Annotated in this window: 800 protein-coding genes and 48 pseudogenes (2 of these 848 cut by a window edge); 418 read left to right on the top strand and 430 right to left on the bottom strand. The window is 58.9% G+C overall.

What is annotated here, in order from left to right:
* The 4 genes from ACSQ9D_RS26435 to ACSQ9D_RS26420 form a co-directional block, all read right to left on the bottom strand.
* A protein-coding gene (locus tag ACSQ9D_RS26435; RefSeq protein WP_436284803.1) for a tyramine oxidase crosses the window boundary here: on the bottom strand, positions 1-1,638 show its 5' portion. 342 nt of this gene lie to the left of the window's left edge; only the first 1,638 of its 1,980 coding nucleotides appear in the window; its start codon is at positions 1,636-1,638; its stop codon lies off the left edge, out of view.
* Positions 1,639-1,669: 31 nt separating this feature from the next.
* A complete protein-coding gene (locus ACSQ9D_RS26430; RefSeq protein ID WP_436284802.1) occupies positions 1,670-3,076 on the bottom strand; it encodes an aldehyde dehydrogenase family protein in 1,407 nt (468 codons plus the stop codon).
* 115 nt (positions 3,077-3,191) lie between these two features.
* Positions 3,192-4,118: a helix-turn-helix domain-containing protein gene (locus tag ACSQ9D_RS26425; protein WP_436284801.1), complete on the bottom strand. Its 927-nt coding sequence runs from the start codon at positions 4,116-4,118 to the stop codon at positions 3,192-3,194.
* Positions 4,119-4,285: 167 nt separating this feature from the next.
* Positions 4,286-4,504 carry a DUF1127 domain-containing protein gene (locus ACSQ9D_RS26420; RefSeq protein WP_436284800.1) on the bottom strand — a complete coding sequence of 73 codons (219 nt, stop codon included), beginning with the start codon at positions 4,502-4,504 and terminating at the stop codon, positions 4,286-4,288.
* A 117-nt stretch (positions 4,505-4,621) separates the two neighbouring features.
* Here ACSQ9D_RS26420 and ACSQ9D_RS26415 point away from each other — a divergent pair, with 117 nt between their 5' ends.
* The 13 genes from ACSQ9D_RS26415 (at position 4,622) to ACSQ9D_RS26355 (ending at position 20,379) form a co-directional block, all read left to right on the top strand.
* Positions 4,622-5,521, top strand: coding sequence for a LysR family transcriptional regulator (locus ACSQ9D_RS26415; RefSeq protein ID WP_436284799.1), 900 nt, complete (start codon positions 4,622-4,624; stop codon positions 5,519-5,521).
* A 290-nt stretch (positions 5,522-5,811) separates the two neighbouring features.
* A complete protein-coding gene (locus ACSQ9D_RS26410) occupies positions 5,812-7,554 on the top strand; it encodes a putative bifunctional diguanylate cyclase/phosphodiesterase (RefSeq protein ID WP_436284798.1) in 1,743 nt (580 codons plus the stop codon).
* A 14-nt stretch (positions 7,555-7,568) separates the two neighbouring features.
* Positions 7,569-8,066 carry a ubiquinone biosynthesis methyltransferase UbiE gene (locus ACSQ9D_RS26405; protein ID WP_436284797.1) on the top strand — a complete coding sequence of 166 codons (498 nt, stop codon included), beginning with the start codon at positions 7,569-7,571 and terminating at the stop codon, positions 8,064-8,066.
* Positions 8,063-9,241, top strand: coding sequence for a methyltransferase domain-containing protein (locus ACSQ9D_RS26400; protein ID WP_436284796.1), 1,179 nt, complete (start codon positions 8,063-8,065; stop codon positions 9,239-9,241). Before ACSQ9D_RS26405 ends, ACSQ9D_RS26400 begins: the two co-directional genes overlap by 4 nt.
* Complete coding sequence (locus tag ACSQ9D_RS26395) at positions 9,238-11,595, top strand: SpoIIE family protein phosphatase (RefSeq protein WP_436284795.1); 2,358 nt, start codon at positions 9,238-9,240, stop codon at positions 11,593-11,595. Before ACSQ9D_RS26400 ends, ACSQ9D_RS26395 begins: the two co-directional genes overlap by 4 nt.
* A 4-nt stretch (positions 11,596-11,599) precedes the next feature.
* Entirely contained in the window at positions 11,600-12,154 is a 555-nt protein-coding gene (locus ACSQ9D_RS26390) for a slr1658 superfamily regulator (protein ID WP_436284794.1), read from the top strand.
* Positions 12,155-12,172: 18 nt separating this feature from the next.
* Positions 12,173-12,511, top strand: a complete 339-nt coding sequence (locus tag ACSQ9D_RS26385; protein WP_072375865.1) for a slr1659 superfamily regulator — start codon at positions 12,173-12,175, stop codon at positions 12,509-12,511.
* A 46-nt stretch (positions 12,512-12,557) separates the two neighbouring features.
* Positions 12,558-13,739, top strand: coding sequence for a helix-turn-helix domain-containing protein (locus tag ACSQ9D_RS26380; RefSeq protein WP_436284793.1), 1,182 nt, complete (start codon positions 12,558-12,560; stop codon positions 13,737-13,739).
* A 568-nt stretch (positions 13,740-14,307) separates the two neighbouring features.
* Complete coding sequence (locus ACSQ9D_RS26375) at positions 14,308-16,059, top strand: adenylate/guanylate cyclase domain-containing protein (RefSeq protein WP_436284792.1); 1,752 nt, start codon at positions 14,308-14,310, stop codon at positions 16,057-16,059.
* Between the two features lie 467 nt (positions 16,060-16,526).
* Positions 16,527-16,748, top strand: a complete 222-nt coding sequence (locus ACSQ9D_RS26370; protein ID WP_024316773.1) for a hypothetical protein — start codon at positions 16,527-16,529, stop codon at positions 16,746-16,748.
* Between the two features lie 383 nt (positions 16,749-17,131).
* Positions 17,132-17,509, top strand: coding sequence for a VOC family protein (locus tag ACSQ9D_RS26365; RefSeq protein ID WP_037119007.1), 378 nt, complete (start codon positions 17,132-17,134; stop codon positions 17,507-17,509).
* Between the two features lie 50 nt (positions 17,510-17,559).
* Positions 17,560-19,104 carry a DHA2 family efflux MFS transporter permease subunit gene (locus tag ACSQ9D_RS26360; protein ID WP_436284791.1) on the top strand — a complete coding sequence of 515 codons (1,545 nt, stop codon included), beginning with the start codon at positions 17,560-17,562 and terminating at the stop codon, positions 19,102-19,104.
* A 252-nt stretch (positions 19,105-19,356) separates the two neighbouring features.
* A complete protein-coding gene (locus tag ACSQ9D_RS26355; protein WP_436284790.1) occupies positions 19,357-20,379 on the top strand; it encodes an LLM class flavin-dependent oxidoreductase in 1,023 nt (340 codons plus the stop codon).
* Between the two features lie 89 nt (positions 20,380-20,468).
* On the opposite strand, the gene ACSQ9D_RS26350 is transcribed toward ACSQ9D_RS26355, so the two are convergent.
* The 4 genes from ACSQ9D_RS26350 to ACSQ9D_RS26335 all read right to left on the bottom strand — a co-directional run bounded on the left by ACSQ9D_RS26350 (position 20,469) and on the right by ACSQ9D_RS26335 (position 22,806).
* On the bottom strand, positions 20,469-21,056 hold the full coding sequence (locus ACSQ9D_RS26350; protein ID WP_436285180.1) for an IMPACT family protein: 588 nt from the start codon (positions 21,054-21,056) through the stop codon (positions 20,469-20,471).
* A 115-nt stretch (positions 21,057-21,171) separates the two neighbouring features.
* The gene (locus ACSQ9D_RS26345) at positions 21,172-21,489 is read right to left on the bottom strand and encodes a cupredoxin domain-containing protein (protein WP_436284789.1); all 318 of its coding nucleotides are present in this window, start codon (positions 21,487-21,489) and stop codon (positions 21,172-21,174) included.
* An 11-nt stretch (positions 21,490-21,500) separates the two neighbouring features.
* The gene (locus ACSQ9D_RS26340) at positions 21,501-22,025 is read right to left on the bottom strand and encodes a DUF4142 domain-containing protein (protein ID WP_436284788.1); all 525 of its coding nucleotides are present in this window, start codon (positions 22,023-22,025) and stop codon (positions 21,501-21,503) included.
* Positions 22,026-22,113: 88 nt separating this feature from the next.
* Entirely contained in the window at positions 22,114-22,806 is a 693-nt protein-coding gene (locus ACSQ9D_RS26335; RefSeq protein ID WP_436284787.1) for an RNA polymerase sigma factor, read from the bottom strand.
* Between the two features lie 252 nt (positions 22,807-23,058).
* On the opposite strand from ACSQ9D_RS26335, the gene gabD reads away from it, so the two are divergent.
* From gabD to ACSQ9D_RS26315, 4 genes are all read left to right on the top strand, one after another.
* A complete protein-coding gene (gabD, locus tag ACSQ9D_RS26330) occupies positions 23,059-24,513 on the top strand; it encodes an NADP-dependent succinate-semialdehyde dehydrogenase (protein ID WP_436284786.1) in 1,455 nt (484 codons plus the stop codon).
* A 403-nt stretch (positions 24,514-24,916) separates the two neighbouring features.
* Positions 24,917-26,866: a PrkA family serine protein kinase gene (locus ACSQ9D_RS26325; protein ID WP_037119014.1), complete on the top strand. Its 1,950-nt coding sequence runs from the start codon at positions 24,917-24,919 to the stop codon at positions 26,864-26,866.
* Positions 26,867-26,891: 25 nt separating this feature from the next.
* On the top strand, positions 26,892-28,208 hold the full coding sequence (locus ACSQ9D_RS26320; RefSeq protein WP_436284785.1) for a YeaH/YhbH family protein: 1,317 nt from the start codon (positions 26,892-26,894) through the stop codon (positions 28,206-28,208).
* An 11-nt stretch (positions 28,209-28,219) separates the two neighbouring features.
* Complete coding sequence (locus ACSQ9D_RS26315; protein WP_436284784.1) at positions 28,220-29,761, top strand: SpoVR family protein; 1,542 nt, start codon at positions 28,220-28,222, stop codon at positions 29,759-29,761.
* A 70-nt stretch (positions 29,762-29,831) separates the two neighbouring features.
* Here the strand turns inward: ACSQ9D_RS26315 and ACSQ9D_RS26310 are convergent, their stop codons facing one another.
* The 5 genes from ACSQ9D_RS26310 to gcl all read right to left on the bottom strand — a co-directional run bounded on the left by ACSQ9D_RS26310 (position 29,832) and on the right by gcl (position 36,212).
* Entirely contained in the window at positions 29,832-31,109 is a 1,278-nt protein-coding gene (locus tag ACSQ9D_RS26310) for a DUF3422 family protein (protein WP_436284783.1), read from the bottom strand.
* Positions 31,110-31,409: 300 nt separating this feature from the next.
* Positions 31,410-32,681 (bottom strand): glycerate kinase type-2 family protein, encoded by a 1,272-nt coding sequence (locus tag ACSQ9D_RS26305; RefSeq protein ID WP_436284782.1) that lies wholly within the window; start codon positions 32,679-32,681, stop codon positions 31,410-31,412.
* A 17-nt stretch (positions 32,682-32,698) separates the two neighbouring features.
* Complete coding sequence (locus tag ACSQ9D_RS26300) at positions 32,699-33,583, bottom strand: 2-hydroxy-3-oxopropionate reductase (protein WP_436284781.1); 885 nt, start codon at positions 33,581-33,583, stop codon at positions 32,699-32,701.
* Positions 33,584-33,588: 5 nt separating this feature from the next.
* Positions 33,589-34,404: a hydroxypyruvate isomerase gene (hyi, locus tag ACSQ9D_RS26295; protein ID WP_436284780.1), complete on the bottom strand. Its 816-nt coding sequence runs from the start codon at positions 34,402-34,404 to the stop codon at positions 33,589-33,591.
* A 23-nt stretch (positions 34,405-34,427) separates the two neighbouring features.
* Positions 34,428-36,212 carry a glyoxylate carboligase gene (gene gcl / locus ACSQ9D_RS26290; RefSeq protein WP_436284779.1) on the bottom strand — a complete coding sequence of 595 codons (1,785 nt, stop codon included), beginning with the start codon at positions 36,210-36,212 and terminating at the stop codon, positions 34,428-34,430.
* A 222-nt stretch (positions 36,213-36,434) separates the two neighbouring features.
* Between gcl and ACSQ9D_RS26285 the strand changes: the two genes are divergently transcribed.
* The 3 genes from ACSQ9D_RS26285 to ACSQ9D_RS26275 all read left to right on the top strand — a co-directional run bounded on the left by ACSQ9D_RS26285 (position 36,435) and on the right by ACSQ9D_RS26275 (position 38,462).
* Positions 36,435-36,959 (top strand): AAA family ATPase, encoded by a 525-nt coding sequence (locus ACSQ9D_RS26285; RefSeq protein ID WP_436285179.1) that lies wholly within the window; start codon positions 36,435-36,437, stop codon positions 36,957-36,959.
* Positions 36,960-37,574: 615 nt separating this feature from the next.
* Positions 37,575-37,865 carry a hypothetical protein gene (locus ACSQ9D_RS26280; protein ID WP_436284778.1) on the top strand — a complete coding sequence of 97 codons (291 nt, stop codon included), beginning with the start codon at positions 37,575-37,577 and terminating at the stop codon, positions 37,863-37,865.
* A gap of 171 nt (positions 37,866-38,036) precedes the next feature.
* Positions 38,037-38,462, top strand: coding sequence for a hypothetical protein (locus tag ACSQ9D_RS26275; RefSeq protein ID WP_436284777.1), 426 nt, complete (start codon positions 38,037-38,039; stop codon positions 38,460-38,462).
* Between the two features lie 141 nt (positions 38,463-38,603).
* Here the strand turns inward: ACSQ9D_RS26275 and ACSQ9D_RS26270 are convergent, their stop codons facing one another.
* Together ACSQ9D_RS26270 and ACSQ9D_RS26265 are read right to left on the bottom strand one after the other, a co-directional pair.
* Positions 38,604-39,065, bottom strand: a complete 462-nt coding sequence (locus ACSQ9D_RS26270; RefSeq protein ID WP_436284776.1) for a MarR family winged helix-turn-helix transcriptional regulator — start codon at positions 39,063-39,065, stop codon at positions 38,604-38,606.
* A 282-nt stretch (positions 39,066-39,347) separates the two neighbouring features.
* A complete protein-coding gene (locus ACSQ9D_RS26265) occupies positions 39,348-40,229 on the bottom strand; it encodes an NmrA family NAD(P)-binding protein (protein ID WP_436284775.1) in 882 nt (293 codons plus the stop codon).
* A gap of 544 nt (positions 40,230-40,773) precedes the next feature.
* On the opposite strand from ACSQ9D_RS26265, the gene ACSQ9D_RS26260 reads away from it, so the two are divergent.
* Both ACSQ9D_RS26260 and ACSQ9D_RS26255 read left to right on the top strand, forming a co-directional pair.
* On the top strand, positions 40,774-41,943 hold the full coding sequence (locus ACSQ9D_RS26260) for an adenylate/guanylate cyclase domain-containing protein (RefSeq protein WP_436284774.1): 1,170 nt from the start codon (positions 40,774-40,776) through the stop codon (positions 41,941-41,943).
* A gap of 532 nt (positions 41,944-42,475) precedes the next feature.
* Positions 42,476-43,294, top strand: a complete 819-nt coding sequence (locus ACSQ9D_RS26255; protein ID WP_436284773.1) for an IclR family transcriptional regulator — start codon at positions 42,476-42,478, stop codon at positions 43,292-43,294.
* 42 nt (positions 43,295-43,336) lie between these two features.
* Here ACSQ9D_RS26255 and guaD read toward each other — a convergent pair whose 3' ends face one another.
* Complete coding sequence (guaD, locus tag ACSQ9D_RS26250; RefSeq protein ID WP_436284772.1) at positions 43,337-44,683, bottom strand: guanine deaminase; 1,347 nt, start codon at positions 44,681-44,683, stop codon at positions 43,337-43,339.
* On the bottom strand, positions 44,680-45,915 hold the full coding sequence (locus ACSQ9D_RS26245) for a urate hydroxylase PuuD (protein ID WP_436284771.1): 1,236 nt from the start codon (positions 45,913-45,915) through the stop codon (positions 44,680-44,682). Before ACSQ9D_RS26245 ends, guaD begins: the two co-directional genes overlap by 4 nt.
* Positions 45,916-46,050: 135 nt before the next feature.
* Here ACSQ9D_RS26245 and ACSQ9D_RS26240 point away from each other — a divergent pair, with 135 nt between their 5' ends.
* Both ACSQ9D_RS26240 and ACSQ9D_RS26235 read left to right on the top strand, forming a co-directional pair.
* Positions 46,051-46,965, top strand: coding sequence for a LysR family transcriptional regulator (locus tag ACSQ9D_RS26240; RefSeq protein ID WP_436284770.1), 915 nt, complete (start codon positions 46,051-46,053; stop codon positions 46,963-46,965).
* Positions 46,966-47,176: 211 nt separating this feature from the next.
* Positions 47,177-47,809 (top strand): hypothetical protein, encoded by a 633-nt coding sequence (locus ACSQ9D_RS26235; protein WP_436284769.1) that lies wholly within the window; start codon positions 47,177-47,179, stop codon positions 47,807-47,809.
* Positions 47,810-47,892: 83 nt separating this feature from the next.
* Here ACSQ9D_RS26235 and ACSQ9D_RS26230 read toward each other — a convergent pair whose 3' ends face one another.
* A complete protein-coding gene (locus ACSQ9D_RS26230) occupies positions 47,893-48,330 on the bottom strand; it encodes a hypothetical protein (protein ID WP_436284768.1) in 438 nt (145 codons plus the stop codon).
* 466 nt (positions 48,331-48,796) lie between these two features.
* Between ACSQ9D_RS26230 and ACSQ9D_RS26225 the strand changes: the two genes are divergently transcribed.
* The 5 genes from ACSQ9D_RS26225 to ACSQ9D_RS26205 all read left to right on the top strand — a co-directional run bounded on the left by ACSQ9D_RS26225 (position 48,797) and on the right by ACSQ9D_RS26205 (position 56,214).
* Positions 48,797-49,576 carry an ABC transporter ATP-binding protein gene (locus ACSQ9D_RS26225; RefSeq protein WP_436284767.1) on the top strand — a complete coding sequence of 260 codons (780 nt, stop codon included), beginning with the start codon at positions 48,797-48,799 and terminating at the stop codon, positions 49,574-49,576.
* Positions 49,577-50,901: 1,325 nt separating this feature from the next.
* Positions 50,902-51,726: an N-formylglutamate amidohydrolase gene (locus tag ACSQ9D_RS26220; protein ID WP_436285178.1), complete on the top strand. Its 825-nt coding sequence runs from the start codon at positions 50,902-50,904 to the stop codon at positions 51,724-51,726.
* The gene (locus ACSQ9D_RS26215) at positions 51,723-53,609 is read left to right on the top strand and encodes a flavohemoglobin expression-modulating QEGLA motif protein (protein ID WP_436284766.1); all 1,887 of its coding nucleotides are present in this window, start codon (positions 51,723-51,725) and stop codon (positions 53,607-53,609) included. The genes ACSQ9D_RS26220 and ACSQ9D_RS26215 overlap by 4 nt, the downstream gene beginning before the upstream one ends.
* A complete protein-coding gene (locus ACSQ9D_RS26210) occupies positions 53,610-54,653 on the top strand; it encodes a glutathione synthetase (RefSeq protein ID WP_436284765.1) in 1,044 nt (347 codons plus the stop codon). It begins immediately after the preceding gene.
* A 577-nt stretch (positions 54,654-55,230) separates the two neighbouring features.
* Complete coding sequence (locus tag ACSQ9D_RS26205; RefSeq protein ID WP_436284764.1) at positions 55,231-56,214, top strand: L,D-transpeptidase family protein; 984 nt, start codon at positions 55,231-55,233, stop codon at positions 56,212-56,214.
* Positions 56,215-56,240: 26 nt separating this feature from the next.
* Here the strand turns inward: ACSQ9D_RS26205 and ACSQ9D_RS26200 are convergent.
* Positions 56,241-56,588 (bottom strand): annotated as a pseudogene (locus ACSQ9D_RS26200) (zincin-like metallopeptidase domain-containing protein); the annotation flags it as partial.
* A 119-nt stretch (positions 56,589-56,707) separates the two neighbouring features.
* Between ACSQ9D_RS26200 and ACSQ9D_RS26195 the strand changes: the two are divergent.
* The 3 genes from ACSQ9D_RS26195 (at position 56,708) to ACSQ9D_RS26185 (ending at position 58,327) form a co-directional block, all read left to right on the top strand.
* Positions 56,708-57,142, top strand: coding sequence for an EF-hand domain-containing protein (locus tag ACSQ9D_RS26195; protein ID WP_436284763.1), 435 nt, complete (start codon positions 56,708-56,710; stop codon positions 57,140-57,142).
* Between the two features lie 373 nt (positions 57,143-57,515).
* Complete coding sequence (locus ACSQ9D_RS26190; RefSeq protein ID WP_037119044.1) at positions 57,516-57,827, top strand: ArsR/SmtB family transcription factor; 312 nt, start codon at positions 57,516-57,518, stop codon at positions 57,825-57,827.
* 95 nt (positions 57,828-57,922) lie between these two features.
* Entirely contained in the window at positions 57,923-58,327 is a 405-nt protein-coding gene (locus ACSQ9D_RS26185; protein ID WP_436284762.1) for a PAS domain-containing protein, read from the top strand.
* Positions 58,328-58,840: 513 nt separating this feature from the next.
* Here the strand turns inward: ACSQ9D_RS26185 and ACSQ9D_RS26180 are convergent.
* On the bottom strand, positions 58,841-59,716 hold the full coding sequence (locus ACSQ9D_RS26180; protein WP_436284761.1) for a Hint domain-containing protein: 876 nt from the start codon (positions 59,714-59,716) through the stop codon (positions 58,841-58,843).
* Positions 59,717-59,904: 188 nt separating this feature from the next.
* On the opposite strand from ACSQ9D_RS26180, the gene ACSQ9D_RS26175 reads away from it, so the two are divergent.
* The 10 genes and pseudogenes from ACSQ9D_RS26175 to ACSQ9D_RS26130 all read left to right on the top strand — a co-directional run bounded on the left by ACSQ9D_RS26175 (position 59,905) and on the right by ACSQ9D_RS26130 (position 67,364).
* The gene (locus ACSQ9D_RS26175; RefSeq protein WP_368515788.1) at positions 59,905-60,039 is read left to right on the top strand and encodes a hypothetical protein; all 135 of its coding nucleotides are present in this window, start codon (positions 59,905-59,907) and stop codon (positions 60,037-60,039) included.
* A 270-nt stretch (positions 60,040-60,309) separates the two neighbouring features.
* Positions 60,310-60,510, top strand: coding sequence for a hypothetical protein (locus ACSQ9D_RS26170; protein WP_436284760.1), 201 nt, complete (start codon positions 60,310-60,312; stop codon positions 60,508-60,510).
* 362 nt (positions 60,511-60,872) lie between these two features.
* Positions 60,873-61,067 (top strand): periplasmic nitrate reductase, NapE protein, encoded by a 195-nt coding sequence (locus ACSQ9D_RS26165; protein WP_436284759.1) that lies wholly within the window; start codon positions 60,873-60,875, stop codon positions 61,065-61,067.
* 8 nt (positions 61,068-61,075) lie between these two features.
* Positions 61,076-61,579 (top strand): annotated as a pseudogene (locus ACSQ9D_RS26160) (ferredoxin-type protein NapF).
* A complete protein-coding gene (locus tag ACSQ9D_RS26155) occupies positions 61,572-61,856 on the top strand; it encodes a chaperone NapD (RefSeq protein WP_436284758.1) in 285 nt (94 codons plus the stop codon). Before ACSQ9D_RS26160 ends, ACSQ9D_RS26155 begins: the two are co-directional and overlap by 8 nt.
* The gene (gene napA / locus ACSQ9D_RS26150; protein WP_436284757.1) at positions 61,831-64,338 is read left to right on the top strand and encodes a periplasmic nitrate reductase subunit alpha; all 2,508 of its coding nucleotides are present in this window, start codon (positions 61,831-61,833) and stop codon (positions 64,336-64,338) included. The genes ACSQ9D_RS26155 and napA overlap by 26 nt, the downstream gene beginning before the upstream one ends.
* 14 nt (positions 64,339-64,352) lie before the next feature.
* Complete coding sequence (locus tag ACSQ9D_RS26145; RefSeq protein WP_436284756.1) at positions 64,353-64,808, top strand: nitrate reductase cytochrome c-type subunit; 456 nt, start codon at positions 64,353-64,355, stop codon at positions 64,806-64,808.
* An 8-nt stretch (positions 64,809-64,816) separates the two neighbouring features.
* Entirely contained in the window at positions 64,817-65,524 is a 708-nt protein-coding gene (locus ACSQ9D_RS26140) for a NapC/NirT family cytochrome c (protein WP_436285177.1), read from the top strand.
* A gap of 432 nt (positions 65,525-65,956) precedes the next feature.
* The gene (locus tag ACSQ9D_RS26135; protein WP_436284755.1) at positions 65,957-66,643 is read left to right on the top strand and encodes a GntR family transcriptional regulator; all 687 of its coding nucleotides are present in this window, start codon (positions 65,957-65,959) and stop codon (positions 66,641-66,643) included.
* 46 nt (positions 66,644-66,689) lie between these two features.
* Positions 66,690-67,364, top strand: coding sequence for a GntR family transcriptional regulator (locus tag ACSQ9D_RS26130; RefSeq protein WP_436284754.1), 675 nt, complete (start codon positions 66,690-66,692; stop codon positions 67,362-67,364).
* A gap of 11 nt (positions 67,365-67,375) precedes the next feature.
* Here ACSQ9D_RS26130 and ACSQ9D_RS26125 read toward each other — a convergent pair whose 3' ends face one another.
* Positions 67,376-69,268, bottom strand: coding sequence for a bifunctional sugar phosphate isomerase/epimerase/4-hydroxyphenylpyruvate dioxygenase family protein (locus ACSQ9D_RS26125; protein WP_436284753.1), 1,893 nt, complete (start codon positions 69,266-69,268; stop codon positions 67,376-67,378).
* 249 nt (positions 69,269-69,517) lie between these two features.
* Here ACSQ9D_RS26125 and ACSQ9D_RS26120 point away from each other — a divergent pair, with 249 nt between their 5' ends.
* The 10 genes from ACSQ9D_RS26120 (at position 69,518) to ACSQ9D_RS26075 (ending at position 79,064) form a co-directional block, all read left to right on the top strand.
* A complete protein-coding gene (locus ACSQ9D_RS26120; protein ID WP_436284752.1) occupies positions 69,518-70,348 on the top strand; it encodes a transporter substrate-binding domain-containing protein in 831 nt (276 codons plus the stop codon).
* Positions 70,349-70,458: 110 nt separating this feature from the next.
* Positions 70,459-70,902 (top strand): type II 3-dehydroquinate dehydratase, encoded by a 444-nt coding sequence (gene aroQ / locus ACSQ9D_RS26115; RefSeq protein WP_436284751.1) that lies wholly within the window; start codon positions 70,459-70,461, stop codon positions 70,900-70,902.
* A 31-nt stretch (positions 70,903-70,933) separates the two neighbouring features.
* On the top strand, positions 70,934-71,602 hold the full coding sequence (locus tag ACSQ9D_RS26110) for an amino acid ABC transporter permease (protein ID WP_436284750.1): 669 nt from the start codon (positions 70,934-70,936) through the stop codon (positions 71,600-71,602).
* A 10-nt stretch (positions 71,603-71,612) separates the two neighbouring features.
* Positions 71,613-72,254 carry an amino acid ABC transporter permease gene (locus tag ACSQ9D_RS26105; RefSeq protein WP_436284749.1) on the top strand — a complete coding sequence of 214 codons (642 nt, stop codon included), beginning with the start codon at positions 71,613-71,615 and terminating at the stop codon, positions 72,252-72,254.
* Positions 72,255-72,297: 43 nt separating this feature from the next.
* Positions 72,298-73,059, top strand: coding sequence for an amino acid ABC transporter ATP-binding protein (locus tag ACSQ9D_RS26100; protein ID WP_436284748.1), 762 nt, complete (start codon positions 72,298-72,300; stop codon positions 73,057-73,059).
* Positions 73,060-73,077: 18 nt separating this feature from the next.
* Positions 73,078-74,148 carry a Gfo/Idh/MocA family protein gene (locus ACSQ9D_RS26095; protein ID WP_436284747.1) on the top strand — a complete coding sequence of 357 codons (1,071 nt, stop codon included), beginning with the start codon at positions 73,078-73,080 and terminating at the stop codon, positions 74,146-74,148.
* A 1-nt stretch (position 74,149) separates the two neighbouring features.
* On the top strand, positions 74,150-74,980 hold the full coding sequence (locus ACSQ9D_RS26090; RefSeq protein ID WP_436284746.1) for a shikimate dehydrogenase family protein: 831 nt from the start codon (positions 74,150-74,152) through the stop codon (positions 74,978-74,980).
* A gap of 529 nt (positions 74,981-75,509) precedes the next feature.
* A complete protein-coding gene (locus ACSQ9D_RS26085) occupies positions 75,510-76,178 on the top strand; it encodes a VOC family protein (RefSeq protein ID WP_436284745.1) in 669 nt (222 codons plus the stop codon).
* Between the two features lie 443 nt (positions 76,179-76,621).
* Complete coding sequence (locus ACSQ9D_RS26080) at positions 76,622-77,002, top strand: cupin domain-containing protein (protein WP_436285176.1); 381 nt, start codon at positions 76,622-76,624, stop codon at positions 77,000-77,002.
* 1,930 nt (positions 77,003-78,932) lie between these two features.
* Complete coding sequence (locus tag ACSQ9D_RS26075) at positions 78,933-79,064, top strand: hypothetical protein (protein ID WP_436284744.1); 132 nt, start codon at positions 78,933-78,935, stop codon at positions 79,062-79,064.
* 177 nt (positions 79,065-79,241) lie between these two features.
* Here the strand turns inward: ACSQ9D_RS26075 and ACSQ9D_RS26070 are convergent, their stop codons facing one another.
* Both ACSQ9D_RS26070 and ACSQ9D_RS26065 read right to left on the bottom strand, forming a co-directional pair.
* The gene (locus ACSQ9D_RS26070; protein ID WP_436284743.1) at positions 79,242-79,430 is read right to left on the bottom strand and encodes a glutathione S-transferase family protein; all 189 of its coding nucleotides are present in this window, start codon (positions 79,428-79,430) and stop codon (positions 79,242-79,244) included.
* Positions 79,431-79,442: 12 nt separating this feature from the next.
* Positions 79,443-80,330 (bottom strand): LysR substrate-binding domain-containing protein, encoded by an 888-nt coding sequence (locus ACSQ9D_RS26065; RefSeq protein WP_436284742.1) that lies wholly within the window; start codon positions 80,328-80,330, stop codon positions 79,443-79,445.
* Positions 80,331-80,432: 102 nt separating this feature from the next.
* Between ACSQ9D_RS26065 and ACSQ9D_RS26060 the strand changes: the two genes are divergently transcribed.
* From ACSQ9D_RS26060 to ACSQ9D_RS26050, 3 genes and pseudogenes are all read left to right on the top strand, one after another.
* Entirely contained in the window at positions 80,433-81,686 is a 1,254-nt protein-coding gene (locus ACSQ9D_RS26060; protein ID WP_436284741.1) for an aromatic ring-hydroxylating oxygenase subunit alpha, read from the top strand.
* Positions 81,676-82,764 (top strand): FAD-binding oxidoreductase, encoded by a 1,089-nt coding sequence (locus ACSQ9D_RS26055; RefSeq protein ID WP_436284740.1) that lies wholly within the window; start codon positions 81,676-81,678, stop codon positions 82,762-82,764. The genes ACSQ9D_RS26060 and ACSQ9D_RS26055 overlap by 11 nt, the downstream gene beginning before the upstream one ends.
* A 35-nt stretch (positions 82,765-82,799) precedes the next feature.
* Positions 82,800-83,000: pseudogene (locus tag ACSQ9D_RS26050) on the top strand (aminopeptidase P family protein); the annotation flags it as partial.
* A gap of 94 nt (positions 83,001-83,094) precedes the next feature.
* On the opposite strand, the gene ACSQ9D_RS26045 reads toward ACSQ9D_RS26050, so the two are convergent.
* Together ACSQ9D_RS26045 and ACSQ9D_RS26040 are read right to left on the bottom strand one after the other, a co-directional pair.
* A complete protein-coding gene (locus tag ACSQ9D_RS26045; protein WP_436284739.1) occupies positions 83,095-83,685 on the bottom strand; it encodes a dimethylsulfoniopropionate lyase in 591 nt (196 codons plus the stop codon).
* Positions 83,686-83,736: 51 nt separating this feature from the next.
* Positions 83,737-85,773, bottom strand: coding sequence for an FAD-dependent oxidoreductase (locus tag ACSQ9D_RS26040; RefSeq protein WP_436284738.1), 2,037 nt, complete (start codon positions 85,771-85,773; stop codon positions 83,737-83,739).
* A gap of 145 nt (positions 85,774-85,918) precedes the next feature.
* Here ACSQ9D_RS26040 and ACSQ9D_RS26035 point away from each other — a divergent pair, with 145 nt between their 5' ends.
* From ACSQ9D_RS26035 to ACSQ9D_RS26005, 7 genes are all read left to right on the top strand, one after another.
* A complete protein-coding gene (locus ACSQ9D_RS26035; RefSeq protein ID WP_436284737.1) occupies positions 85,919-86,548 on the top strand; it encodes a TetR/AcrR family transcriptional regulator in 630 nt (209 codons plus the stop codon).
* An 11-nt stretch (positions 86,549-86,559) separates the two neighbouring features.
* On the top strand, positions 86,560-87,354 hold the full coding sequence (locus ACSQ9D_RS26030) for a pyrroline-5-carboxylate reductase family protein (protein ID WP_436284736.1): 795 nt from the start codon (positions 86,560-86,562) through the stop codon (positions 87,352-87,354).
* Positions 87,355-87,424: 70 nt separating this feature from the next.
* Complete coding sequence (locus ACSQ9D_RS26025; RefSeq protein ID WP_436284735.1) at positions 87,425-88,426, top strand: ABC transporter substrate-binding protein; 1,002 nt, start codon at positions 87,425-87,427, stop codon at positions 88,424-88,426.
* A 95-nt stretch (positions 88,427-88,521) separates the two neighbouring features.
* Entirely contained in the window at positions 88,522-89,409 is an 888-nt protein-coding gene (locus ACSQ9D_RS26020) for an ABC transporter permease (protein WP_436284734.1), read from the top strand.
* A complete protein-coding gene (locus ACSQ9D_RS26015; protein ID WP_436284733.1) occupies positions 89,402-90,481 on the top strand; it encodes a quaternary amine ABC transporter ATP-binding protein in 1,080 nt (359 codons plus the stop codon). Before ACSQ9D_RS26020 ends, ACSQ9D_RS26015 begins: the two co-directional genes overlap by 8 nt.
* Before the next feature lie 196 nt (positions 90,482-90,677).
* Positions 90,678-92,663, top strand: a complete 1,986-nt coding sequence (locus tag ACSQ9D_RS26010) for an FAD-dependent oxidoreductase (protein ID WP_436284732.1) — start codon at positions 90,678-90,680, stop codon at positions 92,661-92,663.
* A gap of 11 nt (positions 92,664-92,674) precedes the next feature.
* Positions 92,675-93,667 carry an Ldh family oxidoreductase gene (locus tag ACSQ9D_RS26005; RefSeq protein WP_436284731.1) on the top strand — a complete coding sequence of 331 codons (993 nt, stop codon included), beginning with the start codon at positions 92,675-92,677 and terminating at the stop codon, positions 93,665-93,667.
* Between the two features lie 185 nt (positions 93,668-93,852).
* Here ACSQ9D_RS26005 and ACSQ9D_RS26000 read toward each other — a convergent pair whose 3' ends face one another.
* From ACSQ9D_RS26000 to ACSQ9D_RS25980, 5 genes are all read right to left on the bottom strand, one after another.
* Positions 93,853-94,833 carry an ABC transporter ATP-binding protein gene (locus tag ACSQ9D_RS26000; protein ID WP_047517966.1) on the bottom strand — a complete coding sequence of 327 codons (981 nt, stop codon included), beginning with the start codon at positions 94,831-94,833 and terminating at the stop codon, positions 93,853-93,855.
* 3 nt (positions 94,834-94,836) lie between these two features.
* Complete coding sequence (locus ACSQ9D_RS25995) at positions 94,837-95,688, bottom strand: carbohydrate ABC transporter permease (protein WP_436284730.1); 852 nt, start codon at positions 95,686-95,688, stop codon at positions 94,837-94,839.
* Entirely contained in the window at positions 95,658-96,521 is an 864-nt protein-coding gene (locus tag ACSQ9D_RS25990) for a carbohydrate ABC transporter permease (protein ID WP_037119076.1), read from the bottom strand. Before ACSQ9D_RS25990 ends, ACSQ9D_RS25995 begins: the two co-directional genes overlap by 31 nt.
* A 57-nt stretch (positions 96,522-96,578) precedes the next feature.
* Positions 96,579-97,853, bottom strand: a complete 1,275-nt coding sequence (locus tag ACSQ9D_RS25985) for an ABC transporter substrate-binding protein (protein WP_436284729.1) — start codon at positions 97,851-97,853, stop codon at positions 96,579-96,581.
* Positions 97,854-97,926: 73 nt separating this feature from the next.
* Entirely contained in the window at positions 97,927-100,248 is a 2,322-nt protein-coding gene (locus ACSQ9D_RS25980) for a family 78 glycoside hydrolase catalytic domain (RefSeq protein WP_436285175.1), read from the bottom strand.
* Positions 100,249-100,405: 157 nt separating this feature from the next.
* On the opposite strand from ACSQ9D_RS25980, the gene ACSQ9D_RS25975 reads away from it, so the two are divergent.
* Positions 100,406-101,425, top strand: a complete 1,020-nt coding sequence (locus ACSQ9D_RS25975; RefSeq protein ID WP_436285174.1) for a LacI family DNA-binding transcriptional regulator — start codon at positions 100,406-100,408, stop codon at positions 101,423-101,425.
* A 541-nt stretch (positions 101,426-101,966) separates the two neighbouring features.
* On the opposite strand, the gene ACSQ9D_RS25970 is transcribed toward ACSQ9D_RS25975, so the two are convergent.
* The 12 genes from ACSQ9D_RS25970 to ACSQ9D_RS25915 form a co-directional block, all read right to left on the bottom strand.
* Positions 101,967-102,185 (bottom strand): hypothetical protein, encoded by a 219-nt coding sequence (locus tag ACSQ9D_RS25970; RefSeq protein WP_436284728.1) that lies wholly within the window; start codon positions 102,183-102,185, stop codon positions 101,967-101,969.
* A gap of 437 nt (positions 102,186-102,622) precedes the next feature.
* Positions 102,623-103,012: a tautomerase family protein gene (locus ACSQ9D_RS25965; RefSeq protein ID WP_436284727.1), complete on the bottom strand. Its 390-nt coding sequence runs from the start codon at positions 103,010-103,012 to the stop codon at positions 102,623-102,625.
* 143 nt (positions 103,013-103,155) lie between these two features.
* Positions 103,156-103,965 carry a 5-deoxy-glucuronate isomerase gene (gene iolB, locus ACSQ9D_RS25960; protein WP_436284726.1) on the bottom strand — a complete coding sequence of 270 codons (810 nt, stop codon included), beginning with the start codon at positions 103,963-103,965 and terminating at the stop codon, positions 103,156-103,158.
* A 12-nt stretch (positions 103,966-103,977) separates the two neighbouring features.
* Entirely contained in the window at positions 103,978-105,816 is a 1,839-nt protein-coding gene (gene iolD, locus ACSQ9D_RS25955) for a 3D-(3,5/4)-trihydroxycyclohexane-1,2-dione acylhydrolase (decyclizing) (protein WP_436284725.1), read from the bottom strand.
* Positions 105,813-107,735, bottom strand: coding sequence for a bifunctional 5-dehydro-2-deoxygluconokinase/5-dehydro-2-deoxyphosphogluconate aldolase (locus ACSQ9D_RS25950; protein ID WP_436284724.1), 1,923 nt, complete (start codon positions 107,733-107,735; stop codon positions 105,813-105,815). The genes iolD and ACSQ9D_RS25950 overlap by 4 nt, the downstream gene beginning before the upstream one ends.
* Positions 107,736-107,751: 16 nt before the next feature.
* Positions 107,752-108,681: a TIM barrel protein gene (locus ACSQ9D_RS25945; protein ID WP_436284723.1), complete on the bottom strand. Its 930-nt coding sequence runs from the start codon at positions 108,679-108,681 to the stop codon at positions 107,752-107,754.
* A 47-nt stretch (positions 108,682-108,728) separates the two neighbouring features.
* On the bottom strand, positions 108,729-109,670 hold the full coding sequence (locus ACSQ9D_RS25940; protein ID WP_436284722.1) for a sugar phosphate isomerase/epimerase family protein: 942 nt from the start codon (positions 109,668-109,670) through the stop codon (positions 108,729-108,731).
* A gap of 82 nt (positions 109,671-109,752) precedes the next feature.
* Positions 109,753-110,925: a Gfo/Idh/MocA family protein gene (locus tag ACSQ9D_RS25935; RefSeq protein WP_436284721.1), complete on the bottom strand. Its 1,173-nt coding sequence runs from the start codon at positions 110,923-110,925 to the stop codon at positions 109,753-109,755.
* A 67-nt stretch (positions 110,926-110,992) separates the two neighbouring features.
* Complete coding sequence (locus tag ACSQ9D_RS25930; RefSeq protein ID WP_436284720.1) at positions 110,993-111,895, bottom strand: sugar phosphate isomerase/epimerase family protein; 903 nt, start codon at positions 111,893-111,895, stop codon at positions 110,993-110,995.
* A 94-nt stretch (positions 111,896-111,989) separates the two neighbouring features.
* A complete protein-coding gene (locus ACSQ9D_RS25925; RefSeq protein ID WP_436284719.1) occupies positions 111,990-112,802 on the bottom strand; it encodes an ATP-binding cassette domain-containing protein in 813 nt (270 codons plus the stop codon).
* A 9-nt stretch (positions 112,803-112,811) separates the two neighbouring features.
* Positions 112,812-113,807 carry an ABC transporter permease gene (locus tag ACSQ9D_RS25920; protein WP_436284718.1) on the bottom strand — a complete coding sequence of 332 codons (996 nt, stop codon included), beginning with the start codon at positions 113,805-113,807 and terminating at the stop codon, positions 112,812-112,814.
* Between the two features lie 88 nt (positions 113,808-113,895).
* Positions 113,896-114,873, bottom strand: a complete 978-nt coding sequence (locus tag ACSQ9D_RS25915; RefSeq protein WP_072377483.1) for a substrate-binding domain-containing protein — start codon at positions 114,871-114,873, stop codon at positions 113,896-113,898.
* A gap of 160 nt (positions 114,874-115,033) precedes the next feature.
* Between ACSQ9D_RS25915 and ACSQ9D_RS25910 the strand changes: the two genes are divergently transcribed.
* Entirely contained in the window at positions 115,034-116,068 is a 1,035-nt protein-coding gene (locus ACSQ9D_RS25910; RefSeq protein ID WP_436284717.1) for a LacI family DNA-binding transcriptional regulator, read from the top strand.
* Positions 116,069-116,104: 36 nt separating this feature from the next.
* Here the strand turns inward: ACSQ9D_RS25910 and ACSQ9D_RS25905 are convergent, their stop codons facing one another.
* From ACSQ9D_RS25905 to ACSQ9D_RS25860, 10 genes are all read right to left on the bottom strand, one after another.
* Complete coding sequence (locus tag ACSQ9D_RS25905) at positions 116,105-116,860, bottom strand: SDR family NAD(P)-dependent oxidoreductase (protein WP_436284716.1); 756 nt, start codon at positions 116,858-116,860, stop codon at positions 116,105-116,107.
* Between the two features lie 18 nt (positions 116,861-116,878).
* Positions 116,879-117,637, bottom strand: coding sequence for an SDR family NAD(P)-dependent oxidoreductase (locus ACSQ9D_RS25900; protein ID WP_436284715.1), 759 nt, complete (start codon positions 117,635-117,637; stop codon positions 116,879-116,881).
* 9 nt (positions 117,638-117,646) lie between these two features.
* Positions 117,647-118,681 (bottom strand): proline racemase family protein, encoded by a 1,035-nt coding sequence (locus tag ACSQ9D_RS25895; protein ID WP_436284714.1) that lies wholly within the window; start codon positions 118,679-118,681, stop codon positions 117,647-117,649.
* Between the two features lie 11 nt (positions 118,682-118,692).
* The gene (locus ACSQ9D_RS25890; protein ID WP_436284713.1) at positions 118,693-120,168 is read right to left on the bottom strand and encodes an aldehyde dehydrogenase family protein; all 1,476 of its coding nucleotides are present in this window, start codon (positions 120,166-120,168) and stop codon (positions 118,693-118,695) included.
* A 30-nt stretch (positions 120,169-120,198) separates the two neighbouring features.
* A complete protein-coding gene (locus ACSQ9D_RS25885; protein ID WP_436284712.1) occupies positions 120,199-121,437 on the bottom strand; it encodes an NAD(P)/FAD-dependent oxidoreductase in 1,239 nt (412 codons plus the stop codon).
* A 50-nt stretch (positions 121,438-121,487) separates the two neighbouring features.
* Complete coding sequence (dapA, locus tag ACSQ9D_RS25880; RefSeq protein ID WP_436284711.1) at positions 121,488-122,366, bottom strand: 4-hydroxy-tetrahydrodipicolinate synthase; 879 nt, start codon at positions 122,364-122,366, stop codon at positions 121,488-121,490.
* 25 nt (positions 122,367-122,391) lie between these two features.
* Positions 122,392-123,057, bottom strand: coding sequence for an amino acid ABC transporter permease (locus ACSQ9D_RS25875; RefSeq protein ID WP_436284710.1), 666 nt, complete (start codon positions 123,055-123,057; stop codon positions 122,392-122,394).
* Between the two features lie 9 nt (positions 123,058-123,066).
* Complete coding sequence (locus ACSQ9D_RS25870) at positions 123,067-123,729, bottom strand: amino acid ABC transporter permease (protein ID WP_436284709.1); 663 nt, start codon at positions 123,727-123,729, stop codon at positions 123,067-123,069.
* Positions 123,730-123,740: 11 nt separating this feature from the next.
* The gene (locus tag ACSQ9D_RS25865; RefSeq protein WP_436284708.1) at positions 123,741-124,523 is read right to left on the bottom strand and encodes an amino acid ABC transporter ATP-binding protein; all 783 of its coding nucleotides are present in this window, start codon (positions 124,521-124,523) and stop codon (positions 123,741-123,743) included.
* A gap of 63 nt (positions 124,524-124,586) precedes the next feature.
* Positions 124,587-125,417: a substrate-binding periplasmic protein gene (locus tag ACSQ9D_RS25860; RefSeq protein WP_436284707.1), complete on the bottom strand. Its 831-nt coding sequence runs from the start codon at positions 125,415-125,417 to the stop codon at positions 124,587-124,589.
* Between the two features lie 199 nt (positions 125,418-125,616).
* On the opposite strand from ACSQ9D_RS25860, the gene ACSQ9D_RS25855 reads away from it, so the two are divergent.
* A complete protein-coding gene (locus tag ACSQ9D_RS25855) occupies positions 125,617-126,336 on the top strand; it encodes a GntR family transcriptional regulator (RefSeq protein ID WP_436284706.1) in 720 nt (239 codons plus the stop codon).
* A gap of 145 nt (positions 126,337-126,481) precedes the next feature.
* Here the strand turns inward: ACSQ9D_RS25855 and ACSQ9D_RS25850 are convergent, their stop codons facing one another.
* Positions 126,482-126,982 carry an Lrp/AsnC family transcriptional regulator gene (locus ACSQ9D_RS25850; protein WP_436284705.1) on the bottom strand — a complete coding sequence of 167 codons (501 nt, stop codon included), beginning with the start codon at positions 126,980-126,982 and terminating at the stop codon, positions 126,482-126,484.
* 106 nt (positions 126,983-127,088) lie between these two features.
* Here ACSQ9D_RS25850 and ACSQ9D_RS25845 point away from each other — a divergent pair, with 106 nt between their 5' ends.
* The 4 genes from ACSQ9D_RS25845 to ACSQ9D_RS25830 are packed head-to-tail and all read left to right on the top strand — an operon-like array spanning position 127,089 to position 131,541.
* Positions 127,089-128,300, top strand: coding sequence for a diaminopropionate ammonia-lyase (locus ACSQ9D_RS25845; protein WP_436284704.1), 1,212 nt, complete (start codon positions 127,089-127,091; stop codon positions 128,298-128,300).
* On the top strand, positions 128,297-129,532 hold the full coding sequence (locus tag ACSQ9D_RS25840; protein ID WP_436284703.1) for a Zn-dependent hydrolase: 1,236 nt from the start codon (positions 128,297-128,299) through the stop codon (positions 129,530-129,532). The genes ACSQ9D_RS25845 and ACSQ9D_RS25840 overlap by 4 nt, the downstream gene beginning before the upstream one ends.
* Before the next feature lies 1 nt (position 129,533).
* Positions 129,534-130,694 (top strand): M20 aminoacylase family protein, encoded by a 1,161-nt coding sequence (locus tag ACSQ9D_RS25835; RefSeq protein WP_436284702.1) that lies wholly within the window; start codon positions 129,534-129,536, stop codon positions 130,692-130,694.
* Between the two features lie 52 nt (positions 130,695-130,746).
* Positions 130,747-131,541: an aldolase gene (locus tag ACSQ9D_RS25830; RefSeq protein ID WP_436284701.1), complete on the top strand. Its 795-nt coding sequence runs from the start codon at positions 130,747-130,749 to the stop codon at positions 131,539-131,541.
* Positions 131,542-131,856: 315 nt separating this feature from the next.
* On the opposite strand, the gene ACSQ9D_RS25825 is transcribed toward ACSQ9D_RS25830, so the two are convergent.
* The 15 genes and pseudogenes from ACSQ9D_RS25825 to ACSQ9D_RS25755 all read right to left on the bottom strand — a co-directional run.
* On the bottom strand, positions 131,857-132,081 hold the full coding sequence (locus ACSQ9D_RS25825) for a hypothetical protein (RefSeq protein WP_143147498.1): 225 nt from the start codon (positions 132,079-132,081) through the stop codon (positions 131,857-131,859).
* Positions 132,082-132,155: 74 nt separating this feature from the next.
* Positions 132,156-133,232, bottom strand: a complete 1,077-nt coding sequence (locus ACSQ9D_RS25820; protein WP_436284700.1) for an alginate lyase family protein — start codon at positions 133,230-133,232, stop codon at positions 132,156-132,158.
* A complete protein-coding gene (locus ACSQ9D_RS25815) occupies positions 133,233-135,965 on the bottom strand; it encodes a hypothetical protein (RefSeq protein WP_436284699.1) in 2,733 nt (910 codons plus the stop codon).
* A gap of 9 nt (positions 135,966-135,974) precedes the next feature.
* On the bottom strand, positions 135,975-136,610 hold the full coding sequence (locus ACSQ9D_RS25810; protein WP_436284698.1) for an alginate O-acetyltransferase AlgF: 636 nt from the start codon (positions 136,608-136,610) through the stop codon (positions 135,975-135,977).
* A gap of 5 nt (positions 136,611-136,615) precedes the next feature.
* Positions 136,616-137,959, bottom strand: coding sequence for an alginate O-acetyltransferase AlgX-related protein (locus ACSQ9D_RS25805; protein ID WP_436284697.1), 1,344 nt, complete (start codon positions 137,957-137,959; stop codon positions 136,616-136,618).
* On the bottom strand, positions 137,956-138,717 hold the full coding sequence (locus tag ACSQ9D_RS25800) for a hypothetical protein (protein ID WP_436284696.1): 762 nt from the start codon (positions 138,715-138,717) through the stop codon (positions 137,956-137,958). Before ACSQ9D_RS25800 ends, ACSQ9D_RS25805 begins: the two co-directional genes overlap by 4 nt.
* Before the next feature lie 4 nt (positions 138,718-138,721).
* Positions 138,722-139,825 carry an alginate O-acetyltransferase AlgX-related protein gene (locus ACSQ9D_RS25795; RefSeq protein WP_436284695.1) on the bottom strand — a complete coding sequence of 368 codons (1,104 nt, stop codon included), beginning with the start codon at positions 139,823-139,825 and terminating at the stop codon, positions 138,722-138,724.
* A 7-nt stretch (positions 139,826-139,832) separates the two neighbouring features.
* Positions 139,833-141,263, bottom strand: coding sequence for an MBOAT family O-acyltransferase (locus ACSQ9D_RS25790; RefSeq protein WP_436284694.1), 1,431 nt, complete (start codon positions 141,261-141,263; stop codon positions 139,833-139,835).
* 4 nt (positions 141,264-141,267) lie between these two features.
* Positions 141,268-142,788 carry a right-handed parallel beta-helix repeat-containing protein gene (locus tag ACSQ9D_RS25785; protein ID WP_436284693.1) on the bottom strand — a complete coding sequence of 507 codons (1,521 nt, stop codon included), beginning with the start codon at positions 142,786-142,788 and terminating at the stop codon, positions 141,268-141,270.
* The gene (locus tag ACSQ9D_RS25780; RefSeq protein WP_436284692.1) at positions 142,781-144,223 is read right to left on the bottom strand and encodes a mannose-1-phosphate guanylyltransferase; all 1,443 of its coding nucleotides are present in this window, start codon (positions 144,221-144,223) and stop codon (positions 142,781-142,783) included. The genes ACSQ9D_RS25785 and ACSQ9D_RS25780 overlap by 8 nt, the downstream gene beginning before the upstream one ends.
* Entirely contained in the window at positions 144,220-145,323 is a 1,104-nt protein-coding gene (locus ACSQ9D_RS25775; RefSeq protein ID WP_436284691.1) for a hypothetical protein, read from the bottom strand. Before ACSQ9D_RS25775 ends, ACSQ9D_RS25780 begins: the two co-directional genes overlap by 4 nt.
* 16 nt (positions 145,324-145,339) lie before the next feature.
* Positions 145,340-146,806: a glycosyltransferase gene (locus ACSQ9D_RS25770; RefSeq protein WP_436284690.1), complete on the bottom strand. Its 1,467-nt coding sequence runs from the start codon at positions 146,804-146,806 to the stop codon at positions 145,340-145,342.
* 9 nt (positions 146,807-146,815) lie between these two features.
* Positions 146,816-148,135 carry a nucleotide sugar dehydrogenase gene (locus ACSQ9D_RS25765; protein ID WP_436284689.1) on the bottom strand — a complete coding sequence of 440 codons (1,320 nt, stop codon included), beginning with the start codon at positions 148,133-148,135 and terminating at the stop codon, positions 146,816-146,818.
* 245 nt (positions 148,136-148,380) lie between these two features.
* A complete protein-coding gene (locus tag ACSQ9D_RS25760) occupies positions 148,381-149,079 on the bottom strand; it encodes a response regulator transcription factor (protein ID WP_436284688.1) in 699 nt (232 codons plus the stop codon).
* A 586-nt stretch (positions 149,080-149,665) separates the two neighbouring features.
* Positions 149,666-149,847 (bottom strand): annotated as a pseudogene (locus ACSQ9D_RS25755) (3'-5' exonuclease); the annotation flags it as partial.
* Between the two features lie 160 nt (positions 149,848-150,007).
* Here ACSQ9D_RS25755 and xth point away from each other — a divergent pair.
* Complete coding sequence (xth, locus tag ACSQ9D_RS25750) at positions 150,008-150,799, top strand: exodeoxyribonuclease III (protein WP_436284687.1); 792 nt, start codon at positions 150,008-150,010, stop codon at positions 150,797-150,799.
* A gap of 129 nt (positions 150,800-150,928) precedes the next feature.
* Here xth and ACSQ9D_RS25745 read toward each other — a convergent pair whose 3' ends face one another.
* Positions 150,929-151,810, bottom strand: a complete 882-nt coding sequence (locus ACSQ9D_RS25745; RefSeq protein ID WP_436284686.1) for a hypothetical protein — start codon at positions 151,808-151,810, stop codon at positions 150,929-150,931.
* Positions 151,811-152,857: 1,047 nt separating this feature from the next.
* On the opposite strand from ACSQ9D_RS25745, the gene ACSQ9D_RS25740 reads away from it, so the two are divergent.
* From ACSQ9D_RS25740 to ACSQ9D_RS25725, 4 genes are read left to right on the top strand one after another with little or no spacing between them, the layout of a single operon-like run.
* Complete coding sequence (locus ACSQ9D_RS25740; RefSeq protein WP_436284685.1) at positions 152,858-154,894, top strand: SPFH domain-containing protein; 2,037 nt, start codon at positions 152,858-152,860, stop codon at positions 154,892-154,894.
* A complete protein-coding gene (gene hflC / locus ACSQ9D_RS25735) occupies positions 154,891-155,892 on the top strand; it encodes a protease modulator HflC (protein ID WP_436284684.1) in 1,002 nt (333 codons plus the stop codon). Before ACSQ9D_RS25740 ends, hflC begins: the two co-directional genes overlap by 4 nt.
* A gap of 29 nt (positions 155,893-155,921) precedes the next feature.
* Positions 155,922-156,935 carry a protease modulator HflK gene (gene hflK / locus ACSQ9D_RS25730; protein ID WP_436284683.1) on the top strand — a complete coding sequence of 338 codons (1,014 nt, stop codon included), beginning with the start codon at positions 155,922-155,924 and terminating at the stop codon, positions 156,933-156,935.
* On the top strand, positions 156,932-158,878 hold the full coding sequence (locus ACSQ9D_RS25725) for a heavy metal translocating P-type ATPase (RefSeq protein WP_436284682.1): 1,947 nt from the start codon (positions 156,932-156,934) through the stop codon (positions 158,876-158,878). Before hflK ends, ACSQ9D_RS25725 begins: the two co-directional genes overlap by 4 nt.
* A 326-nt stretch (positions 158,879-159,204) precedes the next feature.
* On the opposite strand, the gene ACSQ9D_RS25720 is transcribed toward ACSQ9D_RS25725, so the two are convergent.
* From ACSQ9D_RS25720 to ACSQ9D_RS25700, 5 genes are read right to left on the bottom strand one after another with little or no spacing between them, the layout of a single operon-like run.
* Positions 159,205-160,719, bottom strand: a complete 1,515-nt coding sequence (locus ACSQ9D_RS25720) for an ABC transporter substrate-binding protein (RefSeq protein WP_436284681.1) — start codon at positions 160,717-160,719, stop codon at positions 159,205-159,207.
* 19 nt (positions 160,720-160,738) lie between these two features.
* The gene (locus tag ACSQ9D_RS25715) at positions 160,739-162,439 is read right to left on the bottom strand and encodes a dipeptide ABC transporter ATP-binding protein (RefSeq protein ID WP_436284680.1); all 1,701 of its coding nucleotides are present in this window, start codon (positions 162,437-162,439) and stop codon (positions 160,739-160,741) included.
* Entirely contained in the window at positions 162,436-163,287 is an 852-nt protein-coding gene (locus ACSQ9D_RS25710) for an ABC transporter permease (protein WP_436284679.1), read from the bottom strand. The genes ACSQ9D_RS25715 and ACSQ9D_RS25710 overlap by 4 nt, the downstream gene beginning before the upstream one ends.
* Positions 163,284-164,222 (bottom strand): ABC transporter permease, encoded by a 939-nt coding sequence (locus ACSQ9D_RS25705; RefSeq protein WP_024318333.1) that lies wholly within the window; start codon positions 164,220-164,222, stop codon positions 163,284-163,286. Before ACSQ9D_RS25705 ends, ACSQ9D_RS25710 begins: the two co-directional genes overlap by 4 nt.
* A gap of 51 nt (positions 164,223-164,273) precedes the next feature.
* Positions 164,274-165,164 (bottom strand): proline iminopeptidase-family hydrolase, encoded by an 891-nt coding sequence (locus tag ACSQ9D_RS25700; protein WP_436284678.1) that lies wholly within the window; start codon positions 165,162-165,164, stop codon positions 164,274-164,276.
* Between the two features lie 115 nt (positions 165,165-165,279).
* Between ACSQ9D_RS25700 and ACSQ9D_RS25695 the strand changes: the two genes are divergently transcribed.
* The 3 genes from ACSQ9D_RS25695 to ACSQ9D_RS25685 all read left to right on the top strand — a co-directional run bounded on the left by ACSQ9D_RS25695 (position 165,280) and on the right by ACSQ9D_RS25685 (position 167,956).
* Entirely contained in the window at positions 165,280-166,062 is a 783-nt protein-coding gene (locus tag ACSQ9D_RS25695) for a LuxR family transcriptional regulator (RefSeq protein WP_436284677.1), read from the top strand.
* A 53-nt stretch (positions 166,063-166,115) separates the two neighbouring features.
* Complete coding sequence (locus tag ACSQ9D_RS25690) at positions 166,116-167,030, top strand: proline iminopeptidase-family hydrolase (protein ID WP_436284676.1); 915 nt, start codon at positions 166,116-166,118, stop codon at positions 167,028-167,030.
* Between the two features lie 650 nt (positions 167,031-167,680).
* Entirely contained in the window at positions 167,681-167,956 is a 276-nt protein-coding gene (locus tag ACSQ9D_RS25685; RefSeq protein WP_436284675.1) for a hypothetical protein, read from the top strand.
* A gap of 672 nt (positions 167,957-168,628) precedes the next feature.
* Here the strand turns inward: ACSQ9D_RS25685 and ACSQ9D_RS25680 are convergent.
* On the bottom strand, positions 168,629-168,964 hold the full coding sequence (locus tag ACSQ9D_RS25680) for a hypothetical protein (protein WP_436284674.1): 336 nt from the start codon (positions 168,962-168,964) through the stop codon (positions 168,629-168,631).
* 433 nt (positions 168,965-169,397) lie between these two features.
* Between ACSQ9D_RS25680 and ACSQ9D_RS25675 the strand changes: the two genes are divergently transcribed.
* From ACSQ9D_RS25675 to ACSQ9D_RS25665, 3 genes are all read left to right on the top strand, one after another.
* The gene (locus tag ACSQ9D_RS25675; RefSeq protein ID WP_097527302.1) at positions 169,398-169,520 is read left to right on the top strand and encodes a hypothetical protein; all 123 of its coding nucleotides are present in this window, start codon (positions 169,398-169,400) and stop codon (positions 169,518-169,520) included.
* A gap of 158 nt (positions 169,521-169,678) precedes the next feature.
* Positions 169,679-169,885, top strand: a complete 207-nt coding sequence (locus ACSQ9D_RS25670; protein ID WP_436284673.1) for a hypothetical protein — start codon at positions 169,679-169,681, stop codon at positions 169,883-169,885.
* Positions 169,886-170,303: 418 nt separating this feature from the next.
* A complete protein-coding gene (locus ACSQ9D_RS25665; RefSeq protein WP_436284672.1) occupies positions 170,304-171,575 on the top strand; it encodes a mechanosensitive ion channel family protein in 1,272 nt (423 codons plus the stop codon).
* Here the strand turns inward: ACSQ9D_RS25665 and ACSQ9D_RS25660 are convergent.
* From ACSQ9D_RS25660 to tnpA (ACSQ9D_RS25645), 4 genes are all read right to left on the bottom strand, one after another.
* Complete coding sequence (locus ACSQ9D_RS25660) at positions 171,482-172,066, bottom strand: plasmid pRiA4b ORF-3 family protein (RefSeq protein ID WP_436285173.1); 585 nt, start codon at positions 172,064-172,066, stop codon at positions 171,482-171,484. The genes ACSQ9D_RS25665 and ACSQ9D_RS25660 overlap by 94 nt on opposite strands.
* Complete coding sequence (gene tnpC, locus ACSQ9D_RS25655; RefSeq protein WP_436284671.1) at positions 172,066-173,724, bottom strand: IS66 family transposase; 1,659 nt, start codon at positions 173,722-173,724, stop codon at positions 172,066-172,068. The genes ACSQ9D_RS25660 and tnpC (ACSQ9D_RS25655) overlap by 1 nt, the downstream gene beginning before the upstream one ends.
* Positions 173,725-173,803: 79 nt before the next feature.
* Positions 173,804-174,151, bottom strand: coding sequence for an IS66 family insertion sequence element accessory protein TnpB (tnpB, locus tag ACSQ9D_RS25650; RefSeq protein ID WP_040680928.1), 348 nt, complete (start codon positions 174,149-174,151; stop codon positions 173,804-173,806).
* A complete protein-coding gene (gene tnpA / locus ACSQ9D_RS25645; RefSeq protein ID WP_436284670.1) occupies positions 174,148-174,486 on the bottom strand; it encodes an IS66-like element accessory protein TnpA in 339 nt (112 codons plus the stop codon). The genes tnpB (ACSQ9D_RS25650) and tnpA (ACSQ9D_RS25645) overlap by 4 nt, the downstream gene beginning before the upstream one ends.
* A gap of 90 nt (positions 174,487-174,576) precedes the next feature.
* Between tnpA (ACSQ9D_RS25645) and ACSQ9D_RS25640 the strand changes: the two are divergent.
* A pseudogene (locus ACSQ9D_RS25640) lies at positions 174,577-174,756 on the top strand (mechanosensitive ion channel family protein); the annotation flags it as partial.
* Between the two features lie 183 nt (positions 174,757-174,939).
* On the opposite strand, the gene ACSQ9D_RS25635 reads toward ACSQ9D_RS25640, so the two are convergent.
* The 4 genes from ACSQ9D_RS25635 to ACSQ9D_RS25620 all read right to left on the bottom strand — a co-directional run bounded on the left by ACSQ9D_RS25635 (position 174,940) and on the right by ACSQ9D_RS25620 (position 180,157).
* Positions 174,940-175,773 (bottom strand): FkbM family methyltransferase, encoded by an 834-nt coding sequence (locus ACSQ9D_RS25635; RefSeq protein ID WP_436284669.1) that lies wholly within the window; start codon positions 175,771-175,773, stop codon positions 174,940-174,942.
* 504 nt (positions 175,774-176,277) lie between these two features.
* Positions 176,278-177,180, bottom strand: a complete 903-nt coding sequence (locus tag ACSQ9D_RS25630; RefSeq protein WP_436284668.1) for a hypothetical protein — start codon at positions 177,178-177,180, stop codon at positions 176,278-176,280.
* Positions 177,181-177,651: 471 nt separating this feature from the next.
* Positions 177,652-178,740, bottom strand: coding sequence for a glycosyltransferase family 4 protein (locus ACSQ9D_RS25625; RefSeq protein ID WP_436284667.1), 1,089 nt, complete (start codon positions 178,738-178,740; stop codon positions 177,652-177,654).
* A 73-nt stretch (positions 178,741-178,813) separates the two neighbouring features.
* Positions 178,814-180,157: an NAD(P)-binding protein gene (locus ACSQ9D_RS25620; RefSeq protein ID WP_436284666.1), complete on the bottom strand. Its 1,344-nt coding sequence runs from the start codon at positions 180,155-180,157 to the stop codon at positions 178,814-178,816.
* Positions 180,158-180,451: 294 nt separating this feature from the next.
* Here ACSQ9D_RS25620 and ACSQ9D_RS25615 point away from each other — a divergent pair, with 294 nt between their 5' ends.
* Positions 180,452-182,419 (top strand): hydrolase, encoded by a 1,968-nt coding sequence (locus ACSQ9D_RS25615; protein ID WP_436284665.1) that lies wholly within the window; start codon positions 180,452-180,454, stop codon positions 182,417-182,419.
* A 133-nt stretch (positions 182,420-182,552) separates the two neighbouring features.
* A complete protein-coding gene (locus tag ACSQ9D_RS25610; protein WP_436284664.1) occupies positions 182,553-183,992 on the top strand; it encodes an oligosaccharide flippase family protein in 1,440 nt (479 codons plus the stop codon).
* A gap of 17 nt (positions 183,993-184,009) precedes the next feature.
* Here the strand turns inward: ACSQ9D_RS25610 and ACSQ9D_RS25605 are convergent, their stop codons facing one another.
* From ACSQ9D_RS25605 to ACSQ9D_RS25590, 4 genes are all read right to left on the bottom strand, one after another.
* Positions 184,010-185,044, bottom strand: coding sequence for a glycosyltransferase family 2 protein (locus tag ACSQ9D_RS25605; protein WP_436284663.1), 1,035 nt, complete (start codon positions 185,042-185,044; stop codon positions 184,010-184,012).
* Positions 185,041-186,705 (bottom strand): Wzz/FepE/Etk N-terminal domain-containing protein, encoded by a 1,665-nt coding sequence (locus ACSQ9D_RS25600; protein ID WP_436284662.1) that lies wholly within the window; start codon positions 186,703-186,705, stop codon positions 185,041-185,043. The genes ACSQ9D_RS25605 and ACSQ9D_RS25600 overlap by 4 nt, the downstream gene beginning before the upstream one ends.
* 5 nt (positions 186,706-186,710) lie before the next feature.
* On the bottom strand, positions 186,711-188,729 hold the full coding sequence (locus tag ACSQ9D_RS25595; RefSeq protein ID WP_436285172.1) for a glycosyltransferase: 2,019 nt from the start codon (positions 188,727-188,729) through the stop codon (positions 186,711-186,713).
* 189 nt (positions 188,730-188,918) lie between these two features.
* The gene (locus ACSQ9D_RS25590) at positions 188,919-189,554 is read right to left on the bottom strand and encodes a sugar transferase (protein WP_436284661.1); all 636 of its coding nucleotides are present in this window, start codon (positions 189,552-189,554) and stop codon (positions 188,919-188,921) included.
* A gap of 380 nt (positions 189,555-189,934) precedes the next feature.
* On the opposite strand from ACSQ9D_RS25590, the gene ACSQ9D_RS25585 reads away from it, so the two are divergent.
* The 3 genes from ACSQ9D_RS25585 (at position 189,935) to ACSQ9D_RS25575 (ending at position 192,779) form a co-directional block, all read left to right on the top strand.
* Positions 189,935-191,005: a glycosyltransferase gene (locus tag ACSQ9D_RS25585; protein WP_436285171.1), complete on the top strand. Its 1,071-nt coding sequence runs from the start codon at positions 189,935-189,937 to the stop codon at positions 191,003-191,005.
* Positions 191,006-191,153: 148 nt separating this feature from the next.
* Positions 191,154-192,407, top strand: a complete 1,254-nt coding sequence (locus ACSQ9D_RS25580) for a polysaccharide biosynthesis/export family protein (RefSeq protein WP_436285170.1) — start codon at positions 191,154-191,156, stop codon at positions 192,405-192,407.
* A gap of 84 nt (positions 192,408-192,491) precedes the next feature.
* On the top strand, positions 192,492-192,779 hold the full coding sequence (locus ACSQ9D_RS25575) for a hypothetical protein (RefSeq protein WP_436284660.1): 288 nt from the start codon (positions 192,492-192,494) through the stop codon (positions 192,777-192,779).
* Here ACSQ9D_RS25575 and ACSQ9D_RS25570 read toward each other — a convergent pair.
* The gene (locus ACSQ9D_RS25570; protein WP_436284659.1) at positions 192,776-193,789 is read right to left on the bottom strand and encodes an NAD-dependent epimerase/dehydratase family protein; all 1,014 of its coding nucleotides are present in this window, start codon (positions 193,787-193,789) and stop codon (positions 192,776-192,778) included. The two genes, ACSQ9D_RS25575 and ACSQ9D_RS25570, sit on opposite strands and share 4 nt — an antisense overlap.
* A complete protein-coding gene (locus ACSQ9D_RS25565) occupies positions 193,779-195,320 on the bottom strand; it encodes a GMC oxidoreductase (RefSeq protein WP_436284658.1) in 1,542 nt (513 codons plus the stop codon). The genes ACSQ9D_RS25570 and ACSQ9D_RS25565 overlap by 11 nt, the downstream gene beginning before the upstream one ends.
* A gap of 288 nt (positions 195,321-195,608) precedes the next feature.
* On the opposite strand from ACSQ9D_RS25565, the gene ACSQ9D_RS25560 reads away from it, so the two are divergent.
* The 3 genes from ACSQ9D_RS25560 (at position 195,609) to ACSQ9D_RS25550 (ending at position 199,085) form a co-directional block, all read left to right on the top strand.
* Complete coding sequence (locus ACSQ9D_RS25560) at positions 195,609-196,754, top strand: glycosyltransferase (protein ID WP_436284657.1); 1,146 nt, start codon at positions 195,609-195,611, stop codon at positions 196,752-196,754.
* 99 nt (positions 196,755-196,853) lie between these two features.
* The gene (locus ACSQ9D_RS25555; RefSeq protein WP_436284656.1) at positions 196,854-197,717 is read left to right on the top strand and encodes a glycoside hydrolase family 16 protein; all 864 of its coding nucleotides are present in this window, start codon (positions 196,854-196,856) and stop codon (positions 197,715-197,717) included.
* Positions 197,718-197,768: 51 nt separating this feature from the next.
* Positions 197,769-199,085: a UDP-glucose dehydrogenase family protein gene (locus ACSQ9D_RS25550; RefSeq protein WP_436284655.1), complete on the top strand. Its 1,317-nt coding sequence runs from the start codon at positions 197,769-197,771 to the stop codon at positions 199,083-199,085.
* A 72-nt stretch (positions 199,086-199,157) separates the two neighbouring features.
* Here the strand turns inward: ACSQ9D_RS25550 and ACSQ9D_RS25545 are convergent, their stop codons facing one another.
* Complete coding sequence (locus tag ACSQ9D_RS25545; protein ID WP_436284654.1) at positions 199,158-200,669, bottom strand: hypothetical protein; 1,512 nt, start codon at positions 200,667-200,669, stop codon at positions 199,158-199,160.
* Positions 200,670-201,057: 388 nt separating this feature from the next.
* Here ACSQ9D_RS25545 and ACSQ9D_RS25540 point away from each other — a divergent pair, with 388 nt between their 5' ends.
* On the top strand, positions 201,058-201,366 hold the full coding sequence (locus tag ACSQ9D_RS25540) for a hypothetical protein (protein ID WP_436284653.1): 309 nt from the start codon (positions 201,058-201,060) through the stop codon (positions 201,364-201,366).
* 85 nt (positions 201,367-201,451) lie between these two features.
* Here ACSQ9D_RS25540 and ACSQ9D_RS25535 read toward each other — a convergent pair whose 3' ends face one another.
* From ACSQ9D_RS25535 to ACSQ9D_RS25520, 4 genes and pseudogenes are all read right to left on the bottom strand, one after another.
* Entirely contained in the window at positions 201,452-210,052 is an 8,601-nt protein-coding gene (locus tag ACSQ9D_RS25535; protein WP_436284652.1) for a M10 family metallopeptidase C-terminal domain-containing protein, read from the bottom strand.
* Between the two features lie 307 nt (positions 210,053-210,359).
* A complete protein-coding gene (locus ACSQ9D_RS25530; protein WP_436284651.1) occupies positions 210,360-211,814 on the bottom strand; it encodes an HlyD family type I secretion periplasmic adaptor subunit in 1,455 nt (484 codons plus the stop codon).
* Entirely contained in the window at positions 211,811-213,958 is a 2,148-nt protein-coding gene (locus ACSQ9D_RS25525; protein ID WP_436284650.1) for a type I secretion system permease/ATPase, read from the bottom strand. The genes ACSQ9D_RS25530 and ACSQ9D_RS25525 overlap by 4 nt, the downstream gene beginning before the upstream one ends.
* An 815-nt stretch (positions 213,959-214,773) precedes the next feature.
* Positions 214,774-215,665, bottom strand: a pseudogene (locus ACSQ9D_RS25520) (LysR family transcriptional regulator).
* Between the two features lie 109 nt (positions 215,666-215,774).
* On the opposite strand from ACSQ9D_RS25520, the gene ACSQ9D_RS25515 reads away from it, so the two are divergent.
* From ACSQ9D_RS25515 to ACSQ9D_RS25475, 9 genes are all read left to right on the top strand, one after another.
* Complete coding sequence (locus tag ACSQ9D_RS25515) at positions 215,775-216,038, top strand: helix-turn-helix domain-containing protein (RefSeq protein WP_436284649.1); 264 nt, start codon at positions 215,775-215,777, stop codon at positions 216,036-216,038.
* 430 nt (positions 216,039-216,468) lie between these two features.
* Entirely contained in the window at positions 216,469-218,010 is a 1,542-nt protein-coding gene (locus ACSQ9D_RS25510) for a UbiA family prenyltransferase (RefSeq protein WP_436284648.1), read from the top strand.
* A 62-nt stretch (positions 218,011-218,072) separates the two neighbouring features.
* Entirely contained in the window at positions 218,073-219,341 is a 1,269-nt protein-coding gene (locus tag ACSQ9D_RS25505; protein WP_436284647.1) for an FAD-binding oxidoreductase, read from the top strand.
* 22 nt (positions 219,342-219,363) lie between these two features.
* Entirely contained in the window at positions 219,364-220,095 is a 732-nt protein-coding gene (locus ACSQ9D_RS25500) for an SDR family NAD(P)-dependent oxidoreductase (RefSeq protein ID WP_436285169.1), read from the top strand.
* Entirely contained in the window at positions 220,095-221,027 is a 933-nt protein-coding gene (locus tag ACSQ9D_RS25495; protein ID WP_436284646.1) for an NAD-dependent epimerase/dehydratase family protein, read from the top strand. The genes ACSQ9D_RS25500 and ACSQ9D_RS25495 overlap by 1 nt, the downstream gene beginning before the upstream one ends.
* Positions 221,028-221,037: 10 nt before the next feature.
* Entirely contained in the window at positions 221,038-222,333 is a 1,296-nt protein-coding gene (locus tag ACSQ9D_RS25490; RefSeq protein ID WP_436284645.1) for an NAD(P)/FAD-dependent oxidoreductase, read from the top strand.
* A gap of 18 nt (positions 222,334-222,351) precedes the next feature.
* Complete coding sequence (locus tag ACSQ9D_RS25485; protein WP_436284644.1) at positions 222,352-223,005, top strand: class I SAM-dependent methyltransferase; 654 nt, start codon at positions 222,352-222,354, stop codon at positions 223,003-223,005.
* On the top strand, positions 223,005-223,421 hold the full coding sequence (locus ACSQ9D_RS25480; protein ID WP_436284643.1) for a GtrA family protein: 417 nt from the start codon (positions 223,005-223,007) through the stop codon (positions 223,419-223,421). The genes ACSQ9D_RS25485 and ACSQ9D_RS25480 overlap by 1 nt, the downstream gene beginning before the upstream one ends.
* A 281-nt stretch (positions 223,422-223,702) precedes the next feature.
* Entirely contained in the window at positions 223,703-224,953 is a 1,251-nt protein-coding gene (locus ACSQ9D_RS25475; protein WP_436284642.1) for a hypothetical protein, read from the top strand.
* A 564-nt stretch (positions 224,954-225,517) separates the two neighbouring features.
* On the opposite strand, the pseudogene ACSQ9D_RS25470 reads toward ACSQ9D_RS25475, so the two are convergent.
* Positions 225,518-225,634, bottom strand: a pseudogene (locus tag ACSQ9D_RS25470) (transposase domain-containing protein); the annotation flags it as partial.
* A 77-nt stretch (positions 225,635-225,711) separates the two neighbouring features.
* On the opposite strand from ACSQ9D_RS25470, the gene ACSQ9D_RS25465 reads away from it, so the two are divergent.
* Entirely contained in the window at positions 225,712-226,725 is a 1,014-nt protein-coding gene (locus ACSQ9D_RS25465; protein WP_436284641.1) for an IS110 family transposase, read from the top strand.
* 271 nt (positions 226,726-226,996) lie between these two features.
* Here ACSQ9D_RS25465 and ACSQ9D_RS25460 read toward each other — a convergent pair.
* The 15 genes and pseudogenes from ACSQ9D_RS25460 to ACSQ9D_RS25390 form a co-directional block, all read right to left on the bottom strand.
* A pseudogene (locus ACSQ9D_RS25460) lies at positions 226,997-227,209 on the bottom strand (IS66 family transposase); the annotation flags it as partial.
* Positions 227,210-227,360: 151 nt separating this feature from the next.
* Positions 227,361-228,332: an NAD-dependent epimerase/dehydratase family protein gene (locus tag ACSQ9D_RS25455; RefSeq protein WP_436284640.1), complete on the bottom strand. Its 972-nt coding sequence runs from the start codon at positions 228,330-228,332 to the stop codon at positions 227,361-227,363.
* Positions 228,333-228,352: 20 nt separating this feature from the next.
* On the bottom strand, positions 228,353-231,715 hold the full coding sequence (locus ACSQ9D_RS25450) for a glycosyltransferase (protein WP_436284639.1): 3,363 nt from the start codon (positions 231,713-231,715) through the stop codon (positions 228,353-228,355).
* Between the two features lie 27 nt (positions 231,716-231,742).
* A complete protein-coding gene (locus ACSQ9D_RS25445; protein ID WP_436284638.1) occupies positions 231,743-232,408 on the bottom strand; it encodes a class I SAM-dependent methyltransferase in 666 nt (221 codons plus the stop codon).
* A 3-nt stretch (positions 232,409-232,411) separates the two neighbouring features.
* Entirely contained in the window at positions 232,412-233,773 is a 1,362-nt protein-coding gene (locus tag ACSQ9D_RS25440) for an ABC transporter ATP-binding protein (RefSeq protein ID WP_436284637.1), read from the bottom strand.
* Complete coding sequence (locus tag ACSQ9D_RS25435) at positions 233,763-234,581, bottom strand: ABC transporter permease (RefSeq protein WP_436284636.1); 819 nt, start codon at positions 234,579-234,581, stop codon at positions 233,763-233,765. Before ACSQ9D_RS25435 ends, ACSQ9D_RS25440 begins: the two co-directional genes overlap by 11 nt.
* Positions 234,581-235,126: a dTDP-4-dehydrorhamnose 3,5-epimerase gene (gene rfbC / locus ACSQ9D_RS25430; RefSeq protein ID WP_224566254.1), complete on the bottom strand. Its 546-nt coding sequence runs from the start codon at positions 235,124-235,126 to the stop codon at positions 234,581-234,583. The genes ACSQ9D_RS25435 and rfbC overlap by 1 nt, the downstream gene beginning before the upstream one ends.
* Positions 235,126-236,013, bottom strand: a complete 888-nt coding sequence (rfbA, locus tag ACSQ9D_RS25425) for a glucose-1-phosphate thymidylyltransferase RfbA (RefSeq protein ID WP_436284635.1) — start codon at positions 236,011-236,013, stop codon at positions 235,126-235,128. The genes rfbC and rfbA overlap by 1 nt, the downstream gene beginning before the upstream one ends.
* Before the next feature lie 82 nt (positions 236,014-236,095).
* Entirely contained in the window at positions 236,096-236,974 is an 879-nt protein-coding gene (rfbD, locus tag ACSQ9D_RS25420; RefSeq protein ID WP_436284634.1) for a dTDP-4-dehydrorhamnose reductase, read from the bottom strand.
* 14 nt (positions 236,975-236,988) lie between these two features.
* Positions 236,989-238,050 carry a dTDP-glucose 4,6-dehydratase gene (gene rfbB, locus ACSQ9D_RS25415; protein ID WP_436284633.1) on the bottom strand — a complete coding sequence of 354 codons (1,062 nt, stop codon included), beginning with the start codon at positions 238,048-238,050 and terminating at the stop codon, positions 236,989-236,991.
* 16 nt (positions 238,051-238,066) lie between these two features.
* Complete coding sequence (locus ACSQ9D_RS25410) at positions 238,067-238,963, bottom strand: glycosyltransferase family 2 protein (protein ID WP_436285168.1); 897 nt, start codon at positions 238,961-238,963, stop codon at positions 238,067-238,069.
* A gap of 123 nt (positions 238,964-239,086) precedes the next feature.
* The gene (gene cysN / locus ACSQ9D_RS25405) at positions 239,087-241,003 is read right to left on the bottom strand and encodes a sulfate adenylyltransferase subunit CysN (RefSeq protein WP_436284632.1); all 1,917 of its coding nucleotides are present in this window, start codon (positions 241,001-241,003) and stop codon (positions 239,087-239,089) included.
* The gene (cysD, locus tag ACSQ9D_RS25400; RefSeq protein ID WP_436285167.1) at positions 241,003-241,908 is read right to left on the bottom strand and encodes a sulfate adenylyltransferase subunit CysD; all 906 of its coding nucleotides are present in this window, start codon (positions 241,906-241,908) and stop codon (positions 241,003-241,005) included. The genes cysN and cysD overlap by 1 nt, the downstream gene beginning before the upstream one ends.
* Before the next feature lie 1,197 nt (positions 241,909-243,105).
* The gene (locus ACSQ9D_RS25395; RefSeq protein ID WP_436284631.1) at positions 243,106-245,091 is read right to left on the bottom strand and encodes a CHASE2 domain-containing protein; all 1,986 of its coding nucleotides are present in this window, start codon (positions 245,089-245,091) and stop codon (positions 243,106-243,108) included.
* A complete protein-coding gene (locus ACSQ9D_RS25390; RefSeq protein ID WP_436284630.1) occupies positions 245,091-248,861 on the bottom strand; it encodes a FecR domain-containing protein in 3,771 nt (1,256 codons plus the stop codon). The genes ACSQ9D_RS25395 and ACSQ9D_RS25390 overlap by 1 nt, the downstream gene beginning before the upstream one ends.
* Positions 248,862-248,978: 117 nt before the next feature.
* On the opposite strand from ACSQ9D_RS25390, the gene ACSQ9D_RS25385 reads away from it, so the two are divergent.
* From ACSQ9D_RS25385 to ACSQ9D_RS25335, 11 genes and pseudogenes are all read left to right on the top strand, one after another.
* Complete coding sequence (locus ACSQ9D_RS25385) at positions 248,979-249,518, top strand: Pycsar system effector family protein (RefSeq protein ID WP_436284629.1); 540 nt, start codon at positions 248,979-248,981, stop codon at positions 249,516-249,518.
* Between the two features lie 348 nt (positions 249,519-249,866).
* On the top strand, positions 249,867-250,229 hold the full coding sequence (tnpA, locus tag ACSQ9D_RS25380) for an IS66-like element accessory protein TnpA (protein WP_436284628.1): 363 nt from the start codon (positions 249,867-249,869) through the stop codon (positions 250,227-250,229).
* Complete coding sequence (tnpB, locus tag ACSQ9D_RS25375; RefSeq protein ID WP_436284627.1) at positions 250,226-250,510, top strand: IS66 family insertion sequence element accessory protein TnpB; 285 nt, start codon at positions 250,226-250,228, stop codon at positions 250,508-250,510. The genes tnpA (ACSQ9D_RS25380) and tnpB (ACSQ9D_RS25375) overlap by 4 nt, the downstream gene beginning before the upstream one ends.
* 188 nt (positions 250,511-250,698) lie before the next feature.
* Positions 250,699-250,887, top strand: coding sequence for a hypothetical protein (locus ACSQ9D_RS25370; protein WP_436284626.1), 189 nt, complete (start codon positions 250,699-250,701; stop codon positions 250,885-250,887).
* The gene (locus tag ACSQ9D_RS25365; protein ID WP_436284625.1) at positions 250,865-251,179 is read left to right on the top strand and encodes a recombinase family protein; all 315 of its coding nucleotides are present in this window, start codon (positions 250,865-250,867) and stop codon (positions 251,177-251,179) included. Before ACSQ9D_RS25370 ends, ACSQ9D_RS25365 begins: the two co-directional genes overlap by 23 nt.
* Positions 251,125-251,283 (top strand): annotated as a pseudogene (locus tag ACSQ9D_RS25360) (recombinase family protein); the annotation flags it as partial. The gene ACSQ9D_RS25365 and the pseudogene ACSQ9D_RS25360, both read left to right, overlap by 55 nt.
* Positions 251,284-251,363: 80 nt before the next feature.
* Complete coding sequence (locus ACSQ9D_RS25355) at positions 251,364-251,804, top strand: recombinase family protein (RefSeq protein ID WP_436284624.1); 441 nt, start codon at positions 251,364-251,366, stop codon at positions 251,802-251,804.
* On the top strand, positions 251,801-251,992 hold the full coding sequence (locus tag ACSQ9D_RS25350; protein ID WP_436284623.1) for a zinc ribbon domain-containing protein: 192 nt from the start codon (positions 251,801-251,803) through the stop codon (positions 251,990-251,992). Before ACSQ9D_RS25355 ends, ACSQ9D_RS25350 begins: the two co-directional genes overlap by 4 nt.
* A 147-nt stretch (positions 251,993-252,139) precedes the next feature.
* Positions 252,140-252,442: a hypothetical protein gene (locus tag ACSQ9D_RS25345; RefSeq protein WP_436284622.1), complete on the top strand. Its 303-nt coding sequence runs from the start codon at positions 252,140-252,142 to the stop codon at positions 252,440-252,442.
* Positions 252,439-252,942, top strand: coding sequence for a hypothetical protein (locus ACSQ9D_RS25340; protein WP_436285195.1), 504 nt, complete (start codon positions 252,439-252,441; stop codon positions 252,940-252,942). Before ACSQ9D_RS25345 ends, ACSQ9D_RS25340 begins: the two co-directional genes overlap by 4 nt.
* Before the next feature lie 70 nt (positions 252,943-253,012).
* Positions 253,013-253,144 (top strand): annotated as a pseudogene (locus ACSQ9D_RS25335) (IS66 family transposase); the annotation flags it as partial.
* Here ACSQ9D_RS25335 and ACSQ9D_RS25330 read toward each other — a convergent pair.
* The 5 genes and pseudogenes from ACSQ9D_RS25330 to ACSQ9D_RS25310 form a co-directional block, all read right to left on the bottom strand.
* Positions 253,143-254,111 (bottom strand): annotated as a pseudogene (locus ACSQ9D_RS25330) (recombinase zinc beta ribbon domain-containing protein); the annotation flags it as partial. The pseudogenes ACSQ9D_RS25335 and ACSQ9D_RS25330 overlap by 2 nt on opposite strands.
* 736 nt (positions 254,112-254,847) lie before the next feature.
* Positions 254,848-255,872 (bottom strand): annotated as a pseudogene (locus ACSQ9D_RS25325) (IS110 family transposase).
* A 182-nt stretch (positions 255,873-256,054) separates the two neighbouring features.
* Positions 256,055-256,990 (bottom strand): HEPN domain-containing protein, encoded by a 936-nt coding sequence (locus ACSQ9D_RS25320; RefSeq protein ID WP_436284621.1) that lies wholly within the window; start codon positions 256,988-256,990, stop codon positions 256,055-256,057.
* Between the two features lie 1,866 nt (positions 256,991-258,856).
* Complete coding sequence (locus ACSQ9D_RS25315) at positions 258,857-259,228, bottom strand: hypothetical protein (protein WP_436284620.1); 372 nt, start codon at positions 259,226-259,228, stop codon at positions 258,857-258,859.
* 1,009 nt (positions 259,229-260,237) lie between these two features.
* Positions 260,238-260,570, bottom strand: a complete 333-nt coding sequence (locus ACSQ9D_RS25310; RefSeq protein WP_436284619.1) for a hypothetical protein — start codon at positions 260,568-260,570, stop codon at positions 260,238-260,240.
* A gap of 96 nt (positions 260,571-260,666) precedes the next feature.
* Here ACSQ9D_RS25310 and ACSQ9D_RS25305 point away from each other — a divergent pair, with 96 nt between their 5' ends.
* The 6 genes from ACSQ9D_RS25305 (at position 260,667) to ACSQ9D_RS25280 (ending at position 263,893) form a co-directional block, all read left to right on the top strand.
* On the top strand, positions 260,667-260,885 hold the full coding sequence (locus ACSQ9D_RS25305; protein ID WP_082003197.1) for a DUF982 domain-containing protein: 219 nt from the start codon (positions 260,667-260,669) through the stop codon (positions 260,883-260,885).
* A 495-nt stretch (positions 260,886-261,380) separates the two neighbouring features.
* On the top strand, positions 261,381-261,644 hold the full coding sequence (locus tag ACSQ9D_RS25300; RefSeq protein ID WP_436284618.1) for a DUF982 domain-containing protein: 264 nt from the start codon (positions 261,381-261,383) through the stop codon (positions 261,642-261,644).
* 100 nt (positions 261,645-261,744) lie between these two features.
* Positions 261,745-262,008, top strand: a complete 264-nt coding sequence (locus ACSQ9D_RS25295) for a DUF982 domain-containing protein (RefSeq protein ID WP_047521420.1) — start codon at positions 261,745-261,747, stop codon at positions 262,006-262,008.
* A 79-nt stretch (positions 262,009-262,087) separates the two neighbouring features.
* Positions 262,088-262,270 (top strand): hypothetical protein, encoded by a 183-nt coding sequence (locus ACSQ9D_RS25290; RefSeq protein ID WP_436284617.1) that lies wholly within the window; start codon positions 262,088-262,090, stop codon positions 262,268-262,270.
* Between the two features lie 106 nt (positions 262,271-262,376).
* Positions 262,377-263,114, top strand: coding sequence for a hypothetical protein (locus ACSQ9D_RS25285; protein ID WP_436284616.1), 738 nt, complete (start codon positions 262,377-262,379; stop codon positions 263,112-263,114).
* A gap of 617 nt (positions 263,115-263,731) precedes the next feature.
* Positions 263,732-263,893, top strand: coding sequence for a hypothetical protein (locus ACSQ9D_RS25280; protein WP_436284615.1), 162 nt, complete (start codon positions 263,732-263,734; stop codon positions 263,891-263,893).
* Between the two features lie 237 nt (positions 263,894-264,130).
* On the opposite strand, the gene ACSQ9D_RS25275 is transcribed toward ACSQ9D_RS25280, so the two are convergent.
* Positions 264,131-267,016, bottom strand: a complete 2,886-nt coding sequence (locus ACSQ9D_RS25275; RefSeq protein WP_436284614.1) for a DEAD/DEAH box helicase — start codon at positions 267,014-267,016, stop codon at positions 264,131-264,133.
* Positions 267,017-267,604: 588 nt separating this feature from the next.
* Positions 267,605-268,168: pseudogene (locus ACSQ9D_RS25270) on the bottom strand (cation:proton antiporter domain-containing protein); the annotation flags it as partial.
* Positions 268,169-268,425: 257 nt separating this feature from the next.
* Between ACSQ9D_RS25270 and ACSQ9D_RS25265 the strand changes: the two are divergent.
* Positions 268,426-269,781 carry an IS110 family transposase gene (locus ACSQ9D_RS25265; RefSeq protein ID WP_436281716.1) on the top strand — a complete coding sequence of 452 codons (1,356 nt, stop codon included), beginning with the start codon at positions 268,426-268,428 and terminating at the stop codon, positions 269,779-269,781.
* Positions 269,782-269,792: 11 nt separating this feature from the next.
* Here ACSQ9D_RS25265 and ACSQ9D_RS25260 read toward each other — a convergent pair.
* From ACSQ9D_RS25260 to ACSQ9D_RS25250, 3 genes and pseudogenes are all read right to left on the bottom strand, one after another.
* Positions 269,793-270,789: pseudogene (locus ACSQ9D_RS25260) on the bottom strand (cation:proton antiporter); the annotation flags it as partial.
* Between the two features lie 544 nt (positions 270,790-271,333).
* Positions 271,334-271,585 (bottom strand): hypothetical protein, encoded by a 252-nt coding sequence (locus ACSQ9D_RS25255; protein WP_436284613.1) that lies wholly within the window; start codon positions 271,583-271,585, stop codon positions 271,334-271,336.
* A gap of 54 nt (positions 271,586-271,639) precedes the next feature.
* Entirely contained in the window at positions 271,640-272,116 is a 477-nt protein-coding gene (locus ACSQ9D_RS25250) for an Hsp20 family protein (protein WP_436284612.1), read from the bottom strand.
* A gap of 614 nt (positions 272,117-272,730) precedes the next feature.
* On the opposite strand from ACSQ9D_RS25250, the gene ACSQ9D_RS25245 reads away from it, so the two are divergent.
* Positions 272,731-273,429 (top strand): glycosyltransferase, encoded by a 699-nt coding sequence (locus ACSQ9D_RS25245; protein WP_436284611.1) that lies wholly within the window; start codon positions 272,731-272,733, stop codon positions 273,427-273,429.
* A 3-nt stretch (positions 273,430-273,432) separates the two neighbouring features.
* The gene (locus tag ACSQ9D_RS25240) at positions 273,433-273,954 is read left to right on the top strand and encodes an acyltransferase (protein ID WP_436284610.1); all 522 of its coding nucleotides are present in this window, start codon (positions 273,433-273,435) and stop codon (positions 273,952-273,954) included.
* Here ACSQ9D_RS25240 and ACSQ9D_RS25235 read toward each other — a convergent pair.
* The 3 genes from ACSQ9D_RS25235 to ACSQ9D_RS25225 form a co-directional block, all read right to left on the bottom strand.
* On the bottom strand, positions 273,935-274,450 hold the full coding sequence (locus tag ACSQ9D_RS25235; RefSeq protein ID WP_436284609.1) for a membrane-anchored protein: 516 nt from the start codon (positions 274,448-274,450) through the stop codon (positions 273,935-273,937). The genes ACSQ9D_RS25240 and ACSQ9D_RS25235 overlap by 20 nt on opposite strands.
* A 1,075-nt stretch (positions 274,451-275,525) precedes the next feature.
* Positions 275,526-275,774 (bottom strand): hypothetical protein, encoded by a 249-nt coding sequence (locus tag ACSQ9D_RS25230; RefSeq protein ID WP_436284608.1) that lies wholly within the window; start codon positions 275,772-275,774, stop codon positions 275,526-275,528.
* A gap of 67 nt (positions 275,775-275,841) precedes the next feature.
* Entirely contained in the window at positions 275,842-276,252 is a 411-nt protein-coding gene (locus ACSQ9D_RS25225) for a hypothetical protein (protein ID WP_436284607.1), read from the bottom strand.
* Between the two features lie 274 nt (positions 276,253-276,526).
* Between ACSQ9D_RS25225 and ACSQ9D_RS25220 the strand changes: the two genes are divergently transcribed.
* A complete protein-coding gene (locus ACSQ9D_RS25220; RefSeq protein WP_436284606.1) occupies positions 276,527-276,754 on the top strand; it encodes a hypothetical protein in 228 nt (75 codons plus the stop codon).
* 1,160 nt (positions 276,755-277,914) lie between these two features.
* Here ACSQ9D_RS25220 and ACSQ9D_RS25215 read toward each other — a convergent pair.
* The gene (locus ACSQ9D_RS25215) at positions 277,915-278,469 is read right to left on the bottom strand and encodes a cytochrome c (RefSeq protein WP_436284605.1); all 555 of its coding nucleotides are present in this window, start codon (positions 278,467-278,469) and stop codon (positions 277,915-277,917) included.
* A gap of 25 nt (positions 278,470-278,494) precedes the next feature.
* Here ACSQ9D_RS25215 and ACSQ9D_RS25210 point away from each other — a divergent pair, with 25 nt between their 5' ends.
* Together ACSQ9D_RS25210 and ACSQ9D_RS25205 are read left to right on the top strand one after the other, a co-directional pair.
* Positions 278,495-278,677: a hypothetical protein gene (locus tag ACSQ9D_RS25210; protein WP_436284604.1), complete on the top strand. Its 183-nt coding sequence runs from the start codon at positions 278,495-278,497 to the stop codon at positions 278,675-278,677.
* Between the two features lie 53 nt (positions 278,678-278,730).
* The gene (locus tag ACSQ9D_RS25205) at positions 278,731-279,234 is read left to right on the top strand and encodes a cytochrome b (RefSeq protein WP_436284603.1); all 504 of its coding nucleotides are present in this window, start codon (positions 278,731-278,733) and stop codon (positions 279,232-279,234) included.
* Here the strand turns inward: ACSQ9D_RS25205 and ACSQ9D_RS25200 are convergent.
* Positions 279,217-279,657 (bottom strand): annotated as a pseudogene (locus tag ACSQ9D_RS25200) (YqaA family protein). The gene ACSQ9D_RS25205 and the pseudogene ACSQ9D_RS25200 overlap by 18 nt on opposite strands.
* Before the next feature lie 159 nt (positions 279,658-279,816).
* Here ACSQ9D_RS25200 and ACSQ9D_RS25195 point away from each other — a divergent pair.
* The 7 genes from ACSQ9D_RS25195 (at position 279,817) to ACSQ9D_RS25165 (ending at position 284,697) form a co-directional block, all read left to right on the top strand.
* Positions 279,817-280,215: a hypothetical protein gene (locus tag ACSQ9D_RS25195; protein ID WP_436284602.1), complete on the top strand. Its 399-nt coding sequence runs from the start codon at positions 279,817-279,819 to the stop codon at positions 280,213-280,215.
* Positions 280,216-280,304: 89 nt separating this feature from the next.
* Complete coding sequence (locus ACSQ9D_RS25190; RefSeq protein ID WP_436284601.1) at positions 280,305-280,532, top strand: hypothetical protein; 228 nt, start codon at positions 280,305-280,307, stop codon at positions 280,530-280,532.
* Complete coding sequence (locus tag ACSQ9D_RS25185; RefSeq protein WP_436284600.1) at positions 280,529-281,995, top strand: TolC family protein; 1,467 nt, start codon at positions 280,529-280,531, stop codon at positions 281,993-281,995. Before ACSQ9D_RS25190 ends, ACSQ9D_RS25185 begins: the two co-directional genes overlap by 4 nt.
* A gap of 14 nt (positions 281,996-282,009) precedes the next feature.
* Entirely contained in the window at positions 282,010-283,356 is a 1,347-nt protein-coding gene (locus ACSQ9D_RS25180; RefSeq protein WP_436284599.1) for a multicopper oxidase family protein, read from the top strand.
* Between the two features lie 34 nt (positions 283,357-283,390).
* Positions 283,391-283,870 carry a cupredoxin domain-containing protein gene (locus ACSQ9D_RS25175; protein ID WP_436284598.1) on the top strand — a complete coding sequence of 160 codons (480 nt, stop codon included), beginning with the start codon at positions 283,391-283,393 and terminating at the stop codon, positions 283,868-283,870.
* Between the two features lie 22 nt (positions 283,871-283,892).
* Positions 283,893-284,180, top strand: a complete 288-nt coding sequence (locus ACSQ9D_RS25170; RefSeq protein WP_436284597.1) for a copper-binding protein — start codon at positions 283,893-283,895, stop codon at positions 284,178-284,180.
* Between the two features lie 55 nt (positions 284,181-284,235).
* Positions 284,236-284,697 carry a DUF411 domain-containing protein gene (locus tag ACSQ9D_RS25165; protein WP_436284596.1) on the top strand — a complete coding sequence of 154 codons (462 nt, stop codon included), beginning with the start codon at positions 284,236-284,238 and terminating at the stop codon, positions 284,695-284,697.
* Between the two features lie 34 nt (positions 284,698-284,731).
* Here the strand turns inward: ACSQ9D_RS25165 and ACSQ9D_RS25160 are convergent, their stop codons facing one another.
* The 3 genes and pseudogenes from ACSQ9D_RS25160 to ACSQ9D_RS25150 form a co-directional block, all read right to left on the bottom strand.
* A complete protein-coding gene (locus tag ACSQ9D_RS25160; protein WP_436284595.1) occupies positions 284,732-285,100 on the bottom strand; it encodes a hypothetical protein in 369 nt (122 codons plus the stop codon).
* A gap of 94 nt (positions 285,101-285,194) precedes the next feature.
* On the bottom strand, positions 285,195-285,629 hold the full coding sequence (locus tag ACSQ9D_RS25155; RefSeq protein ID WP_436284594.1) for an EF-hand domain-containing protein: 435 nt from the start codon (positions 285,627-285,629) through the stop codon (positions 285,195-285,197).
* Positions 285,630-285,733: 104 nt separating this feature from the next.
* Positions 285,734-285,856, bottom strand: a pseudogene (locus tag ACSQ9D_RS25150) (cation transporter); the annotation flags it as partial.
* A 504-nt stretch (positions 285,857-286,360) separates the two neighbouring features.
* Between ACSQ9D_RS25150 and blh the strand changes: the two are divergent.
* The 7 genes from blh (at position 286,361) to ACSQ9D_RS25115 (ending at position 291,454) form a co-directional block, all read left to right on the top strand.
* On the top strand, positions 286,361-287,656 hold the full coding sequence (gene blh, locus ACSQ9D_RS25145) for a bifunctional sulfur transferase/dioxygenase Blh (RefSeq protein ID WP_436284593.1): 1,296 nt from the start codon (positions 286,361-286,363) through the stop codon (positions 287,654-287,656).
* A gap of 44 nt (positions 287,657-287,700) precedes the next feature.
* Positions 287,701-287,997, top strand: coding sequence for a sulfite-sensing transcriptional repressor BigR (gene bigR, locus ACSQ9D_RS25140; RefSeq protein WP_436285166.1), 297 nt, complete (start codon positions 287,701-287,703; stop codon positions 287,995-287,997).
* Positions 287,990-288,400, top strand: coding sequence for a YeeE/YedE family protein (locus ACSQ9D_RS25135; protein ID WP_436284592.1), 411 nt, complete (start codon positions 287,990-287,992; stop codon positions 288,398-288,400). The genes bigR and ACSQ9D_RS25135 overlap by 8 nt, the downstream gene beginning before the upstream one ends.
* The gene (locus ACSQ9D_RS25130; RefSeq protein WP_436284591.1) at positions 288,397-288,831 is read left to right on the top strand and encodes a DUF6691 family protein; all 435 of its coding nucleotides are present in this window, start codon (positions 288,397-288,399) and stop codon (positions 288,829-288,831) included. The genes ACSQ9D_RS25135 and ACSQ9D_RS25130 overlap by 4 nt, the downstream gene beginning before the upstream one ends.
* A complete protein-coding gene (locus tag ACSQ9D_RS25125; RefSeq protein ID WP_436284590.1) occupies positions 288,828-289,598 on the top strand; it encodes a sulfite exporter TauE/SafE family protein in 771 nt (256 codons plus the stop codon). The genes ACSQ9D_RS25130 and ACSQ9D_RS25125 overlap by 4 nt, the downstream gene beginning before the upstream one ends.
* A gap of 119 nt (positions 289,599-289,717) precedes the next feature.
* On the top strand, positions 289,718-289,999 hold the full coding sequence (locus ACSQ9D_RS25120; protein ID WP_436284589.1) for a hypothetical protein: 282 nt from the start codon (positions 289,718-289,720) through the stop codon (positions 289,997-289,999).
* Between the two features lie 75 nt (positions 290,000-290,074).
* Positions 290,075-291,454, top strand: a complete 1,380-nt coding sequence (locus tag ACSQ9D_RS25115) for a DUF882 domain-containing protein (protein ID WP_436284588.1) — start codon at positions 290,075-290,077, stop codon at positions 291,452-291,454.
* Positions 291,455-291,753: 299 nt separating this feature from the next.
* Here the strand turns inward: ACSQ9D_RS25115 and ACSQ9D_RS25110 are convergent, their stop codons facing one another.
* Positions 291,754-292,839 carry a YihY/virulence factor BrkB family protein gene (locus tag ACSQ9D_RS25110; RefSeq protein WP_436284587.1) on the bottom strand — a complete coding sequence of 362 codons (1,086 nt, stop codon included), beginning with the start codon at positions 292,837-292,839 and terminating at the stop codon, positions 291,754-291,756.
* A 635-nt stretch (positions 292,840-293,474) separates the two neighbouring features.
* On the opposite strand from ACSQ9D_RS25110, the gene ACSQ9D_RS25105 reads away from it, so the two are divergent.
* Positions 293,475-293,705, top strand: a complete 231-nt coding sequence (locus ACSQ9D_RS25105) for a hypothetical protein (protein ID WP_436284586.1) — start codon at positions 293,475-293,477, stop codon at positions 293,703-293,705.
* A 100-nt stretch (positions 293,706-293,805) separates the two neighbouring features.
* Here ACSQ9D_RS25105 and ACSQ9D_RS25100 read toward each other — a convergent pair whose 3' ends face one another.
* A complete protein-coding gene (locus ACSQ9D_RS25100; RefSeq protein ID WP_436284585.1) occupies positions 293,806-295,041 on the bottom strand; it encodes a DUF763 domain-containing protein in 1,236 nt (411 codons plus the stop codon).
* Between the two features lie 490 nt (positions 295,042-295,531).
* Between ACSQ9D_RS25100 and ACSQ9D_RS25095 the strand changes: the two genes are divergently transcribed.
* The gene (locus tag ACSQ9D_RS25095; protein WP_436284584.1) at positions 295,532-296,026 is read left to right on the top strand and encodes a ferritin-like domain-containing protein; all 495 of its coding nucleotides are present in this window, start codon (positions 295,532-295,534) and stop codon (positions 296,024-296,026) included.
* A gap of 199 nt (positions 296,027-296,225) precedes the next feature.
* Here ACSQ9D_RS25095 and ACSQ9D_RS25090 read toward each other — a convergent pair whose 3' ends face one another.
* The 4 genes from ACSQ9D_RS25090 to ACSQ9D_RS25075 all read right to left on the bottom strand — a co-directional run bounded on the left by ACSQ9D_RS25090 (position 296,226) and on the right by ACSQ9D_RS25075 (position 299,304).
* On the bottom strand, positions 296,226-296,387 hold the full coding sequence (locus ACSQ9D_RS25090; protein WP_436284583.1) for a DUF1328 domain-containing protein: 162 nt from the start codon (positions 296,385-296,387) through the stop codon (positions 296,226-296,228).
* Positions 296,388-296,502: 115 nt separating this feature from the next.
* Positions 296,503-297,789, bottom strand: coding sequence for a type II toxin-antitoxin system HipA family toxin (locus tag ACSQ9D_RS25085; protein ID WP_436284582.1), 1,287 nt, complete (start codon positions 297,787-297,789; stop codon positions 296,503-296,505).
* Positions 297,789-298,139 (bottom strand): helix-turn-helix domain-containing protein, encoded by a 351-nt coding sequence (locus tag ACSQ9D_RS25080; protein WP_436284581.1) that lies wholly within the window; start codon positions 298,137-298,139, stop codon positions 297,789-297,791. The genes ACSQ9D_RS25085 and ACSQ9D_RS25080 overlap by 1 nt, the downstream gene beginning before the upstream one ends.
* A gap of 634 nt (positions 298,140-298,773) precedes the next feature.
* A complete protein-coding gene (locus ACSQ9D_RS25075) occupies positions 298,774-299,304 on the bottom strand; it encodes a hypothetical protein (RefSeq protein WP_436284580.1) in 531 nt (176 codons plus the stop codon).
* A gap of 288 nt (positions 299,305-299,592) precedes the next feature.
* On the opposite strand from ACSQ9D_RS25075, the gene ACSQ9D_RS25070 reads away from it, so the two are divergent.
* Both ACSQ9D_RS25070 and glgX read left to right on the top strand, forming a co-directional pair.
* Positions 299,593-299,754 (top strand): hypothetical protein, encoded by a 162-nt coding sequence (locus ACSQ9D_RS25070; RefSeq protein WP_436284579.1) that lies wholly within the window; start codon positions 299,593-299,595, stop codon positions 299,752-299,754.
* Positions 299,755-299,981: 227 nt separating this feature from the next.
* Positions 299,982-302,054, top strand: coding sequence for a glycogen debranching protein GlgX (gene glgX, locus ACSQ9D_RS25065; protein WP_436284578.1), 2,073 nt, complete (start codon positions 299,982-299,984; stop codon positions 302,052-302,054).
* 243 nt (positions 302,055-302,297) lie between these two features.
* Here the strand turns inward: glgX and ACSQ9D_RS25060 are convergent, their stop codons facing one another.
* Both ACSQ9D_RS25060 and ACSQ9D_RS25055 read right to left on the bottom strand, forming a co-directional pair.
* A complete protein-coding gene (locus ACSQ9D_RS25060) occupies positions 302,298-302,831 on the bottom strand; it encodes a cytochrome b (protein ID WP_436284577.1) in 534 nt (177 codons plus the stop codon).
* Complete coding sequence (locus ACSQ9D_RS25055) at positions 302,812-303,288, bottom strand: MarR family winged helix-turn-helix transcriptional regulator (RefSeq protein WP_436284576.1); 477 nt, start codon at positions 303,286-303,288, stop codon at positions 302,812-302,814. The genes ACSQ9D_RS25060 and ACSQ9D_RS25055 overlap by 20 nt, the downstream gene beginning before the upstream one ends.
* Positions 303,289-303,384: 96 nt before the next feature.
* Between ACSQ9D_RS25055 and ACSQ9D_RS25050 the strand changes: the two genes are divergently transcribed.
* Together ACSQ9D_RS25050 and ACSQ9D_RS25045 are read left to right on the top strand one after the other, a co-directional pair.
* On the top strand, positions 303,385-303,753 hold the full coding sequence (locus ACSQ9D_RS25050; RefSeq protein WP_436284575.1) for an antibiotic biosynthesis monooxygenase family protein: 369 nt from the start codon (positions 303,385-303,387) through the stop codon (positions 303,751-303,753).
* A gap of 534 nt (positions 303,754-304,287) precedes the next feature.
* A complete protein-coding gene (locus ACSQ9D_RS25045) occupies positions 304,288-305,814 on the top strand; it encodes a phospholipase D-like domain-containing protein (protein WP_436284574.1) in 1,527 nt (508 codons plus the stop codon).
* On the opposite strand, the gene ACSQ9D_RS25040 is transcribed toward ACSQ9D_RS25045, so the two are convergent.
* On the bottom strand, positions 305,764-306,735 hold the full coding sequence (locus ACSQ9D_RS25040; protein WP_436284573.1) for a lysylphosphatidylglycerol synthase domain-containing protein: 972 nt from the start codon (positions 306,733-306,735) through the stop codon (positions 305,764-305,766). The genes ACSQ9D_RS25045 and ACSQ9D_RS25040 overlap by 51 nt on opposite strands.
* A 69-nt stretch (positions 306,736-306,804) precedes the next feature.
* On the opposite strand from ACSQ9D_RS25040, the gene ACSQ9D_RS25035 reads away from it, so the two are divergent.
* Positions 306,805-307,614, top strand: a complete 810-nt coding sequence (locus ACSQ9D_RS25035) for an endonuclease/exonuclease/phosphatase family protein (RefSeq protein ID WP_436284572.1) — start codon at positions 306,805-306,807, stop codon at positions 307,612-307,614.
* Between the two features lie 432 nt (positions 307,615-308,046).
* Here the strand turns inward: ACSQ9D_RS25035 and ACSQ9D_RS25030 are convergent, their stop codons facing one another.
* From ACSQ9D_RS25030 to ACSQ9D_RS25020, 3 genes are all read right to left on the bottom strand, one after another.
* Positions 308,047-308,409, bottom strand: a complete 363-nt coding sequence (locus ACSQ9D_RS25030) for a hypothetical protein (RefSeq protein WP_436284571.1) — start codon at positions 308,407-308,409, stop codon at positions 308,047-308,049.
* A gap of 206 nt (positions 308,410-308,615) precedes the next feature.
* Positions 308,616-309,026, bottom strand: a complete 411-nt coding sequence (locus tag ACSQ9D_RS25025; protein WP_436284570.1) for a DUF4174 domain-containing protein — start codon at positions 309,024-309,026, stop codon at positions 308,616-308,618.
* A 127-nt stretch (positions 309,027-309,153) separates the two neighbouring features.
* Positions 309,154-309,339 (bottom strand): DUF3008 family protein, encoded by a 186-nt coding sequence (locus ACSQ9D_RS25020; RefSeq protein ID WP_436284569.1) that lies wholly within the window; start codon positions 309,337-309,339, stop codon positions 309,154-309,156.
* A 463-nt stretch (positions 309,340-309,802) separates the two neighbouring features.
* On the opposite strand from ACSQ9D_RS25020, the gene ACSQ9D_RS25015 reads away from it, so the two are divergent.
* The 4 genes from ACSQ9D_RS25015 (at position 309,803) to treY (ending at position 314,310) form a co-directional block, all read left to right on the top strand.
* Positions 309,803-310,612, top strand: coding sequence for a mechanosensitive ion channel family protein (locus ACSQ9D_RS25015; protein ID WP_436284568.1), 810 nt, complete (start codon positions 309,803-309,805; stop codon positions 310,610-310,612).
* 383 nt (positions 310,613-310,995) lie between these two features.
* The gene (locus ACSQ9D_RS25010) at positions 310,996-311,253 is read left to right on the top strand and encodes a YMGG-like glycine zipper-containing protein (RefSeq protein WP_436284567.1); all 258 of its coding nucleotides are present in this window, start codon (positions 310,996-310,998) and stop codon (positions 311,251-311,253) included.
* A gap of 18 nt (positions 311,254-311,271) precedes the next feature.
* Positions 311,272-311,601, top strand: coding sequence for a hypothetical protein (locus ACSQ9D_RS25005; protein WP_436284566.1), 330 nt, complete (start codon positions 311,272-311,274; stop codon positions 311,599-311,601).
* A 207-nt stretch (positions 311,602-311,808) separates the two neighbouring features.
* Complete coding sequence (gene treY / locus ACSQ9D_RS25000) at positions 311,809-314,310, top strand: malto-oligosyltrehalose synthase (RefSeq protein ID WP_436284565.1); 2,502 nt, start codon at positions 311,809-311,811, stop codon at positions 314,308-314,310.
* Positions 314,311-314,325: 15 nt separating this feature from the next.
* Here the strand turns inward: treY and treZ are convergent, their stop codons facing one another.
* The 5 genes from treZ to ACSQ9D_RS24975 form a co-directional block, all read right to left on the bottom strand.
* Positions 314,326-316,128 carry a malto-oligosyltrehalose trehalohydrolase gene (gene treZ, locus ACSQ9D_RS24995; RefSeq protein ID WP_436284564.1) on the bottom strand — a complete coding sequence of 601 codons (1,803 nt, stop codon included), beginning with the start codon at positions 316,126-316,128 and terminating at the stop codon, positions 314,326-314,328.
* A gap of 287 nt (positions 316,129-316,415) precedes the next feature.
* Positions 316,416-317,372 carry an SDR family oxidoreductase gene (locus tag ACSQ9D_RS24990; protein WP_436284563.1) on the bottom strand — a complete coding sequence of 319 codons (957 nt, stop codon included), beginning with the start codon at positions 317,370-317,372 and terminating at the stop codon, positions 316,416-316,418.
* A gap of 402 nt (positions 317,373-317,774) precedes the next feature.
* On the bottom strand, positions 317,775-318,383 hold the full coding sequence (locus tag ACSQ9D_RS24985) for a cysteine hydrolase family protein (protein WP_436284562.1): 609 nt from the start codon (positions 318,381-318,383) through the stop codon (positions 317,775-317,777).
* Complete coding sequence (locus ACSQ9D_RS24980; RefSeq protein WP_436284561.1) at positions 318,383-319,462, bottom strand: DNA topoisomerase IB; 1,080 nt, start codon at positions 319,460-319,462, stop codon at positions 318,383-318,385. The genes ACSQ9D_RS24985 and ACSQ9D_RS24980 overlap by 1 nt, the downstream gene beginning before the upstream one ends.
* Positions 319,463-319,485: 23 nt before the next feature.
* Positions 319,486-319,944 carry a DUF6894 family protein gene (locus ACSQ9D_RS24975; protein ID WP_436284560.1) on the bottom strand — a complete coding sequence of 153 codons (459 nt, stop codon included), beginning with the start codon at positions 319,942-319,944 and terminating at the stop codon, positions 319,486-319,488.
* Positions 319,945-320,056: 112 nt separating this feature from the next.
* On the opposite strand from ACSQ9D_RS24975, the gene ACSQ9D_RS24970 reads away from it, so the two are divergent.
* Positions 320,057-320,788, top strand: coding sequence for a Crp/Fnr family transcriptional regulator (locus tag ACSQ9D_RS24970; protein WP_436284559.1), 732 nt, complete (start codon positions 320,057-320,059; stop codon positions 320,786-320,788).
* A gap of 283 nt (positions 320,789-321,071) precedes the next feature.
* Here the strand turns inward: ACSQ9D_RS24970 and ACSQ9D_RS24965 are convergent, their stop codons facing one another.
* A complete protein-coding gene (locus ACSQ9D_RS24965) occupies positions 321,072-322,457 on the bottom strand; it encodes a phenylacetate--CoA ligase family protein (RefSeq protein WP_436284558.1) in 1,386 nt (461 codons plus the stop codon).
* Between the two features lie 1,127 nt (positions 322,458-323,584).
* Between ACSQ9D_RS24965 and ACSQ9D_RS24960 the strand changes: the two genes are divergently transcribed.
* Entirely contained in the window at positions 323,585-323,806 is a 222-nt protein-coding gene (locus tag ACSQ9D_RS24960; RefSeq protein WP_436284557.1) for a hypothetical protein, read from the top strand.
* Between the two features lie 308 nt (positions 323,807-324,114).
* Here ACSQ9D_RS24960 and ACSQ9D_RS24955 read toward each other — a convergent pair whose 3' ends face one another.
* Complete coding sequence (locus tag ACSQ9D_RS24955) at positions 324,115-324,402, bottom strand: DUF982 domain-containing protein (protein WP_436284556.1); 288 nt, start codon at positions 324,400-324,402, stop codon at positions 324,115-324,117.
* A 229-nt stretch (positions 324,403-324,631) separates the two neighbouring features.
* Between ACSQ9D_RS24955 and ACSQ9D_RS24950 the strand changes: the two genes are divergently transcribed.
* Positions 324,632-324,892, top strand: a complete 261-nt coding sequence (locus tag ACSQ9D_RS24950) for a hypothetical protein (RefSeq protein ID WP_436284555.1) — start codon at positions 324,632-324,634, stop codon at positions 324,890-324,892.
* A gap of 2,012 nt (positions 324,893-326,904) precedes the next feature.
* Here the strand turns inward: ACSQ9D_RS24950 and ACSQ9D_RS24945 are convergent.
* Complete coding sequence (locus ACSQ9D_RS24945; RefSeq protein WP_436284554.1) at positions 326,905-327,654, bottom strand: SDR family oxidoreductase; 750 nt, start codon at positions 327,652-327,654, stop codon at positions 326,905-326,907.
* Positions 327,655-327,752: 98 nt separating this feature from the next.
* Between ACSQ9D_RS24945 and ACSQ9D_RS24940 the strand changes: the two genes are divergently transcribed.
* Positions 327,753-328,658, top strand: coding sequence for a cupin domain-containing protein (locus ACSQ9D_RS24940; protein WP_436284553.1), 906 nt, complete (start codon positions 327,753-327,755; stop codon positions 328,656-328,658).
* Positions 328,659-328,801: 143 nt separating this feature from the next.
* On the opposite strand, the gene ACSQ9D_RS24935 is transcribed toward ACSQ9D_RS24940, so the two are convergent.
* Entirely contained in the window at positions 328,802-329,395 is a 594-nt protein-coding gene (locus tag ACSQ9D_RS24935) for a TetR/AcrR family transcriptional regulator (RefSeq protein WP_436284552.1), read from the bottom strand.
* Between the two features lie 151 nt (positions 329,396-329,546).
* Here ACSQ9D_RS24935 and ACSQ9D_RS24930 point away from each other — a divergent pair, with 151 nt between their 5' ends.
* Positions 329,547-329,945, top strand: coding sequence for a RidA family protein (locus tag ACSQ9D_RS24930; protein ID WP_436284551.1), 399 nt, complete (start codon positions 329,547-329,549; stop codon positions 329,943-329,945).
* 972 nt (positions 329,946-330,917) lie between these two features.
* On the opposite strand, the gene ACSQ9D_RS24925 is transcribed toward ACSQ9D_RS24930, so the two are convergent.
* The 10 genes from ACSQ9D_RS24925 to ACSQ9D_RS24880 all read right to left on the bottom strand — a co-directional run bounded on the left by ACSQ9D_RS24925 (position 330,918) and on the right by ACSQ9D_RS24880 (position 343,385).
* Positions 330,918-331,559, bottom strand: a complete 642-nt coding sequence (locus tag ACSQ9D_RS24925; protein WP_436284550.1) for a TetR family transcriptional regulator — start codon at positions 331,557-331,559, stop codon at positions 330,918-330,920.
* Between the two features lie 129 nt (positions 331,560-331,688).
* Positions 331,689-332,978, bottom strand: a complete 1,290-nt coding sequence (locus ACSQ9D_RS24920; RefSeq protein ID WP_436284549.1) for an alpha/beta hydrolase — start codon at positions 332,976-332,978, stop codon at positions 331,689-331,691.
* 1 nt (position 332,979) lies between these two features.
* A complete protein-coding gene (locus tag ACSQ9D_RS24915) occupies positions 332,980-336,033 on the bottom strand; it encodes an efflux RND transporter permease subunit (RefSeq protein ID WP_436284548.1) in 3,054 nt (1,017 codons plus the stop codon).
* Positions 336,030-337,127, bottom strand: coding sequence for an efflux RND transporter periplasmic adaptor subunit (locus ACSQ9D_RS24910; RefSeq protein WP_436284547.1), 1,098 nt, complete (start codon positions 337,125-337,127; stop codon positions 336,030-336,032). The genes ACSQ9D_RS24915 and ACSQ9D_RS24910 overlap by 4 nt, the downstream gene beginning before the upstream one ends.
* A 1-nt stretch (position 337,128) precedes the next feature.
* Positions 337,129-338,193 (bottom strand): efflux RND transporter periplasmic adaptor subunit, encoded by a 1,065-nt coding sequence (locus tag ACSQ9D_RS24905; protein WP_436284546.1) that lies wholly within the window; start codon positions 338,191-338,193, stop codon positions 337,129-337,131.
* A 402-nt stretch (positions 338,194-338,595) separates the two neighbouring features.
* The gene (locus ACSQ9D_RS24900) at positions 338,596-339,618 is read right to left on the bottom strand and encodes a hypothetical protein (RefSeq protein ID WP_436284545.1); all 1,023 of its coding nucleotides are present in this window, start codon (positions 339,616-339,618) and stop codon (positions 338,596-338,598) included.
* Complete coding sequence (locus tag ACSQ9D_RS24895; protein WP_436284544.1) at positions 339,618-340,505, bottom strand: DUF2092 domain-containing protein; 888 nt, start codon at positions 340,503-340,505, stop codon at positions 339,618-339,620. The genes ACSQ9D_RS24900 and ACSQ9D_RS24895 overlap by 1 nt, the downstream gene beginning before the upstream one ends.
* 110 nt (positions 340,506-340,615) lie before the next feature.
* Positions 340,616-341,398 (bottom strand): 3-hydroxybutyrate dehydrogenase, encoded by a 783-nt coding sequence (locus tag ACSQ9D_RS24890; protein WP_436284543.1) that lies wholly within the window; start codon positions 341,396-341,398, stop codon positions 340,616-340,618.
* A gap of 24 nt (positions 341,399-341,422) precedes the next feature.
* Positions 341,423-342,181 carry an acetoacetate decarboxylase gene (locus ACSQ9D_RS24885; protein ID WP_436284542.1) on the bottom strand — a complete coding sequence of 253 codons (759 nt, stop codon included), beginning with the start codon at positions 342,179-342,181 and terminating at the stop codon, positions 341,423-341,425.
* A gap of 25 nt (positions 342,182-342,206) precedes the next feature.
* On the bottom strand, positions 342,207-343,385 hold the full coding sequence (locus ACSQ9D_RS24880; RefSeq protein WP_436284541.1) for a patatin-like phospholipase family protein: 1,179 nt from the start codon (positions 343,383-343,385) through the stop codon (positions 342,207-342,209).
* Between the two features lie 395 nt (positions 343,386-343,780).
* Between ACSQ9D_RS24880 and ACSQ9D_RS24875 the strand changes: the two genes are divergently transcribed.
* The 11 genes from ACSQ9D_RS24875 (at position 343,781) to ACSQ9D_RS24825 (ending at position 353,782) form a co-directional block, all read left to right on the top strand.
* On the top strand, positions 343,781-344,470 hold the full coding sequence (locus tag ACSQ9D_RS24875) for a TetR/AcrR family transcriptional regulator (protein ID WP_436285165.1): 690 nt from the start codon (positions 343,781-343,783) through the stop codon (positions 344,468-344,470).
* A gap of 74 nt (positions 344,471-344,544) precedes the next feature.
* Positions 344,545-344,994 (top strand): hypothetical protein, encoded by a 450-nt coding sequence (locus ACSQ9D_RS24870; RefSeq protein ID WP_436284540.1) that lies wholly within the window; start codon positions 344,545-344,547, stop codon positions 344,992-344,994.
* An 801-nt stretch (positions 344,995-345,795) separates the two neighbouring features.
* On the top strand, positions 345,796-346,170 hold the full coding sequence (locus ACSQ9D_RS24865; RefSeq protein ID WP_436284539.1) for a hypothetical protein: 375 nt from the start codon (positions 345,796-345,798) through the stop codon (positions 346,168-346,170).
* Positions 346,171-346,178: 8 nt separating this feature from the next.
* A complete protein-coding gene (locus ACSQ9D_RS24860; protein WP_436284538.1) occupies positions 346,179-347,324 on the top strand; it encodes an HlyD family secretion protein in 1,146 nt (381 codons plus the stop codon).
* Entirely contained in the window at positions 347,321-348,943 is a 1,623-nt protein-coding gene (locus ACSQ9D_RS24855) for an MFS transporter (RefSeq protein ID WP_436284537.1), read from the top strand. The genes ACSQ9D_RS24860 and ACSQ9D_RS24855 overlap by 4 nt, the downstream gene beginning before the upstream one ends.
* 178 nt (positions 348,944-349,121) lie before the next feature.
* Positions 349,122-349,838 carry a hypothetical protein gene (locus tag ACSQ9D_RS24850; RefSeq protein WP_436284536.1) on the top strand — a complete coding sequence of 239 codons (717 nt, stop codon included), beginning with the start codon at positions 349,122-349,124 and terminating at the stop codon, positions 349,836-349,838.
* Complete coding sequence (locus ACSQ9D_RS24845) at positions 349,790-350,704, top strand: sensor histidine kinase (protein ID WP_436284535.1); 915 nt, start codon at positions 349,790-349,792, stop codon at positions 350,702-350,704. The genes ACSQ9D_RS24850 and ACSQ9D_RS24845 overlap by 49 nt, the downstream gene beginning before the upstream one ends.
* Positions 350,697-351,353, top strand: a complete 657-nt coding sequence (locus tag ACSQ9D_RS24840; protein WP_436284534.1) for a response regulator transcription factor — start codon at positions 350,697-350,699, stop codon at positions 351,351-351,353. Before ACSQ9D_RS24845 ends, ACSQ9D_RS24840 begins: the two co-directional genes overlap by 8 nt.
* Before the next feature lie 68 nt (positions 351,354-351,421).
* Positions 351,422-351,790, top strand: coding sequence for a response regulator transcription factor (locus tag ACSQ9D_RS24835; RefSeq protein ID WP_436284533.1), 369 nt, complete (start codon positions 351,422-351,424; stop codon positions 351,788-351,790).
* Positions 351,791-352,014: 224 nt separating this feature from the next.
* The gene (locus tag ACSQ9D_RS24830) at positions 352,015-352,224 is read left to right on the top strand and encodes a hypothetical protein (protein WP_436284532.1); all 210 of its coding nucleotides are present in this window, start codon (positions 352,015-352,017) and stop codon (positions 352,222-352,224) included.
* A 226-nt stretch (positions 352,225-352,450) separates the two neighbouring features.
* A complete protein-coding gene (locus tag ACSQ9D_RS24825; protein WP_436284531.1) occupies positions 352,451-353,782 on the top strand; it encodes a hemolysin family protein in 1,332 nt (443 codons plus the stop codon).
* Positions 353,783-353,793: 11 nt separating this feature from the next.
* Here the strand turns inward: ACSQ9D_RS24825 and ACSQ9D_RS24820 are convergent, their stop codons facing one another.
* Together ACSQ9D_RS24820 and ACSQ9D_RS24815 are read right to left on the bottom strand one after the other, a co-directional pair.
* Positions 353,794-354,306, bottom strand: coding sequence for a response regulator transcription factor (locus ACSQ9D_RS24820; RefSeq protein ID WP_436284530.1), 513 nt, complete (start codon positions 354,304-354,306; stop codon positions 353,794-353,796).
* A gap of 433 nt (positions 354,307-354,739) precedes the next feature.
* A complete protein-coding gene (locus ACSQ9D_RS24815) occupies positions 354,740-355,603 on the bottom strand; it encodes a DMT family transporter (RefSeq protein ID WP_436285164.1) in 864 nt (287 codons plus the stop codon).
* An 87-nt stretch (positions 355,604-355,690) separates the two neighbouring features.
* On the opposite strand from ACSQ9D_RS24815, the gene ACSQ9D_RS24810 reads away from it, so the two are divergent.
* Complete coding sequence (locus ACSQ9D_RS24810) at positions 355,691-357,106, top strand: PLP-dependent aminotransferase family protein (protein ID WP_436284529.1); 1,416 nt, start codon at positions 355,691-355,693, stop codon at positions 357,104-357,106.
* A gap of 30 nt (positions 357,107-357,136) precedes the next feature.
* Here ACSQ9D_RS24810 and ACSQ9D_RS24805 read toward each other — a convergent pair whose 3' ends face one another.
* Positions 357,137-357,913, bottom strand: coding sequence for a DUF1194 domain-containing protein (locus tag ACSQ9D_RS24805; RefSeq protein ID WP_436284528.1), 777 nt, complete (start codon positions 357,911-357,913; stop codon positions 357,137-357,139).
* 266 nt (positions 357,914-358,179) lie between these two features.
* On the opposite strand from ACSQ9D_RS24805, the gene ACSQ9D_RS24800 reads away from it, so the two are divergent.
* A complete protein-coding gene (locus ACSQ9D_RS24800; protein ID WP_436284527.1) occupies positions 358,180-359,145 on the top strand; it encodes a S1C family serine protease in 966 nt (321 codons plus the stop codon).
* Positions 359,146-359,293: 148 nt separating this feature from the next.
* On the top strand, positions 359,294-361,180 hold the full coding sequence (locus ACSQ9D_RS24795; RefSeq protein WP_436285163.1) for a potassium transporter Kup: 1,887 nt from the start codon (positions 359,294-359,296) through the stop codon (positions 361,178-361,180).
* 213 nt (positions 361,181-361,393) lie between these two features.
* Here ACSQ9D_RS24795 and ACSQ9D_RS24790 read toward each other — a convergent pair whose 3' ends face one another.
* The 5 genes from ACSQ9D_RS24790 to ACSQ9D_RS24770 form a co-directional block, all read right to left on the bottom strand.
* On the bottom strand, positions 361,394-361,834 hold the full coding sequence (locus ACSQ9D_RS24790) for a hypothetical protein (protein ID WP_436284526.1): 441 nt from the start codon (positions 361,832-361,834) through the stop codon (positions 361,394-361,396).
* Between the two features lie 388 nt (positions 361,835-362,222).
* Entirely contained in the window at positions 362,223-363,302 is a 1,080-nt protein-coding gene (locus ACSQ9D_RS24785) for a nucleotidyltransferase family protein (protein ID WP_436284525.1), read from the bottom strand.
* Positions 363,303-363,829: 527 nt separating this feature from the next.
* On the bottom strand, positions 363,830-364,165 hold the full coding sequence (locus ACSQ9D_RS24780) for a helix-turn-helix domain-containing protein (RefSeq protein WP_436284524.1): 336 nt from the start codon (positions 364,163-364,165) through the stop codon (positions 363,830-363,832).
* Positions 364,166-364,244: 79 nt separating this feature from the next.
* Complete coding sequence (locus ACSQ9D_RS24775; RefSeq protein ID WP_436284523.1) at positions 364,245-364,430, bottom strand: hypothetical protein; 186 nt, start codon at positions 364,428-364,430, stop codon at positions 364,245-364,247.
* A gap of 1,102 nt (positions 364,431-365,532) precedes the next feature.
* Positions 365,533-366,312 carry an alpha/beta fold hydrolase gene (locus ACSQ9D_RS24770; RefSeq protein ID WP_436284522.1) on the bottom strand — a complete coding sequence of 260 codons (780 nt, stop codon included), beginning with the start codon at positions 366,310-366,312 and terminating at the stop codon, positions 365,533-365,535.
* 292 nt (positions 366,313-366,604) lie between these two features.
* Between ACSQ9D_RS24770 and ACSQ9D_RS24765 the strand changes: the two genes are divergently transcribed.
* From ACSQ9D_RS24765 to ACSQ9D_RS24725, 9 genes are all read left to right on the top strand, one after another.
* On the top strand, positions 366,605-367,168 hold the full coding sequence (locus ACSQ9D_RS24765; RefSeq protein WP_436284521.1) for a DUF1269 domain-containing protein: 564 nt from the start codon (positions 366,605-366,607) through the stop codon (positions 367,166-367,168).
* 297 nt (positions 367,169-367,465) lie between these two features.
* The gene (locus ACSQ9D_RS24760; RefSeq protein ID WP_436284520.1) at positions 367,466-367,606 is read left to right on the top strand and encodes a hypothetical protein; all 141 of its coding nucleotides are present in this window, start codon (positions 367,466-367,468) and stop codon (positions 367,604-367,606) included.
* Positions 367,603-368,760 (top strand): efflux RND transporter periplasmic adaptor subunit, encoded by a 1,158-nt coding sequence (locus ACSQ9D_RS24755; protein ID WP_436284519.1) that lies wholly within the window; start codon positions 367,603-367,605, stop codon positions 368,758-368,760. Before ACSQ9D_RS24760 ends, ACSQ9D_RS24755 begins: the two co-directional genes overlap by 4 nt.
* Positions 368,757-371,921 (top strand): efflux RND transporter permease subunit, encoded by a 3,165-nt coding sequence (locus ACSQ9D_RS24750; RefSeq protein ID WP_436284518.1) that lies wholly within the window; start codon positions 368,757-368,759, stop codon positions 371,919-371,921. Before ACSQ9D_RS24755 ends, ACSQ9D_RS24750 begins: the two co-directional genes overlap by 4 nt.
* 408 nt (positions 371,922-372,329) lie before the next feature.
* Positions 372,330-373,034: an esterase/lipase family protein gene (locus tag ACSQ9D_RS24745; protein ID WP_436284517.1), complete on the top strand. Its 705-nt coding sequence runs from the start codon at positions 372,330-372,332 to the stop codon at positions 373,032-373,034.
* A 313-nt stretch (positions 373,035-373,347) separates the two neighbouring features.
* Entirely contained in the window at positions 373,348-373,605 is a 258-nt protein-coding gene (locus ACSQ9D_RS24740; RefSeq protein ID WP_047522081.1) for a glycine zipper family protein, read from the top strand.
* Positions 373,606-374,020: 415 nt separating this feature from the next.
* Positions 374,021-375,568 carry an AbgT family transporter gene (locus tag ACSQ9D_RS24735; protein ID WP_436284516.1) on the top strand — a complete coding sequence of 516 codons (1,548 nt, stop codon included), beginning with the start codon at positions 374,021-374,023 and terminating at the stop codon, positions 375,566-375,568.
* Between the two features lie 54 nt (positions 375,569-375,622).
* Positions 375,623-376,825: a M20/M25/M40 family metallo-hydrolase gene (locus tag ACSQ9D_RS24730; protein WP_436284515.1), complete on the top strand. Its 1,203-nt coding sequence runs from the start codon at positions 375,623-375,625 to the stop codon at positions 376,823-376,825.
* Positions 376,826-377,019: 194 nt separating this feature from the next.
* The gene (locus ACSQ9D_RS24725; protein ID WP_436284514.1) at positions 377,020-378,855 is read left to right on the top strand and encodes an SLC13 family permease; all 1,836 of its coding nucleotides are present in this window, start codon (positions 377,020-377,022) and stop codon (positions 378,853-378,855) included.
* A gap of 132 nt (positions 378,856-378,987) precedes the next feature.
* Here the strand turns inward: ACSQ9D_RS24725 and ACSQ9D_RS24720 are convergent, their stop codons facing one another.
* Positions 378,988-380,709 (bottom strand): hypothetical protein, encoded by a 1,722-nt coding sequence (locus tag ACSQ9D_RS24720; protein WP_436284513.1) that lies wholly within the window; start codon positions 380,707-380,709, stop codon positions 378,988-378,990.
* A gap of 586 nt (positions 380,710-381,295) precedes the next feature.
* Between ACSQ9D_RS24720 and ACSQ9D_RS24715 the strand changes: the two genes are divergently transcribed.
* From ACSQ9D_RS24715 to ACSQ9D_RS24685, 7 genes are read left to right on the top strand one after another with little or no spacing between them, the layout of a single operon-like run.
* On the top strand, positions 381,296-381,826 hold the full coding sequence (locus tag ACSQ9D_RS24715; RefSeq protein WP_436284512.1) for a Na+/H+ antiporter subunit E: 531 nt from the start codon (positions 381,296-381,298) through the stop codon (positions 381,824-381,826).
* Entirely contained in the window at positions 381,819-382,079 is a 261-nt protein-coding gene (locus ACSQ9D_RS24710; RefSeq protein ID WP_024317365.1) for a monovalent cation/H+ antiporter complex subunit F, read from the top strand. Before ACSQ9D_RS24715 ends, ACSQ9D_RS24710 begins: the two co-directional genes overlap by 8 nt.
* Positions 382,080-382,092: 13 nt before the next feature.
* Entirely contained in the window at positions 382,093-382,335 is a 243-nt protein-coding gene (locus ACSQ9D_RS24705) for a hydrogenase subunit MbhD domain-containing protein (protein ID WP_436284511.1), read from the top strand.
* Complete coding sequence (mnhG, locus tag ACSQ9D_RS24700; protein WP_072377224.1) at positions 382,328-382,672, top strand: monovalent cation/H(+) antiporter subunit G; 345 nt, start codon at positions 382,328-382,330, stop codon at positions 382,670-382,672. The genes ACSQ9D_RS24705 and mnhG overlap by 8 nt, the downstream gene beginning before the upstream one ends.
* Positions 382,669-383,361, top strand: a complete 693-nt coding sequence (gene mbhE, locus ACSQ9D_RS24695) for a hydrogen gas-evolving membrane-bound hydrogenase subunit E (protein WP_436284510.1) — start codon at positions 382,669-382,671, stop codon at positions 383,359-383,361. Before mnhG ends, mbhE begins: the two co-directional genes overlap by 4 nt.
* Before the next feature lie 22 nt (positions 383,362-383,383).
* Entirely contained in the window at positions 383,384-383,752 is a 369-nt protein-coding gene (locus ACSQ9D_RS24690) for a sodium:proton antiporter (RefSeq protein ID WP_436284509.1), read from the top strand.
* Entirely contained in the window at positions 383,746-386,871 is a 3,126-nt protein-coding gene (locus ACSQ9D_RS24685) for a proton-conducting transporter transmembrane domain-containing protein (protein ID WP_436284508.1), read from the top strand. Before ACSQ9D_RS24690 ends, ACSQ9D_RS24685 begins: the two co-directional genes overlap by 7 nt.
* Positions 386,872-386,938: 67 nt before the next feature.
* On the opposite strand, the gene ACSQ9D_RS24680 is transcribed toward ACSQ9D_RS24685, so the two are convergent.
* Positions 386,939-388,090, bottom strand: coding sequence for an alpha/beta hydrolase (locus ACSQ9D_RS24680; protein WP_436284507.1), 1,152 nt, complete (start codon positions 388,088-388,090; stop codon positions 386,939-386,941).
* A gap of 644 nt (positions 388,091-388,734) precedes the next feature.
* On the opposite strand from ACSQ9D_RS24680, the gene ACSQ9D_RS24675 reads away from it, so the two are divergent.
* The 3 genes from ACSQ9D_RS24675 (at position 388,735) to ACSQ9D_RS24665 (ending at position 393,589) form a co-directional block, all read left to right on the top strand.
* Complete coding sequence (locus ACSQ9D_RS24675) at positions 388,735-389,841, top strand: efflux RND transporter periplasmic adaptor subunit (protein WP_436284506.1); 1,107 nt, start codon at positions 388,735-388,737, stop codon at positions 389,839-389,841.
* Positions 389,838-392,927: an efflux RND transporter permease subunit gene (locus ACSQ9D_RS24670; RefSeq protein ID WP_436284505.1), complete on the top strand. Its 3,090-nt coding sequence runs from the start codon at positions 389,838-389,840 to the stop codon at positions 392,925-392,927. The genes ACSQ9D_RS24675 and ACSQ9D_RS24670 overlap by 4 nt, the downstream gene beginning before the upstream one ends.
* A gap of 164 nt (positions 392,928-393,091) precedes the next feature.
* Positions 393,092-393,589, top strand: a complete 498-nt coding sequence (locus ACSQ9D_RS24665) for a DUF1269 domain-containing protein (protein WP_436284504.1) — start codon at positions 393,092-393,094, stop codon at positions 393,587-393,589.
* Positions 393,590-393,867: 278 nt separating this feature from the next.
* Here the strand turns inward: ACSQ9D_RS24665 and ACSQ9D_RS24660 are convergent.
* Positions 393,868-394,588, bottom strand: a pseudogene (locus ACSQ9D_RS24660) (nucleotidyltransferase); the annotation flags it as partial.
* Positions 394,589-394,838: 250 nt separating this feature from the next.
* On the opposite strand from ACSQ9D_RS24660, the gene ACSQ9D_RS24655 reads away from it, so the two are divergent.
* From ACSQ9D_RS24655 to ACSQ9D_RS24645, 3 genes are all read left to right on the top strand, one after another.
* Positions 394,839-395,711 carry an LssY C-terminal domain-containing protein gene (locus ACSQ9D_RS24655; RefSeq protein WP_436284503.1) on the top strand — a complete coding sequence of 291 codons (873 nt, stop codon included), beginning with the start codon at positions 394,839-394,841 and terminating at the stop codon, positions 395,709-395,711.
* Positions 395,712-396,046: 335 nt separating this feature from the next.
* Positions 396,047-396,496 carry a GNAT family N-acetyltransferase gene (locus ACSQ9D_RS24650; RefSeq protein ID WP_113324883.1) on the top strand — a complete coding sequence of 150 codons (450 nt, stop codon included), beginning with the start codon at positions 396,047-396,049 and terminating at the stop codon, positions 396,494-396,496.
* 537 nt (positions 396,497-397,033) lie between these two features.
* Positions 397,034-397,804: a phosphotransferase enzyme family protein gene (locus tag ACSQ9D_RS24645; RefSeq protein ID WP_436284502.1), complete on the top strand. Its 771-nt coding sequence runs from the start codon at positions 397,034-397,036 to the stop codon at positions 397,802-397,804.
* 35 nt (positions 397,805-397,839) lie between these two features.
* On the opposite strand, the gene ACSQ9D_RS24640 is transcribed toward ACSQ9D_RS24645, so the two are convergent.
* Together ACSQ9D_RS24640 and ACSQ9D_RS24635 are read right to left on the bottom strand one after the other, a co-directional pair.
* Positions 397,840-398,235 carry a hypothetical protein gene (locus tag ACSQ9D_RS24640; RefSeq protein WP_436284501.1) on the bottom strand — a complete coding sequence of 132 codons (396 nt, stop codon included), beginning with the start codon at positions 398,233-398,235 and terminating at the stop codon, positions 397,840-397,842.
* 115 nt (positions 398,236-398,350) lie between these two features.
* Positions 398,351-398,710 (bottom strand): hypothetical protein, encoded by a 360-nt coding sequence (locus tag ACSQ9D_RS24635; protein ID WP_436284500.1) that lies wholly within the window; start codon positions 398,708-398,710, stop codon positions 398,351-398,353.
* Positions 398,711-399,845: 1,135 nt separating this feature from the next.
* On the opposite strand from ACSQ9D_RS24635, the gene ACSQ9D_RS24630 reads away from it, so the two are divergent.
* Positions 399,846-400,985: a helix-turn-helix domain-containing protein gene (locus ACSQ9D_RS24630; protein WP_436284499.1), complete on the top strand. Its 1,140-nt coding sequence runs from the start codon at positions 399,846-399,848 to the stop codon at positions 400,983-400,985.
* Between the two features lie 344 nt (positions 400,986-401,329).
* Here the strand turns inward: ACSQ9D_RS24630 and ACSQ9D_RS24625 are convergent, their stop codons facing one another.
* The 5 genes from ACSQ9D_RS24625 to ACSQ9D_RS24605 form a co-directional block, all read right to left on the bottom strand.
* Positions 401,330-403,465 (bottom strand): beta-galactosidase, encoded by a 2,136-nt coding sequence (locus tag ACSQ9D_RS24625; RefSeq protein WP_436284498.1) that lies wholly within the window; start codon positions 403,463-403,465, stop codon positions 401,330-401,332.
* A gap of 17 nt (positions 403,466-403,482) precedes the next feature.
* Entirely contained in the window at positions 403,483-404,616 is a 1,134-nt protein-coding gene (locus ACSQ9D_RS24620) for an ABC transporter ATP-binding protein (protein WP_436284497.1), read from the bottom strand.
* Positions 404,617-404,640: 24 nt separating this feature from the next.
* On the bottom strand, positions 404,641-405,492 hold the full coding sequence (locus tag ACSQ9D_RS24615; protein WP_436284496.1) for a carbohydrate ABC transporter permease: 852 nt from the start codon (positions 405,490-405,492) through the stop codon (positions 404,641-404,643).
* The gene (locus tag ACSQ9D_RS24610) at positions 405,492-406,376 is read right to left on the bottom strand and encodes a carbohydrate ABC transporter permease (RefSeq protein WP_436284495.1); all 885 of its coding nucleotides are present in this window, start codon (positions 406,374-406,376) and stop codon (positions 405,492-405,494) included. Before ACSQ9D_RS24610 ends, ACSQ9D_RS24615 begins: the two co-directional genes overlap by 1 nt.
* Positions 406,377-406,516: 140 nt before the next feature.
* On the bottom strand, positions 406,517-407,797 hold the full coding sequence (locus ACSQ9D_RS24605; RefSeq protein WP_436284494.1) for an ABC transporter substrate-binding protein: 1,281 nt from the start codon (positions 407,795-407,797) through the stop codon (positions 406,517-406,519).
* Positions 407,798-408,007: 210 nt separating this feature from the next.
* On the opposite strand from ACSQ9D_RS24605, the gene ACSQ9D_RS24600 reads away from it, so the two are divergent.
* Positions 408,008-409,162, top strand: coding sequence for an ROK family protein (locus ACSQ9D_RS24600; protein WP_436284493.1), 1,155 nt, complete (start codon positions 408,008-408,010; stop codon positions 409,160-409,162).
* Between the two features lie 218 nt (positions 409,163-409,380).
* Here ACSQ9D_RS24600 and ACSQ9D_RS24595 read toward each other — a convergent pair whose 3' ends face one another.
* From ACSQ9D_RS24595 to ACSQ9D_RS24575, 5 genes are read right to left on the bottom strand one after another with little or no spacing between them, the layout of a single operon-like run.
* Positions 409,381-410,148: an ABC transporter ATP-binding protein gene (locus tag ACSQ9D_RS24595; RefSeq protein ID WP_436284492.1), complete on the bottom strand. Its 768-nt coding sequence runs from the start codon at positions 410,146-410,148 to the stop codon at positions 409,381-409,383.
* Position 410,149: 1 nt separating this feature from the next.
* Positions 410,150-410,998, bottom strand: a complete 849-nt coding sequence (locus ACSQ9D_RS24590) for an ABC transporter ATP-binding protein (protein WP_436284491.1) — start codon at positions 410,996-410,998, stop codon at positions 410,150-410,152.
* Positions 410,991-411,902, bottom strand: coding sequence for an ABC transporter permease (locus ACSQ9D_RS24585; protein WP_436284490.1), 912 nt, complete (start codon positions 411,900-411,902; stop codon positions 410,991-410,993). The genes ACSQ9D_RS24590 and ACSQ9D_RS24585 overlap by 8 nt, the downstream gene beginning before the upstream one ends.
* Before the next feature lie 4 nt (positions 411,903-411,906).
* Complete coding sequence (locus ACSQ9D_RS24580; protein WP_436284489.1) at positions 411,907-412,968, bottom strand: ABC transporter permease; 1,062 nt, start codon at positions 412,966-412,968, stop codon at positions 411,907-411,909.
* A gap of 23 nt (positions 412,969-412,991) precedes the next feature.
* Positions 412,992-414,593 (bottom strand): ABC transporter substrate-binding protein, encoded by a 1,602-nt coding sequence (locus ACSQ9D_RS24575; RefSeq protein WP_436284488.1) that lies wholly within the window; start codon positions 414,591-414,593, stop codon positions 412,992-412,994.
* A gap of 122 nt (positions 414,594-414,715) precedes the next feature.
* Here ACSQ9D_RS24575 and ACSQ9D_RS24570 point away from each other — a divergent pair, with 122 nt between their 5' ends.
* Genes ACSQ9D_RS24570 through ACSQ9D_RS24560 form a run of 3 tightly spaced genes read left to right on the top strand, consistent with a single transcriptional unit; the run spans position 414,716 to position 417,500 of the window.
* Positions 414,716-415,426 (top strand): GntR family transcriptional regulator, encoded by a 711-nt coding sequence (locus tag ACSQ9D_RS24570; protein ID WP_436285162.1) that lies wholly within the window; start codon positions 414,716-414,718, stop codon positions 415,424-415,426.
* Between the two features lie 13 nt (positions 415,427-415,439).
* A complete protein-coding gene (locus tag ACSQ9D_RS24565; protein WP_436285161.1) occupies positions 415,440-416,348 on the top strand; it encodes a dihydrodipicolinate synthase family protein in 909 nt (302 codons plus the stop codon).
* Positions 416,349-416,360: 12 nt separating this feature from the next.
* On the top strand, positions 416,361-417,500 hold the full coding sequence (locus tag ACSQ9D_RS24560; RefSeq protein WP_436284487.1) for a mandelate racemase/muconate lactonizing enzyme family protein: 1,140 nt from the start codon (positions 416,361-416,363) through the stop codon (positions 417,498-417,500).
* 200 nt (positions 417,501-417,700) lie between these two features.
* On the opposite strand, the gene ACSQ9D_RS24555 is transcribed toward ACSQ9D_RS24560, so the two are convergent.
* From ACSQ9D_RS24555 to ACSQ9D_RS24530, 6 genes are all read right to left on the bottom strand, one after another.
* Positions 417,701-418,927 (bottom strand): MFS transporter, encoded by a 1,227-nt coding sequence (locus tag ACSQ9D_RS24555; protein ID WP_436284486.1) that lies wholly within the window; start codon positions 418,925-418,927, stop codon positions 417,701-417,703.
* A 305-nt stretch (positions 418,928-419,232) separates the two neighbouring features.
* Positions 419,233-420,141 (bottom strand): homocysteine S-methyltransferase family protein, encoded by a 909-nt coding sequence (locus ACSQ9D_RS24550; protein ID WP_436284485.1) that lies wholly within the window; start codon positions 420,139-420,141, stop codon positions 419,233-419,235.
* A 124-nt stretch (positions 420,142-420,265) separates the two neighbouring features.
* Positions 420,266-420,955: an ABC transporter permease gene (locus tag ACSQ9D_RS24545; protein ID WP_436284484.1), complete on the bottom strand. Its 690-nt coding sequence runs from the start codon at positions 420,953-420,955 to the stop codon at positions 420,266-420,268.
* Positions 420,956-420,965: 10 nt separating this feature from the next.
* Entirely contained in the window at positions 420,966-421,691 is a 726-nt protein-coding gene (locus tag ACSQ9D_RS24540) for an ABC transporter permease (RefSeq protein ID WP_436284483.1), read from the bottom strand.
* Positions 421,692-421,703: 12 nt separating this feature from the next.
* Positions 421,704-422,477, bottom strand: a complete 774-nt coding sequence (locus ACSQ9D_RS24535; RefSeq protein WP_436284482.1) for a transporter substrate-binding domain-containing protein — start codon at positions 422,475-422,477, stop codon at positions 421,704-421,706.
* 49 nt (positions 422,478-422,526) lie between these two features.
* Positions 422,527-423,306 carry an ABC transporter ATP-binding protein gene (locus ACSQ9D_RS24530; protein WP_436284481.1) on the bottom strand — a complete coding sequence of 260 codons (780 nt, stop codon included), beginning with the start codon at positions 423,304-423,306 and terminating at the stop codon, positions 422,527-422,529.
* A gap of 163 nt (positions 423,307-423,469) precedes the next feature.
* On the opposite strand from ACSQ9D_RS24530, the gene ACSQ9D_RS24525 reads away from it, so the two are divergent.
* On the top strand, positions 423,470-423,961 hold the full coding sequence (locus ACSQ9D_RS24525) for an Lrp/AsnC family transcriptional regulator (protein WP_436285160.1): 492 nt from the start codon (positions 423,470-423,472) through the stop codon (positions 423,959-423,961).
* A 201-nt stretch (positions 423,962-424,162) separates the two neighbouring features.
* On the opposite strand, the gene ACSQ9D_RS24520 is transcribed toward ACSQ9D_RS24525, so the two are convergent.
* Both ACSQ9D_RS24520 and ACSQ9D_RS24515 read right to left on the bottom strand, forming a co-directional pair.
* Positions 424,163-425,281: an ABC transporter ATP-binding protein gene (locus ACSQ9D_RS24520; RefSeq protein WP_436284480.1), complete on the bottom strand. Its 1,119-nt coding sequence runs from the start codon at positions 425,279-425,281 to the stop codon at positions 424,163-424,165.
* Positions 425,282-425,509: 228 nt separating this feature from the next.
* Positions 425,510-426,712, bottom strand: coding sequence for an ROK family transcriptional regulator (locus ACSQ9D_RS24515; RefSeq protein WP_436284479.1), 1,203 nt, complete (start codon positions 426,710-426,712; stop codon positions 425,510-425,512).
* Between the two features lie 154 nt (positions 426,713-426,866).
* Here ACSQ9D_RS24515 and ACSQ9D_RS24510 point away from each other — a divergent pair, with 154 nt between their 5' ends.
* Together ACSQ9D_RS24510 and ACSQ9D_RS24505 are read left to right on the top strand one after the other, a co-directional pair.
* Positions 426,867-427,871, top strand: coding sequence for an ROK family protein (locus ACSQ9D_RS24510; RefSeq protein ID WP_436284478.1), 1,005 nt, complete (start codon positions 426,867-426,869; stop codon positions 427,869-427,871).
* Positions 427,868-429,610 carry a GH116 family glycosyl hydrolase gene (locus ACSQ9D_RS24505; protein WP_436284477.1) on the top strand — a complete coding sequence of 581 codons (1,743 nt, stop codon included), beginning with the start codon at positions 427,868-427,870 and terminating at the stop codon, positions 429,608-429,610. Before ACSQ9D_RS24510 ends, ACSQ9D_RS24505 begins: the two co-directional genes overlap by 4 nt.
* 112 nt (positions 429,611-429,722) lie before the next feature.
* On the opposite strand, the gene ACSQ9D_RS24500 is transcribed toward ACSQ9D_RS24505, so the two are convergent.
* The 3 genes from ACSQ9D_RS24500 to ACSQ9D_RS24490 form a co-directional block, all read right to left on the bottom strand.
* Positions 429,723-430,541, bottom strand: coding sequence for a carbohydrate ABC transporter permease (locus tag ACSQ9D_RS24500; RefSeq protein ID WP_037123952.1), 819 nt, complete (start codon positions 430,539-430,541; stop codon positions 429,723-429,725).
* Entirely contained in the window at positions 430,538-431,386 is an 849-nt protein-coding gene (locus ACSQ9D_RS24495; protein WP_436284476.1) for a carbohydrate ABC transporter permease, read from the bottom strand. The genes ACSQ9D_RS24500 and ACSQ9D_RS24495 overlap by 4 nt, the downstream gene beginning before the upstream one ends.
* 101 nt (positions 431,387-431,487) lie before the next feature.
* Entirely contained in the window at positions 431,488-432,729 is a 1,242-nt protein-coding gene (locus ACSQ9D_RS24490; RefSeq protein WP_436284475.1) for an ABC transporter substrate-binding protein, read from the bottom strand.
* Positions 432,730-432,943: 214 nt separating this feature from the next.
* On the opposite strand from ACSQ9D_RS24490, the gene pglB reads away from it, so the two are divergent.
* Positions 432,944-434,245 carry a polygalacturonase PglB gene (pglB, locus tag ACSQ9D_RS24485; RefSeq protein WP_436284474.1) on the top strand — a complete coding sequence of 434 codons (1,302 nt, stop codon included), beginning with the start codon at positions 432,944-432,946 and terminating at the stop codon, positions 434,243-434,245.
* Between the two features lie 347 nt (positions 434,246-434,592).
* Here the strand turns inward: pglB and ACSQ9D_RS24480 are convergent, their stop codons facing one another.
* The 4 genes from ACSQ9D_RS24480 to ACSQ9D_RS24465 form a co-directional block, all read right to left on the bottom strand.
* Entirely contained in the window at positions 434,593-435,204 is a 612-nt protein-coding gene (locus ACSQ9D_RS24480; RefSeq protein WP_436284473.1) for a hypothetical protein, read from the bottom strand.
* A 258-nt stretch (positions 435,205-435,462) separates the two neighbouring features.
* A complete protein-coding gene (locus ACSQ9D_RS24475) occupies positions 435,463-435,933 on the bottom strand; it encodes a transposase (RefSeq protein ID WP_436284472.1) in 471 nt (156 codons plus the stop codon).
* A gap of 198 nt (positions 435,934-436,131) precedes the next feature.
* Positions 436,132-436,740: a hypothetical protein gene (locus ACSQ9D_RS24470; protein WP_436284471.1), complete on the bottom strand. Its 609-nt coding sequence runs from the start codon at positions 436,738-436,740 to the stop codon at positions 436,132-436,134.
* A 167-nt stretch (positions 436,741-436,907) separates the two neighbouring features.
* A complete protein-coding gene (locus tag ACSQ9D_RS24465) occupies positions 436,908-437,357 on the bottom strand; it encodes a SyrB-like regulator (RefSeq protein WP_436284470.1) in 450 nt (149 codons plus the stop codon).
* Positions 437,358-437,888: 531 nt separating this feature from the next.
* Between ACSQ9D_RS24465 and ACSQ9D_RS24460 the strand changes: the two genes are divergently transcribed.
* Positions 437,889-438,098, top strand: coding sequence for a cold-shock protein (locus ACSQ9D_RS24460; protein WP_047520781.1), 210 nt, complete (start codon positions 437,889-437,891; stop codon positions 438,096-438,098).
* Between the two features lie 433 nt (positions 438,099-438,531).
* On the opposite strand, the gene ACSQ9D_RS24455 is transcribed toward ACSQ9D_RS24460, so the two are convergent.
* Entirely contained in the window at positions 438,532-439,272 is a 741-nt protein-coding gene (locus ACSQ9D_RS24455; RefSeq protein WP_436284469.1) for a DUF6118 family protein, read from the bottom strand.
* Between the two features lie 8 nt (positions 439,273-439,280).
* Complete coding sequence (gene traA / locus ACSQ9D_RS24450; RefSeq protein WP_436284468.1) at positions 439,281-442,814, bottom strand: Ti-type conjugative transfer relaxase TraA; 3,534 nt, start codon at positions 442,812-442,814, stop codon at positions 439,281-439,283.
* Positions 442,815-443,061: 247 nt separating this feature from the next.
* On the opposite strand from traA, the gene ACSQ9D_RS24445 reads away from it, so the two are divergent.
* Together ACSQ9D_RS24445 and ACSQ9D_RS24440 are read left to right on the top strand one after the other, a co-directional pair.
* Entirely contained in the window at positions 443,062-443,367 is a 306-nt protein-coding gene (locus ACSQ9D_RS24445) for a mobilization protein (RefSeq protein ID WP_436284467.1), read from the top strand.
* Positions 443,364-445,037, top strand: coding sequence for a type IV secretory system conjugative DNA transfer family protein (locus ACSQ9D_RS24440; protein WP_436284466.1), 1,674 nt, complete (start codon positions 443,364-443,366; stop codon positions 445,035-445,037). Before ACSQ9D_RS24445 ends, ACSQ9D_RS24440 begins: the two co-directional genes overlap by 4 nt.
* 528 nt (positions 445,038-445,565) lie before the next feature.
* Here ACSQ9D_RS24440 and ACSQ9D_RS24435 read toward each other — a convergent pair.
* Together ACSQ9D_RS24435 and ACSQ9D_RS24430 are read right to left on the bottom strand one after the other, a co-directional pair.
* The gene (locus ACSQ9D_RS24435) at positions 445,566-445,865 is read right to left on the bottom strand and encodes a DUF736 domain-containing protein (protein ID WP_436284465.1); all 300 of its coding nucleotides are present in this window, start codon (positions 445,863-445,865) and stop codon (positions 445,566-445,568) included.
* Positions 445,866-446,288: 423 nt separating this feature from the next.
* Complete coding sequence (locus ACSQ9D_RS24430) at positions 446,289-447,146, bottom strand: GNAT family N-acetyltransferase (protein ID WP_436284464.1); 858 nt, start codon at positions 447,144-447,146, stop codon at positions 446,289-446,291.
* 269 nt (positions 447,147-447,415) lie between these two features.
* Here ACSQ9D_RS24430 and ACSQ9D_RS24425 point away from each other — a divergent pair, with 269 nt between their 5' ends.
* The 11 genes from ACSQ9D_RS24425 (at position 447,416) to ACSQ9D_RS24375 (ending at position 460,833) form a co-directional block, all read left to right on the top strand.
* Positions 447,416-448,744: an NAD(P)/FAD-dependent oxidoreductase gene (locus ACSQ9D_RS24425; RefSeq protein ID WP_436284463.1), complete on the top strand. Its 1,329-nt coding sequence runs from the start codon at positions 447,416-447,418 to the stop codon at positions 448,742-448,744.
* An 11-nt stretch (positions 448,745-448,755) separates the two neighbouring features.
* On the top strand, positions 448,756-449,880 hold the full coding sequence (argE, locus tag ACSQ9D_RS24420) for an acetylornithine deacetylase (RefSeq protein WP_436284462.1): 1,125 nt from the start codon (positions 448,756-448,758) through the stop codon (positions 449,878-449,880).
* A 21-nt stretch (positions 449,881-449,901) separates the two neighbouring features.
* On the top strand, positions 449,902-450,825 hold the full coding sequence (locus ACSQ9D_RS24415; protein WP_436284461.1) for a 2-hydroxyacid dehydrogenase: 924 nt from the start codon (positions 449,902-449,904) through the stop codon (positions 450,823-450,825).
* Positions 450,826-450,852: 27 nt separating this feature from the next.
* Entirely contained in the window at positions 450,853-451,206 is a 354-nt protein-coding gene (locus tag ACSQ9D_RS24410; protein WP_436284460.1) for a cupin domain-containing protein, read from the top strand.
* A 5-nt stretch (positions 451,207-451,211) separates the two neighbouring features.
* A complete protein-coding gene (locus tag ACSQ9D_RS24405) occupies positions 451,212-451,682 on the top strand; it encodes a GNAT family N-acetyltransferase (protein ID WP_436284459.1) in 471 nt (156 codons plus the stop codon).
* Between the two features lie 87 nt (positions 451,683-451,769).
* Positions 451,770-453,812 carry a hydantoinase/oxoprolinase family protein gene (locus ACSQ9D_RS24400; RefSeq protein ID WP_436284458.1) on the top strand — a complete coding sequence of 681 codons (2,043 nt, stop codon included), beginning with the start codon at positions 451,770-451,772 and terminating at the stop codon, positions 453,810-453,812.
* Positions 453,813-453,814: 2 nt separating this feature from the next.
* On the top strand, positions 453,815-455,785 hold the full coding sequence (locus ACSQ9D_RS24395; RefSeq protein WP_436284457.1) for a hydantoinase B/oxoprolinase family protein: 1,971 nt from the start codon (positions 453,815-453,817) through the stop codon (positions 455,783-455,785).
* Between the two features lie 27 nt (positions 455,786-455,812).
* Positions 455,813-456,703: a LysR family transcriptional regulator gene (locus ACSQ9D_RS24390; protein ID WP_436284456.1), complete on the top strand. Its 891-nt coding sequence runs from the start codon at positions 455,813-455,815 to the stop codon at positions 456,701-456,703.
* A gap of 137 nt (positions 456,704-456,840) precedes the next feature.
* A complete protein-coding gene (locus ACSQ9D_RS24385) occupies positions 456,841-458,301 on the top strand; it encodes an aldehyde dehydrogenase family protein (RefSeq protein ID WP_436284455.1) in 1,461 nt (486 codons plus the stop codon).
* A gap of 13 nt (positions 458,302-458,314) precedes the next feature.
* On the top strand, positions 458,315-459,358 hold the full coding sequence (locus tag ACSQ9D_RS24380) for a tartrate dehydrogenase (RefSeq protein WP_436284454.1): 1,044 nt from the start codon (positions 458,315-458,317) through the stop codon (positions 459,356-459,358).
* 17 nt (positions 459,359-459,375) lie between these two features.
* Positions 459,376-460,833, top strand: a complete 1,458-nt coding sequence (locus ACSQ9D_RS24375) for an NAD-dependent succinate-semialdehyde dehydrogenase (protein WP_436284453.1) — start codon at positions 459,376-459,378, stop codon at positions 460,831-460,833.
* Between the two features lie 180 nt (positions 460,834-461,013).
* Here the strand turns inward: ACSQ9D_RS24375 and ACSQ9D_RS24370 are convergent, their stop codons facing one another.
* From ACSQ9D_RS24370 to ACSQ9D_RS24355, 4 genes are all read right to left on the bottom strand, one after another.
* On the bottom strand, positions 461,014-461,421 hold the full coding sequence (locus ACSQ9D_RS24370) for a type II toxin-antitoxin system VapC family toxin (RefSeq protein ID WP_436284452.1): 408 nt from the start codon (positions 461,419-461,421) through the stop codon (positions 461,014-461,016).
* Positions 461,421-461,675, bottom strand: coding sequence for a type II toxin-antitoxin system Phd/YefM family antitoxin (locus ACSQ9D_RS24365; protein ID WP_436284451.1), 255 nt, complete (start codon positions 461,673-461,675; stop codon positions 461,421-461,423). Before ACSQ9D_RS24365 ends, ACSQ9D_RS24370 begins: the two co-directional genes overlap by 1 nt.
* A gap of 224 nt (positions 461,676-461,899) precedes the next feature.
* Positions 461,900-463,174 carry an NAD(P)/FAD-dependent oxidoreductase gene (locus tag ACSQ9D_RS24360; protein WP_436284450.1) on the bottom strand — a complete coding sequence of 425 codons (1,275 nt, stop codon included), beginning with the start codon at positions 463,172-463,174 and terminating at the stop codon, positions 461,900-461,902.
* Positions 463,175-463,187: 13 nt separating this feature from the next.
* Positions 463,188-463,856 (bottom strand): haloacid dehalogenase type II, encoded by a 669-nt coding sequence (locus tag ACSQ9D_RS24355; RefSeq protein WP_436284449.1) that lies wholly within the window; start codon positions 463,854-463,856, stop codon positions 463,188-463,190.
* A 312-nt stretch (positions 463,857-464,168) separates the two neighbouring features.
* On the opposite strand from ACSQ9D_RS24355, the gene ACSQ9D_RS24350 reads away from it, so the two are divergent.
* From ACSQ9D_RS24350 to ACSQ9D_RS24320, 7 genes are all read left to right on the top strand, one after another.
* On the top strand, positions 464,169-465,005 hold the full coding sequence (locus ACSQ9D_RS24350; protein ID WP_436284448.1) for a GNAT family N-acetyltransferase: 837 nt from the start codon (positions 464,169-464,171) through the stop codon (positions 465,003-465,005).
* 13 nt (positions 465,006-465,018) lie between these two features.
* On the top strand, positions 465,019-466,398 hold the full coding sequence (locus tag ACSQ9D_RS24345) for an aspartate aminotransferase family protein (RefSeq protein ID WP_436284447.1): 1,380 nt from the start codon (positions 465,019-465,021) through the stop codon (positions 466,396-466,398).
* Positions 466,399-466,635: 237 nt separating this feature from the next.
* Positions 466,636-467,349 carry an HAD-IA family hydrolase gene (locus ACSQ9D_RS24340; RefSeq protein ID WP_436284446.1) on the top strand — a complete coding sequence of 238 codons (714 nt, stop codon included), beginning with the start codon at positions 466,636-466,638 and terminating at the stop codon, positions 467,347-467,349.
* Between the two features lie 78 nt (positions 467,350-467,427).
* Entirely contained in the window at positions 467,428-469,038 is a 1,611-nt protein-coding gene (locus ACSQ9D_RS24335; RefSeq protein ID WP_436284445.1) for an ABC transporter substrate-binding protein, read from the top strand.
* 94 nt (positions 469,039-469,132) lie between these two features.
* The gene (locus tag ACSQ9D_RS24330) at positions 469,133-470,083 is read left to right on the top strand and encodes an ABC transporter permease (protein ID WP_436284444.1); all 951 of its coding nucleotides are present in this window, start codon (positions 469,133-469,135) and stop codon (positions 470,081-470,083) included.
* Positions 470,080-470,946, top strand: coding sequence for an ABC transporter permease (locus ACSQ9D_RS24325; protein ID WP_436284443.1), 867 nt, complete (start codon positions 470,080-470,082; stop codon positions 470,944-470,946). Before ACSQ9D_RS24330 ends, ACSQ9D_RS24325 begins: the two co-directional genes overlap by 4 nt.
* Positions 470,946-472,601 carry an ABC transporter ATP-binding protein gene (locus tag ACSQ9D_RS24320; protein ID WP_436284442.1) on the top strand — a complete coding sequence of 552 codons (1,656 nt, stop codon included), beginning with the start codon at positions 470,946-470,948 and terminating at the stop codon, positions 472,599-472,601. Before ACSQ9D_RS24325 ends, ACSQ9D_RS24320 begins: the two co-directional genes overlap by 1 nt.
* A 34-nt stretch (positions 472,602-472,635) precedes the next feature.
* On the opposite strand, the gene ACSQ9D_RS24315 is transcribed toward ACSQ9D_RS24320, so the two are convergent.
* Positions 472,636-473,112, bottom strand: a complete 477-nt coding sequence (locus tag ACSQ9D_RS24315; RefSeq protein ID WP_024315500.1) for an Lrp/AsnC family transcriptional regulator — start codon at positions 473,110-473,112, stop codon at positions 472,636-472,638.
* Positions 473,113-473,348: 236 nt separating this feature from the next.
* Here ACSQ9D_RS24315 and ACSQ9D_RS24310 point away from each other — a divergent pair, with 236 nt between their 5' ends.
* Positions 473,349-474,674: an NAD(P)/FAD-dependent oxidoreductase gene (locus ACSQ9D_RS24310; RefSeq protein WP_436284441.1), complete on the top strand. Its 1,326-nt coding sequence runs from the start codon at positions 473,349-473,351 to the stop codon at positions 474,672-474,674.
* Between the two features lie 162 nt (positions 474,675-474,836).
* Entirely contained in the window at positions 474,837-476,264 is a 1,428-nt protein-coding gene (locus ACSQ9D_RS24305; RefSeq protein ID WP_436284440.1) for an aldehyde dehydrogenase family protein, read from the top strand.
* 626 nt (positions 476,265-476,890) lie between these two features.
* On the opposite strand, the pseudogene ACSQ9D_RS24300 reads toward ACSQ9D_RS24305, so the two are convergent.
* The 3 genes and pseudogenes from ACSQ9D_RS24300 to ACSQ9D_RS24290 all read right to left on the bottom strand — a co-directional run.
* Positions 476,891-476,995: pseudogene (locus tag ACSQ9D_RS24300) on the bottom strand (VapC toxin family PIN domain ribonuclease); the annotation flags it as partial.
* A 3-nt stretch (positions 476,996-476,998) separates the two neighbouring features.
* Positions 476,999-480,145, bottom strand: coding sequence for an efflux RND transporter permease subunit (locus tag ACSQ9D_RS24295; protein WP_436284439.1), 3,147 nt, complete (start codon positions 480,143-480,145; stop codon positions 476,999-477,001).
* Between the two features lie 9 nt (positions 480,146-480,154).
* On the bottom strand, positions 480,155-481,387 hold the full coding sequence (locus ACSQ9D_RS24290; protein WP_436284438.1) for an efflux RND transporter periplasmic adaptor subunit: 1,233 nt from the start codon (positions 481,385-481,387) through the stop codon (positions 480,155-480,157).
* A 438-nt stretch (positions 481,388-481,825) separates the two neighbouring features.
* Between ACSQ9D_RS24290 and nuoH the strand changes: the two genes are divergently transcribed.
* Genes nuoH through ACSQ9D_RS24275 form a run of 3 tightly spaced genes read left to right on the top strand, consistent with a single transcriptional unit; the run spans position 481,826 to position 483,895 of the window.
* Positions 481,826-482,812: an NADH-quinone oxidoreductase subunit NuoH gene (gene nuoH / locus ACSQ9D_RS24285; RefSeq protein ID WP_436284437.1), complete on the top strand. Its 987-nt coding sequence runs from the start codon at positions 481,826-481,828 to the stop codon at positions 482,810-482,812.
* 30 nt (positions 482,813-482,842) lie between these two features.
* Positions 482,843-483,409 carry an NADH-quinone oxidoreductase subunit I gene (locus ACSQ9D_RS24280; protein ID WP_436284436.1) on the top strand — a complete coding sequence of 189 codons (567 nt, stop codon included), beginning with the start codon at positions 482,843-482,845 and terminating at the stop codon, positions 483,407-483,409.
* Between the two features lie 45 nt (positions 483,410-483,454).
* Positions 483,455-483,895, top strand: a complete 441-nt coding sequence (locus tag ACSQ9D_RS24275; protein ID WP_037122571.1) for a CBS domain-containing protein — start codon at positions 483,455-483,457, stop codon at positions 483,893-483,895.
* 14 nt (positions 483,896-483,909) lie between these two features.
* On the opposite strand, the gene nuoG is transcribed toward ACSQ9D_RS24275, so the two are convergent.
* The 19 genes and pseudogenes from nuoG to ACSQ9D_RS24180 form a co-directional block, all read right to left on the bottom strand.
* Positions 483,910-486,525, bottom strand: coding sequence for an NADH-quinone oxidoreductase subunit NuoG (gene nuoG, locus ACSQ9D_RS24270; protein WP_436284435.1), 2,616 nt, complete (start codon positions 486,523-486,525; stop codon positions 483,910-483,912).
* 28 nt (positions 486,526-486,553) lie between these two features.
* Positions 486,554-487,819: an NADH-quinone oxidoreductase subunit NuoF gene (gene nuoF / locus ACSQ9D_RS24265; RefSeq protein WP_436284434.1), complete on the bottom strand. Its 1,266-nt coding sequence runs from the start codon at positions 487,817-487,819 to the stop codon at positions 486,554-486,556.
* A 4-nt stretch (positions 487,820-487,823) separates the two neighbouring features.
* Positions 487,824-488,339: an NADH-quinone oxidoreductase subunit NuoE gene (gene nuoE / locus ACSQ9D_RS24260; RefSeq protein ID WP_436284433.1), complete on the bottom strand. Its 516-nt coding sequence runs from the start codon at positions 488,337-488,339 to the stop codon at positions 487,824-487,826.
* Positions 488,340-488,356: 17 nt separating this feature from the next.
* Positions 488,357-489,571 (bottom strand): NADH dehydrogenase (quinone) subunit D, encoded by a 1,215-nt coding sequence (nuoD, locus tag ACSQ9D_RS24255; RefSeq protein ID WP_436284432.1) that lies wholly within the window; start codon positions 489,569-489,571, stop codon positions 488,357-488,359.
* A gap of 1 nt (position 489,572) precedes the next feature.
* Complete coding sequence (locus tag ACSQ9D_RS24250; protein ID WP_436284431.1) at positions 489,573-490,136, bottom strand: NADH-quinone oxidoreductase subunit C; 564 nt, start codon at positions 490,134-490,136, stop codon at positions 489,573-489,575.
* Complete coding sequence (locus ACSQ9D_RS24245) at positions 490,133-490,636, bottom strand: NuoB/complex I 20 kDa subunit family protein (protein ID WP_436284430.1); 504 nt, start codon at positions 490,634-490,636, stop codon at positions 490,133-490,135. Before ACSQ9D_RS24245 ends, ACSQ9D_RS24250 begins: the two co-directional genes overlap by 4 nt.
* Positions 490,624-490,989, bottom strand: a complete 366-nt coding sequence (locus tag ACSQ9D_RS24240) for an NADH-quinone oxidoreductase subunit A (protein WP_436285159.1) — start codon at positions 490,987-490,989, stop codon at positions 490,624-490,626. Before ACSQ9D_RS24240 ends, ACSQ9D_RS24245 begins: the two co-directional genes overlap by 13 nt.
* Positions 490,990-491,149: 160 nt before the next feature.
* Positions 491,150-492,589 (bottom strand): NADH-quinone oxidoreductase subunit N, encoded by a 1,440-nt coding sequence (locus ACSQ9D_RS24235; RefSeq protein WP_436284429.1) that lies wholly within the window; start codon positions 492,587-492,589, stop codon positions 491,150-491,152.
* The gene (locus ACSQ9D_RS24230) at positions 492,586-494,061 is read right to left on the bottom strand and encodes an NADH-quinone oxidoreductase subunit M (RefSeq protein ID WP_436284428.1); all 1,476 of its coding nucleotides are present in this window, start codon (positions 494,059-494,061) and stop codon (positions 492,586-492,588) included. Before ACSQ9D_RS24230 ends, ACSQ9D_RS24235 begins: the two co-directional genes overlap by 4 nt.
* A gap of 9 nt (positions 494,062-494,070) precedes the next feature.
* Positions 494,071-495,831 carry a Na(+)/H(+) antiporter subunit D gene (locus ACSQ9D_RS24225; RefSeq protein ID WP_436284427.1) on the bottom strand — a complete coding sequence of 587 codons (1,761 nt, stop codon included), beginning with the start codon at positions 495,829-495,831 and terminating at the stop codon, positions 494,071-494,073.
* Positions 495,824-496,078, bottom strand: coding sequence for a hypothetical protein (locus ACSQ9D_RS24220; protein WP_436284426.1), 255 nt, complete (start codon positions 496,076-496,078; stop codon positions 495,824-495,826). Before ACSQ9D_RS24220 ends, ACSQ9D_RS24225 begins: the two co-directional genes overlap by 8 nt.
* Positions 496,075-497,538: a monovalent cation/H+ antiporter subunit D family protein gene (locus tag ACSQ9D_RS24215; protein WP_436284425.1), complete on the bottom strand. Its 1,464-nt coding sequence runs from the start codon at positions 497,536-497,538 to the stop codon at positions 496,075-496,077. The genes ACSQ9D_RS24220 and ACSQ9D_RS24215 overlap by 4 nt, the downstream gene beginning before the upstream one ends.
* A 4-nt stretch (positions 497,539-497,542) precedes the next feature.
* Positions 497,543-497,845 (bottom strand): NADH-quinone oxidoreductase subunit NuoK, encoded by a 303-nt coding sequence (nuoK, locus tag ACSQ9D_RS24210; RefSeq protein WP_037122536.1) that lies wholly within the window; start codon positions 497,843-497,845, stop codon positions 497,543-497,545.
* A complete protein-coding gene (locus tag ACSQ9D_RS24205) occupies positions 497,845-498,345 on the bottom strand; it encodes an NADH-quinone oxidoreductase subunit J (protein ID WP_072377081.1) in 501 nt (166 codons plus the stop codon). The genes nuoK and ACSQ9D_RS24205 overlap by 1 nt, the downstream gene beginning before the upstream one ends.
* 826 nt (positions 498,346-499,171) lie before the next feature.
* On the bottom strand, positions 499,172-499,987 hold the full coding sequence (locus ACSQ9D_RS24200) for an oxidoreductase (protein WP_436284424.1): 816 nt from the start codon (positions 499,985-499,987) through the stop codon (positions 499,172-499,174).
* 93 nt (positions 499,988-500,080) lie between these two features.
* Entirely contained in the window at positions 500,081-501,358 is a 1,278-nt protein-coding gene (gene fabF / locus ACSQ9D_RS24195; RefSeq protein ID WP_436284423.1) for a beta-ketoacyl-ACP synthase II, read from the bottom strand.
* A gap of 46 nt (positions 501,359-501,404) precedes the next feature.
* Positions 501,405-501,983 carry a TetR/AcrR family transcriptional regulator gene (locus tag ACSQ9D_RS24190; protein WP_436284422.1) on the bottom strand — a complete coding sequence of 193 codons (579 nt, stop codon included), beginning with the start codon at positions 501,981-501,983 and terminating at the stop codon, positions 501,405-501,407.
* Between the two features lie 726 nt (positions 501,984-502,709).
* Positions 502,710-502,930, bottom strand: a pseudogene (locus tag ACSQ9D_RS24185) (helix-turn-helix domain-containing protein); the annotation flags it as partial.
* A 37-nt stretch (positions 502,931-502,967) separates the two neighbouring features.
* Positions 502,968-503,942, bottom strand: coding sequence for a GlxA family transcriptional regulator (locus ACSQ9D_RS24180; protein ID WP_436284421.1), 975 nt, complete (start codon positions 503,940-503,942; stop codon positions 502,968-502,970).
* A gap of 93 nt (positions 503,943-504,035) precedes the next feature.
* On the opposite strand from ACSQ9D_RS24180, the gene ACSQ9D_RS24175 reads away from it, so the two are divergent.
* From ACSQ9D_RS24175 to ACSQ9D_RS24115, 13 genes and pseudogenes are all read left to right on the top strand, one after another.
* Positions 504,036-505,286, top strand: coding sequence for a sarcosine oxidase subunit beta family protein (locus ACSQ9D_RS24175; RefSeq protein ID WP_436284420.1), 1,251 nt, complete (start codon positions 504,036-504,038; stop codon positions 505,284-505,286).
* Between the two features lie 23 nt (positions 505,287-505,309).
* Positions 505,310-505,588, top strand: a complete 279-nt coding sequence (locus ACSQ9D_RS24170) for a sarcosine oxidase subunit delta (protein WP_436284419.1) — start codon at positions 505,310-505,312, stop codon at positions 505,586-505,588.
* Entirely contained in the window at positions 505,585-508,548 is a 2,964-nt protein-coding gene (locus ACSQ9D_RS24165; protein ID WP_436284418.1) for a sarcosine oxidase subunit alpha, read from the top strand. Before ACSQ9D_RS24170 ends, ACSQ9D_RS24165 begins: the two co-directional genes overlap by 4 nt.
* The gene (locus ACSQ9D_RS24160) at positions 508,541-509,074 is read left to right on the top strand and encodes a sarcosine oxidase subunit gamma family protein (RefSeq protein WP_436284417.1); all 534 of its coding nucleotides are present in this window, start codon (positions 508,541-508,543) and stop codon (positions 509,072-509,074) included. The genes ACSQ9D_RS24165 and ACSQ9D_RS24160 overlap by 8 nt, the downstream gene beginning before the upstream one ends.
* Positions 509,075-509,274: 200 nt before the next feature.
* Positions 509,275-509,625: an MbcA/ParS/Xre antitoxin family protein gene (locus ACSQ9D_RS24155; protein WP_024315526.1), complete on the top strand. Its 351-nt coding sequence runs from the start codon at positions 509,275-509,277 to the stop codon at positions 509,623-509,625.
* Between the two features lie 9 nt (positions 509,626-509,634).
* Positions 509,635-510,131, top strand: a pseudogene (locus ACSQ9D_RS24150) (RES family NAD+ phosphorylase).
* Positions 510,132-510,407: 276 nt separating this feature from the next.
* Positions 510,408-510,848 carry a hypothetical protein gene (locus tag ACSQ9D_RS24145; protein ID WP_436284416.1) on the top strand — a complete coding sequence of 147 codons (441 nt, stop codon included), beginning with the start codon at positions 510,408-510,410 and terminating at the stop codon, positions 510,846-510,848.
* A gap of 219 nt (positions 510,849-511,067) precedes the next feature.
* Positions 511,068-511,193, top strand: a pseudogene (locus tag ACSQ9D_RS24140) (sarcosine oxidase subunit gamma family protein); the annotation flags it as partial.
* A 264-nt stretch (positions 511,194-511,457) separates the two neighbouring features.
* Positions 511,458-511,667 carry a cold-shock protein gene (locus ACSQ9D_RS24135; RefSeq protein WP_436284415.1) on the top strand — a complete coding sequence of 70 codons (210 nt, stop codon included), beginning with the start codon at positions 511,458-511,460 and terminating at the stop codon, positions 511,665-511,667.
* A 160-nt stretch (positions 511,668-511,827) separates the two neighbouring features.
* Entirely contained in the window at positions 511,828-512,208 is a 381-nt protein-coding gene (locus tag ACSQ9D_RS24130) for a DUF6481 family protein (RefSeq protein WP_436284414.1), read from the top strand.
* 113 nt (positions 512,209-512,321) lie between these two features.
* Positions 512,322-513,362: a fatty acid desaturase gene (locus tag ACSQ9D_RS24125; protein WP_436284413.1), complete on the top strand. Its 1,041-nt coding sequence runs from the start codon at positions 512,322-512,324 to the stop codon at positions 513,360-513,362.
* Between the two features lie 87 nt (positions 513,363-513,449).
* Positions 513,450-513,731, top strand: a complete 282-nt coding sequence (locus tag ACSQ9D_RS24120) for a hypothetical protein (RefSeq protein WP_436284412.1) — start codon at positions 513,450-513,452, stop codon at positions 513,729-513,731.
* 298 nt (positions 513,732-514,029) lie between these two features.
* Positions 514,030-514,620, top strand: a complete 591-nt coding sequence (locus ACSQ9D_RS24115; RefSeq protein ID WP_436284411.1) for an SOS response-associated peptidase family protein — start codon at positions 514,030-514,032, stop codon at positions 514,618-514,620.
* A gap of 1,337 nt (positions 514,621-515,957) precedes the next feature.
* Here ACSQ9D_RS24115 and ACSQ9D_RS24110 read toward each other — a convergent pair.
* From ACSQ9D_RS24110 to ACSQ9D_RS24100, 3 genes and pseudogenes are all read right to left on the bottom strand, one after another.
* Positions 515,958-516,128: pseudogene (locus tag ACSQ9D_RS24110) on the bottom strand (hypothetical protein); the annotation flags it as partial.
* 34 nt (positions 516,129-516,162) lie between these two features.
* On the bottom strand, positions 516,163-518,091 hold the full coding sequence (locus ACSQ9D_RS24105) for a methyl-accepting chemotaxis protein (RefSeq protein ID WP_436284410.1): 1,929 nt from the start codon (positions 518,089-518,091) through the stop codon (positions 516,163-516,165).
* A 906-nt stretch (positions 518,092-518,997) separates the two neighbouring features.
* On the bottom strand, positions 518,998-519,636 hold the full coding sequence (locus ACSQ9D_RS24100; RefSeq protein WP_436284409.1) for a glutathione S-transferase family protein: 639 nt from the start codon (positions 519,634-519,636) through the stop codon (positions 518,998-519,000).
* Positions 519,637-519,946: 310 nt separating this feature from the next.
* Between ACSQ9D_RS24100 and ACSQ9D_RS24095 the strand changes: the two genes are divergently transcribed.
* Entirely contained in the window at positions 519,947-520,075 is a 129-nt protein-coding gene (locus tag ACSQ9D_RS24095) for a hypothetical protein (RefSeq protein ID WP_368514964.1), read from the top strand.
* 183 nt (positions 520,076-520,258) lie between these two features.
* On the opposite strand, the pseudogene ACSQ9D_RS24090 reads toward ACSQ9D_RS24095, so the two are convergent.
* From ACSQ9D_RS24090 to ACSQ9D_RS24080, 3 genes and pseudogenes are all read right to left on the bottom strand, one after another.
* Positions 520,259-520,375: pseudogene (locus ACSQ9D_RS24090) on the bottom strand (tripartite tricarboxylate transporter substrate binding protein); the annotation flags it as partial.
* Between the two features lie 122 nt (positions 520,376-520,497).
* A complete protein-coding gene (locus ACSQ9D_RS24085; protein WP_037122462.1) occupies positions 520,498-520,776 on the bottom strand; it encodes a DUF982 domain-containing protein in 279 nt (92 codons plus the stop codon).
* A 334-nt stretch (positions 520,777-521,110) separates the two neighbouring features.
* Positions 521,111-521,254, bottom strand: a complete 144-nt coding sequence (locus tag ACSQ9D_RS24080) for a hypothetical protein (protein WP_156139959.1) — start codon at positions 521,252-521,254, stop codon at positions 521,111-521,113.
* Between the two features lie 716 nt (positions 521,255-521,970).
* Between ACSQ9D_RS24080 and ACSQ9D_RS24075 the strand changes: the two genes are divergently transcribed.
* Positions 521,971-523,119: an SbmA/BacA-like family transporter gene (locus ACSQ9D_RS24075; RefSeq protein ID WP_436284408.1), complete on the top strand. Its 1,149-nt coding sequence runs from the start codon at positions 521,971-521,973 to the stop codon at positions 523,117-523,119.
* Between the two features lie 273 nt (positions 523,120-523,392).
* Here ACSQ9D_RS24075 and ACSQ9D_RS24070 read toward each other — a convergent pair whose 3' ends face one another.
* The 9 genes from ACSQ9D_RS24070 to ACSQ9D_RS24030 all read right to left on the bottom strand — a co-directional run bounded on the left by ACSQ9D_RS24070 (position 523,393) and on the right by ACSQ9D_RS24030 (position 530,304).
* Positions 523,393-523,839 carry a pyridoxamine 5'-phosphate oxidase family protein gene (locus tag ACSQ9D_RS24070; protein WP_436284407.1) on the bottom strand — a complete coding sequence of 149 codons (447 nt, stop codon included), beginning with the start codon at positions 523,837-523,839 and terminating at the stop codon, positions 523,393-523,395.
* 13 nt (positions 523,840-523,852) lie between these two features.
* A complete protein-coding gene (locus ACSQ9D_RS24065; protein WP_436284406.1) occupies positions 523,853-524,215 on the bottom strand; it encodes a hypothetical protein in 363 nt (120 codons plus the stop codon).
* Positions 524,216-524,811: 596 nt separating this feature from the next.
* Positions 524,812-525,078 carry a hypothetical protein gene (locus ACSQ9D_RS24060; protein ID WP_436284405.1) on the bottom strand — a complete coding sequence of 89 codons (267 nt, stop codon included), beginning with the start codon at positions 525,076-525,078 and terminating at the stop codon, positions 524,812-524,814.
* Positions 525,079-525,182: 104 nt separating this feature from the next.
* Positions 525,183-525,533, bottom strand: coding sequence for a hypothetical protein (locus ACSQ9D_RS24055; protein WP_436284404.1), 351 nt, complete (start codon positions 525,531-525,533; stop codon positions 525,183-525,185).
* Positions 525,534-525,923: 390 nt separating this feature from the next.
* Positions 525,924-526,736 (bottom strand): transglutaminase-like domain-containing protein, encoded by an 813-nt coding sequence (locus tag ACSQ9D_RS24050; protein ID WP_047520684.1) that lies wholly within the window; start codon positions 526,734-526,736, stop codon positions 525,924-525,926.
* Between the two features lie 96 nt (positions 526,737-526,832).
* Positions 526,833-527,705 (bottom strand): transglutaminase family protein, encoded by an 873-nt coding sequence (locus ACSQ9D_RS24045; protein ID WP_436284403.1) that lies wholly within the window; start codon positions 527,703-527,705, stop codon positions 526,833-526,835.
* Between the two features lie 11 nt (positions 527,706-527,716).
* On the bottom strand, positions 527,717-528,028 hold the full coding sequence (locus tag ACSQ9D_RS24040; RefSeq protein ID WP_436284402.1) for a hypothetical protein: 312 nt from the start codon (positions 528,026-528,028) through the stop codon (positions 527,717-527,719).
* A gap of 244 nt (positions 528,029-528,272) precedes the next feature.
* On the bottom strand, positions 528,273-528,638 hold the full coding sequence (locus ACSQ9D_RS24035; RefSeq protein WP_436284401.1) for a hypothetical protein: 366 nt from the start codon (positions 528,636-528,638) through the stop codon (positions 528,273-528,275).
* Positions 528,639-529,770: 1,132 nt separating this feature from the next.
* On the bottom strand, positions 529,771-530,304 hold the full coding sequence (locus ACSQ9D_RS24030) for a group I truncated hemoglobin (protein WP_436284400.1): 534 nt from the start codon (positions 530,302-530,304) through the stop codon (positions 529,771-529,773).
* Between the two features lie 343 nt (positions 530,305-530,647).
* Here ACSQ9D_RS24030 and ACSQ9D_RS24025 point away from each other — a divergent pair, with 343 nt between their 5' ends.
* Positions 530,648-531,724 carry a sensor histidine kinase gene (locus tag ACSQ9D_RS24025; RefSeq protein ID WP_436284399.1) on the top strand — a complete coding sequence of 359 codons (1,077 nt, stop codon included), beginning with the start codon at positions 530,648-530,650 and terminating at the stop codon, positions 531,722-531,724.
* Positions 531,725-532,287: 563 nt separating this feature from the next.
* Here ACSQ9D_RS24025 and ACSQ9D_RS24020 read toward each other — a convergent pair.
* Positions 532,288-534,114, bottom strand: a complete 1,827-nt coding sequence (locus ACSQ9D_RS24020) for an ABC transporter ATP-binding protein/permease (protein ID WP_436285158.1) — start codon at positions 534,112-534,114, stop codon at positions 532,288-532,290.
* 297 nt (positions 534,115-534,411) lie between these two features.
* Here ACSQ9D_RS24020 and ACSQ9D_RS24015 point away from each other — a divergent pair, with 297 nt between their 5' ends.
* From ACSQ9D_RS24015 to ACSQ9D_RS23995, 5 genes and pseudogenes are all read left to right on the top strand, one after another.
* The gene (locus ACSQ9D_RS24015; RefSeq protein WP_436284398.1) at positions 534,412-534,510 is read left to right on the top strand and encodes a DUF1127 domain-containing protein; all 99 of its coding nucleotides are present in this window, start codon (positions 534,412-534,414) and stop codon (positions 534,508-534,510) included.
* Positions 534,511-534,766: 256 nt separating this feature from the next.
* Positions 534,767-535,033 (top strand): type II toxin-antitoxin system Phd/YefM family antitoxin, encoded by a 267-nt coding sequence (locus ACSQ9D_RS24010; RefSeq protein ID WP_436284397.1) that lies wholly within the window; start codon positions 534,767-534,769, stop codon positions 535,031-535,033.
* Positions 535,030-535,452, top strand: coding sequence for a type II toxin-antitoxin system VapC family toxin (locus ACSQ9D_RS24005; protein ID WP_436284396.1), 423 nt, complete (start codon positions 535,030-535,032; stop codon positions 535,450-535,452). Before ACSQ9D_RS24010 ends, ACSQ9D_RS24005 begins: the two co-directional genes overlap by 4 nt.
* A 56-nt stretch (positions 535,453-535,508) precedes the next feature.
* A complete protein-coding gene (locus tag ACSQ9D_RS24000; protein WP_436284395.1) occupies positions 535,509-536,189 on the top strand; it encodes a DUF6904 family protein in 681 nt (226 codons plus the stop codon).
* Between the two features lie 147 nt (positions 536,190-536,336).
* Positions 536,337-536,556: pseudogene (locus tag ACSQ9D_RS23995) on the top strand (WGR domain-containing protein); the annotation flags it as partial.
* On the opposite strand, the gene ACSQ9D_RS23990 reads toward ACSQ9D_RS23995, so the two are convergent.
* The 14 genes from ACSQ9D_RS23990 to ACSQ9D_RS23925 all read right to left on the bottom strand — a co-directional run bounded on the left by ACSQ9D_RS23990 (position 536,501) and on the right by ACSQ9D_RS23925 (position 548,809).
* Complete coding sequence (locus tag ACSQ9D_RS23990) at positions 536,501-537,424, bottom strand: ArdC family protein (RefSeq protein WP_436284394.1); 924 nt, start codon at positions 537,422-537,424, stop codon at positions 536,501-536,503. The pseudogene ACSQ9D_RS23995 and the gene ACSQ9D_RS23990 overlap by 56 nt on opposite strands.
* A gap of 355 nt (positions 537,425-537,779) precedes the next feature.
* On the bottom strand, positions 537,780-538,505 hold the full coding sequence (locus ACSQ9D_RS23985; RefSeq protein WP_436284393.1) for an amino acid ABC transporter ATP-binding protein: 726 nt from the start codon (positions 538,503-538,505) through the stop codon (positions 537,780-537,782).
* The gene (locus ACSQ9D_RS23980) at positions 538,483-539,142 is read right to left on the bottom strand and encodes an amino acid ABC transporter permease (protein WP_436284392.1); all 660 of its coding nucleotides are present in this window, start codon (positions 539,140-539,142) and stop codon (positions 538,483-538,485) included. The genes ACSQ9D_RS23985 and ACSQ9D_RS23980 overlap by 23 nt, the downstream gene beginning before the upstream one ends.
* Positions 539,139-539,810 carry an amino acid ABC transporter permease gene (locus tag ACSQ9D_RS23975; protein ID WP_436284391.1) on the bottom strand — a complete coding sequence of 224 codons (672 nt, stop codon included), beginning with the start codon at positions 539,808-539,810 and terminating at the stop codon, positions 539,139-539,141. Before ACSQ9D_RS23975 ends, ACSQ9D_RS23980 begins: the two co-directional genes overlap by 4 nt.
* A 72-nt stretch (positions 539,811-539,882) precedes the next feature.
* Positions 539,883-540,668 (bottom strand): transporter substrate-binding domain-containing protein, encoded by a 786-nt coding sequence (locus ACSQ9D_RS23970; protein WP_436284390.1) that lies wholly within the window; start codon positions 540,666-540,668, stop codon positions 539,883-539,885.
* A gap of 4 nt (positions 540,669-540,672) precedes the next feature.
* Positions 540,673-541,425, bottom strand: coding sequence for a GntR family transcriptional regulator (locus ACSQ9D_RS23965; protein ID WP_436284389.1), 753 nt, complete (start codon positions 541,423-541,425; stop codon positions 540,673-540,675).
* Between the two features lie 347 nt (positions 541,426-541,772).
* Entirely contained in the window at positions 541,773-542,294 is a 522-nt protein-coding gene (locus ACSQ9D_RS23960) for an ion channel (protein ID WP_436284388.1), read from the bottom strand.
* Between the two features lie 97 nt (positions 542,295-542,391).
* Positions 542,392-543,081: a hypothetical protein gene (locus ACSQ9D_RS23955; RefSeq protein ID WP_436284387.1), complete on the bottom strand. Its 690-nt coding sequence runs from the start codon at positions 543,079-543,081 to the stop codon at positions 542,392-542,394.
* Between the two features lie 30 nt (positions 543,082-543,111).
* Positions 543,112-543,681: an OmpA family protein gene (locus ACSQ9D_RS23950; protein WP_436285157.1), complete on the bottom strand. Its 570-nt coding sequence runs from the start codon at positions 543,679-543,681 to the stop codon at positions 543,112-543,114.
* A gap of 27 nt (positions 543,682-543,708) precedes the next feature.
* Complete coding sequence (locus tag ACSQ9D_RS23945) at positions 543,709-544,137, bottom strand: cysteine rich repeat-containing protein (protein ID WP_436284386.1); 429 nt, start codon at positions 544,135-544,137, stop codon at positions 543,709-543,711.
* A gap of 61 nt (positions 544,138-544,198) precedes the next feature.
* On the bottom strand, positions 544,199-544,468 hold the full coding sequence (locus ACSQ9D_RS23940; protein ID WP_436284385.1) for a hypothetical protein: 270 nt from the start codon (positions 544,466-544,468) through the stop codon (positions 544,199-544,201).
* Positions 544,469-544,583: 115 nt separating this feature from the next.
* On the bottom strand, positions 544,584-545,555 hold the full coding sequence (locus ACSQ9D_RS23935; protein ID WP_436285156.1) for a HupE/UreJ family protein: 972 nt from the start codon (positions 545,553-545,555) through the stop codon (positions 544,584-544,586).
* A gap of 50 nt (positions 545,556-545,605) precedes the next feature.
* The gene (locus tag ACSQ9D_RS23930) at positions 545,606-546,589 is read right to left on the bottom strand and encodes a peptidyl-prolyl cis-trans isomerase (RefSeq protein WP_436284384.1); all 984 of its coding nucleotides are present in this window, start codon (positions 546,587-546,589) and stop codon (positions 545,606-545,608) included.
* Between the two features lie 12 nt (positions 546,590-546,601).
* Positions 546,602-548,809, bottom strand: a complete 2,208-nt coding sequence (locus tag ACSQ9D_RS23925; RefSeq protein ID WP_436284383.1) for a DUF3604 domain-containing protein — start codon at positions 548,807-548,809, stop codon at positions 546,602-546,604.
* A gap of 304 nt (positions 548,810-549,113) precedes the next feature.
* Between ACSQ9D_RS23925 and ACSQ9D_RS23920 the strand changes: the two genes are divergently transcribed.
* Positions 549,114-550,913, top strand: coding sequence for an adenylate cyclase (locus ACSQ9D_RS23920; protein WP_436285155.1), 1,800 nt, complete (start codon positions 549,114-549,116; stop codon positions 550,911-550,913).
* A 154-nt stretch (positions 550,914-551,067) separates the two neighbouring features.
* Here ACSQ9D_RS23920 and ACSQ9D_RS23915 read toward each other — a convergent pair.
* The 4 genes and pseudogenes from ACSQ9D_RS23915 to ACSQ9D_RS23900 all read right to left on the bottom strand — a co-directional run bounded on the left by ACSQ9D_RS23915 (position 551,068) and on the right by ACSQ9D_RS23900 (position 552,708).
* Positions 551,068-551,477: pseudogene (locus tag ACSQ9D_RS23915) on the bottom strand (PIN domain-containing protein).
* Positions 551,474-551,722 (bottom strand): type II toxin-antitoxin system VapB family antitoxin, encoded by a 249-nt coding sequence (locus tag ACSQ9D_RS23910; protein WP_436284382.1) that lies wholly within the window; start codon positions 551,720-551,722, stop codon positions 551,474-551,476. Before ACSQ9D_RS23910 ends, ACSQ9D_RS23915 begins: the two are co-directional and overlap by 4 nt.
* A 225-nt stretch (positions 551,723-551,947) precedes the next feature.
* Positions 551,948-552,472, bottom strand: coding sequence for a GNAT family N-acetyltransferase (locus ACSQ9D_RS23905; RefSeq protein ID WP_436284381.1), 525 nt, complete (start codon positions 552,470-552,472; stop codon positions 551,948-551,950).
* Positions 552,469-552,708 carry a DUF1778 domain-containing protein gene (locus tag ACSQ9D_RS23900; protein ID WP_436284380.1) on the bottom strand — a complete coding sequence of 80 codons (240 nt, stop codon included), beginning with the start codon at positions 552,706-552,708 and terminating at the stop codon, positions 552,469-552,471. Before ACSQ9D_RS23900 ends, ACSQ9D_RS23905 begins: the two co-directional genes overlap by 4 nt.
* A gap of 77 nt (positions 552,709-552,785) precedes the next feature.
* On the opposite strand from ACSQ9D_RS23900, the gene ACSQ9D_RS23895 reads away from it, so the two are divergent.
* The 4 genes from ACSQ9D_RS23895 to ACSQ9D_RS23880 all read left to right on the top strand — a co-directional run bounded on the left by ACSQ9D_RS23895 (position 552,786) and on the right by ACSQ9D_RS23880 (position 556,047).
* On the top strand, positions 552,786-553,400 hold the full coding sequence (locus ACSQ9D_RS23895) for a pyridoxamine 5'-phosphate oxidase family protein (protein ID WP_436284379.1): 615 nt from the start codon (positions 552,786-552,788) through the stop codon (positions 553,398-553,400).
* A 108-nt stretch (positions 553,401-553,508) separates the two neighbouring features.
* A complete protein-coding gene (locus ACSQ9D_RS23890) occupies positions 553,509-553,970 on the top strand; it encodes a mobile mystery protein A (RefSeq protein WP_436284378.1) in 462 nt (153 codons plus the stop codon).
* Positions 553,967-554,563 (top strand): mobile mystery protein B, encoded by a 597-nt coding sequence (locus ACSQ9D_RS23885; RefSeq protein WP_436284377.1) that lies wholly within the window; start codon positions 553,967-553,969, stop codon positions 554,561-554,563. The genes ACSQ9D_RS23890 and ACSQ9D_RS23885 overlap by 4 nt, the downstream gene beginning before the upstream one ends.
* Positions 554,564-555,015: 452 nt before the next feature.
* Positions 555,016-556,047, top strand: a complete 1,032-nt coding sequence (locus tag ACSQ9D_RS23880; RefSeq protein ID WP_436284376.1) for an IS110 family transposase — start codon at positions 555,016-555,018, stop codon at positions 556,045-556,047.
* 374 nt (positions 556,048-556,421) lie between these two features.
* Here ACSQ9D_RS23880 and ACSQ9D_RS23875 read toward each other — a convergent pair whose 3' ends face one another.
* Entirely contained in the window at positions 556,422-557,453 is a 1,032-nt protein-coding gene (locus ACSQ9D_RS23875; RefSeq protein ID WP_436283258.1) for an IS110 family transposase, read from the bottom strand.
* 130 nt (positions 557,454-557,583) lie between these two features.
* Between ACSQ9D_RS23875 and ACSQ9D_RS23870 the strand changes: the two genes are divergently transcribed.
* The 4 genes and pseudogenes from ACSQ9D_RS23870 to ACSQ9D_RS23855 all read left to right on the top strand — a co-directional run bounded on the left by ACSQ9D_RS23870 (position 557,584) and on the right by ACSQ9D_RS23855 (position 560,539).
* A complete protein-coding gene (locus tag ACSQ9D_RS23870; RefSeq protein WP_436283259.1) occupies positions 557,584-557,754 on the top strand; it encodes a hypothetical protein in 171 nt (56 codons plus the stop codon).
* Positions 557,755-557,970: 216 nt separating this feature from the next.
* Positions 557,971-559,779: a hypothetical protein gene (locus tag ACSQ9D_RS23865; RefSeq protein WP_436284375.1), complete on the top strand. Its 1,809-nt coding sequence runs from the start codon at positions 557,971-557,973 to the stop codon at positions 559,777-559,779.
* Positions 559,780-559,959: 180 nt separating this feature from the next.
* On the top strand, positions 559,960-560,160 hold the full coding sequence (locus tag ACSQ9D_RS23860) for a type II toxin-antitoxin system VapB family antitoxin (protein WP_436284374.1): 201 nt from the start codon (positions 559,960-559,962) through the stop codon (positions 560,158-560,160).
* Positions 560,157-560,539: pseudogene (locus ACSQ9D_RS23855) on the top strand (type II toxin-antitoxin system VapC family toxin). Before ACSQ9D_RS23860 ends, ACSQ9D_RS23855 begins: the two are co-directional and overlap by 4 nt.
* Positions 560,540-560,761: 222 nt before the next feature.
* Here ACSQ9D_RS23855 and ACSQ9D_RS23850 read toward each other — a convergent pair.
* Positions 560,762-562,846 carry a carboxy terminal-processing peptidase gene (locus ACSQ9D_RS23850; RefSeq protein WP_436284373.1) on the bottom strand — a complete coding sequence of 695 codons (2,085 nt, stop codon included), beginning with the start codon at positions 562,844-562,846 and terminating at the stop codon, positions 560,762-560,764.
* A gap of 267 nt (positions 562,847-563,113) precedes the next feature.
* Between ACSQ9D_RS23850 and ACSQ9D_RS23845 the strand changes: the two are divergent.
* A pseudogene (locus tag ACSQ9D_RS23845) lies at positions 563,114-563,405 on the top strand (transposase); the annotation flags it as partial.
* Here the strand turns inward: ACSQ9D_RS23845 and ACSQ9D_RS23840 are convergent.
* Positions 563,402-563,931, bottom strand: a pseudogene (locus ACSQ9D_RS23840) (nucleoside kinase). The pseudogenes ACSQ9D_RS23845 and ACSQ9D_RS23840 sit on opposite strands and share 4 nt — an antisense overlap.
* Positions 563,932-564,343: 412 nt before the next feature.
* On the opposite strand from ACSQ9D_RS23840, the gene ACSQ9D_RS23835 reads away from it, so the two are divergent.
* Positions 564,344-566,113, top strand: coding sequence for an adenylate/guanylate cyclase domain-containing protein (locus ACSQ9D_RS23835; RefSeq protein WP_436285154.1), 1,770 nt, complete (start codon positions 564,344-564,346; stop codon positions 566,111-566,113).
* A 489-nt stretch (positions 566,114-566,602) separates the two neighbouring features.
* Here the strand turns inward: ACSQ9D_RS23835 and ACSQ9D_RS23830 are convergent, their stop codons facing one another.
* Positions 566,603-567,259, bottom strand: coding sequence for a DUF6766 family protein (locus ACSQ9D_RS23830; protein ID WP_436284372.1), 657 nt, complete (start codon positions 567,257-567,259; stop codon positions 566,603-566,605).
* A 733-nt stretch (positions 567,260-567,992) separates the two neighbouring features.
* On the opposite strand from ACSQ9D_RS23830, the gene ACSQ9D_RS23825 reads away from it, so the two are divergent.
* Complete coding sequence (locus tag ACSQ9D_RS23825; RefSeq protein ID WP_436284371.1) at positions 567,993-568,493, top strand: ferritin-like domain-containing protein; 501 nt, start codon at positions 567,993-567,995, stop codon at positions 568,491-568,493.
* Between the two features lie 87 nt (positions 568,494-568,580).
* On the top strand, positions 568,581-570,719 hold the full coding sequence (gene catE / locus ACSQ9D_RS23820) for a catalase C (protein ID WP_436284370.1): 2,139 nt from the start codon (positions 568,581-568,583) through the stop codon (positions 570,717-570,719).
* Between the two features lie 234 nt (positions 570,720-570,953).
* On the opposite strand, the gene ACSQ9D_RS23815 is transcribed toward catE, so the two are convergent.
* The 10 genes and pseudogenes from ACSQ9D_RS23815 to ACSQ9D_RS23770 all read right to left on the bottom strand — a co-directional run bounded on the left by ACSQ9D_RS23815 (position 570,954) and on the right by ACSQ9D_RS23770 (position 579,898).
* Positions 570,954-571,979: an ABC transporter permease gene (locus ACSQ9D_RS23815; RefSeq protein ID WP_436284369.1), complete on the bottom strand. Its 1,026-nt coding sequence runs from the start codon at positions 571,977-571,979 to the stop codon at positions 570,954-570,956.
* Positions 571,980-572,021: 42 nt separating this feature from the next.
* Positions 572,022-573,563: a sugar ABC transporter ATP-binding protein gene (locus ACSQ9D_RS23810; RefSeq protein ID WP_436284368.1), complete on the bottom strand. Its 1,542-nt coding sequence runs from the start codon at positions 573,561-573,563 to the stop codon at positions 572,022-572,024.
* A 76-nt stretch (positions 573,564-573,639) separates the two neighbouring features.
* The gene (locus ACSQ9D_RS23805) at positions 573,640-574,605 is read right to left on the bottom strand and encodes a sugar-binding protein (RefSeq protein WP_436284367.1); all 966 of its coding nucleotides are present in this window, start codon (positions 574,603-574,605) and stop codon (positions 573,640-573,642) included.
* Positions 574,606-575,011: 406 nt separating this feature from the next.
* Positions 575,012-575,713 (bottom strand): annotated as a pseudogene (locus ACSQ9D_RS23800) (IS6 family transposase).
* Positions 575,706-575,879: a hypothetical protein gene (locus tag ACSQ9D_RS23795; protein WP_436284366.1), complete on the bottom strand. Its 174-nt coding sequence runs from the start codon at positions 575,877-575,879 to the stop codon at positions 575,706-575,708. The pseudogene ACSQ9D_RS23800 and the gene ACSQ9D_RS23795 overlap by 8 nt, the downstream one beginning before the upstream one ends.
* A gap of 102 nt (positions 575,880-575,981) precedes the next feature.
* The gene (locus ACSQ9D_RS23790) at positions 575,982-576,758 is read right to left on the bottom strand and encodes a molybdopterin-binding protein (RefSeq protein ID WP_436284365.1); all 777 of its coding nucleotides are present in this window, start codon (positions 576,756-576,758) and stop codon (positions 575,982-575,984) included.
* A complete protein-coding gene (locus tag ACSQ9D_RS23785) occupies positions 576,755-577,609 on the bottom strand; it encodes a cytochrome b/b6 domain-containing protein (protein ID WP_436284364.1) in 855 nt (284 codons plus the stop codon). Before ACSQ9D_RS23785 ends, ACSQ9D_RS23790 begins: the two co-directional genes overlap by 4 nt.
* 106 nt (positions 577,610-577,715) lie before the next feature.
* Positions 577,716-578,345, bottom strand: a complete 630-nt coding sequence (locus tag ACSQ9D_RS23780) for a hypothetical protein (protein WP_436284363.1) — start codon at positions 578,343-578,345, stop codon at positions 577,716-577,718.
* A gap of 74 nt (positions 578,346-578,419) precedes the next feature.
* Positions 578,420-579,010: a TetR/AcrR family transcriptional regulator gene (locus ACSQ9D_RS23775; RefSeq protein ID WP_436284362.1), complete on the bottom strand. Its 591-nt coding sequence runs from the start codon at positions 579,008-579,010 to the stop codon at positions 578,420-578,422.
* A gap of 60 nt (positions 579,011-579,070) precedes the next feature.
* Positions 579,071-579,898, bottom strand: coding sequence for an oxidoreductase (locus ACSQ9D_RS23770; protein ID WP_436284361.1), 828 nt, complete (start codon positions 579,896-579,898; stop codon positions 579,071-579,073).
* Between the two features lie 83 nt (positions 579,899-579,981).
* Here ACSQ9D_RS23770 and ACSQ9D_RS23765 point away from each other — a divergent pair, with 83 nt between their 5' ends.
* Positions 579,982-580,908 carry an AraC family transcriptional regulator N-terminal domain-containing protein gene (locus ACSQ9D_RS23765; RefSeq protein ID WP_436284360.1) on the top strand — a complete coding sequence of 309 codons (927 nt, stop codon included), beginning with the start codon at positions 579,982-579,984 and terminating at the stop codon, positions 580,906-580,908.
* Between the two features lie 75 nt (positions 580,909-580,983).
* On the opposite strand, the gene ACSQ9D_RS23760 is transcribed toward ACSQ9D_RS23765, so the two are convergent.
* Positions 580,984-581,793, bottom strand: coding sequence for an SDR family NAD(P)-dependent oxidoreductase (locus ACSQ9D_RS23760; RefSeq protein WP_436284359.1), 810 nt, complete (start codon positions 581,791-581,793; stop codon positions 580,984-580,986).
* Positions 581,794-581,840: 47 nt separating this feature from the next.
* Here ACSQ9D_RS23760 and ACSQ9D_RS23755 point away from each other — a divergent pair, with 47 nt between their 5' ends.
* The gene (locus tag ACSQ9D_RS23755) at positions 581,841-582,221 is read left to right on the top strand and encodes a winged helix-turn-helix transcriptional regulator (protein WP_436284358.1); all 381 of its coding nucleotides are present in this window, start codon (positions 581,841-581,843) and stop codon (positions 582,219-582,221) included.
* 278 nt (positions 582,222-582,499) lie between these two features.
* On the opposite strand, the gene ACSQ9D_RS23750 is transcribed toward ACSQ9D_RS23755, so the two are convergent.
* The 3 genes and pseudogenes from ACSQ9D_RS23750 to ACSQ9D_RS23740 all read right to left on the bottom strand — a co-directional run.
* On the bottom strand, positions 582,500-583,528 hold the full coding sequence (locus ACSQ9D_RS23750) for an IS110 family transposase (protein ID WP_436282786.1): 1,029 nt from the start codon (positions 583,526-583,528) through the stop codon (positions 582,500-582,502).
* The gene (locus tag ACSQ9D_RS23745) at positions 583,473-583,787 is read right to left on the bottom strand and encodes a hypothetical protein (RefSeq protein ID WP_436284357.1); all 315 of its coding nucleotides are present in this window, start codon (positions 583,785-583,787) and stop codon (positions 583,473-583,475) included. The genes ACSQ9D_RS23750 and ACSQ9D_RS23745 overlap by 56 nt, the downstream gene beginning before the upstream one ends.
* 2 nt (positions 583,788-583,789) lie before the next feature.
* Positions 583,790-584,001 (bottom strand): annotated as a pseudogene (locus ACSQ9D_RS23740) (RHE_PE00001 family protein); the annotation flags it as partial.
* Positions 584,002-584,109: 108 nt separating this feature from the next.
* Between ACSQ9D_RS23740 and ACSQ9D_RS23735 the strand changes: the two are divergent.
* Together ACSQ9D_RS23735 and ACSQ9D_RS23730 are read left to right on the top strand one after the other, a co-directional pair.
* Positions 584,110-584,415: a hypothetical protein gene (locus ACSQ9D_RS23735; RefSeq protein WP_436285153.1), complete on the top strand. Its 306-nt coding sequence runs from the start codon at positions 584,110-584,112 to the stop codon at positions 584,413-584,415.
* Positions 584,416-584,544: 129 nt separating this feature from the next.
* Positions 584,545-584,673, top strand: coding sequence for a hypothetical protein (locus tag ACSQ9D_RS23730; protein WP_436284356.1), 129 nt, complete (start codon positions 584,545-584,547; stop codon positions 584,671-584,673).
* Between the two features lie 12 nt (positions 584,674-584,685).
* Here the strand turns inward: ACSQ9D_RS23730 and ACSQ9D_RS23725 are convergent, their stop codons facing one another.
* On the bottom strand, positions 584,686-585,939 hold the full coding sequence (locus tag ACSQ9D_RS23725) for an ATP-binding protein (protein WP_436284355.1): 1,254 nt from the start codon (positions 585,937-585,939) through the stop codon (positions 584,686-584,688).
* Positions 585,940-586,091: 152 nt separating this feature from the next.
* Here ACSQ9D_RS23725 and ACSQ9D_RS23720 point away from each other — a divergent pair, with 152 nt between their 5' ends.
* Positions 586,092-586,430, top strand: a complete 339-nt coding sequence (locus ACSQ9D_RS23720) for a group II intron maturase-specific domain-containing protein (RefSeq protein ID WP_436285152.1) — start codon at positions 586,092-586,094, stop codon at positions 586,428-586,430.
* A 299-nt stretch (positions 586,431-586,729) separates the two neighbouring features.
* Here ACSQ9D_RS23720 and ACSQ9D_RS23715 read toward each other — a convergent pair whose 3' ends face one another.
* The 8 genes and pseudogenes from ACSQ9D_RS23715 to ACSQ9D_RS23680 all read right to left on the bottom strand — a co-directional run.
* A complete protein-coding gene (locus tag ACSQ9D_RS23715; protein ID WP_436284354.1) occupies positions 586,730-588,253 on the bottom strand; it encodes an adenylate/guanylate cyclase domain-containing protein in 1,524 nt (507 codons plus the stop codon).
* 35 nt (positions 588,254-588,288) lie between these two features.
* A complete protein-coding gene (locus ACSQ9D_RS23710; RefSeq protein WP_436284353.1) occupies positions 588,289-588,654 on the bottom strand; it encodes a response regulator in 366 nt (121 codons plus the stop codon).
* Between the two features lie 14 nt (positions 588,655-588,668).
* Positions 588,669-591,383 carry a response regulator gene (locus ACSQ9D_RS23705; protein WP_436284352.1) on the bottom strand — a complete coding sequence of 905 codons (2,715 nt, stop codon included), beginning with the start codon at positions 591,381-591,383 and terminating at the stop codon, positions 588,669-588,671.
* Positions 591,380-592,126 (bottom strand): Tll0287-like domain-containing protein, encoded by a 747-nt coding sequence (locus ACSQ9D_RS23700; RefSeq protein WP_436284351.1) that lies wholly within the window; start codon positions 592,124-592,126, stop codon positions 591,380-591,382. The genes ACSQ9D_RS23705 and ACSQ9D_RS23700 overlap by 4 nt, the downstream gene beginning before the upstream one ends.
* Positions 592,127-592,352: 226 nt before the next feature.
* Positions 592,353-593,474, bottom strand: a pseudogene (locus tag ACSQ9D_RS23695) (type II toxin-antitoxin system HipA family toxin); the annotation flags it as partial.
* A 539-nt stretch (positions 593,475-594,013) separates the two neighbouring features.
* Entirely contained in the window at positions 594,014-594,436 is a 423-nt protein-coding gene (locus ACSQ9D_RS23690) for a type II toxin-antitoxin system VapC family toxin (RefSeq protein WP_436284350.1), read from the bottom strand.
* Positions 594,433-594,687, bottom strand: a complete 255-nt coding sequence (locus ACSQ9D_RS23685; RefSeq protein WP_436284349.1) for a type II toxin-antitoxin system prevent-host-death family antitoxin — start codon at positions 594,685-594,687, stop codon at positions 594,433-594,435. The genes ACSQ9D_RS23690 and ACSQ9D_RS23685 overlap by 4 nt, the downstream gene beginning before the upstream one ends.
* Before the next feature lie 560 nt (positions 594,688-595,247).
* Positions 595,248-595,474: pseudogene (locus ACSQ9D_RS23680) on the bottom strand (NUDIX hydrolase); the annotation flags it as partial.
* Between the two features lie 115 nt (positions 595,475-595,589).
* Between ACSQ9D_RS23680 and ACSQ9D_RS23675 the strand changes: the two are divergent.
* Positions 595,590-596,138, top strand: a complete 549-nt coding sequence (locus ACSQ9D_RS23675) for a sugar O-acetyltransferase (protein ID WP_436284348.1) — start codon at positions 595,590-595,592, stop codon at positions 596,136-596,138.
* A 393-nt stretch (positions 596,139-596,531) separates the two neighbouring features.
* On the opposite strand, the pseudogene ACSQ9D_RS23670 reads toward ACSQ9D_RS23675, so the two are convergent.
* The 6 genes and pseudogenes from ACSQ9D_RS23670 to ACSQ9D_RS23645 all read right to left on the bottom strand — a co-directional run.
* Positions 596,532-597,024 (bottom strand): annotated as a pseudogene (locus tag ACSQ9D_RS23670) (tripartite tricarboxylate transporter substrate-binding protein); the annotation flags it as partial.
* Positions 597,025-597,070: 46 nt separating this feature from the next.
* A complete protein-coding gene (locus ACSQ9D_RS23665) occupies positions 597,071-598,906 on the bottom strand; it encodes a dipeptide ABC transporter ATP-binding protein (RefSeq protein ID WP_436284347.1) in 1,836 nt (611 codons plus the stop codon).
* Positions 598,903-599,745 (bottom strand): ABC transporter permease, encoded by an 843-nt coding sequence (locus ACSQ9D_RS23660; protein ID WP_436284346.1) that lies wholly within the window; start codon positions 599,743-599,745, stop codon positions 598,903-598,905. The genes ACSQ9D_RS23665 and ACSQ9D_RS23660 overlap by 4 nt, the downstream gene beginning before the upstream one ends.
* Positions 599,742-600,707, bottom strand: a complete 966-nt coding sequence (locus ACSQ9D_RS23655) for an ABC transporter permease (RefSeq protein WP_436284345.1) — start codon at positions 600,705-600,707, stop codon at positions 599,742-599,744. The genes ACSQ9D_RS23660 and ACSQ9D_RS23655 overlap by 4 nt, the downstream gene beginning before the upstream one ends.
* On the bottom strand, positions 600,704-600,979 hold the full coding sequence (locus ACSQ9D_RS23650; protein WP_436284344.1) for a hypothetical protein: 276 nt from the start codon (positions 600,977-600,979) through the stop codon (positions 600,704-600,706). The genes ACSQ9D_RS23655 and ACSQ9D_RS23650 overlap by 4 nt, the downstream gene beginning before the upstream one ends.
* A 95-nt stretch (positions 600,980-601,074) precedes the next feature.
* Positions 601,075-602,676: an ABC transporter substrate-binding protein gene (locus ACSQ9D_RS23645; protein WP_436284343.1), complete on the bottom strand. Its 1,602-nt coding sequence runs from the start codon at positions 602,674-602,676 to the stop codon at positions 601,075-601,077.
* A gap of 469 nt (positions 602,677-603,145) precedes the next feature.
* Between ACSQ9D_RS23645 and ACSQ9D_RS23640 the strand changes: the two genes are divergently transcribed.
* Together ACSQ9D_RS23640 and ACSQ9D_RS23635 are read left to right on the top strand one after the other, a co-directional pair.
* The gene (locus ACSQ9D_RS23640; protein WP_436284342.1) at positions 603,146-606,277 is read left to right on the top strand and encodes an ATP-binding protein; all 3,132 of its coding nucleotides are present in this window, start codon (positions 603,146-603,148) and stop codon (positions 606,275-606,277) included.
* Positions 606,278-606,692: 415 nt separating this feature from the next.
* On the top strand, positions 606,693-608,537 hold the full coding sequence (locus tag ACSQ9D_RS23635; protein ID WP_436284341.1) for a peroxidase family protein: 1,845 nt from the start codon (positions 606,693-606,695) through the stop codon (positions 608,535-608,537).
* Between the two features lie 622 nt (positions 608,538-609,159).
* Here ACSQ9D_RS23635 and ACSQ9D_RS23630 read toward each other — a convergent pair.
* Together ACSQ9D_RS23630 and ACSQ9D_RS23625 are read right to left on the bottom strand one after the other, a co-directional pair.
* The gene (locus ACSQ9D_RS23630; RefSeq protein ID WP_436284340.1) at positions 609,160-609,330 is read right to left on the bottom strand and encodes a hypothetical protein; all 171 of its coding nucleotides are present in this window, start codon (positions 609,328-609,330) and stop codon (positions 609,160-609,162) included.
* 44 nt (positions 609,331-609,374) lie between these two features.
* Positions 609,375-609,731: a hypothetical protein gene (locus ACSQ9D_RS23625; RefSeq protein ID WP_436284339.1), complete on the bottom strand. Its 357-nt coding sequence runs from the start codon at positions 609,729-609,731 to the stop codon at positions 609,375-609,377.
* Between the two features lie 1,024 nt (positions 609,732-610,755).
* On the opposite strand from ACSQ9D_RS23625, the gene ACSQ9D_RS23620 reads away from it, so the two are divergent.
* The 3 genes and pseudogenes from ACSQ9D_RS23620 to ACSQ9D_RS23610 all read left to right on the top strand — a co-directional run.
* On the top strand, positions 610,756-610,980 hold the full coding sequence (locus tag ACSQ9D_RS23620) for a helix-turn-helix domain-containing protein (RefSeq protein WP_436284338.1): 225 nt from the start codon (positions 610,756-610,758) through the stop codon (positions 610,978-610,980).
* A 54-nt stretch (positions 610,981-611,034) separates the two neighbouring features.
* Entirely contained in the window at positions 611,035-611,247 is a 213-nt protein-coding gene (locus tag ACSQ9D_RS23615) for a hypothetical protein (RefSeq protein ID WP_436284337.1), read from the top strand.
* Between the two features lie 93 nt (positions 611,248-611,340).
* A pseudogene (locus ACSQ9D_RS23610) lies at positions 611,341-611,613 on the top strand (nucleotidyltransferase); the annotation flags it as partial.
* A gap of 490 nt (positions 611,614-612,103) precedes the next feature.
* On the opposite strand, the gene ACSQ9D_RS23605 reads toward ACSQ9D_RS23610, so the two are convergent.
* The 3 genes from ACSQ9D_RS23605 to ACSQ9D_RS23595 all read right to left on the bottom strand — a co-directional run bounded on the left by ACSQ9D_RS23605 (position 612,104) and on the right by ACSQ9D_RS23595 (position 614,304).
* Entirely contained in the window at positions 612,104-612,577 is a 474-nt protein-coding gene (locus ACSQ9D_RS23605) for a DUF1348 family protein (protein WP_436284336.1), read from the bottom strand.
* Entirely contained in the window at positions 612,574-613,197 is a 624-nt protein-coding gene (locus ACSQ9D_RS23600; protein ID WP_436284335.1) for a pyridoxamine 5'-phosphate oxidase family protein, read from the bottom strand. The genes ACSQ9D_RS23605 and ACSQ9D_RS23600 overlap by 4 nt, the downstream gene beginning before the upstream one ends.
* Positions 613,198-613,317: 120 nt before the next feature.
* A complete protein-coding gene (locus tag ACSQ9D_RS23595; RefSeq protein ID WP_436284334.1) occupies positions 613,318-614,304 on the bottom strand; it encodes an MBL fold metallo-hydrolase in 987 nt (328 codons plus the stop codon).
* A 134-nt stretch (positions 614,305-614,438) separates the two neighbouring features.
* Here ACSQ9D_RS23595 and ACSQ9D_RS23590 point away from each other — a divergent pair, with 134 nt between their 5' ends.
* Together ACSQ9D_RS23590 and ACSQ9D_RS23585 are read left to right on the top strand one after the other, a co-directional pair.
* Positions 614,439-615,335 (top strand): LysR family transcriptional regulator, encoded by an 897-nt coding sequence (locus tag ACSQ9D_RS23590; RefSeq protein ID WP_436284333.1) that lies wholly within the window; start codon positions 614,439-614,441, stop codon positions 615,333-615,335.
* A gap of 220 nt (positions 615,336-615,555) precedes the next feature.
* Positions 615,556-616,731: a flagellin gene (locus tag ACSQ9D_RS23585; RefSeq protein ID WP_436284332.1), complete on the top strand. Its 1,176-nt coding sequence runs from the start codon at positions 615,556-615,558 to the stop codon at positions 616,729-616,731.
* Between the two features lie 52 nt (positions 616,732-616,783).
* Here the strand turns inward: ACSQ9D_RS23585 and ACSQ9D_RS23580 are convergent, their stop codons facing one another.
* Positions 616,784-616,975, bottom strand: coding sequence for a hypothetical protein (locus ACSQ9D_RS23580; protein ID WP_436284331.1), 192 nt, complete (start codon positions 616,973-616,975; stop codon positions 616,784-616,786).
* 692 nt (positions 616,976-617,667) lie between these two features.
* Between ACSQ9D_RS23580 and ACSQ9D_RS23575 the strand changes: the two genes are divergently transcribed.
* Entirely contained in the window at positions 617,668-618,006 is a 339-nt protein-coding gene (locus tag ACSQ9D_RS23575) for a helix-turn-helix transcriptional regulator (RefSeq protein WP_436284330.1), read from the top strand.
* Between the two features lie 26 nt (positions 618,007-618,032).
* On the opposite strand, the gene ACSQ9D_RS23570 is transcribed toward ACSQ9D_RS23575, so the two are convergent.
* Positions 618,033-618,320, bottom strand: a complete 288-nt coding sequence (locus ACSQ9D_RS23570; RefSeq protein ID WP_436284329.1) for a hypothetical protein — start codon at positions 618,318-618,320, stop codon at positions 618,033-618,035.
* 53 nt (positions 618,321-618,373) lie between these two features.
* Complete coding sequence (locus ACSQ9D_RS23565; RefSeq protein WP_436284328.1) at positions 618,374-618,727, bottom strand: hypothetical protein; 354 nt, start codon at positions 618,725-618,727, stop codon at positions 618,374-618,376.
* A 304-nt stretch (positions 618,728-619,031) separates the two neighbouring features.
* Here ACSQ9D_RS23565 and ACSQ9D_RS23560 point away from each other — a divergent pair, with 304 nt between their 5' ends.
* The 3 genes and pseudogenes from ACSQ9D_RS23560 to ACSQ9D_RS23550 all read left to right on the top strand — a co-directional run.
* Positions 619,032-619,706 (top strand): protein-L-isoaspartate(D-aspartate) O-methyltransferase, encoded by a 675-nt coding sequence (locus tag ACSQ9D_RS23560; RefSeq protein WP_436284327.1) that lies wholly within the window; start codon positions 619,032-619,034, stop codon positions 619,704-619,706.
* A 6-nt stretch (positions 619,707-619,712) separates the two neighbouring features.
* Positions 619,713-619,991: pseudogene (locus ACSQ9D_RS23555) on the top strand (type IV toxin-antitoxin system AbiEi family antitoxin domain-containing protein); the annotation flags it as partial.
* A 49-nt stretch (positions 619,992-620,040) separates the two neighbouring features.
* Positions 620,041-620,770 (top strand): annotated as a pseudogene (locus ACSQ9D_RS23550) (MmgE/PrpD family protein); the annotation flags it as partial.
* Positions 620,771-620,919: 149 nt separating this feature from the next.
* On the opposite strand, the gene ACSQ9D_RS23545 reads toward ACSQ9D_RS23550, so the two are convergent.
* From ACSQ9D_RS23545 to ACSQ9D_RS23535, 3 genes are all read right to left on the bottom strand, one after another.
* Positions 620,920-621,816, bottom strand: a complete 897-nt coding sequence (locus ACSQ9D_RS23545) for an SMP-30/gluconolactonase/LRE family protein (protein WP_436285151.1) — start codon at positions 621,814-621,816, stop codon at positions 620,920-620,922.
* Between the two features lie 79 nt (positions 621,817-621,895).
* Positions 621,896-622,927, bottom strand: coding sequence for an L-idonate 5-dehydrogenase (locus ACSQ9D_RS23540; RefSeq protein ID WP_436284326.1), 1,032 nt, complete (start codon positions 622,925-622,927; stop codon positions 621,896-621,898).
* A 10-nt stretch (positions 622,928-622,937) separates the two neighbouring features.
* Positions 622,938-623,885, bottom strand: a complete 948-nt coding sequence (locus ACSQ9D_RS23535; RefSeq protein WP_436284325.1) for a 2-hydroxyacid dehydrogenase — start codon at positions 623,883-623,885, stop codon at positions 622,938-622,940.
* A gap of 88 nt (positions 623,886-623,973) precedes the next feature.
* Between ACSQ9D_RS23535 and ACSQ9D_RS23530 the strand changes: the two genes are divergently transcribed.
* From ACSQ9D_RS23530 to ACSQ9D_RS23510, 5 genes are all read left to right on the top strand, one after another.
* Positions 623,974-624,732 (top strand): SDR family oxidoreductase, encoded by a 759-nt coding sequence (locus tag ACSQ9D_RS23530; protein WP_436284324.1) that lies wholly within the window; start codon positions 623,974-623,976, stop codon positions 624,730-624,732.
* A 13-nt stretch (positions 624,733-624,745) separates the two neighbouring features.
* Positions 624,746-625,243 carry a gluconokinase gene (locus tag ACSQ9D_RS23525; RefSeq protein ID WP_436285150.1) on the top strand — a complete coding sequence of 166 codons (498 nt, stop codon included), beginning with the start codon at positions 624,746-624,748 and terminating at the stop codon, positions 625,241-625,243.
* A complete protein-coding gene (locus ACSQ9D_RS23520; protein WP_436284323.1) occupies positions 625,233-626,120 on the top strand; it encodes an NAD(P)-dependent oxidoreductase in 888 nt (295 codons plus the stop codon). The genes ACSQ9D_RS23525 and ACSQ9D_RS23520 overlap by 11 nt, the downstream gene beginning before the upstream one ends.
* The gene (locus tag ACSQ9D_RS23515) at positions 626,117-626,449 is read left to right on the top strand and encodes a hypothetical protein (protein WP_047522509.1); all 333 of its coding nucleotides are present in this window, start codon (positions 626,117-626,119) and stop codon (positions 626,447-626,449) included. The genes ACSQ9D_RS23520 and ACSQ9D_RS23515 overlap by 4 nt, the downstream gene beginning before the upstream one ends.
* 201 nt (positions 626,450-626,650) lie before the next feature.
* Complete coding sequence (locus tag ACSQ9D_RS23510; protein ID WP_436285149.1) at positions 626,651-627,670, top strand: LacI family DNA-binding transcriptional regulator; 1,020 nt, start codon at positions 626,651-626,653, stop codon at positions 627,668-627,670.
* Between the two features lie 71 nt (positions 627,671-627,741).
* On the opposite strand, the gene ACSQ9D_RS23505 is transcribed toward ACSQ9D_RS23510, so the two are convergent.
* The 4 genes from ACSQ9D_RS23505 to ACSQ9D_RS23490 all read right to left on the bottom strand — a co-directional run bounded on the left by ACSQ9D_RS23505 (position 627,742) and on the right by ACSQ9D_RS23490 (position 630,668).
* A complete protein-coding gene (locus ACSQ9D_RS23505; protein ID WP_436284322.1) occupies positions 627,742-628,473 on the bottom strand; it encodes an amino acid ABC transporter ATP-binding protein in 732 nt (243 codons plus the stop codon).
* Positions 628,454-629,113 carry an amino acid ABC transporter permease gene (locus tag ACSQ9D_RS23500; RefSeq protein ID WP_436284321.1) on the bottom strand — a complete coding sequence of 220 codons (660 nt, stop codon included), beginning with the start codon at positions 629,111-629,113 and terminating at the stop codon, positions 628,454-628,456. The genes ACSQ9D_RS23505 and ACSQ9D_RS23500 overlap by 20 nt, the downstream gene beginning before the upstream one ends.
* Positions 629,110-629,814, bottom strand: coding sequence for an amino acid ABC transporter permease (locus ACSQ9D_RS23495; protein ID WP_436284320.1), 705 nt, complete (start codon positions 629,812-629,814; stop codon positions 629,110-629,112). The genes ACSQ9D_RS23500 and ACSQ9D_RS23495 overlap by 4 nt, the downstream gene beginning before the upstream one ends.
* Positions 629,815-629,882: 68 nt before the next feature.
* Positions 629,883-630,668, bottom strand: coding sequence for a transporter substrate-binding domain-containing protein (locus tag ACSQ9D_RS23490; RefSeq protein ID WP_436285148.1), 786 nt, complete (start codon positions 630,666-630,668; stop codon positions 629,883-629,885).
* 206 nt (positions 630,669-630,874) lie between these two features.
* Between ACSQ9D_RS23490 and ACSQ9D_RS23485 the strand changes: the two genes are divergently transcribed.
* The gene (locus ACSQ9D_RS23485; protein ID WP_436284319.1) at positions 630,875-631,897 is read left to right on the top strand and encodes a LacI family DNA-binding transcriptional regulator; all 1,023 of its coding nucleotides are present in this window, start codon (positions 630,875-630,877) and stop codon (positions 631,895-631,897) included.
* 104 nt (positions 631,898-632,001) lie between these two features.
* Here ACSQ9D_RS23485 and ACSQ9D_RS23480 read toward each other — a convergent pair whose 3' ends face one another.
* From ACSQ9D_RS23480 to ACSQ9D_RS23445, 8 genes are all read right to left on the bottom strand, one after another.
* Positions 632,002-633,102 carry an ABC transporter substrate-binding protein gene (locus ACSQ9D_RS23480; RefSeq protein ID WP_436284318.1) on the bottom strand — a complete coding sequence of 367 codons (1,101 nt, stop codon included), beginning with the start codon at positions 633,100-633,102 and terminating at the stop codon, positions 632,002-632,004.
* 34 nt (positions 633,103-633,136) lie between these two features.
* A complete protein-coding gene (locus ACSQ9D_RS23475; RefSeq protein WP_436284317.1) occupies positions 633,137-634,201 on the bottom strand; it encodes an ABC transporter permease in 1,065 nt (354 codons plus the stop codon).
* 17 nt (positions 634,202-634,218) lie between these two features.
* Positions 634,219-635,715 carry a sugar ABC transporter ATP-binding protein gene (locus ACSQ9D_RS23470; protein WP_047522518.1) on the bottom strand — a complete coding sequence of 499 codons (1,497 nt, stop codon included), beginning with the start codon at positions 635,713-635,715 and terminating at the stop codon, positions 634,219-634,221.
* A 273-nt stretch (positions 635,716-635,988) separates the two neighbouring features.
* Positions 635,989-636,663 carry a hypothetical protein gene (locus ACSQ9D_RS23465; RefSeq protein WP_436284316.1) on the bottom strand — a complete coding sequence of 225 codons (675 nt, stop codon included), beginning with the start codon at positions 636,661-636,663 and terminating at the stop codon, positions 635,989-635,991.
* 437 nt (positions 636,664-637,100) lie between these two features.
* Positions 637,101-637,832, bottom strand: coding sequence for a transporter substrate-binding domain-containing protein (locus tag ACSQ9D_RS23460; protein WP_368515923.1), 732 nt, complete (start codon positions 637,830-637,832; stop codon positions 637,101-637,103).
* Between the two features lie 35 nt (positions 637,833-637,867).
* A complete protein-coding gene (gene hpaI / locus ACSQ9D_RS23455; RefSeq protein WP_037124784.1) occupies positions 637,868-638,635 on the bottom strand; it encodes a 4-hydroxy-2-oxoheptanedioate aldolase in 768 nt (255 codons plus the stop codon).
* An 8-nt stretch (positions 638,636-638,643) separates the two neighbouring features.
* Positions 638,644-639,426, bottom strand: coding sequence for a 2-oxo-hept-4-ene-1,7-dioate hydratase (gene hpaH / locus ACSQ9D_RS23450; RefSeq protein ID WP_037124782.1), 783 nt, complete (start codon positions 639,424-639,426; stop codon positions 638,644-638,646).
* 21 nt (positions 639,427-639,447) lie between these two features.
* Complete coding sequence (locus ACSQ9D_RS23445; RefSeq protein WP_037124780.1) at positions 639,448-640,341, bottom strand: dioxygenase; 894 nt, start codon at positions 640,339-640,341, stop codon at positions 639,448-639,450.
* A gap of 314 nt (positions 640,342-640,655) precedes the next feature.
* On the opposite strand from ACSQ9D_RS23445, the gene ACSQ9D_RS23440 reads away from it, so the two are divergent.
* From ACSQ9D_RS23440 to ACSQ9D_RS23395, 10 genes are all read left to right on the top strand, one after another.
* Positions 640,656-641,366: a GntR family transcriptional regulator gene (locus ACSQ9D_RS23440; RefSeq protein WP_037124778.1), complete on the top strand. Its 711-nt coding sequence runs from the start codon at positions 640,656-640,658 to the stop codon at positions 641,364-641,366.
* Entirely contained in the window at positions 641,367-642,197 is an 831-nt protein-coding gene (locus ACSQ9D_RS23435) for a sugar phosphate isomerase/epimerase family protein (RefSeq protein WP_072378929.1), read from the top strand. It begins immediately after the preceding gene.
* 76 nt (positions 642,198-642,273) lie between these two features.
* Complete coding sequence (locus ACSQ9D_RS23430; RefSeq protein WP_037124776.1) at positions 642,274-642,942, top strand: amino acid ABC transporter permease; 669 nt, start codon at positions 642,274-642,276, stop codon at positions 642,940-642,942.
* A gap of 11 nt (positions 642,943-642,953) precedes the next feature.
* Positions 642,954-643,604, top strand: coding sequence for an amino acid ABC transporter permease (locus tag ACSQ9D_RS23425; RefSeq protein WP_037124774.1), 651 nt, complete (start codon positions 642,954-642,956; stop codon positions 643,602-643,604).
* Positions 643,605-643,655: 51 nt separating this feature from the next.
* Positions 643,656-644,498: a transporter substrate-binding domain-containing protein gene (locus ACSQ9D_RS23420; RefSeq protein WP_037124772.1), complete on the top strand. Its 843-nt coding sequence runs from the start codon at positions 643,656-643,658 to the stop codon at positions 644,496-644,498.
* Between the two features lie 63 nt (positions 644,499-644,561).
* Positions 644,562-645,284, top strand: a complete 723-nt coding sequence (locus ACSQ9D_RS23415) for an amino acid ABC transporter ATP-binding protein (protein WP_037124771.1) — start codon at positions 644,562-644,564, stop codon at positions 645,282-645,284.
* 12 nt (positions 645,285-645,296) lie between these two features.
* On the top strand, positions 645,297-646,172 hold the full coding sequence (locus ACSQ9D_RS23410) for a shikimate dehydrogenase (protein ID WP_051970964.1): 876 nt from the start codon (positions 645,297-645,299) through the stop codon (positions 646,170-646,172).
* Between the two features lie 26 nt (positions 646,173-646,198).
* Positions 646,199-646,567 (top strand): 5-carboxymethyl-2-hydroxymuconate Delta-isomerase, encoded by a 369-nt coding sequence (locus tag ACSQ9D_RS23405; protein WP_037124769.1) that lies wholly within the window; start codon positions 646,199-646,201, stop codon positions 646,565-646,567.
* 28 nt (positions 646,568-646,595) lie between these two features.
* A complete protein-coding gene (gene aroQ / locus ACSQ9D_RS23400) occupies positions 646,596-647,045 on the top strand; it encodes a type II 3-dehydroquinate dehydratase (RefSeq protein ID WP_436284315.1) in 450 nt (149 codons plus the stop codon).
* A gap of 17 nt (positions 647,046-647,062) precedes the next feature.
* Positions 647,063-648,100 carry a Gfo/Idh/MocA family protein gene (locus ACSQ9D_RS23395; RefSeq protein ID WP_072378914.1) on the top strand — a complete coding sequence of 346 codons (1,038 nt, stop codon included), beginning with the start codon at positions 647,063-647,065 and terminating at the stop codon, positions 648,098-648,100.
* Positions 648,101-648,488: 388 nt separating this feature from the next.
* On the opposite strand, the gene ACSQ9D_RS23390 is transcribed toward ACSQ9D_RS23395, so the two are convergent.
* Positions 648,489-649,391, bottom strand: coding sequence for a LysR family transcriptional regulator (locus ACSQ9D_RS23390; RefSeq protein WP_037124763.1), 903 nt, complete (start codon positions 649,389-649,391; stop codon positions 648,489-648,491).
* A 109-nt stretch (positions 649,392-649,500) separates the two neighbouring features.
* Here ACSQ9D_RS23390 and ACSQ9D_RS23385 point away from each other — a divergent pair, with 109 nt between their 5' ends.
* Genes ACSQ9D_RS23385 through ACSQ9D_RS23370 form a run of 4 tightly spaced genes read left to right on the top strand, consistent with a single transcriptional unit; the run spans position 649,501 to position 653,238 of the window.
* Positions 649,501-650,583: a 4-oxalomesaconate tautomerase gene (locus tag ACSQ9D_RS23385; protein ID WP_037124761.1), complete on the top strand. Its 1,083-nt coding sequence runs from the start codon at positions 649,501-649,503 to the stop codon at positions 650,581-650,583.
* A 47-nt stretch (positions 650,584-650,630) separates the two neighbouring features.
* On the top strand, positions 650,631-651,632 hold the full coding sequence (locus ACSQ9D_RS23380; protein WP_037124759.1) for an ABC transporter substrate-binding protein: 1,002 nt from the start codon (positions 650,631-650,633) through the stop codon (positions 651,630-651,632).
* Between the two features lie 15 nt (positions 651,633-651,647).
* On the top strand, positions 651,648-652,478 hold the full coding sequence (locus ACSQ9D_RS23375; RefSeq protein WP_037124757.1) for an ABC transporter ATP-binding protein: 831 nt from the start codon (positions 651,648-651,650) through the stop codon (positions 652,476-652,478).
* Positions 652,462-653,238 carry an ABC transporter permease gene (locus tag ACSQ9D_RS23370; RefSeq protein WP_037124755.1) on the top strand — a complete coding sequence of 259 codons (777 nt, stop codon included), beginning with the start codon at positions 652,462-652,464 and terminating at the stop codon, positions 653,236-653,238. The genes ACSQ9D_RS23375 and ACSQ9D_RS23370 overlap by 17 nt, the downstream gene beginning before the upstream one ends.
* Positions 653,239-653,712: 474 nt before the next feature.
* On the opposite strand, the gene ACSQ9D_RS23365 is transcribed toward ACSQ9D_RS23370, so the two are convergent.
* From ACSQ9D_RS23365 to ACSQ9D_RS23350, 4 genes are all read right to left on the bottom strand, one after another.
* The gene (locus ACSQ9D_RS23365) at positions 653,713-654,345 is read right to left on the bottom strand and encodes a class I SAM-dependent methyltransferase (protein WP_436284314.1); all 633 of its coding nucleotides are present in this window, start codon (positions 654,343-654,345) and stop codon (positions 653,713-653,715) included.
* Between the two features lie 101 nt (positions 654,346-654,446).
* Positions 654,447-654,860, bottom strand: a complete 414-nt coding sequence (locus ACSQ9D_RS23360; RefSeq protein WP_436284313.1) for a nuclear transport factor 2 family protein — start codon at positions 654,858-654,860, stop codon at positions 654,447-654,449.
* An 80-nt stretch (positions 654,861-654,940) separates the two neighbouring features.
* Positions 654,941-655,540: an NADPH-dependent F420 reductase gene (locus ACSQ9D_RS23355; protein ID WP_436284312.1), complete on the bottom strand. Its 600-nt coding sequence runs from the start codon at positions 655,538-655,540 to the stop codon at positions 654,941-654,943.
* A 32-nt stretch (positions 655,541-655,572) separates the two neighbouring features.
* Positions 655,573-656,325 carry an SDR family NAD(P)-dependent oxidoreductase gene (locus ACSQ9D_RS23350; RefSeq protein ID WP_037124829.1) on the bottom strand — a complete coding sequence of 251 codons (753 nt, stop codon included), beginning with the start codon at positions 656,323-656,325 and terminating at the stop codon, positions 655,573-655,575.
* A 217-nt stretch (positions 656,326-656,542) separates the two neighbouring features.
* Here ACSQ9D_RS23350 and ACSQ9D_RS23345 point away from each other — a divergent pair, with 217 nt between their 5' ends.
* Positions 656,543-657,466 carry a LysR family transcriptional regulator gene (locus tag ACSQ9D_RS23345; RefSeq protein ID WP_436284311.1) on the top strand — a complete coding sequence of 308 codons (924 nt, stop codon included), beginning with the start codon at positions 656,543-656,545 and terminating at the stop codon, positions 657,464-657,466.
* A 197-nt stretch (positions 657,467-657,663) separates the two neighbouring features.
* Here the strand turns inward: ACSQ9D_RS23345 and ACSQ9D_RS23340 are convergent, their stop codons facing one another.
* The 4 genes and pseudogenes from ACSQ9D_RS23340 to ACSQ9D_RS23325 all read right to left on the bottom strand — a co-directional run.
* A complete protein-coding gene (locus ACSQ9D_RS23340) occupies positions 657,664-658,326 on the bottom strand; it encodes a hypothetical protein (RefSeq protein ID WP_037124749.1) in 663 nt (220 codons plus the stop codon).
* A 459-nt stretch (positions 658,327-658,785) separates the two neighbouring features.
* A complete protein-coding gene (locus ACSQ9D_RS23335; RefSeq protein WP_024319146.1) occupies positions 658,786-659,994 on the bottom strand; it encodes an MFS transporter in 1,209 nt (402 codons plus the stop codon).
* A gap of 59 nt (positions 659,995-660,053) precedes the next feature.
* Positions 660,054-661,034, bottom strand: coding sequence for an AraC family transcriptional regulator (locus tag ACSQ9D_RS23330; RefSeq protein ID WP_024319145.1), 981 nt, complete (start codon positions 661,032-661,034; stop codon positions 660,054-660,056).
* 309 nt (positions 661,035-661,343) lie between these two features.
* A pseudogene (locus tag ACSQ9D_RS23325) lies at positions 661,344-661,593 on the bottom strand (DDE-type integrase/transposase/recombinase); the annotation flags it as partial.
* A gap of 331 nt (positions 661,594-661,924) precedes the next feature.
* Here ACSQ9D_RS23325 and ACSQ9D_RS23320 point away from each other — a divergent pair.
* Complete coding sequence (locus ACSQ9D_RS23320) at positions 661,925-662,857, top strand: HEPN domain-containing protein (protein ID WP_368515831.1); 933 nt, start codon at positions 661,925-661,927, stop codon at positions 662,855-662,857.
* Positions 662,858-662,991: 134 nt separating this feature from the next.
* On the opposite strand, the gene ACSQ9D_RS23315 is transcribed toward ACSQ9D_RS23320, so the two are convergent.
* Positions 662,992-664,614, bottom strand: a complete 1,623-nt coding sequence (locus ACSQ9D_RS23315; protein WP_436284310.1) for a GMC family oxidoreductase — start codon at positions 664,612-664,614, stop codon at positions 662,992-662,994.
* Between the two features lie 185 nt (positions 664,615-664,799).
* Positions 664,800-665,594 (bottom strand): alpha/beta fold hydrolase, encoded by a 795-nt coding sequence (locus ACSQ9D_RS23310; RefSeq protein WP_436284309.1) that lies wholly within the window; start codon positions 665,592-665,594, stop codon positions 664,800-664,802.
* A gap of 142 nt (positions 665,595-665,736) precedes the next feature.
* Between ACSQ9D_RS23310 and ACSQ9D_RS23305 the strand changes: the two genes are divergently transcribed.
* Positions 665,737-666,204, top strand: a complete 468-nt coding sequence (locus tag ACSQ9D_RS23305; protein ID WP_436284308.1) for a MarR family winged helix-turn-helix transcriptional regulator — start codon at positions 665,737-665,739, stop codon at positions 666,202-666,204.
* Positions 666,205-666,219: 15 nt separating this feature from the next.
* Here the strand turns inward: ACSQ9D_RS23305 and ACSQ9D_RS23300 are convergent, their stop codons facing one another.
* Both ACSQ9D_RS23300 and ACSQ9D_RS23295 read right to left on the bottom strand, forming a co-directional pair.
* Complete coding sequence (locus tag ACSQ9D_RS23300; protein WP_436284307.1) at positions 666,220-666,999, bottom strand: SDR family oxidoreductase; 780 nt, start codon at positions 666,997-666,999, stop codon at positions 666,220-666,222.
* The gene (locus ACSQ9D_RS23295; RefSeq protein ID WP_037118909.1) at positions 666,999-667,319 is read right to left on the bottom strand and encodes a nuclear transport factor 2 family protein; all 321 of its coding nucleotides are present in this window, start codon (positions 667,317-667,319) and stop codon (positions 666,999-667,001) included. Before ACSQ9D_RS23295 ends, ACSQ9D_RS23300 begins: the two co-directional genes overlap by 1 nt.
* Before the next feature lie 48 nt (positions 667,320-667,367).
* Here ACSQ9D_RS23295 and ACSQ9D_RS23290 point away from each other — a divergent pair, with 48 nt between their 5' ends.
* A complete protein-coding gene (locus ACSQ9D_RS23290; RefSeq protein WP_436284306.1) occupies positions 667,368-668,321 on the top strand; it encodes a LysR family transcriptional regulator in 954 nt (317 codons plus the stop codon).
* A 163-nt stretch (positions 668,322-668,484) separates the two neighbouring features.
* Here ACSQ9D_RS23290 and ACSQ9D_RS23285 read toward each other — a convergent pair whose 3' ends face one another.
* The 3 genes from ACSQ9D_RS23285 to ACSQ9D_RS23275 form a co-directional block, all read right to left on the bottom strand.
* Positions 668,485-669,963, bottom strand: a complete 1,479-nt coding sequence (locus ACSQ9D_RS23285; RefSeq protein WP_436284305.1) for an alginate export family protein — start codon at positions 669,961-669,963, stop codon at positions 668,485-668,487.
* Between the two features lie 206 nt (positions 669,964-670,169).
* Positions 670,170-670,628, bottom strand: a complete 459-nt coding sequence (locus ACSQ9D_RS23280; RefSeq protein WP_436284304.1) for a VOC family protein — start codon at positions 670,626-670,628, stop codon at positions 670,170-670,172.
* 166 nt (positions 670,629-670,794) lie between these two features.
* Entirely contained in the window at positions 670,795-672,600 is a 1,806-nt protein-coding gene (locus tag ACSQ9D_RS23275; RefSeq protein ID WP_436284303.1) for an amidohydrolase, read from the bottom strand.
* A 250-nt stretch (positions 672,601-672,850) separates the two neighbouring features.
* On the opposite strand from ACSQ9D_RS23275, the gene ACSQ9D_RS23270 reads away from it, so the two are divergent.
* Entirely contained in the window at positions 672,851-673,777 is a 927-nt protein-coding gene (locus ACSQ9D_RS23270) for a LysR family transcriptional regulator (protein WP_436284302.1), read from the top strand.
* Between the two features lie 378 nt (positions 673,778-674,155).
* On the opposite strand, the gene ACSQ9D_RS23265 is transcribed toward ACSQ9D_RS23270, so the two are convergent.
* The 6 genes and pseudogenes from ACSQ9D_RS23265 to ACSQ9D_RS23240 form a co-directional block, all read right to left on the bottom strand.
* Entirely contained in the window at positions 674,156-674,497 is a 342-nt protein-coding gene (locus ACSQ9D_RS23265) for a hypothetical protein (protein ID WP_436284301.1), read from the bottom strand.
* 116 nt (positions 674,498-674,613) lie between these two features.
* Positions 674,614-674,900: pseudogene (locus ACSQ9D_RS23260) on the bottom strand (GNAT family N-acetyltransferase).
* Positions 674,901-674,988: 88 nt separating this feature from the next.
* Positions 674,989-675,924, bottom strand: a complete 936-nt coding sequence (locus ACSQ9D_RS23255) for a pirin family protein (protein WP_436284300.1) — start codon at positions 675,922-675,924, stop codon at positions 674,989-674,991.
* 165 nt (positions 675,925-676,089) lie between these two features.
* Positions 676,090-676,980, bottom strand: a complete 891-nt coding sequence (locus tag ACSQ9D_RS23250) for a LysR family transcriptional regulator (RefSeq protein WP_436284299.1) — start codon at positions 676,978-676,980, stop codon at positions 676,090-676,092.
* 37 nt (positions 676,981-677,017) lie between these two features.
* A complete protein-coding gene (locus ACSQ9D_RS23245) occupies positions 677,018-678,049 on the bottom strand; it encodes an Atu2307/SP_0267 family LLM class monooxygenase (protein WP_436284298.1) in 1,032 nt (343 codons plus the stop codon).
* 209 nt (positions 678,050-678,258) lie between these two features.
* On the bottom strand, positions 678,259-678,921 hold the full coding sequence (locus ACSQ9D_RS23240; RefSeq protein WP_436284297.1) for a hydrolase: 663 nt from the start codon (positions 678,919-678,921) through the stop codon (positions 678,259-678,261).
* A gap of 152 nt (positions 678,922-679,073) precedes the next feature.
* Between ACSQ9D_RS23240 and ACSQ9D_RS23235 the strand changes: the two genes are divergently transcribed.
* Positions 679,074-679,967 carry a LysR family transcriptional regulator gene (locus ACSQ9D_RS23235; RefSeq protein WP_436284296.1) on the top strand — a complete coding sequence of 298 codons (894 nt, stop codon included), beginning with the start codon at positions 679,074-679,076 and terminating at the stop codon, positions 679,965-679,967.
* 52 nt (positions 679,968-680,019) lie between these two features.
* Here the strand turns inward: ACSQ9D_RS23235 and ACSQ9D_RS23230 are convergent, their stop codons facing one another.
* The 7 genes from ACSQ9D_RS23230 to ACSQ9D_RS23200 form a co-directional block, all read right to left on the bottom strand.
* Positions 680,020-680,499, bottom strand: a complete 480-nt coding sequence (locus tag ACSQ9D_RS23230) for a hypothetical protein (protein WP_436284295.1) — start codon at positions 680,497-680,499, stop codon at positions 680,020-680,022.
* A complete protein-coding gene (locus ACSQ9D_RS23225; RefSeq protein WP_436284294.1) occupies positions 680,469-680,822 on the bottom strand; it encodes an alpha/beta hydrolase in 354 nt (117 codons plus the stop codon). Before ACSQ9D_RS23225 ends, ACSQ9D_RS23230 begins: the two co-directional genes overlap by 31 nt.
* Positions 680,823-680,933: 111 nt before the next feature.
* The gene (locus ACSQ9D_RS23220; RefSeq protein ID WP_436284293.1) at positions 680,934-681,890 is read right to left on the bottom strand and encodes a quinone oxidoreductase family protein; all 957 of its coding nucleotides are present in this window, start codon (positions 681,888-681,890) and stop codon (positions 680,934-680,936) included.
* Positions 681,871-682,554 (bottom strand): homoserine dehydrogenase, encoded by a 684-nt coding sequence (locus ACSQ9D_RS23215; protein WP_436284292.1) that lies wholly within the window; start codon positions 682,552-682,554, stop codon positions 681,871-681,873. The genes ACSQ9D_RS23220 and ACSQ9D_RS23215 overlap by 20 nt, the downstream gene beginning before the upstream one ends.
* Positions 682,548-682,952, bottom strand: a complete 405-nt coding sequence (locus tag ACSQ9D_RS23210; RefSeq protein ID WP_436284291.1) for a hypothetical protein — start codon at positions 682,950-682,952, stop codon at positions 682,548-682,550. The genes ACSQ9D_RS23215 and ACSQ9D_RS23210 overlap by 7 nt, the downstream gene beginning before the upstream one ends.
* A gap of 24 nt (positions 682,953-682,976) precedes the next feature.
* Positions 682,977-684,740: a monovalent cation:proton antiporter-2 (CPA2) family protein gene (locus ACSQ9D_RS23205; RefSeq protein WP_436284290.1), complete on the bottom strand. Its 1,764-nt coding sequence runs from the start codon at positions 684,738-684,740 to the stop codon at positions 682,977-682,979.
* Positions 684,741-684,968: 228 nt separating this feature from the next.
* Positions 684,969-685,709 carry an SDR family NAD(P)-dependent oxidoreductase gene (locus ACSQ9D_RS23200; protein ID WP_436284289.1) on the bottom strand — a complete coding sequence of 247 codons (741 nt, stop codon included), beginning with the start codon at positions 685,707-685,709 and terminating at the stop codon, positions 684,969-684,971.
* A 175-nt stretch (positions 685,710-685,884) separates the two neighbouring features.
* Here ACSQ9D_RS23200 and ACSQ9D_RS23195 point away from each other — a divergent pair, with 175 nt between their 5' ends.
* Entirely contained in the window at positions 685,885-686,766 is an 882-nt protein-coding gene (locus ACSQ9D_RS23195; RefSeq protein ID WP_436284288.1) for an AraC family transcriptional regulator, read from the top strand.
* A 571-nt stretch (positions 686,767-687,337) separates the two neighbouring features.
* Here the strand turns inward: ACSQ9D_RS23195 and ACSQ9D_RS23190 are convergent.
* Positions 687,338-688,557: pseudogene (locus ACSQ9D_RS23190) on the bottom strand (IS256 family transposase).
* A 599-nt stretch (positions 688,558-689,156) separates the two neighbouring features.
* Here ACSQ9D_RS23190 and ACSQ9D_RS23185 point away from each other — a divergent pair.
* From ACSQ9D_RS23185 to ACSQ9D_RS23170, 4 genes are all read left to right on the top strand, one after another.
* Positions 689,157-689,993 carry an alpha/beta fold hydrolase gene (locus ACSQ9D_RS23185; RefSeq protein ID WP_436284287.1) on the top strand — a complete coding sequence of 279 codons (837 nt, stop codon included), beginning with the start codon at positions 689,157-689,159 and terminating at the stop codon, positions 689,991-689,993.
* A 245-nt stretch (positions 689,994-690,238) separates the two neighbouring features.
* Entirely contained in the window at positions 690,239-690,607 is a 369-nt protein-coding gene (locus tag ACSQ9D_RS23180; RefSeq protein WP_436284286.1) for an ethanolamine utilization protein, read from the top strand.
* A 106-nt stretch (positions 690,608-690,713) separates the two neighbouring features.
* Complete coding sequence (locus ACSQ9D_RS23175) at positions 690,714-691,727, top strand: alpha/beta hydrolase (RefSeq protein WP_436284285.1); 1,014 nt, start codon at positions 690,714-690,716, stop codon at positions 691,725-691,727.
* A gap of 285 nt (positions 691,728-692,012) precedes the next feature.
* Positions 692,013-693,575: a methionine--tRNA ligase gene (locus ACSQ9D_RS23170; protein ID WP_436284284.1), complete on the top strand. Its 1,563-nt coding sequence runs from the start codon at positions 692,013-692,015 to the stop codon at positions 693,573-693,575.
* Positions 693,576-693,682: 107 nt separating this feature from the next.
* Here ACSQ9D_RS23170 and ACSQ9D_RS23165 read toward each other — a convergent pair whose 3' ends face one another.
* Complete coding sequence (locus ACSQ9D_RS23165) at positions 693,683-694,516, bottom strand: enoyl-CoA hydratase/isomerase family protein (protein ID WP_436284283.1); 834 nt, start codon at positions 694,514-694,516, stop codon at positions 693,683-693,685.
* Positions 694,517-694,639: 123 nt separating this feature from the next.
* Here ACSQ9D_RS23165 and ACSQ9D_RS23160 point away from each other — a divergent pair, with 123 nt between their 5' ends.
* The 4 genes from ACSQ9D_RS23160 to ACSQ9D_RS23145 all read left to right on the top strand — a co-directional run bounded on the left by ACSQ9D_RS23160 (position 694,640) and on the right by ACSQ9D_RS23145 (position 698,846).
* Positions 694,640-695,014, top strand: coding sequence for a winged helix-turn-helix transcriptional regulator (locus tag ACSQ9D_RS23160; RefSeq protein WP_436284282.1), 375 nt, complete (start codon positions 694,640-694,642; stop codon positions 695,012-695,014).
* A gap of 724 nt (positions 695,015-695,738) precedes the next feature.
* Positions 695,739-697,523, top strand: coding sequence for a type I secretion system permease/ATPase (locus ACSQ9D_RS23155; protein ID WP_436284281.1), 1,785 nt, complete (start codon positions 695,739-695,741; stop codon positions 697,521-697,523).
* A gap of 2 nt (positions 697,524-697,525) precedes the next feature.
* Positions 697,526-697,975: a hypothetical protein gene (locus ACSQ9D_RS23150; protein ID WP_436284280.1), complete on the top strand. Its 450-nt coding sequence runs from the start codon at positions 697,526-697,528 to the stop codon at positions 697,973-697,975.
* Positions 697,887-698,846 (top strand): HlyD family type I secretion periplasmic adaptor subunit, encoded by a 960-nt coding sequence (locus tag ACSQ9D_RS23145; protein WP_436284279.1) that lies wholly within the window; start codon positions 697,887-697,889, stop codon positions 698,844-698,846. Before ACSQ9D_RS23150 ends, ACSQ9D_RS23145 begins: the two co-directional genes overlap by 89 nt.
* A 219-nt stretch (positions 698,847-699,065) precedes the next feature.
* On the opposite strand, the gene ACSQ9D_RS23140 is transcribed toward ACSQ9D_RS23145, so the two are convergent.
* Positions 699,066-701,738, bottom strand: coding sequence for a calcium-binding protein (locus ACSQ9D_RS23140; RefSeq protein ID WP_436284278.1), 2,673 nt, complete (start codon positions 701,736-701,738; stop codon positions 699,066-699,068).
* Positions 701,739-702,068: 330 nt separating this feature from the next.
* Between ACSQ9D_RS23140 and ACSQ9D_RS23135 the strand changes: the two genes are divergently transcribed.
* The 3 genes from ACSQ9D_RS23135 (at position 702,069) to tnpC (ACSQ9D_RS23125) (ending at position 704,415) form a co-directional block, all read left to right on the top strand.
* The gene (locus tag ACSQ9D_RS23135) at positions 702,069-702,455 is read left to right on the top strand and encodes a transposase (protein ID WP_436282196.1); all 387 of its coding nucleotides are present in this window, start codon (positions 702,069-702,071) and stop codon (positions 702,453-702,455) included.
* Positions 702,452-702,805 (top strand): IS66 family insertion sequence element accessory protein TnpB, encoded by a 354-nt coding sequence (tnpB, locus tag ACSQ9D_RS23130; RefSeq protein ID WP_436282197.1) that lies wholly within the window; start codon positions 702,452-702,454, stop codon positions 702,803-702,805. Before ACSQ9D_RS23135 ends, tnpB (ACSQ9D_RS23130) begins: the two co-directional genes overlap by 4 nt.
* 68 nt (positions 702,806-702,873) lie before the next feature.
* Positions 702,874-704,415, top strand: coding sequence for an IS66 family transposase (gene tnpC / locus ACSQ9D_RS23125; RefSeq protein ID WP_436282198.1), 1,542 nt, complete (start codon positions 702,874-702,876; stop codon positions 704,413-704,415).
* Positions 704,416-704,417: 2 nt separating this feature from the next.
* On the opposite strand, the gene ACSQ9D_RS23120 is transcribed toward tnpC (ACSQ9D_RS23125), so the two are convergent.
* The 3 genes from ACSQ9D_RS23120 to ACSQ9D_RS23110 all read right to left on the bottom strand — a co-directional run bounded on the left by ACSQ9D_RS23120 (position 704,418) and on the right by ACSQ9D_RS23110 (position 706,872).
* Positions 704,418-704,861 carry a hypothetical protein gene (locus tag ACSQ9D_RS23120; RefSeq protein WP_436282199.1) on the bottom strand — a complete coding sequence of 148 codons (444 nt, stop codon included), beginning with the start codon at positions 704,859-704,861 and terminating at the stop codon, positions 704,418-704,420.
* Positions 704,862-705,301: 440 nt separating this feature from the next.
* Entirely contained in the window at positions 705,302-705,877 is a 576-nt protein-coding gene (locus ACSQ9D_RS23115) for a hypothetical protein (protein ID WP_436284277.1), read from the bottom strand.
* Positions 705,878-706,482: 605 nt separating this feature from the next.
* On the bottom strand, positions 706,483-706,872 hold the full coding sequence (locus tag ACSQ9D_RS23110) for a hypothetical protein (protein WP_436284276.1): 390 nt from the start codon (positions 706,870-706,872) through the stop codon (positions 706,483-706,485).
* A 383-nt stretch (positions 706,873-707,255) separates the two neighbouring features.
* Between ACSQ9D_RS23110 and ACSQ9D_RS23105 the strand changes: the two genes are divergently transcribed.
* Both ACSQ9D_RS23105 and ACSQ9D_RS23100 read left to right on the top strand, forming a co-directional pair.
* Positions 707,256-707,609 (top strand): hypothetical protein, encoded by a 354-nt coding sequence (locus ACSQ9D_RS23105; protein WP_436284275.1) that lies wholly within the window; start codon positions 707,256-707,258, stop codon positions 707,607-707,609.
* 3 nt (positions 707,610-707,612) lie between these two features.
* The gene (locus ACSQ9D_RS23100) at positions 707,613-710,228 is read left to right on the top strand and encodes a caspase family protein (protein WP_436284274.1); all 2,616 of its coding nucleotides are present in this window, start codon (positions 707,613-707,615) and stop codon (positions 710,226-710,228) included.
* Positions 710,229-710,809: 581 nt separating this feature from the next.
* On the opposite strand, the gene ACSQ9D_RS23095 is transcribed toward ACSQ9D_RS23100, so the two are convergent.
* Together ACSQ9D_RS23095 and ACSQ9D_RS23090 are read right to left on the bottom strand one after the other, a co-directional pair.
* Positions 710,810-711,925 carry a hypothetical protein gene (locus tag ACSQ9D_RS23095; protein WP_436284273.1) on the bottom strand — a complete coding sequence of 372 codons (1,116 nt, stop codon included), beginning with the start codon at positions 711,923-711,925 and terminating at the stop codon, positions 710,810-710,812.
* A 194-nt stretch (positions 711,926-712,119) separates the two neighbouring features.
* Complete coding sequence (locus tag ACSQ9D_RS23090) at positions 712,120-713,064, bottom strand: KAP family P-loop NTPase fold protein (protein ID WP_436284272.1); 945 nt, start codon at positions 713,062-713,064, stop codon at positions 712,120-712,122.
* A 279-nt stretch (positions 713,065-713,343) separates the two neighbouring features.
* Between ACSQ9D_RS23090 and ACSQ9D_RS23085 the strand changes: the two are divergent.
* The 3 genes and pseudogenes from ACSQ9D_RS23085 to ACSQ9D_RS23075 form a co-directional block, all read left to right on the top strand.
* Positions 713,344-714,408, top strand: a pseudogene (locus tag ACSQ9D_RS23085) (IS110 family transposase); the annotation flags it as partial.
* 336 nt (positions 714,409-714,744) lie between these two features.
* Positions 714,745-715,572, top strand: a complete 828-nt coding sequence (locus tag ACSQ9D_RS23080) for a hypothetical protein (protein WP_436284271.1) — start codon at positions 714,745-714,747, stop codon at positions 715,570-715,572.
* A gap of 875 nt (positions 715,573-716,447) precedes the next feature.
* On the top strand, positions 716,448-717,539 hold the full coding sequence (locus tag ACSQ9D_RS23075; protein ID WP_436284270.1) for a hypothetical protein: 1,092 nt from the start codon (positions 716,448-716,450) through the stop codon (positions 717,537-717,539).
* Here the strand turns inward: ACSQ9D_RS23075 and ACSQ9D_RS23070 are convergent.
* From ACSQ9D_RS23070 to ACSQ9D_RS23060, 3 genes and pseudogenes are all read right to left on the bottom strand, one after another.
* Positions 717,440-719,242 (bottom strand): annotated as a pseudogene (locus ACSQ9D_RS23070) (efflux RND transporter permease subunit); the annotation flags it as partial. The gene ACSQ9D_RS23075 and the pseudogene ACSQ9D_RS23070 sit on opposite strands and share 100 nt — an antisense overlap.
* Positions 719,243-719,248: 6 nt before the next feature.
* Positions 719,249-720,403 (bottom strand): efflux RND transporter periplasmic adaptor subunit, encoded by a 1,155-nt coding sequence (locus tag ACSQ9D_RS23065; RefSeq protein ID WP_436285147.1) that lies wholly within the window; start codon positions 720,401-720,403, stop codon positions 719,249-719,251.
* 70 nt (positions 720,404-720,473) lie between these two features.
* Positions 720,474-721,031: a TetR/AcrR family transcriptional regulator gene (locus tag ACSQ9D_RS23060; protein ID WP_436284269.1), complete on the bottom strand. Its 558-nt coding sequence runs from the start codon at positions 721,029-721,031 to the stop codon at positions 720,474-720,476.
* Positions 721,032-721,323: 292 nt separating this feature from the next.
* Between ACSQ9D_RS23060 and ACSQ9D_RS23055 the strand changes: the two genes are divergently transcribed.
* Together ACSQ9D_RS23055 and ACSQ9D_RS23050 are read left to right on the top strand one after the other, a co-directional pair.
* Complete coding sequence (locus ACSQ9D_RS23055; RefSeq protein ID WP_436284268.1) at positions 721,324-721,563, top strand: hypothetical protein; 240 nt, start codon at positions 721,324-721,326, stop codon at positions 721,561-721,563.
* 194 nt (positions 721,564-721,757) lie between these two features.
* Positions 721,758-722,102, top strand: coding sequence for a hypothetical protein (locus ACSQ9D_RS23050; protein ID WP_436284267.1), 345 nt, complete (start codon positions 721,758-721,760; stop codon positions 722,100-722,102).
* 13 nt (positions 722,103-722,115) lie between these two features.
* Here ACSQ9D_RS23050 and ACSQ9D_RS23045 read toward each other — a convergent pair whose 3' ends face one another.
* Positions 722,116-722,268, bottom strand: coding sequence for a hypothetical protein (locus tag ACSQ9D_RS23045; RefSeq protein ID WP_436284266.1), 153 nt, complete (start codon positions 722,266-722,268; stop codon positions 722,116-722,118).
* Positions 722,269-722,301: 33 nt separating this feature from the next.
* Between ACSQ9D_RS23045 and ACSQ9D_RS23040 the strand changes: the two genes are divergently transcribed.
* Positions 722,302-722,478, top strand: a complete 177-nt coding sequence (locus ACSQ9D_RS23040; protein ID WP_436284265.1) for a hypothetical protein — start codon at positions 722,302-722,304, stop codon at positions 722,476-722,478.
* 131 nt (positions 722,479-722,609) lie between these two features.
* Here the strand turns inward: ACSQ9D_RS23040 and ACSQ9D_RS23035 are convergent, their stop codons facing one another.
* On the bottom strand, positions 722,610-722,948 hold the full coding sequence (locus tag ACSQ9D_RS23035) for a gamma-glutamylcyclotransferase family protein (protein ID WP_436284264.1): 339 nt from the start codon (positions 722,946-722,948) through the stop codon (positions 722,610-722,612).
* A 147-nt stretch (positions 722,949-723,095) separates the two neighbouring features.
* Positions 723,096-723,548, bottom strand: coding sequence for an NUDIX hydrolase (locus ACSQ9D_RS23030; protein ID WP_436284263.1), 453 nt, complete (start codon positions 723,546-723,548; stop codon positions 723,096-723,098).
* Positions 723,549-723,695: 147 nt separating this feature from the next.
* On the opposite strand from ACSQ9D_RS23030, the gene ACSQ9D_RS23025 reads away from it, so the two are divergent.
* Positions 723,696-725,129: a CHAD domain-containing protein gene (locus ACSQ9D_RS23025; protein ID WP_436285146.1), complete on the top strand. Its 1,434-nt coding sequence runs from the start codon at positions 723,696-723,698 to the stop codon at positions 725,127-725,129.
* A gap of 602 nt (positions 725,130-725,731) precedes the next feature.
* Here the strand turns inward: ACSQ9D_RS23025 and ACSQ9D_RS23020 are convergent.
* Positions 725,732-726,082 (bottom strand): hypothetical protein, encoded by a 351-nt coding sequence (locus ACSQ9D_RS23020; RefSeq protein WP_436284262.1) that lies wholly within the window; start codon positions 726,080-726,082, stop codon positions 725,732-725,734.
* A gap of 772 nt (positions 726,083-726,854) precedes the next feature.
* Between ACSQ9D_RS23020 and ACSQ9D_RS23015 the strand changes: the two genes are divergently transcribed.
* Positions 726,855-728,315: a cyclic nucleotide-binding domain-containing protein gene (locus tag ACSQ9D_RS23015; protein WP_436284261.1), complete on the top strand. Its 1,461-nt coding sequence runs from the start codon at positions 726,855-726,857 to the stop codon at positions 728,313-728,315.
* A gap of 122 nt (positions 728,316-728,437) precedes the next feature.
* Here the strand turns inward: ACSQ9D_RS23015 and ACSQ9D_RS23010 are convergent, their stop codons facing one another.
* The gene (locus ACSQ9D_RS23010; protein ID WP_436284260.1) at positions 728,438-729,361 is read right to left on the bottom strand and encodes a LysR family transcriptional regulator; all 924 of its coding nucleotides are present in this window, start codon (positions 729,359-729,361) and stop codon (positions 728,438-728,440) included.
* A gap of 178 nt (positions 729,362-729,539) precedes the next feature.
* Between ACSQ9D_RS23010 and ACSQ9D_RS23005 the strand changes: the two genes are divergently transcribed.
* Positions 729,540-730,358, top strand: coding sequence for an alpha/beta fold hydrolase (locus ACSQ9D_RS23005; protein WP_283073181.1), 819 nt, complete (start codon positions 729,540-729,542; stop codon positions 730,356-730,358).
* 518 nt (positions 730,359-730,876) lie between these two features.
* Here ACSQ9D_RS23005 and ACSQ9D_RS23000 read toward each other — a convergent pair.
* The 6 genes from ACSQ9D_RS23000 to ACSQ9D_RS22975 all read right to left on the bottom strand — a co-directional run bounded on the left by ACSQ9D_RS23000 (position 730,877) and on the right by ACSQ9D_RS22975 (position 734,417).
* The gene (locus ACSQ9D_RS23000) at positions 730,877-731,191 is read right to left on the bottom strand and encodes a hypothetical protein (RefSeq protein WP_436284259.1); all 315 of its coding nucleotides are present in this window, start codon (positions 731,189-731,191) and stop codon (positions 730,877-730,879) included.
* A gap of 341 nt (positions 731,192-731,532) precedes the next feature.
* Complete coding sequence (locus ACSQ9D_RS22995; protein WP_436284258.1) at positions 731,533-731,862, bottom strand: amidohydrolase family protein; 330 nt, start codon at positions 731,860-731,862, stop codon at positions 731,533-731,535.
* A 94-nt stretch (positions 731,863-731,956) separates the two neighbouring features.
* Positions 731,957-732,145 carry a hypothetical protein gene (locus tag ACSQ9D_RS22990; protein WP_436284257.1) on the bottom strand — a complete coding sequence of 63 codons (189 nt, stop codon included), beginning with the start codon at positions 732,143-732,145 and terminating at the stop codon, positions 731,957-731,959.
* 746 nt (positions 732,146-732,891) lie between these two features.
* Positions 732,892-733,620 carry an ABC transporter permease gene (locus tag ACSQ9D_RS22985; RefSeq protein ID WP_436284256.1) on the bottom strand — a complete coding sequence of 243 codons (729 nt, stop codon included), beginning with the start codon at positions 733,618-733,620 and terminating at the stop codon, positions 732,892-732,894.
* Positions 733,599-733,898, bottom strand: a complete 300-nt coding sequence (locus tag ACSQ9D_RS22980) for a hypothetical protein (RefSeq protein WP_436284255.1) — start codon at positions 733,896-733,898, stop codon at positions 733,599-733,601. Before ACSQ9D_RS22980 ends, ACSQ9D_RS22985 begins: the two co-directional genes overlap by 22 nt.
* Before the next feature lie 159 nt (positions 733,899-734,057).
* Positions 734,058-734,417 carry a hypothetical protein gene (locus tag ACSQ9D_RS22975; RefSeq protein ID WP_436284254.1) on the bottom strand — a complete coding sequence of 120 codons (360 nt, stop codon included), beginning with the start codon at positions 734,415-734,417 and terminating at the stop codon, positions 734,058-734,060.
* Positions 734,418-734,728: 311 nt separating this feature from the next.
* Here ACSQ9D_RS22975 and ACSQ9D_RS22970 point away from each other — a divergent pair.
* Positions 734,729-735,156: pseudogene (locus ACSQ9D_RS22970) on the top strand (IS6 family transposase); the annotation flags it as partial.
* A gap of 188 nt (positions 735,157-735,344) precedes the next feature.
* On the opposite strand, the pseudogene ACSQ9D_RS22965 reads toward ACSQ9D_RS22970, so the two are convergent.
* Both ACSQ9D_RS22965 and ACSQ9D_RS22960 read right to left on the bottom strand, forming a co-directional pair.
* Positions 735,345-735,785: pseudogene (locus tag ACSQ9D_RS22965) on the bottom strand (transporter); the annotation flags it as partial.
* 549 nt (positions 735,786-736,334) lie between these two features.
* Complete coding sequence (locus tag ACSQ9D_RS22960) at positions 736,335-738,008, bottom strand: arylsulfatase (protein WP_436283831.1); 1,674 nt, start codon at positions 738,006-738,008, stop codon at positions 736,335-736,337.
* A 420-nt stretch (positions 738,009-738,428) separates the two neighbouring features.
* On the opposite strand from ACSQ9D_RS22960, the gene ACSQ9D_RS22955 reads away from it, so the two are divergent.
* Positions 738,429-739,382, top strand: coding sequence for a formylglycine-generating enzyme family protein (locus ACSQ9D_RS22955; RefSeq protein WP_436284253.1), 954 nt, complete (start codon positions 738,429-738,431; stop codon positions 739,380-739,382).
* Positions 739,383-739,874: 492 nt separating this feature from the next.
* Here ACSQ9D_RS22955 and ACSQ9D_RS22950 read toward each other — a convergent pair whose 3' ends face one another.
* The 6 genes from ACSQ9D_RS22950 to ACSQ9D_RS22925 all read right to left on the bottom strand — a co-directional run bounded on the left by ACSQ9D_RS22950 (position 739,875) and on the right by ACSQ9D_RS22925 (position 747,369).
* Positions 739,875-740,864 carry a Bug family tripartite tricarboxylate transporter substrate binding protein gene (locus ACSQ9D_RS22950; RefSeq protein WP_436284252.1) on the bottom strand — a complete coding sequence of 330 codons (990 nt, stop codon included), beginning with the start codon at positions 740,862-740,864 and terminating at the stop codon, positions 739,875-739,877.
* 47 nt (positions 740,865-740,911) lie between these two features.
* Positions 740,912-742,417, bottom strand: coding sequence for a tripartite tricarboxylate transporter permease (locus tag ACSQ9D_RS22945; protein ID WP_132593556.1), 1,506 nt, complete (start codon positions 742,415-742,417; stop codon positions 740,912-740,914).
* A gap of 9 nt (positions 742,418-742,426) precedes the next feature.
* The gene (locus ACSQ9D_RS22940) at positions 742,427-742,888 is read right to left on the bottom strand and encodes a tripartite tricarboxylate transporter TctB family protein (RefSeq protein ID WP_037118903.1); all 462 of its coding nucleotides are present in this window, start codon (positions 742,886-742,888) and stop codon (positions 742,427-742,429) included.
* A gap of 141 nt (positions 742,889-743,029) precedes the next feature.
* A complete protein-coding gene (locus ACSQ9D_RS22935) occupies positions 743,030-744,013 on the bottom strand; it encodes a tripartite tricarboxylate transporter substrate-binding protein (RefSeq protein ID WP_436284251.1) in 984 nt (327 codons plus the stop codon).
* A 183-nt stretch (positions 744,014-744,196) separates the two neighbouring features.
* Positions 744,197-745,543, bottom strand: a complete 1,347-nt coding sequence (locus tag ACSQ9D_RS22930) for a sigma-54-dependent transcriptional regulator (protein WP_436284250.1) — start codon at positions 745,541-745,543, stop codon at positions 744,197-744,199.
* On the bottom strand, positions 745,540-747,369 hold the full coding sequence (locus ACSQ9D_RS22925) for a sensor histidine kinase (protein WP_436284249.1): 1,830 nt from the start codon (positions 747,367-747,369) through the stop codon (positions 745,540-745,542). The genes ACSQ9D_RS22930 and ACSQ9D_RS22925 overlap by 4 nt, the downstream gene beginning before the upstream one ends.
* 409 nt (positions 747,370-747,778) lie before the next feature.
* Between ACSQ9D_RS22925 and ACSQ9D_RS22920 the strand changes: the two genes are divergently transcribed.
* Complete coding sequence (locus ACSQ9D_RS22920; RefSeq protein WP_436283783.1) at positions 747,779-748,846, top strand: IS110 family transposase; 1,068 nt, start codon at positions 747,779-747,781, stop codon at positions 748,844-748,846.
* Positions 748,847-749,115: 269 nt separating this feature from the next.
* Positions 749,116-749,328 (top strand): hypothetical protein, encoded by a 213-nt coding sequence (locus tag ACSQ9D_RS22915; protein WP_436284248.1) that lies wholly within the window; start codon positions 749,116-749,118, stop codon positions 749,326-749,328.
* Between the two features lie 55 nt (positions 749,329-749,383).
* On the opposite strand, the gene ACSQ9D_RS22910 is transcribed toward ACSQ9D_RS22915, so the two are convergent.
* Entirely contained in the window at positions 749,384-749,665 is a 282-nt protein-coding gene (locus ACSQ9D_RS22910) for a hypothetical protein (protein ID WP_307146680.1), read from the bottom strand.
* Positions 749,666-750,011: 346 nt separating this feature from the next.
* Between ACSQ9D_RS22910 and ACSQ9D_RS22905 the strand changes: the two genes are divergently transcribed.
* The 9 genes from ACSQ9D_RS22905 to ACSQ9D_RS22865 all read left to right on the top strand — a co-directional run bounded on the left by ACSQ9D_RS22905 (position 750,012) and on the right by ACSQ9D_RS22865 (position 758,621).
* Positions 750,012-750,281, top strand: coding sequence for an acylphosphatase (locus ACSQ9D_RS22905; protein ID WP_436284247.1), 270 nt, complete (start codon positions 750,012-750,014; stop codon positions 750,279-750,281).
* Positions 750,282-750,440: 159 nt separating this feature from the next.
* Positions 750,441-751,091, top strand: coding sequence for a Rieske 2Fe-2S domain-containing protein (locus ACSQ9D_RS22900; RefSeq protein ID WP_436284246.1), 651 nt, complete (start codon positions 750,441-750,443; stop codon positions 751,089-751,091).
* The gene (locus ACSQ9D_RS22895) at positions 751,091-751,930 is read left to right on the top strand and encodes an aromatic ring-hydroxylating dioxygenase subunit alpha (protein ID WP_436284245.1); all 840 of its coding nucleotides are present in this window, start codon (positions 751,091-751,093) and stop codon (positions 751,928-751,930) included. The genes ACSQ9D_RS22900 and ACSQ9D_RS22895 overlap by 1 nt, the downstream gene beginning before the upstream one ends.
* On the top strand, positions 751,927-752,586 hold the full coding sequence (locus ACSQ9D_RS22890; RefSeq protein ID WP_436284244.1) for a glutathione S-transferase family protein: 660 nt from the start codon (positions 751,927-751,929) through the stop codon (positions 752,584-752,586). The genes ACSQ9D_RS22895 and ACSQ9D_RS22890 overlap by 4 nt, the downstream gene beginning before the upstream one ends.
* 1 nt (position 752,587) lies before the next feature.
* Positions 752,588-753,967, top strand: coding sequence for an amidohydrolase (locus ACSQ9D_RS22885; RefSeq protein WP_436284243.1), 1,380 nt, complete (start codon positions 752,588-752,590; stop codon positions 753,965-753,967).
* A gap of 24 nt (positions 753,968-753,991) precedes the next feature.
* Positions 753,992-755,089, top strand: coding sequence for a BMP family ABC transporter substrate-binding protein (locus ACSQ9D_RS22880; protein ID WP_072373500.1), 1,098 nt, complete (start codon positions 753,992-753,994; stop codon positions 755,087-755,089).
* A 3-nt stretch (positions 755,090-755,092) separates the two neighbouring features.
* On the top strand, positions 755,093-756,616 hold the full coding sequence (locus ACSQ9D_RS22875; protein ID WP_436284242.1) for an ABC transporter ATP-binding protein: 1,524 nt from the start codon (positions 755,093-755,095) through the stop codon (positions 756,614-756,616).
* On the top strand, positions 756,613-757,713 hold the full coding sequence (locus ACSQ9D_RS22870) for an ABC transporter permease (RefSeq protein ID WP_436284241.1): 1,101 nt from the start codon (positions 756,613-756,615) through the stop codon (positions 757,711-757,713). The genes ACSQ9D_RS22875 and ACSQ9D_RS22870 overlap by 4 nt, the downstream gene beginning before the upstream one ends.
* Positions 757,710-758,621: an ABC transporter permease gene (locus ACSQ9D_RS22865; RefSeq protein ID WP_436284240.1), complete on the top strand. Its 912-nt coding sequence runs from the start codon at positions 757,710-757,712 to the stop codon at positions 758,619-758,621. The genes ACSQ9D_RS22870 and ACSQ9D_RS22865 overlap by 4 nt, the downstream gene beginning before the upstream one ends.
* 25 nt (positions 758,622-758,646) lie before the next feature.
* Here ACSQ9D_RS22865 and xdhC read toward each other — a convergent pair whose 3' ends face one another.
* From xdhC to uraH, 4 genes and pseudogenes are all read right to left on the bottom strand, one after another.
* Entirely contained in the window at positions 758,647-759,489 is an 843-nt protein-coding gene (gene xdhC / locus ACSQ9D_RS22860; protein ID WP_436285145.1) for a xanthine dehydrogenase accessory protein XdhC, read from the bottom strand.
* A gap of 24 nt (positions 759,490-759,513) precedes the next feature.
* Positions 759,514-761,832: pseudogene (gene xdhB / locus ACSQ9D_RS22855) on the bottom strand (xanthine dehydrogenase molybdopterin binding subunit); the annotation flags it as partial.
* 12 nt (positions 761,833-761,844) lie between these two features.
* The gene (gene xdhA / locus ACSQ9D_RS22850) at positions 761,845-763,326 is read right to left on the bottom strand and encodes a xanthine dehydrogenase small subunit (protein WP_436284239.1); all 1,482 of its coding nucleotides are present in this window, start codon (positions 763,324-763,326) and stop codon (positions 761,845-761,847) included.
* A gap of 3 nt (positions 763,327-763,329) precedes the next feature.
* A complete protein-coding gene (gene uraH / locus ACSQ9D_RS22845) occupies positions 763,330-763,692 on the bottom strand; it encodes a hydroxyisourate hydrolase (protein ID WP_436284238.1) in 363 nt (120 codons plus the stop codon).
* A 164-nt stretch (positions 763,693-763,856) separates the two neighbouring features.
* Between uraH and ACSQ9D_RS22840 the strand changes: the two are divergent.
* A pseudogene (locus ACSQ9D_RS22840) lies at positions 763,857-764,372 on the top strand (polysaccharide deacetylase family protein); the annotation flags it as partial.
* 11 nt (positions 764,373-764,383) lie between these two features.
* Positions 764,384-764,869, top strand: a complete 486-nt coding sequence (locus tag ACSQ9D_RS22835) for an ureidoglycolate lyase (protein ID WP_436284237.1) — start codon at positions 764,384-764,386, stop codon at positions 764,867-764,869.
* A gap of 229 nt (positions 764,870-765,098) precedes the next feature.
* On the opposite strand, the gene ACSQ9D_RS22830 is transcribed toward ACSQ9D_RS22835, so the two are convergent.
* Entirely contained in the window at positions 765,099-766,391 is a 1,293-nt protein-coding gene (locus ACSQ9D_RS22830) for an NCS2 family permease (RefSeq protein ID WP_436284236.1), read from the bottom strand.
* Between the two features lie 326 nt (positions 766,392-766,717).
* Positions 766,718-767,779: an AraC family transcriptional regulator gene (locus ACSQ9D_RS22825; protein ID WP_436284235.1), complete on the bottom strand. Its 1,062-nt coding sequence runs from the start codon at positions 767,777-767,779 to the stop codon at positions 766,718-766,720.
* 103 nt (positions 767,780-767,882) lie between these two features.
* Between ACSQ9D_RS22825 and ACSQ9D_RS22820 the strand changes: the two genes are divergently transcribed.
* From ACSQ9D_RS22820 to ACSQ9D_RS22785, 8 genes are all read left to right on the top strand, one after another.
* Positions 767,883-768,650: a 3-hydroxyacyl-CoA dehydrogenase gene (locus ACSQ9D_RS22820; protein WP_436284234.1), complete on the top strand. Its 768-nt coding sequence runs from the start codon at positions 767,883-767,885 to the stop codon at positions 768,648-768,650.
* 25 nt (positions 768,651-768,675) lie between these two features.
* Positions 768,676-769,863: an acetyl-CoA C-acyltransferase gene (locus tag ACSQ9D_RS22815; RefSeq protein ID WP_436284233.1), complete on the top strand. Its 1,188-nt coding sequence runs from the start codon at positions 768,676-768,678 to the stop codon at positions 769,861-769,863.
* Between the two features lie 22 nt (positions 769,864-769,885).
* Entirely contained in the window at positions 769,886-771,013 is a 1,128-nt protein-coding gene (locus tag ACSQ9D_RS22810; protein WP_436284232.1) for an acyl-CoA dehydrogenase family protein, read from the top strand.
* Positions 771,014-771,082: 69 nt separating this feature from the next.
* A complete protein-coding gene (locus ACSQ9D_RS22805; RefSeq protein WP_436284231.1) occupies positions 771,083-772,315 on the top strand; it encodes a 3-methyl-2-oxobutanoate dehydrogenase (2-methylpropanoyl-transferring) subunit alpha in 1,233 nt (410 codons plus the stop codon).
* Between the two features lies 1 nt (position 772,316).
* Positions 772,317-773,330, top strand: a complete 1,014-nt coding sequence (locus tag ACSQ9D_RS22800; RefSeq protein ID WP_436284230.1) for an alpha-ketoacid dehydrogenase subunit beta — start codon at positions 772,317-772,319, stop codon at positions 773,328-773,330.
* Positions 773,331-773,333: 3 nt separating this feature from the next.
* Positions 773,334-774,587 carry a dihydrolipoamide acetyltransferase family protein gene (locus tag ACSQ9D_RS22795; RefSeq protein ID WP_436284229.1) on the top strand — a complete coding sequence of 418 codons (1,254 nt, stop codon included), beginning with the start codon at positions 773,334-773,336 and terminating at the stop codon, positions 774,585-774,587.
* A 5-nt stretch (positions 774,588-774,592) separates the two neighbouring features.
* Positions 774,593-775,990: a dihydrolipoyl dehydrogenase gene (lpdA, locus tag ACSQ9D_RS22790; RefSeq protein WP_436284228.1), complete on the top strand. Its 1,398-nt coding sequence runs from the start codon at positions 774,593-774,595 to the stop codon at positions 775,988-775,990.
* A 102-nt stretch (positions 775,991-776,092) separates the two neighbouring features.
* The gene (locus ACSQ9D_RS22785; protein WP_436284227.1) at positions 776,093-776,620 is read left to right on the top strand and encodes a hypothetical protein; all 528 of its coding nucleotides are present in this window, start codon (positions 776,093-776,095) and stop codon (positions 776,618-776,620) included.
* A 396-nt stretch (positions 776,621-777,016) separates the two neighbouring features.
* On the opposite strand, the gene ACSQ9D_RS22780 is transcribed toward ACSQ9D_RS22785, so the two are convergent.
* From ACSQ9D_RS22780 to ACSQ9D_RS22770, 3 genes are all read right to left on the bottom strand, one after another.
* Positions 777,017-778,033, bottom strand: coding sequence for a LacI family DNA-binding transcriptional regulator (locus ACSQ9D_RS22780; protein WP_436284226.1), 1,017 nt, complete (start codon positions 778,031-778,033; stop codon positions 777,017-777,019).
* Between the two features lie 616 nt (positions 778,034-778,649).
* Complete coding sequence (locus ACSQ9D_RS22775; protein ID WP_436284225.1) at positions 778,650-779,360, bottom strand: hypothetical protein; 711 nt, start codon at positions 779,358-779,360, stop codon at positions 778,650-778,652.
* Positions 779,361-780,199: 839 nt separating this feature from the next.
* Positions 780,200-780,721, bottom strand: coding sequence for a hypothetical protein (locus tag ACSQ9D_RS22770; protein ID WP_436284224.1), 522 nt, complete (start codon positions 780,719-780,721; stop codon positions 780,200-780,202).
* Here ACSQ9D_RS22770 and ACSQ9D_RS22765 point away from each other — a divergent pair.
* The 15 genes from ACSQ9D_RS22765 (at position 780,720) to ACSQ9D_RS22695 (ending at position 800,362) form a co-directional block, all read left to right on the top strand.
* Positions 780,720-785,447 carry a DUF4082 domain-containing protein gene (locus ACSQ9D_RS22765; protein WP_436284223.1) on the top strand — a complete coding sequence of 1,576 codons (4,728 nt, stop codon included), beginning with the start codon at positions 780,720-780,722 and terminating at the stop codon, positions 785,445-785,447. The genes ACSQ9D_RS22770 and ACSQ9D_RS22765 overlap by 2 nt on opposite strands.
* A 20-nt stretch (positions 785,448-785,467) precedes the next feature.
* A complete protein-coding gene (locus ACSQ9D_RS22760) occupies positions 785,468-786,691 on the top strand; it encodes a GTP-binding protein (RefSeq protein ID WP_436284222.1) in 1,224 nt (407 codons plus the stop codon).
* Between the two features lie 26 nt (positions 786,692-786,717).
* Positions 786,718-787,026, top strand: a complete 309-nt coding sequence (locus ACSQ9D_RS22755) for a hypothetical protein (RefSeq protein WP_436284221.1) — start codon at positions 786,718-786,720, stop codon at positions 787,024-787,026.
* A gap of 38 nt (positions 787,027-787,064) precedes the next feature.
* Positions 787,065-789,209: a peptidase domain-containing ABC transporter gene (locus ACSQ9D_RS22750; protein ID WP_436284220.1), complete on the top strand. Its 2,145-nt coding sequence runs from the start codon at positions 787,065-787,067 to the stop codon at positions 789,207-789,209.
* The gene (locus ACSQ9D_RS22745; RefSeq protein WP_436284219.1) at positions 789,206-790,612 is read left to right on the top strand and encodes an HlyD family type I secretion periplasmic adaptor subunit; all 1,407 of its coding nucleotides are present in this window, start codon (positions 789,206-789,208) and stop codon (positions 790,610-790,612) included. Before ACSQ9D_RS22750 ends, ACSQ9D_RS22745 begins: the two co-directional genes overlap by 4 nt.
* Positions 790,613-790,758: 146 nt before the next feature.
* Positions 790,759-791,652 carry a phenylacetic acid degradation operon negative regulatory protein PaaX gene (gene paaX, locus ACSQ9D_RS22740; RefSeq protein WP_436284218.1) on the top strand — a complete coding sequence of 298 codons (894 nt, stop codon included), beginning with the start codon at positions 790,759-790,761 and terminating at the stop codon, positions 791,650-791,652.
* Between the two features lie 186 nt (positions 791,653-791,838).
* A complete protein-coding gene (pcaF, locus tag ACSQ9D_RS22735; protein ID WP_436284217.1) occupies positions 791,839-793,044 on the top strand; it encodes a 3-oxoadipyl-CoA thiolase in 1,206 nt (401 codons plus the stop codon).
* Between the two features lie 25 nt (positions 793,045-793,069).
* Positions 793,070-794,074, top strand: a complete 1,005-nt coding sequence (gene paaA / locus ACSQ9D_RS22730) for a 1,2-phenylacetyl-CoA epoxidase subunit PaaA (protein ID WP_436284216.1) — start codon at positions 793,070-793,072, stop codon at positions 794,072-794,074.
* A gap of 103 nt (positions 794,075-794,177) precedes the next feature.
* Positions 794,178-794,462 (top strand): 1,2-phenylacetyl-CoA epoxidase subunit PaaB, encoded by a 285-nt coding sequence (gene paaB / locus ACSQ9D_RS22725; RefSeq protein WP_037118848.1) that lies wholly within the window; start codon positions 794,178-794,180, stop codon positions 794,460-794,462.
* The gene (gene paaC, locus ACSQ9D_RS22720; protein WP_436284215.1) at positions 794,462-795,241 is read left to right on the top strand and encodes a 1,2-phenylacetyl-CoA epoxidase subunit PaaC; all 780 of its coding nucleotides are present in this window, start codon (positions 794,462-794,464) and stop codon (positions 795,239-795,241) included. Before paaB ends, paaC begins: the two co-directional genes overlap by 1 nt.
* A gap of 16 nt (positions 795,242-795,257) precedes the next feature.
* A complete protein-coding gene (gene paaD / locus ACSQ9D_RS22715) occupies positions 795,258-795,782 on the top strand; it encodes a 1,2-phenylacetyl-CoA epoxidase subunit PaaD (protein ID WP_436284214.1) in 525 nt (174 codons plus the stop codon).
* A gap of 25 nt (positions 795,783-795,807) precedes the next feature.
* A complete protein-coding gene (gene paaE / locus ACSQ9D_RS22710) occupies positions 795,808-796,884 on the top strand; it encodes a 1,2-phenylacetyl-CoA epoxidase subunit PaaE (RefSeq protein WP_436284213.1) in 1,077 nt (358 codons plus the stop codon).
* A 27-nt stretch (positions 796,885-796,911) separates the two neighbouring features.
* Positions 796,912-797,667, top strand: coding sequence for a Phenylacetic acid catabolic protein (locus ACSQ9D_RS22705; RefSeq protein WP_436284212.1), 756 nt, complete (start codon positions 796,912-796,914; stop codon positions 797,665-797,667).
* A 17-nt stretch (positions 797,668-797,684) separates the two neighbouring features.
* Positions 797,685-799,742 carry a phenylacetic acid degradation bifunctional protein PaaZ gene (gene paaZ, locus ACSQ9D_RS22700; RefSeq protein ID WP_436284211.1) on the top strand — a complete coding sequence of 686 codons (2,058 nt, stop codon included), beginning with the start codon at positions 797,685-797,687 and terminating at the stop codon, positions 799,740-799,742.
* Positions 799,743-799,747: 5 nt separating this feature from the next.
* Positions 799,748-800,362: a phenylacetic acid degradation protein PaaY gene (locus ACSQ9D_RS22695; protein WP_436284210.1), complete on the top strand. Its 615-nt coding sequence runs from the start codon at positions 799,748-799,750 to the stop codon at positions 800,360-800,362.
* 226 nt (positions 800,363-800,588) lie between these two features.
* Here the strand turns inward: ACSQ9D_RS22695 and ACSQ9D_RS22690 are convergent, their stop codons facing one another.
* From ACSQ9D_RS22690 to ACSQ9D_RS22665, 6 genes are all read right to left on the bottom strand, one after another.
* A complete protein-coding gene (locus ACSQ9D_RS22690; RefSeq protein ID WP_436284209.1) occupies positions 800,589-801,596 on the bottom strand; it encodes a ScyD/ScyE family protein in 1,008 nt (335 codons plus the stop codon).
* On the bottom strand, positions 801,575-802,315 hold the full coding sequence (locus ACSQ9D_RS22685) for a formylglycine-generating enzyme family protein (RefSeq protein ID WP_436285144.1): 741 nt from the start codon (positions 802,313-802,315) through the stop codon (positions 801,575-801,577). The genes ACSQ9D_RS22690 and ACSQ9D_RS22685 overlap by 22 nt, the downstream gene beginning before the upstream one ends.
* A gap of 16 nt (positions 802,316-802,331) precedes the next feature.
* Positions 802,332-803,393, bottom strand: coding sequence for an ABC transporter ATP-binding protein (locus ACSQ9D_RS22680; protein ID WP_436284208.1), 1,062 nt, complete (start codon positions 803,391-803,393; stop codon positions 802,332-802,334).
* 5 nt (positions 803,394-803,398) lie between these two features.
* Positions 803,399-804,274, bottom strand: a complete 876-nt coding sequence (locus tag ACSQ9D_RS22675) for a carbohydrate ABC transporter permease (protein WP_436284207.1) — start codon at positions 804,272-804,274, stop codon at positions 803,399-803,401.
* The gene (locus tag ACSQ9D_RS22670; protein ID WP_072373608.1) at positions 804,271-805,194 is read right to left on the bottom strand and encodes a carbohydrate ABC transporter permease; all 924 of its coding nucleotides are present in this window, start codon (positions 805,192-805,194) and stop codon (positions 804,271-804,273) included. The genes ACSQ9D_RS22675 and ACSQ9D_RS22670 overlap by 4 nt, the downstream gene beginning before the upstream one ends.
* Positions 805,195-805,314: 120 nt before the next feature.
* Complete coding sequence (locus ACSQ9D_RS22665; protein ID WP_307146716.1) at positions 805,315-806,574, bottom strand: ABC transporter substrate-binding protein; 1,260 nt, start codon at positions 806,572-806,574, stop codon at positions 805,315-805,317.
* Between the two features lie 448 nt (positions 806,575-807,022).
* Between ACSQ9D_RS22665 and ACSQ9D_RS22660 the strand changes: the two genes are divergently transcribed.
* Both ACSQ9D_RS22660 and ACSQ9D_RS22655 read left to right on the top strand, forming a co-directional pair.
* Positions 807,023-808,426 carry an NfeD family protein gene (locus tag ACSQ9D_RS22660; protein ID WP_436284206.1) on the top strand — a complete coding sequence of 468 codons (1,404 nt, stop codon included), beginning with the start codon at positions 807,023-807,025 and terminating at the stop codon, positions 808,424-808,426.
* A 29-nt stretch (positions 808,427-808,455) separates the two neighbouring features.
* Positions 808,456-809,217, top strand: a complete 762-nt coding sequence (locus ACSQ9D_RS22655; protein WP_436284205.1) for a slipin family protein — start codon at positions 808,456-808,458, stop codon at positions 809,215-809,217.
* 161 nt (positions 809,218-809,378) lie between these two features.
* Here ACSQ9D_RS22655 and ACSQ9D_RS22650 read toward each other — a convergent pair.
* Positions 809,379-809,655 (bottom strand): annotated as a pseudogene (locus ACSQ9D_RS22650) (transposase); the annotation flags it as partial.
* Between the two features lie 13 nt (positions 809,656-809,668).
* The gene (locus ACSQ9D_RS22645) at positions 809,669-811,024 is read right to left on the bottom strand and encodes an IS110 family transposase (protein ID WP_436281716.1); all 1,356 of its coding nucleotides are present in this window, start codon (positions 811,022-811,024) and stop codon (positions 809,669-809,671) included.
* A gap of 469 nt (positions 811,025-811,493) precedes the next feature.
* Here ACSQ9D_RS22645 and ACSQ9D_RS22640 point away from each other — a divergent pair, with 469 nt between their 5' ends.
* Positions 811,494-813,116 (top strand): DUF1254 domain-containing protein, encoded by a 1,623-nt coding sequence (locus tag ACSQ9D_RS22640; protein ID WP_436284204.1) that lies wholly within the window; start codon positions 811,494-811,496, stop codon positions 813,114-813,116.
* Between the two features lie 232 nt (positions 813,117-813,348).
* Here the strand turns inward: ACSQ9D_RS22640 and ACSQ9D_RS22635 are convergent, their stop codons facing one another.
* Positions 813,349-814,062, bottom strand: coding sequence for a cysteine hydrolase family protein (locus ACSQ9D_RS22635; RefSeq protein WP_436284203.1), 714 nt, complete (start codon positions 814,060-814,062; stop codon positions 813,349-813,351).
* Between the two features lie 565 nt (positions 814,063-814,627).
* Here ACSQ9D_RS22635 and ACSQ9D_RS22630 point away from each other — a divergent pair.
* Positions 814,628-816,625, top strand: a complete 1,998-nt coding sequence (locus ACSQ9D_RS22630) for an autotransporter outer membrane beta-barrel domain-containing protein (RefSeq protein WP_436285143.1) — start codon at positions 814,628-814,630, stop codon at positions 816,623-816,625.
* Between the two features lie 118 nt (positions 816,626-816,743).
* On the opposite strand, the gene ACSQ9D_RS22625 is transcribed toward ACSQ9D_RS22630, so the two are convergent.
* From ACSQ9D_RS22625 to paaG, 4 genes are all read right to left on the bottom strand, one after another.
* Positions 816,744-817,340, bottom strand: a complete 597-nt coding sequence (locus tag ACSQ9D_RS22625; protein ID WP_436284202.1) for a TetR/AcrR family transcriptional regulator — start codon at positions 817,338-817,340, stop codon at positions 816,744-816,746.
* Between the two features lie 106 nt (positions 817,341-817,446).
* Positions 817,447-818,757 carry a phenylacetate--CoA ligase PaaK gene (paaK, locus tag ACSQ9D_RS22620; RefSeq protein ID WP_436284201.1) on the bottom strand — a complete coding sequence of 437 codons (1,311 nt, stop codon included), beginning with the start codon at positions 818,755-818,757 and terminating at the stop codon, positions 817,447-817,449.
* 33 nt (positions 818,758-818,790) lie between these two features.
* Positions 818,791-819,240, bottom strand: coding sequence for a hydroxyphenylacetyl-CoA thioesterase PaaI (paaI, locus tag ACSQ9D_RS22615; RefSeq protein ID WP_436284200.1), 450 nt, complete (start codon positions 819,238-819,240; stop codon positions 818,791-818,793).
* The gene (paaG, locus tag ACSQ9D_RS22610; RefSeq protein WP_436284199.1) at positions 819,237-820,031 is read right to left on the bottom strand and encodes a 2-(1,2-epoxy-1,2-dihydrophenyl)acetyl-CoA isomerase PaaG; all 795 of its coding nucleotides are present in this window, start codon (positions 820,029-820,031) and stop codon (positions 819,237-819,239) included. Before paaG ends, paaI begins: the two co-directional genes overlap by 4 nt.
* A gap of 102 nt (positions 820,032-820,133) precedes the next feature.
* Here paaG and paaN point away from each other — a divergent pair, with 102 nt between their 5' ends.
* From paaN to ACSQ9D_RS22575, 7 genes are all read left to right on the top strand, one after another.
* Complete coding sequence (gene paaN, locus ACSQ9D_RS22605) at positions 820,134-821,792, top strand: phenylacetic acid degradation protein PaaN (RefSeq protein WP_436284198.1); 1,659 nt, start codon at positions 820,134-820,136, stop codon at positions 821,790-821,792.
* 42 nt (positions 821,793-821,834) lie between these two features.
* Positions 821,835-822,983, top strand: a complete 1,149-nt coding sequence (locus ACSQ9D_RS22600) for an ABC transporter substrate-binding protein (protein WP_436284197.1) — start codon at positions 821,835-821,837, stop codon at positions 822,981-822,983.
* A gap of 66 nt (positions 822,984-823,049) precedes the next feature.
* Positions 823,050-823,922 carry a branched-chain amino acid ABC transporter permease gene (locus ACSQ9D_RS22595; protein ID WP_436284196.1) on the top strand — a complete coding sequence of 291 codons (873 nt, stop codon included), beginning with the start codon at positions 823,050-823,052 and terminating at the stop codon, positions 823,920-823,922.
* Positions 823,923-823,924: 2 nt separating this feature from the next.
* Positions 823,925-824,881: a branched-chain amino acid ABC transporter permease gene (locus ACSQ9D_RS22590; protein WP_436285142.1), complete on the top strand. Its 957-nt coding sequence runs from the start codon at positions 823,925-823,927 to the stop codon at positions 824,879-824,881.
* Positions 824,878-825,663: an ABC transporter ATP-binding protein gene (locus ACSQ9D_RS22585; RefSeq protein WP_436284195.1), complete on the top strand. Its 786-nt coding sequence runs from the start codon at positions 824,878-824,880 to the stop codon at positions 825,661-825,663. Before ACSQ9D_RS22590 ends, ACSQ9D_RS22585 begins: the two co-directional genes overlap by 4 nt.
* Positions 825,650-826,351, top strand: coding sequence for an ABC transporter ATP-binding protein (locus ACSQ9D_RS22580; protein WP_436284194.1), 702 nt, complete (start codon positions 825,650-825,652; stop codon positions 826,349-826,351). The genes ACSQ9D_RS22585 and ACSQ9D_RS22580 overlap by 14 nt, the downstream gene beginning before the upstream one ends.
* A 4-nt stretch (positions 826,352-826,355) precedes the next feature.
* Positions 826,356-828,422, top strand: coding sequence for a 3-hydroxyacyl-CoA dehydrogenase NAD-binding domain-containing protein (locus ACSQ9D_RS22575; RefSeq protein ID WP_436284193.1), 2,067 nt, complete (start codon positions 826,356-826,358; stop codon positions 828,420-828,422).
* A gap of 35 nt (positions 828,423-828,457) precedes the next feature.
* Here the strand turns inward: ACSQ9D_RS22575 and ACSQ9D_RS22570 are convergent, their stop codons facing one another.
* Entirely contained in the window at positions 828,458-829,204 is a 747-nt protein-coding gene (locus ACSQ9D_RS22570) for a CpsD/CapB family tyrosine-protein kinase (RefSeq protein WP_436284192.1), read from the bottom strand.
* A gap of 136 nt (positions 829,205-829,340) precedes the next feature.
* Positions 829,341-830,786 (bottom strand): GumC family protein, encoded by a 1,446-nt coding sequence (locus ACSQ9D_RS22565; protein ID WP_436284191.1) that lies wholly within the window; start codon positions 830,784-830,786, stop codon positions 829,341-829,343.
* A 326-nt stretch (positions 830,787-831,112) separates the two neighbouring features.
* Here ACSQ9D_RS22565 and ACSQ9D_RS22560 point away from each other — a divergent pair, with 326 nt between their 5' ends.
* From ACSQ9D_RS22560 to ACSQ9D_RS22545, 4 genes are all read left to right on the top strand, one after another.
* On the top strand, positions 831,113-832,405 hold the full coding sequence (locus tag ACSQ9D_RS22560) for an exopolysaccharide biosynthesis protein (protein ID WP_436284190.1): 1,293 nt from the start codon (positions 831,113-831,115) through the stop codon (positions 832,403-832,405).
* Between the two features lie 62 nt (positions 832,406-832,467).
* The gene (locus tag ACSQ9D_RS22555) at positions 832,468-833,976 is read left to right on the top strand and encodes an O-antigen translocase (RefSeq protein WP_436284189.1); all 1,509 of its coding nucleotides are present in this window, start codon (positions 832,468-832,470) and stop codon (positions 833,974-833,976) included.
* A gap of 78 nt (positions 833,977-834,054) precedes the next feature.
* Positions 834,055-834,390 (top strand): transposase, encoded by a 336-nt coding sequence (locus ACSQ9D_RS22550; protein ID WP_436284188.1) that lies wholly within the window; start codon positions 834,055-834,057, stop codon positions 834,388-834,390.
* Positions 834,365-835,189 carry a nickel-binding protein gene (locus ACSQ9D_RS22545; RefSeq protein ID WP_436284187.1) on the top strand — a complete coding sequence of 275 codons (825 nt, stop codon included), beginning with the start codon at positions 834,365-834,367 and terminating at the stop codon, positions 835,187-835,189. The genes ACSQ9D_RS22550 and ACSQ9D_RS22545 overlap by 26 nt, the downstream gene beginning before the upstream one ends.
* A 48-nt stretch (positions 835,190-835,237) precedes the next feature.
* Here the strand turns inward: ACSQ9D_RS22545 and tnpC (ACSQ9D_RS22540) are convergent.
* The 8 genes and pseudogenes from tnpC (ACSQ9D_RS22540) to ACSQ9D_RS22505 form a co-directional block, all read right to left on the bottom strand.
* Positions 835,238-836,769, bottom strand: a pseudogene (tnpC, locus tag ACSQ9D_RS22540) (IS66 family transposase).
* The gene (gene tnpA / locus ACSQ9D_RS22535; RefSeq protein WP_436284186.1) at positions 836,766-837,095 is read right to left on the bottom strand and encodes an IS66-like element accessory protein TnpA; all 330 of its coding nucleotides are present in this window, start codon (positions 837,093-837,095) and stop codon (positions 836,766-836,768) included. Before tnpA (ACSQ9D_RS22535) ends, tnpC (ACSQ9D_RS22540) begins: the two are co-directional and overlap by 4 nt.
* 124 nt (positions 837,096-837,219) lie before the next feature.
* Entirely contained in the window at positions 837,220-838,413 is a 1,194-nt protein-coding gene (locus tag ACSQ9D_RS22530) for a DegT/DnrJ/EryC1/StrS family aminotransferase (RefSeq protein WP_436284185.1), read from the bottom strand.
* Positions 838,410-839,384, bottom strand: coding sequence for an NAD-dependent epimerase/dehydratase family protein (locus ACSQ9D_RS22525; protein WP_436284184.1), 975 nt, complete (start codon positions 839,382-839,384; stop codon positions 838,410-838,412). The genes ACSQ9D_RS22530 and ACSQ9D_RS22525 overlap by 4 nt, the downstream gene beginning before the upstream one ends.
* A gap of 3 nt (positions 839,385-839,387) precedes the next feature.
* Positions 839,388-840,098: an acyltransferase gene (locus ACSQ9D_RS22520; protein ID WP_436284183.1), complete on the bottom strand. Its 711-nt coding sequence runs from the start codon at positions 840,096-840,098 to the stop codon at positions 839,388-839,390.
* Positions 840,088-841,194 carry a DegT/DnrJ/EryC1/StrS family aminotransferase gene (locus ACSQ9D_RS22515; protein WP_436284182.1) on the bottom strand — a complete coding sequence of 369 codons (1,107 nt, stop codon included), beginning with the start codon at positions 841,192-841,194 and terminating at the stop codon, positions 840,088-840,090. The genes ACSQ9D_RS22520 and ACSQ9D_RS22515 overlap by 11 nt, the downstream gene beginning before the upstream one ends.
* Positions 841,191-842,228, bottom strand: a complete 1,038-nt coding sequence (locus tag ACSQ9D_RS22510) for a Gfo/Idh/MocA family protein (protein WP_436284181.1) — start codon at positions 842,226-842,228, stop codon at positions 841,191-841,193. Before ACSQ9D_RS22510 ends, ACSQ9D_RS22515 begins: the two co-directional genes overlap by 4 nt.
* Positions 842,225-842,731 carry an acyltransferase gene (locus ACSQ9D_RS22505; protein WP_436284180.1) on the bottom strand — a complete coding sequence of 169 codons (507 nt, stop codon included), beginning with the start codon at positions 842,729-842,731 and terminating at the stop codon, positions 842,225-842,227. Before ACSQ9D_RS22505 ends, ACSQ9D_RS22510 begins: the two co-directional genes overlap by 4 nt.
* A gap of 322 nt (positions 842,732-843,053) precedes the next feature.
* On the opposite strand from ACSQ9D_RS22505, the gene ACSQ9D_RS22500 reads away from it, so the two are divergent.
* The 3 genes from ACSQ9D_RS22500 (at position 843,054) to ACSQ9D_RS22490 (ending at position 847,096) form a co-directional block, all read left to right on the top strand.
* Positions 843,054-844,415: a rhamnosyltransferase WsaF family glycosyltransferase gene (locus ACSQ9D_RS22500; RefSeq protein WP_436284179.1), complete on the top strand. Its 1,362-nt coding sequence runs from the start codon at positions 843,054-843,056 to the stop codon at positions 844,413-844,415.
* Between the two features lie 2 nt (positions 844,416-844,417).
* On the top strand, positions 844,418-845,401 hold the full coding sequence (locus tag ACSQ9D_RS22495; RefSeq protein ID WP_436284178.1) for a glycosyltransferase family 2 protein: 984 nt from the start codon (positions 844,418-844,420) through the stop codon (positions 845,399-845,401).
* Positions 845,402-845,629: 228 nt separating this feature from the next.
* Complete coding sequence (locus ACSQ9D_RS22490) at positions 845,630-847,096, top strand: hypothetical protein (RefSeq protein ID WP_436284177.1); 1,467 nt, start codon at positions 845,630-845,632, stop codon at positions 847,094-847,096.
* Between the two features lie 84 nt (positions 847,097-847,180).
* Here ACSQ9D_RS22490 and ACSQ9D_RS22485 read toward each other — a convergent pair whose 3' ends face one another.
* The 8 genes from ACSQ9D_RS22485 to ACSQ9D_RS22450 all read right to left on the bottom strand — a co-directional run bounded on the left by ACSQ9D_RS22485 (position 847,181) and on the right by ACSQ9D_RS22450 (position 855,609).
* The gene (locus ACSQ9D_RS22485; RefSeq protein WP_436284176.1) at positions 847,181-848,449 is read right to left on the bottom strand and encodes an O-antigen ligase family protein; all 1,269 of its coding nucleotides are present in this window, start codon (positions 848,447-848,449) and stop codon (positions 847,181-847,183) included.
* A gap of 332 nt (positions 848,450-848,781) precedes the next feature.
* Entirely contained in the window at positions 848,782-849,999 is a 1,218-nt protein-coding gene (locus ACSQ9D_RS22480) for a glycosyltransferase family 4 protein (RefSeq protein WP_436284175.1), read from the bottom strand.
* Positions 850,000-850,063: 64 nt separating this feature from the next.
* The gene (locus ACSQ9D_RS22475; protein ID WP_436284174.1) at positions 850,064-850,738 is read right to left on the bottom strand and encodes a polysaccharide deacetylase family protein; all 675 of its coding nucleotides are present in this window, start codon (positions 850,736-850,738) and stop codon (positions 850,064-850,066) included.
* Position 850,739: 1 nt separating this feature from the next.
* Positions 850,740-851,696 carry a glycosyltransferase gene (locus tag ACSQ9D_RS22470; RefSeq protein WP_436284173.1) on the bottom strand — a complete coding sequence of 319 codons (957 nt, stop codon included), beginning with the start codon at positions 851,694-851,696 and terminating at the stop codon, positions 850,740-850,742.
* 97 nt (positions 851,697-851,793) lie between these two features.
* Positions 851,794-852,069, bottom strand: a complete 276-nt coding sequence (locus tag ACSQ9D_RS22465) for an acyl carrier protein (protein ID WP_436284172.1) — start codon at positions 852,067-852,069, stop codon at positions 851,794-851,796.
* A 38-nt stretch (positions 852,070-852,107) separates the two neighbouring features.
* On the bottom strand, positions 852,108-853,334 hold the full coding sequence (locus ACSQ9D_RS22460) for a pyridoxal-dependent decarboxylase, exosortase A system-associated (protein ID WP_436284171.1): 1,227 nt from the start codon (positions 853,332-853,334) through the stop codon (positions 852,108-852,110).
* The gene (locus ACSQ9D_RS22455) at positions 853,327-854,913 is read right to left on the bottom strand and encodes an acyl-CoA ligase (AMP-forming), exosortase A system-associated (RefSeq protein WP_436284170.1); all 1,587 of its coding nucleotides are present in this window, start codon (positions 854,911-854,913) and stop codon (positions 853,327-853,329) included. The genes ACSQ9D_RS22460 and ACSQ9D_RS22455 overlap by 8 nt, the downstream gene beginning before the upstream one ends.
* A gap of 18 nt (positions 854,914-854,931) precedes the next feature.
* Positions 854,932-855,609, bottom strand: coding sequence for a hypothetical protein (locus ACSQ9D_RS22450; protein ID WP_436284169.1), 678 nt, complete (start codon positions 855,607-855,609; stop codon positions 854,932-854,934).
* Between the two features lie 397 nt (positions 855,610-856,006).
* Here ACSQ9D_RS22450 and ACSQ9D_RS22445 point away from each other — a divergent pair, with 397 nt between their 5' ends.
* The 3 genes from ACSQ9D_RS22445 to ACSQ9D_RS22435 are packed head-to-tail and all read left to right on the top strand — an operon-like array spanning position 856,007 to position 859,129.
* Entirely contained in the window at positions 856,007-857,257 is a 1,251-nt protein-coding gene (locus tag ACSQ9D_RS22445) for a glycosyltransferase family 4 protein (protein WP_436284168.1), read from the top strand.
* Positions 857,229-858,230, top strand: a complete 1,002-nt coding sequence (locus ACSQ9D_RS22440) for a glycosyltransferase family 2 protein (RefSeq protein ID WP_436284167.1) — start codon at positions 857,229-857,231, stop codon at positions 858,228-858,230. Before ACSQ9D_RS22445 ends, ACSQ9D_RS22440 begins: the two co-directional genes overlap by 29 nt.
* A 23-nt stretch (positions 858,231-858,253) precedes the next feature.
* Complete coding sequence (locus tag ACSQ9D_RS22435) at positions 858,254-859,129, top strand: hypothetical protein (protein ID WP_436284166.1); 876 nt, start codon at positions 858,254-858,256, stop codon at positions 859,127-859,129.
* A gap of 38 nt (positions 859,130-859,167) precedes the next feature.
* Here the strand turns inward: ACSQ9D_RS22435 and ACSQ9D_RS22430 are convergent.
* Positions 859,168-859,488 (bottom strand): annotated as a pseudogene (locus ACSQ9D_RS22430) (hydantoinase B/oxoprolinase family protein); the annotation flags it as partial.
* A gap of 195 nt (positions 859,489-859,683) precedes the next feature.
* Between ACSQ9D_RS22430 and ACSQ9D_RS22425 the strand changes: the two are divergent.
* The 5 genes from ACSQ9D_RS22425 (at position 859,684) to ACSQ9D_RS22405 (ending at position 862,738) form a co-directional block, all read left to right on the top strand.
* Positions 859,684-860,046 (top strand): hypothetical protein, encoded by a 363-nt coding sequence (locus ACSQ9D_RS22425; RefSeq protein ID WP_436284165.1) that lies wholly within the window; start codon positions 859,684-859,686, stop codon positions 860,044-860,046.
* Between the two features lie 163 nt (positions 860,047-860,209).
* A complete protein-coding gene (locus ACSQ9D_RS22420; protein ID WP_436284164.1) occupies positions 860,210-860,722 on the top strand; it encodes a copper chaperone PCu(A)C in 513 nt (170 codons plus the stop codon).
* Positions 860,723-860,769: 47 nt separating this feature from the next.
* Positions 860,770-861,138, top strand: coding sequence for a copper homeostasis periplasmic binding protein CopC (gene copC, locus ACSQ9D_RS22415; RefSeq protein ID WP_436284163.1), 369 nt, complete (start codon positions 860,770-860,772; stop codon positions 861,136-861,138).
* Positions 861,135-862,013 (top strand): copper homeostasis membrane protein CopD, encoded by an 879-nt coding sequence (gene copD, locus ACSQ9D_RS22410; RefSeq protein WP_436284162.1) that lies wholly within the window; start codon positions 861,135-861,137, stop codon positions 862,011-862,013. Before copC ends, copD begins: the two co-directional genes overlap by 4 nt.
* 122 nt (positions 862,014-862,135) lie before the next feature.
* On the top strand, positions 862,136-862,738 hold the full coding sequence (locus ACSQ9D_RS22405) for a HupE/UreJ family protein (RefSeq protein WP_436284161.1): 603 nt from the start codon (positions 862,136-862,138) through the stop codon (positions 862,736-862,738).
* Positions 862,739-862,796: 58 nt separating this feature from the next.
* Here the strand turns inward: ACSQ9D_RS22405 and ACSQ9D_RS22400 are convergent, their stop codons facing one another.
* Positions 862,797-863,582 carry an SDR family NAD(P)-dependent oxidoreductase gene (locus tag ACSQ9D_RS22400; protein ID WP_436284160.1) on the bottom strand — a complete coding sequence of 262 codons (786 nt, stop codon included), beginning with the start codon at positions 863,580-863,582 and terminating at the stop codon, positions 862,797-862,799.
* Between the two features lie 25 nt (positions 863,583-863,607).
* Entirely contained in the window at positions 863,608-864,285 is a 678-nt protein-coding gene (locus ACSQ9D_RS22395) for a FadR/GntR family transcriptional regulator (protein WP_436284159.1), read from the bottom strand.
* Between the two features lie 126 nt (positions 864,286-864,411).
* On the opposite strand from ACSQ9D_RS22395, the gene uxuA reads away from it, so the two are divergent.
* The gene (uxuA, locus tag ACSQ9D_RS22390) at positions 864,412-865,599 is read left to right on the top strand and encodes a mannonate dehydratase (RefSeq protein WP_436284158.1); all 1,188 of its coding nucleotides are present in this window, start codon (positions 864,412-864,414) and stop codon (positions 865,597-865,599) included.
* Positions 865,600-865,665: 66 nt separating this feature from the next.
* On the opposite strand, the gene ACSQ9D_RS22385 is transcribed toward uxuA, so the two are convergent.
* Both ACSQ9D_RS22385 and msrA read right to left on the bottom strand, forming a co-directional pair.
* Positions 865,666-866,070, bottom strand: coding sequence for a response regulator (locus tag ACSQ9D_RS22385; protein ID WP_436284157.1), 405 nt, complete (start codon positions 866,068-866,070; stop codon positions 865,666-865,668).
* A gap of 197 nt (positions 866,071-866,267) precedes the next feature.
* The gene (msrA, locus tag ACSQ9D_RS22380) at positions 866,268-866,972 is read right to left on the bottom strand and encodes a peptide-methionine (S)-S-oxide reductase MsrA (RefSeq protein WP_436284156.1); all 705 of its coding nucleotides are present in this window, start codon (positions 866,970-866,972) and stop codon (positions 866,268-866,270) included.
* A gap of 199 nt (positions 866,973-867,171) precedes the next feature.
* Between msrA and ACSQ9D_RS22375 the strand changes: the two genes are divergently transcribed.
* Positions 867,172-872,646, top strand: a complete 5,475-nt coding sequence (locus ACSQ9D_RS22375; protein ID WP_436284155.1) for an MG2 domain-containing protein — start codon at positions 867,172-867,174, stop codon at positions 872,644-872,646.
* Positions 872,643-874,724, top strand: coding sequence for a penicillin-binding protein 1C (pbpC, locus tag ACSQ9D_RS22370; RefSeq protein WP_436284154.1), 2,082 nt, complete (start codon positions 872,643-872,645; stop codon positions 874,722-874,724). The genes ACSQ9D_RS22375 and pbpC overlap by 4 nt, the downstream gene beginning before the upstream one ends.
* A gap of 300 nt (positions 874,725-875,024) precedes the next feature.
* On the opposite strand, the gene ACSQ9D_RS22365 is transcribed toward pbpC, so the two are convergent.
* Positions 875,025-875,375, bottom strand: a complete 351-nt coding sequence (locus tag ACSQ9D_RS22365; RefSeq protein ID WP_436284153.1) for a VanZ family protein — start codon at positions 875,373-875,375, stop codon at positions 875,025-875,027.
* 1,609 nt (positions 875,376-876,984) lie between these two features.
* Between ACSQ9D_RS22365 and ACSQ9D_RS22360 the strand changes: the two genes are divergently transcribed.
* The 6 genes from ACSQ9D_RS22360 (at position 876,985) to ACSQ9D_RS22335 (ending at position 883,009) form a co-directional block, all read left to right on the top strand.
* On the top strand, positions 876,985-877,377 hold the full coding sequence (locus tag ACSQ9D_RS22360; RefSeq protein WP_436284152.1) for a hypothetical protein: 393 nt from the start codon (positions 876,985-876,987) through the stop codon (positions 877,375-877,377).
* Positions 877,378-877,933: 556 nt separating this feature from the next.
* Positions 877,934-880,435 carry a heavy metal translocating P-type ATPase gene (locus ACSQ9D_RS22355; protein ID WP_436284151.1) on the top strand — a complete coding sequence of 834 codons (2,502 nt, stop codon included), beginning with the start codon at positions 877,934-877,936 and terminating at the stop codon, positions 880,433-880,435.
* A gap of 8 nt (positions 880,436-880,443) precedes the next feature.
* Positions 880,444-880,839 carry a Cu(I)-responsive transcriptional regulator gene (cueR, locus tag ACSQ9D_RS22350; RefSeq protein ID WP_436284150.1) on the top strand — a complete coding sequence of 132 codons (396 nt, stop codon included), beginning with the start codon at positions 880,444-880,446 and terminating at the stop codon, positions 880,837-880,839.
* A 140-nt stretch (positions 880,840-880,979) separates the two neighbouring features.
* Entirely contained in the window at positions 880,980-881,519 is a 540-nt protein-coding gene (locus ACSQ9D_RS22345) for a sigma-70 family RNA polymerase sigma factor (protein ID WP_436284149.1), read from the top strand.
* Positions 881,506-882,273 carry an anti-sigma factor family protein gene (locus ACSQ9D_RS22340; protein WP_436284148.1) on the top strand — a complete coding sequence of 256 codons (768 nt, stop codon included), beginning with the start codon at positions 881,506-881,508 and terminating at the stop codon, positions 882,271-882,273. Before ACSQ9D_RS22345 ends, ACSQ9D_RS22340 begins: the two co-directional genes overlap by 14 nt.
* A 19-nt stretch (positions 882,274-882,292) precedes the next feature.
* Positions 882,293-883,009: a Bax inhibitor-1/YccA family protein gene (locus ACSQ9D_RS22335; RefSeq protein WP_037118759.1), complete on the top strand. Its 717-nt coding sequence runs from the start codon at positions 882,293-882,295 to the stop codon at positions 883,007-883,009.
* A 135-nt stretch (positions 883,010-883,144) separates the two neighbouring features.
* Here ACSQ9D_RS22335 and ACSQ9D_RS22330 read toward each other — a convergent pair whose 3' ends face one another.
* The 3 genes from ACSQ9D_RS22330 to repA all read right to left on the bottom strand — a co-directional run bounded on the left by ACSQ9D_RS22330 (position 883,145) and on the right by repA (position 886,615).
* Positions 883,145-884,275: an RHE_PE00001 family protein gene (locus tag ACSQ9D_RS22330; RefSeq protein WP_436284147.1), complete on the bottom strand. Its 1,131-nt coding sequence runs from the start codon at positions 884,273-884,275 to the stop codon at positions 883,145-883,147.
* Between the two features lie 163 nt (positions 884,276-884,438).
* On the bottom strand, positions 884,439-885,422 hold the full coding sequence (repB, locus tag ACSQ9D_RS22325) for a plasmid partitioning protein RepB (RefSeq protein ID WP_436284146.1): 984 nt from the start codon (positions 885,420-885,422) through the stop codon (positions 884,439-884,441).
* On the bottom strand, positions 885,419-886,615 hold the full coding sequence (gene repA, locus ACSQ9D_RS22320; protein ID WP_072373754.1) for a plasmid partitioning protein RepA: 1,197 nt from the start codon (positions 886,613-886,615) through the stop codon (positions 885,419-885,421). Before repA ends, repB begins: the two co-directional genes overlap by 4 nt.
* A 202-nt stretch (positions 886,616-886,817) precedes the next feature.
* On the opposite strand from repA, the gene cobF reads away from it, so the two are divergent.
* The 5 genes from cobF to ACSQ9D_RS22295 all read left to right on the top strand — a co-directional run bounded on the left by cobF (position 886,818) and on the right by ACSQ9D_RS22295 (position 891,140).
* Positions 886,818-887,585: a precorrin-6A synthase (deacetylating) gene (cobF, locus tag ACSQ9D_RS22315; RefSeq protein ID WP_436284145.1), complete on the top strand. Its 768-nt coding sequence runs from the start codon at positions 886,818-886,820 to the stop codon at positions 887,583-887,585.
* A gap of 66 nt (positions 887,586-887,651) precedes the next feature.
* Positions 887,652-889,016 carry a precorrin-3B synthase gene (gene cobG, locus ACSQ9D_RS22310; protein WP_436284144.1) on the top strand — a complete coding sequence of 455 codons (1,365 nt, stop codon included), beginning with the start codon at positions 887,652-887,654 and terminating at the stop codon, positions 889,014-889,016.
* Positions 889,017-889,018: 2 nt separating this feature from the next.
* The gene (locus ACSQ9D_RS22305) at positions 889,019-889,651 is read left to right on the top strand and encodes a precorrin-8X methylmutase (RefSeq protein ID WP_436284143.1); all 633 of its coding nucleotides are present in this window, start codon (positions 889,019-889,021) and stop codon (positions 889,649-889,651) included.
* Positions 889,648-890,379, top strand: a complete 732-nt coding sequence (locus ACSQ9D_RS22300; protein WP_436284142.1) for a precorrin-2 C(20)-methyltransferase — start codon at positions 889,648-889,650, stop codon at positions 890,377-890,379. The genes ACSQ9D_RS22305 and ACSQ9D_RS22300 overlap by 4 nt, the downstream gene beginning before the upstream one ends.
* A complete protein-coding gene (locus tag ACSQ9D_RS22295) occupies positions 890,376-891,140 on the top strand; it encodes a precorrin-3B C(17)-methyltransferase (protein WP_436284141.1) in 765 nt (254 codons plus the stop codon). Before ACSQ9D_RS22300 ends, ACSQ9D_RS22295 begins: the two co-directional genes overlap by 4 nt.
* On the opposite strand, the gene ACSQ9D_RS22290 is transcribed toward ACSQ9D_RS22295, so the two are convergent.
* Positions 891,104-891,874, bottom strand: a complete 771-nt coding sequence (locus tag ACSQ9D_RS22290) for a cobalt-precorrin-6A reductase (protein ID WP_436284140.1) — start codon at positions 891,872-891,874, stop codon at positions 891,104-891,106. The genes ACSQ9D_RS22295 and ACSQ9D_RS22290 overlap by 37 nt on opposite strands.
* Between ACSQ9D_RS22290 and cbiE the strand changes: the two genes are divergently transcribed.
* Both cbiE and cobM read left to right on the top strand, forming a co-directional pair.
* Positions 891,873-893,105 carry a precorrin-6y C5,15-methyltransferase (decarboxylating) subunit CbiE gene (gene cbiE, locus ACSQ9D_RS22285; protein WP_436284139.1) on the top strand — a complete coding sequence of 411 codons (1,233 nt, stop codon included), beginning with the start codon at positions 891,873-891,875 and terminating at the stop codon, positions 893,103-893,105. The genes ACSQ9D_RS22290 and cbiE overlap by 2 nt on opposite strands.
* A gap of 8 nt (positions 893,106-893,113) precedes the next feature.
* Positions 893,114-893,875 (top strand): precorrin-4 C(11)-methyltransferase, encoded by a 762-nt coding sequence (gene cobM, locus ACSQ9D_RS22280; RefSeq protein ID WP_436284138.1) that lies wholly within the window; start codon positions 893,114-893,116, stop codon positions 893,873-893,875.
* A gap of 18 nt (positions 893,876-893,893) precedes the next feature.
* Here cobM and ACSQ9D_RS22275 read toward each other — a convergent pair whose 3' ends face one another.
* Entirely contained in the window at positions 893,894-894,706 is an 813-nt protein-coding gene (locus ACSQ9D_RS22275; RefSeq protein ID WP_436284137.1) for a TIM barrel protein, read from the bottom strand.
* Positions 894,707-895,407: 701 nt separating this feature from the next.
* Here ACSQ9D_RS22275 and ACSQ9D_RS22270 point away from each other — a divergent pair.
* On the top strand, positions 895,408-896,214 hold the full coding sequence (locus ACSQ9D_RS22270; RefSeq protein WP_436284136.1) for a LuxR C-terminal-related transcriptional regulator: 807 nt from the start codon (positions 895,408-895,410) through the stop codon (positions 896,212-896,214).
* A 99-nt stretch (positions 896,215-896,313) separates the two neighbouring features.
* On the opposite strand, the gene ACSQ9D_RS22265 is transcribed toward ACSQ9D_RS22270, so the two are convergent.
* Entirely contained in the window at positions 896,314-897,303 is a 990-nt protein-coding gene (locus ACSQ9D_RS22265; protein ID WP_436284135.1) for a sterol desaturase family protein, read from the bottom strand.
* Positions 897,304-897,553: 250 nt separating this feature from the next.
* Here ACSQ9D_RS22265 and ACSQ9D_RS22260 point away from each other — a divergent pair, with 250 nt between their 5' ends.
* From ACSQ9D_RS22260 to ACSQ9D_RS22200, 13 genes are all read left to right on the top strand, one after another.
* Complete coding sequence (locus tag ACSQ9D_RS22260) at positions 897,554-898,456, top strand: DMT family transporter (RefSeq protein ID WP_436284134.1); 903 nt, start codon at positions 897,554-897,556, stop codon at positions 898,454-898,456.
* A 296-nt stretch (positions 898,457-898,752) separates the two neighbouring features.
* On the top strand, positions 898,753-899,502 hold the full coding sequence (locus ACSQ9D_RS22255; RefSeq protein ID WP_436284133.1) for a GntR family transcriptional regulator: 750 nt from the start codon (positions 898,753-898,755) through the stop codon (positions 899,500-899,502).
* 68 nt (positions 899,503-899,570) lie between these two features.
* Positions 899,571-901,097, top strand: coding sequence for a putative N-acetylmannosamine-6-phosphate 2-epimerase (locus tag ACSQ9D_RS22250; RefSeq protein WP_436284132.1), 1,527 nt, complete (start codon positions 899,571-899,573; stop codon positions 901,095-901,097).
* Between the two features lie 45 nt (positions 901,098-901,142).
* Positions 901,143-902,474 carry an extracellular solute-binding protein gene (locus ACSQ9D_RS22245; RefSeq protein WP_436284131.1) on the top strand — a complete coding sequence of 444 codons (1,332 nt, stop codon included), beginning with the start codon at positions 901,143-901,145 and terminating at the stop codon, positions 902,472-902,474.
* Positions 902,475-902,527: 53 nt separating this feature from the next.
* Positions 902,528-903,394: a carbohydrate ABC transporter permease gene (locus ACSQ9D_RS22240; RefSeq protein ID WP_436284130.1), complete on the top strand. Its 867-nt coding sequence runs from the start codon at positions 902,528-902,530 to the stop codon at positions 903,392-903,394.
* Between the two features lie 2 nt (positions 903,395-903,396).
* Positions 903,397-904,218, top strand: a complete 822-nt coding sequence (locus ACSQ9D_RS22235; RefSeq protein ID WP_436284129.1) for a carbohydrate ABC transporter permease — start codon at positions 903,397-903,399, stop codon at positions 904,216-904,218.
* Positions 904,219-904,748: 530 nt separating this feature from the next.
* Positions 904,749-906,140 (top strand): nucleotide sugar dehydrogenase, encoded by a 1,392-nt coding sequence (locus tag ACSQ9D_RS22230; RefSeq protein ID WP_436284128.1) that lies wholly within the window; start codon positions 904,749-904,751, stop codon positions 906,138-906,140.
* A 111-nt stretch (positions 906,141-906,251) separates the two neighbouring features.
* Positions 906,252-907,907, top strand: coding sequence for a glycosyltransferase (locus ACSQ9D_RS22225; RefSeq protein WP_436284127.1), 1,656 nt, complete (start codon positions 906,252-906,254; stop codon positions 907,905-907,907).
* A 10-nt stretch (positions 907,908-907,917) separates the two neighbouring features.
* On the top strand, positions 907,918-909,048 hold the full coding sequence (locus tag ACSQ9D_RS22220; RefSeq protein WP_436284126.1) for an HlyD family efflux transporter periplasmic adaptor subunit: 1,131 nt from the start codon (positions 907,918-907,920) through the stop codon (positions 909,046-909,048).
* 116 nt (positions 909,049-909,164) lie between these two features.
* Positions 909,165-912,881: a NosD domain-containing protein gene (locus tag ACSQ9D_RS22215; protein WP_436284125.1), complete on the top strand. Its 3,717-nt coding sequence runs from the start codon at positions 909,165-909,167 to the stop codon at positions 912,879-912,881.
* Complete coding sequence (locus ACSQ9D_RS22210; RefSeq protein ID WP_436284124.1) at positions 912,878-914,047, top strand: alginate lyase family protein; 1,170 nt, start codon at positions 912,878-912,880, stop codon at positions 914,045-914,047. Before ACSQ9D_RS22215 ends, ACSQ9D_RS22210 begins: the two co-directional genes overlap by 4 nt.
* Positions 914,044-916,992: an SEL1-like repeat protein gene (locus ACSQ9D_RS22205; RefSeq protein WP_436284123.1), complete on the top strand. Its 2,949-nt coding sequence runs from the start codon at positions 914,044-914,046 to the stop codon at positions 916,990-916,992. The genes ACSQ9D_RS22210 and ACSQ9D_RS22205 overlap by 4 nt, the downstream gene beginning before the upstream one ends.
* 274 nt (positions 916,993-917,266) lie before the next feature.
* Positions 917,267-919,048 carry the 5' portion of a tetratricopeptide repeat protein gene (locus ACSQ9D_RS22200; RefSeq protein WP_436284122.1) on the top strand. It continues 1,098 nt past the right edge of the window, so only the first 1,782 of its 2,880 coding nucleotides appear in the window; its start codon is at positions 917,267-917,269; its stop codon lies off the right edge, out of view.

Genomic DNA, 919,048 nt, shown 5'->3' with positions numbered 1-919,048 from the left:
GCCATGATGGATCATCCAGCCAGGCTCTTGCCCGAGATAACCTTCGCGCGACGGATCGGAAATCATGAAGTAGCGCGGCTTCATCGCCGACAGCTGATAGCGTGCCTCCATCTCGGTTTTCGGCATGGTGTGCTGGACAGTCCACATCGACCGGCGCGGGTTCTTCGCGTCGACCTTTGCCGGCACGATGTCCATCGTTCCGAAATGGTTGTCCGGCTGGTCGACGTCGAAGTCGATGCGGAAGTTGAAGTAATGGTCATGATTTGCCGCCACCAGGTTTGGCGCGATCAGCGTGCCGTGCGCGGTGTCTTGCGCAGCAGTCGGGTCGTTCATCGACGTCGATGCAACGCCCTTCACCGCATCAAGGCCGGTTGCCCCGATCATGATCCTGATCTGGCCATCCTGTTGCAGGCGATAGTCGATCAGATAGTCATAGTTTCCGACTTCGGAGGCGGTGCGTACAACGAGCTCGCTCGCTGGGCGGCCTTCCGCTGGGATCGGCTTTTCCGGTGTTTGTGCGAAGACCTCGAAGTGACGCCAGGCGGGGTCACCGATACTGCGCTCGAAGACGCAGATCGCGTTCGGAATGGTCAGCGGATTGCCCTTGTCGTCGGCAATCGTTGCCGGCAGGAAGGTCGCATAGTCCGGGCAATCGACGCCAGCGCGTAAGGGGCTCAGGAACAGGCCGAAGCCATACTCTCCGCTGTCCATGTAGGTCCGCCAGTACCAGCCTTCAGTCGGATCCATGTAGGGCACAAACACTTCCGACAGATGCGACTGATAGATCACCGAACGCCACGTATCCCCATCCTTCACGTCGAGGTTGGAGACGACAAGGCCGGGGCGCTTGTCGACGCGGAAATTCATCCGCCACATGTCCCATTCAAGATGGCTGCCGGTGATCTTGTAGTTCGGTCCGCCGGGCTGTGAGAGCGTCGCGGGGTTCGTCTGGGGGCGCAGCGGCTCGCGCTCGGCCACTTCCTTTTCCGTATAGCCCCAATTGTCTTTCGGCCCGTCGATCACACCGGTGTCGATGACGCGAAGGACTTTCTTCTTGCCGATATCGTAGACGGCGAACAGGCCCTCGATAGGTTTTGCGTAGAAGTTCGATCCTTCGGGCACCTTGTAGCAAGGTACCTTCATCAGACGCGAGTTCTCATATTCGTCGGTTAGGAAATTACCGGCGGTCAGCGGCAGGCAGAAAGCCTGTTCCGGCGTCAGACCGCGCTTTTTCAGCCCGGCGATCATGTCAGGATTGGCAAGCGCACCCTGAAGAGCATCCATGAATTCGGTGAACAGCACCATCGGCTGCCCTTTGATCAGCGTCGTGCTGTCGACGGTGCCCTTGGTGATGTTGACGACCGCCTCCTTGAAACCCTGCAGGCTCGTCAACTGCACCTTCGCCTCGCGGTCGAGCTGGTCGCCTTCCTTCCAGGAGAGAACCTGTTCCTTTGTAGGCTCCTTAAGCTCGATCAGGGGATAAAGCGTATTGTCGTCGACCACTTTCTGGTCGCGCAGGATCTTGTTGATCTTCTGATATTCTTCCGCGCTCAGCCCATCCAACGGATGAGCCATGGCAGTTGGCGCGCCAAGCGCCAAAAACAATCCGGCCGAAGCCAGATATCGCCCAATGTTCATTTGCATCCTCCCTAACGCATGCCTTCGACGATCAAGCAAATACCACCTGGATATCGGTGTATTCCTGCAGCCCTTCTTCGGCGAATTCGACGCCGAACCCCGACGCTTTCACGCCGCCGAACGGAGCGTTCGGCTGAATGGCACCATGCTTGTTGATCCAGACCGAACCGCATTGCATGCGGCTCGCGACCGCCTTCGCCACCGATATGTCGGCCGACCACACGGAGCCTCCAAGGCCATTGGCGCTGTCATTGGCAAGCGCAATCGCTTCATCGACGCTGCTGTATCTGATGATCGGAAGCGCGGGCCCGAACTGCTCCTCGTCGACGAGCGGATCGCCGTTCTTCAGGTCTGCGACGATGGTCGGCGGGAAGAAAAGCCCCTCGCCTTGCTCGCCGCCGAGCAGGACCTTCCCCCGCTCCTTGGCGTCGTTGACCAGGCGTGAGAGCTTTTCGAACTGCATGCGGTTCTGGACGGGACCGAGGACGCTGCTTTCCTGCATGCCGTCACCGACCGGAATAGTGCGCGCATAGGCGACGAGCGCATCGCAGACTGCATCGTGAATGGCTTCATGGACATAAAGGCGCTTCATCGCCGCGCAGGTCTGGCCGTTGTTGATGAAAGCGCCCCAGAACAAGCCTTCGGCAATCGCCTGCGGATCAGCGTCGGGCAACACGATGCCGGCGTCATTGCCGCCCAGTTCGAGGGTCAGGCGCTTCATCGTGTCGGCGGCGGAGCGCATGACCTTCTGGCCGGTTGCGCATGAACCGGTAAAGACGATCTTGCTGATATCTCGATGGGCAGACATTGCTGCACCGATATTGAACTCCCCGTCATCGCCAGTCACCACGTTCAGCACCCCGGGCGGCAGCACCTCGTTCATGATCTCGACCAGACGAAGTGTCGCAAGCGGTGTTAGTGGCGAGGGCTTGATGACGACGGTGTTACCGGTTCGCAGAGCCGGCATGATGTGCCAGATGGCGATCATGACCGGGAAGTTCCACGGGGTGATCGAGCCGACGACGCCGAGCGCCTTGCGATGAAGTTCGATACGCCCTTCGCTGTTGTCCTGCAGGACTTTCGGCGGCAGCGACAGCGCGGTCGTATAACCCGCCCAGGCAACAGTGCCACCCAGCTCCCAGCGCGAGCCGAGCCCGTTCAGCGGCTTGCCCTGCTCGAGTGTGATCAGCCGCGCGAGTTCCTCTGCGTGAGCCTTGATGCGGGCCGTGACGGCCGCACAGGCGGCCTGTAATTCCTGGTCGCTCTTGGCTGACCATGCGGGAAAAGCCGCCTTGGCTGCGGCAACTGCAGCGTTGAGCTCAGCCGCACCCATGTTGGGTGCACGGCCAACTTCTTCGCCATTGGCCGGATTGAGCACGCTGAAGCTTCGTTCGCCGGTCATCGGCTTTCCGTCGATCGTGGCGCTATGGATCGTCATTCTCACCTCCTCCGAATGAGGTCCCGGTCATGGACGGGACTGCCTGGCAGCGGAGACTAGGCGATAAGCGGCATCAGGACTTGGACTGGGCCGTCAGCATCTTTGGATAAATCCGTCAGTGGCGACGCGCGACAGCTCCCGGTGCGGAACCGTATTTCTTTCGGAACTCGCGATAGAAGTAGGACAGATCGTTGAAGCCGGCGTCATAGGCGATTGCGGCTATGCCTTCGGCGGGCCTGATGGTTTGCGGTTGCGTTAGCGCCGCATGCGCAAGTTCCAGGCGACGACTGAGCAGGCGATGGCTTGGCGTCTCGCCGAGCAGGCGGAAGTGACGCTGTAACATGCGCTCAGATACGTTGAGCCGCCTTGCCAGTTCCCCGGGCCCGAACGTCGGATCGGCACGGTGGCGGTCAATCATGGCAAGCGCCCTCGACAGCAGGGTTTCGCCAAACCTCAGGGGCTCGGCTGTCTTGATACCGTGAAGGTAGGCGCCCAGAAGCGACAGCATCGCCTCGCCGAGCTGCGCTGACGCGCCAGGTTCCGTGAGCATCTTGGTGATCACGGCCCGCATTGCCAACCAAAGGGGATCCTGCCGACTGATAGCGACGCCATCGGTGCAGGTCTTGCCGAAACGATGTAGCATCTCTGCGCGCGGCATATGCACTGATAACTGGCTGGAACGCTCGCCGTCATAGACGAACGATGACGGGCGGACGGAATCGACAAGGAACATATCGCCGGGGGCAAGCCTTGTTGAGCGCTCCCCTTGTTCCACGCGACAGTGCCCCTCGTCCTGGATCAGGAGGAACAGGTGCTCCCCAGGATCCTGCCGGATCGATTTCGCGCCCCGCTGCACATGGCGGGCGTCGAGCGCGACGATTGCAGTATCGAAAAGTCCCATGCGCCGCGTCGCAACATCGCCGGCCATCACATCGGTGTGGGCCATGGGCTCTACGTCGAACGCGCCGCAAACCTTGCGGATTTCCTCCTGCAGAAGCTCCACAGCCATCGGCTTGTGCACTGGCGCTACCAGCGACTGCATTCTCCCCTCCCCGGCTCCCGCAGACTTGACTAGGCGTCCCTGTCGTAACGCATCCTATTCCGAATTGATACAGGTCGTCCATCAGCACATTCTCACGTGCGTGTTGCAGGATCGTTGCGAGGCAAGCGCAGTTTGTCAGCAACGAACGTCGAGATGGGTTACCTGTTCTATCTGCTCCAGAACCACGACTTGCCCATCTCGGCAGAGGCCTCCTGCGGCGTAATCCCGATGTCCTTGAGTTGGTCCGCCGTCAGCTCCGCGAGAGCCTGACGGCCGCGCCGCTTCTGAAGGCGACAACCCAAAAACTCAACTGCGCGACGGATGAAACCGCGCGGCGAAGCGATATTGCTTTTCCAATCCAGTTCCTTTCCCAGGTCAGTCGACATTTCACACTCCGCATCATTCGCCGATCCGCCATGTCAGCGGGATAACCAACAGATAAGACTAGCGAACGCCCGGAAGGAAGATTATGATCCAAATACAAACCATAAGGATTTCTTATATTGCTCAATATCGACCAGCTCGCGGCCTTTGTCAGCGTCATCGATCTGGGAAGCTTCACTGCGGCGGCCGACAAGGTTGGCCTCACTCAGCCGGCCGTCAGCCTGCAGGTCAAGTTGCTCGAACAGCGGCTGGGGGTTCGGCTGATCGAGCGCGTCGGGCGACGCGCGCAACCATCGCCGGCCGGCGCGGATCTCCTCGTTCACGCAAGGCGCATCCTTGAAGACTGTGCGGCCGCAACTGATTCAATGACGCCATATCGGGAGGGCTCGGTCGGCCGGGTCCGGATCGGCAGCGGCGGAACGGCCTCGATCCACCTGCTTCCGCGCGCCATCGCGGCCGCCAAGAAGCAAATGCCGGGGCTTGAGATCACGGTCCGGATCGGCAACACCGATGAGGTTTTGCGCGACCTCGAAGCCAATGCGCTCGACCTCGCCGTCGTTACCCTCCCCGCCTCGGGCAGGTCGCTGGAAATCGAGCCTTTCTACGAGGACGAGTTGCTTGCAGTGGCCCCCAAGGGCAGTGAAATGCCGGAAGGCGGACCCGACGCCGACTTTCTCAAAGACAAGGTTCTCATGCTCTACGAGGGCGGCAACACACGCACCGTCACGGATGGCTGGTTCGCAAAGGCCGGCGTCCGGATACAACCCACCATGGAGTTCGGTAGTGTTGAAGCAATCAAGGAGCTGGTCGCCGCAGGATTGGGCTGGTCGCTGCTGCCAGCACTCGCGCTGAAGCAGGACCGCGCAGGGTTCCTCACGACCTCGCCTGTCAGGCCGCGCTTGGCCCGCCAGCTCGGCATCGTGTTGCGTCGGGACAAGCACCTCACCAAAGGACTGCGGGAGGTCATCAAGTGTCTGCGGGAATTTGGCGAACCGCCGCGGGCCTCTTTCCAGCGATAACCAAATCGCGGGTCTCTGATCAATTTCGCATTGCTTTTGGCAACGTGTATTAACGTGTCAACAGCAAGCGCGGATTGCGGTCCTTAGCCGTTCGGATGATCCGCGAGCGGGCCGTTTTGCATAGAGCGCACGTCCGCAGTCGCAGGAGTGTGTGTGCAATACTGCCCTATGGTAGCGTTTTTCATTGACTGCAACACTCCATGCGCTAGCTCTTATACAAACAGCTGATTCAATATTGGCAGGATACATCGAAGAACCTAGGCGCGGCGCGATGAGGAGATCCAACCCATATGCCGGAACGTCGTGCGAGTTGGCCCAAGCTGGTTCCACAGGGATCCGAATTCCTCCGCCGCGCCGACGCGGCTTTCTCGCTCTGGGATCTCGACCTCGTCCTTGTCGATTGGTCTGAGAAATTTAAGCGGCGCGAGGGTTTCAACGAGCAAGCGGCGACACGATTGTGGGACGTTTACCCTGCGCTGGCAAATCCTCCGTCCGCTGACATTGTCCGGCTCGTCGTTAACACGGGCACGCCGCAATCCATCCGGCTGGGCATATCGACCGGTGACCGCTACGATCTGCTGCTGCTGCCTGCCAGGGAGGGTCTGGCGGTCATCGAGATCAGCGGCGCCGATCTCAATGAAACCACACGTGCGCAGGAGCAGGAACGAGCCCTGCTTCTGCACCAAGCAACCCATGACGTGCTGACCGGACTGCCCAATCGCCGGCAGTTCAGCGGCGAATTGGGGCGGCTGCTTCCCACCGGCGGCAAGAGCGGTCTTGCCCTCATGCAGATCGATCTCGACGACTTCAAACCAGTGAACGACACGCTTGGGCACGGCGCTGGAGACATCGTTCTGAAGCTCGCCGCCAACCGGATTCGAAGCGTGCTTGGCACGGACGAGACAGCCTTTCGTCTGGCCGGTGACGAATTTGCTGTGATCCAGATTGCGCAAGAGCAGCCAGGCGAGGCTGAGCGACTGGCCGAGGCGCTGGTTGGCGAATTCAAGAAGCCATTTGTGGTGGATGGCATTACTGTCTTCGTGGGAGCCAGTGTCGGCATTGCGATTGCGCCACGCGACGGCGACGAGGGCGAGCAATTGATGAAAGCTGCCGATGTCGCCCTTTATGCGGCCAAAAAGGAAGGACGCCGCCGCGCACGGACCTTTGATCAAAGTATGTTGCTGGTGCTAGAGCAACGCGAATTGCTGCGGCGCAGCCTGAGGGTGGCGCTTCAGCATGGCGAATTTTTCCTCGAATACCAGCCGCTCGTTGACCACGCGCGCGCCGTCATTGGCTTTGAAGCCCTGTTGCGCTGGCGTCATCCGAGGCTCGGCGTGGTTCCGCCGATCGCCTTTATCCCGATGGCGGAAGCCGATGGTCTGATGAGCGAGATCGGCCAGTGGGTGCTTGAGGAAGCCTGTCGAGCAGCTTTGGACTGGCCGGCGCATTATACCGTCGCCGTCAATCTGTCCCCCGCAGAGTTCCTGACTGCAGGCTTCACGGACCGCGTTTCGCAAACGCTCGACCTGGTCGGCTTTCCCGCCGAGCGCTTGGAGCTTGAGATCACCGAAACCGTCCTTCTGGAGCGCACGATCAACAACCTCGATACGCTGAACACCCTCAGCGTACTCGGCATCCAGATCTCCCTTGATGATTTCGGAACCGATTATTCATCCTTGAGCTACCTGAAGAACTTTCCCTTCGACAACATCAAGATCGACAAATACTTCATCGACGACCTCCTCGACGACGAGAAGAGCCGGACGATCGTGCGCTCTGTCATTGCACTGTCGCACGGGCTCGGCATGCGCGTCACGGCGGAGGGCGTCGAGACGGCCGAACAAGCCGCGTGGCTGGAGGCTGAGGGATGCGATCGATTGCAAGGCCACTTCCTGAGCCCGCCCATGCATGTTGACCACATTGGTCAGTTCGTCGGCCACCGAAAAGGACGCCGGAGCAATGGCGCCGCGCCGGGCAACAAGGCCGGCCCTGAAGGCGTGCAAACGGCAGTTGGTCAGGGAGGTTCCGGTTGAAAAGGCAGGAAGCGATGACAAACACAGCTTTCGAGCAGCTGCTCAAACTGGAAATCGAAATGGCAACCTTCACGGCCGACTGGCTGCATTGCGACCAGTTGTCGAACTATATCGCCCGCATGGTCAGCCATGATCGCCGTGATCCGCTGCGCCACTCCAACCTGCTCTCTTCGGCTCTCAACGAACTGCTTGAGATGTCGTTTCGCTCCGACGCGCAAGAGGGCGAGCTGGTATGCGATCTCTATCGTCACGAGCAGACAGAGCGAATCGAGTTGAGCTTTCCCTGCCCGTCACAACAGCGACGCTTTTACTCTGAGCTCGTCCACGGTCTGAAAGACAGTGAAAAGCTGGCAAACTACGTAGAGGTCATCGCCGACGAAACTGCTCCCATCGAACAAGCGGTGCTGTTGGGATTGGCGGTCAACTATGACGCGGACATAGAACTACGCGCTTCGGCTGCCGACGCCCTCACCTTCGTTGTCGACCTCCCGCTCGAGAGGCTCCTCAATTGACCGCGAACAGTTCTTCACCCGTCTTCACGACGCAATTCGACGCCAGCAATCAGGAGTTTGTTGCCACTGGTGTTTTCCGACCGCGTTCGATCGCCGACATTGCCGATGAGCTCTTGCTGCTGCGAAACAAGATAGAAACGGTCCAAGGGGTTTTCTACGTCAACCTGAAACGCGTCACACACATGAACAGCACGGCGTTCCGTGCCCTGGCGCGCGTCCTCGTCGACGCCTCCCGCTCGAGGCCGGAGCTCAAGATCGTTGTTGTCGCATCGAGTGTTGTCACATGGGCGACGCAAATGTTTCGGCACCTGAGCGAACTCTCGCCCAATATCTCCATGGAGATCTACGATTCTGCCTTCTATCCAGGCCAGACATTTGTCGAGAACCAGAGCTTCATCCCTATCCTCCGGACGCAAACGAAAATGACCTGGCGTCACGAACGGGAAATCCTGCCGCGGCACGGACTTCGCAACGGCATGGCGATCGCCGACATTTGCTGCGGCATCGGTGATTTCGTGATGCTTGTCAGGAAGGAATTCAATCCAGCCAGAATCGTTGCCCTCGACCACTCCGCGGCAAGCCTCGACTATGCGCGCTCCGTTGCTGAGGAATTTTGTGTTCGGGATATCGAATACACGTATGGTGACGCATCCCAGACGCTGTTCGAAGGCGATCAGTTCGACTTCGTGACGTGCCGGCACTCCTTGCAGATCTTCGACCGGCCGGAACTTCTCCTCAGGGAACTCTACCGGATCTGCAAGCCGGGCGGCAGGGTCTACATCACCAACGAAAAGAACTCCCATTGCCTGGGCGAACCGCGCGCCGATAGCATCCAATGGACCTACAACGAGGTAGCCAAGCTCTTTCGTTATTTCGATATGGACGTCGAAATGGGACCAAAGGGTTCCCGCCTGCTGCTGGATACCGGCTTCGAGGATGTAAGGATCGAAAGTTTCATGGTCACCAACCTCGATGGCGATCCGCAGGAGTTCGCCGATGTCATTCAAGCATGGGAGGATGTCTACGCGGGGGAGATGTCCGTCAAACGAGGAGATTCTCCGGAGTTCATCGAACGGTTCAGGCAGGGGTTCAGGGATCATATCTTCGCTGCGCTTCATCCGCGAGGCTATGCCGGCTGGCCGATCTGGGCGGCGTCGGGGCAGAAACCGCTATGACCGTTTCTCCACCAAAGCCAAGCCTCGGATTGCGCTCGTTTCGGACGAAATTCATGATTGTCGTCGGCGGCGCCGTGCTTTTCGATCTTCTGGTCAGCGGCGGCCTCGCGCTTTGGAACGTGCAGCGGCTATCACGCGACGCAACCACGCAAGTTGGCCAAGGTCTTGAAAAGGCGAGCCAGGACTATATCCGCTCCTCCACCGATTCCACGGCCGCGCAGGTGGGCCTGCTTTTGGACCAGGTGCATTCCGACGTCAAAGCCTTAGCCGGCGTGCTCCAGGCCCAGATCGATCGACCAATCAGGAACGACGCGGTCGGCGCGGCCATGGCAAGGGCTGACCCCGGCGCAGTGACGGTGAGTTTCAACATGAGCGGCAATTGGGCGCAGAACCTTCCAGGTTCGCCGTCCGTCGTCAGCGTCTGGGGCTACCTGCTCGACAAGGATCATCATCCGCTGCCGCAAGTGCAGGCCGATATCGAAACCAGCGCCGTCCTTGATCTCGTTGCGCCGAACCTTCTGGGCACAGGCGCCTCCAAACTCCAGATGTACTACATCGGCCCGAAGGAGCGGCCGATCTTCAGAACAACCCCTTATACCGATCAGGCGCAGACATTCGACCGGCTCTATCCCGGCCATAATGACGCGAACTTCTGGGATTTCTTCTTTCCGGGCATTTATGAGTCATGGCAGCAATGGGCGCAAGATCCCGCTTCACGCCCCGTTCCCGAAAACATCACGCAGACCGCTCCTTATACCGACGCCATTACGGGAAAGCTGATCGTCAGCTTCTTCCACCCTCTTTGGACGGCCGATCGACGCGGCGTGGCGGGAATCGCCGGCACCGATATTACCCTTGATCAGCTTGCTGAAATTGTCGAACACGTGAAAGTCGCAGAAAGCGGTTTCGGCTTTCTGGCGATGTCGAACGGCAATGTCGTTGCGATCAACGCGGCCGGAGAGAAGGTCATCGGCCTGCGCGCGGCGAGCGATGCAACCAGCAAGGGGGTAACGGGACTTGATCGCTCGCTGCGCAACAGCGCGCAGAACGCCGTTGCATCCCTTCCGCTCGATACGGACGGCGTCGTCCAGCACATCGCGCTCAGCGAGAATGGCGAGGACGTGCCCTATCTGGTCGTCACCAAACAGCTCCGCCCTTCCAATCTGTGGGTCAACGGTCCGGTTCAGCGCGAAGTCATGTCGCTCGGCATTGTCGTCCCCGAGCGAGAGATTTACGCCTCTCTGATCGCTGCCAGGCAGCAGATAGCGCAGGCGACCAACCGTATCCTCATCTATCAGATTCTCGCGGTGCTCGTTTCGCTGCTCATCGTCACGGCCGCGGTATTTGCGGCGTCGAAACGCATTACCAGCGGGATCAGAGCTCTGGCAGGAGCGGCCAAGCGCATCGAGGCGAAGGACTATTCCGTTCGGGTCGACATCCGCAGCAAGGACGAAGTCGCGCAGGCCGGACTCGCCTTCAATCGCATGGCCGAGCAGATCAGCTTCCACACCGAAAACCTTGAAAAACTGGTCGCGGAGCGGACGGAGGAGATCGAGGAGGCGAAGGAAGAAATCTCGGCCTTGAACACGCAGCTGAAGAGCGAGAATCTGCGTCTTGGCGCCGAACTCGATGTGGCCCGACACATCCAGATGATGGTGTTGCCACGCGCAACCGAGCTCCGCGCGGTCGAGCATCTGGAGATTGCCGCCTATATGCGTCCCGCCGACGAGGTTGGCGGCGACTACTATGACGTCCTGCAAAATGGTAGAAGCCTGAAGATTGGCATCGGTGATGTTACCGGCCATGGCCTGGAGAGCGGCGTGCTGATGCTGATGGTGCAATCGGTCGCCCGCGCCCTGCTGGAGGCGGGAGAGACGGACCCGTCGAAGTTCCTAGCGCACCTGAACCGGGCGATCTTCAAGAACATCGAGCGCACGAGGACCGACAAGCATCTTACCTTGTCTTTTCTTGACTACGACGGGGAACGCCTCACCATTTCAGGGCAGCATGAAGACCTCATCGTCATTCGCCAGACAGGGGAGGTCGAGCGGATCGATACCGGTGACCTTGGACTGCCGGTCGGGCTTGAATCCGACATTTCGCGCTTTGTTGATACTCGCGAAATATCATTCCAGAAGGGCGACCTGATCGTGCTCCATACGGACGGCGTCACGGAAGCAGAAAACCCGCGCGGCGAACTGTTCGGTATCGATCGGCTTTGCCAGAGCGCACGGCGCCTGCACGGCCAAACGGCCGAAGCGGTAAAGGACGGCATTATCGAGGGCCTGATGGCCTATATCGGAACGCAGAAAATACATGATGACATCACATTAGTTGTGATGCGGCATAGGTGATGACATGACGGTCGTGCTCTTTGGGCAAGAACACCTCGCCTTCTCTGACACCGCTCACGCAGTCCGACTTCTATTGCTTGATGGTCCGCTTGATCTTGCCTGGAAGCACTCCGGAATGACGTCTGATTTCATCGCCGAGATGATGGCGCCGAGATTTCGTCCATCGAGGCGGCTCTATAATCAACTCAAGCAGGATATCGGCTATCTCGCAAACGAACTGATCGAGAACGCCATAAAGTTTCGTGCGCGTGGAGAAGTCGTGGTGGAGGCGCTCGCGCAGACGGATTGTATTCGGCTCCGGGTTTCCAATTTTATTGACAGCGAAACGGCTGCCAGATTCCAGCGGCTGCTGGTGAATGTGACGAGCGGCGATCCCGGCGACCTGCTTATCCGACAGATCGAGGCAAGTGCCACGGCCACGACCGGCGGCACTTCCGGACTGGGTTTGTTGACTCTGATGAGCGACTACGAGGTGCAGTTTGCCTGGCTCTTCGAGGAGGACGGCGTTCACGAACGAACAAGACTTGAAACCTATGCCGCGATGGCAATTCCGGCATAAAACGGCAAGAGGTGCGCCATGGAAATTAGAGAAGAAGCCTACCGCGTCTGGTCCGAAGGCAGCACCGTCTATTTCGATGGGACAATGCGGCTGGCAGGACCCGATGCCTACGCGCCTATCCATGCACTCGCCATGAAGGCGCTCGAAGGTGGGGGCGGCAAGACCACGTTGGACTTGACAGGCCTGGAGTTTCTCAACTCCTCCGGCATAAACCTGCTCGCCAAGCTGACGATCGAGGCGCGCAAGCGCCCGGACATTCATTTGACTGTGCTGGGGTCATCACAGATTTCCTGGCAGATGAAGTCGCTGCCCAACCTGAAAAAGCTGCACCCGGGCGTGGATCTAAGAATGACCTGACGGCGTAGGAACTGATGTGGAACGAAGCACGCTTGCCTGATGGATGATGGAGACCCAATTGCAAGACGACGAACGATCTCGCCCCTCCCCAGCCCAACCCGATGACGGCGCACGCGACGATGGCAAAGCTGCGCAGACCGAACGCCGCCGCTTTCCTCGCGAGATGAAACCGACGGACGAGCAACCGGCACCTCCGCCAGCATTGCAGCCGTTGCGGTTTTCCACGCGCGACCTCGATCCGACACAGCAATTTGCCGCCTGGCAGTCTTACGTCGCGCCGCTTGTCGACGTCCGGCGCCCGGATAATTCTCCCCTAGATGCGGGTTTTGGAGCCGATCACGCAGCCTGGAATCTCGGCGGCATGCTCATTATTCAACAAAGCACCCCCGCCCATAGCTATATGCGTTCGGAAGCGAAGGTCAGATCAAGCCCCATCGATCACTGGCATATCTCGGTCCTGCGCAACGGTCGAACATGGACGGAAGTCGGCGGGCACGTCTCCGAAGGCGAGCCTGGGAAGGTCGAATTGCGCACTTTGGGACATCCCTTTCGCGGTCGATCGACGGACGCCCAGACGCTATCCCTTTATCTTCCCCGCGAACTGCTTCATCCCGCCTCAACCGAGATCAGAAACAACATCGCCCTTTCCGGAACGCGTGCCAAACTGCTGATCGACTATCTGGACGGCGTAGAGGCAAAACTGGCGCAGCTGGCGGAGGCGGATCTTCCGCATGTGGTCCAGACCATCCGCGACATGATCCTGACCAGTGTTTCATCATCGCCAGCGTCCGCCGAGCCACACAACAGCTTGGCCCTTAAGGAACGCGTCTACCGCTTCGTCCAGCACAATTTGATGTCGCCCGACCTGACAACCGACCGTTTGTGCCGGGAATTGGGCGTCTCCCGCACGCGGCTCTATCAGGCTTTCGAGCCGGACGGCGGCGTGCATCACTACATTCAGCGCCGCCGGCTTCTGGCTGCACACGCCGCGTTGAGTGATACGGCCAACCGGCAACAAATCGTTGATATCGCCTTTGCAGCCGGCTTTTCCTCTGCCGCACATTTCAGCCGCGCCTTCAGCAAGGAATTCGGCTACAGCCCACGCGAGGCGAGGAACGTGGCCATGCCGTCTTATCTCGGGCACCCGGTCGAGCCGGCATCCGAGGCCGAGAGCGCTCAATCCTTCGACAAATGGCTAAGAACGCTCGGGCACACCCGCCGCGCCTGAGCGCTGCCAATCCCGTCGCGTCAAGGCGTTCCTCGGCGGGACGCCGAAGGGCGATCATCCCATCCCCGTCGGACACTCTGATCGCTTGCGTCACTCCCAGGACCCGTGTGCCAAGATCAATCACCCGCGCTGCGGTATCGCCGCTGATCTGTGATCGGCTATCCATGGATGAACGAAAGGAGTTTCTCCATGGAGGCTACTTTGGAGGTTCTCACGAACAACAGGGGCGCGGATTGTGTCGGAGAGTTTGCCGCCGAGCGTGACGGTGAACGAGGTGCGGAGCGTTATGGACTGAAGCCGAACCACCTGTCTTCGTGGCGAACGATGGCGCGGTGCGGCAAGTTGGTTCTTCCTGCGCCTGAGGATGCTGTGGAGTTCGCGGGGATGCATATCGCTTATCCAGAGAATGCGGCTTGCTCATGAGACACCTCCCGATGGAAGGGAATCACGAGACCGCGCAAAAACGATCCTTCAACGATTCACGTTTTCAGAGCGGCGCTTTCATGGACTTCTCGGGGTGGCAAGAATACCATTGGGGGAAACCATTATCGAAGCGATGTAACCGTAGATGGCTGAATTGCCCGTCCAACGCCGACTTGCCGCCATCGCTGTCGCCGATGTGGTCGGTTACTCGCGGCTGATGGGTGCCGACGAGTTTGGAACGCTGGCGGCGCTGAAGCAGCGGCGGACGGAGATTCTCAACCCCACGGTGCGCGATCATGGTGGGCGCATCGTCAAGGTGATGGGCGACGGGGTGCTCGTGGAGTTCGCCAGTGCGGTGAACGCCGTCACCGCGGCGATCGAACTGCAGAACAAGATGGCGGAGGCCAACGAGCCGCTGCCCGAGAACCGCCGCATCGTGCTGCGTATCGGCATCAATCTGGGCGACGTCATCGGTGAAGGCAGCGACATCTATGGCGACGGCGTCAACATCGCCGCGCGGCTGGAAGCACTGGCCGAGCCAGGCGGCGTTTGCATTTCAGGCAAGGTGTTCGACGACGTGCGGGACCGGGTGACCGAGCGGTTTCGCGACTTGGGTGAGAAGACGCTCAAGAACATCGCCCGGCCGGTGCGCGCCTATGCTCTGAACGCGGCGCCCGCGCCAGCCATCCCGCCCGTCGCGCATGCAATGTTTCCGTCACTCGCCGTCCTGCCGTTCGAAAACATGAGCGGTGAGCCCGAACAGGAATACTTCGTCGACGGCATCGTCGAGGACATCATCACGGCACTCAGCCGTTTCAAGTCGTTCGCGGTGATCGCCCGCAATTCGAGCTTCGTGTACAAGGGCCATGCCGTCGACGTGCGGCAGATCGCCAAGGAGCTGGGCGTGCGCTACGTGCTCGAAGGAAGCGGCCGGCGGGCCGGCAACCGGCTGCGCATCACCGCACAATTGGTTGACGCGCTTTCGGGGGCGCACATCTGGGCCGACAAGTTCGACGGCGCCTTCGAGGACGTGTTCGACGTACAGGACCGGATCACGGAAAGCGTGGTCGCCGTGGTCGAGCCGAAAATCCAGCGGGCCGAAATAGATCGCTCGCGCCGTGAGCGGCCCGAGAGCCTAGATGCATACGATCTCTATCTACAGGCCCTACCGGATGTGTTTGCCTCGCGGCCCGAGGCCAATGCGCGTGCGATCGCGCTGCTGGAACGCTCGGTTGCCCTTGATCCTGGATTCGCACCCGCCTTGGCCATGACCGGTCACGCCTATCTGCTGCGGGTGGCCATGCAGTTCCCCGGAGCGTCGAGCGCCGATGCGGAGCGAGCACTGGCGGCGGCGCGGGCGGCACTGGCGATTGCCGGCGACGACGCAATGGTGCTGAGCTACTGCGCCTTCGCGCTGATCCACATGGGCGCGGACTATCAAACCGGCATTGCCTTGCTGCGGCGGGCGATCGCCGAGAATCCCAACAACGCGACGGTCCTGCAACATGCGGGCATCGGAGAGCTGTTGGGCGGGGATCTCGGCCAGGCCGCCGACTATCTGCAACGGGCGCTGCGGGTCAATCCCAATGAACTCGGGACGCATTGGCAGTTGACCGGCATGGCGCATATCTGCATGGCCGAGGGGCGCTACGAGGAGGCGCTGGACTGGGCGATGCGCTCGCAAGCGGTCAATTCAGGGTACGACGCCAACCATTGGATGGTAATCGCCGCCAACGCTTACCTCGGACGCATGGATGAAGCGCGCAAGTACCTTGCCGCGCTCGAGACCATATCGCCTGGCGTCAACCTTGCACGCATCCGTCGCGGCCAGCACTCCATCGACCCGCACAGAATCGAGGTGCTGATCGAGGGCATGCGCATGGCCGGGATGCGCTAGCGCTAAGTTGAGTTCACCTCGACCGGGCGACAGGCGATGCCGCCGCGCAACCGCGCAGACCGACATCTCGCCACTATAACGTTCCGCAACAATCCGAGCCTTCTCCTCGTCGCTCCAATCGCGTCTATGCCCGAGCCTGTGAAGATCTCAAACCGCTGAACGGCTTCTTCAGCCTTGGCATTGTGGGTAGATCCTGTGATCGGCATATGTCGAAGCCCCTCCTTTGGGCGAACATCAACGATCGGATCGTTAACCCTTGATCTGGAAGGTGGGTCGAAACACCGCCGACGCTGGGGCACTACCAAAAGCCGCAGAAATGGACGCTGCTGCAAGTTTCTGGATGCGTAGCTAACGACAGGCGCCCCGTAAGCCCTTAATAAAGAAGCATAATCGCAGCGCAGTCAGCAAGACGGAACGCATCGTGAATGCGCTCCCTTTATAAATGAAGCAACTTTCAGGGGCATATCATGGAACCGACCAATCCTACGATCCAGATCAGCAATCCTCGATATCCTGCGAATGATCCATACCGCGTTGTCGAGCGCGAAGAAGTCCTTGCACAGGCCTTCAGAGCTTTCGTCCAGCGAGCCGTTGCTGCGGGTTGGAAGGAATCGGAGGTCGCTCTGACTTTGGCCGACATCGCCGACGACTATGTAATGGCTCTCGCTCGAAGGGTTAAGGCAAACTAGTACCGAGTACCGTCCGCGCGTCGCAGCTGGGGGCGAACGCGGAATTGCCAGCATCCCTTCAACCGGCCCGGGGCCCACCGCTTCGCAGATGACGCGAAGCGGTGGGCCTCGGTCGTTGAGCCGCGCAAAACCGACGGCCTGCTGAACTCGTCGGATGCCAGTCAAGGCGACGGCGACAAGAACTGGATATAGTCGTAAGCGATCGTGGTCTCTTCGTTCGTCCCCTCATCGTAGACTTTGGCTAGCGTCGCACGCAGATGAGGGAAAGTCGGTGCCAAGATCGACAATCGAGACGTGTCATTTGCTTTACGGATACGACGCTGTACAGTCCCGAGCAGCCCATTGGCCGCGGCTCCCAGCTACCGCCTTTAGAAGGAGGAACGATGTTTCATCATGTTTCTATCGGCGTGTCCGATCTTAAGCGTGCGCGCAAGTTCTACGACGCAGCACTTGAGCCCCTGGGCTATACGAGACTTTCCACGAGTGACAAGTGGCTGGGCTATGGCGCGGAACAACCACAGCTTTGGGTAAAGCTTGCCGAGCGTCCTGTCGTTCCCGACATGGAGTCGGGACTGCACTTCTGTTTTGTTGCCGGCAGCGAGGAGGGCGTCAGGGCCTTTCACGCAAACGCTACGACCAATGGCGGGACGGATAATGGCGAACCGGGAATACGTCCCGAGTACGGATCCTTCTATTACGCAGCTTTCGTCATCGATCCGGATGGCTACCGTCTGGAAGCCTTTTTCCATCGCCCTGAATGAAGGCCTGTGGCGCGGGCCGCCTTGAATTACACTGATCGCAAGGTAACCGCATGTCGCAACACCTTGAGCCCCCCTCCTCTCATGTCCGCTCGGCGGTGATTTGGGTGGGCTTCATTGCGATGTGCGTCGGCATGTTCATGGCAATCCTGGACGTGCAGGTCGTCGCGACATCTCTTCCGACCATCCAGCAAGCGATCAACATCGACCCCGACCAGATGAGCTGGATCCAGACCGTCTACCTCATCGCGGAGGTGGTCGCCATACCATTGACCGGCTTGCTGACCCGCGTCTTGACGATGCGGTGGCTCTTCGTCGCTTCAATAGGCTTGTTTGTCGTTGCTTCGGCTGGTTGTGCGGCGAGCAGTGACTTCAGCGAACTGATTGCTTGGCGCGTCGTCCAGGGCTTCTCCGGCGGAACGCTGATCCCCGCAGTGTTTTCAGCAGTCTTCATCCTCTTTCCAAATGAGCGGCAGGCGATCGCAACGACAATTGCGGGCGTGCTGGCTGTCTTGGCACCGACGGTTGGGCCGATCATCGGCGGCTGGTTGACGGCGACCTATTCCTGGCACTGGCTGTTCCTCATCAATATTGCTCCTGGCATCGTCTCGGCGCTCGTGGCATGGCGGTTTCTGCCGCGGCAGAAAGGCGATACTTCCGAACTCCGGCATCTCGATGGTGTTTCGCTCGTCATGATGGCGCTGGCGCTGACGTGCCTCGAGTTGGGACTGAAGGAGGCGCCCACGAGCGGCTGGATCTCGCCATATGTTCTCAGCCTGCTGGCAGTCAGCCTCGTATCGGGAGCCGCATTCGCATCCCGGTCGCTGCGCAGAATGCGCCCGATTGTCGAACTGCGTCATTTCCGCGATCGAAATTTCTTCGTCGGTTCAGGCCTCAGTTTCGTGCTCGGGATCGGCCTCTTCGGCTCCGTCTATCTCATGCCGGTTTTCCTTGCCTTCATCAGAGGACACAATGCGCTGGAAATCGGGACCACAATGCTGGTCACAGGTCTCACGCAGTTGATCACTGCACCGATCGCGGTTGCGCTGGAGAAGCGAACGGATCCGCGCCTGCTCTCGGCATTGGGATTTGCCCTGTTTGCGATCGGCCTGGCGATGAGCGCATTCCAGGATCCCCGATCTGACTTCGACGCCATGTTCTGGCCCCAGGTCGTGCGCGGTGCAGCGATCATGTTTTGCCTTCTCCCGCCCACGCGCTTGGCGCTCGGAACCCTGGCAGCGGCGCAGGTCCCTGATGCAAGCGGGCTCTTCAACCTGATGCGCAACCTTGGCGGAGCAATCGGTATCGCATTGATCGATACGATCATCTATACGAGGTCGGAGCCCCTCGCGCAGACACTGTGGGATCGGTTGCGTGCCGGCGACACAGCTGCCGCTGCGTTTGTGGGGGCTCCAGCCGGCACGATGACGGGCAATGCAGGTAGCTTCAGCCCCGACACAATTGCAGCGCTGGACCCGCTGGTACAAACGGCGGCAAGCGTCCAAGCGATCAACGAGGCGTGGCTCATCGTCGCCATACTGACAGGCTGCGCACTGCTCTTTCTGCCATTCGCAAGACCGGTCGCTCCACCGCAATAAGAGCGCAGAAGGCTTTTCCGGCCGCGTTCCTCACCGTTTGGGCGGTTCTCGACCATAGGACGACGTCGTCGGCCTTCTGCCGCCTGACGTCTCGATTTCCTGCGACCCCGATGATTGGCAGGTGTTCATCCGATATGCCGGCAGCAAAGTGTGAACAGAGCGTTCAATCGTCTTTTCATCGCAGATGCCGCTTCCCATGTTATGCCCATCACAATCCCACGGCAGATCCTTGATATCCAACGGGCAAAAATCATGAAAAAAATCGGCTTTCTCTCCTTCGGCCACTGGACGCCCTCTCCCCAATCGCAGACCCGCTCGGCGGGCGACGCGCTCATGCAATCCATCGACCTTGCCGTTGCGGCGGAAGAGCTCGGTGCGGACGGCGCTTATTTCCGCGTCCACCATTTTGCTCGCCAGCTTGCCTCCCCCTTTCCACTGCTGGCGGCAGTCGGCGCCAAGACGAAGACCATGGAAATCGGCACCGCGGTCATCGACATGCGCTATGAGAACCCTCTCTATATGGCTGAAGACGCTGGCGCCGCCGATCTCATCGCGGGTGGCCGCCTGCAGCTCGGCATCAGCCGCGGCTCCCCGGAGCAGGTCATCGATGGCTGGCGTTATTTCGGCTACCAGCCACAGGATGGCCTAAGCGATGCCGATATGGGCCGTGGCCATGCCGAAGTGTTCCTGGAAGCACTGAAAGGCGAAGGCTTTGCCCAACCCAACCCGCGTCCGATGTTTCCGAACCCGCCCGGCCTGCTGCGCCTTGAACCTTATTCGGAAGGATTGCGCGAGCGCATCTGGTGGGGTGCCGGATCCAACGCAACCGCCATCTGGGCAGCCAAGCTCGGCATGAACCTGCAGAGTTCGACGTTGAAGGATGACGAAACGGGCGAACCCTTCCACGTCCAGCAAGCCGCACAAATCCGCGCTTACCGAGATGCCTGGAGGCAAGCCGGTCATAGCCGCACGCCGCGCGTGTCGGTCAGCCGCAGCATTTTCGCGCTCGTCGACGATCGCGATCGCACCTATTTCGGTCAGGGCGGCAAGGAGCAGGATTCAATCGGCTATATCGATGAGAACACAAAGGCCATCTTTGGTCGGTCCTACGCGGCCGAACCGGACGTGCTGGTCAAACAGCTCGCCGAAGACGAAGCCATCGCCGAAGCCGATACCCTGCTGCTCACCGTCCCCAATCAGCTTGGCGTCGAATACAACGCCCATGTGATCGAGGCGATCCTGAAGCATGTGGCGCCGCCCCTTGGGTGGCGTTAACTGAGGAGTTAAACCATTACATCAACATCGCATCGCAAATTGGCCTGCCACTGGCACAAATTTCTCAAAGGCGGACGATCACGCGAGCGCTATCGCTTCAGTTCCAGCGCGCTTCGTCCGCTTGTGGTGTCGGCAATCAGCCGGGAAATCTCCTCAGATTTTGCTTGCGGAAAGCTCGCAGTGATTTCGGCACCGGCACCAGAGAATGTCTCGCTCAGGACGTGCACCCCCTCGAAGGCGGCCAGCCTTGCCTTGAGGATCGCAAGGTCGGAAAAGGCGGCGCGGATCGTTCCTTCCAAAGTTGGAACAAGCTCGATGAGCTCGCCAGCCCGCAGGCAGGCGGCGGCCGTTCCACCATAGGCGCGGATCAAACCGCCGGTGCCGAGAAGAACGCCACCAAACCAGCGTGTGACGATAACGATGACCTTATCGAGCGACTGACCGTCAATCGCCTGCAATATCGGTTTTCCTGCGGTTCCGCCGGGCTCGCCGTCATCGCTGAACCGGTAGGTCTGACCGATACGCCAGGCCCAACAATTATGGTTGGCGTCGCCATGGCAGTGCGCGGCAAGCGCCTCCTTGGCTTCGAGCTCACTGGCGACAGGTGCGGCGATCGCCAGAAACCGGCTTCTTTTCACGACTTGCTCGAGGGATATCGGACGTTCCAGCGAATACATGGCAGCGGTATAGGCCAGCGCGGCCGCCGAGCGAAGATGTCTGACAAAGATTTCATCCGGCAACGGACGGAATGAGGGTGGAAAGGCCTGCCAAGCGCGGCGATGCCGATCCGCACTATTGGGCTGGTATCGAAATCCGACCTCTCATGTTCGGATGGAACCGACAATAATAGTCGACGGGCGTGGTTGCCTTCAGCACCAGATGTCCCGATTTCCCTGGAGGAATGACCACCTCCCAGTCCCCCTTCACGGACGCCGTATGGGCAAGGATGTCCTTGTTGATCCATTCGATCGTATCGCCCGGCCTTGCGCTGATCTCGGCGGGCGAAAACGTCATCTTTTCGATTGTTACCGTGACTGTTTCCGCCCGCACCGGAACGACACCAATGGTCAACGCAGGTACCGCAACGATCCACAGATGCCGTCTCAGCATGTCGATATCTCCTATTTGAGCTCGGCAGCGACGTGCTCGGCGTGCTGCTGGTGGCCTTGGAAGACTTTCAGACCGGTTTCGAGCAGTTCCTTAAGCTCGGCATTGCTCGCCGACGGGATCAACAGCGTCTCGAGAGCGCCATTGACCTGCTTGTGGTAGGCCACCTCGTTGGCGACATAGGCCTTGTCGAAGCTCGCGCCGTTGAGCGCGGCCAGTTTGGCTCGCTCGTCGGTCGCAGCCTTGGTCAGCGTCTTGCTCGTGTCATTGTCCTCTGGCGTAACCTTGAGCTTCTTGACCAATGCGAGAGCCTGCGTATTCACGGCCTCATGATCTCGCACCATGTCCTGAGCGAAGGCGACAACCGCCTTGTTTTTGGATTTCGAGATCGCAAGTTCTGCTGCCTCTACGTCGATGACGCCGGCCGTATAGGCGATATGAGCGATCTGCGCGTCCGTCGGCTTGTCTGCAGCCCATGCCGACGGCACAATTCCAAGCAGGCAAAGCGCGGTCAGGGTGGCAATCTGTCGAGTATGCATAGGAACCTCCTTCGCCCGAACCGGCAAGGCCGGGCGTTATTGTCTGGAACGAAGATTGGATGCCGGTCCGACCGTTAGGTTCCCGCGGTTACTCGGGAAAACCAAGACGGCTCATCACCGCGCTCGTCAGACGCTCGCAACGGCGGCCGGCAAAGGGAAATGCGGAAAGGAGCACGGGACCGATCTGCTGGTCGAGGCGCTCGCGCACCAGACGCCTGGCACGATGCAGCCGGGTCTTGACGGTTTGCGCCCGTATGCCAAGCAGCGCCGCCGTCTCCTCGACACTCAGCCCCTCGATGACCCTGGCGACAAAGACCGTTCTGTAGATATCGGGAAGAGCGTCTGTTGCCTGCTCGACCAGTTGCAAGATTTGCCGTTGCGCCATGGTCCGCTCCGGATCGCCGGTGTTGTCGACAGGGAATTGGACGATCGTCGCTCCACCGCTCTGGTTGGCGGCGTTCGCAACGCCCGCGCTCCGCCGCTTTTTGCGCAGCCGCGCCAGGGCTTCGTTAATCACAATGCGCGATAGCCAGGTCGCAAGCGACGAGTCTCCCCGGAAGCGATTAAGATGTGCAAATCCCAGCACATAGGCTTCCTGAACAACGTCCTCCGCCTCGCTGTCGTTGCGAACGATGCTTCTTGCGAGGCGATAGAGCCTCTGATTGTGTGCCTTCATGATTGCGCGAAACGCATGGCGATCGCGGGCGACCGCGCGGCGTGCCAGCTCGACATCGGCCAGCGTATCGAGTGCTTCGGCCCTATCGGTTCGAATGTGCGACATCTTCATCTCCTTAGCATGGCTTTAGATGGAGCTCGATGGAGAAGGTTCCCGAAACTCATGCGCCCGTGCTGGGAGCGGCGAGACGCGTTGCCATGACACATGGCAGCCTGATCGATGTTGGCGCGTTGGCCGCGCCCGTTTTTCGGTGAACGCGTTTGACACAGCGCAAAAGGATGCCGACATTGCCTCAATGGCTTCACCGAAGCGGCCGCGGGAATGGACCCGATACGGTTTCTGGATGGGATGGACACTATGAATCTCAAGGACCCCACACTCTTTCGTCAGGCAGCCCTTATTGGCGACAGATGGATCGAGGCCGATCCGTCGAACGCGATCGAAGTCAACAATCCGGCGACTGGCGAAATCATCGGCCGCGTACCGAAGCTTGGCGCGGCGGAAACAAATGCCGCGATCGAGGCGGCACGCGTTGCCCAGAAGGGGTGGGCGGCACGCACCGCCAAGGAACGGTCTGCGGTGCTGCGCCGCTGGTTCGAACTGATGATCGAGAACAAGGAAGATCTCGGTCGCATCCTGACGCTGGAACAGGGCAAGCCGCTTTCCGAGGCGATCGGCGAGATCGTCTACGGCGCAAGCTTTATCGAATGGTTCGCCGAAGAGGCCCGCCGCATCTATGGCGACCTGGTGCCAGGCCACCAGCCCGACAAGCGCATCATGGTGATGAAGCAGCCAATCGGCGTGGTGGCCGCAATCACCCCCTGGAACTTCCCGAACGCCATGATCACCCGCAAGGCGGGGCCCGCCTTTGCTGCCGGTTGCGCCATGGTGCTAAAGCCGGCCAGCCAGACGCCGTTCTCGGCCATTGCAATTGCAGTGCTCGCCGAGCGGGCGGGGCTTCCTGCCGGATTGTTTTCTGTCATCACCGGTTCGGCACGTGAAATCGGCGCCGAGATGACCGCCAATCCGACTGTCCGCAAGTTGACCTTCACAGGTTCTACCGAGATCGGCGCCGAGCTCTACAAGCAGAGCGCTGCGACGATCAAGAAGCTCGGGCTGGAACTCGGCGGCAATGCACCCTTCATCGTTTTCGACGACGCTGATCTCGATGCCGCCGTCGAGGGCGCGCTGATCGCCAAGTTCCGCAACAACGGCCAGACCTGCGTGTGCGCCAACCGGCTATACGTGCAGGATGGCGTCTATGATGCTTTTGCACAGAAGCTTGCGGTGGCGGTCGGCAAGTTGAAGACTGGCAATGGCTTCGACGAGGGGGTCATTCTTGGGCCACTGATCGATCAGCCAGCACTGGAAAAGGTCGAGGAGCACGTTGCCGATGCGCTCGCCAAGGGCGCGAGCGTCATGCGGGGCGGCAAGCGCCATGCGCTCGGTGGCACCTTCTACGAGGCGACGGTGCTCGCCGACGTCACCAAGGAGATGGCGGTCGCCCGCGAGGAGACCTTCGGGCCGGTGGCGCCGCTCTTTCGCTTCAAGGACGAGGCCGACGTGATCGCCCAGGCAAACGACACCGAGTTCGGCCTGGCCTCGTACTTCTATGCCAAGGACCTTGCCCGCGTTTTCCGGGTGGCGGAGGCGCTGGAATACGGCATGGTTGGCGTCAACACCGGATTGATCTCGACGCCAGAAGCACCGTTCGGCGGCGTCAAGCTCTCCGGCCTTGGCCGCGAGGGTTCAAAATACGGGATCGAAGAATTTATCGAGATCAAATACGTCTGCCTCGGCGGTATCGGTTGAACGCCTGAGGCTGGCGCGAGGCGGCAATCCTTACGCTCTTTTGCTATGGACGACAGGGGGTTTGAGGCTGCTGTCCATCGCAACGCGCCAAACTGGAGTACGATTTTATTCGTCGACGTAGCACTGTACCGACCGAAATGAGGATGTTCATAGCGAGAGCGTGATTACCTTAGCCATGGTTATTGCACGTCTTTCGTGCCATATTAGTCATCAGCACTGTTCAACATTTGAGTCGCGATCTGGCGCGAAAATGGAGACGATGAGATGCTACATGGCCATCCCGAGCCAATTTCGAATTCCTGTAAGTCTTTGAAGGAACGAATATTAGGTTGTGCCGTTTTTTCAGTGAGCGCGCCGACAGGGCGGCAATCCCGTCTTAATCAACCGGCCGCGGGAGAACATCATGCAAAAGGGTGAAAGCGACGTCTTTGATCTTTTCTCGGAAATTTACACAAGCGCCGCGCAAGAAGAACTGAGCCTACAAGAATACCTACTAGCCTGCCGCGATGACAAAAGCCTTTATGCGACCGCGCAAGAGCGAATGGTCGAGGCGATCGGCGAGCCGACGCTGATTGATACGAGCGCCGATGAGCGGTTGGGCCGGATTTTCGCCAACCGCACAGTCAAGATTTATCCGTCCTTCGCTGATTTCTACGGCATGGAGGATACCATCGAGCGGATCGTCGGCTACTTCAGATACGCCGCGCAAGGGCTCGAGGAACGCAAGCAAATCCTCTATCTCCTTGGGCCTGTCGGGGGCGGCAAGTCGTCGCTTGCCGAGCGCCTCAAAAGGCTCATGGAGCAGCGCCCGATCTACACCCTGGCCGTCAATGGCAAAATCAGCCCCGTCTTCGAATCTCCTCTCGGCCTCTTCCATCCGGAACGGATGGCGGGTCTCTTGGAAGACAAGTACGGGATTGCGCGGCGCCGTCTCACGGGCCTGATTTCGCCTTGGGCAACGAAACGGCTCGACGAGATTGGCGGCGATATCTCGAAGTTCAGCGTCGTCAAGCTGACGCCCTCCCGTCTGCGACAGATTTCGATCGCCAAGACCGAGCCTGGCGACGAGAACAACCAGGATGTGTCTGCGCTCGTCGGCAAGGTGGACATCCGCCAGCTCGAACATTTCAGTCAGGCCGATCCGGATGCCTATTCCTACAGTGGCGGACTAAACAGGACGACACAAGGGCTCCTCGAGTTCGTCGAAATGTTCAAGGCGCCCATCAAGGTATTGCACCCGCTGCTGACCGCCACGCAGGAAGGCAGCTATAACGGCACCGAGAACTTTGGCGCCTTCCCGTTCCAGGGGATTGTCGTCGCTCACTCCAACGAGTCCGAGTGGCTGCAATTCAAGAACAACAAGAACAACGAGGCATTCCTGGACCGCATCCTCGTCGTCAAGGTGCCGTATTGCCTGCGGGTCACCGAGGAGCGGCAGATCTACGAGAAGCTGCTTCGAGAGAGCGAACTGGCAAAGAGCCCATGTGCCCCCGAAGTGCTCGAGAATCTCAGCCGCTTCACGGTTGCAACACGCCTCCACCTCCATGAGAACTCACCGCTCTACACGAAGATGCGCGTGTATGACGGCGAGAACCTGAAGGACACCGATCCCAAAGCCAAGTCGGTTCAGGAGTATCGCGATGCAGCCGGCGTTGATGAAGGCATGACCGGTATTAGCACCCGCTTCGCCTTCAAGGTTCTTTCAGAAACCTTCAACTACGATACCAAGGAGGTGGCCGCCGACCCAGTGCATCTGATGTACATCATGGAACAGGCAATCCGACGCGAACAGTTTGCCAAGGAAACCGAGGCGCGCTACCTCGATTTCATCAAATCGGAGCTTGCTGCGCGTTACGCAGAATTCATCGGCCATGAAATCCAGAAGGCCTACCTGGAATCCTATAGCGAGTATGGCCAAAACCTGTTCGACCGCTACATCGCGTACGCTGATGCATGGCTGGAAGATCAGGACTTCAAGGACTACGACACCGGCCAAATCCTCAACCGCGAAATTCTCGACAGCGAGTTGTCGCAGATCGAGAAGCCCGCCGGCATCGCCAATCCGAAGGACTTCCGCAACGAGGTCGTGAAGTTTACGCTTCGCGCCCGTGCTAGGAACCATGGGCGCAATCCCTCCTGGACGAGCTATGAAAAGCTTCGCGAAGTGATCGAGAAGCGCATGTTCGGCCAGGTCGAAGATCTCCTGCCGGTCATCAGCTTCGGCTCCAAGAAGGACAGCTCGACGGAAAAGCAGCATGCCGAATTTGTCCAGCGCATGACGCAGCGTGGCTACACGGTTCGCCAGGTCCGGCGGCTGGTCGATTGGTACATGAGGGTCAACAAGGCCGGTTGACGATGCCGAACCTGGGGATTGGCAGATGCCGAATTTCATCGACCGCCGGCTCAACCCGAAGGATAAGAGCCTCGGCAACCGGCAACGTTTCCTAAAGCGCGCCCGCGACGAGCTCAAGCGGGCAATCAAGGAACAGGTCAAGTCCGATAAGATTGCCGACGTGGATGCTGCCCATGGCGTCCCGATGCCGAAGCGTGGCGCAGGAGAGCCGACCTTTCAGCCTGCCTCCGGCAGCGGTGAGCGTGAGTATATTCTTCCGGGCAACAAGGAATATATGGCCGGAGACAAGCTGTCACGACCGCAAGGCAGTGGCGGCGGCGGAGGCCGCGGCGCCGGCCGCGGCGAGAGTGAGGATGATTTTCAGTTCATTCTATCCCGGGACGAGGTTCTCGACCTTTTCTTCGAGGACCTTGAGCTGCCCGATATGGTCAAGCTGAACCTGAAGGAAACGGTGACCTACAAGCCGCACCGCGTCGGCTTCAGCACGGCCGGTACGCCCACCAACATCAATGTCGGGCGCACCATGCGCAACAGCTACGGCCGCCGCATCGCCTTGCAGCGACCGAGCGAAGCGGCGGTGAAAGCGCTTGCGGACGAGATCGCCGCCCTGGAATCCGAGGAGAATCTGTCGGTGCCGAACCGGCGGCGCCTGCAGGCGCTGCGCGAGGAACTGGAGCAGTTGGAGCGCAGGCGTCGGCGCATTTCCTATGTCGATCCGGTCGACATTCGCTTCAACCGCTTCGAGCGGCAGCCGCTGCCCAATGCCAGCGCCGTGATGTTCTGCCTAATGGACGTTTCGGCATCGATGGGCGAGCGTGAAAAGGATCTTGCCAAACGCTTCTTCGTGCTGCTCCACCTGTTTTTGACCCGCCGCTACGAGCGGATCGATATCGTCTTCATCCGCCACACCGACGAGGCGCGCGAGGTCGACGAGGAGACGTTCTTCTACAGCAAGCAGAGCGGCGGCACGGTGGTTTCCACGGCCCTTGAGGAAATGCTTCGTGTGATCGAGGAGCGGTATCCGGCGCATTTGTGGAACATCTATGCCGCTCAGGCTTCGGACGGCGACAACATCAGCGGCGATTCTGAGCGTTGTGCGGCACTGCTGCGCGACCACCTGATGCGTCTTTGCCAATATTATGCTTATGTCGAGATCATCGACGAGCGCGAAACGGAGATCTTTGGAACAACCGACAACGGCACGTCGCTGTGGCGCGCCTATCGCACCGTCGATGGGGCGGTGCCGAATTTCCAGATGACGCGGATCTCCAGACCAGCAGATATCTATCCGGTTTTCCGCAAGCTCTTTAGCCGACAGCCTGCCATGCGCACGCGCAAGTAAGGGACGACCGAATGGCGAGACGCTCGAGTTCAGGCCTGCTGTTTGACGGTTCCGACTGGAATTTCGCGACCCTTTCGCGCGCATACGATGCCATCGAGACCATTGCGCTCGATGAGTTGGGATTGGACGTCTACCCCAACCAGCTGGAGATCATCTCCTCGGAGCAGATGCTGGACGCCTATTCCTCAGTCGGCATGCCGCTGATGTACCAGCACTGGTCCTTCGGCAAGCACTTCATCTTCGAGGATCACCTGTATCGTAAGGGACAGCGCGGTCTCGCCTATGAACTCGTCATCAATTCCAATCCCTGCATCACCTATCTCATGGAAGAAAACACCATGGCGATGCAGGCGCTCGTGACCGCGCATGCGGCGTTCGGCCACAATCATTTTTTCAAGAACAACTATCTGTTCCGCCAATGGACCGACGCCGGCGCCATTTTGAGCTACATGGACTTCGCCAAGAAATACATTGCCAAGTGCGAGGAACGGCATGGATTGAGCGCCGTTGAGGCGATCATCGATTCCGCCCACGCCTTGATGGACCAAGGCGTCTTTCGCTATCGTCGCCCGCCGCGCCTTTCCTCCGAAAAAGTCAGGGAACGCGCCCGCGAGCGACTGGAATATGAAGAGCAAACCTACAGCGATTTGTGGCGCACGCTACCACTGGCAGCGGAACATCGTAATCCGGAGGATGCCGAACGCGACGCATCGGAACGCAAGAAGGTTCTCAACCTTCCAGAGGAGAACCTGCTCTACTTTCTCGAAAAGCACAGCCTCATCCTCGATCCCTGGCAACGGGAAATTCTTCGGATCGTGCGCGTCATCGCGCAGTACTTCTATCCGCAGCGCCAAACCAAGGTGATGAACGAGGGCTGTGCGACCTTCGTGCACTACACGATCATCAACCGGCTCTTCGATCAAGGCAGGATCAGCGAAGGGGCGATGCTGGAACTGCTGAAGAGCCACTCCAATGTGGTGTTTCAGCCAGCCTTTGACGATCCCCGCTTTCCGGGCATAAACCCCTATGCCTTGGGTTTCGCGATGATGCAGGATATCGAGCGCATCTGCATGGAACCGACGGCGGAGGATCGCGACTGGTTTCCCTCGTTTGCCGGCAATGGCGATTGGCGCGGAACCTTGCTTGACGCCTGGGCGAACCACCGGGATGAGTCCTTCATGCTGCAATATCTAAGCCCGGCAATCATCCGCAAGTTCCGATTGTTTCTGCTCTCGGATCGCGCCACCGACAGCTATTGCGAAGTAGCCTCAATCCACAACGAACGTGGCTATTCCACGATCCGCTCCGCGCTTGCCCGCAGCTACGATGTCGGTGCCAGACAGCCTGATATCCAAGTGATCGACGTCGACCTACTTGGCGACCGACAGCTTCGTCTGCAACATAATGTCAAGAACGGCATCCTTCTGGAAGAAAGCACCCGTGATGCCACGCTGGGTCACATTCGCCACCTCTGGGGCTACGACGTCAGCCTGAGCGGCGTCGATGCTGCAACCGGCAGCGTTCTTTACGAGTGCTCGACAGACGAGACCTGACGCGCGACGTTGGTTGTGGCCGGCGCAGGTAGGCCTGACCGGATTGCCGCATCTTGCACGGCGCAAAACGTCAATGCTTGTCCTCTTCGGCATGTCTTCGCCGGATGCTTCGCACGACGAGCCACATGCCGGCAACGACGATCGGAACGGAAAAGCCGGTCAGCGTCTCGGGAGAGACCTCGAAGCCAACATTGTGTGCACCTTTTGCCACATAGCCGAAGAGCCCGACGACATAATAGGAGATTGCCGCCACCGAGAGGCCCTCCACCGTCTGCTGCAGACGTAACTGCAGCTGGGCCCGACGATCCATCGAATTTAGCACCGTCGTATTGATACGCTCGAGTTCGACGTCGATCCAGCTTCGCAACAAAGCTGTGGCCCGGGCCAGCTTGCGCGAAAGGTTGGCCTGACGCTCCTCGACCGACTGGCAGGTTCGCATGGCCGGAGCCAGTCGCCGCTCCAGGAAAGAGCCAAGCGTCTCGCTGCCGGGCATCGCGGTCTCTGCGAGCGCGCGAATGCGTTCCTGAACAATGTCATAATAGGCGCGGCTGGCTCCGAACCGATAAAGGCTGAGCGCCGCGTTCGCCTCCAGCTCGGCCGCCAGACGCGTTATCTCCGAGAGCATCTGATCCGCCTCCTCGCGAGCGTGCAGCTTCATTCGCTGCGTAATTGCGGTCAGGCCGGACTCGATCTGGCGGATTTCAGGCGAGAGCGACTGCGCAAGCGGCAGGCCCACCATTGCAAGCGTGCGATATGTCTCGATGTCGAGAAGGCGCTGGACCAGTGCACCGCGCGCGCTGTCCGACATACCGCGATCGATGACCAAAAATTTCGTCAATCCGTCGCCGTCCTGGCGGAAATCGGTAAGGATCGTCGCCTGGCCGTTTCTCAGTTCGCTCCGGCAAAGGCTGGTCGGATCGAAGACGGATATCTCCTGCGCGGTATCAGGCGTGTCAGGCCGGATTTCCAGACGAATCCCTGATATGAAGGGGCCTGGCGGCGAAAAACTGTCACCGAAGGGGTGAACGGCGATCGGCGCACCAAACCTTTCCGGAGCCGGGCAGTCCCAAAAGTAGGTTGAAAACTCAGTGTGGCGTTCCCAGCGCAGCGTACCCTGGCCCCAGCTTATCGCATGATGACTGGTTTCGCGGGCGGGCGGAGCAACGCCGCTGGAACGGGAAAGATCGGCAAGCATCTCGTGGTCGTTGTCGCCCGCGCTCTCCGTCAGAAAGGCCAACTGGAATATGACACGTGGCGCCTGAACGAGCGCATAGGGTCGCGCATGAATTTCCCCTAGGGCACGTAGTCGAAGATCCGCAGGCGGAAAGCCAAAGCTTCCTTGCGTCATGCGTGAATTCCTTTCGATGGCGGGTTTTCCGGTAATCGATACCGATGCTGCGAGCGAGCTGGGCTCGGGAGGAAACTGAACAAGCTGGATTGGTCGCCTCCTTTCGGCGGCAACGCATTCTAACACCCCTTGCCAACCCGCAAGGAGATTTCGGATATCCATGATGATGTCCCCACATCGGCCCCTCAGCCGACGGCATGCAAGCATCTCGTCATATGCCTGTCCAGCGCGATCCGTCCGCGCGACTGTTTGCCACAGGTCAGCCGAAGCAAGCCGCGGGCAATGCATCCGCAGTGAAATCTAGCGAACGAGGATCGCCCGGAAGTCGTTGACATTCGTGCCTGTCGGTCCGGGCTTGAAGATATCCGAAAGCGCATTGAAGGCCGTCCAGGCATCGTTTCGATGGAGGTGTTCTGCGCCATCCATCCGCAGCTGGCGCAGTCGCGCGATGGTCTGCCCATCTGCGAAGGCGCCGGCATTGTCTTCTGAACCATCGATTCCGTCGGTATCTGCCGCAAGGGCGCAGATACCTTGGACGCCGTCGATATCAAGGGCAAGAGACAGCAGGAACTCGCTATTGCGTCCGCCCCTGCCGTCGCCCCTGATGGTCACGGTCGTTTCGCCGCCGGACAGGATGACGACCGGCTTGGCGAAGGGGCGGCTCTTGGTCGCGACTTCACGGGCGATTGCCGCATGTACCCGCGCGACTTCACGGGCTTCCCCTTCGATCGCGTCGGAGAGGATCACGGCATGGATGCCGGCAGCGCGCGCCTGCGCGGCCGCCGCTTCCAAGGAAACGGACGCCGAGGCGATCAGCCGGACGTCATTTCGCGCAAAAGCGGGATCTTCCGGTCTGGGAGCCGCCGCGGCATCGCTTACGAGCCAGGCCATCACCCTCTCCGGCAACGACAGATTATACCGTTCGATGATCCTGAGTGCGTCAGCCTGGGTGCTTGCGTCGGCTATTGTCGGCCCCGAGGAGACGATGGCCGGATCATCACCGGGAACATCCGAGACGACCAGCGATACGACCCGGGCGGGATAGGCTGCGGCGGCAAGCCGCCCGCCCTTTATAGCAGACACATGCTTTCGAACGGTGTTCATGGCGCTTATCGGCGCACCGCAGGTAAGCAAGGCGCGATTGACGGCGGCCTCCTCCGCCAGCGTCAGATCACCGGGCGGCGCGGGCAGCAATGCGGAACCGCCGCCGCAAATCAGCGCCACGACCAGATCGTCAGCTGTCAGACCGCTGACGTCGCTGAGCAGTCGTTGCGATGCCTTCGCGCCATTGAGATCGGGGACCGGGTGGGCGGCCTCGAGAACATCGATGCGCTCGCATTGCACTCCGAAGCCGTATCGAGTGACGACGGCCCCGCTCAAGGGGCCGTTCCAATGCTTCTCGAAGGCATGCGCCATCTGCGCGGCGCCCTTCCCCGCCCCAACGACGACCGTTCGGCCGAAAGGCCTTGCGGGAAGGTTGGCTGCGATGGCAGCATCCGGATCAGCCGCCTTGACGGCCGCGCCGAAGAGTGATGCGAGAAACGTACGGTTATCATCCTCAAGCGCTGCCATCCTTGTTTCCCTGCCCATCAAGCCACGTTGTGGTTCGCCATGCGCTCCAGCGCACGCACCAGGCCGGAGTGATCGAGACCGCCGTCGCCATTGGCCGCACAGATATTAAAGAGTTCCTGCGTCGAAGCCGTATTCGGCAGCGAAATACCAAGCGACTTGGCGCCCTGTAGTGCCAGGTTGAGATCCTTCTGGTGCAGTGAGATACGGAAACCCGGATCGAAGGTGCGCTTGATCATCCGCTCACCATGCACTTCGAGGATACGCGAGGAGGCAAATCCGCCCATCAGGGCCTCACGCACACGGGCCGGATCGGCGCCCGCCTTGGATGCAAAGACAAGGGCTTCGCAGACCGCCTCGATGGTCAGCGCGACGATGATCTGGTTGGCGACCTTGGTGACCTGCCCATCGCCACAATCGCCGACCAGCGTAATGTTCTTCCCCATCAGCTTGAACAGCGGCAAAGCGCGGTCGAAGGATTCCTGAGTACCGCCGGCCATGATGCTGAGCGTCGCATTTAGCGCGCCAACCTCGCCGCCGGAAACCGGCGCATCGACGTATTCAGCGCCGGTCGTGCGGACCTTGTGGGCGAACGCCCTGGTCTCGATCGGCGAGATGGAGCTCATGTCGATCACCAGCTTGCCCTTGCCAAGGCCATTGACGACACCGTTTTCCCCGAAGAGCACATCCTTGACCTCCGGCGTGTCCGGCAGCATCAGGATAATTGTGTCGGTCGCTTGCGCCAGCGCCTCGGGCGTCTCGACGAACTCCAATCCGTTGCCGATGAGCTCCTGGCGTGGCGGAATGGAAAACTTCGAGGTGACGATCTTATGGCCGGCATCTTGAAGGTGGCGCGCCATTGGCGTGCCCATGATACCCAGTCCGATGAAACCGATTGTTGCCATCTGGCTTAGCTCCTGATCTTGCTGATGTCTGCCGATTGCGTCAGCCGGTGCTCGATGCCGAACCAACTCAACCCTTCTGCGGTCGTCGTACGCGGCTTGTATTCGCAACCGATCCAGCCGCCGTAGCCAGCTGCCTCCAGCGCATCGAAGACGACGGGATAGTTGATCTCGCCTGTGCCCGGTTCGTGCCGCCCTGGATTGTCGGCGAGCTGAATATGGCGGATCAGCGCCGCATGGCGCTGATAGGTGCCAATCAGTTCGCCCCTGGTGCGTTGCTGGTGATAAAGGTCATACTGGATAAAGAGATTGTCGCTGCCGACGTCCTCGATCAGGGATGCGGCCTGTTTAACGGTTTCGAGATAGAAGCCGGGAATATCGAAGCGATTGATCGGCTCGATCAACAGTCGAATGCCGTGCTTTCCCAATTCGCCTGCGGCGAAGGTGAGGTTGGCGATGAAGGTCGTGCGCAAAACGTCCTCGGAAAGTTCTGCCGGCGCAATGCCAGCGAGGCAGTTGACCTGCCGGCAGCCAAGCGCCGTTGCATAGTCGATTGCGCTAGCAACGCCTCTCCTGAACTCATCGATGCGGTCCGGCAGGACTGCGATCCCGCGCTCTCCACGCGACCAATCACCAGCCGGCAGATTGTGCAGGGCCTGTATCAGGTCGTTCTCGTCCAACGCTTGGCGTAGCTGCGCCTTGTCGAATTCATAGGGAAAGAGATACTCCACGCCTTCGAACCCGGCTTTGGCGGCCAGCGCGAAGCGGTCGAGGAACGACACTTCGTTGAAGAGCATGGTCAGGTTTGCGGCAAAACGCTGCATTCGGTTCCTCCTCGGCAATAGGCTCAATCCAGAAACAGGGTGATGGCGGTCGGAGCATCCTCACCGCGAGCGGCAAGCTCCTCGAATTCAACAACCGCGTTGATATCCGTGCCCATGGCGATATTGGTTACTCGTTCCAGGATGAATTCGATGACGACAGGAACCTGGAACTCCTCCATCAGCGCCTTTGCGCGACCGAAGGCATCGGCGAATTCGTCTGCGCTGCGAACCCGTATCGCCTTGCAGCCCAATCCTTCAGCGACAGCCACGTGGTCGACGCCGTAGCCCCTCTCGGCGTCGCCGGTTGCGTTGATGTTGTCGAAGGCGAGGCTCACTTCGAAATCCATGTCGAAGCCGCGCTGCGCCTGACGGATCAGGCCGAGATAGGAGTTGTTCACCACCACGTGCAGGTAAGGCAGCTTGTGCTGGGCGCCGACCGCCAACTCCTCGATCATGAACTGGAAGTCGTAGTCACCAGACAAAGCGACGATTGGACGCTTCGGATCGGCCGCACGGACGCCGAGAGCTGCCGGCAGCGTCCAGCCAAGCGGCCCCGCCTGCCCGCAGTTGATCCAATTGCGCGGCTTGTAGACGTGCAGGAACTGCGCGCCGGCGATTTGGCTGAGCCCGATTGTGGTGACATAACAGGTCTGCCGACCAAAGACCTTGTTCATCTCCTCGTAGACACGTTGCGGCTTCAGCGGGATTTGATCGAAATGCGTCTTACGCAGCATCGTGCGCTTGCGCTCACGGCATTGCTGTACCCAGGCCGACCAGTCGCGGAGCTTTCCGGCAGCCTTCCATTCTGTCGCGACATCGAGGAACAGTTTAAGGGCGGCGCCTGCGTCCGAGACGATCCCGAAATCGGGTGCGAAGACGCGACCGATCTGCGTCGGCTCGATATCGACATGAACGAACTTGCGTCCCTCGGTATAGGTCGAGACATTGCCAGTGTGGCGGTTTGCCCAGCGATTTCCGACGCCCAACACGAAGTCTGAGGCAAGCAGAGTGGCGTTACCATAACGGTGTGAGGTCTGCAGACCGCACATGCCGGCCATCAAAGGGTGGTCGTCGGGGATCGCGCCCCACCCCATCAATGTCGGAATGACGGGGACGCCGGTAATCTCCGCGAATTCGACCAGAAGGTCGGAAGCGTCGGCGTTGATGATGCCGCCGCCGGCGACAATCAATGGCCGCTCGGCCTCGTTCAGCATGGCAATGGCCTTCTCGGCCTGTGCCCGCGTCGCTTCGGGCCTGTACGGCCGTAGCGGCGAATAGGTTTCCGGATCGAAGTCGATCTCGGCCAGTTGGACGTCCAGCGGAAGGTCGATCAGGACGGGGCCTGGACGCCCGGAGCGCATGATATGAAAGGCCTTTTGAAAGACGAAGGGAACAAGCGCCGGTTCCATCACGGTGACGGCCCATTTCGTGACGGGTGCTGCGATCGAGGCAATGTCGACGGCCTGGAAATCCTCCTTGTCGAGACGTGCACGCGGCGCCTGACCGGTGATGCAAAGGATCGGAATGGAGTCGGCGGAAGCCGAGTAGAGGCCGGTGATCATATCCGTTCCCGCCGGGCCCGACGTGCCGATACAGATGCCGATATTGCCATGCTCGGCGCGGGTAAAGCCCTCGGCCATGTGAGACGCGCCCTCGACGTGGCGGGCAAGGATATGGCGGATCGATCCGCGCGCCTTCAGGGCCGAGTAGAATGGATTGATCGCTGCCCCCGGGACGCCGAAGGCGCAATCGACCCCCTCCTTCTCCAGCACGTGGACGGCAGCGTCGACAGCACGCATCTTGACCATGATCATTCCTCCCTGTTTCGATGAGACGATAATCCACAAGGAGAGATTGGCAATTATTTTTTGGGAATAATTCCCGCACTATGGAAATAAAGATCTTCAAGATTTTTGGCATAATCGGTTTCGAACTGAGTGTGCCTAAATGAAAGAGCGCGTCATTTCCAATTCGACCAGGAATTCTTCCCAATTTCCGATAAGGGGTTTCTCAGTCCGCTGGTCTAGGAAATCGATCCTATTTGCCCAAAGACTTGCGACTGCGCCGCCTCCCCAACATTTCTTTGGCGCACTTCCTCATCGAAACCGTCGAGATGCCGTGGTGGTGCTGGGAGCATTATCCGTATAAGCCGAGCACTGCGCGACAAGAGGCAGCCGATATCGCGGACGATCGAAGCCTTCCTCTTGCAAGCGTTGGAGACGTCAGAGTCCGACTACGCCGCTCATAAGGATGCGAAAGCCTGGACATTCTTCGATCGTGGCCTCGTAGATGCAGCAGTAGGCCTACAGCATCTTACCGGCAGTGACATGACGGCGGTTCTCAACAGCTATCGCTACCATCGAGTGGTCTTTCTGACACCGCCCTGGCGAGAGATCTACGAAGGTGATCCCGAGCGCCGACATAGCTTTGACGACGCCGTCGCAGAGCATGGCAGGCTCGAAGCAACCCTCCCCTTATTTGGCTATCAGGTCGTGGTGCTGCCAAAAATCGATGTCTTCAAACGCGCCGACCTAGTCCTTAGCATTTTGGCTTGACTGAGTTCCTTTGTGTCGAGACGAAACGCACGGTCCTGCCGCTGCCCCTGGAACAGTCCTGTTGCGTGTATTTTTCCTAATAGTGTGACTCATGAATTTTCGCCGTTTTGTTGCTCCGCCGTGCGCTCGTTCAATCCCCTTGTGCACAAGCGTTCGGCCTAGACGAAGCACCGCAAACACATCGGCCCGAACTGTAACGTCCTCCCGAACTCGAGCCACTGACTGAGCTATAGCTGCTTATGTATGGGGGATATCGTGTTATGCCGCGGCCGCAGATTGGCGTGAACCCGATCACAAGTCATCTGGCGCTTGTTGGGGGGTGCAGCACGCTCGCGGGCGGCGTGGCCTACTGAGCGATAGGGGGCGTTTTTCTACGCCGCGTCAAAAAGCGATCAAGAAGCCTATGCTCAAGAATCGCCCGCCGGAGGGTTACCAGTATGTGTATCGCCCCCCCTTAAGGCTCACTTCGCGCACTAAATTTCGCCAAGCGCATAAAACTGTCGATAACTCCGACCGCACCGTTTATTAGCAATGCCTAAATCTGATACGCTGCCTTCGTCTTGGCAGTTAACGGCTCTATCGAACGACACGGAGGCTGGTTTGCGGAAGATTGCAGTGAACGAGGACTACCTCGGCACGGGGCCTGCTGAGAACAGCGTGCTTCTGAGGGGAGCAGTGTTCGATAACGTTGGCACTCGACACTCCGCTCCTCCGCATCTCCTCGACTTCTTTTTCATCAAATATGCCCTCAAGACTCTCTGCCGCGAGAACGGGATCGTGCGGGATAGGAAGGCGACGGTTGAGGTCGCGGCACTGTTGATGGCTCTCGTCAAGGAGGGCGCGCGTTGCGAAGAGGAACTTGTAGACCGGGCGCGCCAGAGGTTGTCCGAGGCGAGTGTCCACTAAATCAGCGCCAGCAGTCCCGAGTTCGCCCTCGCGTCTTCAGAGCACAATTCAAAGCTAGTGCGAAGCGTGCTGCAGCACAATCAACAGTCGCAAATTGACTTGACAGTCGGTTCATTCAGGTGCCGAGTCTTTCTGGTGCATTTCGCGCACCGCACAACCAGGGAGGAAGCCATGGAAGACATGAGTCGTCGGTCTGCACTGGCACTTGGTCTCGCGGCCGCCGCCGCGACGCCTCTGTTGGGGCTGGTAACGCCCGCGAGAGCAAGGGACTATGGTCCAACTGAAGGGACGGAGATGGCTCCCGGCGTTCGAGTTGTAGACGTGGGCACCTGGAAGTCAGATGATATGACCGGGATCAAAAGCATCAGCGTAGTCGACGTAGTATTTCAGCCTGGGGCTAAAGACATCGAATCGGTCATGGAGCAGGATATGATTTGCCATATCACTGCGGGTGAGTTCACGATTAAGAAGGCCGACCGGGAATTTAACGTCAAAGAAGGCGAATACTACACATGCGGAAAGGGTAAGACGGACCACGCCACGAACATAAGCAATGTAGTGGGTGTTCATCGAGTCGCTATTCTAATGCCTGCGTAAGCGTACGGTTGTTCGTGCGTGCGGACTCAAATCAAGGGCCGCATTCCACCCTATTGCGGCCCTTCCGGATGGTGTCATTTGTGGCGGCTTCGGGCCCAGCCGATAGAGCGATGCACGAAAATCTGACGAATCGAAGGAAGTTCAGTCTTCGGAAGAGGTCGTCGCCATGCCGCCGACTGCGATTTCTCTCAGTCCCTGCCGCAGCGTTGCGACGTTTGCTGCGCCATTCAACTGCTCGAATTCTAGCTGCGCCTTCTCCCAGAGCGGCTGCGCGCTCTTATGCAGGCGACGACCTTCATCGGTGAGTTCAACAATACGAACCCGGCCGTCCGCGGGTGACGGCTTGATCGTGACGAACCCGTCGCGTTCCAGGAAGCCAACCATCTTTCCCATCGCAGTCCGCTCGATGTCGAGCCGTTCGGCAAGAGCGTTGACAGCGGCACCGTCAGCCTCGTCGAGAGCCGCCAGTGTCAGGAACTGCGTGATACGCAGCCCGACGGGCTCAAGATGGCCGTCGTAGAACCGCGTGATCTGTCGGCTCGCCTTTCTCATGGCGGAGCAGTTACATTGATCGATTCCAAGCGGTTGGTTCGCCGACAACATCTCGTTTTCCTTTCAAATCCTATTCATCGCCCCGTACCGCGAGGCGCGAAGTCCTGAGGTCTCCGCACCTCGTGGCCTGCTGCTGGTGGTGTCTCCGCCATCTTAGCGTTTAGAGCAACCCTGGCGGCGGTGATGTAGCCGGGCACCTCGGCTGCAAGCGTGCTCTTCAGCAGCGCGGTTCCCTCGTCGGCCATGATCTCGCTCTTGCCAGCGGCGAGCGCGTCATACGGGTGACGTTCACCTTGAGTATTCGCCGGTTCAGACTCCTTGCCTTGACCGTGCTCACGCGAAGGCGGCGCGATTGTTGGCGATGAATTGCTGGACCGAGAGTGCCGGCGTTCCGGTGATCTTCTCGACCGCATCGTTCGTGCCCGCGAAGATGCCATCACGATAGTTCTGGGCGACTTCGATCAGGTGCTGCACGAGGAAAGGCGGGAACTTGTAGAGATTTTCCATCTTGTCCTTGAACGCTTCGATCGAGGTTGGTGCATATTCGATCTTCGCGCCAAGGACCTCGCTGATGACGGCCGCGATCTCGGTGTGGTTCATCTCGACCGGGCCATGGAGCGGGTAGATTTTGCCTTCATGGCCGCGCGGATCAGCGAGAACATGGGCAATCACCCGACCTTGGTCATCGGTGGCGATGGGCGCATGACGACCGTTCTCAAACGGGAACTCGATCTTCTTCTTGCTCCAAATCTCCTTCGCAAAATGCGGATAGACGAGCCAATCGGCAAAGAAGGTCGGGCGGAGATGCGTCGTCGGGACACCTGACCAGTCGAAGACCCGCTCGGAGACCCAATGGTCCTGGGCCGCGTGGCTCGCCGACTCCCGACGCGCCGAAATCTGCGACATGTTGACGATTGCCGTGGTGCCCGCTTCCTTCGCGGCCTGTGCGAAATTGGACGCAGCACCAAGAATCCCCGGCGCGATCGGATGCAGGAAATAGGCAGATCGGATGCCTTCCATGGCGGCCCGGATGTCATCGATGTTGGTGAAGTCCCCGACGGCGATATCAACTCCCCGCTGCCTAAGGGCCGTCGCCCGCTCATCGTCCGAGCGCACGTAGGCCCGCACTCTTTTGCCCATCTTGAGCAATTCATCGATGGCGGCACCTCCCGTCCGTCCGGTCGCACCACTTACAAGTATCTCAGCTTGGCTCATAACCTTACTCCGTTCTCATATGAGAGCATATGCTCTTACTAATTCGCATGTAGGAGCATATACTCTTAATGTCAAGATACTTTCTATTTCGTCCTTTGCTCCCGGCCGAACAGCCGGCGGGGATAGGGATTCTTTGTCGGCGGGTTCCGGCTTCTCGGGTATCGGTGCGACATCTTTCGGACTCGTTGTTCGGGAGGGCATTCGTATCGTTCGTTCCCATGCCGAAGAGCAACTTGTAATCCTTGGGTGCGAGGGGTGGCTGGAAGCCGCGCTGACAAAACAGCGCCGGCGAAGATCGGCGGCGTTGCGAGAGGGTCCTAGAAACCGCTCTGGCTATGACTGCGCTTGCCGTGCAAAATCTACGCCTCACCATCTCGTTGGCATCGCCCCTCACAGGGCTCTGAAACCTCAAAAACTCATCCTGCGCGCGGACGAGGATCTGAGGCTTGCCTTCCGGCGCTAAGTTATCGCTGAGCGGTTTATGGCAAGACGGCCGACGTCTTTAGCACTATCCTCGATCTTAGGGTTCGCAAGGAATTCCCAAATGTGCGAGATGCAGAAACTGGTTGACTGGATCATCGGCAAAGGCCTGTCATCGGACAGTATCGACGAGATCTTGAAGGGTGTCGCGCAAGCTCTGCTCCGACTGGGATACCCCCTAATCCGAGCCTCAATCGCCATGCCATCTATCGATCCCCTACAGCGAGGTTTCTCGGTCACATGGTCGCGCTCAAGCATTTCGGTGGAGATTCAGGGGCATGGCGACGCAGGCGAGGAAATGTTTCGGCGATCGCCGATTTCACACCTCCTGTCGAATGATCTTCTATACGGTCGCTGGAAGCTACCTTCAGAAGCATCCCAACCCTTTCCGCTACTGCAAGAACTCGCTAACGATGGAGCGACCGACTATGTGATGAAGCTCATCGGCTTTCCTGAAGGAACCGCCCTCGGTGGTGTCGGATTCTCTTTGGCAGGTGACGGTCCTACCGGCTTCTCTGATGGACAAATCGCCGACCTGGACAGGTTTTTGCCCGCCCTTGCGCTTGCCTGCTACCGGATTGCAGCACTGCGTGTCGCCACGGATATGCTCGCCGTCTATACCGGTAGCCGTACGAGCGGCCGGATACTCAACGGACAGACGCAGCGTGGCGACGGAACGGCTATCTACTCCGCTATCCTGCTCGCCGACCTCAAGGATTTCACGTCGCTCAACGAACGCTATGCGCCTGATCGTATCGTGACATGGCTAAACCAGCATTTCGAGGTCATAGGACAGCCGGTGGAGCAGGCCGGCGGAGAGATTCTGAAGTTTATGGGCGACAGCCTTCTCGCCATTTTTCCGGCAGAGATTGATAATCCGACCGATGGATGCGAACGAGCACTTGCGGCAGCCAGGAAGGCGATGGACGCCAATGACACGCTCAACTGGAATCGGGTCGACGCTGGGGAGCCGGCGATCCCGATCGATATCGTCCTCCATGTCGGCGAGGTGTTTTACGGCAATATCGGTTGCACTCGCCGCTTGGATTTCACAGCGATCGGCAAGGCCGTCAACGAAGCAGCTCGCATGGAGAAGCTGTGCGACAATGTCGGTCGTAATCTATTGGCATCCGCGATGTTTGTATCGCGCGTTCAGGCTGATTTCGAAAAGGTCGGCAGCTTTGCGTTGAAAGGCGTAGCGAAGCCTGCCGAGGTCTATGGATTACCAAGGTGAATCCCGACTCGCTTCGCGAACACGCGCTTGCCGGTTTGCTCCTGATCGAGCGCGATACGTGTATCGCTCCCGAAGTGACATCTCCGGCCTTTTCGAGAATCGCCGTGCGGCTCCCCTTGGTATGCAAGGGCAACTTCGTAAAAACGAACAATGCGTTTTGGTGGTCCGGATCTGTCACGGGCGCCAAACCTCGGCTTCTTGCGTTCTCTACGACCAGAACGGTACAGACAACATCCGCGAAGTCACGTCCTCGCTCAGCCATGGGTTCTCCGAATTCACCAGGGCGGCGATCGAATCTCGAGTCGTCCCCGTAGCAATCTTTTCATCCGGTTTTCGCAAAGTCCGGCCTTTGCCGGGCTTTTCTTGTGCTCTACAACGCTTGGCCTGAAACCGAGCATTTCTCATCCGTATTTTTTCGCGAAACCTCGAAGTTCTTTCGATACGAGTGATTATATTTCAATGGCTTACGCGAAAGCAATGGAAGAATTTTATCGTGCTATAAGAGCATGGGCGATGCCGAATATGGGAGCTGATGATGGAGGTTAAAGCCAAGCGCGGACGAAAGGCGGGCGAGAATGCAGCCCCCGCTTCTGTTCAGGTTCTCGATCGCAGCCTTGTGCTGCTTTCGATCGTTGCCGAGGCCGATGGATCGACACTGACGGCGCTATCGGACAAGACCGGCATGGCGACCTCAACCGTGCACCGACTGCTGACATCGCTCTCAGCCCACGGCATGGTGATCAACGACAGTGACACGGGCCTGTGGACCATCGGCCTGCGTGCCTTCGAGATCGGCAATGCCTTCCTGCGCAATCGCAAGGTCGGCATCATCAGCAGGCCGTTTCTCAAGCGGCTCATGGAAGAGAGCGGCGAGACGGCAAATATCGGCATCGAGGACGACGGGAACGTCGTGTTCATTTCGCAGATGGAAAGCCACGCGCCGATGCGAGCGTTCTTTCGGCCCGGCCGACGCGGGCCGATCCACGCCTCGGGCATCGGCAAAGCTATTCTGTCGACGTGGTCGGACACGGAAATCGGACAGCTCTTGTCCGGCAGAACGCTCGAGAAGTTCACCGACAAGACGGGAGATACCCTCCCTGCCCTTCTTCGAGACATTCAGGAGATCCGCCGTCGCGGCTGGTCGCTCGATGATGAAGAACACACGGTCGGGATGCGCTGCGTGGCGGCTCCGATCTTCAACGAATACGGTGAAACGATTGCCGGAATCTCGATATCGGGCCCCTCGGTGCGCGTGACTGACGAGAGGGTAGCAGTGTTTGGGCCAATGGTACGCGACAGCGCCGATCGCCTGACCAGCGCCATGGGCGGCAAGCGGCCCGAGGAATTGTAACCGCCTTGGCCAAGCAAAAGTGCTGGCCGAGGCGCTAACGCATCACACCCTCAGCAATGGCTCGGGTCGCTTTTGCTGCTGCGGCCGCCGAACCGGGTGCTTGCGCGCTTTGCCCGCGACATAAACCTCGGCAACGCATCGATCGTCACCCATCGTCTGCATCACAAAAAGCTCCTCCACCAGGGACGATGCGATCTGCATGCGCAATTCCATCGAGGGCTTGGCGCAGCTGTCAAGGACGACAAGATCGGCATCGGCGCCGACATGAAGAGAACCGATCCGGTCATCAAGGCCAAGCGCACGCGCATTGCCGAGCGTCATCATGTAAAAGGAATTCAGCGGTGAAAGCCGCTGTCCCTGCAGGTGAAGCACCTTGTAGGCCTCGTCCATCGTCTCAAGCATGGAAAAACTCGTGCCCGCCCCGACATCCGTGGCAACCGAGTATCGCGCACCAGCCCTGTCGAACCGGTCGCGATCGAAAAGACCACTTCCGAGGAAGAGATTCGAGGTTGGACAGAACACCCCGACCGCGCCGGTCTCCGCCAGAACCGAGACCTCGCGCTCGCTGAGATAAATGCAATGCCCGAGAAGGGTCCTACGCCCCAGAAGCCCGTATTGGGCATAGATATCGGTATAGTCCTTCGCTTGCGGATAGAGCGAGGTGGCGAAGGCGATCTCGTCCCGATTTTCCGAAAGATGGGTCTGCACGTAACACTCCGGATGCTCTAAAACGAGTGTTCTACTCACCTCCATCTGCTCCGGCGTCGAGGTAATCGCGAAACGTGGACTGATCGCGTAATGCGCGCGGCCGCGGCCATGCCACTTGTCTATCAGCCGCTTTGTCTCGTCATAGCCCTGCTGCGGCGTGTCGCGAAGTTTCTCCGGCGCATTGCGGTCCATCATGACCTTGCCGCCGATCATCAGCATGCCGCGCTCCTGCGCTGCGGCAAAATAGGCATCGACGCTCTCTGGATGGACGGAGCAATAAGCAACGGCGGTCGTCGTGCCGTTCGATAGCAGTTCATCCATGAAGCGGCGGGCAATCAGCGACGCGTGTTCGGGCTCGGCGAACTTCTGTTCCTCAACGAAAATGTAGGTATTCAACCATTCCAGCAATTGCGCACCGTAGGAGGCGATCGCCTGGGTTTGCGGGAAGTGAAGGTGCGTGTCGATGAATCCGGGCACGATGAGATTGGGGCGGTGGTCGACGCTCGTTCCATCGCCCGACATGCTTTTGCTGACATCCGAATAGTGGCCAAAGCCTGCGACTTTGCCGTTGCGCACCAGGACGGCGCCGTCCTCGAAGTATCGCAACGCCGAAGTGTCGTCGACGTGCTGCGGCTCGTCGACAAATGTCAGCACCCGCCCGCGGATAAGGATCTCTGTCATTCTGCACTTCCTTGCTTCGTGGCCGCCTCGTACCAGGCAACGAGCAGGCGCCGCTCGTCATCGGAGATGGCTGTGACGTTGGCGGGCGGCATGGCATGGGAGCGGCCCGCTTCTAGGTAGATCTCGCGCGCATGCGCGGCGATCTGGTTATCCGTGTCGAGGATCACGCCCTTGGGGGGCACGAGGATGCCCTCCCAGCCCGGCTCCTTGGCATGGCACATCGAACAGCGGCCGAGCACTGTGTCGCGCACCTTCGGGAAGGCCTCGGCAGCCAGGAACGGCTTTTGCGCCTCTGACACCCGCTCAGGTTCACCCGTCAGAAGCTTTGGCACCGTCGACAGCCACATGATGGTGATGAAGATGAGGACAGTGACGAGCCATGTCCAGGTCGGGTTGCCAGCGTTTGCGTGTCGGGTGTTGAAGTAGTGCCGGATGGTCACGCCCATCAGGAAGACGAGGGAGGCGATGATCCAGTTGAATTGCGTGCCGAACGCCAGGGGATAATGGTTCGACAACATCAGAAAGAGAACAGGCAGCGTCAGGTAGTTGTTGTGCGTCGAGCGCTGCTTGGCCTGCTTGCCGAGTGCAGGGTCCGGAATGCGACCGGCAATCAGGTCGGCGACGACCTTCTTCTGGTTGGGAATGATGATGAAGAAGACGTTTGCCGACATGATCGTCGCGGTAAAGGCGCCGAGATGCAGGAAGGCAGCGCGCCCGGTGAAGAGTTGGGTATACCCCCATGCCATGCCCACCAGCATGAAATAGAGCAACACCATCAGCCGCGTGTTGTCGTTGCCGAGCGGCGACTTGCAGATCAGGTCATAGACAATCCAGCCAAGCGCAATCGATGCAAGGGAGATGCCGATCGCGACGGATTTGGAGACGTCGAGCACATGCGGATCGATCAGGTAGAGGTCCGCACCTGCATAATAGAGCAGGCAGAGCATGCCGAACCCTGAGAGCCAGGTGACGTAGGATTCCCATTTGAACCAGATGAGATGCTCCGGCATATTTGATGGCGCTACAAGATATTTCTGGATGTGATAGAAGCCGCCGCCGTGGACCTGCCACTCCTCGCCATAGGTACCCACCGGCAGATCCGGACGCTTGCGCAGCCCAAGGTCGAGGGCGACGAAGTAGAAGGATGAACCGATCCAGGCGATCCCAGTGATGACATGAAGCCAGCGGACGGCAAATGTCAGCCAGTCCCAGGCGATGGCGTATTCGTACATTGAACTCTCCCTGTTTGGGAGACTCTTGCCATCGCCGGACCGTCGCCGAAATGCCGGTTAATTCTCAACACTTTCAAAAAAATCTATAAGATCGCCTGTGCTAAGGTCCCATTTTGCAAGGCTGCAGGAAGACTTATGTCCTATCTCGATAATGTGCGCGTCTTCGTCCGGGTCGTGGAGCTCGGGACATTGTCGTCGGCCGGACGCGACCAGCGGGTCACGCCGGCAGTTGCCAGCAACCGTATCCGCGAATTGGAACGGCATCTCGGCGTGCGGCTTTTCAATCGCACGACGCGCAAACTCTCGCCAACCGAACACGGTCGGGTTTTCTATCAGGGCGCCCTGAAGATCCTCGACGCGATCAACGAAGCCGAAAGCGCGATCGCCGATCTGTCGCATAACCCGAAAGGATCGCTACGGATCACGGCGCCCCTTGGCATTGGTCGGCGGCTGATCGCAACGGGAATCCCGGAATTCCACGACCGCTATCCCGACATCGAAGTCCGGCTTCGCCTGTCCGACCACAACATCGATATTCTCGGCGAAGGCGTGGATGTCGCCTTCAAGCTTGGCGTCATCGAGGATTCCGAGTTGCGCATGCGCAATATCCTGAACTGCGCCCGCGTGATTTGCGCCGCCCCAATCTACCTGGAAAGACGTGGGGTCCCGGAGAGCAGCGAAGCACTGATCACTGACAAGCACGACTGTCTTTTGCTACGCTATCCCGGCTCCAAAGAGTACTACTGGACGCTGCAGACCGAAGAGGGCCTGCGCAAGCTCGAAATTGCCGGCCCCTACGATTCCGACGACGGCGACGTGCTGACGCAATGGGCTCTGGAGGGTCGCGGCATCATCAACAAGCCGCTCTTCGAAGTAAAACGCTACCTGAACGACGGAACGCTCGTCGAAATCCTGAAAGACACGCCCCCGGCCAATGTGCAACTGGCGGCGATTTATCCGCACAAGCGCTTCCAGGATCCCAAGGTCCGCCTGATGATCGATTTCATGACCGAGCGCTGTCAAAGGCTCATCGGCAAGATGCTCGAATAGCGCGCTCCGTCGGCAGGCTCACGATAATTGGTCGGCCGCAACGCAATCGTGATGGAACAATTCCCGATCGAATGGAATTGACACCTTCTGTGCAACTGCGCTGAAGCGAAAGGCTGTGGAAAGTCAACTTGCGACACCATGCCTTATGCGCAGATCGGGTTTCGGATGCCCGCCGCTGTGGTATTGCCCGATCTTACTCGGGAGAGATTCGATGGCCATAATCGATATTCTGACGTCCGTGGCTTTCGCTGCAACCGTGACCGCGTCCATTTCACCGTCCGAGACCAACGCCCCGATCTTCCGGCCGCTCGGCGTTTCGCAGGATGCCTTGCCGTCAGTGCTCGGCTGTAAACCGATCCATGGCGACCAGCCGGATGCGACAGGCCAATACTCGTGCAACAATCTGCCTGGCGGAAATGACCTCTTTGACCAATACGTGCTCGCCTATGTCCGCGGGATGGGAATCTGCAACGTCGTCGCGATCTCCCGCTACATCGACGACGATCAGCGCGGCACCACGACACGACAGGTCTACAAGGAAGCGACGTCTCTGCTCGCTTCACAGTTCGGGCCGGCGGACGAGAAGGTCGACCATGTCGCCACGACCAAGTTCGGAAAGGACGGGATGTTCAGGCAGGCGGTCATTGCACAAGAGCGGCAGGTGTTCGAGCAATGGGACAGCCTGAGCACAAAGTTCCAGAATGCCCAGTCGGCGAGCGTCACCATTTCCGGAAGTGAGGACTGGGGACTGGCGGTCTACAGCATTTTCCGCTTTGCCCACAACGATGTGTGCCTGAGCAATCTGGAGCACCAAACCGGATTGTCTGGCGAAGTCGGCGAGTGATCGCAGCTAGCTGACGATCGCAAGCAAGTGGCCGCCGTTCGCCCGAGCGGCGGCTGGAAGACGGGAGCAGCAATCAGCTCCAGTCAAGATGCAAACAGTGCCCGCAGGCGAGCGAATATACCTGGTCGTTCCATACCAAGAATACCGCGTACATAGTGGGCAGCTGTTGCGGCGCTGACCGTCGCGCCGAAATGGCAGTAGCAAAGAACGTTATGCAGTTCACCATCGGTGAGACCGAAGAACCTCTTGGCCTGGCCATAGGTATCACTCTCTAGCCCGGCGGCTCGTAGGATCGGATCCTCGAAGGCGACCGAGATCGGCGAGTTATCGCTACGCAGGAGCGATAGGACTGACGTCGGCTGATGTTCGGTCTGGTAGAGGGTTGCCAGTCGTCGATGCGGACTCATCTCGAGGAGCTCCACCCAGCGCTCGAGACGCTCGCTTCGCGACATGATGCGGTGCGGATATGCCTGGTCGATATCCGCAATATTTTGCAGTTGCTCCAATGTCTGATGTTTCATGGTGGGCTCCATTTGGCTGAAATCTGCGCAGCCCCATTTACGCGTACGCCCTGCATAAATGAGCTAGGGGACGACGAAGCCCAATCAAGATCGGTGCGAAAGGAATTATGCAGGCGAAAAGCAAGTTGAACGACAGCCTGCATTCGCATTGCCCTCGCTAGGTTGGCGCAAATGCGAGTTGCTCGCTCCCGCCGCTCACCTCGCAGATCTCATGACTGCGTCAGGTGTCCAAAACTAGACTGCCGTCAGCCTTGCGCAGCCTTGATCTTCAAACGTCGTTTGCCAAACGCGACGGAGTGCCAAGCCTCTTTCGGATATCGTGGAAGACGGCAATCGGTCCAAGGCAGCAAGTTCATTCCGAAATATTTCCGCGCTCGGAGGACATCTAAGTTGACAACGATGGTAAAGTTTCGCAGGAGCGTACAAAACCGCAATTGCTATCCGAATGGGAACAAAGAGACGGCGCATGTCGACACCCTTTCTGACAATGTCACAGATTGCCTTTCAAGCCGCAGGCAGGAGCATCCTTTCGGGAATCGACCTGACATTGAAGAGCGGACGCGTCTATGGCCTGGTTGGGCAGAACGGCAGCGGCAAGAGTACGCTTCTGAAAATCATGGCCCGACAGATCGCCCCGACCTCAGGCGCCGTCGATCTGAAAGGTGAGGCTCTTGCGCGCTGGGGCGGCAGAACCTTCGCCCGGCAGGTCGCCTACATGCCGCAATTTACACCTGCAACCGATAGTATGACGGTGCGCGAACTGGTGGCGCTCGGCCGCTTTCCCTGGCACGGCACGCTCGGCCGCTTCACCGGCGCCGACCAAGAACTGGTCGACGAAGCCATAGAGCGCACCGATCTCGATCGTTTTGCAGACAGCGCGGTCGCCAATATGTCCGGTGGCGAGCGGCAGCGCGCCTGGATTGCAATGATGCTGGCTCAGAACGCGCAATGCCTGCTTCTCGATGAGCCAACCTCGGCGCTCGACCTCCTGCACCAGGACGGCGTCCTGGCGCTGCTGCGCGAACTCAGCCATGAGCGCCGGCTGACGATCGTCGTCGTCCTGCATGATATCAATCTGGCCGCCCGCTATTGCGATGAGATCGTCGCTCTGAGGAATGGCCGTATCTTGGCACACGGCAGGCCGACCGAAATCGTAAGATCCGATGTGCTGAAATCGGTCTTCGATTTGGAGATGGGCGTCTTTCCACATCCGGTCAGCAGCCACCCCATCAGCTACATCCTTTAGGTAGAGGCATCCCCCTCATGACCGGGTGTCGGACTGAGGCCCGCAACCGTGACAAATGGCCTGTGGGGCAGAAGACGGGGGCGGGTTTGCCATCCTTGAGGTGAGCGGCAAAATCAGTATCATCAAGAAAAAATAACTCATCTGCTTCATGCCGTCCGGCTGGCCAAGGGAGCCAGACGAGTTCAAAACGATGCATGGGCGCATCCGACCGTAGGTAATTCGCCTTACCCACAGCCGGATGCCTGTTGATCCGGGAGAGGCTGGGGATCGGCTCCGAGATCAACCCCCGAAAACTGACGCATGTATGCACGCGTTGCTATCGCCGCTTTTGACGATGTTTCGTCCTTTGTTCCTACTGCATAACGTCGAGTGGTCCAAAGATCACGATATCGCTCAACCAAGGGGTGAAAATTGACGCCGGTCCGAGCTTGATCACGCAGCCCCGACCGGGTCGCCGATGGGCAGCAGTGCCGGATCACGAGGTGGAATTGGGATTTTTCGTATCGGAGGGATCCTCAGCCGGTCTCAGGGTGGCTTGTCTTTGGTTCGATCCGGAACGCCCGGCGCGGACGTCAGGACGCCTGGAGACACAATTTTGGGCTTCCCGAGGCTGTTTGAATTGGAGGGTAGGCTTCTTGGCCATCCCACCACGACCAGCCACGCCGATCTAGAATGGAAGGCTCCCGAAAGCAAACAGCCCGACACCTATCCAAAACAGCGAGCACACTTCCGCCGCAACCAGGTAGCCTATTACGCGATCACTCATCATTCCCCTCCTCCGCCGAACCGCTCACTCGGCTAAGACAGCCATGTCGCCAGGCGATATCGCGTTCATGCAGCGACGCGACGTACCGATTTCGGAGAAGTGGGAATCTCCGCGAGCCCACTCCTCCAGCCACCCTTCGAACTCCTCAGACGCAAAACTAAAAGCGTATTTCCTGGCCCGCCACCAACCATCGCGCGAGTTTGCCATCACAATGCCGATTTTTACTTAAGGCGTTGCTAAATTACAGCAGCCAGCCATCCTGCCTGAAGATGGCATTTTAATGGAGCGCTTCATGATCGACCTATGTCTTGATGGAGTTGAGTGCCGATCTAGTTTCTCATGGAGGAGGCGCACGTCGTCGCGACAGGGAGATCACCATGTGCGGACAAACCTGCAATGACCATCAGCCGATTGCCGCTCAAGCGCCGACGCCGATTGCGGTCGCCTCCCCACCAGAGGGAAGAAACGTCAGGCAGGCGAGGAGTGTCTTCGTGCCTTGCTGGCCGAGCAGCAGTCCCGGCAACTCTAGGCAAAGGCCAAATCCAGAAAGGCGCGATCACTGACGAACGACACCGAGGCTCCAAACGGCAAGGGCTCCGATTCCGGTCCCCTGTGGAGTGCCAAGAGAAGCCAGTCTCCTATTATTGGAACGGCGATCCATGATGGTCGCCATGTTCGACCGAGCTTGCGTTCGCTTTCCGCTCTCAGTGAAGCTGAGCGTCTGCGCGAGGAAGACCCATTCACAGCGTTTCTGATCGGTGACCTGCCAAATCAGATTGTCTTTCACCGTTCTCGGTTTGAGATCGATCTCAATCGAAGGCGCGACGAAGCCGTCTACCTTCGCGCGGAGCAGGCGTGGGGGCTAAAGCTCTGGAAGGACGATCTTCCGCAATCGGAACACGTCAAGTCTCTCATGATCCATGACGACTACTACGCGATGCTTCGCTGCTTCCTAGAAGGTATCGAGCGAAGCCACGGGGAATTCGTCCTCCTCGACGTTCATAGCTACAACCATCGTCGCGCAGATCCGGACACGTTGACCGATCCCGATCAGGCACCAGACGTCAACATCGGTACTTTCTCCATGGATCGAGGCCGATGGGCACACGTCGTTGATCCGTTAATGGACCACTTCCGTTCCTTCAAGGCTGGCAGCAAACCGTTGGATGTGCGTGAGAACATCGCCTTCCAAGGCAAGGGCGAGCAAACACGGTTCGTTCACGAACACTTTCCAGAAACAGGCTGTGCGATCGCCATCGAGTTCAAGAAGATCTTCATGGACGAGTGGACGGGGCAACCGGACAAGGCCGTGCTGAGTGAATTGCGTGAGGCCATATCCGCAGCCGTCCCGATTCTGGAGCGAAGTCTGAGGCACCATCCATGACGCGGCAGACCTCACTGGTGCAAGACGCTTGGCTGCGCGATGTCAAACAATGCCTGCGCGACGACAGGCCGATCCGAAAGGGGCTACCTGAAGGTGGCCGCCTTCATATTGATCGACAACTTCCCTTCCTTTTTGTGCACATCGATACGGGAAAATCGGAAGATGTGGCAAGAGCCATGGTCCAGGCCAACGCTTCCTATCTCCTCGCTACCGATCCCCAGCAGGTGGTGCCAATCGTCGAAGCCATCACCGCTGTCGCTGCCGAGCGATTTGGTTGCTTCCTGATTGTTCGAAGCGGTGAGCTTGAGCGCGACAGATTCCTGACCGACGACGCACCCTATCTGCCGCCATTTGAGGTTTCGGTTTGGTCATCTGAGCACGCGGCAGCGGCGGGCGCAGCCTTGTCGAAGGCGATCATGGAAAGTGAAGCCCGGTTCCGCACGCCGCGCGTGCAGGAGCGCGGTACGCCGCCCTCCATGATCGACGGTCAACTTGCCGCCTTATCCGGTTGCGAAGTCGTTTCTGTCGAGTTTGCCCCAATTTATAGAACACCGGAGTCAGGGGAGATGTACCCCGAGCTTCGCGATCAGCTGATATCGACGCTGTTTGACGCAGGACTGCGGGCGTGCGGTGCCTTCATGGCGGCGACCAAGCTCGTCGAGACAATACCCTATAGATCCTTGGGAAGACGTGCCTTCATCGATGCTGTCGGCCGCGTTGACCGGGGAGTAGATGAGATTGCATCGGCATTTGATGTTCTCCTCGCCGTCACGCCGATCAACGCACAGCAAGCGTTTCAGGAGTTCGAGTCGAACGGGTTAAAAGGCGCGCCCACGTTTCTGTACCGCCCATTGACGATCCAGATCGAGAATGCCAAGCAACGACTTTTCTCGGTCTCGTTTGACCAGATGGAAGACCCGGTGCTGTACGATCTCTATCGACAAAAGCAGCGCGAGGTTGACTTGCAGCTTTCGCTGATCGCTGCGCGCCAGAACACGCGTTTCATGGAGTTCGGCAGGGCCCTTTACGGTTCCGTCGAGCCATTACTTCTTGGCGAGGCCAAGGCCATCCTTGAGGAGCTTGTCGGTGAGGGTCCGGTGGGTCACGATCGGGCAAATTCAGACGTCCCCCATGCCGATGTCCACTATGTCGAGCGGCGTGCTGAGGCGATGGTCGCAACCTATCGACGCGCTTGGCCAGACTTCAAGGCGGCCATCGAGCTTCGGGACGACCTTCCCTCTGGCCTGATGGTGGCCGATCATCGCCTGCTGATATCGAAGTCAACGTCAATGGACCAGCGACGCGTGGAGCCGCTTCTTGCCCATGAAATCGGCGTTCATCTTCTCACCTACTTCAACGGCTCATCGCAAGGGTTGCGGCTTTTCCGTTCCGGGCTGTCAGGCTATGAAGGAATGCAGGAAGGTCTGGCAGTTTTCGCCGAATACCTGGCGGGCGGATTGACCGCTGAACGGCTGAAACTGATCGCTGCTCGGGTTGTCGCGTGTGCCGATATGCTCTCGGGCGCAAGTTTTGCTGAAACCTTCCATCGTCTCGTGATGGATTACGAGTTTACGCACTCCGGAGCATTCAACCTTGCTCTCAGGGTCTACCGCGGTGGAGGGCTGGCCAAGGATGCAATCTACCTGAGAGGCCTGCTGCAATTGCTTGATCACCTCAAGCGCGGCGGCGCACTTGAGCCATTCTGGATGGGGAAGATCGCATCTTTTCACTTCACCATCATGGAGGAGCTTGCATCGCGCGGCTTGCTCAAGCCGCCTTCCGTCCACCCGCTGTTTCTGGAAACCGCCGAGGGCCAAGAACGGCTCGACAGAGCGAAACAGGGAATGCGCCCCATCGACTTGGTTCAAGCAAAGGAAATCTAGATGCGAATTGCGTTTTTCGTGAACGCCATCGAAAGCGAGACCTCCGATTACACGACGACATCCCTTGCGATTGCAGCCCTCGCTCGTGGCCATGAGGTTTGCTACGTGACCCCGGGCGATTTTGTGCTTAGGCCCAACGACAGCCTTGCCGTCCGCGTCACTACTCCGGGCGCAGGCAAGCCGAAGAGTGCCGATGCGTTCATTGCAGACCTGAATGAGAAGGCCAGTCTTAAAACGATCGATGTCAGAGAGGTTGACGTGCTGTTCCTGCGCAACGACCCTTCACTGGATGCCGATGAACGCCCCTGGGCAGCCCATGTCGGAGCAATGTTCGGCCGGCTTGCAGTCGAACGCGGCGTGCTGACGGTCAACGATCCAGACGCCTTGGCGAAGGCGCAGAACAAGCTCTATTTTCAGGACTTCCCCGAGGTCATTCGACCGTCCACCCTCATTTCCAAGAGCCTCGACGAGATCAGAGCCTTCATCGACAGCCAGAAACGCGGTGTCATTCTCAAACCCCTGCAGGGATCGGGTGGGAGACACGTATTCAAGATCAAATCCAGCAAGGAATCCAACCTCAATCAGATCTTTGAAGCGGTCAGCGATGAAGGATACCTCATCGCTCAGGGATATCTACCGGACGCGGTCGAAGGTGACGTCCGGCTGTTTGTCATGAACGGACGGCCATTGGAGAAGGATGGCTCCTATGCGGCATTTCGCAGGGTTCCGGCGAAAGGCGACATTCGCTCGAATATCAGTGCCGCGGGAACGGCCGCAACAGTGAAGGTCACGCCCAAAATTCTTGAGGTCGCCGAGATCGTCAGGCCGAAGCTCGTGGCTGACGGCATGTTTCTGGTGGGCCTTGATATTGTTGGCGACAGGATTTTGGAGATCAACGTCTTCACGCCGGGAGGGCTTCAGAACCTCGAGAAGCTCAGCGGTGTGGACTTCTCATCCTCGGTCATCGAGTCGCTCGAAAACAAGGTCAAGATTCGCCAGATTTACGGCTCCCAATTGCCGAATGCCGTTCTGGCGACACTGTGATCGTAACATGGTATGCCCTCGCCTTCTCGGAAGGTCGAGAGCAGCCCCAACCAAATGGTGCCCTCAATAGGCCCGCCCGGCGTTCTCCCGCCGTGCCGACCTATCAGCAGCTTGACGCCGGACCCCAGTCCTATCGTCAACGCTTAGCATTGCCAGCCTCGAGGAGGCCGCAGCAGCCTATTGAGTGGATCGTGAAGTCGGTGCATTGATCAGCACTGCGGTCGGTCCCGGGTACCTGGCGATCAACAAAGTCGTCAACTCCTCCTGAGTGTTATGCCCTTGATTGAAAAGACTGATTGCCGCACTGCAAAGCATTTCGGATGCTCTCTCATTAGGGGTGGCCCGGTAGTGTTTGTACCAGGTTTGGACGGAGCGTGAGAGCATCGCCATATCGTTGTCTCGGATACGTCTAACAAGCATTGTCTACCTCGCCGATTTACCAGACAGGCCGCATCGTAACGTCGCTATATTAGACGTCAATGAATAACATGTGTACGATGGCGTACAGTCGACACGCTGCGTCTGGATCTGCTGACCTCCATCCATCGGTGGAACAAGTTCCGCCGCCGCAGATTTGATGCTCATGAAGATGATCTTTCTCGCAGCGTCGCTTACCCTATGCCTGCTCGGCACCGTCAGCGCCCAGGAACTTGGTGCGGAAGCCATCAACAATGCCGCGATCGAGGCCATTCCGCCGGACCGACCACCAGCCAATGCCTCGCCTCGACCAGATCCCGCTATCGTTCGTCTCCAAGTCCTTCTGGATCGCGTGGGGTCATCCCCCGGGGTGATAGACGGCCATTATGGTGATAACGTCAGCAAGGCGATCGCTGGGCTGGAAACCATGCGGGGCATCCCGACAGATGGAAAGCTGAACCCTGAAGTCATCCGCTTCCTTACAGACCGCGGACCGGTCATACAGCCCTATGTGATCTCCAAGGACGACGCGAGAGCGCTCGTCGACCACATTCCAAAAGACTACGCCAAGCAGGCCAAGATGAGGTACCTCGGCTACACAAGCGTTGCGGAGAGGCTATCGGAGCGGTTCCACATGGATATCGACCTTTTGAAGGCACTGAACGCTGGTTCGACATTTGCCGTCGGAGCAACAGTGCTTGTGGCGACGCCCGGCGACCCGAAAGAAGGTGCGGTTAAACGGATCGAAGTGCGAAGACGCATTGGGCAAGTTCTTGCGTTCGATAAAGGTGGTTTGCTGATTTCAGTTTATCCCGCCACGATCGGCAGCGAAGAAACGCCGTCGCCTTCGGGCACTCACAAGGTCAAAGGTGTCGCACGCATGCCCCCCTACACCTACAACCCGAAGGTCAACTTTCAGCAGGGCAAGAACACAAAGGTTCTCAAACTGCCAAGCGGTCCCAATGGGCCCGTCGGAACCGTCTGGATCGATCTGACAGAGCCGACTTATGGGATTCATGGCACGCCGGAACCCTCCCTCATCGACAAGACTGGATCACATGGATGCGTTCGCCTGACCAACTGGGACGTTGAGGAATTGGCAGCGATGGTCAAGCCTGGAGTGATCGTCGCGTTCGTCGACTAAACTGCCTCTGTTGGATATCGTCTCGCACGATTAAAATCGTCCCGCAGTCGATGCGGTGCCGTCGTCCAGTGGGTCAGTTCGTGACTGAGGATCGCAACATAGGAGGCAGCGCCACGGAAGGCTTCTAAGGCGGGCATCTGGATGATCGCAGGCGGCCAGAGTATGCCGTCGATCGGCGTGTTCGATACGGACAATCGGATCCTGAACCGCTGTGAGCGGATGGAAGCGCGCGTCCCGTCCGGCAATCTGTGCTCGGCACTGAAGACCGTGTAGGCCTTGAGAAATGGGATATCGTGCTCGACCGCTTCGCCGGTGTCGGTGGTTTCGGTGCGGATGAAGGAACTGGCGAAGACGATCGTCGTGCCGGTTTTCCCACCATATTGTTACAGTTGCAACACAGCGCCTCAATGCACGCCTGCCGCAAGTTTGAAGCAAGGCCTGCTCTTCAGCCTGCAATTGCTTAGCGCAGACCTAGAAAAGGATATTGATTTTCATGAAAGTAGGACCGGACAATGCAATTTATAGCCTCTTTGTCCCGAGAGCCCGCAAGGCCCTCTCGGTGGTGAATGAGAAGATTGGAACCGCGTTTTCGGAGCCGCCGAAGGCTCCACCGCTTCGAACTGACGCTCAACTCATCGACGACTTCTACGCAAGGCTGACCAAGCAGCAAGTTGACTGGGCAGACACAGACAAGGACGGAAAGGTCACGAAAGGCGAATATATGGACGGCCAATCGCGCCTGGCACAATTGGACGGCAGGCCATTCGACAGTGCAACCAGTGAAGGCCACTGGGCAAAGCTCGATGCGACCGGCAAAGGGTGGCTTAATGAGGACGAACTGCGCGAGGGCCTCGAAAGAATGCTGCCCGTTGGCGTCGGGCATTTGGACGCCGGTTACGCCGAACGCCTACGGACGAGACAAGCGTAAGATTGATCGCGTTGGCACCGCCTCGTCGGGCCACTTGCATGTGCGTTGGCAAGGGGCCCGCAGTGGCGATCGGAGCGTTCATCGTCGCAAAAGCGCAATCCTCGAACTTCTGCGACGGCCTTCATCGTAGGAATGGCCTGCTACACGACTTTGAAACTGTAGAGACGAGGTCACGAGCCTATCGATTTGCAGAAAGCGTCAAATGACGGCTGCGAGCTCAATCTTGACCGTTTCGCACGTCTGCACAGCTGAGTTACACAGGCTCGCGTATTCGCCGAAAGTCGATCAATCAATTTCGATCAATGTGCGATATCAATTTCGCCATCTTACGTGTAAGTAAGCACCAATTTTCAAAGTTAGGTGAATTCTTGAAATGCCCAAAGATACAAACTTCGATGATGAGGCAAGGCTGCTTGCGCTTCTGGCAAACGAAAAGAGGCTCCTGGTTGCCTGCCTGCTCCTCGATAATGAGCTGAACGTCGGCGAGTTGGCGAAAAGAGTTGGCCTTTCCCAATCGGCCCTTTCCCAGCATCTGGCAAGGCTGCGTGATGGCAAAGTTGTAACAACGCGGCGTGACGCGCAGACGATCTACTATTCGACGACCCACTACGGAGTCCGGAAAATCCTTGCGACCCTCGATGAAATTTATGATCAATCGACCGCGACGCTGAGGAATGCTAGCTAAACTTCTGGGGAGTGGTCGATTACTCTGAAGTGCCAACTTGCGGAAGAATGTGGGCTGCGCCATCTTCTCTGCAAAGCGGTCTTTGAGGAGCGGCTATGATACCTGGAGGCGATCGACTGTTTTCCACACAGATATCAGGCGAGCCGATGCCTGATGCTGGATTGTTTACATGGGACCTCAAGAGCAATCTCGTCTATGCAGACAGCGCTCTTGCCTCCTTGTTTGGCCTGGAACCTGACGAAACGGAACATGGTCTGCCGCTACAGACCTACATGGCGCGCATCCATCCTCAGGATGCGCCGACCTTGGCCAAGCAAATCAACGACGCTATCGTTGCCCAGCATCCCACGGTGCAGAACTATCGCGTCCTTAATGAGGATGGCACCTATATCACCGTATGTGCGTTCGGCCGGTGCTTTCGCGATCGCGACGACGTACCCGTTCACTATGCCGGTATTGTCGTGCCCGCCGAGACATTGCCAGACAACAGGTCTCATTAGCGCAGCGCAACGGGCGTAGCCTTCCATTGACCTGCAGTTTGTCGGGACCCGTAAGTGCCCTCCGAAGCGGCCGTGTCGGTCGGCGTCACATTGAAGCGTTCAGTCACCCTTCAGGGCGCGTGTTCCATGTCCTTTATCGGCGCCGTGAAGATGGCCTCTGCTCGTCTTGCCCTTCGGCCCGAAGGGTGACCCATGACGATTGACGCGGCCGCGAGCATTTGAGGCAACGTCTGCTCGCCGATCAGACGCTTCGCGCAAGGTCGAGGATCAGTGGACCGACGGCTCGAACACGAGGTCTCACGTGATGAAACAAAAGCGGCGCCAAGAAGTTGAAGTTTCGCCTTCGCCGGCAGAGGTCCAACGATAGACATTGCCTCCATCGGGTGACCATAACCCGATGGAGGCAGGTATCGTCCCTTCATCTGCAGCCGGGTTGTCGGCCGGCATCCCAGAACCCGAACGTCCGCATTCCGGTTTTTTGACCTCGCAAAGACGAGAGGGCTTGGTCGGCTATCAGATCAATAACCCTTTGGCCCGAGCGTCGATTTTCTTGCAGGCATCCTCGAACGGATCACGCATCGGCACCAAGGGCGAAGCGCCGAGCAGAAGAAGCGCCTGCAAATGTTTCCAGCCGCCTTCCTCGCCGAGCACCGGCGCATAGGAAGTCATCGCAGTGCGCTCCTCACCGGCATAAAGGCGTTCGTACTCCGCAAAATTGGAGAAGTTTTCGTGATCGCCGTCCGAGGGATGGAAAGTCTCGGCCGCAGCGCCCTCCGCAAGGACAACTTCATGGGTATCAAGCAGGACGGCATAGTACTCGATCGTCGTGTCGTCCGCGGGAACGATTGGCGCAATCGTCGTGCCGTTCACGAGATCCTTCACGCGGATCAGAACGCCGTTCAGGAACAGCGCATGCCCAGGCGATAGGTAGAGATCGGAATGTGGCGTATGCTCATTTAGCGCATGGCGCGAGACTCGGATCGGCACGACACCGTCATGCCAGCGCGCGCCACTCCTCTTGAACATTTGGCGACCGACCCACTTGATCCGCCGTGTATCCCCGTCCGGAAGTGCGACGCGATCGCCGATCCGAAGATCCTCGACACGCTTTTCACCGCAATCTGTCAAGATCGACGTCCCACGCAGGAAGCACCGCGCACCGCCGCCACCGTTCCCGTTTCCACCAGAGTTACCATTCCCGCCGCCACCAGAGTTGCCCTGCCCGCCTCCACCGGAGTTACCCCTTCCCAACGCACTTGTTGGCAACGAGGAAACTGCCATGGCGATGGCCGCAACACTCGCGAAACGAGCACCGGCGGCGGCAGCCACACCCAGAAAATGCCTGCGCGCGGTATTGCGTGGCAGCTTTGGATCTTCCGCGGATAACATGCTGGCTTCCTCCGCAAAGAATGACGCCAGTCGATCTTACATCAAGTTGGATTGCATTTAACTTCGGAGAATAGCGCTAACACCTACCGAAAAGGTGGTATGCAAAGTCGGTGGCGCATACGGCGCGATCGATCCCGAGAGAGACCTCGCGGCTGAGGACGGGAGGGAGCATAACGATATGAGAGGCAGTGGCCGTGGTCGATAACAATCATCCAAACAAGAACGGGCCGGTCATTAAGGGCGTGCTTATCATGGCGATGGCTTTGGCAGCAGTGGTCGCCATCGGTGGTTTCATCGCTGTGTTCAAGGCGACCTTCGTTTAGCATCCCAATCCTTTCTGCGGGCTGCACGCCGCCAGCATCATCCCACCGATGCTGATCGTTGGTTTCGAAACATCAAGAACGACAAACAATCCATAAGCGGGGCTCCTCCCCAGGTGAGTGAACCGTCATGAGCCTGCCCGGAACGGATCGCCTGCAAGCGCTGATACGCTAACGCCTGAGCCCTAATCGGATCTTTTGTCGACAATCACGCGCTTGACGGTCAGCAGTGCTGCCCTAATAATTTTTATAGAACTTGAGGGCAGGCAAGACATGATCCGGAGTTTGATTGCGGCGACCAAGGCACCGTTGCAGGACGATGACGTAGCGCTGTGCGAGCGCGTATTTCATAGGCTGACAGGGCAGCGGCCCATGTCCAATGGGGAGCGAGAGCAACTGGCGTCCGCCATCCTGCACTTTTATCAAGACGGCGTGCGGGACGAGCAAAGTCTTACCCGCCTGCTGATGGACTAGACTGAGCAATCGTTTCTACCGCCTTTGCTCGCGAATACTATCGCCCCGCTCGCGTCATGGAAGTCTCGCTAAAGATGCCGGAGATTTTCTGGAATACGGTCTGCGTCCTTCGGAAACGGGCATCGCACGTTCGTTGGTGTTTGCGCCGCTCTCGCGGCAGGGCACGCTCTTCCGATCGTCCCGGATTTCCCGCCTAGCTCACTTTGGTATGGTTATAGAGGCTCACTGACCGGCCGCCTTTCCCTTTGCGGCACCTGAATAGCGACCGAAATCAAAATTGTGCGGTCAGGTGGCGCGAGAATGCAAGCCACGCTACCCATGACAAGCAACCTATGTTATCCTCGGTTGCAAGGAGGCCGCGGATGCGTGAACTTGCGCAGAAAGCTCCAAGCAACGATGTCCCGCGTTCCCGGCGGCGGCTTGAGCTCCTTCTTTTTCTGATATTGGCGTTCGGAATCTGGCCGCTGGTGGCGATAGGCGTCGTCGGAGGATACGGGTTCCTGGTTTGGATGTTCCAAGTCCTCTACGGCCCTCCAGGGCCGCCAGCAGCGCACTGAGATCCCCCATGGCTCCGCAACAAGTCTCAAGACGGCAGTTCTTTTCAGGCAGTCGAGCGGCAGTTCATGTCAGGGTCTGCCCGCCAGGAACGTCTGTTGAAAAGCTCGTCGAGGCATGCTCCGGATGCGGTCTGTGCGAAGAGCGATGTCCGACCGGCATAATCCGTCTCGCCGACGGACTGCCGTTCGTCGATTTCACTCTGGGCGAGTGCACTTTCTGTGATGAGTGCAGGCAGGTATGCCCGGAACCGGTATTTTCGTCAGCACGCGTCGAGTAATTTCCGCACGTCGCCGTCATTGGCGCTGAGTGTCTGGCGAAGCGGAATATCGCTTGCCAGTCATGCGGGGAAGCGTGTCCAATACAGGCCATCCGCTTCCGCCCGCGCATTGGTGGCCCGTTCGTCCCTGAACTCGACGTCGATATCTGCAGCGGTTGCGGCGGATGCATAGGCATCTGTCCCGTCGGCGCGATCGCAATCGAGCCCCGGAGCATGGAAGAGACCTATGCCTGAGAACAGAACACACTATCACGTATCGAGTGCGGTTGTTGCGACCCTGCCCTTCGGTACTGAGGCTGTCCTTTCGGCACTCGCCGAAATGGAGAATGTCGAAGTTCATGGTCATGCCGGCGGCAAGATCGTCGTCGTGATCGAGGGAACGAGCACGGGCATGCTCGGCGAGTGCCTGACGCGCATATCGCTCCTGGAGGGCGTGATCGCGGCGAACATGGTTTTCGAGCATGTCGAGACAGAGGAGATGCGCGATGACAGGAACACTGACGCGACGTGACATCCTGAAGGCGCACGCCGCCGGAATTGCCGCCGCCGCGGCGGGTATAGCACTTCCCGCTGCCACCCAACCGGTGCCGGGCGGCGTCGAGGCGCTTCAGATCAAGTGGTCGAAGGCACCATGCCGTTTCTGCGGGACCGGATGCGGCGTCATGGTCGGCGTCAAGGAAGGGCAGGTCGTTGCTACGCACGGCGACATGCAGGCCGAGGTCAATCGCGGCCTGAATTGCATCAAGGGTTATTTCCTCTCGAAGATCATGTACGGCGAGGATCGGCTGACGAAGCCGCTCTTGCGCAAGCGCAACGGTGTTTACGCCAAGGATGGCGAGTTCGAACCGGTGACCTGGGACGAGGCCTTCGACGTGATGGCCGAACAGTGCAAGAAAGTGCTGAAGGACAAGGGTCCGACGGCCATCGGCATGTTCGGCTCCGGGCAATGGACGATCTTTGAAGGGTATGCGGCCACGAAGCTCATGCGGGCTGGCTTCCGTTCCAATAATCTGGATCCCAACGCCCGGCACTGCATGGCATCCGCGGCCTACGCCTTTATGCGCACCTTCGGCATGGACGAGCCTATGGGCGTCTATGACGATTTCGAGCATGCCGACGCCTTCGTGCTGTGGGGCTCGAACATGGCCGAGATGCACCCGATCCTGTGGACGCGCGTCGCCGACCGCAGGCTCGGGCATCCACATGTTCGCGTCGCGGTGCTTTCCACGTTCACTCACCGCAGCATGGATCTTGCGGACATTCCGATCATCTTCAAGCCGGGAACGGATCTGGCGATCCTCAACTATATCGCCAACCACATCATCCAGACCGGCCGGGTGAATCAGGACTTCGTGCAGCGGCACACGCGGTTCGCCATCGGCGTCACCGACATCGGCTACGGCCGGCGGCCGGACGATCCGATGGAGACGAACGCTGCCAATTCGGCCGATCCGACGAAGATGGAGCCGACGGATTTCGAGACCTTCAAGGCCTTCGTCTCCGAATATACGCTTGAAAAGACGGCCGAATTGTCCGGCGTCGATCCCGGATTTCTCAAGCAACTGGCGGAGCTCTACACGGATCCAGACCGCAAGGTCATGTCGCTCTGGACGATGGGCTTCAACCAGCATGTGCGCGGCGTCTGGGCCAATCAGATGGTCTACAACATTCACCTTCTGACCGGAAAGATATCGGAGCCCGGCAACAGTCCGTTCTCGCTGACAGGACAGCCCTCCGCCTGCGGCACGGCACGTGAGGTCGGCACTTTTGCCCATCGGCTTCCAGCCGACATGGTGGTGACCAATCCCGAGCATCGCGAGCGTGCGGAAGAAATCTGGCGCATCCCAAATGGCATCATCCCCGACAAGCCGGGGTATCACGCCGTCCAGCAGGACCGCATGCTGAAGGACGGAAAGCTGAATTTCTACTGGGTGCAGGTCAACAACAACATCCAGGCTGCTCCCAATACAAGCAACGAGACCTGGCAGGGCTATCGCAACGCGGACAACTTCATCGTCGTTTCCGATGCCTATCCGACGATTACGGCGATGAGTGCCGACCTGATCCTGCCAGCCGCCATGTGGGTGGAGAAGGAGGGCGGCTACGGCAATGCCGAACGCCGCACCCAGCTCTGGCGCCAGCTTGTCCAGGCGCCAGGCGAGGCCCGGTCGGACCTGTGGCAGATCGTCGAGTTCTCCAAGCGCTTCACGACCGACGAGGTCTGGCCCGCCGACATTCTCGCTGCCAGTCCCGAATATCGCGGCAAGACCTTGTATGACGTGATCTTCCGCAATGGCCAGGTCGACCGCTTCCTGCTCAGCGAGGTCAATCCGGACTACGACAACAACGAGGCCAAGGCCTTCGGTTTCTACATCCAGAAGGGCCTGTTCGAAGAATATGCCACGTTCGGGCGCGGCCACGGTCACGATCTCGCACCCTTCGACACCTACCACGAGGTCCGGGGGCTGCGTTGGCCGGTCGTCAACGGCAAGGAGACGCTCTGGCGCTATCGCGAGGGCTTCGATCCCTTCGTGAAACCGGGGGAAGGCGTGAACTTCTATGGCCAGCCGGACGGCAAGGCGGTCATCCTCGCGGTACCCTACGAGCCACCGGCCGAGTCCCCGGACGAGGAGTACGACTTCTGGCTGGTGACGGGCCGCGTACTGGAGCACTGGCATTCTGGGTCGATGACGATGCGGGTGCCGGAGCTCTTCAAGGCATTCCCCGGCGCACGTGTCTTCATGAATGCCGAGGACGCGCGCAAGCGGCGCATCAATCAGGGCGCTGAAGTCCGCATCGTGTCGCGGCGCGGCGAGATCCGTTCGCGCGTCGAAACCCGTGGTCGCAACCGTATGCCGCCCGGCGTCATTTTCGTCCCCTGGTTCGATGCCAGCCAGCTGATCAATAAGGTTACCCTCGACGCTACCGATCCCATCTCCAAACAGACGGATTACAAAAAATGCGCGGTCAAGATTGTTCCCGTCTTCGTTTGAGACGGCCCGAATGGATGGCGGTCGCGGCAGGTCTTCTGCTGTTCGTCGCGACGACCGCGATCGCCCAGGTGATAGCCACAACGGCGCCCCAGCTGGTTGGACGGACACCCTCGATGGCGACGGGCCCCGCGGGCCCGCTGCCGAAATGGATCGTCGATGACCAGCGCCGGATGCGGGCCTATCCCGACCAGCCACCGGTGATCCCGCATTCGATCGAAGGCTACGAGCTGTCGGTGAACGCCAACCGGTGCATGTCGTGCCATAAGCGCGAGTTCATCCAGGACTCCGGCGCCCCGATGATCAGCGTGACGCACTACATGACGCGCGACGGCCAGATGATCGCCGACGTTTCACCGCGGCGCTACTTCTGCACCGCCTGCCATGTGCCGCAGGCGGACGTCCGGCCGCTGGTGAACAACACCTTCCGGGACATGAGCGAGTTGGGATTCAAGCCGGCCGGGAGCGAGTGATGACGATAATGGCCTGGATCAAGAACGCGATTTTGTGGGCCTGGTCGATCCTCATAACACCGGCGGCGACAATCGGGCTAGGCGTCCTGACACTCGGAGGCTTCATTGGCGGCGTGATGTTCTGGGGCGCATTCAACACGGCGCTTGAGCTCACCAATTCCGAAAAGTTCTGCACGTCCTGCCACGAGATGCACGACAACGTATACCAGGAGCTTTCGCGCACCATCCATTTCTCCAACCGCTCGGGAGTGCGCGCCACCTGTCCCGACTGCCATGTGCCGCACCAATGGACCGACAAGATCGCTCGTAAGATGCAGGCTTCAAAAGAAGTCTGGGGAAAAATATTCGGCACGATAAACACCCGGCCGAAATTCCTGGAGAAACGACTGGAACTCGCCCAGCACGAATGGGCCAGGATGAAGGCCAATGATAGTCTGGAGTGTCGCAACTGCCACTCCTCGGTGGCGATGGACTTGCAGAAGCAGACGCAGCGCGCAGCGGAAATCCACACCCGATATCTTCTGTCGGGTCAGGCTACTTGCATCGATTGCCACAAGGGGATTGCCCACGAGTTGCCGAACATGGAAGGCATCGATCCTGGCTGGAAGGTGCCCAAAGAGCTCGAGGGCAACAAGATGGTGAACGCGACGCCGATCGACGACCTTCAGGACGCCATAGCCAAGGCGCACGCATCGTCGATTGATGTGCTGGAATAAACCCTTCGGGCTTTGCGCGAACCTTGCTGCACGGGGTTTGTGACTGTCATGGAGGCAGGTGTGGCCCGGAGACGAGGCCTGAGTGAGGACCTGACTACGGAGGCGCTTTGTCATCCTCTCGATCGGAGGTCGGACGCATCGATTGCGACAATGACCACCGCATTGGAAAATCGTGGCGACCCCACCATCGTGCAGCGCGTGGTTCCCTTTGAGATCATAACACCGGAAAGCATATAGGCCCCGCTGTGACAGATCATGCAGCGAACCGGGTCATCCTTTCCCACTGGGCGCAAGCTTGAGAACGGAGCTTGGTCTGGTGACCACGGCGAGCAACCTCACTCCTCATGATTCAGCCGACCATTTGCGCTGCTTATTGAATTTGACCGAGCTGTCCGTTTATATATGACGAAAAGAAAAATCTCGGAGAGAGTGATGCGGCAGGAAATTGCGGATGAAACTGTCGCTGAAAGCGGCTACCGGCAAATACGATCAGACATCATATTCGGTCGGCTTGCGCCGGGTCAGAAGCTCAAACTGGAGAATTTGAAGGGTACCTACGAGACGAGCGTCAGCACGCTCAGGGAGATTTTGAACCGCCTGACGTCCGAAGGGCTCGTCGTGGCGGAAGGCCAGAGGGGCTTTGAAGTCGCGCGAGTCTCTGTTGCTGACCTCAAAGAGATCGCGGCTCTGCGCCTGCTTCTCGAAGAGCATGCGCTTGAGCAGTCGTTCGAACAGGGCGATGTCGAATGGGAAGCGAGGCTGGTGTCAGCTCACTACAAGCTGGCGCGCATGGAAGAGGTGATGGCTTCGGGCGACACCAGCAGGGCGGAAGACTGGAAACGCTATGACTGGGAGTTTCACCAGGCCCTGATTTCCGCCTGCGGATCGCGTCTGCTTATGGAGACACACTCGGCGGTCTTCGACAAATATCTGCGATATCAAATGGTTGCGCTGTCCTATCGTGGTGGTGTTGCAGAACAGGAACATAGGCAGCTTCTGGAGGTCGCTCTGCAGCGCGACAGCAAGACGGCAAAGAAAATTCTTCAGCGTCACATACAAGGAGGCGTCGAACATGCCCTTGGAAAAGGGCTGCTATTGGCCGCTCCAGCAAAACCATGACAGCGTCCATTACACGTCTTGATGCTTGAGCGAAGCAGAGGATCTTATGCTAAAAATTGCTGGTGAACCCTCCGAGACGGTTAGCGATGTCGTCTTCCGGCAGATCCGTCGAGACATTATTTCTGGGGCCTTGGCACCTGGTGCGAAGATCAAACTCGAGCAAGCCAAGGAACGCTATTCGATCAGCGTATCGTCGCTGCGCGAAATATTAAGCCGCCTGACCACGGAGAACCTCGTGTTGGCGGAAGGGCAGCGCGGCTTCGAAGTGAGCCCCGCGTCGCGCAAGGAACTCGAGGAACTCGCCGATCTTCGCACCATCCTTGAAACCCATGCGATCGGCCTGTCGTTTGCGGCCGGAAATCTCGAATGGGAAGGACGCATCGTGGCCGCCCATCATAAGCTGGCGGCTGCGGAAAAAAAGCTGCTCGCCGGCGATGCCTCGCGGACCGTCGATTGGGTGCGCTACGACTGGGAGTTTCACCAGGCGATCGTATCGGCCTGTGATTCCGCGACGCTGATGGCCACACTTTCATCGGTGTTCGAAAGATTTTTGCGCTACCACATGTTGGCCCAGAGTTTCCGCGGTAAGGCGGTCGTCGATGACCACAAGCTTCTCTTCGAACTCGCCTTGAAACGTGATATCGAGGGGGCTCGGGTTGTGATCCGACGGCATATCCAAAGCGGCGTGGAACACGTGCTGAAAAGCGGGCGTATCTCCTGACCCGTGCCGGATCAACCGGCGTCCTTCGGAAGACCCTCCGGCCGCATCAGCTTCTTCAGCGCGGCAATCCGGAAAATCGCGTTTGGGGCCCCATAGCCGCGATAGCCGCGGCGCTCGACAATCTCGAAGAAGAAGCCCTCGCCATATGTGCCGCTATAGAGTTGCAGATATTCACCATGCTCGTCACGGTCATAGAGGATGTTTTCCGCCTTCAGCCGTTCGGTCAGATCAGGTTGCAAGCCGAAGCGGGCTTCGACATCGTCGTAGTAGTTTGGCGAGATATGCAGCGGCTTGAATCCTCTCTTTCGAAGCCGGCGCGCGGTGGCAAATATGTCATCGGTCGAAAATGCCAGATGCTGGATCCCCGAACCGAACTGTTCAGCGATGAAGTGACCGGCGAGCGTACGGCGATTTTCGGCGCCATTCATGGTGATGCGCAGCGTACCGGGCTCATTTTCGATGACCTGGCTGCGCACGACCCCGCTCGGATCGATGATATCCACCATCGGTGTCTTTCCGGTCTTGAAGATCGACGTGTAGAAAAGCAGCCAGGTCGGCATTTCCTCATAGGCAACGGTCTGCGCGATGTGATCGACCCGCAGCAGCCCGGCATCCTCAGCATCACCCCTTGTTGCAGAAACAGGCGTGAAGTCGATCTCCGAAAACCGGCCGAGCGGGCTTTTGTCGTCGATGAGATAGATCAGGCCGCCACCCACACCGCGAATGGCGGGGAACTCAAGCTCGTCATCGGCAACTGGCTGGCGAAAAGGTTCGGCATCGAGCGCCAGTGCACGGGCGTAGGCTTCGCCAGCATCATCGACGACGAGTGCCAACGCGTAGGCAGATGTACCATGGACTGCGTAGGCTGCACCTGCAAAGCCTGCGGCATCGACGTTGACGAGAATGCGGATATTGCCCTGTTCAAACAGGGTGACCTTTTTCGTGCGGTGAACGGCTGCCTTACGGAAGCCGAGAGCGTCGAGCAGAGCGATCAGTTCGCCGGCTTCGTCCTCATCGGTTGCGAACTCGACGAAGCCGACGCCTTTGACGGCAGCACGCTCCGGCATGGGAACGCCGATCGGCGTTTGGATGTTGCGGCGAACCTGATCGGCCAGATAGATCAGCGACCGGTGGCCGTCGGCCGCAATTGCCCGCGTGGAGCCGCCGCGGAACTGGTCATTGAAGATTTCGAGCGAAAAATAGCCGTCATAGCCTGTCGACGCCACAGCCTCGGCAAAAGCGGTGACCGGTAGATCGCCCTCGCCCGGCATGTTGCGAAAATGGCGGCTCCAATAGAGCAGATCCATGTCGATCATCGGCGCATCGGCCAATTGCACGATGAAGATCTTCTCCTTTGGGATCGAGCGGATCGAGTTGATGTCGATCTTTCGCGACAGCGAATGGAAGCTATCGAGGATCAGCCCGACATTTGGATGATCGGCGCGCCGTACGATCTCCCAGGCATCGCGGTGATCGTTGACATAACGACCCCAGGCAAGTGCTTCATAACCGACCTTGAGGCCGCGTTTGGCCGCTCGCTCGCCAAGCTCATGAAAGTCGGCGGCGGCGCGATCGATGCCACCAAGAGCCGCCTGCGAGACGTTCGAGCAGACAAGAACCATTCCGGTCCCGAGTTCCTGCATGACGTCGAACTTGCGTTCGGCCCGGTCGAACGTGCGGCTTCGAAGCGCGTCCGGCATTCCCTCGAAATCTCGGAAGGGCTGGAAAAGCGTTATCTCCAATCCGAGATCTCTCGCCATCTTGCCGACATCTCCAGGGCTTCCGTCAAAGGCCAGAAAGTCGTTCTCGAAAATCTCGACGCCATCGAAGCCCGCTTGTGCAATGGCTTCGAGTTTCTCCGGCAGTTCACCGCTCAGCGTTACCGTCGCAATCGAGGTCTTCATGATTCAAGGACCCTTTCCACCCGTGTCACGAGAGCCGGCCACGGCTGATCTGCCTGAGACCGCCAACTCCTCCTCATGGCATTATGGCAAATGTCGTGAGTATTGCAATTCAATTGGTCAAATACAAAGTCTCATATGATTTCTAAAAACTATGTTGATTTATCCCCGATCCTCTGGCAAATATCTCCCCATGCAGTCGGGAGAGGATGACTGTTGGGTCCAAGCGACCGCCAAAAGGAGGAGGAATCAATGTTCAAGTCGATGCTGACACGGCGCCATGCCATGGTGGCTGCCGCCACGCTCGTAGCTGCCATCGGGCTTACGAAGCCGGCGGCCGCCATCACACCCGAAGAAATCAAGGCAAAAGGAAAGCTCATCGTCGGCATCCAGGGCGATAACCCGCCATGGGGCTTCGTGACCAGCGGCGGCAAGCAGGACGGCCTCGATGCCGATATCGCCACGCTCTACGCCAAGGAATTGGGCGTATCCGTCGAATTCGTGCCGCTTGAAGTCAACAACCGCATTCCCGCGCTGACCACGGGCCGCGTCGACGTTCTCTTCGCGACGATGGCCATGCTGCCGGATCGCGCCAAGGCTGTTCAGTTCAGCAAGCCTTATGTTGCCAACGCGATTGTCCTGATTGCTCCGAAGTCGATGTCGATCAAGGCCAAGGACGATATGGCCAATCTCACGATTGGCGTCGCGAAAGGTGCAGCGCAGGATACGCAGGTCACCAAGAATGCGCCACAGAGCGCAACGATCCGCCGCTTCGACGGTGATGCCCCCAGCGTCCAGGCGCTGGTGTCCGGGCAGGTCCAGGCTCTCGGCGGCAACATCTTCTACATGGACCGGGTCGAAAAGGCGCGTCCGGGCGAATTCGAAAACAAGCTCGAATTCCAGAAGCTCTACAATGGCGCCTGCACGCGTCTTGGCGAGAAGGAAATCAACGCTTCTATCAATTCCTTCATCGACAAGATCAAGGACAACGGCGAGCTCAAGAAGATCTACGACAAGTGGATGAAGGTGCCGGTTCCGGAGTTCCCTGCGAGCCTCGACGGCATTCCGTTCACCGCCAACTAAGCCACGCGCTGCTTAGAGCCAAGGCAAAACGGCGGGCATTGTGGTGCCCGCCAACGATACCGCCATGCTTGGCGGCCCAGGGGCCCTTGCGCGTTTTGTGGAGCGCCATCATGAACAAGACGATCTTTGTGCTGAACGGACCGAACCTCAACCTGCTTGGCCAGCGGGAGCCGGCAATCTACGGCACCACGACGCTCGCCGACATTAAGGAAAAATGCCTCGCCAAGGCGAAGGGCCTCGGGTTCGCCATTGACTTTCGCCAGACCAATTTCGAGGGGGAACTGGTGGAAAGCGTGCACCAGGCGCGCAAGGACGCATGCGGTATCATCATCAATCCCGCCGGCTATACCTTCACGTCGATCGCACTGCTTGATGCGCTGAAAACATTCGATCCTCCGAAAATCGAGCTGCATATTTCCAATGTGCATGCGCGCGAAAGCATCTACCACAATTCGCTGATCTCGCGCGTTGCGACCGCAATCATCATCGGCTTTGGCGCGCGCGGTTACGAACTGGCGATCGAAGCCATGGCAGACATGGTCGGACAAAGCTGATGATCGAAGACGGTGGATCAGAGAGGCGGCCATGAACTATCAACTGGATTTCACCCCGGTCATCGACGGGCTGCCAAGCCTGCTTCTCGGCTGTCTCGGCACCTTCCTGCTGGCGATCTGCGGCATGCTGCTTGCCATTGTCATCGGCATAGGCGGCGTCGCCCTCAGGGACTCGCCTTTCAAACCGCTACGCTGGCTGGTGATCGGCTTTGTCGAGCTCATTCGCAACACGCCGTTCCTGGTTCAAATCTTCTTTCTGTACTTTGCCCTGCCCTTGGCCGGCATCCGACTTGACCCGACACCGACGGCAATCATCGCTCTTGGAATCAACGGCGGCGCCTACGCCATCGAGATCATTCGAGGCGGTGTCCAGTCGATCTCGAAAGGTCAGATGGAGGCAGGCCTTGCTCTTGGGCTGCACAAGGCGCAGGTCTTTCGGCTGATCATCCTCAAGCCGGCTCTCAGGGCGATCTATCCGTCGTTAACCAGCCAGTTCGTGCTTTTGACGCTGTCGACCAGCATCGCTTCGGCGATCTCGGCCTACGAACTGACGTCGGTGTCGCAACGCATCGAATCCGAAAGCTTTCGAAGCTTCGAGGTCTACTTCACGGTGACGATCTTCTACCTCGTCATCTCCTGGCTGATGATGCGCCTCTTTGCGCTGTTTTCGGCACGCTATTTCACTTATCCGATCAAGTAGGGTCCAAGCGATGGGCAGCGAAGAATTCATTTTCCTCCTGATCGGTTTGAAATGGACCGTGCTTCTCTCGGTCGTCGGCTTCATCTGCGGAGGGATTGCCGGGCTAGGCGTTGCGCTGGCGCGCAGCTGCGAGATCCCGATCCTGGAACGCATCATGGCCGGCTATATCGCGGTCTTCCAGGGCACTCCGCTGCTGATGCAGCTCTTCGTCGTCTATTATGGTCTGGCTCTCATCGGCCTTAAGCTCGATGCATGGGTGGCTGTCGCCGTCGGATTGACGCTGCATGCCAGCGCCTATCTGGGAGAGATCTGGCGAGGCTCGATCGATGCCGTGCCGCGCGGTCAGACGGAGGCGGCAAGAGCGCTCAGTCTCAAATATGTCTCGCGCATGAAGGATGTCATCCTGCCGCAGGCACTGCGCATCTCACTGCCGGCAACGATCGGCTTCCTCGTACAGCTCATCAAGGGCACCTCGCTTGCCTCGATCGTTGGCTTCACGGAGCTTACGCGGGCCGGCAACATCATATCCAACCAGATCTTCCAGCCACTAACGGTCTTCGGCATCGTGGGGGCACTGTATTTCCTGATGTGCTGCCCGCTGACGATCATCGGGGCGCGTCTCGAACGGCGCTTTGCCGCGTCCGCTCGCTGATGAAGAGCCAGCGAATTTACAAGAGATCGATGGAATTGAGACCATGACCAATGCTTCCGCACCGACCGCAGAGACCGTGATCACCATGAACCAGGTGGAGAAATGGTACGGCGCCTTTCAGGCCCTGCACGATATCAACATGTCGGTGCGCAAGGGCGAGCGGATCGTTCTGTGTGGACCTTCAGGCAGCGGAAAATCAACGCTCATCCGCTGTATCAACCATCTCGAAACCTACCAGAAGGGGGAGATCCGCGTTGGTGGCATTCTGCTTGGAAACCAGGCAAAGTCGATCGACGCGATCCGTCGCGACGTCGGCATGGTGTTCCAGCAGTTCAATCTCTTTCCGCATCTGACCGTACTGCAGAACTGCATGCTGGCGCCGATGCGGGCACTTGGCGTTGGAAGGGCGCAGGCCGAGGAGCGCGCACGCTCATTGCTTGGCCGGGTCAAGATCCTTGAACAGGCCGACAAATATCCGGTGCAGCTCTCCGGCGGTCAGCAGCAGCGTGTCGCGATTGCGCGGGCGCTTTGCATGCGGCCGAAGATCATGCTCTTCGATGAACCGACCTCCGCGCTCGATCCCGAGATGGTCAAGGAGGTGCTTGATACGATGATCAGTCTCGCCGAAGAGGGCATGACGATGATCTGCGTCACGCACGAGATGGGCTTTGCCCGCCAGGTCGCCGACCGGGTCGTCTTCATGGCGAGCGGCGCGATCGTCGAGGAAGCCCCCCCAGCCGAATTCTTCACCAACCCGCGCCACGAGCGCACACGCAAATTTCTGGGCGAAATCCTGCGCAACTAGAGCTTTGGGGAAATTCCAATGTCAGCACAATCGCAGACGCCCCCCTTGAAGATCGCGGTGACGGGCGCGGGCCTCATAGGCAGGCGCCACATCGAAGGCGTTTTGGCCGAGCCGCGCGCCACACTTTCCGCCGTCGTCGACCCGTCAGATGCCGGGCGCGACTTTGCGAAAAGCACGGGCGCCCGATGGTTCCCGACCCTTGCGAAGGCTGCCGCAAGCGAGCGCCCGGACGGGGTGATTGTTGCCACCCCGAACCAGCTTCATGTCGCCAACGCCCTCGAGGCCATCGCGGCTGGAATTCCGGTCTTGGTCGAGAAGCCGATCGCTGACAATGCCGAAACTGGCGCCGCCCTCGTCGATGCCGGCTTTCAGGCGAACGTTCCCATTCTGGTCGGCCACCATCGCCGCTACAATCCCATCATACAGGAGACAAAGCGCGTCTTAGACAGCGGTCGACTGGGCAAGCTTTTGACTGTCCAGGGGACATTCTGGGTTGCCAAGCCCGACGACTACTTCGACGTCGCCTGGCGCCGACAGGCAGGCGCCGGACCGACCTTCATCAACCTGATCCACGACGTCGATCTCTTCCGCTATCTTTTCGGCGAGGTGGACGCCGTCCATGCGATGGAGTCGAATTCGACCCGCAAGCACCCTGTCGAGGACACCACCGTTATCCTGCTCCGGTTCGCAAACGGCATCCTTGGAACCTTGAACGCATCCGACGCGGTCGCCTCCCCCTGGAGCTGGGAGATGACGGCGGGAGAGAACCCGGCGTTTCCGCGGCTGGATCAATTCTGCTACCAGATCGGCGGGACCGGTGGTTCGCTGGCCATCCATGCGCTTTGGACCAATGCGTCGAAGCCCAATTGGCTGGAAGCGCTTGTCTCAGAACGCGTAGCGTTCACACCGACCGACCCACTGACCGCACAACTTCACCATTTCTGCGATGTGATCCGTCGCCAAGCTGAGCCTCTTGTCAGCGGCACGGAAGGTCTTGCCACGCTGCGCGTCGTCGAAGCGATCAAGGCGTCGGCGCAATCAGGCAAGACGATCCACCTGGGTAAAACCGATAGGCGACAAGGTCATTGATATGATTACTGGCACCACAAGGCTTATCGCTCACCTCGGCTATCCGACGGAATCATTCAAAGCACCGCTGATCTACAATCCGTACTTCGAAAAAAGCGGCATCGATGCCGTCGTCGTACCGATGGGTTGCAAGCCTGAGGACTATCCCTCGTTCCTCAAGCTCGTCTTCAGGCTTTCGAATATTCATGGCGCCCTCGTCACCATGCCACACAAGGTCACGACGATGGGACTGCTCGACGACGTATCGACGAACGCCAAGGTCGCTGGCTCATGCAACGCTGTCAGGCTCGGGCCGGCCGGCAGGCTGATCGGCGATATGTTCGATGGTGAAGGCTTTGTCCGCGGCCTATTGCGCAAAGGGAAAAGGGTGGAGGGAGCTCAAGTGCTGATCGTCGGTGCAGGCGGTGTCGGCTCTGCGATCGCCGCTTCAATGGCAGGTGCCGGCGCGCGGCGGATTCTGCTCCACGATGACAACGCGACTACCTCGGCAGGGCTGAGCGACCGGCTGAAGAGATACTATCCAATGACCGAGGTGAGCATCGGTTCAACAGATCCTGCTGGTTTCGACATCGTCGTCAACGCGACACCCCTCGGGATGCGTAAGAACGACCCATTGCCCCTCGACGTTTCGCGCCTCTCACCTTCCACCTTTGTCGGCGAGGTCGTCATGAAGGAAGAAATCACGCCGTTTCTGGCGGCAGCACGCGCGCGTGGATGCGCATTCCAGGTCGGCACGGACATGTTGTTCGAGCAAATACCGGCCTATTTGGAGTTCTTCGGCTTCCCCACGGCAAGCGCAGAATACCTGCGATCGATTGCACGGCTGCAATGATCGCTTGCGCGCTGCGATCAGGTTAAGTCCACACGGGCGATCTCTAAAAAATTTCCTGGACTTGGCGTCCTCGAAGTGCGGGCCCTTGTCGTTCAAATTGCCAGGTGCGTTCCTCCTTTGCGCGGCTATCGCGCCTTCGGCATGCGAAAATACCAATCCCTGATCCGATGATCTGTGGGCACGGCGACCCGAGATTTGTGATAACATCGCCCCGCTACACGATGTGTGGCGGCGCGCCACCGGAAAGCGTCCCGCTTGCGAGCAGCAGGTACGACCACCCGTGCGCTACTTTGATGCAAGTGCGTTCGCGTCGCATGTCAATGCCCGAAGTTTCCCCGTGACGAGCGCGGTCTTTGCGTTGCGCATGTTGTTTTCGTTGTCGTTCAGGCTTGCTTGAGGTGATCCACGGCATCGAGCACATGGCTGGCATAGACCATGGCACTGGGAGCGAAGTTTATTGCGTCAACGGTGGGGCAGATGCCCCTGCCCTCCACGACCTCATCCAAGCCCAAGTCGAAGGAGAATTGTGATGACCACTGCAATCAAGACCAACAACGAGCGGGCCCTCGAGATGAAGCTCGAAGTCATCGTCATCCCGGTGTCGGACGTCGATCGTGCCAAACACTTTTACGGCAACCTGGGTTGGAGGCTCGATGCGGACTTCGCTGGCAGTGACGACTACCGCGTCATCCAGTTCACGCCCCCAGGCTCCGGCGCCTCGGTTATCTTCGGCAGGCACGTGACGGCGGCGGCCCCCGGCTCGGCACAAGGGCTATACCTTGTCGTTTCGGATATCGAGGCTGCGCGTCGCGATCTGCTCGCTCGCGGCGTGGAGATCAGCGAGGCGTTCCACCACGCCGGCGACGCCTATTCCGGTCCTGATGAACCCTATCTGTTTGGCAGGCGAAGGTTTCGCGGACCGGATCCCGAACGCAGCAGCTACAGCTCCTATGCCTCGTTCAGCGATCCGGACGGCAACGGTTGGCTGCTGCAGGAGGTGACAGCGCGCCTGCCTGGACGCGTGGCCGCGGACGCCACGACATTCACCTCCCTGACCGAGCTTGAGAGCGCACTTCGCCGTGCCGAGGCGGCTCACGGAGAGCATGAGCAACGGCTCGGCGAGCGCGACGCGGACTGGCCAAGTTGGTATGCCGAGTACATTATAAACGAGCAGGCCGGCAAACCGCTGCCAACGTAAGCATCCCTCGGCGACGCGTGGCTGCGCCGCCGTCCGCGCATGTGCAGCCACAAGCACCCACCTCGGCATGAAACCGTCGGTTCAAAGTTCACAGCTATCAACAGCGCACCGATTGGCAAGACCGCTAAAAGCCTGATGGAAGGCAGGAAGCCCGGACCCATCGCAATATCGGGTCTTCTGGTGACTGCGTCACTGGGGCCGATCTTTCACACCACCGGGCCGAGCTTCTTTGTTGACGAGCGTCGCACTCGGTTCAGGTCGTTGCAGCCGGCACGAGCCAGCACGATTGTGGCCATCATTGCGGCGGACACAATGCGTTACAATAAGCTATCCAGGCCGACACATCCGGCATTCATCCATGCGGGAAGATGCCATTGCGGCCTTGAAGGGCCGGGCATCAAACCCCTCGATGAAAGGACGACAAGATGAAGACCACCAGGATCATGACGCTCGCCATGTTGTTGCTGGCAAACACAATGGCGTTCTCGACCGCACGGGCAGAACAGCCGCTGCAGCGCACTGACCTGCTGAAGAACGACATCGATGTGGCCGGCCATGAGGCTGTCCAGGTGCGCGTCGATTTCGCGCCAGGCGTTCTTGCGCCCAAGCACTCCCATCCCGGCGAAGAACTCGCCTATGTTCTTAAGGGAACGCTTGAGTACCAGCTCGAAGGCAGGCCGCCTGTAACCCTCACGGCTGGCCAATCCCTGTTTATTCCGTCGGGCGTTACCCACTCGGCGAAGAACGTTGGCGGTGGCAAGGCGTCTGAACTGGCGACCTACATCGTCAAGAAAGGTGCGACGCTCGTCGTGCCTGCAAAGTGAGGCATTGCGATGCCTAAATCATCAAGCATGGGGCTGCGGCATTGACCGCATCCGGCCCGTCGCGGCGTGCTTTGCTTCGGGCTCGAGATTCGATCGCGATCGCTGGAGCTTTTCTTCCCGCGATCACGATCGCTGTCACTGCTCTGGCCTGGCGCTCCCCAGGCTTTTAGGCGAGAACGAGCGCCGGCCCGACGGCAAACTGGCTTTTGGGTGGGAACCATTGGCAGATGGATGGATTTTGACGTAAGTCCTCGCCCGCGATCGTCCGATCGCGCCACCACGATCCGACGGGGCCATTTTAAGACGAAGCTAAACTAAGGCTTGCCTTCCCCACAATTAGGGTACATCGTTCGACCTTCAGTAGTTTAACTTCAGGGCGCTACTGGTTGGGGGCCACTATACCCTCGCCCCAATAGAAGGAGGACGCGATGTCTTCCCATCCCCTATCAATCGTTACATCAGCGGACCTTGCAATGCTGCAAATCGTCTTGGACACCGCCGGGTACGATGCTGCCAGTAGTCTCGTCGATCCCAAACGCTACAACGTCGCAGCCAAACTAGTAATCAGACGCTTCCAAGAAGGGGTGACTTCCTCTTGCGCGCTGTCGCAGGAATTGGATCGGCATTTTGGCACTTCGTGATCAAAAGAGTTTTCAGTAAGCTTCTCGCGTACCCGCGCTTCCATCCAAGATCTGCGGGTGTCGTCCTCATAGACCAGCCTTGGCTCGTCAAATGAAAAGCCCCCGTCGATGTCGCGGGGCGCTTGCTAGTTCAATTCACGGGCACCCTCATGAAAACTGTCCCCACACCAAGTTACCAAGTTGATGACACGCGCCGGCAGGACGAATGCTCTCGTGCTTTTGATGCTGTTGCGCGGGCCATAATGATAAGCGCCGTAGCCGCAGGGTGGCGCGAGGGTGAGGCAGCCCTAGCACTGGCGGACGCCGCCGAGCGGTACGTTATCTATATAGCGACACCTGTTCGCGCAGTCCCGGCGCCCGCAAACACCAACACCAGATAGAGCATCGCCACACATTGAGTTTGTTTGGAGCGGTGTATAAACGACATGCGGTGGTGCAGCCGATCACCTCATCGACAGAGGCAGTGCGCCTCACGCAACCCGACGCTGCAATGCCCCCGGGACCTCCACCGCTTGACGCCATCCATCAAAGGTTGCAATCTCGACCGATCAACCCTTGGAGATGCAATGACATCGCGACTTACCTATGTGCTGACAGTGCTGGTCGTGGCTAGCGTGCTTCTATGGTGGGCCATGAATTGGTGATCGAACGGACCTCGTCGCCACCTTCGTTTATCCGGCCCGAGATGTACTTGTCGAGATGCAGGGGCTCACAACGCACTGATCCGCTCAAACGCGCCGGAGCCTTCCGCCGATCTCCAGATAGACTTGGACTTCGGTTGTGGGCCCGCCGCTTCTGGCGGCGGGTTGCTTTTGCGACCGAAAACTACTTCCGACCGCCGCTTGGGCGGGATTTGCCGCCGGCACCCCCTGCGGTCTTGGCGTCGGGGGCTTGCCCAAAATTGGTTCCCCCTAGGTGTCCCCCGCCACTTGTATTTGCGACCTGGCGTTCGGTCCTGCGCTGAATTTCAGCGGCATCGGTTTTGCTCATTCTAGGTTCCTTTTCGTTGCACAAGTGATCGCTGCCGGACGTGGCCCGGCAGATGAGATCGATTTTGAGAGAAAAGGTCTGCCTGACGCCAACGGCGCGAAGCGAAGCTCGACTGGCAAACTCGACGGGGCAACCTGATCCGCCATTGTGTTCAAAGCAAGTTCCAGGGTCGATCGAGCAGCCGACGAAAAGGGCCGGGGCGAAAGTGCACCTACTTTCCTCCCGTCGACGAGGGCTTATCTTGCACATTTCATTGCGCGATGATCGGCACAATCCCTCGTCTTAATCAGGCCAGGGAAATGACGCGCCGTGAGGATATCATCCATCTTCAAGCGGAACTCGACTGGCGTCTCTCCGGTATGCCCAACCGGATGGATGCGCGCAATGACGTCCCCTTTCTCAACAGAATCGCCAAGGCGCGCATAAAGTAAACTTCAGCAGTGTCGCGTCGCCATCTTCAGTTCGCTCCGGCTTTGATCACGTCCTTCACCCATTCCGGCATCAAAGGTTGCCGCACATCGAACGAAGACGTCTGCTTCAGCGAGGCGTCGTCGCTTCTGGCGATTGATCGTAAAGACTGGCAAGGTCGCTCCAATCGGCCAAGCGCGTCATCGGGAACGTCGCTGCGAACATCGACGCAGCGCCGGATCAGGCATTTCCCTCTCGAGGTAGGCCATGATGGCGATGGATTCGCGCACGACGAATTCGCCGTTTGTCAGCGTTTGCACCTTCCCGCGGGGATTGAGGGCAAGATATTCCGGCGTCTTGCTCTGACCCTTGGTCGGATCAAGGCGCATAGCCTCCCGACTTCAACGATGAAGGGCAGCAGTCAGCCATTTGGCGGCATGGTCCGCAGCGATGGTTCGACGCATCCTGAGAGGAAGAAGCACGTTGTAATGATCGTCTGCAGCAAGCTCTGATTCACCGAGCTCTACGAGCGTCCCATCATCGAGAAAGGTTTGGATAAGAAGACGCCACCCCAAAGCCACGCCCTGGCCCGCCCGAGCGGCTGCGATCGTTTCCGTGTAGTGGTTGAAACGCAGCGAAGGCTTGACGCTCAACGAACGTCCGGTCTTCTCGACCCACCTCGCCCAAGACAGCCAGGAACGATCCTGTGCATCCGTTTCGATAAACTCATCCAACTCGGAAAGTTCCGGCGAGCGCCGGGCGCGCATGTACTCTGGCGAGCAAACAGGAACGATGGCGTCGTTCTGTGAAGCGATGACGGTTCCGTCGCTGAAAGGCGGCATCCCATAGCGGATCGCTATATCGATGTCTCCCGCGCTCAAATCGATGCGAGTGTCCTGCGAGATGACACGAATCTGTATTCCAGCGTTTTCCCGTCGGAAATGCGCTAAACGTGGAAGAAGCCAGAAGGATGAAAACGCAACCGTTGCGCCAATTGTGACGACGTCCTTCTCAGACGAGCGGATGACCTCGATCGCATCAGCGATGTTCGCAAAACTCTGTGCGAGGGACGTCCCCAAGGAAAGGCAGGTTGCAGTTGGTTCGATCGCGCGGTGTTTGCGGACGAACATCAGCTGCCCGAGCTCCGCCTCCAGACCCGCAATCTGACGACTGACCGCGGCCTGAGTGACGCCTAGCTCGGCCGCGGCCAAAGTGAAACTCTTCCGACGGATGACGGCTTCCAGCGTCATGAGTGCCGTCAGTGATGGAATTCGCCTCCGGTAATCCATTCGCGCTCCATTACTTAAAGTCATGCGAAGTGAAAAATTAATGCCGTTGAAGCCCCATCCATGCAAGGGCAAACTAGAGTCGTCCAAGCATAAGAGGTCATCATGCTAAACAGGCTCCCTTCCTCCATCTCAGCCCTCCTTGAAGCTCGTTCCGATGGTCACTCCCTGCCGGCTGGACTCTATACTCGAGACGACGTCTTCGACGCCGACATCGATGTATTCTTCCACAAGCACTGGATCTGCGTGGGCCTGGACTGCGATGTTCCCGAACCTGGCGATGCGACCGTGATCGACATCGGCAAAACGAGCCTGATTCTGCTGCGTGATGACGACGGCGAGATCCGCGTGCTTCACAATGTCTGTCGCCATCGCGGCTCCCGTCTGCTCGATCCCGGAAAGACCATCGTGTCAAAGCTGGTCTGCCCATACCACACCTGGACATACGAGCTGACCGGCGAACTCAGCTACGCGCCGCACATGGGCAAGGACTTGGACAAGAACTGCCACAGCCTGAAGCCTGTAAACTTCAAGTCCATCGGCGGCCTGATCTATGTCTGCCTCTCCGACGATCCGCCGGAGGATATCGCAAACCTGGAGCAGACCATGATCGAGCGTCTTGCCCCCTACGACATCCGAAATGCGAAGATCGCCCATCAGACAGACGTCATAGAGGACGGCAACTGGAAGCTCACGATGGAGAACAATCGCGAGTGCTACCACTGCTCCGCCAACCATCCTGAGCTTTGTGTGTCGTTCGTCGATCTCGACTTCGGCTTCGACCCGGAGACCCTCGGCCCCGAGGATCGCGAGCAGGCCGAGGAGCATTTCCGGCTCTACGAAGAGAAGACGAAGGCCTGGGAGGCCGACGGCTTCCCTTCCGCGGCAGTGGAGCAACTCGTCGACTGCGCGACGAACTTCCGGACCCAGCGCCTGATCATCGCCGGCGCAGGCGAATCCCAGACCCCTGACGCCACGGCGGCGTCGTCAAAGCTGTTGGGCCACATGACCCGAAAGGACCTCGGCGACACGCATCTGTGGGGTCACAATAGCTGGAACCATTTCATGGGCGACCATGCAGTCGTCTCGATCGTGATCCCGCTCTTTGCCGGAAAGACCCTCGTCAGGACGAAGTGGCTTGTCCACAAGGACGCCGTCGAGGGCAAGGACTACGACCTCGACAAGCTCACCGACGTCTGGATCGCCACGACCGACCAGGACGCAGACCTCGTCGCGCGTTCGCATGCCGGCGCGCTCGATCCGGCTTACACGCCGGGGCCCTACTCCCGGTTCTCCGAGACGAACCTGGACAAGTTCGCGGGCTGGTACATCGATCGGATGCGGGCTCATGGGTATTGAGTTCACACAGATGCAACGCGGTCAGGTCACCCAACAAGCCTGGGACCCGGAGCACGACGAAAATCTGGTCTGCATCGACGTCCACCAGGAGACGCATGACGTGAAGAGCTTCACGTTTGCCTCGCCAGAAGGCAAGCGCTTCGACTTCGACCCTGGGCAGTACTTCCTCTTCGACTTCCTGGCCGGAGACGACGCCGAGGCGCGCTGCTATAGCATCTCGTCGTCTCCCCATCGCGGCAACGCCTTCACGGTCACGGTCAAGCGCGTCCCAGGCGGCAAGGTCTCGAACTGGCTTCACGACAACATGACCAACGGCACGACCGTGAAGGCTCAGGGTCCTCTTGGTCACTTCGTTCGGCCGAGATGCGCAGGCACCAAGCTGCTGCTGCTTTCGGGTGGCTCTGGCATAACGCCCGTGATGTCGATCGTTCGTGGACTGGCAGATGGCTGCGAACCGGCCGACGTGGTCTTCGTGCATGCTTCGAGGACGCCGCTCGACCTGATTTTCCGCACCGAGTTGTCCTGTCTGGCCTCGCGGATGAAAGGGTTGCGTCTCCATTTCCTTCCTGAAGGCGTAAATGGCGAGCCGGCCTGGCCTGGAATCACGGGGCGCATCACGCCGGAGTTTATGAAACTGGCCGTGCCGGACATCGCGGACCGAGTGGTGATGTGCTGCGGACCCGCTCCCTTCATGGCAGCCGCACGTTCCATCTCGGCGGACCTCGGCGTGCCTCCAGGCAACTACATCGAAGAGAGCTTCGACGCCGCCGTCATCGACGAACCCGGTCTCCTCGTGGAGGAAGTCGCCGCGAACAAGGTGTTTCAGGTCGAGTTCACCAAACAACGCCGCAAGATTGACGTATCGAGCGAGCAGACCGTGCTGTCCGCGGCGAAGAAGTCAGGCGCGCGGCTTCCGTCGTCCTGTACGAATGGCGTCTGTGGGACCTGCAAATCGAAGCTCGTTTCAGGCTCGGTTGAGATGAACCATAACGGCGGCATAAGGCAGCGCGAGATCGACGCCGGCATGTTCCTGCCCTGTTGCTCCAAGCCGCTCAGCGATCTGGTCGTCGATCGCTGAGCAACGCACCCTGCACTCATTTCGACATCTCAAGGATTCACTCACATGCTACGTGGCGCGACAACGCTTCGGAGCCCGGCAACTCGACCGTCTTTAGGGACGAGCAGGCACACCTCAACCCGGAAGGTACCGACCGTCCCCTTATCAGTCCGATCCCCGCAGCCACGCTCGACGCCGCCAGGAGATACCGCCTCGGCCGCTTGCGAGCGAAGATGAAGGATTGGGACTGTTCCGCATCCTCGGCAGCCCCTTGGAAAACACCGGAGAGCTTGGCTGCCTGTTCGGCCGCAGAACCCCTTTACGTATTTCCTGTTGCCTCGTTAACTGGTCCTAAGCGCATAACGCCCAGAACGCGAAGAGCGGCGTGTTTAAGGACCGCATGGCGTGTTTGATGTTCGGGAGATTGTAGAAGGTTCCCCCCTTTCCCGGCGCAAACCAGGCACTATCCCCCTGTCGAAACTCGCCGTCGGATAGAACGAGGTATGTTTCTTCCGGAGCGTGATCGTGGTCAGGATAGCGCACGCCCGGCGCCATCAGAGTGACGCCCAGCCACACGTCGTCGCGGTCCTCCAGCCCGCCGGGGCCGACGATCATTGCGTTGGCGTGGCCATCGACGAAGTTCTCACTCGCAGTGCCGTCGTATTTGCTGCGGCGCCTCCATTTAAGGCGCGGCTCCAAGGACTTGAAGCGTCCAAGCATCCGCTGTAGCAGAGGGTCGTCGACCTTCAGAGCCAATGCCTCGGGTAGCCATTCGCAGACAGGCAGCCGGCTGCCGGTCCCGTGCCTCTCGACGCCCTCGCGCTCCAATAGACCGAAGATCTCGAGGATCGAGCGGCGCCCGTCGGGGTCCTCGACCTGCCTGTCGAAGGCCGCGAAGGCCGCATCGATGAAAAGCTGAAGATCCGCGCTTCTTTCAATCATGTTGTGTCCTGCCTAAGGGGGACGGTCGGCCGGAGGGACCGGCCGATCAGATCAAAGATCCTTCGCGATTCTGAGCCCATCGTAGATCGCAGCATGGGTGTTGCGGGCTGCGACCGCGTCGCCGATCCGGAAGAGCTGGAACTGTCCGTCGGGATTGCGGACAACCGACTGCGGCTCGCCGGACAGCAGCTGGTCGTACGACGTCTCGCCAAGATTTTTCGAGAGAGGCTTGAGTTCGAAGTATAACTCGTCCAGCGGAATCGTGCCATGATTGACCACGATCTGGTCGACGACACGCTCCTTGGCAACGCCGCCGTAGTCGCTACCCACCTTGGCGACGATCTGGTTGCCGCTCTTTTGCGCCGATTCCAGGCGGAACGTGACAGTGAACGTCACGTCGAGCTTCTGCAGCGAACGCATGTAGGGTACCAGGTTCATCGCCATGACTTCAGGAGCGAACGATCGGTCTGGCGTCATGATCTCGACCTTCGCGCCCGCCTTGGCCAAGAATTCGGCCGCCTGAAGACCTGCGTGGTCGCCGGCGTCGTCGAAGACGAGGACGTTCGATCCGGGCTTAACATCGCCGGAGATGATGTCCCACGAGGAAACGACGAGTTCGTTACCCTTCGACAGCACGTCCGTGTGCGGGAGACCGCCTGTCGCGATGATGACGACGTCGGGATTTTCCGCGGTGATCGTGTCGCCCTCGGCCAAGGTGTTGAATTGGAAAGTGACGCCGAGTTTTTCGCACTGGCTCATGCGCCAATCGATGATGCTGATCATCTCCCTGCGACGCTCGCTTTGCGCGGTCAGCCTGATCTGTCCACCCGGATTGTTCGCGGCTTCGAAGACGACGACCTCGTGGCCGCGCTCGGCCGCCACGCGTGCAGCTTCAAGACCGGCCGGGCCCGCACCGACGATCACGACCTTCTTGCGGACCTCCGCCTTCTGGACAATATGGGGCATCGTCTGCTCGCGGCCGGTCGCCGCATTATGAATGCAGAACGCCATGCCGCCTTGGTAGATGCGGTCCAGGCAGTAGTTCGCCCCAACGCATGGTCGGATGTCCTCTTCGCGCTTCTCGATAATCTTGCGGACGATGTGCGGGTCCGTTATGTGGGCTCGCGTCATCCCCACCATGTCCACCTTCCCCGCCGCGATCGCATGACGGGCGGTAGCTACATCCGGGATCTTCGCCGCGTGGAACGTCGGGAAATTCGTCGCCGCGCGAATCTCTCCAGCGAAATCGAGATGCGGCGAGTTGGCCATGCCCTGGATGGGAATAACGTCTGTGAGGCCCGCATCGGTGTCGATATGACCGCGAATGACGTTAAGGTAGTCGATCAAGCCGCTGTCGCGCAGGCGCTTCGATATCTCGATGCCTTCCGCCTTTCCCGTGCCGCCGGGAAGACATTCATCAGCGGTATAGCGAACGCCCAGAATGAATTCGTCGCCGACCCTTTTCCGTATCGCCTTGAAGACGTCGAGACAGAAGCGCATGCGGTTCTCGATCGATCCGCCGTATGGAGCGTCGAGTTCGTTGGTGAGCGGAGACGTGAACTGATCGATCAGATGGCCGTAAGCCTCAAGTTCGACGCCGTCCATGCCCCCGGCCTTCATGCGTTCGGCCGCGTCAGCGAAGTCTTTTATGATGCGTTCGATATCCCAGTCTTCGATCTTCTTCGGAAACGCCCTGTGCGACGCTTCGCGATGGTGGGACGGAGCGACGACCGGCAACCAGTCGCCCTTGTCCCAGCGGGTACGCCGGCCGAGATGGGTGAGCTGGATCATGATGGCGGCGCCCTGCTCGTGCACGGCATCGGTCATTTCCCTGATCCACGGAACGATCTCGTCCTTGTAGGCGAGCAGGTTGTTGAAGACCGGCGGGCTGTCTCGGGAAACTGCGGCCGATCCTGCAGTCATCGTCAACGCCACGCCGCCTTTCGCCCTTTCGACCGTGTATGCGCGATATCGCTCCTTGGGCATGCCATCCTCGGGATAGGCGGGCTCATGAGAGGTGACGATGATGCGGTTGCGCAGTTTGAGGTGCTTGAGCTGATAAGGCTGGAGAAGAGGATCGTTCGACATGTGCCGGGCTCCGGATTAGGTACGCAGCGGGACGCTAAACATTAATGTACACATGTGTCAACCGGACAAAACACCGACGTCATTCCTTTTGACACCAATGTACATTTTTGTTGTGCGAGCTTTAGCGATTTGCTAGGAGACATCCATGGATCAGAGTGTGAACGACAGCGGTTGGCGCGGATCACAAGACGGGTGGCTGGAAGCCGCCTACGACTCTCTGTTGGAGTCTGGCGTCGATTCCGTGAAGATTCTGCCCCTTGCCAAGAAGCTCAACCTCTCCAGAACGAGCTTCTATTGGTTCTTCAAGGACCGGGAGGAACTGTTGAGCGCGCTCGTCTCACGTTGGCGTGACAAGAACACGGGCGGCATCGTCAAGCAGTCGGAAGCTTATGCGGAGAGCTTGGCGGAAGCGATGCTCAACGTCTTCGACTGCTGGCTGGACCAGGATCTTTTCGACAGCAAGTTCGAGTTCGCTGTTCGAAGCTGGGCCCTTCAGTCCGAAGAAATTCAGGAGGAGGTTCACAACGCCGACCGGACAAGAATGGAAGCAATCGCGACCATGCTCAGACGTTTCGGCCTTCCCGCAAATTCCGCCGACGTCCGGGCGCGTACAACGTACTTGGTTCAGATCGGATACATCTCGATGCAGTCCAAGGAATCCATCGCAGTTCGCATGAAACGGATTCCCGAATACATCGCCATCTACACCGGCGAAATACCCGCGCGACGAGAACTGGATCGCTTCTACGCGAGGCATGGATACAAGCCGGACTAGGAAGGTTTGAAATGAGCGGTTCACCGAGTATTGGTGTGATTGGCGGGGCCGGCTGGCTCGGCGGAGCCATTGCCGGTGCAGCCCTCGACGCCGGCATCGTCAAAGCGTCTGATCTCGCCCTATCCTACCGCCGCAAGAAGCCTGGAATCCTTCCGGATGCGTTCTGGACCGCCGACAATCAGGAACTGGCGGACCGATCCGACGTGATCATTGTCTCGGTGCGGCCAGAGGACTGGCGCTCTTTGAAGGTCGATGCATCTGGGAAGCTCGTCATATCGGTCATGGCGGGCATCAGGCTCTCTTCCCTTTGCAAAAGTCACCAGACTGAAAGAGCGGTCCGTACGCTTCCCAATGCGGCCGCAGAGGTCAGACTTTCCTACACGCCCTGGGTGGCGACTCAAGATGTTCGTGAAGACGATCGCACGATCGTCCGGGCCATCTTCGACGCATGCGGCGTCCAGGACGAAGTCGCCAGCGAATCGCAAATAGACTACCTGACGGGCCTCAGTGGCTCCGGACCGGCTTTCCCCGCTTTACTGGCCTCGGCGATGATCGAGCATGCTAAGGGCCAGGGGCTTTCCGCCGAAGTCGCCCATAGGGCCGTCGTGACCGTTCTTAAGGGTGCGGGCCGCCTCATGGAACGACGGGAGGAGTGTCCCAGCGACATTGTCCGAACGTTTGTCGACTATCGCGGGACGACCGCGGCAGCGATCGAGGAGATGCGCGCATCAGGCTTCAACGACGCAGTCTCAAGGGGACTGTCGGCGGCGTTTCAGAAATCGGTGAGTATGGGAGACGCTTCCTAACGGCCGTGGGGTGGGTTTTCGCGGCAGCCCGCTCGCCAAGTAAATGCCGCAAGAAAAAAAGGGAACGAGAATGAAAAAACTATTGGCATCTACCTGCATGATGTTCGGGCTGCTCGCAGTGGCCTCTTATGCGAACGCCGCCGACTGCGGCTCCCTGACGATCGCCAGCATGAACTGGCAGAGCGCCGAGGTTCTTTCCAATCTCGACAAGATCATCCTCAACGAAGGATATGGGTGCCAGGCTGAAATCACCGTCGGCGATACCGTTCCCACGATCACCTCGATGGCCGAGAAGGGTGAACCGGACATCGCTCCGGAAGCCTGGGTCGATCTTCTTCCGGATGTCGTGAAGAAGGGCACTGACGAAGGCCGCATCGTCAAGGTCGGGTCGCCTCTCCCCGATGGCGGGATCCAGGGTTGGTGGATCCCGAAATATCTTGCGGACGCACATCCGGACCTGAAGACAATCCCCGATATGCTCAAGCACCCTGAATTGTTCCCGGATGCGGAAGATTCGTCCAAGGGCGCAATTTACAACGGCCCGCAAGGCTGGGGCGGCACGATTGTCACCTCACAGCTTTACAAAGCCTTCGATGCAGAAAAAGCCGGCTTCAAGCTTGTCGATACGGGCTCGGCCGCCGGCCTCGACGGTTCGATTGCAAAGGCCTACGAGCGCAAGGAAGGTTGGGTTGGATACTATTGGGCACCGACCGCCTTGCTTGGAAAGTATGAGATGGTGAAGCTCGAGGCCGGCGTTCCGGCCGACGCCGCCGAATGGAAACGCTGCAACACGGTCGCTGATTGCGCAGATCCGAAGCCGAACGCCTGGCCGACCGACACGATCGTGACGCTCGTCGCAAAGCCCTTCTCCGATAAAGCTGGTCCTGACGTCATGGCTTACCTCGGGAAGCGCGCCTGGAGCAACGAAACCGTCAACAAACTGATGGCCTGGATGAGCGACAACCAGGCGAGCGGCGAAGACGGCGCGAAGCACTTCCTGAAGGAAAACAAGGACGTCTGGACCAAGTGGGTGTCCGAGGATGCGGCGAAGAAGATCGAAGCTTCGCTCTAGTTTCGTGCTGAGGCGGTGTGTGCCGTGCGCGCCGCCTCTTCGAGCTCAGAAAATTGAAAAGACGTGTGACGGCTCTTTCAGAGAAAGGGAACCGAATGGAATGGTTTTACAAATTCCCGCATATGAATGACGACAGCCTGCGTGATCTCAAGAAGGCGATCGACGACGGCTTTCGAACGTTCACGCGTGCCTACGGCGATGCGATCGAAGGCCTCTTCTCCCCTCTGCAGCACTTCCTGCTTGCCGTCGACCGGTTCATGACGCAGACGCCGTGGCCGATCATAACGGTGCTCATCCTCGTGATCGCGTGGATTGCGAGCCGCAGTCTGAAGATCGTGCTGGGCTGTCTGGTGACGCTCCTCTTGATCGGCTATTTCGATATGTGGGAAGACACGATGCGAACGGTCGCGATGATCTTCGTCTGCACTGTTTTGTCCATCGCGATTGGCCTTCCGATCGGCATCCTGATGGCCCGCTCCGACCGGTTCCAGCGGATCGTGAATCCCATTCTCGACGTCATGCAGACGATGCCGAGCTTCGTCTATCTCATCCCGGTCGTCATGCTGCTGGGGATCGGCCGCGTGCCGGGACTGATTGCCGTCGTCATCTATGCAATCCCGCCGATGATCCGCCTGACCGACCTCGGCATCCGACTCGTGGACAAGGACGTTCTCGAGGCCGCCGACGCCTTCGGGGTCTCCAATTCCCAACGGCTCTTCAAGGTCCAGCTGCCGCTGGCGCTCCCGACCATCATGGCCGGCATCAACCAGACCATCATGATGGCCCTGGCCATGGTGGTCATCGCGTCGATGATCGGTGTGCAGGGCCTCGGCCAGCCGGTGCTCAAGGCGATCGCCAACCAGTACTTCACACTCGGCGTCTTCAACGGCCTTGCCATCGTGGGCATCGCAATCATCTTCGACAGAGTCAGCCAGGCGTATGGCAAGCGGCTCCAGAAACACCGGGAGATCGTCCATGGCTGATCATCGTTTCGGCGGCATCAAGATCCGAAATCTGTACAAGGTCTTTGGACCGGAAGCTTCCAAGCACATCCATGCGGTGAAGCAAGGCATGACAAAGTCAGAGCTCAACCACGCGCATGGACACGTGCTGGGTTTGCGTGACATCAACATCGAGATTCCATCGGGCCGCATTCAGGTCATCATGGGTCTGTCCGGCTCGGGAAAATCGACGCTCATCCGTCACATCAATCGCCTGATCGATCCGACAGCCGGCGAGGTTCTGGTCGACGGCGTCGACGTCGTGACGATGAACGAGACCGAGCTCAGACACTTCCGCCGTCATCAGACGGCGATGGTGTTCCAGAAGTTCGCGCTCATGCCTCATCGCAACGTTCTCGACAACACGGTCTTCGGTCTCGAAGTGCAAGGAATCGATCGCGCCAAGGCAGTCGATGTCGCCATGAGATGGTTGGAACGCGTCGGCCTCAAGGGGTTCGAGCAGAAGTATCCGAACCAGCTCTCTGGTGGCATGCAGCAGCGCGTCGGCCTGGCCCGTGCACTGTCCAACGACGCCCCTGTGCTGCTGATGGACGAAGCCTACTCCGCGCTCGATCCGTTGATCAGAACGGACATGCAGAGTGTCCTCCTCGATATCCAGAAGGAGATCAAGAAGACGATCGTATTCATCACCCACGATCTCGACGAGGCTCTTCGACTGGGTGACCAGATCGCCATCCTCCGAGATGGCGAGGTCATCCAGCAAGGAACGAGCCAGGATATCGTGCTGCGACCAGCCGACGAATACGTGGCGAGCTTCGTCAAGGAGGTCAACAGGGGGCGTGTTGTGCAGGTCGAAGCGATCATGCAACCTTGGCCCATCGGCGCTTCGCCAGGCCGGACCACGGTGGCGGCCGGATCCACGGTCGAAGAGGCTGTTCGCAAGCTTGCCTCGGCCCCTGAAGGCGATGTGACCGTCGTATCGGCCTCCGGCCAGCCAGTCGGCGTCGTCACGTTCCGCCAGCTCGCCACCGCAATGGTGAATTCCCATGGCGAAGCCGAGGGGAGCTCCACCCCCCTCGTCGCGGCGCTCTAAACTCTAGGGAAAGTGGCCGCAGATGCCACGCCGATGCGAACATCGTCTGCGCGGGGAACTTCATAACGAGCTCCATGCGCGGCCATCCCTATACTTCGACGGCGATACCGACGTCTGACATGTGGCGGTAGTCGGCGAGAACGGTCCGCCGCCGATCCCGACATTGATTACGCCGCACGCATCTCGAGGATAGATGATGTCTAAGCTGTTTCCACGTCTGAATTCGCCCGTCGGACTTCGAGGACGCACGCTGCGAAACCGCATCGTGTTCGGGGCACATACGGCCAACATGGCCCGTGACGGGATGCCGACAGAACAGCACGTCGCCTACTATGCAGAGCGAGCGATCGGCGGCGCCGCGATGATCGTCGTCGAACCGATGCCCGTCCACCCGGCCGCGGTGTTGACTCGGGGCAACTTCCGCCCCGGCGACGACGCCGTCATTCCGCACTTCAAGCATGTGACCGCGGCGATCAAGGACAACGGCGCCGTCGCGATCCAGCAGATCTACCATGTCGGCGCGCACGGGGATTCCGATAACTCCTATCACGCCCATTGGTCACCATCCGGCCTACCCAGTTACCACGACAGCGATGGCTCACATCCGATGAGCGAGGCCGAAATCTGGGAGACAATACAAGGGTTCATCCAGGCAGCGCGCCGCTGTCGCGATGCGGGATTCGATGGTGTCGAAGTCTGGGCGGCTTATCTGGGGCTTGTCGACCAGTTCTGGACGCCATGGTCCAACCGGCGGGAGGACGAGTGGGGCGGCTCGCTTGAGAACCGTACGCGGTTCTCGCGGGAGATTATGCAGGGCATCAGAGCCGAATGCGGCCCCGAATTCATCATCGGGCTGGCCATCAGCGACGAACCCGATCATAGCGTCGCCCTATCCCGTGATGAACTAGCTGCGATCGTCGCGCTGCACGACGAGCTTGGTCTGGTGGACTACGTCACATGCGGCTCGGGAGGTTATCTCGACTTCCACAAGCTCATGCCGACCTTCGTCTATCCGGAAAAGCTCGGCGCCGACCTGGCAGCCACGATCAAGAGGTCGGTCAACAACGCCCTGGTCATCGCTGAGAGCCACATCAGGACCCCGGAGAATGCCGAGACCGTCCTTGGTCAAGGAGCGTGCGACCTCGTCTCCATCGTTCGCGGCCAGATCGCCGATCCCCATCTTGCGCGAAAGGCTGGAGACGATCATCCGGAGGACATCCGTGGCTGCATATCCTGCAATCAGATGTGCTGGGGACGTCGCTCGCGCGACTATTGGATAAGCTGTCTCATCAATCCATCGGCAGGCCGGGAGCATCTCTGGGGTGGCGACCGTTTCACGCCCACCAACGATCCAAAGAGCGTTTTGGTCGTCGGCGCCGGCCCGGCCGGCCTCGAGGCGGCACGAGCCTCGGCAGAGCGAGGTCACCATGTGATCCTGGCGGAGGCCTCCAGTCGGCTGGGCGGCAACTTCCTGCTCGCCGGCATGCAGCCGCGCCGTGCACAAATCCTTGATCTGATCGAATGGTACGATCGACAGCTCGCCAAGCTCCAGGTCGATGTACGATTGAACACTTACGTCGACGCCGCCGACATCGATGATCTGGGCGTCGACGTCGTGATCCTGGCGACGGGCTCCTATTCGCCTGAGACCGGATTTCAGAAGGCGCTGCCCGCCGTCGAAGCACTGCCGGGTATTGAGAAAGGAAATGTCTTCACAGTCGAGGCTGTCATGGCGAGACAGGCAAGACCGGGAAAGCGGGTCTTGCTTTTGGACGAAGGTGGAGGATGGCGCGGCGGCGGCACGGCATGGAAACTCGCCGAAGATGGTCACACCGTCACCATCCTGTCGCCGGATCCGTTGATCGGGAAGGAGTTGCTGCGGACCACGGCCGATGTTCCTCTTCGAAAGGCGCTGAGGAAGCTCGGCGTGACTTGGCACCTCGAAGTCAGCGTGACGGAATGGCACGGCAACGGTGTCACGTTGCTCGATCACAATACAGGAGAGACCCAGTTCGTCGAAGGCGACTGCCTTGTCCTGGCGACCACCAACCTCGCCGCGAACTGGCTCGCTGAAGAGGTTCGCCCCACTGGCCGGCAGATGATCGAGATCGGTGACTGCGCGGCGCCACGGCAGGCTCCGTATGCATTCTACGAAGGCAGGAAGGCGGCCCTCGCGCTATGATGCAGGACACCATGACAACGCTTTCGGCAGATGAAGCCGCACAGCTCGCGACTCGCGCCTGCATCGCATGCGGGGCCAGCCCTGCCATGGCGGCTTCGCTCGTCACCGCCACTCTTTCGGCGGCCCGTTTCGGGCACAAAGATCTCGGATTTCCTCACTTGATGGATTACCTGGCGGCCTTAAAGGCTGGCCGCATCAATGGAAACGCGCGACCGAGCATACGGCCGGTCCTCCCCGCGTTCGTTCACGCCGATGCAGACGGCGGCATCGCCCAGCTACCGTTCGACCTGGCCTACGACGACTTCCGTAAGAGGGTATCCACTTTCGGCGTGGCCTTGTACTCCCAGAAAAACAGCTACACTGCCGGCGAGCTCGGCTACTACGTCAGGCGATTTGCGCTCGATGGGATCGTGTCAATCGCCGTCGCCAACGGCCCCGCCCTCATGACGACCGCGGGATCAGGAAAGAGAGTCTACTGCACGAACCCGATCGCGTTTGGCGTGCCGACGGGCGCCGGGCAGGCCCCTGTTGTCATCGACCAGGCATCCAGCGCCACCGCGTTTGTCAGGGTGAAACGAGCGGCCGATCTGCATCAGGAGATTCCGGAAGGGTGGGCGGTCGATCGATCCGGCCAGCCGACGACCGATGCGCGCGAGGCAATCGAGGGTGCGCTTCTCCCCTTCGGCGGCTACAAGGGCGCAAACATCGCGCTGATCGTCGAACTTCTTGCCGCCGGCCTTTCTGGTTCCTCCTGGTCGATGGACGGTGCGGACTTCCTCACCGGAGACCGCTCGCCCGACACTGGGATGACGATCATCGCGATTGCGCCCACCGCCGCTGTCAAGGGTTTTTCAGAACGCGTCCGAACACATGTCGAGCGCCTGAAGGACTTCGGCGTCCACGTTCCAACGCAGAGCGTAGAAGCAGCCGCCGAGACATCGGACCTGGAAATTTCGGAGGGTCACTTGAGGGTTCTCAGAGAGATAGTGTTCGACGCATGCTAGTCGCACGCCCTTTTTCCCTTTGCGGGATTTCGCTCGAAGGGCCGTCCGGTGAGTAGCTCGTGGAAGTTCGGTTCGACGGCGTGGCGCGAGATTTAGGTCTCGTGAGGATCCACAAAGGTCGTGCTGCGACCGGTCGAAGGCGAACCGGGCCTCAGTTTGCAGGCTCAAGCCCGCTCGTCGCCATGTCAGGAAAACCTGTGCTCCTTGCCTTTCGAAGGTGACGCAAACAGCGTTTCTCCGATCGAAATAGGGCGATCGCCATCCGTGCGAACGACCAGCGATGGCAGGTCAGGTACGTCAAGATAGACGACGGTGTCTGCACCGAGCCTTTCGATGTGTCGCACGACACCACGCCACTTTCCCTCCATCGCAGAAAGCGAAATGTGCTCAGGGCGGACGCCATACGTCCGGCATCCTTCCCTTGCGGCCACCTCCCCCTCGAAAATATTCATTTTGGGCGAGCCGATAAAGCCGGCAACGAATGGGGTGGCCGGGTGGTTGTAGAGTGTCATCGGCGTTCCGATCTGCTCGATCCTTCCGCCGTCGAGAACGACGATCTTGTCGGCCATGGTCATCGCCTCGACCTGGTCGTGGGTGACGTAGATCATCGTCGCGCCGAGCTTGGCGTGGAGTTCGGTGAGTTCGATGCGCATCTGCGAGCGCAAAGAAGCGTCGAGGTTGGACAGCGGCTCATCGAACAGGAAGACTTTTGGATTTCGGATGATGGCCCGACCGATTGCGACGCGCTGGCGCTGCCCGCCAGACAGTGCCTTGGGCTTTCGATCCAGCAGATGGGAAAGCTGCAGAATGTCGGCGGTCTGCTTGACCTTCTCGGCGATCTCCGCCTTGGGACGTTTGGCAAGCGACAGGCCAAAGCCGATGTTTTCGCCAACCGTCAAATGCGGGTAGAGGGCATAGGATTGGAAGACCATGGCGATACCGCGCTTTGAAGGTTCGGCGTCGGTAACGTCCTTGCCGCCGATGAAAACCTTTCCCGAACTCGACGTTTCAAGTCCTGAAATGATCCTCAGCAAAGTCGACTTTCCGCAGCCTGAAGGACCGACGAAGACGCAGAACTCTCCCGCATCCACCGTCAGATCGACACCTTTCATCACATCCAGGCTGCCGAAGCTCTTGCGGACATTTTCAAGCACCACGCTTGTCATGGCTTATCCTTTCACTGCGCCTGCAGTCATGCCTGCCACGATCTGCCGGTTGAAGAACACGAAAACGATGAGGGGCGGAATGGTCACCAGCAGGATGTTCATGAACAACAGGTTGAACTGTGTCTGGAACTGTCCCTGGAAATTATAAAGTGTCAGCTGCACCGTTACGTTTTCCCGACCCGGCAGGTAGTAGAGTGGATTGGTGAAATCGTTGAAGATGGCGATCGACTGCACCACGATGACGGTCACCGTGACCGGTTTTAGCAGCGGAAGGACGACTCGGAAAAAGATCTGCAGCGGTTTGGCGCCGTCGATAATCGCCGCTTCATCGAGATCGCGCGGTATCGTCGCGATGAAGCTTCTAAACAGCAGCACCGTAAATGCCAGACCATAGGCGACCTGGATCAGGATCATGCCCGATATCGACTTGAATAGACCAAGCGACTGTAGCACCCAGATGGTGGGCACAACCGCGGGCGGGATCATCAGGCCCGCAAGAACGCAGCCATAGATCACCGCGTTCCAACGCGAAGGGCGGCGTTGCAAGACGTATCCCACCATCGCGCCAAATAGAACGAGAAGGGTGACAGCGACCACTGTGATGACGGTTGAATTGAAATAGGCCAGAAACAACATGTAGTTGCGCGCCTGAAGCACCTCGATGAAGTTTTCCCAAAGGCGCCATTCAACAGGCAAGCTAAACATCAGCGACGCAGCGTCCTGCTTTGTCTTGGCTGCCGTGATGAAGATGAACAGGAAGGGCAGCACGAAGAGGACGCCGCAGGCGAGAAGCGCTACGACGCCCGTGTAAAGTTGGCGACGCTTCAAAGATCCACCTCCTTGCGGTTGAACCATACCGTAAGAGGCAACACAATCAGTCCTATGAGGACGAATAGGATGACGTTTCCGGCCGTGGACAACCCATAAAAACCGGCTTGGTACTGCTTGTAGATGACGCTCGCCAGCACATCCGAGGAGAAACCTGGCCCACCACGCGTCATCGCCCAGATCAGGTCGAAGCTCCGCAGACCACCGATCAGCGACAGCGTAATGACCGTAACGGTTGCGGGCTTGACCAACGGAACGGTGACGCGGAAGAACATCTGGCGAGGGGTTGCGCCATCGATTCTGGCTGCTTCATAGTAATCTGGGCTGATTGAGGCGAGCCCTGCGATGAAGATGACCGTGGCAAGCCCGATGCCCTTCCAAAGATCGACGAAGACGATGGAATAGAGTGCTAGCGCCGGATCTGTCAGCCAACCCGGACCATGAATGCCTATGGCAGCAAGGGCCACGTTGATGAGGCCCCGGGTCGGGTGCATCAGAACCGAAAACGTGATGCCGACGCCGATGGTCGACACGAGAACCGGGAAGAAAATAACCGTCCGCAGGAACCCCTGCGCCCAAAGACCCGATGTCAGCAACACTGCCAGGAGCAAGCCCAGAACCGTTTTCGTGCCGGAGGTCAGCACGGCATAGATGACGGTGTTAATGAGGCCCTGAATCAGAAACGGCTCACGGAAGAATTGCCGGTAGTTCTCCAGACCGATGAACTGCGTGGTGAAGAGGTCCCACCGCGTGAGGCTGAACCAGAAAGAGGCGATCGTCGGTGCCAGAAAGAGAACGGTAAAAACCACCGCCGCTGGCAGGACGAACCAGTAGGGATAAGGCGATTTGCGCGTAACCATAAGGTCTCCTTGAACACCCCCACCCGGACGAGCACCGGGTGGGGATCGGCTGGGAGGTTACCAGTTGGGCAGGCCGAGCTGCTTGGCCTGCTTCTCAACGTCCTGGTCGTAGAGAGCTGCCGCGTCCTTGGCCGAACGAATTCCCGTTCCCACTTCAACCGTGATCTGCTCGAGTGCCGGTCCCTTTACAGGCGACAGGAACTCCAATGCGGGCGCAGCACGCCCCTCGGTTTCGAAATAGGGCAACATGTCGGAAACGACTGGCGGAACATCCTTCGGGAGTTCGCAACCCTTGACCAGATACGGGCCGGAAGGAACAGCCTTGGCCATGAGGTCGCACGCCTCCTTGGTGCCAACCCAGTCGAGAAATTTCTTGGCTTCCTCGACATGCTCCGACTTTGCCGAGACATAGAGCGCAGAAGGCATCCACACCGTCAGCCCATTCTTTGCGGCGTCCGTGCCGGGCTGAGCAAAGAAGCCCAGGTCTTTCAGATTGTCGGGAAAGTTCTGCTGAATGTTGCCGATGCCGAAAGTCAGGTTGGGATAGTGGGCCGCCTCACCGGTTGCCACCATTCGCATGCCGTCGTCAAACGTCGCGGCGCCGAAGTCAGGGTTAAGCAGACCGGCTTTTGCAACCTCTTCAAGGTGCTCGAAACCGCGTGTGGCGGCTGGCGTATTGGCATATTTGAGCTTGTTGGCGGTGTAGTCGGCGGCAAAATTTGGAACCTCTGCCTGGACGTTGTAGTAGTCGGCGAGGACGAAGAGCTGCGAGGTCCAGGTGGTGCCATAGGTCTGCGCGACGGCCACCTTTCCGGCTGCCTTGATCTTCTCATTGTTGGCCATGAACTCTGCCCATGTCTTGGGTGGGGTAAGGCCGAGCTCGGCATAGATCTTGCGATTGTAAAAGATGCCGCCACCCATGGCAGGACCAAACGGCGTTCCGCGCACGTGGCCATCTGGGCTGGTGACCACCTTCTTGAAGCTGTCGAGGATGCCGGCCTGCGATGGAAGGTCAGAAAGATCTGCCAGCGTATCTTGCGGCTTCAATGCCTGGAAAAGCGAACCGCCATTGTACTGGAAGATATCGGCCATTTCGCCGGTGGCGAGACGGGTCTTGATGATGTTGTCACCTTCCGAGCCGCCAGCACGCTGCTCTACGTCAAAACTCACATCAGGATGCTTTTCGATATAGGCCTTGGAGACGACGTCGAACGAGGCGATCGTTTCCGGGTTTGTGTCGATCAGGATGCTGAGCGTCACATCGGCGTGAGCGACGCCCGCAGCCAGTGATGTGATGGTTGCGGCAAGGATGCTGCACTTCGTCATTCTCATAGTCATTTCCTCCTCTTGAAGACCGGAATGATTTGGGCTGCTCGCTTGCGGGCAAGGACCGCAAGCTACCGTATCAGATGGAAAAGGTGATCGTATGCTCCCCCTTGCCGAGCCTGACTTCTTGACCGGGCGCGACCAGTCCGCCCTCCGCCGTCAGCGACTTGCGGCCCTCTGTGCCCTTCAGGCGCGCCGTCACGCCTTCCGGCAATGAAAGGCGGCAGGTGACGGTTTGCGCCTCCAGGCTCCATCCGGCCTCGATGCGTCCGAAGCGCGTGTCATGCCACGCCGAAACGGGGGAGAGAGCGGGAAGAATGGCGGGGTCGAATGCCACTTCCTCGAAGCCGGGCTTATCTTCCAGCGGTTTTATGCCAGCCACATCCTCGAAGAGCCATTGGCACACGGCGCCATAGGCATAGTGGTTGTAGCTGTTCATGTCGGGATCGTAGATCGTGCCATCCTCGGCGAGTGCATCCCACCGCTCCCAAATCGATGTCGCCCCGTGCTCCACCTGGTACAGCCAGCCGGGGACTTTGCGGTTCAGGAACATCTTTTCCGCAAGATCCAGCATTCCGAGACGCGTGAAAGCGGGCAGCAAAGCGGGGGTTCCAATGAAGCCGGTTCCAATCACGCCGTCGGTCTCCTCCGAGACACGGCGAAAATAGTCGCGACCGGCCGTCTCGTACTCCGGCGGAACAAGACCGTACAAGAACGCCAAGGCCCAGGAGGTCTGGTCGTTGTGCGCGATGCGACCCGATGGCGCAAAGAACTCATGCTTGAACGCCGCCCGGATTTCTTCTGCTCGGGCATCGAGCCTGACCGCTTCGGGGTCCTTCCCGAGGATGCGGGCGATCTTTGCGGCCAACTGCGTCGAAATAAAATGGTAAAGGGTCGCTGCACAATCGTCCGCAACCGTCGGACGCGGCTTGCGATTGTCGCCGACGGGCTGCAGCCAGTCGCCAAAGGTGAAACCACGGTCACCCCAAACTGCCGGCGGCCGGATGAGCGGGCCGTCGGAAATGCCCCAGAGATAGTCCAACCAACCCAGCATGGCCGGAAAACACTCGTTGAGAACCGAGGCGTCGCCGTAGTGCAAATAGAGCTGCCAGGGGATGATGACGATGGCGTCACCCCAGCCTGTCGATCCCGCCCAATCGCCACGTCCGTTGATCGGATGAAGTCGTGTCGGGTCTGGCGAAAAATGCGAGACCGCTCCATCAGCACGCTGGTCGTAGATCACATCGCGAAGATATTTTCTAAGGAAGGATTCACTATTCGCAAGCCAGCAGGCAGTGCCGGCAAAAACCTGGGCATCGCCGGTCCAACCCAGCCGCTCATCGCGCTGCGGGCAGTCGGTCGGGACCTCGATGAAATTCGAGCGCTGCGACCAGATCGTGTTCTCGACGAGCTTGTTGACCGCGGCAACGCCGCAGGTGAAACCGCCCGCGCTCACAGGCACCGAAGAGATCGGGACCATGGTGATGGCGACCAGTTCAGCCCGCCCCGTCAAGGTGACGCGCGCGTATCGGAACCCCATGAAGGTGAAGAGCGGCGCGTAGACCTCTTCGCCCTCGCCGCTCAGCGTGTAGACCAGTTCGGCCCGCGCGCTTCGATAATTGCGGTTGTCGAAAAACCGGTCGGGTCCGAGCACTTCCGAATGTTCAACCCGAACCTGCGCACCCGCCTCGCCCTTTACGTGAATGCGAATATAGGCGCCGGCGTTCTGGCCGAAATCATAGACGTTTCGGCCATCCGCCTCGGCCCAGCTTGCGATCGGCGAGCGCCCATCAAGCTCCTTCACCGCCATCGTCTCGTGAGGAACGAGCAACCCCTTATCGAAGGCCAGGACCTCGACGCCGTGCGTGTCTTTCGGTTCGATGCGCGCGTCGTAGTCCTCGCCGAAATAGATGCCGTTGCGGATAACCGGCGTGTAGCCGCTTTTCCAGGTCGCATCCGTCTTCAACAACGGTGCCCCGCCGGCGCTTAGCTCTGCAATCGCCGCCGTTTTCTCGCCCCAGCAGTTGATGATCGGGTTGGAGGCCCACATGAGCTGGCTGCGGTACCAGCCGTCGCCCAGCCAGATCTCGATGCGATTATCGCCTGAGCGCAGCAGGTCTGTGGCGTCATAGGTCTGATAGGCGATGCGGTCGTCGTAGCAGGTCCAACCAGGCGTGAGCAGATCGTCCCCGACGCGGTGTCCATTGATGAAAGCACGGTAAAGCCCAAGCGCGGAAATGCGCAGTGTCGCCTCTGCCGGCACCGCGCCCAGCCAAAACTCACGGGAAATGAACGTGCCCGCCGTTCCCTGGCCACCGTCGCAAGACGGTGCGACCATAGACGCTGAAAACTGGAACGCAGAACCAGCAAGGCCGCTGGCCGCGGCGGTGCCGTGGTCCATTACAATCTCCCTCATGCAAACCTCCTCAACCGCATCCCCGTTGGGGACCAGAACGCCTCGTGTATATCGTTCTATGTATATCATTCTACACAAACGATTGCCGCGCAAGAGTTTTGTGCCTATAATTTCACAAAACCCGGAGACAGAGACGTTTATGATGAAAAATCAGTCAGTTAACGCGTCACAGGACAGGATCACCATCCGCCATGTGGCAAAGGACGCCGGCGTTTCCATCGCGGCTGTCTCCAAGGTGCTGCGCAACGCCTACGGTGTCAGCGAGGTTTTGAGGAACAAGGTCGAAACCTCGATCGAGAAGTTGAACTACCGCCCGTCCGTAGCGGCACGAGGAATGCGCGGTCGCACCTACACGATTGGCGTTCTCGTGATAGAACTGTCCAACCCGTTCCTTGCTGGCGTGATCGAGAGCGCGAACGCCGCCTTGTCAGAGAGCAATTACAAATCGCTCATTGGAATTGGTCGCTCGGCCAGCTCGATCGAAGCCTCCATGATCGAATCGATGATCGACAACCGGATGGACGGGGTCCTGATTATTGCTCCGCGAATATCAGGCAAGGTTTTGGAACGCTACGCCCGTCAAATTCCGATCGTCGTGATCGCGCATCACGAGCCGCATGCGCAGACGTACGACACCATCAATTCCGACGATCGGACGGGTGCCCATCTGGCAGTCGAGGCTGCGCTGCGTCAAGGTTATCGGGACGTAGCAATGCTGAGCTATGATCTCCTGGATTCGCCTGCGTCGGTCGTCGCCGTTCAGCGCGAGATGGGCTACCTGGAGGGAATGAAGCAAGCCGGTCTGGAAGGCAAAATCATTCGGCTTCCGCCCGTCGCCGCGGATCGAAGGACCGCGATCAAGAACTTCCTTACGTCGCAACATCGACCCCGCGCAGTCTTCGTCTGGTCGGATCTTGACGCCGTGCCGTTGCTCAATGCGGCCAGAACCAGCGGCGTACGGGTTCCCGAAGACCTCGCCATCATTGGGTATGACAATTCTCCCCCTGCCGCCATCCCGCTTGTCGGCTTGACCAGCGTCGATCAAAACGCCGCCCAACTTGGCAGGACCGCCGGCGAGATCCTGCTCAGCCGGATCGACGGCCGCGAAAATGCCCAACACGTGCTGATCGAACCGCATGTGGAGATGCGCGGCAGCGTATGATGGATGCTATGGTGTCAGCGATTTGCCGTTCGAATAAGTCCGCCTACGTTCTTATCATGTTGAAAATAAACGGTTATCTTCCTTCACGGATTCGCGGAAATTCGCTGTTATGCGCCTGCAACCTGCATCGGAAGTGGGAACGGATTGTCACGAAGACCCAACAAACTGTGAGCTTCGTTCGTCTGGTCCGATAGGCTCGCTGCGGCCGACACAGCGATGGCCACGGCCTTTATCTCAATGGGACCAAGACCGGTGCCAAGTCCTGGCTCTCTATGTGGGCTATCTCGGGTACCCGAAAGACAGCGATCCGCGTCTGATGTCGCTCTTCTGATCGACGAGACTGCAGCGATGAAGTCCGCCTCATGGGGTCTGACGCAGATCTCGGCCGAGAACTTTCCGACGCCGGCTACGCAACGCCACAAGCGATGATCCTTGCGTTCATGCAGAGTGAAGCCGCTCACCTTGAGGCTTGGAGAGTACGTAGGGGCTGTAGCCGGCAGCCTGCTGTCGAGGCATTGGTTGCGATCTACTGAAGCCTCGCTCAGTGCTTTGAACTCCTGCCACGGTAAGTCGCTGGCGCTGGAAATGCTTCGTGTGCTTTCGCCAGTGTCTCCAACCACGCAGCAAGTTCGGCCGGAACTTCCTCGTTCCCGGCCTCCAGCGCTTCGATCCAAGAGAGCTCGCACTGCAGCGCCGACGCGATATTGATCGGGGTCCATCGGATATGGAGCAGACATTCGCTAAATCGATCCGGGGTCATGGTTTGCAATAAGCTCCTAGGTGGCATCTGAAGTGAACTAGCCTGTCATATAGGTCGGTGGCGTCAATCGGAGCAGGAGACTGCGCTGCTACCATTGTCTTACGCATGAACAGTATCGCCTAAAGGCGCCCACGGGAATGTTCGTATCCCGTCACGAGCTGGTAGAGATCGGCGTCCGGAACACTGAGCGTTGCGACCATCACCCGCTGCGTAGCGTCGAGAAGCTTCCCAACTTCTCGATCGTACGTCCCTTGTATAGGTGAAATTTCAACAGAGGCATGTCTTTTCTCCTATAACGCGCTCGACCGGTTACGGGACCGTCACCTCGTGTCACCGCCAAGCGACCCTTCGATGAAGTCGAAGGATCGACGGATGTCGTTGACGAGTGCCTTGCTGGTGTGAACGGCCTCGTTCTCCGCTCAATTTGACATGACTTGTTAGAGTTCGCCGGTCAAAAACTGCGCGCGGCCATATCCGAACGACCAGTCTTCATCGGAATTCTCGGTGAATGAAATCATCAGATCAGAGGCCGCCAGGCCGCATTTGTCTGCTAAGGCCAAGCACAAGTTGCGGTAAAATGCCACTTTCGTATCGCGGCCGCGGGGCCGCGATACGACTTCGATAAGCACGAATTTTTCGGTTCGCGGAATGCCTAGGCCCGTGTCTAAGGCTCGCATGTGCGTAGCCTCACGCTCCGAGACGACCTGATAGCGATCGTCCGCCGGCACCTTAAATGTGTCGACCATCACCTCGTGAGCGACATCGAGAAGCAGATCGAGTTCGCAAGATGTACGCCCTTTAAAGAGATGAAATTTCAGTAGAGGCATTGTGCATTCCCTTCAGGCGAAATTGCCGCACCTTCCAACCAGGGATGAAACGAGCGGGCGATGTAGTCGAGCTCCTTTGCCAAATGCAGAAAACGCCTCATTGGAGACGTTTAGCGCGGTTCTCTGGTTGAGGGCCTGTCTTGTCATCTCGCATCACGCTCGATGATCCACTCCACCTCGGGTGATGGGATGAAGCGCCACTTCCGCAGGGGGCCTGCCATGACGTTGAGATAATACATCTCAAAACCATAGGGCGCGCCACACGGGTGGTGCCCGCGCGGCACCAAAACAACATCGTGATCCTTCACCGCCATGGCTTCATCGAGGAGCCCATCATCGGTATAGACCCGCTGGATGCCGAAGCCCGAGGCCGGGTGGAGACGGTGGTAGTATGTCTCCTCCAGATAAGTGATACGCGGAAAATCGTCTTCGTCATGCCTGTGGCTCGGATAGGACGACCAATGCCCCGCCGGCGTGAACACCTCCGTCACGAGCAGGCTGTCGCAGTAGTCTTCGGCCTCCATGGCAATGTTGTTAATGTGGCGCGTGTTGGTCCCCTTACCGCGCGCCGTCAGCGAAATTCCCTCGGGACCGATCCGCCGCGCGGCATGGCCGCCCTTTCCGGGCGCCGAACAAACGGCAATCGTACACTCCGTGTCCGCGACCGCCCGCCAGTCGCTGGCGTTTGGCACATAAAGGCAATGGGGCGGCGTTTTTTCAAAGACGTTCATGCGATCGCCCAGCATGCCCCAGTCTTGGCCGGCGGCATGAATGGCCGCCTTGCCCTCGACCATTACGAGGATTACCTCGCGATCGCCAGTAGCCTCCTCGACTGCTTCACCCGGCCGCAATCGATAGACCGCAAAGCCGACATAGCGCCAACCGGCAGACTGAGGCGTGATCTCATGGATTTTACCGTGGGAGCCGAAGGGTTTACGCAAGAGTGGAGACATATTGCGAGCTCCTCAATCAAACACGCGTTGATAAGCGGCATTCTCATTGTAACGCGCACGTGCCTGCTCAAGCCGCTCCGGGCCGCCAACCTGTGGCACCGCAACATCCCACCAATGACCACCCGCCCCGGTTCCTGGAACGGGATCCGTGTCGATAACCAGAACAGTCGGAATGTTCCTTTGCCTTGCTGCGACGATGCGGGCCTCGAGTTCGCCGATAGAGCTTATCTTCTCCGCGTGAGCGCCCATCGCGGCGGCGTGCGCGACGAAATCGATTTCGGGCTGCACCTCGATATTGCAGTCCTTGTACATGTTGTTGAACTCGGCTCCACCGCACTCGATCTGCAGTCGATTGATGCAGCCGTAGCCTCGATTGTCAGTGAGTACGACCGTGAATGGCACCCGTCGGATAACGGCCGTGGCGAGTTCGGAGTTGGCCATCATGTAGGAGCCGTCACCCACGAAGCAGATGACCTCCTTGTCTGGGCGCGCGAGCTTGATGCCCATAGCACCCGCAACCTCATAGCCCATGCAAGAGAAACCATACTCCATATGATAGCCGCTCCTGGCAGACTGCCAGAGCACCTGCAGCGCGCCCGGCATCGTGCCTGCCGCGCACATGACAACCGATTTCTCAGTTGACACGCGCTGGACGGCGCCGATGACCTGCGCATCCGTGGGCAGGGCCCCGGAATTGTCGGCTTCCGGCGCCGCCGTCACGCGCTTAACCGCGGCGAGCCATTCGCTCCTGCTCCTCGCGTCGACTGCAGGCGCGCGATAATCCCCCAGCGCATCGGATAGACGCGCCAGCGTCACCTTGACATCCCCGACACACGGTAGTGCCGAATGCTTGGTCGCGTCATATCCTGCAAGATTGATTGACGCGACCTTACGCGACGGATTGCGAAAGAGAGCCCAGCTCCCCGTTGTGAAATCTTGGAAGCGCGTCCCAATTCCGATGATCAGATCCGCTTCAGCGCAAAGCTTATTGGCCGAAGCCGATCCGGTTACACCGGGGGAACCAAAGTTCATCGGCTGTTCCCAACTGTTGGCCCCCTTGCCTGCTTGCGTTTCGGCGAACGGGATATTGTGTTTGTCGGCGAACGCAGCGAGGTCGGCCTCCGCCTGCGAATAGATGACGCCGCCACCGGAAATGATGACGGGCCGGCGCGCGGTACGGATTGCATTGGCGAGATCCGCGACTTCCCGCGGATCTGGCTCGGGGCGGCGGATGCGCCATACCTTGGGCTCGAAGAATGCTTCCGGATAATCATAGTATTCCGCTTGCACGTCCTGACAGAAGGCGAGTGTAGCCGGCCCACAGTTTGCCGGGTCGGTCATCACGGCCAAAGCCCGAGGCAAGCAGGTGAGCAAATGCTCGGGCCGAGCGATCCGATCGAAGTAGGCCGAGATCGGCCGGAAGCAATCGTTGGCGCTGACGGTTCCATCGCCTATGTCCTCGATTTGCTGCAGGACAGGGTCAGGACGACGATTGGCGAAAATATCTCCCGGAATGAACAGCACCGGCAGACGATTGACATGGGCAAGGGCGCAGGCGGTCACCATGTTGAGGGCGCCGGGGCCAATCGACGACGTAACCGCTTGCGCACGTGTACGTTTCATCGTCTTGGCATATGCAATTGCCGCATGCGCCATGGTCTGCTCGTTTTGACCGCGCCAAGTTGGTAGCGCGTCGCCGATGCCATGCAGCGCTTCGCCAATTCCGGCAACATTGCCGTGACCGAAAATGGCCCATACACCTTCGATGAATCGATCGCCGTCTTCGGTCAACTGAGCAGAAAGCCATTTGACCATCGCCTGAGCGGCCGTGAGTTTGATCGTGTTTGTCATGCTGCTTTCTCCCGTGCCGCCGCTCTGGACTCGTCCCAAATGTTGCAGAGCCGCTGATAGCGCTTTGCCATCTCAGCGACGGCCGCGTCGTCTTCCACCTGACCTGACATCCACGCTCGCGCCACGTCGCCGAAGATGGTCCGGCCGACGGCAAAACCCTTCACCAGCTCGAATGCGGCGGCGATCTCGAAACTCGCGGCCAATTCCGCTTCGGGGGCGTCGAGACCTAAGACGACGATACCGCGCGTGTTGCGGTCGTTCTTCTCGATCGCCGCGATGGTATTCGCCCAGGCGTCAGCAGTTTTCATTGGCTCAAGCTTCCACCAGTCGGGGAATACGCCGATGTCATAAAATTGCTGGATCAGGAGCGCGGTCGTGTCATCGTTAACCTCATCCACTTTGGATGGGATGATCTCCAGCAGGAATTCTAGGTCATTGCGCCGCGACGCCTCGAAAAGCCGTTTTACTGTCGCTTCCTGATCCGCGCGGGTCTCGGCATCATCCTCGGGATGGCAGAAGCACAGTACTTTGACAACATTCTCGCGCGCCCACTCGACCAGGCCGCCGTAGTCAGAGCCAAGCTCGGGTTCCAGGGTCAACGGCCGCGAACCAGGCCATTCGCAAGGACGGCCGATCCACAGACCTGTGCCGGAGGCTGCATGGAGCGCCTTTTGTCCAATCCGGTTGTCGCACAAAATTCCATAGCCCGATCGACCGTTCTGAACATGCAGGGCAGCCTTCAGGCAAAGTCCCTTGAAGGCGCTGCCCTTTTCCAGAGTGTACCCCGCCATTTGCTCGAGTTGCATGCGATGATCAAAGGCGAAAATACGGTATTCCGGCAGGTCTTCGCCGTGATTGCGATGACGGTTGGTCGACCAATGGATTTGTTCTAGCTGCGTATCGTTGCGCAGGTCCGGGCGCGTGACACCACGCTCCAGGAAGAGTTCAAGCTCCATAAGTGAGGGATAGGCAGGCGTGCAGCCATGGCGCGAAACGGCAAAAGCTCCGCAGGCATTGGCGTATTTGAGAGAAGTCGGCCAATCCTTACCGTCAAGCCAGCCTTTCAGGAGGCCCGAGAAGAAACCGTCGCCAGCACCAAGAACATTGAAGGCGTCGATCGGGAAACCCTCCCCGGATTGGCCCTCTTCGAGGTTGTCGGGAATTGCTCCCTCAAACGCGACGGCGCCCTTAGCACCCCGCTTGCAGACAAGTGTCGCCGCGGAAACGGCGCGCACAGCCTTGAGCGCTGCGACAGTATCCGTTGTCCCGCCAGCAATATGGAACTCTTCCTCCGTACCGACGATCAAATCGAAGAGATGAAGGGTCGACTGGAGCTTGGCCGTCACCTGCCGGTCCGCCACATAGCGGCTTTCTCCGTCGCCGTGGCCAGCGACGCCCCACAGGTTTGGGCGATAGTCGATGTCGAGCGCGGTTCGGGCTTCAGACGTTCGGGCAAGCCCAAGGGCCTTGAGCACAGCGGCTTCAGTGCGCTGATTGGAAAGGTGCGTGCCCGTCACGACGACGGCGCGTGCCGAGGCAATATAGTCCGAGTGGATGTCATCTTCGCTGAGCGCCATGTCCGCGCAGTTCTCACGATAGAAGATCAGAGGAAAAGTATCCTCGTCGCGGATACCCAAGAGCACGAGCGCCGTCAGGCGCTCGGGATCCGTCCTAACCCCTCCCACGTCGACACCTTCGCGTTGAAGCTGTTCGCGGATGAAGCGACCCATGTGTTCGTCGCCGACTTTCGTGATCAGTCCAGACTTGAGGCCGAGCCGCGCAGCTCCACAGGCGATATTGGTTGGCGAGCCGCCAATATATTTGTTGAACGAGCCCATGTCTTCGAGCCGTCCGCCGACTTGAAGGCCGTAGAGGTCGACGGATGAGCGGCCAATTGTAATGACGTCGAGTGATTTCATCTGAATCTCCTAGCTTCTAGAAACCAACGCGCGCCAGGAACGACCGGCTGGCGGCCAGATCGTTCAGTATGCTGCTGGTGTTGAGCGGGTCGCGCTCTTGTTCGATGGTGATATAGCCGCTGTAGCCGAGTTCAGTCAGAAGCGTGCGGATTGCCGAGTAATCGATCGAGCCGCGTCCGATCGGGCACATGACGCCCTTGGCGCAAGCCTCGAAGAAGCGGATGCGTTCGCCCATCACCTCCTGGTAGATCTTGGCGTCGATGTCTTTGAAATGGATATAGTCGACCCGATTCCAGTAGTGGCGCAGGGTGGCAACCGGATCCATGCCGGAATAGGTCATGTGTCCGGTGTCGAGGCAGAGACCGGCCAGATCGGCGGGGATGTCGCCTGTGATACGCTCCAACTCGTCGGCGAACTCGATATAACCACCCGCATGCGGATGGATCGTCGCCCTTACACCGAACTTGTCGCGAGCAAGTGTGGCTACGGCGCGAATGTTTTCTACCATGCCGCTCCACGCGCCATCATCAAGCCGCGGCGCGCGATCGGAATGCCCGGCAGTGTAGTCCCTTTCGTCGTGCCCCCAATCCATCACCGTCAGATAAGGGGCACTGAAACGCTGCCCGAGATGAGTGTCCGGTCTCGGCAGTTGCGTTATGAGAGAGCAGATCTCATCGGTCTGACGAAGGAGATTTGCCCGGTTTGCGGGCGAAACCAGATCGTCAAAGATTGTGCCCGCCACGATACGCAGTCCGCGCTTGTTCAACGCTTCCGAAACAAGACCGAGGTCAAGCGGCAGGTATCCATAAGGCCCAAGCTCCAGCCCTCCGAAGCCGGCTATCTGCGCCTCGTCCAGAACCTTTTCCCAATTGGGAAGGTACGGGTTCTTTACGTCATCGACACCCCAGCAGCAGGGAGCAGTGGTAATGGTAATCGGAGTGCTCATCTCGTCCTCACAAAATGGCCGGGCCGCGTCAGCGGCCCGGGCCAAAGTCAGCGGCTGATCGTGGCCTGCAGCGCATCGATGGAGGACTGGATGCCGGCGTCGGTGGACATTGTGAAGTCTTCCATCTCGAGGCTGACCCAGCCGTTGTATCCGACCATGCGCACGACGGAGAAGAATTCCTTCCACCATTGCAGGTCGTGGCCAGCGCCGACGGCTACATAGTTCCATGTGCGGTTGGCGACATCCGTGACTTCCTTCAGTTCCAGCAGGCCGTTGACATCCGCCAGGCCGCGCTCGATGCGCGTATCCTTGCCGTGGCAATGATGTATCGCGGAGCCGAGAGCCCGTGCAGAAGCGATCGGGTCCGCTCCCATCCACATGAGATGCGATGGATCGAGATTCATCCCGACGGTTGGCCCGACCTCGTTGCGAAGACGGAACAGCGTCTCGGGGTTCCATACCAGCATCGCCGAGAAATTCTCGAGCGCATACTTTTCGACGCCGACTTCCTTTGCGAGCTTTACGAGGTCATGCCATAGCGGAAACGCGCAGTCCTCCCACTGGTACCGGTCGCGCTCCGGCATCTCGTCCGGCCAGCTCTTGGTGTAGACAAGCCAATTGGGGACCGTGTCACCAGGGGCAGCCTCGGGGAGCCCCGACATGGTGACGATCGTCTTCACGCCAATTTCACCGGCCAGACGGATGGTCTGCTCCATCTCCTTGCGATGGCGTTTACCCATGTCGCCGGGATCAAGCGGATTGGCCGAGCAATTCAGAGCGGCGATCTCAAGACCGCGGGCCTCGATCTCCTTAAGCTTGGACTTGAGCAGTCCCTTGTCCTCCAGCAGCTCGTCGGCGCGGAAATGAGGAGCGCGCGACCAGCCGCCGCCCGTCATTTCAATGCCTTCGACGCCGAGCTTAACGCACTTGTCGAGCATTTCAGTGAAAGGGAGATCGCCCATTACGTCGGTGCAGATCGATAGTTTCATGGCATGGTTTCCTGTTGGGTAAGTGTCGGGGACGCGCTCTTGGGAGTAGGTTGGAGGAAAACCGCGCGCCCCCAATTCCAGGTTATTTAAAGTCGACCCAGGCTGCGCCTTTGTCAGCCGAGCGGACGCAGTTTTCGAGCCAGCGGACACCCTCGGTGCCGGCGTTGATGTCGGGGTAGTGATGGGTCTTCAGGAAGGCCTCGTCACCGCGACGCTTCGCATCGATGGCCTGCGCGATCCAGAGATAGATGTTGGACCAGCTATCGCCCAATCCTTCGGTGTGAAGCGCGCCCATCCGGTCGACGGCGAGGCTCTCCTCTTCAAGGTATGGCATGCCATGGTGCAGGATGCGGTTCGGCTCACCCTGGACCTCGTAGATCAACTGGTCGGGATGGGCGTCGGACCATTCTATGGACGCCTTCGAACCGACAAAGCGATAGCGCTGCGAGCCCATGTTCCCGGCGTTGACCGAGGATACCCAGAGTCGGCCGCGGGCGCCGTTGTCGTAGTGCATCAGGACGGTCGCATGGTCTTCGAGCGGCGCGCGGGTCGGAATGAACGCCTTGCGGTCGCAAAGCAACTTCTCAATCTTCAGATGCGGGAGTACGATTTCGGAGAGGTAGTAGAGATGCGTTCCGATATCGCCGAGGACGAAGGTGGGACCGGCCGTCTTCGGGTTGGTGCGCCACTTCACAGCCTCGCCTGCCCCCACGTCGTCCCCTGAATTGAAGCCGTGCGTGTACTGAAGGTCGACGATCCGGATATCGCCGAGCATCCCCTTCTTCACCATCGCGGCCATCTGATGGACCAGCGGGTGGCCGGTGAAGCCGTAGGTGACGCCGACAATCAGACCTTTCCGTTCGGCGAGCTTGGCAACCTCGTCGCATTCCTCGACCGTGAAGAAGAGAGGCTTCTCGCAGATGACGTGCAGGCCGGCCTCAAGGCATGCCTTGGTGATCTCGTAGTGGGTGAAGTTCGGCGTCGCGATGGATACGACCTCGACGCCGTCCTCGCGACCGGCCTCCCTTGCGATCAGTTCCTTGTAGTCCGTATAGCACCGGTTGGCAGCAACGCCGATCTTCGTGCCGAAGTCGCGTCCGCGTTCGGCGTCGAGGTCGAATGCGCCGCAGACGAGGCGATAGGTACCGTCGCGTTGCGCGCCGGTCCTGTGCTTGTAGCCGACCTGGCCCGTCCGGCCGCCGCCAACCATGCCCCAACGCAGTGGGCGCTCTATCAGTCTTTCTCCGTTGATCATTTTTTGTCCTTCCAGGAATTAAAGTCTTGAGGCCGCGCGCCTTCCGCGCCGCCAAATAGCTGAGGCGTCACTTCGTTGCGTACTTGTCGACGTAGCGCTGCATTTCGGTGCACATGAACTTGCCGGATTGGTCAGCCTTCTCTTCCCAGGCGAAGACGCAGGACGTCATGATGCCGTCGAAGCCGATCTCGGCGAGCGTTCCGAAGAAGTCGTCCCAAGGCACCTCCCCCTGTCCGATGTTGAGATGCTGGTGCACGCGGGCGTTCGTTCCGGGCGGGTTCAGAATGTAGCGTAGCCCAGAGGATGCCTTGTGATTGAAGGTATCACCGACATGGACGTGGGCGAGGACGTCCTTCGCCTCGCGCAGCATCGCCTTGGTGTCGTCACCGAAGTAGAACGTATGCGGCGCGCAATAGAGGAACTTGACGTTCTTGGAGTTGACCGTCCGGATGACGTCGAGGGCCGGCTGCAGCGTCTCGCACCAGTCTTCCGGATGCGGCTCGACATGGAGGTTGATGCCTTCGCGTTCGAAGATCGGAACGAGTTCCTCCATCGACCGCCACCAGGCGTCCTCGCATGCCTCGATCATCGATCCCGTGTGGCAGCAGTAGCAGGAGCCCTTGTCGGGATGCGGTCCCCGACCGAATTCGGAGTTCATCGTGTCGACGCCGAGTTCAACGGCGATCTCGATGGCGCGTTTCCAGTGCCGAACCGCTGCCTGCCGCTCAGTCTCGTCATTGGACGCCCAACGATACATCGGCAGGAGCGACGCGATGCCGACGTTGGCGTCTGAGAGCGCCTTCTTGAAGGACTTTATCCTGGACGGGAACACCCGCGGGGCCTTGAACCATTCGAGGAAGTCGGCCCGAGGGCTGAGCTCGATCCACTCATAGCCGAGTTCGGCGACTTTCGAGGGGAGCTGCTCGAGCGAAAGGTGGCGATGCATAAAGGGGTCGAGCGCGATTTTCATGACTGTTCACCCGTGAAATGGTTGCACTTGCCAGCCCCACCCGCGAGGCGGGTGAGCCGATGTCGTTGTCTTGTTGTGTCCGTTCGGCGGCCGGTCAGACCGCTAGTGGTTGTCCGCTATTGGCGGACGAGTGAGCTTCGATCTCGGCTTCAAGTTCGGCCATCGCCTCGCCGCCGGCCATGAGGTCGGTGATCTCCTCTCGGGTCTTCTCGCCCTTGCGGAAATCGGCTGCCTTCTCGCCCTTGATCAGGACGGCGAAGTGGTCGCCGACGGTCATCGCATGGATGACGTTGTGGGTGATGAATATCACTGCCAGGCCGCGACGCCGCGCCTCGAGCACGATGCGCAGAACGTGCGCGGCCTCCTTGACGCCGAGCGCGGCCGTCGGCTCGTCGAGAATGAGCACCCTCGCCCCGAAATGGACAGCGCGTGCAATGGCCAGCGATTGTCGTTCACCGCCGGACAACCCGCCAATCAGGCGGTCTCCGTCGTCGATGCGCGTGATGCCGAACTCCCGGACGGCCTTCACCGCGATCTCGTTGGCCTTCTTGCGATCGTAGATCTTGAAGGGGCCGAAGCCCTTGGTCGGTTCCCGGCCAACGAAGAATGAACGGCCGATGCTCATAAGGGGGAAGGTACCGCCGAACTGGTGGACGGTCGCAATGCCCATATCGGCGGCTTCGCGCGGATTGTTGAAGGTCAGAGCCCTTCCTTCGAACTTCACCGTGCCGCTCGTCGGCTTGTAAACGCCGGCGAAGGTCTTGATGAGCGTGGACTTACCTGCACCGTTGTCGCCGAGCAGACACAGGACTTCGCCTGGATGAACCTTCAGCGTGATGTTGTGCAGGACGTCGATCGGACCGAAGGACTTGTTGACGTTCTCAAGCTCGAGAATTGGCGTTTTCATATCCTGTCCTCACTTCTTCTTCGGCGAGTAGGTCAGCGCCATGTGACGGAACGTGTTGTTCATGAGCACGGCAATCAGAAGCATCACGCCGATGATCAGGCTCGACCAGTTGCGGTCGAAGGTGGTGAAGTAGATGCCCTGGTTGACGACCGCGAAGGTGATCGTGCCGAAGAAGATCCCGATCACGGATCCAAAGCCTCCGGTCAGAAGCACACCACCGACGACGACCGAGATGATGGCGTTGAAGATGAACGTCATGCCTCCCGAGACCTGAGCCGAGTTGAACAGGATCGCCTGGCACATGCCTACGAACGACGCGCTCGTGGAGGAGAGAACGAACAGGATGATCGTGAGCCCGGCTGTCGGAATGCCGGCGTTACGGGCGCTGACCCTGTCTCCGCCCATCGCGAAGATCCAGTTCCCATAGGGAGACAGATGGATGAAGAAGACGAAGAGGGCGGTGATTGCAATCCACCAGATGATGATCACCTGGAAGGAGCCTAACAGGAAGTGACCGAAGAGGAACTTCGCCCAGGGATCCGCTGTTAGCGGCACGCTGGTGGTTCCTGTGACGAGAACCGATACCCCGAGCATCAGGCCCTGGACCGCAAACAGCGTCCCGAGCGTGACAATGAGTGAGGGAACCGCGGTTCTGACGACAAGATAGCCATTCACCAGGCCCACCATGAGCCCTATGCCGATGGAGCCGAGCATACCAACCCAGATCGGGAGACCATAGAAGCCGGAGATGATTGCGATGGTCATCGATCCCGCGGGGATCATGGCACCGATCGAAATGTCGAGGTCACCCGCGATCATCAACAGGCCGATCGGCAGGGCGACGATGCCGAGGTTGGCGGCGACGTTCAGCCAGCTCGCCGCTCCGGCCGGTTCGAGAAACTTGGTGCTTCCAAAGATGATGAAGAACGCAAGCACCCCGATGAGCCCGAGGAACGCGCCCGCCTCGGGGCGCCGCAAGAGGTTGCCTACTGACAGAGTGTTCATGTGCAAAATCCTAACATGGCTTCGAACCCGAAGTGCCGTTCGTCTTCGACCCGCAGCGGTCCTGCGGGTCGCGCTTGACGAGAACCGATTATCGGGCGCCGCTTTTGACGCCGGCCATGGTCGCATCGATGTTGGATGCGTCGACGATGCCTGGGCCGGTAAGGACGGGCGCGGTCGGAAGATTCGTTCCATAGTCGAGGTGCGACGCCAGCAGCGTCACACTGAGGATCGACTGCAGATACGGCTGCTGATCGATGGCGAAGGTCTGCGAGCCATCCTTGATGCGGGCCAAGCCTGAAGCGTTGAGATCGAAGGTACCGTGCGATACCTTGCCGACCTTTCCTGCCTGGTTGATCCCGCTTGCAGCTGCATCGGCATCTGTCGCGCTGACGTTGATGATACCGTCGATGCTGTCGTCCTGGAGAAGCGTGGCCTTCACCGCCTCCGCAATCGCGGTCTGATCCCCGAAGCTCGTCGCAGGAAGGGGAAGCTGCTTGCCCTGTCCGCCTTTCGCCGCAATACCGTCGATCACACCCTTGCAACGGGCTTCCTGATTGGCAGCGCCTGGAACCGTGTTGACACAAATGACATTTTTTGCGCCTTTCGATCCGAGATATTCGCCGCCTGCCTTGCCTGCCACATACTCATCGGAGCCAACATAGTTGATCGCGCCTAGCTCACGCGCCTTTTCGATGTTGCCGGCATTCATGAGAATGACTTTGATTCCCGCCTGGACCGCAGCCTTGATCGCCTCGTCCTCAGCTTCCGGAACCCAGTCCGGCACAACGATACCCGTCACGCCCTGGCTCATCGCGGTGCGGACGAGCTGGGCGGCGTCCGGACCAAGATTGTCATAGGTTTGAAGCTGAAGGTAGCTGACCGAGCCCCCATTCTTTTCGACAACCAGACGGGCATCATCCACGCCCTTCTTGATCCGGCTCCAGAACTCATCGTCGGTCTTTCCGCCGACGACTGCGATATTGGCTGCCAGCACGGTGGATGCGCCGAGCGCCACGACGGCTGCAAGGGACAGCGCCCCTTTCAGGACGGCTTTTGAAAACTGCATAGAACTTCCTCCCAAGTTGCACGCGGGATGACATCTCCCTGAGCGATCCCGGCAACGCGAGAGAAGAGTTAGCAAATAGAACGTTTGCTCGAAACAACTATTGCATTGGAATAGATATTTTGTATCTTCTATATCAAAGCAAAATGACGCGGAAAATCTCATGAAGACACGTCCGACGATCGCCGATCTCGCTCGCACTGCGAACGTCAGCGTTGCTACCGTCAATCGGATTTTGGCGGGCTCGGCTTCCGTGCGCCCGCGGACGATCGAGAAGGTCGAACGCGCGGCCGAGCAAATTGGCTTTTATGGTCTCGGCGTCATTGAGGATCGCTTGCGACGCGCCCTTCCAAGCTACAGATTCGGTTTTCTGCTCCAGCAGTCGAGCCGGGATCTTTATAAACTTTTCGGATCGAAGATCGTCGAAGCGGCATCGCGACGGGTCAATGAGAAGGTTGAACCCATAGTCGAGTTTGTCGACGTCCTCGAACCCCAGAATATTGCAAATCGGCTCGCTGCGCTCGGCGAGCGGTGTGATGCCGTTGCCATTATCGCCGGAGATCACCCCCTTATAGGACAGACCATCCACTCACTGCGCACCAGTGGCAAGCCGGTGGTGACCTACATCACGGATCAATCGGCGCCTGATCGGGCGGGCTACGTTGGAACGGACAATTGGAAATTGGGGAGGACTGCGGCATGGTTTTTGGCCCAGACGATCCCCGACGCCGGCCGGATAGCCGTCTTCATTGGGAACCATCGATACCAGTGCCAGGACATATGCGATGCGAGTTTCCGCTCCTACATGCGCGAGCACGCGCCGCATCTCCAAATCGACGACAGCCGACCGACACACGAGGAATCCCACCAAGCCTACCAGATGGTTCGCGAGCTGCTCGCAGATTCCGACGACTTGCGAGGGATATACATCGTCGGCGGCGGAATCTCTGGCGTTTTGAAGGCGCTACGCGAATCCGACGATGTAAAGCGCAGCCGGGTGCGCGTCATATGTCGCGACATCGGCCCCGAGACGCGCAAGGGGCTGACCGAGGGTCTGATAACGGCAGCCTTATGTCATCCGCTGGACAAGATTTCCGAGGAGTTGATCGCAACGATGGTCACCGCACTGGAAAACCGCGGAGACACTATACTGCAGCGCGTTGTGCCGTTCGAGATCATCACGCCCGAGAGCGTATAAGCAACCGCGCGCCAAACAGTCGATATCAATTCAACACTATGCCACAGCTTGCGCGCCTGTGATCTCGACCAACGAACCACACATGAACGCGGCCTCGTCCGACGCCAGGAAGGCAACGAGTGCTGCCACTTCCTCGGGCTTGCCGATACGGCCGAACGGCACGAGCTTGTCCAGATCGGCGATCGTCCGACCCGATCGCGTCACGCCCGCCTCAAGCATAGGCGTGTGGATTTCTCCTGGGCAGACCGCGTTGACGCGTACCCCGTTTGGAGCATAGTCGCGCGCCAAGTTCTGCGTAAACGCTGCGACAGCCGCCTTGGTCGTATTGTAGGCGATATGGTTTGGCGCGGGATACAATCCCCATTGCGACGCCGTGTTGACGATTGCGCCGCCTCCGGCCGAGATCATGTGGGGGAGAGCGGCGCGGCAAAGATGAAACATCGAGTCCAGGTTCACCGTGAAGCTGATGTCCCAGTCCTCGTCCGACAGCGCCAGGAGGTTGCCGCGGCGATTGATGCCTGCATTGTTGACAAGGACGTCAATGCGACCGCGCAGAAAAAAAGCCTGCTCGATGAGGGCGTAACAGGAAACCCTATTCGAGATATCCGCGGCGATCACAGTGGCGGCGCCGCCTTCGGCTTCGATGCCGCTCACAACCTGCGCCGCCGTCTCGGCATTTACGTCGGTCACGACGACTAGTGCGCCCTCAGCGGCCAGGCGACGGGCGATCGCCGAACCAATTCCGCCCCCGGCACCAGTGACGACAGCAACCTTTTCTTCAAATCGCTTCATGAGAACCATCCTGTGTCTTTATCGAATGTAGCTTCCGCCGTTGACGTCGAGGGTCGCCCCGTTCAGCGACGCCTGGCTTGGCCGTAGAACGAATGCGACGAGTTCCGCGACCTCGGTCGGCGCCGCCATCTCTCCGATCGGTATGTCGGCAACGGCGGCCGCCTTCCCGTGCGCCGCGATGAACTCTTGCGCCATCTCGGTCCGCACCCAGCCGGGGGCGATCGCAATCGCCGTCACCCCATCGGCACCAAAGCTTCGAGCAATGGACTTCGTGAGATTGACCAGCGCGGCCTTCGTCGCACCATAGGGCATGGCGTTTGCCGCATACCCACGCTGGCCGGCGCGGCTCGCCATGTTGACGATCCGACCGCCTCCATTCGCCTTGAAATGGCCGATCGCCTCCTTGGAGAGATCGGCGGCAGCAAAGAAGTTGACCTGGAACTCCTTTTGCCATGCGGATTTCCAGTCCTGCGCCGATGCGTCGATGGAGATCTCCGTACGAATGCCCGCGTTGTTTACCAGTGCATGCACGCGTCCAGCGACGTCCACCGACTTGCGCCAAAGTTCGAACGGCCCTTCAGACGTGGACAGGTCAGCCTGGGCGACCCACCCGCGCCCTGCGATACGGTCCAGCAGCGCCTCGGCCCCATCCTTGTCTCGGCCATAGTGAATGATCGCACGGGCGCCTTCGGCAGCGAGCCGTTCGACGATGGCCGCCCCAATTCCTCCCGACGATCCAGTGACCAGAATGCACTGGCCTTCCAGCGACGTTCTCATGGTTGCTCCTCATTTCAACAGGCCGACCTGCGGTCCCCAGGTGTCGGAAAGCGCAAAGCCCGCCACGAAAGGCTCGTCGTTGGAAACGCGTAGTTCTGTGCGACCATAGACATATCCCCGACCGGTGATGCGAGGAATGACCGCCTTGCGACCAGCAACCTCTGTCTCTCCGATCGCCTCGGCACGGAACTCTCCGCCAATGATGGAGCGCGACGTACGGACGTCGCCGACCGAGATGAGGCCGCGTGCGTAAAGGGAAGCCAGGTTGGCTGAACTCCCGGTACCGCAAGGCGAGCGGTCAACCCTGCCCGGCTGTAGTGTGGTGCACGTGCGAATGGCGCCATCGGGCTCCACATCGCGGAACATGACATAGGCGATCTCGTCGATGCCTGGCAGCGTGGGATGCTTCACCCCGACCTGCTCTGCGAGCAGGTGCGTGAGCTCGATACCCGCTTCGGCAAGCTCGCGCGCGCTATCGGGCTCGATGGTCAGACCGATCTGGTCGACGTCCACCAGGCCGTAGTAGACGCCACCGAATGCGACGTCGGCCTTGATCCGTCCCCACTTCGGCGTGTCGAGTTCATGGTCCAGCAACTCGGCGAAGCTCGGCACGTTGTCGAGACTGACGACCAGGCAACGGCCGTTCTCGCACGTCGCGTGCGCGACGATCAGACCCGCTGGCGTATCGAGACGGACAATGGTCTCCGGCTCCTGCATCCGTACGCGACCGCTCTCAAGAAGAGCCGTGACGACGCAGATACAGTTGCTTCCCGACATCGGATGCGCCCGGTCTGCTTGCAGCACGATAAAACCTGCGTCAGCGTCGTCCCGTGTCGGCGCGACGAGCAGGTTTACCGACATAGCGACGTTGGCGCGCGGCTCGAACGTGACAAACCGCCGTAGGCTGTCGTCGACAGTGTTGATGTGGTTCATCTTGTCGAGCATGGTCGCGCCGGGAACTTCCGGAGCGCCGTTGACGAGAAGATGACCGAGTTCGCCCTGGCAATGGACGAGCAGCAGTTCGAGAGTCTTGTCGAAATGCATCGGGCCGACCTCTACCTGATGTACCAGCCCCAGGGGTTGTCGGTGACGTACTTTGTGATCTGCTTGGTTTCGAGGTAGTTCTCCAGCCCCCAGCGCCCGAGTTCGCGGCCGATGCCTGACTCCTTGTAACCGCCCCAGGGTGCCTCGGTGAACGTCGGCTGCGAGCAGTTGATCCATACGATGCCTGCCCGGAAGGCGGACGCGACGCGCTCGGTGCGGACGTCGTCCTTCGACATGACGGCGGCGGCAAGACCGAAGCGGGAGTCGTTGGCGAGCTCGATGGCCTCCTCCTCGGTCTTGAACGCCTTGACGCAGACAACCGGGCCGAAAATCTCCTCGACCCAGGCGTCGCTGTCGAGGGGGACGTCGGTCAGTACGGTTGGGCGCAGATAATAGCCCTTGTCGAATCCTTCTGGCCTGGTCCCCCCGCACGCAACCGTAGCCCCAGCTTTGCGGGCGGCATCGATCGCGGCGGTGACCTGCTCATACTGGCGCTTCGAGACCAGTGGGCCGAGGAGGACGCCGTCCTCGAGACCGTTGCCAATCTTGATTTTGTTGGTCTCCTCGACAAGACGAGCGAGCAGCCGATCATAAATGGCTTCATGCACGAGGACGCGGGATGTCGCCGAGCAGACCTGCCCCTGGTTCCAGAAGATGCCGAACATTATCCATTCGACGGCTTCTTCAATGTCTGCATCGTCGAAGACGACGAACGGCGACTTACCGCCAAGCTCGAGACTGACCCGTTTGATGTCGCGCGCCGCTGCCGCCATGATCTTGGAGCCGACCGGCCCGGAACCTGTGAACGCTAGCTTGTCGACTTGCCTGTGATCGATGATGGCCTGTCCCGCCACCGATCCGGAACCCGTGACGATATTGAGGACGCCGGCAGGCAGTCCAGTTTCATCGGCGACGGCGGCCAGTTCAAGTGCTGTGAGCGACGTCAGCTCGGCTGGCTTGAGAATAACCGTGCACCCGGCCGCAAGAGCAGGAGCAACCTTCCAGGCTGCCATCAGCAGCGGATAGTTCCAAGGGATGATTGCACCTACGACGCCGATGGGCTCCTTCACCGCCTTGGATGTGAAACGGTCGTCCGGAAGCGAAATCGTTTCCTCCGGTTTGTTGTCGAGCTGTTCGGCAAGTCCGGCATAAAAGTCGAAGCAGCCGGCGGCGTCGGCGACATCCCAGTCGGCTTCCGGGAACGGCTTGCCGTTATCCAGCACTTCCAGCCGGGCGATGTCCGCCTGACGCACGCGGATGCCGGCTGCGATCGCTCTTAGATACTTTGCCCGCTGTGCACCGGAAAGCTTGGGCCAGCCGTCTTTGTCGAACGCACGCCGAGCAGCCTTGACCGCGACGTTGACGTCTTCGGCCGTCGCAGCGCTGATCGTTTGGATAGTCTCTTCGGTCGCAGGATTGGTTACGATGCAGGTTCCGCCCTTGATCGGCTTTACCCACTTTCCGTCGATATAGAGTTCGCTTCGCATCTGTATGTCCTTGCTGTCGAAAGCGACCGGTTAGAACCGGTCGACACGATATGGGTACATGTCCACGGGCGGCGCGACGCCCGTGATGAGATCGGCCATTATACGCCCAGTCGTGGCCGCGTAGGTCAGGCCGAGATGGCCGTGACCCGTCGCGTACCAGATGTTCTTCCGCTTCGCCGATGGTCCCATGACCGGAAGTGTGTCCGGCAATGCGGGTCGGTGCCCCATCCATTCTGTTGTCTCGCGAGCCTGCAGGTCCGGAAGAGCTTCCTTTGCCCGTTTGACCAACACCTTTGCCCTGCGATAATCCGGCGGCGCGTCGAGGCCTGCCATTTCGACGGTTCCGCCGACGCGAATGCCACCTGCCGTCGGTGTCACCATGAAAGCGCGGGCAGGCCAGATGATCGAGTGACGCATGGCGATGCCCGGATCCATGATCTGGGTGTGATAGCCGCGTTCGGTCTCGAGGGGGATGTGCTCACTCAGGAGTGCGGACAGACGTGCGGTGAAGGCTCCCGCCGCCAGCACGACCTCCTCTGTCGAAATCGTCCGCCCGTTGGCGAGCTCAAGAGCCGAGACAGACCCATCTCGCAGTTCGAATCCCTTTACCTCGCCCTGTTCGATCGATCCGCCCAGAAGGCGGAACTTGTCGGCGAGCGCCACGACGAGTTTGTAGGGATCGGATACGGATCGGTTGTCGGGAAACAACACCGCCTTGCCAATTCCTGTGGTCACGGCTGGCTCGAGATCCCGGATTGCGTTGCCGCCTAAAACCTCGTGCCGGAAGCCGAAGCGCTCCAGGATCTCGATGTGCTCCCTGTCCGCGCGGAACTCGGCTTCGTCCTTATAAAGGCTCAGGCACCCCTCTTCGCTGAGCATGTCCGTGAGGCCGGTGTTACGAAGCAGTGCGTCGAGGTCCTCGTGGACGCGAGCACACAGAACCGCGCCCGCAGCCTCCAGCTCCCGAAGTTTCGAAGGCCGACTTGCTGCCAGGAAGCGGAGGAACCATGGGACAAGCCTGGGGACGTATCCGGGCCGGACGCGGACCGGCCCTTCTGGATCCAGCATCCACTTCGGCATTTGCGCCCAGATGCCCGGCCGAGAGGCCGGCATGAATTCCGTGACAGCTATACTCGCCATGTTACCATAGGACGCGCCCTTTCCCGGCGCGTCCTTGTCCAGCAGCATGACGGAGCGACCACGGCGTTGTAGTTCGTAGGCGATGGCCACGCCGATGATGCCGGCTCCGACGACCACGGTTGATGTCACGACGACCTCGTCACGTTTGAGAGATTGCAGGCGACTTGACCGCCTCGGCTTTACCAGTTGAGAATCGGCTCCATAGCCTTCCTGAATTCAGCCTTTTCGTCGGCCGTCAGCTCGCCCAGCGGGGCGCGGCAGTTGCCAACCGACTGGCCCTGCAGTTCGCATCCGTACTTCACCTTCTGAACGAACTTGCCGCTCTCCAGGATGTTCATGGCCTTGTAAAGAACGATCATCTTCTCGCGAGCCTTTGCCAAATCGCCCGAACGGAAGGTTCGATCAAGGTCGACGCAGGCTTTCGCCATGCAGTTGGCGGGACCGCAGATCCAGGCGTCCGCGCCCCAGAACATGAAGTCGAGCGCAATGTCGTCCGATCCCGAGATGAGGTCGATGCGGCCGTGGTAACGGGCGTGGATGTCGATTGCGCGTTGGAGCGATCCCGAGCTTTCTTTGATACCGAGGACGCGCGGATCGTCTGCAAGCGCATCCAGGATGTCGAAGCCGATCTCAACGCCGTCCTTGTACGGATAGCTGTAAAGCACGAGGTTGACGTTGGTTTCGGCAAGCACCTTCTGAAAGTGAGCGAGAAGCTCATCCTGCGTCGGACGAGTGTAGAACGGCGTCGCGAGCAGAACGGTATCGTAGCCGATCTCCTTGGCGCGAAGAGTGTTTTCGATAACTTCGCGGGTTGCGGGCGCGTTCGTGCCGGCGATCAAAGCCTCGCCTTCGTTGGCGAAGTCCTTGACGAACTTTAAAACCTCGTCGCGCTCGGCGTTCGACAGGGCGGAATACTCGCCCGTCGATCCCATTGGCACCCATCCGGTCACTCCGGCAGCACGCAGGCCGGTCAGGTGCTTTTCGAAAGCCTTGAAGTCGACTTTCCCGTTCGCATCGAACGGGGTAATGAGCGCAGGCATGACGCCAGATAGTTTCATAAAAGTTCTCCAATGTTCGGAATGATCAAATCGCGAGCTTCTTGAGGACCCGCCCTTCGATGAGCGAGACACCGCGCGTCAACGGAAACGCGATGACGAAGTAGATCAGTGCAACGACCGTCAGCACCTCGACGGGCCGCGCAGTATTGCTGGAAATGTTCTGACCCACGAACATGAGGTCGGCCATCCCGACCGCCGAAACCAGCGCGCTTTCCTTGAACAGACTGACGCAGTTTGAAAGCAGTGTCGGGATCGCGCGCAGTACCGCCTGCGGCAGGACGACGTTGGTCACTTGCACATTGCGGGGAAGGCCGAGCGCCACGCAGGCATCCAACTGTTCCGGGCCGATCGATTTGAGGCTCGCACGGAATGTCTCGCTTGTGATCGCGCCCATATAGAGGGTCAGGGCAATCACGCCTGAGGTGAGGTTGGAGAGTTCGACGCCGAGGATCAGCGGCAGGCAGAAGAAGATCCAGAAGAGCTGGATGAGCACGGGCGTGCCACGGAAGAATTCTACGTAGACGCTGGAAACGGCCCGAAGCGCAACCGACCGGGATGTCCTGGCAAGGCCGACAAGGAAACCGAGCGAGCAGCCGAGCACGATGCAGATTGCCGTCAGCTTCAGCGTCGTCCAGAGGCCGAGCAGAAGCGCATGCTCGAAACGAAGAAGTATCGAAAAATCGAGCGCCATCTCGGCCTCCTAGCTGATGAGCTGTTGGCGGCGCCGCTCGAGCAGGCCGACCATCTGGGTTACCGGGAACGAAACTGCGAAGTAGATCAGAGCCACAACGGTGAACGTCTCGATGGGGCGGTAGGTTTCGGTCGCCAGGGACTTGCCCTGGTACATGAGGTCCTGGATCGCGACGATGGCGACGAGCGCGCTTTGCTGGAAGATCACGATACCATTGGTCAGAAGGACGGGGACGGAAGCGCGAAAAGCCGTCGGAAGGACGATGTAGAGAATCCGCTGCAAAGGATTCAACCCAAGGGCGATCCCCGCGTCGATCTGCTCGCGTGGCACCGCCTGAATCGACGCCCGGTAGGCCTCGGCATTGAAGGCCATGAGATTGAGGCCGAGCGCAAGTATCCCCATCGTGATCGGATCGAGAAACACGTCGAACAGCATCGGTACGCAATAGAAGATCCAGACGATCTGAACGATGGCCGGTGTGCAGCGAAAGAACTCAACGAAGAGCATGAACGGCAGCCGAACGGCCTTGATCGGGCTCATGATCAGCAGTGCCAAGCCGAAGCCCAGAACGACACCGATGAGATTCGCCGCTGCCGTAAGCTCCAGCGAGACCCACAGCCCCTTCAGGAGCGGAGCAAACGACACCGAATTGAAATCGAACGTGTAGTTCACGGGGCTCGCTCCTATTGCTTGATATGGAAGACGCGGTCGATGAATTCCTTGGTACGCTCTTCCTTCGGAGCGCCGAGCACCTGTTCCGGCGGGCCGTCCTCGACGACGATGCCGCCTGCACAGAAGATCACGCGGGAAGCGATGTTCTTGGCGAACCACATGTCGTGCGTGACGATCATCATCGGCATGTCTTGTGCGGCAAGCTGCAGGATGACCTGCTCGACCTCGCTGACCAGCTCTGGGTCGAGGGCTGACGTGACCTCGTCGAAGAGCATAAGCTTGGGATCGAGCATGAGCGCGCGGGCGATAGCAACACGCTGCTTCTGTCCGCCGGAGAGTTGCGCGGGATATGCCTTCGCCTTGGCGCCAAGACCGAACCGCTCCAGCAAAGTGTGTGCACGCGCCTCAGCCTTTGCCCTAGGCTCCCTGCGAACCTTGCAGGGCGCGAGAACAAGGTTTTGAATGACGTTGAGGTGGGGGAACAGCGTATAGTGCTGGAAGACCATGCCGATCGACCGGCGGACCTCGGTGTCGATCAACGTCTTCTTGTCGACCGCCTCAGAGGAGATGTAGGGCTTGCCATCGAAGCTGATCGATCCGCTGTCGATCTTCTCGAGCCCCATCATCACCCGAAGCAGCGTGCTCTTGCCCCCGCCGCTCGGGCCGATAACGACAACGCGCTCGCCAGGCTTCATTTCGATGTCGATGCCCTTGAGCACCTGAACGGCACCGTCGCCATAGCTTTTATGGAGCGCCTGCATTTTCATGAGGGGAAGGCTGAAAGACATGGTCATGGCCGATCTCTGTTTTCCAAGAGAGAAAAGAGGCGCCGGCGGCGAACGCCGGCGCCGGTGGCTTTACTTTGCTCCCTTGAGAACCTCGTCAACGGCCTTTTTGATCAGCTCGTCGACATGACCGGTCGCAACTTTTTCTTCGAGGAAGATGTTAACGACCTCGACGTCTGCTGTTGACAGATTGTGCGGCAGGCCGAAGGCGACGCCCTGCTTGGCGAGCGCCGGCGTCGGGTTCATTGCGATGGCCCAATCCGGATTAGACTGGGTGAAGAGCTGGTTGGTGTCGGAAGCGTCGACCAGGATGTCGGCCCGCTTCGACGTCACGGCAAGGCGCGTTTCATCGTTGCCGGGCAGACGCATGATGGTCGCGGTCTTGACCGCCGCCGAAATTGCCTTGTCCTGTGCCGTTCCCGACATGACGGCAAGTGTCACGCCCTCCTTGTCGATATCGGCAACCGTCGAGGCACCGGCAGGAATCTTCGTGTTGTTTTTGTTGTAGGCGAGCGAGATCTGATACTCCATCGCCGGGACAGAAAACTGAACGGCCATGGCGCGGGCGGGTGTGCGGTTCAGCGCAAGCGAAACGTCCCATTTACCGGCCTGCAGGCCAGCGACGATGTTGTCCCACGTGGTATCGACAAACTCCGGCTTCACTTTGAGAGCGTCGGCGAATTCCTTGCAAAGATCGGCGAAGAAGCCTGAGTACTCGCCGGTTGCGGGATCGCGCATGACGTAAGGAGGCGCGACGGCAGCTCCGCACTTCAGAACTCCAGCCTTCTGGACGCCCTGCCAGTATCCTTCGGCCGTCTGAGCCTCAGCGGCGGTCGTCAAAGCTCCCAACAAGGCGAGCGCAGGCATCGTCCGCAAGGCGGACGTTATCAACTTCGAGAGCATCGGCATTCCTCTTTTGCTGTGCGCAAAGCGCGCGGTTCCACTCGTCGGCTGTAGCCGTTTCTGTTGTTTTTCGTGTCGGCTGCGTGTCGACTGACGAATTAATGTCAACAGCGTGTCGACAAAGTCAAGCGGAAAAATTACATTGCCGTAGCCTTGGTTTTCTGGCCCAATGCCGCATCTGCGAATGAAAGGGACCTAAGTGTCTGACGAGTCTGAAGTGAAACGAATTCGGGGAACCGGCTGGAAAAGCGTGTACGAAACGCTTCGTAGCGAGATCCTCGCACTGGCCCTTCCCCCCGGCCAACTTCTCGACGAGACGACGCTGGCCGAGCGCTTCGACATGTCGCGATCCCCCGTCCGGGAGGCATTGATCCGGCTTGGGGCAGACGAACTGGTCGTCACCCTTTCCAATCGGAGCACCATCGTGGCCCCGATCGAAGTCGCGACGTTTCCCAAATACGTTGATGCGCTCGACATCGCCCAGCGTATGAACACGCGACTGGCGGCGGCGCTGCGGACCGACGCTGACCTCAAGGTGATCGCGAAGCGCGACAAGGCGTTCGCGGCGGCGGTTAAGACGGGCAATCATCTGGCGATGTCGGAGGCGAACAAGGAGTTTCATATGGCGATCGCCTACGCCGGCAAGAACCAGTATCTGGCCTCCTTCTACGAGAAGCTTCTGTCCCAGGGACAGCGGATGCTGCACCTGCACTTCGAATATCTCGAACGGACTCATGAAGGATATCTTTTGACCGACGAGCATAGTCAGATGCTGGAAGCGATCCGCGACAGGAACGTGGATCTCGCCGACGAACTCGCCCACGCGCACACACGGCAGTTCCAGGACAACTTCATCAACTTCATGCGCGAGAACTACACGACGGACGTCGCGCTCGGACCGCTGCGCGCTGCACAGTAAAGATTATGAGGGCGAAGAGCGTCAGGGTCGTCGCCACAGGCGCCATCACCAAGCCATGGACCTAGTCTGCTGCCGAACCCGGATGGGTCTGCGCCGCGCGGCCGAAGCGCGTGGCAGGGCTTGCCACCAAGTACGAACGCAAACCTTAAGCGGCTCCTGATCGACTGTTGATATCGATCGCCAAGCCGACCTTCACCCGATCCATGGCAACGAATGTGCGGAAACGCTTGACGTTGTTGTTGCCGAAGAAAAGCCGTCGCGTCAAAGCCTCGTAGTCGGTCATCGTGGGGACGACGATGACGAGGACGAAATCAGCCTCTCCGGTGACATAGTAGCACTGCTGGATCTCCGCAGAGGCTGCGAACTCCTTCTTCGCGTGCTCGATCTGCTGTGCGGTCTCGCTGATGACCTCGACTTCCACGAAGATCGTTATCGACTGCCCGACGGCGTCCGGATCAACGATTGCAACGTCGGCCCTGATAACCCCCTCTTCCCGCATTCGCTTGATCCGTCTCTGGACGGCGGGTGCCGACAGGCTGACCGCGTCGCCGATGGTCCTGAGCGGCGTCGTGTTGTCCCTTTGCAAGACAGTCAGGATCTTCCGATCGAACTCGTCCAGACGAGACGCCTGCAGTCGGTTGTTCACACAAGCTCTCCAATGAAACAAAATTGCAAAAACACCCCCGAATATCAGCGCTTTTTTCGTTGCACTTGCAATAGATTCGCGTCCGGTCCACCAGACAGGCAGGCAAATGTTTCTTTTGAACAAGACTGACCAGTATCGCCAGGCGCTCGATCAAAGGGATGTCGCGATGCTCGATTCAGCCGCCGCCCGGCAGGTGGAGCATCACCTCTCGTTCCGGGACAATCATTCCGAAACGCCGCTCTGGTCCCTCCCCGGCCTTGCCGCCGAACTTGGCGTCGCCTCCATACATGTCAAGGACGAGGGCCACCGCCTTGGCCTTGGAAGCTTCAAGGCGCTGGGCGGGGCATATGCCGTTATCCGCCTCGTTCTCGAGGAAGCCGAACGAAGGTTCGGTCGCGCGTTGGGCATGGCCGACTTTCAGTCCCCCGAGGTCCGGGCCGTTGCCGAGACGATGACGGTCGCATGCGCGACCGACGGCAACCATGGCCGCTCGGTTGCTCAAGGGGCTGAACTGGTCGGCGCCCGCGCTGCCATCTTCGTTCACTCGGGCGTCAGCGACGAACGCGTTGCCGCTATCTCCCGCTTCGGCGCCGAGATTATCCGTGTCCGGGCAACATACGACGATTCGGTGAAGGAGGCCGCCCGGGTGGCGGAGGCAAACGGCTGGACGATCGTGTCGGACACCTCATGGCCGGGCTATGAACGTATCCCCGGACTGGTCATGCAGGGTTACACCACCCTTGTCAGCGAGGCGCTCAGGCAAATGCCTGAGGTTCCAACACACGTCTTCATCCAGTCCGGCGTCGGTGGGATTGCTGCAACCGTCGCCGGCCATCTGGCGATCGAGTTCGGCAACGCGCGACCGATCTTTACGGTCGTCGATCCAGAACGTGCTGCGTGCCTTTTGGAGACGGCACGCGCCGGCACTCCCGTCGTGGTCGCCCACGGCATGCCGACCATCATGGCGATGCTTGAATGCTACGAGCCTTCGCTTGTCGCGTGGCGCATACTGTCGCGCGTTGCGGATGGCTTCATGACTGTGGACGAGGCAGACGCGGTCTACGTGATGAACCGTCTCGCCAATCCCGTCTGCGGCGACCCGGCGATCGTGGCGGGCGAAAGCGGTGGGGTCGGGCTTGCCGGTCTGCTGAAGGCAGTGGCCGATCCTTCCATCAAGGCCGCGCTGTCGCTTGATCGCCATTCCCGCATCTTCCTCGTCAACACCGAAGGCGCGACCGACCCTGGAAGGTACGAAGAAATCGTGAGCGTTGCTCCATCTGACGTCGCAGCCAAGAACGCAGCCGGAGATCATCCGTGAGCAGCCACTCGATAGATAGCGCGCGCCTGCTCGGGCGTATCAGAACACTCGGCGACATCGGACGGGATGCGGACGGCCGGCTCTTGCGGCTTGCAGCTTCCGACGCGGAGAAGCTCGGACGGGACCAGTTTGTCGCCTGGATCGCGGATGCGGGGCTCGACGTCGCGGTCGATCGCATCGGAAACATCTTTGGAATATGGAGGGCTTCCGGCATCAGCGACGGAAAGCCGCTGATGGTGGGTTCTCACATCGATACCGTCATCGATGCCGGCATCTATGACGGCTGCTACGGTGTGCTGTCTGCGCTTGAGGTGATTCAGACACTGAAGGAAGACGGCTTCGTTCCTTCCCGGCCGATCGTCGTCGCCGCCTTCACGAACGAGGAAGGCGTGCGCTATGCGCCCGATATGATGGGATCGCTGGTCTACGCCGGTGGCCTCGCCCTGGAGACCGCCCTCGCCACCGTTGGAATCGACGGGACGATCCTTGGAGAAGAGCTTGGCCGCATTGGATATCCAGGACCACATGAGCCAGGATTTCTGTCACCGCACGCTTATATCGAGCTTCATATCGAGCAAGGGCCAGTTCTGGAGCGTGAAGGCATTACGATCGGAGCTGTAGAGAGTGTGCAAGGCATCTCGTGGCAGCGGATGACGGTCGAGGGCGACGCCAACCATGCTGGAACAACGCCGATCTCCATGCGCCGGGATGCAGGTCATGCCGCAGCTAGGGTCATTACCTTTCTGCGCGACCGGGCGAAGAACTCGAATTCCCCGACGGTCGCGACTGTCGGCTGCATCAGTTTCGAACCGAACGCCATCAACGTCATTCCGTCTCGTGCAACGCTGACCGTGGATCTTCGCGACCCGGACGAGGAGCGGCTCAGACAGGCCGAAACGGCGCTTTCCGCGTTTCTCGATGCGATATCGCAAGAGGAGCACGTTGAAGTGTCTGTCGAGAGGCTGGCCCGGTTCGAGCCGGTCCGGTTCGATCAGCGCATCGTTGCGACGATCGAGAAGGCAGCCAAGGATCGCGGCCTGACCAGCAGGCGGATGACTTCCGGCGCTGGCCACGACGCCCAGATGATCGCAAGGATCGCGCCGGCGGCCATGATCTTCGTTCCCAGTATCTCTGGCATCAGCCATAACCCGAAGGAACGGACCAACGATGAACATCTGATCGCCGGCGCGAACGTTCTTCTCGACGTCGTCGGTGAACTCGCGCGGAGGTGACATGGTGATCGATCGGGATTTGCTCCATCGGGAAATGATGGCCTGGAGACGGGATTTCCATGCTCACCCTGAGTTCGGCTTCGAAGAGCAGCGAACGTCGAAGCTCGTCGCCAGCAAGCTTCGGGAATTCGGTCTTGATGACGTTGTCGAAGGCGTCGGTGGCACGGGCGTGGTCGCGACCCTGAAGCGCGGCAATGGCAACCGCGCGATCGCGCTTCGTGCCGATATGGACGCGCTGCGCATCAATGAACAGGCAAACCTGACCTATCGCTCTCAAAACCAGGGCATCATGCATGCGTGCGGCCATGACGGCCACACCGCGATGTTGCTCGGTGCGGCGAAGATCCTGGCTGAGGAAGGCGGGTTCGACGGCACCGTTCGGTTGATCTTTCAGCCGGCGGAGGAATGGGGAAAGGGAGCTCTGGCGATGATCGCTGACGGCCTCTTCGAGAGGTTTCCGTTCGACGAGATCTACGGCGTTCATAATATGCCTGGGCTGGAGGTCGGCACGTTGCATACGCGCCCGGAAGCGATGATGTCGGCCGAGGACAATTTCGTGATCACGCTCACGGGCGTTGGGGGTCATGCCGCGCGGCCGCATTGGGGCAACGAAGTGCTTGTCGCTGCCTGCGCGCTCGTGACCAACCTGCAGACCATCGTCTCACGCCGGCTGGACCCGGCCGACATCGGCGTCGTGTCCGTCACCGAACTGATCACCGACGGGACGAGAAATGCATTGCCAGGAGTGGCGCGGATCCTCGGCGATGCCCGCAGCTTCCGTACGGAGATCAGCGAGACGATCGAAAGGCAGATGCGCCTGATCGCCGAGGGCACGGCCTTTGCCTACAATGTCAAGGCCGAGGTCGTCTATACGCGCGAGTTCGTGCCGCTGATGAACGACCCGGCGCTGACGGAGGAGGCGCTGGCCGTAGCGCGCGATCTCTACGGCGCCGCAAATGTCGCCATTGCGGGCAATCCCATGACGGGGTCGGAGGACTTCGCGCAATTTCTCGCGCATGTGCCGGGTTGCTTCGTGTTCCTTGGCAACGGCAAGAATTCGCCGCCCCTGCACAATCCTACCTACGACTTCAACGATGCCGGTCTCCTTGCTGGGGCAGACTTCCACACAGGGATTATTCGCCGGCGGCTTCAGGCGAGTTGATGGGCCGCGGTGTGTGAACCCTTTCCATTGACTTCTACAAAAGGAATTTGCCATGGCGCATTCACTGATCGCTTCACAGAACACCCGCCCCGGAGGCCCGAACCAGCCGAACCTGGAGACCGACGAGATCTGGCAGGCACGCGTCGATCTAGCCGCCTGCTTCCGCATGGCTGCGACCTACGGTATGGAGGAAGGCATCTGCAACCACTTCTCGACCATCGTTCCTGGTTACGATGACCTTTTCATCGTCAACCCCTACGGCTTCGCCTTCAGCGAACTGACGGCCTCGATGCTGCTGGTCTGCGACTTCCATGGAAACGTGATCTCGGGATCCGGAACGCCGGAAGCGACCGCCTTTTATATCCATGCGCGCATCCACAAGAACATCCCTCGCGCGAAGGCCGCGTTCCACACACATATGCCTTATGCGACAGCGCTTTCGATGACGGAGGGTGATCCGCTCATTTTCGCGGGTCAGACGGCGTTGAAATTCTATGGCCGGACTGCGGTGGACCGCAATTACAACGGGCTTGCGCTCGACGAAGGCGAAGGCGACCGCATTGCGTCGGCGATCGGCAACGCCGACATCGTATTTATGAAGCACCACGGTGTGATGGTCTGCGGCCCGACCATTGCCGAAGCTTGGGACGATCTCTACTACCTCGAGCGAGCCTGCGAGGTACAGACGCTCGCGCTTTCGACTGGGCGCGCCGTCAATCCCGTCGCGCCGGAGATTGCGCAAGCAACATATCGGCAGATGCGCGCCGGCGATCCGGAATCGGCTCGTCTCCACCTTGAGGCGATCAAGCGTACGCTCGACCGGAAGCAACCGGACTTCAGGCTCTAAAGGCTCCCCAGTCCAAAATCCACGGAACGTATGCACCATCTAGACGGTCGGCGACGTGCAGGCGCCGCAGGCTGCCGGTCAAACATAGCAGGACCGACGTGGGCGGCGCCTCTTCGCTAGGGGCATGTTGCCTCGAGCTGTCTTCGTATCCCATGACTACCGAGCTCAGACAGTGCGACAATGTCAATATCGGCTAGACTTCGAAAGGCGCTGCTCATTTTTTTGGAATTGCTTGGTATGACTTGATTGCCGCGGCATTGAAGCCCGCTTACTGGAAGCGGGCTTTTCCGCCTGTCTCACCCCCGGCATTCCCACCTAAAAAATGCATCCGCGGGATGCAAGCTGCATCTTACGGCGAATGATAATGTTCATGCTCTTGCCGGAGTTCTTTGCTTTTGTCAGCAGTTTAGCGCAAGTTTTCGGGCTAAGCTTGCCGTCAGGATTTTTCGGAGTTGTTTGCTCGGAGATTGTCGGGCGCGCTGCCATGCCTTGGGCGGCGACATATGCCGGCATGAAAAAAAGGGGGGCAAGGCTGATCATCAGAACATATCTAACCTTAAACATTTGTGGGCTTTCTTATTCCTTGAGTGACGTGTGATTGAGGACGAACTATCTCAATCCCCAGAGTATTGCTCGGTCAGATTGCCCCCAAGATTCGAGTTCGATAGTGGCCTGTACTTCTTGGCAAGGCGCAGTGCCCTCTCATCTTTTTCATATGTCAGATAAGGCTCCAGCCATGCGAGCTGAAAGGGCTCCAACGTCTCGCTGCCCATGGAAAAGGACTGCTCAGTTCCGGCCTTAGCCGCTGCGAGTTCCGGTTTTTCGACCGCCGAAAGCGTGAAATCCACGATCTTGGCAAGCTTTCCATCACACACGGCAAAGCTATCGGCTGCGTGGCCTTTCAGGAGTACTGCATTGACGACCAGGGGCGCCACCGCGTGCAATTGATAATGCAAGGCTTTGTCCCCTCTCTTCATTTCGAAGGGAAGCGCTCCAGCCTCGTCGGCCGAACAGACGACCATCTCCGTTGACTTCGCACCCCAGGCAACCTGCTCATCGTCATTTGTCGCCAGACCGATTTGCGCGACCGCAAGTCCGGCCCAGGCGCGAAGGTTGTTCTGCGATGCCATCGGTGGCGCGTCATTGTCGAAGAAGGATTCCAGCTTGCGGCCAAGGGGCGCCAACCACGCCTCGATTTCCACTTTCTGCTTGCTCGGCGGTGGCGTTAGGGCCTTCGCTTCATTGTAGGCAATTGCGATCCCGGCCAGGCGCGGGGAAATGGCGAGCTTCGCATTCATTGTTCCGAGATCGGACAAGGCGCCGGCATTTGCCCATGTAGCCAGTGCGGTATAGAGACACCGGCGTTTCTCGATGTCGGAGGGCTTGGTGGCAGACGATCCGTGAGAGAGTGCGGCTACTGACCTGACAAAGAGATCTATGGGTCGTAGGGCCTTGTTGACAGCTGCGTTGCTTTCCTGGTCAAGCTCTGAGCGGGACGCGTCACCCTTTTCATAACGGCTGCCAAGCTCAAGGCTTGTAACCGGCGTGGGCACTCTCGGGCATTTCTGTTCGGCCTGTGCAGGATGGTCGCCGACGGCGAGCAACCCCAGTGCCAACGGCGAAACAAGAGCACCCTGACGAAGCTTGCCAAGCCCCTTAATCCATACCGGGCGGGAAACATACGTTCTCATCTAGTTCACCTTCATTGCCATGACCGCCAGCATTTCGTTTGCTTGCTTGTTGCCGAGACGCGCTGCCTTTTCCAGCCAGGCCTTCGCCTGAGGCAACGACGGCTGCGTGCCGATTCCGTAGGCGTAGTTCTGCGCCAGCAGCACCATTGACTCCGCATCGCCTTTGTCCGCCGCCTTCTGAAACAGATCCGTAGCGTTTGAGGCGGCCTCCGCACCGGCATTGGTCGCAAGCTTCAGCTTTGCGAATTCGCGCATCCCGATAGGGTCGCCCGTATCTGCCGATCGTTCGTAGATCGACGCAAGATCAACGCGTGCCAAAACAAGTTGGTAGATGCTCTTGTGCGATCGCGCCAAGCCGGTCAGGCGGCTAGCAACCCGTTCGGCCGGAGCATGTTCGATAACATCGACCATCAGTTCGGTTGCTTTCTCAGGCGAGAACTGTTGGTTCTGTTTGTCGGTGTAGGTTTTCAAGAGGTACTGCTCGGCCTTCGCATCGCCACCACGAGCCGCGATTTCGAACAGGCGCATGGCGCTGTGGCGTGCCTCTGCCGATGCAACTGCAGAATAGGCTTCGGCCAACAGTCGTGCTCTCCACGGCTTTCCTTCCGAGAAAGCTTCGCCAACATCCATCCAGGCGCGCGCTCTGTCTGGTTGACCCAGGTCCGAATAAGCGCGCGCCATCGACAGCGCCGAATCGAACGAGCAGTCCATGACGCTTTGCGCGCGCAGCAGGTAACTCTGTTTCAAATTGACATCGCTCACCTGCCGAGCCGCAAAAATCGATGCGTCAGCGTCACCGCGATCGGCGATGGACGGCAGGTATTGTTGGTAGACGCCAAGAGGCGCAGCAAACTTTTCGGCAAGCAGTTGCATGGCCCTTCCATTGCCGTTTGCAGCTTCCAAACGAAGGTTCTTTTCGGCTGAGGCCGCAAGGGTAGGGTCATCCCTGAACGAGGAAAGTATCAACTCGCCAGCCCCGACCCGCGCAGCCGGGCTGCCCCGATCGGCAGCAGCCAGAAGTCGATCGAGCGCGGCGCGCTTCTTGCTGGGATCATCGCCTGCTGCCTGCAGCATCAAGGCTGCAAATGCCGCCTCGGCGTCCGGACTCGTCGACAAGCGCTCGTCCCACTCTTTGATAGCGTGAGCGTCCGTTCCAATTGCCTTGAGATACCAGAGATAGGCAGCAATCAACTTTGGTTGGCCATTCAGTGCACCCGATTGAAGCAGGGCTGCCGCAGACGTGTTTGCTTGATGAGCGAGCTCCTCGATGTCTTCGACTGACCATGCGCCGCCCTGCGTTCCCTTGGCGGCGTTCGCCCAATAGGCCGCCTGCTCGAGGCGAGGTCCGTCGGGCGCGTGACACAAGTAGGCATCGCGCAAATCATTCATGGTGTCGGTCCGGCCGAAGTTGTCAAGAAGCCCCAATAGAAGGTTGATCCCCTCGTCGAAATTCCCCTCGCCAGTGCTGCCCATGCGAATGGCGGCCAGACTGTGCATGGACGTCATGTCACGACGCTCGGCTCCTTTTGCGAAGAGCTGGCTTGCCTGGTCGCGAGATTTCCAATAGCCGTCCGTCTCGATTGCAAGATTTGCCAGCCTGGCGAAAACCCAACCAGGCGCATCGTTTAGTGACGTGAGTTCGTTCAACGCTTGAACATACTTCTCCCGGGCGTCCGGCGCGTCGGAGTAAAGGTTTGCGAGCCTGATCAGGCTGCTGCGATGACCTGATGCCACAGCCTGGCGATAATAGTACTCGGATTTCTCAAGATCTTTTGGAATGATCGCCCCGATCTCGTAAACGTGGCCGAGCTCGGACTGAGCGGCAACCACACCATGATCGGCCGCGAACTTGAGGTAGCGCATCAGGACTGCGTTGTCCTTGCGGATATCGGAGCTTTCCATGTGATAACGAGCTACCTTCCAGGCAGCATTGCCGTCTCCGAGGTCGGCTGCAAAGCGCAACCACTCCTCCGAGATCGTGCGGTTCTGTTGAACCACTTCCCCCTTTTCATATTCTCTGGCAATGCGCGCGACCCGGTCGCAAATTCCACTGTCAAGTTTTCCGACCATCGCGCCGAAGGCCATTGTTATGGCGAGCGATGGGTCAACCGTCCAACCCTCGATGCTCTGTCCGTCGAGGTTTCGCTTGGCAAGCTGCAGGAGCGCATTTGGATTTCCGCCATAGGCGGCGTTGACAAGGTAGGATAGGGCCTTTGTCGTGTCTTTCTGATCGGTAACGCCGTTCAGGATCAGCTCCGCGGCCAGGTCCAGATCCTTCGGCGTACTGGTTTCCGCGTTTGCGACGAATGCCTCGATCGTTCCGGTGTCCTTCAGCTCATCGATCTTTCCCGCCCGAAGGTAGAGCGTGATCTTCTCCGCCTCCAAATCCTGCGGTTTCATGTTGTGGTCCAGGCCGGGCAGCAGTTCGATCATGCGTGCGATGACAGGAAAATAGAGTTCCGGATCGATGTCGCGAAGTCGTTGCGCCTCGCGCTGAACCAGCCACGGTGCCATCTTCGGAAGGGACTTGCGATCCCAGGAAAGCCATCGATCAATGACCTCCCCATCCGGCGCCCGTTGAATACATATCGGCTTCACCTCAACCTTGGGCGGCAGGAATTCGATGGCGACTGGACCTGCCCGCACCTGGCCGGCGGTCGCTGCGAGCCATAGGCACGCCGCAACGGTCCCGACAAGCGAAGAAGGAATGCGTCGAAAGGCATGAAACGACATCATTGTCCCCTATTGGCTCAAGTGGTTTTCAGCGGCGACGACGTGGTAGTCGCCCTTGCTGCCTGAGAGAACGATGGAAAACCCCGCCCGTCTCTTCAGGTTGATCTTTTCGGTTTCGGCGATCGTCTTGCCGTCCTGCTGGATAACGAAGCCGAGACTGAGCGGCGCTCTTAGAGATACGCTCTGAGCGGTTCCGGAGGCGACCGCCTTGAGTGCAGTTGCATTCGCAGCAGGCACGACCAGATCGACTGTTTGCAGGTCAGTGAGATTGTAAAGATAGACCTGAGCCTTCGACGGGTCATCCTTGACGCCATCGACGTAAAGTTTCCCTTGTCCATCTGACAGCTTGGCATAGGTGTAGTATTTGCCGGGGTCGGCGGTCACCTTCGTGCTCTCTGAGCCGATGGACATGTCGACGTCACCAGGTTTAACGGTGACGTAGGGTGACACCCCTTCGGTGAAATTTGCGACTTGAGCACCAGCGATGACGGCCGACGAGGCATTAATGTCGACAATGCGGATGAACGAGCCGTTCGAGTCAACGGGCTTGCCGTAAAGCCCAGCGTCTTGCGCCAATCCCGTTATGGGCGTGACCAAAGCCAGCATCGCGACGCAAAGAGCTGCACATGTGCGAGATATGATCATTTCCATCACCTTGCTTTAGGGCTGCAGACACTGACCGCCACGGCATCCGCAGAAAGGCGGTCAAATTCGAGATTGATGCGCTGCGGGGCCTCACGGGCAAAGTAGCGAACCGGAAAATAGAAGCGGCCGGTCGAGACCATTCGGTCCGCGCGCAGAATACTGCTCTCGAACTGGTGGCCGTCGCTCAGCTCAAAACGCAGCGTCGCTCGCCGACTATGCGCATCGCCTGAAAACGCATAAATCACCGCCGAGTCCGAGACTTCGCCCTCACCGATGGCAACGCTTATGACGTTGGCGCCGGGGTGTGAAATTTTCTCACCATCGATCGTCCGGCAGCTTTGACGCGCCGCGGCAGAAAGCTCGATCAAAGGCGCATCGCCGAATTTGCCGAGATTGTTGTAGATCGGGTTCTCCCAAATCAGAAATCGGGGCCGGTTCGTCTGGAAGGCTTCCGATGTGAGATAGGACGTGATCGACCCGAACTGGTTGCCCCCTGAAATCGAATAGTTGGTCACGGGGGTTGAGAGGGCCTGGGAGAGAAAGCCCGCGAAATTTGAGGCAGGAAGATCAGAATAGCTCGTGCCGACCAGGGCGACGGTACCGCCCGAAGCGTCGTTGCCAAAGATGTCGGTTGTGGTGTTTTCGCCACCCGTCTCAACGGTTTCGTACCCCTGTGTCTGCGGCAGGGGCAATGCATCCTTGCAGCCCGACTGCAGCAATCGACGCATCGTGGAAATGATCGACAGGCGCGTGGTCGGCTTTGTCTGAAAACTCGCCTTTTTGAGGTCGTCCGCACCTGGAAGAGCCCGGATCGCTGCAGCGATTTCCTCTGCGGACACGCGCGCACCCGACGATGTCCAGTGAAAATCAGCCTGGAAGAATGGCGCCTCATCACCGGCGTCTTTTCTTAACCTTTCCAGCAGATCAACCGTAGCGATGCCATGATCGCGCAATCGCTTGATGACATCGTCATAGGCGCTTTTTGCAACGCCGTAGTCAAAACCGTAGTCACTTTTTGCAGTGTCGGGCAGATATTGCGGCAGGACGAGGCTTTTGGTCGGTATCGGAACAAAGACAAGCGTCGTTCCCCCCGCCTCAAGCGCCTCTGCGAGCAATGCCACTTCGTCGGCGGTGTGCTCCGACAGTTGCTGCTCCATGCGCAGGTCCGCAATGACGCGATAGAAAAATCCCTTCTCTCCCTCGACAACGGCAAGTTGTCTGTTGGTCTCAAGGCCTGAGCATCCGAACGCGGAGGACGCGGCATGGCCGGTCCCTGCTGAGGCCAGCGCAATGGCGATTGCCGGCAAGATCCGGGAACACAAGGTCGATCGACTAATCCAGTGTATCATTGCGAAACCTCGAGAAGGTTCGTTGGTTCTTTCTCCAACCGGCGCAAAACGGCGGCGGCGATCGCGCTCGTGCTTGGTTCAGCACTGTCTTTTGCGATCGTCAGGAAGTGCCTCGCCTCTTCCTTTTCCTGATCGCCCGCCAGGCCCTGGGAGATCATGGAGATCGCCAAATTGAGCGCAGTCTTCGAATCACCCCCGACAGCCGCCTGCCGCTCAAGGCGCAAGACCTCGTCGGGCTTGGCTCCGAAAGGCCGGCCACTCTTGTAAAATTTGACGAGTTGTGCGGCTGCCACGGGATTTCCACGGGCCGCATGGTCGCGAAGCGTCTTTTCAGCCTGCGCAAGGCGGGGCTCACTGACTGTCTCTGAGGTTGCGCTGAGCAGTCGGGAAAGCGGAGCAACTGCTCCTGCGCGGCCGGTGCTACATGCAATGGTGTAATAATGGATCGCGTCGGCTGTCAGCTTCGGATTTTCTGCAAGGCGTTTGGCGACGTAGATCGCCGCCACACCGTCGCCCCGGTCGGCGAGCATCTGCAGCTCTTTGTAGGAAACACGCTGGCGGGCAATCATCCGCCGACGGATTGCCTGCAAGACGGGGTCCTTCAGTTGATCTGTTCTTGTAACGCCCTGATTGAAGCCTTGCCGATAGCGCTGAACCGCTGTCTTTGATTTCGGGTCGGCGCCCGCAGCCGCAAACGCAACACCGCATCCGTTATTGACGCCAATGCTCAGAGCGACCAGCAGTGTAAGGAAGCGCATGTGTCTACTCCTCAACAACGGGTGGAGGTGCATCCCAAAGAGCTGGCTCGGTCAAATAGCGAACCGGAAACTCCCAAAGCACTGTCGGTTGTCCTTGAATCTGCTGGCTGGTCTCCAGGAATTTACGCATGGGAACGACCGGCCCGCGGCCGATCTCGGCGACGTTCAAGACGTTGGCGCCAAGCGCAGCTTCGAGATAAGCGGAAAAGGACCAGGTATCATTGGCACTGTAGCTGGTGCCGACCAGAACGACGGGAAATGTTTCGTCCTGGCCCAGGATATCGATGATTGACCCTGCATCGCCCGGTGACGCAGTTTGCGGGGCGACGACTTCGTTCTTCAATCCAATCGACGGTGCCAATCTTGCACCGGTCACGAATTTGACGAGGTCGCCTTCCAGCGCCCGGTTTGGCTCGTCCTTGAGGACAAAATGCGTCTGTCCCACAATTCGCGAGGAAGCCGCGATCGCACCGGCGACGGCCTTCGCTCCCGCAGGCGTCCAATGCGTGTCAGTCTTGAGAAAGACGTTCTCCTGCGGTTTTGCACGCAGTAGCGCTTCCCTTGCATCAACGACGTCGATCTGTGCCGCAGACATTGCATCGATGAAATCGGCGTATCGACGCTCTGCGATCGAGGCATATCGCTGATCCGTCAGATATTCGCGGTAAACGTCGCTCTTGGCAGGCAGCGGTACGACAATCAGGCGCTGACCTCGGGACCGTAAAGCTTCGGCGACCTTCGAAATCTCGCGAACGCCCCTCGAAATCCCGCTATCAGCGTTCGCGTTCGCGGCGCCGCGAAACTCCTCCTCGGAAAACAACCATCCGTTTTTTCCAACGACCACTCCACGACGCCCTTCGCCAAAAAGGACGTAGCGAGCAGCGCCGACGAATTCGACCGCAAACTCGCGGTGTGGCAACTCGGTCTTGTAGACGGCCTCGAGCGTCGTTCCGATCAGCCCGTGGCTCAGTTGGCCGACGTTTGCGGGGAGCTGCGAAATAGCGCCGAGCAATTGGGGGCGAATGTCGACATTGGCAAAGACCCCATACCCGAACAACATCACCGGAAGCAGCAGTCTGGCAGTTGTTTGTTTAGCATTGATCTGCATTGGCGCCTCAAAACTGAAAATAGAGAAACGGCGAGTGGTTGGCCTCAGCAAGCTTCAGGATCGTTACTGTTGCAAGCAAGGTCAGCATCAACGGCGCTGTGATCGATTGACGAAGCGTCGCGGTTCCATCGGTACCTGGCACGGCAACACCTGTCCGATCGAAGGTCCGAAGATACGGCTCGCTTGCAACGACTGCGCATCCAATGGCAAGAGTGAGCAGCCCTTCGTGAGTGATGTCGAGGAGCAATTCCGGTCGCGCCCAAAACCCATTCAGCCCGAGCATGCCGGCATAAAGGTCTAATGCGACACCGACGCTCTCGGCCCGGAAGAGGACCCATCCCAACAAGACGATCAGCAGGGTGAGTGGCAGCGCTTTCCATTTAGAGGTCGCTATCTTATTCCAGCCTGTGGCGCGTTCGAGCGCCAGCCAGCCACCATGCCATCCGCCCCAGAGAACGAAGGTCCAGTTGGCGCCATGCCAAAGCCCACCGAGGAGCATGACCAGGATCAGGTTGAGATAGGTTCGAAGAGGACCGAGACGGCTTCCGCCGAGCGGAATGTAGAGATAATCTCTCAGCCAGTTTGACAGACTGATGTGCCATCTGCGCCAGAATTCGGTGATGCTCCGGCTGAGATAGGGCATGTCGAAGTTCGGTGCGAAGCGGAACCCGATCATCAGTCCAAGGCCTATCGCCATGTCGCTATAGCCGGAAAAATCGAAGTAAAGTTGCATCGTGTAGGCGATGGCGCCAAGCCACGCCTCAATCAGGGTCGGGTGACCGCTCGAAAAGATGCTGTCTGCGATCGGCGCAATCGGATCTGCAATCAGTACTTTCTTTGCAAGGCCGATGACGAACAGAGCCGTGCCGTCGCTAAACTTCTGGATCGTGTGATCGCGATGTTTGAATTGGTCGGCGAGATCCTTGAAACGCAGGATTGGGCCAGCAATGAGCTGCGGAAACAGAGCCTTATAGGCGGCAAGATCGATGAAGTTGCGCGTGGCGGGCGTTTCCCGGCGATAGACGTCGACAAGATAGCTGATCGACTGGAAGACGTAGAAGGAAATACCAATGGGAAGGATCAGGCGCCAGTGAATACCGAGCCCGTCCGCATCAGTCCCAACGAGCGCGGCGAAACTATCGATGAAAAAGTTCAGATATTTGAAAACTCCGAGCACCGTCAGGCAGCCCGCGATGCCAACGGCGAGCAGGATCTTCCCTGCGGGCCGGCCGAGATTGCGCTCGACTGCGATCGCAAAGACATAGACCCACACGGTTGTTGCAAACAGGAGTGCGAGGAAATCCATCCGCCACCACCCGTAAAAAATGTAGGACGCAATCAAAATGGTAAGGGAGCGCGCGGCAATCGGGGTCGCGTAGTAGGCCAGCAGGAATGTCGGAAGAAAGAGAAAAAGGAAGACCTCGGAGGAAAAAACCATGATTTCAGGTTCCCTTCTTGGCGATGCAAGCGGAAAAATCGACTGCGGAAAACTGGGAGAAGTCATCCGGAGCGGTTGGCACGGTTGCCTTGATCTTGAATTCACCAGGTTGGTCTGATGCAGCAAACTCCAGCAATCCACCGAGGTTCGTTGCGAAGTCTCCGTCGGCGACGCGCGGCAACTGTCGACTGAAGTCGTTTGCAAGAAGACTGACTTCCCCAACGGCCGAGCCACTCAATCCGAAGCGATTGTGCACAAAGTTGTTGTGGGAAACGCGAAGCGATGAATGCTCGAATTGACCTGAAATCGCCAGGCCGGCGGAAGCATTTCCGAGGAGATCATTTTTCTCCACGTTGCCGTTGAGGACGGAACGCATCGCAATGCCACGGGAAAGATTTGCAAGCACTACATTGCGTTCGATCGCAACGCACGCGGCACCATCCACGCTAATTCCGGTCAGCCTCGATCTGCCGACGAGATTGTCGGAAATCCTGACCGCGGTCGATCCGCCGTCAACAAAAATTCCGTTACCTGGACTGCCAATGATGATGTTGTGGGAAATGTCGAGATGGCTTGAACCATCGGTCACCTTGATGGCGTGCGCCCCGGATCGTTGCGACACGATGTTGTCGGCGATACGCACGTCGCGTGCCGCCTTGACCAGCACCGCCGTCTGAGGACCATCGACAAAGCGATTTCCGACGATGTCGAGCCCGCTCACGCCGGCAAGCGCGACACCAGCGCCATCCTTGAAGATGTTATCCTTGACTATGGAGCTCGTTACAGATGACGAAAACTGTTGATGTGTGAAGGCCACACCGCTTCCTTCCAGGAACCCGGGAAAGCCCAGTCCGGAAATTTCACTTCGGCTTACCAGTGTGGCGCCGCCGAAGGTTGTCAGCAGGAACGGCCGGAATCCGCTGTTCTTGGCGCCTGTCGCACCAAGGTGTGCGCCATCGATCTCCAAAACCCCGGTATTGACAACAAATGCGCCTTGGCTGCCGTCGACCGCCAACCTTTCGCCAGGGCCGATTTTCAATGCGCCGCCGGTCCAGATGAAGATGGGGCGATGGGCGACATACCCCTCTGGACCCTTCTCGAGATAGTCATCAAAGCCCTTCGTTTGCAGGACCTGTCTGACTTCTTCGAGGCTGAATGAGCCGCTTTCGATGACGATTGCGGCAGCCTGAGGGGCCGGCTGGGCCTTTAAACTCGCTTCCACGAAACCCTGGCTTGCCGGCAAGCCGATCCGGCGCAGGAGAATATCGACCGGCGAACGACTAATGCGTTTCTGGGTTTCTGGGAAAATAAGTGGGCCGGCCTGACCTGCGGCCCGCGACGGTTCGATACCAGCCAGTTCGTGGGCACGCCTGAATATCTCGCCCGAAGATACATCCAAGCGCTGCGTGTCTTGCTCGAGACGGTCCAGCCCTGGCCAGTATGGGCTCTTCTGACCCGCCGTCGCCCAGGGCGAGCCCGCGAGGCAGGCGACAAGTGTCGCGATCGCTGCAAAACGCCTAGGCATAATCAGCAGCCCTCACGTCGTAGGGGATGGTCGCAAAAGGCTGGCTCGGCAAGCCAAGGAGGCTGGCGTTGCCACAGCTGATTTCAATGACTTCGGAAACGGTATCGGAGGTATTGACCAAGACCGCCTGTCTGCCCGTCGCAACCATGGCGGAGAGGCCGGGGGTCAGCTCAGACTGCGTTTGGTCGCCGATAAGCCGCACCCCCCCGCGGATAACGGCCAGGATCCGAGACACGCCTTCCTCACCAACAAGCGTGACGGTCTTTCCGCCATCCACACTCAAGAGGTCCATGGCGAAACCCGGGCCGGCCTGCATCGACTTTATGGTGCCCCATTCGGTAACCTGGCTACGGTGGTTTTCCGCTTCGCGACGCTTGAGCGTTACGAGGTGCTCGACAATTCTCTTCACGTCCTGGGCGCTTGACTTGTTGGTGACGAGGAGTGCGTCATCGGTATCGACGACCACCACATCGTTCATGCCGACAACTGCGACCAGGCGCTCTCCGCCTCGTACCAACGAGCCGCGCGTATCGAACAGCACGACGTCGCCAGAGGTTACGTTCCCGCTTTCATTTTTCATTCCGATCGAATGGACAGACGTCCAGCCACCGACGTCGTCCCATTCGATTGCAGCGGGCGCCAAGGCAATGTCCTTGCAGCGTTCAAAGACCGCCTTTTCTGTCGGCTGGCTGTCGGCTGCGATAAAATGGCGTTCGTCGAGCAGCAGGCCAGCCTCGGTTTCAAGCGGTGAAGCGGACTGGAGAGCAGCACTGACGGCAGCAAATGTCGACGGATCGTGACGCCGGTATTCCTCAATCAGCTTGCTCGCCCGAAACATGCTGATGCCTGATGCCCAGTACGCAAAACCGGTGTCGATGAGCGACTGAGCAATTGCTGTACTGGGCTTCTCAATGAAGCTTTCGACGCGGTGCAGGCCGGGATAGAGATCGAATTGACCTCCATCCATGACGTAGCCATATCCCTTTTCGGCATAGGTCGGTTGGATGCCGAAGGTAACAATAAGCCCGTCCAATACTGCACGGTGCATTTGCGCAATGAGGCGATTGAGCTCGCCCTTGATGACATGGTCAGATGGCAGGACGACCAGCACCGCGTCAGGTTTGGCGCCAGCAAGATAGAGCGATGCAGCCAGCACCGCCGGGCCCGTATTCCGGGCCACCGGCTCCGTGATAATGTGCGCTTTGCTCTGGATTTCACGGAGTTGACGCGCAACCGTCTGCACATGGCGGGATCCCACGCAGACGATCGGATCAGAAAACATATCGGCGCGATGGCGTTGAACGGTACTCTGAAAGAACGTCAAGGAGCCTTCGCCGTTGACCGGCTGGAACTGCTTTGGCTGGTGGGCGCGCGAAAGTGGCCAGAGGCGAGTACCGGACCCGCCGCATAGGATCAGTGGATGAATGTCGCTCATTTCGTACCCCGGAAATAGGACAGGCTATTTGTCATGGCTCTCACCCATCCGGGCGAACCGTCCAATCGCACCACAACAGGCGTTCCAGGTGGCACGTCTGGCAGGGATTCAATGGGAACAAGCGTTACCGGGAGCAGCTCACCTGTGGGGGCGCCGGCGCGATCGACAAGAACGTTGGCATCGACCTTCCTGCCATCGCGCGTCTCGATCTGCGCCGTTGCGCCACCCGCCAATCGCCGCAACTCGGGCCCGGTCAGGCTCGATTGCACAACAAGTGGAGCCCCATGCTTGTTCACATTGAGGATCGGTTGACCCACGAGGACGGTCGCTCCTCGCTCGATGCCGGTCGTTTGAACCTCGCAGTCGCAAGGCATGCTGACCGTTACGGCAACACCCGAGGATGCCAGGATCGAATAGGCCGGTTTGCCGCTGGGAGCACTGGGATTGATGAAGTCAATCTGACCGCTCGCCGTTGCCTTCATCGTTAGACCCTGACGCTGGACCAGGGCCGGCGCATTTACTTCCGTCACATAAAGGCGGTTGTTCAAGGCAGTGGCCGTGAACAATATGAGGGCAATGGAGGCCAGGCCAACGCTGAGCGTTCCAACTATTCTAGCCAACGCGGCGCTGCCTGGCCGCCGGACTGCTTCGGAAGTGGAGGTGTTTTCTTTCTCCCGAACGCTCGGCAAGCCAATCAACCCATTGAGGCTCACGTGGTCCCCTGCAATCCAGCAGTTTAAGAGATAGCGTATCTGCGGCATGTGCTGGCCGGTCGGGTCCCGGAAGCGCAAGGCGATTGCTCCCGTTTCACTATCGCTTGATGCAACGACGACGTCGATTGGCAGTGACAGCGAAAATCCGTTGAAATTGAACCGAAAAAGAGCAAGTTTGCTGGCGCCCGCCCAATTTGCCGCAGCAATTCCGGCAATTCGCGCTCCCACCATTGAAAGAGTGACCCCTTCATAGGCGCGTCCATCGATCGCGACGGAGAACGGTATGCGTAGGCTTGGATGTTCACTCGCATCGGCAAAATCGGGCGTCTCACCTGCATCCTTGTCCACTGAAAGCACTTCCTTTTCGCGATGGTCGATTGTCGTCATCAGAGATCCTTCCAGGTCACATTTTTGCGGTGGAAATCATAAAGGCTGCGAACAAGAGCCAAGCGCTTGCCAGCATGTGAACGTAGGTCGAAGACAGGTTTCGCAGACGCTCCGACAGGGAGGTGGAGCGCCTCGCACGTCGTGCCGTGGACTGCCGGGTCCATTTTTGCCGATCGAGACGAAACAGAACGAAGGTTTTGACGAGGGCGCCGCCGATCTGGCTGAAATATAAAAGAAACGGGTAAGTGATCGGAAAGGCCGGCCGGAAGGTCGTCAACAGGCAGCAGTAGATGTACCTGGTGAACATAACCCATGCCAGGTAGAGGGGCAGGACGAGTGGGCTGATCAGCACGGCCGACATCACCACGGTTGCGGGGCCGAACAGTGTTGTCCACATCGATATTCGCTGATCGAGCACCGACCACCAGGTGAACCACCCGATGCGATGGGGGCCAAGCGCCAACGCCCTGCCGTTCGTTCGAAGCATGTTGCCGAACCACCGCAGCATCAAAGCGACGGCGGAATCGACGAACCCGGGCTTCGGCTGGCTTTCCATCGAGACGGAACGGACGTCAGGGAGATAGGCCATTTCATAGCCACGCTTAAGCAGCCAGAACCACGTCGACTTGTCGTCTCCAGTCAGGAATTTCACGGTCCCAAGCCGCCAATGCGCCAGCCAGTCATGCTGCACGTTGTCAATGAAGTCTGGGTCGCAGGCGAGCGATGCACGAAAGATCGAGAGCCGCCCCGTCAGCGTCAGCACACGACCGGAAAGTCCCATGGACGACATCATCATATGTCTCTGGGTAAAGCGAAGATTGAACCAGTCGCGAAACAGACGAGACTCTTCGATTTCGCAATCCTCATCCGTTGTCACGGCACCTATTTTGGGATCGACAAAAAATGGAGCGCACTTCTCGACAAGATCTTCCGGAGGGCAGCTGTCACCGTCGATGAGGACGACGATGTCGTCGGGCATCGGGCATTGCCTTGCAATGATGCGCAAGGATGTGGCCAGCGCATCACGCTTGCCAGTTGCCGGTATTCGATCAATGATCAGCCGAACATGAGCGGTCCGGGGCTTCATCAGTGAATAGATTCGTCGAATGAGCCTTTCATCAGCAGTATCGACGATTGAGGCAACAACCGTTGCACCTCCTCTTGACGCAGCAGCAGCATTGAACAGGGAGCGATAGACCCGAGCCGTGACAGCGGTGTCGACCTTGTAGGTCGTGACCAGGAAGAAGGAATGAGCCGGGCGCTGCCGTTCCAGATATCTGCTGGTCACGGCAGCGCGCCGGCGCGGATGCACGATGTGAATGAATATCGTTGCGCGGACAAAGTTGATCGCGCCCCAGCCATATCGCCACATCCCGAGCGTTCCGATCGTCAACACCAGGCTGGCGTTATCGGCAAGCCGATGAGCGGGAACCGCAACGGCCACGCTGGAAAATACAAGGATGTAAAGAATATGACCCAGCACGTTCAGCTCCTACCAGCAGATGCCTGCGTATAGGCCGCCCGAGCGCATCTTCGGATTGATGCGCGTAAGGTCGACAAGGCTCTTGGTAGACGCCGCCTCTGTCAGTGGCTCAACTGCTTCCTCGTAGCGGTTGCCGACGAGCAGGATGTCAGCGCCTGCGATCAATTCATCGATCTTGCTGACAAGGCGCTCCTTGAGATCGGGAACAATTCCGTTGCCGCGTCCCGAGCCGCCCATGTTGTGTGCGTATGCAACGCTGACACTCGGGTCGTAGACCCTAAGATCAAAGCCCTTGGAAATGAGCCGTGAGGCGAGCTCAGCGAGCGGGCTTTCACGCAAATCGTCGGTGCCGGCCTTGAAGCTGATCCCGACCATCCCAATCGACTTTCCCGGCGCATTCTCTACCATCGTCTCGGCGCGCTCGATCTGTCCGGCATTCGCGGTCAGAACCGAGTCGAGGAGCGGTGTGGATACTTCCCTTTCGCCCGCCAGATGCCGCAGGGCGCGAACGTCCTTGGGCAGGCAAGAACCACCGAAGGCGAACCCGGGTCGCATGAAATACGGCGACATGTTCACCTTGTCGTCGGAACACAACACCTTCAGGACCAATTGGCCGTCGATCCCGCAGGCCTTGGCGATGTTCCCTATCTCATTGGCGAAGGTCACCTTGACAGCTCGCCAGGAATTGCTCGTGTACTTAATCATCTCCGCTGTCGCCAGCGGCACGACATTGCAGGCGCACGGCAGACCGGCGTTGATGTCGCGCAGCAGCTGTTCCGTAATGGGATCAATGGCACCGAACACGATAAGGCCCGGATTGTAATTGTCGTCGATTGCTGTGCCTTCCCGGAGGAATTCGGGATAGTAGCCGACACCGAACCCGTCGCCGGCGGTCAGTCCCGACACCTGCTCGAGGGTAGGAATGCATTCGCTTTCCATGGTGCCGGGAACGATGGTCGAGCGCACCACAACGGAGTGAAACGTCGACTTTTGCCGTATCGCCGCTGCAACATCCTTGCAGGCCTGCTTAACGTAGTTCAAACCGACAGCGCCATCTGACGCGCTGGGCGTGCCGACGCAAATGAAGGTCAGGTCTGTTTCGGCAATGGCGGAACTGACGTCCGTAGTGGCGCTCAGGCGTCCACGTGCGACATTGCGCTCAAGCAGCGGCGTCAGTCCCGTTTCGACAATCGGTGCTTCGCCGGCATTGAGCTTGGCCACCTTGGCCGGGTCGACGTCCACAGCCACGACCGTGTGACCATCTTCCGCCAGGCAGGCGGCAGAAACCACGCCGACGTATCCGATACCAAGTATACTAATTCTTGCCATGACATGTCCCCACGATTGCATTTGCTCGAAGTTGGCTTGACGTCACGACAGCGCGGTTCTCTGGCGCACCGCTATTTCGTCAGGCACGTGGGAAGATTACGAGGGTTAATAAAGAATAAAAGTCAGGCAAATAAGAACAAATGTAGGGAAAATGAGAAGAAAAACCGGCGGAATATGTAAACACAAATAGCCGGCTAAAGTAGCCAGCTCATTTTATACTTATATTATGTGAAGATTACTCAGTTCTAATGCTGATATATGTTAAACCATCCCCTTAGGGCGCCGTATTTAACGATGGACGCGCGAGTGGAGAGGCTGAGCTTATCGGAGCCGCGTGATTTATACGTTTCAACCGTTTTTGTGCTGAGACGCATTTCGGCGGCAATCTCCTTAGTGCTGAACCCGTAGGCGATTAGTTTTAGCACGAGTTCTTCGCGCGCGCTTAGGCTGCCTTCGGGCAAACGCGATGGTGTGAGCGTGGCGCCGTTAAGAAGCGAGTAGAAGCTGCGAATATGCAGGTCTGGTAGGCATCTAAACACCGACGGGCTGATGTGGTGTTGTCCCGCTGCAACGCGCGAGATCGCGGTATAGATATCTTTGCCGTCGTCACTGGTAAAAATCATGCTTGATACACCGTCGACGTAGACGTCCTGGATCAGTTTCACGCTGGAGTGACTGACGGCGTAGATCAAATTGAATGGATACTCCGCCTCCGTACTGGCAACACGACGCAGGGCATTACCAATCCCGATGTCGGCGGAAGTGGCAATTTCGCATATGACGACGGCGGGCAATGTTCGGGCGACGAATTCGTGCAAAGACTCACTGGCGCGTTTCGCGTCCACGAAACACATGCCATGATCAACACAAACGCCTGAACGAATTTTTTCGGATAGTTCACCGGATGTGCAAACTACCGAAACACGAATCCTTTTCGTTCCCATGAAAGTTCCTCAATCAAGACGAAACCTCCTCCCGCGCATTACTGATAGGAACTTACTGCATCTCCAGTACACCATGATGTACTGCCTCCATTGACATGCAGAAAGCTAGAGAACGTACCGATAGTTTTAAAAATTACTTAATATGTCAAGAAGGATTTTCGATATTTACGGCTTGTCGTTGTATATTCTTCAACGCGCAGATATGTAACTGATCGTCTATTTGGAATTCCTTTGGAGGAAGTGGGGCTAGATGCGTAATCTACGCAGTCGAATTACGCGAGGATCTAGCTATAGCTAATCCTCACCACTTTTCGTGAGAAAGAAGTGAATTCATAGCAGGGAAGAGGCACTCAAGCTCACCGCGGGCTCCAGACGAGTGCAAACTATTCAGGAAGACAGCCGCGGGCTGCGCTCGTGCTGGAGTTGAGGCGCTCGCGGCGCACCGTCCAGCGACCATGGTCAACTGCCGATTGATGAAACTAATGGGGCCGGCCCAGTCCTAGCTCTGCCAACCGGTTGATTCACCGAGGCCTCCCGACGTCGGTAGTGATGTTGGTGCCCGAAACAACGGATAAACTGTCCGGCGTCACGACTTGAGGCGATCGAATGCGGTGAGCCGTTTGATCGGCGGATCTGCTTCATCCCATCGATAGATTTCTGAGCGCAGGAAGCGCAATTCTCGTCGATCATTTCCTCGGCAAGCTCAATCCACCAGGACTTCGGGCGGCCATTGCTGCTATCGGACCAACGGCACCCTCGCGCCTTCATGCTGTGGGCATTCAAGTCTCTTGTCGAGCATCGCAACAATTCGATCGAAATGATGCGGTTGGTTCGTGTTCGTTGCTTGCGCGATTTTTCCGGCCTGTCGCCGTGGTCAAGGAGAGAAAAGCGCCCTACCTGTCGCCTAGCCTCAGCCCTCGGAGATTGAGTGAAAATAGCCACTTATAACATCAACGGCATCAATGGCCGCCTTACAGTGCTGCTGAGGTGGCTGAAGGAAGACCGCCCCGACATTGTCTGCCTTCAGGAACTCAAGACGGTGGACGAGAGATTTCCGCGCAAAGAACTTCGGCGCGCCGGATATGAGGCTGTATGGCACGGCCAGAAGAGCTGGAACGGCGTTGCAATCCTGGCAAGGGGCACGCTGCCACTCTTGACGCGGCGCGGTCTTCCCGGCGATCCTGACGACACTCACAGTCGTTATATCGAGGCGGTGGTGGACGGCCTGTTGATCGGCTGCCTCTATCTTCCGAACGGCAACCCTGCTCCAGGCCCTATGTTCGACTACAAGCTTCGATGGTTTCAACGCCTGCAGGCCTATGCGGCCGAACTGCTTGAGCTCGACGTGCCCGTTCTGCTGGTCGGCGACTATAATGTCATGCCGACTGATCTCGACGTTTACGCTCCGGAGCGGTGGCGAGACGATGCCCTGTTCCGCCCCGAGGTCCGGGCAGCCTATGCCGAGCTCGTCGGGCAAGGGTGGGTGGATGCGGTACGGCACTTATACCCCAAGGAGCGAATATATACGTTCTGGAAGTATTGGCGGAATTCATTCGAGCGCGACGCGGGTCTTAGGATCGACCACGTTCTACTCAGTCCTGCTGTCGCTCCGTGCCTGCGCTCAGCAAGTGTCAGGCGGCGACCTCGTGGGTGGGAGCACACCAGCGACCATGCTCCGTTGATGGTCGAACTCGATCTGCCGAAGGCAGCCGGCCAATGAGGGACGGCAAGGCTGCGCTGAAAGGATCATCCGGCTACAGGCCGTACGCGACACAAAGACACGACCGAAAAAGGGCAAGACACCCGGGACTGACCGCTTGATGGGAAAGAGGAGCGCATAAACTCCGGTTCAGAGTGAAGCGCGAAGCGCCGCTCTCCGCTCCCGAAACCTCGCCCGCCGGCGGACCTCCCGCAATTCTTCGATCGTTGGTTGCCACCAACCACGACTATTTTCATACTCGCCCGGCTCCTTTTTCGCGGGCCAGGTATGTATCAGCTCTTCAAGAGAGGCAGAACGCCACACTGCCCACACGTGTTCATCGCTTAGATCGGGATAGAGATCGGCAACGGTAGTGGCTTCTACCAATTCGCCGGTCACTTCGCTAACCACGATAATGCCGTAACTCCTCGTGGCCACCGGCCTGTTGAGAGGCGGCAAGTCATTTGCCGGCACCGGGATGCGGTGACGCCTCCGCTCCGATGCGCGCCGCCGCGACCTTTTATCCTCATCCGTTCCTTTACGAGCTTCGGCACGCTTGCGACGTTCTTCGGGCTCGTTGCGCTTGGCGGCCTCTTCTATGCGCTTCCAGTGGCGCAGGAGGTCGTCGTAGGAGGCAAAGGGTATATGCCAGACCCTGAGGTCGACATCCCAGCGCGCAAAAGGGACCTGTCGGAGCTCATCGACAATGGTTCGCGAATACGGCGTGCGAACACGAAAGCCGTCCTCTACCACATCCAGATACGGACTGAGGATCGGTTCGAACTCAAAGGCGTCGCGGCCCTTCTCATCGGCGAAGGCATCAGCGCGAGATGCTTCGCGAGCGAGCCACCGGTCTATTCTGCGGCGCGCGGTCGTTCCAGGCACAAACCAGGCTTTGCGTTCGTCGCTCCATCGAGCGCGCGGGAAGGTTTCCCGAAAACGCTGGACAGACATTCGGTCAAACGGAAAGGCGACGGATTCACCCGGCCTGCCGCTATCTTCTTCGTGGTGCAACTCGGCGTCGTCACCCATGGCGTCCTCTCAGGCATCGGAATAAGAACTCAGATGAAGTGACCGGGTTTCAACAATAAATTCGGCATAGGTAGCCGCAATTATACTCGTCTCCAGGACTCCAGTCGGTGGAAATAGACTCCTTCAGATGACTTGGCACCGTCGCGATGTCCTTGCGTATAGCAGCGACAAAGGCCCAAACTCGGTCCCTTGCGCCCTTTGTTCTCGATCCGCGATCTCGTCAATCGCTGGCGGTTTCCAAAACAGCTCCCTATCGTCCAGATTGGATAGGTCCAGCGGACCTGAAGAGTGTTGCACATTCGGAAGTCCACCAAGGTGAGTGCATGAGAAAGCCGCTAGGGCATGGTATGGCGTTGTTCGGGTGGCTGAAGAGCTGAGACAGCGGAGCTGCACATGGAACATGTAAACGATGCCAAACCGGTCTCATGCAGCCACCCGATGAACACGGCAATACGACGACAGGCTTGTGCTGTCGCACGTACGGGTGAATTTGGATTGAGACCGGTGCTTACTTGGGCAAAGTCGACCTCTGGATGCCAAGCGCTTCAACCAAAGTGATAACGAAACCGCTTCGGCGATTGAAGTCTCTCAATGAATATCGATTCAATAGAAACCGCGCTGCGGCATCTCTGCAACTTTGCGGCGTTGGCACGTATACAGCACACGTCGTTCGGAGCGCGGATCTCATCCGAGTAAAATCCCAATGTCGTCCATCTGATCCGGCCTTGTCCGGTCCAAACGGCACAACCTCTACGACAGGCCGCTGCCAGAAGTCGTCGATCACGCCATAGACGCCTGTTGCAGAGTCGATCACGACAGGCCCGTCGCGCGAGAGGTCAGTGAACACAGCCGCATAAATCGTCGTGTAACTTCAGAGCCGTGGCAAGACGCCTGCCTGAATCAACGAACGTGAGACCTTGCGGGTAGAAGGATGATACGTAATAACGTATCTCTGGATTTCGAGCCAAACGCTTCGAACATGACAATTGAAGTCTCTTATGGGGCCAGCTGCCAACGGATCGCAGCGCTAGTGAGCAGATATAAAGCATGGCAACGCCAAAAACGAATTGCGACGAAACGCAGCGCTCCTCTGAGTTCAAAGACCGCGCAGACTTCCAACTTGCGGCGGCTCACGCGCATGATCTTGCAAGTCAGGGCTTCAGCATATCGATTTTCGCAGCCCTGCTTTTGTTCGGCGCCCTGATTGCGAACACATTCAGTCTGAACGCAATCTGGATCGCTTTCTTCTGCAATAACGCGGCTGCGCTTGTCCTGTTCGGTGCTGGACTACGATCCGCCTACGACGTGGTCCAATGGCGTCAAGAAAAAGCCGGGTTGCCCAGCCGCCCGCTCGGTAGGCCGATACGGTGGTTCGTCGCTTTCGTGAGCTCGCCGTGGTCCTTCCCGAACACGGAGGAGCCTGATCGCATTGAGCGCTGGACCGGGAGTGCATTGTCCGTGGGCCAGGCGCTCTTTTCGCGCATCGGCGCCCGCCCGCTCTGGGTCTTCGGCCTTTCGCTGTTGGCATGCCTCATCGTGTCTTCGGACTGGACTTTGAAGACGGACGACATAACGATCGGAACGCTGGCCTTCGTCATCGTCGCGGCCTGTCTGGTATTCGCCTTCTTTCTGCTGGTGACGGAGAGGAGGCTCGCCGCCATCGATGCCGAGGAATGGCCGGAGGCAAGCGCAATTTCACAATTGGCACGGGTGCCTATTTTCGTGCTCGTCATGTCTTGCTTTTGCCTCTTCCTGAGCGCCCGCGGATCGGGATTGTCCGTCAAGCTCTTGGCGGCGCTGGGTGGCTTCATTGCTCTTGTCGGGCTCGAGTTTCTACTCCGCGCAATCGTCTCGATGTTCCGCCCGCAAAACAACAACCGCGAGCCGTCGTTGATCACGAACAGTCTTGTCGCGAACATCCTTCAGTGGCCGCCTCAGCCCTGGATTGGCATCCAGACGGAATTACGCACCAAGCACGGTATCGATCTTCGCCAGATTTGGGCCTTTTCATTCATTCGCAAGGCCGCTCCCGCAATCGTTCTCGGAACGATCTTCCTGGGCTGGTTGTTGAGCGGCGTCCGCGAAATCCCCATGTCTGGCCGGGGCGTCTATGAACGGTTCGGCAAGGCCGAGGCCATCCTGCATTCCGGTCTTCACATCGGCCTTCCTTGGCCGTTTGGTCGCGTCATTCTCCTCGAGAATGGCAGCGTGCACGAACTGGCCACCTCCGTCAGCACGACGGATGGCAACGAGCCGCCGACGAATGCCGAGGGACCAGCGCCAGAAAGTGCCAACCGGCTGTGGGATGCCTCGCACATCAGCGAGAAATCGCAAGTCATCGCCAGCGGCACTGGTGGCAAGCAGAGTTTTCAGATCGTCAACATGGACGTGCGCTTCGTCTACCGCATTGGTCTTTCGGATCAGGCCGCGATGAAGGCGGCCTATCGGGTTGCCGATCAGCCAGGATTGATCGAGAGCGCCGCAAACCGTGTCCTCGTGCATGACTTTGCCAAAAGGACGCTCAACGACGTCTTGAGCGAAGGCCGGTTGTCGCTGGCGAATGATATTGCCTCGGCGGTCCAGAAAAATATGGATGAGCTGAACAGTGGCATCGAAATCCTGGCGGTCATCATCGAGGCCATCCATCCTCCCGCCGGCGCGGCCAACGCCTTTCACGCGGTCCAGGCGGCGCAGATCAGCGCGGATGCGCTGGTGGCGCGCGAGCGGGGAACGGCAGCCGAACAGACGAATGAGGCAAAATTGAATGCCAGTGTCCAACAGGACAACGCGGCAGCGGTTGCAAGAGAAAACATATCGGCTTCGGAAGTCGCAAAGCTGCGCTTTGAAGCTGATCAGTCGGCCTACCGTTTGGCGGGGCAAGCGTTCTTGACAGAGGAATACTTCAATCAGCTGACAATGGGGCTATCGCGCTCGAAGGCTCTCGTCCTCGATCACCGCATCGGCGGAAGCATCGCTCCGACGTTCGATCTTCGAAACATGATGTTGCCGGTCGATCCAGACACAAACCAAGACACACGTGCAAAGCCCAGCACCCCCTACCAAAGTGAAGAAACCAGCCCATGACCGACGCACACGCTCATCCGGACTCAGACCATCATGGTCACGATCACCATTCTCACGATCGCGACGAGACGATGCCGTTCCGATGGTCTCGTCTGGTCGTCGCAATCGTGATCGTGTCGATCATCCTGGTGGCCGCCTGCCTTGTGCAGGTCCAATCGGGGGCCGCTACCATCATCACCAGATTCGGCAATCCGGTGCGTGTTCTGACCGATCCTGGCCTGGCGTTCCGGTTTCCCATTCCCTTGGAGAACACCATCAATGTCGATCTACGCGCCAGATCGACGTCGAGCGGCCTTCAGGATGTCGGAACAAAGGATGGATTGCGGATCATCGCGCAGGCCTATGCGATCTGGCAGGTGCCGCAGGACCCGGATGCAATCAAGCGCTTCGTTCGCTCGGTCCAGAATCGACCTGATTTGGCAGCAGAGCAAATCCGCACGTTCCTTGGATCGTCGCTGGAAACTGCGGCCAGCAATTTCGACCTGTCGTCGCTGATCAACCCCGATCCCGACAAGCTCCGGATCGATGCGCTGGAAACGCAACTCAAAGCCCAGATCACACAGCAATTGCTCGACACTTACGGCTTGCAGGTTGTCGATATCGGCATCGAGCGCCTGACCTTGCCCGCAGTGACGTTGAATGCCACGGTCGACCGAATGCGGGCCGAGCGCGAGACGATCGCCACCGAGCGCGCGGCGGTCGGCAAACGCAAGGCAGCCGAGATCCGCTCCGCAGCCGAACGCGACGCGAGAGTTCTGCAGGCGGACGCGACCGTGAAAGCCGCCGACATAGAGGCCAAATCCCGTGTCGAAGCGGCACAGATCTACGGGGCTGCCTACAAAAGTGCCCCGGAGCTTTATGAACTGCTCCGCTCCCTCGATACGCTCGGGACGATCGTCAATTCCAACACACGCCTTGTCCTGCGCACGGATGCTGCACCTTTTCGGGCTTTGGTCGATGGACCGCCCAAGGTCTCGTCAACAGGCGAGGCGCATTAGAGATGCAAACGACCAGGGATAGGAATTCGATGGCGCAGTACCAAGCTGTTCATTTGGTATCTTTGCTGCTATCCGCAATCATGCTGCTCGCGGTCGCCGGCTGGGCGACATCCAATATCAGGGAGATCGCGCCACAAAACCGAGCTGTGGTCCTGCGCCTGGGCGCTTTGAACCGAGTTCAGGAATCCGGCCTGTTGTGGGCCCTGCCCGCGCCTTTCGAAAAGGTTTTGCTTCTTCCGGCGTCCGCCACAGTCTTGGAACACCCGATCAATGGATTGCTGCGCTCGCCCGCGGCTCAGATCGGCGATGCTGATGTCTCGACGCAGAGCGACGCCCTGGCGGGGTCAGGATATCTGCTTACGGCTGACGCCAGTGTCGTTCAGCTCGACGTCCGAGTCTTCTACAGGGTGACCGACCCGTTCGCCTACGCCCTACAGCAGGAGCACGTCCTTCCAGCGTTGGACCGCCTCGCCACCCGCAGTGCCGTTGTGATCTGCGCCTCAAGAGACCTCGACGGCATTCTAGTCGCGCGCCCGGAGCTGGTCGCCTCCGACAACGGCGTCGCCGAGCGGCGCGAACGTTTGCGGGCCGACCTGGTAAACAGCATCAACAGCAGCTTAAGCGCCCTGAAATCGAGGGGCATGGGCCTCGGGATCGAGATCGACCGAGCCGACGTGCAATCCGCACTTCCGGCAACCGCCGTCAGCGCGTTCGATCAGGTACTGACCGCAAGCCAGCAGGCAGAGCAGGCGATTGCGTCAGCACAAAACGATGCGGAGAAAGACAGGCAGGCCGCAGATCAGGAGGCCGACCGGATCGTGCAGGTGGCGCAGGCCCAATCCAGCGAACGGCTGGCAAAGGCACGTACCGATACGGCCACCGCCACCGGCTTTGCAAGCGCGCAGCGATCCGATAGCGATCCCGGTCTTCTCTGGCGCCTTTATCGAGATCGCGTTGCACAGATCCTGGCACAGGCAGGCTCGGTAATAACGGTCGACCCCAGGGACGACGCCCGCCTCATTCTGCAGGGAGCCGACAAATGAGTGTCGCGACCGATCATTCGCACGGCTCCCATGGCCACTCGCACCACCATCATGGCCAAGTGCTCAGCGCCGGCCTGCTGACGGCCAGCGAAAAGCAGGCAGCGGCCGTTCAACTTACCCTGGCAATGATGGCTTTGAGCCTGCTCGCTCTCGGGGTCGCATGGCGCTGGTTTGCACCGAACGAAGAGAGCGTCAGTCAGCTTCTGCTCGCGGCCGCCTCGCTCATCGTCGCGGTTCCCGTCATCCGGTCCGGTTGGCACAGCCTGCGCCATCCGAGCCTGCATGGCATCACCGATCAGCTGATCGCTTTGGCGATGCTGGCCGCCTGGGCGACAGGCGACCTTTTGACCGCCGCCCTTCTTCCGATCATCATGATTTTCGGACATGTGCTGGAGGAGCGCAGCGTCATCGGATCAAAAGAGGCGATGGAGGCGCTGGCCCGCCTGACCCGCAGCCATGCGCGATTGATCACATCGGACGGTGGGATGCGAGAGGTCGATAACATCGTCTTAAAGCCGGGCGATCTGGTGGAGGTCAGAGCGGGAGACCGCATTCCTGCCGACGGTCGTGTCCGGAAAGGACAGGCAAGCCTCGACACCGCTCCGATCACCGGCGAATCCGTGCCTCTCGAGGTCTCAACCGGGATGGACGTCTTCGGCGGTGCGATCAATCTGGACGGCCGCCTGGAAATCGAGGTGACCCGAACGGGCGAGCATTCCACGCTTGGGACGGTCATTGCACTGATGCAGCGCGCGGAGAACTCAAAGCCACCGATCACCCGGCTGCTGGAGCGTTATGCGCAGCAATATCTGGGTTTCGTCTTGACGATGGCGGCCATCGCCTGGTTCCTCACCTACAACGACCAGATCATGCTGGCGATCCTGGTGGCGGCCTGCCCGTGTGCCCTGGTCTTGTCTGCGCCGGCAACAGCGATTGCCGGTATCGCGGTCGCGGCGCGGCACGGCATCCTCATCCGCAGCTCGGCATTTCTCGAAGAACTGGCGGACCTAACCTCCCTGGTCATCGACAAGACCGGCACCCTCACCTTCGGCCGGCTTCGGCTGCAAGAGATCCGACTGACCGGGAATGTGGATCGGAACGCCGTTCTGGCTTTGGCCGCATCCTTGGGCGCTGCCAGCAGCCATCCGGTTAGCCGAGCCATGGCTTTGCTCATCAGCCATGACGCATATTATCCGTTAACAAATGTCAGGGAGATCCAAGGCCTGGGTGTGGTTGCCGTCGGAAGCGCAGGCGAAGTCGCTCTTGGCCGCCCCGAACTGTTTGAACACATCTCCGTCGGCGCTCCTTCTGTTCCTTTACACGACGGTCCGCTCGCCGGGATATCCATCGACGGAGACTTTGTCGCCTGGTTGCTCTTGTCGGACACCATCAAGCCGGAAGCCGCGGACGCGATGACGGAATTGCGGGCGCTCGGGCTCAACCGTCAGCTTCTGCTGACGGGCGACCGTCAGTCGATCGCGCAGGCCTTGGCGCGCGAGATTGGCATTGATGACGTCGTGGCTCAGGCGCTGCCCGCCGACAAGCTAAAACGTGTGTTGAGCGAGACGGAAAACGGCTTCAAACCTCTTGTCGTCGGCGACGGGATCAACGACTCGCTCGCCCTCAAGGCCGGTGCGGTCGGGATCGCGATGGGCGCCGGCGGAGCGGATATAGCGCTGGCCTCTTCGGACATCATCCTGATCGGCAGCGATTTGCGACGGCTCGGCACGTGCATCCGCCTCAGCAGACTATGCCGCCAGACATTGAAAACCAACGTCATTATCGGCCTTGGCTGGACCGTCGCGATCGTCGCATTGGCGGGATTTGGCTTTCTTGGAACGGCTGGAGCCGTCGTCGCGGCGATCCTGCACAATTTCAGCACGCTGCTGGTGCTCGCCAATGCCGGCCGGATGATGAGATATGACGAACCACTGACGGCATGAGGCAGGATCTCCTTACATCATCAGCTCACCGCTTCAATTGAAATCGGGAAAAAAAGGCCACATCCGCCCCAGGGTTCCGGGGCGGGATTTGAACTGCGGCCGCAACGAAAGCTGTTGAGCTGAAAAGGCGGTCAAAGAGATTGCCAAAGGCTCAACTATGGCCACACTCTCGATCAAATCGGAGAAGTCACAGCAGGCGTGAGCACCGCTAGCCGTCAGTTTTCATATCCCGGTCCCCTGGCCCAAACTCTTCCATATGGAAACCATCCGCCTGCCCCCCGCTGTCCAGGCCCAGCCAGACGCCGAGGCGCCTGGCTGCTGCTTCATCAGTTTTTCACGGTGTCTTCGAGGAAGAACCGGCCGAGCGGGTTCTGGTAGAAGTTCTCGATGTTCTTGCGCGAGACGTTGATGTAGGGGCTGTAGTAGAGGTCGATCCAGTGGACGTCGTCCTTGGCCGTCTTCTGGATTTCGACATACATGGCCTCGCGCTTCTTCGGATCGAGTTCCAGGCGGGCTGCGGCCACCAGATCCTTCACCTTGTCGCTCTTGTAGCGGGTCATGTAATTCATGTTGGTGTCGTGACCGAGCACGAAGGTCGTCTTCTGGTCCGGGTCCAGAATGTCGTTCGTCCAGTACATGACCGAAATGTCGTAGTCGCCGGCAACCAGCATGTCCCAGCTCTGGCTTGGGTCTACCTTCTGCAGGTTGACGGTGACACCGGCCTTGGAAAGCTGCTGCTGCAGAAGAACGGCGATCTGCTCGTCGACTTCGTTGCCGGCATTCACCACGTAGTTCAACGCCAGGTCGGACGCGCCGGCCTCGGCCAGCATCGCTTTGGCCTTTCCCGGATCGTAGGGATACTGGTAGTTGTCGTCGTAGTGATAGAGCGACCCCTTCGGGATATAGGAGTTGGCCACGGTTCCGATGCCGAAGGTGACTGTATCGACGATCGCCTTCTTGTCGATCGCCATGTCGAGTGCCTGACGCACCTCCTTCTTGGCGAGCGCGCCGTGCTCGTGGTTGATCAGCAGATGGTCCTCACGTGTCGACGTATCGATCAGTACGTTGAGATTGGCATCCTTCTTCAGCTCTTCGACCCGCGAGAAGGGCACGAAAATCGCCGTGTCGAGCTGCCCGGCCTGCACGTTCAGCATACGGGTATTGTCGTCTGGCACCGAGATCCACTCGACACCGTCGAGCTTCACGCGGTCCGCCTGCCAAAAGTTCGGGTTCTTTTCGAGAATGACGCGGTCGCCGCGCCGCCATTCCTTGACGGTGAATGCGCCCGACGACGCGGTCGGCAATTCAGCAAAGGCGTCCTCACCAGCCTCGACAGCCTTCTTCGACAGTACCGAAACGTTTGGAAGCGCCAGCGTTGACAGGAAAGGCGCGGACGGCGTCTTCAGCTTGACAGTGAGCGTCTTCGGATCGGTCGCCTCTGCGGTCTCGACGATCTTGTAGCTGTCGCTCCAAAGCGAAGCCTTGTTGTCGCGGATACGCAGAAGGCTGAAGGCTGCATCCTCGGCCGTGATCGGCGAACCGTCGGAGAATTTCGCGTCGCGGATCTTGAATGTGTAGGTCAGTCCGTCGCCGGAGACGGTCCAGCTCTCGGCCAGACCCGGCTCCAGCTTGGTGCCGGTCTTATCGACGCGGATGAGCACGTCGAAGACGTTGGAGAACACCCAGTTGTCGACGTTCTGGGCTGACTTGATCGGGTCGAACGTGGTCGAGTCCTCGCGACGGCCGATGCTCAACACGCCGGCAGCTTCGGCGAAGCTGGCGCTGAGACTGAGGGCAGCGGCAAAGGCCGCGAGCCCGATGGATTTCCACTTCCTGTTCATGATGTCGTTCCCTTCGTTTTTATGGAATGCGCTTGATGGATAGGATGTTGTCAGAGGCAGTTTGAATATCGCCAAGCAGCGGCCTGTCCGGGTTGATGTCGGGGATCGCCGCCACCAGTCGAGCGGTGTAAGCGTGTTTCGGACGCGCGAAGACCTCTTCCGACGGACCGTCCTCGACCACCTCGCCGCGATACATGACGATCGTGCGCGCACAGAGATTGCGCACGATGGCCAGGTCATGCGCGATGAACAGCAGCGTCAGGTTCATGCTTGCTGCCAGCTCGCGGAACAGGTCGATAATCTGCGCCTGAATCGTGACGTCGAGCGCGGCCACGCATTCGTCGGCGATGATCAGCTTCGGGTCGACGGCAAGTGCGCGGGCGATCCCGGCGCGCTGGCACTGGCCGCCGCTCATCGAGCGTGGCTTCCGTTTGGCGAACTCCCGCTCGAGCCCGACGAGATCCAGCAATTCTCCGATCCGCGCAGGGATGTCCGCCTTCGGGACCTGGCCACGCACCGCCAGCACCTCGCCGATGGTCTGGCCGATGGTCATCCGTGGGTTCAAGGCGTTGAACGGATCCTGGAAGACCATGGCCGCCTCGCGCCTGAGCTTCGCCAGGCTCGCGCTTTTTTGCAGGGCAAGATCGGCACCCTCGAAACTGATGTGCCCGGAGGAGATCGGCGTCAGACCCAGTATCGCGCGTGAGAGCGTGCTCTTGCCGCTGCCCGATTCCCCGACAATGCCGACCGTCTCGCCCGGCATGATCTGCAGGCTGATGCCGGAGACGGCACTGACGGTCTTTGCCGCAGTTCCCTTGAAAAGGCTGCCGCCGACCGGAAAGCGCACATGCAGGTCGTCGATCTCCAGTATCGGCTTCACCGCCGCCGTCGTCGGCAGTGCGGCGCTTCTTGCTTCAGGAGCGCCATCCGGCATCGACGGGTGGCTGTGAATGAGCTTGATCGTGTAGGGGTCCTGCGGGTGCGACAGGATCTGCCGCTTCGGGCCCTGCTCGAGAAGCCTGCCGTTGCGCATGACCGCGATCCGGTCGCAGGTTTGCGCTACGATGCCGAGATCGTGGGTGATGAGGATGATCGACAGGCCGCGCGTGTCGCGAAGTTCGATCAGCAACTGCAGGATCTGCGCCTGGATGGTCACGTCGAGCGCGGTCGTCGGCTCGTCGGCGATCAGGATTTTCGGATTGCAGGACAGCGCCACGCCGATCATGGCGCGCTGGCGCATGCCACCGGAGAACTCGTGCGGATAGCTGTCATACTGACGAGGCGGGTCTGGAAAACCGACCTGCGACAGGATCTCGATCGCGGCCGCACGGGCTGCCCTCCCGTCGAGGCCCTGATGATAACGGATGCCCTCGGCAATCTGATCGCCGATCCTCATCACCGGATCGAGATGGCTCGTCGGGTTCTGGAAGATCATGCCGATCTCGCTGCCGCGGATGTCGAGCATCTCGGCATCGCTGACGGCAGTCAGGTCGCGCCCTTCGAGAAGGATTGAGCCGTCTTCGATCCTCAATCGGGAGGATGGAAGCAAACGGATTAGCGAGCAGCAAAACAGGCTCTTGCCGGAACCGCTTTCGCCGACCAGCCCGAGTATCTCACCCTTTGCCAGATCGAGCGATACGGCATCGAGCAGAGTGCGCGTTTCATCGTCGAGATGCGCCTTGACCGTGAGACCGCGAACCGAAAGTACGGAGGCGCTCATTCATGCACTCCGAGCAACTCGCCGAGTGCATCACCGAGAATGCTGAAACCGAAGGCAAGAAAGACGATGGAAAGGCCGGGAAACAACGTGATCCACCAGGCTGTGGTGATGAAGCTCTGGCCTTCCGCGACCATGACGCCCCATTCGGCAACCGGCGGCTGGACGCCGAGCCCAAGATAGCTGACAGCGGCGCCGCTGAGCAGGACGAGCACGGCATCGGACATCGAAAACACGATCGATCCGGCAATGGCGTTCGGCAGCAGATGGCGGAACATGATCCGCATGCGGCCGAAGCCGAGGCTGACCGCTGCCACGGCGTAATCGCTGTTTTTCAGGACAAGGATCTGCGCTCGAATCAACCGTGCGTATGAGACCCAACCGACGAGAGCCATGGCGATGTAGAAGCTGCCGAGGCCCGGCCCGAGGATGGTGATGATCGACAGCATGAGCACCAGAAAGGGAAAGGCCATGATGATGTCGACGATCCGCATGAAGATCGCATCGACGATGCCGCCGAAGAAGCCGGCGACCGTGCCGACGACCGTGCCGATCAGGAACGGAAAGGCGACACCGATCACCGCGATCTGCAGGTCGATCCGTGCACCCCAGATGATGCGTGAAAGGATATCGCGACCGAAGTTGTCGGTACCGAGTGGATGCAGGAGAGACGGCAATTGCAGGCGCGCATTGCCGTCTTGAAGGATCGGATCGTACGGTGCGATCAGCGGCGCCGCGATTGCCACGAGAATGAAGAACAGCAAGATCGATGCACCGACGGTGAGCATGGTGCGCCTGCCCAGGAGCGTTCGCCAGCCCGCAGCGGAGGGTGAGACGGCCATCGGACTCATAGCTTCACCCGCGGATCGGCCGCGACGGTGGCAATGTCGGCGAGGAAATTGACGAGCACCGTTGCACAGGCAAAGACCATGGCGACGCCCTGCACCACCATGTAGTCGCGCGAGAAGATGGCGCGCACCAGCAACTGCCCCATGCCCGGCAGCGCAAAGACGCTCTCGATGACGACGGTTCCGCCGATCAGCCAGCCGGTGTTGACGGCGAGCAGGTTGATGGTCGGCACCAGCGAGTTCGGCACCACGTGACGCCAGAAGACGATGCGCTCAGGCATGCCGCGAGCGCGGGCTGCCGTCGCCACATCCGATTTCAGAGCCTCGATCATTGCCGTCCTGAGGCTGCGTGTCAGAACGGTCGACAGCGACAGCGCGATGGTGAGGCTCGGAAGAATGAGATGAGAGAGCTTGTCGGCGATCGTCGATCCGTAACCGGAGACCGGCAGCAGGTCGAGCTTGACGCTGAACAGGATGATCAGCATCAGGCCAAGCCAGAAGGGCGGGAATCCGATGCCGAACGTCGAAATGATGCGCACGGCATGATCCGGCGCCCGCCCCGCGTTGCGCGCCGCGATTGCCGCAAGCGGCACGGCGATCACGACGGACAGCACGATGCTCGAAATGACGAGTGCGATCGTCGGCTCGATACGCGTCGCGATGAGTTTGAGCACATCGATCTTGTAGAGGATCGACTTTCCCATCTCGCCGTTGGCGAGGTTTCTGAGGAAATAGAGATACTGCAGCCAGATCGGCTCATCGAGGCCATATTGGGCGCGGATGTTGGCGATCGCCGTCGGCGTGGCGCGTGTGCCGAGCAGCACGCGCGCCGGATCGCCGGGAATCAGCCTCACCAGCACGAAGGTGATGATGCTGATGCCGGCGATGACCGGCAGGAACTGGAGAGGCCTTCGGAAAACGAACCTATAGCGATGCATGGCGATGCCGGTGCCTCCGTCGTCTGATGCTGTCGTCTGCACGCTTATGCATCAGTTCGACCTGTTGCGTGCCAGGAAATCGAGAAGTGCCGGATAGTAGTCCGCCGGGTTTTCGTAGAAGGGCATGTGGCTTGCGTTGGCGAACACCTTCAGTTCGGCGTTCGGGATGGCGAGTTTCATCTTCAGCGCGCAGGCCGGCGTCAATTCGTCATGCTCACCGCAGGTGATCAATGTCGGGACCGTCATGGACGGCAGATCCGGAACGCGGTTCCAGTCCTTTAGGTTGCCGGTATAGAGGAATTCGTTCGGGCCCTGCATGGTGCCGTAGGGACCCATGTTCCAGTCGTCGAGCGATCGGCGAACAGGTGCGGGCCATTCCATCAGGCGGCACACGTGGCGATAATTGAGAATGGTGACGGCGGCGAGATATTCGGGGTGGTCGTACGTGCCCCGGGCTTCGTGCTTCTGCATCATCGCCACCGTTTCCGGCCCGAGTGCTGCACGCAACCGCTCTAGTTCCAGGATCAGATGCGGTATGTCCGCAACGGTATCCTCAAGGATCAGCGTCTGCAGGTTGCCAGGATAGGTGAGCGAATAATCGATCGCCAGCCACCCACCCCAGGAGTGACCGAGCATGTGCACCTTGCCGAGCCCAAGCGCCTTGCGCACGGTCTCGGTCTCTTCGACATAGCGGCCGATCGTCCAGAGTGATGGATCGGTCGGACGGTCCGACGCGCCGGTCCCGAGTTGATCAAAGGCGACGACGCGGTAGCGTTGATCGATCAGACAGGAATGCGCCTCGCGCAGATAGTCGCAGGGCAGTCCCGGCCCGCCATTGAGGCAGAAAACCGTCTCCGCTCCATCCCCGAAACTGTAGGCCACCACCTTGTGGCCATCGACTTCGATCTCAAGTCGAGCATCGGGCTCGATCTCACGCCACATTGACCACTCCGACGAAGAAAATGCTTGCTTAATATTTGGGCACCGCTAATTTTTACCTCAAATGATGTCGGGCGCCAGCTATAAGAAGTGATAGGATCGGCTCGAGGAGCCAGCGATGATTGACGAAATCGGCACGATCAGACGACAGTTCACGGATCATGAAACGCTGGACGGCCGGATCGACCAGGTCTTCGAAGCGATGAAGGCTATCGGTTTCGAGGCGCTGATCTACGATTATACGCCGGTGCCCTACGATCTCGACGGCGAAATCATGATTCCATCGCTGCTGAAACTACGCAACATTTCCGACGACATGCATGACTACTGGTTCAATCACGGTTATTTCCGCATCGATCCGGTCCAGCAGGTGGCGCTGCGCACGTCCACCCCCTTCTTCTGGAATTACGATGGCGAGGCAGACACGCTTATCCGCCGTTTCATGACCGAGGACACAGCCCCGGTCGCGCGTTATCTAAGCGAAAGGGACATGTCGACCGGCGTTACCGTGCCGGTCCATATGCCACGCGGCGACTATGCAACCGTCACCGGTGTGCGCTTCGGCGGCGACCGGGAATTCGAAAGGCACGCGCTGCGCTACATCGCCGACTTCAACCTCCTCGCACACGTTTTCCATGAGGCCGCCTATTCGCTCTTCGATACGAAGACGTTCAGCACCGGCAAGGCACGGCTGACGGAGCGCGAGCGCGAATGCCTGCGCTATTCCGCCGAGGGCCTTTCGGCCAAGGAAATCTCCCGCGCCATCGACCGCTCCGTTCCCACCGTCGTCATGCACCTCAACGCTGCGGCCAAGAAACTCGGCGCTAAGAACCGCACCCAGGCGGTCGTTCGCGCCACTCATTACCGGCTGCTCGAGGACCGCCCATCCTATAACTTGTGATAGCTGCCACGCCTCTTTCAGCCGCGTTATGCTTTTCCATCGATAGCCACGACATGGAGAAGCACGTGAACGCAATTGCGTCGAAGGAAGCCTTCCTGCCCTTTCGCGAATACCGAACCTGGTATCGCGTCACCGGGTCGCTCGACAGCTGCAAGTTGCCGCTTGTCGTCGCCCATGGCGGTCCCGGCTGCACGCACGACTACGTCGACAGCTTCAAGGGCATCACCGAGATCGACGGACGGCCGGTCATTCACTACGACCAGCTCGGCAATGGCAATTCCACCCGCCTGCCGGAAAATGGGCCGGACTTCTGGACCCCTGGTCTTTTCCTCGAAGAATTGGACGCGCTCCTGAACCACCTGGGCATTCAGGATCGCTACGCCTTCCTCGGCCAGTCCTGGGGCGGCATGCTCGGCGCCGAGCACGCCGTGCGACGGCCGAAGGGGCTGAAGGCGCTCGTCATCGCCAATTCGCCGGCCAACATGCACACCTGGGTTGCGGAAGCAAACCGTCTGCGCGAGGAACTGCCGCAGGATGTGCAGGACACGCTCTTGAAGCATGAGAAGGCCGGTACGATCACCGATCCTGAATACATCACCGCATCGCGGGTCTTCTACGACCGCCATGTCTGCCGCGTTTCGCCATGGCCTCCCGAAGTCGCGCGCACCTTCGCCATCATGGACGAGGACAATACCGTCTACCGCAACATGAATGGGCCGACCGAATTCCACGTCATCGGCACGATGAAGGACTGGACGATCGAAGACCGTCTGCATCTCATAGAAGCCCCTACCCTCCTGATTTCAGGCAAATACGACGAGGCCACACCGCTCGTTGTGAGGCCCTATGTCGACAAGATCAGGGGATGCGAGTGGGCGCTATTCGAAAACTCGAGTCACATGCCGCATGTCGAAGAAAAGGCGCTCTGCTTGGAAAAGGTATCTAGCTTCCTCTCGCGCTTCGATTGAAGCGCAGAAGTTTTTTGCCCCCCACGCAAAAAGCCCTCCGTGTGGCGTGGTTGTTTGCGTTGTGTGCGTTTTCGGCTGTTTTGATTGCGGGGGCAAGATTTCCCCTGCGGCCTTCAGGCACAAAGACAAAATATGCAAAAAATTACGTCACCTCGTTTCCATGTTGGTGATCCGCCCCGCGACGCAGAGTGTTGTCATGTATTTGATAAGATCGCCCGGACGATTGTGATCGCAGCGACAAATGCTGGATGGCGCGGGGGGAGGCAGCGCTGACGCTGGCGGATGCTGCCGAGCGCTATGTACTTTATCTGGTTTCCCCTGTTCGGCTGTACCTTTTAGCCGCAACCCTCGGGCGCAGACTGAGTAACTCTTTGTGCCAGAAGCCTCCTAGGAAGCGTGACACAACCTTCCTTGATACGCCGAGGTCGGCGGTCCTGAATCTCTGAAGCAGACACGCCCTCACCCGAGTGCAATGGTCCTTACATTGGTCAGTTCGGCCAATGGTGGTGGACCCTGCGGGTATTTCGCGCGCCTCTATTGTATCGCTCTTGAATCAACGCCACTTGTTAATATGGGTCTGCACCCGACGGACATAGGCATTTTTTCTGGATCCGATCGGACATCTCCCTGCTCAAGCTGGAGACAATACGATGGATGATCTGCGCAAAATTACCGAGATGAATGTAGACGAGCGCATTGCAGTTCTTCAACAACTCTCGTCGCAGCTGAGATCTAGGTCGAAGGAATCCGCCGCGGCTGACGACGATATGATGCGACAGAGATTGGACGAAATCGGGCGCATCGTGCAGGCCCATTGCCGTCATGTTGCTGGCAATAACGCGGTCGACTCCGCTCAGATCGTCCATCGAGCCATATCTGCCCTCGCTGCTTGTCAGTTCAGCAGCCAGCAAAGCCCGCGAAAATAAGCAAACTTAGCGTAGCGGCATATATCGGACCGTCGAAAAGGAGGCAAGATGCCTTACCGTCAAAGGAAATCCGGCCAAGCAAAGGAAGAGACAGCGTTTATCCAAAGCGTGCAAAATGAGGCTGGGTACGCCGGGCAGCTCACAGCCACGAACAGTCAACAGTCCGATGGCGCCGCGCGACTGTTGACGAAATTGTTCAGGGAAGGTGTCACAGATCGTGGTGCCGAGCTATTCAGGGTATTGTGACGACCAGAACAGCAAATGACACTCACGCAGGCCCTACGCTACAAAGCGCTGCGCCCTCCCAGGAACCCGTCTCTTCACAGAAGGATCGATTGCAGGCCGATTTGGCGCGAACGCGAAAATACCTGACAGATGATGCCATTAAAATTGCGGCCCAAGAGGCTCGGATTTCAGGCGCAGGGCTTCGAGGCGAACCCACATCACTGGCTCGGCAGGAGTTGGACAGCAATTTTGCCCGGCAACGCTATCACCGCTTCGAGTTGAGCTTGATCGAGGCACGGATCAGAGCTCAATAAAGCTCCGCTCGTTCCAATGAGCGCCAAGCTTATACGAACCTTCAATAGGTCATCTCACTGAATAAGTGGCGTGTCTGTCATCTGACAGCACTTGAGCTGCCATTCCTACCAAAGGGACGACTGAGCTGTGCTGCTATTGGGACCGCTGCAACGCCGGCCGCCTATAGAAGTAATATTGTACGAGACCTGCTAAGATCGATGTCGCCGCCATCGTGACGCCGATGTGCAACCATGGATGCCGCGCCTCTTGAACCAATTGAACAGTTTCGGTCTCGCCGTGGACCGAGGTAAGCCGTTCCCGCAGGTCGGAAACCTCCTTCCGCAACCAAGCGATTTCCCGTTGTGCCGGCTCAAGGCTGTCCGGTTCGCTCTCGTCGAAGACCTCGTCCACCGGCATCTGATCGTCCAGTTCCGCAAGTTGAGCGGCAAGCTCCCTGCTTTTGAACCCTCTGGCGCGTGTGTTTGTCATCTTGCCCTCGTGTTCGGATGTAGCATTCCACCGAGAGATAACGCGCCAGGTTTCCAAGGGTTCTTTCCGCACTTCGATTGAAGGCATCGCCGGCCGCCCCGCGAGCCAACGCGGAACCTATAGGGATACGACGAGTTGTCAGTCTACGGACGTGTGTTCACGATCCGGGAAACGAGGAACATTCAATGAAAAATATGATCTGGGTCGCTCGCCGCAGCGTCGGCGCTGACGGCGGCTGCGCAGACAAGCCCAGCACTTAAGGGCGACGACACCCATGCGAAGCGTGACGAACTCGTAGCAGCCATTATGGCCGATATCCAAGTTCCAGTGGACGTCCTCGCAAGGTCAGCACGAGTTGCAGTCGCTCGCTATCTGAAGCGCAGCGGACGCCGCGCTTTGGGCATCTCGACCAAACGAAACCTAGGAAATCGCTATGAAAAACCTCATTCCCGCTCGCTTCTATACCTACGATTTCACGCGCCTGTTCGTATCGCTTGCCTTTACTCTGGCGATTGCAGTGATTGTCTATTCCGTCCTGTTCGGGCGCATCCTGTAGTCGTCTGATCATGCGCGCATCCGCTCTACGAAGCGCGAATCTGGACGGACGTTCGGGGGCCGCGCCATTGAACGAAGCTGGTAAGTTATCCCGACATTAGCTCTCTCAGGTGAGTAAAATGGACTTGGCATTGGGAAGAGTGGGTCGGGACTTTTTCCATGACACAAGCTCAGGCTTTCGCCTTCGCCATTCTGATCGGCCTGATGGTCGCTTTCATCTGGGGACGACTTCGCTACGCAGTTCTCGCGCTGCTTGCCGCAATTTTCACCGGCATCGTACCGCACAAGGCAGCCTTCTCCGGCTTCGGGGACGACATTGTCGTCATTGTAGCCAGCGCGTTTGTCCTAAGCGCAGCGGTGTCATAGGGGCATTCCTCCATCGCGTCGCACCTAGCGTGACCTGCGTGCAGGGGCAGGTTGCTATTCTCGTGACGACCGTTTCGGTTCTCGCCGTCTTCATCAAGAGCCCGTCGTTCGGAGCGCGGATCTTATCCGATGAGATCCGCATCCCGTCCATCTGATCTGGCTGCAGGTAGTGCAGGGAGCTGATAGCGCGCTGGGCATGGCCGGCCGCGACAAGATCGCGGCTTATTGCCGGCGAAATTCTTGAGCCGGGAGTGAATGGCCACGGGTGGCGGTGCATCCTTCTTTGCCGTGGCATCCGAAGGCTTTAGTGATTGCTGAACAATGCCTGCTAGAGCCGCAGCGACGCAGATGCTACGATTCAGATCGGAAAATCAGCGGTACCCCGGAATCTGAGAGCAAGCACATAAGGGGAGTAGTGGTGGGTTTCGAAGAAATCTTCAGAGAAGCTGAGGTTTGGGTCCGGACGGTTCTTCTAAATGCATGGACACTCTACCAGTGCGGGTTGATTGTCCTGGGCTTCCTGTTTTCGACATTCGCCGCAAAACGCATAGAGCCCGTCTTCGAAGCGCGAGCGCGCAAGATCAAGGGAAACCCGGACCTACTACGCGTTATTGTTGCCTTCCTTAGACGCTTGCGTTGGCTCTTCCTGATCGTATGGTTGTGGCTCGTGGAAGGCGTGCTCTTGCGGTATGCGTGGCCCTCCCATCGATGGCTTATCACAACGGCGCTTGCACTCACGGCTGCATGGTTCGTCGTAGCGGTGCTGACGAGGATCATCCGCAATCAGACACTCGCACGCGTCGTTGCGATTGGAAGCTGGTGCTACATCGCCCTTTACACGGTTGGGCTCGATGGCCCGGTCCTTGCGGGTCTCGACAGCGCTGCGGTGAGCATCGGCACGGCACGACTTTCACTGCTCTTGATCATGGAAGCCATCGTTCTGGCGGTTACCCTGGTTTGGCTCGCCATACTGATTGGAAACGTTTCTTCTCATTGGGTTCAGCGGTCCACGGACCTTTCCCCCTCGTTCAAGGTCCTCATCAGCAAGCTTATCAAGATCGGCTTGATCATACTGGCAGGGGCGATCACGCTGTCGACCACGGGTATTGACCTTACGGCCCTGACCGTGTTTTCGGGTGCGGTGGGCGTCGGTGTCGGTTTCGGTCTACAAAAGGTCGTGTCGAATTTCATCTCCGGGGTCATTATCCTGCTCGACAAGTCGATCAAGCCAGGCGACACGATCTCACTCGGCGAAACGTTCGGCTCGATCAGGGATCTACGCTCCCGTTTCGTCTCGGTAATCACCAGAGACGGCAAAGAATATCTCATCCCGAATGAGGACTTTATCTCGCAACAGGTGGTGAACTGGTCGTTTTCCAGCGACTACGTCCGTATCGAAGTCGATTTTGGAACGTCCTACGACAGCGACCCGCATGATGTTGTGCGCATCGCAATAGAAACTGCAAAGAGCATTCCTCGCATCGCAAATACCTATTCTGCGCCGGTGTGCTGGATGACGGCCTTCGGATCCTCTTCGCTCGATTTCAAGCTGAGGTTCTGGATTTCTGATGTAAGCATTCGCCGAGGACCGCAGGTTCAGGCTTTCTTGCGTGCTTTGCGTTTCCACTTGGCGGCTAGCGCATCCACGTTTTTGCGAAGGTTGACGGCATCGACTGTGGTCGGATTGTAGTCCGCGCTGCCCCACCATTCGAGAAGCTCATCGTGGCGCTCGTGAGTTTTGTCGGCAAGCGCTTCGCGGAACTCCTCATATCCCCAAGGGCCGCCGACGTCCTCTGGAGGACACCGCCCGACAACATCCAGCAGGATAGGATCATCGAGGCCAGCGATAACCGGAAAGGTCTTTTCGATCTTGACGGTGTGCGTCCAGCCATCGCCGAAGTCATAGAGGTACTTGAACGATCTCGCGCCGATATCTTCGATGGCAGAAAGAAGTGTCGCTTTGCGAGCGTCGATGGGTTCGTCAAAACCACCGTCGGGAAGGCCGAAGCCGACGTCACGGATGCGGAATTCGTAGAGATGGCTGCTGGTCCACCCGAAAGCCGCCTGAAGAACCTCATGAAGCCGGTTAAACCGAATGCGGAACGGTACGACAATGCGCCGCATCACCAGAGGTTCAACGTCATCGAGCGTGACTTTCAAACGGACGAGAGAGGCAGCCATCAGGCCGCCTGCGGCAAAGGTGTCGTCACGGTATTTGTCCAATTCCAAGGAAGCAGTTCATCGATTCGGTTTGCCGGATGATCGGCGATCCGGGCAAGGACGTCGGCAAGCCAGGCCTGCGGATCAATACGGTTCATTTTCGCGGTGACGATCAAGCTGTACATGGCTGCCGCCCGTTGACCGCCGCGGTCGGAGCCGGCGAACAGCCAGGCTTTTCTTCCCAAAGCAACACCACGCAGTGAACGCTCCGCACAATTATTCGACAGGCAGATGCGGCCATCGTCGAGGAACCGGGTAAAGGATTCCCAGCGGTTCAGCATATAGTCGAACGCTTTCGCCAGATCGTGGTCGCGAGACAGCTTGGCACGTTGATCGCGTATCCAGATCTCCATTTCGTCGATCAGCGGCTTGCTACGCTGCCCACGGGTTGCCTTCCGCTCATCCGCAGTCTGGCCGTTGATCTGGCGTTCGATCGCAAACAGCGCATCGATCCGCTGGACCATCTTGAGAGCGACCGGCGAGATGACCGCAGGGCGTTTGCCTTGCGCTTTTCGACGTGCATTCGTCTCCAGATCGGCCAGCGCGAAGAACGGCCGCCTTGCATGTGCCCAGCACGCTGCCTCATAAATCGGACCCGGACTTCGATCAGGAAGATAGAGCTGGGTATAGCCGGTATAGGCATCGGCCTGAAGGATGCCGCTATAATTGGCCAGGTGGGCTTGAGGGTGTTCGCCGGCTCGATCCCGGGAATAATAGAACATGGCTGATGGCGGCGCAGATCCGCCGAACGGAGCATCGTCTCGCACATACGACCAAACGCGGCCCGTGGCAGTCTTGCCGGCGGCCAGAACCGGCACCGTCGTATCGTCGCCATGAACCCGTTCGGCCGCAAAGGTATGAGCTTCGATCCGCCTCAGCAGTGGCTCAAGAACATGGCAGCAGGAACCGATCGCGTCAGCCACGGTCGACAGGCTGATTGGCACACCTTCCAACGCAAAGCGTTCGACTTGACGATTGAGGGGAATGTGCTGGCCGAATTTGTCGCAAAGGATCATCGCCAACAGGCTCGGACCCGCCCACCCCCTCGGGATAACATGGAAAGGTGCAGGCGCCTGACTGATCGTCTCGCAGTCGCGGCACGAGAACTTTTCCCGCACCGTCTGGATAACCTTCCAGGAGCGCGGAACGCTCTCCATCGTCTCGGTGATGTCTTCGCCGAGCTTGCGCAACCGATCACTGCCACAGCAGTGACAGGCAACCGGACCAGGCACGACAACACGTTCACGCGGCAAGTGAGCGGGAAACGGCTTCTTGACGGGCCGTTTGCGGGTGAAGCCGACGACAGCGATTGGAGCCGCCGCGGCGACGGCCATTTCGGCAGCAAGCTCATCCTCAGTGGCGGCAGCCTCGGCGTCCTCCAGCATCAGCTCCATCTGCGCAATCAGCCGTGAGGTTCGTTCCGACTTCCGGCCACGCAACTGCCTTTGAAGCTTTTCGATATGGACTTTCTGCCGAAGAATGATGGCCTGATCATCGGCTTCCTTGGCCTTGGCGACGGCAAGTTCGGCCACCGCAGCGGATCGTTCCGCCCGTGCGACAATCAGCTCTGCCTCAAGGGCAGCGGCGTAATCGAGGTGCTGTTCCGAGCCGGTTTCCATGCTCGAAGTGGACCACAAAACCGCTGATTTGCATAGCTTTTCTTCGGATTCCCAGCCGCAAATCCCGGCAAAATATGCGCTATCCGGCGCTCGTCGGACGCCAGGTCTGCAGCGGGTTTCGCCAGTCGATCCCCTCAAGCAGATAGGACATCTGACCGGCAGAAAGAGCGATCGCGCCACCCTCGGTCGCGGGCCAAACGAAACGGCCCCGCTCCAGGCGCTTTGCATAAAGCGATAGCCCGATCCCATCGTGCCACAGGGCCTTTATCAGTCGTCCATTTCTCCCGCGGAAGACAAAAACGTCACCTTGGAAGGGGTCACGACCGAGACCTTCCTGCACCAGAAGTGCGAGCCCCTGCATCCCCTTGCGCATGTCGCAGTGACCGCTCGCGATCCACACCCGCACCCCGGAGCTGATCGGGATCATTTGAGTGCTCGCATGACCGCAGCCGCCAGTTCGGCAGGTGCGGTACAGTCAATTCTCACCTTCGCGCCATTCGGGAAGTCCACGAACATGGCCGTTTCGACCGCGCCGTTACCCGGAAGGCCAACGACCCTCGCTGGCACGAAGACAGGGCCGACTTCTGCAGCCAAAGCCTGCCGCCGCCAAGTATAAATCAAACCGGTCGAAACATCGAAGCGACGCGCAACTTCGGAAACAATCCCATCCGGCGCAAACGCCGCCGCCAGTATCTCTGCACGCTCATCTCGGGACCATCGCCGACGTCGCTCTCGCCCGGTCAATAAAATTGCCTGTGACATCAGTCCTCAATGCGCTCTTAAGTCCACTCTTAAGAGCGCAAACTCACAACATCAGAACAATTCCGCAAGGTGGCCCCCGCCGAAGGCGTACTTTCTGATCCAAGCAACGGGCTGACCAACATTCGCGGCGAGGTACTCATGGCTTTGTGGGACGCCTTCAAGCAAGCGGGGATTTCGGTTCCCTTCCCGCATCGCGAAATCATCATGAAGACGCCTGTCGAAATTGCTCGGCGCCCCTCTGAACCGGGATCGAGCACCCCACATCGATGACGTCCTTTGTTGCAGCCAGCAGTGCCAAGTGGCGCCTTTCGGGGAAGTGCTGGGAGCAAGAGACCACTCGCCCTGCCCGGGCGGTGTGCCGAGGCGGCCTGCCGCCAATGCTACAGGCCTCGAGGCGCCACCCGTCCAAACAAAGCCAGTTCCATTCACGCGCTTGCTCAGATCAGAACGCCGTTACGACGCCGGCGCGACGACTTCCTTTTTCCGTCCGTCGCGCAGCCTGGCAGATACGTACCAGCCATCCCACTGCGAGAATTGCTCGAAGACGCGGCGATATCCCTTGCTTTCCAACAATTTCTGTATCGCGGCTTCGGTCTTAGGATTGTTCTCCACCGATATCAGCTCGAACTTGCGGTCAAAGCTGAAGGCGGACAAAATATCGAGTTCACTGCCTTCCGTATCGATCGACAGATAATCCACCACAGGTGGCGCATGGTGAGTTTCCAGCAAATCGTCCAGCGAAATTGTCTCTACCTGTATTTGCCTTCCCTTCCTGCGCACCTCGGAGAAATGATCCCCTTGAGAAAAATCGGCAATTGAACTCAGCTCCGGGTCGACGTCGTCGGTCGCTATAAAGGTGACCGTGTTATGGGATTGAGACGAGACGCACCGATGGTCGATAGAGACATTTCTATTTGCGGCCAACTCCGGATGCCAAATGGGGTTGGGTTCAGCGAGGATACCGGACCAGCCAAACTTCTTCTCAAGCAACCAGGTGTTGCTATTTTTCAGGCCATTCGTTGAGCCGAACTCGACGAAAAAGCCATCTCGTTTTTCGGATAACTCGTAGCAAACCCACAGGTCCTGTAGAATCTGTGCTCTCGACCAATCCCGCCGTGACAAGCAATAACTGATAAAGCTGACGTCATCATCCAATATGATGTCCGCGACCTCTGGCCTGTTGAGGCGAATTGCATTGAATACTGCCTTCTGCAAATTCTTGTTTTGGTGCAATCTATTGAAGATCATCGCCATACTCGAAAGTGCAAACTTTCTTGCGTCCAGCATATTGCCTATCCGTTTTACGCGTTGAGCGACATTATCGTCGCATGGTCTTGGCACATCAATGACCGTTCTCGGGTGGTCGCAGGGGACAGAAAGGCATCTGTTGTCGGCCACGAAAGCAACCCTTCCCGTCCCGGTTTGTCGAGCGGTTGTATTGGAGCAGAATGCATGTTGCCCGCCCATCAACCCGTGCCCGCTCAGTGTTGGCCCAAACAGGCCCGAGCGAGCCGTTCGAAGTGAGCGCGAACGTCAGCTTCCGTTGCAATCCCGTACGACACACGCTTTGCCTCGATGAGGACGCTTCGCGCGCTTGACAGCTCCACGGATGTCGACCTCGCCGAGCTCAAAATACTCGCGGCGACGCCGACCATCTCATCCATGTTCATGCCAGCCTGCTGTTCAATCGCGTTCATTTGCTTCCCTCTTCTGGTCGAGCATGATGACGCCCGCAAAAATCCGACAGCTGTTCGCGACCGGAAGGGGCGAGACGGCGGCGCACCGTTGCCGTCAACTGTTCTGCGCGGGATGATAGTGACGCCAGGTCCTGCCGATGCTGGGTATCAACTGCCCCATGACCGCTTTGATGCCGAGCGCCTGTCCGGACAACCGCATGCGGTAATTTTCGGTCATGTGAACCATCACATTCTCCGGATAGACATCTCGAAAGAATGAAAGGCCTCCAGTCTCTTCGAGCTTCTGGTGGAAGAAACTGCCGGCCGGCGGTGCCATGTTCTTCCAGTATCCCATCTTGGAAAGGATGTTGTTGAACAGATGGATCGTCGCGGCGCCGCGGCACTTTTCCCTGCATTCGTCGGCAAACTCCCTGAGGAAGATCTTAAACAGGTCATAGTGTTCAATCGGGTAGAACACCGAGTGGCTGGTTGTCTCGATTTTCTCGCGAAGTTCGTTGACAACCTGCGTCAGCAGAATCGGCCCGGTCTGGCCCCAAACCAGGTTCCTGCCAGCAACAGCCATGGATTGTTCAATGAGCTTGTCCAAGGTCTGCTGTGATCTGATGTAGAGGACGGCGTTGTTCAGGCCGCCTTGCTCTTCTCGCACGACGATGTCATCGGGCAGTTCGTCCGGAAGCCTTTTGATCATAAGGACGTCGAGGTCGGTCCACACCAGACCGCAGTCCCTGATCATTTTGTAGCGAAACAGATTGGAAAACGGCGTCAGATGCGGTTTGCCGTTCAACAGGAAGCTTTTCGTCAACTCTTCTGGAAGAAGGTCCGCCGCGTTGCGCAACTCCACGCCATCCGGGGCATTTTCGATCGGTTTGTATGAAAAGAGTATAAGGCGGTAGCCATGCCTGATAAACGAATGAGCGCACGCCTGCTCAAGCGCATCAAGGCGCCCTCCGTACCAGAACGTTCCAAAGGTCCTTGGGTCAGATGGCTTGTCCAGCATATGGGTTCCCTCCGATCGAGCGAGATATCAAACCGGTGTTTCAAACAGAATGCGAAGTCGTACCTCGAAGGGCGCCGCAACCTTCGTTCACGACCGCTAAAGCCCATTGCAGGAGCCGCCACCCTAGGCACATCGCAAGGAATGGCCCGGGCGCGAACAACTCCGCATGAGCGGCGTTGTGGTGTTTCGCAGCCGCGTCTAGTTTGGCTGACAAGAGCGTGGCAATATTCCTGATTGCGATCTCAGTGTTGGCGATGACTTGCGATTTTCCTCCACATCCACGGTCGTTTCGTTTTTTCGCGGCGAATAGAAGTAATGGCAGCCCACAGAAGGCATTATGTTCCTAGTTTCGGAACGATCTCACGAAACTAACTACATTGCAGTGCAGCATACCGATTAATTATCCGCCAATCTACTGATTTATTGTGAAAAATATTTATCGCACTGCACGCCATGCTGGCGTCAAATAATCTATTTCTGTTCAGCAGCCGCCATCTTCGCCCGCCTTGGCGCCGCCGCCGCTAAGTATACCTGCATCGTCTCGCGGGCTACACGGTCGATCGTCAGATTCTCGATGCGCAGTTGGCTCTTGACCTTCCATGTTGCGATCTGTTCGGGCACCCGCAACAGGTCGGAGATCGCATTTGCAAGCGATGACGGGTCGCGCGGCGGCACAAGAATTCCCGCTTTGCCGTCCTCCAGCAGTTGCGGGATGCCATCCACTTCAGTGCCTATTATCGCGCAACCTGCCTCGCGTGCCTCCGACAGGACAAGCGGCGCGGGGTCGGCATGCGAGGGCAGGACGAAAATGTCGGCAGCCAGCATATACGGATAGGGGTCCCTCGCAGACCCAACAAAAGTGACAGCGGCTGCGCAGGCGAGAGACGAAACCGTTTCCTCGTAGGATTTTCGAAATGGACCGTCGCCGACGACATAGAGACGCGCTGCAGGAAAGCTCTCGTGGACAATATCGAACGCATGAAACAAATCCGGCAGGCCCTTGCGAGGGTGGAGCCCACCGACAAAAAGAATGCTTGGCGAGAGCAGCGCCGCCGGCTCCTCCATTCGCCCTTCCAGCCGGCTCGAACCAATTGTTCCATTGAGGACAACGTTCAACTTGGAAGCAGAAACACCTCTCCTTTGCATTGCAGCCCCGACAGCGTCGCTCACAGCAATCACACGTGTTCCCAGTCCCATTAACGTCGCGCTCTTCTCGAATTCGTTATGAACGGTTGTGATGAGAGGTATCCCGGCGATCTTGCAGATCGGGAATGCCAGGACCGCGCTGGTCATCATATGCGCATGGACGACCTCGGCTCCAAATTCGCGAATGTGACGGCGCAGGCTAAAAACGGCTTTGGCGAGGCTCGGGATACTTCTCTTATGATCGACGCGCACCGTCGAAACGCCCTTGCTGTGCAAGAGTGGGTCAAAGTCCCCTCCTCCGCTTGCGATGCAAACATCATGCCCGAGCGCGGCCTGAGCGCAGGCCAGATCGACTGCGGCATGAACATGCCCGTTCTGGCGCTGGGTATGGTTGAGGATATGCAGGATCCGCATCGTTCGTCATGTCCTTCGCGCTCTGGCAAGCCGAGCTCGCCTCTTCTTGCATTTCGGATGTCGGCAGTCCCTGTCAATTGCCGAGGTGGCCACCACTCACGCCGATTGCGGCCTCCACCTCAATCGTCGACACCCTCGCCGTCGGCTGGTAGTTGAACCCGCCCTGGCGCCCGATGGACTCGATCCCGAACATGCGCAGCTTTGAAATCGCGTTCGCGGCGTTCTGGGCGGCCCCCTTGCTGTAGATCGGATATGCATTCTCGAGGACTTGACTACCCTCGAGCTTGAGGTCGCCGGCAAACATGCCGTTGCCACATGCGTGTTGCCGAAAATCGCCCTCGGCCTCGTCAATAGTCCCGACGTGACCGGCAATCACCTCGACTGCAAAATACTCCCGCCCGTTCACGCGGCCGTAGAAATCCGAATAGACTGTCAGTCGCTTCCATGCCCCGGTGTGCGAAAAGTTGTAGATGATGGACTGGGTGAACCCGCGCTCGCCCGAGAAGCTAAAGTAGAGGGAAATGAGGGTGATGGTCTTGAGCACTGGCTGCGACGCCATCCCGCAAAGCCTTTCGGCAATGGCAATCGGCACGGTAGAGACAATGCGCTGAGCGGAAACGACGCCGTCCGCCAGTGAGAGTTCAAAACCGCTCGGCACCTTTTCGACGCCGCGCATTCCCGCCGACAGCCGGAAGACAACGCCATCACGCTCGAGACGACGGGCGGCCGGCTCGTAAAGGGTGGCAAACCCTTCTTTTGGCCGGGCCATCTGCCGATTTCCCGGGCCGGCTGCACGCCTCCTCTTGAAGGCGCGCCTCGTCAAATTGATGACCGATGCATATTCGCTTATCCATAGCATCCGCTTCCTGGCCAGATCGAGATCGATGTCTTCGGCGGCAAGACCATAGAAGCGTTTCATATAGGTCTCCAGGCCGGATCGGTGAAGCAGGTGGCTGCCGATCCAGTAACGCGCAAAATCTCGTGCGTTGGCCATGCGCCGCAAGAAGACCCGGGCGAAGAGCACCGACGCAAAGATCCGTACCAGCCCTGCCGGACCCGCTGCAAGAATGTCGTCACGGATGGAGATAGGATAGGTGGTTATCTTACCCTGGGGATTGAGACGCCCCCAGCTGGGATCAATCGGCACGTAATAAGACAGGAGTTCGGGGAAATGTCGAAGTAACGGTGAGTCGTCCTGGAAAATGAGACTTCCAACGTCGAAAGTATATCCCTCTGGCGATGTCCAATCCATGTGGTTGCCACCCGGATGGCCATAGTCATCGACGACGACCACCCGCTCGCCCCTGCTTGCAAGAATGGACGCTGCAACGAGCCCGGAGATCCCCGCGCCGAGAACGATCACATCGAAATGCTGGGCTGCGGACATCTGCATCGCCTGATGGCTCGCGTCATCCATCGATTTCGCTCCATATGCCCTCTTTGCTGCAATGCGACATTAATATCTATTTTCGCGCGAGTCGATGACGCAAAGCAACAAATCTGTAATTTATTCTAACTTTTGAATATTTTCAGCACGATAGACGTACTTATCAAGAACAATGATCTTTTCGTCTTGCTATAAATCAATCGATGTTGTTACATACCTTCGGCCCCTCACTCGCGGGTGCAGCATTTTGTCCTCACGAGCACGACGCTGTATGTGCCTGCACTTGCAGACGGGACCAGATTGATCGATGGCAAAGGGTATGCAGTGTTACGGCAAAACCTCGATCTTCTTTGCAGCCCGTTGAACGGGATTGGCCTGATTTCCACCGACGTGTTCGACACGTTGCTGCTGCGTCAACCGAAATCACAGCGTTCGCGTGTGATGGAGGGAGAGCGACGCTTCGCACGCCTGTTGAAGCAACGAGGTATCCATACCAGCGCCGAGGAACTGTTTCGGGTGAGGTTGCTCGCCGAGAAGTTCGCATATCGGGCGTTGAACGTCGGAGGCGGTGCGGGAGAAGTTCGCCTGTCGGACATTATCGCGCGGCAGCTGGCAATGCTCGGCCTGCCACCAGAGCTGTTGCACCGACGCATCGGCCTTGAGATGGACATCGAAAAGACGTCACTTTCGGCCAACGGCCCATTGGCGATGGCGTTGCGACAACAGCGCCAGGCTGGCGTTAGAGTCATCGCCGTCTCTGACACCGGCCTTCCCGCCGACCAGCTCTCCGAATTGATCGCTCACTTTCATGGCCCCGGTCTCATCGACAAGGTCTATTCGAGCGCCGACGCTGGCGCGAGCAAGCGCTCCGGACGACTGTTTTCAGCCATCCTTGCCGCCGAAAACATTTCCCCCTCGGGAATGCTGCACATCGGCGACGACCATATTGCCGATCACGCGGTGCCCCGGAGGATGGGTATCCATACCGTCCATATGCCCAAGAGCCGTATCCGGCGCTATGCCGCGCGCGCCGATGGCGCGCGTAGCGAGGCGCTCAGAGGCTTACGCCGTCAGCTAGCGCTTTCTGGTCCCGCATTTCGTGCCGTGAGTGATAGGAATTCGTTCGGTCATGAGGTTTTTGGACCGATCGTCGCGCAATTTTGCCTCTATATTTGGCTGTACGCAACACAGGCTCAGGCGCAGGGGGACTGCGCGCTGGCCTTCTGCGCGCGAGGGGGCATTGGTATTCGACAGGCATTTGAAGCACTCCTTGCAAGGTTGCAGCTGCCTCTCGACATCCGGCGCGAAAACATCCTCGTTTCGCGACTGGTTGCGGCACGCACAGCGCTGGAAACGCGCAACGGCGCCGTCCTCGACGAGCTTGGCCGGGAATTTGCAAAAAGCAGCTTTGCGGAGGTGGCGCATGCATTGGGGGGTGCCACATACGAATTGCCGCCCAGTTGGGATGCCACGTTTGTACCCGCGCACTTCTTCGACATGTTGAGTAGCTCTTCGGGCCTGCCCGTGCTTGAGGACGTTGCGCGACAAAACCAGCTGTTCAAACGTCATCTCGACATGGCCTGCGGCCCCGCGACACGTATCATCCTTTGCGACACCGGACTCTATGGAAGTACCCAGCGGCTGCTGGCTGCGGGGCTTCCAGAACGGCATTTCGAAACCATTCAGTTTGCCCGCTGCAATTACAAGGGGTTAAGCGAGGACCATTTTCCTGATGTGACGGGACTGGTGGTTGAGGCGAACCTCTACAATCCGCTCAGGATCGAGACGGTTGTGCTGCGCTACTGGCACATCATAGAGAGCCTCTTCGAGCCCGCCATTCCTTCGGTGCGCCACCTGACGGAGCGCGAAGATGGCACAGTGTCTGGCAACGCCGGTGCGATCGCTCACGATGTCATCGATGCGACAGCAGGCAACCCGCTGCTTTCAGGTGTTTTGGATTATATCGACCATGTCGAGAGCGGCGCCCAGGTGATGCGGCAAGCCGACGTGGCATGGCTGCGCCTGAAGCGCGCAATCACCAATCCCACTGCCTTTGACATGGTGGCTCTCGGTGTCGGACCGCGCTCGATCGATTTCGGCCGAGGCGAAAGCGTTCACGTGTTGGCGCAGACGGATCGGACAGGGCTTGCGAAGCAGCTGAAATCGACGAAATCGCAGCTATGGCGAGAAGGCGCCATTGCGCGCGACTTTCCTCGCATGAAGTCTGCCCTGCTTGCTGCACTGGAACTGGCGCATATCCTACGAGGAGTGTCGGCACATCTTTATCGATGAGCACCGTTGAGGAGCGGTTCTGGCTCATCGTGCCCGGCTTTCAAGGCAAGACAGACGTCATAAGGGAGGTTAGTCGGGCTTTAACGCGGAGCTGTCTGCTCGCCGCATCAGGGCCGAGGTGTTGGAGTGTGTAATGCTGGCATTTAGGGCTATACAAGGAGCCGGGTGGCTTGTCTTCTCGCGCTTCGTCGGGCGGATCATCGACTTCTTCACGCTGCTCGTTCTCGCGAGAATACTTTCTCCAGCGGATTTCGGCCTGGCGGCGCTTGCAACCTCTCTCGTCGTCATCGTCAATACGGTGCTGGAAATTCCAGTAACACAGGCGCTTGTACGCCTGCCAGCTATCGACAAGAGCCATCTGGATACTGCGTTCACGGTCGGACTTATCAGAAGCGGTCTCATTGCAGTCATCGTTTTCGCAGCCGCCTGGCCGTTTGCATTCTTTAATCACGAGGCAATGCTCCTGCCACTTGTTGCGGTTCTCGCGCTTGGTCCGATCTCCAGAGGGCTTGTAAGCCCCGCGATGGTTCAATTCGCACGCGAACTCGGCTTCCGGCAGACGTTCATCCTGGAGTTTTCCGGCAAGCTGATCGCGAGCATCATCGCCACGCTCATTGTCCTTTCGGGCGGTGCTTATTGGGCGATCGTTGCCAATTTCGTGATCGCTTCGGCCGCGTCCAGCATCGTCTCCTACGTGCTTGCCCCCTATCGACCCGCCCTGTCCTTGTCGCGGTTGACGGACTTTGCCGGATTTATCGGCTGGTTCAGTTCCGCGCAGCTGATCTCGGCACTCAACTGGCAATTTGATCGGTTTCTGATCGGATCGCTCGCAGACCGGTCAACGCTCGGACGCTATGCCGTTGCCAGCGACGTATCCGTCATTCCAACGCAAAGCATCATAGGGCCTGCCTTGCAGCCAGTGATGGCAGCATTTTCGCAGATCAGTCATGACCGCGTACGGACCAAGTTCGCCTTTCTCAAGGCTGCTCGGTTTGCCATGCTGATCTCAGTACCGGTCTGCATCGGCATGTCGTTGACTGCCGACCTTGCGACCGTCCTGCTGCTCGGACAAAAATGGAGCGAGGCGGCTCCAATCCTGAGCCTGCTTGCCCTTGCCGTGGTGCCGATACCCTATTTCCAGACGCTCTATTCCGTCAGTCTCGCGCTCGACCGGCCAAACATCATCTTCCGCCTCAACGCGGTCGACCTTGGCATCAGGCTGATACTGCTTCCGCTTGGATTCTACCTCGACTCGATAATGGGTGTGAGCGTTGCCAGGATTGTACTGTCGTCTTTGATGTTTGCGTTCTATCTGGGCGAGGCCCGAAGCCTTCTTGCCCTCGGCATCGGGGAACAATTGCGCAACCTTTGGAAAGTCGCATTTGCGTCAGCCGTGATGGCGGTTTCGGTGCTGTTTCTTCGCGAGGGCCTCGCCGCACAGCAATTACATCCCGTCGTCGAACTGGCGTTCGTGGCGACGATGGGCGCGGCAGCCTACACCGGGACATTGCTCCTTCTCGGCATCAGGTTGATTGCCGGACGCGGGCACCTTGAGCTCGTCGACAGGAGCTGAGCTCGCGCAATCGGACCTTAAAGCAGTGAGCGTAGCAGGCCGGTCATCGAACGCTGGTTGGTATTCAGCCGGTACGAAAGCCCCTGTCGGGCGCGTCGGTTCGGCAGGATCGCCGTCAGAATCAAGAAGGCTACAAGTGCTGCCCTCGTTTTCATGGATCCGCCGTTTTCCCAGACACGTTGGAGGAGGCGAGCCAGGTGTCCGATCCGAACGGGTCGACCCTCTGCGACAGCCAAGTAGAACGATCGCTCCAGATAGAAATGCGTATCTTCGGCCCGGGCAAGATTTTCCGCCTGTGCCAGGGGCTCCAGAATTCGCCGCAGGTGATCCATTCGGGCCATAAAACGCGTCAGCTCGCGCCGTAGCAATTTAGCGTCAAGGGGGCGGCCGAGGCCAGAATCGTTTCGGTCGTGAACCCTGTAGCGGCCGAGTGCTTCCGACAGGCTGACAACGTCGCCAAGGAAAGGCACGGCAAAGAGAATGACGCCATCAACGGCGTTCTCATAGTCGGCCTCCTCGAGGAAGCGGCAGGCGTCGCGGCGAAAGACATTTCCCGATGTTGGCGGGGAAGCGTAGGTACCTGTTTTCAAAACGCGCGCAGCCAGTGCACGACGGTCGCGAAAAGCGGTCAGTTTCGGAACCGGCTGTCCAATGACTGCGCCGTCGCGATCGATGCGCACCAGGGGAAATTGCAGCTTTGCGACCCTATCGTCGAGTTTTTCAAGGATGATGGCGAGAGAACCCGGCTGCAGTTCGTCGTCGGCGTCAAGAAACAGGACAAACGGTGCCCGCGTCTTGCTCAGGCCATAAAGACAGGCCGCCCGTTGACCACTGTTTTCGATCCTGTATGCGCGGACACCGTGTTCCTGAATCACGCTCCAGGAAGTGTCGGTCGATCCGTCGTCGACAACGATCAATTCACACTCGTTACAGCTCTGATCAAGGACGCTCCTGATTGCGAGCGAAACGTATTCTGCGTAGTTCCAGCAGGTGATTATGACGGCAAGCCGCGGCACCGCCATGGTGTCGTCCGTCATGTCGGGCTCGGTCATGAACGCGCCTTGTTGATGACAGTCCCCACCACATTGGCGCCTGCCCGGCGCAGGAGCCGAATGCAGTCTCCTACGTCATCGATCGTCGTCTCGCCGGCCAACGCCAAGACAATCACGGCGTCAGCAAAGCTTGCCAGAGCCAGAGCATCCATTGAATTGTCAAGGGGCGGCAGATCGAGGACCACGTCGCCCCTTTGCCGCGCAGCATCGATGATTTGCTGAACTCGGGCATCACGGAAATCGGCAAAAAGGTTGGCATTGGTGTCCTTCGAGTGGATCGGCAGGACCGAAACCAAACCGACTTGATCGAAGGAGAGCTGACTGAACAAGATATTGGCGAATGCCGCACCGGCCAGCGATGTCGTTGGCGGGACCGAACCGTCCAGTGCCACTGGAACGTCGCGCGTTGCCGCCGCCTGGAAGAGCGTGACACCCCGGCCACTCCGGCTCATCAACTGGGCAAGAGCGGTGGAAAGTGTGGTTACCCCGGTTCCCGGGGACCAAGACACAACCGCCACCGCGATGCTTCGATCGTTGCGAAGGCTTGTACAGGCAATTTCGATCGAGGTGCGAAGGTCGTGAATCGCGGCAACAAAGCGTTGTTGCCGCGGGGTGTCGACGCGCCACGGTATCGCATTCGCGCCCGGAACATCCGGCACCGAACCGAGGCAAAGTATGCCCGTATCACGCGAGAGATCTTTGGTATCGCGCACCTTCCGGTCAAGCGCCAGATTGACCGCGATGAGACCTAGGCCGCTCAGCAGTCCCAGCAGGCCGCCAAGCGCTACAATCAGGGATTTGCGCGGACCTGAAGGGCTTAACGGTGGAAGGGCTGCACCAATCACCCGGGCATCCGCGTCTGGTACGGGGATCGCCGGCAGGGCTCCTGCGCGCATACCCTCCCGAGCTGCGTCGACCTGCAAGGCAAGGGCATCCAGACGCCCCTGCAGTGCATCCGTCCCGGCCCGCGCCGTTTCCTCCTTGAAGGACACGGCCTGAAACAGGTAGCCTGACACCACTCCATTGGCGACACGCGCCGGCAGAGCCGGGTCCGAGGCAGAGTAGCCGATTTCAATGACAAAGGATTGGCCAACGCGTCGCACATCGAGGCGTTGCGCGAAATTCAAGAACGCGGCGCGTTCGGCGTCGTTTGCAAGATCTGCGGTTTCGCCCGACGCTCGCGACACCTTGCCAGTCTCCAGTCCATCGGCGGGGCGAAACAACATCCGAACAAACGACACTATCGGGTCGAATGGACCGGCCGGGCGCGGGCCAAGTTCCGGCGTGTCCTTCAAATTGAGGCTGTCGAACACCGCTGAAAGCAGCCGCTCTGATTTGATCGTTTGCAACACACTGTCTGCACGAGTGCTATCCAAGGTTTGCTGAGCCCCCCACTCCTGGCCGGAAGCTGCCGATTGGCGCGGCTCAAGCAGGAGGGATGCCATGGCATTGTATGTCGGCGGCAGCGAGCGAGCATAAAGACCAGCCAACAACACGCCGGCAAGCGTGCAGACCAAAAGGGGTATCTTGTAGCGATAGCCAAGGGCAATCAGATAGCGAAGCAGGGCGATTGGGCCATCTTCGGTACCCTCGGATTGAACCTCGTTGAGCCGCCAGAGCCGAGCTGCAGGATCCAGGGGCCGCGGGTTGTTGAACATCATTGGGCCTAATGCCTCCGTGCGCGCAGTCTGATTGATTTTCTTGGTGAGATAGCTGCCGCCCGTTCCGGCTCCAGTCGCCCCCGCAATATGTCCGCGATCGCCAGAAGATTGCCCTTTACGCGCCCCTTCCTGTCGATGAAGGGCTCCGGCCAGACGGCTCGGCCGAAGTTGCTGGCTGTGTTGCGCAAAATGTGGTCGGCGACATTGGCAAGGGTCATCGTGCCCTTGCGCATCATGTAGAGTGGATTGACGACCTGCGAGTAGCCAAGCCGCTCGCCGCTGACCCTGCCATTCTTGGCGCCCATATGGGCACCGTATGCAAGCGACCACTTGATGAGACGGCCGCCGCCCTTTGCAAGGGTCGCGGCGAAATCGCGATCTTCAAGCCAGCCGTAGAGAACGAGCCGCTCATCGAACCGTATCTCATTGATGGCTGAAACGCGGAATGCCATATTGCAGCCGTAAGGACTGTAAGGCTCTGTCCAGCGAGGCGTCTGCCTTCCGGCCGCCGCGACGAGACGGACCGCCTCGTCAAAATCAATCCCTGGTCCCTTGATGCCATCGGCAACGACGTGACCCGTGAACCCGACGACCTGGCTCTCATCGCGGAAAACCCGTGCCGCCGAAGCCAACCAGTTTGCGTCGGCGACGAAATCGTCGTCAAAGAACGTCACGATCTCAATCCCCGGCTCAAGGTTGGCCAGGCCGGTATTGCGCTGGGCTGCAAGTCCTGGCGGGCCGGTCACCACCGTGACGCCGGAAAGCGAGCCAAGATCCCCGGCGTCAGCGAGCTCAACGCATGACACAATGACAGCCGCGGGTTTCAGGCTCTGCGTCGCCACGAAATGACGGACTGTGGCCGAGACGATTTCAGGTCGGCCGCGTGTGGCAAATATAACGGCGACTTCAGGCATCGATGGCCGCGCCGGCGCGTAGGTAGCCAGATCTGCGCCGGGCGATCTCAGCAAGTCCAGATATCCGCTTGCGGTTTGCCTCCAAGAAAATCCTTTAACCTGTTCGAGGCCCCGCCCCACAAGATCGTCGCGAAGGTCTTTCGAGTGTGCAATCGCGTGAATCTGATGGACCCAGGCGTCGGGCTCAAACGGCGTTGCCAGGAGCGCGGCATCGCCGCAGACCTCCGGCATGCTTGCGCAATTGGATGATACGACGGGGCATCCTCGCGCCATCGCCTCAACGATCGGAAGGCCAAAGCCCTCCGTCAGTGAGGGAAACGCCAGACACAAGGCATTGTCGAGGAAAAAGGCAAGATCGTCGTCCGAGACTCTGCCGGCAAAGTATACATTGGGCCGGCCTTGCAGGGCTTCCGGCGCGAAGATGCCATCGCCACCGCCGGCAATGATGATATCGATGCCGAGCTCATCCAGCCGCGGGGCAACATTGATCAGCAAGGCAAGATTTTTGTGGCGGGCGCGCGATCCAAGAGCGAGTACGAAAGGGCGTTGCTGGTTGCGAGAGACGACCAGGGTCGCTGCCGCAGTCGAAAGAGACGGGTCCCAACGCAGCGCATGCTCATGGCCGTTGGGCAAGATGGCAATATCCTTGAGCGAAACCGGCAAATGGCGGGCGATCTGACGCGCCGCCGCATGCGATACGGTTGCGATGCGAGCCGAGCGGCGGGCCAGAATCGGCTGAAGATTATGATAAACGGCCCGAAATGTGGCGCTATAGCTGCCTGGTGTCGCAAAAATGTTGGCATCATGGATACAGACAATTTGGTCACGTATGATGGCCGGCGCTGTATTGCACAGGTTCAGCAGCCGTCGGCCCCTGACATAATAGGGCAGCTCAAACTGCTCCCAAGCGTGCCCCGTCCCGCGGCCAGCCCTGACAACGGCCAACCGCAAAAATTCCGGATCCTTTGCGCTCCTCGGCGCCAGGACGCTCGTTTCGCTGGACGCGCCAGACTCGTCGAGGGCATGGAGGACGTTGCGAGCGTAGCGCTGCACGCCGGTCATTGTCTGTGCAAGGAAGCGGCCGTTGGTCACTGTCGCGGCATCGCTCATCGCAACACGCCTGGCCATGGATGACGTCGATGAGGGTATGGCACCAGCTACTCCAACATTAGAACCTGTATCTGGGCAAAGCGCTGCCCAAGGAAGCACGGCGACAGCACACCATCGTGCTCGGGCTATCGAAGCACGTTGAAAGGAATGAAAGTAACAAGGGCACGGCTGCCGCCGCGCCTCGAGGCCTCAGTAACTGCCGCGCGAGCGCAAAACTGCCGGGATGGTCTTCATCATGATCGATAGATCACCGGCGATGGTTTTTTCCCGGACGTAACGGACATCAAGTTGCACCCGTTCACGGTAACTGGTGTCGCTGCGCCCGCTGACCTGCCACAACCCTGTCAGACCCGGGCGAACCCTGATGTAGTCGGCAAAGTGGACGCCATAGAGCTCAGCTTCGCTTGCGACGATCGGGCGAGGACCGACGAGGCTCATACGCCCCTGAACCACATTCAGCAGCTGGGGTATTTCGTCGATACTACTCTTGCGAAGCAAGGCACCAAAGGGCGTGATGCGCGGATCGTTCCTGAGCTTGCGAGTGGTGTTCCACTCTTCCTCAAGATGCGGATTGGCCGCGAGATGGCGCGCGAGCACTTCATCCGCATCCCTGACCATGGTCCGGAACTTCAGGCAAGGAAACATCACACCGTTCTTGCCGATCCGCCGATGCGCGATGAAAATCGGCCGGCCCTGCAACACGAGCAAGATGGCGATGATCATCAGGATCATTGGAGATAGTACAAGCAATCCAATAGCGGCTAAGCTGGCATCGATGGCATACTTGCATGCGGCGGAAGCACCATTCTTCACCGCATCGGTCATCCGCGAGCCCTCCCCGCGATTTGTCTTGCTGAGTCTGTCGAAACTTCGACCGAGATCAATTTGCCGCATCTGCGTACTCCCCATGTAAAGAACAGGTCTCGGACATGCAGAAATGCCGAATTGGCATGCATAAGGAAGTTAACAAGGATTAAACGAATTGACAATAAGTTTATTGCATTGCACTATAAAACTGTGAGACGGGGCTAAACGACAGCACTTCATACAAAAATACTGTCGCATTCCACAAATAAGACCCATTTAAGTTTGCATAAAAACACTTAGACGAACTGCCTCCGCTTTACGCCCTGCAATAATACCGATTGTGTCAAATCGTGGAGTGTGGCGTGCGAGTTGCAATCATACATTACTGGCTCGTGGGAATGCGTGGTGGCGAGAAGGTTCTCGAAGCGCTTTGCGACATCTTCCCAGATGCTGACATATATACACATGTGTGTGATCTCGCGGCCATTTCGGACAAGCTGAAGACCCATAAGATCCAGACCACCTTCATTGGCGCACTGCCCTATGCCAGAAAAATGTACAAGAAGTACTTGCCGCTGATGCCAATGGCGCTCGAGCAGATCGATCTTGGCGCCTACGACCTTGTGATCAGCAGCGAGTCGGGACCGGCAAAAGGCATCATCCCAACCTCCCCGGCCCTGCACGTCTGCTACTGCCATTCGCCGATGCGCTACATCTGGAACATGTACAACAGATACTATGACAGTTCCGGCCTCATGACGCGCCTGATGATGCCGCCTCTGGCGCACTATCTGAGGACCTGGGATGTCGCAACGGCCAATCGCGTCGATGATTTTGTCGCGAACTCGGCAACCGTTGCCCAACGCATCAGGCGCTATTATCGCCGTGATGCTTCGGTCATCCATCCACCGGTCGATACGACTGCCTTTGCCCCCGTTTCACGCTCCGAGGTCGGCGACTATTACCTGATGGTCGGCGAACTCGTGAGCTACAAGAGACCGGATTTGACCGTGGAGGCCTTCAACCGCCTGAAAGCCAAGCTCGTCGTCATCGGCGGTGGCGAAATGCTCGATCGGCTTCGGCGGATAGCAGGTCCGACCGTGACAATTCTGGGGTCGCAGCCGTTCGACGTTCTCAAGCATCACTATGCGCGTTGCAAAGCGCTGGTGTTTCCAGGTGAGGAAGATTTCGGGATTGTCCCGGTCGAAGCGATGGCCAGCGGCCGACCGGTTATTGCATTTGGGCGTGGAGGCGCGACCGAAACCGTCGTTGCCAACAAGACAGGCGTCTTCTTCGCAAATCAGACGGTGGAAGAACTGATTGATGCGGTTGAGCGGATCGAGCGATTGGATTTCAATCCCGCAGATGCCGTGTCGCGCGCTGCAGACTTTCGCCGCGATGTCTTCATCAGCCGCTTCCGCGCCTTCGTCGAGCGGGCCACCGGCACCGAGCTTGCGCTTCGCGCCTAACGGCCGGAACGCACGAGGATTAACTGCGTCACGGAGTAGAAGCATGCACGACCGATGCCCGAGATGGTTTGACGAATGTCTGAGGGTGCTCAGGGCATTTGTTCGTTGGGCGGCAGCGGCATGCCTGATCTTTTGCACGAGCGCGGCAATGGCTGAGGATTACATCCTCGGCCCTCAGGACGTATTGAAGATACGCGTTTTCGAATGGCGACCAAGCACTGGAACAGCGTTCGAATGGGTGCCGCTCACGGGTGATTTTTCTATCTCAGCGGCCGGGAATCTGTCGCTTCCGATCATCGGTACCATTCCGGCGGAGGGCAAGACGCTCGAACAGGTGTCTGCAATGATTGGCGAGAGGCTCCAAAATCAAGTTGGACTACAGAAGCGTCCTAACGCCGCAGTGGAAATCGCATCTTATCGGCCGTTTTTTGTCACAGGCATGGTCGCCACTCCCGGGAAATACAACTTCAGCCCGGGATTGACCGTCGTGCAGGCGCTAAGCATGGCCGGCGGCATCGGACCGGTCGATGCGAACGTGATTTCATTACAGCGCGACGCCTTGTCTGGACGCGGCGATCTGCGGGCGCTGGAGGCGGAGCGCCTTGAGCTTGTTGCGCGCCAGGCGCGCGTCGACGCAATTCTCGCGAATGCAACAGACGTCACCTTTCCTTCGGAACTGATGTCTGAGCAGGGGCAGCCCAGAATTGCCAAGATGATGAAAGAAGAGCGCGCGCTCTTCGACATGCGCGCCCGTTCGATGGACACCGAGATCGATGCGCTCAATCGGGCGAAATTGCTTGCGCTCAACCAGATCGATGCGTTGAAAGCAAAATCCGCCTCACTCGCAAAGCAGATTGAGCTCGCCAACAAGGATGTTGGATCCGTCAACAAGCTGATAACGCAAGGGCTGACCGTATCGGCTCGCCAACTGGGGGCCAATCAGAACCTCGCCGAACTCGAAAGCCGCAACCTCGATGTCTCGCTGGCCATTTTGAAGACGCAGCAGGACATGACCAAGGTCGACCAGGATATCGGCGATGTCCGCAACCGCTATCGGATCGATACCCTCACCGAAGCCGCCCAACTGCGTGACCGTTTTGCTTCCAATGCCGAAAAAATCGCGACCGAGCGTGATCTTTTGAGAAACCTGGAGGTGCGAGCCCCTGCCGCGATGGCTGCTCTGGAGGAAGACAAGGAAAGCTATGGCTTTGTAACGACGATCAACCGCGTCATCGACGGCAGCGTGGAAAGTCTTATTGTCAGCGACAACGACCCTGTATCACCCGGCGACGTCATACGCGTTGAACGTCGGGAGCAAACGCCCCCCGCCGCGAGCGTCAATAGTACCGAAGAGGCTGCCCCAGGAGCTGGTCGTCGTCGCGTCGCACGTGCCGGCGAATAAGGCGGCCTCAATTCAGACTTGCGTCCGCCTCGCATATATCAGATGATAGCTGCCGGGGTATGGGATGGAGGTCGGAGCAACCATATGGCGTGGGCGCTTCTTTTTTCTTTTGTGATCGGTGCGATCTGCGCGCTGCGCATGCCAATCCTCGTTTTCACCCTTGTCGTTGTTGCCGTGATGCTGACCTGTGCAATCGCCAGCTATTCCACCGGGAGCACTTTTCTGCACGCGATTGGATGGGGATTGATCTTTGCCGCTGTCCTTGAGGCTGGCTATCTCTTCACGCACGGTGTCCTTTATTTCCTCTATGCCCGGCGCTCGAACAATGAGCGTACCTCCCGCAAAGTTCAATCCAAGTATTCTGCCGATTAAGCAGGCTCTTCGCCAAACCCCTGCTGCGGCCGATGGTGCGCTTCGAGGCGCAACTGCCCGAGCGCAAGCTCTTCGGCCTTTGCCATTCCAAACCGAAAACGATAGCCCGCGGCCTTGAGCCTATCGTTCGAGAACCGCATTCGCCAGAGCGGGCTCCTCAATGGAAGCGTTCGAAAGCGCAGGAAGTCGTGCAGCCAATCCGCGATCCAGGGAAAGGCGACTGTGCGAAAGCGCTGATCGCCGGTGACAGCGAAGGCTTTTCGCATGAAGTCAACGTGGCGGGGTGCCGGATAATCGTCTTCCGCCAGATTGTAAACGCTGACGCTGCCGGGTTGTGACTGCCCCGCAATGCCGCGGCGCATGAACCAGATCAAAGCATCGGAGACGTCGCCTACATAGATGTGATGGGCATGGCGGTGAGCAGCAAGCATGCGTTTTATCGGATTCCAGTCACGCACACTGATCATTTGGGAAATATCGACCACGACGGCTGGACGAAGGATCACATAGCGAACCTTTTGAGCCACGTCGCGCAGCGCCAATTCGCCGGCAAGCTTGGTGCGTCCATACTCGCGCACATAGTCAAGTGCCCAATACTCGGACGGTACGTCGCGATCAGGTGTCAGAACCTCGGATTCCTCGTCTACCTCAACTGAGCGGCCACTACCGTAGACCGACACCGAACTTGCGTAGCAGAATACGGGAACATTCGCGCGCTCCGCAGCAGCGGCCAGGGCTCGTGTCGCCTCGACGTTGACCTGCTTCATACGGTCCTTCTTGCCGAGTTCAGCTGCAAGGTGAATGATGGCGTCGCAGCCAGCGACCAGGTCGTCGTAGTCGGGATTTCCGAGAAAGTCGACCTTTCGCCAGTCCACCCCTTCGCCCTCGGCACTGGCTCGTGGGCGCGACGTCGTCGCCCGTACGCGATAGCCGCGCTCGAGCAAATCGGCCGCCACAATCCGTCCTATGCGACCCGTGGCACCGGTCACGAGAACTGTGTTAGCCAGCATTGGCGGTCACCTCGGCTGGGACCGATCTTGCCATCCTGGCTTTCACATGGTCAGCCAGTCGAACGGCCATCGCGACAATCATTTGCGTCGGATTGCAGTGACCTGCTGTCGGGAAGACAGAACTGCCGGAAACGAACAGCCCCCTTACGCCATGAACCTCACAATTGGCGTCGACGACACCTTTGCCGGGATCAGACGACATGCGCGTCGTACCCGTTGGGTGGGCGACATCGACAAAGTTTTGAGGGATTTCGGCCCTCTCACGCACCCAAGCGGCCAGCGTTGGTTCAGGTAGCCCCAGCCTGGCCAATTCGGCTGCCACGAGTTCGGCCATCCGATGCATGGTGCGGGCCTCGTCGGGATGGCTGCGCCAATCAACCCTTGGCAGCCTCATGCCAAGGCGATCGCACCGATCAGACAGGGTGACGCGACTGTCTGCATCCGGGACCTGCTCGCACATGCAGTCCAGCGTCAGGTTCTCCAGCTTGCGCGGAACACCATTTCGAGCCCCGAAGTAGTCCCTCGCCCCGCGGATCATCAACCCGCTATTAAGGATCAGGCTGATGGCGTCCCGCGGCAATCGCGGTGAGCGGCCGGCAAAGCGTCTGAGGGCGTCCCACGGATCATCTGGCGCGATGGCCTCACCAAGCCATGCGGCACAGTTGAGGAGCGCTTCCCGTCTCTGGATGTCGGGGCTCAGCCTCAGGCCGGCACGGAAGAAACGACCCTTGACATTGTAACGACCAAAACGGCGCTGCACGGCTTCGGAGCCGGCCAGCTTGAAAAATGCCGTTGGTCCGCGCAAATGATCCATAAGATAGCGCCCGACCTGGTCGCGATCATTGCCGAGACCGGCACGAGCGCCTTTCTTCGAATTCAGGAGGATGCGGGCATTCTCGATACCACCGGCGCAAAGCGCGATCGCCGAGGCGGCCAGCATGTGCTTGCGGCCGTCAAGCGTCGAAAATTCGAGGCCGCGCACAGCCGACGCCGCTTCGTTCGCCACGATGCGCTGCACGGTCGCACCCGTCACGAGCGTAATGCTCGCGCCGAGACGTGCCGGTAGATGACGCCCGAAGCGCATATACTCGAATGGATAAGATTCGGCATCGTCCCGACTGAACTGCCAGAAAAATGGCAGCAGAAATTCCGGGTCGACGTCCGTTCCAGGTGGTTTTTTGTTTGCAATGTCCCAGAACCGCTGATCGCTGAAACCGCTTCCGACGGCGAGGCCAAGGTAGTCGGCACTGCGATCGAGATAGGGGATAATTTCCTTCATCCCGATCGGCCAGCCCGAGAAGGGCACCCACGCGCGCTCTTCGAAATCAATGGCGTCGAAGCCGGCGCATCGCCCGCCCCAAGTGTGCGAACTTCCACCGAGGATGCGGTTGCGAACCGACCACTGGTCTTTTGCGCGCGGCCGCCCGACATTCTCGATGTCATCAAGGGCGTCAATGTCGGACTGACGCTCCAGCCCGCCACTTTCCAGAAGGACGACCTTCAGGCCCGAATTGGAAAGCTCCTGTGCCATTGTGCTTCCTGCCGGACCAGACCCGACAATGCACAAATCGCATTTGAGAAAGGGAAGTACAGTTTCCCCGCCAGCCGACTGCAAATCAATAATAGCCATCGTGACTGCGCACCTTTATTGTTGCATTTTGCACTGCAATGAATAACTATTCCGGCAAGTCAACAATATTTCTTCGTTCCGACAGTCAAATGACAGCGGCTCGATTAAGGGCGTTTCCCAGGCATTTTCTGACATAACTTTTCTATACCATAACTACGCAAATCGATCGGTTCAAGAGGACGTAGAAAGATGGAAGTAGCAGCTGACGTGTTGAGACAGAGTGATGCCGTTCTGCCCGACACCCGCCGCAAGATTCTCTACATCCAGCCCGGCACGCATTCCTTTGCGGGAATTGAGCGCGTCGTGGATACGATCTGCAGCAATATCACTGAAAGATATGGCGACGATTTCGAGGTCGACGTGCTCTATACGACGAGCCACAAGAACCGACCGGCAACGCGCATGTACAATGTCATCGATCGACGTCCGCGCAGTCGACTGGAACTGATGCAAACATTCCGGGACGTCATCAGGAGCAAGGATTACAGCCTTGTCGTGGTGCCACAGATCGAGCCAGCCGTGATCGCGATGGCCTCATGTATTGGCCTGAGGCGTAATTTTGCCGTTCACCTGCATGGCAATCCGCACCGCGAACGCAGCCACATGAAAGCCCGCGTCCTGTTCTTTCTCATGAAGGCTTTTTTTCTCCGGCGCGCCTCTTGCGTATTCGGGACGTCGCCGCGACAGCTCGAATCGTTCAAGTCAATGTTTTCCGGCCCGACCCCGCTTTATTGGGTTCCAAATCCGGTTCGCAAATTCGAAGGCATCGACAACGACGTCGCTCGCGGGGAAGATGGTCATGTGACCTTTGTGAATGTCGGTCGGTTTTCTCACCAAAAGGGCCAGGACATCCTGCTCCAGGCCTTTGCCGAACTTTATAAGGTTCGCAAGAACGTCAGGCTCAAAATAGTCGGACATGGCGCAGACGAACCAGAATTGCGACGAACTATCCGACGTCTTGGTCTGGACGAGGTCGCGACCATTGAGCACCATCCTGACAACCCTCAACCAGCCCTGACGACAAGCGACATCTACGTGTCGACGTCACGCTGGGAAGGCTGGTCACTTGTCATTTGCGAGGCATTGCGTTTCGGCCTACCTGTTATTGCCACAGATTGCGAGTTCGGGCCTAGCGATATTCTGGTCGATGAGCGTCTTGGACGCTTGGTGGCAGCCGAGGGCGAAAAGGCGCTGGTCGATGCGATGGTCTATTATTGTGATCATCTCGACGCCGAAAGGGCAAGCGCACGATTCCGGCAAGCGTTTATCGACCGCTTCAGTATCGAAAACGTCGTGCAGATCCACGCCGATGCGCTGCGCGCTGCAGCTCGTTAGTGCCCAATGAACTCCCAAGCGATGAGGTTTCAGATGCAGGAATCGAGCTTGTCCCGACGACACTTCGTCAAGGCCTCCACTGTTCTCTTTGGCATCAGCATGGGCCTGCCGTATCGATCGGCGCGCGCGGCGACGACGGATCCGACGGTTGGCAAAAAACTCGTCTTCGACGACAATTTCAATACGATCGACTGGTCGATATGGAACGCAGGCCCGAAGGCAACAACCCACGACCCCGGTTTTTACGGACGTTCGGCATTTGCGCGGAAAACCGGCGAGGAAGGCTTTAACCCATACGCAATCGTCGATGATCCACAGGCGACGGACGGCAAGGCGCTGCAAATATCGGCCAAGTACATCGGCAAGAGCATGTCGGTTCCACATTACTACGGCAACCTGCTCAGCGAATTCCAATGGATATCGGGCAACCTTCAGACCGGCCGCAGGGACGGCGTCGTCAATAAGGGGTGGCGTACGGGCTACTTCGAGGCGAGGATGCTGTTTCCCAGGCATCCGCTGACCTGGCCGGCTTTCTGGCTAATGAACGGGCACAGTATTCTGGCGCCAAAGACCAGCATCGAACTGGATGTTGTGGAGCACAAGGGGTGGGAGCCCACTGTCTACGGCGCCTATTTGCACGAGTGGGGTGAACCCGGACAGCATCATGAGGGTACAGGCGTGACGACAGACGTCGATATGACGCAAGGCTATTGCCGGTATGGGATACTTGTCGACGAAACGAAGTGCGTGCCGTATTTCGAGAGAAAGCCCGTCATCGACACGCGGACGGGTTTGCCCGCCAATTGGCCCATTCACCGTTCAGCTGACCTCGACGTCGACGGCGATGTGTTCTGGCCGCTCCTCACGCTGGCTCTGCGCAGCGACGTTCGCTACCCACAAGACTTAAAGCCAGAGCAGTTGATTACCGAGATGCGGGTTGATTACTTCCAGGCCTATCAATAACGGCCGACACACCGCTGCATTGGCCCGATCACTGTCCCAGGGAATGAATCCATGCGTATTGTGATGATTGGCTCGGGCTATGTCGGCCTTGTCTCCGGTGCCTGCCTCGCCGATTTCGGCCACCATGTCACCTGTGTCGACAAGTCCGCCGCGAAGATCGACGCCCTCGAAGCCGGCAAAGTTCCGATTTTCGAACCCGGTCTTGATAACATCATCGACCATAACCGCACCGCCGGTCGCTTGGATTTTTCGAAGGAGCTGGCGGCATCCGTTGCGGCGGCTGAGGTCGTCTTCATCGCCGTCGGCACGCCGTCGCGGCGCGGCGATGGCCATGCCGACCTGAGTTACGTCTATGCGGCCGCCCGCGAGATCGCCGCTGCGGTCTCCGGCTTCACGGTCGTCGTCACCAAGTCAACGGTTCCCGTCGGCACCGGCGATGAGATCGAGCGCATCTTCCGCGAGGAATTCCCCGAGAAGGATATTTCGGTCGTTTCCAACCCGGAATTCCTGCGAGAAGGCGCCGCAATTACCGACTTCAAGCGCCCGGATCGCATCGTTCTTGGCACCGACGAGCCGCGCGCCGTGGACGTCATGCGTGAGGTCTATCGCCCGCTCTACCTCAATGAAGCACCGCTCTATTTCTGCGAACGCCGCACCTCCGAGCTGATCAAGTACGCGGCCAACGCCTTCCTGGCGATGAAGATCACCTTCATCAACGAGATCGCCGACCTTTGCGAACAGATCGGCGCCGACGTGCAGAAGGTGGCCAAGGGCATCGGCATGGACAAGCGCATCGGCGACAAGTTCCTGCATGCGGGCCCCGGCTACGGCGGTTCGTGCTTTCCCAAGGATACGCTGGCGCTGGTCAAGACCGCGCAGGATTATGACAGCCCGGTTCGCCTCATCGAGACGACGGTCGCCATCAACGACAACCGCAAGCGCGCCATGGGCCGCAAGGTCATCGCCGCCTGCGACGGCAATGTTCGCGGCAAGAAGATTGCAATCCTCGGCCTGACCTTCAAGCCGAACACCGACGACATGCGTGATGCGCCATCGATCACTATCATCCAGGCCCTGCTGGACGGCGGCGCCAACGTCCACGCCTACGATCCGGAAGGCATGGAGATGGCAAAAGAGGTCATCGACCCGATCACCTGTGGCAACGACCCCTACGAGACTGCCGAGGGCGCGGACGCGATCGTCATCGTCACCGAATGGGACGAATTCCGGGCGCTCGATCTCAAGCGGATGAAGTCGCTGGTGAAAACCCCGAGGATCGTCGACCTGCGCAACATCTATCCCGTCGCCGAGGTGACCAAGCACGGCTTTGCCTATTTCGCCATCGGAAAGCAGGCCGAGAAGAAATAGAGACACGCCGAAGGCTCCCGGAGCGCGACCTATCCGAAATTTTCATCCGCGACCTTTCGGGCGCCAGGCATGTCAGTGTCTTATTCGATCGGGTGTGGCGGCCGAAACGTGGTCGCTTGAGCTGCCTGACCGTGGACTGGCTGTCGGTGGCCGCGGCCCAAAAGCGTTTTCGAGGTCAGCCGGCTTACCGGATCCGCCTCGAAGAGACAGGAGGGGTGCGGGCAAACGAGCCTGCGCGGGATTGCAACTTGCTAGGCCGGCGAGAATGAAAAAATGCAAGCCAAGATCAACCGTGGGGCCGGCCACGCATGCTCCAACGAGAAGACACAGGCACCCGTTGCGCGAGGCCAGCCGCACGTCGGACTCAAACGTTCGCGCGGGGCCAGGCAACCGTACCAGGGCCGATAGCGTGAACAACAGGAAAAAGAACGCGCCCGGCACGCCAACATTGGACAATACGGCTATTGGGAAGCTCGAGGTTCGCGCCGTGCCCAGTCCGACGCCAAGTCCCGAAGAATCCCAAAAATTCTGCAATCCGTAGGTGTTCCAAGATCCTCGCTCTGCCGCCGAATTCGACGTCGCCTTATTCAGCACCAGCACGTCGACGTAGTCGCGAATGTCCTGGTAGAGGTCCCTATGAAGGATCACGAAGAGCGTGATCACGACCACGATCGCTGGAGCAACCAGCACGAAGGCGGTGGCGTGACGGCTTCCGCGCGCGACACCGCATCGGAAGAGTGCTGTCCAATAGAGGATCACCAAGCAGACCGGTGTTGCGACAAGCCCGGTGGAGGACGTCGACATAACGATCAGAGCAAGTGACGCGAAGGCAAGCGGGCCTGTCCAGGTGTTCTTTCTCGCACAAAGCCACAATGTCCCGGTAAAGCCAAGTGCACCCAGAGTCGTCCCCGCGAAAGCCGATGCCTCCGGGAACGAGCCAACGATGCGCTTCATGCCGTTGACGCTGTCATTTTCATGGAATGTGTACTGCGCATTGCGCATGAATTGGAGCAGTTCCTGCGTCCCCGTCGCACTCGTTGCCAAGTCGAGCAAAGCGAACAGCACGTTGAAGGCGGCATAGGCGACAAGCCCATTGACGAGTGCATTGAAGCCCGCTCGGGTTGACCCGACCGTGGCAATTAACAAGAAACATAAAAGGTCCGCGATCAGATAGATCGTCTGCGTGAAATTGCTGGATACGGGCCCGAGCGGAACGGCGCCGCGCGTCGACGGGTATTCAGATATGCCAAGCGGAATGATCCAGCTTTGTCCCGCAAGCAGTCTTGGCAAGAAATAGGCAGTCACTGCTCCGTAAACGACAAGGCACGCCAGCCAAAAACCCGCTTTGCCGAAGCCGAGCATTTTCACCGCGATCTCGGAGCGTCCGCGATTGGTAAGAGTTGCCACAGCAAGAAACAGCAGAAACAGGTGCGCAGGTGGAATACTTGCCGAGCCGGCGATGACCGCCGCGGCCGATCCGAATACGGTCAATACCACGAAAATCATGGCGGTCGACGCGTATCCGAGTGCGAGGCCGAAAAGGCCTAACGCCAGCGTGAATAGTCCTATCGGCTCAACGCTCATCCTCTCTCACCGGATATTGACGACGTTGCTATGTTGCGACGCACACTATGCGCGTTGCGCGAATTTGGAAAGGTATAAATTGCGTTGCCACAATTTATAGACGCAAAAAAATCGAGAGCAAGCCAAAATTGGATAAATCATTCCTTGTCGCGATCAATATTCAATCACCACAAAGCAACAATGATCAGAATTTTTCTGCGTTGACATCTTATTGATTTCGCATTTACATTTATAAACACGTCATTCGACAAGTATACAACGTCGATATTCGCCGTCGGATTGCTCTGCTTTATTGTTCTGACGGAAAGCGATCTGGTGGCAAACGACGACCACCGCTTTGCTAGGAACGGCCACCGTTCTTCAAACAGCAAAAATGATGCTCTGCACCATGAAGGACTTCGCGATGCCAAGCTCTGCGCCTCACATCCCAAAGAGCCTGAATAGAGGAATAGAACAAGGTTTTAAAAGCGATACGACCAAGCTGGCTCGCTTCACGGCCATGATGCGTGCTCCCGGCGTCTATGTCAGAATGCTGTTGGTCGTGGCAGCGTTCTGCCTGTTCTGCTACCTTCACTACGACAGTGTCACCACGGCACTTTACTACGGCCTCATTTGCCTCGTCCTGATGCAGGTAGGCTACGTCGGCGGCGTCTTATATCTCATTTGGCAAGAAAGCGCCCACCGTCGCAAGAAATAGAGCTTGGTCAGGGCAAACCGTCGATGACCGTGGATCCCATCGGAAAAAACATATCCGGTCCAGAAAGAGATGCGTCGGGCGAAGATCATGCAAATAGGAAATCCGCCGACTGCAGGCTCGACACGGCCACGTTCTTCAGCGTGATAGTGTTGTTCGCATCGGCTGTGATGATCGTGTCACTGCCAGAGTCGATTGATGCAGCAAGAAGTGCTGCCCAATCGGCAAAAACGGTAAGATCGATCCTAATCGTGTCATGCGCCGAACCAGTTGCCACGAAGTCCCTGATCGTGTCGTGACCCCAATTTGGCGAATAGACGAAGAAGTCTGCCGCGAATCCACCCTCGAGTATGTCATCGCCCGCGCCACCCGTCAGAGTGTTTGAACCGACTGAACTGCCCTTGATCAAATTATCGAGCGCATTGCCTGTCCCGGTAAAGGCTGCGAAGCCGTCGCCGACCGACCACAGGTTTTCGACGTTTTCTGCCAATGTGTAATTGGTGAGAGACGTCTGCACTCGGTCGATGCCCGCGTTGGCGTTTTCGATGACGGCAACGCCGGCGTCGTTAACGACGTAATAATCGTCCCCCAGACCGCCGATCAGGGTGTCGCCCCCCCAGTCACCGTTTAGCACATCGTTGCCGTTGCCGGCGGTGATCGTATTGGAGAGCGCGTTGCCGATGCCAGTGAAGTCAGCGGTGCCAGTGTAGACGAGGTTCTCGACATTGGCAGCAAGCGTCAGGCGCGCGAGCCCGGTCATCACCGTGTCGGTGCCTTCGTTTGCCGCCTCGGTGACGACGTCGCCAGTGTTGTCGACGATGTAGATGTCGTTGCCGACGCCACCGACCAGCGTGTCGGCGCCGGCGCCACCGTCCAGCGTGTCGTTGCCGGCACCGCCGGTGATCGTGTTGACGAGGTTATTGCCGGTCCCGGTGAAATCGCCGGTCCCGGTGAAGGTCAGGTTCTCGACGTTGGCAATGTCGGTCAGCGCATAGGCAGAAAGCGCCGTCTTGATCAGATCGGTGCCTTGATTGGTGGCTTCGGTGACGGCATCGGCCAAATCATCAACGATGTAAGTGTCATTGTCGGCACCACCAATCAGAATGTCTGCTCCTGCCTTTCCGTCCAGCGTATCGTCACCAACTCCCCCGTTCAGCTTGTCGTTGCCGACACCGCCGGTGATCACGTTCGCCCCGGCGTTGCCAGTGCCGGCAAAGTTGCCGGTGCCGGTATAGGACAGGTTCTCAATGTTGGCCAGGTCGGCGATCGAGTAGGTCGCAAGCGACGTCTTGATCTCGTCAGTGCCTGCGCTTGCCGCCTCGATGACAAAATCGCCTACGCTATCAACAATGTAGACGTCGTTGCCGGTGGCGCCGATGAGCATGTCATTGCCGGCGCCACCGTCCAGGGTGTCGTTGCCGGCACCTCCGATCATAAAGTTGGCAAGGCTGTTTCCTGTTCCGGCAAATTCTGCGGTACCTATGTAAGCCAAGTTCTCGACATTGGCAGCAAGCGTATATCTTGCCAGCGCCGTCCTGACCGAATCGGTGCCTTGATTGGCGGCTTCAATGACGACGGCGGCCAGATCATCAACAAAGTAAGTGTCGTTTCCGGCACCGCCAATCAGTATGTCTGCGCCGGCCTTTCCGTCGAGCATATCGGCACCTGCTGCACCTCTGATCGTGTTGTTGAGGTCGTTGCCCGTGCCGGTAAAAGCCACCGTGCCTGTGTAGGTCAAGTTCTCGACGTTGGCAGCAAGCGTATAGCTTGCCAGCGCCGACTGCACGGTGTCGGTACCTTCATAGGCATTTTCGGTGATAACGTCGGCGGCGTTGTCAACAACATAGGTGTCGTTGCCCATCCCGCCTATCAGCGTGTCGGCGCCAGCCCCGCCGTTCAGGATGTCGTTGCCGACACCGCCGGTGATCGCGTTCGCGAGCGCGTTGCCGTTGCCGGCAAAGTTGCCGGTGCCGGTATAGGTCAGGTTCTCGACGTTGGCCAGCGCCGCGATCGAATAGGTGGCAAGGGCCGTCCTGACCTCGTCAGTGCCTGCGCTTGCCGCCTCCGTGATTAGGTCGCCAGTGTTGTCGACGATGTAGATGTCGTTGCCATTGCCGCCGATCAATGTGTCGACGCCGGCGCCGCCGTCCAGCGTGTCGTTGCCTGCAGCCCCCGCGAGCCTGTCGGCAGCAACACCGCCCTTGATGACGTTGTCGAGCCCATTGCCGGTGCCGGTGAAGGCTGCCGCGCCCGTTGACGTCAGGTTCTCGACATTGGCAGCCAGCGTGTAGGCCGCCAGGTTCGTCTTAACGGTATCGATGCCCTCACCGGCATTCTCGACGACGATATCGCCGGTGCTGATGACATAGGTGTCGTCACCCGCGCCGCCCCTCAGCGTGTCGATCCCCGTCCCACCGGTCATGATGTTGTTCAGCGCATTGCCGTTGCCGGCAAAGGCGGCCGTGCCGGTGGAGGTGAGGTTCTCGACGTCGGCGCCGAGCGTATAGCTTGCAAGGTTCGTCTGAACCATGTCGATCCCCTCGTCGGCGCTTTCGGCGACCGTGTCGCCTGCATTGTCCACAATGTAGAGATCATTGCCGGTGCCCCCGGAAAGCACGTCCGCTCCGGCGCCACCATTCAGCCTGTCGTCGCCGGCGTCACCAGAGAGCGTGTCGTTGCCAGCCCCGCCAGTGATTGTGTTGTCGAGGCTGTTGCCTGCGCCGGTGAAACTGCCGCTGCCGGTGAAGGTCAGGTCTTCGACGTTGTCGATCGCCACCAGCGAATAGCTCCCAAGATCGGTCTTGATGCCATCGGTTCCGCCCCCGGACGCCTCGACCACGACGTCGTCCATTGCATCGACAATATAGGTATCGTTACCGGCGCCGCCGATCAGCGTATCGGCGCCTGCCTGGCCATCAAGCGTATCGACCCCTGTACCGCCAGTGATAACATTGGCTGCGGCATTGCCGGTGCCGATGAAGGCCGTCATGCCCGTATAGGTCAGGTTCTCAACGTTCGTGCCGAGTGTATAGCTCGCAAGCACCGTCCGGACGGTATCCGTCCCCTCGTCCATGTCCTCGATTGCGACGTCGGTCGCAACATCGACGACATAGGTGTCGTCGCCCACTCCACCCGACATCCTGTCCGATCCCGCACCGCCAATTAGCGTGTCATCGCCCGCGCCACCGTTCAAATTATCGGCGCCCGCCGCTCCTGTGAGGATATTGTTCAGCCCATTTCCGGTTCCCGTAAACGCTACCGTTCCCGTGTAGGTCAGGTTCTCGACGTCAACGAGCGCGGCCAGCGAGTAGCTGGCGAGCGCGGTCCTGACCGTATCGATCCCCTCATCGGCGTTTTCGGTGACGACGTCGCCGGCACCGTCGACGATGTAGGTGTCGTTGCCCGCCCCGCCGATCAAGGTGTCGGCGCCAGCCCCGCCGTTCAGCGTGTCGTTGCCGGCACCGCCGGTGATCGTGTTGGCAAGCGCATTGCCGGTGCCGATAAAGTTGCCGGTGCCGGTGTAGGTCAGGTTCTCAATGTTGGCCAGCGCCGCGATCGCGTAGGTGGCAAGCGACGTTTCGATCTCGTCGGTGCCCGCACTTGCAGCTTCAGTGATGACGTCGGCGGCGTTGTCAACGATGTAGATGTCATTACCTGCACCGCCGATCAGCGTGTCGGCGCCGGCACCCCCGTCCAGCGTGTCGTTGCCGGCACCGCCGGTGATGATGTTGACCAGGGCATTGCCGGTCCCGATAAAGTTGCCGGTGCCGGTGTAGGTCAGGTTCTCGACGTTGGCAATATCGGTCAGCGCATAGGAAGACAGCGCCGTCTTGACCAGATCGGTGCCTTGATTGGCGGCTTCGGTAACGACGTCGGCCAGGTCATCAACAAGGTAAGTGTCGTTGCCGGCACCGCCAATCAGTATGTCGGCTCCGGCCTTTCCGTCCAGCGTGTCGGCGCCTGCCGCGCCCCTGATCGTGTTGGCAAGCCCATTTCCGGTTCCCGTAAACGCTACCGTTCCCGTGTAGGTCAGGTTCTCGACGTCAACGAGCGCGGCCAGCGAGTAGCTGGCGAGCGCGGTCCTGACCGTATCGATCCCCTCGTCGGCGTTTTCGGCGACGACGTCGGAAGCGTTGTCGACGATATAGGTGTCGTTGCCCGTCCCACCGATCAGCGTATCGGCGCCAGCCTTGCCGTCGAGCGTATCGTCGCCACCACCGCCCGACAAGGTGTCGATGGCCGCGCCGCCGGTGATCGTGTTGTTGAGGTCGTTGCCGGTGCCGGCAAAAGCCGCCGTGCCGGTGTAGGTCAGGTTCTCGACATTGGCGGCCAGTGCATAGCTTGCCAGCGCCGTCTGCACCGTGTCGGTGCCTTCGCCGGCATTTTCGGTGACGACGTCGGAAGCATTGTCGACGATGTAGGTGTCGTTGCCCGTCACGCCGATCAAGGTGTCGGCGCCAGCCCCACCGTTCAGCGTGTCGTTGCCGGCACCGCCGGTGATCGCGTTGGCAAGCGCATTGCCGGTGCCGATAAAGTTGCCGGTGCCGGTGTAGGTCAGGTTCTCAATGTTGGCCAGCGCCGCGATCGCGTAGGTGGCAAGCGACGTTTCGATCTCGTCGGTGCCCGCACTTGCAGCTTCAGTGATGACGTCGGCGGCGTTGTCAACGATGTAGATGTCATTACCCGCACCGCCGATCAGCGTGTCGGCGCCGGCACCCCCGTCCAGCGTGTCGTTGCCGGCACCGCCGGTGATGATGTTGACCAGGGCATTGCCGGTCCCGATAAAGTTGCCGGTGCCGGTGTAGGTCAGGTTCTCGACGTTGGCAATATCGGTCAGCGCATAGGAAGACAGCGCCGTCTTGACCAGATCGGTGCCTTGATTGGCGGCTTCGGTAACGACGTCGGCCAGGTCATCAACAAGGTAAGTGTCGTTGCCGGCACCGCCAATCAGTATGTCGGCTCCGGCCTTTCCGTCCAGCGTGTCGGCGCCTGCCGCGCCCCTGATCGTGTTGGCAAGCCCATTTCCGGTTCCCGTAAACGCTACCGTTCCCGTGTAGGTCAGGTTCTCGACGTCAACGAGCGCGGCCAGCGAGTAGCTGGCGAGCGCGGTCCTGACCGTATCGATCCCCTCATCGGCGTTTTCGGTGACGACGTCGCCGGCACCGTCGACGATGTAGGTGTCGTTGCCCGCCCCGCCGATCAAGGTGTCGGCGCCAGCCCCGCCGTTCAGCGTGTCGTTGCCGGCACCGCCGGTGATCGTGTTGGCAAGCGCATTGCCGGTGCCGATAAAGTTGCCGGTGCCGGTGTAGGTCAGGTTCTCAATGTTGGCCAGCGCCGCGATCGCGTAGGTGGCAAGCGACGTTTCGATCTCGTCGGTGCCCGCACTTGCAGCTTCAGTGATGACGTCGGCGGCGTTGTCAACGATGTAGATGTCATTACCTGCACCGCCGATCAGCGTGTCGGCGCCGGCACCCCCGTCCAGCGTGTCGTTGCCGGCACCGCCGGTGATGATGTTGACCAGGGCATTGCCGGTCCCGATAAAGTTGCCGGTGCCGGTGTAGGTCAGGTTCTCGACGTTGGCAATATCGGTCAGCGCATAGGAAGACAGCGCCGTCTTGACCAGATCGGTGCCTTGATTGGCGGCTTCGGTAACGACGTCGGCCAGGTCATCAACAAGGTAAGTGTCGTTGCCGGCACCGCCAATCAGTATGTCGGCTCCGGCCTTTCCGTCCAGCGTGTCGGCGCCTGCCGCGCCCCTGATCGTGTTGGCAAGCCCATTTCCGGTTCCCGTAAACGCTACCGTTCCCGTGTAGGTCAGGTTCTCGACGTCAACGAGCGCGGCCAGCGAGTAGCTGGCGAGCGCGGTCCTGACCGTATCGATCCCCTCGTCGGCGTTTTCGGCGACGACGTCGGAAGCGTTGTCGACGATATAGGTGTCGTTGCCCGTCCCACCGATCAGCGTATCGGCGCCAGCCTTGCCGTCGAGCGTATCGTCGCCACCACCGCCCGACAAGGTGTCGATGGCCGCGCCGCCGGTGATCGTGTTGTTGAGGTCGTTGCCGGTGCCGGCAAAAGCCGCCGTGCCGGTGTAGGTCAGGTTCTCGACATTGGCGGCCAGTGCATAGCTTGCCAGCGCCGTCTGCACCGTGTCGGTGCCTTCGCCGGCATTTTCGGTGACGACGTCGGAAGCATTGTCGACGATGTAGGTGTCGTTGCCCGTCACGCCGATCAAGGTGTCGGCGCCAGCCCCACCGTTCAGCGTGTCGTTGCCGGCACCGCCGGTGATCGCGTTGGCAAGCACATTGCCGGTGCCGATGAAGGTGGCTGATCCGGTGTAGGTGAGGTTCTCGACGTTGGCCAGCGCCGCGATCGAGTAGGTCGCAAGCGACGTCCGGACCGTGTCCGTCCCCTCGTTCGTGTTCTCGATCACAATGTCCGTCGCAACATCGACCACGTAGATGTCGTCGCCCACCCCGCCCGACATCGTGTCGGAACTAGCGCCCCCGATCAATGTGTCGTTGCCCGCAGCCCCCATGAGCCTGTCGGCAGCAAGGCCGCCCTTGATGACGTTGTCGAGCGCATTGCCGGTGCCTGCAAAGGCTGCTGTGCCGGAGTAAGTAAGATTTTCGACATTGGCACCCAGTGTGTAGGCGGCCAGGCCCGTCTTGACGGTGTCGATTCCCTCGTCGGCATTTTCGACGACGATGTCACCGGTGCTGATGACATAGGTGTCGTCACCTGCCCCGCCCCTCAGCGTGTCAACCCCTGCCCCGCCGGTCATGATGTTGTTCAGCGCATTGCCGGTACCGGCGAAAGCCGTCGTGCCGGTGTTGGTGAGGTTCTCGACGTCGGCACCCAGTGTGAAGCTCGCGAGGTAGTACGACTGCACGTACACCGTATCGGTACCCTCGTCGGCATTTTCGGCGACTGTATCCCCGGCACTGTCAACGACATAAATGTCGTTGCCGGTGCCGCCGGAAAGCGAGTCCGCTCCGGTCCAACCATCCAGCCAATCGTCGCCGGCGTCACCAAAGAGTGTGTCTGCTCCGGCGCCACCACTCAGCCAATCGTTGCCGGCATCACCGGAGAGCGTGTCGTTGCCAGTCCCGCCAGTGATCATGTTGTCGAGGCTATTGCCTGCACCGGTGAAACTGCCGCTGCCGATGAAGGCCAGGTTCTCGACGTTGTCGATGGCCGCCAGGGAATAGCTTGCAAGAGCGGTCTTGATGTCATCGTTGCCGCCGGCGGACGCCTCGACCACGACGTCGCCGAGAGTATCGACGGTGTAGGTATCGCTACCCGCTCCACCGATCAGCGTGTCGGCGCCGGCGCCGCCATTCAGGGAATCGGACGCTGCCCCGCCAGTGATCACATTGGCCGCGGCATTGCCGGTGCCGAAAAAGTTGCTGGTGCCCGTATAGGTCAGGATCTCGACGTTGGTGCCGAGTGTATAACTCCAAAGTGTCGTCCTGACCGTGTCCGTCCCCTCGTCCGCGTTCTCGATCACGACGTCGTTCGCAACATCGACGACATAGGTGTCGTCGCCCACCCCGCCCGACATCCGGTCCGATCCGGCACCGCCGTTCAATGTGTCATCGCCGGCACCGCCGGTAAGCGAATCATTTCCGGCATTGCCCCACAGGGTGTTGTTCACCTCGTTGCCGATAATCGTATCGCTGCCGGAGCCTGCCTGAACATTCTCGATCAGCGATGCAAGGTTGTCGTGATAAAGAAGCGCATTGAAAATGTTACCGCGAGCATAGCCATTGTTCGGGCCGCCTCCCAGATCGGCCAGTTGGAGTTGGGAAAAGACCGAGTAGCTCCCTGGTCGCAGGTCGATTTTAAGACCAGTGGTATAGGCGCTCAGATCATAGGTGTCGACGCCGCCGCCGTCCCAGATTGTTGCGAAGATCCTGTTGGCATCGGGCGTGATGGCCGCGACCCCATTGACGTAGGTGATGCCCTCGTTCGGCTTCCACTTGTAGACGGTATTGCCACTGTTGGTCGTGTAATCTGCACCATACATTTCCTGTAGGGCGGCGATGTCGAGCATCATGAAGGTCTGTGGCGCACCATTCTGCTCGTATTTGTAGCCAGTCGCACTGTCTCCGACATATGTGCGGTAGGTCATGATCGTATATTCGACGGAATCGTAGGCGTCGGGCACGATCACCGAATTGTTTGTGTCCGCCTCATGACCATGTTTCAGACCGAGGGCGTGACCCAGTTCATGCGCCAATGTATGGCCTGCATAGTTGCCGAACTCCGGATAGCGATAATCATCGGCCGTCCAAGCATATGCCGTCCCGAACCAGATATCGCCGCTGCTGCTTCCAGTACCTGGTTCATAGGCCCATGCCGTATCAGGAAGCCACGACTCGGCAAACCGCACCGTTGCGGTGTCCGCGCCGCCCGCCACGAAATTGGCGTTCGTAAATCCCTCCACTGAGAAGCCGTCATTTGCCGTGTTTCCGTAGGATTGCTCCATAAGGAACAAGGCAAAAGAGCGCTGTTGCGAAGAAATCGAAGAAAAATCGTAATCTTTCTCGCCGCTATCGGAGTATGACGTCGGGCTCGTGGGAAACGCATAGGTTATCGTGCCGTCCCAGGCATAGCCGCTGATAACGCCATCAATTTTCTGATCCCCCGTCAGGTTGACGTTCTTTGTGGGAGTAATAATGTCCGTCATGAAATCACCGCTTGCTTATGCCACCTTACCGTGCGTTGGACCGGTTCACCTCCCCACGCGCACGACGCTCGGCTGAAAATTGAAATTAGGCCCGGCCACCGCACAGCGCCGCCGGCAGCGGGCCGCCGACAAACCTCATAATTGGCTGCCTGATCTGCGATAATACCCAAACCGCTTTACGAACATAATTTGCCGCAAACACGCCTTTTAACCCTTAAATCTAGGATAAATCGTCGATTTTAACTCATAAACCGAGAACGCTACCGCAGTTGCTAAGTATTTATAGCCATTATATTTCCACGATCCTTCATCGCTCATGGAGTGCCTCGTCAGTGACCTCAACCAATGGCGAAAACACATACTCTAATATTCTGCGCTGGCCAGTGCGCACCTCGGCAACAGCAGCCATACCTGGCGACAGTTTGACATCTGCACCGTCAGCTTGAACGTGATCGGCGTTAAGGCGCAGCGTAACAGGAAAGACTAGATTTTGTGTTCGCTCCGCACCACCAAAGGCTGTCCCTGACTGCCTGGCGCTGGGGTCTCCTTCACGACGGGTTGCGTCTGGCTCCGGGATGGCATCGGCCGCGACCTTCACGACGACGGCTGAAACCGTCCCGTAACGGGTGAACGGAAAGGCCTCAAGTTTCACGACGGCTTCCTGGCCCACTTTGATGAAGCCAATGTCCTTGTTGGGCATATAGACTTCAAGCTCCAGCGCGCTGTCTTCCGGTACGATCAGCATCAGGTCCTGGCCAACGGTGACCACCTGCCCGAGGCCGGTCACCGAGGAGGATTGCACCGTTCCATCGATCGGACTGCGCAACGTCATCTGCTCAAGGGAATTCTTGGCCTTTGCCAGGCGCTCCTCCAATTCGTCCGCGCGGCGCTCGGCATCGCCAAGCCGGTCAAGCTGATCGCTTAGAAAGGCGCGTTCTGTCTTTCGTTTCTCCTTGGCGAAGACATCGATTGTAGCCTCGGCGTCGGCAAGCTGACCCTGCCGTATCGCCAGCTGCGTCACCTGTTCCTTCATTGTCTCTGTTGCATCGATGACGCTTGCCATTGTACCCGCATCCTTCAAAGCAAGCGTACTGCGCATCGTCACACGCTCCTTGAGGGTCTCAACGAGGGATTCTTGCGCGGCGACTGTCACTTGGAGCCGATCACGCTCCACTTCCTTCTGATGCTGCTGTGCGTCGAGTGAGGCGATGGTCGCGTCATATTGCTCGATATCGCCTCGAAGAATGCCATCCTCGCGCTGCTGCAGCTCAAGGCCGGTACCCTTGTCCCAGTTGACTTCCGGAACCGATCCCGCCGCTGGTTGCGAACGCACGAACTGGATGGCAGCCCTGCGGCGGTGAACCTCAGCCTTCACGGATGCGAGGCCCTTTGAGGCGTCCCTTTCGTCTGCGAGAGCATCTGTCGGATCAAGTTCGAGTAGAATGTCGGCTTGGCGCACGTGGTCGCCGTTTTGTGGCGGCAGCGCCTTCACCTTGCCCGTCAGCAATGGCTGCACGACCTTGACGCGGCCAGTCGGCTGGATCTTGCCTTGCGCAGCAGCGATGATGTCGATGCGGCCAAGATACGACCAGACCAGCGCAACTGTAGTGAACAGGCAGATGATCAAGATCAGCGTCATGCGTATGGGTGATGGCGGCGTTTCCAAAACTTCAAGCGCTGGCGCCAGAAATTCGTGATCCGCGCGTGTTGCGGGCCGTCGCGTAAGAGGCGAATGGCGGGAGGCGTCAGCGACTGCGCTCATGCCGCTCCCCTGTCGTTCTGCAATGCCCAGAGACGCGAATAAAGGCCATCTGGCCTAGCCAGCAATTCGTCATGGCTGCCGACCTCGGCAATCCTCCCGTCGGAAATGCCGATGATCCGGTTGCATGGCCTGACGGCGGCAAGCCGGTGCGCGATGATGATCACCGTTCGGCCCTTGGCGATCTGGCGCATATTCGTCTGAACGACGCGCTCGCTTTCATAGTCAAGCGCACTGGTTGCCTCATCGAAAATCAATATCGGCGGATTGGTCGCAAGGGCCCGGGTAATGGCGATCCTCTGACGCTGGCCACCGGACAGGTTTGCGCCGCGCTCCTCAATCATCGTGTCGTAGCCCTGCGGTAGCCTTGTGATGAACTCATCGGCGCCGGCGAGCCTGGCAATAGCAATGACTTGCGCCCGCTGCATTGCCGGGTTTGAAAAAGCGATGTTGTCGTGAATCGTGCGGTTGAACAAAAGGTTCTCTTGGAGAACCACTCCTATGTGGCTTCGAAGCCAGGCGGGATCGAGTTGCGAAAGATCCGCCCCGTCGAGAAGGACCTGCCCCTCCTCCGGGATATAGAGGCGTTGGACGAGCTTGGTCAGCGTCGATTTTCCAGAACCTGAGGCGCCGACGATGCCGATCACCTCTCCAGGTCTGATCTCAAGCGATACGTTTTTCAGTACTTCCGGGGAGCCAGGCCGATAGCGGAAGGTGACATTTCGAAATTCGATATGCCCCCTTGGCGCCGGCAACGACAAACGAGCGCCAGGCTGACGCTCCATCGGCGTGTTCAGGATGTCACCGAGCCGATCGACGGATATCTGTACCTGCTGAAAATCTTGCCAGAGTTGGGAGAGCCGCAAAACTGGCTGGGTGACCTGGCCGGCAATCATGTTGAAGGCAACGAGCGAGCCAACCGATAGCTCGCCATCGATGACAGCCTTGGCGCCGAAGAGAAGAAGAGCTGCCGTCGAAAGCTTGCTGACATATTGAATGGCATTTTGTCCACCAGCGCTGAGAAGCGTCGTATCAAAAGCTGTCCGCACATAGGCTGCAAGCTTCTCCTCCCACTGTGCCTGCATCACCGGTTCCACCGCGGCGGATTTCACCGTGTGGACCCCGACGATCGCTTCGACGAGGAACTGCTGGCTCGCAGCACCTCGATTGAATTTCTCTTTGACGAACTCGCGAAGCGGTGGCCTGACCACCATGCCGATCAGGATGTAGATCGGGATCGCGGCAATGACGATCAGCGTCAAGCTCCAGGAATAAGCAAAAAGAACCGCGATGAAGACAAAAGTGAAAATAACATCAAGCGCCGAGAACAGTCCCTGCCCGGTCAGAAATGCGCGGATCGTTTCAAGCTCGCGCACCCTTGCAACCGTCTGACCTGCCGAGCGGGTCTCGAAGTAGCCGAGAGGCAGCCGCAGAAGATGATGAAACAGCCGTTGCCCAAGTTCGACGTCGATCCGGTTCGTCGTGTGCGCCAGCGCGTAGGTTCTGAGATATTGAAGAACGACGTCGAAGAGACCAATGATCGCAATGCCCGCGACCAGCACAAAGAGCGTCGAGTAGCCTTTGTGCGTCAGAACCTTGTCGACCACCACCTGAAAGAACAAGGGTGTGACCAGCGCAAATATCTGAACAAACAGCGAGGCAAGCAGAACATGGGCGAGTGGCTTGCGGTATCGCCAGATCGACGGCAAAAACCACTTGAGACCGAACTCCCTGGGATCAGATCCTTCGCCGCCGATCCGCCGGCCAACGAGGATCACGCGCGAACCGATTTCGTCCAGTATATCCGACGGGGCAATTTCCCGATCAACGCGCGTTATCGGATCGACGAGCCTGTACTTTCCTGACGGATTCAAACCGCCAAGCACGTGAAAGGAGCCGCTTTGCACTTTGACGATTGCCGGAACTGGCATCGATCGAAGGCGGGGCTCCGTGACCTTCTCCGCGACACGCGCCTTAAGGCCAATGATCTTGGCTGCTCGCTGGATGTCGATGGCTTCGGATGTCCGCCCCTTCAGCGCCAGATCGTGCTGAAGCTGGATTGGGTCAGCGGCAATTCGGTAGAACGCAGCGATACCGCAAAGCGCACGAAGACCGGAGTCGTGATGCTGCGGAGCGATGCCATCCATGCGCGAAATCATTTTCCTTAAGCTGCAGATTGGCGCGCTTGCGGCGGCAAACCGCATCGCTTCAGCCATTTACCCACGATTTAGCTCACTCAGAGTTACAACGCCATGGAGATATTAGCGCTCACAAGATTTCGGGATGGTTGTGGCCGAGAAATCACGAAACACCACTAACAGACAGTTTTTTGTACTCAGGGCGCTCGTCCGCAAGACTGTATGTCCGGTCCTTTGGCTACGGTGGCTTGCCCAATACTTGCGCGTGCGAGGGTTGCTCGCGCTGGCCGAGCCGATTTTCATGACAGGAGGACGAGCCGTGGTAGATTATAGAGAAGCTTTTGTTAGAATCGATGTTTCTAAGCTGGAGAATGCGATCGCTATTGCCGAATCGGGCCGGGGCGGAGAGATCCACTATTTCGGTGAGGCCGAAGCATCGGCTGTTAGCGTGCGCCGCACAACCCAGCGGATAGCCGCAATGCTTGTGATGGGGGGGCCGGAAACGTACAGGCTCGTCACTTCCCTTGGCAGCCGAGGCGCTGATTGCCGGATGGCAAGTTACGATGGCGAGGATGCCGTTGTGGCTGTTAGAGTCTGCCTGGGTACAATTCATGGAAATGCGTCTTCCCACGATGTTCGCGCTCTTCCACGCAGCCAAGGAGGCCGGAACTCAGGTGACTATGGTCGCGTACTGAGCTGTGACGGCATTTCCCCGGCGACCGGCACGGGCGTGACCACCACGAAGCACTTCCGACACCAAGCAGGTATACAAACATCGGCAGACGAGCGGCGGAACGGTGAGGGTTAGCCGAACACGACCGCCCTCACCGCCCTGCCCTTGCCAACGACCGGGCGATGTCAACGATATCGTCGTGCGCGGCTGTCGGGTCCTCTCGGTTCCAGGCAACCCCGAGCCCGATCCTAAAATCGATCCCCTTGACCTTCTTCAGCTCGAAAGGCGCGGTTCGGAAGCTCGAGCGTCCATTCCGGCGCAAAGCCGATGCCAAGCCCGGCCGAGACGAGCGACACCAGCGACCAGGTGTCATCACAGGTATAGGCGATGTTCTTGGTCAGGTCGTATGCCTCGAACTTCTCATTGAAGTAGCGCTCGGTAAACGACAGGTTCTGCCGGGAAAAGGCGATGATCTTCTGATCGCTGAGATCGTCGATGCTGATCTCGTCGCGCTCTGAAAGCGGATTGCAATGCCGAACCGCCAGATAGTAGCGCTCATGGGCAATCGAGAAGAAGCGCAACGAGCCGATGTTTTCCACCGGGCGGATGAAGCCGAGATTGATCTGGCCGCTCTCCAGGTTGCGGATGATATCGCCGGTGTTGCCCGAGGCGATGTGGATCTTCACATCGGGGAACTTGCGAGCAATCTTCGCCAGGAACGTCGGCAGCATGCCCATGGTGGCCGGATAGACGGTGCCGATCTTAATCTGACGGATGCGGCTGCCGCCGGCGGCGCGCGTCAGTTCGGTGGTCAGCTCGACTTCACTGAGGATGCGGACGCAGCGATCGTAAAACATCTCCCCTGCCCTGGTCAGTTCGACCCGCCGGGTGGAGCGGATGAACAGCGGGCAGCCAAGCTCCTTTTCCAGCGCCATGATATGATTGCTCAAGGCCGGTTGGGCAATCCGCACCTTCGCGGCCGCCCTGCCGAAGTGCAGTTCCTCGGCCACTGCTTTGAAATAGGAGAGCTGGCGTAGTTCCATCTCGATCACCGATCTCGGGCACCGATCGATAGGCGTGACCCGTCAGATCGATATAATATGTCGGATATATCCGATGGATTAATGCAATGCAAGATGGTGGCCATGAAACATGGACACTCGTGCTCGCATCGCTTGGAATCTTCGACAGTTGCGCTCGACGCTAGGCGTGACGCAGGAGAATCTTGCTGTCGATGCGAACGTTGATCGGACGGTCGTGAGCGACTTGGAGCGAGGCAGGCATAACGCTTCAATCGATCTGCTTGATCGTCTTGCCCTCGCGCTTTCGGTAGATGTCGCTGCTCTTCTTGCCGAACCGGATCCGACCGACCCAAAGCCAGCGCCGCTTCGACCGGGTCGGAAAGCCGCTAAATGAACGGGCAAAGGGCGGCTACCAGGTCGCCTTCCCCTAAAGGCTGCTTAAAAATAGTTCCATGATTTCCGATAGTTGCGATTCCTTCTGGTCTGCCAGGATTCGACGAAGTTCACGATAGCCGAGACTACCCCCGGCGGCATTACGCCTGTCGAGCGCGGTCGGCGGCTCTGGCCGATCAAGGAAGAGCTTGTTGCTGCCTGCGTGCGGGCGCATGTCCATTCCTGCGGCTTGTCCCTTTCCGGGTATTGCTTATCGTCGCAACTCTCTTGGCGATCGCTCTTGCGGCCAGCTTCGTGGCCCGAAAGAAATACCATATTCCTGAGATAACGTATCGATTTTGAGGGAATTAGATGATTTCCGCGTGAGGGCGCGCGCTTTTACCTCTGTGGGGCCGTCTCTCGCGGTCTATGCTTGAATTTTTGTCCCTCTCATGGGAAACAGCCTCACGATTGTTTTGCTGGGTTGCTGCCTCGACGAGGGCGAGATTGCGAGAATTGTGGGGGACATGGAAAAAATCCGTGAGGTCGCCGTAGCAACGGATAACGTCCAGACTTTGGAGCGGCCGATTGTGGTCGATCTCGACGATACGTTGATCGTGACAGATACACTATACGAGCAAATCGCGATGGGGCTATTCAAGCGCCCTTTTGGTGTCTTGCGGGCATTCTTCAGTCTCCCGAAAGGGCGAGCGGCGTTAAAGGCGCAGCTAGCACGTGAAATCGACCTCAAAGACACAACTCTCCCGATTCGCGAAGATTTGGTCCAATGGCTTCATCAGCAGGCTGACCACGGACGCGAGATTCATCTTTGCTCGGCCGCCGCCCAGCCTGTAGTTGAAATGGTGGCCGGGCGACTCGGCATTTTTGCGAGTGCAACAGGCTCGGCCGAAGCAAATTTGAAAGGAAAGGCCAAAGCGGCTTATTTGAAACAGCGCTTCCCGCAAGGTTTTACTTATGCAGGCGATAGCGCCGCAGACGTTGATGTCTGGAAAGCCGCAACCGGGATTGTGCTCGCTGGTGTCTCCTCATCAGTTGCCAACGCGGCACGAAATCTCGACAAACCCATCGAAGCCGAATTTAAAAACAAGCAACTGTCGTTTAAGGATCTGTTGAAGGCTCTCCGCGTTCATCATTGGTCTAAAAACATACTAATATTCCTGCCTTTAATTTTCGGTCACGCTTGGCACGACCCTTCTCTCATTATCCGTACTTTTCTTGCCTTCTTCTGCTTGCTGATGGTTACATCGGCGACTTATCTCCTGAACGACTTGGCCGACCTCAATGCGGACCGCCTGCATTGGTCGAAGCGTAACCGCGCGCTTGCGAGCGGACGCATGTCGATCCCGGTCGGCTTAACGCTTTCCGGCACATTGCTTTTCGTTGCGTTTGCATCGGCGTTAGCGCTTGCGCCAGCCTTCGCCGGTGCGCTCGTGAGCTACTTTGTCCTCACCGGATGCTATTCGCTCGGCCTGAAACGTGTGCCTCTGCTAGACACTTTGATCATTGGGGTGCTCTTTACAGTACGCATTATCATGGGGGTCGTTCTTTTCAGCCGGCCCAGCCCCGCGTGGCTTCTAACATTTTCCGTCTTTTTCTTCTTCTCCCTAGCGGTAACAAAACGGCATACGGAAATTATTCGTGCTGGGGTGACCGGGGAAACGCATAGCCTCACCAGTCGGGGCTATCGCGTTGAAGACGCACCTTTGACACTGACATTAGGTATTGCCTCGGCTATCGCTTCACTCGTCGTTCTCGTGCTTTTCATCATTGAGGAGATGTTACCGGCGAGCGTCTATAGCGATCCACAATTGCTGGCGGGCATGCCGCTCATTCTGTCAATTTGGCTCGGCCGCATTTGGTTGCTCGCCCACCGCGGCAACATGAACGATGATCCGGTGAGCTTCGCCCTACGGGATCGAATTAGCCTGACGCTCGGCGGCATAGTTTTCCTCCTCTTTCTGGCTGCCCTATGATCCGATTTTCGACCTCCGACGAGATCAGGTCATGGGGAGGCGTCATTAGAGCACCTCACAAAGTGGCCCGGCCGGCATGGCAGGACGACCTCCCAGAGGCTTTGGCTGCAGCAAGAAAAGCCTCGCTTCCCCTTCTCGCCACGGGTCTGCGACGATCCTACGGCGATACTTGCCTCAATCCGAACGGTGCGTTGCTGGAGATGACTTCCGTCGACCGAGCAATCTTTTTCGACCCGGACAGGCTGCTGCTGCGGGCCGAAGCAGGCATCTCGTTCGATGCCCTGTTGCAAATGCTGATAAGGCGGGGCTTCTTTTTGCCAGTTACGCCTGGTACGCGCTTTGTCACGTTGGGCGGGGCGATCGCCAACGACGTTCACGGCAAGAATCATCATACAGCGGGTACATTAGGGCGCTGGGTGAGACGCATTGGCTTGCTACGCTCGGATGGAACTCAGCTAGAATTGACACCACAGGATAATACTGGACAGTTTTCGGCAACGATCGGCGGCCTGGGGCTGACCGGCATTATCACCTGGGCCGAAATCGAGGTGATGCGGATCGAGAGCGCCATCATGGATGTCGAGAACGTTCCTTTTGCCAATCTCGACGAGTTCTTTCAGATCGCTCGAGAGAGCGAGGATATGTTCGACTACACCGTTTCCTGGATTGACTGCCTGGCCAAAGGCAAAGAACTTGGGCGCGGCCTGTTCACGCGAGGGAACCACGCGCAAAAGGGCGCGCGGCTACCATCCAAAGCCGATCCCAAACTGAACATGCCGCTGAATTTTCCCGGTTTCGTCCTTAACAGGATGTCGATCGGCGCCTTCAATCGTTTGTACTACTGGAATGGAAAGCGCAAGGCCGGTCGCGGTACCGTCCCCATCCACCCTTTCTTCTATCCCCTCGATGCGATCGGCCACTGGTACCGGATGTATGGTCGGCGAGGCATGTATCAGTATCAATCCGCCGTCCCGCCGGAGAACGAGAGGGATGCCACCAAGGCCATGCTGGAGACAATATCATCCGCTGGAGAAGGATCGTTTCTTGCCGTCCTCAAGACGTTTGGCAGCAAGCCATCACCAGGCATGTTGTCATTTCCGCGCCCTGGGACGACCTTGGCGCTTGATTTTCCAAACCGCGGGGCATCGACGTTACAGTTGATGGATCGGCTGGACGCCATTGTGCGCGAGGCAGGCGGGCGGCTCTACCCTGCCAAGGACGGCAGAATGACGGGGGATATGTTCCGCTCGGGCTATCCACAGTGGCAGGACTTCGCCAAATACGTGGACCCCAATTTCCAATCGCATTTTTGGAGAAGGGTCGTTCAATGAACAGGAGTGCAGCGCATTGCGAGTGATTGTGTTGGGCGCGACATCTGCGATTGCTGAGGCAACGGCGCGTCTCTACGCGGCAGAAGGTGCCGATCTGTTGCTTATCGGACGGCACATTGGCAAGTTGTCGTCCATTGCCTCGGACCTAAAGATCCGCGGCGCCTGCAGAGCGGAAACTGCGGTCCACGACCTGGCTCTGGTGCAGGGGGTGGAGGCCACGCTCGGCGATTTCATCCGGCAACTGGGCGGCGTCGATCATATCCTCGTTGCTTACGGTATTCTCGGCGACCAGGCCGACGCCGAACGTGATCAATCGGCGGCGGAAGACATTCTGAGGATCAATTTCAACTCAGCCACGGCTTGGTGTCTTGCTGCAGCTGCTGAGTTGGAGCGGCAGGGGCGTGGTTCGCTGGTCGTCATTGGGTCGGTGGCCGGAGATCGCGGCCGCCGCGCTAATTTCGTATACGGTGCGGCGAAAGCGGGCTTGGCGACGCTCGTGGAGGGTATCGCTCACCGGTTTGCCAATAGCGGTCCTCGTGCCGTCATCGTCAAGCCAGGTCCCACGATCACGCCGATGACGGAAGGCTTTGATCGCAAAGGCCTGCTGTGGGCAACTGCTCCTCAGGTCGCGGCCGTTGTTCGAGCGGCAGCCGATCGCGGTGGGCCCGTCGTCTATGCCCCATGGTTTTGGCGCTACATCATGCTGATCATTCGTAACCTGCCGAGCGCCATCTTCAACCGAATGGACATTTGATGAAGAAGATTGTCATCACCGGAGCCGCAGGGCTGGTCGGCCAGAATGTGATTGCCCGACTAAAGGGCACGCCGGGCCTGAAGATCGTCGGAATCGACAAGCATGCGAGCAATACGGCGCTGTTGCGAGAATTGCATCCCGAGATCGAGGTGATCAAAGCGGATCTCGCGACCGACGGCGCCTGGATGGACGCCTTTGCTGGCGCCGATGCGGTCCTATTGAACCAAGCCCAGATCGGTGGCCTGGACGAGCAGGAATTCATCCACAACAACGTAGTGGCGACCGAGAAAATCGTAGCCTCGATGCGCAGGCATGCCATCCCCTATTTCGTCCACATCTCCTCTTCCGTGGTCAATTCGAAGGCAGACGATTTCTATACCCGTTCCAAGACCACCCAAGAACAGTTCATCGATACCGTGACCGACATTCCGCACGTCATTCTGCGCCCGACGCTGATGTTCGGCTGGTTCGATCGTAAGCATCTAGGCTGGCTTCGCCGCTTCATGGACCGCGTGCCAGTCTTCCCGATCCCAGGCAACGGCAAGTTCGTCCGCCAGCCGCTCTATGTCGGGGATTTCGCCAACATCATCATCTCGTCGCTCACCAACCGGACGACAGGTACCTACGACATTTCCGGCCTGGAGCAGATCCAGTACGGCGATCTGATCCGCCTGATCCACTCAACGGTGAAGCCTAGGGCCCGCATCATCCATATCCCATATCATCTATTCTGGTGGCTGCTATTCGTTTACGGCAAGTTCAGCAACAAGCCGCCCTTCACCACCAGCCAGCTCGAAGCGCTGATCATTCCCGAGACCTTTGCGGTGATCGACTGGCCGGCAATCTTCGGCGCGCCTGCCACCCCGCTGCGCAACGCGATAGCGGAAACCTATCTCGATCCGCGTTATAGCGGCATCGTACTGGACTTCTAGGGAGAGGAAGATGAGCCGTATTGTGGTCATCGGCGCAGGCGCCATGGGCCTGGCCGCAGCGCACCGGGCGGTGCAGCTCGGGCATGAGGTTGATCTGATCGAGGCGGATTCGGTTGCCGGCGGCATGGCCGCGCATTTCGATTTCGGCGGCCTGTCGATCGAGCGCTTCTATCACTTCGTCTGCAAGTCAGACGAACCCACCTTCGCGCTCATGCGCGAACTCGGCATCGGCGACAAGATGCGCTGGCGCCCGACTTCTATGGGCTATTTCATCAAGGGTCGCATCCACCCGTGGGGTGACCCGATTTCGCTTCTGCGCTTCCCGCATCTGAGCCTCGTCGCCAAGATCCGCACCGGCCTGCAGATGTTCCTGACGACGAAAGCCAGCAATTTCGCCTCGATCGAACACAAGACGGCGCGGCAATGGCTGGAGGGCGGTTCCGGCAAGGAGGTCTACAACACGCTGTGGAAGCGTCTGATGGACCTGAAGTTCTATGAGCTTGCCGACGACATTTCAGCGTCGTGGATCGCCACCCGCGTGCGCCGCATCGGCAATTCACGCCGTTCGATCTTCCAGGAAGAGCTGGGTTATATTGAAGGCGGCAGCCAGACGCTCGTCGATGCGCTGGTTTCGGCTTACACCGTTAAGGGCGGCCGGCTGCACCTGTCGACGCCGGCCGAGAAGATTGAGACCGAGAACGGCAAGGTCATCGGCGTGACGGCCGGCGGCCGCTTCTTACCCGCCGACGCAGTCATTTCCACCGTTCCGACGCCGCTGGTCTCGACGCTGGCGCCCGATCTGCCGGCGGCTTCGAAGGCGCAATACGACGCAATCCGCAACATCGGCGTCGTCTGCCTGCTGTTCAAGCTCAAGAAATCAGTGAGCAAGAATTTCTGGGTCAACATCGTCGACGAGGGCATCGAGATCCCGGGGCTGATAGAATTCTCCAACCTTCGCCCGATCGACGGCACGATCGTCTACGTACCCTATTACATGCCGGTAACGCAACCGAAGTGGCAATGGAGTGACCAGCAGTTCATTGACGAGGCCTTCGGCTATATTCGCAAGGTCAATCCGAAAATCACGCGGGCCGATCTGGCCGACGCCAAGGTTGGGCGCCTGAAATATGCGCAGCCGGTCTGCCAACCCAACTTCCTGGAGAAGCTTCCGCCGATCAAGACGGCAGTCTTAGGTCTGCAGATTGCTGACACCTGCTTCTACTATCCTGAGGATAGAGGCATTGCGGAAAGCATTCGCTATGGTCGGATGATGGCGGAAGCCATAAATACGAATAAGCTGCTCTAAAAGCATTACGAGGTAGGAATGAGTGATCTTTCGAAAATATACAAAGAACGTTTTGAGCAAACAGGTCTGGCTCGACGTGACCGCGTCTGGAAAATTCTATGCAGGAACTTTTTTGATCACAAGATACCCGACAATGCGACGGTACTCGATCTCGCCTGCGGCTACGGCGAGTTCATAAACAACGTCAAGGCGGCCAAGAAGCTTGCCGTTGACTTCAATCCGGATGCGCCGAAGTATCTCAACAAAGATATCTCATTCTGGCATTCATTGGCGACGGATCTGTCGGTCGTCGGAAACGAGGTTGCCGACGTCGTTTTCACCTCGAATTTTCTTGAGCATCTGCGAGACAAGAAAGAATGCGACACGGTCCTCGCGGCTGTCCACAACGTGCTGAAGCCGGGCGGCCGCTTCATCATTATGGGCCCGAACATCCGCTATGCCTATAAGGAATATTGGGACTTCTACGATCACTATTTACCTCTGTCGCATCTTTCACTGGCGGAAGGCTTGCGGATTGCCGGTTTCAGGATCGAGGAGAACATCCCGCGCTTCCTGCCCTATACCATGAACAACAGCGCGCCGACCGCAGATTTCCTCGTGAAAGCCTATCTTGCAACTCCGATGGCGTGGCGCTTCATGGGTAAGCAATTCCTCGTTACCGCGGCAAAGTGATGGTCCAGAGTCCGATCGTCCGATTTGTTCTCGTCGGCGGATTGGCGGCGGTGATCAACGTAACAGCCCGCATCGTCTTTAACACCGTCACATCATATGAATTTGCGATCGTTCTCGCCTTTCCGGTGGCATTGACTGTTGCCTTTGCGCTGAACCGCCGCTTTGTGTTTCAAGGTGGCGAGGGAAATCGTACGCAGCAATATATACGTTTTACGATCGTGAACTTACTCGCGCTCGTCCAGGTTTGGTTGGTAAGTATCGTTTTGGATCGGTGGCTAATGAACACCCTGGGCTCCAATTGGCACAGGGAAACAATCGCCCATGCAGTCGGAGTCCTCAGTCCAGTGGCGACAAGCTATGCAGCGCATAAATATTTTACGTTTGCGAAGGACAACTTTCCGCTCAAACGTTCATAAAACTAGGTGATCCTCGCTTACGGAAAATATGTCGTATGACAATGAGACGTATACTATTCGCTATCGTATTATTTTCGTTCATTTATTCTGCGTACTTTCTACTAAAAAATATATCTGTCCCTACTTTGGATTACTACGCGTTTCGCCAAAGCCAGACCGCCATCTCGGCTTATTGGATCGCACGTGGAGGAAAATGGCTCGCGTATGAAACCCCCATGCTCGGAGCCCCATGGTCTATTCCATTCGAATTTCCGACGTACCAAATCTTAGTCGGATTGCTTATGAAGGCTCATATTCCCCTGGTCATCTCAGGTCGTTTGTTATCTTTCGGTTTTTACCTAGCCACGCTGGTACCCGCTCGGTACATTTTTCGCTACTTTCGGCTGCGTGAAGAGCATTTTCTTGTGTTCGCCGTACTGTATCTATCTTGTCCGCTCTATGTTTTTTGGTCCAGAGGTATCATGATAGAAACTGCGGCGCTGTTTTTCTCAGTCGCTTGGTTCGCATCACTTTTGGCGCTGCAGAAAACACCGACAATTTATACTCTTCTTCTAAGCATTGCTCTGGGATGCTTAGCGTCTCTGACTAAGTCGACCACGTTTCTGGGATTCGGCGTTCCTGTTTTCGCATTCGTTATCTACGAGATCGTAGATGGTTACAGGCAGAAGTCATTACACGAAAAAATTCGTCCTTTTTTGAGTTTGGCTGCAAGCGGCGTAATCGCTTTGGCTGTTGGATACTTGTGGGTTAAGTATTCCGATCTGATCAAAATACAAAACCCGAACTCAGCAATGTTCACGTCAGCAGCATTGCAGAGGTGGACCTTTGGAACGCTTCACTTGCGTGAAAGCCCAGAATTCTGGAAGATTGTATGGGGAAGGATGCCATTCGATGTATTTGGTTGCGCAGCGTTTCTTGCTCTCTTCTGCTTTGGAGCCAGCGCTAAAAGCACCAGGAGCCTGCTTCTGGTACTGCTGGGGTTGCTATCTTTTCTCGCGGCGATTCTTACATTTTCGAACCTACATTTCGTTCACACATATTATCAGACGTCTATCGCGATATTTCTCGTATTTTCTGCTGCCATCTCGCTTGCTGCATTCGCAGATGTTCGCCCGAAAACTGCAATCGTGATCCTTACTGCGATTTTTGCAGGCAATGTTTTCTACGTCGAAAGGTTCTACCAACCCTTGATATCGAACGACGCAATGGGTGATGAATTATTGAAAGTTGGCCAGGTAATCCAAAATAATACATCGGAAAAGCAGGCCATAGTTGTAGTGGGAAGTGACTGGTCTTCTGAAGTCCCTTTTTATGCCAATCGCAAAGGCTTCGCAGTGAAGAACCATACGCCTGACCCGATCGTCGTAAACGCGATCAATAACCCAGAATCGGTGTTCGGCGGCGCGAAACTCGGCGCAATCGTCGATTGCAGGTCGCTCTTCAATAACCTCAATTCATTCGCCGGCGTCGCGGAGATCCTCAAAACGAGACCTATCGTCTATACCGACGAGAAGTGCACTGTCTACAAATGACCGGTTGCCCGGCTCAGGGTACGCTCGATGACGTTGAACCTCTGGTGATGCGGCGCGTCGTCGTACCGTAAGCGGCGTTCCCATCACACCGCCGAGTACGTTCGTCCCTTGCAAGGATCGAACCGACCCTCCATAGTTGCGCTTGATGTGAGCGTTGTGATGCTTCGACAAACTTACGATCCGAACGTGACGCGAGAACTCGCAGTGATGAGGGTCGTGTTCCCATTGGTTGGATTGGTGATCTGCATCGCCATTCTTGGCCTTTATCTATGGAGACTGCATCATTTTGAGCGCTCCGTCGCGACGATAGAAGCCGTCTGGGAAGAGGAAGTTAATCGTCGTGGGGTGACGATCATAACGATGGCAGAACTGTCTTTCTCAAGGACTGCTCCCACTGGGGAGTCCCTCGCATGCAGATACAATTTTGAGATCGGCACGCCTCGTGATGGTTTTCAGGTCGGGGATAAGCTCGACATCGTGCCAGCGACCGGAACTTGCCAGCGGGCTGATATCATTGGGCGGAGCGAGCGAAGTCCTTAGCCTTTTCCGACATTTTATCTGGCGTCAGGGTTTTATCGCGTTCCACGGCAGCAGCTCATCGATGCTGCTCTGCCTGTGACCGTTCACGATAGCGGTGAGCGTAGCAGTCAGATAGGCGAACGGATCGACGGAGTTGGGCTTGATGAGGTGGATGGCTCCCTCTTCCGGCGCCATAGTAAAAAGCGGTCGCGATGATCGCTAAAAGGGAGATGTCATCCATGAAGGAAGTAACGACGGTCGGGCTCGATCTGGCAAAGCGGGTTTTTCAGGTTCATGGGGCGGATGCAAAAGGCCGCCCTGTTCTTCAGAAGAAGCTTCGCCGCGACGAGGTGCTCAGCTTTTTCGCCAAGTTGCCGCCTTGTGTTGTCGGCATGGAGGCGTGTGCCTCGTCGCATTACTGGGCACGCGAGATTCGCGCACTTGGCCATGATGCCCGAATGATCCCCGCCTCGTACGTGAAGCCCTACGTCGCGCGGCAAAAAAACGACGCAGCGGATGCTGCGGCCATCTGCGAAGCAGTGACGCGACCAGCGGTTCGCTCAGCTCCAATCAAGTCGCTGTCGCAACAGGCATCGCGCGTCCTGCATCGCACACATGAACTTCTTTCGCGCCAGCGTGTTTCGCTGATCAATGCGATCCGCAGTCATATGGCTGAGTTCGGTGTAATCGCGCCAGCAGGCCCTCAACATGTCGGTTCGCTGATCCAGCGAATATCCGATCCGAAGACGCCGATCCCAGATGCGGTCCGAGCGCCACTAAGTATCCTAGTCGACCAGCTCGTCGCCTTGAATGCGCGGATCAATGCTCTCGAGGCTCAGATGCGAAAGAATTGCCGCGAAGAGCCTGAATCCGCCAGATTGCTCAGCATCCCAGGCGTCGGCCCGATCACCGTCAGCGCCGTATTGGCCGGAGTGCCGAACATCCGCGATTTTCGATCAGGGCGCGACTTCGCTGCATGGCTTGGGCTTGTGCCACGTCAGAACTCCAGCGGTGGAAAAGAGCGGTTGGGCCGTATCACCAAGATGGGTGATCGCACCATCCGGCGTCTCCTGGTAATTGGGGCGATGTCCACGATACGCTGGTCGCGGAGTAAACAGAACTTCGCTCAAAGTTGGCTGGGGCGCATCATCGCTCGGAAGCCGATTAAACTCGCTGCCGTTGCCTTGGCAAACAAAATGGCAAGGATCATTTGGGCGGTGATGACGCGCGAGGAGACTTATCGACCGGCATAAGTATCGGCCGGCAGGATCAGCCGAGTCCTGGCGGTCGTGGTGCATAGGCGCTGAATGGGAAGATGACGCGACAGTTGATAGACGAGATCGGGACACCCAGTAGACCTGTAGGCGCTTCGAGCGCGTCAGTTTGTTATGGACCCGATCCGCGGATCTCATCTGGGCCGGCGGCCGAATATGCCGCCTTCTATGTTAGGCCGGACACATGCAAGCCGCCGACTTCGCGCATCGCTCAAATAAGCCTCTTGCATCACGGGAGCCATCCACACATGCAGGTCTCGATCAGCGAGGCAATGGTCGCCCAGTTCTCTGCTCCCGCGTCATGCCCGGCAAAAAGCGCGTTCTTGCGGTTTAGGGCAATCGGCCGAATTGTTCTCTCGACGCTGTTGTTGTCGATCTCGATGCGGCCGTCAGCCAGGAAGATGCAGAGGCCATCCCAGTATTTGTCGATATAGGCCAGAGCCTCACCGAGCGGCGACTTGCCAGCTCCCCACTTTTCAAGTGTCCCAAGTTCGAAACATAGCAGATACGGGATGGATCAACAGCTGTATTTGAAACTTTCATTGTCGCCTGGCGAGAATGCCCTGCGGACAAGCTAATCGCAGACGAATCTTGAATGGCGGATCGGCCTCGACTCACTCGTCATGTTGATTCTGCAACCAATCTGCAAACTTTCTGAGCCCGTCATCAAATGGCACCCGTGGTGACCAGCCTAAAAGCTGTTGCGCTCTCTCTATGCTCAGGACATTTTTGGGGACATCGAATGGCCGCCCCGGCAAGTAGCGACGATCTGCTGAGCGTCCTGTTAGAGTTTCTATTGAATCCAGCAACTCATTCAAGCTATGCCCGCGCCCTGAACCGATGTTAAAGACATGCTCGTTCGTTGCATGTTCAAGCGCGGACAATAGTGCATCCACTACATCAGCTATATATATGTAGTCACGCACAACGGATCCGTCGCCCCAAATCTCTACAGGCTCTCCTCGCATAACTTTGCTTAAGAAGACTGCGACAGCGCCCTGACTCGCATGCACGCGCTGCCCTTCGCCGAAAGGGTTTGCGAGACGCAAGACCGTATAATCTAGACCGTGCAGGCTATGGAACAGATGTAGGTATTTCTCGATCGAGAGTTTGGTTATTCCGTAGGAGCTTAATGGATCGGTTGAGTGTGTCTCAGGAATCGGTATCTGACTTGGAACGCCGTATACAGTACCTCCTGAAGAGACAAAAACGACCTTCTTCAGCCCGAGTTGGACTGCGTGATTAAGCAATCGAATGGTGCCGAGAACATTGCTCTCGATGTCAAACACCGGGTCTGCGTTCGACGACTTCGGCAAGGTGGTCGAAACTAAATGAAAACAGATGTCGCAACCTTCTAAAGCGCTGGCGACGTCGGTTTCACTAATAAAATCCCCCTCGTAACTCTCAAAATTAACGTGGCTCAGAGGAGAACCGCTGAGCGATGGCACATGCGGACGATCGAAGCAGCGTACGTGGTATCCATGGTTGAGCAGGGCATCAATCAGATGAGACCCTATGAATCCCCTCCCTCCCAAAACAAGGCATCGCTTTGGCATAGTTTGACTTGCATCTAGCGAAAACTGCAACTTGGCTCTCCGGTCACTTATCATTGTAATGTCCGAGGCACCGTTTCTGATGCGGTCAGGACATCGCGGTATACTTCCTCATATTTTTCAAGCATCGTGGATACTGCAAATTTTGCAGCAGCCAACGGAACCCGTTTTAGTAATTCCTCATAGAGCATTGGATCATTGGCGATAGCCACTATTAGATCGCCCAAAGCGGGAACATCTACTTCCCATTCGCTAAGGTCAAACAAGGCGCCGGCAACTCCCTCTGGGGTATCCAACATATCCCGGATCTCCCCAACGTTACTGGCTAGCACCGGTTTGCCGGAAAGCAAGCAGTCAATCAGCACTAGGGGTGCGCTTTCACCCTTGAACCGGGAAGGAAGGAAGCCGATATCCGATGCAGCGAAATAATCCCGGATATTCGGTTGAAACCCAAGAAAGTGCACAAACTCGTGTTTGCATTCGGACTTTAAACGATCGAATTCCGGCCCCTCACCGATCAGGAGCAGACGAATCCTGCAGTCCGATCGCTCATTGGCCCAGACCACGGCCCCGATGGCTTCCTCCCATCCCTTATCCGGAATGGCACGAGCCACAAGACATAGCACGAAGTCCTCAGCGGCAATTCTCAAATCAGCGCGCGACGCAGGATTTATGTCATTCACTGGCAAGGCATTGTCAATTTTCCTAAAGCCCTTTTTCCGAATCATCTCTGGTGGAAAAGCCTTCAAGTTCTTGTCAGCGGTGTAAACAAAGCGGTCAACGCGCCGCCAAAGGAGAGGCAGTAACCCATCCAATTGCCCCGGCTCCATCATTTCATACATCCCGTGCATACTGATAATCTGCTTGATCCCAGGACGGCTCAGCAGCAGCATCGCGAGCGATACATCCACCCAAGCGTGATGGGAGTGTACCAATTCAATTCCCATATCAGCGAACACAGCCGGTGCAAGCTCAAGTCGTTCCAATTCCAACAAAGGGATCGATTGCGACAACATTGTCCGAACACCCGGTTCAGTGGCCTCTTCCTGGCAATTTAGGAGCGTGACGGCATATCCCCGGCGCTCAAGAAGATTGGCCAGTAATATGGGGAATGTTTCGCCACCACCGGCCGCGAGAGCATAGACGGCCATAACCACATTGGGACGCCTGTCTGCCGCCCGCGGCCAAACCCTATCCAGATCGTAAAGCTGCTTAAATTCGCTACGTCGACTAGCGCCACGCTGGCTACACCAGTGAACGTAAAGATGCCGCTGCTGTTTGTCGAGATCCGAGCGATCAACGCGATACATTGTCGCGACATATCGGGCCACTACCTCGTGCTCCCGATAGTAGATATCCTCTTTCTGGGCACCAACAGAGGTATTGGAAGCGTGCTGGCGATAGTAATTGATAGCACGAGGGTTGTAAGCGACCAAACCGCCACGTACAATCGAAAGATAAAAGATCCAATCTCCGCAGAGACGCAAGCTTAACCACTGTGGATCTTCGAATAGCGGCAATTTTCCGGGATGCCGAAACACCGCTCCGCTCACGTTCGGCACAATGTTCTTGACCGCCCAGCCAAACTTGACCATCGAATGCGCCGACCTGATGAATGGACGACTCCAAGCGCCCTCGCCAAGGTCCTGCAGGTACTCCTTTGAGGTCCAGACCTTCTCAGGGGGATTGCCACGTACAAACTCCGTTTGGGCAAATGCCAGCTTCACCGCCTTATTCTGAAAGCATCGCACCAGTTCCTCGAGAAAATTGTCAGAACAATAATCATCACTTTCGGCGATCCAAACTAGCTCCCCCGTCGCCAGCTCCAGACCTTTCTTCCACTGATTAAAAACTCCCCCAGAATTAATCTCGTTAAAATGGCAAATGGTTTTGTCGGGATAGCGAGTCGCGTAGTCTTTCAAAATTGCCACGCTCTCATCATTGGAGCAGTCGTCGAGTAGAATCACCTCCAGATTGGAGTAGGTCTGGCTGTAGATCGACTCAAGGCGCTTCCGCAGATATCCGGCATGATTGAAATTAGGCACGATAATCGAAACGCGCGGAGTGAACTCCGACGAGAGGGGCCGCACCTCCCCATATAACGTCCCGGGGGAAGAAACGCCTTCATCTCCCGCGATCGACCTCCCAGTCAGAATATGGGCTCGGCGGATTACGCCGCCTATACCCTCCCGCCGGAATACTCCTGCGACACGACGTCCAGCTAAACGCCATGATCCTTGATAAAATTCGACTGCAGGCCTCACGGCATGAAACATAGACACGACATGCGTAATTCTTCGGCGCAATTGCCTGAGCGGCAGCACGAGGCGCGATGACTGGCTACGATGCACTACACGCGCGATTCCGCGCAGGGGCTTGGTGATGCGCCAAGATCTCGAACGCAACATCTGATCTCGCTCCTGGCGGAGAGCACCAAGTACCCGATCCTTCTCGTCCGCGACAGCTGCCAGCGCTCGATCTTTCTCTTTTACGATCTCCGCAACTCGAGCTTCCTGTCGGTTCACATCCCGGTTGAGGTTCGCGACCTGAACTGCTCGCTCACCCAGCCGTTGATGACGAGCACGAATGAGTTTGACGGCTTTCAGAGCCACATCCAACTGCTCATCCGAGAAACCTTCAGGAGTTGAGGGCGGATGCCTTTCATACCCAAAAGCATCAAAGTCTTCGGCGTACAATGCCCGGATAATTTCAACGCTTCGCTCCGTCACAAGAGCTGGCGAATATGGAATCAAGCTTTCGTTTGCTCGCCGAACGGAAAAAGGATCGGGCGCCTTCTCGCCAAGCCACTCCATCAACGCCTTACGCAGTTCCCCAGTTTCTTCGATCTTAGTCAGTTTGGTGTAGTCAATCAGATCCGGGCGAAGCAGAGTTGCCTGAGGTGCCCAGTGATGATCCAAATAGGAAGGGGCCTCGCTGCTCGCCAAGTGTTCCAGAAAGCCCTCGAACCCAGCGGCGATGTCCCGCGCAGACTCTATCGGCAGCTGGTAAAACGCGTATTTGGTATAGGGACCGATTTGAAGAGGCTCACGCAACAATAACTTCGATTGCCATGCCGAAAAAATCCGTTTGTAGGGATTGCGAACTACGGCAAATCGAAAATACCCGTCCGATGTCAGAGCTTCCGCCAACTGCCCAAACGCCAGGTTTGTGACCTGCGGCGCTACCTTGTGCGCTTCGTGGGCAACAAGATCGGGGTCAGTCTCTTCACTGTCGGTGATTGAGTACAGCGCTTCGGAATAGCCTTCAAGAGACGCAAACCACCATTTGAGTGAGGTACACGCGACCTTAGGAGTGCTAATATATAGCAGCTTATGGCGGCGCGAGAGGTAGCTATTCCAACGTAGGTGGTCCGACAATTTTTGTTTGTCGATAAGCGGCCAGTCTTGGATATTCAAGTCGAGTTCCTACCGTCAATTTTCAGTTCAGGGCAGCTTATTTAGCGAGATGTCGGTATAATCCCCGGTAACATCGAGAAACGAGAAGTTCGCCCCTCTTTCCTTTTTGATGAGGAACTGATTATGAGGCAATGCAATAATCGGCAGATCCATCGCTTCGGAAAAATAGACGCTATATGGGCATACGAGAGTAGGCTCGTAGCGAGTATCATGTTGCCAAGGCGTCGTGGTAAAATCATCTCCCCCAATAATCCCACCCTCCCTTATTTTAGGTAGAATTTTTATGAGATCAATCGTTATGCCTCTAAGTGTATGATCTCCGTCTATGTACGCAAAATCAAGACTTCCGTCAGGGATGTCATTGACAACATCTTTAGTCCTCCCTCGTAGGATCGTCCTTCTTTCAGAAGCAAAATCGGTCTTAGCAAGCATCTCCTGATAGATTTCATCAAACATTGCGGGCGCCACATTGAAGGGCTTATTCCAATCTGGCAAACTCGCCCAAGGATCTATCATATAGTATTGCTCTACTTGAGAGCATTCCCTGAGTATACGCTCAGCGAAATCGCCTTTCCAAACTCCGATCTCGGCCATATTTCTAGCCTTATGAAGATCCAGCAATCGGATCCATAAATCGAAGCGAGAATTACATTCAGACAGCAGTTTTGCTATCTTTTGGCTATCGAGATCCAATTGCTATCCCTCAACAAGTTTGACAGAAGGCTCGTCCGACATCAAATCCACATAGCCAAACGATTTTGGCCTTTCGATGTTAGAGACACGAAACATGATTGCATCAAGAACGCGATGCGGGCAGTCGACACCGTCTACGGACCAGATGCCACCGCCAACAAAGTAAACTCCGGCCAATAGGCCCATGCGAAAGGAGAAACTGATCCGAAAATCAGAGTCTGCCCTTATCTTTTCGAGATAGAGCCCTTCCTCCGGGTACCTTTGGCCGGTGATGACAGTTCCGGAGATATTCCTGATGTGGAGACCAAAGAAAATCCCGGAAAATTCCCTGAGCAAGTGGCCCGCCATCACGAATTGATAGGTTTTGTCCGCTTGTAAGACATTCACTGGCTGATCATTCTCATCCAGTATGGATATTGATGTAATTTCCGCCCCTTGTATTGGGTAGACCGTGGTTGTTTCTGGCACCAGCCCCGGATCAAATAAGACCGATGGAGCCGCCGGCGGTTGCGGAACTAGATTTGCTGTGTCAGTCAGCCCGATTGTTTCGGCAGATTGATCGGCAGCACGATACTCCCGAACAAGCTTTTGATACTCAGCTGAAGGAGCGTAGATCATCTTCTGATAGGCGCGTATTGCCTCCTGCGGCCGACTATACATGACCCGAATGCCGCTATCGAGCACTAGAGCCCTGTCGCATAATTCGATTATGCTGGCGGCTGAGTGAGAAACAAAGAGGATCGACGTTCCACTTTGCTTTAACTCATCCAACCGCGCGAAACACTTGCGCTGAAATTTCTCATCCCCCACGGCAAGAGCTTCGTCGACGACGAAAATATCCGGATCAATCATCGCTTGCACAGCAAACGCCAGTCGCACGCCCATACCGCTTGAGTAATTTTTCACAGGCTGATCGAGGAAGTGACCAATATCGGCGAACGCAGCAATTTGGTCGAAACGACTGTCGATTTCATCCTGGCTCAAGCCCAATACGGCAGCGTTCATATAAACGTTCTCGCGGCCCGTAAATTCCGGATTGAATCCAGAGCCAAGTTCCAACAGTGCCGAAATCCTTCCGCTCGCTTGAACGCTGCCACTCGTCGGGTTGAGTGTACCGCAAATCAATTGCAGTAAGGTCGACTTGCCGCTTCCGTTCCGGCCAATAATGCCTACCGTTTCGCCTCTTTTAACTTCCAGCGAGACATCCTTAAGAGCCCAGAATTCATTGAAGTACTGCCTTGCCTCGCGTCCAACCAACCGCTGCAAGCGCGGTGATATGAACTGCCTGAGCCGATCACGAGGATGATCGTAAATCTGATAGCACTTGCTAAGATTCTCCACCTTGATGGCGATATCAGAGGACATCAGCAAAACCTTTGCGCGTCTTCTGGAACCAGACAAAGCCCAGCCACGCGACCAATGAGGCAGCCAACAGGTAGATTCCTAACAACTTGAAATCCGGCTGCTTACCCCAGTAGAGCACGTCGCGTGAGAGCTCTATTACGGGCGTCAAGGGATTTAAGTAGAGTAAAGGCCGATAGCCTTCCGGCAGGGCACTCGCTGGATAGAATATCGGCGAGAGGAACATTAGCGCCGTGATGACGATTCCGATAAATTGTGAAACATCGCGCAAAAAGACGCCAAGGGACGCGAGAATCCAGCTCGCTCCCAAGATAAAAATCGAGAACGGCAACAACACTAGAGGAAAATAGAGTACGGTCGCATGTGGCACGCCATAAAATACGACATAAGCCAAGAGCCAGACGCAGAGACTAACACAGAAGTGAAAAAGCGCGGACCCAAGTACTACACAAGGTAAAATCTCTAACGGAAAGACGACCTTCTTAACATAATTAGGGTTATTAGTAATCAGAGTTGGAGCGCGATTAATACATTCTGCGAATAAATTAAACGACATCAGGCCCGCGAACAGAACGAGCGCAAATTCCACTTTCGAACTACTTCCAACGCTCCAGCGCGCCTTAAGCACCTCGCTGAATACAAAGGTGTAAACACCCAGCGTGAACAGCGGATTGAAAAATGACCATAGTATACCTAGGAAAGATCCCCGATAACGCCCAAAGACTTCGCGTTTTACGGATGCTCTAATAAGGGTGAAATTCCGGGAGAAGCTAGCAACCATTTCAATCGGATGGAGGGAATAGTCTTGCATCAGACAAACACCTCGGCCTCGCTCAAGGGAACGGCTGCGGCATCCTTTGGCGCAAGGTTGGGAACTCCTGAGAGCGGCCAATCGATACCTATTGCCGGATCGTTCCATAAGAGGCTGCGCTCAAACTCCGGCGCATAATAGTCGGTCGTTTTGTAGAGGAATTCAGCGGTTTGACTGAGGACGAGGAATCCGTGGGCGAACCCTTCTGGCACCCACAATTGTTTCTTGTTTTCGGCACTCAGATGGACCCCGACCCATTTCCCGAAAGTGGACGAGGCCTGACGCAGGTCGACAGCTACGTCGAACACTTCGCCCTCTACGACGCGCACCAATTTGCCCTGTGCGCGCTTGATCTGATAATGCAAACCACGCAGTACGTTCTTAAATGATCTAGAATGGTTATCCTGAACAAAATCGCGTTTGATCCCAACGGCGTGCTCGAAGGCTGCGGCGTTGAAGCTCTCGAAGAAAAACCCACGATCGTCACCAAAAACCTTCGGCTCAAGCACGACGACCTCGGGAATGGCAGTTGGCGTGGAGAACATCAAAAGACCTTTTCCTTAAGGAGGTTAAGCAGGTATTTTCCGTAGCCATTCTTCAGTAGTGGATGTGCTAGCGACTCCAATTTGCCGTCGTCAATCCACCCCGATCTATAGGCGACCTCTTCTGGACAGGCTACCTTCAGGCCCTGTCGCTTTTCAATTGTCGCGATGTAGTGTCCAGCTTCCAACAGTGAATCATGCGTCCCGGTGTCCAGCCAGGCGTAACCCCGGCCCATAATCTCGACGTCAAGTTGCCCTTGGACGAGATAGCGACTGTTGACATCCGTGATTTCAAGTTCGCCACGGGGTGACGGTTTGATGTCGGCCGCGATATCGCAGACCTGCGCATCGTAGAAATACAGTCCGGTCACCGCGTAGTTAGACTTCGGCTGCCTCGGCTTCTCTTCTATCGAGAGCGCCTTCCTGGCCTTGTCGAATTCCACGACGCCGTAACGTTCTGGATCGGTTACATGGTACGCAAATACAGAAGCACCACTTGCCTGACCAGCCGCTCGATTCAGCAGGCTCTGGAAGTCGTGTCCGTAGAAGATGTTGTCACCAAGCACCAAAGCGCTCGGATTGTTTCCAACAAAGCTTCGGCCAAGAATAAAAGCTTGCGCCAGTCCGTCGGGACTCGGCTGGACACAATAACTGACATTGAGCCCCCACTGGTGGCCATCGCCCAGCAGCGCCTCAAAGCGAGGCGTGTCATCAGGCGTCGAAATGACGAGAATGTCACGAATTCCCGCCAGCATGAGGGTGGTCAGCGGGTAGTAAATCATTGGCTTGTCGTAGATCGGCAGCAGCTGCTTACTGACCGCTAGCGTCGCCGGGTACAGGCGCGTCCCAGATCCACCAGCAAGAATAATTCCTTTACGTGCCCTAGCCATTTTAAAACCCTATTTCGGAATTCTCGTTCCGGCTGGTTGATTTTAGCATCACGATTTCAACGCGCCGACAAGTCGATCGCGCCTAGTTTGTCGCCGCAAGCAGGCCAATGACCTCTTCGACGCCGTCCTGCCACGGTGACAGTGGCAAGTCAAAGCAATCCATCAATTTGGCACAATTTAGCCGTGAGTTGAGCGGACGCTTTGCAGGCGTAGGATAATCGTTCGTCGAGATAGGTTCGATTTTGTCCGTCGGCAGCAATCCCCCAAAACCGCGCGCGGTCGCTCTATCAACGATGTAGCAGGCATAGTCGTACCAGGAAGTGCTGCCTTGGGCGGTGAGGTGATAAACTCCGGAGCCGGCGCTTTCCGTCAGAATTTTGTCGGCGATGCGCGCGGTCGTCTTGGCGATCAGAGCCGCCGATGTCGGCGCCCCCACCTGATCAGCAACAATTCGAAGCGTTTCGCGCTCCGAAGCCAATCGGAGAATCGTCTTTAAAAAATTGTGACCATGATGGCCGTAAACCCAGCTGGTGCGAAGAATAAGATGCTGCCCCCCTGCCGCGCGCACCGCCTCCTCGCCCTGCAGTTTGCTTTTCCCGTAAACGGACTGTGGGTTGGTGCTATCGGTTTCGACATAGGGAGAATCTTTTTCCCCATCAAAAACGTAGTCGGTCGAGTAATGGATCATCACGCAGTCATTATCCGCTGCCCAGCGCGCCATCACGCCCGGCGCAATTCCGTTGACGGCGCCCGCGCGCGCGGCCTCGCTTTCGGCGCGGTCAACCGCCGTATAGGCTGCCGCATTGAATATGATCGCTGGCCTCGTCGCTCTCAGCGCGACGCGGATATTCGCCTCGTTTTCCAGGTCACATTCGGCCCGGCCGTAAGCAACGACATCGCCACGTGATGCAAGTGCACGCCGCAGTTCGAAGCCGACCTGCCCATCGGCACCTGTGATCAACAAGGGACGCATTGTCAATTCTCGTACTGCTGGCTGAGCCAATCCCTGTAGGCGCCGGATGTCACATTGGCCACCCAGTCCTGATTGTTGAGATACCAGGAAATAGTCTTTTCTATGCCGCTCTCGAAGGTTTCGACGGGTTTCCAGCCCAGATCTCGCTCGATCTTGCGTGCGTCGATCGCATATCGCCGATCATGTCCCGGGCGATCTTTCACGAAGGTTATTTGATCGCGATATGATCCGGCGCCTTGCCGCGGCTTCAGCGCATCGAGCGTATCGCAGATCGTGTGCACCACCGCCAAATTGGGCTTCTCGTTCCAGCCGCCGACATTGTAGACCTCGCCGACGCGGCCATTGGCCAACACAGTTCGGATCGCGCTGCAATGATCCTTCACATAGAGCCAGTCACGTATCTGCTGGCCATCGCCGTAGATCGGCAGAGGCTTGCCGGCAAGCGCGTTCAATATCACCAGCGGAATCAGCTTCTCTGGGAAGTGATATGGCCCGTAGTTGTTGCTGCAATTGGTGGTGAGCACCGGGAGGCCATAAGTATGATGCCATGCTCTCACCAAGTGGTCCGACGCGGCCTTGCTTGCCGAATAAGGGCTGTTGGGCTCGTAACGATTGTTTTCACTGAAGGGAGCGTCTGTAGCGCCGAGGCTGCCATAGACTTCGTCCGTGGAGACATGCAGAAAGCGGAAGGCTGATTTTTCGTCGTCGTTCAACTCCTGCCAGAACGCGCGAGCTGCTTCGAGCAGGTTAAACGTGCCGACAACGTTCGTCTCAATGAACGCGGCAGGGCCGTGAATCGACCTGTCAACATGGCTCTCAGCGGCAAAATTTATGATCGCGCGCGGCTGGTGAGTCCGCAACAAGCTTTCAATAAACTCTCTATCGCCGATGTCACCATGCGCAAAGACATGCCTGTCATCTCCCCGCAGCGATTTCAGCGTGTCCAGGTTGCCGGCATAAGTCAGCTTGTCGACGTTTACAATCCGTTCGCCGGACTGAGCAATCCAATCGAGAACGAAATTGCCGCCAATGAACCCCGCCCCCCCCGACACGAGTACCGTCATTGCATACACCTATTGTCTAAATCTGTTTCAGGATTACAGCCACGAGCAAACCAAAGTTGCCTGCCAATGTTTGCCGATGCAGCCCCGACCTATAAAGTATCCGGAGTCGCATAGGAAGCGCGTCAGTTCTCATCCGACGAAAGTCTGCGAGGAGAGCTTGATTTCCTGGTGTCAGGAGATGCTCGACCCTTCGCAGCGCTTCGACGTGCTGGGAATTCCATTTCAAAAATCGGCTTTGCGTCAGCATATGCGCGCGTTTAAGCCGAGCTCGCCAACCGGAATTGGACCCGACGAGATTGCTCGCATGCTGCCGATAGTCGATGCGCGGCTCAGCATCATATCGGACGCGCCCTCCGGCGCCCGATACCAGAATGTAGGCCCACCAGTCGTGGCTTGGAATATCTGCTTCGGCGCCGCCCTCAATCAGGAGCGCTCGCGCCGCGCGGTTCATGACCATCGTATTGCCACCGCCGATGCTTTGTACCAGCGCGTTCGAGAAGGACGGGGGGCGCGTGAAAAGCGGAGAATTGCCCGTCGACACACCCGTTTCATCGACCGTATGCGTTCGCGAACAATAAAGGGCCGGAAGGCCGGATGGCTGCTCCTTCAACCAAGCGACTGCGCGTTCCAGCTTGTCGGGATGCCAGATGTCATCCTGATCAGAAAAGGCGTAATAGGCTGCGTCAATGGCCGGATTGCAGGCTAGCGTCAAGAAATTGCGGATGAAACCCCGACGAGGCCCGTTCACAACGTGAACGGGCGACCGCACACTTTTTTCAAACAACCGCACGAGATCGAGCGTTGTGTCGGTGGACCCGTCATCCGAAACCCATAGCGACCAGCTGCTGTAGGTTTGGCCGCGAATGGATTCCAACTGCTCGGGAAGATATCGCGCTCCCTGAAAAGTGCCCATCAAGATGGCAATGTCGTCTTTCATGCCCATGCGAAGCCGAATTTGTTAATCAACTCGTCGCCTTTACTGGATGGCGTTTTGAAACACAACATCATCAACATCTTGCATCGCATCCGCTTTGCTTCAATGGCGGTCGGAGTTGTCGAGGATTGCGAGGAGATACTTGACGGTATCGTCGATATCACCCGTGGAACCATCCACCTTCACTTCCGGTTGCTCGGGCGGCTCATATGGACTGTTGACGCCCGTCATGTTCGGAATCTGTCCGCACCGGGCCTTTCGATACAAGCCCTTGGGGTCTCGATCTTCGCAGACCTGCAGCGGAGTATCAACATAAACCTCGATGAAATTCTCTTCGCCTATCAATTCCTTCGCCATTTGGCGTTCACGTTTGAAAGGCGAGATAAACGCCGTCAGGACTAGGATTCCGGCGTCCATCATCAGCTTTGCCACTTCCGCGATCCGGCGTATGTTCTCGACGCGGTCGGCGTCGGTGAAGCCGAGATCCTTGTTCAATCCTTGCCTCACATTGTCGCCATCGAGAATATAGGTTCTCCGGCCGGACTTATGGAGTTCGCGCTCGAGTGCGTTGGCGATCGTCGACTTTCCCGATCCAGACAGGCCGGTAAACCAAATCACCTTGCCAGTATGACCGTTCAACCGCTCACGATCAGCCCTGGTGATGGATAAGGCCTGGCGATGGACGTTTTGAGCGCGCCTGAGATTGTGCCGAATCATCCCAGCGGCAACAGTCGCGTTGCTGAAACGATCGATCAGAATAAAACTTCCAAGCGCTTTCGACCGGGCATAGGTATCGAAAACGAGCGGGCGGCTGACCGAGACATTGCAAACCCCGATATCATTCAATGCAAGCTGCCGTGCAGCCTCGTGCCCGAGCGTATTGATGTCGACACGATATTTGATGCTGGAAATCGAAGCGGTTGCGGACTGAGTGGACAGCTTGATATCATAACTCCGTCCGACAAGGCCCGGATCCAGATCCATCCAGACAATCGTCGCTTCGAAATGGTCGGTCATCTCCAGCGGATTGTCGGCCAACGAAAGCACATCTCCTCGCGACACGTCGATATCGCGTTCGAGGCAAAGCGTAATGGCGCTTCCTTCAGCAGCCTCCGCTTGGCGTCCATCCATGGTGACTATCTCGGCGATTTCCGAGACTTCGCCAGACGCGGTGTTTCTTATTGTGCTACCTACGCGCGCCATGCCCTCCAAGAGCGTTCCACAAATGCCTCTGAAGCCGGCGTCGGGCCTATTTATCCACTGAACGGGGAAGATGAAACGCTCTGCGGGCGCCTGCTGCACGTGGACCGTCTCCAGATGCCCCAGCAGCGTTGGGCCGTCATACCATGCCATTTTCGATGATCGGTGCGTTATGTTCTCACCCCTTAAGGCACTGATCGGGACGGGCATAAATGTTTCGAAATTCAAAGTCGCTGCAAAGTCAGCCATGGCCTCCGACAGCTGCGATGAAATTTGGCGGTCGTATTCGACAGTGTCCATCTTGTTGATCGCCAGCACCAGATGACGAACACCGAGCAAGGATGCCAGGTAAGCGTGCCGTTTGGTTTGCGTAAGCAATCCTTTTCGGGCGTCCATCAGCAAAATCGCCAAATCCGCTGTCGAGGCGGCGGTCACCATGTTGCGCGTGTACTGCTCGTGACCAGGCGCATCCGCGACGATAAATTTCCGTCGTGATGTCGAGAAGAATCGGTACGCAACATCGATGGTGATACCTTGTTCGCGCTCGGCCGACAGGCCGTCGACAAGCAGTGCGAAGTCGATGTTTTCGCCTTGAGTTCCGTATCGCTTCGAATCCGCCTTCAACGCGTCAAGCTGATCGTCCGCCAATACCTGCGATTCCCAAAGCAGACGCCCGAGAAGCGTACTCTTGCCATCATCTACGCTACCACAGGTGATAAAGCGCAATAGATCCTGCGAACGCTGTTGAGAGTCGAAGGCTTCTAGTACTTCTTGGGTCGTTCTAGCCGGCGCGGCTGGATTGTGGATTGCGCGTCGCATCAAAAATATCCCTCGGCCTTCTTTTTTTCCATGCTCGAACTGGAGCTCGTATCAATCAGGCGTCCTTGTCTTTCGCTCGAGCGAGATTGCAACAACTCCGCTATTATCTCGGGAACAGTCGATGCGTCCGACTCGATCGCCCCGGTCAGCGGGTAGCAACCAAGCGTTCGAAAGCGCACTTTACGGGCGGAAATTTGTTCGTTGGGCAAGAGCTGCATGCGATCGTCGTCGACGACCAAAAGCATGCCGTTTCGGTTCACGACCGGTCGCTCTTTAGCGAAGTAGAGCGGCACGATGGGAATGGCCTGTTCATGGATGTATTGCCATATGTCGAGCTCGGTCCAGTTTGAAAGCGGGAACACGCGAATGCTTTCGTCCGGTCGCTTTCGGGTATTGTAGAGGTTCCAGACTTCCGGCCGCTGGTTCTTCGGATCCCAGGCGTGATTGCGAGCACGGAAGGAGAATACACGCTCCTTTGCCCTCGATTTCTCTTCGTCGCGGCGCGCGCCGCCGAAAACGATATCGAACCTATGAAGATCGAGGGCCTGCTTCAGCCCTTCGGTTTTCGTGATGGCTGTGTGGAGCTCCACCCCATGATCGAATGGATTAATATCTTTTTCGATCGCCTCGGGGTTGACATGGACGATAAGCTCTACGCCGCTTTTCGCCCGGAGACGATCCCTGAACTGGTACATTTCACGAAACTTCCACCGCGTGTCCACGTGCAGGAGTGGAAATGGAAGGGGCGCTGGAAAGAAAGCCTTGCGCACCAGATGAAGGAGTACCGAGCTGTCTTTTCCCAATGAGTATAGTAAGACGGGATTGCGCGCCTCAGCATAGGCTTCTCGGATGATGAAGATGCTCTCGGACTCAAGCCGTTTTAGGTGATCGGACATTGATGACACAGCGTGAATAGGCGCAGCGGCCGGTAGGGGCGACGAATAGCTCAGCAGTTGGACACCTATATCTTCGTTGGGAGGGATTTCGCGGCAGAACCTTGTTACAGCCGCATGCGGAAAGACGGCGATCGGCTTGCCGACATGCTTCCGCAGTTTTCCCAATGCAGTCTCAACTTCGGCTGAGCCAACCGGCGTTGCCATGGGCACCCAGATACGCGATCCTCGCGCGTCGTTGGCATGCAGGCACGCGGACTGCGCTCGCTCGAAAATCTGCACGAATAGAACAAGTGTTCGCTTGGAGCGCTGCCGTTCTAAATCGGAATTCAAAACACTCTGTATGGGTTTCTCTCCGAATTCATCCCGCAAATCCTCGGCTATCAGAGCTGCCGGCAGAATGCCCAACTCATGCAACCGTCGCTCGGCAGTGCGCTTTGTATCGGCCATGCCGACAGCCTTGAGGTATTGGAAGGCCAGCTCGGTATTCCAGACTCGATCGCCAATCAAATTGAGAACAGCTTCCTCATCATTTATTTGTCGCATTTTGCGCATTCCAAATTTATTTACGTTCTAAACTAGAGGCGCTTGAATACCACGAGGCAACTCAATTCACCAGATACATATTGCGACAATTGAAATGGAGCCTTCAGATTATAAAACATGCGTTCAACGTCTAGATTGAAGAACTGCCCCTCGTGTCACAACGAGGAGAAGGAGGACGAATGCGATTGCGGCGCATCGTGCATTACGCACAATCCAGAGCGAAGCTATGCTTCAGGCCGGCATGCAGGTCGCGGAAGCGAACGTTGTCACCGTGATAGGAATGGTTGACGTTGAATGGACCGTCGCTATCGAGCGCGCCGACGGCCTCACGGCGCTGAGATCCTCATCGTCTCGAAGGTTCCTCACTGCCAACTGACCTGTGCAATCGGGCCGTTGCATCGGAATCGTCACTAATGCTGACAATCCGCACATTACTCCGGCCTATCGCGTAGAGAAAAATTGGCGCTCGCACTCTGCTTCTGCCAAGAACCGGCGACTGTACAGACATCTGAACCGTCAACTACCGCGTATCGCACTTGTTGCGCCACAGCTAATTTAGCGAGGCATGCATCGAACAAGCTGCAGATCAACTTTCCAGCGAGTGACTACGCTATGCACACTACGTAACGATATTATTCTAGAGGCGGTCTCTTCGGGGTGATCTTATTCATCTGTTGAGCGAGAAAGTTCTGCCCGCACGACTGAATAATAAAGTCGGAGAGAAGGAATGGCTGTTTCCAATCTATCGAAAATATTATCCAGAGCGCCCAGAGTTTTATTGTATTTGCCCAAGAGAAAATCGGTGTGCACGTCGAGGTCCTCGGGCCGAGCATCTTCAACGATCGTATAGACAGGCGACGGTACCGTTCGGCCCTTTACGACAATACGGTCAAGCTCGACCACGGTGTAACGCCCGCTGACAAGCCGCGCGGTCTCCTCCCCGAGCAGAATAGCCACCCCGTAGTTCTTCGATGCTCCCTCAAGCCGTGAGGCGAGATTGACCGAGTCGCCGAGGCAGGAGTAGTCGAAGCGCCGGTTCGACCCCATGTTGCCGACGACGCATTCACCCGTGTTGATGCCGACGCCCATCTTCAGCACATGCAGAGGTGCGCCGCTTGCTTTGGCTTCCGCTTCAAGCTCCTTGTTAAGCTTTCCAATAGCGGTCTGCATTGCAAGCGATGCTTGAACAGCATGGAGCGCGTGCTTGGGGTCATCGAGCGGAGCGTTCCAAAACGCCATGATGCAGTCGCCCATGTATTTGTCGATCGTACCTCCGTGATCCATGACGATATCGGAGAGCGGCGTCAGCAGCCGGTTGATCAAGCCGGTCAGCCTTTCCGGATCGTCCTTCATCGTTTCGGCAATCGTCGTGAAGCCACGGACGTCGGAGAAGAGGACCGACAGCGTTCGTCTTTCTCCGCCGAGCTTCAGTTGCGACGGATCGTCAGAGAGCTTTTTGACGAGGTCGGGCGAAATGTACTGCGAAAATGCTCGCGTAATGCGTTGCTTATTCCTGCGCTCCTCCGCAAAGTCGAAAGCCGCCTCGCCAAAGGCAACGGACACAAAGGCGACGGTCGGCCCTAACGGTGATACGAAAAAATGGTCGAAGCGTAGTCCCGCATAGGAGAGCAGCGCGAATGCGCAGATCGCGACGACGGTTGCTAATAGAGTCAGCCAACCAGTGGATTTCCAAACAGTTGCTGCAGCGAACGCGGCCGCAAGCAGGACGAAGCCGACAAAAGGTACGCTGCCCGTGCGGGTGATAGACACCCGCTGGCGAAGATTATCATAGATCGTTGCCTGGATTTCGACGCCAGCGGTAAGCTTGCCCGTATGCATCGTGTACGGTGTGGCAAAGGCGTCCGCGCCTCCCTTATCGATCTCCGGCGCGTTCTGCAGGCTAAGGCCGACCAGGACAATGCGATCCTTGAAAGTGCCCTCAGGAAGGAAGTTCTTCGGGTCGAGGGCCTGATAGTAGGAGACGGTTGGATAGCTACGCGCCGGGCCGAATGACTGGATCATTGAGTTCGACGGGATCGTGTCAACATCATTGCCGGCAGCCCGCAGAAGCGTCACGGCAAAGCCGTCTTCGTAAGGGGGGATCGTCCGGAAGACGCCGTCCCCACCAAGCTCGATCGAGGCTATGCCCATGCGAGCACCGGCTGCCGTCAGTTGAGGCAGTGGGGTCGCTCTCACCAGCTGATCGGCTTGCGGCGTCTGGATGAGCGTCTCGTCGCCGGCAAGTATCACATCCGGGCCGACTGCAGCAGTGATCGCCGCATCGTTTTCGACTGACGAGGGCTCCGCCATGATGATATCGAGGCCGATCACCTTTGCGCCGGCTGCTCGTAGTTGTCGGATCAATTCTGCATGCAGGCTGCGCGGCCAAGGCCACTGCGCATTGATCGCCGCAAGGGAAGGCTCGTCGATTGCGACAATGACCGGCCCATCCTGCGGCGGCGGCAGGCCGTCGACCGTCGACAAATAGTCGAAGGACTTAAGCTCCAGCAGCGGCCAGGCCGGCAGGCGCGAAAGCAGGGAGATTCCGATGAGGGTCACCAGAATGAGGACAAGCAGTCGCAGGCTGCGGCTGCTGAACGGCCAGCCGAGAGATTCTCTAGATTGACCAGGGGTCGGGGCCTTGTTCATCAGAACCGAACTTTGAAAGTGCCCTTTACGGCACGACCCCAGCCGGGAACGCCCGGGGTTATTTCAAAATCCTCGTCAAGCAGATTGAACACTGCCACCTCAAGAGCAAAACGCTTGTCGAATGGCTCCCAAATCATGTTGGCATCAAGCGTCCAAAAGTCATCAAGCTCTGTCCCGATGTCGTCGCCGTCTCGTTTGCCGATATAATTGGCGGCGATTGTCGCTTTCACCTTTGCTTCATTGACCCAGGTGAGCGCCACTTGGCCTGAGTTGCGCGGGATGAACGGAAGTGCCCCGCCAAAGTTGGCGCTTGTTTCATCCTCGTTTTCCGATTCCATGCGGGCGTATGTTGCTGAAAGACCGAACCCATTCCCCAGCGCAAAATTTGCTGTGATGCTTGCCCGATCAATACTCCCTCTTTCCAAAGGCAGGCTATCAATCGCGGGCAGCGCCGTTAGCGGCAGCCCGATCGTCAGATCATGCAATTCCTGGTGCTGATAGCTCATGGAAGTGAAGATTTTATCGGTCCATTGCGAATCCCATTGCAAGGCAACGGTATCGATATAGCCATCGATCCCGACCGCAATCTGATTTGGCTGCAGTCCGACAATGCCGATTGGGGCGAGTGTCGGTACGCCTGTTTCGACACTCTGGCGCATGAACACAGCGCGCAGCCACTGATCCTCGACCGGAGCCCAAGCCACGCCCAATCGTGGCTCCAGGCGACTGACGTCAACACCATCTCCATCCAGTCTCGTTGCATGCAGGGCATATTCTGCCGTCAGGTTTGGCGTAATCTCGTGCAGCAGGTCTACGTAAGCACGGGCCAGATTTGTTCGACTGGACGCTTCGTTCGGGCCGTCCGTGATATCGGGCACAAACACCGGGACGAGCTCATAAAGCTCGTTGAAGGTGCTGCTGTGAGTATCAATCCATCCTGCCTCGATACCGTATCGCCAAGTCAGGCCGTCGTCAGTGCCCAGGCTGTGGCTGACGGCGGCAACGTAACTTTTGGAGGACAGGCTTTGTCGGGTTTGTCCGAACGGCAGCAGATCTGGAGTAGTGGCCCCGAATATCGGTGATTGATCGAATTCGAAGTCACTCGTGCTCTCCGTCTTCACCTCTGAATAGAGAAGCGCGGCGTTCACGATATTTCGGTAGCCGAAGGTGTGGCTCCAGCCTATGCCGCTGTTGAGGTTGTCGAGACTGTTGTGCTGACTGCGATAGAGCGGCAGTTCCGGGGGTGCTAGCGGCACCCCGAAGAGAGGAATGAAGAGCTCAGCGTTAAGCCGGATCGACGGCGATGGATCGAGCGTCAACGAATTCAGGTCAAAATCGCTGCGGCCCTGATTGACGAAGGCGACCACGCGATCCTCTGGGGTGAGAGTGGCCGTTAGATAGCCATTGGCGTTCAGCAGTTTGGTCTCGGTGGAAAAACTGCCGAAGTCCGCATAGCTTCCTTCAGCTGGTATTTCCTCCCACTCGAAATTACCGAAGAAGCTGATGGGTATCGTCTGGTTGGCAAAGCCTTGGATCTCGGCTTCACCGACCCGTCCAGTGTGACCCCCGACGCTATTTATGCCGCCGCCAATAGAGCCTTCAATGAACGGAGTGCGCAGCAACGTAGCCGATCTCGACCGGCCTGACAGCATGTGCGGGTCGAGCAGCAGTCCTTGAAACAGAGAAGAAAAGCTTGTTGCGTTGCTCGTGTTTTCGATCACGCTATCCCCGAAGGTGATCGCATTCTTGAACGGGTTGATACTGCCCTTGAGCGCCTGATCCGCAAAGCCGCTGCCTTCGAACGGATCAAAAACCGCATCGCCATAGTACCGGCCCCAAGCATCGAGGCCCTGCAAGCGAAAGGCGTTGTTGAGCGTGGAGCCGGCATCCTGGTTGGCTCCAAGTGCACTGAAATCTCCCCCGCGAGCGCGAGCGCGCCTTAAAAACTCTTGGGCGTTTGCGATCGCTCCATCAGCGTCGTAGTCATCAATGGCAACTGCGGTTCGAAACGCAGAGATGGCCGTGTCATTCTTATCCAGTCGATCGGCATTTTCGAGAGCCTGATTTGAAGGATCCCGCTCGCCTCTTTCGTAGTGGCCTGCCGCGAGCATTAGCTGCGCCTGCGAATAGCCCGGATTGGCCGTCGATGCCGCGAGAAGGTCCTCGATCGCCGTTTCTCGTTCACCTGACTGGAGATAGTAACGTCCGCGGGCAAGAAGTGTCACGTCGAAGGCTGGATCTGCCGCCAAAGCCAGGTCGATCTCCCGCTTGGCTTCCTTCATACGCGATTGATCGAGATAAAGGACTGCGAGATTGGCATGGCTGACCGGATCGTCCGGATCGAGTTCGATCGCCTTCTTGAACGCAGCCTCTGCTTCGCGGCTGGCGCCCCGGGCATCCTGCAAAAGGCCGAGATCATTCCAAACCATCGACGAGCCTGGAGCGACTCTCAGCGCGTTGTTCAGGTCTTCGAGCGCTGCCTCAAGATTCCCCTCGAAGTCGGCGCGCATGCGAGCGCGGGCCTGCAAACCATCAGGGTCCATGGGATCGATCGAAAGCGAACGCTCGATCGCCTCGCGCATCTGGACCTGATCGTTGATCAAGATAGCAAGCTGTGCGCGCAGAGCCGGCAGCCGCGAATCCGTCGGGTAACGCGCTTCCGCATCCTTCATGGTTTTGATGGCGGCGGGAATGTCTTCGAGGAAGCCGGCCGTATAGGCCTTCATCACCGCAGCATAGGGACCGGTGATCGTCGCTGGCGGCTTCTCCACATGATCGGGGTCGCGTAGCGAGCGCGAATAGTAGCCTCCGTAGGCAGCGATGCTGCGGCGCTGCGGATCGAGCGCCGGCTCAGCCCGCGAAAACAGTTTTGCCGCATCGTCGTAGCGTTTCTCTGCGCCCGCGATCAGGGCTTCGATCAAATCGGCGCGGGCGCGTTGGCTGGCTGAAAGTTTGAGTGCCCGAGCTCTCGCCAACGACTTGAGCGCCGGCTGACGCCCATCGAACGACATCTGTACTTCGGCAAGTGTCAGCCAGTCCTCTGACGTTCTTGCTTCCGGCGCATTGGCTTCGACGCGGCTGCGTTCGGATCGCATTTTTTGCATCGGCAGCGGCGAAGCGGGCATGAACGTAAAGCCGCTGCGCAGTGTCAGATAAAACAGCATCTGCTGGCGATCGTCAGGGGCAACGATGACCAGCTTGCGCGGTGCCTGCCCAATCGTCGCGACCGCCCCTTCCCCCTGTGCGACCTCGACACTGCCATGCTCGTTCTTGAGCTCGACCCGCCCCTCGAGCACAATCAACGAGGTCTGGTCGCCCTTGACCGTCAACGTCCAGTCGGTCCCGCGAATGGCGGCGGCGGCTGCCGGCGTCTCCACTGTCAGTCCCTGACCGCCGCGCTGCGCGCGTGCCCACATCGTGCCAGATTGCAGATTGAGAACCGTGTCGCCATCGGCAGCCATCTGCTTGACCTGCAGCGCGGAATTACGGCCCAGACGAACCTGCGTGTGGTCTGCAAACAAGATCGCCAGCTGACCATTGGCATTGGTGCGAAGCACGTCGCCGCCAAGCAGGTCTTGATGAAGGGCGACGTTCTGCCAGCTGGAAAGATCGATGAAGCGGACTTCTTCGCCCGTCTTGCGGTCAATGACCGAGCCGGCGGCCCGCGCCGTGCGCCGAAGAGGCTCCGCCATGGCCGGCGGCGTCAGGCACAACGCGGCCACCACGATCGCCGTGCCCCCGCACGCGTATCTCGCAAATCTACCCCTCATATTGCAAGGATTTGTCTACCTATACTTGAAAAGTCAAGTGGACATCAGAAGACGGACTTGCTTTGCATGACAGGTGTAATATCAAGGAAACACTTTGGCGCGGGGGGGGGGTGCGGCGTGAGTGATTTTGAGAATGCTTCAAATTATTTGGTCAGCGCACCTTCGACGGATGATGTGAGTTCGGAATATCTCGACCACATCAAGAAGATAAATGACATATTTTACGACCAGATCAAAATTTCTGATCAGAAGGCCGCCTATATATTTACTTTTATGCTCGCCTTTTTAGTAACGTCCAGCGAGGGACGTGAGGTCTTCACCTGGGGTCGCTATGCGCAGGGAACGCCGCAGGGCATGGTTTTCTCTGGCGCTTTGGCACTGGCGTCAATCGTTTCTATCCTCTCGGCGATTCTCGTGGTTCTGCCGCGTCACGTGAATTCCTCGACTTCCCTGTTCTGGGGATCTTGGCCCAAGCATCGTGGTCATTTTCGCGAGGCGGCAACGAAGCGCGATAAGGGCTATCTGTTCGAGCAGTACGTTGAGAATGCGGATATCCTATCAACCATAGCGCGTGGAAAATACCGCTGTGTGAGCTATGCCTTCCGGGCATTGATGGTCACTGTGGTCGCCTACATCCTTCTGCTAGTAGCCACGTAATCGCTGAAAGCAGTCGCTTAGCTCCACCTGGTAAAAGATCGGCGGGGGCATCGATAACGGGCTCCTATTGGGAATCAGCCGCGATGAGGGCGGCCTCTCCCTCGATCATCTTCAGTTCTGCTGCGAAGTAGTTGCTGAACATGAAGTCGTAAGCATCGAAATCGTGAAGTTTCAAAACACATGGGAGACCGACGGCGCACCCGCCTCCCCGAATGCATTACTTGACGTATTGCGCCCTCTTCTGTGAGCGTCCGGCGAGCGGATTTTCCTGATCGAACAAATCAGGCGATGTTCTGGCATTAGAACCAGCATTAATGCTGACATTAATACCAGATCGAAGAGGTTGGCATGGCTCGAATGGAGGTCATTTCCGGCATTGAGCGCAGGCGGCGATGGTCGGAAGAGGCTAAGCTGAGGATATTGGCGGAAGCGGATCAGCCTGGCGTTCGCATTGGTGATGTGGCTCGCCGCCATGATATCTATCCGGCTCAGATCCGTTTGTGGCGGCAGTCATTTAGCCGTATCAGCGTACCGGCAACTTTCCTTCCGGTCGAGCTCGTCGAGAAAGTGGACCTTGCGCAAGTGCGTGACACGCCGCCAGCGCCAACGGTCATCGAGATCTTGCTACGAAATGGCCGTTGCTTGAAGGTTCCGGCCGACCTTGAACTGGAGATGCTCGCGTCGTTGATCACCTGTGTGGAGGCGGCATGATCGGGCCTTCAGGGAATGTACGGGTCTATTTGGCCTGCGGCGTGACCGATATGCGGCATGGAATTGATGGTCTATCGACGCTGGCCGAGACGGTCATAAAGGAGGCGCCAGGGTCCGGCGCCATCTTCGGCTTCCGCGGCAAGCGCGGCCGATTACCGAAATTCTACATACGGTTTTCGTTTTTCGACGATCGCTTATCCTTGGCACCCGATGTTCGGGAGCAAGGTGCAGGTCTCGCCTTTCAGTCGCGGCAAGAGCTTGACATGCATCTACACGCATGAGCGGCCCGATCTCTCCCGCGAGTTGCCGAACTGGATGTTCGACCAGAGCTACTGCGCCAACATGGCGCTGGGGCTGCCTGAGATCAGCATCGACGGCCTCAACGAATTGGCTGCGGTACTGGCATCGTTCGGCGCGGCTCAGGCACCGGGCGCAAAATCCCGTCCTTCGAGGAAGAAGGAGAAGGGTGATGCGAAACAGGCGGTATCGAAATCGCGATCAGCCCGTCCTGGAGCTGGAGCGCTCAAATCGCCAGGGACCAGTGGTTCGGAACACGAAAGGGCTGGTGGAAGCCCTCGCGGATCTTCTGCTGGAGGCTCTGGAAGCAGGCGAGAAGACGAAGACGGGAGGCGTGGATGAACACCAGGATCACGCCTGACCATCTCGGCCGCGCAGCGGTGGTGTATGTCCGTCAATCGACCATGGCGCCGGTGACCGGCAATCTCGAAAGCCAGCGCCGGCAGTACGATCTGGCGGGAGCTGCCGAAACGACCGGCTTCGCATCTGTGACGGTGATCGACGACGACCTCGGTCGTTCGGGCTCAGGTAGCATGGAGCGCCCGGGATTTGAACGGCTTGTTGCGCTGGTCTGTTCCGGCAATGTGGGAGCGGTCTATTGCATCGAGGCGCGTCACGCCTGGCGCGCAACGGGCGGGACTGGCATCACCTAATCGACCTATGCGCGCTGGCCGGTACATTGGTCATCGATCCCGACGGCGCCTATGATCCACGGCTTGTCAACGATCGTCTGCTGCTGGGGTTGAAAGGAACGATGTCGGAATATGAACTGAGCTTGATGCGACAGCGCGGCATTGCCGCCCGCGACTCCAAGCGGGGCGCGGCGAGTTCCGATTTATGTTGCCCCCAGGCCTCTGCTGGGGCGAAGCAGGCAAGATCGAAATCGATCCGGACGAGCATGTGGTGGAGACGATCAGGCTTGTCTTTGCCAAATTCCGAGAACTGGGGAGCGCGCGCCAGGTCTTCCTGTGGCTACGATCGGCCGACATCAAGATGCCGGTCGTCTTGCATAATATCGAAGTCTGCAAACTCGCCTGGAATGCGCCCGCCTATCACAGCGTCATGCAAATCCTTCATAATCCACTCTATGCGGGAGCCTATGCCTTTGGCAGGCGAGCACACGGACGCGGATTGTTGCGGGCCGCGCTCGAACGGCTAACGGGCTACGTAAGCCGAGGAATGAATGGAGCGTACTGCTGCGTGACAATCATCCCGGTTATATCAGTTGGCAGGAGTATGAGGACAATCAAAAGCTTCTGCTTGAGAATGCGCACATGAAGAAGAACTGCGCGCGCAAATCGGCGCGCGGCGGTCGCGCCCTACTGACGGGGCTGATGCGCTGCGGACGTTGCGGCAGAATGATGCGTGTCTTCTATGGCAGTGCAAAAGCAACGCACACGGCTATCAGTGCCGCGGCGACGATACTCATGTGGGCGTCGGTCTATGCATCGGCATTGGTGGTGTGAGGATCGATCGCGCTACAGATTATCGAGGCGGTCTCTGATCGGGCCATCGAAGCGGCGATCTTCGCCTCGGATCAGGTCGAGCGGTCCAGGCAAGATATCATCGCGGCAGTTGGGCGGGACCTGGAAGGGGCAAGGTACGAGGCATCGTTGGCCGGCCGCAGGTATGAGCTTGTCGACCCAGCCAAACGGCACGTCGCGCGCGAGTTGGAAGCTCGATGGAACGATGCGCTGGAGCGCGTGAGTGTGCTGGAACGTAAGGTCGAGGAACTCACTGCGCTGTCAGCGGCACGACCAGCGATCGACCGTGGCCGGCTCTTCCAGCTTGCGCATGATTTGTCGGCGGCCTGGAATGCTCCGTCGACCGATACGCGGACGAAGCAACGGCTCATCCATATCCTGATTCAGGAGATTGTTTGCAACCTCGATGATCAGACCAACGAGGGCTCTTGATCCATTGGACCGGCGGTCGCCATACCGAGGTGCGCGTTGCGCGGGTCAAGACCGGCAGATATCCAAGCGATATGGCGCCATCTGCTGTCGAGGCGCTGCGACAGCTTGGCGGACGGTGGCCGGATCGGGAACTGGCCGTATCGCTCAATCGAATGCACTGCAAGACTGGCGATGGCGAAGCCTTGACGACCGAGCGGGTCCGTGACATGCGCGAACGCCTGGGAATTCCCGAATATGATCCTGCCAAAGCCGGTAGCCCGATGATCAGCCTGATGGAGGCAGCCGAACGACTCGGCATCTGTGTGGGATCGGCAAAGACCCTTGTGTTGAAAGGTATCATACCCGCAACGCAAATCCTCCCGGGCTCACCATGGATGGTCCCAGTCGAAGCGCTTAGCTCAGAGGCCGTCCGGATAGGGGTGCAGGGTGTAATCGATCGACGGCCAAAATATTATGAAGATTATCAATATGATAAGGTTATCTGCCTACCCGGACTCTGACAAAGGGATGTATTATGAAACACGCTGTGCGGATCGGATCAAGCTTTTATGGTGGGATGGCCAAGGGTTCATCCTGAGGGACCTGAAGGTCTGGATCGAGGATACGCTGCAGACGTTGCCGCAGAAACAAAAATTGGCGGAAGCGATGCGCTACGCCCTGTCGCGGTGGGCAGCATTGAGCGTTTACGTCGACGACGGTCGCTGCGCATGACCGCCAAGGCATCCTCTGTCGTTGCGCAGCCATGCTCGCCACTCTGAGGCTTCCGTACCCTGAGTTCGGAGTGCTGACCACCCTTCCAATGAATCGTCAGCACAACGTCGCGTACTGCATCGTCGACATCAACGACAATGTCGGCAATCAACGTACGGAGCAATTGCTGGCGCGCGCATGGTCACACTAGCAGCATCCCAGGCTGCCTGTAGATTATCCGCCAAATTGGCAAACGTGCCTGGGTCGACCGTGATGGTCGAAGGACTTTCGGCAGGCTTGCGCGCTTCCAGATCCCGCACGCGACGTAGCGCAGTCTCCCAATTCTTCTCCAGTTGGGCGGCAATCAAACGGTTGTCAGGATCACAAGCAGCGTAGCGGCGTTCGGCGAGGCTAGCTTCGTAGCGAGCCTGCTTCAATTCCAGATCGAGAATCTGGCGCTGATCTTCCTGTCGCTCCTGGTGCATCCGCTCCGCCTCGAAGGTGCCTCGATCGCCAAAGGTTCTACCGCGCGCAGCAGCTCGCGCGCAACCGCCGCGTCGATGCGGGAGCCGCCGAACGTCATGAACCGCGGCAAGCCTCTCATCAGGTTTGGCTTATCGCAGCGATAAACGGGCCGGCTTTGCGGATTGCCCGTATAGGAAACACTCAGTCGCCGTCCACACTGCCCGCAGGTCAGGACACCCGATAACAGCGCTTTGCCGCCACGGCCGGATTTGACCCCGTCGGCTCGGCTAAAATTGTTGAGAGCCAGTTGCTGTTGGTTGCGCTCGTACTCATCCCAAGTGATGTAACCTTCGTGATGGTCCTTGATCATGACTTCCCAGGTTCCAGCCGGCTTGCCATGCCCGTAACTCCGCCGCGGCCGTCCATCAACGATGGCAGTCCGCTTCTCGCTCGTTCCGCAGACGTAGACGCCGGCATAGAAGGGGTTTTTGAGGATGCCGATCATCTTAGAAAAGCAGTACGCCCTTTCGCCTGTCCCATCTGGCGAGTTATCATTGACAAAGATTTTCCCAGTCAAACTGGCCAAGAACTTCCCTTGCTCTTTCTATGAAAGGGACAATGTTTTCCGCTTCATTATAAGTTGGGGCAATAACAGAAAGACTTCTCAGCGACACTAGGAAACTCCAAGGCGAAAATCCAGTGTGCAGTAGCAAAGCCTCAATGGAACTACAAGCGTGAGATGCGTCGGCATTGACTGTCGCGCTTAACCGTTTTGGCTGCGCCCAAGTATCGGGGATCCCCACGTCCCGAACGGCGATGGCTTCCGAGAAGCCAGCAAGACCCAGGACAGGTGCGCTAAGTTCGTTCGCGCCTGTTTCACTTCCGTCCAATGAAACGGCCCGCAATCAACTGCTGTGACCCCGGACACTCACCATTGCGGCTGGAGACCGCTGGTTAGACCGAAGTTTGCGCCTTGAACTTGGCGAGAACGGTTTCTTCTGTAATGGGCCTTTGTTCGTCAAGTCCCTCTGAATGATTATCTCGTCGCTGAGGCCATGCTTCTGTCCGTGGTCAGCACAAAGACTGCCACACTATGCCATCAGATCAACAGGCCGACAGGTCAATCTCGGAAGCGTGCTTCGCCGAGGCGGTCACAGCACTACACACGACCTTGCCAAGCCTACGTCCCAGCGACGGGACCTCATCAGACGCAAGCCTTATACTTGCCCGCGTCAATCACGTAGCTCTCTTCATGCCGCCATAGGGTTTGCGCTCCAGCGAAAGTCCGTCGCATCCATCCACATGCGGTGAAGAACGACACCCAGTTTGCGTGCAAGGGCAACCTTCGCGCGCTTCATCCCGCGACGCCTAGCCACATCGAGCGCCCAGCGCTTTAGACTGGAAAAGCGCGTCGCCCGCGTCAGCATGATATGCGCGGACTCGAATGATGCGGTTCGCACCATCGCGTCGCCGACCTTACTGACGCCGCCATCGCGATCGGTTTCGCCGGATTGATATTTCTTCGGCGTGAGCCCGAAGTAGGCACCGACTGTGCTGGACTTTTCGAACCGGGCTGGATCATCGACCGCGGAACGGTAGGTCAGCGCAACCAAGGCACCGACACCCGGCGCACTCATCAGCCGTTGGCAAACTTTGTCGGCGCGGGCGATCCTGAGCATCTCGCGGTGGAGCTTCGTAAATTCGCTCCACAGCGCTGCTCGCGCCGTCAGCATCGCGTCAATCACCATCAACAATATCGCATGCCCTGCAGTCAGTTCGCGGATGCGCGCCTCGAAACGGCCTCGGCTGACTTCGCCGACCTTTAATCCATAGCCAGGATACCCCGGATGCTGAGCTCGACGTCGAGCAGCTTGGATTGCGGAAGCTTGCGGCCAACAAGGAGAGCTCGGGTGTCCTGGGCCGGCGACGATTTGGCGTGGACCGGACGATACCACCCCATGCGGAGCAGTTGGCGATCCCCCGTGCATCCTTGCGGTGGTCTTCACCGTCATCGCAGAAAGCGCCGCCTTCACATGCCGCGTTTCCAGCAAAACCACCTCATTACCCGCAGCAACGAGAGCCGCGTGTAGCCATTGGGACAACGGCCCCGCTTCAAGGCCGATGCGCTCTACCGGAAAGTCCAGTTGATCAAAATACCCGACCAGGCATTCAGGCTCGCTGCCTACCTTCACCTCGCGAACCAACTTGCCCGCCGCGCGACCACGCACACGCTGCTCTCTTTCAGCGAGACGTCGATTCCCGCATAATACTCCATGGCCGTTCCTCTCATGATGCTTGAGGCTGATCGCTCGGACCTCGTTTCCAAACATCATCATTCTGAGGGACAGCCACCCAACTGGCCACTTATGAGACGCCGGCCCATTACGGCATCTAGTCGTCGGCATGAGCATTGCGTTTCGAGTGTATGTATCCCTTCATGGTATCCATTCATAACGGTTAAATGGAAAGCCGTTCCCGGCAGACCGCCTCGACGACAGCCTGTAAGGCCTTCACGCGCTCAACCAACCAAGCGAGTTCCTCGTCGGCAATTTTGTATTTCGACGAATATCGTGCCTCGACATAAGCCCGTGATAGCAATTCGAAACACCGACGCGACAACCGGCTGTCGCGCGGCCACGCGGCGATCAGCCGATTGTCTATTCGCTCCGCTTGCGAACGAAGGACCTTCAAACGGTGAGATTTTGGACTATAAAGGGTCAGCGTAAGGAGTGCGCAATGATATAGCCGCTCGGTTGCCTGATGCAGATTGAAGGCGGCGAGTTTGAAACTGCTTCGTCCACGGCAATACTCCGCGATATTCTGGAATTCAACTGCATCAGGGAACCACTGATCAAAATAACGTTGCGCCTCCGCGCGCTCCTCCTCTTCCGTCAGCGGCTTCGGCTCTGCCAGGGGATGGCCAGGCTGCTCGTAGAGGACGATGCCATCTCTGGCGATGTCGACGAAGAAGGGCCGACCGCGGGCGAGCTGGTCGTTGACGTCCGCCAGCGTATGGACGATCGGCACGACCGGCGTTTCGATGCGATGGCCGATCTGCTCTTTCAAGAGCTGCTCGTCGATGCCTTGCCAGAGTTCATGCTCATCAGCAAAGGATTTGGTGTTGACGACGATCAACAGGTCGTAGTCCGAGCGGTAGCCGCTGAGGCGATCCTCCACCCAGTCACCCCGGCTGTAGGATCCGTAGAGGATGACCTTCAGGATCCTGCCAGCGCTTTTCTTCTCCGATAGCTTGCTTGCCTGAAACCCCTCGACCTCGGCAAACAGGATCTCGATGATGCGTGCCAGCTCGCGTCGCTTCCTGTCCGGGAGGTGCTCAATGTGATCGGTCAGCGTCAAAGCAGCGTCGAAGCCTTCAGTGTGAATCGCATCCATCGTAGCGGTTCCATTGTGATTGCGCACTCTAAAGCTTTTACGCGAAATTCATCATCACCACAATTACAAGATGGATCAGTCTCGGCGCGACACCTATACGTGATTACGTCTCCGCCGATGCCGCACTGTCGGTGATGGTTTCACCTTGACTTTTGCCCTATCCTGTCGCTGCAACACCGTTGCCGTCCTTATCACCCCGCCTCTCCGAGGGAGTCCATAGCCAGCGGAATGAATGAACAATCGAAACGGGTCCTACTTCATGATCGGCGCTTTGGTCGTGTTAGTCGTCGGCATGGTCATCTACATTCTCCGCGAAGGAGAGCAAACCCAAAGGCGTCGATATCTCGATCGGCGAAAAGCGCATTTCCATCGAAGAGCAGCAGGCTAGGTAGCCACCTTTCTGCTGTCGTAGTTGTTCGGATCGGTGGTGGTGGCCTCAACCTCAGTGTTGTCGGTCACGGCAATCCCGGTATCGATGCCGAGTCTTGTATTTCCGCTCGAATTCGGCGCCCATAAGGAAATACAGCAAAGACGTGGCATATTGCGTTGAGGCGGCTGGTTCTCCGCTGAACCTCCCCTCGATTTTCTTCTTACTTTTAGGGACTTTGGTCCGACTAGCGATCCCCGCAGATCGGCGTAATCTGTAATTGTTCTGTCTCTGGCGAGCAGGACAGAAGGGAAGCTTTCGCCCCATGCGACCACGTTGCAAGCTTAGCCCGCCGGAGGCTTCCCTTTCGGCCACCTTCCTGGAACGGCGGTTCATTCGTTCCGGGTACTGAAGGCCGGTTCCCGCTCGACATCGACGACGACCCCGCGACGGAGCGCTTCGTCCCTGGCTTCGTTCAGCGCCCGCTCGATGAGGAAGACGAGCATGTCGGCTTGAGGCTCTTCGCAGTCCGATCTCTCGGGCGACGCTCAGGGAAGATCAGCTGGGCGATCTTCGTTTCGGACATTCCGGCGCCTCTTAGCGGCAGAGGCCAATGGTCTATTCTCGCCAAGGCAATACCGCCATCGAAGCCGGCGCAACGACAAATCGGAGATTGTCAATCCCATCAGCCGAATGCCGAGGCCGAACAGCTTCATGGGCCTGGCAGGGCGAACTTCATCTCACTTGTGTTATGCCCGAGCCGACAGAAGAACAGATTTCATGCCTTTCATTGACAGGCTTGCGAGCGGCCGAGCTAAGCGCGTTCGTTCAAAGTCTCCGATCTGCGGTTTGGTTGACACATGGGCTTGAAATCACCGGTTACCGCTCTCTATGTCCGGCAAACTGCAGGGGATGGATTGACGTATGATTGGACAGGTGCGCGGAGCCGCAGAATCCGCCGCATCAAGATTCTGCTTTGCACAGCCGTTGCGGCTGCTGTCTCGGTATCGGTCTTGCTCAAGATCGTGGGAGTGGATATTAACTGACCGTTAGTACCATCACTGGAGTGAGGTGGCGCGCATGCGTTCGATTGGGCATCCTGATTACGACCGCATCACCCCTTATTGCGGCACGAGGACCCGGCAGGCGGACCACACGAGGCCAATTCGCCGGGTCTTCTTTTCAACTAACGATAGAAACACGTACCGCACCGGCGTCAGTGCCATCCATGCGTGGTTGTGCTTCAATAGGCGCGGCCCAGATACGGTCGGGTTCCTGTGATAGGGCTCCGAGATCCGCAAACACCCCTGCGGACCACACGCGTGCCACCCTCCCCATCAAACTGCTAAGCCCACCTATGCGAACGAAGGCGTCACGTTTTGGCTGCAGAAATTATATTCTAGTAGGGCTCGCAGAATTCCTCTGTGAGCAGGGCTGGCACAAGGCTCGTCGAATCCCCTTGGGCCGTGTCTGTCTCTGTCTACGGCCAGGCCGCTGCATCAGCGGCGGCCTCGGCTTACTCGTCGTCGCCCTTCAATCGCGGCCTTGGTGGCGGGACGCGCCGTCTTGATAGCGCCGCCAATGACCTGCCATTTCAAAAAGGGTTGAGCCGGCAACTGCGACTTCGCCGAGCTCACCGCGGTAACTCCCAATTCGGCTGGCAGCAGAGGGAAATCGGAAGCTTCAGGCACTCCGTCGATCTCGGTTAAAGCGATGTACTGCTTCGCCTCATCTGCCGTCTGCTGGTCGGTCATCGCCTGCCCAGCGCCGTCGGTGATGTCCGTCAGACGCTCATCCTCCGCCGCAACGTCTATTGCAGCCTTCACGAATGCGCGCGAGATGTGGCTCGGGAAGACAAGTATCGACGGCAAATTAAGTCGCTTTTAAGCCTGATTGTGCAGCACCGTTCTTGAACTCGTTATCTTAGCGGAATGCCTAAGCGTGCCGAGGGCGATGATCGCGGGCAGTTCCGGCTCTGCCGCTCACTGTTCAGATACCCCCTCGCAAGGCATGCGCGCCGTACGGCAACGTAGCTTTGTGGCGTTCGATTTCATGCTCGTGCGGCGGCGTTACAGCTGACCCATGACCTTTTCAGAGACCGCCCATAAAGCAGCGTGAGGCACTTGCCGACGATAGCGCCATGCTCTGAGACCATTGAAGAGCGCACGTCCCCGCATGACTGCAGGTCTCCTCCACTTCCGGATCTGGCTGGTGAATGACCGCGCCCGATAGGCGGACAACGGCACCGGAGCGGGCATAGACCGTTCGAAAGCGGTGCCTGCCGCATGACGTCATTCCCACAGTGAGGGAAACATCCCGCTGGCCGAAGACATCAATAAGCACCGGCTCGAACACAGCGGGTTAAGATTATCGAGCGCCCAGCAAGTGATGGCGAAGCGTCTACGCTGGAACTTTCTTGATGCAGCGTTGTTTGACTCACGGATGCCACCATCCGGCATTCGCTCCTGGTGAAGAGGTCCTGTGACGCCACCCCGCGCAGGGCCTCTTTTGCTTCGGTGGCTATCGTAGTGCTGTCGTCGCGATCGAAGAGCCTTCGCCCAAGGTGGCGCATGTAGCGCACCCCTGCAGATCGCCATAATCACGTGCCATCCGCCTATAGGGACCAGACGTTTCAACCGAGATCTTTATCTGGACGCTTGTGTTGGGAACGCTTGTCGGCAGCCCTGCAAGCGCCGGGTCAAAGTTCGCAAACGCGCGAAAGCCCGACAAGCAGTGCCGCAGCGCGCCGGCGAAACAGCCTCGTGATTACTGCACGCGATCTGCCTTAGCTTTTCGTGCTGGTCGCAGCACAGCTGGGCGTCCACTTCGCCACTCATTGCGACCGTCGTCTCGAGCCGACCAATATTGCCGGCCTGCTCATCAAGCGTCAATGGATGACCGCGCGGCTCTCATGTGCATGGGCTTTCTCGTCTCCGAAATCCTCTCGGAGATTTTCGTGCTTTCGAATGCCCGCAATGGATCTTCAACGCGTCCGAGAGGCGCGAATATCTCCGCCGCTGTCGCCATGCGGCTCACTTCCGGCATGTGGACTACCCGCAGATCTCTGTAGGCCGCTACCTGTTCGGCAAACCGGTTGATCGGGAACGTCATCGACCTGTCACCCTCTTCCATTATTGACTTCGGATGCCTGACAAAGCGCAGCATTGTCCAATGACCGCCGATGGCGGGGTTCGGCAAATCCAGCGAATTCATTCATCTCGCAGATCCAGTTTCTTTTCCTTTGAATGGAACGATGTGGCGCCAGCGTCGATTGGGTTTAATTGACACCTTCGCGATTGGAGCGCGGCCATGCTGGTACATCGATGGAAGAATCCTCTCGTTTTGGGAGATAGCCGCATCCGCATTGTTGTTGGTTCGCCTGAGGAGGCCATTAATTGGCTGATCCATGAGCCGGATCAGAGCACTGCCAAGTGGCGACGCGCATGGAAGGCGTGTCGAGCTGTCATTGAGGGTCGACTGAGTGCTGAAGACGCCAGGTCGGCCGTTCAGCTCGCGGCAGCACGCTAAGTCGCTTGTGAACCTGATCGTGCAGCACTGTTCTTGAACTCGCCTTCTTAGGGGTATGCCCAAGCGTGCCGAGGGCGATGATCGCGGGCAGTTCCGGCTCTGCGGCCTCGCTGTTCAGATACCCTCTCGTAACGCATGCGCGCCGCACGGCAACGTAGCTTTGTGGTGTTCGATTTCATGCTAGTTCGGCGGCGTTACAGGTGATCCATGACCGTTTCAGGGACCGCCCATAAAGCAGCGGGAGGCACTTGCCAACGATAGCGCCATGCTCTGAGACCATTGAAGAGCACACGTCCCCGCGTGACTGCAGATCTCCTCACTTCTCGCCACCCCGGTCACAGCACGGCATTTGCCGCAGTGCCACGAGGTCGACCATATCCAGCACAGTGGCCATGGCAGGCGAGCGTGAGGCAGCCGCAGGACTGACCGGCTCCCGGACAATGGCACGCTTTCTGCAGGGTTACGAATGTATTTAACCTGTGGAGACGGAGTGTAATGGATCGGGGCACACGTGGAGAGTTCGTCCCTCTGATGCTCGTGATGAGCGGCCCGGAAAAATACAGGCTGGTGAGATCGCTCGGAGACGCCGCCGACGCGCTCATTCGTGCCTGGCCAATTGACGATGGCGAGGACTACGTCGTTGCCGTCAGAGCTTGCCTGGACGCGCTTCATGGAAAGATATCCGAGCGTGACGCCAGAGAGGCGCTCATCCGCGCCGCAGATGAGGCGGGCATCTCGGTCATTACCGTCGTTCACTGAAGCACTCTACGGCAAGTAGTCCCTTAGGATGTTCGCGCATCAACTGGAACGGTTATTGCACGAACACTAATATTCAAAATGCAAAGGGGGACGAAGTGTCATGAGTTTGAACACGTCGCATCAGTTTCCTGCTGTTCGTCTCGTTATGGACGGCGCAGAACGATACAGGTTGATCAGAACGGTCGCCGACGTCGCCGAAGTCCTGGTGAAGGATTGGCCCTCCGACGACGGGGAAGAATACATCAACGCGCTCGTCGCCTGCCTGGACGCCTACAAAGAGACCATTCCTGCGGTTGCGGCGCGAGAAGCCTTGATCCGCGCAGCCGATGAAGTGCGCATACCGCATTTCACTCTTGTTTGCTGACCTCATCGCGATCTCCTTTCGACTTTAATCGGGAACAATCCCGGCCCGAACAGCTTGGGCTAGACGAAAGGAAAGCGTCATGACGATCATACCTACGGAGCCGAACCCGGCACCGATGCCAGGCCCGCTTCCCGGTCTGCCGCCGGATATTCCGCAGCCTCCGATCGAAGAGCCCGATCCGGACGTGTTGCCGGACGAGGTTCCAAATCCCAATCCAGACGAAAATGACGAGCCGCCGAAGCATATTCGCAACCGGGGGTAACAAGTTCGATCGCTGTTGCGCCACCATCTTCACAACCGTCTTGCCTTGGTAACAAACTGGTCATAACCTGAAGGTGAGCGCTGTTCTGTTCACGCCAGGAGCGAACATGATTGATGACGCTACAATCGACGCGCGGTTACCAGTCTTGTCGGACGGCGCAGTCCGGCAGATGTTCAATGAAATCAATACCAAGGGTTTCTGTTGCATTCCCGACTACATAAATGCAAACGACCTGCAGCGAATGCAGATTTTTGTATCCCGGGCGGTTGCGAATTCTCAAAACGAGTATGTTGTCTTCCGTGGAAGCGAGGCCGTCTCGGGCACCGGGATGGACGAACTGGCAACATCCGCCGAGTTCACGAGCATTTTCTCGCGGCTATATAGGCTTGCCTTGGGCAATGCGCCCCCGCAAGTGAGGTTTTACCAGATTCTGCGATGCCTTACAGGCAAGGGTGCGGCCCGTAACTCGCTGATATTTCACTATGATTCTTACCTTATTACGGCCCTCATTCCGGTGACGATACCAGGGACAGGCAAACGAGGCGATTTTCTCCTGTTTCCCAATACGAGGAACGTGAGAGCTTTTTATGCGAGAAACCTGCTCGACAAACTCTTACTAGACAATCGCATAACGCAGTTCCTGCTTCGAAAGCTGGCGCGGTCGCGAAATACATCGCTCGTCAGAGTTCAAATGGTTCCAGGCAGCCTTTATTTGTTCTGGGGCTACCGAAGCATCCACACAAACGAACCGTGCGATCCAGAATCGGTACGGGCTACCGCGCTCTTCCACTTTGCCGATCCTCATGCTGACAGTTCGCTAAAAGCGGGCTTACGGCACTCCTAAGCCTTCTCTGCGCAGCGTCTGGTGTCAATCTGCGTGCCAAATTCACTCCTTGTCGGCATCCAATTTTGGCTCTGACGCAATCTTGGTGCGGTTTTGATCATGTCTGACCGATCGGTCGGCTTGTCGAAGATCGCGTTCTTTACGGCCACGCATTCGGCGCTTCAAGATACAGCTTGGAAGCCTTGTCGCAGCAGGCGCGGTTTTGTGGGAAGGACCGGCTGCCGCCACCTGTTATATTCGCCGGGAGGCGGATATTGGCAACCGCGCGGACGGCAAGGGACGTTCCCCGATAAACCCCGAAGGTAGATACGATGTTCGACCACGCCTCGAGGGGCGTCGGTGACATAGATCGGCGCAACAACCGGAACAGGACGGAGGGTCCTGGATCCGGCAAGCGATCGAGGCCCAAGCAACTGTGCTCCGACCATAGACAATGAGGCTGACGAGTTCGAAACGAATGGTTATGAAGGGGAAAGGATGCTGCCTGCCGGAAATCTGATCTCGTCGAGACCAACTTCGGGTTCGGGGTCAATTGGTGTCTTCACTCACATTGGGCCGGAGCACCGGGCAAAGGCGATGGCCCGCGCATCAAGAACGCGCATTTTTGAAGGAAGAGCATGAACACCGCATTTCAGGTCAAGCTTCTGAAGGACCATCGCACCTTGGCACGACAGAAACTGACGACCCTTGGCCCGGACGATTCCAAGCGTCCGCTCTATGAGAAACGTATCGCCGAGCTCGACGAAAAGATCGCGGCTCTCGGCGGAGATCGGGACTAGCTCCGTTCGCCATCAAACCTGATGACCAGCGATTGCCACCCGTGTTCCTGACCAATGACAGGGCCGTCGCAGCAAAAGCACGGTCCTTGCCGCCTCAAAACGAAATCCGGTGGACCTAAATACCGGAACGCTGCGCAGGAACAGGACCGTCGACCACCGATACCACCCGCGTTTTCCCATTCGGGATCGAGCGGGAACTCTTCGCACTTGCCGTCAACGAAAAGTGCTTTTGGCAACTTAAACGACACGAAGGACAGGTTTGCGCGGCCGAGAACCGAACATCGCTCTCGCCGCATCCGCTTCGATAAGCCAACGATCGTTCGTGCCGAGCATCCATCGATCCCGCCGTTGGTCCTGGAGCCAGTTGGCACGGTTTCCGATTACGTAGAGTCGCCGACGCGCGCGCGTTACGGCGACATTCATGATGTTCGGTGTTTCCAAGGCCCACTGGATGCTGCTGAGACGCTTGGCTCCCAGAACAAGAAGCACCGTCTCAGCCTCTTTTCCTTGAAACGAGTGCACGGTACCGACCGATCTGTCGATCCATTCCTCCACCAAGGCCGGGGCAAGATCGCCGAACACCTCTGGCGCATCATCCAAGAGCCGCTGCTTGAGCCCGATGGCGACCTTTCGGAAGGGTGAGATGAGGAAGAGATCTGGCAGCTTCGGCTCACCGCGCTCTGAAACCTGAAATTTGATGTAAGAGGAAACGATCTGCCGGGCCAATGTTCCTTCTTCTGGAACGTAGAAGTCGTTTGGCGTCTCGGAGATACCCACGACATTGATCCAAGCACTCGGGCCGAACATCGGTCGCTGGATGGTGAGCCGCGCTTCCCTTTCCGTCGTCTCATGACCGAGTACCATGGACTTGTCGTAAGCCAGCCCATTTGCGATCGAAAACATCGGCTCCGCGCACCGTCGATGAACCCTCAAGGGAGCACCGATCCACTTTCCGTTTCGATTTGCTCCGAACGGGTTGATCCTGTCAGCCAAGGTTTGGAGAGACGTCGACTTGCACCGAAACTCCGGCGGGACGCCCAATTTCGCCGCAAGAGCATTGTCGACCGCGGGGCTAATCGTGCAGATCGGTTCGATCTGAAACGGGTCACCAACGACAATCGCACGCTTGGCTCGCGACACCGCATCGATCGCATGATGGCTGCACGCCTGCCCCGCCTCATCAACGATGAGCCACGGTATGGCCCCTCGGTCAAAACGTCCGAAGGTGCTGGCAAAAGAACAGAATGTCGATGAAACGACGGGAACGAGAAGGCTGAACGTGCTCCATAAATGTCCGGCGATCGACGCCAGCTGTCCGCTGCCTTTACCCGAATTGAGCTCGATCCAGGCTGAAAGGTTCGGCCCGATGCGCTCCCACGCATGATAGACAAAAGACTGGTGAAGCTTCATGGCTGCAATGAAGAGCTCGGCTCGTGCAGCCTCGAGAGCAGCCGATGTTCCAACGAGCATCTCGGCCTTGGCCTGTGGCTCCGCATTCAGAAACGCGCTTTGGGTGACGACAATACCGAGTTCGGCGACGACCTCGTCTATTTGCTCCGTGGCTCGCGCAAGCACGGCATCAGCGGCTTCCGTCCGATCAGGAAGTTCGCGAACAGCAAGAGCACCAGTATGGGTTGCCGACCTCAGCGTTGTAACAGTCGCTCCCGGCACTGTACCGATCCTGGCGTGGATCGAACGCAATTCGTCTGCTGCGCGCAATAGCTCGCTCAGCCGGAGATGCGCCGCTTTGATCTCCTCGACCTTTGCCCTTGCCGCGGCATACTCGTCCCGAGCGACCTGCCAATCATCGACATCGCAGTTCTCAAAAAGAGAGGCACCATTAAGTGCCTCGGCTATCGATGCCGCACAGCGATCCCTGTTTTGTCGATTGCCCAGGGGCACTGAAATCGCACCCCAGGCGTCGGACATCACGCGGTGCTGCGCCATCAGGTTCTGGGCAAGTCCGGAAAGGTAGCCCAGCCGGTCACCATACCTCTTCCCGATCTTTTCGCGCTTGGGCAATTCGAGGGTGAGGTTGGCGACAGCACCATTGTTGGAGCTCGCCACGGCGATGAGGAAGTCATGGAGAGCATGATCGATCATGAACTCAGCACCGCCCCCGCCGGCAGGCGTAAAGGCGGTCAGGGGATCGTCATAGCGTCGCAGCATCTCGGCACGCCGCGCAATAATCTCGGCGACAACATCCATCAGCAACGTTGTCTTACCGGTGCCGGGCGGCCCGTTTATCGAGAAGACTCCGCCATTTTCCAAGCGCGGAAACAGCTCGTTCACTGCGACTTGCTGCTGTGGCGAAAGGGAAAAGTCAGACGGCCAGCGAGCAGACGGATAGCGTTCGGTCTGTAAGGTCTCCAAGACGACAGCGTCCCCGGCGGCGTCGAAGTCGGAGGCAGCCGGCTGCATAGTCAAAAGGTCCCATGCTGCGCCGATGATCACGCCGTCTTCCACATCGGATTGGAGCCCGCGAAGAAGATCTGGATAGACGCTGCTGAAAAACCTCGAATCCCTGACCTTTCTCGTCGGCTTGTTCTGGACGATCGGCTTGGAGCGGGTAACGACAATACATTTCATCGCCGCGCGGATATGGGACGGGAGTTGCAGGACCAAGAAGGCACGGTCGGCAAGCGCTGCGGCGATAGCCAAGGGCTTGGAACGGGCTTTCAGTCTCGCTTTGAACTCCGTCTCCAATGCATCTGCATACTCGGAAAAAGTGATGTCTGTCGTTTCGAGTGCTGCAGCCAACTCATAGAGAAACCTGCTGACAACAAGGGAGCCCTTCTCCGCGCTTCCTTGGTCGGATACTGAAAAAACGCCCGCAAATGTATAGCGATCGCCCTCGGCATGGCTGTCTTCAGGATCCTTCGCCAGTCGCGACCAACGGCGAACCAGGATTTGGTCGCACGCATCGAGGTTGGTGATGCCAAAGCGGACAAAATGACGAAATGACCGGTTGCTGTCTGCGATCGAAGGCCATGGCACGTTCTTATCGACGATATGGGATACCGTCATATCGACACTTCGTTCGCCCTCATCTTCGGCGATCGGAGCGCTGTAGCGCTCAACGTGCTCCCAGTACTTCAGAACCCGCAGCGCTTGGTCACGCATCCGTCAGGACCAGGATTGATTTGGAAACAGGAGCAAGTGAGCCCTCCCATCCGAAGTAAAGGATATTGTTTTCCATCCAGGCACGGCCCCCTCGCGTTTGATTGCGGCAGGGCCTCTCAAAACGCGCTTTTTAGAATTTCTCAGGAAGCTGCCTCTCGATCGGTGGATTGTTCCGAATCGAAACACAGGCACTCCGCGAACTGCAGTCTCTTCGCAGGGCCTGACTAAATAGTTAGCGATGCTGAATTGACGGGATGAGAGGGTTCATCCTCCATAGAATTCAACCACGAGCGCGTTCGCAGCTACGGCTTCGAGGCACCGTGGATATTACGAAGTCGAAGGACTACCAGCGGCTTGCTGCTGACGACCGTTCCGATAGCGTAATCACTCCTTTTGAAAACGCTCGGCAGAACGTCGATTTCTGTCGTTATCGCGGTCGAGACGTCAAGCTTTTGCAACAGATCGACGGGGACGTCGCGGCCTAGGTGCACCAGCGCCCCTGCTTTAGCCCGCAGGTGGGCGCGTTCACCTATTGTCTCTCCGACAAGACGCAGCCCAGATCCCGTATTCTAGACGCGCGATAAACGCTTACGACTTGGCCGAAATCGCGCTTAGCTCCTCGAGATCGAGATCACGTTCCAGTTCCCGCAATGTCTCGTCATCGATCTCCCCGGCTCGATGGAGCCGGATGAGTTCCCGTCGTCCAGTCGCGACCGCTTCGAGAACCACGTCGAAGTGAGCATGGAGCGATGGAATATAATGTTCCGTACGCTCGGCATAATCGACGATTGCCGTGGCCCTACGCTGATATCGGTCCAAAAGCTGAGGGTGAATAAGATGTCCCTCGGCATCATAGGCTAGACTTTGAACGGTCAGCAGTTGCATCTGAGCCATTGCGGCTTCGGCTTGACTCATTGTGAGGCGGGCTCTTTCCGATTCCGGTTCCACCAGCCGAGCCCAAGCAATGACACGCCCGAGCGTCGTTCCCTGCACGAGCACGGTTCCGACAATGACGGCGAATGCCGTGACGAGAATAAAGTCGCGGCTGGGAAAGTCTTCCGGCAAGCTCAATGCCAGAGCGAGCGTCACCACGCCACGGACGCCTGCCCAGCTCAGGACGGTGGCGCCGCCGATGCCAAGCGGCGGCGATCGGCGAAGACCCATGTTATTACATAACCATTCGCGGGTCGGGGTCCCGCCTGCGGCGGATAGAAACGGTGTGCTAGAGTGGGCGCTGGAGAGGAGAGGCCGTCGGAATTTTGGTGGTGTCTAACCCCGATACATAACGTGGTCCATGGGCTGCTGCGCGCTTGAGAGTGGTGACGCCGTTTACGGCGATCCCGTTTAGGAATTTGATTCTTTGGCACAGCCCAGCCTCTCCATTCGACATGAGAATAGGAGAGCCTGCCATGGCTGGAACAAAGAAGTCTCGCAGCAAGCGGGATATTTCCCCTACTCACTTGAATGCTGCTGCAATCGACATCGGGGCGACGATGCACGTGGCCGCAGTGGGCCCCGACCAAGCTTCCGAGCCGGTGCGCAGTTTTGGAACCTTCACCGGCGATCTGCATCGGTTGGCGGACTGGCTCACGAAGTGTGGCGTGCGCACGGTCGCGATGGAGTCCACGGGGGTCTACTGGATTCCGGTCTTCGAGATACTCGATCAGCGTGGCTTTGAGGTCATAGTGGTCAACGCCCGTGATGCCAAGCACGTGCCAGGCCGCAAGACCGATATTAGCGACGCCCAATGGCTGCAGCGTTTGCATGAATATGGATTGCTCAGGGCCAGCTTCCGGCTGAAGGGCGAAGTTGCGGTCATGCGCGCCTATCTACGCCAGCGTGAACGTTTGCTGGATTACGCTGCCTCGCACATCCAGCACATGCAAAAAGCTCTGACGCAAATGAATCTGCAGCTCCACCACGTGGTGGCAGACATCACCGGTGTCACCGGCATGGCCATCATCCGTGCGATTGTGGCCGGTGAGCGCGACCCGATGGTTCTGGCGTCCTATCGCGACCCACGCTGCCATGCGTCTGCGGAGACGATCCGTCAAGCGCTCGTCGGCAATGATCGCGAAGAGCACATCTTTGCCCTGACCCAGGCGCTGGAGTTGTACGACGTCTACCAAGCCAAAGTGGCGCTCTGCGACGTGCGCATCGAGGCTGTGTTGAAACGGCTGCGGAAGGCCTCGTCCACCCCTGTAGGAAAACCGCCGACCGTGCGGACAACGCAGAAGCAATCCAATGACCCAGCCTTCGATGTTCGCGCCGCCCTGTACGGCTTGCTCGGCTGCGATGTCACTCAGATTCACGGGCTCGGGCCTTATCTGACGCTCAAATTGGTCGGAGAGTGCGGGACCAACCTCTCGGCCTGGCCGAATGCCAAGCACTTCACCTCCTGGCTGTGCCTCTCCCCAAGCAACAAAATCTCCGGCGGCAAAGTGTTGTCGTCACGGACCCGACGATCTGGTAGCCGGGCCGCGGCGCTACTGCGACTTGCCGCGGTTGCGGTTGGACGCACTCAGACCGCGTTGGGGGCATTCTATCGGCGTCTGTCGGCACGCGTCGGCAAGGCCAAGGCGGTCACTGCCACGGCCCGCAAAATCGCCGTCTTGTTCTACAATACCCTGCGGCACGGTATGGAATACAACGATCCGGGAGCCTCCCACTACGAGGAGAATTACCGTCGACGCGTCCTCACCAATCTCGAGCGAAGAGCAAAATCGTTCGGGTATACCCTACAGCCCGCGCCAACATCCGGCTGAATGTTTCTTAGGAATTTCATGACAGCATCGGAGGCGAACACCCAGGCAAACCGCGCGGCTACCAGCGTGACGAGGATCGCCAGTATCGGCAGGCCCATGGTCGCCACCACCGCGCCGAAGCCGCCACCGCGTTCAACAACGTCCCGCAGGGACAGCCCGATCAGTATGAAGACGGCAGCTTCCATCAGGAAGATCATCACGGTCCAGAAGGACGAACCTCGCATGCGTGTCGCCGCAGACAGAACGGTGTGCTGGTGCCAGGTCGCGATCAGGCCCGTGGTCACCGTGGCAATGACACCTGAAACATGCAGGAATTCTCCAAGAAGATAGGCAATCCAGGCTAGAAGCACTGTGGCGGCGATGATGAGATATTCGTCGCCCAGGCGCCGGACGAACCTGACCCACACGGTACCGATGGCAACACCAAAGAGCCCCGCCGCATGCCAGAAGCAAGAAATTGCCAACCGCCTCAACTGTGCTGAAGGCGCCGGTTGCGGCGGCGGAAACGGCGAAACGGAAAAGCACCAGACCGCTCGCGTCATTCAAAAGGCTCTCGCCTTCCAACAGAATTTGGAGCCGCCGGGGCAGTGTTACCCGCTCCAGTACCGCGCGCGCGGAGACCGCGTCAGGTGGCGATACGATCGCACCAAGTGCCGCACAGGCGGCCCAGGGAAGCGACGGAATGAGGAGATGGGTCACAACTGCCACGACGGCGCAGGTGAAGAACACCGCGCCGACGGCAAGCGAGGTAATGCCGATCACATGGCGTCGCAGCCTTGCGACGGCGATGGACCAGGCGCCGTCCAGCAGCAGCGGCGGCAAGAAGATGACGAGCACCAGCGCAGGATCGACAGTGATCGCCGGCAGTCCCGGCAGAAACGCAAGCAGCGCGCCACCTGCGAGCAACGCGACGGATGGTGGGAGTCCAAACTTTTGGGCGGCATAGTGGAGCGCGATGATTGCAAGATACATCGCGATCACCAGCTCGAATAAGTGAGTTCCATCCATGCTTGCTCCCCCACGGTCTGTATTGCGACCCAGTCCTATCAAAGGAAATGTGCAGTCAAAGTGCAACTCGGTTCGGGAGCATAAGCTAGGTGTCAAGGGCATATGAGAGGTGCAGCGCGAACACCAACGAGCGGCGGCCGCAGCGTGTCTGCCTTGAGGTGATGGCTGTGCGCGTTTGCCTCTCGCGGTTCGTGTGGCCCTGGAGCTTCCGCGCTTAGGTGTGTCCTGGGAGTTCTCGCGTCGGGGTGAACCGCTTGCATGTGGCCAGCACCGGAATCTGGAAATAAGCGTGGTACCGTGCTTGCCGGAAGCGGGAGACAGCGCCGCATCATCGACCAGAGGCAAACGCAAAAGGTTCAGGCCGACCGACACGCGCACCTGATCGCGCTAAGCGGATAAGAACTTCACACCTGTCTATAGGCAAAGGCTTCCGACGCAGCCCTATGCCTAACTTCGCCCTGAAGGGACGTCGCCTGCGATGGCAGCATCCCTTCAGAAAGCCACAAGGACACAGTCGCCCGATGATCGCGGGCAACCGGCGACACTATTTTGTTGGGGTCGCCATCGGCTTGTAGCTTCCGCACAGGCTTCGCGCATTCTCGACCATGACCTTGAGGCGCGAGGGATCACGCACGCCCTGCTGATAAAGATCAATCACGACTGCAGCGATGCGTCCGGCCTCTTCCGACTCCTTGGCCACCCCCATCTCCTTCAGCAGTTCGTCGAAAACGGACTGGCAGGCGGCGAGGTCCTGAGCATCGAAAAAAGCCGGTGTTTGAACGTTGATCGTCTTCATTTCGAGGTACCCTATTGAGCGATGCCGCCGTGGTCGGGCGGCGCGTCCAGTTGTTTAGGCGACCTGTTGTTCTTCAGCGTCGATCTGAAGCGGCGTTGTCTGGGGCTGACTGCCGTCGCCGATCGCGATCTTCCGCGGCTTCATTGCTTCGGGGATTTCGCGCTTCAGATCGATGCTCAGAAGACCATTCGTCAGCGAGGCAGTCTCGACCCTGACATGGTCGGCCAGCTCGAAGCGCCGTTCGAATGCGCGCCCGGAAATGCCGCGGTGCAGGTAGTCCACGTCTTTCTCCTCGGGCTTCTGTCCCGTCACGATGAGGACGTTGCGCTCCTGCGTGATGTCGAGGTCGGCGCCGGCAACACCGGCCACCCCCATCTGTATGCAGTAGGCGTCCTCGCTCGTCTTGACGATGTCGTAGGGCGGCCAGGCGTCGATGGCCTGCGGGCGCTGGGCATTGTTGAGGAGATTGAAGACACGGTCGAAGCCGATGCTGGACCGATACAGCGGTGCGAAGTCAAATTCGTTTCTCATAACCAAATCCTCCGTAAAGCGAGATGGAATGGAGACGCGTCGGAAACCTGCGTCCCCGGCTTTCCGGCCCCCTATTGGGCTGCCGGCAAACATCGATTTGGTTTGCGTTTTTTTCAGATTCAAGAGCGCCTTCAAAAAAGATTGTGATCTTTCCGGGCGGATGATCAGAACCCTCTTGAATCCTGAAAACGTTGAAACAATCTCTCATGCTGCCTGGCGTTTTCTTCAACTGTTGGAGGTTTTCAGGAGATCTGCCCATGACACATGTCCGACACCCCCTCGGTCACGTCCCACGACGGCATCGAGGCCATTTCGGCATGGCGTATCCTGCATCCCAGCGACAGTTTGCCCAACCCGCCGATGCGTTTGCAGCACCCGGCATGTCAACGCAGGAAAAGCGCGCGATCCTCGCCCCATGGGCATCGCGGCTGCCTTTCACTACGCTTCCTCCAATTCATAAACGGCCCCATTATCCTGCACTCGCGCATGCCCTTAAAGGGACGCGTGCCGCAGCTTGCCGTCCCGCGTCTTAGCGCGACGACCCGACCGGGGCCTTGACTTTGCAACCGTTCGTCGTCCACCTTCAGCGCGGCGAAGCTCAAGGGAGAAGGCTTGTGGCTGAACTTTCGGTCTACATCGGGTGGGATTCACGCGAAGATATCGCCTACGAAGTTGCGAAAGCATCGCTGCTCGAACATGCGTCGATCGATGTCGATGTCTTCCCAATCAAGTTGCAGGAGCTTGTTGAACAAGGTATCTACACGCGGCCTGTCGATCCGCTCGCGTCTACAGAATTTACCTATTCACGCTTTTTCACTCCATGGCTTGCCGACTATAGCGGCTGGGCACTTTTCTGCGATTGCGATTTTCTGTTCTTTGGGGACGTTGCCGACTTGCTGCAGTATCGCGATGAAGACCAAGCCGTTGCATGCGTTCATCATGACTACACGCCAAAAGAAGGCGTAAAAATGGACGGAAAGATCCAGACAAGTTATCCGCGGAAGAACTGGTCGTCATTCATGCTCTTCAATTGCGGCCATCCCTCCACCCGCAAATTGACCCCACAACTCATCAACGCGGAAACCGGTGCCTTCCTTCACCGTCTTCAATGGGCCGATGACCGCGAGATCGGAGAAATTCCGGAAGAGTGGAACTGGCTGGAGGGGTGGAGCTCAAAACCGTCCACGGGCTACCCGAAGGGTGTCCACTACACCAACGGAGGTCCATGGTTCAGCAATTGGCAGGATGTCGAGTATGCACAGCAGTGGCTGGATAAAGCGCTCACGATCGATCCGAACTTCGCCCCGGTGTAAGCAGTGAACCTTGGCGCGCTCGTCAAATTTTTCTCGGTTTTCTCCAGAGGGAGCCTCACGATTGGGGCCAGACCCAAAATGCTGTATTGGCCGCGTTTCAGGTGGCGGAAAGGAACAATTGCAATCGGCGATCGCGTATCGATGCGCTACGGCGTCGTGATCGACGCGCAAAGCGGACGCGTCGAGATCGGAAACAATGTTTCGCTCAACGACTTTGCGGTGCTGCTCGGCCACGGGGGCATCCGCATCGGCAACGGCGTACGGATCGCAGCGCAAACCGCAATTGTTTCCTTCGAGCATGGTTTTGATGATCCGACCGCCCCCATCAAAGAGCAGCCGTTACGCAAAGCGCAGGTCGTGATTGAGGACGATGTTTGGATCGGCGCCGGCGCAAAAATTTTGGCTGGAGCTCATATCAGTCGCGGTTGCGTCATTGGAGCCAATAGCGTGATCAAGGGAACGACGGTTCCGGGTGGCATCTACGTCGGCGCACCGGCTCGACTGGTCAGACTGCGTGGCCGTTGAATCCCCTCGAGTGCTTGAGAGGCCAAAGCGCCAGGTTCGTGGACTGAGCGACGTGCGGGTCGGCCGTAAAGACCGGCAACCTCTGCTCGCTGAATATCTGTAGCGCTAGCAGATCGGTTTCCCTGTGCATGCGAGAAAGATTCAGCGAATTGTATTTGTGACCTTTGGAGAGTGGATCGATCCCGGTGAGAATGACATTCGCCGCCCCGCTATTGATCGCCAGAGCTGCCCCGACGATGCCATTCGACCACTTGCCCTCTCCTTCCAACTCCAAATTCAATCTTCCTGTCATCCGATGCATCAAGGCTATGCGCTCATGACGGCTGATCAGCATCAATTCGTCGTAACGGTAGTCGAATGCGTCAAGTCCTCTCAGGAGCCGGTCGAGCTCGTGTCGCCAGTTGAGGACGCAAAGCAGACCAGTTTTCGTATGTTGAAGTACTCTGCGAACCTCGACAGCGGCGGGATTGGGTCCTTCAATTTGATTGAATTGCATCAATGTCACGTCGGGCGGCCTGGTCAACCAACCCTCAGCAGCCACCTGCGAGGCGTTTATCGTCAATACCCGAAATGAATCGTCCCAGCCGTGAGCCTTCGTGGAGAAGGGCGCGGAACCCACGACAACGACGTTTCTTCCGAAAAGAAGTCGCTTTAAATTGGGAACGCGCGGAGCCGCCAACCGATACCTTAGCCAGCGGTTCAAATAGCGCTTACCGCGCACCAGCTCTTCCAAATATGACATGTCGCCCTACAAAGTTTGTGGATTACATCGCACTCTTCATTTTAAGCTCGGCTATTCATGCAAATACATACGGCCACGCTTGCGAGCCGCACGGCGTAATCAGTCCCATCTAGCTAATTATTATGATGACTATGTAAGTCATCGCCATAATTGCAAGAAGTAATCCCGGTCGCAACACACCGCTCTCCTAGTGCACGAGCCGATCCGAATAACCCTTTGATATTGCCGGTTGCACGCCCTGCCTCAATGCGTGACGTGAGCAGCACCATTGCACAGACTATATCTCGTCGCGGGGATTTCGTATCGATAACTGACGGTGCAACCGGGCGCATGCGCCGATGTCATCTTCGATTGCAACGATGGCAACGGTCTTCCCGTACCGCGCCGAAAAATAGTCGCGCTCTATTTCTGCCTGTGCCAGGCTTCTAGCAATCATACAGATTTCAGACTCACGAACTACCGCATATTGCATAGTCGATGTCCCCCACTTCGATGGCTCGACACCTAGAATGGCTCAATGTGTCCGAAAAATCAACTTTACGGCGAGAGGGACGCTATCGGAACGATGCGGCGCCCTAGCCACGAGCGAGGACAGGCAGTAGATCTCCGCCTCCCCGGTTAAAGGAGAGGTAGTGGGTGACGATGCGGGTTTCAGCGATGTTTTCATCGATATACTCGTGGAATCAAAGCACGCCGCGACCTGACGTCGGGTAGACAAATCACTTCGGTATTGACTTGGATTTTGGGACTCTATTGGAGAGACACATGTCGTAGCAACGGATGCAGTCCGCTCTACCGATGCCGGTTTCGTCTCTGGGCGTCGCAGCCCCTACTGCAGGGTCGCGCAATCCGTATACCTATGAGCCATCTCAGGACGTAGCTCGAACATCCGGCGGAGCAGCCGCGCTGCATCGTCCATGATGAAGACGAGGTCCGTAAGGCGCTCGAGCTCCGTATGAATTCGATGTGCCTCGACGTCGTCGAGACTTCCAATTGCGATCAGCCTTTTCGCCTTTTCAATTAAGCGTTCCGTCCGGGCCACGATGTCCAGGCTGTTGCATATAATGACGTCGAGCATACGTCTCCCCTCGCTTGCGAGATGCAAGCGTGTCGGAGAATCGATCAACTCGCAATCCCTCGTCCAGTTAGAGACGGTCGCGGATACGGTCGTACAGATCGCGCATTTCGTCGAGCGCCCGGTCGTAACGCGAGCGAGGCGTGGATGAGCGGATCCCAGCGATCGCAAAGGCAAACGCCCCGGCGACGGCCGCGACCGCCAGGAGTGATGAAACAGGATAGAGCTTAACCGTTGCTTCGGTCTGCCGTGCGGCCTGCATTGCGCCACCCTTTACCGATCGCGCGGCGGCGGAGATCTCCAGCCGCAACGACTCCATCTGCTTGCGCAGGGCGCGGATTTCTTCGCGAGGATCATAGTCCGGCTGCGGTGGGATGCCAACCGAGGCGGTGTTCGTATCGACCGCCCTAGGGACCGGTTCGCCGATCTTGGCACCTTCGGAAACCGCGGGCGCGGTTGCGGTACGTTTACGAGGCGGCATGGCGGTCTCCGTGATGTAGTCTGTCTACGTTAATTGGAGCAGCCGGTACTGCCTTCAAGCGCGCGAGCCTGCAGGCCCGCTCCAGATCGTCTGAGACATAACCAGGGCGGCTGCGGCTCTCAGGGTCCTCGCCCTGTCCAAATCCTCCCCGCTTCCCCCTCGTCGGGGTTCTTCCGCCACGGAATTTTCGATGGAACCTTGCTTACAGGCATCGGGAACAATGACCCCCTGATCTCGTTTTGCCTCTTGGCTATCGCTAAACATCGAGGCAACCATGTGGGCCATCCTGATCGGAGCCGTTCTCGTGATCGGCGGGTTTCTTTACCTCTTCCGACAAGCACTCAGCAGGCGATTGAGTGAACCACACGAATTGGTGCATGGTAGCCAAACGCTCGAACCGCAGCATCAAGGACTCCGCTTTCTCGGGCTATCAAAGAACTGGCCGGGCATAGTGACCATCGCTCTCGGCGCGCTTCTATTGGCTTTCGGTGGATATTTATGATGCATCGACAGCGCTTTACCACGCTTGCCCGCCTCATCTAACTGCGGCTACCAACCTGCAACCGACGTCCTAGGACAGACACCGCCGAAAGAGACATCGAAAAGCCTGCGATATTCGTGCCAGTCGCAATGTCTTCAATGTGGTTGGTTCCAAATAAATCCAATTCTCAAAATCCGCTCTCGCCTACGCCCGCTGCAGCCGCTCGATCCTGAGAGCGGATGGCAGCGCGAGGACGTGCAGCGCGCATTCTCACGGCCAGAAATACTGTGCGTCCTGAGTGTTCCATCGACGATCCGCGGTCCAGTGCGCCATGGCGAGCAAGTGTTCGTGCAAGCGGGACATGGGACGACCAGAAAGCACCCGAGGAAGGCGTGGGTGGGTCGGGTCGCGTGGGCTTTCGGCGCGTGAACGGGCGGCTCTTCAGTGGAAAGGAGAGGCTTGGAAAGTCGAGGCCTGGCCATCAAAGATGATTCATCAGGAAGGCCTAAAAAAGACTTGAACGAGGAAGCAGCTGTCGCTACTCTTTGCGTGTTACCGAGTGGTAGCGCTCTATTGGACCTTCAATCGCCCCGCCAACCAGCGGGGTATTTTTTGGCTAGCTGACCTTCTCCATCTCGGTCATGTCGTCGGGAAGGACATGAGTCCGCCTCGTTGGCGACATTACAACCGGCAACCATGCGTCATTGTCTTCTGTTGGCTCAAACACTGCGGAACGCTGAACAAGCCGATACGCTATTGGATTGAGCCGACGATGGAGTTCCCATGTCAGCCGCCACGCTTCGCAGAATGCCAATCTCGGACGACCCAAAGGGCAGCCCGAGCCCACGCATTGACGAAAGCGAGTTCAAGCGCGGGTTCCTCAATCAGTTCCAGGATCCGGTATACGGGCCGCTCAAAGCGGAGCTTTCCAAAGTCGCCGTGGCCACGTGGCATGCCTACGCATCATTCCCGCAAAAGCCCAAAGACGCCCAAGGCAGGTCTTGAATTCGTCGACGCCGATTGTGAGCTCACCATAGACTGGCTGGCTGCGCGTGAGGCGATACGCGTTGCGCGGCCTCACAACACATCTCCGTGAACCCGGCTTCCAATCCCGGAAGCGCCTGTTAAAGGTTGCACTCGGAAGCACAAGGCGAGCAATTCCCGGTTCTGAATGGTCGCCCTCATTCCATCCTGAACCTGGCGTGGCAGGTCGTGCAGGTCTGCAGCATGAGATGGAACGCGTGTTCCGCCGGCATCGCCGACAGTTCGTGCTCGTTGCGGACGTGAGTGCCGAGCGGGCCGCCGCCCATGGCCTCTCCAGGCTTCATGCGCATGCTGGCGGGCATCGGTCCGGGGTTTTTCTGCGCGGCGGCGTCCAGCGCGGCAGCGTAGTCGCGCAGGTCGTTCGCGATGCGGTCGAACCGGTCGCGCTCCTCGAGAATGTTCGGCCTGGCCTTCGACTGCGGGCTGGCGGCCTCGGACGCGAAGTGTCCGGAGAGAACGACGCCCGACCTCTCGCGGATGGTGTCGGCGGCCCACCTGAACTCGGCGGCCTTGTAGCTTGCCGGATCCTCGAACATGCCGGACATCGTCTTCGCCGCCGCGGCCATGGCCTTCATGTCCGCCTGTCGAAAGGCTACGACATCCTCCGCGGCCGGCGAGGCGATTGCCGTCATCAGAGCGGCTCCCACGATGGAGAGCAGTCCGAATCTGTTCAGGTAAGTAGTCTGTCTCATAAACGCTGCGTTCCGAATCCGCCCCATGCCACTTGTTACGGATATTCGTTGCTTCACCGGATATCCGTTCTCATCTGGGCAGGAAGAGGGCGAACGCCCTCCCCGATCACGCCGCCATCTTGCGGCAGCTATCGGCGCAGCAGCGGCAGGCGTCGACGCGGCTCTGCATGTCGCCGATCCGCTCGTCGTCGTCGGCACGACTTGCTGATGAGGAAGCGTTAACCGCCGCCGGCTAGTCTGCGCCTCTCGCGGGGAGGATCGATGAAAGGCGGTTATTCGCTGGCCCAGATAGGACTTCACTGGCTGGTCGCCCTCCTGGTGCCGGTCCAGTATCTGACGGGCGGCAGCATCGAGAGAACCCACCACGCCGTCCACATGGGCATGACGCCGTCGTACTCGGACGTCGTCCAGCACCACCTCCACAACTACGCAGGAATGGCCATCGGCTTGCTGATGGGCATGCGGCTGGTTCTTCGCATACTTCAGCCGCCCCAGACCGGCTCGCCCGGCTCATGGACCGATCGGGCCGCCACGGCGCTGCATCACGCCTTCTACGCAGCGATCATCGGACAGGTCTGCATGGGATTCGCCGCAAGCTACTTCTGGTTCGGGATCGCGCCGTACCACGTCGCCGGGTCGAGGATCATCCTGGCGATGGTCGCGCTGCATCTCGCCGCGGCGTGCTGGCACACGCTGGTCGCCCGTAGCGAGACGGTCGACCGGATGGTGTTCCCGCGCCGAAAGCGGTCAGCCAACAATCTGTAACGTGGTCGGCGTCAGCACGATATAGCGGCCCGTCTTGGCGACGAACACGAGGATCGTGAAAGGAAGTAGTGGGCTCGCTGAGCACTCCGGCGACAACCGTGAGAGCGTCTCCAAACACCGGCATCCAGGAAAAAGCAGCGTCCACTTTCCATATTTCCGGTACCAGCGGGACGAACGTTCGAGCGCCTCCTCCCCGACTGGAAACCAGTGCCGGTCCCGAAACCTTTCAACGCCACGGCCGAGGAACCAATTGACGATGCTTCCAAGCGTGTTTCCGACGCTGGCGACGGCGAGCAGAACCGGAACGGAGAACTTGCCGGTGAGAAGAAGACCGACCAGCACGGGCTCCGACTGCATCGGCAATATCGTCGTTACACCGAGGGCGGCGGCGAAAAGGCCGAAGTAGGATGCGAGATCGATCATAGTCAGAAAAGAACAGCTCCTGTTGACCTTACTACCGTTGGAAGCTCTAGCTGTGCATAACGTGATGTCCGCGCCACATAAAGGACTCGAACATCGACGACACATGGGTCCTAATTGAAATCGGGCTGCTTTGCATGTAGCTCGTTGGGAATGGGCAAGATGTACCGAATCACAGTGAGCAGGCTGCTCGTGATGATACGGCTGGTGATCATCGTATCACTGGCGGGGTACTCGCTGTCGAACGCCAACGCCGCCATGCACGGCTCCTCGTTCCCCGATCTGAAAGCCGTCGTATCGGACGTGATGCCGTCCCACGAAGGCCACGACATGACGGAGGCGGCCCATCACGGCCACTCGCATGGCGACGTATCCCACGATGACGATGGTGCGTCGAAGCTCGTCAAGCAGGAATGCTGCAAGGACTTCTGCGGCGGTTTTGGCATCATTTGTGCAAGCCCCGACGTCGGCGGACCCGTCGTGACCTCGATCCGGCAGTTCGTCGACGACCGGACGACTGTTGGCGAACTGCCGACCCTCGACCGTCCCCCGAATATCTGAATAGAGACGCACCCGCTTGATCGGGTCCAGTCGGTCGCCTGCCTTTTAGGCGAGCGCCCGTAGGCTATCTCTTATTCGGAAATTTCATAATGAAACCCTCGCTTTTCGTGGTGGGGCTGCCGCTTGTTATCGGCGGCTGCGCATCCACGCTTCCTCCCGACGTGGTGGCCTCCACCGCCGCGGTCGAACAACCGTCCGCGCGCCCAGCCGCATACCGGTCGCCGATCTCAGGCTACGTCGCCAGGCAGCCAGTCGATCCCAAGCCATGGCGCAGACAGAACGATCTGCAGGCTCCAGCGAATGGAGACGCCTCGTGATCGACCTTAGAAAATTAACGACGGTGCTGACATTCCCGCTGGTGCTGAGCGGCTGCGTCACAGGCGCCGAGTACTCCAGCCAGGAGGCGGGCTTCACCTCCGTCTCGAACAAGACCGCCACTGTCACTGCGAAGCAGACCGTCTGGATCCAGAACCAGAACCAGGCCCGGTCGGCCGCCGCGCAGGTCAGAAGCCTGCTCGCTCGAAAGAAGACCCTCGACGTCGAGACGGCCGTCCAGATCGCCCTGCTCAACAACAGAGGCCTCCAGGCCGCCTATGCCGATCTTGGCGACAGCGCTGCCGACGCCTGGCAGTCGACGATGTTCATCAACCCGACCGTCTCCATCGGCACGACGGGCATGGGCACGCCGGAACTGGAGGCGTTCAAGACGATCGAGGGGATGATCACGACGAACCTCCTGGCGCTCGCGACGAAGAGCCGGGACGTGGCGATCGCCGACACCCGCTTCCGGCAGGCGCAGTTGACCGCGGCCGTGAAGACGCTTCAGGTCGCCGCCGACACGCGGCGTGCCTGGATCAGGGCGGTGGCGGCCTTCGAGAACGTCGGGCAGCTCCAGCGCGCCCAGGCGACGGCGGACGCCGCTTCCGAGCTAGCGGAGCAGCTCGGCGAGACCGGCGCGATGACCAAGGGCGCCCAGGCCCGCGAACATGTGTTCGTCGCCGAACTTGCCGGAGAGACCGCGAAGGCCCGCCTGGCGGCCCGTCTCGCCAAGGAGGAGCTGACGCGGCTCATGGGCCTCTGGGGTTCCAACCTGGACTATCAGGTTCAAAACAGCCTGCCGCCGCTACCTAAATCCGTCGTCAGGCGCGACACTATCGAGGCCGAAGCACTCCGAAACCGGATAGACCTCCAGGTCGCAAAGCTCGAACTCGAAGCCACTGCCAGGTCCTATGGTCTGACCGAAGCGACGCGATATGTCACCGACCTCGAAATCCTGACCGGTTTCGAAACGGAACGGGAAATCGAGGACGCCGAGAAGAAGACTAGGACGACTGCCCAGGTCGAACTGGAGTTCGCGATCCCGATCTTCGACACCGGCAAGGCCCGGATGCGCAAGGCCGAAGTGGCCTACATGCGTGCGGCGAACCTGATGGCGGAGAAGGCCGTCAACGTGCGCTCGGAAGCAAGGTCGGCGTACGAGGCCTACCGCTCGAACTACGACATCGCGCGGCACTACCGCAACGACGTCGTGCCGTTACGCACCAAGGTCGAGGAGGAATCCCTGCTGACCTACAACGGCATGATCTCGAACACCTTCGAGCTGCTGACCGACACCCGCGACAAGATCAACTCCATCCTGCTTTCCGTCAACGCGAAGCGCGACTTCTGGCTGGCCGAAGCCAACCTCGCGCCTGCGATCTACGGCGGCGGCGCGACCAACGCGTCGGCAGAGACCGAGGTCACCGCTGCTTCCGAAAGCAGCGGTGGCGGCGGCCATTGAGAAAGGACATCACCATGTTCAACAGACGACAACTGTTCGGTGCGAGCGCGGCCCTGCTTGCGGCGGGAGCCTGGACGAAGACGTCGGCGATGGGCCTGCCCGACGCCCCGACAATGGAATCGGCGGACATGCAGCCGCCGCTCCACCCGACCTCGGGTCCGGACTACCAGCCGGTCGTCACCCTCAACGGCTGGACCCTGCCCCACAGGATGAACAACGGCGTCAAGGAGTTTCATCTGGTCGCTGAACCAGTCGAGCGCGAGATGGCCGACGGCATGACAGCCTACTTATGGGGTTACAACGGCCAGTCTCCGGGTCCAACCATCGAGGCAGTCGAAGGCGACCGCGTCCGCATCTTCGTCACCAACAAGCTGCCGGAGCACACGACGATCCACTGGCACGGCATGCTCGTGCCGTCGGGCATGGACGGCGTCGGCGGGCTGACGCAGCCGCACATTCCAGTCGGCAAGACCTATGTCTACGAGTTCGACCTCGTGAAGTCCGGCACCTTCATGTACCACCCGCATTCCGACGAGATGGTGCAGATGGCCATGGGCATGATGGGCTTCTTCGTCGTCCATCCGAAGGATCCGAAGTTCATGCGCGTCGACCGCGACTTCGTCTTCCTGCTCAACGCCTACGACATCGATCCCGGCTCCTACGTGCCGCGGATCATGGAGATGACCGACTTCAACATGTGGTGCTGGAACAGCCGGGTGTTTCCGGACATCAGCCCCCTCGTCGTTTCCAAGAACGACAGGGTGCGGGTCCGCGTGGGCAACCTGACGATGACGAACCATCCCATCCACATGCATGGCTACGACTTCGAGGTGACATGCACGGACGGCGGCTGGGTACGGCCGCAGGCGCGCTGGCCGGAGGTCAGCATCGACATTCCGGTCGGCGCGATGCGCGCCTACGAGTTCGACGCCAAGTACCTCGGCGACTGGGCCATCCACTGCCACAAGTCGCACCACACGATGAACGCCATGGGCCACGACATCCCGACCTTCATCGGCGCGGACAAGTCGAAGGTCGCCGAGAAGATCAGGAAGCTGCAGCCGGAATACATGCCCATGGGCACCAAGGGCATGGCCGACATGGGCGAAATGGAAATGCCCATCCCCGAGAACACCGTCCCGATGATGACCGGCTGGGGGCCGCACGGCCCGATCGAGATGGGCGGCATGTTCTCGGTCGTGAAGGTCCGCGAGGGCATCTCGGCGGACGACTACTCCGATCCGGGCTGGTACGAAAACCCGCCCGGAACGCAGGCCTGGGAGTGGACCGGCGAACTGCCGGACGCGACCAAGGCCAAAGACGCGAAAACCCAAATCACGCCAAAGCCGACAAACGGCTGAGGCCCAATCCTCCAAGTCAAAAAAGGATTTACGCATGAAGAACTATGTAATGGCACTGGCTCTCGCAGCGCTCGCATCGCCCGCCTTCGCCTCTGGCAACCACGCCGGCGGCCATGGCGAGAAGATGGCCATCGGCGAGCCTGGCGACAAGGCGAAGGCGACGCAGACGATCCGCGTTACGATGAAGGAAACCGACGACGGCAAGATGATCTTCACCCCCGCCGTCTTCAACGTCCGCAAGGGGCAGACGGTCAAGATCGCGATCAAGAATGCCGGAACCGTCGACCACGAGTTCGTGCTCGATCAGGAAGACAAGATTCTCGAGCATAAGGCGGTCATGGAGAAGTTTCCCGAGATGGAGCATGACGATCCGAATTCGATCCGCCTACCGGCCGGCCAATCGGGCGAGATCGTCTGGAAGTTCACCACCGACGGCGAGTTCAAGTTCGCCTGCCTGATCCCCGGTCACTACGAGGCCGGTATGCACGGCGACGTCACCGTCGCTGGAAAGTAACCCGCAAAAAGGAGCCTCAAGCATGAAAACTGCAATGATCAAAATAGGCGTAGCCGCCCTGCTTTCGGCCAGCGCGGCCTTCGGTGCGTTCGCTGAGGAATTCACCAAGGGGGTCGTCAGCAAGGTCGACGCCAAGGCGAAGAAGGTCACCATCAAGCATGAAGACCTGAAGAACCTCGACATGCCTGCGATGACCATGGTCTTCCGCGTCGAGGACCCGGCTCTGCTCGGAAAGCTGAAGGAAGGTTCGAACATCGAGTTCGTTGCCGAACGCGTGAATGGCAAGCTGACCGTCACCGAAGTAAAATAGCGGCCCCCTGCCGCCCGGATGGATCCGGGCGGCAGGACATCGAGGAGTGGAGACGATGCACAGGAGAAGCTTCATCGCAATGGCGGCATCCGCCCTGGCGTTCCTTGGCGCAGGGGTCCGCGCCGCCGCCCCGGCGAAGATGACGGTCTACAAGGATCCGGACTGCGGCTGCTGTCACGAATGGTCGAAGGCGATGGCAGCGGCGGGATTTTCCGTCGACGCCCGCGACACCGACGACCTTGCCACGGTCAAGGCGCGGCTGGGCGTGCCTGCCGACTTGGAGGGATGCCACACCGCCGTCATCGAGGAATACTACCTCGAGGGACACGTGCCGCTCGAGGCTGTCCAGCGCCTGTTGCGGGAGCGGCCGCCGGTCCGGGGACTGGCCGTGCCGGGTATGCCGTCCGGCTCGTTGGGAATGGGTGACGACCCGCAGGCGTCCTATGACGTCTATGCGATCCCATCGGGGACCGGAGCGCCATACGTGTTCATGGAAGTCCGCCCGCGGAAGGGCTGACGTCGCGATCGATCAAGCCATGGCGTACGACCGCTCAGGAAGCTGGGGCGGTGCAGAGCGCTGCCCAGAGATCGTGCTTCCAGTCGGTTCCCGGCCGCGCCGAAACGTCGACCGCATAGTCGGCGGAATTGATCCGCACCATCGCTGGCGAGACGCAGCGCACGCTCGCCTCGTGCCTTCCTCCGTCTCGATAGAGCACTGTCCCGCCACCGTCGAATTCTGACAGCGTGATGACGACGTCGAAATCGAAGGCCGGATCGCGGGCGGGCCCGCCCTCTTCCAGACTGAGGCTGACCGACCGGCTGCTGCCGAACGAAGCGGTGTGGAAGACGGCAAGCCCGGAGGCCGCCGACATCGATGCGCACTGCGCGAAAAGGATCAGAGACAGAAGGGTTCGGTGCATTTACCCCTCCCGTGGTCAATGCATTCTGAACCTATCATATCCTCGGAGGCTCCGCGACTATTCGCAGAGCCCGAGGCTGGATCCCCTCGGTCCGCTACGGCCGCATGAACGCCTGCAGCTCGTCGGTCGTGACCTTGCCGTCCTTGTTCGCGTCCACGCTGTCGAATATCCGCTTGTGGATCGCCGTCACCTCCTCGAAGGACAGCGCTCCGTCTCCGTCGGCGTCGGCGACCGCGAACATGATCTTCATCATGTGCCCGCGCATCGCCATCATCGGCATGCTCCCCATCATGCCGGGCTGCTGCATCATGCCGCGTCCCATCATCCCGCCTTGCATCATCTCGGAGCCGGGCATGCGACCCTGACCTTGCCCAGTCATGCCGTCGGTGCCGGAGGGTGGGGTCTCCTGCGACGAGCCGGTGGGATGATGAGGGTCGGCGCCGTTCGCCTGTGCTAGGGCGAAACCTATTCCGCCGAGCGTAATCAGCGTGGCCAGCAAGGCCGCATGTGGCAATCTTCTCATAGTCATGTCGCTTCTCCTTTAATGTGGTTTCTTCCTCCGCCTGCCTCCTGGGATCCTGCAGAGGACCGGCATTTGGAATGTCGTGTTCCGGCGGACGTGCCGCCGGGCACCTAGTCCAACGATGAGCGGCGCAGCCGCAGGGAATTGCCGATGACGCTGACGGAGGACAGCGCCATGGCGGCGGCCGCGATGATCAGTGAAAGCAGCGGCTCCAGGGCCGGATAGAGCACGCCGACAGGCGGTCATCATACCTCGTCCGGATCTTTTCGCGCTTCGGCAATTCGAGGGTGAGGTTTGCGACAGCACCATTGTTGGAGCTCGCCACGGCGATGAGGAAATCATGGAGAGCATGATCGATCCTAAACTGAGCAACCGCCCCCGCCGGCAGGCGTAAAGGCAGTCAGGGGATCCTCATAGCGTCGCGGAAGGACATGTAAGTCCGCCTCGTAGGCGACATGACAACTGGCAACCATGCGTCGTTGTCTTCTGTTGGCTCAAACATGTGAATGGTCGAAGGCAACGCCATCGTGAATGTTTGCATACGTGTTCACCATTGGAAATTCGGGCGTCTCGACGCCGCGATCCACAGTAAACGATCTGTCATGGTCTGAAGGCGGAAATCGATGGGACCACAGCTAGATACCGAGAACTCGCGTACGAGCTGCTGCCAGGGAGTTGACACCACAATATTATACATTATCATATATTGTATAATGTTTATCTAGAGGAAACCATTTATGAGAACGATCCGCATCAGCGACGCCCTAATCATCGCGGATCAACCGACCGAAACAGATATCATAAACCTCCGCGACCAGGATTTTGACACACTCATAAATCTGCGACCTGACGACGAAGAAGCAGACCAACCCGGCAGTCGCGTTGAACGAGCCGCCGCAGAGCTTGCCGGCCTCCATTACTCTTTCATCCCGGTCTCCGTGGCGTCTATCACCGAAGCCGACGTTGAGGCGTTCGGCAAGGCGTTGGAGCAAACACATGGCGGCGTCCTTGCGCACTGCAAGACCGGGACGCGCGCAGCGATCCTCTATGTCTTGTCCAAGGCTCTGAAGGAAGAAATGACCGACAGGGAGATAACGGAATTCGGTCAGTCCATCGGCATGGATCTAAGTCCCGCTAGCAAATGGCTAGCTCGACAACACGACCGGAAACCGGTGGTGAAGGGATTCTTCGATCAAAGAACATGGAGCGTTCAGTATGTCGTCTCCGACCCACAGACGCGCAAATGTGTCATCATCGATCCTGTGCTCGATTTCAACGAGGAATCAGGAGCGACATCAACCGAACACGCCCTCGAAATTCTCTCGTATATCGAAGCCAATGGACTGTCGGTTCAATGGATTCTCGATACCCACCCACATGCTGACCATTTTTCCGCCGCTCACTACCTTGCAGGACGCACGGGCGCACCGACGGCAATCGGCGAGAAGGTTGTCGATGTTCAAAGACTATGGAAGGACATTTACAACGTTCCGGACTTTCCGGCCGATGGCTCGCAATGGAGCAAGCTGTTTGCCGATGGCGAGACATTCAGCGTTGGAAACATTCCCGGCAAGGTAATTTTCTCGCCAGGTCACACGTTGGCGTCCGTGACCTATGTCATCGGCGACGCTGCGTTTGTTCATGACACGATGTTCATGCCAGATAGCGGGACGGCACGAGCCGATTTTCCGGGGGGCGACGCCCATTTGCTGTGGCGCTCCATGCAAACAATCTTGGGATTGCCGGAACAGACCCGCGTCTTCACCGGCCACGATTACCAGCCGGACGGTCGTGCGCCCCGGTGGGAAAGCACAGTAGGCGAACAGAGGGCGCTCAACCCACACCTCGCCGGCATGACGGAAGAACGCTTCGCCGAGGTCCGCCAGAAGAGAGATCTTACTCTCCCGATGCCGAAGCTGATCTTGCCATCACTACAGGTCAACATTCGCGGCGGCAGATTGCCTGAGCCGGAAGCAAACGGCACTCGCTACCTGAAGATACCGCTAGATGTTCTGGAAGGAGCCGCGTGGTGATTTCTACCATTAATGAGACAACCGCCCGAGGGACGCTCGGAACAATGGAGAAGAAGGCGGCGGAAGTTGCGGCTCTTCTCAAAACCCTTGCACATCCCGCCCGTCTGATGCTCGTCTGCACCTTGGTTGAAGGCGAGTTCTCTGTCAGCGAATTGGAGGAGAAGCTGGATATCCATCAGCCGAACCTCTCCCAGCAACTGAATGTTTTGAGAGATGCGGAGATCGTCGAGACGCGGCGCGAAGGAAAGCAAATCTTCTATCGCCTTACCGCGCGAAAAGCCGCCCTTCTCGTCGGCTCGCTCTACACGATATTCTGTGCCGAGGAGGCGACGAATGGGTGAGTATCTCCTTTCTCTTGTGGGTGGCGCGTTGATCGGTCTGTCGTCGGCAATGCTTCTCATCCTGAACGGTCGCATCGCAGGTATAAGCGGCATCGTCGGGCGTCTGGCTCAAGGCGTGAACTGGCAAAGCAATGCTGCCTTCCTCGTTGGCCTTGCGCTCGGCCCAGTTGCTTACCTTACTGCCACGGGGAAGTGGCCCGAGATTTTCATCCGGGAGCCGTTGCCGGTGGTAATCGTCGCCGGGTTGCTGGTCGGGTTTGGGACGAGAATGGGATCGGGATGCACCAGCGGCCACGGGGTCGTAGGTCTGGCCCGCCTGTCGCCACGGTCATTGGCGGCAGTCGTCTGCTTTGTCACGGCAGGGATGCTGGCGATAACAATCCTTCGGAGCCTCGGCGTATGAAAAATAACGCAATTCACACGATTGTCGCTCTTCTCTGTGGAACCGTATTTGGCATCGGATTGTCGATGTCCGGAATGTTGAATCCCGAACGGGTGCAGAATTTCCTCGATATCACCGGCCATTGGGACCCAAGCCTGGCATTTGTTCTGGGCGGTGCTGTCACTGTGGCTTTCGCGGGTATGTCTATCGTGCGGCGGATGAGACGCCCAGTCTACGAAAAGGAGTTCTTTCTCCCCGCAAGCAGACAGATTGACGTGCGGTTGATCATCGGATCAACAATCTTTGGAATCGGCTGGGGCCTCGGCGGGTTCTGTCCCGGTCCGGCGATCGCTTCGCTTTCAGTCGGCCTGATGCCTAGCTTCGTATTCGTAAGCTTCATGGTTATTGGAATGGTTTTGCACGATCGCCTGTTTGCAGGAAAACGATCATGACAGGCCAGACATTGTCGGCGATCTTCTCCGGCGGCCTAGTCGGCTTCGCGCTCGGCCTAGTCGGCGGAGGGGGTTCGATACTCGCAACCCCCCTCCTCCTTTATGTGGTGGGCATCGCGCAGCCTCATGTTGCAATCGGCACGGGTGCTCTCGCCGTTTCGGCCAACGCCTTTGCAAACTTAACCAGCCATGCCCTCAAAGGACACGTGTGGTGGCGTTGCGCGGTGGTGTTCGCAATTGTGGGGGCAATCGGCGCGTTCGCCGGATCGAGCCTCGGCAAAGCCGTCGATGCAAACCATCTGCTCATCTTCTTCGGGGTGTTGATGGTGGCCGTCGGCGCTTTGATGCTTCGCCCGAAGCGGGTAGCGACAGATCGACCGAAGCCCGTTGATGCAAAAATGTGCCTGCTAACCGGAGCCGTCGCGACTGTCGCCGGTGCCGCGTCAGGCTTCTTCGGCATAGGTGGCGGTTTCCTGATTGTGCCCGCCCTCATCTTTGCAACAGGAATGCCGATGATCAATGCGATCGGTTCGTCCCTGCTTGCGGTCGGCGTTTTCGGGCTTGCGACCGCCCTCAACTACGCGGGGTCCGGTTTGGTCGACTGGGGAGTGGCGGTCGACTTCATCGGCGGAGGTGTTTTAGGGGGCATCGTTGGCATGCTCGCCGCAACCCGACTTTCGAAATACAAGACCGCTCTAACAAAGATGTTCGCCGGTCTGATATTCGCTGTTGCCTTCTATATTCTCTATCGCAGCGTCGGCGATTGACACTGATGCCCCGCCAGGCCCGGATCGTGTCGGAGAGTTTGCGGCCTGCGTGACGGTGAATGAGGTTGCTGTGCGTTACGGACTGAAGCCGAGCCACGATCGAAGGTCAGTGTGAACGAGTGAAGCGGCAGATCCGCGAATTCGTCAGAAATCGCCACAAGATCGGCCACGGTACCCTCGAGATCGAAACCGAAGATGACCGGTGCGACCTTGAAGAAATTGATCGGACACCGCGTGGAATGAGGCGGTCGCCGCACCACCAGGTCGATCTCTGCCTGTTCCGCCGTGACCTCACCGCCATTTGGAAGACGGTATTCGCGTTTGAAAAGCTGGCCGTCCTCGGATGGTCCTGCAGCCTCAATTGGCTGCGCGTAAGCATCCGGCTGTTAGGAGTTTGTTGACCATAACGTGGCTTTACTGAGCGTGATGGATGCGGACGTTCCCGCACGTCGTCGAGTGTTCTGTGTAGGACGGGATTGGTCGTGTCGAAGTATCCAGTGAAAGGTTTCTCGGGTGGAGCCTTTGGCAGCGGGGTTGCAGCACTCCTGTCGCGTGTAGAACGGCTCGTCGCGCAGACCGTTCTGCCGGCTCTGTTCGCGCTCCCTGCGCTTATCGGTTCTGCATCTTTTGCCTCTGCGGAAGATCGTACGCTGAAGCTGTTCTTTACCCATACGGGCGAGAGGGCCACGATTACCTATAAGCGCGACGGAAGGTTCGACCCAAAGGGCCTGTCACAGATAAATCGGTTTCTGCGCGACTGGCGAAGGAACGAACCGACCCGGATGGATCCCCGGCTGTTTGACCTGGTCTGGGAAGTGTACAGGCGCAGCGGCGCGAAGGACTACATCCACATCGTCTCCGCCTACCGTTCTCCGACCACCAATAACATGCTACGCAATCGTTCGCGCACTACGGGCGTCGCCGAAAAGAGCCAGCACATGCTTGGTAAGGCGATGGACTTCTACGTTCCCGGCGTGAAGCTCTCGACGCTGCGTGCCCTTGCAATGCAGATGCAGGTCGGCGGGGTCGGATATTATCCAGCCTCGGGATCGCCCTTCGTGCATCTCGACGTCGGCAACGTCCGGGCTTGGCCCCGCATGTCTCGGCAAGAACTCGTTCGAATATTCCCGAACGGGCAGACCATGCATCTTCCAGCGGACGGCCGGCCTCTGCCGGGATATGACCAGGCAGTTTCAAACTACAGGAAGCGCGTGGGTCCCTCCTCCATCCAGATCGCCAGCACCGCTGGAGAAGATGATGACGCAGGAGCGTCAGCTGCGGCGAGCCGCGACGCCACGGACAGGCCCCTCTTGACGGCGCTCCTGCCCACGCCTCGAAGCCGCGCATTGAATGCGCTGGCCCTGCAGAGCGACGCGGTCGGGCGGGATGACGAACGGTTCCCCGTGGATCTTTCATCTTTCCCGATTCCGATACCGGCGATGCGACCAGCCTCCCTGAAGGGCGACGCAGGTACCGACGCCAAGCTGGAGACTGCATCGATCGGCCCAATCGGCGCGCTTCCAGACAGACGGACATCTGCATTGCAGACCTATGCCGGCTTCGAACCTTTCGCTGCCGCACACCGGGTCTCCCAGAACGGCGCGAACGTGATCGCCTCCCTGCCGATGACTGCTTCCTGGGAAGAGGCAGGTTTGTTCGGGTCCATTTCAGGCGCGGCGCTGATGAAATGGGCGCTGCACTCTCCTGGCGGGATGATTGAAATGAGAGCGCCTCGCCTTTCCCGCCGCACGGTTCAGCATGACCCGGATGCCGCGGCATCCAGCGCGGACATCATTCCCGTCGCCGCGACAGACCAGTTCGATGCCAACCGGTTTGCGTCACCCCCGGAGGGCTGACCGCAATCATCGCGGCTGGTAGTCTTGCGGGTCCTTCTCCATCACCCTCGCTCTGGTAGCCCGCCTCCTCATATCGTGGCATTCGCCACACAACCGGCCCGCAACTTGATCGAGCGATCCTGAGGAAGCAACCGATGTAGGCATTCCCCGCCGAAGGCAATCGGCAAAGACAGGGTCGACCTCCCTCTAGTCGGTTCCCTGCTCTTTTTGCGCGCTTCTCGCCTCGAACTCGAGGACGACGACGCCTTTCAGTGAAATGCCATTTCGCGATGTGGTTCCATGGTCTTCTTCGCCGTTGTCTACTTCAGGCGATCGGCAGTGTCGCCCAGTGTATCGGCGACATACGCACCGCGCGATCCCATCGGCAGCTCGGGCCCGGTCGTGGTGTCTTTCGCGGTCTGGTGTTCCAACTCCGCATTCAGTTCGCCGCCGACGATCAGGATCACGATCGAAAGCCAGGTCCAGACGAGGAATGCGATAAGCGTGCCGAGGGTCCCGTAAGTGGCGCTGTAGTCGGCGAAGTGGTTCATGTAGAACGAGAAGCCGACCGACATGGCAAACCATGACAGCGTCACGAGCACAGCACCCCAGGTCATCCAGCGGAATTTTGCCGGCTCCCGGCTTGGGCCGAAGCGGTAGACTGCGGTCACGATTGCACCGACGATCAACAGAAGCACTGGCCACCTTAGCAACAAGGCCATGTGTTCCTTGAACTGATCGAGCCAGAGGTAGGAAAGTACCGCCGGCATCACAGCGACCAGCCCGATCATGATCGCCGCGCATAGCGTTGCACAGAGCGTAAAGCACAAAGCGATAGCATTCAGTTTGATAAAGCTGCGCTTCTCCTTCTCTTCGTAGGCGACATTCATCGCATCGAACACCGCCAGCGTGCCGCTGTGAGTGCTCCAAAGGGCAATGCTCAATCCGACGATGAAGGTCACGCTAAGCGTGCTGTTGCGAGTTTCGACCAGGTTCTTGATTTGATCGGCAATAAGGTCAAAGGCGCCCGGCGGGAGCAGGCCGGCAAGTTCACGCAGATGATCGGACATTGTGACGGGATCGGCCATCAGACCATAAAGTGCGACCAATGCCGCAAGCGCCGGGAAGAGGGCAAGCAACAGATAGAATGTCACCCCTCCAGCGATGAGCGTCACCCGGTCGTCGGACACCTCTTTGACCACGCGGAAGAAGACGTCACGCAAACCTTTGATCGGTATGGCTTCTGGAACCGCGGCATTTCTTCCCCGCCCTGGTTCCAAAGGATCGATCGTTCGAACATCAGCCGGATTGAGATGCGTTCTGCCGAGAAGGATTGCGCCGCTCACAGCCGCGATCAATAAGACCGTGGCGGTTGACACCCTCTGGGACGGTGGCAGTCTTGGCATCGAGCAATTCCCGTTTCTCGCCAAGATTAACGCAGCTGTTCCCGAAAGGATGCGTTTGATCATCCATACAATTGCTGCCCCCGCTGCTTTGAAGGGCGCTTGCCGGTGTCGGCGACAGATACTGTCCTGCCTACCGGCCGAGACGCGGCGGAATGGCGCGCGGGAGCCGATGGAGCGCGCCTGCGATTTGCCGCGCGCTGAGCTCGCTTGAAGAACCGTGAAGCGACAGCGTCGCTGCACGAAATTGCTTTCCTCTGCCTTGTGCGGTTCACTGTTTCTTGACCGATTGTCGGCATAAGGGACGTGCGATTATTGGGCCGCACTGACGGGTGTTTGATGGTTCCCTCCATGCTATTTAGAATCTGGTCCGCGGTTGCCGTGTTGACCGCTCTTGTTGCCATCAACCCTTTTGGTAGAGACGTCGCCGATCCGATCACAACCGGCACCATTGAGCAGCGATAGCGGTAGCTCGAGGCATCGAAAGCGCGTTTCTGCCGTTACCCGCGCGTAAAAAGTTGTTCGCGCGGGGCTCAAAACCCGGTGCGATGCTCATTTACCGTCTTGCTTAAAATACTGACCACAGATCCTTTCATCATCCAGCGATCGCGATATGTTTGTCGTGGGGGGATCGAAACTTGGACAGATACACCATTCAACAGCAGGAAGACGGCAACTGGGCGGTCCTGGATCAGCAGAGGGGCGCGCTGATCGTTGACCCGATGATGACACAGACCACAACGCGTCTGAGCGCCCAGGCTCTCGCCGATCTCAAGAACGGCCTTCAGCCCCGGCGACAGGAGAAGATCCGGACACGGCTTGGTGCGATTGCGGACCTCGTGAGAAGACTTCGGCCCCGGAGTGCCTAGCATTCCGGCCTGCCGCTCAGCCTGTGCCGCTTATCTTGCAGTGAGCTTGAACTTCCTTGCAGGCTTTGCGATGGCGGGGATAGCCCCAACGTCGGGCGCCCTAACGTCTCTCCCAGCCAAAGACACTGCGTCCGCCGAAATGCTCTGAATCGCGAAACTCGCCGGCAATGATCTCCTTGAGGTCGGGGCCGGTGACGTATTGCTCCATCTGTCGTGACTGGATATCCAGGCGTTTTAAAGCAGCCAGTTCCTCCTCACGTCCGAGCTTGCCTTTGGAGATCGCCGATTTCATCACCCGGATGGTTTCGTCATATACCTTCAGCGGCACCGGAAACGGATGACGATCCTTGCCGCCATGGGCAAGCGAAAACCTGGCTGGATCGGAGAAGCGGCAGGGTGCTCCGTGCACCACCTCCGCCACCATGGCCAGCGCCTTTACCGTGCGTGCCCCAACGCCTGGCACGAGCAGCAGATCCTGATAGTCTGTCGGGCCGCGATCGGCAGCAGCGGCCAGACTTCCGTGCAGGCGCTTCATGACGATGTCGCCAGCGCGCACGTCGTGATGAGCCGGCATGACGAGATGCGGCAAGATCAACTGTTCGGCCACGACGGCTTCCGGCTCGGCGCTTTGGGCGAGTGCGCTTGCCTCCCGGGCGATGCCGTCGGGTCCGAGTGTTGCAAGGATGTCAAGCTGACCAAGCCGCGATCGATCTGCCCGCCGATCAGCGAGATTGATGATATTGCCCTGCCCACGCCCCTCGATCGCACGGTGGGGTGAATCGAGGAAACTCTCCAGGCCCTCCGACAGCCAATGATATCGCCTGGCCTGGCGCCTTTCGTCATTCATCCCCTGCTGCACGACGACCCATTTGCCGTCATCGGCAACGATGAACCCGTGCAGGTAAAGATCAAATCCGTCCTGAACGGCAGCGCTGTCCACCTTGGCGACCAGACGGCTGACGCCAGCAAGGCGAGCACCATCGATCCCGACGCGATATCCGATATCGACCAACTCTTCCGGCGTCTTGCGGGATTGCGCGCCTCGACCGCCGCAGACATGCAGGCCCAATTCGCCCGACAGCGGTTTTAGGCCTCGCTTGAGTGCCCCGATCACGCTGGTGGTGATACCAGAGGAGTGCCAATCCATTCCCATCACCGAACCGAAGGACTGGAACCAGAATGGGTGCGACAGGCGGCACAGGAACTCGTCGCGGCCGTAGTGATGGACGATAGCTTCGGCGATAAGCGCGCCGAGCCGGGTCATCCGATCGCTGAGCCACGGAGGAACCCGTCCGCCATGAAGCGGTAAGTCAGCACTGCCTGATCGTTTTGACATCTATTCGGTTTGCTCGTCTCGGTTCAGCTCGCTGCCTTGAGGCAGAGGTCGGATCGCCAGGCCAGTTGATCTTTCTCTGGCTCGCGCCTCGAAGCATATCGAGCCGATTGGCGCTATCGACACCATATTGCGGATTTTCCCGAAGGCGCGCAAGCAGGTGGCGCTGAAAGCCTTCGATCCATGGCAGGAACGTCCTGCAAGGCAGTATGCAACGTCAGCACGAACTCACTGGGTTGCGTCCGCGGGCCCACCAGCTGGCCGACGATCGATATGGGACAACAGCCCAATGCCTGAAAATCAAGCCCCCCCGAAAGTCCGCATTGAAAACCGCTTCGCAAGCGGCATGGCTGGTCGCGCCAGCGGCCCCCACAGGAGCCTCGTCTGTCCTCAACATCTGCCCCTGAGAGATGAATGATGTTTCATTCTTAGTTTTGGAACATATGGCTTCCGGGAGAGTTCTCGCACGGCATAACCCCCAAAGGAGGACGATATGGCAACCCAAAAGACGCTGGACGATCTTTTCCTCGATACGCTCAAAGATATGTACTACGCCGAGAAGCAAATTCTTCGAGCTCTTCCAAAGATGGCGCGCGCCGCGCAATCGGAGGAAGGCAAGGCTGGCTTCCAGAAGCATCGCGATGAAACACAAGGCCAGGTCGAGCGTCTGGAGCAGGTGTTCGAAATGCTTGGCAAACCCGCCCGCGGCAAGACCTGCGAGGCTATTCAGGGCATAATCGCGGAAGGCGAGGAGATTATGGAAGAGTTCAAGGGCTCTCCGGCCCTCGACGCAGGCATCATCTCTTCCGCACAGGCCGTCGAACACTATGAGATCGCCCGCTATGGCACGCTGATTGCCTGGGCAAATCAACTCGGGCTCAAGAATGCGATTCCGCTCCTCAAGCAAAGCCTCGCCGAGGAGGAGGCGACCGACAAGAAGCTGACGCAGCTTGCCGTTGCGGTCGCCAATGCGAAGGCGGCGGCGTAGTTCGCGAATTGACAAGCAACGGCCGCCAGCCAGGCGGCCGAGCCTCCCTCAACCGTCGGACCGCGCCTTCACCGATGCATCGACCTGCAGCAAGCATCGACGCGACGAAGACGCGTCGCGACCGCAACGCGTCTTCGAATAAGCAGTAACATGACCGGATCGGATCTACGTCAATGCAATCGTTAAACCCGTCCAAGCGTCAGCGTCGAACCCCGCGCATGACAAGCGAAACAACAAAGAGGACGAGGAACACGAAAAACAGTATCTGGGCGATCGACGCGGATGCTCCTGCTATTCCGCCAAATCCCAGAACACCCGCAATCAGAGCTACGACCAGGAACACCAACGCATAGTAAAGCATTTTCACCTCCATCATTGCGTGGAATCACAACGATGGACTGGCAAATTGGTTCCAGATGCGTGCTGCAGCGAGGCCGCCACGGCGGGAAAGTCGCAACGCGACGCCAGCTATCACGTCAGCCTCGGACCTCGCCGACAAGCTTCAGCGTGTCGAGCCGGTCGATGATCTGCTTTGCTCGCTCCTCCCCGAGCAGTTCGGGCACCGCTGACGGCCATAATTCAAGTGCGCGTTTCACCACCGTCGTCACCTCGCGGGTGATCCATTTGGGGTCGAGCCGGAGAAAACTTGCAACGCGTTCGAAACGACGAAGGTTCACGTTTTCGAAGTTTTGTGTTTTGACGAACCTGAGAGCCATTGTGTCTGCCGGCATGTAGAAGATTGTCGGCACGATATCGTAGGCCGGCGAGAGCCGGATCTCATTTGGTCGCGGAAAGAAAAAAGACCAGTTCTTCAGATGGTTGTCGCCGTTTCCAAGCAGGACATCGGCAACGACACGGCGAACAGCCTCCATGATGTCGTCGCGATGATCGGAGCTGAAGCGTCGAACCATATTTATGACGGTTTCCGTGGTTGCCAGCGTGTACTTCCGGTCACCGATCGCGCCGAGGATCTGTCCCGCATCCTCGATGTGAATACGTCCGCGGCCATCCTCAGTGCGATCAAAGCGATCGACGACGAGTACATTCTTACCATGCGCCAAGAGTTCAGCCGGGACGCCTTCAATTGCCTCGCGAGGAACGAGACGGCAGTTGGCTGTCCTGACCCCGATCATTCCAGCCAGTTGCATAGCCGCATATTCGGCTTCGGGGAGGCCAGGGAACCTGTCGCTCCCCACTTTTATGATACAACGACCGGTATCGCCGCGACCAGGAACGGTCAGCCGCTCGCCCTCTGGGTTGGCCGAAAACTTCAGCTGAACGCCGGCAAGCGAGAATTTTATGGTCCCTTCTGGCAGAGCTGCCTTAAAGCCCTGGACATTCTGGAGCGTGAGTGGGCCCGCAGACGGCGGCACGCCGGTCTCCGGAACAACAAGGACGGCGCCCGGCAGATCAGCGCCCAACCGGGTCAGGACGTCGAACTCGTCGTGATCACCCGGCCCCATCTCGGTCAGGACCAGTTCTCGCAGAGCGCCTTCAGGCAACAATCCGGAAAACCATGGCGGCAAGGTACCATGCAGCCCGATTTTATCTGCTCTGCTTGCGAGGCGATCGCGCGTGCGTTCATCATCATTGGGGTCGTGCCAACCGAGGCTTAGAATCGGCCGTTTTGCGTGACGTAAATAGCTCTCCGCTACGACGAACGCGACGCCACCATCGGCATCGCGCGTCAAGGTCCCTGCCCTGATCGTACCGAGCGCGTGATCAAGAAGATAGACACCGAGTATTGCGGGAACCTTCGCCATCACCTCTCCTCTTCATCATCCTCATCAAGATCTACGAAAAGCTCATCGAATGCCGTTGGCACCTGTCTCGAGCGCCGGCCTTCCGAGGTCCCTTCGTCGATGAGCTGGCGCACTTCGCTCACGCGCGGCCTTGGCACCAGCACCGGCACGAGGTCGAGGGCATCGCAAATTTCGGCAAAAAGGGTCAGTCGATCGCGTCCTAAGCGATTGTTTGCTAGGTCACGTTCGAGCTCGGATACGCGAGCTCGATCGCGCCCGAGTCGTGTTCCGAGATCAGTCTGACTGAGGCCGCGTCGCTTCCGAACCGTACGAAGTTGCGCGCCGAGGGTCGTGAAAATTGTATGTATCATGCGGAATTCCGCTCATATGTAAGATTCGTGCGAAATATCGCACTTTGGCTTTATAGCTCGTCAGACGGAATTCCGCAACGGCAAGGGAATATGTGCGGAAAACCGCTTCTTTCGTCGGCCATCATGGACGAAGCGCGGTGCGAAAAAGCAAGTCTTTGGTGGGTCGGGTGCAAACGCGGTGGCAATTGGGGATCGCTAATCGGGTCAAAGTCCATGGGTTAAATGCTTCTGGGCAGCACATAGAGACAGATCGTCCTGCCGTCGTTACGTCCGTTGACGGAGCACCAGTCAACGTTCCCGTCTGGACTTTGATCCGTTTGTCGCCGTATGGCACCGTTTCGTGGCCGATCGAGGACTTCGCCATCGAGATCAACGGTATAACCATCGGTCGCGGTCACCGTGCGCGTACGACCGGTGTTGCTGTTCTTCAACAATCGGGAGAGCATGCGTCGTCGAACGGTTTGAGACGAATTGGTTTTGGGAAGATTGGAGTTTCCGGCTCAGTGTTCGGTTTGAATCACGCTGCCTTCGGGCGGTGCATCAAGCGTGCTATTTGATGGTGTCGCGTTTGACTTCGCGGCAGCCGGATATGACCTCGATTAAAACGGACGTGCTCTAGCCTCGGTACGCGCCTTTACGAGCCGAATTGCAACGAACGCTCTGATCTGAAGCTTGGCTCCCCATCGCTCGGCTGTGGAGGCTCGGCGGCCTGCAGATATGTGTTTGCTGGCGCTGTCAGGACGAACCAAAGGCTGGCGCCGAGGAGAAACGAGCTGCCCGCAGGGTCATTGGATCGGCTGAGAATTGGCAGGCAGGCGGAGATCAGCAGGATCATCAAGCGTAGTGCCCACTCGGTTTCGCGTTTTCTCAATGCCAGTGTGGCCAGCGCACGATAAGCACGTGCGTTGTAAAATTGGCTAGCGCGATTGGACATGAGTTTAAACGCCGAAGGCAGAGAGAGCATTACCAAAGTGGCAGCACCCAGCACGAGCCCGGTGCCAGAAAGAAATCGGACGCTCAGTGCCAGCAGCACAAACAGCACGGCAAGATTCCAGCTAGGACCAAGTCTCTCCGGGGATTGACCGGTGCGGACATGCCAAGCGCGCATCGCGCTCGACGCTCCGTCAAGCAACGGTCGATCAACGTAGCGATTGATGAATTCCATGCGGCGCCCCCGTGGTTCAGGAAAGAAGCCAACAGCAGTAAATTTCGGCACGAGCATGGCAGATATGGATAGAGACAAATCGTCAGCCTCTCAAAGGAGGCATTTTTCCAGCCTTGTCCGGGCGTCGCGATCACGACGCACACCTCCGGCATTCACGTACGATGCTGGCCTGGACGATCTGTCACGGCGCCACAATTGGCTGTATCCATTCCTTTGCTTTGAGGGCGTCTTCAAGCATGGAACCTTGGCGCTGCTTGTTGGTTTTTCATCGTGAGGGAGGACCGAACGATGACAACATTCATTCTGACTGCGCTGCTACTGATCGTCGCCGTCACCAGCGGCAAGAGGTGGCTTTACATTTGCGTCGGTTATCTCGACTACTGGCTGGAAACGCGACGTAACCTGGATATTTTAAGGAACGCTACAAAGCGGCGCCGAGATGGCCTCTAGGCAACGGACAGTGCGTTGCCGCCTGATGGATTGGCCCCAGCGCGGCTTGCCATTGAAAGAATTGCGCGACGCAAAGAGCACTGCTGCGGACCGTTTGGCATTCGTATGAAATCGCGCTCCTTTCATCGCTTTGGTACTCGGCCGTGCAGAACGCGCAATAGGAGTGCCTCTCGGAACAAACGCAGAAGATCCGTGTTCCTGTCCCGCCGATTAAATGCGGGGCTTTTATGGCACATAAACCTGTACACGACACCGAACCCGGTGACTTCACGATGCTCGGCGCAACGCCGACTGAAGGCGGGGTTAACTTTGCGTTGTTTTCCGCCCATGCCGAACGGGTGGAGCTTTGCCTCTTCGACGTTGAGGGTCGCAATGAAACCCGAATCTCCCTTCCCGAATACACCAATGAGATCTGGCATGGCCATATTCCCGGTCTGAAGCCGGGCGTGCTTTATGGCTACCGGGTCCACGGGCCCTACGAACCCGAAAGCGGCCATCGTTTCAATCCCAGCAAGCTGCTGCTCGATCCCTACGCGCGGGAGATCGTCGGCGAGGTGAATTGGGGTCAGACCACCTTCGCTTATGATCTCGAGAGCGAAGAGAAGGATCTTTCCTTCAACGACGCAGACAGCGCTCCGGACATGCCGAAATGTCGGGTCGTGGATCCGGCCGACTTCAGTGAAAAGGACGCGAGACCGGGAACGCCCTGGTCACGCACTATTTTCTACGAGGCCCATGTCAAAGGGATGACCAAGCTTCATCCGACCATTCCGAAGAATCTGCGTGGAACATTCGAGGGGCTCGCGGAACAGGATATCGTGCAGTATGTGAAGAGCCTTGGCGTGAGCTCGATCGAACTGCTGCCTGTCCACTATTTTCCGGACGACCCTCACCTCCTCGACAATGGTCTGAGAAATTACTGGGGCTACAACACTATTGGTTTCTTCGCTCCCGCATCGCGATACTATGGTCCACGCGGGCTTGCCGGATTTCGCGATATGGTCCGCGCCTTTCACGACGCCGGCATCGAAGTCATTCTCGACGTCGTCTACAATCACACTGCCGAGGGCAACGAACTTGGCCCGACCCTCTCCTTCAAGGGCATCGACAACTTCTCCTATTATCGGACTTTGGCCGGCGAGCCGCGCTACTACATCAATGACACCGGCACCGGCAATACGGTGAACACTTCGCATCCGCGCGTTCTGCAGATGATCACGGACTCCCTGCGCTATTGGGCAGAGGTGATGAATGTTGACGGCTTTCGTTTCGACCTCGGCACCATACTCGGGCGCGAACCGGAGGGATTTGATCAGCGTGGCGGCTTCTTTGATGCTGTTGGTCAAGATCCCGTCCTTTCCCGCCTCAAGCTCATAGGCGAGCCCTGGGATATCGGTCCGGGCGGCTATCAGGTTGGAGGCTTCCCACCCGGCTGGTCGGAATGGAACGATAAATATCGCGACACGATGCGCGACTATTGGAAGGACGAGGACGGCATGGCCCGCGATTTTGCCGCCCGAATTCTTGGCTCCGGCGACATTTATGACTTTCGTGGGCGCAGGCCGTGGGCGAGCGTCAACTTCGTGACCGCCCATGATGGTTTCACGCTGAATGATTTGGTTTCGTATAACGACAAGCACAATGAGGCGAACGGCGAGGACAACCAGGACGGCCATGACCACAATCGGAGTTTCAACTACGGCACCGAGGGACCAACCGATGACGCTGGCATAAATCTGGTCCGTGAGCGTCAGAAACGGAACTTTCTTGCCACGCTCTTTTTCTCCCATGGCGTGCCCATGCTGCTGGCCGGAGACGAGTTCGGCCGCAGCCAGATGGGCAACAACAACGGCTACTGCCAGGATAGCGAGGTCAGCTGGTTTCACTGGCAACACCTCCCAGACAGTGCAAACGAACTTCGGGAATTCACCGCAAGGCTGATCGCACTTCGCCAAAGCCAACCACTCCTGCGTCGAGAAAGCTGGCGTAATGGGATCGGCATTACCTGGCTGAACCCGACCGGCGGGGAACAGACCGACGAGCACTGGGACGACGAGGGAAGCACGACAATCGGACTGCGGCTGTCGTGTGACGAACATGGTGATGAGGAGGAATGGAATGACCTGCTATTCCTTTTCAACCCACACGATGGCCAGGTAATCTTTAATTTGCCGCCTGTTGGAACCGGTTGGGTTCTTGAGCTGACGACCGCCGATCCCAGCGTTGTTGCTGCCGACCTTTCTCAGGCAGAAGACTATCCGCTGGAGCCCCGCAGTCTCGTCCTCCTAAGGCCGAAGTGAGGGCTGGTCCGGCGCAGGTGAGTGATGCATGGTCGAGACCGTGGAGCGCGAATCCGGGCTGGCCGAAACCATTTACCGCTTCAATTTTGTGGCCGTCGTTCATGGTCATGCGTATGGCGGACGCTACAACGGGAAGACGCCGCGGGGCACGCCGGTCTATAACGCAGTGGCACATGTCGAACAGCCAAGGCAGCCGCTCGTGCTGGTGCGAGGCGTGAATTCGGGACATTCAAACGGATATAATCAACCGCCATACCACATCCGCCGGAGCAACCTGTCACGACGAACGAACTCGTGGTAGAGGCCTGCCCCAGCGTGGAATATCAACAGCCCGACGATCAAGAACGCGCCCAGGCCATGGGGTACCCGTGGCGGATACTCAGCGAAGTTTGGCAACACCGCACCAGACTCGCCGAAGACCGCAGGTGCTGCACCGCTCAGGACCATCAGCCCGATGCCGCTGGCGACCATGCCGAGAATGACAATGTAGAAGGAGGCGTGAACCGCGCGCGCGATGCGCTCCTGCCAGCGAGGTGACCCGTCCAAGGGTAGCGGCTTCTGATCGAAACGCCACCACCAGACAATGCGAAGAGCCGTCAGAATCAGGACGACGATCGCCACCGGAATGTGGAAACGCAGGAACCCTGCCTTGGCGGCGGCGTCCATGGCATAGGCTGCCCGGAAACCGGAGCCGAGGAGAGCGAGGATCAGAATGGCGCTCAGCCAGTGGGTCGAGACGGCTATTGCGCCGTAGCGATCAGGCCTGCTCTTCACCATCTCCATTGCCTTCCAGTTTGTTCCGCAGCGCCTTCATGACGGTGTGCGTCGTTTTAATGTCCTCGACCGAAAGCCCTTGCGAAAGCCCGTTGACCCAGGGGGCTTGCAAGCGCATGGCGGCGTCGAATGTCTGTCTTCCCTTGTCCGTCAATACGACGAGTTGCGCACGCCGGTGGTGCGGGTTGGAGTGGAACGCAACAAGCCCTTCCTTCTCCAGATCGTTGACGATGCGCTGGACGTTCTGGCGGTTGGCTCCCATATCGCGCGCAAGCCATGCAACTGGCTGCGGTCGATCCGCTGCGATTACGGTGCCCAAAACCTGCCAGCGGGCGCTAGTCAGGCCAAGGCCGTCAACGAGTTTGTCGCCCGCGTTGATCATTCGGTTGTTGAGTCTGAATAGGTCCAGAATAAGCTCGTTCAAGGCTGTTCCGGCCGGGGTTCTGTTGGGCTCGTGCATTTGTCACCGTATATCTTTATTGACATCATGGTGTCAACTAAAATATGTGTCCTTATTACCAGATTGACACCATACTGCCAACCCAAGGAGCAAGCCATGTCGCTTATGCGCCCAATGGACCCCGCCTTTCCGATCGAACGTCAGATCGCGCTCGATGCGTCCTCCATCGTCCTCATCAATCTCTTTACGCTCGACAATGCCGACGAGCAGACCTTCCTCGATGCATGGCAGGCCGATGCGGGCTTCATGAAACGGCAGCCGGGCTTCATCTCGACACAGCTTCACCGCGCGATCGGCGAAAGCCCGACCTACCTCAACTATGCCGTCTGGGAATCGACCGCTGACTTTCGGGCTGCGTTCACGCATCCAGAGTTCAGAGCCAAGCTCTCGGCCTATCCATCCTCGGCCGTCGCCTCCCCACATCTCTTCCAGAAGGTGGCTGTGCCCGGCATCTGCGTCGCTTAGGCAAAGTCCACGAGCGTCAGGATGAAAGGGCGGCTCGGCCCCGAACCCGAACAGCGACGATTACAAAGGGAGCAATCATATTTGAAAACGCGGGAAAGGGCTTCGCCGAGCCGATGTTCCCGACCTGACGGGAAAGTGTTTTATCGTCACGGGGGCAAATTCCGGCATTTGCCTCGAGGTATCGCGCGTTCTGGCGGCGGGTGGACGCGGGTGCTCCTCGCCTGCCATGACCAACGAAAGGCAAAAGCAGCTATGGCTCAAATCGGGCAGGTGACACCCAACGCCGCACTGGCATTCCTGCCGCCCGGTCAAGCCGATCTTGCGCGCGTAAGAGCCGCAGCCGAACGCGCGTTCGAGGAGCCGCGCATCAGTTTGCCACCGATCAGAAGTCCGCAAAGCGTGATAGCCGCATCTTAGGAGCGAACATTTCAAGTTCCGATTCTGTTGCACAACGCTTGTCATTTGTCCTTGGAACATGCGCGGCCCTTCGCGCGTTAGGCCGAGACACCCAAGGCACAGGAAAAACAAGGCAAAATGCTGGATTATCAATCCACGGGCGACGCCTCCAAAGCGGCTGATACGCTCCAAGTCGTCGCCTCCGTCTTCCGACGTTTGCCGAGGAGGACATCTTCACATCAGGTCATCCAACCCGGCCGCAATGCCTGGCGCGCCGGCGTCGCTGACAAGGCAGCATTTCTTGTCGACGGCGCGGCCTATTTTTCCGCACTTGATCAGGCGCTGAGACAGGCACGGCACGAGATCTGGATCGTTGGTTGGGATTTCAATCCCGATATCGCCCTAAAGCCACATGTGAGCTCGCAAAGGCTCGGCGAACTGCTCTTGTCCTTGGTGGAGGAACACCCGCAGCTGCAGGTCAGGATTTTGGTTTGGGGCATGGGTCCGATTTATTCCGGCAAGTCGCTGCGGCTTTTTCGCCGGAGCGCAGTTTCCATCCACCCGCGGATTTCGATGCGTTTCGACTTCCGGCATCCGCTCCGCGGGTGTCACCACCAGAAGCTCGTCTCGATAGACGGCAATCTCGCCTTCTTAGGCGGGATCGACCTTACGGCCAGGCGATGGGACGAGCCGGACCACCGCGCTGTAAATCCCCTGAGGTGTTCGCCGGACGGCACGCCTTACGGACCCGTCCACGATATCCAGTGCGCTGTTTCTGGTGAGGTGGCGCTCATGATCGGGGACGTTGCGCGCAGGCGCTGGAAAAAGGCGACCGGTGAAATAATCGCGCCGATGGCAGAACCGTGCGCCAGCTGGCCTGCTTTGGTTCCCGACATGGTGGCGACGCCTGCTGCGATCGCTTTGACGGAACCGGGCCTGATCGGCAAGCGTGGGCGCTACGAGGCCTTCCAGCTTACGCGCGACGCAATCGCTGCGGCGCGCAAACACATCTATATCGAAACCCAATACCTTGCATCCTCCGGTGTCGCCAGGGCAATCGCGAAGCGGTTGAAGGACCCAGACGGGCCTGAGATAGCCGTGGTGGTGACGAAGAGTTCGCACGGCTTCATCGAGAAGCTTGCGATGGGAAACACTCGCGACAGGCTGATCCGACGCTTGAAGCGCGTCGACCGCTATGATCGGCTGAGAGTGATGTACGCCGTTGTGCCCGACGCAGACGGCGGCGAGCAGGAACTTGTCGTTCATTCGAAGCTTGTCATCGTCGACGACCGCTTCGTGCGCATTGGATCGTCCAATCTCAACAACCGGTCGGAAGGCCTGGACACCGAATGTGATCTCGCCCTGGAGGCTGATTGTGAGGCTCATCAGCGCGCGATCAGCTGCCTGCGTCACCGGCTGATCGCGGAACATTTGGGCACCAGTCCAGCACTTGTAGGCGAGACTGAGCGGTCACGACAATCGATGCTTGCTGCGATCGCAACGCTCAACACCGACGCACGCGGCCTGAGACAGTTCGAGATTAACATCCATCGCCGCGATACATCCCCTTTCGTAGGAACCGCACTTGTCGATCCCCGGCGTCCGTATTGGCCATTACAAAAGCTGCGTCTGCGTTTGGGGCGACTTTTGAGCGCGCTTCTTTGAGCGAGCGGTGCTGCGCTTGCGAATGACCAATTCGCTTGCAGCAAAGACCGTCAGGCCGATCAAGAGCGGTAGCAGGAAGTAGATTACCCGGAACGCGACGAGCGCCCCGATCGAGGCTGAACCCGGCAGGACATGACTGACCGTGGCTTCCAGCACACCAAGGCCACCGGGCACATGGGTTGCGAGGACGGCGATATTCGCAAGCACGTAGGCCGTCGCCGTTTGAACGAAGCTTGAATCCACGCCGGCCGTCAACACCTGATGCAGGCAGGCGGCAACACAGATGAAATTGAGCGTGCCGATGATGATCTGTCCAATTGCAAGCTTGAGGTCCGGCATCTCAAAGCGCCACTTCCATACGCGCAGCGGAGCACGTAAAGTGCCGGCAAGGACGACGTAAACCACCGGAAACGCGAGACAAAGAAGGCCGAGCCAAACGAGAGCGTCAGCGCCGACGTGAAGCAAATTGCTTGCATTCCTGGGATTGCCCAGAAGCGCGATGCCGGCCAGGGTCGACAGCCCTACCCCGACCGTTACACCGCAAAACAGGATAACCTTGGCGACCTCTCCCGCATTCAATCCCCACCGCGCATAGTAGCGATAGCGCACTGCACCGCTGCTCAGAGCCGCAACACCGAGGTTATGCCCGATCGAAAGACTGGTAAACGAGGCAAGCGCTGCCTTCGGGTAGCTTAGCGGTTTGCCTGCGTAGCGCAAAGCCATCCAGTCGAAGCCGCTGAGGCACAGGTAGGAAAGAGCGCAAAAGCCGACAGCTAAAATCAATCGGGACGTGGAGATAGCCCCGAGCGACTGCATGATCTCACCAAGCGAATACCGGCTGAAGACTTTGTAGAGCAAGTAGGCGGCGAGCAGCAGGCCTAGAATGAGGGCTGTGTTGATGAAACCGCGCCTGACCGACATGAAAGTTCCGCTTAGTGTTGATCCCTTTGCTAGTGGGAACGAAATAAGCTCAGGCGGGTTCCCCGCTGCATGAGCACAATCGCATCTGCCCTCTCGCCGTCTGACCGGCGCGAGATCAAGGTTCTCACCTACAATGTTCACAGCTGCGTCGGCACGGATCGGCGGATTGATCCGCATCGGATCGCAGCGGTCATCGCACGATCAGAGGCCGACATCATCGCGCTCCAGGAGCTCGATGTTGGACGAAAGCGGACAGGCGGGATCGATCAGGCGGAGATGATCGCGACGCTGCTGAAGATGGAAGCCCATTTTCACCCGGCGCTGCATGTTGAAGAGGAACGCTATGGCGATGCGATCGTCACCGCGCTTCCCACGCGCCTGATGAGGGCTGCTCCCCTGCCGTCGATCGGCGAGACCCGCGGGGCAATCTGGGTGCAGGTTGACGTCCACGGATGGCCCCTTAATGTGCTCAACACACACCTTGGCCTCAGAAACCGGGACCGCAACCGGCAAGTGTCAGCGCTCCTCAGCGACGGCTGGATCGGAAACGCGCAATTCCAGGCCTTTCCGGCGGTCGTCTGTGGGGACTTGAACGCCATTCCATCCTCGCCAGCTTACAAAAGCTTGACGACGCATTTTCGCGACGCCCAGTTGTTGGCAGGAACCAAGCCGCGGCCGACATTTCCATCGCGATATCCGCTGCTGCGCATCGATCATGTTTTCGTATCAAAGGAACTGCATGTCGCTTCCGTGGCGATCACGGCTGACCCACTGACGCGGCGAGCGTCGGACCATTTGCCGCTTCTGGTGAGGCTGGAGTTGGGGCGGCATGTCTCGGACGACGCATCTATCGGGAACGTGGCAAGTTTTGAGCGTTAGCGTCCAGCTCATAGAAGGCGACGCTGCAGCCCTCGCCGTCACCTGCTGCGGAGGATGCTTGATGCAATTCATGCGCAACATCACTGCCGGTCTGGTTCTGCTTGTCACCACGAACGCCTTTGCTCAAAGCACGACAAGGCCGTCTCCAGGATACTGTCAGGCTCCGTCACAACAGCAATTGCAGGAAGGTTCACGTTCTCGCCGCGGCAGTGATGTCGATTTATCCCGTTGCAATGGCGTGCTCATACCGCCGGCATCGGGCGACGAGGGTCTGGAGCAACGAGCGCCTTCCACCGGTACCCTGCGCGTCATCCCTCCGAGCAAGGCTCCGGGTCAGCAGCATAATCTGCCTGAACCGCAGTAGGGTTCTGAACGCAACACCGAACAGGCGGTCAGAAGACAAATTGAGGCCAGACCTCGTTGGCCAACGTCTTATTGCCATCCCTGCGCGCGCCACTGCTCGGCGCGTTCATCGATATCAATGCTTCCCTTGTCAGCCAGGATCTTCAGGACCGCGTCATGTTGAGCTTGGTCCTTGACCTGCACGCTGACAAGAAACCCTCCGCGCCTAAGCGCTTCGGCGTAGACGTTTCGTTGCTCTTGGGTGAAGAAGAATTTTTCGACTGCGTCCAGAAAGCCTCCATGATCCTTCGGAAGCGTATCGGTGCCATGTCCGCGGGTGATGGTTACGGCATCGTTTGCAATTCCCGAGGCAATCACTTCGTTGGCGGCGTGCTCTGCATCCCGCTCGTGATCGAAAATCGCGCTGATTGTTTGTCCTGTTAGATCAACCATCGAGGTGCTCCTCTTGCGTAAAATCCTAACTGACGAGGCGATGATCTGTTCCCCTTCTGCTGGCCCGAATGGCCGCACCTATGCGGAAGCGACAACGCGTTTTCGCTGTCCCTTGGTCGATCAAGAGCCGTGTCAATCGCGCCCGCCAGCACCTACTGTCAGATCTTGGATTGCGCACCAGCCCTCACGCGCGTGCGACCGCGATGCTACTCGATGCTGAGAGGTAATCTGTCGATCAAGTCTATGACATGCTGAACGCTGACTGGTCGCCCCGAGCGAAACTTTATGGCACCGTCAGGGCTGACGAGTATGGCCTCGAATTCCTCAGGCGAAGGACCGTCAAGATCCGCGCGGATCTGGTCCGCGCTAATATCAGCGGAGGCTTCGAAACTGGAGAAAACGCCGCCGCCGGCGACACGCAAGAGTGCAATGTCCCGCGATGCCAGCGCTTCATGCTGGTTTGCAAGATATTCCTCCTGCAATTCGCAGCGGTCATCAGCCGAGCCCTCGAACAGGACAAGGACGTGGCACTTCTTGCGAAACGAGAGAAGACTTGGGCATGGATCGTAGAGTGCCGGAGAAGCCCCTATGATCTCTTTGATGAACGATTTGAGCATGGTTCTGCTCCTGCTTCCTGCCCATATGGTAAGACGGAAGCTCTCGCTGCTACCGGCCCGCGTGGAATTGTCGCGCATTGGGCGCGATCTCGATCGGCGAAAGCCAGCGCAGCACGGTTGCGTGGCGTTAGTGCGGGACGCGCTCTGGCTTTCCGCGCCGTTTTGTCGAAGCAAACTCCTCGAGTTGTTTTTCGCTCATGGAGTCCACCATTTCTTTGGATGCCCCCTTGAGCCTGCTCTTTGGTGTTTGACCCCGCTTTGCCGCAAGGGCTGCACCGGCTGCCTTCTGCTGCGCTTTGGATTTTGCGGGCATTTTTCTTCTCCTTTGTCTTAAGCGAAGTAACTGTCCGCGGCCGACAAAGTTCCTGCCTCATGTGCCAGGCCATCGTGAACGGGGACAGCGTCGGATAGGGTTTCCGTGGATCGCTGAAGGGCCGAGGCGCTCTGATCAATTTCCAGGCATCTTCACCCGTTACAGCTCCAGGCTATGCATTAAACGCGCAGCTTGCGACCAAACAAGAACGCCCGTGTCAATCGCGAAGCCCCGAGACCCACACCAAAGCATTGCGACGTGTATCGGGTTGGCCCGAGCGCTCCGTCTGTCGGTCGGAGCTTCGTGCGACGGCCTTTGGAGCTACCCTGGGAACCATCTTGAAACAACAACCGTTTCACTCACGCGACGCCGCCACACGAGCCACCAGCCGGCGGCCGCACTTGATCCACCTCCCGGCAGTTATGCCACTTGTAACGCTATTTCGACAGTCACGGGTAATCTCATGGAAAATCAGTCCGCAAATGTGGTCCTTGCCACGCAAACCGCCTTTGATCAGGCCACTGCCCTTGCGGTAACATACGGCTTCTCGATCCTGGGCGCGATTGTGCTTCTCGTCGGCGGTTGGATACTCTCAGGCGTGATCAGCCGCTCGGCCTTTCGCGTGATCTCGAGGATCCATGGAATCGATGAGACGCTGGCGCGCTTCTTCCAGAACCTTTTCCACTATGGACTGCTCATTTTGGTCTTCGTGACGGTGCTTGGGCAGTTTGGCGTTCAGACCGCCTCGATCATCGCTGCTCTGGGTGCCGCGGGTCTCGCCCTTGGCCTTGCACTGCAAGGCACGCTACAAAACATTGCGGCAGGTATTATGCTTCTCGTCTTGCGGCCCTTCCGCGTTGGAGAATATATCGAGACGGCAAACGTTAAAGGGTTCATCCGCGAGATAAGCCTCTTCGCCACCGAGATGAAGACGACCGATGGGTTATATCTCATGGCGCCCAATTCAACACTTTGGAACACCCCGATCGTCAATCACAGCCGCGAGGCAAATCGGCGCCAGGAACTGTCCATTGCCATCGCCAATGAAGCGGACCTTGGAGTGGCAAAACAGGCGGTTCTGGGGATCGTTTCATCTGACGAGAGAGTGAGGGCAGAACCTGCTCCGCGGGTTTTCGCTGACGATCTGACAGCCGATCAGACTGTCCTGAAGGTTGAGTACTGGGTAAGGACGCGCGAATGGACCGAGACACGCCACGATGTCATTGATCGACTGAAGTCGAGCCTCGTCGATGAAGGCATTGCGATCAAGTAGCCGATCGATTGCCAAACAATGCTGCCCGCGCGCCGGAGTTTCATCATGCGGTACCGACGAGGGCGCAGCATGTGGCCTGCTCGCGCACCGACTTCGGCCGTGCGCGCTTGGTCTTTCAAGAGCCAATGAGGCGTTGATATTGCCTCGATCCGGACGAGGCATTCGGTGCGTACCGCCCCGATCAAAGTGCCGGCCCGGTCGGCGCCTGACGAGAGCCGGAGATCAATTCTGGCGAGAGCCATCAGCCGCCGGTTCGCCCCGGCCGGCGACCGCCTCGTTCCCGCTGTGGTTCGGTCAGTGGCGCGATGCGTTGCTTTCTCCCTCCGGCCCCTATCTCCTTCTTTTGAGGCTGATGATATGCGAACGTCAGGAAGGAACATAGGATGAGGCAGATTGTGATTTCGCTTCTTGCTGCAGCGGCGGTTGTTGGATGCACTCCCACTGAACAGGGTGCTGGAATTGGCGCTGCGACGGGCGCTGTTGTTGGAGGTGTCGCGACCGGCAATGTACGAGGGGCCGCAATCGGTGCTGTCGTCGGTGGCGCGGCCGGTGCCGTTATCGGCAATGTCGCCGGTCGGCCTGGCCAGTGCTACTACCGCGACGCCTATGGCCGCAGATATGTCGCTGCCTGCCCGCGTTGATCCATCAAGGATGGTCTGATGGTGTCAAGCGAGCAGCTTAAAGCGGCAAGGGCTTTGCTGCGATGGGAGCCAAGCCAACTGGCCGAGGCGTCTGGCCTGTCTTTATCAGTCATCGACCGGCTGGAGAGCCAGCCGGGCGAACTGGTCAGCCCGTCCCCGGAAACCGAAGCGCTCGTTCGGGTCCTCACGACAGCGGGTGTCATGTTCTTCGACGAAGGACCGGTCGACGGCGGACCTGGTGTCCGATTGCTCATCAAGCCCTCCGCGGCCATCGACACCAACGAGGACGAAACCGTCCAATATAAGGAGCACCTTGAAAATGACGCTCCACCGGGCGCTGGCGGTTGAGAGACCGCCAAGCGCGGTTTGTCGCGTCGTGTCCCTGGAAGCGTCGATCGCGGATCTCTGAGCCCCAGCGCTGGCTGCGGCCGTCATGATCCTCGGAACAAAGAAGGTGCATGGCTGTTTCGCCTGGACCGCTTTGCTGCATTTGACCACAAGAGGCACGGCGCGCTTCACAGGACTGCACCCGTTTCGGGGTTACGCGAGGCCTCCATGCAGGTGCCAACATCAACGTATCGGCTGCAATTTCGGAATGGAATGACGTTCGCAGACGCCTGTTCGATCATCCCCTATCTCAAGAGGATCGGGGTCAGTCACCTATATGCGTCCCCTCTCTTCATGGCGACGGAAGGGTCGACCCACGGCTACGACATTGTGGACCCAAATCAAATTGATCCGGCGATCGGAGGACCCGGCGGTTTTGAACGCCTGGTAGCGGCACTCAAGGCAGCTGAAATGCAGCTTATCCTCGACATTGTACCCAATCACATGGCTGCCTCGCTTGAAAACCCTTGGTGGCGCAGCCTGCTCGAGCTCGGCCCCGATAGTCCTTACGCAACCTATTTCGATGTCGATTGGACCGGACCAATCACTCTCCCCGTTCTCGACGATCCATTTCCGCAAGCCCTGGCGTCCGGCTCCATCGGACTTTCTGGCCAGTCCGCGACTGGGAAGGCTGGCCTTACGCATGGCACGCTTTCCTACCCGTTGCGGCCGGAGAGCGCTGCGCGGATCATGGCTCTGGTAAGCTCTCGTCGTGCCTGCCTCGACGAACTTGCCGCCGATCACGCATTCATCGAAGCTCTGCACCGGGAGCAGCACTGGCACTTCATCCCGTGGAAGGACGCTCGAAGGTGCCTCAGTTACAGGCGGTTCTTTGAAGTCGCCGGCCTGGTCGGGCTTCGCATCGAAGATCAAGACGTTTTCAACGAGACGCATCGGCTGATCATTGAACTTGTCCACTCAGGGCAGGTCCAGGGCTTTCGCGTTGATCACGTGGACGGCCTTTCCGATCCGGCCGACTATCTTGCAAAACTTCTGAAGGCTGTTGGTCCGAGCGCATACATAATTGTCGAGAAGATTCTCGCGCAAAACGAGACGATGCCACCGGCTTGGCCCGTGGCCGGCACAACTGGATATGAAGTCATTGCAAGCTTCGCAGAGCTGTTCGTTGAGCGAGAAGGCCTTGAGTTGCTCGATAAGGCTTATCGAGCAGTGGCGCCGACACGCGCGGACTTTGACCTTGGCAGGAGAGAGGCCAAGCGCGCCATGGTGGAACGCAACTTTGCCGGTGAGCGCGCCAGGCTGACCGATCTTGCCATGACAGTGGCGCCTCAATTGCAGCGCGCCACCGCCGACGAGGCGATCGCCGGCATCCTGGTGGCGTTTCCAGTCTACCGAACCTACGGCGCGACAGGCTCGCTGGAGGGCCCCGACCGGGTCCTGTTCGAAAACGTGCTCGCCGATGCGGCTTGGAAGGCCGAAGAACCTGAAGCTGTTTGGGTGATCGGCCGCGCGATCCTCGACCCTGATGACAACGCCAATGCTCTCGAACTTCGCAGGCGTTTGCAGCAGCTGAGCGGCCCGGTGATGGCAAAGGCGATGGAGGACACGCTATTTTATCGCTACAATCGCTTGCTTGGGCTGAATGAAGTCGGCGGTGACCCGGCCACGCTCGGCAGTGAGCCGGACGATTTTCACAGGACGATGTGCGAACGTGCGATACTGCAGCAAGGGCTGTCGGCAACCTCGACACATGACACCAAGCGTGGCGAAGATGCGCGCGCGCGCCTCTATGCCCTGACCGAACATGCAGCGGAATGGTTGGCCGGTTTCGACCGATGGCAACAGCTCAATCGGGCTTTCATTGTCGATACTGCAGACGGACCATGGCCCGAACCCAATACACAATGGATGCTCTACCAGGCTCTGGCGGGCATCTGGCCTGAGGATATCGAAGACATCGATGGCGTGTTGAGCGACCGTTTCAAAAACTATGCGCAAAAAGCCATCCGGGAGGCCAAGACATATACTGACTGGGGCGAACCAAATGAGCGCTACGAGACCGCGGTCCTTGACTTTGCAGGCGCGCTATTGTGCGAGGAGAACCAAGCGTTTCGCAATGACTTCGATCGCGCGATAAGGCGCATCATTGCTGCTGGACAATTGAACAGCCTGGCCCAGACATTGCTCAAGCTAACGATCCCCGGCGTGCCTGACATCTACCAGGGATCGGAGGGACCGGAACTCAGCCTCGTTGATCCCGACAATCGTCGGCCTGTCGACTTCCGCCGCTTGGAGGTCATGTTATCGTCAAAAGCCGCGGACGGTGGAGATGTCTGGCAGAGAAAGCAGACATTGATCGCAACGGGCCTCAAGCTTCGTCACGCGCGGCCCGAACTCTATGATCGCGGCGACTACCTGCCCCTTAACGTGCGAGGGCAAAGGCACCGGCATATCGTCGCGTTCGCCCGTCACGACCAGCGGCAGTTTTCCATAACGATCGTTCCCCGACTGATTTCGCGGCACATCGATGCGATCACATTGCGCACGAAACCTGGCTATTGGAGTGATACCCGGATTGAGCTGCCCGCTCAGCTCAACACGCCGCGCCAAGATATCCTGGCTGACAGCGCGGTTGACAGCGGGCCGGCAATCGACATCGAGACAGCATTTCGAACACAGCCCTTCGCGCTCTTGATATCCGTGGACTGAAGATTGCGGCGACCGTCATTGCGCGACTGGCCGGTCGGGCGCCAATGGCTCGTCTTCGAGGGTCCAGCATACGTACCACGGCGGAAGGCGGTCGCCTGCCTGATGTGTTCTCCAGACTACCGAACCAGACTGTGGCAGATCCGTCGCGACGGGCTGGTGCGATAGATTGGCAATAAGGTGCAGCTTTCTCCCCTCCCCGAGATCCCAATGAACGTCGATCAGTTGCCTTGAGGAACCGATGTGTCCGCCCGAGCGCATCGTTTCCAACAGCGGGACGATGTGAGCCCGGCGCAGCGCGATGAGATGGCGATAGAGTTCGAGATACTCTCTATGTCCCGGTTGCTCCCGCCTGTTCCAATCGAGCTTGGCGGATAGAAATGTCATTTCATCCGTCGGATCAGGAAGTGTGTCGGCGCCTTCCTCATCAAAGCCAGGCAGGCGGTGCAGTTCCTCGCGCCGCCCCTTGCGCACCGTCGCATTCAGCTCCTCGCTGAAATCGCAGAAATAGGGAAAATCGGCCTCGCTTTTCCATTCCTCCCCCATGAAAATCATCGGCACCTGCGGGCAAAGCAGGTAGACGCTGGCGATCGCTTCAAGAGCCGGCTGCGGCGTGATTTTATGAAGGCGGTCGCCACGGGCGCGGTTGCCGACCTGGTCATGGTTCTGAATGAAAGCGACGAAGGCGGTCGGAGGCAGGTGATCGCTCGGCTGGCCACGGGCGGTCCCCTTGTAAGGCATCGTTTCGCCCTGGTAGATGAAGCCTTCAGCGATCGCCCGTGCGACGACAGACGGGGACGTTGAATAATCGGCGTAATATCCGAATGCCTCACCGCTCGCAGCGCGATGGAGCGCGTGATGAATGTCGTCGTTCCACTGGGCAGTGTAGAGAGGCGGCGCGCCATCCTCATCGCGTTCGAGCAGCGAAGCGGCATTGTCTTCATTTTCGACGATCAGATGGCAATGGCGTCCTCGCGTTGCCAGCCTGATCGTGCGGGCCATTTGGGCAAGCAAATGTTCGTCGCTTTCATCCCTGATCGCATGCACAGCATCAAACCGGAGCCCATCGGCTCGGAATTCCTCTAGCCAATAAAGGGCATTCTCGACGACGAACTTGCGGATCAGGTCGGAATGCTCATCGTCGTAGTTGATGGCTGGCCCCCATGGCGTCTTGTGGTGGCGGTTAAACAGGGGGACATAGGATGGCAGATAGTTTCCCTCCGGTCCGAAGTGGTTGTAGACGACGTCGAGAAAAACCGAGATCCGCCGCTGGTGAGCCGCATCGATAAAGGCCTTTAGATCCTCCGGGCGCCCGTAGCTGCTGTCAAGCGCGTAGGGAAGCACGCCGTCATAGCCCCAACCGCGGCGTCCGGGAAAGTCGTTGACTGGCATGAGTTGGATCGCCGTGACGCCAAGTCGCTCGAGATGATCAAGCCGCTTCGTCGCAGCCGCCAGCGTCCCGGCTTGCGTGAAAGTTCCGATATGCACCTCATAGAGGATCATTTCGCTCCATGGACGGCCACGCCAGGCACCATCCACCCAGCTGTAGCGGCTCCCATCGACGACTTCACTCGGCCCATGCACGTCATCAGGTTGATAGCGCGAGGCGGGATCGGGGATTTCCTGTCCATCTGCAAGGACGAATCGATAGCGCGCGCCATGCCTCGCCTTGTCGGATACGAACGTGAACCAGCCGCCAGGCTCAGCCACCATCTCGCAAGGTGGACGATCGCCGATAATGATCCCGACGGCAGTCTGCAGGGGAGCCCAGAGGCGGAAGCGCACACCTTCATCCAGCATCTGCGGGCCGAAGCTGAACATTGCGGACCCTCCAAAGGTTTCGGGTCTGGTCAAAACCTTCCTTTGTCCAACAAGTTCCCCGCGGCTACCATGCGGTTCCGGTTGAGTGCGCGCTCACTTTCGGTCAAGAACAGCGGCGAGAATGGACGAGTTCAGCTGCGCCTGTGAAAACGGCTTTGGAAGTCTGACAAGATCGCGGTCGGAAGCGTTGGGCAGATCCGGGTAGCCGGTTGCCAGAAATAACCGGCAAATGAGGATGGCTCTCCCGAAGAAGGGCTCCGCTCCGGTCATCTTGGGCGCAGTGGCCGTCAATATCCGCCGACGATTGGCAGGATCTCGCCGGTGATGTAGCTCGACATTTGCGGCGATGCGAGGAAGACGTATGCCGGGGCGATTTCTTCAGGCTGTGCGGCTCGCTTCATCGGCGTCTGAGATCCGAATGTTTCCACATCCTCCGCTTCCTTGTCCGAAGGATTGAGCGGCGTCCAGACGGGTCCTGGTGCGACGGCATTCACGCGGATCCCCTTGGGCACGAGCTGGCCGGCAAGTGCTCGCGTAAAGGCGTGTATGCCACCTTTTGTCATTGAGTAGTCGAGCAACTGCTTCGATCCCTCAAGACCGGTGACCGATCCCGTGTTGATGATCGCTGAGCCGTTCTTGAGATGCGGGATGGCAGCTTTCGCCATGTAGAAATACCCATACAAGTTCGTCTTCAGCGTCTCGTCGAAATGTTCATCGCTGAGGTCTTCGATGTTCTGCGTATGAACCTGGAAGGCAGCGTTGTTGACAAGGATGTCGAGATGTCCGAGCTGCATGACGGTCTTCTCTACGGCCGTCCGGCAAAAGCTAGCATTCTTGACGTCACCGCGAATGACGAAGCACTTCCGGCCTTCCTTCTCGACCGCCGCCTTGGTTTCTTCGGCATCTTTGGCTTCCTCGAGGTGGACGATGACGATGTCAGCGCCTTCGCGGGCGAAAAGCACCGCCACCGATCGTCCGATGCCGGAATCGCCGCCGGTGATCAGCGCGACTTTGTCCTTCAGCTTTTCCGATCCCTTGTAGAAGGGCGCGTCGTACATCGGAGCCAGTGGAAGATCGGCTTCCGAGCCTGGTTTGGCCTGATGAATTTTCGGAAATGGCGGCTCCGGATAGCGCCGGGCTCCGGCTTGCATGGCGCCGGACGGTTTTGATTTTCCCTTCTTGTCGGCCTGTTCAACTTCCTTCTGGATCTCTCGCTGTTTCTGGGCAGTGTGTTTCGCTGACATGTAATCCTCCAATGGTTAGGAAGGTAGAACTCTGCTCGGCCCGAAAAGTTTGCAGGGGTTTGCGCCTATCGAGCCGTACGCCCTCGAAGCGATGGCTTTCTTGGCGAGGCACCAAGTGTGGTGGCGTCCAATCGGCTCGAATGGATCAAAGATGGTCCTGTCTCTCGCGTTTGGATGTCGCTTTCGGCAATGAAGCAGACTTCGCTGCATGTCAGGGCCCGAAAGCAATCCACAAAAATTCCGATTCGCGCCAGGCGTCGCCTGGCAATAACGAGACATCGAGCAGTGAGGGCAACTGAGGAACCGGGTGGTCCTCACGAGCAGCACGAAAAGGTCGGTCAGCAAAGCCAAAAGAACAGCCATCAAAAAGCTCGCCGCCGAAAGCGGGCTTTTCTCGTACTATCAACGACGTCGGGAAGCGTATTCCGATTGACCTGCTTCGCTCAGCCATTTCTCCGTTTCCATGATCTGGACCTGCACCGAAAAGCGATCTCCGAGCAGTTCCAGAGAAGCGTCGTGCGTATCATCGGCACTGCTGCAGACGGCATCTTTCAGCAGGATGACACGATAGCCCAAATCGACGGCTCCGAGCGCGGCGGCTAGAACGCAAACATCGGTCTCTCCTCCGGAGATGACGACAGAACCGACGTTGTCGCCAGAAAGCGCCGCCTCAAGGCGCCCATCGATCCATGGTGAATACGTGCGTTTGTCAAAGACGCGGGCGGGTGGAATGAGCTTTCGCAGAGAAGGCACGATATCAACAAGTTCCGGGGGCAGATGCTTGCTCGTCATTACCTTCCATTTCTCGTAATAGGTCTTCCACATCCCCGGCATCGCATCTGCCGACGCAGGCGGGATGAACCTCGTAAAGATCGTGCGCTCGGGAAAGCGAGATGACAGCTCGGTGATCTGAGGCGACACTTCAGCCATCCAAGGTACATGCCACGGGGTGTTCTCCGCGAACATCCGCTGCATGTCGACGCAAAGGTGGATCCAATTTTCCACGTGCATCAGGCACCCCCGACAGGACGGGATTTGAGCCAGCGCAGTGTCCTGATCTCCTCGTCGTCCATCCAGTTTAACAGACGCTCGCTCGTGGTCCTCCTCATTTTGAGAATGTCGCCGAGACGGCCGGCCCGATAGTCATCGAAAACCGCCGGATGAATGTAGGAGGTTCTGCAGACAGATCTCGTGTTTACAAGTTTGGCCGCGACAGTATCGATCACTTCGTTGAGCTGGCGCGCGATGGCACGTTCTGACGTTGCAACGTCGAGCAGCGCGAGCGCCGATGCTGCCATGCAGGTGGCGCCCCATGTACGAAATTGGCATGAGCTGAAATCGTCGCCTGCAACTTCGCGAATGTAGGCGTTCACGTCTTGCGAGGAAATCTGCCGACAACCGCCGTCGTCGCAAATGTATTTGAAGAGCTGCTGGCCTGGCAGTTCCTGAAGCTTGCGCACGACGTTGGCGATACGCCTATCGGAATGCACGAGATTCCACTCTTTTCCGGATTTGCCCCTGAACCGAAACCTTACGCTGGGACCGTCGATCTTGACGTGGCGATTGCGGAGGGTCGTCAGGCCGTAGGAACCGTTGGTATCGGCGTAGTTGGCGTTGCCGATGCGGATGTACAAGTTGTCTAGCATCCAGACAATGGTCGCCAGCGCTTTATCCATTGTCAGCCCCCGCGCTCGCAGATCGGTGTCGACCCGCTCGCGAATATCGGGTAGCTGCGAGCCGAAGTCAGCGAGACGCTCAAACTTGGCGCGTCCGCGTTCGGCATGCCAGTCGGTATGATAACGGTATTGTTTGCGATCACGGGCATCGATGCCGACCGCCTGCAGATGCGACAGAGGATTGGTAGAGATCACCACGTCGCGATAGGCCGGCGGGATCGCAAGGGCGTTTAGACGTGCGACTTCATTCTTGTCCGTGATCCGCCGTCCATCCGGCATGTAGTAGAGGAAGCCCCGCTTGCCTTGCTTGCGGGTGATGCCGGGCTCCAGACACGGCACGTAGACCAGGCGGGCGCAGAGTTTCACGTCCTTTCGCGCTGCGTCGATGAGGCGTTTGTCGAGGGCCTTGTTCATCCGCGCAAAACACGGAAAAAGCTCTAAGGTTCCACGCAGGCAGGTGCCTCGCCTCTCCCGTGCGCCGGTCGGGCCAGTTCAACGGTTTTCACAGCTTCATATCTTCCGATCAAGTCGTACCGCGGAGTGAGGATCTCAGACACCGGCGCGGTCGAGCTGTGGCCGCTGGCCCGATGCTCGACGACGACTGTGCAGACTCCTTTCACCTTGCTAAAGTGAAAGGGTGGGGTTGCGGCTTTTCGGAGGCCTCGATGCTCGGCAGAATGTAGGCCGCAGCGACGGCCAGCAGGATAACCGCAACTGATGTACCGATCAGAGCTAACCTCATAAAAGCCTCCTCCTTCCCGCGCCGCGTCGGCGATTAGATGCCCGGCGTCGATGATCGCTTTCTGGGTCGCCGCATCCGCGCTCACCATTTCGCTTCCTTCGGGGTCGTCGATACCCTCGCCTCCAGCGCTAACATATCGGAAGAAGAAGCGCATCCCGACCCCCCTAGCATTGGACTAACCTCCGGATCGGTTAGCTGTTTCCTGGGGCGCGAAACCTTCCGGTTAAAGAAGCGTTACCTTTTGTCTCCTCTTGCGAGAACTCGCGATGTCAGTGATGCATGAAGGCTTTCAAAACCGTGTCCTGCGCTCTCTTCCGGAACGCGAGCTAAACATGCTCTCTCCGAACCTGATTTCTTGGAAGTGGAGTGACGGAGACGTCATATTCCGTGCAGGGCAAACAACCGACGTAGTGTTCCTGCCGGACAACGGCATTCTTGCTCTTTTTGCTCGCGCGGGCGTCAAGAGCCTCGCGGTTGGCGCCGTCGGCAAGGAGGGCATGCTCGACGCGGCCGCGGTCGTGCTGGACACAAGACCGCGTTTCGACGTCGTCGCACTGACGCCGGGAAGCGGCCACCAGATCGAAATGGGACCGTTCCGGGAGCTTACCGAGAGCAGCCAGGCTCTCCAGAAGTCCCTGCTTGCAATCGTTGCCACGATGCAGGCCGTGATTGCGTCTACCGCAGTCGCCAACGGTCATGGTTCCATCGAGCAGAGACTGGCTCGCTGGATCCTGATGTGCCAAGACCGCGTTGGCGACGTCTTCAGGATTTCCCACCGGGTTCTGGCGGAAGCTTTGGGCAGCCGGCGACCTGGAGTGACCGTGGCGCTTCACGCGCTGGAAGGAGATGGTCTAATCCGGTCCCGTCGGTTGGAGATCGAAGTTCGCGATCGGCGCGGACTCGAGATGGCGGCGGGCGCATTCTACGACGGCGCCGAGGCCGCGAGCGCGCATCCTAGGCAGGCTGGCGACGAGGTAACTTCGCACGTTCCATCATAAAGGGGAGCGACCTGGAGAAGCCGTCGCCTCAGACAGCCCGTCAACTGGCCCGGCAGACCTCTCGGGGGTTGGTGCTGGAGCAAATCGAGGACCGCACTCGGCCTTGATGCGGCTCCACGTTTCCAGGATATGTCGCCCCAGTTGACAGCCGTGTCGATGGTTCTCTTAAGGCCTAAGGGAAAGGCGACTCAGCTGTTTGCAAAGGGGTCCGCTTCGGGGACCAGGAGCTGTCACCATGTAGCTCCGCTACGTGTTGGACAGCAATGACGGGAAAGCTGTCACTTCACGTCGAGTTGACTGAAGTCGGCGCGACGACAAGCCTTTCCTTTGCGCCGGAACCAGAGCGCTCGATCGTATCCACCGCCCGAACCACAATCCGACTAGGCTGCGCGTCGACCATCGCCAACGTCGCTCGCACGGCAGTCTCAATCCTCTCACCGACGACATCGATGTCGAACCCGGAAAACAGGGAAATGGTGATCTCTAGACCATCGGGCAACTGCGCGAACTGGAACTGTCGTACTCCCTCGGTACCCGTCAGCGGCGACCGCAGCCGATGAGCGTGAACGTCGACAATACCGCCTCCCCGTTTCGCGAACCGCAGCATCTCTTCTCTGCGGCCCTCGATCGCCTCGATGCGCCAGAATGGCAGGCCGCAGCGGCACGGTTCGGTCGCCAGGGTGACGACGTCTGAGATTTCATAACGAACCAAAGGCAGCACGCGATTTGTCAACGTCGTAACAAGCAGCTTCGCGCCAGGGGTTCCGTTCGGTACCGGACGGTCATCCGCGTCCACGACCTCAAAGACGAAGGCGTCCTCCGCCAAGTGCAGGCCGTCGGCCAAGTTGCATTCGTGTCCCATGGCTCCGGCCTCAGTGCAGGTATAGCTGTTGGTGACTATTGCCCCCCATGCAGACGCGGCGGTGTCCCGCACGTCCTGCGTCAGAGTCTCGGCACTCGTTCGGATCAGCCTCGGCCTGATCCGCAGGCGACCCGCAAGCTGTTCGCCCGCGAGAACCCGCACGAATGACGGATAGGTCGAGACGACCTCTGGCTGATATATATTGAGTCCCTCAACGACATCCTCGATCGGCATCAGGACGTTGAGCCTCGGTGCGGCCGGGCGTATGGCACGCATCTCGGCCCCGATACGATAAGAAATGTGAATGGGCGATGACGCGAAGATGCCCATGCTCTGCGTTTTCTCATCGATTCCCACGATCTTCTGAAACCGCAGCGTATTCGAGACTGCCGCTAACCACGCGGCTTCGTCGAATACCGCCAGCCCCTTTTCGCCTGTCGTTCCTCCTGTTGCCGCCACTCGGTATTTGCCAGCCAGGAGCGCGCCCGGATTTTCGCTGTTGAGGTGACCCTCCACTCGCCTCCGGCTCAGCCGCGTATCGGTTACGATCCGGTCGAAGTTTTGCATTAGCGCGCGCTTCGACAGCACGGGAAACTCTTTGAGCGGAGCATTGCGCGCCACGAGTTCACTGATCGTGTCGCCGTAGTAGGGAGAACAACCGACGGCGTGCCGCAGCGTGGATTCCAGGCGTTGGCACTGAAAAGCCAGCAACTTCTCCCTCGGCCATACATTACGGCTCATGAGTTCGTCCGAATGCTGAATAAGAAGATCGGTGTCTAATGTAGCTAATGGATGCGATGGCGACATCGAAAAGACCCCTGAGTTGTTTGCAACGTTCGACTTCTGGAAAGCGGTTGAGAGATGGCGACATCGCTCACGACGCCAGCACCCGATCTCAACGTCTCACTGCAATCGGCCCGAATGGCGAGTTTGCGGATGTCGTCTCATTAATGATCCGCGCGGACATCTCTTCCGATACCCAACCAACAAAGGTTCCATACGACCTAATATGGCACACCATGAAATGGGTCGAGACCGCCGTCTAGAAAGCGGTCGAGGGACTTCGAGAGGAAATCTTGCATTGACCAATGAGCGCAAAGGCTTGCCTTAAAGGAAGCGCGCTACACAGCTCCTACAGGACCACAATCCCATAGATAGCATGGCCCCCGACGCCGGAGTACCGCAAGCGAGCAAAATGAACTTGCGCAATTATGAGGCAGAGCGCGGTTCGCCCGATCACTGTGCTTTTTTCTGGCTGTGCACGGATCAGCCGGAATATATCCCGCGACCCGATTTGCCCGTTAACGGCGGGCTGCCCTCATTCTGGCGGCGGAAGCATGCGCAGGGGCTGCGACGAGCGCCGTCGCCGAAGAAGGAGCACAATTCGGCTCTCTTGCGAGCCGCAATTGATGCGGAAGTCCCGTTCGACTCCCCGTCGGTCTGGGATTTCGCAAAGAGCTGCTTCATCCTCTCGGACAGACTTCTGCCTCGGCGCTGCGGGAAACCGCGCTAGGCCCGGAACACCAGAGCTTTTGGTTCGTTTTCCTTTTAGAGGAGAATTGAATGTCAACGCACAAAACTCGACCTAACGGACGCAAAAGGCGGCTGAATGAGCTAGGTATCGTTTTGCCCAAAAATGTCGACGTCCCTGCCCTCAATGAAGAACAGCAGACACTGATTGACGCATATCGATTGGGGAGAATCGACGAGAAGGAGTTTCAGCTTCACCTTTCAAAGGACCGGGCGTTGGCTAACTATGTCCAGCAGCTATGCCAAGCTCCATACGACACGCTGCAGAACGACCGCACTAGCTTAAAGGCCCACGTTCCGAACGGGAACTAAGGTGCCGACGTCCCCGGCGGCGACGGCGTCCGGCTATAATGGCGCCTCTGCGTACGATCCAGTAAACTCCCAATGAACGGGCAACAGTCATAGTGCGCATCGAAGCGCTGGATGATTGCCAACTCGAGATCGTCGTCCCATTCGCGCGCCTGAAAACCAAGTTCGGCACCGACGTGAATGCTAAACTCCTTCAGCCCGAACGAACGCTCGAAGTCTTCTCGCATCAACTCGACGAATGGGCTGGTGTATTCAAGGATCTGGTTATCAGGCGGCGCGGGCATTTTTCACTTCATACCCATCAATTCTGCGGCTGAGCCCCGCCGCCGACAGTGTGGTTATAAGACGCGGCGAGCGCATATCGCGTGTAATCGTCGTAGATATCGTAGTCAGCGGCATGCTTATCTTCGCCCGAAAGCGCGCAGTACCAACTAAATCTGTCCCTACAAAGACTGCGCCATTGGGGAAATCTGGGAACTGGTCGCCCGCGCCAGGCACGGCTCGACGCGATCCGGCATTGGGGCAAATGGAAGCCGTGGCAGGGAAGGCTCGCGCGGCTTTCGTGCGCGGGAACAGAGCGGCTTATCATTGGCCTGTAGAGGCTGAGAGCGCGGCACCTTGGCCATTAGCTGGCCTGCTTCATTTCGTCCGTGTCATCCGGAAGGACATGCATGCCCGCCTCGTGAGCGGCTTCGACGAACGCTTGGCGAGCCGTATCCGCATCGACATACCATTCGATGGCCTCCATCGACCTCCAGAGCGCGGCGTGGAGCTTCTTCCCTTTGCCCTTTGGCCATTTGCCGCCAAGCAGCATAGCCGCGAGATCCTGAACTGTCTCAGCGTGTCGATACTGGCCGACGCCATCGAACTCGACTTCCAAAGGCTTTATGAAAACGGGAAGATCCAAGTCCATTTTCGAAGCTCCTTGACAAGCGGCGAACCAGTTAAATCCGAAGTGATTCGTTTGTATAGGCGCGTCAAAATAAATCGGAGTCGGAGGTCTCGTACATATTAAGTCCCACGCTCTCCAGGGACATTTTTCTGCAACCTTGCGGAACAAATAGGCCGACAACGTTGTTGATATTCTCGTATCGCTTGCATTTATGACCGCGTTAGTCTCATTGTAGAACGGTTCTTGGAACATGGAACCCGCACGCTTCGACAGCTTTCGCTATGGATTGGCGGCTCTTCTCATGTGCCGTCCACATCTGCGTCCCTATGCCTATATTGCACACCGGTGGGCCGAATATATCGAGAACTATGGCGACGCAGTCAGGTGCCGTGAGAAGTTGCGTGCTGAGGGTGGCGATAAGATGCTCCTGGAGGAATCCGAAAGACGCTGCATTCAGCTTGAGGATGAGGTGCAGTCCTATTTTGACACTTCACGCGTCGGCGTGCGGTGACGGGCTCTCTACCCTAGCCGGTGCCATGAGCGTATGATGACTGTTATGCCAATGACACTCTTCTTGGCACTTGGAAGACTTCAGGTAAACCCTCATCGAAACCCGCCTGAAGTCTCACTGGTGTCCTGTCGCGAAGGGCAGGATGCGTTGAGGGGCCAGTTCTCGACAGCGATCCCCCTGCGCGTACACGCCTAGCTGGTGAACCTCCCCCTCGATTTCTTGCTCTTAGGCTTTGGTCCAACTGGCGATCCTGGAAGATCGACGTAATGTGTGATTGTCCTGACCAGGAACAGGGCAAGAAGGGAAGCCCTCGCCCCATGCGACCGCCGCGTTGAAGCAATACCCCGAGGGCTTCCCTTTCGATCACGCTCCTGGGACGGCAAAAACCCGCTCGTGGTGCGGAAGCACTATCCGCATAAGGATCGTGGGAAACGCAGCGGAGACTGACCCGCGGAGACTTCGACCATGAGCAACGTTGAAAAGCTGAAAGCGCCGCCTCGAGCTCCAGATCGACCGCGCCGAGAGGCATCGAAGGGGCGTTCGATGCGGATAACCTGATCATCACGTTCAGGCAGATGCCCGAGGAGCCGTCGGACATCTTGAACAGCTATATCGCGGTCCTGAAGGAGATAATCGAGGACGTCGACGACGAACTCGATGAGGTGGGCGAGCGCCTTTGACTACGATGCGGAGGACTGAATGTCGCCTCCGCTGGCGCCAGCTCCTGCCTCCAAAGAGGCCGAAAGATGCGGATATCACTGCCCCCTGCACGAGAGCCGAGATCGAGGTCGAAGGTCGATTTGCTTGTTGCTAGGGACTTTGGTCCCTCTAGTGATCCGTGCAGATTGGCGTAATCTGTCCTTGTTCTGACCGCTGGGAGCAGGACAAGAAGGGAAGCTTTCGCCCCATGCGACAGCCACGTTGCAGCAATAACCCGCCGAGGGCTTCCCTTTCGATCATTTTCATGGGCGGTACTAAGCAACTCAGATCATCGCGGGCCTGGGCTACAACCGCGCCTCTACGTCCGATCCAAGAAGTTCCCAGCGAAGTCCGAAGTCTCGCGGGCAAGGTCATAGTGCGCATCGAAGCGCTGGATAATTGCCAATTCTAGATCGTCGTCCCATTCGCGTGCCTCAAAACCAAGTTTTTCGCACCTGAATGCTAACCTCTTTCAGCCCGAGCGACCGCTCGACGTCGTTTCGCATCTCTTCAACGAATTGGCTGGCCTATTCAAGGATCTGATTATCAAGGAGGTCCGGGCATTCCACCCTATACCACCAATTCTGCGAAACGGGCCGATCCCACCCGCATGACTTTTGCAGAGATTGCAACGGCTTACCTGTAAAAGTACACCATCGCGGCTCTTGCGAGCCCTCGCATCTATCCGGCGTCGTCTTTCTTTCACGGGCTTAGCTCGACACCCTTGGCTCTCAACTCTCGGCCGTTCATAAGGTTGACCAAGTCTTTGGCCTCATGAGCCGTCAAACAGTCCAAGGGAACGCCTTCGACAATTTCAGGACAACCAGTGAAGGTATCTACGACGGACCATTTCCCGTCGTAGACCAGACTTTCCTCAACCTGGTACCTCAGGTGGGTTCGTTCGCAAGGCATCAAAACGTCGCCTCCCACGTCCGGGCTGGAGGCCCCAAGCGCCAACCACGGCACGCCTGGAAGTCTCCTGCCGGGGGAACTTCCGGCGGGTCTTGGCGTACAACGCAGCCCGCGTGGTCGAAAGTCTCCCTTTGGTCCCCTCGCTTTAAAGATTACGCTCTCCAAAGAGGATGGCTAGTCGGACCAAAGTCCGAGGTGCTGGCTGATCTTAAAAACAGCAGCATTGTCTTGCACCTCACGCAGCCCATTGTCGGAAGCTTCGCGTCGTGCGTCCAAGCGCGATACTCGATCTCAGCGATCAATGTCGGCTGCACCCAAACGAGGTTTTTGCACTGACCTCATACCGGACAGGGTGAAGAAATGGTCTTCGGCTGTGCGTCGGCAACAGAGGTGGCCCTGTACTAGCCCGCCAGTGCCACTGCATCAGCGCCCGCAGGAATGCGCAGCGGGCTGGACGGCTCGGTCGCGGCGCGCCATACGGCTTCGGCGACGTCCAAAGGCCGGGTGGTGGCGGACGATTGCTGCTGCTCCCATCCTGCAAAAACGCTCTGCACGAGGCCGGAATATGCTTCGGGGAAGCCGCCCCGGCCGTGGACACTCGACCGCGCTGTCTCGCTGAAGCGAGTCTCGGGAGCCCGTCCCGGTATCACAAGGTGCGCGCGTATATCGAAGGCGGCGAGTTCCAATGCAAGCACTTCGGTGAACGCGTTCACGGCCGCCTTGCTGGCGGTGTAAACGGAAAGCAGCGGAAGCGGCTTCAAGGTCACACTCGATGTCACGTTCACGATGATGCCGCCCTTGCGCTGCCGGAACTGGGGCAGTACCGCTTGCGTCATCGCCATCGTGCCGAGTGTGTTCGTCTCGAAGATGTGGCGCAGGGTATTCATTGACGTGCCTTCGAGGGCATTCAGCCAGCCGATCCCCGCATTGTTGACCAGCATATCGATTGGGCCGGCATCGTCGATGGCGCGGCGAATGCTTTCGGGTTCGGTAACGTCGAGAGCCAGTATGCTCAGGTTCTCGGAGGAAGGCAGGATGTCCTCGCGCGGCGTGCGCATGGTCGCGATAACCTTCCAACCGCGATCGAGAAAGTATCTGGCAATTTCCAGGCCGAATCCGGACGAGCAACCGGTGATGAGAACGGTCTTCATGGAGTGTCCTTTCTGTTTTTTGTCTCCCTGGAATCTAGACCGCGCCCGCCGCACTTTCTATAATTGAAAGTCCAGTTATCGTTTTCAAGAGTCCGGAAATGACCGATCCTCTCGCAGAAGTGGTGACACTGCTGCAGCCGAGCGCACCGCTGTCAAAGCTCGTCAGCGGCGCGGGTGCCTGGCACGTCCATCGGTTGGAATCGGGTCAGCCGTTCTACTGCGTGATCCTGGAAGGGTCTTCTTGTCTCACTATCGAGGGACAGGAGCCGATCGAGCTTCGCGAGAGCGATTTTGTCCTTATCCCGGCGGCCTATGGTTTCACCATGTCGAGCCTTGAACCGGAGACATCGGGGGGCATCGATCCATTCGGCGTTACGCAAATGGTCGGTGAAGTAAGGCATGGCAATCCCGACGGGCCGCCCAATGCCCGGTTATTGGTCGGCCATTTCGCATTCGGCTCGCCGGACGCAGCCTTGCTGGTATCGCTGCTTCCGCAGTTCATTCATGTTCATGGCGAGGCGAGGTTCGCCACCATCGTTCAGCTGGTGGGCGACGAAGCGCGTGCATCACGGCCCGCGCGGGATATGATCCTCGCACATTTGATGGAGGTCCTGCTCGTCGAGGCTCTCCGCTCGACGGCTGGCACCAAGGCCCCGCCCGGTCTCCTGCGCGGGCTGGCAGATGCTCGGCTAGCTGCTGCAATACGCCGGATGCATGAGAATCCGACGCGAGACTGGACCGTCGAGCAACTGGCTGAGGAGGCCGCGCTTTCTCGCTCGGCCTTTTTCGAACGATTTCGCCGCGCCATGGGTGTCGCCCCCATGGAGTACCTGCTTTCGTGGCGGATGGCGCTGGCCAAGAACCTTCTTCGGCGAAACGAGGGTGGCATGAAGGAAATCGCCGAGCGCGTCGGCTATGGTTCGGCCAGTGCCTTCAGCGTCGCGTTCACGCGTTTTGTCGGCGTGCCGCCGACGCGCTATGTGCAAGAGGTCGTACTTAGGTAAAGTCGACCTTGCTTGTGGAATGACGGCTTTGGGCCAAGGCGGAAGCTGCTGAAACCCCTCGTGGTCTTGAAGGGTATAGCCTCGATTGAGCGTTCCGCCGTACCAAGGTCGCGCCTGACAGCTCGATTTCAGCTATCGGCAGGTCACAATGGCTCTAAAAGCAGCCCCGTTGCAAGGGAACGGAAAGCCTCCACGGCCTTCGGCAGCACATCCTGCGCGTTTTCGCTTGCGGCGACCCAGAGAGCGGCATTGAGTGCCGCACCGCTGAGAAGCCGGGCAACGGCCTCCGCGTCAAGCGGCTTGAGGATGCCCTGTGCAATCAGGCCCTCCACCGCTCTCTTGGTGACCTGCAGGCAACTGTTCTGGCTAGGCCATTTCGAAGGATCACCCAACACCGCAGGTCCATCAAGCAGAACAATGCGTTGGACTTCGGGATCAAGCGCCATCTCGATATAGGCGGCGCCCTCGGCCAACAGTCCTAGCCAGTCGCTGCCCGTGCGAGCGCCGATCTGCTTTGCGCGCGACGCCATTTCCGAGTCGATTTGCTCGACGACCGCGGCAAGCAGCCCCCGCTTGTCACCGAAGTTGTGATAAAGCGCACCGCGCGTCAGACCGGCTTCGGCGGTCAACTCGTCCATGGACGCTGCGGAATATCCCTTTTCGGCGAAAGCCTTTCTTGCCGCCGCGATCAACTTGCCCCGGTTTTCTTGCATCGTTTCGCTGCGTCGTTTCGCCATTTCGTCTCCCATTTCACATACGCGGCGTATATTAAGTTGACATACGGATCGTATGTGGACACTTCACATACATACCGTATACAAAATGCGGCGCAGGCTTGTGAAGCATACACCGCGCCCATCGGTCCTCCATGCTAAGAAGGAAATCCGAATGACCCAGCGCGAAGCAATCTTTCCCGCAGACAGGCACGCACTTTATGAGGAGCATGGCTATTCCGCCGCCATTCGATCCGGTGATCTTCTGTTCGTGTCCGGGCAGGTCGGCAGCCGTACCGATGGAACGCCCGAACCCGATTTCGAGCGCCAGGTTCGCTTGGCATTCGAAAACCTCAAGTCGATACTGAGCGCGGCCGGCTGCACGATGGACGATATCGTGGACGTGACCACCTTCCATACTGATCCTGAAAACCAGTTCGGAACCATTATGGCTGTCAAGCAACAGATTTTCAGCAGGCCGCCCTACCCCAATTGGACTGCGCTCGGGGTAAACTGGCTCGCCGGGTTCGACTTCGAGATAAAGGTTGTCGCCCGTATTCCAGCAAATACCTGACGCCGCGACACGTCCGGCTTCGCGGGAAACGGCCGCTCAAGGTCGGTGGCAACAACGAAGATACGGTGTGTGGCCAACTGAGACACGAACAAATCCGTGCAATCGGAGCGCCAGCAATCAGGAGATAAACACGATCCGCGATCATCTCATGGCAGGGTTGTTCGCCCTCGCCATGCATACCCTCGCTGACGACGCCGCTCTTCAGGAGCTTGAGCACCACCTCCACCCTAGGGGCAAGTGCCGCAGACGGTTTCCCCTTCTTTTTGCTGGGTGCTCAAATTATTGGTTCCAAACATTTCTTGGTTGGCTAATATGCCGCCCATGGCAACCGAACGGTGCGACTTAACAGGGCGCAGCGGGGACCGAGCATCCTGTATGGGACGAAATCTCGAATGCCAGAGGGAGGGAAGCCTAGGGCTCTCTGGAGGCAACACCTAAGCTTCCCTTCCGCCGCCTTCAAGGAACTTGCCGACAATGGAGTTGGCATTTGCATGAAAGAGCGACATAGCCGCAATGCGAAACCAGGGGTGGGCGCCCCCCAGTTGGAATGCCATCAGTCTCGCCTCGGAGCTGAGCCAGGCGATTTCCTTGTTGGCGGCGTCCAACTCTCGGCTTGCCCGGTTGTCCGTGCTGCCCGTCCGACGACAATTTCCCGATCAAACGGTCTCATGGGAGTGACCCGCGGCCGGCGCTCTGGCAAAGTGAGGCTGTTCACTCCCATGGGATCTGACGCCCCATAATCCCGTAGTCCACGTCGTAGCCGAAGACCCGGCTCTACTTCTCGAAGAAGTCCTGCCACGGCCTCCACCCGTTCGTCGTAGGCACATAGCTCCCTGCACTTCCCCCAAAAATGACCCGATCAGTTCCTTCGATCACCGCGCGGACGAGCCGTCTTCGCTCGGGAGCGGGCCAGGGCCGACGAGCTTGACGCGCCGCTCTGGCCCGGCTCGGCCGCGACCTTCATTCCCGCGGCTATGCTCTCCTTGGTGTCCCGTCCCCGCCTGCGTTAACTTGGCGGAGAGCTGCAACTGCGAAGGAAGCGAGTTCATGAGCTGATAGCTCACAGTGGCTCGAAGGCAGTGCTCCAATAATCCTGGGGTCCCACAAGGAGATGAGTGAGGCGCAAAAGCAGGAAGCGGCAGCGTTGACATTCCTCGCAACGAACTCTTCGGTCTCAATGCCAGTGCGAATGAGCTCCCCCACATTGGTCTGAAGTCGCTTCAGATAGTCTCTGAACGACGGCCAACCGCCTTCAGCGGCGAGAACAACGAGGTCGAACATTTGGCAGTCGCCGTGACGTGCCTGCAGCATCAAGCGGTGTTGTCCGAGTGCGGTTTCCTTCAGACGGCCAGCCGCACTGACCACTTCGCCGTCGGCAGATGGGGTAAAGCAGAGCTCGCTTCCGAAGAAATTTCCCGCAATGGCATCCCATACCGCAGCCTTGGAGGGGAAGATTTTGTACACGCTTGCCGGGGACTTCCCGAGCAATCGGGCAATATCGGCGACGTTTGTTTTCGACGGCCCGTACAGCCGGCACGCCGCAGTGCCGGCTTCGACGATCCGGGACATGTAATCAGCTCGCGGCTGCTTTCTTGCACTCGTGCCAACGTCCATTTGTCAATCCTATCGAGTCCGTGCAGCGGTATCCGGTCGTTTCGACTTTCCCTTCCTGCGGGCAAAGCGCGGAACGAGCACGTGGGATGGGGCATCCTCAGACTGACGTCTGCTTGCAGCGGCTGCGGTTCAGTACGAAATCTGCCCGTCCTTGATCTTGCCCCCGTCCGAGGAGAGCTCCCGCTTCAGGACTTCTCGCGCCTCCGGGCTGATGACCGCGACTGGAGCCGTAACGGCAAGGCGCGCTGCCGAGTCGGCGAAATTTGCCGCAGTCACCCCGATCTGATCCGCAACGCTCGCCTTTCCGCCCTCCAGGCTTTGACCGGCCAGCCGCCGCCCGAGCAGGCGCACGATCTCAGGACTGTCGGCGAAGGCATTGTGGCCGAGCGGATCGTTGGTCGCGATGGCGCTCGTGTCGATGACGGAAACGCCGAGTTCGTCGAGAAGAGGCGCATAGGGTCTGAGATCGGACCCGCCGACGCGGTTGACGCCACCCGATAGCCAGCTCGACATCTCCAGCGCCTTGTCGCGTGTCGACGTCAGGATCACAAAGTGCGGCCGCTTCGGCCCCATCTCGGTGAACTGACGGCGAAACACGTCGATGTCGATGTCCGGCGATGCGAGAACGACGTTCTTGACCTTCGCCGGGATCGATTTCTCGCGCATGGCGACGCCACGCAGGGCCTCGGCCGCAAGCCAGCCGCCCATGGAGTGAGCGAGGATCGTCACATCTGAGACGTCGGGACTTTTCACCGCCTGGAGGATCAGATCCTCGAGAGCGCGGCGCGAGTAGTTGGCGCTCTCCTTGTCGTAGAGGTAGTCGAAGACACGCCCCCTTGATGGCCAGGTGAAAAGGATGGGTGCGGCATCGGTTCCTGAGTCATGGATGATCTGCGCGAAGCGAAAGACCGCGTCGGCGTAGGTATTGTTGAAGCCATGCACGAAAATGATGACCTGATGCTTCGTGTTTCGGTTCTTCCGGTACCAGTCGAAAGCCTGGCCTTCTGATTGCACCTTGGCAACCTGCGTGACAGCAAACTCCTTTTGCGGGTTGGGCGGCATGCGGGACGGCCACTGCACCTCTCCGATCTTGCGGCTCCGATCGGGCGGGATGGATACGTCGACGCTGTTAAGGGAAATCGCCGTCCCGCGGTCGCCAGAAAAGAGTTTGCCGGGATCCTCCGAAGGCTTACGTGTCGTGGCCACCAGCATGGTGACCCGGCTCGTGCCGGTGGGGGCGACGGCGAGAGGCTGAAGGACATCCTGCACCCGGTTGGCGCAACCCGATGTAACAAGTGATAGGGCCACAAGGACCGGGACGGCTCGGCCCATGCGGGCGGCGATCGCCTTGGCGAACCCAAAACCAAACCCGGTGAGACCCTGGGCAATGCGCCCAGGGAACGAGAGCGATGTGGCCATCTCAGTGCTGCTCGACTTCGCGAGGGATCCGGAACCAGGCGACGTAGAGCGCCGGCAGGAAGAGAAGTGTCAGTGCCGTGCCGACGACGATCCCACCCATCATGGCGTAGGCCATGGGACCCCAGAAAATCTCATGCGAGATCGGGATCAGGGCGAGCGTTGCGGCCGCGGCAGTGAGCATGATCGGCCGCATTCGATGTTCGGTCGCCTCTACCACCGCCTTCCATGCCGACATTCCCTCTGCACGCAGCTCCTCGATCTGGACGATCAGGATCACGGAGTTGCGGATGAGGATCCCGACCAGCGCGAGCACGCCCAGGAGTGCGACGAACCCCAATGGCGAGTTGCTGACAAGCAGCGCCACGACGACGCCGATGAGCGCCAGAGGCGCCACGGAAAAGACCAGAAACAGCCTGTGGAAGCTCTGAAGCTGGATCATCAGCAGCGTCGCCATGATGACGAACATGGCCGGCGCCACCTTCGCGATCGGACCCTGCGACTTGGCGCTCTCCTCGACCGCGCCGCCGACCTTGACGGAATACCCGGCCGGCAGCGTCTTTTCGAAGGCCGCGACCTTGTCGGAGAGCGCCTTCACGACGGTCGCCGGCTGCGTCGCATCGCCGATCCCGGCCTTGATCGTGATGGTGGGAACTCTGTCGCGCCGCCAGATCGTCGGCTGTTCGAGCTCATAGTGGAAGGTCGCGACCGATGACAGCGGGACAGATTGACCACTGCTGCTTTGCAGTTGCAGGTCAAGCAGGGTGTCGATCGAGCCGCGCTCCTTTTCCGCGGCACGGCCGATGACATTGACCAGATAGATGTCATCCCGGACCTGCGTTACGGCATTTCCTTGGACGACGGTGTTGAGCGCCATTGCGATGTCCTGCGACGAGACGCCGAGCTGTCTGGCCTTGTCCTGCAGCACGTCGATCTTCACGACGCGGGCCGGCTCGTTCCAATTGAAGGCAAGGTTCGTAAGGGAGGGATGGGTGCCGACGATCGAGCCCAGCTTCTGTGCCAGGTCGCGCACCGTCTGCAGATTTTCACCGGACACACGGTACTGGATCGGCTTGCCAACCGGCGGGCCGATGTCCAGTAGCTTCACGTAGGCGTCCGTTCCCGGAAACGTCTTCTGAAGGTAGGTTTCCATCTGCTGCTTCAGCTTGTCCCTGACGTCGAGCCCCTTGGTGACAATGATCGTCTGGCCGATGGACACGTCTGCCGGCTGCACGTCGAAGGAAAGAACGAAGCGCGGCGCACCCCTCCCAACGTATGTCGACCAATGTTCGACGCCAGGGTTGCCGGCCAGCATCTCATGCTCGAACTGGGCCATCTGGCGGCTCGTTTCGGCAATCGAACTGTTCTGCGGCAGGTTCCAGTCGACGATCAGTTCAGGTCGGTCGGAGCTCGGGAAGAACTGCTGCTGCACCATCGACAGACCGACGACCGATCCAGCGAAGAGTAGGACTGTTGCGACGATCGTCATCCAACGCCAGCGCAGGCAGAACTGCAGAAGGCTCGCAAACGCCTTCGCAAAGCGGCCCTTGTGCTCGGCGTGCTTCTTCATGGTCTTCGGTAGAATGGTCACCCCGATCAGCGGCGTGAACACGACGGCGACCACCCACGAAACGACGAGTGAAACCGCGATGACGACAAAAAGCGTGAAGGTGAACTCGCCCGCGCTGCTCTTGTTGAAAGCAACGGGGATGAAACCCGCGACCGTGACGAGCGTGCCCGTCAGCATCGGGAATGCCGTGGATGTATAGACGTAGGTGGCGGCTTTCGTGAGACTGTCACCTGCTTCCAGCCGCGCGACCATCATCTCGACGGCGATCATGGCGTCGTCGACGAGGAGGCCAAGCGCGATGATCAGCGCTCCGAGCGAGATGCGCTGCAGCGAGATGCCCGTGTAGAGCATCACCAGGAAGGTGATGGCGAGCACCAACGGGATCGCGATTGCCACCACCAGGCCGGCCCTCATCCCGAGGCTGATGAAGCTGATCGCGAGCACGATCGCGACCGCCTCGAACAGCGCCTTTGTGAAGCCCCCAACCGCCTCCTCGACCACCTTCGGCTGGTCGGAGACCTTTTCGACGGAGACGCCGACCGGAAGCTCCTGGATGATGTTACCCATCGTCTTTTCAAGCGTTTCCCCGAAGGCGAGCAGGTTGCCGCCCGTCTTCATGCCGATCGCGAGCCCGATGGCTGGCTTTCCGTTGAAGCGGAAGAGCGACGTCGGTGGATCGACGTAGCCGCGGGTGATGGTGGCGACGTCCGTCAGCGGGAAGAAGCGGTCGTTTACCCGAAGATTGATCCCACGCAAGGTGTCTTCGGAGATGAAGCGCCCGCCGACCCGCAAAGCGACGCGCTCGGGCCCGGTTTCCACAAAGCCGGACTGGGTGACGGCGTTTTGCGCCTGCAGCGTGGCAATGATCGCGGAGCGGTCGATGCCGAGGGCGGCGATCTTGCGGGTGGAGAATTCGAGATAGATCACCTCATCCTGCGCCCCGACGATGTCGACCTTGCCGACGTCGGGGATCTTGAGGATCTGCGTTCGGGCGTTCTCCGCGAAATCACGCAGTTCCCTCTGGTTAAGTCCGCTGTCGCCCGTAAAGGCAAAGATATTGCCATAGACGTCGCCGAACTGGTCGTCGAAGAAGGGACCGACCACGCCTTGAGGAAATTCGTGCTTAATGTCGTCGACCAGGTTGCGGACGCGCGACCAGGTGGGCTTTACGTCCCGCGCGTTCGTATCGGGCAGCAGGTCGACGAAGACGGTCGTCTGACCGGCGGTCGTGATGCTGCGCGTGTGTTCGAGGTTGTCGAGTTCCTGCAGCTTCTTTTCGATGCGGTCGGTAACCTGCTGTGTCACCTCCTCGGCAGAAGCGCCGGGCCACTGGGCCTGGATCACCATCGTCTTGATCGTGAACGATGGATCTTCTTCGCGGCCGAGTCCAAGATAGGCAAAGGCGCCCGCTACCGCAAACATGATCATGAAATACCAGACGAGAGAGCGATGCGCGAGCGCCCAGTCCGAAAGGTTGAATTTATTCACGGGCGTGGCTCCTGTCCGAGTTTCACTTTCTGTCCATCGACGAGTTCATCGATTCCGGCGATGACGACCTCTTCCCCTTCCCGCAGGCCCGATAGAACCCTAACGGAACGGGCGTTGGACGCCGGGCCATCCAGTTCAACCGCTCTCGGAACGACAGTGGCTGTCGAGCGATCCACCACCCAGACCTGGATGGCGCCGTCTTCGCTGCGGATAGCGGAGACCGGCAACGCGATCGCCTGCTTCCTTTCTTCGCCAAGCGGCGTCGCGGTGACCACGGCGCCAAGGCGGAAGATGTCGGGCGCTTGATCGATTGCGATCTTCAGCCGATAGGTGCGGGTATTCGGATCGGCTTGAGGCGCGATCTCGCGGACGACACCAATGGCTCGAATCCTGCTGTCAAGCTGAAGGGCGACATTAAAGCGGTCGTCCAGGCGAATATTGCTGAACTGCGCCTCCGGAACGTCGACGACCACGTCGCGCTGCTCGAGGCGTGCCAGCTTCAGGACAGGCTGGCCCGCCGAGACGGTCTGGCCCATTTCTACGAACGTGGCGGTGACGACGCCATCGAACTCGGCCCTCAGTTGGGAGTAGCCAAGTTGCTCATTCGCCTTGGCAAGGCTCGCCGTTGCTTTCGCAGCATTGGCGGTAGCCGACTTGAGCTGCTGTTCGGCAAGATCGTGATCGGCAATGCTGGCTGCATTGCTCTGGACAAGCCTTCGCTTGCGCGTTTCGGTCGTCGCGGCGTTCTCCAACTGCGCCTGGGCGTTGCGCAGATCGGCTTCCGCGCTCTTGACCGCAAGCTGCAGACTGAGAGGATCGATCTCCGCAAGGACATCGCCCTTGTGGACCAGGTCGCCAACATCGACCTTGCGAGACACCATCCTTCCGAGAGTCCGGAACGCCAGATCGGTCTCGATGCGGGCTCGCACCACGCCGGGCAAGCTTGGCACTTTGTCCTGTTCAGCCGCAGCCATGACGACTTTGACAGGACGGGGGGGCGCCTGCTCTCCTGCGACAGAGTTTCGATCACAGCCGACAAGCAGGGAAACTGATAGAACCATTGGAAGAGAGCTACATATGCGAACGAGTGTCATCTCACTTGCCTTCCCAAGCGACTGCCTGGCCTTCCTTGAGGAATTTGCCGCCTTCGGTGACGATCAGGTCATGCGGGGTGACGCCGCCGGTGACGACGAAATCGCTCTGGCGGTATCGGTCGACCGATATCTTGCGGAGCGAAACAGAATGGTTTTGGGTGTTGACCAGCCACACGGCGGGTTCGCCTTCGGCTGATGCGATCGCGGTGTAGGGCAGCACAATTCCGTCGCGCGGCGAGGCCCGCAGCTTGCCCACCACGGGCGTCCCGAGCGGCCATTGCGCGGCTTCCTGGAGCCCCACCTTGATCCGGATCGTGCCACCCTTCCCGTCTATGACGGGCGAGACCTCGCGTATGTTGGCATGGACGTCGCGGGAGAGATCCGATACCGGTGCGACCTCGACGTCCTTCAACGGCCGGCCATCCAGGAAGAACGCCTCGAAGACATCGAACACTGCATCTCTCGGACCGTCGTGGGCGAGCGTGAAGGCAGACTGCGCCGCTGATACCACCTGCCCCGCCTCAATGCCGCGCGATGTGATGATGCCGTCCGCGGCGGCCTTCAGCTCGGTGTAGGACAGCGCGTCCTCGGCCGTCGCGAGCGCGGCCTCCGCGGCCTCGAGGGAAGCCTGCGCGCTCAGCAGCTCCTTCTGCGCATCGTCAAAGATCGCCCGAGGAACCGCCTGCGACTGCAGGAGCGACCTCGACCGCTCGAACGCCAGCGTCTTCTGTGCAACGACGGCCTGCGCCGACTCCAGCGCGGCACGGGCGACACTCACATCCGCCTGTTGTTCCGTGTCGTTGAGCCTTGCAAGCACGTCGCCGGCGCGGACGTGCGATCCGACGTCGACCTTTCTCTCGAGAACCCGACCGCTGACGCGAAAGGAGAGTTCGGTCTGGACCCGTGCCTTCACCTCGCCGGTGATTTCCGCACCCGGTTGATACTGAGCCGCCGACGCCGCAACAACGCGGACCTGCTGCGGCGGCGGCGCCACTTCAGCTTTGTCCTCGCAGGCAGCCAGAAATGCGCAGGCGAGACCAACTCCCAGCAATCGAAAGGACTGCATTTTTTGCTCCGGTAGGTTTTGCGACCAAAAGAGAGCCGCGTTGTTCGTCGCATAACGGGTCATCACCCGATGTTGACAACGCCCACTTAAAGGCTAGAGTGGGCATTGTCAACATTGCACAGGGAAAAATGTTGACAAGCGCAACATCGACACGGAGCGGGCGACTAGGACCAAGCCACGTCCGCTGCAGATCAGCGCCTGCCACCATGGCGATGGAGGCCGCTGACCTCGCTGTGAACGGACTTCTGCCGCCTTCGGGACGGGTGGCCTGATCTGTAGGGGTGCGTCAAAGCGGAAGGAGCCCTGCCTCGCAAAGGCCGGATTCGTCGCGATTGTCCGGCCCACGATGCTGAACCTCTCCGCCACCTTGAGCTGATTCAAGTTCCCACCAGGCACGCGGTCCTAATCAGACGGCGGAGTCGCGCCCGTGACCAAGATGTTTCCCTGGATTTTATATGCGATCCGCAAATTTGCGGCGGCGGCCTGAAGCCAATCGACCGCACCTTCCGATGTCCATACCGTGCCATCCGGTGGCAGGCTCTCAAACAGACCCACAATCAGCGGATTCACCGACGGGGAGCTGCTGTTGCTGCCGCCCGTATTCGATCCGCCGTTTCCACCGCCAGCGGACGGATCGGAGCGGCTCTGATTGGAAGAGCCCGCAGATGACCGGCCAGAAGAGCCTGAAGACGTCGCGTGAGACGAACCCGAAGAGGTGCCGTGGAACGAACCCGAGGACGCTGCGCCAGAGGAACCCGTAGCGGATCCAGACTGGTATCCGTCGGAAGAATATGTCGTTCTGCCGGTGCTGGAGGCGGCCGCAGCACCGGCGACGACGCCTGCCGCATAGCCGCCCAGGACGTAGGCTCCGCGACGATAGTCTCCACGGCCATACTCTCCGTGACCATAGTCTCCAACGCCGTGGTCCCCACGACCATAGTATCCACGGCCAAAGTATCCGTTGCCGTTCCCAGAGACCTTGAGATCGCCGGAGTTGTTGACGGTGAGGTTGCCTGAGTCTTTTGCGACGATATTGCCCCCGGAGTTCATGAAGGCGCGGTCCCCGTTGAAGTTGCCGTCTGAGTTCAGCGTGTTGCGGACATTTCCGGACACGTTGCTCCCTCCACGGCCCGCCCCTTCCGCCAATCGCCCCTTTGCGCCAGCGACACTTGGCACACGAGTACGACGGTTCACCGGTGGACGGTTCTGCACGCTCATCGGCAGGCGGCCGTGGCTTGCCATCGGCGGGCGCGGTATGCCGCCCATCCGCGGACGTGGCGGCGCGCCCGACGGCAGATGTGGTGGGCCTCCAGACGGCAGGGGCGGTGGACCGCCGGGCGGCGGCGCAAACTGACCGAAGGCAACGTCCGATGTAATGGCCGTTAAAGCGAGAAAAGCAAAGCAGGTGCGCCTCAGATAGCTCATCACTTGCTTCCTTCCGTTCCCGACGCGACGGCTGGTGTCAGGTCGATCTTTTTCGCACCGACGGGAGGTTCAAAGGTGAATTCGGCGTCGGACAGAGGGGGCTGGGTCTTCCAACTCGTGAATTCTGCGATGAACCTGGGCCGGCCCTGCAGCAACGGGTAGGTGACGATCAGGCGACGGGGCGTCGCAGCGCTATTGTTCTCGACCCACAATTCCACATCGATGCCGGACTTCTGTGAGAAAAGCAGATGCCGACACTCAATGCCGTCGACGGTAGCCGTCCCCACCTGCCAGGCGGCCCCGGCATCGCCCAACAGAACTTTGTCCGGAGAACCTCCAAAGAGGACGCCGAGCGGGAAATCGAGGTCCAGCTTCTCTGTCACGTCGTCGATCGCGGACGGTATGTCACCCGATGCGGGGATCATCATGTACTTCTTGCTGTCGGGATAGAAGACCGAGGCCGCCTTGCCGTCGTAGAACAGATCGTGCTTGCCGTCATCGCCGGTGAATTCGACTGCGATCCGATCGGGACGGCGCACCGCGATTTTCATCGTATGGAAGATGTGAAGCGGCTGCCCAAATTCGTCCAGGTAAACACTGATCGTTCTTGCTGTAATCGACAGGTCCCTGGCAAGGAGCGTCTTGCCCATCTGCGAAACGGCGGTGGCGGCCTCGTCGCTGACGGCTGGCTTGAACGGAGGTGTCGGTTCATCGGCTCGGGCTGTCGGCAGTGCGGCGAATCCTACGCAGACGCCGAGCGCAGTAGTCTGGACGGCGCTCCGCAGTATCGCAGTCACTCCACGCACGCTGTCGACAGAGCGACTCCTGGCGACCGAAGGTCGCCAGGCCTTCGAGAGGGCCTGCCGCAAACCATTGCAGACTTCCATGTTCATTTCCTTTGATACTAAAGAACGAGATAGCGCGAACCTACTGCGGCTCGTCGCGAGGTAGAGTTGTTTCCGGGGTGCAAGGTGTCGTCCGTCTGTCCGCACCGATCCTACTGCATGAACCAGCCGTGGCTCACGACCAGCGACTGACCGGTCACGGCATTGGACCTGGCCGCCGCGAAATAGAGAACAGCGTCCGCCACGTCATCGGTGCTGGTGAACTCGCCGTCGACCGTATCCTTGAGCATCACCGTCTTGACCACCTGGTCCTCGCTGATGCCGAGCTCCCGCGCCTGCTCGGGGATCTGTTTGTCGACGAGCGGCGTGCGCACGAAGCCGGGGCAGACCACGTTGGCCGTGACGTTGTGCGCGGCTCCTTCCTTTGCCAGTACCTTAGCCAGTCCGATCAGTCCGTGCTTCGCCGTGACATAAGGCGCCTTCAGCTTCGACGCTTCCTTGGAGTGCACGGACCCCATGTAGATCACCCGGCCGTAATTGGCGGCATACATGTGCTTGAGGCAGGCACGGGTGGTCAGAAAGGCGCCGTCAAGATGGATCGAAAGCAACTTTCTCCAGTCCGCAAAGGGAAAATCGACCAGAGGCTTGACGATCTGGATGCCGGCATTGCTGACGAGCACGTCGACCTTGCCGAACCTGGCGACCACCTCGCCTACGGCCTTTTCCACCTGCTCCTCGTCGGCGACGTTCATCGCCACCGCGAAGGCGTCGCCGCCCTTGCCCTTGACCTCGGCCGCCGTTGCATTCGCGGCGTCGAGATTGAGGTCGGCGATCACGGGAATGCCACCTTCGGCTGCGAAGCGAAGCGCGATTTCCTTGCCGATGCCGCCCGCGGCTCCGGTGATAACAGCCACTCGTCCATCAAATCGAGACATGGATAGTTCCTTTCAGTTCCGGGTTCAGTCGTGCTTGAGATAGTCGAATACGACCTCGCCAAGGCCGAGCGTTAGGTCTGCGATGTAATGGCTGGCCGACGTGACCTCCCGCACGGGCAGCCGCGCGACATCGCACATCGCGTGTTCGAACAATTGCAGGGCTGCCGGCCCGGCCCATGCGCCCTTCAGCGTCACATCCTCAAGATGGCAGCGCACCAGTTCGCAAATCCGGGGCGAGCCGTCGACGTGCGGGATGATCTTCAACATGAAGGCAGGCTTCGCCATCGCTTTTGCCAGCGGCTCCAGGGGGAGCTCCCGATGCTTGTAACCCATGGTCGCCCTCACGCAGAGAACCGAGCCATAGTGCAGCGTTCCGACGAGCGTCTCCTGCTCGTGCGACAGCTTCGGGGTCGCCAGTTTCTTCGGAAAGCCCCAGATCTCGCGCCCGCCGGCGATCGGCGAGTTGTCGTCGAGGTACATGGCATGCACATAGCTGCCTTCCTGGACCTCGCCGGATGGCGTCGTGAAGCGCACCGGAATGACCTGCCCGGTCTCCGTATAGTCGCCGAAGCCGGTCGAATCCGGCATGCGGATGAATTCATAGGCTACGGCGTCGCCGATCACTTCCAGCGGCTCCGGCACGACGGCGCGCAGGGTCTCCGGATCGGTCCGATAGTTGATGACGACAAATTCGCGATTGTAGAACTTGTAGGGTGGCCTGGGATAGGCCGGATTGTTGAGCGGCATCGCGAAGGCATTTTCGCGGATTGCGGCGATCTTCATGGTTGTGCTCTTCTTTGGTGAAAATTCAATCGAAGTCGAAAATGGCCACGCCGTCGGGCGTGTCGGGCCGCTGCAACACCTCGGGGTGGCGCAGTGTTCGAAGGGCGTCGTTGTAGCCGGAGGTCCAGTGCTCCTCCATGGTCAGGCGGGAGAACTCGTAATCCTTGGAGCTGGCTTCGTAGTTCTTGGCGCGATATATGAGCTGGACGATGTTGTAGACCTTCTCGTCAGCCTGATCGACGAGAAGCTTGATCTCCCGATCGGCGCGCAGCAGCGCGTCCTGCGGGACGAGTTCGACCAGATGGCCGAGGGCGCGACGCAGCCGCTGCTGCGTCTTGAATTGGTCGGTCGCCACGCGGGTGCGGCTTGAGAAGCGGATATCCTTCTGCCGTAGTTCGATGCCGAGGAGGTCACGCGGGAACTCGCCACGCGCGCTCCAGAGGTCGACCTGAAAGGCCAGCGTGTCCTGGCGCGGCGAGTTGTCGAGGACCCATTGCAGCGGAGTGTTGGATATGAGGCCGCCATCCCAGTAGCACTCGCCGTCGATCCTCGTCGCCGGGAAGCCGGGCGGCAGGGAGCCGCTCGCCATGATATGTTCGGGGCGGATATCGTGGGTCGTGGTGTCGAAATACTCGAAGTTGCCGGTGCGTACGTTGACGGCGCCGACGCTGAAACGCATGGCTCCCGTGTTGATGCGGTCGAAGTCCACCAGCCGCTCCAGCGTCGCCTTGAGCGGCGCGACGTCGTAGAAGCTTTCCGCCTCGATACTGCCGGCGGACGAAAAGAAAGGTGGCACCGGACGGGGCGTGAAGAAGCCCGCTGCGCCGTCCGTGAGGGTGGCGAAGGCGTGTGCCTGATTGAGCAGGCCACGCGCGAAATCACCCTGGAACCCCATCGCCCCCAGCATGGCTGAAAACAGAGTGGGAATCCCGTGAGCCGGGGCCGTTACCGTCTCCCAGAAGCTCCGGAGCGCCTCCACTCGTCTGTCGGGCGGATTGCCGGCAATCAAGGCACTGTTGATGGCACCGATGGAGATGCCGGCGACCCAGTCCGGATGCAGACCGGCTTCGGCCAGAGCCTGGTAGACACCCGCCTGATACGAACCGAGCGCCCCTCCGCCTTGCAACAATAGCGCGATACGCTCGAACGGCGGACGCTCCGTGAGGTGGCGCGTCTTTTTTGTGACGGGATGTTGATCGGCCATGCAGTGTACCTCTTTTGTTGTAGTGTCCCGCGGGCGCGAATTGCATGGCTGCATTGCGCCGAAAAATGGGAGCTGTGGCTGAGATCAGGGAGTTGTCTGCAGGCGATTTCAGCCCAATGTTGCCTGCGGCAGTCGGCGTCGGGCTTCAGCGTCCACATGGCGGTGAACTCCTTGACCTCGTTCCTTCCACCCTTGCCCATGACAAGACCTTGGGTAACGCAGGTCCGACGCTTCTAAGCTGCGGTCCTCACGGTTCATTGGAGTCTCCAATCTGATGCGCGTAACGGGGCTTGCTCGATGTTGACAACGCCCACTTAGAGAGCAGAGTGGACAATGTCAACATCGCTCGAGCAAAAATGTTGACAGAAGCAACTTCAACACCTAAATGGACGGATATGACCCAAGACATTTCCACGACAGAGCTGCGTCCCTACCACCATGGTGATCTGCACAGGGCGATCGTAGGTGCCGCCCTCGATGTTCTCAGCGAATCCCAAAGCACGGAGTTTTCGCTTCGGGAGCTCGCCCGTCGCGCGGGCGTCAGCCATAACGCCCCGTACAAACACTTCGCCGACAAGCGTGAATTGCTGACGGCCGTCTCGGCGGTGGGATTCGAGCTCCTTGCAAAAAAGATGACCGACGCGACGAAGAAACTCGACAGTCCGCGCGAGCGGCTGGCAGCCATGGCGCGCGCGTATGTTTGCGGCGGCGTCAACAATCCTGCGCTCTACAGATTGATGTTCGGCGGCTATCTTACCGGTCAGGACAATGGGCGCCCTGCGATCGAAAGAACTGCGGCTAACAACATGAAAGCCCTCATTGTAGGCGCGATATGCGACGGCGCACTCGGGCGTCTCATTCCAAACACCGCGGCAAACACCCGTAAGATTGATGGGGCCATTCTAATATTCTGGTCGCAAATGCACGGACTCACTTTGCTGCTCGTAGACCGCCTCGTCGGTCCCAGCGGCAAGATCGAGGAGCTGACCGAGAACGTCTTGCAAGGCATGCTCGACGGATTGGCGAATTGTATCCCCACGGTACCAGAAGGCGTTTGGATAGGTCCTCCTCCGCCTGCCGAGTAGAACCTGGGGCTTATCGGTCACCCGCCCTGTCATTTATGTGGTGCGCGCCGTCTCGTTCCGAGAGGAGAATTCTCATGGACGCATACATCTCTGCTCTGATGGGTCTCGCCGGCATTGCGATTGGCAGCCTGACCTCGTTTGCCACCACGTGGATGACGCATCGATCACAGGTGAAGGAAAAACATCGCGAGCTCGAAGCTGCCAAGCGCGAAAAGCTGTTTTCGGATTTCATCGCCGAAGCCACGCGGCTTTACGGTGACGCAATCAGCCACCAGAAAGACGACGTCTCCGACCTCGTGCTGCTCTATGCATTGGTCGCCCAGATGCGTCTGATCGCATCCCGTCCGGTCGTGGATGGAGCCGAGCTGGCGATGGCAAGGATCGTCGAAACCTATCTGACACCCAATCGCTCGCTCTCTGAAATCCGGGATCTTGCCCGTTCCGGCGCGATGAACTTTCTCCTTGATTTTGGTGAGGCTTGCCGGGCGGAATTGGCGGCAGGGTACCTATCTACTCGGCGATAGGATTTTACCGAACTCGGTAGCAGAGCTACCATCAGCCACATTTCTCCCAGCAATTTACCTCCAGCCCATGGGCACGACACAGAGCACGGCCGCCCAAGGTTATTCTCACGCGCCCACCGGTCGAAAACGTTCATCGATAGACGAGCGCGCAGATGGACCGAGATTGCCTGGTGGTATAGGCGGGCCCATACCTAAGTGTAGTTACGCAATCTGCCCGTTCGGTCTACCTTTTCTCTATCGCCTCAACCCCTCGATGAGGCGGGTAGCATCCTCCCAGCTACCGGGCTTCGGTGTCCCTCCCCTCCGCCGAGGCCGCGGATCCTCCCAAGGTCCGCCTAGGCCGTCTCCATCCGCCCGGAGACGGCCTTCTTTTTATGAGAGCCGGAGGCTTTGGCCCCCCGCAAGAAACCGCGGCATCGTTAACAATCTTTTCCAAATATCGGGCATAACTCGCCCAGGCCGCAGGATTTTGGCGATCGGCATGCTCGCGAACTGACGATCGCGACAATCCGTTTGCCACCCGCGTCCATCTGAGGCAGTGGACTGCCAGATCGAGCGAGGGTGTCCATTTTTTCGTTGCCGCCGGAACCGGGTCATTCTTCTCCAGGCCTTGCGCCGGACGGGAGCACAAATGAGCTCGCGAGCTGCGCCCTCTTTCCTTGCTTGCAGTCGTCCCGCTTGCCAATCCCACACCACTCACCACCTACACCTACGTATGATTCACCGCAGCAGTCCGTTCGACTAGACTCCTTGCATCGACCAGCGAAGCGCTCGGTTCGATCAGGATGCGAGGATCTCGTCATGTACCAGGATTCCATCACCAACCTTTCCCGCCTGGGCGAACGCAAGGCACCCATGGTCCGCAGCCGGCTCTTCGCGGGCCTGGGAGCGGCGATGGCGGGCGCCTATATCGGCTTCGGCGACATTCTGACGTTTACCGCCGGTGCGCATGTCGATCCTGCCACCTTCTTCATGAGGCTGATTGGCGATCATCCCGCAAATACCCCTGTTGCCGGCGCTCTTCACAATCTGGTCTGGGTCACCCTCGGCAATCTGATCGGCGGGACGGCCTTCATGGCGCTCGGCTGGGCGCAGTTCCACCACAGCTGGCACGTTTCGGGCATGCCCGCTCGCATAGCCGTCCGGGCAAGGATTTGCGCCAACAGAAACGAGTGAGGCTCGTCATGGACGACCCACTCAATATCACAAACCTCAGCCCGCCGCCGGCCAGTCTCGCGCCGCCCGGCGAGGCTCTCGTTTCGAGCCCGCAGCCTTCGACGGCCACGGCGACAATCAGACGGCTCGCCATTCCGGCCCTGGCAATCGCGGTCGTCTGCGCCAGCGTGGCACTGGTCATGGCAGACTGGAACCGATGGGTGGCCGGTGCTGCCAAGCAATCGACGGACGACGCGGTCATCAATGCTGATGTCTCCACCCTCAGCGCGCAGGTCAGCGGCACGGTACGAAGCACGCCGGTTGGAGACTATCAGCGGGTCACGAAAGGCCAGTTGCTCGGTGAAATCGATCCCCGCGAGTATGACGCCGCCGTCGAGGTGGCCAAGGCGAACCTGGCATCCACCAACGCCTCGCTCGCAAACCTTGCGAACCAAATCGCATTGCAGAAGGCTGTCGTGCAGGCAGCCGAAGCGCAGAACGCATCCGCGCTTGCCCAGCAAACCCAGACTGAGCTTGAGTTCCACCGGCAGACAAATCTTGGCGATGCCACGTCGCAGCAGCTGCTGCAGCAGGCACAATCGGCCTATCTCCAGGCCCAGGCTGCCGTCAAATCGACCGCAGCCGCCATCGAGCAACAGAAGGCGCAGTTGAAGGTTCTTGATGGACAGGATCCGTTGTTGCGCGCTGAGGTTAGCGCTGCACAGGGAAATCTCGACACGGCGCTGATTCACCAGGGATACACCCGCATCTATGCACCCTTCGATGGTGTCGTTGGCCGCAAGCTCGTCCACGAAGGCGATTTTGTCGCCGCCGGCACCAGCGTCATTTCGGAGGTGCCCCTTCCAAGCGTCTACGTGACGGCAAACTTCAAGGAGACACAGCTTGCCCGTATGACCCCAGGCCGTCAGGCCAAGGTCACCATTGATACATTTCCCGGCCAGACGCTCGATGGAAAGGTCTCCCGGCTGTCGCCGGCAAGCGGCTCCATTTTCGCGCTTTTGCCGCCTGACAATGCCACCGGCAATTATACCAAGGTCGTGCAGCGCATTCCGGTCAGGATCGATCTCGATCCGGGCCAAACGCTTGCCAATCAGCTCAAGCCGGGAATGTCGGCTGTCGTCAGCGTCGATACGTCGGTGGACGCAAAGCCGTGAGCGCCGCAGCGAGCACTTATGGTCCGGTGACCAGTGGCACGACAGCCAGTCGCCCCTACCTCATCGTCGCCGCGCTGCTGCTGGCGTCCTTCGTGGTCGGTTTCGACACCAGGGTCTTTACCGTCGGCCTTCCAGACCTGCGCGGCGCCTATTCATTGGGGGCCGACGAGGCCTCCTGGCTGAACACCATTGCCAACGCACCGCAGATCCTCATCTCGTCGGCGGTGGCATGGCTTGCCACAGTGTTTGGCGTCCGCCGGGTGATGATCCCTTCGAGCCTTGTCTACGCCTGCATCTCGTTTGCGATCCCGCTGCTCCATGACGGGACTGCGCTCTATGCGCTTCATGCTGTGCGGGCGCTGCTGCTCGGCGTCTTCATCCCGGCAACGATCATGGTGATCTTCCGGAACCTCGACATGAGATACTGGCTGATCGGAATTGCGATTTACGCGCTTCGCCTTCCCTTGTCTCAAAATCTCGGTTTCGTGCTTGTCGGGGTCTATGGGGACTACCTCGGTTGGCAATGGCTCTATTGGCAGGACGTGATCGTCGCGCCACTCATTGCGCTCTTGCTGATCGTTGCTGCTCCAAAGGAGGAGATCAACGTCAGCTTGCTTGCGACTGCCGATTGGGGCGGAATGCTGCTGCTCGGTTCATCGATGACGATGATCTATATCGCTCTTGACCAGGGAAACCGGCTCGATTGGTTCCAGTCAGGCATCATCAATTCGCTTCTTGCCGGCGGCGCGATCCTTGCCATCGGATTTTTCATCAACGAAAGCGTGGTGAAACTCCCCTGGGCACATGCCAGCGTTATCCTGTCGCGCAACATCGGGCTCGGCTACGCCGTTATTGTCGCCTTCACATTCTCGAGCTCCGGCGGCTCGATCGTCATCCCGGCATTCCTGCAAAACGTCGTCGGGTTGCGACCCATTGCGATTGCAGAGCTCTATGTCGTTGGTGCCGTCATCCCGGTCTTTGTCTTCATCACGCTGGCCGTCTATCTGCAGCGTCGGGTGGATTCGAGATTGTGCATCCTCATCGGTCTGGTGGCGATGGCGCTCGGTTCTCTCTTTGGTTCCAGGCTGACGATTGAATGGTCTGCTTGGAACTTCCTGCCCGTCGTTCTCCTGTTTACCGCGGGCCAGTCGTTCACCTTCTTCTCAACGGTCGTCTACCTCTTGGCAAACACCGATCCAAAGCGGGCAACCGCGGCGTCTGCCTATATCCAGGTCATCCGGCTTGGAAGTGCTGAATTGGCTGTCAGCGTGCTGAACACCTGGCTGCGGCAGCGCGAGCAGTTTCACTCCAACATACTGAACGGCCCGATTACGGCCTCTTCACGAGATTTCCATGGCGTGATGGCCAGGCTGGAGACGCTGTTCGGTGCCTCGCCGCGGGGAAGCCTGGAAGCATTGTCGACGGTTGCGGCACACGTCCGAGCCCAGGCCTATGTGCTTGCCTATTCCGATGGCTTTATCCTGTCGTTTTGCTTCGCCGTCGTCGGTTTGGGGCTCGTCGCGTTGATGGGCGCGATGCCGTTCGGCCCACTCCACCCAGACTTTCATCATAAGAGGCCCGCAGCAGGGACCCCGGTTGCGCAGGGCAAGGCCGCTTGATCGACAAGCGCCCACCAGGCGTTGCCGGTCAGCGGCGATATCGCAGCAAAATAGCACGATCGCGTTCAACCCGAGGCTTATCTCTGGCTGGCAAAAAGCCAGTCCGACTCACACCTATGTATAGGTTAGACTGGGCCAGGAAGAAGGTATGGTTTCGGCAAGCTAGACTGGGGGAACAATGTCCATAGCGTCAACGATGTTTCGCTTTCGCGATGCAGGAGGATCAGGCCACAATCTGGCTTTCGGCCTGATTGCCGCCGCGCTTGGAGCCGCGGTCTTTTACGTTGATACTTATACGGACATCGAGGGCGCCATCGCGGTTCTCTATGTCGTCACCATGCTGCTTGCCGCCCAAGCAACCACGCGCACCGGCCTGCTTGTCATCGCAGCCGTTTGTGCCGCCCTCGCGCTTCTTTCCTACGCCACGACGCATAGGAACGATGCTGACCTTCAATCGACCATCCGCCTGATCGTGGCGCTTGCTGCGCTGTTCGTCACGACCATGCTGCTCCTGAAGACGGAGAGTGCCCGCCTCGCGCTGCTTTCGATCAATTCCGCGCTGAAGGAGAGCGAGGCCCGATACCGGTCGATTTTCGATCGCACCCGCGTTGCGCTGTGGGAGCGCGACTATTCGAAGCTGCGCAGCTATCTGATGGATCTCAGGGCGCAGGGCGTCACCGACATCAAGGCACATGCGCGCACCCATCCGGCCATCATCGATCACTGCGTCGGTCTTATCGAAGTGGTCGCGGCGAACGAAGCGGCACGCGAGCTGCTGGACCTCAGTCCTCCGCGGGCGGCGCCCTGCGGCGCTCCATCATTCCGAGGCAAGAGAGATTCCTTGACGTGCTGCAGGCGATCATGGATGGCGAAAGGGTCTTCGAAGACAAGGTAGAGGTACGGGCGGAGAATGGTGAGGATAAGCTCGTGCTGTTCAGCATCAGTTTCCCGGAAGATCCCGCCGCCTTCCACCGGGTCGTCGTCAGCATGGTCGACATCACCCAGCGCGAAATGGCTCTGAAGGCCTTGGCCGAAGCGCAGGCGGAACTGACAAAGGCATCGAAGGCCGCAACGGTCGGCGCGATGTCGGCCTCGCTTGCACACGAGCTCAACCAGCCGCTCGGCGCGATCGTCGTCAATTCGCAAACGCTGCTGCGCTGGCTTGATCGCGACCCGCCGGATCTCGCCGCCGTGCGCCGTTCGGCCGAAAGAATGATCCGCGACAGCCAGCGGGCGAGCGAGATCATCCAGAATACGCGCGGCCTGCTTTCGCCTTCGCGCAACAAGCTTGAGAACGTCAGCCTGGACAGGCTGATCGACGAGACGATGGCCCTGATGGAGCACGAGCTGCAGCGGAGTGGCACGACCGTGCTTGTCGACCGGATGCCTGACATTCCGCCTGTCTCGGCCGTGAAGATCGAGTTGCAGCAGGTGCTGATCAATCTCATGACCAACGCCATTCAGGCAATGGACGAGGCCGGCAGCCCGGAGCGGATCATTGGGATCGCAACGGAGCGGCCGGATATCGAGCATGTGAGTATTGCCGTGCGTGACTCCGGGCCCGGGATCACCGAAGATGCGAAGGACAAGCTGTTTGCCCCGTTCTTCACGACGAAGGCGACCGGCATGGGCATGGGCCTGTCTATTTGCCGCAGTACGCTGGAGGCCCGTGGTGGAAAGCTCGATGGAACCAATCATCCCGAAGGTGGCGCGATCTTCGAGATGCGCCTGCTGATAAAGCCGGAGGTGGAACATGCCTGACGGGCGCAAGTCACAAAAGGAAGAGCTCGGGTCCGTGGTCTTCATCGTCGATGACGACCTCTCGATGCGAGAAGCGCTCACGGACCTGTTCTGCTCGATGAAGTTCGACGTGCAGGCATTCGAGAGCGCGACGGCCTTCCTGGAGACGGCAAACGTCAATCGCCCCGGCTGCATTCTCCTCGATGTGCGCTTGCCCGGTGTCAGCGGTCTGGATTTCCAGACACAACTGGAGCGCATCGGCAGCCAGATGCCGATTGTCTTCATGACCGGGTTCGGGGACATTCCGATGAGCGTGCGGGCAATGAAGGCCGGCGCCGTCGACTTTCTGACCAAGCCCTTCAAGGATCAGGACATTCTCGACGCGGTGGCGACGGCGATCGAGCGCGATGCAGTGCGCCGGCGCCAGAATGCGCAGAGCCAAGCCGTTGCCTTGCTGGCGGGAAGCCTGACACCGCGCGAGCGCGAAGTCATGGAGGCGGTGGTCAGGGGGCTGATGAACAAGCAGATCGCCTATGAGCTCGGCATCAGCGAGGTCACGGTGAAACTGCACCGCGGCAATGTGATGCGGAAGATGGAAGTTCGCTCGGTGGCCGAGCTTGTGAGAAAGGCCGAAGTGCTGGGCGATGGCGTACGACCACCTGTATCTTAGTATGGTATCTTTGAAATGGGCATGAGCGCATAACAAGAATTAGAAAGCAGTCAGAAAAGGTCGTTTCATTGCCCCCAGTCCCTACCATAGCCGTCGTAGACGACGACGAGGCCATCCGTGAAGCCATGGATGATCTCGTCAAGTCCTGCGGTTACGAGTGCCAGCTGTTCGCCTCGGCGGAAGAGTTTCTCGCCTTCGAACCGCGATCCATAATCGATTGCATGCTCGTCGATGTGAAGATGCCCGGCCTCAGTGGGATCGAGCTGCAGGCTGAATTGAACAAGCATTCTGAGCGCCCCCCGATGATCTTTGTCACCTCCTACAAGGATGAACGGACGCGCAGTAGGGCGATGAACGCGGGTGCATTCGCATTTCTTGGAAAGCCAGTCGATATCGAAAAGCTGATCGGTTGCCTGGAGTCGGCGCTCGGGCACTGAGAGGTGAAAGACAATTGAAATTGCAGTGATTGCGCTCTGGAATACCAGAGCGCGCCACATCATCGTCAAGCAACACGGCCCACCAGGGCGAAGCGAACTGCAAGATCCGGAATTCGGCGTCTCGCCACTACATGATGTCCTGACCGACACCGTCTGGGCAAGCGACCCTCTGTGTCGCCTGCGACAGGCGTGTCCCGAAGCAACACGCGCAAGGAGACAAGACGATGTTCTCGTTCAAGAACACCCACCTGTCGGAGACAAACGGATTGCTGTCACTGAGTGTCAGCCTGGTCAATCACCTGTCGCGCCGATCATACACATTGCGATGCGAACTTCGGCGTGACGAGCCCGTGAAGACGATCGACGTGGCACGTTTCGACAAGCGGCTTCAGTCACTCCGCACGTCGATCGACAACTCCTTTTCCGGCAACTGACCGGCGGACGTCGCCGCGCAGCCGAATTTCGGTGCCATTCGGCGTGGTCACCCCGAAGGCGACGTGCCGCAGGCCCTGGTCAATGGAAGGAACTGACATGCGAGGACGACTGGCGAACGTCGAGGTCTTTGACAACGAGAGCGGGGAGTGCCGCACCTTCGCGATAGATGACTAACTCGCGGTCATGTTAAAGTTCCAGCTCTTTCGACAGCTGGAGCTTTTCCGCATGCCCGATCAGGATGGCAGTATTTTCGACTACATCGGAATTCTTGCCGTGGTTTTACTCGTTGCGGCAAACGGATTTTTCGTCGCCGCAGAGTTCGCTTTGGTCTCTGTCAGGCGCAGTCGCGTCGCCGAACTCGTAGCCGCCCGCAGGATGAACGCGTCGGCCCTGCAGCGCGCTGTCGATAACCTCGATGCAAACCTTGCTGCCACGCAACTTGGGATCACGATTTCCTCACTGGCGCTTGGATGGGTCGGGGAACCTGCGCTTGCTCATCTCATCGAGCCGCTGTTGGGCTGGTTGCCGGCAGGCTGGGCCGCCACAGGCTCACACACCATTGCCGTAGTGATTGCGTTTGTCATCATCACTTCTCTCCACATCGTCCTCGGCGAACTGGCACCAAAAAGCCTTGCCCTGCAAAGAAGCGAAGTGACATCCCTGGCCGTCGTCAGACCGCTTGGCCTATTCCTCGTGATCTTCAAGCCCGCCATCTTCACTCTCAACGGCATGGGCAACCTCGTGCTGCGTGCTGTGGGGCTTCATCCCGGCACTGGCGAAGCCTCCTTCCATTCGCCACACGAACTGAAACTACTTGTTGCCGAGAGCCAAGAGGCTGGCCTTCTCAACCAGGTCCAGCAGCAGTTGCTCGAACGCGTGTTCAACATAGGAGATCGACCAATCTCCGACATCATGACGCCGCGGCTTGATGTCGACTGGTTCGACGCCGATGGCAGTCAAGCGGAAATCCTCACCACGATCCGGAAGTGTAGACATGAGCAACTCCTCGTCGCACGGGGATCGATCGACGAACCGATTGGCATGGTCCTCAAGAAGGACCTGCTCGATCAGGTGCTGGACGGAGGCAAATTGCGTCCCATGGATGTGATAAAGCAACCATTGGTGCTGCACGAGAGAACGTCGGTCGTTCGGGTCCTCGACATCTTCAAGGCATCGCCCGTGAGGCTTGCGATTGTCATCGACGAGTATGGAACCCTTGAGGGTATCATTACCCAGACAGACCTGCTGGAGGCAATTGCGGGAGACCTTCCGGGTGCGGATCAGGAACCAGATATCGTCGTACGTGCGGACGGTTCATTGCTCGTCGATGCGATGATGCCGGCATTCGAAGCGTTTGACCGCCTTGGCATGCGGGACAAGCCCGAAGGAGATTTCCACACGCTCGCAGGTTTTGCCCTTCACCAGCTGCAGCGTATTCCAGAGGTTGGTGAAATATTCGACTTTGATGGCTGGCGGTTTGAGATCGTCGACATGGACGGGATGCGTATTGACAAGATATTGGCGACCCGCACCGCGACGAGTGATGCCGGCATCTAGGACCTTGCCCCTCACAACAGCGGGGTGCGCTTGAGGAGGCGCTGCAGCGTCCGTCGGTGCATGGACAATTGGCGTGCAGCGCGCGCCACATTGGCGCCGCACGACATGTAGACGTCCCTGATATGCTCCTGGCGGACACTACCGGGAGCCGGGAAGGACGACAGGAACGTCGGCTGTCGGAGATCCTTGTTCAGCAGAACGGCAATCAGAAAGTCGACATCGGTGGGCTTGGGAAGAACATCGCTGGCGCCCGACTTGATTGCCTGTACGGCGTTAGAAAGGTTGCAGAAGCGGCTATGCACCAGCGTGCGGCAGCGCGGATAGCTTGCTGTGATAGCCTCAACCAGGCCGATGCCATCGCCATCGTCGAAGACGAGTTCCACGATGGCGAAAGAGATGGTTCTTTCGCGCAGGTGCCGTCTCGCTGCATCGGCGGTATCGGCGAGGCACACATGAAGGCCATTGCCGATCAGGCTTTCGACAAGCGGCGAGGCCGTCCCCACTTCGGCATCAGCGATTAACACCGCATTTCGCCTGGCGGTAGCCCGATACCTGCTTGAATGAATGAGATCAGCCGAAGTCATCGTCATTCCCCCTTGGTTCATGTGCTTGAAGTGTAGGAGGATTGCAGGGCGCCAGACACTATACATACGGTTAGATCGGCTAGAACACTGGTACAAAGCGTTCCCGGCGAGGCCGTCACGCAAGAAAGGAAAGCCCGCGCGGTCGTTGGTGATGATAGCCACGCTTCGATTGCACTGGCGCGACAACGTGCGCCATTATCGTCGCAGTCAAAGCTGGATCTACGCTTCCAACGATCGTCGGGACCACCCCACACGCAAGCCAATCGCGTCGAGCTGCTGCAGATCGAAGTCGGCAGCGGCAGCGACGAGGCAACGAGCGACAGTCGGGGAGCGTGGCTGCCGCTTGGCCGGGAAGCAGCATTCGTGGCCGTTGCTACCGTGCGAACTTGCGGGCAGCCGCCACGCAGGCAATGACCGCGGCAGTCACTGCAAACATGGTCCAGGTCACCGTTTCATGCAGCAGGGTTGCGGCCAGGGTCAGACCGAGGAAGGGTTGAAGCAATTGCAATTGCCCAACACTGGCAATGCCGCCTTGCGCTAGGCCCCGATACCAGAAGACAAAGCCGATCAGCATGCTGAAGAGCGAGACGTAAACCAGGCCGCCTAGCGCAGGGGCGTCGATATCCGAGAAGCTTGCCGGCATGAACCAGATCGATGCCAGGATCATCAGCGGGAGAGACAAAACGAGCGCCCAGGAAATGACCTGCCATCCTCCCAATGTTCGCGAAAGTTTAGCGCCTTCGGCATAGCCGAGCCCGCAAACGATGATCGCCGCCATCATCAGAGCATCTCCGACTGGCGCAGCGCTGAGGCCCTGCGCCAAGGCGAAACTGCAGACCAATGCACTTCCCATCACTGCAAAGAGCCAGAAGGCCGGCTTCGGACGTTCTCCGCCGCGGATGACGCCGAAGACAGCGGTGGCGAGGGGCAACAGGCCGACGAAGACGACCGAGTGCGCCGACGTCATATGCTGCAGCGCGAGCGCAGTCAGCAATGGGAAACCCACCACCACGCCTGCGGCGACCACGACCAACGAAAACACATCACGTCTTGCTGGACGCTTCTCTGCGAAAAAAAGCAGCAGTAAAAGCGCCAGCGCACCGGCGATTGCCGCCCGCGCGACCGTCAAGAACACCGGATCAAACTGCATGACCGCCACACGTGTCGCGGGCAGCGAGCCGCTGAAGATCACCACGCCGATAAGGCCGTTAAGCCATCCAGATGCCGAGCGGTCCATGTACCTTGCCTTTCTCATGTGCCGTCCTTATCGGGCCGGAGGCATGGTCACGCCAGTGACAGTCTGATACAGTTTTATAAAACTGTTATGCGTGAGGTAGCAGTACAGATGGATGAAACTACGGAACCCAATATCAGCCGAGTGGCGATGGTCATGGCCACAATTCGACAACGGATTGCCGGCCGCAATCTGACGCCAGGTGCGAAACTGCCGTCGGTTCGGGCAATGGCCGCGACAGTGGGCGTGTCCACGTCGACGGTCGTTGATGCCTATGAACGCCTGGTTGCTGAAGGTCTGATCCTGTCCCGAAAAGGTTCCGGCTTCTACGTCGCAAACCTGGCCGCTCCATTTTCGCTTTCCGAGGTCGGCCCGAAGCTGGACCGTGCCGTCGATCCCTTCTGGGTGTCGCGCCAGTCGCTGGAGGCCGATGACAGCAATCTAAAGCCAGGCTGCGGGTGGCTCCCACCGTCGTGGCTTCCAGAAGACGGCATTCGCCGGGCCTTGCGGGCGCTGTCGCGCGCCGGCAGCACGGCGCTCGCCGACTACGGCTCCCCTCTCGGCCTACCGCCACTGCGCCAGCACATCGCGAGGCGCATGGCGGAGCGAGGGATGGCGGCATCGCCGGATCAGATCATGTTGACTGAGTCCGGGACCCAGGCCATCGATCTGCTTTGCAGGTTCCTCATTGAACCGGGCGACACGGTGCTCGTGGACGATCCCTGCTACTTCAATTTCCAGGCACTGCTGCGGGCGCACCGCGCCAAGATCGTCAGCGTTGCCTATACGCCTTCAGGTCCGAACGTCGAGCTCTTCGCTGAGACCGTGGAAGAGCATCGACCGCGCCTCTACATCACGAATTCGGCAATCCATAACCCGACGGGCGCCACGCTTTCCCCCGTCGTCGCCCACAGGATTTTGAAACTTGCCGATAAGTTCGACCTGACCATCATCGAAGACGACATCTTCGCCGATTTCGAGCATACGCCGGCTCCGCGCCTGGCGGCCTTCGACGGCTTGGACCGAGTAATCCATATCGGAAGCTTTTCGAAGACCTTGTCTGCCTCGGCCCGCTGCGGCTTCATTGCCGCAAAGCGGGAATGGATCGATGGGCTGATCGATCTCAAGATCGCGACCTCTTTCGGCGGCGGGCCGCTCTCTGCCGAGCTTGTTTACAAGGTGCTCAGCGATGGCAGCTATCGCAAGCACGTCGAGGTTTTGCGCAGCCGGCTCTCGAAAGCGATGTTCGACGTCTCGGCCAGACTGAAGAACCTCGGCATCGTCCCTTGGCTCGAGCCTTCCGCAGGAATGTTCCTTTGGTGCCGACTGCCCGAAGAGGCCGACGCAGCCGATGTCGCACGTGCTGCCCTGAAAAGGAAGATTGTCTTGGCGCCTGGAAATGCGTTCAGCCTTTCCCAATCGGCAAAGAACTTCATCCGTTTCAATGTTTCCCAGACACTTGATACGCGGGTCTTCGATGTGCTGCGCGAGACGCTGGGGGGCTGAGTATCCAAAGGCGAGGCGAGCCTCGTGGCATCATCGATCGAACATATCCTGCCACTGCCGCTCACCGACCATGCAGTCGGTCACCGGTTGGTCTGCAATCCTGTCCATCGTGGGCACGGGAGAAAGACCGCTGACTTCCAGGACAAGCTTGCGGCGCACTGCCACAGCGAAATCCTCAATCTTGTTGACTGGCAAGACGAAGGAACCGGGGCCGCCAATCACGCAATCGGCATAATACTTGTCGAGTCCGCCCGGTGCGCCAGAGGGGCGCAACATGAGCGCAAGTCCGTTGATGACCATGCCGGCCTCCACTGCCTTGTCGCGGGCTGGCGCAACCGGGTTTCCGGAATTGTTTGTGCCGTCGCCGGAGACGTCGATCACTTGTCTCATGCCTGAATAGGGGCTGGAGACGATCATTGCAGCCCCTTGGGCAATCGCGGTGGAGATCGACGTGCGGCGCTGCGTGGTGATTGGTCTCTGCTCAAGCATGCTGGCAAAGCCAATCGCATCCTGCTCCGTCTCGATCACATGCCAGTCGATGACGGAACCGGGCACCACATAGCCCGCCCATTCGAAGTAACTGATCGCAATGCGTCCGGTGAGCCCTCCCGTCACCGCCTCGATGAATTCTTTGTGCTTGAGCGCCTCGACATAGCCCTCCCGCTGGATGCGAACCTCCTCCTGGTCCATGGACCGGGACGTGTCGACAGCAAGGACGAGTTTCACATCAACCTCGCCTGCGTCCAGTTGCACGGTGACCGGGGCCGCACCGGAGAGGCTCATGAGCATCGCAAGCGTTGCAAACATCGGCGCTCCAATCACCGCATTGTCCATCCGTCAAAAATGTACCACAGCCTGATATGCAGGCGACGTCGCGATGCATGCTCTAGGTCAACTTTCGGTGATGCGTCACGTGACATGGGCGCGAAATGACGACCCGCTCGATCCCACTTGATTTGAGCAAGGTGCCATCTCATTTGATATCCCTATCTCAATCTGTCGAACCGACAGCCTCTCGCCTTTGCAGCCGCTGCCGTTCCTCAAATTGGACGCCTCGCGTCCGAGGAGTTTTCATGGGTTTCATTGATCGTGACCTCCAGCCGTCACATGACGCCAGCCTACTGGATGCCTATTCTCAGTCAGTATCGAACGCGGTCGATCTTGTAGGGCCTGCGGTCAATCGCATCGAAAGGGTGGGCGGTCGGGCCGGACATGGTTCCGGATTCGCGATTTCTCCCGATGGTCTGGTCATAACGAACAGCCACGTCGTCGACGATGCCAAATCCGTTCGGATCAAAACGCCAGATGGCGCTGTGATCGAGGGCAAGGTGCTGGGTCGCGATCCGGACAGCGATCTTGCGCTTATTCGTGCGAATGATTGGGCAGGCTCCTGGGCCCGGCTTGGAGACTCCAAGACGTTGAAGCGCGGGCACATTGCAATCGCAATCGGAAATCCGCTCGGTTTCGAGTGGACTGTGACGGCAGGTATCGTTTCGGCCCTCGGCCGATCGATGCGCGCCGCCAGCGGACGACTGATGGATGACATCATCCAGACGGATGCCGCGCTCAATCCCGGAAATTCCGGCGGGCCACTCGTTTCCTCAGCAGGCGAGGTCATCGGCGTCAATACGGCCGTGATCCAAGGCGCGCAAAGCATCGCTTTTTCTGTGGCATCCAACACTGCCAAACATGTTGTGTCAGAGCTCCTGCGGTTCGGCCACGTAAGGCGCGCCTATATCGGCATCGCAGCCGATACCGTAGAACTGCATCGGCGAGTGGCCTTGGAGGCTGGGCTTAGTCAGACAACGGCCGTTCGTCTGCGCCGGGTGGAGGAAGAAAGCCCGGCAGCGCGAGCAGGACTTCAGGCGGGAGACTATCTGCTTGCGATCGATGGCCACCCTACATCGGGCATCGACGACGTGGTCAGGCTTCTGGATGGCGACAAGATCGACATGGATGTCGAGGTGTTGATCTTTTCGGTGGCGGGTCGGATTGAACGAAACATCGTCCGGCCGGCGCACCGACCGAAATCGGAGTAGCTTCGCCAACGCGGTCTGTCAAACACTGCGCATTTGCTCGAGTTCGGCGGGTCGCGAAACGGTCTCTCGTCGGACATTGCAATGCGAGCGTCGCGGTGGCAACCTTCGCTTTGGTGCCAATCGGGATCCCAAATTGACCCACCCCCAGATGCGCCTCGATGATCCGGAACTGGAACACGAGACTAGGAGCGGAATGCCGTCGCTCGTGCTCGCGGCGCTCGGGGTCGTCTACGGTGATATCGGCACCAGTCCCCTGTACGCCTTCAGGGAGGCATTGCACGCCACGGCCGGATCGGGGGCGCATCATGCCAACGTGCTGGGCGTCCTTTCCCTTATCGTTTGGGCCCTTACCATCGTCGTCACCGTAAAGTACGTCTCCTTTGTCCTGAAGGCGGACAACCGAGGCGAAGGCGGCACGCTTTCGCTGATGACGCTGGCGCGCGAAGGCCTTACGGGCCGTCCGAAATGGGTTCTGATCCTTGGAGTGGCGGGCGCTTCGCTGTTTCTCGGTGACGCCATCATCACGCCGGCGATTTCGGTCCTGTCGGCTGTCGAAGGCATCGAGGTCGTCGCGCCCGCCTTGTCGCACTGGGTCGTACCGATCACGCTTACGATCATTGCCGTTCTGTTCTTTGTCCAGAGATTCGGAACAAGCGGAGTAGCGTCGGTGTTCGGGCCGATCACCGCCCTATGGTTCCTGGTGCTCGGCGTTGGCGGCGCGATCCATATCTTCGACGATCCTTCCGTCCTTGCCGCGATCAACCCCCTCCATGCCTTTCGCTACGTCGCCGACAATCTAGGATCGACCATCGCGGTGCTGGGCGCCGTTTTCCTTGCGGTCACCGGCGCCGAAGCGCTGTATGTCGATCTTGGGCACTTCGGCCGTCGCCCGATCGTCATCGCCTGGTTCGCGCTCGTCTTCCCAAGTTTGCTGCTCAACTACTTCGGCCAGGGCGCGTTCGTCCTCTCTCATCCCGAGATGGCCGCCCATCCATTCTTCGGCATGCATCCGGAATGGGCGAGGCTTCCGATCGTCTGCCTCGCAACCGCAGCCACCGTCATCGCCAGCCAAGCCGTGATCTCCGGCGCCTACTCTCTTGTGCGACAGGCGATGCACTTGAACCTGCTCCCTCGCCTTCAGATCCTGCACACGTCGGAAACGCATTCCGGGCAGATTTTTATGCCGCAGGTGAACAGCCTGCTCTTCATCTTCGTCGCCGCGCTGGTCCTTTTCTTCCAGAGCTCCAGCGGGTTGTCGGCCGCCTACGGTATAGCGGTGACGGCGGAGATGTTCATCACCTCGGTGCTGCTCTTTGTCGTCATGCGGCGGATCTGGAGCTGGACGCTGGCCGGCGCCGTCGCCGTGATCGTCCCGCTGGCCATGATCGACGCGGGCTTTCTTGCCGCGAACGTCGCCAAGTTCGCCGAAGGCGGCTGGGTTCCAGTGACGGTGGCGTCAGCCATGGCGCTTATCATGCAGACCTGGACGGCTGGACGCAGGCTTCTTGCCAGGCGGACAAGGGCCGATGAGATTCCGCTGTCCGTCATCATCAACAATCTCGACCGCAAGAAGCTCCCGACGGTGCCCGGAACCGCCGTCTTTCTGACAAGTGACGTCGAGGGCGCCCCGACAGCACTTCTTCACAGTCTCAAACACTATAAGGTGCTTCACGAGCAGAACGTCATTTTGAGCGTCACGACCGCCACGACCCCGTTTGTACCAGACGACGAGAAGATCTTTCTCGAGAGCTTCAACCCGCTCTTCAGCAGGATCGTGATCACCTTCGGGTATATGGAAACGCCCAACATTCCCCGCGCGCTCATCCTCGTGCGCAAGCTCGGCCTGAAGTTCGACATCATGTCGACCTCGTTCTTTCTGTCACGAAGGACCATCCTTCCTTCAAGGAAGGGAGGTATGCCCTTCTGGCAGGACAGGCTGTTCATCGCCCTTTCCAGGAACGCGAGCAATGCGACAGACTACTTCGGGCTGCCGAGCGGGCGAGTTGTCGAACTTGGCCTTCAGACAGTAATCTGAAACAGGCACATGAAAGTCTTAAGTGTCGCATTTCGCGCCGCGGCCCATTCGGGCAGTTCGCAGCGACGAATCCTAGAGGCAGCGATAGAGGATTTTCGCTGGTTCGGTCTTGCTGGCATTGGCACTACGGACCCCGCACGCGCCGACAGTTAGACGGCCAAGGACGACGCGCCTTACCGTTCGTTCTTCCGTCGAACAAAAGCGACCGAATAGCTAGGCGCGAATTGCAGTCGCTCTCTGCTGGGAGGAAAGCGCTGTCGACTGCCGAACTGCCCAGAGCGTTGCAAAGATGCCGAAGATCGCAGGCAGACTTACCGCCGGAAAGTCTCGCAGGATCACCGAGGAAGAGCATATACCTACTGCGACTTCCCAAAGGTGAAAGACAGCGTGGGCGATCAACCAAAGGGTTGCGGCCGCCCAAAGCTCAATTCGACGGCTGGGTTTCCATACACCTACCGCAAAAGCAAGCGCGATAAATCCCTGAATAATTCCGATGTCTCGAATGAAGTGCTGGTTATACATCCCGGTATCGGTAACGCCCGGGACAAAGAAATACCAACCTTCAGGATCGTACAGCATGTAGATGGAGAGCCAGCCTGCAAGCAGTGTGTTGAACCAGACCATGCCAAGGATGACGGATTTCGATATCTGCATTGCAACCTCCTGCCAAAACGATCATCAAATCTAGCATTGGGCGATGATGGCGACTTCCCAAACGAAGGTTTGGGAGCGTAGCCGCAGAACCTGACGCGGTTGACACACGGCGCGCTGATGCGCGGGTCGTTGGCAGATCGATCTGGCTGGCGCTGCATCAACCGCCTGCGTTAGTTGCGTTGAGCCGATGCTGCGGGATTGTGTGAATCCGCTTTGGATTTTGGGCTTGCCGAGATGGTTTTTACATAGCCACTGGTTGGGCCGGAATTCGCAAACACCTCATCAAAATCGACCGGATTGCGAGATCGCCAAATTCGGGATCTACATTCCCGACGGCGAGTTTTTCGATGCAAAGTATGCGCTTGTGCCGTTCGCAAGGTGGCGAGGGTCATTGGACTTCGTGATTGATACCGAGATCCCGGAACAGGGCGACGGTTGACGCCCTTTCCTTTCGAGGCATGTAGCCCATCGCCTCCTGAATGGCATTGCGCCATGCTTCTCCCCTCTCCCATGCCTCGTTTGCCACCTCGGCAAGGTCATCCAGACGGTTTGCAGCATCGAGCGCTTCGAACATCAGGACGGCTTGCCTCAGGTCCTTCTCTCGCTTAGCAGCTCCAATCGTGTCCACAATCCGGCGAGATGCCACGATCATCTTATGGACCGCATATCGGCACGGATCAGGCACGACGACCGAGATGCCGCTTTTGTGCAGCATGACGGCCCGAACGGGATCGCGGATCAGGAAATCAAGGAAACGCAACGGTTCGGCCGCGACACCCACGAGGGCCGGCATATCGGCCGGCTTGTCCATGTGATCATCCGACCCGCGGTTCGATGTCAGGAATTCGACCTTGTAGCCGTCGTTATTGATGAAGCCGGTCACGCGAGGCGATCCGGAGCGATCCATCAATGGATGGAACGTCGGATCGACGCCCTGCAGGAGTTCGAGCATCGGGGGAAGGATATCCCCTACGTCGGAGCTGATCGCGTAGTCCTGGGCGAAATCGGCGTCACCCGTCATCATCGACGAGGCGGGCAGGCGAATGCCAAGAAGAGCGCCGTAGGCCGAGAAGGCAACCGATCCAACCAGGCAGGCTCGAAGGCGGAAGATTCCGGCATTGGCGAGAGCTTCGACCACATTGCCTGAAAACCGATCCGGTTCCGGCAAGCCAGCTTCGCGAACGAGCGTGCTGACGTACTTCCGGCGGGCTTTGGCGTCGTCTTTGATTGCCTTGAAGTCTTCGACGCGCCTGTTGATTTCCGGGTCATCTGCAGGGCCGACATACTGGCGTTTCTGCCTATGCCCCTCGCCTTCGGTCGGCTGATCGAAATACCAGTATTTGCGACCCTTGTTGGTGACGCCTACGAAGCGACCCTCAACGGGGAAGTCAGCTGAGAAGCTGGCATCCAACAACCGTTGCCCGAGTTCAGCGGTCATGGTGCGATACATGAGATCGATCTGCTTCATGTCAGCCTCGTTGTACTAAATCATGATTTTTAGTACAACGATCTCAATCCTGCCTTTTTTGGCGTTGGAGATGGTCGAGGGGCCGCTTATACTAAATCCGCATTTTTAGTACAGCATCGACTCGAGTCTTTCAAGAGCAGTCATTCAAACCCACTGCATTTGTTGGCGTTTTTACCTTTGGTTGATTTTGAATCAATCGCACCTGATCGCCTTCAGCACTCGTTTGCCGACAATCTGATTAGTTGGATGCAGATCTCAACAGGATGTCGGGACCGAAAAATGGAGGGCTAGCGCACCGGCGCTAACCCTCCGCAAAAACCTGCCGTGGCACACCGCGTTGCCTTAAACGGCCGCCCGCAGATTCTCGTGTCCCCATGAGACGTGAAAAACTTATGCGACTCGACGAATGACGAAAAGCGCAACGAAGCCGACCTTTTGTCGCGCTTCTATCCCAGTGGTCAGGGAATGATCGTGCCCGGCCGTCGTGTGCCATCGAACTCACTGCCATGAACTGCCATGAAAAGCAGCTAACTTTTCGAAAGCTCGTGGATCTGCTGCAAGCGGTTCTCGGCATCATGCAGCTTCTCCAATAGTTGCAGGTCTTCAGATTGCATCTCCTCGGCCACGAAACCTCCGAGGATTTCCATTGGAGTCACTTTCAGGGCGTTGCAGAAGCCGACGAGAGTGGACGCGGCGATCCGGTTGAGCCCGCGCTCGTATTTCTGCATCTGCTGGAACGTCACATTCACGGCCTCGCCGAGCGTCGTCTGCGTCATCCCACGCATCTGCCGAAGCTGGCGAAGGCGCTCACCTATCGCCTTGTCGATATCCGAAATGCGTGCCTGACGAACACCTCTTCGCATTTGTCGTTTCTCTCTCAAATCAAAGGACGTTCGAGGAGTTGGATGACCAGCTCCAGAGCCGGTCTCTCAAGGACGTCGATTAGCGCGCAAGCGATAAAAGCCACTCTTTCCAGTTCGGCTTCCGAATGAAGACGACCGTACGATCTTCGCCCGCATACGCAGGGACAACGCGCGCTTCATAAATTCCATCGTCCCGCTTGATCGTCCCAAGCAGTCCGCCGATCGGCCGTCCAAGTCGCTTCTCTTCTTCGGCCAAGTAGTCCATCGGTTTTGCTCCGGCCTTATCCGCAAAAGCCCGTGAACGATCTGGACGCCGCAAACTCGTTCGTCCGGAGCTGACTGGCCTGCCATTTTTTTACAAGAAGTCGGTGCTTGACAAAAGAAACCCGACACGCCTTGTCCGATCGTATGCGGTCAATGCCCTCCAGAATGGCCTTGATATCGTTTGCTTCGTCAGCCTCCACCGAGACGAGGGGAACGCCGTCAAGTCGAACCGGCGTATGCCTGGCTTTGGCGATGATCGACCACCCGACATCTTTCATGCAGAGACGGAATCCGGCCATCGAGTAAGTTCCTTGTTAAAGCCAAGATTGAACAAAAACGACGACGGCGGCTATTTACCAAATTGGTCGGCCTCCCCCGATCAAAAGTTGTATGTTCTCGTTTCCAATTCCGGCTCTGGTTTCAAGGCACGGCGTCGTACAATGTTCGTTTGCAGGACATAACGCGCGCTACCGGCGCTGCATCCATAGATCGGCGTGCGAGCGCGTCGCTGGCCCTGTGATTTCCCAAAAGCTAATCCTCAGCTTTCCTTCCCTCGTCAGACGGACCAGACGACGAAAAAGAACGCGTGTAGATCAACTGCCTGAAAAATCTCCAAGGGGAACAAGGCCGCCCGCCAGATTTTTCCATGAAACGAGTGGCGAACTGCACATCGCCGAGGTCCAGACCGCAAACGAGACCGTCCTCGAGCCTCAGCACTCCGCCATCGCGCCACGGGAGCTGCGTGTCTTGGGAGGCGTTCTGCGGCAACATGGCGTGGGTCGTGAACGGCACTCGACTGAAGCGGGATCTTGCGACCCATAGCAAAGCCTTCTCGTAGGCTCGTTCTGCCGATACCAAGCTGGGCGCCTGAATCTGCCGCATCGGGCCCCTGGTCCGCCAGCCGCTGCCCGCCTTCCTCGACTTCGTCAACGAGGCGTTTCCTTAATCAGGAATATTTTCGTCGTGATGACCAACCTGGGCATCATTTCCACCCGACGTCTTCAACAGATCATCCATGACGCACCGTCGGCTCGCGGACCCTTCCATGAGAGGCTACCGTAGCCGTGATGGGCGGCGCGATATGTCGCCGCCCATTGCGAGACCTACTTGGCCGAAGCAGCCTCTTCGATGACCTGAACGACCTTATCGGGGTGTGAGACCATGACGACGTGGGAGGCTCCCTTGACCACGACAGTCCCCTTGGAATGGGCCCGTTCGGCCATCCATCCAAGTGCCTTGGCCGGAATGTTCTTGTCGGCGTCCCCGTAGATGAACCAGGACGGGATGTTTTTCCACGCCGCGTTTGGCGCTGGTTCGTTCAACGCACTTTCGGTGATCGGTCGCTGTGTCACTGCCATCAACTTGGCCGCTCTGGATGACACGTCGGCCGCAAACTGCTCGTGGAACTTCCCTTGCTGGATGTAGAGGTCCTTCTCGCCGCCATCGAGCACAACGGGTTCAGCCAGTGTGGGAGCCAGGGTGCTTCCGGGGAATTTGCTCGAAAGCTCGACCGCTGTTTCTCCCTTTTCCGGGGCGAACGCCGCCACATAGACGAGGGATTGGACGTTGTCTGCACGTGCGGCCGCATCGCTGATCACCGATCCCCCGTAGGAGTGCCCGACCAGCACAACCGGGTCTTTGATTCCGGCGAGGATGCGGCCGACGTAATCGCCGTCGCTCTTCACGCTGCGCAGCGGATTGGCAACCGCGACAACGGGGTAGCCGTCCTTTTCCAGCCGAGCGACAACGTCGTTCCAGCTGGATGCATCCGCGAACGCACCGTGGACGAGGACGACAGTGGGCTTTGCCTGAGCGGAGACCGCCGGGGCGGCCAGAGCAGCCAGGACACCAAAGGCCAGGAATGATCTCAACAACAATTTCATCTTGCTTCTCCTATTTTGTTTGTGCACAATTTATTATCGCGCAATTATAATTCGGTCAATTCATATTTGTTCAATCGTTTGTGACCGTCTGATGCAGCGGAAGGGCTCTGGTGGGCCAGGTCAACCTGCGCTCGAACCTCCCTGCGACAAATTGGTCAAAAAGAATGGACGACATTGGCTGACCGATGCCCGGCACATGAGCTCACATGACGGTCGAAAATCTAGACAGCTACCTCTGGACGAAGCTAGCCGCGGCGCTATCTGGACGTGAATTCGTACCAGGGAGGGAGCTATGTCTGAGTTCGTGGTGCTTGGCTTCGAGAAGGCCGATGAGGCGGACGCCATACTCAATCGCTTGTTGACGCTCGAAAAGGAATACCTGATCGACCTCGAGGACGCGGTTGTCGCAGTTCGCGACAGCGGGGGAAAGGTCCGGCTCAAGCAGAGCGTGAACCTCACGACAATGGGAGCCACGAGAGGCGGCTTGTCCGGCGCGCTTTGGGGATCTCTTGTAGGTCTTTTGTTTCTGAATCCTCTGGCCGGTATGGTCCTTGGCGGAGCGTTCGGAGCTGGTTCTGGAGCACTTGCCGGTTCAATCACAGATTTTGGCATCGACGACAATTTAATCAAGAAGTTGGCGGAGACCATTCCGGTCGACAGCTCGGCCCTCTTTCTGCTTGTCCGTAAAGTCCAGCCGGAAAAGGTCCTCGAGGAATTCAAAGGTGCGAACGCGCGTATCTTGCGAACTTCGCTCTCGCCGGAACAGGAAACGAGATTGCGCACGGCGCTTTCCCCTAAGGCATCCTCGGACGCGGGCACCAAAATCGAACCCGGCAATGCGAAGTCAACGGTCTAGCATTTTGTCCGTCGAACCATGGTAGTGATCACTCGCTGCACGCCAACACGACAAGGACCCGGCATTGTCGGCGACCGGAGCTCTGGTGAGGGCAGTGACAAGCAATCTTCGCGGCGTCTCCGTCGGCACCGCTAACGGCGGGCAAGCAGCGGTGACAGGCAACGTCGCAAGCCAGCCTGCACAGCGTTCCGGCCGCGATGGATACGGGCGATGGTCTGTGGCCAACTATCCCGCAACGGGTCGCAAATGTGGGCATGCGACCGCGATAGGATCTGTCGGTGCAGCGGACTGCTCGTCATGGGTTTCGCCCCCGTGAGTGGTATTTACCAGGGCTTGCGGATCGAAACGACCATCGGCAGCATTCGTGCATTGGCGCCCATCGACTTCGAATGCCTTGAGTTGAAAGACACCTCGGTTTTGTTGGAGATTGGTCGATGAAAGTGCCTCGTCGAGTCCCGCCGGCCTATCTGCTGGTAATACTGGCGGCTTTCGTACCTCAAAGCCCATTGGCGCAGACCGGTCCCACCGTCGGCGTTATGGCCGTTCCAGTCGGAGACGTGTCTCCAAAGCATGAGTTCGTGGGACGCGTCGAAGCGATGAACGCCGTTGACATCCGTTCCCGGATCGAGGGTTTCATCGAAAAACGCCTTTTCAACGAAGGCCAGGTCGTCAAGAGCGGGCAGGATCTGTTTCTTATTGACAGTCGCGCACTGGAGATTGCGCTGGCAGATGCCAAGGCATCACTTGCAAGTGCGCAGGCAACGCTTGCAGACGCACAGCGCCGTGTCGACCGAAATAAATCCTTGAGCAGCCAGACAGTATCACGCGCTACACTGGAGGAAAGCCAAACAGCGCTGGAAACTGGTCAAGCAAACCTTTTGGCGGCGCAAGCACGGGTCAGTCAAGCCGAACTCAATCTCAGCTATGCCAGGATAAGCTCACCAATCGCGGGCCGTATCGGTGCCGCGCAATTATCGGACGGCAGCTTTGTGAGTGGCAGTTCGATGACACTTGCTCGCGTCGTAGAGATGGAGCCCATTCGCGTCGTTTTCTCAGTAACCGACCGATCAATTCTCGAGCTTCGTGCGGCCGCTGGCGGCATCAGCAAGGATGAGCTCGCTGGAAAATTCGTACCCACCCTCCGGCTGTCGAACGGGCAGGAATACAAGCAGCCGGGCAAAATCGAGTTTTTTGGAAACGAGATCGATGAGGCAACGGGAACGCTGTCGATTCGAACGCTCTTTCCCAATCCGGACTTTCTGCTGGTTCCGGGCCAGTTCGTAACAGTGATCGTATCGGAGACGGAAAGGAAGATGCGCCCGATCGTACCATTGGGCGCTGTCCAACAGGACCGCGAGGGCAAGTTTGTCCTGCTCGTCAACGAGAAGAACGAGGTCGCGCTCCGGCGAATAAAAGTTTCTGAACAGGTGGGTGGAACCTTTGCCGTAGACGACGGGTTGAAAGGCGGCGAAAGCCTGATTGTGGAAGGAATACAGAATGTCGCCGAAGGATTGGCTGTCACTGTCACGCAAGTCTCGCCCGCCGACAACGCCGTAACGTCGATCGCGTCCCAGTCCGGTTCAGCGCAATGAATATATCCGCGCCCTTCGTTGCAAGACCCAGGTTCGCGATGGTCATTGCAATCGTCATGATCATCGCCGGTGCTGTCGCCCTTCTTCAAATACCTGTCGCCCAATTTCCTCAGATCACGCCACCGGAGGTGCAGGTTACCGCGAGTTATCCAGGTGCGAACGCCAGCGTCATGACTGACAGCGTCGGAGCGCCGATTGAGGACCAGGTGAACGGGGTTGAAGACATGCTCTACATGTCGTCTTCCAGTACCAATAATGGCGCTTACAGCCTGACGGTGACGTTTGCTGCGGGAACAGATCCTGCAATCGCCCAGGTAAATGTACAGAATCGCGTCGCAATGGCGACGCCGCGACTTCCTGCCGCCGTGACCCAAACCGGTGTTTCGGTGAGAAGTCGTTCGTCGAGCATGCTGCTCGGCTTCGCAATTTACTCCCCGAAGGGTACGAAAGACGACATCTTCCTCAGCAACTATGCAACGATCAATATTAGAGACGCAATCGCACGGCTACCGGGGGTCGGAGAGGCGAGCGTCTTTGGCCCTGCCTATAGTATGCGGGTATGGATGAACCCTGATCGCATGCAGGCCCTCGGGGTCACGGCCTCCGATCTGACTGCAGCCATCCAGGCGCAGAACGCGCAAGCCTCCGCCGGCCAACTGGGGTCTCCTCCCTCGACCCAAGGCCAGCAATTGCAACTGACCGTGATGGCAAGAGGACGACTGGCGAACGAGGCAGAGTTCGGCGACATAATCGTTCGCACGAACAGGGATGGAGCAATCGTGCGTCTTCGCGACGTTGCTCGGGTGGAACTCGGAGCACAGTCATACGATACAGCCTCGACGCTGAATGGACAGCCGAGCGCGACGGTTGTTGTCTATCAATCCTCAGATGCCAATGCGCTCGCGGTGTCCGCCGCTGTCCTCAGTGAATTGGAGACATTGTCAAAACAGTTTCCCGACGACATCGCCTATGCGGTGGTTTTCGACACGACCGCTTTTGTTCGACAAACCATCGAGGAGATTTTCATTACCCTGGCAATTACATTTATCCTCGTCGTCGCCGTTGTCTTCATTTTCCTGCAAGACTGGCGTGCAACAGTCATCCCATCCTTAACGATACCCGTTTCACTGGTGGGTGGCTTTGCCGTCCTTTACGTCATGGGGTATTCGGCCAACACCATCACGCTCTTTGCGATGATCCTGGCGATCAGCCTGGTTGTGGATGACGCAATCATCGTCGTGGAGAACGCTCAGCGCATCATGAGCGAAACCGGGATCGGCGTGCGCGAAGCGACGCTGCAAACAATGAGCCAGGTCACGGGTCCAATCGTCGCCACCACGCTTGTGTTGGCCGCGCTATTTGTGCCGGTGGCTTTTCTGGCTGGCATAACCGGCGAGCTCTACCGGCAGTTTGCGGTTACCATATTGGTCACCATTACGTTTTCCACGATCAATGCGCTAACTCTTAGCCCTGCCCTATGCGTCCTGATGCTTCGGCCTCCCGTGGAACAGAGCCAGTCCCGAATTTTCAGCAAGGTGAATGTGGGGTTGGATGCTTCACGCCGCTTTTATCTACATTTATTGGCGCTCTTCGCCCGAAGGCTTGGTCTTAGTGCCTTGCTGCTTGTGGCGATTGTATGTGGCATTTACGGCTTCTATCGTGTCCTGCCGACCGGCTTCATCCCCTCCGAAGACCAGGGCTATCTCTTCATGAACGTCCAGTTGCCCGATGCCGCGTCTCTCGAACGCACACAGCAGACAATTGCAACCGTCAGCTCGGTCCTTCAGCGTACGCCAGGCGTTGCAAACACGATCGGAATTGCCGGTGCAAGCATGGTGGGCGGTGGGGGCTCCAATTCCGGCATGATCATCGCAGCGTTGAAGCCGTGGAGTGAGCGTGGCGCGGATCAAAGCGTTTTTGCCCTTATGAACCGACTGCGTGCTGAGTTCGCGGCGATCACGACGGCATCGATTGTGCCTTTCAATCCACCTGCAATACCTGGCCTCGGCACAACGGGTGGCTTTGACTTCCGCCTTCAGGCGCGCGCTGGGCAAAGTCAGGAGGAGTTGGCCGAAGTCATGCGAAGCCTGATTGTCTCGGCAAACCAGACACGGGGACTGGCCAGCATATTCAGCACGTTTTCGGCTGACTCACCTCAGGTCTATCTCGACATTGACCGAAAGCGCGCAGAACTTTATGGCGTTTCACCGGCGACGATATTCGGCGCGCTACAATCTCACCTCGGATCGTCCTATGTGGATGATTTCAACATATTTTCGCGTGTATACCAGGTTCGTATTCAAGACGAGCCAAGTTTTCGAAGTCGCGTCGAGGACATTCAGCGACTGAGGGTGCGCAGCCAGTCTGGCAGTCTTATTCCGCTGCAGGGCCTTTTGTCGATATCGACCGTCTATGGTCCTAGCACGGTTAACCGCTACAACCTCTTCCCATCGGCCGCGATCAACGGACAAGCGGCGGCCGGATTTAGTACCGGCGATGCGTTGGGTGCCATGGCAACGCTGGCGTCGGAAAAACTCCCACCCGGCTTCGGGTATGAATGGACAGGATTGGCTCTTCAGGAGAAGCAGGCCGGTAACCAGACCGTGATCATTCTCATCATGGGGATTGTGTTCACCTACCTGTTTCTCGTCGCACAATATGAAAGCTGGAGCGTGCCTCTGGCAGTGATGTTGTCTGTGACCGTGGCCGTTGTCGGGGCGTTGGGGGGTCTTGTGGTTGGGGGCATCGATCTTAACATCTACGCGCAAATAGGCCTGCTATTGCTCATCGGGCTCGCTGCTAAAAATGCGATCCTCATCGTTGAGTTCGCCAAGGAGCGCAGGGAAGAAGGTCTAACCATCATGGAAGCCGCAACCGAGGGAACGTCACAGCGCTTTAGGCCCGTGCTGATGACCGCCATGGCGTCTGTGCTTGGCGTCATACCCTTGGTCGTAGCAACGGGGGCGGGAGCTGGCAGTCGGCAGGCGATCGGCACGACAGTGCTCGGAGGACTACTCGTCGGCACCGTATTTGGCATTCTGATCATTCCGCTTCTGTATATTGCCATCCAAACAGTCAGGGAGGCCGTCAAGCGTCGTCTTTTCGGAACCGACCACATGGCTCCAAGCAGCAAACCTCCTGCGATCGCGCCTTCGAAATAGTGGCGGCGCGCAGCACTGGTGCGTGCCCGTTCACTCACCAGGTAGCCTTTTTGGGATGCCAGAGCCGCTCGGGCACGACGTGTCGCCAAAGCTCGTATAATGTCCGATCGTCAGAGGATTGTCTCAGCGCGCGTCAATGAGGCCGATAGATGCGGTCACGTCATACGCCGCTGGCGGATGATCGAGGATGGCTCCAGAGCAACGCCTGTAAACTCCAGAGACAGAGAGCATCCGGCCAGCACATGAAGCACATAGAGGTCAAACAAATCCGCCATGCGCTTGAATTGGTTTCGACATAGTCATCGGATCTCCATGCTGGAAGGCGCACGCTCGCGTCACTGCGCTCTTCGATTTGTCTTCAATCTCTGCGTATCGCTTCCTGTGGCATGCTTGTCGCTGGAGCAACCAATGGCGATGGGCATCGAACGCCCCTCCTCAGAATGTGTTGTACTGATGCACGGGCTTGCCCGCGGCAGCGGATCGTTCTGGCTTGTCGAAAGGGTGCTGGCGCGGCGTGGATTCTTCGTCGTCAACGAAGAGTACCCTTCAACGACCGCATCGATCGCCGATCTCGCGCGCTACGTAGGAAAATCGGTCGAAGCGTGCGGGGCCAGGCGCGTCAACTTCGTAACCCACTCGCTTGGGGGAATTCTGGTCCGGTACTGGCTTGCTCACACACGGCCCCTGAGTTTGGGACGTGTCGTGATGCTTGCTCCACCCAACAATGGCTCCGAGATCGTGGATGTCTTTGGCGATATCGCACCGTTCCAGTGGATCAATGGACCTGCGGGGCTAGAACTCAGCACCAAAGCCAGTGCCACACCAAAAGTTCTACCGAATCCCGACTATCCGCTGGGGATCATCGCGGGTGACATTTCGCTAAACCCTATCTTCAATTCCATCATTGAAGGGCCGAACGATGGAAAGGTGTCGGTAGCCTCGACGAAGATCGAGGGAGCGAGCGACCATTTGGTGCTTCATACCACGCACACTTTTATGATGTTCAATCCAATCGTTGTTGTTGAAACCATGAACTTTCTTGAGACGGGGGCATTCGATCACAAGCTGACGCTTCAGGAAGCGAGTGGTGCGATCTTCGCAATATTTGAATAGAGGGCCGGCAGTTTCGCGGCTGCCGATCAACCTTACCTTTGTCGAAAGATGGTCAGTTGCCTTGACGCCCACCCCGGGCAGTGCCTGCGAGGCTGTTCGCGCGGCAGATATAAGATCGCTGCCAGCGCAGATTCGTGCTGTAAACCAGACTACTTAGCTTGGCGGCAGATCCAAGAGATTTGAACTCAGAGCTTGGTTTTGGGATTCTATGCCGATCACAGACAGTCTTCTGCGACACTATAGTTGCGATGATGGTGCATAGGGCTTTTGCCGCGATCTTCGGACTTAATTGAGCGTCACAGAGGATGGAGTGATGAAGAAGTTACTGATGTGTTCGATGGCGGGTCTGGCACTTGCAAGCTGCACGCCGACGCAACAGGGTGCCGGTATTGGTGCCGCAACGGGAGCGGTGGTCGGTGGTGCGGTAACGAATAATGTGCGTGGTGCGGCCGTTGGCGCTGCGATCGGTGGGGCTTCCGGCGCGGTGATCGGCAACGTGGCCGGTCGTCCGGGGCAGTGCGAGTTTCAAGATCGCAACGGTCGACGCTATATTGCAGCTTGCCCGCGCTAACGGGTGATGAACATGAAATCGCGGTCGGTGTCATTCGCGCCAGCAGGTAATGCGCCAGTAATTCGCAAGTGGGCTTCCGAAAGCAGGGGGCCCTTTTGCGATACCTATCCTTCCCTCTCCCGAATGATCGCTGCTGAGTTCTGGCCGATGCGCCTGCGGTCATACGAGATGGGCGGGCAACTACGTTAATATATTGAATTATATCGTGATTTTCGTGCATTCAGGGCAAAGGCGGTGCGGTCGGCCACCGTTGGCGGCAAGAGCGGTTGATACACAAGGCATGTACGCGCGACCAATCGCACGTTGAGATCCATGCCAATTCGCCGATCAACCGCTGTCACGGCAACGTGCCAACCCAAGCGCATTTGAAGCACCCTTTGGGTACGACATACCTCGGTTCAACTGGAGGCAAGACATGGCCACTGCCAATGCCGCGTCAAAGACCACGATGCAGAGATTTCTCGACGGCGTTGAGAAGGTGGGAAACATGGTTCCCCATCCCGTCATCATCTTCCTTATACTGATCGGCATCGTCATCATCTTGTCTGCCGTGCTCGGCGCTTTCGGAGCGGCGGTGAGCTACGAGCGCATCAATCCTGACACACACGAGATTGAGCAGGCGTCGACAGCCATCCGCAGCCTGGTGAATGTGGAGGGCATCCGCTTTCTATATTCATCGCTCATTCCCAACTTCATGAGCTTTACGGCTGTCGGGCTGATGATCGCTGCCATGATCGGCGCGGGCGTCGCAGAGGAATCCGGCCTGGTCACGGCGCTGATCCGCAAGCTCGTCATTGTCTCACCCCGCTGGGCGCTGACCTATATCCTGGCTTTCGTCGGCATCCTCGCAAGTATCGCGGCGGATGCCGGCTATCTCGTGCTGATACCGCTTGCGGGCGTTGCCTATCTGGCGGTCGGGCGACACCCTCTGGCGGGCCTTGCGCTTGGCTTTGCTGCCGTGGCCGGGGCCTTCACGGTCAATATGCTGATCAAGCCACTCGATGCCGTGCTCGTCGAATTCACGAATGATGCGGCGCATCTTGTCGATCCCGCGCGGTCGATCGGTCTGGCATCCAACGTCTGGTTTTCCATTGCCTCGGTCCTGTTCCTGACGGTGCTGATCGCGTTCATCACCGATCGCATGATCGCGCCGCGGCTGGGAGAGTATGATCCCGCAACCGCAGAGGGCGGCGTGCAGGCTCAGGGGGCGACTCTCTCCGAGCAGGAATCGCGCGGTTTGCGGTTCGCGCTATATGGTTTGATCGGTCTTCTCGTGGTTTTCCTGCTTTTGACGATCCCCGGCGGCGCGCCGTTGCGCAATCCCGATACCGGCGAGCTCATCGGCAATTCACCCTTCATGAACGGCCTGATAGCCCTGATCATGCTGATCTTCCTGGTGACGGGCTGGGCCTACGGCATCGGCGCCGGCACGCTGAAGACACTGGCCGAGGTCATCGCGGCGATCGAGAAGTCGATCAAGAACATGGGCGGAACCATCTTCCTGTTCTTCGTGCTTAGCCAGTTCGTTGCCTACTTCACCTACACGAATATCGGCACCGTCATGGCGCTTAGCCTTTCGGGCGCACTGCAGGCCGCCAATATCGGAGCGTTACCGCTGTTGATCGGCTTTATCGTCGTGGTTGCGATCATCGATCTGCTGCTGACGGGCGCCATTGCCAAGTGGGCGATCTTCGCTCCTGTCTTCGTTCCGCTTCTGATGAAGCTCGGCGTCGAGCCCGAGGCCGTGCTTGCCGCCTATCGCGTCGGCGATTCACCGATGAATGCGATCACGCCGCTCAATGCCTACTTCGCGCTCGTCGTCGGCTTTGCCCAGAAATACGACAAGTCCGCCGGTGTCGGCACGATCGTCTCTCTGATGCTTCCCTATGTCGTACTGATCTTCGTGCTGTGGACGGGTCTCTTTGCGGTCTGGAAGGCCCTCGGACTGCCGTGGGGCCTATGACGGTCGATGCGGCAACCCTGAACGAATAAACACTCGAATGAACGGATGGATATCATGAGCAACACCTCTATCCCTCTCGACGTCGCCGCTGCGGAAGACCATCTGATGCGCTTCTTATCGGTGGAGGGCGTCACCGGACAGGAAAAGAACATTGGCCTTGCCGTCTGCGACGTTCTGAGGAAGATCGGCGTCCCGGAGACGGCCATTCGCTTCGACGATGCCAACAAGCGCATCCCGTTGCCGACCGAGACAGGCAATCTGATCGTGGATATTCCAGGAACGCGGCCCGGTCCTCGGCTTCTTTTTTCCACGCACCTTGACACGGTGCCACTTTGCGCTGGCGCCAAGCCTCGGCGCGAGGGCGACCGCATCGTCTCCGACGGTACCACCGCGTTGGGCGGCGACGCCCGAACCGGTGTGGCGGTTCTCGTCGTGGTTGCCGAGACGCTGATCAAACACAAGTTGCCGCACCCGCCAATCACGTTGCTGTTTACGGTACGCGAGGAAAGTGGGCTGCACGGGGCACGTGAGCTCAACCCCGCTGATCTCAACGGCGCTGTGATGTGCATCAACGTCGATGGCCAAATGGCCTCGGACCTGATTGTCGGCGCCGTCGGCCAAGAAAACTGGGAAGTCGAGATCACAGGCCGTGCGTCGCACGCAGGTGTCGCGCCGGAGAAGGGTATTTCGGCAACCCTGGTCGGCGCCATGGCTTTGGCCGAAGCAAAGCACAGCGGCTGGTTCGGCAAGGTGGTCAAACCGGACGGTCGAGGCACCAGCAACGTCGGCATTTTTGGTGGCAAGGGCAATAAGCCTGCCGGCGATGCGACCAATGTCGTGACCGACTATGCGTTCATCAAGGGTGAGGCGCGCAGCCCTGAGGCGACGTTCGCGACGAAGATTGCAAACGGCTACAAGGAAGCCTTTGCCAAGGCTCAGAGCGAGGTGACGGACGATCAGGGCGACAGGGCCGAGGTGAAATTCAGCCATCAGGCATCCTATCCGCCCTTTGAATTGGGCAAAGACACGCCAATCGTGAAACGCGCGACGAGAGCGCTGCAGATGCTCGATATCGAGCCGGTGTATGTCTTTTCGAACGGGGGGTTGGATGCCAATTGGCTCGACAGGCACGGCGTTCCCACCATCACCATTGGGGCCGGACAAGCAGAAATTCACACCATCAAGGAATATGTGAACCTCAAGGAATACGAGAAGGGCTGCCGTCTGGGCGTGCTTATGGCGACGCTCGACGATTGATGGGTTCGCAGGGCCGTGTGCCTTGGACGGCTGCAGCAGGTCCGGCTGTCATGATGCACTTGGCTGCAGTCATCGCGCCTCAGCCAGCCTCGGTCGATCCAGGCCGAGGGTGACGGAAGCTTGGAGCTATCGATGGTTGCGCGATTGGGCGCGACTGCGCTGGACGGTTAGAGGCACAAACAGGAGCAAGGCGATTGAGTCCAATAGCATACACAGCGACTATCATCGCCGTTGCCGTCGTTCTGTTTGTTTGGAACAAGTTACCGGTCGTCTTTGTGGCCATGCTGACTTCGCTTGCCCTGTGGGCGAGCGGTGTCCTGACGATCGGCCAGGCTCTCGGCGGTTTCGGTGATCCGGCGGTCATCTTCATCGCGTCGCTTTTCGTTGTCAGCTCCGGACTTGAGGTCACCGGTGTGACCGCCTGGGCCGGACAACTGCTGATCCGTGGCGCCGGCGAGGAAAGCCGGACGCGCCTTCTCCTTCTGACGATGGCACTGGTGTCGGTGCTCACCGCACTGATCAGCGTCAACGGCGCAGTCGCGGCCCTCTTGCCGGTCGTGGTCGTCATCGCTGTTCGCCTGCGGCGAAACTCGTCGCAGCTGCTCATGCCGCTGGTCTTTTCCGCGCATGCAGGTTCAATGCTGGCGCTGACGGGAACGCCGGTAAACGTGCTGGTGTCGGAGGCAGGCTTCGACGCGGGCGCCGGTGGCTTCGGGTTCTTTGAATTTGCGCTCGTGGGTATTCCGCTTTTGGCGGGCACTATGGCGATCATCATACTGTTCGGAAAGCAGCTGCTTCCCGAACGCAACGGCGCGACCATGCCCGCCGATTTCAGCCATCATGCCAAGACACTTGTCGAGCAATACGGGCTTGCGAGCGGCATATACCAGATGCGCGTGCGCGCGAGCTCGCCTTTTGTCGGCCTCGCGCCCACCGGGGTCGATCTCTTGGCGCATCAGGGGTTGCAGCTTGTCGCCATTCAGGAGGGGGAGACCGCCGGCCCGCTCCGAAGACCTCATATCGCAGAGGGGGATCATCTTCTGCTACATGGCGAGCCTGACGTCGCAGCCGCATTCGCAGCCGCGATGCATCTCGCCTTTCGCGACGAGAAGGCGACCGGTCACGGCGAGGAAACCTTGTTCAATCGCAGTTCGGGTCTTGCCGAGGTCGTCATCCCGCCGCGCTCGGGGCTCATAGGCGAAACGGTTTTTCCTGGCATGGTCACCGACAGCGGCGATCTGATCATTCTGGCGATACAGCGCGCCGGCGCCGCGATCGCACCCGGCAGTTCCACCAAGGATGCAGGCGGCATCGCGTTGCAGGCAGGCGATACAATGCTACTGCAGGGAACCTGGAAGGCACTCGATGTTCACCTCAATGACCCGGACGTTCTGGTTGTCAATTCGCCTGAGCTTGTCCGCCGTCAGGCTGTCCCGATGGGGCCGGGCGCGCGCCAGGCAGTCATCATCCTGATCGCGATGGTTCTGCTGCTTGCCACCGGCATCGTGCCGCCGGCGGTCGCTGGTCTGCTTGCTGCTGGTGCAATCATCCTGTCAGGGATCATGAGTGTCGAGCAAGCCTATCGCGCTGTGGGCTGGACGACTGTCATCCTCGTTGGCGCGATGATGCCCCTTTCGACTGCCATGGTGCAAACAGGTGCAGCGAAACTGATGGCAGAGCATCTCGTAAACCTCGTTGGTGATGCAGGTCCAGTCGCCCTGCTCGCCGGGCTGTTTATCCTGACGGCGATCATGGGGCAGCTGATCAGCAACACTGCAACGGCACTGATCGTCATCCCGATCGGCGTGGCGGCGGCAACGGCCATGGGGATTTCTCCGCGTCCGGTGCTGATGAGCACAGCTGTTGCTGCAGCTGCTGCCTTCCTGACGCCGATCGCAACACCGACGAACCTGATGGTGATGGGCCCCGGCGGCTATGCCTTCAACGACTACTGGAAGCTTGGATTGCCCTTGTTGATCTGGTTCTTTGTCGTTTCAGTATTCATCGTGCCCTTGATCTGGCGCTTCTAAGGTTGCTGGCGTGACGATCCGGATCGCGGGACGCGCCTGCTCAGGTTTTTCAGGCGACACCGTTGGACACATAGCGGAACGGGAACGGTCTCAGGCCACCGTGGAAACGGCGGGAGATCCTCACGTTCTCGCCTATTGTGATTTCACCAGCCCCGAGAAACCGGCGACAGCCAGAAGGCTGAGGGCCCAGCCAATCACCGACTGGAAGAAATAGTATTTCAAGGTGAACGTGCCGTTTGGCTTCATCGAGTCCGGTCGCCAGTAGTCCTTTTGCCCGATCGACGCCACCGGCAGGAGAACATCCAACGAATACATGAGCGCACTGAACTCAGGGTAGCTGGCTGCTTCCGGTTGATTGCGGAAGCAGGTGAGCTGGTTCTCCCCAACCTCGGCACGTCCCGTCAAATCCTGCCCGCTTGATGGCATGAAGCGGCTTTCGGTTCGTTGGAGATCGCACATCGTCCATTCCGGGGAACGTAGGACGACAGGACTGTTTGGTTTCATTGCGCCGCTGCGATAGGCGATAGCAAAGACGCCGGTGCCGATCGCCCAAAAGAGCATGAGCCAGACCAGCGCCAGAAGGGGTTGCCGCCCGTAGCGTAGGGTCACGGCAAGGACGGCATCCACGACCCCCAGGAATGCGCGCAGCATGGGATTTTTGGCGCGCGCCCGACGTGCCCGCCGTTGCAGTCGCTCCTTGGTGATCAGGACGGCGCGGGCATCCTCGTCATGCCCCATTTCCCGCAATACCATCGACAACTGCTCGTAGGGCTGCGGCCAGAAGTCCGCCTTCCAACGGTCAGGCGTCTGGCGCGACAGCCAGTCGAGCCGGCTTTCCGCATCGGCCGGTCCGCCGATGAAGGCGTACTGGCAGCGATTGAGAAGCAGGTCGCCTGTCTTCGGCCAGCTCGTTTGTTCGTCGTCGATTGCACCGATCATTGCGGCCGTCAGGTCCAGCGTGCCCTCGATGGATGCGTTCTGTCGCAGAAAGAATGAGCCGTCGATGGTGGTACGATTGAGCCGCAGCGCAAAGCCCCCCGGCTGCGACAGTGACGCCGACGTGCAATCGATGTCGCCACCGAAGCGGGCACCGAGCAGGCGGGTCTCGCCGATAATGGTAGCCCCCCGCAAGGCGAGGTCACCTGCCGCTATGATCGCGTCACCGTTGAAAACGACTTCACCCGGGCGTTCAAACCGGGCACCGACCGCGTTGACGTCGCCGCCAAGGCGAACCGCAGAAAGATTGATGCCGCCACGCACATCGGCACCGCGTAACAGAACACCACCTCGGGTTTCCAGTCCATCAGCGTCGAGCGCGATCCCGCCGGGCGCAGCGATCGAAACGCCGTCCGCCTCTACGCTGCCGCCGATCCGCGCGCCGGGAAGGCGGATTTCGCCTGTTACGATCGCGCCGCGAAGCGAAAGGCAGCCGCGCGCTTCGAGCCTATCGGCCTGAAAGCCGGGTAAGGCCGAGCCGTCCAGGAAGAGATTGTCGATGATGGCGGAGCGCAACACTGGCGAGGCTTCGAAGTGGCAGTCCTTGAGACCGATGTCGCGAGGAATCCGGCATCCTTCAAGATCGAGAATACCAGTTATCCAGGCTCCGCTCAGCCTCAGCCCTTTTTCATGCAAACGGTAGCCATCGCTGCCGAGGATGAGATAGCGCAAAAGGTCCGCCCGCACCGTTCGCTCGGGGTCTTCCCGTTCCGGTCGTAGACCGTCGCCCAATCGGTCGAAGTCTCCTAGCTGCAGATGTGCAACCACCTTCGCTTCAGCCGCGCTGGGCGGGTGAAACTGAGCAAGGCCGGGTACGACGGGAACAGCAGATCCTGATTGCGGGGCCGTCTGATTCATGAAACCGGTATCCGTTTGGGTTCGGCTGCGGATATTGATCGAACACTGTTCTGCCAGAGAGGAAATCTGCCGGACTTGCACACCGGTCGATCGGCAAGAGAGGCGTGGCAATTCATACGATCGTTCTCCTCCATCATGGCATTCGCCGATCCTGGCCGATCAGCGTGTCTTACCACAACGCGATCGTGGCCAAGCCACCAATCAAACGGGTCGATTCCGCAAGACCGACGTTTCAACGACATCGGGTTCGGCGCTGCCTCGGCAATGCGATAGGGGCGGCATTTTTTCAGCCGCCTGATTGACCCGTCGCGTGATTGATTTCGCCGTTTTTGAGTGTTGGTCAAGAGGTGTCGCCGAAATGCGCGCTGATGGGGCGGCATATCGGACCAGAAGCATAGTTTCTGGATTCAGTGCCGATCACAGCCCGACATACGCGATGCTAAAGTGTCGCCAGGACGCATCACGGCCCATGCGATCGGTGAAAAGGCCGGATACAAATCGGGCCCTGCAGGGGCATGCATGAAGTAAGTTGGCCCGCGGGGACTGCGCGCTACTACTCCATCCTAACCCGTCGAAAGCCTGCGCGATGCCAGAAAACCACGCAACACCGCAGTCACGCGCATCGGGATTGCCACAGGGCCTGATCCTCCTCTGGAGCTTCCTGCTCGTCGTCTGGCTGGTGATCAATTCATCGGTGGAACCGCCGATCGTGGGCGTCGGCGCGCTGGTATCGTTGGTCGTGGCGGTGATTTTCATCCGTCGTGGCGATGTCTGGCGGATCAAAGTGACCCCGCGCAAGATCTTTCATTTCATTGCCTATACCGGCGTCTTCTTGGTCGAATTGGTGAAGGCGAACGTCAACATGCTTCGCTATGTCTACGCGCCACGCATCGACATTCGTCCCGGGATCGTCAAGATCAGGATGCCGCTCAAGTCGCCGATCGGACGGCTGGCGCTCGCAAATTCAATCGCGCTCACTCCGGGCTCGCTGGTGATGGATCTCAGAGGCGATGCACTCTTCATTCATTGGCTCGACGTCAAGACGACCGATCCGGAGGGCGCGACACGAATGATAATCGGGCCTTTCGAAAGGCACTTGGGGGTGGTCTTTGGCTGAGATCATCCTGCAGATCTCCGTCGTCTTGATCTTCTTCAGCATCGTCTTCGGCGTGCTGCGGCTGATAATTGGCCGGACAGCGATCGATCGGGTGGTGGCCATCGATATGCTGACGGTCGTCACGATCGCGCTGATCGCGCTTTATGCCCATATATCCGGGCGCTTCGTCTATATCGACGTTGCTCTTGTCTACGGTCTCCTGAGCTTTCTGGCGGTCCTTGCCATTGCCCGCTTTCTGGAAAAGGGGCCGTAGCGAGATGCTGGAGATGCTGATCCTATTGGTATGCGGCAGCATTCTGGTGAGCGCAGTGCTGGCCGTCGTGCTCAGCAATCTCATGGCGGCGATGGTCAGCGCCGGGCTGGCAAGCCTGTTTGCGGCGGCGTCTTATGTGCTGTTGGCTGCGCCTGACGTCGCCATGGCCGAGGCTGCCATCGGGTCGGGCCTTGCAACGCTGATCTTCCTTTATGCGATACGCAGGACCAGCGGCGGAGGACCTGTCGATGAGTGATCTGATTGGCAGTCTCGTGATCCTCGTTGGTGCGTTTTTCCTCTTCTCGGCGGGTGTCGGTCTGTTGCGCATGCCAGATGTCTTCACGCGCATCCAGGCGGGCACCAAGGCCTCGACGCTCGGCAACATCCTGGTCCTTGCCGGGCTCGGAATCTATCATCCGGACTGGTCGTTGAAGCTGCTGATCATCGCCTATTTCGTGCTCATGACCAATCCGCTGTCGTCACACGCGCTGTCGCGGGCCGCGCATGCAATCCGTACACCGATGGCGGCCACGACCATCGTCGACGCTCTGCGCGACGAGAACGACAGCGCAGCCGAAGAGGGCTCCGTATGAGGCGCGCGTTCAGCCTACTCGCCGTGCTGGCATTCGGCGTCATCTTTGCTGGGCTTGTCAGCCACTATGGCGAACGCCAGACGCTCTCTGCCTTGGCGGTGCATTATCTGACGCAGGTGCCGGCGGATCTTGGCGCCCCCAATGTTGTGACCGGAATTCTGATCACTTTTCGAGGCTTCGACACATTGGGAGAGGTTGCAGTGCTGTTCATGGTGGCCGCGAGCGTTGGCTTGCTCTTGGCAAGTGAAGCCGATGAGAAGTCATTTTCCAAGCCTGTTGGCGTGACACAGGGGCCGAGTGAACTGGTGCGCAACGGCGCAGAGGTGGTGCTTCCTCTGATCTTCCTGTTCGGTGCGTATGTTATCATGAACGGCCACTTGTCGGCCGGCGGTGGTTTCCAGGGTGGCGCGGTTGTTGCCTCCGGTGTGATGCTTTTGATGCTCGCCTATCCCTCAGGGCCGATCCATCATGCTTTCCTCAGCATCACGGAATCGCTCGCAGGCGTTTTCTATGTCTTGATCGGCATTGTCGGCATTGTCTTTGGCGGCGGTTTTCTCGACAGCCATATTCTGCCGCGCGGTAGTTTCGGGACGCTCTTCAGTGCCGGGGCCATTCCGCTGATATCGGCTCTGCTGGGTATCAAGGTCGGTGCCGAACTTAGCGTCATCATCGACCGGTTTCGCAGTTGAACGACGAGAGACGGGGAGCGCGATGGGGCTGCCGATATCACAGATACTTCTCACGACGGGATTTCTTCTCGTGCTCATCGGCTTCTGGGGCATGCTCAGGCATCGCAACATCCTGCGCATCATCATCGGCTTTTCACTGATCGATACCGGTATGCACATCGTTCTGGTGGCGACCGGCTATGTAAGCGGCGGGACGGCGCCGATCGTCGACGAGGCGCTCAGCGTTTCAGATGCGGCGGCGCACGCAGTCGATCCCATTCCTGCCGCGCTGGTCGTGACTGCTATCGTCATCGGCTTTTCGGTCACCGCGATCATGTTGTCGTTCGCGATCCGGCTGCATGCCGTCAGGAAAACTCTTTCGATCGACGTGCTGACGGAGTCTAAATGGTAGACAGCCTCCTCCAGCCACTGAACATCTTCCTGCTTGGCCTTGGCGGTGGATTTCTCATTCCCCTGCTCTACCGCATCGCCAAGCGGTTGCCGGCGGTGGGCTTTGTCGTAGCACTTCTGGGCATGACCAGTATTTCATGCGTCTGCCTGTGGGCTATCCACAATGGCCGGCCGACCTTCGAGATTTTAACCGCGGGCAGTGTGCCGCCATTCTCGATCAATCTGCGCTTTGGGCCGTGGGAGGGTTTTTTCTCGTTTTGCGTCAATGTCGTCGCGCTGCTCGGTGCCTGGCACCTTTGGGCGCAGTTGCGCTCAAGCTATCCGGCGCTCTTGCTCTACCTGATCCTGATCATGGGCATCAACGGCATGGTCATGACTCGCGATCTGTTCAACCAGTTCGTTTTCCTGGAGATCATGTCGATCGGGACCTATGGGCTTCTCGGGCTTGACCGAACGCCCGTAGCGCTTGCGGCCAGCTTCAAATACATCATGGCGACGGTGCTTGCCTCGTCCTTCTTCCTGTTGGGAGCCGGGCTTCTCTACCATGTGACCGGCACGCTCAACATCGACGACATGATCACCAACCGGGCGGCAATCACCGGCCCGATCGGCGTGACCGCGCTCATCTTCGTGCTGGCCTGCCTCGTGCTGGAACTGAAGCCGTTCCCGGCCAATGGGTGGGGGCTCGACGTCTACGAGACGGCGGCCAGCGGCATCGCGGCGCTTGTCTCTGTCGGGGTGTCGGCGGGTGTGTTCTTTACGCTTTTCAAGCTGCTGCCGCTTTTTGGCGATCACCTTGGCATCCTCGCCGTATCGGGTGGGATCACCTTCCTGTTTTCCAATCTCGTCGGGTTGACCCAGACGAGCGTGCAACGGATGCTCGGTTATTCCTCCATCGCGCAGATGGGGCTTCTGATGCTTGCGCTGGCGCTGCTGCATCAGCTTGGGGCCGAGCAGGCGCTGCCGCTGGTGGTCGGGGGCCTCTTCATCAACCATCTACTCGCGAAGGCCGGTCTGTTCTGGCTTGCCGGCCTTGTCGAGCGCCGTGAGATCGGCGGTTGGGCCGATGTCGCGGGCAATCGTCTTGTGCTCTCCATCCTTGCTGTGTTTCTGGTCGCGATTGCCGGCTTGCCGCCATTTCCGGGCTTCTGGGCGAAATGGGAGCTCGTGATGCAGGCGGCGGCGGGCGAGCGATATATCTGGATTGCCGTCATTCTGGTCGGGTCGCTGCTTGAGGCAGCCTATATGTTCCGCTGGTTCAAGCAGGCGACGCGGCCGGTGCCGAGCCAGTTAGATAGTGGTTTGTCGGCCGCCAACCTGACGCCCATCACCCTGCCGCTAACCAGGTTGGTTCCAGTGATGGCCAGCGCCGTTCTACTGCTTGTGAGTGGCTATGTGGCGGCGACCTTTTCTGGCGCGGCGTCGCTGTGGCTTGTCGGACCTCTTTGCGTTGGTGGCGTTCTGTACCTTTTCGACGGGCTTGCCGGCCGGATCAAGTGCGTGCTGATGCTAGCGGCGGTGCTGATTGTCGGTCTGTGGATCGCAGATGATATCGAAGGTTTGCGCCGACTGTTCGCCGTACTCCTCCTCGCAGGCGGCATGGTCATTGCTTTCGCCAGCCTCTATCGCTCCGATTCTCGCCGAGGCTTCTATCCGATGATGGCGATCCTGCTGCTGTCGATCGCCAGCCTGCTGCGCGCCGCCACCAGCCTTGAGTTCTTTTTCCATTGGGAGATCATCACCCTTTCTTCCTATTTCCTGATCGCGCAGCGGCCCGGCGCCCACCCTTATGTGCTGCAGTTCCTGCTGTTTTCTCTGGTGTCGGCGTTTTGCCTGCTCGCGGGCTTCGGCGTTGCCACCAGTGCCAACGGCAGCACGGCGCTTGCTGCGTTTGCCACGGCTGGCTCGGATGCCGCGCCAGCCTTCATGTTCCTCGCGATCGGCTTTCTGATCAAGGCCGGGGCGGTTGGCGTCCATGTCTGGCTGCCGGGCGCCTATGCCGAGGCCGATGATGATCTCTCGGCGATGCTCTCCGCCGTCATCAGCAAGGTGGCGGTCTTCGGCTTGTTTATGGTGACTTATCTCGCCATTCGCTCAAAGGTTGGGCTCGAGATGGCGCATGTGATGGGTTGGATCGGACTTCTGACGACCATCGCTGGTGCAGTGATGGCGTTTCAGCAGAACGACCTGAAGCGCATGCTCGGCTATTCCAGCATGAGCCAGATCGGCTACATCATCACGGCGATCGCGTTGATGAGCCATCTCGGCTGGGTCACGGCGTTCTACCTGGTCGCCAACCATCTGATGGTGAAGGGCATCCTTTTTCTTGCCGCAGCCGCCGTCATCCTGCGCACCGGCACGCGCTTGTTCGATGAGATCGGGGGCCTCGCCCGAAAGATGCCGCTCACCTTTGCTTCGGTGGTCATTGCTCTTATCTCGATGTCTGGTCTGCCGCCGCTCGCCGGCTTCGGCGGAAAATGGCTGCTGTTGAGTGCGATGGTGGACAGACGTTGGTACGGCCTTGCGATCGTTGCTGTGGTCGCGACCTTCATTGGTTTTCTCTACATGTTTCGCTTTGCCTATGCGATCTTCCTGGGGCAGCGAAAGCCAGCGCACGATGAAATCACGGAAGCGCCTTTGGCGCTGCTGGTGCCGCAGTTCGTCCTGGTTCTGGCAATTCTCCTGCTGTCCTTCTTCCCGAAGCTGGTGATGGATCCGGTGTCTTCCGCGATCGACCCATACTTCGCGTCGACGCTGGTCTGGCAAGGCATGTCGCTGGAGACCATCTATGGCTACTGGAACCCCTTCCCCGTCATGGCCGTCAGCGTGGTAATCGCAATGGTGCTGCTTGGGCTGTTCCTGTTGATCTATAGAACCCGGCGGGGCCGCTCCATTCCTGTCAGTACCGCGCATTTCTACGCCTTCTATCGATCAATGTTTGCGCCGCTCGTTACGCCACTGGCAAACGTCGTCTGGGATGGGCTTTGCGATCTGACTGTCGGTGCGGCGCAAGTGGTGCGTAGGGTCTACACCGGCAATGGCCAAACATACGCGCTGCACGTGCTCTACTATGTTATTGCCTTATATCTGTTGGGCACCTTGGGCTTTCTCGCAGCTTGATAAGCGGTTAGTGCGCGCCGCTGAACGGGTGAAGTCTTGGCGACGTCGGTCGACCTGCACACGTCCGCTACTGCCCAGCGGCCGCTTGCGCAAGCCCACCCAGAATGCGGCTTGGAAGAAAGATCACCAGGGACGCAGCACCCTCGAACACCGATGCTCCGTCTGCCAGCATGGTCTGGCCAACGGGGCCTTGGTCCTCTCGGAGCACGCTGCGCATCAGGGCATTGTTGTTGACGACGTCCATGAGCGTCGGTGAACTGGCAAAGACGTTGTGTCTACCGCCATCGATGTCGGAGACATCGATAACGGCGATGTCCCTTTTTTGAAGAATGGCGACATCCGAGCCGCTGCCGACGCGTGGGCGGCCGCCCGCCAATCGCCGGGAAATCCCGAGCGCTCGATCGCGCTGTGAAACGATGATTGCAAACGGTCGCGGGATGTCCCCGATATCGTCGAGCTGGCTCAGGAACACGTCGACGTCGATGTCCGGGGCCGCGAGCACCACTCCACCCAGGCGCTTCAGAGTGCTGGTGCGGCCTCTGAGGACCAGATCGCGTAAGGCTTCGGTGACCACATAGGCGCCCATTGAATGACCGACCAGGATCACTCTCTTCGCATTCGTCTCTGCAGCGATCTCGATCGTCTCGGCAAGTCCCCGCCGGCCGACGAGCGCGCTATCGCGGTCGAAGACGTAGAGGGGGACGGACGCTCCTGACGGCCAGGCATAGTGCAGCGAGACCGACTTGATATTGTAGTCGTAGGTGATCTGAGCATTACGGAAGACGCTGTCGGCGAAGTTGTTGTTGTATCCGTGGACGAAGATCAAGATCTCGCGATTTTCGGGCGCACGCTGCGAAAGCGCTGTATTCAGCCGCCTGATAAATTCTTGTCGCTCAGCAATCGGCTGGTAGGTTCGCGCCGAAAAGTGTCGACCGGGATCGGGCAGGCGCCCGCTTGTCTCGACGCGGCCAGGAACGTGGTTTCTTGGAATTCCAATGTCGAGCTTCGCAAAATTCAGCGTCTTCGACCGCTCAGCCGAATAAGGCAGGGAAAGGTTGTCGGACCGCGCCCGCGTGGTAGCAACGTAGATCGGAACGATTGCCCGTGGTTCTGCGCCTGATGACGATGCCACGGGAAGGCCGAGCACCGCGCGTGGTCCGCCACAGCCGACGAGAGCCAATAGCATGATCACAATGACCGACAATCGCATTGAGGACATGGCTCGGTCTTATTCCCTGGCGAGCTGTTCAAATCGTCGACAGCAAAGTGTCTCGTGGACAATCTCTCAACGTGAGCTACACGCATGAGGCGAAGCGTTTCGTAGTTCTAGGCTATCCGCGCCAGGTTCGGTAGAGGAATTCTGAGCGCGCTCGCAGTCTCGACGAATGAACGGTGTTTCAATCGTCCGCGAAAAGAGACCCCTTCCCCTATGGACTGCCAAAATCTGGACGGCAGGCCTGTTTGCGGGATTCTATGCTGATCACTTCGCTTCTTAAACCGCTCTATAGTTCTCAACGTAGAACTGCGCCTTCGGGTTCGGAGGCAAGCGCAAGCTGATCCGGGCGTTTAAGGGAGCACTATCACTTGAGTTCCTACTCAGGATTTCGACCAGTGGCCCTGATCACTCCGGCAGATGGATTGATGAATGACGGGCGCATTTTTTCGCCGCCCCGTTGTTTCGCCAAAGCCGTCGTGTCGGTCAGGTCGCTCTTTGTGTCTCCGATGAGCTTTGCGGCACGCGCGGTGCGACATGACGCGTCCAATCGCATGAGATGCATGTATCCTATTGATTGTCTTTCATTTCCGTCATTGTCCACGCGCGCCGGCGAGCTGTCGCGACGGTAAGCATTCGGGAGATCGCCGATGAGAATGTGCCTTGCTGCATCGAGATCCCGCGCAACGTTCCACTTGTCAGCCGCAGTGCTGGCTGCCCTTTTCCTGATCGGCTGCCAGCGCGAGGATGACACTGCGGAACGGCCGCCGAGGCCAGTCAGAACGATTGCCGTTTCATTCAATCCCGAGGATACGTACGGGTCGCTCGTCGGAGAGATTAGGCCGCGCATCGAGACCAGCTTCAGCTTCCGACAGGGCGGTGAGATCCGAGAGCGCGATGTCGAGGTGGGCGATCTTGTGGAGGTAGGAGCCGTTCTCGCTCGCCTTGACGCCGAAGATGCACAGGACGCCATGCGCAAGGCCGAAGCAAACCTGTTTGCGGCCCAGGCCCAGTCCCAGAACGCAGAGACCGAGCGGGCACGCCAGCAGCAGCTTTACCCGCGCACGTCCACCCGCCAGGCCTTCGAGGCCGCCATCGCTCAGGCGAGCCTGGCGCAAGCTGGTGTCGATGCCGCCCAAGCCGGTGTGCGGATCGCACAGACCAATCTCGATAACCGCGTACTGAAGGCAAACGCTGCCGGCGTCGTCACCGCGATCGGGGGCGAAGTTGGACAGGTTGTCGGCGGTGGTCAGATGGTGGTACGCGTTGCCCAGCTTGGGCCCCGCGATGCGGTCTTCCAAGTTCCCGAAGCGACGATCCAGACCACTGGCGGCGACGCGCGCGTCGACGTGCAGCTCCTAAGCAATCCCAACATCAAGGCGACGGGAACGGTTCGGGAGATTTCACCGACCGCTGATCCGATAACGCGCAACTTCACGGTGCGCATCGGCCTTGACACGGCGCCTGACGAATTCCGTTTCGGCAGCGCGGTACGCGGTACGATCCGGATCGCCGGAGAGCCGGCGGCGCGGCTGCCGATCACGGCGTTGTTCAATCAGGGCAACCAAAGTGCCGTCTGGATCGTCGATGCGGCTAGCAAAACAACCAAGCTTCTGCCGGTCGAAGTGCACCGTTTCGACACGAAGGATTTCCTCGTGACAAAAGGACTTTCAAGCGGAGACAACGTCGTCGTCGCCGGGGTCCAGCAGCTTCGTCCCGGCATGGCTGTCCGCTTGCTTGAAGGAAGCGCAGAATGAACGAGGGTTTTAACCTGTCGGGCTGGGCGATCCAGCGGCAGAGCCTTATCATCTTCCTTGTGCTCCTGAGTGCCATTGCGGGTGTTCTTGCCTACATCAATCTGGGTCGCGATGAAGACCCCGAGTTCACGTTCAAGACGATGATCGTCTCCGCCCGATGGCCGGGTGGGACGATTGAGCAGACCACCGATCAGATTACCGACCGTCTCGAGCGGACGCTCGAGGAGGTGCCGCATCTCGACAGCCTGCGCAGCCTGACGACGGCCGGACAATCGATTGTCTACGTCACGCTCGACGATTCGACACCGCCTGATCTGGTGGGCGAATCCTGGTATCAGGCCCGCAAGAAAGTCGGTGATATGGTGACGACGCTGCCCGCGGGCGTGCGCGGGCCATTCTTCAACGACGATTTCGGCGATACGTTTGGCATTATCTACGGTTTTACTTCCGACGGTTTCAGCGATCGCGAAGTGCGCGATTGGGCCTACGAGGCCCGCACCCGCCTGCTCAAACTCAACAACATCGGCAAAGTTCAGCTGATCGGCACGCAGGACGAGACGATCTACATCGAGTTCTCGACCGAACGGCTGGCAAGCCTTGGCCTCAGTGCTGCGACAGTGATTAGCACGATACAGGCGCAGAACGCGGTCCTGCCTGCAGGCCTCATCACCTCCGCGCAGGATCGGACCATTCTGCAGGTGTCCGGCAGCCTTTCCGACGAGGCCACCCTGCGACAGATAAACGTCCCGACCTCATCCGGTTTCGTGCGCCTCGGCGATATCGCCAGCGTCGTGCGGGGAACGGTGGATCCGCCCCAGCCACGCTTCCGCATCAGGGGCAAGCCGGCGATCGGTATCGCCATTTCCATGGCGTCGGGCGGTGACATCCTGCAACTCGGCCAAAACATCGATGCGACGATGCAGAGGCTGGAGGACGACCTGCCAATCGGCATCAACCTGACGCATGTGGCGAGCCAGCCGGCGGTGGTCAAGACTGCAATTCGCGGCTTCACCACGTCGCTGGGCCAAGCGGTCGTCATCGTTCTTGGTGTCAGTTTCCTCGCGCTCGGTGTGCGCGCCGGCATTGCGGTTGCCGTCTCCATTCCGCTTGTTCTCGCGTTGACCTTCCTGTTCATGGACATCACCGGCATCGCCCTGCAGCGTGTCTCGCTCGGCGCATTGATTATCGCGCTGACGCTGATGATCGATGACACAATGGTGACCGTCGAGACGATGATGGCGAAGCTCGAGCAGGGCTACGATCGCATCAAGGCGGCGTCGCATGCCTACGCGTCAACCGCATTTCCGATGCTCGCAGGCACGCTAGTGACGATTGCCGGCTTCATTCCGGTCGGCTTCGCAAGCAGCTCTTCGGGCGAATATGCGCGGTCCCTGTTCCTGGTGATCGGCTTCGCGCTTATCGTATCCTGGCTGGTGGCCGTGTTGCTGACCCCGATCGTCGGTCTTGCCGTCCTCAAATCAGGAACCGCAACGGGTGACAAGCAGGATGGTGCGTTGATCCGTGGCTTCAAGAATTTCCTCCGTGCCTGTATGCGGATGCGCCTCGTGGTGATCCTTGCCACCGTCGCAATGTTTGCGGCAGCGCTTATCGGATCGTCCGCCATGAAGCGGCAGTTCTTTCCGGCTTCCGACCGGCCGGAGCTTATCTTGCAGCTGACCCTGCCGCAGGGTGCATCGCAGGAAGCCACTGCTTCGGATGTGTCGAAGGCCGAAGAGGTTCTCGCCGCAGACGGGGATGTGGCTGACTGGAGCTTCTATATAGGCTCCGATCCGGTTCGCTTCTATCTGTCGATGGATCTTCAGGCTCCGGCGCCCTCGCGCGCCCAGGCCGTGGTGATCGCCAAGAGCGTCGGCGCACGCGACGCGCTGCAGGCACGCCTGCAGAAGGCGCTTGACGAAAAGCTTCCGGACATCATCGTGCGCGTCTCGCCGCTCGAAATGGGGCCGCCTGTCGGCTGGCCCGCCCAATACCGTGTGAGCGGGCCGGATATTCCAGGCGTCCGCAATGTCGCCTGGCAGGTGGCCGATGCGATCAGCAAGGTGCCTGGCGTCGTTCAACCTAATCTCGATTGGAATGAACCGATCCGAAAAATCATCATCAATGTCGATCAGGATCGAGCCCGGCTGGTGGGGCTGAATTCCTCCGTGATTGCCCAGACGCTGTTTGCCACGGCCTCCGGCCTTCCGATCACGCAGGTCAAGGACTCGATCTACCTCATCAACGTCGTCGCCAGGGCAACCGCTGAGGAGCGTGTCGATATTAGCACGATCCGCTCATTGCAGATCCCTGTCGGCCCCAATCATACGGTGCCGCTCTCCAGCATCGCCACGATCGACTACCAGACGACACAGCCCGTCATCTGGCGTCGTGATGGCTCAACCACCATCACCGTCCAGGCAGATACGGCTGAAGGTGTGACGGCTGCCAGTGCCGTTGAGGATGCGGCCAGCAAGATCGATGAGTTGCGCCAGGCCAACCCGATTTACCCGATCGAGGTCGGCGGGGCGGTCGAAGGCGCCGAAGATGGGCTCGCCGCGGTCGTCGAAATGCTTCCGGTGATGGGGGTCATCATTCTGATCGTGCTCATGTTCCAGCTGCAGAGCGTACAGCGGCTGCTGCTCGTCATCAGCGTTGTGCCTCTGGGGCTGATCGGCGTAGTGCTGATCATGCTGATCACCAATACGCCGGTGGGCTTCATTGCCGTGCTCGGGATGATCGCGCTGATCGGCATGATCACCCGAAACTCCGTTGTGCTGATCGACCAGATCGATCTTGCGATCGAAGAAAAGGGCCGGACCTGGCAGAGTGTAATTGACGTCACTGCCCGGCGTCTGCGGCCGGTTTTTCTGACGGCGGGCTCGACCGTCCTCGGAATGCTGCCGATCATCCGCGATCCCTTCTGGTCACCGCTCGCTTTTACCGTCATCGGCGGTCTGGTGGTGGCTGCGGGGCTGACACTGATCTTCCTGCCGGTGCTTTATGTGCTGTCGTTTCGCATTCCGGCCGAGACTGCACCCGACAATGTGGAGGTCTCAGCGCCGGAGCCGGCTGCGGCCGGGGGATGACAGCTTCCCGGCCGACGTCGCCCTCAAGCGCATGGCCAATGTCAATGTATAGCTGTGATGACAAAGGAACGAGAAGCAATGCAATTCTTGCGGAATTAATTCTATTTTTCAATACGTTATCGAATGTTATTTGACGTCACCACTCGGTCAAGGGAGGAGTAATCATGTCTACATTGATTGCAATTGTTTATCCTACGGAAGCCAAAGCCGAGGAGGTGCGTCAGCGCTTGTTCGAAATGCAGAAGGAATACCTGATCAAAGTCGGAGATGCTGTCATCGCGACGAAGACCGAAGGCGGCAAGATCAAACTGAATCAGCTGGTCAACACCACGGCTGCCGGTGCTGCATCGGGTAGTTTCTGGGGTCTGCTCATCGGCGTGCTGTTTCTCAATCCCCTTTTGGGCGTGGCGGTGGGTGCTGCATCCGGTGCCATCGGCGGCGCTTTAACGGACGTCGGTATCAACGATGCTTTCATGAAGGATCTCGCCGCGAATCTTGAGCCTGGCAATGGAGCGCTGTTCGTGTTGATCCAGGAGATGACAGCGGACAAGGTCCTCAAGGCGATATCGGCCTATGGCGGCGTCGTGCTCAAGACCTCTCTGGATGAAACGAAGGAGCAGGTTTTGCGTGACGCGCTGCAGAAAGCAACCGCGGCCAGCTAATTTAGCTTAATCGATCAAGCGTATCGTCCAGTCTGCGCGGGATCAGGCCCGCATGCTGGCTATTCCGGGCGACGGCAGAGACCGTCTCTACGTAGAACTTATGCGAGGCCAAGGTCCGAGTTCATAGGCGGAGCTTGGAAAATGGAGCACTATTCTAGGGCAAACACGCCGCTGTCGCATGATCGGTTCGGTAGCCTATGTTTGTGAAATTGGTTTCGCATTCTGGCTTGATGGTGTCGGCGAGGTATCCGAGATGGCGCCAAGCGCCCTCGACGGTACTATGCCTCGCTCTCAAGTCTCTCGAGTTGTTCGGAGCAGACGGCGTGAACGAGGCCGACCAGGATCGCGGTGCGGTCTCCCAGCCAGTTGAGGGCTTCATCGCTGATCTCGAAGTGCTTCGAATAGCGCGCCTTCACATAGGCTTCGTTCAGAGTGTTGAACCAGCTCGTTCCTTGTGCTGATCGCGCGGAAAGGCTTCAGCCACACGACGGTCCTGCTCCTCTGCGAGTGAGCGCAAAAACTTGATGTTGTGCGATGGTGGCCGTAGTTGGTGAGGGTGAGCAGAACGCAGGAATAGGCCTGCTCAAGTGATTGATGCAGGCTGAATGCGGACAGGTTTCCCCAAGCGTCACCGATCCTTTCCGACTTGCCGCGCTGGAACTCAGCTGTTCCAAGAAATGCGCTGGCTTCGGCAAACCTTTGCTCAAAATGCTCCTTCGCGAAACGCAGCCGATCCTCCTCCGAAAGCGGTTCGGGCTCTGGCAGGGGCTCATCGTCCAGCTCATAAAGAACGATGCCTTCCTTCCGGATATCGGAGAAGAAATACTGGCCTTCTCTGAGGTAGGTGTTCACCTCGCGTCGGGAATGGACGATGAGGCTCACCGGCGTTTCGATCGAGGTGTCGCGGATCAAGCGGTCAGCTGCTTTGTGCCAATATTCGGCGAAGTCGCAGAGCTTTCGGTTGTTGACGATGATCAGCAAATCGAAATCGGATCGGTAGCGAGTGCGGAATCACGAATTTGTATTCATAGAGCAAACTCTTTACAACGAAGAAGCATGCGGGCCGCGTCCGCATTCCGCTTTATCATTCTAAATCAAGCCATCCGGACTATGGTGGGGGCTCGCTCGATATGGCCCACAATGAGCGACGGCGGCGCTATCATTTGCATACTCTCGGGTGCTAAAATCCCGCTGACGAACAGCGAGGGCGACTGCCAACTCATCAGACGCCAGACGAGGAGACTGTGTCTTGAGATTGCTGACGCGCCTTTTCCAAAGGTTTCTGGTTTTCTGTCTGGGCGTACTTAGCGTTTGGCTGATCGTCTTCGTCGTTTTCGATACTGCGGACCACAGATTTCCATGGCTCGCTGCGGTGTGCCTCACATATGGCCTGGCTGCTTACGTCATTCTTCCGAATGTGGTCCGACTGTCCCTGAAGGTTCTTCATCGGGGGCTGATCCCCAGATACACGATCACCTCCGATGGCCTGCCCGGCGATCCTATAAATTTCGCCCTCATCGGCAATCTTCAACAGCTCCGCGAGGCCTTTGCAACGGCGGGCTGGTCCACGGCTGACCATTTGGGGATCGCAAGCTCGTTGCGAATGATACGCGCGTTCCTGATGAACTCTGCCTATCCCACCGCCCCTTTCAGCACCTTCTATCTCTTTGGACGACGGCAGGACATAGGATTCCAGGAGCCCATAGACGATAGCCCCCGCAAGCGCCATCACATCCGTTTCTGGGCCCTTAGTCTCGCCCATTCCGAGGACGACATGAGCGCGGCGAGCTTCTGGTTGAATACCGACAAGCCATCGCCCGGGGAGCGGGTCCTATGGGTTGGAGCGGGCACCAGAGATACCGGGCTGTCTCTGACCTGGCTGACATTCCAAGTCACACATAAGACCGATTCCGATACGAACGCCGAGCGCGACTACATAGTCAATGAACTGAGGGCAAAGCAAGTAATCGGGGAGGTCGCGCGGCACCAATCTGGCTCACGTTTGAACACCGGAAAGGTCAACCATTACATTACCGATGGTGAGATCGCGTTTGCCAGCTTGACTGTCAGTGCCACGGGTGCCGGTCACGCCGATGCAATTGTCGGGCCGGATGCACCCTGATCCGACAAACCAGACCGAATGAGTTCAAAGTGCCGAGCGCTCTTGATCAACAGAAAGACCAAGTTTCCGTCAGTCTAGGACCCTGACAGCCAGCGTGCAACGCGACGGAGTTAAATCGCTCCCGACGGTTTGTGGCGCTTACTCCATGATCCGCATTTTGCGCTATACACAGCAGCGGGGTGCACGTCTGCAATGGCCGACAGCGGTCATCGGCAGACGACGGCTTTGCGCGCCACAAGCGGACATTGCGGCTATCGCAGAACTCCGTACTATGCGCCGTCGCAAAAGTTAGGAAAACAAGTGTCGCTTTTATCGGGATTTTCGCGAGGGTGCTCATGCAGGTAACGATCCAGCTCGTCAGAGATCCGGGTTCACATGAACGGTCCGCCATTGCCGCGTCGCTGATTGAGTTCAACGCGTCTCGTATCGGGCGTCCGACCGAAGATAAACTGCTGGCCTTAACTGTCACTGAGCCCGAAACGGGAAATATCATTGGTGGGCTTTGGGGCAGCACGATTCATGACCACCTGCATGTCGATCTACTGGTAGTGCCGGAAGCGCTTCGCCATGGTGGTATTGGCCGTCGTCTCATGGCGCTCGCTGAGCAAGAGGCGATAGATCGCGGCTGCCGAGGCGCGTGGCTCACGACCCATAGCTTCCAGGCGCGCGGGTTTTACGAACGGCTTGGGTATGAGGCCTTCGGGATTATGGATGATTTTCCACCGGGACACAGCTTCATCTTTCTGCGGAAGCGATTTGAGACGCCCGGAGACGTAGCGTCATGAACCAGCTGCCGTCATCGCCGCGCAGCACGCCCCTGCGATTGTTGCCGCCGCTGGTGACCATGTCTCGTATCGCTTCTTCGAATTCTTCACCGCCAATATTCGCAATCCCAACACCCGCAGGGCCTATGGGCGTTGGCCCACACTGCCCGAGGCCTGCGGCATCGTCGCACTGATTGCCGACGCCGTCTCCGCGATCCATGTTTTTCACCGGCCGTCTCCGACATTGGGCAATGCCGTGTCGCAGGAATCCTAAGTTTTGCGGCAAAATCGCCGGGGCTGAATTTTCAGAAGAATTCCTGTCGCATAACTCAGTCGCGAAAGTCAGGGTTTCACGACCGAGTTTTGCGACTACCAATGGCCGCAACGGGCCGCAAGCGGAAGACGACGGCCGTGGCCGGCAAGCGCCAACAGCGGTCATTTCAAGAAGCACAATGCGTTCGCTCAACCTACTCACATACTCTAATGGGCTGTAGGTCAACTACGGGCCAATGCAGAGCGTCCGCCCATGCGTGAAGGGACCAAATTGGGAGCGAGTAAATGAAAGAGTTGGAGGGAGGGCGAGCCGGGCAGATCTGGCGGGACGGAGATACCGTCATAAGGCCGCCCGGTCCTTGGACACCGACGGTGCATCGGTTTCTATGCCATCTGAAAAACAACAGTTTTTCTGGCGCACCTTTTCCTCTTGAACTAACTCAACATCAGGAGATCGTGAGTTACGTCGAAGGGCGCGTGTGTGAGCATCTGTCCGATCAAATTGTAGGTTCAGAGCATATGCTGCGTTCTGCAGGTAAGCTCCTGCGCAAATTCCACTCAGCCTCACATGGATTTCTGGAGGCCGACCGCGAAGCCCAGACATGGATGCTAGAGCCACGAGAGCCGTGCGAGATTGTATGTCATGGTGACTTCGCACCTTACAATGTCGCGAGCGTCGGCGATGTAGCTGTCGGGATCATCGATTTCGACACCGCGCATCCAGCGCCAGCTATATGGGATCTGGCATATGCCGTCTACCGATGGGCACCATTGTCCGCTCCTTCCAATGAAGGAGTCGTATTCGGTGTTGACGAGCAGCTGAGGCGAGCCAAGATTTTCTGTGAGGCATATGACGCAACGCTGCAAGAAAAACTCCAACTTCCCGACCTAATCTGCAGGCGACTTCGGGCCTTAGTGGATTTTATGATCTCCAGGGCTGAAGCGGAAGACCCGACGTTCCTCGAAGACGTTGAGGCTGGCGAGTCCGCCGTTTACCTCAGAGACATAGACCATGTACGAAAACATCAAGATCAATTGCTATTGGCGTTGAGGTGACAGCGACACGGCCGGATTGCGCCAATTGCAGACGGTCACCGCTGCGCCACGGCTTCACCGCGCGCACAACGCAGCATTGCGAGCAACTGAAAGTAGCCCACGACGATGATAAGCAAGAGCGCCGATCCCAGTGTAAACCATAGCAATGATACTATTGTTGGATCAGTCCCAGATGTTGGCATGTTCCAAAGAACCCAAAGCGGTCGGACCACGTTGTAGACAATGTAAACTACAAAGACCTTGGACAAGTAGCTCCAGCATCGACGGTCGACTATTTCGATATCAAAACTGTACGTTATGACGGCGGCAACGCCCAATAGCTGCATTATGCCACTGACCAGCAACTCGATAGTGGGCTCATTGGTGTACAGAAGATAGATGCAATCAAGGAGGTAGAGAGAAAGAGCCCCTGCAAAGAGCTTCCACAACATGACGGGTTCCAGGATTTGCCGATAATTTCGAAAGAACTCAATGAGACGAGCAATTTATGCGAGCGTCCAATCGCAAATTCAAAAGTGTGGTAGATGAAAATCTCCGGGACACCAGTCATGTCGCCTCTGGGCCGACAGGCGTCAGTCGCCGACGCTTGATAGCGGTCAGAACCCCATTCGCCGACCGCCATACGACGATCGCCGCGGAGACTTTCTCGCTTGTTTCCCGACTGAGCACCCCAAGATTTCGAGACTTGAACAGCGACGTGCTCTCCTTTGCCGCAGGGGCGCTGTAGTGGATATCATAGGCAAGGCGCTCGAGATAAGGCCGCCCCTTTGCTGCGTACTCGGCACTTTCGTCATCGTTCAGGGCGATCAGAACGCCGTAATCGAAGCAGCTGTGGCTGCAAAAGGCATCGAGGTAGAGCGCACCGTTCTCTTCGAGCAGATAAAAGGCGCGCGGCTCATGATCCAAAAACGTGCATCGGTTCCGCTCACCTCACATCGTAAAAGCTAGCCCTTCCAGTGGAGGGCAAAGCGTTGCAATTTTCAAGCGCGCGCTTAAGGGCCGGAGTCCTTGCCGGAACGTGCCTGTTGGTACCGAACTTGGCCGCTTCGCTCCAATCGCGGACATGGTGGATCTCATTCCTCAAATCTATTCGCAACGACTAGACTACTTCTGATCACACTGATCGTCACCATGGTCGTCATTATCGCCATCGGGTCCTCGGTGGCATGAGGGGTTCGGCAAGCTTAACGCAATGGCTCTGCTTCAACGCGCACCGTTTCGAGACGATCTATGTAGACTGGAGAAATTGCCTGGTAGGGCACGGCCTCGCCGTCCATCGGCGTGCCTATCCTTGTTCATCGTTGATTGCGTGGAACGCCGTCGGGAAAGTGGTCGCGACGCTGCTGTCAGGCCGTTCAGAGCCTGAGGCGGCTCGTGGGGGATGAAGCAGAATCCGTGGCTTTGGTGATCGAACCGGCGCGAAGACAGCAACTTGAGGCCGTGTACTGCAATGCCACCAAGCGCACGTGCATCTGAGGGTTGAGAAGAGAAGTCGAAAAGGCTAGATTGCAGCTGGGAGGATCGACTGCCAGAGGGGCTCGTCGCGACACACGCAGAGAAATGCTGAAGAATTCGGCATGTGCCGTGCACGCACGAACGACCGCCTCGAAGCCTGCAGAAAACATCTCGCTTGCATCATTCAGACGTCACCCGGCCCTCACTTTTGGGCCTAAGAGGAGAGTACGAATGAACCGCACATTTCCTTCTGTTCTCTCAACCGGACTTTCCGCCGCGACAGACTTGGCGCAGACCTTCGTGCGCGAAAGGATCGTCACCGTTTCGGGCGGTTTCATTCGACGCAGACCCGCTACTCCAGCCGGCACTTCTTTTCACTGCTGGGAGAGCTTATTCACCTGCAGCGATCTTTTAGCCTGCAATGACGGCGGGGCATCAACCCTTGGTGCAGACGAACCCAACACCGCAGCGCGAAGGCGCATGGCAGCGTTTGCGTTCCGGGCTTCCACCCTTCTGCCCAGGCATGGTCCTTCTGACACCTGCAACCGGTCGGGCCTTGCCAAAGGCCAAGCTGGGAGGTGACACGATGATGACCGAAGATGTCACGATGCGTGCCAGGTTGCCCGACGCAGGGCTGGACCACGAAAGCCTTGTGAGCTCCAACTGCGAGGCAGATGAAGCGATGTCGTCAGACGAGGGAGCATCGTTCTTGCCTTCCTTCGAGTTTTCGACCGCAGGGTTGTCGCGACCGGATCAGTTTGCGGCATGGCACGACAGTTTCGAGCCTATGGTCGAACTGGCTGACATCGACCCTACGACCGCCGCCTTCAACGGCCGGCAGAAGCTTTGGGACCTTGGCAGTCTTGTACTTGCCCAAATCAGTACTGACAGCCTCGCATTTTCCAGCCTGCCGGGACATCTTAGGCGGGATCCCGTTGATCACTGGACAATGACGATCCTGCTGTCCGGAAAGACCCGGACCGATGCGGCAAGAAATGCGTTTACCGCCGGTCCCGGTGAAGTCCAGATTCATTCGCTTGGTCGCTCTTTCACCGGTATCGTCGACGAAAGCGAAATGCTCATACTGTTCGTGCCGCGTGATCTTTCGCTTGAGACGGCGGCCACGCTTAGCTCGGCGGAATTTTCGACACTTGGGACAGGTATGGGACGATTGTTCTCGGACTACCTGATTGACGTCGCCAATCGTCTGCCGATGCTCGCCCAGGCCGATCTGCCGGGGCTCGCGGCAGCCACACGTGCAATGATCCTTGCCTGTGTGTCGCCATCTGCAGACCATATCGAGGCGGCCGAAGGACCGATTGCCAATGTGCTTCTCGAAAGGGCACGGCAATTTGTGCACAATCGGTTGCTCGACCCGAAACTCGGAAGTGAGTTGGTGCGACGGGAGCTCGGGATCTCGCGCACGCGCCTTTACAACTTGTTCGAGCCCTTCGGCGGGGTGATGCATTACATTCAGCATCGTCGGTTGCTGAGTGCTTACGCCGCGTTGACCGACCCCAACGATCGGCGTCTGATATTCCAGATTGCCGAAGAGCGCGGTTTCAGCGACGGCGCCGAGTTTGGCCGCGCGTTCAAGCGAGCGTTCGGTTACAGCCCGAGCGAAGTGAGGAACCGTGGAGGGGGTGGCATGCCGGTTCGCCCAGATCTTGAGGATTGCCCATCCGAGGAGCGATTAGGCGTGCTTCTTCGAAGGTTGCAAGGGTAGCCCAAATGCGTGCCTTTCGGCCGTTGACAGGTATCCTCGATCGCGTGGATGCAAGGTTCGTCGGCGCGATCCCGGGCACCCCATCTGCCAGGTCATCACTCCGTGCTGGGCCGCCCTGCTCCCTGGTCGAGGGTCTTCCTCAAATCGCAGGTCATAGTGCGGCCCAACGTCCGGAAAATGAAGTCAGCGCCGTTGCTGCGGTCGCCTCAATCAACTGCAATGTGCGAAATGGCCTCGCCAGATAGTCGCCTTGAGAGAAATCGGACTTGCGAGTTCGCGCAAGTTCCTGAGCCAATCTTGCAAATTCAAGTTTCGAAAATATTTTGCCAGGATGTTGCTCTTCTTCATAATTGAATTACAGCGCATTCATACGGACCCAGCATCAAATTTCCTTCGACTAGCTGACCGGTGATGAGATCGATGCCTTGCGGAGGAGTTTTGATTTCCGTTGCTTCGGCGTCGCAATTTAGGACGAATAGCAACTTGCGGTCATCGGCCTCCCGCATTGTGACTTCCACATTCGGCGGCAAGTCCTGGAGAAGAGGCTGAACATGGCTTTCTCCGAACAATTGGACCGCCAAGGCTTCGACCAACGGCTCCGTTAGATACGTTCCGACGTATACCGCACGACCTTTACCAACTCTGCGGACTGTAACCACTGGTCGACCGCTGGCGAAGCGGTTTGTCCAACGTCCGATTACCTTCACATCATCGTCGAGCCCAAGAAGCTCGTACAAGTGCGCTGCGTCGTACTCCTGGTTGCCGAGACTGAAACTGTAACGTCTGGTCGCCGAACTCGCCGGCAGACGGTTCGCTGGATTGTGGAGGCCGTACTCGGTTCCGTGCAAGCCGAAGAGCCCATCGGCACCCGGCTCTGCGACGCGGCCGAACTCCTCGACGCGAATGCCGCATAGTCTGGATAGTCCCGGCCCCGGAGCGAGTTCGGTTGGAATATGGTTGTTCTCGTCTCTGGTGCCCGTCATCGCACCGACAATCAAGGTCCCGCCATCGTTGACGAACGCTTCCACATTCTCGTTCCATTCCGGTCTCCAGATTACCCAATGCGGCACGTAGAGGACCTTGATACGCGACAAGTCGTCTTCCGGATGGATGAAGCCACACGCTATACCCTTGGAATAGCAGTAGCGATGTAGAAGCAATCCGTCTTCCAAGGGGCTTGGCATGCCCATGGGATAAGTTTTATAGGCCTCCTGATTGTCGAAGTCCGCGCCGGCGACGGCGACGTCCATACGCACAGTCGTGCCAAGCAGGTGCGGCTTTATCTTGCTGATATCCCCGGCAAACTGAACGGCTTCCTGGTAGCGGCGGCGGGGCACGTCATCGTGGTCAATAATACCCATCCAGTAAATTTCCGCGCCGAAATGTGCTGGACGCCAGCGGAAGAACAGGAGGCCGTCGGCCCCGCGGGCTACAGAGCTCAGTGCCATCCGGCGCATCTCACCCGGCTCAGGAGTCATAGTCGAGAAACCAGGTTGACTACCGAAGCCTGAAGCCTGTTCGGGTACGATGAAATTGCCTGAATAGGCGCGGCAGATGTCGAGATGCAAGGCTTGAGTGGCGGGATGACCACCGCTCCGTCTCATCTCGTCGTAGAGCATCGGGTAAACGTCGAAGCCAAGGAAGTCGAGGTCCTGACCGAACTGACCACGGAAATCGATGTCTTCAAGACGGCCGAGATTGTGGAAGATGAACCAGTCGGAGTTCGCTCTACGGAGAATTTCCACCTGGTCATGCTGGAACACAGCCGTCGCATGCGCCAGGAACCGATGATAGTCCTGCATGTGCCCTGGAGCAGGAAAACCTGGATTGTCCTTTCGAGGCACAGCGATCTGGTCAAAGTTATCGTAGGCCAGCGCCCAGAAGTTCCCACCCCACGCGAAATTCAACGCCGCAATGGTTTCATAGCGATCGCGAAGATAGCGCCGGAACTCCCGTTCGGTTGCCTCGGAGTATGACGTCGACACCGTCGTGTTCAATTCATTGTCGGTTTGCCAGCCGATGACGTTAGGATTGCTCGCATAGTGCCGGGCCAAAGCCTCCGTGATGCGTCGGCTGTGGATACGGTAGACAGGGCTGTTCGTGTCAGCGTGTTGGCGTGAGCCGTGAGACGCAGTGCGGCCCCTCTCGTCCGTGCGCAGCACCTCAGGATAGGTTGATGTCAGCCAGCGCGGTGGCGTCGCAGTCGGCGTGCAGAAAATCGTCTTGATACCTTCGGAGGCCAAGACATCGATGGCCCGATCGAATAGCGAAAAGTCGAAATGCCCCTCCTGAGGTTCGATCAGGTGCCATGCAAACTCGCCGAGGCGGACGACGTTGAAACCGGCGGCCGCCATTCGCTGGGCATCGCGCAGCCAATAGCTCTCGTCAATGTGCTCCGGATAATGTGGAACGCCCAGGAGAAAGTCATCGAGATTGAGAGTGCGCCAAACCGAAAGCGGCGCAGGGGGGGTACGCTTCATGACTGCTTTTTCCTTGCTTAGATTGTCGCGACGGCCTTGGGAGGGGTGATGGTTTTGCCACCAGGCCCAAAAAGGTAGGCATCGGCTGAATCGAAGCCGACCGACACCAAGTGATCGTTTTGAAAGGGTTTGACGTCCGCGATCTGAACGGTGAAAACGGTCGTGCCGCTGTCCGATCCTGTCGTGGTCAGTGCTCCGGCATCGACGTAAACGATCGTTTCTCGTCCCAGATATTCCGTCAGGCGCACGTTTCCAGGAAAGCGGATTTCGGCCAGGTCGTCGAGCCGAAGCCGTTCCGGCCGAACACCGACCGTGACCTTATCACCCACCGAAACCTTGTCGGTGAGACGGTCAAATGCAAGCTCCAGTCCACCGGCGCCTATAATCCGCGCACCCGATCCACTCGTTTCAGCCACCCGCCCCGCGACGAAGTTCATGCGGGGCGCACCAAGGAAGCCAGCGACGAACAAGTTGTCGGGGTTATTGTAGAGACTGAGCGGAGCGCCGACTTGTTCGATTCTGCCCTGATTGAGCACAACGATCCGGCTCGCCATTGTCATCGCTTCAACCTGGTCATGGGTGACGTAGATCATCGTTGATGCGAGTCGGGAGTGGAGCGTCGACAGCTCGACCCGCATCTGGGTGCGCAAGGCGGCGTCGAGATTGGAGAGAGGCTCGTCGAACAGGAAGACGTCGGGCGAGCGTGTGATGGCACGGCCGATGGCGACACGTTGCCGCTGCCCGCCGGACAACTGCTTCGGCTTCTTCTCAAGTTGCTCTTCAAGTCGAAGAATTGTGGCGGCGCGGGCAACCGCGGCATCGATTTCGGTCTTCGGTCGCTTGGCCATTCTGAGGCCGAACCCCATGTTTTCGGCGACGGTCATGTGCGGGTAAAGCGCATAGGACTGGAACACCATGGCAATGCCTCTGTCGCCAGGCTCTAGTCTGGTCACATCGCGTCCCCTGATCAGGAGCTTTCCCGAACTGGTCGTCTCAAGGCCAGCGATCGTCTTCAGCAAGGTCGACTTGCCGCATCCCGACGGCCCGACCATGACGACGAACTCACCTTCCTCGATGACCAGGTTGATGTCCCTAAGGGCATGGTAGCCCCCATAATGTTTCTCGATGTTGATAAGTTCGACACTGACCATCTTATGTATTCCTTGAGTTTTGCCTCAGCCCTTGACCGCACCGACGGTCAGGCCAGCGATGAAGTGCCGCTGCATGAGGAAGAACATTACGACTGGAGGAATTGCGACCATGATCGTTGCCGCGGCTACGAGATTCCATGCAGACACCCACTCCCCTCGCAGGTTGCTAAGGCCGGCTGTCACGGGTTTTACCGCATCGCTCTGCGTCAGCACGATCGCCCAGAAATAATCGTTCCAGACAAAGGTGAATGTCAGGATCGCGAGTGCTGCCAACGCCGGTCGGATCAATGGGAGAACAACGTGCCAAAGTGTCTGCCACGGCGACGCGCCTTCTGCGCGGGCCGCTTGGAAAAGCTCGTCTGGAAGCGCGGCGATGAAGTTGCGCATGAAGAGGGTCGCGAAGCCCGTTTGGAAGGCCACGTGGAAGACAATGAGTGCGTAGTAGGTATCATAGAGTCCGATGGAGACCATCAAATCCCTGACCGGGATCATCATGATCTGGGCTGGAAGGAAGTTCCCCCCGACGAATAGCGCGAACATCACATTCGCCCCGCGAAATCGGTGGCGAGAAAGCACGAAGCCTGTCAGCGTGGAAAGAACGAGTACGCCGCCCACTGACGGCAATGTCACGATCAGGCTGTTGAGGAAGTATCGCGCCATGGCGGTCTGCGTGAACACAGCCGTGTAGTTCTCAATGAAATTGAAGCTCCTCGGCCAACCCCAATAGTTGCCCGCCATCACTTCCTCGAACGATCGAAGGGACGTCGCCATGACTGCCAGCAGCGGGACGAGCCAGAGAGCGAGGATCAAAGCGACCATCGCACCATACGCGAACCGCCGAACCGGCAAGTCTTCCGATATGGACCTTGGGTACATCAGAGGCCCTCCCTTTCCGGCCTGAGAAGAGTGCGTAAGTACCAGGTGATAAAGGCCGCCATGATCACGAAGAGTACCGTCGCGATCGCCGCGCCATAGCCGAAACGGTAGGAAAAGATGGACTGCTCGTACATCTGATATGCGAGGACGGTCGAGGAGCCGAACGGCCCTCCGGACGTCATCACGGCGACCATGTCGAATGACCGAAGCGCGCCGATGACCGTCACCGCCAAAGCGATGAAACTGACTTCGCGCAATTGGGGAAGAACGACATGAAACAGCATCGGCCAGCCCCGTGCACCGTCGACGCGCCCAGCCCCTATCAGGTCTTCGCTCAGATTGTTGAGGCCCGCCAGAAATAGTACGAGGCAGAAGGCCACCTGTGGCCACAAGGCCGCGACCACGACCGCGAAAGTCACGAAATGCTCGTCGGAAAGCAACGCGGGTGCGCTCGCCCCAAAGTATCTGAAGATAAGCGAAAGAAGTCCGAAGCTCGGGTCATAGACCCAAGTGAAAACAACGCCGACTGTAACAGATGCGAGCACCAGCGGCACAAAGAACAGGGATTTCATGATCCGCATGCCGCGGATAGGCTGGTTCAGGAGCAACGCAAGCGCTAATCCGAGCGGTGGCGCCAGCATGAACATCGCCAGCCAGATGAGGTTGTTCTTGAGCGATATGTAAAACTGCGGGTCATTCAGTAGCTGAACATAGTTGGCCAGACCGACCCATTGCTTTACGCCAACACCGTCCCATTCAAAGAACGACACCCAGATTGTCTCGATGGAGGCGACAATGATCACCACCCCAAACAAAAGGGCACCCGGCGCGATGAACAATGTCGGCGTTATCCAATGTCGATGGCGTCGCCAGAGAGTGGACATCCAGGACTACTCCAGGAAAAGTTGATCGGTCCAAGCCCCAGACGCCGGGTTGGCTGGGAGAAGGCAGGGCTGCCGCTAATCTGCAGCCCTGCCGTCGTGCGGTACAGCTCCGGGGAGAAACAGGCGACCGCGATAAAGGCTTACGTCTTGAAGATCCGCTTTCGCGTACCTTCGAGGCGTTCCAGAATTTGGTCGCGCCGATCCGGCTTGGCCATGAACTCCTGGAATCCCTTAAGACCTTCCTGTGCCATATCCGGGTCGGTATCCCGGTCGTAGTACTGCGCGGAGCCCTCGACGGTCTTGAGAGACTCGACCGCCGCGTTCACGAGCGGGTCTTTACTCGGCGGGCAGTCGCTTCGAGGGGGCACGGCACTTTCCGTCTCCAGGAAGGCTGAAAGGTTGTCGGGCTTGTAGAAGTAAGCAAGGAAGTCACGCGCGCTTTCCTTGTTCTTGGCATTCTTCGGGACGTGGATCGAATTCAGGGCAAAGTCCTCGTAGCGCGCCACGCCTTCCACGATCTGCGGAAACGGTGTGAATGCGATTTGATCCTGCTGACCCTCGGGGAAGCCGTATTTGATGAAGCCTGCGAGATCCATCATCGCCGCTTTCTTCTGCGCCAAGGCTGCAGACGCCTGTTCCCAGCCAAACGACGTGCTGTTGGCACTGAACATCCCCGCGTTGATGAGTTCTGCCCATTTATCGAAGACAGGCAGGATCGCAGGATCGGTATAAGACATCCTGCCGTCCATCAGAGCCATGTGTTTTTCTAGCCCGTTGATGCGCAGGTTCATATGGTCGAACCAGCCGGCCGCGGGCCACATCTCCTTGGTCCCCATGCTCACAGGTACCATTCCTGCGGACTTGGCTTGTTCGCCCAGCCCAAGCAGGTCGTTGATCGTTTTCGGGGGTGACCACCCCTTTTCAGCAAAGACGTCCTTGCGATAGAAGAGCCCCCAGAGCAGCCCGCCGAGGGGCAAGCCATACTGCTTTCCGTCGACAGTCACGGCATTCAACGTCTGGCCCAGCACCGCCTTGTAGTTCTCACGTTCAAAGAGATCGGAGATATCGTCGAAGAGCCCCCGCTTGACGAAGGCCTTCATGCGGTTACCCGAAAACCAGAAGCAAATGTCCGGCGCACCGACCACAAGATAGCTTCGGATCGCAGTCTTGTGAGCCTCGTGATCCATGTTGTTGATGGTCACCTTGACGCCACTCGCCTTCTCGTACTCGCTGGCTATGCGCTGCAGGACGTCGCGCTGCGAAGCGTTGCCGATATTGGAGATGATCGTCATTTCCTTGCTCTGGGCAAGTGCGGGAGCGCTCAGCGACATTCCCGCGAGTGCCGTCCCGGCTCCGATTAGGAATTGGCGTCGGGACGCAGGCGCCCCTGTAAGCAGAGTGGTTATGTCTTTCGGTGTCATTCAAAATCCTCCCAGGACAAAGCTTCGCCGAGCCCGAACGGACGAGCGGTCGGGCTTCTTGAACGTGAATTTGCTTGAGAACATGCGGGCCAGAAAAATCTCGCGCCGCGGTCTCCTCCTCATTGCCAACGCCGAAAAGCTAGCCTACCTTCTGAGCTAGCACAAGAGTTAATTTACGAAATAAACTAACTCAGATTGAGGAGGTAGAGTTTGAAAGGCAATGCAAGCACGTCACGCGCCTTGAACAGGCGGTTGATTTTGAACTTGCTGCGAAACCGGGGTCCCGTATCTCGGGCCGAGCTGGCATTGATCACTGGTCTCAGTCCGGCGGCCGTAACATTTGTCGTCTCCGAATTGATTGAAGACCGGCTTCTTGTAGAGCGGGAGGCCGTCACGAGCTCAAACGGTCGCCGTCCGATACCCGTAGACATTAACTACGAGGCTCACCTCGCCCTGGGCTTCAAGCTCAATCGAAGCAGCATCGACTGCGTGCTGACTGATCTTGCCACCATCCCACTAGCCACAATGGAAACAGCCGTCGCGAACACCTCCCCTGAGGGAATGATTGAGGCGATCAAGGATGCGATCCCGCGCCTGTTGGCGGAAGCAGGTCGTGAAGAGCAGGACATAATGGGTATAGGAGTGTCGATCCCGGGCGAAGTCGACCCAAAGAAAGGGGTGTGCCTGCAAAGTCCGCGCTTTGGTTGGTATGACCTTCCCTTCGCCGAACTCCTTGCCGGACGTGTGCATGTGCCCGTCTGGATAGACGATGACGTCAACGCTTTCGCTATCGCCCAAAAGCTATTTGGGGCGGGACGCAACCACCGGAATTTCGCGGCCCTGGCCATCGGCGCTGGCATTGGCTGTTCACTCGTCCTGAACGGGGAAATATACCATGGCAGCAACAGCGCGGCAGGCAAATTGGGCCATATTACAACGATACCGCAAGGTGATCTGTGCGAATGTGGACGCCGCGGATGTCTCATGGCCCATGCTGCGGAACCATATATGATCGCTGAATGGGGACGCAAACGGGGTGAACCCGCTACCCGGACCGAGTTCGTGGCCGCCGCCGAGGCGGGCGAGGAAACTGCCGTTGCAATTCTACACGAAGCTGGATCGCGTATCGGCAGACACTTGGCCGACTTGGTGAATCTATTCGATCCCGAGATTATTGTCGTGGGAGGCGAGGCTGTTCAATTCGGTGAAGCGTTATTGGGCCCCCTCAGGCGATCGATGAACGAATTCCTATTCTTCTCACGACCCGAACTTCAAACGGATTGGGTTCCGAGCTCCTGGGCAAGAGGAGCTGCAGCGTTGGCTACGCAAAGCATCTTCGACTTCGAGCGATCGCCGAGTGGATGATGACCGGTTCGAACCAGATCCAGTCATGATTTCGCCAGAGCAGACCAACAACAATCATGGAGGCTTGTCAGATGTACCATGGAAGCCGCTTAGGCTCTAGTCGGCGAACGCTTTTCTGGACATCCTACGAGATCGACAATGGAAAGGAACGTCCAACAGCCGTCGCAGAACTGGGTCGCTCATGAATTCGAACAGCGCTACGAGCGAGATGGTTGGACTTAATTCCTTGCACGGACGGGCACGTATCCGCGACTGCCGTCAAGCAATGTTCTTGTATACGAGTGCGCGACCTGCCCTCTGAGAAGCTGCTCACGGGTCGCAATCTCGACGAACACGCCGTCTTGCATGACCGCAACGCGGTTGCAGAGATGCGCTATGACGGCCATGTCGTGACTGACGAGAATATAGGTCAGCTGCTCTCTTTGACGCAGGTCTTTCAGCAGATTGAGGATCTCTGCCTGGATCGACACGTCGAGAGCCGACGTCGGTTCATCGAGAAGCAGGATGCGGGGCCTCAAGATCAATGCACGCGCGATCGCGACCCGCTGTCGCTGCCCGCCCGACAGCTGGTGCGGGAATCGATGGCGAAAGGAAGCCGGCAACCCAACGTCGCGTAGGACTGCCTCTACCCTTTCCTGGCGCTGGTCAAGACCGTGAATCTCCAACGGCTCGAGCAGGGTGCGGCCGATCGTGTGGCGTGGATGCAGTGAGCCAAACGGGTCCTGGAACACCATCTGTTGCTTTGCCAGCTGCTGAGGCGAGCGCTTTCGGGCGATAGACTCTCCATCGACACCGATAGTGCCGCTCCAGTCTTTGATTCTGCCGGCGAGCGCTCCAAGAACAGTCGACTTGCCACAGCCGCTTTCCCCCACAAGGCCGAATGTCTCGCCTGGATCGACATCAAAGGAAACATCCTTGACGACGTGCTTGCGCGCGTGACCGCTGTCGAACGAAACGGCAAGATTGCTAACGGAGATCATCGTCATCTCATACCTCCGCCCAGCTCGCTTCGCGTCGCAGGACCTGAAGCCTGTCCCTCGGGTGATCGAGGCTTGGCAGGGCTTCCAGAAGACCGCGGGTATAGGGGTGCGTTGCATGGTCGAGGCGGCAGGCTTCGAGCGTTTCCACGATGCGTCCCGCATACATGATGATCACGCGATCACAGAAGCTCTTTACCAGATTAAGATCGTGCGAGATGAAGATCAGGCCGATGTCGCGTTCGGCAATCAGGTCATCGAGGATAGAGAGCACCTGCTGGCGAACGGTAACGTCAAGAGCGGATGTCGGTTCATCGGCAATGATCAGAGATGGCGACGAAATCAGCATCATCGAGATCATGATGCGCTGGCCCATTCCGCCCGAAACCTCGTGCGGATAGAGATTGAAGACGCGCTCAGGGTCACGAATATTGACACGCTCGAGCATGGCGAGCGTGCGTTGACGTGCTTCACGCCGCCCGATGCGCTCGTGCAGAATGACGGTTTCGGCAATCTGTTCGCCAACCGTCATCACCGGGTTGAGCGAATATTTCGGGTCCTGAAGGATCATCGAAATGCGTCGGCCGCGGATCGCGCGCATGTCGGCCTCGCTGGCGCCAAGCAGATCCACCTCCTCGAAACGCATCTCCTCGGCCACGACGCGCGCGTTTGCCGGCTGGAGGCGCATGATGGCGCGCCCGGTGGTACTCTTGCCGGAACCGGATTCACCGATGATGCCGACCTTTTCCCGTCCGACGTCGAACGAGATATCCTTCACGGCCGTCACGGCGCCCGACAAGGTCGGAAACTGGACCGACATATTCTTTACCGAGAGGATCGGCTGAAAAAGGTCAGGCATTTCGGGGATCCATGATGTCGCGCAGTCCGTCGCCAAGCAGGTTGAAGGCGAGACTGACAAGGAGAATTGCAATCCCTGGAACCGTTGTAAGCCACCAGGCATCGAGGAGATATTGCCGACCGGATGCCGCCATGGCGCCCCATTCCGGCATCGGCGGTTGCGCGCCAAGCCCAAGGAATCCCAAGCCCGCCGCCGTCAGGATGACGCTCGACATGTTGAGCGTCAAACGGATGATGATGGACGGCGCGCAAAGCGGCACGATATGGCGAAAGAGGATACGGCCCATGCCTGCACCCTGCAATTCGGCAGCGACGACGAAATCGGCTGAGCGAAACGTTAGCGTCTCGGCCCGCGCCAAACGTGCGATCGGCGGCCACACCGTCAGGGCTATGGCAATGACGGCGTTCTCGATACCGGGCCCAAGGGCGGCGGAGAAGGCTAGCGCGAGCACCAGACTTGGAAAGGACAGGAAAATATCGGTGATGCGCATGAGAACGACATCGACCCAGCCGCCGAGGTAGCCGGCCGTTGCACCAATCGCAAAGCCGATCGGAGCGACGATGACCGTGACAAGGATGCTGATATAAAGAGTAGTGCGCGCGCCATAGACCAACCTCGAATAGACGTCGCGGCCAAACTCGTCTGTCCCAAACCAATGGAGCGCCGACGGCGGCCTCAGGGCCATGGTGAGATCCTGCAGAATTGGATCGTGATTTGCCAGCAGCGGCGCGAAGACTGCAATTGCGATCAATGCGGCGACGACCACAAATCCGGCGAAGGCAAGTGGATTGGCGATAAGGCTAAGCCACAGCACATAGACCTTGTGCAGACGAGCCTGACGCATCGAGGAAAAATCCTCGTTGATCAGCCAATTGTGTAGATCGTTGAAATAGCGTGTCGCCATGATGTCACCGGGTTCTCGGATCGAGGAAGCGATAGGTCAGGTCCGACAGAAGATTGATGGCAATCGAGATGATGCCAATCAGAAGCACGCTACCGAGGACGGCATTCATGTCCGCAAAGAACAATGCAGAGGTCAGATACTGACCAAGTCCTGGCCAGGCAAAGACGGTCTCGATGAGAACTGTGCCGTCGAGCAGACCGCAGTAGGCAAGGGCGACGATCGTCAAAAGCTGGACCCGGATGTTGCGGAATGCATGACGCCAGATGATGGCGCGTTGCCTGAGGCCCTTGGCCTTCGCGGTCAACACGTACTCCTGCCGCAACTGCTCGAGCATGAAACTGCGGCTCATGCGACTGAGATAAGCCATCGCGGCGTAGCCGAGGATGAGTGCAGGCGCAGCCACATGCAAAAGCGCGTCGCGGAAAACCTCCCATTCGCCGGCAAGCATCGCGTCGACCAGGATCGAGTTCGTCGGCCCTTCCACCAGACCCTCATTGTAGACATCGAGACGACCACTTCCTGGGATGAGGCCGAATTTCGCGTAAAAGACGAGGATGACGATCGTTCCCAACCAGAAGATCGGCGTCGAATGCCCAAGAAGTCCAACGATGCGCGCAACATGGTCGACCCAGGTGCCCTTCCTGACAGCAGAGATGATGCCGAGAGGAATGCCGAGGCTTGCACCGACGATGGTTGCCAGGGTCGCAAGCTCCAGCGTCGCCGGAAACACGCGGGCAAGGTCGCTGGCGACCGGATTCTTCGTAACATGCGACTGGCCGAAGTCGAGACGAGCGACGTTTGCGAGATAGTTCGCGAACTGCACATAGACGGGCTGGTCAAGGCCCATCTGTTTGTAGACGCGCTCATATGTTTCGTGATCGGCCTGATCGCCGATCACAGCAATGACCGGATCGGCGGGCACCATCCGCCCGACAACGAAGGTGATCACCAGGAGCCCTAAAAGCGTGGTCAGGATGACGGCGAAGGACGCCGCCACCTTTTGCAATGCCCCAAGCGCTGCCGTACCGGGGCTCGGCCCGGTTGCGGTTGTCTGTACGATCGTCACGTCATTCTCCTCGAGAGGTCAGGCTATTGACCCTTTGAGACCGTGTCCCAACGTGTCAGCCAGGTTGAATGGCCAACGTAGCCCTTGATGTCCTTGCGCACAGCCTTTGCGTCCGTGCGCTGGAACGAGGTGATGAGAGCCGGCGAAGCCTTGAGATAGGCCTGGTTGACCTTCGCATAGAGATCATCGCGCTTCTCCTGGTCCGTCTCGTGCGCTGCCGCCGTCACCAAATCCTGGATATCCTTCGGAACGTCCCAGGCGGTGCGCCAGGCGATCAGGCCGCTGAGCTTTGCATCGTCCGCATTGTTGGGATTGGTCGCATAGGACGCCAGAACGGCATGCGGATCGGGGAGACGTTCGCCGGTACGGGCAGAAAAGATTTCGAACTCGCGGTTACGAAACTTGCCGATATGGTCGCCCCCTTGCAGGTCAAGTTTGATGCCCGCTTTGGCGGCATTGGCCTGAAGGGATTGGGCCACTTCATATTCCGGCGTCACCGGTGTCGCATAGTAGACTTTTGAAAATCCATTCGGATAGCCGGCCTCGGCAAGCAGTTGTTTTGCCTTGTCGATATCGAGTTTGTAGGGAGCGGCATCGCTGGCACCCGGCAGGCCAGCCGGGACAATCGTCTCTTGCTTGATGCCGTAGTACTTCATGACCGTGTTTGCCAGCCCATCATAGTCAATGAGGTAGCGGAAGGCTTCGCGAACCTTCGGGTTGGCGAGAATCTCGTCCTTCTGGTTAAGCGCCAGATAGTAGAACCCGAAACCCGGTGTCTTCTGGATGTCGGCCTTCCCGCCTGACTCCACGGCAGCGAGATCTGTCGACGAGAGGCGTGTTGCAACATCGACATCACCCGCCTCTAGCTGCAGACGCTGGCCAGACGATTCCGGAATGTGGCGCAGTATGACGCGACGCATCTTGGGAGCGCCGGCCCAATAGCCCTTGAAAGCGTCGGCAATCAACAGATCATTGACACGCCACGTCCGCAGCGAATAGGGCCCGGAACCGGCATCAGCGGTTTGCAGGAATTCCCGACCCATATCGCCATTCTTTTCCTTTTCGGCGAGGAGCTTGCTGTCGAGGATGGAGGTGGAAAAACTCGCCAACGAATAGAAGATCAGGTTCGGGTTCCAAACTTCCGGCGTTTCCAAGACAACCGTGGTGTCATCGCTTGCCTTGATCAGGCTGTCGACATTCTTGTCAGTAAAGCCCCACTGGCGCAGGTCGACGGAAGGCGCAAGCCCGAGCTTGACCAGTCGACGCAATGACCACTCGACATCCTTGGCGGTCAGAGGATTTCCTGAATGAAAGCTCACGCCGGAGCGGATCTTGAAGGTGAAGGTCTTGCCATCGGGCGAAACGGTCCAGCTTTCGGCCAAGCCAGGCATCGGCTTGGTGATGTCGTCCGCGGGCAGAGCAATGAGACGCTCGTAGAGATTGGCCACGATCTCGGCCGCCTCGAGTTGATTCAGTTCATTCGGGTCCAATCCACGCATGGACGACATGTTCATGGCAACGACAAGCTGGTCCTTGGGCGTTGCCGCCTGTGCCGAGATCGGCACCGAAAGCGTTGCCGCGATGAAGGCCGAGGTAATTAGGAAGCTGCGTCTTTGAATGCCCATTCGTTCCTCCCTGGAGCACTGCAATCGCGCCAAGCGCGCATTTTTCATATCGACATCAATCTGAAATCTGGTATATCAGATCTCACAAAACGATTTTGTCGTCAACGGGGGATTTTCAGGTGATGCAGAAAGATGCGCTTCCGGCGCCGGGTGGGGACCGGATCGAGAAGCTCGACCCCCGCTTCCTGACGACACTGCGCGATCACGTGCATCGCACGTTGCGCTCGGCCATTCTTTCCGGACGCTTTGCGGCAAACGAGCGCGTCAACGAACGCCAGCTCGCAGACCAGCTGGGCGTCAGCACCACGCCGATCAAAGAGGCGCTACGCCAGCTCGAAACCGAAGGTCTTGTCGAAACCCTTCCCCGGCGCGGAGTGCTCATCCGGTTCAACTCGGGCTGGGCAGAGGAGATGATTCTTGCCCGCGCAGCTCTGGAGTCGATGATCGCGCATCTGGCCGCCAAGAGGATTTCCAAGAATGAGGCTGACACAATTGAAGCGATCGTCGCGCAGATGAAAACGGCGACCGCAGCGGGATCTCCAGACGAGTTGATTGCGCTCAACGAGACGTTTCACGACCAGATCCATGTATCGTCGAGGTGTAAGTATCTAGCGCGGATGATCGAACGGCAGCAGTTCTATGACGCAAGCATCCGGCGCGTCATTCACTCCGATCCGCAAGAGCGCGACAAGGCCCTGTCAGAACATGCCGCGATCGCTGCGGCCATCATTTCCGGCAACAGCGACAAGGCCGAGCGCGTGATGCGCGACCACGTCGTGCGCTCCGGTGAGACTTACCTCAAAATCGTATTCGAGAAGAACGAGGACATTTGACGTGACCGAGGCAATGAAGAAAATCCGCAAGGCTCTGACGGGCATTTCAGGCGTTCCCGTGACGCCCTATCAGAAGGATGGCAGCATTGACGGCACCAAGCTGTCGGCCCTCATCAGCCGCCTTGCTGGCGCCGGCGTTCACAATCTGATGGCCGCTGGCAATACCGGAGAATTCTTTACGCTGACGCTGGAAGAGATCCGTCATGTTCACACAACGACGATTACCGCAGCCGACGGGAAATCCCTTGTGAGCGCGGCCGTCGGTCGCTCGCTTAGCGATGCCAAGGCGCTGGCACGCGAGGCGATTGCCGATGGTGCAGATGCCATCATGGGCCATCACCCGATGGACCCATTTGCAGGTCCAAGCTCCCAGGCCAAGTATTTCCTGGAGCTTGCGGAAGCCTCGAGCGTTCCCGTCATTGCCTATGTTCGAAGCGATACATTCTCGGTGGCGGACTTCCGAAAGCTTGCCCTTCATCCGAACATTGCCGGCATCAAGTTCGCCTCCGGCAACCTCATGCTTCTGGCCGAGGTGATCCGTGCGACGAAGGATGCATCTGCGATCTGGGTCTGCGGTCTTGCAGAGGGATGGGCGCCTGCTTTCTATGCCATGGGCGCGCGGGGCTTTACCTCGGGCCTCGTCAACGTCTTCCCCGAGCGATCGCACGCAATCCATCAAGCGCTGGAAAGGGAGGACTATGCTGGCGCACGTGCGCTCATCGATGACATTGCCGGATTCGAGGCCATGCGCACGAAGTATCTGAACGGCGCCAACGTAACCGTGGTGAAGGAGGCGCTCGGTATGCTTGGCAACGACGTCGGACCAGTTCGCATTCCAGGCGTTGAAGCGCTGACGGAAGCAGAACGCGCCGAACTCAAGACTATCGTTGCACGCGTCAGCGAGCTTAGCCGCGCAGCCTGAGGATACAACGACATGCACATCACTGCCCTGAAGACCTATATGCAGAGGGTGGACGATCGCCCACGCCTGCTGGTCAAGATCGAAACGAGCGAAGGCATTTCCGGTTGGGGAGAAGCCTACAACCATGGACCTGACTGGTCCCTGCCTCCCCTACTCGACTATCTCTTTCACCAGATAGAGGGACAAGACCCGCGGCGCGTTGAGTTCCTGGTGCTCAAGCTCAACCAGCAATGCCGTTTTCCGCCAGGTGCCTTGGGTTTGGCCGCAATTTCGGCGATCGACCATGCATTGTGGGATATTGCAGGAAAGGCGGCCGGTCTTCCGGTGTACATGCTGCTCGGCGGAAATGTGCGCGACCGCGTGCGTGTCTATTGCGGCGTCTATACCGCACCCGACCCGGAAGCCGCACGCGACCAAACATTCAAGCTGAATGAGACCTATGGCTATACGGCTTTCAAGCTCAGCCCCTACCGGCGCGATCTGCATGCGGGCCGATGGGGTGAGCTGGTCAAAGAAACGGGCGACTGGTTCGGCAAGATCCGGGACCTCACGCCGTCGCATTTCGAATTCGCATTCGATGCCCATGCAAAGATCTATGAGCCCTACCAGGCCGCCCAGCTCGCTGCCGCGATCGCGCCATATGATCCGCTTTTTTACGAGGAGCCAATCCGCCCGGAACACATTCCCGCCTGGGCGGAGCTAAAATCGAAGGTGACGGTGCCGCTTGCAACGGGTGAATCACTTTACTCACGCTTCGAATTTCTGTCTCTGTTGAGCGCGCGTGGCGCCGACATTATCCAGCCTGACATCTGCGTGGTCGGCGGCATCACCGAAATGCGCCGCATCGCCGCCATTGCGGAGGCACACTATGTGACGATCGCCCCGCACAATCCGATGGGGCCGCTGGCCACAGCGGTCAATATTCATTTCTGTGCGGCGCAGCCGAACTTCAAGATTCTTGAGTTTAAGCCGCATGAATATGCCCCTTGGGCGACCGATCCATATATGCCCGTCGACGGGCATATGGAGCTGAGACCGGACCGACCAGGCTGGGGCATCGAAATTGACGAAAAGGCGCTCATCAAGGAAGACTACGTGCATTGGGAACGCAAGATCACCCGCAAGCCGGACGGCGCGACAGCCTACCCATAAGGGCTGCGCTGCGCCATCGGCTACGCACGCCAGTGTAAGCACCGCAGTCGCGCGTGTGTTCTCGTCGTCCGGTCGGCAACCAGCCCAAACGACGCCTTAGCCCGATCGGGCGGTGCGGATCAGCGAGATCGAAATTGATCGCCTTCGGGCAGCCGGGCGCTGCGGGATCATTTCAATTGGCCTTCAGCATCGTTGGTATCTCAGGCTCCCGACAGAGTTTTTACGCGTGCGAGATCCGGAAAGAGTCGGATCCAGAGCAGAACGACAACAATCGTACCGATGCCGCCGACGATCCCGGTCATCACCGGCCCGAGCAAGGCCGCGACCATGCCGGATTCGAATTCTCCAAGCTGGTTCGAGGTCCCGATGAATAGCGAATTGACGGCGTTGACGCGACCGCGCATCTCATCGGGCGTCAAGAGTTGCACCAGCGAACTGCGCACGACAACGCTAATGGTGTCGGACGCGCCGACGACAAAGAGAGCGCCGATCGAAAGGGCAATGTTCTGTGAGACCGCAAAGACCATGGTCGCAAGGCCAAAGATTGCCACAGCCCAGAGCATCTTGCGGCCGGCGTCGGTTTTCAACGGACAGCGTGCAAGATAGATCGACATCACGACGGCCCCAATTGCTGGGCTTGCCCGAAGCAGCCCGAGACCCCATGGCCCAGCATGCAAGATGTCACGGGCAAACATCGGCAGCAGCGCAGTGGCACCCCCAAGCAGCACAGCAAAGAGATCGAGTGAAATCGTACCAAGTATGACGGGTTTGCTGCGAATGAATGACACGCCGGCAAATACCGATGCAAGGGTCACTGGCTGGCGAACTGCGGTAGGTCGTGCCGTGCGGATCGAAATTACATTGATGCTTGCTATGAGAAACAGGACGAACGAGAGGACAAACGGCGCCACCTCATCGACACCATAGAGCAGCCCCCCGAACGATGGACCAATCACAAGGGCGGTCTGCATCATCGAAGTCGTGGTAGCGATCGACTTCTGCAGTAGGCTTGCGGGAACGACAGTGGGAAGCAGAGCTGCCATGGTCGGTCGCTCGAATGCCTGTGCCGCACCGAGAATGGCAACCGCGATGAGAATTCCGCTCGCGCTCAATATGCCTTGCCACGCAGCCAGTCCCAGCAATAGCGCGGTGACGCCCTCAACCAGTTGACATATGAGACCGATCCGCCTGCGGTCGAAATGATCCGCCACCTGCCCGACCACGAACGTGAGCATGACCATGGGAAGGAATTGGCAAAGACCAACAAGACCCAGGGCAAATGCGCTATGCGTTTGGTCATAGATCATCCAGCCCATCGCAACGGCGATCGATTGAAATGCTAGCGAGGACAAAACGCGGGATGCGGCGAAGTTGAGGTAGCCGGGATGTCGCAGGACGCTTTCCTGCCGGTATTGAACACTATCCATAATGACTTTCACTAGCCTGGTGATGGCCGCGTATGCAGGATATGGCCGGGTCTAGGGCAAATCTGCTCCCCAATAAATAGCCAACCGGGATTATCTCGAGCGGACGCGCGATCCGAGGCGCAGGTCAAGTAAACGCCAGAACGCAAGCCATCAATCCTTGCAGGCGCCGTGATTGACACTGCGACGAAGGCTCGCCCACTCAATAGACAGGCGAACCCCTTCAATGTCTTGTCTCGGTATCTCACCCTCGTGACAGCTTGACCTTGACAGCGCCTGACGAGGGTTCACCTTCGCCACATATAGGCTTAGCCCAGTAGGGTCTTCTTGAGCCGATGGATATGGCCAGTGCCGATGCCGCAGCAGCCGCCGATTATAGTCGCACCTGCTTCGGCCCATGAACAGGCAAAGCGCGAATAAGTATCATCGGTCAGGTCGTTGCGGGTGTCGTGCAGGCCTTCATTGGCGGCTGCTCCGCCTTGCTCCCCTTCAAAGGCATTGGCGTAGACGCCGATTTCGATGTGAGCGTCCATTTTCCGAAACACACGCGCTGTGGTCTCCACCGCCGCCTTCATGACCTCAGGCTTGCTGCAATTGAACAAGAGGGCCTCGGCGCCGGACGAAACCGCCCACAATGCCGCGTCCTCGACCCTTTCGTCGGAGCGAAGCTTCGGTTCGTCGCTCCTGATGTTTGCCTCGTCATCTGCCAATGTGAACGAAATCCAGAACGGCTTATCGGTGGTTGCCACGGCCTTGCGGACAGCCTCTCCCTCCGCGATCAGGCTCAACGTCTCGCCGAGCCATATATCGACGAAAGGACTGAGGTTTTCGACAAGCACCTTGAGATAGTCCTGCACGCGCGACGGCTGGAAGTTCTGTGGTTCGTAGGAGCCGAAGATCGGCGGCAGCGAACCGGCGACCAGCACCTTCCGATCGGTGACCGCATCGGCGGCTTCGCGCGCCAGGCGACCAGCGAGGCGTATCAACGCAGCACCCTCCTTGTGGAACCGGTCCTCGCCGATATGAAAGGGCACAAGCGCATAGCTGTTGGTGGTAATGACCTGCGATCCGGCGGCGATGAATTCCTGGTGTACCTTGCGCACGATATCGGGCGCCTCGATCAGCGCCAATGCCGACCATTCCGGCTGTTTCAGTTCGGCGCCAAGTCGCAGGAGCTCGCGGCTCATGCCGCCATCGAGAATTCGCATTGTGCTCATGAGGAGGTCTCCATTCAGGCGATCGCCGTCATCGGCGGCGAGCTTTTCATAACAAAGTGGGTGAGGTGTGCGTGGTTCGCGTCGGCGCGCGCAAGGGATCAGGGCCAGTGCCTTTTCGTGTGACCTAACGTCGAACCGGCACCTGCCCTTCGACAACTCGAAAGACGCGGGAGATCAATGCGGTCAGAGCGAGATAGAAGAGGGTGACGACCAGCAGCGGTTCGTAGACGAGCAGCGTGTCCTGTCGAACCTTGTTTGCTACGGCGTAGAGATCCATCACCGTAACCGTAAAAGCGAGCGGCGTCGCCTTGAGCTGCATGACGATCTCTCCCGCTATGGTTGGCAGGGCGATCCGCACAGCGCGCGGCAGCCAGATGCGGCGGGTGAGCGTCCAGGGCGACAGGCCAAAGGCTCGACCGGCTTCGAGTTCGCCTTTGGGAACGGCAAGCAGTGCACCGCGCAACACCTCCGCCTCATAGGCGGCATAGTTCAGCGTAAAACTTACGGCTGCGAAGAAGAAGCCCTCGCGCAAGATTGGCCAGAAAAGGCTTTGGCGGATGCCGGGGACCATGGGCAATAGCGAGCCGATCCCGTAGTAGAGGAGCCATAGCTGTATCAGCAACGGCGTGCCGCGGAAAAAGGTGCAGTAGCTGCGGGCGAAGAGCCGCGTAAATCTGCCGCCGCTGACCTGCGCGAAGGCGAGACCTATGGCGATGATGAACCCGAACACCACGGAGATCGCCAGCAACGAAACAGTCTGCCAGGCGCCCGTCAGAAGCAGCGGAAAGTAGGAAGAGATCCAGGTGAAACTCATAGCGCTTTCTTCAGGGAAGGCGTGGTTGTCCCCGCCGTACCCGCACCTCGACCAGCTTAAAGGCGACATTGGAAACGAGCGTGATGGCGAGGTAAAGAAGGGCTGAGGCAAGGAAAAAGACGAAGTAATGTTTGGTACTTGCCCCGGCAAGACGAGTGGCGAGCGCCAGTTCCTGATAACCGACGACCGCGACCAGCGCACTGTCCTTTGTGATTGACATCCACAAATTGGCAAGACCTGGCAGCGCGTTTGGCAAAAGCGCCGGCAGCAAGACGCGGCGAAACCTCAACACAGGTCCCATGCCGAAGGCCTTGGCAGCCTCGATCTGGCCAGCTGGAATGGCAAGGATCGCGCCGCGCAGCACTTCTGTCATGTACGCACCCTGCACGAAGCCCAGGACAGCGACGGCTGCGATGAAACCGTTCACAGTGATTGGCGGCAGGTTCAATGCAGCCAGGAGCCGATTAAGGCCATCCGTTCCCGCATAATATAGCCCGACGATCAGGATCAGCTCGGGAACAGCACGGATCACCGTGGTATAGAGATCGAGCAGCAGGCGGAACATGCGATTGCCCGAAAGCTTTCCAATCGCGCCGCCCGTGCCGAGCAGCAGGCCGACGGCGAAGGCGCACGCTGAGATGGCGACCGTGGAGGCGGCGCCTGCCAGGAGAACTCCACCCCATCCCGGAGGATAGGGAGATAGCAGGTCCAGAACACTTTGTTGCGTGGTCGCCATCTCTCAGATTGCTTACTTTGCGCCGTAGATGTCGAAATCGAAGTATTTCTTGGTGATGGCGTCATATTTGCCGCTGGCACGGACCGCGGCGATGGCCGCATTCAACCTGGCTTTCAGCTCCGTGTCGTCCTTGCGCAAACCACCTGCAACTCCAGCTCCGAGAACCTCCTTGTCGTCGGCGACGTCCCCCATCCTGGCGCAGCAATCCTTGCCACCGTCACTTTTAAGGAAAGCATCAAGCGCCAGGGAATCGCCAAAGACATAGTCGATGCGGCCGGACGCGAGGTCCTGAAAAGCCTCGTCGAGTGTTTGGTAGGTCTTCTCCTCCGCAACCTTGGCAAAATACTTCTTGTAGTATTCTGATTGGATGGTCGACACCTGAATGCCAATGGTCTTTCCCTGCACGTCATCGGCAGTCGCGCCCGGCTTCTGGTCTTTGGGACCGATCAGGCTGCTCGGCGTGTTGTAGTACTTGTCGGTGAAGTCGATCACCTTCGAGCGTTCCGCCGTGTTCGACATCGATGACCAGATCACGTCGAACTTCTTGCTCTCAAGAGCAGGAATGAGACCATCCCATGAAATGTCGACGATCGAGCATTTCTCCTTCATTGCTTCGCAGACAGCGTCCATAAGGTCGATTTCCCATCCCTGCCAATGGCCCGAGGCATCCTTGGCAAAGAAGGGCGGATAGGATTCATTCATGACGCCGAAGCGGACTTCTGCCTGCGCCGAGATGGCGGAAAGCGCAAGTGCTGCGCCGGCGAGAAGCGTGGGAAGCAGTTTCATTCGCAGGATTCTCCTGGTTTGTGTTATCGACGACAGCTCGGTTCGCGCATTAGTGGGCACGCAAGCCGGTGAACTCCCGACAGCGGGCGCTAACGGGTGCTCCAAATACTTGCTCCGGCGGGCCTTCCTCCTCGATCCGTCCCTGATGCAGAAAGAGAACACGGTTCGATACATCCCGCGCGAAGCGCATTTCATGCGTGACAATCAGCATGGTTCGGCCTTCTTCTGCGAGATCGCGGATGACTTTAAGGACTTCGCCAACGAGCTCCGGATCAAGTGCCGACGTCGGCTCGTCGAACAGCATGACAGCGGGATCTACGCATAGCGCCCTGGCAATCGCCGCGCGCTGCTGCTGACCGCCGGAGAGGAAAGCGGGGTAGGTGTCGCGCTTTTCAAAGAGCCCAACCTTGTCAAGCAGGGCCTCAGCCTTTTCGATCGCCTCGCGGCGCGAAATGCCCATGACGTGCACCGGCGCCTCGATGACATTTTCCAGGACCGTGCGATGGGCCCATAGATTGAAACTCTGAAAGACCATCCCAAGTCCAGTGCGCAGCCGTTCGATCTGCCGCCAGCTGCGTGGCTGCAGCCGGCCGCCCCGGCCCATCTTCAGCGCGATCTCCTCGCCGTTCACGGCAATACGGCCACGGTCTGGCGTTTCGAGAAAGTTGATACATCTGAGAAACGTGCTCTTGCCGGAGCCCGACGAGCCGATGATCGAAATCACATCCGACTTATGGGCCCGCGCCGAGACACCCTTGAGAACCTCTTGCGAGCCAAAGCTTTTATGAAGGTCATCGACACGAAGAGCGAGAAAGGGTTGATCTGACATGCGGGGTTCCGGCTGCATTGAGTTTGCGGAGGATAATGATAAAATTGCGCGGCTTTTTCGCGAATTTTTCACCTATTTTGCACAATTTGTGCAAAATAATCTTTCTCGCGCGTCAACTACGGCAGAATACGTGATGTCCCGGGCGAGAATTGGACTGGAAGCAATGGAACAATTGGATCGTTTCGACCGAGACATTCTTGATATCGTTCAGCGCGACTGTCAGCTTAAAGCCGAGACCATTGCCGAACAGGTCGGACTGTCTGTCTCGGCCGTGCAGAGACGATTGAAGCGCCTGCGCGAAGATGGAATCATCAGGGCGGAGGTCGCCGTGGTCGATCGGAAGGCGACGGGAACATCGATGGTGTTTATCGTCGGGATGGAGATCGAGCGGGACAATTACGATGCGCTGGCGAAGTTCCGTCTTTGGGCAGAGAAGCAGGATCATATTCAGCAGGTCTACTATGTGACCGGAGCCGTGGATTTGATCGCGATCATCACGGCCCGGGACGTCGAACACTACGACGACATCGCCGCCTTGATCATGAAGGAAAATCCCCAGATCCGCCGCATGCACACCAATGTAGTCTTGCGGGATGTTAAACTCGGATTGTTCGTGCCGCTGAACGCCGGCGATCGTTCCGACGGGAAGGCATGAGAGAAGGGCAATTCACGATCGGTCTTCGGCCAATGGCCATCACGCCTCAAACCTTGAGACAGCGCCCCACGTATCGCTGCGGGATCGTTGATATTCCGACCTCAAGTTCTGTTGATTTGAGCGCCCAAAACAGTGAAAGGCTACAATCGCCACGCTCCGTGCGGCTCCATGCACATGGTCCTGCGGAATCGCGGCGGAGCATCAAGCGCCAAAAGTCGTCCTGTTCAGATTGACGCTGCTTTCTGAATCAAAGAGATGAACCCGTTGAGGCTGGACAGCCAGTGCGAGGGACGAGTGATCTTCTATAGCGACGTGATCCGACAAATGGGCGATCGTCGCAGTCTCGCTCCCTTCGAGCTTGCCGTAGACATAGGTGTCGGTTCCAATACTCTCGGCGTAGTCGACGTTGAAACGGACCGCAAGCCCGTTTGCCGCCACGCCATCCTTGGCAAGTTCAAAATGGCTCGGCCGCACGCCGAGGATAACGGCTTGTCCAGGCACCGCATTTGCAGCTTCGACAGGCAGATTTACGACCTCGAAGCCCGGCACTTCCACGGCGACGCCACCCGGTCCCGAGCAAAGCAGCGTGCCCTCGAAAAAGTTCATCTGCGGCGAGCCGATGAAGCCCGCAACGAACTTGTTGGCCGGCGCCTCGAATAGTTCCAGTGGGGTGCCGATCTGTTCCACGCGACCGGCATTCAGGACGACGATGCGATCCGCCATTGTCATGGCTTCAATTTGGTCGTGCGTCACATAGACCATCGTCGCGCCCAGCCGCTTGTGCAGGCGGCTGATTTCGCCCCGTGTCTGCACGCGAAGCGCAGCATCTAGATTGGACAACGGTTCATCGAACAAGAACAGTTTAGGATTCCTGACGATCGCGCGGCCGATAGCCACCCGCTGCCGCTGACCACCCGAGAGCTGCTTAGGGCGTCGATCGAGGAGAGGCTCGATTGCCAGCATCCTTGCCGCTTCCATCACCCGCTGATCGATCTCTGCGCGACTCATCTTGAGGTTCTCGAGGCCGAAGGAAAGGTTCTTCGCTACCGTCATGTGCGGGTACAAGGCGTAGGATTGAAACACCATCGCAATTCCGCGATCGCCTGGGGGCGCCATCGTGACGTCGTCGTTTCCAATGATGATCTGACCGGAGCTGGCGCTTTCCAGGCCGGCGATAAGCCGAAGCAATGTCGACTTACCGCAACCGGAGGGGCCAACGAGCACAACGAACTCGCCCTCGCGTACATCGAGATCGATACCATGAAGGATTGCATGATGGCCGAAGCTCTTCTTGATGTCGTTCAATTGGAGACCGGTCATGAAACTCTTCCTTCAATGCAACCATCTGGAGGCAGGCACAGGCACGCCGAATTATCGGATGCCCTCCTTCAAATTTGACCGCAGTTTGCTTGGAACCAATTAGTTCGTCAAGATGACGAACGTACATTTCTCCGAAAGCTGGTCAGCGCGTTCTCTAAAAGCACAGGAATACTCTCGTGCAAAATATGCCCGATTGGCTCGCGCTCCAGGCGGAGATTGGCCTGAGGATTAAAGCGGCGGCGGCGGTAGGCGTCGCAGCTCCGGCAGGGTCTGAGGGGAGAAAAGCAGATTGTGAACGTGGTTTAGACCGATGGCAAGCGCGCCCAGGAGGGTCGCACGGCCGCCAAGAACACTGGCTTTGACATCGATGGTGCGACGACTGGCTTTTGCAATACCCCGCCGGACACGCTCGACGATCAGTGGATGGCGGCCAATGCTACCACCCAGAACGACGGCCTTCGGATCCACGATTGCATTGACGGACACAACAAGGAGTGCGGCGATGTCGGACGCTTTGCCAATGACGTCCATCGCAAGCGGATCGCCCTTGTCGGCAAGTGCCAGAATATCACGTACAGAGGTCTCCTTGGCACCGCCGGAACGAGCATAGAGGTCGCTGATCCCCCGAGCCGCGATCGCGCATTCCAGGGCGCCGCGTTCAAGGCTTTCCTCAGCATAGGGATCTGCGCCAAACGGCATATAGGAGATTTCACCAGCGGCTCCGCTTGCGCCGCGCATCAGCTTGCCATCCTGCAGCACGCCCAGTCCGATACCCGTCCCCAGCGATATGAAAGCGATGGTATCGATCGCGGTCGCGCATCCCTGCCAGGACTCGCCTATCACCGCCGCATTGACATCGTTTTCAAGCACGACGGGACAGCCAAGTCTTTCGCTCAGCGTCCTGCCGATATCGATGCCGCCGATATCGGCGAGGTTCGGCGCCATGGAGAGCGCACCCGTGACTGGATCAACGACACCGGGTGTCGCTATCGCCGTCACGAGCATAAGCTCCCGGGCGATGCCCATATCCGCAAGCAGTTTCGAGAGCATTGCCTCGGCCTGATCGATCAGGTGATAGCCGCCACGGCGGTCGGACGGAAAGTCGATTTCATGAACAACATTTCCGACAATATTGCCAAGAACGATGCGCGTTGTCGTCGCGCCCATGTCGACGCCGACGGCGTAGCCAGCGTCGCCATTGACCTCATAGGTAATGGCGGTACGGCCGATGCGGCCGCTGGTGACACCTTTTTCTCGAACCCAGCCACCCTCCTCCAGCGTCCGGATGACCTCGGACATCGTCTGCTTGGAAAGGCCGGTGATCTTGGAAAGTTCCGCGCGCGAAGTCGGGCCGGCGTGAAGCAGAACATCCATGACAGCGCGAACGGAGATCTGCCGCAATACGGGAGGCGCGTTTTCGGTTAATGCCATATTCGAGCTATCTCGCCAGATCCGTCTTCATCGTTGCACTGTTGCTTGCTTTTTCCATGAAAGCCCGCCGATTTCAAACTGCTTGTTGACAGTTCAGGGGCGCAGCAATAATAAATTCGTCAACCTGCCGAACAAATATCGCAAAGGACTAGGTTTGTCAAATATTTCAACCATTGCGTACGGCTTGCGACAGGCAGATCGCAGTCATCGGGCAGACGGGGCGAGTGCGGTTCAGGGTGTCGTTGCCGGCGTGGACTTGGGTGGCACGAAGGTCCTTGCGGGTCTTGCCGATCTTGAGGGGCGGATTCTGGCAACGGTCGAAGAGCCGACCGAGCACGGTGCCGATGCCCCGGTCCTCACGCAGATTCCGCGCATGGTTTTATCCCTGCTGCAGCGCCATCGCGATCAGGGCCCTTTGCGCAAGACAGTTGTCGGTATACCGAGCGCAGTCTCCCCGTCGACGGGGCTTGCTTCGCTTTCACCGCACCTGGCTATTCCCGCCGACCGCCCCCTCGCCGCACTTCTCGCGCGCAACCTGCACTGCCCTGTCGTGGTGGAGAACGACGTGAATCTTGCGGCTTTTGCGGAGGCCACTCTTGGCAAGGGGCGCAACCGCGATTCCCTCGCATTCATCGCTTTCGGAACCGGTGTCGGCATGGGGCTTGTCGTTGGTGGAGCGCTTTTCCGCGGTTGTCACGGGCGGGCGGGTGAACTTGGCTTGTTGCCGCTAGGCGCCGATCCGCATCAATCCGCGCCGCAGGCCCGCGCCGGTCTGTTTGAGGACCAGGTCGATTCGCCTGCGGTGCGCGGTTTGTATGGCGATGGGACCGTGCCAGTCAGTGAGATTTTCGCCCGCGCGGCGGTGGGAGAACCGGACGCTGCCGCTGTCATCGAGACGCTCGCAAAATCGGCTTCGCTTGGCATAGCCTCGGTGCAGGCTCTCTTTGATCCCGCCCTTATCGTACTGGGTGGCGGCATCGGCTCACGTACGGAATTTGTCGAGGCCGTGATACGGCATATGTCTGCATTGCTGCCGTTTGCCGCGCAGATAGAGGCCACCGGAATCGGACCGGAAGCCGGTATGCTCGGGGCTCTCATGCTCGGCCTGAGCAACCTTGCAAGTCTCGAGAATAGTGGACAACAGGAGGTCGCTCGATGACAGCACCGCAAGCGAAACCCCAAGTTCTGACACCCCTCACCGACGGGCAACTTCGTACCGTGGAGCCAGTCCTCGTGCCCTTCATGGCTCCGCGCCTGCAAGGCGATTGCCGACCTGAAGGCAAGATCGAGCTTTCTCTGTGGGGCTCTGGCAGGCTGGCAAATCTCACCTTTACCGGCTGGAACGCCCCCTTCACCTATGCTCCGAACCGCGTGGAAACGGACGGCGGAGGCCTCTATGTGGCGCAATCGGCGCCTGCGCTCTTCTTGAAAGGTGCAACGCTGCGGACCCTGATCCCTGCCCGGCGATGCGCCTGGTGGGGCAGCCTGGTAAAGCGAGAACGGGTCGAACGGCTGCGCGATCGCAGGATTGCCCGTACCGGGTGGGGCGTCGTGATCGCGGAACAAAGACCTGACGGGATATTCGTGACCGCCGGCGCGACACTCGATGAAGCTCAGAGGGCTTTTGATCTGGACCAGGCAACGCTGATCGCCGAGGCGAATGCCTATGTGACCCGTTGCGATGCGATGCCAGAGGCTGGCCCGCTGATGCGCAGCATGATCTCGCAGAGCCTGCATGCGGCCCTTTCCAGCATCCGGAAGGATGAGCACGGCAACTTTGCCGGCCTTGCGGCAGGTCAGGCCTATAGCGCCCCAGCACGAACCTATTATCGTGATGGTTATTGGACGCTTCAGACGCTGCTTGAGCGTGAACCAGAAGCAGTGCGGGCTCAGATCGATCTTCTCGCGCGTGGTATCCAGCCGAACGGAGAGGCTCCGAGCGGCGTCATTCTGACAGGGCCGGCCCAAGCCGAGGAATGGGAAAAGGTGCGGCAGTCGGATCCGCGGATCAAAGAGGAGCACCTGCGATCCGGCGACTGGTGGAGCGATCACTTCGATAGCCCGTTGTTCTTTATTCTGACGATCGGCGACTATATCCGCGCAACTGGCGACAGTTCTCCGCTGTCTCTTCACTGGAGCAAGGTGGTAACGATCTTCAACCGCTATTGCGGGTTCGACGAAACTGGAAACGGCTTGCCAGTAAAGCCGCGCCACGACCGGGACTGGGCCGACAACGTCTACCGCCATGGATACGTTGCCTATGATCTCGGCCTGTGGATTGGAGCGCTCGACGTCATCGCGCAGCATGGCGGCTTGGTTGACCCGTCGGTCGCCTTCGACGCGGCCGCCGTGGCGAAAAAAGCGCGCGCTTCGCTGGACGAGGCGCTGTTGCAACCGAGCGGCACCTACGCAGACTACGGAACGAAGACGGATTTCGTCGAAGATCACCTGACGCTGGATAGCCTTACGCTCCTTCGTTTCAATGCAGTATCGCCAGAGAGGGCGAAAGCCGTGCTCACCCGGGTGCAGGAGACCCTGGAAAGCCGCAACAACAGCAAGCAGCCCTATGGCGATTGGGGCGTGCTTTGCGCCTTCCCACCGTTCAAGCGCCCAAAGGACACGCGCGAAAAGTCCTATTTCGCCTACCGCTACCATAATGGTTCGGACTGGCCGTACCTCTCTGGCCTCTACGCGGAGCAGCGCCTCGCTTATGGGCTGGGCGACGCGGACTACGCGCTCTTGCGCTGGTGGAAGACCTGCCTCGAGAACGGCTGGATGGGAGCGGTTGAATACTTCTCGCCACCTTGGGGACGCGGTTCGCTGCTACAGGGTTGGAGCAGTATGCCCGCCGCCGCCGCTCTTGCCTATAAGGACAAGCTGCCGGCGACGATCCGCTGAGTTTTCCCCGACTGGCCGCCATCAGGCGGCCTCTTTTTTTGCCACCTGCAGAATCATCGACGAAAAAAAGCCGCCCCGGAGGCGGCCTCTTGAGTTCAACTCAGGCCCTGCCCTATTCCTTCGTCGCGCCCGCCATCAAACCGCTCATCAGCATGCGTTGCAGGGCGGTGAACATTACAAGGACGGGCAACACAGAAAGCACGGACATGGACAATAGCCGTGGCCAGTTGATGCCAAAACGCCCGACCGTATTTGCAAGCGCAACCTGGACGGTCCATTTGTCCTGATCGCTGATGATCAGGAATGGCCAGAGATAATCATTCCAGCGCCATACGAGATTGAAGGCGAGCAGCGTGCCGATCGCAGGTATGGCAAGCGGCACGATGATCCGCCAGAGAATGCGCCACTCCGGCGTCCCGTCGAGGCGTGCTGCCTCGAGAAGGCTGTCGGGAATGTTGGTGATGTACTGTCGCATCAGGAAGACCCCGGTGGGCGTCGCTGCCGGCGCGATGATGATACCTGCGAGTGTATCAAGAAGATTGAGATCGCGCAGTACCAGAAAGACGGGGATCATGACGATCTGCAGCGGCACCATCAGCGACGACATGATGAGCAGGAAGAAGAGCGTATCACCCTTGAACCTGAATTTCGCCAGTGCATAACCGGCCATGACGCTGATGGTGACGGAAAGGAGCGCCGAGAGCACGGATACGATGGCCGAGTTACGGAAGAAAATCAGGAACTTCGCGCGTGACACGGTATCAATGAAGTTCTGAAGCGTCGGCTGCGCCGGGAAAATGGTCGGCGGCCACTGGAAAATCTCCTGTTGCGACTTCAGCGACGAGAGGAAGAGCCAGACCGGCGGCATCAAAAAGACAAACAGAGTGAGCGCAACGAAGGCCAGTCGCCAGGGAGAGTAGATCCGCGTCATTTTTCACCCCGCGATACACGCAGCTGGAAGACGGTCAGAAGCAGGAGGATGATGAACAGAACCATCGATTGCGCGGCGGCGACGCCTGCCTGCATCGGCTTTTGAAAGGCGGTGTCATAAATCGTCTGAATGAGATAGACCGTCGCCTTGCCGGGGCCGCCTCCAGTCAGCGATACGACCAGCTCGTAGACTTTGAAGGCCTCGATCGAAGACAACACCAAAACGACTGCCAGCGTTGGCTTAAGAAGCGGAAGCGTAATGTGTGTGAACTGCCGCCACTTGCTGGTGCCATCGATTGACGCTGCCTCGTAATAGTCGCTGGAAATTGCGGTCAGGCCGGCGATAAAGATCATCATGTTGAAGCCGGCTTGCGCCCACACCCAGGCTATGACCATCGCCACTTGTGCCATCGTGTCCTGCTCCAGCCATGGGATCGGGGCGATGCCAACCAGTGAAAGCAGGTAGTTGACCAGGCCGTTGTTTAGACCGAAGAGCCACCGCCAGGCAACGCCGATGATCAGCAGACTGATCATGGAAGGAAAGAAGACGACCGTGCGGACGACGGCGAACAGCTTGGTCTGCGGTGCCAGAAGAAGTGCCAGCGAAAGCGAGACAACGATGTTCAGCGGAACGGCGATAACGACGAAGAGGACGGTCTTAAGCAGCGAATTCTGGAAATCGCCGTTGCTGAGGAGCCCGATGAAATTTTCAAGTCCCACATATTGCGGCAGGGTATTCGGCACCTGTGGAACGACCACCACGCCGCGCTTGAAAAAGGCCATGAGCAGGCCTTGGACCAACGGATAGAGCGTAAAAGTGATGAGGAGAACCATCGTCGGCAGCATGAGCAAATATGGCCAACCGAGGCTCCCCAGACCGACTCGACGGCCTTTCGGCACTGGGTGGGGACCCAATGCCGAACTGCCTTCTTCTATCATGACCGCAGTCACTTGCTGGCCTCAAGTGAGGCGTCGGCCGCCTTCTTGATCTGTGAAATGGCCTCTGCGGAGGAGATCTGTCCGGCGACGGCCTGAGTGACAGCCGTCTTTACGGTACCCCAGACGGCTTGCATCTGCGGCCAGGCCTGGTCGGTTGCCGCATAAGCCGGGCTGGCGTTCAGCTCGTTCTGCATCGCTTTGATCGCTTCGGTCGCTGCCGGATTATCATACTTGACAGCCGGCGCTTTCAGATTTGCCGGGATCGTGCCGAAGGTCTTGGCGTACTGCGCCTGGATTTCCGGTGAGGTGATCCACTTTATGAACTCGACGGCTTCCGGAAGATGCTGACTGGTATTGAAGGCGACGATATAGTCACCGCCATAGATCGACGACGCCACGGTGCCGCGCGGCGTCGGTCCGGCCTGCCATGCAAAATGTGCATTATCCGCCAAGCCGGCGATCTGCCAGCTTCCCGACATATAGGCTACAGCCTGACCGGCGGTGAAAAGTTCCTTCGGGTTGTCCGAGCTTGCACCGGACCACAGGCCGGGCGGCATGGCAGCCTTCGTGATGTCGACGAACTTGTCGAGCGTGGTCGTCCACGCTGCCTCGTCCATGACGACCTTCACAGGTTCTTTCTCGGTATAGATATGGTTGCCGTATTGATACTCGTGGACGATCCAGCGGCTTGCCGAAACGTCCCAGACCAGCGGATAGCGGGTGCCGGACTTTTCGGCGACTTCCTTGATCTTCGGAACAAATTCATCCCAGGTCCATCCGGTCGCCTGATCTGGGATCGCAACGCCGGCCTTCTTGAAAGCGTCGACGTTCAAGAAGACGCCGGTCGAGGTCACTCGGAGCGGTGCGGCGATGACCTTGTCGCCGAGTTTGGCACCATCGCCCCAACCCTTGACGAAGTCGTTGATCCATTCGGGCCCGATCTCTTTGTTGAGATCGACGAGGAAGGGACGAATGACCGGCTCCATGGAAGACGTGAGTGACAAATCCGGCATGATGCCGGAGGCCGCGTACTGCTGGAATTTTTGGATCATCCCATCATAAGGGGTGATCTCAAGGTCGAAGGTCGTGTCTGGGTGCAGTTTCGTATACTGATCGAGCAGGGCGCGCGTGTTCGCCTCTTCCTGATCGTTGTCGACGTACCAGACGATCTTTAGCTCGGATGCTGCTGCAAGCGAAATCGTCATCGCCATGGCAGTTGCTGCCATCATCAATGTCTTGAGCGGTTTCATAGGGTTCCCCTTTTTGGCTCCTCATTTTTAGAACTCTGCCAACTCGGCCTACCGTTTCGCTCCCTTCAAGCCGATTGTTTGTTCGTAACCATGACGAATTAAATACGAGTTTTCGATGGTGTCAACATAAACAACTCGACTGATGGCACTTAGTTCGTCCTGTTGACGAATAAACTGGTGCGCCTTAAATGTTGGCAAAGCGAAAGGGGACGAAATGGACATTTCCGTCGAAGCAAATGGCACTGATCTGCAGCAATTCATCGACAGGCTGGCTGCCGCCGGCGGCGGAACTCTTCTACTGCAGGCGGGACGGCACCTCATGGGGCCGATCCGGCTTGCAAGTGGCGTAACGCTGTCGATTCCCGAGGGGGCGATACTCGAATTCGTGCCTGACTATGAGCTTTATAGCGGAAATTCGGTGGGCGTGATCGCGGAAGGGTCCAACCGTGCTTATATCGTGGCTCATGGTGCGCGTGATATCGCGATCGTCGGCGAGGGAAAGATCGTTGCCTCAGGCCACGCTTTCAATACCGGCTTCGATGAAACGGTCGGCACCTTCACACCGAGCGAGAAGCGCCCGAGAGTCCTTGTATTCGAGGATTGCAACAATGTCAGGCTCGAGGGCTTTACGATCGAGGACTCTCCGATGTGGACGGTTCACCTCGTCCGCTGCCACGATGTGACCCTCAAGAACACGAAAGTCTTCAACAATCGCCAACTTCCGAACACGGACGGGATTGTCATCGACAGTTGCAGCAACGTTGCCGTGAACCATGTCGTCATTCGCACCGCCGACGACGGAATCTGCCTGAAGACGAGCCGAAGTGAAATGGGCATCGGACGCTGCGAGAAGATAGAAGTCGCAGATTGCATTGTTGAGAGTAAGAGTTGCGCATTGAAAATAGGTACCGAGAGTTTTGGCGATATCCGCGATGTTCGTTTTACGCGTTCGAAAATCCAGGAATCAAACCGCGGCCTCGGCATTTTCTCCCGTGATGGCGGCGTGATCGAAAATGTTGTCTTTTCGGATATAGAGGTCGACTGCCACGAGACTCCCGACGGCTTCTGGGGCTCAGGTGAGCCGTTGACGATCACCCAACTCGACCGTCGCCCGGAATTGCCAGCGGGGATCGTTCGAAACGTGCGGGTGGAGAACATCACCGGCCGCTGCCATGGCGCGATTAACCTCTTTGCCGAAAAAGCCGGAGGCATCCAAGGGGTCACGCTTCGAAATGTGCATCTGAAAATGGACGAAGGTCCGTTGGGAACGGCCAGACAATACGATCTTCGCCCGACCAACGCCGATCTGACACCTCCGGAGAATGTGGTGGGGCGCGGCAACGCGTGGCTGCGTGGCGCCGACGGAAAGATAGTCGGGCTTTTCGACTATCCCGGCGGGATGCCGACACTCTTTGCACACAAGGTCACAAAGCTAATGCTAGACGATATCGACATTCAGCGTCCTGCATCGTTGCCGACCGGGTGGAGTAAGTTGACGTCTGTCTTGGAGGATTGATGGCGGCGAACCCTCCGATGCCTTATCTCGGTGTCTCATCCGCGCGACATCTGAGCCTCGCAGGACGAGATGAAGATTATCCAAGCGAGATCGGCCGCGCTGGACGCCAGGGCCATGCCAGCGACATTGCGATGGCAGTGCGGGAGCCTCGGTCAGGTCAACCAGCACATTGCGAAGCTATGGTGGCCGAATATCGACGCGGTCGTGAAGCCTAAAGCCCAGCCTCTTCGGCGATACTCGCAACACGTGGTTCTCGGTTCCAGGCAGCGTAAGTCGAAAACAGCCCAGGACTCCGAGCGCAGGCTCAAACGTCGACCCTTACTTACGCTTGTTGTGACTGATGCGCTCTAAACGACACCAAATCGCTCAAGCATCTTCTTGAGTTGCAGGTTCTGCCGATGAAGATGCACTGCCCATAACCGCTTGAGCCGTCTGTTCTCAGCATCAAGGGCAATCACCTCATCAAGGGAGATCGAACTCTGAATGGTTTCGGATTTCTCACGCGAATCCGTCGTCTTGCCCGTCTTCATACGGCCAGTCTCACGAGCCGGCTTGCGTTTTAGGGATTTTCCATCGGCTTTCTTCGATGTTGGTTGTGGCTCCAATGCATCCCCGCTCGCGGGCATCTGTGCAACAACGACCTTGTTCGCATCGTCGGCCTTCTTTGACAGTGTCCCTTCAACGTTAATCCTTGCAGCTGAAGGCATACCTTCCGACCTGCCGTCAGCGTCCCTGACATGTCCAGAAACCGAATCTGTATGGAGCTGGGTAGGCCCGCTTTCCGCTGCGACCTGCGTGTGCGGCGCTTCAGCCGACGAAAACAGATGCGGTGCCCTGTCTTCCACCTCGCGGGTCAACGCTTTAAGGTCCGTGCTGCCCCAAATTGATGCCGCCTGCGCCTTCGGCAGTCGTCGTCCTCCCTTGATTTCTACCACGAACTGTCGTTGTCTTGTTTTCATATTGTCTGGTGTCCCGAGCATATCGCAAGATCGGCGCCGACTAGCGCCTTTTAAAGCCCTGCCTTCTGCCGAATACAGAACCAGGCAGGATGGTTCAAGAAGGGTGAGGCCACGCGAAAAGCCTTACGCCATGAAGGGCCTCGCACAGGCGATCATTGTGAGACCCCGCGAAGCGCAAATGTAGAGGCTGAAGACCGATCATTTCGGGCCGGGACGCTCCAGCAACCACAAAGAGCGCGGGATCGATCCAAACCAACCTCAGTCTAACCCGAGACGTTTGCGCAGTTCGGCGTTTTCCGTCCGCAACTTTTCAGCCAGAGCTTTGCGAAGCTTAAGGTTCTCCTCTTCGAGTTGAATGAGATCCTCGAACGCATCGACAGCGGCAACTGACTTCTGCTCGGCTTGCTGGACAGGCTTGGCGGCTCGTTTCCAAAGATAGTACGTCTGCTCCGAAATGCCGGCCTTTTTGATGGCGTCCTTGAGCGTACCGCTGCCCCCGGAGGCTTGCATCTCGATTAGCTTCAGCTTCTCGATTTTTTCCTTGTCGGTGTGCTTCCTTGGCTTGGCTGCTGGCGCCTTTGGAGCCGTGGCTTGGGTGGCTTCGTGAGGCGATTGCGCAGCTGTTTTCTGGCCGCGAGGCGATCGTTCTTTTTTGGGCGCCGGTATTTTCACCTCGCCAGCAGTATCCGCCATTACGGCAATAGGTCCGGTTTCACTCTCGTCAGCCATCAACAACTCCCTCGTTAAGACGTTTCTTTTCATCCCAGTGAACCAAAGAGTCAATGAAGCCACACCAAAGTTCGCCAGGGAAACCTTCAAGCCAATATGTGTTTGGTGTCGAGAAGCTCATCCAACAGCACCTGCACCTTGTGCCAATCCAAAAAAGCGCGGTGACGATTTGTCGATGTAGGAGATCGGAAGGCAGGCTCACGAAACATCAAACCGCTCAAGCATCTTCTTAAGCTGAAGATTCTGCAAATAGAGCTTTTGAGCCAATAACCTTTTCATCTGCTTGATTTCCTCGTCGAGGCCCGCCACTTCATCGAAGAGGCTAGGCTCCTTGAAAGTCAAGGATTGAGCGCTTTGATCTTCGTTTATGTCAACAGCGCTCTGCGTGGCCGCCCGGACGCGGGCTCGCTTCGGGCGTTCTGGACGCTTGTTCCGCGGTATTCGTGGAGACTGTGTGCGTGTCTCGCTCACCTGCACGAACGCATGCGCTCCAGCACCTGAATGATCGGCCTGATCACTGTTCGATATGCGAAGTTCCTCAACACTGGCTGATGGCAGCTCAGCTCGTGTGACATCGACATCGTCTTCAGGTTCATTTGAAGCCGTCGCCATTTGACCAACTGGGACGTCCGCATCGTGCTCAGGTTTGTCGGAGGCGTCCCTTGAATCCGAAGGCAGCGCCGACGGGTGTTCGACTTCGCTTTCGAAAGCTTCGGGGACCGGATCATCTCCAATCGAGCTCTCTTGTGCTTCTGCCTGCCGTCGCCCCGACCTGAAGCCAACAAGATATTTCCATGGTGATTTCATCGCGTTTCAACCTTGCAACCAGCACCGCGATGCTGCTGCAGCTTCCAATACAACGTCATGCGTCGTTCCGCCGCCGGCTCACGACGTGAACTCGGTGAATTTCCCTGCCGAAAATGCAGTGACCGAGGGGTCGTTCTCACGACCCGGCCACCTGCCCCACGCGCTGGTTAATCAAGTCCGAGCCGCTTGCGCAGTTCGGCATTTTCCTTGCGCAACTTTTCCGCCAGCGTTCTACGAAGCCTCTGGTTCTCCTCTTCGAGTTGAACAAGATCTGCCATCTCATCGATTGCCAGAACAGACGACTTTGCCGTTTGTTCAATTTGCTTCGCAGTCTTCTTCCTTCCGGCACTCTTGATGGTGGCGTTGAGCGTGCTCGCGCCTTCAGTGACTTTCGTCTCGATCGATTTGAGCTTGCCTGCTCTATCTTGTTCGCCACGCTTCCCGGGTTTTCCCGTCGGGGCCTTCGCACTCGTCGCCTTTGATGCAGCTCGAACCGGTGCGACAGCCGTCTTTTGACTCCGTGGTGCACGCTGCTTCTTGGACGATGCGGGTGTTTTTACGGGGGCATCATTCTCAACAACTTCAGCAATCAAGTCTGGATTATTCTCGTCAGCCATCAGCTATCTCCCTCTGTAGCCAAGCCACCTTTCGACCTAGTGAAAGACGGAGTCAAGACAAGTGCTACGGATCGCTGACTGCTCTCCTGCAAAGGCCAGATTTTGAAGATCATGGGAAAGGTCGAAAAACTGTCCCGCTGCTGGTCCTGAAAGGATATCAATCGGCAGCCCCGCAATTTACCCCCAGGCACACAGCCGCTCACGAGACGACATTTCTGTTTCGTTACGTTTGCAGAAAGCCTCTCAATCCGGGCCGCTTTGCTCCGGCGAAAGCATGGGGCTCAGCGGAGGGCCAAGACCATGACTAGGCGTAATAGTGCCGCGGGAAGTACTGTGGCGTTGGTGATGCGCAAGCAATTCACAAAGCCCGCGCAACTTCATAGCCGCCATCAAGATGACTGCAACACGCATTTCCATCGCATCGTCATTGACTCAACTCCTGGTGAAATAGCGCTCACCAGCTCACGCTATTGCAATACCCCCGATCCCCGCTATGGTCGGCGCGCTGGGGCTATAACCGAGGATACGAATTTGCCTAAAGGTACCGTGAAGTTTTTCAATCAGGACAAAGGGTTCGGCTTCATTCAGCCAGAGGACGGATCAGGAGACAGCTTTGTCCACATCTCTGCTGTTCAACGATCCGGCCTTGAAAGCCTTCGGGAAGGGCAAAAAGTCGGTTACGACGTTGTGCAGGATCGCCGATCCGGCAAGTCTGCAGCCGAAAATATCCAAGTGCTGTAGTCGGCGCTTTTGCGCCCTCTCCTCTGAAAACTCGCCGTATTGTCTCAGCTACCGACCAGGAGCGCGCTGAGCGCGAAAGCAGCTGGCCCTGACATGGTTTAGCCACACCAGGGACAGCTAAAGAATCTCGGCCTAGTCCCTTGGGCCACTCCAATGGAGCAAAAACAAACAACCAAAAGCTCGGCGATATGAACGCGCCAATATGGCCGTCATCCTTGTCGGACTGATCTCGAAGCCGGTCCCCAGCCCCTTTAGATCATGATGCGGCCGCCTGGCGCAAATTTTACCGACGGAATTGTTCAAGGAGGCGCATCAAGAGCCATGGCGCCTACGTCGTGCACGCGCTGCTGTCGATATGTGACGTGTTGGTCGGCGTCAATCGCGCCCCGCTGAATGGGATGCCGACCGGTCGAACGCGCCGCTGCGATCATCGCTATCTGTGCTGCGCCGGCGCCGAAACATTGATCGCGCAGCTCTGATCTTTCATCGCTCGGGCGGCGGTCTCCGCACAGACGGCCAATGCCTCCTGATTGGCCCGCACGAGGTTGCTCGCCGCAACAAGATTGCTCCAGTCTTTGGGGCTTCCAGACCGCATCAGCGAGATTCCGGCATTCCAGCGATCGGCATTCATGATGATTGCGGCGAGGCTGACATCGACCGACCCCGGCAGCATGCGCGGCGCCAACAGCACAAGGAGGCCACCGAGCAAAAGGCCGGCTGCGCCCGCGCCCAATATCCGCCAATTCTGCGAGCGCCGATCGCGGGCGCTCCTGATATAGTGGCCAAGCTCGGCCGAGATGCGCTCGAGATCGCGGCCTCTTGCGTCGAGCATTCGGCCGGCATTCGCCAGAACCCGATCAGCGACATTCTCAAGCACCCGCGCATGATGATCCACACCGTTTCTCAGCGCCGGCGACTTCTCGATGGCATCGAGGCGTTCCGCAACAATACCGAGCTGCTGGACGATGCGGCCGAGGTCGGGACCGTAGTCGGCAGGCTGCTGAAATCGCTCGAACTCCTCGAACGCCGTTTCCACGCCCTTTCGAATGATGGTCATTTCACTGCCAAGCTCACGCGCCAACGTCTCGACCGTCAGCTGCAGGGCGTCGAATGCCTGTGCCGGATCGCCGTCGTCCTGCTCTTGCCGCTCGGACTGCGGCGTTTCATGCGTCATGCGACCTCCTATCGTTCAAACTCCTCGCCGCGCCCGCGCGACCGGCTTTGCTCGATCTCGCGGGCAATGATCTGCTCGCGGCGGACATGACTGATGCCAAGTTCCCGGCTTCGGTTGCGAAGAATGAGTTCGACCTGCGGGTCCGCTTCGAGGCTCTTGGCCATGCCCAGCATCAAGGCTTCAACCTTGTCGCGCGTCGCCCCATGCTGCCAACCGTGACGTCCCCGGCGCTCCTGCCGCAGTTCCTGCCACCGCTGCACGAAGCGATCGGCGCGAATGTCCGGGTCGGCGAGCGCGGCACGTTCGCGCTCCATGCCGTCGATGAGCTGATCGGCGCGTTGCCGGCCGGAGAATTCAGTCATGGCCCGCACTGTTTCGGGGTCATGTTGGAGGGCCGACGCCATCAGCGCGGCCGCTCCCGGCCGAAGGCGGTCGAGTTCGCGGCCTGCGTGCTGCAGTTCCTGCTTCTGCGTTTCGAGCATCGGCAGACCTGCCAGCAGGTTTCGATCAGCTGCAGCGAAGGCCCGCGCATAGCGATCGACGGCCCGCTCGATATCGGATGGTGGTCGCAAGCGCTCGGATTGCCTCTCCTCGCCGACCCTCTGCTCCACGACAGGTGATCTTTCGCCACCCTCTCCTCTCTCTGCGCTCTGCCGGGCCGCTGCGCCCGGTCCGAGCGTCAAGCCATCGAACATCCCGCGGTGTCGCTTGCTGGCCTCTGTTGACCGCTGTCGACCAATGCGTTCATGGTCCAGCGAGAGAGAGCCGCTCCCCCGCGCCTGCTGAGGCGCCGATGCCAGATCGATTTCGCTGCGAACACCGAAATGCTCTGCAACGCCGCGCCGCTCCGCGAAGTCCTTCACATAGTCGATGACGCTCTCCTTGGCGCCGGACCGCGAGAGCCGTTCCGACAGTTGTCCATAGGCGAGCTCCTCCGCACTACGAACCTTCCAGATGTTCCGCTCTGCGGTCGTGCCGTCGGGCAGCCGCACCGTTTTTGAACCGGCATGCTCAAGGCCAATCCTGGCACCGATTTTGGGCGTGGGCGTCGCATCCTTCATCGCCCGTTCGAGATCCACACCCCAGATCGTGTGCTTGCGGCCGCGGTCGTTTTCCAGCGTCACGTAATAGCTGTCGCTGCTGTTCGGCTTGTGCTCGTAGGGCGCCTTGCCGTGCGCGATCAGGCGGCCGGCCCGCCGGTCGGTGAACTCGTCGCGGGAGGCATACAGGCTCACGTTATCCCTGTGGCGCGTCATCGCGACATAGGTGAGATGCCGGTTCATGGTCCTTGAGGCGAGCACGAAGGCGCGGTCGACCGTAGCGCCCTGGTTCTTGTGAATCGTCGTGGCGTAGCCATGATCAAAGGACTGGTAAGCATTGACCAGGACTGAGACGGAACGAGCTTCCATTCCCGGTTCAAGCACCTTGCCGTCGATTTTCACATGTATCGCGTTTGGCTCGACGTCCGAGACAGTTCCCAGCATCCCATTTTTCACGCCGAGATCGCGATCGTTCTGGAGGAACACGATCCGATCACCTGCCGCAAACGACCGCATGCCGTCCTTCGTCTGATAGCTGATCTCGCGCGCCGGTCCGTCGGCGCTGTTCTCCTCTTCGCCTTTCGCCAGCGCTCCGCGTTCCTGTAGAGTCGTCCTGATCGCCTCGTTGATCGCACGGACATCGGCGCGCCGGTGAGCCATTGCCACGCGGCTGTCGTCGGGATGCTGGTCGCGATCGGTAAGGTAATCACGCACAAGCGTTGCACGTGCCTCCTCGAGGCCGTCGCTGAAACGGATTGCGCCATGCCCATGGTAGTTGGCAAGCCCCTCCTTCGTCCGATGCGTAGCAAAGGCGATGGAGGCCTCCCGCTGCCAGTCTGAGCGCTGGCGGCGGATCTCCGATAGATCCGCATGACCGACCTGCTCGGCAATCGCCCGGAAGGGCGCGCCGGCCGAAATTGCCTGCAGCTGCTCGTGATCGCCGACAAGCACGATCTTCGACCCACGCGCCTCCGCCTCATCAACGAAACGCGAAAGCTGGCGGCTTCCGACCATGCCAGCCTCATCGATGACGATTACGTCGTTGCGGCGGAGCTGGTCGCGGCCCGCCTCCCCGCCAGGCGGATGCCAGCGCAGATCCCAGGAAGCCAGAGTGCGGCTCGTGATCCCGGAAGATTCCTCCAGACCTTCGGTCGCCTTGCCCGACAGGGCGGCGCCATGCACCTTGTAACCCTGCGCCTCCCACGCCTCGCGCGCAGCGGCAAGCATCGTGGATTTGCCCGCACCGGCGAAGCCGACGACCACCGAGATGCGCTCCGGGCCGGTGATATATTCGATCGCATGCCGCTGCTCGTCCGATAGCCGCGCCGCCTGGACCTGCCGCTGACGCTCGCCGACATCCATCTCGCCGCGCTCGACCTTGCCACCCGTATCACTGGCGACGCTCCTGCGAATGGCCATGTCCTGCCGTTCGATCGCCTGTTTCACATGATGACGATCGACCCGGTGGGTCTGCGTCTCCGCAAGCCCGACTGCGGTTCTGGCCAGCGCCACTTCAAGCTCGAAGAGCTCCCGCGTCGTGTAGCGGGCAAGCTCTGACACCTGCGAGCCATGCCGCTTTTGCGCCTGGAGCTCAACCAGTGCCGGCGACGCCATCACGGCCGCAAATGCGTTCTGGAATGCCTGCACATCATCGCTGATGAAGCGATGCAGGATCCGCGCGACATCATGGCGATCAAAGACGCTCTTCTCATGCGTCAGCAGAGTGAGGATCTGCTCCGGCTTCGCGCGGATGAGCTCGGCGTTCCGCCGCGCAGCCTCGCTGTCGATCCGCGCCCGCTCAACCTGCCCGCCGCGCCGCTGCACGTTCGTCGCCCTGACGCCCATATGCTCGGTTGGCTCAATCTCAAGCCCGCGCTCGGCATGCGACCGATGGTCGATACGGATATCGAGGCCGGCGATCGCCAGTTCGCGGTTCACCATATGCTCCCAGGAGCGCCGGATATCGACCAGCTGCATCTGCGTCGTCGGCAGACCGCGGGGCAGCAGCTCCTTGTTGGCAAGCTCCAGATAGGTTTTGCCGCCAAGCCCCTCCGCCATTACCTGCCGCGTCGTCATCATGACATGCGCATGATGATTGCGAACGTCGCCCATCGGATGCGGCGCATGGATGGCGAGATCCACCGCTGCGCCGTAACGATTGGCGAGATCCTGCGCGAAGTCTCGTGGCAGCTCAAGCCGCGCCTCCTCCGACAGCTCATGCGGAAGCGCCAGCACGAACTCGCGGGCCACGCGGCTATCTTTGCGGAATTCGCGCTTCTCGACCGTGTTCCACAGGGCCGATCGGTCGTACGCCCATTCCGCCTCGATTCCCTCCGGCAGCACGATCTCCGAATGCTCGACGCCTTGGCGGTTGCGGTAGTCATGCACGAGCCCGTCGCGCTCGTTCGTCAGCTTTTCTGCGGCACGATAAGCGGCGGCCGCAACCGAACTGCGACCGGACGAGCGGGAGATGGGCGACATCTGGCAATAGAATATAGCCAATGGTCTTGACCTCTTACGACCGCGTCAGCGGCGCAAGGGTTGTGCAACAACCCGTATTTGCGCCCTTTGGACCCGCAAAACCTACCGCTTATCCCTTCAATCGCACAAGTGGCACTAAACATTTTTTGCTCCTTTTACTTGCAAAAAGCTTCAATCTTCTAATAAATATTCAGCTCAAATGATCGCCCCAAATCACCGCGAGGCGTTTGCATCCACCAGAGAGGAAACGTCAGAAGGAGGAGCACCCGTGGCACGAAAGACGATTGAAGAGCGGCTCGCTCAACTCGAAGCGCAAAAGAGGGCGCTTCAAGCTCGGCTCGCCAAACAGGAACGAGCCGCTGACACTCGGCGCAAAGTCCTGCTTGGCGCCTTCATCCTGGATCGTCTGGCGAATGATGGTGACGAAGAGTTTTCCCGCCGCCTCTGCGAGTGCCTCCGCCGTGAGCTACCGCCCTTTCTGACCAGAGATGCAGACAAGGCGCTTTTTGCGGACATCCTTCAGCCGTCCTCTGCAGCCGTCAAGGACGCAAGCAATCGCAATGGTGCCCCATGAATCGCTTGGCGCCCGCTGGTGCTGCCTTTGCCAATATGTTGCGAGCGGCGATTCGAGACCCACTATGGGCTATGCTTGCGTTGGTCACCGCCCCAATTCGCCATGCCGAATATCTTGTGAAGACTGTCATCGGCTTTGTCGTCATCGTCCTCATAGCCGGCTTCGGCCTGCAATATCTCCTGCACGACCTCGCAGGTATTCAGAAAGGCGAATTCCTCTGGCACGTCGGCAACATCGCCTTCACACTGTTCGTCCTGCTGGTCCTCTTCCGCTTCATCAGCACGCCGCTGATTAATCATTTCGGACATTTGGAATCGGACACCCATGGGACGTCGCGCTTTGCTACCAAGTCGGAGGTCGCCGCTCTCACGCGGGCGCCGGCCGGCAAAGGCCTGCTGATTGGCCGCGATCCGAAATCCGGCAAGCTCATCCACTATGGCGGCCAGTCCCATTTGCTCACGATCGCTCCGACCCGCACCGGCAAAGGCGTCGGAACGATCATTCCCAATCTGCTGACCGCCGATCGATCGGTGATTTGCATCGACCCCAAGGGCGAGAACGCAAAAATCGCCCGCCGCACCCGCCGCGCTTTCGGTCCGGTGCATGTCCTCGATCCTTTTGGAGTGACCTCGGAACCGACAGCCGCATTCAATCCACTGGATGGCGTCGATTCCGAAAGTCTGGACGTCGCGGAGGATGCGAGCACACTGGCGGAGGCGCTCGTTTATGACGAACCGGGGATGGCCGGAGAGGCGCACTGGAACGAGGAAGCCAAGGCCCTGATCGCCGGCATCCTTCTGATGATCGTCATGCGGGAGACCGGTAGCCAGCGCAATCTGTCGACGCTGCGCGCGTATCTGACCCTGCCGCCGGAGGCCTTCGCGGCGCTCCTTCGGCGCATGCAGGAGATGAGCGAGGCCGAAGGCCTGATTGCTCGCGCCGCCAATCGCCACCTCGCCAAGTCCGACCGCGAGGCAGCGGGCGTTCTCTCGGTCGCCCAGCGCCATACCCATTTCCTCGACAGCCCTCGCATGACCAGGGTGCTCGGCCGCTCTGACTTCCGCTTCACCGATCTCAAGAAAGACAATGGGACGGTCTTTCTGGTCTTGCCACCGGATCGGCTTTCCACCCATTCGCGGTGGCTGCGTCTGCTCGTCACCCAAGGCCTCCTCGATATGGCCCGAACGATGGACAAGCCTGGCCTTCCGGTGCTGTATATACTCGACGAGTTTGCCTCCCTCGGCCATCTCCCCGCGGTCGAGCGCGCGATGGGGCTAATGGCCGGCTACGGCGTCCAGCTCTGGCCGATCCTTCAGGACATCCATCAGCTTCGCGCCACGTATGGGGAGCGCGCCGGCACCTTCCTGTCCAACGCTGGCGTCCTGCAGGTGTTCGGCGTCAACGACAACGACAGCGCCCGCCTCGTCTCAGACCTGCTCGGACAGGAGACCGTGGTCTTCCAGGCGGTGGGTCGCGCTCTTGATTCCGAAAAATCCGGACTTTCGTTCAGTGAGCAGCACGTTGCGCGACCGCTGCTGACCCCAGACGAGGTTCGCAATCTGCCGAGAGATGCAGTGCTGCTATTCCTGGCGGGCCAGCACCCGATCATCGGCCGCAAGTTGCGCTATTACCGTGATCATGAATTCAAGGGGAAGTTCGATCCAGAGTGACGGGCTTGACGATTGGTCTTCAGGCGCGAGACCGGAAGAGTGCCAGGAGGACTATAGTCTCACGAACTGGAGGGCGGCTGACGAAAACGACCTTCATGGCATAGGTGATGCGAGCAATGATCGATCTTTATCTGACGGCGGCACGCAGGGCGGGGAAAGATAGATCAAGGCTCGTGGAACACGACCGGTGGAGCCGGCGTGCGGAGGAACCGAATTTGTTCGAGCGCAGTGAAACGAAGCGGAAGCAAACTTGCAGGGGCCGCGCGGCCTTGAGCTGGCTTTGTCCGTCCGGCACGATCGGCCGATCTGAACAGACAGGTTTTCCTCGCGTGTGGCACCCATTTGTTCCGCATCGGCAATCACATCGGTCGCCGAGGCCATGAGACGTTTTGAGGGATTTTCGATGCGGGTGATGCGAGCCCTGACGCGGCACCACGTGAGGATCCAATCGTCAATTTGCGTTTGGCACGGCCGAATGGCTCGTCTTGACAGTTGGCGCCCCGCTGGATGCGGGGCGCCGCTGGCCGATCATCGCGACCAGATGAGCTTGTGTTCGCCCTTGTCGCCCTGGACCAGTGAGGCGTAGACCGGAGCCGTGAAGGACGGATCGTCGAGCTTGAGCGAAAGGTATTCAGCGCCGGTTTCCCGAGCTGTCCGGCTCCAACCTGCGCCGAGTTCGACGCCGCCTGCGGTGACACGGAAGTCGGGGGCCTTGTCGTTGTCGCGGTCGCAGGGCTTGATGCTGGCCTTGACGTTGAATGCGAGGGTTTTGATCGCACCGGTGTACGTGCCGTTTTCATCGCGGGTGAAAGTACCGATCTGAGCCATTGTCTTATCTCCTGACTGTTCGTCGAAGCCGCCCCATGCGGCCTCGATAGCGGTCGTTGGGCGACGGACCGGATGACTGCACCCCATGGGCCGTAGCGCAAGCGGAGGACGGCGGCAGCCGAGCTTGTTGGGCCGCGAGGAATGTGGCGAAGCCGCAGGGGAAGAAGGTCGGAGAAGCCGTTGCAGGCCAAGGACGGACAGGCGCCAGACCAGCCAAAAGAGAGGCCGTAGGGGCTTCAGCAGCACTGTCGAACGAGATTGACGCTGGCGATCGGCATTATCCGGTATGTGTTCGGCACAAGCGGCGCCCTCCGACCCCGCACTAAAGCGCGATAGCGGGCCCCAAGCCGCTGATGAATCACGAGTTCCCCGGCGGCGTCCGCATGGACGCTTTTCTTTCCCATGCGGGACAGACTGTGTGGATCAGCCGAGTGTTTGGCTGGCGAGCGCATAGGTTCTTGGTTGGCGTGGCGCGTCACCTTCACGTACTTTCAGCCAACGCCGCCCCAGCGACATGGTTGTCACGGTGTCGTAAACGGGGAGACCGCAGCGCGACAGAAAATCGGAAAACCTGCCGTCTTTCTCGCGGGTATCGAGCCGCAGGAAGGAGGCTGCATGTCGGGCCGCGTGCGGATGAACCACGGCGATTGCATCTTCGTCGTTGGTGGCGACTACCGGCCCGATTACGTGGCCACGCCCAAACCGCCGACAAAGCGAAAAGGCTTCCATCTTGCCGCCGCGTATCAGCCCGATGCCCTCAGAGCATGCCAGCAGTCCGACAAGCAATATCCTGCGATCTGCACCGAAGGCGGCCTTGTCCAATTCGACGATGGTATCCAGATCCCCAGGCTCCAACGGCCGCCGCACGCTGCCGGCGGGGGCATCAAGTTCCGGTGGAGCAACCGCTTCACCATTGCACTGATAGACAGTCGCCTCTCGGGTGAAGTTCAGGGAGAGGTACAGACGCCGCGCGGCTCGCGTGGCGTTGAGTCCAAGGTCCCGTCCGGCGACCCGATCCAACACATTGCCCATCAGCCATTGCCCCGCACCGTTGGATTGCAGGCGGGGAGAGGTAATCACCATACCGATCGTGGCAAAATGCTCATCATAGGGAAACCACATCGCAGAACCCATTATGCGGCCGATTTCGTCCATCGCAACGATGCCCTCGCCGACTTCCCGCAGGAACTGCCAGTCTTCGGCGCGGTGCGGCCATCCGACAGAAATCGATAGTGCATGCAGCTGGTCGAGATCTGTGGTGTTGAGATCGGCAATGCGCATATCGAAACTATCGACAACTCTCGATTCCCTTGGGACCACGTGCGTTCCTCCCGAACACCGATCTTCACGCCGAACGCGATATCTCGCATCGGCAGGTCGACTTAAAGGTATGCCCGAACAACCGATAGAAATTGCTTGTGAGGCTACTGCAAACACAACAATCGACCAAATCTACCGCGATTTCGGCATGTAACGCCTGGGTTGATGTCTAGACTCGACGAAACAGGCTCGAGCCGGCGACACCGCCGTGAGAAGTTAAGAGATTAGAGATGTCGCCTCCGGTTAGCTCCGTTTCCAGTTCCTCCAGCATTCCATCCCGTGCCGACGTCGTCGTCATTGGTGGCGGCATGGCCGGCGTGGCGGCCGGCTATGAACTGGCGCGCCGAGGAACGTCTGTCGCCATCATCGAGAAAGGCTTGGTATCGGGCGAGCAATCGAGCCGCAATTGGGGATGGTGTCGCCAGCAGAACCGCGATCCGCGCGAACTGCCGCTCGCCCAGCTCGCGATGCGTATCTGGGCGGGACTGAATGCTGAACTCGGCGAAGAAACCGGCTTTCGCCGCACGGGTCTCGTTTACGCTTCTGGCAACCCAGCAGATATCGCAAGTTGGGAGAAATGGGGCCAGATCGCTCGTGTTTTCGACGTAGATACGCGCCTGCTAACGAGTGCGGAGACGGCTGCCCTCTTGCCTGGAAACAGCCGCAACTGGCTCGGCGGCGTGCATTCCCCAACCGACGGCCGCGCCGAGCCGCAGCTTGCGGTTCCCGCTCTTGCCCGCGCCGCCCAGCGCGTCGGCGCCATCATCGTCCAGAACTGCGCCGTACGCGCATTCGAGACCGAGGCCGGCTGCATATCCGGCGTGGTGACGGAACAAGGCCCGATCCGCTGCGCAGCCGTCCTCGTCGCTGGAGGCGCCTGGAGCGGCATGTTGCTGCGCCACCAGGGCGTCCGCTTCCTGCAGGCCTCAGTGAAGTCCACATGCTTCTACACCGAACCGGCCGCAGCGGTGACCGAAGGCGGTATTTCGATGCAAAATGTCGCGCTGCGCCGTCGCCTCGACGGCGGCTACACGGTGGGCTTGAGCGGCCAGGGGGAGTTGCAGATCACCCCCTGGGGGCTGATGCAGGCGAGGGCCTTCTGGCCGACCTTCCAGGTGCGCCGCAAGGGACTGACTTTTGCCATCGGACGCCAGTTCTTCGAAGGGCCGGAGGCGCTTCGCCGCTGGAAGTCCGACAGCGTCTCGCCCTTCGAGCGCATCCGTGTGCTGGATCCGGCACCCGACCGGCACCTGATCGACAGGGGGCTCGAAAGATTGCAGGAAATCTATCCGCAGCTAGCCGGCCTCAAGGTCGCGCAGGCATGGGGCGGCATGGTCGATTCGACCCCGGATGCGATTCCGGTTATCGCCCCGGTCAAGGCGCAGCCCGGCCTTTTCATCGCCTCCGGCTTCAGCGGTCACGGCTTCGGCATCGGTCCCGCGGCCGGGCGCCTTGCAGCCGACCTCATTCGAGGCGACACGCCTTGCGTCGATCCGACACCCTATCGCTACGAACGCATGATCGACGGCACCGATCTCGGCAAGCCGGGTATGCTGTGAGGACCACGATAATGCCGGCAATGGAAATCCTTGAAACGCTTGTTGGCTTCCCCTCCGTCGTCGGTACGCCCAATGCAGGGATCGTTGCCTGGATCCGCGATTATCTGCAAAGCCACGGCATCGACGTCACCATCCTTCCCGGCCCGGAGGGTGACCGGTCGAACCTCTTCGCCACCATCGGCCCGAGGGAAGTGCCGGGCTATATCCTTTCGGGCCATATGGACGTGGTCCCGGCTGCCGAGAGTGGCTGGACGAGCGATCCCTTCCGGCTGCGCGCTGAAGCAGGCCGCCTATATGGTCGCGGCGCGACAGACATGAAGGGTTTTCTTGCCGCTTGTCTTGCTGCCGCTCCTAGCCTTGCGCAGGCACCGCTCCGGCGGCCGATCCACTACGCTTTTTCCTATGACGAAGAGGCGGGCTGCCGAGGCGTACCGCACATGATCGCGCGCCTGCCGGAGCTCTGTAAAACTCCGCTCGGCGCCGTCATCGGCGAGCCGAGTGGCATGCGCGCGATCCGCGCGCACAAGGGCAAGGCAGCCGGCCGGTTGACGGTCAAGGGTCGTTCCGGTCATTCCTCACGTCCCGACCAGGGGTTGAATGCCATTCATGCCGTCGCTGGCGTGCTCGCCCAGGCGGTGACGCAGGCCGAGCGGCTGGCACGGGGTCCCTTCGAGCCCGTGTTCGAGCCGCCCTACTCCTCTCTCCAGATTGGCACGCTGAGGGGTGGACAGGCGGTCAACATCATTCCGGATTGGTGCGAGGCCGAGTTCGAGGCACGCGCAATTTCCGGCGTTGATCCCGTCGCACTGCTCGCACCCATCCGGGCGACGGCCGATGTGCTGTCGGAACAGGGCTTCAAGGTCGAATGGCAGGAACTCAGCGCCTATCCGGCGCTTTCGCTTGCCGCCGATGCGCCCCTTGCAACGCTATTTGAGGAACTGACCGGGCGCAAGCCGCTCGCCGCCGTCAGCTATGGTACAGAAGCGGGGCTTTTCCAGCAGGCGGGCATCGATGCGATCATCTGTGGGCCTGGCGACATCGGACGCGCCCACAGGCCGGACGAATTCATCTGCGCAGACGAACTCTTCGCCTGCCAGGCGGTAATCGAGGCGCTCGGCGCCCGCTGCACCGCCTGACGATCAAGAAGGAGTTCCGCTATGACCTTCCTCTTCAACTCCGATGCCACGCGCGGAGCAATTTTCGCCGAAGCGTTCGCGCGCGAACTGCCCGACGTTCCCTTTTCACTGGACCCGGTGACAGTCGATCCGGAAGCGGTGCGGTACCTGATTACCTGGACGGTGCCGGAAAATCTCGCGCGCTATCGCAATCTCGAAATACTCTTTTCCATCGGTGCCGGCGTCGATCAGTTTCGCATCGATGCGGTTCCTGCGCATGTGAAAGTAGTACGGATGGTCGAGGACGGCATCGTCCGGATGATGCAGGAATACGTGGCACTTGCGGTGCTCTCGCTTCACCGTGACCTGCCCGCCTATCTGAACCAACAGCGACTGCGGTCCTGGCAGGCAATCGCACCGGTCCAGGCTTCAGAACGCCGCATCGGCGTGCTCGGCCTCGGCATGCTCGGCACGTCGGTGCTCGAACGATTGAAGCCCTTCGGTTTCCCGCTGTCCGGCTGGAGCCGCAGCCCGCGCGAGATCGGCGACGTCAGGTGCCTGAGCGGCCGGGACGGACTGGACACGCTACTGCGCTCAACCGACATCCTCGTCTGCCTACTGCCGCTGACGGATGAGACGCGGTGCCTCCTGAGCGCAACGCTCTTTGCGCAACTCCCGGCCCGTGCCGCGCTCGTCCATGTCGGCCGAGGTCCGCAGCTCGACCATCAAGCTCTCCTTGAGGCGCTTGACAGCGGCCATCTCAGCGGTGCGGTGATCGACGTCACCGATCCGGAGCCTCTGCCCCCGGACCATCCCTTCTGGATCCATTCGAAAATCCTGCTGACGCCGCATATCGCAAGCGTCACCCAACCTGAAAGCGCCGCTGCGGCGGTGATCGAAAACATCAAGCGCTTCCGCGCTGGCCTCGACCCGGTCGGGCTGGTCGATCGCCACCGCGGCTACTAAGTTGTCAACCCACCGGAAAGGAAACCCATGTCCCTCTTGAAGACGATCGATACCGATCCATCCTTCGCGCCGCGCGAGTCCGTCGCCCTCCCGGACCGCCTGATTTCCGGCGATCCGTCCTTCAAGACCTGGGCGCAGGACGTCGCCCGCGGGGAGATGATCCACACGGGCGTGTGGGAAGCGACCCCGGGCGAGACGCGCTCGATCAAAGGCGAGACTTTCGAATTCTGCCATATTCTTTCCGGTGTCGTCGAACTCAGCCCGGAAGGCGGCGCGCCGGTCGTCTACAAGGCCGGCGACAGCTTCGTCATGAAGCCGGGCTTTGTCGGGGTCTGGAAGACGATCGAGACTGTGCGCAAGATCTATGTGACCGTGATGTGACGCCGATGCGGCGCGACCCGATCATCTTCGAGGCCTACCGGAACGGCTACCTGCTCAGCACCGATCGCACTCGCCTCGATCCGGCAACGGTCCACCGCTTCCTGGCGGGCGATTCCTACTGGGCCCTCGGCATGACGCTCGAGCAGCTGCAGCGGGCCTTGGACCATTCACTCCCCATCGGCATCTACGCCGAAGACGGCACGCTCGCCGGCTTCGGCCGTTTGGTCACCGACTATGCCATCTTCGCCTATCTGCGCGATGTCTTCACGCTGCCGGCCCATCGCGGCCGGGGGCTTGCATCCTGGCTTGCCGACGAGATCCGCAATCATCCGGAACTCGTCGACGTCACCAGTTGGATGCTCGCGACGAGGGACGCGCACGCCGTCTACGAGAAGGCCGGCTACCGACGGGCTCCGCATCCCGAATACTATATGACCGTGCCAAAGCCTGACGAGGCGGAGGCGCGCGAGCCATAACCGGGGGTTATGGATTCCTCTCATGTCTTTCGTGGTTTCGACTGCTGCTTGCGCGCATCCTCTCATTGACCACACAGGAGACGCGCCATGACTTATCGCATTGGCGTCGACGTCGGCGGGTCCTTTACGGACTTTGCCGTGTTCGACACAGGCACCGGAAACCTCGCTACACTGAAGGTCTTCTCGCGGCCGGATGCGCCTGGCGAGGAGATTCTCTCTGCTCTCGACATGCTCTCCAAGCGCGACGGAATTGAGCCGAGCGAGGTCTCCTATTTCACGCATGGAACGACCGTCGGCGTAAATACCGTCATTGAGCGCAACGGCGACGACATTGCTCTTTTCACCACGAAAAATTTCGAAGACGTGCTGCAGGTCGCGCGTCTCAAGATCCCCGAGATCCACAATCTCTATTCCGTGCGTCCGGAACCGCTGATCAGCCGCGACCGGGTGTTCGGTATCGACGAGCGTATCCTGGCGAGCGGCGAGGTTCTAAAGACGCCCGATGAGAAGGACGTGGCCTGTGCCATCCAGGCGGCGATCGAAGCCGGTTGCAAGGGGATCGTACTCGCCTTTCTGCATTCCTACCGCAATGCTGCCAACGAGCATGCCGTCAAGTCGATGATCGAGCGGCTCGCACCGGGGCTGCCCGTCATATCCTCGGCTGCCACCTGGCCGATCATCCGCGAATATGAACGTACCATCACGGCCGTGATCAGCGGCTACGTCCAGCCGCGTGTCGCCAATTATCTCGACCGCTTCGAAAAGGTACTGCGCGAGCGCGGCGTCGCCTGCCCACTGCTGATCACCAAGACCAACGGCGGCGTCATGGGCATCGATCAGGCTCGCTCACAATGCGTCCAGATGATCCTGTCCGGCACTGCCTCGGGCGTCATCGGTGCCGGCTATCTGGCCAAGGCGAGCAGCTTCGAGCGTATCATGAGCCTCGACATCGGCGGCACCAGCGCCGACGTCGCCGTCATCATCGATGGCGAGGCGCAATACGGCACAGGCGAACTGATCGGTGATTTCCAGATCCATGTCCCGTCAGTATCGGTAAGCTCGGTCGGCCAGGGCGGCGGTTCGGTCGCCTGGATTGATCGGCTTGGGCTTCTCCATGTCGGGCCTCAGAGCGCCGGCTCAACTCCTGGTCCCGCCTGCTACGGCCGCGGCGGGACAAAGCCGACGATCACTGACGCGATGGCGGCCGCCAATCTCATCGGCCATATGCCGCTCGGCTATGGTGCCGTGAATGTCGATCACGCCGCATCGCGAGCGGCTCTTGCCCCGCTCGCCGAAAAGCTCGACACCAGCGTCGAGGAACTTGCCGGCAATATTGTCGATATCTCGGTGTCCGGCATGTATGCGGAGGTAAGCGCGCTCGTCTCGCGCTTTGCCATCGACCCGCGCGAGTTCCACCTTTTCGCCTTCGGTGGTGCCGGCGCGATGCTCGCCTGCTTTCTCGCCAGGGAGCTCGACATGCGGGGCGTCGTGGTGCCGCCGACCCCTGGTGTCGTGTCCGCCTACGGTGGGCTCATCGCCGATCTCAAGAACGACTTCGTCCGCACGGTCTATTGCGAGGTGACGGGCGAGGCGCTGGCCGATCTTTGCGCAACCCTCGAGGCGCTTGAAGTGGAGGCGCGCGCCTGGCTCGAGACACAGGGCTACAGCGGGCGCGGCAGCATTCGTCTCTCGGCGGACATGCGTTACCTCGGTCAATCCTTCGAGATCGAAACGCCGATCCAGCCTGCCTGGCTTTGCCACGGCGATGCCGCTGCGATACGAGCCGCGTTCCACCAGGAGCACGATCGGCTCTATGGCCACCGCGACGAGACCGCCGACGTCCAGATGGTCAGCCTGCGTCTCGTCATTGCCGGCGCCACGCCGAAGCCGCCGCTGAATCCCATTGCTGTCGCCGAAGCTCCAGCCGCGCCGCGCCTTCACGTCGAGGGCTGGTTTTCGGGCCGCAGTTGGGTGACTGGCGTCTATCACCGCGCCGACCTGGCCGCAGGCCATCGCTTCCGCGGCCCGGCGATCGTCGCCCAGGACGACACGACCACCATCGTGCCGCCGGCCTTCGAGGTCCTCGTCGACCGCTTCGGCAATCTTGTTATCACCAGGACGGAGCTCTGATTATGGCCATCGACCGCCGCAACCTGAAGGTGCTCGCAAACTTCTGCTCGGCAGCCGCCGACGCGATGGCCTTCACGCTGATGCGCACTGCCCATTCCGCCTTCGTCAAGGAGACGGAGGATTTCTCCTGCCAGATTGTCACGCGCGAGGGGCTCGCCTTCGCCAACCCGCGCCAGTTCGGCGCCCCTTGGTACAGCGGCATCGACTATGCCCCGCTGCTCGAGGCCTTTAACGACTATGAAGAGGGCGACATCTGCATAACGAATGATCCCTATTCAGGCTTCGTCGCCACCCATTCGCCCGACATCCACATCTGGAAGCCGGTTTTCTTCGAGGGGGAGATTGCCTGCTTCGTCGTCGGTCACATCCACAACACCGATGTCGGCGGCGCTGTACCTGCCTCGCTCTCCCGGTCCTTGAGCGAGATCGAGCAGGAGGGCCTGCGCCTCCCGCCGACGAAGCTTGTCTCGAAGGGCGAGATGAACCGCTTCGTCCTCGACGTGATCCGCGTCAATGTCCGTTTGCCGGAACAGAACCTCGGCGATCTTCATGCGCAAATCGCTTCTGTCAATGTCGGCGAGCGCAAGATCCGGGAGATCATAAGTCGCTTCGGATACCAGACCTTCCTTGAGGGTGTCGCGCAGATTCTCGACTATGCCGAGGCGCAATCGCGCAGTATTCTCGCGCGCGTGCCAGACGGCGATTATTTCTTCGCCGACTATGCTGACGAGGATTCCGTCGGCGGCAAGCCCTGCAGGATTGCGCTCACCCTCAAGATCCGCGGCGACGAGGTCGTACTCGACTATACCGGCTCGGACCCGCAGCTCGGCTCCTCACTCAACATGCCGACCGGCGGACGGGACCGCCATCCCCTGGTGATGGTCGGGCTGACCTATGTGCTTTATACGCTGGACACCAGCCTGCTCCTCAACGCCGGCACATTGAGGCCTGCGCGTGCCATCCTGCCCGAGGGCTCGGTCGTCAACTGCAGCCGGCCAGCAGCCGTTGGCATGCGCTCGCTCACCTGCGCCATGACCCAGATCGTCACCGTTGGTGCCTTCGTCCAGGCGCTGCCCAACCTGATGCCCGCCGCCTCCCCGGGCGGCAACGCCATCATGAACATCAAGACGACAAGTCGCGCCGGGCGCCCGGTCATGGCCTCGATCGGGCCGGTCGGCGGAGGCGGCGGAGGCACGCCTGCCGGTGACGGCAGCGACGGCGCAGGCGGCGCCACGGGTTTTCTGCGCAATACGCCGATCGAGATCAGCGAGGCAGAGGTGCCGATCCGCTTCCTGCGGTACGGCCTGGAGCGCGATACGGGCGCGCCCGGGCGGCATCGCGGCGGTCTGTCGGCCGTCATGGAGTTTGAGATCTCGGCGCCGGAAACCATCATTACTGCCCGCAACCGCAATCGCTCGATCATGCCGGCCTGGGGCGTGAACGGCGCACATGCCGGCAGCATTTCCCGGTTCCTTCGCAATCCGGGTCGGTCCGACGAGGTCTCGCTCGGCAATACTGATGTCGTCCACTGCGGTCCCGGCGACGTGATCCGCATCGTTGGCCCCGGCGCCGGTGGCTATGGCGACCCCCTGTCGCGGCCGACGGACAAGGTCTTGAAAGACGTACGTTGCGGCGCCGTCAGCGTTGCAAGCGCCAAGCGGGACTACGGAGTCGTCATTCGTGTCGGCAGGGTCGACGAGGAAGCGACCGCAGCCATCCGTTCAGGCCACGGGCCTGCAGTGCCGGAAGTCATCACCCATGGAGTTGAACGGCGGGCCTTCGAAGCGATCTGGAATCTGGAGCGCTACGATCTCCTGACCGCCTTCCTCGCTTCTCAGCCAGTCGGCTGGCGGTATTTCCTCAAGCATCGGATATTCGAGGCGGTCGAGACGGGCTCAGACGATCGCCCCCCTGTTGCAGAGGAGATGCGGATGCTGTTTGAGACGATGCGAATCCGCTACGCTCTCAGCTGAGAACGAAACTGCCGGAGGCGCCGTCTCATGAACATCCGCCAGCTCGAAGTCTTCCGGGCGATCATGCGCGACGGCACCATCACTGCCGCCGCCAATTCGCTCGGCGTCTCACAGCCGGCAGTGAGCAAGCTGCTCGCCTATCTCGAAGATCAGCTCGGCTATCCCCTGTTCGAAAGGATCGGCGGCCGGCTCGCGCCGACGACAGAGGCGCATATTCTTTATGGCGACGCCGACCGCGTCTTTCGGCAAATGGAGGCGCTTTCATCCCTTGCCCGTGACGTCGGCGCCAGCAAAATCGGCCTCATCCGCATCGGTGCCAGCCTGCCGCTTGCCTATTCGGTCCTACCGGTGGCACTCACCGCCTTCCGCAACCACCATCCCGAGGTGAAAATCCATCTTCATACGCTGCCGAAGCGTGAGATCGCCGAGGCACTGTCGCTCGGTGACGTTGACGTGGGCGTTACTCTGTCACCGATCCTAGCACCCACGGTGCGGGTGGAGACCCTCTATTCCGCCAAGATCGTGGCGATCCTGCCCGCGAATGATCCACTGACCGCGGAAGCGACGCTCACGCCGGCCGCGCTTGCTGGGCGGTCCATCATCTCCTACGGCTCCCACGCGGAATTCGGCGCAGCTCTCGACGACGTCTTCGCGGCGGCAGGACAAGTGCGCGAGGTCTCGATCCAGATCGCTTCCTCGGTTGGCGCCCTGCCCCTGGTCCGTCAGGGGCTTGGCATTGCCCTCGTCGATGGACTTGCGCTATGGAGCCCGGTCGAGGGGATTGTCTCCCGCCCTTTCCGCCCAGCGATCCCCACGCCAGTCTCGCTGACGATCAATGAGGCCCGGCCACAATCACGCTTCGTTGCACCGTTCTCCGAATGCCTCAGGCAAGCCTTCGCCGACGCTTCGCAAATGTAGCCTCTGCACGAGCGCCAAAGAATTGACTGTGGCGTCGCTGAAAACGTAATTTTCCGCCGTCCCGGCATCGCCCGTCGATGCATGCTGCTTCTGTGGCCGCGCTAACCTCGCCCTTAGGCCCACCCAGAGGACGCGCAATGACACTTAGCTTTGATCCGGACAGTCTCCCCCTGCCCGTCGGACACTTCATCGGCGACCGGCTGGTACCGGCTGACGGGGTCCTCGACATGCATCGCCCATCCGATGCCAAGGCCTATGGCGGCTGCCCGGTCGCTGACGAGAACATGGTTGATCGCGCCGTCCAGACCGCCAAACAGGCCTTGAAGGTGAGCAACTGGGGCGGCGTGCGCCCACGCGAGCGCACCGGCGCGCTGCAGCGCTGGGCGGACCTCATCGAGAGCGAGGCCGAAACGCTTGCGAAACTCGAAGCGCTTTCCTCAACACGCCCCGTCGGCCAGCTTGTCACTGGCGATATCGCCGTCACCGCAGAGCAGATCCGTTTCTTCGCCGAATTCGCCGATAAGGAGGGAAGCGATCTCGTTCCGACGGACGACAGCAATCTCGGCATGATCATGACAGAACCTTACGGCGTGGTTGGTGCCATCACGCCCTGGAATTTTCCTGTTTCCATGGCTGGCTGGAAGCTTGGTCCGGCGCTTGCCGCCGGCAATGCGGTGGTTCTAAAGCCGTCCGAACTGACACCCTTTTCAACCATCTATCTCGCCGAACTGGCAATCCGGGCCGGCCTGCCGGCGGGTCTGATCAACATTGTTCTTGGCGACGGCCAGGTTACGGGCAACGCCATTACCGGCCATCCGGAGATCGCCAAGGTCAGCTTCACCGGCTCGACCGCAGCCGGCTCTGCGATCATGGCCAATATCGCCCGCACGGGCGTCAAGCCGATGACACTGGAACTCGGCGGAAAGAGCCCGCAACTGGTCTTTGCAGACACCGATCTCGACAAGGCCGCCGTGGTGATTTCCCAAGGCATACTTTCCAATGCCGGCCAGGCGTGCATCGCCGGCTCCCGGCTGATCGTCGAGGAATCCATTGCGGCCCCTCTGGCCGAAGCGATCGTCGCGCGCATGAAGATGGTGAAGGCAGCGCCGACCTGGGACGAGACGACACAATATTCGCCGATCATCTCGAAGCGCCAGTTGAGCCGTATCCACGGCATTGTCGAGTCGGCTGTGTCGGCCGGCGGCGAATGTCTGTTCGGCGGCGCACCGATGGATGCACCGGGCTATTTTTATCAGCCGACATTGATCGCCGTTCGCGAGCCCTCGCCGGCGGTCACGGAGGAAATCTTCGGGCCTGTCCTTACGCTGCAGACATTTTTAGACGAGGAGGAGGCGCTCGCGCTCGCCGACCATCCGACCTACGGGCTTGCCGCCGGGCTCTTCACCCGCGATCTTTCCCGTGCGATCCGGCTCACCCGTCGTCTGCAGGCAGGCACCGTCTGGGTCAACCGCTACAGCCGCTCGCGCGACCATATCCTACCAACCGGAGGCTACAAGCAGTCGGGCATCGGGAAAGATCTCGGCCGCGAGGCTTACAACGCCAACCGCAAGAGCAAGAGCGTCTTGATCAGCCTTTGAGGACGATATCGTCATGACACATCACAGGATCGCACTTATTCCAGGCGACGGTATCGGGCGCGATGTCACAGCCGCCGCCTGGTCGGTTCTAGAGAAGGCCGCCGCGATCGGCAAATTTACGCTGGAAGGCACGGAATTCCCGTGGTCGTGCGCCTTCTATAAGCAGACCGGCGCCATGATGCCCGCTGATGGCATCCAGATACTGCGCGGCTTCGACGCTATCCTTCTTGGCGCCGTTGGCTGGCCGGCAGAAGTACCCGATTCCATATCTCTGCACGGCCTTCTGCTGCCGATCCGAAAGGCCTTCGTGCAATACGCCAATATCCGACCGCACCGGCTGCTGCCTGGCGTCCAAGGTCCCTTGAAGGCGGAGGCTTTTGACATCGTCTGCATTCGGGAAAATACCGAGGGCGAATACTCCGGCGCCGGCGGCCGTGTTCACCAGGGGACCGCCGACGAGGTCGCGGTGGAAACCTCGATCTTCACCCGCACCGGCGTCGAACGGGTCCTGCGTTTCGGATTCGAGCAGGCGCGCTTGCGTCGCGGCAAGCTCGCCTCGGTGACCAAATCGAACGCCCAGAAATATTCCATGGTGTTCTGGGACGAAATCACCAGGGAGCTCGCCGCCCAATACCCGGACGTTGAGGTCACGATGTATCACATCGATGCCATGGCCGCCCGGATGGTCATGGCACCGGAAAGCCTCGACGTTGTGGTTGCCTCGAACCTCTTTGGCGACATCCTGACTGATCTGGGCGCGGCCATTCAGGGCGGTCTGGGATTTGCTGCTTCCGCCAACATCAATCCGGATCGAAGCCGTCCCTCCATGTTCGAGCCGGTGCACGGATCGGCCCCCGATATCGCCCATCTCGGCATTGCCAACCCCATCGCCACCATCTGGTCTGGCGCAATGATGCTTGAGCATCTCAGCGAAACGGACGCCTCGCGAAGGATCATGGAGGCGCTGGAACGAACCACTGGCAGCGGCATAGGCACCGTCCCGGGCAAAGACAGAACGGAAACCATCACCGCGGCGGTTCTTGCCGCGCTCGACTGATCGTTTGGAGAATGAGCATGCAGATGTTGAACGACACGGAACTGTTCCGGCAATCTGGCCTGATAGGGGGGACGTGGACCGACGCGGCCTCGGGCGGGGTCGTGGAGGTGATCGACCCGGCGACCCAGACGATCCTCGGTACCGTTCCAGACATGGGGGCTGCCGAAACCCGCGCCGCGATCGAAGCAGCCGATGCGGCCTTCCCCGCGTGGAAGAAGAAGACCCATGCCGAACGCGCCGGTCTCCTCGAACGCTGGCATGCGTTAATGATCGAAAACCTTGAGGATCTGGCGCTCCTCCTTACGCTGGAACAGGGCAAACCGCTCGACGAAGCGCGTGGCGAGATCCGCTACGGCGCCGCCTTCGTCAAGTGGTTTGCGGAGGAAGCGAGACGCATCGGCGGCCATACGATTCCCTCTCCAACCCCCGACCGCCGTATCGTCGTGCTTAAAGAAGCAGTCGGCGTCTGTGCCATCGTCACGCCCTGGAATTTCCCGAATGCGATGATCACCCGCAAGGTCGCGCCAGCCTTGGCGACCGGATGCACCGTTGTGATCAAGCCTTCGGAGTTCACGCCGTTTTCCGCGCTAGCACTCGGTGTACTTGCCGAGCGGGCGGGCATCCCGGCCGGGGTCGTCAACATCGTCACTGGCATGCCCACGGCCATTGGTAACGAGATCATGGCCAATGTCACGGTGCGCAAGATTTCGTTTACTGGCTCGACACGCGTCGGCTCGCTGCTGATGCGCGGTGCAGCCGATAGCCTCAAACGGCTTTCGCTCGAACTCGGTGGCAACGCACCTTTTATCGTCTTCGATGATGCCGATCTCGATCTCGCGGTGGAAGGCGCGATCGCCTCCAAATTCCGCAACGGAGGTCAGACTTGCGTTTGCGCCAACCGCATCCTGGTCCAAGCTAGCGTGTACGACGCCTTCGCCGAAAAACTCGGCGCCCGAGTGAGGGCGATGAAGGTCGGGCCGGGAACGGAGCCAGGTGTGGCAATTGGCCCGATGATCAACGAGGCGGCGATCACCAAGATCAACTGCCATATCGACGATGCGCTTGCGAAAGGCGCTAAGATCGCGGCCAGCGGCAGATCGCTACCGGAGGGCCGGCAATACACGGCCCCCATAGTTCTAACCGGCGCCACAACAGAGATGCTGCTTGCGAAAGAAGAGACCTTTGGCCCTGTCGCGCCGCTGTTTCGCTTCGAAACCGAGGACGAAGCGATCAGGATTGCCAATGCCACGCCCTTCGGCCTGGCCGCCTATTTCTACACCGAGAGCCTCAAGCGCTCCTGGCATGTCGGCGAAGCGCTCGAGTTCGGCATGGTCGGGCTGAACACCGGGGCAATTTCGACCGAGGTTGCACCCTTCGGCGGCATGAAACAATCCGGCCTCGGCCGTGAGGGCGCCCAGTGCGGCATCGAGGAATATCTCGAAATGAAGAGCTTCCACATCGGCGGACTTGGCTGACCGATGCCCTCGAGTTTGACGGCATCCTCGATGGCGTTGAGCTCGTGACCGTCTTACATCTTCACGAGGATTATTTTGATGAGATTGTCAGCGAGCGGATGTGAAGCGCATTCCGATCCTATGACAACTGTGCAACGAAACGGAAATTTGCGAGGCAGGGTGTTCACCAACATCCCCCACTCACGCGTCGGGATCCCACGGGTTGGCAATGATGGCACCAGTGTCCTCGAAGTCCGCGACATTCCGCGTGACAACGATGAGATCGTGAACGATTGCCGTCGCCGCGATCAAACCGTCGATATCGCCACGTGGACGGATTGCGGCGATGCGACCCCATTCGACTGCAATTTGGTCTGATATGGGTAGAATGCGCTCAGCATGGTCGTGACGCAATTTGCGTAGCCACTCTGCGAGATGGGCAGCCGACTTCGGGTCGTTCTTCTGCTTATGGGCGATGCCTCGCATGATTTCGCCCAGCGTGAGCACGCTCAAATGGACCGTTAGAGGATCGACCGATCGCAGCCACGATTTGGCCTGAGGCGTGCCGCGGAGCGCCTCTGAGATGACGTTGAAATCGAGGAGATACATCAGAATGCGACTTCTCGGCTTGGTGTCCTAGAGCGATCGGTCACCGCATCTGAGAAGGCGTCATCCCAAGCAGGTCCCGACAGCAGATCGTCAACCAGGGTCGGCCGGCCGGCGCGCAAGGCGTCGTATTCGCGGGCCGACAGCACGACGGCCGCGCGTTGGCCGCGTACGGTTACCACTTGTGGCCCCTCGTCCCGAGCTTTCTGAACGACTTTTGAAAATTGGTTCTTAGCGTCCTGTAACTGCCATTCCATGATTCTTATCCAAGCTAGACTGTCTAGCTATCTAGCGCGTCCAGCTGTTGGGATCCATCTCGATATCGCCGGGCCAGCCAAAGCTCTTCTTCCTGCCGATCCCGAACGTTCCAGTATTTTGGTCGGTCGCGGGCGGAAGTCCGGCATTGCGCGAGCAACCGGCGTTTGCGCGAAGGGTTTGTCAGCAGACTTTGGGCGCCCCGTTCCGGATGGATGATTGGCCGTTATTGAAACCGGTCGAGCGTCTTGTAGTACAATCCGACGAACGGCAGGAACCAGGGCTTGCCGAAATGGCCAGGAACGGCCGGCCAGTCAAGGCCCTTGAGCGGGTTACGGTCGGCCTTGCCGAGAATGGCGTCGGCCATGATCATGCCGAGATGCGTGGACAGCTGCGCCCCATGGCCGGAATAGCCCATTGCGTACCAGACGCCATCGACATAGCCGGCGCGCGGATAGCGGTCCTTGGTCATGTCGACCAGCCCACCCCAGCAATAGTCGAGCTCTACCCCTGAAAGCTGCGGGAAGATTTCAAGCAGGCTCTTGCGGAGAATGTCGCCACTCTTTGCATCCGAGCGCTGATCGGACGTTGCGGAAAACCGCGCGCGGCCTCCGAATATAAGCCGGTTGTCTGGCGACAGCCGAAAGTAGTTGCCGATGTTCATCGAGGTGACGCAGGTGCGGTTGCCCGGCATCGTCACCGCAATTTCTGCATCCGTCAGTGGACGCGTTGCAATGAGAAAGCTGCCGACGGAAACAATCCGACGTCGGAAATAGCCGAACACTGGCGGCGTATAAGCGCCGGTTGCCACAAGAACATGGTCTGCGCTGACGGTGCCTCGTACGGTCGCGAGGCTATGGCGACCGTTGCCACTTTGGTGCGCGGTCACTGCCGCCTTCTCGAAGATGGTGGCGCCATGGCGCGCGGCAGCACTGGCAAGCCCGACGACATAGCGTCCCATATGCATCATGGCGCTTTTCTTCGACAGCATGGCGCCGTGGAAGGGCGAGCCGACCTCGCTTTTCAGATCATTTGCACTGAGAAGCGCCGTATCCGGGTCCACCTCTTCGTGAACTGCCTCGAAATTGCGGGCGATCGCATCGAAATGCTGCGGCTTGGACGCGAGCTTCAGCTTTCCCGCGCGACGGAAATTGCAGTCGATCCCCTCCTCGGCGACGATTGCCTCGATGGTATCGATCGAAGCGTCGAGTGCCTTGTAGAGCGTGATGGCACGCTCCTTGCCGAGTTCGGCCTTGGCGGCAATGAAGCTGTGGGCGAGGCCGTTGTTGAGATGGCCGCCATTGCGTCCGGAAGCACCCCAGCCGACCCGCTCTGCCTCCAGCACGACAACCCTTGCGCCGGCCGTGGCCAGTTGGCGCGCCGCGGCAAGGCCAGTGAAGCCGCCGCCGACAATGGCGACGTCGTAGTGTCCTTCGACAGGACCTTGCATACCGCCTTCAAAGGTTGGGGCCGTATCGTGCCAGTAGGATTGGAACTTCATCGCGATGCCTTTCTCAGAGCCCGACGACGCCCGGCAAACCGGAGATATCCGCGATCTCGACATAGCCGTAATAGGGGTTCGCCGGTTCGTGGCCGCGATTGACCCAGACCTTGTTCTTGATGCCGAGGTCATGCGCCGACATCAGATCATAACGGAAGGAGGAGGAGCAGTGGAGAATGTCTTCGGGGCCGCAGCCCAGCATATCAAGCATATATTCGAAGCCTTTGAAGCGCGGTTTGTAGGACTGCGCCTGCTCCGCCGTGTAGACTGCATGAAACGGTGCCCCGAGCTTCTCGACATTCGACATGATTTGCGAGTTCATCGCGTTGGACAGGATGACCAGCGGGATTTCCTCGGCAACCTTGGCAAGACCTGCCGGAACGTCCGGATGCGGCCCCCAGGTCGGGACGCGCTCGTAGACCGCCCGCGCAGCTTCGTCATGGAACGTTATGCCGTTGCGCTTGCAGGTCCGCTCAAGCGAATTGTGCACCACCTCATCATAAGGTTTCCAGTCGCCCAGTACCTCGTCGAGGCGATAGGCGGCAAAGTTTTTGATGAATTCGGCCATGCGCGGCTCGTCGAACTGATCACCGTAAAGATCGCGCGCCGCCTCCGCCATCTGGAAGTTGGTGAGCGTGCCATAGCAGTCGAAGGTGATGTATTTCGGCCGGAAGTGAGTCATGACCTGGTCCTAAGCTGTAGCGGTTTCATCTGTGGCCATCATAGGCCGAGGTTCACCCACCCGCTCGACTGAAATCCGAACGATCAAAGCAGATTGTTTCGTATCCAAAGGCGGCTTTGGCAGAAGGTTGTGCGTCCTGGTGCGGTTTACTCTCTTCCAGGACAGCGTTTCTCCGCGCACGCGTTCCTTGCCAGCATAAGATGCGGCGGCATGCGGCTGCAAAGCCATAAGATACCGTCCGGGCCGTGTCCTTCAGACAATCTTCCGGCCGATACTGCCTCACACTTGTGAGCAGAAATGAAGGACATTCCAATGCAAACAAGTCAGATCGATCTTGTGACGTTCGGTCCCGAACACCTGGGAGCTGCCATCGACCTCTCTCGGCAGGCGGGCTGGCCGCACCGGTCGGAAGACTGGCAGATGGCGCTGGCGCTCAGCGAAGGGGTCGTGGCGGTCGAGGACGGACAGGTCGTCGGCACCGTGCTCATGACGCCATACAAGACAGAATGTGCGACAATCAACATGGTTATCGTCGACGAGACGATGCGCGGTCTCGGTCTAGGTCGCAGGCTCATGGATGCCGCATTTCAGATCGCGGCAGACCGACCGCTGAGGCTCGTGGCGACGGCCGAAGGCCTTCCCCTCTACAAGAAGCTTGGCTTTTGCGAGATCGGCACGGTCTTACAGCACCAGGGGGTGGTCGGAGAGATCGCCGCGCCAACGGAAACCGAGGACGCAACCGTCGGCGATCTTCATGCACTCACCGAACTCGACCGGGTTGCTTTCGGCGCCGATCGCGAAGGGCTGATGGCCTATCTCGCCAAGGTCGGTGAGTTCGCCGTCACCCGCCGTGACGGCCGCATTTCAGGGTTTGCAGCCCTGCGCTCCTTCGGTCGAGGAGAAGTAATCGGCCCCGTCGTCGCCGCCGATCTCGCCGATGCCAAAGCACTCGTCAGACATTTCATTGCCAAGCGTCCCAGCCGATTCCTCAGGGTCGACACCACCGACGACAGCAATCTTTCGCCCTGGCTCGCCGAACAAGGCCTCGCGCACGTCGGCGGCGGCATTGCCATGGCCAAGCCGCAGATCCACCGCGCAGCAGATCGTGCTGCGGCCACCTTTGCCCTCGCCAGTCAGGCGCTCGGCTGATCCGGAGACCTTCATGTTTAGCAATTCCCTGATCGAACTCGACCGCGCGCATTTGATCCATCCGGTCGCTTCCTATCGCAGCCACGAAAATCTGGGCGTGCGGGTCCTGACATCGGCTAGCGGTGCAACAGTCACCGATGCGAACGGCAAACAATTGATCGATGGCTTTGCCGGCCTTTGGTGCGTCAATGCTGGCTACGGTCATGACAGCATCGTCGAGGCGGCGGCAAAGCAAATGCGGGAGCTTCCTTATGCAACCACCTATTTCGGCCTCGGCTCGGAGCCGGCAATCAGGTTGGCCTCGGAACTCGCCGATCGCGCGCCAGGAGACCTCAACCACGTTTATTTCACGCTCGGCGGCTCGGATGCCGTCGACAGCACGATCCGCTTCATCCGCTACTATTGGAATGCGCGCGGACGACCCGGGAAAGACCAGTTCATCTCCATCGAACAAGGCTATCACGGTTCCTCGACGGTTGGAGCCGGTCTTACTGCTCTACCCGCCTTCCACGCTGGCTTCGGCTTGCCTTTCGACTGGCAGCACAAGATTCCGTCCCACTATGCCTACCGCAACCCGGTCGGCACCGACCCCGAGGCCATCATCGCTGCTTCCATTGCCGCATTGAATGAGAAGATCGAAGAACTGGGCGGCGCCAAGCGGGTTGCGGCATTCTATGCCGAACCAATCCAGGGATCGGGCGGCGTGCTCGTGCCGCCCAAGGGCTGGATGAAGGCGATGCGCGCCGTTTGCCGCGAGCTCGATATCCTCTTTGTCGCCGACGAGGTCATCACCGGCTTCGGGCGCACAGGCCCTCTATTTGCCTGTTCGGAGGACGACATCGTGCCGGACCTCCTGACGGTCGCCAAAGGCCTCACCTCCGGCTACGTGCCGATGGGTGCCCTGTTCATGTCGGAGCACGTCTATCAGACGATCGCCGATGGCGCCGGCGCCTCCGCCGTCGGACATGGCTATACCTATTCGGCCCATCCCGTCAGCGCCGCCGTCGGTCTGGAGGTTCTACGACTCTACGAAGACGGACTGCTGGAAAACGGGCGCAGAGCCGGAGCACGGCTGATGGCCGGGCTCGAGGGCCTGAAGGACCATCCGCTCGTGGGCGACGTCCGCGGCCGCGGCATGTTGGCTGCCATCGAGCTCGTCGTCGACAAGGAACGCAAGACTCCCCTTCCAGCGGCTGCAGAACCGGCGCGCCGCATCTTCGACCGCGCCTGGAACAACGGTCTCGTCATCCGCGCCTTCGCCAATGGCGTGCTCGGCTACGCCCCACCGCTCTGTTGCACGGAGGCGGAAATCGACGCGATCGTGGAGCGTACACGCAGGACGCTGGACGAGACGCTCGCCGACAGTGATGTCCGGAGGGCCCTTGTGGCCTGAGAAACCCGAGCCGCAATATGTCGCGGAACCGTCATCTTCGGTATTTTGTGCCGCGCAACGGCCTCTTTTCGGAGACTCTGGTTTTGGACAGCTGCCAAACTCAGTTCAAGAAAAAGGGCCGGATCCCAGAAATCCCGGCTTTTCACCAAGAGCGGGAAAATCACCTCGCCAGGGAACAGAATATTCTTCTTCACGAAGCCGGCGTTCCCTCAGGAGGCCGAGAACTGGGGAATTGCAATGCGCAAGAGCCTTCATGACTTCAAGTATCTGACCTTCGATGTCGTCGGCACGCTGATCGACTTCGAGGGTGGTCTTACGGAGTGCCTCGCCGGCATCGCCGCTGAGGCGGGCGTCGTGATCGACGCCGAGGAGGCTCTGAGCCTTTACCGCGCGGCGCGCTACTCCAGGGATGCCGACCTCTTCCCGGATGATCTCATTCGCGTCTATCTGGCGATCGCGCCAAACCTCGGCCTGCCGGTTGAGCGCAAGTGTGGCGAGCGGCTGCGCGATTCCGCAAAACGCTGGAAGGCCTTTGACGACAGCGCCGAAGCGCTGGCCCGGCTTGCCAAAGATTACCGCCTGGTGGCGATGACCAATGCACGTCGTTGGGCATTCGATTACTTCGCGAAGGAACTGGGAAGCCCGTTCTACGCCGCCTTCACCGCCGACGAAACCGGCACAGAAAAGCCCGACCCCGTCTTCTTCGAGAAGGTTTTCGACTTCGTAGCCGCCGAAGGAAGTTCAAAGGACGAGATCCTGCATGTCGCCCAAAGCCAGTACCACGACATTGGGATTTCGCGGGAGCTAGGGATGAGCAATTGTTGGATTGAGCGCCGCCACGGACAGAAAGGCTATGGCGGCACCATCGAGCCGGCCAAATTCACCGAGCCCGACTATCACTTCACCTCCATGAAGGGCCTCGCCAATGCAGTGGCCGCCGCACGGGGCTGAATGAGAACCTTAAAGAACCTGGCCTGAACTTTGCGCCAAGACGAAGACGCGCCAACCAACCACGAAAAGGGGAATGCTATGAACGACAAGATTACCAACTGGACAACATCCGACGACACAAGGGTCGAAAATGCCATTCGCCGTGGCGCGACGCGTCGAGAATTACTCCACATGGTGCTGGCGGGCGGTGTGGCGATGTCGGCGGGCGGCCTCATCCTCTCTCGCGCCTCGCACGCGGTCGCCGCCACACCCGCTTCCGGCGGCGCGCTGAAGGCGGCGGGATGGTCGTCTTCGACGGCCGATACGCTCGACCCCGCCAAGGCATCGCTCTCGACTGACTATGTCCGTTGCTGCTCCTTTTACAATCGCCTCACATTCCTCGACCAGAACGGCGTCCCGCAAATGGAGCTTGCCGAAACAATCGAGTCCAAAGATGCGAAAACCTGGACCGTCAAGCTTAAGAAGGGCGTTACTTTCCACGATGGCAAGCCGCTGACGGCCGACGACGTCGTCTTTTCTCTGAAGCGCCATCTCGACCCGGCGGTCGGTTCGAAGGTCGCGAAGATCGCCGCCCAGATGACGGGCTTCAAGGCAGTCGACAAACAGACCGTCGAGATCACGCTCGCAAATCCGAACGCCGACCTACCGACCATTCTGTCGATGCACCACTTCATGGTCGTCGCCGACGGTACGACGGACTTCTCAAAGGCGAACGGCACGGGCGCCTTCGTCAAGGAGGTGTTCGAACCCGGCGTGCGGTCGGTCGGGATCAAGAACAAGAACTACTGGAAATCCGGCCCGAACGTCGATTCCTTCGAATACTTCGCCATCAGCGACGACAATGCCCGCGTCAACGCACTGCTTTCGGGCGACATTCATCTTGCCGCCTCTATCAATCCCCGCTCGATGCGTTTGGTCGAGACACAGGGAGACGCTTTCGTCCTGTCGAAGACGACGTCTGGCAACTACACCAATCTCAACATGCGACTCGACATGGAGCCCGGCAGCAAGCGAGACTTCATCGAAGGCATGAAGTATCTCGTCAACCGCGAGCAGATCGTCAAGTCGGCGCTTAGGGGCTTGGGTGAGGTCGGCAACGACCAGCCGGTTTCCCCCGCGAATTTCTATCGCAATGCAGATCTGAAGGCACGCGCATTCGATCCCGAAAAGGCCAAGTTCCATTTCGAAAAGGCCGGCGTTCTTGGTCAGTCGGTCCCGGTGATCGCCTCCGACGCGGCGACCTCCTCAATCGACATGGCGATGATCATCCAGGCCGCCGGTGCCGAAATCGGCATGAAGCTTGACGTCCAGCGCGTTCCATCCGACGGTTATTGGGACAATTATTGGCTGAAGGCACCCGTCCATTTCGGCAATATCAACCCGCGCCCGACACCGGACATCCTGTTCTCGCTGCTTTACGCTTCAGAAGCGCCTTGGAATGAGAGCCAGTACAAGTCGGAGAAGTTCGACAAGATGCTGATCGAAGCGCGCGGCTCGCTCGACCAGAACAAACGAAAGGCCATCTACAACGAAATGCAGGTCATGGTCGCCGAAGAAGCTGGCACTATCATTCCGGCCTATATTTCGAACGTCGATGCCACGACTGCCAAACTCAAGGGCCTGGAAGCGAACCCGCTTGGTGGCCAGATGGGCTATGCCTTTGCGGAATACGTCTGGCTGGAAGCCTGACGACGCGACCGGCCACGGGGCTGCAGCCGCACTGCTGTAGCCCCGGGCATTTTTGGATGCGGAAAACGATGTCGAACGTTGAAAGGGAACGCGCGTGAACAACCCGGTCCTATCCCTTGTCCTGGGGAGACTGCTCATCGCCGTGGTCACATTGTTGATCGTCTCCTTCACCGTCTTCTTCGCGACGACACTGCTGCCGGGAGACACGGCAACGATCCTTCTCGGCCAGGCTGCCACACCCGAGGCCGTCGCAGGTCTGCGCAACGCAATGCACCTCGACGAGCCGGCGCTCTTCCGTTTCCTGCGCTGGATTGTCGGCTTGTTGCACGGCGATCTCGGGACCTCCTATGCCAATGAGATGCCGGTTGCCGAGCTGATTGCCGGACGTTTCATCAACACCATGAAGCTTGCCGGCGTGACCGCCTTGTTCTCGGTCCCTATCGCCCTTTCTCTCGGGATCACGGCTGCCATGCTTCGCGGCTCGCTCTATGACCGGATTGTCACCATTTTGACAATCGGGGTGATCTCCGTCCCGGAATTCATGGTCGCGACCTCCGCCGTGCTGATCTTCGCCGTCTATCTAAAGTGGCTGCCGGCGCTGTCTTTCGCCAACGAGATCCATAGCTTGAGCGATATGCTACGAGTCTATGCAATGCCGGTGATCACGCTCACATTCGTCGTTTCCGCGCAGATGATCCGGATGACGCGCGCCGCAGTCATCGAGACGCTCAATACGCCTTACGTCGAGATGGCGCTACTCAAGGGCGCCTCCCGAGCGCGCATCGTCTTCCGTCACGCCTTGCCCAATGCACTCGGGCCGATCGTCAATGCCGTTGCGCTCTCGCTCTCCTATCTGCTGGGCGGCGTCATCATCGTTGAGACGATCTTCAACTATCCAGGGATTGCCAAGCTCATGGTCGATGCTGTTGCGACCCGCGACCTGCCGCTGATCCAAAGCTGCGCGATGATCTTCTGCCTCGGCTACCTGATCCTGATCACGGCTGCCGACATCATCGCCATTCTTTCCAATCCGAGGTTACGATGACAATGACGCCTTCAAGCACTTCGACACCCCTCCGGAAACCCGGAATCCGGCTTGGCTATCGCTTCAACATCGTGGGCATGATCGGCCTTGCGATCATCCTGTCCTGGGCGCTCGTTGCAATCTTTGCACCGCTTATGATCCCCTACCCGGTCGGTGAGATCGTTGATGTCGATTATTTCGGCCCGATGAGCCGTGATCTTTGGCTGGGCTCGGACTATCTCGGCCGCGACATGTTCTCGCGAATCCTGATGGGCGCACGCTATACCGTCGGTATCTCGCTCGCAGCCGTGACGATTGCCTGTTTCAGCGGCGTGGTTCTTGGCATGATCGCCGCCGTCACCGGCGGCTGGATTGATACGATCTTGAGCCGTGTCCTCGACGCGCTGAATTCGATCCCAAGCAAGCTGTTCGGCCTTGTGGTCGTCGCGGCCGTCGGCTCCTCGATCCCGGTGCTGATTTTGACGCTGTCGGTCATCTACATTCCCGGATCCTATCGCTTTGCTCGCGCACTTGCCGTAAACATTAACGCGATGGACTTCATCACTGTCGCGCGCATCCGCGGGGAGAACACCCTCTATCTCATTCGATCCGAGATCCTACCCAACATCGTTGGGCCGGTGCTCGCGGATCTGGGGCTTCGCTTCGTTTTCATCGTTCTCCTGCTCTCCGGGCTCTCGTTCCTCGGCCTCGGTGTTCAGCCGCCTTATGCCGATTGGGGCGCACTTGTGCGCGAGAACATCGGCGGTCTGCCTTTCGGAGCACCGGCCGTTATGTTCCCGTCGCTTGCGATCGCCAGCCTCACGATCAGCGTGAACCTCCTGATCGACAACCTGCCGCAGAAGATCCGCGATCGGAGCGAGTGATGACCAATCTTGTAGAAATCTGTGACCTGAAGGTCGAAGCAACCACCGATTCCGGTCGTCACGTCGAAATCATCAAGGGCGTTAGCCTGGCAGTCGCCGAGGGCGAGATAGTCGCCCTGATTGGGGAAAGCGGTTCGGGAAAGACGACGATCGCATTGACGTTGATGGGTCACGCCCGCCCAGGCTGCCGCATTTCCGGCGGCGTTGTATCGGTCGCCGGCAAGAACATGGTCGCACTTTCGGAAAAGCAGCGCGCCAAGGTACGCGGCACCGAGGTCGCTTACGTACCGCAATCGGCCGCCGCCGCCTTCAACCCGGCCGCCACCATCATGGACCAGGTCATCGAGGTCACCCGCATCCATGGGCTGATGTCGCCCGACGAGGCCCGCACTCGCGCCGTCGAGCTCTTCCGGGCGCTGTCCCTGCCCGAGCCGGATACGATCGGCAGCCGTTATCCGCATCAAGTCTCCGGCGGACAGTTGCAGCGGCTTGCGGCTGCCATGGCCCTGATCGGCGACCCCAAGCTCGTCGTCTTCGACGAACCGACCACGGCACTCGACGTTACCACGCAGATCGAGGTTCTGCGCGCCTTCAAGGCAGTCATGAAGAAGGGCGGGATCGCAGGCGTCTATGTCTCGCACGATCTTGCTGTCGTCGCCCAGATTGCCGACCGCATCGTCGTTTTGAAAGGTGGCGAGGCGAAGGAGACCGGCACCACCGAAGAGATCCTCAACGAAGCGAAGCATCCCTACACGCGCGAACTGCTCGCCGCCTTCGAGCCAAAGTCGCGCGGGCCTGTCGCCGCCGCACAGACTTCGCCTGCTCCGCTTCTGAAGATCGAAGACCTGGTCGCCGGTTATGGTCAGCGCCAGACCGACGGGCTGCCGCTCGTGCGGGCTGTGGAGCATGTGAGCCTCAAGGTGGAGAAAGGTCGCAACCTCGGCATCATCGGGGAATCCGGTTGCGGAAAGTCGACGCTCGCCCGCGCCATAGCCGGCATCTTGCCGGCCGCCGTCGGCAAGATCGTCTTCGACGGCAAGGAACTCGGTCGCAGCGCACGCGAGCGCTCACGCGACCAGCTTCGCCAGATGCAAATCGTCTTTCAATATGCTGACACGGCGCTCAATCCGGCAAAGTCGGTCGAGGATATCCTGGACCGGCCCCTTGTCTTCTACCATCGCATGGACAGAAAGGCGCGTAGCGCCCGCATCGACGAGTTGCTCGATATGGTGCGCCTACCGCGCAATCTGCGCCACCGGCGCCCGGGAGAGCTTTCCGGCGGCCAGAAGCAGCGCGTGAATTTTGCCCGCGCATTGGCCGCTGACCCTAAGTTGATCCTCTGCGACGAGATCACCTCGGCACTCGATACGGTTGTCGCCGCCGCCGTCATCGATCTCCTCAAGGACTTGCAACGCGACCTCGGACTCTCCTACATTTTTATCAGTCACGACTTGTCCGTGGTCGAGGCGATCTGCGACGAGATCGTTGTGATGTATGGCGGCAGAAAGGTCGAGGAAATCATGCCGGCCAAGGTCAAGACGCCGCAGCACCCCTATTCGCAATTGCTCTTCTCGTCGGTGCCGAAGCTCGACCCCACCTGGCTCGATGGTCTTCAACAGGATGCCGAGTTGGTTCGGGCCTATTGCCGGCGCTGAGGTGTTTGCGCCTCATGTTCAAAACGACACAGCCTTACATTGGAAACAGGCTGGTCAGTGGCATGTGGGCTTTTACGATCGGCGACTTTAGAACGACGAAGCTGAAATATTTATCGATGCCGACATCCATGTCGGTCAGGCGTTCCATGATGGTTTGGTATTCGCCAATACCGGCAGTCACGAATTTCAGCAGATAATCGTACCCGCCAGATACGAGGTGGCACTCGATCACATTGTCAACCTTCTCGATCGCGGCGAGAAACCGGGCAAAGTCTATCTGCCGGTGGTTTTTCAGTGTGATCTCCGTGAATACAGTTAGCGTCTGGCCCAGTTTGCCGACATTGATCTGCGCAGAATAGCCTCCGATGTAACCCTCCGACTGCAGCTTTTTCACCCGCATCAGGCAGGGACTCGGCGACAGAGCAACAAGCTCCGCAAGTTCGACGTTGGTGATGCGTCCGTTCTTTTGTAGTTCGTAGAGAATCTTGATGTCGATCCTGTCGAGCTTCATGCGGCACCTCTTCGGATTCTCTGTCTTGGCCAATCGCACAGCAGATTATGCTGCGAAACACATTGCGCCGAACCTAGCACAAAGGGCCGGTGTGTCGATTTCATTTTGCCTCTTGCGCCGAAGCACAAAGGCCCGAGCACATCCGGGAAGACAGAATTTTCTGCTGCCATCGGCGACAGTCCGGCAACGCTGCAGCGGAGAAACCGCTAGACTGAGTCCGAAACGGAGACCATGCCATGCCTGCACCGCTGAAATTTGTCGCTACGACTCCGGAGCTGCCCGCTGCTGCGGACGCGGTGATCATCGGTGGCGGCATCGTCGGCGTCTTTGCAGCGTACTATTTGGCGAGGCGCGGATTGAAGGTAGCGCTCGTTGAAAAAGGTCGGATCGGCGCAGAACAATCGAGCCGCAACTGGGGCTGGTGTCGCCAGCAGAACCGCGACGCTCGCGAACTTCCGATGGCAACAAAGAGCCTCGATCTATGGGAGAGCTTCGCCGCCGAAACGGGAGAAGATACGGGCTTTCGCCGCTGCGGGCTTTTCTATTTGAGCAACAGTGACGAGGAACTGGCCGGCTGGGCGCGGTGGCGCGACTTCGCCCGCACCGCCGGTGTCACCACCCATATGCTCGACAGTGTCGAAGCGACGGAGCGCGGCCGCGCGACTGGCAAGCCTTGGAAGGGTGGAGTCTTTTCGCCGACCGACGGCACCGCCGATCCGGCGTCCGCAGCACCGGCCGTCGCGGCCGCGACCCTGAAGCTCGGAGGAACAGTCCACCAATCCTGCGCCGCCCGCGGTATCGAGACCGAGGGCGGCCGCGTCTGCGGCGTTGTCACGGAACACGGCACCATTCGCACCAAAATCGCGGTGCTTGCCGGCGGTGCCTGGGCGTCCTCCTTCTGCCACCAGCTTGGCATCCGCTTTCCGCAGGCCTCTATCCGCTCTTCGATCCTTTCCGTCTCGCCCGGCGCCACGGGCCTGCCAGATGCGCTACATACGGCTGCCGTTTCTGTCACCCGTCGCGGCGACGGCGGCCATACGCTGGCAATCAGCGGCGGCGGGCGCGTCGATCTGACGCCGCAACAGCTCCGTTTCGCGCCCCATTTCCTGCCAATGTTCGTCCGGCGCTGGCGCAGCCTGGCGCCGGGTGGCTTGCAGGGAATTCGCTCAGGGCATGAGACACTGGCACGCTGGCGGCTGGACGCGCCCACGCCGATGGAGCGCATGCGCATCCTCGATCCGGCAATCGATAAGCGGACCATTCGCATCACCCATTTGCGTGCGCTGGAACTATTGCCGGCTTTAAAGAACACCAAGATCACTGCCGCCTGGGCAGGCTATGTCGACAGTACCCCCGATGGAGTGCCGGGGATCGGCGAAATAGCGACCGTTCCCGGCTTCGTCTTAGCCGCCGGCTTCAGTGGTCACGGTTTCGGCATCGGTCCCGGCGCAGGTCACCTGATTGCCGATATCGTGACCGGCGACGAGCCGATCGTCGACCCTCGGCCCTACCATCCAGACCGCTTCTTAACATCTGCCTGGGGGAAAGTAGCCGATTTCTGAGCGCTGACGCATCGGAGAAATCGGGGTCGGAGTTGAAGAACGAAACCATCCCGTGCGACCGCGTTCAATGTCAAACCAGCTCCCCCCAAGATCATGAATGCCGAGGGACGCATTCAGTCATCCGCCAGCAAAGCCAATTTCCACACATCCACGGAGAACCCCATGAAGAACGCTCACAGGTTCTACATAGACGGTGAATGGGTCGAGCCCGAGACACTAAGCAAGCACGACGTCATTGATCCATCGACCGAGCAGGTGATCGGGACGATTGCGATCGGCAGCGCAGCGGATGCCGAAAAAGCGATCAAAGCTGCGCGCAATGCCTTTGCCGGCTTTTCTAGGACGACGAAGGATGATCGGCTGGCGCTGCTGAAGCGGGTTCTTACAATCCTGAAGCGTCGCAAGGATGAGATCGGCGACATGATCTCGCGCGAGATGGGAGCGCCGCTCATCATGGCCCGGGCAGAACAGGCCGGCCTCGGCGCGGCCCATTTCGAGGAGACGATCCGCGCCTTCAAGACATTCGACTTTGAATACATGCAGGGCTCAACCCGAATCGTCCATGAACCGATTGGGGTCGTCGCAATGATCACACCCTGGAACTGGCCAATCAACCAGATCGTCTGCAAGGTCGCGCCCGCACTCGCGACCGGTTGTACAATGGTGCTCAAGCCGTCTGAGATCGCTCCCTTCAACGCTGTCATTTTGGCCGAGATCATGCAGGAGGCTGGCGTGCCAAAGGGGGTTTTCAACTTGGTTCAGGGTGACGGCCCGACGGTCGGCACGGTGTTGGCCAGCCATCCGGACGTCGACATGGTATCCTTCACTGGCTCAACGCGCGCCGGTATTGCCGTTGCGCTGGCAGCAGCGCCCACCGTTAAACGGGTACATCAGGAACTCGGCGGCAAATCACCGAATATCATATTGCGAAGCGCCGATCTTGCCGGCGCAGTCAGGGCCGGCGTTCGCCGGTGCTTTGCCAATTCTGGTCAGTCGTGCAACGCGCCGACGCGGATGCTCGTACCTGTAGAGCGTATGGACGAAGCAAGCGCTGTCGCGGCGCGAGAAGCAGCAGCGCTCGTCGTGGGTCCTCCATCCGATCCTCGTACCGACATCGGACCGGTCGCAAGCGCTACCCAGTTCGAAAAAATCCAGGCGCTGATCGAGAAGGGTATCGCGGAAGGAGCGGAGCTAGCTGCCGGCGGTCCCGGTCGGCCATCGCATCTCAGTTCGGGTTACTATGTGCGCCCGACCGTGTTTTCGCGGGTGACCAATTCGATGACGATCGCGCGCGAGGAGATCTTCGGTCCGGTGCTCTCCATCATCGGCTACGAAACCGAGGACGATGCGGTGGCGATTGCTAATGACACGCCTTATGGCCTCGCGTCCTTCATCCATGGCGCTCAGTCGGAAGCGCGGACGCTGGCACGCAGATTGCGCACCGGCAGTGTTCGCCTCAACGGCCCGGCATGGGATGGTGCCGCCCCCTTCGGCGGTTACAAGCGGTCAGGCAACGGCCGTGAATACGGTAAGTTCGGGCTACATGAGTTCACTGAGATCAAGGGCATCGTCGGATATGCGAGCGACTGAACGATTTGATCCCTGCCGCCGCACTACGCGTTTGGCTACCACCCCCGGGTCAAGTATCAGAAACAGCCAAATATTCGCAAATAAGTTCTGATGCGGACGCCGCATTGGCAGATTGAGCCGCTCAAGAAGCCTAGTCTCAGGTGACCGATGAACTCGATCGACAGTCTTGCATGAACATCGTTGCAGCGGGTCGGATGGCCGACGACGAGAGCGAAGCGACGTGGCAACGTATTCGCGCGGCATACCCGGCGCAGGAGCCGTTCTTGAACTTGAACAACGCGGCGGTCAGTCCCCCACTGATCATTGTTGAGGAGGCGATGATCGACGCCTATCGCTTCATCAGACGCAATCCCGACTACAACACGTGGCGTAAGCTCGACACCGCCCTGCCCGGAATTAAGCGCAGATTGGCGGGGATGATTGATTGCACATCCGATGAGATCGCGCTGAACCGGAACTCGTCCGAGGATCTTTCGACCGCGATTTTCGGGATACCGCTCGCCAAAGGCGATCAAGTGCTGATCTCGCCGGGGGATTATCCCAGTGTCCGATGGAATAGTCGGAAGACTCGGGGACACATGCTTCCGCTCAAAAGAATGGTCAGTTTCCCCGCAATCGCGTCGCGATCATGGTCCCGCTCGGTTCCGCAAGGGATTGATGAACTGGGCGCCGGCAAAATCCTTTTCGTTGTCCGTAACCACCACACCATCATTCGCGCCTGCAATGAGCGCCGGTTAGGCTTTGATCTCGACGGTTTCGGGTTTCGGGCGCTTGGATACGTCGGGAACATTGCCCTTGAAGACGCGCCTGACACTGACAAACAACAGCGGGATGAAAAATATCCCAATGACCGTTGCCGAGATCATACCGCCCATCACACCGATACCGATTGAGTTCTGGCTGCCGGATCCGGCTCCATTGGCAATGGCAAGTGGCAAAACCCCGAGAATAAAGGCCAAGGAGGTCATGAGGATCGGCCGCAGACGCTGGCGGGAGGCCTCAAGAGTGGCCGTGAAGAGATCCTTGCCGGTTTTTTGCTGGTCGATCGCAAATTCGACAATCAGGATCGCGTTCTTGGCTGCGAGGCCAATTGTCGTCAGCAATCCCACCTTGAAGTAGACGTCATTGGTCTGGCCGAACAAAATAGCGGCAAGCAAGGCCCCAAAGACACCGATAGGGACCGACAGCATGACGGCGACCGGGATCGACCAGCTCTCGTATAATGCCGCCAGCGCCAGGAACACCACGAGAATGGAGATAGCGTACAACTGGGTCGCCTGGTTTCCTGAGAGGCGCTCCTGCGCCGACAGGCCGGTCCATTCGTGGCCGAAGCCTTCCGGTAACTGAGCCACCAGATCATCAATCTCGTTCATGGCATCGCCGGATGATACACCTGTCGCTGCCGACCCTTGGATTTCGACCGCAGACGAACCGTTATAGCGTTCGAGGCGCGGCGACCCAAATTTCCAGTGTCCACTTGCGAAGGCTGAGAACGGCACCATCTCGTCGTCGGAGTTCTTGACGTACCAACGATCGAAGTCCTCAGGCTGCATTCGAAACTCCTTGTCAGCCTGTACATAGACCTTCTTGACGCGCCCCCGGTCGATGAAATCATTGACATAGTTGCCGCCCCAGGCCGTCGAGAGTGTCGCATCGATATCGGAGAGATCGAGGTTGAGTGCACTCGCCTTTTCCTGATCGATGTCGACAGAATATTGCGGCGAATCTTCCTGCCCGTTTGGGCGCGTGCCGCTCAATTTGCTGCTCTTGCCAGCTGCGGCGAGCAGTTGGTTTCTGACGTCGATCAATTGCTGATGACCCGTTGCATTCATGTCCTTGAGGTAAAAGTCGAAGCCAGCATTGTTGCCGAAGCCGGGGATGGCCGGAGGCGCCAAAGCGAACACGTTGCCGTCCCTGATCTTGGAAAAAGCCGCCATCGCGCGCCCCGCGACGGCTTGCGCCTTCGATTGGGGAGTCGTCCGCTCGGAAAAATCCTTCAGCTTTACGAAGGCGATACCGACGTTTTGCCCTTGGCCACCAAAGCCAAATCCAACCACTGCCATCACCCCTGTTACGTAGTCCTTTTCATCGTTGAGATAGTGGTCGGTAACCTGCTGCAACACCTTCTGCGTGCGATCCGCCGTGGCGCCGACCGGCAACTGAACGCTGGTGATGAGGATTCCTTGATCTTCCTCGGGCAGGAACGAACTGGGCAATCGTGTGAAGAGGTAACCGACGGAAGCAGCGATCAGGAGGAAAATGCAAAGAAAGACAGCGCTGCGCCGCAGCATGCCACCAACGCCGCGCTGGTATGCTGTTGTGCCGCGCTCGAAGTTGCGGTTGAAAAACCCGAACACGCCGCGCTGTTTGGCGCCGTGCCTGGGTTTCTTCAGGACGGTGGCGCATAGCGCCGGGGTGAGGACGAGTGCGACGATCACGGAAAGCAGCATCGCCGACACGATGGTCACCGAAAACTGGCGGTAGATGACGCCGACGGAGCCTGAAAAAAATGCCATCGGAATAAACACGGCAGACAGGACAGTGGCGATACCGATCAATGCGCCAGTGATCTCGTCCATTGACCTTATGGTTGCCTCCCTTGGCGAGAGATCCTCCTCCTCCATGACGCGCTCGACGTTTTCGACGACGACGATGGCGTCGTCGACGAGAAGCCCAATCGCGAGCACCATGCCGAACATCGTCAGCGTGTTGATCGAATAACCGAAGTAGGCAAGGACCCCGAATGTGCCGAGGAGCACGACTGGTACGGCAAGTGTCGGAATGATCGTCGCCCGCAGATTTTGCAGAAAGACAAACATAACGAGGAAGACCAGCACGATGGCTTCGATGAGGGTCTTGACGACGTCTTCGATCGACAGCTTTACGAACGGCGTCGTGTCGTATGGGTAAACAACCTCGACGTTGGGCGGCAAGGTCCCCCGTAGGCTGTCGACCGTCGACTGAACGGCCTCAGCCGTGTCAATCGCATTTGCGCCGGAGGCCAGGTTGATAGCAAGACCGGCTGAGGGTTTGCCGTTGTAGGTACTGAAGCTGGAGTAGCTATCCGCTCCTATTTCCACGGTCGCGACATCATTGAGACGAACGAGCGAGCCGTTGCTGTCGCTTTTGAGAATGATGTTCTGGAACTGCTCGGGCGTCTGGAGGCGGCTCTTGGCAGTAACCGTGGCGTTGAGTTGCTGGCCCTTGCGCTGCGGCAGTGCACCGATCTGACCTGCGGCAACCTGCGTGTTTTGCGCTTCGATAGCAGAGGTGACGTTGCTGACCATCAGCGAGTACTTCGCGAGCATGTCAGGATCCACCCAGATGCGCATGGCATATCCCGAGCCGAAAAGCTGCGTGTCGCCAACACCTGCAACCCGTTTCAGCGTGTCATTCAGCGAGCTGTTGACATAGTCGGCGAGATCAGTTGACGTCAGCTTCCCGTCGGTAGAGACAAAACCAATGACCATCAGGAAGTTGGATGTGGATTTGGTGACCGTCAGCCCAGTGTTTTGAACGCTTTGTGGCAGCTGTGCCTGGACAAGCTGCAGCTTGTTTTGCACCTGCATCTGGGCCACGTCAGGATTTGCCGCACTGGTGAAGGTGAGCGATATTGACGCCTGACCAGTCGACTGGGATGTCGATGCCATATAGTAGAGATTGTCGAGACCGGTCATACCCTGCTCGATGACCTTCGTTACCGAGTTTTCGACCGTTTGTGCGTCGGCGCCCGGATAATTTCCGGATATCCTTACCGTTGTTGGCGCGATCTGTGGATACTGAGAGATTGAAAGTGTTGTGATCGACAAAATGCCCGCGAGCATGATGACGATTGCGATGACCCAGGCAAACACCGGCCTGGCAATGAAGAACCGAGACACGTGATCACCTCACTTGGAAACAGGAGTGTTGGCCGCTTCCTTCACAGGAGCAGCGCTTGTGTCAGCCGCCTGATTGATCTGACCGGTTGCATCATCGACCACCACATCATCGACCTTGACATCTTGCCCGTCTCGCACACGCTGCAGACCTTCGACGATGACACGGTCGCCGTCAGTTATACCCTCTGCAACAAGCCAGCTGTTGCCGACGCTTCTTTGTACTGAAAGCGTCCGCCTCTGCACCTTTCCATCTGAAGACACAAACAAAGCGAGTGGCTGGCCCTTCGCATCACGTGTGACAGCTCGCTGAGGCACGAGAAAGCTATTGGGGGCAATCCCCTCTTCGATTGTTGCCCGGACATACATGCCGGGCAGAAGAAGTCGGTCGGGATTTGGGAAGGTGGCACGCGCGGTCACGGTGCCTAGTGTCTGCGAAACAGCGGCTGTCGAGAATTCGAAGGTTCCAGGCAGGGGGTACTTCGATCCATCTTCAAGCCTGAGGTTGACCGAGACGTTGTTGCCGACAATCTTTATCCTCCCCTCGGATATCGCTCGACGGACCGCCAGTAGGTTCGCGCTGGATTGGGTGGCGTCGACGTTGATCGGATCGAGCTGATTTATCGTGGCGAGCGCCGTCGTCTGCTCAGCCGTCACCAATGCGCCCACTGTCACTGATGATGCGTCGATGCGGCCCGAGATCGGCGCACGGATTCTTGTATAGTCGAGATTGATGCGGGCAGTCTCGAGCGCGGCCTTGGCCGAGGCGACATCGGCCTGCGCCTGCGCCAGTGTTGATAGCGCATCGTCGAGATCCTGCTTGCTGACGACTGACTGGGAGGTCAGGCCTTGATATCGGTCTACCTTGGCCTGGGCACTGGGAACAGCACCCTCGGCTCTCTGCAGTCCCGCGACTGCGCTGTCGAAGGCTGCCTGATAGGCGCTGGGATCGATCTCGTAGAGAACGTCTCCAGCGTTGACCTCGCTGCCTTCCCTGAAATTGCGGGCCCGGATAATGCCTCCGACCTGTGGGCGGACTTCGGCGATCAGCGATGCTGCTGTCCGGCCCGGGACCTCTGCCGTTATTGTCACAGATTGTGGATGCAGCGTGACCGCACTGACTTCCGGCTTTGCGTCGGCGGTCGCCTTTTGTTGGGCACCCTGCTCGTTACAGGCAACGAGCGCCAATCCAACGGCTGCGATCTGGGTGAACAGAATAAGGCGCGTTCTCTGTAACAAAAACATTGATTGCTCCTGAATGTGCCGCTGCTGCTGGCCAACGCACACGCTAAAGTTCTGGTGTAGTCGCGGGATGTTTCAAGAGGCCGATGTGTAACGACTACTCGCGATTCCTGTCTCCAGCGACATTTGATTTAAAGATCGATCCGTGCCTTGCCATTCGCCGTGCCGGGCGGCCTGCCCGGCCAAGTCATGCACGGGCCGCGCGGCGGTCCCCCTTAAAGGTTGTCCAATCGCGCGCCGAGGCGCTCGATTGCTGGGGCTGCCTGATCAAGCACAGCTGTGCGACCGACAGCATCCCTGTGGCGACATAAGTGTCGGCGCATTGTATGGGGTGCTTCGCCGTTGTATCCTGTGGTCTGACAAGGGCGCAAACTACGCAGTGCATAGCCGGAGCCAAAGTCCGGTCGCATGTTTCAACCCGTGAACAAATAGCCGCGGATCATGGAACTGATCGTCGTCATCGGATTGATCGTCGTCAAGGTCGCGTTGCTGATTGCGATGCTGCTGCTGCTGCCCTTGCCTCTAACCTGGCTGGAACGCAAGATCGCCGGACACATGCAGCAACGGATGGGGCCGATGCGCGTCGGGTGGCACGGGCTGCTGCAGCCGATTGCGGACGGAATCAAGCTCTTGACCAAAGAGGACCACATCCCGGCCGAGGCTGATCGCTTCCTGTTCAAAGTGGCTCCCATCCTGGCGCTCGCCCCGCCCTTTGTCGTATTCGTCACGATCCCCTTCGGCGAAACCGTCTCGGTCCTCGGCGCCGAGGTCACGCTCTACGTTTCCAACATGAATGTAGCGCTCCTTTTCGTCTTCGCGGTGATCGGGATCGAGGTGTATGGCGTTATCTTCGGCGGCTGGGCCGCTAACAGCAAATACGCTGTCCTGGGCAGCCTGAGGACCTGCGCGCAGATGATAAGCTACGAGATCCCAATGGGGTTTGCGGTGATCGGCGTGGTCATGTTGGCGCAATCCATGAGCCTGCTCGACATCGTGCGAGCGCAAGCCGATGTCTGGAACATCGTCTACCAACCGATCGGATTCTTCGTGTTCTTCGTCGCCGGACTGGCCGAAGCACAGCGCATTCCATTCGACCTGGCGGAAGCGGAAGGCGATCTCGGCGCCGGGTTCCATACCGAATACAGTGGTATCCGGTTTGCGTTCTTCATGGTCAGCGAATATGCCATCGTCTTGCTGGTGTCGGTCCTCGTGGTGATCCTGTTCTTCGGCGGTTGGAACGGCGTACTGATCCCTTTGCCACCTCTCCTCTGGTTTCTGCTCAAGGTCGCGTTCTTCGTCTACTTGTTCATATGGTTCCGCTTCACGTTCCCTCGCTACCGCTACGACCAACTGATGGCGATCGGATGGAAAGTCTTGCTTCCTTTGTCGATGGCGAACATAATCATAACTGGTCTTGTTTTCTTTTAGGGGCCGCAGCGGCTCCGGAGTGGGGCGCCGATGTCGCGCGCACGGGACAGCATTGGAACATGGATCGGCTGGACGTTCTTCGCCGACCTGGCGAGCGGCTTGGCTCTGACCTTCAGCTACATGTTCTCCAGATCCGTGACCATGCAATATCCGGACAAGGAAAAATGGCTGCCCTACTCGCGTTACCGCGGGCATCACTTTCTGACGCGCGACGAAGAGGGCGAGATCAAATGCGTTGCCTGCGAACTCTGCGCGCGAATTTGTCCCTGCGACTGCATCGAAGTCATCCCCTACGAGGACGAGAAGGGCAACCGTCACCCGGCAAAATTCGAGATCGACACGGCACGGTGTCTCTTCTGCGGCCTTTGCGAGGATGCCTGCCCGGCGGACGCGATCGCGCTTGGCCAGCAGTACGAATTCTCGAGTTTTTCCTCGCGTGACCTAGTGGTCGGACGTGACGATCTGCTCGGCAAGCCGGGCAAGGCTGCGACCGGCGGCGGCGTGATTGCCGCGCGCCTGAATACGAAGAAGGACGTGCTCGTCGAGACGAAAGAGACGCAGGGTTACAACTGGTGGCGGAATATCCGGCGAGCGTAAACGTGCACCAGCTGTCAAACCGAAGCGCGCAGACAGGAGGCTCAGATGTTTGTCGGCGAAATCGTGAAGAACAAGGGTGTCGGTGTCATCGCGGTCACTCGCGATCAGACGATGGTGGAAGTCCTGAGGCTGTTTCGCGACAACAATATCGGCTTCGTCGTCGTCAGCCAATCGAACGGCAAACGCCTGGGCACATTGTCGGAGCGGGACTGCTGCAATGCCGTGGCGGAATACGGGGCCGAGGCGGCGACGATGCGGGTCGTGGACGTCATGAACCGCAATGTGGCGACCTGTTCGACACGGGATTTGCTGCCCGTCGCGATGGAGATCATGACGCAGCGGCGTACGCGTCATGTGCTGGTCATGGATGGGGACGACGTTGTCGGCGTGGTCAGCATCGGTGATGTGGTCAAACATAGGCTCGACGAAGCGCAGCTCACCGAGCAGGAGCTGCAGGATTACATCTGCGGGGCCAGATATCACTGACGAGACCCGTCAGGTTAGGGTGAGCGACCGGCGGTGTCTTGGCCGAGGGTCTCGGCTCCCGCCCCGGTTCCGGCAACAGTGGTGATCTCGACTGCCGCGCGCGCCTTTTGAACGTCCACCGGACATGGATACTCGCCCCGCCGCATCAGGCTGTTGAGGCGAAGGGCTCTGTAGTTTTCGGGAATGAACACGAGCCCCCGAGGAAAGCGCCTGTCGACCTTGAGCTTCGCCGTCAGTTCGCGCTGGGCGGATCGCACGACCACCTGATCGCCATCCGAGAGGCCAAGTTGCGCGGCATCCCTCGCACCCATCGCGACATAGGGGTCATCGGCGACCGTGTTCAGTATTTCCGAGCGCTCGGAAAGATATCCATTGTGGAACAGGCAGTTGCCAGTGACCAGCATGAGCCGGTCGGTTGCAATGGGCACAGGCGGTGGGGCGAAGAACCTGCCAACCGGCGGCGCAAGAGCCGCCCTGGTGAATGCTCCGTCGGCGCCAAGCCCATCCTGCGTCAGGCCCTTGTAAGCGGGAACCAGCCGGGCGATCTCGTCGAAAATCTCGGTTTGAACCGATGGCCGCAGCGCGTGGCTTCGAAGTGCTGCGACAAAGTCGAAGATCGCCAGATTGCCTCGGGCCTCGGCGACGGGCTCACGGAACTTGCAGACCCTCTGGGTCCGGCCTTCGTTGTTGGTAAAAGTGCCCGATTCCTCGCCATAGCTCGCGGCGGGCAGCACCACGTCGGCCAGGCCTGCCGTATCCGTGAGGAACGCGTCCTGCACGATCAGGAGATCTGCGGCTCCAAGCGCGCGCTGGACGAACGCCCGGTCGGGATAGGACATCAGGGGGTCGCTTCCGGCTATATAGAGCGCGCCCATCTGCCCCTGGTCGCAGAGTTCCAGCATGGCGTCGAAATCCACGCCTGCTTCAGATGGGATCTCGGCGCTCCAGGCCCGCTCGAGAGTGGCGCGCGCCGCGCCATCGGTGACCGCGGCAAACCCCGGCAACGTCGCCGGCAGAACCCCCATATCCCAGGCGCCCATCTGGTTGGCACGGTCGAAGAGGAGCTGCATCTTCGGGTCCTTGCCGAGCAGGCTGAGCACCTGCAAAAGGTTGTTAAGCTGCTGCAGGGCCGCGCGCGCGTGTGGTGAGCGAAGGACTTCGACGCTCACAAGCACGCTGACGCGCCGGCCCCCCACAAGCGCGGTGGCCAGAGGGTCCTGTTCCTCACCATGGGTGGCCGCAGGTGGCCAGCCGGTTGTCGCGACGATGTCGGCAAGAACGTCGTCCGGCAGGTCCTGACCGGCCGCCGCCACGACAGAGGCCACCACTGCGGCAAGGCTCGCGGCCTCACCGCCCGGCAGAACGCGAACGACCGCCCGCGCATCGGCGTCCAGGCGGGACGGCCGCGCCGAGAGTATCAGCAATTCGGTCTGCCGCCGGCGTGCACCATCGCGCAGGAGGTACTCGGTGACCGGGTTCTCCTCGGTCACGTTGCCGCCGACGACGAGCACGCAGGCATCGCCGATCACCTCTTGAAGCGGGGCACGGGTGTAGAAGCCCGCCACCAGCGGACCCAACGTCTCGACGGGCGTTGACCAGCGCGACGAGCAGTCAATATTGTTTGTCCGCAACACCGTCCGCATCAGCTTCTGGAACTGATAAAGCACCTCGTTGGGAAGACGCGGCGAGGCAAGCCCGCCCGCAGCCTTTTTCTCGACGGCCGACAGTCGCCGACGCAGGTAGTTGCCCGCTTCGTCCCAAGAAACCGCAACGAGGGCGCCATCTCGGCGGACCATAGGCTGCTTGATCCGGTCCAGGCTCGCAACGAAATCGAGTCCGAAACGCCCCCGCACGCAGAGCGTCTCGCGGTTGAGCCCCTCGTCCCACTTCGAGCGGACCCGCATGAACTCGCCCTTGCGGGTGCCGACCGTGAGCTGGCAGCCAGTGCCGCAATGTGGGCAGACCGTGTCGGTCTCCTCGAGATCCCAGGGCCGTGCCTTGTAGCGATAGGGGAAGCTCATCAGCGCGCCGACTGGACAGACCTCGACGCAATTGCCGCATTGGTCGCAACTCGCAAGACTGCCCTCGAAACCGGTCACGGCGGTGTCCATGCCTTTTTCGACCGTGCCCAAGGCGACCGCGCCGACCACCTCCTCGCACATCCGCACGCAGCGTTGGCACTGGATACAGCGGTTGACGTTCATGATGATGACCGGGCTGAGACGGATGTCCTGGGAGTGGAACACACGTTTGGCATCGCGGAACTGGCTCTCGCGCGGCCCGTAAGCCATCACCTGGTTCTGAAGCTCGCACTCGCCGCCTTTATCGCATATCGGGCAGTCGAGCGGGTGGTTGGCGAGCAGCATGTCGAGCATGGACGAGCGCGTTTCCTCGACCAGAGGCGTATTTGTCCGCACCACCATGCCGTCCGTGGCCACCGTGGCACAGGACGGCTGCAACCGCCGCTGCCCTTCGATCTCCACCAGACACATGCGGCACGAGGCGAGCGCCGGCAGCCGCTTCATGTAACAGAACGTCGGGATGTCGATGCCCAAGCGCTCGGCGGCCTGCAGCACCGTAGAGCCAGCGTCCACTTCCAGCGTTTGTTCATCGATCGTGATGCGAACCATGGCCTCCTCGCGATCTTTCTCGCGCACCTCAATGAAACGGGCACCTCCGCTCTTCGATATGGGCGACGAATTCATCCTCGAAATGCTTCAGTGCCGCGCGCAGCCCCATAGCCGCGCCGTCGCCAAGAGCGCAGAACGTATTGCCGAAAATGCCCTTGCAGAGCGCCTGCAGCTGTTCCAGATCGCCCGGCGCGCCCTGCCCCGACTCGACCCGGCGCAGCACTTTCACGACCCAGTTCAGCCCTTCGCGGCAAGGCGTGCATTTGCCGCAGGACTCGTGGTGGAAGAACTCGATGATCCGGGTGGCAACCTTGACCATGCAGGTCGAGTCGTCGATCACGATCACCCCGGCCGAACCGAGCATTGAGCCGACGGCGGCAAGCGAATCGAAGTCCATCCCAACGTCCAGCCCGGACGCAGCGATGACCGGTGCCGAGACCCCGCCGGGGATCACGGCCTTGATCTTGCGCCCCGGCAGCGGCCCGCCGCCATGGTTTTCGACCAGTTCGCGCAGCGGTATACCCATCGGAAGCTCGTAAAGGCCGGGTTTGCGCACCTGCCCGCTGAGGCAGTAGAGCTTCGGACCAGGGCTCTTGCTCGGGCCGATGGCGCGAAACCAGTCCGCGCCCCGCATCACAATATGCGGCACGCAAGCGAGCGTCTCGACGTTGTTGATCACCGTCGGGCTGGCGTAGAGCCCTTCGACCGCCGGGAACGGCGGCTTCAGGCGCGGTTGCGCCCGTTTGCCTTCGAGCGATTCGAGCATTGCGGTCTCCTCGCCACAGATATAGGCACCGGCACCACAATGAATGTGTACGGCGAAATTGAAATCCGAGCCCAGAACGCCCGTTCCGAGAAAACCCCTTTCGCGAGCCTCGGCGATCGCCTGCTGTAGGCGACGAATCGCCATCACATATTCTCCGCGGATATAGAGATAGGCGGTTTCGGCCCCAATCGCGTAGGCGCTGACCGCCAGCCCTTCGATCAGCTGGTGCGGGTCGCGCTCCATGATGATCCGGTCCTTGAAGGTGCCCGGCTCGCCCTCATCGGCGTTGCAGCACAGATATTTCGGCCTGTCGGCCCGCTTCGGCACGAAACTCCATTTCATGCCCGTAGGAAATCCCGCACCGCCGCGACCGCGCAGGTTGGACTGTTTGACCAGATCGACGACCTCATCTGGTGTGTACTCGCGCAGCACCTTTTGCAGCGCCTGATAGCCGCCGCCGGCCTCATACGTCGACAGCAAATGGCCATCCGGCAGATCCACATTTTTGAGAAGAACCGGTTCGAACATGGCGCTATTCTCCCGGCGGTCGCGTCGAGGCGTCGTCGACAACGCTCCTGACCCGCCCCGCCGTCGCCCGGAGATCGTCCAGGAGTGCGTCTATCCGCGCGACATCAAGGTCGCCGTGGTAATCGTCGCCGACCTGCATCACCGGAGCCATCTCGCAGGCACCGAGGCACTCGACGGTCGAAAGCGTGAACAGCCCGTCCGGGGTGGTATCGCCCTTCTTGATCCGAAGCGCCGTTTCCAGATACTCCAGCAGATCCTCGCATCCGCACAGCATGCAGGAAACATTGTCACAGAGTTGCAGGTGGAATAGGCCCACCGGCTCTGTATGCAAGAGGGTGTAGAAGGTCGCCAGCTCGTAAACCCAGATCCGCTCAACGCCGAGAATGTCGGCGACCTCTTCCAGCACCGGGCCGGGCAGATAGCCATGCTCTTTCTGGGCAATCATGAGCGCGGGCATGATCGCCGAGCGCTGGTCCGGATAGCGCGCCGCCGCTTCTTCGATCTTTTGGCGCATAGTCATCGCATCCAATTCCCTTGTTACTTATCCACCTCCGCCATCACGGGGTCGAGGCTGCCGAGCACGGCGATCATGTCCGCAAGGTAGCGCGCGTTGGTGACCCCGAAGAGGCCCTGAAGGTTGACGAAAGACGGTGCTCGCACCTTCATGCGGAACGGTTTCGGCGATCCGTCGCTAATGATGTAGAATCCCAGCTCACCCTTTGGCGCCTCGATCGCCGAGTAGACCTCGCCCTTGGGTACCTTGAAGCCATAGGCCGACAGATCGAAATGCTGGATCAAGGCTTCCATCGAGCAATGCACACGCTCCTTGTCCACCGGGAACGCGATCGTCGGCATGTCGATCTGGAATGGTCCCTCGGGCATCTGGTCGATGCATTGTTCGATAATCGCGATGCTTTCACGCATCTCGTCGACACGGCAGCGCCAGCGCGCGTAGCAATCGCCCTCTTTGCGCGTGATGACATTGAAATCGAGCCGGTCGTAAATTTCGTAAGGTTCGTCGCGGCGGATATCCCAGTCGACCCCGGAGGCACGCAGGTTCGGGCCGCTGAGACCCAGATCGACAGCGTCTTCGCCTGAGATCACGCCGATCCCTTTCGTGCGGTTGAGGAACACCCTGTTATCTTCGAGCAATCGCTCATAGTCGCGGATCCGGTTCGGGAAGATGTCGCAGAACTCCCTGATTTTGGGAAGGAAACCGTCAGGCAGATCCTCGCGTACGCCACCAACCCTGCAGAAGGACGTGTGCATTCTTGCACCGCTGATCATCTCCAGCAGGTCCATGATCATTTCGCGCTCGCGCATGACGTAAAGCAGCGCGGTCATTGCACCCAGATCCATCGGCAGCGCGCCGGTGATCAGGAGATGACCGGAGATCCGCGCGAGCTCCGCCATCATCACGCGTATGTACTTGGCCCGAATCGGTGCTTCTATGCCGAGAAGCTTCTCGACCGCCAGCGCGAAGGCCAGGTTGTTCGACGGCGGGCAGAGATAGTCGAGCCGGTCGGTGAGCGGGAATATCTGGGTGTAGGTGAAACTCTCGGCTAGCTTTTCGGTGCCCCGGTGGAGGTAGCCGATATGCGGGTCGACGCGCTCGACGTACTCACCGTCCAGTTCGAGGACGAGCCGAAGAACCCCATGAGTGCTGGGGTGCTGCGGGCCGAGGTTGAGAAGCACTTCCCTGGTAGTGAGCGCTTCGCCGTCCGGCCTGCTGAGCTCTGTGACTTCGGTCATCTCAATTTTCCGGCGTAGAACGGCCTCCTTGCGGAATGTCCCTGGTGGCGAGGTCGGGCTGTGTTGGCGGCGGACCTTCGGCCCCGAAGGGGTTCAGCTTGTCCTTATAGCCCCTTAGGGGGAAATCCTTGCGCTGGGGAAAGCCCTCGAAGCCTTCCCACATGTAGATCCGGCGCAGATCGGGATGCCCGTCGAACCTGATGCCATACATGTCCCAGGCCTCGCGCTCATGCCAGTTGGCGGTGCGCCAGACCCCCGTCACCGAAGGGACATGCGGCGGATCACCAAGCCGGCACTTGATGCGAACCCGCCACTTGTTGGGTAGTGAATAGAGGTGATACACCGCCTCGAACCGCGGCGCGTCGGGATAATGATCAACCCCGCAGATGTCCGAAAGGAAGTTGAACTGCAGCGCCTCATGTTCTTTCAGAAACCGGCAGAACGCGACGATCTTCTCAGGTGGCACGGCAAAGACGTCAATGCCGTGCGCAGCGCCGAGATCCTCGATTGTTCCCTCGAAATGCTCCGTGATCAAAGCGCGATTGAGAGGCAACTCCACGCTCATGAGGCTGCAACCCGATCCAGAGGCGTCCCGGCCAGCGCGCGGGACCTCTTGATCTTCTCCTGAAGCAGCAGGAAGCCGTGCATCAGTGCCTCGGGCCGTGGCGGACAGCCGGGCACATGCACGTCGACGGGCACGAAGGTTTCTGACCCCTGCACTACGGCATAGGTATTGTAGACCCCACCCGAGATCGCACAGGTGCCCATCGCGATCACCCAGCGTGGCTCCGGCATCTGGTCATAGAGCCGGCGCACGACCGGGGCGAACTTCCGGGTCACGGTGCCGGCGATAATCATCACATCGGACTGGCGCGGCGAAGGCCGGAACACCACGCCGAACCGGTCGAGATCGTAGCGCGCGCATCCCGCTGCGATCATCTCGATGGCGCAGCAGGCAATGCCAAAGGTCTCGGGCCACAGCGCCGACCTCCGGCTCCAGCTGATGACACTGTCGGCCGTGGTAAACAGCACGCTGTCGCGGATCGTATTGTTTACGCCTCCCATTCCAGCGCTCCCTTCAGCCAGGCGTAGGCGAAGCCCACAATCAGCAGCAACATGAAGACGAACATCTCGACATAACCAACCAGCCCGATGTCTTTCAGGACGACAGCCCAGGGAAAGAGAAACATGGTCTCGACATCAAAGACCACCAACAGGATCGCGAGCATGAAGAACTGCACCCTGAAACGTCCCCCGGCGGCCTCGCCAGCCGGGTCCACGCCGCATTCATAGGGCATGTTCTTCGCGGGATAGGGATTGGACGGACGCAGCAGCGAGGAGACGAACAGCGTTGCCCCGGTCACCAGAACAATTCCGGCGACCATGAAAAGAACCGGCAGGAATTCCATTGCAGCCATAGTCATATCGCATTGCCCCGGTCACCCACCGAGAGCTTGTTCAGGCCGCCGCCGACCCCATTCGGAACCGGTAGTGCGGTCGCTCCGGGAAGCGACTTTGGCAATCCTTTCTTGCATTGTTAGTGTATTCCGTCGGGTGGATCATTGCAAATTCAATAGATCAGCCGCCAAACACCGCATGCTGAGCAAACCTCAGAAACCACGCCGGAAATAGGCCGATGCCAATAGTGCCGGCGGCGGTAAAGGCGAGCGTGGCGCGGACCAAGGGCGTCAGCGCGGGGTCGAACGCCCTGTTTGGCTCGCGCATGTAGATCACCATGGCGATGCGGATGTAGAAATAGGCGGCGACGACGCTCAGCAGCACTGCGATCACCGCCAGCATGACGAACCCCCGCTCGACGAGCGCCACAAGCACGTAGAACTTGGCGAAGAACCCGGCCGTCGGCGGAATGCCGGCCAGTGAGAACAGATAGAGCAGCATCAAAAGCGCCAGCCCGGGATGCGACTTTGCGAGACCCGCGTAGTCTTCGATGACCTCGCCCGAGAAATCGCCATTCCGCATCATGATGACAGTGCCGAAAATGCCGAGATTCATGAAAGAGTAGATCAGCAGGTAAAGCATCACGCTGGCGATCCCGTCCGCACCGCCGGCAACCACGCCGAAAAGGGCGAACCCGGCATGGGCAATGCTGGAATAAGCCAGGAGGCGCTTGAAATTATCCTGCACCAGCGCCACGAAACTGCCGAGCGCCATCGTCGCGACCGCAATCACCGCAACGATGATCCAGACATCCGAGGCTGCGACCAGCGGGTTGAGGAATACCCGCAGGATCACCGCGAACCCCGCCGCCTTGGGACCGACAGACATGAAGGCAGTGATGGTCGTCGGCGCGCCTTCATAGGCATCCGGCAGCCACATATGGAACGGCACCGCGCCGACCTTGAAGACCAGCCCCGCGACGATGAAGACCACCGCCAGCAACAATCCGGGATCGAGCGGATCACCGGCCACCGCCGCAGCCATCCCGTCTAATTGCGTCGTGCCGGTGAGCCCGTAGACCAGCGAAACGCCGTAAAGGAAAATCCCGGTCGAGACCGAGCCAAGGATCACGTATTTCAGCGCCGCTTCGTTCGACCGCCGCTTTTGCCGCAAGAAGCCGGTCAGCACATAGGTGCAAAGCACCGTCAGTTCGAGGCCCACATAGATCGACAGGAGGTCGGTCGCCGAGGCCATGATCATCATTCCCGAAAGCGCAAAGAGCAGCAGGACATAATATTCGCTGTGCCCGATCCCTTCGATGTCGGCGTATTTTTGCGAAAGGAGGAGCGTCAGAACTGTGGCCAGATAAAAAACGAACTTGAAGAAGACCGAGAAGCGGTCGGTGACGAACATGCCCGCGTAGGCTGGCCGCACCTCGCCCGACAGCATGATCGTCCCCAGGGCGGCAATCAGCACGACCGCGACGGACGCAAAGACAAGGAACGGTTCCTGCCCCTTCGCCACCAACTGTCCGAGGATCAGAAGGACGCAGGCCCCCGTGACCACGACGATCTCGGGCAGGCTCGCGAGTATGGACTGGAAAAGCGCGGCGGCGGTCATTGGCCGCTCCCCTTGCCGTGCACCTGCACCATGAGATGCTTCACCGAGGCGTCGATGATGCCAAGAAAGGGCTTCGGATAGAGTCCGACCCAAAGCACGAAGAGCGCCAGCGGCAGGATCGCAACCATTTCGCGGGCGTTGACGTCGCGTATTTTGAACCGGGCGTTGACGCTGGCCGGGCCGAGCGCGACTTTCCCATACATGCCAAGCAGATAGGCCGCGCCCAGTAATGCACCCAAGACGGCTGCCGCGCCGACCATCAGGTTGGCCGCAAACCCGCCCGAAAGCACGAGCAATTCCCCCACGAACGAGTTCGTTCCCGGCAGTGCCATCGATGACAGGGTGAACAGCGCAAGAAACGCGGTATAGACCGGCGCCGCCTTCATCAACCCGCCATAATCCGCCATGCTGCGCGTATGTGTCCGCTCGTAGATCAGGCCGACGAACAGGAACAAGGCGCCCGTCGTCACGCCGTGATTGAACATTTGCAGGATGCCGCCCTCGAGCCCGCGCAGGTTCAACGCGAAAATCCCCAGCGTCACGAAGCCCATGTGGCTGACGCTGGAATAAGCCACCAGCTTCTTCAGGTCGTCCTGCGCCAGCGCAAGTAGCCCGCCATAGACGATCGCAAGCGCCGAAAGCGCCAGCATCAGCGTTGAATAATACACCGACGCCTCCGGCAGCATTGGTAAGGAAAACCGCAAGAATCCGTAGGCACCCATCTTCAGGAGCACTCCGGCGAGGATGATGCTGCCCGCTGTCGGCGCCTGCACATGGGCGTCCGGCAGCCAGGTGTGGACCGGGACCATCGGCACCTTGACCGCGAAGGCGACCAGGAAGGAAAAGAACAGCCACGACTGGATCCGGAACGGCAAATCCTGCGCTGTCAGGGCGAGGATGTCGAAGGTCTCGCCGCCGTTGAAATAGAGCACGATGACACCGATCAGGAAAAGGACGCTGCCTGCCAGCGTGTAGAGAAAGAACTTAAACGCCGCATAGACCCGGCCCTCGCCACCCCAGACGCCGATGATCAGGTACATGGGGATCAGCATCGCCTCCCAAAAGACGTAGAACAAGAACAGGTCGAGCGCGCAGAATACTCCCAGCATCAGCGCCTGCATGACCAGCAGACTGACCATGAATTCCTTGACCTTGCGGTCGATCGCGACCCACGAGGCGAGCACGCAGATCGAGCCCAGCAGCGCGGTCAGGAACACGAAGAGCGCGCTGATTCCGTCAACGCCAAGCGCATAGGTGATCCCGAGCGCGGGCACCCACGGGCGCGTCTCGGTGAACTGCATCACGTGGGTCGTGGTGTCAAAGCTCGTCAGCATGGCGATGCAGAGAGCAAGGTCGAGGAGGGTGGCGCAAAGCGCTGTCCAGCGAACGGCATTGTCGCTGCGCAGAAACGTCAGAACCGCTGCCCCGACGGCGGGGGTGAATACGATGAGGCTGAGGAGCGGCAACCCCATGGACACCCCCTACCGCCACGCCACGGCGAAGACGACGGTGGCGGCGATCACACCGACGATCATCGCCAGCGCGTAATGGGTCACGACGCCGGTCTGTAGCCGCCGCAGCGCCCCACCGCCGCGCAGGATCGAGCGGGCGACGCCATTCACGATGGCGTCCACGCCAGTGAGATCGACCCGCAGTCCGGCCTGCGCTGCCCCATGCAGGAAGGGCAGCGCCACGGTCTCGGACACATTGCTCACGGCCTTCTCGTAGCGTGCCAGCGGCTTTTCGGCGATCCACATGAAGCAACGCGCACCCTTGCGGTAGAACCAGTCGGTATCGATGCTGATGGTGTTCTCGGGGTCGAGCGTCCTGAGGAACAGCACGAAGCCCAGTGCGGTAAACATCAGCAACCCGAGGCTCTCGGTGACATGGACGCCGGTGTAGGGTTCGAAGTCGACTGGATAAGGCAGAAGCGCGTAGAGCGGCTGGGGGAAAACCCCGATGGCAACGCAGAGCACCGCCGCCATGGCCATGGCAACCAGCATGTTGCGGGGTGGCTCACGCGCCTCCAGTTTCCGGTCCGTGCCGAAAAACATGTAATAGGGGAGTTTCAGGCCCGTGTGCAGGAACGTCCCCGACGACGCCATCGTCAGCGCCAGCACCACCAGCGCGCGATGATCCTGCCCGGCAGCAGCTATCACCATCGACTTGGTGACGAAGCCCGAGAAGAATGGAAATGCCGAAATCGCGAAGGCGCCGACCATATAGAGCGCCACTGTCAGCGGCATGGCCTTGTAGAGCCCACCAAGCTCGGTGAGCTTGCGCCGGCCGGTCACATGAATCACCGCCCCGGCCCCCATGAACAGGAGCGCCTTGTAGAGGATATGCGCGAAGGCGTGGCCCGCGGCCCCGTTCACTGCCATCTCGGTCCCGATACCGACGCCTGCCACCATATATCCCACCTGGCTGACGATGTGATAGGCCAGGAGCCGCCGGCAGTCGTTCTCCAGCACCGCGTAGATGACGCCATAGAGCGCCATCGCGGTACCGAACCAGACCAGAAGCTCGGTGCCCGGAAACGCTCGCGCCAGCACATAGACGGCGGTCTTGGTGGTGAAGGCGCTCATGAACACCGCCCCCGTGACGGTCGCCTCGGGATAGGCGTCGGTCAGCCAGGCGTTGAGCGGCGGCACCGCGGCGTTGAGCATGAACCCGGCAAGGATCAGGTAAGCACCGACACCCATTCCCCCCACGATCGGGCCGAACAGCACCGAGCCTGTCGTAAGCCCGTAGAGAATGACGCCGCCAAGCAGGACGACGCCGCCGGTGATATGGACCATGAGATACCGGAACCCGGCGCTGATCGCTTGCCGGCCGCCCTGGACGAAGACCAGGTAGGCAGAGGCAAACGCCATGCCTTCCCAGAACAGGTAGAGCGTCAGGTAGTCGCCGGCGAACACCACGCCAAGCGCGCTGCCGACATAGACGAACGCGGCGACATGCTGGCCGGGGCGAGGCAGGTGCAGCGCGTAGACCGTTCCAATCAGCGCCATGATGGTGAAGACAGTGGCGAAGACGATGCTCAGCTTGTCGACCTTGGCGATCAGGATCTGGTGTCCGATAAACGACGCCGCACCGTAGTTGCCCGGCTGCATCGCAACGACGGCGAGGATCGCCAGCACTGGAATCAGCAGCAGATAGAGCTTGCGGATCGATCCGGTCAGGAAAGGGATCGGCACAGCGCCAAGAATGAAGAGCAGGGCGGGATGGACGAAGTCAGTCATAGTAGTCCTCGCGCCGCATGAGCCCACCCTGATGGCCGAGGAACTTGGAAACGAAGATCAGTAGAATGCAGGATAAGAAGCCGTAGACGGCCGACCAGCCCGGCAGTTGGTCCCACAGGTATGCGCCGTGTTCGCGGGGAACCAGAAAGTCGGCGATGACGATTAGAACGAGCGCCAGATAGAACAGGCGGCGCCGCTGACTGGCATATACGTCGTCGCCAAAGAAATCGACCACGCGCTTTATCATCTGACAACTCCTTGTGCCAGGGCGAGGAAATAGTCTGGGAAGATGCCCATCGACACCGACAGGATGGCGGTCGCGATCAGCGGGATTGTTATCATCGGAATTTCACGGACCGTCGCCGGGCTTTCCTGCGCCTCCGTCCCGAAAAAGGCGACATAGCTGACCGGCAGAAAATAGGCGGCGTTCAGGACCGAGCTCGCCAGGAGCACGACCAGGAACGCGATTTGCCCGCCCTCCACCGAGCCCCAGGCCAGATACCATTTGCTGACGAAGCCCGCGGTCGGCGGCACACCGATCATGCTCAGAGAGGCGACAAAAAATGCACCCATCGTCCACGGCAGCCGGCGGCCGATACCGGCCATGTCGCTGACGTTGCGCTTGCCAGACGCGCAATAGATCGATCCGGCGCAGAAAAACAGCGTGATCTTGGAGAATGCATGCGCCGCGATGTGGATGATCCCGCCGACCATCGCGACTGGAGACAGTAGAACCACGCCGAGCACGATGTAGGAGAGCTGGCTGACTGTCGAATAGGCGAGCCTCGCCTTTAAGTCGTCCCGCGTCAGCGCGTAGACCGACGCCATCAGGATCGTGAACGAGACCAGATAGGCCGTGGCGATGCCGAGCCCCAGCCCGTCCACCAGCCTCGTGCCGAAAACATCGAACACCACCCGCAGCACGCAGAACACGCCCATCTTGACCACGGCCACCGCATGCAAGAGCGCGCTGACCGGCGTCGGCGCCACCATCGCGGCAGGCAGCCAAGCGTGCATCGGCATCACCGCGGCCTTGGCGAAGCCGAAGAGATAACAGAAATAGACGACCGTCAGCAGCGCCGCCGAGGCATTGACCCCGGCCAGCAGCCCACCCGCGACAAAGTCGAGCGATCCCGCAATATGGTAGGTCAGCGCCAGCGCGGCGAGAAGCGCGCTTTTCGAGGCGCCCATCAAATAGACGAGGTACCTGCGGCTGCCCGTCCATGCCTCTTCGTCCTCGTGGTGGTAAACGAGCGGATAGGTAACGAGGCTGAGCACCTCGTAGAAGACCACCAGCGTGAACAGATTGGCGGCGAAAGCGCCGCCGGCGGCCGCCGCAAGACTGCTGGCGAAGCAGGCGAAGAACCGGGTCTGCGCGTGCTCGTTCAAATGCCGCATGTAGCCGATGGAATAGATCGCCGCCACGATCCACAAAAGCGACGAGACGGTGGCAAACACCATGCCAAGCGCATCGACCCGGAAAGCGAAGTCAATCCCCGGCAGGATCTCGAACAGGCGCAAATCGATTGTCCCGCCCGCCAGCACGGTGGGTGCCATCGAGGCGACAATCGCGAACATGGCGATCGCCGCCATCGGCGAGACGACATCGCGGAGTTTCTCGCGGTTGTTCAGAAGGAGAATCGCCAGAGCCGCCAGACCTGGGACGGCAACGGCAAGCAGCGGCCGGATCGATATCACCGGGTCCAAACCGCTATCCTTTCATCATCGTCACATCGTCGACCTTGAGGGTGGATTTGTTCCTCACAAAGGCGACCAGGATGCCAAGGGCGACGGCAACCTCCGCCGCGGTGATTGCGATGACGAAGATCGCGAAGATCTGTCCACGGAAGTCGTCGTACTGACGCCCAAAAGCGATGAAGTTGATGTTGACCGAGTTGAGCAGCAGCTCCAGCGACATCAGCACGACCAGAATATTGCGCCTGAGCAGTACGCCCGCCGCTCCGATCACGAACAGGACCACTCCGAGCACGATGTACCACGAGAGCGGAACCATCACCCCTGCTCCTTTCGCGCCAGCACGATGGCGCCGACCAAGGCCGCCAGCAAGATGATGGAGGCGACTTCAAACGGCAGCAGGTAGTCAGCGAAAAGCGTCGTGCTGAGCTGCCTGATGCCATCGCCGCCGCGCATGGCGGCGGGCTCGGTTACCGAAAAGCGCTCGCTGCGGAGCACCAGTACGAGCATCTCGACCCCAAGCACGACGAGCAGCACCAGAGCTGGCAGGTTGCCGCCCGGCAAGAACCGCTGCAACACCGCTTCGCGCACATCGATCATCATGATCACGAACAGGAACAGGACCATGATCGCGCCGACATAGACGAAGATCTGGATGACGGCGAGCAACGGCGCTTCGAGCAGGATGAAGATTGCAGAAATCTGCAGGAAACACGCCATCAACGCCAATGCGCTGTGAACCGGATTGCGCGCCACGACCACAGTCAGGGCCGCAATCACGGACACCGTCGCGAACAGAAGAAAGAACCCCTGACCCATCGGCGCGACCCTCCCGCGCAAGCTGTCACCCAGCGCGAGACGGCCGGATTTGAGATAGTTGCGCACTACAGGTGCATTTATAAATTGTGCCCTAGTCTCGGATTTTTCACAAGATTATTGTCATTGGTGGAACAAGACCGGGCCGATCCGAATGTGGCGAAAGCCACTCGCGAGAGCCTGCTGGAGCGAGTGTGCAGCCTGATGGTCGATATGGTCCGGGAATATGTGCAGCCGGGCCGGCCTGGAGCCGGACAGGTTCTCCACCCATGGGTTGATCCGGCCATCTCACCGAGGCAGCCATGTGGTGCAGCTGCAGGAGGGTGCAGCCTCGCAGCACCAATCGTTCAATCAGGCCGCATCCTACGACAACACCCAGGATCGAAAGCGCGGCCGCGACTGAAGCATCCGAAGCGCGCCCGTATTCTTGAAACAGCAACGCATTCCTTCCTTACAAATTCGGGCCGCGGAAAATCAACAAAAACAATATGGTTAGGCTGCGGCTGGACACCAAAAAGTGCTACGCAATCATTATGCTTTTTCGAAAAGTGTCCAGCCCTCTTTGGCAGCTTTGCGCCAAAAACGGACGTCAGCTCATAAGCGACGTATGTCCGACTGGGGGCCGGAAGCGGACTGGCAGCTTCCGTCGTCCGAAAGGCGATGGCGGACGTTAACCTGGTGGAACCAAAGTCTCAGTCTGGCCCCTCATCGGGCCTTAACCGAGCCCTCTTGGGTGCCGGTTAGCAGACGTCCGGCTCAACGGCGGTTCTGACGTTATCGAGACCATAACTCCTGCCCCGTTGAGCAAAACAGGATGTCGATATCGACGTCAGACCGGCAGCCCGAGCTGCTTTCGCAGGCTTTTGTCGAATGCGGACGCGGGGACGAAACGGCGCAGGAGACTGACCTGGCGCGCCATTTTTCCCGCCGCATAGCGTTTCTTCGGAGCGGGATCGATCGCAGCGGCCAAAATGGTCTTGGCTACCACTTCGGGCGCATCGCCTTTTTCCATCGATTTCCGAACGGTCCTAGTCATGCCAGCGCGCGCAGAGTCATAGATATCAAGCAACTGATCGGGGGCGGCGAGATTGTCCTCGAATGACGTACGGGTATAGGCGGGCTCGACTAGCGAAACGCGAATGCCGAACGGGCGCAATTCGTGATCGAGCGATTCGGAATAACCCTCGACGGCGTGTTTGGTCGACGAGTAAAGCGCGAAATAGGGAGCCGGGATGAACCCCTGCACCGAACTCAAATTAACGATTCTGCCCTTCCCTTGGCGTCGCATTGCCGGCAGGACCGCGTTCGTCACGCGGAAAACACCGAAGACATTCACTTCGAACAACGCCTGAGCCTGTGCGATTGAGGACTCCTCCGCGCCGCCAAACAGACCCATACCGGCATTGTTGACAAGCAGGTCGATGCGTCCGGTCTTGGCCAGAACGTCATCGACCATTGTCGCAACGGACGCGTCGTCGGTCACGTCGCAGGTCAGCATGGTAACGCCCTCGGATTGTGTGGAGGCCATGCGACGGCTGGTTCCGAATACGTGAAAGCCGGCGTTCCGTAAGGTGTTGGCGGTTGCGCGCCCGATGCCGGAGGATGCCCCTGTGACGAGGGCGACGCCAGTATTGGTCTTGTTCATGGAAATCATTTCCTTCTTTGCGTTGGATCGGAGTGGAGAAGCATGAAAGGTCGGAGCAAAGAGCGTCTGTCCTGACTGCCCCTGGCGCTCGCGTCAGGCCACCGGGTGGTTCCAGCGCCTGAACAAGGCGCTGGCATTCACGCCGCCAAAGCCGAATCCATTGGAGATCGCGTACTCCATTTCCACTGGCCGGGGCTCGTTTGCGACGAAGTCGATTCCGTCGCCGGCCGCATCGGCCGCGCCCAGATTGAGGGTCGGCGGGGCGACCTGATCCCTGAGCGCCAGGATCGCGAAGATGGCACCAAGCCCGCCAGCCGCGCCCAGCAGGTGTCCGGTCGCCGATTTCGTTGCGCTGACAGCTATCGCGTAATCGCGCCCGAACACGCTCTTGATTGCCTCGATCTCACCTAGGTCGCCTACTGGCGTGGAGGTCGCATGCGCATTGAGATGACGAACCTCGCGCGCCGAAATCCCTGCTTGCGCAATTGCGATCTCCATGGCTCGGCGCGCACCGTCGCCATCCTCAGGACCAGAAGTGACGTGGTGAGCATCCGCGGTCGTCCCGTAGCCGACGAGCTCGGCGAGCGGTTTTGCGCCGCGCGCCAGCGCATGGCTCAATTCCTCGATGACCAGCATGCCGGCTCCTTCGCCCATGACGAAGCCGTCGCGCGACTTGTCGAAGGGTCGGGAGGCCTCATCAGGACGGTGATTAAAGGAGGTCGAAAGAGAGCGTGCCGCGGCAAACCCACCGAGGCTGACGATATTTATGCATGCTTCCGTCCCGCCGCACACGGCAATATCGGCTTCATTGGCGCGAATAAGACGAGCCGCATCGCCAATCGCCTGGATGCCGGCCGCGCACGCCGTCACCGGCGCGCCGAGTGGGCCTTTGAAGCCATGGCGGATCGAGATGTGGCCTGCAGCAAGATTCACCAGGAAGGATGGCACCGTAAAGGGCGACAGGCGGCGGACGCCACGCAGGTCGACAGTGCGCACCGCCTCGGTGATGGCGGGAAACCCGCCGATCCCTGAAGCGATGATCGTGGCCGTGCGCAGGCGATCCGTTTCCGAGCCCGGCTTCCATTTTGCCTGCACAAGCGCCTCTTCCGCCGCCGCCAGCGCAAAGAGAATGAACCGATCTACCTTGCGCTGATCCTTCGGCGGCAGGACGGCATCCGGATCGAAACCAGCATCCGGCTCTTCTTCTATGGAGGGCACCACCCCGCCGACCTTCGCGGGCAGGTCGCCCACCACATCGTCCGGAAGCCTCCGGATGCCCGAGCGGCCGGCCAGGAGACGCGACCAGGACGCTTCAACATCGGCAGCAAGGGGCGTGACCGCCCCCATGCCTGTAACCACAATCCGTCGCATCTATTCTCCTATCACTTGGGTGCGCCGACAGCGCTGCCCACGCCGTTCAAGCGGTGACTGCTTCGCGAACCTGATCGGTCGCCGCATCCAGAAAAGCCTGCGCGAGGCCCAGGTCGTTGACGACCCGCGAGAGCAGCACCGCGCCGACCATTGTCGAGAGAATGGCCATGGCCTTGCCGCCGGCCTCGTCGCCGTCGGCCTCGCCAACCCAACTGCCTAGCATCTCAAGGTACTCCTTGATCCCGGCTTCGAATGACGCCTTCACGTCGGCACCCTGTCTGGCAGCATCCGAGCCGAGTGCAACGACCGGGCAGCCGTCCATCTTTTCTTCGCGATGATCCATGCTGAGATAGAACGAGATCACTGCGTCGAGCGGATTCTCAGGGTTTGCTGCTGTTGCGGCCGACCACCGGTGGGTGGCGCTCTCCATCGCGCGCCTGGATGCCTGCACAGCCAAGTCGTCCTTTGACTCGAATTGCTTGTAAAAGGCGCCTTGGGTCAACCCGGCACCCTTCATCAGATCCTTAAGGCCGATGCCGTCAAAGCCTCGCTCCCGAAAAAGACGGCTTGCCACGTTGATCACGGTTTCGCGGTTTTCCGCGGCCTGATTGCGACTTACGCGCATCGTCGTGTCCCTTTTTAGATTTCATTCGTAATCTATACGCCGTATAGAGGGCGGACGCAATCTAAAAAAGGAGATACGAGATGATCCGCAAAACCCAGAGCGCAGGACGGAGGAACCGGAACCGCGCGCAGCAATGGCTGCCGAATAGGGCCTCGGTTGGCGGAGGAGACGGGTCAAGCTGTCGCCCGACCTGCCTGGCTTACCGCTAAAGGTTTATGCCGCTAACTTCGATGTAGCGGCCAATGCTCGACACGCCGCAGGGCTATCCGCGCGCCGGAAGCCAGAGCTTTCCCACGCCTGCAGTCGAGTCTCGTACCTTCGCGTTGTCCATCCGCGAAGATGTCGAGAATTGGCGCGAAGCGGCCATTCGCTCTGCGCAAGATATGGGTCGCCTTCGGCCGTCATGATGTCCGCTTTCAGGAAGCACCGAAGCTGATCTCAACGACCGACATGAGGGCGCAAAGCCGCGTTCGTCGATGCGACCTTCTATGTCCGCTTAGGGCGGCCGAGAGCGGTCATTAAGAGATAGTGGTATCCAGCCAAACAGGATCTCCGGACACTTAGCAAGATAAAACACAACAAAATCAATGGTGGTTTGGTGCCCGGAGCCGGAATGCAACTCCATAAATACAAGGATGACCGAGCGTAGAATTGAACGTGAACTGAACGATCTGATCGACTCTCAGCCTGCCGTCGCGCTCATCGGCCCGCGGCAAGTGGGTAAGACAATGTCGTCAGCGATGGCGATATATTGCCGTTCTCGATCTTCGACAGCATACCAACCGAAACGCCGGTAGCAGCCGCCAGATCAGTGACGGTGATACCGAGCTTCGACGCACTTCGTGGCCGATCGCCATTTCGAGATTGTTCACGCGTGGCTCGCGCACAGCATGCGGACCCTGCGACAATGTTGCGGCTGCTTTGGCCTTTGCGTTCTTCTCTGCCATTCTGCATCATCCGATCGAGCCCTCACAGGAATATTGTTTAATCCTGAGGAAACTTCAAACGAAAAGCACCGGGCGGTTTTCCAGTCATTTCCTTCAACGCCCTGGAGAAATGGCTGGCGCTGGAAAAGCCGGTGGCAAAGGCAATTTCGGAAATCGACAGGGGGCTCTGTTGCAAAAGCCGCTGCGCATGGCGCAGTCGTATCGCCCTGTAGGTCTGCAAAAGACCCGACTTCATGTGATCAGCAAAAAGCCTGTCGAGATGGCGCGGGCTGATACCGGCCAACTGCGCCAATGTCGCCCGGTCCAGCGGCTGCTCGATCGTCGCCTCCATCTTTTCAAGCACGGTCAAAAGAGCAGGATGATGGGTGCCGAACCGTTCTACCGCCGACCCTCGTTGCGGCGCTGAGGGTTCGCCAAGGTCCGTGTGCAGATACCAATCGCTAACCCGACGCGCAAAATGCGAACCCATTCTCTCCGAAATCATCGCATGCATCATGTCGAGCGGCGCAACGCCGCCGCCGCAGGTAATACGATTGCCGTCGATGACATAGCGCGCCTGGCGCGGATTGAGATGCGGAAAAGCCTCCTTGAGAACCGCCGCATGCTCCCAGTGAATGGTAAAGTCACGATTTTCCAGCAGCTGTGCAGCGGCAAGCACATAGGCGCCGCTGGAAATGCCGCCGATCCGAACACCCTGACGCGCAAGCTTGCGCAACGTCCCGTAAAGGCCACCATGGTCGATCCAGTCGCCCGGGCCTCCGCCTGCGCAGACGAAGATCGTGTGGCAGGCGCTTCCATCAACAGCCAGATCCCGGCACTCGACGGACAGCCCGGACGAGCTCCTGACCTGCCGGCCTTCGGGCGACAGCGCGATGACATCGTAAAGCAAAAGACCAGCAATCAGATTGGCCGCCCGCAACGGCTCGGTCGCCGACGCGTAGGACATCAACGCAAAATTCGGCATCAGCACAAAGCCCATGCGATGCCTCGTTTTTGTATCTGCTGACAGCATGTCCTAAACCTACATCATATTGTCCCATTGGTGCAATCAAATCCATGGACCTGGGTCTAGCGTCATCACGACATTCTCAAGCGATGGCCCACCATGCGATATTCGGCTCTCTCACTTCTTCTGAACGGTCTGCGCGGCAACAGGAGCTGGACATCGGCCTGGCGGCAGCCCGAGCCGAAACCGTATTATGACGTGATCCTCGTCGGTGGTGGCGGCCATGGTCTGGCGACGGCCTACTATCTCGCCAAGGAATTTGGCGTCACCAACGTCGCTGTTGTGGAAAAGGCCTATATCGGTTCCGGCAATGTCGGTCGCAACACCACGATCATCCGCTCCAACTACCTGCTGCCCGGCAACAACCCCTTCTACGAGCTTTCCATGAAACTTTGGGAAGGGCTGGAGCAGGATTTCAATTTCAACGCCATGGTTTCCCAACGCGGCGTCCTCAATCTCTTCCACTCCGACGCCCAGCGCGACGCCTATACACGCCGCGGCAATGCCATGCGCCTGCACGGCGTCGATGCCGACCTTCTCGATCGCGCCGCGGTGCGCAAGATGTTGCCCTTCCTCGACTATGACAATGCCCGCTTCCCGATTAGGGGCGGACTTTTGCAAAAGCGCGGCGGCACCGTGCGCCATGATGCGGTTGCTTGGGGGTATGCTCGCGGCGCTGACATGCGCGGCGTCGACATAATCCAGAATTGCGAGGTCACGGGCATTCGTCGCGACAATGGCCGGGTCACTGGCGTCGAAACGACGAAGGGCTTCATCGGCTGCGGCAAGCTCGGGCTTGCTGCTGCCGGCAACTCCTCGCGCGTCGCGGAAATGGCCGGGCTGAAACTTCCCATCGAAAGCCATGTCCTGCAGGCTTTCGTCTCCGAGGGTCTAAAGCCCTTCATCGATGGCGTCGTGACCTTCGGTGCCGGACATTTCTACGTATCCCAGTCTGACAAGGGAGGTCTTGTCTTTGGTGGCGATATCGACGGCTACAACAGCTACGCTCAGCGCGGCAATCTTGCCACGTTGGAACATGTCGCCGAAGCGGGCAAGGCGATGATACCGGCGCTCTCACGCGTACGCGTTCTTCGCTCCTGGGGCGGCATCATGGACATGTCGATGGACGGGTCGCCGATCATCGATCGCACCCATCTCGACAATCTCTATCTTAACGCCGGCTGGTGCTACGGCGGCTTCAAGGCAACGCCCGCCTCGGGCTTCTGCTTTGCCCATCTTCTTGCCCGAGATAGGCCCCAGGCAACGGCGACGGCGTTCCGTCTCGACCGCTTCGAGCGCGGCTACCTGATCGACGAGAAGGGCCAGGGCGCCCAACCCAACCTCCACTGACCCCGAACAAGGAAGAGCCGGACATGGCCAGCCTCGTCCCCTGCCCGCATTGCGGTGTAAGACCCAAGGAAGAATTCACCATCAAGGGTGCGGCAATCGCCCGCCCCGCCGCTGATGCAGATGCGGAAATTTGGATGGATTACGTCTATCTGCGCGACAATCCGCGTGGGGCTTACGAGGAATACTGGCACCATACGTCTGGATGTCGCCGCTGGCTGGTGGTGGCTCGCGATACCGCCACACATGAGATCGAAGCAAGCCGCGATGTCGTTATCGCACAGGCAACGGATATCCGCCGATGACATCCTATCGTTTGCAGACCGGCGGCCTGATCGACCGCCAGACGCCGCTCTCCTTCTCCTTCGACGGCAAGCGCCTTCTCGGTTTCGAAGGCGATAGTCTGGCGTCTGCACTGCTCGCCAACGGTCGTCAGTTGATCGGACGCAGCTTCAAGTATCATCGCCCACGCGGCATCCTGACGGCGGGCGCGGCCGAACCGAATGCGCTGATGACGATCGGACAGGGCGGTCGCACCGAAGCCAATACCCGCGCGATCATGCAGGAGCTTTACCAGGGGCTCGAGGCAAAAAGCCAAAGCCGCTGGCCATCGCTCGAATTCGATATCGGCGCACTCAACAGCCTGCTGTCGCCCTTCCTCGGCGCCGGCTTCTATTACAAGACCTTCATGTGGCCGGCCCCTCTTTGGGAGAAACTGTACGAACCCTTCATCCGCAAGGCTGCCGGTCTTGGCAAGGCCAGCTATGAGGCCGACCCCGACACCTATGAGAAATGCTGGGCGCACTGCGACCTGCTGGTGATCGGTTCCGGTCCGACCGGGCTCGCAGCCGCACTGACCGCCGGACGCGCCGGTGCTCGGGTCATCCTGGTCGACGAACATTCAGTCGCCGGCGGCTCCCTGCTGTGCGAGACGGCCTCGATCGGCACGGCCTCGGCTTCCGCGTTCCTGCGGCAGGCTATGGACGAACTGCAGTCCCTTTCCAACGTAGAGATCCTGACCCGGACGACCGCCTTTGGCTGGTACGACGGCAACGTCTTCGGTGCCGTCGAGCGGGTCCAGAAGCATGTCTATGCCCCGAACTCCGCATTGCCGGTGGAGCGGCTCTGGCGCATCGTCGCGAAGAAGGCACTGCTGGCGAGCGGCGCCGAAGAGCGGCCGCTCGTCTTCGGCGGCAACGATATCCCAGGCGTGATGATGGCAACCGCCATGCGCACCTATCTCAACCGATATGGCGTGGCGCCCGGCAGGCAGGTGGCGATCTTCACCACCAATGACAGCGGTTATGCGCTGGCGCAGGATCTGGAAGCGCGCGGCATCGTTCCCGTCGCCATCGTCGACACGCGGCCTTTAGCCGGCACGACATATGCGGGCAAGGCGCGTGTCATCAACGGCGCCTATGTCTGCGACGCTCATGGCGGCAAGGCGCTGTCCTCCATCACGATATTCAAGAACGGCGGCACGGATACGATCAAGGTCGATGCGCTGGCGATGGCCGGCGGCTATAGCCCGATCATCCACCTTGCCTGCCACCGCGGCGGCAAGCCTGTTTGGTCAGAGGAGCATTCGGCATTTCTGGCACCTTTAAACCTCAACGGCCTCGAACTTGCCGGCGCCGTCGCCACCACTGCCGGCATCGCCGCCTGCCTTGACGAAGGTTCGGCGCAGGCCGCCAGACTTGTCGAGGAACTCGGCTTCAGGGCGACACGCGCGTCATTCGGACCTGTCGAGGGCGAAATCGTCTCGCCTGCCGCAAAACCCGTCTGGAGCATTCCCGGCGTCAAAGGCAAGGCGTTCGTCGACTACCAGAACGACGTCAATTGCAAGGATCTTAGCCTTGCCGTGCAGGAAGGCTACGGCCATGTGGAGCTTGCCAAGCGCTATACCACCAATGGCATGGCCACAGACCAGGGTAAGCTTTCCAACGTCAACGCCATCGGGCTTCTGGCCGAAGCACGCGGCATTTCCCCTGCTGACGTCGGCACGACGACATTCAGGCCTTTCTACACGCCTGTCTCCTTTGGTGCCTTGACCGGCGCCTATCACGGCGACCATTTCCAACCGGTGCGCAAATCACCCCTTCATGGCTGGGCCAAAAACAATGGCGCGACCTTCGTCGAGACCGGGCTCTGGTATCGCTCGTCCTGGTTCCCGCGCGACGGTGAAACTGCCTGGCGGGAAAGCGTTGACCGCGAAGTGCTCAATGTCCGCAAAAATGCCGGGCTCTGCGATGTGTCGATGCTCGGCAAGATCGAGATCTGCGGCAAGGATGCAGCGCAATTTCTCAACCGTGTCTATTCGAACGCCTTCCTGAAACTGCCGGTGGGCAAGGCGCGCTACGGACTGATGCTGCGCGAGGACGGCATGATCTACGATGACGGCACGACCAGCCGGTTGTCGGAGGATCATTTCTTCATGACGACGACGACCGCTCTTGCGGCGGGCGTCATGGTTCACCTTGAATTCTGCGCCCAGGCGCTCTGGCCGGACCTTGATGTGCGGCTCGCTTCCTCCACCGACCAATGGGCGCAGATGGCGATCGCCGGACCAAAATCGCGGACCATCCTGCAGGCAATCGTCGACGAAGATATCTCGAACGAAGCCTTCCCTTTCCTCGCCGCGAGAAAGGTCTCGCTCTGCGCCGGTCAACTGCACGGTCGGCTGTTCCGGATCTCGTTTTCTGGCGAACTTGCCTTTGAGCTTGCCGTGCCGGCCGGCTATGGCGAAAGCATCGCCGACGCGCTCATGGAGGCCGGCCGCGAACACGGCATCCAACCCTATGGCGTCGAAGCACTCAGCGTGCTGCGCATCGAAAAGGGACATGTCACCCATAACGAAATCAATGGCACTGTCGTCCCGGCAGATCTCGGCCTCGGCAAGATGGTGTCGGCCGCCAAGCCGGATTTCATCGGCAAGACCATGGTCGACCGCGGGGGACTGACGTCCGTCAACCGGCCGCAGCTTGTCGGCGTTGTACCGCTCGATCCGACGACGTCCTTTCGCAGCGGCTCCCATATCCTTGAGAAAGGCGCCGCAGCGACGCTCGAAAACGACCAGGGCTATATTACCTCGGCGGCCTATTCGCCGCATGTGGGCTCCACGATCGGGCTTGCGCTCGTAAAGCGGGGTTCGCAACGACATGGCGAGGAAGTGCTGGTCTGGAACGGCCTGCGGGAAGAGTTCACAACCGGCCGCCTCTGCCATCCAGTTTTCGTCGACCCAGAAAACGAGAAGCTCCATGTCTGAATTTCGCCTCACCTTGCGTCGGGTGCTTGCAGCCATTCACCCCGTCGCTTCCGACCGGATTTCGCTTAAAGCCGTGCCGGAAGGCCATGTCGTCCAGGTGCTGGGAAGGCCCGGCGACGATAGCCTTGCCGATCGCCTCGCACAGCTGTCGGACGGCTCCGCGCATGCCGTTCGCGCCGCCGGCCCCGGCCAATGGTTGATCGTCGGAAACGACATGAAATCACATGCGGAATTGACATCGTTGTTCGACGCGCTGAAGCCCGACGCCTACGGTATCGACCAGAGCCATGGTCGTGTGAGGATCCTCGTGAGGGGCTCCTTGGTCGAACGGGTGCTTGCCAAAGGGACGGCCGTCGATCTTTCGCTTTCGGAATTTGCGGTCGGCGGCTCCACCGCCACGCTGATCGGCCACATCGCGGCGCACGTCACGCGGGTCGACGAAGACGCCTTCGAAATCATCGTACTGCGCGGCTTCGCCGAAAGCCTGTGGGACGACCTTGCCCGCATGTGCGCCGAATACGTGTGAAGTGGGAAGCTCTGCAAAGGACGAGGGGGACGAGATCACGGCAGGGCGCGGTTGAGCGCAGGCGTCGACTGTCCGGCCGATCTGTAACCAGCTTTTTCCCCTTCCTCCTTCCGCATTGGCCTCTTATCGGATTGAACACCGCTGTTTCTGACGCTATATATCGTCAGTGAGATTGGCATTCTGGAACGAAGGTAAGAGAAATGGGACTCGCTCAATATGCGGATAACGGGCTGTTTGCGCCGCGCAAAATCGCGGACGTTTTCCGCACGACCAGCGAAGAAATCGCCCGCACCGCCGGACTCGGCAAGGACGCGATCCAGCGCAAGGACCGTATCCGCTCCGGCAAGACCCAGCGTCGCTTGCGCGAGATGATCGAGGTCGTCAACAAGGTCGAGCCGCGCTTCGGCTCGGGACTGATGGCCTATGCGTGGTATCGCTCCGAGCCCCTGCCCGGCTTCTCGGGCCAGACGGCCATGCAACTGGTGCGCGACGGCCGTGCGGATGAGGTGCTCGACTATATTGACGCGGTCGACGCCGGTATCCACGCGTAGCCCCAGCTGATGCGATATGAAGGTAAGCTCTATCGGGCACTGAACCCGATATATGCTCGCCAGCCACTCTCGGGCCGGGGAGCCGAACTCTATGGCGGAAGGTTCAACCCAAAGGGGATGCCGGCGCTCTACACGTCGCTATCAGTGATGACTGCGTTGCGCGAGGCCAATCAGGTCGGCAACCTGCAGCCGACAACGCTCGTCTCCTATGACGCTGCTTTCGAGAGCGTCTACGACTGTCGCGACGAAGATGCGCTTCAGGCCAAAGGAATGGATGCCGCCGCGATTTCAGACCCGACATGGCGCGATCAGATGAAGGCAAGCGGCGAGGCCAGAACGCAGGACTTCGCCAGGCGGCTGGCCGCCGGCGGCTATCATGGTCTGCTCGTTCGAAGCTTCGCCCCGGGCGCGAGGATCTGAACCTGGTTCTTTGGGCATGGGCTGAGCGCGCGCCAGCACGACTGATCCTGATTGACGACGAGAACCGCCTGGGTCAAGCGGAATAGCCCGCCCGGCGATGTCATCTTGTCGTGGGCTTAATGGTTGGAAAGATAAGTGGTCGGCATGACCACGCCGACCGTCAGGGATGGAACCATCGTTTTCCACCGTCGTTGACAGCGCCGCGTCGCCAGGGAATTTGTGCCCCTCCTCTTCTTTCTCGCAGTCGGATTCAGTCCGCGTGCTTGGAACGAACGACGGACCAGACTGTTCAGCTATAACGTTGATCCGACGGTGACGTGCCCGGCCGGCTGGGTAAGTGGCGATTTTGAGGAGTTCTCATCATGACGATTTCGTCCAGATTTCGTTCAGTCGCGTTTGCCGTCATCGCCGGCGCGGGAGTGAGCCTTGCAAGCGCCGCGCATGCCGACAGCGGCACGATCCGCTTCGCCATCTACAAGGCGGCCTTCTTCGTCGGTGGCGCCGGAGGCGAGGGCACGTTGACCTTCCATGGCCGCCGCTATCCCATCTCGGTCGGCGGCATCTCGGGCGGTCTCGCCTTCGGCGCTTCTAAGACCTATTTCCAAGGTAGCGTTCGCCACATTCGCCGCGCCCGAGATGTGACGGGGATCTACGGGGCGGCGGGCGGTGGCGGGGCACTTGGAACAGGGGCCCAAGTGATCGTCATGACCAATGACAAGGGCGCCCAACTCGAACTCTCGGGCAAGCAGGTAGGCCTGCAAATCAACGCCGATCTCAGCGGTATGAGCATCACGGTGAAGTAAGGGCCGCCCTTCGTCATCCCGGTATCGGCCGGATTTGCGAGATATGGCGATTGGCACTTCCAGGCAAGCCACCTAGGCAGTGCCGCTCGACCGCAGAATCGAGCGCGTCCAGGCTTTCGCGGGCCGGGGATGAGTGGGATAGCAGTCGGTGCGGCTGTAAACTTAAGGGGTCTTCTTTATTCGGCGTGTTGAGGTCAAGCGCTGTCGCGCCAACGACGCTTGATCTGCCACATCGCGGCGCACATCATGCGGGTCGACGACGACGCCTTCGAAATCATCGTACTGCGCGGCTTCGCCGAAAGCCTGTGGGACCACCTTGCCCGCATGCGCGCCGAATACGTATGAAGCGGGAGTAAACCTATTACAGTCATCATCGACGGCAAGCAGATGGCCGCCGCGACCATCGATAAGGTAAAGTACGCTGGCGGCGGCTGGAGGAGGTTGACGCCGCTGGCTCCCCCATGTATCAGAACGCATCGATACTTTGTTTTGCCGATATTTGTTGTTGCTGCGCTTGGCGCTTCGTAACGAACTTCCCCTCTCAAAAGTCGAAAACTAGCCGCTGTGCATCGCCCAGCGGTGATCAACGTTGCTATGAAAGGGTTTGTGATGACCGCTGGCACAGTTAAATGGTTCAACGCCACGAAGGGCTTTGGCTTCATTCAGCCCGACGACGGCAGTGCGGATGTGTTCGTTCACATTTCTGCTGTTGAGCGGGCCGGAATGGGCTCGATCGTCGAAGGACAAAAGCTCGGCTACGAGGTCGAGCGCGACCAGAAGTCGGGCAGGATGTCCGCCGGCCAGCTCCAGGCCGCATGAGCTTAAGCGCCTGTCATGACCGCGGATGTACCGGCATGGCGGGCCACGAGTTGAGAAGGTCAGGCGCACGCCTGGCCTTTTTTTCGTCGTAAGGCCCGTTGAACCGCGACGAATGCCCTTCTCTGTTCCCGACCTTTGAAAATCCAACTAGGAAGACACGTTGAGACACAAAAGCGACAACGGCTTTGCCGAACGGCGGAATTCTGCGGCGGAAGCCAAAAAGCGGCTTCTGGCGAAGTTTGCGTCTGCCCCGAAATCGACCGATCCCGCGATGCGGGAACGACTTGCTGCACGCGAAGCGATCGCTGCCGCCAGACAAGCGCGTCGCGCCGACCGCGAAGCATCAAGGAAGGCGGAACACGAGCGTGTTCTGATGGAAGCGGCGGCACTGGCGGCGACTGCAGAAGCCGACGAACGGGCCGAGGCAGAAGCCCGGCAAGCCGTCATCAACGATCGAATTCATCGGGATGTCGCCGATGAGGCGGCTCGCAAGGCGGAACGTGACCGTCGATACGCGGCACGTAAGGCTCGTAGAGCCTGACATTTTTCAAGACAGGCCGAAGCCGGCAAATAACGCGAAGCTGCAGCGGCGCTGCGGCCTAGGGCCTGGGGCCTGGGGCGTGGGGCCTGGGGCCAGAAAGACGGATCGAGTTCATGGAAAGCAGTGTCTGCATGCCTGCCGAGTCTACTGAGGATAGTGTCCGAGCGTGGCTGAAGGTTCTTTCCAGATACCGCCAGCCTCGCATCGGGCGGAGCGGCTTTGAGCTTCTGGTTACGGTTGTCCCGTTCGCCGCCTTTTGGGCTTGCGCGTCCATATCCCTCTTCCAAGGTTTCTGGCTCGGACTGATATCGGTCGTTCCGGCGTCCGCGTTTCTATTGCGGCTTTTCATGATTCAACACGATTGCGGGCACGGCTCGTTCTTCGCCCGCCGGCGTCTCGACGACTGGACAGGGCGCGCCATTGGAGTTCTGACGCTGACCCCCTATGACTACTGGCGGCGCGCGCATGCCGCCCATCACGCATCAGCAGGAAATCTCGACGAGCGGGGCACAGGCGACATCACCACGCTGACGGTCGCCGAGTATCGATCTCTGCAGCCCTTAAAGCGGCTCGGCTATCGCCTTTACCGGCATCCGCTGGTGATGTTCGGCATCGGCCCCGCCTGGCTCTTCCTTTTCAAGCAGCGCTTGCCCTTCGGGATGATGGGCGATGGTCCGTTGCCGTGGATCTCCACCATGGCGACCAATCTCGCGATCGCAGCCCTGGCCCTCGCCATGATATGGGCCGTCGGAGTTGTTCCCTTTCTCGCGATCCACCTCCCGATCGTGACGTTGGCGGCAGCGGCGGGTGTGTGGCTCTTCTACGTTCAGCACCAGTTCGAGGAAACCCACTGGTCGAAAGGCAATGAGTGGCGGTTTGCCGAAGCTGCACTCCACGGCGCGTCCCACTACGATCTGCCGCCGGCGCTCCGATGGATCACCGGCAATATCGGCATCCACCACGTTCATCACCTGTCGAGCAGAATCCCCTACTACCGGCTTCCTGAAGTATTGCGCGACCACCCTCAACTGGCAGACATCGGTCGCATAACATTATGGGAGAGCCTGCAATGTGTCAGGCTCGTGCTCTGGGATGAAACGAGGGGGAAGCTGATATCCTTCCGCGAAGCATCCGAAGCAGCGCCGAACCCTTAATTCACGCAATCTGAGCAGACCGCTAGCGTAAATCGCGGCGCGTCAAACACATTCACACGTTTCAAGGACCGAACATTGGAGACGATCATGCTTACGCCGGCGCAAATCAGGGGTCTGAAACTCGCCAAAGATGGAGATCTGTTTCCAACGGATGCCAAGAAATGGACCCATCTGAACGCCACTGTCACCTATGCGAAGACAGACAGGTTTAAGGAACGGCCGCAAAAGGTCAAATTCTTGACCACGTCAACGTTGGAAGAGTTGAAAGAATACGGCTTTCTGCAAAGCCTCAATCCGGTCTCTGCAACGCAAGAAACCGCTCATGGCATAACGATGGCAGGTAAGATCTGGCTTCTGAAGAACATTTGACCGCAGCCAAGGCAGTCGCGGGCAATCACCTGACCGTCATCGTATGACGACTGATAGAAAGCTGCTAATCTCGCGGTATGCGCTGCAATGAGACTGAACATGGTTCTGCGGCACGTTCGGGATGGAGCCCATGTCTCGCACGACAAGCCACATTGACCGAAAAATTTGGCCGGTCTAGGCCGGCCGACGCAAAAAGCCGAAGAGCTGCTGGTTCTCCTGGAGTGCGTGCAGTCCGCGCGTGTGTTGCCTCAACCGCTTCGGTTTCGAGGTCACCGGTTTGTGGCGAAACGGAGGACTAATGTGCAATGATTACAGGCTGATGGTCGATGTCGCCTCGATCGTCGAGGACTTCGCCGAGCTGAAGATCAAGATCCGTTTCAGCGAAGGCACACCGAACCTCGATGCGCGCGAGGACGTCAAGATCACCGATATTGGCCCCATCGTCAGAACGATCGACGGCGTGCGCGACGAGGCCGAGCTCGTGCAGCGGCGATGGAGCTGGCCGGGTCAGAACAAGCGGCCGGTGTATAATTTCCAGTCAGAAGGCCGGGAGTTCAATTCCAATCGTTGCCTGATTATCGCCGACGGCTTTTACGAGTTCACGGAACCCAAGGATCCGAAGAAAAAGCGCAAGGACAAATGGCTGTTCACCAAAAAAGATGAACCGATTTTTTGCATAGCGGCCATCTGGCGAGAGACGCTGGAGGTGGGCCAAGCCTTCACGATGCTGACGATGGAGCCCGGTCCTGATATTGCCCCATACCACGATCGGCAGATCGTTATCCTCGAGCGCAGCGCCTGGGCCGACTGGCTCGATCCGACCATCTCCGCAACGTCTCTGATCAAGCCGCTTTCGGCAGGCACTCTGGCAGTAGAGCAGGTTGGCTGAGAGATATTTCCGAGTCGGGGGTGAGCAAGCAACTTCCCCGCGATAGCGGGTGGAGCTTTCATTGCGAGAACGTCCATTTCCTTTTTGAGGGCGACAGTTCTCATCACGTGCTCGGATGCTCGCTATTGCTGCAAAGGTTCGCCGACCTCCTATCCCCTTTAGCTTTCCGTGTCTCCTCGAGCGACGACTTGAAGTCTGTCAGCTTCTCCTGGATTGCGAAACGGCGCCGCATGAGGGCGATCAAACGCAGGTCGTTCTCCGCGGCATCGACATTCGCGTCTTCCGATGTGCGTCGCGTCACGACAGACCAGATGAGGCGCCCCCCTTCCCGGCAGTGCATAGAGGTGATCCCACTTGCTCCAAAAACGAAAAAGCCTGCCGCGGGAGGAGGTGCGGCAGGCTTTCGAAAAAAACCGAACAGCAGCTGGGAGGAGGAGTGCTGCCGTTCCCGCAGACGACCTTGGGAGGAGGATAAGAGCGCCTGCAATTCGAAGCGACACGGGAGGAGATGTATCGCTTCGATGCGTTTATATATAAGCCCATTCTGCCTAATGCATAGGCTTTTATTTGCAGGGCAGGCATGCGCTATGCGAAAAGCGGATGGCTCATTCAGGGTTGGCATTCACTCTGGGCGCGCAGATCGCAAAACAGAAGCGCCCGGTCGGTCGGATGAGGCCCCTTCTCTCATCAGATGCGTGATGGTCCTGCTGAGATAGGTTCAAACAGACCTAGCAACCGTCAAGCGCTTCAACAGCAAACCGATAGTCATCGTGCCGTAAGCGGCTGGGGCTGCTTGTCGGTCCATTCGGGTCTAGCACCGTAGTTGGCCGCCCTGCTACGACTTGGAAGACAGGCTGATACCCAAGCCGATGTTTCAGTCGACGTTTTGCCTCAGCCGTACAGGCACGTGAACAGACCAGTTTTCCATCGCAACATTCGCAATCGCGCTAGTGCATATCACCATCACGCTGCGTCGTGAGAGGCCCAAGCTCTTCGGCGTCCACTGTGCCTTGAGTGGGACCGCGCAGCGAGGAACGAATGTCTTCAGGTTTGGCTCCAATACGTCCCATTGCTGAAGCCCCTCGGCGTTCTCCTTCGAGATGAAGCGCCTGGCCTCTTCACGGATTTCAAAAAGGCCGTGCTTGTCTGACGTGGAGCGATCATTTTCGATGCTCCACGATGACATGGTCGGTGCGGGCGCGAACAACGCGATGATGAAGAGCAAGGATCGAAGCAATAGTGTGCGATTATCAGCCAAATCCGACCCTTCCGCGAAAAAAGCCGCCTCCTGATGCCATACAAGGGTTATGGATCATGGGATCACGTCCTTGCGGTGCCTCGTGCTCGCAGTCGACGTCGATACCCGGCGGCTCGTCGTGTTCCTGCCACACGAAACGCTCAAAAAGAAGATCTTTTGTGATCCCGAGGGTATAACAGACGGCCGCGCTCGCAGCCGAGCCCAACCCAATTCCGAACATCCGAACGGAAAAGTGCCGCAACAACGACGGTCGCGGCGCTTTGTATCGAGTTGGTCGTTTTGTTTTAGAGTTCGCGCCAATCTTCAGCAGCCGCACCGCCAGCAAAAGCTGTCGCGACCTTGCGTACCATTGCCGCTGGAGCGTTTCGCTGTGGCGCTCGCGGTGCGTAAGCAGATTGCGTCCCGGCAGAGCCCTGAAAGCGGAATTTTGACAGCTGGCTTGTCAGCGAACCCGCTTCGTCAGCCAGCTTATGGCTGGCTGCGGATGTCTCTTCGACCATCGCCGCATTCTTCTGCGTGGATTGATCAAGCGAATTCACCGCGGCATTGATTTCTTTCAGCGCCGTGGACTGTTCCTTCGCAGCCTCGACGATTGAGCTGACGTGGCGGTTGATCTCCTGCACTTCGCGGACGATCTCCGTCAGGGCCGTGCCGGTCTCGCCGACCAGGGTCACGCCGGAACGCACTTGATCGCCGGAATTGCTGATCAGTTGCTTGATTTCCTTGGCGGCATTGGCCGAGCGTTGAGCCAGTTCGCGAACTTCCTGGGCGACGACGGCAAAACCTTTGCCCGCCTCTCCGGCACGTGCAGCCTCGACGCCGGCGTTCAGTGCCAGCAGGTTGGTCTGGAATGCAATGTCATCGATGACGCTGATGATATTGTTGATCTCGTTCGAGGAACCTTCGATCTGGCTCATCGCGGCAACCGCACGCTTCACGACTTCGCCGGAACGCTCGGCATTCGTGCGTGTTCGTGCAACAAGGTTGCCGGCCTCTTCCGCGCGACGGGTCGAGTCATTGACCGTCGTCGAAATTTCATCGAGCGCTGCGGCAGTCTGTTCGATCGATGCCGCCTGCTGTTCGGTGCGCTTTGCCAGATCGTTGGAAGCTTCGCTGATCTCGCGGGCACCGGCATCGATCGACAAAGCGTTGTCGCCGATCGTCTTCAACGCAGATTGAAGCTTCTCTACGGAGTTGTTGAAGTTGACGCGCAGCGTATCGAGAGATACGGCAAACGGCTTGTCGAGACGGATATCAAGGTTGCCGGCGGCCATTTCCTCGAGCGCCTGGCCGAGCTGACAAACGGCATCGTTCGTCTGCGCCGATAGCGCCTCGCGTTCCGTCGCGGTTGCTTCAAGCCGCGCGTTCTCATCAGCAGTCCGGCGAGCGTCGGCTGCGGCGCGCGCCTCGGCCTGCGAGGTCACGGCTTGGCGCACGGCGCCAACGGCCTTCGCCAAATCGCCGACCTCGTCGCTGCGGGCCTCGATATCGCTGGTGCTTTCGTTGTTGCCCTCTGCCATCCGCCGCAGGGCGATCTGCAGCTTGGCCATCGGCAAGGTGATCGAGCGGGTCGCGAGGAATGCGGCGGCAATAGCCATAAGCACAGCGCCGCCCAACGAGCCCAGTGCCAGCGTCTGGAAGCCTGCGACGACGCCGCTGACGCCACTGCCGACAGACTTGTTCAAGTTTTCCTGATAGTCGATGAACTTGTTGATGGCCTTGAGCCAGTTGACGAAGAGAGGTGTTGCCTGCTCGATCAGCATCTTCTTGGCTTGCACCGGGTCGTTTGCCATCTGGCGCGCAATGATATCTGCGACAACTGGATTGGTTTTGGATTGAACGTCGGCGATTTCCGCAATGATCGCCTTCTCGGGCTCGCTCGCAGCGCCTGGGACAGAGATCATCGCATTCATCTTCTGCTCGTTTTCGGCATAGATCGCGGCAAGCTTTGCAATGAGATCGATCGCGGTCTGACGCGCGGCAGGCTCATCGCGCAAAACGACATCACGAATGGCGATCGCCCGATCATGAACGCTACCCCGGAAATTGATGGCGAAGCGCTGCTTGACGCTGTTGACCTCATTGATCTGCACGAGATCGTGGTCGACAAAGTTCATCTTTGAAATGGAAAAGAGGGTCAAGCCAATCATCAGCAGCAGCAGGAAACCAAAAGCTGCATAAAGGCGGGGGCCGATGCCAAATCGGAAAGTCATTTGCAATCCTCCAAGCGCAAATAGTCTCGCGCAAGCAACGAATTGCGCGATGCTGCAACAACGAGCGTTATCCGGGGACACCGGCCGAGCGCCGTTGAGCTCATGTCTCGCTTTGTCCGAAGAAAGCACTCGTGAATAAAGAGATAATGGAAGATGGTTAATAATTATAATATAAGTGAAATAGTTGTGCTCTGGCTAAGTAATCCTGTGCGTGAGTATTGCAGGTTGCAATTCCAAACCGTTCTGTTTCCTTGACACGACCCTCCAGGGATTGAATCACTCTGTTTGCAGCTGAACCAGTGCTTGCAGCGATGTCGCGGCAATATGGGTCTCTTCCAGGCACGATCGCTTCCTCGGCGATATGATGGGCACAGCTGTCTTAGAGGCGCCACAGGCCATGCTGTTCCGCTCACAGAAATGATCGTCGTTGAACACCCGGGCGATGAAGATCGCAACACATCGGGGCGCAGGGAAGCCATAGTGGGGCTGGCGCGCCGCTTAGGTGTCTGCTGCGCAGAATGTGGATGAATGACTGCGACGTCGGGTTCTCCCGCAAGGATATGGGCACCGCATAGCGGCTGCAGGACGATGTCACTCGAATGCATTGATATCGGGTCGATTGACTTAGTATTAGGGCAATCGGCTTGATACTAACGCAATGAGGTAGGACTGCCTTGAAGGGCTGGCAAAGACTGTGCCGCCCCATTCTCCTGATGCCAACACGAGTGGCCGAAGCGCCGATTTCGGAAAAAAGCAAGGGTTCGCGAGACATCCTCCCGGCGGAGAAGACAGGTTTGAAGGGCTTGATCAGTGAGGGCCGATTAGAGAAGTCCCTGTTTCCAACCGATCTATGAACGCAGAAGAGTGAATGATTTCGCAGCTGCCAGCTTTTGGTGCCGATGTCGCTCAATCCGCCGCAGCAAAATGTGCCATCTGGTCTGCGTGTGCCTTTACGAAGGAAGGACGGGCCGTGGCGCGCGCGACGTAGTCACGACATGCAGGATGTCCCGCCAGCCCGTCGAACCGATCGACCAGCCGCAGCACATCCGCCATGAGTATGTCGGCGACGGAAAAGGTCCAGGCCAGCCATTCGCGTCCTGCCAACACCGGTTCCATGTGCTTGAGCCGGGCCTTGAGGAACTCGTCCAGACTCTTCCGTCCCGGCGTGTAACTGGTATCACCGGAGAATATCAATATCGACCAGGGCAGGCTTGCCGCCTCGACCGAATTGAGCGCCGCGAACAGCCACTCCAAGACCTCGCAACGGCCGCGTGGATCGGCAGGCATGAGCGCGCCACTGCGATTGCCGAGATGAAGCAGGATCGCGCCGCTCTCGAAGATCGACAAGTCGCCATCGGTTAGCCACGGCACCTGGCCGAAGGGTTGGTGCAAGAAATGCTCGGCATTGCGATCGCGAAATGGCACACTCCTAACGCGATAGGGCAACCCGGCCTCTTCCAGTGCCCAGCGCACACGGATGTCTCGCACATAGCCCCGCGGAATTTCGGGAACCCAATCAAAGGTGTTGAGGACCAGTTCGCCCATCCGGTATCTCCATTTCCGGGCTCGCTTGCTGCAAGGACGGGCGAGCGGCTCGCGCGCCGACATCACCGGCAACTTTTTCCGTCGCCGATGTTTCATCGTTGCCGCATGCATGCCTGGTGCATCATGCTTTGATGCTTAGCGGCCTGAGGCCGACGGAGGGGCCGGGTCGTTGAGTTCGCTACCCGCAGCGCTGTTGAAAGCAGACCAATAGCGTCAGGAATACCCTCTATTAATGACGTTGACGAATTGTGACTCGACTTGTCCCTCACGCCAGTAGTTCAATTTCAAAACCGGGTGTGAGGGTAGGTCGATGAGATACGAATGGGATGATGCCCGCGGGCGTCGGGCTTACGTGATCAAGGTAGTCTCGGTATTGCTGACATCGGCCCTGACGGCCGGGGTTCCGACCTGGATTGTCGCCAGAGCCATGGGGTTTTGACAAACGGCAATACCGCACTTGAAGGCGGTTCCTGCGGCCGGATGTCGATCACCGCTGCGATTGGAAAGCAGCGGCGTCCAGGTTCAACCTGTCAAAGGCTCCACTGCTCGCGCTTGCCAACAGAGCGACGATCGGTCTCGCTCGCTCCATCCGCACAACAACCCGTCAGAGATTTGGCAGTGCCTATTCGAGTTCAATCTTGGCGTTGCGCACGACAGGGGTCCATTTGCCGATCTCCGCCTTTACATGTGCGCCGAGCTGCTCCGGGGTCGAACCCACGATAACGGCGCTGAAACCGGGCGCGCGACGCAGACGGCGAGGCTTTCATGATGAGCCTGATCCGAGGCAAATGCAGTTGCCCCATCCAGTAAATGTCGCAGCTTTGCATAGCCGGGCACCCAGAAGAGGTGTGCGATCCAGCGCTAAGCCTTGGCCTGTCCACCCTGAGATGACGCGGGCATGAAGTCGAAGGCAATATCCGCGTCAGACAGAGCGGCAATGAAGGCTTCCTGAGCCGCCGCGTTTTCGTTCCTGTCGGCTATCGACCGGCCACAGACATAAATGGCGGTCTGGTAGCTCTGGTTCAGCGTACAAGGCCAGCGCATCAGCAAGAAGTCTATGGCCGCTCGGCTATCGCCAATCGTGTACGCCACACCGCTTTCACTACCGGCAACGATGATAGGGATATCCCAGAGTTCCATGGCGCTTTTACCAGCGAATTTTTTTCACGCAAAAGTTATATCTCTACTATATACAACTTTACGCTCAGTGCAAAGCTGTTGCATGAGCACAACGACTGCGGGATAAGTCGAAACAATCGTTCGGTCGCGAACTGAGAGCAACAGCCATGAAAGCGTGGCGCCAAATCGCATGCCTTCACGTGCCTGATCCAAAGCTTCATCCAAGATTTTGACTTCGGAGCGTTAAGTTTACAGTGCCAGCCGGGCTTCGATTGATCCCGTGCTGATGTCCCGATGGCCGGAAACGAGATGCAATCTTTATGAATCTGTTGGCCGAATGGACTGACGCCTAGTGTCAGATTACACCGTACAACAAGATGGCTGCGGCGAATGCCAAGCCGAGCAACAGTGACGTCTCAACAGCGAAATTGCCGTAGTGAAATCGGCGAACTCCGCCCATGAAGTTTTCGATATGGCGGCGGGTTGTGATGGAAGACATTTTCGCGTCCTCCTTTCCTTGTTGGGCGAGGGGATGGAACCCTAAGCAGTAGCGCCCTTAGCATGAGCTGCTGCTACAAACATCATGCGCGCTTGCGCAATGATTGGCAAACGTCATCTGCATCAGATCGCCAGTTCGGCGGCCTGCCCTCGAAAATCGACGAGGCGTGGACCAACCGTGAGGTGGACAAACGTCGACATCCTGGGGCCGTCGTGTCCGTCGCACTGCGCCTGATGACAGCTGAATCGGGAATGCTCTTGGTGTCATCATGACGGCACGAAGATGGTGATCTGCCGTTTGGCTGTACGTGCGGTATTCAGCGGATATTCGCGCGCTAGCCGCATCGCGATTCTTCCCGTGAATGGAACCAAATTGGGCTCTGGCAGTTAATCTATGTTGGAGTGCAATCGTGGGCAACGCACTGCGCGGCAAAGCGCGACGGAGATGCTCACCCGGTACTCCAAGGAGATACACAATGGATATCACCACAATCCTCATTATCGTCCTGATCGTTCTTCTGTTAGGCGGCGGCTTTTACGGTCGCGGTCGCTGGTACTGAGAGCGCGCCCTACCTTTATCCTCTGGCACCTTAACTCGCGTTTCGTTCTCTGAACACGTGCCGGAGAAATGCCAGATGCGCAGGTCTCCGACACAATAAACTAAGGTTGGATGAGCCAAAATCGGCGAAGCACCAATAGCGCGATGGAACCTGTGTCTTGCAAAATCAAAGCGAGCATCCGTCGAAAGAAGTGAACGTATCGACGCGCCGCGAGACACGTTTGGTCACGGATATTCCGGCGCATGGGCAACGCTTTCTAGTGGCTCGCTTCTGGCGCGGCGCGGCGGGTTTTTGGCGACATCCTGGAGCCGCGAGAGCGTGGACTCCCACTTTGTTGCTCCTAGCAAGCGTGCTGTTTCAATTGATGATACAGTATCGACTAAGTTATTGGGGCAGAGACTTTTTTGATGCCTTTGGACGCCGCGATGGCGGCGTCCTTAAAGCACAGGCACTGCTCTTCTTGCCGCTCGCCGGAGCAAGCATCCTTGTGGCGGTTCTGGGCGTTTGGTCGTTGATGACGACGCAACGACGGTGGCGTGCGTGGCTCACTCAGTACTTAATTGATCGCTGGCTGGAAAATGACCTCTTCCGCAGCCTCCAATTTGCCGTGGGTGAGGACCAGAATCCCGAATATCGAATCGCTGAAGACGCGCGTATTGCTGTAGACTCGCCGCTCAGTATGGCGGTCGGATTGCTCAAGGCCGTGCTCAGCGCGGGAATATTTATCGGCATCCTTTGGAACGTCGGTGGTGATCTCGCGGTCGGCGTTTTTGGCTATGTACTGACAGTGCCCAAGTACTTGGTGATTGCCGTCGCGACTTATTCAGCGCTCCTGACGCTCGCAATGATATTCATCGGTCGTCGCCTGGTTAGCGTTATTGCTGGCAAGAACGCGGCGGAAGCTCAGTTCCGCTCTGTCGGGTCGCATCTGCGCGAACGCGATAAGTTTGCAACGAACCCTTTAGGAAAAATCGAGCAGCATAACTCTCTCAGCCATGCGCTTCAGGACGTGATAGATCGTTGGCGTGAACTGTGCGTGCAACTCATGCAGACCACCCTCGTTTCGCAAGGAAACGTGCTGCTAGCCCCCGTCATCGCCTGGGTTCTCTGCGCTCCGAAATACCTGGTCGGCACGATGTCACTTGGTGAAGTTGCGCAGGTGACTGCGGCTTTTGTCATCGTACAAGCGGCGCTCAACTGGCTAGTCGAAAACTATGCTGGTTTGGCAGATTGCCTTTCTTCGATAAACCGCGTCGCTTCTTTACTCTTGGCGCTGGACCAACTTAGTAGCCAAGGACAGAATTGACCCAAGTTGCGAGACAGACGCGATCCGGAAATGACCGAAGCTCGAGCCGGCATCGATAAAAAGCGACGACGACCTCTTACGGCCTTACGGCTTGACGTCAGAGCAATAAGTGCAGTTGTTGCCACCACCCCCTTATTCTCGATATTAGCTTTTGGCGCTTCGCGGACTTTGTAACCATTGTTGCCCTGTCGTGTTCGCCCCCGTGGAATAGCTCTCACAATTGGGCGTTTCAGCTAGATCGGGCACTGTTGCACGACAAGGACTTCGCTCATATCAAGGCGCAACCAGTTCCCTTCCGGATATCTGATCGATCGAAATGTTGAAGAAAATCGGCACTTCGGGTTCTCCCGAGCCGGTTCCTGGTTTGGAGGAGCCGGGCTCCCACCAAAACGAGCGCTTCTGTAGGAGAGACCAGGCATAGAGGCGTTCGTTATGGTACACGGTGGTGTCGGGAAGTTCGTGGTATATGCCCTGGGCGACGACGCTCTTCCAACGGTGGTTTTCGCCGCTTTCCTCCACCTGAAGGCATGCATTCGGATTGCTGCGCAGCCAATCTATCTTCTGCCCTGTCAGGGAAAAGACATAGAGCTTTTCCGCATCGAACGCATAGCTGACAGGTACCACGTAAGGTCGGTTGTCGTGCACACAGGCGAGATGCCCGACATGCCCGCGTGCAAGAAGCTCTCGGCTTTCGCGTTCCGTCATCTCTCTAACGGCCATTGATGCGGTCCTTCTAGCTGTGGAACACGGGAACAGATCGGCGCGTTCCCCCGCGCTTGGTCAAACGCGGTGCTATTACTTGGCCCGCGTCGCGGTCCATGTTCTCGAATGTTGCATCGAAAAGCTCCTGGGCATAGGCAATCGCAGAATCCGCGTCAGCGGACGAGAGCTTGATCTCCTCGCACTTCAAGCGCATCGCCCGGCGAATGGTTGAAAGTACCTGTTGGGCTGCATGCTTGTCACCGGCCTTTACCAGCAGGCTCAAGGCGGTCATTGCGACAACCTCCAGAACGGTTATGCGGCCCTCAATCTCGCCCATTGACGGAATCGCAAGGTTTGCGCCATTCCCGTAACCGTCGCGCTTGGCATTGTACATCACGCAATCCTCATGACACTCGACTGATCCTGTCGGTCGGCAGGTGTCTGCTGCACGTGGACGGGTCTTAGGCTGAATATCGATCCAGAGTGGTCGTAGGCTGTTAGGCAATTTGAGCGGCCGCGATTGCGTTTTGGAAGTTGTCGTTTCGGCTGACCGCAATGGAAAGGACCTCCAGTGCCGGTGGGCATCGATCCGAGCCAACGACTCCGGTCCTGCTGACCAGTATCATTGATATAGGGCGCGGCCGACGGAATCCGATGCAACGACGCTGATTTCGTCTCAGCTCCGCATCAACGGGGCTCGTGGCACCACGGGCCAATTGTGCCGAGCTCAGCCCAAAAATCCGGAAAACCATCCCGCAAGCAGCGCTAAGGCTGCTACCATCGCAATCAGTATCCAAACGCCGCGACCGTGCTTCAGCGGTCTCCCAGAATAGCGATCAGGGGTCAGCCATCGTGCTCGTCTCCAAAATACGCTTGGCTGCGCCGCCCTCCGCGCGGCAGCCTTAGGATCCCAAGCTGAATCGGGCGTTGAATTATCGCTTGTCGGCGTCCTTGGGGGCAACCTTCCTGTTATGACCATCCCGCGCCTGTTCAAGCGCCTTCATCGTGGGGAGCCTCTTCGAGAAGTGAGGTCTTGCTTTCCACCTCGAAGCCACCAAACTCTTCGGTCGGCAATTGAACCTCCGCAGCGAAATTCCCGAGTGTGTCGCCGTGTCCACTGCGCAGCATGGCGCGAGCGTCTGACGCCTGAACGATCAATTCCTCAGCCGATGGGCTCGCTATCGGGCGGTTTTCGTTAGCGCTACCATTCCTTGTTCTGCCGAACGAGGCCGGTTTGGTGATTTTATCCTTGAGCATCGGTCTTCCATCGATCTCTGTTTGACTGATCGCTACCGGATAGTTTTGCGCTCATGGCATGGCTCCTTCCATTCAGGCTCCGCGATCCTTCCAGGGCTATGAAATTAGCCCGCGCTTCCAAGCGCAATCTGGCATGCCTGCGCAAGGTCTGCATTTGGCTCGCTGCTGCCAAGCGGCGTTGCCCAGCCTGCCTTCTTGATAACGTCGCTACGCCCGTATGTGCCGGCAGCTTTGAGTGCGGCCATGATCTCTACCGAAGCCGGATCCGTTTTGGCCCGCTCGAGGCAATAGGGCGTCAGCGCAGCCGCGATGGCCGAGCTTCGCTCGATCCCAGCGGCTTTTTGAGCACTGCCATTGGTCACCCATCCGCCCCATGTGAAGCCGACGATCGCAAGTGCGGCCGCGCCGCATACCGCTCCCCATATGCCGGGGCGAAGCCAAGTCATGTCTCGCATGTCCATATCCAATCTGAGTGAAAACACGCAATGTTGCGCAACAGGATAATAACACAATAAGGAAATTGCGGATTGTATATTATTTATTATTTTATTTTATTTGGAAATCTTGAAATTAGTTTTTGATTATCTGCGACAGATTCCAAGTTTATATTTTCTTTCTGCCAGGTATTACTAGCCATGACTTAATTTTAACGTAGTGAATCCAGTCGTCGTTTGGCCATATAGCCCCTCGCGGTGTCATTCACCGCGCATCGCATCGACTTGGCACGGGCGCTTCGCTGGATCGCCGGCAAACTGCCCAGTCGAACCATTCGTCGCAGCGGCGAATCCCGTGACCACTCATCGGAAGTGTGATGTGCGTCTCCTACGTCTGCGCCGGCCAGCAGTTCAGCTTTGCTGCATTTCCTCGGTTATCACTTCGAAACGGGAAAGCGTTGCGGGCCCGAAAGCCGTCGACAGGGCAACATCCGTCGCGTCGCGACCGGTTGCCATCAGAATTCGCCCGATGCGCGGCGTATTATGCCGGGCGTCCACCGTATGCCAGTGACCGCCGAGATAGACCTGGAACCAGGCGCTGAAGTCCATCGGATTGGGATCGGCCGGCACGCCTATATCTCCGAGATAGCCTGTACAATATCGCGCCGGGATATTCATGCAACGGCACAGCGTAATGGCAAGATGCGCAAAATCCCGGCAAACGCCAGTCTTGTCGGTAAAACCGCCATATGCCGTTCGGAGCGGATCGGCCTTCAGGTAATTGAAGGTGATGTGATTGTGGACGAAGTCGCAGATGGCCTGCACGCGCTGCCATCCGAGCGGCGTCGACGAGAACCGTGCCCAGGCGAAATCGGCGAGCCTGTCGGTATCGCAATACCGGCTGCCGAGCAGGAAGACCAGCACCTCGTTCGGCAAGTCGTTGATCGCATGCTGAAAGGCGCCTTCCGGGACGATATCCGGCTGCCCGCTGTCATAAATCTCGAACTCCGTGGAAATCGTCGTCAGCCCCGGCGGCGCGACAATGCGGCTGCAGGCATTGCCGAACACATCGGTATAGTTCCAGGCCTCGATTTGCCTGTCGAAGGTCAGTATCTGATCGCTGAGAAGATCTACACGGCGGGAGGGATGAATGTTCAGCGCCATAAGCATCGGGGTCGGCTGTGTACACTCGTAGCCTATATGAAATCCGGCACGTATTTTCATCCTACATTCCTTATTGGAGAGATCGGTCATGCACGGAACGCAATTGTGAAACGTCGACGGCATTGAGGAGTTCCCGCAAGTCTGCCCCGTTTCAGTTCATTGGGTCGTCACGTTGACCTGCACCGTCATGCCATCGAAGTCGGCAAGGCTGCCATCATAGCTGCCGCTCAACGGAACCGCCTGGCGGGGGTCACGTGCGACGGCCACGCGAATAAGGTCGCGATTGCCGACGATGCCGTTGGTCGGATCGAACTCGGTCCAGCCGGCGCCGGGAAGATAGACCTGGCACCACGCATGCGTGGAGCCTCCTCCAAGCGTGGTGCTGCCATCGCGGTCGGCGACGTAGATGTAGCCGGTAACGAAGCGCGCGGCTAGCCCGAGCGAGCGGACCGCCTCCATCATCAGCAACGCAAAATCGCGACAGGATCCTGAACGCAGCGAGAGCGTCTGAACCGGCGTCTGTGTTCCGTGCTCCAGGCGGCGGCGATAGGAAAAGCTCTCGCTGATGGCATAGCAGAGTGTCATCAGCAGATGGCCGGTTTCCGTCGGCTGGCCGCAACGGACAAACTGACGGGCCCAACGTCCGATCTCGTCGTTGGAATCGGGGTAGTGACGCTGGATTGCCGGCGCGAGATCGGGAACCTCGTCCGCATCGTAGGAAAACGGGTAGGTCAAGGCGGCATTGTCGATCTGGAAATCGAGTGCGAGTTGAGGGGTATGATCGAGCGTGATCCGGGTTTCGAAACGAAGCTCGCGGGCCGAAGATGCAATGTCGACGAGCGCGACACAGTTGCCGAAAGCATCATGAATCCATCGCACACGATGGGGCTTTGGGTCGATCGTCAGGGATGCGTCGATCAGCCGTTGATCAAAGCTGTCGCGGGGCCGAAACATCACCCGGTGCTCGCCCAAAGCAACCTCGCGGAAATAGCGATAGGAGGTGACGTGGCGAACGGAGAAGATGGTCATGATGGCGCGCCCTATCCGCAAACGGGACGCTCACCCCAGATGTTGCGAGCCGCCTCCGCGCTCTCAGCCAGCAGCAGCGGATCCACGACCGCCCCGTAACGCCCTGCGTGTTTTGCAAGCGCCCACTGATAGGCTTCGAGAAAGCGCTCAATGTCGAATCGGGTTTCGCTGGCAATATGTACGGGCCAGTAAAGAATATCCCTCTCCTCAACAGATGTCAGTTCGGCAAGTCTGTGCGCTTCTATTTCGAACCTTCCGTCCCGCATTTCGGAATGCATTCCGAAATCGTCGACGATCCAGTGATCGTTTTCCATGGCGTCCATCGACCTCCAGCATACTTGGCGACACGGCGGCCTGCACCAGGTTGGCAACCGGCCCGGATAGCGACACGCTTTCAATGGGCAAACCAGCATCCAGATATGAGATCCGTCGGGCCGCTCGCGAGGTGGTTGGTGACCACATCGACCCAAAACGCTTCGAAGTTCGCAACGAGAGTGGTGAGATCGTCGCGACCAACGGTGCCCGCCCCCCACTTGTCGCGTTTCCGATGCGCGTTCGGTATTTTCGCTATGGGAACGCGACAGCGACCGGGTCGCCATGGCGAGCTGGTTTGCCTTTCAGCCGTAACCGTGTGTGCTTGTGAATTCTCACCGGAGCGCCGCCGTCGTCCTGCCACCGCGCCAGCGAACCGTCGTCCTGCGACAGAGGTCGCACAATCGGATTTGTTGTTGCGAGATACATTCTAAGCGCCGATTTCAGCGTCGCTTCATCAACGATGCCCATTTGGAAACATTGGGTGAGGAAGCTCGTCGCGCTGATTTCTTTGTCGTCGACAGCATAGATTTGCTCACCTCGAAAACCAGCTTTCGTCAAGATACGATTCAGCATCCTCAGCTTTGCGACGTCGAAGAATTGATTGGGTTCGGAAGACATTGGGTCCTCCTTTGTTGGGGCTAGGATTTGATGCCCAGATGGCTTTGCCCGTATCGCGCCAGCCAATGGCTAACCATGCGCTCTTTGTAAGCCCCTCGCAACCTCATTCGGGCATCAGGGATTGCTAACACGACCCAGAGCCCATTTGGAGGAGTAGCAGGAGGCTGCTCATGGACGTGCTTCCCGGCAAGAGCCGGAGGGGATATCAGCGTGCGACTGCAGGCACGCCCATTTTGCGGATCATCGCTCATCGATGCCATTGTCTCAAGAAGTGTCATATATCGCGCTCGTTGCACTGCCCATTTATCGTTCTGTTCGAGCAGTAATGCGCCGACGGGCGAGTGCCGTGCGGATCACGTCGCAAATGACGCCCTTGACAGTTGCGCCCACGACCGCAAGCAGCTCCCGGGCCCGGAGCCCGGCGAATCTTTCGCTGACCGCGCGCGTAGGCCGCCATCCGCCGGCCGTGAAGGAAGAAGAAAAAGGCGATGAATACGCTCAGTCCGAGTTCGAGGAGCCCGGCGCCGAGCACCGCCCCGCTGGCTACTGCTAAGTTTGTGGCGGGGCGGATCAGCTTCTTGGTTCAATGGTGAACGCGGCCGCATTGTGGGCCAAGCTCTCTCAATAGGCAGCCAGGTTCTCGCCGATTACCGGGAGTCCTGCGACCCAGTGCGGCGGCGTCGGAGGGCCTTGCTGGAGAATCTGGTTCACAGCCGTGAGCAAGTTGCCTGCGCTGTCCGTCAATGTCGGCACCATGAGCGACCAGAACGAGGGTGACCAGCAGGGTCATCCTGGCGGCGCCCAGACTTTTATTGCCACCAACTACCCCGCTCGCATCTCCTGTAGACCGACCATGTCGAGAAACAGATCACCGCCGCCTGGCTGAGAGGAAGGGCTGAAGCACGAGAGCGCAACCGAACGCAAGGAGAAGAAGGGCGCCCGCCCCCAGAATTTGTTCGATTGGCTTGCCGAGAGGTAGCATGCCCAATCTTTCGTGTTGCTTCCGGCTAGATTATCAGCGAACGACGCGATGTGCAGCCAGCGGCCTCATGCGACGCAGCTAACGGTCCGCCCATCTAAAGCTGGGCGGTCGGAAAGACAGGATGCTTCGGCCGCGCTTTGCGGCCGCAACCTAGCCGCCGGTGACCTCATCTTTGTGGGCGGCGAAGGCTGCCAGGACTTCGGACTTCTCGCGTTCCGGAACCTTGAAGAAGTCCAAGCTCCGTGCGAGTTCCGCTGCGACCTCATCAAATTCTACGGGGGAGATCCGCAGGTCCCGGTGGGCCTCCTCAAGGCCGAGCGGCGTCGTGCCAGGCTTGGTTGCCGTGAACTGGAAGGGCCCACCCGTAACGTCGCAGACCCACAGCGTCCGCATGAACTTGAGGCCGGGCAGCCTTCCCAGGTTCTTGGTGTGCCATTCCCGCAGCTGCGGGTTCTTGGACTCCCGGCCGACGACGGGGTTCTTCACGACGGCGTCGCTGAAGTGATCCACCACTGCCGCGATGGCGAAGACGCCGCCCAGCCGCTCGTACAGACTTTTCTCCGGCATGGTTTGGTTGGCCAGAGCGTTGTCCGTCCCTGCCAAAACAGCCACAGCCGCGGCGGTCAGCGTCATCCCTGCGACCACGCTTCGTCTTGTGATAGAAGTCGAAACAACCTGTGTCACGGCGACCTCCCTAGTAGTGGGGAAATGCTAGGTCCGATTGGAACATGTCGTCAATTCAAAATTGATCACTTTGTCCGGCAACGGACCAACTGAAATCGACTGGATTTGATTGGGGCGCAGGGATTAAATACGAACAGCCATCGCGCGCCTAACCCGATTGAACGTTCTCAACAAAATGTCGGCGCTTGCGACTCGATAGGACAAACTCGAAGCCACACTTCTGGCTACAATCTCGGAAGCGCCGGCCCAATATGGTATCTAGTCCAGCTTAGCTAGGCGGCGACAGGAGGAGTATACTATACGTGAAAATTGAACCTTCATTGCGAACAAGTGATCCGCGGCCATGATCGATTTTCAAAATATTGAAGACGCGCAGACGTTGGCGCAAGCAATTGTGAATACCATTCCAGAGCCCTTTATTGTCCTCGACGACCATTTTCGTGTGCTGGCTGCCAGCCGTTCTTTTTATGAGACGTTCAAGTTCGATCCCGAATACACAAGAGGGCGTCTGCTTTACGCGCTCGGTGACGGCCAATGGGACATTCCCGCCCTGCGCGTTCTTCTTGAGACGATCATTCCCGAACATGCCTCCATGGAGGGCTTTGAGGTTGCGCATGATTTTCCAGATCTCGGCCGCCGGATCATGCTGCTCAACGCCCGACAGGTTGCGTACGGGGATAGCTCCCGCTCGACGATCCTGCTGGCATTCACCGATGTCACGGATCGCCGCAAGATCGAGTGGGAAAAGGAAGAGCTCCTTAAGCAGACAGAACAGCTGCTACATCAGAAGGAAATCCTCCTGCAGGAAATGCAGCACCGCGTTGCCGATAGTCTGCAGATCATCGCCAGCATATTGCTGTTGAAAGCACGGGCGGTCACGTCTGAGGAAACACGGCGCGACTTGCGGGACGCCCACCAGCGCGTAATGTCGGTCGCAGAGGTGCAACGGCACCTCCACGTATCCGGCATCGACCAGATCGAGGTCGGATCCTACCTGACAAAGCTTTGCGACAGCCTGGCATCCTCGATGATCGGAGAAAGCCAGCCCATTGCGATCAATGTGATAGCGGACGAAGGAAGGATCGGGTCCGACAAGGCTGTCGGCCTGGGCCTGATCGTCACCGAGCTCGTGATCAACGCGATAAAATACGCCTTCCCTGTCGTCAAGGCGGACGCCGTGATCCTCGTTACCTATGAGATCAGGGGGCCGGATTGGAAGCTGATCGTTTCCGACAGTGGCATAGGAAAGCAAGCCGATGGTGCAGCCGAACCAAGTGGCGGACTAGGCACGGCGATTGTTCAGGCTCTTGCGAAACAGCTCGACGCGCGAGTGGACATGGTCAGCAATTCCACCGGCACGAGCGTGTCGGTGACCCGAGCGACCTTGCCCCAAAGGCATTCGATCGACGTTCAGAGCTGAGGACTTGCCGGTGCGCCTCGTCAAGTTCGGCGTTGGTCGGACGACTTCAAGGCGCAGGCCGTGGCCGACGTCACGGCCGGGCGCGAGCGTTTCGGCGATAGCGCCCACATGGGAGTGATCCGTCGCCGTTGTTCACGCAGCGGCGCGAAGCCCGGCTGAAAGCGGTGGCTCTCACCACGACGGCCAGCGAGCTTCTCCTGGCTGCGGAGGCGACCATCAAATATCCCACAGTCGACATCGTCTTGGCGATGCGTCGATCCGCGACGGAGCTGAGGTCGACGAGGCGCATCTTGTTCGGATAATCCGCGCGGTGCGAACCGCATGTCCCGTCGGATATGAATGTGTTTCTGACAAACCATCCCGTCGACTTCTGCAAAGGTCCGGATAGCCTTTTGTCGCTGGTGCGCGACGCTGGCAATGATCCGTTCAGTGGCTCGCTTTACGCCGCAAGGGCTTCCCAACCCATCTCGAGCGTATTCCGTGGTGATTGAGCCGGATGAGCTCCCCAAACATGCCGGCAAGCCGAAGATCCTGATTGGTGTCGAGAAGACCGGCCAACCACCTCACTTCCCCGTCAGACGCCATGCTGCGATGGCATTTTTTTTCGCCACGCCTTTTTCGATGGTGAGCACGCTGTCGAAGAAATCGACGCCGCTCGCTGATTGTATAGGCGAAACGTCATGCATGACGGCGATCACTGTCGCCTCTCGGCAATGATCCTTGATCGTGTGGAGGAACGCATGCACCCCTTGGGTATCGAGTGCACTCGTTGCCTCGTCAAGGAACAGGAGTCCTGGTCGCAGCAAAAGGATTCTAGCAAGGACGAGCTTCTGCTTCTGGCCTCCCGACAGAAGCTGATCCCAGCTCTGGCCATCGCGGCCATCCTTTGAGAGTTCTTCGATGAGCTCGCCGAGCCCCGCCTTATGCAACGCCGCTGCGACACACTTGTCGGGGTGCTCGTCGACCGAGTCCGGAAGGCAGACAAGATCTTTCAAAGACACCGTCTGGAGCTTGACATCCTGAGCGGCATAAAGGCTTCTCACATGCCTTGGCGCCACGATTGCGCCGCGGCCGTGCGCCCAAAGGCCATGTATCGCCTTGAGAAGCGAGGTCTTGCCGCTACCTGAATCGCCAATGACTAAAGTCCACTCGCCCGGCAGGAAGTGCAGCATGTCAGCGGCCAGAAAAGGAAGATCGACGCCCGCATGCAAGAGTTCGATATGCTGAACGGTGAGACCGAGCACAGGGTCTTGCTTGCCGTATCGGAATTCGGAAGGGCCGGTTTGCGCGTAAAACTCCTGAGGCCGCTGAACAGTTTCGATCGCTTCTGCGAGATCAGTCATTCGCCGAGCATTCGCCCTGAGCGTCGCGATGTCGGGCATGACGTGAATGAACCACGAGCACTCGGTGATGAGCGCATTCGCCAGTTCGGCACCGGTAACATAGGACTGCAGGCTGAGCTTGTTGTCCACGAAGGGGAATAGGCCGGGTGCGTAAGCGACAATCCGCGAGCCGATGAAATTGTGGACCAGCTCGAATCCCATGTAGACGGCAATAACCCGATTCAGGCTGGTCCAGGTTTGGTCTATGTCGAGATACCGACGCTTGTTGACGACTTTCTGGGCTCTTTCGCCATGGAGGACAGCAACATGGAAACTGCGGTGCAGGAGTGTGTTCAATTCGGTGCGGTAGCTGCCTTCCGCCCATTGCATACGCACCGATAGCCGCTGGAGGATCCCGCCCAGCTTCGTTGCGATGAAGGTGTTAAGCGGCACGTAAATCGCGATCGCCGCGAAAGCTACACACGCGCTGCCGTAACTGCCCAGGAACTCGAGCCCTCTGACGTCGCTCGACGTCTCTATGAGTTTGCTACCCACGAAGCCGAGCGACAGCACGACGCCCGCGATGCCCATCGCGAGACCGAGGGCGCCCCCGGTCATGCCTTTGATCGATTCTTGGATGCGCTGGTCGACGTTGTCCGGCGCGGGGATGGCGGATCCGGCCGCGTCGGATCCGATTTGCTGTAGATGGAAATGCGTATGGTTGGAATCGAGCAGTGCTTCGTTGAAGCATCGGTCGAGCCACTCACGCCACTTGCGGTGAAGCGTGGTCGAAAAGAAATGACGGACTGCTGTGAAACCTGCGTCCCTTAGGATCGCGATCGCGGCAAGGGTTGCCGCGGTGGTTAGCAGCGATGTGAGCGTGGTGGGCGTTGTTGGATGGTGGAAGTAGGCTATCCCGTTGACCAGTTCGCCCGAGGTTACGGCGAACCAAACGCTGGCCTTGGCGGATAATGCTGTGAGGACCAGAACGGCAAGTGTCAGTCCCCAAGCCTCGCGCCATCTTTCGGAAAGCCAATAGGCGCTCATCAGGCCCCAGAAGCCGCGCATCGATGAAACAGGGCTTGCGTGGCGCGGCGTTTCACGGCCGAGCATCCATTTGATCAATGCACCTTTTCGGTGAGCATCACTCCGCATCGCGACTTCAACTCTCCAACCCCATGCAAGCAGAATTGGGGGCAAGTATCGGGGTTGTCAAATTAGGATAGCCTCTGCAACACCGGCCAGCGCCGGGCAGGCCAAGCGCCGATCTAGATAGCAAGGGGGTCAAAATTGGCTCTGACTTGGAGTGCGCCCCTGAGGGTGGACAGATCGGCCTGATGAATTGACCAGACTCATCGTCGCGCCATGCGCGAGTTGGCTCGGCTGGATGACCATGCGTTGAGCGATCTCGGAATTTCACGCTCGCACATTCACTCCGCCGTCGTCGGCAGCTCCCGGTCATAAAACAGCATTTCGACCAATCACTTGCGATTGGAGCCTCGACGAGAAAAGCTAGAGCTGATTTTTACTTTTGACTTGGACAGTCGGAAAACCACCGGCAATCAGCGAGAAGCCGAGAATTGAAGTAGGCGATACGGCGCGCTGAATCTCACCAAAGCATCCGGGCTTTGAAGAGAGCCTCGCCTGCCGTCGAGATGCTTGTCACGCCCTCAATTGCGGCCTATATAGTCATTATAGTCACTATGGTCAGGAGATTATAATGCAGCCATTATCGCATGACGATGAAAGCTGGACTGTCGCCAGCGCTAAAGCGAAACTTTCCGAAGTCATCGAACGCGCACAATCCGCGCCCCAGACGATCACCCGAAACGGAAAACCGAGCGTCGTTGTTGTCTCGGCCGAGGAGTGGCACAGGAAGACTGCACGCAAGGGAACGCTTGCAGAGTTTCTGATGGAATCGCCGCTACGCGGCGCTGATCTGGACGTTGACCGTCAACGCGACGAGCCGCGTGATCTGCCGCTGTGAGACTGCTGCTCGACACCAATGTACTGTCCGAGGTGACAAAGCCGCGCCCTGAAGCCCGCGTTCTGCAATGGCTGGATGGGCTTGACGAGGACCGCGCCTTCATCAGTGTCGTGTCGATTGCAGAGATTCGCCGAGGCGTTGCCCTGATGAACAACGGGCGAAAACGCGATGCGTTGGCTGAATGGCTCTCCCGAGATCTCCCACAACGTTTTGAGCGCCGCGTCATTCCCGTAGATGAGCCGGTTGCTCTGGCCTGGGGTGACGTGATGGGGCTTGCGAAGCGAAGCGGTCGCGGGCTGGCCTCGATGGACGGCTTGATCGCTGCCACTGCGCTCGCGCACGATCTCACCCTCGCCACGCGCAATACGAAGGATTTTGAAGGACTGGGAATCGAAATCATCGATCCGTGGATCACCTGACGAGCCACCCAACTATAGACCTTGAAACGACCACAGCCGGAAAAGGATGAACCTGCATGCTGTCATATGGCCTGCTGAAAAACCACGCCGGCATTCTGCTGATCGGCGACTATACCTCCCTTCGTTGGCTGCATGAGGTCATTCACGATGTCAATGAGCGATCCCCGCTCGTGAAAGACAAAGAGGGCGTGTTTCTCGGTCTGGCATACGATGTTCGTAAGGCCTACGAGCAACAGCGCGAAGTTCTTCAGCCGCCTCAGCACTACGAGGAAGTAGGCGTCCGCTATGGCGTGAAGATCCTCTGGCCAGTCCTGTTGCTTCAAAACAGGATGCTGCGGCTATCTCTCGCCTTTCTCAACCACTCCGCCAAGACACAGGCTATCGCATACGCGCTGGAGGCGATCATTGAGGAAGCTCTTCGGGAGGATTTTGGTGCTGACGGAGAACGCGCGATAGCCCTTTGGCAACGTCTTGATCCTGCCCAACCGGAAGTCTTAGAATTGCTGAGGAGCCGCGGGGCGATTTTCTGCTCGTGGACCAAAACGCAAAGAAAAGCGAATTTCCTGCAGCTCCTGAAGAGTTTCGATCCCATGTACGAGAGCTATTGCGTGCTTCGCCTTCAGCGAGGCAAGGAGAACCTCTATCTCCGTGGGAACTGGCGCTTTGGGACAAAGTGGAACGGCCCGATCCGCGCTGGTAGCAACTACATAATTTCTCGTCGAGGCAGTTCCGGATAAGGCCCGAGGCCATCAAACCAGCGAGAACACGACGGTGCGACGTTTTCTGGCCGACCTTATCATACATAACTCCTGGATCGGCGTGCGCCTTGTTGGCCGCCAAGTTCAGACGAGCAACGACATCTGCCGGGGTGCCAGCGGGAAACGTGTCTGACGAGACGGTGGGGACGGATTGGCACACGGGGTCAGATCAAGGTCCAACATTTCCGAGCCGGAGCAGGCTGCGGTGCAATTGTTCCTCATCCTGTTCAGACAAAAGCGGGCGCGCGGATACAGGACACAATCGTGGTCGTCTGAAATCGGAAAGGCGGCTACGCCGCCTCCCCTTCGTCCATCTGATCCGGCTGCAGGTAGTGCAGGTAGCTGACGGCGCGCTGCGCATGGCCGGCGGCGACAAAGATCGCCCGCTTGTCGCCGGAGAGAACCTTGAGCCAGGTGGCGAGATAGCTTGCATGATCGGGCCGCGGCTCGAGTTCGGGAACGATGCCGAGATCGGCGCAGAGGAAGCAGCTACCGAGTTCGGCGATCAGTTCCTCGCGGGCGCGGTCGCTCTGGTCCTTGGCATAGCGGCTGAGATCGCGATCCAGTCGATGCGGTGCCGCCGTCCAGTGGGTCAGCTCGTGACTGAGGATCGCGACATAGGAGGCGGCGTCGCGGAAGGCTGCGAAGGCTGGCATCTGGATGTGATCGCGGGCTGGGGCATAGTATGCCGTCGATCCGCCGTGCCGGATCAGGGCGCCGGTGTTGGCAAAGAAGCGGTCGGCATGGCCGATACGGACAATCGGATCCTGAACCGCTGTGACCTGATTAAAGTGCGTATCCAGGCCGGCAATCTGCTCGGCATTGAAGACCGTGTAAGCCTTGAGAAACGGGATATCGTGCTCGACCGCTTCGCCGGTGTCGGTGGTTTCGGTGCGGATGAAGGAACTGGCAAAGACCACCGTGGTGCCGGTCTCGCCCTTGCGGACTGCCGCCCCCAGTTCGAGGGCCTGGCGAAACGTCATCCAGGTCGGCGAGGTGAAGCCGCGGGCGATCGCTTCGGACCATAGAAGCAGGACGTTGATGCCGGAATAGGGTTGGCCGTTGTGGCGCAAAGGCCGGGTGATCCGATCAGTCGCCTGGGCAGAGCTCCACGGTCTCATCCAGGGTCGCACGCCCTGTTCGAGCTCGGCGATGATCTTGTCGGTGACGCGGCTGTAGAGATCGGCTCGTTGGTGGGTTTGTTGCCTGCTCATGTCAAAACCTCCGTTTTGAGGTCGCGACCATCGCGACCTGCTACGGCGGTCCGAATGCCGGGCGTCAGGCGCAGGCCCGCACCCGATAGGGCCGGAACGGAGGTGGAGGACGGCAACGCCGTTGTGGGGCGGCGCGGGCCCGGCAGGACCTAAAGCCGGGGCAGGACGCAAGGCGCGGCAAGGCGGGGATTGTTCGCCGGCGTGGGCAGGCACGACGATCAGCAGCGGAGCCGGTGACGGGTTAGCCGAACACTGGCGCCCTCACCGCCTCGGTCTAGCGACCGTGCGATATTGACGATGTCATCGCGAGGCGGTTCGGCTGGGGATTTCCGTCGGCGCCGCCGACACGACGCTTTCAAAGCATGCCGAGGAACTGTCTGAGCTCCGGTGTTTTCGGGTTTGCGAAAACCTCCTCAGGTGGTCCGATCTCATGCACCTTACCCTGATGCATGAAGACGACGCGCGAGCAGACGTCGCGGGCGAACTTCATTTCGTGGGTCACCATCAGAAGTGTCATGCCTTCAGAGGCAAGTTCGCGCACGACGGCGAGCACTTCCGCGACTAGTTCAGGATCGAGCGCCGAGGTGATCTCGTCGCAAAGCAACGCGATTGGCTGCATGGCGAGCGCCCGGGCGATCGCCACTCGCTGCTGCTGGCCTCCGGAAAGCTCGTCGGGGTAGGCGTCAAACTTGTGTCCCAGGCCGACGCGGTCGAGCATCCGGCGCGCCATCTCTTCGGCCTGCGCCTTTGCAGTTTTCTTGACGACAGTCTGAGAAAGTACAACGTTGCCGCCGACCGTTAGATGTGGAAACAGGTTGAACTGCTGGAAGATCATCCCGACTTTCAGCCGAAGCGCCTTCAGGTGCACCTCGTCGTCGAGTAGTTGCGCTCCGGCGACTGAGATTGCCCCTTGCGTGGGGGTTTCGAGCCCGTTGATGCAACGAAGCAGCGTCGATTTTCCCGAGCCGCTCTTGCCGATGATGGCGATGACCTCGCCCGGCTCTACATCGAGATTGATACCTTTCAGAACCTCGTTGGTGCCGTAGCTTTTGCGGACCTCAGTGATTTCGATGAGCGACATTGAGCTTCCTTTCAAGCACTTGGCTGCTTTTGGACAGGGGCCAGCAGAGCGCGAAGTAGATAAGGGCGACGAGCCCGTAGACGGTGAATGGCTGGAAGGTGGCGTTGGTGACGACGGTTCCGGCCTTGGAGAGTTCAACGAAACCGATGATCGAGGTGAGTGCCGTGCCCTTGACGACCTGTACCGAGAAACCGACCGTCGGCGGCACCGCGATCTTCAGAGCCTGCGGAAGAATGACGTAGCGCATTTGCTGCAGCCGCCCCATGCCGAGGCTGGCGGATGCCTCCCACTGCCCCCGGTTGATGGATTCGACGCAACCGCGCCAGATTTCGGCGAGAAACGAAGCTGTCCACAGGATAAGCGCAACTCCGGCCGCCAGCCAGGCCGGCACGTCGATGCCAAACAGTCCAAGACCGAAGAAAGCGATGAAAAGCTGCATCAGGAGTGGCGTTCCCTGGAACAGCTCGATGTAATATTTAGCAAAAACCCTGGCCGCCTTGCGCATGCTGATGCGCAGGAAGAGGACAAGCAGGCCGACCGCTCCTCCGCCGGCAAAAGAGACAAGCGAAAGCAGAATGGTCCAGCGCGTCGCGAGCAGCAGATTACGCAGGATATCCCATGTGGAAAACTCGATCATCGCGCTGCCCTCCTTGGAAAGATGAGACCGCCCAGGACGGCGAGTACCTGGCGAAGCAGGATCGCGAGGCAGAGATATATGACGGTCGAGACAATATAGGCTTCAAAGGCGCGGAAGGTGCGCGACTGGATGAAGTTCGCGGCAAAGGTCAGGTCTTCAGCAGCGATCTGCGATACCACCGACGAGCCGAGCATCACGATGACCACCTGCGACGACAGGGCCGGCCAAATGCGCTGCAGCGAGGGCACGAGTACGACGTGCCGGAAGGTCTCGAAGCGAGTCATGGCAAGGCTGGCGCCCGCTTCGAACTGGCCCTTTGGGGTCGCCTGAATGCCGGCGCGGATAATCTCGCAGCTATAGGCTCCGAGATTGACGACCATCGCGATGTTGGCCGCGGTCAGTTCGTCAAGCTGCAGGCCGAGAGAGGGCAGGCCGAAGAAAATGAAGAAAAGCTGGATCAGGAACGGCGTGTTGCGGATCAGTTCGACATAGGTTGCCACGATCGGCTTTAGCCAGGCGGGACCGAGCGCCCGCACCCACGCGCAGAAAATGCCGAGCGAAATGCCGAGTACCGCGCCGACGGCGATCAATTCGAGTGTTATCAGAACGCCCTTGACGATCTGCGGATAATATTGGGCTAGCCAGCCGAATTCGAAAACATAGTTCAAGTTGTTCCCCTCTTGGCGCTCAGCAGCGGCTCCGCCATCCCGCAGGCAGTGGGATGGCGGCCATGGATACGATCAGAGGTCGGCCGGGAGATCGGCGCCGAGCCATTTCCGGGAGATGCCGTTGAGCGCACCGTCTGTCTTGGCAGCGGCAATGATGGCGTTCACCTTCTCAAGCAGCGCCGGCTCGTTCTTGTTGAGGCCGATGTAGCAGGGAGAGTTCTTGATCAAAAACTTCAGCTCCGGACGCTTTGGCGGGTTTCTGGCGAGGATGGCGGCTGCGACAACGTTGCCTGTTGCAACCACATCCACCTGCCCGGAGAGGAACGCGGAAATCGTGCCGTTGTTGTCCTCGTAACGTTTGATGACGGCGTCGGCAGGGGCAATCTTTGTCAGTTCCAGATCCTCGACGGCGCCGCGCGTGACGCCGATAGTCTTTGCGGAAAGTTCCTCGGCCTTCGTGACAGAAATGTCTGCGGGGGCGAAGACACCGTTGAAGAACGGGGCATAGGCGGTGGTGAAATCGATCACCGCTTCGCGCTCGGCGTTCTTGCCGAGGCTTGAGATTACCAAATCGACCTTATTGGTCTGGAGATAGGGGATGCGGTTAGCGCTGGTGACGGGAACGAGCTCTGTCTTCACCCCGAGCTTCGCCGCGATCAGGTTTGCCACGTCGATATCATATCCCTGCGGAGCCATGTCCGTCCCCACGCTGCCGAACGGCGGAAAGTCCTGCGGGACAGCGACGCGGATCGTGCCGCGGGTGGTGATGTTGGCAAGCGAGTCGGCCTGTGCGACGACCCCGAAGCTGGCGGTGACCGCGAGCGTCGCAACTGCAAAAAATACGCGTCTTGTAAGCATGTCTTTATATCTCCTTTGGAGCTACGGGTTGTTTCGCGCCGGATAAACGGGACGTCGAAGGCGCATTCTTGGGTGGTAGGGAAAGGGAAATACGCAGTTCGGACAGCGGATCGGGGCGCGCCGTCAGATCCAGGCCCGTTTCCACTTCGTCCAGATGCTCAATCGACAATTCTGCCGCCTTGATGAAATCGCCTTCGACCATGGCTTCGAAGATGCGGCAATGCCCCTGATGGGACTGGGCTGCATGGAACTCCGATTGGTAGAGCATCGAAATAAGAATGGTCCGGGCGGTCAGGTCGCGCAGCATCTCGATGAGTACGGCATTGCCGCACAACTCCGCGATCCGGATGTGAAAATCGCCCATCAGGCAAGTCAGGCGCTGGCGGTCGCCAGCGGCCATCGCGGCCTTTTCCTCGTCCAGATGCGCAACGAGCACCTGCCGCCCGTCTTCGGTCAGCGGCCGCATGCTCCGCAGCAATCCGGACTCGATGACCCGCCGTGCCTCGTAGACAGTCATCGCTTCGTCAGCCGACGGCTCTACAACGAACCATCCTCGCCGCGGGCTCACGTGAACGATGCCGCGGGTTTCGAGGCGCATCATCGCCTCGCGGACCCGCGTACGCGATACTCCGAAAAGTCCGGCGAGCTGATTTTCGCTGAGCCGAGTACCCGGATGGATTCGCGCGGAAAGAATGCCTGAAACGATGGCTTCTTCGATGTTTGTCTGCTGGGTCTTTTCAGTATGTAAGTCTTGCATACAAGAGAGAAAGCAAGGGCCGTACCAAATTCTAGTGCGACCTCGGAATCAACCCGTCACGGCGGATCTGCCTCGCGCTCTGTCGATATTCTAGGCATCGCCACTGTGCATCTGCCCCAAAAGGAACAAGGCGGACGTTTTTGGTCATCGGGAGCTAAAGCCACACCCTGCCCGCATGGTGGGCACAAATAAGGTCGTCAGAGTACGCGGGCAAATTAGGTTGCAGAAGGCTCAAGGATTGCCTTTTCGAGCGTGCGGCAGCGATTTCATTCGCTGGGCATAGGCTTGGAGCTTGAATCCAAAGCGCGTAGGCGTCTCCAGCAGTTGCGCACGGATCGTCGTCATCTTTAATAGGCAGCACTAACGCGGAGGTCGGCCTTCTGGCCCCCCTTGGCCTCCTCCACGCGCTCCCGCCTCGCCCGCAGTTTGTCGAATTTGTCGAAGTCCGTCATGATGCTGACCAGGACGCTCCCCGTCCAGCCGAAGGTGAACAAGCCGGACATTGCGATGATCGGGCCAAGGAGACGCCACGTATCTGGAAGGGTCACGTTGCCCTCCCCCAGCGTCGTATAGCTCTCGAGGACATAGTAGTAGCTGTCGCGCATCGAGGGGATGATCTCTCTGACATAGAGAGGAACCGCCCAAATTAGGGTTTCTGCGAAATGCAGGAGCGCCAGCGCGGCGATCGTCACCGCCAGCATCAGGTTCAATCGCCAGTGAGGTGTGACGCTGGTGACTTGTGCCCAGGATTTGCTGAACTGAAGGCTGATGCTGCGAATACCGACGCCGTGTACGAATATGACGACGATCAAAATAAGCGTACCGACGAAGATTTCGAAAAGCGGGTTCGGGTTCGATAGATGCTCCAATCGCTATGTCCTCGGTCTCGTCACCTCCGGTGGAAGGCCTTTTTGCAAGCCTCCCACCGGGCCTACACCAGCACGGGCATGTTGCTATACCCTGGCGCTAGTAGCAGGGAGGATAGGGATAATATCCGCATGCCGGCGGCGGGTAGTAAGGGCGTTCGGACGCCACCGCCGCTCCCACCGCCGCCCCCGCGACGACGCCTGCGCCGTAGTATGCGCCAGGATGTGCGTACCATCCCCCACGCCAGACCGCTGCACGACCAACACCCCCGACGGCGACGCCGCCATACCGACCACGTGCAGCAAACCAATCGATGAACAGTGATGCCGGACCATCTGCTCCGGTGAGATCACCTTCGAGAACCGCGACGTCGAAGATCAGGTTTCCGCCCTCGAGCTTCGGCGCCTTCAGGACGACGACTGCGTCGGCGACGCTGTCGCCCTTGCCGCTGAGGACCGAGATCGTCGCGTTCGGAGGATCCTTTGCGAAACTGTCTGGGCCCTCATCCCACTGCTTGATGAACTCGGAGGTGAGCACATGGCCCGCCGATCGCACCGGGCGGTCGGCGAAGACAATCGACGTCGCTGAGATGGCACTCATGGTGAGCTTGCCGTTCTCGAGCTTTGCCCCTCCGGAATTGAGGACGGCAAGCGACGGCACCATCTTTGACTTGGTTGCGCCAATGGTCTTCTGCGCGGGAGCCGAGATGGCATCCTGCGCGATGGTCGGGGATGTGGAAACGAGACCCGCCGCGAGCGCGACGATGCAGATATGCGAGATCCTACGCACTATTCGTCCTCCAGTTCGGCCACGAGGGCATTACTTCAAAAGTCCAAGATTGATCAATTGTACGCGCCTGTTGTCGGCCGACTCCGGGTGGCCGGGATCGATCGGCCATTCCTCGCCGGCACCGACCGAGAACAAGCGATCAGGCGAAACTGCAAACGTGGTCGACAGCGCTTCGTTGATTGCGTCGGCGCGTTTCTGGCTGAGTTCGAGATTGTGCTTGGCCGTTCCTGTCGCACTGGAATGCCCGACAATGAGGAATTTGTAGCGGAACAGATCCGGATGATGCAGTGCATCCGCGATCAGCCCCACGGTGCGGTAGGATTTCGGCTCGATGGCAGTCGAGTTGTTTTCGAAATCAATCTCGACGATCAACTGCGAGAGCTCCGACAGCTTGCTCCAGTTGGGCAACGCTGCGACGCCTTTGCCGGCGTTGGCGTTCGCTTCTTCCACCAGCAGAGCGACATCGACGGCAGGTGCGGCCTCCTTGACCTGTCCGAGCGTGCTCATGATCTGACTGTTGTTGAGCTGCTGGGCGGAAGTAATGCTCGGAGCCAGAAGCAGGCCGAGTGCCATTGAAATGCGAAGGCCGTGAGCGATCATGTTGTTTTCCTTCTTTCCGGTCATGGTTCACCGCCATCCGGCGTCGGTAATTGCTTGGTTGCATTCCCTGTTGTCGACGCGCTTCGTCTCGACGAGGCAGGAAAGGATGTTCCCGTCGCCCTTCACGCCGTTGCAGTACTGGGAGATGTCATGCTGGCAGACCTTGAACACCGAGGCCTGCGCTTCCTGACGCTGAGCGATCGACGACACGACGGTCGCGAGCGTAGATGTGCAGGTCGGCGAGACCTTTGCGGTGTTCTTCTCGAGGCAAGCCTGGATGCGGCCGTTGCCGAGGTTCTCGCCATTGCAGAATTTCTTGATGTCGGCGCCGCACTCCTTGGCAAGTGTCGTCACCGCATCGGCGTAGCTGATCGTATCTGCCATGCCGGCGGCCGTCATTGAGAGGAAGGCGGCGAGCGCTGCCCCTGCTAAGATACCAACTCTGTCTCTCATCATTGTTCCTATCCTTGAGCGATTGATCTGAAGTGGTCATTTCCGTCGTATGCGGGGTCGGCTTTCATCGCCATGGCGGCTTAAGCGGGGAGACGGCGGCTCGATTGACGGCCTGCACTATCTCTGTCCGAAGGTTGTCTATGAGCTCCTGATACTCGCCGATGCGCTCGTCCCGCTCCGGAGCGGACAATCGCTCCCATTGGAGTTTCTCGTCATGTGCAGTCAGGAAGTCGTCGCACATGTCGCGAAACCCCTCCTCGCGGGCGGCGAGTTCCTCGATGACTTTGGCGTGCTCCTTGTAGGAGTTCTTTACGAATTCAACACCGTTCCCCATCCGGTTTATCCGTTCGCGCAAGTCGCCTCACAACAGGCGATCTCATGATGATGCAAATCTCTCCTATTGGGCCGTAACTGACGGCAACAAACGCACGCAAGGCGTTGGGGCATGCTCAAAACGCCGCCACCCGCTCGACGAACCAGAATGCCGACATTGCTCCGATCGCGTAGGTCGCGGTGGCGAAGGCATGCCGACCTAGCCACGGCGGATACCTCACCTGCCTCGCCAGCGCGATCAACCCGATCACCGCACCAATGAATATCAACTGGCCGATCTCGACGCCCACATTGAAGAACAGCAGGGCGAGCGGAATGTCTCCGGCCGGAAGGGCCAACTCCGACAGCGCCCCGGCGAAGCCTAGTCCGTGCAGCAGTCCAAAGGCAAAGGCGACCACCCAGGGTCGTTGCGCCGTCAGGCTTGTCTGCGCGTTCTGGATACGGATGATCTCGCAGGCGAGCAGCAGAATGCTGAAGGCGATCGCCGCCTCTACGGGCGGTCCGGGCACATGCACGAACCCGAGGGTCGCCAGGGTCAGCGTGATGGAGTGCGCTGCAGTGAACGCCGTCACCGTCAACAACAGCGCCCGCCAGCTTCTTGCGATGAACATCAACGCGAGGACGAAGAGGAGGTGGTCGTAACCGAACACGATGTGTTCGATGCCATGCATGATGAACGTCTTGGCCACGTCGAGGCGTCCGGGTCGCGAGGCGACGTCGACCCACGGCTTCGAAGGATGGATCATCGTCGTCGTGACCGCACCATCCAGCATGTGAACCCGCACAAGCACGTCGGTGATCGTCGCCTGCAGACCGACGAATTCAACCCGCTTGCCAGCAAGGCTTCCGTCCGCTGTCTCGATGACGTGCGTCTCCACAAGCGAATCCGGAAGGTCGCGCTCGGCCGGGGCCGTTACATTCCGAACGCTGTCGGGAAACCGCAGGGCGACCGGAAGTCGCATGCCCGACAGCATGGGCGTCCGCCAGACGACCCTGTAGCGGTTTGCCGCCATCTCATCGATCTCAAGATAGGCGGGCCGTATCTCGTGGGCGCAGACCGCGCCGGCGAGCACAAGGAAGGCGACCATGACGCCGACGAGCAGCCGCCAGAACAACATGGGTAGTGTCAGCGGGCCCGTCATTGCGCGGACACCTCAAGCCCGAGGTTGAACCCAGGTGGCACCTGCAGGTCCTGAAAGTCGGCGGTCTCGATAGGTGGGACGATGACCGAGTAACGGGAGCGCATTTCCTCCAACGCCGTGGTCTTGATCTCGCGATACTTGTCGTCGATCCAGCCCGCCTTCACGTTGGGCATCACCTCGGCGTAGATCGGGATCCGTCCGGGTTCTATGGAGTCGATCCAGACCAAATGCCACCCGTAACCCGACTTGACGGGTCCGACCCACTTGCCCGGAGTGAGCTGGAAAAGCTCATTGGAGAACTCCGGTCCGAACTCCTTCGACATCTGATCGGGCGTGGCGTCGCCGTAGTGGTTCTGGAACATGAACGGATCGCCGATTGCGGCGACTTCGCTGGAGTCGGGAGACTTGCCCTCGACGAGAGGAAGAGCTGCCGCCGCGACCTCCTTGGTTTCTTTCCCGTGCCGGTCCGTCGAGAAATAGAGATGCCGGAAGGTTGCATGAGCTGGCAGCGCGAAGGTCGCCGAATTCTTGTCGAACCAAGCCTTCAGTTCGGCATCGGTCGGTTCCTGAAGCGACGCCACATCGGTGGCCAGAAAGTCCATTTTCTGCGCCAGCCTGCGCTTGACCACCTCGTCGTCGCGGTCGAGTCCGAGGGCCACTGCTTCCCGGAAGAGGATTTCCTGGTTCACCTTCTGATCGACGAGACCGCGTACCTGTTCCGTCGTCGGCGATGATCTCCCCTGCGCCAGCCAGCTAATGGCCAGTTGCCGAACGTCGTCCTTCGTGAGAACGATCTGGTTGGTATTCGCCTCACCCTCCCCCTGCGGAGGCGTCAGCAGGTGGTACACGCCGAACAGGAATCCACCGACGACGAGGAAGTGGAGCAGGGGTTCGCCGATGGCTCTCCGCCACCTGCTCTTCGTCGGCTCCTCCCCTGCACGGACACCGGGGGTCTCAGGGGCAATAGGAAACAGTTTCATGGGACTGCCTCCTTACTGAATGACAGCCTGGACTTCGTAGTTGGCGTAGCCGAATTCGTTGCTCCGCGCTGCCACGTACTTGTCGCCCGATGTGTAGACCGTCAGCTCGAACGGGCTTCCATCGATCGTCGTGACGATGTGACCGTCCTTGATTTCATAGTCCGCGGTCGATCCTGACGTGCTCGGATGCATGATCTGCAGGACATCGTCCGGGTTGGACGGGCCACCGTTCAGCTCCGTTATGACACGCTGTCCATGCTCGCCGAACAGGACATCGAAATTCTGGTTGGTGACCCTGTTGCGGACTTTGAACGTCTTGCCAACGACGAGTTCCTTCAGTTGATCGTTGGTGAGCGCGACGGCTCCTGCCTTGGTCAGATCTTCGACGGTCAGGCCGCGCTCCGCCTTGGCGACGGCCGCGGGCGTCGGCGTGTACCAGATTGGCGACGTCCATGCGCGCTCTTGAACCGTGGCGGCCACGCTGCTGGGTGGAAGAATGCCGAGCTTGACGGCGTCGTACGTGCTCCATCGCGGTGTCGGGATCTGCAGGACGCGCGAGTAGTAGAAGGCGTGCAGGCTCGGGTCGAACTCGGGGTCCGTCCAGACCGCCTTCAGTTCTACCGCGCCGATGTCGTTGGTGTAGGTCGCCTTGGTGATATCGACGGTGCTTCCAATCGGGGGCAGCTTGCCGGTGACCGGATCCGGCTGCCGGTTTCCTGCCCAGGCGACGTCGAAGATCTTTTCGAAGATCTGGCCTTGCTTGGTCCAACCCTTGACGATCTGGATCCGATCGAGATTACCGTCGTCGGGGTCCTTCACCGCCGATACGATGAAGGAGGGAACCTTGTCGTCGGCCGCAGGAAGATCGCCGCCCATCGGAACGCCGCCGGCATAGGCGGTCTTCGCCCAGTCCGCATTCGCCAGAAGTCCCCTGTCGTAGTCCCAGCCGCCGAACATCCGTGCCTGAATCCGCACGCCACTTGTGGCGTAGACCTCCTTGCGCTGCATCGCATTGAAGATGGAATCGCGGGAGTTCTGTTCCGCCCACACGACGGTCAGGCCGGAGGTTCCGGTCTCGAGGACGTTCATGCCGGATGCGACTTTGCCCGCCAGTCGTGAAGCGGGCGTCGCGTCGACGAGGCCATGATCGCCGAAAAAGTTCGATTGCGAATAAGCGGTGACGGTGTTGTGAGAGTCCCCGGCGCCGACCACCCCGAACTTGTAGGGGTTGTAACCGCGGGTCGCCTGCATCGCCAAGCCGTTCTCATAGGCTTCGCGGGCATAGCTCCCGTGAAGCTTGCCTGAACTGTTATCTATCCCGATCAGGTAGTTCATGATTTCGAAGTTGGCGAACTCGTCGTTCGGCGACAGGTCGGGATGGGTCTCGGAAGCCCCTTTCACCTGCTTGAGTTCCGTGAGCGGTTCGTTGGTCATGCGCTGCTGAGCCCAGACGGCATCGAGCGGGTTGCCCTTGCTGTCGACATCGGTCGGAAACATGATGCCGTTGGAGAGGTTGGCGTTGTGGGAGATGGCTAGCACCTCGTTCCCCGCCTTTCGTTGGCCGTCCATCCATGTCCAGAGATCTTCGGGATGGTCGGAGTCGAGGGCGGAGAACGGGGCCGCCGGAACCTTCGCACAATCCTTGAAGAAGACGTTGCGGTGCATGTTCTGGTTATTGGGCATCGACGTCCACTCGTACGAGCAGAAGGCGGTGAACTGGCCGGGCTTGTTGTACTTGTCGGCGATGGCGACGTTCTGTTTCCAAATGGAACCCGTGAGTTCCGGCTTTATCAGCTCGCTTAGCGGCTTGCCGCTGGCAATGCTTCCGGCCAGGAACTGGAAGATGTTCATCGCGCTGTTGTCTTTGGTCACCTTCAGCTTCGCGGCGATTGGGAGCTTGCTGATTGGAGACGTGGGATCATTGGCAAGGCGGACGACGCCGACATATTCCGAGTGATCGGTCACCCCCTGGAAATCGAGTGGCGTCTTGATCTTCACATCGAAGCCGGCCGGATGCTTGATGGTCTGCCCCATCGAGTACTGGTAGGCCTCTTCCGGTCCGGTCACCGTGTTTCCGATGATGTAGGCGTCAAGCGACCAGCTCGTGTGCTGGTGGGTCTGTCCGAAGTAGGCGTGGCGTTCCTGGGCAGATGCCCCGGTCGCAGCAACTGCGAGGATGGTTGAGGAAAGCAACGGTATGACCCGGTTCGACCTGCGCATGTCTTGCCCTCGATTAAGGTTTGGCCCTGGAGATGGAAGGTTCCCATCAACCTGTGAACAGCGAAGTCGAAAGCGCAAGGTATGTAACAGTAACATACGGTCCGGCGGGACGTAGTTTCGGTGGATCTGGTGCCGGCCATTTCGACAGGAGAACGTTGCTTTGGGCTCAGGAGAACTGGACGCAGCCTTTATCTTCATGGACGAAGACCAGTTTCAGCAGTAGGTTGCATTCGAAAGTGAATAATATAATCTGTGGTAAAGGTGTCCTTCAGTAGCGGCTGAGGAGCAAGCCGTGCAGAACGAATTGTCACCCGGGGACAAGGCTGCGTCTCCCCCATCTCGCCCTGCTCCGAGCCCGGATGACATCCGTGCTCAGCTCGACCGCATCATTACCAACCCCGAATTTCCGCATGTTGGTCGTAGTGGCGCATTCCTGACTTACGTCACGGAAGAAACGCTCGCGGGTCGTGCGGATCGGATCAAGGGCTACTCGATCGCGGTCGAAGTTTTCAAGCGGAGCGAAGGGTTCACGCAGGACGATCCCGTCGTCCGGATCGAGGCTGGACGCCTCCGTCGCCTGCTGGAGCGCTACTACTTCGTGGCGGGCCAGCATGATCCGATAAGGATCGACATCCCCAAAGGTGGATACGCGCCGTCTTTCGAGTGGAACGGCGCGTTTGAAGGTCGTTCTGCAAAGGACGCCAAGACACCTGCAGGGCGCGGCTTTCGCGTCCAGTTGGACCGTGTAATGGTAGTAGGGATCGGAGCTGGCGCAATGCTCGGCATTGGTATTGCCGCTTTCGCCTTGTCCACTCACCTGTTGCTCGGCCGGTCGAACGCGCTCCTCTCCGAGGGAGGTCCGACGCTGGTCGTGGCCCCGTTCGCCGATCTTGGCGATGCGCCACAAGCGGAGCTTTACTCGGCTGGCCTCACCGAGGAATTGCTGACGGTCCTGCCTCGCTTCAAGGAAATCCACGTGTTCGGGCGTGAGACGTCCAAATCGCTGTCGCCGGGCGTGCCCGCCTCCCAGGTGCGTGGCGAGCTTGGTGCGCGGTTCCTGCTCGCCGGGGGCGTGCGTGTTGCAGGCGAGCGGGTGCGCGTGACAGCACGTCTGGTTGATACCGAGACAGACAAGATTCTCTGGTCCGAGACCTACGACGACGACCTTCACAGCCGCGATCTGTTCAGTATTCAGTCCGACGTTGCGAACAAGGTTGCGACCACGGTCGCTCAGCCATATGGGATCATGGCCCAGGCGGATGCCGTCAACCCTCCCCCTGACGATGTTGGCGTATACACCTGCACGCTCCGTTTCTACGCCTATCGCGCGGAGTTGACGGTGAAGCAGCATGCGAACGTGCGGAGTTGCCTCGAGAACGCCGTCGAACGCTACCCAACCTTCGCCACGGGCTGGGCCATGCTCTCGCTCATCTATCTCGACGAGGAACGTTTTCGGTTCAACACAAGGTCCGGCACGCCGACGCCGGTCGAGCGCAGCCTAAGCGCCGCTCGGCGCGCAGTTCAACTGGATGCGGGCAACACCCGTGCGCTGCAGGCTTTAATGACTGCGCTGTTTTTCAACCAGCAGGTCCCGGAGGCGTTCAAAGTCGGCGAACAGGCCTTGGAGACCAACCCTAACGATACCGAGCTTCTGGGCGAGTTCGGCACTCGCGTTGCCCAAAGTGGGCAATGGGAGCGTGGGGCAGCTTTACTGGATCGCGCACTCGAGCTCAACCCCGGCGGCGGTGGCTTCTATCACGGGACGCGTGCACTCGCCGCCTATATGTTGCATGACAACCGAACTGCAGTGATCGAAATCCGCCAGGCGGATCTGCAGACGTTTCCGCTCTATCACGCGGTTGCAGCAGTAATTTACGTGAACGCGGACATGATGGACGACGCCCGACGGGAGGCCAAGCTATTCAACGAAATGCGCCCCGATTTCATTCCGAACATCGTGGCCGAACTAAAATCGCGCAACTTCCAGCCCGCGGATCGGGCGAGAATGATCGCCGACATCAGGAAGGCCGGGCTGCCAGCAGTGGACGAAGTTCAGGCGTCGATGCTGCGTTCGACGAAGGGGGCTCCGGTTTCTCGGCCCTAGGGGCTGATCCACTCAAAGACGGCCGTCACGACGGCGATTGGGCGATTCCGGCTCAGGCACATGAGGGAATACACGCGGGTTTTAGTGTTACGGGCCGTCGTCGCAGCGTTGCCCCTCCCTGCTTCATTCAAAGGATTAAAGCATCACAAAGGCATTAGAAGTCCCACGGAGATGTGAGATCGAGCCCTGCGGTCTCGAAATCCGTGAGATTGCGGGTTGCTAGGCGGCCATCGTTTACCCGGGCAATCGCGGCAATCAATCCATCGGGTGCCGACAGTCCGCGTCCCTTGCGAGCGGCATCGCCCATAATCTCCCCGTAGGCGAGTGCGGCTTCTTCGGTCAATCCGACCGATCAGCAAAACGACGACGCCACTCTTGCAACCCCTGTTCCAGCCGATCGGTGCGCTGATCCGGTCTTATCTTCTGGATCCCGAAGGCGATCTTGGCGATCGTCACGGTTGGCAGTGCTAATTCCGCATCGGATCGAACCAGCCAAGCAATCACTCCCTCGTTGGGTGCCTTCTTCAAGGTCTCAGAAACGACGTTGGTGTCGAGAAAGATCAAAGCTCGACGCCCTCATGCCGATGGCGATTTTCACGGACTACAGCTTCCAGATTGATGTCTGTGCCGGTTTGCGCCCCAAGACGCGAATAGAAGCTCGAAGCAGGCTCGCGCCCTGCCTCCCGGATCTCATAGGATTCGAGCGCACGTTCGACCACCTCGGCAATCGAACGATTTTCGCGGCGAGCAAGCCTGTGCGCCAAATCTCGCGCCTTGGAGCTTCGGACAGAAAGTTGTGATGCGGCCATATTAGTCTCCTTCGGTACCCAATATAAAATGATCTCTCTGCCGATTTTTCTGCCTGTCTATTTCGACTTGCACGAGGCGGGTCACAAGCAAACGCACATGATTGTAATTTCACCGTTGCGATCAATCGAGATCTTTGACGGGCTTGGATTGAATAAAGAGATTACTGTCGGGGAGCAGAAAAAGGTCGGCACTCATCAAACCGCTCCTGTGACATGCGCGGGGGATTATAAGGTATGGCCTGCCGCTCTCAACGCTTCCGCCATCGTTGCAAGTGGAATCACGAGCGCAAGGGGAGGTTCAACAAGCGGTAGTGCGCCGTATGTTTTATACCACGCGGCCACCCTGTCATTCTTGGCGTCGATGGCCATCACCGCGCCGCCGACTTCAGAGGCGGCACGCAGGCACCGCTTGCCAGCGGCGAGCAGGAGCTGTCCTCCCAGACCTTGACCCTGATGTTGCTTATCCACGGCCAAACGCGTCAGACGAAAGCCCGGCAATTCATGGCGAGCCCGTCCGCGCGTAACGCGTTCCGGGACTTTCGCTGGGTCGATCGATGTGGGCGCCAGGCCATAGAAGCCGTATATCGTGCTGCCGTTCGCGTCGTCTATTGCCAGAAAGGTCTTCGAGCCGCCCTGATCGTGACTTTGCCTAGCATAACGATGCAGGAAGTCATTGAGATTGTTATCGCCGCAATCGAAAGACTTTCGCTCGTGTTTCTTTCCAATCGGCTCTTCATGCCAAGCAGTCATATTGACTTCGGTAATGCGCGGGCTGCGGCGAGGAGCTCTTCGTTCGGTGCCGGCGGATTTTCCAGCAGTTCGAGAATGCGAAGGTAATCGCGCTCCGAAACTTTCAGAACTTCCGCCTGTTCAATCACCGCATCGGCTTCACGCAGTGCAGACTGCGTTACGAAATTAGTCAGATCCGTATTGCAAATTGAGGCTGCCCGCATCAGCGCCGCTGCATTCCACGTGGCGGCCCGCATCGCTGCATTTGCTGTCTTCCAACTTGCACAAAGAGAGCGGTCACGCCATTCTGGCTCGATTGAATTGGAGATCAGTCATGCCGTACCATTTTCTGGAAGTGGCGGTGACCCCAAGCGTGCGGGCGGCGCAAGCCGAAATGGGTGCCGATCAAATTTGGTTGGCCCCAAATAACCGGGAATCCGATCGTTTGACCGAGAACGAGGTCGCTTTTATCACGACGCGTGACAGCTTTTACATGGCGTCGGTGTCGGAGACAGGTTGGCCCTATGTGCAGCACCGTGGTGGGCCACCTAGCTTCCTCAAGATCGTTGATGAGAAGACATTGGCTTTTGCCGATTATCGTGGCAACCGCCGATATATCAGTACAGGCAACTTCGGCGTAAACGAACGAGCTTGTCTCTTTCTGATGGACTATCCGCGGCGGGTACGGCTCAAGGTTTACGTACATGTTGAGAGATTGGCGCTCGATGCGGATAAGGTGCTGACGGATATCGTTTCTGATGTCGGTTATAGGGCGAAAGCCGAGCGAATTTTCAGGCTGCGGCTCGAAGCCTTCGATTGGAACTGCCCACAACACATTGCCCCCCGCTATACCGAACGCGAGATCGAGCGGGCGGTTACCCCGCTGCGTGAACGCTTGGCTCAATTGGAATCGGAGAACGCAAGTCTGCGTGCGCGGCTTGTGGCCTGATATTTTGATCCAAGTGATCAAATTATGGGCTGATTCAATCATGTTGCAGTTCAGTCTATAGACTGATATGTATTTGATCGTGATCAGGTTACAGTCTGAGAGTGACAGATGAAGAGCGACAGTCGAACGAAGGGGCGCTTGCGGCTCGATGAAAGATTGCAGGCGCTCCAACCGATTGACCGGTTCAAGGCGCCGCCGAAAGGATGGGTACGGGCACTGCGCGACGCGCTCGGGATGACGGGTGCGCAGCTCGGCACGCGCATTGGCGTGCGGCCCCAAACCGTAGAAGCCATAGAGAAATCGGAAGCGGCAGGGACGATCCAACTTAACACCTTACGTCGCGCAGCTGAGGCGCTGGATTGCACACTCGTCTACGCACTTGTTCCCAACAGTTCGCTCGAGGCTGTCATCGAGGCGCGCGCAAGGAAAATCGCAACGCGCGAGCTTCACCGCGTCGCGCATACAATGCGGCTCGAAGCGCAGGGCACGGATGAAGTGGACTTCGAATCCCGCGTCCAGGCATACATTCGCGACAGGCTCTCCGAGCGCGACCTCTGGAACGAGACATGACGGACCTGTTTCAGGAGCCTGAGGACGCAACACCCCTTGAACCGCATGAGCGAGAGGGACTGCTTCAGACATGGATCACGCACCGCCGTGACCTCAACGAGGCGGAACAGGAAAACATTGTCGAGGGCACCGCATGGGCGCGCGGCCGCCGGCGTGTATCGCTTGAGCGGATGCTCAGCGATGACTTCGTGCGAACGCTGCACAAGCGGATGTTTGGCGACGTCTGGAAATGGGCCGGCACCTTCCGGACGACGGAGCGCAACATCGGTATGCAGGCTTACCGCATTGGTGTGGAGCTCGCCGGCCTGTTAAGCGACATCCGCTATTGGATCCAGTATAAGACATTTCCGCCGGATGAAATTGCGATCAGGTTTCACCATCGACTGGTCGCCATCCACCCGTTTCCAAACGGAAATGGCCGTCATGCCCGCCTGGCGGCCGATCTTCTGATTGAGCGCCTCGGCGCCGAGCGTTTCAGTTGGGGCGGCGGCAGTCTTGCCGATGTCGGCGAACTGCGCGCTCGTTACGTCGCGGCACTGCGTGCTGCCGACGATCATGATATTACGCCCCTGCAGGAATTCGCGCGCAGTTGATGCCAGCCTCTCGAGCGAATCTTTCCATAGGCATCCTGCTGACCGGCGCGCTCGGCGTCTTCACCGGTCCTCGGCTGCTCCGCTGGTAGACCCTTCTCAGCTTGGCGACTGTCCATCAGCACCGGAAGTGGAACGCTCACGATCAAAACCGCTCGCCTCCAATCGACCGAACCGGTAGAAGCCGCCGAATTGGCCACAGAGCCTGTTAACCCCGCCTTGAGAGGAGTCGAACCCGCGCCAATTCGGCGTGTTGACCAGACCTTAACGGCTACTCCACTCTAAAAAGCAGTTTTTGCGGTCGCTTCTACCCAACACCAAAAACATGGGGTAATCGCGGCGCGATCGTCCCAGGCCATTTTTAAAATGATGGCTGGCGAGGGTGGTTGCCCCCGATAAGATGGAAATACGGGCTCACGATTGGAACCGGGCCCAAACATCAAATGGAGGCAACCTTGGACCAATATATAGGGCTGGACATTTCATTAAAAGATACCACGATTTCGATCCGACAAGACGGGAAGCGGATATGGCGCGGGAAGTGCCCTTCTGACCCAAAGCTCTTGGCGCAGGTGATCCGCAAGCACGCCCCGCACGCCAAGCGCGTTGTGTTTGAGACGGGGCCATTGTCAACGTGGTTCTATCATGCACTGATGGCAGAAGGGGTTCCCGCGATCTGCATCGAAGCGCGGCACGCGCAAAAGGTCCTGAACGAGACGCTCAACAAGACCGACGCCAATGATGCGGATGGATTGGCCCAGTTGGCCGAAGCCGGGTTCTACAAGGCGGTCCGGGTAAAGGCGTTCGACAGCATGCTGACGCGCACGCTGGTGGCGGCTCGCAATCAGTTTCTGAGCATCTCGACCCAGCTCAGCAACCAGATTCGCGGCCTGACGAAGACGTTCGGTCTCATCATTCCCAAAGGAACAGGTCGGGTATTTGATGGCAATGTAAGGGAACTCTTGGATGGGAATGACGGCCTGGCAAGGATCATATTGCCTCTGCTCGATGCGTTGCGCGACATACGCAAGCGGGCGGCTGATCTCGATCGCCAATTGCTCGCAGCGGCGCGACGGAGCCAGGCGACGAAGCTTCTAATGACGATTCCGGGTATCGGCGCCGTCACGGCGGTATCCTACGTTGCAGCGATTGAAGATCCAGATAACTTCAAAACGTCGCGCTCGGTTGGCGCCTGGCTTGGGCTGACAACGCGGCGTTACCAGTCTGGCGAGGTCGACTATGACGGCCATATCTCGCGACGAGGCGACAACCATCTGCGGGGCCTGCTTTATGAAGCAGCAACGGTGATCCTCACGAGAACCAGAGCCAATAACGAAAGCCGCCTCAAGAGCTGGGGACTTAAGCTGCGTGAGCGCTTGGGCTTCAAGCGCGCCGCGGTGGCCGTCGCCCGAAAGCTCGCGGTCATTATGCACAGCATGCTCAAGACAGGAGAAGTATTCCATGCATCGGCTGGCGCCACAGCGTAAGCGACACGCCAGCCATCTCCCTCGGCGCGTCAAACCTGGTTGTATAATCGCACTCCCTTCGTCAAGGTGTTTGAGCGTTCGGCATCGTCGCCGTTCTGCGGTAGATGCAGAGCGACGTAAATCCATTGGTTGAGTCGGTCCTCAGCGGTGATATTTTTTGAGCTGTCCAGTGCTGGGAGCAGGGTTGTCTCCGCGGTCGACATAGTGACGCCGCACAATGGGTCTTCGCAGGTAGGACCTTCCTAATGTTTGAGGCGCAGTCTCGATGAGCTGCAGCCAGGTTAAGCGGAATGATCCGACCCACGTCCGCAGCAGGGACGCTCAGTGCCTCAAATCGGGTTTGACGCGCTGAGGGAGGAAGGCTGACACTTCGCTTATGCGGTGGCGCCAGCCAATGCGTTGAACATCTCTCCTGTTTTGAGCATGCTGTGCATGATGACGGCAAGCTTTCGGGCAACCGCCACCGCAGCGCGCTTGAAGCCCAACCGCTCACGCAGCTTGAGCCCCCATCTTTTGAGACTGCTCTCGTTCCTGGCACTGGTCCTCGTGAGGATCACCGTCGCCGCTTCATAAAGCAGTCCGCGCAAATGGTTGTCGCCTCTTCGCGAGATATGGCCATCATAATCGACCTCGCCTGACTGGTAGCGCCGCGTTGTCAGCCCGCACCAGGCGCCAACCGAGCGCGACGTTCTGAAGTTTTCTGGATCTTCAATCGCCGCGACATAGGAGACGGCTGTGATGGCGCCTATACCCGGAATCGTCATCAACAGCTTTGTCGCCTGGCTCTCCCGTGCAGCCGCAAGCAATTGGCGATCAAGATCGGCCGTGCGCTTGCGGATGTCGCGCCACGCCTCAAGCAGCGGCAATATAATCCTTGCCAAGCTGTCATTCCCATCTACGAGTTCCCTCACATTGCCATCAAACACCCGTCCTCTTCCTTTGGGTACGATAAGACCGAACGTCTTCATCAACCCGCGGATCTGGTTGCTGATCTGGATCGAAATGCTCAGGAGCTGATTGCGGGCGCCCACCAGCGTGCGCGTCAGCATGCTATCGAACGCCTTTACCCGGACCACCTTGTAGAAGCCGGCTTCGGCAAGTTGCGCCAAGCCATCCGCATCATTGGCATCGGTCTTGTTGAGCGTCTCGTTCAATACCTTTTGTGCGTGCCGCGCTTCAATGCAGATCGCCGGCATCCCCTCGGCCGTCAGGGCGTGATAGAACCACGTCGACAACGGCCCCGTCTCGAATACGACGCGCCTGGCGTGCGGGGCGTGCTTGCGGATCATCTGCGCCAGAAGTTTTGGGTCAGAAGGGCACTTCCCCCGCCATATCCGCTGCCCGTCCTGTCTGATCGAGATCGCAGTATCTTTCAACGAAACGTCGAGCCCTATATATTGGTCCATGGTTGCCTCCACTTGATGTTTGGGCCCGGTTCCAATCGTGAGCCCGTTTTTCCATCTTATCGGGGGCAACCACCCCCGCCAGCCATCATCTGAGAAAAGTGGCCTGGGACGATCGCGCCGCGATTACCCCATGTTTGAGGCACTGAGCGTCCCTGCTGCGGACGTGGGTTGGATCATTCCGTTCCGGCGGCTGCACCTCATCGAGCTGCGCCAAAAACATAGGAAGGTCCTACCTGCGAAGACCCACTATGCGGCGACACCTGTCGACCGCGAAGACAACCCTGCTCCCGGCACTGGATAGCTCTGACTGGTAAGACGGTCGCTGAGGGGACGACCAACCATTCAATTTTACACCGTGTTCGCTTTCTCCGACGCGGTGACGATGCCGAGTGCCAAAACCATCTTGACGAGTAGCGTGCGATTAGACAACCGCCGTCTATTGAATCTATTTTCAACTTATGAGATTACAACCACAAGGAACACGTATCAGTTTCTTCGACTTTAACGCAGAGTAGGTATGGCGATTTTCGGGTGGACCAACGCATCTCAACGTGAGGTGCCGAACGATACTTGGCCGTTTTGGCTGTACTTGTTGCTCGTCGTCTGCGTGATCGCGGTCTACATTACACTCGATCTTAGTGGCGATACGCTTCACAATGGCGATATCGACGATCAACTCCGCGGTCTTTTCCTTCGATTACTCCTGAGATCATCAGGTTGGTACGATCTCAGTTTGCCGACGGTCCGCGGTCCGGAAATATACATCTCACCATGGTCGCGCCTGATCGATGCACCTTATGCGTCCATCGCATTCGCCCTACAATATTTTTTCGGACAAGAGCGATCGATCGATATCGCGTTCAAGATGTGGCCGCCGATCTTGGGTGCCATCTATAGCATCTTGATCGTCAGTGTATTGAAGCGGCTTTGTCCCTCAAAAGCGGATCTTCCAGTCAAAACACTGCTGGGGCTGCTGATTGTCATGCCATATGCCTTTTGGGAGTTCAGTCCGGGTCGTATCGATCATCATAACCTGCAGATCGTCCTGCTGTTACTTGTCATATATGGCATAAGTCGCTTCGACATGGTCGGTGGAGCCACTGTGGGCGTGAGCGTGTCGGTTTCGACGGCTGTCGGTCTTGAGACGCTTCCGATTTCTGCCCTGATTTTTATAGCGCTCAGTTGCACTTGGGTGTTCAATGTTCGCGGCAGTCGGACAATGCTAGGTTCGACGGGGATCGCTTGCTTGGTCATGCCGCCAATTTTAATGCTCGTCCTAATCCCACCCGCTCACTACTGGACAATGTCTGCCGATGCCTTTTCGATGCCCTACATACAGGCACTGTCGGCATTTGGCTTAGTATCGGTTCTGGTCTCCATAGGTCTGGGAGAACGCTACAACCGGATGGTGCGCGCAATCATTCTCCTATTTCTCGGCGCAGCCGTTCTCACTTGTATCCTCTTGCAGTATCCACTGATGGCTTCTGGTCCGTTCTCCATGATAACCGGCCCAAGCCGTCTGTACTGGTTCGACCGGATCCAGCAGGAAATGACGTCTCTACAGTTCTTTCGCACCCAAGATCACATCGCCATTGCGCTGCTGGCGACCATGAGCTTGACGCTCGTCCTCGCAGCCCCCTCCGCGCGCCGGAGCATTAGCGAAGGACGGCCGCAACTACCAATTATCTACCTGCTCGCCTGTGCGCTGGTTATTTTAGTCTTTTTGTCGAACCGCTTTCTGAGAATTTCGGTCGGCGTCGTTCCCCTGCTCATGCCGCTCGCCATTCGAGAGTTGGCCGCTCGCTGGCGATCCCTATCCGAAAAAGATGCGAAGGTTTCGGCGGTCATCGGCTGCTTTGCAGCCCTGCCTCTCGCATTGCTTCTTCTCACTCCGAAGTCCCCGGACGCCCCCGAAAGCTATGACGCGTTCGACCATCTTTTGTGGAAATCCTGTGAACATCACGATCTCACTGCCATCAGTTTGCTCGGGCGGTCGAAAGTGATGACCCCGCCCGCCCTCGGTCTCCACATCATTCTGAACGGACCAGGAAATGTCAGCGTTTCGAGTATCCCGTTCCACCGCTCAGCACCTGCGATCAGTCGATTTCTAAGGACGTTCATGACTTCAGACGGTTCGGAGCGGTCCGCGCTTCTGGCAGACTTCGACTATCTCGCCTTATGCCGGATACCTAGAGGATTGCCGGGTGAGGGCCAGATGCCGCTACTACAGAGCTTATTGGCAGGCGAAGAGGTTGAAGGATTGGAACCGATGGTTCCGGCCCGTCCGACAGATCTGATGTTATTTCGAGTCAACCATTCCTATTGAAACCGAACCGAACCGGTTCAAGCTCGTAGGGTCAATCCTTACGCGCTCGTGTCATAGGCGGTCCAAGAAATTTCCCATGCTACTTCAGTGATCGCATTGCGCCGGAAATGCGACAGCGGAAATGGCGCAGATTTAGTCACCAAATGGTGCTATTTTTTATGCCAGTAAGGGAGCCAAATCATGCGATCGACTATTAACCTCGACGACGCGCTTATGGAAAAGGCCAGGTCCTTAACCGGCACCAAGGAAACCGCGGCGCTCATGCGCCAGGCGCTGGAAACGCTTGTCCGTCTGGAGTCCGGAAAGCGTCTCATCGCGCTCGGAGGAACCATGCCCGAAGCCGAGGCAGCCGCGCGCCGCCGGAGCGCAGCGGCCAAGTGATATTAGCGGACACCTCGATCTGGATTGATCATTTTCGCCGTGTCGATGCCGAACTGGGCAGGGTTATTGAAGGCGATGCCTACTTTGCCACCCGGCCGTGATCGGCGAGCTGGCGCTTGGCAGCCTTCGGGATCGCGGCAGCGTGATGGCTTTTCTGGCGGCGCAGCGCGGAGCGGTCGTCGCCACGCACGACGAAGTCATGACAATGATCGATCGCCACGGCATTTTCAGCATGGGTATTGCCTACACGGATGCCCACTTGCTGGCATCGGTCCTCCTTGACCAGCGAGCGGCATTATGGACCAGAGACAAGCGCTTGCGGGCAGCGGCCGAAAAGGCGGGCGCTTCACTGCACATACCGGTCAATCTGCCCAACTAAAAGCGGAAACAATACTGCACGAAATTCCGAACAGGCTTTGGATTGCTTGCACTTCAGCTCGCGCGCGCCACTTCCTACAGGTTCCTGGTCTCGATCCAGTCGACCATTCGTTTTCGCTCGGCAAACAGCCAGCCTCATCCTGCTTGACGAACCGATCGAGGTACCGGATCGACGCGACCATTAGCGTCCGGCTCGCCTGGAACGATGATGACTGCACGAAATTTACTGCGGAGAGGCGCCTTCCTGCAAAATCGCCTCATCGGCAAGAATGGCGGCGGCCTCCTCCAGCAAGACGTCCTTTGCCTTCTTGCGGGCATTTTCAATGGCAATATCAGCACTCAGGCTGCGCTCGTTTGCCTGTAGGCCGTCATCTCCACCAGGATCTTCGGCATCGCTTGCTTGCGCCCGAGACTTGAGTCGATCATCTCGAGCAGTAGCTTCTTTGCGACGTTCGGCTTCATTGAGGGAGACAACCCCTTTCTCGCGCTGCGCCTTCAGGTCGGCAATGTCCTCTAAAACGCGTTGGAAGTCCGGATCTCTCTGCACCCGAGCATCATGGCGGCTTTGCAAAGTCGGCAGCAACGTCATTATATTACCGGTGGGCGCATAGTTCGCAGGCTTGACCTGTGTCCACGGCAGGGCATTGTCATAACTCATCTCACCAAAGCTCGTCGGATCCGCAAATCCCGGCAAGCTGATATCAGGCGTCACGCCGCGCAGCTGTGTCGTACCGCCATTGACACGAAAGAACTGGGCAATCGTCACTTTCAGCTCACCGAATTCGGGTTTGCTGTTGCGAGCCATCTGGTCAAGACTGACGACAGTTTGAACGGTACCCTTACCGAAACTGGGTTCGCCGACGATCACGCCTCGACCGTAATCTTGGATAGCCGCGGCAAAAATCTCCGAAGCCGACGCCGACCCGCGATTGATCAGGACACCCACCGGGCCTGTCCAGACAGGCGCTGGAAAATCAGCGCTTTTTACCGCGACCTTACCGTCGCTACCGCGTTGCTGAACGACCGGGCCATTGCCGATGAAAAGACCGGTCAAATCAATCGCCTCGTTCAATGAACCGCCGCCATTGTTGCGCACGTCAATGAGAACGCTGTCGACCTTTTCTTGCTTCAGTTCGCCGAGAAGCTTGGCGACATCGCGGCTTGCGCTTCTGTAGTCCTTGTCTCCTTTGCGCCGGGCTTCAAAATCCTCATAGAATGCCGGCAGAGTAATCACCCCGATTTTGCGCGTGGCTTCGCCCACTTTCACGGACAGCACGGCCTTCCTGGCAGCCTGCTTTTCGAGGTTGATTTTATCGCGCACCAGGCTGACAACGCGATGGGTGCCATCTGCTCCGGCATCCGCCGGCAGGATGTCCAAGCGCACGACGGAGCCTTTTTTCCCTCGTATCATTTGCACGACTTCATCAAGGCGTGTGCCCACCACTTCCTTTATCGCCCCATCCCTGCCTTGGCCAACGCCGGTAATGCGGTCTCCGACCGAGAGCTTGCCGGACAACTGCGCCGGCCCGCCAGGCACGAGCTCACGGACCGTCGTGTAGTCGTCGCGTTCCTGCAGTACCGCACCGATACCGAACAGCGAAAGCTTCATCGAGATATTGAAGTCGGCCGCAGCGGTCGCGCCGAAATAGTCCGTGTGCGGGTCGATAGACCCTGTATAGGCGTCCATGAACGACTGGAAAACGTCGTCGCTTTTATACTTGTAAGCGCGCTCGAGAGCGTTTGCATAACGTTTGTCCAGCGTTTCGCGAACAGCCGCGTCGGTTTTGCCGCCCAGTTTCAACCGCAACCAGTCGCTTTTGGCGCGCTTGCGCCAAAGTTCATTGCTCTCGGCTTCCGACTGCGGCCAAGGCGCTTTATCGCGCAGGACGGAATAATCTTCCTGCGCACCGAAATCGAAGTCCTGCTTAAGCAAGTCTCGCGCGTAGTTCATGCGGTCGACCACGCGCCGTTCATACACGTTGAAGATCGCAAACGGGATCTTCAAGTCCTCCCGTTCTATGGCATCGTCGATCTCGCTGCGGTCAGACATGAACCTGTCGATGTCCGCTTGCAGGAAGAGCACGCGGTCCGGATCGAGCGATTTGATGAACCGGTTCATGATCCTGGCCGACAAGGCGTCATCGAGTGGAACGGGCTTGTAGCTAAAGCGCGCCAGAAATTTTGCACTCAACTGAGCGGCTTGTGCCTGTTGCTTTAGCGGTGCCAAAACAGGAGGTGATGCGACTTCAGCATTTGCGGACTGTACGATTGCAAGAAGTGCACCGAGGAAAACGTATGGTATGCGCATTCAGCGTTGATCCAATTCTTAATACCGGGCGTCGATGTGCGATCTAGGTGGAGCAATTATGGTTTTTTGGCAACCAGGTGCATCATCCGAGCCAATTCTTACGGCCGAAAAATCCGTTCAAACGACAGACTGGAAGCCCAAAAGAAGTCGCGTTGACAGCGCTTAAGCGCCACGCCTTGCGGGTAATCCTGGCATGCCGGCGATACTTCGAAAACAACAAGCCCACGACAGATGGCAGAACCGATGCTGCAGGACATGCGCGAAGCCGCGACCCTCCTTGCCGACCGCGCCTACGACACCAATGCCTTGCGAGACTTGGCCAAGGAAAAACGGGCTTGGGCCAACATTCCGGCAACCGGAACCGCAAGGGCCAGCTTTCCCTTCAGCGCATCGGTCTATCGCCAACGCAATCTGATCGAACGCTTCTTCAACAAACTCAAACAGTTCCGCGGCATCGCAACCAGATACGAACAAAGACCCGCGCAACTTTCTCGCCGCCATCAAGCTGGCATCTGGATCAGGTTGTAATGTCTATGCCCTAGACTGCGGCGCGCCTTAGTCGACCTCTCCGCATTTCGATAGAATATCGTCGACAACGGAGGCCAGCGGCGCAGTGGCGTCAATGGTCGTCGCGTTCTTGGGAATGTCTTCTTCCGTCGCATGCAGTCGCACAACCACTTCTCGTTCGGCTGGTTTTCCGCCAAACTCGTCTTCAGGTCTCCTTGCAAGCCGCCCCTTCAACGTGTCCAAATCGACATCGAGAACGAAAACCCCGTCAAACAGATCAATAAAGTGATGGAAATTCCTTGAGCCGCCGCAGAAGAAGGAGATCGGGTGGCTTTGATCGGCCACCAGGGATTTGACTTTGTCGACATTCCAAAGGGGTGCTCGTGCCCAAAGGCCACATCCAGAATGTTCTGCTTACGCGCAGAGCCATCCAGCGGTTTACCCGTCTGGGGATCGCCTTGATAAGACAACTCACGGTCACCGTGGATGGCGTGCTAACCGCGCTGCTGCAGTTCGGTGGCGACTGAGGACTTGCCAGTCCCGGAAACGCCTTCGATCAAGTAGTTCCTGACGCCCATTTCGCTCTCGTTCAATGAACCGCACGCTCTTGGCAATGGCCAAGACCCCTGTCGCCTTTGCGCGGTGCACAAGTCTGGGACGTTAAAGTCGGCCAAGCCAATCAAGGCAGCAAACAAGTTTAGTTTGTCATTGAATATGACTCACTCGGACATTCGATAATAATAAACTTAATGTCTTAGTTCCGATCGCGACGCTGAATTGGTCTCCCGCCATCGCAATATGTCACAACCCTTCCGAGGCTCCGAAAATCGAAGCGCGAAGCGACAGCGGCCACTACAGGCTATGATGCCGCTTTTCCCCGTGCGGCACCCAGCTTCCTTCGAAAGAAGGTGCTAACTTAAAGATAGGCGATTGCATTGGGGTGCGCTAGAATCGTTCCGGACGACTGATCTGGCAGTCCGGTGGCAACTTATGAAACAAAGACTCGCCGCAATCCTGGCGTCCGATATGGCAGGCTATAGTCGGCTGATGGAGGCCGACGAAGCAGGCACGATCGCCCGCCTCAAAACGCACCGAATCGAATTGATCGATCCCGCCATCGCAAAGAACGAGGGCCGGATCATCAAGACGACGGGCGACGGCATGCTGGTGGAATTCCAGAGCGTCACCGACGCGGTGAAATGCGCCGTAGAAATCCAGCAGCGCATGAGGCGGCGCAATTCGGATGTGCCTCAGGATCGGCGGATCGAATTTAGGATTGGCATCAATCTCGGCGATATCATTTTCGACGACGACGACATCTTTGGCGATGGCGTGAATATCGCCGCCCGGATCGAGCAACTGGCCGATGTGGGGGGCATCTGCGTGACGGCTGCGGTGGCGACGCAGATTGCTGACCGGCTCGATGTCCCCATCGAGGACCTGGGCGAGAAGACGCTGAAGAACATCAGCCGTCCCGTGCATCTTTATCGGTTGGGGCTGGAGGGCTCCGTCCTGCCGGCCTCGCCGGAGGAAAAGGACGCGAAGCGAACCGTCTCCAAGCCCTCGATAGTCGTGCTGCCGTTCGACAACATGAGCGGCGATCCCGAGCAGGAGTTTTTCGCGGACGGCTTGACCGAGGACATCATCACCGAGCTGTCGCGCCGCCACGAACTCTTCGTCATCTCGCGCAATTCCAGTTTCGTCTACAAGAATCAGCCCGTGAACGCGCGCGAAGTGGCCGAGAAGCTTGGGGCCCAGTATCTGGTGGAAGGCAGCGTCCGGAAGATCGGCGACAGGGTGCGGGTGACGGTCCAGCTCATCGACGCGGCCAACGATGCCCATGTCTGGGCCGATAGATACGACCGAAGACTGGACGACATTTTCGCCATTCAGGACGAGGTGACGGCGGCGATAGCGGCCACTCTGCCAGGGCGTCTCGAGGCCGCCCAACGAGACCACCTCGCCCGCACGAAGCCGGCGAACATGGCCGCCTACGAGTGTGCTCTCACAGCCAAGGTGCTGCACCACCGGGCCACCGTCGCTGACAATAAGCAGGCCCAGGCCCTAATAGACAGGGCACTCGCACTCGACCCCGGATATGCGCATGCCCATGCCTGGCGGGCTTGCATCCTCGGGCAGGCGTGGGTGCTCGGCTGGTGCGAGGACAAGGATGCGGTCTGGGCCGAGATCGTTGCCGAGCTGGAACGGGCGCTGGGGCTCGACGACAACGATGCCGACGTGCATCGCATCCTCGCCGCCGTGAACGTGAACAACAACGAGCTGACGACGGCCCGCTATCACCAGGAGCGCGCCCTTTCGCTCAATCCCAATTACGACCTGGTGGTGGTCCAGCAGGGCGAGCTGCTGACGTGGCTTGGTCGGCCGCAAGAAGGGGTCGAGTGGATTCGCAAGGCGATGCGGCTCAATCCCCATCACCCGGAACGATTCTGGAGTCATCTCGGGAAGGCGTATTTCGCCGCGCGGCAATACGGTGAAGCAATCGAGGCATTCATGCACCTTTCGGTGATGGATCATGTCCAGCACGCCTTCGTCGCCGCCTGCTACGGTTGGCTCGGCGACGACGTTGCTGGTTCTGCGCATTTGAAGAAGGTCAGAGCGATCGCCCCCGACTTCGGCCTCGAGTCCTTCCTCGCCACCCTGCACTACGCTCAAGAATCCGACACGCAGCACATCCGCGACGGGCTTGTCAAAGCGGGTGCGGACGACGGCTTGCCAGCGAACGACATCGGGGTGCAATAAAGCCTCCTGCTCCCGCCTTGCCCTCCGCCGGATGCACCGGATCGGGCGCCTCGAAGTTCGGCCCGATTGGGTTCGGAACATGCCCGTGCGATGTGTACTTCGTCAGCGCAAGCAACCAAAATGATAGACGTCCCTGAGCTCGGCCAGCCTATTCCTGTTGGTACCGTAACTTCCAAGCCTTGCAACGCGCCCCCACACCCCATTGGGGAATCAACGTCGCAACCCTTGCCGCCTGTGCCGGACACGCTCGCCGCGGAAAGCATCAGCCCCTGGAATTCTGGATGCTTGCGCCCTTCAAGCTCACAGTTGCAAGCACCGTCTTAGGGTTCCTTATCCGTTAGGGCGACCCGCCCTCCCCGCATTTCAGATTTCTCGCACCTCTTCCTGGCGCGTCGAGACAACCATGGGTCTCTCAGCGGAAGCGATCGTCCCGAGCCGCAGCAACCGCCACACGACAAATGACCACGCAAGGGCTCCCTAGGCGCTGAACTAACCACCCGTCTCATGGTGCGGCGCGTCAACCGGCTTCGATTCAGGAGAGCCTTTGAAGCGCAGAAAGATCGAAAGCACGACGACGACGGCGGTGGATAGAAACTCGGACTGCCAGTTCTGAAATGATTCAAACCAGAATTGGGAGCTACTCATGTGCTCCCGGATCGTTATCATGGGCTGACCATTCATCACCGCCTCCACGTTGTTTGCCTCGGCGCTATAAATCAAATGGAGCACAAACGTCAGAACAAACAGCACGCCCAGGGCCGTCCCGAGCGAATATGAGTAAGCTTGCCGTACCCATCCGCCGAAGCGGACGGGCCAAGGGGAATCCAGGGCTACTCTACCGGCAGGGTCTTCATCCGGGTCTGCGCGTTCGTCAGGGTCTTTCGACTCCGCCGATCCGCGCTGGAACAGAAATGCCGTCAGCATCACGTAAGCGGACATCTGAAGAAATTCCGACTCCCAGTTCTCGAAAAGAGAGGACAGAAAATGTCCGGAGATCCCATACGCCAGCAGATCGATCTGCGGCTTTCCGTGTTCGACAAGTTCGTTGTCGTAGACAACCCACCCACTGAACAGCATTCCGCCCATTGTGACTGCTGAAAGAAGGATGAGGACGATAGTGAGGCCGTTGTCTCGCAGTAGTTTCATAGCGCGCCTCCGCGGTTGTGCGTTCATAACTTCGACAAGCGCGGCATGTTCCTCATCTCTTGCAGCTCGGCATCGCGGCCGGCGTCCGCGAACGAGTAAATCACTGCGTCTGCCTTCAAAGCACCACAAGCCACCCAGCGGACACCGGCAGGATCTCGCTGCCAGTTGAGAGCCTCGTCAACGAAATGAACGAAATGAATGACTGCCTACCACCTGGCAGAGATAGGCGCGGCGACCAACTTCTTAGGCCCCGTCAAGACGATGGTGAGCGACGACATCTATTTCCTGCTCGGTGAGGACGATGTCCTCACCGCCGCCTCATTAACTAGGCGAGCACCGAGTATTAGTGGGGCTCGCGGAATAGGTGACAGATCAACGACTAGGACGATGTGCTGGCGCTGGAACTGTTGGTTCCGCACTTCGTTTTCGTCGGCGCCTTGAGCCGCCCTGCCGCATCCATTTTCGGCAGAGATAACTCTACCTAAAATCTTGTCGGAGCCGAAAAGCTGTCGAAAAGGCCGAAATCGATGGAACAACGGCGCTGGGTGGAAGTTGTGCCTGCGACCGGTCGACCCGTGCTCTCTGCATAGGACTGTCTGGCAGTAATGCCGACCGGCTTTCTCTCCTTTGTAGGTTGAGACGACGTCCCGGAAACGGACGTCCATCATTTCTTGCACGGGAACATCCACCATCACGCGGAGTTTGGTGCCCGCAAATGCCATAGGAGGACACCATGGCTACCGAAAAGACCCTCAACGACCTTTTCCTTGATACTCTCAAGGACATCTATTTCGCTGAAAAGCAGATCCTGAAGGCCCTTCCCAAGATGGCTCGGGCGGCACAGTCCGAAGAAGGCAAGGCAGGTTTCCTGCAGCATCGCGACGAAACACAGGGACAGATTGAGCGCCTCGAGCAGGTGTTCGAGTTAATCGGCAAGCCAGCTCGTGGCAAGACCTGCGAAGCGATCCAGGGCATCCTCGCCGAAGGCGAAGATATCATGGAGGAATACAAGGGCTCGATCGCGCTGGATGCCGGCTTGATTTCGGCTGCTCAGGCGGTCGAGCACTACGAGATTGCGCGCTATGGCACCCTGATCGCTTGGGCCAAACAGCTCGGCCTCAACGAAGCGGTCCGGCTTCTTCAGGCAACCCTTACCGAAGAGGAAGCCACCGACAAGAAGCTTACCCAACTCGCACAGGCGTCAGCGAGCCCCAAGGGCAAGAAGGCCGCCTGAACAGAGGCAAGCCGCCCAGGAAGGTCGCTCCTTCGGGCGGCCTTTTCCTATTTCGACCTCGTGCGACATCCCAAGGGGAAGCAAGATATGGCCAAGAAACTTAGAGCCACACAGTCCAACACCGTCACCATTCACGATCAAAAGCTCCACCGCGGCGAAGGCGGCGAGCTCCATCAGTTCGCGGAAGACGGACAGCCGACTCTCACAACCGCCCAAGGCGGGCCAGTTGCCGATGACCAGAACTCGCTTCGCATTGGTGCGCGCGGTCCCATCGTAGTCGACGACTTCCATTTCCGCGAGAAGATCTTCCACTTCGACCACGAAAGGATTCCCGAGCGGGTCGTCCATGCTCGGGGGTACGGCGCGCACGGATTCTTCGAAACGTATCAATCGCTCGCGGCGTACACCAAGGCGGATCTCTTCCAACGGCCAGGTGAGAGGACACCTGCCTTTGTCCGTTTCTCGACTGTCGCCGGCAACAAAGGATCTGCAGATCTCGCCCGAGACGTTAGGGGCTTCGCGGTGAAGCTGTACACCCAGGAGGGTAACTGGGATCTGGTGGGGAACAACATCCCGGTGTTCTTCATCCAGGATGCAATCAAGTTTCCCGATCTCATCCATGCTGCCAAGCAGGAGCCCGACAGAGCGTTCCCACAGGCACAGACCGCCCATGACAATTTCTGGGATTTCATCAGCCTGACGCCGGAGAGCATGAACATGATCATGTGGATCATGTCGGATCGCACCATCCCGCGCTCCTTCCGCTTCATGGAGGGCTTTGGCGTCCATACCTTCCGCCTGGTCAACGCCAAGGAAGAGTCGACCTTCGTCAAATTCCACTGGAAACCAAAGCTTGGCCTGCAGTCAGTCGCCTGGAACGAAGCCGTCAAGATCAATGGCGCCGATCCGGACTTCCATCGCCGGGATCTCTGGCAGTCGATACAGTCCGGCAACTTTCCGGAATGGGAACTGCAGGTCCAGCTCTTCGACCAGGACTTTGCCGATAGCTTCGACTTCGATGTGCTCGACCCGACAAAAATTATTCCGGAGGAAATCCTACCCCCGCAGCCGGTCGGTCGCCTGGTGCTCGATCGTATGCCTGACAACTTCTTTGCAGAGACCGAGCAGGTGGCATTCATGACCCAGAACGTCCCGCCGGGCATCGATTTCAGCAACGACCCGCTGCTGCAGGGCCGCAACTTCTCCTACCTAGATACACAGTTGAAGCGGCTTGGCGGGCCGAACTTCACGCACCTGCCGATCAATGCGCCGAAATGTCCTTTCGCACATTTCCAGCAGGACGGGCACATGGCGATGCGCAATCCGGTTGGCCGGGTCAACTATCAGCCGAACTCCTTCGGCGAGGGACCTCGGGAGTCGGCCGTCAAAGGGTATCGCCATTTCCCCGCTGAAGAGCAGGGTACGAAGGCGCGGCTGCGCCCGGAAAGCTTTGCCGATCATTACAGTCAGGCCCGGCAGTTCTACATCAGCCAGACATCAGCGGAACAGCGCCACATCGCGGCCGCGTTGACCTTTGAACTCGCCAAGGTCCAAACATCAGCCATCCGCGAACGGATGGTTTCGCATCTTCTGAACATAGATGAGACCCTTGCCTCCACCGTCGCCCACAAGCTCGGTTTCCAGTCGATGCCGGAGCCGGCTGATGCAGCGGTGCCAACTCGCCAGGACCTCCACCCATCGCCGGCCCTCAGCATCGTCGAGCGTGGGCCGAAACGCTTTGAAGGACGAAAACTCGGCATACTGGTGACCGATGGCGTGGACGCAAAGCTTCTGAATGGCCTTGCGGCAGCAATTACAAAGGAAAAGGCCGTCTTCGAGCTGATCGCGCCGAAGGTGGGTGGTGTTACGGCCTCTGACGGGACATGGGTAGAGGCCCACCATATGATCGATGGCGGGCCATCTGTCCTCTTTGACGCTGTGGCTCTTCTCACGTCGTCCGCTGCCATGGACGACCTCGTGAAGGAGGCAACCGCGCGTGACTTCGTCGCCGATGCCTTCCAGCACTGCAAGTTCATCGGCTATGACCAGTCGGCGCTGCCCCTCCTTGAAAAGGCTGGTATTGCGGACGCTCTCGACGAGGGCGTCTGGATGCTACCGGGAGACGAGGGCCTTGCTGCCTTCGTCGCCGAGCTTGGCAAGCTGCGCTTGTGGGGACGTGAGCCATCAGTGAAGCTGGGCAAGGCATCGGCGCAGATCAAAGCATGACTACCCCACCGCCCGTCGAATACAGATGTCGAGGCAAAGACCTCGTTTGGGTTCAATAAAATGGGTGACGCCACACCAGTCACTCGGGGTTAATACTCGGTGCAAGAAGATCAGAACGAGTCGGAACGGGCATGAGATCGATAAGCAGCAAGGCACGAACGTCCAGCATGCCAAGGCTGAAGAGGCTGCATGGTTCGCTAGCGGCAGCCTTATACGCTGGTCTCATCCACCGGCCTAGTCCTGATTGGCAACCACCGGCAATGTGCCTTCGTCCGGAACACGGGCTTCGGTCTGCCGGGCGGCAGAGACGAGGCGGCGCTGTGCGCGGATCGCGTTCCATTGTTGGTCGATCAGGACGCCAATGAGGATCACGCCACCCATGACGGCGAAATTCAGCGATGAGGGGATGCCAAGCAGATTCACGAGGTTCTGCAACTCCTGGAGCAGGACCGTTCCGAGCACGACGCCAACGATCGATCCCTCGCCGCCGCGGAGCGAAAAGCCGCCGAGTACGGCAGCGGCAATCGCATAGAGTTCATAGAACTGGCCATGGCTCGCCGGCGAGATCGAGCGTGTGTACATGGCGAAATAGATCGCCGAAAGCGCCGTAAGCAGTCCGCAGATGACATAGGCCGACATCACCATCCGGCCGGTGCGGATACCGGAATAGCGGGCCGCCTCCTCGTTCTTGCCGATCGCGTAAAGATAACGCCCAAAGACAGAGCGATGCAGCACCACCCACATGACCACGGAAATGATGACGAGCGCAATGAAGGTGTTGGGAACGCCGTAGAACCGTCCAGCGGTCAGAAATTCAAGGTCTGGGAAATTTTGGCCGAACGCAAAACCCGCCGTTCCGTCGGCCGTATAGAAGCGCGCCGCCCCGCGATAGATAAGGAGGCCGCAGAGGGTGACGACGAAGGGTTGCAGGTTCAGCCGGGTGATCAGCCAGCCGTGAATGGCACCTATGGCCGCGCCGAGCACTAGAATGAGTGGTAGCGCCAGCAGCCATGACATATCCTGGACCGCGACGAAATCGACAAACAGCACGCCAAGAAGTGCTACGAGCGAGCCCACGGAAAGTTCGATACCGCCTGTAATGATGACGTAGGCCTGGCCGATCGACAGGATGCCGAACAGGCCGATCAGGTTGGCGGTATTCGCCAGGTTGATTGGCAGCAGGAAGCGCGGATTGATGATGGCGACGACGATGCCGACGACGACGATCAACAGCAGCAGTCCAAGATCTTTTTTGATCATTCGAGATCCATTCCCCGATACCTAATTATATCGCCGCAGCGGCTATTTTACGCCTTTGCCGACAGCAAGCAAAAGGACGCTTTCTTGACTGAATTCGTCCTCATCGAGAATGCCGGCGATCTGGCCCTCATGCATGACGGCAATGCGGTCAGAAACGCCGATCACCTCTTCCATGTCGCTGGAGATCATCAGGATCGCGACACCGGCATCGGCAAGCGCTCGCATCAGGCCGTAGATCTCGTTCTTCGCGCCGATATCGATGCCGCGTGTCGGCTCGTCGAAGATCATCACCTTCGGGCTCATCGACAACCATTTGGCAAGCACCACCTTCTGCTGGTTGCCGCCGGACAGAGTGCCGGTTCGAGTCGAAACGGAGGGCGTCTTGATGCCGAGGCGAACGCGCTGCTTTTCGGCCGCCGCCGTCTCCCGCTCGGCGGAAAGCATGAAGCGGCTGGCGAGCATGGGGAGATCGGCAAGGGTTATGTTCTGGGCGATCGGGAAATCAAGAAGAATGCCGTTGCGCTTGCGATCCTCCGGCACCAGGAAAATGCCGCGAGCAACGGCGTCCCGCGCGCAACGGAGCACAATTTCCTGTCGGTCCTGCACAACGGCTCCGCCGTAACTCCGGTCGATGCCGAAGAGTACCCTTGCGAGCTCGGTGCGGCCCGACCCGACGAGGCCCGCAAGCCCCATGATTTCTCCATACCTGATTTCAAGATCAACGGGGCGGCTGGGATAGGCCGCGGTGCGCACGCCGCTTGCCTTCAGCGCAACTGAGCCGGGCAAGCGCTGCGGCTTTGCAGTACGGGCCGCAAGCACCCGGCCGATCATCAGCTTGACCATCTGGTCGTGGCCGATGTCCTTCTTGGCGAGCGTGCCCACAAGCGCGCCGTCGCGGAGTACTACGACCCGGTCGGCTACGCGCTCAACCTCGTGGAGGCGATGCGAGATGAAAATAACACTGATGCCATCCGCCTTCAGCAATTTGATGATGCTGAGCAGCCGCTCGGTTTCCGCCAGCGGAAGGCTGGAAGTGGGTTCGTCGAAGATGACGAGCCTCGCGTTGATGGACAGCGCCTTGGCGATTTCCACCATCTGCTGCTCGGCAAGCGAAAGCGACGCCACGGGTGTGTCGGCGGAAAAATGCGCGCCCACACGCTTCAAGAGCGGCTTTACCATGTCCCTTAGTCGATCGCGATCGACGAGCTTGAAAGGTCCCGCCTTCAGCGGTTCGCGCCCCAGGAAGATATTGGCGGCGACGTCGAGATTCTCAAAGAGGTTGAGTTCCTGATGCACGAAGGCGATGCCGGACGAGATACTCGATTCCACAGTGAGGAAACGAAGTTCTGCGCCGTCGAGCAGGATCTTGCCTCGGTCGGGTGCGATCACGCCGCCGAGAATCTTCATCAGCGTCGATTTTCCAGCCCCGTTCTCGCCGACAAGGCCGATGACCTCGCCTGGCACGATGTCCATTGAGAGGCCCTCGAGTGCAACGACGCCTGGATAGGTCTTGCCAACTCCGGAAAGCGAAAGGAACGGCGTTGAGGGCGCGTCCGATGACGGAATGTCGGAGCTGTGATTCATCGCCTGTCCATGACTGCTAATACTGTCGGCGTGATCGTTTCGCGGCAGCGGCGAGTGCCGCCGCCGCGAAGGCGGGTTATTTTCCAGTCATGGCCTTCAGGTTGGCGGCATACTTGTCAACGTCATCCTTGCCGATGATCACCGTGGGGATAATGATCAAGCCGTTGGCGGGAACGCCGGACTTGTCCCCCTTGAGGTAGGCGGCCATCAGTTTCATGCCCTGATAGGCCCATTCGAACGGCTGCTGTACGACGGTCGCGGCGATCGTGCCTTCCTTGACGCCGCCGAGCGTGATCGGGTCGTCATCAAAGCCGACGACGGTGATCTGGCCGAGTTTGCCTGCGTCGCGCAGCGCCTCATAGATGCGCGGCGTGTTGTAGGAGTAGAACCCGACCATGCAGGTCAGGTCGGGGCTGGCTACCAGCGCGTCCTCGACGTTTTTCTTGGCACGGGTCTGGTCGATGTCGTCACCGCGAACATCGACAAGCTCGATCTTGGTGCCCTTGAGCCCCTCCTTCATGCCTTCGATGCGTTCGCGGGCGTTATCGGCACCCAGCAGACCGACGAAGCCCATGCACTTGCCGCCGTCCGGCATCGCCTTCTTGGCGATTTCGGCGGCCTGCTTGCCGGCGTCGACGTTCGAAGAACCGATATAGGCGACGCGGTTGGTCTTCGGCGCGTCGCTGTCGGTGGTGAAGAGAGCCGTCTGCGAGCCGATCTTGTTGAGGCCGTCCGTCTGGGTCTTGGGATCGACGGCGGAAACCATGATCCCCTTGACGCCGGCGCTGACGAGATCTTCCATGAGACGCTGCTGAATGGCGACAGCCGCCTGCTCAGGATACTTCAGCTCCATGGTGTAGTCCGGCATTTCGCCCTGCGCCTTCTTCACCCCCGCCTCGGCGGCTTTCCAGAAGTCGGACGCCCCGTTGACGACGAATGCGAGCGTCGGCTTGTCGGCAGCGTGGGATGCAGCCATCGGTGCCGCACTCAGCATCAACCCGGCGAAGAACAGGGCTGCATTTTTGCGTTTCAGCTGTTTCATAATACACCTCCCGAGGGCCGCAGTGCGAGGGCCCGTTCGCGACTTACGGCCGGCCGGATGCGCGCCCCCTCCAAGGGCCCGTCGCGAAGTGACGTGTGGCATAGGTGCCGATCGCTCCCCGACGGTATACCAGAATCTTAATTAGTAAATAGTATTATGAATGTAGACCAATACATGTTGATGCTAGGTCAAATCCGCCCACGGCGGCACAAATGCAAAAGCTTCGCGTGCGGGAGGCTTTCAGTTGTATTTAGTTGCAGTGACCTGATCAAACATAGACTTTAGTTGCAAGCCTTAGACCGGAAAGAGAAAATTATTTCTGCTTTGCGCCGCCAGAAGCGGGCACAGGGCACCGTAAACTTAACGTCCGTCAGGCGGTAACCGGCCTTCGTTCTCGGCTGCCCGGTCATACCCGGGTGATTTCAGCCCACATGGTCATCGCCGCAGCGCGCAGTTCGCGATGACGGCTAGAGGGAATGTCGTGGCGCGGGATGTGAAACAGGTTGGCAATCGGATCGTGGATAGAGACAAAGCGTTGCAAATGTCGCTTTGACTTGAAGCGCTTCATGATCCGTTCTCGCCGCCGGACTGGCTGGTGAGAATTCTCTGCCCGATTGTTCAGGCCTTTGTGGGAGCGGTGCTCGACACCTGGCATGATCTCCTGCTTTGCAGCGTCGTAGGAGCGAAGCTTGTCGGTGATCAGCACCCGTTTCGCTCGACCTTGGCTCTTCACCAACTTGCGCATCAGACGTTTGGCTGCCTTGGCGTTGCGGCGACTTTGCACGAGAACGTCCAGGACGAAACCGTCCTGATCGACGGCGCGCCAAAGCCAATACTTCTTGCCGCCGAGCGAAACGACGGCTTCATCGAGATGCTATTTATCGCCGAGCCGGCCGGACGAACGCCGACGGATCTGGTTGGCGAAGGAGCGTCCGAATTTCTCTGCCCACATCCGGACCGTCTGATGCGAGACGATAATCCCTCTTGCTGCTAACATGTCCTCGACCATCCGCAAGCTCAACGGAAAGCGGAAGTAGAGCCAAACCGCGTGGGCGATAATCTCGGCGGGAAAGCGATGGCGACGGTAGAGCGGGTCACGATCAGTCATCGCCGAGTGTCGCACAGCGGAAGCCAATTTCCGTTAACTTGACGATGCCATCGCCGCCGACCAAAATACCTCTTTTCCGGCCTGACCAGTGGGCCTGCTGCGGTGGTGGCCATTCGGCGATCTCGTCGGCGCTGATCGGATGCTCGACGGCGCGGAACTCGTGCATGCATCAATGTTCTCCTTCTTGATCTGAGAGCGAGATTCTCACCAATGGCGAGCGCTGAAGTCGAACCCAAAGACGTTGCCAGGTCGGAAGAAGGCAACCGGTCTAGATGCCCGCGTACCACTCGTATCCTCGATCTTCCCAGTAACCGCCGTTACCGCCCCAGAAACTTGCAAAGCTCTCGACGAGCTCGATGCGCATAATGTATTTCGCCTGCTTGTATCCTAGCTGTCTCTCGACCCTCAGACGAAGAGGAGCACCGTGGCCTATGCTGAGGTCCTGACCGTTCATCTGATAGGCCAGGATGGTTTGCGGATGACACGCGTCGATCAGGTCGATGCTCTCATAGTAGCGTCCACTCCCATCGAGCGTCTTCTCCAGTTCGTCAGCACAATGGAAGACCGCGTATCGCGCCGTTGGCTTGAGGCTGACCGAACTCAAGAGAATGCCGAGTGGCACTCCGGTCCATTTTCCGATGGCGCTCCATCCCTCCACACAGTCGTGGCGGGTGATCTGGGTGCGGGCCGGAAGCTTCTTGAGATCTGCGAGCGACAACTCCTGGGGCCGGTCCACAAGGCCGTCGATCTTCAGCCGCCAGGTTGCGAATTTGCCGTCGGCGAACGCGGCGTACTCCTCGCTGTCCGGTGCGCTCGTGCCGTTGACCCTGAAGGACGGCGAAATATCCGACTCGGCAAATTCGCGGGCCAAGGCATCACGCCCCTGAAGCAGCCTTTGAGCTTTCATCGTCAGCGTTTCCGCCGAGCGGATGACAGCCGCCACATCGGTGTTTTGCTCCAGCAGGTCACATCCGGAAAGGGTCAGGGCACTGGCCCCAAGTGCGCTGCCAATCAGGAACCGGCGGCGGGTGAGAAGGTGGCTCATGATTTCAGGCCCTTGACCTGGATCGCGTAGCGGCCGGTGATCATCGAACGAATATTTTTCCAGCTCCCCGACAGCACGACCATCGCGATGTGAACGACGACGAAGAGCACCAGAAGCGATGCGGTGATGAAGTGGATGGTTCGAGCGGATTGGCGTCCCCCGAAGACATCCACCAGCCCGGGAAATGCAGCGTCGACGCCGGGTGACATTGTCAGACCTGTAAGGACCATGAGGGGCAGCAGAACAACAATGACGACAAGGTAGGTCAGCTTCTGAAGCGCGCTGTAACGCTTTGCCTCCTCCCCTTCCGGGAAGCGAAGACGCACGTGGTCAAGCACTTCGTGCCACAGATGACGTGGCGAAAGCTCTCGAGTTGTCGGTGCAAGGTCTCGCCAGAAGTGGCCGCTTAAGACACTGAAGCCGAGGTAGAGGATGCCGTTGATAAGAAACAGCCAGGCAAAGAAGAAATGCCAGCGGCGCCCAGCCGCGAGATCCTGAAACGACGGTATGGTAGCCCAAGCCGGGAATGCCCGCGGCGTCCGCTCACCTTCGTCGTCCGAAACTCCGAGGACGCCGGTCGTCGCAAACTGGACGCCTGCGACACGCACGAAACCGCGCGTTTCGCCTCCTTGTCCCTCGGCACCAATCGTCAAGACAGCAGGGTCGCCGTCTGCGCCGTAATGGCCCCAATAGAGCTCCGGATGGGCGTTGAAAATCTGCAGCCCGCTCAACAGGAGGAAGCTCAAGCAAAGCGCGTTCAGCCAATGAGTGAGCCGCGTGACGAGGGAGTGGCGGCGGATGAAGATCGTCCGAGGAAGTCGAACGTGGTCATTTGTGGCATTCTCGTTCATGCGACGTCCTCAGTCCATACTATTCATCGAATCAGCTCAGGCAGGATTTTTTGGTAGTCGCCGGCCGAACCGGTGGGGCGGCCGAGCCGACCGGCGACGACGTGGCTCACATAGGCGGAACCACGCCATTCTTTCCGACGAGGAGCTGGTGGGCGATGATACCGGTTGCAGCCTTCTCGGCAGGTACGAAGACGACGGCGCCGGCAACGAGATCATCCTTGGTTGCCGGGGCAAAGGTCACGACGGGCGTGCCGTCCGGAATAGAGATCTTCTTTTCCTTGCCATGATAGGAAACGGTGACCGTCCGGCCATCGACGCCTTTGACGGCATCCGCCACGGTAGCATTGGTCATGCTGCTGTTAGGCTTAAGGTCCCAGCCGTAGCTGCCCTCACCTGCTCCCTTCAGTGCCGGCGGGAAGATGAGCACCTCAAGCGCACCGTCACCACCGCCCTCTTTCGGCAGAGATGCGATGCCAACGAAGTCGCCAGGCTTGATGTCAGTGACCTTTGCGTTTGCCACGCTGGAAACCTTCCAGTCGTCAGCGAGGGCGACATCAACGATCTCTCCTTCGCGGGTCTTCACCTTGAGGGTCGATCCGCTGTAGTTGACGATGCTGCCCCGCACATGGACCTGCTCGGCCTTCTTTTCTTCGGCATGTATAGGCGCCGCTAGAATAACCGCCGATGCGATAGCGGACAGTCCCAGCACGAGGGCGTGGAAAAAATTCTTGATCATTGCTTCTTCCTACTAGTTGGTAGTTTGTTTGGGCGCAATTGTCGCTCCGGGCGGTCTAGTTCCGCCAGAAGCTTCTATTGAGCGACGGTCGGAGACAGCCGCTTCAGGGTGGGCGCCAGAATGGTGGCGAACACCTCCGGGGTCCCGTAAGCACGCGCTGAAAGCATGGCTCCATGAACGGAGGCCATGAACGCTTCAGCCTCAACGCGAGGTTCGCTTGACAGATTCAAAGCTCCCTCCTTCGAGCCTCGTTCCATGACTGAGGTCAGCCATGTCGAAGCAAAGCGGAAAAAAGCCTTCACCTCCCCCGCGACTTCCGGCGGCAGCGCCGGCAGTTCACTCGCCAGCAGAGCGCACACGCAAAAAGGCCGGCTTGCGTCCTCAATGCACTTAGCCCAGTGTCCCGCGTAGGTTTTGAGAAGCTCGAGGGGATCCTTTACGTTTTGCTCCAGACCCGCCACAGCCACCTCGGCATCTTCACGATATCGCGTTACAAGCACGCGGACCAAATCGACTTTGCTCGGAAAATGGTGATGGATGCTGGCCTTGCGGATCCCGACGACTTCAGCAATATCGGCATAGCTGAAGCCGTTATATCCTCCGGTCATGATCAGTGTTCGCGCCGAATCCAGGATTTCGTCGGACGTCGTCAAAAGGTTGCTCATGCGTCATTCCTACCTTCCAGTAGGAAGGCCGTCAAGCAGAAAGGCAGAGCTCCTGCGCCGTCACCCATCGGTCGAGACGGTGATCCACTTCCACGCCTCAATCTCCTGCTGGAGGCGCTCGATTCGAACCGACACAAACTTCAGGGCATCACTGCCAAGCAGAAGCTGCGGCGGAGGATCATCGGATTCAACCAAGGTCAAAACGGCCGCTGCCAGTTTGTCTGGGTCACCGAGTTGCTTGCCGCTTACGGCCTGTCGCGCCTCACGGATCGGATCAAAAAGGCTATCATAGTCCGCGATGGACCGCTCTGTGCGGACCATCGATCGTCCCGCCCAGTCTGTCCGGAAGGAGCCGGGGCATAGAGTAGTCACGTGGACACCGAACGGCGCCATTTCCGAGCGCATCACGTCCGATATGCCTTGAAGAGCAAACTTGCTGCCGCAATAGTACGCGATACCGGGCATGGTGATCATACCGCCCATCGAAGTGACGTTGACGATGAATCCACTGCGTCGCTCACGGAACCTGGGAAGAAATGCCTTGGCCACAGCGACGGCGCCGAAGACATTCACGTCGAACTGACGCCGCATTTCTTCAATCGGCGACTCCTCAAGCACGCCCTCGTGGCCGTAACCGGCATTGTTGATCAGCACGTCAACCGGTCCATGCTCGTCCTCCGCCTGCCGGACGACATCGGGTATACGGTCGAACTCCGTTACGTCGCAGAGGACCGGTCGGACTGAAGGGAGGGCTTTGGCGAGCGCTGTGCGTGACGCTTCCGAGCGAACGGTACCAATCACCGTGTGGCCCGTCTGGACAGCCGCAGAAGCAATGGCCAGCCCGAAGCCGGAATTTGCTCCAGTGATGAAGAAGGTCTTTCGTGACATGATCTGCAAACGTTCCTTGATTGAGGATTGTATTTGACAAATAGTATGAAGAAGCCTGTTCTTCGATTGCGGATTCTATGAATATGTTGCCAAATCCTATGCCTGGCGATCGGGACCTATCCAGGCGACGCGAGATGGTGGAGTTGGCCGGAGTTCTCGCCCCCCGTCACGGATACAATCCGACCGCGCTCGATTCCGTCCGCATATTGCGGACGGAGGCCGTGCTTCACGACATCCCGGTGCTCTATAAGCCAGGCGCGGTGTTCGTATTACAGGGAAGCAAGCAGGGCATCCTCGAAGAGGAAGTCTTCGTCTACGATGAGGAACACTATCTGGCGGTTTCGCTCCCCGTTCCATTCCGGATGACGTCGACGGCCAGTCCGGAGCGGCCGTTGCTTGCGGTCTATATTGAGTTCGATATGCAGATGGCAGCAGAGATCGCCATACAAGTGGAAAAGCACGCCGAACTGACAAGCGACAAGCCAAGAAGTCTCGTGTCGAGCAGGATGGCGACCGACATCGAGGATGTCCTGCTGCGCCTGCTGAGGGCACTTCGCAGCTCCGCTGACGTTGCTGTGCTTGGTGCCAGCATTCTGCGTGAACTGCATTACCGGGTCTTGGTTGGCCCGCAAGGCGGCGCGATGATCGCTGCCCTTCAGCAGAAAGGCACATCCGGAAAACTCATTCTGAGCCTGGCCTGGTTGCGGGAAAACTATGGCTGCGAAATCGCGGTAGCGGATCTCGCAAGAGAAGTGGGCATGAGCATTCCTTCCTACCATGTCCATTTCAAGGGGCTGACCGGCAGCAGTCCAATGCAGTACGTGAAAGCGATGCGGCTCCACGAAGCAAGATTGATGATCGCACGCCAGAGCAGAACGATCGCAGAGGTCGCAGCTTCGGTCGGCTACGCAAGCCAAGCTCAATTCAGCCGCGACTTCAAACGGCATTTCGGGCGCACGGCATCGGAAGAGATGAAGTGGGTCCAACGCCACCTCGGCGAACCTGGCTGACTATCACGCTCAGGTCGTCCGCTTTCGGCGCTTTTGAGCCATGACTGCTGTCGGCCCGAAGCGGCCAGGTGAAGGCTAAAGTCCAGGCCACATCCCGCCGTCCAGCCTCAGGTTCGCACCTGTTATGTAACTGGCTCGAGGACTGACGAGGAACGAGACAGCATCGGCAATCTCTTCAAGGGCTCCGACCCGTCCCATGGGGACCTGGGCAAACATCGGTAGCACCGTTCGCTCAATATCCTGCCACGGCGCATCGGCTGCAAGTCCCTGATTGACGGCAGCATTGCGGAAAACTTCGTCGAGGCTCACGCTATGGATTGTTCCGGGCGATAGGGTGTTCACCGTTATTCCATCCATGGCGACAGCCTTGGCCAGAGAGGCCGTCATTGCAATCATCGCCGCCTTGGCCGCCGCGTAATCCGGTCTTTTGTACGGAGGCATCAACGCGGCCATACTGGAAATGTTGACGACCCTCCCCCATTTCGCCTCCCGCATGCTCGGCAGGAGGCGGGTGGTGACCCTGACCGCCGCAAGAACGTTCCGGTCGTAACCGGTCGCCCACGTCTCGGGGCGCGTCGTGGCCCAATCCTGCGTCTCGCCGGACCCGCCCGCATTGTTGATCACGATGTCGATAGGCTTAACGAACGCCTGTCCCTCGTCAACAAGGCGTTGGACCTCGTCCTCCTTCGTAAGATCGCCGATGACTGCATAGGCACGACCGCCCTTGGCAACGATATCGTGAGCGACTTCCTCGGTTTTGGCCTTGTTTCGTCCGTGGACGACGACAATAGCTCCCTCATGCGCAAGGCCTCGGGCTACCGCTTCACCTATGCCTTTGCTGCTTCCGGTTACGAGTGCTACTTTTCCGTCGAGTTTCAAATCCATCTCGAATTTCCTGTGTGAACGTGATGGATCGATAAGAAAGCAGACTGATGAATGAGACAATTACGCACTTAAAAGTGCCCATGGAATACGAAGAGAGGTCGTTGTGCCTGGGGCCGGAAGGCTCCGTCGCTCACGTCACTCGCGTACTTCGCATGATCGGCGGAAGATGGAAGCTGCCGATCTTGTTTCGCCTATTCGCGGAACCGTCGATGCGGACGTCGCAGCTATTGCGAGATATGCCGGGTATCTCGCAAAAAATGCTTACGCAGCACCTCAGGGAACTGGAGAGCGACGGGCTTGTCGCGCGGCGTGACTTCGGAGAGCAGCCGCCGCGTGTCGAGTATTCCCTCACCAATGCGGGTCATGGCCTGATGCCGGTTCTGATGTCGGTAAGGGAGTTTTCACGGTATCATCCCGAACAAAGCTAACTAGATATCGCGTTGAGCGGATAACTGCTTCTCTAATCGGGCATTGGGGTCAAGCTCATTTCTGATCTTCGGTGGCCTGATCGTTCACGCGGGTCACGCTTCTCTTCGCAGTCTGTTGGCCCCTTGCGTTTGGAGCCGCTGCACGCATGCATGGGATCAGGGTCTGGAGAGCCTCGCTTTTGGACGCGCTCGAAGCGCAGCAGTCATTGACGGCTTCTTCCATCCCGTCGTCCGCATGGGACGATCCGGCCAGGATCATAGTCGAAGGCTATATCAGTTCATACTGAGGCCTCCGATCCGAATCGGAACTCTGTGCCGTCGATCCACATGCGGTGAAGCACGACGGCAATCTTGCGAGCAACAGCGACGATAGCTCTCCGCCGCCCCTTGGTCTTCATCAGCCGCACGCCCCAGGCCTTCAGGCCGTTCCAGGCGATTGACCGCATCAGCATCGCGTTAGCGGCAGCATAGAGGGTCGCCCGTACGTCAGCGTCGCCGGCATGTGAGATGCGGCCGGGATTGTCTTTCTCGCCGGACTGGAAACGCCGCGGCGTCAGCCCAAAGTGGGCTCCAACGGTGCGCGAGCTTTTGAAGCGGGTCGGATCGTCGACTGCGGCCTTGAAGCTTAAAGCCGTTATCTCGCCGACGCCTGGGATGCCCATGAACCGCATGCAGATAGCGTCTTCGCGGGCTGCCCTTCGGACACGCCGATCGAGTTCGAGAAAGGTTTCCAAGAGCATCTGCCTAGCCTGCAACATCGGCAGGAGGGCATGGCTTAGTGCCGGATCGCTTCCGATGGTGTCGCGGACCGCCGCGTCGAATGCACCGCGCGATAGACGCATCGGCAGCTTGACACCGAAGACCTTCAGCAGACCGCGGATTTCGTTCTCAAGATCGATGCATTTTCGCTGCATGACCTTGCGGCTGGTAAGCAGCGCTCGGATGTAATGGCTTTCGACGCTCTTCACGTGCACTCGACTATACCAACCCGAGCGCAGGATTTGGGCGATGCCGCGAGCGTCATGTTTGTCGGTTTTGTTGCGCATGGCTGAAAGAGCCGCATTGACCTGGCGAGCCTCCATACACACCACGTCGAACCCTGCTTCTTTTAGTCCGTAGGTCAGATGTTGGGTCAGCGTGCCAGCTTCCAGCCCTACCTGGTGGATCGGTTCGCCAAACTCGTGCAGGCAGTGAACTAAGTCCGGCACGTCAGACGGGACGGATCGCTCAAGTCGAACCTTTCCATCCTGGTCAATGATGCAGATCGCCACTGAGCGCAGTGACACGTCCAAAGCAGCATAAAACATCGTCGTCTCCCTTCATCTCGGCCAAGCCGAGATAGTAGTGGGAGCTCGCCCCAGGTGGGAACGCCCGATTACACATGCTAATGGCGCTTTCCAATGTCGGTAGGAAGGCTGCCGTCACGCGCAGTACGCCCAGAATATAGGTCTGCACAATCGCCTCGGCTTCAGAGGCATCCCATCCGTACACCGTCATGTCTTCAGTTCGCGAAATCCCGGCATTCGCGACCAGCACACTGAGGTTGATCTGCCACTGAACTTTCATCCGGCGGCAATTAGACCTCGGCGGTTTTGGATATGCCATTTGGCGCGGTGATCGACGGGGATGGATTTCAGGCCGAGGTTGAAGGCGGCTAGGTGCGTCGCGGACATGACGCCGGCCTGGCGGAGGATCGATGCAACCGGCCGAGCCAGGGCCCATGCTGCAGCACCGGTGGTAGATTTTCCGCCTGCCGCCGCACGGCACGCCATTCCTCGAGCGACCGGTTTCCAGCGGAATACACAGGGTGGGTTGTGCAAAGTTTGAGTTGACCGTTTTCGATGGCGAGGCGACACTTGCAACCTACAGCAAGGCAGGAGGAAAAATGATGGACGAGCCAGACCGCTGGCGCCACATGGCAAGCGCGCCGAAAGACGGCAGTCGCATCCTCGTCACGATCCGCCCGTCCGAACAGGGGCAGGCAGAAGTCGATCTCGCGTATTGGTCGAATGGCGACCAGTTCGGTGCCGAAGGCTGGCGCGCCTCTGATTCTTCGCCCGGCCGCATCGTCGAATACGCCGAGCCGGAATTGAAATGCTGGATGCCGATGCCCTCGGCCAATCTCAATCGCACCTCGATGCCCTCACCCTGGGAAGGCGACGACGCCCAAGAGCTCGACGGGTCAGGAATCTAAGAACTCGCGCCGCCATGTGCGAAGAGATCCGCAGCGAATGGCAAAATCCAGTTGAGCTATCCACAACCATCCTTCGCGATGAAAATACAAGCGCAATTGAGCGAGTTACATGCCGAGCTTGGAGTGGCAATGATCTACGTTACCCGCGATCACGTCGACGGAATGACCCGCCGTTTGCAGAGCCGGCTCAACCAGGATGGACATGACTGCGAGGCCGTTTCTGTCGAACGGTTTGACATCAGTGTGGGCGGCACCTGACGAGTTATGCTCTTACATCGACCAAAGAATGGACAGCGGAGCCGCGTGCAGTTTCTCTCCGAACGGAGTGACACGATCATGATTGTGAAGCACCAGACCTCGAACAAAACGATCTCCGACTGCCTCTTGCAACTGCCTCAATCCCTTGAAATCCTCTGATTTGACCGTCGCTGACGCCTTAACTTCAATTCCGATGATCCGGCCGCGACGGTCTTCGATGACAAGATCAACCTCATCCTGGTCCTTGGTGCGATAATGCGAGAAGGAAAAACGCCGCTCCGACCAAGAGGCGAGTTTCAAAAGCTCGGAAACAACGAAACTTTCCAGAAGTGCGCCAAACCTAGTTCTGTCACGTCTTAGCGTTTCACGATCATCTTCCCGTAAACTTGCGAGAAGGGCGGTATCGACGAAGTGAAGCTTTGGAGTCTTCACTAGTCGGCTTAGACGATTGTTTGACCACGGCGCGATCGTTCGCACGAGGAAAAGACGTTCAAGGATTGCCACATATTTCTGCGCGGTGACGCTCGACAATCCCAAGGCCGACCCAAAACTACTGTGGTTTACCAGTTGCCCGGCGTGTTCAGCTAGCACGTTCAGCAATCTCGGCAACCGATCGAGTTGGTCGATATTGGCGATATCTCGAACGTCCCGATCAAGGATAAGAGACACATAATCCTCAAGCCATGCCGTCCGGCGCGCCGGTGTGGACCGGCGCAGAACTTCAGGATACCCGCCCTTTAGGACGACATCTATTAGATCATCGCCGGACAGGGCCTCTTCCCCGATCGTCGGCTCGTCACCGGCAAACAGGCGGTCAAGCAACTGTCCAGAGGTCGAGCGGATTTCTGATTGAGCAAATGGAAGCAGCGAGACAACTGCCATACGCCCCGCCAGGGAGTCGGCGATGGACGGCACTGTCGCTAGGTTCGCGGACCCTGTCAGCAGGAACCTGCCAGGTCTCTCATCGCGGTCCACGCTTTCCTTTATCGCAAGCATCAGATCGGGAGCGCGTTGGATCTCGTCGATGACGGCGCGGTCGATACCGCGAATAAAGCCGGTTGGATCTGATTTCGCAGCGTCGAGCGTACCGGTGTCATCTAGTGTGATGTACGGCCGATCATTGTCGGCAACCTCTCGGGCGAGCGTCGTCTTTCCCGCCTGACGTGGACCAGATATGAGGACAACACGCGTGTCAGATAGTTCAGCTTCCACAATCGGTCGGGCTTTCCGAGCGACATAGAACTTAATGGCCGGGTCTTTCGTCATGCGGCCATTTTTAACTGAACATCCGTCTGATTTAAAGTGAAATGTCGTCTAATTTAAATTCAGCGCACTCGGTTGGAAAAAGGTTTGGCGATAATCCGCCAGAACAGACCATAGCCTCGATAGCGGTTGCACATTCCTCGCCTTGAAATCCCATCCTGCGCGGATGGGCGAATTACTACCGCTACTGCGCCCGAGCCGGGCGCGTATTTACCGATCTCGATTGGTATGTCGGCAAAAGGCTTTGGCACTGGTTGCGGTGGAAACGGCCCAAGGCGCATGGGCGCGGTATTCTGCAGGATCATCATCTCCGCAGTCTGCGTCGCCCGACACGGCGCCTCTGGCGAGATGGCAAAGCCGAGCAGCACCTGCTCGCTTGGACCCCACGCGCCGGTACCGCTACTGCTGGATGGAGACGCCTGACTTCGCCACGTCTTCTGGAGAGCTGGATGCATAACGAAAGATGCACGTCCGGTTCAGTGAAGGGCGACTAGAAACCAACTGCCGAGAGGCAGAACGGCGCTAGTCGCCTATTCTACGTGCGCGCACCGGCACATCCATCCGCTCGTGCAAAATGCTCATAACACCGAGATCGCCGCATCAGTGCCAAGAGGAACGGCAGAAATCGGACCTAAGAAGCCTGATACGCATTTCGTCCATAGCGTGGTGGGATGTGCGTCTCATCAACACGGCAGTTCGGCGTCTACACGGCTTGAAACAGCAACTACGAACCGTTCTGCACCAGCCGTCATCCTTTGCAACAGGGCCGCATGGAGCACGTCGACAGGAAGTGTTATTCCAAAAGGTAGGTTGTGCATCTCCCAAGGCCGCGGATATTCATGATTTCCCGGCGGGCGGGCAAACGTCCTTCGCCAAGTGCATCGAACGTCGTTTGCGATATCTGAATTTGACCTGGTACGCCGCAAGACTCCATACGACTTGCAACATTGACCGTATGTCCCCAAACATCATAGCCAAAGCGTTTCCGACCGATTAGGCCAGCGATGACCGGCCCGCTATGGATGCCAATCCGCAAGCTGAGCGCTGATCCATCATCGACGCTTCCAGACATTTCGGCCAGCAGTGCCTTGGCGAACGCAACGCCCGCGACGGCATGATCCACGCGAGCGTCCGGTAGTCCCGACGCCGCCATATAGGCATCACCGATCGTCTTGATCTTTTCGATGCCATATTGATCAGCAAGTTCATCGAAACGACTAAACAGCTCTCCCAGTCTCCGGACTAGTGCTGCAGCTGGTGTTCGCGCTGCAAATTCCGTGAAGTTGACGATGTCGGCGAAAATAATAGTCACCATATCGATGCGATCGGCGATCACTTCCTCTCCATCCGCAAGCCGCTTCACCACCTGCTTCGGAAGAATCGCATGAAGTAGGGCGTTTGCCCGCTCCTTCTCGAATTCTATCTGCGCCAGATATTGCTTTTCGCGTGTTCGCCAACGACGACGCTCGAGGCAGGCGGCAATACGCGCTTTAAGCAGGACGGGATTGATCGGCTTGCGGAGATAGTCCTCTGCCCCCGCCTCAATGCAACGGGCAACGGCGTCGTCATCCTTCAGGCCGGAAATCATCACGACCGGGATCTCGCGAAAGTGTCCGTCCGATTTAAGCTGGCCGAGAAGCTCTATACCATTCATGTCGGGCATCAAGACATCGGCCAATACGAGGTCGAATTCCTGCTGATTGAAGATACAAAGCGCCTCCTCGCCGGAGCTTGCCGCAACGACGGTGTGTCCATCGCGGCGGAGGCGTCTGGACAGGAGATCGCGATTTGACGCCGTGTCATCGACGACGAGGATACGTCCTGCGCGTTCCGTGATGGCCGAAGAACGGGTCGCCATTGTCCTAGCCAGATCGGCGGCGATCGTTCCATCGAATTTAGGCTGAAATTCCTGATCCGCATTGGGGGGCGATCCATCAAGTGTTTCGTCAATCTGCGCAAGCAAATTGCGGCTTTCACGGATGACCTTCGACACGTCCTCCAGCAGACGCGCCGGCAAGGTATCGGCGAAGTCCTCGATCAACATCTCGGAATAGCCGAGAATGGCATTCATGGGCGTTCTGAGATCATGCCGCAAAAGCCTATCGAGCGAGGGGGCATCCCCACTTTCCGGCGTTTCGATGTCGAGAAGCCGCTTGATCAATGAATTCAGCTCCCGCGCGGCGCTCAATATCCTCTCAAGGTCCGGCAAAGCATCACTGGGTCCCGCGTCCCGCACCTCTTCTGTAATCAGTTCCTGATAGCCCAGAATGGCCTGGGCCGGATCGACGATGTTTTGGGCGATTCTGGCGATATACATGCGATGCCCGATGTCCCGAGATGGAGTCACGATCGTTACCCTCCGGTCAGACGGGCGATCTTGTCGAGCAGACCCGGTAGTTCGATCGGTTTGGTGTCGTAATCGTCACAACCGGCCTCGATTGCCTTTTCACGATCGCCGGCCATGGCATGGGCGGTAAGTGCGATCACCGGTATGGTAGCAGTGATGGGATTTGCCTTGATCCGCTTCGTTGCTTCCCAGCCGTCGATGACAGGAAGGCTCATATCCATCAGAACCAAGTCCGGCTTCGTGGTCACCGCCGCTTCGACCCCGGCGAGCCCGTCCGTTGCGCTGACAACTTCGTAACCACGTCTCTCCAAGCGGCGCGAGAGCATATCGCGGTTCATCTCATTGTCCTCGACGAGAAGAATCTTGACCATTCGAACCTCTCTCCTCACGCCTCTTCCTTTTGCGGAAGATGTCGCTTTAAAGCTGCAATCAGATCGGAGCGACCTTTGGTTCCTTTTCTGACAACTTCAGTCGCACGAACGCCCAACCAATCCAGCTCTTCTCGCGTCAAATCTTTCGACGTGACGATAACGACTGGGATATCTGCCAAGTCGCGCCTGTCTTTGATCGTCTGAAGTAGCGTGAAACCGTCCATGTTCGGCATCATCAGGTCGAGAACCATAATCGTCGGCCGTGCGGCCTCGAGTTGATCAAGACCATGGCGACCGTCGGCCGCCTCCCGAACCCGCCAACCCTCGCGGACGAGCACCCTGCGGAAAAGATCGCGGGTTGCGGGGTCGTCGTCAACGATAAGCACATCATGACGTGCTTCGCCGGCGACTGCGTTTAGGGTATCGACGAGTTGCCGGGGGTCGATCGGCTTGATCAGATGGTCCACGGCACCGAAGGCCAGGCCCATCTCGCGATCGGCGACAACCGTCGCGAGGATGACGGGAATATCGCAGATTGCCTTGTCCGACTTGATTTCACGCAGGACGGACCAACCGTCTTGACCCGGCATGATCACGTCAAGGACGATTGCGTCCGGGTGCAATCTACGGATTTTTTCCAAGCCCTCCTCTCCACCCGCTGCCTCGATCACGGTGAAGCCTGCGCCGCGAACGGCGTCGGAGACGAAATTGCGAGCCCGCGCCTCATCATCAATCACGAGAACTGTTGGATGCGCGCTCGCACCTTCCAAGGTATCGCTTTGCGGCGCATTTTCCTGAACGATGTCTGTTCTGATGATCGCAGGGATTGTGAAGCGGAAGGTCGAGCCCTTTCCAAATTCGCTCTCGACGGCCATGGCACCACCCATCATCTTGACGAAATGTTGCGTGATGGTCAGACCGAGGCCGGTCCCGCCGTAATTCCGCGTCGTCGACGAGTCCACCTGTACGAATGCATGGAACAGCTTTTGCTGCTGTTCCTTCGTCATGCCAATTCCACTGTCACTGACGGCAAATTGGAGCCATTCGCCAACTCCGTCCTCGTAACGCCGCACCTCAAGCTTGATCTCGCCGTTCTCCGTAAATTTGGCAGCATTTGACAGAAGATTAAACAGATTTTGTCGCAACTTGGTCTTATCGGTCTCGATCTGGTCCTTCTCGACGGAGGCACTCACCATCAGACGGTTGCCCTTCTTGGCGATCAGCGGCGCTACGGTATTTTGAACGTCGGCAAGAAGCTGTCTTAGGCTGACGCGCTCGACGTAAAGCTCCATCTTGCCCGCCTCGATCTTGGAGAGATCGAGAACGTCGTTGATGAGCGCCAGGAGATGGCGTCCCGAGCCCATAATCTTATTGAGATCCGAAATGAACCCGGACTGTCCGAGATCGCTGGCATCCTCGATGAGCATTTCGCTATAACCGATGATCGCATTCAAAGGAGTGCGCAGCTCGTGGCTCATGGAGGCGAGGAAACGGCTCTTTTCTTCGCTGGCGACCTCTGCGCCACGCCTTGCCTCCTCCAGCTCCGCCTGTCGGTTCTTCAAATCCGATATATCCGTATAGACCGCCACGGTGCCGCCCTCCGGCGTCTTTCGCTTGGCGATGCGTAGCCATGTTCCATTGGCGAATTGCCGCTCGATCATGCCCTGCGGCTCGCGGTGACGCTGCATGGCCTCAGCGACCCAACTCTCTATGCCGCCGCTTCCGATATCGGTCGTGCCGCGTTCTACCTGCGCACGAATGATATCTTCAAAGGGCCTTCCAGGCGTCATCAGGTCCGCAATCTCCGGAAACAGTTGAAGATAACGTTGGTTGACCAAAACCAGCTGGTCGTTCGCGTCAAAAAACGCGAACCCATCGGGAATCGTTTCGATCGCTGTCATTACCGTATTACGCTGGCGCTCGGTAACCGCTTCAAGCTCTCGACGCTCAGCCTGGCTGTCACGCAGCAATCGCAACGTCTTTGAAAGTTTTCCGAATTCATCGCTGCCTTCCGGCGGCAGTTCGACATCGTCCTGCCCCCTCGTCAACTGCGTCATCGCCCTGTCGATCCGGCCGAGCGGCACGAGGATGGAGCGCAGCACCAGCCAGGTCATCAGAATGCAGGCCAGCGTCGTCACGCCGGCTGCGATCAGAGCTCGCATATAGGTATTGCGCGCCGTCGCATCCGCAGCGTCGCGCGCCAGATCGGCTTCGTTCTCGAGACGCTGTTCGAGCGACATAAGCACGGAATCGACTTGATCACTATAGCTTCTGGCAGCCGCCAGCCGGGAGTTGCCGATGACCCTGTTGTCATTGGTGTAGGCGTCAACGGCCTCCATCGCCTTTTCAAAGTAGGCGTTCGAACCCTGTAGGATCGTGTTCGCTTCATCGGGCGCGAAGACCTTGATGCGGGCCAGATCTTGTTCCAGCGTTTTGCGGGCTTCTTGCGCGCGCCGTTCCGAGAGGGTCAACAGGCTGACCGATAGATCCGTGAGCCAATAGCGGACCTCGCCAAAATGGCGATGCGCTTTGGCAGCATCGTCGAACATATGAAAGCGCGCATTCGCCTCCTCAACACGCCGCTGATTTTCACGCAGATCATGCGCCATGAAGGCGACGCTGAAGAGCAACGCGCCCAAAAGCGCGGCCGAAAGACAGATAAGGCGAAGCGGTATCTTTCGATCCGTCAAGCGGCCGATCCGCATCGGAATGGTGGCGAAGGTGCTCATTTGAACAGCGTAATGCTGATCGCACCGGCCAAATCGCCTTGAGCTTTACCCTCCTTCGGGTAGCCCGTTACATCGACCTCGCCTTTGGGTCCGCCGTGACACGTCAGGCAGGATGCCGAGTAATATTCAGGGATCAGCATGCGAAAAGACTGGCGGCCGCCCACCTCTACATCCTCGGTAAAGGATTTTCCCTTTGGCCAATCGGGAGACAGAAAATTGGTCTCTATGACGTGCTGCTCCCAATCATCCGGGCGCGCCTTGCGATTGCGGATCAGCTCCTCCGGCGCCGTCACCTTCATCTTCGCCTTATCGCCGACCTTTTCCTCGAAACGTTCATTGACCAATCGGGCGAAGGTCGAGGGAATGAACCCCTTGAAGCCCACACCCTTCATATCGATCATGCTTTGATGTTCGTCGACAACTTCCTTTATCGCGGCGACCTGCGCATCGAACAATTGCTTATCGAGAGGGCTGAAATTCTGATCCGATACGGAATCGCCCTTGCGCTGGGCAAAGATCTGCAACGCTTCGTTGACGACACGTTGACCCGTGAGATCCTTTTTTCCCAGGGATTCGTCGTTGATAAGCTTTTGATGACCCGAGATGACGGTGCGGCCGGCGCGCAACAATGCAGCGAGCCGTTCACCTGTGGTCATGTCATCTTCGTCGGCAACAACAAAACCCGCCAAAACACAGATCGCAGCCCATGCCAGGAAGACACCAAATATCAGGCCACGCCGCATGTTGTGCCTCGTAGTGTAGTACCCGCGCCGCGATAATATCAGTTTGTGCTAAAGTTCAAAAGAGTCCTCACGAGGTTCCTGAAACGGTGTGGGGAGAAGTTTGGTGTGCTGATCGGAGGCTCTTCATCACACTGGCTCATGTGCATCTTCCCTCCAAATGTGCCTTTGTCCATAAATTGGCCTCAAGGCCGCTGCATTGGGGTCCGTCTCACCGGTCCTCGCTATTTTACGCAAACTCGCGGTACAGCTCGACCGTCGGCGCATGCGCTTCGATCGCCTCGACGACTTTCGCCGCCATAGGCAGGTTGTTCTTCTCAGCCTCCCAGACCGCCTTGAAACGCTCAACCGTCTCGCGCGCCGTGTCGATCACCAGCTTTTCGGAAAGCTCCGCCTTAGCGGCCAGATGCGCCAACTCGTCCTTCGACAGCGCCGCCATCTTCTTCGTGCGGGAGAAATTCAGCGCCGCTGTATCCTCTCCCTCGATATAGGGGATCGTCGATAACAGGTCATATGCCGGCGAAAGCGCAGGGGTGCGGCGGTCGGGATAGATGAGCGACCAGTTCTTCAGGTGCATGTCACCATTGCCTATCAGTGTGCTGAAGACGAGCCGGCGGATGAACTCCGCCACGTCGGCCGTGCCGGTCTCGATCCCCAGAACACGACCGATCATCCGGTAATTGCCCTTGTCGTATTTATGGTCGGGGAAGACGCCGAAGACCTGCGCGAAATCTTCGATATGCACCGGTCCTTCGGGCGTGCGGTCAAAGCGCTTGATCGCCAGCGCCTGCCCACGCAGCTCGCCAACGCCTTGAGGCAGGCCATTCACGGCATCGAGATCGACCAGCTGCATGTCGGGCACGTCCATGCCCATCATGCGGGCGATGGTCATCATCGAGAACTCATTCTCGGACACGCCGCTATATTGCTGCGAGGGCAGCTTCACGATCCATGAGCCACCCGTGCCCTCGGCCGGAATGGTCAAGCCGCCGCCTTTGCCGTCGTTCTTGAAGGCCGAGAATTTCAGTTGCACGCCGGCCAGCGAGAAGCGCAGCGCATTCGGCCGTGCTTCGACTGCGGCCTGCTCGTCATCCGGAGGCGCGTCATCGCCCTCGGCAGGATGGACCGTTACCGCACCAGGCAGGTCGCGGCCTAGCATCCAGAGCAGAAAGAACTCCCGCGAAGGCTTCACGCCAGCGCGGTCGGCGAGGTATTTGCGCAGCGGTCCTTCCGGCAAGAGATTCGAGAAGGAGGGCGGGACCACCATGTTATACGGCCGGAACTTGGTGATGAGGGCACCGAACGGGTCCTTCAATGACAGGCTGAGCGTCGGCCGTTTCTCATTTTCGATATCCTCGGCTCGTCGTCCGGCAGGGCGGCGTGATTGGTACAATACAACAACCGAGCTCAAACCTGTGCTGAACCTCACTTCTGGGGGCTGATCATGATCAGACTGTTACCCACTCCTTTCGAAGACTAGCTGGAGCAACGACGCGGAACGGACCGACATCGTTCATTCGAGGAAACCGGTGAAGTGAGATGTTCTGGGGGCACAAAACTGTCTGATGGGATGGGTCAGTAGAGAAACCGTCGATAGGGTTGAATCGCTTCAGCATATGTTTCAGCTGAGCATTATTCGTCTTCGAAGACCTGGTCGGCAACCACATCGATGTCGGGCAAGTCAATTAAGCTCTGCCTCGGACCGGACGGCACTACATGTTTTGGGTCGACCACATCCTCCGCGAGGTCCGCATAAGCTTGGAGCAGATCAAATCGAAAAGATCCAAGCTCTTGAAAGGATATGAACCGCAGACCATACGATCCCAAAAAGGTTCTGGGGTGATCTGAGGAATCTAAAAGGACATCGCTAGCGAGTGCCCGCGCCCGATTTCAGTCTTGCCACGGGTCGACTACGATCACGCCGGTATCATCGAAATCCTGAAGATTACGCGTGACTACAGTTAAACCGTGAACCAGCGCGGTAGCGGCGATCAAAGCATCAGCCTCGTTGCGGCGGTCTGGAATATGTAAGTGGGCACAACGCGTCGCTACCGCGTCATCGATTGGCAGAACTCGCTCGGCGAATTCAGGGCGAACACGGCTATCCATCCATCCCCGCAAGCGAGAGCCCTGGGCAGTGTCGCGACGCTGGGTGGTTAATATCCCGCGCTCAATTTCCAGGATCGTAATTGCGGAAATGAACAAGTCATTGGAATCTTGCGCACCGACCCACTTCGTCACATTGGCATCTGCTTTACCGTCTCCAACTTTGCGCAACTCGGAGACGACGTTTGTATCCAGCAGGTACTTCAAGACAGATCGACCTCGCGAGGTGCAATTTCGGCTCTCGGTGGATCTAATTCGATCGTCGACAAACCAGGCATTGAAAGAGTATCGACGAGATTCCGTCGCTTGCCGGTCAGGCGGACGAATTCGCTGTACGTCATCAACACATGGGACGGCTTCCCGCGATCTGTAATAACTACAGGTCCTCTTTTGGCAGCCTTCTTTGCCTTACTGACGTCGTGGTTCAACTCCCGGCTAGACAAACTTGTGATGCTCATAGAATGCCTCCATGTAGGAACATACCTACATATTTGATATTATTTGACTAGCCGCCTTGAAAGGATCCGAACCGACGACGGTAGCGACGGAAAGAACCGTTCCTAGTCTTGCACAACACACGGAGATGGTGTCCAGCAACGGGGATGAGTGCGAATGACCAGGCCACCTTGACTAACCGGGTGCGATTGGACAACCACTCCCTGGGACGTCATCTCGACAGCATCGAGTGTCGGCGGCCGAGGCAATTCCTTTCACAATCCGTCCGGTCATACGAAGCGCGCCCGGGAATATGTGACATTCCCTTGCAACCTACGCAGCCACAGGCTGCAACACGCAGTAAAGTGGACGCGCGCTAGACTAGTGCCCGTCCCGTCCGCCTGCTCCTTGCCGACCGGGGATGCCGAACAAGGCCAGTCACCCGCAGGCGGCATTCGAGACGTTCGACACCATTGCGTTAGGGACGCTTCCAGCCGTGTCATTGGACGCGATCCTGCCGCTGCCTTTTGTGGTCCTCGGGCGCCGAGGTGGACGAGCCAGAGAATTATCGGTCGCTCCGGAAGCCATCCCTCAGGCGCTTTAGGTAGGTGTACCTGCCAACTGGCTTCGTTCTGACCTTGCCCGGACGCTTGTTTCTTCCCACGCTTCAATGGCTGCCGTCTCATGCGGCGCTTTGCGCTCCATGGGCCATCCCTTGGGAATGGACCAGCGTCCACTGTCGCGCGATGCGACGACCAGTATTTCAATCGAGGTTCCGTTATCCTTGTGGCAAAAGCACAAGGCGGCATACACCCTGACGCAAAATATCTGCCCAAGCCGAGCGGCGCGATTGCAACTCTTGCGGCGACGCTACACCTTCGTCCATCATCGTGCCAACGGTATGTGAACAACTGAGGAGGGTCTCGTGAGTGACAGTGAACGACAAAAGATGGCCGCTGGAGAATGGTATTGCTGCTTCGACCCGGAGCTCGACGCTCTGCGCGTGCTTGCGCGCAATGCAGTGCATCAGCACAACACACTGGATCCCGAAAACCGGGGCAACATTGCGCCAGCGCTAAGGGCGCTTTTTGCTGAGGCACCGGACAATGCTTTCATCGAGGCGCCGTTCCATTGCGCGTACGGCATGAACATTGCACTCGGCAACCGTGTCTATCTCAATGCCGGCTGCACCATCCTGGACACGGCGAGCGTGCGGATCGGCGAAGGGTCCATGCTGGGGCCTGGCGTCCACATCTACTGTGCCGACCATCATAGGGATCCGGCTCTTAGGCGCAGTGGACTGCAGATTGACCGGCCCGTGGCGATCGGTACCGACGTCTGGATCGGCGGGGGCGCTATCATCCTTGGCGGTGTGATGATCGGCGACGGCGCCATCGTCGGCGCCGGTTCAGTCGTCACCCGCGACATCGCGGAGGGCGCAACGGTGGTTGGAAACCCCGCGCGGGAGGTCTGACGGATAAAGCCGCCACTTCGATGGTGGGCTCGAAGCGAGTGCTACTGGCGCCGCTGACGGCGAAGGTCGCGTCAGATTGATCCTACCAATCAGCTACCCTCCGGCGAAGGGATGCAAGTCTTAGCCGCCTCCCCCTTCACCGCAGAACTGGTCTGGGTTCGGCCAGCATCCAGTTCCGTGACCGGCCAACCACCCAGCGCCCACCCGCTGCTTCGGTCGACCTTGCTCGGATATCCGCGAGCCGCTGCTGATGCGGCCGAGCTGCTCGGTCAGTTTTCACAATGACCGGCTTCAAGAGAATCGAACGAAGGTCCTAAAGACCTTCAGCAATGCCGTTCATACGCCCTTCTCACTCCATCCGCTCGACAACGCTCGCCTGAGATTGGGCAGCGCCTATTCGAGTTCAATCTTGGCGTCGCGCACGACCGGGGTCCACTTAGCAATCTCCGCCTTTACATGTGCGCCGAGCTGCTCCGGGGTCGAACCCACGACAACGGCACTGAATTCGGCCATTTTCTTGCTGACTCCTGGATCGGCGAGCGCCTTGTTGGCCGCCAGGTTCAGACGAGCAACGACATCTGTCGGGGTGCCGGCGGGAGCAAACAGCGCGTTCCAGGTATAGGTTTCGTAGCCCGGAACGGTCTCGGCAACCGTCGGCACATCTGGGAAGGACGGTGCGCGCTCCTTGGTGGTGACTGCAAGCGCACGCAGCGTGCCGCTCTTGATGTGGCCAGACGACGACGGCAGGTTGTCGAACATGATTGCCAAGAACATCGTTCAAGGCCGGGCCCGAGCCCCTATAGGGGATATGCTCCATGTCCACCCCGGCCATTGCCTTGAAGAGCTCCCCGGAAAGATGCAGCGGCGTGCCGTCGCCGGCGCGCGCAGGGAATGCATCGAATTCCATGCTGGCGAGTTGTGTCAGGTGCACGTTAGATGGCCGAGCGCGGGATCGATTCAACGAGGCGACGTGTATACGGGTGCTGCGGGTTACCGATCACACTCTCCGTCGGCCCCTCCTCGACGATCTCGCCAAGGTAGAGAACGTAAATGCGCTCGGTGATCTGGCGGACGACAGCGAGGTCGTGCGTGATGAAGAGATATGAGAGCTCGTGCTCAACTTGCAGGCGCCTGAATAGGTTGAGCACCTGCGCCTGCACCGAGACGTCGAGGGCGGATACTGGTTCGTCGCAAACGAGGATTGCCGGTTTGACGGCAAGCGCGCGTGCGATGGCGACTCGCTGGCGCTCGCCCCCCGAGAGCGACACCGGACGGCGTGTGGCGTACGCGGCAGACAAGCCGACTTCCGCCAGCAGCGACGCGATCCGTTCCGGCGTCGCTGGGCTAGTAGCGCCCGCTGACGCCCCGAGCGCCTCGCCCAGGGCCTGCCCGACGCTATGCCTAGGATTTAGTGTTGAATACGGATCCTGGAAGACCATCTGAATTGTCCGCCGAACGCGGGCGAGGTCCGCCTTCGGCATGGCGCCGAAATCCGCTGCCGCGATACCGTTGATAAGGATGTCGCCAGCAGTCGGGGTTTCGAGGCCGACGAGGCAGCGCCCAAGCGTGGTCTTGCCCGAGCCAGATTCGCCGACGAGGCCGACACTTTCCCCGGGCATGATCTGTAGCGATACGTCCTTTACCGCGCAGATCGGGCGGCCCCGCCTGCCCACGAATGTCTTGACGAGCGCGTCGACGCGAACGAGCGCCCCTGCGGTTCCTCCCCGGCGCGGCGTTATCGGCGCCGCCGAGAGCGTCGCCGTGCGCACAGCGTCGAGTTCGCCCTGAATCTCGTCCTGGCGGATGCATGCAGTGAACCGGCTCGCGTCGCGCGCGGCCAGCGGCGGCTTGCCCGCGCGGCAAATCTGCTTCGCCCAGTCGCAGCGGTCGGCGAAACCACAGCTGTCGACAACATCGGCCGCGCGCGGCACTGAGCCCGAGATCGCGACGAGCCGAGGCACGCGAATATCGACCGGCGGTTCCGATAGCAGGAGTCCCAAGGTGTAAGGATGGAACGGCTGACGCTCCACAGCTGCGGCGTCGCCGACTTCGAGCATTGAGCCGGCGTAGAGCACATAGATGCGCTGGCAGGTCGAGAACGCGAGCCGAAGGTTGTGGGTAATGAGAATGAGGCTCATTTGCCGCTCGCGCTGGACACGACGCAGGAGCTTGATGATCTCCGCCTGAGTCGTTACGTCGAGCGCCGTCGCGGGCTCATCGGCAATGAGCAGCTCCGGGTCGCGGGCGAGCGCGGCGGCAAGTGCGACGCGCTGGCACATGCCCCCCGACAGCTGGAATGGCATGCGGCGGGCGACATCCTCGTCGACTATGCCGACTTCTGCGAGGCGTCTTTTCACTTCCTCCGCTCTTGCTGCGCGTGAGGCGAATTCGGGCCGGTCGCGCAGCATCTCGTCAATGTGGTCGCCGCTTCGCATGAGCGGGTTCAGCATCGTGAATGGATCCTGCATAAGCATCGACACACGAAACCCGCGAATCTTCCGGAGTTCGCTCTCGGCAAGCTGCATCAGGGGAATGCCGTCGAGCGTGACGGTGCCAGTGGCATTGATGCCTGGCGGCAATATGCCGGCGATTGCCCGCGCCGTGAGCGATTTTCCGGACCCGGATTCGCCGACGATCGCAATGGTCTCGCCCCGCTCCACCACGATCCCCAAGGGCGTCGTAATGGGAACCGCGGCGTGTGAAATCGCTAGCCCCTCGACCTCGAGGAGCGGACCCTCCTGACCTGAGTGCGTCACGGCCGTGTTCATTTTGCGAACCGCTCGAACAACCAGTCGCCGATGAGGTTCATGCTGACCGCGGTAAGGATAATCATGCCTGCCGGCAGGAGCAGCGCAACCGGATTGGAGAAGAGGATATTGCGGTTCTCGAAGAGCATCCGACCCCAGTCAGGAGCACCGGGCTCAATGCCAAGGCCGAGGAACGACAGCCCGGCGAGATTGACCAAGGCGAAGGCAAAGTCGAGGACGACATAGGCGAGGATGATCGGGCCGACATTCGGGAGGATGTGCACGAACAGAATACGCGTCTTCGAGATGCCGAGAGTGCGCGCGGCTTCGATATAGGGAAGCGGTCGCTGCTCAAGGACCGCGCTCCGCACAATGCGCGTATCGGGGGCGGTGAAAAGGACGACCAGGACTAGGACGGCGGTCCAATATCCGCCTCCCACTACGCCGACGACGACGACCGCCACGAGCGGCCCCGGCAACGCGAGCATGAAATCCACCCAGCACATGATCGCCGAATCGACCAAACCGCCAAGATAGCCCGAAAGAAGGCCAAGCAGGGTCGCGATCGCGAAAGCTCCGGCGGCGACAACGATTGGGCCGACCAAGGCCGTTCTTGCACCGTAGATCACACGCGACAGCACATCGCGGCCGAGTAGATCCGTCCCGGCAATGTGGACTAACGAAGGCGGCGCATCGCCGACCTCGAGACGCTGGAGGAAGGGCGAATCGGGGGCGATCCTCTCCCCAAGGACGGCGCAGACCACCACCGTCGTGATAGTCAGCGCAGCAACCAGAATGACGATTGGAATGCGCAATGGCTGCTTCCTCCTTCGCGTCTCGCCGATGGCTGGGGCCTTCATGCCTCGACTCTACCGAAACGGATGCGCGGGTCGATCATCGTATAGATCACGTCGACCGCAAGGTTGACCAGCACGACGAAGGCGGAGAAAAGCAGGGTGGTCCCCTGGATTGTCGGAATGTCGCGCTTCTGGATCGCATCGACCGTCAAAGAGCCGAGACCTGGCAAAGAAAAGGTGACCTCGACGTAGATCGCGCCGGCCACGATGCCGACGACGATGAGCCCTGCGGCCGTGACCACGGGAATGAGGGAGTTCCTGAGCACGTAGGCAAACAAGATGCGACGCGAACTCAGTCCGCGCGCCCGCGCAAACGTGATGTAGTCTCGGGCCAGCTCCTCGATCATCGCCGCGCGAGTGATTTTGACGACGATCGCCATGACCGAGATCGCAAGCGCAAGCGCCGGAAGCGTCAGGTGCCAGGCACGGTCGAGGAATCCTCTTCCCGGACCGAAGATCGGGAACCAGTGCAGCAGAACGCCGAAGACATAGAGAAGGAAAATGCCGGTGACGAAGGCTGGAGAGCTGATGCCGAAAACACCGAACATGACGACCGCCCGGTCGAGCCGCGTGCCACGGCGCAAGGCGGCGATCGCACCGAGCAGGATGCCGAGGCCGAGAACAAGAATAGTGCTCATCAAGGTGAGGAAGATGGTGACGCCGAGCCGATCCGCAATGGTGCTCGTCACCGCCCGGTTGCCCTGGATGGAGACGCCGAGGTCGCCTTGGATCACCTGCGACAGCCACTTCCCATATTGGACGAGGAACGGATCGTCCAAGTGGTAACGCGCGCGGATGGCTGCCAGCGTTGCCGGGTCTGCCGCCCGTGCGCCAAGCAGGGAGCGCACCGGGTCGCCGGGCGCGATGTGGACCAGCGCGAAGACGCTGAAGGAGATTATAAGGAGCAGTAGGATCGCCACGGCGAGCCGTCGCGTGACGAAGACGACGAGGCTCGAGCCCGTCACCGGGGACACCCGAGATAGCGGTCGAACCAGCCGATCGTGCGGCGCCGCTCGCCGAGGTCGTCCTTGAGGAATAGCGACATTTTTCCTTGCAAAGCGCGATGGGAAACAATTGCCAGCGTGCCGTCGACGGGCGACAGGTGCGGCAGGCCGTCACCGCCTGGCCCGTTGGTCAGTTGCACCGCTTCGGCCCCATCCGGGGAAAAGCGCCAGACGCGGCTGTGCGGGGATCGCAGCTTGTGAAGTCGTCCGAAATTCGCTTCAAAAAGGTCCATCCTGCAGACACCTTCAATCCTCGGCCGGACGCACGGGCGCCGATCCATGCGGCAAAACAATGAAAATGGCCGTGCCCAAACAGCGCAGCGATCCCTTACTTTAGGCCGAAACCCCGGATCGCCCACGGAATACTGTACCAGAAGGCGGTGTAGCCGGTGAGCTTGTACTTATTGTTGATCGCCATCGCCGAGTCGGGCCAGAAGATCGGCACGACTGCGACGTCCTCGTGGGCGATCTCGAACACGCGCTTTAGCGCATGTTCGCGCGCCTTCGGGTCGGCGTTCTCGTTGGCGGTCTTCAGTTCCGCTTCGACTTCGTCGTTCTTGAAGTTCGACCCGTTCATGCGGCCCTTCTCAGCATTCCGCTTCGAAAAGAAGAGGTCGGGATAGTTGGCGGCGTCGGCGTAGTCCGGATAATACGCCATGATCTGCATGCCTAGTTCGTCGTGGTTGACGTAGTTCGTGAACCAAGTGTTGTTGTCGACGGGACGGATATGTGCGCGGATACCTATCTGCTTCAGGTTCTCCACCACCGACTGCATGATGTTGACCATATAAGGATCGTCGGTCGATGCGGGGATGGTAACGTCAAAGCCGTCCGCATGGCTGGATTGTGCCAGTTCGGCCCTCGCCTTGTCTAAGTCAAACCCATAGTGCGGCAGCAACGTAGCGTAGAATGCGCGAACCTCGTCAGCAGGCAGCACTCCCGACCACATTTCGGGCGGGTTCAATTCAGTCGCCGGCTCGCCGTTGCCCTTGAGGAGCGCCTTGACCAGGCCTTCCCGGTCCACGGCATGGGCTACGGCACGACGCACATGGATATCGTCGAACGGCGCCGCCGAATGGTCGAGAATAAGGGCAAACACACCAAGCGACGGCTTGGCGATGATGTCGACGTTGCCTAGCGCCTTCCACTGGTCGACGTCTGAGATGGCGAGATCGAAGGTACCGTCGATTTCGCCTTGCCGCATGGCGAGAAGCCGGGCCTGCCGGTCTGGAATCGCTCGGAGGGTAATCCGATTGACCACTGGCTTCGGCCCCCAGTAGTCGTCGCGCGCCTCGAGAATGACATGATCTGACGGAACGAATTCAACAATCTTGTACGGGCCGGTCCCCAGCGGCAGAACCTCGGGCGTGCCGATGTTCTTGTCTGCGAGCTGTTCTTTCTTGAAAACGAATCCCGCCATGTGAGCGGCGGTAAAGGCGAACTGCACGTTCGGTGCCTTCAATGTGACGGTCACGTCATCGGGGGCCGTCGCCTCAACGGTCTCCACCGAATTGTAGAAGGAGGCGAGTGGCGAACCGGACTCCGGGCTCATGTGATACTTGAAGGTCGCGACGACATCATCGGCCGTGAGCGGACTTCCGTCACCGAACTTGACGCCGCTCCGCAGATGATACTTGATGGTAATCGGATCGACCTGCTCCCACTTGTCGGCCGATGCGGGTTCGAGAGTGAGATCGTCGCCAAAGGTTAGCGGTCCTTCCTGGACAAGCGACATGATCGCGCCAGTATAGGTCATCCAGGCACCCGGAATGAAAAGCGTATTGGGGATGCTGGCCAAAGCCCAAGTGATCGAGTCAATCTGCTCCTCTGCCTTTGCCAAAGGCGCCCTCGCGAAGGTTCCCGCGATGGAGACGGCGGCATGCGTCACTCCCGCGACCAAAACGTGACGTCGTGTCAACCCGATTGCCATTTGCTCCTCCCTTTGTGAAAGCCTGTCGCACAGGCTGAGTGATTTTTACGCAATCGATGCCGCTTGTGAAGAAGGCAGCCGTTCGCTACCGCGACCACAGCCAAGGCTTGCATCGGGAAGAGCTAGGCCGCTACGATTTTGGCGACGGCGAACTGGGGGATTCTCGCGTTGTGCAACCTAGCATCGAGGTTGAGCTGCACGGTTATCAGGGTCCGTCTGACGAAGTCATTGGTCGCCTTCCCTGCTGGAAGTCGGGAGCAGGCTTCTGGTCTCTTGGACGAGGCGGGCGCTTCTCTTAGTCAAGCACGCCGCTGGAGCGCTAAACGAACAGGTGCTAGCATACCCCAAATCCCTGGAACAGATGGAAGGCTCACATGGAGTTCGACATCCGGAACCTAAACTTAAGATCCGGCCGAAGCCGAAGCGGTGCGAGTTGGAGGCATGGCAATGACCCGACGAGGGTATTGTGATGGCCGGGCCTGAGCCCAGCCGAAAGCCGGCCCAAGACGTTCGGAAGACGATAACAATTCTTATCGCCGACATCGTAGATTCGTCCCGTCTTAGCCTCACCCTCGATCCGGAGGCACTCCGGAACCTACTCGCCCGCTACTTTGATGAGATGATCTCTACTATCCAGCGGCATGGTGGAGTCGTGGAGCGATACCTCGGTGACGAGATCATGGCCGTGTTTGGCGTGCCGGTACTTCACGAGGATGACGCACTACGGGCAGTATCCGCCGCTGTCGAGATGCGCGACACACTTGCGACGCTCAACCATGAGCTTGAGACGGTTTGGGGCGTTCAGCTGGCTCATCGGATTGGCCTCAACACCGGGGAGGTTTTTACTGGCATCGACAGTCAGGGACATCGATTTCTCACTGGCGAGGCCGTGCGTGTTACCAAGCGTCTCCAGGAGGCCGCCGCACCCAACGAAATCCTGATTGGAGAAGCAACATACAAGCTGGTTCGCCACGCAGTTGTGGTAGAGTCCAGTAGCGCGCGTGCGGTCAAGCACGGCGAGAAGTTCCCTGCCATCATCGTGGTAAGCGTCATTGCCCGCGCCACCGGCTTTCAACGCCGGTTCGAGGCGCCGTTCGTCGGACGCGAGCGCCAGCGTGCGATGATGAGCGCCATCTTCGATGACTTGATTAACAATAGAACCTCCCACCTGTTGACCGTGCTGGGCGAGGCCGGGGTAGGAAAATCGCGGCTTGTTTCGGAAGTCACCGGAAGCCTCCCGAGCGAGATGATTGTCGCGCACGGCAGGTGCCTGGCCTACGGCGAGGGCATTACTTATTGGCCACTTGCAGACATTGTCCGGGAGATCACACGGGCCGGGGGCGGAGACCCCGGCAAGCAGTCCGTGGCGGCCATTGCAGAAATCCTCGCTGGAGTCGACAAGGCCAAACTCATCGCCGAGCGCATAGCTGAGTTGCTCGGGTTCGGCCAGGGAGACCCAAGCACCCGCGAGGAGACTTTCTGGGCCGTTCGGCGACTTTTCGAGGTGTTCGCACGAGAACGACCGCTGGTGATTGTGGTGGAAGACCTCCATTGGGCCGACCCAACGTTCCTGGACCTAATCGAGCATCTTGTCGATTTCTCACGCGGTTTCCCCATAGTGATTGTCGGGGCGGCACGACCGGAATTGCTCGATACGCGGCCCGATTGGGGACGCGGGAAGACAAATGCGACGACCGTCGCGCTTGAGCCGCTGAGCGAAGCGGAATCCCGCGACATGATATTGAATCTGCTCGACCGACTCCCGCTATCACCCGCGGTCGAGTCAAGGATCACACGCGCCGTCGGCGGTAACCCGCTGTTTGCGGAAGAGCTCGTGGCAATGCTCGTTGAGGAAGAGCTGCTCAGGCGCAGTGAGGACTGCTGGGTCGCTCGCTCGGATCTCTCGGAGCTGCCGGTGCCGTCGACAATTAACGCCCTTCTTGCTGCTCGACTCGAGGGCCTCCCCTCCCTTGAGCGCGCCATCCTGACGGCCGCAGCTGTCGAGGGCGCAGTATTCCATCGGAGCGCCGTCAACGAGCTCGCCGGCCCCGCGCTAGACGCACTGGAGGACGGCTTGCTCGCACTCGTCCGCCGGGATCTCATCCGCCCGGAGGCGCCGACGTTCGCCGGAGAGAAGGCCTATCGCTTCCGTCACGTCCTGATCCGCGACGCCGCTTATCGCTCCCTGCCGAAGAACGCTCGCGCCGACCTGCACGAGCGCTTCGCCGCCTGGCTCGAGCTAACGGCCGCGGACCGGCTGCGCGAGTTCGAGGAGATTGTCGGCTATCACCTCGAACAGGCCTTCCAGTACCGCGTCTCGCTCGGCCCGCGCGACGTGCACACGGCTTCGCTTGCCGCCCGGGCTTGCAAACGGCTCGAGGCAGCCGGGCGGCGGGCGCTTGTCCGCAGCGACCTTCCTGCGGCGATCGGCCTGCTTGAGCGGGTTTCCCGGCTACTTCCCACCAATGATCCACAGCGGATCGCGCTGCTCGCCGAGCTGAGCGGCGCGCTGATTGAAAGCGGCCGGCTAGAGTATGCCGGGCGCGTGCTGGTCGAGGCGGAGCGGCTGGCTGCCGCCGCCGACGACCAGCGCTTGATAGCGCGTGTGCTCGTCCAGCGGCAGTTCCTGCATCTCCTCCTCGGCGAGGAGGGCAGCCTGGAGAAGGCGGCACGCGCCGCGGCCGTCGTGATCCCAGTCTTTGAGCGCTTAGGGGACGACCTCGGTCTGTGCCGCGCTCGACGCCTCGAGGCGTGGCTTTATTTCAACGGGGCTCGCGGCGAGGCGGCGGCAGCGGCGTGGGAGCGCGCGGCTGCTCACGCGCGACGGGCAGGCGATCGGCATGAGCACTACGAGATTCTCACGTGGATTGCGTCCTCACTCTGGTTCGGGCCCACCCCCGCCGCCGAGGGCATCCACCGTTGCGAGGCAATGCGTGCGGAGGTGCGCGAAAGCCCCGAGTCCGAGGCTGCGATTCTCCGCCAGCTCGCATGCCTGAATGCAATTGTCGGCCGCTTTGCTATTGCCCGCGAGCTGATCGCGACGAGCAACGCCACCTACGCAGACCTCGGCCTAACGCTCTACGTGGCGTCCTCCGAGCACGAGGCAGTGGTCGAGCTGCTCGCCGGGAACCCAGCTGCGGCCGAGAGAAGCGCACGCGCGGCGTATCGCGCGCTCGAGGAGATGGGCGAGCGTGCGTTCCGCTCGACGATGGCCGCGTCGCTTGCCGTCGTCATCCTGGAACAAGGACGCGACGAGGAGGCCGAGGACTTTGCTAAGCTCAGTTCCGAGCTGGCTGCGAGCGGCGACCTGGTGACGCAGGTCCGTTGGCGCCGCGTGCGCGCACGCGTGCTCGCACGGCGGGCAGAGACCGGGGCGGCGGAGGCGCTCGCGCGCGAGGCATTGGCGATCGCCGAAGCGACCGACTTCGTCAACGACCACGCGGATGCATTGGTCGACCTCTCTCACGTGCTCGAAGCCTCCCGCCGACGCGACGACGCGGTCGCAGCTGCGTCCGAAGCGCTGCATCTATACGAGCTAAAAGGAAACGTGGTCGCCGCCGCAGCGACCCGCCTCCGGCTAGGCAAACTCGTCAAAATGTGACACCGTGGGAAAGCGGCAAGGGGTACTGCCGCATCTCCTTGTGAACCGAGCGGGATTGGAGGTTATGTTATGCCAGCCCGCTTCGAGGATGTCGTCGATCGACGAGCTTAAATGTGTCTCACCCGCTGGTCCTTTGGAGCTTGAACCGGGCGAGAAGGTGCTGAGGCTCGATGCTTGGTTCTTCCAGCCGGGGGCCCTGCATGGCCTTCGGTTGGTCCTTTCGTGGAGAGTGTCCGTTGACGCGCGTTTCGTCATCGCCCGCGAGCGAAAGCTGGAAGGTCGCTAACCTGACGCGTCGGCAATTTTCCTTTGCCTTTCTCATATCTAGCAGTGCCGATAATCCCGACTTGTTGAAGGCCCCTCTTTCCATCGGGTGAGGTGCCACTTCTTGAAATCATTTTCGAAGAGGTCAAGCATGGTCACGAAAAAGAAAGCCCCAGCGGAACAGACAGCTAGGCGGGCCGATACGACGAAGGCTACGAAGCGAAAAGCTGAGACAGTGAACCCAGCCGCAACTTCCGAAATTCCCGAGCCGGTCCGCAAATTTCTTAAGGAGACGTCAATTCCTAAGGGTTTCGTCAACCCAAGGCCGATCGTACTGTCGGAGCTGCAGAAGCGCGTGACGGAAATGAATCTGAGGCCCACCGTATCGCTGGAGCAACTGTTGGCCAGCGCGAATCGCATCAAGCCGGCGGAGCTTCCCGTGGGCGAGTTACCGCAAGATCTCAGAGAGTCTATCCCCGCACTAGAGCCGGGGATTCGACGTTTTCATGGCGCCAAAATTCCGCTCTACTGGTTCCCGTTTCCCGGGCTGACTTCTGCCTGTGCAGATCGTTTCGGATACATGTCGTCAGCGGCCACCCGCGTGGCAACGAAGTTGCCATTCAATGTCGCGACACAACTACTCCTCGGCCAACTCGGTGACATGATGGGAGACGCCGGCCGTGATCCCAATCCTGCGTCTCACAATCCGGCCGACGCGGGCGTGTCTTCGATCCCAGCGGGCTTCACTTATTTTGGTCAGTTTGTGGACCATGACATCACGTTCGACGTCTCGTCGACTCTCGACACCGATACCGATGCGAATACGATCAATAACATGCGAAGCCCGACTCTCGATCTCGATTCCGTTTACGGCCGCGGGCCTGGCTTAGATCCGTTTCTCTACCTCTTTCCTTCATCTGCTCCAGCGACCGCAATTAAGCTGCATAGGGGCACAAATACTCCAGCTCTCCCAGGCGGCCCCAGTAGCAACGGTAGTCAATCGGGCATGGTCCAGCAGACGAACTGGGATGTGCCCCGCATGCAGGGTACGAATACTGCCGCGATCGGCGATCCACGCAACGACGAAAATCTGATCATCGTGCAGTTCCACCACGCTATGCTACGTTTCCATAATGCTGTCGTTGATCTGCTGGTGGCAGTAGCGTTTGCGGGCGACATCTTCGCAGAAGCCAAACGAATCGTGACCCATCACTACCAATGGGCCGTCGTGCATGACTTTCTGGAAAGAATCTGCGGAGTGGTTGCCGTGAACAACGCGATGGCGAGCGTTCCCGCTGCTGTCGGTAGCTCGTTCCGAATGCCCGTCGAGTTCGCCGTGGCAGCTTACCGGTTCGGCCACAGTATGATCCGTGATACGTACTGGGTGAATTTCAATTTCCCGAACGCTGCACTCGGAAAGGTGTTTGAGTTCAATCGCAATCCAAAGCTGCCGGTCTTTTCCAACTGGGTCGTTGACTTCAACGCATTCTTTGACACCGGAGTACCAGTGCCGGTTCACAATAAGGCCCGAAAAATCGATAGCTTCATGGCTAACGGATTGGAATCGTTGCCCGGATTCTCAGGAATCATGGCGGTTCTGGCAACGCGAAACCTCCGGCGCGCGCTCGCTCTCGGTCTACCGAGCGGACAGGGCATGGCCAACTCATTCGGCATCGCGCCCATGACTGCGGCGCAGTTGACATCTGGGTTGCCGGCAGCCGAAGTGGCTGTGCTGAATTCCAGCGGCGGTTTGCTGCTGAACAAGACGCCTCTGTGGTACTACGTCCTTCGCGAGGCTGCGGTGCTCGAGGGCGGAAATCAGTTGGGTCCGGTCGGCGCCAGGATCGTGGCGGAGACGTTTGTCAGAATTTTGAAGCGCGATGCGTCATCCTATCTGAACGCCCCCGGCGGGTTCACACCTATTCTTCCTTCGTCCACGCCTGGAAATTTCACGGTGGCCGATCTGGTGGCCTTCGCCGGGGTAACCCAACCATAGAGTTCGCGTTGCGAACGCCGATGACCGGACCTTTATCTCGAACCGGTAAAGGCAGGTCCAGCACTCCGACAATGTCAGCGGCGGAAACCGGAAAAATCGAGGCAGCAGACGAGATTGCCAACGTTGTGAACTCAAGCCCCCTGCTGTCCAAAACGGCGGTGCTCGACGTTCTAAGCGGCGAACGTCGCGCAACGAACGAAGGGTCGAGATGCTCTTCGCACACCTGAAGACCACGCTCCAGTTCGACACACGAGGTTACGCAAGCTGAGCGGAGCCAGTGACGAGTTCCTCATGGCCGCCATCACGCAAAACCTGCAACGCCTGGTGCAACTCACCACACCTACGGCGCCGACATCAGCATAACGAGGCCAAGCCGCAGATCATTGGCCAAAGATGCACACGTGTATGTTTCACCGGACACCGTCCTGCCTACGAATAGGCCAAACGGGATCGCAATTGAGTTCTTTCACGGCATCGGTCGATTGCTTCTGTCCGATGAATAGCCGCTCTTTACCAGTTGGTCATTCCGAGCCCAATTGCGACCGTCCCGACGGAGCTGAAAAGCTGCCCTTTGGGGTCGCTGCTACCGAATCTTAGCCATCGCCGCCCTGATCCGTCGGACTTATTGCTTTGGCGGGACACGAAAAACCTCCTCTATAGGATCCCCGTCATTTATTCGCTTGAGGTTTTGGTAGGCTCTGTCGATTCCGTCTTGGGCCGCCTTCTTCAAGCTCTCAAGGTTGCGGATCTGCTCCTCGAAGTTCTTGATAAAATCATCTTTGTCGATGGCCATTTCATCCCTCCATCTATGCCTTGCTCAACAGTTGCCGAAAGCTGCTACTGAAGCATGACTACCTCAAACCACCACTCGTACTCATAAGTCCCTAAGGTGTTGTGGCGCAGCGCCAGGAGCGAGATCCCCATTGCCAACCCGGGCTGGAAGTTTCCGTTTTTCCACCCAGGTTCGGCCGCAGTCCAGGAGCCCGGTGCAAAACCTGACCAAGGACTCTGGGAGGTGCTCTGGCTGGGGCCCATCCAGATCTGCGTCGCGCTCAAGCCGCCCCCCTGCACAGCCCAGGCCTCGACCCACTTGGGTTCATAGCCCGGGTCGAGGCCTGTGATCGGACCCGCCGGCCACTCGATCCGGCCGTTGGTGGGGTTAAGATGCTGAGTTAAATACCAATTGGCTGGCATGACATATCTCCAATCGCTGCCGGGCGACTCGCCCGGAACCATGAACAAGAGATCAAACGGGACGTTAACGATGTCCCATTTCTTCGAATTCGCCTAGATTAAATCTTGCGTGTAAATAGTATCCAATGGCTCTTCTTGGCTAGGCGGCGCTAAGATAGCCCATATTCAAAGTAGATACAATTTAAACTACAATAGGTTTTGAATATTTATTCTCGTGATACTGAATGGACTTGTCAAAGAGGCGGTACGTTGCCACCCCGCTGAACTGGCACATGTCGATGCATGAACGAAATGCCTTGCCATCATGTCCAGTTCGAGATCGGATCGGACCATTTTACTTGCCGGCCTGGCGATCCTTGGACCGCCGCCATCACTGTAGGACAGAATGGGTCGACAACTTTGCAGCTTTGTCGATCGAGAAGCGGGGGAAGGTCTCAGATCCCGAGGTCTTCTCCGCTGATGTCGACAGCCTGGTGCGGCCCATCGCATGTTTCAGCATCGCCCCCATGCGGCACCGCCGCTGGAATGTCATACCGCCGCCAGAAAGTCCAGCGGCACGGCACCATGGGACCTTTTTGTTGCTTGCGATTACCCGATGTTGGGCAAATCGGAGCTATTGCTTCCGATATGCTCCCTATGTGATTTCAGCAACTTAGATGGTGAGTGTGGGGAATCAAACTAGAGGCCTGGACTCCATCATTTGTCATGTTCGGCGCTCGGTACCTTATCTGGCAGGTCCATTGTCACTAGCCGGGCGACTTGCCTCAGACGGCGAGACACTTCGAGCAGTCCGACGGCAATATTCCGCCGCCATTTCTTGGTTGCCGATTACTGTAATTAGCGCAAACATCGGCGCATTGTCGATCGGTAACAAAAGTAGGATTGTGCGTTGAATGCGAGATCGTCAAAGCCGAAAGGCGGCCGACGCAAAACGCAGGGATTGATCGATAGCGCTGGGCGGCGACCAGGCCCTATTGACAAGGACCTCGGAGATCGCCTTCGAGACTTACGCCAAGCTCGAGGGATGACCCAGCATGATCTTGCCTCTATCCTCGGGATCTCTTTTGCCCAAATTCAAAAATATGAATATGGCACCAACCGCCTGTCCGTGAGCATGTCCGTTAGCATCTGCAAGGCGTTCGGTGTGCACCCTATGTACTTTCTCGAGCGCCATTTCTGCGAAACTACCGCCGCCGACCATGACGCCTCCGATGCAAAATCCCGAACGGTGCACGGTCAGTTGTTTTGACCCAACGGAATGAGGTGAGCCTGCCTTTCCTTTAAAGGCTCGCTGGACGATCACGTGATCAAACATGATGAATATGTATCAGAATGCCAGAAGGTTGCGCTGGACTACCTCGAGAAAGGCGACCTCCAAAACGCCGTTGCATCAATGATGGGAAGCATGAAGCGCCTCCCTGGCGCAGTGAGCCCCATACGTCCCATTGATGCAATTATGGCGGTGTCACGGGGGGATGCGGCTATTGCCCGCGCTTATATCGAAGGTTTCCAGTAGTACAATTCAGTTCAGGATCTGCGTCAGCTATCTGTCCGTCGGATCTACATTAGCGGCGGGTCACTAAAGCTTCCATCAGAGCTACAAGCCGGATCCATCTACAGCCCCAAGTCCCATCGAATAAAAGTCCTGCGATCGCAGGCGGAAGGTATCGACAATCGGCTTATCGCGGCATGGCCACGAGAGAACCGCTTTTCTCGTCGATGTTTCGAGTTGCTTTCGCGCGCATATGTAGAGGCACGATATTCCGCGAAATACGCAATCACAAACGAGGAGTTGGCCTGGTTGGTTGAGCGGGTGAAGGCTTTACAAGATCTTGTGAAGGCGGTTTGCACAGAGCGGCTTTCATCTTCTCGGTCGCCTTGAAGGGATTGGAACCAACGACCCTGTTGTTACCAAAGCCCCCGCCTCAAATTCCCAGTAGCGGACATCGGCTCGGCCAATGACCGATTTGAGCCGGAGGCGGACCGTCGGTTGCCAAAACGGTCAATGCCAGAAGCAGACGTCCGGAACGTCGGTGCAGAGGTCTGGGATCGACCCAAGCTGCCGTCCACGGGAAGCACTCCGGCGTGCAGTTGCGCACAAAAGGCCGAATCATGCGGCCAAGATCTAGGCTCGAGATGCTACTCGTGAAATAGCGGTTCGGTATCATTGCATCCTCCGTTGATGGGAAGGCATTCGAATTGCTCCTCATCCCGGAGATGTTCGGGTGAGAGCCTGTGCAGATCCACGAAGGCCTTGGCCTCGATGGCGTCTTCCTTTTCTGGGAATGAGCGTTCTGAAAAGTTCGAATTCAAGATTGGCTCCTGAGCCGCCGCCTTTGAGTGCAAGATGAAAAGAGACAGGCTAGTCTCGACTAAAAACCGAGTTCGCTAAGTCCGGGATGATCATCAGGCCGTCGACCAAGCGGCCACTGAAAGCAGCGGTCGTCGGCGCGGATAGCCAGGTCGTTGATGCAGGCATAGCGCTTCCGCATCAGGCCGCTATCGTCAAACTCCCAATTCTCGTTCCCGAACGATCTGAACCAGTTCCCACTGTCGTCGTGCCACTCATAGGCAAACCTAACGGCGATACGATTGTCGCTAAGCGCCCAGAGCTCCTTGATCAAACGGTAGTCGAGCTCCCGCCGCCATTTTGCCGAAAGGAACGCGACGATCGCTTCCCTCCCGGTGACAAACTCGGCACGATTCCGCCACTGGCTGTCTACCGTATATGCCAGAGCGACCCTCGCCGGGTCGCGGCTGTTCCAGCCGTCTTCAGCAAGACGAACTTTCTCGACTGCGCTTTCAAACGTAAAAGGTGGAAGGGGTGGTCGTTGAGCTTCAGTCATCTTTCAGGGTTCTCCAACCGTGCGCGCAAAGTCGCGTTCTCCGTTTCCAATCGCTGCAGTTGTTCACGAAGAGGAGCGACAGCTTGTTCAACCTGCTGTTCGGTGTAGCGCGGGATGATGTGCTGTGGGCAATTCCAATCGAACGCCTCAAGCCGAAGCCTGAAGATCCGTTCCGCCCTTCCTTTGTAGGTCGGGTCGGACACCAGCTCCGTGAGTTCCTGGTCAGCATCAAGCGCCAGTCGCTCCACATACGCGAAAATTTTGAGCCGTGCCCGTCGCACATAATCCATCAAGAACAGGCAGGCCCGATCGTTAGCGGCAAAATTGCCGGCGCTGATGTACTGGCGATTACCCCGGTAGTCGGCAAAGGCCAATGTTCGCTGATCGACGACCTTAAGGAAGCCGGCTTTTCCTCCACGGTGTTGAACGTATGGCCAACCCGTTTCGGAGACCGATGCCATATAGAAGCTGTCACGTGAGGCGATGAAGGCGATCTCGTCTTCGGTGAGGGTGTCTGAAGGGCGGTTGTCAGCGCCCAGCCCTATCTGGTCCACCCCCATGTTCGCCTGAGCTGCTCTGACGCTTGGCGTTACAGCAACCTCAAGGAAATGATATGGCATGCCTATTCTCCTTGCCCAGGCAGGCTCGCATCGTTGTCTCACGGTGCGAGCCCGGATCTATCTTTGGTAGCCTAAATCAGTGCTTGGCATTTATACCCTTAAGATCACCGAGAGCAGACATCAGTCCTGCAAGGCCCAGTCTGCGACCTGCCAACGCATCTCCCCATGATCAGCAACGACACGACCGAGCCCAGGGAACGGCATGTGCGTGGCAGCGATGAGTGCGCCTTCCGACGCGGCACGCGGAAAGAAGCGATCACGCATGGCTTTCGCAGCGGCACGGTCCTGCTCAAACAGGAAGAACACATCGGTCGCGGCCGGATGCACGACCGGAAAAATCATATCCGAAACCATGATCATGCTCTTCCCGCCATCTTCGACCCGCACGCCGATATGGCCGGGTGTATGGCCGGTCAAGTCGACGATCGAAACGCCCCGCATGATCTCGCGCTCTCCGTCGATCGCTTGGAGCCTTGGATATAGCCGCACGACCTCCTCCGCCATCCTGAAGCTCGTCTGCAGGTAATCAGGCGCGCCGTTGCGTTTGGCCGGATCGGTCCAGTGAGTGATGTCGCGACGATCGATATAGAGCTCGGCTCCGGGGTAGTTGTTCTTACCTCCCAGAACCAGCCCACCCATGTGGTCTTGGTGCATATGCGTTACGATGACCGCGTCGATCTTGTCGGGCTTCAGACCGAGCGCGGCGAGTGCCTGTGGTAACTGTCCGGTCTGCCCGATCGAACCTGCCGCACCGGCATCGATCAGGATGCGGCGCTCACCATCCTCGACGAGATATTGGTTGAAGAGGAACCGAACCCCACTCGGCCGGGCGGTAAACTGTGCGCTTGCCGCCCTCTCGACCTCGGGCGCTGAGCGCCCCGGAAAGTAGTCATAGGGCATATCGGCATACCCGTCCGTCAGTGCCGTCACGGTGAACCGACCGATGCGGATCTGTGCGAACGGGTTCACCGCAACAGGCGCTTTGGCAGCTTCCTGCGTCGCCGCACGGGCGGTGGAGTCGCCGAGCAGGCCTCCACCGAGGAGGCTTCCCCCGATGAGGCCGAGAGGCAGGGCGCCAGCGAAGGCGCGACGTGAAAGTTGAGGCATGACATCTTACTCCGGATCAGTAGCACGATGGGAGCTACGTCGAGCCCCTTGACGACGCGAATGCTATGACATCCACAAACAACGGGGTATCTTGGCAATGTGGAAACATTCTTCTCATTTTATGGAAGGCTTCGATGGATCGTTTTGACGCGATGGCGGTGCTATTGGCGGTGGTCGACGCCGGCAGTCTTTCTGCCGGGGCACGGCGGCTGAATGCGCCGCTGGCCACGGTCAGCCGCAAAGTGGCCGATCTTGAAAAGCATCTTGGCGTTCGCTTGGTCGTGCGCACCCGCCGCGGCCTCGCCTTGACGGAGGAGGGGCGCGCCTTCGTCGCCGCGTCACGTCGTATTCTCGAGGAACTGGACGCGGCGGAGCGGCAGGCCAGCGGCGATTATGGAGCGCTGCGTGGCGGGCTGCACGTGACCGCGCCGATTGCCTTCGGCGAGCGCCATCTGCTGCCAATTGCGCTCGAATTCCTGAAGGAGCAACCCGATATCAACCTGCGGCTGACCCTGACTGATCGGCAGCTAAGTCTGACGGATGAGCACGTCGATGTAGCCCTACGGATCGGGCACCTGCCGGACAGCGCGATTATCGCAACACGGGTTGGTGCCGTCCGCCGGGTGATCTGCGCGAGCCCCGACTATCTCGCCCGCCGAGGAGTGCCGCGTCAGCCGGAAGACCTCGTCCCGCATGATGGCATAAGCTTCCAGGGCTTCGCGACCGCCCCGGAATGGCGATACCGCCGGGACGGCGCGGCCTTCGCCGTCGAGCCGCGCCTCAAACTCGCGGTCAACACGACAGAGGCTGCCATTCAGGCTGCGCTGGCCGGTATCGGCATTATTCGCGTGCTTTCTTACCAGATCAACGAACATTTGCGCTCTGGCGCTCTGCAGGAATTGTTGGCGGAGTTCGCACCGGAGCCGCTGCCAGTAAATGTTATTCACGGACCAGCCGATCCGCTGTCGCTGAAGGTGCGGTGCTTCCTTGACTGGATCGGCCCCCGCCTGCGCGCGCGGATGGCATCCTAGCGTTCCGCCTATCAGACGCGCCTCCGTTAATGGCGGTTAGGCTCACTGGTAGTCGATCGTCCTGCATTGACGACCGCTTGCCCTAGCGGATCGGAACGGACATCCGCCACCGGCGAGTTGATTTCCGCTTTGGCGCACAGGCGATGTAATGCCGCGGCCAGGCGGGGGTGGGATCCTTCAGCCCGATCCGCGCGATCTGGAATCGATTGGCGGTTTGCGATTGGGCTATACAGATGAATTGGGACTTGAGCAGTGGACCAATTACAATACAAGGTATGCTCTTCAAGGTCGGTTCTCTTTCGACTTCTCCGGGCCGATTGTTTTCGACGATCCCTCCGATCAGATTTCGTTCAACATAACGGTCGATGCCGACAATCCGGCTCATGGCCTCCCGGGAGCCCTCAATTCTGGAAAATCGACTTCAATCGTAATCGACCGCGCGACGGTGGATGCCGTGGGTGCCTCGTGGAACGGCGTCATTTCGAACTATCAGCAGTACATACAGGTGCTCGATTACGCCCTAGGCGCAGCGGGATCTGATGCAAGCGCAACATTGGCCACCGACAACTATGGCAAAATAATACCCAATCGTATCGTGATCATTACAGACCAGAACCGATCGAATGGGCTTGATGGGTCGTCTGTCCAAGTGACCCGATCTGCAAACACAACCAATTCTCGCGGTGGGCTTGTCGACAACAGCGGATGGGGTGCTAGAGGTTCTACTATGTCGTTGGGCTTCGACGCCTTCCAAGACTATTGGGACGGCAACGACGCAAATGGAGTACAAGTTAGCTTCGATTTCTCTATCAACGGCGCACCTTCCAAGTCGAATTCTTTTGATCGGACCTATGTGAACAACTTGCTAGGCAAGGACAGCGGAAAGATCGAAACCGCTGACGAGATGGTGACCTTGCTTCAGTCACTCCTCAGTGCTGACTGGCCGGACTTGATCATTGAATCAACTTCCCCCGGCAATGTCACACTAAGGTCGGATCCCAACGTCGACCGAAAGGCGGGAGCGGGCACGAGTATCGGATTCACGAACATCAACGTTAGCATCGAGCCAATCCCAAAACTGGCCTTCCTCGCTATCGACATCTCCAAATATCCGACCGCGATAAACACTTACATCAACTATATTGAGGCGGCGACGCACAGGGCGGTTGAAGGTGCATCGGGGCTTGGAGCGCTTCAATCTAGGATCGACATGCAGACTGAATTTTCAGAAAGGTTGATGTCGAGCCTCGCCACGGGTGTAGGTCGTCTGGTGGACGCGGACATGGAAGAGGCGTCATCGCGGCTTGCGGCGGCGCAAACCCAGCAGCAATTGGCAATTCAGTCTCTGCAGATCGCCAACTCAGCCCCAACCGCCATCCTGAGCCTATTTCAATAACGGCGTAGCTTACGCATGCTAGGAATGCCGGCTCTGCCTCACTCGGAACCGGCTACAGTTTGGCCTTGCGCCAGTACTCCTGACCTGGGACGTGATAGATCCGCTCACCAGTGTCGATACTAATGTTACCTTTGATGTTGCATCCGCTCGAGAAGGCCGCAAACGGCGTCGAGGACGCCAGTAGGTCCGTGCCGACGTAGCCAGCCAGTCCAGCCGCGATGGCCGCCATGTAGAATGTCTGCATCCCTCTTGTTGACTGAGGCCCAAAGCCAGGGCACAAAGGTGGCATCCACGGTCGCTCGCGGCAGGAAAATATAAGGAAATCAAAGGCAATTTCGCTAAGCCTTTGAAATTGCGTGAGAGTCCAAGATCACCAGGCCGGCACAATTTACGCCTGTAGCGCCTCATTCTCCTCTGACGATCCTCTCCAAAAATTCTGCAGGTTTTCCGAAGCGGTCATTTCACACGCTCGCTATTCATCGTTTCGGCGAGCACTGCGTGGCCGCGACCGCGAGGACGCGCCTGGTGCGTGTGCACCGAAAAGTCGCTTCTCTCCCGCGGCCGCAGCATCTGGGATCGTTGGTCGCACGGTCTTACGCCCATACTTATAACGGAATGCATTTTTGGCTTGATACAACCGTTTGGTAATATCCTTGCGATGTATTTGAAATAAATAGATACTTCATTGCAAAGTGAACTAATCATGAGCTTGTTTAATTCCATTTCTCACGAACTCATCGATGCATGGCTGCAGTCAGATGAGATGGACGGTCCCGAAAGCCTGTATTCCAGAGTGCTGGCCAGCCTGAGTATCAAGATGGCGATCGCAGTCGTTAGCACCGACGCCTGCGCGAGCTTGACCGGTCATTCGTCGATGACGCAATTATTCCGACTTACTCGCGCGTCGTGGAGTCGCGGCGGCCGACGATCGATCTTGTGAAGACCAAGCTGATCGGCGTTCGCGTCGGGTACGAACGCCTGATCTTGCCGCAGAAATGCAATGGTAAGCCGGGATGGTGCATCAGCCTGACGGAAGGCAGGTATTTTATCCCTCCGGTCCAGGAGATGAAGTTCGACATGACGGATGAGGGCATCATTCAACTACTCATCGAAGGCCAAACCGCGAAGGAAATTGCAGAATTTCTCAACCTATCACCGAGGACCATCGAGCACCGTATCGACAAACTGAAGTTGCAGCTCGAAGCCAAGAATCTGGTGCATCTAGTGGCGAAACTCGTTGCCACCCAACTGGATCGCCGAACGTCTGCCAAGTAGGCAATACGAACGCATAGGAGGGGAACCTATCTGGCAGTCTTCTTTGCCGCTGCTCTCTTCTGGAGGGCTTCGATCGACAATCCGGTGCTCGCCGACGCGATGCTGTAAAGTGCCTTGGTGACGTCCTTTGTCTTGAAAGCAACGCCATTTTCGCCGCGACCACGATCGAATCCAAGCGGATTGCCGAATCTGTCGACGAGGATATGCACGCCATAGAACATCTGGCCGAAATCGCGGCTAGCAGGCTTGTAGAAATTCGCGCCATCCGCTGTGTCCAGATCGCCATCGAAGTTGGCGATGAACATCTGCGTCACTGCATATTTGTCCTGACCGCGTTCTGTGACGATCTCACCGAACTTGCAGGTCCCTAAATATGGAATTCCGTGCAGGAGCGACGGACGCACCGTCCTGCGCATCTTGTGTCCGGCGGGAGTTTGGACGTGAACAGATCACTGGCATCGTCTCCGAGAATGGAGAGGTTTTCCTTGGTTGCGGCAGCCACCTCTGAAACTGCCATGTTTGCGGTGATCTTGCGGAATTTCCGGCTCGATGTCGCCATCGGCTCCGGTGTAGCGTCCTCACCATTGAACCAGCGTGAGTACTTTGCGCTGGCAACCTCAGCCTCGGACGAGGACGAGACGACAGAGAGCGATCCCCGCGCAATCTTGATCACCTCTTCACCGAAACGATCGCCGTACTGGAGTTTCGAAACTGCGGTCATTGATCCCTCACTGTTTTGCTTTCGCGGTGCGAACGAACCTACGAGAGAAATTCTTAACCCGCTGCCGGAGTCGGATTAGTAGATTTACCCTTTTTGGCGCAGCATCGAGCATCGCTATTTTGGATGCAGTCATTCTTCTTCAAACTGCAACCGCTAGATCTTTTGGCTGGGACCCTTGATCAGCACCCGCTTGCCGCCACTGAGGTTTGCTCGCGTTATCGCGCAAGTGGACTCCATTCCGGTCATTCCTGAGTTTGATCACAGAGCTTTCTGGGAATAAACTGGCTGAGGAAAGCCCGTGATCATGAAACCAATGAATGAAGAGCACCTCGCGGTCCTGCGCAGGCACATGGTCGAGTTGATTGCAATCCATGTCGAGCTTGCGAGCGAAGAGCTTGGCAGGGCATCGCTCGATGAGCGGGTCATGGCTGCGATGCAGCGGGTGCCGCGGCATCTCTTCGTGCCAGCCCCGCTTGCGCCGTATGCCTACCAGGACACGCCGCTGCCGATCGGCTTCGATAAAACCATCTCGCAGCCCTTCATCGTCGCTCTCATGACCGATCTCCTCGCGCCCCAACCGCGCGAGGCAGTGCTCGAGATCGGCACCGGCCTGGGCTACCAATCCGCAATCCTCGCCGAGCTCGCCGGGCAGGTCTGGAGCGCCGAAATCATCGAGGAATTCGCAAGCCGTGCCGAGACTCTGCTGCGGGGCCTGGGCTGTATTAATGTCGGCATTCGTGTCGGAGACGGGTCCCGCGGCTGGCCCGAGCACGCCCCGTTCGACAAGATACTGGTCACGGTGGCGGCCGAGCGGTTGCCGCCGGCATTACTTGAGCAGCTCAAGCCCGGCGGACGCCTGGTTATGCCGTTGGGATCTGAAAAAGGACAGCTCCTAACTGTCATTGACAAAGATGCGGCAGGGCAACTCAAGATTCGCAAACTTATCCCGGTTCAGTTTGGTCTGCTCGAAACGGCCTAGCGCGACGTGCGGACATCCGGCGAGTGGGTGGAGTTCGCTTTGCGAGTTCCCCAAGGGGTCATCGGCCTTCAAACGGCGGCTTTCTACCATGGAATGACAGAACAACGTCCGGCGCATCTCCAGGCATTTGTACCACGCTCAAGGGCGGGTCGCTTGAGGCTCGGTCATGGTTCCGAAGAAATCGTCGAAAGTGTCACCTCGCGCAACCCGCTCAATCTCACTGAGGGGATCGAAATTATCTGGAGGTCCAGGGTACTGGTCAGATTGACCGCAAAAGAGAAAACTCTTCTGGATCTTTTCCTGTTCAGTCCACTCCACCGCGGCAACGCAAACGGGCAAGCTTCACGCCGGCATTGCCGCGCGCAATGCCGTGGATGCGGCGCGCATGGCGCTTGCGGGCATGAGCGGGCGGCCGGATATCCTCGAACGGCCGCAAGGCTTCCTCGATCTTTTCGCGGGCGATGATGCCAAGGGCTGGGAAGACCTGACATTCGAGGAGGAACACATCATCGAAAGCCAGGGCGTGGTGACCAAGCGCCATCCCTGCTGCGCCTCGACCCATCGCGCGATCGACGCGCTTCTAGATCTGACGCAGGAGCATGGGCTTTTGGCGGGCGACATTGCCAGGATCGAAACGAAAGTCGGCATATCCGCTGGCCGCAACCTCGCTTATCCCGACCCCACTGACGAGATGCAGGCCCGCTTCTCGATGCAATATTGCCTGGCGACAGCTTTCCTCAAAGGCTCCCTTAGCCCTTCGGACTTTACACGGCAGGAGGTTTGGCGACCGGAAATCCGGGAATTCATGCCGCGCATCGAAATGCAGTCCTATTTCGGCCGAAGAGGAAAGAGGCGTGGAGCGCCTGCCGCACGCCGTCACGGTCACGACGCGTGGCGGGCGAATTCTTAACAAGTCTCGCTTGCATGCAAAGGGATCGCTCGTGGCGCCGATGAGTGTGCAGGAGCGCAAATTCAAGTTCATGGACTGCTTGCGCTGGGGAAATCGAGAGGTTTTCGACGGTTTTTATTATCGGCTTCTTGCGACAACGCGTTCTGGAACTTGATCACGGATGGCCCTCGTCCAGAAACAAATTGAGTGCCATCAGCCGGTAAGGTTGGATCGAGGGTTGCTACGCGGAAAAAGCTCTTTGGCCGCGAACAGGACGGAAACTCTGTTTGATCCCTTCGCCTTGATGAGATTCGAACTGAGACCTCAGGGAGTTTGAGCACCCCTTCGATTGAGGGTAATCCCATAAATACTCGTTGTCGCAGCGATGAAGAGCTGATGTTTTGCACGACCACCAAAACAAAGGTTCGACACAAGCTCCGGAACGAGGATCTTGCCCATCAGATGGCCGTCCGGGGCAATGCAATGCACTCCATCCGCTGCTGAAGACCATAGGTTACCTTCGCTATCCACGCGGAAGCCATCCGCGCATCCCGGGCTGATGGTGCAGAAAACTTCTCCACCGGAAAGCCTACCACCGAGGGCAACGTCGAAGACCCGTATATGTTGCGGATCTGATCCGAACATCCGTCCGGTATCGGCGACATAGAGGCGCGTCTCGTCCGGACTGAAGGCCAGACCATTCGGACCGGCAAAATCCGTCAGGACAGCTTTGATTTCTCCGGAAGGATCGACCCGGTATACATGACATGGCAATTCCTGCTCGGCGCGAAAGCCTTCGTAGTCTGTCATGATCCCGTAGTGAGGATCGGAGAACCAGATCGATCCGTCCGATTTCACGACCACATCATTGGGTGAATTCAGCCGCCTGCCCCCATATCCGTCGGCAATGACGGTGACGGAACCGTCGAGTTCGGTTCTCGTCACGCGCCGCGTCCCATGTTCGCATGTCAGCAGCCTGCCTTGCTTGTCCCGCGTGTTTCCATTGGCGAAGTTCGACGGTTCGCGGAATATCGAGATCCCGGCACTAGGGGACCACCGAAGGATGCGATTATTCGGGATGTCGGAGAAGAGGAGACATCCTGCATCGCCGAACCAGACCGGCCCCTCGACCCAGTCAAAACCGGTCGCGATCTGCTTGACCGGCGCATTTCCAAGTACGTAGGCGCCAAATAATGGATCGACCACTTCGAAGCACGACATTCGACTTTTCTCCAAAATTACTGGTACCGTGCGATGGCTGCCGATACGCACCTTGGACGGCGCTTGAGCCGAACCAGTTTCAGTCGAAGGCGATTTGCGTCTTCATCGCTTGGGCCCGATCACTCGCTATTTCGAAGGCCTTCAACGCATCCGACAGCGGAAGTGTCTGGGTGATGAGTGGCTTGACGTCGATTAGGCGCTTTTTCATCAGTCCGATACCGGTTGCGAATTCCTCATGGAAGCGGAAGGAACCGCGGAGCTCCAACTCCTTTGCGGTGATCGCCATCATGGGAAGGTTCATATCTCCGCCAAGTCCAAGCTGGATGATCACGCCGCGCGGCCGCAGGGCGGTGATTCCAGCCACCAAGGCGGGGGCGGCACCGGAGCATTCGTAAAGCACGTCGAACCAACCCTTGTCGGCGGCGTAAGGCGCAAGCGCGTCCGGCGCGCTGGCGATATTGATCGTTTTGTCCGCACCAGCCTTGCGTGCCAGCGAGAGCGTGAAATCGGACAGGTCAGTCGCGATGATTTCGGCAGCACCCGCACGGCGCGCAGCAAGGATCGACAGAACGCCGATCGGTCCACAACCGGTAACCAGAACCCGCTTGCCTAGCATCTCTCCCGCCCGCCGGGTCGCATGGAGCGTCACCGCCAGCGGCTCGGCCATTGCCGCCTCCCCTGGCGTCAGACCATCGGCCGGTACGCACTGAACCGCGTCCGCTACGAGCACTTCCCGGAAAGCCCCCTGAATATGCGGGAATGGCATCGCACTGCCGTAGAAACGCATATTGAAGCATTGGTTGCGCAGGCTCTCCTGGCAGTAGCGGCAGGTACGGCATGGACGGGACGGCGAGACGGCGACGAGCTGTCCGGGCTTGAGGCCGTCGACGCCTGGCCCGAGCGCCTCGACATAGGCGGAAACCTCGTGTCCGAGGATCATCGGCTCGCGCAAACGGATAGCGCCGAAGCCGCCGTGATTATAGTAATGGAGGTCGCTGCCGCAGATCCCGCCGGCAGCGAGGCGCAGGCGCACTTCTCCAGGACCCGGGGCATCAACCGGACGCTCCTCGATACGCAGATCTTTCGCGCCATGAACGATGATCGCCTTCATCGACGTCTCCTCAAAGAACCGGCGTCAGCAGAGGCTGACCAGAAAAGTGCGCCGTGAGATTGTCGCGCAGCAGCTGCCCCATGGCCTTGCGCGTCTCGATGGTTCCTGAGGCGTGGTGTGGCTGCAGAAGGACATTATCAAGACCCAGAAAGCGCGGGTTGAGCGCCGGCTCACCCTCGAAAACATCAAGGGCGGCAGAGCCAAGAAGCCCGCTTTCGAGTGCCTCGAGCAATGCTTCCTCGTCGATGTTGGAAGCACGCGAGATGTTGACCAGCATTCCCTCGCTGCCCAGTGCGGCAATCACGTCGCGACCAACGATATGACGCGTGGCGGCAGACGCCGCCAGTGTGACGAAGAGAAAATCTGATCGCGCTGCGAGCGTGACAGGGTCGCCAACAAACTCCCAACCGGACGCGAAATCCTTGGCTGCGACGTCGGAATAGGCGATCTGCATGTCGAAGCCCTGGAGGCGTTTTGCCACTTCGTAACCGATCCGACCAAGCCCGAGCACCCCGGCACGCCGGCCCCATACGCGCCGTTTCAGCGGATAGAGCCCCTTGGCGGCCCAGCTCCCATCCTTGACCCAACTCTCCGCACCGATCATGCCGCGTGACAGGCACAGCATCATCGCCACACCGAGATCGGCCACGTCCTTTGTCAAGACGTCCGGTGTGTTTGTAACGCGGATACCCCGCTCGCGGCAGGCGGCGAGATCGACGGCGTCGAAGCCGACCCCATAGACGGAGATAAGTTCGAGTTCTGGGCAAGCCTCGATCATCGTCCGGTCGGCACCAAGCTCACCTCTCGTAGCAATAGCCCTGACATTCGGGCCGACGGAGGCGAGGAAAGCCGTTTTGTCGGCTGCGTCGAAATATTGATGCACGGTGAAGGCCGCGTTCAATGGCCCTTGATCCCATTCTGGATAGGGGCCGACCTGGAGGATTTCAGGGTTGCTCATTTCGATGTCTCCGTCCCTTGACAATCAATGTTATCGATAACATAAAGACTGATATCTGGAATGTCGAGATGAAAAATGGAGGAGAAACATGAGGCGAGGCCTGTTTGATTTGACTGGCCGGCGCGCGCTCGTCACCGGGTCGTCACAAGGCATTGGGTTTGCGCTCGCACGCGGCCTGGCTGGGGCCGGCGCGGAGATCGTGCTCAATGGACGCAATGCCGAAACGCTCGCCGAAGCGGCCGAGGAGCTTGGCCCTAAAACGCATCAGTTGGTCTTCGATGCCACCGACCACGATACGGTACGCAGAGCCGTGGATGACTTCGAAACGGAGACCGGTGCCATTGACATCCTTGTGAACAATGCCGGCATGCAGCATCGTACGCCGCTGGAGGATTTTCCGGCCGATGCCTTCGAGCGGTTGCTGAAAACCAACATCTCCACGGTGTTCAATGTCGGCCAGGCGGTCGCCCGCCACATGATCAAACGCGGCGCCGGCAAGATCATCAATATTGCCAGCGTCCAGACCGCGCTTGCCCGCCCCGGCATCGCGCCCTATACGGCGACCAAGGGCGCCGTCGCCAACCTGACCAAGGGCATGGCGACCGACTGGGCAAAATATGGCCTGCAATGCAATGCGATTGCGCCCGGCTATTTCGACACGCCGCTGAACGCCGCTCTCGTGGCCGATCCGGCCTTCTCGGCCTGGTTGGAAAAGCGCACGCCGGCCGGCCGCTGGGGCAAGGTAGAGGAGCTGGTCGGCGCCTGCATTTTCCTCTCCTCCGACGCTTCCTCCTTCGTGAACGGACATGTGCTTTATGTCGATGGTGGTATCACTGCCTCTTTATGAGATCCCTTTGCGAATGGTCCTGATGGGTGTTGCAGGATGCGGCAAGTCCACGGTTGGCGTGACGCTTGCAGCCCGATTAGGGGCGGCGTATCTGGACGGCGACGACCTGCATCCGTCAGCAAACATCGAGAAGATGAGCCGCGGTGTGGCGCTAACCGATGAGGACCGCTGGCCATGGCTAACGCGCGTGGGACAGGTCCTTATCAAGCCTGAAGGGCCTCTCATCGTCGGCTGCTCGGCGCTCAAGCGAGCCTATCGTGACCATATCCTCGCAACGACGGGCGCACCGGTGACCTTCATCCATCTCGCAGGCACAGCCGACGTCATCAAAGCGCGAATGAATGACAGAAAAGGGCATTTCATGCCGGCCGCATTGCTGGCAAGCCAGTTTGCGGCTCTGGAACCGCCCGAAATGGATGAGAATGCGATCAAAGTAGACATCGATCGGCCTCTTGCCTCTATCGTTGATGCGATCGTTGCCCAATTGGGAGGAGTGGAAAATGACAAATAGAGTTGCATTGATTGGCGCCGGGGCGATGGGTGGTGCCATCGGCGCTCGGCTTGCGGAAACCGGGAACCATCTTGTCGTCTTCGATCTGGACAAGGACAAGGTGCGTGACTTGGTAGACAGAGGCGCCAGGTCAGCGTCGAGCGCTGCCGAAGCCGCAGCCAGTTCGGATTACGTCATCCTCAGCCTCAACTCAGCGAAAATCGTGCGGCACGCAGTCTTTGCCGCAGGCGGTGTCGCGGAGGGTGCCAAACCCGGAACGCTCATCATAGACATGTCCTCGATCGACCCGGAAGCCACGGAAGCGCTCGCATCCGACGCGGCGCAGAAGGGTTTGCGCTGGGTTGACAGCCCACTGTCAGGCGGAGCTCCCAAGGCGCTGATTGGGCAGCTCACGTTGATGGCAGGCGGCGAGGAACAGGATGTCGCAGACGCGTACCAGGTCTTGCGTGATGTCGCCTCGAATTACACGCATATGGGCCCGTCAGGAGCTGGCCAGACAACAAAACTCATCAACCAAGTTCTCTGCGGGCTGAACTTTCTGGCGGTTGCAGAGGCAACCCAATTGGCGCTCGACGCAGGCGTGGATGCCGCAAAGATTCCTCAGGCGCTGCGGGGCGGTCGAGCCGACAGTGCAATCCTCCAGGAGTACATGCCGCGCTTCGTCGCCAAGGACTACCGACGCACCGGCCGGATCGACAACATGGTCAAGGATCTGAACCGCGCCCAGGACCTTGCCCGCCGCACGAATACGGCGATGCCCCTGACGGCGATCTGCGCCGAAGTTCATCGCATGCTGACTGCCGCTGGTCTGGGCGGCGAGGATCAGGCCGCTCTGATGGAATTTTTCAAGGGACCACAGAAGGATATCGCACAATGATTACACGTTACGCCCTTTTCGAAGGCAAGGTGAAGGAAGGCCAGACGGAGGCGTTCCGGGCCGCCGTCCTTGAAAACATCCTGCCGAAATGGAAGGCCTTTCCGGGCGCGCTCGATGTGCGTGTTACCTTCGCGGATGCCCGCGATGAAGGCGCGCCGGAAATCCCCATGATCCTTGCCATCAACTATCCTGATATCGCGACCGTCGAAGCCGCACTTGCCAGTCCAGCTCGCACTGCGGCCAAGGCAGCAACAGAAGAAGTGTTGGCACGCTTTTTCGATGGCCGCATCCATCATCATGTGACGCAGGCAAACGAGTTTCCGCTCTGAACGAGCCTATGAGGCCGATCGGCAATGCCTCAAAGAGGCGTTGCCCACGTCGCATAAGGCTTCGAATAGGGACACAAGGTCGGCAAAAATGTCGGCAGGCATCAGGATGCGACACGAGAGCTGTGCGTTGAAGTCACAAGGTGCTTGCAATCGCGCTTCAAAATGGTTGTATTGCTCTTGGTAACGATAACATGGATGCAGATGGCCAACATTCGCAAGCCCCCAACCATGGCGGATGTCGCCCGCATGGCCGGCGTGTCGCCGATGACGGTTTCCCGCGCCTTCAAGCGCGACACCTCTGTCAGTCAAGAGACACGCGAGGCCGTGCTGCGCGCGTCCGAAGAACTCGGCTACGTCTTTGACAGTACGGCTTCCAATCTGCGATCGCAGCGCACCGACTTCGTGGCGGTGACGATCCCCTCGATCAACAATGCCAATTTCGCTGATACGGTACGGACGCTGTCTGATGGTTTGTCTGAAAGAGGCTTGCAGGTCCTCCTCGGCTACACGAACTATGACGTTCGTGAAGAGGAGCGGCTGATCGAGCAACTCTTGCGGCGGAAGCCGGAGGCAATCGTCGTGACCGGCGGAAAACATACGCCCCGTGCCCGCAAGCTCCTGTCGAATGCCGGAATCCCCGTCATTGAAACCTGGGATCTTCCAGAAGAGCCGATCGGGCACGTCGTCGGCTTTTCAAATGCCCTGGCGGTGCGCAAGATGATCGATCACTTCGTCACTGTTGGCTATCGAAAGATTGCCTTTATCGGCGGTGACGCCGACCGTGATACACGTGGTAGTGATCGGAGGGTCGGCTTCGTCGCGGCAATGAAGGATCATGGGTTGGATGCGACGCGTCTGATTGCCGCCGGGCCGCCGCCGATTTCAATGCGCGAAGGCGCAAACGCGATGGGCAAGTTGCTGGAACGTTTTCCAGATACCGAAGCGGTGATCTGCGTTTCCGATCTTTCCGCGTTCGGCGCACTGACTGAATGCCAGCGGCGCGGCATTGAGGTGCCGGAACAGATCGCCATCGGCGGCTTCGGTGACTACGAGATCGGTGCAATTTGCGTTCCTAGCCTGACGACCATCAATGCTTTTTCGGCAGAGATCGGGGCGAAAACGGCGCAGCTCATTCTCGACGTTCTGGACGGGACATTGACGGATGGAGCGGGACTGATAACGATCCGGCCGGATCTCATTCTACGACAAACGACCCGCTGACGGTGACAGCCGGGGCGGCCATCCCATGAGCCACCCCTTTGCGGTTGGGCACCGTTATTGCGCGTTGAAGGCTACTTCACATCTGATTTCACAAACTGCCGCAACTCCGGCGTCTGTGGATTGGCGAACAGCGCCTTGGATGCCCCCTGTTCCCAGATCGTGCCTTTGTGCATGAAGATGGTCTGCGTCGCCACACGCCGCGCAAAGCCCATCTCATGAGTGACGAGGATCATGGTCATGCCGTCATGCGCCAGCTTTTCCATGACCGTCAGCACTTCCTCCGTCAGTTCCGGATCCAGCGCAGACGTGACTTCGTCGAAGAGCATCACCTTCGGGCGCATCGCAAGCGAACGGGCAATCGCGACGCGCTGCTGCTGGCCGCCGGAAAGCTGATCCGGATAGGCATTGAATTTTTCCGACAGGCCAACGAGCTGCAGCACCTCGCGGGCAATTTCCCGTGTTTCCGTCTTCGAGACGTCCTTGACGACGCGCGGGGCCAGCATGATGTTCTCGCCGACCGTCAGATGCGGAAACAGATTGTAGCTTTGGAAGACAATACCGACGTCGGTGCGCAGGCTTCGCATCGCCTTGGCGTCTCCGCTGAGCGCGTGGCCGGCGATCTCGATGCGGCCGGAATTGATCTTCTCCAAGCCGTTCATGCAGCGAAGAAGCGTGCTCTTACCCGAGCCGGAGCGGCCGATCAGCGCAAATACTTCCCCTCGCCCGACACGGAGCGACACACCTTTGAGAACTTCCAACGCACCGAAGCTCTTATGAACATTTTCAACGATTACTTGCGGCATGAAGCCTCCTTTCCAGCCAACGAGAGAGCTGGGACAACGGGTAACAGACGGCGAAATAGAGAATTGCGACCGCGACGAACACACGGAAGGGCTGGAACGTCGTATTGTTAATGAGCTGCCCAGCACGGGCGAGTTCGACGAAGCCGATGATCGATGTGATCGACGTGTTCTTCACGACCTGCACCGCGAAGCCGACACTAGGGGGCAGAGATATTCGGATAGCCTGCGGCAGGATGACGTAGCGATACTGCTGCAGCCGGCTCATGGCGAGCGACTCCGACGCCTCCCATTGCTGCTTCGGCACCGCCTGAATACAGCCGCGCCAGATTTCTGCAAGATATCCGGAGGCATAGATCGTCATCGATGCACCCGCGGCAATCAGCGGCGGCAGCTCGAACCCGGCAAGGCTGAGGCCGTAATAGGACAAAAACAGGATCATCAGCACCGGAATGCCCTGAATGACCTGGATATAGGTGCCCGCTGTGGCGCGCAGGGCACGCATGCGAGAGGTGCGGGCAAGCGCGACGGCAAAGCCAAGAAGCCCGCCGCCGATCAGCGCGATGACCGTCAGAAGTACAGTCCATTGCAGGGCCTGCAGCAGGAAACCGAATTCATTGAAGCCGAACGTTCTGAGCGTCATGCCTGTGCCTCCCGCAGAGCGGTCATGGTGCGGCGGGCGACGCGCCGGCCGAAAAGCCACATACCGACGAGCGCCAAGCCCGCACGCAACGTCAGCGCAAGCGCGAGATAAATCAGCGTTACGACGATATAGACCTCGAAGGAGCGGTAGGTTTGTGATTCCACAAAAGCAGCCGATGCCGCTAGCTCGTGGGTCGAAATCGCCGAGCATATGCTTGATGCGAGCATCATCAGCACGAACTGGCTGCACAACGCCGGATAGACCTTCGCAACCGCCGGCACGATGATAACGTGGCGACAGATCTGAAATCGGGTGAAGCCCAGCGCCTCACCCGCCTCGATCTGGGATTTGTGCACGGCCTCGATACCGGCACGAATGATTTCCGTCGAATAGGCGGCGAGATTGATCGTCATTCCGATCAAGGCCGCGGTATCCGCACCGACGCGCAAGCCGAGGCCCGGCAATCCAAAATAGACGATGAAGAGCTGGATCAGGAAAGGCGTATTGCGGATCACCTCGACATAGGCGTCGACAAGGAAACGCACTGTGCCGCCTCGTATGGAGCGCACGGAAGCAAGGAAAACACCTGCCGCGGAACCAAGGATGATCGAAATTATCGAAAGTTTGATCGTCAGCCAGATGCCGTTCAGGATCTCATTTTGATACTGCGCCAGCACCCCAAATTGAAATGTATAAGACATAAGCAAGCTCCGTCGAAGTTTCGTGGCCTGCCAGCGCGATAGCTGGCAGGCACCTCACGCAGCCTTACTCAGAATGTCGGAAGCGTTGGCATAGGACGACCAGTCCATTTCGTCGCGATCTTGTCGAGATCGCCTGAGATCTTCATCAGGTAGATTGCCGTGTTTAACCACTGACGCAATTCGAGATCTTCCAACTTGGTCGCCATCGAGTTGCCTTGCTGGAAGAATGTGAAACCAACCTGCAGTCCAGCGTCAGGACGCTGCTTGATGATCGCCTCGCCAACTGTCGAAGGCAGGGCAACCGCATCGGCCTGGCCGGCAATTAGCGCCTGCGCACTGGTTGAATCGTCTTCGAAGACCACGATTTCCATGCCCGGCACCGCCGCCTTGCGCAGGGCGGTTTCCTGCGACGAGCCACGATTGACCGCGACCCGCTTGCCCTTCAGATCGGCAAGGCTCCCAAACTTCTGGTCGGGACCGGATATGATATCCATGTTGAAAGCACTATAGGGTTGGGTAAACATGACGGTCTTTGCCCGTTCGCCTGTCGGAGCCAACGTCGCAACAAGGAAATCGACTTTGCCGGTCTGAAGCGCCGGGATACGCGCCGGTGGCGTCAGCGGCACCAGTTCAACGGGCAGCGAGAGATAACCGGCAATCAGGTTTGCGACATCAACGTCGTAGCCGGTCGGATTGCCCTTTTCGTCTACCATTCCCATTGGCGGCGCACCGGTCAGGACGCCGATCCGGACGGTTCCGCGCGATATGATATCGTTGAGCGTTACGGCCTTGGCCTCGACAACCCACGTCAGACTTGCGACGCCCATTGCGATTACGGCTGCGGCCGCGCGCATAAAGTTTGAAATGGTCATGACTTTTCCTCCTCTTGATCGGTCGCGATCTCGCTGCACTACTCCAAGCAAACAAGTTGCCTTCATGAGAACGGCCCGTTCAGCGCCGGCTCTGGACAAATGCAAAGGTTATCGGTAACCTAAAAAGATGTTATCGATAACAAATGCGGGCGTCAAGCGCTTTATGCAGCTGATGAAGGGGGGATGCGGTGAGCCATAAACGGGAAAAAACAGCAACTCTGCGCGATGTGGCAGCGAAAGCGGGGGTGAGCAGGATGACCGTTTCGAAGGTGATGCGAGATGTCGGCAACATCTCTGATGAAACCCGCCAAAAGGTCAGGCAGGCAGCCGACGAACTTGGCTATTTACCCAACAGCCTTGCAGGATCTTTAAGCTCACGCAAGAATCTAATGGTGGCCGTGATCATTCCCTCGATCAGCGACATCGTTTTTTCCGAAGTTCTGAGCGGCGTGAACGCCGTGCTGAGGCCGAGGGGCTTTCACACATTCATCGGAGAATCCCACTTTGATCCCGCCGTGGAAGCTGATCTCATTCGGGCCATGCTATCGTTCCAGCCGGCAGGCCTCTTGCTGAATGGCGGCATGGCGCGCAGCGCGGATGCCCAGAGGCTGCTGGAAAAGCGCAACTGTCCAGCGATACAACTTTGGGATTGCGACGAGACGGATCTCGATTTCAGCGCCGGTCCATCACATGCGGAGGCAGGGCGTCTTGTCGCAGAGCATTTACTTTCACGCGGCCTGCGGCGGATTGCCTATATCGGGGCGGAACTGGACAAGGATATTTGCGCCCGCCGCCGATATCTCTCGCTGCGATCCTCGCTTGCCGCCAGTGGCGTCGATTTGATCAGCTTGGTTTGCGAGGCCAAGCCGAGACAGGCGGAAACCGGACGCACTTTGGCGCAGCAATTGATGCGCCTTCATCCCGACATCCAGGCGATCCATTTCCTGAACGACGCCATGGCGCTTGGTGGCCTGTCCCACCTGCACGAAGCGGGAATAGCGGTCCCAGATCAGGTGTCCGTCATCGGATTCAACGGTACGTCTCTTCCCAATACGGTGCGTACCAAGCTTACCACCGTTGACGTGCCGCGCGCGGCGATTGGCGAGATAGCGGCTGAGGCGCTCTTGAACATGCTCGCCAACGCACATGTGAACGGCTCATGGCGAGCTGCGATAAGGCTGGTTCAGGGCAATACCACTAGGAAACTATAGGTCAGGAACCATCCGCTGCGTCTTGATGCTCCGTTTGCACAAGCAAAACATCCAAACAGAAAAAAGGGCACCATTCGCGGTGCCCAGTCTCCGGGAAGATGTAGTTACATTTTGCCCCAAAGCTTTTTGTACTCGTCACGGTAGCCGTTGTCGGGATCAAAGGAGTTCTTGGGGCCGCCGTCGAACTCGACATTGTCAGCGGTAACAACATGAAGCGGCGAAAGATAGCCAGACCATTTTTCGCCAGCGAATGCACGATTCAGTTCATCGACAAGTTGCCAGCCTTGCAGGTTCAGCGGTTCGGCAACCGTTACCTTCTGGAACTGACCGGCGCGGATGCGCTGATAGGCCGATTCCGATCCGTCACCGGCGGCGACGTTGATCGGAGCATCCGTTCCGCCCTTGCCTGCTGCGGCCAACGACGGGCCCATGAAATCGAAATAGAGGTCGTTGATGGCGAGCGAATGGGTCCACTGGTCGCCATATTTCTGCAGAAGAGATGTCGTCAACTGCGGCATGCGCTGGGAGGTTTCGGCGATCGGCGTATCGACATATTCAAGGACTTTGCCGCCGAGCTTCTCGATCTCTTGCTTCATCCTGTCAGCCTTGGCAATCGCGATCGCGTAGGTCGAGTCGGTGAAGATGACGACACCCGGCTTGCCCTTCGCATCTGCGTAGGCCCAATAAGCCGCCGCCTTCGAGACCTCCATCGCGTCCGTGCTCACATTGGCGAAAAGGCCGGTCTTTTCGTCAGGCCCGATCACCGGACCGGCGTGCCAGGCAACCAGCGGAATGCCCGCAGCCTTTGCCTGCTCAAGTGCCGGCGCCTGTTCGACTGCATCAAAGCCATTGATAATGATGCCGGCGGGCTTTAGAGCCATCGCCTGGCCGAACGCTGCCGTGCGACCGCCGATCGAACCGGCACCGTCGAGAACCTTGACCTGCCAGCCGATGGCTGCTGCAGCTTCTTGGACGCCGGTGGTGACGCCGAGAATGCCGCCGTTCTTAAGGTCGCCAGCGAGCACGACGATCGTCTTACCCTCCTGCGCCTTCGGACTAGCCTTCGGTCCGTCCCAGGCGGTTACGCGGGTGGCGTACTTCTCGACCACCGTCTTTGCATCGGTCATGGCATCGGCCAGCACCGGTCCTGCCAAAATCAGTGCCAGCACGGCGACTGAACCCTGGATAAGCGTTCTGCGTTTCATGTACTTCCTCCCTTTGAAGATGGTGAAGGCGCGATTAGTTTTTCTTTGTCTTGACAGGTGCCGGACCTGGAATTGCGACCTTCCCGGCAGCCCCCCGTTTCCTCTGCGCATAGCCGGCGATGCCAATAGCCACGAGCAGCGTAATGCCGTTGAAGAGTGGTTCTACAAAGAACGAGCCACCGAATTGCTGGATGCCGGAAATGCCGACGGCAAGAATGATGACACCGGTCATAGTGCCCCACACATTCACGCGCCCTGGCTTGATGGTGGTGGAACCAAGGAAAGCGCCGACGAGCGCGGGAAGCAGATACTCGAGACCGACGCTTGCCTGACCGATGCGCAGCTTCGAAGCGAGAAGGATACCGGCAAGTGCTGCAAGCGTTCCGGACGAGACAAAGGCGCCAATCACGAAGCGGCGGACCGGAATACCGTTCAGCGCAGCCGCTTTCGGGTTAGCGCCGATCGCATAGATGTAACGGCCAATCGGTAGGTATTCGAGAATGAGCCAGAGCGCGACGGCAAACAGCAGCACATAGAAACCGGTGATCGGCAGGCCGAATACCATCGTACCATTCAACGAATAAAAGCCTTGGGGCAGGACGCCAACCACCTGTCGGCCGCCGGTGTGCCAGAGTGCCAGCGCGTAAAGGATCGTGCCGGTGCCGAGCGTTGCAATGAACGAGTCGATCCGCGCGACTTCGACCAGAAGACCATTGAGGAAGCCGGTGAAGGCGCCGAGAGAAAGCACGATCACCACCGCGATCGGCCATGGCATGCCGAACATGGTTTGCAGGCTGATCGCGAGAATGTGCCAGAGCACAATACCGTAACCGACCGTGAGATCGATGCGGCCAGCAGCCATCGGTATCATCGCAGCCAGTGACAGGATAGCGATGATCGCTTTGTCGGAAATGATCGAGCGAAGGTTGAGGATCGTCGGAAAGGTCTGTGGCAGCAGCAGCGAAAACAGCACGATCAGCAGCAATGTGAGGATGACAAGGCCATAGACTGGAAGAAACCGGAGCAATTTCTGCGTGAAGCTGAGACCTGCGAGTTCCCCCCTGGTTGGTTCAAGGGCGGTAGATTCGATCGACTGCATTGTCTTTCTCCCGGAACTCAAGCGGCCTCTGAGGCCGATGCGGCAGCGATCACCGCCGATGTGGTTAGGTCTGCGCCTTGCAACTCGCGGACAATTCGTCCGCGTGAAAAGACCAGCGCGCGATGGCAGATGTGGGCGATTTCCTCGAAATCCGTCGACACGACGACGACCGCGAGGCCCGCTTCAAGGGCACGGGCGATCAGCCGATAGATATCGGCTTTGGCGCCGACGTCGACGCCGGCGGTCGGATCTTCGGCGATCAGCAGCTTGCGGCCGGTGGCAAGCCAGCGGCCGACCACCACTTTCTGCTGATTGCCGCCAGACAACGCTTCGATCGGCAAGCTCTGGTCGTTGGGCCGCAACCCGACGCTCTCGCCGATCGTCTGCGCCAGCGCGGCTTCCTTGAACGGTGAAAGGAAAGAGAACAGTCCGCGGCCGGAGGCACTCGGATTGAGATAAGTGTTTTCGCGAAGCGACAGCGACATCGCAACGGACTCCTCCGTGCGGTCCCGCGCGATCAATCCTATACCGGATCTCATCGCCGCAACGGGACTCGACAGGTCCGGTTCACCTCCGTCGACCTTCACCGTACCAGAAAAGGGTTCACAGCCGAACAGAGCCCGGCCAATGAGTTCCTGACCTGCTCCGCGCAGACCGACAAGTCCGAGCAGTTCTCCCTTTACGATGTCGAAGGATACCGGTCCGGCACTGCGGCAGGCGAGGCCTCGCACTGTGACGATAGGCTCTCCGGGACGGCTCTCTGCCTTGGCGAAGAGCTGGTCCGCCTTTCGTCCGACGATCATTTCGATCAATTCGTCCGGCGTCGTCTGCGCGACCGGCTTCTGTCCGACCAGACGGCCGTCGCGCAAGACCGCCACGCGATCGGCTATGCGGAAAATCTCGTCTAGGCGATGCGACACATAGATCATCGCAACCCCCCGCTCTTTCAGAGGGCGGATCGCATTGAAGAGCCGCTCCACCTCATCTGCAGGAAGGCTTGCAGTCGGTTCGTCAAGAACGAGTACATCCGCTTCGACGGCGAGCGCACGGGCGATCGCGACGAGGGACTTTTCCGTCCGGGTCAGATCCTGGACCCGCGTCGAAGGATCGAAATCACAGCCGACAAGCTTCAGCGCCTCTCGTGCCCGCCCGTCAGTGCGCTTCCAATCGATCAGGCGCGAGCGCATGGAAAACCCTTGCGCCAATCCGACATTTTCGCCAACCGTCATCCATTCAATGAGGCCCAGGTCCTGATGGATGAAAGCGACGGGTTGGCGCTCGTTCGGCTTTGGCGGCCGATGGACGTAGGGCTCGCCGCGAAACTGAATATCGCCGCCATCTGGCTTGTAGATTCCGGCGAGCGTCTTGATGAGGGTCGACTTGCCGGCGCCGTTTTCTCCGAGAAGCGCAAGGATCTCTCCGGGACGCAGATCCAGCGATACCTGAGACAAGGCACGAGTGCCGCCGAACTCTTTGGTGATGGAGCGAAACTCCAGCAGTTTCTCGTTATTCATCGGCGCTCCTCCCAAAGCGAACTTGCGCTTCATGGTATGTTATCGATAACAATTCTGTCAACTGGGAATCGACTGCGCGCCATTCCCGACCACCTTCACGGAGCTCGGATTTGGCACCGCGCCGCTAGGAAACCTGTACCGAGCGATACCTTTGCAGTTGATGACGAGCGAACGTCGCCACTGCATTCAAGCGCGAGTGTGCCTCAGTTGTCTTTTCGACCTCGCGAGATGCGGCCGCCACCGGCGACGGTGAGTTCACCAGGATGACGTGCGTTAAAGAACCCCTAAATCTGCCCGCATATAATCCGCCACGCTGTAGCAATGGCTCGCCTGATAGGCGTTCCGCCCGCGGTTCATGTGCGTCAGGTTGAACGTGCGAATGGCGCGCACCACGCGGCGGCTCCCGAGGAGTTTGCGGATCGAGACAGAGCCGCGCACATTGATGCCGAAAATGTCCGCACCACGCGGGAAGAAATAACTGACGTCCTCTGGCATCGCAACGCTTTGCTCGGGAAAGGGTTCGTCCACCCGGCTCGGCGTTGCTGAACGATCTGTAGTGAAATCCGAAAGATGCACGATGAATCTGGCGCGGATATCGTCGCCTTGAGCATAGAGCGTGAAAAGCTCCATCCAGCTCGCATTGACGCGTACGAGCGGCTTGTCCGACGTGGATGGCAGACAGGAAACCGACCAGTAGTAGCGCTCGGTCTTGCGCAGCAAGGGAATGCAGTTTGGACCGTATAGCCCGAGAATCTCCAGCACTTCTCCCGCTTGCGGGCGACTAAGTAGCTTCTCAAATCGAGCGACATATTTGAAGCGCTGTTCCAGGGACTCTGAGCGGTCGCCCGCGTCCGGCAAGTCGATCTTGCCCGCTATCCAATCGCGCTGCTGCTCAAGATCAAGGAATTGCCGCACACCGGTGGTTCTGGGGCGAGAAGTCGTGCCCATGTCAGGCACTCTGCGAAATTCGTGTGCTCATCATCGGCCGACTCCTGTGTTGTCGCTTGGGCGGTTGCGATTCTAAGCATCGCGCCCAATGCGCCTCCGAATGATACGTCGCGGACGGAGAATTTGGAACGGCTGCGCGACCACGAGGAGAAAGTCGCCTCACCGTTCGCTGCCGTCGCAACGGCTTGACTTCAAGGCTGATGTTGCGGGCTCTGCAGAGCGGCCGCTTCTGGGATCAGAGTTCGATCTACACGATAGCCGCAATCGGCCGCAAAGCAGCCAAAGCGTTCACTGCTGAATGGACAGTCGCCCGAGGGCTCGACACGATTTATGAGCGCAAGGCTCTTGAACGGAATCGAACCGCCGGTCCTTAATTTTATTTGATTAAGCCTCTGATGCGTATGCCACCGCCGACATAAGACCCTATTATGGAACTGCTACTTCTCTGCCAAAGCAACGCCATTGCGTTGCGCATTGCAGATGATGTTTTCCGAGAAACCTCCTCGAAGAGCCTCTTCGACAAATTCGCGCACGAGGAGAGCCGCCGCTGGATGGGAACAACTGACCGCGATCGTTTGTCTGATAACGAGGAATGGTTCCGCTAGGACGCGAAAACCCTCACGCGCGCTGGCAAAGCGCTCAAGCGCTTGCCGCACACCCGCCGCGGCGTGATGCCTGCCTTCGACAAACATTTCAAGGGCTTCCCCCGGTGTGGACGAATGGACGACTTTAGCATGCGCGAGACGTCGGGACAAATGGAGGTCATAGGCCGCGTCTTTGGTGACGCAAATTTCCACGCCCTCCCCGTCGACGTCCTGAAGGGTGTGGTACGGTGTTGCCTCTCGAACCACAAGCGTGCCCTCGATCAACACGTAGGCGGGCGAAAACAGTAGCCTGTCTTCGCGCGCGGGGTCGGCGGCCAGGAAGGCAATGTCCCACTCGTCCCGATCGACCTGGTCCAGAATACTGGCTGCCGACGGGTATGCGATGAATTCGACGCGACAACCGAGGCGTTCTGCAAACTCTCTGGCGAGTTGTGGGCTGATGCCTTCAAGGGCTCCCGTATCTGGATCGAGGTGTATCAAAGTGGTATTGGCGAGGTTAACCGCCGCCCGAAGATAGCCTTTTGGGATAAGTGCGCTGAGCGAAGCTGTGATATCGCCGGTCATGTTTCGATCTCCTGCCGGACAACGCAATGTTGCGGTCACGATTGCCTGAATTTCGCTGCCAACGCCTCGGTTCCGCGTGCGAGAAGGCCGGCGTCGATACCGACTGCGGTAAAAGTCGTTCCGAGTTCAATGCAGCGGGCAGCAAAGGCGGTGTCCGGCGTCAGGACGCCGGCCGGCTTACCGAGAGCCGAAAGGCGGCAGATCGCATCCTCGACGGCAGCGACGACTTCGGGATGACCTGGCTCTCCTGGGTGACCAAGGCTGGCCGCAAGATCCGCCGGGCCGATGAAGACACCATCGACGCCATCAACGGCAGCAATAGCCTCAAGTTCACTCAGAGCCGCCTGAGTTTCCAGCTGCACCAGAAGACAAAGTTCTTCTTCTGCCCGCCTGGCATAGCTCGCGATACGCCCAAAACGTGTCGCCCGCGTCAGCCCCGACACGCCGCGGATGCCGGTTGGCGGATAGCGCATGGCAGAAACCGCAGCTTCCGCTTCCTCCCGGTTTTGCACGTAGGGAATGAGCAGCGTCTGCGCGCCGATATCGAGGTGCCGCTTGATCAATACCGCGTCATTGCTGGCAGGCCGCACGATCGCCGAGACGTCGTAGGCCGCGACCGCCTGCAATTGCGGCAAGACTGTCAGCACATCGCCCGGCGAGTGTTCGGTGTCGAACAGCAGCCAGTCGAAGCCCGAAGGCGCCACGATCTCCGCGGCATAGCTGCCCGGCAGGCTGCACCAGAGACCTATCTGCTGCTTGTTTTCATGGAGCGCGCGTTTGAAGCGGTTTTCCGGAAGATCCATGACACCACCTATAGGAATGATACGCCGAGGGCGCCGATGGGACCGTAATCCGCCTGGATGACATCGCCGGCGACGATATCGACGGGCCGCGTGAACGAGCCCGCCAGCACGATCTGCCCCTTCTCCAGCTTGCCGCCAACCGCATGGAGCTTGTTGACGAGCCAGGCGATGCCTGCCGCGGGATGTCCCATGACGGCCGCCGAAACGCCGGATTCCTCGATGATCCCGTTCTTGGAGAGCGTTGCGCCGATCCATCGGATATCGACATCCATCGGACGGATGACACGGCCACCGACTACGATGGCGCCGAAGGCGGCATTGTCGGCGATCGTATCGGTGATCGCGCGGGGAACCTCGGTCCGATAGTCGATGATCTCGAGCGCCGGCACAATGAATTCGGTGGCGCGCATGACGTCGTAGATGCGGGTGCTCGGCCCTTCCAGATCCTCGCCCATGATAAAGGCAAGTTCCACTTCGAGGCGCGGCTTGATGAAAAGGTCGGCCCTGATCTGGGCGCCGTCATTGAACAGAGCGTCGTCGAGGATGCGTCCATAGTCCGGCTCGGTCATCTTCGATGCCATCTGCATGGCGCGTGAGGTCAGGCCGATCTTGTGCCCCGCAACGCGCGCGCCCTTGGCAATCCTGCCTTCCGCCCAAAGATCCTGGATGCGATAGGCATCCTCGAGCTCAATCTGTGGATAGGTCTTGCTGAGCTGCGGGATCGGCACCCGGCTTTCCTCAGCGGTCAGCAAGGACTGTGCCGCAGCGCGATGCTCTTCATCCGTCAACATGGGTGTCGTTCTCCCGTTTACTTATTTGATTGGTGCGCGCGGCAAAACCGCGTCGCCCGGCTCCATCACGTATGTGTATTCCAGGGAAAACCAGGGAACGGTCACATGCGCATCGTCCGGATGCGGTTCGTCATGCTGCACGAAATCGCCCGTCAGCGCGGACGTCACCCCGAACTGCACGTCGGAATCGATATTCGGATCGCTGGGGTCGAAGACCTGCGAAATAAGCGTCTTGTACCCTTCCTTGAAGATCAGTGCGTGCAGATGCGCCGGGCGATAGGGGTGACGTCCCTGCACCTTCAAAAGCCGGCCGACGACACCGTCCACCGGGATCGGATAGCCCACCATCTTCACCGTGCTGAACCAGAAGCGACCATCAGCGTCCGTGGTGAATTTGCCCCGCAAGTTCATCTCGGCCTGATCGGGATCCTGGTTCTCGTAGAGACCGACGGGCGACGCGTGCCAGACATCCACTTCGGCGCCCGCAATGGGACTGCCATGCGCATCCACCACCTGCGCGTGAACGAACAGCGGAGAACCCGGCGTATCCGAGCGGACAATGGTGCCGCCATTTTCAACGCGCGGCGAGTTGAGGCGCCAGAAGGGGCCAAGCAACGACTGGGACGTTTCGGTCTGACCCTGATCGCCATTGTTGAGCAGGCAGACGAGCGTTGAAACACCAAGCGAACCCGACATCAGGACGAACTCGTTATGGCTGTCCGTCTGCAATTGGCCGATTTCGTTGAGGATAGCTGTTGCCTCGCGAAATTCCGGCTCCGTCAGGCGGGCGTCTCGGACGAAGGCATGCAGATGCTTCACAAGCGCCATCATGATCTCCCGAAGACGATCGTCTCTGGTCTGCTCCATGACCTTCAAAACCGCGGCCGTCACATCCTGTTGGGTCCGTATCACCATCTCGCACCTCCCTGCGCCCGCAGACGTTTTCTTGAATCATCGATTATTTGTCAAGCGGACAGCTGCTGCACCGTCAGCAATTTTTACAAAAACCGCTAACGGTGGGGCAAGATCACCATTCATATAATTGAGTTTGTTATATAAAAAACAAGAGAGAAGTTATCCATGATAAAGACGGAAGAATCTTTTGCCAAATCGTTGACATAAATAATCGTTTATTATATCGATCGTCGATAATGAAGCTCGCCATCGGAAACCGTGGCGGAACCCATCTGGGAGGATGTCAATTGCGATCAGGGCCTGGAAGCCTGATTTTGGATAGCGGTGCGGAGACGGTAACGCCCCCCTCGTTTTTGGATGACGGCAAGAACACGATCGCCAGCCAGTTGGTGTCGCGATTGCGCGAGGCGATCATTTCCGGCCAGCTCGAAGCAGGCAGCAAGATCAATCTCGATCGGGCAAAGCAGAGCTTTAACGTCAGCCTCAGTCCTTTGCGCGAGGCCTTGGCGCGTCTGATTTCGGACGGGCTCGTCGAGTTCGAAGACAATCGCGGCTACCGCGTGTCGCCCGTTTCGCTGTCGAACCTCGAAGAGATCACCAGCCTGCGCGAGGAATTCGAAACCTATGCGCTGCGGGAATCCATGCGCGTCGGCGATGTCGAATGGGAAGGCAATATCATGCGTGCGCTGCATCGCCTGAACCGCACGGAACGGGATGCCTCCAAACCCGAAACGCTCGAGCAGTGGGAGGCCGTTCATCGGGAATTTCATCTGACCCTGATTTCGGGCTGCCGGAAGCCGCTACTTCTCAGTTTCTGCAAGACCATGCTGAACCTGAACGACCGCTATCGGCGCACATTTCTGACCCGCACATCCGGCGACCGCAATGTCAGCGTTGAACATAGTGAAATCGCGCAAGGAACAGTGGCGCGGGATATGGACTATGCCTGCGACCGGCTGCGCGAGCACATCCATCGTACCGGCACAAATCTGCGACGGCATCTCGCCGAAAAGGGAATTGCCTGAATGGAGACCCGGGAGGAAACCACACCAGCCAAGACTTCTGCATTGTCGCTGGGGGTCGCGCATTTTTCAGCGATTGATGTCGAGCCGGCAAAATTTGTATCGATGGCGGCCGCAGCTGGCTTTTCCTCGATTGGCCTGCGCCTTCATCCGGCATTTCCCGGCGCTCCCTATTATGATCTGCCGGCGGGAAGCGATGCCGCTCGAGACGTTAAAGCCCGTCTGAATGGCGAAGGAATCTCGCTTTACGACATCGAATTCGTCGTCATCGGGCCGGACTTCAATCCTGCCGCTCTGACGTCAATGCTTGAAGCTGCAAGCGCGCTTGGCGCGCGACGTCTCAGCGTTTGCGGCGACGACCCGGATCGGGAACGCCTCGTCGCCAATTTCGCAGCGCTCTGCGACCTCGCGGCCACCTTCGGCATGGGCGTCGATCTTGAGAACATGGGCTGGCGCACCGTCGCCAGCTTTCATGACAGCCTGTCGATCGTGCAGGAATCGAACCGAGACAACGCCGGCGCACTGGTCGATGCACTGCACTTCTTCCGCAATGGCGGCCAAACCAAGGATGTCTCTGCTGCCCCTCAAGGGATGATCAAGAGCATTCAGCTCTGCGACGCCCGCGGACCCGCGCCGAGAACGGCGGATCAAATGGTCAGTGAGGCCAGAACAGGGCGTTTTGCGCCGGGACTGGGTGAGCTTCCCGTTGCGAGCCTGATGAGGGTGCTGCCGGCAGGCGCTGCCGTTTCGGTAGAAGTGCCGATCCATTCCAGGCAGGCGCCGGAGGAGCATTTGCGTCACCTTCATGATGCCGCCCGAGCTTTGACCGGCTAACCAGAAGCACAGCGCAAAACGGATACCACACACGAAGACAGGCAGAAGAGCCCGTCGGCGGGAGAGAGATGTTGTCATGAATTACGTGCTGGATTTCAGCGTTGTCTTCGAAAAGATGCCCGACCTTCTGATGGCGGCGTTGGCGACGATCGGCCTTGCACTGGCCGGCATGTCGTTGGCGCTGGTGATCGGCGTCATCGGGGTTGCGGCCCGGACATCGAATATCCGTCCCTTGCGCGCGGCCGTCATCGCCTTCGTCGAAGTGGTCCGCAATACCCCTTTCCTGGTACAGATCTTCTTTATCTTCTTCGCCCTGCCGATGATGGGCATTCGCCTCAACCCCACGGTCACGGCGATCATCGCGCTCGCCATCAATGGCGGCGCCTACGCGATCGAGATCATTCGCGGCGGCGTCGACAGCATCCACAAGGGTCAGGTCGAAGCCGGGCTCGCGCTTGGCCTGCACAAGGCGCAGGTGTTTCGCCTGATCGTCCTGAAGCCGGCGCTGAGGGCGATCTATCCCTCGCTGACTAGCCAGTTCATCATGCTGACGCTGACGACATCGGTCTGCACGTCGATCGCGGCCTACGAGCTGACCTCCGTCGCACAGATCATCGAGTCCGACACGTTCCGCAGCTTCGAGGTCTATTTCACCATCACGCTGATGTACCTCGCCATCTCCTGGATGATGATGGGACTGTTCGCGCTGATCTCCCGTCATTTCTTCAGCTATCCGGTACGGTGAGGAGCAGGACAATGGGTGTTATCGGCCAAAACGAGATGCTTTTCCTGCTGCAGGGCCTGAAGTGGACATTGCTTCTATCTGCGATCGGCTTCATCGGCGGCGGGGTATTCGGACTCCTCATCGCGCTTGCCCGAACGTCCGGACGATCCGCGCTCCGCAAGACCGCGGCCGGCTATATCTCCGTCTTTCAGGGCACGCCCCTGCTGATGCAGCTCTTCGTCGTCTATTACGGGATCGCCCTCCTTGGTGTCAGCGTTGAGGCATGGGCCGCCGTCGCAATCGCCTTTACGCTGCATGCCAGCGCATTCCTGGGCGAGATCTGGCGCGGCGGCATCCAGGCAATCCCCAAAGGACAAAGCGAGGCCGCCAATGCGCTCGGTCTCCACTATGTGTCGCGGATGAAGGACGTGATCCTTCCGCAGGCCTTCAAAGTCTCGCTGCCGGCAACCGTCGGTTTCCTCGTCCAACTCATCAAGGGCACGTCGCTCGCGGCGATCGTCGGCTTCATCGAACTCGCCCGCGCCGGACAGATCGTCTCGAACCAGACCTACAGGCCGCTGCTGATCTTCGGCATCGTCGGCGCGATCTACTTCATCATTTGCTGGCCCCTGTCTCTCTACGGGGCTCGGCTCGAAAATCGGATGGCAAAGGCTGTCCGGTGAGTTGGCAATCCAACGAACGCATAAGCTCTATCAACCAAGGAGGAGGAGATAATGATCAGCAGCTTTAAGACCGGCCTGAAGCGCCGTGGAATTCTGTTCGCAGCGGCAGCCCTGGTGATGGCCCCGTGGCTATCGCCGATGTCTGCCCAAGCCGCAACGGTCGAGGAGGTCAAGGCCAAGGGCAAGATCGTCGTCGGCATTCAAGGCGACAACGCGCCATGGGGCTTTGTCAATTCGAGCGGCGTTCAGGACGGCTTCGATGCCGACATCGCCAAGCTTTTCGCCAAGGAACTGGGCGTCGAGGTCGAATTCGCACCGCTCGCGGTCGCCAACCGCATCCCGGCGCTTGTTACTGGCAAGGTCGATATCCTGTTTGCCACCATGGCAATGACGGAGGAACGGGCCAAGTCGATCCAGTACAGCAAGCCGTATGCGGGCAATACAATTTCGCTTTATGGACCGAAGGACAAGAAGATGGTCGAAATCGCCGATCTCGCAGGCCTGGAGATCGGCGTTCCAAAGTCAAGCTCGCAGGATAAGGCGGTGACCACCGCTGTCGGCGATACGGCGACCGTCCGGCGTTTCGACGATGATGCCGCCTCCATCCAGGCGCTGCTTTCCGGCCAGGTGCAGGCGGTCGGCGGCAACCAGTTCTACCTCGACCGTCTGGAAGCAGCCAGTGCCGGCACATATGAACGCAAGATCGATTTCCTGACGACATTCAATGGCGTTGGAACACGACTTGGCGAGAAGGACTGGAACGAAACCGTCAATGCCTTCCTCGACAAGATCATGGCGAACGGCGAGCACGCCAAGGTCTATGCGAAGTGGATGAAAGTGGAGGTTCCGAAGTTCCCCGAATCCATTCCGAACATCCCCTTCACCATCAACTGATCACGCTCTGCGCAGGAGATCGCCGTGCTGCACGCCGCTGACACTCAAAGCCCTCTTCTCTCCATGGAAGCAGTGGATAAATGGTACGGCGCATTCCATGCGTTGAAGAACGTCAACCTTACGGTTCGCAAAGGCGAGAAGATCGTCCTTTGCGGACCGTCCGGATCCGGCAAGTCCACGCTGATCCGCTGCATCAATGCGCTCGAGAAAATCGAGAACGGCATGATCATGGTCGAGGGGACAAAGCTCGACGACAGCGGCAAGTCGATCGACGCCGTCCGGCGCGAAGTCGGCATGGTGTTCCAGAGCTTCAACCTGTTTCCGCACATGACGATCCTGGAGAACTGCACACTTGCGCCGATGCGCGTTCGCGGAACAAGCAAGTCGGATGCTGCGAAAATCGCCCGCAAATATCTTGAACGCGTCCGCATTCTCGACCAGGCCGACAAGTACCCTGCCCAACTTTCCGGCGGACAGCAGCAGCGCGTTGCCATTGCCCGTGCGCTCTGCATGGAACCGAAGGCCATGCTGTTCGATGAACCGACCAGCGCGCTCGACCCCGAAATGGTCAAGGAAGTCCTCGACACCATGATCGGTCTGGCGCGGGACGGCATGACGATGATCTGCGTCACCCATGAAATGGGCTTTGCCCGGCAGGTGGCCGACCGCGTGATCTTCATGGCCTCCGGCGAGATCGTCGAAGAGGCGCCACCGGAAATTTTCTTCCGCAATCCCACGCATCCGCGCACCCAGGCCTTCCTCGGCGAAATCCTGGCCCATCACTGAGGCGATCCGCATATGACTGTTTCAAACGAAACGATGAAGCGCCCCGTGTTGGTGGGACTGATCGGCGCGGATATCCAGATGTCGAAGTCCCCTGCCCTGCATCAGCGCGAGGGCGCGCTTCAGGGACTAGATTACCGCTACGAACTCCTCGACCTCGCCGAGCGCGGACTGCCTCCCACCGCCCTGCCCAATCTTCTGGCGGAGGAGGAGGCCCGCGGCTTTGCCGGCAGCAACATCACCCATCCCTGCAAGCAGACGGTGATTGAGTACCTCACGGATCTTTCCGACGACGCCCGTATGCTCGGCGCGGTCAACACTGTCGTATTCGAGAATGGAAGACGCACCGGCCACAACACGGACTGGTACGGTTTCTACGAAAACTTTCAGCGCGGCCTTCCTGACGTTCCGCGGCATCGGGCTGTCCTTCTGGGCGCCGGCGGCGCCGGTGTCGCGGTGGCACATGCCGCGATGAAACTCGGCATCGAGCGTCTCTCGATTTTCGATCAGGATGTTTCCCGTGCAGGCCGTCTGGCCGAAGATTTGAACAGCCGGTTTTCCGCCGAACGGGCTTTTTCGATCACCGATGTTGGTGAAGCGATGCGGACCGCCGACGGCCTCATCCATGCGACGCCGACGGGCATGAAAAACCATCCGGGCCTGCCGATCGAAGAGAGCTGGCTGGAACCCCGCCATTGGGTCGCCGACATCGTCTACATGCCGCTGGTAACTGAGCTTCTGGCGCTTGCAACCCGCTTTGGTTGCCGCACCCTGCCGGGTGGCGGAATGACGGTGTTTCAGGCGGCTGCGGCATTCAAGCTCTTCAGCGGTATAGAACCCGACGCCGAACGCATGAGCACCCATTTCACCGAACTGTGCAATGCCTCCTGATCTAGGCTGGCGAAGGAGGGATAGGGATGCCGCACATCGTGATCGAATACAGCGAGGGAGCCGGAAGTCGCATCGACATGCCGGCGCTGGTGAAGGCTGTTCATCGCAGCGTGCGTGACAGCGGGGCGGTCAAGCCGAATGCCGTGCGTACCATTGCACGCGAGGCCACACATTCGCTGGTCGCCGACGAGCATCCTGCCAATCAGTTCGTGCAGATCATCCTGCGCATCGCGCCCGGACGCACGGTCGCCGAAAAGCGGGCAATATTGCAGACGGTCTATGACGCAGCCGAAGGCGTCGCACGTCCGGCACTCGATGAGGGGCGCTGCGCCCTGCGAGCCGATCTCATCCAGTCGGATCCCGATTTTGCGATCCACGAGACCACGCTGCCGTGACCGTTCCGGCAATACGGAAGGAAGAAGAATGAGCCTGATCTACATTCTCAATGGCCCGAACCTCAATCTGCTTGGCAAGCGCCAGCCACACATCTACGGTCACGAGACGCTCGCTGATGTCGAGGCCGATTGCTGCCGGCTCGCCTCTGAACTCGGTCACGACATCCGCTTTCACCAGAGCAATCGTGAATACGAAATCATCAACTGGATCCACGAGGCGCGCGAGGATGGCGCCGGCATCGTCATCAATCCAGCCGCCTTCACCCATACCTCCGTTGCTATTCTCGATGCACTGAACACCTTCGAGCAGCCGGTGATCGAGGTGCATATTTCCAACGTCCACAAGCGCGAATCCTTCCGCCATCATTCCTTCGTCTCGCACCGCGCCGACGGCGTGATCGCTGGCCTTGGCACCGAAGGCTATCAGCTTGCGATCCGGCGGGTAGCAAGCCTGATCGAGGTGGCCGCGAAGAAGTGACGGGGACGGCTTTTGGCATGGATCGGAAAGTAAGACTGGCGGTGCTCGGCGCCGGCCTGATCGGCAAGCGACATATCCAGCACGTGCTTGCCGAGCCGCAGGCAGAACTTCTGGCTGTCATCGATCCGATGCCGCTCGGGCAGAAGATTGCGCAGGATTCCGGCGCTAAATGGTTTCCGAGTTTTGCGGCAATGATCGAGACGCATCGTCCCGACGGCGTCATCGTCGCGACGCCCAACCAGGCCCATGTCGCCAACGGTCTCGAAGCCGTTGCCGCCGGGGTACCGGCGCTGATCGAAAAGCCGATTGCCGACGATATCGCGGCCGGTGAAAAACTGATCGGCGCGGCGGAAGCCGCTGGTGTTCCGCTTCTGGTTGGCCACCACCGCCGACACAATCCGATGATCCAGAAGGCAAAAGAGATCATCGACAGGGGCGAGCTTGGGCGCGTCGTCGTGGCCAACGCTATGTTCTGGCTATTCAAGCCGGACGACTATTTCGACATCGACTGGCGGCGCCAGACCGGAGCCGGCCCTGTCTTCCTCAACCTGATCCACGACGTCGACAACCTGCGCTACCTTTTCGGTGACATCGTTGCCGTCCAGGCACGTGAATCCGGCGCCGTCCGCGGCAATGTCGTCGAGGAAACGTCGGTGATCCTGATGGAGTTCGCGAGCGGTCTTCTTGCCACTGCCTCCGTTTCGGATGCCGTCGTCGCACCCTGGAGCTGGGAGATGACGACGGGCGAAAATCCCGCCTATCCGAAGACGGAAGAGGCATGCTATCAGATTGGGGGGACGCACGGATCCCTAACGATCCCGTCGCTCGACGTGTGGAAAAACGGCATAAAACGGAGCTGGTGGGAGCCATTTGAAAAGCGCCGCATCGCCGTTCAGGACGAAGACCCGCTGGCGCTGCAGATCCGGCAGTTCTGCAAGGTGATTCGCGGTGAAGAACAGCCGCTGGCCAGTGGGCGCGAAGGGCTAAACACACTGAGGGTCATCACGGCCGTAAAGCAATCCGCAGCAAGCAGGGAACGCATCGTCTTGGGATAGAAATGAACCAGGCCCACGGTCCCGAACTTCATAACCAGGTACATTCTACGTGGTATCTTGAAATACGATTGTAAGTCGACAGTGGTACCGCGGGCGCTCAAAACGCATCTTGCGCTGGGAAGCAACCGCGCCTCCGCTGCCCTGTCGTAAAATTTTCGCAGCTATTTGGCACGCATTCGGGTCTGAATTCCTTCTTCAGCGCTGCAATGCGAAAGATGGTGTTGAGTGCGCCATAACCCTTGTATCCCGCCGCTCAACGATCTCGAAGAAGAACCCGAGCAGGTGGCGCTTCATGTCGAACGGTTTCTTCAAGGCGTTCTGGTCACGGAAAAAGAGAACATTTGGCTGGAAAGTAAACGGGATACCATCTCGGCGGCTCTTTGGTTGCTCAGTTTCCTTCGGCCCACGTCCCAATCAACATTGTCATGAACCGCTCGGCTGCCGGCGAAAGTGTGCCACCGCGACGGCGCACAATGCCGATCGTTCGCGAGATTTCAGGATTGCGGATCGGTCTCGTGACGAGGAATGGATGCTCCTCCGGAGGCGTGGCGAGTTTCGGCAGAACCGAAATCCCAAGCCCGGCTTCCACGAGACCAAGTGATGTCGAAAGATGCGTGACTTCATAGGACCAGCGCAGTTTCAGGTTCGATTTCGCCAATGCTGCATCCAGAAGCGTACGATTGCCGCTGGATCGGTGAACCGTGATCAGTTGATAGGGCGCCAGATCGTCCCATTCGAGTTCGCTCTTCGCTGCCAGCGGATGATCCTTGCGTGCCGCCAGCACGAATGGATCTTCGATGAGCCTCTCGAAGATGAGGTCGGGATCTGAAAAGCCCATGATATTGATGCCGAACTCGACTTCCCCGCGGGCGACTGCCTGTAGACCGTCGGTGGCCGGCAGATCGAGAATGCGAAACCGGATATTCGGGTACTCGGCGCTGAATTGCTTAATGACGGTCGGCAAAAAATAGAAGGCAGCCGTTGGCAGACATGCGATCGTCACAAGGCCGCTGCGCTGAGATCCGACGTCCCGCACCGCAAACAGCGACGTGTCGAACTCCTCAAGCATGCGTCGCACCAACGGGATTAGCTCCGCGCCAAGGGCGGTTGTCGAGACATGACGCGTCGTGCGCTCGAGCAAAGGCGCCCCGATTGCCAGCTCGAGCTTCTGAATTCGGCGGCTGAGTGCCGGCTGTGACAGATTAAGCGCTTCGGCAGAGCGGTGGAAGTTTTCCAGTTCGACGACCGATAGAAACGCGCGCAGATCCAGTATCTCGCAATTAATGCTCATGACGCATCATTCCCTCTGATCTTCGCATTTCACATATCAATCGTTTTACCGCTTACTGCAACAAAGAAGCTGATTGATATTTAAATCACATCAGTATGCGGACACAACCATGAACGACCTGATTTCCATTCCCTGCGTTCTGATGCGAGGTGGCACCTCCAAAGGACCGTTCTTTCTCGCATCCGATCTTCCATTGGATTCGCGTCAACGCGATCAGATTCTGCTTTCGGTTATGGGGTCTGGTCATCCTCTGCAGATTGACGGTATCGGCGGCGGAAACCCCGTCACCAGCAAGGTTGCCATCGTCGGCCCGGCAACCGTGTCCGATGCCGATGTGGATTATCTGTTCGCCCAGGTCCGCATCGATCAGCAGTTCGTGGATACCTCACCCAACTGTGGAAATATGCTGGCGGCCGTCGGGCCGTTCGCGATCGAGGCCGGCCTTGTCAAGGCGACGACCGGCGTCACCCGCGTGCGCATCCACAACGTCAATACCGGTAAACTGATCGAAGCCGAGGTTCCGACCCCTGATGGCAGCGTTGCCTATATGGGAGATGCCTCGATCGACGGCGTGCCCGGCAATGCTGCGCCGATCGCGCTGACCTTCATGGATGCTGCCGGGGCACGCACCGGCAAGCTTTTTCCCACCGGCAACCCGTGCGACAGGATCGATGGCATCGATGTGACCTGCATCGATTGCGCGATGCCGATGATGCTGCTCGAGGCCGCCGCCCTCGGTGTGACGGGCAATGAATCGGCTGCCGAGCTCAATGCCAACGGCGCATTGCTGCACCGTCTCGAAACGCTACGGCTTGAGGCTGGCCGGCGTATGGGCATGGGCGATGTCAGCAACCAGGTCACGCCCAAACCGGTGTTGATCTCCAGGCCCAACAAGGGCGGAGATCTCGGCGTGCGCTATTTCATGCCGCATCAGTGCCACCCGTCTCTCGCAACGACCGGCGCGGTTGGGATTGCCACGGCCTGCATCAGCGACGGAACCGTCGCTGCGCAACTGATCGGCGACCGCAAGCCACCGGTCGTCCTCGTTCTGGAACATCCAAGCGGTCGTTTGGAAGTAAAACTGGATACCCGCGACGGCAAGACAGTTGCCGGAATCCTGCGGACGGCCCGCCGCCTTTTCGAGGGCCGGGTCTTTGCAAAACCTATCGTGCAAATGGTTTGCGCGGCATAATCGAAAGTGGTTGCCGGGAGGGCGCCACGCATCAGGGAGGAATACACATGCGTAAACTCATACTCGCCCTTGCGGCAACGGTCGCTTTCGCCGGTTCGGCTTTTGCGGAACCCGTCCGCATCAGCGTCGGGTCCTACAACCTCAACAACCTGCCCTTCCCGGTCGCAGCTGGCCTCGGTCTTTACGAGAAGGAAGGTCTTGAGGTGACCGTCGAAAACTTCGCATCTGGCGGCTCCAAGACGCTGCAGGCGCTTGTCGCCGGCTCCACGGATATCGCTGTCGGCTTCTACGACCACACCATCCAGATGCAGTCGCAGAACAAGGCTGTTGTAGCCTTCGTGCAACTGGCCCGCAATTCCGGGCTCGTGCTTGCCGGTGGAAAGAACGCTGCGTTCGATCCTGCCAAACCTGAAACGATCAAGGGCGCGAAAATCGGTATCACAGCGCCGGGCTCGTCTTCAGACTTCTTCGTTCGCTATTATCTGCAGCGCCACAGCCTATCGGCTGATGACGTCTCGTTGATCGGGGTCGGCTCCGGTTCAGCTGCTGTTGCTGCGCTCGAGCAAGGGAAGGTTGATCTATTGGTCAACTACGATCCGGCGGCAACCTTTATCGAAGCCAAGGGTGTCGGCAAGATTTTGATCGACGCCCGTAGCGATGAGGGTGCCACGGAGATCTACGGTGGGATCTACCCGACCTCCGTCCTTTATGCGACGCAGGCCTATATCGATGAGAACCCGGAAACCATCCAGAAGGTCACGAACGCGACCGTCAAGGCACTGGCATGGATGAACACACATAGCGCTGAAGAGATCGTCGAAAAACTACCGAAAGAATTCATCTCCGGCGACCGGGACACGTATGTGAAGGCCGTCCAGAATGCCAAGCCGATTTTCTCGGTGGACGGCAAATTCAGCGAGACCGACACGCAGACGCCGTTGGCCGTTCTCAAGAGCTTCAACGAAAAGGTTGCTGCCGCAACAATCGATCTTTCCAAAACCTACACGAACGCTTTCGTGGACAAGGTAACGGATAAGACCACCAACTGATCCTAGGAGGAGGCCATGTCTTTGGCTGTCGTAAACCCCATGCCTATCCCGACGGGACAGCAAAACGCAAAGCCGATGGTATCGATCGACGCCGTGACAATGTCGTTTGGTTCCTATGTCGCGGTGCAGGACGTTAACCTCACGGTTGCCGATGGCGAGTTTCTCGCCATCGTCGGCCCGACCGGTTGCGGCAAGAGCACTATTTTGAACGCGATAGCAGGTCTTCTGAAACCCGCGAGCGGAACGGTGACGATCGACGGCACGCCGGTAAAGGGCGTGCAGAACGACATTGGCTATCTCTTCCAGCAGGACGCGCTGCTTCCGTGGAAGACATCCATCGAGAATGTCGAGCTCGGCCTGATGTTCAGGGGCGTTGGAGCCACTGAGCGCCGCGAACGTTCGATGAGCTGGCTTGCCAAGGTCGGGCTGAAGGGCTTCGAACACCGCTATCCGCACCAACTCTCCGGCGGCCAGCGTAAACGTGTCCAGATGGCGCAGGCCCTCATTGCCGGTCCGAAGGTGATCCTGATGGACGAGCCCTTCTCGGCGCTCGACATCCACACGCGGCATCTCATGCAGAATGAATTGCTGCGCCTTTGGCAGGAAGAACGTCGCGCCGTGGTCATGATCACGCACGACCTCGAAGAGGCGATCGCGCTTGGAGACCGCGTCGCCATTCTGGCCGCCGGCCCTCGTTCGCGGGTCATCGAAAGTTTCCCGGTCGATCTCGAGCGGCCACGGGATGTGGCAGAGATCAAACTCGATCCACGCTTTATGGATCTGTATCGCAATATCTGGGCTTCCCTGCGCGGCGAAGTGGAGAAAAGCTATGAACGTCGTGACTGAACGCATCATCCAGCTCGGAATGCTAATCTTTATCCTCGGCGGCTGGCAGCTTGGCGTGACCGCCGGCTTCATCGATGTCTTCTTCTTTCCAGCCCCGCTCGACATCTTCAACCAGATGATCAGCTGGATTGTTGACCCCAGCTTCTATCGTCATGTGTCAATCACACTGACGGAGACTGTGCTCGGCTACATCATCGGCACGGGCCTTGGCGTCGCAGCCGGTGTATGGCTCGGTCTTAGCCGCAGTGCGGCACGGATTTTGGACCCCTTCATCAAGGGCCTGAACGCCATTCCGCGCGTCGTGCTTGCCCCAATTTTCGTGCTTTGGCTTGGTCTCGGCCTATGGTCGAAGGTAGCGCTCGCAGTAACCCTTGTCTTCTTCATCACCTTCTTCAACGCCATGCAGGGCGTCCGCGAAGTCAATCCGGTCGTCCTCGCAAACGCAAGGATCCTCGGGGCCAGACGTTCCGATCTGTTGCGGCATGTCTATTTTCCGGCGGCGGCCAGCTGGATTTTGTCCTCCCTTCGCACGTCAGTCGGCTTCGCGGTGGTCGGCGCCATCATTGGCGAGTATCTCGGCTCCTCTGCGGGGCTCGGTTATCTGATCGCGCAGGCGGAAGGCAACTTCGACGCGGTTGGAGTGTTTGCCGGCATCATCATCCTGGCCGTGTTCGTGCTCATCATCGACCGAATTCTCGATGTTCTGGAAGGCCGGCTGATCAAGTGGAGACCGAACGCCGCAGAAGAAAGAGCGGCGTAACTAATCGGATCAGTTGCCATGTGAGTAGAGTTGGGGTGCCGCTATCGGCACCCCATTCTTTTTGGCCTTGTGTTCGAAAGTGCAACCAGCACCCGATTGATATGCTCAATCAAAGTTAAAATCGTGGGCATTTCTAAGGGCCATTGTTTTAATACCTCACTTGGATTGGCCGGCACCCCGGCCTCTACATCCAAAATCAATGATAGACGCCTTGAAGGGATTAGAACCGACGACCCTGTTGTTATAAAGCCATCCATCTCAATTCCCCAACAGCGGCCGAGGCCTCAGGGCAGCTCGCACCCGTCGCCAAGCTGATTGCCAAAGGACGTGTTTGGGGCCGACAGCGGACGATCCGGTTTCAACCAGCTTCTGCGGTAAGCTGTCGTTCCGAAACCAACCCACAATCGGTCATCGCACTTGTCAGAGCCGCCTTCCGTACGAGAGCCGACCTCATCGTTGGCGAATAGCTTAGTGTTAGATCTTCACGAACCGATAGGCGAAACGATCGGTCTGGCCCTTGATCGAGGGATCGAACACCTTGATCGAGTGCGGATCGTCGTTGTTCGCGAGCATTGTGCTTTTCGCATCCAGTACGAAGCCGGCCGCCTCCACCTCCTCGCGAACAAAGGCAGGGTCGATCCGATGCAGCGACTGGGCGTCGCCCGTGCCCGCCCCTGCAGCGGCGGCGTGGTCGACGATGACGTAGCACCCACCGGGCTTCAGCCGCTCGTAGACGGCTCGATTGAAGTCGGCCGCCGTCGCGCCCTTCTTCTGAATCAGCGCCGTGTGGAGATCGTGGTAGAACAGGTGCAGCCACAGCACATCCGCTGGTTGCGTGGCCTGCGGCATCTCGACGAGGTCCGCCGAGACGGCTTCGACGTTCTCTCGGCCCGGCTCCTTCGCGAGCGTCCGCATGCGGCCAACCGGATCGTTCTTGAAGTCGGCGACTTCGGCCGGCACGAAGCTGTAGACCCGCCCTTTAGGTCCCACGACGTCGGAGAACAGGCGCGTCCAATCACCGTCGCCTGGGTAGACGTCAATGACAGTGGAGCCCGCATCTACACATGCGAACCGGATCAACTCGGATAGTTTGGATTGGTCGTACATCGGAATCTCCTTTACGGTCGGGCATTAGACGAGCGCGCGGCGTACAATGGGGCGATTTTCGGCTGATCTATCGTCTACCCCGAACCGATGGCCGAACAATGCTATGCAGGCCCGGCCGCGCCCATCTGCGCGGCGCGCGCCAATGCTTGTGTGTCGACGTATTCCCGGATGTTGGTCAGTCTGCCGTCCCGGACGGTGATGGCGAAGATCCAGTCGTCCTCGAACGTCTTGTTCGTGGCTTTGATCCTTCCCCTCGCGAAGCCGAGCACAAGGACCCGGTCTCCTTGCGCCACGAACTCCCGGGGTTCCGTGGACGTTTCAATCGACTTGGATGCCGTCTCAAGCAAATCCCTTAGTCCCTCGTGTCCGCGGTGCGTTCCGGCCAGCGGCCAGTCTTTGCCGGGGATGGTCCACTCGATGTCTTCGGCGACCAGTGCCAGCAGGCCATCCCTGTCGCCGCGGCCGATCGCGGCGAAGAAGTCCTTCACGGTCTGGATGTTCTTCTCAATGCTCATGGGAATTTCTCCATTTGGCACGGATCGCATCGCGCTCGATCCAATCCGTGCATCGTGGCCCTGCCGGTTGGTCGTGTTCATCAGTCGAACTTGACCAGGTCCTTGAAGATCAATTGACCCCAGCTATTTCCGCGCGCCTGGACCAGCAGCCCACCTTCCGACAGCCCGCCAAGTTTGATCGGCGAGAAACCGAGATTTTCCGCGAGCACACCAATCTCCGCTGCGGCGTCGTCATCGTCGCTCGCCAGGAACACGACCCTCCTGCCACCATGCAGGGCCGGATCCTGATCAAGGACGGGAGCGACCAGATGGTTGAAGCCCTTGACTAGTTTTGCACCAGAGAATGCCTGTGCAACAAACTTGGAAGAAGGCTGTCCCCCCAGTTTTTCAGGAGGCACGCCGTAGGCGTTGGTCACATCGACGATGGTCTTCCTCTGCCAGCTGGCGAGCGCCTTCGCGACCTCTGGGTGCGACTCGAAACGGACAGCCAAAAAGATGATATCCGCCTTGAGGGCTTCTGCCAGTGTTTTGGGAATGATCGTGGGTCCGATCGCGGCCGCATCGGATGCAAAGCTTTCTGGGTCGCGTGTGGTTGCAACGGATACTTTGATGCCGTTGCGGGCAAACGCCTTGGCCAATGCGTGGCCGATATTGCCGAATCCTATAATTGAATAGCTCATAATGCTTCTCCGATCTTGTTTTAACGCCGGGGTCAGACCTGCGCCATGCCTCCGTCGACGGCGAGATCCACGCCAGTGATGAAAGAACTTTCATCGGAGGCGAGGAACGTGACGGCAGCCGCGATTTCCTCTGGTTTGCCCCTGCGACCCATTGGGATCTGTGACGCAAACTGGGCGGCCGCTTGCTCGGCTTGCTCGGGGGTAAGGCCTGCCGTTGTCTCTAAAGCGGGGGTCTCGATTGGCCCGGGGCTCATCGCGTTCACGCGGATTTTGCGGTCTTTCAGCTCCAGTGTCCAAGCGCGCGCAAAGTTGCGCACAGCAGCCTTACTCGCGGCGTAGGTGCTAAACCCGGGAACCCCCAACACGTTCGACACTGAAGAGTTCAGGATAATCGAACCGCCGTCTTTGAAGAGAGGAAGGGCCTTCTGCACCGTAAAGAACAGACCCTTCACGTTCACATCGAAGGTCTGGTCAAAATGGGCCTCAGTAGCGACCGCGAGCGGTGCGATTGTCCCTGCGCCCGCGTTCGCGAAGAGAATGTCGATGTGACCATGTTTCTCTTTCACGACGGCATAGAGGTGGTCCAGATCTTCCAAGCGTGACACGTCGCCGACGACCGTTGTAACGTTTCTCGTAATGAAGGCTGCGGCTTCCTTCAGCTCTTTCTCTCTTCGCCCGGTGATCACGACGTGCGCACCTTCTTCCACAAAGCGCTTGGCTGTCGCTAACCCGATCCCGCTGCTTCCGCCCGTGATGACTGCGATTTTACCTTCGAGTGCTTTCATAATCTTTTGTCTTTCGCTGATTGGCTGTACGGAGAGGTTTCATCGAGATCCTCAAGATGGGTTCGCCGAAGTCAGGCGGTGAGTGCGGAATCGCGCACATCGGTGGTGCGAAAACGATCCAGCCGGACGATTGAACGCCGCGACATCGCGCCCACAACAGATCAGTGTGTTAGATATGGGTTTTGGAAGGCGCACCGCCGCGGTGCGGGATTTCACCATGATCGACTGGGATGACGTTCGCTACTTTCTTGCCGTCGCGCGCGGAGGCTCAGTGCGGGCCGCCGCCAAGCGCCTCGGCGTGAACCACGCGACCGTGCTGCGACGCATCGCTCAGCTCGAGGAAAGCTTGGGGGCGCAGATGTTCGAAAAGCTGCCTTCGGGCTACCGCCTGACGGCTGCGGGCGAGGAGGTTCTCGATCTCGCACACCAGATGGAAGCGTCGTCGCATTTGCTGGAGACGCGCGTCTTCGGTCGCGACCAGAGCGCGCGCGGGCTTTTGCGGGTGACGCTTCCACCGTTCCTCGCCACACACTTGCTCATGCCGGATCTCGCCGACTTCGCGCGTTTGCATCCGGACATCGAGATCGAAATTTTGACTACCGGCGAGGTGGCAAATCTGACCAACCGAGAGGCCGACGTCGCGGTCCGCATTGTCGCCGACCGCAAGACCCTGCCTCTCAATCTTCACGGCCTGAAGGGACCGCAGTTGTTCAGCGGCGTCTACATGTCTCGCGATCGACTAGCCGCGTTGAGTGCGGGCAAGCCTGATCCCATCCGGTGGATCGTCATAGACAATCATGGAATTCCGGACTGGGCGCGCGAGGCAGAAGTTCATACCACGGGAGCTCCGTTCAGGACTCCGGACGCCGAGACGCAGATCATCGCGGCGCAGCAAGGGATCGGGATGACGAAACTCCCGTGCTTCGTCGGAGATACCGACCCCCTGCTGGTGAGGGTGCCGGGCACCAACCTGCCCATGCATGGGACACTCTGGCTTCTCACGCAGGGGGAGACACGCAAGACCATGCGCGTGCGGCTCTTCACGGAGTTCGTATCCCGCAGGCTCGCCGCGCACGCGCCGCTTCTCGCGGGGCTTTCCGTATCGCGCGAGGCGACGGTGCAGCCGTCGCCGGCCAGATGACCGATTGGCGGCTGTTAGGAGAAAAGAAACTTTGGCACGAATGACCGAAATGAGGCGCACACCGGCCGAGGGTGGTGCTCGCGTTCGGCCGAGCTGGTCAAGCGCGGAGTGTGCCTCAGTTGTCTTTTCGACCTCGCGAGATGCGGCCGCCACCGGCGACGGTGAGTTCACCAGGATGACGTGCGTTAAAGAACCCCTCAATCTGCCTGCATATAATCCGCCACGCTGTAGCAATGGCTCGCCTGATAGGCGTTCCGCCCGCGGTTCATGTGCGTCAGGTTGAACGTGCGAATGGCGCGCACCACGCGGCGGCTCCCGAGGAGTTTGCGGATCGAGACAGAGCCGCGCACATTGATGCCGAAAATGTCCGCACCACGCGGGAAGAAATAACTGACGTCCTCTGGCATCGCAACGCTTTGCTCGAGAAAGGGTTCGTCCACCCGGCTCGGCGTTGCTGAACGATCTGTAGTGAAATCCGAAAGATGCACGATGAATCTGGCGCGGATATCGTCGCCTTGAGCATAGAGCGTGAAAAGCTCCATCCAGCTCGCATTGACGCGTACGAGCGGCTTGTCCGAGGTCGACGGCAGACAGGAAACCGACCAGTAGTAGCGCTCGGTCTTGCGCAGCAAGGGAATGCAGTTTGGACCGTATAGCCCGAGAATCTCCAGCACTTCTCCCGCTTGCGGGCGACTAAGTAGCTTCTCAAATCGAGCGACATATTTGAAGCGCTGTTCCAGGGACTCTGAGCGGTCGCCCGCGTCCGGCAAGTCGATCTTGCCCGCTATCCAATCGCGCTGCTGCTCAAGATCAAGGAATTGCCGCACACCGGTGGTTCTGGGGCGAGAAGTCGTGCCCATGTCAGGCACTCTGCGAAATTCGTGTGCTCATCATCGGCCGACTCCTGTGTTGTCGCTTGGGCGGTTGCGATTCTAAGCATCGCGCCCAATGCGCCTCCGAATGATACGTCGCGGACGGAGAATTTGGAACGGCTGCGCGACCACGAGGAGAAAGTTGCCTCACCGTTCGCTGCCTTCGCAACGGCTTGACTTCAAGGCTGATGTTGCCGGCTCTGCAGAGCGGCCGCTTCTGGGATCAGAGTTCGATCTACACGATGGCCGCAATCGGCCGCACTAGTCGTGAGCGCCGATCTTCCACGCCGCTTAATCGAGATTGTTGTTGTCGCGGTCATCGGCGATCGGGCGGTGCTTCCTCGCCGGAACGAGAAAGCACCGCCATGTCACGGATTTAGCCTCACCCGGCACTCCGGCCACTTGAGACCTCGCCTCCTCTGCTCACCTTGGCCGGAGCTCCAAGAGTCAGCTGCGGGGCTGAAGCAACGCCAGAACGATAGTCGATGCCGCTAAGACGGCTGTAAATGTCAATGGCGCTGAGGCACCATAGTGATCGACCACATAGCCGCCGAACAGCGCACCTATGCTGATGGCGACCTGGAACGAAACGACCATCAGGCTGCCAGCAGCCTCCAAGGCGTCCGCTGCGCCCCGGGACAAGTTGGTAGGCAGTACCACCGGAGCCATCCCAAAAGCGAAACCCCAAAGTGTAACCAGGGCAAACGCGATGCCGCTATGTGCACCCCAGAGTACGAGAGCAAGCGCCGAAAACGCCATCAATACGCCGGTGACAGCGAGCGCCATGCGGATATTTGCGTCTGCCAGTCGGCCGCCGGCGACATTGCCGATCACAGCGGCGATGCCAAACCCGAGGAGCGCCAAGGCAATCGGCCCGGTGCCAAGGAGCGTCACTTGTTCGAGGAAGGGTCGCACGTAGACCGAGCCGGCAAAATGTCCCGTCATCAGCAAGAGGATGGCAAGCATTCCCAGTTGAACAGTGCGCCGTTTCGTCAGCCGGAAGACGTCGGAAAGACTATTACTTGTGCTTGCGGGTAGCGTCGGCAAGCTGAGTATCTGCAGCAGCATCGCAATCGCTGCGAGCCCTGCAGTCATGGCCGTGGCGGCACGCCAGCCGAGCCAATCGCTAATCAAAGCACCCATAGATGGTGCAGCTATGGTGGCAAGAGAGACGCCGAGGGTGACTATAGCCATACCCCGACCTGTCGCATTGGTGCCAACCAATCTCGCCACGACGGCAACTGAAAGCGCCCAGAAACCACTGAGCGCGATGCCCAGCCCGGCTCGGCCCAACAACAATAGCCAAAAATCCGTCGCGAGCGCGGCAACGAGATTGGAGCCGATAGCCAAGGCACTTAGGCCAACCAGGACAGTCTTCCGGTTCAGTTTGCCGATGAGAACATTGCTCAACAAGGCCGTCACCGCGCCAACAGACGCGGTGGCGGTGACAACCTGACCGGCGGTTCCCTCGCTGACGCCAAGGTCACGCGCCATTGGCGTCAACAGACCTGCCGGCAGGAATTCAGCTGACACCAGCGCAAAGCTTGTGGCTGCCATTGAAATAACGGCAAACCAGGTCGTGGGGCTCCATGTACTCGGGACGGTAGAATCGAGGCCAATCGCGGGGCCGTCAAGCTGTGATGTTGTGTCCGTCATTGAAGTACCTCCAAGGTTTGGAGGTCTTAATAGCGGAGTCTTCCAGGATGATATGTGTCCTAAAGTCCGAATTCTATGTCCGTTCGTCCGGAAATGGTGCGGCGCACAACGCCAGGTGAAACGCTGGTGATGCGCTTGAAGGCGCGAGCGAAAGAAGCTTCAGATTCATAGCCCAGTTGAGAAGCGACCTCGGCAACCGACATGTTTTGACCGAGCAACTCTCGTGCAAGCTGCATGCGCAGACGGGCGAGATACCGTGCCGCGCCTTCCCCTAAGATGGCGCTGAAGCGTTCCGCGAAGATCGAGCGCGATTGACCTGCCACGCCAGCAAGGGTCTCAAGCGTCCAGTCATGGCCGGGATCTCGGTGCATGGCTGCCAGCGCACGACCGATATGAGGATCACGGATCGCGGCGAGCCAGCCGCTGGTCGAGGCTCCGCTGCAATTGACCCAGCAGCGAATAAGCCGCGCGACGAGTACGTCCGCCATACGTGACAGGACCGTGGCGCTGCCTATCTGCGGCTGCGACGCCTCTGCCGTCATGGCGGCGAGGAGGGGGCCGACGATCGGATCATTGCCAGCAACATCACAACCCTTGATGATCGGTGGCATCAGAGCGATCAACGGGTTGAGGGCATTCGCACCCAAAGCCATGGAACCGCAGAACAAGGTGCTCGTCGCTCCTGTTCCTTCCTGCACCACTTCGCAGACATTGCCCCCCAACTTGGTGACCTGGCAGCTCTTAAGCGAGTCCCCGACAACATCAGGCTTACTGGCCAGTCGGTGTTCGACACCTTGTGGCAACAACACCAGATCGCCGTCTTGCAACTCCTGCCATCCTTGGGCTTCGGTATGGATCCAGCATGGCCCCTCACTGACGAAATGAAAGCGAAGCAGCTGTTGCTGCGGAAAGGCGATGCTCCATGGATGACGTAGCTCGCAGCGGCCGTAGTTGACTCCACTCAGGCGAAAGTCCTGTAGAACTTCGCTTAGTGCGTCCGTAGGAATTTGCGTCGGAGACTGGGATGAACGATCAAGCATTGGGATAATTTATATGCCGACCGTCCGGACTGCAAGTAAGGCATCGTGTCATGGCCGGCTCTGAGGTCATCAATGGGAATGGGAGCAACTGACCCTCTCGTTGTAGAATTCCAATGTCTCAGCCTAGCTGACCTGCGACCCGGCTCACCAATGGAACAAAAAGCCGACCCAGAGCTTCATCCAAAACGCCGTCTGGCGGACGCAGCTCCGCGTCGGCTTTGTCCGAATTGAAGTCGATGACCCGTATTGCCGCACGGGGCGATGTCACGTTATCTCGTCAATGACGAGAGAGGGTGTGGTTTTGTGAAATCAGGCCAGCGTGCCGATCACGGCCTTCCAGTGGGCCAGGGCGCGGACACGATGGATGTGGGTGGCAAGGGCTGAACGTTTCTGATGCGGTGGGACGAGAAAACGGATATGAAACGCGCTGCAATCCGCCGACTGATCGGAACCCTTGCATCTCCCGTTCGCGTTTTCGCAGTGGCAGATGAGAATTTTCTGCTCGATTGTTGAGGCCTTTGTGGGATCGGTGCTCGATCGCTGGCATGACCTGCCGCTTTGTGCCGATGAACAAGAAACGCTTCCTCGAATTCCGGCACTGACGCCGGAACCGGCAATCGAACCTTCCCCCACCCCTCCAGTGCCTCCCGACCAAAAAGTGACCTTATCCCGCGTGCTCTCCTCAAGCGGCGAGACGCACTCCGAGAGACGACGCTGCCGGTGCAGTCATTTCTGGCGAACGCGTAACAGCAGTCGCAACGGCATGAATGTTGTAGAGGCTGTGGGAGTTACAGAGCGGTGATGGCATGCTCTAATTTCTCTTTCAGATTGCACTTCGGACATGACTTCGCTAAAAGGTTTTGGTGATAATTATCGGGCGAGCCGTTACGATGGATACGATTCCCACCGAAGGCTTTGATGTGGCTTTGACACTGACCGACACCCTTGATCATCTGCCGGCCAACAAGCGGCGCGAACTTGCCCGCGTGCTGGAGATCATCTTTTTCGAGGTCGAGCAGTTTCGGTCAACCAAGCAGTCGGCAAAGAAAGCCAATGGCAAAATCCTCAAGGTCATCCTCTATGGTTCCTACGCCCGCGGCGACTGGGTGGAAGACAGGCTGAGTGGCTATCGCTCGGATTATGATCTGCTGATCGTCGTCAATTCGGAGAGCTTCGCTCAGGAACAGGAACTTTGGCTTTCGCTCGATGAACGATTCCTGCAGGAACAGATTGCCCACCGGATCGAAACGCCGGTCATTCCGATCGTCCATGGCCTGCATGACGTCAACGACCAACTTTCGCGCGGCCGGCCCTTTTTCGTCGATATAGCCAGGGACGGAAAGGTCCTCTACGAAGAGGAAGGTCATCCGCTTGCCAAGCCCAAGGCACTGGATAAGGAAGAAGCGAAAGCGGAAGCGAAGCTTTACTTCGAGCAATGGTTTTCAAGTGCAGCGCACCGCTTTGACCTCGCTCAGACAGGGGTAGAACGCGGATATGTTAACGATGCAGCTTTTGACCTACATCAAGCTACGGAGCGGCTCTATCATTGTCTCCTCCTGACGCTGACGTTCTACAGCCCGAAGTCGCACCGCATCAAGGTGCTGCGTTCGAAAGCGGAGGAGGTCGACAGGCGGTTGATCGAAGCATGGCCGCGAGACAATCGCATCGCTCGCCGGCGGTTCGAGCTCCTGTCGCGGGCTTACGTCGAAGCTCGGTATTCACCGAACTATGAGATCGGTATGGCAGAGCTTGGTTGGTTGGTTGAACGAGTGAAGGTTCTGCAGAAGTTGGTCGAGGTGAGCTGTCGCGAGCGCCTTACGTAAGCAGAAAGATCTTGCCTGTTTTTGAATTGATTCGCCTTGAACCATTACGATCCGTCGCCCCTTTAGTAACGCAAAAGCCGGCCGCCCTCTTATGCTGGCCGCCGAGCTTCACATGAATCTCTTCATCAGATGGACTAAGCGAGTCCTCCGCTCAAGTTCGGAAGGCTATGCGTCGTCCGAATGAGATCAGCCGCCCGCTCCCCAATGACAACGCAGGGTGCCATCGTATTTCCAGTTGTGATACGCGGCATGACCGAGGAGTCTGCGATGCGCAGGCCATCGATACCGTAGACCTTGAGTTCGTTGTCGACCACTGACATGCTGTCGCGTCCCATTTTGGCTGTGCAGGACTGATGCCAGTAGGTGACTGCCGAACGCCGGATAAAGTCGATCATCCCTGATCTGTCGCGCGCGCCCGGAGCCGCCTCGCCTGTCACCAGTGGCGTGAAGGCATCGCTGTTTCCGAGTTCGCGACACAATTCCACCGCAGCCAAGGCGGCCGCCATGTCTTCCGGCGCGCTGAGCGAATTCGGTTCGATCAGGATAGGGTCATTCGTATTGGGGCCGGAGAGCCGCAATCGACCACGGCTTTTTGGCTGGGCGAGACCGTTAAACATCGTCCAGCCATGTTCCGGCGTTTCGAGGCCCGTCTCGATCGGCGACGGCACGGCAAACTCCAACTGGCACTGAAGAATGTCCGGCTGCGCAAGACGCGAGTCGCTTTTCCAGTAGAGTTTTGCTTCGCAGCCGCTACCACCGACGGCTTCTGGTTTTCGATATGCCCAGGTGCAGCCGAATGCGAGATGATCCTGATGATTACGCCCAACGCCAGGTAAGTGTTGAACCACGGGAATGCCGTGGGCCTGCAGCTCATCTTCCGGACCTATGCCCGACTGCATCAACACTTTCGGAGTGTTGATCGCGCCTAGCGACAGTACCGTCTCGCAACGCGCCGTGAATTGACGTCGCTGATCATCGACGAGAACCTCGACCCCCGTCACGCGCTTGCCATCGAAGATGAGGCGCGTGACCAGTGCGTTGGTCAGCACAGTCAGGTTTGGGCGCGACATGAGCGGGCGGACATAGGATCCAAAGACAGACTCCCGCTTGCCATCCCGCATCCGCAGTTCAGCGATGGATGCGCCGCCCGGGCCCTCCATCATTTCACCGTTCGGGCTATCGTAGACCGGAATGCCGATAGTGGATGCCGCACGCAACAAGGCCTCTGCGATCGGTTGGGGGGCCTGCGGCTGCGCTACGTAGGCCGGTCCTCCCACGCCGCGACGCGTTGGGTCCGGAGCGCCCTGCCAATCTTCGATCCGGCGATAGTAGCTGAGGATAGACTGATAGCCCCACGCGTCATCGCCGGCTTCAGCGGCAAAGTGGTCCCAATCTCCCTTGTGTCCTCTGGCCCACACCATGACATTGATGCTCGAACCGCCACCGAGCCCTTTGCCCATGCTGAGAGGAAGACGTCGACCGTCCAGGCCAGGTGCCGGTTGTCCGACAAAACCCCAGTCCCGGATCGAGCCGAGATTGAGCGGCCACTGCGCAGGGTTTGTAACGGTCTCGGCCGCATCGTCCCCGCCTGCCTCCAGCAGCAGGACACTTGCGTTTCCATCCTCTGCCAGTCGTGCGGCAACAACGGAGCCGCTGGACCCGGCGCCGCAGACGATGAAGTCGAAAACAACACCGACCTCGCTCTGAGGAATGGGCGGATTTTCGGGTGCATTCTTGTCATGACTATTCAGCTTCACGTGGTTACCTCCGTGAATGGATTGAGGAAAATTGCAAAAGTGTTGGGGAATGCGGGCAATGGATCCTAGTCCGAGATCGTGCGGCCTTTTATGTGCTCGCTTTGGGCCGACCTCGCTCGGTTCGACAGCCCTTGCTCGTCGTCATCGGGACAGTGCGGGCTGTCCCGATGAAACTGCGTCTGTCATTACTTCTTCGCTGAGACAGCCTTGGCGGCCTGATCAATGGTATCCGCGACCACCGTCGGCTGCGTCATGAACAGGGCGTGGCTCGCTGACACCTTGGTGATCTTCGCCTTGATGCGTTCCGCCATGTGGATCAGCATGGCCTGATCGAATGCCTTATCCTCGGTAGCAATCACAGCCCAGCTGGGCTTGGTGTGCCAGGCAGCATGTTCGAGCTTCGTGCCGAACGCTGACATGTTGATCGGGACTTGCGCATCCCTCATGAACGCAACATCCGCATCGCTGACGTCATGAGCGAAACCAGCCTTGAACTTTTCCGGACTGACATATCCAAAGCCATCCTTCGTGGTCTCGATGACGAATTCCGATGCGGGAGCAAATCCTTCGTATTGTTGAGCCGTCGTCTCGCCTGCATCAGGAGAGAGAGCCGAGACGTAAACGAGGCCTGCAACCTTTGCATCAATGCCAGCTTCCGTGATGACCGTGCCGCCCCAGGAATGTCCAACGAGAATGACCGGACCATCCTGCCGTTCCAGCACACGTTTGGTAGCCGCGACATCGTCTTCGAGAGATGTCAGGGGGCTCTGAACAATGCTGACGCGATATCCGCGCTTCGTGAGAATGTCGTAAACACCCTTCCAGCCAGAGCCGTCGGCGAAGGCGCCGTGGACGAGCACAACGTTTTTCACGGACTGGTCTTGAGGAATGTTGTCCGCGGCGTTCGCCGGCAATGCGGCAGCGGACAGTGAGGCTGCAGCAGCAATTGCGGCTACGGTGGTCGTGGTCTTGCGTGTCATGGCTGTCTCCTCGTTAATTGCGATAACTGTTATCGCGATACACATAGGCTGTCAGACTTTAGATTGCGCGTCAAGATAATTCTTATCGCGATATTTATTTTTGCTATCGCATAGGTTATATGGAGATCCACAGGAGCTCAGAATGACCGAACGCCATAACGACCCACCCCCCCTGCACGACCAACTGTGCTACGCGATTTATACTGCCGGAATTGCAATCCAGCGCGCCTACAAACCTCTTCTCGACGAGTTGGGCCTGACGTACCCGCAGTACCTCGTGCTCAATGTGTTGTGGAGCGAAGATGGGCAGACGGTGGGTGCCATTGCCAACGCCCTTGCCCTGGAATCCAGCACGCTGACGCCGCTTCTAAAGCGCCTTGAGACATCCGGCCTGCTGCGCAGGACGAGAAACCTGAGCAACGAGCGCCAGGTGTTGATTGCGTTGACCGACGAAGGCCGGGCATTGCAGCACAAGGCTGGTTGTCTCAGCGACACCTTGCTTGCTGCCTCGACCCAGACACCGCAGGACTTGGCCGCTCTGAACCGCGACGTGCGTTATCTGCGCAACGCGATCTATTCCCAGATCGGCGGGTGGGACGTGCCAGCCTGATCTGCAGGTCTGCGCTTAGGCCGTGGGCACGGTACCTCCATCAATGGTGTATTCGGTACCGGTGATCGAAGCAGCCCAGTCGGAGGCGAGGAAGGCAATCAGGTTTGCGACCTCTTCCGGCTTTGCCGGACGCCCCAGCGGAATGCCGCCCAGCCCGTCCATGATGATCTTTTTGCCCCCCTCAAGGTCTGTTCCGGCCTGCTTCGCCAAGCGCTCTGCAAGGTGAACCGAAGCTTCCGTTTCGATCCAGCCTGGCGACACCCGAACGACCCGGACACCTTTGGGCGACACTTCCTTCGACATCGCCTTGCTGTAGGTGGAAAGTGCCGCCTTGGCCGCAGCATAGGCGGTCGTCGATTCCGGAAGCGGCAGGACTCTCTGGATGGATGTTACATGCACCACCACACCGTTTCCCCGGGCGACCATGTCCGGAACCAGTTGCCGATCCAGGCGAACGGCCGGAAAGAGGTTGAGCGACAGTTCCTTTTGCCATTCGTCGTCCGTAAGAGCGCAATATCCACCGCCAGCTGCTGAAGAGCCACCCAGCATATGGACGATGACGTCGACGCCGCCAAGGCGCCGCCGCGTGGCCTCTGCGACGATTGCACATCCCTCTTCGGTGGTCAGGTCCGCCTCGACGAACAGCTTTTCCGACAGGCTTTCCGGACGGGCCCGAGCTGTCGTCAGCACCTGCGCGCCTAGTTCCCGAAACAGTCTGACGGTCGCGGCGCCTGTACCTTTTGTTCCGGCCGTAATGAGGGCCCGTTTGCCTCTCAGGTTGAGAAAGTCGGCCATTATAAGATCTCCAGCCTGACGATCTTGTCGCCCTTGATAGTGAAGGCGTGGGTGAGAGTCACCGGACTACCGGGAAACTGGCCGCCCACCTTGGCGCGAACAACGGCCTTGTTGCCATCGACGGTGGATTCCACAGGTTCGGCAACGTAGTGAGTCGCCTCCTTCGCCGCCACCCACCATTCGCGGATTGAGACGGCGCCCTGATGGCGAGCTCCCTCGTCTTCGACGACCGCTTCAATCGCAAAGGTGTTCAACAGCGTATCCACGTCGCTGCGGCTGTCTGCGTCAAAGTAAATGTTCACAATATCGGGCATATCCATCCTGTTTCTCCTCATGATCTGACCCGATAGTTAGTGCTCGACCATTGCATGAATAAGTGGGATAAACCGGCATGCGATATTGAACGGATCGGGACAATGGAACAGGCCAGCCTGAAGGAACTCGAAGCGGCCGCCGCGATTGCCCGGCGCGGGACATTCCGCGCAGCTGCCATCGATCTCGGCATGTCCACGACCGCGCTGAGCCACACGATAGGCAGGCTTGAGGCGGGACTGGGTGTGCGATTGTTCAACCGCACCACGCGCAGCGTGTCGCTGACAGATGCCGGCAGGATCTTTGTGCAGCAGGTCGCGCCATCGCTCCAGGATCTCCATGCCGCTCTGGATCTGGTGCGCTCGCAACGCGAGACACCTTCAGGAACGATAAGGATCAACGCCGCCCCGTTTGCGGCGCGCGCCATCATCTCACCGCTCGTGCTTGAGTTCCTGCGCCGCTATCCCGACATGAATGTCGATATCGTCACCGAAGGAAAAATGGTCGATATCGTCAAGGACGGTTTCGATCTGGGCGTCAGGGTTGCAGGCCTCGTTCCCAGCGACATGATCGCCGTTTCGCTCGGCCGCCCTCAACGACACGCCGTGGTTGGTTCTCCCGAGTATTTCGAGCAGCATGGCAAGCCCGTGGTTCCTCCTGATCTCCTCAATCACAGATGCATTCGTGTTCGGTTGCCGGACGGCTCCTTGTTTAGATGGCGTTTTGAGAAGGACGGCGAGCAAGTGCAGATTGACGTGCGGGGACCGCTTGGGCTCGATGAAGCCAGCCTGACAAGGACTGCGGTGCTTGAAGGTGCCGGCGTCGGCTATATTTTTGAACAAGACATTCTTTCGGAGATCGAGGCGGGGCGCGTCATCCGTATTCTGGAAGATTGGACGCCCCCATATCCGGGGCTTTGCCTGTATTATCCCGGGCGCCGAAACCTCTCGGCCGGAGTCAGAGCGTTCTTGGAATTAGCTCGTGAACTCTCGCGACCGGCAGCCGGGTGAACCGCTCACGAAGCGCCCATTAAAACCAACTACCTCGCCTTGATCGGAATCGAACCGCCGTAAAACTTCAAACTTGCTAATCAGTGGTAATCATTACAATTTCCTACCGACAAAACAGTGTTGGTGATGTTCTTCATCGGCGAGCCCAACGGAATCAGCATTATCACCAGGCCAGCTTCAGCTCGGCCCTGAAATAATTGCTGTCGCGGCCGCCCACAGCTTCGAGCGCCGAGCCGACTTGGTAGTGAACAGCCTCTAGCGACCCCGTGAGATTGGGATTGAGGCGGTAGTCCGCCTTGACCTGCGCATAGGCGCCGGTCCATGCGGGCCCCTTCCCCGCCGTGCCAGCCACGGGAACGCTTGGCAGGGTGTAAACGGCGTCCTGTGTCGTCTGACGCCACAGCAGTCCGACCCCAGCCATAAGGGTCAGGTCTTCTGTCGGCTGAGCGGTGATCGACGGTTTGAGGTGAATGAGGTTGGAGTATCCTGTGTGACCGCCGAGCGCGAAATAGAAGCCGTTCGGAAATAGCGGATTGAAGGTGCCAAGCGTGCCATCACCTGCGTCACGGTCGCCCGACGCCACGTCGAACTGCAGACCGATCCGCGGCGACCAGGTGACATCCTCGAAGGTGTAACCGGTCCTCGCACCAACGGCCCAGGCCAGAATGTCGGCTGAGCCGACCTGGCCGACCTGTCCCATCGCTTCCGCATCCCAGTCGAAACCGCCATATTTGCCGGCCGACCGGATATCGAGCACATGCCTGTCCTCCTCACCCGACGCGGTGAGAAAAGTGGCGTCCTTGCGTTGGTAGAGGGCGTAATAGGCGGAGGCCTCGATCGCCGGCGAAAGCTGCCGCTCGATACGTGCACCGCTGAACAGCACATCGCCGCTTGATCGATCATCGAACGGGTAGTCATCCTGATACTGAACCGGCTGGCTGACAAGACCGTAGAAACGCCATGCATCCGTCTCCCACCCGGCCCAGACCGCATCGAATGACTGGCGGACATTCGGCCCATCGCGCACCGATACGAACCGCTCCAGGTCGAAAGCGAAATCTTGCCGACCGACCCTTGCCCTGAACGTTCCCGCGTCAGTCTCCTGCGTATAGCCGATAAATGCGAGCCGAAGGTCGAATCGGTTTGCGTCGTTAGGGCCGACCACCGTCTTGTCGAAGGCCCGCACATCCTCGAACTGTGTAAACAGTTGCCAGTTTTCATTCAGGTGAACGTCGATGTGGAACTGCGCGCGCTGTAACCAATAAGAATCTCTGGGGTTCGCCGGCACGGTTCCGAAAGCCGGCGCATCACTGACTTCGAAGATTTCGCGTAGATTGAGCCCTAACGAGATGTAGCTGTCGGGATTGGAGGGAAACAACGGAATGTATTTGAGACGATCCAGCGGCTCATTCCGCAGTTTCGGATCCGCGAGAAGCGACCAGTCCTCCTGCGACCGGTCGGCCTTTATCGAGGGCCTCTTCTGCTCCAAGGAAAAATCATCCGCCGCCAGGGCTGACCGGTAGTCCCATTGAGCAAATGCAAGGGCGAAAAGCGAAAGCAGGAGTGACCGCACCGTGGATACGAACCGAAGGCTGAGCGCCATTGAAAAAGGCGAGGTGAAACATGTCTTTTGGTCAATCATCTGCTCGCCTTTCAGCCTTCGGCACGTGGCACATCTCGCTTCAGTTTCTGGTGGGTGGTCGACGCCGTCCGCCATTGGCACGGCGAAGCATGGGGCGCACGGCCACCCCAGTTACGTATCGACCGGCTAAGGGTGGATTCCGTCACCCGGCGCGTTTATGGTGAAATCGTTTTGGGCTCGTCCGTGGGGCATGCGCGGCTGCGCTGCTAGATGACTTCGGCCAACTCAACCACGTTCCGGAAAGGATCGGCGAAGAAAGCGATCTTGCGGCTAATCTCGTTGACCTGAAACGGTTCGCTGAGGATCTTTACGTCGCGGCGGCGGAGCTCTTCCACAGTGGCTTCGATATCGGCGACGGTCAGGCAGAAATGGTGGTAACCGACATGCTTCAAGCTGTCGCCCAGATCCTTGTAAACCGGTACCGTATGCGGACCCAGGTCGCCACCGGCAAGCAGTTCGACCATGAAACGATCGTCATTTGGCGGCGCAAGATAGGCGAGTTGTTGATCTGCATGCGGCCATGTGTGGATGACGCGCCAGTCGAGCTTATCCCGATACCATCGTATGGCGGTGTCCCGGTCGGGCACACGGATCGCAACGTGATGTCCGCGCACATCTGCGAAAAGCGATGATGTGCTCCTCTCCGGCATGTCAAAGTCAGCCATTTTTATTCTCCTTGATGTAACGACAGCCCCCTTTGACGCCCGTCGTTTTCGACGGGGTATTGAACAACAATCGCTGTCAAAGCAGGCAATGGTTCGCTACGGCCGGGCAACGAAACCGCATTCCAGTGAGCGTCCGGGGAAGGCGGGGAGAGCCCGTCCGCTGGGCTCATTTTTCCCCATGATAGCTGCCGAAGGATTTTACGGGTGACCAAGCCGGAAGGATATCGGGCAGTTTTGGCGACAGAGCACTATAGTCCTGTGTGCCGTAGACTACCCTCCCGTCCATGATGGTCAGTACAGAAGAGATAGAGCTGATTTGATCTTCCGGCACGGCGAAGTAGTCTCTGTCGAGAACGGCGAAGTCTGCCAGATTTCCGGGGGCAATTACGCCTAGCTCGGCTTCTGCATTCATGAACCACGCTGGCCCGCTGGTGAACAGTTTCAGCGCCTCGGTGCGGGATAGGCGATTGTTCTCGGCAAGTATTGCGGATCCGGACACAGACTTGCCAGATACCATCCAACTTACAGCCACCCAAGGGTTGAACGTGGCTGCCCGGAAGGCGTCGGTGGTCATGGCCAGCGGCATCCCGCTGTCGACGAGCATACGCAGACGCGGCGTTTCCAACGCCTTCTCGCGACCATAGGTCTTGATGAAGCCATCGCCGTGCAGCGCCATCTTGGCGTCCAGGGCAATTCCGCCACCCAGCTTTTTCACCCGCGCGATGTTCTCCGGACTGATGGTCTCAGCGTGCTCGAGACTCCATTTCAGGCCATCGAGCGGGATCGTCTCGTTCACCTTCTCCAGCGCGTCGAGAAAGGGGGAGATGTTCTCGTTGTAGCTGACGTGCATTCGGAACGGGATGCGCCTCTGGACCAGCTTCATCACATCCTGCTCGACGAAGCGCCGCATCTTCTCGGGCTCGATGATGACCGCCGGACGGTCGAAGTTCTCATGATCGTGCACGTCCCCGCTCAGAACCTCCCCGGCACCTCGATATTCATGGCCATGTGCGAGGGTGGGGTGCAGGTTTTGTCCTGGACTTATCGGCGCCGTTTTCATGATCGCCTCGATTTCCAGATCCACCATGTTTACCGACCCACCGTCGCCGAGTTGCAAGTCCACAAAGGGCATCCGCACATTGAGTCGGTTGTCTCGTGCAAGCACGTCCACTCTCGCCTGGGCCTCCGGATATGGCCACCTGCCGCCGTTATCGATGATCGAAGTCACGCCAAAGCGGTTCAGGCCGTGAATGCTGTAGATCAACGAACTCACCTGTTCATCGAACGTGGGCTGCGGCACCATGGCCTCAAGGGCGAGAAACAACCAGGTATAACCGTGGACGATACCGGTGGGATTGCCGCGGCTGTCCTTTTCGAATTCGGTGTCCGGCACCTTCGGGAACCGGTCGGTACCCACGCCAAGCGCCTCCATCGCCTGCTTGTTCAAGAAAGCTTGGTTGTAGGCATATTGCACGATCGTGGGGCGATCGGGCACGGCGCTGCGCAATTCGTCCAGCGTGGGAAAGCGGTTCTCCTCAAATTGGTAGGGTGACCAGCCTCCGATCACCTTGACCCATTGGCCCTTCGGCGTGCGCGCGGACTGCTCGCTCAGCATCGTCAACGCCTCACGCAGCGTCGGGACGCCATCCCATCGAACATTGTAGCTATAGGCCAGATCGTTGAGAACATGGATATGGGCATCGATGATGCCGGGGATCAGTCTGCGGCTGCGCGCATCGATAATCTCGGTATTGGAATTCTTCAAACCGAGAATGTCCACATCAGAGCCGACGGAATAAATGCGGCCATTCTTGACCGCCAAAGCCGAAGCTTCGGGCTGAGCAGGGCTGCCGGTGAAGATCTTTGCATTGATAACGATCAGATCAGCGCCGGGCTGTTCCTGCGTCGTTTGTGCCTGAACTGCAGAAAAAGAAAAAGTTGTCACAAACGCGATGAGTATCTTTCTGATCATTTTACCCTCGTTCAACTGATCTTACGAAATGCGGTCATTCGGAGCCGGTGCCATGCGGATGCGCGCGATGGGCAAGAAGTGCGTCCAAGCCGTCGCCAAAGGTCATCACCTTTCCGCGTGCCGTCGTTGAAGGCCGACTTGCCGGAAGACAAAAACCCTTGTGAAAACGTCCAAGTGGACAGTGCCATTGCAATTTCGGCTACGGTAGGCCAACAAACTGGCACACCATGTCGCCGATAAGGAAACATCAATGGATATTGAGGAACTGCGCACCTTCGTGGAGGTTGCTGACGCCTCCGGTCTCACACAGGCAGCGCGTCGGCTTGGTGTTTCCAAATCGCTCGTCAGCCGAAGGCTTGCTCGGCTTGAGCAATTTCTGGGCGTTCAATTGCTTGCGCGAACGACGCGCGGCGCCTCCTTGACCGAAGCTGGCGCAACGTTTCGCGAGCACGCAGCAAAAATCTGCAGCGAGTTTGAAGTTGCGAGGGAGGCCACACTTCCCTCCGGAGATCTTCGCGGCCGGTTACGTGTCGCTGCGCCGCTTTCTTTTGGCCCGACACATTTTGCTCCCATCCTCTCTCAAATGGCGAGAAGGCATCCGCAACTACAAATCCTTTCTTCCTATACCGATCGCTTCGTCGATCTCGTCGGAGAGGGTTTTGACTGCGCCATTCGGCTTGGCCACCTTCAAGATTCAGTGCTAGTCGCGAAACGTGTCGGATCGATCTTCGGCATCCTCGTGGCGAGTCCTGAATACATAGACACTCACGGCGCTCCCGTAACACCCGATGACATCGTAAGTCATCAAGTCGTCATGCGAGACGACGAGAGGTGGCGATTCATGGACGGCGACAGGATTGTTACGGTGCGTCCCCAGGGACGCTTCATAGCTGATAGCGGAATATCGCTTGTGTCTGCCGCTCTGGACGGTATCGGGATCGGCTACCTGCCAGAACCGCTTGTTGCGGATCATATTCGTTCGGGCGCATTGGTGCCAATCATGACGCGTCATCCAATTCCGCCAGCCGGTATCTTTGTCGTGAGGCCGCCAGGCCAGCATCCCTCGCGAAAGGTGAGGATACTCACTGAAATGCTCATCGAACGTTTCGGAACCGCGTCCATCAAGGACGTCGCGGCGAGCCTTGGCAGGCAAGACGAACGATCAGCTTGTCTGTAACGTCAAGATTGCATGGTCGACCGGCTCGCTCCCACTCTGTGGCCTGGGACAAGAGATCACTGGACCCTGAAGTCAATCAAGTTCCCGGTCGAACCCAGCGGTCAGCGGACGGGTCGGTGCCTATTGGACAGGCGGTTGCAGGAAGGTGTCGGCCGGCGGGGTATATGTTACGGATAGGATGCTTTGGCAGGATTGCCGGGCGGATAGCAATTGCCGCGATTCCTTATTATGCAGAAACCGGACCAGGATCAACGATCGCGGCCAGCTCCTCCCAAACTTCGGAAAATGGGCCTTCTCTTATCGCCGAGTTCATCAGCAACTTAGGGTGCCGGCAACGCAATAACTACGCAGTACCGGATGTCGATGAATGATCCATCGCTATTTCGGTGGATAAGGCTCAATGTCCGCGGACCAATGGTGCTTGGCAGTATTCTGGGAGTTGCGGATGACGTGGTAGGCAATTTCAGGGTTTCCCCCTTCGAACGTATCCGGATCAGCGCCGCACATGAGACAATACATTCGCTGATGAACAACTGCCGCGAAATATTGCAATGCTGGTGCGGCGTCTTCTTGGCCGATCGCTTGCATTTCCCCGGCGGCCATCTTGGTGGCTTCCTCCAGAGCACGCGACACTGCGGCAGCCAGCTTACTGTCGGCGCGACTGATCACATCGACGATCTGGCGCTCTGCCAAAGTTAGATTAGGGGTGTTTTCGGCCATTGTTCACCTCACCAGCAGCAGCCTGAAGGGCCAGCTCCGCCTCTTGGAACAGAAAGGTGCTTTTCTGCATAGCATTCCCTTCTGCCGGCTCTATTTCGTTGTTCGGCAGAATTTACTCACTTGCGCAAGATATCCTGCCATTCGGCATGGCGTTCGATCTGCGCTTTCGCGAATGGGCAAAGCGGGATGATCCTGATGCCTTCCCGCCGCGCATCCTCGACAGCCTGGCGGACCATTGCTCGCCGATTTTCCGGCCGCGCAACGCGGCAGGAATATCTGTATGGTCGATGATGATCAGCTTTTGCCCCGCTCGACTATATGTCATCTCAGCTTCGTGCCCATCAACGACGATCCGGTAGCTCCCCTTGGACATGCCATCTTCCCGTTCAACCTCTTCGCTCATCGCATTTGCTCGGTCATCAACTCCGTGTTTAAGGCGCCGACCCGACCCATCCTCAGATTGTCTCCAAATCAAAGCCAATCAGCAGAAATCACTCGGGCAAGGGGATGTGCTCATCCCTGTCGTCAACCGGGAGATCGAAACGCCCCTTCCCCCAGTTCTCCGCACGCCATTCAGCCTTTGCCTCTTCGATGCGCTCCTTCGAGGAGGCGACGAAGTTCCACCAGATATAGCGAGGTCCTGAGAGCGTCGCGCCGCCAAGGGCCATCAGCCTTGCCCCTTGACCGCCGGCGGTCACCGTGATCCTGTCGCCGGGACGAAACACCATCATCTGCGGCGCTTCGAAGTCCTGGCCGGCGATCGAGATCGAACCCTCGAGGATATAGATCCCCCGATCCTCGTCATCGTCCGGCATGGGCAGGCGCGCACCCGCCTCCAGCGTGACATCGGCATAGAAGGTTTCGGAGAACATCCTCGCGGGAGCGACCTTGCCATAGGCATTTCCCAGGATAAGCCGAACCGTGACGCCGCGATCCTCGATCATAGGTAGCGCCTGTCTTCCATGATGTTCGAACATCGGCGCCATGTCTTCATGGCTGTCGGGAAGCGCGACCCAGGTTTGGATCCCCAGCAGGCTTTGCGGCCCGCTGCGGCCCTCTGGCGTAGTGCGCTCTGAATGCGAGACACCCCGGCCCGCGACCATCCAGTTCAGGGCTCCGGGGCGAATGATCTGGTCGGCACCTGTACTGTCGCGGTGATGGAATTCGCCGCGATACAGATAGGTGACGGTGCCAAGTCCGATATGGGGGTGCGGCCGCACATCGATACCCTGTCCAGTCAGAAGTTCCGCAGGCCCGACCTGATCGAAGAAGATGAACGGACCCACCATCTGGCGCTTCGGAGCAGGCAAGGCGCGCCGCACTTCGAAGCCACCGAGGTCTCGCGAACGAGGAATGATGAGAGTGTCGATCGCATCCAGGCCAATCTCGTCGGGACAGGCTGGTGCAATGGCGGGGTTCCAACTCATGCATGTTCTCCTCTTCGTTCTGCAAGATTGACGCGCTGGGCTGCCTCTTCGGTCTGCTACCCGGTCGGCCAAAGCTGCCACGGAAACTAGAAAGCACCAGGACCCGCGACTAGCTGCGGGGAACGCAACGCTGTGTCGCAGAAAGCGGAACAAGCTGTCGCGGCATCACGTCTCGGCGCCCCAAAGATGCGCGTCTTTCTCAAAGGATTCGATAAGGAACTCCGAGAGGATCCGCACCTTTCGGGATGGATGCGGGCTGGGAGGCCGTACGACATAGACCCCGCCGACCGGTAGCGGAAAACGTGTCATGATCGGAACGAGAGCACCTGAAGCGAGATAATCACGGGTGACGCAATCGGGGAGCCAGGCGATGCCAAGCCCTTCAGCGGCTGCGCTCGCAAGCGCCATGCCGTTGTCGGTCCTGAAGCGGCCTTGCGGCTGCACAGTGATGATCTTGTCGCCGTCGATGAACCGCCAGGTCTCCGCACCCACCAGAGCGTGATGTGATGCTATATCTTCCGGCGTCTCCGGCGAGCCATGCAATCTTATATAGTTCGGGCTTGCCACCAGCTTGCCGTAGATCTGGCCGACGCGTTTTGCGATCAGATTTGAATCGCGAAGAGCGCCGACACGGATTGCACAATCGAAGCCGTCGACAATCAGATCGGCGAACCGATCGCTGTAGTCGGCTTGTATCTGAAGCTGCGGGTGGAGACGCGCCATCTTGGCCAGAACCGGTGCAAAATGGACCGGACCCGATGTCAACGGAACCGCCACCCGGAACCGTCCACGAAGGTCCCCTTCGGGCAGGATCGCTTCGCGTGCAATGTCGATCTCGGCACAGACCCTTGCCGCATGATCGCGAAACAAAACCCCGGCTTCTGTCAGACCGGCTCCCCGTGTCGTTCGTGCTAGAAGCTGGGTCCCGAGCGCAGCCTCGATCCTGGTGAGCGCGCGGCTCACCATCGACTTGGAGACCCCTAGTCGGCGCGCAGCCGAGGTGATCCCCCCTGAATCGGCGACCTCCACGAATATCCGCAGATCTTCGATGTCCATCCGGCATGCCTCCGTTGCGACACGGTCGCTACCCGTCCTATCGCGTCGCCCTGATGATCGGCGCAACCTCGGCGCCCAGAAGCTCGATCGACTGCTTCATCGCTTCCGTCTCGAGCGACGCGGTACTCATCTGGAAAGTGATGCGCGAAAGGCCGCCAAGCGTTTCGCTCGCCTGCAGCATCTTGGCTGCAACAGATCTTGGATCGCCGACCAGGAATGCGCCGTCGGGACCCGCTATGATCTCGAACTGCTGTCGCGTCGGTGGCGACCAGCCGCGCTCACGACCGATCTTCGTCGTCAGATGCGCCCATCCAGGGAAGAAGGCATTCTTTGCGGCCATTTCGGTCTCGCCGACAAAACCCATTGCATGCATTCCGACCTTAAGCTTTTCCGGGCCGTGCCCGGCGCGTAGACCACTTTCGCGATAGAGATCGACAAGTGGCCGGAAGCGTTCGAAGCTGCCGCCGATGATCGCCACCATCAAAGGAAGGCCAAGTGCACCGGCGCGTGCGAAGGATTCTGGCGAACCGCCGACGCCAATCCAGACTGGAAGCCGCGATTGATGTGGACGCGGAAAGACACCTTGCCCTTTGAGCTGCGGCCTGAAGCGGCCTTCCCGTGTAATATCGGTCGCCTCACCGAGCTTGAGAAACAGATCGAGCTTTTCTGCGAAGAGATCGTCATAGTGGCGCGTATCCAGGCCAAACAGCGGATAGGCCTCGACAAAGGAGCCTCGACCGACCACGAGCTCGGCACGACCTTTGGAAATCAGGTCAAGCGTGGCGAATTCCTGGAAGACACGCACCGGATCGGCTGCGCTAAGAACCGTTACCGCGCTCGCCAACCGGATCCGATCCGTGCGGGCGGCGGCCGCGGCCAGAATGACGGCGGGTGCGGAGTCGAGAAACTCACTGCGGTGATGCTCTCCGATACCAAAGACATCGAGCCCGACGCGATCTGCGACCACGACCTCTTCGATAAGCTCAGCCATGCGATCCGTCGGCGATGGGAGCTTACCCGTTTTCGGATCAGGAAGGATGGCTGCAAAACTGTCGATACCGATTTCCATGCTTCGTCCTTCTAAGTTTCGCCGGGTTTGTTGCCGCGGCTACCAGGTCAGTTTCATCGCCGCCCTCAGATAGCCGCCGTCACGGTGGTCGCAGATCGCGTCGGTGCACGGCTGGACCAAGCGTGAACATGCTTGAGACGGGATGGCGAGGCTCGACTTGGGGCCTTTACGGCGCCATCAGTTCGAGATTTCGCCATCCCAGTCAGCTTTTAAAGACCGGCCTGGCTGGCCGCCTGCACGGGCGTATTGAGGAGCTGCTGTTCCCACAGATAGGCGATGCCGCTGCCACCGGCATGCTCGATGATGACGTCCGTCAGCGCAGCCGCAGTCTCCTCACGAGCCCAATCGCGCTGCCATTCGGCAGCGATCGCGAGCCAGGTCATCATGTTGATGCCGGCCCCGATCATTCGCTGGATAGCGACCTGGTGCGCTTCGACGGAGGTGCCACCCGATGCGTCGGTAATCACTGTCACGTTCCAGCCTTCGCCCGCGGCCTGGATTGCCGGCATTGCAACGCAGACTTCGGTCCACAGTCCAGCTATGATCAGCTGCTTGCGGCCGGTAGCCTTGACCACATCCACCACTTTCGGGTCCTGCCAGGTGTTGATAAATGTCCGGTCGATCACCTCTTGTCCGGGGAACACATCGGTGAGGTGCTTGAACAGCAGACCACCCCGGCCGGCGATCACACTTGTCAAGATTGTGGGGACATTGAAAACCTTTGCCGTTTTCGCAAGCGCCGTGGTGTTGTTCACGACCGCCTGCGGATCGTGGCTGTTCACGTTTGCCAGTTGATAAGGCTGATGGTCGATCATGACGAGGACGGAGTCTTCGGGACGAAGAAGTGAGTCAAGGCCGTTACGAAAGGTCATACTTACATCCTATGTTGGCGGTTGATTAAGACACACTGTCGGAGGGGAGAACGCCCTCCGAAGCGCCGTCTGCGAAAGGACCTTGTCATTCCCAATTTCGATGCGGTAGTCATCGTTTGTGCCGAACAGTGTCGCGGAACGGGGAACGCAGCATGGACATCGAAGATCTACGAACGTTTGTGGAGGTTGCGGATGCGGGCGGCGTCACCCCAGCTGCGCTTCGGCTGGGCGTTTCCAAATCAATGGTCAGCCGGCGGCTTGCGCGGCTTGAGGCAGAGCTTGGGGTCCAGTTGCTTGCAAGATCCACGCGCGGAGCTTCCTTGACGGAAGCAGGTGCCACTTTCCGGGATTATGCCGCCAGGGTCAGCGCCGAGATTGATGTCGCCAGAGACACGATCCTGCCGGCCGGTGAACTGAGCGGCCGCCTGAGAGTTGCCGCACCCCTTTCCTTCGGCCCCACCCACTTTGCATCTGTCCTTGCGGACATGGCATTGCGCCATCCGCAACTGCAGATCCAGACCAGCTATAGCGACCGTTTCGTGGACTTGATCGCGGAAGGGTTTGATTGCGCGATCCGGGTCGGTACGCTTCAAGATTCCAACCTGATTGCAAGACGCGTTGGTCCCCTCTACGGAAAATACGTCGCGAGCCCGGCCTATATCAAAGCCCATGGCTCCCCGGAAACACCGGAGGAACTCGTCACGCATCAGGCGCTTATGCAGGGGATGGAAACGTGGCAGGTGATGGACGGCGACAAGATCTTGACCATTCGCCCGCAGGGCCGTTTCAAGGCTGACAACGGGGCGGCTCTCGTCGTCGCTGCGGCGGCCGGTTTGGGTATCGCGGCCCTCCCCGATGGCCTCACCCAGGGCTATCTCAATTCCGGTGCGCTAGTGACGGTCATGAAAAATCACCCGCCGCCACCGGCCGGAATCTACGTCGTTCGACCGCCGGGACAGCACCCGTCCAGAAAAGTTCGCGTCCTGACCGAAATGCTGATTGAGTGTTTCGACGGCAGCGGCCGAGAAAACGAACATCCCGGCTGACGATATGGAACGGCTGACCGAGACGGGTCCAGACCAACTCTCGCACCAGCGACTATGTGATCAGATGCTTCGAATAGAATACTATTAGCCGGTCGATAGCCTGATTCACATATTCCGGCTTGTAGCACATGTCGTAATGGCCAGCGCCCTCGACCACGAAAAAGTCCTTCTCATCGGCCGGGGAAAGATCGAATAGTCGTTGGCCGGCCTCGTATTGGCCGGTAGCACCGTGGCGACCTCCGACGATGACCTGAAGAGGCTTAAACAACAGCTCGGGAACGAGGTTGAGGGCATCGAAGCCGAGCAGGTTCGCGTAGCTTACGAACAGCAGACGGTTGGTGGAGTTAGGGTGGCGATAGCCGTACTCCCTGTAGGGTGACGGCTTCAAGCGGATCCGGATCCGTAGCGCCACCGCCTCTGCCTCTTTCAGGCTGTCCGGAATCCAGGGATTCCTGCGGCGATTGCCGCCGCGGGCTTCTGCGGTCCGTTGCTTTCCGACATTCACCAAAGTTTGGCGGACGTCCGGAAGCATGCTGCGGTATGCCCGGCCAATGTCATGGCGACCCCTGTTGCGACTGCCTTGAAGCGGTATTCCGTCAGCGCGGCGTTGATCGCATAGCCACCGCCAGCGCAAATTCCGAGAAGCCCAATGCGCTCTTCCTCCACATAGGCAAGCGTTGTCAGGAAATCGACCGCGCAACGAATGTCTTCGATCCGGGGGGCCGGATCTTCGAGATCTCGCGGCTCGCCGCCGCTCTCGCCCTGGTAGGAAGGATCGAAGGTCAGCGCCAGAAAGCCTCGCTCAGCCAATCTCTCCGCATAGATCGCACCGATCTGCTCGAGGGGGGTCGACAAAACACCGGCAGATGGACATTCCCGGCAACATCAATATTTCTGTTCCCGAACGAAATGCGTTTCATGCCGACTGTTCTCCTCCTGCCAAACCATTCTTTCGATGCCTCAGCGTCAGGGTGTCATCACAACGCGGCCCAATGGTTTTGCCGTTTCTGCATATTCGTGTGCTTTTGACGCGTCTCGCAGCGGGAAGGCCTTATCGATGACGACGTCCAGCCGCCTTTCCGCCACGGCCTCCAGAAGTTCGTCAACTGTCTGATGCACGGCAGGTCGTTCGAACAGCGATCCCATGAAAACGCCGTGAAGGGTCTGATTTTTCTGCATGGGCGACCAGAGATCGACGTCGAGGCCGCCACCACCGGCATTTCCGACGAAGACGAGACGCCCCTCGACTGCCAGTGAGGAAAGAGAGCTTTGCAAGGTCGATCCAACCGAGTCGATCACGAGACCAGCCCCCTTGCCATCGGTCAACCGATGGACTTCCCCAACAACTTCCTGCTCAAATCGATCAATGACATGGGAGGCGCCAAACTCAGTCAGACGCGTTTGTCGTTCGCGACCGCCGGCAACCGCGATGACTTTCGCCCCGGCTTGGCACGCGAGCTGAGTGGCTGCCAGACCGACGCCGCCAGCGGCGGCCTGGATCAGAACCGTTTCGCCTTCATTTAGCCTGCCCTTGGTGATGACACAATGGCGGGCCGTCCCAAAGGAAATTGGCAGCGCCGCGGCTCGTACCATGTCGACATCGTTCGGGATCAACCATGTGCGTGAGGCAGGCACGGACCAGAGTTCTGCATGCGATCCCTGCATGTCGAAGGCTGTCACTTTTTGGCCAACTGTCCGATCCCTTACATTTTCACCGATCGCGACGATGGTCCCGGCAGCAGCATAACCGACGATCCACGAAGGGCGCTGCGGCGTCGAGCGCCGATTGACCAGGTCGCCACCTTCAATCGAAATCGCCTCGATGGCGATTAGAACATCTCCCGGTCCACAGACGGGATCCGGCACATCGGCATATCTTAAGACTGTCGGGGGACCGGGGTTGTCATAGATTGCAGCCTTCATGTGCTGTTCCTTTCCTGCCAGGGACGTCTTGCCTTTGATGACCAGGACGGCTGTACGCCGCCTCCCAGCCCGTCCGTGCCGCCAAGATATGTTCCAGATCCTTCAGCGCCGCAGCAGCCGTCGCCAGCGGCTCTTTGCCGGACCCGATCGCGAGCGTCGCGCCCATCGCGTCGGTCACGATGCGGATCGCCTTGTCCTTACCGCGGATATTGGCGAAAGGATCGGCAAGCGGATATGTCCTGATGCCGACCTCAGCCCTGATTGCGCCGTTCGCGCGCGAAAGGCGGCCAACGAGTTTCGGAACAAGCCCCTGCCCGCGCCAGGCATCGATCCGCTCGGCGGAGACCGATTGGATCCCTTCGACGGTCAGATCATCCATTGCCAGATCGGCGCCGAGGCCGAAATTGGCGAGGATCAGCAGCTTGCAAGCGGTGTCCCATCCTTCCGTGTCGTTGCGCGGATCGGCCTCGGCGAAGCCGCCAATCTGTGCCTCGCGCAACGCCTCGTCGAAGCCGATCCCGCGCGTCATCATGGCATCGAGCAGGTAATTGGTGGTAGCGTTCAAAATGCCCTCGACTTCGAGCACCTCGCAGCCTTTGAGACTATGCTCGACCAGATCAATCGTCGGCAGGGCGGCTGCGGCGGCACCGCTGAGTTTCAGCATGGCGCCTGTTTCGCGGGCAACCTACTGAGCTCTTTCCCGCTGTGAACCAAAGCGCCCTTCGATATGACCACTGCGTCACGACCAGCCGATAGGGCCGAACGGATGTAGACAAGTCCCGGCCCACCGGTGCGAAAATCGCTTGGTCCGGCCTCGATCAGTATATCAGCGCCGCTATCAGCAATGAAATCAGGCCCGGACAATCCATCTTCAAGCGCGTCCAGTTGCTCCTCCTCGAGGCCTTCCACATCTGCCAGACCAGATCGCGAGCCGCAGACGGCAACCAGCAGGACATCGGCTTGGTAAACCTCGCGATACCGTGTCCGCCGAGACAGAAGCAGGCCTGCGGTCGCTCGTCCTACGCCACCGAACCCTGCAATAGCGATCTTGTATGTCTTCATCTTCTCTCTTCTGCCTAGCACGCCCTATTTCGACGCTGCCACTGCGCTTAGCGGCTCGGGAACCGGCCGGACATGCAGGCGGTCTTGGCCGGACATGGCATCTCCCTGCACCTGCTCGGAGAGACGCTCTTCGTCCCGCCGACGCACGTCCTCGGCCGCCTCCTCCACGTCAAGCTCGGCATAGCCCAATACGCGCAGGCTTTCCGCGCCCATCATATAGGCGGATTCGACCGTTTCGCGGATCTGGTAGTCAACGCCGGCGCGGATCAGGTCAACGGCATGGCCGCGGTCATAGCTGCGCACCAGTATCTTCGCCTGCGGGAACTCATGCTGCGCCAGATCGACGATCTGCAGGGCGGCCTTGGGGTCGTTGATGCAGATCAACAATGCTTCGGCCGAACCGGCGCCGGAATGGTGCAGCGTGTCGAGCCGCGTGCCGTCGCCGAAAAACACCTTGAAGCCGAAGCGCCCCGCTTCACGGATACGGTCGGGGTTCATGTCGATGACGGAGAGGTTCACGCCCTTCGACAGAAGCAGTTGCGAGGCAATCTGGCCGAAACGGCCGAAGCCGATGATCAGCACCCTTGCGCTTAGATCACGTGCCGCCTCGACACCCTCCATCGATGCTTCGCTGCGCAGCAGGCGGTCCGCGGCGATCATCAGCAGCGGCGTCAGCGCCATGGAGAAGATGACAACGGTGGTGAACAGCGCATTTTCGCGCGCGTCAACAACCCCGCCGGCGGTCGCGGCGGCATAGAGCACAAAGGCGAACTCGCCGCCCTGCAAGAACATCGAAGTACGGTGCAGGGCTTGGTGAGTGGAGCCGCCGAACAGGCGGGCAACCGCATACACAACGGCGCCCTTGGCGATGGTGAAGGCGACCAGCATGGCCAGCAGAAGCCCCCATTCGGCTGCCACCACGGCAAGGTCCAGCGACATGCCAACGGCCATGAAGAACAGGCCCATCAGCAGGCCGCGAAACGGCTCGATATCACTTTCGATCTGGTGCCTGTAGCTCGAACTCGACAGCATCACGCCTGCGAGGAAGGCGCCCATGGCCATGGAAAGCCCGGCGCCGGCCATCAGCAAGGCTGCCCCCAGCACCACCAGCAGCGCGCCTGCCGTCATCACCTCGCGGGTCCTTGCCCGCGCCAGGAGGGCGAAGAACGGGTTTAGCCCCCATTTCGATACGCCGAGAAGAACGAGCACCGCGCCGAGCGCCAAGAGAACATCCATCCATCCCGACCGCCCCTGCGACAGCGGCGAAAGGAAGGCGACGACCGCCAGAAGCGGCACTATCATCAGGTCTTCGAAAAGCAGGATGGACACAGATTTCTGCCCTTGGGGGCTCGAAATCTCACCGCGATCCTGCAGCACCGACATGATGACGGCCGTCGAGGACAGGACGAAACCCGCGCCAGCGATGAAGCCAACCGGGGCAGGCAGGCCAAAGACCAGCATGCCCGTCAGTGAAAGCGCAGCAATCGCCGCCGCGACCTGCACGAACCCCAGCCCGAAGATCTGGCCGCGCATGGCCCATAGCTTGACGGGTCGCAGCTCCAGTCCGATGACGAACAGAAACATCACCACGCCAAGTTCCGAAAAATGCAGAATGGACATTGCGTCGGTGAACAGGCCGACAACCGACGGCCCGACAAGCACGCCGGCTGCGAAATATCCAAGAACCGAGCCAAGGCCAAGCCGTCGAAACAGGGGTACCGCGACCACGGCCGCCCCCATCAGGATGATCGCCGGCCCTATCGTCTGCCCCAAGCTCGCTTCAGCCATTCACTCACATCCCCGGCGTCTCGTTTTGAAGCGGCGAGCAACAGGCTTTGCCTGGCCGATCGACTTCTCACTGAGTTTGGTAGCGTTGCGGAGCGGGCTCGAATAGTCACCGCATCGGCAAAACTCTGTCGCGGAACCAGGAACGCGAGTCTCCGGCTGATACATACAATATTCACAAAGCGAAGGTTGCCTGACCTCCGCCGGGCAACCAACAGCCATCACCAACCCCTAAGCAAGAGCGCCGCCGTCTACCGTAAGGATGGTCCCGGTGATCTGCCGGGCGGCCGGTGTCGCCAGGAAAGCGACTGCTGCCGCGACATCCGCCGGCTGGTTGAAGCGGCCGAGTGCGCTGAGACTGCGCTGATAGTCGGCGAATTCCCCCGTCTCGGGGTTCGCGTCGGTGTTTGTCGATCCAGGCTGGACGAGATTAACCGTTATATCTCGGGCGCCCAGTTCGCGGGCGAGGCCACGGTTGAATGCCTGGAGCGCGCCTTTGGTCATATAGTAGACCGTGCCAGGCACGCCGGCTATGCGATCCGCGCCCGCTGATCCGATGGTAATGATGCGCCCGCCTTCCTTGAGGTGGGGAATGGCAGCCTTTGCAGCGAGAACCGGCCCACGTACGTTAACGGCAAGTAGTGCGTCGATATCCTCGACCGTGAAATCCGCAATATTGTTATATCGTGCGATCGCGGCATTGTTGACGAGAATGTCGAGACCGCCAAGCGCGCGGACGGTTTCGTCGACCGACTGCTGGATGGCCGCGGGATCTGCGCTGTCGGCCTTTATCGCGATGGCCTTGCCGCCGTTTTCTTCAATAGTCCGGACAAGTCGCTCCGCGCTGTCTGCGGATCGCTCGTAGGTTATCGCGACGTTTGCGCCTTTCTCGGACAGAGCAATCGCGATCGCCGCTCCGATTCCACGCGATCCACCGGTGACGAGCGCATTCTTTCCAGCGAGTTCCTTCATGGTCAAACCTTTCCTATTCCTGTCGCCTTGACGCCAGATGGAGGCCCATTCCTCAGTACTGGTCGCTCCGGCAGGCTTTTCGTTCAGCCTCAAAATAGGCAGTCGCGATACAGACAACATTCCCGATTTTTCCAGACACTTGCCTGATCCTACCAAATTGCTACATGCTGACGTGATGTTAGACCTTGTTAAGCCGACCACACTCCTGCTGAACGATGTCGCCCCATTTATCTCGGAGCAGGCGGGAACTGTCGGCCTTCCTACTCCTGTTCCACGCCTGACGCTTTGGACGAGTACAAGGGTCACGTCGCCTACTCCGACCGTGTTCGAACCCATGTTCTATGCGGTCTTGCGCGGAACCAAGGTCTTGATCATGGGCGCTAATCGGTTCGAGCTGACGACGGGGGCCTGCGCAGTCTCGTCCTTCGGCCTACCCTACAGCCACCAATTGATCGTCGCTAAGCCTAACCTCCCCTATGTCGGAGTAAGCCTTCATCTTGATGCCGGCATTTTGACCCGCGTCATGCTCGATATGCCCAAACGCGAGGATCGGTGGACATGCGCGGTCGCCGCAGGCGGTCTTGACGGACCCGTTGGCGACGCATTTGCTCGCCTCGTCGGGCTACTGAAAGCGCCCGAAGATATCGGCGCGCTGGGGCCACACTACGAGTTCGAGCTTTATTATCGCCTGCTTCAGAGCCCGATGGGCGACACGCTCCGACAGGTCAGCCAGAGAAACGGTCGCTTTCAACAACTCAAGTCGGCGGCCGATTGGCTTGCTTCCAATCATAGCGAGCGTGTCAATATTCCTGCGCTGGCGGCGTCTTCCCACATGAGCGTCACGAGCTTCCACAGGCATTTCAAGGAAGTCACCGGGTTCAGCCCACTTGCTTTTCAACGCCATATCCGCTTGCTTGAGGCGCGAAAGCTTCTTGCCGGCGGGAGCACCAATGTCTCGCGCGTGGCCTATGAGATGGGTTATAAAAGCCCGTCGCAGTTCAGCCGGGACTACAAGAGCATGTTCGGCAGCGCGCCGGTGGTTGACCTCGAACGGTGAATCGAACCGTTTTCCGGTGACGAAAGCAAGAAATCGATGGCTCCGTCGAGCGCTTGGCAAGACAGATTGCCGCTCTGCCGCCCGTGTGATCACGGCCATAAAATCGGACCTGCCGGCTGCGGATATCGGAGACGGTTTTGATCGTGAACACGCCGCCTGGGCCGGCCTGTTTGCGCAATCGGCCGCGGAATAGCTGATCACAGTGGTCTTTACGTTGGCGCGCATCCAGGGGCGGCGAACGGCATCTGGGATTCCTTCTTAGGCGTTTGGCCTATCGAGCGCGATAATCGACTATTATGGACGGGGCGGTGGGCTTGTCCTACCGTCCATCGCTGGGTCTTGGCGAGATACGCTTATCGTTGCAAGCCAGGATTTCGCACGCTGGCATTCCAGCGCCATATACGCTTGCTGGAAGCTCGAAAGCTTCTCACTGCTGTTCGCACCAATGTATCACGCATAGCGTACGAGAGGGCTACGAAAGTCCGTCGCAATTCAGTCGATGATGACGTCCCAGGGAGTGGTGTAGCTCGCGCCTGATGGCCGTGCTTTCCGGCAAGGGCCGGAGGGGATATCAGCGTGCGACTGCAGGCAGGCTGATTTGCGGATCATCGCTCATCGACGCCATAGTCTCAAGTGTCATATACCTGGCCCGCTGAACGGCCCACTCATCGTTCTGTTCGAGCAGTAATGCGCCGACGAGACGGACAATGGCTTCGTCGTTGGGAAAGATGCCGACGACCTCGGTGCGGCGCTTGATCTCGCCATTGAGGCGCTCGATTGGATTGGTCGAGTGCAGCTTTGCCCGGTGCTCTTTCGGGAAAGTCATGTAGGCGAGCACATCCTCTTCGGCATCATCCATAATGGCGGCGAGCTTCGGCACTTTTGGTCTTATCTGGTCGGCAACATTGCGCCACTGCGTGCTGGCAGATTCCGCCGTATCCTGGGCGAATGCCGTGGCGATGAAGGCGGAGACGACACGCCTGCCGCTCTTTCCGGCATGCGCCAGCACGTGAAGTGAACCCGGCATCGTTGCCAGGTGGCGCTGAGAACCTTGGTAACGGCAGCCTTGAGTCCCTCATGGGCGTCGGAGACGACGAGCTTCACGCCGCGCAAACCTCGGCGCGTAAGCCTGCGCAGGAACTCCGTCCAGATCGGCTCGGCTTCGGATGTGCCAACTTCCATGCCCAGAACCTCGCGCCGGCCATCGGTGTTGACGCCAACGGCGATGATGACGGCAACGGAAACGATGCGGCCACCGCGTCTGACTTTCAGGTAGGTGGCATCGATCCACAGATAAGGCCAATCGCCCTCGATCGGTCTTTCGAGGAACGCCTTCACCTTGACGTCGATCTCTTCGCACAGGCGGCTTACCTGGCTTTTGGAGATGCCGCTCATGCCCATCGCTTTGACCAGATCGTCGACAGAACGCGTCGAGATGCCCTGAATGTACGCTTCCACACGGCAAATGCTTCGCATTTGTCCGGAGATGACCGCTGTCAGAGCCTTCTCCGCCATCCGACGCGGTTCGAGGAAGCTTGGGAAATAGCTGCCCTTGCGCAGCTTCGGAATGCGAAGCTCGACCGTTCCGGCGCGTGTCTCCCAATCCCGGTCGCGGTAGCCGTTGCGTTGCGCCAACCGCATCGCATTCTTCTCGCCGTAGCCAGCACCGGTCGCACTGCCAACCTCCAGCTCCATCAGCCGCTCGGCCGCAAAGCCGATCATCTCACGCAACAAATCGGCGTCAGCACTCTTCTCAACAAGCGAGCGCACGTTCATCATATCGTCGGTCATCGGTGGTCTTTCCATCAGGTTGGTCTTGAACAACCCGACCCTACCGGAAAACACCGGTGACCACCGCTATCGAGGTACACCACTCCCTGGGACGTCATCCAGTCGATAGTACAGACAGGTGTTTGGTACGACGTTGAATCTTGGTTCGCAGTCCCACTCAATTGACGAGAGAACCAGATCCGGTTGGCGTTCCGCTTTCAGCGACACAGCTTTGCAAGAATGTGGCCTATCGACTCGCTTACCCAGATGCCATCAAGTCTTCAGACATCGCTTGGCAGCAAATCCGGCGCCAAGCATCTAGACTCGAATTCCAGCCGAAGGGGTGTTCATAACTCTCTGGCCGCACGTCCTGAGTAGTCTCCATAAAGGTCGCAACTGTTCTGCCAAAACCCGCCCCGAATCCGCAACCGACCTATTTTGATCAAGCCAGGGAATGTATCGATGCCTCGCATCTTAAGTTCGAACTTGCCGCTTAGCCGACGCGATGCCTTGACCTCAGCAGTGGCGGTTGCCGCAAGTTTCACACTTTGGCCAGGCACCGTGCGCGCCGGCGAATTTGTCAATCTGTCACAATCAAACGATTAGAAGGAGAGCTTTCCATGGGCTTCGTGACCACCGACGACGACGTACAGATTTTCTACAAGGACTGGGGTCCCAAGGAAGCGCAGCCAATCGTGTTTCACCATGGCTGGCCTTTGTCGTCTGACGACTGGGATGCGCAGATGCTGTTCTTCCTGTCGAAGGGATACCGCGTGGTTGCGCATGACCGGCGCGGGCACGGCCGTTCGGAGCAGGTTGCCGAAGGTCATGACATCGACCATTACGCGGCCGACGCTTTTGCCGTAGCCAAAGCTCTGGATCTGCGAAACGCGGTTCACGTTGGCCATTCCACCGGTGGGGGCGAAGTCGCACGATATGTGGCGCGGCACGGCGAGCCGGCCGGCCGTGTGACCAAGGCCGTCTTGGTCGCCGCCATTCCGCCCCTGATGTTGAAGACCGGCAGCAACCCCGAGGGTACACCGATCGAGGTCTTTGACAGCTTCCGTTCAGCGCTGGCCAGCAACCGTGCCCAATTCTTCCGAGACGTTCCCGCCGGTCCGTTCTATGGGTTCAATCGCGAGGGTTCGACGGTCCATGAAGGCGTGATCCAGAACTGGTGGCGACAGGGTATGATGGGTAGCGCCAAGGCACATTACGACGGCATCAAGGCGTTTTCGGAAACCGACCAGACAGAGGACCTGAAGGCCATCACCGTACCGACGCTGGTGGTACACGGCGAGGATGATCAAGTCGTTCCGATTGCAGCGTCGGCTTCGAAGGCGGTCAAACTGCTCAAGAATGGCGCGTTGAAGACTTATCCAGGTTACTCGCATGGCATGTTAACGGTCAACGCGGATGTTCTGAACGAAGACATCCTGGCTTTCATTGCCAAATAGCAGCCTCCATCAATTCGGAACACCACATCATCCAACCGTCGTGCGGTGGTCCAGCAGGTTGCTGTGTCACAACGAGTATCGCCTTTCGGGGAGAACCAGTGCACAGAGCCGGCGTGCCCCCCCCCCCCGCGACCGCGCGATAGCGAACAAATGACTGCTAAGTTCATTTCCACCCCTATGTGGAAAGCTCGAAGAATTCCTATCGACCCGTCCCGCGCTCGGTTCCAACCTTTAGGAGGCAGTCCATGACCGTTTACAAATTCGCCATTGCCGACGCGGTGTTTGAACGCTCGCCGGGACAGGAAGGTGACATCTTCACCGGCAACCTGCTCGACCAGCGCCACGGCGGGCCAGTCACCATTGGGTTCGGGCGCTACGGCCCAGACCAGGTTCTCGAGGAGACCATGGCCGTACACGACACGATGATTGTCCTGGAAGGAAGCATAACTGTCTGCGACAAGCATGGATCGCTGACGGCGGGGCCTGGCGAAATCATTGCAATGCAGAAAGGCGACAAGGTGACCATCCGTTCTCATGAGACGGGTGCCGTGACCGCCTATGTGACATATCCTCATTGGCAGCAGCCAGAACCCTCACCATCGGGCTCAACATGATGTGGCTGACCGATCCTGAAGACTTACCGTTGCGTCTGTCGGCGCGGGCCATCTGCGTTGGGTCGGGCAGCTGCTCGCCAGGCCAGTTGCGAACCGGAGTGCCAGTATGCAGAATAAACAGAATCTTTTCCCCATGGAGGGTGTGCGCGTCGGCGAACGCATCATTCCCGTTCCAGCTTCCATCAGTCCCGAAGCGCAGGCCATGCTAAGCACTGCCGTCCAAGATGACGGCACGCCACTCAACGCGCTTTATCCGATACCGGCACCAAACGATCGGGCAGCGTGGCGTCAGTTGCAGGCCGCAGCCGAGGCCCGTTACGCCGCTGCTCTCAGTGCAGCAACGAACGAGATAAGCACCGAGATCGAAACGCGACGCCTGGGCACAGCAACTGTCCATGTCGCGATACCAGAAAGTCCGCGGCTCAGAGATTGCGTCTTCATCGACCTGCATGGCGGCGCGCTTGTATTCGGTGGGGGTGATGCCTGTCGTGAGAGCACACGGCTACAGGCAGACAGGCTCGGGATCGTTTGCTACGGTGTCGACTACCGGATGCCCCCTGATCATCCTTATCCCGCAGCGCTCGACGACTGCATGGCGGTGTATCGGCACGTAGTCGATCAATATGGGGCCGGTTGCGTCGTGCTCGGCGGCCGCTCAGCCGGTGGCAATCTCGCCCTCTCCAGCATCCTGCGCGCACGCGACGAAGGCCTGCCGTTTCCGGCAGGCGTCGTATTGTTGTCTCCGGAATTGGATCTGACAGAATCGGGCGACAGCTTTCAAACCAACCGGATCGTCGATGTCGTGCTGCCCAATTCCCTGATGCCAAACAATCTGCTTTATGCGGGCGGTGCGGACCTGTCGCATCCCTATCTATCCCCGCTGTTCGGAGAGATGTCGGCCGATTTCCCGCCAATATTCCTGCAAAGCGGAACGCGCGACCTGTTTCTCTCCAACGCGGTGCGACTTCATCGCAAGCTGCGGCGCGTGGGAGCTCCGGTCGAACTTCACGTCTTCGAGGCAATGCCGCATGGGGGGTTCGCAGGTGCCCCCGAGGATCTCGAACTCCGGGCGGAAGTCGTCCGGTTTGTCACGGAGTGTCTGCCGACATCCGTTCGCTGACGATCGACACCTTGCGTCGCCGGATGGGATCGGTGGCCTGTTGCGAAACGAACCAGCCAGCGACATGATTGCGGAATCGCTTCTCAAGTGCGGCCTTGCTCTCGTCGCGACCAGGTGATAGCAGTGACGACATGAACAGAAGTTTCGCCAACTCCACGATGATGATGCTGCGCTCCTAGCGTGGCGGATTTTGTGCGCTTCTAATGCACCTGAGACCGCCCTTGAGGCGGTTTTTCATTGGTCGATCCGCCTTGAGGGACACTCAACCTTCATAAGGATATCCTGATGAACAGCACTACGACTTACATCACCACCTCGATTCCATACGTTAATGCCGCGCCGCATGTTGGTTTTGCGCTCGAACTCGTGCAGGCCGATGCTTATGCCCGCCATTCCCGACTTCTCGGCAGAGACGTCAGGTTTCAGTGCGGCACGGATGACAACAGTCTGAAAAACGTTCGCGCCGCGGAAGCAGCAGGACGTCCGGTGGCCGACTTCGTGGGAGAGAACGCAGACCGCTTCGAACAACTCGGTGGGCACCTTCACATCTCGAACGATGCTTTCGTTCGCACATCCACCGATTCAAGGCATAGCACCTGCGTTCATTCGCTATGGAACGCATGCTCCAAGAGTGGCGACCTCTATCGAAAGAGCTATGAGGGCTTCTATTGCGTCGGCTGCGAGCAGTTCTACGAACTGACGGATCTCGACGACGGCAAATGCCCGGAGCACGGTATCCCGCTTGAGATCGTGAAGGAGGAGAACTGGTTCTTCCGCCTCTCTCGATATGGCGACCGCCTTCGTAATTTGATCGAGACAGAAGAGCTTGAGGTCGGTCCAACGCACCGGCGAAACGAGATACTTGCCCTGCTTCGGCGGGGACTAGAGGACATCAGTGTGTCGCGTAGTGCTGAACGAGCACGCGGCTGGGGCGTGCCCGTGCCTGGGAGCGACGAAGTTATCTATGTCTGGTTCGATGCTCTGGCGAACTATCTCACGGGGCTCGGTTACGGTTCCGACGAAACCCTGTTCCGGCGATACTGGGCACAGCAAGGCGAGCGCGTCCACTTTGTCGGCAAGGGAATTTCCAAGTTTCACGCGATTTACTGGCCGGCGATACTCCTGTCTGCCGGAGTGCCGCTACCGTCATCGATCTTCGTTCATGGCTACCTGACGGTAGACGGGCGAAAGATCGGCAAATCGGCCGGCAACGGCATCGATCCCGATGGCCTCGTGGAGTACTATCAGACCCCGGACGCACTGCGCTATTACCTGCTCCGCCATATCCGTTCCGCCGATGATGGGGACTTCTCTGAAGAACGGCTCGAGGCCGCATGGTCGGGAGAACTCGGCGGGCAGCTTGGAAATCTCGTCAACCGGGTTCTCACCTTGCTCGCGTCGTCCTTTTCCGGCGTGACACCAACTGTTCCCGACAGTGGTCTTGTCCGCGAAGCAGCCGGTCTTGCCGGAAAGGTTCAGAATGCCTTTGACAACTACGAACTTCACCTTGGTTTGGCAGAAATATTCTCCTATCTGACGTCGGCAAACAGGGAGTTTACGCGAAAAGCACCCTGGTCCGATGCCAAGGCCTTGGCCGGCGAATTCGGCAGAGCGGAACGACAAATAATCTCCGATCGCCTTGGGGCTACTCTGGCAGAACAAGTCTACGGCCTCGCCATCGTCGCTCGCTGTTTGCTCCCATTTTTACCTGAATCAGCTTCCAGGCTACACACGAAACTCGGAATATCGTGCCCGGCGCGGTATGATGTTCCACTCGTCGTTAGCGGAATGGAGACATCTTCTGGAGAGGTTCTCTTCCCGCGGCTGACAGTGGTGCGGAGGACGTAATGATTCAGCGCGGGCGCTTCCGATAATGCATATGCGCCATCCAAAGACCGAAACCGCTATGCAATACTCTGCTGCAGCGGTTTCGCTGTTCTCTCGTCAATCAGGATTCACACCTTCAATGTACGGAGCAAGCCTTCCAGGTTCCTCTCGCCCTCCTTGGTCTGCGCTCCTGCTTTCAGTCCGCCCCGGATGAGCTTTTCTGCAGCAGGGAGTTCGAACAATCCTGCCCAGGCCTCATGCTCGCGCTGAAAGCCATCCCGCAGGTTTTCGGTAGGCACCGCCCTCTTGGCCGCGGCGATGACGCCGGTGGGCAGTGCTGCGATGTTGCGTGCCAAACGCTCGACGAAGCCGTCGAGTTCAGAAGCCGGCAGTGCCCGGTTGATCCACCCGTATCGCTCCGCTGTCATAGCATCGACGAGATCGGCGGCAAGGATCACTTCAAGAGCTCGGCCACGCGTCATCCGGCTGGACAGATACTGGGTGGCTCCGCCGCCGGGCGTGATCCCCATCAACGCCTCGCATTGAGCAAGCCCTGCCAGCCCTTCCGCAGCAAACACCATGTCCGCCGCTGCGACAAACTCCGCCCCGCCGCCGCGGGCCAGCCCGGCGAGCTTGACGATCGTCACCTGCGGCTGTTCGCGCAGCAGCTCGCCGAACGCCTGGAACGGATTGAGGCCTTCCGGAGCCTCACGGGCGATCTCGTCGAAGGCATGCGGTTCATCGATCAATGTCATGTCGACATGGGCAATGAAGAACTCGGGGTCCGCACTCTGGAAGACCAGCACACGGGTGTCCGGATCGTTGCGAACAGAAAGGAGAAAGCGGCGGATCTCGCCCATCAGGGCGACATCGAGAACGTTTACCGGCGGGTTGTTGATCGTGATCGTGGCAACGCCGTCTGTCCGAGTAATCCGAAGCCGGCTGAAATCTGTGTCTGTCATATGTGTATCTCTGTTTTTCGGGAACCTCAGGCGCCGCACATGCGCCATTGACCCTAAAGTATTCATTGGATACCTAGCGTCAATTACGCACCAGAAGCATCCCAGGGATGCCGGAGGATACCGATGGATGAACGGACCGATGAAAATGACCCCGTCTACCGTGCGGACTGCCCAAGCCGCGTGATTCTCGACCAGATCGCCGACAAGTGGTCGATGATGGTGCTGGCCGTGTTAAGCGAGCCCCGTCGCTTCAATGCGATCAAGCGTCGGCTCGATGGCGTAACCCAGCGCGTCCTGACACAGACGCTTCGAAAGCTGGAGCGCAACGGTATGCTGACGCGCAGGATTCTGGATGGGCGTGTGCTCGGGGTAGAATATGCATTGACACCCCTCGGCCGGTCGCTGCAAGGGCCGTTCTCAACCCTGTTCGACTGGACTGTCGAGAATATCGACGTTATCCAGGATTGTCAGCGCAGCTACGATGCGCGCGAGGATTAGAGCCGATTTGAGCGGCGGTTTGCGCGCAGCTCAATCCAGCGGGTGAAATAGCACGGAGCGCGCGAGGGTGCCGCCAATCTAACTGGCTTAGCCCGAAGGGATCGCCAAGTGATCTCTTGGCGCGGCCTTTTAGATGCTCCAACAGCATCTCCGGATATGTGCGAATCCATGCGTTCTGACCGAGAACGGAGGTCTCTGCTCTTGAAAGGAATAGAACCGCAGCAGACTACTTCGGACACTGTCCATGACGGCGCGTACCAGCAGTTCCTTCGCGCTTGTCCCGTATTTACATGAGCAGGCAGGCGCAGAAGAATCTTGCAAATTTAAGTTGACTGCGACCGTTCGTTTTGCACAAATGCGTGCAATTAGAGGCTGCTTAACGCACCAAGGATAAAAGATGTTAACTCCTCATAGTCTATTGCGTTCACCGATCGCAGCCGATGATTCAAAAGGCTTACGTCCCGCCAACTCTTCAGAACCTCGCGCTTATACGAACTATCCAGCGGCGAAGCGACGACGGCTGAGGATGACAGCGGCTCGATTCACAGTGCCGACGTCATCTCACTGGAGGATTTTGTTGCTCATCTGCAAAACGACAGCAGCCCCGATCTGTGGTTCGAGCCCGAGCCGATTGGCGCGGTCATTTGGACCTGAGTTTCCAAACACCGGAACGCGTCTGATGCGTTCCGGGGGGCAACCTCGGTACCAAGTGAAGTGAAGTGTAGTGAACAGCCAAGCAATAAGCGCCCCCGATTTCCGCAGGCGACTTCATCGCGCCTGGATCGAAGTCGCCATCTTCTCGATCATCATCAACTTCTTCCTGCTCGTTCCTTCGATCTACATGATGCAGGTCTATGATCGCGTACTGCCGGCAGCGAGTGTACCGACCCTTCTCTACCTGTCTCTGATAGCGACGGGTGCTCTGGCCTTTCTCGCCTTCATGGACGTCATCCGCTCGGTTTATTGCCAACGTGTGGCGCTGGCGCTCGATCGTGAGCTTGGAGGTACCGCTTTCCTGGCGTCGATCAATTCTCTGAAGGCAGAGAACGGCGACATCCAGGCTCTTCGCGACCTGTCGACGGTAAGGACCTTCATTGCCTCCCGCGGTTTGGCAAATTTGGTCGACCTTCCTTTCGCGCCGCTCTTCATGCTTTTGCTCTACTTCGTGCATCCTATTCTGTGCCTGGTGACGGTATCCGGCGCAGCGGTGATGGTGCTGCTGGTCGTTGCAAACCATTTCACGGCAAGAGCAACTGGTGGCAAGGCGCAGGAAGCTGCGACGATTGCCAATCTGCTTGCTCAGGCGTTCACTCGCAACGCCGATACGCTTCGTGGGATGGGGATGCTCGGGAACGTGACCGAGGTATGGGGTAAGCGCTTCGCTGAATCCGCCATCCTGCAGGATAAGGCGGCAATCATAAACTCGTCGTTTTCCGGAGGCTCCCGGGCGTTGCGCATGGCGCTTCAGCTCGCAATTCTTGGTGCAGGTGCTGTTCTGGTCATGCGCGGGGAGATGACCGCCGGGATGATCTTCGCCTCCTCGACGATTTCCGGAAGAGCATTGCAGCCGATCGATCAACTCGTCGCCGGATGGAAACAAGTGGCGGACGCACGAAAATCCTGGGGCAGGTTGGACACTGCCATCGCCACGATAGAAGAGGGGCAGGTACCGCGCCTTCGGCTCCCTGATCCCAAAGGTGCCATTGCAGCAAAAGATTTGGTGTGGACGCCATCGCAGACCGGCACTGCATCCTCGGGCACTCCTCCGATAATAAAAAGGCTGAACTTCGAAATCGCGCCAGGCGAAGCGGTTGCGCTACTTGGCCCGAGCGGCGCTGGAAAGTCGACACTCGCGAAACTACTCGCCGGTATCCTTCGACCAACCTCAGGTTCGATGGCACTTGACGGCGCCGACTACAAGACCTGGGATCCGCAACAGCTTGGCTCCAACATCGGATATCTTGCACAGGACGTGCAACTGTTGCCGGGCTCGATCGCACAGAATATCGCGCGCTTCGCCCCGTCCGCAACAGACGAAAGCATCACCGATGCGGCGAGCCGGGCCGAAGCGAATACTCTCGTCATGTCGCAGCGACAGGGGTATCAAACGCTGGTTACACCAGTTGGCTCCACGCTTTCCGGCGGAACGAGGCAGAGGATCGGTCTTGCCCGGGCTTTCTATGGAAATCCGAAGGTACTGGTCCTCGATGAGCCAAATTCCAATCTCGATGCAGAGGGAGAAGCAGCTCTCGAGAAAGCCCTGATGCACGCGCGCGCAGCAGGCACGACAATCATCATCGTTACGCATCGACCAGCCATCGTTCTCAGGTGCGACAAGGCTATCGTGCTACGCGAGGGAAACGTGGAAGCCTACGGACCGGCCGCTGAGATTCTGCGGCGTCTGGCCGGCCGGGGTGGCGAGGCAGCGCGTCCGGTTGAATCGACGGTCTTGCAAGGCAAGGGTGTTAGTACTGAGCGATTGACGCTGGTGCATGACGGCATGGAGTGATCATGGCCGACGCGGTGAATAATTGGAAAACGACGCTGTCCCGCTCGACGCGCGGTCCTGCATTGTTCGGCTATGGCGCCATCGTGGTGATGCTCGGTTCGTTTGGCTTCTGGGGAGCCACAGCTCCCATTTCCGGGGCCGCCGTTGCCACCGGCGCGATCGCAGCAGCGGGCCGGAATATCCAGATGCAACATTTGGAAGGCGGAATCGTACGGGAAATCAAGGTAAGGGAGGGCGATGTCGTGAGCCGTGGTGACATGGTCATGATCCTCGATGATACCGCCGCGAAAACACAGCTGAACAGGCTTACGAAGCAATGGGTATCGCTGAGTGCACAAATTCAACGGTTGGAAGCCGAACGCGATGGCCAAAAGATTTTCAATCCTCTACTGGCCCGGCAAAATATCACCGACGATAGTCGACGTGATCGAAATCGTAGACGAAGAGAATAAGGAATTCCAGGCGAGGCTTGCACGCTTTCGTTCCGAGCAGTTGATCCTTGGCCAGCGGTTGAATCAGCTCGCCGACACCGAAAGGGGACTTCGGGATCAAAAGGCTGCAATCGAGAAACAAGCGACCGTTGTCCGAGATGAACTCGCGCGAAAACAGACACTGCTTGAAAAGGGTCTGATCAACAGATCCGACTATACTGAGCTCTTGAGGATCGATGCGGATTTGCTCGGGCAGGCAGCAGCGATTTCTTCCGAAAAGGCGACCACCGCCTCGCAAACCGCCGAAGCCTACGAGCAGGTCGAGCGTTTGAGGACGCAGCGCGTGGAGGAGGCAGTTACGAAAATGACCGAGGCAAAAGCCTCGCTACGTGACGTGGAGGAACAGCTCACCGCGGCGATCGAAGTCTTGAACCGGACTATCATCCGTGCGCCGGCCGACGGAATCGTCGTAACGTCGGCCTACAACATGGTAGGAAATGTCATTGGCCCAGGCGAGAAGATCATGGAGATCCTGCCGACGGTGAGCCGACCATTGGTGGAGGCTCGGTTGAAACCGACAGACATTGACATCGTGCGACAGGGTCAGCCCGCGCGTCTGCGCTTCTCCGCACTCAATGCCAGACTTACACCCGAAGTCGATGCCGTCGTACAACAGGTTTCGGCGGATCGTCTGATTGATCAGGCGACTCAGCAGCCATATTATCGGGCTCTTCTGGAGATCACTGATGATCTTCCCGTATCAGTTCCCGCCGAACAACTACATCCTGGCATGCCGGTAGAAGCCTTCATCAGCACTGGCGACCGAACCTTCTTTGACTATTTGTTGAAGCCTTTCATCGATTCAACCCGACATGCCTTTGTTGAGGATTGAGGACGCTTGAAGTCGGGTTTGCTCGCGTACGGTGCGGTTCGCGACCAAGAAGCGAACGCAAAGGGCGCCTTGCGTCAATTTTGACGACGACGTGCTTCGGGAGCAATGACCAGCTCTACTTTGCCGTAAAACTCTCGCGGCTGTTGCTCGACTATATTCTTTCGGACGACCGCCGGAACACTGGAACTCCGGCATTCCGGACGGCCGCGTCATCTTCGATCAAATGACCGACCCGATTGGCTCCGGCTCAAACCAGAGGTCGGTGTCGGTTGCGTTTTCTTGCAGGCGCGCCACAAAGTCCTCCAGCGATATAATGTCGGCTGTTGGTGAAACCTCATCCGAACTAGACAGTTGACTCGTGGTCGCCTGGTAATCCGCACCGAGTTCAGTCGAATTGACGGCGATGGTGGCGCCTGCTGGGAAGGCGATGATGTCAGCGGACGAAAAGGCGGTGGAGGCGTTGGCACCCTCCATGGGAATGGCTGGAGCACTCCTTTGGTACAACATGTCATTGCTAACACCGTTGGCGGCAGCGCCGGATCCATCGCCTCCCGAAAGCTCGGGTGCTAGATCCGCGAGGCTGAAGACTTCATATGGAGAAGAGTAATCTTCGGAGTAAAGCCAAATATCCTCGATGTTAAACAGCGTGTCCGTTCCGCCGTCTGCACTCGTAACGGTTACAGAATGGTCCGCATTGCGCGTGAATGAGTAATCTTCGAGGCTGCCGAAGTAGTCAACCTCGTCATACTCGCCGTCTCCGCCGTCAATAACGTCGTTGCCAGCGCCGCCGTTGAACCAATCATCCCCGCTTCCGCCAATGAGAGTATCGTTGCCGGCCGCGCCGTCGAGACCATCAGCACCATCGCCTCCTCTGAGAATGTTTGCGACCGCATTTCCGCCTACGTAATCGCCAAATGCGCTGCCGGTGAGATTTTCAATGGAAATGAGAGTATCGCCGTAAACGTCGTCGTTGATCGAAAGATCCGCCCAGATACGTTCCGCGGCAAGGCTGTAGTCAACGGTGTCGCTGCCCAACCCGCCATCAAATGTCTGCGGACTCCCGTTGGCTGTGAAAATGTCATCCGTTGGGAGCGGAACGAGATCCAATAAGCTGTAGGTCTCATGCGATGACAGGTCTTCGACGTAAATTCGAATGTTCTCGACGTTTACTAGCGTATCGCTGCCATCTCGTTCGCTAAGAACAGTCACCGAGTTGTCAGCGTTTCGGGTGAAGGTAAAATCTTGGAGATCTCCAATATAGTCTGCTTGGTCGGAACTGCCCTCCCCACCACTTATGATATCGTCGCCGGCGCCTCCGTTGAAGGTGTCGTCGCCATTTCCGCCAAGAAGAAAATCGTTACCGCCATTTCCGGAAAGGTTGTCGTTGCCATCATTTCCTATCAGAACACTTGCTTCATCGCCACCGCTCAAAATGTCGTCAGCGGCGGTTCCCTCGATGACGTTCGACCCCACAACGGGCGCAAGATCTGTAAGCAGATACGTCGTCGTGTCTCCCAAAAGATGAACGAATTCGACGTTCAAGAGAGTATCCGTTCCGTATATCGCGCTGGTAACGATAACTGAACCGTCAGCGTTGCGCGTGAAGAGATAATCGGAGGCTAGTCCCTCATAGTTGACTCGATCAGTGTCTCCATCCCCACCGTCGAGAATGTCGCTTCCTGCGCCTCCAGTAAGAACGTCATCGCCGTCACCCCCGAGGATCATATCATTTCTCGCTGAGCCCGTGAGCGTATCGGCGGACGAGGTACCGTCTATCTCCACAGTCACCACGTCCGCGAATTCGGCGGCTTGACCGTCGAAAGTGATTTCTTCAATGCTTTCGAGCCGCAGGTAGCGCTCGTCGAGCGGTGCATCTCGGTCAACATAGACACGCTCGACTAAGTATCCGTCGCCAGAGGCAGCAATTCGGTAGGAGGACGCATCAAAGGCGAACGCCACAGAGTCCGTTCCTGTGCCTCCGCTATAAAAACGGCCGCCGTCGCTGTCGACAAAGTGGTCGTTTCCGCCACCGGTGAAAAAGGCTTCGACTTCGGAAATGGTGTCAGTTGCCTCACCGACAGCGGTTACCGTTCCCCCGACGAGATCAACAACGGTATCCGAATTCGTTTCGACCATTAAGGTGTCGATGCCGGCCGCGCCGTCGTATGCGTCCGCGCCATCAGCAGATGCCGTGTAAAACGTATCATCACCGGATCCTCCGGATATTGCGTCATCACCTTGGTCACCATAGATTTCGTCGTCACCAGATCCCGACGAAATGGTATCTCCATCAGGAGTACCAAAAAGTACGTCGTCGCCGCTGGACCCACCTATCGCCATTGATGCCAGCGATAGCTCACCACCCACTTGAATACCAAAGATGGGAGTCTTTAGTTCGGTCTCGAAAAAGATCAGGACGGTGATCGTTTCGCCGAGGTTTGCATCGTAATAGGTGTCGTAAATTGCGTTCAGCGACACGCCGTTGGAGGTGGCAACATAGACATCTTTGCCGCCGTATGAATATTCAGCCGGTTGCAGCGAGAAGGTGGAGAAATCCGTGTTGTTCAACCCAGCGTATTGAGCCTCATTCAACGAGATAAAGATTTTATCTAGTGCGGAATAGTCTCGAATTACATCGAACGTCCCACGCACCGATGGATCGAAAACATAGTCGTGGGCCGTTGAGTCGTACTGGGCGACACGCGAGTTTCCAAGCACGTTGCCGACGTAAAAGGCGTCCCTGCCCCAGCCGCCAGTGAGGTAATCTGCAACGGCATCACTTTCGGGCCCAGTATCATTCGCATACAGCGTGTCAGCACCATGTCCGCCGGAGAGATAATCAACGCCGTCACCGCCGACGAAAACGTCCTCTAGCCGACCACCATGCAGCACGTCGTTACCGAGCGTCCCTGTGATGGTATACCTGAGGCCCCAAAGCCCCTGTGCGACGTCCGCCGTAACGCCTGGGTAAAAGTCGACCGCCCCTGGATAAGGAATGACACTCTGCGTGGCTACTCCGATGGCAGAAAGAAGGGTGTTGGCATACGAATTGCTGTTGAAAAATACATCATAAGGAAGTGTGTGGGCGATTTCAGCGATGTCGTCTCGGATTTGGAGCAGAAGTTCCCAGACATTATCCGTAACCGGTGTTCCGTTCCCACGTTGTCCTTCATGCCCTAATCTGTGATCGCCTTTCCATGGATGAGCAACGGGAGTTTCTCGATGGAGAGTACATTGGAGTTTCTCACAACCAGGAAGTCTGGACGTGAGGTTCACCGGCATTGGCCCGATGAGGTCAAGGCGCAGATCGTATCGGAAAGCCTTCGGCCCGGTGCGAAGGTGAATGAGGTCGCCGAACGCTTTGGATTGCGGGCGAACCGCCTTTCGACTTGGCGGACGATGGCGCGGCAGGGCAAGCTGGTATTGCCCGCACCCGTGGACCCGGTGGAGTTTGCAGCGGTTATCGTCGATCCGCCCGTTTCGGAAGCACTGAGCAAACCGGTCAGTCGCCCGGAGGTCATCGTCGGTTCTGTCACCATCCGTCTGGAAGAAGGCGCGTCTGCCGCCCGCATTGCCGCTGTCGCGCGTGCCTGCGCGGTTCCTGCATGATCTTTCCATCGAACCGGGTTCGGATCATGGTGGCGACCAAGCCGGTCGATTTCCGCAAGGGCCACGATGGCTTGGCGGCTCTGGTCAAGAACGAGTTGCACAGGGACCCTTTTACAGGGACGGTCTTCGTATTCCGGTCCCGGAAAGCAGACCGATTGAAGCTGATCTACTGGGATGGCAGCGGATTGGTGATGGCCTATAAGCGGCTGGAAGAACACACCTTCACCTGGCCGGGCATCAAGGATGGCCTGATGTCCTTGGGCCATGCTCAGTTCGAGGCGTTGTTTGCAGGCCTCGACTGGCGTCGGGTCCGATCCGTGGTGGCGAGAGCGCCGGACGCCATCGAATAGATGCGGCACAATGACTCGGGCGGCAAATTCCAACGGCGAAGTGCCGCCGGCTTTGATACTCTTCGACCATGTTGGACGCCGCCGATCTTCCCGACGATATCGCTGCCCTGAAGGCGATGCTGCTTGCGGCACAAGCCCGTGAAGTTCGCAAGGATGATCGGATCGAGCGGTTGGAGAAGTTGGTCGCCGCTTTCAAGCAAGCCGCCTTCGGCCGCAAATCCGAGAAGGCCGATCCCGAGCAATTCGATCTTGCACTGGAGGACCTGGAAACGGCCATCGCCGCTGTCCATGCCGAAGACGAGGCCGATAGCCCTTCTGGTAGACCACACCCCAAACCCCGCGCCACCAATCGTGGTTCTCTGCCTGCCCATTTACCTCGCGTCGAGGAGATCATCGAACCGGAAAGCCTGATCTGTGCTTGCGGCGGAGGCTTGCATTGCATCGGCGAGGACGTATCCGAGCGGCTGGATGTCATCCCGGCGCAATTCCGCGTCATCGTCACCCGACGTCCCAAGTATGCCTGCCGTGCCTGCACCGACGGCGTTGCTCAGGCTCCCGCTCCCACACGATTGATCCAGGCCGGGTTGCCGACAGAGGCGGCCATCGCTCATGTGCTGGTATCCAAATACGCCGATCACCTACCGCTTTACCGACAGGCTCAAATCATGAGCCGACAGGGTATCGATCTGGACCGTTCCACGCTGGCCGATTGGGTTGGCCGCGCGGCATTCGAATTGCGTCCCGTCTTCAACGCTCTGATTGCCGACCTGAAGCGGTCGACAAAACTGTTCATGGACGAGACCCGTGCTCCGGTGCTCGATCCCGGTTCCCGCAAAACCAAGACCGGGTACTTCTGGGCTCTGGCCCGTGATGACCGACCGTGGGGCGGAGGCGCTCCGCCAGGAGTGGCCTTCACCTACGCTCCAGGTCGCGGCGGGCACCATGCCGAGCGGATATTGCAGGGGTTCACGGGCGTCCTTCAGGTGGACGGCTACGCTGGATATAATCGGCTGATCGCACCGGATCGTGCCGGGCCCGACATCCGGCTCGCCTATTGCTGGGCGCATGCCCGTCGTAAGCTGGTCGAGATCACACGCACCGGCTCGGCTCCGATTGCTGAGGATGGTGTGAAGCGGATCGGCGACCTCTATCGCATCGAAACGGAACTGCGCGGTCTCGACGCCGACGCTCGCCTAGCTGGTAGGCAGGCACGGTCAGCGCCTTTGATCGCAGACATGCGGACGTGGCTCACACATCATTGTGCCCGTGTCGCTGGCAAGTCGCCGCTTGGCGAAGCTCTCGCCTATGTCGCCAAATACTGGGATGGGCTCTGCTTCTTCCTGACCGACGGTCGCATCGAGATCGACAACAATTCTGTCGAACGAAGCATCAGGCCGATAGCCCTGAACCGTAAGAATGCTTTATTCGCCGGGCACGACGCCGGAGCTGAGAACTGGGCGACCATCGCCTCGCTGATAGAAACTTGCAAGCTCAATGCCGTCGACCCGCTGGCCTATCTGACCGCGACGCTCACCGCCATCGTTAATGGCCACAAGCAAGCCCGGATCGAGGAACTATTGCCATGGAATTGGGCGAACAAAGCAGCTTAAATTTAGCGGCCTTTTTGGTTTGAAGGACCAAATCTATCGGTTCTCCGCCGCTCAACGCCGGGGTCATGATGCCGAACACTTATGGTGTGTGCGCTCCGGTAAGTCTTACCGAGATCGGAGACAATTTCGATTTCGCACTTCGCTTTGGCCGGTGCAACGATGGAAACCTTGATGGCTCCATCCGCGAGCCACGCTTGCGGCATCGCATTTGCCTCCATCATTCGCAAAACCGCCCCCCGATAATATTCTTCTGACACGGCAAAGGCACGATGGTCAGAAGTCTCAGTCGAGTGTATCAGCTTGAGTTGAAGCTGGCGTTCGCCGAGACGGTCGAGCGCCAAAACGTACTGCCCTACAGCCCAATAACCTTCGAGATCGTTATAGCGGCTAACGAATGATCCGAGAATGTCGTGGCAAATCCCTTGGAACTGCTTTCTCCTGGACATCTGGAATCAAGCTCCTTCGCAACCAATCAGAGAATGTCGATGCACTCCCGATAGCAGCGACTTTCACTTAATGGCAAAGCTTTTCGATCCAGCCGAACGTCAAAGGAAGGCTTGCCCCGGAAACTATAGGCAAAGGCAACGTGGGGCGAAAACATCGGTTACCATTATCCGACGACTCCCCGTGAGAGAACGTGAGCGTTGTTTCAGCATAGTGTGCAGGAGAAAAGTCATCGTTTGGAACATCGAACGTATCGTTTGGGGGCCCGACGACCCAATGCCCTAAGGTAACGAGCTTTGGCGCCTGGACCTCAAGCTCCGTTTCACCGTAGACCAATTGAAGGTGCCCGAAATTCAAACCAGCATAGTAAGGTATAACAATCAGATTTCCAGCCAGACGTATATCAGTCATATTCCCCGCCCCATCTATGTCTTGTTGATGTTTACTCTCTTTCGACCGTGACCTGAAAATCTTCTAATTTTTCTCCTTTATAGTAAGCGATGAATCCGAATGCGTAGGGAGTGAGTATGTATGGTATGGTCACCTCTACCCTGTTCCATTTTATCCTGCATTTCGGGTTTATCTTGCGGCACATAAATCCTAGGCTATGCCCATTCGGGCCTAACCGGGAGTAAGGCGCTTTCACCAGCTTGATATCGAACTGCGCAAGCCACGATCTGATTTCGTCGTCGGTTTTAAGCTGCTCGATGATCCTGAAAAAGCACACCCAAAGATCGCTTTTCTCATTTAAGTCGCGCCAATACGGCTCCAAACGCAATTTGGAGTTTGGCTCGAGGCAGCTCTGAACCGACGGGTATTTCGAAATAGAACCGGTCAAGTCCTTCTCGCCGCTGGTTTCGGCAACCCTCAAAATATCGCTGCTTTGCGCCGCCAAAGACACCTCGCCGCTAAGTAGCGACAGCGTCAAAAGGAACACTGCAGTTACGCGGATAGCTTTCAGTTTACCGAATAGCATCCCCACGGGCGCACCGGACAACGCAATTCCGGGTTTATCCATTGCCTTCGTCCCCGTTACCACCCAAGCATTGGAAGGCGTATGCCCAATCACCCACGGTGTTCATCATTTTTTGATAATGCTCACATTAATGATTGCAAATACAATCTCAAGGGAAATTTTTGATTGATACCATTTTTACGAGAGGAGCTGGCTGGGTTCACAGCCCGCGCGTCGCATTGGCGACAAGCGCAGAATCTACAGGGTCTTCAACGTACCCTACATGAACGCGTTCGAGGTGCTGCGTCGGTTTTCCGCGAAGTTCGTCTGATCAGCCTGACTTTGAAGAGCGGACAGAGGGCACGAGGCTGAGCGAAGGCCACTACTCCAGACCTCGCACTTACACGAGCCCTTCGGCTGACAGGCTGACCATGGTTGGGGGATTTGGCCACGGCCTGGCTCTCAACGGGAGCGTAACCCAGCCTGAACCACAGATGGTTGGCGATGCTTAATCGCAACGTCACTTACGATACTCGGCGTTATAATCGGGTATAAGAATCTACGCTAATTCATATGACTTTGAGGAGATGGGCCGCTCTTTCGACGCTTCCGTCCCACGAGCCCTCTCCTAGGCGTTAGACAAATGCGTAAGGGAATTGGCGACGCGCCTATAGGATGAGAGACTGCCGTGCGCAAGGCGGCTCAATAATTGAATTCCTGCTCTTGAGGGATACGAACCGACGGCACGTCATTTCTATCGGGGGATTGGTGGCACCGCATATCGGCGTAACCTTCTCGCAACGCAACGCGAGCCTGATCTTGACGGCCTCGTCCCAATTCGCCTCGGTGCTGTTGAAGTCGTTGACGGTGTAGCCCACTACGTCAAGCCCAGCGATATCACGGCCATAGGTGAGATTGTAGGTGGCATCATTGGTGCCGACGGTGTCGTCGGAATGGACGTGCAGATCCGCATACAGAGGGCGCAAGGCGCCCTCTTCGCTTTGGACATAGGCGACGCCGGCGGCGACGGAGCGTTGGCCGTTCAGCCATTCTTCCAATTTCCACTCGTCGGCCTCGACAAAGGAAGGCCGGAGATCCGAGTGTATGTCCAGCCTACCCCAGCGAATGCCACTGGCTCCGTTCGTTGCCCGCCATCCGGGCCGGTAATGACGAGCGCAAGATAACCGGCTTTCGAGGCAGCGTTCGCGAGAACCGCGACACTTGCGGCTTCATTGAATTGCACAGGATCAAAATCCTCGGACCAACGGTAAATTGGCGGCGAACGGGTGGCATGTTGCGCAAGCGTAATCAGGTTGGCAGCGCAGTAGATCGGTTTCCGTCCAAAGCGAAAATCGGCTCAGGCAAGGACAACTTTAAATCGTCACTGGATTGACAATATAAACGGAAGACCCATTGATAAGATCGTTTAGAGGAGTGGACGATGTTAGCTCTCTTTTGCTGGGGTACACTAGGTGGCGTTCTTATAGAATTGGTCCATTGGTATAATCTTCGGACCAATCAGAATTTTCCGGCATATGCGAAGAGCCCGCTGTACTGGCTAACCGGGGCTGCAATGGCTCTCGCTGGTGGCTTAGTTGCAGTCCTGTTTCTTGGTAGCACCGGCGATCCTAAAGATGCGGTCGGCTTGGGACTGGCGGCACCCGCCGTCCTTCAGAAGCTGATAGCAGGCGGTCTCACCTTGGCCGATCGAACAGGAGCCCAAGGCGACGCCAAAGGGACGGAGTTGAAACGTGGTTCAGCGAGCGCCGATATAAAGGACTTCCTGATCGGCTAGCTGATGAGCGTATCGCGAGCCAACTTTGTTGCACTTTGCGTAGGTGTATCAGCGAACCCTGCGGATAGCCTGCTTGCGGATGAGCAACCTATTCGCCATGCATCTCAAGACGCACGGGATGTCGCAGCATTCTTGAAAGAAGCGTTCGGTTCTTCGGGCAAAGTGATATGCTTGCGGGACGAAGAAGCGTCGCCTTCGCTAATTCGGCGGGCAGTGTCAGCCATCAGAGACACGAAGCCGGAATTGTTTGTCTTCTATTTCTCCGGACACGGGAGGTTCAGCGAGGGTGGACAAAAAGGCTTGGTCGCGTTTGGCCATTCGGCGGTGGACGCACTACTTTCAATAGAAGATTGCGCGCAAGCAATTGGAGCGCCAGCTGCAAAGCGATCTTTAGCAATAGTCGACGCTTGCCATGCGGCCGCGATTCTGGGCGCGACCGGCTTCTTTAGCTCGCTTGGGGACGACCGGGCTCGGACCTATCTCGCTGCAAGCGACGCAGTAGCTTTTGAAAACAGGAGACTGCCCAACAGCATCTTTACAACCGCGTTATTAACGGCACTCGCCACCGTGCGGGACTCTGATCGGGTTGATGTCGAAGGCACCCTATTTAACGTTGTTTCACGCGACACAGCCGCCGGCTCCCTGGCTGTTCGAAATGAAGAACAAGCAGTAGTCAGGGGTGGCGTCGCCCGTGAACCGATCTATCTGCCGCTCACCCCGAATGCGTCCGCTCGCTATCGAATCGATCTGACAAAGATTACAATTCGGCGCCACGCGCTTCGATATGTTGCCGCTCTACTTGTGGTTGCGATCGCAACAAGCGCGCTCACCTTCTCTTCGACCTATCATTTGGTGTTCAACGGTAGGGGAAACATCGAAGCAGTGTACGGGCTGAGGGAACTTGGATTCGTGAGCTTGGGGATTGCTATCCAGCGAGCCGAGACCACCTTCAGCGACCGACAGATCAAGGATGACGTATTGCTGCGCAGACGGCTCGGAAACGGCGAGGTCGACGGAATTTGGGGAGCATCGCGTCCAGGCGTTTTACCGGAATGGGCATTGAACTTCGTGGATGTGTCACACGGGCTACCTTACCCCTACTTCGCCCGACGTTGGGCGATCAAACAGGGCGCTCCGGCCCGCACTGATGATCCATTCGATCTGCAAGTCCTCGCATCAGTTTTAGCCAGCGGCGAGCCTGTATCAAAAGAACTAATTTCGCTCGGGCTACAGCGACTACCTCCTTCGGCCGACTGCGGCAATGGCGATGCGGCGACACTAGATAGTGCTGCGAAGCTTGCGACAGATACGCCGTATTTTGAAGGTCCACTCCAAGACACGCGCTTGTTTGCACGCTTAATGCGCGCCAAGAACGGCTCGGCCGACCTCCTGCTTTCGATTCTCGATCGGGTAGCAACCTATGATGTTGCGTGGGGCTTAGGGGCAAATGTACCCTCGGCCATTCTCCCTCTTGCTGAAGCGAACGTTGCTTCGCCGCCTCAAACCAATGGCACACAGGGGCTTAGCCTTGTTACCTATCCCCACTGGTTCGCTGGCGCATGCGGGTCATGGATACGCTTAGCGGCGGCACCGAGGCTACAACATGTTGATCAGGCAATAGAAATGTTGCGAGAGCTTGGACAGACGACAGCAGGGCGTGATCGGTCGGCACGTATTGCGTCGTTTCTAGCTGCGCTCGTGAGGAACGGTACCGCCTTCGGAGTGGGGTCGGACGCCAAGAGTAACGCCGAAGCACTTGATCAACTTGCAACGGCGTTCGAATCGCGCGACGTCATGCTGGAGTTTTTTCGTGAGGTTTCGGGACACGAGAGCGACCAACTTATCGAGAGCCTTATTGGGGCTTACGACGCACGTAGAACGAACTTCGACAATGCCATGATGCTTGCTTTGGCCATACAGTTGGTGCTGAGTGGCGAGCAAAAACTCATCGAGAAATTCGTTCCCAAAATTGCAGATCGGATCGCTCAGTTCTATAAGCTCGCGGGAAGTGACGAAGAAAATCGTGCACTTGGTCTGTTAGCCAGGCTAAACGACCCTGCTCTCGCACTCGATTTGACCACACGGTTGCGCGCTAATCCGTTGTTCCCGGTCGATGGATATAGTTATCAAGAGGTCTATCTCGCATCCTCACTCCTGTCTTTTCAACTCTCCACTACACCCTTAGATCCTAGGGGTGACATCGTTTTAGATGTTGCGGAAAAGATTCTGGAGCGGCGGGAGGCGCGAATGGATCTGTCGATCCGGAAGGATATCTCAGCAGCAGGCCGTTACAACTCGGTCCTTGAGGCTCTCGAAATTAACGAGACCGGGCGAGATCTTCCAGACGTACCAGCCGCGCTCGTATTTCTCTTAGCAAAGCGAAGCGGAGTGGACTTCGACGATGCGGATCCTATCCTTGTCTTTTCATCAATGCGCGGTGATGCAAATTATCGGCGCCTCGTCTCATATATATGGGGCACCTGGATCGCTCGGGAGCGCGCCAGTTCGGCCGCGGCCCAACGCAACCGTCTCGCGGCGAAATGGAGAGAGTCCGCTGACCCACTAGTGCGGGAAGCACTTGCTGACACCATTTGGCGTTCTCTTGAACCGATCCCCTAAGTAGCCGCGGCAAAAACGGCGGCATGGTTCGAGCTGTAGATGTTTATGGCCCTACCGCAAAATGCAGTTGCGGACCGAATGGTGCTTGCTCTTGAGAGGATGCGAACCTGTGACCACACATATTTGGACCGAAGCATCGTCTTAAGGCCGCAGCATTATTGAGCGGGCATTGAACCAGGTCACGCGCTATATTCACGAATTGAAGGCGTCGGGCGCGGCAATTCTGGAATGCTCTCCATGGCTACAACTATGAATTTGAGCCGCGGCCGGGAGAGTTACGAGACATCGTGCGGATCGTCGCCCCTTACCCGATGATATCGGACGGAACCAGGCAACGAGCGTCCAAGGCGCACATGAGTCAGCGGCCATTACTTCTATACGCCGCTGTTCCGCGTCGATGAATATGCATGATTTCGAATCTGACAACGACGACCGCGTTGTTCTGACGCAATCGATACCCGCTCATCACATTGTGGGGTTTCATTCGCGACCGAGAATTTCGACGTGCATCGTCACCGTGTGGAAAAGCAGAACTAGAATATCACAGCAGAGCCACCATGCGGCCTGTCGGGGTCTGACTTCTAGCCGGTTTCACCGCAATCAGAAGCGCCTTGCCCTGGAGCGGCTTGGGTGGCTGTCTCGCGCGCCTGCCAAGCCGATAACACCGCGTCAAAATCACCATCGCTTGCATGACTGTTTGCCTGGATAGAGCGGATAATGTCCTGGGCCGCAGGGTTGTCCGGGCCAGCGAGAGCATAGACCTGGCGGACGACCGCGACTGGAGACGGAAAAAAGGTTGCCAACGCGTCGAACGAGAGCGTGGACCTTGGCCCGTAAAGCGTTTGGATGAAACTGAGCAGCCAGGTTTCGCTTGATGCACGCGCGGCAACCCGCTGTATCAAATCCACGCGTCCCCCCGCTTGCGACCAGGCATAGACCATCGGTGTGGCATAGGCGTGTGCGACGACCTCATCGACCCCAAGCGCTGAATACCGATCCAACATTTTCAGGCGAATTGATTCGAAGCCCTCGCTCGACGTCAGTCGGTCATGGGGACTGGCACGATCGCCGAAATATCCATGGCCGAAAGTCTCGCCTCGCAACACCTCGGTGAGGAAACCCAAGGATGCGCCCGTTTCAAAAGCGGATGTGATCGCCGTATCATAGCGGTCCTGCGGAAGCGCCGCCTTAAGTTGGCGCAGCAACGCCTTCATTAAGTACCAGATATGCGGCCTGCCCCACTCGTTGCTCCCCGTGTCCCTTGCCAGATCGTCGGCCGCGTCCACCATCCCGGCGATTAGTGTCTCAATCGGCCAGGTCTCAAGTGTTTCGTGCGGGGTGTAGCGGAGTTGATCGAGCATACGCTCTGCTTTCGAGGCACCTGCATCGCCTTTGTAACCATCAAGCTCAACAAGCAAAGCGGCGACAGCCGCCCTACCCTTGCCAGCCGCCTCTAAAAGGTGGGCGATGTCGAGATCGGAAACTCCGTCAGAAGGGGCGACTAGCGTAAAGTAGAGACGAGCATGGCTCGGGCTTGCGAGGCGCTTGTCTCTGGCGGCTTGAGCGAGAGCGGCGCGGTTTGCTTGCGAAAAGAGCCGTTCGTCCTTCTCGGCGCCTAAACTGAAGAGATTGATGCCGGGTAGGTGCCGCTCCAGTTCGTACTGATCGCTTTCCCATGACAGGCCATCGATGGCCATCGCCGCTTCCATTTCCTTCGTTTGCGCTTCGCGTTCCTCGTCGGAGACATGACTACGGCCACTCGTCACAGCTGCGAACGTCACCAGATAGTCCTCCAGCCACCGATAGAAATTGGGCGACCCAACCGCGACCAGCCGAAGCCAAACCAAATCCGGTACGTCGACACGCCCGGCAAGACTTGGCCAAAAGACCCTCAAGCTGTCCAGGACCCGGACAACCGCGCGGGGGTTCTTGAGAACGCGGCCCCCCGTCTCGTCGATGACCTGTTGCAATAGTGGGACCCGCGCTTCGTCACACGTGACGAATGCCTCCAGCTCTTTGGAGAGCCAGCGTCTGAGCGCGAAAGACTCCGGTCTTGGGACAGCACCTCGGTCTGCACAATCTTTTCCAGATATGCCGTTCCGCTCGATACCCCCGTTCCGGTTTCAATGGCGCGCGCCAACGTCAGCCCGTCATAACAAAGGAGATAGGAAACGTTCGGGAAATCCGCGACGGAGCGGACCAGCCGAAGCAGCTCGGCGACTTCCTTCGGCTCAAGACGATCGACATCGTCAATCGCAACGACAATTCGACAATCGAGATCGAGAAGAGCTTTGGCCAGCTTCTCCTTCTGAGCGACCAGGGTTGGCCCCTCCGTCTGCACCGCAGCGGCTGTGGCGACTTTTTCAAGCACGTCGCCAATAACCGACGCACCGGGCACGAACAGGCCTGCGACGCCGGCAAGCTTGCCAACCGGCCCCAGATGCCGGGCAAAACTCTTGACTTGCTCGACGACATCCTCGGCGGCCTGTTTGGTCGTGCCGGTGGCATCTCCGGAGGCGTGTTGAAGCTCGGCGATCGCTTTGGCCAGGTCTTCGAAAAGCGCCGTCAGCAACTGATCGCGGTCCCCTATCAACCAAGGCCGAAACTCCACGGCCGCAACCTTCGTCCGGTCCATATCGCGCAGCCGCAGAAGCGTGAGCGACAGCAGACTGGATTTGCCGGAACCCCATTTCCCTTCGAGGCCGAATACAAACCCTTTGTTTGCAGCTTGAGACGTCAAGGATTCGGCAATGCGGTCGGCAAGGGCCGCAAAGCCGAACAGATCTTCACCTTGGGATTGAATCGGCCGATCGCCGTTGAATACTGCTTCGCTCATGAGCCGTGACCATAACGCGATATAGTTGCGAGATCCTTGCGAGATAGACACGACATGGCAATGACACCGATGGATAGCGCCAAAGACCGAGCCCGTGCACTCCTTATGGCGAAGGCCTCAGCTAGCGGCGCCTAATCAAGCACCGCCCCTGCTTTAAGACCAAGCTTCCAGTGCGAATTGTCCGGCTGTCCAATTTGCTCTTGAGATCCCATCAGGGGTGAGTAGCGGCCCTGCACCGTGGCAGAGTGAAGTCGCTAGAAACCTCTCTGGAGGCTGAACATGCCGATGACAGCAGATCAAACTCAAGCACAGACCGCTACCCCCGTCGATCTTGGCGCAATTTTCGTCTCGTTGGAATTGAGCAAATCGACCTGGCTCGTGACCGCTCTGTCGCCGGGAAGCGAAAAGATGTCTCGCCATATCACTGGGGGAGACATCGCTGGCTTGTTCTCGTGCTTTGCCACCCTTCGCCAGAAAGCTGAACGGCGTAAGGACAGGCTTTATCCGCTGGTGGTGATCCAGGAGGCCGGACTTGATGGTTTCTGGCTGGGGCGAGTGCTCAGCAAGGAAACCTGGATCGAGAGCCATATTGTGGAGGCCGCGTCCATTGCCATGCCTCGCCGTCATCGCCGCGCAAAGACGGATCGCATCGATGGCGAAACATTGATACGCGCTTTGATGGCTTGGAAACGCGGTGAGCCGCGTGCTTGCTCAATGGTCAAATTGCTTTCGCCGGATGAGGAAGACATTCGCAGGCTCGGGCGGGAGCGGAAAACCCTGATTGCGGAACGTGTCTTCCACGTCAATCGCATAAAGGGGCTGCTCTTCACGCAAGGAATACGAGAATACGAACCTCTGCGTCGCGATCGCCGCCAGCGACTGGATGAAGCCCGCACTGGTGATGGCCGGATGCTATCAAAACACCTAAAGGCCGAAATCTACCGAGAACTCGATCGCCTCGAATTATTGCTCACACAAATCAAGGCTGTAGAAGCAGAACGAGATGCTTTGATAGCCTGCGAGACAGCCGATACGCCGGCAAGAGCTACCGCACTTTTGGGGATCAGAGGAATAGGTCCTGAGTTCGCGACGATCATCTACTCGGAAGGTTTGTTTAGACACTTCGACAACCGGCGTCAGGTCGCTGCCTACGCGGGACTAGCTCCGTCGCCTTGGCAGAGCGGTAACGTCAACCGTGATCAAGGTGTCTCGAAGGCAGGGAATCCACGTCTGCGAGCGACGATGGTCGAACTCGCCTGGCTGTGGCTCCGCCACCAACCAAACTCGGCGCTCGACTTGCCCTGGAGCAACGGTCAGGCGGAGGGTCAGATCAACCGACTAAAGACGATCAAGCGCGCAATGTACGGTAAAGCGGGTCCAGAGCTTCTCAGAGCGCGGATGAGGCAAATTGATATCGCGAAGCTCCACACAAAGTGAGGAAGACCCCGTTTAAGTGCCAGACGACACCTCGTTTCCGGCGCGCTCGAGGTTGCCATGGGTGGCGCGCATCGATTATTTTAGCGAGATAGAAACATCCTGAGTTGCGCTTCCCAAAGTTAAACGATCAACTGCTGGTCAGGATTTGCGATTCGGCTGTGGGTAGTCCGAATTGCCTCTCAGTTGTTTTAGTATCGTCGGTTTTGTTGAAGCCAGACGGATTTCAAGTAAGGGCTGAGCAAATTGTCCGGAGGCTGGGGCGAACGCCTGGACAAACATTTCGAAACCTTGCGTACCGGTCGACAGGGCTCCGGAGCGCCGGTCTTTGCCCTGGAACATGGGCTGACACCGGAAGAATTCCGGTGCTTATCTGACTATCTCCACACGCAGTCGCGCAACCGGGCATTTTTTCTACCCGATTGGCTTGCTTGGGTCGTTTACGGCGCCGAACTTGGCTACGACTTTGATGGTCAGGATTACTGGACAAACTTCGAAAGCCAAACGCCTTACTGGCGCCACCATTACCAACGCCATTGGCTCCGCGACGCCTTCAAGAGGTTTCATCGACGATATCAGGGGTTCGTGCCGCGCGGCGCGTGGGCAAGTCAGTTTTCCATTATCGCCTGGCCCATCACCCATGCGATCCTTCCAAAGGATCTGCAAACGCAACTGGCGCACACTCTCTACTATTTGCGTTTTGCCCTCGCCGGCCGGTTGGACGAGGCGCCTGCCGCGATCGGTCGCTATATCGGCGCGAGAGGAGAGGGCAGTTCACGCTTTCGCAATTTCTTACAACAAGAGGAAATGGTCGGCCGGATCGCAACCGCGCTTCTAGGGAGCCCGACGGTGGCGCCAAGCGACATGATCCTTCCGGGGACACTTGCGCGTATTGTCGACGATCTTGAGAAGGGCCAAAGCGCCAGAGCATGGCTCGTTGATGCGCGCCGCGTCATCGCGCGGGCGCGTATCAAAGGCGTCGGTCATTACGGAAACTGGTCCGCCCCTTCGTCGGTCGACACCAACGCCGATGGGCCGAACAACACACCATCTGCGGAGCGTCCCCACGCCTAAAGCCATCGATTGCTTTGCTGCGCGCCGAGGAACATGGCTGGCTCGTCGTCGCTCAATTTCCGTCTTTTCGTCCATTGGCCGATCTATCGGTCGATATCGATCGCCATTTGCGGACGACGCGATGCGCCATCGAAGGTGCCGAGGGGTTCCGACCGGCGGGTTGGTTGCTGTCGGAGGGGCAACGACGTGTGCTGACGTCTTGGCCAAATTCCGATGGGCCATTGGTCCGTTTTGAAAAAGAAAATCCCACCGTCGACAGATTGATCGCGTCCGACGTCCGCATGACCAATGGTCCAATCTGGCTGTTCGAAATCGCATCCGACGGCCGAGCCCGAGAAAGCACAACTCGAACACTTCGCCCTGGCAAACGATACCTCGCGATCTCTGCATCCCCACTGGCTGGCTTGCCGTTCAGTACAACGGCCGAAATCCGTTGCGCAAATTGCCATGGCCTCGAGCTTGATTTGCCTTCGCAAATTGCCCATGCCGATTACAAGGTCTTCAAAGCTGCTGGCCTGGATGTGAGCCGGACGATTTCCGTCTGGCCGGCGGGGCTTCCTGCCCGGCGCTGGGACGGGCAAAGCCGGGCGGAATACTTCGAGGGTGAGGTTGCCTCATTCGGGATTGGCGCAGATCACGATATCCGTAAGGCTGTCGTCTCCCTGGATGGCGGAGCGCCAGTCGAATTCCTCGACATTGAGGCGGGGACTCCAATCTTCCTCGCGCTGACCAATCTCGGCCTAGGCATTCATAGGATGCTCGTCGAGGCGCAGGTGGCAACCGAGGATGGTCAATTTGCGTCTTCAACGGCTAAAATCGAAATCGGCATCGCTTCGCCGGTCGCATGGAGCCCCGGAACCACCGGATTTCGAGGCATGGTGCCGATGGTCACTCCGGTAGAGCCAAGTCTCGACGAGCTCTTCGAAGAAAAGATCCGTCTCAGTATTGCTGGTCCACAAGGATACGCCGTTAAGGTCTGCGTCCAATTGCTGGATGCTGGTGGCTCAGAACTGGCGAGCGAGCTCATCATGGAGGCTAGTTTGCCATGCGGCGAGGATGTTTGGGCTCGTCACTGCGGGCAGTTCCTTCGTCGCTGGTCATCTCCCTGGGCCTATCTTACGGCATCAAGCGCAAATCTGATCATTGAAAGCGAGGATTTGGGATCCCACCTCGTCTCACTGCGTCGGGACGTGAGACCGGTTCGACTGGTCTGGCACACCAGCGGTCGAACAACGCAGGTGCGGCTCATCGACGAACACCAAGCGAAAGGACGGGTGGTCGTCGCCTTTTATCCGTTCACACATCCCTGCGTGCCGGTCACACTGATTTCGGAGCAATTGCACGAAGGTTTTGAACCGGCCAAACCCGGCGGCCTATTTCTCCTTGAATACGGCGATGTTCAGGAGACGCTGGCCGTGAGCATTCCGCAGGCCGCGGATTTCTCAGAACTCGCGCCCGAGCCGGACGAGCAAGGCTTCCCGCGAGGAGCGGACGCATTGCAGCAGACGCAAGCCCACCTCGCGCGATGGCGGTCTGCAGGGCTTGCAGGGCCTCTGGCAAGCATTCGCCGGGAGCGCGTTGTCGAGCGCTTGGAACAGCACTTTTTCAAACTGCTTTGCGGCAAAGAATGGGTTGAAGCTGAGCGCGCATACGAAATGTCGCAAAAGACAGCGAACGATCTGAAGCTGCTCGCCCTGAAAACAGAGACAAGCAATTCGTTGTCGGTGCTGCTTAGCCGCGACTTGGCGGAACTGAGGGCCCTTGACAACGAAGCACAGATTGATCGCTTCGCCGACATGGCCAGCCGCTATGGCATCGCCGATGCTGTAACGGCCCGTGCTGCGATGATGGTTTGCCAGAGGGGAGGCGCAGGTTCCGCCTTGAAGATTGCCTCGATCTGCTTGATCGACGCCAGCGTACGGTTGGCGCTGGCCTCCGGAGGACCCTGCACGTCGACAAGAAGGTAACCCTGGTCCTCATTGGGTACGAAGCCGCTCGGGAGGTTGATGAAGAGATAGCCGAGACCTGCGACGAGTGCGAGGTAGACGACCATCATCCGGCCGGAGCGCTTCGCCATCCCTGTCACCGTCTTCGAGTAACCGGACGTCAAACCGTCGAATTTGCGGTTGAACCAGCCGCCGAGGCCTTTCTTCTCGTGGTGGCCCTTGGGGATCGGCTTGAGGAAGGTGGCGCACAGGGCAGGCGTCAGAGACAGCGCCAGGAAAGCCGAAAACAGGATCGAGACGACCATCGTCAGGCTAAACTGACGGTAGATGATACCCGTGGAGCCAGGAAAGAACGCCATCGGGATGAAGACGGAGGCAAGCACGAGCGTAATACCGAGGATCGCTCCGGTGATCTGCGACATCGCCTTTCGGGTCGCCGCCTTTGGCGAGAGCCCCTCTTCCGCCATGATGCGTTCGACGTTCTCGACCACGACGATCGCGTCGTCGACGAGAATACCGATGGCCAGCACCATGGCGAACATCGTCAGAACGTTGATCGAAAACCCCGTCGCTAGCATGATCGCGCATGTTCCGAGCAGAGCAACCGGGACGACGAGCGTTGGGATGACCGTGTAGCGGAAGTTTTGGAGGAAGACGAACATTACGATGAAGACCAGCGCCATCGCTTCGAGGAGTGTGTGCAACACCTTCTCGATCGACGCCGATACGAATGGGCTCGTGTCGTATGGTACCGAATATTCGACGCCAGATGGGAAGAATCGCGAAAGTTCCTGCATCTTGGCGTTCACGGCCGTGGATGTCGCCACCGCGTTACCCGTGGAGGAAAGCTGAATGCCGACGGCAGCACTCGGCTGGCCATTCAGGCGGCTGGAGAAGTTGTAGTTCTCAGCGCCCGCTTCGACGCGGGCAACGTCCTTCAGGCGCACGGAAGAACCGTCTGGATTGGCACGCAGAACAATGTTGCCGAACTCGTTGATATCGGTGAGCTGGCCCTTCACGAGCACGGTCGCGGTCAGGTCTTGGCTGACCGGATTCGGAGCCGCGCCGATCTGGCCCGCCGCCACCTGGGCGTTCTGCATGGTGATTGCACTATTGATATCCTGAGCCGTCAGGTTGAGGCCCACCATCTTGTCCGGGTCGATCCAGACGCGCATTGCTCTCTGGGCAGCAAACAACTGCGCGCGTCCAACGCCATCGATCCTTCGCAATTCACCAAGGACATTTCGGTTGAGGTAGTCGCCGAGAGCGACCTCGTCCAGCTTGCCATCGGTCGACGTGAGAGAAACGAGCATCAGGAAGCCCGACGACGCTTCTTCGACCGTCACACCTTGCGACGTCACAGCTTGAGGAAGTCGGGATTCAACGCGGCGGATAGCGTTCTGCACGTCCACGGATGCCTGATCGATATCCGAGCCGGCTGCAAAGGTTGCGTTGATGCTGACGGCGCTCGATGTATCCGAGGTCGACTCGAAATACATCAGGCCCTCAACACCGTTGAGTTCTTCCTCGATCAGACGCGTGACACCCTGATAGATTTCTTCCGGCGATGCACCAGGATACGACGTTGAGATTGTGAGCTGCGGCGGAGCGACCTTAGGATATTGCGCGATCGGAATGAACGGTAGCGCGATGATGCCCGCCACCGTAATGAAGATCGCAATTACCCACGCCAGGATGGGGCGGCTGATAAAGAACTGTGCCATGGGAACCTACTTCGCGGCCTTCTCGGCTTCGTTGTTTTGATCGGCGGAGGCATTTTCCGGCTTCCACGCCTCCGGAGCGACCTTCGCGCCCGGCTGAACCTTCTGGACACCGTCGACGACGACCTTGTCGCCCTCCTTCAGCCCGGCCTCCACGACCCACTCCGAGTCCTGCGAGTGACCCAATTGGACATCGCGTGCCTCTGCGAGATCGCCCTTCCCGACGACGTAGACTTGAGCCTGCCCCTCCCGCGTTCGAACGACCGCGCGCTGCGGGACGGAAAGCGCGTCCCTGCGGACGGCCTGCTCGATGCGAACCCGGACATACATGCCGGGCAGAAGGTCGCCTTTGGTATTTGGAAATTCGGCGCGAAGAGTGACCTGTCCGGTCGTGGAATCCACGCTGGCGCTCGAGAAGAGAAGCTTGCCAGGAGATGCATAGACGGTTCCGTCGTCGAAGACGAGTTCGACACGCGCCTGTCCGGGAGCGGGGCTTGCGAGCCTGCCGTCTGCGACGGCCCGCTTCAACGCAAGAAGCTCTTGCGCCGATTGCGTGAAGTCGGCGTAGACGGGATCGATCTGCTGGATGAGTGCAAGGTTCGATGAACCATCCGCCGTGACGAGAGCCCCTTCGGTGACCAAGGCGCCGCCGATGACGCCCGTTATCGGAGCGCGGACCTCAGTGTATTCGAGATTGATCTTGGCCTCGTCCAAGGCAGCTTCGGCGAGCGCGACGTCGGCGTCGGCCTGGGCGACCGCGACGGCGGCTGCATCGTACTCGACCCCGCTCGCAACGTTGCGTTCCTTGAGGTTTGCCTGCCGCTCGAGCTGTTGTCGGGCGTTGGCCTGCGTCGCCATGGCCCTCTGCAGAGAAGCTTCCGCGCTGGCAACGCGGACGGTGAACAGACGCGGATCGATCCGGTAGAGGACGTCCCCCTCCTTGACAAGCGTCCCCTGCTCGAAGACGCGCTCCTGTAGGATGCCGGAAACGCGTGCGCGAACCTCGGAAACGCGTGTGGCAGCGATCCGCCCCGGCAGCTCGCTCATGACCGGGATGTCATGGCCAGTCAGCGTCGCGACGCCGACGGCAGCGGGAGGCATTTCGCCGCCTTCCTGTGCTTGCGCAGGCCCGAGAAGCGTTGCGGCGAGTACTGTAGCGATCATTCCCGCCCTCGTGACGTGAAGGGTCATATTGCTCATGTGATGTCCTTTGATGCGATCGGCACGTGCGCCGTCAATCTGGTTCCGGGTAGGACGTGAAGATGGTCCTGATGCCGTCGAGGAGCTTCTTTCGCTCTTCCCCGCTCCACTGGTAGAAGCCGGCGAGTTCGTTCCAATAGAAGCCCGTGAGGGCTAGGTACGCGAGAAGGCCAGCCTGCGGCCGCTCGGTATCTGTAACGGCTCGAATGTCTTCGGCCGTCCACTCGCGAAGCCGCTTCTGAAGCTTCTCCTCGTTGGACATGGCGGCGCTGATGGCCATCGCGACGGCGCGATCGAGATCATCGAACTCGGGTTCGGCGACTGCAATCCTGCCGAACAGCTCCGGATGAGGAGAAGTGGCGTTGTCCGCGATCGCCGCTTGGACGCGGGCCATCTCCTTGTTGAGGTGACGGTCGATCAACGCTTCGAGCAAGGCGCTCTTTGACTTGTGGTCGTACACGACCCTCGACTTGCTGACGCCCGCCTCCTGCGCGACGGCGTCGATCGACAGAGCGCTCGCGCCCAGCCGGAGCACGACGCGCTCGGTCGCATCGAGGATGTCGTCGCGTGATATCTTTCTTTCGCGGGCCATGAACAAGCTCCTTTGCTAATTTATATACGAACGTTCGTTCTTTAATTCAAGTCTATTTTCACTGAGTTCAACGATGCTTCTGGTGAAGAAGATGAAGCAGCAATGCACCCAAGTGACGCCATGGGACGGCCATGCCGAGGCGGTGAGGATGGGAGCGTTTAAGCCGCCGCACGAGAGCGGGAATTGCCCTCCGACGTTCGTCTGCAGCCTAGAGGATGCCCTTGGCAGGTGACGCCAGTACGGCGTAAAATATTCCTTTATCGGTCGTCGTATGCCATCGGAGAGCGTCGCTATGTCTCTTTTCGATCTACTTTCATACACCGACGAAGAAATAGAGCTCGTAACATCCGCGCTCAATCGCTGGCTGCAAGCAAACCACGTCGATCCCAACAGCGAACGCGGCCGCGTTGAGTTAAATAACGCCATAATGCTGGTCAGCTCGGGTGTTACATCGCCGGATGATATCGTCACCGCACTTGGTGAGGTCAGCGAGCCGGACGAGGGAGCCCCAGGAGCGCGATTGGCGACTTAACCGCGCAGGCGCCCTCCAACACCGGATGTGGGCCCACGGGCTTCTGTGGGCCTATAATTCGAAGATAGCGATTGCATCGATATCACGTGATGCTCTGTGATGTCCTTCCTCAGCCCCTATTGCGCGCTGCAGTCTGTTGCATATGACGTTTTTATGACAGAGTTTGCCGCGACAAGTTCAAGAGGAGGCGAAGCATGAGTGAGAAGCGGAAACGAGTTTATGAAGCGCTTTTGGATGGCGCCACAGAAGGTCTTTCCGGCAAGGGGCTTTACGATTTCGTATTGAACCGTTGTCCCCAAGCGACCAGCAAGAAGATTGTGCGTGCCTCGCTTCTGGCGCTTACAGATCCTCATGTAAGGGATCCGAATATCCTGAACACCATCTACGCGCTCGCGATAAAGCACCGAATGGATGAGGTTGGCTCGGCGATCGATCCCGACGAAGAGGAGAACCCTGCCGAGAAAACCCCAGTTCTCCGCAAGCTGAAGAAGAAGGCGGAATCGTCCGCTTTGGCAGCCCTTCAGGCGCATCCGACGTGATTGGAAAGCGGATTCACCGAGGCGGCACCCGGAAAGGCGACCCGCCGTCGGCCGCAAGGCGCGCCGCGAATGCCATGTCGTCCGGGATCGGAGACCGCGGAACCAGATAGAAGGTGCCTTCGGGCACCGGTAGATCGTAGCCTGCTGCCCTAAGACCTTCGACCATACGGGTCGAACCTCCAGCGGGCCATGCCCGATCTTGAGAAACTCTGCATCGATCTTACCGCCCTCGAGCGGCGACGCGATCGTCTGGGTTCTGCCGGGGAGCGTCGCGCAGTTGCCCGGCCGCCTGCGGATCAGCCTCACCGCGAACGATGTGATGGTCGAGCGCTCGTTGCCCGTCTTTGCGCAAGCGATTAGGGAAGTCGCAGCGTAGCGAAGTGGACAACGAGGCTCAACACCGGCCCAGCCGCTTGTTAGATCAACTCGAGATCGGGCTGCGGAGCATTGGCCGCGATGCTGAATGCCGGAGAGGACGATGTCAGTTCGACAGAATGAACCGCTCAGTTAGGTCATCTTCGCCAATGCGTAGACGAATGCTTCAACCTGCTGGCCTCCAACCGTGACCTTGGCGACGACACGCTGATAGCTGTCGCCCTCGAACTCGTCGAGACGCTTCCAGTGTTCAGGAAGGTCCGGCGATTCGAATACTGAAACAGGGACTTCGAAGGCTTCGTCATCAAGCACGAGACCGGGAAAGCCAAACCCCGCTCCCCATCCGGCCTCGAGAAGTCGGCCACGGACGGTGCCTTTTCGCCAGGTGCCGCGAAGGCCGTCGAGCTGTCCGTGATTGACCTCGCCGGGCGCAAGGCTTCCATACGTCGCGAGACGATGTTCGGCGTCCATGATGCTTTGGTGCGCTCCTAAAGATCCAGCGCCGGCGACCCGGCCAGGCGTTGCTACAAGTTTGGCACGTTTGTAGCAAGATGACGTGTGGTCACAGAGCGAGAGCGCGTCTCAGCCTCCCTCACCTCGCCCTGACTGGCTTGGTGTCTACCGCAGGCGTTGAAGGAGCGTCCGCAGCCCCGGCTGGGCGACGTCTCGAATGGCAATCTTCAGCGGGAACCACTTCTGCTTCCGCATTGCCTTTTCAGGGAACTCCGTGGCCATGCGGGAGACCTCGAGTAGATGAACCGAGACCTGATACTGATGGGGTGTACTGTCCTTCCGATACGAGAACGAACCGAAGACTTCGGGAGCGACCAAGCCTTCGACGCCGGCTTCCTCGAAGGCTTCGCGCAGCGCTGCTGCCGCGGTTGTTTCGCCAGGATCGAGGTGTCCCTTGGGAACGCCCCATCGTCCGTTTCGGCGGCTTCCGACCATCAGAATCCTGAGGTCGCCGTTCTTGTTTCGCCGATAACAGATGGCACCTGCCTGTCGGACGTCGCGCGCGAAGGGACTGGCACCTGCAGCAGTTCGGTGTTCTTCCTCAAGCATCGCCTTCATGGAGCTCGAAACATAGGACGCGTTGATAAATCGGTGTAACATCAGTTTGTGACAGCAGCCTCAACGTTGACGACCGTCCCCTTAACAGTCGGAGTCCACCTTGTCGTCCGAAATCGAAATCAAGCTTGAACTGTCAACCGAAGCCTTATCAAGCTTGAACTGTCAACCGAAGCCTTGGAGTCTCTTCTTGGTTCCGACCTTCTCGGCGAACCCGAGAAGATTCTGGAGCAGTCGTCGACCTACTTCGACACCGTCGAGCGCAGGCTCTTCCAGGAAGGCTTCTCACTCCGCATCCGGCGAAGCGGGGCCGCCCGCATGCAGACGGTGAAAGCCACCGGACCCAGCAAGTCCCTGTTTGCGCGGTCGGAATGGGAAACTCCCATCGACGGGGAGGAACCCGTTCTCGACCATTCGAACCCGCTGTTGAGCGAGTTCGGGAGCGACCTCGCCGTAGAGCCGGTATTCGACGTCGATGTGGAAAGACGCGTCTGGAACGTGAAGGAGAACGGGTCGCTAATCGAGGTCGTGGTCGATCAGGGCGAGGCCGTGTCCGGCGACAGACAATCGGCCATCCGTGAAGTCGAACTCGAACTGAAAGATGGCGACCGAAGAGACCTGTTCATCCTCGCGCGCAAGGTCGACGGGATCGTCCCGTCCCGGTTCGGCGTCCGCTCCAAGTCGGAAAAAGGATTCGCGCTCGTTGATCAGCAGAGGTCCGTCTTCAAGGCGGAGGGTCTCGATCTCGACCGCAATATGCCGGCCGTGGCAGCCTTCGAGACGATCGCCTCGTCCTGCTTCCGGCAGTTCCGCCTCAATGAGGACGTCCTCCTGCATCGACGCAATCCTGAAGCCGTGCACCAGGCTCGCGTGGCGCTCCGGCGGTTGCGTTCGGCGTTTTCGCTGTTCAAGCCAATCCTGTCGGGCGAGGAGCCAGGGCGACTGAACGCCGAGATGCGATGGCTGGCCGGCGTACTAGGCGAAGCCCGCAACATCGACGTCCTGCTCGCGAAGGCTAAGGACGCCGATCTGGTCAGCAAGCTGACAGACGCTCGCAGAGACGCGTACGACGATGCGATCGTGACGCTGAACTCGTCGCGCGCTCGGGCGCTCGCGCTTGATTTCAATGACTGGCTTCAGTGCGGCGAATACCTTGAATGGATAGCCACCGACGATCGGCCAGGCATCTCGGCGTCGGAGTTCGCCGCCGAGGCACTCGACAAGATGAGAAAGAAACTGAAGAAGCACGGCATGGCGCTGGCGGCGGTCGACGACGAGCATCGTCACGAGGTTCGAAAGGACGCAAAGAAGCTTCGTTACGCTGCGGAATTCTTCGGTTCTCTGTTTGACAGCGAGCGCGGGACACGGCGGCACAAGAAGTTCATCGCCGCCATGGCGGATCTTCAGGATGATTTGGGCGCGCTCAATGATCTCGCCACCGGACCCGATGTCCTCGAGAAGTACGGTCTGGCCGACCACCCGGCTCGCGACAGTGTGCTGTCCCATGCCGACAAAGACGTCCTTATCGGCAAGGCGCAGGATTCGGTGGACGACATCCTCGATGCCAAGCGGTTTTGGCGATAGACGCATTCATTTGGCCGGGCGTCCCATCCTGCTGCTCAAGGACGTGGCGTTCGTCGCGCCATTCCAGGGGAGAGCAGAAGCGCAGCTCCGGCAAGCATCGTCCCATCGCCCGCTGCGGTGACTTCGGCGAAAATGCCGAGATCGGCAACCCCATTTGAGTTCTGGACGCTCGCCCCTTCAAGATGGGGTCACACCAAATAATGGGTGCACCGTGAACCCCAGCTACCAACGGTGCCCGGACGCCTCTTCGAAAAAAGCCGGAAAGATCGAGGCCCGCCCAATCGCCATCGAAGCAGATCTTTTCGGCGCGGCCGCCGTCTTCTCGTGGACGGCTGCCCTAAGTGTCGAACGGTTTAAGCGCAGCGGGTCCGCCGATCAGAAGTTTCAAGGCGCGGCCGCAGGAGGCGAACAGCATGCGGATCTGCGCTGCAGAAGGTGCTTGACTTCGTGTCCAGCGGGGAGCATTCGGGCAGCGATGACACTCGTAAAGCTGTCATCGATTCAAAGGAAAACGAGATGAACCCCGACGGTCGAAGTTCGACGTCATCACGGCTGCTACTTCCGTAACCCCGGCTTTTCAACGACCACACCGGTCAATTTCGTTATGGGTCGCGCTTGCATATGGGCAAAGCAGACAAGGCATACGGTCTTCCGGGTCCGTCACCGCTCCCAATGTCGATATCCAGCTCATATCGATCGTTGGCGGTTGCCGTCATCAATCGTGGAGCCACTGCCTGTACCCAGGACGTCAGCGTGGTGCGGGTACTATTTTCAACTGAGGCGATGGAAGCGCCATTTATCCGCCGGTGAAGGTCGTAAACTTCTTCCGACCACCAGATTTCACCGGTCTCAAAGTCGAATGTCCACGCTCCCTGCAGCGCCGCCGGTTGCCGGGCCACAGAAATCGTGTCTTCTATGGAAATGGGCCGAGCGTTGGTGGCTCGCAGTTTCATCGCCGGGTTCCTGTGTGGCGACACAGGAAGACATCATGCCCTCCAGAATCTGTAGAGTAAATTGATCAGCAGGATTCATTCCGCTGGCTCGTTTCAACAACAGGAGCCGGCCATTGGAACGCTCACCTCCGAAGTAGTCGGCGTCCACAAACGAGCGAACTTACCCCGGGGTGACAGTCATAGCATGAGATCCTTCGTTTGAAGAAAAACGCGGAATCATTAACAAATTCATTTTGTTGTACGGAACCGGAATACTCCGTTTCGTAAGATGACCGGAGAATTCGGTAAGTGGATATTCCCTCCCAGGCGCGTGCCCGGAACGGACAGCGACCCCTCCAATAGGCTTCGCCTTGAATGGATCGGAACCGGCGATCAAGAGAAAGTGCCCGGCTTAAATTTTCATATCACTCAGAGGCTCACAGTGGCCGTCTTGAAAGGATCGGAACCACCGACCTTATTATTACAAATTCCCTCTGTGACAGATTCGTAGGCGAGCCAAGGACTTGGCCTGCCTGGAATGACTGATTTGGGGCCGACAGCCGACCGTCCGCCAGGGGCACACTAACACTAAGAAGCGGACATAAAGAGCTCTGGCCACCATGGTCAGGGCGGCAGCCAAGCCTGAGGTTTTCGCAAGCCGCCAGCGCTTGTTCCGGCGGGGGGTCGATGTCAACATAGCCCTGGCTCGTGGCTACGAAAGCCCGCATCCGCGGCTTTTATCGATGGGGTTCATATGACAACAGAAGCCGCCCAGATTAGTGCAACCCTGCTGTTGTTTGCCGCCATGATCGTGCCGTGGATCACGCGAAGATGGCCGCTCTGGGCGAGAGCCGCGTGGCGGGTGGCTGTGTTCATCGCTCTCACATATACGGTGCTGCAAATGGGAGGCTCGCCGCTTGCGCCGCAATTTGATGCCGCCCAGCCTGGCGACCGAGTGTGGCAGCAACTCATTGAGATCGGATGGTGGCTCGCTGCCGCCCAATGCGCGATCGGCATTGTCCGGTTGTTGGTGGTCTTCGAGACTAAGCCGCGAGAAACTCGGATCGTTTCCGATCTGATGGCTGGTCTCATCCATCTTCTGACGCTCTTCGCCGTTATCAATTTCGTCTTTGCCGTGCCGGTAGGTGGCCTTCTTGCCACCTCCGGCGTCATCGCGATCGTCTTGGGCCTGGCACTTCAGAGCAGCTTGTCGGACGTATTCTCCGGGGTCGCCGTTGGGATAGAGCGCCCGTATAGTCCAGGCGATCTGGTCTGGGTGGAAGGCGGGATCGAAGGCCGCGTCGTGCAGGTAAACTGGCGTTCCACACATATTGCCACGCTGAACGGGGACGTAGCGATCGTCCCTAACAGCGTGATGGCGAAGGCGCGTCTGGTAAACCACAGTTTGCCGACGAAAGTTCGCCGCGTGTCGATCACAGTGAAGGTCGCAGCAAACGAACGGCCCGATCGTTGCATGGCGGTTCTGAACGCGGCAGTCAAAACCTGCGTGTTGCTATCGGCGACGCCGCCTCCAAGCGTCGCCCGCAGCGAGCTTCAGGGCGATGGCGTTGCCTACGACATCAGCTTTACGATTCCCAGCATCGAAGTGTTCGTCGAGGCCCGCACCGAACTGCTAGGCCACATCCAATCCCATCTTCGCCACGCAGGCATTGCGCTCGCCGTTCCGGGCGTCCCGATCCAAGGGCGCTTGCAAGTTCCAACCGCAGTAACCCTCCTCGAGGAGTCAGATTGGTTCGGAGTCCTCGCCGATGCTGATCGAAGTCTCTTAGCGGACCAACTGGTCGAAGTGTGGTTCGCCGCTGGGGACCAGCTTATGAAGCGGGGTGACGATCCGAAAATGCTCTTCATCGTGGCATCGGGCACCGTCGAGATCACCGATGGTCTGCCCGGTTCGACCGAAGTAATCTTCCGACTGGGTCCTGGTGGCAGCCTCGGGGCAATCGGCATGATCACAGGTACACCCTACGCAGCAACGGCTACTGCATTGACGCCCGTGACCGCTTACCGCCTCGACAGAAAGGGCGTAGGGGACGCTATTGCGGCGCGCCCGGATCTGGTCAAGAGCCTAGAAGTATTGGCTCGCAGAGGGCAGGAACTGAACCGCAGGGACGTGGTTGCGCGCCAGGCCGACTATGCTGAACCGCCCGAGATGTTTCTGTCGAAGCTTCGTAGTTTTCTGCGAAAAATTTCTGAGAGCCCGCGCGACGACGACCAACGGCGACACCGCTTGTAACCTCGCCAGAGCATCCTCAGCGCCGTCCCGACCTTCGTGGTGGGTCGATACCCGAAATTCGAGAATGCTGAACAAATTCGGGAGCACGCCAACAAGCAGAAATCGCATGAGCTTGATCTCTACTATGGAACTTCAGCATAGCGGATGATGCTCTGATTTTGTACGTTGGCGACTAATTCATCAGAACGAGACAAAAATCGGCGGAGCAAAGGTGAGGAATTTGAATCGTTGTATCCTAAGGTGAGATCAATTGTCGGAGGCACACCCTCAAGTGCTCTAGCAACGACATTTGGCGTCAGCATATTTTGCGCATAAAGCGGAATAAGCGTTATTCCACCTGTAGACACGACGAGCGACATTGCTGATGGTAGGCCGTCACCTTCGTACTCTGCCTTGAGTGTGATCCCAACGTTCGACGCGTAATCTTGGATCACGGATTGCAATACGGGAGAAATTCTAGCCGAACTGACGTAAGTTTCGCGGGCAAGGTCCTGCGGCCGGATCTTTTTGCGCGACGTCAAGCGATGGTCCGCCGGCAGTACGGCGATCAGTGGCTCCTTGGCTAAAAACTTGAAGGACACACCAACACTCTGCGTCTCGGGGCGAAGGAAAGCGACGTCCAGCTTGCCTCGCATCAGTGCCAGAGCAAGGTCCGGGGAAGACTGACTGGACAGTATGATTTCAGCCTCCGGCGCTTCCTCACGAATAATGCGCAATGCATGGGGTAGCCACACGACCTCTTGCCCTGCGAGAAAACCGATAACGAACGACTGCTTTTCCGGCCGTTCTGCCCGCCGGGCCCCTTCCGCAGCCGCCTCGACTTGCAACAACGCCAGCCGCGCGTGATCAAGAAACACTTTACCGGCGGCGGTGAGCGTCACGCCGCGCGGCTGCCGTTCCAGCAGTTTTACACCGATTTCGGTTTCCAGATCGCGAATTTGCCTGCTGAGTGAGGGCTGAGAAGTGTGCAGCCGCCGCTCGGCTGCGGTCAGTAAGCTTCCCTCCTCCGCAACAGCAACAAAATAGCGCAAATGCCTCAGTTCCATCGGGTCCTCGCTATACCTTGAAGGCATAGCTCGAACGTACAAGGTATTTGTCGTTGATAAAGAGGGGATTTAATCAACGTCGCAATTTTGGGATATGATCGAACACGCCTCACCGGAGGTATTTCGCAATCAACTGTGTCCAAAAAGGAATGTTTAACAGGGCAGATGGAGCGACTCGATGCCTACAATCACTACCACGGACGGCGTAAACATCTTCTACAAGGACTGGGGCTCAGGCCAGCCGATCGTTTTCAGCCACGGCTGGCCGCTGTCGGCGGACGACTGGGACGCCCAGATGACCTTCTTCCTTCGCCACGGCTACCGGGTGATCGCCCACGACCGGCGCGGCCACGGCCGGTCCGACCAGCCCGGCACCGGCAACGACATGGACCACTGGGTTGCCGACCTCGCGGCCCTGACCGAGCACCTCAACCTGCGCGACGCGATCCACATCGGCCACTCCACAGGTGGCGGTGAGGTGGCTCGCTATGTCGCCCGCCACCCGGAGCGCGTCGCGAAGGCGGTACTGGTCGCTTCCCTGACGCCGAACATGTACCGGAGCGAGGAAAACCCGTCCGGTCAGCCGCCGGAGTGGTTCGAAGCGATCCGCGCGGGCGTGCTGGGCAACCGGTCGCAGTTCTTCCGGTTCGTCCCTGAGAACCCGTTCTACGGTTACAACCTCGACGGGGCCGAGCCTTCGGAGGCGATCATTGCGAACTGGTGGCGCCAGGGCATGGCCGGTGGTGCCCTGGCTCACTACGCGACTGTCGACTCTTGGCTGGAAGATTATACCGAAGACCTCAAGAAGATCACCGTGCCGGTGCTGGTGATGCATGGCGAGGCCGACCAAGTCGTCCCCTTTGCAAGTTCCGTGCCGCGTGCGGTCGACCTGCTCAAGAACGGGTCGCTGAAGACCTATCCGGGCTACCCCCATGGCATGCTGACCACACATGCAGATGTCCTCAACCCCGACCTGCTCTCGTTTATCAGGTCTTGACGCCATCGACCGGACCGCGGCCTTCACCCAACGTCGGCCGGACGATCTGTCACCCGGCAGTGCCGGGTGACACCTGTTGGTGCTGGTACGTGGAGCGTTCCCGGAGGGTGCTTCCGACAGTGGCAATTTGTTTGGTGCGTAGTGAAAGATGCAACTTGTCGCGCTTGAATTTTTCGTTGCGGTGGCCGATTACTCCACCGGCCGAAATGGCTCGGCGTCTCGGCTTCGACATCTAGGAATTAAGAGCGGGGGATGTCCGTCGATTTAATGTCGGAAGTACCACCAGCTTCCGAAGTGCTCACTATAGGCTCGTTTTTCGGCTTCCGGCCTTTAGGTAACTTCAGGCTGGCGTTGCTGTCGTCTTTGAGTTTTATGGCGCTCAGCTCGATGGCAGCTTTTGGGACACTGACCATAGTGTCTGAACGGCTGAAATGCGGGCGCAAAGCTGTTATAGTCCGAGACACCTTGGTCTTGAACCGGACTGAACCGCTGACCCGGTTATTTCCGGGCACCGAGAGCTAACTCTGGCTACTGAAATTTAGGTTCAGCTTATCCTTATAAACGCCAATCCGCTTTTGCGCGCGATCCACCACGTCGTCAAAGAACAATATCTCCGAATAGGTTTCACCGAGTTGTTGCCGCGACACCGGGTCGCGTAACTCACCGGACTGGAACCAGCCTAGGCCGACCGGAAACTGCGTCCAGCCGGGTCCCATCCGTAGTGGATTCAACGTGTCCCCGATAAGGTAGCAATAGAACCGCTTCAGTCTACCGCTAGACTTGGCGGCGAGCAAATGTGCGTACTCAGTCAGGTCCCCGATGTGGTCGTCCATCGGGACACCGGGCGCTTTGAATTCTACAATGATCGCCGACCCTTCTGCCGTAGTGCCCAGGCAGCCAGAAACCGACGCCCCTCATCGGCAAGCGCGGGTCCGCCCTGCGCTGCCGTTATCGCAACCAACGCGTCACCTAGGATCTTGCCAACTGCCTTTGTCACGATATGAGCGTCCCGGATGTGCTAGGGAGGCAAAAACTGACGCCTGCAAAGCAAGCTCTCCGATAACGGCCGCGATTGTGAGTGCCTTCGATGATTTCCGCTCCAAGCCCACGATTGCCGGCTGCCCGGCATCGCCATGTAATAGCTTCGCCCGGCCGCGATCCGACAAATGTCGGATCAAGGTTGCAATTCGGGGTCAACACCTTCTTCGGCCGTTGCTGTGGGCTGAGGTTCCGCGAATACCTTTCCGCCCGCAACAATCCGCCAGATGGCCAGTGCATTCGCAATGTCTTCCAGCGGATCCTCATCGAGAAGGACGATGTCGGCTAGCTTGCCGGCTTCCAAGGTGCCCAAGAGATCTCCCGCACCCACCGCCGACGCGCTGTGCTGGGTGGCGATACGCAGTACCTCGAGCGGTGGAATGCCTGCACGCACGAAATTCTGGAGTTCTGCATGCAGTCCTTGACCGGCACCGTGCATGAAGAGATTCGACAGGATCGGGCTCACAACTCCCCCTTGCGGGGTTCCGCGTGTTCGCTCGACGACTTCTCTCGCCCGGCGCCAATTGCTTCCGCCAGCGGTTTCGAAGCGCGGACATCGATCATGATCCATCCCCTCCGTTTCGCCAAACGATGAAGGATGACGGCCCATCATATTCAGCGTGACGCGTGAGATCGATGACGAAGCCGAAGCGGCCTCGCCCGGCATATTCTTCGCTTGCCACCAGAAAGCGGCGTTCTTCGCCACTGCGGATACGGCCTCCGCCGACCTTCGCCACGACCTCGGTCATGCCGGGTTGCTGATCGGACAAGATTGCCGATATGACGATGTAGTCCGCCGCATGACGTTGATCGAACGCCCGGCGATTCTTGGGGTCCGTCAAAGGGATGGGCGCATGGTCGACGTGCGCCGCACGAGCCGACGGTGGTAACCCCTTTCCAGGCGGCCACCCACTAACGCTGGCTACGACAAAGCCCGCCGCGGGCGAACCGGGCAAGCTGTGTTGATGCCCGAGCCGCGCCGCTCGGGCATAAAATTCGCCGCGCCCCGGAGGGGTGTTCCGGTGTTCGTGATCAGGCGGCCTATTCGCCTCCGCGAACGCAAATATCCGGCAGCCGCAGGCGACATTGCATCCTTCCCAGATCTCAAAAGTCGCATGAACCGCCGCCTTTGGGCGTGAAGCCATCTGCGCAGGCGGGGTTCGCAGGTTCATTTAGCGAGCGGGCTCCCGGCCCACCGGTGGTACATGACGAACTGATTGCTGTGAGCAAGAGAAAAGCGAGAGCTGCGATTGGCTTGTACAAGCGGATCATGGGACCTCTCCAATTGAGCATCCTACAAAGTCTGACCGCCAAAATTTACCGACGCCAAGTTCCAGGCTCGGACCTGCTGAAACAACTAAGAGGCGGTAAGCATCCCATGTACCCAACAGGTCGTGTTGTTCAAGCGACGGGCAGGAAGGTCAAGGGAAAGCCCATGACATGATGAACCTGTATTCGCCTGGTGGAAAGAGGATAGGCGAGGATCCGCGTTTTTTTAAGGATATGTACGACAAACCGCCTGAGCGAATGGGGACTTGCCTGTTGCCTTGAGCTCGAGTGTCATGACCGGGGCACCTGGTGAAAGGGCTTCTCCGCGTTCCGCGATTTTGATGAGGACCGTCGCATCAACAGGCGCCTTCAGCATCGTCTTGTCGAAGGCTGACCGGGCCTCGGCGACTGCTGCTTGCGCCGCCACCACCTTGGCGTCGGCCAGCGCAAGCTCCTCCTTTGTCGGCCCGGCACTCGCCGCCGTCAGTTGCGCGTGTTTCAAGTCGACATCGGCCTGTGCCTTGCCAAGCTGTGTGGTGGTGTCGTCGAGCAGTTGGCGGCAGCCAGATCCCTTGGCGACGAGCGAAACGGCGCGGCTGTTTTGCTGTTCATCCTGCCCTCCTCTTGACCACCATGCCGAAGCCACGGCGAGCACCGCATAAACGGTGGCGAGCGTCCAAAGGCTTTGCCAATTGCGTCGTACGTCGGGCAGCGAAGCGCCCATTTGGTTGATGCGTACCAGACCATCGATCGCCGCGGTGCTCGGTGATACTAGGCTGGCAATGCGGATCGCATTGGGGATGGCCTCGATCGGCCAGGCGACGCCAATCTGGAAGAACAGCGGCAAGCTGATGGCGATGAAGAACAGCACCGCCGTCTCGCGCCGCTTGAACCAGGAGCCGACGAACTGGCCCAAAAAGCTCACGGACAAGGTCAATGGAACGGCGAGCGCCACCAGGTCGAAGAAGCGACCGTTGGTCGAGAAGCCATAGATGCGTGGCAGGATATCAGATAGAGCGCGAAACTGGGCAGCACTAGCAACAGGTGGGCAATCGCCTGACCAATCACAGCAGTCGGCCGAGAGCGCCCGCGGCGCCCGGCTTTTCCGCCTTGTTCGAAAGCGAGGCCGCCAAGGATCGCCGACCCCATCAGTAACGTCTGCTCCAGGATGAGGATGAAGGCGGCCGGCACGATATAGCTGGCGTAGCCGCCGGTCGGATTGAAGAGCGCCAAACGGCGTGGGCAATGCTTTCAGCGGAAAGCGATGGCGGCGATAAGCGGATCACGGGTCGGCATTGCCCGTCATCGCACATCGAATTCCACGTTTCGTTATGTTGACGATGCAAATAGAGAAGCGGATTTGCAAGAACCCGCTCCTCTGCGTTTGGCAACCTACCTGACATAAATCGTCAGGCCGCCATCGGCTGCCACCATAGCCCCGCCGATGTTCTCTATTTCCACGTTCTTGGCCCGTAGCTTTTCCATCAGGCTCTTGTTCGCGCGCACGGCTTCAATTAGGCCAGCCCGCTGTTCTGGGGTTGCCAACTGAACCCAAGTTTGAGCTTGGTTTTGTTCCGCAGCCGCGTTCAAATATTTGATGTCGATATCGTCGCCGTTGAACGAGCTTACTGTTCGCTCGATGTCTTTAGGCCACTCCGTACCAGCTCCCTGGCTAAAACTGTGTTCTGCGGCTCCAAAGATGCTAAAGACAGATATCGCTGCCACGAAAGTAACTCTCGAGATGCGACTCATAACCTATCCTCCTCATTGAACTTGGAATGCTGAATCATCCAGTTTATGCAGAAATGCGATGATCTCCTTTCGCCTGAAAGATAGTTTGCGCCGAAAGCGACGCGAGTTTTGATACCACGAATTACAACCGCCGCCTAGCGCTGTCCAGACGATCTATGATTTGCTCGCGTTTGTACTTCGACTTCCCCGACTTGCTCGCGTTTGTGCTTGGCCTTCCCGCGACATCGTCGAAGACGATCTCGTCAGCACAGCAGAGGCGAGAGGCATCGTCAACTTAACGAAACGTGGAATTCGATGTGCGATGACGGGCAATGACGACCCGTGATCCGCTTTATCGCCGCCATCGCTTTCCGCTGAAATCATTGCCCACGCCGTTTGGCTTTATTTCCGCTTCCCTCTCAGCCTGCGATGGTCGAGGACATGCTGGCTTCGCGTGAGATCATTGTCTTGCATCGGACGGTCCGGCTGTGGGCGGAAAAATTCGGGCGGACCTTCGCCAACGACATCCGTCGTCGCTCATCCAGTCAACTCGGCGACAAATCTCGACGAGGTCGTCATTTCGATCCGTGGCAAGAAGCATTGGCTCTGGCGTGCCGTCGACCAGGACGGGTTTGTGCCGGAAATTCTCGTGCAAAGCCGCCGCAATGCCAAGGCGGCCAAGCGCCTCATGCGCAAGCTTTTGAAGCGTCAGGGCGATGGACCTGTGGAAGAAAATCGCTCAGGCATAACCGACAAAATAGGCCGGCGTCATGGTCTGTCCCCTTTGCCGTTAAGTTTACGATGCCCTCTGCGCCAATCCTACCGCGTCGGTGATGCTCGCGTTTGGATTGCCCGCGTGGTGTTGCTGTTCCTTTCCTGTTATCCATGTTGTGCATGTGGGTGCTTGCGCGAGAATCCTTCCGGTAAAGACTGGTCAGCGAGCATTTGCTATTTCGGAAACAAGAACGTGACAACTGCTCGAACTCCCCAGCCGTCCGGCCCGTTTTCAGGCGAGTCTGCCCAGTAGCGTGCACCCACGCCAAAGCTCACAGGCTGTTCGCCAAACTTTACTACCTTTGAGACCTGAAAGTTAATCGGGACCGACCAGTCATCGTGTTCCCAGTCGTATGTACTCTCGGTGTTCAACGAGAACGTCCAGGCCTCGTGCGTTGTATACGAGATGAAGGGTTGCAGGAATGTCGAACTGACGTCAGCCCGGTCGCTCTGCCCCGCGAACGACCATACGTGGTTGGCCAGTATTCCGAAGGTCCATGGCCCGTCTTGCTTCAGAGCAACGCCGGTTGGACCAGCACCCCACTTTCCGCTTCCGAGGGACTCGTCGGTTGCTGTGGGAAGCAGGAACACTGGGCCAACGCCCCAGATGATTCCACGACGCCTGAGGGAAAAGCCAGTCGGGTCGTCCTGCCATCCTGCGCGCGGGACCGCCCGCGTCGATCTGCCAGTAGAGCAGCGAGAAGGTGAGGACGTTGGTGATCCAGATGGTAAATGACGACGTCAACAGCGACACTGATCGCGTCTCGGGCGGATGCACGGTGATGATCCCGACCATATCTCCGAGTTCGGCCGCCGTATTGCCTGCGTAGACACTGGCAAGCAGCATGATGGCGACGTGCTCGATTCGTAGCCACACAGCGTTGTCCGTCGACACCGTTACCATGATCATTGGAACGATAGCTGCTACTAGGACCGCGTATGACACCCATCGCGGCATGGCATAGACGTGGTGCGGCAGCACCTCCAAAAGGGCGAACACGGCCAGGATCCCTATCACCGGAGGCCAGCGTGGTTCGTCACGACCTGCTTGGATGAAATCGCTCATCGTCCCGCCCTCAGTCGGCCCCAAGGACCTGACAGGTGAAGCATGGAGCGGACGCCCCGAAGGGCGTCCGCTCCGACGTCGTTACGCAACTGCGCGCATCAATCGTGACCTGTCTTCATCTCCCGGACCTGCTGCATCACCTGCTCCAGATTGTAGCTTGCAGGGTTCTGAAGCGGCGGGAAGTCGATGTAGGTCTCGAGATGCTTCAGCCACAACTGCTGGCCGATGGGCAGGATGTTCCAGTCATAGACATAGGCGGTGGACGGTGACGCGATGGCGCCGCCTGTACCGAAGAGCGTCTTCAACTGTTGTCCGACCGAGGTTTCGAACGGATCGCGCTTGATGTTGACGACCTGCGTCCAGGCGTACGGCATCACCCCGGTAATGAAGCCAGCCGGATCGTCGGAGACCATGGCGAAGTACATCTTCCAGTTCTTGTAGCGGACAGCCGACGGCTCCTTGCCGGAATAGTACAAGAAACTGTCGCGGGCGGATGGAGACTTGCCTTCCAGGAAGTCGCGCTGATCGATCCCGTCGAGCGTGGTCTTGACGATCCCCGGATACTTGCCCGCCTCGATCTCTTTCTTCAGCCCGTCGCCCTTCGGACCGCCTGCGATGTTCACAAACGTCGGCAGCCAGTCGAGCGCCGAGAAGATGTCGTTCTTGACCGTACCGGGCTCGATGTGCCCCGGCCAACGAACCACAAGCGGCGCACGCATGCCGCCTTCCCAGGTGCTGAGCTTTCCGCCCTTGAACGGGGTGGTACCGCCATCTGGGAAGGTGAGCGTCTCGGCGCCGTTATCGGTCGTGAAGACGACGATGGTGTTGTCGAGTTCTCCCATCTCCTCGAGCCTTTTCAAGACGTAGCCGATGTTGTCGTCCATCTGCTTCATGCCGGCTTCGTTGACGCCCCAGTCCTTGCCGCCGGGCTCGCCGACCATGTTCAGATATTTGTCGGGCAACACCGTCGTGATGTGCATGCGGGCCGGGTTGTACCAGACGAAGAACGGCTTTTTGGTTTTCTCGGGGTCGTTCCTGTCGAGGAAATCGATGACCTTGCCTGAGATCTCTTCGTCAATCGTCTTGGAGCGCTCAAGCGTCAGCGGGCCCTCATCCTTGCAGCTTTGGTTCGCCGGGGATCCGTCGGACGATTTGCATGCAAGCATCGGACGCGGCGGTGTCAGGCAGGTCGTGGTTTTTGCGTCCACCGCCGCCGGGTCTTCCGCTATCCCAGGAATCGGCGTGTTCCTGCAAGGTGGTGCGATCCCCTGCTCGGTTGAGGTCTTGTTGATGTCGGGGAAGCTCACCCCCTGCATGGCGTCGAGGTGATAGAGGTAGCCCCAAAACTCCTGGAACCCGTGTGCCGTCGGCAGAGATTCGGTGGTATCTCCGAGATGGTTCTTGCCGAATTCACCTGTCGAGTAGCCGAGATCATACAGGAACTTGGCGAGGTGAGGCGTGCCGGCCCGCAGGTAGGACGGGCTTCCGGGAATCTCCGGCAGAACCATGCCGACGCGCACCGGCTGCATGCCGGTGATGAACGCGGTCCGCCCTGCCGTGCAGCTCTGCTCGGCATAGTAGGTCATGAACTTCGCCCCTTCCCGGCCGATGCGGTCGATATTGGGTGTTTCACCGACCGCGAGACCTTGGTGATAGATGCTCGGCTGCATCCATCCGATGTCGTCACCCATGATGAACAGGATGTTGGGCTTCCTGCTCTCCTGCGCATGTATTGCCGCCGTGCTCGCCAACAGGCTGCCGGCGATCGCCATTGCTGCTGTGAAGAACTTCGTAGTCCGTCTCATTTCGAATGCCTCCCTCAAGGGGCCGTCACGCAGACGACCAAGGTTGGTTGAAAGACGTGTCAAAGCAAAAGAGGGTTTGTCGGCGACGTCCTAAGTTCACACCTCAATGGACAGGCAAGTTCCAATCGAGACGCGGCTCCTCGCATGGTGACCCTCGACTTGCGGAAGAGGAATTTCCACTCTTCCATCAATTTTCTACAGCGTATTAGAGACAGCAGATATTGCCCTTTGGGGAATCCGTCGTGATCAGGCCGCCGCGCTTGTCAGCGATATCCACGACGCCTTCCCTTTCAGCCGCACTACGACCTCCCTAAAGGGCAATAGGCAGTGACCAGGGCCGCGTGTCATAAACAGCTCGGAGAGCACGTTCAAGCGATGGGCAGGGCAATGAGCGCAGTGGACATGTGCGATGCCAGATTCGAACGCCTGGCCTGGGTGCCGGGACGAACGTTCATCATGGGATCAGATAAGCACTATCCTGAGGAAGCTCCTGCGCATCCTGTCAAAGTGGACGGCTTCTGGATCGATGCGACACCTGTGACCAACCGCCAATTCGCAGCCTTCGTCCAAGCAACCGGCCATGTCTCCGTCGCGGAAAAGACTCCACAGGCTGCCGACTATCCCGGAGCACGTCCTGAGATGCTGCGCGCCGGGTCTCTCGTGTTCACGCAGCCGAAGAGGGTCGTCGGGCCCGATATTACACAATGGTGGTCGTTCAAATTCGGTGCCGATTGGCGCCATCCGTACGGTAGACGTAGCGATATCCGCGGAAAGCTCGATCATCCAGTGGTTCATGTCGCCTATGGCGACGCTAAGGCATACGCGGACTGGGTGGGAATGGACCTCCCGACCGAGGCCGAGTGGGAGTTGGCCGCCCGCAATGGCCTCGACGAAGCTGAATTCGCCTGGGGCGACGAATTGAAGCCAGATGGAAAAATCATGGCCAACATCTGGCAGGGGAGTTTCCCCACGGTGAACACGAAGCCTGTAGGCGCCGACAGAACATCGCCGGTCGGCACGTTCCCCCCGAACGGGTATGGCATCCATGACATGATCGGCAATGTATGGGAGTGGACGTCGGACTACTGGTCGACCCGCCATCCAGAGCCTGCGGCGAAGGCGTGCTGCATTCCAACGAACCCTCGTGGTGGTGAGCGGGAAGCTAGCTTCGATATCCGTCAACCGGAAATCCGGATTGCAAGGCGGGTGTTGAAAGGCGGATCGCACCTTTGTGCGCCGAACTACTGCCGACGCTATCGGCCCGCTGCCCGGCACGCTGAGCCCGAGGATACATCCACGAGCCACGTGGGTTTTAGATGCGTTAGGCGGACCAATAACTGACTCTTTCGTTCGGTTCGGTGGCCGATCATGCGACACCTCGGCAGTTCACCCTCCAAACGAGACTTAGAGAAGGTTGGAATCGTGCGATCCGACCATGTCCTGCGGCGTCCCTTCGTCGATGCGCAAAACCGATGCAACTGTCCGCGATCAATCTTTCAGGCGCCGGTTCCCCGGTTCCGAATCTATTGTTCCGAACTTTCGTCCCGTTAACCATTTGAATTAATATTATCCTTTTTCAGTTCAGAAGCAAATCGAGCGTTAGCTTCCGTCTGATGTGACACCTTTCGGAAGCGCTTATAACCATCGATAAGTATCAATTATCGATGGTGATGCGATGTTGGCGTCTCGGCAAATGTAGATCACCGCTGCGATTGGAAAGCTGCGCCCAGGTTTAGCCGGTCAAAGGCTCCGCTCTCGCGCTTGCCAATAGAGCCATGATCGGCCTCCCTCACCCCATCCGCTCGACAACGCTCGCCTGAGGTTCGGTAGTGCCTATTCGAGTTCAATCTTGGCGTCGCGCACGACAGGCGTCCACTTGGCGATCTCCGCCTTTACATGTGCGCCGAGCTGCTCCGGGGTCGAACCCACAATAACGGCACTGAATTCGGCCATTTTCTTGCTAACTCCCGGATCGGCGAGCGCCTTGTTGGCCGCCAGGTTCAGACGAGCAACGACATCTGTCGGGGTGCCGGCGGGAGCAAACAGCGCGTTCCAGGTATAGGTTTCGTAGCCCGGAACGGTCTCGGCAACCGTTGGCACATCGGGGAAGGACGGTGCGCGCTGCTTGGTGGTGACCGCAAGCGCCCGCAGCGTGCCGCTCTTGATGTGGCCGGACGACGACGGCAGGTTGTCAAACATGATCGGGACCTGATTGCCAAGAACATCGTTCAAGGCCGGGCCCGAGCCTTTGTAGGGGATATGTTCCATATCCACCCCGGCCATTGCCTTGAAGAGCTCTCCGGAAAGATGCAGCGGCGTGCCGTTGCCGGAGGAGGCATAGCTGTAAGTGCCCGGATTGGCCTTGAGGAGTGCGACCAGTTCGGGAAGTGTTTTGACCGGCAGTGCGGGATTGACGACGAGAACGTTCGGAACCAGAACCAATAGCGAGATTGGGGCGAAATCCTTTTCGGGGTCGTAAGGGGTCGACTTCAGGATCAACGGATTGAGCGCATGCGTCGCAACCGTCCCCATCAGGATCGTATAACCATCCGGATCGGCCCGTGCGACATTGTCGGCGCCAAGATTGCCGCCCGCACCTGCCACATTCTGCACGATCACCTGCTGGCCGAGATCCTCGGACATCTTCTGCGCGAGAATGCGGGCAACGACGTCGGTCGATCCGCCGGCCGCAAATGGCACAACCATGGTAACCTGCCGATCAGGAAAATCCGCCGCAAGCGACGGTGATCCAGCCACCAGCGTCGCTGCCAAGGAAAGGCCTGCAGCAAGCGTGCCTCGACGCGTCAGGGTCAGTCTCGTCATCCTATTTCCTCCTCGTTTGCAGTCTTCGATGCAATGGTCCGGTTTGCTCAGTCTTCTTCCTGGAAGACCTCCTCGCGCTTGGCTTTTACCGACGGCAAGAACACGACCAGCAGGACAGCGAGCGCAATCAGAAGCAGGATGGCACTGATTGGACGCGTCACGAACGTCATCGGATCGCCGCGGGAGAGGATCATGGCGCGCCTCAGGTTTTCTTCGAGAAGCGGCCCCAGCACGAAGCCAAGGAGCAACGGTGCCGGCTCGCAGCGCAGCTTGACCAGCAGGTAGCCCGCCAGCCCGAAAAAGGCGACAGCGTAGAGGTCGTAAACGTTGCTATTGACGCTGTAGACCCCGATCGAACAGAAGGCCATGATGATCGGAAAAAGCACGTAGTAGGGAATAGTCAGCAATTTCACCCAAAGGCCGATCAGCGGCAGATTGAGGACAACCAGCATCAGATTGCCGATCCACATCGAGGCGATGATGCCCCAGAACAGCGCCGGCTGCTCGATCGCCACGTTCGGACCTGGCACAATCCCCTGAATGATCATGGCGCCCACCATCAGTGCCATCACCGGATTTGCCGGAATCCCCAGCGTCAACAGCGGAATGAACGAGGTCTGGGCGCCGGCATTGTTGGCCGATTCCGGCCCTGCAACACCGGCAATCGCCCCGTGACCGAACTCCTCCGGGCGGTCGGAAATGCGCTTTTCCACCGTATAGGAGGCAAAGGCGGCAAGGATGGCACCGCCCCCCGGCAGGATGCCAAGTGCCGACCCGATCGCCGTGCCGCGCAGCACCGGTGCGATCATCCGCCGGAAGTCCTCGCGCGTCGGCCACAGATCGCTGACCTTGGCCATCAATACTGTGCGGGTCTTCTCGCCCTCCAGATTGCGCAGGATCTCGGCAACACCGAACACGCCAACGGCAACGGCAACGAAATTCAGACCATCGGCATATTCGCGAATGCCGAGGGTAAAGCGTGGCGTTCCCGTGTAGATATCCGTCCCGACCAATCCGAGCAGCAGCCCGAGCGCCACCATGGCAAGCGCCTTGACGATCGAGCCATGCGCAAGGGCAACCGAGGAAACAAGCCCGACGATCATCAGCGAGAAGTACTCGGCGGCACCGAATTTAAGCGCAAGCGCGGTCAGAGGGATTGCGAAGATCGCCACAAGAAAGGTCGAGACGGTGCCGGCAAAGAACGAGCCGAGTGCTGCAATCGACAGTGCCGCCCCCGCTCTGCCGCGACGGGCCATCTGATAGCCGTCGATGGCAGTCACCGCCGAGGAAGATTCGCCAGGCATGTTGATGAGGATGGCCGTGGTCGAGCCGCCGTACTGGGCGCCGTAGTAGATGCCGGCAAGCATGATCAGCGAGGAAACCGGCTCGAGCTGGAACGTGATTGGCAACAGCATCGCGATGGTCGCAGTCGCCCCGATCCCCGGCAGGACGCCGATCAAGGTGCCGAGCAGCACGCCGATCAGGCAGAAGAGAAGGTTCTCGGGCGAGGCAGCTGTGCTGAAGCCAAGGGCGAGATTACTGACGAGATCCATCGACGCCTCCTAGAACCGGACCCAAGGGCCGAAGCGCTCGAATGGCAAGCCAAGCGCGTAGCTGAAGACGGCAACCGAGAAGAAGGTTATTGCGGCTGCAAGTATGATCGCCAGCGGCACCTTCATCCGTGAGGAAGCGAAAGCTGCGATAAGCGCCACCACGAACAGCGACGGCACGAAACCGAGACCGCGCACCGTCAATCCAAAGACGATGGGTGCTGGCAGGATGAAGGCCATTCCGCGCAACGCGATCGGGCCAAGCGGTTCGCCCTGGACCCGTGTCGCCTGGATCAGCACGATCAAGCCAAGACATGTCAGGACGACAGCAAGCAGCAGCGGAAAATAGCCCGGGCCCATGCGCAGCGCGGTGCCGAGTTCAAGGTTCAGACATTGATAAATGAAGAAACAACCGATCCCGATGAAGAGCGCGCCGCAAAGGGCGTTGGTGCTGTCGAACGTCAATGGTTTCATATCTCCCCCTATGGCGGGCGCCGTTGTGTTCCCGCTGTCACCGCATGCAAAATCCAGACGTTGCCGCACAAACGGCAAGGGCGGGCCAGGCGGCCTGGACAGCGCCGCCCGAAACGCATTCGGGGCGGCAACCGACGGTACTTAGTCGGCGTACTGGCCCGCCGCCTCGATCACCGGCTTCCAGCGGCCAATCTCGGTTTCGAGCTTGGCCTTAAGGGCCGCCGGTGTCGCGTCAGCTTCCGACGACGGCTCGGTGCCGAGTTCGGCAAAGCGGGCAACGACGTTTGGATCCTTGAGCGCAACCTGCAGCGATTTCGACAGCCGCTCGGTCACATCAGCCGGCGTGCCTTTTGGCGCATAAATCCCGTGCCAGATACCGACCTGGAAGTCGGCAAGGCCGCCTTCGACGGCAGTCGGCACATCCGGCAGCACCTTCAGGCGTGCGGGCGAGGTGACGGCGTAAGCCTTGATCGTGCCGCCCTTGATCTGCTTGGTCGTGTTGGTGGTCTGATCGCACATGATGTCGACCTGGCCGCCGAGCAGGTCGGTCATTGCCGGGCCAGTGCCCTTGTAAGGAACGGTGGTCAACGGCGTTTGGATCGCGCTCATCAGCATCATGCCACACAGGTGGGAAGCTGCGCCAATGCCGGCATTGGCAACGGTAACGCTATCCTTGTTGGCCTTGATGTATTCGACGAGGCCCTTGAGGTCGGTCGGCTCGAAATCCTTGCGCGCAACGATGGTCATCGGCACGTCGGTCACGAGGCCGACATATTCGAAGGAGTTCAAAGTGTCATAGGCAAGCTTGCGGTAAAGCGTGGCGCTTGTCGCCATGCCGATATGATGCAAGAGCACCGTATAGCCGTCCGGGTCTGCCTGTGCGACGCGGCCTGCGCCAAGCGTGCCACCAGCCCCACCGACATTTTCAACGACAATCTGCTGGCCGAGATCCTTCGACATCGACTCGGCCACGAGACGGGCCACCGTATCCGTCGGGCCGCCGGCGGCAAACGGAACGACCATCGTGATGGTCCGTTCCGGATAGGTTTGAGCGATTGCGGACGCGGAAATGAGCGAAACGGCGGCAACGGCCGTCATGCCCAACAAGGCGTTCAATATTTTCATTTCATCCTCCCAGTAACCCGCCGGAGCGGCTCCCCCCGCCCCGGTCATCAACTGTTACTGTGGAGCGCTCAATGCGCCCGACAACCGGGCGAGGTGCTGCTTGTCGCATTTTCCTCCTTCATATAGCACAAGATGGGTAGGAAAGGGGACAAACGTGCGGAATCATGGGTGGATTTCCACCCATCACGCTTCGAGCTCGTCATCACCCGCCCCCCCTTTCTCAAGCCCGTATTTCTGCATCTTCTCATAGAGCGTCTTTCGCGAAACGCCGAGCATCTCGTAAACCGGACGCAAGCTTCCACCGTGGGCGGCAAGCGCGCTGGCGATCAGGCCGCGCTCGTAAGCGGCAACCCTGTCGGCGAGCTTTTGGTTTTGCAAAGCCGCGTCCTCTGGCTGCAGGTCGAGACCGAGAACCAGTCGGTCGGCGGCGTTGCGCAATTCGCGCACATTGCCCGGCCAGCTTCGCGAGCCGATCTTGCCGATCGTCTCTGGCCGTACCTCCATGTCGCTGCGCCCGTAGCGGGCCGCCGCCTCTCGAACCAGTTGGAGAAACAACAGCGGAATATCGGCCTGTCGCTGCGCAAGCGAGGGCACGTGAATGGTCGCGACGTTGAGACGGTAAAGGAGGTCAGGGCGAAAGCGCCCACGCGCCACTTCCGTCTCCAGATCGACCTTGCTCGTGGCGATGAAGCGCACGTCGAGCGATACGGGTTCGTTGGAGCCCAAACGGGTAATCATGCGCTCCTGCAGGACACGCAGGAATTTCGCCTGAAGATCGAACGGCATCGAACCGATTTCGTCGAGCAGGATCGTGCCGCCACGGCCGTGCTCGAACTTGCCATATCGCGGTCGAATGGCGCCGGGAAAAGCGCCGGCTTCGTGTCCGAACAATTCACTTTCGATCAGGGTCTCGGGCAGTGCGGCGCAATTGATCGCGATGAATGGCTTGTCGGCCCGGGCACTGGTGTCGTGCAGCGCACGGGCGACGACTTCCTTGCCGACGCCCGTCTCACCGATGATCAGTGTGTCGGCATCCGTGGCTGCAATGGCTCGCAGCCGATAGCGCAGATCCACCATGGTCTGCGTGCGTCCCGGCAGACGAGCCTCGATGTCGTCGCGCTTGCCGGCCACGGCACGCAAACGCCTGTTCTCGAGAACCAGGCTGCGCCGATCGAGCGCCCGCCGGATGATGCCAACAAGGTGCTGGGCCGCGAACGGCTTTTCGACAAAGTCATAGACCCCGGCATGCATTGCGCTGACTGCGAGCTGCACGTCCGCATGTCCCGTCACCAGGATGACCGGTATCTCGGAATCCATCTCGCGTATGCGCTGCAAGAGCGTCATGCCATCCATGCCGGGCATTCGGATATCGCTGATCACCACGCCGTCGAAACCATATCCGACGCGTTCCAACACCGGTTCTGCATTGGCAAAGGTAACGACGTCCAGCCCAAACAGGCTGAGTGCCTGGGCAGAAGAGCGACGCATCTCCTCCTCATCGTCTATCAGAAGTATCCGGCTGCCGCTCATTCGGCCGCCTCACTGATTGCCGGCGCAGCATCAAGCACGATACTGAATTCGGCGCCGCCGTCCTGTGCATTCACAACTGACAGGCTGCCGCCGAAATCCCTGATGATGTTGTAGGAGATCGACAAGCCGAGCCCGAGGCCGCGGCCAACGCCCTTCGTGCTGAAGAACGGATCGAAGATCCGATCGGCAATCGATGGGGGAACACCTGGGCCGTGGTCGCGGACAGTCAGGATCACCTTGGCACTGTCGCTGGCGGCCACGACATGGATCCGCCTGTCGTCAAACCCCTCGACCGCATCAGCGGCATTGGTGATGATGTTGACAAGAACCTGCTGCAGACGCACCGAGCCTGCCTGCACGGCGGCAGATGGTTCGCCGAGATCGATAACGAGCGTCGCGTCCGCCACTTTCAGGCGTGCAGAAACGATTTCAAGAGTATCGACCATTACGGCCGCAAGCGAAACTGGACCTATCTTCTCGTTGGGCTTGCGCGCGAAATTGCGCAGGTGCCGGCTGATCGACGCCATCCGGTCGATCAGAGCGGAGATGCGAGAAAGGTTGTCACGGGCTTCATCAACGCGATTGCGCGCAATCAGCATCGCGGCACTGTCCACATAGGTCTTGGCGGCAGCAAGCGGCTGGTTGAGTTCATGCGACAATGCCGCTGACATTTGCCCGAGGCCAGCAAGCTTTCCTGCCTGAATGAGGTCGGCCTGCGTCTGGCGGAGCTTGCGTTCCGTCAGCCGTCGCTCGCCGATTTCCTCTTCGATACGTCGATTGACACGCGCCAGATCAGCGGTTCGCTCCTCGACACGCTGCTCCAGCTCACTGCGAGCATCGATCTGCATGCGCATTCTCTCCTGCGCGCGTGCGCGACGCTGCAGCACGATCGCGACAACCAGCCCCGACAGGCCGATGGAAAGCAGGACCGCAATAAGCATTGTCCGTGCCTGTGCATGCACGGAACTTGTGTCCATCAGGACACTGACGGTCCAGTCTGCGTCATCCATGTAGTGAGACAGCGTCAGATATTCCCTGGTGGCGCCGCCGTCGGCAATCGTGATCAGGCGATGACCACCCACGCGCTGCTCGCTAATTGGAAGCGGCTTTAAGACGGCTTCGGCATAGCGACGCGATGCCTGGGTGCGTTCAAGGCGCTCCCCTGTCAGGGGCAGAATGCCGGAATACAGCCACTCCGGGCTGCCGGTCATGAAAATAATGCCTTCCGGATCGGACACGAATATCTTGTACTCGCCGCCCTTCCACGACGCCTCGATCGAATCGATATCGACCTTGAAGACGATAACGCCGCGTATGGTTTCATTCACCCGGATTGGCGAGGCGAAGTAATAGCCTCGCTTCAGCGACGTGGTGCCTAACGCGTAGAACCGCGCCTGACTGCCTTTTGCAGCATCCTTGAAGTAGGGCCGGTAGCTGAAATTCTCACCCACGAAGCTCGTCGGGCCATCATGATTGCTTGCAGCGATGGTGTCGCCGTTGATCCTCATCACATAGATGTCGGATGAACCAAGCAGACTGTTGATCTCTTTCAGATAGGCGTTCGCATTGTCGCGCAGAGCCTGATTATCGGGATCACTCACAAGTTGCTTGATATCGTCGTGGTCGGCGATCAGCTCCGGGAGCGGTTCGTATCGGCTCAGATGCCCGGCAAGTGCCGAGACGGCAAGGCGCAAGGCGGAGCCGGCCTGCAATGAGGCCTCGTCCATATAGCTTCGCGTCGCCAATTCTCTGCCGGGAAAGATGGCAGCATAACAAACGGCCAATAACAGGCAGAGCCCTACAAGGACACGAAATCGCTGCGTCACGAACGTGGGCTCCTCCCTTCCCTCTGCCCGCGGCCTGTCCCGGCCGCAGGCCAAGTCTAGAGTTCAAAGCCGCAGTTTCCAAGAGCGCACGTTAACAGCACCAGGCCGCTTAGACGCTCGAACGCGAAATGGTGGCAGATTGTGGAGGAATACCGCCCTTAAACGCAATCGTCGCGACGCGTTCATCGCGTCTCACCTCACCAGATGGTTACACGCGGTTTCATTCAGTGACGGAACGGCCCTTTGCAGCCGACCGTTTCCTTTTTGAAAGGAGGTGGCATGAAAGAGGCCGCGCCCGCTGAGAGAACGGATCACTGAGATGCAGGTGATGATCGAGGGACAGTCACACTTCCAGCCTTTCGGCTTACCTTATTGGGGTTTCGAAGATCTCAATAAGGGAGTTGGAAGCATGACTGCCTCTTATGAATACCATATCGGCGTCGACTACCACAAATCCTACAGCCATCTGGTGGTGCAGGATTCGGCGGGTAAAACGCTGCGCTCTGGCCGTGTGAAGAATGACCGTCAGTCGCTTGGCGGCTTTTTGGAGCGGTATCGGGAGAACTCGCATGCCGTGGTCGAGGCCACCCGCAACTGGATGGTGATGTATGACTGGCTCGACGACATTTGTGATGATGTCGTTCTCGCCCATCCGTGGAAGGTCAAGGCGATTGCCGACGCCAAGATCAAGACCGACAAGATCGATGCGACGGTGCTGGCGCATCTGCTTAGAGCCGACCTGGTGCCGGAGGCCTGGGCACCCGGCGAAAAATCTCGGGAGCTTCGCGTCGCGCTGCGCGAACGGATGTTTTACGTGCGGCTGCGCACAATGACGAAGAACCGCATCGTCACGGTGTTTGATCGCTATCCGGAGCAGACAGCCCAGCTCAAGAAGCTCGGCGATCTGTTCGGCAGGGCCGGCCGTGTCCAGCTAGCGCAGGTCAACGTCTCAGAGATCGACCGCATCCAGATCGACCGTGGCCTCGACTTCATCGGCGACATTGACATCAGGATCAAGCAGTCGGAAGCAACGATCCGGGCGATGACCAAGGCCAATGCCAACGTCAAGCTGTTGAAGACGATCCCCGGCATTGGCGAGTTCTTCGCCCGGCTGATCGATGCCGAGATCGACGACATATCGCGCTTCCGCAACCCGAAGAAGCTTGCCGCCTATGCCGGGCTCGTGCCCTCGACCTATTCCTCCGGCGGCAAGACCTTCCACGGCAAGATCATCAAGCAGGGCAACAAGTGGCTGCGCTGGGCCTTCGTCGAAGCCGTCACCCCCGCCATCGCCACCGATGCGCAGCTTCGCGCCCAGTATGAACAATTGAAGATCAGAGGAGTGAACAAGGCGCGAGTTGCCATCGCGCGCAAGCTTTTGACGATCGCCTTCCAGATTCTGCGTGACCAGCGCGCTTACGAGCCGCGCGGCACTGGCACCACGGAAGGCGCGTCGACGATATCCCGGCTGTCCTGATGGTGTTTTAGCGAGCCCGGCAGGATCTGGGCTGCGCTCCTCAAGGAGAATGGGAAGCCGGGAGCCGAACGCCACTCTGTGACCGAAGCCACAAGCATCAGGGTCACGCATTGGAGAATGGTTCGAGAACCGAAGGACGCAAACAACTGTCCGGCGGAGGGAAGAGATTTAGCCGATCGGCGAAAATGCCGGTCAAATAACAACAGAACCCAAGGAAAAGCCCGCAAATGCTGGTGTTTTACCCCTTGTGTTCTTTCATTGGAGACACCATGAGCGAAGAATTGCTTGAAACATCGTACTCGCCGGCCACGTTGCAAAAACAATACTGCCTCGACAAGGCAGAAGCGCGACGGTTGCTGACCAGTTTCGGGAGCTGCCAGCATGAAATGGACAGGCTGCTTGCGGCACGAGGCAGGACAAAATTGCATCGGAAGCGCGAAATTCATACCCCCATCTCGAGCGCTCCCTTCGGGATCGGATAGCCGTTGGTTCCGACGACGATCTCAGACGCCGAACGGCCCGGTAAACCTTTGCCCACTAGTGCAAAGTGCTTTCAGACCGCGCCCGGTCCTCGAACGAAGCGACGAGCGAGATGCCCTGCTCGAGTAAAATGGTGGCCGCCTTCAGCTCTAGCGGTGAAAGGTCGCTGACCAGGCCGCGGATCGTTTTTGCAAGACAGGTCGAGTTGGCGGCATATGTGATGTCGCCGATTTCTCGCGCCTGCCCGGCGGTTTCTTCCAGCGCTTCGGCGACCAACGACATGATGTCGGAGCGTTCGCGCAGTGTCATTTCGTCAAGCGTCTTGCCAGGTTCCTGCATCGAGATCTCCCAAACGCGCGTGACTGCGATGCGACCGTCCAGCCGCTACACAATCTCTCTCATTGGCGGGTATCAACGGCGGGGATCGCCTCTCCCTCAAAATGGATATTGACATCTATCAAGACAAGGCATGGCTTCCATGCAGCCCACACATGCCAAGACCGCTGCTCGCAGAGACCGCCGCCGTCAATGCGGGAACCCTTCCTAAAGCAGCTGATCGTGACGAAATTTAGCAGTATGCACGTCGCCTCCAGATGACCCGGAACCGGTGACATCAGCATCACGGGGCTTTCGCAAGCCCATTTCGGCGCTATGCTGTCACCAAACGCAAGCCCGCGAGACTGTCATGACCGAAGAACATCAAAGCCCATCGCAGGAACGGATGACGATCCTTGGTGATCTTGATGCCGCCTCCTTCGTTCCATGGATTGAACGCCACGCGGCAAAGCTTGGGCTGTCGCAGGCCATATCTCACACGAGTGCCGATCGGATCGAACTGGAGGTCGCCGGGCCGACAGAACTGATCGACATGATGGAGATGGGCTGCTCTCTCGGGCCAATCGACGTCTGGGTCGAAACGATCCTTCGCACACCGGTCGGCAGCGACGCAGATTGACCGTTGCGCAGCCGCAGAATTATCCACTGCCCTTTATTTAATCAGCGTTGCCAATGCGAAATAATTATGCAAACGTGAAGGCTGCCTGGAGCAGGCCGCCCGCCTTTGGCGCCGCGTTTGCAACTGGCAAGCAATTGATAATATTATGAAAGTTTAACTATGCCACCCGATACGACGGGCTGTTGGACGCCAGTCGCCCTTTCCGCGGATCTGCCGTCGGGAACGGTAATGCCGGCACGCACACCGGCCGGATCGATCGCGCTGTGGAGAAGCGAGGCAGGGCGTGCATCTGCATCGGCGGACCGGTGTCCGCATCGCGGCATGCGCCTGTCCCATGGCTTTGTACGCGGCGAGGCTTTGTCCTGCATCTATCACGGCTGGAGTTACGCACAGGCCGGACACTGTCTGCGCATCCCGGCCCATCCGGGCCTCATACCGCCGGAGACGATCCGCGTCGCAACACAACAGGTCGAAGAATCCGGGGGGGTGATCTGGGTAGCCGTTGGAGAGCCGGTCGACGCGCCACCGCGATTTCAAGGCCTCCTCCCCCTGCGCTCGCTGACAGCTGATGCCGGCATTGCCGCCATTGAAGCCGCAGCCGGCGAAAAGACGGGCGCCGACGGCCTTCTGAGGACCGCGCAGCATTCGAAAGAGATGTGGCTTTTGCTCGTCGCGCAGGCGCAGGCCCAGACGCTCATCCATGTTCTTGTCAATGACAATGCCACGTCTTGCGAACGCATCTTGGCCTTGCGGGCCGCCGAGACCGTCCGGCGCATGGCCGAAGACGTCGAAACAAAAGGGATCGCGTGATGGCACAGGGAGCGATGCTCGACGAGTGGTATCCGGTCGGTCTTTTCAGCCAGCTCGGCGACAAGGCGTACAAGACCGCTTTGATGGGCGAACCGATCGAAGTCTCGCTCGACGACGGCGGCAGCGCTACAGTCACCTCAAGCGATCGGCGCCCCCTGCCCGTTTGCGTTCGCTACGGCCACGTCTGGTCCTCTCTCGGCGCCCCGCAAAAGGACCTGTTTTCGATCCCCGAGGCTGATCAGCCTGGTCGCCGATTTGTCGATGTTGGCGTCGTTCGCGTGCGGTGTTCGCCGCTTCGCGCCGTAGAGAACTTTCTCGACATCGCGCATTTTCCCTTCGTGCATACCGACATCTTAGGCGCCGAACCGCATACCGAGGTTCAGAACTATAAGGTCGAAATCCGAGAGGACGAAGTCTGGGCAACGCAGGTGAAATTCTACCAGCCACAGGCAGCAAAATCGGCAAGCGGCGGCATCACGACGGAATATATGTACCGGGTGCCGGCTCCGACCTGCTCGGTGCTTTATAAGACCTGCCCGCCGCGCCCCAGTGAATGGGACGTCATCACACTCTTCGTGCAACCGCTCGCTGAGGATCTGTGCGACGTCTGGCCATGGATGGCGCTCTTTGACGATGTCACACCAATGACCGATCTCATCCATTTCCAGCAGACGATCTTCCTCCAGGACCGGTCGATCCTTGAAAACCAGATCCCGCGTCTTTTGCCACTCGACCCCGGCATGGAAATCCCGACGCGAGCCGACCTGACGTCGGTCGCTTACCGACGCTGGCTGAAACGCCACAACTACACCTATGGCGCACAGTTGGTGGCGCAATGAAGCTCTACGATTACATCCTTTCACCCAGCTGCTACAAAGTGCGTCTGATGGCGGCACTGACGGGCGTGAAGCTCGATCTCAGGCCGGTGGATTTTCATCCTGGCGCCGAGCATCGCGGGCTCGAGCTCATGGCGCTCAACCCTGCAGGCTCCATACCGATCCTTGAAGACGGAGAGCTGATCCTGACTGAATCGTCCTCGATGCTTGTTTATCTTGCCGCAAAGAGCGCTCCAGAGTGGCTCGGCGGCGGCACGGCCGAGGAAGCCGCCCGCGTGCAGCAGTGGCTTTCCTTTTCGCACCGGCTGACGGCAAGCCTTGGCGGCGCGCGTCTGCATGAGATGCTGCTCCGGCCGGGGGATATTGCCGTTCTCCAGGCACAGGGTGTCGCGGCGCTGCGCGAGTTGGAAACCGGGCTCGTCGAACAGAAACTGCGCGGCATGCCGTTTCTCGCATCACATCATCCGACAGTCGCCGATATCGCCTGTTTTCCCTACGTGGCGCTCGCGCCGGACGGTGGCGTTTCACTCGATCCCTATCCCGCGATCCGCCTCTGGTCGCGCGCAATCCGCGCGCTCGACGCCTTCATCGAGATGCCCGGCATCCACCGACTGCACGAGCTGAAGCCCGAACCTCAGATCGGGTCGGGCGAGGAGTGACATGGCCGGCTATCTCCTGAAGAACTGCGCGGCTGTGATCGTTGACGAGGGCAAGGGCCCGACAGTCCAACGCAATGTCGACATTCTGACAAACGGCCGGGCGATCCAGGCCATCGGCGAAGATCTTGGCCAAAGCGAGCTGCCGGTCGGAACAATCGCGCAAGATGCCACCGGCTGGTTCGTCTACCCGGGTCTCGTCAACACCCACCATCACTTCTTCCAGTGCTTCGTGCGCAATCGCGCTGATCTCGACTGGACGAAGCTTTCGGTTATCGAGTGGCTTGACCGCATCTATCCGGTTTTCTCGCGGCTCAACGAGGATTGCTTCTACCACGCCTCGCTCACGGCGATGGCCGAGTTGATCAAGCATGGCTGCACCACGGCCTTCGACCACCAATATTGCTTCCCGCGACATGCCGGCAAACGGTTGATCGACCGCCAGTTCGAGGCAGCCGAACTTCTCGGGATGCGCTTTCACGCCGGTCGTGGTGGCAACACCTTGCCGAAGTCAAAGGGCTCGACCATTCCCGATCAGATGCTGGAAACGACGGACGAATTCATCGGTGATTGTGCACGCCTGATCGACAGCTATCACGATGCGAGCCCCTTCAGCATGCGTCAGGTGGTGGTCGCCCCCTGCCAGCCGGTTAATTGCTACCGTGAGACCTTCGTCGAGTCGGTCGCGCTGGCACGCGATCGCGGTGTCCAGATGCACACGCATGTTGGCGAGGGCGAGAGCCCGGTCATTGCGGCGCGGCACGGAATGCGCACGGTCGACTATTGCGCGGAACTCGGTTTTGCCGGCCCCGATGCGTTCTATGCCCATTGCTGGGAACTGACACATGACGAACTGCGCAAAATGGCTGCAAGCGGTACCGGTGTGTCTCATTGCCCGGAGCCAGTCTATCTGGTTGGCGCCGAAGTGACGGATATCCCCGCCATGGCAGCGTTCGGCCTTCGGGTGGGGCTCGGTTGCGACGGAGCAGCCTCCAACGACAATTCAAATCTGATGCATTGCCTGCACTCAGCCTACATGCTGCAGTGCCTGGCGGCATCCACGCGCCTCCACCCGGTTCCGCCTCCGGTCGATTTCCTCGGCTATGCAACAACAGGCGGCGCGGCGCTGCTTGGCCGCAGCGACATCGGTCGACTTGCACCGGGCATGGCCGCTGACCTTTTTGCAATCGACACACGTCGCATGGACTATGTCGGCACACGCCACGATCCGCTGAGCCTGATGGCCAAGGTCGGCATCGGCATGCCGACCGACTTGACCATGATCAACGGCCGCATCGTCTGGCAGAAAGGCGAATTTGCGGGCCTCGACGAAGCCCGGCTGTTTGCCGAGGCCGAGGCCGCTCTTTCGACCGTGGAATTTTAAAACACCAAAAAGGGGAACCAAAACATGACAATGATTACCCGCAGAACCCTGATGCAGACAGCCGCCGCTGCCGGCCTTGCCGGCGCCATTGGCGGCCGCGCGGCGCTGGCGGCTGACAAACCGCTCGGCATCGCACTCGTCGTCCCCTCTCCGATCGGCGACGTTGGCTGGGGGCACGCGCTCGCTGCCGGCCTCGACCCCATCAAGGCCGCCTATGGCGACAAGGTGAAGGTGACGGTCGTCGAGAATATTCCCGAAGGTCCGGACGCTGACCGGATCATGAACAAGACGGTCGCCGACGGAAACACGTTCCTGATCGCCGGTTCCTTCGGGTATCAGAACGGTGCCCTGCAGATCGCCCGCCGCAATCCCAAAGTCACCGTATTGCATGCATCGGGCTTCCAGGTGGCCCCGAATTTCTCGCCATTTGCTGCCAAGTATTTCCAGGGCACCTATCTGCTTGGCATGGCCGCCGCTGCTCTGTCCAAGACCGGCAAGCTCGGTTCGGTTTCAGCCTTCGCCATCCCCGAGTTGATCACCTCCATCAATGCTTTCACGCTCGGTGCTCAGGCCGTCAGGCCCGATATCGAGGTTTCGGTCGTGTGGGTGAACTCGTGGTTCGATCCGGCCAAGGAGCAGGAAGCGGCGAAGGCCCTGATTGCCCAAAAATGCGATGTGATCTTCTCCAATGCGCAGGACACGCCCTCTGTCATTTCGGCATGTGAGGAAGCCGGCGTCTATGCCTTCAACCTCAACTCGTCGATGAAAAGCTATGCCCCGAAGACCTATCTCGGCTGCGTCTCCACTGACTGGTCACCGTTCTTCAAGGCTTCGGTCGATGCCCATCTATCCAACACGTTCAAGGGCGCAAATACCTTCCTTGGTGTTGCCGACAAGGTTGTCGAAGTCGTCGATTGGAACCCTGCGATCCCCGCCGACACGATGACCAAGATCAAGGCGGCAGAGAAAAAGATTGCCGACGGAAGCCTTTCGCCGTTCACCGGACCGATCACCAAGGCCGATGGCAGTGAGGGTGCAGCGTCGGGCAAAACCCTGACGGATGGCGAAATCGTGGCCATGGACTGGCACGTCAAGGGCGTGACCACGCCCCTGCCGAAGTAAGCCATGACCGTCCCGCTCCTGTCGCTTCGCGGCATTTCGAAAAGCTACGGCCAGATCCATGCCAATCAAGGCATCGATCTGGATGTCGCGCCGCAGTCGATCCACGCAATTCTCGGAGAAAACGGGGCGGGCAAATCGACGCTGATGAAGATGATCTATGGCGTCGAGCAGCCAGACAGCGGGACCGTTGTCTGGCAAGGCGAGCCCCTGGCCTTTGCCTCCCCCGCCGAGGCGAGGCGCGAGGGGATCGGCATGGTCTTCCAGCATTTTTCGCTGTTTGAGACCCTGACCGTCGTGGAAAATATTCAGCTGGTGGTTCCAGGCAGGAAAGCCGATCTCCTGCAGCGGATCGGCACACTCGGGCGTGATTTCGGCCTCGAGGTCGATCCGCTCGCCCATGTGCACACGCTCTCCGTGGGCGAGCGACAGCGTGTAGAGATCATCCGTTGCCTCATGACCAATCCAAGGCTGCTGATCCTTGACGAGCCCACATCCGTCCTGCCGCCGCAACTCATAGAAACGCTCTTCGACACCTTGCGCAGGCTGCGCGATGGCGGGGTTTCCATCCTCTTTATCTCCCACAAGCTGGAGGAAATTCGGGCGATCTGCGACAGGGCGACGATCCTGCGCGGCGGGCGTGTCACGGGACATATCGACCCACGCAAGCATGATGCCCACGACCTCGCCCGCATGATGATCGGTCGCGACATGCCAGAGCCTATGCCGGCGCTGCCGCTGTCGGGCGGCGACAAGCGGCTTGAGATCATCGGCCTTGATCACCAGCCCGAAGATCCTTTTGCCGTGCCGTTGCGCGATATCACGCTCACCGTTCGTTCCGGCGAAATCCTCGGCATTGCCGGCATCTCGGGCAACGGTCAAAGCGAGCTCGCCTCGTTGATCTCTGGCGAGGTTGTGCTGCCGAAAGAACAGCGCGACAGGATCTACATGATGGGGCAGGACGTCGGACGGCTGAACGCCGCCGCCCGACGCCGGCTTCAATTTGCATTCGTTCCGGAGGACCGGCTTGGACGGGGTGCGGTTCCGGAAATGTCGCTGGTTCTCAACAGCCTGTTGACGGCCCACCCCTTGAGCCTCTTGCGCCATGGCCTGATCGACAAGGAAAAGGCAACGGCCTTCACCAATGACTGCATTCGCCAATATGACGTTCGCACGCCCGGCCCGGACACTGAGGCCGGCGCCCTTTCGGGCGGCAATCTGCAGAAGTTCATTGTCGGCCGCGAGATCATGCTGGCACCCAAGCTGCTTTTTGTCGCGCAACCCACCTGGGGCGTCGATGTTGGCGCAGCGTCTGCGGTGCGCCGCAGACTTGTCGCGTTACGCAATGACGGCATGGCCATTCTGGTGATTTCCGAGGAACTCGAGGAGCTTTTCGAACTCTGCGATTTCATCCAGGTGATGCACCACGGCACGCTTAGCCCGCCGCTCGTCACCAGGGATACCCGACCCGAGGAGGTCGGCCGTTACATGATTGGCGCACAGCCCTTGCCTGAGAAGGTCATTGCATGAGCGCCCGGTCGGTTGCCTTTCTGCCCACGCTTGTGCGCCGGGAGCGCGCTTCGATTGCCGCAACGCTGGCAGCACCCTTCCTTGCCCTTGCGGCGGCCACCATCCTCAATCTCGGTCTCTACGTGCTGATGGGCCGCGATCCGGTGGATGTTGTCTACGCAATGCTCTTCGAGCCCTTTGTCTCCTGGGCTTCTTTTTCGGAGGTGCTGTTAAAGGCGGGACCGCTTCTGCTCATCGCCCAGGGTCTTGCGATCGGCTTTCGCGCCAAGGTCTTCAACATCGGCGCGGAGGGCCAATTCATTTTGGGCGCCATTTTCGCATCCGCGATCCCCGTCTGGTTTCCTCAGGCAACCGGGCAGTGGATTTGGCCGGTGATGCTTTTCCTTGGCGTCCTCGGCGGCGCCTTTTGGGCTTCGCTCACCGCATTCTGGCGCGTCAGGCTCAATGCCAACGAAATCCTCGTTTCGCTGATGCTCAGCCTCGTTGCCGCGCAGCTTTTGAACTACCTGCTGCTGGGGCCATGGAAGGATCCGAACGGCTTCAACTTCCCCCAATCCGTGATGTTCCAGTATGACGCCATGGTGCCGATCCTGATTTCCGGTACGCGCGTCAACGTCTCGCTGCTGATCACCATCGCCCTTTCATTGGCCGCCTGGGTTTTCATGCAGAAGAGTTTCACCGGCTACAAGCTTCAGGTGGGGGGGCTGGCGCCGCGCGCGGCCGGTTATGCCGGCTTCAGGCAGGGTCGGGCGATCTGGCTATCGCTGCTGATCGGCGGCTGCGCGGCAGGCCTTGCCGGGGCAGCCGAGGTCGCAGGCCCCCTGGGACAGCTGCAGCGCTCGATTTCCACCGGCTACGGCTATGCGGCCATCATCGTCGCCTATCTCGGCGGCCTGCATCCGATTGGCATCGTCGCCTCCGCATTGTTCATGGCAGCACTTTATATCGGAGGCGACAACGCCATGGTGTCGGCAAACCTGCCCATCGCTGCAGTTCGCGTTTTCCAGGGCAGCCTGTTGCTCGCCTATCTGATTGCCATCGCCTTCGTTCGGTATCGTCTCGAATGGCGCCGGAGCGCCTACCGGAGCGAGCCATGAACGCCATCGAGTTCATCCTTGCCGGCATGCTGGCGGCTGCGACACCGTTTCTTCTTGCCGCGCTCGGCGAGCTGGTGGTCGAGCGTGCAGGCGTTCTCAACCTCGGCGTCGAAGGCCTCATGGCCTTTGGCGCGGCACTTGCCTTTATCATCGTCTATCATGGCGGCGGGCATCTTGTGGGCTTCGTCGTCGCCGGGCTTGGCAGCGCCATCCTTTCCCTGGTCTTTGCGGTTATCGCGCTTGGGTTTCGGGCAAACCAGGTGGCAACCGGACTTGCCATCGGCATCCTCGGCCAGGGTCTGTCTGCACTCTTCGGCAAAACCTATGAGAGCTTGACGGTCAAGGGAATTCCAAAGCTTGCCCTTCCCTGGTTGTCGGACATCCCGATCGTTGGCGGGCTCTTCATCCAGGACGCCGTCGTGTGGCTGTCGCTCGCAGCAACGCTCGCCATCTGGGCAATGTTTGCCTATTCGAAGATCGGCCTCGTTGTGCGCGCCGTCGGCGAAAATCCCAAGGCCGCCCACGCGATTGGCTATCGCGTCATTGCCGTTCGCTTTGCCGCCGTCGCCTTCGGCGGCGCCATGGCCGGCTTTGCCGGCGCCTATGCGGCAGTGGTCTACACACCGCTTTGGGCAGATGGGATGATCGCCGGGCGCGGCTGGATCGCGATCGCGCTTGTCGTCTTCGGAACCTGGATGACCGGCCGCATTTTCCTCGGGGCATGCCTCTTCGGTGCCGTATCGTTGATCAGCCTTGCCGCCCAGGCGACGGGATTGAACGTTCCGTCCCAGCTGCTTGCAAGCCTGCCCTATCTCGTCACGATCATCGTGCTCGGCATCATTTCGGCAGATCGTCGCCTGTTAAAGCTGAATGGCGTTGCCTCGCTCGGCGAACCTTTCGAGCGTTGACCTTGGGGATTAAAGCCGGTCCGCTTTAAGCGTCTGTTTTGTGGGTACTGGCCAACGCGTGATACGACAGGGCGGCCACCATGACTTCAGCGGCTGTAAGCGTTGCAATGACGGCGGGACGCTTGTCCTTTATGGCCGTGCCGCCGATCGGGCAGACGAGGCGATCGACGAGCTCTTTGCTGCCGACTTCGCGTGTGAGCCAGTTCTTGAAGGTCGCACGTTTTGTCTTCGAGCCGATCATCCCCACATAGGCGGCATCGCCCCGACGCAGTGCTTCGGCGGCAATCAGAAAGTCGAGCGCATGGTCGTGGGTGAGAATGACGAATGCGCTTCCCGCCGGCGCATCGCGCACGATCGACTCTGGCATTGCCGTCAGGCATGTTTCAATGCCCGATGCACGCGACGCGGCAAGCTCGTCTTCACGGGTATCCACCAGCACCGTACGCAGGGGCGCCAGCGACAATGCCGTAGCCAAAGCGTCGCCAACATGACCGGCGCCAAAAACATAGACATGAGGTCTTCGGGCAATCTCGGCGTCGGTTCGCGCAATCAGCTCCTCGGCAACGTCGCGCGTCACTGCGGTGAACGACAGCCCGACGCGACCGCCGCAGCATTGGCCAATTTCCGGACCAAGCGGAATGCTCATCGTTGTGGTCGGCTGGGATTGGCGAAGCGTGCGTCGTGCCTGGTCGATCGCCATATATTCCAGCTGCCCGCCGCCGATGGTTGAAAAGCAGCGGGTCATGGCGACCAGCATCCAGGCATCGGTATCGCGCGGCGTCGAGCCGACTGCGCCCGTCACTTCGACGAGGATGCAATCTGGCTCCAGGCGCAGAAAATCCCGCAAATCGTCGCGAGCGGCAGGCATACCGGTCAACCCTTTCCTTTCAATTGCTCGCATGCGTTCGATGGCCATCAGCACACGCTCCGGCGTTGCCGGCGCATCGATGCAAGGAGGAACATGATAGTCCGCAACGCTCGCCACCGCCATGGAGATTGCTTCAAGCACGGAGATTGCGAGCATGAAGGGCGGCTCGCCGACGGCTTTCGATCGACGGATGGTCTCCTCGCGGTTGACCGACCACTCGGCAAGGCGAACGTTGAATATTCTCGGTCGATCGGAGGCCAGCGGGATCTTGTAGGTCGACGGCGCATGGGTGCGCAGCCGGCCCTTTGCATCCCACCAGAGCTCTTCCGTCGTCAGCCAACCCATGCCCTGCACGAAGGCGCCTTCGACCTGACCGATATCCAAGGCGGGATTGAGCGAGCGTCCGACGTCGTGCAGAATGTCGGTGCGATCTACCTGATATTCGCCCGTCAGCGTATCGACGCTGACCTCTGAGCAGGAGGCGCCGTAGGCGTAGTAGAAGAACGGTCGTCCCCGCCCCTCGGCACGGTTCCAGTGAATTTTCGGTGTCTTGTAAAAGCCTGCGGCCGAAAGCTGGATGCGCGCTCCATAAGCCGATTTGATGAAATCGGAAAACGCCACACGATCAACGCCGATGCGAACCATATTCGGTTCGAAGGCGACGTCCTTTTCCGACACACGATAGCGCTCGCATGCGAAGGCGACCAGGCGCGCCTTGATCTGCTGAACGGCATTGGCGGCAGCCATGCCATTCAGATCAGAGCCGGATGATGCCGCCGTTGCCGACGTGTTGGGCACCTTCCCCGTCGAGGTCGCCGTCACCTTGATGCGGGCGAGGTCGACGCAGAATTCGTCAGCGACGACCTGCGCGACCTTGGTATAGAGACCCTGACCCATCTCGGTGCCACCGTGGTTCAAATGGATCGAGCCGTCAGAATAGACATGAACCAGTGCGCCGGCCTGGTTGTATTCGGTCTTCGTGAACGAGATACCGAACTTGACAGGCGTCAGCGCGATGCCGCGCTTGATCACACGGTTCTTGCGGTTGAAGGCGATGATCTCGTTTCGTCGGGCGGCATAGTCCGTGGAGGTTTCGAGCTCCTCGATGATGCGAGCGATGATGTTGTCCTCGACGGTCTGATGATAAGGCGTGAGGTTGCGGCCGTCGCCGCCGTAGAAATTCAGCTTGCGGATTTCGAGAGGGTCTTTTCCAAGCGTGTAAGCGACATGCTCGATCATCCGCTCGCCCCCGACCATGCCCTGAGGACCGCCAAAGCCGCGGAAGGCGGTGTTCGAGACCGTGTTGGTCTTCTGCGGTCGCGAGCGCAATCGCACGTGCGGGTAGAAGTAGCAATTGTCGGCGTGGAACAAGGCGCGATCGGTCACTGGACCGGATAGATCGGCCGAGAAGCCGCAGCGCGCCGAAAATGTCGCGTCCACCGCGTCGATGCGCCCGTCATCGTCGAACCCGATCTTGTAGTCGACGTGAAAGTCGTGACGCTTGCCGGTCGCCGTCATGTCGTCGTCGCGGTCCGGTCTGATCTTGATGGCGCGACGGTATTTTTTTGCGGCAAGTGCCGCCACGGCGGCAAACAGGTTCGCCTGCGTTTCCTTGCCCCCGAAGGCGCCACCCATGCGCCGCACGTTGACCGTGACCGCGTTGGACGGAACGCCAAGCACCTGCCCGACCATGTGCTGGGTTTCGCTCGGATGCTGGGTCGAGGAATAAAGGGTAATCTCGTCATCCTCGCCTGGAACGGCCAAGGAAATGTGGCCTTCAAGATAGAAGTGGTCCTGACCACCAATGCGCATCTCGCCCGTAACGCGGTTCTTTGCCGCCTTGAAGCCCGCGTCGATATCGCCGCGCTCCAGCTTGAGAGGGTCGATCACCAGCGGATAGTTGGCAGCGGCGGCCTTAAGCACGTCGGTCACATGCGGCAGGTCGGCATAGTCTATTCTCACCTTGGCGGCGGCGCGGCGCGCCTCGTCACGCGTTTCAGCAATGACGGCAAAGATCGGTTGGCCGTGGAACTCGACGCGGCTGGTGGCGAACACCGGATCGTCGTGCTTGTGGGCCGGGCTGACATCGTTTTCACCCGGGATATCTTCCGCTGTCAGCACGCCGACCACGCCGGGGCTGGTGCTGACGGCGTCGAAATCGATCGAGACGATCTTGGCATGGGCACGCTGCGACAGGCCGAGATAGGCATGCAGGGTGCCTGCCGGTTCGGGAATGTCGTCGATATATTGTGCCGTTCCGGTGACGTGCTTGTGGCCGGATTCGTGGCGCTCCTTCTCGTGAACACCGCCGCGAATCCGGTCGACAGGCTGCATGACGTTCATGGTTTTACTCCCTCACACGGCCATCTTGACGGTCCGGTCGAGCCGCACTTGCTCGGCAGAACTGGTCTCCAGATAAAACCGCCTCAGCAGATTTTTGGCAACGAGCAGGCGGTAGTCCGCCGAGGCCCGCCAGTCGCTGAGCGGCGTGTAGTCGGCCGCGAGCGCCTTCATCGCATGCTCGATGCCGGCTTCATTCCAGCCCCTGCCGGTCAAGGCGGCCTCGGCGTTTGACGCGCGCTTTGGCGTGCCCGCCATGCCGCCGAAGACGATCACGGCGTCGCTTACGCGGCCGGTATCGTCGACGCTGACGCGAAACGCGCCGCAAACAGCGGAAATGTCTTCATCCAGCCGTTTGGTGACCTTGTAGACAGCGTATCGAGCGTCGTCTGCGAGAAAGGGGATATGCAGGGATTCGACGAATTCGCCAGGCTGCCGGTCCTGCTTGCCATACTCGATAAAGAAATGTTCGAGCAGCATCACGCGCCGTTGCTCGTTCTTGCGTAGCGTGACGGAGGCACCGAGCGCGATCAGCGCCGGCGGTGTGTCGCCGATTGGAGAGCCGTTGGCGATATTGCCGCCGACGGTCCCCATGTTGCGGACCTGCCGACCACCGATACGGTTCCAGAGTTCGCGAAGCTGCGGGACATGCGCTATGATGAAAGGATAGGCCTCGCTGTAGCTGACGCCCGCACCAAGCGTCATACCGCTTGCACCGACATCGACGCGACGCAGTTCCTCCAAATGTGCGAGGTGGATAACCGGCGAAATGTCGCGCATGAATTTCGTGACCCAAAGGCCGACATCGGTCGCACCGGCGACGATGGTCGCATTCGGCTCGGCCGCATAGAGCTTTGCAAGGTCGTCGACGGAGGCGGGAAGGATGAAACGTTCGGGCTCCTCGCCGACCACGACGCGCTTGCCATCCCTGAGGGCGGCAAGCTCGCGGCAAATCGCTTCCCTATCTGCAACCAACGGGTCCTTTCCCAGATCGCCGATCGATGAGATCGCCTCGGCTGCCCGCATGATTGCGGCGTAGCCCGTGCAGCGGCAAAGATTGCCCTGCAGCGCCGTCTCGATCTCCTCGACCGAGGGCTTCGGATTTTCCATCCAGAGGCCATAAAGCGACATCACAAAGCCCGGAGTGCAAAAACCGCACTGTGTTGCGTGTGTGTCGACCATCGCCTGCTGCACCGGATGAAGCAGCCCGCCCGGCGTTGCAAGCGCATCGACCGTCACGACATGACAGCCGTCGAGCGAACCGACGAAGCGGATGCAGGCATTGACCGCCTCGTATTTCAGGCGCCCACCGAGGAGCCGACCGACCAGAACGGTGCAGGCTCCGCAATCTCCTTCTGCGCAACCTTCCTTGGTGCCACGAAGCTCGCGGTCAAGGCGCAGGAAGTCGAGAAGGGTGCGCACCGGTGAAACCGCCTGGAGCTCGACGAGCCGGTCGTTCAGAAGGAAGCGTACGGTGTTGCGGATGTCGACGGCCATGGCTTAGCTCCCGCGATAGGTCGAATAGCTGAATGGCGAAAGCAGCAGGGGAATGTGGTAGTGCGCGGTCCCCTCCGAGATGTTGAACCGCACCGGGATGACATCCAGGAAGGCGAGTTTGCCGTTCTCGCGGCCAAGGTAGTCGCCGGCATGAAAGCGCAGCTCATAGGTCCCCGGCTGCATCTGCTCGCCGCTCAAGAGCGGCGCGTCGCAACGGCCGTCGCCATTTGTCTTCGCCTCTGCGACCGGCTGGGCTCGCTCGCCATCGATGCGCAACACCTCGATCCGCAGCCCTTGCGCCGGGCTGCCCCGCGCCGTGTCGAGCACATGGGTGGTCAGCCGACCGGCGCCAGAGTGAGATTGCATGCGGTTCACCTCCCGAAGCCTGCATTTGTCAGGACAGTATCGGCGACCCCACTCCTCCTGTGTAGCAGGCCAATCCTTCGAGACTTTCAAAATTTTCGTAGGGAATGACGGCCGGATTTTCTGATTAGGAATCGAACAATCGCCAACGTTTGGAGGAGCGTTTCATGAGATATCCACGTGACCTTTATGGCTACGGGGCTGAGCCCCCGGATGCAGCTTGGCCGGATGGAGCTCGCCTCGCCGTGCAGTTCGTCGTCAACTACGAGGAAGGCGCAGAGAATTGCGTCTTGCACGGCGACGCCGCGTCGGAGGCCTATTTGTCCGAAATCGTCGGCGCCCAGCCGTGGACAGGCCAGCGGCACTGGAACAGCGAGTCGATCTACGAATACGGCGCGCGCGCCGGCTTCTGGCGGCTCTACCGCCTGCTGACGGAGCGTGGCGTGCCGGTGACGGTCTATGGCGTTGCGACCGCACTGATGCGCTCCCCCGCCCAGGTCGCCGCCATGCAGGCAGCCAAGTGGGAAATCGCCTCGCACGGCCTGAAATGGATCGAACACAAGGACATGAGCCCGCAAGACGAGCGCGCTGAGATCGCCGAGGCGATCCGGCTGCACGAGATCGTCACCGGCGAAACCCCTCGCGGCTGGTACACCGGCCGCTGCTCTGCAAGAACCGTCGAGGGCAGAAACGGATGAGAACAATCGAGATCAAGCCACTTTCCCGTGATGCCTTCGCGCCTTTTGGCGATGTGATCGAGACGGATGGAGCCCATCACTTCCCGATCAATGGCGGCAAGTGCACGCGCTATCATGACCTCGCCAAGATCGAAACGAGAGGGCAGAAGGCCCGAGCGATGATCAGCCTTTTGAGCGGCGAGCCATATAAGCTGCCACTTGAACTGCGCATGGTGGAGCGTCATCCGCTCGGCAGTCAGGCGTTCATTCCGCTTTCGGATAACCCGTTCCTCGTCGTCGTGGCAGAGGAGACAGGATCCGGTCCGGGCAAACCTCTGGCCTTCAAGACCAAGCCCGGCCAGGGCGTCAATATCGGCCGCAATGTCTGGCATGGCATCCTGACACCACTCGATGGCATATCGAGCTTTGCGGTCATCGATCGTGGCGGCGAAGGCATCAATTTGGAAGAGCATTTCTACGACCAACCATTCCTGATCCTCTGAGTGTCGATGCGAACCCATGAGCAAAGGCCGGCTGCAATCAGCCGGCCTTTGTCGTTGTGCCTGGTGGTTGGTTTTCCCGTCCGGGCCTCGTGTCAGGAGCTCACCTTCACGTGGCAGCCGAGCCTCGAACCCGCCTGGCAGGCGTCCATCGCGACGCGTTGCCCGACGTCGTCTGCGAACGCAAAAAGGGGCCGCAAGCTTGCGACCCCTTTAGCCTAAACTCGCGAACTCAGTTGGCAAAGAACGCGAAACGGATGACGAAGAGCGCCGCGACGATTTGCGTGGCCGGATGGATGATGTTCCATTTTCCGGTGCACACTTTCATGACGACATAGCTGATGAAGCCGAAGGCGAGACCATTGGCGATTGAATAGGTGAAGGGCATTGCCAGGGCCGTCAATGCCGCGGGTGCGGCTTCGGTCAGGTCATCCCACTCGATTTCCGTCAGTTCGCGCATCATGAGACCGGCGACGTAGAGAAGTGCCGGTGCGGTTGCGTAGGTCGGAACGGAAGCGGCAAGCGGCGAGATGAAGAGCGACGCCAAAAAAAGCACCGAAATCACCATGGCGGTCAGTCCGGTGCGGCCGCCGGCCTGAACGCCAGAGGCGCTTTCAACATAGGCTGTCGTGCTGCTCGTTCCCATCAGCGAACCTGCCACGATTGCCGTGCTGTCGGCGAGCAGGGCGCGCCCGAGGCGGTTCGGCTTGCCTTCCTGGATGAGGTTGGCGCGCTTGGCGACACCGATCAGAGTTCCGGTCGCATCAAACACTTCGACGAGCACGAAGACGAGGATGACATGGATCAGGCCACCGTGCAGAGCGCCGACAATGTCGAGCTGGAGAAAGGTGGGCGCCATGCTCGGCGGAGCGGAGACAATCCCCTGGAAGGCACTGACGCCGAAAATCCACGAAAGCACGGTGACGGACAGGATACCGATCAAGATTGCGCCACGCACGCGCAATGCATCGAGCACCGCGATCACGAAGAACCCGAAGATCGCAAGAAGCGGCCCCGTTTGCTTGAGATCGCCGAGCCCGACCAAGGTCGCCGGATTGTCGACGACAATCCCGGCATTCTTGAGCGCGATAATCCCAAGGAAAAGACCGATACCGGCGGCGATCGCGCTGCGCAATGAATGCGGAATGCCCTGGATCAGCCAGCTGCGGATGCCGGTCACTGTGAGGAAGACGAAGATCAGGCCGGATATGAACACGGCGCCAAGCGCCTGTTGCCAGGAAAAGCCAAGAGCCGCCACGACGGTGAAGGCAAAGAAGGCGTTCAGACCCATCCCCGGCGCCATGCCGATCGGCCAGTTGGCGACGAACGCCATGATCCCCGAGCCAAGTGCGGCAGCAATACAGGTCGCAACGAAGATCGCGTCACGGTTCATGCCTGTCGACGACAGGATGTCGGGGTTGACGAAGATGATGTACGACATCGTGAGAAACGTCGTCACGCCGGCCACCAGTTCGGTGCGGACGGTCGTATTGTGCTCACTTAGCTTGAAAAGCCGTTCAAACATATTTCCTCCCTTGGCGGCGCCCTTTGCGCGACCGAACAGCACGGGCCGAGCCGCTCCTCCAGCTGCCCAGCTATTGCATTGGCCGATTGCTGACGCCATTGCGGGCGTCCCGTTCGCGGACTGCAATCGTCTCGATCGAGTGGAGGGGGCAGGCTCCTTTTGAAACCGCAGCCGCCTCATTCTCGGCGGGGCAATAGTGCGCCGTTTGGAATGCTATCGCCAGCCGGGCATTTCCATGCCGCGGGCGAAAGACTTTCAAAATTTTCAGGGAAATTCAGGGGGTAAATGCAAGAGACGCTACACATATTCTCAGCGTTATGTCCACCTTATGGGGCGACTGGGCTGCTCTGCCTGCGGAAAGCGTCCGGGCTTTTCGACATCCATTTGCGAAAGGCGCGGAAGAAGGCACTGGGCTCGGAATAGCCAAGCTGGGCGGCGATATCGCCGATGGTCTTTGACGTGTTGAGCAACATGTCGACGGCAAGATCACGGCGTATATCGTCCTTGATGCCGGCATAGCTCTGTCCCTCGTCCCGAAGCCGGTGACGCAAGGTGGACGGCGGCATGCGCATGTCTGCGGCAAGATCCGCGAAATTCTTCCATGCGGATGGAGATACCTTGTCGAGCCGCCGCCTGACGCTGGACGCGAGCCCAGCATCATAGCGATAGCGCACCAGAATATTGGCTGGGGCCCCTCGCAGAAACTGCTTCAGCGCCTGTTGCGTGCGCATGATCGGCAGCTCCAGCATCGCACTGTCGAAGCCAAGGCGGCTTATCGGTTGCCCAAACCTGACGGGCGCGCCGAAGAAGAGCCGATAGTCGGCCTCCTGCTTTGGTTCGGCGCAGCGGAAGTCGACGAGCCGGATCGGAATGCGCCGGCCAACCAGCCAGCAGGTTATTCCATGGATGAGGATCCAATAGGTGCGATAGGCGAAAGCCGAACGCGCTCCACCGGCATCGGCAAGCTCGATCTGGGCAAGCCCGTCCCTGACGACAAGCTGACCACGCGGATCATCCAGCACGACGTCGAGGAAACGCAGAGCCCGGCGCAGCGCATGGCCAAGCGTTCGTGCATGCAAGACGCAATGGCAAAGCAAGGTGAAGCTGCCGCTGCGCATCGGCCGCCCGCCCATCCCGAAAAACTCGTCATCGAGCTCTCGGGCGATGGCAAGCCAGAGAGCGCCGTAGGTTTCTGCCGATACCGGCTGATCGACCACCGCCGGGAGCCCCAGCGAAGAAAGCAGCGGTCCTGTCGGCCGTCCCATCCGCCGTAGGCTATCGAGCGCCTCCTCGACGAATCCCGGCGCGATCATGCGCCTATCGATGTCAGCCACCCGTTTCCTCCTAGAATGGCAAAACTGTCCGAAACAATGCAGCACTTTAGTCATCGCTTGCAATATGGCGACGGAATAGAATCGACTGCCTTGGGGTCGTACCGGGAGGATGGCACTATCCCACAGGCGACGATCGCAAGGTGATGGGAGAAGACCGATGCTGATCCGTGGAGGAACCTTTATCGTGACCGGCGCAGGGTCGGGCCTCGGTGCGGCAACGGCGCGCATGCTGGTTGAAAACGGCGCGCGCGTGGTCATCGCCGACCTCAATGATACTGCCGGAGAGGCGATTGCAGCAGAGCTTGGCACGGATGCCTGCTACATCAAGGCCGATGTGACGAGTGCGGAGGATGGAGCCGCTGTCGTGGCAACCGCGCTGGACACTTTCGGCGGCTTGAGCGGGCTCGTAAACTGCGCTGGTGTGGCGCCGGGCGAGAAGATCATCGGCCGCGACGGCCCCCACAGTCTCGACAATTTCGTGCGGACAATCAGCATCAATCTCGTCGGCACCTTCAACATGATCCGTCTTGCGGCATCGGCCATCCAGCATCAGCAGCCAGATGCCGAGGGCGAGCGCGGCATCATCGTCAACACTGCCTCGATCGCAGCCTTCGACGGGCAAGTCGGCCAGGCCGCATACGCTGCCTCCAAGGGCGGCATCGCCTCGATGACGCTTCCGATTGCCCGCGAGCTTGCCCGCCACGGCATTCGCGTCGTTTCGATTGCCCCGGGCATTTTCGAAACGCCGATGATGGCAGGCATGCCGCATGAAGTGCAGGAAGCGCTCGGCAAGAGTGTGCCCTTCCCGCCGCGTCTCGGCAGGCCCGCCGAATTTGCCGCACTGGTGCGCCATATATGTGAAAACAGCATGCTGAACGGCGAGGTCATTCGCCTCGACGGCGCATTGCGCATGAGCGCACGCTGACCGTCTGTCTGGAAGGATTGAGAAAATGGCTTTGCAGGACCCTATCGTCATCGTCGGTGCAGCGCGCACGCCGATCGGCGGTTTCCAAGGTGAACTCAAAGAGGCATCCGCACCCGAGCTCGGGGCCGCCGCTATCCGCGCGGCGCTTCAGCGCAGCCTGGTCGAGCGGGATGCCGTCGACGAGGTCGTGTTCGGCTGCGTGCTGCCGGCAGGCCAGGGCCAGGCACCTGCCCGGCAGGCGGCAATCGGCGCCGGCCTGCCGTTTTCCACCGGCGCCAGCACCGTCAACAAGATGTGTGGCTCCGGGATGAAAGCCGTCATGCTCACGCATGATCTCCTGGCGGCGGGAAGCGCCACTGTCGGCGTCGCCGGCGGCATGGAAAGCATGACCAATGCGCCCTATCTCCTTGATCGTGCCCGTGGCGGCTACCGGCTTGGCCACGGGCGGATCGTCGATCATATGTTCCTCGACGGGCTGGAGGACGCTTATGACAAGGGACGTTTGATGGGCACCTTCGCCGAGGACTGCGCCGAGGCGTATCAGTTCACGCGCGAGGCGCAGGACCATTATGCGGTCACATCGCTGACGCGCGCACAAAAGGCCATCGAGGCCGGCTACTTCGACGCCGAGATCACGCCGGTCTCTGTCACCGCGGGAAAGGGCGAGCAGATGGTCAGCCGAGACGAACAGCCCGGCAAGGCAAAGATCGACAAGATTCCGCTCCTCAAACCGGCCTTCCGCGACGGCGGTACCGTGACGGCAGCCAACTCCAGTTCGATTTCCGATGGTGCGGCCGCTCTCGTGCTGATGCGTCGTTCCGAAGCCGAACGCCTTGGATTGAAACCGCTTGCGACAATCAGCGGCCATGCCGCGCATTCGCAGGCGCCCAATCTCTTTGCCACCGCTCCGATCGGTGCCTTGCAGAAGCTCTCCGATCGTACCGGCTGGCCGCTCGATACCGTTGATCTCTTCGAGATCAATGAAGCATTTGCCGTCGTCGCCATGGCTGCGATGCGCGACCTGAGGCTGCCGGCCGAAAAGGTCAATGTGCATGGCGGGGCCTGCGCCCTTGGGCACCCGATCGGTGCGTCTGGCGCTCGTATTCTCGTCACGCTGCTTGCTGCCCTTGAGCGCTATGACCTGAAGCGGGGCATGGCTGCCCTATGCATCGGCGGTGGCGAGGCAACCGCCGTTGCAATCGAGCGTCACTAGAAAGGGCCGGGAGGAGACCAGCATGATCCTTTCCGATCTGAGCCAACAAATCCGCGATCTCGCGCGCGATTTTGCCCGCGAGCGTCTTGCCCCGGGTGCGGCTGCGCGTGACCGGGAGCACAGGTTTCCACGCGAAGAACTCAACGAGATGGGTGAACTCGGCATGCTCGGCATGCTGGTTCCTGAAGACTATGGCGGTTCCGACACCGGCACTGTCGCCTATGCGGCCGCACTTGAAGAAATCGCCGCCGGCGACGGACCATGCTCCACCATCATGAGCGTCCACAGTTCCGTGGCCTGCGTGCCGATCTTGAAATTCGGCACCGATGAGCAGAAGCAGCGTTTCCTGCCCAAGCTTGCCAGCGGCGAATGGATCGGCGGCTTTGCACTGACCGAACCGCAAGCGGGTTCGGATGCGTCCAATCTGCGCAGCCGTGCTCGCCGCGATGGCGATCACTACGTGCTCGACGGTGCCAAGCAGTTCATCACCTCGGGCAAGAATGGCCAGGTGATCATCGTCTTTGCCGTGACCGATCCGGATGCCGGCAAGAAGGGGATTTCCGCCTTCATCGTACCAACCGACACGCCGGGCTACGAAGTCATCCGCGTGGAGGAAAAGCTTGGGCTGCATTCGACCGACACCTGCCAGATCGCCTTCAACGGCATGCGTATCCCGGCAGAATTGAGGCTGGGTTCGCAGGGCGAGGGATATCGGATCGCGCTCGCCAACCTCGAAGGCGGTCGCATCGGGATCGGCGCTCAGGCGGTCGGCATGGCGCGTGCTGCTTTTGAAGCCGCACGCGACTATGCGCGCGAGCGCACGGCTTTCGGCAAGGCAATCATCGAGCATCAGGCCGTCGCCTTCCGCCTCGCCGATATGGCAACCCAGATCGAGGCCGCCCGACAGCTGGTATTTCATGCCGCGACGCTGCGCGACAATGGTCTGCCGTGCCTTTCGGAAGCATCGATGGCCAAACTCTTTGCGTCCGAGATGGCAGAGCGGGTCTGCTCGGATGCAATCCAGATTCATGGTGGCTATGGCTATATGGCCGACTATCCTGTCGAGCGTATTTATCGGGATGTCCGCATCTGCCAGATTTACGAGGGAACGAGCGACGTGCAGAGAATGGTGATCGCGCGCAATCTATAAGAACAAGACATGCGGCGTTGCGTTTCTGAGGAGAGAAACAAACATCGCAGCTGGGAGGGAAAAGACGATATGACGGACGCAGCTCAACTGAGCCTCCATGTTCCGGAACCCGCCGTCCGACCGGGCGGCCAACCTGATTTTTCCAACGTGAAGATTGCCAAGGCCGGGGTGGTGCCGCGCCCCGAGATCGACGTTGCGCCGGAAGAGATCCGCGACCTTGCCTATTCGATCATCCGTGTGCTCAATCGGGAGGGCGAAGCCGTCGGCCCGTGGTCGGGCATGCTGACGGACGAGGAGTTGCTGACCGGCCTGCGCAACATGATGAAGCTTCGCGCCTTCGATGCCCGCATGCTGATGGCGCAGCGCCAGGGCAAGACGTCCTTCTACATGCAGCATCTTGGCGAGGAAGCCGTCAGCTGCGCCTTTCGCAAGGCCCTTCGCAAGGGCGACATGAATTTCCCGACCTATCGGCAGGCGGGCCTTCTCATCGCCGACGACTATCCCATGGTCGAGATGATGAACCAGATCTTCTCGAATGAAAGCGATCCGTTGCGCGGCCGTCAGCTGCCGATCATGTATTCGTCGAAGGAGCACGGCTTCTTCACCATCTCGGGCAATCTGGCGACCCAATATGTGCAGGCCGTCGGCTGGGCCATGGCTTCGGCCATCAAGAACGACAGCAGGATCGCGGCGGCCTGGATCGGCGACGGCTCGACGGCAGAATCCGACTTTCATTCCGCTTTGGTCTTCGCCTCCACCTACAAGGCCCCGGTCATCCTCAATATCGTCAACAATCAGTGGGCGATTTCCACCTTCCAGGGGATCGCGCGTGGCGGCTCCGGCACCTTTGCCGCGCGCGGACTTGGTTTCGGCATTCCGGCCTTGCGCGTCGACGGCAACGATTACCTCGCCGTCTACGCCGTCGCTCGCTGGGCCACGGAACGAGCCAGGCGCAACCTCGGGCCGACCTTGATCGAATACGTCACTTATCGCGTCGGCGCCCATTCGACCTCGGACGATCCAAGCGCCTATCGGCCGAAGACCGAGTCCGAAGCCTGGCCGTTGGGTGACCCGGTGTTGCGTCTGAAGAAGCATCTGATCGTCAGGGGCGCATGGTCGGAAGAACGCCATGTTCAGGCCGAGGCCGAAATCATGGACGAGGTCATCCAAGCCCAGAAGCAGGCAGAACATCACGGCACGCTGCATGCCGGTGGCAGGCCCTCGGTGCGTGACATCTTCGAAGGTGTCTATGCGGAAATGCCGCCCCACATTCGCCGCCAGCGGCAGAAGGCAGGTTTCTGAGATGGCCAGGATGACGATGATCGAAGCCGTGCGAAGCGCCATGGACGTTTCGATGGCCCGCGATGACGATGTGGTGGTTTTCGGCGAGGACGTCGGATACTTCGGCGGCGTGTTTCGCTGCACTCAAGGGTTACAGGCGAAATACGGCAAGACACGCTGTTTCGATACGCCGATCAGTGAATCCGGCATCGTCGGCACGGCCATTGGCATGGCGGCCTACGGCTTGAAGCCCTGCGTCGAGATCCAGTTCGCCGATTATATGTATCCGGCCTACGATCAGATCACCCAGGAGGCCGCCCGCATCCGCTATCGCTCGAACGGCGACTTCACGTGCCCGATCGTCCTTCGCATGCCGACAGGTGGCGGCATCTTCGGCGGCCAGACGCACAGTCAGAGCCCGGAAGCGTTGTTCACGCACGTCTGCGGATTGAAGGTGGTGGTGCCCTCCAATCCCTATGACGCCAAGGGGCTGCTGATTGCCGCCATCGAGGATCCGGATCCGGTGATGTTCCTGGAGCCGAAGCGGCTCTACAACGGGCCGTTTGATGGCCATCACGAACGGCCCGTCACACCCTGGTCGAAGCATGAGCTCGGCGAGGTGCCCGAAGGTCACTATTCGATTCCGATCGGCAAGGCCGACGTTCGGCGCTCGGGCTCGGCGGTGACGGTGGTCGCCTACGGCACGATGGTTCATGTCGCGCTGGCGGCCGTCGAGGACACCGGCATCGATGCCGAGGTGATCGATCTGCGCAGTCTGCTGCCCCTTGATCTCGATACCATCGTGCAATCGGTCAACAAGACCGGACGCTGCGTCGTCGTCCACGAGGCGACGCTGACGTCGGGGTTTGGCGGCGAGATCGCATCGCTCGTGCAGGAACACTGCTTCTACCATCTTGAAGCGCCTGTCGTGCGCGTCGCCGGCTGGGACACACCCTATCCGCACGCCCAGGAGTGGGATTACTTCCCCGGCCCCGGACGTGTCGGGCGGGCACTTGCCGAAGTCATGGAGGCCTGAGACATGGGCGAATTTGTCATCAAGATGCCCGATGTCGGCGAAGGCGTGGCCGAGGCCGAACTCGTGGAATGGCATGTCAAGGCAGGCGACCCGGTAAAGGAAGATATGGTGATCGCCGCCGTCATGACCGACAAGGCGACCGTCGAGATCCCGTCGCCGGTCACGGGGACGGTCGTCTGGCTGGGTGCTGAAATCGGCGACAAGATCGCGGTTAAGGCGCCGCTTGTGCGCATCGAGACGGGCGGTGGTGAGGCGATCGAACGGGTCGACGCGCCTGCCGCTATTACCGCGAAGGCTCCCGAGAGTGCGACCGCGGCAGTTCAGCCAAAAGAGACAGCTGCGCTGACGGCTGCCCCACCACCACGACCTCAGGCCCCGGTTCCCGCAGAAAAACCGCTGGCGTCGCCATCGGTTCGGCTCTTGGCAAGGGAAAGCGGCGTCGACTTGCGTCAGCTCAAGGGATCTGGCCCCGCCGGCCGCATCCTTCGCGAAGACGTCGAGCAGTTCATCGCGCGCGGCGAGCTGCCCTCTCTCCAACCGGCCATTGCGAAAAAGACATCGACCGAGGAGGTCAAGCTCACCGGTCTTCGGCGCCGGATCGCCGAAAAGATGTCGCTGTCGACCTCTCGCATTCCCCACATCACCTATGTCGAGGAAGTCGACATGACCGCGCTGGAGGAACTGCGGGCCACGATGAACCGCGACCGCAAGCCGGAGCAGCCGAAACTTACCGTCCTGCCGTTTCTTATGCGGGCGATCGTCAAGGCGGTTGCCAACCAACCGAGTGTCAACGCGACCTTTGACGACGATAAAGGCATCCTCACCCGGCATGGCGCCGTCCATATCGGCATTGCCACCCAGACACCCGCCGGACTTGTCGTGCCCGTCGTCAAGAACGCTGAGGCACGTGGCATCTGGGATTGCGCGATCGAGATGGGCCGCCTGGCGGAGGCGGCGCGCGCCGGTACCGCGACCCGCGACGAGCTCAGCGGCTCGACGATCACCATCAGTTCGCTTGGCGCGCTCGGCGGCATCGTCTCGACACCGGTGATCAACCACCCGGAGGTCGCCATTATCGGGGTGAACAAGATTGCCGTGCGTCCGGCCTGGGATGGCACGCAGTTCGTGCCGCGCAAGATGATGAATCTATCCTCGAGTTTCGACCACCGCATCATTGACGGATGGGATGCTGCCACCTTTGTCCAACGTGTCCGGGTGCTTCTCGAAACGCCCGCCCTGATTTTCATCGAAGGCTAGGATTTATGAAAGAGATCGTCTGCAAGCTTCTCGTCATCGGCGCTGGTCCCGCCGGCTATGTCTGCGCCATTCGAGCCGGGCAACTCGGTCTCGACACCGTCATCGTCGAGGCCGACAAGCCGGGTGGCACCTGCCTCAACGTCGGATGCATTCCTTCCAAGGCCCTGATCCATGCGGCCGAGGAGTTTGGTGCCACCAAGCAGATGCTGACCGGCGGGAACGCAATGGGCATCCGTATCGAGGGCGCAACCATCGACCTCGCCAAGACCATTGCCTGGAAGGACGGCATCGTCGGCCGCCTGAACAGCGGTGTCTCCGCGCTGCTGCAGAAGGCAAGGGTCAAGATCGTCCACGGCCGCGCGGCCTTCCGCGACGGCAAGACCGTCGAGGTCGAGACCGAGACAGGCATGCAGGTCATCCGCGCAGAGACCGTTGTTATCGCCACAGGCTCTAAGCCCGTGGAACTTTCCGCCCTCCCTTTCGGCGGTCGGGTGATCTCGTCCACCGAGGCGCTGTCGCTCGGCGAAGTTCCGAAGAGACTGGTTGTCGTCGGCGGCGGTTACATTGGCCTCGAACTCGGCACGGCCTTTGCCAAGCTGGGCTCAGAGGTAACAGTCGTCGAAGCCATGCAGCAGGTCCTGCCGCAATATGACGCCGACCTGGTGCGACCCGTCGCGCGCCGGCTCAGCGAGCTTGGCATTCACGTCCTGACAGGAGCGAAGGCAAGGAGCCTTTCGGACGACGGCAATGCACTGGTCGTCGAGACATCGGGCGGACAGCAACAACTGCTGCCTGCCGACCGGGTGCTTGTCACGGTCGGTCGGCGGCCGCGATCGGCAGGCTCAGGTATCGAAGAGCTCGACCTCGATCGCAGCGGGCCGTACCTTCGCATCGATGATCGCTGCCGCACCTCCATGCGGGGTGTCTATGCGATCGGCGACGTCACCGGCGAACCGATGCTGGCCCATCGCGCCATGGCACAGGGAGAAATGGTCGCCGAGATCGTTGCCGGCCGGAAGCGCGCCTGGGACAAACGCTGCATTCCGGCGATCTGCTTTACCGATCCGGAAATCGTGACGGCTGGGCTTTCGCCGGACGAGGCACGCGCACAAGGCTATGCGATCCGCGTCGGACAATTCCCGTTCAGCGCAAATGGCCGGGCGATGACCATGGGGTCGGAGGAGGGCTTCGTACGCGTCGTCGCCCGGGCCGATACCAATCTCGTCCTTGGCCTGCAGGCCGTCGGCGTTAGCGTTTCCGAACTCTCGGCGGGTTTTGCACTGGCCATCGAGATGGGCGCGCGGCTGGAGGACCTCGCAGCTACGATCCATGCGCATCCAACGCGCAGCGAAGCGCTCCAGGAGGCCGCCCTCAAGGCACTCGGGCACGCATTGCACGTCTGAAGCAATTTCAGTCCCAAGCACGGAACGCAGGGCGCAATATCGGTTTGGAGCCGCGGCATTATCTGATAGCTAGCGTGCTCCACCCTGACGGAGCAGTTGAGAATGGCGGCCGCATTGTATCGAGACTACATCGTTGACCTGAAAGCCAGGATCGATGACCTTCACGCCAACGCGGAGCGCTATCAGACCTACGAATTGACGATGGAACTGCTGGCCCAAAACAACCTCGTCAGCTACTCCGCAAAGAAAGCGAAAGGTCTGACGGAGGGCCTGTCCTACCGCCGCGACTTCACGACCGGTCAAGCCGTCCAGATGCAGCAGCAAAGTGCCTATGCTCTGTTCAGCGGATTTTTCAATCTCGGCCAGTTTCTGGCCTTCACCGGACAGGGGCGCGAGCAGGACGCGAAGCAGTTCGCCGAGCTTCTAACCGACAATTGGCAATACCCGACCTGCGCGGTGCATTTCGTCTTCCGCCAGAAGGGACAACCAAAGACGGTGTCTACAAGGATGCATTTTGTTGGATTGAACGGAGAGGCGGAAGCCGCAGCCTACGAGCAGAAGGCTCATCGAGGGGGCAGCATGGTGCAGCACCGGCCCTTCTCGTCCAATCTGTTCTGGGAATGGAAGTAACCGCTGCGCAGGCAGTGCCAGGCATCGGCAAATTTCGCCCGGCTTTCGGCGCCAGCCGGCTTATGGATAGAACCCATCGAGCCAGGATCATGCTGCGCGGGAAGAGGGATTTCCCCGCCAATCGGCAGAAGATAAAAAGATCCACGACAGTTCGCGGACCAAGCTTCTCTTTTTTGATCCGGACCTAAGGGTCGTACCTGACTGCCAAGACACGCAAAGTGCGGCTCGGCGATGGGAAACGGAGTGCAGCTGCCCGGATATTGGTCGGCTCGGAGCACCTTTTATTGTCCGTCATCCTTGCCGCCCTGGCTGGAGCTCCTTTTCACCAGACGCATGCGGCAGGGCGCTGACATTTACTATGCCTCGTTCGGCTTGTACCGGCGTGAGGCGCGTTCGCTAGCCGCCCCGAATCGAGCCCCGCCAAACCAGCTCGGCATGAAGTCTGATCGACTGCTCGGAAATAGCGTCATCGTTTTGCGGTTGCGGTCGCGAAAGCCACTCCACCGCCTTGGAAGCTATCGCTGAAACCGGTTGGGCGAAGGTCGTCAGGTCGTAGGAAGACCATGAGGCCTGCTCGATATCGTCGAAGCCGGCAATGCAGAGCTGGTCGGGCACCGAAATCGAAAACTGGTGGCGGGCGGCGTCCATGAATCCACAAGCCAGCAGATCGGTTGCGCAGAAGACCGCGTCCGGGCGCTCGGTGCGCGTCAACATTCGCTGTGCCAGGACTTTCCCCGCTTCGTAACCCGTCCAGCCATGGCGTTCGACGGAAACCTTGATTCCGAGCGCATTCGCTGCCGCGACGAATCCCCGTTCTCGGGCCATCAGGCTTGGTGTTCCAGCTTCCGAGTTGGCGAAGGCGAGCTTTCGGCATCCGGCCCTCACGAAAGCGGTAACCACACGTCCAGCCGCCTCGTCATCGTCGAGATTAATCCGCAAAGGACCGGGCTGATCGTCATCGCGGTTGATGAGGACAAGGCGCTGTCCACTGCGCAGACAGAGTTGCGCGATGGATTTGTCCGGCATTCCCGAGAGCATGATCGAGGCGTCCGCGCGATAGCGGATCGCCTGGCGAAGTGCACGATCAACGCTGCCGTCTGAGCGATCCGTGTTGATCAGCATGGCGACCTTGCCGGCGTTCTGAAGCAATAGCGTCAGTTCGCGCAGCAGAGCAGAACGATAGGGTGTTGCCACGTCCGACACGATGAGACAAACAATGCCGCTCTCGTTGCGCATGAGACCGCGGGCGAGCTCATTGACGTGATAGCCGAGCACTTCGGCTGCCTCGAGCACCCTGCGCCGGGTCTCCGTTGATACGCTTGCGCCCGGCGTGAACGTCCGCGATACCGCCGATCGCGACACACCCGCCCTCTCCGCGACCTGCTGGGCGCTAACAAACAGCTTTTCGGACACGCGGCGGGATCTCCAGTTTCGATGAGTTTTGCACGTTGCTGCAAATGCGTGCAAGCTTCCCCGTCGACTGCAATATATGAAACTTTCATGACGGACACTGTTAAGGGTCGGCTTCATTGTGGCCCGCATTTGCACGCGCTTGCAGGTCGAACCCGTGCCTGCGGCTCGATTGTGACATGAACGCGCTCTTGCGCAAAAACGGCCGAAAAGGGTGGCGTTAGATCGGCATTGTGAAAACGGGGTGGCGCTTGCCCGCACCCGTCTATCTCAGCCGCCTCGACGCTCTCAAAGGGGAATTTGCGTCTTTGGCAGCGGCCTTGCGCGTCACAGCATGCGCCCTGTCGGTGCTGAATGAACCCGGGATCTGAAAAAGGCCGGGCACCCCACGTTTCAGGCTGGGTCGGACTAAACATTCTCGATCACGAGGCTGTTTGCAAATCTCTTGATGGCCGTTCGTGCCATGGTGGCAGCCCGCAAGGCCGTGACCATGGCTGGTCGCCGATCGCAAGGACCATTTCAGCGCTTGGCGTAGACAGTTCGCGTTGGAATGAGCAGGTGTTCGCAATCGCACGCACCTGCTCGTTCCGCGACTGGGCTTGGCACGACCCACTGACGATCAGTTGATGAAGCGGATTGCCAGCATCAGCCGATCGCCACGGGTGGGCGGAGATGCCCTGTGGAAGCAGGACGTGTCCTGAACGAAGCCCGTGCCGGCAGGTCCCTCGATGGTAATTTCATTCTCCCGACCATATTGCCTGTAGACCGCCTCCTGGCTTGCACGGGCCGACCCGAACAGCATTCGCAAGGGCTTGCGCTTGTGCGAGCGTTTCATCATCACGTGCGCTCCCGAATAGCGGTCCGTGTCGGTGATGTAGAAACTCGCATAAACGAAATTGTAGCCCTCGACGTCGTAGTGATAGTCGATGACGCCATGTTTCAATCGGCGTCGTTCCTCGTCGCTCATCGATGATGCGAAGCTCCAATCGAGAATCGTCGTGATCTTTCTGGGCTCGTGACCGAGATACTTGCGAACGATTGAACGCAACACCGGATCATTGATGACCTTCTGCACTGCCGGGCATCGCGCGGGGTCTGATACGCCACCAATCGGCATAGGTCTTCCGTCGACCGCTACCCCGCCTGAGACATCAGAGTAGCGAAAGGTCGGTCCTTTCGGATCATAGATCGCGTGCAAAGGCTCAGAGAGCGCGAAGGTTCTGATCTCGTCCACGATATGACCGGGCAGCTTCAAGCCGACGAAGACGGCTTCATCTCGGATGGTTTGAACAATATCGGCAATCTTTGCATCGCCAAAGAGGGTCGGCATCAGCCACTTGCCCATGCTTTTGCGCGGGGGTCTGAGAAACTCGACTGCGCCTCGGCCTGAGCTGTATGCCACGCGAACGGTTCTGAAGCGTCCGAGTATATAAGCGAGATTTTTTTCTCTAATTCGTCTTGCAATGCTGGCGATACCCATTGCTTTACTCCTCCCTTGGGAATCTCAACTCGACCCCCAGCCCAGGTGGAATTTAGTATGACTATTCATGTCTTGGAATTTATCAAAGCATCGTGAGTTGATGCCTAAAGAGGTATTTCGAGGTCAACTTTATGGCGTACGGGGGGAGAATTTCGCCCTCACCGGGAACTCTTCCTTAGCGGTTTGGTGCGTGCGCAGGCAGTGCAAGATGTTCGAGCGGCCGTTCGCGGTTCATGATGCAAAAAGCCGCCACGCTGCCCGAAGCGGTCGCCCCCCCGATGAGGCCTCCTCATCGACCTTGTCTCTGAAACTGTCCCGGTCAAAACGCTCGTTAAGGTAGATGCACTCACCCCTGATGCTCGCGACCGCGTCTTGCGCGATCGGTACGCCGGGAAGGAAGCGGTCCGTGAAAAGGAGCGGATTTCAAAACGATACCAATCCTCTTCTGGCCAAGGGTTGGCCGCCGACATTCGGTAAGCCCTCAGCGCCTCATACACGCACCAATAAGCCTATCGGGGTATGCCCTGCCGTGCCGGATACTGCGGATTACTGTCGTTCTCTCTCGCCACAAACGTGACAGGATAGTGCCCGTGGACATGTGTCGCATTGCGATTGGGGGCGTTTGGAATGTTGAGGATCAGCATCAAAAACCGCGATTATTTGAGCGCCTACGGTGGCACCTCGAGTGTTTATAGCGCAACGACTGCGGGCAGTGCTCTCCTCGTGAACGCAACGATGGTTTCGTCGACTGGCAGCGACCGGCCGATTGCTGACCTGGGTGCAGTGGGATCGGTGACCGCCTCGCTGACGGGATCTCCGGCTGCGGCATCCCCTCTCGTGAATGGGGCGGCCGCGCAGCAAGTGTCGCCACAAGCAAGTACCGTTTCACCGGTCGACAGCAGTGCCATCTTCGCATTGGATGCCGCAACAACGCCAACAGCGAGCTCGACGGATGTTTCCCAACCGGCGGCAAAGCCACGCACCGTCCTGCCACCCGACCCCGCCACTGCCATCGCCACAACGTCTCTGGAGCCCGCATTGTCGGACGCTCCCACTGCCTCGTTAGTCTCGAGCGTGAGTGATACGTCGAGTGCTCCCATCATGCAGCTCACCTCGGCGGCAAGTGTTGAAACGACGAGTGAGGACACTTCATCCGCTTCGACGCCTGCGACGGTGGCCTCTGCGACGACGGCCACGGCCACAGCGACCATGGCTCCGCTGACGCTTGTAACAACGGCCGCCGCCGCCGCCCCCGTCACGTTAAACAAGGTCGCCCTCGAAAACCAGAAACAGGGCAATCCGATCAGCGAGTGGGGCCTCGACGGCGACGGGGGCGGCACGATTCAGGGCTTTGCAACGGAAATCAGCACCAACATTGGCCAGACAGTCGACTTCAAGATCGCAACGGACTCGACCCACTACCGCATCGACATATATCGTCTGGGCTATTACGGCGGCGACGGTGCACGCAAGGTTGCCTCGATCGACAAGTCACTGACGACGGCGCAAATCCAGCCTCACCCGATCGTCGACATGTCTCTCGGCCTCATCGACTGCGGAAACTGGTCTGTTTCGGCGAGCTGGCAGATTCCGGCAGACGCCGTATCGGGCGTTTACATCGCCAAGCTGGTCCGCGAGGACGGCACGGAAGACGCAAGCATCATTCCATTCGTCGTGCGTGACGACGCCTCAACCAGTGACATCGTCTTCCAGACCTCTGATACGACCTGGCAGGCCTACAATGCATGGGGTGGGGCAAGCCTCTACTACGGGGAAGTTCCAGTCGATCCGGCAGATATGATCGGCTACTTGCCGCCAAATTGCAGTTGCGGTTTGACCGCGATCGGCCGTGCATCGGCCATCAGCTATAACCGTCCAATCATCACCAATACCAGCCCGGTGGGCGGAACGCATGACTTCATCTTCGGCGTCGAGCATTCTGCTATCCAGTGGCTTGAGCAGAACGGCTACGACGTATCCTACGTCACCGGAGTCGACGCGGCCCGAAATGGCAGTCTGCTGCTCAACCATCAAGCATATCTGTCGGTCGGACACGACGAATACTGGTCTGCCGAACAGCGCGCCAATGTCGAGGCCGCACGTGACAGCGGCGTCAACCTCGCTTTCTGGAGCGGCAACGAATGCTATTGGAAGGTCCGCTGGGAAAGCAGCATCGACGGCAATGGCCAAGCCTACCGGACGATGGTGTGCTACAAGGAGACCTGGGGAACGAGCACCGATCCGAGTGCCGTCGGCACCGGCACATGGCGCGATCCGCGCTATGCCGATCCCGGACAAGAGCCGGAGAATTCGCTCACCGGAACCATGTTTACGGTCGACAGCTACCGCGCCGATACTATTACCATTCCTTACGATTATTCGAATCTGCGGTTCTGGCGAAACACCGACGTTGCCAACCTCCAGCCCGGAGAGACCTACAATCTGGTCCAAAACCTGCTTGGCTACGAGTGGGATTCCGACGTCGAAAACGGGTTCCGACCGGATGGCCTGATAAACCTGTCTCTCTCCTCGGTTGCCGTAAATACTTATCTGCGCGACTATGGAGCGACGGTGGGCGATGCCGTCGTCAACCACAGCTTGACGATGTACCGGGCAGAGAGCGGAGCCCTCGTTTTTGGCGCAGGCACGGTGTTCTGGTCCTGGGGATTGAACGACCAGCATGAGGGGGCCACCACACCCACTGACCCGAACGTTCAGCAGGCAATGGTCAACATGTTCGCCGATATGGGAATCCAGCCGACGACGCTGGACGCGAGCCTGATCCTGGCGACGCAATCCACAGACACTCTTAAGCCGACATCGACTATTTCCTCGCCGGTTGTTGGTGCAAGCTTTGTCGAGGGACAGCGCGTCACCATCACCGGCACGGCCCAGGACTTTGGCGGCGGCATCATTGCCGGTATCGAAGTTTCCACGGACGGCGGGCAACACTGGTTCAAGGCCACAGGCCGCGAGAATTGGAGCTACAGCTGGAATGTGCAGGCAAGCGGCACGTACACCATCATGTCGCGCGCGGTTGATGACAGCGTCAATCTGGAGAGCCCGTCAGCGGGCAAACAGGTCACTGTCGTCTTGCCGTCGACAGCAAGCCTTTGGACGTTGGCATCCACCCCGACGGTAGAGACGGCCATTGATCGCGATCCGGTGGAACTTGGCGTGCGCTTTCAAGCAACAACAGGCGGCTTTGTACAGGGCATCCGTTTCTACAAGGGCTTTTATAACACGGGTGAGCATGTCGTCAGCCTCTGGTCCGGCAATGGTACGCTGATTGCAACGGGTGTTTCCGTCAATGAGTCACTGTCGGGTTGGCAGACCGTCATGTTTTCTAGCCCGGTCGCTATTTCGGCCGGGACAACCTATGTCGCATCCTACCACAGCAACGGGTTCTTCTCCGTTACCGAGAATTATTTCGGCGCGACATACAGCAACGGAGCGCTGAAGGCTGTCGATGGCGGTGGTGTTTATGCCTATAGCACCAATGCCGGCACATTCCCGGGTAACAGTCCGGGAGGCTCCAACTATTGGGTTGACGTCATTTTCGACGCAGGCCCGAACAGCGTTCCCGTTGCCACCGACGACAGTGGCTTCTCAATTTCGCGCAACGGTACGCTGACAATTTCGATCGCTGCCCTTGTTGCCAATGACGTCGATCCAAACGGAGACGCGCTGACCATCTCGGCCGTTGGGAATGCCTCAAACGGCACAGTCTCGCTCGATACACAGACGGGCAATGTTATCTTCACACCCGTTGCGAATTACACCGGTCCGGCAAGCTTCAGTTATACACTTTCTGACGGGCGCGGCGGCACCGACCAGGGCAACGTCAGTCTTACCGTCGAAGAAGGACCGGTCGGCCAGACATTGTTCCAGGCCAACGAAGGGCCGAGCGGCGCCGGCTTCCATGAAAATGCTCCAATCGAATTGGGCATGAAGTTTACCGCCTCGACAAGCGGCACGCTCACCGGCATTCGCTTTTACAAAGCTTCAGGCGATACAGGCTCCCACACCGGCTCAATATGGACTGCGGACGGGACACTGGTCGCCACGGTAACATTCACGAGTGAGTCCCTGAGCGGATGGCAGACGGCCAAGTTCTCCTCTGCGATCCAGATTACGGCCGGAACGACTTACGTTGCTTCCTATCATACGACGGGCAGCTATGTTGCAACCGCCAACTATTTCTCGACGGCCCACACCAGTGGCGCGCTGACGGCATTGTCAAGCACCAGCAGTGGCGGCAACGGCGTCTTCTCCTATGGGGCGAACACGACGTTCCCGACATCCAGCTTCCAGGCAGCGAATTACTGGGTGGACGTCGTATTCAACCAATCAACCGTCAACAGTGCGCCGGTGGCCGCCAATGACAACGGGTTCACAACCTATTCGAACACGGCCCTGTCAATCGCGGCGGCAAGTTTGCTTGCCAATGACACAGACCCTGACGGCGATGGGCTGACGATCACCGGGGCGAATGGCGCAACAAATGGCACTGTGGCATTTGATAGCCAAACCAACTCCGTCGTCTTCACACCAACGACGGGTTACGTAGGTGCTGCAAGCTTCAGCTACTCGATTTCCGACGGTCGCGGCGGCACGTCGACCGCCACTGTCTCTCTCAACGTCGGAGCCCAAGCCAGCGGCACAGGCCTGTTTTCCAGCTCAGACACGTCAGGTGTTGCCGCCGGGAATGATTCCTCCTCCGTTGAACTGGGCGTCAAGTTCGTGGCATCTGCGCGCGGCGAAATCACGGGCTTGCGCTACTATAAGAGTGCTCAGGACGTCGGCACCCATGTTGGCTCACTTTGGAGCAGCACTGGCCAACTTCTGGCAACGGCAACCTTTAGCAACGAAACGGCAAGCGGCTGGCAAACAGTAACCTTCTCGCAGCCGATAAGCATTTCTGCGGACGTGACCTATGTCGCGAGCTATCATTCGAATGGCTTCTACGCAGCGACGCCCAACTACTTCACGACGAGCCATACCAACGGCGTTTTGACAGCGCCGTCCAGTTCGGCCAGCGGCGGAAATGGCGTTTACGGATATGGAACCGGGAGCCTGTTTCCAACAGCGAGCTACAATTCGGCCAATTACTGGGTCGACGTTGTTTATCAACAGTCGTCACAGAACGCTGTTCCGGTTGCGGCCAATGACAGTGGAATGTCCACGGGTGTCGGCGTGCCGATTGTCATCCAGGCATCGAGCCTTCTTGCCAATGACAGCGATCCGGACGGCGACCAGATCTCGGTTGCAAGTGTTGGCAACGCGATAAATGGTACGGTGGCTTTTGACAGCCAAGCCGGCACCATCACCTTCACTCCCCTTGCCGGATACTCCGGTGCTGCGAGTTTCGATTACACGATCAAGGATCCTCTAGGCGAAACGGCGACGGCCAATGTCTCGCTCAACGTGCTCAATCAGGGCAGCGAGCAGAACGTCTTTGCCGCCGGCACGACGCCTGCGATCAACTCGGTCAATGACAACAGCCCGGTCAATCTCGGCATGAAGTTCCAGTCGGATGCAGCAGGCTGGATCACCGGTATCCGTTTCTACAAGAGTGAGGAAAATACCGGAGCCCACACGGGCTATCTCTGGACGGCAAGCGGCACATTGCTTGCGAGTGCGACCTTCACCAACGAGAGCGCAAGCGGTTGGCAGTCCGTCAATCTCTCGCAACAGGTCGCAATCGATGCCGGCACGACATACGTCGTCTCCTACAGCACGAACGGCAATTATTCGGCAACGAGCAACTACTTCAGTGACAGCACGACAAACGGCAATCTGCAGGCCATGTCGTCAGCGCTCAGTGGTGGCAACGGCGTTTATGGATACGGCTCCAGCGGGCTGTTCCCGACAAGCACATACAACAGCACCAATTACTATGTGGACGTGGCATTCAGGCAGCAGCTCGCAGCGTAATGGCGAGTGGGGGAGTATCAATGACAGGTGGCGACAAGCGCCTCCCAGTAACGGTTTTGGCGGGTTTCCTCGGCGCGGGAAAGACAACCATCCTCAACCATGTTTTGCGTAACCGGGAAGGACGCCGGGTCGCCGTGATCGTCAACGACATGAGCGAGATCAATATCGATGCCGAGCTCGTTCGTGATGGTGGCGCCAATCTGTCGCGCACCGATGAAACGCTGGTCGAACTGACCAACGGGTGCATCTGTTGCACGCTTCGCGACGATCTCTTGAGCGAAGTGCGTCGGCTTGCTGGCGACGATCGCTTCGACTACCTGCTGATCGAGGGCACCGGCATCGCCGAACCTCTGCCGATCGCCGCGACATTTTCCTTCCGCGACGAAAATGGCAGTGCGCTCTGCGACGTTGCGCGGCTGGATACGATGGTTTCTGTCGTCGACGCAGCCAACCTGCTTGCAGACTACTCAAGCGCAGATTTCCTGAGTGATCGCGGGCAGACCCGCGACACCGATGACGAACGGACACTCGTCGATCTTCTCGTGGAGCAGATCGAATTCGCAGATGTCGTGATTATCAACAAGATCTCGGATGTCAGTTCCGAAACACGCGCGATGGTGCGCCAGATCGTTGCCGCGCTCAATCCTGATGCCCGTGTCATCGAAACGGACTTCGGCGATCTGCCGCTTTCTTCCATTCTCGATACCGGTCTGTTCAGCGAGGCCAAGTCGGCCCGTCACCCGTACTGGCACAAAGAGCTCTACGGCTGGGGCGATCATGTCCCAGAAACCGAAGAGTACGGTATTTCGAGCTTCGTCTATCGCGCACGCCGCCCGTTCGACCCCGCAGCGCTCGATCGCTTCCTCGCGCAGCGTTGGCCGGGCCTCATTCGCGCCAAGGGGCACTTCTGGCTGGCAACACGGCCGAACGAAATCGGACTGCTTTCCATTGCCGGCACACAGCGGCGCACGGACACCAAGGGCTTCTGGTGGGCGAGCGTGTCCAAGGCACATTGGCCACGCTATCCGCAATTCCGCCAGCTGCTCGACCGTTATTGGGACACGGTCTGGGGCGATCGCCGCCAGGAACTCGTGTTCATCGGCGCAGGCCTTAACCAGCAGGCAATCAGCGCCGCACTTAACGACTGCCTGATCGGAGAAGAAGCAAGCTTTGACCCCGATCTCGGCAGAAGTCTCACAGATCCGTTCCCGGCCTGGCAACACGCGCAGCATCACCATCCATGATCACTCATCACAACGAGGAGACGACAATGAGCAATGAACTCTATGCAGACGGAATTGGCGAAATCACCGTCACCGGCACCATCGTGCGCATCGATCTGATGTCGCTGTCGGCCACCGAGCGCGACGCAAGTAACAACCCGAAGCCCGTCTTCCGCCAACGCATCATCATGCCGGTCGACGCTTTTGCGAACGCAGTCGACCTGATGCAGAAAGCACTGGCCGGACTTGTGGAAGCCGGGGCCGTGCGCCGTATCAACGATCTGGCATCAAGCCCGAAGGCTGAAATCATCCAGCCATCTGGTGCGTCGGCAAACGCATCGCCGAACTTCAACTGACCTTCATCTCGTTTTCAACGCAGCCTTTCGGGTGGGCCATGAGTACGTTTTTGCACACCAATCTACACTGCCTTGCACTCGTCGCGCGCCATCACGGCGTCGATCTGTCACCCGAGCGCCTACAGCACGACTATGCTGTCGACGAGCGGCCGGTGGAAGTCCGGCAGTTGCTGCGGATGGCCAAGGATGCCGGTCTTCGCGCCCGGCAAATCAGCCTCAACTGGTCGTCGCTACTCCAGTTGGGCGAGGCCTTCCCGGTTCTCGCCCAGCTTGAAAACAGCAACTGGGTCGTCATTGCCGGACCCGCGATGGGTGAGGAAGAAGCAAAGGTCAGGGTCCTCGACCCCTTGGCCGAGCGACCCGATTTCATTCTCCTGAACGAGGAGCAGTTCACCAGATCCTGGCGTGGATCCGTGGTGATGCTGAAGCGGAACTACAGTCTGCATGATGCCGACCAGCCGTTCGGCTTCCGTTGGTTCATTCCCGAAATCATCAAGCAGCGCAGTTTCTTCCGCGACGTTGCGCTTGCGGCCATCGTCCTTTACGGGCTTGGCCTGACGACCCCGATCTTCTTCCAGCTCGTCATTGACAAGGTGCTGGTCCATCAGAGCTACGCAACGCTGACGGTTCTCACCGCCGGCATTGCCATTGCCCTTGTTTTCGATGCCGCGTTCAGCTTCCTGCGGCGCTATCTGCTGCTCTATGCGACGAACCGGATCGATATCAGGATCGCGACGCGGACCTTCGGACATCTGCTCAATCTTCCGATTGCACTCTTCGAACAGGCATCTGCGGGCGTGCTCGTCAAGCATATGCAGCAGACCGGCCGCATTCGCGAGTTCCTGACGGGGCGCCTCTTTCTGACGCTTCTCGACGGCGTGTCTTTGCTGGTCTTCATTCCGATCCTGCTTCTCTACAGCGTGAAGCTCACGCTCGTCGTCATGGGTTTTGCTGCACTCGTCGGCCTCGTCGTCATGCTTCTTGTCGGCCCCTTCCAGCGCCGCCTGCAGGCGCTCTACAAGGCCGAAGGCGACCGGCAGGCTCTGCTGGTCGAAACGGTGCACGGCATGCGTACCGTCAAGTCACTGGCGCTCGAACCGCGTCAGCGCCGCGCCTGGGACGACTACTCGGCGCAATCGATATCCGTACGTTTCCGGGTCGACAAGATCTCCACGGTCGCTCAGTCGATGACCGGGCTTCTCGAGAAACTGATGAGCGTCGCCATTATCGGACTTGGCGCGCTCGACGTCTTCAGCGGCGCCATGACGATCGGCGCGCTGGTCGCATTCAACATGCTGGCCGGGCGGGTCTCGGGTCCGCTTGTCCAGATCGTCACGATGGTGCACGAGTACCAGGAGGTTGCGCTTTCGGTACGCATGCTCGGCGAGATCATGAACCAGCGCCCGGAGCAAGCCGGCCGCGGTCGCGGCATCCGCCCGCATCTTAGAGGCAACATCGAATTCGACAAGGTAACGTTCCGCTATGGCCCGGATGGGCCGCCTGCGCTCGACGACGTCTCCTTTAGCATTCCGGCCGGCTGCGTATTTGGCGTTGTTGGCAAGAGCGGTTCTGGCAAAACCACGATCACTCGCCTCATCCAGGGTCTCTATCAGAACCAGCAGGGCATCATTCGAATGGATGGTTATGACAGTCGGGAGATCGATCTCGTGCATCTGAGAACGAGCACCGGCGTCGTGCTGCAGGACAACTTCCTTTTCCGGGGAACCGTTCGCGAGAACATCGCGGCAGCAAAGCCCGATGCAAGCATCGAGGAGATCATGGAGGTCGCGCGTATCGCCGGCGCCGAAGAATTCATCGAGCGGCTGCCGCGCGGCTTCGACACAATGCTGGAGGAAAACGCCTCGAACCTATCCGGCGGGCAGAGGCAACGCCTGGCTATAGCCCGGGCATTGATCACCGACCCCAAGCTCCTGATCCTCGATGAGGCCACCAGCGCGCTCGATCCGGACAGCGAGACGATCATCCGCCAGAACCTCAGCCAGATCGCGGCCGGGCGAACGGTGGTCATTGTCTCGCATCGCCTCTCCACGCTTGTCGATGCGGACGCCATCCTGGTCGTCGAACGCGGCAAGATCGCCGATATCGGCAGGCATGATCAACTCGTGACGCGCTGCATGACATACCGTCATCTGTGGTCACAGCAGATGAGGCAGGTAGCATGACCGCGCGCGCTGAAAAACCAAGAGAGAACCTGCCTGTTCCGACGACTGCCCCAGTCACGCAACCAGCACTCAGGCGCTCGTTGCCGGCCGCGATCGCGGAATTCCAGTCAGATGCCGTGGAGCTTGAAGAGCGGGCTCCGCCAAGGGTCGCCCGCATGACGCTCTACGGCATCACTGCACTCATTACCGCGATCATCGTCTGGGCGTCCGTTTCGTCGATCGATGAGGTCGTCGTCGCGCCCGGCAAGCTGATTACGACGATGCCGACCATCGTGGTGCAACCGCTCGAAACCTCAATCATCCGAACGATCAATGTCACGACCGGAGAGATCGTCAAGAAAGGCCAGGTGCTCGCCACGCTTGACGCGACGTTCAGCCAGTCTGACGTCGATCAGCAACGGGCAAAATTCATAGCCCTCGACGCCCAGGTGAAACGGCTGGAAGCCGAGCTTGCCGGCACGGACTACACCAAGACGGCGGGCTTATCGCGCGACGAACTGCTTCAGATGCAATTGTTCGGGCAGCGCCGCGCCTATTATGCGGCACAGTTGCAGAATTACGATCAGCAGATTGCGGCCCAGGCGGCGACGATTGCTTCAAGCCGGAACCAGGAGGCAGTCCTTGCGGATCGACGCAAAACGCTGTCACAGATCGAGGGCGCCAGGGAACGGCTGTATGATCGCGAGAGCGGGTCTCTGATTACGCTGCTTGGATCGCGTGATGCCCGTCTTGACGTGGAAACCACCCTTACGGCGGTCCAAGGCAAGGCTGATGAAGCCGAGCACACCTTGTCCAAGCTCAAGGCCGACCGGCAGGCGTTCATCGAGGACTTCCGACGCGCCGCCATGGAGCAGCTTGTAGACCTGCGTAGCCAGCGCGACACTGCCGCCGAGGAACTGAAGAAGATGGAGCTTCGGCGCGACATGGTGGCGTTGACCGCACCAGCCGATGCGGTCGTCCTTGACCTGGCCGCACGCTCCGTTGGCTCGGTCGTTCGAGAGGCGGAGCCCATCGTAACGCTGGTGCCTCTCAATGTACCGCTGGAGGCCGAGGTCTCGGTCAACACGCGCGACATCGGCCGCATTACCACGGGCAAGGAAACGCGGATCAAGTTCGACGCCTATCCGTTCCAAAAATATGGCACCGCGTCTGGAACGGTCAGAACGGTCAGCCGCGATGCATTCACCCCGTCGCAGCAGGAGGCAGTGAACCAAACGCCCGCTCCCTACTTCAAGGCTCGCATACCGCTTGCAGATCCAAAGCTGAAAGGTTCGGACGAGCCCGTGCGACTGCTTCCTGGCATGACGGTTTCAGCCGAGATCATGGTCGGCCGTCGCACGGTGATCTCATACTTCCTCTATCCGATACTGCGTGGGCTTGATAGCGCAATCCGGGAGCCGTGAGAGGATGGAATGGTAAGATCGGCAGCAAGGCTTCCACCGTCCTGGAAGCCTTGCAGCTGCGCATACTGCGGCTGCACGCCGTAAACGGGGGTGCAGCTACCCCTTTAATGTGATAGGCCGCGCCGGCACGTTCCAAGGAGGAATCGGTGACGGCAGCGACCAATCAAGCAGACGTCCAGGCAAGGGAACTGATAGGAACGATTCTTGCCGAAAGTCCCCTCAAGGCAGCCGGTTTCATCGTGACGATCTACGGCGACGTCGTCGAACCGCGCGGTGGTGTGGCATGGATCGGCAACCTGATTGAAACCTGCGCCGAAGTCGGCATCAGCGAAACCCTCGTCAGAACCGCCGTGTCGCGACTGGTCGCCTCGGGACAGCTTCTTGGTGAAAGGGAAGGACGGCGAAGCTACTATCGCCTATCCCAGTCTGCGGGGCGCGAGTTTTTCGCAGCCGCCATGGCGCTCTTCGAACCTCCCGAGGATCACGGCTGGCAGTTCGTCCATATGACCGGCTTATCTGCCGACGAGCAGATGCAGGCGCTCCAGCGCGCCGGCTTTGCGCGTCTTGGACCCCGCCTGGCAGTTGGACCTGCAGGGCCACTACCGGCAACGATTGCCGGCACGGTCTTTCGTGCCGAAACCGCGTCCGGTCAAAAGGACTTGGCGGCCTTCGTCGCGGATTATTGGGATCTTGCTCCGCACGCTGCTGCCTACCGGCAATTCCTCGTACAATTTGAGCCTATCGCCCGGGTCCTGGAGACTGACGCACCGGCTCCGAAGACGTCATTGGCGGTGCGGCTGCTTTTGACGCATCGCTTCCGCAGTGTCTTGCTGCATGATCCGAGACTACCCTCCCCCGCCTTGCCAAAGGATTGGCCCGGACAGCATGCACGGCGACTCTTCGCTTGTCTTTATCGAAAACTCTCGCCCGCCGCCGACGCCCATGTGGCGCGCAACTTCGTCACGGCGGTAGGGCCGTTGGCGATAGCGACCGCTGCGACCGACCGTCGACTGACCAGCCTTTCCAAGCAGATCGTCTAGCGCCCGAGCCCGTCCTGGCCTCTTGCCCAGGTGTTTGTGATATACTCAACGGGCGTATCCGCAAACATCACAATTTTTGTCCAATTGTCTGTTGATATGTGACATGTGGCATGCTAATACATGACCGATCGGTCGGTTAATCAATGTTGGATTGATCGACCTTGCGGGAGCAGGAGGAAATCACGCATGTCGGAAGCGTTCATCTGTGATGCTGTTCGCACACCCATTGGCCGCTATGGCGGTGCGCTTGCTGTGGTGCGCGCGGATGATCTGGCAGCCCTTCCTCTCACCGCCCTGATGGAACGCAATCCTGATGTCGACTGGAGCAAGGTCGACGATCTCATCTATGGCTGCGCCAACCAGGCGGGCGAAGACAACCGCAATGTCGGCCGCATGGCCGTGCTCATGTCCGGCATGCCCGTCACTGTTCCGGCAACAACCGTCAATCGCTTGTGTGGATCCGGCATGGATGCCGTCGGCATGGCGGCAAGGGCAATCCGCGCCGGAGACTGCGACTTCGTGATCGCCGGTGGCGTCGAGAGCATGAGCCGCGCGCCCTTCGTCATGCCGAAGGCAGACAGCGCTTTTTCCCGGAGCAATGCGGTCTACGACACGACGATCGGCTGGCGCTTCGTCAATCCTAGGATGAAGGCGCAGTTCGGCGTCGATTCCATGCCTGAGACAGCCGACAACGTGGCGGCCGATTTTGGCATCAGCCGCGCCGACCAGGACGCGTTTGCGGCCCGCAGCCAGGCCCGCTGGGCGGCGGCTCAGGAGGCTGGCCTGTTCGCCGACGAACTGGTCAGCGTCAAGGTTGCGCAGAAGAAGGGTGATCCCGTTGTCGTCGACCGCGACGAACATCCCCGTCCCGGCACGACCGTTGATCAGCTCTCAAAGCTTAAGGGTGTCAATGGCGCTGACCTTAGCGTCACGGCGGGCAACGCGTCGGGCGTCAATGACGGTGCGGCCGCCCTCATTGTCGCGAGCGAGGCGGCTGCAAAAGCGCAGGGTCTGACGCCGAAGGCGCGCATCGTCGCAATGGCAGCAGCCGGCGTCGAGCCGCGCATTATGGGCGTTGGTCCAGCCCCCGCCGCGCGGCGCGTGCTGGAGCGCGCTGGCCTTGCAATCGGCCAGATGGACGTGATCGAGCTGAACGAGGCATTTGCCGCCCAGGCACTCGCCGTGCTGCGCGATCTGGACCTCCCCGATGATGCGCCCCATGTCAATCCGAATGGCGGCGCCATCGCGATGGGCCATCCGCTGGGCATGAGCGGCGCCCGGCTGGTCACGACGGCGACCTACCAATTGCAGCGCCAGGGCGGTCGCTATGCGCTTTGCACCATGTGTATCGGCGTCGGTCAGGGCATCGCAATCATTCTCGAGCGCGTCTGACGCGCGAAGGCAAAGGAGACGAACCGTGTACGCACAGATGGTCAAAACCGACAGCGCCCGTGTCAAGACGCTCGACGAGCTGGACCCGGTCGAACGCGCCTTTCAGGAACGAATTGACGCTGGCCAGAAGGTCGAACCGAAGGAGTGGATGCCGGAAGGCTACCGCAAGACGCTGATGCGCCAGATCAGCCAGCATGCCCATTCCGAAATCGTCGGTCAGCTGCCCGAAGGCAACTGGATCACCCGCGCCCCGACGCTGGAGCGCAAGGCCATCCTGCTTGCCAAGGTGCAGGATGAAGCCGGTCACGGATTATACCTCTACTGCGCGGCCGAAACACTCGGCATCAGCCGGGACGAGATGTACGAGCAGCTGCACAGCGGCAAGGCCAAGTACTCCTCGATCTTCAATTACCCGACGCTCAGCTGGGCCGATATCGGTGCGATTGGCTGGCTGGTCGACGGTGCAGCCATCATGAACCAGGTGCCGCTGCAGCGCTGTTCCTACGGGCCTTATGCTCGCGCCATGGTTCGCATCTGCAAGGAAGAGAGCTTTCACCAGCGCCAGGGTTTCGACATCCTGATGAAAATGGTGAAAGGCACGCCCGCCCAAAGGGAAATGGTCCAGGATGCGCTGAACCGCTGGTGGTGGCCGTCGCTGATGATGTTCGGCCCCTCGGACGATGCATCGGTGCACTCGGCCCAGTCGATGGCTTGGAAGATCAAGCAAAACTCCAACGACGAGCTACGCCAGAAGTTTGTCGACCAGACCGTGCCACAGGCCGAGTATCTCGGCCTGACGGTGCCGGATCCGGATCTGACGTGGAACGAGGAAAAGGGCGGCTACGATTTCGGTGAGCCTGATTGGACCGAGTTCTTCGCCGTCATCGCCGGCAATGGCCCGTGCAATGCCGAGCGCCTCAGCGCCCGGCAGAAGGCTTGGAACGACGGCGCGTGGTTCCGCGATGGTCTCGTTGCCCATGCCGAGAAGATGACGTCGCACCGCGCCGCAGCGCCCACCGCCGCCGAGTAATGTGCGGACGCCTCTCGGGCGTCCGCTCTGAGCAGTCGCAATCGTAACAAATACGCGATTTCCGGCCCTTTGGCCGCGAGAGCGCGAGCAGGGAGAAACATCGATGCCCAGCGAATGGCCACTTTGGGAAGTTTTCATCCGCGGCCAGCACGGCCTCAATCACCGGCATGTCGGCAGCCTGCATGCGCCGGACGCCGAAATGGCCATCAACAACGCCCGCGACGTCTATACCCGCCGCAATGAAGGGGTGAGCATCTGGGTGGTGCGCTCGAGCGAAATCACCGCCAGTGCTCCCTCGGAGAAAGGGCCGTTGTTCGACCCGTCAAACTCCAAGGTCTACCGCCACCCGACGTTCTTCGACATTCCCGATGAAGTGGGGCATATGTGATGAGCGCTCCCTCCAACACGGCCGTCAGCCCGACGGCACTTTTTGAGTTCCTGACGCGGATCGGCGATAACGCCCTCATCCTTGGCCACCGCGTGTCCGAGTGGTGCGGGCATTCGCCGGCACTGGAAGAGGACATCGCGCTTTCCAACACCGCGCTTGATCTGATCGGGCAGACCCAGCTCTGGCTCGGTCTTGCCGGTGAAATCGAAGCTCAGGGCCGCAGCGCCGACAATCTTGCCTACCTGCGCGATGCCCGCGACTTCCGCAACGTGCTGCTCGTCGAGCGCCCGAACGGCGATTTTGGGAAGACGCTGATGCGTCAATTTCTGTTCGATGCCTGGCATTTCCTGATGTTGAGAGCCCTGCGTTCGTCGACCGACAAGCGTATCGCCGACATCGCGGAAAAAGCCTCGAAGGAAGTTGCCTACCATCTCGATCGCAGCCGCGATCTGATCATCCGTCTTGGTGACGGCACCGCCGAAAGCCACCGGCGCATGCAGGAGGCGCTTGACGATCTCTGGGCCTATACCGGCGAACTTTTCGTGGGCGACGCGTCCGATGCCGAGCTTGCTGCCGCCGGCATTGCCCCGGAGCCCGAAAGCCTGAAGGCGGCGTGGGACGAGCTGGTTGATGACGCGCTTTCAGAAGCGACGCTGAAGAAGCCGGCCGACGGCTTCATGCATAAGGGCGGCAAGCGCGGCGTTCATACCGAGCACATGGGCTTCATCCTCGCTGAACTGCAGTTCCTGCAGCGCGCCTATCCGGGCGCGACCTGGTAACCGGAAGGAGGCGGTTATGATAGCCGCGACGTTGCCGTCGATCGCCGATGTCTGGCGGTGGCTTGAAGAGGTGCCGGATCCGGAAATCCCGGTGATCTCGCTTGTCGAGCTCGGCATCATCCGCGGTGTCGCCTGGAAGGAGGATACACTGGTGGTGACGGTGACGCCCACCTATTCCGGCTGTCCGGCGACCGCGCTCATCAACCTCGATATCGAGCGGGCGCTGCAGGAAAAGGGGATCGAAAAGCTGCGACTGGAGCGCCAGCTGTCGCCGGCCTGGACGACCGACTGGATCAGCACCGAGGGTCGCGAAAAACTGCGCGCCTACGGCATTGCCCCGCCGGTAGACGGAACGGCGACAGACGGCATCCTGCGCCAGCGCGTCGACCGGCTCTCCGGCCGCTCCAATCTGACGATTGCCTGTCCGCGCTGCGGATCGACGAACACGGAAAAGATCAGCCAGTTCGGCTCGACACCGTGCAAGGCGAGCTATCGCTGCACCGACTGCCTGGAACCATTCGATTATTTCAAGTGCATCTGACGCTTTGCCTAGTGAGGTCCGCAATATGGCACGTTTCCATTCCCTTCAGGTCACCGACATTCGGCGCGAAACGCGCGATGCCGTCGTCGTCACGCTTACCCCGCAGGACGAGGACCGCAGCGCGTTCGATTTCACGCAGGGCCAGTACCTGACCTTCCGCCGCAAGTTCGACGGCGAAGAGCTGCGGCGCTCCTATTCAATCTGCGCCGGGCGTGACGAAGGTGTGCTCAGGGTCGGCATCAAGCGGGTGGACGGTGGCTGCTTCTCGACCTGGGCGAACGAAGACCTCAGCGTCGGCGACACCATGGAAGCGATGCCGCCGATGGGCGCGTTCTTCACGGCGATCGAGCCTGATGTTTCCAAGACCTATCTGGGATTTGCCGGCGGAAGCGGCATCACACCGATCCTTTCGATCATTAAGACGACGCTCGCTCGCGAGCCACGTTCACGCTTCACGCTGGTCTATGCCAACCGGCAAATCAGCTCGATCATGTTCCGCGAGGAGCTGGACGACCTGAAGGACACCTATCTCGGTCGGCTGTCGGTCTTGCACATTCTAGAAAGCGAGGCGCAGGATATCGATCTCTTTACCGGTCGCATCGACGTCGAGAAGTGCGCCGGCCTGTTCAAGCACTGGATCGATCTGAAGACCATCGATACGGTCTTCATCTGCGGACCGGAACCGATGATGCTGTCGATTGCCGCCGCACTTCGCGATCACGGGATGCGCGAGGAACAGATCAAGTTCGAACTCTTCGCGTCCTCCCAGCCGGGACGCGCACGCCGCAGGGCGGAAAGTGCTGCGGGCGTCGACAAGGACACGGCCTGCGAGGCAACGGTGACGCTCGATGGCGCAACCCGCGTCTTCAAGATGCCGAAACAAGGGCAAACGCTGCTCGAGGCAGCGCTCGAAAACAAAATGGACGCGCCCTACGCCTGCAAGGCAGGCGTCTGTTCCACTTGTCGGGCCAAGGTCCTGGAGGGTGAGACCGAGATGGAGGTCAACCATGCGCTCGAGGACTACGAGGTCCGCCAGGGCTACGTCTTGACCTGCCAGTGCTATCCGCTGAGCGACCGCATCGTCGTCAGCTACGACCAGTAATCGGTCGAGGACCGAGGAGGAATGCCGATGTCCGATACGATGCCGATCGAGGAATATCTGCTCAAAGGGGGCGTGCTGACGTCGCCGGACAATGCGCCGCCGCGCTATCGCGGCGAGCTCTTGCGCCTGATGGCGAGTTTCGTCGACAGCGAGCTTGCGGGTGCGGCCGGCTTTGCTGACACGATCAACGATGCGCCTGGTATCAAGGAGCGCATCGCGTCTGCCAAGATCGTTCTTGAAAAGACTGACCATGCCGGACGCGTGCTCGAGATCATGGGCAGCTTCGGCGCCGACAGCGGCCGCTATGCCGCGCACCATCCATGGAACGCCCGCCTGAAGCGCGACGCCGATATCGGTGCAGCACGCCAGGGCGGCGATATGCGCCTTTCTGTTTTCCACTATCCCCTGCAGGGCTGGCTCGATGCAGTCGTCATGAATGTGCTGATGGGCACGGCAAGCACCATCCAGCTGCGGGAGCTCACTCACGTCTCCTACCAGCCCCTTGCCGAAGTGTTCCGCGCCATTCTGCCGCGAGAGGCGCATCACACCGAACTCGGCATCGAGGCACTGAAGCGGATTGCCGAAGATGAGGAAGGGGCGAAGGCCGCGCGTGAAGCGATCATCTATTGGCGGCCGCGCGTTGCCGCAAGTTTTGGACTCTCCGGATCGGCGCGCTACGAAACGCTGTTCCGTTTCGGCCTTCGCCATACCCCTAACGAGACGCTGCTGTCTGAATGGCAGGCGGCGATCGAGGCGCAGCTTGCTGCGCTCAATCTGAACTGACCGGAAGGATTAAAACAATGAACGTTCTGGTAAGGGAGCCGCGCCGCCTCGAAAGCTATGTCTATGGCCGCTGGGTTCCCGGCACGAAGGATGGCGCTGAACTGCGCGATGCCTCGACAGGCGCACCGGTGGCACTGATCGATTCGACCGGCGTCGATTTTGCGTCGTCTGTGGCCTACGGCCGCGACAAGGCGGGCCCCGCACTGCGGCGCATGTCGTTTCATGAGCGCGCCGCCATGCTGAAGGCACTTGGCCAGGCGCTGATGGACCGCAAGGAGGAGTTCTACGCCCTGTCGTCGGCGACCGGCGCCACCAAGACGGACAGCTGGATCGATATCGACGGCGGCATTGGCACTTTGTTGTCCTATGCCTCAAAAGGTCGACGCGAGCTGCCCAATACGCGCGTGCTCGTTGATGGCGACGTGGAAAGCCTGTCGCGCGACGGAACGTTCTCTGCCCGGCACATTCTATCGCCGCTGCAGGGCGTCGCCATTCATATCAATGCCTTCAACTTCCCGGTCTGGGGCATGCTGGAGAAGCTGGCACCGACGCTGCTTGCGGGGATGCCGGCGATCGTCAAGCCGGCGAGCCAGACGGCCTATCTCACCGAGCTCGTCGTGCGTCGCATGGTCGAAACCGGTCTTCTGCCGGAAGGCGCCGTGCAACTGATCTGCGGGTCTGTCGGCGATCTGCTCGACCACGTCGACGGACAGGACGCTGTAACCTTTACTGGCTCGGCCTGGACGGGCCGCAAGCTGAAGACCCATCCGGCGATCATTGAAAATTCGGTACGCTTTACGATGGAGGCCGACAGCCTCAACGCCTCCGTCCTCGGTCTCGACGCCGGCCCCGGCACGGAAGAGTTCGACCTCTTCGTCAAGGAAGTCTCCCGCGAAATGACGGCAAAGGCCGGGCAGAAGTGCACGGCCATCCGCCGCGTCATCGCGCCACGCGCCTATTGCGACGCGCTGGTCTCCGTCCTTGGCGAGCGTCTTGGCAAGACCACGCTCGGCAATGCCGCCGATGAAACCGTCCGCATGGGCCCGCTTGCAAGCCTTGCCCAGCGTGACGAGGTCCGCTCGCGCGTCCGCGATCTTCTCGCCGATGCCGAGATCGTCGCCGGCGATCCGGACAATCCACGCCTTGTGTCGGGTGACGCTGAAGCCGGCGCCTTCCTCAATCCGGTCCTGCTTTATTGCGACAAGCCCTGGCAAGCCAAGGCGGTGCACGATGTCGAAGCCTTCGGCCCGGTCAGCACGGTCATGCCTTATGACAGTGCCGAGGAGGCGGTGGATCTTGCCCGCCGCGGCAAGGGAAGTCTCGTTTCTTCCGTCTTCACCAACGATCCCATCTTTGCCGAAGAGGTGGTCCTCGGCATGGCGCCGTTCCACGGACGGGTGCTGATCGGCAACCGCGTAAGCGCCAAGACGTCGACCGGTCATGGCTCGCCGCTGCCCGGCCTCGTGCATGGCGGTCCAGGACGCGCCGGCGGTGGCGAGGAATTGGGCGGCCTTCGCGGGGTCATGCATTACATGCAGCGCACGGCGGTGCAGGGCGCACCGGCGCTTCTGTCTGCCGTCACCGGCCGCTGGGTGGCCGGTGCCGACGTGCGCCGGGATGGCGAGCACCCGTTCCGCAAGTCGCTTGCAGAACTGCAAATCGGTGACCAGCTGGTAACCGGTACGCGCACGGTCACGCTTGAAGACATCGAGCATTTCGCCAACTTCACAGGCGATACCTTCTATGCCCACATGGACGAGGAAGCCGCACGCGCCAATCCGTTCTTCGACGGCCGCGTCGCCCACGGTTATCTGATTGTCTCCTTCGCCGCCGGTCTATTTGTTGACCCGGCCCCTGGCCCGGTTCTCGCCAATTATGGGGTCGACAACCTGCGCTTCCTCACGCCGGTCAATCCGGGCGATACGCTGCAGGTGCAATTGACCTGCAAGGAGATCAACCCGCGCATCGGCGCTGCGCATGGCGAAGTGCGCTGGGATTGCCGTGTGAGCAACCAGAATGGTGCGACGGTTGCTCAGTACGACGTGCTGACGATGGTGGCCAAGACAAGGGACTGATTGCGATGGCGCAGGTCTATTCCTATGATGGCGTCGTGCCGGTGATCCATCCAACGGCTTTCGTACATCCGGCCGCCGTGGTGATCGGCGACGTCATCATTGGACCGGCCTGCTATGTCGGCCCGTGCGCCGTGTTGCGCGGCGATTTCGGGCGGATCGTCATGGAACGTGGCTCGAACGTTCAGGAGACCTGCGTCGTTCATAGCTTTCCTGATGTCGAGGTGGTGATCGGCGAAGACGGTCATATCGGCCACGGCGCCGTGCTGCACGGCTGCCGTATCGGTCGCAATGCCATGGTTGGAATGAATGCGGTGGTCATGGACGAAGCCGTGATCGGCGAAAACTCGATCGTTGCCGCCATGGCTTTCGTCAAGGCAGGCGCTGAAATCCCGGCAAACAGCCTGGCGGTCGGATCACCTGCCAGGGTCATTCGCGAACTCAGCGAGAAAGAAATCGCCTGGAAGCGTCAGGGAACGGGCGTCTATCAGCGCCTCGCACTGGAAGCCAAGGACAAGCTTCAACCCGTCGAACCGCTCAGCGAACCGGAGGCAGATCGTCGGCGCATCCAGGCTCCCGCGTATGACCCGCTGATCCTGGAGCGGCTAAAATTCGGTGATTGAGCCAAGGCATGTCCCCTGAACGGGTTTCGGGACAAATGCGATCTCGCCTGTGCGCGTATCGTGGCTTGCCTGAGCGGTGCGCTACCTGCAAGGCCGCCAATGATGCAGCCGCTGCCGGCGATGCTATCGGCCATTCAAGAGCGGATAGGTGAACGCGAACTTGCAGGTTGGAAAAAGCTCAAGGCCGTCGTGGATAAGGCAGCGCAACTCACCGGGATCGCCACGCTCAGCGAACAGATTCGCGCGTCAGAACATAGAGGTTGCCGCCCAGTTCGGAAATGACGATCCGCCGCTCATCCCAGACAAGCACAGACACTGGGCGGGTCAGGCCCTTAAGAATAACCTTCCGTTCCCGTGCCTTTTTATTGAACTTCAGCAATCTCCCACTCGCCTTCCGAAAACCTTCCTTCTGGTCGTAGGTGCCGTGTTCGAGGACAAGCATCTCTCCACCGTTGTCGAAAGCAATACTCACGGGCGCATTGAGCGCTTCGACGTCAATCTGCGGCGTTGACTGATCGCCAGCCTCGGGAATCGAAACGATCTTTCCGGCACCGGCAAGGAAGGGAAAGCCGCCGAACAGCGCTATAGAGAGGCGCCCGCCGTGAAGGGCGATACCGCTCGGCACCGCATCGGTGTCGTAGCTGTTGCCTTCGGCGAACTCCGTCGGTGAAAGGCTGCGGAGCGCCGTTGCCGCCTGCCCCATGCGGCGGAACGTCAGAAGCGTGCTTTTGTGACCGTCGGGCTGTACGCGTTCGACACTGTTTCGCGCGGAGTCGATCACGTAGTAGCTTCCGCTCGCCACAACGAAGTCGAACGGATTCCAGAAATCGCGGCTGATGACACGGACCTGACCGGCCGCGTCGAGCGCAACGAGCGCGTGGTCAAGCGGCCCCTCCTTGGAGCCGACTGGCGTCCATCCCTGCGCGACGACAAGGCCATCGTCGGCGCGCACGACACGATATGGACCGGTCGGGTCGCCGATCACGTCGAGGCCATGGGGAAATACCGGACCGAATGCGACAAGCTTGCCGTCCGCGGCGCGCCGGTAGAGCCTGCCGCTGGCGAGATCGCTGACGAGCAGGCCTCCGGCGTCGCGAGATAGGCCGGCGAAGGCCGCACCAGGCGTGTGGAAGGTCTCGAGCGCGTAGCCGGGCGCCGCCGTCGGTTCAGCATCAACAACGGCTGCTGGCAGCAGCAAACCGGTGACGACAATCAAGGTGTAGAACGGACGCATCTGAAGCCACCATTGGCTGAGAACCGGAATTCCGGATCATAGGCGAGCCGATAGGTCGTTGTCAGGTGCTTTGGGTCGCTGTTCCAGGAGCCACCACGAAGCACGCGGTACAGCCCGTCGCTCCTCGCCGCGGTCCCGCCTTCATACGGCGCGTAGACATCACGGGTCCACTCCCAGACATTGCCGACAAGATTGAGGACGCCCTCTTTGCTTGCGCCATCGGCGAAGGACGCCGCCGGCGCGGTCATCGGATACCCATCGCGCGCATCGCCGGAACAACAGGCATCCGCTCCCGAATTTGCGCGCGCATTGCCCGGTGGGACCTCGCCCCATGGAAACGCGCTGCCCTTGGTTCCTCGCGCCGCCCGCTCGTATTGTTGTTCCGATGGAAGAACCAGCCGGTAGTGACGGCAAAATGCATCGGCGTCTTCCCAACTCACCCCGACGACCGGCCGGTCGTCCAATCCCAGGATTGGATGATTGGCGTAGAAGGCCGCACGATGGCCGGTCTCCTTGACGAAGAGCCCATATTGCTGGTTTGTAATCTCGGTGCGATTGATCGCAAACGCCTGCCCCTCCAGTTCGCGCCGCGGGCGTTCGTTTTCAGGGCCGTCGTCGCGGCCGAAGATGAACGCCCCGGCAGGAATTTCCATCAGCGGATTTCCAGCGATGAGGCCGCCATCGGCAGCGGTCGCACCAAATGCAAGGGCGATCACCATCACTGCCGTCCAAAGGCTAGAAGTCAACACGATCTTCAGTCTCGCCATTGAACAGAAACACGCGATCCGTCGCGACCTTGATGCCGATCTGCTGGTCGATCTGACCCGTGAAATTCTTGTCGGCACGCAAGGTCATGAGTTGACCTCCCAACCGCAGGCTCACAAGCGTATTCTCGCCGGTGAGTTCCGCCGAATAGATCGGCGCGACCAGATTGACGTCTGCATCACCGGCATCAGTCGGGTGGACGTCCTCCGGGCGGACGCCGAGGACAGCTCTAGGGACGTTTGCCTGGCCGATACCCCCCACCCTGAGGCCGGCACTCACGAACACACCGGCTCTCACTTCGCCCGGAATTAGGTTCATCGGCGGCGAGCCAATAAAGCCGGCAACGAAGAGCGTGCGTGGATCGTTATAGATCTCCCGCGGCGTCCCAAGCTGCTCGATGACGCCCTTGTTCATCACGGCCACGCGATGGGCAAGCGTCATCGCTTCTATCTGGTCATGGGTCACGTAGATCGTCGTGACCTGCAGCTCATGTTGCAGGTGCTTCAGCTCGGCGCGCATCTGTGTGCGAAGCTTGGCATCGAGATTGGACAGCGGCTCGTCCATCAGAAAGACGCGTGGTGTGCGCACGATAGCGCGGGCAAGTGCCACGCGCTGGCGCTGACCGCCGGACAGTTCCTTCGGCAGCCGCGACAACATCGAGTCGAGTTCCACACGCCGCGCGACTTCGGCTATTCGTCGCTTGCATTCAGCGGGCGGCACTTTGCGGATCTTTAGCGGGTAGCCGATGTTGTCTTCGACGCTGAGGTGCGGATACAAAGCATATGACTGGAATACCATTGCAACGTCGCGATACTTGGGAAGGACACCGTTGACGCGGTCCTCGTCGATGTAGATGTCGCCGAATGTCGCTTCCTCGAGACCCGCGACCATCCGCATGGTCGTTGTCTTGCCGCAACCGGAAGGTCCGAGCAAAACGAGAAACTCCTTGTCCCTGATCTCGAGGTTGAAATCATTGACGGCAACGAATTCGCCGAACTTCTTGCAGACGTTTTTGAATGTGACGGACGCCATAGGTCTCAACCTTTGACGGCACCCAGGGACAATCCCCGGACGAGATGCTTCTGGACGATGAAGGCGAAGATGACGATTGGCACGCAGGCCATGAACCCCGCCGCACTGATTTCACCCCAATAGGTGTTGTACTGCGTTACGCGCCCGGCAATGCCGATCGGCAGCGTCTGCGACTGCTCGGTGAGCGTGATGATGAGGGAAAGTAGAAACTCGTTCCACGAGATGATCAGACAGAAGATGGCGGTGGCTGCAAGCCCGGGCCGGGCAAGAGGCAACGCCACGTGCAGGAATGCGCCCCACCGTGTGTCGCCGTCGACCATCGCCGCCTCCTCCAGTTCGACCGGAAGATCCTGGAAATAGCTCTTCATCATCCACGTCGCGAAGGGCAGATTGAAGGCGGTGTAGGCGACAATGAGAGCCGACTTCGTGTTGAGCATGTCGAAATAGTTGAAGAATAGGTAGAGCGGAATGATGCTGACGATGGGCGGCATCATGCGTGTTGACAGGATCCAGAACGAAATCTGCTTCCGCCACTGCCAGGGATAGCTGAACCGGGCCAAGGCATAGCCGGCCATTGTGCCGAAGGTCAGGGAAACGATTGTCGTTCCTACGGCGACGAGGAAGCTGTTCAGCGCGTAGCGTAGGAACGGACGCTGGATAAACGCTTCGTTGTAGTGTTTTAGGGTGGCGTTGCGGGGCAGCCACTCCGGCGGCACTGCGAAAATGTCGATATCATATTTAAACGAGTTGGTCGCGATCCAATAGATCGGAAAAAGTGTGACGACCAGCGCGACAACGATCGTCAGATAGGCCAGCAGGCGGATGAGCACCTCTGTGGTCCGGCTGCGCGCGTGTATTTTTTTTGGCAGTGTCATGGTCATTCCGCCAACCGCATGCGTTTCATGAACCAGGTGCTTAAAACGATCGTTACAAACAGCACGAAGAGCGACATCGCCGCCGCGTAGCCTGGATCGGCGAAGCGGTAGGCGACCTGATAGATATAAAGGCTCAAGACCTTGGTCCGGTCAGCCGGCCCCCCTCCCGTCAGTATGAAGACCAGATCGAAAAGACGCAGTGCATCCATGACACGCAGGAGAAGCGCAATGGCGATAACCGGCTTCAGGAACGGCAGCGTCAGGTCCCGGAACTGCTGCCAGGACGAGGCTCCGTCGAGCGCGGCGGCCTCGTAGGGCTCGACCGGCAAGCTGGCCAACCCCGCCAACATGAGAAGGAATATGAAGGGTGTCCATTGCCAGACATCGGCAACGATGATCGAGAACATCGCAAGGTTCACGTCGCCCGCCCATGCCTGCAATGGCAGACCGAGGCGGAACATGATCTCGTTCAGGACGCCGAACTGAGGCTCATAGATGAGCTTCCATGTGATCGCGACCGCAATCGGCGGCAGCATCATGGGGATCATCAGGACGGTCTTCAGAAAGGTCAACTTGCGAATGAATTTATCAAGGAGCAGCGCCAGGCCGAGACCGAGGATGAATTCCGCCGTCACCGCCGCGACCGTAAATATGGTGGTGTTCCAGAGCGCGACGTGAAATTGCGTGTCGGAAAAAAGCCGCGCGAAATTGCCGGCACCGACGAACGTCCAGGGCAGATCGGGATTCGGGCTGATTTTGTGAACCGCCGCATAGAACATGTAGACGCTGGGAAAGATCGTCAGGCCCAGGAGTATGAGTACTGTCGGCGCAAGCATGAGGAAGCGCAAATGCCGCTCTACCCATCGCTCCAGACCGCCACCTGGTCGAAGCGGCGCGGCCACGGTTCCGCTTTCCGACGTCAACATTGACCTCTCCCGTAAAGCCCTGCCCAGGCGCCTGAATTCTCGGGTTTCAAGCTCATCGGGCGCGATTGCCGGCGCAGCAAGGGAGCGGCGTCCGAAAACCCCGCTCCGAATAGCTGTTGCCTAGTAAAGGTTCGTAATCCGTGAGACCGCCTCCTGCGAGTTCTTCAGAGCCTCTTCCGGCGTGATCGTGCCTGCGACCGCCTTGGAAAGCTCGATGCCGAAGGCATTCTCGATCTCTGGCCACTTCGGGTGACGCGGACGGGGAGTCGAGGCCTGGATCGCCTCCATCAACACCGGATAGTGCCGGAACTTCTCTTGCGAGGTCAGTTCCGGGTCGGTGAAGACCGAGGTCCGGACAGGCGGATTGCCCCGTAGGGCCGAAATCTTGATCTGTTCGGGCGAGGTCGCCCACATCATGAAGTCGAAAGCTTCCTGCTTATTCTTGGAAGCCGACATGATGCCCATGGTCCAGTGGCCGATTTCCGAGCTGCCCGGTTTCGTTCCAGCAGGAATGGGACTGTAGGAGATCTTGCCGACCATCTTCGATTGGGTCGGATCTTCAAAGGTCGCAACATAGTTCGGCCAGTTGATCGATGAAGCAGCAGTACCGGCGGCTAGTGCGGTGCCAACCTCGTTGGCGTTGTAGCTCTCCACGCCCTTCGGCGAGACATCGCGCAGCGCCATGAATGTCTTCATGGCAGCGGCCCCTTCAGGCGTGTCGATCGTTACCTTGGTTCGGTCGGCGTTGAACATATCAGCGCCATAGGACCAGAAGATCGGCATGAAATCGGCAACCACTGGATTTCCCTGGCCGCCTCGGAAGACGTAACCGAAATAGCGGCCACCGCCGCTTTCTGTCAGCTTCTTGCTCGCCTTCAAAACGTCATCCCAGGTCTTTGGAGCATCTACGCCAGCTTCCTTGTACTTGGCAGCGTCATAGAAGAACATCTGCGCATTCCCCACATAGGGCAGACATACATAGGGTCCCGTATTGTAGGGATTGCGGCAGACCGCCAGCGACTTCGAAAGGAAGTCACTGTCCGGCCCCTCCATTCCGGCCTTCTTGAAGTAAGCGGTCAGATCCTCCAGATGTCCGTTCTCGGCGAAAAACGGAATCCACGGATCATCCATGAGGATAATGTCGAAGACACCGGACTTGGTCGCGCCGGCATTGGCGCCCTGCTCGAACACGTTGGCATAAGGCGCCTGGACAGCCTCCACCTTCGTGCCCTTCAACTTTCCGTAGTCGTCGGCAGCGGCCCTGAGACCGTCACCCTCGGTGCCCGATGGCACGAGGATCGTGATGTCGGCCCATGCGGCGCCGTTGATCGCGAGTGCGGACGTCGCAATAGCCAGGGTGAGAAACAATCTGCGAAGCATTGTACACCTCTCATTCCGAGATGTTGTCTTGAGGCCTCTTTATCGGGGGCTTCACCCTTTCCGGCATAGCGGAAACGCTACCTCGATACCCAGGCGAACTACTCTGCGAAAAGTCGAAACGTCGCCCGGCATCTCATCCTCGAGCGAGTTGCAAATATTATCACATCGGGAGCTATATTTTGAGTAGCTGTATTAGCATTTTCGGGATTTTTGCCCTGGTCGTCATCGCAGTTCTGAAGTCAGTTTTCCGACGTCCGAAGCTGTCTGATGAATGGGGTAGCGGCAACAATTTGGATTGCGCTCAAGAGCCCATCTGAGACTTGAGGCGCCGCATCCTCGCAAGCCAAGCTGACCGTACGAGCGAAAGTTTGAGCGTTGCGTTCGTCTTTGGGCGCACCCTTCCGACGCTTTCCTTTCTCTTTGTGATTTCTGACATATATTAGAAATCATGAGCGTTCCGCAGGTGGTAGCGCTGAGCTTAAGGTGTTGGCGGTGGCTACCGCCAATCCTGATCTCGTTGTTCTCGCTGCTCTCAGCTCTGGGCCTAACGACCCTGCTGGCATCGGAATCGAAGCGCGCGGCTATAGTCCTGAAGGTGAACGGCGCCATCAGTCCGGCGGCTGCCGACTATGTGATGCGAGGCCTTCAACGTGCCGGCGAACGTGGCGCGGGCCTGATTGTCCTACAGATCGACACACCAGGCGGTCTCGACACCTCCATGCGGGAAATTATTCGCGCGATCCTTGCGTCGTCCGTGCCTGTGGCAGGTTTTGTCGCACCGAGTGGGGCGCGGGCGGCCAGTGCTGGCACCTATATTCTCTACGCAAGCCACATCGCGGCGATGGCGCCAGGCACCAATCTCGGCGCTGCGACACCGATCGCACTTGGCGGAAAGCCCTTCGGTGGCGAGCCGGAACCCAACAAGGACAATCCGAGCGGCAAGCCACCACAGCCTCCCCGCGACGCCAGCGAAGCGAAAGCTGTCAACGATGCGGTGGCGTACATTCGAGGGCTTGCGGAACTGCGCAATCGCAACGCCGACTGGGCAGAAAAAGCAGTGCGCGAAGCCGCAAGCCTTTCATCGACCGCCGCGGCGCGCGAGCACGTCATCGACTTCACGGCAGCTTCCGTTGACGATCTCTTGACCCAGGCTCAGGGACGCGTGGTACGGGTCGGTCAAACAGATGTTCGGCTCGATACCGCCGGTCTTGTCGTCGAGGAATTCCAGCCGGATTGGCGAACGCGCCTGCTTTCCGTGATTACCGATCCAAACATCGCAATCATCCTCATGATGGTCGGAATCTATGGCCTGATCTTCGAATTTCTTGCGCCTGGGACAATGCTTCCCGGCACGATCGGTGGCATCTGCCTGCTTCTTGGTCTCTATGCTCTGGCATTGCTGCCGGTGAGTTTCGCCGGCATCGGGCTGATCATCCTCGGCGTGGGGCTGACGGTGGCGGAGGCGCATTCGCCAACGTTCGGCGCGCTAGGCGTCGGCGGCGGGGTGGCCCTGGTGCTCGGTGCAACCATTCTGTTCGACACGGATATACCCGGCCTCGAAGTCTCCTTGCCCGTACTAGGTGCGATCGCAGTCGCCAGCCTCGTTTTCAGCCTTGTCGTTGCTCGCCTCGCATTCACCTCGCGCTGGCGCGAGGTCGCTACCGGTGCAGAGCAGATGATCGGGATTTCGGGCCAGGTTGAGAGCTGGGCCGGGCCCACGGGTTACGTCATCACGCATGGCGAGCGCTGGAAGGCGATTTCCACGGAGGCGCTTAGCGCTGGCGACGCTGTCAGCGTGATCGCCCGCAACGGGCTGACGCTCGAAGTCGAAAGGCGCCCTAACGGCACTTAAGCGGCTTTCAGAAAGCAGGAGAAGACGTCATGGGTATGCTTGCAGATCTCGCCTTTTATCTTGTGGCGATCCTTATCTTGCTCGTCATTGTCGCATCCGCGGTCAAGATCCTGCGGGAATACGAACGCGGCGTCGTTTTTACACTTGGCCGTTTTACCGGCGTCAAGGGACCCGGCCTGATCCTCCTCGTCCCCTACGTCCAGCAGATGATACGGGTCGACTTGCGCACGCGGGTACTCGATGTCCCCAGCCAGGACGTCATCTCTCACGACAATGTCTCGGTGCGCGTTAGCGCGGTGATCTATTTCAGGGTCATCGATCCCGAGAAGTCGACGATACAGGTCGAGGATTTCATGATGGCGACAAGTCAGCTTGCCCAGACGACATTGCGCTCGGTACTCGGCAAGCACGACCTCGATGAGATGCTGGCGGAACGCGACAAGCTCAACTTGGACATTCAGGAAATCCTTGACTCGCAGACGGATGCGTGGGGCATCAAAGTTGCCAATGTCGAGATCAAACATGTCGATATCAATGAATCGATGATCCGCGCAATTGCCCGTCAAGCGGAAGCCGAACGCGAGCGTCGCGCCAAGATCATCAATGCCGAGGGAGAGCAGCAGGCCGCAGCGAAGCTCCTCGAAGCGGCCGAAATCTTGGCCAGGCAACCGGAGGCCATGCAACTTCGCTATTTAAGCACTTTGAACGTCATCGCCGGTGAGAAGACTTCGACGATCTTGTTCCCCTTTCCGATGGAGCTCGGCAATCTACTGCCCGCCAAACCGAAATAATCAACCGTTTAGGTTCGGCCCCGTCGGTGATCACCCTCTGCGGTTTTGGCGATATCGCGTGCCATGTCTCGCGCACCTTCATGGATCGATCGTGGAACCTTCCGTGCCGGCTCTTTCGGGCAGCGCCTCGTTTTGAGTTCGCAGAACTCGCAGTCGAACGCTTCTTCCATGCAGCGCGACACCACCATCTCGAATACGCGTCGGAAGAGATCGCTCTGCCTGAAGCAGCCCGTGACGATTCTTCGAAAAGGTCGAATGATCCGGTACCCGACCATAAAGACCGAGGCGACAGAACCAGCGATATGCCAGGTTGAGATAGACCTCTTCGCATAAGCGACATTCCGAACGGATGCCAAAGCAATAGCCAACGAGTAGCATGCGGATCATCAACTCCGGATCGCCCGATGGCCGACCCGCGTGACTATAAAAGCCTGAAATTCCTAAGAAACATTCAGCCGGATGTTGGCGCGGGCTGTAGGGTATACCCGAACGATTTTGCTCTTCGCTCGAGATTGGTGAGGACGCGTCGACGGTAATTCTCCTCGTAGTGGGAGGCTCCCGGATCGTTGTATTCCATACCGTGCCGCAGGGTATTGTAGAACAAGACGGCGATTTTGCGGGCCGTGGCAGTGACCGCCTTGGCCTTGCCGACGCGTGCCGACAGACGCCGATAGAATGCCCCCAACGCGGTCTGAGTGCGTCCAACCGCAACCGCGGCAAGTCGCAGTAGCGCCGCGGCCCGGCTACCAGATCGTCGGGTCCGTGACGACAACACTTTGCCGCCGGAGATTTTGTTGCTTGGGGAGAGGCACAGCCAGGAGGTGAAGTGCTTGGCATTCGGCCAGGCCGAGAGGTTGGTCCCGCACTCTCCGACCAATTTGAGCGTCAGATAAGGCCCGAGCCCGTGAATCTGAGTGACATCGCAGCCGAGCAAGCCGTACAGGGCGGCGCGAACATCGAAGGCTGGGTCATTGGATTGCTTCTGCGTTGTCCGCACGGTCGGCGGTTTTCCTACAGGGGTGGACGAGGCCTTCCGCAGCCGTTTCAACACAGCCTCGATGCGCACGTCGCAGAGCGCCACTTTGGCTTGGTAGACGTCGTACAACTCCAGCGCCTGGGTCAGGGCAAAGATGTGCTCTTCGCGATCATTGCCGACGAGCGCTTGACGGATCGTCTCCGCAGACGCATGGCAGCGTGGGTCGCGATAGGACGCCAGAACCATCGGGTCGCGCTCACCGGCCACAATCGCACGGATGATGGCCATGCCGGTGACACCGGTGATGTCTGCCACCACGTGGTGGAGCTGCAGATTCATTTGCGTCAGAGCTTTTTGCATGTGCTGGATGTGCGAGGCAGCGTAATCCAGCAAACGTTCACGCTGGCGTAGATAGGCGCGCATGACCGCAACTTCGCCCTTCAGCCGGAAGCTGGCCCTGAGCAATCCATATTCATGCAAACGCTGCAGCCATTGGGCGTCGCTAATATCGGTCTTGCGGCCTGGCACGTGCTTGGCATCACGGGCGTTGACCACTATGACCTCAAAGCCACGCTGATCGAGTATCTCGAAGACCGGAATCCAGTAGACCCCCGTGGACTCCATCGCGACCGTGCGCACGCCACACTTCGTGAGCCAGTCCGCCAACCGATGCAGATCGCCGGTGAAGGTTCCAAAACTGCGCACCGGCTCGGAAGCTTGGTCGGGGCCCACTGCGGCCACGTGCATCGTCGCCCCGATGTCGATTGCAGCAGCATTCAAGTGAGTAGGGGAAATATCCCGCTTGCTGCGAGACTTCTTTGTTCCAGCCATGGCAGGCTCTCCTATTCTCATGTCGAATGGAGAGGCTGGGCTGTGCCAAAGAATCAAATTCCTAAACGGGATCGCCGTAAACGGCGTCACCACTCTCAAGCGCGCAGCAGCCCATGGACCACGTTATGTATCGGGGTTAGACACCACCAAAATTCCGACGGCCTCTCCTCTCCAGCGCCCACTCTAGCACACCGTTTCTATCCGCCGCAGGCGGGACCCCGACCCGCGAATGGTTATGTTGCAAATGCCACCAAGCGAAGTTCGGTAGCAGCCGTATGTTACTGTAACGTACTTGCCATTTCTCGATGCCGTGGGAACATGGCGCTGCAAGTTCTGCGAGCAAGCTGATTGTGAGCTTCGGTCGCCAATATTGTGCGAAAGATATAGGTTCCGCGCGTGTTGTTTTGGGGCATGAAACGTGCATGCGCAGCCCGTTCCAACCTAGAAAAATGATAGTGGAGGGAATGACATGGCATCGACAGCAAGCAGGCTTTCCTTTTTGGTTTTTCTCCTCGCGACAACTGGCCTCAATGGCGGAAGCATCGCCTCCGCCCAGACTGCTGCCGAAATTCCCCCGGCAATCACCACGCCGGACAAGGTCGAGACCCGGATAGGCCCGCTCGACTTCAAGGACGGCATGCCGAGCAAGGAGACGATCACCAAGGTCTATGACAATCTGGACTTCACGCACGCGTTCGAGGCGTTCGTTAACACCTTGCAAGGGGTCAGCATCCACGCGCTCCACAAGGGCTTTCTGAGCATCGGGGTCAAGGATAACGAAGTCCTTGTCTTCTCCGAACTGATGGATGCCAAGTCGCTGTACCTGACTGCCAATGCTGACACCGTTTATTACATGGGCGCGCTCGACCTGACCAAGGGTCCTATGGTGCTTGAGGTGCCACCCAAGGCGCTTGGCGCTATTGATGACTACTGGTTCCGCTGGGTCATCGACATCGGGCTGCCTGGGCCCGATCGCGGTGAGGGAGGGAAATACCTCATCCTGCCGCCCGGCTACGATGGTCCGCTGCCTGATGGATTCAATATCGCCCGCGCCCGGACCAGCCTCGTCATATGGTTCGCTCGCTCGTTCCTGGAGAACAACGATCCGAAGCCGGTGGCCGAAACGGTCAGAAAGTTCACCAAGGTCTATCCATACGAGGCCGGCGGCGTTGGCACCCCCATCGCCGACTTTCTGAGCGGCAAGGCTAAGCTTGGAAAAGTCACGCCACCGCCGCCGACCGTGTTCCACGAAGGTACCGGCAAGGTGATGAACACCATCCCACCCAACGACTTCAGCTTTTACGAGATGCTCAATGAAGTCGTGCAGCAGGAGCCTGCAGGGTCGCTTGACCCCGAGTTGATGGGCCCGGTCGCCGCCATCGGCATCATCAAGGGCAAACCGTTCGCGCCGGATGCGCGGATGAAGAAGATTCTCACCGAAGCGCTGGCGCTCGCCAATGCCACCTCGCGCACCCTGTTTATGGCACCTCGCGATCCGGCTTTATACTACTACCCCGGTTCGGGTTGGCAGAACATGCTGTTCGAAGTCGGCTACGAGTTCGAGACGCCGATCCCGCAGGTGACGCCCGAGGGCGTCAAGCCCTTCCCGCCCACCGGCTATCGCACGCTCGACGCGCGGACGGACTTCTTCTACGGCGTCACCGGGATCACGCCCGCGATGGCCATGCGGCTGCCCGGAATCGGCTCGACCTACCTATGGACGATGGTCGATGCAGATAAGGAGCCCTTCGACGGTGCCAAGACCTACAAGGTGACCTTGCCGAAGGACATCCCGCAGGCGAACTTCTGGTCGTTCACGCTTTACGACAACATGTCGCGCTCGATGCTCGACACGCCGCAGCGCTACCCGCGCGCCGGCAGCCAGAGCTTTCCGTCGCCGGCAGCCGAGGCGGCAGCCGACGGCACGACGACGGTTTACTTCGGCCCGACGCAGCCAGCGAATGTCAAACGAGGCAACTGGATTCAGACCATGCCCGGTAAAGGTTTTATCCCGTGCCTGCGGCTCTACAGCCCGCTTGAGCCGTTCTTCACCAAGACCTGGCGGCCGAGCGAGGTCGAAGTCGTTAAGTAGTCAGCGAGCGAACGCGATAGCATCGCGTCAGGGATCGGCCACCTCTTGGCCGATCCGTCCATCGAAGGAGCGGCTCGCCGCCATCATATTAGCAGTTGCAGCGCCCCAAAGCTCCTGCAGGTTCGCGCTGCTACCCAACCTTGTCACCGCCACCTGATTAGGGATGATAAGGACCGGGCGGATTTGTCGTCTCGCATTCCACGCCTACAGGTCAGCCAGCCGGTAATGAACTTCATCGGCCGCCTACCACCGACAAGGCATCGATCACCGCACCAGATTCGGCCGTCCAGCCGAATAAAATCTCGATTGCGAGAAGTGACGCTTCATGGTTGCTGCGGGGCGCGTCAGCCGCGATCAACTCGGCCGTACAGTCCCTAAGCACAATGCAGCGGTAGTCTCGGAACGTCGCGTCCCTGACCGTCGATTCAACGCATATGCTGGTCGTTGCACCAGTGAATATGAGCGTGTTGATCCGTTTAGCACGAAGAATGGTGTCAAACGACGTTTCGAAGAAAGCGCTGTATCGATGCTTGGAGATCACCGCATCGCCTTGTCGGGGCTCAAGTTCCGCGACGATTGCCGTATTCCAAGTGTTGCGAACGAGGATTTGACTTCGGGTGCCGCCCGGTGCCTCCACTGTCGCGCCGATGTTCATGCGCCTGTGCTTGATCCGATGCGGGGAATCCTCGTTCCCCGCATCGGAGAGGTCGGAATTGTGTTCCTGCCTGGTGTAGACGATAAACAATCCCGCACGCCGTGCCGTCTCGAGCACCCGGGAAATCGGCTGAACGAGGGCCGCAATCGGCGCGACATCAAGGCCAGCACGTTCGAACATTCCTCCACGGCTACCGAAGTCATTCTGCATATCGATGACCACGACGGCCGTCCGGCGAGGGTCGAAGCTTATCGGCTCAGGCTTAGCAGTGATTGCGACTTGCGCATCCATTCCCAACCCTCCCACATCGAGCGCGGCAACCATAGCACAGCGTGGGTACCGTTGTATCGACACCAACCGCTGCTTGCCGAAGGGACCTTTCAAACGTCCGAGTTCTGATCATCGAACAAGATCATCGCTGGCCGATAAGGAAACTGCCTCCGCCAGGTGAATTCGCCGACGAACCACAGATCGGCGACGCGCACCCTCGGTGTGATGCGATAGCAACAGCCGTCGGGAAACCCAATTGCGCAAGCGCTTGCTAATACAGCAACAAATTGTGCGCTGGCTCACTTCGTATGAATAGTAACCCTGACTGTGCCAATTCCTGCGCTCCGCCGCCCAAGACGATCTGGTGTGACGCTCCGTGCATTTGCGCGTCCGAACCACAACGGCAGCGACGCGCTTTTGATGTTTTCGCGACTTGGTTTGGGGGCGGATGGGCATGTGTGGATTTTGTTTCGAAGCACTCTGTTCCTTTGACGGCTTTTCCAACGGACAACATCAGCGGCGCAAGCCGCTGGTGTTCCGTCTTTTGTCATCGAGATGGCGGCCGCCGTGGCTTTTTGCCTTGCCTATGGTCGCATCGCTCGGACTGTCGGCGCAGGCCTCCGCGCAGGAGGTGTTCGCCACCACCAACGAGCCGGCTACATGGATCGGCGGTACGGGAACAAATCAGTGGAACAATCAAAACAACTGGGACATCAAGGCTACGCCCCTCCTCGTTGCGAACTTCACAAACCTCGCTACGGTGAGCAACAGAATTGTCCGCGACCAAAATAACCAGTCCATTGGCAGGCTCAATTTCACCGCGCCAGGCTATGTCCTGAGCTTGGAGAACAACAGTACCTTTACTGTCAATGGCGCGGGGTTCGTGATCGACACTCCGGCCAACAGACCGATCGTCAATGTAGGCCTCGTTGGCGGCGGCACGATCAAGTTCACGAACGCCTCCACTGGAGACCTGGCGAAATTCGTAATCGCGTCAAACGGTACGCTCGACATGTCGGGACGTTCGACGACAACCGGGATGACAACGGGCGCTATCGACAACGCCGGCAGCATCATTGTTGCAAACAGCGACGACAGCAGCGTTGGCAACGAGCTCACTGTCTTCGGTCCCTATGACGGCACCGGGGGTTCCATTTACCTGAGAACGGATCTGGGAGACGATAGCTCGCCGTCCGACAAGCTCGTAATCGATGGCAGTACGATCACGATCGATGGTCCAGCGCAAGCAATAGGCAACACATTTCTGCACATTATCTCTGGCCCGAACAGCCCCGGCGCCTACACGGTGGCGGACGGTATCCTGGTGGTTGACGCAACCAACGGCGGCACGACAACGGAGGGTGCCTTTACGCTCGCCGGCGAGGTGCGCGGCGGATTCATCGACTACCGTCTCTTCCGCGGCGGCCTCAACGGCAGCGACGCCGATGACTGGTTCCTGCGTTCGGATTTTAACGGCGACAACGGCAACGGTGGCAATGGGCCGATCACACCGCCGGACGAACTGCCGCCAGAAGCACTGCCGGAAGACCTGCCGACGACACTGCCGCCAGGGGTTTATCCAATCATCGGACCGGAGATTGCGACTTACGGTGCGGTACAGCCGACTGCCCGGCAGCTTGGACTAGCCACGCTCGGCACCTTGCATGAGCGTATTGGTGACACGCTTGCGACAGGAAATCCGGAAAGCGGCGGCGGGAACCGGGCCAGTTCTGCTTGGGGCCGCGCCTTCGGTGGGCAGATCAACGACCACTATCGCGCCTTCGCCGATCCGCGCACCGACGGCTATTTGGGCGGCCTTCAGAGCGGCATCGACCTGCTGCGCGGGGAATGGCTGCCCGGCCATCGCGACGTCGCCGGCATCTACTTCGCCTTCGCCAATGCCAATGTCGACGTGACCGGCCTCGTCACCAACGAGGCTGCAACGAACTATGCGCTACGCAAGACCGGCAGCGTTAATCTCAATGGTTGGTCGGGCGGCGCCTATTGGACACACTACGGCCCGACCGGCTGGTATCTCGATGCAGTGTTGCAGGCAACAGCCTACGAAGGCTCGGCGTCGACGAACTTCGCCAGTCTGTCCCCCAATGGTACCGGCTTCGCCTCCTCGCTGGAAGCGGGCTATCCCATTCCTATACCGGGACTCGGTCCCGGTTTCGTGCTGGAGCCGCAGGCGCAAATTGTCTGGGAACATGTCTCGTTCGACGACGACAATGACGGCTTGGGCGATGTCGCGCTCGGTTCAACGTCGGGAGCGAGCGGACGGCTCGGTCTGCGCGGCCGCTGGACCATCGTCAGCGATGGTGGTCAGGTTTGGCAGCCTTATGCGCGCGCGAACCTGTGGCGCGATTGGGGCGCACAGCCGACCACGACGTTTTCGGGCGTCGATCGAGTTCCGTTGCTGGAGCAGGGAACGCGAGTTGATCTGAGCGCCGGGGTGACCACCAAAATCAACGCCGGGCTGAGCTTTTATGCTCAGGCGGGCTATCAGTTCGCGGTTGAGGACACCGATGGCCACGAGCGCGATGGCGTTCGAGGCGATTTTGGCCTGCGCTATACGTGGTAAGGGTACGGCCATCTCACCGGAGAAGCGCAGGGCGGCGAGCCAGCTCCGGTCTGCGCTCAGCAATACTAGACTAAAGCGCAACAAGTGAATTTGAAAGATCGCGATTAAGCTTCAGCGCTCAGCGCACCGCCTTGACGCCCTCGAGGATCAGGGTGGTGGCTATGTCGGCATATTCGTCGCGGCTGACGGCACCGCCCGGACGGAACCACATATAGACCCAGTTCATCATGCCGAAGAGTGACATCGTCACAGGCATCAGCAACGGCTTGTTCGCGTTGAGATCCGGATTGATCTCGATGATGGTGTTGGAAAAACGCTTGACGATCCGCCGTTCAATGGCACGCAGCTCGTCAAGTTGCTCTGGCGAGAGCGCGCTCGTGCCGTTCAGCTGCACCTTGTGCTCGTTGTCGGCGCCGCGATAGTTTTCCAGCACCTGGCGAACGAGAAGGCGCAATCTTTCCTGAGGAGAGACGCCGGGTTTATCCGCGGCAGCAACGGCAGCTTCCAACTCTTCGAGATGGTTGCGAATGATATCGAATATCAGGGCGTCCTTGCTCGGGTAGTAGTGGTAAAGCAGGGCTTTGGAAACGTTGCTGCGCGAGGCGATGTGAGCCATGGAGGCTTTCTCCATCCCCATCTCGGCAAAGACGGCAGCGGCGCTGCTCAAGAGGCTGCGTTGTTTCTCTTCGAAGTCGATCGCGCGCGTTCGTGCCATATTATCCTGCGTTCCTGTTCTTCCTCCGCGCCCTCCACGCGACGAGCTTTCGACAGCTCTTGCTTGACGCTTCCCGGAATGTCACCGCACCGGGAAGCAATCGGCTTTATTCCTTCGGCCTGTTGTCGACGACCCGCTTGGCCTTACCCTCGGACCGTGCGACTCCACCCGGGTCGCGAATCTCGATCTTTGTGGTAACACCAACGACGCTCTTGATGTAGTGGGCAAGGGCTTTTGCCGAGGAAGCGCGCGTAATTTCGTCGGCGGCGTCAGGCGTGCACTCGACATGAACGATCATCTGATCCATACGGCCGGCGCGGCTGAGCTCGATCTGGAAATGCGGGGCGAGCCCCTGACATTTCAGGATCTGCTCCTCGATCTGCGTCGGGAAGACGTTGACGCCACGCAGGATCATCATGTCGTCCGATCGGCCGGTGATCTTTTCGATGCGCCGCATCGAGCGTGCGGTGCCGGGCAAGAGCCGCGTCAGGTCGCGCGTACGGTAGCGGATGATCGGCAGACCTTCCTTGGTCAGCGTCGTGAAGACCAGTTCGCCCATTTCGCCATCGGGCAGAACCTCGCCCGTCGCCGGGTCAACGATCTCCGGATAGAAGTGGTCTTCCCAGATGTGCAGACCATCCTTGGTCTCGACGCACTCACTGGCAACGCCAGGCCCCATGACTTCCGAAAGGCCATAAATATCGACTGCATGCATGTCGAACGACTGCTCGATCTCCTGGCGCATCGCGTTTGTCCAGGGCTCGGCGCCAAAGATGCCGACGGCCAGCGAGCTTTCGCGCGGATCGATCCCCTGGCGGCGGAATTCGTCGAGGATGGAGAGCATATAGGAGGGCGTCACCATGATGATGCGTGGCTTGAAATCCTGCATCAGCGTGACCTGCCGCTCGGTCATGCCGCCGGACATCGGCACGACGGTACAGCCCAGCCGCTCGGCGCCGTAATGGGCACCCAGGCCGCCGGTGAAGAGCCCATAGCCGTAAGCGACATGGACCATGTCGCCACGACGGCCGCCAGCGGCGCGGATCGAACGCGCCACGACGTCTGCCCAGATGTCGATATCCTTTTGCGTGTAGCCAACCACCGTCGGCTTGCCTGTCGTACCCGACGAACCGTGAATGCGCGTCAGTTTCTCGCGCGGCACGGCAAACATGCCAAAGGGATAAGTGTCACGAAGATCCTTCTTGGTCGTGAACGGGAACTTCGCCAGATCGGCCAGCGATTTCAGATCCGACGGATGGACGCCCACCTCGTCAAAGTGCGCGCGGTAGAAGGCGGAGTTCTCATAGGCGTGGCTCAACGACCATTTCATCCGATCGAGCTGGAGTGCTGCAATCTCATCGCGCGAGGCGGTCTCGATCGCGTCGAGGTCGCCGGGGCGGGGTGATAGGTCTTCCATGTCTGTCTCCTCCAAGATGAACGGCCGGTGGCTTTAAGGCCGCTCCGGCAAAAGGGTGCCTTTGACGGTGCGCGAGTGACCGCGAAATTCGGCTATCTGCTCGCCGTTGTGATTGGTCACGTTGATGTCGTAGATGCCGCCGCGACCGCGCCGCGAAACCTCGCGCGCGGTTGCCGTCAACCGGTCGCCGGCAAAGGCGGGTGCGATGTAGGTGACCGAACAATGTTGCGCGACCGCCCGCTGGTTGTAGGTGTTGCAGGCAAAGGCAAAGGCGGAGTCGGCCAGCGTGAAGATATATCCGCCATGGCAGGTTCCATGACCGTTGGTCATTTCAGGCTTGATAACCATCGAGATCACCGCCACGCCCGGTGCTACCTGCTCCACGGCCATGCCGAGATGACGCGTGGCGTTATCCTCGCGCCACATCGCGTCCGCGCAGGCGTCGGCAAGCTCCTGCGCCGTCAGAACGAGCCTGTCGGTCATTGTCCCTTAAACTCCGGCTTGCGCTTTTCCAGGAATGCTGAGACGCCCTCGGCGTAGTCGGCGCTGCGTCCGGCCTCGCGTTGAAGATCGCGTTCGAGCTCCAGCTGCTCATCCAGCGAGTTGGTCGCCGCCGCCTGAATGGCACGCTTGGTCATGCCAAGGCCTTTTGTCGGTCCGGCGGCAAGCCTGACAGCAAGCGCGTTGGCTTCATCAAGGAGTGTGGCATCTTCGACGATCTTCCAGATCAGGCCCCAGCTTGCCGCCGTTTCCGCGTCGAGCGGCTCTGCTGTCAGTGCGAGCGCCTTGGCGCGCGCTTCACCAAGCAGCCGTGGCAGGCTCCAGGTGCCGCCGGAATCAGGCACCAGGCCGATCTTGGCAAAGGCCTGAATGAAGCGCGCCGAGCGCGCAGCCAGGGTGATGTCGCAGGCAAGCGCAATGTTGGCGCCAGCGCCTGCGGCGACGCCGTTCACGGCGCAGACGACCGGCTTGTCAAGCGTCCTGATGAGGCGGATCAGCGGGTTGTAGAAGAGCTCGATCGTGCGCCCGAGGTCGGGAGCAGCGCCGCCCTTGCGCGGATCGCGATCGCCGAGATCCTGCCCCGCACAGAAGCCTCGACCAGCACCGGTAAGAAGCACGGCGCGCACGGACGCATCGTCATGCGCACGCTTAAAACCGGCGCGCAGAGCCAGATGCATGTCCTCGTTGAAGGCATTGAGCTTGTCGGGGCGGTTGAGGGTCAGCGTAAGGACGCCATCGGCAAACGCCGACAGGACGGTGTCGGATTCGGACATGTTTCCTCCAGTTCCGCCAGGATCGTGCGGCTCATGAAAAAACTCTTGCATAAACCGACCGGCCGGTCAATTATAAATCCAGAGCATGAGAGGACCATGTGAATGCACACCCTGTTTGCCCGCCACGAGCCTACACTTGGCGCAGCCCTGAAGGCAGCGCAGGAACGCGGCTATTGGTCGGCCTATCCTGAAATCCCGAGTGGCAAGATCTATGGCGAAACCGCCAAGGACGATGGTCTGTCCTCCTACAATGCCCGGCTCGGCAAGCCCTTCGACCTTGCCGGTCATCCGGCAACGGCAACGGTTGGCGCTGAGGTTTCGCCGTTCGGCCCGACCCTTGGCGTCACCTACCCGGCTGCCGATGCCAAGACCCTGATTGCGGCGTCGCAGGCTGCTGCACCCGCATGGGCGGCTGCCTCGGTGGAGACCCGCATCGGCATCTGCCTTGAAATTCTCGCCCGCCTCAATCGCATCAGCTTCGAAATGGCCAACGCCGTCATGCATACGACCGGACAGGCGTTTGCCATGGCGTTTCAGGCTGGCGGCCCGCACGCACAGGACCGTGGCCTCGAAGCCGTTGCCTATGCCTTCCAGGAGATGACCCGCACGCCCGCTCAGGCCGTCTGGACCAAACCGCAAGGAAAAGCCGAGCCAATCGTTCTCGAAAAGCACTGGCGGATCGTGCCGCGTGGCGTCTCGCTGGTCATCGGCTGTCAGACCTTCCCGACCTGGAACAGCTATCCGGGCCTGTTTGCCAACCTTGCGACCGGAAACACGGTCATCGTCAAACCGCATCCGGGCGCAATCCTGCCTTTGGCCATCACCGTTTCGGTCATCCGCCAGGTGCTTGGCGAAGAGGGATTTGACGCCAATATCGCGCTTCTGGCAGCTGATGCGCCGGCAGCCGAAATCACCCGCGATCTGGTTGAGAACGACGCGGTGTCGATCATCGATTACACCGGCTCGAACAGTTTCGGCAATTGGCTGCGCCGGCATGCCGGAGAGGCTCAGCTCTACACGGAAGAGGCCGGTGTCAATTCGATCGTCGTCGCTGCCACCGACGATTTCGCCGGGATGTGCGCCAACATCGCCTTCTCCCTCTCCCTCTACAGCGGCCAGATGTGCACCGCGCCCCAGAACATCTACGTCCCCAGGAACGGCATAGAGACGAACCAGGGTCACAAGAGCTTCGACGAAGTTGCAGAGGGTATCGTTGCGGCAATCGACGACCTTGTTGCCGATCCGGCGCGCGCCGCCGGCGTCTGCGGCGCTATCGCCAATCCGGCAACCTTGGCCCGTATAGAGACAGCCCGTGGCCTCGGAAAGATCATTCGCGATTCTGCCCCGATCGACGCAGGAGATGCGCGCACGGCAACACCCCTCGTCCTTGCCGTCGATGCCGACAAGACGGATGCGCATGAGGAAGAGCGCTTCGGTCCGATCGCCTTCATCGTCGCCGTTGCGGATGCAGCCGACGGCATCACAAAAGCGGCAACCCTTGCCCATCGCAAGGGTGCCATCACCGCGGCACTCTACGACACGAACGACAGCCGAACTGACGCTGCCGTGGACGCCTTCGCAAAGGCAGGCGTCAACCTCTCGATCAATCTGACTGGCGGCGTCTTCGTCAACCAGAGTGCTGCGTTCAGCGATTTCCATGTCACCGGCGCCAACCCGGCAGGCAACGCCAGCCTGACCGACACAGCCTTCGTGGCCAACCGATTCCGTACCGTCATGTGGCGCCGCCCGAAGGCGGCGTGACGGGCTTTGACTTAACCTATGTTCTCTTGGGAGGAGACTGACATGAGATTTGCGATGACCACCGGGCTCGCGGGTACGCTGGCGCTGGCTATTGGCTTTGCCGGCCCAGCCCTTGCCGACATCCGCATCGGCGCAACTGTCTCGGAGACCGGACCCGCCTCATTCCTCGGTGATCCGGAAGCAAAGACGCTGAAGCTTCTGGTCGACGAGATCAATGCCGCCGGCGGCGTTCTCGGCGAAAAGCTCGAGCTCGTCATCTACGACGATGGCGGCGATCCCAACAAGGCACGCACCTTCGCGACGCGTCTGGTCGAGGACGACGAGGTGACCGCCGTCATCGGCGGCACCACGACCGGCACCTCGATGGCGATCATTCCGGTTGCCGAAGACGCCGAGATCCCCTTCATTTCCCTTGCCGGCGCAATCGAGATCATCGATCCCGTGAAGCCTTTCACCTTCAAGACACCGCACACCGATCGCATGGCCTGCGCAAAGATCTTCGATGATATGAAGAAGAAGGGTTACACCAGGGTCGGCATGATTTCCGGCTCCGACGGCTTTGGCGCCTCGATGCACAAGCAGTGCCTGGCAATTGTCGGCGAGTACGGCATCGAGGTGATCGCCGATGAAACCTATGGGCCGAACGATGCGGACATGACCCCGCAGCTGACCAACATCAAGAACACGCCTGGTATCCAGGCGATCCTGAACCCGGGCTTTGGCCAGGGGCCGGCCATCGTCACGCGAAACTACGCACAGCTTGCCGTCGGCCTGCCCCTCTACCAGTCGCACGGCGTTGCCTCCAACGGCTTCATCGATCTTGCCGGTGCAAGTGCTGCTGAAGGTATTCGCCTGCCGGGTACGGCTCTTTTGGTGGCCGACCTCTTGCCCGAGAATGATCCGCAGCGCGCCGTCGTTGCCGCCTACAAGAAGAGCTACGAAACGGCCACTGGCAAGCCGGTTTCGACCTTCGGCGGCTATGCGCACGATGCACTGCGTATTCTGGTTGACGCAATCAACCGCGCCGGCAAGGCCGATCCCGCCGCCATCCGCGAGGCCATCGAAGGGACGAAGGGCCTCGTCGGAACGACCGGCACCGTCACCATGGCAGACGACGACCACCTCGGCCTCGATCTCACCGCCTTCCGCATGCTCGAGATCCATGATGGCGGTTGGAAGATCGTCGACTGAGCGCAAAGCCGCTACCGTCGGGAGGGCTAGCCCTGCCGACCTCGCGCTGCGCAAACGGAGGGACCCATGGCCGAGTTCATGCAATTTCTGCTGTCCGGGGTGACGGTCGGCGCGGTCTACGCGCTGGTCGCGCTCGGCTTCACCATCATCTACAACGCATCCGATGTCGTGAACTTCGCCCAAGGCGAATTCGTCATGCTCGGCGGCATGATCACCGTCTTCGCCTATCAGGCGGGCATTCCCCTGCCGCTGGCGGCGATCCTCGCAATCCTCGCCACAGCAGCAATCGGGGTCGCGCTCAACAAGCTCGCCATCGAGCCAGCACGAGGCGCGCCCGTCGTCTCCCTGATCATCATCACCATTGGCGCCTCGATCTTCATCCGCGGCCTGACACAGATCACCTTCGACAAGCAGCTGCACCGCTTTCCTTCCTTCTCAGGCGATGCGCCGATTGCGATCGCCGGGGCGACCATACTGCCGCAGAGCCTATGGGTGGTTGCCGGCGCGCTGGCCGTCTTCATTGGGCTGTGGCTGTTCTTTACCAAGACGTTGACCGGACGCGCCGTGCTGGCGACAGCAAACAACCGCATGGCCGCACAGCTGGTCGGCATCAATACCCGCTACATCATGACACTGAGCTTCGCACTCTCGGCCGCGATCGGCGCGCTGGCAGGCGTTCTCGTGACACCGATCACGCTGACCAGCTATGACGTCGGCATCTCGCTTGCGCTGAAGGGATTTGCCGCTGCCATGCTCGGCGGGATGGGCAATCCCAAGGGAGCGCTGGTGGGCGGCCTTCTGCTCGGCATCCTCGAAGCAATGACGGCCGGCTACATCAGCTCGCAATATAAGGACGCTGCCGCCTTCATCGTCATCCTTGCCGTCCTCTTCGCCATGCCGCAGGGCATCTTTGGCCGCAAAGTCACGGATCGGGTATGACGATGAAACTCTCCTCGAAAACCACCACCTTGCTGGTGCTTGCGCTCGTCGTCATTGCCCTGCCCTTCCTGTTTCCATCGTCCTACTATTTTCGCGTCGGCTCGCTGATCTTTGTCAACGGACTTGCGGTAACGGGTCTCGTCATCCTCACGGGGTATGCAGGTCAAATCAGCCTCGGGCATGCCGGCTTCGTTGGCATCGGCGGCTATAGCTGCGCGCTTGCGCCGCTGCATCTGGGGCTGCATCCAGCCTTGGCTGCGATCCTTGGTGCTGTGCTCTCTGGCCTTCTCGCCTGGCTGGTCGGACGACCGATCCTGAGGCTGAAGGGATACTACCTGGCCGTTGCAAGCCTGGGGCTTGGAGCATTGGTTGCCATGGTGCTTGCCAATGAAGCGGGATGGACCGGTGGTCCTGACGGCATTGCTGTAGCAGACCTCGGATTGCGGGCGCTGCTGAAATCACTGGGTCTCAACATGTCGAACCCGGTCTTCTGGTATGCCTTTACCGGTCTGATCATGCTGATCGGCGCTTGGCTGGCACTCAACCTCTTTCATAGCCCGACCGGGCGAGCCCTGCGGGCCCTGCACGGCTCGGAGGTTGCCGCCCGCACGGTGGGCGTCGATGTCGCCAGATACAAGCTCAAGGCATTCGTGATCTCGGCCGTCTACGCGTCGATCGCAGGATCGCTGCTGGCACTGCAGAACAAGTTCATCACACCTGATGTTGCCGGCTACATGCATTCGATCGAACTGGTCACCATGGCGGTCCTCGGCGGTGCAGGATCGGTTGCCGGCGCGATCCTCGGAGCAGCAATCCTGACGACGCTGCCGCAGGTCCTGACCGTGTTCCAGGAGTATGAGCAGCTCGTACTCGGCCTCATCATGATGCTTGTCATGATCTTCATGCGGGATGGTTTGCTTCCGAGCCTTTCGCGCCTGATCAGAGGGAGGGGAGAATGAGCCTGCTGCAAGTCGAGAGCCTGGGGATCGACTTTGGCGGTCTGCGTGCCGTCAATGACGTGAGTTTCTCGCTGAAGGCGGGCGAGATTGTTTCCGTGATCGGACCGAACGGCGCCGGCAAGACGACGCTCTTCAACATGATCTCCGGCGTCTACCTGCCCGGGCGCGGGCAAATATTGCTCGCCGGGGAAGAGATCACCGGCCTTGGCCCGCATCTTTTGGCCGAGCGCGGCCTGTCGCGCACCTTTCAGAACCTGCAGATATTCCAGACGATGACTGTCCTCGAAAACGTCACCGTCGGTCATCACCTGCATGAGCGCGGATCGATTCTGGCCGATCTTCTGGCTCTGCCGGCGTCGCGCCGTCGAAGCCGTACATCGCAGGCTGGCGCCTATAAACTGCTGGAACGGGTGGGCCTTGCCCAGGCTGCCGAGAGGACTGCCGGTTCGCTCTCTTATGGTGCGTTGAAGCGCCTGGAGATTGCCCGCGCGCTCGCGTCGCAGCCGCGTGTGCTGCTTCTCGATGAACCGGCCGCAGGCTGCAATGCCGTCGAAACGGAGGAGATCGATCACTTGATTGCGGAGGTCGCCGGTGAGGGGGTCTCCATTCTCTTGGTGGAACACGACATGAAGATGGTCATGCGGATATCGAACCACATCGTGGTTCTCGATCATGGCGAGAAGATCGCGGAGGGAGAACCGGCGGACGTCGCGCGCAATCCTCGGGTCATCGAAGCCTATCTCGGTGCGCAAGGCGCGGAGGCAGCCAATGTTGACGGTTGAGGGACTGCGCTCGCGCTACGGCCGCATCGAGGTGCTGCACGGCATCGATCTCCACGTGGGCTCGGGTGAAATCGTCACGGTGGTGGGCGCAAATGGCGCCGGCAAGACGACACTTTTGCGCTGCCTTTCCGGAATACAGCCGGTTTCATCGGGTTCGATCGTGTTTCGCGGCGAGCCCCTGAACACGGTTCCGGCTTACCGCCGCCCGGCGCGCGGTCTATCGCAGTCGCCGGAAGGCCGCCAGATCTTCACAAATCTCTCGGTCGAGGAGAACCTGCGCCTTGGGGCCTTCCTCTTCTCAGATGACAAGGTCGAACGTGACATGGAGGATGCCTTCGCCATGTTCCCGGTGCTGCGCGAAAAGCGCAATCTCGCCGCCGGCGGCCTCTCGGGCGGCCAGCAGCAGATGCTTGCGATTGCCCGCGCGCTGATGGCCCGCCCCTCCTGCCTGCTGCTCGATGAACCGAGCATGGGGCTGGCGCCGATCCTCGTTGCCCAGATCTTCGAGGTGGTGAAGGGGCTGCGCGCGCTCAACGTCACGGTGCTGCTCGTCGAACAGAACGCCTTTAGCGCGCTCTCGATCGCTGACCGTGGCTATGTGATGGAGACCGGCCGGATTACAATGTCGGGGCCTGCGCAGGACCTGATTGCCGACAAACGCATTCGCGAAGCCTACCTGGGAATTTGACATCATGACCGTGACCATCGAACACTCCGGCGAGATCGCCGTCGTCACCATCGACAACCCGCCTGTCAACGCCTTGTCGCAGGCAGTGCGGCAGGATCTGTGGAATGCAGCCGAGACACTGGACGCCGATTTCGCGGTGCGCGCAGTTGTGCTGATCTGCGAGGGTCGGACGTTCATTGCCGGTGCCGATGTCAACGAATTCGGCAAGCCGCCGACACCCCCTCACCTACCGGATCTCGTCGCACGCATCGAGACGGCAGCCAAGCCGTGGGTCGCCGCAATTCATGGCAGTGCGCTCGGCGGCGGCTTTGAAGTGGCGCTTGGCTGCCGCTTTCGCGTGGCAGTACCGTCAGCGAGCGTCGGCTTGCCCGAGGTCCGCCTCGGCATCGTCCCCGGCGCCGGCGGCACGGTGCGGTTGCCACGGCTCGTCGGGCCGGCGCTTGCCGCGGAAATGGTCACAGCCGGCACGCCGGTGGCGGCGCCAAAGGCCCGTTCGCACGGTCTGATTGATGCGGTCGTCGAAGGTGATCTGGAAAAGGGGGCAATCGACTTTGCCCGCGCGGCCCTCGATCAGTCACTTCCGCTTCCACTTCGCCAACGAGGTGTGCCCGCAGTGGACGCAACGTTTTGGGAAACGATCACGACGGCGGTTGCCGGCCGCGCCAAGCGCGAGGACGCGCCGCTGCGTGCGCTCGCCTGCGTGCGTAAGGCGGCTGAGGCCGATTTCGAGGCTGCAATGGCCTTCGAACGCCAGACGTTTCTCGAGTTGCGCGGCTCGTCCCAGGCTTCTGCCTTGCGTCACGTTTTCTTCGCGGAACGTGCAGCCCTGAGGCCGCCGGAGCTTGGCGGTGTCGAGCCCCGGAGGATCAGTTCTGCCGCTGTTATCGGTGGCGGAACCATGGGTGCAGGAATCTTGGCAGCCCTTTGTGATGCGCGGTTGCCCGTCACGCTGGTGGAGCGCGACGAGGTTGCGGTCGAACGCGGCCTTTCCAACCTGCGCTCGATTTTCGACGGTTTGGTCAAGCGCGGTAAGATCAGTTCCGAAGCCGCGGCCGAGCGGCTGTCGGCCGTAACGGGCACGACCGACTATGGCCTTCTGGCCAGAGTCGACCTCGTCATAGAGGCGGTATTTGAGGATATCGACGTCAAGCGCGACGTCTTCAGCAGGCTGTCTGCAGTCTGCCGCGCTGACGCCGTGCTTGCCACCAACACCTCCTACCTCGATCCCGAAGAGATTGCCGCCGGCATCAAGTATCCGGAGCGCTTTGTCGGGTTGCACTTCTTCAGCCCGGCTCATGTCATGAAACTTCTGGAGATCGTGCCGACAGCTCAAACTGCGCCGGCGACACTGGCGACGGGTTTTGCGCTCGCCCGCATGCTGAACAAGATTCCGGTGCGCGCCGGCATCTGCGATGGCTTTATTGGCAACCGGATCCTGAAAATCACCCGCGCCCAGGCCGAGCGCCTGTTGCTAGCAGGCGCGACACCACAGGCGGTCGACGCGGCGATGCGCACGTTCGGCTTTCCGATGGGCCCCTTCGAGGCTCAGGACCTCGGCGGTCTCGACATTGCCGCCTTCCAACGCCGGGCGGCGCGTGCGCGCGGCGAGACCCCCTTCGCGCCAATCGCGGAACGGCTTTGTGCATTGGAACGCTTCGGGCAAAAGAGCGGCGGCGGGTGGTACGATTACGCCAGGGGCGATCGCACTCCGAAGCCATCCAAAATCGTTGCCGACATCATTGCCGACGTAGCCAAGGGAATGCCGCAACGGCCATGGGATGAACCAAGTATCGTCGACTGCATCGTGTTGCCGATGGTCAATGAGGCCGTGAAGATCCTGCACGAGAAGGTCGCGCTCAGGGCCGTCGACATCGACCTGGTGAAGATCCACGGATATGGCTTCCCTCGCTGGCGCGGTGGTCCAATGCATTATGCACAACAGCGCGGCCTGGCTGAGATCGTTGCTCAACTCGAACGTTTCGCAGCACATGGTCTCGCCGACCCGCCTTGCCACCATTTTGACAGCGCCGCGCGCGGCAGCGATACCATCGGCATTGATGTGCCAGCCTAGATGCCCACCAGGGACATCAAAATGGCCTTTACTCCCTAGTAGCCGTATTGCTCCTGACTGTACGGACTCTTGTTAAGGACGACCCCGATGACGTTCGTCTTCTCGCGCAGGCTCTGGTCACAGACGTCCACTTCCTTGAGGGTGCTGTGATCAGACGCAGCAACCAGGATGACGGCGTCCACATTCGGCAAAAACGCGAGCACATCATCTGTCGACAACATGGGAGGCAAGTCATAAAGGATGACATCCGGCCTTATTTCCTGGCGCATCTCTCGCAGCGATCGGGTAGCTGCGGGGCTGTGAAGGAGTTCGGCCGCGAAGTGCGTCGCCTGTCTGTTTGCGGCAATCGCGAGATTGTCTCCATACCGCAAGAAGGTTTCGCGCAGTCCAGCATCGCCTTTGAGGAAGTTTTCGACAGAACCTGGATTCTTGATGGCCAGTGTCTTGCCGATCTGGGGCCGCCGCAAATCTAGATCGACCAATACCGTTCGACAATCCCTCTGGTTGGCAAGACTAAATGCGAGGTTCACTGCAATACACGTTTTCCCGCACGCTGGTGTGGGAGAGGTTATGGCGACCGAGGTCCACTTGTTCTCCCTGAGGAGGCCGAGAAGCTTCGTTCGCATCATATCAAAGGCTGCGTGGGCCGGATTTGAACGGCTCAACGTGACAATTCGGTTGTTGGCTGCGGCATCGTGGTCGATGATGAGCGGGGACAGTCTCTCCCACGCGCCTCTGACAATCTCCAGCGATTCCGGCAGCGCCGGGGTCCGGTCATCCATCTCGGGTGTCCCTCTCCTGCGCGACGATCTCCCAGCATATTCCATCAAAAGTCCTCAATGACTGCGCCAGAGCGTGACGCTATTCCGGTTCATGTCTGCTGTTGGTGGTGCCTGGAAACCCAGGACATCAGCCGTACTAAAATCCGTGTCTGACACTGCTCAGCGTTCTTTTTAGCAGTGGGGCTCGCGTTTCGTCGGGGGTCGCGATGAAAGGAATAACCGCCAGTGGCTGAGCTTGAAGCATTTGAACCAATTCGGCCGGCCGGCGGATCGTCTTGTTCAACACCTCAAGCAATACGATGATCGCGAAGCTGAGTGCAACGCCGGCCAGGAAGCCGGCAAGGACGATGAGACGACGGCGCGATCTCAGCGGTGATTGCGGCTCCGTGGCCGCCTCCAGCAGCGAGAATCGCCCCCCATCGGACCGCGCTTCTATTTGCTGGCCCAATGAAGCGTCCGCGCGTCTGGCAATCGCCGTGTTGTACTGCGTTTGCGTATTCGACAACGTTCGTTCAAGTGCGTTGAGGCGGATATCGGTGGCTGGCGTGGCCCTGATGGATTGCGTAAGATCAGCAATCTTCTGCGTGATCTGCACGCGCTCCTGCTCGATTGCATCAATTCGCCTGTCCACGTCAGAGAGCTGAAGGTCAAGTCCGGATTGGGCCTTGTTGTCGACGCCTCGTTCCTTGTTCGGAGCCGCTTTCCCGCGCAAGGCGGCAATACGGGCTCGAAGTGCGATAATATTGGGGCTCGTTTCGGAGAAGACAGCAAGCTGGTCGGCAAGAGCCTTGTTGAGATCCATCAGCATCTGTTGTTCCGCAGTCAGCGGCTCGCCGGTCGGATATTTTCCGGTTACCATATAGGTCTCGACCAAGAGACTGCGTCTGGTGCGAAGGTCTGATTCCTCACGCTCAAGAGATATCAGCCGCTCCTGCAAGCTGCTTTGCTGGGTGCGTCGAAATTCCAGGCTCTCTGGTAGTGTATCCCTGTTCTCGTTCTTGAATTTCAGGAGGTCCGCCTCGATCCGGTTCAAGTCAGCGTCGAGCCGTTTCACCTCCTGGTTAAAGAACTCCAGGGTATCGCCTGCCCTATCGGTTCTCTGTCGCTGATTACTGGTCACGATCGACGTTGCCAATTCATTGGCGACCTTTGCAGCGAGAGCTGGCGTGGCGGCCTCGAACCCAATGGTGAAGACCGAGGCACCATCTGCACTGACCAGCTCCATTTCATCGAATGTTATGCGCGAACGCATATCCTTGACGATCGATCCGATCGGCGGCTTCTCCTTTTCATTGGCGTATACGCCAAGTTTGGAAGCAAGCCGTACCAGATTGTCTCGCGTTGTCAGTTGCTGCTGGATGATCTGCAATTGCCCAAGAGAACTTGTCGTAACTGTCGATCGAACCAAGTTCACCGGGATCTGCGGCGCCTCGACTAAAATCTTGGCAGAAGACTGGTAGGTAAGAGGTAGAATCAGCGCTACGATCACGGCGAGTGCCGTCGTCGCCACCACGATCACCAAGATATATGGCAATCTCCGGAGAAGAATAGAGAAGTAGAAGCGGACATCGATATCACCCATTGCGAAATCACCCGTACTTGAAAAACTTGGGCGGCGTGCTGCGAAGTGACATCTTCGGCTAGTTTTGGAACGTATGATAGTTCATCGATAGTAGTGCCGAAGGCCTTTCAGTAGTCCCTTTGGTTAGGGTTGCAGCAGTTGCGACAATCGTAGTCAGGCCTTGAAGCGTTTCTCACCCATATTGGTGATGGTAGGCGAGCTTGCTTACTCGACTTTCTATAGGATAGTTTACCTTCAAGTAATTCAGCAATGCTTGGCTGCTGGGAAACCGTATTACCATCGCTAATTGGTTCTTTTACTCCATGCTGCGATGGTGGGAGAAATATATGCGAATACTGTCCGCTCTTGCAGGCCGGTTTGCCAGACCGCTTATGATAGCTTGCATCGGCCTGGTTTCAACGGCAGGTGCCGGCGTCAGTGGCCCGCTTCAGCCGAACACAAAGATCCGACTGACGATCGTTCAATGGATGCCGACAAAGGGCGCTTACGAGCAATGGGGCACGCTTGGAGGAGAATTCACAATCTCCGACGATGGAGCACTCACCTTGCCCCTGCTTGGAAGGGTTCCAATCGGTAAGAAAGATGAGGCTGCGTTAGCGTCGGATATCGCCAGGCAACTTAAAGACAAGATCGGCTTGGTGGACGAGCCGTCGGCAACAATCGAGATCTTGGGCTATCCCCCGATCTACGTCGTCGGCGACGTTGCAAAACCAGGGGAGTATCAATTTCACACAGGACTGACAGTCCTTCAGGCTTTCGCCATGGGCGGCGGCGAAATGCGCTCGACAAGTACGCTGCAGAGCTCGCTGGACGTGACCCAGCTAGTCGGTGAACTGAAGGAGATTGATGCTTCCATCGTTCGAGCAGGCGTCACAATTAAGCGCCTCGAAGCGGAAACGGCAGGCGAGAAGACCCTGCAATTCCAACAGGAGCTGTCGAACGCCGATCCATTGACGGCATCCATCTACAAGCAAGAGGAAGCGATATTCCTGGCTCGCGCAAACGAGGTGGCCCGTCAATCCAAGTCGCTGTCGGAGCTGCGTGATCTCCTGTCTGAGGAGATCAGGGTTCAGCAAGAGAAAATCAAGAGTACAGATGCCAACATAAAGTCGGTCCAGCAACAACTCGATAGTACGATCGCGCTCATTGAGCGAGGCGCAATCGTCCCAGCGCGCCAGGCAGAGGTCGAGCGCACCATGAGAAGCTATCAAAACGACAAGCTCGATCTCGCAGCATCAATCATGCGCGCTCGACAAGGCATAAGCCAGGCAACACGCAATCTCGAAGGTCTATACGACAGGCGCCAAACAGAGGTTGCCTCCGAGCTTCAGTCCGAGCGCGCAAACCTCACCCAGTTGAGATTGAAGCGAGAAACCAAACAGAAACTGCTGATGGACAGCATAGCGCACGACGACGGTTCGCAAGAAAGCGAGCAGCCATTGGTCGTTTTCAAAATCGTGCGGCTCGACACGGGAAAAAGCAGTGAAATGGAAGCCTCCGAAACGACTGCAATGTTGCCAGGAGACGTGCTGAAGGTCGCTCGCCGATCTGCTGCGACGTCGACGACGCCGTCGAGCGCACAGACATCGATGGGCGCTGCTGCAAAGATAATCCAATGACAGACGCAAGGGCACCCCGACGATCGTTCCGCAGGCAATATCTCCAGCCGTGGGCTAGTTGAATGGCTCTTCTTCCCAGCGCCGCGGATCGGCAAAGCTATGCCCAAATCCTCAAATCAACGGTCTTGATTGGTGGCTCGTCACTGATCAACATCGGCTTTTCAATCATTCGCAACAAGGCAATGGCCGTACTGCTTGGCCCTGCGGGCATTGGTCTGATGGGTGTTTACGGCGCGACGGCAGATATCGCCCATTCGCTCGGCGGCCTTGGCGTGAACGCCAGCGGAGTGCGCCAGATTGCAGAAGCCGTCGGCAGCAACGACGCAAATCGCATCGCGCGCACAGCAATCGTCCTGCGCCGGGTTTCCCTCCTTCTCGGGTTGCTTGGGGCCGCTCTTCTGGCACTGTTTGCTGGACCAATCTCAAGGCTCACCTTCGGAAATGAGCAGCATGTCAACGCTATCATATTGCTTTCGGTCGCGGTTTTCTTTCAGATCGTATCCGCAGGACAAGCCGCACTCCTTCAGGGAATGCGCCAGATTGGCAGCCTTGCCCGCATCAATGTCCTGGCGGCATTCTTCAGTACAGCGACGAGCATTCCCCTGATCTATTTCTTCCGCGACGAGGGCGTCGTTATGTCGATTGTCTGCGTCGCGGCGATCACCACAGCAACGTCGTGGTGGTACAGTCGCAAGGTTCGCATCGAACGTGCCGCGGTATCGCTGAAACAAGTGTTCGCGGAAACCCGGGTACTGCTCAGACTTGGCTCTATCTTTATGGTCAGCGCTTTTCTCACTGTCGGGAGTTCCTATGCCATTAGGATCATCGTGCTGAACCAGGACGGAGTGGCTGCAGCGGGCCTGTACCAGGCCGCTTGGGCTTTGGGCGGCCTCTATGCCGGCTTCATCCTGCAAGCGATGGGAACGGATTTCTACCCACGGCTGACGGCCGTCGCCAATGATAATCTGGCGTGCAATCGCCTGGTCAATGAACAGGTTCAGATCAGCATTTTACTTGCCGGCCCAGGATTGCTTGCCACGCTTACGTTTGCGCCGCTCGCCATGCACATTCTCTACACCCCCGAGTTCAACGGAGCGGTTGATCTACTTCGCTGGATTTGCCTTGGGATGATGCTGCGCATTATCGCTTGGCCGATAGGCTTTATAGTTCTAGCCAAGGGTGTACAAAAAGCTTTCTTCTGGACGGAAGTCGCAGCGGCCGTAGTGCATATCGGCCTAGCCTGGGTTCTTGTCAGGATGCTTGGAGTGACAGGCGCGGGGGTCGCGTTTCTGGGGCTCTATCTCTGGCACAGCCTGCTCATTTCGTGGGTCGCTCACCGCCTCAGCGCCTTTCGCTTGTCGACCGCAAATAGAGGGTTGGTACTGACCTATATACCACTTGCCGCATGCGTCTTTGCTGCATTCCAGATTTTGTCGTTTTGGCAGGCAACCGCATTGGGATCGGCAGCTGCGGTTTTGAGCGGAGTGCACTCGCTCAAAATCCTTACGCAGCTCCTGCCTCCAGAATCGCTGCCGTGGCCAATTCGAGGGCGGATCCGCCAATCGGTATAGCGTATGCGGTGTTCTGACCCCACCTACCGGATCACGTTCTGATCGTTGATGTTCCAGGCCTACTGAGGGCTTGGACATATGACGATTTCAGAGCTTACGCTTGAAACAAGGGAAGAGGAGCCCGTGCGGCGGTTCGAGGTCTTCACAGGAACGGTACGTCATCGCGACTGGAGCAACGAAGAGAAGGCGCAGATTGTCGCCGAAGGCTATTCGGCCAACGTGATGGTTTTCGCAGTGGCGCGACGGCATTGGCTTTCGCCGGAGCAGTTATTCACCCGGCGGCGGCTTTTGCGGAATCGCCAGCACACTCAACCCGAAAGGGAATCGATCGATTGCCCAAAATTCCGATCGGGCATACACTTCCTGGAGACCGGGGAAAGGGAAGACGATGGCCATATTCATGGATCGTCATGATCTCAAAGGATATAGCGCCGCAGACGTTGCCGAGGCACATCGGAAGGATCTCGAAGTCCAGGACGAGTATGGAGTGAAGTTCCTGACCTACTGGTTCGACCATCAGCGCGGCACTGCGTTTTGCCTGATAGATGCACCAGACAAAGAAACCGCTCAGTGCGTCCATCGCGTGGCGCACGGCCATGTAGCCGGCGAGGTTGTCGAGGTAGCTCTTTCCGCCGTGGAGGCTTTTCTTGGCCGGATCCAGGATCCCGAACCTCCTGTAGGAAAATCACAAAATGAAGACTGCGCCCACCGCGCGATCATGTTCACGGATATAGTGGGCTCGACGGAAATGACCGCCCGCCTCGGCGACCGCATGGGCACGGAACTGGTCAGGGCACACGATTCCGTAGTCCGAAGATGCTTGAAAGAGCACGGCGGGAGTGAGGTGAAACACACTGGCGACGGCATAATGGCGTCCTTCGTGTCCACTACGCAGGCCGTTGATTGCGCCACCGCCATTCATCAGGGGTTCCACCGGTACAACCGAGGCAACGCCGAGCCTATACACATTCGGATCGGCATTGATTGCGGAGAACCCGTCGAGGACAGTAACGATCTTTTTGGCACGACAGTTCAGCTAGCTGCCCGCTTATGCTCGGCGGCCTCGACCGATCAGATTCTCGTATCGGAGAGTGTGTTCCGGAATCAGCACAGCAGCGCTACCTTTACGGAAACCGCACGACTGCAACTAAAGGGGTTCTCTATGCCGATACCTGCGTTCGAATGCGCGTGGGCCGGACCGGTTGGCATCTGAGAGCGCGTTTCTCCTATCCCGTGGGAAGCAGCACCGTAAGCGGCGTTCTCAGGCGACGGCCTTGGTCTGGCGCGGTGCGACATAGGCCCATGGCAGAAGGTCGTCTATCTGGCTGTTTGAATGTCCATTGACGATTTTGGTGAGGACGTCGGCGAGATAACCAAGCGGTTCGACGCCATTGAGTTTTGCGGTTTCGATCAGCGAGGCGATCGTCGCCCAATGTTCCGCCCCGGCGTCGGAACCTGCAAAGAGCGCATTCTTGCGATTGAGAGCAATTGGGCAAATTGACCGCTCGACGGTGTTGGAGTCGATCTCGATCCGGCCGTCGTCGATGAACCGGCTCAACCCATCCCAGCGTGACAGGGCGTACCGGATCGCCTCGGCAAGCTTTGTCTTCTGGCTGATGAGGCCAAGCTGTTCACGTAGCCAAGGAGCGAGGCTATCGGTGATCGGACGGCTCTTTTCCTGACGAGCGGTGCAGCGCTCTTCCTGCGTGCGGCCACGTGTCTCGTCTTCGATCTTGTAGAGTTCGGCGATACGTCTGAGCGCCTCGGTGGCAATGGGTGCCGGACCAGCGGCGCCAGTTCGTAAAAGCGCCGACGGACATGGCTCCAGCAGAAAGCCAGCGACACGGTGTTCCTGGCAGCCAACGGGCGATAGCCGCTGTAGCCGTCCACCTGGAGAACACCGATAAAGCCGTCGAGATGCGCCATCGGGCGTTCGGCTTTGCGATCCGGCGCATAGACATATGCGACACCGGGCGGATCGGTGCCCTGCCATGGCCTGTCATCGCGAGCATACGCCCAGAGCTGACCCGTCTTGGTCTTGCCGCGCCCCGGATCGAGCACCGGTGCAGTCGTGTCGTCCGCGAAGTGCTTGGATGATTTCTTCAACACATCGAGCAGTCGCTGATGGACCGGACGAAGGTGCCAGGCGGCACGACCGACCCAGTCCGCGAGCGTCGAGCGGTCGAGGTCGATCCCTTGCCGCTTGTAGATTTGCGTCTGCCGATAGAGGGGCAGGTGGTCAGCATATTTGGAGACGAGAACCTGGGCGACGGTTGCCTCGGTGGGAATGCCACCCTCGATCAGCCGGGCGGGAGCCGGAGTCTGGACGACGACATCCTCGCAGGCCCGGCAGGCATACTTTGGTCGACGAACAACCAGAACCCGGAACTGGGCGGGAACGATGTCGAGCTTCTCGCTGACATCTTCGCCGATCCGATGCAGATCATGACGGCAACCTGGGCAGGCATGGTCATCGATATCGACGATCATCTCGATGCGTGGCAGATGGGCAGGAAGCGCCCCCCGGTTCGTTCGCCGTTTGGCAACGCGTGCATGACGCACGACGGCCCACGCCTCTTCCTTCGCTTCAAGACCCTCCGCCTCGACCTGTTCGGCTTCTTCCAGCCCAAGGAGAAGCTGATCCTCGGGAAGCGTTTCGGCGCGGCGACCGAAGCGGTGGCGCTGCAATTCCTTGATGATCTGCCGTAGGCGAGCATTCTCTGCCTCGCGCGAAAGCACCATCGCCTTCAGCGCGTTCAGGTCATCCGGAAGCTCGTCCGCCGTTATCGTCATATGGTTTCCTCGGCGAACGCATCCGTCTCGCTTTCTTTAGGTTCTCGTCGCACGTCCACAGCCGCTGGCACAAACATCGGAACATGATCGGCGACCGCATCCAGTGGCTTGCGGGCAAGCCGTCGCCATGTGAACAGCTGACCTGGCGACAATCCATGCTGCCGCGCAACTGTGCTCACCGATCTTTCGCCGGTGTAGCTCTCCGCGATTATCCGGTCCTTCTCTTTATCGCTCCAGTCGCGGCGGCGGCCGGAGCCCGTGAAGACCTCAAAACGCTGCACTGGCTCATCAGCCTTGGTGCTATGCGTAAACCCTGTAATCGTCATATGTCGAAGCCCTCGGTGGGCGTGAAACATCACCGATCAACCTGCGATCCGGAAGGTGGGATCAAAACACCGCATACGGTATAGCGCTCTCGGTTAAAGGATAAAGAAGCGGCCGTCCGGAGGCTTAAGCAAGCACGGCATCTGGCGTGTTTGCAGTCGAATGTGGCGTTCGGATTGCAGTTTGCAGCGCGCTTGCAACCCGCAAAATTTCAGCCATGGTCATCTGGGCAAAGAGCGGCAGGATGATCGTGTTGTGTTGGGCTGCAACGCTGTTGTCCAACACGCCGGCAATCCGATGGGAGACCACGTTCGAATAAGCCGCTTCGAGGTGACAATTCATCACGCCGCGCCGAGTCGAGATGCCTCTATCGAGCAATGATTGCATGCAGGCGCGTTGATCACAATCGGCTGGCAGGCCGACACAAAAACTTTGCCAATTGCTGCGAGCCCAATGGGGTTCATCGGGCAATCTCATTCCGCAGATGGCCGTAAGCTCCTTGCGATAAAGCTCCGCCAGTTCGCGCCTGTCGGCGACGATCTCGCTCAAGCGCTTTAACTGCTCGCGACCCACGGCAGCTTGCATGTCCGTCATACGGTAATTGAAGCCGATCTCTGGATAGCTCTCGTAAATGACCTGCTTTGAACCGTGCCGCACAGCATCGGTGACGCTCATGCCATGCTGCCGCCACAGACGGAATTTTCGATCATACTCTGGATTGGCCGTCGTCAGCATACCGCCGTCACCCGTTGTCACCACCTTGCGGGGATGAAACGAAAAGCACGCGATATCGCCGTGAGGCTTGCCGATCTTTTCCCAGCGACCCTTCCAGAGAATTTCGCTGCCCGTCGCGCAAGCGGCATCCTCGATCACGGGTATGGAATGACGGGCTGCGATCGCGACGACACGATGCAGGTCACAGGGCATTCCCAGCTGGTGGACGCAAATGATAGCCTTGGTTCGGGGCGTGATGGCCGCCTCGATCAGATCAGGATCGATGTTGTAGCCGTCTTTCTCAATATCGACAAAGACAGGCACAGCGCCGCAATAGCGGATCGCATTTGCAGTGGCGATGAAGGTGTGGCTAACCGTGATGACCTCGTCACCCGCATCGACCCCGACGGCCTTTAGGGCGAGATGAAGTGCGGTGGTGCAATTGGAAACGGCGCATGCGTGCCGTGCACCGACAAAGTCGGCAAACTCTTCTTCGAAGGCCGCCACCTCAGGCCCTTGTGTAACCCACCCAGACAGAATGACGCGTCGGACCGCCTCGACCTCTTGCTCGCCGAGGACAGGCTTGGCAACCGGGATCTGGCTCATGCTGCCTCTCCTGCGTTCAGGCTTTTTTCCTGGCGCCACCATTCTACGAGATCCCGCAGGCCATCTTCCATCGTCACCTGTGAGGTGAAGCCGAGGAGCTTCTCGGCCTTGGCAGTCGAGGCTAAGCGCCTGGGCACAGCATTGACTTTCCGCGCCGGCCCGAATTGCGGCTCCAACGAAGAGCCCATGACCTTGGTCAAGAGGGCTGCAAGCTCGCGCAGACTCGTCTCGCTGCCGCTTGCCACATTGAAGACCTCATCGGTCACATCGGATTTCGCAGCCAGCAGGTTGGCACGGGCAATGTCGTGCACGTGCACGAAATCCATCGTTTGTGTACCATCACCAAGAATGATCGGCGGAAGGCCACCGGCGATGCGTTCCATCCAGCGGATCAGAACCTCCGTATAGGCGCCGTAGACGTCCATACGCGGACCGTAGACGTTGAAGTAGCGAAGCGCCACGTAGCGCAGACCGTACATGTCAGCGAAGCTGCGCAGCAGACCCTCGTTGAAGGCTTTGGCGGCGCCATAGATGGTACGATTGTTGTAGGGGTGATGTTCTTCGGTGGTCGGGAAGGTGTCGGCCAGTCCAAGGACCGAGGCAGAGGATGCTGCCACAACTTTCGACACCCCGGCCTGCACCGCCGCTTCAAGCACGTCGAAGGTCCCGCCTGCCAAAACGTCAAAAGCAAGCCGCGGCTCTTCCGCGCACTGCGTGATGCGAATGGCCGCTTGGTGGAAAACAACGTCTACGCCCTGGCTGAGCTCTTTGAGAAGGACGCGATCCCTGATGTCGCCTTCGACAATGGTCACTGGCGCGTTGTCGAAGGCGACAGCCAGGTTCTCGCGTCGGCCCCGGACAAAATTGTCGAGGATAAGTATCTCTTTAGGTTCCTCGCGAGCGACGAGATCGGCAATATGCGAGCCGATGAGGCCGGCGCCGCCGGTGATCAAAATCCGTTTGTCCTTCATACTCTAACTCTCCGAATGTGGTCCGCTCAAATCCTGATCCGTTCGCCAGCGCAGGAATTTTGCAGGAACGCCGGCAACGACAGAAAAGGGCGCGACATCGTCAACGACGACTGCACCGGCGCCGACAATTGCGCCTTTACCGATGGTTACGCCGGGAAGGATGGTGGCGTTGGTGCCGATGTCTGCCCATGCGCCAACGCGGACAGGTCTGATTTCGAGGTCGGTGCGGATAATCGGCATGTCGATTGGCATTGCAGTATGGCTTGAACCCAGGACCTTCGCGCCTGGCCCCCATCCAACGTGATCCTCAAGCACGAGGTCACGCGCGTCAAAATAGGCCTGGGGGCCGATCCAGACGTTGTTTCCGATCCGGCAGGTGCCGTCGAATCTGCCCTGAATGTAGGCTTGTGCGCCGACAAAAACCCCGTCACCGATTTCGAAGGTTTCCAGATGTTTGAAACCGGCGCCGCTGCCGACCTGCAAACCGTTGCCACATGCGCGCGCCAGACTCTTCCAGATCGCCTTGCGCATGAAACTGTCAACGAAACCATCGCCGGTCGCGAAGCGTGCGTAGAGTTCCACGAGGCCTGCGGTACCATACGAGCGCATCAGCTCTTCAGCCAGATGAACGACATAGCCAGGGTCCACGGAGGGTTGCTGGCGCCCGTGCACGGCCAGGACAAGACGCACACCGGTGACGGGGTCAGCTGACATAGGCGTCCTGCTCCACAGCAGCAGCAATCTGATCGACTTGCTTTAATGTCAGCTCCGGATAGATCGGCAACGAAAGAACCTCACGCGCTGCCGCCTCCGATACCGGGAGATCTCCGGCACGATACCCAAGGTCAACATGGGCCTTTTGCAAGTGGACCGGGATCGGATAGTGGAGCCCGGTATGGATGCCCTCTGACCGCAGAGAGTGCTGCAACTCATCGCGGTCGTGGGTGCGCACGGCGTAGACGTGGTAGACATGGCGCCGGTCCATCATCGCGCCGGGGATGCGCACCGAGCGCGAGCCGGCCAAGAGCGTGGAGTAGCGATCTGCACGAACCCGTCGTGCTTCGGTCCAGGCTTCGAGATGCCGAAGCTTGATGCGCAGGATTGCGCCTTGGACTTCATCCATGCGGTAGTTGAAGCCCTTCAGTGTATGATGATAGCGCTGTTCCTGACCCCAGTCCCGCAGCATCCTGATTGTCTTGGCATGCTCGTCATCATTTGTGACGACGATGCCGCCTTCGCCACAGGCGCCGAGGTTTTTGCCGGGGTAGAAGCTGAAGCAGCCCGACACACCGATGCTTCCCGCACGCCGTCCCTTGTATTCAGCCCCATGCGCCTGGCACGCGTCCTCAATCACCGGAATTCCGTGCTTGTCAGCGATGGCCTTGATTGCGTCCATGTCTGCCATCTGTCCATAAAGATGGACTGGCATGATAGCCTTGGTCCGCGGTGTTATCGCGGCTTCCAGCTGGGCCGGATCCATTGTCAGCGTCGCCGGCTCGACATCGACGAAGACAGGACGAGCGCCCGTATAGCCGACTGCAGAAGCAGTGGCGACGAAAGTGAACGAAACTGTGACGACCTCGTCACCTGGGCCGACGCCGGCAGCAAGCAGAGCGAGATGCAAAGCGCTTGTCCCAGTGTTGACCGCGATTGCATGCTTGGCATCGCAATAGGCCGCGAATTCCTCCTCGAAGCGGGCGACTTCCTCGCCAAGCACATAATGGCCCGACGCAAGCACGCGCAGCACCGCGGGCTCGACCTCGCTCTTGATGGCGGCATACTGAGCCTTGAGATCGAGAAGGGGGATCATGCAATCAGCCTCGCCTGCTCGAGTTCGACGACGCGCCCGCGCTGTGCGAGCGACTGGGTGGCGGCTTCAAGAATGCGCACGACGCGAAGTCCCGCATGGCCATCGGCGATCGGCTGGCTGTTTGTCGTGACACAATCGACAAACTGCTTGAGTTCGCGGCCAAGCGCTTCCGTCATATCGAGTTGTGGTGCGTACATGTCACCGGTGCGGTAGCCGACGCGCATGTCATAGACCTTCTCGCCGTCCGACTGCGGATTGCCGTTGAGTGTGATACCCTTGTCGTAGACCTTGATCTTCTCACTCGGCTCCAGATCGTCGTAGACGATCATCTTGCTGCTACCGCCGATCAGCGTACGACGCACCTTGACCGGTGCCAGCCAGTTGACGTGGATGTGGGCGATCAGCTTGCTTTCGAAGAAAAGTGTCAGATAGGCGATGTTCTCAGGCTCGCCCGCAACATGGCCCATGCCTGTGGCCGACACCGCCACCGGCTTTTGCGGCAAGACGTAGTCCATGATCGACAGATCGTGGACTGCGAGATCCCAGATGACGCTGACGTCATGCTGGAACAGGCCGAGATTAACGCGCACTGAATCGTAGTAATAGATGTCTCCGAGACCATTCTCGATGATTTCCCGCATCTTGCGGACGGCACCCGTATGTATGAAGGTGTGATCAACCGCGAGAACAAGGCGGCGACGCGCGGCCTCTTCCACCATCCGGCGAGCTTCTTCGGACGTCGAGGCCATCGGCTTTTCGACAAACACATGTTTGCCGGCCATCAGGGCTTTCATTGCCAGCATGTAGTGAGCCGATACCGGTGTCGCGATGGCAACCGCATCAACCCGCGGATCACGCAACACCTCGTCGAAATCATCGGTGATCTGGACTGTCGGATAGCGCAGCTGGACGCCGGCAAGGCGATCCTTCTTGAGATCGCATACCCAGATAAGCTTTGCGCCCGGCGTTTCTGCCAAATTCCGGACGAGGTTTGGTCCCCAATACCCATAACCGACGACGGCAACCCCAATCATCTTGCTCTCCCGGATGAAATGACTTCGACTGGCGCATCCTTGGCGCGGCCGATGATTTTTGCCGGTACGCCGGCAACGATCGCGTAGGCAGGTACATCCTTGGTGACGACCGCGCCCGCGCCAATCTGTGCGCCTTCGCCAATCGTTACGCCGGCGATGATGGTTGCGTTACTGCCGATCGAGGCGTGGCGCTTGACAAGAGTAGGAACCACCAGCCAGTCGCTGTCGGATTGAAGCGTGCCGTCGATGTTGACAGCACGCGGATGCAGATCATTGGTGAACATCACGCCGTGACCGACGAAGACACCCGCCTCGATCGTGACGCCCTCACAGATGAACGAATGGCTTGAGATCTTGCAGTTTTCTGCAATCGAGGCGTTCTTTTGAATCTCGACGAATGTTCCGATGCGCGTACCCGCGCCGATCGCGCAGCCATAGAGGTTGACCAAATCCGGATGGTGAATGACGACGCCGTCGCCCAGCCTGACGTTCGGCGCGATCATACGGAGCGCCTCTGCCTGTGATCGCCGCTGCGCAGCGGGCGTTCGATTATCTGGAGCATACAGTGGGTCTCCCAACGCGAACAAAGTCTCCCGATCACAGAAGTATTTTTCTGAGAGTGAGTAAAGGAAACAAAAATCGGTATTTAATCAATCGAAAGGCGTAGCGCGAAAATCGAAATACCAATTTTACATCGATGTCTGAAAGTATTTCATAGTCTATATTGAAATACATCGCTCGCCCTGACGAACTTAAAACAATCTAGATCCGCCTGCGGTGTCGGCAAAGAGCTCAAATGCCATAAAAAAGACGAGGACGGATTCATTGCCCTATCGCGCAACAAGGAAGATTCCCGCTACGTTCATGAGCCTGTTGATGCGGGCAGCTAGCGTCATCAAGCTTGGACGCGCTCAGCTGCGTCGCTGTGCACGCCAAATACAATATCTTATTCTGAACGAAGGGCTCGGCGCGTTTACCGACAAGATCAGAACGAAGCTATCGGATGCAATCAGGCCAAGGACGTTTCTCTGGCACGTTTTTCCATCGGATGTGTTGCAGGCTGATCTTACAAAGCCGCCGGTCGAGGATGTCCCAACGGTCAAGGTGGGCGAGGCAATTTCATTAAACTGGATCGTTGGCCCGGCGGGACCTGGCTCGGGCGGCCATACGACCATCTTTCGCACGATCAGGCATCTGCAGGAGAAGGGCTACCTCAATCGCGTCTATTTCTATGACCCCTACGGCGGCGATCGCAAGTACTATGAGGATATTGCTCGTTCACACTACGGAATAACCTGCGAGATAGGAGACGTCAGCCAGGGCTTGGCGGATGCACACGGCGTTATAGCCACCTGCTGGCCGACAGCCTATGCTGCCTTCAATGCGCCATGTCGCGGAAAACGGTTCTACTTCATACAAGACTACGAGCCGTATTTTTATCCCGTAGGGACCAACAGTGCGTTGGCAGAAAATACCTATAGAATGAACTTCCACGGCATCACGGCCGGTCGCTGGCTTTCTGAAAAACTTGCGACGGAATATGGAATGGTGACGGATTGGTTTCCGTTTGGTTGCGATACTGCCCGCTACCGCATTGATCCCACGTCGCATCGATCTGGTGTTGCATTCTATGCACGCGCTGGCACCCCACGTCGGGCCGTTGAAATCGGCCTTCTAGCACTTGAACTCTTTGCCAAGCGACAGCCCCACATCGAACTGCACCTTTTCGGGCAGCAACTGGGTTCTCTTCCCTTTGCGTACACCAATCATGGCCTTGTCTCACCAGACAAACTCAACCAGATCTACAACAAGTGCTTTGCCGGGCTGAGCCTTTCACTCACCAACGTCTCGCTGGTGCCTCATGAAATGCTTGCCTGCGGCTGCATACCCGTCGTGAACGATGCCGATCACAACCGAATGGTGCTGGATAACGCGAACGTGCGATACGCTTCGCTCCTGCCACACGCGCTTGCGGACGCGATCGAGGCTGTCGTCACAACGCCGGGCTTTGAGCTGGCATCTCGGCGCGCCGCAGAGAGCGTAAAATCGACCTCCTGGGCGTTGGCGGGCGCGGCCGTCGAGAAGGCGTTGTGTCAAGCAATTTTGCACCCTCGCACATCATTGCAATGCGACGGCCTGATCAAGCAAACCGACCCCAATAACGCCAAGTTGATTCTAACGAGGTAGCCGTGACTACTGTTGATGTCGTGATCCCCTGCTATTGCTACGGCAGGTTTCTCAAAGAATGCGTCGAAAGTGTCACGTCTCAAGACGACGTGGATGTGAGGGTGCTTATCATTGATGACGCGTCGCCGGACAACTCTGCGCAGATTGCAAAGGAGCTGGCGCGACAGGACAAGAGAGTTGAATTTCGCCAGCATAGGACGAACCAGGGGCATATCGAAACGTATAACGAAGGTATTGCTTGGGCTCGTTCCGATCTCTTCCTGCTTCTTTCCGCCGATGACTATCTCGCACCTGGAGCCCTGTCGCGTGCAGCAAGGTTGATTGCGGCGACTCCAGGTATGAGCTTTGCATTTGGCAACGCCATTTTGATCTATGATGACGGATCGCGTGTCGCGCGTGAGCCTTTCGGTGACGCCCTTCGAGATCGGACAGCGGTGTTGTCATGCATCGACTTTGTCAAAGCGATGAAAGGAAGAAACATCGTCCCGACGCCCACCGCGGTCGTAAAGACCGCCGCTCAAAAGAGCGTCGGTGGATATTCTCACAACCTGCCGCATGCAGGCGACATGGCGATGTGGCTCAATTTGGCGGCCGAGGGGTCAGTCGGCTTCATCGGCTCAGCTCAAGCAATATACAGGATGCATTCGCGAAACATGTCGCACACTTACTCATCGGCGCGATTACCTGATATCGAGCAAAGATACGCAGCAATCGCGCATTTCCTTGCACGCAACGCTTCCAGTCAGCATCACATCGATCGCCTCGCAGAGATACTGCTGCGAGATCTCGCCGGCAATGCGTCCGCGCAAGCCGGCGCAGCCTTCGACGAGGGCGAGAGGGAGATCTCGCGCAAGCTGTCCGAACTAGCAAAAGAGCTCTATCCTGGCATCTGCTATTCGGCGCCTTGGTTCCGGTTGCAACTTCACAAAGCGATCGGCCAGCAAGGCTGGCGCCTGTTGCGGGCGGCTTTCGGCGGAGATCGTTAGAGATATGCTTGAACTGCCGAGGCAATTGCGCGACCACGTTTCAGTCGCGATGGAGTTGATGGATAGTCAGGTGAACGCCGTTGCAAAACCTCCGCCGCCCGAGTGTGTCGGAGGCTGCATCCTAATCCCAATAGAGGATAGGCAAACGCTTACTTGATTTTACGTGATCCGATAGACTGTTTGCCATTTCGCCTGGACGCGTAACGACGAGAGCTGAAGGAATAGCACATGCTGTTGGAATCTGATCAACTCGACGGCCAATTCGTCATTTCCACAGAGCCGCGACCTTGTGCCCAGGACTGGCATCGTCTCCAGTTCGGCTCTCTGCACCTTGCGCTGGCGCCATTCTCGAAAACCGTGTCCGTGCTTGACGCCACGGGAAAGCAAATCGGTGCATTCCTGGGAGCACCGATCGATCTCGAGCAACTCCGTTTGATCGGTGAACAGTACACCATCGACGCCAGGATTGATGAGATTGACGACATCGACGATTTCGTTGAAACGCATATCTACAGACTGACGGGCAGTTTTCTCTTCATCCTGTGCACTCCAACGCACAGGCGTATCTATCTCGATGCAAATGGCACGCTCTCGCTGGTTTATGACCGGGAGGCTCGTGCAGCCGCTGCAACGGCGGCGGCGTTGCTCAGTGGCGACCAGTATCATCAACGCTTTCGCGCAAGGCTCTACAAGACACTCGACGTCGACAGCGCGGGTTGGTTTACCGGCATTTTAACAGCCCACGTCGGAATTGATCGCCTCCTATGCAACCATTATCTTGACCTGGACACGTGGACTGCAAAACGTCACTGGCCTGCTGCGCCCGTTTCTACCTCGACCGAGCCGACGGCAGCTTGCGCGAGGATTTTCAATCGCGTGACGCAAACAATCGAAGTCTTGGCTCGCGCTGGGAAGACGAGCGTAGCCTTGACGGCGGGAAGCGACTCACGCTTGTTGCTTTCTTGCTGCCGCGCACTCCTTGGCAAGGTTACCTTTGCCACCGTGAAGGCACCCAATGCCAACGTCGACATAGACTGTGCAAAGCGTCTGGCGCACACATTTGGCCTTCCCCACGAGTTCTTGCCTTATCGAGAGGCAACGCCCTCACAGGCGGAGCTGTGGCGGCTTAGGGCGGGCCATTGCGTGGGTGGAAACAATGTTAAGATGCATCCGAGCGTACAGCCGCTGGAAGGCCGATATTTCGTCGGTGGTCTCGGCGGCGAAGTCGGTCGCGGGTTTCTTTGGCTCAACGCGAACCGAGACACCGTGCTTGATGCAAAAGGTCTCGTGAGCCGGTTAAAACTACCCCAGGACGAGGAGGTTCTACGCTCTGTCGAGGACTGGCTCTCTCCCATATCGCATTTCGATGCGTTGCTGAAACTCGATCTCGCCTACATTGAATTGAGAATGAGCTCCTGGGGATTCTGCGATTCCTACGTGAAGCCACATCAGAACGAAATACATCCGATGATATCCAGAGCCAACTACACAGACATGCTTTCTCTGCCACCGGAGGCCAGGCGAAAGGGCGACATCTACTTTCGACAGATCGAGCGTTCGTGGAAGGAAATTTCGGAAATACCGATCAACAAGTATGGAAACTACCGAGACGTGCTGAGACCCGCTTTCTCAGCCATCCGAAACCCTAAGCGCGCCTACAGAAAGGCCGTGCAGCTCATTGGAGCGCTTGGCTGAAGAGCTGAGAAGCGTTCGCCATGCGGCACGGGTTAAACGGCTGGGGGTGCGACAGCCGCTCTGGTGGTCAATTTGGCAGCATGCTCATGTCTCTGTGACCAGGGCATTGCGCCTCAGGTGCCTGGAGCGGTTTTTGTCGCCAATGCTTGCCAGCCGTTGCGGGACTTTGCAATCAAGCAACCAGACTCCAGAGCCGCCGAGAAAGAAAAACCAAGCGTACGCAGCGACCCAGAAATGGACAGTTGAGCCGACAAAGACAAAGGTCACCATGCAAATCAGATAAGCGGTCCTGCAGGCATCAATGGTCGGGTCGGTAACTTTAATCTTGGCCACAGAGAGCCAGATGCAAAGCCAAGACAGGGTCATCAGCAGAAAGGCTGGCAGGCCATGACGCATTGCCATCAATAGCCAGAAGTTGTCGACGCTATCTCCCATCCACACGGGCCTCGCCCATTCGCCCAGCCCAATTCCGAATATTGGATGGTTGGCAACGGATGCAGAGCCGTACTCCCAGATCAGGAGTCGAAACCACCCCGTCTGCTGATCAAATGTAAAATGCGAAATATAGAACTGTGCGGGTGTCTGATTGGAACCGAACTCAACAACGAGATAGCCGGCAAATGCAATCACCCACAGCAGCTTCCACCGACCGGCGAAACCGCCGAGGATCTTGTTCCACAGCAGCAAGCTGATTTGAACTGCCACTCCACCGATCGGCGCAGAAGACATTGACAACAGCGCAGCAAACCCCACCAGGACGGTAAGAACACCTCGAAAAACAGCCGAATGTTTGCCTTTGGTTGCCAAACATGTCAGCGCGAGCATGCTTCCACAGAAAGTACCGAACAGAATTGAATGGCTAAACGGCCCCTGGACGCGCCAAAAGCCCATCCGCGGCGCCATCCTCGTGGCTGTTTCCGTGCGGAACACCGTTCCAAAAGCGAGAAGGAGCAGATTCGTCCCGGTCACCCACTCATAGAGAGCAAATGGCAGCATACAGACGATCAGCTTGGCGACAAACACAACCATATTGCGAAAGTCCTTCGCGCTTCGAATACAAACGCGTGCCAGCAAATACGCCCCCATACTTTCTATGAAGAGAATACCTGCTGGCTCAATAGCGGGCGCAGCGCCTTGGACCACAACGAAGGAGATCGCTGCCCACAGACAAAAAAGGAGAAGACCGAAATCAGCGATTCTCTTAGTGCCAGCTTTGCCTTGCAACCACATGACAAGGCACGGCAATAGAGTCATCAGGAGCACGATCCGATAGACTGACAGGTTCAGAGAGCCAATCGGAAGTATCCACGGCACCAGCAATCCGATAAGGAAAAGCTTGGCGGGCCACGCCAACCGAGTGTCTACCTCTTGGTCGGAAGGTACGGGCACCTTTGCGGCTCGATAACCAATCCGCGGTCGTACCTCTCGATCCTTCAGGGAACTGCGCAGGGATAACCGCCTCGAAGGAATTCCATAGTGTGGACTTGCTACCATCTTCCGCCCGGTCTCACTGCACGCTCGACAGCCGTTTAGAAACGGCCAGGAAAAACATTAGTCGCTATCACCTCGGACTGCGATTAGTCCTTCCGATGCTCATCTCGTCCAAAATGACTAACCCACGCTCCGCACTTGGCGCATGAGCTGCTGGGACCGGTGGTGCCTCAAAGCCGAGCACGCGGCACATGTCATCTGCGCCCTGCGCCATGTCTGATCAGCTCGGCATAAATTGAGTCCATGCGGTCAAGTTTGGAGGACCACAATGCCGTTTGCGTCGCATGCGCGTAAGATGCAGCGCCCATCCGCGCGCGCAACTCGGGGCTTACCACAAGCCTGCGTACGGCATCGGCAATGTCGACCGCAAGTGCGTCCGGCGTAGAGATGCTAAGCTTAATTGCACAGAGATCCGACGTCGCACTCCCGGGACCGCCGCGATCAACCACGACCAGCGGCAGTGAAAAACTCATGGCTTCGAGTGCAACGTTTCCGCCCGGCTCACGGTAGCTTGGGAAGACAAAGACATCGGCATTTCGATAGAATCCGGGAAGCTCATCTTTTGGACGCCACCCAAAGAGGGAAACCCGCTCGGAAAGACCCAGAGACGCTATTAATGCCTCGCATGCGCCGCGATCGGGTCCCTCTCCGACAATGGCGAGCTCGACGGGCAAATCACGCAACAGCGCCATGGCGCTAATAATGTCTCGCGCGCCCTTCGTCCGGATTAGACGCCCCGCGTATAGCAGCTTCACCGGACCTGATTGTCCGGATCTGACGATCGGGGGCGGTATCACGTCGATACCTGTCTCACTCATGACTTCGAAACGCCGAACGGGAACGGCAGACAACTGCTCCTCAACATATCCAGCGATGCCGAGAACGCAGTCGGCGCTTCCGTACGTTCGCCTCAGGAGTGGGTCCCAGCGAAGACGATGGCGATCGAGATTGCGCAACCGAGCGTACCACGGGGCCGAGCTATCCTCGCCAACAAATCCCGGGGGGGTATTGAGGCCGCCTCCAACCGGCCCGATGACCAGTGGCAAACCGAGATTTGCAGCTGGCGAGGGATACCGCATCGCGACTGGCACGGGCTGATGCACAATATCGAACCTCATGCCGTCCGTAAGTGCTTGGCGGATCCAACGTCGCGCACGGTAATAAAAGGGAATGTAACCAGGCTTCAGAATGCTGTTCAGTCGCTCTGCCCGACCAAGGACCGGTGGCTCGCTCCACTCCACGATTTTCACGTTGCTAAGTTGGCGAGAGGCAGGTGTTGCACCTTTCTTATGATAGGTCAGCAACGTCACATCGTGACGCTCACCGAGCCGCCGAGCCCACTGATATGCGACCCATGCCTCGCCAACATCTTCACCATTGCATGTCGGCGCCACCAGCAGCAACCTTGCCATCTCAGTCTCTCCATGCTGTCAACGCTCTTCGGCGAAGACCTTCCAAACCGTGATGCGCGAAGGCTTACACCCGGAACTTCGTTCGCGCGGCGTTACGAAGCCTTCTCCAGAAAGGGATCTGTCCTGACAAAACATCGTCGAGCGCACTGTCCGCGGTCTCGGCTCGCACGGAGTTCCTAGGTCTGAGAAAGCCCTCCACTTCAGCGCTCCCTCCCCCACTTGAGTAAGCCGCCCTGTATCCCGCATTTCGTATTTGCTTTAGAACAGAGGCATTATACCATCCAAACGGCATCGAAGCTGTGTTGACGGGACAACCACATATTTCTTCCAGCTGCGCTTTTGACGCTTCGAGTTCAAAGTGAAGTTCGCTGGTTGTCAGTCGTGTCCAGTCGCGATGACCAACGCCGTGGCTACCGATACGCATTCCCTGAGCAATAAGGGTACGGATGTCATCTGCGCTAAGAGAACCCGCCTGTCCTATGCGCCCGGTCAAGACAAAAAACTCCGCGCGAAGACCGCGCCGTCGAAGTTCGGGTGCAGCGATCAACAGATCGGAGGCATTTCCGTCGTCGAACGTGATTTGTATTCGTTGGCGCGCGGGATGAGATGCAATGCGATCGAGGATCGCCAGAAAGCGATCACGGCTAAGCCAGTAGTCTTCTTCGCCGGGCTCAAGCTCACGCAGTGGCGCTCCAATCCCGTGAAAATTAACGATACGGTACTCACCTCGCCTCGCCATCTTAGCCCCGCGTACTTTCCACAAATGCAGCAGCAGATCGAAGGGGAGAAACTGCGCTCATCAGTGCGGCGCGATGGGTTGCTCCGCGCCAGGATCTGACCGCATGTCCGAGGATCACGCCGAACTTGAAAACCGAGGTTCGCAGCGCGCCGTGGTGACGGGCGTAGTAGCGAATTCTGTTGGCGGTCAGCAACGCGAACAGACGAGGTCCTCCGCCACTGCCGCCGCCGGCATGCATCACCTTGGATCGCGGTTCATAGACGATGTCAAACCCAGCTTCGCGAATCCTTCGCTGATAGTCGACCTCTTCACTGTACAGAAAAAACGTTTCATCCCAGGCACCGACAACTTTTCGGGCTCTAGCCGCAACAAGGAGCGCGGATCCGGTTGCCCATTGCACGGACTGTCGCCGATCGTAGTGACGTAGCTCGCCCACGATCTCCCCCAACCCAAGCCGCGCGGCAAGATTGCCCCCTAGAATGGCATCAGCCCAGGCGGTGATGATGGACGGCTCGCGTCGTAAGGTGGGGTCGATGCTTCCGTCTTCCTTGTAATTGATAGGAACGACTACCCCTACTGTCGACGTTGCGACTTGTTCGACGAGTGGCCCGACCGCACCTGGAAAGAGCCGAAGATCGGGATTCAAGATCAGCAGATGGGCTGCGATATCAGCTCGGCGGGCAGCAATATTGATTGCCGCTGCATAACCGGCGTTGCGACCCGTGCGTATGACGGTAGGGCGCAACGGATGCGTCTCAGCGATTTCAGCCGATCCATCTTTTGAATCGTTATCGACAACAATGATCTCGAAACGATCCACACCCTGCAAACCATCAACAAGGGAATCCAATAACGGGGGCAGGGCACCGGCACTGTTGAACGTTACGATGACGACAGCGACGCTCGTCCCGGTTTCCCTGGTGCGGAGCGGAAGAACATTGTCTGCTAGTGCTGTCATTGTTTCCCTCGCCTACTTTAGTTCGCCTTATTCGATGGAGCCAAAGCCATCGCGAATTCCTCTGCTTGGTTTGCAGCACTTTGTCTTCCTGAGGTCGCTAGCCGACGGCGATCTCCGCCTTCGGACGATGCCGGTCTACGAAGGACGCAAGCGATCCAACCGTTTCGAAGAGCTCAGCGCTGAAATCATCGTCGTCGATGTGAATCCCAAACCGCGATTCGAGTGCTGCCGCCAGGCTGAGCACGGCGAATGAATCAAGTTCCGGCAAATTGCCGAACAGCGGGGTTGATGGGTCCGCGATGCGGGCCCTATCCTCGATGCCGAGGGTCTCGGCGATGACGTCTTTCACAGATTCGAGCGTTGAAGAGTTCATGATGCCTCACAATGATAGTGGAAAGTGGTAACGACGTTTCAGACCAGCACCTCCGGCGGCATGGGATGCCCAAGAAATGCGGTGGGACTAGCGGTCAGGCCATAGGCACCGGCTTGGAAGATAACGACGAGATCGCCCACGTCTGCGGGTGGCAAACAGACGTTGTCACCGAGCAGATCGAGTGGGGTGCAAAGGCAACCGACTACCGAAACGGTCTCCCGCTCAAGCTTATTCATCTTGTTGCCGATGACGATGGGATAGTTGCGGCGGATCACCTGGCCAAAATTGCCTGATGCGGCCAATTGATGGTGAAGCCCTCCGTCGACCACCAGATAGACCCGGCCCCGCGACACCTTCCGGTCAACGACCTTCGTTACATAAACGCCAGCTTCGCCAACGAGGTATCGGCCAAGCTCAATGACAACCTTCGCATCGGGCAATGCAGGACGGATTGCGGTTTCAACCAGCTCGGTAAGCCTCTTTCCAACTGGAACGAGATCGAGAGCACGATCCTTTTCAAAATACGGGATCCCGAAACCACCACCGAGATTGAGGTAGCGAACGGACTGCCCATACTTTCCGGAAAGCTCCAGCAGCAGTTCGACATTGCGAGAGAGAGCTTCGCAAAGAATATCCGAGTGAAGATTTTGCGAACCTGCGAATACGTGGAATCCGAGGAAATCCAGATCTGCACTTGCCAGTTTTCCAAGCAGAGACGGCACCTCTTCGGCATCAACGCCGAACTGTTGCGGCCCCCCTCCCATCTTCATCCCGGAACCTTTGACCTGGAAATTTGGGTTCACTCGCAAAGCCACTCTTGGTCGGATGCCGAGGCGGTTTCCAGCTTCGATGATGCGGGACGCCTCCGACTCCGATTCCATCTCGATCGTCACGCCAGCGGCGATGGCCTGGGTTAATTCGATCGACGTTTTCCCGGGACCTGCAAAACTGATGTTGGAGGCAGGCACCACGGTGTCTAGCGCGGTCTTCATTTCGAATGCGGAAGCAACGTCGAACGCATCGACAAGCCCGGCGATATGCTGGACCACTGCCGGCATCGGGTTGGCCTTGACGGCATAGCTCAACTTGACGTCCCTTGGCAGAACCGAGCGGAGATAGGCCACTCGCGCGGTTATCAATCGGCGATCATAGGCGAAGAAGGGTGTCGTTCCGACGCGATCCGCGAGACGATCCAGGCGAACTCCGCCGACAGCCAGGCAGTCTTCGGCGACGTCGAACATGTCAATGGAAGGATGTTCACTCACTGTCCAATTGCTCCCTCAAGAGAACGCGGTCGAACTTGCCGTTTGGGTTGGTTGGAATGGACGCCATCTCGATGACCTTCGAGGGCACCATGTATTGCGGCAACCGATGTCTGAATGCGGTCAATAAGGCACCCACATCCAGCGTTTCGGCGATCGGACTGGCGATCAGAACGATACGCTGCCCCAGGGCTTGGTCATCGATCCCCATGGCAACGGCGTCGCGCGCCAGACCCGAGGCATAGGCGACCTCCTCGATTTCGGTTGGACTGACACGGTACCCTGACGTCTTGATCATTTCGTCGCGGCGACCAACGAAGTACAGGAACCCCTCTTCATCACGAACCACGGTATCTCCCGAAAACACCGCCATTTCCGGTTGCCGCCAGCTGGCGCCGGTTGCTGGCCACGGTCGGAAGCGTTCGCTGGTGCGGGCAGGATCGTTCCAATACCCAAGCGCCACGAGCGGGCCCCTGTGGACTAATTCGCCCGGTTCGCCCGGACTACAGAGCGTTCCGTCGGGCCGCACGACAAGGATTTCTGCATTGGGGATCGCCTTGCCGATCGAATCCGGCCGCCGGTCGATCTGCGACGGGTCGAGATAGGTCGATCGAAACGCCTCTGTCAGTCCATACATCAGATAGGGAAGCGCATTGGGAAACGAAGCACGAAGTCGGTCGAGTGTCGCCTTGGGCATCCTCCCGCCTGTATTTGCGAAATAGCGCAGTCGAGCGCCGACCTCGGTTGGCCAGCTAAGGCCCGCGACCTGAATCCAAAAAGGTGGAACGCCGGTAATCCCCGTCACCTTGTGCTTCTCGCATAGCCGCACGACATCACCGGGCAGAAGGTAGTTCATAAGCACGACATGAGCGCCGGAGTTGAAGGCCGTCGTCAACTGGCTCAATCCCGCGTCGAAACTCAGTGGCAGCACGGACAGGATCGTGTCGTGCGGACCGTTTGCGAGATAGTGACTTACGCTCTCGGCGCCCACGATGATATTGCGATGACTGAGGACTACGCCTTTCGGCCTGCCCGTGCTTCCGGAGGTGTAGAGGATAGCTGCAACATCACAGTCGACGCCTGTCGCTGGAGGTTCGTCGGCTTCTGTTGGAACCAGTTCGATCCACGAACGGGTGGTTGGATACCCTCCATCCTTTCCTGCTTCTGACCTCGAGCCATCGACAAGGACGACATGTTCCAGCGATGGAATGTCAGCGAGGTGGTCCCGGAGTTGGGCCAGGCGATCTGCCGATGTTACCAATATCCTGACATCGCAGTCGGCTAGTATGTAGGCGACTTGTTGTGACCTCAATACGGGATTGATGGGCACCGTCACGCAACGTGCCGCCGCCGTTCCGAATATCGAAACGATGGTCTCCACGCGTTTATCGAGGAGAACCGCCACGCGGTCGCCTGGTCTGATTTCGAGGGCGCCAAGGGCTGAGGCAAATCCGCAAGCGTTTTGCCATAGCTCAACGTAGCTACTGGTGATGTTCTTGTATGTCAGCGCAGGAGAATTGCCGAACGAAGCTGCCCCATGGCGAAGCAGATCGGAAATATTGCTCTTAATCGGCGGCTGCATTGATGTCCAAACTCCTCACTACCAAGGTACGCAGGTCAGTTCGCTGTAGAGGTAGTCGACCTCGCTCGGAGACACTCGGTCGCTCAGGAACATCTTTGGACGCGGCGATCGAAGCGAGATGGACAGTTTTGGGTGCACGTCGGCAAAGCGGTCTTCGACAAAGGTCGCGACAACACCAAAGCGCGTTAGCAGGTAGCTAAAGATGTGGTGAGCAGTCTCCGCGAAAAGGTCGCGGTCCCCTACATGCAGGATCGACGCAAATACCCGAAGCCTTTTGCGCGTATCCTTGCGGAATATGACGTAGCAGCAGCGATCGCGCTTTATCACAGCGAGATGATGTGCGGCGGGAGCAAGGGCATGGTCCTTGTAGATACCGAGATTGCGTTCGTCGAGGTGACGCTCGATTAGACGTGGATCGGTGACAATCGAAACGCCGCTTCCCCAACTCGGCCGAGGAAGGTTTATCACCAGGGCAGCTGCTGTGTCGATTTGCTGGAACTTGAGCCGACGATTGAGCGGAACGACATTCCCGCTTGGCGACAGATCGGTGAACGTGTAGCCACCCTGGTCAAGGAGTGCCTTTAAGAGTCGCAGGCCATGCGCTCGATAGCCATCCAGGACGCACCAGGCACTCAAGTTGCAGAACTTCTCGACACTTTCTCCAACGCGTCGCGCCGAATAAAAGGCAACATACACACCGACTATGCGTTCTCCACTGACCAGCATGTAACCGTGATTGGGGGACGTTGCCTGCCATGATGGCCGTATCGCAGATGCCCATGTCGCTGGTGACAGCCGCCCATTCAGCTCTGCATGAAGGAAGTCTGCCACTCGCTGCACGTCGCCAGAAGAAATCGGACGGAGCAATGTACTTCCATCTCTTTCTCGGGAAATTTCCTCCGGCACCGACGTGTTTTCCTTTTGCTACTCATGTAAACAAGCAAATCTCGAAATATCTTTACATACAATACTGTCCAGATTCATAGATACCCATATGGTTGAACCACGGATCAACCAAAAGCCACCCTTTTTAACCGGTTTGGTAACTAGAGTGGCGTGGCGGCGGGACCGTATCATCGAGCCTTGATGTGTTTTGAACACACGGGAGGCTGTCATTCCTAGCAACCATCACATTCTGATCCTGGTCGAGAATCTGCCGGTCCCGTTCGATCGTCGGGTCTGGCAGGAAGCGAAGGCACTGGCTGAGGCCGGCTACGAGGTGTCGGTGATATGCCCCAAGGGAAAGGGACACGAAAAAAGCTACGAAGTCCTGGAGGGTGTCCATATATACCGGCACGCTCTTCGCGAGGCCTCTAGCGCAGCTGGATACTTGAGAGAGTATTGCTTTGCGCTTTTTCACCAGACCTGTCTCTCTTTCCGCGTTCGCCGACGCCAGTCAATCGACGCCATTCAGGCGTGCAATCCCCCCGACCTGATGTTCCTGGTGGCGCTGATCCATAAATTGCTATTCGGCACACGCTTTGTATTCGACCACCACGATCTCAGCCCGGAACTCTATGTTACCAAGTTTGGGCGGAAGGACATATTTCACCGGTTGCTCTGCTTCTTTGAACGGCAGACATTCCGGATGGCGGACGCCAGCATCGCGACGAACGAGACCTTTCGTGACATTGCCGTCGCACGAGGCGGCATGGCTCCCGATCGCGTCGTCGTTGTCAAGAGTTATCCGGAAGCATCGCGGTTCCGGCGCACCATTGCGGATCAGTCGCTCGTCGCTCCCGGCAAGCACCTGATTGGCTATCTTGGCATCATGGGTGAGCAGGATGGCGTGGAGACCATGGTGCGCGCCCTCGCCGAGATTATCCACGTGCGCAAGCGAAACGACGTCCATGGCCTCATCATTGGCGATGGTCCCGAACTTGGTCGGTTGAAAAAGCTCGCAGCCGACCTGAACCTTGGCGATTCCTTGCGCTTCAGTGGCTATCTGAGCGGTCAGCCGCTCATGGCGCATCTGTCTGCGCTCAACATCGGTGTCATTCCCGATCCGCCCAACGAATTCAACGACAAGCTGTCAATGAACAAGGTCTTTGAATACATGATGCTGGGCCTGCCCATCGTTCAGTTCAACCTTCGGCAAGCGAGGCGCGATGCTGCAGAAGCGGCCCTTGTGGTCCCGGAGCATTCGCCAGAAGGCCTCGCGGACGGAATTCTTGCGCTTGTGGATGATCCGCAGCGGTGCATGGAGATGTCAGCTGTGGGACGAGCCGTCGCCGAGCGTGAGTTCCAGTGGGCAAACGAAGCTCGCCGCTATTTGACTGCCTACCGCACGGTGTTTCGCAGGAGGTTGGACGTCAATGATAAGCGTCATTATCCCGCATCTTGACCAGCCCGAAATGCTCCGAAGGTGCTTGGCTTCGCTGACACGCGAGGTTAATCCGAGGCTCTCGGTGGAGATAATCGTGGTGGATAACGGGTCGAAACAGATGCCCGTGGAGGTCTGCGCGTCCTTTCCAAATGTCAGGCTTCTGTCGCAATCGGTGCCCGGTCCAGGTCCGGCCCGTAATCTCGGTGTAGCAAACGCGGCCGGAGACACCCTTGCGTTCATCGATGCTGACTGTGTTGCCGCAGATGGGTGGTTGGATGAAATCGAGCACCAGTTTTCCTCTGATGCAAATAAGTCCATCCTTGGCGGAGACGTGCGGATCGGATGCGAAAATCCAAGCCATCCGACGCTTTTGGAGGCCTATGAAAGCGTGTTCGCCTATCGCATGAAGGAGTACATAGCAAAGCAGGGATTCACGGGAACCGGCAACCTGGCAGTGCGCGCGGAGGTCTTCGCCTCGGTCGGTGAATTTGGGGGCATCGATATTGCCGAAGATCGTGATTGGGGTCAGCGAGCTTTAAAAGGAGGCTATCGAACGCACTATTGCGAGAAAATGATTGCCTACCATCCCGCTCGCAAGAGTTTTTCGGAATTGGCCTTGAAGTGGCAGCGACACACTGCCCATGATCTTGCCCGTATAAAGGGCAGGCGCGGCTGGAGGTTGCGCTGGATCGTGCGGGCCGCCGCTGTTGCTCTTTCTCCCGTTGCAGAAGTGAGACGGATTTGCAGCTCAGAGCGCCTGAGCGCTTGGAGGGCGCGCGGACTGGCCTTTGTCGGCCTCGTACTTATCCGCGGCTACAGAGCCGCTATCATGGTTTCACTTGCCTGCGGCGCGACTGATGCGACGACGCTAAGCCGTCGCTGGAACCCGCGGTCCATAGCTGGAACTCCTTCAAAGAATACGGGAGCCATCGTCATCGCGCCGAACATCGCAGATGACATCCGCAAGACGCGAAAATCTGGCCAAGGTTGACACCGGTCGAAAGGGTGAAAAACATGCAAAAGCAGACTGAAGCAGTGATTGTCTTGCTTTGCCTGTCGGTTCTGACCGTCGTTGCGCCACTGCACCGGGCCAGCAGCGCGCAGGCAATCGACCGTAGCTCGTTTCCTGGCCCGAACAATACCGGCGTGCCGAAGGGCACTGAGCTTACGCCCTACACGGGTCCATGCGGAATTGCCGAACCGAACACGGTGATCGACGCCAAACGGGTGACTTGCGACTTGCACATCATGGCGCCCGGTGTTCGCATAACGCGGAGCACGACAAACCGGATCGATGTCGACACCCCCGGCGCCTCCCTGACGATCGAGGACAGTGTGGTCGATGCGGGGCGTTGGGAGTCTGCTGCCCTTGGCTATTCAAACGTGACTGTAAGACGTGTAGAAGTGAGGGGCGGGGGGGCAAGCATCCATTGCTCGCCAAATTGCCTTATCGAGGACTCGTGGTTGCATGGCCAATACATGCAGCCTGGAGAACCAGCACATCTTGGCGGCTACGCGGCCTTCGGTTGGGGTGATGTCACGGTTCGTCACAACACAATAGGCTGCGACGTGCCGGACAATGACGTTGGAGGAGGATGCTCCGGCAGCGCACAGATCTATGGTGATTTTGCATCGCTCTCCAGATTCACTTTCGAGCACAATCTCTTTCTGGCGACACCAGGTGGATTTTGCACATCGTTTGGACTGAACCATGGAAAGCCTTTCGGTGACAACCCGACCTTCATCGTCGTTACCGACAATGTGTGGGAACGGGGGCCGAATGGCAATTGCGCCGTTTACGGGCCAACCACGTCGTTCGACGCGCAGGGTGAAGGCAACGTGTGGCGTGGCAATGTCTGGGAGGACGGCACCGCCGTGCAGGCGAGGTAGCCTGCACGCGATCAAATCGCCTCCGCCGTCGACTAGGGTCAGTTTCCAAACCCGCCGGCGGTCGGCGTAACGACCGTGACGGCCTCCCCCGCCTCGAGCACTGTCTGATCACTCGCCCTTAGTATTTCGATCCGACCATCCAACCGGCGGACACTTGTTACCCCAACCCTACCGTCGCCCCCTCCATTGAGGCCCCGAGGCGGACGGTTGCGGTGGGACGACAGGATGGCGCATTCCATCCGTTCCAGAAATCGAATGGTGCGTTCAGTCCCGTCGCCGGCGGTCCACTTTCCTTTTCCACCGGAGCCCTTTGTGATGTGAAAGTCCTCCAATAGAACTGGAAATCGGAGTTCCAGCATCCAGACAATGTGTACACATTGCCGTCCTCATTCAATGTGCAGCCCTCACGCGCCGCAACAGCGTCAGCGATCCCGCCGCGAGCCCCTTTCAAATTGCCGCATTGAGATTTATTGAAGTCTCCCATACTGACGTCCGGTCAGGGAGAATGACGGTTGAGAGCGAGGCAAGCGAAAATCACGCAATGGATGGTACGCATGACCTGCGCCATCGCGCTGCTGCTTGTCGGCTTCGCTCATCAGTCGCCATCCTTTGCCAAGGGCGCCCTCGTCCCTGCCGAATTTGCTGAATACGTTCTGCCGGACGGCACGCTTCCCGTTATCTGCGTTGCTGGCAAAGCTGGTGGGATGCACAAGCATGAAAAGGCACAAATGCATGGCTGCGAGGCCTGCCGGATCGGTGCCTCGGTCTTGCTGCCTGTTCCTGAGAACTCTGGCACGAAGCATATTTGGCCCTTAACCGCTGCCAGGCAGGTCTACCACACCGAGATATCTCCGCGGCGAATACTCCCGCCAAATACCGGACCGCGGGCGCCTCCCCGCAACTGGGCATTTGCTTGACAGCGAATGCTGCAATGCTTGCCGTTAAGGTGGCCGACCCTCTGGGATCCGTTTAGCCCCGAACCAAAGCGTATCTACGTCGCATTTTCATTTCGCAAGGAAGCTCTCGTCGACGCCGCGGCTTTTCGTGCCGTTCAAGGAGCCTGTCCTGTTGGAGAACATTATGAAGCAGCTTTTGAGACTCGTCACAGCCCTATTGTTTGCTGGCCTTTTCGCCGCAATCGCCAATTCCCATGACTTCAAGGCCGGCGACATCGCAATTGGCCATCCGCATGCACGCGCCATGGTGCCAGGCGCCAAGGTCGGCGGCGGATACCTCAAACTCACCAACGCCGGTTCGACCGACGACAAGCTTGTCAGCATCACTTCCGAGCGCGCAGCAAAGACGGAAGTCCATCAGATGAGCGTCAACAACGGCGTGATGACGATGCGCCCCGTCGCCGGTGGGCTCGTCATTCCAGCCGGTCAAACCGTCGAGCTGAAGCCAGGCGGCTTCCACATCATGTTCATGGACGTGGCAGAGCCCTTCAAGGAGGGCGAGATGATCAAGGCGACCCTGACATTCGAAAAGGCCGGCTCCGTCGTCGTCGAATTTGAAGTTGGTAGCGCTGGCGGAGCCAGTGCAAAAGACCACCACTCCGACATGGACGGCATGGATATGTCCAAACCGCAATAGGCTCCTATCCCTTGCGAAACCATCGTCTGAATTTAGGAAGTAAGATCATGCCGACACTTTCCCGCCTTGTCGCATTGTCCACCGTTGCGATCCTCGGCTTTGCCGGGCAGGCCCTCGCGCATGCACAGCTGACGAAAATTGTGCCTGCCGACAAGGCAACGGTCGCGACCTCCCCTGCCGAACTCGACCTGCACTTCTCCGAAGAACTCGACATCAAGTTCTCCGGCGTGAAAATCACCGGCCCGGACAAGGCTATGGTGAAAACCGGCGACGCGACGCTGATGGATGAAGGCAAGACCTTGATGGTCCCTCTTCCCGAAAAGCTTGGCCCTGGCGCCTACGCCGTGGAATGGCACGTCCTTTCAACGGACGGCCACAAGACCAATGGCACCTACGGTTTCACGGTCAAGCCGTGACACCAGACGCCGCACTCATCCTGTGCCGCTTCCTGTTTGATGCCGCCGCCGTGTTTTTGTGGGGCGCATCGGCCTATCTCAGCTGGGTCGTGCCTGCAGACCTGGCGGCACAGGTGAGCCGACGGCTCCGCAACTGGTACATCATCGCACTCCTTCTCGTCATCGGCACGACCGCATCGCTGCTGCCGTTACGGGCGGCAACGATCGGGGAAGGCTGGAGCGATGCGCTTGTGCCGGAGATGATGCGATCCATTCTTTCAGGAACAACCGTCGGGCAGGCCTGGATTGCCCAGGCTGGTGCCACCGTTCTCCTGGCAATGTCGTGCCTTGCGCCTGTCCCGTTCAGACACCGCGCCCGGGCGATGTTCGCCGGATTGCTGTTGCTCAGTCTGACGATCAGCGGTCATGCCGCGATGAACAGTGGTGCGTTGCGGGCACCGCAGCGCCTTAACGACGGCCTTCACCTCCTGTCCGGTGGCGCCTGGCTCGGGGCGTTGGTGCCTGTCATCGTCATCCTGCCGATGCTGCGCGACGCAAAATGGCAGAATGATGCGCGGGTAGCGCTGATGCGGTTTTCGACCGCGGGCCATGTTGCGGTCGCAGTCGTGATCGCGACTGGCATCATCAATACGTTCCTGATCATCGGATCGCCTCCGCTGAATTGGCGGCTCGACTATCAGTTCCTGCTCAGCGTCAAGATCCTGATCGTGTTTGTCTTGGTCGCGCTTGCGATCACCAATCGCTACATTCTTGTCCCGCGGCTCGCCCGCGGCCCATCGCTGCAGTTGCTGAAATGGGCGACTGCCGCAGAAATGGTCTTGGGCTTGGCGGTGCTCGGCCTTGTTGCGGTGTTTGGCACCATGCCGCCAACCTGAGGGGCACGACGCGTCGGAAGAAAATCTACGTCAAATGACGGTGTCGACCGATTTTTTGCTTTATCCTCCTGATCCGGCATGCCATTTTTTTGCGTCGACATTGCACACAAACGGGGGCATCCATGTTTTCAAAGAGCACCAAATTCAACGTCCTGCTCGCGGCTGCCGCCCTTGCTCCGTCGCTTGCCTTCGCCCACACCGGCGTTGGACAGACGGTTGGCTTCCTCCACGGCTTCAGCCATCCGGTTTCGGGTCTCGATCACGTGCTCGCCATGGTTCTGGTCGGCCTTATCGCCTGGCAGATTGGCGGCCGTGCGCTTTGGCTGGTTCCTTTGACCTTCGTCTCGGTGATGGCTATCGGCGGCGCCCTCGGCATGATGGGGATCGCCTTGCCCTTTGTCGAAGCCGGAATTGCTCTTTCCGTGATCGTCCTGGGCGCTGTCGTTGCGCTGGGCATCCAGGCTCCGGTCGCCATCGCGGCAGCGGTCGTCGGCCTGTTTGCGATCTTTCATGGACACGCGCACGGCTCTGAGATGCCGGCCGCGGCAGGCGGTGTCGCTTATGCGGCGGGTTTCATGCTGGCCACCGCAGCACTAAACCTTGCCGGCATTGGCCTTGGCTATCTGATCGGCAAAGTGAGCGAGCGGCGGGGCGCAGTTATCGCACGCTCGGCCGGCGGCATTGCCGCGCTGGCCGGCGTAGCCCTGCTCACCGGTCTCGTCTGACGTTTGGTGGAGTGCGCCTAGGACCGGTGCCAACGCAAGGGGATTTTGAAAATAGGCTTCAACGCACGCCTATACCGGCCGTCAACCCGCCATCGATCCGGTGATCCGATCCGGTAATGAAGGCAGCGTTGTCCGAGGCAAGGAAGGCAGCAAGCGCGGCCACCTCTTCGGGCTCGCCAATGCGGCCAAGCGGATGCGCTTCGCCGAAACGCCGAAAGACGGCATCGACATCGGCATCGTCTCCTTCGAACGTTCGCGCGGCGAGTTCCAGGATCGGCGTACGCACAGAACCCGGGCTGATCGATACGACGCGAATCTTGTCTGCGGCGAAGTCGATCGCCATCGCTCGCGTCAACGCATGGATCGCGCCCTTCGAAGCGACGTAGGCTGAGACGCCGGGCTGGCAGGCAAAGCCTTGCACGCTCGAGATGTTGATGATGGCGCCGCCGCCGCGCTTGCGCATTTCTGGCACGCCATGCTCCGCCGTCAGATGGATCGAGCCGACGTTCACCGCCATGCAGCGCATGAAGGTCTCGAAGGGCGTATCCGTGGCATTGCCATAGGGATGCACGGCCGCCGAGTTGACGATGATATCGAGGCCTTTGTAGACAGCGATGGTCTGGGCAAAGGCATCACGCACGCTGGCGGGAATGGAGACATCCGTATGGATGACGCGCAGGGCCAGTCCGTCTGCAGCAGCGATCTCGGCAAGCTCAGCATTGGCCTTTTCATCGATGCCGAGGGCGGCAACGGCGGCGCCCTCTCGCGCCAAATGCAATGCGATCGCGCGTCCGATCCCGGTCGTGCCCGTGACAACTGCAGTCTTGCCGGCAAATTCTCCCATCGGTCTTCTCCACCTCTTGCCGCATTCATTCGGAAATGAATTCAAGACCGGCGCTCAGATGCCGATCCATGTGATAGATGAAAGCAATCCGGTTGCGATCGCGCAGCGCTTGAAGAATGTCGCTGTGCTCGGTTACAACAGTCTGCAGCGCCAATCGTTGCGATTTGCCCGCAAGCATCAAGCGCTGAATGACCGGCTTCAGCATGCCATAGGTTTCCGACAATGTGCGATTGCCCGCGCCATCCACCAGCATGCGGTGAAACTGGAAATCGAGTTCGGAGGCACGCTCGGCGTTTTGCGCTGTCAGAATGGACGCATTGACCGCCTCCATTTCGGCAAGAGCCTGTTCCGTAAGGCGCTCGGCGAGCACATCGAACAGGTTCATTTCCGTCAGCCGCCGATACCCCTGTATGTCGCGGAAAGCATCGACGGAAATCTCCATGGCAAAAGAAAAGAGATCGCGCATCGCGTCTTGATGCTGGTCTGTCAGGACGGCGCCGACCTTTTGCCTGGATTCAGCGACCCCATATGCCTTCAACGTGCGGAAGGCCTCACGCACCGTATTCCGACTGGAATCGAACATCGTGGCCAGTTCGACCTCGCTCGGCAAGACGTCACCTACACCAAGCCCGCGCTCGCGGATCAGAAGGCGGATTTGCCGTACGACGTCATCGACTGCCGAAGCGCGATTGCCTGACTCCACGCCAATGACCTCCGTTTCCATAACTGCCAGCCTAATATGTTGGGCTTAATTTCACAATGATCGATTTCTTCTTGCATCCAGCGATGAGATTGCGATTAATTGTCCAACATTTCGAGGAGGTATCCTATGTTGGAAAGTTGGCGCTGGTTCGGACCTCAGGACCCGGTTACATTGTCCCATGCCCGTCAGGCGGGCGCACAGGGTATCGTGACGGCCCTCCACCATATCTATGACGGCCGCGTCTGGAGGCCGGAGGACGTGGCCGAACGAATGGCACTCGTGAGAGATGCCGGCATGGCCTGGTCGGTCTGCGAGTCCATCCCCGTCAATTCGGCGATCAAACTGCGAAACGAAAACTGGCGCCGTTATGTCGACGCGTGGAAGCAGAGCCTCGCCAATCTCGGCAAAGGCGGCGTGCCGATTGTCTGCTACAACTTCATGCCGGTCGTGGACTGGACGCGCACAAACCTCCTTTACCCAACCCCCGTCGGCGGTCTGGCGCTGCGCTTCGACATGATCGACTTCATCGCCTATGACGTCTTTGTCTTGAAGCGTATGGCAGCCGAAGACAGCTACGACGCCGCACTGGTCGAGGCAGCGCGAAAGCGATTGGCGGGCATGAGGGACGAGGATGTGCAAACCCTCGAAAAAAATATTATCGCTGGCCTGCCCGGCGGCGAGGACAGCCACACGCGCGAAACCATCCGCACGCATATTGCAGCGTTTGACGATCTCTCAGACGACGACATGCGCAGCAATCTGGTCGACTTTCTCAAGGAGGTCGTGCCGGTCGCCGTCGAAAACAATGTCCGTCTTGCAATTCACCCGGACGACCCTCCGTTCTCGTTGTTCGGGTTGCCGCGCGTCGTATCGAAGGCGGAAGATATCGGGACCATTTTTTCGGCGGTCGATCACACCGCCAATGGCATAACCCTTTGCGCCGGTTCCTACGGCTCGCGTCCCGGAAACGACGTCGTCGACCTGGCGAGCCGCTTTGCCGAGCGCATCCACTTCGCGCACCTGCGAAATGTCAGCAAGGAACCAGATGGCTCCTTCATCGAAGCCGAGCACCTTGGTGGCGACGTCAACATGGTTTCACTGATTTCGGTACTGCGCCGAGAAGAACGTCGACGGGCCGCAGTCGGCAGGACCGACAGCGTTATTCCAATGCGTCCCGACCACGGCCATCTCCTGATCGACGACCAGACGAAGACGGTCAATCCAGGCTATTCGTGCATCGGCCGGCTGAAGGGACTGGCGGAGCTCAGAGGCGTGATCGCAGCGGTAGATCAGCTGGACGTTCGAGCAGCCTGACGATGACCACGTCGCGACGTTGACGGTTGGCGCATACCGGTCATGCGGGAATTCACATCGCAACCGTCAGGCACTGCGGCGCACATCGAGCGCATGGCGCAAAGAGGTCTGCACATTCGATGGCGTGGCCGGCTTGCTGAGGATGTCCAGCGCTCCCTGAACACGCCCGACGACGGCTTCAGGGTTGCCAGTCATGAAAACCACGGTTACGCCAAATTCCTCGACGAGACGTTGTCCAATCTCTGGCCCCGTTGCACCGTCGGCCAGGTTGACATCCACAAATGCAATGTCAGCCAGCGGCGCCAGCGTCAGCGCCTGCTCCTTGTCGCGGGCGACACCGGTCACGTCGAGCCCCATTTCCTTGATGGTCGATTCAAGGTCAAGGGCAATCAGGAATTCATCCTCAACGATCAAGACGCTTTGACGCGCATCACCGTATGTCGGCCGCTTGGTTTCGACATCGCTGGCCATGAACTGCCCCTTTTTTTACTCATTTTGCAACACTGGTTACGCTCAACTGCATGTTGGTTGGCGCCTGGATAACGAACGCGAGCACGATATGTTCCGGGTTGGGGCGGAATAACTTACAGGCAAAGTACTGTTAACATTGACAAATCGTTAACAGCGCAACCGCAGTGCCGGTGAGATGCCCGGTTTTTTCGGGGATATCAACCCTTTGCCTTGAGAACGAGGACAGGTCGGCTGCGAAAGTTGCGCGGAAACAACGACCTCAGGTTTTCGATCTTCGGCAGGTCGTTGATGACGATGTAGGGATTTGTCGGATTGCGAGCGAGAAAATCCTGATGGTAGCGCTCGGCCGGATAGAAGCCCTCCAGATTGTCGATCTTAGTTACGATCCGGTCCGGAAAGATGCCGGCCCGGCCGAGCTGCGCAATGTAATTCTCCGCGATCCGACGCTGCTGCGGGCTCGCCACAAACAATGCTGATCGGTACTGTGTGCCGGTATCGGGACCCTGATGGTTTAGCTCTGTCGGATTGTGGGCGACCGAGAAGAAAATCTGCAACAGCGTTCCGTAGCTGACCTCGGACGGATCAAAGATCACCTTTACCGACTCGGCGTGACCTGTCGTTCCAGTGCTGACGGTCTCGTAGATCGCCGTACCGCTTGTTCCTCCGGCGTAGCCAGAGACAGCCGATCTCACGCCCTTCACATGCTGGAAGACACCTTGAATGCCCCAGAAGCATCCGCCTGCGAACACAGCGGTTTGCGCGTTTGCCTTGATGGGCTCGTCGATCACCGGCGGCGGGAGAACAACAGCTCTCTCTGCGGCCAAGACGGGCGATCCTAACAAGGTCACGGCAGCCAGAATGAACCGAAAATCAAACCTTCGGAGAAGAAAAGCGGAACACATCGAAGTCTCCCGATGTCATGACGCAACGATGGTGCACGGCGCTCCACCAAGCAAATCAAAACCCAGTACCTCACGCCGATGTGAGAGCGCTGCGGCAGCACCTGGCTCATTGCGAAACAGCGCATTTGATCGAGTTGACAACCGGACGTGGAGTGCGGAGAGTGCAGCCGGATCAGCGCCAGCATCTCGGGGGGACTACATGTCTGTACGCGCGTTTTTCGCTATCGTCGCCGTTGCTGTCTCGTCAATCATCGCAAGCCTTCCCGCCCTGGCGGCGGATACGAAGCGCCAGATCCAGACGATCCAGGACGCCGATTATTTTGGCTTCGATCTGCGCACTGAACAGAACGTCACGCTGGATCAGTGCAAAACGTCCTGCATCGGCGACAAATCCTGCAAGGCGTTCACCTATAATCCGAAGGTGAAGTGGTGCTTCCTGAAGTCCGATTTCAAGACGATGAATGCCTTCCCGGGCGCCATTGCCGGCAGGATCGTCGAGACAGCCATGCAGCAGGAGCCGGACATCGGCGCGGCCCCTCGCCTCACCTTCCTCTCCGGCGACGTGATCCAGCAGGCGCGCGACGACAAGGCCAATCTTGAAGTGGCCGATGATCAGCAGGGCCAGAGCGCAGACAGTCTGATTGCCAATGCCCGCCTCGACCTGACGGCGGGCAATGTCATCGACGCGATGAAGTCCTTCCGCAGTGCGCTTGCTCTTTCACCGGAGAATGCGGATCTCTGGCTGGAAACGGCTCGTGCCGGGGACAGCTTTGTCAAGACCGACGACAACAATGGCAGCGAGATCTACGGACAGGCTGTTCTTGCCGCTGTGAACGGCTACGAGTTGACCAGGACGACGTCGAGCCGTGCCGAGGCGCTCTCCGTGCTGGCCGCCGCACTCGAAAAGAACACCAATTATCGCGCCGCCCTCAACGCCTACAAGGCAAGCCTGGCGCTCGTGAACGCCAAGGACGTTCAGGCGGCATTCTTGCAGCTCAAATCGACGCAAGGATTTCGCATTACCGAGCATACGGTCGACGCAGACAGTGCAAATCCGCGCACCTGCGCGACATTCTCGGAGTCCCTGGTCAAAACTGTGGACTATACGCCTTTCGTGACGCTGAACGGCGCCGCCCCCAAGGCGCTCGAAACCAAAGACAAGCAGATCTGCGTCGAGGGGCTGACGCATGGCGAAAATTACAAGATCACCTTCCGTACGGGCTTGCCTTCTTCAGTCGATGAAGTCCTTGAAGCTCCGGTCAGCCTCGATATCTATGTCAAGGATCGCACTGCCAGCGTGCGCTTCACCGGCGACAGCTTTGTGCTGCCGTCGACCGCGCGTCGCGGAATTCCGATCGTTTCCGTCAACATGGCCTCCGCCAATCTCAAGCTCTACCGTATCGGTGATCGTGGCATCGCACCGCTCTTGACGAGCTCGCAATTCCTGACCCAGCTCGATGGCTACAGCGCACAGCGGATCGAAGACGAAAGCGGTGAACTCGTCTGGCAAGGCTCGATCGATATCGCGAGCGATCTCAACAAGGACGTCGTCACCAGTTTTCCGGTGGATGAGGCACTGCCCGAGCGCAAGCCGGGCGTCTATGTGTTAACGGCAACCGCACCAAACGCCCCGGACCAGGACTGGAATGCGCAGGCGACGCAATGGTTTGTCGTCTCCGATATTGGGGTCACCACCTATGCGGGCACGGATGGTCTCAACGTGTTCACCCGCTCGCTTGCATCGGCAAAACCGATCGCCGGCGTCGAGCTGCAGCTGCTGGCGAAGAACAATGAAGTGCTGGGAACCGCTACGACCGACGAGAACGGTCGGGCGACCTTTACCGCCGGTCTGATGCGTGCCACGGCAGCACTCACGCCCGCGGTCATCACCGCAAAGCAAAGCACCACCGACTACGTCTTCCTCGACATGACCCGTGCTGGTTTCGATCTGTCCGATCGCGGCGTAACGGGACGCTCTTCGCCAGGTGCCATCGATGTTTTGACCTGGACGGAGCGCGGCATCTACCGCGCCGGTGAGACGGTGCATGCTGCGGCACTCGCCCGCGATACCGATGGCAACGCCATCGAGAACCTGCCACTCACCTTCCTCTTTCTGCGTCCCGATGGTGTCGAGGACCGCCGGATCGTCAGTCAGACCAGCAATGTTGGCGGCTACTCCGTCGACCTGCCTGTTCAGGAAAGCGCCATGCGCGGCACCTGGACGATGAACATTCACACCGATCCGAAAGGCTCGCCAATTGCGACGAAGACGTTCCTTGTCGATGACTTCGTGCCGGATCGCACCGACATGGAGATCAAGACCGAGGCGAAGGTTATCGGTCCGGACACTCCGGCAACCATCAACATCAGCGGCAAGTATCTCTACGGCGCGCCAGCCGCCGGGCTTTCGCTCGAAGGCGATGTCGTCATCAAGCCGACACGGCAGGCGGACACATTCCCTGGCTACTTCTTCGGCCTCGCCGATGAGGAAGCCAGTGAAGACACCCGCCAGACCATCGAAGGCCTTCCCGAACTCGATGAGAACGGCGAGGGTATCACGGAGTTGACTGTCGGCGATCTGCCGGCGACGACGCAGCTTCTCAATGCGACGGTCTACATCCGGATGCAGGAAGCCGGCGGTCGCGCGATCGAGCGATCGCTTGCCCTTCCTGTCAAAAATCAAGGCCCGATGATCGGCATCAAGCCGGAATTCTCGGGCGACCTTGGAGAGAATTCGATCGCCAACTTCACCGTCATCGGCGTTGGAGCGGACGGCGAGAAGCAGGCGATGAGCGGCCTGCGCTGGAAGCTCTACAAGCTCAACCGCGACTACCAATGGTATCGCGACGGTACTGCCTGGAAATACGAGCCGATTTTCACAGCCGAGCAGGTTGGAAACGGCAGTATCAGTGCGACCAAGGACGGGGCGAAAATTTCCTCTGCGGTCGCTTGGGGGCGCTACCGCCTTGAAGTGGAAAGCACTGAGACCGACGGCCCTGCGTCGTCCGTCGAGTTCGACGCCGGCTGGTTTGTCCAGGCGACGTCGACGGAGACCCCTGACGGGCTTGAGATCGCCTTGGACAAGGACAGCTACAAGGTCGGCGAAACAGCCAAGCTCAAGATCTCTTCGCGCTATGCCGGTGAGTTGATGATCGCGGCCGGCACGGAAAACCTCGTTGCCATCCAGAACGCTACGGTTGGTGAGAACGGCGGCGAAGTCGACATCCCGGTCACCGCTGATTGGGGCGCTGGCGCCTATGTGACTGCAACCTTGTTCCGCCCCGGCGACGCACAGGAGAGCCATATGCCAATGCGCGCCATTGGCGTCAAATGGCTGAAGGTCGATCCCGCCGACCGCGCATTGCAGGTCAAGATCGACGCGCCGGAAAAGATGCTGCCGCGCGCACCGCTTCCGATTACGCTGGCCGTTGCAGGTGCAGGCGCCAACGAGGATGCTTATGTGACCGTTGCTGCCGTCGATGTCGGCATTCTCAATCTCACAAGATACGAGCCGCCGAACCCCGAAGATTGGTATTTTGGCCAGCGCCAGCTCGGTCTCGAGATCCGCGACCTTTACGGGCGGCTGATCGACGGTTCGCTCGGCGCTACCGGCAAGCTCAGGACAGGCGGTGATGGCGGCAGCGTGGCGCTTGAGGGAAGCCCACCGACGCAAAAGCTCGTCGCCTTCTTCTCCGGTCCGGTAAAGCTCGATGCTAAGGGCAAGGCAACCGTCAGCTTCGACATCCCACAGTTCAACGGCACAGCCCGCGTGATGGCGGTTGCCTGGTCGAAGGCCGGCGTTGGTCATGGCACGAAGGATGTCATCATCCGCGATCCGGTCGTCGTAACGGCGAGCTTGCCGCGCTTCCTCGCGCCCGGTGATGCGTCCGAGCTTCGCCTCGATATTGCCAACACCGACGCCCCAGCAGGCGATTACAAGCTGACCGTTACCGGCAACGACGCGGTAAGGGTGAACCAGGCTTCGCAGACGATCCGCCTTGAATCCGGCGCTAAATCCGCCCTGACACTTGCCGTTACGGCAAACCAGCCGGGCAACGGCAGCGTTTCGATCAATCTGTCGGACGCGGCAGGCCTGTCGCTGGATCAAACGGTTGACGTTCCTGTCCGACCGGCTGTTTTGCCGCTGACCGAGCGCCGCGTGCTGGCGCTCAATCCAGGCGCCAAGCTGACAGTCGACAAGGCGCTATTGGCAGACAGTGTGCTGCCGGGTGCCTCCGTCAGCGTCAGCGTCACGCGCTCGGCGGCCTTTGACATTCCGGCCCTGTTGATGTCACTCGATCGCTACCCGTTCGGCTGCGCCGAGCAGACGACGAGCCGTGCCCTGCCGCTGCTCTATCTGAGCGAGCTTGCCACGCAAGCTGGCCTTGAAGATGACGCCGATGTGAAGAAACGCGTTCAGGACGCAATCTACCGGGTGCTTTCCTACCAGGCCTCGGCCGGAAGCTTCGGCCTCTGGGGACCTGACAGTGGCGATCTTTGGCTTGATTCCTATGTCACCGATTTCCTGACCCGCGCTCGCGAGCAGAAATACGACGTACCGGATCGCGCCTTCGCGCAAGCGCTCGAGAACCTGCAGAACGCCTTGAGCTATGACGTCAATGTCAAGGAGCAGGGCGATCAGATTGCCTATGCGCTTTACGTTCTCGCCCGCAATAAGAAGGCCGCGATCAGCGACCTTCGATATTATGCCGATACGATGATCAACGACTTTCCAACGCCGCTTGCCAAGGCCCATATCGCGGCAGCGCTAGCGCTCTATGGCGATGCAATCCGCTCGAACAACATCTTCGTCGACGCCTTGCAGATGTCCGAGCAATCGATGGTCACAAGGGTCAATCTTTCGAGGACTGACTACGGCTCGATCCTGCGGGATGGGGCCGCGATCCTTGCCCTCGCAGCCGAAAGCCGTCCGGTCCCGCCGGTGGTTCCCGAACTGGCGAAGGCTGTCGCCAAGGAATGGAACCGCAGCAAATATACCAGCACTCAGGAACAGGCATGGATGCTGCTTGCCGCACGCGCCATTCAGGGCGGCGACGACTCGATCAAGATCGACGTCAACGGCGCGCTGCACAACGGCGCCTATATGGCAAAAATGACTGGAGACGCCTTGATCGGCAATGCGCTTGCCCTCACCAACCAGACAAGCGATCCGGTCTCGGCTGTCGTGACGACGGTCGCCGCTCCCGTTGTGCCGCCGCCGGCAGGCGGCGACGGCTTTGCCATCGAGCGTACCTACTACACGATGGATGGCGAGCAGACGAATGTGACCGAGGCAAAGCAGAACGAGCGTTATGTCGTCGTCCTGCACATCACGGAAAGCAACAGCTGGCCGTCGCGCATCGTCGTGACGGATCTGCTGCCGGCCGGCTTCCAGATCGACAATCCAAGCCTTGTAGACAGCGCTCAACTGACCAACTTCGAGTGGATCGGCGAGGTCACGGCCGCCCACACAGAATTCCGCAATGACCGCTTCGTGGCGGCGTTCAACCGCGCGGCGGACGACAACCGTGAAATCAATGTCGCCTATGTCGTGCGCGCCGTCACACCTGGCACTTATGATCATCCGGCCGCCGTCGTTGAGGACATGTATCGCCCACAGCTTTCTGCCCGCACGGCGACCGGCAAGATGGAGGTCACTGCAGCAGCGAAATGAGACTGACACCGAAGCTCGTGATTGGAAGCGTTGCCGGCATCATCCTTGCCGGTGCTGGGCTGGTCTTGCTCGACGCCGCCGACCGGGCCTATCCGCCGCCGCTCGACAAGGCCGATACAGTGTCTGCGGAGGTGCTCGATGCGGACGGTCAGTTGCTGCGGGCCTTTGCAACACCGGACGGTCTCTGGCGTCTCAAAACCACTGGCGCCGATGTCGATCCACAATTCCTCAGGATGCTTGTCGCCTACGAGGATCGGCGGTTTTACACGCATGGCGGCATCGATCTACGAGCGATCGCACGTGCCGCCGTCCAGCTCGTCACCAATGGCCGCATCGTCTCCGGCGCATCGACGCTGTCGATGCAGGTCGCGCGGCTGATTGAACCACGCCAAGGCCGCTCTCTGTCGGCGAAGCTCCTGCAGATGGCACGTGCAATCCAGATCGAGCGGCGGCTATCGAAGGATGAGATCCTAAATCTCTATCTGACGCATGCACCCTATGGCGGCAATCTCGAGGGCGCGCGGGCTGCAAGCCTTGCGTATTTCGGCAAAGAGCCGCGGCGGCTGACGGTCGCCGAGGCCGCCCTCCTCGTCGCGCTGCCGCAGTTGCCGGAGAAGCGCCGCCCGGACCGCAATCTTGCGGCCGCGGAGACGGCTCGCAAACGGGTGCTGGAGCGTGTCGCCGTCGCCGAGGCAGTTGGAGAGGGTGAGGCGGCACGCGCTGAAATCGTTCCGGTGCCGGCACGGCGCATTCAGCTCCCGGCGCTCGCCGCCCATGTGGCCGAGGCGGCCCGCCGCAAGGATCCGAAAGCGCTGCAATACCAGACGACCCTGAAGAAGACGGTACAGACGGGATTGGAAGCCGTTGCCCGCGCCGCCGCATTGAAACTCGGTCCGAAGCTGTCGATCGCTATGGTCATGGCGGATGCGCAGACGGGCGATATCGTCGGCGAGGTCGGTTCAGCCGATTACTTCGATGCCAGCCGCTCTGGCTGGATCGACATGACGCGCGCCAGCCGCTCGCCGGGCTCGACGCTGAAACCGTTCATCTACGGCCTGGCATTCGAGGAAGGTCTCGTCAGCCAGGAGACGATCATCGAGGATCGCCCCGCCGATTTCTTCGGCTACCGCCCGCGAAATTTCGACATGAGCTATCAGGGCGACGTCACGGTGCGCGAGGCCCTGCAGTTGTCCCTGAACGTGCCGGCCGTAAAGCTGCTTGATGCCGTCAATCCGGCAAAGCTGCTGATCCGCTTTCGCCGCGCCGAGGTGCGGCCTCTTTTGCCCCCGAACGAAACGCCGGGACTTGCAATTGGACTGGGTGGCCTCGGCGTCACGCTGAAGGATTTGGTGCAGCTCTACACCGCGCTCGCCAATCGTGGCCGCCCTGCGCGCATCGGCGATGGCGTCAACGAGCAGCCAGGCAAGATCGATGGGGAAGGCCTGCTTGACCCGGTGGCCGTCTGGAATGTCGCCGACATCCTCTCCGGCGTCATTCCACCGCCCGGGGCTCCCAAACGAGGGATCGCTTACAAGACCGGTACGAGCTACGGCTACCGCGATGCGTGGTCGGTTGGTTATGACGGGCGCTATGTTCTTGGTGTCTGGGTCGGTCGCCCTGACAACGGCGCCGTGCCGGGATTGACGGGGTACGGGACTGCGGCCCCCATCCTCTTTGAAGGCTTTGCAAAATCGGGGATCGCAACCACGCCCCTCCCCCGTCCGCCATCAGGAGCAATGCGGATCGCACAGGCCGAACTGGCGATCAGTCAACGTCGCTTCGCCATCAATCCAAGTGGCCTGTTGACAACCTCCGGCCGCGAGCCGGCACCGCAGATCGTCTATCCGCCTGAGGGCGCGCATGTCGACCTTGGCGCAAGAACTGGCGATCTATCGCCGTTGACGCTGAAGTTGCAAGGCGGACGGGCACCTTTCCGCTGGCTTGCCAACGGCAAGCCATTGCCCGACGTCTCTCGGCGGCGCACCAATCAGTGGATGCCGGATGGCAGCGGTTACTCGAAGCTCACAGTGATTGACGCCATGGGCCGGGCCGCAAGCGTCGGTGTCTTCGTCGATTGATCATCTGAAGGGAAATCGACCACGGCTGTCTCCAGATGCGTTTTTTAGCGTCCAGGAAATTTCCTGCCCTCAGCCACAAATGCAATTGGCCCCGGTGGGTTACCCGATCGAAACCCAAGCCCCTGGAGATGGTTCTTCCGCAATGGAAGCAAAAGCACGCCCTGACGGGAGGCCCGACCAGATCACGAGCGAAGGTGTTGTCCCGAGCCGCTCAAAAAAACGACCTGGATTCCATCCACAACGAGTTGACCAGCCATCTGAAATGGCTCGACCGGAAATTTGACTCACCTTTACAGCAGACTAGCTCGAGCGCGGCGGACGGATCCAGTTTGCTGCAAACCCCAGAGCCACGCCGATTGTTGCGCCGACGGCTTTTACAGAAGCGTCCTCAAGCCGCGCATGGCGGGTTGGTGAGAAATACTGGAGGAGTTCTATTGTGGCCGCTCCAAGTATGACCAGGATAGCGCAAGCCCAAAAGTGACGGGGATAGGCTACCACGAACAGGAGAGCCATTGCTGTGAAGGCGAGTGCTCGGTCATAGCGCACGGACATGACGTCGTGCGGTCGTATACCGATCGGCGAGACGGTCACGAACAGGATGGCGGCAAGCGACAACCACGCGGCTATCTTGAGCAGTCGATCAAGAACCATTTACGAAGGATAGCTAATCGTAGTGTTTGTATCCAGTCGGCCGTTTGGTTCAGTGATGCACTTCATTGTAGCCGAAAAGGGTACCCACGCCGGGCTTTTGAGCCGGCATTGTGGCCAGGACAACAAGACCGCGGCTTGCTGGCAATTCAATGGAGGACTGGTCATCGCGTCGAACCAGGCAACATCCAAGAACCAGCTTCTTCCCGCCCGCAACGCGCACTGCCACCGGCTGCTTTCGCTTCACGGCTGCCAGAACTGTTGACCTGAGCTGCACGAGTATAGTCCCAACCATCATATTACGACCCTTGAATATACAACTTTTGAGCGATGAAACCGGCCAATTTGGGAAATAGCAGCTTCGACTGCCCTCGTTCAGAATGACAGGTGTCGAAGAAATGGGGATTGTCGATGGCCGAAGAATATCGTCTCCGTACCGAAGGCTCAGGCTGGGCTATCATTGATCAGGCAACGCATGAGCCAGCGCGCCTGGATGGCGTTCCCTTTACCGCGATGGAAGCTGAGGAAGCGAAGCATATGTTGGCCATTCTCAGGAGCATCGATCGCGTGCGGACCGCTTCGAAACGATTGGCATCCGCAAACAGGAAGCGCTCCGATACGACGCAAACTGCGGCCAATCCTCAGCTCGATGCCGTTTTTGAAGCGCTGAGACCGTTCAAAACAGACTGCGCGCGCTGCGGCAGCTGCACGGGGATATGCAGGCAAGCACGGGCTGAAGCCGATGAAGCAATTGGCTGAAGCGTCGATGGCGCGTCAGGGTGCGTGAAACTGTTGTGGCGTTTCCCCGCAAGCATGCGGGCAGGAAATCGGACCAAGAAATGTGCGGACCGGAAGGTTCACCTTTCGGACCCCACGCGACCTGCTCCGGGAGTCGCCTTGGCAGGTCAAGACGTCCCTGGACTGACGGGGGACATCGCCCGGTGACCTGCCGAACATGCTGCCATGGGCGCCGCAGAGGCATTCTGCGACTTAAAGGGCTGGACACCTCGTTGGTCCTATGCCGCCATCCTCCACAAAGTCTCAAAAAGCGACGGAGATCTGTGAGATACGACCATCCGTTCGGCGAGCTTCTCTTGCGAAGGCACCCAGCCTCCGCCGGTTCCAGCCTCTATTCGGCTAGGTTTTCATCGATTGGTTCGCGTCTCACTTTGGCCGAAAAATTCGAAGACCATGCACGACGATCACAAGGAGATGCGGCACCCGACCTCCACTGGTCCCTTGCTGATCGGCAAATACTGGCCGGGGCTGCATGCACCATGCCCCGGCCGGCGCACCTTCGCTGGCAGACATTTGCGCTCGAGGCCGACCAACCGCACATGTTGGCGTCATGGACAGGCGGTGGCGGCTGCGCGACGTGCCGGCCGCGATGAACGCGTCGATTAAAAGATCGAGCATCTTTGGAGAAGCAGTTCCCAACGTCGCTACGTCCAAGTGAGTACGTGCCATCAAAGAGAAGTTGCGACAATATTAGGCATCCTAAATCGAACGGTTGTATCGAATAGGGCCATCAATCATCGTCGGCTTTCTCTTGTTTTGCGTCGTCGGCAATCCGCGACTGCATCTTGCACGATGCGATCACCAAGAGGCGAGCATGACCAACAGCGGGGAACCTCAGTGGGAACTCGACGACGAGTTCAAGACGCTAACGATCACGTTTCCGACAGATCCGCCGGTCGCGTTCGTGCTTGACGCAACTTCCGTATCAGATCTTATCGAAGGCGCCGGCCAGATCAGGGCTGAGATGCCGCCGCCTCATGACGAGAATTGGGAAGGAGGGCAAATGGTCGACGCCGTGCTCGATCCACGTTGGTACTCAGAACCCGACGCACTGCTTGGAGAACCGCTTCTTCACATTCGCGATCCTCGCTTTGGGTGGCTGCACTATGCCCTGACGCGAGAGTCTGCCAGAGCGCTCGGAACCCTTCTCATCCTGCAGGCTGATGACGTCCCCGCCGAGGAACACGGACCCCATCGCAAGAACTGAGCTTCTTGATGGACCGAAAGCCTAGGTTACCGCTTTTTCCTGACGTGCGAGCAGCAGACCGATGTGCTTTCATACCTACAAGGTGCGGAATTTGTCGTAATTGGTATTTCAGTATCTGCCAAATAATCGATGCAACCTGCTAAAGGCCTGCCCCGGCAGGCCCTTTGTTTCAGTGCGCCAATAATCCGACGCTCAGGCGACCGCGCTGTTGTGGAGCCTCAACCGCGCAACCGTCGTTGCCACCTGACGCCACTTTGTGCCCCACGGCGCTGTCCCCCTCTCCGATTGCCGATTTGGCCGAACGTCTTCAGAAGATCCGCCCTGGCCCCAAGAGTGTGGCTCACCTCACCTGCCTTCTTGCCTGAAGACATGCTGTTTCAGCCTCGTCCAGCGATCTGGCGTGACAAGGCGTGGAGATCCTTTCAAAAAAAGCAGTCGCAAGGCACGTTGCACTATTCCACCCGCCTTACATGGTGCCGAACTTTTCCGCTTGACCTTCCAGGTGCTGGAAGGTTCATAAGAGTCTCCGCTGCCCTATTTGGCAAAGGAGACTCGGATGGATAGAACGCACAACCATCACAACCACGACGAACATGGTCATGACCACGGCGCTGACACTGCCGACGACGTTGTGCGTGATCCTGTCTGCGCAATGACGGTCGACCCCAAGGCCGGCAAGCCTTCGCTTCAATATGCCGGGCATGTCTATCATTTCTGCTCGGATGGCTGCCGGCGAAAGTTCGAAGCTGCGCCGCATGACTATCTGACGGCGACGGATCCGGTCTGCGGCATGACCGTCGATCGCGCGACTGCCAAGCACGTCCTAAAGCACGAGGGCGAAAAATTCTACTTCTGCTCGGCCGGCTGCAAGGCGAAGTTCGAGGCCGATCCCGCCGCCTATCGCGACGGAAATAGACCTGCCCCAGAGCCGATGCCGAGAGGGACCCTTTATACCTGCCCGATGCATCCCGAGGTCGTCAGCGATCATCCGGGCGACTGCCCGAAATGCGGCATGGCGCTGGAACCGATGGGCATTCCACCGGCAGATGCAGGTCCGAATCCGGAACTGGTGGATTTCACCCGCCGGCTCTGGGTCAGCGCTGCACTCTCGATCCCGCTGCTTGCAATCAGTATGGGACCGATGATCGGTCTGCCGCTGCGTGACTGGATTGGCGAACCGCAAGCCACGTGGATCGAGCTGCTCCTCGCCACGCCGGTCATCCTTTGGGCCGCCCTGCCTTTCTTCCGCCGCGCCTTTGCTTCGCTTGTCAACCGCAGCCCGAACATGTGGACGCTGATTGGACTGGGCGTTGGCACGGCCTATCTTTACAGCGTCGTCGCAGCGGTGGTGCCCGGCCTATTCCCGCATACCTTCCGCGGCCATGGTGATGCCGTTCCTGTGTATTTCGAAGCGGCGGCCGTCATTGTCGCTCTCGTGTTCGTCGGCCAGGTTCTGGAACTGAAGGCAAGAGAAAGAACCGGCTCGGCCATACGCGCATTGCTTGACCTTGCGCCGAAGACCGCGCGGCGCGTCAATGCAGACGGCTCGGAGACCGATGTCGCCATCGACGAGATACGGGTCGGCGAGAGTGTGCGGGTTCGTCCGGGCGAACGCATCCCGATTGACGGTTCCGTCAGCGAAGGGCAATCGACTGTCGACGAGTCCATGATAACAGGCGAACCGATTCCGGTCGAAAAGCGGACGGGCGACGCGGTCACCGGCGGCACGATCAACAAGAACGGAACGCTGGTCATGATCGCCGAGAAGGTCGGCGCCGACACGACTCTGTCGCGCATCGTCGACTTGGTCGCAAGAGCGCAGCGTTCTCGCGCCCCCATCCAGGGCGCCGTCGACCGCGTTTCGGCAATATTCGTTCCCGCTGTCATTGCTGCTGCTGTCGTGGCCTTCGTCGTCTGGAGCTTTGTCGGCCCGGAGCCGCGTATGGCGCATGCGTTGCTTGCCGCCGTTGCCGTACTCATTATCGCATGCCCTTGCGCACTCGGCCTGGCGACACCAATGTCGATCATGATCGCGACCGGCCGCGGCGCTCATGAAGGCGTTCTGATCAAGGATGCGGAAGCGCTTGAACGCTTCGCACGCGTCGACACGCTGATCGTCGACAAGACGGGCACCCTGACGGAAGGAAAGCCCAGACTTACAGATGTTGTTCCCCTTGGCGGCATCAACGACACTCGCCTGCTAAAGCTGGCCGCGAGCCTTGAGCGCGCATCCGAGCATCCGCTCGCCGAGGCAATCGTATCCGGCGCGCAGGAGCGCGGCATCGATCCGAGCGATGTCAGCGACTTCGAAGCTAGAACCGGCAAAGGCGTCCTGGGCAAAGCCGATGGGACACTTGTCGCGCTCGGCAATGCCGCAATGATGGATGATCTCGGTATCGACGTCACCCCCCTTGCCGAACAGGTTCGGTCGCTGCGTGATGACGGCAAGACGGTCATGTTCGTGGTCATCGATGGCCGTCTCGCTGGTTTCGTGGCGGTTGCCGATCGGATCAAGCAGACGACGGCGGCTGCCATCAAGGCGCTGCACGACAACGGGCTGACGATCATCATGGCCACGGGCGACAATGAACGCACCGCGCGCGCCGTGGCAAAGAGCCTCGGCATCGACGAGGTACGCGCCGACATCCTACCCGAAGGCAAGAAGACCTTGGTCGATGAGCTGCGTGCCAAGGGTGCGGTCGTCGCCATGGCCGGCGATGGCGTCAACGATGCGCCCGCGCTCGCCGCAGCCGATGTGGGTATCGCGATGGGCACAGGCGCTGATGTTGCCATGGAAAGTGCCGGCCTGACGCTGGTGAAAGGTGATCTGAATGGGATCGTTCGCGCGAGGCGGCTGGCGATGGCCACGATGCTCAACATCCGACAGAACCTCACCTTTGCTTTCGGCTATAACGCGCTTGGCGTGCCGCTGGCGGCCGGTGTGCTCTATCCTGTGTTCGGATTGCTGCTGTCGCCGATGATTGCTGCCGCCGCCATGAGCCTGTCGTCCGTCTCGGTCATCGCCAATGCGCTGCGGCTGCGGTTCGTCAAGCTATAGGAGGTCGCATGAACATCGGGCAAGCGTCGCAACGCTCCGGATTGGCACCGAAGACGATCCGCTACTATGAAGATATCGGCTTGATCCGCCCCGAGCGGAGCGGAAATGGCTACCGTGACTACGCCGAAACCGATGTCCACAAACTGCGCTTTCTGCAGAGATCGCGCGGCCTCGGCTTTTCTGTGGAAGAATGTCGCCAGCTGCTGGCCCTCTACGAAGACAAGAGCCGGGCGAGTGCGGATGTCAAGGAACTGACGCAGACGAAGTTGACCGAAATCGATCGCAAGATCCAGGAACTCACCGGACTGCGTCGCACGTTGGAGCATCTGATCCACGCATGCCGCGGCAACGACAGACCCGATTGTCCCATCCTTGAGGAGCTGTCGGACGGTCGACCTGAATAGGCCAGCGTATCGTTCCACGCGGTTTTGCCGCCAGCATCGTCCCGATGCCAGGCCGTCGCCTTCCCATCGACGGCCGAACGCTCATTCGATTTTTTTTCGACCGCTGGAATAACTCTTCGCTCAAATCCGTATACTCAATCATGGAACGCAAAGAACGCCCATTCGACGTCATAGGCCAGCTGGCAGCGCTTCGGCGCTATGCACGCTCGCTCGTGCGCAATTCGGATGATGCCGAAGATCTCGTTCATGACGCCCTGCTGCGGGCCTACGAGAAGAAGCAGAGCTTCCGCCGCGGTGGCAACCTGCGCACCTGGCTGCTGTCGATCCTGCACAATGCGCACATCGATCGCGTCCGCCAGGATCGATCCTTGGCGCGCCGACACGAGGAAGCTGCCGTCGAGACGGAACAGTCGCTGCAGGCCGCCCAGGAGCATGCCGTTCGTCTCCAGCAGGTACGAGACGCGTTCTTCCATCTTCCCGAAGAACAGCGCGAGGCACTGCATCTGGTTGCGATCGAGGATCTTTCCTACCAGGAAGCGGCAACGGCCCTCGGCATTCCGATGGGCACCTTGATGTCGCGCATTTCGCGCGCCCGCGCGCAGCTTCGCGAATTCGAGGAGAAGACGCCACGCGCATCGCATCTGAGACTAATCGGAGGCAACGGCAATGAAGGCAATTGATCCTATCATCGACGCTGATCTCGATGCTTACGTCGACGGCGAACTCGACGTGGCGCGTCGCATTCAGGTCGAATCCTTCCTGTCAGAGAACCCCGCGATTGCCGCGAAGGTCATGGCTGATCTCAGCATGAGGGGTGAATTGCGCCTAGCGCTCGCCGGCGAAAGCGCGTTCGGCCGTCCGGATACGCGCGACGCGGCGCGACGTTTGGAACGCGGCCTCGCCTATGGCCGTATCCTTCATTCGGTGCAGCGCATCGCAGCCGTCGGTGTTCTTGTCGCTGCAGGCTGGGTCGCCCATACTTCCTTCGGTGCATTTACGGCGACTGAAGTTGCCGCCTCTGTGCCTGCCCCGGCCTATGTCGAGGATGCGGTGCGCGCCTATCATACGGCGCTGCTGCGCCAGTCGGTGCCATCTCAATCCGTCGCAATCTACAAGGCGGAGGATATTCGCGCAGCGACTGCGATCGTCATGCCGCAACTGCCAGAAGACTGGAAGATCGCCGATGTGCAGATATTCCCGTCCGAGTTCGGCCCGAGCGTCGAAATGGCAATCAAGACGTCGCAAGACAAGCAGCTTTCGCTCTTTGCCGTGCGACCGGGCGCATTCGCGGTGCGCTCCGTAAACCATGTCGCGCTCGACAAGGCAGAAGCGGCCTACTGGCAGATTGGCGATGTCGCCTATGCGCTTGTGACTGGCGATCGCGAGATAAACCTGGATACGGCAGCCGATCGGCTCGCCCGCACCCTTTATTAGTTCAACCGAGGAGATCAGTATGAACCCGACCAATCCGCGTTTTGGCTACGGCTCGGCCGCAGGCTCGCAAGCGCTGTTCGACGAGGGGCTGCGCCAGCATATGCTGCGCGTCTATAATTATATGTGCGTCGGCCTCGTTATTACGGGCATCGTCGCCTTTGTCGTCGGCAGCACGCCAGCACTCTATGTGCCGATCTTCCAGTCCCCGCTCAAGTGGGTGGTGATGCTTGCGCCGCTCGCCTTCGTCTTCTTCTTCTCGTTCAAGATCCAGACGATGTCCGCTAGTACGGCACAGATGACCTTCTGGGCCTTCTGCGCGGTCATGGGCCTGTCGCTTGCATCCGTCTTTCTTGTATTTACGGGCACGAGCATCGCACGCACATTCTTCATCGCAGCGACCATGTTTGGTACCACCAGCCTTTACGGCTATGTGACGAAGAAGGATCTCTCCCGCTTCGGCTCGTTCCTGATGATGGGTCTGATCGGTGTCATCATCGCCAGCATCGTCAACATCTTCCTTGGCTCCAGCGCGCTGCAGTTCGCCATCTCGGTCATCGGCATCCTCGTCTTTGTCGGTCTGACGGCCTACGACACGCAGAACATCAAGGAGCAGTATTCCGAGAACTACGATCAGGAATCGAACCAGAAGCTTGCTGTCTTCGGCGCGCTGTCGCTCTACCTGAACTTCGTCAACATCTTCCAGCTTCTGCTCAATTTCACAGGCGAGCGGGAATAAGGATCAGCGCTTCTGGGGGCAATGGAAGCGCTAGAGCGCCCGGTCCGCACTCTGTGACAGGATGCGCGGATCGGGTGTTCACCTAAAAAAAGCGGTCGGGTCTCCACGCCTGGCCGCTTTCTTTTTACTCTCAGATCAGATTATGCCCCAGGCTCGATAGCGCCCTCGCCCGGTGATCTCACGGATGCCAATGTCGTTCAGCAGATTGAGCGCGCCGCGACTGGTCACCTGCAGCTCGCGTGCCACCATTGCCGACGACACCATCGGCCGCGACAGGACGAAGTCCGCAAGCCGCGGCAGGCTGCTGTTTGATCGTCGATCCCTGAAGCGGATTTCCATCTGCGTGCGCGCCAGCGAAAGGCGGTCCATTTCCTTGAGTCCCGCGGCAGCGCTTTCCACCATGCCCTCGAGAAAAGCCTGCAGTCGCGTCAGCCGGTCGCGCGCACGTCGCCGCTCATGGCGTATCGTCTTGAGGCCCGCATAGAAGGCAAAAAGATGGGACGTGACCTTGCCGCGTGCGCGCAAATAGCTGGCGACCAGGAGGCCTCCGAGCCAATGCTGCCGACGAAGTGGCTCGATCCTTTCCCAGGCATCAAATATCAGCGCTGCGCCGAGTGTCGCGGGCAAACCATCGGCGATGGCAATCGTCTTGCGCCATGCCCCGAGGCGCGCAACCTCGTCCCATTCCTCGTCATCGAACAGGCCGAGGGGATCGTCGCTGCGCTTCTCGCGCGAGCGCTCGGGCGTGTCGTGTGGCTCGGACCTGCCGAGATGTCTATGGCTATCCAACAAACGCTGCGACCTTTCCAGGATCGCATCGATCGCGGCCAGTTCAGCGGAGAGAAGAGCATCCACCTCGCCCTCAGCATCATCGTCGATCGCTGGCTTTGTGCTCTTGATCTCGAGGGCCCCCTCCCCTTCCATGCCGCCGGCCAGAACCGACAATCCTGAGGGGCTCAGCGCCCAGTCGGGTGCGGCAGTCCAGATGCGCCTTCGCATACGCAAAATGGAATGGGCGATCGTCAGCTCGTGGCTTGGCGTGCGTGTATCCATACGGGCGTCGTGCAAGACGAGGTCTTCGACGTGAACCAGTTCACCGGCGACCCACAAGGCACCGATAGCGTCAAAGAAATGTCGGCGCTCGGCAAAGCCTTCCGCGACCGTGACGCGTGTCGTCCTTTCGTCCAGTCTCGCCAACCCATCCTCGGCCTGGACGATCGTCGGCAACAGGCTGACCAGCAATGGACTGTCGATCTCATAGCGCATTGTTAGCTATCTTAATTTTTCCGCAACGGAATCCAAATCACGCTTAACTTCCGTCATGTATGGCATGGATCGTCGGAGCACTCAAATCGCCGCACGGTGAATTTCGAGCAACGCACTGCGGCGCCGGTTTTAGGGGCAGACTGAGCGCACGCCGGCCGCAACGCTACTTTCCAGCCTTGAATGCCTCGTAGAGTTCATCGAGGCGGCGCGCGATGTAGCCGCCAAAATCCGCCGCATCGCCTGTCTTTAGCGCGATGGTAAAGGAATCGCCCGCGCTGCGGATGCGACCCTTGATCTTGCCGTCTCGCTTCGGAAACCATTCATACTCCGTGGCCTCCTGTCTCTCCGGCTTCTTTGCCAGTTCGGCGACAACGAGGTCGAAGCGACGATCGCTCCCTTGTGCGGCAAAGTCCTCCGAGCCAAGCAGCCCCCGCAACCGGGAGGTCGTTGCGCTGGTCCAACCTTGCGCAAGCGCGATCCATTTGCGACGTCCAGCGGCCGGCGCGGCACCGATCGCCATGATGGCTTCCATTGGAATGCTCTTGGCAACCGAGATCAGTTTTGACAATTCCGTCTTGTCCGTCGAAAGGGCTTTCATGATAACAGGCCGCTCGAAACCCTTGCTCTCGAGATTGAAGGCAAAAACGGCTCTTTCAATATAGGACAGATTACGTCTCGCGGAATTCTCGATACCTTGCGCGATGACGACATCGACATCATCCAGTTTCCGGATGATCGCCTGCACCTTGCGCCCGAGCAGTCGCAGCGCCTGAAGCCGCCGGTGTCCGTAAACCACCTGGTAACGCGCATCGTGCTGCGGATGCCGTCGAACGAGAATAGGCACTTCCTGTCCATCTTCCTCGATCGATCGTACCAGTTCGTCCGCAACATCCTGGGGCAGCTCCGCGAGCCGATCTCTGACGAAGGACATGTCGATGAGTTCTGGATCAAGTTCAACGACACGCTCGCCAGATAGCAGCGCCTCCTGCATCGCCCTGCTTTCTTCCTCCATGCGCCCAAGCGTCAGCGCCATCGAACGGACCGGACCGGCCGGGCCGCGCATCGGCGTCTCATCCTCCGAGTTGGCCGCGGCCAACTCCTGCGCCGTGTCGTCGAACAGCCCCTTCAGTCGATCCCGTCTGCTCATGTCCGACCCCATGCTTTGTGAATTCCCGCCAGCACTTCACCATTCGCAGCGTTGACCGACTCCAACGCGCGGTCGTAGGTCGAACGCCGGACCTGACCCCTTTCAATCTCGTAAAGCGACTGCTTCGTCAGCCCGGCATCGGCGATCGCCGTGGACTTTAGGATGGTCGCTGTCAAAACGTCGTCGCTGAAAAGGTTGCGCAGCAGCGCCACGATCTGCGACTGCGGCGCATCGAACGGTTCGTGGCGCGTGACCACATATTTGATGAAGTCATGTTGCAGGTCGCCACCGGCCTTGCGCACGACGGACAGCAGATCCGATGTCATCAACAAGAACTGCGACATCGACGCAACGTCGACCATCTGCGGGTGAATGGTGATCAGAAGCGACGTTGCCGCGCACACGGCGCCGAGCGTCAGATAACCAAGCTGCGGCGGGCAATCGATGACGACGACATCGTAGTTGGCCTCGACCTCTGAAATAGCAACACCGACACGCCGAAAGAACACCTCCCCCGTCCGCTGGCGATCCCCGAGAGCGCGCGGCGTCTCGTGCTCGAACTCCATCAGCTCAAGATTTCCTGGCACGAGGTCAAGCCCGTCGAAATAGGTCTTGCGTACGACGTCCTTGAGAGAGCGGCGGCTCGCGTCATAGCGGATCGCGCCGTAGAGCGTATCGCCGTCAGCCAGATCGAACTCCGGTTGGACCCCGAGCATGGACGACAGCGATGCCTGCGGATCGAGGTCGATTGCCAGCACGCGGTAGCCGTTCAGCGCCAGGTACTGGGCGAGGTAGAGGGTTGTGGTCGTCTTTGCCGAGCCGCCCTTGAAATTCGTCACCGCGACCGTCTGCAGCTTCTCGCCCGGCCGACGCCACGGAAGATAAGAGAGTGCATCCTTCGGCTTGATCCGCGCCATATGGTGGCGCAGCTCGTTGATTTGGGCAAGCGTATAGGACCGTCGGCCGTTGACGGAGACGTCCGGCTGCGGCCCCTTGCCGTCGAGCGAAAGCTGGCGCAGGTATCCGTCGGACACACCGATCATTTGCGCCGCCTCCCCGGAGGTGAACGTCCGCAGCGTCTTCTGGGACAACGGCGGAAAGAGCTTTTCACGAAGAAGCTTCAGCTGACGCGAAAGTTGGTTGGCGTGCCGCTCGATGCGGACATCCGTCGTCGATACGCTAATGTTGTCCAAAACACTCGATCCCTATCAATGCGCTTTTCTGTCAACATCGCGCTAAAAAGCGTATCAAGAATGTCATGATTCGCGAATCGCGACAAGAATGGCCGTGGCTGGCAGGCACGCGCAAAGTTGGCCGCGGCCAACTGCGCCTTACCCTCTTGCGGCGGCGGGTTGGTTGCGCCACAAACGAGCCGAACTGAAAAGGTAAGAAGGCGTGCCTCATATCCACATCATCGGCATCGGAACAGGAAATCCCGAGCACGTCACCATTCAGGCGATCAACGCCATGAATGCCTCCGACGCCATCTTCATCCCGACCAAAGGCCCAGGAAAAGACGGCCTGGCTGCTGTTCGCCGCGAGATCTGCAGCCGCTACGTCACCAACAGCAAGACTGAGATCATCGAATTTGCCGTGCCAAAGCGCGCCACAGCCGACCGGACCTATCTCGAAAGTGTGGATGCGTGGCATGCCGCCATTGCCGAGACCTATGTCAGGCTCATCGAAGGCCTGCCGGACGCCGGCACGGGTGCCTTCCTGATCTGGGGCGACCCCAGCCTCTACGACAGCACGATCCGCATTCTGGAACGCGCCCGGGTAGCAAGCAGTTTCGCCTTCGAGTTCAGCGTCATTCCCGGCATTACGAGTGTGCAAGCCCTTGCTGCAAGCCATCGCATTCCGATCAACCTTGTGGGAAAGCCACTCGAACTCACCACGGGTCGGCGTCTCGTCGAAAAAGGCAATCGGGCCGAAAGCACGGTCGTCATGCTCGATGGCGAGCTCGCCTTTTCGAAGATCGATGACCCCGACGCGGAGATCTTCTGGGGTGCCTATCTTGGCACGCCCAACGAGATCACGCGCGCCGGACGACTGGCCGACGTTGCAGACGAGATCGTCAGGGTGCGGGCTGAAGCGCGTGCGCGCCACGGCTGGATCATGGACATCTATCTGCTCCGCAAAGGGCACGATTTCGATGATCTTTGACGAAGATCATGGTTTTGCGCTGATTGTCCCAATCATATAAGGACATGAGCGAAGGAACTGGCGACAATGGCACCTGGCGAACAGACGGCGCGCGATAGCCGGGAGGAGGTTCCCTCGTCCTGGATGCGCCGTGGCGCCTGTCCGACGCTGCTGGAGCCGATGCAAACGGGCGATGGTCTGTTGGCGCGGCTGCGGCCCGCCGGCGGCATTCTTTCGGTCCAGCAATTCATCCAGTTGGCCGAGGCAGCGCAGAGGCACGGTAACGGAATAGTCGAGATCACCGCGCGCGGCAGCCTGCAAATTCGCGGCCTTGGACCGGAGACCGTCCAACCGCTCGCAGCAGATCTCGACGCCGCGGGTATCTCGGTTCCCGCCGGCCCCGTGATTGAACTCTCGCCGTTGCATGGCATCGCGCCTGACGAGATCGGGAACCCTGCCGAGATTGAAGCACTGCTGCGCGACAAACTCGCCGCCGAGCTCCTTTCCCCGATGCTTGCGCCGAAACTCTCAATTCTGATCGATGGGGGGGGCAAGTGCGGGCTTGCTGCCGTTGCTGGTGACATTCGTGTTACCGCCATTTCCGCCGGAGTCTGGCAAATCGCCGTCAACGGCGACGGACGAACCGCACTGCCATTGCTGACGGGAAGCGCCGATCAGGCGGTTCGAGCAGTTGGAGATCTGCTTTGCCTGCTCATTTCGCTTGGCCGGCACAAACGATGCCGCGATCTTGAACGCGGGCACCTCCTGTCGGCCTTCCCTGCGATGGAGCGAATGAAGCTCGCAAGAGCGCCCGCGTTCCAGGATCCCTTGGTCGGCACCCTCACCCTTGCGGATGGCCCCGCAATTCTCGGGCTGAGGCCTCGCTTCGGGCAAATGCACGCCGGCGATGTCATCGCGTTCCTCGGCTCAGCCAAAGCCTTCGGCGCAACGCAAGTCCGGCCGAGCCCCGGCCACATTTTCTTACTGGCTGAGCTCTCATCTCGATCCGCGCTGCTCATTGCGCAAATGGCGTCGAGGTATGGCCTGTCTGCCGACCGTCACGATCCGTCGGCGCACATTGCCACGTGTGCAGGCGCCGGCGCCTGCGCCTCAGGCCACTATCAGACCAAGGCCCATGCGGAGAGATTGGTTTCCATCGCTCCCGAATTGCTGGACGGCTCCATGGTTGTTCATCTCTCCGGCTGCGCCAAGGGATGTGCCCATCCGCAGCCGGCCCTTTCCATTGTCGGCGCGCAGGACGGCTACCATCTCATCCTCAACGGCAAGGCTTCGGATGCTCCCGACGCACAGATTGCTAGCGGCGACATCGATTCCGCTATAGAGGAACTCGCTCGCCTCATCAAAAACGAGAGACATGCTGGCGAATCGGCTGCTGCCTGCCTTAGACGGGTCGGCAAAGGCGACGTCACAAGGGCGCTGCGACAGGGATAGGAATGCCGGACTACGATTATATTCACAGCGGCGACGCGATCTACGAGCGATCTTTTGCGATCATTCGCAGCGAAGCTGACCTTTCACGGTTTTCTGCGGAGGAAGCCGATATTGCCGTGCGCATGATCCATGCATGCGGTCTCGTCGAAGCGGCAGAGCATTTCGTGTTCTCGCCCAGCTTCGTCAGTGCCGCACGCGTAGCCTTGCATGATGGGGCACCGATCTTTTGCGACGCAGAAATGGTGGCGCACGGCGTCACACGCACGCGCCTGCCAGCACACAACGAGGTGCTTTGCACGCTGCATGATCCGCGCACGGCGGAACTGGCAAAGCAAGCCGGCAATACCCGCTCGGCCGCAGCGCTCCAGCTTTGGCTGGAGCGGCTTGGCGGCAGCGTCGTCGCCATCGGCAATGCCCCGACGGCCCTCTTCCATCTTCTTGAATTGTTGCGCGACGGCGCACCGAAACCGGCGGCGATCATCGGTATGCCGGTCGGCTTTGTTGGCGCGGCTGAATCCAAGGACGCACTCGCCGAAAACTCCTACGGCGTACCGTTTGCAATCGTGCGTGGCCGCCTCGGTGGCAGCGCGATGACGGCAGCCGCCGTAAACGCTCTGGCGAGGCCCGGCCTATGAAGAACCCTGGCCGCCTTATCGGCGTCGGCACCGGCCCCGGCGATCCGGAACTCCTGACCGTCAAAGCGGTCAAGGCGATCGAAGCAGCACATGTCATCGCCTATTTTGCCAAGCAGGGCAGGGGCGGAAACGGCAAGGCGATCGTCGAGCATCTCTTGAGCGCAGAAAAGACGTTGTTGCCGCTCTACTATCCGGTGACGACCGAGATCGAAAAGGGGGAGGAGGCTTATCGCCAACAGATTACCACCTTCTACGATCAATCGGCAGACGCGGTCGCTAGCCATCTGGAGAAGGGCCGCATCGTTGCCGTGTTGAGCGAAGGGGATCCGCTGTTTTACGGCTCCTATATGCATCTGCATATAAGGCTGGCGAACCGCTATCCAACCGAGGTCATTCCCGGCATCAGCGCCATGTCCGGATGCTGGTCGCTTGCCGGTATCCCGATTGTCCAGGGAGACGACGTCCTTTCCGTACTGCCAGGTACGATGGCTGAAGCCGAGTTGCAGCGGAGGCTAGCGGATACGCAGGCCGCCGTTATCATGAAGGTTGGACGCAACCTTCCCAAGATACGCCGCGCGCTGGAAGCGTCGGGCCGCCTTGCGGAAGCTGTTTATGTGGAGCGGGGTACGATGGCCAATGCGGCAATGACAAAGCTTGTCGACCGCCTGGATGGCGACGCCCCTTACTTTTCCCTGGTGCTCGTGCCCGGCTGGGAGGCCAGCCGGTGACAGGCAAGCTCTTCGTGATCGGAACGGGCCCGGGCAATGCGCAGCAGATGACGCCGGAAGCTCTTGCCGCCGTGTCCCAGTCAACCGAATTCTACGGATACGGACCCTATCTCGACCGGCTAAACCTGCGATCCGATCAGCGGCGACAGGCATCCGATAACCGGGAGGAGCTCGATCGGGCATCGGCAGCTCTGCGCGCGGCGGCGGCCGGCTCGAGCGTCTGCGTCGTTTCCGGGGGAGATCCAGGAGTCTTCGCGATGGCGGCGGCCGTCTGCGAGGCCATCGACAACGGTCCGCAAGAATGGCGCGCGGTTGATCTGACCGTGCTGCCGGGAATTACCGCCATGCTTGCGGTCGCCGCCCGCGTCGGCGCGCCGCTTGGCCACGATTTTTGCGCACTATCGCTGTCGGACAATCTAAAGCCTTGGAATGTCATAGAAAATCGCCTCCTGATGGCGGCCCGAGCAGGCTTTGTCATCGCCCTTTACAACCCGATCAGCAAGGCACGACCCTGGCAATTGGGTAGAGCGTTCGAGTTGCTGCGCGCCGAGCTTCCCGCAGCGACGCCGGTGATTTTCGGCAGGGCGGCAGGACGTGCCGACGAACGTATCACCGTCCAGCGCCTTGCCGAGGCCGAGGCAGCAAACGCGGACATGGCAACCTGTGTCATCATTGGCTCGCCTGAAACGAAGGTGATCTGCCGAGACGGCAAGCCTGATCTCGTCTACACTCCGCGCTCCATCGTAAAGGGGAACAGGTGATCGATCGCCGCCAGCATCGATTCGATCGTGGCGACCGTCTGCATGGCGGCGGCGGGGGCGCGCGCGATCATGATCACCTCGATGCCGAGCTGGCGTGCTGCCGCAATCTTTGCATAGGTCGCCGAACCACCACTGTTCTTGGTCACCAAGGCGTCGATTCGATGGGCGCGAAACAGCGAGGTTTCACCTTCGACATCATAGGGGCCTCGATCGAGAACGAGGCAGACGTCAGGAAGGACAAGCGGCGGCTCAACAGGATCGACGCTTCTTACGAGGTAGAAGTGCTGGGGAGCCGCTTCGGCGCGATGCGCTTCCTGGCGACCGATCGCCAGGAAGACCCTGCGGGGAGAGGGGCCAAGCAAGGTGATTGCTTCCGCAACAGTCGTGACATGTGTCCACCGGTCTTTCGGTTCAGCTTTCCATTCGGGTCGGCGCAGCGCCAATGCGGGAATTCCGCTAGCCGCCGACGCCGCACCGGCGTTCCTCGAAATGCGAGCCGCGAAGGGATGAGTGGCGTCGATTATGAGATCGAACCGCCCTTCCTGCAGGAACGCCGCAAGCCCTTCGGCTCCGCCAAAGCCGCCGATGCGAACCGGAACCGGCTGTGGGGACGGTTTGTCAGTCCTGCCAGCAAGGGAAAGCAGAACGTCATACCGGCCTGTATCAGCGAGCAATTGGGCAAGGGCGCGCGCTTCGCCAGTCCCCCCAAGCATCAGGATGCGAATTTTGCCCATGTCTGATATGCCTTCTGCCTCCAGCCGACTCTGGCTGACTATTATCGGCATCGGAGAAGACGGTCCAGCCGGGCTGGGCGATGAGGCAAAGCAGCTGATCGCGGCCGCACCTGTCGTCTTCGGCGGCAGGCGGCATCATGAGTTGGTGGCCGCGCTCGTCACCGGCGAGAAGCTCTCTTGGGAAAGTCCGTTCGATCGGTCCGTCGAGGCAGTCGCCGCGCGCCGCGGTCAGCCAGTCGTCGTCCTCGGTTCGGGCGATCCATTCCTTTATGGAATCGGGGCTACGTTATCCCGACGTATAAGCGCCGAGGAAATGCGGGTCATTCCAGCCCCATCCTCGTTCAGCCTGGCCGCCTCGCGTCTCGGCTGGCCGCTGCAAGAGGTAGCGACGATTTCCCTGCACGGCCGTCCACTGGATCTGATCCGACCGCACCTGCATCACGGCCGGCGGATTGCCGCACTGACCTCAGACGGAGAGACGCCGAGCAAGCTTGCAGAACTTCTCTGCGTCTCCGGTTTCGGCCAGTCCCAATTGCACGTCCTTGAGGCGCTTGGTGGGCAGCGCGAGCGGCGGCGCCAGGCACGCGCCGATAGCTTCGATCTCGGTCAGATCGATCCACTAAACGTCTGCGCCATCGAGGTCGTGGCAGGGGAGGGGGCGCGGACAATCGCGTTCACGCCGGGGCTCGATGATGCGCTCTTCGAGCACGACGGCCAGTTAACCAAACAGGACGTCCGTGCGATCACGCTCGCAGCGCTTTCTCCCCGCCACGCAGAACTGCTCTGGGATATTGGAGCTGGCTCCGGCTCGATCGGCATCGAATGGATGCTCGCCGATCCGTCGCTGCGGGCGATTGCAATCGAGCAATCAAGCGAGCGAGCGGCACGGATCGCGCGCAATGCGCTTGCCCTCGGTGTCCCCGGGCTTGCCATAGTCGAAGGCAAGGCGCCCGAGGCGCTTGCGAACCTTCCTGAACCTGATGCGATCTTCGTCGGCGGTGGCGGCAGCGAGGAAGGCGTGCTCGAAATGGCGCTTCAGGCGCTGAAGAGGGGAGGGCGCCTCGTAGCCAACGCCGTCACGCTCGAGATGGAGGCGCTACTACTGTCAATGCACCAGCAGCGCGGCGGCACGCTGACACGCATTGACATATCGCGCGCGGCACCCATCGGCGGCATGACGGGTTGGCGGCCAGGCATGCCAGTGATGCAATGGCGCTATACAAAGAAGTGAGAAAAAAGATGACGACTGTGCATTTCATCGGCGCGGGACCGGGTGCGGCGGACCTGATCACGGTGCGGGGTCGTGACCTCATCGCAAAGTGCCCTGTCTGTCTCCATGCGGGCTCGATTGTGTCGCCGGAATTATTGCGTTACTGCCCGCCTGGGGCGCGTATCATTGATACCGCGCCGATGTCGCTCGACGAGATCGAGGCCGAGTACCTGCGCGCGGCGGCCGCCGGCGAGGATGTCGCGCGACTGCATTCGGGCGACCTTTCGGTTTGGAGTGCTGTCGCCGAGCAAATCCGCCGGCTCGAAAAGCATGGCATCGACTACACGATGACACCTGGCGTGCCAGCTTTTGCGGCGGCCGCCGCCACCCTTGGCCGGGAACTGACCATCCCGGCAGTAGCACAAAGCCTGGTGCTCACGCGCGTTTCCGGTCGTGCATCGCCCATGCCGAACGACGAAACGCTGGCGAAATTCGGCGCGACGGGGTCAACTTTGGCCATCCACCTTGCCATTCATGCGCTGGGGCAGGTTGTTGCCGAACTAACGCCGCTCTACGGCGCTGATTGCCCGGTTGCGATCGTCGCCAAGGCATCCTGGCCAGATGAACGGGTCGTGCGCGGAACGCTTGGCAACATCGAGACAAAGCTGACCGCCGCTCCCATCGAGCGCACGGCGATCATCTTTATCGGCCCATCGCTCATGGCCAGCGACTTTCGCGAAAGCTCGCTTTATGACGCCACCTACCAGCGACGCTTTCGCGGTCGAGAGTAGGGGGAAGGGCCCTTGGGCTCAGACCTGCGTCGAGAGGTAATCCATGCTCGCCCGCAGCGCCTTTGCCGGATCCTTCAGATCGTGTACTTCGGCTGCGAAGGGCTCGAACGAGAACGGTCCCGCATAGCCCGCTTCCATCAGCGCCCTGATCTGCCCGGCGTTGTCCAGACGATCGTTTGCCGCCACCAGGACGCGGTGCGCATCGCGCATATCCGCGACAGAAACGGTGGGATCGTCGACGCCCGAGATATGGACCAGCCCGGTCAGGTCGGGAAACAGTTGTTCCTCGCCGGCAAGGTGATGATGGAACGTGTCATGCACGAGCTTGAAGGTCGATCGGGCCGCCAGGGCATCGATTGCTGCGGCGGCCTCCGCCTTGGAACGAAGGGAGCAAATTTCAAAGCCCAGGGGCTCCACAAGCCCGACGATCCCGGCAGCATCAAGCATGGGCTTCAGTGCAACCAGCGACTGGCGCAGATTCTCCTGGCGCTCGCCATCCGCTCGCCCGGTACCATCGTTTTTCGGGACAAGAACCAGCGCCTGTGCGCCGCATGCCTTCGCATCTTCGATAAGTTCCCGCGCTTCATCGACACGCGTGGCATTCCACTCGTTGAAGCGCTGCAGCGCATTGATCGAAACAATCGTCGTCCCGTGACGCTGCGCGGCCTTGGCGACGGTCTCCGGCGAGGTTCCATCAATGATCGCGTTGCCTGTGAGATCGTTGCGAATCTCGACGGCATCGATGCCAAGCGAGGTGGCCAAGCCGAAGAAGCCTTCAATCGGCAGCGATGGCGCTGCCATATGGTTGAGGGCGAAACGAAGTGTTGGCATTTCAGGTCTTCTCCTATGCCTGGGTATTCGGGCAAGCCGATCGGCCAAGCAACTCTCTATCCCAACCGGAAGCGTGAGCGCATCTATTTCGAGGGCGTCGATCTCTCATTCATGACAGAAAATGGAGCGATCTTGAGAGGGGCCCTCACAAGGATGGTCCGCCAAGCGCATCGGAATAATTATCGGGCACCGCGCAGGAGACGCCAAATAAAAATCACAAGCGCGCGTTGTATATCGGTTCACAGCTAGGAAACTGAACAGTTACTACAGTTGCAATCTACAGAATTAACCATACCAAAATGCGATCTTTAAGCGTGTTTTGGCTTGAAATACACTGAGGCCGTAACATTATTCAGGATTTTTATTCCAACAAATATCAACGCAGTCGAGGGCATCGCGTAACTTTTACCGTGGACTGAAACTACATTTCTCGATTCGCCCAAGAGTGGTATATTTTTATATATTCAGATTTCTCCCGTTACCTTTTAGAAATATTTTTGTATTGCTTATTAGCAGGCATGTATGTACTTTCTTAATAAAGTAGAAATCCAACATTCAACAAAATTGTGGTTGGACAAAATTCGGGGATCTACTTTACCTGCATACTAAAGGGGATCATCACTGCGTTCAGGGGACCTTCGCAAAGTATTGCGTATACTTCGTGCGAACCATCCCCCAGCACTATAGGGTATGAGGCTAGTATGAATTACGTACCTTCGGAATTTGAAAGTGCAAGAATACCATTGAACAGGCTCCGGCCTGCAACGACGCTATCCAAGGCAACCATAGATTTCGAGCATTCTGACGAGACACACGGCGATGATCAGTGTCTGCTGATTGTCGACGCCAGAACACTCGAACGCGAATGCCTTGCGACGACATTAAGGGCGAATGGCCTTGGCATGACTGCTGTTGCCGTTGGCTCGATCGCAGAATGGCGGAAAAGGAAGGATACTTGCCAACCGGTTGGCGCGGTTCTCCTCAATATCGCTGGCGGCAAGGCAAATGACGCAGCGCTGTGTGACGAGATCGCGAACATCACCTCGGAACTTGCACCGGCTCCGGTGATTATTCTGGCCGATGGTGATGACCTTAGTCAAACGTTGAGAGTACTCGAATACGGCGCGCGCGGCTTCATTCCGACCTCCGTCGGAATCGAGGTTTGCGTCGAGGCAATTGCCCTGGCGGTTGCAGGCGGCACCTTTATTGTCGCGGGCGACAGCTTTTCTGCGGCGGCAGCAGCAACAGTGAAGGGGAGCCAGCAACAACAGCGGCCGAACGAACTCACGCGCATCTTCACGCTCAGGCAAGCCGAGGTCGTGCAGGCGCTTCGCAAGGGAAAGGCGAACAAGATCATCGCCTATGAACTCAATCTACGCGAAAGCACGGTCAAGGTTCACATCCGCAATATCATGAAGAAGCTGAAGGCAACGAACCGGACGGAAGTTGCTTACAAGCTCAATGATATGTTCCAAAGCGATGCAAGGTGGGCAACGCCTGCCGGGTAAGTTTTTTCCGGCTCGCATTTCCGTACATCGACATATCTCCACAGACGGCGCGCAGCAAATGGCTGAGCGCCATCTGCGTTTTAGGCGTCCCCACCTCTTTCACCGCCGCTTGAACCGGGTGTGCCGGCTGATATCGCTATGTGCGACCTGCTCCTCTCCAGACAAGGGGCGCATTTGCGGCTCGCGGCGACGTCCCAGGATCTGCTTGAACCCTTTGGCCGAAAACGGTTGGACAAGCTGGGCGACGAAGCCCTCGGCAATCCGTCCACTGATGCCGATCTCGGCAGGCGGCCTGCGCGCCGGATTGAAATAGGTGCCAAATAGCTGATCCCACAGCACAAGATTCTCGCCATAATTCGTATTTCCTTCGGCAAGCACCTTGGAATGATGCCAACGATGCAAGCGAGGTGTGCTAAAAACCAGGTCGAGCGGGCCGGTCCTGACATCCATGTTGCAGTGGGTGAGAAGGCCGATGAAGGCTGTGACGGCGCTGATCCAGAGAAAGACGGGCAGGGGCGCTCCCAGGAGATAGAGGGGAATCTGACTGAGTGCGATCTTGAAGAGCGAATCGACCACGTGAAAACGACCGGTATTGACAACCCACAGGCGCTCGACGCTGTGATGCAGGGCATGAAATCGCCACAACGATAGGATCTCGTGCGCGGCGCGGTGCGCGACGTAAAGACCGAATTCGGCAATGATCAAACCCAGCACGACTTGCAAGACGAGAGGCCATTGGTGCGGCCATATCGCCGTCGGCGACGTAAGCGCCGGCTGCACGACGGTCGCGACCGCCATTGGGGCAGATGCTCCGATGGCCGCTGCAATCTGCACGCCACCCTTGGTCAGGAGCGTATGGGCGACGTCGTTGAAGGTTTCGCCATCATGCTTCAGCCAGTCTTGCTCATAGGGTATCAGCCGCTCGAAGCCTGCGATTGCAGCCACGACCGTCAGATAAACCAGATTGAACCACAATAGGGGTGCCTCTGTGTGGAAGGCTAAGCCCGCCCCGACCAATCCCACCGCAAAGAGCGCTGGCCACAGCGCCAACGACGTCGCCATGTAAAGCGCCGACTTGCCCTCATTCATTACACGCACCCTCTGCTTGCCCTAAGACGGCCCATGATACACCGCAGTTGCGTCCGCGAGGCAAGGCCCCGAAGCGAGGATCTGCCATAAGGTCGCACCCATGAAGCAACGGGTAGGCTTACCAATCAAGAAAGGGCCGAGAACGTCCCTGGCCGCCCGACGGCAGCTTTGCGGTCTTGATTTCTCGTGATTGTCACGAGGCGAGCTTCTTGATAGGCGTCATCCACAAGATGTAACCCGCCGCAGGCCAATGCTCTCACCATCCCATCACCCCGCCCCGAGCCCGCTCGTTGGAATTGCGCTCGCTTGTTCCGGCTATTCGCTGTTTGCCATCCAGGACGCGGTGGTGAAGTGGCTCGTGGCCGATTACGCGGTCCCGCAGATCCTCTTCATGCGCAGCATCATGATTGTTATTGTCGCCGGCATCATGGTCCGGCGGCTGCGGCATCCTTCAATACTGAAAAGCCCGCACCGGAAGTCTCTGCTATTGCGTGCCGGACTCATGCTTGCTGCATGGATGGCCTATTACTCGGCTGCACGCGATCTCGGTCTTGCCGAGATTACCACGATGTATTTCTCAGCACCCATCATGGTCGTGATGCTATCGATCCTCGTCCTCAAGGAAAATGTCGGGCCGATGCGCTGGCTGGCGTGCATCGGCGGGTTCGCAGGCGTGGTGCTGGCAGCCAATCCTGCAGAAGCACCAAGCCTTGGACCGGCCGGAATGGTCATCTTCGCCGGTTTCTGCTGGGCGTGGAGCACGGTGCTTGTTCGCCTTGTCAGTCGCACTGAAAGCACGCTGAACCAGATGATGGCAACAAGCTTCTTATTCGTTGTCGCTTGCGGCGTCATGCTGCCATGGTTGTGGAAGACGCCGGATCTTTTCGGCTGGGTCCTTATGATCGGCCTCGGCTTCGTAGCTGCAGCCGGCCAGTATCTGCTCTATGAGGGCTTCCGCTACGCACCCGCCTCAACGCTCGCGCCGATGGAATATAGCGGCCTCGTCTGGGCGTTTCTCTACGGCTATCTCATCTGGTCGGACGTCCCGACACCGCATGTGGTGGCCGGTGCTGTGCTGATCGTTGCCTCCAGCCTCACACTTGTCTGGTGGGAGCGTCGACAGATGCTTTTGACCCGCCGCCTGACTGCATAGTTTTGGTCACACAGTGGGTCGTAAGAGCCGTCCGCACGCCCGCTTCGTGCGCCATGCTCAGCTTCTAAGAAGCCAGAACGACTTCGAGCTGGTTTCGACAAGCAAGTGTCCGCATCAGAACTGTCATACGGTACGTGAGCCTCTTTCGTGATGCCGAGACAGCCAGCAAATGACCCGATCCGGAGTGGTGCCAGTGGGCCGCTCGTCAGCAATTGCATGAACAGTATAATACCAGTATAGCTCCAGATAACGATTTCCATGAATCTTTTGGCGATCGGTCCATCGCGAGGGGAGCCATGCCAAGTACCAGCTTGATAGAACGTGTCAGCAAGGAATTCGCCCTGACGGCGCCCGATGTGCCCCTCTACAAACGGCTCAAGTCGGCCATTGAAGCTGCCATTCGTTCAAACGTCGTGAAAGCCGGCGCTGTTTTGCCGGGGGAGCGGGTTCTTGCCGAGGGCCTGTCGCTGTCGCGTGTGACGGTGCGCAAGGCGCTGGCATCGCTTGAGGAGGAGGGGCTCCTCAATCGCCGCCACGGTTTCAAGACCGAGGTCGGATCACGTGTCGAGAAGTCGCTGTCGACGTTGACGAGTTTCTCGGAGGATATCCGCGCCCGTGGCATGGTGGCCGGATGCATATGGATTTCCAAGCAGATAAGCCGCCCATCGCCAGCGGAGATGATGGCGCTTGGCGTGTCTGCAAACGCAAATGTCATCCGCATGAAGCGCGTTCGCACCGCGGACGGCGCACCCATCGCGGTCGAAACCTCAACCGTTCCGACCCGCTTTCTTCCAACGCCTGATCTCATTCGAGATTCGCTCTACGAGGCCCTTGCGGCGCGTGGCTTCATGCCCCAGCGGGCAATCCAGCGCATGCGTTCGAGAGCGGCATCCAGCGAAGATGCGCAGCATCTGCACTGCGAGGTTGGCGCTCCCCTCTTGATGACTGAAAGACGCTGCTTCCTGCCTGACGAACAGATCGTGGAATACTGTGAGACACGCTACAAAGGTGACGTCTACGATTTCGTTTTCGAACTGCAGCGATAAGACCAGTTACAAACTGGTTGTAATCTGGTATTTTCTATCTATCGTGATGCCGAAATGGAGTGTCACGAGTGCGACGGGAAGACATCAGGAATAGTCTTATCGTATCCTGCCAGCCGGTTCCCGGCGGACCGATGGATCATGCGGATTTCGTCGCGGGCTTTGCGAAGGCCGCCCTTAAGGCTGGCGCCAAGGCGTTGAGGATCGAGTCGGTCGACTATGTCAAAGCAGTGCGCCCCGTCGTCGCCGCGCCGATTGTCGGCATCGTCAAGCGAGATCTTCCCGACAGTCCGGTTCGCATCACACCTTTCGTCACCGATGCCGAAGCGCTGGCCGATGCCGGTGCCGATATCATCGCCTTTGATGCGACCGACCGCCGCCGTCCGGCTTCGGTGGAGGAGCTTGTCCGCACTGCCAGGGCAAGGGGCAAGCTGACGATGGCAGACTGCTCCTCCATCGCCGATGCGCAGCGAGCCCTTGCCGCAGGCGTCGATTTCGTCGGCACCACACTTTCCGGCTACGTCAACGGGCCGGAGCCGGTCGACCCGGATATCGAACTCATCGTGGCGATGCGAAAACTGACACCCTATGTCATCGCCGAGGGTCGCATCCGTTCGCCTGAACAAGCTGTCGCGGCAGCGCAAGCCGGGGCGTTTGCCGTCGTCGTCGGCTCTGCCATAACCCGCACCGAGCACGTGACCTCATGGTTCAGTGAGGCAATCGGCAAGGCATATCAGCGCCCGCACGACACGAACCGGGAAACCGTGCTTTCCATCGACATCGGCGGCACCAAGACGATGGCGGCGCTCATCCGCGGCGCTGCGGTTCTGGAAGAGATCGTCGTTCCCACCGAACGCGATGCCGGGCCGGATGCCTGGCTCTCGACGGTGTGCGAGAGCACGGCAAGCTGGCGGAACCGATATACGCGGATCGGCATTGCGGTGACCGGCTTCATCCAAGGCGGCAACTGGTCGGCGCTCAATCCGGCGACCCTGCCCATTCCCGATGGCTATCCTCTTCAAGACCGGGTCAGCGATCTGCTTGGCAGGCCGGCTTATGCCGTCAACGACGCGCAGGCTGCGGCGTGGGGCGAATACAAGTTCGGGGCCGGGGCAGGTGGCGACCTTGTGTTTCTGACGATCTCGACCGGGATTGGAGGCGGGATCGTCATCAATGGGAAGCCGCTTTCAGGGCTTGCCGGCCACTTTGGCCTGATCCGGTCGCCATCGCAGGGGCAGGTTCCATTTGAAGATCAGACGTCAGGCAGATGGATTGCCCGCGAGGCGTTGGCGGCGGGCCATCCGATCGATGCGGTCGAGGTATTCGAGCGCGCGCGCAACGGCGAAAGCTGGGCGGCCGATATCGTGTCCCGTTCGGCCCATCGCGCTGCGATGCTCTGCCGGGATATCCAGTTGATGCTCGATCCGGACGCGACCGTCATCGGCGGCGGCGTCGGCCTGGCGCAGGGGTATCTCGATCTCATGCGCAGCCACCTGTCGGGTCTGTCGCCCAGGCTTACGCCGCGTCTTGTGGCGGCAAAGCTCGGCCGCCGCGCAGGCATCATTGGCGCCGCTGACCTTGCTGGAGAGGGCAGGTAGCGGCGAGCGAATGGCATGAAACCCAACAAAAGAAAGGGAACGACGATGAAATTCAACACTGGGTCTCTTCCGGCACTGGCTGCGCTTCTTGCGAGCGTCACGCTGCCGGGCATGGCGAACGCGGCCGTAACGGTGCTCGGCTGGCCGGGTGGCTCGGAAGAAACCGCGCTCAGAGCCACGGTCGAAGCCTACAATGCCCAAGCCGGCATCGGCGACGCCGACAAGGTGCAACTGCTGTTCTTCAACCGCGACGGCTTCTTCGACAAGCTGCAGGCCGACATGGCCGCCGGCTCCGACGCTTTCGATGTCAATCTGGTCGCCACCTATTCGATCGGCCGTTACGCGCCATACATGGAACCGGTTGAACTGGGTCCTGAGTCCGCCAAGGTGTTTGGTGAAGCCGTGCTCAAGACGATGCAGTTCGATGGCAAGCAATATGGCGTGCCCACGGATCTGTCGCTGCACTTCATGTACTACCGAAAGGATCTGGTTGACGCCCTGATGAAGGATGAGGCGGCCAAGAAGACCTACGGGGAAATTGCCCGGAAATACCTCGGCAAGGAGCTGCAGCCGAAGGACCCCGACAGCTGGACCTGGGACGATTGGGCAGCAACCTCACTCTATTTCAGCAAGCAGGTGAATTCGGCAAGCCCGGTGCGCTACGGCACTGTCCTTCAGATGAAGAACCTGCTTTTCAACATGATGGTCTTTCAATCCCTGCCGCGGTCTTATGGTGGCGATTGGATGGACAAGGATGGCAAGATTACGGTTGATTCCGATGCGTACAAGACCGGCCTCGAGCTCTACAAGACGCTCTATGATGCAGGCGCGTCGCCGAAGGATTCGCTCAGCTACGAGTACGCTGAGACCAACGCGGCGTACGGCTCGGGCCAAGCGGCCACGGCGCTGCAATGGAATGCCGCTGCAGCCGATCTGACGAACGCCGAAAAATCGCCGGTCGTGGCCGCGGTAACCGGCATCGTCGCGCCGCCGGCCGGCCCCGACGGGCGCGCCGATCACATTCATGGTCTCGGTCTTGGCCTCAACAAGAATGCCAAGAACAAGGAAGGAGCGAGGAAGTTCCTGAAATGGCTGGCAACGGAAGATGCAGCCCTTCTCTACGCCAGGAGCGGTGGCTCTCCGGCCCTTTCGCCCGATGTCGTTGCCAAGGTTTCCAGCGATCGTCCCGACCTCGTCAAACTCGGTGAATTCGCCAGCAAATACGGCTACGTGATGAACGGCGCCACGTCTGCAAGCGCCCTGTCGGTTTACGAGCTTCAGGCCAAGGAATTCACGGGGTTCTGGTCCGGCCAGCAAGGCCTCGACGATGCGCTTGCCCATGTCAAGACGGGCATGCAGGATCTGTTGAAGAAGTAAGACGAACCTGGCGTCAGGTTTCGCCTGGCGCCGGCCCCATCCGGCGGACCATAATGGCTATTGTAAACCGTGCCGAAGGCAGAGCCTACCTGACGCCGCTTGTGGCGTTCCTGCTTCTCTTCCTGGGCTTTCCGTCCCTCGTCAACCTCATCTATTCCGTCTCGACCGTCAGCTTTGAGAGCCTGCGCAGTCCAAGCCTCAGCGGGCTCGGCAACTACGCTGCGGTGCTCGCCGACCGGGAATTCTGGCAGGCCGTATCTTTCTCGATGCGCTTTGGTATCCTGACCGCACTTGCCGAATGCCTGATCGGCCTGTTCCTCGCGATCTTTCTTGCGCCACTCATTGCCAGACGATCGTTTCTGATGGCGCCATTGATGCTGCCCTTGATGGTTGCCCCTGCAATGATCGGCCTGATGTACCGGCTCGTCCTGCACGAGTTCGCCGGGCCGGTGCCCTATTATCTCTTCTCTTGGTTCGGCGACAGCCCGGCCTTCCTCGACATCAACAATGCTTTTCGCACGCTCGTCGTTGTCGAGACGCTGCAATGGACGCCGTTCGCCTTCCTGCTGTTTTACATGGCCTATGTCGCGATACCGATGGATGTGCGCGAGGCAGCCTCGCTCGACGGCGCACCATGGTACAAGGTCCTCTGGTGGATCGAGCTTCCGCTGATGCTGCCCACGCTCGTCATTGCCTTCTTCATCCGCTTCATCGACGGCTTTCGCGTGTTCGACAATGTCTACGCGCTGACCGGCAGTGGTGCCGGCGGATCGACAACATCGCTTTCGATCTACATCTACCAGGCCTTTTTCAAGGAGGGCGCGATCGGCAAAGCGGTTGCCGCCTCCGTCATTCTGTTCGTAGCATCGCTTGCCGTGCTCTATGGCCTCAACTGGCTCGCCGGGCGCAGGAGGACATAGCGATGGTGAACGTCACACGTTGGATCGTTTTTGCGGCTGCCGCCCTGGCGATGAACTTTCCGGTCATCGTCACATTCGTCACCTCGCTGAAGAGTGCGAGAGAACTATCGGTCAACGCCGGCCTCTGGGTTAGCCAGCCGACGCTCGAGAATTACCTTCGCGTTCTTACCCAGACGGACCGGTTCAACATCTACTCCTACCTTTTCAATAGCATCATCGCTTCGCTCATCGGCACGAGCCTAGCGATCATTCTCACCTTCCCGGCCGCCTATGTCATCGCGCGAAGCGAGACAGGCAAGCGTACCCTGTTGCCGATCATCATCAACCTGCGGGCGGTGCCGCTGATCATCTTCGCAATCCCGCTCTACATGATGTATCAATGGCTTGGTCTTTTGGATACGCAGCTCGGGCTGGGGCTTATCCTGACGATCGTCAACACACCACTCGCGCTTGTCATCATGGTCAACGCCATTTCCGATGTCCCCCTGGAACTTGACGAGGCAGCGAAAGTCGATGGCGCCAGTTCGTGGCAGGTCATGGTGATGATCATCAGGCCTGTCGTTAGGCCAGCATTGGTGACAACCTTCATCTTCGGCTTTATCACTGCCTGGAACGAGTTCCTGTTTGGCCTCATGCTGACGACCAGCCAGGCAGTCCCGATGACCGTCGGCGCTTCCTTCTTCTTTGCCGCCAGCGGAGGCGGGGTGCAGTGGGGAACCGCATCGGCCGTCATGATGCTCGGCGCGCTGCCGCCCGCCGTGCTCGGTCTCGTCATGTATCGACAGATTTCCGGCTCGCTGACCGCAGGCGCTGTGAAGGGGTGACCACCCGGCAGCCCCCTGACGCTTTGTAAATCCCGCACCGCTTTGTCCTGACGCACTCCATTTTGCTGATGTCCCGGGCACGGCACGGTGACCGCAGGTTCACAGAAGCACTACGGCAAAATAACAATAAATACTTCTCATGAAAGTATTGGCGGCGGCGCGCGCAATCTTGCGAAGTCCCAGAGTGAAATAAACTTATCTGCGCTGATTTCAGCGCAAAACAGCTGATGGTTAACGGTGGAAAGCAAGAGACTTTGGCACGGACACTGCGCTGCGCACCTTTCAACACTGCCCATAATCATTTGATTTATTTTACTTATTTAAGCCTCAAGAAGCAGCGCCGAAATCTATATTAGATCTACCTAATTTTTATCTATTGCATACATCGTTATTTGCGCTTAGCATAATTTCACCGCGACAACAAAGACGGTTAATAAACTACGTCTGGTGGGGGTTTCCTTAGACTGCAAGCAAGTGTTTCGGCGAAGTAATTCTCCGAAGAGTTTAACTGTGTGCAGACGGGGTTAAACATGGAACTTGAGCTGAATTCGGTCCGCCTTGCCTCCAAACAAAAAGTCGCTGTTCTAGACAATTACTATCCGAGCGCGGAGGTCCGTCACTATCGAGTAAGTGTCTTTGGCGCCGGCTATGTTGGTTGCGTTTCTTCCGCATGCCTCAGCAAGGACGGATTCGCCGTCGTGGCGGTCGATCCCGACCGGTTTAAGGTCGAGCGTCTTGCCGGAGGTCTGGCTCCGATCGTCGAGCCCGGCCTGGACGATCTGCTGCGACAAGCGCACGCAAACGACCTTCTGAGCGCAACCCACTGCGCGATGGATGCCATCAACGATACCGATATCTCGTTTTGCTGTGTCGGAACCCCGAGCCAGTCGGATGGCACCTTGAACACCAATCATGTTCGTCAGGTTTGCGAAGACATCGGCAAAGCGCTCCGGCACAAAGCCGACTTTCATATCATTGTCATGCGTTCGACGATCCTGCCCGGCACGATGGAAGAGCTCGTCATTCCAACGCTGGAGAAGGCTTCAGGGAAGATCGCCGGACGTGATTTCGGCGTTGCCTACTACCCCGAATTCCTTCGCGAGAGCACGGCAATCGCCGACTACTACAAGCCCGGTGCGATCGTGTTCGGGCAGTATGCGGATGATACGCGCTCCATTGATGCGCTGAAGACTCTCGTCGGCCACATTGACGTCACACCGCATGTCATTCCGATGGGCTGCGCGGAGATCGTCAAATACGCCAGCAACTGCTGGCATGCCGTCAAGATCAGCTTCTCGAATGAGATCGGCAACATCTGCAAGGCCAAGAACATCGACAGCCACGTCGTCATGGATGTGCTGTGCTCCGATACGCGCCTCAATATATCCCGGGCCTATATGAAGCCGGGCTTCGCCTATGGCGGCTCCTGCCTTCCGAAGGACCTGCGGGCATTGACGGCACTCGGCCGCGCCCTGAACGTGCCGACGCCGGTCCTGGACGCCGCGCGGCTCGCCAATGCTGTTCAGATCGATCATGCGCGTTCGCTTGTCGACGCAGCCTCACATGAGACAATCGGCTTCATCGGCGTGACCTTCAAGGCCGATACAGACGACCTCAGGGAGAGCCCATTACTCGAACTCGTCGAGGGCTTTCTTGGCAAGGGCAAGGATGTGCTGATCTACGATCCCAATGTTGCCAGGGATCCGAGCCAGGGCCGCAATTTCCTCAAGCATATAGCGCCGCTCCTCCACGACAGCATCAAGGACGTTATCGCTGCATCCGAAGTCATTGTCGTCGGCAACACGTACCCCGGTCTGAAGGATGCGATCGAAACCGCCGGCAAGCTGGTAACCATCATCGATCTGGCGCGCATCGAAAGACCGGAAAACAGAAACGTCATCTATCACGGCCTGTGCTGGTGACATGCACGTCGCCGGCCGCCCGACAGGGCCGGCGTATCTGGTCAGATATAAACGGGAGGAGGCCCGCGCTTCTCGAGAAGCAGCATGGCATGATCATCGAGGCAAGGAGTGATGGCAAAAACGCAGTATGCCGATGGCTATGGAGCAGTTGCCGCGCCAGTAGATCGTCTACTGACAAAGGTGCGCGACGGTCGGGACGCCAGTTCAGCTTCACGGCTCGTCGCCTGGAGCGAAACGCTGGAAGCCCATCTCGCCTATATCGCTCTGATCCTTTGCATTGCCTCGGTGACGCCACTCGATAGTCTTGCAAGTGCCCATGCCGGTGCGCTTTTCGGCCTCGGCTTCCTCGCCGTCTGGCGATATGGCTGGGGCCTCGCGCATTTTGTGCGATCCAACATCTACCGTTCGATCGTCTTTCCAAGAATGCGCGCCGAGGCCGAAGATGCGATGCGTGAAAGCGCTGACATCGAGGGCGACCAGCATGTTTTTCTTCTTGTCACCAGTTTCCGCATCGACGGCGATACGACTTCAGCCGTCTACCGCGCCGCGTTTGAAGCCGCAAAGCAGGCACCAGGCGGCGCAACCGTGGTCGCCTCCATCGTCGAGATGGGAGACCAGCGTCTGATCAAACTGCTTTACCGCCTGATCTGCGGCCAAGACACCAACGTTCGCCTTGTCATCACACGCATCGCTGGGACCGGCAAGCGCGATGCGCTGGCTTATGCCTTCCGTGCGATTTCTCGGCAGGAGCCTAAGGCAGACGATGTGGTGGCCGTCATTGACGGCGACTCGATCGTACCTCCCGATTTCGTCAGCAAATGTATCGGCTTTTTCCGGGCCGATCGCAACGTTGGCGCGCTTACGACCGATGAGGTCTCACATGTGCACGGCAAGGCAAAGTTCCATATCTGGTACAGCTTGCGGTTTGCCCAGCGCCATATCCTCATGTCGTCGAACGGCTTGTCACGCAAGGTGCTGACGCTGACGGGCCGGATGTCGATGTTCAGGGCGTCGATTGTCTGCAACCCCGATTTCGTAAGGCAGGTCGAATCCGACTACGTCGATCACTGGCGGCTCGGCCGGCTGACGTTTTTGACCGGAGACGACAAGTCGAGCTGGTTCTGGCTCCTGCGCAACCGTTACAAGATGCTCTACATTCCAGACGTTGTCGTCGCGACCGTCGAGGAGCCTCCGTCCAGACACTTCCTGCCAGCGGCGACACAGTTGATGGTGCGCTGGTTCGGCAACATGCTGCGCACGAATTCACGCGCGCTGGCACTCGGGCCATCAAAAATCGGCTTCTTCACCTGGTGGACAATCTTCGATCAACGCGTCTCGATGTGGACCTCGCTTGCGGGACTGGCAATGGTTCTCCTCGTCGGGCTATTCGAGGCACCGTTCGCTTTCCTCATCTACCTGCTTTGGGTGCTCGCAACGCGCTATATGCTGACGCTGATGCTGTTTAACTCGCGCCGCCGCGTTTCGGCCCTCTACCCCTTCTTCATCTATTTCAATCAGATCTACGGATCGGTCATCAAGACCTACATCTTCTTCCACCTCAACAAGCAAAAGTGGACGCGTCAGAAGACGACGCTTTCGGACAACCGGACACGCTTCGAAAGCCGTGTTCGCGAGGCCTCGTCAACACTTGTTCATGTCATCGCGCTCACCGTTTTCGTGACGATCGTCGCCGTCGTCCTCGGACAACTGGCAATTCCGGAAGCACCCATATTTGCAATGGCCTACGGGCTCGACCCGATAAATTGAGGGAGTGGATATGAACGTCGTAAAGTTCGAAGCGGATGTACAACGCCAGCATGCGCGCTACAAACTTCCCTTGAAATGCGTCATCGACGGATACCGCTACACCTGTCTCGACTGGTCGGTTGGTGGTGTGGGGGTTGCGACCGGCAAGACGGTGCTGCCCGAATTCAAAACATTTCCAGTTGACCTTGAATTCCCCTTCGACGGCTTTGTCTTCACGCTGAGGGTCGATGCACAGGTTCGCTACTGCGACCCGACGAAGGGACGCACAGGTTTCCAGTACATGTCGCTGACGGAGGAAAAGCTCCGCTTTCTGCGCTACGTGCGTGATGCTCATCTGAGTGGCGAGGTCGTCACCCTCAACGACGTCCTGGATCTGTCGAGCCGATCCATCGATCCCCGTGGTCGGAAGAAGGATGCCAGCGCTGAGGAACGGTCCTCTGGCGGGTGGTACGAGGCAGTGGCCAGGCGGTGGCTGCGAATTGCCGTAACGTCGATCCTCGGCATCGGGGTAGTGCTTTTCTTATGGGGTGCGCTTTATCAGAAGCTCTGGACCTTCCGCGCCGACCAGTCACTTGTGACGATCGATTCGGCAGCCGTGATCGCGCCGTCAGACGGTGTCGTCACCAACATCGTGACGCAAGGCGCGGTGAAGGCCGGCGATCCCGTGGCGACGATCCTGCCCACCGCCAACAACCGCAGTGTCACCGTGCTGGCGCGCTGTGACTGCATCATTCAGGATGTTCAGGTCGGACTGGACAGCCAGGTCCGAGCCGGACAACGGCTTCTTTCACTGAGCATGCAGAATGCCAAGCCGCACGTCGTGGCGATGGTGGACTATTCCCAAGCCCTGCGTCTCTACAAGGGCGCGCGCGTTCTGGTCGAGCTTCCTGATGGGAAGAGCATTTCGAATGCCGCCATCCGCGATCTGCCGAAGCTGACAAGCACCGATCTGGCGTCCGGCAACAAGATCCCGATCAACATTGACGTCGGCGACACAGATCTCGCCTCGATCGTCGGAACGCCGGTGACGGTGCGGTTCGTGCACTCGCCGTGGACGACGAGCGCCTTGCCGCAAATGCTGAAGAGCGTCGTCGACACGACCGGGACCGAGAGCCGACCAGCAGCGGAAACCAAGGGATAAGAGGAGCGCTCCAGCCAGCCAGGTGTGTGAGGGCAAATCGTATCAGACGAGTTCGATAGCCAGGAATGACGAGGGAGTTAATGCGTATGACATGCACAAAACGAGACCTCGCTAAATTGACCGCCTCAGCTCTGACTGCCGGCGCTCTGCTTTGGGCAACCGGGATTTCCCCGGCATTCGCTCAGACATCGGACAGTGTTCAACAGATCGTCGAGAAAATCCGCCAATCCGTTCTTGACGTGGATAAATCAAGGACGCCCGCTGAGCGGATCAAGGCCTATGACCGCGCCCGCGACCAGTTGGCCACGCTTGCGGTAACCGCGGAAGGTGGTGATGAAACTGCCAGAACCAGCATTGCCAATCTCGAGGCGGACGGCATTACGCCCGACGTCGTCACGACAGGTACCCTGAGCGCCACGTTCGCAAGCCTGACCGACAAGGGGGCCGACCCGGACGCGCGCGTCGCGACGAGACTGATGATCGACGATCTTATCGACGCCCTGTCGACGCCAGGACTCAAAGTCTCGGCTCTGGCCGACTATGCGCGACAGATCGCGAGCGACCACGATGCCGCCTTGACCCTCCTGGAAAGGGCAATCGATGTCAGCACACAGCTTGCCTCGGCGGATGAGAAGAATGCCGCGCTCAACAACATCGCCCAGGTCGGAGCCTATGTCGAACCGAAGCTGACCTCCAACATCATCAATAGGGCCGTCGGTGGCATGTGGCCGGCTCGCATGCGTGGATTTGCCCGCTACGATATCGCCCTGCGCCTGCTCGGCGATAAGAAACTCGGCAAGAAGGGCATCAAAGACGCCAAATTCGAGGACATCTCGGCAACAGTGAAAACCGAACTCAAGGCCAAGCGGGTAGATGAGGCCCTGCTGTTGGCGCTCGCCGTCGATCCGGAATCGTCCGAACATCGCGCCGACATGGTCAACGAGGTCTTGAGCGCAGCGCTCAAAGCAAATGCGGTGAACCTGTTCCCGGTGTTCGCCACGAGCCTCGCCGATCGGAGTGATCAGGAAGACCTGATCGTCCGCATCGTCAAGGACCGCGTCGATGCCGACCGTCTGATCGACGCGACCGCAATGACCGACGCGATGGAACGTGGCCCCGGGCTCGCAGAGATCGACTTCACCCTTGCCTCCGAACTCAGCGATCGTGGGCTGGCGAAGATGGCCACACAACAGTACGATCGGGGCACGGAGATCGTCAAAGCGTTAAGCGGCGATGCCAAGGAAGCCGCCCTGATTGCAGCCATAGGTGGGGCAACCGACCTCAAGCGCTTTGACGACGCCCAGGCCTTCGCAGATCAGCTGACTGACATGCAGGGTGCATCCAATGCCCTGGGCAATCTTGCCAAGGCGTTTGCAGACAGCGACGATTTGAACAAGGCCGAAGCGCTTCTCCCGAAAATCACCACACTCAAGGACCGGGAGCAGGCGCTTTCGGGCATCGGTCGCGCCAAGGCGAGAGAGGGAGACCTCGATGCCGCAACGAAGATCGCTGACGAGATAGCAAACGACGAAGACAAGGGCCGCGTGCAATCGGAAATTGTCCGGGTCTTAGCGCGCAACGGCAAAGTCGACGACGCAATGGGGCTTGCAACCTCCATCAAGGAACCGGAATACCGCGTCGAAGCGCTCCTGCGGCTTGCCAAGGAGATATCCGGAACGGACGATGCCGAAAAGGCGCAACATGTCGTCAGCCAGGCGATCGCGTATGCAGGCGGGGTGGACAAGGCAGACAAGCGCGACGACTTGTTCTTCGACATTATCGATTATTTGTCGAAGTCCAACCAGATCGAGCTTGCCAAGAAGCTTGTCAGCAAGATTTCCGACGAGAAGCTGAAGGCGAAAGCAGCAGGACGCATTGCGAGCCGGGCTGCATGGTCTGGCGACGCCAAGAACGCCATCGCCTATTTCGACAGCCAGCCCGCCGCCCGCGATGAGATGCTCAAAGCCGAGGTGATGATCGCGGCCGCCAACGATCCGGCCTATGTCGAGACGGCCATTCTTGCCACCAGGGAATTTTACGATCCGATGCTGCGGGTGCGCACGTTTCGCGCCATTGCGCAAGCGCAGTTGCGTCACCTCGACCGGCTCGGCTGGGGAATGGGGAAGGGCGACCCCTCAGCGTATAAGGACTGGCTGAAGAAGGCGGCATTGGCGGCTGTGGACGAAGATCCGGCCCAACCTTCGACGGCAGTCTTCAGCGATGGTCGGATGTCTCTGCGCACGACATCCGTCATGAGCGCCTCGCTCACCAAATACGGATACCCCGATATCAGCAAGACAGCCGCGACGACCCGCTCGATGGTACCGCTGCCGACACCGGGACGGATCTCGATAACGCTTGGAAACCTCAGTCCCTATGAAAGCAAATTCATGGAGGATCTCGCAGGCGGATTTACCGGTCTCTCCCACGCTGCGCGCGCACAAGGCCTTCTCTATCCGCGGATCATCGTCATTCAGAGCGGCGTCTACACGCTCGGCAGTCTGGCAATGCAGCTCGATAGCATGGCCGGCGAGCCGCTGGTCGAGCGGGACGGCGACATTGTGACGCTTCGCGCGCCGTTGCTCGTCGGCGAAAAGGCAGGCTTGATCTTGTCCGGTCAGGAGGCGTCTACCTATCGTTTGTCCGCCACTGCCGGTGCCTTTCTGGCGGTCGGCGGCAGGCTCTACATTCAGGACACGACCGTAACGTCATGGGATGAAGCGCTCTTGAAGCCGCGCAGTTCCAGCAAGGACACGCGCGGGATATTCCGGCCCTTCATCGTCGGCTGGAGCAATTCCGAAATGTATATTGGCGGATCGGTCCTGGATTCGCTGGGGTACGCAGCCTCGAAGTCTTTCGGCCTGACGTTTTCGGCCGGACCGAAGACAATTGCCAAGGCTCGCGAGCAGTTGCGAAATCCGACAGGCATCGTCGTCGAGAATTATTTTCACAACTTCGAGTACGGCTTCTATTCCTATGAGGCCGATGACATCTCGCTTATCGGAAACGAATACGCAAACAACGTCCTCTATGGCGTTGATCCCCACGACCGCTCGCAGCGGCTGCTGATTGCGCTCAACACCGCGCACGACACGATGGTCAAGCATGGGATCATCATCTCCCGCGGTGTCGATGCCAGTTGGCAAATCGGCAACGTGGTGTTCCACAACAAGGGCTCCGGCCTGATGCTCGACCGCGACAGCGTCGACAATCTTGTTTACGGCAACCTTTCCTTTAAGAACGACCAGGATGGCCTGACATTCTTCGAGAGCAGTTGCAATCTCGCGGTCGCCAACGCGTTCGTCGAGAATGGCCGCTCCGGCGTGCGCATGCGCAACAGCTGGGACATCGGTGTCCATGACAACGCCATCGTTCGCAACAAGCTCGAGGCGATCAGCGGCTACATCAGCGACCTGTCGCTCGCAGAGGATGAGCACAAGCGCGATCTGGTGATGGATCCATATGTGCCACTGACGACCTTTACCGCCTCCGACAACCTGATCTCTGCAAACGGCAAGGGGATAAAGGCGGCCGGCGTCTCGGGACTGACATTGGCACAGAACGAATTTCGCAATCAGGAAGGCCGTCTCCTCGACGGCGACACACGTCCGTTCGAGGGCCACGTGCTACGCTTCAACGGGCACCAGGACGTGGCGATCGCATCCACATGCCGTCCGCAGCGACCGGCAAACTACGAATGCGCCTTCAGGGAGGCGGGGTTCCTGGGGGAGAACGACGCACTTTTCTTTGACAGCAAAACGTCCGGCAACTGCACCGACGCTCGCGGCTCCGTGCAGTTCGAAAGTTTCCATGGAAAAGGAGACAGCAGTTGAAAAATGCGGCTCACTCTTTTCTCGCGGCACGAACCTCGATTGCCCTGCTGGCGGCCGTCCTCAGTGCGACGGCGCTGCCGGGCGCGACACAGGCATCCGTGGCGCAGGCAGCAAACGGCGGCTATCAGGGCCTCTTTGACGTGAAGGCACGCAAGGATTTTCTCGCACAGAACCCATCATCTGATGCTCGCAAGGCGTGCCTTGCGGTCGACGCCGACGCCAAATGGCTGAATATCGAGGTCATCAAGGGTCTGACGACCACAGAGGGATACGGCACGGACCGGTCCGGCAATCAGTACGCCTGGGCGGTCATGGTCCTGTCCGGCCGCGCGCTTGCCGGTGACAAACGGGCCGAGGAGATGCTCACGGCCTTTCTGCTGAAATGGGCTGACGCCAGCGCGTTCTCTGAAACCGAAAAAATTCACGACGCCTACTACGCCCTGAAACGTCTGATGCTGCCGACTGTCGTGGCCTATTCGATCATCCGCGACGGGCTCGGTGATCAAGACAAGCAGAGGCTGATCGCCTGGATCGATCCGCTGGTGCGACGAACCGATCAGATCTTCGAGGGAAGCGTTGACTACAACAACCATCGCTATCTCGCCGACAGCGTACTGATGGCCTGGGGCAGCCTGACGGGTGATCAGGAGCTTTACCAGAAGGGGCTCGACCGCTTTGGCGTCATCCTGAATGACGCCCGCGCGGACGGCAGCCTTCCTCTCGAAACCCGCCGCGGTGCGCGCGCACTCTGGTACATGCGCCAGTCGCTGACAAGCATGACCGTCATGGCCGAAATTGCCGCCGGCGGGCAAGATGCCCTGTTCGACGCCACGGCGGTCGTCGATGGAAGGAAGAAATCCATGTGGACGGTCCTGTCCTACTGGATGAATGGCATGACCAACCCGATCCTGGTCAAGGCCTACTCCGCCGAGAACTACATTCCCGGACCGGAACAGGACTTCATGAAGCCGGATCTCGGCTTCCTCGAAAACAGGGGCAACGGACGCCACTACCTGGCGTTCCTCGAGGCTCTGGCCGTTCATGAACCACCGAACTTCATTCAACGGCGTGCAAGCGCCCTCCTCGAACGAGAAGGAGCAAACGAACGTCCGCTCATCGACGAATTCGCCGGCGGCAATGCCACCTGCTTCTGGAGGGTAGGATGAGACTGCGCCAGTGGCACTTCTCCATCTTGCTTGCAGCCGGCTATCTCGTCGTCTCAGGGCCGACGGTGGGAGCCGCCGAGCTGACGGCAACGCCGGCCGAGCAGGTCGATCTACTGATCCAGCAGAGCGATGATGAGGGGCTTTTGAAAGTCGCCAAGCAGTTGCGCGGCGGACTGACAGTCTCGGCCGACAATCCGTTGAGAGTACCAAACTTCCCGAAAGCACGCCAAGCCCTTGAGACCGCCGTGACATTGCCCGGCGCCAGACAGGCGGAAGCAAAACTTCTGCTCGCCAAGATGATGCTGGCAGGCGAGGGGGGACCGGTTGACGTCGATCGTGCGCTGGCACTACTCGACGACGTCATCAAGGCGGGCAATGCCGAGGCGGCCTATATCCGCGGGCAGAAGCTGGCATCCCTTCCAAACCGCGATCAGGAAGCGCGCGGCAACCTCAACCTTGCCCTTCGCCTCGGCGACGGCGCTGCGGCATTCGAGCTTGCAAAGCTTTCCGGCGCAACACCGGCACACACCGCTGCGATGACAAGCTTCGGCCTCAACCTTTTGCGTCAGCGCGTTGCGCGAGGGGATGCAGGCGCGGCCTTCGATCTCGGCGGATATTATCGAAAGCTGTCGGACAAGCCCGAGGATCAGAAGGAGGCCTTGGGTTGGTATCGAAAGGCGGCACAATTGGGCCAAACGGCAGCCGTCGTCTGGGTGGCACGCCTGCTCGGCAATCCCGACACGCCGCTCTTCGATCGCACAGCCGCAGTCGAACAATACCAAACAGCCGCACGCGACGGATCGATCGAAGCTGCGCAGGAATTGGTGCGGGACTTTGCTGATGCCGGTCCGCTGAAAGTTCCACCGGACATATACGACGTTTGGATTGCCAAACTGATCGACGCCAAGGACGCAACCGCGGTCCTTTATTATTCCCAGGCATTGCAGGAAACGGCCGAGCAGCGCAGGCAGTCGTCGGACCAGCTCTATGAGGCGACAATGGCCGGCGACGTGGCCAACGTCGACGATCTGATCCGGATCGGCGAGAGCTTTCGCGACGGAGCGGGTGTCGTCATCGACCAGACGCGCGCCGCAAGCATTTTCCGGCTTGGCGTGAGAAATGGGTCCAACGCCGCCCTCACGAGATTTGCGCATCTGGTTATCGATGCCCCGTCTCTGAGAAGCCAAGAAAACGTCGCCCTTGCTCTTGAAAAGCTGAGCGGGCTGGCCGCGAAAGGAAGCGTCACTGGCCAGCTGCTACTCGGCGACATGTACGCCAAAGGCGTCATGGGACAGGTGGACGAGACAAAAGCTATCGACCTTTATCGCAGAGCCCTTGCAGCAGCCGAGTCGGTCGAGGTGCTCAATCGCCTGGCCGAAGTCTACCTCTCATCCGCCGATATGAACAAGCGCAGGAAAGCCTTCCCCTATATCGAGCGCGCCTCTCGCGCCGGCAGCGAGAGCGCCATGCTGAAGGAGGCCGAGGCCTATGCCGATGGCGAAATCGTCGGCCAGGATTTCGATAGGGCAGTCGCGCTCTATAAGAAGGCAATTTCGCTTGGCGCCACCGATGCCTTGGTCAGTTTGGCGAACCTTTATCTTTCGCGTGGCGGGGAGACCGCATTTCGCGATGCGCATAAGGCCTTCTCCGATGCGATCGCGGCCGGGAACCGGGAAGCGCCGGTCGAAATGGCACGATTCCTCAAAGCAAATGGCAAGCTGGACGAAGCGATCGATCGACTGACCGCTGCGGCTCGAAGGAACAACAGCTCGGCTGCTGTCGAGCTCTATGAATATGCGTCAGAACGGGCGCAGGATCCGAATGTCGGGGCGCAATGGCTGCGACTGGCCCTGAAGACGATGAGCGATGTTCCGCGTGAGAAAGTGCATCTGGCAAGCGTCATGCTGATGCCGTCGGATATACGCCTCAATCTCCAGGGAGCCGCGATGCTGCGCGAGCTGGCCGGCGCAAAAATTCCCGGTGCTGCCGTCGCCCTGTCCAGCGTCTATATTGAGGGGAAAGGAGATGTCAAAGATGTCCCGGCCGGCCTGGAACTATTGGAGCAGGCCTCCCAGAAAGGCGACGTCGATGCCCTCTTGAAACTTGGTGATCTCTACATGGACGGCAAGTTTGTCGAAGGCGACGGCCAGAAGGCCGTCAGCTATTACCGCGCGGTGATCACACTTTATCCGGACGATCCGGTCGCCAACATGCGCATGGCGCGCGCCTATCGGGAAGGGCGAGGCGTTGAACGCAATCTGGCTGTTGCGGCGACCTACCTGAAGATTTCCTCTGATGCGGGAAGCCGGATGGCGACGCGGGATCTTGGCCTCGCCTACATCTGGGGCAGCGGCGTCGAAAGGCAGGAAGACAAGGCCATTCAGCTGCTGCGCTCTGCGGCCGAGCACGGCTTTGCCTTTGCCTGGCACGACCTTGCGGAGACATATGGCTCTGCCATCGGCCCCGAGGTCGACGCCTCCCAGAACTTCAGACTTAACATGCGCGGCGCCAGGGAAGGTCACGTATCGGCGATGATCGGAGCGGGCGTCGCGCTTCTATCCGGCTTCGGCACCCAGCGCGATCCGGAGGCGGGCATCCTGTGGCTGGAACGGGCGTCGGCCAGCAGCGGCTGGGATGCTCCCGATGCGATGCACAGGCTGGCCGAGGTCTACAAATTCGGCATCGGCGTTGGCAAGGATCCCAAGAAGGCGCGCGAATGGGAGCTGCGAGCGGCAAATGCGGGCAGCGCCACTGCAATGTTCCATCTTGCCCTGGATCTTGAAGCCGCCAACACGGACGCCAGCAAGGCCGAAGCAATCAAGTGGCTGCAGAGCGCGCGCGCCCTCCAGCATGTTCAAGCCGCAAAGAAGCTCAAAAGAATGGGTGCGGAAGACATGTCTTCCGTATCGCTGCAGGGGGTCGAAGACAATGATGTGGAAGAGTGAGCGCCAACGCAGCGTCACATTTCGCAGGCGAATACCGCGCCCGCCGCTCGGAGGTTTGAATCTGGAGGGAAACCGAGGGCGCAATTCACGTGTCCTCGCCTGCACAGCGCTGATCGTGCCGCCCCGGAGCGATTGTGGAGTTTGGCCGACCCACAACTGGGTCGTTCTGGTGAGAAACGAGATTATCTCGCGGGCAAGCCAGCGGATGCTGGAGAAAATGAGAGCGACACAGCACGAGAGTGATGACGGTCGCAAACAATGAGGTAGCGTTTAAATGTCGAACGGAAACGAGATTTGGAGTGCGGCCGTCGACCACCGGCTTGGGAGTTTCCGAAAGACCGCGCTCGCAGCGACGCTTGCCTTTTGCGCGCCAGGTCTTGCAACGAACGCCGTTGCGGGCATCGCCACTCAGACATTGATTCCACTGAGCCCGGATTTCGACTATTCGCAGATCTGTGTCGCACCGCCTGCGGTGCCTGCGCCGCGCAACTGGAGCCGTTGGGACGGCAAGAGCCAAAGCACGATTTCGCCCGACGACATGCTGCGGGACGCGCAAACGCTCTTCAACCCCTACAGTCGATATCAGACAAGCCCGGCGACCGCTGAACGCATGGCCCTTTACCTGAGCCAAGTACCTTTTGCCGGGGCAGGTCGCGCACTCCATCTCTACGGTCGCATTCTGGCCGATGACGACGACGCCTCTCTGCGCGCCGATGAAATCGTCAGGGCCGAGGCCGAGGCAATCAAACGCGGGACGATCGAGGCGGGAACCTTTCTCGGCCGGCTCTATCGCGAAGGGGAGGTCGTGCCGGCCGACCCCAAGACGTCACGAGCATACCTCACTGCGGCAGCAAATGCCGGCGATCCGAACGCCGAGCTTGAGCTTGCGCGCCTCTACTACCGCAATCCTCAACTCGCCGAGACCGCGGACACCAGCCGGATTTATTTGAACCGTGCGATCTCGAAGATGTCCGAAAGACTTGGCACCGGCGATTGTAGCGTCCTGACCGGTTTTGCCGACATCCTGATCGATCCCGATTTGGGGCTCGATGACAAACAGACCTCGGCAGAATGGCTGCAAGCTGCCGTGAAGCTCGGTGATGTCAGGGCAATGTCAACACTGGCGCGCCGCTACCTGCAGGACAATGGCGTCGCCGCCAATCAGCAGCAGGCAATCGGGCTTTTGAGGCAAGCGTCGGCGCTTGGACATTCAGCAAGCCGGCTGACCCTTGCTGATCTTCTGCTTTCGACCTCACAACAAGGTAGCGGCAAGGACGAAGCATTCAAACTGCTGGCTCAGGAAGCAGAGCGCAACAACCCGCGGGCGTATGAAATGAAGGCCGCTTACTATCGTGGTGCTTACGGGGCCGGAACAGATCCCGGTCTCGAGCTGCAAAGCCTGCAGAAGGCGGCTGTGCTGCCGGACGCCACCCTTCGCACACTGGAGCAACTCGGCATCATCTATGCGCGCGGCAGCGCTGGCGCGCCAAATTTCGAGCTCGCCAAGCAAACGCTGACGAAGGCGGCCGATCTTGGCTCGTCGCGTTCCGCATTCGAGCTCTACAACCTTGCCTCCGGTGAAAAGCCATCGATACGGCTGGACAAGGATCCACTGGACTATTTGAAAGCTGCCGCCGACCGCGGCCTCGGCGTCGCAATGAGCGAGCTGTCATCTCTCTATTCCTGTGGAACGGGTGTCGAGAAGGACCGTGCCAAGGCACGCGTCTGGCTTGAAAAGGCGGCCGCCGCAGGCAACGCGGCAAGCCTCTTGACGCTTGCAGACGAGGCCTTTGCCAAACGCACACCTGATGGCGATGCCGCAGCGGTCGACTATCTCGTGCAAGCGGCAAAGCAAGGCGATGTCGAAGCCATGATGCGTGTCAGCCGATCTTACCGTGACGGCCGGGGAACGGCGAAGGATGCGGCTGCGGCCAAGACCTGGCACCAGCGCGCCATGACAGCTGATCGTGGAGTTGCGACGTTGACCGAGGCGCGAGCGCTTCTGTCGCCGGATGCGTTAGAGGAGCGCGACGCTATCATGGCAAGAGCGATGCTG

The organism is Rhizobium sp. LjRoot258 (assembly GCF_964254185.1).
In the GTDB taxonomy this organism is placed as follows: Bacteria; Pseudomonadota; Alphaproteobacteria; order Rhizobiales; family Rhizobiaceae; genus Rhizobium.
This window is presented reverse-complemented; position numbering and strand designations above follow the sequence as displayed.

Excerpts from the sequence above, each read along its gene's own strand:
- ACSQ9D_RS26430 (WP_436284802.1), bottom strand. The coding sequence starts at position 3,076 with ATGACGATCCATAGCGCCACGATCGACGGAAAGCCGATGACCGGCGAA.
- ACSQ9D_RS26425 (WP_436284801.1), bottom strand. The coding sequence starts at position 4,118 with ATGCAGTCGCTGGTAGCGCCAGTGCACAAGCCGATGGCTGTGGAGCTT.
- ACSQ9D_RS26420 (WP_436284800.1), bottom strand. The coding sequence starts at position 4,504 with ATGTCGACTGACCTGGGAAAGGAACTGGATTGGAAAAGCAATATCGCT.
- ACSQ9D_RS26410 (WP_436284798.1), top strand. The coding sequence starts at position 5,812 with ATGCCGGAACGTCGTGCGAGTTGGCCCAAGCTGGTTCCACAGGGATCC.
- ACSQ9D_RS26405 (WP_436284797.1), top strand. The coding sequence starts at position 7,569 with ATGACAAACACAGCTTTCGAGCAGCTGCTCAAACTGGAAATCGAAATG.
- ACSQ9D_RS26395 (WP_436284795.1), top strand. The coding sequence starts at position 9,238 with ATGACCGTTTCTCCACCAAAGCCAAGCCTCGGATTGCGCTCGTTTCGG.
- ACSQ9D_RS26390 (WP_436284794.1), top strand. The coding sequence starts at position 11,600 with ATGACGGTCGTGCTCTTTGGGCAAGAACACCTCGCCTTCTCTGACACC.
- ACSQ9D_RS26385 (WP_072375865.1), top strand. The coding sequence starts at position 12,173 with ATGGAAATTAGAGAAGAAGCCTACCGCGTCTGGTCCGAAGGCAGCACC.
- ACSQ9D_RS26380 (WP_436284793.1), top strand. The coding sequence starts at position 12,558 with ATGGAGACCCAATTGCAAGACGACGAACGATCTCGCCCCTCCCCAGCC.
- ACSQ9D_RS26375 (WP_436284792.1), top strand. The coding sequence starts at position 14,308 with ATGGCTGAATTGCCCGTCCAACGCCGACTTGCCGCCATCGCTGTCGCC.
- ACSQ9D_RS26370 (WP_024316773.1), top strand. The coding sequence starts at position 16,527 with ATGGAACCGACCAATCCTACGATCCAGATCAGCAATCCTCGATATCCT.
- ACSQ9D_RS26365 (WP_037119007.1), top strand. The coding sequence starts at position 17,132 with ATGTTTCATCATGTTTCTATCGGCGTGTCCGATCTTAAGCGTGCGCGC.
- ACSQ9D_RS26360 (WP_436284791.1), top strand. The coding sequence starts at position 17,560 with ATGTCGCAACACCTTGAGCCCCCCTCCTCTCATGTCCGCTCGGCGGTG.
- ACSQ9D_RS26355 (WP_436284790.1), top strand. The coding sequence starts at position 19,357 with ATGAAAAAAATCGGCTTTCTCTCCTTCGGCCACTGGACGCCCTCTCCC.
- ACSQ9D_RS26350 (WP_436285180.1), bottom strand. The coding sequence starts at position 21,056 with ATGTATTCGCTGGAACGTCCGATATCCCTCGAGCAAGTCGTGAAAAGA.
- ACSQ9D_RS26345 (WP_436284789.1), bottom strand. The coding sequence starts at position 21,489 with ATGCTGAGACGGCATCTGTGGATCGTTGCGGTACCTGCGTTGACCATT.
- ACSQ9D_RS26340 (WP_436284788.1), bottom strand. The coding sequence starts at position 22,025 with ATGCATACTCGACAGATTGCCACCCTGACCGCGCTTTGCCTGCTTGGA.
- ACSQ9D_RS26335 (WP_436284787.1), bottom strand. The coding sequence starts at position 22,806 with ATGTCGCACATTCGAACCGATAGGGCCGAAGCACTCGATACGCTGGCC.
- gabD (WP_436284786.1), top strand. The coding sequence starts at position 23,059 with ATGAATCTCAAGGACCCCACACTCTTTCGTCAGGCAGCCCTTATTGGC.
- ACSQ9D_RS26325 (WP_037119014.1), top strand. The coding sequence starts at position 24,917 with ATGCAAAAGGGTGAAAGCGACGTCTTTGATCTTTTCTCGGAAATTTAC.
- ACSQ9D_RS26320 (WP_436284785.1), top strand. The coding sequence starts at position 26,892 with ATGCCGAATTTCATCGACCGCCGGCTCAACCCGAAGGATAAGAGCCTC.
- ACSQ9D_RS26315 (WP_436284784.1), top strand. The coding sequence starts at position 28,220 with ATGGCGAGACGCTCGAGTTCAGGCCTGCTGTTTGACGGTTCCGACTGG.
- ACSQ9D_RS26310 (WP_436284783.1), bottom strand. The coding sequence starts at position 31,109 with ATGACGCAAGGAAGCTTTGGCTTTCCGCCTGCGGATCTTCGACTACGT.
- ACSQ9D_RS26305 (WP_436284782.1), bottom strand. The coding sequence starts at position 32,681 with ATGGCAGCGCTTGAGGATGATAACCGTACGTTTCTCGCATCACTCTTC.
- ACSQ9D_RS26300 (WP_436284781.1), bottom strand. The coding sequence starts at position 33,583 with ATGGCAACAATCGGTTTCATCGGACTGGGTATCATGGGCACGCCAATG.
- hyi (WP_436284780.1), bottom strand. The coding sequence starts at position 34,404 with ATGCAGCGTTTTGCCGCAAACCTGACCATGCTCTTCAACGAAGTGTCG.
- gcl (WP_436284779.1), bottom strand. The coding sequence starts at position 36,212 with ATGGTCAAGATGCGTGCTGTCGACGCTGCCGTCCACGTGCTGGAGAAG.
- ACSQ9D_RS26275 (WP_436284777.1), top strand. The coding sequence starts at position 38,037 with ATGGAAGACATGAGTCGTCGGTCTGCACTGGCACTTGGTCTCGCGGCC.
- ACSQ9D_RS26270 (WP_436284776.1), bottom strand. The coding sequence starts at position 39,065 with ATGTTGTCGGCGAACCAACCGCTTGGAATCGATCAATGTAACTGCTCC.
- ACSQ9D_RS26265 (WP_436284775.1), bottom strand. The coding sequence starts at position 40,229 with ATGAGCCAAGCTGAGATACTTGTAAGTGGTGCGACCGGACGGACGGGA.
- ACSQ9D_RS26260 (WP_436284774.1), top strand. The coding sequence starts at position 40,774 with ATGTGCGAGATGCAGAAACTGGTTGACTGGATCATCGGCAAAGGCCTG.
- ACSQ9D_RS26255 (WP_436284773.1), top strand. The coding sequence starts at position 42,476 with ATGATGGAGGTTAAAGCCAAGCGCGGACGAAAGGCGGGCGAGAATGCA.
- guaD (WP_436284772.1), bottom strand. The coding sequence starts at position 44,683 with ATGACAGAGATCCTTATCCGCGGGCGGGTGCTGACATTTGTCGACGAG.
- ACSQ9D_RS26245 (WP_436284771.1), bottom strand. The coding sequence starts at position 45,915 with ATGTACGAATACGCCATCGCCTGGGACTGGCTGACATTTGCCGTCCGC.
- ACSQ9D_RS26240 (WP_436284770.1), top strand. The coding sequence starts at position 46,051 with ATGTCCTATCTCGATAATGTGCGCGTCTTCGTCCGGGTCGTGGAGCTC.
- ACSQ9D_RS26235 (WP_436284769.1), top strand. The coding sequence starts at position 47,177 with ATGGCCATAATCGATATTCTGACGTCCGTGGCTTTCGCTGCAACCGTG.
- ACSQ9D_RS26230 (WP_436284768.1), bottom strand. The coding sequence starts at position 48,330 with ATGAAACATCAGACATTGGAGCAACTGCAAAATATTGCGGATATCGAC.
- ACSQ9D_RS26225 (WP_436284767.1), top strand. The coding sequence starts at position 48,797 with ATGTCGACACCCTTTCTGACAATGTCACAGATTGCCTTTCAAGCCGCA.
- ACSQ9D_RS26215 (WP_436284766.1), top strand. The coding sequence starts at position 51,723 with ATGACGCGGCAGACCTCACTGGTGCAAGACGCTTGGCTGCGCGATGTC.
- ACSQ9D_RS26210 (WP_436284765.1), top strand. The coding sequence starts at position 53,610 with ATGCGAATTGCGTTTTTCGTGAACGCCATCGAAAGCGAGACCTCCGAT.
- ACSQ9D_RS26205 (WP_436284764.1), top strand. The coding sequence starts at position 55,231 with ATGCTCATGAAGATGATCTTTCTCGCAGCGTCGCTTACCCTATGCCTG.
- ACSQ9D_RS26195 (WP_436284763.1), top strand. The coding sequence starts at position 56,708 with ATGAAAGTAGGACCGGACAATGCAATTTATAGCCTCTTTGTCCCGAGA.
- ACSQ9D_RS26190 (WP_037119044.1), top strand. The coding sequence starts at position 57,516 with ATGCCCAAAGATACAAACTTCGATGATGAGGCAAGGCTGCTTGCGCTT.
- ACSQ9D_RS26185 (WP_436284762.1), top strand. The coding sequence starts at position 57,923 with ATGATACCTGGAGGCGATCGACTGTTTTCCACACAGATATCAGGCGAG.
- ACSQ9D_RS26180 (WP_436284761.1), bottom strand. The coding sequence starts at position 59,716 with ATGTTATCCGCGGAAGATCCAAAGCTGCCACGCAATACCGCGCGCAGG.
- ACSQ9D_RS26170 (WP_436284760.1), top strand. The coding sequence starts at position 60,310 with ATGATCCGGAGTTTGATTGCGGCGACCAAGGCACCGTTGCAGGACGAT.
- ACSQ9D_RS26165 (WP_436284759.1), top strand. The coding sequence starts at position 60,873 with ATGCGTGAACTTGCGCAGAAAGCTCCAAGCAACGATGTCCCGCGTTCC.
- ACSQ9D_RS26155 (WP_436284758.1), top strand. The coding sequence starts at position 61,572 with ATGCCTGAGAACAGAACACACTATCACGTATCGAGTGCGGTTGTTGCG.
- napA (WP_436284757.1), top strand. The coding sequence starts at position 61,831 with ATGACAGGAACACTGACGCGACGTGACATCCTGAAGGCGCACGCCGCC.
- ACSQ9D_RS26145 (WP_436284756.1), top strand. The coding sequence starts at position 64,353 with ATGGCGGTCGCGGCAGGTCTTCTGCTGTTCGTCGCGACGACCGCGATC.
- ACSQ9D_RS26140 (WP_436285177.1), top strand. The coding sequence starts at position 64,817 with ATGGCCTGGATCAAGAACGCGATTTTGTGGGCCTGGTCGATCCTCATA.
- ACSQ9D_RS26135 (WP_436284755.1), top strand. The coding sequence starts at position 65,957 with ATGCGGCAGGAAATTGCGGATGAAACTGTCGCTGAAAGCGGCTACCGG.
- ACSQ9D_RS26130 (WP_436284754.1), top strand. The coding sequence starts at position 66,690 with ATGCTAAAAATTGCTGGTGAACCCTCCGAGACGGTTAGCGATGTCGTC.
- ACSQ9D_RS26125 (WP_436284753.1), bottom strand. The coding sequence starts at position 69,268 with ATGAAGACCTCGATTGCGACGGTAACGCTGAGCGGTGAACTGCCGGAG.
- ACSQ9D_RS26120 (WP_436284752.1), top strand. The coding sequence starts at position 69,518 with ATGTTCAAGTCGATGCTGACACGGCGCCATGCCATGGTGGCTGCCGCC.
- aroQ (WP_436284751.1), top strand. The coding sequence starts at position 70,459 with ATGAACAAGACGATCTTTGTGCTGAACGGACCGAACCTCAACCTGCTT.
- ACSQ9D_RS26110 (WP_436284750.1), top strand. The coding sequence starts at position 70,934 with ATGAACTATCAACTGGATTTCACCCCGGTCATCGACGGGCTGCCAAGC.
- ACSQ9D_RS26105 (WP_436284749.1), top strand. The coding sequence starts at position 71,613 with ATGGGCAGCGAAGAATTCATTTTCCTCCTGATCGGTTTGAAATGGACC.
- ACSQ9D_RS26100 (WP_436284748.1), top strand. The coding sequence starts at position 72,298 with ATGACCAATGCTTCCGCACCGACCGCAGAGACCGTGATCACCATGAAC.
- ACSQ9D_RS26095 (WP_436284747.1), top strand. The coding sequence starts at position 73,078 with ATGTCAGCACAATCGCAGACGCCCCCCTTGAAGATCGCGGTGACGGGC.
- ACSQ9D_RS26090 (WP_436284746.1), top strand. The coding sequence starts at position 74,150 with ATGATTACTGGCACCACAAGGCTTATCGCTCACCTCGGCTATCCGACG.
- ACSQ9D_RS26085 (WP_436284745.1), top strand. The coding sequence starts at position 75,510 with ATGACCACTGCAATCAAGACCAACAACGAGCGGGCCCTCGAGATGAAG.
- ACSQ9D_RS26080 (WP_436285176.1), top strand. The coding sequence starts at position 76,622 with ATGACGCTCGCCATGTTGTTGCTGGCAAACACAATGGCGTTCTCGACC.
- ACSQ9D_RS26075 (WP_436284744.1), top strand. The coding sequence starts at position 78,933 with ATGACGCGCCGTGAGGATATCATCCATCTTCAAGCGGAACTCGACTGG.
- ACSQ9D_RS26070 (WP_436284743.1), bottom strand. The coding sequence starts at position 79,430 with ATGCGCCTTGATCCGACCAAGGGTCAGAGCAAGACGCCGGAATATCTT.
- ACSQ9D_RS26065 (WP_436284742.1), bottom strand. The coding sequence starts at position 80,330 with ATGGATTACCGGAGGCGAATTCCATCACTGACGGCACTCATGACGCTG.
- ACSQ9D_RS26060 (WP_436284741.1), top strand. The coding sequence starts at position 80,433 with ATGCTAAACAGGCTCCCTTCCTCCATCTCAGCCCTCCTTGAAGCTCGT.
- ACSQ9D_RS26055 (WP_436284740.1), top strand. The coding sequence starts at position 81,676 with ATGGGTATTGAGTTCACACAGATGCAACGCGGTCAGGTCACCCAACAA.
- ACSQ9D_RS26045 (WP_436284739.1), bottom strand. The coding sequence starts at position 83,685 with ATGATTGAAAGAAGCGCGGATCTTCAGCTTTTCATCGATGCGGCCTTC.
- ACSQ9D_RS26040 (WP_436284738.1), bottom strand. The coding sequence starts at position 85,773 with ATGTCGAACGATCCTCTTCTCCAGCCTTATCAGCTCAAGCACCTCAAA.
- ACSQ9D_RS26035 (WP_436284737.1), top strand. The coding sequence starts at position 85,919 with ATGGATCAGAGTGTGAACGACAGCGGTTGGCGCGGATCACAAGACGGG.
- ACSQ9D_RS26030 (WP_436284736.1), top strand. The coding sequence starts at position 86,560 with ATGAGCGGTTCACCGAGTATTGGTGTGATTGGCGGGGCCGGCTGGCTC.
- ACSQ9D_RS26025 (WP_436284735.1), top strand. The coding sequence starts at position 87,425 with ATGAAAAAACTATTGGCATCTACCTGCATGATGTTCGGGCTGCTCGCA.
- ACSQ9D_RS26020 (WP_436284734.1), top strand. The coding sequence starts at position 88,522 with ATGGAATGGTTTTACAAATTCCCGCATATGAATGACGACAGCCTGCGT.
- ACSQ9D_RS26015 (WP_436284733.1), top strand. The coding sequence starts at position 89,402 with ATGGCTGATCATCGTTTCGGCGGCATCAAGATCCGAAATCTGTACAAG.
- ACSQ9D_RS26010 (WP_436284732.1), top strand. The coding sequence starts at position 90,678 with ATGTCTAAGCTGTTTCCACGTCTGAATTCGCCCGTCGGACTTCGAGGA.
- ACSQ9D_RS26005 (WP_436284731.1), top strand. The coding sequence starts at position 92,675 with ATGACAACGCTTTCGGCAGATGAAGCCGCACAGCTCGCGACTCGCGCC.
- ACSQ9D_RS26000 (WP_047517966.1), bottom strand. The coding sequence starts at position 94,833 with ATGACAAGCGTGGTGCTTGAAAATGTCCGCAAGAGCTTCGGCAGCCTG.
- ACSQ9D_RS25995 (WP_436284730.1), bottom strand. The coding sequence starts at position 95,688 with ATGGTTCAACCGCAAGGAGGTGGATCTTTGAAGCGTCGCCAACTTTAC.
- ACSQ9D_RS25990 (WP_037119076.1), bottom strand. The coding sequence starts at position 96,521 with ATGGTTACGCGCAAATCGCCTTATCCCTACTGGTTCGTCCTGCCAGCG.
- ACSQ9D_RS25985 (WP_436284729.1), bottom strand. The coding sequence starts at position 97,853 with ATGAGAATGACGAAGTGCAGCATCCTTGCCGCAACCATCACATCACTG.
- ACSQ9D_RS25980 (WP_436285175.1), bottom strand. The coding sequence starts at position 100,248 with ATGGACCACGGCACCGCCGCGGCCAGCGGCCTTGCTGGTTCTGCGTTC.
- ACSQ9D_RS25975 (WP_436285174.1), top strand. The coding sequence starts at position 100,406 with ATGAAAAATCAGTCAGTTAACGCGTCACAGGACAGGATCACCATCCGC.
- ACSQ9D_RS25970 (WP_436284728.1), bottom strand. The coding sequence starts at position 102,185 with ATGACCCCGGATCGATTTAGCGAATGTCTGCTCCATATCCGATGGACC.
- ACSQ9D_RS25965 (WP_436284727.1), bottom strand. The coding sequence starts at position 103,012 with ATGCCTCTACTGAAATTTCATCTCTTTAAAGGGCGTACATCTTGCGAA.
- iolB (WP_436284726.1), bottom strand. The coding sequence starts at position 103,965 with ATGTCTCCACTCTTGCGTAAACCCTTCGGCTCCCACGGTAAAATCCAT.
- iolD (WP_436284725.1), bottom strand. The coding sequence starts at position 105,816 with ATGACAAACACGATCAAACTCACGGCCGCTCAGGCGATGGTCAAATGG.
- ACSQ9D_RS25950 (WP_436284724.1), bottom strand. The coding sequence starts at position 107,735 with ATGAAATCACTCGACGTCATTACAATTGGCCGCTCATCCGTCGACCTC.
- ACSQ9D_RS25945 (WP_436284723.1), bottom strand. The coding sequence starts at position 108,681 with ATGAGCACTCCGATTACCATTACCACTGCTCCCTGCTGCTGGGGTGTC.
- ACSQ9D_RS25940 (WP_436284722.1), bottom strand. The coding sequence starts at position 109,670 with ATGAAACTATCGATCTGCACCGACGTAATGGGCGATCTCCCTTTCACT.
- ACSQ9D_RS25935 (WP_436284721.1), bottom strand. The coding sequence starts at position 110,925 with ATGATCAACGGAGAAAGACTGATAGAGCGCCCACTGCGTTGGGGCATG.
- ACSQ9D_RS25930 (WP_436284720.1), bottom strand. The coding sequence starts at position 111,895 with ATGAAAATCGCGCTCGACCCCTTTATGCATCGCCACCTTTCGCTCGAG.
- ACSQ9D_RS25925 (WP_436284719.1), bottom strand. The coding sequence starts at position 112,802 with ATGAAAACGCCAATTCTCGAGCTTGAGAACGTCAACAAGTCCTTCGGT.
- ACSQ9D_RS25920 (WP_436284718.1), bottom strand. The coding sequence starts at position 113,807 with ATGAACACTCTGTCAGTAGGCAACCTCTTGCGGCGCCCCGAGGCGGGC.
- ACSQ9D_RS25915 (WP_072377483.1), bottom strand. The coding sequence starts at position 114,873 with ATGCAGTTTTCAAAAGCCGTCCTGAAAGGGGCGCTGTCCCTTGCAGCC.
- ACSQ9D_RS25910 (WP_436284717.1), top strand. The coding sequence starts at position 115,034 with ATGAAGACACGTCCGACGATCGCCGATCTCGCTCGCACTGCGAACGTC.
- ACSQ9D_RS25905 (WP_436284716.1), bottom strand. The coding sequence starts at position 116,860 with ATGAAGCGATTTGAAGAAAAGGTTGCTGTCGTCACTGGTGCCGGGGGC.
- ACSQ9D_RS25900 (WP_436284715.1), bottom strand. The coding sequence starts at position 117,637 with ATGAGAACGTCGCTGGAAGGCCAGTGCATTCTGGTCACTGGATCGTCG.
- ACSQ9D_RS25895 (WP_436284714.1), bottom strand. The coding sequence starts at position 118,681 with ATGCATTTCGACAAGACTCTCGAACTGCTGCTCGTCCATTGCCAGGGC.
- ACSQ9D_RS25890 (WP_436284713.1), bottom strand. The coding sequence starts at position 120,168 with ATGCGAAGCGAACTCTATATCGACGGAAAGTGGGTAAAGCCGATCAAG.
- dapA (WP_436284711.1), bottom strand. The coding sequence starts at position 122,366 with ATGAAACTATCTGGCGTCATGCCTGCGCTCATTACCCCGTTCGATGCG.
- ACSQ9D_RS25875 (WP_436284710.1), bottom strand. The coding sequence starts at position 123,057 with ATGGCGCTCGATTTTTCGATACTTCTTCGTTTCGAGCATGCGCTTCTG.
- ACSQ9D_RS25865 (WP_436284708.1), bottom strand. The coding sequence starts at position 124,523 with ATGACCATGTCTTTCAGCCTTCCCCTCATGAAAATGCAGGCGCTCCAT.
- ACSQ9D_RS25860 (WP_436284707.1), bottom strand. The coding sequence starts at position 125,417 with ATGCTCTCGAAGTTGATAACGTCCGCCTTGCGGACGATGCCTGCGCTC.
- ACSQ9D_RS25845 (WP_436284704.1), top strand. The coding sequence starts at position 127,089 with ATGTTTCTTTTGAACAAGACTGACCAGTATCGCCAGGCGCTCGATCAA.
- ACSQ9D_RS25835 (WP_436284702.1), top strand. The coding sequence starts at position 129,534 with ATGGTGATCGATCGGGATTTGCTCCATCGGGAAATGATGGCCTGGAGA.
- ACSQ9D_RS25830 (WP_436284701.1), top strand. The coding sequence starts at position 130,747 with ATGGCGCATTCACTGATCGCTTCACAGAACACCCGCCCCGGAGGCCCG.
- ACSQ9D_RS25825 (WP_143147498.1), bottom strand. The coding sequence starts at position 132,081 with ATGATCAGCCTTGCCCCCCTTTTTTTCATGCCGGCATATGTCGCCGCC.
- ACSQ9D_RS25820 (WP_436284700.1), bottom strand. The coding sequence starts at position 133,232 with ATGAGAACGTATGTTTCCCGCCCGGTATGGATTAAGGGGCTTGGCAAG.
- ACSQ9D_RS25815 (WP_436284699.1), bottom strand. The coding sequence starts at position 135,965 with ATGTCGTTTCATGCCTTTCGACGCATTCCTTCTTCGCTTGTCGGGACC.
- ACSQ9D_RS25810 (WP_436284698.1), bottom strand. The coding sequence starts at position 136,610 with ATGATCATATCTCGCACATGTGCAGCTCTTTGCGTCGCGATGCTGGCT.
- ACSQ9D_RS25805 (WP_436284697.1), bottom strand. The coding sequence starts at position 137,959 with ATGATACACTGGATTAGTCGATCGACCTTGTGTTCCCGGATCTTGCCG.
- ACSQ9D_RS25800 (WP_436284696.1), bottom strand. The coding sequence starts at position 138,717 with ATGCGCTTCCTTACACTGCTGGTCGCTCTGAGCATTGGCGTCAATAAC.
- ACSQ9D_RS25795 (WP_436284695.1), bottom strand. The coding sequence starts at position 139,825 with ATGCAGATCAATGCTAAACAAACAACTGCCAGACTGCTGCTTCCGGTG.
- ACSQ9D_RS25790 (WP_436284694.1), bottom strand. The coding sequence starts at position 141,263 with ATGGTTTTTTCCTCCGAGGTCTTCCTTTTTCTCTTTCTTCCGACATTC.
- ACSQ9D_RS25785 (WP_436284693.1), bottom strand. The coding sequence starts at position 142,788 with ATGCCTAGGCGTTTTGCAGCGATCGCGACACTTGTCGCCTGCCTCGCG.
- ACSQ9D_RS25780 (WP_436284692.1), bottom strand. The coding sequence starts at position 144,223 with ATGAGCGACATTCATCCACTGATCCTATGCGGCGGGTCCGGTACTCGC.
- ACSQ9D_RS25775 (WP_436284691.1), bottom strand. The coding sequence starts at position 145,323 with ATGACGACAATCGACCATCGCGAAAAGGAAGTGCTTTCAGTGGACAAG.
- ACSQ9D_RS25765 (WP_436284689.1), bottom strand. The coding sequence starts at position 148,135 with ATGGCAAGAATTAGTATACTTGGTATCGGATACGTCGGCGTGGTTTCT.
- ACSQ9D_RS25760 (WP_436284688.1), bottom strand. The coding sequence starts at position 149,079 with ATGGGAACGAAAAGGATTCGTGTTTCGGTAGTTTGCACATCCGGTGAA.
- ACSQ9D_RS25745 (WP_436284686.1), bottom strand. The coding sequence starts at position 151,810 with ATGGGTGACGACGCCGAGTTGCACCACGAAGAAGATAGCGGCAGGCCG.
- ACSQ9D_RS25740 (WP_436284685.1), top strand. The coding sequence starts at position 152,858 with ATGGCAACGCCAAAAACGAATTGCGACGAAACGCAGCGCTCCTCTGAG.
- hflC (WP_436284684.1), top strand. The coding sequence starts at position 154,891 with ATGACCGACGCACACGCTCATCCGGACTCAGACCATCATGGTCACGAT.
- hflK (WP_436284683.1), top strand. The coding sequence starts at position 155,922 with ATGGCGCAGTACCAAGCTGTTCATTTGGTATCTTTGCTGCTATCCGCA.
- ACSQ9D_RS25725 (WP_436284682.1), top strand. The coding sequence starts at position 156,932 with ATGAGTGTCGCGACCGATCATTCGCACGGCTCCCATGGCCACTCGCAC.
- ACSQ9D_RS25720 (WP_436284681.1), bottom strand. The coding sequence starts at position 160,719 with ATGAACAGGAAGTGGAAATCCATCGGGCTCGCGGCCTTTGCCGCTGCC.
- ACSQ9D_RS25715 (WP_436284680.1), bottom strand. The coding sequence starts at position 162,439 with ATGAGCGCCTCCGTACTTTCGGTTCGCGGTCTCACGGTCAAGGCGCAT.
- ACSQ9D_RS25710 (WP_436284679.1), bottom strand. The coding sequence starts at position 163,287 with ATGAGTCCGATGGCCGTCTCACCCTCCGCTGCGGGCTGGCGAACGCTC.
- ACSQ9D_RS25705 (WP_024318333.1), bottom strand. The coding sequence starts at position 164,222 with ATGCATCGCTATAGGTTCGTTTTCCGAAGGCCTCTCCAGTTCCTGCCG.
- ACSQ9D_RS25700 (WP_436284678.1), bottom strand. The coding sequence starts at position 165,164 with ATGTGGCGTGAGATCGAGCCCGATGCTCGACTTGAGATCGAAGTCGAT.
- ACSQ9D_RS25695 (WP_436284677.1), top strand. The coding sequence starts at position 165,280 with ATGATTGACGAAATCGGCACGATCAGACGACAGTTCACGGATCATGAA.
- ACSQ9D_RS25690 (WP_436284676.1), top strand. The coding sequence starts at position 166,116 with ATGGAGAAGCACGTGAACGCAATTGCGTCGAAGGAAGCCTTCCTGCCC.
- ACSQ9D_RS25685 (WP_436284675.1), top strand. The coding sequence starts at position 167,681 with ATGGATGATCTGCGCAAAATTACCGAGATGAATGTAGACGAGCGCATT.
- ACSQ9D_RS25680 (WP_436284674.1), bottom strand. The coding sequence starts at position 168,964 with ATGACAAACACACGCGCCAGAGGGTTCAAAAGCAGGGAGCTTGCCGCT.
- ACSQ9D_RS25675 (WP_097527302.1), top strand. The coding sequence starts at position 169,398 with ATGAAAAACCTCATTCCCGCTCGCTTCTATACCTACGATTTCACGCGC.
- ACSQ9D_RS25670 (WP_436284673.1), top strand. The coding sequence starts at position 169,679 with ATGACACAAGCTCAGGCTTTCGCCTTCGCCATTCTGATCGGCCTGATG.
- ACSQ9D_RS25660 (WP_436285173.1), bottom strand. The coding sequence starts at position 172,066 with ATGGCTGCCTCTCTCGTCCGTTTGAAAGTCACGCTCGATGACGTTGAA.
- tnpC (WP_436284671.1), bottom strand. The coding sequence starts at position 173,724 with ATGGAAACCGGCTCGGAACAGCACCTCGATTACGCCGCTGCCCTTGAG.
- tnpB (WP_040680928.1), bottom strand. The coding sequence starts at position 174,151 with ATGATCCCGATCAGCTCCGGGGTGCGGGTGTGGATCGCGAGCGGTCAC.
- tnpA (WP_436284670.1), bottom strand. The coding sequence starts at position 174,486 with ATGTCACAGGCAATTTTATTGACCGGGCGAGAGCGACGTCGGCGATGG.
- ACSQ9D_RS25635 (WP_436284669.1), bottom strand. The coding sequence starts at position 175,773 with ATGCTGGACGCAAGAAAGTTTGCACTTTCGAGTATGGCGATGATCTTC.
- ACSQ9D_RS25630 (WP_436284668.1), bottom strand. The coding sequence starts at position 177,180 with ATGCTGGACAAGCCATCTGACCCAAGGACCTTTGGAACGTTCTGGTAC.
- ACSQ9D_RS25625 (WP_436284667.1), bottom strand. The coding sequence starts at position 178,740 with ATGCGGATCCTGCATATCCTCAACCATACCCAGCGCCAGAACGGGCAT.
- ACSQ9D_RS25620 (WP_436284666.1), bottom strand. The coding sequence starts at position 180,157 with ATGGATGACGCGAGCCATCAGGCGATGCAGATGTCCGCAGCCCAGCAT.
- ACSQ9D_RS25610 (WP_436284664.1), top strand. The coding sequence starts at position 182,553 with ATGCTGGCATTTAGGGCTATACAAGGAGCCGGGTGGCTTGTCTTCTCG.
- ACSQ9D_RS25605 (WP_436284663.1), bottom strand. The coding sequence starts at position 185,044 with ATGACCGAGCCCGACATGACGGACGACACCATGGCGGTGCCGCGGCTT.
- ACSQ9D_RS25600 (WP_436284662.1), bottom strand. The coding sequence starts at position 186,705 with ATGATGTTCAACAACCCGCGGCCCCTGGATCCTGCAGCTCGGCTCTGG.
- ACSQ9D_RS25595 (WP_436285172.1), bottom strand. The coding sequence starts at position 188,729 with ATGAGCGATGCCGCGACAGTGACCAACGGCCGCTTCCTTGCACAGACA.
- ACSQ9D_RS25590 (WP_436284661.1), bottom strand. The coding sequence starts at position 189,554 with ATGACCGATGCGGTGAAGAATGGTGCTTCCGCCGCATGCAAGTATGCC.
- ACSQ9D_RS25585 (WP_436285171.1), top strand. The coding sequence starts at position 189,935 with ATGCGTGGTGGCGAGAAGGTTCTCGAAGCGCTTTGCGACATCTTCCCA.
- ACSQ9D_RS25580 (WP_436285170.1), top strand. The coding sequence starts at position 191,154 with ATGGCTGAGGATTACATCCTCGGCCCTCAGGACGTATTGAAGATACGC.
- ACSQ9D_RS25575 (WP_436284660.1), top strand. The coding sequence starts at position 192,492 with ATGGCGTGGGCGCTTCTTTTTTCTTTTGTGATCGGTGCGATCTGCGCG.
- ACSQ9D_RS25570 (WP_436284659.1), bottom strand. The coding sequence starts at position 193,789 with ATGCTGGCTAACACAGTTCTCGTGACCGGTGCCACGGGTCGCATAGGA.
- ACSQ9D_RS25565 (WP_436284658.1), bottom strand. The coding sequence starts at position 195,320 with ATGGCACAGGAGCTTTCCAATTCGGGCCTGAAGGTCGTCCTTCTGGAA.
- ACSQ9D_RS25560 (WP_436284657.1), top strand. The coding sequence starts at position 195,609 with ATGGAAGTAGCAGCTGACGTGTTGAGACAGAGTGATGCCGTTCTGCCC.
- ACSQ9D_RS25555 (WP_436284656.1), top strand. The coding sequence starts at position 196,854 with ATGGGCCTGCCGTATCGATCGGCGCGCGCGGCGACGACGGATCCGACG.
- ACSQ9D_RS25550 (WP_436284655.1), top strand. The coding sequence starts at position 197,769 with ATGCGTATTGTGATGATTGGCTCGGGCTATGTCGGCCTTGTCTCCGGT.
- ACSQ9D_RS25545 (WP_436284654.1), bottom strand. The coding sequence starts at position 200,669 with ATGAGCGTTGAGCCGATAGGACTATTCACGCTGGCGTTAGGCCTTTTC.
- ACSQ9D_RS25540 (WP_436284653.1), top strand. The coding sequence starts at position 201,058 with ATGAAGGACTTCGCGATGCCAAGCTCTGCGCCTCACATCCCAAAGAGC.
- ACSQ9D_RS25535 (WP_436284652.1), bottom strand. The coding sequence starts at position 210,052 with ATGACGGACATTATTACTCCCACAAAGAACGTCAACCTGACGGGGGAT.
- ACSQ9D_RS25530 (WP_436284651.1), bottom strand. The coding sequence starts at position 211,814 with ATGAGCGCAGTCGCTGACGCCTCCCGCCATTCGCCTCTTACGCGACGG.
- ACSQ9D_RS25525 (WP_436284650.1), bottom strand. The coding sequence starts at position 213,958 with ATGGATGGCATCGCTCCGCAGCATCACGACTCCGGTCTTCGTGCGCTT.
- ACSQ9D_RS25515 (WP_436284649.1), top strand. The coding sequence starts at position 215,775 with ATGGACACTCGTGCTCGCATCGCTTGGAATCTTCGACAGTTGCGCTCG.
- ACSQ9D_RS25510 (WP_436284648.1), top strand. The coding sequence starts at position 216,469 with ATGGGAAACAGCCTCACGATTGTTTTGCTGGGTTGCTGCCTCGACGAG.
- ACSQ9D_RS25495 (WP_436284646.1), top strand. The coding sequence starts at position 220,095 with ATGAAGAAGATTGTCATCACCGGAGCCGCAGGGCTGGTCGGCCAGAAT.
- ACSQ9D_RS25490 (WP_436284645.1), top strand. The coding sequence starts at position 221,038 with ATGAGCCGTATTGTGGTCATCGGCGCAGGCGCCATGGGCCTGGCCGCA.
- ACSQ9D_RS25485 (WP_436284644.1), top strand. The coding sequence starts at position 222,352 with ATGAGTGATCTTTCGAAAATATACAAAGAACGTTTTGAGCAAACAGGT.
- ACSQ9D_RS25480 (WP_436284643.1), top strand. The coding sequence starts at position 223,005 with ATGGTCCAGAGTCCGATCGTCCGATTTGTTCTCGTCGGCGGATTGGCG.
- ACSQ9D_RS25475 (WP_436284642.1), top strand. The coding sequence starts at position 223,703 with ATGAAGGCTCATATTCCCCTGGTCATCTCAGGTCGTTTGTTATCTTTC.
- ACSQ9D_RS25465 (WP_436284641.1), top strand. The coding sequence starts at position 225,712 with ATGAAGGAAGTAACGACGGTCGGGCTCGATCTGGCAAAGCGGGTTTTT.
- ACSQ9D_RS25440 (WP_436284637.1), bottom strand. The coding sequence starts at position 233,773 with ATGTCCTCTGATATCGCCATCAAGGTGGAGAATCTTAGCAAGTGCTAT.
- ACSQ9D_RS25435 (WP_436284636.1), bottom strand. The coding sequence starts at position 234,581 with ATGCAAGACTATTCCCTCCATCCGATTGAAATGGTTGCTAGCTTCTCC.
- rfbC (WP_224566254.1), bottom strand. The coding sequence starts at position 235,126 with ATGTTCTCCACGCCAACTGCCATTCCCGAGGTCGTCGTGCTTGAGCCG.
- rfbA (WP_436284635.1), bottom strand. The coding sequence starts at position 236,013 with ATGGCTAGGGCACGTAAAGGAATTATTCTTGCTGGTGGATCTGGGACG.
- rfbB (WP_436284633.1), bottom strand. The coding sequence starts at position 238,050 with ATGACGGTACTCGTGTCGGGGGGGGCGGGGTTCATTGGCGGCAATTTC.
- ACSQ9D_RS25410 (WP_436285168.1), bottom strand. The coding sequence starts at position 238,963 with ATGGGCACTTTTCAGGGAGCGCGATATCTTCCCGAGCAGTTGGAATCC.
- cysN (WP_436284632.1), bottom strand. The coding sequence starts at position 241,003 with ATGCGACGCGCAATCCACAATCCAGCCGCGCCGGCTAGAACGACCCAA.
- ACSQ9D_RS25395 (WP_436284631.1), bottom strand. The coding sequence starts at position 245,091 with ATGAACAAGGCCCCGACCCCTGGTCAATCTAGAGAATCTCTCGGCTGG.
- ACSQ9D_RS25390 (WP_436284630.1), bottom strand. The coding sequence starts at position 248,861 with ATGAGGGGTAGATTTGCGAGATACGCGTGCGGGGGCACGGCGATCGTG.
- tnpA (WP_436284628.1), top strand. The coding sequence starts at position 249,867 with ATGGCTCGAATGGAGGTCATTTCCGGCATTGAGCGCAGGCGGCGATGG.
- tnpB (WP_436284627.1), top strand. The coding sequence starts at position 250,226 with ATGATCGGGCCTTCAGGGAATGTACGGGTCTATTTGGCCTGCGGCGTG.
- ACSQ9D_RS25370 (WP_436284626.1), top strand. The coding sequence starts at position 250,699 with ATGCGAAACAGGCGGTATCGAAATCGCGATCAGCCCGTCCTGGAGCTG.
- ACSQ9D_RS25365 (WP_436284625.1), top strand. The coding sequence starts at position 250,865 with ATGAACACCAGGATCACGCCTGACCATCTCGGCCGCGCAGCGGTGGTG.
- ACSQ9D_RS25355 (WP_436284624.1), top strand. The coding sequence starts at position 251,364 with ATGTTGCCCCCAGGCCTCTGCTGGGGCGAAGCAGGCAAGATCGAAATC.
- ACSQ9D_RS25350 (WP_436284623.1), top strand. The coding sequence starts at position 251,801 with ATGAAGAAGAACTGCGCGCGCAAATCGGCGCGCGGCGGTCGCGCCCTA.
- ACSQ9D_RS25320 (WP_436284621.1), bottom strand. The coding sequence starts at position 256,990 with ATGGATGCGATTCACACTGAAGGCTTCGACGCTGCTTTGACGCTGACC.
- ACSQ9D_RS25310 (WP_436284619.1), bottom strand. The coding sequence starts at position 260,570 with ATGAATTCGCTGGATTTGCCGAACCCCGCCATCGGCGGTCATTGGACA.
- ACSQ9D_RS25305 (WP_082003197.1), top strand. The coding sequence starts at position 260,667 with ATGCTGGTACATCGATGGAAGAATCCTCTCGTTTTGGGAGATAGCCGC.
- ACSQ9D_RS25300 (WP_436284618.1), top strand. The coding sequence starts at position 261,381 with ATGGATCGGGGCACACGTGGAGAGTTCGTCCCTCTGATGCTCGTGATG.
- ACSQ9D_RS25295 (WP_047521420.1), top strand. The coding sequence starts at position 261,745 with ATGAGTTTGAACACGTCGCATCAGTTTCCTGCTGTTCGTCTCGTTATG.
- ACSQ9D_RS25290 (WP_436284617.1), top strand. The coding sequence starts at position 262,088 with ATGACGATCATACCTACGGAGCCGAACCCGGCACCGATGCCAGGCCCG.
- ACSQ9D_RS25285 (WP_436284616.1), top strand. The coding sequence starts at position 262,377 with ATGATTGATGACGCTACAATCGACGCGCGGTTACCAGTCTTGTCGGAC.
- ACSQ9D_RS25280 (WP_436284615.1), top strand. The coding sequence starts at position 263,732 with ATGAACACCGCATTTCAGGTCAAGCTTCTGAAGGACCATCGCACCTTG.
- ACSQ9D_RS25275 (WP_436284614.1), bottom strand. The coding sequence starts at position 267,016 with ATGCGTGACCAAGCGCTGCGGGTTCTGAAGTACTGGGAGCACGTTGAG.
- ACSQ9D_RS25265 (WP_436281716.1), top strand. The coding sequence starts at position 268,426 with ATGGCTGGAACAAAGAAGTCTCGCAGCAAGCGGGATATTTCCCCTACT.
- ACSQ9D_RS25255 (WP_436284613.1), bottom strand. The coding sequence starts at position 271,585 with ATGAAGACGATCAACGTTCAAACACCGGCTTTTTTCGATGCTCAGGAC.
- ACSQ9D_RS25250 (WP_436284612.1), bottom strand. The coding sequence starts at position 272,116 with ATGAGAAACGAATTTGACTTCGCACCGCTGTATCGGTCCAGCATCGGC.
- ACSQ9D_RS25235 (WP_436284609.1), bottom strand. The coding sequence starts at position 274,450 with ATGCAATTCAATCAAATTGAAGGACCCAATCCCGCCGCTGTCGAGGTT.
- ACSQ9D_RS25230 (WP_436284608.1), bottom strand. The coding sequence starts at position 275,774 with ATGCTCGACGTCATTATATGCAACAGCCTGGACATCGTGGCCCGGACG.
- ACSQ9D_RS25225 (WP_436284607.1), bottom strand. The coding sequence starts at position 276,252 with ATGCCGCCTCGTAAACGTACCGCAACCGCGCCCGCGGTTTCCGAAGGT.
- ACSQ9D_RS25220 (WP_436284606.1), top strand. The coding sequence starts at position 276,527 with ATGTGGGCCATCCTGATCGGAGCCGTTCTCGTGATCGGCGGGTTTCTT.
- ACSQ9D_RS25215 (WP_436284605.1), bottom strand. The coding sequence starts at position 278,469 with ATGAGACAGACTACTTACCTGAACAGATTCGGACTGCTCTCCATCGTG.
- ACSQ9D_RS25210 (WP_436284604.1), top strand. The coding sequence starts at position 278,495 with ATGCCACTTGTTACGGATATTCGTTGCTTCACCGGATATCCGTTCTCA.
- ACSQ9D_RS25205 (WP_436284603.1), top strand. The coding sequence starts at position 278,731 with ATGAAAGGCGGTTATTCGCTGGCCCAGATAGGACTTCACTGGCTGGTC.
- ACSQ9D_RS25195 (WP_436284602.1), top strand. The coding sequence starts at position 279,817 with ATGTACCGAATCACAGTGAGCAGGCTGCTCGTGATGATACGGCTGGTG.
- ACSQ9D_RS25190 (WP_436284601.1), top strand. The coding sequence starts at position 280,305 with ATGAAACCCTCGCTTTTCGTGGTGGGGCTGCCGCTTGTTATCGGCGGC.
- ACSQ9D_RS25180 (WP_436284599.1), top strand. The coding sequence starts at position 282,010 with ATGTTCAACAGACGACAACTGTTCGGTGCGAGCGCGGCCCTGCTTGCG.
- ACSQ9D_RS25175 (WP_436284598.1), top strand. The coding sequence starts at position 283,391 with ATGAAGAACTATGTAATGGCACTGGCTCTCGCAGCGCTCGCATCGCCC.
- ACSQ9D_RS25170 (WP_436284597.1), top strand. The coding sequence starts at position 283,893 with ATGAAAACTGCAATGATCAAAATAGGCGTAGCCGCCCTGCTTTCGGCC.
- ACSQ9D_RS25165 (WP_436284596.1), top strand. The coding sequence starts at position 284,236 with ATGCACAGGAGAAGCTTCATCGCAATGGCGGCATCCGCCCTGGCGTTC.
- ACSQ9D_RS25160 (WP_436284595.1), bottom strand. The coding sequence starts at position 285,100 with ATGCACCGAACCCTTCTGTCTCTGATCCTTTTCGCGCAGTGCGCATCG.
- ACSQ9D_RS25155 (WP_436284594.1), bottom strand. The coding sequence starts at position 285,629 with ATGACTATGAGAAGATTGCCACATGCGGCCTTGCTGGCCACGCTGATT.
- blh (WP_436284593.1), top strand. The coding sequence starts at position 286,361 with ATGAGAACGATCCGCATCAGCGACGCCCTAATCATCGCGGATCAACCG.
- bigR (WP_436285166.1), top strand. The coding sequence starts at position 287,701 with ATGGAGAAGAAGGCGGCGGAAGTTGCGGCTCTTCTCAAAACCCTTGCA.
- ACSQ9D_RS25135 (WP_436284592.1), top strand. The coding sequence starts at position 287,990 with ATGGGTGAGTATCTCCTTTCTCTTGTGGGTGGCGCGTTGATCGGTCTG.
- ACSQ9D_RS25130 (WP_436284591.1), top strand. The coding sequence starts at position 288,397 with ATGAAAAATAACGCAATTCACACGATTGTCGCTCTTCTCTGTGGAACC.
- ACSQ9D_RS25125 (WP_436284590.1), top strand. The coding sequence starts at position 288,828 with ATGACAGGCCAGACATTGTCGGCGATCTTCTCCGGCGGCCTAGTCGGC.
- ACSQ9D_RS25110 (WP_436284587.1), bottom strand. The coding sequence starts at position 292,839 with ATGCCAAGACTGCCACCGTCCCAGAGGGTGTCAACCGCCACGGTCTTA.
- ACSQ9D_RS25100 (WP_436284585.1), bottom strand. The coding sequence starts at position 295,041 with ATGTCAAAACGATCAGGCAGTGCTGACTTACCGCTTCATGGCGGACGG.
- ACSQ9D_RS25095 (WP_436284584.1), top strand. The coding sequence starts at position 295,532 with ATGGCAACCCAAAAGACGCTGGACGATCTTTTCCTCGATACGCTCAAA.
- ACSQ9D_RS25090 (WP_436284583.1), bottom strand. The coding sequence starts at position 296,387 with ATGCTTTACTATGCGTTGGTGTTCCTGGTCGTAGCTCTGATTGCGGGT.
- ACSQ9D_RS25085 (WP_436284582.1), bottom strand. The coding sequence starts at position 297,789 with ATGGCGAAGGTTCCCGCAATACTCGGTGTCTATCTTCTTGATCACGCG.
- ACSQ9D_RS25080 (WP_436284581.1), bottom strand. The coding sequence starts at position 298,139 with ATGATACATACAATTTTCACGACCCTCGGCGCGCAACTTCGTACGGTT.
- ACSQ9D_RS25075 (WP_436284580.1), bottom strand. The coding sequence starts at position 299,304 with ATGGAATTCATCAATCGCTACGTTGATCGACCGTTGCTTGACGGAGCG.
- ACSQ9D_RS25070 (WP_436284579.1), top strand. The coding sequence starts at position 299,593 with ATGACAACATTCATTCTGACTGCGCTGCTACTGATCGTCGCCGTCACC.
- glgX (WP_436284578.1), top strand. The coding sequence starts at position 299,982 with ATGGCACATAAACCTGTACACGACACCGAACCCGGTGACTTCACGATG.
- ACSQ9D_RS25060 (WP_436284577.1), bottom strand. The coding sequence starts at position 302,831 with ATGGTGAAGAGCAGGCCTGATCGCTACGGCGCAATAGCCGTCTCGACC.
- ACSQ9D_RS25055 (WP_436284576.1), bottom strand. The coding sequence starts at position 303,288 with ATGCACGAGCCCAACAGAACCCCGGCCGGAACAGCCTTGAACGAGCTT.
- ACSQ9D_RS25050 (WP_436284575.1), top strand. The coding sequence starts at position 303,385 with ATGTCGCTTATGCGCCCAATGGACCCCGCCTTTCCGATCGAACGTCAG.
- ACSQ9D_RS25045 (WP_436284574.1), top strand. The coding sequence starts at position 304,288 with ATGCTGGATTATCAATCCACGGGCGACGCCTCCAAAGCGGCTGATACG.
- ACSQ9D_RS25040 (WP_436284573.1), bottom strand. The coding sequence starts at position 306,735 with ATGTCGGTCAGGCGCGGTTTCATCAACACAGCCCTCATTCTAGGCCTG.
- ACSQ9D_RS25035 (WP_436284572.1), top strand. The coding sequence starts at position 306,805 with ATGAGCACAATCGCATCTGCCCTCTCGCCGTCTGACCGGCGCGAGATC.
- ACSQ9D_RS25030 (WP_436284571.1), bottom strand. The coding sequence starts at position 308,409 with ATGGTTGATCTAACAGGACAAACAATCAGCGCGATTTTCGATCACGAG.
- ACSQ9D_RS25025 (WP_436284570.1), bottom strand. The coding sequence starts at position 309,026 with ATGCTCAAATCGTTCATCAAAGAGATCATAGGGGCTTCTCCGGCACTC.
- ACSQ9D_RS25020 (WP_436284569.1), bottom strand. The coding sequence starts at position 309,339 with ATGCCCGCAAAATCCAAAGCGCAGCAGAAGGCAGCCGGTGCAGCCCTT.
- ACSQ9D_RS25015 (WP_436284568.1), top strand. The coding sequence starts at position 309,803 with ATGGAAAATCAGTCCGCAAATGTGGTCCTTGCCACGCAAACCGCCTTT.
- ACSQ9D_RS25010 (WP_436284567.1), top strand. The coding sequence starts at position 310,996 with ATGAGGCAGATTGTGATTTCGCTTCTTGCTGCAGCGGCGGTTGTTGGA.
- ACSQ9D_RS25005 (WP_436284566.1), top strand. The coding sequence starts at position 311,272 with ATGGTGTCAAGCGAGCAGCTTAAAGCGGCAAGGGCTTTGCTGCGATGG.
- treY (WP_436284565.1), top strand. The coding sequence starts at position 311,809 with ATGCAGGTGCCAACATCAACGTATCGGCTGCAATTTCGGAATGGAATG.
- treZ (WP_436284564.1), bottom strand. The coding sequence starts at position 316,128 with ATGTTCAGCTTCGGCCCGCAGATGCTGGATGAAGGTGTGCGCTTCCGC.
- ACSQ9D_RS24990 (WP_436284563.1), bottom strand. The coding sequence starts at position 317,372 with ATGTCAGCGAAACACACTGCCCAGAAACAGCGAGAGATCCAGAAGGAA.
- ACSQ9D_RS24985 (WP_436284562.1), bottom strand. The coding sequence starts at position 318,383 with ATGCACGTGGAAAATTGGATCCACCTTTGCGTCGACATGCAGCGGATG.
- ACSQ9D_RS24980 (WP_436284561.1), bottom strand. The coding sequence starts at position 319,462 with ATGAACAAGGCCCTCGACAAACGCCTCATCGACGCAGCGCGAAAGGAC.
- ACSQ9D_RS24975 (WP_436284560.1), bottom strand. The coding sequence starts at position 319,944 with ATGCGCTTCTTCTTCCGATATGTTAGCGCTGGAGGCGAGGGTATCGAC.
- ACSQ9D_RS24970 (WP_436284559.1), top strand. The coding sequence starts at position 320,057 with ATGTCAGTGATGCATGAAGGCTTTCAAAACCGTGTCCTGCGCTCTCTT.
- ACSQ9D_RS24965 (WP_436284558.1), bottom strand. The coding sequence starts at position 322,457 with ATGTCGCCATCGCATCCATTAGCTACATTAGACACCGATCTTCTTATT.
- ACSQ9D_RS24955 (WP_436284556.1), bottom strand. The coding sequence starts at position 324,402 with ATGGACTTGGATCTTCCCGTTTTCATAAAGCCTTTGGAAGTCGAGTTC.
- ACSQ9D_RS24950 (WP_436284555.1), top strand. The coding sequence starts at position 324,632 with ATGGAACCCGCACGCTTCGACAGCTTTCGCTATGGATTGGCGGCTCTT.
- ACSQ9D_RS24945 (WP_436284554.1), bottom strand. The coding sequence starts at position 327,654 with ATGAAGACCGTTCTCATCACCGGTTGCTCGTCCGGATTCGGCCTGGAA.
- ACSQ9D_RS24940 (WP_436284553.1), top strand. The coding sequence starts at position 327,753 with ATGACCGATCCTCTCGCAGAAGTGGTGACACTGCTGCAGCCGAGCGCA.
- ACSQ9D_RS24935 (WP_436284552.1), bottom strand. The coding sequence starts at position 329,395 with ATGGCGAAACGACGCAGCGAAACGATGCAAGAAAACCGGGGCAAGTTG.
- ACSQ9D_RS24930 (WP_436284551.1), top strand. The coding sequence starts at position 329,547 with ATGACCCAGCGCGAAGCAATCTTTCCCGCAGACAGGCACGCACTTTAT.
- ACSQ9D_RS24925 (WP_436284550.1), bottom strand. The coding sequence starts at position 331,559 with ATGGACGTTGGCACGAGTGCAAGAAAGCAGCCGCGAGCTGATTACATG.
- ACSQ9D_RS24920 (WP_436284549.1), bottom strand. The coding sequence starts at position 332,978 with ATGGCCACATCGCTCTCGTTCCCTGGGCGCATTGCCCAGGGTCTCACC.
- ACSQ9D_RS24910 (WP_436284547.1), bottom strand. The coding sequence starts at position 337,127 with ATGACACTCGTTCGCATATGTAGCTCTCTTCCAATGGTTCTATCAGTT.
- ACSQ9D_RS24905 (WP_436284546.1), bottom strand. The coding sequence starts at position 338,193 with ATGCAGTCCTTTCGATTGCTGGGAGTTGGTCTCGCCTGCGCATTTCTG.
- ACSQ9D_RS24900 (WP_436284545.1), bottom strand. The coding sequence starts at position 339,618 with ATGAGCTATCTGAGGCGCACCTGCTTTGCTTTTCTCGCTTTAACGGCC.
- ACSQ9D_RS24895 (WP_436284544.1), bottom strand. The coding sequence starts at position 340,505 with ATGGAAGTCTGCAATGGTTTGCGGCAGGCCCTCTCGAAGGCCTGGCGA.
- ACSQ9D_RS24890 (WP_436284543.1), bottom strand. The coding sequence starts at position 341,398 with ATGTCTCGATTTGATGGACGAGTGGCTGTTATCACCGGAGCCGCGGGC.
- ACSQ9D_RS24885 (WP_436284542.1), bottom strand. The coding sequence starts at position 342,181 with ATGAAGATCGCCGCAATCCGCGAAAATGCCTTCGCGATGCCGCTCAAC.
- ACSQ9D_RS24880 (WP_436284541.1), bottom strand. The coding sequence starts at position 343,385 with ATGGCCGATCAACATCCCGTCACAAAAAAGACGCGCCACCTCACGGAG.
- ACSQ9D_RS24875 (WP_436285165.1), top strand. The coding sequence starts at position 343,781 with ATGACCCAAGACATTTCCACGACAGAGCTGCGTCCCTACCACCATGGT.
- ACSQ9D_RS24870 (WP_436284540.1), top strand. The coding sequence starts at position 344,545 with ATGGACGCATACATCTCTGCTCTGATGGGTCTCGCCGGCATTGCGATT.
- ACSQ9D_RS24865 (WP_436284539.1), top strand. The coding sequence starts at position 345,796 with ATGTACCAGGATTCCATCACCAACCTTTCCCGCCTGGGCGAACGCAAG.
- ACSQ9D_RS24860 (WP_436284538.1), top strand. The coding sequence starts at position 346,179 with ATGGACGACCCACTCAATATCACAAACCTCAGCCCGCCGCCGGCCAGT.
- ACSQ9D_RS24850 (WP_436284536.1), top strand. The coding sequence starts at position 349,122 with ATGTCCATAGCGTCAACGATGTTTCGCTTTCGCGATGCAGGAGGATCA.
- ACSQ9D_RS24840 (WP_436284534.1), top strand. The coding sequence starts at position 350,697 with ATGCCTGACGGGCGCAAGTCACAAAAGGAAGAGCTCGGGTCCGTGGTC.
- ACSQ9D_RS24830 (WP_436284532.1), top strand. The coding sequence starts at position 352,015 with ATGTTCTCGTTCAAGAACACCCACCTGTCGGAGACAAACGGATTGCTG.
- ACSQ9D_RS24825 (WP_436284531.1), top strand. The coding sequence starts at position 352,451 with ATGCCCGATCAGGATGGCAGTATTTTCGACTACATCGGAATTCTTGCC.
- ACSQ9D_RS24815 (WP_436285164.1), bottom strand. The coding sequence starts at position 355,603 with ATGGACCGCTCGGCATCTGGATGGCTTAACGGCCTTATCGGCGTGGTG.
- ACSQ9D_RS24810 (WP_436284529.1), top strand. The coding sequence starts at position 355,691 with ATGCGTGAGGTAGCAGTACAGATGGATGAAACTACGGAACCCAATATC.
- ACSQ9D_RS24805 (WP_436284528.1), bottom strand. The coding sequence starts at position 357,913 with ATGTTTGCAACGCTTGCGATGCTCATGAGCCTCTCCGGTGCGGCCCCG.
- ACSQ9D_RS24800 (WP_436284527.1), top strand. The coding sequence starts at position 358,180 with ATGGGTTTCATTGATCGTGACCTCCAGCCGTCACATGACGCCAGCCTA.
- ACSQ9D_RS24795 (WP_436285163.1), top strand. The coding sequence starts at position 359,294 with ATGCGCCTCGATGATCCGGAACTGGAACACGAGACTAGGAGCGGAATG.
- ACSQ9D_RS24790 (WP_436284526.1), bottom strand. The coding sequence starts at position 361,834 with ATGCAGATATCGAAATCCGTCATCCTTGGCATGGTCTGGTTCAACACA.
- ACSQ9D_RS24785 (WP_436284525.1), bottom strand. The coding sequence starts at position 363,302 with ATGAAGCAGATCGATCTCATGTATCGCACCATGACCGCTGAACTCGGG.
- ACSQ9D_RS24780 (WP_436284524.1), bottom strand. The coding sequence starts at position 364,165 with ATGCGAAGAGGTGTTCGTCAGGCACGCATTTCGGATATCGACAAGGCG.
- ACSQ9D_RS24775 (WP_436284523.1), bottom strand. The coding sequence starts at position 364,430 with ATGGACTACTTGGCCGAAGAAGAGAAGCGACTTGGACGGCCGATCGGC.
- ACSQ9D_RS24770 (WP_436284522.1), bottom strand. The coding sequence starts at position 366,312 with ATGAAATTGTTGTTGAGATCATTCCTGGCCTTTGGTGTCCTGGCTGCT.
- ACSQ9D_RS24765 (WP_436284521.1), top strand. The coding sequence starts at position 366,605 with ATGTCTGAGTTCGTGGTGCTTGGCTTCGAGAAGGCCGATGAGGCGGAC.
- ACSQ9D_RS24760 (WP_436284520.1), top strand. The coding sequence starts at position 367,466 with ATGGGTTTCGCCCCCGTGAGTGGTATTTACCAGGGCTTGCGGATCGAA.
- ACSQ9D_RS24755 (WP_436284519.1), top strand. The coding sequence starts at position 367,603 with ATGAAAGTGCCTCGTCGAGTCCCGCCGGCCTATCTGCTGGTAATACTG.
- ACSQ9D_RS24750 (WP_436284518.1), top strand. The coding sequence starts at position 368,757 with ATGAATATATCCGCGCCCTTCGTTGCAAGACCCAGGTTCGCGATGGTC.
- ACSQ9D_RS24745 (WP_436284517.1), top strand. The coding sequence starts at position 372,330 with ATGGCGATGGGCATCGAACGCCCCTCCTCAGAATGTGTTGTACTGATG.
- ACSQ9D_RS24740 (WP_047522081.1), top strand. The coding sequence starts at position 373,348 with ATGAAGAAGTTACTGATGTGTTCGATGGCGGGTCTGGCACTTGCAAGC.
- ACSQ9D_RS24735 (WP_436284516.1), top strand. The coding sequence starts at position 374,021 with ATGGCCACTGCCAATGCCGCGTCAAAGACCACGATGCAGAGATTTCTC.
- ACSQ9D_RS24730 (WP_436284515.1), top strand. The coding sequence starts at position 375,623 with ATGAGCAACACCTCTATCCCTCTCGACGTCGCCGCTGCGGAAGACCAT.
- ACSQ9D_RS24720 (WP_436284513.1), bottom strand. The coding sequence starts at position 380,709 with ATGAATCAGACGGCCCCGCAATCAGGATCTGCTGTTCCCGTCGTACCC.
- ACSQ9D_RS24715 (WP_436284512.1), top strand. The coding sequence starts at position 381,296 with ATGCCAGAAAACCACGCAACACCGCAGTCACGCGCATCGGGATTGCCA.
- ACSQ9D_RS24705 (WP_436284511.1), top strand. The coding sequence starts at position 382,093 with ATGCTGATCCTATTGGTATGCGGCAGCATTCTGGTGAGCGCAGTGCTG.
- mnhG (WP_072377224.1), top strand. The coding sequence starts at position 382,328 with ATGAGTGATCTGATTGGCAGTCTCGTGATCCTCGTTGGTGCGTTTTTC.
- mbhE (WP_436284510.1), top strand. The coding sequence starts at position 382,669 with ATGAGGCGCGCGTTCAGCCTACTCGCCGTGCTGGCATTCGGCGTCATC.
- ACSQ9D_RS24690 (WP_436284509.1), top strand. The coding sequence starts at position 383,384 with ATGGGGCTGCCGATATCACAGATACTTCTCACGACGGGATTTCTTCTC.
- ACSQ9D_RS24685 (WP_436284508.1), top strand. The coding sequence starts at position 383,746 with ATGGTAGACAGCCTCCTCCAGCCACTGAACATCTTCCTGCTTGGCCTT.
- ACSQ9D_RS24680 (WP_436284507.1), bottom strand. The coding sequence starts at position 388,090 with ATGTCCTCAATGCGATTGTCGGTCATTGTGATCATGCTATTGGCTCTC.
- ACSQ9D_RS24675 (WP_436284506.1), top strand. The coding sequence starts at position 388,735 with ATGAGAATGTGCCTTGCTGCATCGAGATCCCGCGCAACGTTCCACTTG.
- ACSQ9D_RS24670 (WP_436284505.1), top strand. The coding sequence starts at position 389,838 with ATGAACGAGGGTTTTAACCTGTCGGGCTGGGCGATCCAGCGGCAGAGC.
- ACSQ9D_RS24665 (WP_436284504.1), top strand. The coding sequence starts at position 393,092 with ATGTCTACATTGATTGCAATTGTTTATCCTACGGAAGCCAAAGCCGAG.
- ACSQ9D_RS24650 (WP_113324883.1), top strand. The coding sequence starts at position 396,047 with ATGCAGGTAACGATCCAGCTCGTCAGAGATCCGGGTTCACATGAACGG.
- ACSQ9D_RS24645 (WP_436284502.1), top strand. The coding sequence starts at position 397,034 with ATGAAAGAGTTGGAGGGAGGGCGAGCCGGGCAGATCTGGCGGGACGGA.
- ACSQ9D_RS24640 (WP_436284501.1), bottom strand. The coding sequence starts at position 398,235 with ATGTTGTGGAAGCTCTTTGCAGGGGCTCTTTCTCTCTACCTCCTTGAT.
- ACSQ9D_RS24630 (WP_436284499.1), top strand. The coding sequence starts at position 399,846 with ATGATGACCGAAGATGTCACGATGCGTGCCAGGTTGCCCGACGCAGGG.
- ACSQ9D_RS24625 (WP_436284498.1), bottom strand. The coding sequence starts at position 403,465 with ATGAAGCGTACCCCCCCTGCGCCGCTTTCGGTTTGGCGCACTCTCAAT.
- ACSQ9D_RS24620 (WP_436284497.1), bottom strand. The coding sequence starts at position 404,616 with ATGGTCAGTGTCGAACTTATCAACATCGAGAAACATTATGGGGGCTAC.
- ACSQ9D_RS24615 (WP_436284496.1), bottom strand. The coding sequence starts at position 405,492 with ATGTACCCAAGGTCCATATCGGAAGACTTGCCGGTTCGGCGGTTCGCG.
- ACSQ9D_RS24610 (WP_436284495.1), bottom strand. The coding sequence starts at position 406,376 with ATGTCCACTCTCTGGCGACGCCATCGACATTGGATAACGCCGACATTG.
- ACSQ9D_RS24605 (WP_436284494.1), bottom strand. The coding sequence starts at position 407,797 with ATGACACCGAAAGACATAACCACTCTGCTTACAGGGGCGCCTGCGTCC.
- ACSQ9D_RS24595 (WP_436284492.1), bottom strand. The coding sequence starts at position 410,148 with ATGACGATGATCTCCGTTAGCAATCTTGCCGTTTCGTTCGACAGCGGT.
- ACSQ9D_RS24590 (WP_436284491.1), bottom strand. The coding sequence starts at position 410,998 with ATGCCTGACCTTTTTCAGCCGATCCTCTCGGTAAAGAATATGTCGGTC.
- ACSQ9D_RS24585 (WP_436284490.1), bottom strand. The coding sequence starts at position 411,902 with ATGGCGACACGCTATTTCAACGATCTACACAATTGGCTGATCAACGAG.
- ACSQ9D_RS24575 (WP_436284488.1), bottom strand. The coding sequence starts at position 414,593 with ATGGGCATTCAAAGACGCAGCTTCCTAATTACCTCGGCCTTCATCGCG.
- ACSQ9D_RS24570 (WP_436285162.1), top strand. The coding sequence starts at position 414,716 with ATGCAGAAAGATGCGCTTCCGGCGCCGGGTGGGGACCGGATCGAGAAG.
- ACSQ9D_RS24565 (WP_436285161.1), top strand. The coding sequence starts at position 415,440 with ATGAAGAAAATCCGCAAGGCTCTGACGGGCATTTCAGGCGTTCCCGTG.
- ACSQ9D_RS24560 (WP_436284487.1), top strand. The coding sequence starts at position 416,361 with ATGCACATCACTGCCCTGAAGACCTATATGCAGAGGGTGGACGATCGC.
- ACSQ9D_RS24555 (WP_436284486.1), bottom strand. The coding sequence starts at position 418,927 with ATGGATAGTGTTCAATACCGGCAGGAAAGCGTCCTGCGACATCCCGGC.
- ACSQ9D_RS24550 (WP_436284485.1), bottom strand. The coding sequence starts at position 420,141 with ATGAGCACAATGCGAATTCTCGATGGCGGCATGAGCCGCGAGCTCCTG.
- ACSQ9D_RS24545 (WP_436284484.1), bottom strand. The coding sequence starts at position 420,955 with ATGAGTTTCACCTGGATCTCTTCCTACTTTCCGCTGCTTCTGACGGGC.
- ACSQ9D_RS24540 (WP_436284483.1), bottom strand. The coding sequence starts at position 421,691 with ATGGCGACCACGCAACAAAGTGTTCTGGACCTGCTATCTCCCTATCCT.
- ACSQ9D_RS24535 (WP_436284482.1), bottom strand. The coding sequence starts at position 422,477 with ATGAAACTGCTTCCCACGCTTCTCGCCGGCGCAGCACTTGCGCTTTCC.
- ACSQ9D_RS24530 (WP_436284481.1), bottom strand. The coding sequence starts at position 423,306 with ATGTCAGATCAACCCTTTCTCGCTCTTCGTGTCGATGACCTTCATAAA.
- ACSQ9D_RS24525 (WP_436285160.1), top strand. The coding sequence starts at position 423,470 with ATGGAACAATTGGATCGTTTCGACCGAGACATTCTTGATATCGTTCAG.
- ACSQ9D_RS24520 (WP_436284480.1), bottom strand. The coding sequence starts at position 425,281 with ATGACCGGTCTCCAATTGAACGACATCAAGAAGAGCTTCGGCCATCAT.
- ACSQ9D_RS24515 (WP_436284479.1), bottom strand. The coding sequence starts at position 426,712 with ATGGCATTAACCGAAAACGCGCCTCCCGTATTGCGGCAGATCTCCGTT.
- ACSQ9D_RS24505 (WP_436284477.1), top strand. The coding sequence starts at position 427,868 with ATGACAGCACCGCAAGCGAAACCCCAAGTTCTGACACCCCTCACCGAC.
- ACSQ9D_RS24500 (WP_037123952.1), bottom strand. The coding sequence starts at position 430,541 with ATGACGCGGATCTACTCTCCCTGGCGACTGGCCTTCGTTGCGCTCACT.
- ACSQ9D_RS24495 (WP_436284476.1), bottom strand. The coding sequence starts at position 431,386 with ATGCTGCCGACGATGGTTCTCCTCATCACTTTTACGCTCTATCCGTTG.
- ACSQ9D_RS24490 (WP_436284475.1), bottom strand. The coding sequence starts at position 432,729 with ATGAAACCGCTCAAGACATTGATGATGGCAGCAACTGCCATGGCGATG.
- pglB (WP_436284474.1), top strand. The coding sequence starts at position 432,944 with ATGGACATTTCCGTCGAAGCAAATGGCACTGATCTGCAGCAATTCATC.
- ACSQ9D_RS24480 (WP_436284473.1), bottom strand. The coding sequence starts at position 435,204 with ATGAAAACAAGACAACGACAGTTCGTGGTAGAAATCAAGGGAGGACGA.
- ACSQ9D_RS24475 (WP_436284472.1), bottom strand. The coding sequence starts at position 435,933 with ATGGCTGACGAGAGTGAAACCGGACCTATTGCCGTAATGGCGGATACT.
- ACSQ9D_RS24470 (WP_436284471.1), bottom strand. The coding sequence starts at position 436,740 with ATGAAATCACCATGGAAATATCTTGTTGGCTTCAGGTCGGGGCGACGG.
- ACSQ9D_RS24465 (WP_436284470.1), bottom strand. The coding sequence starts at position 437,357 with ATGGCTGACGAGAATAATCCAGACTTGATTGCTGAAGTTGTTGAGAAT.
- ACSQ9D_RS24455 (WP_436284469.1), bottom strand. The coding sequence starts at position 439,272 with ATGACGCATGAAACGCCGCAGTCCGAGCGGCAAGAGCAGGACGACGGC.
- ACSQ9D_RS24440 (WP_436284466.1), top strand. The coding sequence starts at position 443,364 with ATGAATCGCTTGGCGCCCGCTGGTGCTGCCTTTGCCAATATGTTGCGA.
- ACSQ9D_RS24435 (WP_436284465.1), bottom strand. The coding sequence starts at position 445,865 with ATGGCTCAGATCGGTACTTTCACCCGCGATGAAAACGGCACGTACACC.
- ACSQ9D_RS24430 (WP_436284464.1), bottom strand. The coding sequence starts at position 447,146 with ATGCGCATTGCCGATCTCAACACCACAGATCTCGACCAGCTGCATGCA.
- ACSQ9D_RS24425 (WP_436284463.1), top strand. The coding sequence starts at position 447,416 with ATGTCGCCTCCGGTTAGCTCCGTTTCCAGTTCCTCCAGCATTCCATCC.
- argE (WP_436284462.1), top strand. The coding sequence starts at position 448,756 with ATGCCGGCAATGGAAATCCTTGAAACGCTTGTTGGCTTCCCCTCCGTC.
- ACSQ9D_RS24415 (WP_436284461.1), top strand. The coding sequence starts at position 449,902 with ATGACCTTCCTCTTCAACTCCGATGCCACGCGCGGAGCAATTTTCGCC.
- ACSQ9D_RS24410 (WP_436284460.1), top strand. The coding sequence starts at position 450,853 with ATGTCCCTCTTGAAGACGATCGATACCGATCCATCCTTCGCGCCGCGC.
- ACSQ9D_RS24405 (WP_436284459.1), top strand. The coding sequence starts at position 451,212 with ATGCGGCGCGACCCGATCATCTTCGAGGCCTACCGGAACGGCTACCTG.
- ACSQ9D_RS24400 (WP_436284458.1), top strand. The coding sequence starts at position 451,770 with ATGACTTATCGCATTGGCGTCGACGTCGGCGGGTCCTTTACGGACTTT.
- ACSQ9D_RS24395 (WP_436284457.1), top strand. The coding sequence starts at position 453,815 with ATGGCCATCGACCGCCGCAACCTGAAGGTGCTCGCAAACTTCTGCTCG.
- ACSQ9D_RS24390 (WP_436284456.1), top strand. The coding sequence starts at position 455,813 with ATGAACATCCGCCAGCTCGAAGTCTTCCGGGCGATCATGCGCGACGGC.
- ACSQ9D_RS24385 (WP_436284455.1), top strand. The coding sequence starts at position 456,841 with ATGACACTTAGCTTTGATCCGGACAGTCTCCCCCTGCCCGTCGGACAC.
- ACSQ9D_RS24380 (WP_436284454.1), top strand. The coding sequence starts at position 458,315 with ATGACACATCACAGGATCGCACTTATTCCAGGCGACGGTATCGGGCGC.
- ACSQ9D_RS24375 (WP_436284453.1), top strand. The coding sequence starts at position 459,376 with ATGCAGATGTTGAACGACACGGAACTGTTCCGGCAATCTGGCCTGATA.
- ACSQ9D_RS24370 (WP_436284452.1), bottom strand. The coding sequence starts at position 461,421 with ATGTATCTCCTCGATTTCAACGTCATCTCAGAGGCGCTCCGCGGCACG.
- ACSQ9D_RS24365 (WP_436284451.1), bottom strand. The coding sequence starts at position 461,675 with ATGGAATGGCAGTTACAGGACGCTAAGAACCAATTTTCAAAAGTCGTT.
- ACSQ9D_RS24360 (WP_436284450.1), bottom strand. The coding sequence starts at position 463,174 with ATGAAGTTCCAATCCTACTGGCACGATACGGCCCCAACCTTTGAAGGC.
- ACSQ9D_RS24355 (WP_436284449.1), bottom strand. The coding sequence starts at position 463,856 with ATGACTCACTTCCGGCCGAAATACATCACCTTCGACTGCTATGGCACG.
- ACSQ9D_RS24350 (WP_436284448.1), top strand. The coding sequence starts at position 464,169 with ATGCAAACAAGTCAGATCGATCTTGTGACGTTCGGTCCCGAACACCTG.
- ACSQ9D_RS24345 (WP_436284447.1), top strand. The coding sequence starts at position 465,019 with ATGTTTAGCAATTCCCTGATCGAACTCGACCGCGCGCATTTGATCCAT.
- ACSQ9D_RS24340 (WP_436284446.1), top strand. The coding sequence starts at position 466,636 with ATGCGCAAGAGCCTTCATGACTTCAAGTATCTGACCTTCGATGTCGTC.
- ACSQ9D_RS24335 (WP_436284445.1), top strand. The coding sequence starts at position 467,428 with ATGAACGACAAGATTACCAACTGGACAACATCCGACGACACAAGGGTC.
- ACSQ9D_RS24325 (WP_436284443.1), top strand. The coding sequence starts at position 470,080 with ATGACAATGACGCCTTCAAGCACTTCGACACCCCTCCGGAAACCCGGA.
- ACSQ9D_RS24320 (WP_436284442.1), top strand. The coding sequence starts at position 470,946 with ATGACCAATCTTGTAGAAATCTGTGACCTGAAGGTCGAAGCAACCACC.
- ACSQ9D_RS24315 (WP_024315500.1), bottom strand. The coding sequence starts at position 473,112 with ATGAAGCTCGACAGGATCGACATCAAGATTCTCTACGAACTACAAAAG.
- ACSQ9D_RS24310 (WP_436284441.1), top strand. The coding sequence starts at position 473,349 with ATGCCTGCACCGCTGAAATTTGTCGCTACGACTCCGGAGCTGCCCGCT.
- ACSQ9D_RS24305 (WP_436284440.1), top strand. The coding sequence starts at position 474,837 with ATGAAGAACGCTCACAGGTTCTACATAGACGGTGAATGGGTCGAGCCC.
- ACSQ9D_RS24290 (WP_436284438.1), bottom strand. The coding sequence starts at position 481,387 with ATGTTTTTGTTACAGAGAACGCGCCTTATTCTGTTCACCCAGATCGCA.
- nuoH (WP_436284437.1), top strand. The coding sequence starts at position 481,826 with ATGGAACTGATCGTCGTCATCGGATTGATCGTCGTCAAGGTCGCGTTG.
- ACSQ9D_RS24280 (WP_436284436.1), top strand. The coding sequence starts at position 482,843 with ATGTCGCGCGCACGGGACAGCATTGGAACATGGATCGGCTGGACGTTC.
- ACSQ9D_RS24275 (WP_037122571.1), top strand. The coding sequence starts at position 483,455 with ATGTTTGTCGGCGAAATCGTGAAGAACAAGGGTGTCGGTGTCATCGCG.
- nuoG (WP_436284435.1), bottom strand. The coding sequence starts at position 486,525 with ATGGTTCGCATCACGATCGATGAACAAACGCTGGAAGTGGACGCTGGC.
- nuoF (WP_436284434.1), bottom strand. The coding sequence starts at position 487,819 with ATGTTCGAACCGGTTCTTCTCAAAAATGTGGATCTGCCGGATGGCCAT.
- nuoE (WP_436284433.1), bottom strand. The coding sequence starts at position 488,339 with ATGACTATGCGCCAAAAGATCGAAGAAGCGGCGGCGCGCTATCCGGAC.
- nuoD (WP_436284432.1), bottom strand. The coding sequence starts at position 489,571 with ATGACCGAAGTCACAGAGCTCAGCAGGCCGGACGGCGAAGCGCTCACT.
- ACSQ9D_RS24250 (WP_436284431.1), bottom strand. The coding sequence starts at position 490,136 with ATGAGCGTGGAGTTGCCTCTCAATCGCGCTTTGATCACGGAGCATTTC.
- ACSQ9D_RS24245 (WP_436284430.1), bottom strand. The coding sequence starts at position 490,636 with ATGGGAGGCGTAAACAATACGATCCGCGACAGCGTGCTGTTTACCACG.
- ACSQ9D_RS24240 (WP_436285159.1), bottom strand. The coding sequence starts at position 490,989 with ATGGCTGCAATGGAATTCCTGCCGGTTCTTTTCATGGTCGCCGGAATT.
- ACSQ9D_RS24235 (WP_436284429.1), bottom strand. The coding sequence starts at position 492,589 with ATGACCGCCGCCGCGCTTTTCCAGTCCATACTCGCGAGCCTGCCCGAG.
- ACSQ9D_RS24230 (WP_436284428.1), bottom strand. The coding sequence starts at position 494,061 with ATGGGGTTGCCGCTCCTCAGCCTCATCGTATTCACCCCCGCCGTCGGG.
- ACSQ9D_RS24225 (WP_436284427.1), bottom strand. The coding sequence starts at position 495,831 with ATGACTGACTTCGTCCATCCCGCCCTGCTCTTCATTCTTGGCGCTGTG.
- ACSQ9D_RS24220 (WP_436284426.1), bottom strand. The coding sequence starts at position 496,078 with ATGATAAAGCGCGTGGTCGATTTCTTTGGCGACGACGTATATGCCAGT.
- nuoK (WP_037122536.1), bottom strand. The coding sequence starts at position 497,845 with ATGGTTCCGCTCTCGTGGTACATCGTGCTCGGAGTGGTCCTGTTCGTG.
- ACSQ9D_RS24205 (WP_072377081.1), bottom strand. The coding sequence starts at position 498,345 with ATGGGTCAGGGGTTCTTTCTTCTGTTCGCGACGGTGTCCGTGATTGCG.
- ACSQ9D_RS24200 (WP_436284424.1), bottom strand. The coding sequence starts at position 499,987 with ATGAACAAGACCAATACTGGCGTCGCCCTCGTCACAGGGGCATCCTCC.
- fabF (WP_436284423.1), bottom strand. The coding sequence starts at position 501,358 with ATGCGACGGATTGTGGTTACAGGCATGGGGGCGGTCACGCCCCTTGCT.
- ACSQ9D_RS24190 (WP_436284422.1), bottom strand. The coding sequence starts at position 501,983 with ATGCGCGTAAGTCGCAATCAGGCCGCGGAAAACCGCGAAACCGTGATC.
- ACSQ9D_RS24180 (WP_436284421.1), bottom strand. The coding sequence starts at position 503,942 with ATGCTGTCAGCAGATACAAAAACGAGGCATCGCATGGGCTTTGTGCTG.
- ACSQ9D_RS24175 (WP_436284420.1), top strand. The coding sequence starts at position 504,036 with ATGCGATATTCGGCTCTCTCACTTCTTCTGAACGGTCTGCGCGGCAAC.
- ACSQ9D_RS24170 (WP_436284419.1), top strand. The coding sequence starts at position 505,310 with ATGGCCAGCCTCGTCCCCTGCCCGCATTGCGGTGTAAGACCCAAGGAA.
- ACSQ9D_RS24165 (WP_436284418.1), top strand. The coding sequence starts at position 505,585 with ATGACATCCTATCGTTTGCAGACCGGCGGCCTGATCGACCGCCAGACG.
- ACSQ9D_RS24160 (WP_436284417.1), top strand. The coding sequence starts at position 508,541 with ATGTCTGAATTTCGCCTCACCTTGCGTCGGGTGCTTGCAGCCATTCAC.
- ACSQ9D_RS24155 (WP_024315526.1), top strand. The coding sequence starts at position 509,275 with ATGGGACTCGCTCAATATGCGGATAACGGGCTGTTTGCGCCGCGCAAA.
- ACSQ9D_RS24145 (WP_436284416.1), top strand. The coding sequence starts at position 510,408 with ATGACGATTTCGTCCAGATTTCGTTCAGTCGCGTTTGCCGTCATCGCC.
- ACSQ9D_RS24135 (WP_436284415.1), top strand. The coding sequence starts at position 511,458 with ATGACCGCTGGCACAGTTAAATGGTTCAACGCCACGAAGGGCTTTGGC.
- ACSQ9D_RS24125 (WP_436284413.1), top strand. The coding sequence starts at position 512,322 with ATGGAAAGCAGTGTCTGCATGCCTGCCGAGTCTACTGAGGATAGTGTC.
- ACSQ9D_RS24120 (WP_436284412.1), top strand. The coding sequence starts at position 513,450 with ATGCTTACGCCGGCGCAAATCAGGGGTCTGAAACTCGCCAAAGATGGA.
- ACSQ9D_RS24115 (WP_436284411.1), top strand. The coding sequence starts at position 514,030 with ATGTGCAATGATTACAGGCTGATGGTCGATGTCGCCTCGATCGTCGAG.
- ACSQ9D_RS24105 (WP_436284410.1), bottom strand. The coding sequence starts at position 518,091 with ATGACTTTCCGATTTGGCATCGGCCCCCGCCTTTATGCAGCTTTTGGT.
- ACSQ9D_RS24100 (WP_436284409.1), bottom strand. The coding sequence starts at position 519,636 with ATGGGCGAACTGGTCCTCAACACCTTTGATTGGGTTCCCGAAATTCCG.
- ACSQ9D_RS24095 (WP_368514964.1), top strand. The coding sequence starts at position 519,947 with ATGAGATACGAATGGGATGATGCCCGCGGGCGTCGGGCTTACGTGATC.
- ACSQ9D_RS24085 (WP_037122462.1), bottom strand. The coding sequence starts at position 520,776 with ATGGAACTCTGGGATATCCCTATCATCGTTGCCGGTAGTGAAAGCGGT.
- ACSQ9D_RS24080 (WP_156139959.1), bottom strand. The coding sequence starts at position 521,254 with ATGTCTTCCATCACAACCCGCCGCCATATCGAAAACTTCATGGGCGGA.
- ACSQ9D_RS24070 (WP_436284407.1), bottom strand. The coding sequence starts at position 523,839 with ATGGCCGTTAGAGAGATGACGGAACGCGAAAGCCGAGAGCTTCTTGCA.
- ACSQ9D_RS24065 (WP_436284406.1), bottom strand. The coding sequence starts at position 524,215 with ATGTACAATGCCAAGCGCGACGGTTACGGGAATGGCGCAAACCTTGCG.
- ACSQ9D_RS24060 (WP_436284405.1), bottom strand. The coding sequence starts at position 525,078 with ATGCTCAAGGATAAAATCACCAAACCGGCCTCGTTCGGCAGAACAAGG.
- ACSQ9D_RS24055 (WP_436284404.1), bottom strand. The coding sequence starts at position 525,533 with ATGCGAGACATGACTTGGCTTCGCCCCGGCATATGGGGAGCGGTATGC.
- ACSQ9D_RS24050 (WP_047520684.1), bottom strand. The coding sequence starts at position 526,736 with ATGAAAATACGTGCCGGATTTCATATAGGCTACGAGTGTACACAGCCG.
- ACSQ9D_RS24045 (WP_436284403.1), bottom strand. The coding sequence starts at position 527,705 with ATGACCATCTTCTCCGTTCGCCACGTCACCTCCTATCGCTATTTCCGC.
- ACSQ9D_RS24040 (WP_436284402.1), bottom strand. The coding sequence starts at position 528,028 with ATGGACGCCATGGAAAACGATCACTGGATCGTCGACGATTTCGGAATG.
- ACSQ9D_RS24035 (WP_436284401.1), bottom strand. The coding sequence starts at position 528,638 with ATGTCTTCCGAACCCAATCAATTCTTCGACGTCGCAAAGCTGAGGATG.
- ACSQ9D_RS24025 (WP_436284399.1), top strand. The coding sequence starts at position 530,648 with ATGATCGATTTTCAAAATATTGAAGACGCGCAGACGTTGGCGCAAGCA.
- ACSQ9D_RS24020 (WP_436285158.1), bottom strand. The coding sequence starts at position 534,114 with ATGCGCGGCTTCTGGGGCCTGATGAGCGCCTATTGGCTTTCCGAAAGA.
- ACSQ9D_RS24015 (WP_436284398.1), top strand. The coding sequence starts at position 534,412 with ATGCGCGAGTTGGCTCGGCTGGATGACCATGCGTTGAGCGATCTCGGA.
- ACSQ9D_RS24010 (WP_436284397.1), top strand. The coding sequence starts at position 534,767 with ATGCAGCCATTATCGCATGACGATGAAAGCTGGACTGTCGCCAGCGCT.
- ACSQ9D_RS24000 (WP_436284395.1), top strand. The coding sequence starts at position 535,509 with ATGCTGTCATATGGCCTGCTGAAAAACCACGCCGGCATTCTGCTGATC.
- ACSQ9D_RS23990 (WP_436284394.1), bottom strand. The coding sequence starts at position 537,424 with ATGAGCAGGCAACAAACCCACCAACGAGCCGATCTCTACAGCCGCGTC.
- ACSQ9D_RS23985 (WP_436284393.1), bottom strand. The coding sequence starts at position 538,505 with ATGTCGCTCATCGAAATCACTGAGGTCCGCAAAAGCTACGGCACCAAC.
- ACSQ9D_RS23980 (WP_436284392.1), bottom strand. The coding sequence starts at position 539,142 with ATGATCGAGTTTTCCACATGGGATATCCTGCGTAATCTGCTGCTCGCG.
- ACSQ9D_RS23970 (WP_436284390.1), bottom strand. The coding sequence starts at position 540,668 with ATGCTTACAAGACGCGTATTTTTTGCAGTTGCGACGCTCGCGGTCACC.
- ACSQ9D_RS23965 (WP_436284389.1), bottom strand. The coding sequence starts at position 541,425 with ATGCAAGACTTACATACTGAAAAGACCCAGCAGACAAACATCGAAGAA.
- ACSQ9D_RS23950 (WP_436285157.1), bottom strand. The coding sequence starts at position 543,681 with ATGATCGCTCACGGCCTTCGCATTTCAATGGCACTCGGCCTGCTTCTG.
- ACSQ9D_RS23945 (WP_436284386.1), bottom strand. The coding sequence starts at position 544,137 with ATGATGAGAGACAGAGTTGGTATCTTAGCAGGGGCAGCGCTCGCCGCC.
- ACSQ9D_RS23940 (WP_436284385.1), bottom strand. The coding sequence starts at position 544,468 with ATGGGGAACGGTGTTGAATTCGTAAAGAACTCCTACAAGGAGCACGCC.
- ACSQ9D_RS23935 (WP_436285156.1), bottom strand. The coding sequence starts at position 545,555 with ATGGTCGCCTTCCTTGTGCTCGCCGGCGCGGTCTGCGCCCACGAGATA.
- ACSQ9D_RS23930 (WP_436284384.1), bottom strand. The coding sequence starts at position 546,589 with ATGAAACTGTTTCCTATTGCCCCTGAGACCCCCGGTGTCCGTGCAGGG.
- ACSQ9D_RS23925 (WP_436284383.1), bottom strand. The coding sequence starts at position 548,809 with ATGCGCAGGTCGAACCGGGTCATACCGTTGCTTTCCTCAACCATCCTC.
- ACSQ9D_RS23910 (WP_436284382.1), bottom strand. The coding sequence starts at position 551,722 with ATGGCCGCATCACAACTTTCTGTCCGAAGCTCCAAGGCGCGAGATTTG.
- ACSQ9D_RS23905 (WP_436284381.1), bottom strand. The coding sequence starts at position 552,472 with ATGACTGCTTGGCATGAAGAGCCGATTGGAAAGAAACACGAGCGAAAG.
- ACSQ9D_RS23900 (WP_436284380.1), bottom strand. The coding sequence starts at position 552,708 with ATGCGGGCCGCCACGTGGAATGCAGCGGCGCTGATGCGGGCAGCCTCA.
- ACSQ9D_RS23895 (WP_436284379.1), top strand. The coding sequence starts at position 552,786 with ATGCCGTACCATTTTCTGGAAGTGGCGGTGACCCCAAGCGTGCGGGCG.
- ACSQ9D_RS23890 (WP_436284378.1), top strand. The coding sequence starts at position 553,509 with ATGAAGAGCGACAGTCGAACGAAGGGGCGCTTGCGGCTCGATGAAAGA.
- ACSQ9D_RS23885 (WP_436284377.1), top strand. The coding sequence starts at position 553,967 with ATGACGGACCTGTTTCAGGAGCCTGAGGACGCAACACCCCTTGAACCG.
- ACSQ9D_RS23875 (WP_436283258.1), bottom strand. The coding sequence starts at position 557,453 with ATGGACCAATATATAGGGCTCGACGTTTCGTTGAAAGATACTGCGATC.
- ACSQ9D_RS23870 (WP_436283259.1), top strand. The coding sequence starts at position 557,584 with ATGTTTGAGGCACTGAGCGTCCCTGCTGCGGACGTGGGTTGGATCATT.
- ACSQ9D_RS23865 (WP_436284375.1), top strand. The coding sequence starts at position 557,971 with ATGGCGATTTTCGGGTGGACCAACGCATCTCAACGTGAGGTGCCGAAC.
- ACSQ9D_RS23860 (WP_436284374.1), top strand. The coding sequence starts at position 559,960 with ATGCGATCGACTATTAACCTCGACGACGCGCTTATGGAAAAGGCCAGG.
- ACSQ9D_RS23850 (WP_436284373.1), bottom strand. The coding sequence starts at position 562,846 with ATGCGCATACCATACGTTTTCCTCGGTGCACTTCTTGCAATCGTACAG.
- ACSQ9D_RS23835 (WP_436285154.1), top strand. The coding sequence starts at position 564,344 with ATGAAACAAAGACTCGCCGCAATCCTGGCGTCCGATATGGCAGGCTAT.
- ACSQ9D_RS23830 (WP_436284372.1), bottom strand. The coding sequence starts at position 567,259 with ATGAAACTACTGCGAGACAACGGCCTCACTATCGTCCTCATCCTTCTT.
- ACSQ9D_RS23825 (WP_436284371.1), top strand. The coding sequence starts at position 567,993 with ATGGCTACCGAAAAGACCCTCAACGACCTTTTCCTTGATACTCTCAAG.
- catE (WP_436284370.1), top strand. The coding sequence starts at position 568,581 with ATGGCCAAGAAACTTAGAGCCACACAGTCCAACACCGTCACCATTCAC.
- ACSQ9D_RS23815 (WP_436284369.1), bottom strand. The coding sequence starts at position 571,979 with ATGATCAAAAAAGATCTTGGACTGCTGCTGTTGATCGTCGTCGTCGGC.
- ACSQ9D_RS23810 (WP_436284368.1), bottom strand. The coding sequence starts at position 573,563 with ATGAATCACAGCTCCGACATTCCGTCATCGGACGCGCCCTCAACGCCG.
- ACSQ9D_RS23805 (WP_436284367.1), bottom strand. The coding sequence starts at position 574,605 with ATGAAACAGCTGAAACGCAAAAATGCAGCCCTGTTCTTCGCCGGGTTG.
- ACSQ9D_RS23795 (WP_436284366.1), bottom strand. The coding sequence starts at position 575,879 with ATGCACGAGTTCCGCGCCGTCGAGCATCCGATCAGCGCCGACGAGATC.
- ACSQ9D_RS23790 (WP_436284365.1), bottom strand. The coding sequence starts at position 576,758 with ATGAGCCACCTTCTCACCCGCCGCCGGTTCCTGATTGGCAGCGCACTT.
- ACSQ9D_RS23785 (WP_436284364.1), bottom strand. The coding sequence starts at position 577,609 with ATGAACGAGAATGCCACAAATGACCACGTTCGACTTCCTCGGACGATC.
- ACSQ9D_RS23780 (WP_436284363.1), bottom strand. The coding sequence starts at position 578,345 with ATGATCAAGAATTTTTTCCACGCCCTCGTGCTGGGACTGTCCGCTATC.
- ACSQ9D_RS23775 (WP_436284362.1), bottom strand. The coding sequence starts at position 579,010 with ATGAGCAACCTTTTGACGACGTCCGACGAAATCCTGGATTCGGCGCGA.
- ACSQ9D_RS23770 (WP_436284361.1), bottom strand. The coding sequence starts at position 579,898 with ATGTCACGAAAGACCTTCTTCATCACTGGAGCAAATTCCGGCTTCGGG.
- ACSQ9D_RS23765 (WP_436284360.1), top strand. The coding sequence starts at position 579,982 with ATGTTGCCAAATCCTATGCCTGGCGATCGGGACCTATCCAGGCGACGC.
- ACSQ9D_RS23760 (WP_436284359.1), bottom strand. The coding sequence starts at position 581,793 with ATGGATTTGAAACTCGACGGAAAAGTAGCACTCGTAACCGGAAGCAGC.
- ACSQ9D_RS23755 (WP_436284358.1), top strand. The coding sequence starts at position 581,841 with ATGAATGAGACAATTACGCACTTAAAAGTGCCCATGGAATACGAAGAG.
- ACSQ9D_RS23750 (WP_436282786.1), bottom strand. The coding sequence starts at position 583,528 with ATGTTTTATGCTGCTTTGGACGTGTCACTGCGCTCAGTGGCGATCTGC.
- ACSQ9D_RS23745 (WP_436284357.1), bottom strand. The coding sequence starts at position 583,787 with ATGAAAGTTCAGTGGCAGATCAACCTCAGTGTGCTGGTCGCGAATGCC.
- ACSQ9D_RS23735 (WP_436285153.1), top strand. The coding sequence starts at position 584,110 with ATGGACGAGCCAGACCGCTGGCGCCACATGGCAAGCGCGCCGAAAGAC.
- ACSQ9D_RS23730 (WP_436284356.1), top strand. The coding sequence starts at position 584,545 with ATGATCTACGTTACCCGCGATCACGTCGACGGAATGACCCGCCGTTTG.
- ACSQ9D_RS23725 (WP_436284355.1), bottom strand. The coding sequence starts at position 585,939 with ATGACGAAAGACCCGGCCATTAAGTTCTATGTCGCTCGGAAAGCCCGA.
- ACSQ9D_RS23715 (WP_436284354.1), bottom strand. The coding sequence starts at position 588,253 with ATGTATATCGCCAGAATCGCCCAAAACATCGTCGATCCGGCCCAGGCC.
- ACSQ9D_RS23710 (WP_436284353.1), bottom strand. The coding sequence starts at position 588,654 with ATGGTCAAGATTCTTCTCGTCGAGGACAATGAGATGAACCGCGATATG.
- ACSQ9D_RS23705 (WP_436284352.1), bottom strand. The coding sequence starts at position 591,383 with ATGAGCACCTTCGCCACCATTCCGATGCGGATCGGCCGCTTGACGGAT.
- ACSQ9D_RS23700 (WP_436284351.1), bottom strand. The coding sequence starts at position 592,126 with ATGCGGCGTGGCCTGATATTTGGTGTCTTCCTGGCATGGGCTGCGATC.
- ACSQ9D_RS23685 (WP_436284349.1), bottom strand. The coding sequence starts at position 594,687 with ATGAGCATCACAAGTTTGTCTAGCCGGGAGTTGAACCACGACGTCAGT.
- ACSQ9D_RS23665 (WP_436284347.1), bottom strand. The coding sequence starts at position 598,906 with ATGAACACGGCCGTGACGCACTCAGGTCAGGAGGGTCCGCTCCTCGAG.
- ACSQ9D_RS23660 (WP_436284346.1), bottom strand. The coding sequence starts at position 599,745 with ATGAAGGCCCCAGCCATCGGCGAGACGCGAAGGAGGAAGCAGCCATTG.
- ACSQ9D_RS23650 (WP_436284344.1), bottom strand. The coding sequence starts at position 600,979 with ATGGACCTTTTTGAAGCGAATTTCGGACGACTTCACAAGCTGCGATCC.
- ACSQ9D_RS23645 (WP_436284343.1), bottom strand. The coding sequence starts at position 602,676 with ATGGCAATCGGGTTGACACGACGTCACGTTTTGGTCGCGGGAGTGACG.
- ACSQ9D_RS23640 (WP_436284342.1), top strand. The coding sequence starts at position 603,146 with ATGGCCGGGCCTGAGCCCAGCCGAAAGCCGGCCCAAGACGTTCGGAAG.
- ACSQ9D_RS23635 (WP_436284341.1), top strand. The coding sequence starts at position 606,693 with ATGGTCACGAAAAAGAAAGCCCCAGCGGAACAGACAGCTAGGCGGGCC.
- ACSQ9D_RS23630 (WP_436284340.1), bottom strand. The coding sequence starts at position 609,330 with ATGGCCATCGACAAAGATGATTTTATCAAGAACTTCGAGGAGCAGATC.
- ACSQ9D_RS23625 (WP_436284339.1), bottom strand. The coding sequence starts at position 609,731 with ATGCCAGCCAATTGGTATTTAACTCAGCATCTTAACCCCACCAACGGC.
- ACSQ9D_RS23620 (WP_436284338.1), top strand. The coding sequence starts at position 610,756 with ATGACCCAGCATGATCTTGCCTCTATCCTCGGGATCTCTTTTGCCCAA.
- ACSQ9D_RS23605 (WP_436284336.1), bottom strand. The coding sequence starts at position 612,577 with ATGACTGAAGCTCAACGACCACCCCTTCCACCTTTTACGTTTGAAAGC.
- ACSQ9D_RS23600 (WP_436284335.1), bottom strand. The coding sequence starts at position 613,197 with ATGCCATATCATTTCCTTGAGGTTGCTGTAACGCCAAGCGTCAGAGCA.
- ACSQ9D_RS23595 (WP_436284334.1), bottom strand. The coding sequence starts at position 614,304 with ATGCCTCAACTTTCACGTCGCGCCTTCGCTGGCGCCCTGCCTCTCGGC.
- ACSQ9D_RS23590 (WP_436284333.1), top strand. The coding sequence starts at position 614,439 with ATGGATCGTTTTGACGCGATGGCGGTGCTATTGGCGGTGGTCGACGCC.
- ACSQ9D_RS23580 (WP_436284331.1), bottom strand. The coding sequence starts at position 616,975 with ATGCAGACATTCTACATGGCGGCCATCGCGGCTGGACTGGCTGGCTAC.
- ACSQ9D_RS23565 (WP_436284328.1), bottom strand. The coding sequence starts at position 618,727 with ATGACCGCAGTTTCGAAACTCCAGTACGGCGATCGTTTCGGTGAAGAG.
- ACSQ9D_RS23560 (WP_436284327.1), top strand. The coding sequence starts at position 619,032 with ATGAAACCAATGAATGAAGAGCACCTCGCGGTCCTGCGCAGGCACATG.
- ACSQ9D_RS23545 (WP_436285151.1), bottom strand. The coding sequence starts at position 621,816 with ATGTCGTGCTTCGAAGTGGTCGATCCATTATTTGGCGCCTACGTACTT.
- ACSQ9D_RS23540 (WP_436284326.1), bottom strand. The coding sequence starts at position 622,927 with ATGAAGGCGATCATCGTTCATGGCGCGAAAGATCTGCGTATCGAGGAG.
- ACSQ9D_RS23535 (WP_436284325.1), bottom strand. The coding sequence starts at position 623,885 with ATGAGCAACCCTGAAATCCTCCAGGTCGGCCCCTATCCAGAATGGGAT.
- ACSQ9D_RS23530 (WP_436284324.1), top strand. The coding sequence starts at position 623,974 with ATGAGGCGAGGCCTGTTTGATTTGACTGGCCGGCGCGCGCTCGTCACC.
- ACSQ9D_RS23525 (WP_436285150.1), top strand. The coding sequence starts at position 624,746 with ATGGTCCTGATGGGTGTTGCAGGATGCGGCAAGTCCACGGTTGGCGTG.
- ACSQ9D_RS23520 (WP_436284323.1), top strand. The coding sequence starts at position 625,233 with ATGACAAATAGAGTTGCATTGATTGGCGCCGGGGCGATGGGTGGTGCC.
- ACSQ9D_RS23515 (WP_047522509.1), top strand. The coding sequence starts at position 626,117 with ATGATTACACGTTACGCCCTTTTCGAAGGCAAGGTGAAGGAAGGCCAG.
- ACSQ9D_RS23510 (WP_436285149.1), top strand. The coding sequence starts at position 626,651 with ATGGCCAACATTCGCAAGCCCCCAACCATGGCGGATGTCGCCCGCATG.
- ACSQ9D_RS23505 (WP_436284322.1), bottom strand. The coding sequence starts at position 628,473 with ATGCCGCAAGTAATCGTTGAAAATGTTCATAAGAGCTTCGGTGCGTTG.
- ACSQ9D_RS23500 (WP_436284321.1), bottom strand. The coding sequence starts at position 629,113 with ATGACGCTCAGAACGTTCGGCTTCAATGAATTCGGTTTCCTGCTGCAG.
- ACSQ9D_RS23495 (WP_436284320.1), bottom strand. The coding sequence starts at position 629,814 with ATGTCTTATACATTTCAATTTGGGGTGCTGGCGCAGTATCAAAATGAG.
- ACSQ9D_RS23490 (WP_436285148.1), bottom strand. The coding sequence starts at position 630,668 with ATGCGCGCGGCCGCAGCCGTAATCGCAATGGGCGTCGCAAGTCTGACG.
- ACSQ9D_RS23480 (WP_436284318.1), bottom strand. The coding sequence starts at position 633,102 with ATGAAACGCAGAACGCTTATCCAGGGTTCAGTCGCCGTGCTGGCACTG.
- ACSQ9D_RS23475 (WP_436284317.1), bottom strand. The coding sequence starts at position 634,201 with ATGCAGTCGATCGAATCTACCGCCCTTGAACCAACCAGGGGGGAACTC.
- ACSQ9D_RS23470 (WP_047522518.1), bottom strand. The coding sequence starts at position 635,715 with ATGAATAACGAGAAACTGCTGGAGTTTCGCTCCATCACCAAAGAGTTC.
- ACSQ9D_RS23465 (WP_436284316.1), bottom strand. The coding sequence starts at position 636,663 with ATGGGCACGACTTCTCGCCCCAGAACCACCGGTGTGCGGCAATTCCTT.
- ACSQ9D_RS23460 (WP_368515923.1), bottom strand. The coding sequence starts at position 637,832 with ATGACCGGCGATATCACAGCTTCGCTCAGCGCACTTATCCCAAAAGGC.
- hpaI (WP_037124784.1), bottom strand. The coding sequence starts at position 638,635 with ATGGATCTTCCGGAAAACCGCTTCAAACGCGCGCTCCATGAAAACAAG.
- hpaH (WP_037124782.1), bottom strand. The coding sequence starts at position 639,426 with ATGTTGACGGATGAAGAGCATCGCGCTGCGGCACAGTCCTTGCTGACC.
- ACSQ9D_RS23445 (WP_037124780.1), bottom strand. The coding sequence starts at position 640,341 with ATGGTGATACGGACCCAACAGGATGTGACGGCCGCGGTTTTGAAGGTC.
- ACSQ9D_RS23435 (WP_072378929.1), top strand. The coding sequence starts at position 641,367 with ATGGAGACCCGGGAGGAAACCACACCAGCCAAGACTTCTGCATTGTCG.
- ACSQ9D_RS23430 (WP_037124776.1), top strand. The coding sequence starts at position 642,274 with ATGAATTACGTGCTGGATTTCAGCGTTGTCTTCGAAAAGATGCCCGAC.
- ACSQ9D_RS23425 (WP_037124774.1), top strand. The coding sequence starts at position 642,954 with ATGGGTGTTATCGGCCAAAACGAGATGCTTTTCCTGCTGCAGGGCCTG.
- ACSQ9D_RS23420 (WP_037124772.1), top strand. The coding sequence starts at position 643,656 with ATGATCAGCAGCTTTAAGACCGGCCTGAAGCGCCGTGGAATTCTGTTC.
- ACSQ9D_RS23415 (WP_037124771.1), top strand. The coding sequence starts at position 644,562 with ATGGAAGCAGTGGATAAATGGTACGGCGCATTCCATGCGTTGAAGAAC.
- ACSQ9D_RS23410 (WP_051970964.1), top strand. The coding sequence starts at position 645,297 with ATGACTGTTTCAAACGAAACGATGAAGCGCCCCGTGTTGGTGGGACTG.
- ACSQ9D_RS23405 (WP_037124769.1), top strand. The coding sequence starts at position 646,199 with ATGCCGCACATCGTGATCGAATACAGCGAGGGAGCCGGAAGTCGCATC.
- aroQ (WP_436284315.1), top strand. The coding sequence starts at position 646,596 with ATGAGCCTGATCTACATTCTCAATGGCCCGAACCTCAATCTGCTTGGC.
- ACSQ9D_RS23395 (WP_072378914.1), top strand. The coding sequence starts at position 647,063 with ATGGATCGGAAAGTAAGACTGGCGGTGCTCGGCGCCGGCCTGATCGGC.
- ACSQ9D_RS23390 (WP_037124763.1), bottom strand. The coding sequence starts at position 649,391 with ATGAGCATTAATTGCGAGATACTGGATCTGCGCGCGTTTCTATCGGTC.
- ACSQ9D_RS23385 (WP_037124761.1), top strand. The coding sequence starts at position 649,501 with ATGAACGACCTGATTTCCATTCCCTGCGTTCTGATGCGAGGTGGCACC.
- ACSQ9D_RS23380 (WP_037124759.1), top strand. The coding sequence starts at position 650,631 with ATGCGTAAACTCATACTCGCCCTTGCGGCAACGGTCGCTTTCGCCGGT.
- ACSQ9D_RS23375 (WP_037124757.1), top strand. The coding sequence starts at position 651,648 with ATGTCTTTGGCTGTCGTAAACCCCATGCCTATCCCGACGGGACAGCAA.
- ACSQ9D_RS23370 (WP_037124755.1), top strand. The coding sequence starts at position 652,462 with ATGAACGTCGTGACTGAACGCATCATCCAGCTCGGAATGCTAATCTTT.
- ACSQ9D_RS23365 (WP_436284314.1), bottom strand. The coding sequence starts at position 654,345 with ATGTACGACCAATCCAAACTATCCGAGTTGATCCGGTTCGCATGTGTA.
- ACSQ9D_RS23360 (WP_436284313.1), bottom strand. The coding sequence starts at position 654,860 with ATGAGCATTGAGAAGAACATCCAGACCGTGAAGGACTTCTTCGCCGCG.
- ACSQ9D_RS23355 (WP_436284312.1), bottom strand. The coding sequence starts at position 655,540 with ATGAGCTATTCAATTATAGGATTCGGCAATATCGGCCACGCATTGGCC.
- ACSQ9D_RS23350 (WP_037124829.1), bottom strand. The coding sequence starts at position 656,325 with ATGAAAGCACTCGAAGGTAAAATCGCAGTCATCACGGGCGGAAGCAGC.
- ACSQ9D_RS23345 (WP_436284311.1), top strand. The coding sequence starts at position 656,543 with ATGATCGACTGGGATGACGTTCGCTACTTTCTTGCCGTCGCGCGCGGA.
- ACSQ9D_RS23340 (WP_037124749.1), bottom strand. The coding sequence starts at position 658,326 with ATGGGCACGACTTCTCGCCCCAGAACCACCGGTGTGCGGCAATTCCTT.
- ACSQ9D_RS23335 (WP_024319146.1), bottom strand. The coding sequence starts at position 659,994 with ATGACGGACACAACATCACAGCTTGACGGCCCCGCGATTGGCCTCGAT.
- ACSQ9D_RS23330 (WP_024319145.1), bottom strand. The coding sequence starts at position 661,034 with ATGCTTGATCGTTCATCCCAGTCTCCGACGCAAATTCCTACGGACGCA.
- ACSQ9D_RS23320 (WP_368515831.1), top strand. The coding sequence starts at position 661,925 with ATGGATACGATTCCCACCGAAGGCTTTGATGTGGCTTTGACACTGACC.
- ACSQ9D_RS23310 (WP_436284309.1), bottom strand. The coding sequence starts at position 665,594 with ATGACACGCAAGACCACGACCACCGTAGCCGCAATTGCTGCTGCAGCC.
- ACSQ9D_RS23305 (WP_436284308.1), top strand. The coding sequence starts at position 665,737 with ATGACCGAACGCCATAACGACCCACCCCCCCTGCACGACCAACTGTGC.
- ACSQ9D_RS23300 (WP_436284307.1), bottom strand. The coding sequence starts at position 666,999 with ATGGCCGACTTTCTCAACCTGAGAGGCAAACGGGCCCTCATTACGGCC.
- ACSQ9D_RS23295 (WP_037118909.1), bottom strand. The coding sequence starts at position 667,319 with ATGGATATGCCCGATATTGTGAACATTTACTTTGACGCAGACAGCCGC.
- ACSQ9D_RS23290 (WP_436284306.1), top strand. The coding sequence starts at position 667,368 with ATGAATAAGTGGGATAAACCGGCATGCGATATTGAACGGATCGGGACA.
- ACSQ9D_RS23285 (WP_436284305.1), bottom strand. The coding sequence starts at position 669,963 with ATGATTGACCAAAAGACATGTTTCACCTCGCCTTTTTCAATGGCGCTC.
- ACSQ9D_RS23280 (WP_436284304.1), bottom strand. The coding sequence starts at position 670,628 with ATGGCTGACTTTGACATGCCGGAGAGGAGCACATCATCGCTTTTCGCA.
- ACSQ9D_RS23275 (WP_436284303.1), bottom strand. The coding sequence starts at position 672,600 with ATGATCAGAAAGATACTCATCGCGTTTGTGACAACTTTTTCTTTTTCT.
- ACSQ9D_RS23270 (WP_436284302.1), top strand. The coding sequence starts at position 672,851 with ATGGATATTGAGGAACTGCGCACCTTCGTGGAGGTTGCTGACGCCTCC.
- ACSQ9D_RS23265 (WP_436284301.1), bottom strand. The coding sequence starts at position 674,497 with ATGGCCGAAAACACCCCTAATCTAACTTTGGCAGAGCGCCAGATCGTC.
- ACSQ9D_RS23255 (WP_436284300.1), bottom strand. The coding sequence starts at position 675,924 with ATGAGTTGGAACCCCGCCATTGCACCAGCCTGTCCCGACGAGATTGGC.
- ACSQ9D_RS23250 (WP_436284299.1), bottom strand. The coding sequence starts at position 676,980 with ATGGACATCGAAGATCTGCGGATATTCGTGGAGGTCGCCGATTCAGGG.
- ACSQ9D_RS23245 (WP_436284298.1), bottom strand. The coding sequence starts at position 678,049 with ATGGAAATCGGTATCGACAGTTTTGCAGCCATCCTTCCTGATCCGAAA.
- ACSQ9D_RS23240 (WP_436284297.1), bottom strand. The coding sequence starts at position 678,921 with ATGACCTTTCGTAACGGCCTTGACTCACTTCTTCGTCCCGAAGACTCC.
- ACSQ9D_RS23235 (WP_436284296.1), top strand. The coding sequence starts at position 679,074 with ATGGACATCGAAGATCTACGAACGTTTGTGGAGGTTGCGGATGCGGGC.
- ACSQ9D_RS23230 (WP_436284295.1), bottom strand. The coding sequence starts at position 680,499 with ATGCTTCCGGACGTCCGCCAAACTTTGGTGAATGTCGGAAAGCAACGG.
- ACSQ9D_RS23220 (WP_436284293.1), bottom strand. The coding sequence starts at position 681,890 with ATGAAGGCTGCAATCTATGACAACCCCGGTCCCCCGACAGTCTTAAGA.
- ACSQ9D_RS23215 (WP_436284292.1), bottom strand. The coding sequence starts at position 682,554 with ATGCTGAAACTCAGCGGTGCCGCCGCAGCCGCCCTGCCGACGATTGAT.
- ACSQ9D_RS23210 (WP_436284291.1), bottom strand. The coding sequence starts at position 682,952 with ATGAAGACATACAAGATCGCTATTGCAGGGTTCGGTGGCGTAGGACGA.
- ACSQ9D_RS23205 (WP_436284290.1), bottom strand. The coding sequence starts at position 684,740 with ATGGCTGAAGCGAGCTTGGGGCAGACGATAGGGCCGGCGATCATCCTG.
- ACSQ9D_RS23200 (WP_436284289.1), bottom strand. The coding sequence starts at position 685,709 with ATGAAGGAACTCGCTGGAAAGAATGCGCTCGTCACCGGTGGATCGCGT.
- ACSQ9D_RS23195 (WP_436284288.1), top strand. The coding sequence starts at position 685,885 with ATGTTAGACCTTGTTAAGCCGACCACACTCCTGCTGAACGATGTCGCC.
- ACSQ9D_RS23185 (WP_436284287.1), top strand. The coding sequence starts at position 689,157 with ATGGGCTTCGTGACCACCGACGACGACGTACAGATTTTCTACAAGGAC.
- ACSQ9D_RS23180 (WP_436284286.1), top strand. The coding sequence starts at position 690,239 with ATGACCGTTTACAAATTCGCCATTGCCGACGCGGTGTTTGAACGCTCG.
- ACSQ9D_RS23175 (WP_436284285.1), top strand. The coding sequence starts at position 690,714 with ATGCAGAATAAACAGAATCTTTTCCCCATGGAGGGTGTGCGCGTCGGC.
- ACSQ9D_RS23170 (WP_436284284.1), top strand. The coding sequence starts at position 692,013 with ATGAACAGCACTACGACTTACATCACCACCTCGATTCCATACGTTAAT.
- ACSQ9D_RS23165 (WP_436284283.1), bottom strand. The coding sequence starts at position 694,516 with ATGACAGACACAGATTTCAGCCGGCTTCGGATTACTCGGACAGACGGC.
- ACSQ9D_RS23160 (WP_436284282.1), top strand. The coding sequence starts at position 694,640 with ATGGATGAACGGACCGATGAAAATGACCCCGTCTACCGTGCGGACTGC.
- ACSQ9D_RS23150 (WP_436284280.1), top strand. The coding sequence starts at position 697,526 with ATGGCCGACGCGGTGAATAATTGGAAAACGACGCTGTCCCGCTCGACG.
- ACSQ9D_RS23145 (WP_436284279.1), top strand. The coding sequence starts at position 697,887 with ATGGCCAAAAGATTTTCAATCCTCTACTGGCCCGGCAAAATATCACCG.
- ACSQ9D_RS23135 (WP_436282196.1), top strand. The coding sequence starts at position 702,069 with ATGGAGAGTACATTGGAGTTTCTCACAACCAGGAAGTCTGGACGTGAG.
- tnpB (WP_436282197.1), top strand. The coding sequence starts at position 702,452 with ATGATCTTTCCATCGAACCGGGTTCGGATCATGGTGGCGACCAAGCCG.
- tnpC (WP_436282198.1), top strand. The coding sequence starts at position 702,874 with ATGTTGGACGCCGCCGATCTTCCCGACGATATCGCTGCCCTGAAGGCG.
- ACSQ9D_RS23120 (WP_436282199.1), bottom strand. The coding sequence starts at position 704,861 with ATGTCCAGGAGAAAGCAGTTCCAAGGGATTTGCCACGACATTCTCGGA.
- ACSQ9D_RS23115 (WP_436284277.1), bottom strand. The coding sequence starts at position 705,877 with ATGGATAAACCCGGAATTGCGTTGTCCGGTGCGCCCGTGGGGATGCTA.
- ACSQ9D_RS23105 (WP_436284275.1), top strand. The coding sequence starts at position 707,256 with ATGTTAGCTCTCTTTTGCTGGGGTACACTAGGTGGCGTTCTTATAGAA.
- ACSQ9D_RS23100 (WP_436284274.1), top strand. The coding sequence starts at position 707,613 with ATGAGCGTATCGCGAGCCAACTTTGTTGCACTTTGCGTAGGTGTATCA.
- ACSQ9D_RS23095 (WP_436284273.1), bottom strand. The coding sequence starts at position 711,925 with ATGGCCATCGATGGCCTGTCATGGGAAAGCGATCAGTACGAACTGGAG.
- ACSQ9D_RS23090 (WP_436284272.1), bottom strand. The coding sequence starts at position 713,064 with ATGAGCGAAGCAGTATTCAACGGCGATCGGCCGATTCAATCCCAAGGT.
- ACSQ9D_RS23075 (WP_436284270.1), top strand. The coding sequence starts at position 716,448 with ATGGTGCCGATGGTCACTCCGGTAGAGCCAAGTCTCGACGAGCTCTTC.
- ACSQ9D_RS23065 (WP_436285147.1), bottom strand. The coding sequence starts at position 720,403 with ATGATCGCTACAGTACTCGCCGCAACGCTTCTCGGGCCTGCGCAAGCA.
- ACSQ9D_RS23060 (WP_436284269.1), bottom strand. The coding sequence starts at position 721,031 with ATGGCCCGCGAAAGAAAGATATCACGCGACGACATCCTCGATGCGACC.
- ACSQ9D_RS23055 (WP_436284268.1), top strand. The coding sequence starts at position 721,324 with ATGTCTCTTTTCGATCTACTTTCATACACCGACGAAGAAATAGAGCTC.
- ACSQ9D_RS23050 (WP_436284267.1), top strand. The coding sequence starts at position 721,758 with ATGAGTGAGAAGCGGAAACGAGTTTATGAAGCGCTTTTGGATGGCGCC.
- ACSQ9D_RS23045 (WP_436284266.1), bottom strand. The coding sequence starts at position 722,268 with ATGGTCGAAGGTCTTAGGGCAGCAGGCTACGATCTACCGGTGCCCGAA.
- ACSQ9D_RS23035 (WP_436284264.1), bottom strand. The coding sequence starts at position 722,948 with ATGGACGCCGAACATCGTCTCGCGACGTATGGAAGCCTTGCGCCCGGC.
- ACSQ9D_RS23030 (WP_436284263.1), bottom strand. The coding sequence starts at position 723,548 with ATGAAGGCGATGCTTGAGGAAGAACACCGAACTGCTGCAGGTGCCAGT.
- ACSQ9D_RS23020 (WP_436284262.1), bottom strand. The coding sequence starts at position 726,082 with ATGAAACTGCGAGCCACCAACGCTCGGCCCATTTCCATAGAAGACACG.
- ACSQ9D_RS23010 (WP_436284260.1), bottom strand. The coding sequence starts at position 729,361 with ATGGAACTGAGGCATTTGCGCTATTTTGTTGCTGTTGCGGAGGAGGGA.
- ACSQ9D_RS23005 (WP_283073181.1), top strand. The coding sequence starts at position 729,540 with ATGCCTACAATCACTACCACGGACGGCGTAAACATCTTCTACAAGGAC.
- ACSQ9D_RS23000 (WP_436284259.1), bottom strand. The coding sequence starts at position 731,191 with ATGGACGACCACATCGGGGACCTGACTGAGTACGCACATTTGCTCGCC.
- ACSQ9D_RS22990 (WP_436284257.1), bottom strand. The coding sequence starts at position 732,145 with ATGACCGAGGTCGTGGCGAAGGTCGGCGGAGGCCGTATCCGCAGTGGC.
- ACSQ9D_RS22975 (WP_436284254.1), bottom strand. The coding sequence starts at position 734,417 with ATGAGTCGCATCTCGAGAGTTACTTTCGTGGCAGCGATATCTGTCTTT.
- ACSQ9D_RS22960 (WP_436283831.1), bottom strand. The coding sequence starts at position 738,008 with ATGGCGATCGCCGGCAGCCTGTTGGCGAGCACGGCGGCAATACATGCG.
- ACSQ9D_RS22955 (WP_436284253.1), top strand. The coding sequence starts at position 738,429 with ATGAGCGCAGTGGACATGTGCGATGCCAGATTCGAACGCCTGGCCTGG.
- ACSQ9D_RS22950 (WP_436284252.1), bottom strand. The coding sequence starts at position 740,864 with ATGACGAGACTGACCCTGACGCGTCGAGGCACGCTTGCTGCAGGCCTT.
- ACSQ9D_RS22945 (WP_132593556.1), bottom strand. The coding sequence starts at position 742,417 with ATGGATCTCGTCAGTAATCTCGCCCTTGGCTTCAGCACAGCTGCCTCG.
- ACSQ9D_RS22940 (WP_037118903.1), bottom strand. The coding sequence starts at position 742,888 with ATGAAACCATTGACGTTCGACAGCACCAACGCCCTTTGCGGCGCGCTC.
- ACSQ9D_RS22935 (WP_436284251.1), bottom strand. The coding sequence starts at position 744,013 with ATGAAAATATTGAACGCCTTGTTGGGCATGACGGCCGTTGCCGCCGTT.
- ACSQ9D_RS22930 (WP_436284250.1), bottom strand. The coding sequence starts at position 745,543 with ATGAGCGGCAGCCGGATACTTCTGATAGACGATGAGGAGGAGATGCGT.
- ACSQ9D_RS22920 (WP_436283783.1), top strand. The coding sequence starts at position 747,779 with ATGACTGCCTCTTATGAATACCATATCGGCGTCGACTACCACAAATCC.
- ACSQ9D_RS22915 (WP_436284248.1), top strand. The coding sequence starts at position 749,116 with ATGAGCGAAGAATTGCTTGAAACATCGTACTCGCCGGCCACGTTGCAA.
- ACSQ9D_RS22910 (WP_307146680.1), bottom strand. The coding sequence starts at position 749,665 with ATGCAGGAACCTGGCAAGACGCTTGACGAAATGACACTGCGCGAACGC.
- ACSQ9D_RS22905 (WP_436284247.1), top strand. The coding sequence starts at position 750,012 with ATGACCGAAGAACATCAAAGCCCATCGCAGGAACGGATGACGATCCTT.
- ACSQ9D_RS22900 (WP_436284246.1), top strand. The coding sequence starts at position 750,441 with ATGCCACCCGATACGACGGGCTGTTGGACGCCAGTCGCCCTTTCCGCG.
- ACSQ9D_RS22895 (WP_436284245.1), top strand. The coding sequence starts at position 751,091 with ATGGCACAGGGAGCGATGCTCGACGAGTGGTATCCGGTCGGTCTTTTC.
- ACSQ9D_RS22890 (WP_436284244.1), top strand. The coding sequence starts at position 751,927 with ATGAAGCTCTACGATTACATCCTTTCACCCAGCTGCTACAAAGTGCGT.
- ACSQ9D_RS22885 (WP_436284243.1), top strand. The coding sequence starts at position 752,588 with ATGGCCGGCTATCTCCTGAAGAACTGCGCGGCTGTGATCGTTGACGAG.
- ACSQ9D_RS22880 (WP_072373500.1), top strand. The coding sequence starts at position 753,992 with ATGACAATGATTACCCGCAGAACCCTGATGCAGACAGCCGCCGCTGCC.
- ACSQ9D_RS22875 (WP_436284242.1), top strand. The coding sequence starts at position 755,093 with ATGACCGTCCCGCTCCTGTCGCTTCGCGGCATTTCGAAAAGCTACGGC.
- ACSQ9D_RS22870 (WP_436284241.1), top strand. The coding sequence starts at position 756,613 with ATGAGCGCCCGGTCGGTTGCCTTTCTGCCCACGCTTGTGCGCCGGGAG.
- ACSQ9D_RS22865 (WP_436284240.1), top strand. The coding sequence starts at position 757,710 with ATGAACGCCATCGAGTTCATCCTTGCCGGCATGCTGGCGGCTGCGACA.
- xdhC (WP_436285145.1), bottom strand. The coding sequence starts at position 759,489 with ATGCCTGCCGCTCGCGACGATTTGCGGGATTTTCTGCGCCTGGAGCCA.
- xdhA (WP_436284239.1), bottom strand. The coding sequence starts at position 763,326 with ATGGCCGTCGACATCCGCAACACCGTACGCTTCCTTCTGAACGACCGG.
- uraH (WP_436284238.1), bottom strand. The coding sequence starts at position 763,692 with ATGCAATCTCACTCTGGCGCCGGTCGGCTGACCACCCATGTGCTCGAC.
- ACSQ9D_RS22835 (WP_436284237.1), top strand. The coding sequence starts at position 764,384 with ATGAGAACAATCGAGATCAAGCCACTTTCCCGTGATGCCTTCGCGCCT.
- ACSQ9D_RS22830 (WP_436284236.1), bottom strand. The coding sequence starts at position 766,391 with ATGTTTGAACGGCTTTTCAAGCTAAGTGAGCACAATACGACCGTCCGC.
- ACSQ9D_RS22825 (WP_436284235.1), bottom strand. The coding sequence starts at position 767,779 with ATGACTAAAGTGCTGCATTGTTTCGGACAGTTTTGCCATTCTAGGAGG.
- ACSQ9D_RS22820 (WP_436284234.1), top strand. The coding sequence starts at position 767,883 with ATGCTGATCCGTGGAGGAACCTTTATCGTGACCGGCGCAGGGTCGGGC.
- ACSQ9D_RS22815 (WP_436284233.1), top strand. The coding sequence starts at position 768,676 with ATGGCTTTGCAGGACCCTATCGTCATCGTCGGTGCAGCGCGCACGCCG.
- ACSQ9D_RS22810 (WP_436284232.1), top strand. The coding sequence starts at position 769,886 with ATGATCCTTTCCGATCTGAGCCAACAAATCCGCGATCTCGCGCGCGAT.
- ACSQ9D_RS22805 (WP_436284231.1), top strand. The coding sequence starts at position 771,083 with ATGACGGACGCAGCTCAACTGAGCCTCCATGTTCCGGAACCCGCCGTC.
- ACSQ9D_RS22800 (WP_436284230.1), top strand. The coding sequence starts at position 772,317 with ATGGCCAGGATGACGATGATCGAAGCCGTGCGAAGCGCCATGGACGTT.
- ACSQ9D_RS22795 (WP_436284229.1), top strand. The coding sequence starts at position 773,334 with ATGGGCGAATTTGTCATCAAGATGCCCGATGTCGGCGAAGGCGTGGCC.
- lpdA (WP_436284228.1), top strand. The coding sequence starts at position 774,593 with ATGAAAGAGATCGTCTGCAAGCTTCTCGTCATCGGCGCTGGTCCCGCC.
- ACSQ9D_RS22785 (WP_436284227.1), top strand. The coding sequence starts at position 776,093 with ATGGCGGCCGCATTGTATCGAGACTACATCGTTGACCTGAAAGCCAGG.
- ACSQ9D_RS22775 (WP_436284225.1), bottom strand. The coding sequence starts at position 779,360 with ATGCCGACCCTCTTTGGCGATGCAAAGATTGCCGATATTGTTCAAACC.
- ACSQ9D_RS22765 (WP_436284223.1), top strand. The coding sequence starts at position 780,720 with ATGGCTCCGCTGACGCTTGTAACAACGGCCGCCGCCGCCGCCCCCGTC.
- ACSQ9D_RS22770 (WP_436284224.1), bottom strand. The coding sequence starts at position 780,721 with ATGGTCGCTGTGGCCGTGGCCGTCGTCGCAGAGGCCACCGTCGCAGGC.
- ACSQ9D_RS22760 (WP_436284222.1), top strand. The coding sequence starts at position 785,468 with ATGACAGGTGGCGACAAGCGCCTCCCAGTAACGGTTTTGGCGGGTTTC.
- ACSQ9D_RS22755 (WP_436284221.1), top strand. The coding sequence starts at position 786,718 with ATGAGCAATGAACTCTATGCAGACGGAATTGGCGAAATCACCGTCACC.
- ACSQ9D_RS22750 (WP_436284220.1), top strand. The coding sequence starts at position 787,065 with ATGAGTACGTTTTTGCACACCAATCTACACTGCCTTGCACTCGTCGCG.
- ACSQ9D_RS22745 (WP_436284219.1), top strand. The coding sequence starts at position 789,206 with ATGACCGCGCGCGCTGAAAAACCAAGAGAGAACCTGCCTGTTCCGACG.
- pcaF (WP_436284217.1), top strand. The coding sequence starts at position 791,839 with ATGTCGGAAGCGTTCATCTGTGATGCTGTTCGCACACCCATTGGCCGC.
- paaB (WP_037118848.1), top strand. The coding sequence starts at position 794,178 with ATGCCCAGCGAATGGCCACTTTGGGAAGTTTTCATCCGCGGCCAGCAC.
- paaC (WP_436284215.1), top strand. The coding sequence starts at position 794,462 with ATGAGCGCTCCCTCCAACACGGCCGTCAGCCCGACGGCACTTTTTGAG.
- paaD (WP_436284214.1), top strand. The coding sequence starts at position 795,258 with ATGATAGCCGCGACGTTGCCGTCGATCGCCGATGTCTGGCGGTGGCTT.
- paaE (WP_436284213.1), top strand. The coding sequence starts at position 795,808 with ATGGCACGTTTCCATTCCCTTCAGGTCACCGACATTCGGCGCGAAACG.
- ACSQ9D_RS22705 (WP_436284212.1), top strand. The coding sequence starts at position 796,912 with ATGTCCGATACGATGCCGATCGAGGAATATCTGCTCAAAGGGGGCGTG.
- paaZ (WP_436284211.1), top strand. The coding sequence starts at position 797,685 with ATGAACGTTCTGGTAAGGGAGCCGCGCCGCCTCGAAAGCTATGTCTAT.
- ACSQ9D_RS22695 (WP_436284210.1), top strand. The coding sequence starts at position 799,748 with ATGGCGCAGGTCTATTCCTATGATGGCGTCGTGCCGGTGATCCATCCA.
- ACSQ9D_RS22690 (WP_436284209.1), bottom strand. The coding sequence starts at position 801,596 with ATGCGTCCGTTCTACACCTTGATTGTCGTCACCGGTTTGCTGCTGCCA.
- ACSQ9D_RS22685 (WP_436285144.1), bottom strand. The coding sequence starts at position 802,315 with ATGGTGATCGCCCTTGCATTTGGTGCGACCGCTGCCGATGGCGGCCTC.
- ACSQ9D_RS22680 (WP_436284208.1), bottom strand. The coding sequence starts at position 803,393 with ATGGCGTCCGTCACATTCAAAAACGTCTGCAAGAAGTTCGGCGAATTC.
- ACSQ9D_RS22675 (WP_436284207.1), bottom strand. The coding sequence starts at position 804,274 with ATGACCATGACACTGCCAAAAAAAATACACGCGCGCAGCCGGACCACA.
- ACSQ9D_RS22670 (WP_072373608.1), bottom strand. The coding sequence starts at position 805,194 with ATGTTGACGTCGGAAAGCGGAACCGTGGCCGCGCCGCTTCGACCAGGT.
- ACSQ9D_RS22665 (WP_307146716.1), bottom strand. The coding sequence starts at position 806,574 with ATGCTTCGCAGATTGTTTCTCACCCTGGCTATTGCGACGTCCGCACTC.
- ACSQ9D_RS22660 (WP_436284206.1), top strand. The coding sequence starts at position 807,023 with ATGAGCGTTCCGCAGGTGGTAGCGCTGAGCTTAAGGTGTTGGCGGTGG.
- ACSQ9D_RS22655 (WP_436284205.1), top strand. The coding sequence starts at position 808,456 with ATGGGTATGCTTGCAGATCTCGCCTTTTATCTTGTGGCGATCCTTATC.
- ACSQ9D_RS22645 (WP_436281716.1), bottom strand. The coding sequence starts at position 811,024 with ATGGCTGGAACAAAGAAGTCTCGCAGCAAGCGGGATATTTCCCCTACT.
- ACSQ9D_RS22640 (WP_436284204.1), top strand. The coding sequence starts at position 811,494 with ATGGCATCGACAGCAAGCAGGCTTTCCTTTTTGGTTTTTCTCCTCGCG.
- ACSQ9D_RS22635 (WP_436284203.1), bottom strand. The coding sequence starts at position 814,062 with ATGGATGCGCAAGTCGCAATCACTGCTAAGCCTGAGCCGATAAGCTTC.
- ACSQ9D_RS22630 (WP_436285143.1), top strand. The coding sequence starts at position 814,628 with ATGGTCGCATCGCTCGGACTGTCGGCGCAGGCCTCCGCGCAGGAGGTG.
- ACSQ9D_RS22625 (WP_436284202.1), bottom strand. The coding sequence starts at position 817,340 with ATGGCACGAACGCGCGCGATCGACTTCGAAGAGAAACAACGCAGCCTC.
- paaK (WP_436284201.1), bottom strand. The coding sequence starts at position 818,757 with ATGGAAGACCTATCACCCCGCCCCGGCGACCTCGACGCGATCGAGACC.
- paaI (WP_436284200.1), bottom strand. The coding sequence starts at position 819,240 with ATGACCGACAGGCTCGTTCTGACGGCGCAGGAGCTTGCCGACGCCTGC.
- paaG (WP_436284199.1), bottom strand. The coding sequence starts at position 820,031 with ATGTCCGAATCCGACACCGTCCTGTCGGCGTTTGCCGATGGCGTCCTT.
- paaN (WP_436284198.1), top strand. The coding sequence starts at position 820,134 with ATGCACACCCTGTTTGCCCGCCACGAGCCTACACTTGGCGCAGCCCTG.
- ACSQ9D_RS22600 (WP_436284197.1), top strand. The coding sequence starts at position 821,835 with ATGAGATTTGCGATGACCACCGGGCTCGCGGGTACGCTGGCGCTGGCT.
- ACSQ9D_RS22595 (WP_436284196.1), top strand. The coding sequence starts at position 823,050 with ATGGCCGAGTTCATGCAATTTCTGCTGTCCGGGGTGACGGTCGGCGCG.
- ACSQ9D_RS22590 (WP_436285142.1), top strand. The coding sequence starts at position 823,925 with ATGAAACTCTCCTCGAAAACCACCACCTTGCTGGTGCTTGCGCTCGTC.
- ACSQ9D_RS22585 (WP_436284195.1), top strand. The coding sequence starts at position 824,878 with ATGAGCCTGCTGCAAGTCGAGAGCCTGGGGATCGACTTTGGCGGTCTG.
- ACSQ9D_RS22580 (WP_436284194.1), top strand. The coding sequence starts at position 825,650 with ATGTTGACGGTTGAGGGACTGCGCTCGCGCTACGGCCGCATCGAGGTG.
- ACSQ9D_RS22575 (WP_436284193.1), top strand. The coding sequence starts at position 826,356 with ATGACCGTGACCATCGAACACTCCGGCGAGATCGCCGTCGTCACCATC.
- ACSQ9D_RS22570 (WP_436284192.1), bottom strand. The coding sequence starts at position 829,204 with ATGGATGACCGGACCCCGGCGCTGCCGGAATCGCTGGAGATTGTCAGA.
- ACSQ9D_RS22565 (WP_436284191.1), bottom strand. The coding sequence starts at position 830,786 with ATGGGTGATATCGATGTCCGCTTCTACTTCTCTATTCTTCTCCGGAGA.
- ACSQ9D_RS22560 (WP_436284190.1), top strand. The coding sequence starts at position 831,113 with ATGCGAATACTGTCCGCTCTTGCAGGCCGGTTTGCCAGACCGCTTATG.
- ACSQ9D_RS22555 (WP_436284189.1), top strand. The coding sequence starts at position 832,468 with ATGGCTCTTCTTCCCAGCGCCGCGGATCGGCAAAGCTATGCCCAAATC.
- ACSQ9D_RS22550 (WP_436284188.1), top strand. The coding sequence starts at position 834,055 with ATGACGATTTCAGAGCTTACGCTTGAAACAAGGGAAGAGGAGCCCGTG.
- ACSQ9D_RS22545 (WP_436284187.1), top strand. The coding sequence starts at position 834,365 with ATGGCCATATTCATGGATCGTCATGATCTCAAAGGATATAGCGCCGCA.
- tnpA (WP_436284186.1), bottom strand. The coding sequence starts at position 837,095 with ATGACGATTACAGGGTTTACGCATAGCACCAAGGCTGATGAGCCAGTG.
- ACSQ9D_RS22530 (WP_436284185.1), bottom strand. The coding sequence starts at position 838,413 with ATGAGCCAGATCCCGGTTGCCAAGCCTGTCCTCGGCGAGCAAGAGGTC.
- ACSQ9D_RS22525 (WP_436284184.1), bottom strand. The coding sequence starts at position 839,384 with ATGAAGGACAAACGGATTTTGATCACCGGCGGCGCCGGCCTCATCGGC.
- ACSQ9D_RS22520 (WP_436284183.1), bottom strand. The coding sequence starts at position 840,098 with ATGTCAGCTGACCCCGTCACCGGTGTGCGTCTTGTCCTGGCCGTGCAC.
- ACSQ9D_RS22515 (WP_436284182.1), bottom strand. The coding sequence starts at position 841,194 with ATGATCCCCCTTCTCGATCTCAAGGCTCAGTATGCCGCCATCAAGAGC.
- ACSQ9D_RS22510 (WP_436284181.1), bottom strand. The coding sequence starts at position 842,228 with ATGATTGGGGTTGCCGTCGTCGGTTATGGGTATTGGGGACCAAACCTC.
- ACSQ9D_RS22505 (WP_436284180.1), bottom strand. The coding sequence starts at position 842,731 with ATGATCGCGCCGAACGTCAGGCTGGGCGACGGCGTCGTCATTCACCAT.
- ACSQ9D_RS22490 (WP_436284177.1), top strand. The coding sequence starts at position 845,630 with ATGCTGTTGGAATCTGATCAACTCGACGGCCAATTCGTCATTTCCACA.
- ACSQ9D_RS22480 (WP_436284175.1), bottom strand. The coding sequence starts at position 849,999 with ATGGCAAGGTTGCTGCTGGTGGCGCCGACATGCAATGGTGAAGATGTT.
- ACSQ9D_RS22475 (WP_436284174.1), bottom strand. The coding sequence starts at position 850,738 with ATGGCGAGGCGAGGTGAGTACCGTATCGTTAATTTTCACGGGATTGGA.
- ACSQ9D_RS22470 (WP_436284173.1), bottom strand. The coding sequence starts at position 851,696 with ATGACAGCACTAGCAGACAATGTTCTTCCGCTCCGCACCAGGGAAACC.
- ACSQ9D_RS22465 (WP_436284172.1), bottom strand. The coding sequence starts at position 852,069 with ATGAACTCTTCAACGCTCGAATCTGTGAAAGACGTCATCGCCGAGACC.
- ACSQ9D_RS22455 (WP_436284170.1), bottom strand. The coding sequence starts at position 854,913 with ATGCAGCCGCCGATTAAGAGCAATATTTCCGATCTGCTTCGCCATGGG.
- ACSQ9D_RS22440 (WP_436284167.1), top strand. The coding sequence starts at position 857,229 with ATGATAAGCGTCATTATCCCGCATCTTGACCAGCCCGAAATGCTCCGA.
- ACSQ9D_RS22435 (WP_436284166.1), top strand. The coding sequence starts at position 858,254 with ATGCAAAAGCAGACTGAAGCAGTGATTGTCTTGCTTTGCCTGTCGGTT.
- ACSQ9D_RS22425 (WP_436284165.1), top strand. The coding sequence starts at position 859,684 with ATGACCTGCGCCATCGCGCTGCTGCTTGTCGGCTTCGCTCATCAGTCG.
- ACSQ9D_RS22420 (WP_436284164.1), top strand. The coding sequence starts at position 860,210 with ATGAAGCAGCTTTTGAGACTCGTCACAGCCCTATTGTTTGCTGGCCTT.
- copC (WP_436284163.1), top strand. The coding sequence starts at position 860,770 with ATGCCGACACTTTCCCGCCTTGTCGCATTGTCCACCGTTGCGATCCTC.
- ACSQ9D_RS22405 (WP_436284161.1), top strand. The coding sequence starts at position 862,136 with ATGTTTTCAAAGAGCACCAAATTCAACGTCCTGCTCGCGGCTGCCGCC.
- ACSQ9D_RS22400 (WP_436284160.1), bottom strand. The coding sequence starts at position 863,582 with ATGGGAGAATTTGCCGGCAAGACTGCAGTTGTCACGGGCACGACCGGG.
- uxuA (WP_436284158.1), top strand. The coding sequence starts at position 864,412 with ATGTTGGAAAGTTGGCGCTGGTTCGGACCTCAGGACCCGGTTACATTG.
- ACSQ9D_RS22385 (WP_436284157.1), bottom strand. The coding sequence starts at position 866,070 with ATGGCCAGCGATGTCGAAACCAAGCGGCCGACATACGGTGATGCGCGT.
- msrA (WP_436284156.1), bottom strand. The coding sequence starts at position 866,972 with ATGTGTTCCGCTTTTCTTCTCCGAAGGTTTGATTTTCGGTTCATTCTG.
- ACSQ9D_RS22375 (WP_436284155.1), top strand. The coding sequence starts at position 867,172 with ATGTCTGTACGCGCGTTTTTCGCTATCGTCGCCGTTGCTGTCTCGTCA.
- pbpC (WP_436284154.1), top strand. The coding sequence starts at position 872,643 with ATGAGACTGACACCGAAGCTCGTGATTGGAAGCGTTGCCGGCATCATC.
- ACSQ9D_RS22365 (WP_436284153.1), bottom strand. The coding sequence starts at position 875,375 with ATGGTTCTTGATCGACTGCTCAAGATAGCCGCGTGGTTGTCGCTTGCC.
- ACSQ9D_RS22360 (WP_436284152.1), top strand. The coding sequence starts at position 876,985 with ATGACCAACAGCGGGGAACCTCAGTGGGAACTCGACGACGAGTTCAAG.
- ACSQ9D_RS22355 (WP_436284151.1), top strand. The coding sequence starts at position 877,934 with ATGGATAGAACGCACAACCATCACAACCACGACGAACATGGTCATGAC.
- cueR (WP_436284150.1), top strand. The coding sequence starts at position 880,444 with ATGAACATCGGGCAAGCGTCGCAACGCTCCGGATTGGCACCGAAGACG.
- ACSQ9D_RS22345 (WP_436284149.1), top strand. The coding sequence starts at position 880,980 with ATGGAACGCAAAGAACGCCCATTCGACGTCATAGGCCAGCTGGCAGCG.
- ACSQ9D_RS22340 (WP_436284148.1), top strand. The coding sequence starts at position 881,506 with ATGAAGGCAATTGATCCTATCATCGACGCTGATCTCGATGCTTACGTC.
- ACSQ9D_RS22335 (WP_037118759.1), top strand. The coding sequence starts at position 882,293 with ATGAACCCGACCAATCCGCGTTTTGGCTACGGCTCGGCCGCAGGCTCG.
- ACSQ9D_RS22330 (WP_436284147.1), bottom strand. The coding sequence starts at position 884,275 with ATGCGCTATGAGATCGACAGTCCATTGCTGGTCAGCCTGTTGCCGACG.
- repB (WP_436284146.1), bottom strand. The coding sequence starts at position 885,422 with ATGAGCAGACGGGATCGACTGAAGGGGCTGTTCGACGACACGGCGCAG.
- cobG (WP_436284144.1), top strand. The coding sequence starts at position 887,652 with ATGGCACCTGGCGAACAGACGGCGCGCGATAGCCGGGAGGAGGTTCCC.
- ACSQ9D_RS22305 (WP_436284143.1), top strand. The coding sequence starts at position 889,019 with ATGCCGGACTACGATTATATTCACAGCGGCGACGCGATCTACGAGCGA.
- ACSQ9D_RS22300 (WP_436284142.1), top strand. The coding sequence starts at position 889,648 with ATGAAGAACCCTGGCCGCCTTATCGGCGTCGGCACCGGCCCCGGCGAT.
- cbiE (WP_436284139.1), top strand. The coding sequence starts at position 891,873 with ATGTCTGATATGCCTTCTGCCTCCAGCCGACTCTGGCTGACTATTATC.
- ACSQ9D_RS22290 (WP_436284140.1), bottom strand. The coding sequence starts at position 891,874 with ATGGGCAAAATTCGCATCCTGATGCTTGGGGGGACTGGCGAAGCGCGC.
- cobM (WP_436284138.1), top strand. The coding sequence starts at position 893,114 with ATGACGACTGTGCATTTCATCGGCGCGGGACCGGGTGCGGCGGACCTG.
- ACSQ9D_RS22275 (WP_436284137.1), bottom strand. The coding sequence starts at position 894,706 with ATGCCAACACTTCGTTTCGCCCTCAACCATATGGCAGCGCCATCGCTG.
- ACSQ9D_RS22270 (WP_436284136.1), top strand. The coding sequence starts at position 895,408 with ATGAATTACGTACCTTCGGAATTTGAAAGTGCAAGAATACCATTGAAC.
- ACSQ9D_RS22265 (WP_436284135.1), bottom strand. The coding sequence starts at position 897,303 with ATGAATGAGGGCAAGTCGGCGCTTTACATGGCGACGTCGTTGGCGCTG.
- ACSQ9D_RS22260 (WP_436284134.1), top strand. The coding sequence starts at position 897,554 with ATGCTCTCACCATCCCATCACCCCGCCCCGAGCCCGCTCGTTGGAATT.
- ACSQ9D_RS22255 (WP_436284133.1), top strand. The coding sequence starts at position 898,753 with ATGCCAAGTACCAGCTTGATAGAACGTGTCAGCAAGGAATTCGCCCTG.
- ACSQ9D_RS22245 (WP_436284131.1), top strand. The coding sequence starts at position 901,143 with ATGAAATTCAACACTGGGTCTCTTCCGGCACTGGCTGCGCTTCTTGCG.
- ACSQ9D_RS22240 (WP_436284130.1), top strand. The coding sequence starts at position 902,528 with ATGGCTATTGTAAACCGTGCCGAAGGCAGAGCCTACCTGACGCCGCTT.
- ACSQ9D_RS22235 (WP_436284129.1), top strand. The coding sequence starts at position 903,397 with ATGGTGAACGTCACACGTTGGATCGTTTTTGCGGCTGCCGCCCTGGCG.
- ACSQ9D_RS22230 (WP_436284128.1), top strand. The coding sequence starts at position 904,749 with ATGGAACTTGAGCTGAATTCGGTCCGCCTTGCCTCCAAACAAAAAGTC.
- ACSQ9D_RS22225 (WP_436284127.1), top strand. The coding sequence starts at position 906,252 with ATGGCAAAAACGCAGTATGCCGATGGCTATGGAGCAGTTGCCGCGCCA.
- ACSQ9D_RS22220 (WP_436284126.1), top strand. The coding sequence starts at position 907,918 with ATGAACGTCGTAAAGTTCGAAGCGGATGTACAACGCCAGCATGCGCGC.
- ACSQ9D_RS22205 (WP_436284123.1), top strand. The coding sequence starts at position 914,044 with ATGAGACTGCGCCAGTGGCACTTCTCCATCTTGCTTGCAGCCGGCTAT.